The 680,958-nt window shown below is 48.1% G+C and carries 555 protein-coding genes, 31 tRNA genes, 4 pseudogenes and 1 riboswitch (2 of these 591 cut by a window edge); of the genes and pseudogenes, 296 read left to right on the top strand and 294 right to left on the bottom strand.

The features are described from left to right. Both V8Z93_RS10940 and glgP read left to right on the top strand, forming a co-directional pair. Window positions 1-1,023, top strand: the 3' portion of a protein-coding gene (locus V8Z93_RS10940) for a glycogen/starch synthase (protein ID WP_203040382.1). Its footprint begins 639 nt before the window's first position; 1,023 of the gene's 1,662 nt are visible here — the last part of the coding sequence; the start codon falls outside the window, past its left edge; it ends in the stop codon at window positions 1,021-1,023. A 75-nt stretch (window positions 1,024-1,098) separates the two neighbouring features. Further along, a complete protein-coding gene (glgP, locus tag V8Z93_RS10935) occupies window positions 1,099-3,657 on the top strand; it encodes an alpha-glucan family phosphorylase (RefSeq protein ID WP_203040383.1) in 2,559 nt (852 codons plus the stop codon). 310 nt (window positions 3,658-3,967) lie between these two features. Here glgP and V8Z93_RS10930 read toward each other — a convergent pair whose 3' ends face one another. Together V8Z93_RS10930 and V8Z93_RS10925 are read right to left on the bottom strand one after the other, a co-directional pair. Then, on the bottom strand, window positions 3,968-4,906 hold the full coding sequence (locus V8Z93_RS10930; protein ID WP_203040384.1) for a ribose-phosphate pyrophosphokinase: 939 nt from the start codon (window positions 4,904-4,906) through the stop codon (window positions 3,968-3,970). Between the two features lie 61 nt (window positions 4,907-4,967). Then, entirely contained in the window at window positions 4,968-5,576 is a 609-nt protein-coding gene (locus tag V8Z93_RS10925) for a thiamine phosphate synthase (protein WP_203040385.1), read from the bottom strand. 107 nt (window positions 5,577-5,683) lie between these two features. On the opposite strand from V8Z93_RS10925, the gene nspC reads away from it, so the two are divergent. The 12 genes from nspC to V8Z93_RS10865 all read left to right on the top strand — a co-directional run bounded on the left by nspC (window position 5,684) and on the right by V8Z93_RS10865 (window position 11,937). Beyond that, window positions 5,684-6,859: a carboxynorspermidine decarboxylase gene (gene nspC, locus V8Z93_RS10920; protein WP_203040386.1), complete on the top strand. Its 1,176-nt coding sequence runs from the start codon at window positions 5,684-5,686 to the stop codon at window positions 6,857-6,859. A gap of 203 nt (window positions 6,860-7,062) precedes the next feature. Then, window positions 7,063-7,135 (top strand) — tRNA-Gly (locus tag V8Z93_RS10915). Between the two features lie 52 nt (window positions 7,136-7,187). Further along, a tRNA-Leu gene (locus tag V8Z93_RS10910) sits at window positions 7,188-7,271 on the top strand. Between the two features lie 18 nt (window positions 7,272-7,289). Continuing rightward, window positions 7,290-7,362 (top strand) — tRNA-Gly (locus V8Z93_RS10905). A 39-nt stretch (window positions 7,363-7,401) separates the two neighbouring features. Beyond that, a tRNA-Leu gene (locus V8Z93_RS10900) sits at window positions 7,402-7,483 on the top strand. 28 nt (window positions 7,484-7,511) lie between these two features. Beyond that, window positions 7,512-7,595 (top strand) — tRNA-Leu (locus tag V8Z93_RS10895). A gap of 23 nt (window positions 7,596-7,618) precedes the next feature. After that, window positions 7,619-7,691 (top strand) — tRNA-Gly (locus tag V8Z93_RS10890). A gap of 35 nt (window positions 7,692-7,726) precedes the next feature. Continuing rightward, window positions 7,727-8,263, top strand: a complete 537-nt coding sequence (locus V8Z93_RS10885) for a hypothetical protein (RefSeq protein ID WP_203040387.1) — start codon at window positions 7,727-7,729, stop codon at window positions 8,261-8,263. 22 nt (window positions 8,264-8,285) lie between these two features. Continuing rightward, the gene (locus V8Z93_RS10880; protein WP_217765059.1) at window positions 8,286-8,747 is read left to right on the top strand and encodes a single-stranded DNA-binding protein; all 462 of its coding nucleotides are present in this window, start codon (window positions 8,286-8,288) and stop codon (window positions 8,745-8,747) included. A gap of 56 nt (window positions 8,748-8,803) precedes the next feature. Then, complete coding sequence (gene gldE / locus V8Z93_RS10875) at window positions 8,804-10,111, top strand: gliding motility-associated protein GldE (protein ID WP_439432852.1); 1,308 nt, start codon at window positions 8,804-8,806, stop codon at window positions 10,109-10,111. 40 nt (window positions 10,112-10,151) lie between these two features. Continuing rightward, complete coding sequence (locus V8Z93_RS10870) at window positions 10,152-10,787, top strand: 4'-phosphopantetheinyl transferase superfamily protein (RefSeq protein WP_439431513.1); 636 nt, start codon at window positions 10,152-10,154, stop codon at window positions 10,785-10,787. Next, window positions 10,774-11,937: an esterase-like activity of phytase family protein gene (locus V8Z93_RS10865; RefSeq protein WP_200758128.1), complete on the top strand. Its 1,164-nt coding sequence runs from the start codon at window positions 10,774-10,776 to the stop codon at window positions 11,935-11,937. The genes V8Z93_RS10870 and V8Z93_RS10865 overlap by 14 nt, the downstream gene beginning before the upstream one ends. Before the next feature lie 5 nt (window positions 11,938-11,942). Here V8Z93_RS10865 and V8Z93_RS10860 read toward each other — a convergent pair whose 3' ends face one another. The 3 genes from V8Z93_RS10860 to V8Z93_RS10850 all read right to left on the bottom strand — a co-directional run bounded on the left by V8Z93_RS10860 (window position 11,943) and on the right by V8Z93_RS10850 (window position 14,212). Continuing rightward, window positions 11,943-12,737 (bottom strand): SDR family NAD(P)-dependent oxidoreductase, encoded by a 795-nt coding sequence (locus V8Z93_RS10860; RefSeq protein WP_200758127.1) that lies wholly within the window; start codon window positions 12,735-12,737, stop codon window positions 11,943-11,945. A gap of 70 nt (window positions 12,738-12,807) precedes the next feature. Then, window positions 12,808-13,653 carry an N-acetylmuramic acid 6-phosphate etherase gene (locus V8Z93_RS10855; protein WP_439431512.1) on the bottom strand — a complete coding sequence of 282 codons (846 nt, stop codon included), beginning with the start codon at window positions 13,651-13,653 and terminating at the stop codon, window positions 12,808-12,810. A gap of 1 nt (window position 13,654) precedes the next feature. Next, window positions 13,655-14,212, bottom strand: coding sequence for a hypothetical protein (locus V8Z93_RS10850; protein WP_203040393.1), 558 nt, complete (start codon window positions 14,210-14,212; stop codon window positions 13,655-13,657). An 844-nt stretch (window positions 14,213-15,056) separates the two neighbouring features. On the opposite strand from V8Z93_RS10850, the gene V8Z93_RS10845 reads away from it, so the two are divergent. Beyond that, window positions 15,057-15,815 (top strand): helix-turn-helix transcriptional regulator, encoded by a 759-nt coding sequence (locus tag V8Z93_RS10845; protein WP_203040394.1) that lies wholly within the window; start codon window positions 15,057-15,059, stop codon window positions 15,813-15,815. A 6-nt stretch (window positions 15,816-15,821) separates the two neighbouring features. Here the strand turns inward: V8Z93_RS10845 and V8Z93_RS10840 are convergent, their stop codons facing one another. The 7 genes from V8Z93_RS10840 to V8Z93_RS10810 all read right to left on the bottom strand — a co-directional run bounded on the left by V8Z93_RS10840 (window position 15,822) and on the right by V8Z93_RS10810 (window position 27,508). Next, window positions 15,822-16,403, bottom strand: a complete 582-nt coding sequence (locus V8Z93_RS10840) for a hypothetical protein (protein WP_439431511.1) — start codon at window positions 16,401-16,403, stop codon at window positions 15,822-15,824. Between the two features lie 66 nt (window positions 16,404-16,469). Then, window positions 16,470-18,797, bottom strand: coding sequence for a TonB-dependent receptor domain-containing protein (locus V8Z93_RS10835; RefSeq protein WP_439431510.1), 2,328 nt, complete (start codon window positions 18,795-18,797; stop codon window positions 16,470-16,472). A gap of 174 nt (window positions 18,798-18,971) precedes the next feature. After that, window positions 18,972-24,101, bottom strand: a complete 5,130-nt coding sequence (locus tag V8Z93_RS10830; protein ID WP_439431509.1) for a RecQ family ATP-dependent DNA helicase — start codon at window positions 24,099-24,101, stop codon at window positions 18,972-18,974. 136 nt (window positions 24,102-24,237) lie between these two features. Further along, window positions 24,238-24,795 (bottom strand): hypothetical protein, encoded by a 558-nt coding sequence (locus V8Z93_RS10825; RefSeq protein WP_153093163.1) that lies wholly within the window; start codon window positions 24,793-24,795, stop codon window positions 24,238-24,240. Between the two features lie 91 nt (window positions 24,796-24,886). Beyond that, a complete protein-coding gene (locus tag V8Z93_RS10820) occupies window positions 24,887-25,825 on the bottom strand; it encodes a DMT family transporter (RefSeq protein WP_217764831.1) in 939 nt (312 codons plus the stop codon). Window positions 25,826-25,873: 48 nt separating this feature from the next. Next, the gene (locus V8Z93_RS10815; protein WP_117663641.1) at window positions 25,874-26,695 is read right to left on the bottom strand and encodes a bifunctional hydroxymethylpyrimidine kinase/phosphomethylpyrimidine kinase; all 822 of its coding nucleotides are present in this window, start codon (window positions 26,693-26,695) and stop codon (window positions 25,874-25,876) included. 45 nt (window positions 26,696-26,740) lie between these two features. Continuing rightward, a complete protein-coding gene (locus tag V8Z93_RS10810; RefSeq protein ID WP_233904812.1) occupies window positions 26,741-27,508 on the bottom strand; it encodes a radical SAM protein in 768 nt (255 codons plus the stop codon). Between the two features lie 302 nt (window positions 27,509-27,810). Here V8Z93_RS10810 and V8Z93_RS10805 point away from each other — a divergent pair, with 302 nt between their 5' ends. Genes V8Z93_RS10805 through V8Z93_RS10795 form a run of 3 tightly spaced genes read left to right on the top strand, consistent with a single transcriptional unit; the run spans window position 27,811 to window position 31,594 of the window. Beyond that, a complete protein-coding gene (locus tag V8Z93_RS10805) occupies window positions 27,811-28,290 on the top strand; it encodes a sigma-70 family RNA polymerase sigma factor (RefSeq protein WP_439431508.1) in 480 nt (159 codons plus the stop codon). After that, window positions 28,287-28,994, top strand: coding sequence for a DUF4974 domain-containing protein (locus V8Z93_RS10800; protein WP_439431507.1), 708 nt, complete (start codon window positions 28,287-28,289; stop codon window positions 28,992-28,994). Before V8Z93_RS10805 ends, V8Z93_RS10800 begins: the two co-directional genes overlap by 4 nt. Before the next feature lie 17 nt (window positions 28,995-29,011). Next, window positions 29,012-31,594: a TonB-dependent receptor domain-containing protein gene (locus V8Z93_RS10795; RefSeq protein WP_439431506.1), complete on the top strand. Its 2,583-nt coding sequence runs from the start codon at window positions 29,012-29,014 to the stop codon at window positions 31,592-31,594. A gap of 100 nt (window positions 31,595-31,694) precedes the next feature. Here V8Z93_RS10795 and V8Z93_RS10790 read toward each other — a convergent pair whose 3' ends face one another. Continuing rightward, the gene (locus V8Z93_RS10790) at window positions 31,695-31,817 is read right to left on the bottom strand and encodes a HepT-like ribonuclease domain-containing protein (protein ID WP_439431505.1); all 123 of its coding nucleotides are present in this window, start codon (window positions 31,815-31,817) and stop codon (window positions 31,695-31,697) included. A gap of 11 nt (window positions 31,818-31,828) precedes the next feature. Further along, the gene (locus V8Z93_RS10785; protein WP_117585943.1) at window positions 31,829-32,125 is read right to left on the bottom strand and encodes a nucleotidyltransferase family protein; all 297 of its coding nucleotides are present in this window, start codon (window positions 32,123-32,125) and stop codon (window positions 31,829-31,831) included. A 180-nt stretch (window positions 32,126-32,305) separates the two neighbouring features. On the opposite strand from V8Z93_RS10785, the gene V8Z93_RS10780 reads away from it, so the two are divergent. From V8Z93_RS10780 to V8Z93_RS10745, 8 genes are all read left to right on the top strand, one after another. After that, window positions 32,306-34,882: an outer membrane beta-barrel protein gene (locus V8Z93_RS10780; RefSeq protein WP_439431504.1), complete on the top strand. Its 2,577-nt coding sequence runs from the start codon at window positions 32,306-32,308 to the stop codon at window positions 34,880-34,882. A 20-nt stretch (window positions 34,883-34,902) separates the two neighbouring features. After that, a complete protein-coding gene (locus V8Z93_RS10775) occupies window positions 34,903-36,465 on the top strand; it encodes a hypothetical protein (RefSeq protein ID WP_439431503.1) in 1,563 nt (520 codons plus the stop codon). A 203-nt stretch (window positions 36,466-36,668) separates the two neighbouring features. After that, complete coding sequence (locus V8Z93_RS10770; RefSeq protein WP_228113455.1) at window positions 36,669-37,157, top strand: RNA polymerase sigma factor; 489 nt, start codon at window positions 36,669-36,671, stop codon at window positions 37,155-37,157. 161 nt (window positions 37,158-37,318) lie between these two features. After that, complete coding sequence (locus tag V8Z93_RS10765; protein WP_439431502.1) at window positions 37,319-38,080, top strand: DUF4974 domain-containing protein; 762 nt, start codon at window positions 37,319-37,321, stop codon at window positions 38,078-38,080. Window position 38,081: 1 nt separating this feature from the next. Further along, window positions 38,082-40,652 (top strand): outer membrane beta-barrel family protein, encoded by a 2,571-nt coding sequence (locus tag V8Z93_RS10760; protein ID WP_439431501.1) that lies wholly within the window; start codon window positions 38,082-38,084, stop codon window positions 40,650-40,652. A 437-nt stretch (window positions 40,653-41,089) separates the two neighbouring features. Then, entirely contained in the window at window positions 41,090-43,135 is a 2,046-nt protein-coding gene (locus V8Z93_RS10755) for a hypothetical protein (RefSeq protein WP_439431500.1), read from the top strand. 38 nt (window positions 43,136-43,173) lie between these two features. Continuing rightward, the gene (locus V8Z93_RS10750; RefSeq protein WP_439431499.1) at window positions 43,174-44,193 is read left to right on the top strand and encodes an alpha/beta hydrolase; all 1,020 of its coding nucleotides are present in this window, start codon (window positions 43,174-43,176) and stop codon (window positions 44,191-44,193) included. A gap of 260 nt (window positions 44,194-44,453) precedes the next feature. Beyond that, on the top strand, window positions 44,454-46,649 hold the full coding sequence (locus tag V8Z93_RS10745) for an alpha-galactosidase (protein WP_439432851.1): 2,196 nt from the start codon (window positions 44,454-44,456) through the stop codon (window positions 46,647-46,649). Window positions 46,650-46,776: 127 nt separating this feature from the next. Here V8Z93_RS10745 and V8Z93_RS10740 read toward each other — a convergent pair whose 3' ends face one another. After that, entirely contained in the window at window positions 46,777-48,063 is a 1,287-nt protein-coding gene (locus V8Z93_RS10740) for an NAD(P)/FAD-dependent oxidoreductase (RefSeq protein WP_439431498.1), read from the bottom strand. A gap of 122 nt (window positions 48,064-48,185) precedes the next feature. Between V8Z93_RS10740 and V8Z93_RS10735 the strand changes: the two genes are divergently transcribed. Further along, window positions 48,186-49,928 (top strand): ATP-binding protein, encoded by a 1,743-nt coding sequence (locus V8Z93_RS10735; RefSeq protein WP_295420633.1) that lies wholly within the window; start codon window positions 48,186-48,188, stop codon window positions 49,926-49,928. 69 nt (window positions 49,929-49,997) lie between these two features. Continuing rightward, the gene (locus V8Z93_RS10730; protein WP_022121977.1) at window positions 49,998-50,396 is read left to right on the top strand and encodes an FKBP-type peptidyl-prolyl cis-trans isomerase; all 399 of its coding nucleotides are present in this window, start codon (window positions 49,998-50,000) and stop codon (window positions 50,394-50,396) included. A gap of 51 nt (window positions 50,397-50,447) precedes the next feature. Here V8Z93_RS10730 and V8Z93_RS10725 read toward each other — a convergent pair whose 3' ends face one another. After that, window positions 50,448-52,688, bottom strand: coding sequence for an outer membrane beta-barrel protein (locus V8Z93_RS10725; RefSeq protein WP_439431497.1), 2,241 nt, complete (start codon window positions 52,686-52,688; stop codon window positions 50,448-50,450). A 160-nt stretch (window positions 52,689-52,848) separates the two neighbouring features. Here V8Z93_RS10725 and V8Z93_RS10720 point away from each other — a divergent pair, with 160 nt between their 5' ends. Beyond that, on the top strand, window positions 52,849-54,267 hold the full coding sequence (locus V8Z93_RS10720; RefSeq protein ID WP_439431496.1) for a sensor histidine kinase: 1,419 nt from the start codon (window positions 52,849-52,851) through the stop codon (window positions 54,265-54,267). A gap of 34 nt (window positions 54,268-54,301) precedes the next feature. Next, window positions 54,302-54,988, top strand: a complete 687-nt coding sequence (locus V8Z93_RS10715) for a response regulator transcription factor (protein WP_118201233.1) — start codon at window positions 54,302-54,304, stop codon at window positions 54,986-54,988. Here the strand turns inward: V8Z93_RS10715 and V8Z93_RS10710 are convergent. The 6 genes from V8Z93_RS10710 to V8Z93_RS10685 form a co-directional block, all read right to left on the bottom strand. Next, window positions 54,972-55,394, bottom strand: a complete 423-nt coding sequence (locus tag V8Z93_RS10710) for a hypothetical protein (RefSeq protein ID WP_439431495.1) — start codon at window positions 55,392-55,394, stop codon at window positions 54,972-54,974. The two genes, V8Z93_RS10715 and V8Z93_RS10710, sit on opposite strands and share 17 nt — an antisense overlap. 38 nt (window positions 55,395-55,432) lie before the next feature. Beyond that, a complete protein-coding gene (locus V8Z93_RS10705) occupies window positions 55,433-56,335 on the bottom strand; it encodes a hypothetical protein (RefSeq protein WP_439431494.1) in 903 nt (300 codons plus the stop codon). Between the two features lie 62 nt (window positions 56,336-56,397). Continuing rightward, a complete protein-coding gene (locus V8Z93_RS10700; RefSeq protein ID WP_439431493.1) occupies window positions 56,398-56,904 on the bottom strand; it encodes an RNA polymerase sigma factor in 507 nt (168 codons plus the stop codon). A gap of 140 nt (window positions 56,905-57,044) precedes the next feature. Continuing rightward, complete coding sequence (locus V8Z93_RS10695; protein ID WP_439431492.1) at window positions 57,045-57,950, bottom strand: Ppx/GppA phosphatase family protein; 906 nt, start codon at window positions 57,948-57,950, stop codon at window positions 57,045-57,047. Window positions 57,951-57,965: 15 nt separating this feature from the next. Next, a complete protein-coding gene (locus V8Z93_RS10690) occupies window positions 57,966-59,990 on the bottom strand; it encodes an RNA degradosome polyphosphate kinase (protein ID WP_439431491.1) in 2,025 nt (674 codons plus the stop codon). A gap of 284 nt (window positions 59,991-60,274) precedes the next feature. Then, complete coding sequence (locus V8Z93_RS10685) at window positions 60,275-60,901, bottom strand: leucine-rich repeat domain-containing protein (protein WP_439431490.1); 627 nt, start codon at window positions 60,899-60,901, stop codon at window positions 60,275-60,277. Window positions 60,902-61,164: 263 nt separating this feature from the next. On the opposite strand from V8Z93_RS10685, the gene V8Z93_RS10680 reads away from it, so the two are divergent. Next, the gene (locus V8Z93_RS10680; protein WP_439431489.1) at window positions 61,165-62,226 is read left to right on the top strand and encodes a porin; all 1,062 of its coding nucleotides are present in this window, start codon (window positions 61,165-61,167) and stop codon (window positions 62,224-62,226) included. 69 nt (window positions 62,227-62,295) lie between these two features. On the opposite strand, the gene hisB is transcribed toward V8Z93_RS10680, so the two are convergent. From hisB to V8Z93_RS10665, 3 genes are read right to left on the bottom strand one after another with little or no spacing between them, the layout of a single operon-like run. Beyond that, on the bottom strand, window positions 62,296-63,372 hold the full coding sequence (gene hisB / locus V8Z93_RS10675; protein WP_439431488.1) for a bifunctional histidinol-phosphatase/imidazoleglycerol-phosphate dehydratase HisB: 1,077 nt from the start codon (window positions 63,370-63,372) through the stop codon (window positions 62,296-62,298). A 31-nt stretch (window positions 63,373-63,403) separates the two neighbouring features. Then, window positions 63,404-64,099 (bottom strand): hypothetical protein, encoded by a 696-nt coding sequence (locus tag V8Z93_RS10670; RefSeq protein WP_439431487.1) that lies wholly within the window; start codon window positions 64,097-64,099, stop codon window positions 63,404-63,406. A gap of 49 nt (window positions 64,100-64,148) precedes the next feature. After that, the gene (locus tag V8Z93_RS10665; protein WP_439431486.1) at window positions 64,149-64,949 is read right to left on the bottom strand and encodes an RNA methyltransferase; all 801 of its coding nucleotides are present in this window, start codon (window positions 64,947-64,949) and stop codon (window positions 64,149-64,151) included. 186 nt (window positions 64,950-65,135) lie between these two features. Here V8Z93_RS10665 and V8Z93_RS10660 point away from each other — a divergent pair, with 186 nt between their 5' ends. Next, window positions 65,136-65,294 carry a hypothetical protein gene (locus V8Z93_RS10660; protein WP_218413291.1) on the top strand — a complete coding sequence of 53 codons (159 nt, stop codon included), beginning with the start codon at window positions 65,136-65,138 and terminating at the stop codon, window positions 65,292-65,294. Between the two features lie 450 nt (window positions 65,295-65,744). Next, window positions 65,745-67,946: a BamA/TamA family outer membrane protein gene (locus V8Z93_RS10655; protein WP_439432850.1), complete on the top strand. Its 2,202-nt coding sequence runs from the start codon at window positions 65,745-65,747 to the stop codon at window positions 67,944-67,946. Window positions 67,947-68,044: 98 nt separating this feature from the next. On the opposite strand, the gene V8Z93_RS10650 is transcribed toward V8Z93_RS10655, so the two are convergent. Next, complete coding sequence (locus V8Z93_RS10650) at window positions 68,045-68,500, bottom strand: hypothetical protein (protein WP_439431485.1); 456 nt, start codon at window positions 68,498-68,500, stop codon at window positions 68,045-68,047. A gap of 113 nt (window positions 68,501-68,613) precedes the next feature. Here V8Z93_RS10650 and V8Z93_RS10645 point away from each other — a divergent pair, with 113 nt between their 5' ends. Next, a complete protein-coding gene (locus tag V8Z93_RS10645) occupies window positions 68,614-69,417 on the top strand; it encodes an MBL fold metallo-hydrolase (RefSeq protein WP_203040424.1) in 804 nt (267 codons plus the stop codon). Window positions 69,418-69,539: 122 nt separating this feature from the next. Here V8Z93_RS10645 and V8Z93_RS10640 read toward each other — a convergent pair whose 3' ends face one another. Both V8Z93_RS10640 and V8Z93_RS10635 read right to left on the bottom strand, forming a co-directional pair. Beyond that, complete coding sequence (locus tag V8Z93_RS10640) at window positions 69,540-70,823, bottom strand: O-acetylhomoserine aminocarboxypropyltransferase/cysteine synthase family protein (RefSeq protein ID WP_439431484.1); 1,284 nt, start codon at window positions 70,821-70,823, stop codon at window positions 69,540-69,542. Window positions 70,824-70,898: 75 nt separating this feature from the next. Continuing rightward, on the bottom strand, window positions 70,899-71,267 hold the full coding sequence (locus V8Z93_RS10635) for a DMT family protein (RefSeq protein ID WP_203050931.1): 369 nt from the start codon (window positions 71,265-71,267) through the stop codon (window positions 70,899-70,901). 172 nt (window positions 71,268-71,439) lie between these two features. Here V8Z93_RS10635 and V8Z93_RS10630 point away from each other — a divergent pair. Then, window positions 71,440-71,512, top strand: a tRNA-Lys gene (locus V8Z93_RS10630). A 66-nt stretch (window positions 71,513-71,578) separates the two neighbouring features. On the opposite strand, the gene V8Z93_RS10625 is transcribed toward V8Z93_RS10630, so the two are convergent. From V8Z93_RS10625 to V8Z93_RS10610, 4 genes are all read right to left on the bottom strand, one after another. After that, window positions 71,579-72,031: a Fur family transcriptional regulator gene (locus V8Z93_RS10625; RefSeq protein WP_238405807.1), complete on the bottom strand. Its 453-nt coding sequence runs from the start codon at window positions 72,029-72,031 to the stop codon at window positions 71,579-71,581. 53 nt (window positions 72,032-72,084) lie between these two features. Then, window positions 72,085-72,777, bottom strand: coding sequence for a hypothetical protein (locus tag V8Z93_RS10620; protein WP_238405808.1), 693 nt, complete (start codon window positions 72,775-72,777; stop codon window positions 72,085-72,087). A 4-nt stretch (window positions 72,778-72,781) separates the two neighbouring features. Next, window positions 72,782-73,621, bottom strand: a complete 840-nt coding sequence (locus V8Z93_RS10615; protein WP_439431483.1) for a metallophosphoesterase family protein — start codon at window positions 73,619-73,621, stop codon at window positions 72,782-72,784. A gap of 712 nt (window positions 73,622-74,333) precedes the next feature. Further along, window positions 74,334-74,507 carry a hypothetical protein gene (locus tag V8Z93_RS10610; protein WP_439431482.1) on the bottom strand — a complete coding sequence of 58 codons (174 nt, stop codon included), beginning with the start codon at window positions 74,505-74,507 and terminating at the stop codon, window positions 74,334-74,336. A 25-nt stretch (window positions 74,508-74,532) separates the two neighbouring features. Between V8Z93_RS10610 and V8Z93_RS10605 the strand changes: the two genes are divergently transcribed. The 3 genes from V8Z93_RS10605 to V8Z93_RS10595 all read left to right on the top strand — a co-directional run bounded on the left by V8Z93_RS10605 (window position 74,533) and on the right by V8Z93_RS10595 (window position 76,583). Beyond that, entirely contained in the window at window positions 74,533-75,759 is a 1,227-nt protein-coding gene (locus V8Z93_RS10605; protein WP_439431481.1) for a hypothetical protein, read from the top strand. 219 nt (window positions 75,760-75,978) lie between these two features. After that, the gene (locus V8Z93_RS10600) at window positions 75,979-76,254 is read left to right on the top strand and encodes a hypothetical protein (RefSeq protein WP_439431480.1); all 276 of its coding nucleotides are present in this window, start codon (window positions 75,979-75,981) and stop codon (window positions 76,252-76,254) included. Further along, the gene (locus V8Z93_RS10595; protein ID WP_439431479.1) at window positions 76,245-76,583 is read left to right on the top strand and encodes a hypothetical protein; all 339 of its coding nucleotides are present in this window, start codon (window positions 76,245-76,247) and stop codon (window positions 76,581-76,583) included. The genes V8Z93_RS10600 and V8Z93_RS10595 overlap by 10 nt, the downstream gene beginning before the upstream one ends. A 203-nt stretch (window positions 76,584-76,786) precedes the next feature. Here the strand turns inward: V8Z93_RS10595 and V8Z93_RS10590 are convergent, their stop codons facing one another. Beyond that, the gene (locus tag V8Z93_RS10590; protein WP_439431386.1) at window positions 76,787-78,052 is read right to left on the bottom strand and encodes an IS4 family transposase; all 1,266 of its coding nucleotides are present in this window, start codon (window positions 78,050-78,052) and stop codon (window positions 76,787-76,789) included. A 328-nt stretch (window positions 78,053-78,380) separates the two neighbouring features. Here V8Z93_RS10590 and V8Z93_RS10585 point away from each other — a divergent pair, with 328 nt between their 5' ends. Then, window positions 78,381-78,653 carry a hypothetical protein gene (locus tag V8Z93_RS10585; RefSeq protein ID WP_439431478.1) on the top strand — a complete coding sequence of 91 codons (273 nt, stop codon included), beginning with the start codon at window positions 78,381-78,383 and terminating at the stop codon, window positions 78,651-78,653. An 83-nt stretch (window positions 78,654-78,736) separates the two neighbouring features. Then, window positions 78,737-78,991, top strand: a complete 255-nt coding sequence (locus tag V8Z93_RS10580) for a hypothetical protein (protein ID WP_203040642.1) — start codon at window positions 78,737-78,739, stop codon at window positions 78,989-78,991. A gap of 84 nt (window positions 78,992-79,075) precedes the next feature. Here the strand turns inward: V8Z93_RS10580 and V8Z93_RS10575 are convergent, their stop codons facing one another. The 5 genes from V8Z93_RS10575 to V8Z93_RS10555 all read right to left on the bottom strand — a co-directional run bounded on the left by V8Z93_RS10575 (window position 79,076) and on the right by V8Z93_RS10555 (window position 85,507). Beyond that, window positions 79,076-80,284 (bottom strand): acyltransferase family protein, encoded by a 1,209-nt coding sequence (locus V8Z93_RS10575; protein ID WP_299333245.1) that lies wholly within the window; start codon window positions 80,282-80,284, stop codon window positions 79,076-79,078. Between the two features lie 289 nt (window positions 80,285-80,573). Next, entirely contained in the window at window positions 80,574-81,788 is a 1,215-nt protein-coding gene (locus V8Z93_RS10570; protein ID WP_439431477.1) for an ABC transporter permease, read from the bottom strand. Then, entirely contained in the window at window positions 81,788-82,960 is a 1,173-nt protein-coding gene (locus V8Z93_RS10565) for an ABC transporter permease (protein WP_119248939.1), read from the bottom strand. Before V8Z93_RS10565 ends, V8Z93_RS10570 begins: the two co-directional genes overlap by 1 nt. A gap of 21 nt (window positions 82,961-82,981) precedes the next feature. After that, window positions 82,982-84,007, bottom strand: a complete 1,026-nt coding sequence (locus V8Z93_RS10560) for an HlyD family secretion protein (RefSeq protein WP_203040645.1) — start codon at window positions 84,005-84,007, stop codon at window positions 82,982-82,984. A 60-nt stretch (window positions 84,008-84,067) separates the two neighbouring features. Further along, window positions 84,068-85,507, bottom strand: coding sequence for a TolC family protein (locus V8Z93_RS10555; RefSeq protein WP_439431476.1), 1,440 nt, complete (start codon window positions 85,505-85,507; stop codon window positions 84,068-84,070). Between the two features lie 217 nt (window positions 85,508-85,724). Between V8Z93_RS10555 and V8Z93_RS10550 the strand changes: the two genes are divergently transcribed. Together V8Z93_RS10550 and V8Z93_RS10545 are read left to right on the top strand one after the other, a co-directional pair. After that, entirely contained in the window at window positions 85,725-86,633 is a 909-nt protein-coding gene (locus V8Z93_RS10550; RefSeq protein WP_158573423.1) for a helix-turn-helix domain-containing protein, read from the top strand. A 173-nt stretch (window positions 86,634-86,806) separates the two neighbouring features. Next, window positions 86,807-88,117, top strand: a complete 1,311-nt coding sequence (locus V8Z93_RS10545; protein ID WP_439431475.1) for a S28 family serine protease — start codon at window positions 86,807-86,809, stop codon at window positions 88,115-88,117. Window positions 88,118-88,403: 286 nt separating this feature from the next. On the opposite strand, the gene thiH is transcribed toward V8Z93_RS10545, so the two are convergent. The 16 genes from thiH to V8Z93_RS10465 all read right to left on the bottom strand — a co-directional run bounded on the left by thiH (window position 88,404) and on the right by V8Z93_RS10465 (window position 105,200). Next, window positions 88,404-89,543, bottom strand: coding sequence for a 2-iminoacetate synthase ThiH (gene thiH / locus V8Z93_RS10540; protein WP_254953549.1), 1,140 nt, complete (start codon window positions 89,541-89,543; stop codon window positions 88,404-88,406). Window positions 89,544-89,547: 4 nt separating this feature from the next. Continuing rightward, window positions 89,548-91,242, bottom strand: coding sequence for a phosphomethylpyrimidine synthase ThiC (thiC, locus tag V8Z93_RS10535; RefSeq protein WP_439431474.1), 1,695 nt, complete (start codon window positions 91,240-91,242; stop codon window positions 89,548-89,550). An 84-nt stretch (window positions 91,243-91,326) separates the two neighbouring features. After that, a complete protein-coding gene (locus V8Z93_RS10530) occupies window positions 91,327-92,100 on the bottom strand; it encodes a thiazole synthase (protein WP_089542780.1) in 774 nt (257 codons plus the stop codon). Window positions 92,101-92,146: 46 nt separating this feature from the next. Then, window positions 92,147-92,809 carry a thiamine phosphate synthase gene (locus V8Z93_RS10525; RefSeq protein ID WP_439431473.1) on the bottom strand — a complete coding sequence of 221 codons (663 nt, stop codon included), beginning with the start codon at window positions 92,807-92,809 and terminating at the stop codon, window positions 92,147-92,149. Window positions 92,810-92,841: 32 nt separating this feature from the next. Further along, a complete protein-coding gene (thiS, locus tag V8Z93_RS10520) occupies window positions 92,842-93,039 on the bottom strand; it encodes a sulfur carrier protein ThiS (protein ID WP_203040651.1) in 198 nt (65 codons plus the stop codon). Between the two features lie 97 nt (window positions 93,040-93,136). Beyond that, window positions 93,137-93,229, bottom strand: a riboswitch (TPP riboswitch). A gap of 896 nt (window positions 93,230-94,125) precedes the next feature. Further along, on the bottom strand, window positions 94,126-94,899 hold the full coding sequence (locus V8Z93_RS10515; RefSeq protein ID WP_203040652.1) for a hypothetical protein: 774 nt from the start codon (window positions 94,897-94,899) through the stop codon (window positions 94,126-94,128). A 23-nt stretch (window positions 94,900-94,922) separates the two neighbouring features. Further along, window positions 94,923-96,134 carry a glycosyltransferase gene (locus tag V8Z93_RS10510; RefSeq protein WP_439431472.1) on the bottom strand — a complete coding sequence of 404 codons (1,212 nt, stop codon included), beginning with the start codon at window positions 96,132-96,134 and terminating at the stop codon, window positions 94,923-94,925. Window positions 96,135-96,195: 61 nt separating this feature from the next. Beyond that, the gene (gene lysA, locus V8Z93_RS10505; RefSeq protein ID WP_203040654.1) at window positions 96,196-97,353 is read right to left on the bottom strand and encodes a diaminopimelate decarboxylase; all 1,158 of its coding nucleotides are present in this window, start codon (window positions 97,351-97,353) and stop codon (window positions 96,196-96,198) included. Between the two features lie 87 nt (window positions 97,354-97,440). Then, a complete protein-coding gene (locus V8Z93_RS10500; protein WP_203049436.1) occupies window positions 97,441-98,760 on the bottom strand; it encodes an aspartate kinase in 1,320 nt (439 codons plus the stop codon). A gap of 43 nt (window positions 98,761-98,803) precedes the next feature. Continuing rightward, window positions 98,804-99,520 (bottom strand): cell division ATP-binding protein FtsE, encoded by a 717-nt coding sequence (locus tag V8Z93_RS10495; protein ID WP_217762981.1) that lies wholly within the window; start codon window positions 99,518-99,520, stop codon window positions 98,804-98,806. A gap of 154 nt (window positions 99,521-99,674) precedes the next feature. Next, window positions 99,675-100,322, bottom strand: coding sequence for a bifunctional phosphoribosyl-AMP cyclohydrolase/phosphoribosyl-ATP diphosphatase HisIE (gene hisIE / locus V8Z93_RS10490; protein WP_203040657.1), 648 nt, complete (start codon window positions 100,320-100,322; stop codon window positions 99,675-99,677). A gap of 183 nt (window positions 100,323-100,505) precedes the next feature. Then, window positions 100,506-101,288, bottom strand: coding sequence for an imidazole glycerol phosphate synthase subunit HisF (gene hisF / locus V8Z93_RS10485; RefSeq protein ID WP_217762982.1), 783 nt, complete (start codon window positions 101,286-101,288; stop codon window positions 100,506-100,508). A 154-nt stretch (window positions 101,289-101,442) separates the two neighbouring features. Beyond that, the gene (gene hisA, locus V8Z93_RS10480; RefSeq protein WP_217762983.1) at window positions 101,443-102,159 is read right to left on the bottom strand and encodes a 1-(5-phosphoribosyl)-5-[(5-phosphoribosylamino)methylideneamino]imidazole-4-carboxamide isomerase; all 717 of its coding nucleotides are present in this window, start codon (window positions 102,157-102,159) and stop codon (window positions 101,443-101,445) included. Between the two features lie 71 nt (window positions 102,160-102,230). Next, complete coding sequence (gene hisH, locus V8Z93_RS10475; RefSeq protein ID WP_217762984.1) at window positions 102,231-102,818, bottom strand: imidazole glycerol phosphate synthase subunit HisH; 588 nt, start codon at window positions 102,816-102,818, stop codon at window positions 102,231-102,233. Window positions 102,819-103,117: 299 nt separating this feature from the next. After that, a complete protein-coding gene (locus tag V8Z93_RS10470) occupies window positions 103,118-103,651 on the bottom strand; it encodes an FHA domain-containing protein (RefSeq protein WP_439431471.1) in 534 nt (177 codons plus the stop codon). 349 nt (window positions 103,652-104,000) lie between these two features. Further along, the gene (locus V8Z93_RS10465; RefSeq protein ID WP_439431470.1) at window positions 104,001-105,200 is read right to left on the bottom strand and encodes an SPOR domain-containing protein; all 1,200 of its coding nucleotides are present in this window, start codon (window positions 105,198-105,200) and stop codon (window positions 104,001-104,003) included. 201 nt (window positions 105,201-105,401) lie between these two features. Between V8Z93_RS10465 and V8Z93_RS10460 the strand changes: the two genes are divergently transcribed. Further along, window positions 105,402-106,205 (top strand): DUF4738 domain-containing protein, encoded by an 804-nt coding sequence (locus V8Z93_RS10460; protein ID WP_439431469.1) that lies wholly within the window; start codon window positions 105,402-105,404, stop codon window positions 106,203-106,205. Window positions 106,206-106,425: 220 nt separating this feature from the next. Here the strand turns inward: V8Z93_RS10460 and V8Z93_RS10455 are convergent, their stop codons facing one another. The 5 genes from V8Z93_RS10455 to V8Z93_RS10435 all read right to left on the bottom strand — a co-directional run bounded on the left by V8Z93_RS10455 (window position 106,426) and on the right by V8Z93_RS10435 (window position 112,365). Further along, window positions 106,426-107,574 (bottom strand): sodium ion-translocating decarboxylase subunit beta, encoded by a 1,149-nt coding sequence (locus tag V8Z93_RS10455; protein ID WP_203040663.1) that lies wholly within the window; start codon window positions 107,572-107,574, stop codon window positions 106,426-106,428. A 7-nt stretch (window positions 107,575-107,581) separates the two neighbouring features. After that, on the bottom strand, window positions 107,582-108,085 hold the full coding sequence (locus tag V8Z93_RS10450; protein ID WP_439431468.1) for an acetyl-CoA carboxylase biotin carboxyl carrier protein subunit: 504 nt from the start codon (window positions 108,083-108,085) through the stop codon (window positions 107,582-107,584). A gap of 8 nt (window positions 108,086-108,093) precedes the next feature. After that, window positions 108,094-109,116, bottom strand: a complete 1,023-nt coding sequence (locus V8Z93_RS10445; RefSeq protein WP_203049430.1) for an OadG family protein — start codon at window positions 109,114-109,116, stop codon at window positions 108,094-108,096. A 156-nt stretch (window positions 109,117-109,272) separates the two neighbouring features. Next, complete coding sequence (locus V8Z93_RS10440; protein ID WP_439431467.1) at window positions 109,273-110,967, bottom strand: putative transporter; 1,695 nt, start codon at window positions 110,965-110,967, stop codon at window positions 109,273-109,275. Window positions 110,968-111,117: 150 nt separating this feature from the next. Then, on the bottom strand, window positions 111,118-112,365 hold the full coding sequence (locus tag V8Z93_RS10435; protein WP_439431466.1) for a phosphoglycerate kinase: 1,248 nt from the start codon (window positions 112,363-112,365) through the stop codon (window positions 111,118-111,120). 370 nt (window positions 112,366-112,735) lie between these two features. On the opposite strand from V8Z93_RS10435, the gene radA reads away from it, so the two are divergent. The 3 genes from radA (at window position 112,736) to V8Z93_RS10420 (ending at window position 116,089) form a co-directional block, all read left to right on the top strand. After that, a complete protein-coding gene (radA, locus tag V8Z93_RS10430) occupies window positions 112,736-114,232 on the top strand; it encodes a DNA repair protein RadA (protein ID WP_439431465.1) in 1,497 nt (498 codons plus the stop codon). A 101-nt stretch (window positions 114,233-114,333) separates the two neighbouring features. After that, window positions 114,334-114,987 carry a 7-cyano-7-deazaguanine synthase QueC gene (gene queC, locus V8Z93_RS10425; RefSeq protein ID WP_203040669.1) on the top strand — a complete coding sequence of 218 codons (654 nt, stop codon included), beginning with the start codon at window positions 114,334-114,336 and terminating at the stop codon, window positions 114,985-114,987. Window positions 114,988-115,054: 67 nt separating this feature from the next. Further along, on the top strand, window positions 115,055-116,089 hold the full coding sequence (locus V8Z93_RS10420; protein WP_439431464.1) for a redoxin domain-containing protein: 1,035 nt from the start codon (window positions 115,055-115,057) through the stop codon (window positions 116,087-116,089). Window positions 116,090-116,166: 77 nt separating this feature from the next. Here V8Z93_RS10420 and V8Z93_RS10415 read toward each other — a convergent pair whose 3' ends face one another. Continuing rightward, the gene (locus V8Z93_RS10415) at window positions 116,167-117,465 is read right to left on the bottom strand and encodes a transglycosylase SLT domain-containing protein (protein ID WP_439431463.1); all 1,299 of its coding nucleotides are present in this window, start codon (window positions 117,463-117,465) and stop codon (window positions 116,167-116,169) included. A gap of 105 nt (window positions 117,466-117,570) precedes the next feature. On the opposite strand from V8Z93_RS10415, the gene hisG reads away from it, so the two are divergent. The 3 genes from hisG (at window position 117,571) to hisC (ending at window position 120,835) form a co-directional block, all read left to right on the top strand. Continuing rightward, window positions 117,571-118,422 carry an ATP phosphoribosyltransferase gene (hisG, locus tag V8Z93_RS10410; RefSeq protein WP_439431462.1) on the top strand — a complete coding sequence of 284 codons (852 nt, stop codon included), beginning with the start codon at window positions 117,571-117,573 and terminating at the stop codon, window positions 118,420-118,422. 85 nt (window positions 118,423-118,507) lie between these two features. Then, entirely contained in the window at window positions 118,508-119,791 is a 1,284-nt protein-coding gene (gene hisD, locus V8Z93_RS10405) for a histidinol dehydrogenase (RefSeq protein ID WP_203040673.1), read from the top strand. A 9-nt stretch (window positions 119,792-119,800) separates the two neighbouring features. Next, window positions 119,801-120,835, top strand: coding sequence for a histidinol-phosphate transaminase (gene hisC / locus V8Z93_RS10400; protein ID WP_439431461.1), 1,035 nt, complete (start codon window positions 119,801-119,803; stop codon window positions 120,833-120,835). Window positions 120,836-121,018: 183 nt separating this feature from the next. Here hisC and V8Z93_RS10395 read toward each other — a convergent pair whose 3' ends face one another. The 10 genes from V8Z93_RS10395 to V8Z93_RS10350 form a co-directional block, all read right to left on the bottom strand. Continuing rightward, a complete protein-coding gene (locus tag V8Z93_RS10395) occupies window positions 121,019-123,145 on the bottom strand; it encodes a 3'-5' exonuclease (protein WP_439431460.1) in 2,127 nt (708 codons plus the stop codon). Between the two features lie 5 nt (window positions 123,146-123,150). Continuing rightward, a complete protein-coding gene (locus tag V8Z93_RS10390) occupies window positions 123,151-129,465 on the bottom strand; it encodes a DEAD/DEAH box helicase (protein WP_439431459.1) in 6,315 nt (2,104 codons plus the stop codon). A 12-nt stretch (window positions 129,466-129,477) separates the two neighbouring features. Further along, on the bottom strand, window positions 129,478-130,575 hold the full coding sequence (locus V8Z93_RS10385) for a Fic family protein (protein WP_439431458.1): 1,098 nt from the start codon (window positions 130,573-130,575) through the stop codon (window positions 129,478-129,480). Window positions 130,576-130,621: 46 nt separating this feature from the next. Beyond that, window positions 130,622-135,706 (bottom strand): type II restriction endonuclease subunit M, encoded by a 5,085-nt coding sequence (locus V8Z93_RS10380; RefSeq protein WP_439431457.1) that lies wholly within the window; start codon window positions 135,704-135,706, stop codon window positions 130,622-130,624. A gap of 11 nt (window positions 135,707-135,717) precedes the next feature. After that, a complete protein-coding gene (locus V8Z93_RS10375; protein ID WP_439431456.1) occupies window positions 135,718-138,570 on the bottom strand; it encodes a helicase-related protein in 2,853 nt (950 codons plus the stop codon). Window positions 138,571-139,275: 705 nt separating this feature from the next. After that, the gene (locus V8Z93_RS10370) at window positions 139,276-141,585 is read right to left on the bottom strand and encodes a YgiQ family radical SAM protein (RefSeq protein WP_439431455.1); all 2,310 of its coding nucleotides are present in this window, start codon (window positions 141,583-141,585) and stop codon (window positions 139,276-139,278) included. Window positions 141,586-141,595: 10 nt separating this feature from the next. Next, window positions 141,596-141,937 (bottom strand): hypothetical protein, encoded by a 342-nt coding sequence (locus V8Z93_RS10365; RefSeq protein WP_218412270.1) that lies wholly within the window; start codon window positions 141,935-141,937, stop codon window positions 141,596-141,598. 18 nt (window positions 141,938-141,955) lie between these two features. Then, complete coding sequence (locus V8Z93_RS10360; protein WP_439431454.1) at window positions 141,956-144,736, bottom strand: golvesin C-terminal-like domain-containing protein; 2,781 nt, start codon at window positions 144,734-144,736, stop codon at window positions 141,956-141,958. Window positions 144,737-144,849: 113 nt separating this feature from the next. Further along, on the bottom strand, window positions 144,850-145,407 hold the full coding sequence (locus V8Z93_RS10355; protein WP_439431453.1) for a 1-acyl-sn-glycerol-3-phosphate acyltransferase: 558 nt from the start codon (window positions 145,405-145,407) through the stop codon (window positions 144,850-144,852). A gap of 73 nt (window positions 145,408-145,480) precedes the next feature. Continuing rightward, window positions 145,481-145,750, bottom strand: coding sequence for a hypothetical protein (locus tag V8Z93_RS10350; RefSeq protein WP_203040678.1), 270 nt, complete (start codon window positions 145,748-145,750; stop codon window positions 145,481-145,483). A gap of 195 nt (window positions 145,751-145,945) precedes the next feature. On the opposite strand from V8Z93_RS10350, the gene V8Z93_RS10345 reads away from it, so the two are divergent. Together V8Z93_RS10345 and V8Z93_RS10340 are read left to right on the top strand one after the other, a co-directional pair. Continuing rightward, on the top strand, window positions 145,946-147,595 hold the full coding sequence (locus V8Z93_RS10345; RefSeq protein ID WP_439431452.1) for a diphosphate--fructose-6-phosphate 1-phosphotransferase: 1,650 nt from the start codon (window positions 145,946-145,948) through the stop codon (window positions 147,593-147,595). 97 nt (window positions 147,596-147,692) lie between these two features. Continuing rightward, a complete protein-coding gene (locus V8Z93_RS10340) occupies window positions 147,693-148,553 on the top strand; it encodes a glycoside hydrolase family 25 protein (RefSeq protein ID WP_203049460.1) in 861 nt (286 codons plus the stop codon). Window positions 148,554-148,640: 87 nt separating this feature from the next. On the opposite strand, the gene prmA is transcribed toward V8Z93_RS10340, so the two are convergent. Next, window positions 148,641-149,510, bottom strand: coding sequence for a 50S ribosomal protein L11 methyltransferase (prmA, locus tag V8Z93_RS10335; RefSeq protein ID WP_439431451.1), 870 nt, complete (start codon window positions 149,508-149,510; stop codon window positions 148,641-148,643). Window positions 149,511-149,802: 292 nt separating this feature from the next. Between prmA and V8Z93_RS10330 the strand changes: the two genes are divergently transcribed. The 3 genes from V8Z93_RS10330 (at window position 149,803) to V8Z93_RS10320 (ending at window position 153,939) form a co-directional block, all read left to right on the top strand. Further along, window positions 149,803-150,816, top strand: a complete 1,014-nt coding sequence (locus V8Z93_RS10330) for a hypothetical protein (RefSeq protein ID WP_439431450.1) — start codon at window positions 149,803-149,805, stop codon at window positions 150,814-150,816. Between the two features lie 147 nt (window positions 150,817-150,963). Beyond that, window positions 150,964-152,595 (top strand): OmpP1/FadL family transporter, encoded by a 1,632-nt coding sequence (locus tag V8Z93_RS10325; protein WP_439431449.1) that lies wholly within the window; start codon window positions 150,964-150,966, stop codon window positions 152,593-152,595. A 447-nt stretch (window positions 152,596-153,042) separates the two neighbouring features. Further along, window positions 153,043-153,939: a TonB-dependent receptor domain-containing protein gene (locus tag V8Z93_RS10320; protein WP_439431448.1), complete on the top strand. Its 897-nt coding sequence runs from the start codon at window positions 153,043-153,045 to the stop codon at window positions 153,937-153,939. A 135-nt stretch (window positions 153,940-154,074) separates the two neighbouring features. Here the strand turns inward: V8Z93_RS10320 and V8Z93_RS10315 are convergent, their stop codons facing one another. The 5 genes from V8Z93_RS10315 to V8Z93_RS10295 form a co-directional block, all read right to left on the bottom strand. Next, the gene (locus V8Z93_RS10315) at window positions 154,075-156,042 is read right to left on the bottom strand and encodes a KUP/HAK/KT family potassium transporter (RefSeq protein WP_439431447.1); all 1,968 of its coding nucleotides are present in this window, start codon (window positions 156,040-156,042) and stop codon (window positions 154,075-154,077) included. A 373-nt stretch (window positions 156,043-156,415) separates the two neighbouring features. Further along, window positions 156,416-157,306, bottom strand: coding sequence for a helix-turn-helix domain-containing protein (locus V8Z93_RS10310; RefSeq protein WP_439431446.1), 891 nt, complete (start codon window positions 157,304-157,306; stop codon window positions 156,416-156,418). 39 nt (window positions 157,307-157,345) lie between these two features. Further along, on the bottom strand, window positions 157,346-158,110 hold the full coding sequence (locus V8Z93_RS10305) for a carboxymuconolactone decarboxylase family protein (RefSeq protein WP_439431445.1): 765 nt from the start codon (window positions 158,108-158,110) through the stop codon (window positions 157,346-157,348). Between the two features lie 72 nt (window positions 158,111-158,182). After that, a complete protein-coding gene (locus V8Z93_RS10300; protein ID WP_295400177.1) occupies window positions 158,183-158,416 on the bottom strand; it encodes an NAD(P)H-dependent oxidoreductase in 234 nt (77 codons plus the stop codon). A 123-nt stretch (window positions 158,417-158,539) separates the two neighbouring features. Further along, on the bottom strand, window positions 158,540-158,692 hold the full coding sequence (locus tag V8Z93_RS10295) for a hypothetical protein (protein WP_294701600.1): 153 nt from the start codon (window positions 158,690-158,692) through the stop codon (window positions 158,540-158,542). 324 nt (window positions 158,693-159,016) lie between these two features. On the opposite strand from V8Z93_RS10295, the gene V8Z93_RS10290 reads away from it, so the two are divergent. After that, window positions 159,017-159,982, top strand: a complete 966-nt coding sequence (locus V8Z93_RS10290; protein WP_439431444.1) for a glycoside hydrolase family 5 protein — start codon at window positions 159,017-159,019, stop codon at window positions 159,980-159,982. Between the two features lie 172 nt (window positions 159,983-160,154). On the opposite strand, the gene V8Z93_RS10285 is transcribed toward V8Z93_RS10290, so the two are convergent. Together V8Z93_RS10285 and V8Z93_RS10280 are read right to left on the bottom strand one after the other, a co-directional pair. Continuing rightward, window positions 160,155-160,547 (bottom strand): TIGR04076 family protein, encoded by a 393-nt coding sequence (locus V8Z93_RS10285; protein ID WP_439431443.1) that lies wholly within the window; start codon window positions 160,545-160,547, stop codon window positions 160,155-160,157. A gap of 31 nt (window positions 160,548-160,578) precedes the next feature. Beyond that, a complete protein-coding gene (locus V8Z93_RS10280) occupies window positions 160,579-160,719 on the bottom strand; it encodes a hypothetical protein (protein ID WP_439431442.1) in 141 nt (46 codons plus the stop codon). A 422-nt stretch (window positions 160,720-161,141) separates the two neighbouring features. Between V8Z93_RS10280 and V8Z93_RS10275 the strand changes: the two genes are divergently transcribed. From V8Z93_RS10275 to V8Z93_RS10255, 5 genes are all read left to right on the top strand, one after another. Continuing rightward, window positions 161,142-161,642: a hypothetical protein gene (locus V8Z93_RS10275; RefSeq protein ID WP_439431441.1), complete on the top strand. Its 501-nt coding sequence runs from the start codon at window positions 161,142-161,144 to the stop codon at window positions 161,640-161,642. A 5-nt stretch (window positions 161,643-161,647) separates the two neighbouring features. Next, on the top strand, window positions 161,648-162,040 hold the full coding sequence (locus V8Z93_RS10270; RefSeq protein ID WP_439431440.1) for a hypothetical protein: 393 nt from the start codon (window positions 161,648-161,650) through the stop codon (window positions 162,038-162,040). A gap of 93 nt (window positions 162,041-162,133) precedes the next feature. Beyond that, window positions 162,134-163,405: an MBL fold metallo-hydrolase gene (locus V8Z93_RS10265; protein WP_439431439.1), complete on the top strand. Its 1,272-nt coding sequence runs from the start codon at window positions 162,134-162,136 to the stop codon at window positions 163,403-163,405. A gap of 11 nt (window positions 163,406-163,416) precedes the next feature. Further along, window positions 163,417-164,070 carry a hypothetical protein gene (locus V8Z93_RS10260; RefSeq protein ID WP_439431438.1) on the top strand — a complete coding sequence of 218 codons (654 nt, stop codon included), beginning with the start codon at window positions 163,417-163,419 and terminating at the stop codon, window positions 164,068-164,070. Further along, window positions 164,067-164,660, top strand: a complete 594-nt coding sequence (locus V8Z93_RS10255) for a metallophosphatase domain-containing protein (protein ID WP_439431437.1) — start codon at window positions 164,067-164,069, stop codon at window positions 164,658-164,660. The genes V8Z93_RS10260 and V8Z93_RS10255 overlap by 4 nt, the downstream gene beginning before the upstream one ends. A gap of 202 nt (window positions 164,661-164,862) precedes the next feature. Here the strand turns inward: V8Z93_RS10255 and V8Z93_RS10250 are convergent. Beyond that, window positions 164,863-165,258 (bottom strand): annotated as a pseudogene (locus V8Z93_RS10250) (aldo/keto reductase); the annotation flags it as partial. A gap of 1,158 nt (window positions 165,259-166,416) precedes the next feature. On the opposite strand from V8Z93_RS10250, the gene V8Z93_RS10245 reads away from it, so the two are divergent. Further along, the gene (locus tag V8Z93_RS10245) at window positions 166,417-166,761 is read left to right on the top strand and encodes a hypothetical protein (protein ID WP_439431436.1); all 345 of its coding nucleotides are present in this window, start codon (window positions 166,417-166,419) and stop codon (window positions 166,759-166,761) included. Window positions 166,762-166,793: 32 nt separating this feature from the next. Here V8Z93_RS10245 and V8Z93_RS10240 read toward each other — a convergent pair whose 3' ends face one another. The 9 genes from V8Z93_RS10240 to V8Z93_RS10200 all read right to left on the bottom strand — a co-directional run bounded on the left by V8Z93_RS10240 (window position 166,794) and on the right by V8Z93_RS10200 (window position 171,533). Continuing rightward, a complete protein-coding gene (locus V8Z93_RS10240) occupies window positions 166,794-167,300 on the bottom strand; it encodes a ribonuclease H (RefSeq protein ID WP_439431435.1) in 507 nt (168 codons plus the stop codon). Further along, on the bottom strand, window positions 167,251-167,685 hold the full coding sequence (locus V8Z93_RS10235; protein WP_439431434.1) for a hypothetical protein: 435 nt from the start codon (window positions 167,683-167,685) through the stop codon (window positions 167,251-167,253). The genes V8Z93_RS10240 and V8Z93_RS10235 overlap by 50 nt, the downstream gene beginning before the upstream one ends. A gap of 2 nt (window positions 167,686-167,687) precedes the next feature. Continuing rightward, a complete protein-coding gene (locus tag V8Z93_RS10230; protein ID WP_439431433.1) occupies window positions 167,688-168,356 on the bottom strand; it encodes an AlkZ-related protein in 669 nt (222 codons plus the stop codon). Between the two features lie 26 nt (window positions 168,357-168,382). Beyond that, window positions 168,383-169,009, bottom strand: coding sequence for an HAD-IA family hydrolase (locus V8Z93_RS10225; protein WP_439431432.1), 627 nt, complete (start codon window positions 169,007-169,009; stop codon window positions 168,383-168,385). A 113-nt stretch (window positions 169,010-169,122) separates the two neighbouring features. Beyond that, complete coding sequence (locus tag V8Z93_RS10220; protein ID WP_203040703.1) at window positions 169,123-169,581, bottom strand: ribonuclease H; 459 nt, start codon at window positions 169,579-169,581, stop codon at window positions 169,123-169,125. Window positions 169,582-169,722: 141 nt separating this feature from the next. After that, complete coding sequence (locus V8Z93_RS10215) at window positions 169,723-170,238, bottom strand: pyridoxamine 5'-phosphate oxidase family protein (protein WP_439431431.1); 516 nt, start codon at window positions 170,236-170,238, stop codon at window positions 169,723-169,725. After that, the gene (locus V8Z93_RS10210; protein ID WP_439431430.1) at window positions 170,210-170,758 is read right to left on the bottom strand and encodes a GNAT family N-acetyltransferase; all 549 of its coding nucleotides are present in this window, start codon (window positions 170,756-170,758) and stop codon (window positions 170,210-170,212) included. The genes V8Z93_RS10215 and V8Z93_RS10210 overlap by 29 nt, the downstream gene beginning before the upstream one ends. Window positions 170,759-170,762: 4 nt before the next feature. Then, window positions 170,763-171,062 (bottom strand): thioredoxin, encoded by a 300-nt coding sequence (trxA, locus tag V8Z93_RS10205; protein ID WP_119228709.1) that lies wholly within the window; start codon window positions 171,060-171,062, stop codon window positions 170,763-170,765. Window positions 171,063-171,437: 375 nt separating this feature from the next. Further along, window positions 171,438-171,533 carry a smalltalk protein gene (locus V8Z93_RS10200; RefSeq protein WP_439431429.1) on the bottom strand — a complete coding sequence of 32 codons (96 nt, stop codon included), beginning with the start codon at window positions 171,531-171,533 and terminating at the stop codon, window positions 171,438-171,440. Window positions 171,534-171,781: 248 nt separating this feature from the next. On the opposite strand from V8Z93_RS10200, the gene V8Z93_RS10195 reads away from it, so the two are divergent. Beyond that, a complete protein-coding gene (locus V8Z93_RS10195; protein WP_217765265.1) occupies window positions 171,782-172,525 on the top strand; it encodes a DUF1349 domain-containing protein in 744 nt (247 codons plus the stop codon). Between the two features lie 8 nt (window positions 172,526-172,533). Here the strand turns inward: V8Z93_RS10195 and V8Z93_RS10190 are convergent, their stop codons facing one another. The 11 genes from V8Z93_RS10190 to V8Z93_RS10140 all read right to left on the bottom strand — a co-directional run bounded on the left by V8Z93_RS10190 (window position 172,534) and on the right by V8Z93_RS10140 (window position 178,786). Then, a complete protein-coding gene (locus V8Z93_RS10190) occupies window positions 172,534-173,292 on the bottom strand; it encodes a LuxR C-terminal-related transcriptional regulator (protein WP_439431428.1) in 759 nt (252 codons plus the stop codon). Between the two features lie 166 nt (window positions 173,293-173,458). Further along, complete coding sequence (locus tag V8Z93_RS10185; RefSeq protein ID WP_293449535.1) at window positions 173,459-173,716, bottom strand: hypothetical protein; 258 nt, start codon at window positions 173,714-173,716, stop codon at window positions 173,459-173,461. A gap of 2 nt (window positions 173,717-173,718) precedes the next feature. Continuing rightward, a complete protein-coding gene (locus V8Z93_RS10180) occupies window positions 173,719-174,399 on the bottom strand; it encodes a DNA alkylation repair protein (protein WP_439431427.1) in 681 nt (226 codons plus the stop codon). 2 nt (window positions 174,400-174,401) lie between these two features. Beyond that, the gene (locus tag V8Z93_RS10175) at window positions 174,402-175,070 is read right to left on the bottom strand and encodes an AlkZ-related protein (protein WP_439431426.1); all 669 of its coding nucleotides are present in this window, start codon (window positions 175,068-175,070) and stop codon (window positions 174,402-174,404) included. A 12-nt stretch (window positions 175,071-175,082) separates the two neighbouring features. Further along, on the bottom strand, window positions 175,083-175,316 hold the full coding sequence (locus V8Z93_RS10170; protein ID WP_439431425.1) for a hypothetical protein: 234 nt from the start codon (window positions 175,314-175,316) through the stop codon (window positions 175,083-175,085). Beyond that, on the bottom strand, window positions 175,317-175,880 hold the full coding sequence (locus V8Z93_RS10165; RefSeq protein ID WP_439431424.1) for a DNA glycosylase AlkZ-like family protein: 564 nt from the start codon (window positions 175,878-175,880) through the stop codon (window positions 175,317-175,319). It lies immediately after the preceding gene. A gap of 4 nt (window positions 175,881-175,884) precedes the next feature. Continuing rightward, a complete protein-coding gene (locus V8Z93_RS10160) occupies window positions 175,885-176,193 on the bottom strand; it encodes a DNA glycosylase AlkZ-like family protein (protein WP_238405249.1) in 309 nt (102 codons plus the stop codon). 28 nt (window positions 176,194-176,221) lie between these two features. Beyond that, window positions 176,222-176,785: a flavin reductase family protein gene (locus tag V8Z93_RS10155; RefSeq protein WP_439431423.1), complete on the bottom strand. Its 564-nt coding sequence runs from the start codon at window positions 176,783-176,785 to the stop codon at window positions 176,222-176,224. A gap of 20 nt (window positions 176,786-176,805) precedes the next feature. After that, on the bottom strand, window positions 176,806-177,072 hold the full coding sequence (locus V8Z93_RS10150; protein WP_218413250.1) for a DUF1294 domain-containing protein: 267 nt from the start codon (window positions 177,070-177,072) through the stop codon (window positions 176,806-176,808). Next, a complete protein-coding gene (locus V8Z93_RS10145) occupies window positions 177,072-178,106 on the bottom strand; it encodes a virulence RhuM family protein (protein WP_439431422.1) in 1,035 nt (344 codons plus the stop codon). The genes V8Z93_RS10150 and V8Z93_RS10145 overlap by 1 nt, the downstream gene beginning before the upstream one ends. A 77-nt stretch (window positions 178,107-178,183) precedes the next feature. After that, entirely contained in the window at window positions 178,184-178,786 is a 603-nt protein-coding gene (locus V8Z93_RS10140) for a YqiA/YcfP family alpha/beta fold hydrolase (RefSeq protein WP_439431421.1), read from the bottom strand. A gap of 643 nt (window positions 178,787-179,429) precedes the next feature. Here V8Z93_RS10140 and V8Z93_RS10135 point away from each other — a divergent pair. After that, on the top strand, window positions 179,430-179,993 hold the full coding sequence (locus V8Z93_RS10135; RefSeq protein WP_203049391.1) for a hypothetical protein: 564 nt from the start codon (window positions 179,430-179,432) through the stop codon (window positions 179,991-179,993). A 763-nt stretch (window positions 179,994-180,756) separates the two neighbouring features. Continuing rightward, the gene (locus V8Z93_RS10130) at window positions 180,757-181,035 is read left to right on the top strand and encodes a KilA-N domain-containing protein (RefSeq protein WP_238405715.1); all 279 of its coding nucleotides are present in this window, start codon (window positions 180,757-180,759) and stop codon (window positions 181,033-181,035) included. 44 nt (window positions 181,036-181,079) lie between these two features. Here V8Z93_RS10130 and mnmE read toward each other — a convergent pair whose 3' ends face one another. The 5 genes from mnmE to mltG form a co-directional block, all read right to left on the bottom strand. After that, complete coding sequence (gene mnmE, locus V8Z93_RS10125; RefSeq protein WP_439431420.1) at window positions 181,080-182,543, bottom strand: tRNA uridine-5-carboxymethylaminomethyl(34) synthesis GTPase MnmE; 1,464 nt, start codon at window positions 182,541-182,543, stop codon at window positions 181,080-181,082. A gap of 12 nt (window positions 182,544-182,555) precedes the next feature. Beyond that, a complete protein-coding gene (locus V8Z93_RS10120; RefSeq protein ID WP_299331490.1) occupies window positions 182,556-183,428 on the bottom strand; it encodes a nucleoside phosphorylase in 873 nt (290 codons plus the stop codon). A gap of 195 nt (window positions 183,429-183,623) precedes the next feature. Then, window positions 183,624-184,988 carry a PFL family protein gene (locus tag V8Z93_RS10115; RefSeq protein ID WP_203038363.1) on the bottom strand — a complete coding sequence of 455 codons (1,365 nt, stop codon included), beginning with the start codon at window positions 184,986-184,988 and terminating at the stop codon, window positions 183,624-183,626. A gap of 61 nt (window positions 184,989-185,049) precedes the next feature. Next, on the bottom strand, window positions 185,050-185,322 hold the full coding sequence (locus V8Z93_RS10110; RefSeq protein ID WP_203038364.1) for an ACT domain-containing protein: 273 nt from the start codon (window positions 185,320-185,322) through the stop codon (window positions 185,050-185,052). Window positions 185,323-185,447: 125 nt separating this feature from the next. Further along, on the bottom strand, window positions 185,448-186,503 hold the full coding sequence (mltG, locus tag V8Z93_RS10105) for an endolytic transglycosylase MltG (RefSeq protein WP_439431419.1): 1,056 nt from the start codon (window positions 186,501-186,503) through the stop codon (window positions 185,448-185,450). Between the two features lie 498 nt (window positions 186,504-187,001). Between mltG and V8Z93_RS10100 the strand changes: the two are divergent. Further along, window positions 187,002-187,682, top strand: a pseudogene (locus V8Z93_RS10100) (carbohydrate-binding module family 20 domain-containing protein); the annotation flags it as partial. A 123-nt stretch (window positions 187,683-187,805) separates the two neighbouring features. Then, on the top strand, window positions 187,806-188,465 hold the full coding sequence (locus tag V8Z93_RS10095; RefSeq protein WP_256624735.1) for an HAD family hydrolase: 660 nt from the start codon (window positions 187,806-187,808) through the stop codon (window positions 188,463-188,465). Between the two features lie 284 nt (window positions 188,466-188,749). Here the strand turns inward: V8Z93_RS10095 and V8Z93_RS10090 are convergent, their stop codons facing one another. Then, window positions 188,750-189,457: a LytR/AlgR family response regulator transcription factor gene (locus V8Z93_RS10090; RefSeq protein WP_299331484.1), complete on the bottom strand. Its 708-nt coding sequence runs from the start codon at window positions 189,455-189,457 to the stop codon at window positions 188,750-188,752. Window positions 189,458-189,775: 318 nt separating this feature from the next. Here V8Z93_RS10090 and V8Z93_RS10085 point away from each other — a divergent pair, with 318 nt between their 5' ends. From V8Z93_RS10085 to V8Z93_RS10035, 11 genes are all read left to right on the top strand, one after another. After that, entirely contained in the window at window positions 189,776-190,876 is a 1,101-nt protein-coding gene (locus V8Z93_RS10085) for a phosphatidylinositol-4-phosphate 5-kinase (protein WP_203038576.1), read from the top strand. A 312-nt stretch (window positions 190,877-191,188) separates the two neighbouring features. Then, window positions 191,189-191,632: a YhcH/YjgK/YiaL family protein gene (locus tag V8Z93_RS10080; protein WP_203038368.1), complete on the top strand. Its 444-nt coding sequence runs from the start codon at window positions 191,189-191,191 to the stop codon at window positions 191,630-191,632. A 53-nt stretch (window positions 191,633-191,685) separates the two neighbouring features. Further along, window positions 191,686-193,800: an alpha amylase C-terminal domain-containing protein gene (locus V8Z93_RS10075; RefSeq protein ID WP_439431418.1), complete on the top strand. Its 2,115-nt coding sequence runs from the start codon at window positions 191,686-191,688 to the stop codon at window positions 193,798-193,800. Between the two features lie 10 nt (window positions 193,801-193,810). After that, on the top strand, window positions 193,811-194,920 hold the full coding sequence (locus V8Z93_RS10070) for a DUF6057 family protein (RefSeq protein ID WP_439431417.1): 1,110 nt from the start codon (window positions 193,811-193,813) through the stop codon (window positions 194,918-194,920). Next, window positions 194,907-195,176, top strand: a complete 270-nt coding sequence (locus tag V8Z93_RS10065; protein ID WP_439431416.1) for a hypothetical protein — start codon at window positions 194,907-194,909, stop codon at window positions 195,174-195,176. Before V8Z93_RS10070 ends, V8Z93_RS10065 begins: the two co-directional genes overlap by 14 nt. A 69-nt stretch (window positions 195,177-195,245) precedes the next feature. Continuing rightward, window positions 195,246-196,469, top strand: a complete 1,224-nt coding sequence (locus tag V8Z93_RS10060; RefSeq protein ID WP_439431415.1) for a tetratricopeptide repeat protein — start codon at window positions 195,246-195,248, stop codon at window positions 196,467-196,469. 54 nt (window positions 196,470-196,523) lie between these two features. Then, window positions 196,524-197,843, top strand: coding sequence for a DEAD/DEAH box helicase (locus tag V8Z93_RS10055; RefSeq protein ID WP_439431414.1), 1,320 nt, complete (start codon window positions 196,524-196,526; stop codon window positions 197,841-197,843). 305 nt (window positions 197,844-198,148) lie between these two features. Next, window positions 198,149-199,219: a 3-phosphoserine/phosphohydroxythreonine transaminase gene (gene serC, locus V8Z93_RS10050; protein WP_203038371.1), complete on the top strand. Its 1,071-nt coding sequence runs from the start codon at window positions 198,149-198,151 to the stop codon at window positions 199,217-199,219. Between the two features lie 329 nt (window positions 199,220-199,548). Continuing rightward, on the top strand, window positions 199,549-200,466 hold the full coding sequence (locus tag V8Z93_RS10045) for an NAD(P)-dependent oxidoreductase (RefSeq protein ID WP_203049370.1): 918 nt from the start codon (window positions 199,549-199,551) through the stop codon (window positions 200,464-200,466). An 85-nt stretch (window positions 200,467-200,551) separates the two neighbouring features. Further along, window positions 200,552-201,886, top strand: a complete 1,335-nt coding sequence (locus tag V8Z93_RS10040; protein ID WP_439431413.1) for a DUF1015 domain-containing protein — start codon at window positions 200,552-200,554, stop codon at window positions 201,884-201,886. Next, window positions 201,886-202,473, top strand: coding sequence for an IMPACT family protein (locus V8Z93_RS10035; protein ID WP_439431412.1), 588 nt, complete (start codon window positions 201,886-201,888; stop codon window positions 202,471-202,473). Before V8Z93_RS10040 ends, V8Z93_RS10035 begins: the two co-directional genes overlap by 1 nt. 233 nt (window positions 202,474-202,706) lie before the next feature. On the opposite strand, the gene uvrB is transcribed toward V8Z93_RS10035, so the two are convergent. After that, window positions 202,707-204,797, bottom strand: coding sequence for an excinuclease ABC subunit UvrB (uvrB, locus tag V8Z93_RS10030; RefSeq protein ID WP_439431411.1), 2,091 nt, complete (start codon window positions 204,795-204,797; stop codon window positions 202,707-202,709). A gap of 191 nt (window positions 204,798-204,988) precedes the next feature. On the opposite strand from uvrB, the gene V8Z93_RS10025 reads away from it, so the two are divergent. The 4 genes from V8Z93_RS10025 (at window position 204,989) to V8Z93_RS10010 (ending at window position 207,462) form a co-directional block, all read left to right on the top strand. After that, a complete protein-coding gene (locus tag V8Z93_RS10025; RefSeq protein WP_439431410.1) occupies window positions 204,989-205,852 on the top strand; it encodes an outer membrane protein assembly factor BamD in 864 nt (287 codons plus the stop codon). Between the two features lie 69 nt (window positions 205,853-205,921). Further along, a complete protein-coding gene (locus V8Z93_RS10020) occupies window positions 205,922-206,269 on the top strand; it encodes a DNA-directed RNA polymerase subunit omega (protein ID WP_203038376.1) in 348 nt (115 codons plus the stop codon). Between the two features lie 21 nt (window positions 206,270-206,290). After that, complete coding sequence (locus V8Z93_RS10015) at window positions 206,291-206,761, top strand: DUF4293 domain-containing protein (RefSeq protein ID WP_203038377.1); 471 nt, start codon at window positions 206,291-206,293, stop codon at window positions 206,759-206,761. Between the two features lie 173 nt (window positions 206,762-206,934). After that, the gene (locus tag V8Z93_RS10010) at window positions 206,935-207,462 is read left to right on the top strand and encodes a 30S ribosomal protein S16 (protein ID WP_203038378.1); all 528 of its coding nucleotides are present in this window, start codon (window positions 206,935-206,937) and stop codon (window positions 207,460-207,462) included. On the opposite strand, the gene V8Z93_RS10005 is transcribed toward V8Z93_RS10010, so the two are convergent. Next, window positions 207,459-207,617, bottom strand: a complete 159-nt coding sequence (locus tag V8Z93_RS10005; RefSeq protein WP_439431409.1) for a hypothetical protein — start codon at window positions 207,615-207,617, stop codon at window positions 207,459-207,461. The genes V8Z93_RS10010 and V8Z93_RS10005 overlap by 4 nt on opposite strands. Window positions 207,618-207,676: 59 nt before the next feature. On the opposite strand from V8Z93_RS10005, the gene V8Z93_RS10000 reads away from it, so the two are divergent. Together V8Z93_RS10000 and V8Z93_RS09995 are read left to right on the top strand one after the other, a co-directional pair. After that, window positions 207,677-209,185, top strand: a complete 1,509-nt coding sequence (locus tag V8Z93_RS10000) for an oligosaccharide flippase family protein (RefSeq protein ID WP_299331469.1) — start codon at window positions 207,677-207,679, stop codon at window positions 209,183-209,185. 292 nt (window positions 209,186-209,477) lie between these two features. Continuing rightward, on the top strand, window positions 209,478-210,536 hold the full coding sequence (locus V8Z93_RS09995) for a glycosyltransferase family 2 protein (protein WP_439431408.1): 1,059 nt from the start codon (window positions 209,478-209,480) through the stop codon (window positions 210,534-210,536). A gap of 126 nt (window positions 210,537-210,662) precedes the next feature. Here V8Z93_RS09995 and V8Z93_RS09990 read toward each other — a convergent pair whose 3' ends face one another. After that, window positions 210,663-211,676 (bottom strand): GGGtGRT protein, encoded by a 1,014-nt coding sequence (locus V8Z93_RS09990; protein ID WP_118080037.1) that lies wholly within the window; start codon window positions 211,674-211,676, stop codon window positions 210,663-210,665. A 15-nt stretch (window positions 211,677-211,691) separates the two neighbouring features. Next, the gene (locus V8Z93_RS09985) at window positions 211,692-212,393 is read right to left on the bottom strand and encodes an iron-sulfur cluster assembly scaffold protein (RefSeq protein ID WP_006849036.1); all 702 of its coding nucleotides are present in this window, start codon (window positions 212,391-212,393) and stop codon (window positions 211,692-211,694) included. A gap of 243 nt (window positions 212,394-212,636) precedes the next feature. Here V8Z93_RS09985 and V8Z93_RS09980 point away from each other — a divergent pair, with 243 nt between their 5' ends. The 10 genes from V8Z93_RS09980 to V8Z93_RS09935 all read left to right on the top strand — a co-directional run bounded on the left by V8Z93_RS09980 (window position 212,637) and on the right by V8Z93_RS09935 (window position 220,611). Then, window positions 212,637-213,140, top strand: coding sequence for a DMP19 family protein (locus V8Z93_RS09980; protein ID WP_217764102.1), 504 nt, complete (start codon window positions 212,637-212,639; stop codon window positions 213,138-213,140). Between the two features lie 32 nt (window positions 213,141-213,172). Then, on the top strand, window positions 213,173-213,652 hold the full coding sequence (gene smpB / locus V8Z93_RS09975) for an SsrA-binding protein SmpB (RefSeq protein ID WP_203038382.1): 480 nt from the start codon (window positions 213,173-213,175) through the stop codon (window positions 213,650-213,652). Between the two features lie 3 nt (window positions 213,653-213,655). Then, on the top strand, window positions 213,656-216,439 hold the full coding sequence (gene metH, locus V8Z93_RS09970; RefSeq protein WP_439431407.1) for a methionine synthase: 2,784 nt from the start codon (window positions 213,656-213,658) through the stop codon (window positions 216,437-216,439). Window positions 216,440-216,618: 179 nt separating this feature from the next. Continuing rightward, window positions 216,619-217,239, top strand: a complete 621-nt coding sequence (locus V8Z93_RS09965; protein WP_203038384.1) for an HAD family hydrolase — start codon at window positions 216,619-216,621, stop codon at window positions 217,237-217,239. A gap of 108 nt (window positions 217,240-217,347) precedes the next feature. After that, window positions 217,348-218,208: a type I methionyl aminopeptidase gene (gene map, locus V8Z93_RS09960; RefSeq protein ID WP_203049360.1), complete on the top strand. Its 861-nt coding sequence runs from the start codon at window positions 217,348-217,350 to the stop codon at window positions 218,206-218,208. 15 nt (window positions 218,209-218,223) lie between these two features. Then, complete coding sequence (gene tsaD / locus V8Z93_RS09955; RefSeq protein ID WP_203038386.1) at window positions 218,224-219,249, top strand: tRNA (adenosine(37)-N6)-threonylcarbamoyltransferase complex transferase subunit TsaD; 1,026 nt, start codon at window positions 218,224-218,226, stop codon at window positions 219,247-219,249. 7 nt (window positions 219,250-219,256) lie between these two features. Continuing rightward, the gene (locus V8Z93_RS09950) at window positions 219,257-219,766 is read left to right on the top strand and encodes a CinA family protein (RefSeq protein WP_439431406.1); all 510 of its coding nucleotides are present in this window, start codon (window positions 219,257-219,259) and stop codon (window positions 219,764-219,766) included. A gap of 183 nt (window positions 219,767-219,949) precedes the next feature. Further along, complete coding sequence (rpmB, locus tag V8Z93_RS09945) at window positions 219,950-220,213, top strand: 50S ribosomal protein L28 (RefSeq protein WP_006849044.1); 264 nt, start codon at window positions 219,950-219,952, stop codon at window positions 220,211-220,213. 5 nt (window positions 220,214-220,218) lie between these two features. Beyond that, window positions 220,219-220,407: a 50S ribosomal protein L33 gene (gene rpmG / locus V8Z93_RS09940; protein WP_006849045.1), complete on the top strand. Its 189-nt coding sequence runs from the start codon at window positions 220,219-220,221 to the stop codon at window positions 220,405-220,407. Between the two features lie 45 nt (window positions 220,408-220,452). After that, on the top strand, window positions 220,453-220,611 hold the full coding sequence (locus V8Z93_RS09935; protein WP_006849046.1) for a DUF4295 domain-containing protein: 159 nt from the start codon (window positions 220,453-220,455) through the stop codon (window positions 220,609-220,611). A gap of 184 nt (window positions 220,612-220,795) precedes the next feature. Here the strand turns inward: V8Z93_RS09935 and V8Z93_RS09930 are convergent, their stop codons facing one another. The 4 genes from V8Z93_RS09930 to rsmG form a co-directional block, all read right to left on the bottom strand. Next, a complete protein-coding gene (locus tag V8Z93_RS09930) occupies window positions 220,796-222,280 on the bottom strand; it encodes an ATP-binding cassette domain-containing protein (RefSeq protein ID WP_439431405.1) in 1,485 nt (494 codons plus the stop codon). Between the two features lie 65 nt (window positions 222,281-222,345). Further along, window positions 222,346-222,996 carry a crossover junction endodeoxyribonuclease RuvC gene (gene ruvC, locus V8Z93_RS09925; RefSeq protein WP_203038389.1) on the bottom strand — a complete coding sequence of 217 codons (651 nt, stop codon included), beginning with the start codon at window positions 222,994-222,996 and terminating at the stop codon, window positions 222,346-222,348. A gap of 43 nt (window positions 222,997-223,039) precedes the next feature. After that, entirely contained in the window at window positions 223,040-223,684 is a 645-nt protein-coding gene (locus V8Z93_RS09920; protein ID WP_203038390.1) for an MBL fold metallo-hydrolase, read from the bottom strand. A 13-nt stretch (window positions 223,685-223,697) separates the two neighbouring features. After that, window positions 223,698-224,321 carry a 16S rRNA (guanine(527)-N(7))-methyltransferase RsmG gene (gene rsmG / locus V8Z93_RS09915; RefSeq protein WP_203038391.1) on the bottom strand — a complete coding sequence of 208 codons (624 nt, stop codon included), beginning with the start codon at window positions 224,319-224,321 and terminating at the stop codon, window positions 223,698-223,700. 260 nt (window positions 224,322-224,581) lie between these two features. Here rsmG and V8Z93_RS09910 point away from each other — a divergent pair, with 260 nt between their 5' ends. From V8Z93_RS09910 to V8Z93_RS09830, 17 genes are all read left to right on the top strand, one after another. Continuing rightward, window positions 224,582-225,268 (top strand): HAD family hydrolase, encoded by a 687-nt coding sequence (locus V8Z93_RS09910; protein ID WP_439431404.1) that lies wholly within the window; start codon window positions 224,582-224,584, stop codon window positions 225,266-225,268. A gap of 6 nt (window positions 225,269-225,274) precedes the next feature. Then, the gene (gene panB, locus V8Z93_RS09905; protein WP_439431403.1) at window positions 225,275-226,093 is read left to right on the top strand and encodes a 3-methyl-2-oxobutanoate hydroxymethyltransferase; all 819 of its coding nucleotides are present in this window, start codon (window positions 225,275-225,277) and stop codon (window positions 226,091-226,093) included. Between the two features lie 13 nt (window positions 226,094-226,106). Continuing rightward, window positions 226,107-227,327 (top strand): MFS transporter, encoded by a 1,221-nt coding sequence (locus tag V8Z93_RS09900; RefSeq protein WP_218412257.1) that lies wholly within the window; start codon window positions 226,107-226,109, stop codon window positions 227,325-227,327. A gap of 544 nt (window positions 227,328-227,871) precedes the next feature. Beyond that, complete coding sequence (locus tag V8Z93_RS09895) at window positions 227,872-228,867, top strand: AAA family ATPase (protein WP_218412256.1); 996 nt, start codon at window positions 227,872-227,874, stop codon at window positions 228,865-228,867. Between the two features lie 41 nt (window positions 228,868-228,908). Beyond that, a complete protein-coding gene (locus tag V8Z93_RS09890) occupies window positions 228,909-229,778 on the top strand; it encodes a DUF58 domain-containing protein (RefSeq protein ID WP_203049352.1) in 870 nt (289 codons plus the stop codon). Window positions 229,779-229,861: 83 nt separating this feature from the next. Then, window positions 229,862-230,938 carry a hypothetical protein gene (locus V8Z93_RS09885; protein ID WP_439431402.1) on the top strand — a complete coding sequence of 359 codons (1,077 nt, stop codon included), beginning with the start codon at window positions 229,862-229,864 and terminating at the stop codon, window positions 230,936-230,938. A gap of 214 nt (window positions 230,939-231,152) precedes the next feature. Next, the gene (locus V8Z93_RS09880; RefSeq protein ID WP_439431401.1) at window positions 231,153-232,151 is read left to right on the top strand and encodes a vWA domain-containing protein; all 999 of its coding nucleotides are present in this window, start codon (window positions 231,153-231,155) and stop codon (window positions 232,149-232,151) included. Between the two features lie 30 nt (window positions 232,152-232,181). Then, window positions 232,182-233,222, top strand: a complete 1,041-nt coding sequence (locus V8Z93_RS09875) for a VWA domain-containing protein (RefSeq protein ID WP_203038399.1) — start codon at window positions 232,182-232,184, stop codon at window positions 233,220-233,222. A gap of 28 nt (window positions 233,223-233,250) precedes the next feature. Continuing rightward, a complete protein-coding gene (locus V8Z93_RS09870; RefSeq protein WP_439431400.1) occupies window positions 233,251-234,033 on the top strand; it encodes a tetratricopeptide repeat protein in 783 nt (260 codons plus the stop codon). 108 nt (window positions 234,034-234,141) lie between these two features. Next, window positions 234,142-236,739, top strand: coding sequence for a BatD family protein (locus tag V8Z93_RS09865; RefSeq protein ID WP_439431399.1), 2,598 nt, complete (start codon window positions 234,142-234,144; stop codon window positions 236,737-236,739). A gap of 21 nt (window positions 236,740-236,760) precedes the next feature. After that, complete coding sequence (locus V8Z93_RS09860; RefSeq protein WP_203038402.1) at window positions 236,761-237,465, top strand: phosphatase PAP2 family protein; 705 nt, start codon at window positions 236,761-236,763, stop codon at window positions 237,463-237,465. A gap of 21 nt (window positions 237,466-237,486) precedes the next feature. Beyond that, complete coding sequence (locus V8Z93_RS09855; RefSeq protein WP_439431398.1) at window positions 237,487-238,761, top strand: S-adenosylmethionine:tRNA ribosyltransferase-isomerase; 1,275 nt, start codon at window positions 237,487-237,489, stop codon at window positions 238,759-238,761. Window positions 238,762-239,248: 487 nt separating this feature from the next. Beyond that, window positions 239,249-241,273 carry an ABC-F family ATP-binding cassette domain-containing protein gene (locus V8Z93_RS09850; RefSeq protein ID WP_439431397.1) on the top strand — a complete coding sequence of 675 codons (2,025 nt, stop codon included), beginning with the start codon at window positions 239,249-239,251 and terminating at the stop codon, window positions 241,271-241,273. 333 nt (window positions 241,274-241,606) lie between these two features. Continuing rightward, window positions 241,607-243,640, top strand: coding sequence for a M13 family metallopeptidase (locus tag V8Z93_RS09845; protein ID WP_439431396.1), 2,034 nt, complete (start codon window positions 241,607-241,609; stop codon window positions 243,638-243,640). Window positions 243,641-244,081: 441 nt separating this feature from the next. Further along, window positions 244,082-244,156: transfer RNA gene (locus V8Z93_RS09840), tRNA-Arg, on the top strand. Window positions 244,157-244,280: 124 nt separating this feature from the next. After that, window positions 244,281-244,532, top strand: a complete 252-nt coding sequence (locus tag V8Z93_RS09835) for a DUF4160 domain-containing protein (RefSeq protein WP_203051858.1) — start codon at window positions 244,281-244,283, stop codon at window positions 244,530-244,532. Window positions 244,533-244,545: 13 nt separating this feature from the next. Next, entirely contained in the window at window positions 244,546-244,782 is a 237-nt protein-coding gene (locus V8Z93_RS09830) for a DUF2442 domain-containing protein (protein WP_203051859.1), read from the top strand. Window positions 244,783-244,934: 152 nt separating this feature from the next. On the opposite strand, the gene V8Z93_RS09825 is transcribed toward V8Z93_RS09830, so the two are convergent. Both V8Z93_RS09825 and V8Z93_RS09820 read right to left on the bottom strand, forming a co-directional pair. After that, on the bottom strand, window positions 244,935-245,027 hold the full coding sequence (locus tag V8Z93_RS09825) for a smalltalk protein (RefSeq protein WP_203051860.1): 93 nt from the start codon (window positions 245,025-245,027) through the stop codon (window positions 244,935-244,937). 24 nt (window positions 245,028-245,051) lie between these two features. After that, entirely contained in the window at window positions 245,052-245,684 is a 633-nt protein-coding gene (locus V8Z93_RS09820) for a DNA-binding protein (protein WP_439431395.1), read from the bottom strand. 220 nt (window positions 245,685-245,904) lie between these two features. Between V8Z93_RS09820 and V8Z93_RS09815 the strand changes: the two genes are divergently transcribed. After that, a complete protein-coding gene (locus V8Z93_RS09815; protein WP_203038408.1) occupies window positions 245,905-246,480 on the top strand; it encodes a Panacea domain-containing protein in 576 nt (191 codons plus the stop codon). Between the two features lie 5 nt (window positions 246,481-246,485). After that, the gene (locus tag V8Z93_RS09810; RefSeq protein WP_203038409.1) at window positions 246,486-246,941 is read left to right on the top strand and encodes a hypothetical protein; all 456 of its coding nucleotides are present in this window, start codon (window positions 246,486-246,488) and stop codon (window positions 246,939-246,941) included. Between the two features lie 95 nt (window positions 246,942-247,036). Here V8Z93_RS09810 and V8Z93_RS09805 read toward each other — a convergent pair whose 3' ends face one another. Further along, window positions 247,037-248,092 (bottom strand): hypothetical protein, encoded by a 1,056-nt coding sequence (locus tag V8Z93_RS09805; protein WP_439431394.1) that lies wholly within the window; start codon window positions 248,090-248,092, stop codon window positions 247,037-247,039. Window positions 248,093-248,952: 860 nt separating this feature from the next. Here V8Z93_RS09805 and V8Z93_RS09800 point away from each other — a divergent pair. The 5 genes from V8Z93_RS09800 (at window position 248,953) to V8Z93_RS09780 (ending at window position 251,672) form a co-directional block, all read left to right on the top strand. Continuing rightward, complete coding sequence (locus V8Z93_RS09800) at window positions 248,953-249,384, top strand: N-acetylmuramoyl-L-alanine amidase (RefSeq protein ID WP_217764631.1); 432 nt, start codon at window positions 248,953-248,955, stop codon at window positions 249,382-249,384. 94 nt (window positions 249,385-249,478) lie between these two features. Next, complete coding sequence (locus V8Z93_RS09795; protein ID WP_203038412.1) at window positions 249,479-249,727, top strand: DUF4248 domain-containing protein; 249 nt, start codon at window positions 249,479-249,481, stop codon at window positions 249,725-249,727. A gap of 128 nt (window positions 249,728-249,855) precedes the next feature. Continuing rightward, entirely contained in the window at window positions 249,856-250,371 is a 516-nt protein-coding gene (locus V8Z93_RS09790) for a hypothetical protein (RefSeq protein ID WP_439431393.1), read from the top strand. Window positions 250,372-250,759: 388 nt separating this feature from the next. Continuing rightward, window positions 250,760-251,332 carry a type II toxin-antitoxin system antitoxin SocA domain-containing protein gene (locus tag V8Z93_RS09785; protein ID WP_439431392.1) on the top strand — a complete coding sequence of 191 codons (573 nt, stop codon included), beginning with the start codon at window positions 250,760-250,762 and terminating at the stop codon, window positions 251,330-251,332. Beyond that, window positions 251,304-251,672 (top strand): hypothetical protein, encoded by a 369-nt coding sequence (locus V8Z93_RS09780; RefSeq protein ID WP_203051867.1) that lies wholly within the window; start codon window positions 251,304-251,306, stop codon window positions 251,670-251,672. The genes V8Z93_RS09785 and V8Z93_RS09780 overlap by 29 nt, the downstream gene beginning before the upstream one ends. On the opposite strand, the gene V8Z93_RS09775 is transcribed toward V8Z93_RS09780, so the two are convergent. Then, window positions 251,669-252,715: a tyrosine-type recombinase/integrase gene (locus V8Z93_RS09775; RefSeq protein ID WP_439431391.1), complete on the bottom strand. Its 1,047-nt coding sequence runs from the start codon at window positions 252,713-252,715 to the stop codon at window positions 251,669-251,671. The genes V8Z93_RS09780 and V8Z93_RS09775 overlap by 4 nt on opposite strands. Window positions 252,716-253,313: 598 nt before the next feature. Between V8Z93_RS09775 and V8Z93_RS09770 the strand changes: the two genes are divergently transcribed. From V8Z93_RS09770 to V8Z93_RS09755, 4 genes are all read left to right on the top strand, one after another. Beyond that, window positions 253,314-254,588 (top strand): DUF3575 domain-containing protein, encoded by a 1,275-nt coding sequence (locus tag V8Z93_RS09770; RefSeq protein WP_439431390.1) that lies wholly within the window; start codon window positions 253,314-253,316, stop codon window positions 254,586-254,588. Further along, window positions 254,585-255,583, top strand: coding sequence for a DUF5119 domain-containing protein (locus tag V8Z93_RS09765; RefSeq protein ID WP_439431389.1), 999 nt, complete (start codon window positions 254,585-254,587; stop codon window positions 255,581-255,583). The genes V8Z93_RS09770 and V8Z93_RS09765 overlap by 4 nt, the downstream gene beginning before the upstream one ends. 104 nt (window positions 255,584-255,687) lie before the next feature. Next, a complete protein-coding gene (locus V8Z93_RS09760) occupies window positions 255,688-256,908 on the top strand; it encodes a fimbrillin family protein (protein WP_439431388.1) in 1,221 nt (406 codons plus the stop codon). A 113-nt stretch (window positions 256,909-257,021) separates the two neighbouring features. Then, window positions 257,022-259,862, top strand: a complete 2,841-nt coding sequence (locus V8Z93_RS09755) for a fimbrillin family protein (RefSeq protein WP_439431387.1) — start codon at window positions 257,022-257,024, stop codon at window positions 259,860-259,862. Window positions 259,863-260,072: 210 nt separating this feature from the next. Here the strand turns inward: V8Z93_RS09755 and V8Z93_RS09750 are convergent, their stop codons facing one another. Next, window positions 260,073-261,338 (bottom strand): IS4 family transposase, encoded by a 1,266-nt coding sequence (locus V8Z93_RS09750; RefSeq protein ID WP_439431386.1) that lies wholly within the window; start codon window positions 261,336-261,338, stop codon window positions 260,073-260,075. A gap of 770 nt (window positions 261,339-262,108) precedes the next feature. Between V8Z93_RS09750 and V8Z93_RS09745 the strand changes: the two genes are divergently transcribed. Then, the gene (locus tag V8Z93_RS09745) at window positions 262,109-262,432 is read left to right on the top strand and encodes a hypothetical protein (protein ID WP_439431385.1); all 324 of its coding nucleotides are present in this window, start codon (window positions 262,109-262,111) and stop codon (window positions 262,430-262,432) included. After that, window positions 262,416-262,745, top strand: a complete 330-nt coding sequence (locus tag V8Z93_RS09740; RefSeq protein WP_218413499.1) for a helix-turn-helix transcriptional regulator — start codon at window positions 262,416-262,418, stop codon at window positions 262,743-262,745. The genes V8Z93_RS09745 and V8Z93_RS09740 overlap by 17 nt, the downstream gene beginning before the upstream one ends. A gap of 202 nt (window positions 262,746-262,947) precedes the next feature. Here V8Z93_RS09740 and V8Z93_RS09735 read toward each other — a convergent pair whose 3' ends face one another. Beyond that, entirely contained in the window at window positions 262,948-263,802 is an 855-nt protein-coding gene (locus V8Z93_RS09735; RefSeq protein WP_439431384.1) for an Rpn family recombination-promoting nuclease/putative transposase, read from the bottom strand. Between the two features lie 456 nt (window positions 263,803-264,258). Between V8Z93_RS09735 and V8Z93_RS09730 the strand changes: the two genes are divergently transcribed. Further along, a complete protein-coding gene (locus V8Z93_RS09730) occupies window positions 264,259-264,663 on the top strand; it encodes a PepSY-like domain-containing protein (protein WP_238405104.1) in 405 nt (134 codons plus the stop codon). A 257-nt stretch (window positions 264,664-264,920) separates the two neighbouring features. Beyond that, a complete protein-coding gene (locus tag V8Z93_RS09725; protein WP_439431383.1) occupies window positions 264,921-265,889 on the top strand; it encodes a hypothetical protein in 969 nt (322 codons plus the stop codon). Window positions 265,890-266,028: 139 nt separating this feature from the next. On the opposite strand, the gene V8Z93_RS09720 is transcribed toward V8Z93_RS09725, so the two are convergent. The 5 genes from V8Z93_RS09720 to V8Z93_RS09700 all read right to left on the bottom strand — a co-directional run bounded on the left by V8Z93_RS09720 (window position 266,029) and on the right by V8Z93_RS09700 (window position 272,780). Further along, entirely contained in the window at window positions 266,029-266,619 is a 591-nt protein-coding gene (locus V8Z93_RS09720; RefSeq protein ID WP_299332497.1) for an AbgT family transporter, read from the bottom strand. Next, the gene (locus V8Z93_RS09715; protein ID WP_203038423.1) at window positions 266,609-267,334 is read right to left on the bottom strand and encodes a DUF5932 domain-containing protein; all 726 of its coding nucleotides are present in this window, start codon (window positions 267,332-267,334) and stop codon (window positions 266,609-266,611) included. The genes V8Z93_RS09720 and V8Z93_RS09715 overlap by 11 nt, the downstream gene beginning before the upstream one ends. Before the next feature lie 45 nt (window positions 267,335-267,379). Then, window positions 267,380-270,925, bottom strand: a complete 3,546-nt coding sequence (locus V8Z93_RS09710; RefSeq protein ID WP_439431382.1) for a DUF5112 domain-containing protein — start codon at window positions 270,923-270,925, stop codon at window positions 267,380-267,382. 51 nt (window positions 270,926-270,976) lie between these two features. Beyond that, the gene (locus V8Z93_RS09705) at window positions 270,977-271,648 is read right to left on the bottom strand and encodes a bifunctional 4-hydroxy-2-oxoglutarate aldolase/2-dehydro-3-deoxy-phosphogluconate aldolase (protein ID WP_203038425.1); all 672 of its coding nucleotides are present in this window, start codon (window positions 271,646-271,648) and stop codon (window positions 270,977-270,979) included. 109 nt (window positions 271,649-271,757) lie between these two features. Next, complete coding sequence (locus V8Z93_RS09700; RefSeq protein ID WP_439431381.1) at window positions 271,758-272,780, bottom strand: PfkB family carbohydrate kinase; 1,023 nt, start codon at window positions 272,778-272,780, stop codon at window positions 271,758-271,760. A gap of 447 nt (window positions 272,781-273,227) precedes the next feature. Here V8Z93_RS09700 and V8Z93_RS09695 point away from each other — a divergent pair, with 447 nt between their 5' ends. The 6 genes from V8Z93_RS09695 to V8Z93_RS09670 all read left to right on the top strand — a co-directional run bounded on the left by V8Z93_RS09695 (window position 273,228) and on the right by V8Z93_RS09670 (window position 280,292). Then, window positions 273,228-274,292: a LacI family DNA-binding transcriptional regulator gene (locus V8Z93_RS09695; protein WP_439431380.1), complete on the top strand. Its 1,065-nt coding sequence runs from the start codon at window positions 273,228-273,230 to the stop codon at window positions 274,290-274,292. A 90-nt stretch (window positions 274,293-274,382) separates the two neighbouring features. After that, window positions 274,383-275,879, top strand: coding sequence for a UxaA family hydrolase (locus V8Z93_RS09690; protein WP_203050960.1), 1,497 nt, complete (start codon window positions 274,383-274,385; stop codon window positions 275,877-275,879). 165 nt (window positions 275,880-276,044) lie between these two features. Then, the gene (locus V8Z93_RS09685; protein ID WP_217763255.1) at window positions 276,045-277,355 is read left to right on the top strand and encodes a Na+/H+ antiporter NhaC family protein; all 1,311 of its coding nucleotides are present in this window, start codon (window positions 276,045-276,047) and stop codon (window positions 277,353-277,355) included. 91 nt (window positions 277,356-277,446) lie between these two features. Next, window positions 277,447-278,142: a hypothetical protein gene (locus V8Z93_RS09680; RefSeq protein ID WP_203038430.1), complete on the top strand. Its 696-nt coding sequence runs from the start codon at window positions 277,447-277,449 to the stop codon at window positions 278,140-278,142. Window positions 278,143-278,253: 111 nt separating this feature from the next. After that, window positions 278,254-278,940 (top strand): glycoside hydrolase family 25 protein, encoded by a 687-nt coding sequence (locus V8Z93_RS09675; RefSeq protein WP_439431379.1) that lies wholly within the window; start codon window positions 278,254-278,256, stop codon window positions 278,938-278,940. Window positions 278,941-278,972: 32 nt separating this feature from the next. Beyond that, window positions 278,973-280,292, top strand: a complete 1,320-nt coding sequence (locus V8Z93_RS09670) for a double zinc ribbon domain-containing protein (protein ID WP_439431378.1) — start codon at window positions 278,973-278,975, stop codon at window positions 280,290-280,292. A gap of 113 nt (window positions 280,293-280,405) precedes the next feature. Here the strand turns inward: V8Z93_RS09670 and V8Z93_RS09665 are convergent, their stop codons facing one another. Beyond that, entirely contained in the window at window positions 280,406-280,585 is a 180-nt protein-coding gene (locus V8Z93_RS09665; RefSeq protein WP_439431377.1) for a hypothetical protein, read from the bottom strand. Window positions 280,586-280,635: 50 nt separating this feature from the next. Next, complete coding sequence (locus V8Z93_RS09660; protein ID WP_439431376.1) at window positions 280,636-281,433, bottom strand: DnaJ domain-containing protein; 798 nt, start codon at window positions 281,431-281,433, stop codon at window positions 280,636-280,638. A gap of 114 nt (window positions 281,434-281,547) precedes the next feature. Here V8Z93_RS09660 and V8Z93_RS09655 point away from each other — a divergent pair, with 114 nt between their 5' ends. From V8Z93_RS09655 to V8Z93_RS09645, 3 genes are all read left to right on the top strand, one after another. After that, window positions 281,548-283,311, top strand: a complete 1,764-nt coding sequence (locus V8Z93_RS09655) for a bifunctional metallophosphatase/5'-nucleotidase (RefSeq protein WP_439431375.1) — start codon at window positions 281,548-281,550, stop codon at window positions 283,309-283,311. A gap of 3 nt (window positions 283,312-283,314) precedes the next feature. Then, window positions 283,315-284,091: an NAD(+) diphosphatase gene (nudC, locus tag V8Z93_RS09650; RefSeq protein ID WP_439432849.1), complete on the top strand. Its 777-nt coding sequence runs from the start codon at window positions 283,315-283,317 to the stop codon at window positions 284,089-284,091. A 280-nt stretch (window positions 284,092-284,371) separates the two neighbouring features. Continuing rightward, a complete protein-coding gene (locus V8Z93_RS09645; RefSeq protein WP_203038435.1) occupies window positions 284,372-285,553 on the top strand; it encodes an MFS transporter in 1,182 nt (393 codons plus the stop codon). Window positions 285,554-285,777: 224 nt separating this feature from the next. Here V8Z93_RS09645 and V8Z93_RS09640 read toward each other — a convergent pair whose 3' ends face one another. Beyond that, window positions 285,778-286,230: a DUF3127 domain-containing protein gene (locus V8Z93_RS09640; protein ID WP_203038436.1), complete on the bottom strand. Its 453-nt coding sequence runs from the start codon at window positions 286,228-286,230 to the stop codon at window positions 285,778-285,780. Window positions 286,231-286,518: 288 nt separating this feature from the next. On the opposite strand from V8Z93_RS09640, the gene dnaN reads away from it, so the two are divergent. The 6 genes from dnaN (at window position 286,519) to V8Z93_RS09610 (ending at window position 294,048) form a co-directional block, all read left to right on the top strand. Further along, window positions 286,519-287,646, top strand: a complete 1,128-nt coding sequence (gene dnaN / locus V8Z93_RS09635) for a DNA polymerase III subunit beta (RefSeq protein ID WP_203050967.1) — start codon at window positions 286,519-286,521, stop codon at window positions 287,644-287,646. A gap of 71 nt (window positions 287,647-287,717) precedes the next feature. After that, window positions 287,718-288,581, top strand: a complete 864-nt coding sequence (locus tag V8Z93_RS09630; RefSeq protein ID WP_439431374.1) for an exonuclease domain-containing protein — start codon at window positions 287,718-287,720, stop codon at window positions 288,579-288,581. 1 nt (window position 288,582) lies between these two features. Then, on the top strand, window positions 288,583-289,833 hold the full coding sequence (gene coaBC, locus V8Z93_RS09625) for a bifunctional phosphopantothenoylcysteine decarboxylase/phosphopantothenate--cysteine ligase CoaBC (RefSeq protein ID WP_439431373.1): 1,251 nt from the start codon (window positions 288,583-288,585) through the stop codon (window positions 289,831-289,833). Then, a complete protein-coding gene (locus V8Z93_RS09620; protein ID WP_439432848.1) occupies window positions 289,811-290,698 on the top strand; it encodes a DUF4835 family protein in 888 nt (295 codons plus the stop codon). Before coaBC ends, V8Z93_RS09620 begins: the two co-directional genes overlap by 23 nt. Before the next feature lie 11 nt (window positions 290,699-290,709). Continuing rightward, window positions 290,710-292,377, top strand: coding sequence for a DNA repair protein RecN (gene recN, locus V8Z93_RS09615; RefSeq protein WP_439431372.1), 1,668 nt, complete (start codon window positions 290,710-290,712; stop codon window positions 292,375-292,377). Window positions 292,378-292,395: 18 nt separating this feature from the next. Then, window positions 292,396-294,048, top strand: coding sequence for a tetratricopeptide repeat protein (locus V8Z93_RS09610; RefSeq protein WP_439431371.1), 1,653 nt, complete (start codon window positions 292,396-292,398; stop codon window positions 294,046-294,048). Window positions 294,049-294,394: 346 nt separating this feature from the next. Here the strand turns inward: V8Z93_RS09610 and V8Z93_RS09605 are convergent, their stop codons facing one another. The 8 genes from V8Z93_RS09605 to V8Z93_RS09570 all read right to left on the bottom strand — a co-directional run bounded on the left by V8Z93_RS09605 (window position 294,395) and on the right by V8Z93_RS09570 (window position 305,230). Next, on the bottom strand, window positions 294,395-295,864 hold the full coding sequence (locus V8Z93_RS09605) for an HU family DNA-binding protein (protein ID WP_439431370.1): 1,470 nt from the start codon (window positions 295,862-295,864) through the stop codon (window positions 294,395-294,397). Continuing rightward, window positions 295,857-296,150 carry an HU family DNA-binding protein gene (locus tag V8Z93_RS09600; protein ID WP_203050973.1) on the bottom strand — a complete coding sequence of 98 codons (294 nt, stop codon included), beginning with the start codon at window positions 296,148-296,150 and terminating at the stop codon, window positions 295,857-295,859. The genes V8Z93_RS09605 and V8Z93_RS09600 overlap by 8 nt, the downstream gene beginning before the upstream one ends. Window positions 296,151-296,173: 23 nt before the next feature. Beyond that, the gene (rimO, locus tag V8Z93_RS09595; protein WP_439431369.1) at window positions 296,174-297,472 is read right to left on the bottom strand and encodes a 30S ribosomal protein S12 methylthiotransferase RimO; all 1,299 of its coding nucleotides are present in this window, start codon (window positions 297,470-297,472) and stop codon (window positions 296,174-296,176) included. 67 nt (window positions 297,473-297,539) lie between these two features. After that, complete coding sequence (gene ftsY, locus V8Z93_RS09590; RefSeq protein ID WP_203038445.1) at window positions 297,540-298,499, bottom strand: signal recognition particle-docking protein FtsY; 960 nt, start codon at window positions 298,497-298,499, stop codon at window positions 297,540-297,542. Window positions 298,500-298,616: 117 nt separating this feature from the next. Further along, window positions 298,617-299,915: a TolC family protein gene (locus tag V8Z93_RS09585; protein ID WP_439431368.1), complete on the bottom strand. Its 1,299-nt coding sequence runs from the start codon at window positions 299,913-299,915 to the stop codon at window positions 298,617-298,619. A gap of 33 nt (window positions 299,916-299,948) precedes the next feature. Continuing rightward, window positions 299,949-303,137, bottom strand: coding sequence for an efflux RND transporter permease subunit (locus tag V8Z93_RS09580; protein ID WP_439431367.1), 3,189 nt, complete (start codon window positions 303,135-303,137; stop codon window positions 299,949-299,951). Between the two features lie 13 nt (window positions 303,138-303,150). Then, window positions 303,151-304,395, bottom strand: a complete 1,245-nt coding sequence (locus V8Z93_RS09575) for an efflux RND transporter periplasmic adaptor subunit (protein WP_439431366.1) — start codon at window positions 304,393-304,395, stop codon at window positions 303,151-303,153. Between the two features lie 412 nt (window positions 304,396-304,807). After that, complete coding sequence (locus tag V8Z93_RS09570) at window positions 304,808-305,230, bottom strand: DUF6769 family protein (protein WP_439431365.1); 423 nt, start codon at window positions 305,228-305,230, stop codon at window positions 304,808-304,810. A gap of 163 nt (window positions 305,231-305,393) precedes the next feature. Between V8Z93_RS09570 and V8Z93_RS09565 the strand changes: the two genes are divergently transcribed. The 4 genes from V8Z93_RS09565 to ligA all read left to right on the top strand — a co-directional run bounded on the left by V8Z93_RS09565 (window position 305,394) and on the right by ligA (window position 311,633). Continuing rightward, a complete protein-coding gene (locus V8Z93_RS09565; protein ID WP_439431364.1) occupies window positions 305,394-307,469 on the top strand; it encodes a protein-disulfide reductase DsbD family protein in 2,076 nt (691 codons plus the stop codon). 146 nt (window positions 307,470-307,615) lie between these two features. Then, window positions 307,616-308,908 carry a CobW family GTP-binding protein gene (locus V8Z93_RS09560; RefSeq protein WP_439431363.1) on the top strand — a complete coding sequence of 431 codons (1,293 nt, stop codon included), beginning with the start codon at window positions 307,616-307,618 and terminating at the stop codon, window positions 308,906-308,908. Between the two features lie 226 nt (window positions 308,909-309,134). After that, a complete protein-coding gene (locus V8Z93_RS09555) occupies window positions 309,135-309,659 on the top strand; it encodes a GNAT family N-acetyltransferase (protein ID WP_203038452.1) in 525 nt (174 codons plus the stop codon). Window positions 309,660-309,665: 6 nt separating this feature from the next. Then, on the top strand, window positions 309,666-311,633 hold the full coding sequence (gene ligA / locus V8Z93_RS09550) for an NAD-dependent DNA ligase LigA (RefSeq protein WP_439431362.1): 1,968 nt from the start codon (window positions 309,666-309,668) through the stop codon (window positions 311,631-311,633). A gap of 90 nt (window positions 311,634-311,723) precedes the next feature. Here the strand turns inward: ligA and V8Z93_RS09545 are convergent, their stop codons facing one another. Together V8Z93_RS09545 and V8Z93_RS09540 are read right to left on the bottom strand one after the other, a co-directional pair. After that, entirely contained in the window at window positions 311,724-313,013 is a 1,290-nt protein-coding gene (locus V8Z93_RS09545; protein ID WP_439431361.1) for a serpin family protein, read from the bottom strand. 74 nt (window positions 313,014-313,087) lie between these two features. Continuing rightward, window positions 313,088-314,182, bottom strand: a complete 1,095-nt coding sequence (locus V8Z93_RS09540) for a hypothetical protein (protein WP_439431360.1) — start codon at window positions 314,180-314,182, stop codon at window positions 313,088-313,090. Between the two features lie 170 nt (window positions 314,183-314,352). Between V8Z93_RS09540 and V8Z93_RS09535 the strand changes: the two genes are divergently transcribed. The 10 genes from V8Z93_RS09535 (at window position 314,353) to V8Z93_RS09490 (ending at window position 330,451) form a co-directional block, all read left to right on the top strand. After that, window positions 314,353-315,543, top strand: a complete 1,191-nt coding sequence (locus V8Z93_RS09535; RefSeq protein WP_439431359.1) for an ATP-binding protein — start codon at window positions 314,353-314,355, stop codon at window positions 315,541-315,543. 79 nt (window positions 315,544-315,622) lie between these two features. After that, window positions 315,623-319,201, top strand: a complete 3,579-nt coding sequence (gene nifJ / locus V8Z93_RS09530) for a pyruvate:ferredoxin (flavodoxin) oxidoreductase (protein WP_439431358.1) — start codon at window positions 315,623-315,625, stop codon at window positions 319,199-319,201. Between the two features lie 201 nt (window positions 319,202-319,402). After that, entirely contained in the window at window positions 319,403-322,003 is a 2,601-nt protein-coding gene (locus V8Z93_RS09525) for an SLBB domain-containing protein (protein ID WP_439431357.1), read from the top strand. Between the two features lie 91 nt (window positions 322,004-322,094). Further along, the gene (locus V8Z93_RS09520; RefSeq protein WP_203038588.1) at window positions 322,095-323,867 is read left to right on the top strand and encodes an AAA family ATPase; all 1,773 of its coding nucleotides are present in this window, start codon (window positions 322,095-322,097) and stop codon (window positions 323,865-323,867) included. 507 nt (window positions 323,868-324,374) lie between these two features. Next, entirely contained in the window at window positions 324,375-325,013 is a 639-nt protein-coding gene (locus V8Z93_RS09515; protein ID WP_439431356.1) for a chain-length determining protein, read from the top strand. 3 nt (window positions 325,014-325,016) lie between these two features. Beyond that, a complete protein-coding gene (locus tag V8Z93_RS09510) occupies window positions 325,017-326,558 on the top strand; it encodes an oligosaccharide flippase family protein (RefSeq protein WP_439431355.1) in 1,542 nt (513 codons plus the stop codon). A gap of 6 nt (window positions 326,559-326,564) precedes the next feature. Beyond that, a complete protein-coding gene (locus V8Z93_RS09505; RefSeq protein ID WP_439431354.1) occupies window positions 326,565-327,623 on the top strand; it encodes an EpsG family protein in 1,059 nt (352 codons plus the stop codon). 40 nt (window positions 327,624-327,663) lie between these two features. Then, window positions 327,664-328,812: a glycosyltransferase WbsX family protein gene (locus V8Z93_RS09500; RefSeq protein WP_439431353.1), complete on the top strand. Its 1,149-nt coding sequence runs from the start codon at window positions 327,664-327,666 to the stop codon at window positions 328,810-328,812. Between the two features lie 25 nt (window positions 328,813-328,837). Beyond that, window positions 328,838-329,641 carry a hypothetical protein gene (locus tag V8Z93_RS09495; protein ID WP_203038463.1) on the top strand — a complete coding sequence of 268 codons (804 nt, stop codon included), beginning with the start codon at window positions 328,838-328,840 and terminating at the stop codon, window positions 329,639-329,641. A 6-nt stretch (window positions 329,642-329,647) separates the two neighbouring features. Further along, entirely contained in the window at window positions 329,648-330,451 is an 804-nt protein-coding gene (locus V8Z93_RS09490) for a glycosyltransferase family 2 protein (protein ID WP_299332535.1), read from the top strand. Window positions 330,452-330,480: 29 nt separating this feature from the next. Here V8Z93_RS09490 and V8Z93_RS09485 read toward each other — a convergent pair whose 3' ends face one another. After that, window positions 330,481-331,293 (bottom strand): glycoside hydrolase family 16 protein, encoded by an 813-nt coding sequence (locus tag V8Z93_RS09485; protein WP_439431352.1) that lies wholly within the window; start codon window positions 331,291-331,293, stop codon window positions 330,481-330,483. 141 nt (window positions 331,294-331,434) lie between these two features. Between V8Z93_RS09485 and V8Z93_RS09480 the strand changes: the two genes are divergently transcribed. Both V8Z93_RS09480 and V8Z93_RS09475 read left to right on the top strand, forming a co-directional pair. Next, window positions 331,435-332,439: an acyltransferase family protein gene (locus V8Z93_RS09480; protein WP_439431351.1), complete on the top strand. Its 1,005-nt coding sequence runs from the start codon at window positions 331,435-331,437 to the stop codon at window positions 332,437-332,439. A 132-nt stretch (window positions 332,440-332,571) separates the two neighbouring features. Then, entirely contained in the window at window positions 332,572-333,378 is an 807-nt protein-coding gene (locus V8Z93_RS09475) for a glycosyltransferase family 2 protein (RefSeq protein ID WP_439431350.1), read from the top strand. An 816-nt stretch (window positions 333,379-334,194) separates the two neighbouring features. On the opposite strand, the gene V8Z93_RS09470 is transcribed toward V8Z93_RS09475, so the two are convergent. Beyond that, window positions 334,195-335,847 carry an NAD(P)/FAD-dependent oxidoreductase gene (locus V8Z93_RS09470; RefSeq protein WP_439431349.1) on the bottom strand — a complete coding sequence of 551 codons (1,653 nt, stop codon included), beginning with the start codon at window positions 335,845-335,847 and terminating at the stop codon, window positions 334,195-334,197. A 69-nt stretch (window positions 335,848-335,916) separates the two neighbouring features. Next, window positions 335,917-336,462 (bottom strand): phosphodiesterase, encoded by a 546-nt coding sequence (gene yfcE / locus V8Z93_RS09465; RefSeq protein WP_439431348.1) that lies wholly within the window; start codon window positions 336,460-336,462, stop codon window positions 335,917-335,919. A 311-nt stretch (window positions 336,463-336,773) separates the two neighbouring features. Between yfcE and thrA the strand changes: the two genes are divergently transcribed. The 4 genes from thrA (at window position 336,774) to V8Z93_RS09445 (ending at window position 342,941) form a co-directional block, all read left to right on the top strand. Then, on the top strand, window positions 336,774-339,215 hold the full coding sequence (thrA, locus tag V8Z93_RS09460) for a bifunctional aspartate kinase/homoserine dehydrogenase I (RefSeq protein ID WP_299332545.1): 2,442 nt from the start codon (window positions 336,774-336,776) through the stop codon (window positions 339,213-339,215). Window positions 339,216-339,248: 33 nt separating this feature from the next. Then, the gene (locus V8Z93_RS09455) at window positions 339,249-340,568 is read left to right on the top strand and encodes a cofactor-independent phosphoglycerate mutase (RefSeq protein ID WP_439431347.1); all 1,320 of its coding nucleotides are present in this window, start codon (window positions 339,249-339,251) and stop codon (window positions 340,566-340,568) included. Window positions 340,569-340,661: 93 nt separating this feature from the next. Continuing rightward, entirely contained in the window at window positions 340,662-341,963 is a 1,302-nt protein-coding gene (gene thrC / locus V8Z93_RS09450; RefSeq protein ID WP_217764360.1) for a threonine synthase, read from the top strand. A gap of 21 nt (window positions 341,964-341,984) precedes the next feature. Then, a complete protein-coding gene (locus V8Z93_RS09445; RefSeq protein ID WP_439431346.1) occupies window positions 341,985-342,941 on the top strand; it encodes a D-2-hydroxyacid dehydrogenase in 957 nt (318 codons plus the stop codon). Window positions 342,942-343,052: 111 nt separating this feature from the next. Here the strand turns inward: V8Z93_RS09445 and V8Z93_RS09440 are convergent, their stop codons facing one another. From V8Z93_RS09440 to gyrA, 5 genes are all read right to left on the bottom strand, one after another. Continuing rightward, window positions 343,053-346,973 carry a glycoside hydrolase family 2 TIM barrel-domain containing protein gene (locus V8Z93_RS09440; RefSeq protein ID WP_439431345.1) on the bottom strand — a complete coding sequence of 1,307 codons (3,921 nt, stop codon included), beginning with the start codon at window positions 346,971-346,973 and terminating at the stop codon, window positions 343,053-343,055. 113 nt (window positions 346,974-347,086) lie between these two features. Beyond that, entirely contained in the window at window positions 347,087-348,730 is a 1,644-nt protein-coding gene (locus tag V8Z93_RS09435) for a Gfo/Idh/MocA family protein (RefSeq protein ID WP_203038475.1), read from the bottom strand. A 252-nt stretch (window positions 348,731-348,982) separates the two neighbouring features. Further along, complete coding sequence (locus V8Z93_RS09430; protein ID WP_439432847.1) at window positions 348,983-350,029, bottom strand: iron chelate uptake ABC transporter family permease subunit; 1,047 nt, start codon at window positions 350,027-350,029, stop codon at window positions 348,983-348,985. Window positions 350,030-350,162: 133 nt separating this feature from the next. Next, on the bottom strand, window positions 350,163-351,371 hold the full coding sequence (locus tag V8Z93_RS09425; RefSeq protein ID WP_439431344.1) for a hypothetical protein: 1,209 nt from the start codon (window positions 351,369-351,371) through the stop codon (window positions 350,163-350,165). 75 nt (window positions 351,372-351,446) lie between these two features. Beyond that, window positions 351,447-354,059, bottom strand: coding sequence for a DNA gyrase subunit A (gene gyrA / locus V8Z93_RS09420; protein WP_439431343.1), 2,613 nt, complete (start codon window positions 354,057-354,059; stop codon window positions 351,447-351,449). A gap of 333 nt (window positions 354,060-354,392) precedes the next feature. On the opposite strand from gyrA, the gene V8Z93_RS09415 reads away from it, so the two are divergent. The 4 genes from V8Z93_RS09415 to V8Z93_RS09400 all read left to right on the top strand — a co-directional run bounded on the left by V8Z93_RS09415 (window position 354,393) and on the right by V8Z93_RS09400 (window position 359,383). Continuing rightward, window positions 354,393-357,155: an ATP-dependent Clp protease ATP-binding subunit gene (locus V8Z93_RS09415; protein ID WP_439431342.1), complete on the top strand. Its 2,763-nt coding sequence runs from the start codon at window positions 354,393-354,395 to the stop codon at window positions 357,153-357,155. Window positions 357,156-357,408: 253 nt separating this feature from the next. Then, window positions 357,409-357,481, top strand: a tRNA-Thr gene (locus V8Z93_RS09410). 47 nt (window positions 357,482-357,528) lie between these two features. Beyond that, window positions 357,529-357,599: transfer RNA gene (locus tag V8Z93_RS09405), tRNA-Gly, on the top strand. A gap of 302 nt (window positions 357,600-357,901) precedes the next feature. After that, entirely contained in the window at window positions 357,902-359,383 is a 1,482-nt protein-coding gene (locus V8Z93_RS09400; RefSeq protein ID WP_117663341.1) for a tagaturonate reductase, read from the top strand. Window positions 359,384-359,516: 133 nt separating this feature from the next. On the opposite strand, the gene V8Z93_RS09395 is transcribed toward V8Z93_RS09400, so the two are convergent. Further along, the gene (locus tag V8Z93_RS09395) at window positions 359,517-359,669 is read right to left on the bottom strand and encodes a sulfate transporter (RefSeq protein WP_203038479.1); all 153 of its coding nucleotides are present in this window, start codon (window positions 359,667-359,669) and stop codon (window positions 359,517-359,519) included. Continuing rightward, window positions 359,662-360,708, bottom strand: coding sequence for an RluA family pseudouridine synthase (locus V8Z93_RS09390; protein ID WP_256624721.1), 1,047 nt, complete (start codon window positions 360,706-360,708; stop codon window positions 359,662-359,664). Before V8Z93_RS09390 ends, V8Z93_RS09395 begins: the two co-directional genes overlap by 8 nt. Window positions 360,709-360,924: 216 nt before the next feature. Here V8Z93_RS09390 and V8Z93_RS09385 point away from each other — a divergent pair, with 216 nt between their 5' ends. The 17 genes from V8Z93_RS09385 (at window position 360,925) to V8Z93_RS09305 (ending at window position 383,585) form a co-directional block, all read left to right on the top strand. Beyond that, on the top strand, window positions 360,925-362,547 hold the full coding sequence (locus tag V8Z93_RS09385) for an ABC-F family ATP-binding cassette domain-containing protein (RefSeq protein ID WP_203038480.1): 1,623 nt from the start codon (window positions 360,925-360,927) through the stop codon (window positions 362,545-362,547). A 115-nt stretch (window positions 362,548-362,662) separates the two neighbouring features. Next, on the top strand, window positions 362,663-363,310 hold the full coding sequence (locus V8Z93_RS09380) for a nucleotide exchange factor GrpE (RefSeq protein WP_439431341.1): 648 nt from the start codon (window positions 362,663-362,665) through the stop codon (window positions 363,308-363,310). 118 nt (window positions 363,311-363,428) lie between these two features. Further along, the gene (gene dnaJ / locus V8Z93_RS09375; protein WP_217764079.1) at window positions 363,429-364,592 is read left to right on the top strand and encodes a molecular chaperone DnaJ; all 1,164 of its coding nucleotides are present in this window, start codon (window positions 363,429-363,431) and stop codon (window positions 364,590-364,592) included. Between the two features lie 104 nt (window positions 364,593-364,696). Next, window positions 364,697-365,944, top strand: coding sequence for a bifunctional folylpolyglutamate synthase/dihydrofolate synthase (locus tag V8Z93_RS09370; protein ID WP_439431340.1), 1,248 nt, complete (start codon window positions 364,697-364,699; stop codon window positions 365,942-365,944). A 121-nt stretch (window positions 365,945-366,065) separates the two neighbouring features. Further along, complete coding sequence (locus V8Z93_RS09365) at window positions 366,066-367,151, top strand: aldose epimerase family protein (RefSeq protein ID WP_238405109.1); 1,086 nt, start codon at window positions 366,066-366,068, stop codon at window positions 367,149-367,151. 168 nt (window positions 367,152-367,319) lie between these two features. Next, the gene (locus V8Z93_RS09360) at window positions 367,320-368,666 is read left to right on the top strand and encodes an MFS transporter (protein WP_439431339.1); all 1,347 of its coding nucleotides are present in this window, start codon (window positions 367,320-367,322) and stop codon (window positions 368,664-368,666) included. A 103-nt stretch (window positions 368,667-368,769) separates the two neighbouring features. Further along, window positions 368,770-369,930, top strand: coding sequence for a galactokinase (gene galK / locus V8Z93_RS09355; RefSeq protein WP_439431338.1), 1,161 nt, complete (start codon window positions 368,770-368,772; stop codon window positions 369,928-369,930). 260 nt (window positions 369,931-370,190) lie between these two features. Further along, complete coding sequence (locus tag V8Z93_RS09350) at window positions 370,191-371,378, top strand: aldose epimerase family protein (RefSeq protein WP_439431337.1); 1,188 nt, start codon at window positions 370,191-370,193, stop codon at window positions 371,376-371,378. A 63-nt stretch (window positions 371,379-371,441) separates the two neighbouring features. Continuing rightward, window positions 371,442-373,166 carry a sodium:solute symporter gene (locus V8Z93_RS09345; RefSeq protein ID WP_203049969.1) on the top strand — a complete coding sequence of 575 codons (1,725 nt, stop codon included), beginning with the start codon at window positions 371,442-371,444 and terminating at the stop codon, window positions 373,164-373,166. 254 nt (window positions 373,167-373,420) lie between these two features. Beyond that, window positions 373,421-374,101, top strand: coding sequence for an NUDIX hydrolase (locus tag V8Z93_RS09340; protein WP_439431336.1), 681 nt, complete (start codon window positions 373,421-373,423; stop codon window positions 374,099-374,101). Window positions 374,102-374,176: 75 nt separating this feature from the next. Continuing rightward, on the top strand, window positions 374,177-374,878 hold the full coding sequence (locus tag V8Z93_RS09335) for an L-ribulose-5-phosphate 4-epimerase (protein ID WP_439431335.1): 702 nt from the start codon (window positions 374,177-374,179) through the stop codon (window positions 374,876-374,878). Between the two features lie 79 nt (window positions 374,879-374,957). Beyond that, window positions 374,958-376,499, top strand: coding sequence for an L-arabinose isomerase (araA, locus tag V8Z93_RS09330; protein WP_439431334.1), 1,542 nt, complete (start codon window positions 374,958-374,960; stop codon window positions 376,497-376,499). Window positions 376,500-376,585: 86 nt separating this feature from the next. After that, the gene (locus tag V8Z93_RS09325) at window positions 376,586-378,178 is read left to right on the top strand and encodes a xylulokinase (RefSeq protein ID WP_439431333.1); all 1,593 of its coding nucleotides are present in this window, start codon (window positions 376,586-376,588) and stop codon (window positions 378,176-378,178) included. A gap of 110 nt (window positions 378,179-378,288) precedes the next feature. Continuing rightward, window positions 378,289-379,860 (top strand): alpha-N-arabinofuranosidase, encoded by a 1,572-nt coding sequence (locus tag V8Z93_RS09320; protein WP_439431332.1) that lies wholly within the window; start codon window positions 378,289-378,291, stop codon window positions 379,858-379,860. A 163-nt stretch (window positions 379,861-380,023) separates the two neighbouring features. Next, window positions 380,024-382,045 carry a transketolase family protein gene (locus tag V8Z93_RS09315; RefSeq protein ID WP_439432846.1) on the top strand — a complete coding sequence of 674 codons (2,022 nt, stop codon included), beginning with the start codon at window positions 380,024-380,026 and terminating at the stop codon, window positions 382,043-382,045. 42 nt (window positions 382,046-382,087) lie between these two features. Beyond that, window positions 382,088-382,531 (top strand): ribose 5-phosphate isomerase B, encoded by a 444-nt coding sequence (rpiB, locus tag V8Z93_RS09310; protein ID WP_203038494.1) that lies wholly within the window; start codon window positions 382,088-382,090, stop codon window positions 382,529-382,531. A 460-nt stretch (window positions 382,532-382,991) separates the two neighbouring features. After that, on the top strand, window positions 382,992-383,585 hold the full coding sequence (locus V8Z93_RS09305; RefSeq protein ID WP_439432845.1) for a sugar transferase: 594 nt from the start codon (window positions 382,992-382,994) through the stop codon (window positions 383,583-383,585). Window positions 383,586-383,683: 98 nt separating this feature from the next. Here V8Z93_RS09305 and V8Z93_RS09300 read toward each other — a convergent pair whose 3' ends face one another. After that, window positions 383,684-384,202: a lipocalin-like domain-containing protein gene (locus V8Z93_RS09300; RefSeq protein WP_238405111.1), complete on the bottom strand. Its 519-nt coding sequence runs from the start codon at window positions 384,200-384,202 to the stop codon at window positions 383,684-383,686. Window positions 384,203-384,219: 17 nt separating this feature from the next. Next, complete coding sequence (locus V8Z93_RS09295) at window positions 384,220-385,830, bottom strand: capsule assembly Wzi family protein (RefSeq protein WP_439431331.1); 1,611 nt, start codon at window positions 385,828-385,830, stop codon at window positions 384,220-384,222. A 434-nt stretch (window positions 385,831-386,264) separates the two neighbouring features. Between V8Z93_RS09295 and V8Z93_RS09290 the strand changes: the two genes are divergently transcribed. From V8Z93_RS09290 to V8Z93_RS09235, 12 genes are all read left to right on the top strand, one after another. Beyond that, the gene (locus tag V8Z93_RS09290; protein ID WP_439431330.1) at window positions 386,265-387,599 is read left to right on the top strand and encodes a TolC family protein; all 1,335 of its coding nucleotides are present in this window, start codon (window positions 386,265-386,267) and stop codon (window positions 387,597-387,599) included. Window positions 387,600-387,683: 84 nt separating this feature from the next. Further along, a complete protein-coding gene (locus tag V8Z93_RS09285; RefSeq protein WP_439431329.1) occupies window positions 387,684-388,865 on the top strand; it encodes an efflux RND transporter periplasmic adaptor subunit in 1,182 nt (393 codons plus the stop codon). Window positions 388,866-388,916: 51 nt separating this feature from the next. Next, the gene (locus V8Z93_RS09280) at window positions 388,917-389,687 is read left to right on the top strand and encodes an ABC transporter ATP-binding protein (RefSeq protein WP_203049961.1); all 771 of its coding nucleotides are present in this window, start codon (window positions 388,917-388,919) and stop codon (window positions 389,685-389,687) included. 90 nt (window positions 389,688-389,777) lie between these two features. Continuing rightward, window positions 389,778-391,016 carry an ABC transporter permease gene (locus V8Z93_RS09275; protein WP_217763339.1) on the top strand — a complete coding sequence of 413 codons (1,239 nt, stop codon included), beginning with the start codon at window positions 389,778-389,780 and terminating at the stop codon, window positions 391,014-391,016. A gap of 170 nt (window positions 391,017-391,186) precedes the next feature. Beyond that, entirely contained in the window at window positions 391,187-391,927 is a 741-nt protein-coding gene (gene kdsB, locus V8Z93_RS09270; protein WP_203038508.1) for a 3-deoxy-manno-octulosonate cytidylyltransferase, read from the top strand. 67 nt (window positions 391,928-391,994) lie between these two features. Beyond that, complete coding sequence (tilS, locus tag V8Z93_RS09265) at window positions 391,995-393,383, top strand: tRNA lysidine(34) synthetase TilS (protein ID WP_439431328.1); 1,389 nt, start codon at window positions 391,995-391,997, stop codon at window positions 393,381-393,383. A gap of 41 nt (window positions 393,384-393,424) precedes the next feature. After that, a complete protein-coding gene (locus tag V8Z93_RS09260; RefSeq protein ID WP_439431327.1) occupies window positions 393,425-395,137 on the top strand; it encodes a GH25 family lysozyme in 1,713 nt (570 codons plus the stop codon). A 115-nt stretch (window positions 395,138-395,252) separates the two neighbouring features. After that, window positions 395,253-396,125 (top strand): sigma-70 family RNA polymerase sigma factor, encoded by an 873-nt coding sequence (locus tag V8Z93_RS09255; protein WP_203038514.1) that lies wholly within the window; start codon window positions 395,253-395,255, stop codon window positions 396,123-396,125. Window positions 396,126-396,245: 120 nt separating this feature from the next. Next, window positions 396,246-398,351, top strand: coding sequence for a DUF5686 family protein (locus V8Z93_RS09250; RefSeq protein ID WP_439431326.1), 2,106 nt, complete (start codon window positions 396,246-396,248; stop codon window positions 398,349-398,351). 97 nt (window positions 398,352-398,448) lie between these two features. Next, complete coding sequence (locus V8Z93_RS09245) at window positions 398,449-401,721, top strand: UvrD-helicase domain-containing protein (protein WP_439431325.1); 3,273 nt, start codon at window positions 398,449-398,451, stop codon at window positions 401,719-401,721. 17 nt (window positions 401,722-401,738) lie between these two features. Next, window positions 401,739-404,687: a PD-(D/E)XK nuclease family protein gene (locus tag V8Z93_RS09240; RefSeq protein WP_439431324.1), complete on the top strand. Its 2,949-nt coding sequence runs from the start codon at window positions 401,739-401,741 to the stop codon at window positions 404,685-404,687. 192 nt (window positions 404,688-404,879) lie between these two features. After that, window positions 404,880-405,497, top strand: coding sequence for a sigma-70 family RNA polymerase sigma factor (locus tag V8Z93_RS09235; protein WP_203038522.1), 618 nt, complete (start codon window positions 404,880-404,882; stop codon window positions 405,495-405,497). 119 nt (window positions 405,498-405,616) lie between these two features. On the opposite strand, the gene V8Z93_RS09230 is transcribed toward V8Z93_RS09235, so the two are convergent. Continuing rightward, complete coding sequence (locus V8Z93_RS09230; RefSeq protein WP_203038524.1) at window positions 405,617-406,036, bottom strand: helix-turn-helix domain-containing protein; 420 nt, start codon at window positions 406,034-406,036, stop codon at window positions 405,617-405,619. A 162-nt stretch (window positions 406,037-406,198) separates the two neighbouring features. Between V8Z93_RS09230 and V8Z93_RS09225 the strand changes: the two genes are divergently transcribed. The 5 genes from V8Z93_RS09225 (at window position 406,199) to V8Z93_RS09205 (ending at window position 412,043) form a co-directional block, all read left to right on the top strand. Beyond that, window positions 406,199-408,106 carry an LTA synthase family protein gene (locus V8Z93_RS09225; RefSeq protein ID WP_439431323.1) on the top strand — a complete coding sequence of 636 codons (1,908 nt, stop codon included), beginning with the start codon at window positions 406,199-406,201 and terminating at the stop codon, window positions 408,104-408,106. A 22-nt stretch (window positions 408,107-408,128) separates the two neighbouring features. After that, window positions 408,129-408,818: a phosphatase PAP2 family protein gene (locus tag V8Z93_RS09220; RefSeq protein WP_439431322.1), complete on the top strand. Its 690-nt coding sequence runs from the start codon at window positions 408,129-408,131 to the stop codon at window positions 408,816-408,818. A 77-nt stretch (window positions 408,819-408,895) separates the two neighbouring features. Continuing rightward, window positions 408,896-409,294 (top strand): hypothetical protein, encoded by a 399-nt coding sequence (locus V8Z93_RS09215; protein ID WP_203038531.1) that lies wholly within the window; start codon window positions 408,896-408,898, stop codon window positions 409,292-409,294. Between the two features lie 300 nt (window positions 409,295-409,594). Continuing rightward, window positions 409,595-411,313, top strand: coding sequence for a glutamine--tRNA ligase/YqeY domain fusion protein (locus tag V8Z93_RS09210; protein WP_203038533.1), 1,719 nt, complete (start codon window positions 409,595-409,597; stop codon window positions 411,311-411,313). Between the two features lie 88 nt (window positions 411,314-411,401). Then, window positions 411,402-412,043, top strand: a complete 642-nt coding sequence (locus V8Z93_RS09205) for a DedA family protein (protein WP_238405112.1) — start codon at window positions 411,402-411,404, stop codon at window positions 412,041-412,043. A 130-nt stretch (window positions 412,044-412,173) separates the two neighbouring features. On the opposite strand, the gene V8Z93_RS09200 is transcribed toward V8Z93_RS09205, so the two are convergent. From V8Z93_RS09200 to galE, 11 genes are all read right to left on the bottom strand, one after another. Further along, the gene (locus V8Z93_RS09200) at window positions 412,174-413,244 is read right to left on the bottom strand and encodes a mannose-1-phosphate guanylyltransferase (RefSeq protein ID WP_203049943.1); all 1,071 of its coding nucleotides are present in this window, start codon (window positions 413,242-413,244) and stop codon (window positions 412,174-412,176) included. 135 nt (window positions 413,245-413,379) lie between these two features. Next, window positions 413,380-414,867 (bottom strand): xylulokinase, encoded by a 1,488-nt coding sequence (locus V8Z93_RS09195; protein WP_203038537.1) that lies wholly within the window; start codon window positions 414,865-414,867, stop codon window positions 413,380-413,382. A gap of 112 nt (window positions 414,868-414,979) precedes the next feature. Then, the gene (locus V8Z93_RS09190) at window positions 414,980-415,330 is read right to left on the bottom strand and encodes a hypothetical protein (protein ID WP_203038539.1); all 351 of its coding nucleotides are present in this window, start codon (window positions 415,328-415,330) and stop codon (window positions 414,980-414,982) included. Window positions 415,331-415,466: 136 nt separating this feature from the next. Continuing rightward, complete coding sequence (locus V8Z93_RS09185) at window positions 415,467-415,787, bottom strand: winged helix-turn-helix domain-containing protein (protein WP_203049939.1); 321 nt, start codon at window positions 415,785-415,787, stop codon at window positions 415,467-415,469. 193 nt (window positions 415,788-415,980) lie between these two features. Then, window positions 415,981-417,738: an aspartate--tRNA ligase gene (gene aspS, locus V8Z93_RS09180; RefSeq protein WP_439431321.1), complete on the bottom strand. Its 1,758-nt coding sequence runs from the start codon at window positions 417,736-417,738 to the stop codon at window positions 415,981-415,983. A gap of 212 nt (window positions 417,739-417,950) precedes the next feature. Beyond that, window positions 417,951-418,415 (bottom strand): hypothetical protein, encoded by a 465-nt coding sequence (locus tag V8Z93_RS09175; protein ID WP_439431320.1) that lies wholly within the window; start codon window positions 418,413-418,415, stop codon window positions 417,951-417,953. A 71-nt stretch (window positions 418,416-418,486) separates the two neighbouring features. Next, a complete protein-coding gene (locus V8Z93_RS09170; protein ID WP_439431319.1) occupies window positions 418,487-418,894 on the bottom strand; it encodes a hypothetical protein in 408 nt (135 codons plus the stop codon). Window positions 418,895-418,971: 77 nt separating this feature from the next. Continuing rightward, window positions 418,972-419,523: an RNA polymerase sigma factor gene (locus tag V8Z93_RS09165; protein ID WP_439431318.1), complete on the bottom strand. Its 552-nt coding sequence runs from the start codon at window positions 419,521-419,523 to the stop codon at window positions 418,972-418,974. Between the two features lie 41 nt (window positions 419,524-419,564). Beyond that, on the bottom strand, window positions 419,565-421,136 hold the full coding sequence (locus tag V8Z93_RS09160) for a L,D-transpeptidase family protein (RefSeq protein ID WP_439431317.1): 1,572 nt from the start codon (window positions 421,134-421,136) through the stop codon (window positions 419,565-419,567). Between the two features lie 96 nt (window positions 421,137-421,232). After that, complete coding sequence (locus V8Z93_RS09155) at window positions 421,233-421,550, bottom strand: T9SS type A sorting domain-containing protein (protein WP_439431316.1); 318 nt, start codon at window positions 421,548-421,550, stop codon at window positions 421,233-421,235. 110 nt (window positions 421,551-421,660) lie between these two features. Further along, window positions 421,661-422,698: a UDP-glucose 4-epimerase GalE gene (gene galE, locus V8Z93_RS09150; RefSeq protein ID WP_439431315.1), complete on the bottom strand. Its 1,038-nt coding sequence runs from the start codon at window positions 422,696-422,698 to the stop codon at window positions 421,661-421,663. A gap of 198 nt (window positions 422,699-422,896) precedes the next feature. Between galE and V8Z93_RS09145 the strand changes: the two genes are divergently transcribed. Beyond that, window positions 422,897-424,891: a fructose-1,6-bisphosphatase gene (locus V8Z93_RS09145; protein ID WP_439431314.1), complete on the top strand. Its 1,995-nt coding sequence runs from the start codon at window positions 422,897-422,899 to the stop codon at window positions 424,889-424,891. A gap of 94 nt (window positions 424,892-424,985) precedes the next feature. Beyond that, window positions 424,986-425,702, top strand: coding sequence for a YhcH/YjgK/YiaL family protein (locus V8Z93_RS09140; protein ID WP_439431313.1), 717 nt, complete (start codon window positions 424,986-424,988; stop codon window positions 425,700-425,702). A 165-nt stretch (window positions 425,703-425,867) separates the two neighbouring features. Here V8Z93_RS09140 and V8Z93_RS09135 read toward each other — a convergent pair whose 3' ends face one another. Continuing rightward, entirely contained in the window at window positions 425,868-426,767 is a 900-nt protein-coding gene (locus V8Z93_RS09135; RefSeq protein ID WP_203049922.1) for a YitT family protein, read from the bottom strand. Window positions 426,768-426,996: 229 nt separating this feature from the next. Here V8Z93_RS09135 and V8Z93_RS09130 point away from each other — a divergent pair, with 229 nt between their 5' ends. After that, the gene (locus V8Z93_RS09130) at window positions 426,997-427,596 is read left to right on the top strand and encodes a phosphoribosyltransferase (protein ID WP_439431312.1); all 600 of its coding nucleotides are present in this window, start codon (window positions 426,997-426,999) and stop codon (window positions 427,594-427,596) included. 107 nt (window positions 427,597-427,703) lie between these two features. On the opposite strand, the gene V8Z93_RS09125 is transcribed toward V8Z93_RS09130, so the two are convergent. From V8Z93_RS09125 to metA, 3 genes are read right to left on the bottom strand one after another with little or no spacing between them, the layout of a single operon-like run. Further along, window positions 427,704-428,627 carry a zinc ribbon domain-containing protein gene (locus V8Z93_RS09125; protein WP_256624714.1) on the bottom strand — a complete coding sequence of 308 codons (924 nt, stop codon included), beginning with the start codon at window positions 428,625-428,627 and terminating at the stop codon, window positions 427,704-427,706. Window positions 428,628-428,662: 35 nt separating this feature from the next. Further along, on the bottom strand, window positions 428,663-430,795 hold the full coding sequence (locus tag V8Z93_RS09120) for a peptidase U32 family protein (RefSeq protein WP_437183047.1): 2,133 nt from the start codon (window positions 430,793-430,795) through the stop codon (window positions 428,663-428,665). A 60-nt stretch (window positions 430,796-430,855) separates the two neighbouring features. Next, window positions 430,856-431,773: a homoserine O-acetyltransferase MetA gene (metA, locus tag V8Z93_RS09115; protein ID WP_203038561.1), complete on the bottom strand. Its 918-nt coding sequence runs from the start codon at window positions 431,771-431,773 to the stop codon at window positions 430,856-430,858. Between the two features lie 373 nt (window positions 431,774-432,146). Between metA and V8Z93_RS09110 the strand changes: the two genes are divergently transcribed. The 12 genes from V8Z93_RS09110 to V8Z93_RS09055 all read left to right on the top strand — a co-directional run bounded on the left by V8Z93_RS09110 (window position 432,147) and on the right by V8Z93_RS09055 (window position 440,319). Continuing rightward, window positions 432,147-433,034: a DUF4468 domain-containing protein gene (locus V8Z93_RS09110; protein ID WP_203038563.1), complete on the top strand. Its 888-nt coding sequence runs from the start codon at window positions 432,147-432,149 to the stop codon at window positions 433,032-433,034. Window positions 433,035-433,088: 54 nt separating this feature from the next. Continuing rightward, complete coding sequence (locus V8Z93_RS09105) at window positions 433,089-433,376, top strand: mechanosensitive ion channel protein MscS (protein ID WP_439431311.1); 288 nt, start codon at window positions 433,089-433,091, stop codon at window positions 433,374-433,376. Between the two features lie 48 nt (window positions 433,377-433,424). Then, on the top strand, window positions 433,425-435,797 hold the full coding sequence (locus V8Z93_RS09100; protein ID WP_439431310.1) for a putative porin: 2,373 nt from the start codon (window positions 433,425-433,427) through the stop codon (window positions 435,795-435,797). A gap of 82 nt (window positions 435,798-435,879) precedes the next feature. Further along, on the top strand, window positions 435,880-436,806 hold the full coding sequence (gene menA, locus V8Z93_RS09095) for a 1,4-dihydroxy-2-naphthoate octaprenyltransferase (protein WP_439432844.1): 927 nt from the start codon (window positions 435,880-435,882) through the stop codon (window positions 436,804-436,806). Between the two features lie 108 nt (window positions 436,807-436,914). Further along, window positions 436,915-437,556 carry an HD domain-containing protein gene (locus tag V8Z93_RS09090; protein WP_439431309.1) on the top strand — a complete coding sequence of 214 codons (642 nt, stop codon included), beginning with the start codon at window positions 436,915-436,917 and terminating at the stop codon, window positions 437,554-437,556. A gap of 552 nt (window positions 437,557-438,108) precedes the next feature. Next, window positions 438,109-438,196 (top strand) — tRNA-Ser (locus V8Z93_RS09085). Window positions 438,197-438,222: 26 nt separating this feature from the next. Beyond that, a tRNA-Glu gene (locus tag V8Z93_RS09080) sits at window positions 438,223-438,294 on the top strand. Window positions 438,295-438,362: 68 nt separating this feature from the next. Beyond that, window positions 438,363-438,434 (top strand) — tRNA-Glu (locus tag V8Z93_RS09075). Between the two features lie 17 nt (window positions 438,435-438,451). After that, a tRNA-Glu gene (locus tag V8Z93_RS09070) sits at window positions 438,452-438,523 on the top strand. A 223-nt stretch (window positions 438,524-438,746) separates the two neighbouring features. Further along, window positions 438,747-438,834 (top strand) — tRNA-Ser (locus V8Z93_RS09065). Window positions 438,835-438,860: 26 nt separating this feature from the next. Continuing rightward, window positions 438,861-438,935 (top strand) — tRNA-Glu (locus V8Z93_RS09060). A gap of 142 nt (window positions 438,936-439,077) precedes the next feature. Further along, window positions 439,078-440,319 (top strand): DUF5103 domain-containing protein, encoded by a 1,242-nt coding sequence (locus tag V8Z93_RS09055; RefSeq protein WP_439431308.1) that lies wholly within the window; start codon window positions 439,078-439,080, stop codon window positions 440,317-440,319. A 235-nt stretch (window positions 440,320-440,554) separates the two neighbouring features. Here the strand turns inward: V8Z93_RS09055 and rsxA are convergent, their stop codons facing one another. From rsxA to V8Z93_RS09020, 7 genes are all read right to left on the bottom strand, one after another. After that, a complete protein-coding gene (rsxA, locus tag V8Z93_RS09050; protein WP_006848658.1) occupies window positions 440,555-441,157 on the bottom strand; it encodes an electron transport complex subunit RsxA in 603 nt (200 codons plus the stop codon). A 40-nt stretch (window positions 441,158-441,197) separates the two neighbouring features. Further along, window positions 441,198-441,782 carry an electron transport complex subunit RsxE gene (gene rsxE / locus V8Z93_RS09045; protein ID WP_439431307.1) on the bottom strand — a complete coding sequence of 195 codons (585 nt, stop codon included), beginning with the start codon at window positions 441,780-441,782 and terminating at the stop codon, window positions 441,198-441,200. A 6-nt stretch (window positions 441,783-441,788) separates the two neighbouring features. Next, complete coding sequence (locus tag V8Z93_RS09040; RefSeq protein WP_439431306.1) at window positions 441,789-442,463, bottom strand: RnfABCDGE type electron transport complex subunit G; 675 nt, start codon at window positions 442,461-442,463, stop codon at window positions 441,789-441,791. 13 nt (window positions 442,464-442,476) lie between these two features. Beyond that, window positions 442,477-443,478 carry an RnfABCDGE type electron transport complex subunit D gene (locus V8Z93_RS09035; RefSeq protein ID WP_203038999.1) on the bottom strand — a complete coding sequence of 334 codons (1,002 nt, stop codon included), beginning with the start codon at window positions 443,476-443,478 and terminating at the stop codon, window positions 442,477-442,479. Between the two features lie 50 nt (window positions 443,479-443,528). Further along, entirely contained in the window at window positions 443,529-444,881 is a 1,353-nt protein-coding gene (gene rsxC, locus V8Z93_RS09030) for an electron transport complex subunit RsxC (protein WP_264950230.1), read from the bottom strand. 3 nt (window positions 444,882-444,884) lie between these two features. After that, on the bottom strand, window positions 444,885-445,793 hold the full coding sequence (locus V8Z93_RS09025; protein ID WP_203038995.1) for a Fe-S cluster domain-containing protein: 909 nt from the start codon (window positions 445,791-445,793) through the stop codon (window positions 444,885-444,887). Window positions 445,794-445,858: 65 nt separating this feature from the next. Next, complete coding sequence (locus V8Z93_RS09020) at window positions 445,859-446,272, bottom strand: SoxR reducing system RseC family protein (protein ID WP_439431305.1); 414 nt, start codon at window positions 446,270-446,272, stop codon at window positions 445,859-445,861. Window positions 446,273-446,624: 352 nt separating this feature from the next. Here V8Z93_RS09020 and V8Z93_RS09015 point away from each other — a divergent pair, with 352 nt between their 5' ends. Then, window positions 446,625-447,080, top strand: a complete 456-nt coding sequence (locus V8Z93_RS09015) for a hypothetical protein (protein ID WP_412178577.1) — start codon at window positions 446,625-446,627, stop codon at window positions 447,078-447,080. Between the two features lie 429 nt (window positions 447,081-447,509). Here V8Z93_RS09015 and V8Z93_RS09010 read toward each other — a convergent pair whose 3' ends face one another. After that, the gene (locus V8Z93_RS09010) at window positions 447,510-447,863 is read right to left on the bottom strand and encodes a hypothetical protein (protein WP_203038991.1); all 354 of its coding nucleotides are present in this window, start codon (window positions 447,861-447,863) and stop codon (window positions 447,510-447,512) included. Between the two features lie 488 nt (window positions 447,864-448,351). Between V8Z93_RS09010 and V8Z93_RS09005 the strand changes: the two genes are divergently transcribed. The 3 genes from V8Z93_RS09005 (at window position 448,352) to aroC (ending at window position 450,574) form a co-directional block, all read left to right on the top strand. Beyond that, window positions 448,352-448,636, top strand: a complete 285-nt coding sequence (locus V8Z93_RS09005; protein WP_203038989.1) for a hypothetical protein — start codon at window positions 448,352-448,354, stop codon at window positions 448,634-448,636. A gap of 119 nt (window positions 448,637-448,755) precedes the next feature. Next, the gene (locus V8Z93_RS09000; RefSeq protein ID WP_203049900.1) at window positions 448,756-449,352 is read left to right on the top strand and encodes an FKBP-type peptidyl-prolyl cis-trans isomerase; all 597 of its coding nucleotides are present in this window, start codon (window positions 448,756-448,758) and stop codon (window positions 449,350-449,352) included. Window positions 449,353-449,431: 79 nt separating this feature from the next. Further along, window positions 449,432-450,574 carry a chorismate synthase gene (aroC, locus tag V8Z93_RS08995; RefSeq protein WP_439431304.1) on the top strand — a complete coding sequence of 381 codons (1,143 nt, stop codon included), beginning with the start codon at window positions 449,432-449,434 and terminating at the stop codon, window positions 450,572-450,574. An 89-nt stretch (window positions 450,575-450,663) separates the two neighbouring features. Here the strand turns inward: aroC and nth are convergent, their stop codons facing one another. The 3 genes from nth to V8Z93_RS08980 form a co-directional block, all read right to left on the bottom strand. Continuing rightward, the gene (gene nth, locus V8Z93_RS08990; RefSeq protein ID WP_203038983.1) at window positions 450,664-451,311 is read right to left on the bottom strand and encodes an endonuclease III; all 648 of its coding nucleotides are present in this window, start codon (window positions 451,309-451,311) and stop codon (window positions 450,664-450,666) included. A gap of 33 nt (window positions 451,312-451,344) precedes the next feature. Next, the gene (locus V8Z93_RS08985) at window positions 451,345-451,959 is read right to left on the bottom strand and encodes an OmpH family outer membrane protein (RefSeq protein WP_203038981.1); all 615 of its coding nucleotides are present in this window, start codon (window positions 451,957-451,959) and stop codon (window positions 451,345-451,347) included. A 70-nt stretch (window positions 451,960-452,029) separates the two neighbouring features. Then, complete coding sequence (locus V8Z93_RS08980) at window positions 452,030-452,224, bottom strand: hypothetical protein (protein ID WP_203038979.1); 195 nt, start codon at window positions 452,222-452,224, stop codon at window positions 452,030-452,032. Window positions 452,225-452,373: 149 nt separating this feature from the next. Here V8Z93_RS08980 and V8Z93_RS08975 point away from each other — a divergent pair, with 149 nt between their 5' ends. Beyond that, entirely contained in the window at window positions 452,374-453,831 is a 1,458-nt protein-coding gene (locus tag V8Z93_RS08975; RefSeq protein WP_439431303.1) for an aminoacyl-histidine dipeptidase, read from the top strand. After that, window positions 453,831-454,214, top strand: a complete 384-nt coding sequence (locus tag V8Z93_RS08970; protein WP_203038975.1) for a hypothetical protein — start codon at window positions 453,831-453,833, stop codon at window positions 454,212-454,214. Before V8Z93_RS08975 ends, V8Z93_RS08970 begins: the two co-directional genes overlap by 1 nt. Window positions 454,215-454,348: 134 nt before the next feature. Here the strand turns inward: V8Z93_RS08970 and V8Z93_RS08965 are convergent, their stop codons facing one another. From V8Z93_RS08965 to V8Z93_RS08935, 7 genes are all read right to left on the bottom strand, one after another. Further along, entirely contained in the window at window positions 454,349-454,876 is a 528-nt protein-coding gene (locus V8Z93_RS08965; RefSeq protein WP_439431302.1) for an RNA polymerase sigma factor, read from the bottom strand. Between the two features lie 194 nt (window positions 454,877-455,070). Continuing rightward, a complete protein-coding gene (gene htpG / locus V8Z93_RS08960; protein ID WP_203049886.1) occupies window positions 455,071-457,128 on the bottom strand; it encodes a molecular chaperone HtpG in 2,058 nt (685 codons plus the stop codon). 296 nt (window positions 457,129-457,424) lie between these two features. After that, window positions 457,425-458,285: an N-acetylmuramoyl-L-alanine amidase-like domain-containing protein gene (locus tag V8Z93_RS08955; RefSeq protein ID WP_203038969.1), complete on the bottom strand. Its 861-nt coding sequence runs from the start codon at window positions 458,283-458,285 to the stop codon at window positions 457,425-457,427. Then, window positions 458,282-459,601, bottom strand: coding sequence for a DUF4421 domain-containing protein (locus V8Z93_RS08950; protein ID WP_439431301.1), 1,320 nt, complete (start codon window positions 459,599-459,601; stop codon window positions 458,282-458,284). Before V8Z93_RS08950 ends, V8Z93_RS08955 begins: the two co-directional genes overlap by 4 nt. A 69-nt stretch (window positions 459,602-459,670) precedes the next feature. Next, window positions 459,671-460,654: a Gfo/Idh/MocA family protein gene (locus V8Z93_RS08945; protein WP_203049882.1), complete on the bottom strand. Its 984-nt coding sequence runs from the start codon at window positions 460,652-460,654 to the stop codon at window positions 459,671-459,673. 33 nt (window positions 460,655-460,687) lie between these two features. Beyond that, entirely contained in the window at window positions 460,688-461,293 is a 606-nt protein-coding gene (gene yihA, locus V8Z93_RS08940; RefSeq protein WP_203038965.1) for a ribosome biogenesis GTP-binding protein YihA/YsxC, read from the bottom strand. Window positions 461,294-461,398: 105 nt separating this feature from the next. After that, a complete protein-coding gene (locus V8Z93_RS08935) occupies window positions 461,399-463,231 on the bottom strand; it encodes an ABC-F family ATP-binding cassette domain-containing protein (protein ID WP_439431300.1) in 1,833 nt (610 codons plus the stop codon). 182 nt (window positions 463,232-463,413) lie between these two features. Between V8Z93_RS08935 and rho the strand changes: the two genes are divergently transcribed. Next, the gene (gene rho, locus V8Z93_RS08930; RefSeq protein ID WP_439431299.1) at window positions 463,414-465,549 is read left to right on the top strand and encodes a transcription termination factor Rho; all 2,136 of its coding nucleotides are present in this window, start codon (window positions 463,414-463,416) and stop codon (window positions 465,547-465,549) included. 635 nt (window positions 465,550-466,184) lie between these two features. Here the strand turns inward: rho and V8Z93_RS08925 are convergent. Beyond that, a pseudogene (locus V8Z93_RS08925) lies at window positions 466,185-467,127 on the bottom strand (reverse transcriptase domain-containing protein). A gap of 1,182 nt (window positions 467,128-468,309) precedes the next feature. Here V8Z93_RS08925 and V8Z93_RS08920 point away from each other — a divergent pair. Then, complete coding sequence (locus V8Z93_RS08920; protein WP_439431298.1) at window positions 468,310-469,752, top strand: leucine-rich repeat domain-containing protein; 1,443 nt, start codon at window positions 468,310-468,312, stop codon at window positions 469,750-469,752. Between the two features lie 253 nt (window positions 469,753-470,005). Here the strand turns inward: V8Z93_RS08920 and V8Z93_RS08915 are convergent. The 6 genes and pseudogenes from V8Z93_RS08915 to dapA form a co-directional block, all read right to left on the bottom strand. Beyond that, window positions 470,006-470,656, bottom strand: a pseudogene (locus V8Z93_RS08915) (reverse transcriptase domain-containing protein); the annotation flags it as partial. 464 nt (window positions 470,657-471,120) lie between these two features. Continuing rightward, window positions 471,121-473,328, bottom strand: a complete 2,208-nt coding sequence (locus V8Z93_RS08910) for a family 20 glycosylhydrolase (protein WP_439431297.1) — start codon at window positions 473,326-473,328, stop codon at window positions 471,121-471,123. Between the two features lie 45 nt (window positions 473,329-473,373). Beyond that, on the bottom strand, window positions 473,374-474,693 hold the full coding sequence (locus V8Z93_RS08905; RefSeq protein ID WP_439431296.1) for a YihY/virulence factor BrkB family protein: 1,320 nt from the start codon (window positions 474,691-474,693) through the stop codon (window positions 473,374-473,376). A 107-nt stretch (window positions 474,694-474,800) separates the two neighbouring features. Continuing rightward, entirely contained in the window at window positions 474,801-476,204 is a 1,404-nt protein-coding gene (gene uxaC, locus V8Z93_RS08900) for a glucuronate isomerase (protein ID WP_439431295.1), read from the bottom strand. Window positions 476,205-476,403: 199 nt separating this feature from the next. Continuing rightward, window positions 476,404-477,291: an AraC family transcriptional regulator gene (locus V8Z93_RS08895; RefSeq protein ID WP_203038953.1), complete on the bottom strand. Its 888-nt coding sequence runs from the start codon at window positions 477,289-477,291 to the stop codon at window positions 476,404-476,406. A gap of 12 nt (window positions 477,292-477,303) precedes the next feature. Beyond that, window positions 477,304-478,191, bottom strand: a complete 888-nt coding sequence (gene dapA, locus V8Z93_RS08890; RefSeq protein WP_203050161.1) for a 4-hydroxy-tetrahydrodipicolinate synthase — start codon at window positions 478,189-478,191, stop codon at window positions 477,304-477,306. A 170-nt stretch (window positions 478,192-478,361) separates the two neighbouring features. On the opposite strand from dapA, the gene truA reads away from it, so the two are divergent. Both truA and V8Z93_RS08880 read left to right on the top strand, forming a co-directional pair. After that, window positions 478,362-479,096 (top strand): tRNA pseudouridine(38-40) synthase TruA, encoded by a 735-nt coding sequence (truA, locus tag V8Z93_RS08885; RefSeq protein ID WP_439431294.1) that lies wholly within the window; start codon window positions 478,362-478,364, stop codon window positions 479,094-479,096. A 46-nt stretch (window positions 479,097-479,142) separates the two neighbouring features. After that, entirely contained in the window at window positions 479,143-480,060 is a 918-nt protein-coding gene (locus V8Z93_RS08880; RefSeq protein ID WP_203038947.1) for a DMT family transporter, read from the top strand. 298 nt (window positions 480,061-480,358) lie between these two features. Here the strand turns inward: V8Z93_RS08880 and V8Z93_RS08875 are convergent, their stop codons facing one another. From V8Z93_RS08875 to V8Z93_RS08845, 7 genes are all read right to left on the bottom strand, one after another. Then, entirely contained in the window at window positions 480,359-482,386 is a 2,028-nt protein-coding gene (locus V8Z93_RS08875) for a M13 family metallopeptidase (protein ID WP_439431293.1), read from the bottom strand. A 24-nt stretch (window positions 482,387-482,410) separates the two neighbouring features. After that, on the bottom strand, window positions 482,411-483,826 hold the full coding sequence (locus V8Z93_RS08870) for a sodium:solute symporter (protein WP_439431292.1): 1,416 nt from the start codon (window positions 483,824-483,826) through the stop codon (window positions 482,411-482,413). Between the two features lie 221 nt (window positions 483,827-484,047). Next, window positions 484,048-484,121: transfer RNA gene (locus V8Z93_RS08865), tRNA-Asp, on the bottom strand. Window positions 484,122-484,156: 35 nt separating this feature from the next. Beyond that, a tRNA-Asp gene (locus V8Z93_RS08860) sits at window positions 484,157-484,233 on the bottom strand. A gap of 36 nt (window positions 484,234-484,269) precedes the next feature. Continuing rightward, window positions 484,270-484,343: transfer RNA gene (locus V8Z93_RS08855), tRNA-Asp, on the bottom strand. A gap of 42 nt (window positions 484,344-484,385) precedes the next feature. After that, window positions 484,386-484,459, bottom strand: a tRNA-Asp gene (locus tag V8Z93_RS08850). Window positions 484,460-484,558: 99 nt separating this feature from the next. Continuing rightward, window positions 484,559-485,065, bottom strand: a complete 507-nt coding sequence (locus tag V8Z93_RS08845) for a GNAT family N-acetyltransferase (RefSeq protein ID WP_203038941.1) — start codon at window positions 485,063-485,065, stop codon at window positions 484,559-484,561. A 30-nt stretch (window positions 485,066-485,095) separates the two neighbouring features. Here V8Z93_RS08845 and V8Z93_RS08840 point away from each other — a divergent pair, with 30 nt between their 5' ends. Continuing rightward, a complete protein-coding gene (locus V8Z93_RS08840) occupies window positions 485,096-485,242 on the top strand; it encodes a hypothetical protein (RefSeq protein ID WP_439431291.1) in 147 nt (48 codons plus the stop codon). A gap of 224 nt (window positions 485,243-485,466) precedes the next feature. Here V8Z93_RS08840 and V8Z93_RS08835 read toward each other — a convergent pair whose 3' ends face one another. The 4 genes from V8Z93_RS08835 to V8Z93_RS08820 all read right to left on the bottom strand — a co-directional run bounded on the left by V8Z93_RS08835 (window position 485,467) and on the right by V8Z93_RS08820 (window position 489,641). Continuing rightward, window positions 485,467-486,675, bottom strand: a complete 1,209-nt coding sequence (locus V8Z93_RS08835; RefSeq protein WP_439432843.1) for a glycosyltransferase family 2 protein — start codon at window positions 486,673-486,675, stop codon at window positions 485,467-485,469. A 63-nt stretch (window positions 486,676-486,738) separates the two neighbouring features. Then, on the bottom strand, window positions 486,739-487,176 hold the full coding sequence (locus V8Z93_RS08830; RefSeq protein WP_203038939.1) for a hypothetical protein: 438 nt from the start codon (window positions 487,174-487,176) through the stop codon (window positions 486,739-486,741). 6 nt (window positions 487,177-487,182) lie between these two features. Next, the gene (gene recR / locus V8Z93_RS08825) at window positions 487,183-487,794 is read right to left on the bottom strand and encodes a recombination mediator RecR (RefSeq protein WP_203038937.1); all 612 of its coding nucleotides are present in this window, start codon (window positions 487,792-487,794) and stop codon (window positions 487,183-487,185) included. 311 nt (window positions 487,795-488,105) lie between these two features. Next, a complete protein-coding gene (locus V8Z93_RS08820) occupies window positions 488,106-489,641 on the bottom strand; it encodes a carbon starvation CstA family protein (protein ID WP_439431290.1) in 1,536 nt (511 codons plus the stop codon). 135 nt (window positions 489,642-489,776) lie between these two features. Between V8Z93_RS08820 and V8Z93_RS08815 the strand changes: the two genes are divergently transcribed. The 15 genes from V8Z93_RS08815 to V8Z93_RS08745 all read left to right on the top strand — a co-directional run bounded on the left by V8Z93_RS08815 (window position 489,777) and on the right by V8Z93_RS08745 (window position 504,408). After that, complete coding sequence (locus V8Z93_RS08815) at window positions 489,777-491,567, top strand: glycoside hydrolase family 10 protein (RefSeq protein WP_439431289.1); 1,791 nt, start codon at window positions 489,777-489,779, stop codon at window positions 491,565-491,567. Window positions 491,568-491,651: 84 nt separating this feature from the next. Then, a tRNA-Lys gene (locus V8Z93_RS08810) sits at window positions 491,652-491,724 on the top strand. 27 nt (window positions 491,725-491,751) lie between these two features. Next, a tRNA-Arg gene (locus V8Z93_RS08805) sits at window positions 491,752-491,825 on the top strand. A gap of 45 nt (window positions 491,826-491,870) precedes the next feature. After that, window positions 491,871-491,944, top strand: a tRNA-Arg gene (locus V8Z93_RS08800). A 38-nt stretch (window positions 491,945-491,982) separates the two neighbouring features. Further along, window positions 491,983-492,055, top strand: a tRNA-Lys gene (locus tag V8Z93_RS08795). A 27-nt stretch (window positions 492,056-492,082) separates the two neighbouring features. Next, a tRNA-Arg gene (locus V8Z93_RS08790) sits at window positions 492,083-492,156 on the top strand. A 52-nt stretch (window positions 492,157-492,208) separates the two neighbouring features. Continuing rightward, window positions 492,209-492,281, top strand: a tRNA-Lys gene (locus tag V8Z93_RS08785). A gap of 29 nt (window positions 492,282-492,310) precedes the next feature. Further along, window positions 492,311-492,384: transfer RNA gene (locus tag V8Z93_RS08780), tRNA-Arg, on the top strand. 36 nt (window positions 492,385-492,420) lie between these two features. Beyond that, window positions 492,421-492,493: transfer RNA gene (locus V8Z93_RS08775), tRNA-Lys, on the top strand. A gap of 71 nt (window positions 492,494-492,564) precedes the next feature. Then, a complete protein-coding gene (gene recD2, locus V8Z93_RS08770; RefSeq protein ID WP_439431288.1) occupies window positions 492,565-494,811 on the top strand; it encodes an SF1B family DNA helicase RecD2 in 2,247 nt (748 codons plus the stop codon). A gap of 409 nt (window positions 494,812-495,220) precedes the next feature. Beyond that, window positions 495,221-495,982 (top strand): tRNA threonylcarbamoyladenosine dehydratase, encoded by a 762-nt coding sequence (locus V8Z93_RS08765; RefSeq protein ID WP_439431287.1) that lies wholly within the window; start codon window positions 495,221-495,223, stop codon window positions 495,980-495,982. A gap of 152 nt (window positions 495,983-496,134) precedes the next feature. Further along, complete coding sequence (locus tag V8Z93_RS08760) at window positions 496,135-499,344, top strand: SusC/RagA family TonB-linked outer membrane protein (protein ID WP_439431286.1); 3,210 nt, start codon at window positions 496,135-496,137, stop codon at window positions 499,342-499,344. 7 nt (window positions 499,345-499,351) lie between these two features. Beyond that, window positions 499,352-501,322 (top strand): RagB/SusD family nutrient uptake outer membrane protein, encoded by a 1,971-nt coding sequence (locus V8Z93_RS08755; protein WP_439431285.1) that lies wholly within the window; start codon window positions 499,352-499,354, stop codon window positions 501,320-501,322. 31 nt (window positions 501,323-501,353) lie between these two features. Then, complete coding sequence (locus V8Z93_RS08750; RefSeq protein ID WP_439431284.1) at window positions 501,354-502,247, top strand: discoidin domain-containing protein; 894 nt, start codon at window positions 501,354-501,356, stop codon at window positions 502,245-502,247. A 526-nt stretch (window positions 502,248-502,773) separates the two neighbouring features. After that, window positions 502,774-504,408: an ABC-F family ATP-binding cassette domain-containing protein gene (locus tag V8Z93_RS08745; protein WP_439431283.1), complete on the top strand. Its 1,635-nt coding sequence runs from the start codon at window positions 502,774-502,776 to the stop codon at window positions 504,406-504,408. A 255-nt stretch (window positions 504,409-504,663) separates the two neighbouring features. Here the strand turns inward: V8Z93_RS08745 and V8Z93_RS08740 are convergent, their stop codons facing one another. The 5 genes from V8Z93_RS08740 to V8Z93_RS08720 form a co-directional block, all read right to left on the bottom strand. Beyond that, window positions 504,664-505,224: a DUF5675 family protein gene (locus tag V8Z93_RS08740; RefSeq protein ID WP_439431282.1), complete on the bottom strand. Its 561-nt coding sequence runs from the start codon at window positions 505,222-505,224 to the stop codon at window positions 504,664-504,666. A 314-nt stretch (window positions 505,225-505,538) separates the two neighbouring features. Beyond that, a complete protein-coding gene (locus tag V8Z93_RS08735; RefSeq protein ID WP_439431281.1) occupies window positions 505,539-508,082 on the bottom strand; it encodes a BT4734/BF3469 family protein in 2,544 nt (847 codons plus the stop codon). A gap of 23 nt (window positions 508,083-508,105) precedes the next feature. Then, window positions 508,106-508,909, bottom strand: a complete 804-nt coding sequence (locus V8Z93_RS08730; protein WP_203038920.1) for a phage antirepressor — start codon at window positions 508,907-508,909, stop codon at window positions 508,106-508,108. A gap of 274 nt (window positions 508,910-509,183) precedes the next feature. Next, entirely contained in the window at window positions 509,184-509,606 is a 423-nt protein-coding gene (locus tag V8Z93_RS08725) for a hypothetical protein (protein WP_439431280.1), read from the bottom strand. A 24-nt stretch (window positions 509,607-509,630) separates the two neighbouring features. Beyond that, window positions 509,631-510,545: a hypothetical protein gene (locus V8Z93_RS08720; protein ID WP_439431279.1), complete on the bottom strand. Its 915-nt coding sequence runs from the start codon at window positions 510,543-510,545 to the stop codon at window positions 509,631-509,633. 755 nt (window positions 510,546-511,300) lie between these two features. On the opposite strand from V8Z93_RS08720, the gene V8Z93_RS08715 reads away from it, so the two are divergent. Both V8Z93_RS08715 and V8Z93_RS08710 read left to right on the top strand, forming a co-directional pair. After that, a complete protein-coding gene (locus V8Z93_RS08715) occupies window positions 511,301-511,921 on the top strand; it encodes a DNA-binding protein (RefSeq protein WP_203038914.1) in 621 nt (206 codons plus the stop codon). A 105-nt stretch (window positions 511,922-512,026) separates the two neighbouring features. Further along, entirely contained in the window at window positions 512,027-512,122 is a 96-nt protein-coding gene (locus V8Z93_RS08710; protein WP_203038913.1) for a smalltalk protein, read from the top strand. 71 nt (window positions 512,123-512,193) lie between these two features. On the opposite strand, the gene V8Z93_RS08705 is transcribed toward V8Z93_RS08710, so the two are convergent. The 7 genes from V8Z93_RS08705 to V8Z93_RS08675 form a co-directional block, all read right to left on the bottom strand. Then, on the bottom strand, window positions 512,194-513,759 hold the full coding sequence (locus V8Z93_RS08705) for an AAA family ATPase (RefSeq protein WP_439431278.1): 1,566 nt from the start codon (window positions 513,757-513,759) through the stop codon (window positions 512,194-512,196). 788 nt (window positions 513,760-514,547) lie between these two features. Next, on the bottom strand, window positions 514,548-515,822 hold the full coding sequence (gene nqrF, locus V8Z93_RS08700; RefSeq protein ID WP_089542481.1) for an NADH:ubiquinone reductase (Na(+)-transporting) subunit F: 1,275 nt from the start codon (window positions 515,820-515,822) through the stop codon (window positions 514,548-514,550). A gap of 18 nt (window positions 515,823-515,840) precedes the next feature. Then, complete coding sequence (nqrE, locus tag V8Z93_RS08695; protein WP_006848996.1) at window positions 515,841-516,464, bottom strand: NADH:ubiquinone reductase (Na(+)-transporting) subunit E; 624 nt, start codon at window positions 516,462-516,464, stop codon at window positions 515,841-515,843. A gap of 1 nt (window position 516,465) precedes the next feature. After that, window positions 516,466-517,092: an NADH:ubiquinone reductase (Na(+)-transporting) subunit D gene (locus tag V8Z93_RS08690; RefSeq protein ID WP_089542479.1), complete on the bottom strand. Its 627-nt coding sequence runs from the start codon at window positions 517,090-517,092 to the stop codon at window positions 516,466-516,468. A gap of 12 nt (window positions 517,093-517,104) precedes the next feature. Next, window positions 517,105-517,707, bottom strand: a complete 603-nt coding sequence (locus tag V8Z93_RS08685) for an FMN-binding protein (RefSeq protein ID WP_117727985.1) — start codon at window positions 517,705-517,707, stop codon at window positions 517,105-517,107. A gap of 18 nt (window positions 517,708-517,725) precedes the next feature. Next, complete coding sequence (locus V8Z93_RS08680) at window positions 517,726-518,883, bottom strand: NADH:ubiquinone reductase (Na(+)-transporting) subunit B (protein ID WP_089542477.1); 1,158 nt, start codon at window positions 518,881-518,883, stop codon at window positions 517,726-517,728. 82 nt (window positions 518,884-518,965) lie between these two features. Then, a complete protein-coding gene (locus V8Z93_RS08675; RefSeq protein WP_439431277.1) occupies window positions 518,966-520,321 on the bottom strand; it encodes a Na(+)-translocating NADH-quinone reductase subunit A in 1,356 nt (451 codons plus the stop codon). Between the two features lie 669 nt (window positions 520,322-520,990). Between V8Z93_RS08675 and V8Z93_RS08670 the strand changes: the two genes are divergently transcribed. Further along, entirely contained in the window at window positions 520,991-521,533 is a 543-nt protein-coding gene (locus tag V8Z93_RS08670) for a hypothetical protein (protein ID WP_439431276.1), read from the top strand. 133 nt (window positions 521,534-521,666) lie between these two features. Next, the gene (locus V8Z93_RS08665) at window positions 521,667-523,355 is read left to right on the top strand and encodes a SulP family inorganic anion transporter (RefSeq protein ID WP_203038804.1); all 1,689 of its coding nucleotides are present in this window, start codon (window positions 521,667-521,669) and stop codon (window positions 523,353-523,355) included. Between the two features lie 367 nt (window positions 523,356-523,722). Here V8Z93_RS08665 and V8Z93_RS08660 read toward each other — a convergent pair whose 3' ends face one another. The 4 genes from V8Z93_RS08660 to V8Z93_RS08645 form a co-directional block, all read right to left on the bottom strand. Beyond that, window positions 523,723-524,460, bottom strand: coding sequence for an amino acid ABC transporter ATP-binding protein (locus V8Z93_RS08660; RefSeq protein ID WP_439431275.1), 738 nt, complete (start codon window positions 524,458-524,460; stop codon window positions 523,723-523,725). A 132-nt stretch (window positions 524,461-524,592) separates the two neighbouring features. Next, window positions 524,593-526,044, bottom strand: coding sequence for an ABC transporter permease subunit (locus V8Z93_RS08655; RefSeq protein ID WP_439431274.1), 1,452 nt, complete (start codon window positions 526,042-526,044; stop codon window positions 524,593-524,595). Between the two features lie 242 nt (window positions 526,045-526,286). Then, a complete protein-coding gene (locus V8Z93_RS08650; protein WP_439431273.1) occupies window positions 526,287-527,495 on the bottom strand; it encodes an L-serine ammonia-lyase in 1,209 nt (402 codons plus the stop codon). A 310-nt stretch (window positions 527,496-527,805) separates the two neighbouring features. Beyond that, window positions 527,806-528,567 carry a peptidylprolyl isomerase gene (locus V8Z93_RS08645; RefSeq protein ID WP_439431272.1) on the bottom strand — a complete coding sequence of 254 codons (762 nt, stop codon included), beginning with the start codon at window positions 528,565-528,567 and terminating at the stop codon, window positions 527,806-527,808. Window positions 528,568-528,690: 123 nt separating this feature from the next. On the opposite strand from V8Z93_RS08645, the gene V8Z93_RS08640 reads away from it, so the two are divergent. Continuing rightward, window positions 528,691-529,662: a hypothetical protein gene (locus V8Z93_RS08640; protein ID WP_439431271.1), complete on the top strand. Its 972-nt coding sequence runs from the start codon at window positions 528,691-528,693 to the stop codon at window positions 529,660-529,662. A gap of 126 nt (window positions 529,663-529,788) precedes the next feature. On the opposite strand, the gene V8Z93_RS08635 is transcribed toward V8Z93_RS08640, so the two are convergent. The 8 genes from V8Z93_RS08635 to V8Z93_RS08600 all read right to left on the bottom strand — a co-directional run bounded on the left by V8Z93_RS08635 (window position 529,789) and on the right by V8Z93_RS08600 (window position 539,055). After that, a complete protein-coding gene (locus tag V8Z93_RS08635; protein ID WP_439431270.1) occupies window positions 529,789-530,904 on the bottom strand; it encodes a UDP-N-acetyl glucosamine 2-epimerase in 1,116 nt (371 codons plus the stop codon). Window positions 530,905-530,935: 31 nt separating this feature from the next. Next, the gene (locus V8Z93_RS08630) at window positions 530,936-531,889 is read right to left on the bottom strand and encodes an SPFH domain-containing protein (protein ID WP_203050223.1); all 954 of its coding nucleotides are present in this window, start codon (window positions 531,887-531,889) and stop codon (window positions 530,936-530,938) included. 60 nt (window positions 531,890-531,949) lie between these two features. Beyond that, window positions 531,950-532,402 carry an NfeD family protein gene (locus V8Z93_RS08625; protein ID WP_217763573.1) on the bottom strand — a complete coding sequence of 151 codons (453 nt, stop codon included), beginning with the start codon at window positions 532,400-532,402 and terminating at the stop codon, window positions 531,950-531,952. 69 nt (window positions 532,403-532,471) lie between these two features. After that, entirely contained in the window at window positions 532,472-533,422 is a 951-nt protein-coding gene (locus V8Z93_RS08620; protein ID WP_439431269.1) for a M48 family metallopeptidase, read from the bottom strand. A gap of 57 nt (window positions 533,423-533,479) precedes the next feature. Continuing rightward, on the bottom strand, window positions 533,480-535,039 hold the full coding sequence (locus V8Z93_RS08615) for an ATP-binding protein (RefSeq protein ID WP_439431268.1): 1,560 nt from the start codon (window positions 535,037-535,039) through the stop codon (window positions 533,480-533,482). Window positions 535,040-535,185: 146 nt separating this feature from the next. Then, window positions 535,186-536,718, bottom strand: a complete 1,533-nt coding sequence (locus V8Z93_RS08610; RefSeq protein WP_439431267.1) for a glycoside hydrolase family 10 protein — start codon at window positions 536,716-536,718, stop codon at window positions 535,186-535,188. 335 nt (window positions 536,719-537,053) lie between these two features. After that, window positions 537,054-537,698, bottom strand: a complete 645-nt coding sequence (locus tag V8Z93_RS08605) for a trimeric intracellular cation channel family protein (RefSeq protein WP_217763569.1) — start codon at window positions 537,696-537,698, stop codon at window positions 537,054-537,056. Between the two features lie 82 nt (window positions 537,699-537,780). Next, window positions 537,781-539,055 (bottom strand): replication-associated recombination protein A, encoded by a 1,275-nt coding sequence (locus V8Z93_RS08600; RefSeq protein WP_203038779.1) that lies wholly within the window; start codon window positions 539,053-539,055, stop codon window positions 537,781-537,783. Window positions 539,056-539,229: 174 nt separating this feature from the next. Between V8Z93_RS08600 and V8Z93_RS08595 the strand changes: the two genes are divergently transcribed. From V8Z93_RS08595 to V8Z93_RS08565, 7 genes are all read left to right on the top strand, one after another. After that, on the top strand, window positions 539,230-540,042 hold the full coding sequence (locus tag V8Z93_RS08595; protein WP_203038778.1) for a hypothetical protein: 813 nt from the start codon (window positions 539,230-539,232) through the stop codon (window positions 540,040-540,042). Between the two features lie 58 nt (window positions 540,043-540,100). After that, a complete protein-coding gene (locus V8Z93_RS08590) occupies window positions 540,101-540,322 on the top strand; it encodes a hypothetical protein (protein WP_203038777.1) in 222 nt (73 codons plus the stop codon). Window positions 540,323-540,357: 35 nt separating this feature from the next. Further along, a complete protein-coding gene (locus tag V8Z93_RS08585; RefSeq protein ID WP_238405128.1) occupies window positions 540,358-540,525 on the top strand; it encodes a FeoB-associated Cys-rich membrane protein in 168 nt (55 codons plus the stop codon). A 128-nt stretch (window positions 540,526-540,653) separates the two neighbouring features. Then, window positions 540,654-540,724: transfer RNA gene (locus V8Z93_RS08580), tRNA-Cys, on the top strand. 48 nt (window positions 540,725-540,772) lie between these two features. Beyond that, window positions 540,773-540,843, top strand: a tRNA-Cys gene (locus V8Z93_RS08575). 495 nt (window positions 540,844-541,338) lie between these two features. Then, a complete protein-coding gene (locus V8Z93_RS08570) occupies window positions 541,339-541,677 on the top strand; it encodes a WxcM-like domain-containing protein (protein ID WP_217763566.1) in 339 nt (112 codons plus the stop codon). Window positions 541,678-541,956: 279 nt separating this feature from the next. Then, the gene (locus tag V8Z93_RS08565) at window positions 541,957-543,096 is read left to right on the top strand and encodes a DegT/DnrJ/EryC1/StrS family aminotransferase (protein WP_439431266.1); all 1,140 of its coding nucleotides are present in this window, start codon (window positions 541,957-541,959) and stop codon (window positions 543,094-543,096) included. Window positions 543,097-543,098: 2 nt separating this feature from the next. Here the strand turns inward: V8Z93_RS08565 and V8Z93_RS08560 are convergent, their stop codons facing one another. The 11 genes from V8Z93_RS08560 to V8Z93_RS08510 all read right to left on the bottom strand — a co-directional run bounded on the left by V8Z93_RS08560 (window position 543,099) and on the right by V8Z93_RS08510 (window position 557,902). Next, window positions 543,099-543,770: a hypothetical protein gene (locus tag V8Z93_RS08560; RefSeq protein ID WP_439432842.1), complete on the bottom strand. Its 672-nt coding sequence runs from the start codon at window positions 543,768-543,770 to the stop codon at window positions 543,099-543,101. 344 nt (window positions 543,771-544,114) lie between these two features. After that, on the bottom strand, window positions 544,115-545,176 hold the full coding sequence (leuB, locus tag V8Z93_RS08555; RefSeq protein WP_006846817.1) for a 3-isopropylmalate dehydrogenase: 1,062 nt from the start codon (window positions 545,174-545,176) through the stop codon (window positions 544,115-544,117). A 147-nt stretch (window positions 545,177-545,323) separates the two neighbouring features. After that, window positions 545,324-546,922 (bottom strand): alpha-isopropylmalate synthase regulatory domain-containing protein, encoded by a 1,599-nt coding sequence (locus tag V8Z93_RS08550; RefSeq protein WP_439431265.1) that lies wholly within the window; start codon window positions 546,920-546,922, stop codon window positions 545,324-545,326. Window positions 546,923-546,932: 10 nt separating this feature from the next. Next, window positions 546,933-547,523: a 3-isopropylmalate dehydratase small subunit gene (leuD, locus tag V8Z93_RS08545; protein WP_006846819.1), complete on the bottom strand. Its 591-nt coding sequence runs from the start codon at window positions 547,521-547,523 to the stop codon at window positions 546,933-546,935. 33 nt (window positions 547,524-547,556) lie between these two features. Continuing rightward, on the bottom strand, window positions 547,557-548,951 hold the full coding sequence (leuC, locus tag V8Z93_RS08540; protein WP_439431264.1) for a 3-isopropylmalate dehydratase large subunit: 1,395 nt from the start codon (window positions 548,949-548,951) through the stop codon (window positions 547,557-547,559). Window positions 548,952-548,988: 37 nt separating this feature from the next. Beyond that, window positions 548,989-550,491, bottom strand: a complete 1,503-nt coding sequence (locus V8Z93_RS08535; protein WP_439431263.1) for a 2-isopropylmalate synthase — start codon at window positions 550,489-550,491, stop codon at window positions 548,989-548,991. A gap of 443 nt (window positions 550,492-550,934) precedes the next feature. Further along, on the bottom strand, window positions 550,935-552,488 hold the full coding sequence (gene dnaB, locus V8Z93_RS08530; RefSeq protein WP_439431262.1) for a replicative DNA helicase: 1,554 nt from the start codon (window positions 552,486-552,488) through the stop codon (window positions 550,935-550,937). Between the two features lie 31 nt (window positions 552,489-552,519). Further along, window positions 552,520-555,132: a hypothetical protein gene (locus V8Z93_RS08525; RefSeq protein WP_203038766.1), complete on the bottom strand. Its 2,613-nt coding sequence runs from the start codon at window positions 555,130-555,132 to the stop codon at window positions 552,520-552,522. A gap of 28 nt (window positions 555,133-555,160) precedes the next feature. After that, window positions 555,161-556,087 carry an ABC transporter substrate-binding protein gene (locus V8Z93_RS08520; RefSeq protein ID WP_439431261.1) on the bottom strand — a complete coding sequence of 309 codons (927 nt, stop codon included), beginning with the start codon at window positions 556,085-556,087 and terminating at the stop codon, window positions 555,161-555,163. 6 nt (window positions 556,088-556,093) lie between these two features. Next, the gene (locus tag V8Z93_RS08515; RefSeq protein WP_439431260.1) at window positions 556,094-557,275 is read right to left on the bottom strand and encodes a class I SAM-dependent rRNA methyltransferase; all 1,182 of its coding nucleotides are present in this window, start codon (window positions 557,273-557,275) and stop codon (window positions 556,094-556,096) included. Between the two features lie 15 nt (window positions 557,276-557,290). Further along, a complete protein-coding gene (locus V8Z93_RS08510; RefSeq protein ID WP_203038760.1) occupies window positions 557,291-557,902 on the bottom strand; it encodes a 3'-5' exonuclease in 612 nt (203 codons plus the stop codon). A gap of 113 nt (window positions 557,903-558,015) precedes the next feature. On the opposite strand from V8Z93_RS08510, the gene V8Z93_RS08505 reads away from it, so the two are divergent. From V8Z93_RS08505 to V8Z93_RS08475, 7 genes are all read left to right on the top strand, one after another. After that, window positions 558,016-560,634: a DNA translocase FtsK 4TM domain-containing protein gene (locus V8Z93_RS08505; RefSeq protein WP_439431259.1), complete on the top strand. Its 2,619-nt coding sequence runs from the start codon at window positions 558,016-558,018 to the stop codon at window positions 560,632-560,634. 157 nt (window positions 560,635-560,791) lie between these two features. Next, window positions 560,792-561,391 carry a LolA-like putative outer membrane lipoprotein chaperone gene (locus tag V8Z93_RS08500; RefSeq protein WP_439431258.1) on the top strand — a complete coding sequence of 200 codons (600 nt, stop codon included), beginning with the start codon at window positions 560,792-560,794 and terminating at the stop codon, window positions 561,389-561,391. Between the two features lie 34 nt (window positions 561,392-561,425). Continuing rightward, a complete protein-coding gene (locus V8Z93_RS08495; protein ID WP_203050253.1) occupies window positions 561,426-562,508 on the top strand; it encodes a phosphotransferase enzyme family protein in 1,083 nt (360 codons plus the stop codon). Between the two features lie 150 nt (window positions 562,509-562,658). Then, the gene (locus tag V8Z93_RS08490; protein WP_439431257.1) at window positions 562,659-566,552 is read left to right on the top strand and encodes a TIM-barrel domain-containing protein; all 3,894 of its coding nucleotides are present in this window, start codon (window positions 562,659-562,661) and stop codon (window positions 566,550-566,552) included. Window positions 566,553-566,684: 132 nt separating this feature from the next. Then, window positions 566,685-567,107, top strand: coding sequence for a Fur family transcriptional regulator (locus V8Z93_RS08485; protein ID WP_217763554.1), 423 nt, complete (start codon window positions 566,685-566,687; stop codon window positions 567,105-567,107). 35 nt (window positions 567,108-567,142) lie between these two features. Next, window positions 567,143-567,703: an NADH peroxidase gene (locus V8Z93_RS08480; RefSeq protein ID WP_089542486.1), complete on the top strand. Its 561-nt coding sequence runs from the start codon at window positions 567,143-567,145 to the stop codon at window positions 567,701-567,703. A gap of 279 nt (window positions 567,704-567,982) precedes the next feature. Beyond that, a complete protein-coding gene (locus V8Z93_RS08475) occupies window positions 567,983-572,314 on the top strand; it encodes a translocation/assembly module TamB domain-containing protein (protein WP_439431256.1) in 4,332 nt (1,443 codons plus the stop codon). 149 nt (window positions 572,315-572,463) lie between these two features. On the opposite strand, the gene V8Z93_RS08470 is transcribed toward V8Z93_RS08475, so the two are convergent. From V8Z93_RS08470 to V8Z93_RS08455, 4 genes are all read right to left on the bottom strand, one after another. Then, window positions 572,464-572,552 (bottom strand) — tRNA-Ser (locus V8Z93_RS08470). Window positions 572,553-572,721: 169 nt separating this feature from the next. Next, window positions 572,722-573,657 carry a thioredoxin-disulfide reductase gene (gene trxB / locus V8Z93_RS08465; protein ID WP_203038750.1) on the bottom strand — a complete coding sequence of 312 codons (936 nt, stop codon included), beginning with the start codon at window positions 573,655-573,657 and terminating at the stop codon, window positions 572,722-572,724. A 42-nt stretch (window positions 573,658-573,699) separates the two neighbouring features. Further along, window positions 573,700-574,284, bottom strand: a complete 585-nt coding sequence (locus tag V8Z93_RS08460) for a 7-carboxy-7-deazaguanine synthase QueE (protein WP_203038748.1) — start codon at window positions 574,282-574,284, stop codon at window positions 573,700-573,702. Between the two features lie 11 nt (window positions 574,285-574,295). Continuing rightward, window positions 574,296-574,661 carry a 6-pyruvoyl trahydropterin synthase family protein gene (locus tag V8Z93_RS08455; RefSeq protein ID WP_203039011.1) on the bottom strand — a complete coding sequence of 122 codons (366 nt, stop codon included), beginning with the start codon at window positions 574,659-574,661 and terminating at the stop codon, window positions 574,296-574,298. Window positions 574,662-574,870: 209 nt separating this feature from the next. Between V8Z93_RS08455 and V8Z93_RS08450 the strand changes: the two genes are divergently transcribed. Continuing rightward, complete coding sequence (locus tag V8Z93_RS08450) at window positions 574,871-575,971, top strand: AAA family ATPase (protein WP_203038746.1); 1,101 nt, start codon at window positions 574,871-574,873, stop codon at window positions 575,969-575,971. Between the two features lie 119 nt (window positions 575,972-576,090). On the opposite strand, the gene V8Z93_RS08445 is transcribed toward V8Z93_RS08450, so the two are convergent. The 7 genes from V8Z93_RS08445 to V8Z93_RS08415 all read right to left on the bottom strand — a co-directional run bounded on the left by V8Z93_RS08445 (window position 576,091) and on the right by V8Z93_RS08415 (window position 582,844). Beyond that, window positions 576,091-577,077: a GDSL-type esterase/lipase family protein gene (locus V8Z93_RS08445; RefSeq protein WP_439432841.1), complete on the bottom strand. Its 987-nt coding sequence runs from the start codon at window positions 577,075-577,077 to the stop codon at window positions 576,091-576,093. Window positions 577,078-577,323: 246 nt separating this feature from the next. Then, the gene (hisS, locus tag V8Z93_RS08440; RefSeq protein WP_203038744.1) at window positions 577,324-578,688 is read right to left on the bottom strand and encodes a histidine--tRNA ligase; all 1,365 of its coding nucleotides are present in this window, start codon (window positions 578,686-578,688) and stop codon (window positions 577,324-577,326) included. A gap of 98 nt (window positions 578,689-578,786) precedes the next feature. Then, window positions 578,787-580,061, bottom strand: a complete 1,275-nt coding sequence (locus V8Z93_RS08435) for an adenylosuccinate synthase (protein ID WP_439431255.1) — start codon at window positions 580,059-580,061, stop codon at window positions 578,787-578,789. Between the two features lie 27 nt (window positions 580,062-580,088). Next, window positions 580,089-580,556 (bottom strand): Fur family transcriptional regulator, encoded by a 468-nt coding sequence (locus V8Z93_RS08430; protein ID WP_203038741.1) that lies wholly within the window; start codon window positions 580,554-580,556, stop codon window positions 580,089-580,091. A 187-nt stretch (window positions 580,557-580,743) separates the two neighbouring features. Continuing rightward, a complete protein-coding gene (locus tag V8Z93_RS08425; RefSeq protein WP_439431254.1) occupies window positions 580,744-581,373 on the bottom strand; it encodes a Maf-like protein in 630 nt (209 codons plus the stop codon). Between the two features lie 113 nt (window positions 581,374-581,486). Further along, window positions 581,487-582,005, bottom strand: coding sequence for an HAD-IIIA family hydrolase (locus V8Z93_RS08420; protein WP_299332236.1), 519 nt, complete (start codon window positions 582,003-582,005; stop codon window positions 581,487-581,489). A gap of 65 nt (window positions 582,006-582,070) precedes the next feature. After that, window positions 582,071-582,844, bottom strand: a complete 774-nt coding sequence (locus V8Z93_RS08415) for a Rossmann-like and DUF2520 domain-containing protein (RefSeq protein ID WP_299332238.1) — start codon at window positions 582,842-582,844, stop codon at window positions 582,071-582,073. A gap of 149 nt (window positions 582,845-582,993) precedes the next feature. On the opposite strand from V8Z93_RS08415, the gene V8Z93_RS08410 reads away from it, so the two are divergent. Then, window positions 582,994-584,043 carry a GNAT family N-acetyltransferase gene (locus V8Z93_RS08410; RefSeq protein ID WP_439431253.1) on the top strand — a complete coding sequence of 350 codons (1,050 nt, stop codon included), beginning with the start codon at window positions 582,994-582,996 and terminating at the stop codon, window positions 584,041-584,043. Here the strand turns inward: V8Z93_RS08410 and V8Z93_RS08405 are convergent. Further along, window positions 584,031-584,669, bottom strand: coding sequence for a TetR/AcrR family transcriptional regulator (locus tag V8Z93_RS08405; protein WP_203038731.1), 639 nt, complete (start codon window positions 584,667-584,669; stop codon window positions 584,031-584,033). The genes V8Z93_RS08410 and V8Z93_RS08405 overlap by 13 nt on opposite strands. Before the next feature lie 196 nt (window positions 584,670-584,865). Here V8Z93_RS08405 and V8Z93_RS08400 point away from each other — a divergent pair, with 196 nt between their 5' ends. The 5 genes from V8Z93_RS08400 (at window position 584,866) to V8Z93_RS08380 (ending at window position 592,459) form a co-directional block, all read left to right on the top strand. Beyond that, window positions 584,866-587,154: an NADP-dependent malic enzyme gene (locus V8Z93_RS08400; RefSeq protein WP_203038729.1), complete on the top strand. Its 2,289-nt coding sequence runs from the start codon at window positions 584,866-584,868 to the stop codon at window positions 587,152-587,154. A gap of 617 nt (window positions 587,155-587,771) precedes the next feature. Continuing rightward, on the top strand, window positions 587,772-588,089 hold the full coding sequence (gene rplU / locus V8Z93_RS08395) for a 50S ribosomal protein L21 (RefSeq protein ID WP_006848683.1): 318 nt from the start codon (window positions 587,772-587,774) through the stop codon (window positions 588,087-588,089). A gap of 19 nt (window positions 588,090-588,108) precedes the next feature. Then, window positions 588,109-588,399 (top strand): 50S ribosomal protein L27, encoded by a 291-nt coding sequence (gene rpmA / locus V8Z93_RS08390; RefSeq protein ID WP_006848684.1) that lies wholly within the window; start codon window positions 588,109-588,111, stop codon window positions 588,397-588,399. A 227-nt stretch (window positions 588,400-588,626) separates the two neighbouring features. Further along, window positions 588,627-589,919, top strand: coding sequence for a serine--tRNA ligase (serS, locus tag V8Z93_RS08385; RefSeq protein WP_302687859.1), 1,293 nt, complete (start codon window positions 588,627-588,629; stop codon window positions 589,917-589,919). A 194-nt stretch (window positions 589,920-590,113) separates the two neighbouring features. Beyond that, the gene (locus V8Z93_RS08380; protein ID WP_439431252.1) at window positions 590,114-592,459 is read left to right on the top strand and encodes a bifunctional dihydroorotate dehydrogenase B NAD binding subunit/NADPH-dependent glutamate synthase; all 2,346 of its coding nucleotides are present in this window, start codon (window positions 590,114-590,116) and stop codon (window positions 592,457-592,459) included. Window positions 592,460-592,967: 508 nt separating this feature from the next. Here V8Z93_RS08380 and V8Z93_RS08375 read toward each other — a convergent pair. The 4 genes from V8Z93_RS08375 to V8Z93_RS08360 all read right to left on the bottom strand — a co-directional run bounded on the left by V8Z93_RS08375 (window position 592,968) and on the right by V8Z93_RS08360 (window position 596,161). Then, entirely contained in the window at window positions 592,968-593,297 is a 330-nt protein-coding gene (locus tag V8Z93_RS08375; RefSeq protein WP_439431251.1) for a hypothetical protein, read from the bottom strand. Between the two features lie 163 nt (window positions 593,298-593,460). Further along, window positions 593,461-594,045, bottom strand: coding sequence for a hypothetical protein (locus V8Z93_RS08370; RefSeq protein ID WP_439431250.1), 585 nt, complete (start codon window positions 594,043-594,045; stop codon window positions 593,461-593,463). Then, entirely contained in the window at window positions 594,005-594,349 is a 345-nt protein-coding gene (locus V8Z93_RS08365) for a hypothetical protein (RefSeq protein ID WP_203038724.1), read from the bottom strand. Before V8Z93_RS08365 ends, V8Z93_RS08370 begins: the two co-directional genes overlap by 41 nt. Window positions 594,350-594,577: 228 nt before the next feature. Continuing rightward, window positions 594,578-596,161 (bottom strand): AAA family ATPase, encoded by a 1,584-nt coding sequence (locus tag V8Z93_RS08360; RefSeq protein WP_439431249.1) that lies wholly within the window; start codon window positions 596,159-596,161, stop codon window positions 594,578-594,580. 802 nt (window positions 596,162-596,963) lie between these two features. Between V8Z93_RS08360 and V8Z93_RS08355 the strand changes: the two genes are divergently transcribed. Then, window positions 596,964-597,059 carry a smalltalk protein gene (locus tag V8Z93_RS08355; RefSeq protein WP_203038718.1) on the top strand — a complete coding sequence of 32 codons (96 nt, stop codon included), beginning with the start codon at window positions 596,964-596,966 and terminating at the stop codon, window positions 597,057-597,059. Window positions 597,060-597,146: 87 nt separating this feature from the next. On the opposite strand, the gene V8Z93_RS08350 is transcribed toward V8Z93_RS08355, so the two are convergent. The 6 genes from V8Z93_RS08350 to V8Z93_RS08325 form a co-directional block, all read right to left on the bottom strand. Continuing rightward, window positions 597,147-598,568 (bottom strand): outer membrane beta-barrel protein, encoded by a 1,422-nt coding sequence (locus V8Z93_RS08350; RefSeq protein WP_439431248.1) that lies wholly within the window; start codon window positions 598,566-598,568, stop codon window positions 597,147-597,149. Then, complete coding sequence (locus V8Z93_RS08345) at window positions 598,561-599,115, bottom strand: RNA polymerase sigma factor (RefSeq protein WP_203038714.1); 555 nt, start codon at window positions 599,113-599,115, stop codon at window positions 598,561-598,563. The genes V8Z93_RS08350 and V8Z93_RS08345 overlap by 8 nt, the downstream gene beginning before the upstream one ends. A 122-nt stretch (window positions 599,116-599,237) precedes the next feature. Then, window positions 599,238-600,152: a ribonuclease Z gene (locus tag V8Z93_RS08340; protein ID WP_439431247.1), complete on the bottom strand. Its 915-nt coding sequence runs from the start codon at window positions 600,150-600,152 to the stop codon at window positions 599,238-599,240. Between the two features lie 113 nt (window positions 600,153-600,265). Further along, window positions 600,266-600,826 (bottom strand): hypothetical protein, encoded by a 561-nt coding sequence (locus V8Z93_RS08335; protein WP_203038710.1) that lies wholly within the window; start codon window positions 600,824-600,826, stop codon window positions 600,266-600,268. Between the two features lie 88 nt (window positions 600,827-600,914). Then, window positions 600,915-601,874, bottom strand: coding sequence for a nucleoside triphosphate pyrophosphohydrolase (gene mazG / locus V8Z93_RS08330; RefSeq protein WP_439431246.1), 960 nt, complete (start codon window positions 601,872-601,874; stop codon window positions 600,915-600,917). 125 nt (window positions 601,875-601,999) lie between these two features. Continuing rightward, a complete protein-coding gene (locus V8Z93_RS08325) occupies window positions 602,000-602,233 on the bottom strand; it encodes a hypothetical protein (protein WP_203051554.1) in 234 nt (77 codons plus the stop codon). A gap of 120 nt (window positions 602,234-602,353) precedes the next feature. Here V8Z93_RS08325 and V8Z93_RS08320 point away from each other — a divergent pair, with 120 nt between their 5' ends. The 3 genes from V8Z93_RS08320 (at window position 602,354) to V8Z93_RS08310 (ending at window position 607,509) form a co-directional block, all read left to right on the top strand. Next, on the top strand, window positions 602,354-605,035 hold the full coding sequence (locus tag V8Z93_RS08320) for a valine--tRNA ligase (RefSeq protein ID WP_439431245.1): 2,682 nt from the start codon (window positions 602,354-602,356) through the stop codon (window positions 605,033-605,035). A gap of 96 nt (window positions 605,036-605,131) precedes the next feature. After that, window positions 605,132-606,385, top strand: coding sequence for a clostripain-related cysteine peptidase (locus V8Z93_RS08315; protein ID WP_439431244.1), 1,254 nt, complete (start codon window positions 605,132-605,134; stop codon window positions 606,383-606,385). A gap of 23 nt (window positions 606,386-606,408) precedes the next feature. Continuing rightward, window positions 606,409-607,509 (top strand): GYF domain-containing protein, encoded by a 1,101-nt coding sequence (locus V8Z93_RS08310; protein WP_439431243.1) that lies wholly within the window; start codon window positions 606,409-606,411, stop codon window positions 607,507-607,509. Between the two features lie 336 nt (window positions 607,510-607,845). Here the strand turns inward: V8Z93_RS08310 and V8Z93_RS08305 are convergent, their stop codons facing one another. From V8Z93_RS08305 to V8Z93_RS08265, 9 genes are all read right to left on the bottom strand, one after another. Continuing rightward, window positions 607,846-609,483: a dipeptidase gene (locus V8Z93_RS08305; RefSeq protein ID WP_439432840.1), complete on the bottom strand. Its 1,638-nt coding sequence runs from the start codon at window positions 609,481-609,483 to the stop codon at window positions 607,846-607,848. Between the two features lie 55 nt (window positions 609,484-609,538). Beyond that, window positions 609,539-610,390, bottom strand: a complete 852-nt coding sequence (gene nadC, locus V8Z93_RS08300) for a carboxylating nicotinate-nucleotide diphosphorylase (RefSeq protein ID WP_006846832.1) — start codon at window positions 610,388-610,390, stop codon at window positions 609,539-609,541. Window positions 610,391-610,467: 77 nt separating this feature from the next. Beyond that, the gene (locus V8Z93_RS08295; protein WP_439431242.1) at window positions 610,468-610,689 is read right to left on the bottom strand and encodes a hypothetical protein; all 222 of its coding nucleotides are present in this window, start codon (window positions 610,687-610,689) and stop codon (window positions 610,468-610,470) included. A gap of 7 nt (window positions 610,690-610,696) precedes the next feature. Continuing rightward, on the bottom strand, window positions 610,697-611,737 hold the full coding sequence (locus V8Z93_RS08290) for a DUF4296 domain-containing protein (RefSeq protein ID WP_439431241.1): 1,041 nt from the start codon (window positions 611,735-611,737) through the stop codon (window positions 610,697-610,699). Window positions 611,738-611,754: 17 nt separating this feature from the next. Further along, on the bottom strand, window positions 611,755-612,477 hold the full coding sequence (locus V8Z93_RS08285) for a lipoprotein signal peptidase (RefSeq protein ID WP_439431240.1): 723 nt from the start codon (window positions 612,475-612,477) through the stop codon (window positions 611,755-611,757). A 3-nt stretch (window positions 612,478-612,480) separates the two neighbouring features. Continuing rightward, entirely contained in the window at window positions 612,481-612,864 is a 384-nt protein-coding gene (locus V8Z93_RS08280; RefSeq protein ID WP_203038693.1) for a TraR/DksA family transcriptional regulator, read from the bottom strand. A gap of 114 nt (window positions 612,865-612,978) precedes the next feature. After that, window positions 612,979-616,590 (bottom strand): isoleucine--tRNA ligase, encoded by a 3,612-nt coding sequence (gene ileS / locus V8Z93_RS08275; protein ID WP_439431239.1) that lies wholly within the window; start codon window positions 616,588-616,590, stop codon window positions 612,979-612,981. 183 nt (window positions 616,591-616,773) lie between these two features. Continuing rightward, window positions 616,774-618,768, bottom strand: a complete 1,995-nt coding sequence (locus V8Z93_RS08270) for an NAD(+) synthase (protein WP_439431238.1) — start codon at window positions 618,766-618,768, stop codon at window positions 616,774-616,776. A 46-nt stretch (window positions 618,769-618,814) separates the two neighbouring features. Then, window positions 618,815-619,957 carry a DUF2027 domain-containing protein gene (locus tag V8Z93_RS08265; protein ID WP_203051545.1) on the bottom strand — a complete coding sequence of 381 codons (1,143 nt, stop codon included), beginning with the start codon at window positions 619,955-619,957 and terminating at the stop codon, window positions 618,815-618,817. A 309-nt stretch (window positions 619,958-620,266) separates the two neighbouring features. On the opposite strand from V8Z93_RS08265, the gene ispE reads away from it, so the two are divergent. Then, on the top strand, window positions 620,267-621,127 hold the full coding sequence (gene ispE / locus V8Z93_RS08260; protein WP_439431237.1) for a 4-(cytidine 5'-diphospho)-2-C-methyl-D-erythritol kinase: 861 nt from the start codon (window positions 620,267-620,269) through the stop codon (window positions 621,125-621,127). Between the two features lie 138 nt (window positions 621,128-621,265). Then, window positions 621,266-621,880, top strand: coding sequence for a DNA alkylation repair protein (locus V8Z93_RS08255; RefSeq protein ID WP_439431236.1), 615 nt, complete (start codon window positions 621,266-621,268; stop codon window positions 621,878-621,880). 273 nt (window positions 621,881-622,153) lie between these two features. Here the strand turns inward: V8Z93_RS08255 and V8Z93_RS08250 are convergent, their stop codons facing one another. After that, window positions 622,154-622,657, bottom strand: coding sequence for an NUDIX hydrolase (locus tag V8Z93_RS08250; RefSeq protein ID WP_439431235.1), 504 nt, complete (start codon window positions 622,655-622,657; stop codon window positions 622,154-622,156). 157 nt (window positions 622,658-622,814) lie between these two features. Further along, window positions 622,815-624,887, bottom strand: a complete 2,073-nt coding sequence (locus tag V8Z93_RS08245; protein WP_439431234.1) for a dipeptidyl-peptidase 3 family protein — start codon at window positions 624,885-624,887, stop codon at window positions 622,815-622,817. A 164-nt stretch (window positions 624,888-625,051) separates the two neighbouring features. Here V8Z93_RS08245 and recQ point away from each other — a divergent pair, with 164 nt between their 5' ends. Next, entirely contained in the window at window positions 625,052-626,896 is a 1,845-nt protein-coding gene (gene recQ / locus V8Z93_RS08240) for a DNA helicase RecQ (RefSeq protein WP_439431233.1), read from the top strand. A 328-nt stretch (window positions 626,897-627,224) separates the two neighbouring features. Here the strand turns inward: recQ and V8Z93_RS08235 are convergent, their stop codons facing one another. From V8Z93_RS08235 to V8Z93_RS08185, 11 genes are all read right to left on the bottom strand, one after another. Next, entirely contained in the window at window positions 627,225-628,199 is a 975-nt protein-coding gene (locus V8Z93_RS08235; RefSeq protein WP_203051540.1) for a F0F1 ATP synthase subunit gamma, read from the bottom strand. Between the two features lie 6 nt (window positions 628,200-628,205). Further along, a complete protein-coding gene (gene atpA / locus V8Z93_RS08230) occupies window positions 628,206-629,792 on the bottom strand; it encodes a F0F1 ATP synthase subunit alpha (protein ID WP_203038673.1) in 1,587 nt (528 codons plus the stop codon). Between the two features lie 23 nt (window positions 629,793-629,815). Beyond that, on the bottom strand, window positions 629,816-630,352 hold the full coding sequence (locus V8Z93_RS08225; protein WP_439431232.1) for a F0F1 ATP synthase subunit delta: 537 nt from the start codon (window positions 630,350-630,352) through the stop codon (window positions 629,816-629,818). A gap of 8 nt (window positions 630,353-630,360) precedes the next feature. Beyond that, window positions 630,361-630,861 carry a F0F1 ATP synthase subunit B gene (atpF, locus tag V8Z93_RS08220; RefSeq protein ID WP_439431231.1) on the bottom strand — a complete coding sequence of 167 codons (501 nt, stop codon included), beginning with the start codon at window positions 630,859-630,861 and terminating at the stop codon, window positions 630,361-630,363. Between the two features lie 139 nt (window positions 630,862-631,000). Next, complete coding sequence (atpE, locus tag V8Z93_RS08215) at window positions 631,001-631,240, bottom strand: ATP synthase F0 subunit C (RefSeq protein WP_006846851.1); 240 nt, start codon at window positions 631,238-631,240, stop codon at window positions 631,001-631,003. A gap of 44 nt (window positions 631,241-631,284) precedes the next feature. Continuing rightward, window positions 631,285-632,394 carry a F0F1 ATP synthase subunit A gene (locus V8Z93_RS08210; protein ID WP_203038667.1) on the bottom strand — a complete coding sequence of 370 codons (1,110 nt, stop codon included), beginning with the start codon at window positions 632,392-632,394 and terminating at the stop codon, window positions 631,285-631,287. Window positions 632,395-632,441: 47 nt separating this feature from the next. Then, window positions 632,442-632,885, bottom strand: a complete 444-nt coding sequence (locus V8Z93_RS08205) for a hypothetical protein (RefSeq protein ID WP_203038665.1) — start codon at window positions 632,883-632,885, stop codon at window positions 632,442-632,444. Window positions 632,886-632,921: 36 nt separating this feature from the next. Continuing rightward, window positions 632,922-633,161: an ATP synthase F1 subunit epsilon gene (atpC, locus tag V8Z93_RS08200; RefSeq protein WP_203038663.1), complete on the bottom strand. Its 240-nt coding sequence runs from the start codon at window positions 633,159-633,161 to the stop codon at window positions 632,922-632,924. A gap of 18 nt (window positions 633,162-633,179) precedes the next feature. Beyond that, a complete protein-coding gene (atpD, locus tag V8Z93_RS08195) occupies window positions 633,180-634,706 on the bottom strand; it encodes a F0F1 ATP synthase subunit beta (RefSeq protein WP_089543456.1) in 1,527 nt (508 codons plus the stop codon). A gap of 309 nt (window positions 634,707-635,015) precedes the next feature. Further along, window positions 635,016-635,993 (bottom strand): 6-phosphofructokinase, encoded by a 978-nt coding sequence (gene pfkA, locus V8Z93_RS08190; RefSeq protein WP_203038661.1) that lies wholly within the window; start codon window positions 635,991-635,993, stop codon window positions 635,016-635,018. Window positions 635,994-636,237: 244 nt separating this feature from the next. Next, on the bottom strand, window positions 636,238-637,668 hold the full coding sequence (locus V8Z93_RS08185; RefSeq protein ID WP_203051537.1) for an SLC13 family permease: 1,431 nt from the start codon (window positions 637,666-637,668) through the stop codon (window positions 636,238-636,240). A 643-nt stretch (window positions 637,669-638,311) separates the two neighbouring features. On the opposite strand from V8Z93_RS08185, the gene rpsA reads away from it, so the two are divergent. Beyond that, window positions 638,312-640,093, top strand: coding sequence for a 30S ribosomal protein S1 (rpsA, locus tag V8Z93_RS08180; protein WP_203051536.1), 1,782 nt, complete (start codon window positions 638,312-638,314; stop codon window positions 640,091-640,093). A 263-nt stretch (window positions 640,094-640,356) separates the two neighbouring features. Here rpsA and V8Z93_RS08175 read toward each other — a convergent pair whose 3' ends face one another. Beyond that, window positions 640,357-642,909 (bottom strand): C10 family peptidase, encoded by a 2,553-nt coding sequence (locus tag V8Z93_RS08175; protein WP_439431230.1) that lies wholly within the window; start codon window positions 642,907-642,909, stop codon window positions 640,357-640,359. Window positions 642,910-643,572: 663 nt separating this feature from the next. On the opposite strand from V8Z93_RS08175, the gene V8Z93_RS08170 reads away from it, so the two are divergent. The 10 genes from V8Z93_RS08170 to V8Z93_RS08125 all read left to right on the top strand — a co-directional run bounded on the left by V8Z93_RS08170 (window position 643,573) and on the right by V8Z93_RS08125 (window position 654,347). Further along, window positions 643,573-644,130, top strand: a complete 558-nt coding sequence (locus tag V8Z93_RS08170; RefSeq protein WP_439431229.1) for a hypothetical protein — start codon at window positions 643,573-643,575, stop codon at window positions 644,128-644,130. Continuing rightward, on the top strand, window positions 644,111-645,190 hold the full coding sequence (locus V8Z93_RS08165; RefSeq protein WP_439431228.1) for a hypothetical protein: 1,080 nt from the start codon (window positions 644,111-644,113) through the stop codon (window positions 645,188-645,190). Before V8Z93_RS08170 ends, V8Z93_RS08165 begins: the two co-directional genes overlap by 20 nt. Before the next feature lie 342 nt (window positions 645,191-645,532). Further along, window positions 645,533-647,803 (top strand): bifunctional DNA primase/helicase, encoded by a 2,271-nt coding sequence (locus tag V8Z93_RS08160; RefSeq protein ID WP_439431227.1) that lies wholly within the window; start codon window positions 645,533-645,535, stop codon window positions 647,801-647,803. A 60-nt stretch (window positions 647,804-647,863) separates the two neighbouring features. Continuing rightward, complete coding sequence (locus V8Z93_RS08155; protein WP_203038648.1) at window positions 647,864-648,292, top strand: hypothetical protein; 429 nt, start codon at window positions 647,864-647,866, stop codon at window positions 648,290-648,292. A gap of 546 nt (window positions 648,293-648,838) precedes the next feature. Continuing rightward, on the top strand, window positions 648,839-649,303 hold the full coding sequence (locus V8Z93_RS08150; protein WP_439431226.1) for a D-Ala-D-Ala carboxypeptidase family metallohydrolase: 465 nt from the start codon (window positions 648,839-648,841) through the stop codon (window positions 649,301-649,303). Between the two features lie 21 nt (window positions 649,304-649,324). Continuing rightward, window positions 649,325-649,420: a smalltalk protein gene (locus V8Z93_RS08145; protein WP_203038646.1), complete on the top strand. Its 96-nt coding sequence runs from the start codon at window positions 649,325-649,327 to the stop codon at window positions 649,418-649,420. 393 nt (window positions 649,421-649,813) lie between these two features. After that, on the top strand, window positions 649,814-650,428 hold the full coding sequence (locus V8Z93_RS08140) for an HU family DNA-binding protein (protein ID WP_439431225.1): 615 nt from the start codon (window positions 649,814-649,816) through the stop codon (window positions 650,426-650,428). A 220-nt stretch (window positions 650,429-650,648) separates the two neighbouring features. Further along, window positions 650,649-651,812, top strand: a complete 1,164-nt coding sequence (locus V8Z93_RS08135; protein WP_203051319.1) for a PCMD domain-containing protein — start codon at window positions 650,649-650,651, stop codon at window positions 651,810-651,812. A 112-nt stretch (window positions 651,813-651,924) separates the two neighbouring features. Further along, complete coding sequence (locus tag V8Z93_RS08130) at window positions 651,925-652,689, top strand: porin family protein (protein WP_203051318.1); 765 nt, start codon at window positions 651,925-651,927, stop codon at window positions 652,687-652,689. Between the two features lie 83 nt (window positions 652,690-652,772). Further along, complete coding sequence (locus tag V8Z93_RS08125; protein ID WP_439431224.1) at window positions 652,773-654,347, top strand: calycin-like domain-containing protein; 1,575 nt, start codon at window positions 652,773-652,775, stop codon at window positions 654,345-654,347. A 288-nt stretch (window positions 654,348-654,635) separates the two neighbouring features. Here V8Z93_RS08125 and rplT read toward each other — a convergent pair whose 3' ends face one another. The 5 genes from rplT to thrS form a co-directional block, all read right to left on the bottom strand. Further along, window positions 654,636-654,980: a 50S ribosomal protein L20 gene (gene rplT / locus V8Z93_RS08120; protein ID WP_089544559.1), complete on the bottom strand. Its 345-nt coding sequence runs from the start codon at window positions 654,978-654,980 to the stop codon at window positions 654,636-654,638. A gap of 39 nt (window positions 654,981-655,019) precedes the next feature. Further along, complete coding sequence (gene rpmI, locus V8Z93_RS08115) at window positions 655,020-655,217, bottom strand: 50S ribosomal protein L35 (RefSeq protein WP_006846865.1); 198 nt, start codon at window positions 655,215-655,217, stop codon at window positions 655,020-655,022. A 79-nt stretch (window positions 655,218-655,296) separates the two neighbouring features. After that, the gene (infC, locus tag V8Z93_RS08110; RefSeq protein ID WP_203038636.1) at window positions 655,297-655,983 is read right to left on the bottom strand and encodes a translation initiation factor IF-3; all 687 of its coding nucleotides are present in this window, start codon (window positions 655,981-655,983) and stop codon (window positions 655,297-655,299) included. Between the two features lie 269 nt (window positions 655,984-656,252). Further along, window positions 656,253-656,627 (bottom strand): GxxExxY protein, encoded by a 375-nt coding sequence (locus tag V8Z93_RS08105; protein WP_297028061.1) that lies wholly within the window; start codon window positions 656,625-656,627, stop codon window positions 656,253-656,255. 302 nt (window positions 656,628-656,929) lie between these two features. Beyond that, window positions 656,930-658,882: a threonine--tRNA ligase gene (thrS, locus tag V8Z93_RS08100; RefSeq protein ID WP_118079081.1), complete on the bottom strand. Its 1,953-nt coding sequence runs from the start codon at window positions 658,880-658,882 to the stop codon at window positions 656,930-656,932. Between the two features lie 312 nt (window positions 658,883-659,194). Between thrS and V8Z93_RS08095 the strand changes: the two genes are divergently transcribed. Beyond that, on the top strand, window positions 659,195-660,226 hold the full coding sequence (locus V8Z93_RS08095; protein WP_203038632.1) for an asparaginase: 1,032 nt from the start codon (window positions 659,195-659,197) through the stop codon (window positions 660,224-660,226). Between the two features lie 940 nt (window positions 660,227-661,166). Here V8Z93_RS08095 and V8Z93_RS08090 read toward each other — a convergent pair. Next, entirely contained in the window at window positions 661,167-662,738 is a 1,572-nt protein-coding gene (locus V8Z93_RS08090) for a DUF4301 family protein (RefSeq protein ID WP_439431223.1), read from the bottom strand. A gap of 175 nt (window positions 662,739-662,913) precedes the next feature. On the opposite strand from V8Z93_RS08090, the gene V8Z93_RS08085 reads away from it, so the two are divergent. Both V8Z93_RS08085 and V8Z93_RS08080 read left to right on the top strand, forming a co-directional pair. Then, window positions 662,914-663,147: a hypothetical protein gene (locus V8Z93_RS08085; protein WP_439431222.1), complete on the top strand. Its 234-nt coding sequence runs from the start codon at window positions 662,914-662,916 to the stop codon at window positions 663,145-663,147. Window positions 663,148-663,537: 390 nt separating this feature from the next. Continuing rightward, window positions 663,538-665,757 (top strand): RelA/SpoT family protein, encoded by a 2,220-nt coding sequence (locus V8Z93_RS08080; RefSeq protein WP_439431221.1) that lies wholly within the window; start codon window positions 663,538-663,540, stop codon window positions 665,755-665,757. A 43-nt stretch (window positions 665,758-665,800) separates the two neighbouring features. Here the strand turns inward: V8Z93_RS08080 and V8Z93_RS08075 are convergent, their stop codons facing one another. Genes V8Z93_RS08075 through V8Z93_RS08060 form a run of 4 tightly spaced genes read right to left on the bottom strand, consistent with a single transcriptional unit; the run spans window position 665,801 to window position 669,315 of the window. Next, on the bottom strand, window positions 665,801-667,825 hold the full coding sequence (locus V8Z93_RS08075) for a tetratricopeptide repeat protein (protein WP_203051313.1): 2,025 nt from the start codon (window positions 667,823-667,825) through the stop codon (window positions 665,801-665,803). After that, window positions 667,822-668,382 (bottom strand): peptide deformylase, encoded by a 561-nt coding sequence (gene def, locus V8Z93_RS08070; RefSeq protein ID WP_089544566.1) that lies wholly within the window; start codon window positions 668,380-668,382, stop codon window positions 667,822-667,824. The genes V8Z93_RS08075 and def overlap by 4 nt, the downstream gene beginning before the upstream one ends. Continuing rightward, complete coding sequence (gene ruvX, locus V8Z93_RS08065) at window positions 668,379-668,792, bottom strand: Holliday junction resolvase RuvX (RefSeq protein ID WP_203038623.1); 414 nt, start codon at window positions 668,790-668,792, stop codon at window positions 668,379-668,381. The genes def and ruvX overlap by 4 nt, the downstream gene beginning before the upstream one ends. A 40-nt stretch (window positions 668,793-668,832) precedes the next feature. Beyond that, on the bottom strand, window positions 668,833-669,315 hold the full coding sequence (locus V8Z93_RS08060; protein WP_203038621.1) for an SPOR domain-containing protein: 483 nt from the start codon (window positions 669,313-669,315) through the stop codon (window positions 668,833-668,835). A gap of 357 nt (window positions 669,316-669,672) precedes the next feature. Here V8Z93_RS08060 and V8Z93_RS08055 point away from each other — a divergent pair, with 357 nt between their 5' ends. From V8Z93_RS08055 to V8Z93_RS08045, 3 genes are read left to right on the top strand one after another with little or no spacing between them, the layout of a single operon-like run. Beyond that, complete coding sequence (locus V8Z93_RS08055) at window positions 669,673-669,885, top strand: YtxH domain-containing protein (RefSeq protein WP_203038619.1); 213 nt, start codon at window positions 669,673-669,675, stop codon at window positions 669,883-669,885. Window positions 669,886-669,917: 32 nt separating this feature from the next. Next, window positions 669,918-670,268, top strand: a complete 351-nt coding sequence (locus V8Z93_RS08050; protein WP_439431220.1) for a phage holin family protein — start codon at window positions 669,918-669,920, stop codon at window positions 670,266-670,268. 12 nt (window positions 670,269-670,280) lie between these two features. Then, window positions 670,281-670,577, top strand: a complete 297-nt coding sequence (locus V8Z93_RS08045; protein ID WP_367396549.1) for a hypothetical protein — start codon at window positions 670,281-670,283, stop codon at window positions 670,575-670,577. 388 nt (window positions 670,578-670,965) lie between these two features. Here V8Z93_RS08045 and V8Z93_RS08040 read toward each other — a convergent pair whose 3' ends face one another. From V8Z93_RS08040 to V8Z93_RS08030, 3 genes are all read right to left on the bottom strand, one after another. Next, on the bottom strand, window positions 670,966-671,730 hold the full coding sequence (locus V8Z93_RS08040) for an MBL fold metallo-hydrolase (protein ID WP_439431219.1): 765 nt from the start codon (window positions 671,728-671,730) through the stop codon (window positions 670,966-670,968). 58 nt (window positions 671,731-671,788) lie between these two features. Further along, complete coding sequence (gene murB / locus V8Z93_RS08035) at window positions 671,789-672,844, bottom strand: UDP-N-acetylmuramate dehydrogenase (RefSeq protein WP_439431218.1); 1,056 nt, start codon at window positions 672,842-672,844, stop codon at window positions 671,789-671,791. A 78-nt stretch (window positions 672,845-672,922) separates the two neighbouring features. Next, window positions 672,923-673,780, bottom strand: coding sequence for a DUF4348 domain-containing protein (locus V8Z93_RS08030; protein WP_439431217.1), 858 nt, complete (start codon window positions 673,778-673,780; stop codon window positions 672,923-672,925). Between the two features lie 203 nt (window positions 673,781-673,983). Between V8Z93_RS08030 and pheS the strand changes: the two genes are divergently transcribed. The 7 genes from pheS to V8Z93_RS07995 all read left to right on the top strand — a co-directional run. After that, entirely contained in the window at window positions 673,984-675,024 is a 1,041-nt protein-coding gene (gene pheS / locus V8Z93_RS08025) for a phenylalanine--tRNA ligase subunit alpha (protein WP_203041485.1), read from the top strand. Window positions 675,025-675,142: 118 nt separating this feature from the next. Then, on the top strand, window positions 675,143-675,694 hold the full coding sequence (locus tag V8Z93_RS08020; protein ID WP_439431216.1) for a DUF3332 domain-containing protein: 552 nt from the start codon (window positions 675,143-675,145) through the stop codon (window positions 675,692-675,694). A gap of 117 nt (window positions 675,695-675,811) precedes the next feature. Then, on the top strand, window positions 675,812-678,223 hold the full coding sequence (locus V8Z93_RS08015; RefSeq protein WP_439431215.1) for a TonB-dependent receptor: 2,412 nt from the start codon (window positions 675,812-675,814) through the stop codon (window positions 678,221-678,223). A 249-nt stretch (window positions 678,224-678,472) separates the two neighbouring features. Continuing rightward, window positions 678,473-680,038: an acyl-CoA carboxylase subunit beta gene (locus V8Z93_RS08010; protein WP_203041488.1), complete on the top strand. Its 1,566-nt coding sequence runs from the start codon at window positions 678,473-678,475 to the stop codon at window positions 680,036-680,038. 24 nt (window positions 680,039-680,062) lie between these two features. After that, window positions 680,063-680,212, top strand: a complete 150-nt coding sequence (locus V8Z93_RS08005; protein WP_176425588.1) for a hypothetical protein — start codon at window positions 680,063-680,065, stop codon at window positions 680,210-680,212. A 10-nt stretch (window positions 680,213-680,222) separates the two neighbouring features. Beyond that, complete coding sequence (locus V8Z93_RS08000; RefSeq protein WP_203041489.1) at window positions 680,223-680,648, top strand: biotin/lipoyl-containing protein; 426 nt, start codon at window positions 680,223-680,225, stop codon at window positions 680,646-680,648. Between the two features lie 170 nt (window positions 680,649-680,818). Continuing rightward, window positions 680,819-680,958 carry the 5' end (the start) of a HesA/MoeB/ThiF family protein gene (locus V8Z93_RS07995; RefSeq protein ID WP_203041490.1) on the top strand. 610 nt of this gene lie beyond the right edge of the window, so 140 of the gene's 750 nt are visible here — the first part of the coding sequence; the start codon lies at window positions 680,819-680,821; its stop codon lies off the right edge, out of view.

Raw genomic sequence — 680,958 nt, 5'->3', positions numbered from 1 at the left:
GCGCAGGAACTTAACATGGAAAGCAAGCATTCTATCGAAAAGCAAACGGCTAAGTATGTGGATTGTTTCACTACTGTGAGCGATATTACTGCCAATGAGTGCAAGGAATTGCTCGACAAGCCTGTTGACTTCGTATTACCTAACGGATTTGATAATAGTTTCGTACCTAAAGCTGCAACATTCTCCAAGAAACGCAAGGAAGCGAGAAAGCGTCTGCTCGATGTGGCTAATGCTTTGATGGGTACTGATCTGGACGATGAAACTCTCATTGTTTCTACCAGTGGCCGTTATGAGTTCCGCAATAAGGGTATCGATGTCTATATCGAGGCAATGAATCGTTTGCTTCGTGACAGCAATCTGAAGAAGAATGTTCTGGCATTCATCGATGTACCGGGTTGGGTAGGTGATCCACGTCAGGATCTTCTGGATCGTTTGAATAGTGGCAAGAAGTTTGATACTCCTCTGGAGGTCCCTGAGATTACCCACTGGTTGCACAACATGAGCCATGATAATGTGCTGGGTATGTTGAAGTACTTCAATATGCATAATAATAAGGAAGACAAGGTGAAGCTGATTTTCTTGCCTTGCTATCTGACTGGCGATGATGGTATCATCAACAAGAGTTACTATGATGTAGTATTGGGTAATGACCTCTGCATCTATCCTTCTTATTATGAGCCATGGGGATACACCCCATTGGAGGCAGTGGCGTTCAAGGTACCTTGTATCACAACCGATTTGGCAGGCTTCGGTCTTTGGGCAAACTCAGAGAAGGGAAGCTACAGCGAGATTGAGGATGGTGTGAAGGTAATCAAGCGCACAGACTACAATTATTCAGAGGTGGCTGATGCCATCAAGGATACAGTGGCTAAGTACTCAGGCTTCACCAAGACTCAGGTGAACAAGTGCCGCAAGAATGCCGAGAAGCTTTCGGAGAAGGCTTTGTGGAAGCACTTCATCGAGTACTATTATGATGCCTACGATTTCGCTTTGCGCAAGGCAGAGGCACGTATGAAGAAATAAGAAATATCTCTCTTTATAGTGAGAAATCACGATATAACAATTAGAGAAAATTTATACTTTATAAATCGAAACACAATGAAAATTAAAGCAGACTATGCTAATGCTCCTCAATGGAAGGAGACAACCATTAAGTCAAGCCTTCCTAAAGAGTTGAAGTGCTTGGATGAGATTGCTCACAACATGTGGTGGGCATGGAACTATGAGGGTCGTGACCTGTTCAAGAGTCTTGATCCTGACTTGTACGAGAAGTGCAATGCTAACCCAGTATTGCTCTTGGAGCGTTTGAGCTACGATCGCAAGGAGGCTATTGTTAAGGATAAGGAGACAATGGCTAAGGTAAAGAACGTCTATAAGATGTTCCGTGAGTATATGGATGTGAAGCCAAACTCAAAGCGCCCATCTGTAGCTTACTTCTGCATGGAGTATGGTATCAACCAGGTGGTTAAAATCTACTCTGGTGGTCTCGGTATGCTTGCTGGTGACTATATGAAGGAGGCTTCTGATAGCAACGTTGATATGTGTGGCGTTGGTTTCCTCTACAGATATGGTTATTTCAAGCAGTCTTTGAGCATGGATGGTCAGCAGATTGCCAATTATGATGCTCAGAACTTCAATTCTCTCCCTTTGGAGCGTGTTCTGGATGAGAATGGCAACCCTGTTGTCATCGATGTACCTTATATGAACTATCAGGTTCACGCTTATGTATGGCAGATGAACGTTGGTCGTATCAAGTTGTATCTCCTGGATACAGATAATGATATGAACTCAGAGTTCGACCGTCCTATCACTCACTCTCTCTATGGTGGTGACTGGGAGAATCGCCTGAAGCAGGAAATCCTGTTGGGTATCGGCGGTATCCTGACATTGAAGAAACTTGGTATCAAGAAGGATATTTATCACTGCAACGAGGGTCATGCTGCTCTCTGCAACCTGCAGCGTCTCTGCGATTACATTGAGGAGGATGGCTTGAACTTCAACCAGGCTCTCGAGTTGGTTCGCGCTTCTTCTCTCTATACTGTTCATACTCCAGTGCCAGCTGGTCACGACTACTTCGACGAGGCTCTCTTCGGTAAGTACATGGGTGGCTATCCACAGCGCCTCGGCATCTCTTGGGATGAGTTCATCGGTATGGGTCGTGAGAATGCAGACGATCACAACGAGCGTTTCTGTCTCTCTACCTTCGCTTGCAACACTTGCCAGGAGGTTAACGGCGTAAGTAAGCTCCACGGTTGGGTAAGCCAGCAGATGTTCTCTAACATCTGGAAGGGTTACTTCCCAGAGGAGAACCACGTAGGTTATGTAACCAACGGTGTTCACTTCCCAACTTGGACAGCAACAGAGTGGCGTAAGCTCTATGATACATATTTCGACAAGAACTTCATGAACGACCAGAGCAACGAGGAAATCTGGCATGCCATCTACAATGTTTCAGATGCAGAAATCTGGAATACCCGTATGACATTGAAGAAGAAGCTCGTAGCTTACATCCGTGAGAAGTTTACACAGACATGGTTGAAGAATCAGGGTGATCCTGCTCGTGTCGTATCTTTGCTCGAGCGCATCAATCCTAACGCTTTGATGATTGGTTTCTGCCGTCGTTTCGCTACATACAAGCGTGCTCATTTGCTCTTCACCGACTTGGATCGCTTGGCTAAGATCGTTAACGATCCAGAGCACCCAGTATTGTTCTTCTTCTCTGGTAAGGCTCACCCAGCTGATGGTGCTGGTCAGGGCTTGATTAAGAGAATCTTCGAAATCAGCCAGCGTCCTGAGTTCCTTGGCAAGATTATCTTCCTCGAGGACTACGATATGACTTTGGCTCGTCGCCTGGTTTCAGGTGTTGACATCTGGATGAATACTCCTACACGTCCATTGGAGGCTTCTGGTACATCTGGCGAGAAGGCTGAGATGAACGGTGTTGTCAACCTCTCTGTACTTGATGGTTGGTGGGTAGAAGGTTACCGCGAGGGTGCTGGTTGGGCTCTTCCTGAGAAGCGTACATACCAGAACCAGGGTTACCAGGATCAGCTCGATGCTGCTACTATCTACAACCTCTTGGAGAACGACATCATCCCAATGTACTACAACAAGAACAAGGAAGGCTTCAGCAAGGAGTGGATTCAGGTAGTAAAGAACTCTATCGCTACTATCGCTCCTCACTATACAATGAAGCGTCAGTTGGATGACTACTATGATAAGTTCTACAACAAGGAGGCAGCCCGCTTCAAGAAGTTGAGCGCTAACGACAATGCTTTGGCTAAGGAGATTGCACTCTGGAAGGAAAGCGTTGCTGAGCGTTGGGATGGTATTCACGTAGTATCTAAGGACGACAGCAAGTTGATGGCTGCTGAAACTGGTCAGAAGATCAAGGTTCAGTATGTTATCGACGAGCAGGGCTTGAACGATGCAGTAGGCTTGGAGCTTGTTGTATTGAAGGAACAGCCAGAGGATGGCAAGCAGATTTATGCTGTTTATCCATTCAAGATGGTTGGTCACGAGGGCAACAACTTCACATTCGAGGCTGAGATTGAGCCAATCAATGCTGGTTCATTCAAGACAGGCGTTCGTATGTATCCTAAGAACGACAAATTGCCACATCGTCAGGACTTCTGCTACGTTAAGTGGTTGAACTAATAGGATAGTGGATTTCTATTCGCATCATATATTTAATCCCACATCTCGCAAGGAGGTGTGGGATTTTTTATTTCTTACTTTTTTTGATAATGTAATAAATTCCACACAATATGACAATATAGCCAACTAAGAGTTCGATATTGGTAAGAGTGTCAGGAGAATCAAAGCAAAATATTAAACCTAAAAGGGCATAAAGAATAAAGAAAAATCCGATAAAGAGTTTTAATAATGTTTTCATAATGGGGGATTGGTTATATCATAAAAGGACAGGATTTCAACAACTTAGAAATCCTGTCCTTTTATATATGTATTATACGAGATACTGAGAAGAAATACTCTCGTTGTCTTCTACGCGGCGGATAGTCTCAGCAAACATATCAGCGATAGTGAGCTGCTTAACCTTGTCGCAACGCTTGGTGTAAGGGATTGAATCTGTGAAAACAATCTCCTCGAGAGCAGAATTCTGTACGCGTTCTGAAGCAGGACCACTCATTACACAGTGAGAAGCACAGGCGCGAACGGTCTTGGCACCAGCCTGCTTCATGATATCAGCAGCCTTGGTGATAGTACCTGCTGTATCAACCATGTCGTCGATGATGACAACGTTCTTGTCCTTGACATCGCCAATAATCTGCATGCTGGCAACCACATTGGCACGGGCACGAGTCTTGTTGCAAAGTACGAGAGGGCAACCGAAGTACTTAGCATAAGTATTGGCACGCTTAGAACCACCTACGTCTGGAGAAGCAATTACCATATCCTTGAGACGCAGGCTCTGCAAGTAAGGCAGGATGACACCAGATGCATAGAGGTGATCTACTGGAACATCGAAGAAGCCCTGAATCTGATCGGCATGGAGGTCCATGGTGATGAGGCGGTCGATACCTGCTACGCTGAGCAAGTCGGCAACCAATTTTGCACCGATGCTGACACGTGGTTTGTCCTTACGGTCCTGGCGAGCCCAACCGAAGTAAGGCACAACAGCGATAATGTTACGGGCAGATGCACGCTTGGCAGCATCAATCATCAGGAGCAGCTCCATCAAGTTGTCTGAATTAGGGAAGGTGCTCTGTACGAGGAATACGTCGCGGCCGCGGATAGATTCCTCGAAAGAAACTCCAAACTCACCATCAGAGAACTTGGTTACTACCAAATTACCCAGTGGGCAACCTAAACTAGCGCAGATTTTCTCTGCAAGGTATCTCGAGTTAGTACCAGAGAATACCAAATAAGAGTTCTTGTCACTCATTTTTCCTTTAGTGTTTACGTGTATTAATAGTTATGATATATTTCTTTCTTCTTATCTTATTTTAACTGATTGCTTTTCTCAATCTTTCGAAGTGCTGGATGAGCTCCTTGAAGTCGGTCTCGTTGTGGATGTCGAATCGGTTCCAGATGTCGCCACAGATTACGACTCCACCGAATCCTAAATCCTTTGCCGCTTTGAGATTTTCCAGACTCATGCCTCCCAGGGCATACACCTTCTTGTCGATGAGTCCAGCTTTGGCTGCCATCTCCAGCTGTTGCAGGGAGAAGGAAGATTTCTCGTCCTTGAACTCAATGCAGTCGAAGATGTTCTTCAAGAAAACATAGTTCGACTTCTTCTTCATCTCCTTCAGCATGGAAAGATCGGTACAGGTACGACTGTACTTGCCCTTATAGCCATCTGGAACAGGAGCAAGCGGATCATCGATGTGTATTCCCGCCAAGTCATATTCTTGCTTGAGGTAATAATGGTCGTGAACCGTCACCTTGCGCCGGTAGTCTTCTGGCAATAAAGTGAGCAAGCGCTCAGAGTACATGGGCGAAGAACCTGGCTTGAAAAGATGCAGGTTGTCCATGCCCTCGTCGAACAACGAGGTTAGTATTTTGTCTTCCTCCACAAAGAATGTGGACTTGGTCATTATTGCTAATTTCATCGTCAAAATGCATTTTATACTGCAAAAGTATTAAAAATTTCGCAAACCTGCAATTATATCGGGATAAAAAGCTATCTTTGCACCATAAAATTAATATTTATCAAGAAATGAGAGTGAATTTATCAACTTTTAGCGGGTTAAACACCCCAATTTACGTTTTGGAGGAGGAACGCCTGAGAAGCAACCTGAGCCTCATCAAAAGTGTGGCCGATCGTGCCGATGTGGAGATTATTCTTGCCTTCAAGGCATACGCTTTGTGGAAGACTTTCCCTATCTTCAGAGAGTACATTCAGTCTACCACGGCGAGTTCATTGAGCGAGGCAAAGCTGGCTTTCGAGAAGTTCGGAAGTCCGGCGCATACATTTTCGCCAGCTTATACCGATTACGAGATTGATGAGATAGCCCGATGCTCAAGCCATCTTTCGTTCAATTCGCTTTCGCAGTATGAGCGATATCATGAGCGTGCCCGACTGGCGAATCCTGCCATCAAGTATGGATTGAGAGTGAACCCGGAATATTCCGAGGTGGAGACCTTATTATATAATCCATGCGCTCCGGGAACCCGATTCGGCGTGTCGGCAGATAAACTGCCCGAAACCTTACCTTCGGATATCGAGGGCTTCCACTGTCATTGTCATTGCGAGAGTGGGGCAGATGTCTTTGAGCGTACCTTGGCGCACATCGAAGAAAAGTTTGCCAAATGGTTCCCGCAGCTGAAATGGATCAACTTTGGAGGTGGTCACCTGATGACCCGAAAGGATTACGACGTTTTACACCTTATTAATATATTAAAGGGATTTCATGCCCGTTATCCTCATCTCAAGGTCATCATGGAACCGGGTAGTGCTTTCGGATGGCAAACCGGTCCGCTGGTTACCCAGGTAGTAGATGTGGTAGAGGATAAGGGTATCAGAACAGCAATTATCAATGCAAGTTTCACCTGTCACATGCCAGATTGCCTCGAAATGCCATACATGCCAGCCGTGAGAAATGCCGAAACGCTGGAAGTAGACGACCCGATGAAGGCTCCAGAGGGGGACCATATATATAGAATAGGAGGCAATAGTTGCCTCAGTGGTGACTTCATGGGCTTCTGGAAATTCGATCATGAACTGGAAATTGGTGAAAATGTCATCTTCGAAGATATGCTTCACTACACCACTGTGAAGACAAATACCTTCAATGGCATCACTCATCCGGCCATCGGAATCGTTCATTTGGATGGAAATTTAGAAATTTTGCGCCAATTTGGCTATGAAGACTATCGCGACAGAATGGATTAAGGAAAGACGTTTTTAGTAAGTAAACTGCAAAATCGCCCCCGAAAAGGGGCGATTTTTGCCTAAAAATGCCTGCTTTTACCCAAAAATGAAGGAAAAAGTACTTTTTTTGAAAAAAAATCGCTGAAAAATTTGGTGGGTTCAGAAAAATGTAGTACTTTTGCAACCGCATTCAGAGGAACGCTCCTATGAAAGTTAGGAAATAAGCGGAAATAGCTCAGTTGGTAGAGCACAACCTTGCCAAGGTTGGGGTCGCGGGTCCGAGTCCCGTTTTCCGCTCAACATTTTGAAACAACAGGAATTCTGTTTTGAATACGGAGTTTTTGAGAACGGAGAGGTGGCGGAATTGGTAGACGCGCTACTTTGAGGGGGTAGTGACAATTGTGTCGTGGGAGTTCGAGTCTCCTCCTCTTCACTTCTCGAAAATGAACAAGCGGAAATAGCTCAGTTGGTAGAGCACAACCTTGCCAAGGTTGGGGTCGCGGGTCCGAGTCCCGTTTTCCGCTCGAATAAAAAGTATTCAACTTCAGTGTTTCTGAATTTAAGCCCAAGTGGCGGAATTGGTAGACGCGCACGTTTCAGGTGCGTGTGTTTTTCAACGTGCAGGTTCGAGTCCTGTCTTGGGCACAGATATTCAAAATGGTATTTAAATGTTGGAGAGGTGGCGGAATTGGTAGACGCGCTACTTTGAGGGGGTAGTGACAATTGTGTCGTGGGAGTTCGAGTCTCCTCCTCTTCACACATTTTTATTATTTTTTTTAAGCGGAAATAGCTCAGTTGGTAGAGCACAACCTTGCCAAGGTTGGGGTCGCGGGTCCGAGTCCCGTTTTCCGCTCTATTTTATATTGAAAATAGAGAAACATACCTATTATGAATTTATATTTAAGATATTTTGATCAGGAAACATTGGTTAACAATGTTGATGAAGCAATAGATTTTTTGAAAGGTATCCCAGAGATTGGAATGGATGCTGAACTAGAGGCTGATATTAGAGATTATGCCGCTAGCGATGTTTGCTATCCCAAACGTTATAAAGTTCGCCCACGTATTTATTTCATTGTTATCAAGACTCTTGCTGCTACTATGCAGGATTTCAAGGACAAGAAGGCTTTGCGTAATACTGCGTCTGCTGAACGCCAGGAGAATCCAGTCATGTTGCAACTTGCTGAGGAGCAGCCGGGTTGGTACGAGGGTTCTATCGACTTTAAGCGTGTAGTGCTGGTACCAGCTACAGGTAAGTTTGAATACCGTGATACTCATTTCGTGGCTAACGTGAAGGCTATGTCTGGCTTAGACTGCTACACCCGTATCGTGGAATACTTGAAGGATCATGTAGATTCACGCAGTCAGTTCCCTTCAGCAAAGGGTAAGAATTTCCATTTCCGTTATCTCGGAATGTGGAAGTAACTAATTTATAAAAGGAGAAACGATGAATAAGGTAATGTTGATTGGTAATGTGGGAAAGGAACCGGATGTGCATTATTACGATGCGGATCAGGCTGTGGCTCAAGTGTCTTTCGCTACAACGGAGAAAGGATACACCTTGGCCAATGGTATGAAAGTGCCCGACCATACCGATTGGCATAACCTTGTGTTTTTTCGTGGTCTGGCTAAGGTCGTGGAGAAGTATGTGCACAAGGGCGACCGTCTCTATGTAGAAGGACGGATTCGTTACCGATTGTATGATGACAAGCAGGGAAAGCGACATAATATCACCGAGATTTACGTGGATAATATGGAGATGCTCACCTCGCGTTCTGCATCATCTTCGGCAGCACCGGCTCAGCCTGTTCAGCCTGTGCCTGTTCAGCCTGCTGCAAGTCAGCCGGCTTCTTCGACAACGGATTCATCCACTGCCGGGGCTACAGATCAGAATGATTTACCATTTTAAAATTTTCAGCTCAGAAATTGGATATATCTACCATAACAGATGCTTTTGGAGATGTGGTGCTCTTGTATCCATCTACCGGAGTTCTGGTAGCCGCAGGTTTAGCGGCTATCTTACTAGGCGCGTCAGCTTTTGCCAGCGGTTCCGAAATCGCCTTTTTTAGTTTATCACCTGCAGATGTTGCGGAACTGGAGGATGAAAAGACTGATGCCGACAGAAAAATCATGATGTTGCGTGAGGATTCCGAACGTACATTGGCTACCATATTGATAACCAATAACTTCGTGAATGTAACCATTATCATGCTTCTTAACTATGTTTTTGCGGGTATCGTGGAGTTTGGACCGAAGGCTTATTGGCTTCAGTTCCTCATCATCACCGTGGTCTTAACTTTCTTGCTCTTGCTCTTTGGTGAAATCATGCCAAAGGTATATGCCCGTCAGGATTCCCTTAAGTTCTGCCGCCGTTGCGTGAATGGCATCATGTTCTCACGTAAACTGTTCTGGCCCTTGGAGAATGTTCTGCTCAAGAGTGGTATCGTGGCAGAAAAAATCATACAGAAAGAGAACCATGTGTTGAGCGTGGATGACTTGGAGCAGGCGCTGGAACTCACTGATAAGAATGATATCAAGGACGAACAGAGCATGCTGAAGGGTATCATCCGTTTTGGTGATGAAACTGCCAAGGAGGTGATGACCAGCCGACAGAATATCGTTGATCTGGATATCCGCAGCACCTATCCTGAAGTGTTGAAATGCATTGAGGAAAACAACTATAGCCGTATTCCCGTTTATCAGGATAATACGGATAATATCCGTGGTGTGTTGTATATCAAGGACTTATTGCCTTATCTCACGAAGGCTTCCAACTTCCGTTGGCAGAGCTTGATTCGTCCTCCTTACTTTGTTCCTGAAACCAAGAAGATAGATGATCTGCTTCGCGAGTTCCAGGATAACAAGGTTCATATCGCCATTGTGGTAGATGAGTTCGGCGGTACTTCCGGTATCGTAACTCTTGAGGATATCCTTGAGGAAATCGTAGGAGAAATCAACGATGAATACGATGAGGAGGAGAAGTTCTACTCGAAATTAAATTACAACACCTTCATCTTTGAAGGAAAGACCTTGCTTTCTGATTTCTGCAAGATTCTGAATGTAGATGACGAAGAGTTTGAGGAGGTAGAGGGTGATGCTGATTCCCTGGCTGGTCTGCTCTTGGAAATCAAGGGCGATTTCCCAAGCATGCACGAGAAGATAGATTATAAGAACTATACTTTTGAGGTGATGAACATTGAGGAGCGCCGCATCAGCAAGATTAAGGTGACGGTGCATCCCGTGAAAGATAACGTGGAGGATTCTTCTAAGTAATCATCTGGGTTTCATTTTAAAACAGATTATAATAGAAAATATGGCAGTAGTCAATATACGAGAAGTTTATCCGGGAGTGAGCTTGGGCTTATGGCAGATGGATGAGACTGTAGAACAGTTGTTCGAAGTATACCCTCTTCTGCAGGCTTATCGCTCCCAGGTGGAAGAGAAATATAAGAACGATGGCAGGAAACTGGAGTTTCTTGCCATTCGTGCATTAATGTATGAGATGCTCAAGACGAACGGGGCATCCAAGGGGTTGCTTTCTCATGCGGGTGACATTACCCACAACGAGGCTGGAAAGCCATTGTTCCGTGGTTATCATATCAGCGTTTCGCATACCAAGGGTTATGCTGCGCTTATCCTTTCCAAAAATCAGGAAGTGGCGGTAGATATCGAATACTTCAGCGATAGGGTAGAGCGCATCGCTTCCAAATTCCTGCGAAAGGATGAGAAGGCGGAAGATCTGGATGCCAAGCTGGTGCATTGGTGTGCCAAGGAAACGGTCTTCAAGTTATTCTCAGAGGAAAAACTGATGTTTGAGGATATGCGGGTGAAGCCATTTGATACGATGGCAGACTGGTCGTGTGATGTGGAGAATCTCAAGAGCAGAAAGACGGCGCATGTGGATTTCGAATTAACCATGGAGTTTGTTCTTACCTATGCAGCGTTGTAATATCCTGACCATCTTCCTGGCATTCAGTCTGTTGGCTGGAGCACAGGATTGGAAAGTAGTGAGAGAGAATTCCCAGAAGGCTTTTCCGAAAACAGTGGCTGCGGGCAACTATAGTGGCATTGCTCATCTGCATGATGATATCTATGCGGTGGTAAGCGACAAGTCGGATAGTGCTCTGTACTTCAACTTCCGAATTCAGGTGAATCCCAAGACTGGCGAACTGGAACAGGTAGAGAACCTTGGTTTTACCGAGAGAACAGATGGAACGCTGAACGACGGCAAGCCTTGGTTAGGGCAGGAGAAAGGCTTTGACCACGAAGCCATCGTGAAGGTTTCTGATTCTACCTTGGTGATAGCAAGCGAAGGATATTGCCGTTTAAAGGAGTTTCCTATTCTGCCTACTTCGGCAGATGCTGCCAAGGTTGGCTATCAGCAGAACCTTTGGGAAAGCAGATGGCCTTCTGCTGATTTTTATCCTAATTATAATTTTGAGTCTCTGGCTTTTGATTCCGTCCGGCAGTATCTTTGGACGATACCTGAGAGCACGCTTCGCAAGGACGGACAGCCTGCTACTCCTCAAAACGGATTGGCCAACCAGCTTCGTTTGATGAGGTTTGATTGGGGAAAGATGAAGGAAAATCGTAACAAGGAAGCGTATAGCGAGCAAGTGAGCAGCAAGAAAGACTCTCGTTGTATGACGACCTATGCCTATCAGATGGATCAACCTTCTACCTATAAGAAAGCAGATATCTATGTGATGGGTGTGAGTGAGCTTTGTGCCTTGCCCGATGGTCAGCTTCTGATTCTGGAGCGTGAGGCATTTATTCCTAAGATCAAGATAGGTGCTTTCTGCAAGTGCAAGCTCTATTTGGTAAATCCTTTGAATTCTGAGGAGTTTTCTATGAAAGAGAAGTTTTCTATGAAAGAGAATATTTCATCAGATACTCCTTTCTTGAAAAAGAGATTGCTCGCGGAATGGAAAACCGGCTTATCTCTTTCCAAGCGTTCCTTTGCCAATTACGAAGGCATGTGTCTGGGCCCCAAGCTGGAAGATGGTTCCCAGGTCGTCATCCTGCTGTCTGATTCGCAGGATCAATATGCTGGAGTATTGAAAGACTGGTTCAAGACGATTGTCATCAGAAAGGAATAAAGTTGTTATGTTGTAATCCTCAATCTCGTCCATAACCATCTAGGAATGAGTCGCCAGAGGAAGACGAGGATATCATATCTCCAGTCTATCACCTTAACTTCCACTCCGTTTTCGATGGCATTCTCGATATGCTTTGCCACATCTTCCGGTTTGAGCTGCAGTGGATAACTGCTGCCTGCGATAAGGTCTGTCTTTACAAAACCTGGTCGGATATCTGTGATGGCGATAGGGAGATGGCGCATCCGTGCCTGCTGCGACAGGCATTCCAGATAATGGTTCTGGAATCGCTTGGTGGCAGAGTAGGAAGGGGCAGCACCGAGACCTTTGGTTCCGGCAATGGAAGTGATGCAGGCAATGCGGAATTTCTGACAGGCATGGTTTGCCTTCTTCTTACTTTCAGGAACAGAAAAATCGCTCTTGTTGGTTGGAGTAGAAGACTGGGCGGCAAACCAGTTGAATGCCGTATCCACCATTCTTGTGAATCCCAAACCATTGGTTTCCAGGGTCTTCAACTCCTTTTCTATATCCAGCGTATTATTCTGCCAGCCAATGCCAGAACTATGGAAATACAGGTCCATGCCTCCCAACTTATCGATGAGTTCCTGAAGTTGGGCAGGAGCATCTGGAGAAGTTACGTCTATTTGCTGGTAGCAGGTAATGCCGCCCTGCGAAATCAGAGCCTGCAATCTTTCGATTCTTCTTCCGGCTATTCCCACTTGCCATCCTTTTGCAGCAAGCAGTTTTGCCACTTCCATTCCGATGCCCGATGTGGCACCCATTACAATTGCTTTCTTTGCCATATAGTCCTATTATATAAGGTGAAGTCTTGATAGTTCAATTTATATAAGGTGAAATCTTGTCTAACTCTATCTAAATATCTGAATCGCTTTTATTCTTCAGCAGCTTTTCCGCCTTCTTCACGCTTCCAGCTTTCAGAATCAGCAGCTTCACTTTCTCGTAATCCGTATATTCCGGATTGCGTTCCATGAAGATACGGCAGGCACGATCGATGAGTTTATGATTGATGAGCTTGGCGTTCACCATCTTGTTGCCTTCCACTCGTCCTTGACGAATCTGAAGAGAAGTACTGATCATATCCAGTATCATCTTCTGCGATGATCCGGCTTTCATACGGGTACTTCCCGTCACGAACTCCGGTCCCGTGATGACCTCTACAGGATAATCGGCAGCCTGGGCGATGGGAGCGTGGGGATTGTTCACGATGCATCCCGTAGGAATGCCTGCCTCTTTGCAATGCTTCAGGATGGCGAGTACAAAGGGAGTAGTGCCACTTGCCGAGAAGCCCAGCACGAAATCATGCTTTGAGATATGCTTGTCGCAGAGTTGAAGCCAGCCATTCTCCAGGTCGTCTTCTCTTGATTCCCTGGTTTGTGTAAGGCAACCGATGCCTCCGGGGAAGATGGCTTGTATCTGTGAACCGTCGATACCATAGGTGTTCTGCACCTCGATGGTATCGAGCGTAGCCAGTCTTCCGCCCGTTCCGCAACCGGCATAGAAGAGCCTTCCGCCTTTCTTCAGCTGCCCTTCGATGGCGGAAATCAGTTGGTTGATGGCAGGCAATGCTTGTTCTATCGCCAGAGCCACCTTCTTGTTTTCTGCATTGATATGAGCGGTGAGTTCAGCCACGCTCATCTTTTCCAGATGTTCGTAGAGCGAGCTCTGCTCTGTTATTCTCTTTTCTTCTTTATTTGGCATATTATCCATCAATCCAAATGCTTAAAGCTTTTGATAGTTTGAACTCTGGCAGTTGTGCTATGATGCAACGACGCAAGAAATTAAATAATCCGTTATAACATTCCATTATTATCTTGCCATCCAAACTCAAAATGGCATAAGTATTATAGATTGGTACTTCGTAGATCCAACTACCATTTACTCGATGGTAGTCATTATCGCTTCCCATTTGATATGTTTGGAAGCTTTTCTTGCTTAGTAAAGCTAAGCGAGATGGAGTGTCAGGAATACTGTTTAGTTCTTCCAATACATCAGGCGCATCATAGTTGTCACCATCTTGGTATCGCAATTGATAGAACTTCTCCAAGAAAGGGATGAACTCTTTGTCTAACAACTTTTCGTCAAGTGTGTAAACATAATAATCCTCTGTTTCTTGGCGAACGTAAATGTCTTCAAGGTGATATTCTTTTTCTATCTCCTTGAAAATGTCTTCGAGTGGCATCTTGTCAAGATGCTTCGATATTTCTTTCTTTCCAATGGCTGTTTTTATCTTCAGCCCGATTGCTAAATAACATCCCATGATTTTATATTTTTATGTTGTGTTAATGAGGTTAGGTTGTTACCTTGTTATATGGCAATTCCTTTCCTTGTTATATTATGATTAAACCATATCTATCAATATTAATATATATGCTGCAAAAATACGAGTTTTCTTTCTAATCACCAAATTTTTATAATAAAAGAATGCTAAAAGCGGTCTAATATCTTTTTTAAAAAATAAGCGTTTGATGTTTTTTGCTTTCACGCCCATGTTAACTCTTTGTGGCATAGTGGCTTGAGGGTGAAAGGAGAATAATGAATAGAGAAAATGGTTGTTACGTGGAGGAGGATGATTGATAATGATGAGTGGGAGTAGCTGGCAGGTAAAGAAGGACGGAGAATACTATTCTCGTATCGGTTGACTCAAGCAATCTATGTAGCTGACTAGAGTCATTCATATAGCTGCCCCGAGTCATCTATATGGATGACCCGAGTCAGCCGATGCTAGATAGTGTCTTTTGCTCCTGTTGGAAATATCAGCTTCTCCTATGAGTACGATCATATTCTCTGCTTATAAACTGCCTTCACCCTAAACTTGTTGATAGACAGCTGTTTAAAAGAACTGTGAAAGCAAAGATTTAAAGAACAAGGAAATGCTGAATGCGTATGGGTTGTACTACGCATATCCAGTGGTTAACGAGAATCATCAGCGTCTTTGTGTAAGTCTTCGTCTTTTACGGTTAATTATCTGTAAATAAACAATCCAATAGAGTTGTAATCAAATAAAAATATGTACTTTTGTAGGCGAATAACGTATTTAAAAAGAGATCCGATGGCTTAATGAATCGGAGAACAGATAGAAAGAGTAATATTCAGAATAGCTTATGAATAAAGAAAAAGACGATTTCTTCCTCCATTCCAACGAGGTGAATCATATCAACAGAGAAGATTACGAGAAGATAGAATTATTGGTGAATGCGGCAAAGGCCTTTGCCCGCAGCACCTACCAGTGCGTCTATATCATCGACTATTTTCATCAGGACTTCATCTATGCATCAGATAACCTCGCTTATCTCTGCGGATTGGAACCGGAGCAGTTGATGGACGCAGGCTATCAGATGTATATCGACCATGTTCCGGATGCCGACCTGCAGATGCTGCTCGAAGTGAACAAGAAAGGTTTTGATCTTTTCAATGAATTGCCTGTGGGCGACCGTCTGGACTATACCATCTCGTACGACTTTCATCTTACCAATGGCAGGCATAGCCGATTGATTCATCATCACCTCACTCCGATACTTCTTTCTGATGATGGAAGAATCTGGCTTGCCCTCTGCACCGTATCATTGGCTGCAACCGATGAACCGGGACATATCATCATGCAGAAGAATGGTGAGCGTAGCTATTTTGAATATTCCACATTGCGCCACAAGTGGGAAAAGAAAGAAGGCATAACCTTGAGCGAGACTGAGAGAGATGTTTTGAGATTGTCTGCCCAAGGTTACACGATGAATGATATTGCCGACCGACTATGCAAATCGGTTGACACTATAAAGGCTTGCAAGCGCAACCTTTTCGCCAAGATAGGCGTGAAGAACATTGCCGAGGCACTGTTTCATGCCACGAATTATCAGATGATATAATCAGAATCATATCTCTTCCAACAATGGCGAGAGATAGAACTTGGGGAAGTATTTCACCTCCTTGCCTTCCGCAAGGTTTGCGAGAATGTTGGCACAATAGCCGGCGGTAATATATGCCCCGATGCCCCGTTGCGGGAAAGACTCATTGGAATAATGCCTGATGGCTTCATCTATCCAAGGCACAGGCATCTGCCAGAACATACCGTACTGCGAGATATACTTGCCCAGTGAGCAACGGAAATCATCCGTTCCTTTTTTCACTACTTCGCTGAATGGATAGCCTTTCGGTTTCTCTACAGCGAGAAAGGCAGCCTTGCCAAGATTGACGGCATGGATAACGGTGATGCCCTGCTCCTTACATTTCTCATCGAAAGCAAACGAGGCTTCGTTGTCATGCAAGGTTGCATTCACCGCATACCGGATGCCCGACAAGTCGCATGCATCCACATCTTCCATCGTCAGCGTATCCTTTTCTATGCGATAGATATGAAATCTATCTTCCTGCCGAGGGCTTTTATGGAAGTCATGGCGCAAGGCACAGGAAGCTATCAAGCCTCCCAAGTCTGCGCCACTAATCAACAATTTCATTGGGTTGTTCATTTATAGAGAGATTTATTGTCATTACACCATTGCTGGATTCAGCAGATAGACAGATTACATTCTGTTCTTCTGGCTTTCTCCAGCACCCGTACCCTTATACTTGCTTCTTGTAGTGTTGAACTTATACTGTACAGTAAGCGACACTTTGCTTGTTGACAATCCATCATACACCATTTGCTTTATTTTGCCAAAATGAGCAATCATATGGCTGTCGTTTGTTCCGAACAAATCATAGATGAAGAGCTGAAACGACAAACGATCCTTCAAGAAAGCCTTATATGCGGAAACATTCGTGCAAAACATTGGCTTGTACAGATACTGGTTCTTCTCATGGCCTTTCGTGATATATGACATCATCAACGTAAACATTCCTAATTTGGTGTTGAGGGTATTGTCAAAACGGAAAGAAGCCATTGGCTTATTGAGCGATTTCCCATCGTGCGTCTCCATATCAAACCATTGCTTGTCAATGGATGCAGTAAGCGAAGGATACCAGATGCCAAACGAAGGGCGCAAATTAATGGATGCAGCTACGTCATTATACGAATTCCCATTCACAGGCTTCATCAAGCCTATTGCAGGATTATCCTTATAAGTCTCCACTGTTGACATAATTGGATGTGAAGTATGACTGTAGGTCATATCGAATGTCAACCATTTGTAAGCCAACTCGTAGTTGAGATTTCTGCTTATCTCAGACACCAAGAATGGGTTTCCTGTTTCATACGTGTAGCGGTTGTCATACTGAATGCCGCTGCGCAGGAAATGATAGGAAGGACGATCGATGTCGGCAGAATAGCTCAGCTGCATCTGTACCTTGCCCACAGGCATCGATAAGCTGAGCGATGGGAACCAATTGCCATACGACTTGCTTTGTCCTGGCATATACTTGCCGTATTCATAGTAGTTGAAGTCGATGTACTCGTATCTCAGTCCTGCCTCCATGCTTACGTTTCCGAAATCTCTTGAATAGGTCAAGAATGAAGATGTCATGCTTTCTGTAATACGGCTGTCGTCATCCGATACCAAGTTGGTTGGCACCACTTGATACTTTGAGGTACGATGGGTATTTGAATATTCACCACCCAAAGATAAGTCGCCGCCCAACAGAGGATAAGAAAGAACCAGCTTGGAAGCAAGCAAATGATAATCCTTGTTAGTCAAGCTATGAGCCGTTTGGCTTTGTGCATTCATCCCCACTTCCTGGTATTGCTCTTTGGTAACATCGTTCTGGTATTCCTTCGACCATAGCCAGTCGGTATTGAAGTCGATGCCGAGTTTGCCAATCTTTCCCACATAGTAAATGTTGCTTGAAAGATTATTCTTCTGCCAAAAGAAATCAGCATGACTATCAGAACTTTCAGACAATTCTTCGTCTTGCAATATAGAAGAACTCATATCGCCGTTCCATGTTTGTTTTGGATTTCTTAGAAAACCAAAGTTGGCACCTATAGAGTTATTGGCATCCAACTGGTAGCTGGCATCCAATCGAAAGTTCATGGCTTCGATAATACCTACTTGTCTTATCTCACTTTTCTGGTTCCACGTCTTGTCAAGATAAGTCTTCTGCTGTAAGTCTTTATTGTCTGGCTGGTATTGTCTTGCTCCAAAAGCGTATGCGCCTAGCTCTAATCCATTCTTGCGATAGTTCATATTCAGCCTGCCATATCCTCCAATGTTCTTTTTCTCGTCGTACGATCCTTCTGTTGTAGCGTCAAACCCGAAGCCCTCGCCCTGTATCTTCTTCGTTGTGATACGGATGACCGCCTTGGTGCTGGCAGCGTAACGAGCACCAGGGTTAGTGATGACTTCCACCGACTTGATGTTATCGGAATGCAAACGGTCCAGCTCGCTCTTGTCTCTCATCTGTCGTCCATTGATATAGATAACAGGCTCACCGCGACCGAATACCTTGATGCTGCCATTCTGGGCAGACACGTTAGGGATGCGGTCGAGCAGGTTCTCCATGGTTCCTGCCTTCTCAAGTACGGATCCGACAACGGTTGTCGTCATTCCGCCATTCTTCAGGATAGTCTTAGGCAGGGATGACTTCACGACCACTTCGCCGAGCATCTTGCTGTCTTCTTCCATCTTGATGATGCCCACATTCTCACCAGTGCAATCCTTGCAGATTGTCTTATAGCCTACGGATGTCACCTTGATGATTCCGCCGTTGCAGGAAGAGTCGATGACAAAGCTGCCATCCTCTCCACTCACTGCGCCCTTGACGAAAGCCGAGTCTGTTCTATTCAATAATACTACATTGGCAAACGCCAAAGGTTCTCCCTTGGTATTCATCACCTTGCCGGTGATATTCTGCGCCATCATCGGAGTCATAGCCGAGAGGCACAACGCTGTGGTAAAAATTACTTTTTTCTTCATATTGCTACAGTTTTGCTTGATTCATTTATTTTTCTGCTGCAAAAGTATAGCTTTATAGGAAAAAGCCTTTGACACAAAAGTGTATTTCTCTAGAGTGCGGCTTAAGAATTACACTTTTGTGTATAAAAAGAAAGGATAAATAGCGTTTGGTGATAGATTTTTGATGAATTTACCTTATTTTTTCATCACCAAATCTGCGAGCACGATGGCAGATTCCTTCTCATCTCTCGGTGCATCCTTTGACTTCCATGCCACGATGAAGCGGATTCGGGCAGCAGTTACCTTGTAGCCTTTCAACTCCCATTTGCCTAGTTTCTCTTTCATCTTGATGGAGAGCTGGGCTATGTCTCTGCCTGTTGATGGGAGACAGAGGCAATGGTCGTGGTAGGTTAGCGGCATACCGCTTCTCAGGCAAAGGATAGCATCCTTGTGAGGCTTGGAGAAGCCCAGGTTTACATCCTTGTGTGAGAGCTGAAGTACTATTTCTTTGGGCTCATCGTAGGCTTGGGCATCATAGAGATGCTGGGCACTGTTCAGGCTGTCGAAGAGATTGCCGTTGGTGTGGATGGCAAGCGTACGCTTGGCACGGGTCATACCTACATAGTATCGGCGCAGTATTTCATCTGTAGGATGTTCGGGATGGGTAATGAGCATCAGTACATGGTCGAACTCATGGCCTTTTGCCTTGTGGATGGTGCTGACCACGATGTCTGATTTCGAGATGTCACAGAAGTCTTCTACTGATGATTCGAACACGAACTCCCTCAGGTCGCTGTAGTACTTGGCACGATTGGTCTGCTCAAATATCTGAAGGCTGCGGCGCAGGTATGGCAATGCCTGGCTGGTGGCATACTTTTGGAATGTCTGCTGCTTGGCTGCTTCCCAAATATCATCAGGGATGATAGGGGATTTCGTCTCCTTGATGCCTTGGTCTATCTTCTTCAAGAAGTATCTTACCTCTGCCAGATTCCAGAAGCGCAAGCCGTCCATTGATTGCACCAGCTTGGCCTTGATGCCATGGCTGTGAAGAAGAGCCAGCATGATGACAGCCTCCTCATTGGTCTGCGTAAGGATGCTGATGGTTTCGTTCTTCTTGAGGGAAGATGCATCGGCTTCTTTTGAAGCGTTACTTCTTAGTAATTGCGTAACATCTTCTAGGATAGGCTGATACATATAAACCTTTTTCTCCTGAATCTCGTATGGATGCTTCACGATTCTAACCTCGCCATCTTCTTGACTCATGGAGATGATAGGGGTAGATTTGATTCGTTGGCGGATGTTTCGGGCGAAGTCGTTGGCAGTATCCACGATGTGGCGAAGGCTGCGGTAATTCTCGGTCATCTCGATGAAACGGCTGTGCTCTGTCTGGGTCAATTCATAGAGATACTGCGAGTTGGAGCCCCTAAACTCATAGATGTTCTGGTCATCATCGCCTACGGCAATCACCCTCATCTCTTCGTTGGCTTTCATCAGAGCAGAGACAAGGGCATAGTCATCCTTGCTCATGTCTTGCGCTTCGTCGATAACGAGTACGGTCTTGCTGATGCGATTGGGCTCCACTTCTCCATTGTTGATCATTTCGGCGGCTTGCTTAACCACATCTCCAGCCTCATCCAGATTGCCAACCCTGCCCAGCAGGTCGAAGCAGTAAGAATGGAAGGTCTTGATTTCTACGAAATGGGCGGAATTGCCGATGAGTTGCATCAGTCGCTGCTTGAACTCGGTAGCGGCTGCACGAGAGAAAGTGAGCATCAGGAGTTGTTCGTGCTTTACATCTTCCAACAGCAGGAGAGAGGCAAGCTTATGTACGAGCACACGTGTCTTGCCGCTGCCAGGACCGGCAGCGACTACGATGCAGCGGGACTCGTGGTCGTCGATGATTTCCTTCTGTCTCTTGGAGAGCATTCCGAAGAGTTGCTTATACTTCGAAGGTGTTACGTTGCGCTCTATCTCAGTCTCCCGGTTGCCCTTGAAGTACTTTGAGATGAAGCGATGGTAGTCCATCTGGAAGTAATCCTGCACATATTGCAGGGCGGCGTCATAATCCCTTACCATCAGGTTGGCATATTCGCCCACGATGTGAATCTGCTGAATCTTCTGCTTGTAGAACTCATTGAGCATGCGATAATCCTCCTGCTTATAGCGCATGCGAAGTTCCTTGGTGCGTTTAATCGCCATCGCATTGTAGAGTACCAGGAATCCTCCTTCCAGCTTCATGGCTCCTATCTTGGAGAGATAGAGCAAGGCTTCCTCCACGTCTTCCAACTGTAGGGAAGAGAAGTCGGAGAAGAGTGACTGGTTGCTGGATTTCAGATCGTTCAGAAGTTCGACTACCGAGAATTGAAGAGGCTTCTCTCTTGAATTCTCTCTTGAATTCTCTCTTGAATTCTCTTTTGAATTATCTCTAGAGCCAGAGGCTTTTCCTAAACCTTTTTCTTCGAAAGGATTCTTTTCTTCAGAAGAGCTATTGTTGCTCTCTTCTGTTGTAGTTTTACTTATTTCCTCAGCCAGGCTATATAGTCTTTCGATAATGAATCGGCAAACCTCAATTCGTCTTTCGAATCGCTTGATGATGGTCTCTATATCCTTGTCTCTTGTTACGATGAGATTACGGACGCCGTCTTCCTTCTTGTGCGCATAGCCCTTCACTGCTAAGAAGTATAGCAGTGTGCGGATTTTCTTTTCTGTAGAAGTGTTGATGCCGTCATGTACGGCATTGTCATTGAGTTGTTTGTATGTGATGTGCAGCGATTCATCCGGAATATGTTCCAGAATGTATCTTTCCAGTTTGGCGAAGTTTTCCAGCATCTGCTGAGGCTTGCGTTGCTTGTCGCTGATGTCTTGCAGATAGGCAGAGATGTCACGGGTATCGGCAAGGATGCCTTCCTGTCGCATTCGGTCAACGGAGGAGATGACGTCTCGCTTGCTGAGTCCTAGGATGTCGGCGAGGTAATCGATGCGGGATTCTGCCTCGCTATCCTGTGCCTTGGCTATATGCTTCTGGGTGATGAGCGACTTGATGATGCGGATGGCATTCTTCATCTCATCTTCCGAGAACAGGGGTGATTCGGTGAGGCGCAGTCTTGCCTCGTCCATGTTCTTGACAGTAATACCTGTGGCATAGACGTGCGGAATGTTGTTGCCACGCTCTATGTATCCGCTCTGTTCGAGAGCAGAAAGGGCGGTGCGAACACGGGTTTCTATGTCGGATACCGAGTCATCCCAACCGGCTTGGCGGGCTATCTCCAGTGCCGAACAACTTACATGTGGACGCTGCTTGGTAAAATCCTTAATGGCTTTCCATACCTGTTGTATCTCACTGATGCTCAGTTTGGTTTGGTTGAGCAGGATGAAGTGCTTGTCCAAGTCCTCGTCGCTATAGAGTACATAGCATTTGGCATTGAGGTGTGGATCTCTTCCTGCACGTCCAGCCTCCTGTACATAGTTCTCCAGAGAGTCGGAGATGTCGTAGTGGATAACCAGCCCCACATCGCTCTTATCTACTCCCATGCCGAAGGCGGAGGTAGCAACGATGATTCTTACCTTATCGCTCATGAAGGCATCCTGATTGTGTATCTTCTCATCAGCATCCATCTTGCCATTATAGGGCAGGGCGGAAATTCCGTCACGGGTCAGCTTCTGGGCGAGTTCCCGGGTTCGCTTGGTGCGGGATACGTAGATGATGGTAGGGCAGTCAGCCTGCTCTACCAGCGAGCGCAGGAGATTGTATTTGTTGCCGTCACTATCTACGTGGATAACGGAATAGTGCAGGTTGGTACGTGAGGCTGATGAGGCGAAGAGCTGGAGATCGGTGCCCAGCCAATGCTTGAAATAGTCGCAGATGTCCTGCACCACCTTCTGTTTTGCAGTGGCGGTGAAGCAAGATACGGGTATCAGGGTCTGACCATGATTACGGGCCATTGCATCCTTGCCAAACTTGCGTTCCTGATATTCCTTGATAAACTTGCCGATGTATAGATAGTCCACACGGAAGTCTTGTCCCCATGCAGAGAAGCAGTGAGCTTCGTCAATGACGAATCTCACCACATGCCGTGCCATCAGGATGCGCTCGATGGTTTTGGAGCGCAACATCTCTGGTGCTATATATAATAAGGTGGCATCTCCGCTCTGTACTCGTTCGATGGCTAGGGAGCGGGAGATAGGGTCGAGGAGACCGTTGATGGTTACGGCATCGGTGAAACCGCGGTCAGCGAGGTTATCTACCTGGTCTTTCATCAATGATTGCAGAGGCGAGATAACCACGGTGAGTCCATGAATGGTTCTGCCATCCATCAGGGCTGGCAACTGGAAGGTGAGTGACTTGCCGCCACCCGTAGGAAATATCGCCAATAATGACTTGCCATCCACTGCTGCCTGCGATGCCTGTTCCTGCAGCGGTTCGCCGTCATAGGTACGGAAGGCATCATAGCCAAAGAGCTGTTTCAGGTTGTGATGAATGTCGAGCATGCGGTTGCAATACTCGCAGCCATCGGTGCATTGAGTATGGCAGAGCATATAGATGATATGTTCTACTTCGGGATAATGGCAGAGTACCCAACCTGGGGTTACAGATTGGTAATCGTCTGTGCCTATGAGAGCCAAGGCGTATGCCAAGCCGCAAGGCGACTGGGCTGCAAGAGCCGGAATGTCGGCATGGGCGCAAATATGATTCTTGTATTCAGAAAGAATGTATTCTGAAACTTCTATGATTGCATGATCCGATATGGTATCAGCTGATATGGTATCGGTTGATATAGTATCTTCCGTGTCGATGGCTCCCACATACATCAGGAATCCTCTGAATTCCTCTTCATTCTGGAGCAGCAAGGTGAAGATTTTCCTCTTCCTTTCTGATAATTGATTCCATGCAGCGATTTCATCCATCAAAAGCTCCTTGGCTTTCTCGCAGTCATTGACAGGATTGTTCATCTGCTCGCTCATCAGTTTGTCGTCCTTTACAAGATGATGGTAAGGGCGCTTGGGGAAGAGGAGTGGGGAGAGATAGAGGGTATCTATCAGTATGCCGTTGAGTTGGAGATAGCGGGCATCGTGATGAATGAGGTTATGCCCGCAGATGTAGTCAACCTTTCCTTCTTGCAGGAACTTGTTCAGTGCCGTCTGTGATGCTTGGTGAAAGGTAGCTCCATCATAACTTAATGCCCCGATATCATGTATTTTATGGTCTTTCAGTCCCACTTCGGTATCTACGAAGGCAATATTTCTGCTTCTGGCATCTTTCTTCTTGATGTCAGAGCTTACGCTAAGATTGTTCTTCCTTCCAAAGAGGCGACTGAATATTGACATAATCTTTGATGTTTATATTTCCACCGCAAATTTACAATTAATATTTGATATATGCAAATAATCAAGTGCTTTTATGTTCTTTGAAAGCTGTTTTTATACAATCCCAAGAGGCTTACGAGGATATCTTCAAAGCAGATTAATATGCCCCTAAAACCTTCCAGTCGTCTATGAGTTTGAACAGGCGGGGCATGGCTGGCTTGTAGCTGTCGGGATAGGTGAGGGAATAGACGAAGAGTATTCTGCCACTCTTGATGAATTTATCGTAATGACTGTAGCCATCTACTCTTACTCCGTTTTCATAGACAGGACCGGAGAGGATGAATGCTTTATTCGATGCCTGCATCGTCCGCTCCGAATGAAGCTTCTGGGCTAGAGAATCGGCACAAGCCTGGAGGGTGTTGCTATAGTTGGGGGTAACGTAACTCTCCAGGATGATGTTGGCATGATTGGTGAATGAGAAGCGGGCATAGCCCTGGTATCCCGATACCGAAGTATCCTCCTGCTGGAAGAAGCAAGGATATTTGACAACGTAGCCGAAGTCCGGATCATTGTATTCCTTCATAGGTGCCATCTCTACCTTGGTCTTGAAATCCGCCATCGGTGTATGCTGCTCTTTCGTAACCTCATGATGATAGTTGATGATGAAGTTTATCATCATCAGCAAGACAACTGCTATCAAAAAAATCTTCTTCATATCTTTGCCACTTTTATATTTTAGCAGCAAAGGTATGAAGAAGATGGGAAACTGCCAAATAACAAGTATGACATTTTAGTTTTTTAAATATTTATTTCTTCCCTTTATTGATGATATAAATTCCGGCAGTAGCCAATGCGCCTGCTATCAGATACTTCCAGTAGAAGGTTTCGCCAAGACAGAGGCAGGAGGTGATGGCTCCTACTACGGGGATGAGCGAATTGTATATCGCTACCTTTCCTACGGGATTGCAGCTCAATAATTTGTTGTAGAGAGCGAAACTGATGGTTGAGATGGCAATGAGCAGCAGCAGAATCGTGATGCCCCAGAGGCTGATGACTGGTAGATAGCCACCCATTAACAATGCAGGAATCACCAGCAAGGCTCCACCGATGCTCAGCGAATAACCGGTTCCTACGAAAACATCCACTCTCTTGCTCAAGCCTCGGGTCAGCAGGGAAGCACTGGCTCCACACAGGGCATTGAGGATAATCATACCATCGCCCAGGAATGTGAAACTTCCGCTTTCCTTTCCGCCAAGGTTCAAGGCAAGGATGCCCAGGAAGCCGATGATGCAGCCCAATGCCTTTCGCCACGTCATCCTGTCGCTCTTGAAGAAGATGCAGGCAAAGATAACCACCGTGAAGACGCTCATCGAATTGAGTATCGCCGAACGTGCTCCTGCATTATGCGAGAGTCCGAAATAGAAGAAGGCATAATGAAGGGTGGTGTTGAGGAGTGCATAGAGGAGAAGGAACCAGACATTCTCTTGAACAGCTTTCTTCTTGAATCCGAATTTACGATGCGAGCTTCTGGCGATGGCAAGGATGATGATGCCGGAGATGAAGAAGCGGATGCCGGCAAAAAGCATCTTGCTTCCGGTCATGTCTGCTGTAATCTGATATTCCTTCATTCCCATTTTTATCAATGGGTAAGCCCATCCCCACGAGATAGCAGCCGTAAGGGCGAACAGGCTTACCCATACCGGGCGCTGAAATATACTGAGTGTATTTGTTTCTTTCTTTTCCATTATAACTTAATTGATATTCCCTTGCTTCTGTGTTTGCTAAATGGCAATCTACAAGTCCCCCAGATGCCTTTCTATCGGAATTCCGCGGTTCTTGTCCTTGTCATCCTTGTTGATGTCTATCCAGTTGCGCAGGGTATCCATGGCGATGCGGGTGGCATGGCGAAGATGATCGCCATCCTTCAGTCTGCCCACGATGATGCTGGAGAAGATGTCGCCGGTGCCCGGGAACTGAACGGGGATTTCTTCGTAGGGCAGGAGGAAATACTCTTCTGTAAGATGATTGAAACCTACCACGGCATGCTGACCCTCTACGATGCACGAGGTGATGAGCACGGAGTGGGAACCGATGGCTCTCAGTTTATCTATCAGTTCATAGGCTTCCTTCTCCGAGATTCCCTCTTCCTTGTATTCCGAATCCGTCAGCAGGCACGCTTCGGTATAGTTGGGAAAACAGAGATGCGATACGCTCAGCATCTCCTTCATGCATCTCACGGTACTCTCACTGGCTCCACCATAGAGCTTGCCGTAATCGCCCATCACGGGATCCACATAGATGTCGGTGCCCAGTGCTGCCTGTTCCCTGCAATAGCGTGCCACCAGCTTAGCCTGACGCTCCGAAGCCATGAAACCCGTGGTGATGGCATCGAAGTGAATGCCCAGTTCGTTCCACTTCTGCAAGGCTTCCTCGATATACGAAGTGCATTCCAGAATGGCGTACTTGCCGTATGGGAAGGTGTTGCTGATGAGCATGGTGGGCAGATTAAACACGTCGAGTCCCATATAAGAGAGGATAGGCATCTGAACTGCGGCAGATACCTTTCCGTAGCCACACATATCACTGATAATAAGGATATTACTTTTCGCTTTCATTCTTTCTTTTTTCTACTAGCTTTTCTTTCTTATCCTGATTATCTCTTAATAGCTGGCTGTACACTTGATGCCCAGAGCCTCTACACGGTCCTTGATGGCATCGAGTACTTCCTTTGGAGCCTTTTCCAGCAACTTGTCTGGTGTTTCACGGGCGATGGTATAAACCATTACCTGCTGAGGCTGGATGTCTTTCACTGCCTCTAGCCAAGGAGCTACGAAATGCTCGCTGGTATTGTCCAAACCGTCACCTCTCAGGAACATGGTCTGGATGATGACGTGCCCATTGAACATCTTCAGATATTTGATCACATCCTTCACGTCGTAGTTAGGCTGCTGAGGGCGGTCCAGCTTCTTGATGTAATCCATATCCACGGTATCCAGTTTCAGGATGTTGTTATCCACGAGCATCAGCGCCTCTCTCACTTCCTCCTTATATATATAGGTGGCATTGCTGAGTACGGATACTTGTGCTTCAGGGAAATATTTCTTGCAGAGTTCCATCGTATCTTCCACGATTCCCTTAAAGTCAGGGTGTCCCGTAGGTTCACCGTTTCCTGCGAAGGTGATGTCGTCCAGAGGCTGGTTGTTGTCGTGGCGCTCTTTCAGAACCTTCTCCAATCCTTCTCTTACCTCCTCGCGGGTAGGGCGCTTCTTCTTAGGACGGAAGTCGGCGTTGAATCCGCATTCGCAATAAACGCAGTCGAATGAGCAGACCTTGCCATCAGATGGCATGAGGTTGATGCCCAGTGAAACTCCCAGACGGCGGGAGTTTACCGGACCGAATATCGGTGATGGATAAATAATCGTTGACATAATCTTATTCTCCTTTATCTAATCTATTCTTTATTTTATCTTGGTAATACCTATTTTATACCAATCTTATTTACTTGTTCCTAATTTGGTGGGCAAAAGTACTAAAAAATGTTGGAATGAACAAATAAATCAACAGAAAATCGATTTATCCTTACCATTTGTCTTCTATCTCCGATAGATTGTGTACTTTTGCATTCAAATCCGGGGAGAATCTTGGTGATTTCGATTCGGATTTAAAGAAAAAAACAAAAAAGTTGATGTTTTGCTTAGTTTTTCGCTTGGCTCAACTGTATAGATAGTATATGAACAGAAAAAAGGACATAGAACAGTTATTCCGTCAGCATTACGCGAAGATGTACAATCTGGCCAGATGCATTCTTTCGGATGATGACGAGAGCAAGGATGTGGTGAGCGAAGTTTTCGCCCAGATTCTTGCCGATGATGTGGTTCTGGTGCCTGGGGGTGAGGAAGGTTATCTGATGCGGAGCGTCCGCAACCGCTGTCTCAACCTGATAGCTCATAAGAGCGTGAAGGAAAGGGTGGCGAAGCTGCTGCTGGATGATGCTGACGTAATTCTCTCGGAAGAGACCGACGAGCGACTCGACCGGCTGATGCTTCTCATCGAAGATCTGGAACCGCCTATCCGGCAACTCATTTTCCGCCTGCGCTATCTTCAAGAGAAATCTTATCAGGAGGTGGCTGATGAAGTGGGAGTGAGCAAGGTGACGGTGTTCAACCATCTCTCGAAGGCGATGGACTGGATTAAGAAACAATTTAAATGAGCAAGACAATGACAAACATGAGTAAAGACGAAAAGCGGATGATGCTCTTTGACATGCAGGAGCATCCCGAGAAATATACCGACGAGCAGGTGGAGCACCTGCTTGCCGATGAGGAAGTGAAGGAGTTCTTCCATGAACTGGCGATGGCGAGAATGGCTGGCAAGAAAGCCAATCCGAAGGAGGTGGATGTGGATGAGGCTTGGAAGGAGTTTGTTCAGGCACATCTTGAGGATAAGATGGCGATGGATGCCGGCAGAGCCAAGGACGCTTATCGCAACCGGATGAAGATTGCTGCATCCATCGTCGGCATCATCTTCCTTTCGGGTGTAGCCTTGGCTGCGATTCACAATGGCTGGTTGGGGTTCCCGGCTTCTGATCAGACAGCGGATAACAAGGCTGCGACAGAACAGCTGGCAACAACCCAGGCCCTGACGAACGACAGTCTTCGTGCTGCAACAGCAGAGAACAAGGATTCGCTTGATATGAAACCCGTGGTGTTTGATGATGCTGAATTGGGAACCATCCTGGCTCAGTTATCCTGTTTCTATCATGTCAAGGTGGAGTATGTGGATGCCGGTGCCCAGCACATCCGTCTCTTCTTCAACTGGAACAAGACGAAGAGTTTGGAGCAGAACCTGGAGATTTTGAATGCTTTCGACCGTATACAGATAGAGTATATTGACGGTACATTGATGGTGAAATAAGATAGGAGGATATATTTATGAGAGATTTTTGGAAACCAATGCCCGTTAGCGGCAAGCTTATCAGAGAGTTTCTTCTTCTCTTCCTGTTGCTTTTGGTTCAGCAGTCTTATGCCCAGCGCATCACCCGACAATATAAGAATGTGTCGTTCTCTGCGGCGTTGAAGGATTTGAACGCCCGCCAGCATAAGTACACCATCAACTTCGTGTATGATGAACTGGAGGATTTCAGGGTAACCAAGAGCATCAGAAACCAGAGCGTTCCCGATGCCATCATGCAGCTGATAGGATTCTATCCCATCAGGATGACGCAGGTGGAGGATAATATCATGGTGGAGTGTACGCAGAAGACAACCCTTCGTTATAAGGGACGTATTATAGATGAGAGTGGCAATGCTGCCGAATATGCAAATATAACCTTGTTGTCGCCCATAGATTCTACAATCGTAGGACATGGTGTGAGCAATGAGAATGGAAGTTTTGTCATTCCTTGTAATTCCCGGAAAGTCTTAGCCCGTATCACATACGTTGGTTATAAGACAATCAACCGTATATACAGCAATCCGGAAATGGGAATCATCAAATTGCAGCCTGAAACGATGATTATCAGGGGAGTTGTAGTGAAGGGTGAAAGACCTCAGTATAAAATGTCGCCTGGAGGAGTGGAGGTTGCCGTAGAGCATACCTTGCTTTCTAAGATGGCAAACACTTTTGATGTCCTGAATCTGTTGCCCCGTGTCTCTGTTGATGGACAAAAGATATCCGTGTTTGGTAAAGGCACACCGATTGTTTATATCAACAACAAGCGTGTGAATGACAATAATGAGATTGTAAATATCACTCCCGACAACATCAAGTCGATTTCCGTGATTACAAGTCCTGGAGCTGAATATGATGCCGAGGTGGAATCGGTAATTCGTATCCGTACCAAAGAGCGCCATGCCAATGGGTTCAGCTTACGCGCGGATGCTTTTGGTAAATACAACAAATGGATGTCGGATTACGAGCTTATCAGCACCCGGTATCAGACCAAGAAATTTGAGATAGCCAATAGCTTATGGACGCAGGGCTATCATATTGGCGAGGATAATCACCTGAACACAGATATCAATTTGCCCGATAAGCATTATCACAACGACCAGCATTTTAATTCGGATACCAAACACCGCTTCTTGTCGGAATATCTCTCGGCCGACTATTCACTCAACGACAGCAATTCTATTGGTGGCTCTTATCGCTACTATGGCATGTTGAATGGCAGGACGAATAGTGCAAGCCAACAGGATGTGTTTCTGAACGGTGTGGCACAGGGAAGCATTGGGCAGAATGAGGTTGCAAAGCCTCACCTTGGTTCACATGAGGCAGAAATCTATTATGTGGGAAAGATAGGACAGGTAGGCATCGATTTCAACGCCACATACTATACGGTCAATAACAGACGTAGTGACGAGAGTATTGAAAGCAGCAAGGAGTTGGGTAATCAGGAGGTACACTCAAGCAATCGTCAGAATAGCGATATGTGGGCAGGCAAGTTGGTTGTGAATATTCCTTTGTGGAAAGGAAATATGTCTGTAGGAACAGAGCTGTCGAAGACCGACTCTCATGGAACGTTCCTGAACGAAGAGCAGTTGGTGCCATCTACAGAGACGGATATCCATGAAAGAAATGTTGCTGGCTTTGTGCAATATGGACTGTCCCTCAGCAAGTGGAACATTGGTCTTGGTATGCGTTACGAGAATATCATTCGCGACTATTTCTCTGGTGGAATCAAGCAGGATGATGTAAGTAGAAGATACAGCAACTTCTTTCCTAACCTCAGCATTTCATGGAACAAAGGTAACTGGAATTGGCAGTTGAATGTCAACGAGAAAATAAGTCGTCCAAGTTATCGACAGTTAGGCAACTTCATGCAGTTTGATAACCGTTTCCTTTATGAAGGCGGAAATCCTACCTTGCAACCGGAGAAGGTGTTCAATGTTGAGGCAATGATGACATATAAGTGGCTGAATGTTTCCGCAGGTTATAAATACCTGAAGGATGTGATAGAGTGGACCAAGTATATCTATCCTGGAAAGGAATTTGCTTATAGTACGTCGTTGAATTTCGACCATAAGCAGCTGCTTTATGCTTCTGTCAATGTTTCGCCAAAGCTTGGCTTCTTCCGTCCTACGTGGGGATTCAATTATAACCAGCAGTTTTTCGATACCAGGAAGTATGGTGCCGGCAAGGCATTAAGCAAACCTTTGCTGTCGTGCTCGCTCGACAATAATTTAGCTCTTTCAGAAACCATGAATGCGGCAATCAGTCTGAATGCTGAAACATCCAATGCTGATGGATTTCTTATGATGAAGAGTTTTTACAGCGTCGATCTGCGGTTTGACAAGTCGTTTGCCAATCGCACATGGATCATTTATCTTTCTGCAAATGATATCTTCAAGACGGCAAAGGAGCGTTGGACGATGTATGGACTAGGGTCGGGCACTATAAAAGACTGCTACAACTATACTCGTAGCATCTCCTTGCAGGTTACGTATAATTTCAATGCCAAGCGCAGTAAGTATAAGGGTACGGGTGCTGGTAATGAAGAAAAGAGCCGCTTGTAGTTTTTGTTAGAAAGAAACTCTCTTAAAACAATGAATATATGACAATCGGTCAAGCGAAGGCAAAACCATATTGGCTTGCTCTTTGCTTGACCGATGTTTTTTACTTCTCTTTTGTTAGATACTCCTTTATTTGTTGCTCTAATACCGGAAGGTCGTTTGTAATCACATCCCAAACAACGTTGTTATCAACTTGAAAATATTCATGAACGATATAGTTCCTCATGCCGTTTATCTCTACTTCGTTCTCTCATAAACTAAGATTTTATCACGTTCTACTGATTCCTGTGCAAAAGGGAGTAAGGTTCCTTCTGATACCAAATCAACTTTTCTACCTAAGAGTTCTTCCAAATCACTCCACATGCCGAAGAATTTTAAACCAATAGGTTTGCTCTTGTCCAAAGAAACCATAATATCGACATCGCTATCCTTCGTTTCTTCCCCTCTGGAGAAAGAACCGAACAGCCAGGCTTTCAGTACGGGTTGGGTGCTGAAATAATGGCGTAAAGCTTCTATGATGGCTCGTTTACCCATAATATAATGATGTCGTTTCTTGGTGCAAAGATACACTTTTTATTCGAAAGAGCAAGCTTTTTTCTAGTTTTTTATTACCTTTGCATAGGTTTTTCGAAAATAATCTATGTTTTGCTTAGTTTTTCGCTTGGCTCAACTGTATAGATAATAAGTAACAGAAAAAAAGAAAGACTGATGTATATGAAAAAATGGATTATGATTTGTGCTTGTGTGGCTGTTTTTCAAACCGCATTAGCCCAACGCATCACCCGACAATATAATAATGTGTCGTTCTCTGCAGCGTTGAAGGATTTGAACGCCCGCCAGCATAAGTACACCATCAACTTCGTGTATGATGAACTGGAGGATTTCAGGGTAACCAAGAGCATCAGAAACCAGAGTGTTCCCGATGCCATCATGCAGCTGATAGGATTCTATCCCATCAGGATGACGCAGGTGGAGGATAATATCATGGTGGAGTGTACGCAGAAGACTCCCACCAAGATGATAGGCCGTATCATCGACAATAAGAATCGCCCTGTAGATTTCGCCAATGTGGCCCTGCTGAATGTTAGGGACTCTTCATTGATAAATGGTGGTGTGACGAATGAGAACGGCCAGTTCGTGATTCCCTGTGAGGCGAGAAAGGCGATCGTAAGAGTAAGTTGCGTGGGCTATATTACGGCAAGCAATACCTTTAATATAGGTAAGATAGGGACAATAACTCTGAAGGAGGCAACAATGAACCTGCAGAAAATTGTAGTGAAAGGACATCGACAGCCTTTCAGAATGACTTCTGAAGGATTGGTGGCTCAGGTAGAAGGAACCTCCTTGGAGAAAATGGGCTCGGCAGAAGATGTATTGAAACATCTTCCGAGAGTGATGCAGAAGAATGGTGATATAGAAGTCTTGGGAAAAGGTAAACCTTTGATTTATATCGATAACAAGAAAATCAAGGGAACCGTTGATCTCGACAGATTGAGTTCTTCTGACATCAAACATGTAGAGGTGATAACCGAGCCGGGTGCTGAATACGATGCAACCTATCAGTCTGTCATCAGAATCAAGACGACAAGAAAGAAGGGAGAAGGACTGGGATTGACTTATCGGCAAGTCTATCAGCGCAATCATCAGGACAATCATCGTGAAGTACTCGATTTGAATTATCGTTATCGGGGATTGGATATCTTCTCCAATTTGTATGGCGGTTTGTCTCAGGGCTATCAGAATCAGCATAATGATAACAGACTCTACGGCAAGACGCTCATGAATATCAACGAAGACTTGATTATCAAAAACAAGAGTTACTATACCAGTGGAAGTCTTGGTTTTAATTATGTTTTTAATGATAGGCATTCCGTGGGTGCCACTTACGAGGTGAACATCAATCCTTATAGTCGGGGTGGATGGAATTCGCTGATGGATGTCTGGAAGAATGGCTCCAAGACAGAAAGCTATACAAATGATATGTATTGCCGTTTCAAAAGCCGACCTACGCAAGATATTACGGCTTATTATGCCGGACAGATAGGAAAGGTGAGCATAGAATGGAATGGGGAAATATATCTTCGTAAAACAGGACAGACTCAATATTCTGAAGAAACAGGAATGGAGGGCGGAGATTCTCGTACGATAGAATCTGATTTCACGGCTGATAGTTGGATGTATGCATCTAAGCTGGTACTGAGCTTTCCGGTATGGAAAGGTACTCTGAAGGTTGGTAATGAGTTTACCGAAAGTTGCCGTGCCAATCTTTATACTATAGATGAACAGGGAACTGACTTGCCAGGCAAGACGGACGACCAGGTGAAGGAAAGTAATCTTGCAGCCTTTGTTTCTTATGGATTGAGACTAAACAAGGTAGAACTGAATGCTGGCCTCAGATACGAACATGTTTCTTCCAATTACTATAATACTGGTGGTGATTATTGGAGCGAGGAAAATAAGGATTATTTCGTGCCTAATCAGAGTCGTAAGTACGACCATTTCTTTCCGAATGTGTCCTTGACCTTTCCTATCGGGAATATGAAAATGAATATGGTCTATAAGGTGACGGTAAGTCGTCCTTCCTATAGTCAGTTAAGTAGTAACGTGCAATATAATAGTCGCTATTATTATCAGGGTGGAAATCCATTGCTCAAGTCAACCTTCGAACATGGCATAGGGATTAATCTGGGATATAAATGGTTCCAGTTTTTTGCCAACTGGCGTTATCTTGTAGATCCTTGCTATCAGGTGATAGAACCGTATCATGACAAAGAGTTAATCAGTATGTACACCTTTCGTAATTTGAATCATACTCAGGTTTGTTACGTGGGACTGACGGCATCGCCGACGATAGGATGGTGGCATCCTACGTTGGACGCTGGTATGAGAAAGCAGTTCCTGACGATTGGTGGTAAGGCGTACAGCAAACCGATATTCATAGGCTCTTTCAATAATGCGTTTTCGTTACCATGCGGTTGGACGCTTAATCTTGATATGAGTTGGAACACGCAGGGCCATTCTTCGCTTCCGCTTTATATGGCACAAGGAGGAGTGGACGTCTCTTTGCGTAGAAGTTTTCTTCACGACCGCCTGAATGTCATTTTGGCGGGCAATGACCTCTTTGCGACGATGCGCAATTCCACAAGATTGGTATATGGTACCAGCGATATCTATACCAGAAAATATACCGATACCCGAATGATTATGTGTTCATTCAGCTATAAGTTTAATGTTAGTAGAAGCAAGTATAAGGGTACGGGTGCCGGTAATACAGAAAAGAACAGATTGTAAAATAAAAAAACAGAAAGTATATGAAGCGTTGTTTATGGATGATATTCATGGTGGTTGGCATCTGGATGCTAACTGGCTGTAGTAGTGATGATGATAAGTTGGACAGCCTTCCTTGGAATGACAAGGAACTGTTCAACCAGTCATTTGTTTTAAATCAGGACGGGTATTGCATCTTAGATGGAAAGGCTCCTGTCTGTGATATAGATAGGAATGTTCTGAATTCTTGGCTTGTAAGTTATGGCTGGCAACCTGTCGGCATCTATCAGGTGAAGGAAAACGGTAAACTTGCGAAAACTGATTATCGTGAAGGCATCAAGGATTATAGTCCGAAGGTCTATGAATTCTTATCTGAGAATCAGTTGATGACTTATTATCGTGATGAGGATACACGTACATTCTGTTTCAAGAAGCAGGATTGGTCGTATGATGATGCGACGGGCATTGTCATCAAAACGAATAAGGCAGGTAAGGTTGATGATTATATGCAAATTCTGGATGTGAAGTTTCATGAAGATGAAGCTTACCTGTATGTGATGGAGAAGATTGGTTCGGTGACAGTAGCTGACAATCAGGAAAAAGCTGTTTATGGCTTGGTGGTATATCAGCGTTTATCTTTATTAGAACTGATTAATGTGCAGAATACTTATACTATTGATAAGAGTGATGAAGAAGACAAGCCAAATGAAACTGAAAAAGTACCGGATGATTGCCGTTATTATATTCGGTGTGTATATGCCAATTCTAAGGATGCCCATGGAATGGGTGATGGACATAGTAAATTTCAGTCATTCAGACTATTGAGTTTTGATTTGACCGATTATCAGAACAATAACTCATCAGCTAACCCTTATTATCATTATTATGATTCCATTGTATGGTCTTGTAAGGGAATGCCAGATAGGGAAGTGAGTCTCAGAAATGATTACAATTGGAGTGTTGTGTCAATTAACCTTACCACTTATCTTTTTCAGATCAACCGTAATACTTCTATGACGGAGGAAGATAGAACCTTGATTGTTGCTGATGGCTATAAGGGTGGACGTGTAGTTTATTCTTCCGGCATCTATCTCAATATCTATAATACTGGTTTCATGGGTTACGATTTCGGCTCTTCTGATTTGCTGAATCCATCTAATGAAGACTATGATTTGTATTGCATCTTCGACCGGAGCAAGCGGTTCCGGATAGTCTCTCCTCGTTATTCTCCTGATTTTCCAGAAAAGCCATATTCTGAGTTGAAATACATTGTATCAGGGGTGCTGTTGGATTCTGAGGATCCGGAAAGCATGAAGAAGCATGAGGCTGTGTTGTCTGAGCAAAAGAGGATGCTGGTTGATCTGATGGATATGTATTATGGTCAGTATGGCAAGGGTGTTGTGGTAGATGATTCGAACAGAGAGAAGTACCGCAATCGTTTCAAGGCTTTGCCATCCGATGCAGACCTTGTGATGTATTGGAAGGGCTATACGCCTGTGCAATGGAACTCTGATTATGAGGGTTGTTTAGTTGCTTTAATCTTGAAAAAGAATAAGGAAAATCCCTTGAAGAGTTACTATTGTATCCATGCAGAGCCGATTAAATAGATTTCTCTCTCAATACAACAATGAATATATGACAATCGGTCAAGCGAAGGCAGAACAATTTTGGTTTGCTCTTTGCTTGACCGATTTTTTTTATTACCTTTGCATCGGTTTTTCAAAAGAAAGTAGAAGATTTCTTCATTTTAGGGGTAATTGATTTCCGGAAAGCTTGTATATAAGAGTAGAAACAAGAAGAAAATGACGTGATGACAGAAGAAAATGAACAGCGGATGGAACGGCTGTTCCACGACCATTACGAGCAGATGTATCGCTTCGCCTTTGCCTTGCTCCATGATAATGAGGAGGCGAGGGATGTGGTGAGCGACGTGTTCTCCAGATTGTGGGATAAACAGCTGGTTCCAGACCGGGCTTACCTGATGCGGAGCGTGAAGAATGCCTGCATCAATCTTATAGCCAGAAAGAAGAGAGATGAACGACTGAAACGGCTTCTCCCTCTCTCGGAAGAGAAATTGACGGAGGAAGAACCTTCTCGTCTGGAAGAGCGATGGCAGGCTGCCGTGGATTGCATCGACCACGACCTGACCGACCAGACTGCTTCCGTCATCCGATTGTGCTATCGGGAAGGAATGTCGTATAAGGATACGGCGGAGGAACTGGGCATCAGCGTCTCGGCAGTGAACAAGCATATCGTAAAAGGTTTGCGAACGCTCAGAGAAAAATTGAAAGGAAAATAATCCGCCAGGCGTTCAGACAAGATAGTCTTTGCCGTAAGAAAGTCCTCCGCCAGGCGTTCCGACGGATTTGCAATCCGTCGTTAAAAAAGGTTCGACCTCTTTATTTTGCGGATTTGCAATCCGCTTATACAATAACCCTAAAATGAAGAAAGGAAAAGAAAATGAAACATGAATTATCTGACATAGATCCTCAGAAGATGGATTCTCAGAAATGGGATATGCTTCTCGATCTCCTGGAGCATCCCGAAAAGTATTCCGAAACCCAAAAGGATGAACTTCTGGGCGATGAGGAAGTGAACGAACTCTATCAGCAGTTGGTAGAGACCCGACAGTCTCTGGATTTCGCCAAGTCGAAGGAAAAGATGAAAATGCCTTCGATTGATGCAGAATGGGAGAAGCTGAAATATGAGATGAAGCTGAAAGAAAAGCAGCAGAAAGATGAGACGAAGCAGAATGCAGAAACCCAGCAAACTGCCAAGCAGCTTCCTCTCTGGAGCCCGATGAGAAAGGTAGCTGCCGTTGCTGCCGTCCTTGTCGTCTCCGGCATCACCTTTGCAGCCATTCATCTGGTAACCCGTTCTCATCAGCCATCTGATAAGAACAATACCGAACTCGTGGCATCCCATAAGGATTCTATCCAGCAGGTTTCTGCTCCTCAGAAATCCAACATAGAAGAAAAGACAGATTCTGCAAGTCTTGCCCAGCTCCCATTGGTTTACGAAAACGCTGAACTTCAGAATATCCTGACTCCTATTGCCGAGCATTTCCATCTCCAGGTAACTTATCAGAACGAGTCAGCTCGCCATATCCGTCTCTTCCTGCAACTGGAGAAGAACATGAATCTGGATGATATCATCGAACTGATGAATCATTTCGAGAAAGTGAATATTCGTCATGAAGGTCAAACTTTAATCGTGGAATAAGATGAAAAGATTAAGATATATCATGCTGCTGGCAGGTTTGATGAGCCTTTCTCTTCAGACCATCTATGCCCAACGCATCACCCGCAGCTTCCGTAAGACTTCTATGTCAGAAGCACTCACCATCCTTGCCAAGAGCACCAAGGATTATCGTATCAACTTTATGTATGATGAACTGGAGGATTTCACGGTTACCACGAGTATCGTGAAGCGAACTGCTCCGGATGCCATCCGCCAGATTATGGGTTTCTATCCGATGAAGATGACGATAGATGGCGAAAACATCTTCGTGGAGTGTACGCAGAAGACTCCCACCAAGATGATAGGCCGCATTGTGGATATGCATCATCGCCCTGTAGATTTCGCCAATGTTGCCCTACTGAATGTTCGTGACTCTTCATTGATTAATGGTGGCGTGACGAATGAGAACGGCCAGTTTGTGATTCCCTGCGGAGCCAGAAAGGCGATAGTAAGAGTTAGTTGCGTGGGCTATCATACCGCTGTTGATACTTATAATATTGGTAAGATAGGTTCAATTACTCTGAAGGAGGCAACGATGAACCTGCAGAAGGTGATTGTGAAGGCGGTTCGCCCAAAGACAAAACTGACTCGCGAGGGATTCCAGACCCAGGTGCAGGGTACGATACTGAGTGATGCAGGTATGGTTGCCGACTTGTTGAAGCAGGTTCCAAGAGTGCGTGTAGATAAAGATGGAAACTGTTCGGTGTTCGGAAAAGGCACACCGGAGATTTATGTCAATGGCAGAAAGCTGACCGACAAAAATGAATTGCAAACCATATCTTCCAAGGATGTGAAGAACGTGACGGTTATCACGACTCCTGGTGCGCAGTATGATGCCCAGGTCAATTCGGTGATTCGTATTACTACGGTCAAGAAGCAAGGTTATGGATGGAGTGGTAATTTCCAGGCAAAATATGGTTTTGCCATGAAGAATGCCTGGCAAGAGCAGGCTAATCTCAATTACCGTGTGGGTGGATTGGATGTATTCGGTGGATTGATGTGGTCAGATTCGTATTTCTATGATAAGTTGGGATTGGATGAATATATCAATGGAAATCAGCATCAGATATATCAAAAATCAGTAGGGCGCATTGATTCTAGAGATTATGGACCTGATGCCAATCTGGGTTTCAATTATGAATTCAACGCAAATCATACCATTGGTCTGAAGTATAAGTTTGGTTCTGGCTATACCAAGTATTTTACTGATCAGAATAATTATTCTATCTTTCAGGATGGAGTTCACCAGGGAGATGTAAATTATCTCAACGATGAGTCTGATTCCAAGCAGACGCCTATTCATCAGGCAGACTTTTATTATGATGGTAAGATAGGCAAGTGGAGTATAGATTTGAATGCATCTGCTATGTGGCGGACGAAAGACCAGATACAGAAAGCCACAGAAACCAGTTCTGAGTTGGGCGACCAGATTGTATGTTCAGATAGTCATACCAAAGGAAAGTTGCTTGCCGGTAAATTGGTTGTTTCTTATCCTTTGACCGACCAGTTGAACATAGACTTTGGTTCGGAATACACAAATTCTGATAGTCATACCAACAACCAGAACGAGGGTGGTGTGGCAGCATCCAATGATTCCAGAATCAAGGAACAGAACATTGCCACCTTTGCTGAGGCTGCATGGTCGTTGGGAGATTATTCTCTGAATGCCGGTGTGAGATATGAGCATGTAAAATCAGACTATTATGCCGAGGGAGTGCTCAATCCGGATATGAGCAGAAAGTATGATAATGTATTTCCTAATGTATCCTTGGGATATGACAAGGGCAAGTGGCATTCTTCGTTGAGTTTCACGGCAAAGACCTATCGACCAAGTTACTTCCGTCTTTCCGGTTATACCCGATATACGAGTCGTCATTCCTATGAAAGCGGTAATCCTAACTTGCGACCAACGGATGCCTATCATCTGGAATGGGATGCGCAATATTCCTGGTTGAGTTTCTCTGCTGAATATATTTATAACAAGAATGCCTCGGTATATATGATGAAGCCATTCCAGGGCAATAAGGATATAGCCCTGTCATATTACGAGAATGTAGATAAGATTCAGAACCTGAAATTCTATCTTGAGGCTACTCCGGTGATAGGCTTATGGCATCTTGACTATACGGTAGGTCTGCTCAATCAGTTCTTTGATGCCAGCAAATACGTCAGCGACTATAATGCCAACCGTCCTTCTCTCTATCTGGATTTGGAGAATACCTGGGTATTGCCACATCATTGGAAGGCTCGATTGGAATACGCTTACCAGTCGCGTAATTATAGCGAATTGGGTGTCAACTATGCATGGAATTCCCTGGATGCGTCTATTTCCAAGTCGTTCCTGAATAACCGACTGGTTGTGAGACTGGAAGCAGAGGATTTGCTTCATGGACAGAACGAGAGTTGGCAATATCATAATTCGTATGCGCACTTCACCAGAACCGGTATAGATAATACCCGCATGTTCTTGGTCAATGTAACTTATAACTTCAATGCCACTAAGAGCAAGTATAAGGGTACGGGTGCCGGTAATGCAGAAAAGAGCAGATTATAGCTCATTTTTAAAATACGGACAAATTGAATTTGTCCGGACAAATTGTCCGGTTGGTTCTAAGTAGTTGATATTTAGAATATTATAAGCCGACGGACAAAGAGGCCGGACAAATTCAATTTGTCCGTGTTGTTTTTTTCAGTGGTTTTGGAGTCAAAATCAGGCTTTTTAGCTTTTCTCCCTATAGTTTTCTTCTCGTAACCCTATGCTTTTCTCCCCGTAACTCTATGACTTTTGGATGCTATCTCTATGAGTTATTTTTTTAAAGAGATGATGTATAGCAAAAAACGGGAATGCATTCCGGGTAGGAGGGATGAAGAACTGGATGGAATTGGTAATTTGATGCAGTTATACAAATTTAACGGAAGAGATGTAATGGCTTTGGATAATAATGTGTACTTTTGTACTAGATAATGATGAAATAAAAACATATTGTAAGAATGAAGACGGTTTTTTGCTCTTTGGGACTGCTGATAGCTGCTGTGCCCGTGTTCGCTCAGAACACTGGGAAGGACTCTATTGTCTCTACTAAAGCTTTGGATGATGTGGTGGTATCAGCCTCCAATATCAGTCGTGTGGGTGATCATCTCGTCATCTATCCCAACAGCCAGCAACGAAAACATGCGGTTAATGGATTCGGGGTGTTGGAAAACCTGAATATCCCAGGACTCATCATCGATGCAAAGTCGAATCAGGTGGATGTGATGGGACTGCAAGCCACCTTGTATCTGAATGGGCAGGAATGCGACATCCGGGAAATACAGATGCTCCGTCCTCGTGACATCGAGAAGATAGAATATCATGATGCTCCATCGGGAAAATACGCCAAGGATAAGCTTGTCGTTAACTTTATTACCAAGCAATACCGGTATGGAGGATATGTGCAGGCTGACGGACTGCAGACGATAGGATATGACCATGGCGACTATAACGTTGCCACCAATTATGTAAAAGGTAACAATTCCTATACTGTGTTTGCTGGTGCAAACTATAGTCATGTGGATGGTACTGAGACCTGGAACAATGAGAACTATCAGTTTACGCAATCCCTATTTGATAGGGAGAGCTATAGTAAGAATTCTTACCGGAATCATCAGGAATATATGCAGTTCCGCTATCAGAACCAGAAGGGAAAGAGATATTGGGTGGGCAAGTTTACGCTCGTCAATCTTTCTACTCCAAGAAATGCATCTTCTGGTTTTGCGAAGGAAAGCACAGAGACGGATGTATTCTCAAATATCAGGAAGAAGAGTCTGTCTCCTAAGATTGACCTGAACGCCAACTTGCCATTAAGCAAGAATCAGACGCTTACCTTGGGAGTACATGGCAAGTATTCTGCCAACTCCTATCACCGTCTTTACCAGGAACAACCTTTCGAGGCAATGACCGATGAAGACGAGAATGCGCTGTCGTTCCAGCTGTCTGCCATCTATAATTATTTCTCTCAAAAGCATTCCTTATCCGTGGAACTGTTTCATTACCACGATGTCTGGAATGCCGATTATTCCGGCAATTGCGAACTTTGGCAGCATCTGTGGAAAGGGGAGTCGTTGGCTTTCTTCTCCTATAATTTCCAGGCTAGCAGGCGCTTGAGCCTGAAAACCCGCATCGGATTGGATTGGCTTCAATATCATCTGCATGGAGACAACAGTTTTAGCCAGCTGTCTCCTCGCATCAATACGAATGTGCAATACCAGCTGAATAAGGGAATGCTCTTGTGGTCATTCAACTTTGTGAACTCCAATCATGGTATGGATGTCATCAACCGGGCTATGATTCAGGTCAATTCCCACATGATGGAAAAGGGAATGCCTGAACTGAAGAAATCGCATGACATCAACACCTATTTGTATTATATGGGGCGTTTCAACAGGTTGAGTGTTTCTGCCATCGGACAATTCCGTTACAATCATCATCCTGTAACTGATGATTATTACCTGGATGAGGCAAACGGGAAAATAGTGAAGACTTACTCGAATGGTGGAAATGCTCAATATTATTCTGCTATCCTCGCCTTGCAGTACAAACTGTGTAAGTTTGCCAATTTGTCGGGAGATATCAGATATAACCATGCGGAGGTGAAGACTACCTGGTCGAAGCATAACAACAATTTGACGGGTAATCTTGGGTTGAATATGTTCATGGGTGATTTTGCCTTGAAGCCTTACCTGCATTTTGGCAAGAAGTCTTTAGATGAAGCTGCTTTGGTGATAAACAAGACTCCTATCGACTATGGAATGTCGTGTTCTTACAGCAGGGGCAACCTCTATGTAGAACTTCAGGCAGTATCGCCTTTCAAAAAGCAGGAGAAGCAATATTGGTTGGATTTGCCTATCTACAGTTACAGTAAGAGCATCAAAGACCAGACGGCTTCGCAATATGCCAGCATCAAGGTTGCTTACTCCTTCGACTTTGGCAGGAAGACCCAAAAAGTAGAGAAGGATGTTAATAAGAATATAAACAGCTCTTTGTTAAGAGTGGAATAGAGTTGAATAAATCTAGATATATGTAATGGCAATAAGAAATGAAGAAGATAAAACAGAAAAGGATGAGAAAGATAGGCATTGCTTCGGCTCTGGGCTTGGTGGTGCTTGTGGTGCTGGGACTGTATGGTGCCAGCAACTATATGCTCAATTATTCGCTCAACTATCCGAAGGAGGAGAGAATGACGGCTGAGCATTGGAAGAACAGAATGAAGAACGAGTGCCCCTGGATGATTGCCTGGATGGACTCTGTGTATCAGCACCATTGCGTGAAGGATACCTTTGTCGTGATGCCGTCGGGCTATAAGGCCCATGCCATCTATCTCTATGCACCGAAGACTACGGAAAAGACTGCCGTGGTGGTGCATGGCTATCAGGTGCGCTCCGAGGGAATGCTGCACATCGCCTATCTCTATAATCACGATATGGGGTATAATGTGCTCCTGCCAGATCTGTATGGACACGGAGAGAGCGAGGGCGACCATATCCAGATGGGATGGAAGGATAGATGGGATGTCATCAGATGGTCGGAAATCGCCAATGAGATTTTTAAAGTGAAGAGTGAAAGAGGAAAAGTGAAGAGTGAAGAACGAAGAGTGAAGAATACCCGTCAGGTGATTCACGGTATTTCGATGGGTGCGGCAACCACGATGGCAGTATCGGGAGAGAAGACTCCCGATTACGTGAAGTGCTTTGTGGAGGACTGCGGCTATACCAGCGTATGGGATGAGTTTTCCGCTCAGCTCAAAGACCAGTTTGGCTTGCCTGCCTTCCCGCTGATGAATACTACTTCCGCCCTTTGCCAGTATCGCTACGGTTGGTCGTTTGCCGAGGCGCAGCAGATAGAGCAGGTTCGCAAGAGCACCAAACCGATGCTCTTTATCCATGGCGACAAGGATGCCTTCGTGCCTTACGCCATGCTGCATCCGCTTTATGAGGCGAAGACGAAGGGAAGAAAAGCCATCTTCATCGCCAAAGGCTCCGTTCATGCCATGGCATATCGCGACCATCACGAGGTATACACCCGCATCGTAAGAGACTTTGTTTCGAAGGAAGAATAGTATGAATATAATTACCCTTATGGCTAAAAATATTTAGCCTTAAGGGAAAATATTTTTTGCCTTAACTCTAAATATTCTATGCCTTCCTGATGGAGACTTATATCAGGAAGCAAAACTTTGCTTTTTTTGACGGATGTTTGCCTTTTTCTGCTTTTGCCTTAAAATAAAGCAGAAAAGTATTGGCTAGTATCTTATTTTTTCTTATTTTTGCAGTCGAAAAATTAGTCAATGACAGAAACTAATAACATAATTCAACTATGATGAAATTAAAATCACTAGCGTTTTTGCTCATCTCCGTCGCCATGCCTGCGATGGCCGAGCAAGTATCAGTTAACAGTAAGGGCATCTCACTTATTCTCGATGTGGAGAACGGCAAACCTGCTCAGTATCTCTACTTCGGTACCAAGTTGAATGCTGCCGACCTGCAGAACCTCAAGGTGGCTACCAACGGAAGAATGGATGCCTATCCTGCCTATGGCTTGAACACTCCTACAGAGGCTGCACTCGCCATGCGCCATAGCGACGGTAATCTTTCTACGGCTCTCGTGGCTACGGGCAGCAACGTGAAGCAGGAGGCAAATGCCACCCTTACTACCATCCATCTCAAGGATCCTGTATATAATATAAAGGTGGACTTGAAGTATCGTGCCTACAAGGATGTGGATATGATTGAGGCGTGGACCGAAATCCGCAATGGCGAAAAGGGCATCGTTACCCTGACCACCTTCGCTTCTGCCATGCTTCCTATCCGCTGTGGCGATGTATGGATGAGCCACCTCTCGGGTACATGGGCTGCCGAGGCGCAGTTGAGCCACGAGAAGCTGCAGCCAGGCGAGTTCGTTATCCGCAACAATGATGGCGTACGCAATTCGCATACCGACCATGCCGAGGTGATGTTCTCGCTCAACGGCAAGGGACAGGAGAATACGGGTGCCGTAATCGGTGCGGCACTGGAATACAGCGGCAACTATAAGCTCAAGACCGTGACCGACGATACGGAGTATCACTACTTCTTTGCCGGCATCAACGAGCAGAACTCTGAATATCACCTGAAGAAGGGCGAAACCTTCAAGACTCCGGCGCTCGCCTTCACCTATTCCAATGAGGGATTGAGCGGTGCCAGCCGCAACTTCCACAAGTGGGGACGCAAGTATGTGCTTGCCCATGGCGACCAGGAGCGTGACATCCTGCTCAACTCCTGGGAGGGTGTTTATTTCGACATCAACCAGAAGGGGATGGACCAGATGATGGCCGACATCCACAGCATGGGTGGCGAACTCTTCGTGATGGACGACGGATGGTTCGGAAAGAAATATCCTAGAAAGAAAGACGACACTGCCCTGGGCGACTGGGTGGTGGATACCGAAAAGTTGCCTGATGGCATCGAGGGTCTGCTCCGTGATGCCAAGAAGAACGGCGTGAAGTTTGGTATCTGGATTGAGCCAGAAATGACCAACACCAAGAGTGAACTCTACGAGAAGCATCCTGACTGGATAGTCAAGGCGCCTAAGCGTGATGCAGTGGTAGGCCGTGGCGGCACACAGCTGGTGCTCGACCTGGGTAATCCTAAGGTGCAGGATTTCGTATTTGGCGTGGTAGATAATCTGCTTACCAAGTATCCTGAGATTGCCTACATCAAGTGGGATGCCAACATGTCTATCATGAACCATGGCAGCCAGTATCTTTCTGCTGCCGACCAGAGTCATCTCTACATCGCTTACCATCAGGGCTTTGCCAATGTCATCGACCGCATCCGTGCCAAGTACAAGGATGTGGTAATCCAGTGCTGTGCCAGCGGTGGTGCCCGTGCCAACTGGGGCAGCCTTCGTGGCTTCGACGAGTTCTGGGTGAGTGACAACACCGATGCCCTGCAGCGCATTTATATGCAGTATGGCACCAGCTACTTCTTCCCAGCTATCGCCATGGCGAGTCATATCTCTGCCGTGCCTAACCACACCGTGTTCCGTACCACATCATTGAAGTATCGCATCGATGTGGCCATGAGCGGTCGTCTGGGTATGGAAATACAGCCTAAGCACATGAAGGAGGAAGAGAAGGCACTCTGCCGCAAGGCCATCAGCGAGTATAAGGAGATTCGCCCTGTGGTACAGTTTGGCGACCTCTATCGTCTGGTTTCTCCATACGATAACCAGGGCTTGTCGTCTATCATGTATGTAAGCGAGGCGAAGGATAAGGCTGTGTTCTACTGGTGGAAGATAGCCAACTTCTACAATGTTCATCTGCCAAGAGTAAAGATGGCGGGTCTGGATGCCAACAAGATGTATAAGGTGCGTGAGTTGAATGTCATCGACAATACTCCGCTCGATTGCGAGGGCAAGTCATACTCTGGCAAGTATCTGATGGAGCATGGTTTGGAGATGCCATTGGAGAACAATGTAGATTGGGGTAAGAAGACCGACTGGTCTTCACGCGTGCTTTATCTCGTAGCACAGTAAACCTGAAGTATCGAAATATCTTAATATCGTAATATAGAAAAAAGCAGAATATCAATTGGTATTCTGCTTTTTTGGTATTTTTCAAAAACTTTTATTCTCCGATAATCTTTTATTCTTTAAGATTCTTTTATTCTCCTATATGTTGTCCCACCACATATCCCGTGGTCCAGGCTGCCTGCAGATTGAAGCCGCCGGTGATGGCATCGATGTCGAGCACTTCGCCGGCAAAGAAGAGGTGAGGGCACACCTTGCTCTCCAGGGTATGCAGGTCGATGTTGCTGAGGCTGATGCCGCCGCAGGTAACAAACTCCTCCTTGAAGGCTCCCTTGCCGTTTACCTGATAGAGGTCGTTGGTGAGGGTTTCTATCAGCAGGTTGCAGCCCTTCTTTCCCATTTCGCTCCATTTCTTCTCGGGCGCATACCCCATCTTCTGAATCAGGAAGAGCCAGAGGCGGGATGGCAGATTGTAGGGGCGGATGCTTGCCAGCTGCTTCTGCGGGTTGGCGATGATGATGCCCTGGATGTTCTCTTCCACCAGCGAGCGGTTGCTCTCGTGTACCCAGTTTACGGAAATCTTAATCTGATAATTGTTCTCGTGCAGATAGCGGGCTGCATGGGATGAGAGCTTCAGCACGGCAGGACCGCTCATGCCCCAATGGGTGATGAGGAGCGGACCCTCTGCCTTCAGCTTGGTGCCCGGAATGCTGGTATATACCGGCTCTACCACCGTGCCCATCAGATTCTTGAAAGCCTTGTCGGCGATGTTGAAGGTGAAGAGCGATGGGATAGGCAGCTCTATCGCATGTCCCAGGTCTGAGAGATGCTTGAAGCTCTCCATCTTCGGATGACCGCCCGTGGTGATGGCTACCCGGTGGAAGGCAATCTGCCTGATTTCGGAAACGGGATGAGAGGCAGAAGATGCACCCGATAGATTTCCCTTTTCTTTTGAAATCTTGAATTCCAGGAGCAGGCGCTCATCCTCCAGTTCGGTGATGGCGGTGAGCTGGTGGTTGCATTGTATCTTCACGCCCAGTCGCTTGGCGGTATTCACCAGACAGTCGATGATGCTGTGCGAATCCTGCGATTGCGGAAACACGCACTGGTCTTCCTGCGTAACCAGTGGCACGCCGTTCTCCACAAACCAGTCGAAGGCATGCTGGTAGTCGAATCTCTTGAAGAGTCGCTTCATCAGTTTATGTCCGCGGGGGTACGCCTGTTTCAGGTCGGAAATTTCCTCAAAGGAATTGGTAAGATTACATCTTCCTCCTCCCGTGATTTCCACCTTGGCGAGAACCTTCGAATTCTTTTCGAAAATCGTGATGTCGGCGTGAGGGAAGTTGCGCTTGGCCTCTATCGCCGCAAAGAATCCTGCGGCACCCCCACCAATAATTGCAATATGTAGTGTCTGTGGCATATCGTATTTTTTGATGATTAGGGTGCAAAGGTACTGCTTTTCTTTGATAAAAGAAGAAAAGTTCTCCTTTTTCTTTTGCAGATACGATAGATTTTTGTAACTTTGCGCAAAAATATCAGCACATGGAAGCAAAGAGAATACCATACGGCGTATCTGACTTCGTTGACGTGATGGAACGGAATCAGTATTATGTAGATAAGACTATGTATATTCCACAGTTGGAAGATGAAGCGGATAATTTGTTTTTTATCCGTCCTCGCCGCTTTGGAAAGAGCATATTCTTAAGTATGTTGCATGCCTATTACGATTGTCATACCAAGGATAAGTTCCAGCAATGGTTTGGCAATCTCTGGATAGGCAAGCATCCTACACCCTTGCAGGGCAAGTTTCTCGTCTTGCATCTAGACTTTTCGCAGGTGGGAGGAACAATAGAGAAGTTGGAGGATAACTTCAACAGTTATTGTCGTATCAAGCTCGACAGCTTTGTTGATGTTTATCGCGACTTCTATTCAGAGACTTTTGTCGAAAAGGTGCTGGCTTCTACTGAAGCAACAGAGAAACTCAATATGATAAACGATGAGAACAGAAAGCTAGGACTGGATGTTTATCTCATCATAGACGAATACGATAATTTCACCAACACCGTACTCAATGAGCAGGGTGAGGACATGTATTGGGCGATAACTCATGCAGAAGGTTTTTATCGCGACATCTTCAAGAAGTTCAAGGGCACTTGCCGTCGTATCTTCATCTCGGGTGTAAGTCCTGTTACGCTCGATGATGTTACCAGTGGGTTCAACATAGGATGGCATATTTCTACCAAACTGAAGTTTAATCAGATGCTCGGCTTCTCCGAGGAGGATGTGATGGAACTGTTTGGATATTACAAAACGGCAGGAAAACTGCCTGCTGACTGTGATATTCAGAAAGTGGTAGCGGAAATGAAACCATGGTATGATAACTATTGCTTTTCAAAGATGGCGTTGAATAAGCAGAGCAAGGTATTCAATTGCGATATGGTGCTTTATTATCTTCGCACGTATGTAAGCACGGGGGCTGCCCCAGAGCAGATGATTGACCCGAATACCAAGACCGACTATAATAAGATGAAGCGCCTTTTGCAGTTGGATAAGTTGGATGGAGACCGCAAGGGAGTGATTCGCACCATTGCTGAGACGGGGCAGATTATCACGAATCTTCGTGAAACTTTTCCAGCCCGTTCCATTACCGACCCCGGCGTGTTCCCAAGTCTGCTTTTCTATTATGGAATGTTGACCATCAAGGATACTTTTGGCGACCAGGTGATACTGGGTATTCCCAACAACAATGTTCGCAAGCAATATTATGAGTATTTGCTGGAAGAATATCAGGATGTAAAGCATGTAAATATTGATGAGCTCAAGACGATGTTCACTTACATGGCATTCCAGGGGAAATGGTGTGAGGCTTTGGGGCATATGGCAAAAGCATACGCCGAAGTCTCTTCGGTGCGTGATACCATCGGAGGCGAGCGAAATCTGCAAGGTTTCTTTATGGCCTACCTTAGTTTGAACAACTATTATTATACTGCCCCCGAATTGGAACTGAATCATGGCTATTGCGATTTCTTCCTCTTGCCAAACTTGTCTCGTTATCCTACCAAGCACAGTTATATCATAGAATTGAAACTTGTGCCAAAGAAAGAAAAGGGAATTTCGAAAGAAACATTCGAGAAGATGATAGGGGAGCAGTGGGATGCTGCTGAAGAGCAAATCTGCCGTTATGCCGTGGCTCCAAGGGTTGAGGCCTTGCGACAGGGAACCCAACTGCATAAGATTATCATGCAGTTTGATGGCTGGAATCTGATCCGTATGGAAGAGGTGTGAAAAGGTGTGAAAGTGGGTAATAAGATACCCTATAGAATATTTTTTGATTTAGGATATAAATAAAGATTTATGGCAAAAAGAGAATATGTTGAAGCCAACAAGCGTTGGCTGGAGGAAAAGGCAAAGGAGGAGGGCGTTATGGCGCTGCCTCGTGGTATATATTATAAGGTGTTGAAGCAGGGCGACCCGAAGGGAGCACAGCCTAGCCGACGCAGCATCGTGACGGCTCATTACACCGGTTGGACCATCAACGGCAAGAAGTTTGATTCCAGCCGTGGCGGTACGCCTTTCGCCATGCGATTGAGCGACCTGATAGATGGCTGGATTGTTGCCATGCAGCAGATGCACGTGGGCGACCAGTGGGAACTTTACATCCCTGCCGAGATGGGATACGGCAAGTTCTCGCAGCCGGGCATCCCAGGCGGTTCTACCCTGATATTCGAAGTAGAACTGCTGGGAGTGGGATAACCCGGATACTTGAAATTATAAAGATCATTAAGATAAGAGAGTCTTGTCCGGCTATAGTCGGTTCAATTCATCTTCCGCACTGTTCATGCCGTTGTATCTTCCCTTGCGCTTGTTGAATTTCCAGGTTACGGTCAACTTGTAGCTCCATAGCTTGTAATCCTCAGTCTGGGAGAAGTCAACGGCATGCTCGTGGGTTCGCTCCTTGAAGAGCTGCTGATGGAAGAGGTCGTTGGCACTGAAGGCAACCTGTAATCTGCCGTCCATCCACGATTTGTTGGCACCAAGACTCCAGTTCTGAGTGGGGCTGAACTTCGTTTTGCCCACTTGTCCTCCGTTGTCAAAACTGTAGGAGAGCGACAGCTGATAGTCGTTTGGTAGCGTGAAGTAATTATCAAACGATGCATTCCAAGTTGCTCCGTTGTAACTGATTAGCTCTCCATGATCATTTACGGAGAAGCGCTGGTAAGTGATGCTTGCATTGACATTCGGACGCCAGCAGCCGAAGACGTGTCCCCAGTTGAGATATGCCATGTATTTCTGCATCTTGTTGAAGTTCATGAATGTACTCACGTATCTTACGGGCTTGTCCTCCGGCACTTCATGAATGTACATGATGGAGTGGTCGATACGGGTGTATCTCAGCATTCCCATGAAGTCTTTCCACTGTACCGAGTAGGTCAGACGATAGGTGTTGACAGGCTGCAGCTTCGGATTGCTGATCTGATACTGAAAGCGCGAGATATAGTAGATGTTCCCACTGAGCTGACTGAAAGAAGGTCGGGCGGTGGTAGTTCGGAAGCTGAGCGAGTGATGCCACGATGGTTCGTTGAGAGTGATACCGAACGATGGAAACCACTGGTCGTAATGGCGCTCCATATTGTCGGGAGATTCCTCCGACAGATTGGTGTATCGGGATGTGAGATGCTCGTATCGGATGCCTGCCCACCAGCTCCATCTGCCAGCTTTACCCTGATATTGCAGGTAAGCAGCCGTCTTGGTATCGTGGTTTTTGTATTCCGTAGTTCCAAGCATATCGGCAGAACTTTCGGTTTTTCCCTTGCCTTCCATCAGACTCCATTCGCCACCATAGTTGATGGAATGTTTATCAGAGATGAGTTGCTTGACTTCGATTCTTCCACTATAGATATCGTAGTTGGAATTAGAGCGGTTGAGGGTTTCCTGCATCTCGCTACCTTCTTTCTCCGTGATAGGCTGTCTGTCAGAATCCTTGTTCCTTGCATAGTCCAGATAAATCTGTGATGAGAGATGTTTCGACCATTTAGCCAGATGGAAGAGATTGAAGTGGTGGCTGCGCTGGTGTCCCCATTGCTGGCTCTCCGAATCAAAATACTTCATCTTGCCATCCGCATCAGAAAGCTTCATCTCGCTATTTGTATCTTCTCCTGCTGGGGTAGGATAGCGATAGTACTGCTGCTGTTTCTCGCTTCTACCGCCATTCAGCCAAAGCCCTTCCCATTGTATTCCCACTTCGTGCTGCTTGCTGATTAACCAGTCGAAGTTGAGTTCCGTAGCGTTATAATTTGCCTTGTTCTTGCCATGGCGGTCGGCTCCGAAGAGATATTCGCCATCTTTGGCTCTTACGAGCGCTTCCTGTGGCTGATGCACATTGTAACGGTTGTCTGTGTAACCGTAAAATCCTGTGAGCGAAATTTTCTTCGTTACCCAACCCAGAGTCAATTCCTCGTGGTTGGTGTTCACCTCGCTCAATTTATCATACACCTGCATCTTGCCGAATATACCCTCGTCTGTTCTTCTCGTCAGGATTCTCAGTACGGCTCCCGTCGTTGCATCATATTTTGCACCAGGAGTGGTAATGAGTTCTATTTCATCTATCAGCTTCACATCGAGATGAGAGAGTTCGGCAGAAGTCGCCTTCTTGTCGTTGAGATAGATGATGGGTGCTCCCAGTCCGTTTACTTCCAGAGTTCCATCGGCGGTTTGTTTCATGCCGGGGATGTGCTTCAATACATCTTCCAGCGTTGGCTCCTTTGCCAAGGGAGTGTTGCGGATACGGGTAACCAGGGCATCGTTTCTCATCTTGTACATCGGGCGATGACCTGTTACGGTTACGGCTTGAATCTCGGCTTCCTTATCAGCTTTTGTCTCAGCCTCCTTATCAGCATAGATCTCAGTCTCCTTATCAGCTTTGATCGAATCATTTTCCGTCTGTATTGAGTCTGCGCAAACTCCAGATGTCGGGAATTTCCCGTTTTGTGCTGTTACACAGGTGGCGGTGGCTAGCATCGCGCATAAAACTGTTTCTTTCTTCATTTTCTTCCTTGTTTTTTGTTTTCGTCTGCAAAGGAACAGCTTTTCGGGCTCAAAATCGCAAATAATCATTACTGAAACATTACGCTGGCAAAATAATCTTGCTTCACCTTATTATATATAATGAAATCTTTGTACCTTTGCATCGAAAAAAAAAAATGATATGAATAGAAGAATCAAACAAGTCTGGCAGCTCGCCATCCTTTCCTCTTTCCTGCTGATAGGCTTGCAGACCTATTGGCTCTACAATAGTGTAACCTATTCGATGGGAGAGATGGGAAAGAAAAATGCCGAAAAGGCGGAACAGGCAATAGTCACTTATCAGGCAAATATCGGAGCAGCGGTAAAAGAAAAATCACATATCGGTTATGTCGTTACGGCATATTTTTCTGACTTCAAGCGTCCCTGTACTACGATTTGCTCTCCGCTGGATACGGATACAATCATTGGTGGAGTGGTGTATAGCAAGCCGAGATTCGGCAACGTGATGGAGAAGAGAGATACTTTCGATTTGCGTGAGACGGATTCCAACAATTCTTTTGATTGCCTGAATACTTACATCACTTACCAGCTTACCCGCTTTGACAAGGCGCATTTTGACCGTTTCATCAGTAAGAAACTGGGCAATGATTTCATCGGGGCAGAGATGAAGACGGGAAAGCATCGTCTGTGGCAGACAAGAATCCTAGAGCCTCCTACCTTGTTTCATCACGAAATGCTGGTGGAAGTGCCTTTCAATCCTATCCAGTATCAGTCGATGCAGATGAGGATGCAGGTGCCGATGCTGCCCATCCTGAAGGGAATGATGTGGCAGATGATAGGAAGTCTGCTGGTTACCATCATGCTTCTCCTGAGCATAGCTTATCTCATCAAGGTGATGCTCCTGCAGAAGAAGGTGGATAAGATGCGAAGCGACTTCGTGCATACGATGATTCACGAGTTGAAGCGCCCCGTGCAGACACTGAAGATGTGTGTGTCCGTATTCTCTGCTCAAAAGACTGATGAGAAGGATGAGAATGCCCTCATCATGGAGACGGTTAGAGAGGAGAGCGATAACCTGACCGCCTATCTCGCCAAACTCCGGGAAGTAATCAGGGCAGAGGAACATATCCCGCTCCAGATAACTTCTTTCGATATCCATGCCGCCTTGCAGAATCTGGTGGCAGTTTATCGAAAGAATAAGCAGAAGGAGGTGAATGTTTCGTTCGATTACCAGCGCACTTCCGATAGGATGATGGGAGATAGAGACCAGCTTCTGAATGTGGTCAGTAATCTGATGGAGAACTCGGTGAAGTATTCCGGCGATATCGTCAATATCCATGTTGCCTGCCGAGATACCGTGAAGGAGGAAGTCATGATTTCTGTATCAGATAATGGTATCGGAATTTCGCCCGACGAGCAGCAGAGAGTCTGGACGAAGTTCTATCGCAGCAATGCTTACCCGGATATGATGCAGCCGGGCATCGGCTTGGGTTTGAGTTTTGTTGATATGATTGTGAAGGCCCATGGGGGCAGAAAAATGATGCAGAGCGAAGTGGGCAAGGGAACCAGGATTTCGATTGTCATCCCGCAGCACTCCTGATGCATCCGGTTTAACGCTATAAACAACAGAAAAAATGATCAAGATATTATTTGCAGACGATGACTTGAAGTATTCCATGTTGCTGAAGAGTTTCCTGCAGCAGCATGGCTACGATGTGACTTATGCCGGCAATGGCAAGAAGGCATGGGAGCAGTTCCCGGAAGTGAAGCCCGACCTGGTATTGCTCGACATCAATATGCCGGAGATGGATGGCTATGAGGTGGCTGAGCGCATCAGAGCCATCGACCCGAAGGTGCTTATCTTCTTTCTCACCGACCGTACGGAGAAGAACGATCGACTGAAAGGTTTCTCCCTGAAGGCAAACGATTATCTTGCCAAACCCTTCTATCCGGAAGAGTTGCTGGCAAGAATAGAGGAGCGGTTCTCCATGAATGAGAGTGAGACGATAGAAGAGGAGGTGTATCATTTCGGAGAAACCACCTTCTGCTATAACAACAATGAGCTTCGTACCCGTTCCTCTCGTGTGCTCATCACCAGCCGACAAGCCGACATCCTCCGTCTGCTGGCGAAGAATATCGGCAATGTTGTAAGCAAGGAGATGATACAGGAGGCGGTGTGGGGTACCGTGAGCTATGCCAACTCCCTGGCTGTGAATGTGCAGATGACGTATCTTCGCCATGCTCTTCAGCATGATGCGACCGTTAAGATTGAGTCGCTGAAGAAAAAGGGATATGTTTTGTCTGTTATTTCTCCAGAGTAACGATGATGTAGCTTCTGCCATCCTCTTTCAGACCTCTTTCCTGAATGGCTTTGGTGCCTTCTTTCAAGACCTCGATGGCTCTGATCTTGCTGGGAGAAATCTTGTTGAATTCCTCTTTAGTCAGTTCCTGCTCTCTGCCCTTGATCAGATAGTGAGGGTCTGGCTTGGGGGCAGGAGGTGTGGTAGTGGTGATGATATGAATTTCTATCACATCTCTTTTGGGTGCCGGCAGGACGTTGGTGTTTACCTGGTAATTCTTGATGGTTTTACCGATGAGTTCCTTGCCGGTGAAGTTTGGAATGCGCTCACCGTCAATGCTGTAGATACGCAGGGTATCTGCCTTGGATGCCATACTGCTGGTTATGCCTAGCAGAGCAAATGCAATGGTGAAAATATACTTTTTCATAAGCGTGAAATGTTTATAATTCAGCGTGAAATGTTTTATCATTCGTTTAACTGTGCCAAAGGAAGTAGCTGATAGCTACCATCTTGCGTTTCTGCGATATTGATGGTGTAATGCTGCATGTTGCCGTCGTTGTCCAGGGTTGAGATAACGATGTTATTGCCTTGGCGGTTGATGGTCAGCTGCTCGGCAGAAGGCAGGGCGGCAGAGGCTACTTCATAAATCTGATTGAAATCTTCATGAATGCTTCTTTCTGCTTCAGAAGAGATCTCTTCTGTATTTTCTGCAGTCTTCTCTGTATGGTTCTCGCTTCTTTCTGCGATATTCTTTCTTTTGGCAAGTACCATCTTGCTTGCCTTCATTTCCTGCGGGGTCACGATATCCTGGGTTGCAGCCAGGAAGAGGGAGTCGGCACGTTCCATCTTTTCGTATGCGTTCAGGTTCCCGTCTTCATCTTCTGAAGATGGCTGCGAGCGAACCACCTGCTCTGTAGGAACCAGGTTGGCAAGGCCAGGTTGTTGTTCAGAAGAGGATGAGAAATAATCCTTGATAGGGAAGAGCAGGAAGATGAGTCCTGCCAGCATTGCCGTAGCGAGAAGTATCGCAGAGAGGCGTACCCATCTTGTTTCGTGCTTCTTAGAAGTTGCAAGGGACATCTCTTTCATTTGCAGCTGTCCATCAGCTTCTTTTCTGTCCAGTTCTTTCATCTCTTCTTTTCTGTCCAATTCGTCCATTATTTCCTCTTCCGTCAGAAGAATATTTGGAGTATAGTTTTCCATTCCCAGCATCAGGTTTCTGATGTCGAGATCCTCATCCGTTAAATCCTTCTCCTCGCAATGGCGATAGAAATCAGCCAATGCCTGTTCTTCCTCCACACTGGTATCAGCATCGAGGTAGCGCTCTATCAGCTCGTGGCGATAGGTTATATCTTCTAGTTTCTTCATTTCTTTCATTTTTAGAATTCAATTTGAAGTTTAATATAGAGCTCAATTTGAGCACCAGCCTTTTATGACTTCATCATTTTCAACAATGATCTTCTTGCTGCAGAAATCATCGTCTTGGTGCTCGTCTTGTTGGCTCCGCAGATTTCGGCAATCTCATCGAGGCTCTTTCCCTCGCTTCTCAATAGCAGCATTCTTCTCTGCGTATCCGGAAGCCTGTCCATCGCCCTGTTGAGTCGCCTTTGCGTATCTTCGCCGATGATGGCCTGGTCGGTACGCTCGGTTGCCGTACAGATTTCTGCGGGATGCTTCATCTGTTCCAGCGATGCAGTCTGGGCTTTGTTGCGTCTCAGATGGTCGATGCAGAGATTCCTGGCTATCGTCATACCTAGGGCCTCGATGCTCTGGTATTCCGAGAGCTTGTCGCGCATCTTCCAGAGCTTCACCAGGGTTTCCTGCACGATGTCATCGGCTTCTTCGGCAAGGGTTCCTGCCGAGAGATAGCGTTGACAATGTGCTGTCAACCTGGGGCGCATTTCCTGGGCGATATGTTCAAATTCTGTTTCTTCCATTTGTTCCTTTTTATGTGTATGACGCAAGAAGAGGCGAAAGGTAAACAAAAAAAATGCTACCTTCGCACATTTCTGTGCAAAGATAGCATAAAAATTTGAGATATTGACATATCTTTTATTTTATTTGCGGATGAAGTGGTTTATTCTTCAGTTTTTGCCATCATCTTCTCGTAGAGTCCATCCACGATGGAGTCGGCGAGCGAGATGTTGGGCACCATGATGCTTTCACACTTCAGGTATTCGCATGCCTTGAGGAAGATTTCAGCGGCAGGAATGATGACGTCGGCACGGTCTTCCTTCAGAGAGAAGGAAATCTCGCGCTCCTCGATGCTCAGGGGCTGCATCATCGAATAGAGACGCTTCAGTTCGGCAAGCGTCAGGTTTTTGGAGTCCTGCTTGCTGTGGCGTGCCAGCTTGTTCAACTTGTTGATGTTGCCACCCGAACCGATGATCCTGATGTCGCCGTATTGCTCGGCATATCTCGTAAGGTTCTCCTTGAAGAGCTTTTCTGTATCGGCAGTCACCTTGCCGCTCAGCATTCTCAGCGTACCCATGTTGTAGGAATAGCTCTCGGCGAGCACACCGTCGTGGATGATGCTCACCTCCGTGGAACCACCGCCCACATCAATGTAGGCAAAGCTGCCCTCGTTGGAGTCTGTTTTCTCTACCAGGTTGTTGTAAAGGAGCTGTGCCTCCTCCTGACCCTTGATGATTTCGAGTTTGATGCCGGTTTGCTTCTCTATCTTCTTGAGCACCTTCTTGCCGTTCTCGGCATCGCGCATGGCTGAAGTGGCACAGGCGCGAAATGCCTCTACGTCATTGAGTTTCATGAATTGCTTGAAGCCCTTCATCATGTGGAGCATCATCTTCTCACGCTCCTTGGAAACCTTTCCCAGGGTGAAAACATCCTTACCCAATCGCAGTGGGATGCGGATGAACATGAGTTTCTTGATGCGGTCTTCCTCTCGGATTGCCTCGGGATCGAAGCGCTTGATGAGGAGTCGGGCTCCGTTGGAGCCGATATCAATGGATGCTAAATTCATCATTATTTATATGCTTTATTATTTATATGCTTTATAAAGTTCTTCCTGACTGCGGAATGGTTCGCCTTCCACAAACTCCTTGCCGCCCTTGCCATCTACCACTCGGCCGTTCATCGTATCTCTCATACCATAGGAGATGGTGCGGAGCAGGTCTGCCTGCATATCCTCGTCATATACCGGGGTGAGCACCTCGATGCGGTTGATGAGGTTTCTAGGCATCCAGTCGGCAGAACCGATGAAGTATCTTGGCTTGCCTCCGTTGGCAAAGATGAGGATGCGGCTGTGCTCCAGATAGCGGTCGATGATGCCCACGCAGCGGATGTTGTCGCTGAGCTTGGCAATGCCTGGCACCAGCGAACAGTTGCCGCGGATCACGATGTCTATCTTCACGCCAGCCTTTGAAGCCTGATAGAGCTTGGTTACCATATCGGTATCGGTGATGTGGTTGATCTTCATCTTCACCCAAGCTTCCTTGCCCTCGTTGGCATTCTTGATTTCTGTGTCGAGCATGCGCAGGATGCGGCTCTTCATGGAGTTTGGAGAGACGAGGAGCTCGTTGAAGCGGAATGGCGAGAATGGACGGTCGATGAAATCGAATACCTTAGCCACCTCGTTTACCAGCTTAGTACGGGTGGTCATCATCAGATAGTCGGTATAGATCTTGGCATTGCCTTCGTGGAAGTTTCCGGTTCCTACGCAGGCGATGTTGCCCTTCTTTGACTCGATATAGAGCAGCTTGGAGTGAATTTTCAGTCCTTCTACACCGAAGATTACGTTTACGCCCTCTTCCTGCATGCGCTTGCTCCACTTGATGTTGCTCTCCTCGTCGAAACGTGCCAGAAGCTCTACCACGGCAGTCACCTTCTTGCCGTTGCGGGCAGCGGTGATGAGTGCCTTCACTACCTTTGAATCCTTGGCCAGGCGATAGAGGGTGGTCTTGATGGCCTTTACCTCGGGCTTGGTAGCAGCCTCACGGAGCACACGGATGTAGCCGTTGAAGCTATGGTAGGGTACGTGGATAAAACGGTCTTTCTCACGAATCTGGTCGAGGATGCTCTCGTTTGAGAGGAATTCCGGTTTCATGATAGGAGCCCATTTTTCGTATTTCAGTTCCTTGTGGCCGCAATCTGGGAACGACATCAGATCCTTGTGGTTCTGGTATCTTCCGCCAGCCAGTGAAGCATCCAACTCCTTGGTGTTCAATCGCTCACGCAGCTTCTTCTGAAGTTCCTTCGGCATCTCCTGGTCGTAGATTACGCGCACGGCTTCACCCTTCTTGCGGCTGCTTACACCCAGGGCTATCTTCTCCATGGTTCCGAAGTCAGCATCGTTGTCCATCTCCATCTCGGCATCCTTGGTAAACTTGAAACTGAAGGCACGGTAGGTGCTCTTCTTGAAACCGAGGAATACCAGTGGCAGACAGTATCTGATTACATCGTCCAGATACATGATGTTGTCGAAACCATCGCTTGCCGGCACCTTTACCCAGCGTCCATAAACTCTATCCGGTACCTTTACTACGGCATATTTCTTCTTCTTGTCATCCTCAGCCTTTTCTACGGCTAGGTAGATGCGGTTGTCCTCCAGTGTGGAGAGGTCGTCTATCTCGTTGAGCCAGATAGGGTTGACAGAACCATTGAGCTTGTCGTAGAAGAACTGCGTGAGGAACTCCTTCTGCTCGTCGTTGAGCAGGTCTTCGGTGAGCAGGCGAACCTTGTGAACTTCAAGTTCGCGGAAAACTGTATCCACCGCTTCAGTGTATTCTTTCGAATAAGATTCATTGAGCTTATTTATCGTTTTAAGAGATTTCTTAATCTGCTGCTCGGTATCCTTGTCGAGTTTCTGGTCGAGCATGCGGTTGAGCGATGCTACTCGTACGCGGAAGAACTCGTCGAGGTTATTGGAGTAAATACCGAGGAAAGAGAGGCGCTCCAACAGTGGCACATACTCTTTCTCTGCCTCCTGCAGAATGCGATGGTTGAAGTACATCCAACTGATGTCGCGTTCTACATAAGCTTTCTTCATCATATCTTCTTTAGTCATGATTTCTCTTAGTCTATTTTTTTTGAGTTATTGAACTTTCGTATGTACGCCCCCACACGCCCTGAAAGGGCAGAAGCTCCTAGCCCAGGGCATCGCCCTGGGTATTTCATGGACGTAAACCTGCGCCCTGTAAGGGCAAAAGCTTTCAAAGAACCAAGCAATAAACAAAGCTTTTGCCCTTACAGGGCGCCTTGTTGACTGCTATTATCCCCAGGGCGTTGCCCTGGGCTAGGAGCTTTTGGGCTTTCAGCCCGTTCTTGAACCACATTCGAAAGTTTCGTGAGTTATTTTACTTTTTCAGCTTTCTTTTCAGCCTTCTTGTCTTTCTTTTCAGCTTTCTTTTCAGCCTTCTTCTTAGAATCCTCCAAAACCAAATAGTCGGTGTCTCCATCGATAAAGTGGAGTTCCTTGCGGAAGAACTTGCTGCTGCCTACAGGCACGATGATGTCGTGCAACTGGTCGCAGTCGTCAAAGGCATGACGGCTCAGCTTGTTAGGAGTACCTGCAAAGGTAACCTTCTTCAACTTGTCGCACTCTGCAAAGGCGTAGCTCTTAACCACCTTTACGCCCGCAGGCACATAAACGTTATCCAATTCATCACAATCGTAGAAAGCATCGTGCTCAATTTCCTTCACGCTGTTGGCGATGATGATGTTCTTGAGGGTCTTCTTGCCGCGGAACGCCATCTCGCCGATAATCTCCACTCCCTCTGGAATGGCAAAGCTAGCCTCCTGGCTCATGCAATAAACCAAGCGCTTCTTGTCGTTGGTGTAAACTGCATCGCCATCGAATTCAAAACTGTCGCTGTCAATCTTCTGCAAGGCGAGATTGAGCACCAAGTTCTCAAACTTACCTTCTTTCTTAGATTTCTTCTTAAGAATATCCAAGATTGCTTTCTTGTTTTCCTTCATCCTATTATATATGTTAATGTTGTTTTTTCTAGGTGCAAAGGTACGGCGATATTTTCAAACGGGGGAGAAAATCAAGTTACGTGTTTGTGACGATAGTGTTACAACCGTGATACGGATGTTACAATGGTGTTACCTGTGCTGAAAATCAGCGATGTAACAACTTTGTAACACTTATGTTTTACGGTAGAAACATCTTCTCCTTAACTTTGCAGCCGAAAGTAAAAAGAATCAGATTTACGTGTATATATATAATAAGGTAAGAAATGAAGAAGAAAACGTATTTGTTGATGGCACTCACGATGGTGTCGATGGGAATGAATGCCCAGAATTCAGGAAGCAGCTCTGTAGAGAAGGGCATCGGGGAATTCACCAAGACCATGACCATTGGTGGAACCATCCGCTCCAAGTATGAGTACCAGACCGAAGAGGGGGAGGGACGATTCGAGGTGCGTACTGCCCGTATCAACGTGGCTGGCAATGTAACACCTCAGGTAAGCTACAAGGCGGAAATCGACCTCTGCGACGAGGGTAAGATCAAGATGCTCGATGCCTATACACGCATCAAGCCTTGGAAGACCCTGCAGTTCACCATCGGTCAGGAGCGTGTGCCATTCACCATCGATGCTCACCGTTCTCCTCATCAGCAGTACTTTGCCAACCGTTCGTTCATCGCCAAGCAGGTGGGTAACGTGCGCGACGTGGGTGCCGAAATAGGATACACCTGGAATGTAGGTTTCCCTATCGTGGTGAATGCCGGTATCTTCAATGGTTCTGGCTTGACCAACCAGAAGGATTACTGGACCAAGGGCGTTAACTATTCTGCCAAGGCTCAGTTCCTCTTCCCGAATGTGAACCTGGTGTTGAGTACCCAGAAGATCAAGCCATCTGATGTTACGGTAACGATGTATGATGGTGGTATCACCTTCCACAAGGGCGGTTTCATTGCTGAGGCTGAGTATCTTTACAAGCATTACAGCAAGGATGCCTTCCACGATGTGCATGCGTTCGATGGATTCGTATGCTATGACATTCCGGTTCGCAATCAGAAGAGCCTCATCAGAAAGGTTTCTCCTTTGGCAAGATATGATTTCATGAGCGACCACAGCGATGGTACCCGATATGGCGGTTCTGATACCGAACTCGGTGCCTTGAAGATCAATGATTACAAGCGCCATCGTGTTACTGGCGGTGTAACCCTGAGCCTTGCCAAGCCATTCATCTCGGATATCCGCATCAACTACGAGAAGTATTTCTATCGCAAAGGCGGCATAGCCAAGACTTCAGAAAAGGATAAGATTGTCGTGGAGTTCATGACTAAATTCTAATAATAGTTTATAGTTAAGAGTTTATAGCAACAGTCATCTATAAACTATAAACTCTTAACTATAAACTCCTTACAGCATTCCCTTAGAGCTAGGAAGCTCGAAGTGATAGATGTCTCTCTTCACCGCCATTTTCAGCGAGCGGGCAAGCGCTTTGAAGATGCCTTCTATCTTGTGATGCTCGTTCTCACCCTCAGCCTTGATGTTGAGGTTCATCTTTGCCGCATCACTCAGACTCTTGAAGAAATGCTTGAACATCTCGGTTGGCATTTCGCCCACCTTCTCTCTGTGGAACTCTGCATCCCAGATCAGCCATGGACGGCCACCGAAATCCAATGCCACCTGGCAGAGACAATCATCCATCGGTAGACTGTAGCCGTATCTTTCGATGCCACGCTTGTCGCCCAGCGCCTGCAGCAGGCATTCGCCCAAGGCAATACCCGTATCTTCAATGGTGTGATGTTCATCCACATAGAGGTCGCCCTTGGTGTGGATGGTGAGGTCCATCATGCCGTGCTTGCCTATCTGCTCCAGCATGTGGTCGAAGAAACCAAGACCGGTTGAAATATCGCATTTGCCACTGCCATCGAGATTTACCTTAATGTAGATATCCGTCTCCTTGGTGGTGCGCTTCACCTCGGCAATGCGGTCGCCGGCAAAGAGAATCTCGGCAATCTTATCCCAGTCCATGCCGTCCTTTCCGAGAATCAGACTCTTGCAACCCAGGTTTTCGGCAAGCTGGGCATCCGTCTCACGGTCGCCGATTACATAACTGTTTGCCAGGTCGTATGCCGGGTTGCCGATGTATTCGGTCAGCATGCCCGTGCCCGGCTTTCTCATTGGCGAGTTATCCTCCGGGAAGTGGCGGTCGATATGCTGCTTGCTGAAGTGGATGCCCTCGCTCTCCAGGGTCTGGATGATGAAGTTGTGTACAGGCCAGAAGGTGTTTTCCGGGAAGGAGTCGGTACCCAAGCCGTCCTGGTTGCTCACCATCACCAGCTCGTAGTCGGTGTGCTGGGCAATGAAGGCGAGGTTGCGGAACACGCCCTTGGTAAATACCAGCTTCTCGAAGCTGTCAATCTGCTCATCCTCTGGTTCCTGAATCAGAGTTCCATCGCGGTCGATGAAGAGTAATCTAGTCTGTTTCATGTCTCTTTTTAAAATAAATATGTTAATATGATTAATATTTTTCTATTTCTGCGGTTGCCATCTGCTGCAATCCCATCTTTTCGCTTTCCTTCTGCTTCTTTCTCTCTGCATCAATCACCTGGTACGAACCATATTGGTAGGCCAGCGAGATGCCGAGCCAGCTCAGGGCGTAGAGGATGAGCAGGAAGGTGATGATGAAGACCACAAAGAGGAGTGGGGGGAAATAGCCCGGCACACCGAGTGGGTCGCCTTCCAGTGCTCCCAGCTGTGAGTAGAGCTGGGCGATGATGAGGATGATGGATGGCAGGGCAGCGATGAAGGTAGCGATGCACACAATCATGATGCCCAGAAAACAGGTCATGAGGAAACCTCCCAGATGGCGAAGGATGCGGAGCATCCACTGTCCCTTTTTACGCTTCTCGCCTTTGTTGGCAGAGAGTTGCTTGCGTGGCAGCAGATGCCAGAACGATACCACTGCCATTATCAGGGTGGCTGCGTAAATGATGGTTTGCAGAATGAACGAAGCCATCGGATTCATTTCTCCCCAGTCGTGAAGCGACTTATTGGGGAGGAGAAAGTAGAGCACGATAGCCAGCAATATGGCGAAGGGCACCTGAGTAATCCATGTTTGCTTGACGAACGATTTCGGATCGGCCGTCATGGCGTAGTAGGATGCTCGCATACAAGCAGTTATGCTGCGCTGCTTAAATAATTCATTTACTTCCATAGCTATAATGATTTTATACTACTTACTATTTCTTGTTATTTCTTGCTATTTAAAAGTTTCTTCTGAATTCAGAGCAGGTGATGGCGGTGGCGATGGCCACGTTCAGGCTGTCGGCAGTGGCTCTTCCTTCCGGGAAGTTAGGGATGAGCAGTCTGCGGTTCACCTTCTTGGCAAGAGCTGGCGAGATGCCTTTTCCCTCGTTTCCCATCACGATGAGTCCCCGATTTTCCAGCTGCTGCTGATAGATGTTGTCGCCATCGAGCAGGGTTCCGTATACGGGTACATCTGCTGGCAAAGACTCCACCAGTCCCAGCAGGTTGCCGTATTCCACCTTTACTCTGGCTATGCTGCCCATGGTGGCCTGCACCACCTTGGGGTTATAAACGTCGGCTGTGTCCTGACTGCAATAGATGTGGGTGATGCCAAACCAGTCGGCTATGCGGATAATGGTACCCAGGTTTCCCGGGTCCTGCACGCCATCCAGGGCGAGATTCAGTTCGCTGGTATTGATTTCAGAAAAGCCGAAGTTCTTTTCTTTATCGTTAGCCTCTTCCTTAGCCTCTTCATAAGAGCATCCGGCATCCTGCTTAAACACAGCCAGCACCTGCTGCGGATGCTGCAGGAAGCTCACCTTCTTCAGTTCCTCCTCGGTTACTTCAATCACCTCTGTCTGGGCTGCCAGATGCTTTCCCTTCAGCCATTCGCCGGTGGCCACAATGAGGTCGGCAGGTTGCAGGGCGAGCAGGTCATCCACCACCTTGAACCCTTCAGCCACGAACTTTCCCTCCTTGTTTCTATTCTTCTTCAGTTCGAGCGAACGAATGTACTTGATCTTATTCTTGCTAATCATTTATTGTCGTTTATTGTCATTAATGGATGCAAAGATAACATAAAAAGCAGACAATACAAAATATTTTTCTTAAAACCTTTGGTAGTTTAATAAAAAAAGCATACTTTTGCATTTGATAAGGTGATATTCTGACTTGATATGTTTGAATATTCAAATAAATAACAAATAAAGTATGGAGGAAAGATTATGGCACGACCAATTAGAGAAACCCCAATTCTTTACGGGGATGACGCCAAGAGATTCTTGGCAAATATAGAAAACGTGAAGCCAGCTTCAAAAGAAGAGAAAGAAAGAATTCGTGCTTCTTATGAAGAAATTAAACAGATGGCAGATTTTGTGATGTAAGGAAATTTCGACATGAATACAATTGCTTTAGATAATAAAACATACTATGAGGGCAAGTTCTATATATCCCCTGAGGTGAAGGCCTTGGAGGTAGGTTTTCAATGCCCAAATGATTTGTCTGATGATTATAAGAAACTCAAGTTTCGCAAGTGAGCTCCACACGCCCTGAAAGGGCAGAAGCTCCTAGCCCAGGGCAGCGCCCTGGGTAATCATGGACGCAAGTTTGTCGCCCTGTAAGGGCAAAAGCTTCAAAAGAATCAGGCAATTTACAAAGCTTTTGCCCTTACAGGGCGCCTTGTTGATTGCTATTATACCCAGGGCGCTGCCCTGGGCTAGGAGCTTTTGGGCCTTCAGCCCGTACTTGAACCACTTGCGAAACTTCAATAAGAAAGAAAAGAATAGATAAATATTTTGAAAGTACAGAAGATTTCAATACTCGCCCTGCCAGTGATGCTTGCAGGCTGCTCGGCCAGCAAATACGTGCAGGAAGGGGAGTATATATTAAATAAGGTGGAAGTGAAGAGCGACTCTGCAGCGTATGATGCAGGGGCGCTCAAACAGTATGTGCGCCAGAAAGAGAAGCCTAAACTCTTCTCGCTATTCCATAACCCGTTCAGCAAGAAACCTGTGGTGTATGATACCCTGCAGGCACAGCTTTCATGCCGCGACCTGCTCACTGCCATGCAGAACCAGGGATTCCTGCATGCTGGAGTAACGCTGCAGACTACTATCCACGGACAGGAAAAGACGGATAGCATCGCCGAAAAGAGTCGGAAGAAGGCCCCAAAGGTGGATGTAACTTATATGTTGCATCCCGGCGAACCATTCCATATAGGCAAGGTAGAGTATGATATAGAGGATAAGAACATCGAGCAGATTCTGAAGCTCTATAATCCTGAAAACCAGAAGATTAAGCCGGGTATGAGATTCACCGTGGATGCTCTGGATGCCGAGCGCAAACGCATTGCCAACCGACTGCTCGACGATGGATACTTCCGTTTCAATAAAGACTTCATACAGTTTTCTGCCGACACCATTGCCGGACAGAAAGATATCGCCGTGACCCTGAACCTGCTGAAGTATAAGGCAAGCAGCAATGCACCCGAAACCGACCATCCCCGTTACGAGATTCGCAACATCAGTTATCAGAGCAACGATAGCGACCGCATCCATCTGCGCCATCGTGTGCTGCTCAACGCCACTGCTCTGGAGGAGGGAAAGCCCTACAGTGCCTCTGCCCTGCAGCGAACCTACAATAACTTCGCCCGATTGCAGGCTGTGAAGTATACCAATATCAGATTCAGTGAAGTGGCTGGTAATGAAATTGATAGCGCATCGGTTAGTACATCGGAGATTCCATCGGACAGTACGATGAACCGGCTTCTCGACTGCCATATCCAAATCAGCACCAACAAGCCATCTACCATCTCCTTCCAGCCGGAAGGAACCAATACGGCAGGCGACTTGGGTGCGGCAGCTTCGCTCACCTATACCAACAGAAACCTCTTCAGGGGTAGCGAGCAGTTGAGCATCCAGTTGCGTGGAGCCTACGAGGCAATCACCGGACTGGAGGGCTATCAGGACCAGAACTATCAGGAGTATTCCGTAGAAGGAAAGGTGGTGTTCCCGAGATTCATGGCACCCTTCCTTTCGAGCAGTTTCAGAAAGAGGCAGACAGCCAACAGCGAGCTCTCCGTGAGCTGGGACCTTCAGAACCGTCCGGAATTCCATCGCCGCGTGTTCTCCACGGCATGGCGCTACCGCTGGACAGAACCCCGTCATCATCTTGCCTGGCGATTCGACCTGCTCGACCTCAACTATGTGTATATGCCTTGGATATCAGAGACTTTCAAGCGCGATTATCTGGATGATGTGGACAATAGAAACGCCATCCTGCGATATAACTACGAAGACCTCTTCATCATGAAGATGGGATTCGGACTCACGTATAGTGATGGGGTGGATGCCATCCGACTCAATGTGGAGTCTGCCGGAAATCTGCTCAGCGGATTCTCCAAGACACTGGGATTCAAGATCAATGCGCAGGGGCAGCGCACCTTTCTCAACATCGCCTATGCACAGTATGCCAAGTTTGATTTCGACTATACCCGCCTCATCCGTTTCGACGACCGCAATGCCCTGGCACTGCATGCCGACCTGGGAGTGGCTTATCCTTACGGCAACAGCACCGTGCTGCCTTTCGAGAAGCGATATTTCTCGGGTGGAGCCAACTCGGTGAGAGGTTGGGGAGTAAGAGAACTGGGACCTGGCGGATACAAGGGCAATGACGGGCGCATCGACTTCATCAACCAGACGGGTGACCTGAAGTTCGACCTGAATGCCGAGTATCGAACCTCGCTCTTCTGGAAGTTCGAGGGTGCCCTGTTTGTGGATGCGGGTAATATCTGGACGCTTCGCAACTATGCCGACCAGCCGAACGGGCAGTTTAAGATAGACAAATTCTATAAGCAGATAGCTGCGGCGTATGGTATGGGTATCCGATTGAATTTCGATTACTTCATCCTGCGTTTCGACATGGGTATGAAGGCGATCAATCCTGCCTACGAGAGTGGGGATGAGCATTGGGCGATCATTCATCCAAAGCTCAGTCGCGACTTCGCTTTCCACTTTGCGGTAGGATTGCCGTTCTAAAGCTAGTTAATAGTTTATAGTTTAAAGTTAATAATAAAGGTTAGGAGTTTCAGCAGAGCATCTTTTAGTATTGATGCTTGCAGAAACTCCTAACTTTTTCAAGGCAATTTCTCCAGTTTGATTTTCCAAGCATTATTCTCCATACTCATCGGCAACTGGAACTCCGCCTCATCCACGAAGTGGGCTTCCTGCCCGATGCTATCCATCTGAAGGAAGTTGCGCACGGTGATGCTGGCAGTGGCACTCACCCCGTCATCGCCGAAAGTGATGTCGTTGATTTCCACGATGGCATCCTCCTCCTTCGCCCTCAGCCTTTCCACATCCGCCTTGTGCACGTTGCTGGCAGCATAGCGCAGCCAAGGTTCCGAACTGCGGGTGCAATACTTCTGGGTTTTCGGGAAATGCCAGTTGAAGTAGTAGGTGGCAAACGAGTCAACATCTGCCTCCAACTGATTATCGTCGCCTTCGTGACTTTGGCAGCCCGTAAGCCCGTAAAGACTTGTTGCTAGGGCTGCTACGGCGATTCCCATGCCTAATATCGATTTCTTCATCATGTTTTCTATTTCTTAAAATATCTATTTATTTGCTTATTTTGCGCACAAAGATAATAAAAAACTTTGTAATAAGAATCTTTTTTGTTAACTTTGCAGGGAAAATAACAATAAAAATGCTTAGATTCATATCCTTTGGCAGTGGAAGTAGCGGCAACAGTTACTATCTTTACACTGAGACGGATTCGATACTGATAGATGTTGGAGTGGGAATCAGAACGCTGAAAAAGCATTTCCATAACTATGGATTGCGATTTGAGGATGTGCACCACATCTTCGTCACGCACGACCATGCCGACCATGTGAAGTCGGTGGGAAGCCTCAGCTCCGATTATCATCTGCCAGTATATACAACCCGTAAAGTTCATGTAGGTATCGAGCGCAACTACTGCGTCCGAAAGAAGATTGCGCCCAATCACGTGCACGTCATCGAGAAGAGTGTGCCGCTGAATGTGGGCGAGTTCAAGATTACTCCGTTTGGGGTTCCCCACGACAGCACCGACAACGTGGGCTATTTCGTGGAGTGTGAGGGGGTGACGTTCTGCCTCATCACCGATGTGGGCCACATCACCGAGGAGATGCACGATTTCATCGGGCGCTCCAACTATCTGGTGATAGAGGCGAACCACAGCGAGGAGATGCTCCAGAAGGGACCGTATCCGCAGTATCTCAAGGATCGCATCCTGGGTCCCAACGGTCATCTGAGCAATGTGGCGTGCGGACAGGCGCTTGCAGATTATGCCTCTCCCAATCTCCGCCATGTATGGCTCTGCCATCTCAGCGAGGAAAACAATCATCCCGAGTTGGCAAGAAAAACCGTGGAGCAGATTCTCAGAAGCAAGGGCATCGTTGCCGGCAAGGACTTCGAACTCGAAGTGCTGAGGAGAAAGACGCCTAGCGAGATTTATAAATTGGTGTAAATCATAATAGGGAGTTAAAGGAGTTAAGGAGTTAAAGGAGTTAAGACAATAGTCTTTTTGGCGTAGTTTTTAAACTAACAAGGCATACGTCTTAACTCCTTTAACTCCTTAACTCCTTCTTTTTATATTTTATCCAATGCCTGCTTGATATCATCCAGGATATCCTCTACATCCTCGATGCCCACTGAGAGTCGAATCAAGTCTGGTGCAATGCCTGCTTCCTTCAACTGCTCGTCAGAAAGCTGGCGATGGGTGTGGCTCGCAGGGTGGAGCACGCAGGTGCGGGCATCAGCCACATGGGTCACGATGTTGATCATATCTAATGAATCCATAAACTTGATGGCAGTCTCGCGGTCGCCCTTCAATCCGAAGGCGATGACGCCGCAGGTGCCATGAGGCATATACTTCTGGGCTAGGTCATAATACTCATCTCCCTTCAGTCCGCTATAGTGAACCCAAGCCACGCGGTCGTCGTTCTGCAGGAACTCAGCCACCTTCTGCGCATTCTCGCAATGCTGGCGCATGCGCAGGTGCAGACTCTGCAGACCCAGGTTGAGGATGAACGAGTTCATTGGCGCTGGGATGGAACCCAGGTCGCGCATCAGCTGAGCCACCAGCTTGGTGGTGTAACCCATCTTGCCGAAGGCCTTCACGTAAGTCAATCCGTGGTAGCTCTCGTCCGGAGTGCAGAGACCAGGGAATTTCTCGGCATTCGCCATCCAGTCGAAGTTGCCGCTATCCACAACCACGCCGCCTACCTGCGAAGCGGTGCCATCCATATACTTGGTGGTAGAGTGGGTCACGATGTCGGCTCCCCATTCAAATGGACGACAGTTGATTGGAGTAGCAAAGGTGTTGTCCACGATGAGAGGCACCCCGTTCTTATGGGCGATGCGGGCAAACTTCTCGATGTCGAGCACAGCGCAGCCAGGGTTGCTGATGGTTTCGCCAAACACCACCTTGGTGTTAGGACGGAAAGCCTTCTGAATCTCCTCCTCGCTGGCATTAGGGTTTACGAAGGTGCACTCGATGCCCAGCTTCTTCAGGGTAACACCGAAGAGGTTGAAGGTGCCGCCGTAAATCTCGTTAGAGGTAACGATGTGGTCGCCCGCCTCGCAGATGTTGAACACGGCGTAGAAGTTGGCAGCCTGTCCGCTAGATGTCAAAACGGCGCCCACGCCACCTTCGAGCTGAGCGATTTTCTTAGCCACGGCGTCGTTTGTAGGGTTCTGGAGTCGGGTATAGAAATATCCCTCCTTCTTCAGGTCGAAGAGCATCGCCATCTCTTCAGAGTTGTCGTATTTGAATGTAGTACTCTGGATGATAGGCACTTCTATCGGTTCTCCGTTCTTTGGTTCATAGCCTCCCTGCACGCAGAGGGAAGCGACACGTAATTTCTTTTCCATTGTCGGTTTATGTTTTTGTTTATATTTTGTTTAATCCATTCCCAACACGCCCTGAAAGGGCAAAAGCTTAAGAATCTATTTCATAAAAACGAAATATACGGCAGCGATGAGGCAGACGAATGCCGCAAAGTGGTTCCAATGTAAGCCCTGTCCCTGGAAGAGGATGTTGGCGATGATGGCGAAGACGATGAGCGACACGCACTCTTGAATCACCTTGAGCTGAACCAGGTTGAAGGGACCGCCATTATCGATGAATCCGATTCGGTTGGCAGGTACCTGACAGCAGTATTCGAAGAAGGCGATGGCCCAACTGAATGCGATGACTCCGATGAGTGGCCAGTGGCTGCTTACGCCCGTCTGCTGCAGTTTCAGATGTCCGTACCATGCCAGCGTCATGAAGATGTTGCTCAGCAAGAGGAGCAGGATTGTATATATTCCGTTCATATTATTAATAATGTATAAGTGGGTGCAAAGGTACATTTTTTCTCTTAAAAATGTATGAAAAAGAAGAAAAAATAATGGAAAATAAAAAAAGTGGCTGAAAAATTTGGTAGTTTCAGAAAAAAGCAGTACCTTTGCAACCGCTTTTGAGAAATACCTCAACTGCTTAACAGATGCACCCTTAGCTCAGTTGGTAGAGCAACTGACTCTTAATCAGTGGGTCTAGGGTTCGAATCCCTAAGGGTGTACATAGAAAAGCTCCGAAGAAAATCATTTTTCTTCGGAGCTTTTTCTTGTTGTAACAAGCATTGCTTTCAGCGATGCTTCTTCCTGCACTCAGGACATTCTCCCTTGATGACGAACGAGATGGAGTGGGGATAGAAACCCTCTGGCAACTCGAAACTCGGGATATGAATATCCTCCATGCAAAACGAACGATGGCACGATTCGCAATAAAAATGAATATGACCATCATGATGATCACATTCGCCATCCTCCTCGCATAACTCATAGTTCAGCACCCCTCTGCCATCCTCGAACGCATGCACCGCATCATGCTCCAGAAATAACGTGAGGGTTCGGAAGATGCTCGACTTATCCATCGATACCATCTTCTGCTCCAGGTCCTTCAGGCTCTGCGGATTTCCTCCGCTCGCCAAGGCCTTCATCACCAAAATCCGGTTGGAGGTGGGCTTGATGCCCTTCGCCTCCAACTTGCTGATAATCTCCTCTGTTTCCATATCTTTTTCCTTCTCTTTTTTCTTCATTAATAAGATGTTATTACCTTTTCTTATGTGGAGGGAATAGAATATCCCCCTCTCTAGAGAATCTGAAGCTTTGCTCCAAACGACAGTCCGAACACATCCCAGAAGTTGGCGTTGCCGTTGCGCCAGAATCTCATGAAATAGATATCATTCGTGCTCAACTCATAGAACATCGTGATGCTCTTCACACGCTTGCGCCTGCTGTTGGGGATATGATAGGTGAAGCGTTCGCCAAAACCCAGGTTCGGGCGCACTCTCGTTGAAAACGGATAGTAGCCACTCTCGTATTTCGTAGGCTGCTTCGTCCAGAAATCATGCCCCAGCACCGTGTTCAGATACAGCGTGCACTCCAGTGGCTCAAACTCCCATCCCTTGCCCCAATCCTTGCGCCAGGGAATGAAGTTCTCCTTCAGCGTAATCGTACACTTCACGGCATCCGAGTCGTATTTCGGGATGATGCCGAAGAGCAGATGCGTTTCCCACTGACGCCTCTTTCCGTAATCCCAGCCGATACCCACCGAGATGATACCCATGTTGCCGCAGGTTTGAATCACCGACTGTGTAGGCATCAGCACGTCCCAATGCCTGCGATAGCGGAGGATTCGCCTGTCGTAGCGAGTCAGGGAGTCCGTATCTTCCGAATCAGCCAACATCTCCTCCGATATCCTGTCTTCGGCCTTTGCCTCCATCATCCCGCTTGCCATCAGCAGGCAGGATAACAATCCTATTTTCAGTATCTTATCTCTCATAGCCTTAAAATTTAACAACCTCATACTTGTATCCTTTAGGAGTGATGGTAAACAGATAATACTCATGGAAATGGCAGCTGCTAGCCATGTAGAACAGGGTGCCGTCGCCAAATAAATCCTCCGTCTTCGTGTGATGACCATGACCATCCAGGCAGAACAGCAGCTGAGGGAACTGGTGGATGTAATAGTTGAACACCTTAGCCACGTTGTTGTTAAACTGCTCTGAATAGGGAGCCGCATGCATGCATACCACGGTGCGGTTGAAACTCAGCGAATCGCGAGAACGCTCTGCCTCCATAAAGTCGAAGTTAGGCACCGGACGGGAGTAGTCGTATTCGATGGCATTGGTGTTGAGGCACACGAACTTCACGCCTCCGGCGATGAAACTGAAGTCGGGGTCGCCGAAGATTGTCGCATACGACTGGTTGCCTGTTCCCAGACAGTCGTGGTTGCCCAGCAGCACCACCGATGGCATCTTGAGTTTCTGCATCTTGTCTCGAGTCCAGATCATCTCCTTTGTAGCACCGAAGTCAGAGATGTCGCCACAGTGAATCACGAAGTCGATGCTGTCTTTTCTCCGGTTGATGTCGTTCACCGCCAGTTGCAGGTCGTCGAGCCATTGATGGCTGTCGCTGATTACGGCAAACCGGATGGTATCCTTGCTCTTCACAGATTCTTCAATCTTCCTTATATTCTTGGCATTCAAGTCGGTATCTCCCTTCACCCTCACGTCGTAGGGGTGCACGTCGAACACGGTGTCGCAAGCTCCCATCATCATCATGCATGCGATGCTGCAGAAGCCTGTGCCCAGGGCGATTTTCTTTCTATGTGTAAAATTCCTCATATCGTACTTCTTTTATTTATGCAGGGAGCCTCTCTAGGGCTTATCCCTCTTTTATAATTCAAGTTAATTAATTCAGGTGCAAAGGTAAGAAAAAAACTGAATTAAGCCAAAGATTTTTCTGATAATGACTACTTTTAAGGAGAAATTGATAAGAAAATACCTATAATGGGGGATGGGGGACACGAAAGTCTTCTTCTACGTATTTTTTTTGCAAATTATCTATCACCCATCACGATTTTCGTGATAAATCTGTATAAGCCATTGATAGATAAAGAAATAGTATGAGTGACTGATACATCAAAATGGGGATTTATCCCTCACGTATCCCTCACGATTTTGGCTTTATCCCTCACGATTCAGCTTTTGCAGAAAAACAAAAAGGCTTTTTTTCTATTGAAGCTAGCTTCGGCAGTTCATGAAACTAGCTTCGTTTGTCGTTGAAATAGGCTTCATTTGCCATTGAAGTAAGCTTCAATCCAAATTGGTTTGAGGCTCAGATAAAGTTTACGTGAGCCTCTATTAAGGTTTACTTGAGCCTTACTCCAAATCCAGATGAGGATCAGTTCGATTTGAATACCGGTTTTTTAAGGAATGCCCTCAATTTTCTGAAGAATAATTTGGCAGTTATCAAAAAAAAGTGTATTTTTGCAGCGTCATCATGAGGGGAGTGAAGTCTGCTGGAGGATGAATGAACTCAGAGGGCAGAATGACCTCATGTGACTGCTGCATCGGCAAAAGCGCCGCCCGGCATGATCGGATAATAAATCGGATAGATCATCTGATAATCATCTGATGAAAAGCAGCAGGGCGAAAGATGCCTGCGCTTGGCTTCTGCAGCAAACAGGAAACAATGAACAATCAGTTTTAATCTAAGTTTGCCGGACATCCAAACTTGTATCTATTTAAGAATTATGAAGAGAACATTACTTGTTTCAGCTTTCACAGTTATGGCTTTGGCTGCCAGTGCGCAGGTTTCAGAAGTGACTAAGATGAAGGGCGATGGTTTTGGTTTCATCCCAAAGAGCCTCACTACCACTGGTGTCATCACTCCTTATTCAACCATCAGAGGAGGTGATAGAGGTGATGGTCATAGCACTGAGATTAAGCCGGCAGAGTTCACGGTTTATGATGCTTCCTTTAATGTAGCGAAAACTTTCAGCTACGAGCCTAAGGTGTTCAAGAATAAAGTAGTACGAATGAAAGCTTTGGCCGACTTTAAGACCAAGGAGGTTCTTGATAAAGGTTATGAGGAAAGATATTGGAAATTTGTTGATGGAGTCTACGATTATGAAAAAGGTTTTCTGATTCCTGTTACGACGATGGATGAATTCAAGGCCGCTGTTGCTAAGATGTTTGGTGAAGAAAAGGTAGATTTCTTTACTGATGACAGTGGCAATTTCGCTTTCCGTTCATTTAATGATATGCTGTACTTTGAGGGATGGGGAGATGAAGGTCTCATAGTTAGAGAGAATTTCTATTATTATAATTCTTCAGACAATGGACTTTATAGGGTAGAGAAACTCCAGAAGCTAGTAGATGTTAATACTTCTAATTTGGCTTGGAAGGAGGATGATAGCCGTGAAAGCTATGAGATTACGAATACAGAGAGAATCCATCAGACAGAGGTGTATGATTATGATGTAAACTGCAATGAGAGTTCTGATGTATATCTTTCTCAGAATGTGTTTAACAATGACGATAAGTATGAGTATGTGGTGGAAAGCTATAGAGAGGTATCTGCTCCAGCAGATTCTACATCATACCCTATTGAAGGAATTGAGAATGGAAAAATCGTTCTAATCAAGGATGTACAGGATAAGTACTATGAGTCTTATCTTGTAGTAAAGGATGAGGACGGAAAGGATCTGTTCTCTGTGCCAAATAGTGGTTACAGGGATGACTTTACCATCTATCGTGCCAACGGCAAGACTTATATCAGTAATTATGAAAGCCAGGGCAGTGGTTTAGGGCAGTATGTTATCTATCTGCTCGACAAGACTGATACCGGCATCACAGAGCTTGCCCGCACGCAGGCGGTGAAGTCTGCCAAGACCTTCAATATGGCTGGCATGCTGGTAGGCAAGAATGCCAAGGGCATCGTTATCCAGCAGGGTGGCAAGAAATACTTTAACAAGTAGCAATAGAAATTACTGTAATAATGATAAAGAAAGCCAGCCTTTTCGCAGGAGAAGGCTGGCTTTCTTGTTCTTTTTGCGTGAGGAAATTATCCTTATAATCCATTAAACTTCGGTATTCTCTGCCATTTTCTTGCAGATTTCCTTGCGAGTTTCAATCTTTCTTCGTAACTTTGCATCATCTTTACATAAGAAACGTGGAACTTTAAAAGCGAGAGAATTATGGAGGAAAAGAAATATCATATCGAGGAATCGAAGATAGCAGGAGATAAGGTCTGTGAGCCATCGCCAGCTTATCGTTCGGCAGCATCATCAGTTTCATCATCTGTATCATGGGATGAGGCTTACGACACCGATTCCTATCCTATGGGTCGCTCGCTGGAGCAGGTGATGGAGCATTGCGCAGAAATAGACAAGCATTTGGATGACCCGAACTATGGTCATCCAGTGGATGATTTGATTGCAAGATTAGAACAGAAGATTGCGCAATGGAGATAAAGGCAGATGATTTGTTTGATAGCGAATTTGACAAATGTGTAGATTACGCTTTGTTGGAATTCGGCAGAAAAACAGCCAAAAAGTGGATTGATAGCTTGATTGGTATGAAACATCAGCTGAGGTTGATGCCTGAGAGTTATCCGTTTGTACCTGAACTGCAGAAATGGAGAAAGTATCGTGGTGCCATCATCATGAAGAACTTCAAGATTATCAATTTCTACAATGAAGAGAAAGATATCCTCTGGCTGGTGGATCTCTGGGATTTGCGCCAAGATCCTCGTAAGCTGAACATGCGAGCCAGGAGGATAGAAAGAAAGGATTATCATTAGAACTTTAAAATCCGCTAGGCGTCCTGCCGGATTTGCAATCCGACATAAGGAATGTTCGACCATTTTGGGTATGGCGGATTTGTAATCCGCCTCACCTGGATGGGCAAAAAAGGATTTGCAATCTTGCTTGCTGCGGATTTCAAATCATAAGTGGTTGAAAGATTATTTTAGGCATGTTGCTCTATAAAGTAGGATTTCCTTTTTTAAGGAATCCTACTTCTTATAGTAACATGCCTGAATGGAGTCTTACTCAAATCCCCACCATTAATAACCACTAACAACGCCCCAACCCATTCTTGCATTTCAAGGTAAAAGTTAAATTTCGCAATAGAAAAACCGAGCTCATTTTCCTTTTTGTATATCATAACCAGCATAGAGGTAATAATAGTCATGTAGAGAATGACTTTTATGCCATTCTCATTAGTAGACAGAAAATGAGAAAAATTCAAATTCTGCTTTAAAAACTTAAAGTAAACCTCTATGTCCCAGCGCTTTTTGTAACAGAACGCAATTTCTTGTGGAGTCATATCAAAGTCGTTAGTTATAAAAAACACTTCATTTTCTACACGCTTTACCTTACCCTTATTATTTGGACGAGTAGTATCACGAGGCGTTTTGAATTTAGCCTTTATCACTCTATACTTTGTATTTGAAAAATCTTTTTTTTCTCTGTCATATAGGAACACAACAAGGTCATCCACCAACTCCAATTTTCCTAAATCAGTGTTGGTGTTTTCTGTCATAAGGCTTTCTATAACCTGCATTTTGCGGTTAGTTTTAATTCGTCCTACAAACTTAGCCTTTGCATCTTCTACCAATTCATAATTCTTAAGAGCACAGAATCCCCTGTCAAGAACGTATAGATTGTTATGTTCTGGGTCATACTTAATCAGTTCTTGCACAACAGCCGGCATAGCTATGTCTTCGCTAAGATATTCTGGTTTAGAAAATACTTCAGCAAGTTTAGCAGAAAAGCCATCATAAGCTACTGTATACTTTATTTGTTTGCGTTCTGTTTTATTTGATGCTTTTTTACCAACAGTAAATCCTTTCTTCAGCTTGTTACAGGTTTCTGCCACCATGGAACTATCTATGCGAACTATGTTTTTGGCCTGCAATTCTTTTTCTGTATATAGCTGAGACAGACGGTTATATAATAAATCAAAAGCCTTCTCAAAGAAGTCGAGATTTACATTAGCCAAACGGGTAGATATGGATCCGTGTGTTACGGTAGCATCCAATGCTACATTGAACAAAGTTTTATACGTAGGATTATTGAAGATTGACTCAAGTCTTCTTTGACTAACATGGTCGGCAGATAAGAAGGCAAAGACAAGAAGGTAGAAAAGGCGCTCACCGGTTAATACCTTGGCGCAATAATCCACCTTCGTGTCTTTTGCTATTTTTGCGATTTCTTCATCTGGAATCATTCTAAGAATATCCCATGCATGTACCTTTATTTTGCTCATATTTGCTATTTTCTATTGTTTTTATCTACCTACAAAGGTACAAAAAATAATTGAAATACGCAAATAAATAACTGATTATTAAGTGGTTATAGATGTTAAAAAATCTATTAACCACTTATGATTTCAAATCCGCAGAGCCTAAAGAGGTTAGGTCGTTTTTTGACGACGGATTTCAAATCCGTCGGAGCGCCTAGCGGGGAAAAGATCTGCACAATCCATTAAATTTCAGCGTTCTCTGCCATTTTCTTTCAGATTTTCTTGCGAGTTTCAATCTTTCTTCGTATTTTTGCACCAATAAGTAACGTGGAACTTTAATAGCAAAAGAAATATGAAGGAAAAGAAATATCATATCGAGGAATCGGAGATAGCAGGGGATAAGGTCTGCGAACCATCGCCTACTCATCGTTTGGCATCATCAGTTTCATCATCTGTATCATGGGATGAGGCTTACGACACCGATTCCTATCCTATGGGGCGCTCTTTGGAGCAGGTGATGGAGCATTGTGCTGAGGTTGAGAAATACTTGGATGATCCAGACCATTGGATTTCCATAGATGAATTTGAAGCGCAGATGCGAAAGGCAATACCGGGATGGAAATAGTGGAAATTAAAGTTGAAAGGCTTTTTCTTGTAGAATTTCGAAAGTGTGTGGCATATGCACTCTCTGAATTTGGAAGGAAAACGGTGAAGAATTGGAATGCTGAGTATGAGAAAATTAGGCATCGCTTGGAAATGATGCCTACTGGCTATCCTTTTGTTCCTGAATTGCAGAAATGGCAAAAGTATCGTGGTGCTATCATCATGAAGAACTTCAAGATTATCTATTTCTATGATGAAGATTCAAATCTTGTTAGAATTGTGGATCTCTGGGATTTGCGCCAAAACCCTCGTAAGCTGAACATGCGAGCCAGGAGGATAGAAAGAAAGGATTATCATTAGGATTAGATAAAAAACGTCAGGCGTCCTGTCGGAACGGAAATCCGTCGGGACGCCTGACGTTTTTTCCCTCGTTTAGAGGATATGTTATTTCTTCGCCAGCCATCTGCGCACTGGCAGGTCGTAGAACTTTAGGCATAACCAGGCGGCTGCTATCGAAACTCCACAGGTGATGAGCGCCTCGGGCCAGGTTTCACCAAGCGTGAAGAGCTGCTTCTCGATGAGCCACGAATAGAAGTAATACATAAACGGATAGTGCACGATGTAGAGCGGGAAGGAGATGTCGCCCAGGAACGTGCAGACGCGGGTACTGAAACGGTCGGTTGTTGTTCCGTTCGCTCCCAGCCATACTATCGCCGGGAATATCAGAAGGATGCACACTGCTTCGAAAACACCATTCAGCATGATGCCATTCTCCATGATGCCATTCTCCACGATGCCATCAGCGCTGCCCACACTACTGCCGCCAACCGTACTCTCTATATAAGGTACGTGGAAGAGCAGGAGAAGAATGATGGAACTGATCCAGAACGCACCCTTTACCTTGAACTGGATGCGATGAAAAACACGGGACAGCAGCATTCCTATCGTAAACGGGCAGAGCATGCGCAGAAGTCCACCCCAGAAGTTGAGACCATCCAGCGTCCAGCCCACACCAAACATGCCATATCCGCATACATCCGTAGCCGTGAACCAAAGCAGCAGGATGGATAGGATTCCGGCGAGAATAGCCAGAGCTCTGGTGGATAGCCTCCGGATGAAAAGGGCATAGAGGATATTGCCGATGTACTCGAAGAAGAGCGACCAGGCGGGTCCGTTGAGTGGAAACATTTCGCCATTGCCTCTCACCTCGTATCCGCAACCCGGCAGGGCGGGAATCATCAGCAGTCCGCAGAGCAGGGCTATCATCATCGCAGGTACCGAAGCTGGAGTGCCTTCCCAGGTTACTGCTCCCTGAAGGATGAACATCACGAGTCCGATGAGGGCACCCATCACCACCATCGGATGCAGGCGGATGAGGCGTCGCCTGAAGAATTTCCCAAGAGTCAATGTCTTTCCCCATCTGTCATCGTAGGCGTAGCCGATGACGAAACCGGAAAGGATGAAGAAGAAGTCAACCGCCAGATAGCCGTGGTTGATTTCCTGGATGATGGCTGAGCCGGATGCAAACTGGTAGCCTTCGAACACATGATACCACACCACGAGCAATGCTGCCACGCCACGCAATCCGTCGAGCAGGGCATAATGCGGTTTGGTATCCGAAAAACGGGATGTTGATTGTTGTAAGTTAGCCATATATTTCTATTTGTTTGATTTCTTGTTTTCTATATTCTGACTTCTTGTTCTCTGAAATTTGAATTCGCATGCAAAAATACAAAATATTTTTGGAATCATCAAGATAATGTTAGATAAAATAAAGATGAAGTGAATGTATAATCCGAAAATATGATAAAACAAAAAACTCACCAGCCGCTTTGAAAGGATGAAAAAAAACAAAGTTAGGCTGGTGAGGGGCAATTGCGCATTACAAAAAAGATTTCTTTATATAGTGTCAGTAGTATGTTTCGGATACAATCTTACGGAGTTATTCCTCCTGATAAATCTTCTGTCTGTTCTTGGCAGATGAAAGCCGCTTGACGATTGCTTTCAGGCGCAGGCGGTACATGATGCAGGCAAGGATGCCATACACACCCACCTGGCACCACAAACCAACATATTCATGATGAATATCCTCGATGGATGCCCCCGTGCCCATGATGCGCAGGTAGCCGTTCATGCCAAACGTTGAAGGGAAGAGCCAGGATACATACTTCCAAAACTCTGGTATCTCTGAACCCGGCCACGAAATGCCCGACATGAATAGCAAGGGCACCGACAGGAAGACGAACAGCATGATGCAGTCTTCCCTCCGGTAAACCAGTACCGACAGTACCATTGCCAGGAAGATGCAGGCAAGGAGGTACGGAATGATGAACCTCAGAAACACGAAATAATCGCCCACATCAGGCAGACTGAACCATCGGGTTACGGCGGCATAGGCATATATCGCCATCAGCAGATAGAGAATAAAGTAGAAGATGGCCTTACCCAGGACGATATCCACCGGTCTTCTGTACCACTTGCGCTTGGGCAGCATGCGGGCGAGGCATTTCTCGCGCTGGTTTCCCATCGACATGCCGATGCCCAGAAACAGCGTCTGCTGCAGGATAAGCATCAGCACCGGTGGTATCAGGAAGGCGGCAAAACCGCTCTGCGGGTTGAAGAGACTGATGTAGTCGTATTCTATCGGCATCCGGGCTATCTCTTCATCCTGCCGGGTCATCGGATGCAGATGATTATCTACCTTGATGTCGCGGTTCATATCCAGCGAAACATTGTTGGCGGCAAGGAGCAACGCCTTGTAATAGAGCAGCGAACTCATGTCGCAATACAGTCCTACGGTGGTCTGTTCGCCTCTCCAAATGTCAAGGTTGAAATTCTTGGGGATGCGCACCACACCATAAATCTTCCTTTCCATCAGCAGCTGGCGGGCTTCGCTCACATCGTTGCAGTGGGCAGCCATGTGGGCTTCGGGCGTGGCATCCATCTTACGGATGAACTCACGGCTCATGCTGCTGTTGCAGTCATCAATCACCGCAAACGGCACTTCGCGCACCACCTCGTTGGTATAGACGTAGGAGTAGAGTAGCGGATAGCACAGCGGCACGAAGAGGATGAAAATCATAATGCCCTTGTCGTGCATGATTTCCTTCAGCTCCGTCATCCAAATCTGTATGATATTTATGATAGACTTTGTCATTATGGTATGTACTTAACTTTGGTGAATAAACTGCGATAGTGGTGCAGCGTGAGCAGTGGCAGCAGGGCGAATATCGCCAGTGCCAGCACGCTATGCCAGGCGTATGCGATGCTATACCCGTTGAGTGCCTGGTTGACATACAGCAGATAATAGTGGCGCAGAGGAAAGAGAACGCTGAGCTTCTGCAGGATAGGGTCCATCGCCGTTACCGGATAGGTGAAACCTGCCAGCGAGAACGAAAGGATGCCCCAGAGCGAGCAGAGGCACATGGAGAGTCGCATCTGTCCGCTCACCCCGAAGAGGAAGGTGGCAAATCCCTGTGCTCCCAGTACCGTGAGCATGCCCACGCCTATCATCGCCATGATGCCGCTGTTGCATGGATATTGCAGATAGCGGTAGAAATATACGGCATAGAGGATATAGATGAGCCAGAATACCAGGGTTTGTGGCAAGAGTTTTCCCATGAGGGCGGTGAGCGGAGAGTTGCCCGATATTCGATAGAGTACAAGCTGCGTATCGCGTTTCCATTCCAGTCCGATGGTGTAGGCTGCCGAGAGCATCACCAGGAGGATGAAGATTCCGGGGATGAGCATATTGTTGAGATATACTGCATAATCAAGGTAAGGGTTGTTGAGCGGATGTGTCTCTATCTTGATGGGTTGTATCACGCCCATCGCCTGTCGTGGGTTCATGCCGTGGGCATAGAGCGATTCCCGGGTCAGGGCTAGACCTGTAAGCTCTGAAGCATAGCGCATGTCGCGCATCAGCAGATTACCCGGCACATAATAGCACTCGTTGGTATAGAACGAGATGCGGGGCTGGCGGTTTGCCAGAGCCTTCTCAGTGGTCTTCTTGGGAAGATAGAAGAAGGCATAGATTTCTCCCCGCTGCATGGCTTCTCTTGCCTCGCCGAAGGTAGGATAGTGGCGGATGATCTTCACGCCCTCCATCGAGCCGAGTATGCGGGTGATGGTATGGGTGATGTGGGTATCATCTTCATCCACCATCGCTGCTGGCATCTTGGTAGGCAGGCCGGCATCCATCAGTGAGGTGAGGAATATGAGACAGAACAGCGGCGCAATGATCATGCAGAAGAGGAAGAGTGGGCGATGCGAATACATCTTCAGTTCTCTTTTGCCTATCATGGCGAGCCTTCTGATAGTCTTGCTAATGATGTTCATGATGATTGTTGATTATTTGCTGTTGTTCTTTGGGGCTTCGCTGGTGGCAGAGGATGATTTTTTCAATACTGCCGACATGCCCGACATGATGTTGCTTACTGGCTGCAATGGGTGAGCCTGCACCTCGAAGGTCTTCAGGTCGAGATCATCGAGAGCCTTGGTAGCTTTCCATACGGCAAAGGAGCCTACGTCCTTCATCAGGGTGATGCGCACAGGGATGGTCTTGTCCACGGCTGGAACATATACCTCTGCCTGGGTGCCGATGGAATAGCCCTTCAGCTTGTCTTCACGGATATTGAAGACGAACCATACATCTTTTACTACTGATACATTCATGATGGGTGCACCAGTGCCCACCAGTTCGCCTACCTCTGGGAATATTTCGGTTACCATTCCGTCGGCTGTGGCTGTCAGCACCGTCTCCTTGATGTAGGAATGTACTTCGGCAATGGCTCCCTTGGCGCGGTTTGCCTGTGCCTGTGCCATCGACTTCTCTTCTTTTCGTGCTCCGTTTACCGCCATGTCGTATTTAGCCTTGGCTGCTTTCTCGGTGGCGATGGCTGCATCGTATTGCGCCTTCGCCTCGTCGCGTTTCTGCTCAGCCATCACGCCGCTGTCAAAGAGGCGCTGCACGCGGTTGTAGGTCTTGTGGGTAACATCTACGGCTGCTATAGACTTCTGCCACATCTCGTATGCTGCCTGTATTTCCTCCTGTCGGGCACCGCTATATACCTTGTCTTCCATAGCCTTGGCTGCATCGTAGGCAGCTGTAGCCTGCGAGAGCTTGGCTTCCACATCCGGTGCTTCGAGTACCACGAGTGTATCTCCCTTGTGAACAAAGTCGCCTTCCTTCACTCTCAGTTCCAACACGCGTGAAGGTACCTTGGAAGAAAGTCGGTAGTCGGTGGTTTCTGCCTGTCCTTCCAGGGTTTCTTCCTTGGTGGTCTTAAACAGTCCTACTGTGATGACGACGATCATGACAGCAATGAGCACCAGGGCCATTGCCAAAACACTGGTTATGATTCTATTCTTTTTCATTTCTGAGTATTTTCTGATTAAACATTCATGTTGTTATACATTATATATATACCTCATATATTATATATGGGTGTCGATGGAACCTACGGCCTTTCTCAGATAGAGGTTGGCAAGGCGTACATCCACCTGTGCGTTTACCCATTCCGATTTGGCTTTCAGCCATGCCGTCTGTGCTTCCATCACATTGCTCAGCGTAATCACGCCTTCCTTCATTCCCAGGTTGGCATAGCGCAGGTTTTCTTCAGCCTCGTCCACGCTGCGCAGGGTGGTCTGGTATCGCTCCATGCTCTCCTGCAGTTTCTGTCGGCATTGGTTCACCTGCAATTCTATCTTTTCCTTCACCTCTTCGGTTTCATACCGGTGCATCAGGGCTTCTGCCTTGGCACTTTTCACCTTGTAGGATCGGTCGCCCCAGGTAAGGATGGGTACATTCAGGGTGATGCCCACGTTCCACATGCCTTTCAGCTTGCGCTCGAAGCTGTTGAACACCGAAGGGTTGCTGGCTAGATAGCCTCCCATCAGCGCCACCTTAGGCAGATATTCGGCACGTGCCAGATTGATCTTCTCTTCGTAGATCCGGTTCTGGAGTCCCAGGGCCTGCAGTTCCTTGCGGTTGCTTTCTGCCTGCTGCACCAGGTGGTCTGACTTTGAGCTGACCATATCTGCCTGACCCATGATGTTGGCATTCTGATTCTTTTCGTCGATGGCATCCTCCACTTCTACGGGTTCGTTCATTGCGAGTCCACAGATTCGGCAGAGATTCATTCTTGAGAGTTCAATGCCGTTGTTTACCTGGATGAGCGATACGCCGGCTTCGTTCACCTTTACCTTCACGCTCAGCAGGTCGGCCTTGGTAGCCATGCCTTCCTTCACCAGTTTCTCTACATCGCCTTCCAGTTTGTCAACCAGCGCCTTGTAGCCCTCGGCAAGTTTCTTCTTGCTGTATAGTGCCACCAGATTCCAGTAGGCTTCATCTACATCTACAATGATATCCTGCAACTCCTTGTCGTACAGGGTTCCAGCAGCCTCTTCGGCATATTGGGTAATCTTGTTGTAGGCTCTGATCTTGCCACCCATATAGATAGGTTGGGTCAGCATCACCGCCACTACGCCTGCATTGCGGGTGTCGGTATGCAGGGCATCTACTACTCCCTGTCCGGCGGTGTTGATGGCAGAACTCATCGGGGCGAGATTGGGAACCACAGCGGAAAGTCCTGTTCCTATATTAGACAAGGAGGTTTTCTGCTCATCGCTCAGCAAGGAAAGCTCGCGGCTTGTGTACATATATGCACCTGTGGCTGAAACCTTCGGCAGGTAGTTGGTGGCGGCAGATTTACGGGTGTAAGAAGCTGCTACCTTTTTCTGACCTGCCATAAGGAGTGCCTTGTTGTTGCTGATGGCTTTGGCTCTCAGCGAGTCGAGTGACCAGGAGTTGCCTGCGGCATGTGCATCAATCAGCGCAAGCGACAACAATCCAAGCATTAATACTTTTTTCTTCATTCTTTTCTTTCTTTTTTATAATTGACGTGGCAAAATTACTACAAATAGAACACTCTGCGGTGTTCTAATTGTCGGATTTACCGGTCTTTTGAGCGAGTAGTTATCTAAAAGAACAATAATTCTTCAGTTTAAACTACTAGATGTGGCTTTTTTTTGCTAAATTTGCCAGCAAAAACATCGCAATATGGCAAATTTTGAAAAAATAGATATAAGGGACATGGAGCAGTTGACAAACGTGGAGTTTGTTGGCTATGCTGATAATGATGTCGTTATCATTGATGACCTGCGCAACTTCTCTAAGCTGCAGGCCATCAAGGTGGATTTCCTGCTGATTATCGTCATCAAGCAGGGACGCGTGGCTATGCGGACGAATAAGGAAGAAGCTACTGCCTCTTCCAATGATATTATCATCTGCCAGCCTAATACTATCATGAACGATTGCCTGTTCAGCATCGACTTTACGGCGAAGGCGGTCTGTCTCTCTTCTCAGATAGCCCGCAGTATGCTGCATATCGGTGATGTGGTAGATATCTCTTTCTACCTGAAGAACCAGCCTATCATTCATATTGATGAGTCGAGCATGAAGACTTTCGAGAAGTATCATGCCTTGCTGGCTGAGCAGCTGGTAAAAGCAGATACCAAGTACAAGAAGCAGATTGTGGGCAGTCTGGTCAGTTCCTTCCTGTTCTGTCTGCTGAGCATCATCGAGCAGGTTACTCCGCAGAGGGAATCTCTCCACATGTCGAGAGGCAGTCTGCTCTTCAAGCAATTCATCGACCTGCTGACTTCCATGGAAGTAAAACCAAGGAAACTGGAATACTACAGTACGAAACTGTGTATTACCAGCAAATACCTCTCGGATGTCTGTAAGAGCAACAGTGGCAAGACAGCCAATGACTGGATTACGGAATATACGGTAGAAGACATCAACCGCCTTCTCTCACATTCCGATATGAGCATCAAGGAAATCTGTGCCTATCTGGATTTCCCTAATCTTTCCTTCTTCGGCAAATACGTGAAGGCCCATCTGGGATATTCGCCTACGGAATATAGAAGGTTGAAGGGAAGACATGAGAATGGAGCCAATAGTCTTGATTATCCTCGTAATAACGGGAATTTATCGTAATAGCGGGAATAACGGGAAATTATCATAATAACAGGAATTTATCGTAAAAATGCTAATAAGATGTCGTTTCTCTTTGCCGGATGAAAATAAATCCTTACCTTTGCATAATATTTGAAATATGTGGAGATTACCAACGAAAGTTTAAAAAGAGAAAACATAAAAGAGAGACGAAAATGAAATTGAATTTGAGATCCTTGAAATTGATGCTGCTGCTCTTCATCCTGCCTCTGCAGATGCTGGCGGCAGAACTGGGAGAGGCGGGCAAGCTGTTGGCGGCACTGCCTGAAGTGAGTGATGTGGAAACGCTGAAGAGTACGCATTTCCCGGAAAAATATGTGTTCTTCATCAAGCAGCAACTGGATGCCAAGGATGCTTCCAAGGGTAGTTTTGAGCAGCGAGTGATTCTCTGCCACAGAGGATTCGACCGTCCTACCGTGCTCGTAACAGAAGGCTACAACGCCAAGTATGCGCTGCGTGAGGATTACATCGAGGAACTTTCCAAGCTCTTCGATACCAACATCATTACCGTGGAGTACCGATATTTCGACAAGTCGATGCCTAGTCCTTGCAACTGGGATTACCTCACCGTGGAGAACTCGCTCTACGATCTGCACCACGTAAACCAGACTCTGCATGCGATGTATAAGGGCAAGTGGATTGCCACGGGTATCAGCAAGGGCGGACAGACCACGATGTTCTACCGCGCCTACTTCCCGAATGATGTGGACATCTCCGTGCCATACGTTGCACCGCTGAACAAGGGCGTGGAGGATGGCAGACACGAGAAGTTCCTGCAGCATGAGGTTTCTACCAAGGAGAACCGACAGAAGGTGCTCAACTTCCAGCTGCTGCTCTTCAGGCGCAAGGCTGCACTGCTGCCGATGTTCGAAAAATATTGCAGCGAGAAGCAGTATCGCTTCAATGCTCCTATCGCCGAGATTTTCGATTACTCGGTGTTTGAGTATGCCTTCGCCTTCTGGCAGTGGGGTGAGGACATCAAGAAGATTCCTACGAATGATACCACCGACGACCAGGTGTTCAAATACTGGATCAACATGTGTGAGCCGGAGTATTTCACCAACTACAATGCCACCTCTCCGTTTGATGTGCAGGCTGCCAGGGAGTTGGGATATTACGGCTATTACACCAAGCCATTCAAGAGATACCTGAGCATCAAGTCGCCAAAGGGTTATCTGAAGAAGCTGATGGTGCCGAAGGGTGCCGAGAACGTGGAGTTCTCGCCAAAGCTTTACAATTATACCGTGGATTTCCTGACCAAGAACGATCCGAAGATGGTATATATTTATGGTGACATCGACCCATGGGGTGCATCGGGCATCTATGGTCTGCCATTCACCAAGAACAAGAAGAACCTGCATGTCTATATGTGTCATGGCGGTTCACATCTCACCCGCATCCTGTCGTTCCCTGAGCCAACAAAACAAGAAATCATCGATCTGATAGGTGGATGGCTGAAGGAATAAGCCTTTGGATTACATCCAAACGCCTTGGATGGTATGTATAGTTTATCTCCATACGCCCTGAAAGGGCAGAAGCTCCTAGCCCAGGGTAACACCCTGGGTTACGCATAAGCAAGAAAGTCGCCCTGTAAGGGCAAAAGCTTTAAATATAAGAAGCTTTTGCCCTTACAGGGCGACTTTGTTATATCACATTCTAAACCCAGGGCGATGCCCTGGGCTAGGAGCTTCTGCCCTTTCAGGGCGTGCTGCTTGCAGTTTTTTTCCTTTCAGGGCGTGCTGCTCTGTAAAATTATCCGTTTGCGATATTTCCAAACAAATCGAATGAGGCATCCCAATCCTTCCATACTGGCTCTCTGCCCAATTCCTTCAATCTCGCATTGATTACCTTGGCAGTACGCTCATCGCTCACGGTGAACTGCTCCAGCGCCTGAGGATAAGTATGGTAACCACCAGGATTTACCTTTGATTCTGCCGACATGGTGGTGACACCCAGTGTTGCCATGTTGTCACGGATGTAGGCTGGCTCACGGGTAGAGTAGGAGATATCTACATCGTGGTCGAAGATACGCATGGCGAAAGTAGCCTGTGCCAACTGCTTGTCGGTCATGAAGCAGTTCGGCTGGAAACCTTCGTTCTGTGCAGGGCGCATACGAGGGAAGTTCACGCTGTACTTGGTCTTCCAGTAGTGCTTCTGAAGGTAGCGCAGGTGATGAGCCATCATCACAACATCCGTGCGCCACTCCTTCTCCAGACCGATGAGCACACCCATACCGATGGAGTGAACGCCTGCCATACCCATGCGGTCGAAACCATCGCAGCGCCACTCAAACTTGCTCTTCATACCACGTGGGTGGTAGAGCTTGTAGTGCTCGTGATTGTAGGTCTCCTGGAAACAGATGACACCGTTCATGCCATGGTCGGCGAGGGTCTTGTAATCCTCAGTAGAGAGCGGCATCACCTCGATCTTCACGTTAGAGAAATACTTCTTGGCGATGTCGATGGCCTTGGCAAGATAAGGGGTACCAGCCTTTGCCGGGTTCTCGCCCGTAACGAGAAGGATGTTCTCGAATGGCGCTAACTGCTTGATGGCCTTGTACTCGTTCTCAATCTGCTCTGGGGTGAGGATGGTGCGGGCCATCGGATTCTCACGATGGAAACCGCAATACACGCAGGAGTTTGAGCATGAATTGGTGATGTAGAGAGGAATGAACATCGACATGGTCTTGCCGAAGCGCTCCTCGGTATATTTGCGGGAAAGACGCGCCATCACCTCCAGGTATGGCTCGGCAGCCGGTGAAAGCAGCGCCATGAAGTCGTTCACATCGCAATGGTCCTTGGCGAGGGCACGGCGCACATCGTTATCGGTCATTCGAGCAATGCGCTCCGTGGTCTCCTCCCAACTGATATTCTTTAATTCGTCTGAAAACATTTTCTTACTTTTTAAACTTTCTCAAATCGTGTGTCAACTTGGCTGCGCAGAAGTTTGGACCACACATGGTGCAGTACTCACCGTCTGTATGACCTGCCTCCTCGAAATACTTCAAGGCGAGCTCTGGGTCGAGAGAGAGGTGGAACTGGTCTCTCCAGCGGAACTCGAAGCGGGCTTTGGAGAGGGCGTTGTCGCGGATGGTTGCACCTGGATGACCCTTTGCCAAATCGGCTGCATGAGCGGCAATCTTATAGGTTACCACACCTGTGCGCACATCTTCCTTGTTAGGCAAGGCAAGGTGCTCCTTTGGTGTTACATAGCAGAGCATGGCGGTGCCGAGCCATGCTATCTGGGCGCCACCGATGGCGGATGTGATGTGGTCGTAACCTGGAGCGATATCGGTAACCAATGGGCCGAGGGTGTAGAATGGTGCCTCGTGACAGTGGTCGAGCTGGCGCTCCATGTTCTCCTTGATCTTCTGCAATGGCACGTGACCAGGACCCTCGATGAATGCCTGCACGTTCTTGTCCCAGGCACGGGTAACGAGTTCGCCCATGGTATCCAACTCGGCAAACTGGGCTGCGTCGTTGGCATCGGCGATACAGCCTGGGCGCAGACCATCGCCCAAAGAAAGGGCTACGTCGTACTGTGCCACGATGTCGCAGATGTCGTCGAAGTGCTCATAGAGGAAGCTCTCCTGGTCGTGGTAGAGACACCACTTGCTCATGATACTACCGCCACGGCTCACGATACCGCAGAGACGGCTATCGGCGAGATGCACGTTGTGGCGACGGATGCCGGCATGGATGGTGAAGTAGTCAACACCCTGCTCGCACTGCTCGATGAGGGTATCACGGAATACCTCCCAGTTCAGATCCTCTACCTTGCCGTTTACCTTCTCCAAAGCCTGGTAGATAGGCACGGTTCCTACTGGCACAGGGCAGTTGCGCACAATCCATTCACGGGTTTCGTGGATGTTGTCACCGGTAGAGAGGTCCATCAAGGTATCGCCTCCCCACTTGCAAGACCATACAGCCTTATCCACCTCTTCCTCGATGCTGGAGGTAGTGGCAGAGTTTCCGATGTTGGTATTGATCTTCACGAGGAAGTTGCGGCCGATGATCATCGGTTCGCTCTCCGGGTGGTTGATGTTGGCAGGAAGAACGGCACGTCCGCGTGCAATCTCATCACGCACATACTCAGGGGTGATATGGGTATCGATGCCCAACTCCTGGCAGTTCATGTTCTCACGGATGGACACATACTCCATCTCTGGAGTCACGATGCCCGCCTTGGCGTAAGCCATCTGTGTGATGTGCTTGCCAGCCTGTGCACGGCGAGGCAACTGGATGTGCTCGAAGCGGAGGTGGTCGAGGCTATGGTCAGCAAGACGCTGCTTGCCATACTCGCTGGTAACCTCCTTGAGCTGCTCGGTATCGTTGCGGTCGATAATCCACTGCTCGCGCATTCTTGGCAAGCCCTTCTTCAAGTCTACCTGATAGTTAGGGTCGCTGTAAGGACCGCTGGTATCGTAGATGTAAACCGGAGCGTTTGGCTCTGTATGAGGAATGCCGCGCTCATCCTTCACAACAGTAGGAGTGAGGTTAACCTTGGTCATTCCAACCTTGATCTGTGGGAAAAGTTTTCCCTGCATATACGCCTTTTCTCTCTGGGCGTAAGCTTTCTTATCGTTTGGCATTATAATGTCGTTGTTATATTTAATGTTGTTATACTAGACTATGTATTATATATGTAATAATGTATATAATATAATAATGTGTAATTAGTCGTTGAGGAATGCGGTGAGTGGAGAACTTGCCTCGGCACAATCGCTGATGGCTCCGAGACCTGCCTCGTAAGCACGGCGACCGCATACCACTGCCTCCTTGAATGCCTTAGCCATTTCTACTGGGTCTCCGGCTACGGCGATGGCTGTGTTGACCAAGCAAGCGCTGGCACCCATCTCCATGGCCTCGGCTGCGTGGCTAGGCGCACCGATACCTGCATCTACTACCACAGGAACAGTAGCCTGCTCGATGATGATCTGCAGGAAGTCCTTCATTCTCAAACCCTTGTTGGTACCGATAGGTGCAGCGAGTGGCATCACGGTAGCAGCACCAGCCTCTTCGAGGTGCTTGCAGAGTGTAGGGTCTGCCTGGCAATATGGCAATACCACGAAACCGAGCTTTACCAGTTTCTCGGTAGCCTTCAGCGTCTCGATAGAGTCTGGAAGAAGATAGCGAGGGTCTGGGTGGATTTCAAGCTTGAGCCAGTTGGTTCCGAAAGCCTCGCGAGCCATCTGTGCTGCGAATACAGCCTCCTCGGCGTTGCGCACGCCACTGGTGTTAGGAAGGAGCTGGATATTTGGGTTCTGCACGATATGAGAGAGCAAGTCGTCCTGCTTGTCTTCGAGTTCGATACGCTTCATGGCAACGGTTACCATTTCTGTTTCAGAAGCCTTGATGGCTTCAGCCATGAGCTGGTTGTTGTTGAACTTTCCTGTTCCGAGGAAGAGGCGGGAGTTGAACTCTCGTCCTGCAATTACTAATTTTTCCATTTTTTGTATTGTTATTTTTAAATATTTGCTTATTTTGATTCCTCCATCAGATGTTTGTATATCTGAATTCCCTCATCATTTCCATGATGTCATGGGTTTCTGATGCCGGATCCTTGGCATTGAGGATGCAGCCGCTGAGGGCGATGCCGTTAACTCCCGTCTTCATGATTTCGGGGATATCCTCCTTGGTGATGCCACCTATGGCAACGATTGGGATATCGATATTTTCTGCCTTCATCTTCTGGATGATTTCCTTATATCCTTCAAGACCGAGGATAGGAGAGAGCTTCTCCTTGGTGGTGGTGAAGCGGAACGGACCGCAACCGATGTAATCGGCACCAGCCTCATAGTGAGCCTTTATATCCTCGAAGGTATTTGCCGTACCACCGATGATGAAGTCGTCGCCCAGAATCTTGCGGGCTTCGGCAATCGGCATATCGTTCTTGCCCAGATGCACGCCGTCGGCACCCACCTCTTTCACCAGTTCCACACGGTCGTCGATGATGAAGGTAACATTCATGCTCTTGCACCATTCCTTCACCTTGTAGGCGATGGGGCGCACTTCATTATCAGAGGCATCCTTCATGCGGAGCTGAACCCATCTGCAGAGTCCCGTTATCGCCTCGTGGATGCCATCCAGGTAAGTCATCTTCTCATTCTGGTGAGAGATGAACTGCAGTTGAAAACTGTCTAAAGGTATTTTTGCCATAGCCCTATAAACTATAAACTAAAAACTATACCTTATCCTCCGCAGAATGCTTTCACGATTACGATGTCGGCACCCTCCTGGATAAGGCGGTTTTCCCATTCATCACGTGGCACCATCTCGTTGCTGATGGCTACAGCGCAGCCTGTGGCTGGAAGGTCGAGCTCCTGTGCAAGTTCCTTTACGGTCTTTGCCTGAGTCTCTGTCTCTTTGTTGTTGATCATTACTTTCATAATTTTCCTATATTTACATTTATATACTCCAACTTTGTAAACACGGGTACATTTTCTGAAAGATTCTTCGCTTCTTGCCAGAAAGAAGCAGATGGGATTGTACTTAAAATCAGTTTCCTGCGTCAGCATTACCTGCATCAGGTTCAATGGGTATAATCTCAGCCGAATCTATCAGCACCCCGTGATAATTGAATGCAAAAGTAAAGAGAAAATCTGAAATAGACGATAAATTGACAGAAATTTAATCTATATTAACTGAAAGTGATGAGTTTTTGAAGACGTTATGGCAGATGTAGGCATGAGGTTTGGAAAAGACACAAAAAAAGCGTGCAAGAAACTGGTTCCTGCACGCTTCCGGTATATCGTAACGTAATTACATTCATTTAAGAAGATGCTTTAACTTGGTGCATCTTAACCACTTTTCTAACTCTTTTCGAGTTTACTACTTTTCTAACTCTCTTCGAGGAGGGGGTTATGCGCAAGCACAACCACGACCTTTACTGATAGCCTCGCCATATAATGTCATGGCGTTCATGTAGTTATCAATGAAAGCCTTCAAAGCCTTCTTGATAGTGTTCATCAAATTTTTCATAACTGTTATCCTTTCTCTTTAATCATGTTAATACTTGGGCTTCTGTTAGCCCTTTTTTCTTTTTTCAACAACTTCAACAAGGTGATGGAGTAATTACTTACCCATCTCGATGTGGTTGTTTACATTGATTGCCTTTGCAATCATCACTGCTACTACTGCAAGTGCCATTACTGTTGTCATCATAATTTTTTCCTTTCTCTGTTTTTTGTGGAGCCGTCGTGTTTCGGACTCCTGTTTCACATATTATCCTGTAACAATCTCTCTTACTTGAAACCTTCCGTCCTGATTGCTCAGAACTTGTTGTTTCTTCTTTTCGAGTGCAAAGGTAATGCCTTTTTTTTGAATATCAGCAACAATGGCATGACAAAATGATGAAAAACGGCCTTTTTTTGACTCACGTCAAGAAGTGGCAGTTGGCGGCTTGATGCAGGTCAACTACTGTCACCCCATCAGCTCATTTTGTCGTTGTTTTCTCTGTTTTTCTAGTTTTTCAGCTACTTTACGTACTTCAGAATCTCCTTGCTCTTCCTGCTTTTCCTGGCAGGCAGCGGCATGAATCCCTCGGTAAGTCCCGTCTTGTCGGTCATTGCCTGGAACACGGCGGCGGCATAATCTTCCAGTTTCAGTTTCCTGAGTTCCTCGTTGATGGCATCCTCGTCATAATTGTCTGCATATAATAAGGTATGCAGGTCGTCGAGATAGCTTTGCGGAATGTTCTGATGCGGCATGCGGCTCTGTATCTGCATGATTTGGGCGATGATGGGCTGCTCCGTCTGCTTGGCGATGGCTTCAGCCTTGCGCTGCTCGTAGTCGGAGAGGGTAGTGAGACTGGTGTCGTTCCAGTCGTGCATCATGCCGTCGAGGGTGGTGAGATGACTGTAGCCGAAGTATCGGGTCAGGATGACGCGGTTGTTCCAGCCCAGTTTCATCAGATAGTTTCTCTCCATCGGCGTGCTCGCCACCAGCAGGTTGGCATGCTTGTACATGCTCTTCTGGTACATCAGGGTCTGCATCATGCGCTTCAGATGCGGATTCTGGCGATTGCGCTCGGAGATGTCGCCCAGTGGGCAAACGATGTATGGGATACCCATCTTGCGCGATTTGCTGGCAAGTTGGGCACCCTTTCTTGTCCATGCTCCGAATATCAACACTATGTCGGCATCTGCCAGGTTCTGGCAGATGTCAAACTTCTGGTTCAATGCTTCGATGTAAGGTAGATACATCTGAAGCATTTTCTTCTCCTTGGAAATGAACAAATAGATTCTCATCGTTTTTTCTCTTTAATAATGTTTTATAACTTATGACTTGTAAAGTCGTTCTTGTCTGCTCGCCAGTATCTCATCTTGTTGGCGAGATTGCGCCAGATGATGCCATACTCCAGGAATGGCAACTTGAAGATGGCAATGTCGTCGTCGAAGTGCTTGACGGCCTTGTTGGCGATGATCATGCGGAGGACGAAGAGCAGCAGCAGGGCGAAACCTGCGATGCCGGTCAGAATCCAATTCTGCATGAAGATGGCGTATGCCAATACGGCTATCGATGCCAGCAGACTGAGATGAGGCATCAGATGGTCGAAGAACATCAGGGTGCGCATGCTGGCAGCACGCTCCAGACTCTTCAGGGATGCCTGGTGATAGAGGTGGGCATTGTGCCAAGCCTTGTTGGTTGGCTCATCACGGGTGAGCCAGGCATCGCAGTCCAGTTCTACGGCGGTATCTCCGAATGCGGCATACTTGTTTACCAGGAAGTCGTATTCGCCACGCACATACTCCAGGTTGCCCTGGTAGCCCTGTTCGCGCATGAAGTCGCTCTTGCGGAACGCCACGTTGGGCATGTGACTGCGATAGCCATAACTGTGCTGGGCACGGCGAAGCAGATAGAATGCCTTGCGGATGCTGTCGAAGCGGCGAACGCTCTTGGTCTCGTTGTCCAGACTTACGTATCCCAGAACCAGATGGTTAGGGTCCTGGCAGTTGCGTGCCATGGTGGCCAGCCACTTGTCGTTCTCCGGCTTGCAGGTAGGCTCGGTGAGGATAATCCACTCATACTTAGCCGCCTTTACGCCCAGCGTAATCTGCAGTTTCTTGCGGCTCATATAGCGGGAACTCTCAGGGATATACGTATAGTAGAGGTGAGGGTTCTCGGCAGCCATGCGCTTCAGATAGTCCTGCGTCTCGCCATCCGTGCTCTGGCAAACCACGATTACCTGGTAATCGGCGGCATGCTTCTGGTTCAGGAACATCGGAAGGTTGCGCTCCAGTTCCGGCAGGTTGTCGTGGGCCGTAATCAGTACGGAAACGGGTACATTCGCACCGCTTTCTGCATCAGAAGGTTTTGATTCATTGCTTGAACCATCTTCTGTAACTCCCTCTGAATCAATGTCGGCTTCCTCTATATCCGGAAAGCGCAACGAGCGCAGAAATGGATTTATCAGCGATCCGAGGATTGCCAATAAAACCACCACTGCGCCTGCTATGATAGTAGTTAAACTAATTGTCATCATTTCTTTTTTTCTCGTAATCAAGAAATATCTCTTAACTGTAAACTCTTAATTCTCAACCGAATTAAAAGTCTTCTGTAATGTAGCCCTTTGGCAACTGGCGGCAGTTGTACTGGCTCGCCATGATCTCACCGTAGGCTCCGGCTGAGCGGAGGGCGATGAGGTCGCCACGATGGGTCTTGTTCAAATCAATCGCCTTGGCAAATACATCGCTCGACTCGCAGATAGGACCTACCACATCGTATGTCTCAACAGGTTCGTCGCTTGAGATGTTCTCTATCTTATGATATGCCTGATAGAGGGCAGGGCGAATCAGATCGGTCATACCCGCATCAACGATGGCAAACTGCTTGGCTGTGCCCTGCTTGATGTAGAGGGTCTTGGTGATGAGCGAACCCATCTGTCCTACCACGGCACGACCCAGCTCGAAGTGTAACTTCTGACCATCGCGCAGCTTCAGTTTCTTGGCGTATGTATCGAAGTAATCCTTGAAGTCAGGGATAGGCACACGGTTTGGATGGTTGTAATCGATACCCAATCCACCGCCTACATTAATGTTCTTTACTACGATGTGATGAGCCTCCAGCTGGTTCTGCAGCTCGTTGATGCGGTTGCAGAGAGCCTCGAAGTCACCCATGTCAAGTATCTGACTGCCAATGTGGAAATGGAGACCCAGGAACTTGATGTTCTTCATTTTGGAAGCCTCCTCGATGACGCTCTCCATGTCGCGCATGGCGATACCAAACTTGTTTTCTGCCAAGCCTGTAGTGATGTTGGCATGTGTATGCGCACCTACGTCTGGGTTGATGCGGAAGCACACCTGTGCAATCTTGTTCTTCTTCTCGGCGAGTTCGTTGATGATTTCCAACTCAGGGATGCTCTCTACGTTGAAGCAGAAGATGCCCTTGTCCAAACCGAGGTTGATTTCCCAATCGCTCTTGCCTACGCCTGCATATACAATCTTATTGGCTGGGAATCCGGCATTGATAGCTGCCTGAATCTCTCCTCCGCTCACACAGTCGGCACCCAAACCAGCCTGGCAGATGATGTTGAGCACCTTAGGGTTGGCGTTTGCCTTCACGGCATAGTGAACCTCAAAGCCCTCGTGCTTGCCTGCCTCCTGGTTGATGACCTTCAAGGTCTGGCGCAACACGTTGGTGTCGTAGTAGTAGAACGGAGTCTGTATCTCCTGAAACTTATCTATCGGAAATGTTCCTTTCATTTCGTTTATTCTTAAATTAATATCTTATTATAGTTAAATCAGAATATATCTCCGCCCCCCGATGGGGCGGAGATATTGAATATGTGATTACTTCTCGAACAATACGTTGCTCAAGTTCTGCAATGCCTGCTTCTTATCCTTCTCCTTGATGAGGAATGAGATGTTGTAGTTGGAACCACCGTAAGAAATCATGCGCACTGGGATGTTCTTCATTGCATCGGTAGCGATGGTCTCGAAGCCTACGTTGCTCCAATCCAGGTCACCTACCACGCAGATGATACACATGTCTGAATCTACGGTCACTGTACCATACTTCTTCAGCTCGTTCACGATGTCGTTGAGGTGAGCGTCGTTATCGATACTCATGCTCACACCTACCTCAGATGTAGCAATCATGTCGATTGGAGTCTGGTAGCTCTCGAAAATCTCGAATACCTTGCGCAGGAAACCTGTGGCGAGCAACATGCGGCTACTCTTGATCTTGATGGCTGTGATGTTGTCCTTGGCAGCTACTGCCTTGATCTTGCCACGTACGATAACGTTGTCGATGATGGTACCGTCTGCCTTAGGATCCATGGTGTTCTTCAGGCGAACTGGGATGCCGGCATACTTGGCTGGCTGAACGCAGGTAGGGTGGAGAATCTTGGCCCCGAAGTAAGCCAACTCGGCAGCCTCCTCGAAGTTCAGCTGGCGAACTGCCTCTGTGTGCTCTACGACACGAGGGTCGTTGTTGTGCATACCGTCGATATCGGTCCAGATCTGAATCTCGTCAGCTGGCAGGGCTGCACCGATAAGAGATGCGGTGTAGTCGCTACCACCACGCTGCAGGTTGTCGATCTCGCCGTAAGCGTTGCGGCAGATGAATCCCTGGGTGATATAAATCTGGTAGCCCTCGTTCTGCTCCATGATGGCAGCCAACTTCTCCTTGATATACTGTGGGTCTGGCTCTGCGTTCTTATCTGTGCGCATGAAGTCTAAAGCGTTGAGCAATACAGCCTTTACGCCCTGTTCCTTCAAGTAGTTTACAACCATGTTGGTGCTCATCATCTCGCCCTGAGCCACGATGCTCTTCTCCTCGAAAGAAGTGAAGAGGTCTTTGGTGAAAGAGCGGAGATAGTTGAACTCGCCCTGCAAGAACTCGCGTGTGGTCTGCTTCATCTCCTCGGTAGAGTAGAGCTCTTCCACGTGCTGCATGTATTTCTTCTCCAAGTTGTTGATTACCTCGTTGGCGCCCTCTGGGTTCTTCTTGTAAAGATAGTCAGAGATCTCAACGAGAGAGTTTGTTGTACCGCTCATCGCAGACAATACGATGAAAGTTGGTTCACCTGATTCTGTAACCAAAGAGGCTACTCCCTTCATGCGCTCTGGTGAGCCTACAGAAGTACCTCCGAATTTCATTACCTTCATAGTCGTAATATTATTTAAATGTTTGATTTTTATTGTTCTTTAATTAATTCTCCTCGCCATCTTCCGTAAGGTCGATGCGGTTGTACTCGTTGGTCACGTCGTGGAGCACGCCGTCCTTGCAGCGATATACGATGCCCGGGAACTTGTCGAGCATTGGGATGTTATGGGTTGTCATCACAACAGCTGTGCCTTGCTTGGTGATATCCTTTAGGAGGCTCACGATGTTGCTGGCTGTTTCGGGGTCGAGATTTCCCGTTGGCTCATCGGCGATGATGATCTTCGGGTTGTTGAGCAGGGCACGGGCGATGGCCACACGCTGCTGTTCTCCGCCCGAGAGTTCATGAGGCATCTTGTCGATTTTCTCGATCATGCCCACCTCGTTGAGCACCTCTTCGATGCGTTTGTCTCTATCCTTCTTGTTTTTCCATCCGGTGGCCTTGAGCACGAACTCGAAGTTCTTGCGCACGGTGCGGTCGTGGAGCAACTGGAAGTCCTGGAAGATGATGCCCATTTCCTTTCGCAGGGCTGGAATGTCCTTGCGGCGGATGGTCTTCAGGTCTCTGCCCAGGATTTCTGCCTTGTCGGTCTCGCCCTCCACGAGGTCGAGCTCGCAGTAGAGGGTTTTCAGGAGCGAGCTCTTTCCTGAGCCCACCTTACCGATGAGATAAGCGAACTCGCCTTCGTCTACATGGAAGTTGACGCTCTTGAGTACGCATTTCTCAGCCTGGTATATGCTGACGTTTTGATAATCTATTAACATCCTAATTTTTTCTCCTTTATTTAATGTACTTAAAAGCTTTTGCCCTTTCAGGGCGTATTGCCAATATCTTTATTATACCCAGGGCGTTGCCCTGGGCTAGGGGTTTCTGCCCTTTCAGGGCGTGCAGCTGCAAGATAGCCTTGAGCTAGATATATTATTTCATTTCGCCCTTGCTCTTTGCTACGCGGCGCTTCTTATCCCATTCCGGGTCGTGTCGCATTTGCAGCTCCTTTACTACATCCTCGATTCGCAGACCCTTGCTGGTGAGCAGCACGATGAGATGGTAGAGCAGGTCGGAACTCTCGTAGATGAGCTTATCGTCGGTGCCGTTGGTAGCTTCGATGACGGTCTCAATGGCTTCTTCTCCAACCTTTTGCGCCATCTTGTTCACGCCTTTCTTAAACAGGCTTGTGGTGTAGCTACCCTCAGGCATCTCTTCGTGGCGCTTGTTGATGAAGTCCTGCAGCTCCGAGAGGAAGAGGATTGGGTTCAGGGTGTTCTCCTCTGCCCAGCAGGTGTCGGTGCCCTTGTGACAGGTAGGACCGTCTGGATGAACCTTTACCAGGAAGGTGTCGTTGTCGCAGTCAATCTGGATGCTGACCAGGTTGAGGAAGTTGCCCGATGTCTCGCCCTTGGTCCAAAGACAGTTGCGTGAACGGCTCCAGAAGGTAACCTTCTTGGTTTCGATGGTCTTATCGTATGCTTCCCTGTTCATGAAGCCCAGCATCAGGACGTTCTTGGTTACGGCATCCTGGATGATGGCTGGAACAAGTCCGCCCATTTTTTCAAAATCTATTTCCATTTTATCTTTACAATTTTATCTGTTTGTCCTTTGTTTTGTCCTTCTCCCCATATTCTTGGGGGAAACGTCTCGCTAAGTCTAGAAATATTTTCCCTTAAGGCTAAATAAATTTATCCTTAAGACTAAATATATTTATCCTTAAGGCAAATATAATCAGGGTATCCTGCCTTGATTTCCCTGCCTTTACAGTCTGACGTTGATACCTTCGCTGCGGAGGTATTTTTTCAGGTCAGGTATGGCGATTTCGCCGAAGTGGAAGACGCTGGCAGCAAGGGCTGCATCTGCCTTTCCCAGGGTGAAGGCATCACGGAAATGCTCCATCTTGCCGGCACCACCCGAAGCGATGATCGGAATACTTACTTCTTCGGCAAGACGGGCGAGGGCTTCGTTGGCGAATCCTTGTTTTACACCGTCGTGATCCATACTGGTGAAGAGAATCTCACCCGCACCACGGTCGGCCACTTCCTTTGCCCAGTCGAACAAGCCCAGTTCTACTCTCTCTCTTCCGCCTTTAACGTAGCAATGCCAGCCGTCTGGGTCGAGGCGGGCATCAATGGCGCATACACAGACCTGCGAACCGTAATGGTTGGCAATCTCGTTGATGAGCTCGGGATGTCGGATGGCAGCACTGTTGATGCTCACCTTGTCGGCTCCTGCATTGAGGAGTCGTTCCACGTCCTTCAGCTCGTTGATGCCGCCGCCCACAGTGAATGGGATGTTGATTTCGGCAGCCACGCGAGTTACCATGTCTGTAAAGGTCTTGCGCTCTTCGAAGCTGGCGGTGATGTCGAGGAACACGAGTTCGTCGGCACCTGCATCGCTATAGGCCTTTCCCAGTTCCACCGGGTCGCCAGCGCTTCTCAGGTTCACGAAGTTCGTTCCCTTCACGGTTTCTCCGTTCTTCACGTCGAGACAAGGAACGATTCGCTTTGCCAAGCCTTTGCTTTTACTTTGAACTTTGACCATTGTATTTAAATTCTTATCGATTGAAGCTTTTGCCCTTACAGGGCGATTGCCTATATCTTTGTTATACCCAGGGTGTTGCCCTGGGCTAGGAGCTTCTGCCCTTTCAGGGCGTGTCGAGAATAGCTCCGAGCTATTAACTGTTAACTATCAACTATTAACTTTTAACTAGCTTGTCAGCGTCAATCTTTCCCTCGTAGAATGCCTTGCCGAAGACTACGGCTGGGATGCCGGCGGCTTGCAGGGCCTCGATGTCCTCGTTGCAGCTTACGCCGCCCGAGGCGATGAGGTGGAGCTGAGGATAGGCTGCCATTACCTCTTTATACAGGTTGATGGCAGGACCTTGCAGGGTGCCGTCTTTGCTTATTTCCGTGCAGAGCACGTAGCGCACACCCTTGTCGATGTATTTCTTGAGGAACGGGAGGAGGTCTTCTGATGAATCCTCTTTCCAGCCGTTGATAGAAATCTTGCCGTTTCTTACGTCGGCTCCCAGAATGAGCTTGTCGGCACCATACTTATCCATCCACTCCATGAAGAGGTCGGGATTGGTGACGGCGATGCTGCCCACGGTTACCATACTGGCACCAGCGGCGAAAGCCTTCTCTATGTCTTCCTCGGTCTTGATGCCGCCTCCGAAATCTACCACGAGATTCGTCTCTGTGGTGATGGATTTCAACACCGCATCGTTTACGATATGCTTCGACTTGGCTCCATCCAGATCCACTACGTGGAGTCGCTTAAATCCCAACTGCTCAAAGTGTTTTGCCACTTCTGCCGGGTTGTCGTTATAGACCTTCTTCTGGTCGTAATCGCCTTTGGTCAGGCGCACGCACTGACCGTTAATCAAGTCGATGGCAGGAATTAATTCTATCATATTTCTTTTATTGCGTTTAATCCTATTCTATATCATCGGGAAAAACTGCTTTGCTTGGCAGAATGTCCCTGTTATATTTCAAGGAAGTTCTTTAAAATCTGTTCTCCCACCTTGCCACTCTTTTCGGGGTGGAACTGGCAGGTATAGAAGTTGTCCTTGTGGAGCGATGCGCTGTAGGGGAGGATGTAATCAGCCTTGGCGATGGTCTCCTCGCAGAGCGGCACGTAGTAGCTATGGACGAAATAGGAGTAGGGATGGGATAATCCTTTATACAAATCCGTCTTCAAATCATAGATTTCGTTCCATCCCATTGCCGGCACTTTGTCTTCGTGCTTCTGTGGCTGGAATCGCTTGACATCCACATCGAAGATGCCGATGCAGTCTACATCTCCCTCTTCAGAATGTCGGCACAGGAGCTGCTGTCCCACGCAGATGCCCAAAACGGGCTGCTTGAGATTCTTGATTACCTGGTCCAACTGGTGATCCTTGAGGTACTCCATGGCTTCCCTTGCCTGACCTTGTCCTGGAAACAGCACACGGTCTGCTTTCTGGAGCATTTCGGCATCATCGGTGAGCACAGGCTCGATGCCCAGACGCTTCATGGCGTTGACCACGGAATAGATATTCCCGGCATTGTATTTTACGATTGCTACATCCATAACCTAACGTATTTCTTCTGTTTTTTTGTACGTTTTGGGAGTTGTCTCCCACGTCATTCTTATTTTCCGTTGCAAAGGTACACATTTTCTTTCAATTTAAAGAAAATATTATCAAAAAGATTACTATATTAGTAGAATTTCTTGCAGAAAGTAAGAAATATCGGTATAATTATACGTGTTTATCAGCAAAAAAGGGTTAGAGTAAGATTTTTCCTACTCTAACCCTTCGATTTATTTCAATCTGTGAATGTCTTGTTGGTTGGCCTGAATGCCCTCCGGAAGCCCACGATAGAGCTTGCTTATTCCTCCTCGCTGTCGGCGGTGCGGAGGATGATGCTGGTGGCTCCGATGGTGAAGAGGGTTCCGTCTTCGATGATGCGGCGCTCTCGGTCGCCCAGAATTTCGTTATCCACGAAAGTTCCGGTGTAGCTTGGTCCGTCGCGGAGCACATACTTCAGTCGGCCTTTCTTGTCACGGCTCACGTTGATGACGCAGTGGTTCATATCCACGCTTGGGTCAACGGTCTCGATAGGGCAGTTGATACCACTATTCTTCATGTATCTGCCAATCACATTGTCGCCCATCTGCAAAGGAATCACCTGCTTGTAGGCAAACACGTTCTCGATAACCACGATGGAACCCACGCCATGCTCGTTGGCCTGTTCGTCGATTTTTTCCTCCTTGCGGGTTTCGCGAAGCTTGGAAACACCCATTCGGATGCCAAACTGCTTGTTGCAGTTAGGACAAACGAAGACGAGGCTCTGTCCTGCCTCATACTTGGTTTCGTCGAACGTGATGAAATTATCGCATTTCGGGCAACGTACTCTTTTCATATCTTATTCTTGTTTCTTTTCTTTAACTTCTTTATTCTATATATAATAATGTATTCAACTTTTGCAAGTACCCTCCGGTCCCCGAAGGGGGCCAACTTTCAATAACCGCTGGTGGAATGACCGAAGGTCATGGAACCTGCGGACAACCAACGGGAGGGAAAAAGTGTCCCCAAAGGGGGCGAACCACATCCGGTTTTGCTCCTGTTCGCCCCCTTCGGGGACGATAAAAGTGTGTATCGACTTATCCGCAGGTTCCATTCCCTTCGGTCATTCCACCCGCGGTTATTCACATTCGCCCCCTTCGGGGACGGCTGGATGTCACTTGTGAAATTTCTTTTAACTCTAAAAACTATTCCTTAACCTTTGTAATCCAACCATCAGCGAAAGCCTCGTTGTCTCTCAGGTTCTTCAGGGCAGCGTGAGCCTCGCTTTCAGAGTTGTATGTGCCGTAAATCACCTTGACGTTGTTTTCGGTGATGAGCACACGGGCTTGCTTGAATCCCTTGCCTTGCAGGCGCTCGGCATAGTTGGCTGCGTTGTGCTTGGTGACACGGCTAGCCAGAACAATGCTGTAGTAAGTGGAAGGGAGGGATAGCTCGGCGTCCTGGTTGGCATTCTGCGCTGTATTTCCCGCATTCTGCGCAGCATTTCCTGCTATCTGTGAAGAGCTTCCTGCAGATTGCGCAGCGTTTTCTGTATTCTGCGCAGCATTCTCAGATGTCTCCATCAGTTTGGTTCCGTCTCCATTGATTACCAGCTCCTTGGCTTTCTTCATCTGGTCGATTTCCTTCGGCATGATGCGGTTCAGCATGCCAGTGTCAATCTGGCTCTTCTGCATGGTAGGAGCACCCAGTGGGGTAGAGATGGTGAAGAAGGCGATGATGGCGATGCAGGCAGCTGCCAGATTTCTGAGCCAGCTTTTTCTGATGCTGATGAATTCAGCGCTGGTCTCCTCTTCCTCATCGTCGTTGATGAATACGGAGTTGTTGACTGCTGCCTCTTTCTCTTTCTGCATAGGCTTGGCAGGCATCTCTACAAGGTTTGCATTTGGCTTGCTTTCTGCTGCAGGAGTTGTCGTCTTGCTTGTTGCTGCCTTGTTGGCATTCGCCTCTTCGCCAGCAGTGAGCTGCGCCACAGGCATCATGTCAAATCCGCCCAATCCATAGAAATCTGGGGTGAGGATTCCTGCCTCGTATGGCTCAAACTCGATGTTTCCATCCTCATTGAGCGAGAGGATTCCCACGTTGTCCACCTCATACTTTCCCTCGTTTTCAAGGGTCTGGCGAATCTCAGCCACCTCATCTTCAATGCGTCGCAAAGCTTCTGGGTAGCTCATGTCGTAGGTCTCCACATACGAAAGTACAAGCAACGAGTCGTTCATCGTGAGTTGCGGATTGAAGCCCACGGTGCGAAGCGGTGGCAGGAACATGTTGTCGGTGCCATCGTATCTTGCATCTACATGATGAGCCATGAAGCCGCCGAAGCCTGGCACAATCACGCAGTCGTTGCTCAAGAGCAGAATCTCAATATGTCTGTTAATTTCTATCACTTCTTACCTTTCGTTTTATCTGTTATTCTTGTTCGTGAAACCTGAATTCTACATTTCATGTACATTTCACCTTGCAAAGGTACGGCTTTTTTAGGAAATAGACAACTATTTTTTGTGAAATTTTCAGCTGAAATGATAAAAAGTTTAATTTATTTTGCTATTCCGCCAAAAAGTAGTATCTTTGCGACTAAATTTAGGTATATGAAACAATCGAACAACATATTGTTAGGTGCTTGCCTCATGGCGGCTATGGTGGGTTGCGGACAGAAGCAGTCTGCCCAGAAAGCCGAACAGCAGGAGGACGTCGCTGCCAAGAAGATGCTTCAGGGTGTCTGGATTGACAGCGACGACGAGGATGATGTTGCCTTTCGCGTGAAGGGCGATACCATCTATTATCCCGATTCTACCAGCAGGCCGGTTTATTTCTGCATCATTGGCGATACGCTGGTGATGAAGGGTGCGAATACTGCGAAATATCCGATTGTGAAGCAGGCGGCACACATCTTTCAGTTCAAGGTAGCCAATGGGGATGTGGTGAAGCTCGTCAAGACTTCCGACCCGATGTATCTGGAGCAATTCCAGCATGCACAGCCTGTGACGCTGAATCAGAATAAGCTGGTGAAGCGTGATACGGTGGTGAATGCGGGCGAGGAGAAGCTGCACCTCTATGTGCAGGTGAATCCTACCACATACAAGGTGTTTAAGAGCAGTTACAACGACGATGGCGTGGAGGTGGACAATGTTTACCACGACAATATCGTGAACGTGAACATCTATCATGGTTCGCGCAAGATTTTCGGTCGCGATTTCCGCAAGGAAGATTTCAAGGAGCAGGTGCCTCATGAGTTCCTGAAGCAGTCGATATTGAGCGATATCGTGTTCAAGAAAGTGGATGCTGATGGTGTTCATTACAAGGTGGTGCTGGCGATGCCGGATAGCAGCATGAGCTATCAGGTGGAGGTTATCATCTCGCTTGAGGGTAAAATGACGATTAAGAGGGGCTAGACCGCACGCCCTGAAAGGGCAAAAGCTCCTAGCCCAGGGCAACACCCTGGGTATTATGATGGATACAAAAGGTCGCCCTGAAAGGGCAAAAGCTTTGGATCTAACAAGCTTTTGCCCTTTCAGGGCGATTTCTTTGTTGGATGGCTAACCCAGGGTGTTGCCCTGGGCTAGGAGCTTTTGCCCTTTCAGGGCGACCTTAAGCTATTTTTTTATTTCTGCATTAATTGAAGAATCCCAGCAGGGCACCTGCTGCTACGGCGGAACCGATGACGCCTGCTACATTCGGACCCATGGCATGCATGAGAAGGAAATTGTGGCGGTCGTACTCCAAACCCAGATTGTTGCTGATGCGGGCACTCATTGGCACGGCACTCACACCGGCGTTTCCGATGAGCGGGTTCAGCTTCTTGCCCTTTGGCAGGAAGAGGTTCATCAGTTTCACGAAGAGGATACCGCTGGCTGAAGCGATGATGAATGCCAGAGCACCGAGGGCGAAAATCTTGATGGTGTTCAGGGTCAGGAACTCCGATGCCTGGGTAGAGCAGCCCACGGTAAGTCCGAGCAGCATCACCACGATATCATTCAAGCTGCTGCCTGCCGTCTTGGCAAGTCGGGTAGTCTTTCCGCTTTCCTTCAGAAGATTTCCGAAGAAGAGCATGCCGAGTAATGGCAGGCCGGATGGCACGATGAAGGTGGTGAGCAGCAGACCGATGATTGGGAAGAGAATCTTCTCGGTCTGAGATACCTGGCGGGCTGGCTTCATCTTGATGACGCGCTCTTTCTTGGTAGTGAGCAGGCGCATCAATGGTGGCTGGATCACTGGTACCAATGCCATGTAGGAGTAGGCGCAAACGGCGATGGCACCCATCAGGTTAGGACTCAGTTTGCTGCTCAGGAAGATGGCGGTAGGTCCGTCGGCACCACCGATGATGGCGATACCAGCAGCCTGGTTCGGTTCGAAGCCCAGCGCCAGGGCTATCATGTAGGCACCGAAGATGCCAAACTGGGCGGCGGCTCCAATCAGAATCAGCTTCGGGTTGGAAATCAATGCCGAGAAATCGGTCATCGCTCCGATGCCCAGGAATACGAGTGGGGGATACCAGCCCTGTTTTACGCCCTGATAGAAGATGTTCAACACCGAGTTATCTTCGTACAGGCCGATTTCGAGTCCGGCATCGGCACGGAAGGGGATGTTGCCCAGGATGATACCCAATCCGATGGGCACCAGGAGGAGCGGTTCGAAATCCTTCTTGATGGCAAGCCAGATGCAGACGACTCCTATTACTATCATGGCGAGGTTTCCTGCCGTGGCATTTGCAAAGCCCGTATAGGTCAGGAACTCATTGAAGTTTTGTATGATGAAATCCATAAGCTATCTATTTAATGGTTACTAACGTGTCTCCTTCCATCACGGCATCGCCTTTATTCACGTTGATGCTGGTGATGGTTCCAGAAGTCTCTGCCTCGATGTTGTTCTGCATCTTCATGGCTTCGAGGATGACGACAGTATCGCCTGCGTTCACCTTGTCGCCCACCTTCACCTTGATTTCGTTAATGGTACCAGGCAGAGGGGCTACCACTGGCTTGCCAGAGGCTGTCTTTCCTGCGTCTCCTGCATTTATTGTTTGCCCGCTGCTTGCTGCGGATTGCAAATCCGCAGATGCCTTCGCGCTCTGAGGGGCTGAAGAACTGTTGAATTCTTCACTCTTCACTCTTCGTTCTTCACTTAATTTCACTTTCTGCTTGCCAGCCTTCACTGGCTGCTTCATCTCTACTTCGAATGGGATGCCATTCACGGTTACGTTGGCGATGTTGCCTTCTATATCCTGGATTTCGACTTCATAATCGACTCCTTTCACTGTATATTGATACTTAGCCATAGTTTCTGTTATTTAGAGTTGTTGATATTATTGAATTTCGGGGCATTCCATCTGGTCTGTTTAGGCTTGATGGTGATGATGCCGGATTCCACATCGTGCACATCCTCCAGGTATTCCTTGAGGGCGAGTGAAATCACAGCCATGTAAATCTCCTTGTCGATTCCCTTGGTTTTCAGACCATCTTTCAGAATCACGTTGGTCTTATGACTCAGGTCTTGCGTTACCTCGATGGTCTTCTTGCCCGTCTTATATAATAAGGAGGCGTGCTTCTCGGTGGCACGGGCGATGCGCTGCTTGTGCTTCATGTAGGCTCCGAATGCCCAGAATACCAAGAAAAGAAGGGTGAGACACGAGAACACGATACCCATCGAAAGCACGGAGATTCCGATGCCGTATGGGTCCTGTTTCTTCAGAAGCTGTGCCTTGCTCAAGCCCATGTTCTGTGGCAGATAGCCCGGAGTAATGGCTCCGGCAATGGCTTTATCCCATGTCTTGAAATCACGGCTCAGTGTATAGCTCTCGTCGGCTGCCAATGCTGGTACGCTCACGGAGTCTATCAGGTCTACGGCGTTTCCGTCATAAAGTGCTATCCAGTTGGGCTTCTTTTCCTGCAGAATAAGATTGAGATGAAAAGGTCCGGTATTGGAAGAATCCTTTGCCTTCCAATGCTGCCCGTTCCAACTGTCCTTGTACCAGCTACTGCTGTCGAAGATGACGATGCTCTTCTTACCGCCCAGCATGGTTCGGGGTTCATTGTTCGGCAATGGATACATCATTTGCCGACGTACTTCGGGCGAGAGGTTCTTGTTGAGAACTCGTCTGTCGGTGGTTAGGAACATACCACGCACGTTGTACGTGGTAAAGGAGGAATTGCTCAATTCCACCCATGGCTTGTGCTGACCGTACTCATCAATGAGACTCGTGCGGTTGTCGGTCATCACTTCCGTAATACGGATGCTCCTGGCACCTTGTCCCCAAGCGGGCAAGGATGCGATGACCAGCATGGTTATCAGAAATCCTAATTTATTCATACGCATCTAACGTTTTTAGGGTTGTTTGTTTATTGTGCTCAAAGGTACGAATAAATTCTGAAAAGAAAACAAAAGAGGTGCACAAATTTTTATCTTTGTGCACCTCTTTTATAATTTATAACTATTTCCAGTTGTTTTGTTAACATTTATAAGCGTTTATGCTCCGCAGAAGAACAGCACCACAATCTGGGCTGTAAAGATACGGAGGAACATACTCAATGGATATACAGTAGAGTAACCTACGGCTGGAGCCTCCTTAGAGCATGATGCGTTGGCATAAGCCAGGGCAGGAGGGTCGGTATAAGTACCGGCAAGCATACCCATGATGGTGAAGTAGTTGAACTTGAACTTCAGTCGTGCGATGGTACCCACGATGAGGATAGGAATGATGGTGATGAGGAAACCGCATCCCACATATTTCAATCCGTCGCCCTGGACCACTGTGTCCCAGAATCCGGCACCCGCCTTGATTCCCACACTCGCCAGGAAGAGTACCAGTCCTATCTCTCGCAGCATCATGTTGGCGGAGGTAGTGGTGTAGGTAACCAGCTTCATGCGATAACCGAAACGGCCGATGAGGATGGCGATGATGAGCGGACCACCGGCGATACCCAGCTTCAGAGGCACTGGCATGCCTGGGATGGCGAATGGGAGGGAACCGAAGATGATACCCACCATGATACCGATGAAGATAGTAGCAATGTTAGGCGCATCGAGGCGCTTCACAGAGTTACCCATGATCTCAGCCACACGGTTTACGTTCTCCTCAGGACCTACTACCATCACGCGGTCGCCCACGTGGAAGTGGTGGTTACGGCTTGCGAAGAGATCCATGCCCTGACGGGAAATGCGGGTTACGTTCACGCCATACACACTGGAGAAGTGCATCTTACCCAAAGTCTTACCGTTCATCTCAGGACGGGTAACGATGATTCGTCTTGATACGAAGTGCTGTACCTCATCCTTCTCGCGGTCCCACTCTGCCTCGATTTCCGGACCGATGAAAGCCTTGATGGCCTCGGCATCAGCCTCTGCGCAAACCACGAGCAGCTCGTCGCCTACCTCGAAGGTGGTCTTGCTGTTAGGAATGCTCACCTCTCCGTCGTGGAGCAGTCTTGAGCAGACGATGTCGCGGTTCAGGAACTCAGAAACCTCTCTCAGGGTTCTGCCTGCGATGTAGGCATTCTCCACACGCAAGTGCATGTTGTGAGGTTTGGCATGAGGGTTGGCAGCCTCCTCCTCGTTGAGCTGGGCTTCTTCCTCTGTCAAGTCAACACGGGTGATGTACTTGATGAGGATGGTAGCACCGATGATACCAACCACACCCAGAGGATAAGCACAGGCGTAACCGTTGGCGATGCTAGGAGCACCATTAGGGAAAACGCTGAGCAACGCCTCGTTGGCAGCACCAAGACCCGGGGTGTTGGTAACCGCACCATACAGGGTACCCACCATCATAGGCAGGTTATGCGGGTTGCTGGTATCGAAGAAGAGGTAATAGCATCCGAACATCACGAGGATGTTGAGCAGGATGGCTGTGGCAGAAAGCAAGTTCAGTGTCACGCCACCTTTCTTGAAACTCTCGAAGAAGCCAGGACCCACCTGCATACCAATCATGAAGACAAAGAGGATCAATCCGAAGTCTTGCACGAAGGTGAGGATTTCCTTAGGACCTGTAAAGCCCACGTGTCCGGCTAAGATACCTGCGAAGAGCACGAAGGTAACACCCAGCGAGATGCCACCAATCTTGATCTTTCCCAGGTAAACACCAATCGCAATGACTATTGCGTAGAGCAGGGCGATGTGCGCCACCGACTCTGTATTGGTGAAAAGATTAATAATCCAATCCATTAAATTGCGTTAAATGGTTTTTAATATGAATAATTTTTAATAAAGGGAGTATCGTTAGATTGTTAGGGGTGGGGTATCTTATATACTGAAAAATTCGAGGACATCCACTATGGGATGCCCCCGAACCGCTTTATATAGATTACCTATTGATTACTTCTCAATAGCTGCTACGCCTGGCAATACCTTGCCCTCGATAGCCTCGAGGAGAGCACCACCACCTGTAGAGATATAAGATACCTGGTCTGCCAAGCCGAACTTGTTGATGCAAGCTACAGAGTCACCACCACCGATGAGTGAGAATGCACCCTCCTTAGTAGCCTCAGCGATTGCGTCAGCGATAGCCTTAGAACCACCAGCGAAGTTGTCAAACTCGAATACACCTGCAGGACCGTTCCAGAGGATAGTCTTAGCGCCCTTGATAGCCTCAGCGAATGCCTTGCGAGTCTCAGGACCTGCGTCCATACCCTCCCAACCGTCAGGGATGTTGTTAGATGGGCAAACCTGTGTGTTGCAGTCGTTCTTGAAGTCGTCACCGCAGATAGAGTCTGTGCCGAGTACGAGGTTTACACCGTTCTCCTTAGCCTTCTTGATTACGTCGAGAGCTACGTCAAGCTTGTCATCCTCGCAGATAGACATACCGATCTTGCCACCGAGAGCCTTAGAGAATGTATAAGTCATACCACCGCAGAGAATCAGGTTGTCAACCTTAGTCAACAGGTTCTCGATGATACCGATCTTGGTAGAAACCTTAGAACCACCCATGATAGCTGTGAATGGGCGCTTGATGTTGCCGAGGACTGCGTCAACAGCCTTCACCTCTTTCTCCATCAGGAAGCCGAGCATCTTGTGATCCTTGTCGAATGAATCTGCGATAACAGCTGTAGAAGCGTGCTTGCGGTGAGCTGTACCGAATGCGTCCATTACATATACATCAGCATAAGAAGCCAACTTAGCAGCGAACTTCTTCTGGCGCTCCTTCATCTCAGCCTTAGCAGCGTCGAACTCAGGTGTACCCTTCTCTACGCCAACTGGCTTGCCTTCCTCTTCTGGATAGAAACGAAGGTTCTCGAGCAAGAGAGCCTCACCTGGCTTCAAGGCAGCAGCCTCAGCATCAGCGTTACCGCAATCCTTGGCAAACTTAACCTCTACACCGAGAGCGTCAGAAACGTTCTTTACAATCTGAGAGAGAGAAAGCTCTGACTTAACCTTGCCCTTTGGCTTACCCATGTGGCTCATCATGATGAGCGCACCGCCGTCAGCGAGTACCTTCTTCAAAGTAGGGAGGGCACCACGGATACGAGTGTCGTCTGTTACATTACCATTTTCATCCAATGGCACGTTGAAATCAACGCGTACGATTGCCTTGTGACCGGCAAAGTTAAAATTTTCAATCTTCATTTTTCCTAAATTTTATATTAGTTATTATTATTGATTTAATTAACGATTGAAACTGAACTCAGTTGATGGGGCTTCCCATTCCGCCGTCTGTGGAGCTAATCGGGCTCGGCAGGCTGAAGCGAATCTGGTAGCAGGGCATCCTTCGCTCAATCCGACGCAAAAGTAACAAAAATAATTGGTATCACCAAATCTTTGCATCATGTTTTAATGATTTTTTGTCATAGTACGCATCTTTTGCAACGTGTAGATAGCAAAATACCGCCTATTTCACGACTTCTTTCCTGTTTTTGAAACAAAGTTTTTGTGTTTAGAGGGAAAAGTTTTTGTGATTAGAGAAAAAAGCTGTACCTTTGCCGAAAATTTGCGAAAGATGGCTAAAGATAAAATTGCATACGTTTGCAGCAACTGCGGGCAGGAGAGTGCCAAATGGATTGGCAAATGCCCTAGCTGCGGACAATGGAATACGTTCAAGGAGATTAGAATAGCAGCCGATTCGGGGTCGCAGGCGGCTAAGAATGCCGGCATGACCATGAGGCATGGAGGTGCTGCCACCATGTTTGGAGGACAGCATTCGGATAGCGATGCCAAGCCGATGAAGTTGCGAGACATCTCCTCGATTGATGAACCTCGCATCGATATGATGGACGAGGAACTGAATCGTGTGCTGGGTGGCGGAATGGTACCCGGCAGCATCACTCTGCTGGGTGGAGAGCCGGGCATCGGAAAGAGTACGCTTACCCTGCAAACCATTCTGAACATGAGGCACAGAAGGGTGCTTTATGTAAGCGGCGAGGAGAGTGCCCATCAGATTAAGCTCCGTGCCGACAGATTGGCAAAGGGACAGGCGCTGATGAGGGCTTCGGTTGCTGCTTCGGATGCCGGAGATGCTTCGGCTGCTGGTGATGTTTCTCCTGAAGCGGCTTTCGACCATATTACGATTCTCTGCGAAACGCAGTTGGAGAAAATATTCACTCATATTCAGCAAGTGGCTCCAGAACTGATAGTTATCGACTCTATCCAAACCATTGCTACAGAGGAAGTGGACAGTTCTCCAGGCTCTATATCGCAGGTGAGGGAATGTGCGGCGTCGCTCTTGCGGTTTGCCAAGACCAGTGGCATCCCTGTTATCCTGATAGGACATATTAATAAGGAGGGAACCCTGGCTGGACCGAAGATTCTGGAACATATCGTGGACACCGTTATCCAGTTTGAGGGCGACCAGCACTATATGTACCGCATCCTGCGAAGCATCAAAAACCGATTCGGAAGTACTTCGGAACTGGGTATCTACGAGATGCAGCAGGGAGGACTCCGACAGGTGAGCAACCCGTCGGAACTGCTCCTTACGGAAGATCACGACGGACTCTCGGGCGTTGCCATCAGTGCTGCCATCGAAGGCGTCCGCCCGTTCCTGGTAGAGACGCAGGCACTGGTGAGCACGGCGGCATACGGAACCCCGCAGCGTTCGGCAACGGGGTTCGACCAGCGCAGACTGAACATGCTCCTGGCCGTGATGGAGAAGCGAGTGGGCTTCAAACTGATGGCGAAGGACGTGTTCCTCAACATTGCGGGCGGACTGCGAGTGACTGACCCGGCGATGGACCTGAGTGTGCTGGCAGCCGTGTTGAGCAGCAATGTGGATACACCGATAGAACAGGGGTGGTGCATGTGTGGCGAGGTGGGACTGAGCGGCGAGGTTCGTCCGGTGAGTCGCATCGAGCAGCGCATCGCTGAGGCCGAGAAGCTGGGATTCCTGCACATCATCATTCCGAAATATAACAATCATGGTTTCGACCACAAGAAGTATCAGATAGAGATTCATCCCGTAAGGAAGGTGGAGGAAGCATTCCGCTGCCTGTTCGGGTGAAGATCTCACGCAGATTTCGCGGATTACGCAGATTTTAGTGTATAGTCTGAATTTATAAATATAATCTGATTTTATAAATATAAAGTTCAAAGGAAAAGTAAATGAAGGATTCAGTAATTATTGTGAGCGGCGGTATGGATAGCATCACGCTGCTTTATGACAAGAAGGACGAGATAGCCCTGGGTATCAGTTTCAATTATGGCAGTAACCACAACGAGCGAGAGATTCCTTTCGCCAAGATGCATTGTGAGCGACTGGGCATCAAGCATATCACCATCGACCTGGGATTCATGCATCAGTATTTCAAGAGTTCTCTCCTGGAGGGTGCCGATGCCATCCCAGAGGGTCACTATGCCGACGACAATATGAAATCTACCGTGGTTCCATTCCGCAACGGCATCATGCTCAGCATCGCCATCGGCATTGCCGAGAGCAACAATCTGAAGAAGGTGCTTATCGCCAACCATGGCGGCGACCACACCATTTATCCGGATTGTCGCCCTGAGTTCATCAAGGCCATCGATGAGGCTGCCGAGGCTGGCACCTTCGTGGATGTTCGCGTGGTGGCTCCGTACACCAACATCACCAAGGGCGAGATTGCTGCGATAGGCAAGAAACTGGGCATTGATTATGCCGAGACCTGGAGCTGCTACAAGGGTGGCGAGAAGCACTGCGGAAAGTGCGGCACCTGCGTGGAGCGCAAGGAAGCACTGGCTGCGGCTGGTATTGAGGATACCACGGAATACGAAGCTTAAAAGCTTTAGATTCAAAATAGAAAATACGAAATAGAAAATACTAAATAAAGCGAGAAAAGAAGATACAATGAAGAAAATGATTTTTACTGCTGCCTTGGTGCTTGCATCAACTGCAGCAATGGCTCAGAAGAGCAACTTCCAGGTGAAGGGAGAATTGAAGAACTTCTCTAGCGATACCATTTTGGTATATAAAGGTAGAGGTGTGAAGATGGATACCATCTTGGTAAAGAAGGATAAGTTTACTTACAATACCAATGTGGAGAAGCCTGTGAACTATACCTTTATTACCCCAAAGACTTATCGTGGAGAAGAGCGTAAGGCTTTCGCTTTGGTTTGTGTGCCTAACGAGAAGGCTGAACTGAAGGGAGATGCAAATGCTCGTTATGATGTAACGGGTACTAAGTTTTACCAGCAGTATCATGAGGTTGACTTGATGCTGGAGGCTGCACAGAAAGCACCTGATGCCAAGGATACCTATAATGATAAGGTGATTGATTTTGTAAAACAGCATCCTGACTATGAGGCTAGCGCCACTCTGGTTTCTGCTGTTGATGGATTGGAGAACATCGAGAAGGTGGTTGGTCTGCTTTCCGACCCAGTGAAAAACGGCCGTATGAAGGGATATTATCAGCCATTTGTTGAGTATGCCAAGAAGCAGGCTGAGGCTGAGGCAAAGGCTGCCAAGGTTCAGGCTTCCGGTGTAGAGGCTCCTGACTTCACTCTGAATGACATCAATGGCAAGCCATTCTCTCTTTCCAGCCTCCGTGGCAAGTACGTGGTGCTCGACTTCTGGGGTTCTTGGTGTATCTGGTGTATCAAGGGTATGCCTAAGATGAAGGAGTACTACGAGAAGTACAAGGGTAAGTTCGAGATTCTCGGCATCGACTGCAATGATACCGAGACTAAGTGGAAGGCTGCCGTTGAGAAGCATCAGTTGCCATGGATTCACGTATATAGTCCAAAGGGCAGCAATATTTTGGAGAAATATGCTATTCAGGGTTTCCCAACCAAGATTGTTGTGGGTCCTGACGGCAAGATTGTGAAGACTATCGTGGGTGAGGATCCTGCATTCTACACCTTGCTCGATGAAGTATTGAAATAAGTGTTTGGCAAATATTGCCCACCATATATAATAATGAAGAGGGTGTGTCATGAATTCATGACACACCCTCTTCATTATTATATATGGTATTTCTTCTGATAATTTCTCTTTGATTTCACCGGTGCCCCATGAAAGGAGTCGGTTCCTCTTCCGATGTGCGGGCCACGGCTGCCGCCACGATAGCTCTCGTGGAAACTGGCTCCACCGCAATACTCGCTCCAGCGGGCACGGATTCTATCCACGTAATCTGCCGTCTCGGCGCCTCGCATATAACCGTATTTCACAGCCGGGTCACAATAGTAGGCTGGTTGTGACAGTCGGAGCACATATTCCCTTACATCACCCCAATTTTGCGAGTTGCCACCGTGCTTCCGGGTCAGCACCATCGCATCGCGGATATGATGGAAGCCGCCGTTGTAGGCAGCAAGGGCAAAGAGTACGCGCTGCCCTGGGTCGCCCACATCGCTGAAGTGTCCCTGCAGTTCTGCCATGTATCTCGCAGCCGCAGCCACATTAGCCTCGGCATCGTGGATGGCACTCATCGGCAAGCCCAGGTGCGAGGCGGTGGATGGCATAATCTGCATCAGTCCGCAGGCACCCGCCCACGATTTGGCATTCGCATCGAAGCAACTCTCCTGGTAACACTGAGCCGCCATCAGTCGCCAGTCCATGCGAGCCGTTCCGCTGTATCTCATGAAGAGATGGTCGTAGCGCGAGATGACACCCTTCGAACGGTTCAGGAACGGCGAATACACGTGGCGGCGGATGCTGGCTGTAGATAGCAGGAAGGTTTCCTCCTTCTTCACCTCGGCTATCATCTTCGGCTTGAACCATCCGTTCAGGGTATCGGCAAGACTCTTGTTGCCGCCAATCACCGCCCACTGCGTCTTTCCGCTGTCGGGAGTAACGCCGCAGAATTGCAGGTCTTTTGCTTTGCTTTGGCGGGGCAGTGGCACGGCGATGATGTCGCCTTCTCCCTTCTGCAGTCTCTGAATCATCTCGGTGGTATCCTTGCATTCCTCCACTCTCAGCGACACGCCAATCTGCTGGGCAAACTTCTCGCAGAGCAGATACTGCAGACCCATGCCGTGGTTGTGATAATCATAATAGGTGGTAGGACCGTTCACGGTGAGCATGATGAGCTCGCCATTCTCCTGGATATCTTCCAGCGAGAAACCCCGCTGCCGGTTTGCCTTTCCGTTGGCATCATCCAATCCATCTCCGTCGGCGTTTCCATCCTCTTCAGAACCGTCGATACCATCCACTTCACCCACGGGAGTACCCCATGGCGTAAGCTCTTGCTGCGGTTTCTTATCAGCGCAACTTGAGAGCAAAAACAGTGAATATAATGCGTATAAATATAACTTTTTCCTCATTGCGACTGCAAAAGTACTAAAAAATTGAATATAAGTACGAAATTATTTGCATATTCTAACAATTTTATGTACTTTTGCAATGTTTTTCAAACAAAATACAGAAATATGTTACGAATAGCAGTACAAAGTAAGGGTCGTTTGTTCGACGACACAATGAATCTTTTAGCAGAGGCCGACATCAAGGTCTGCGCTTCCAAGCGCACTCTCTTGGTGCAGGCAAGTAATTTTCCTCTCGAAGTGCTTTACCTTCGCGATGACGATATCCCTCAGAGCGTTGCCTCTGGCGTAGCCGACATCGGTATCGTAGGTGAGAACGAATTCGTGGAGCGCGGTGAGAATGCCCAGATCATCGACCGATTGGGCTTCAGCAAGTGCCGCCTGAGTCTTGCCATCCCTAAGAAGATTGATTATCCGGGATTGCAGTGGTTCAATGGCAAAAAGATTGCCACCTCATACCCTAACATCCTTCGCAATTTCATGAAGAAGAACAATATCAATGCCGACATCCACGTCATTACAGGTTCTGTGGAAATCAGTCCGGGCATCGGTCTGGCAGATGGTATCTTCGATATCGTCAGCTCTGGTTCTACATTGGTAAGCAACAATCTTGCCGAGGTGGAGGTAGTGATGAAGAGCGAGGCTTTGCTCATCGGCAACTGGAAGATGGATGAGGAGAAGCATCAGATATTGAACGAGATGCTGTTCCGCTTCGAGGCAGTACGCTCTGCTCAGGACAAGAAGTACGTGATGATGAACGCCCCTAAGGCGAAGGTAGAGGAGATTACCCAGGTATTGCCAGGTATCAAGAGCCCTACCATCATCCCATTGGCCGACGAGGAGTGGTGCTCTATCCACACCGTTCTCGACGAGAAGCGTTTTTGGGAAATCATCGGTAAACTGAAGGAACTCGGTGCACAGGGCATCCTGGTAACACCAATCGAGAAGATGATATTGTAAGAAAGTTAGATATTAGGAGTAGCGACCAGCTTATGCGCAGGTCTAGTTCTTAATTATCCATTATAAATTATTAATTAAATTTGGAATGAAGGTAATAAAGTATCCTGCAAAGGAGGAATGGAGCGAGATAGTAAAACGCCCACACCTTGACGTGTCGCAGCTCAATGCTACCGTTCAGGGTGTACTCGACGATGTGAAGAACCATGGCGATGATGCCGTGAAGCGTTACGAGGAGAAGTTTGACCATGCCCATCTCGATTCTTTGGCTGTGACTGAGGCTGAAATCGATGAGGCTGAGCAACTGGTTTCTCAAGATCTGAAAGACGCTTTGCACCTCGCCCATCATAACATTGCCGCATTCCATCAGAGCCAGAAGTTTGAGGGCAGCAAGGTGGAAACCTGCGCTGGCGTAACCTGCTGGCAGAAGAGCGTGGCAATAGAGAAGGTGGGATTGTATATCCCGGGCGGAACGGCGCCTCTCTTCAGCACCGTATTGATGCTCGCTACCCCTGCCAAGATTGCAGGCTGCAGGGAAATCGTGCTCTGTACTCCTCCTAACAAGGAGGGAAAGGTGAATCCGGCTATCCTCATGGCGGCTAAGATTGCAGGCGTGAGCAAGATCTTCAAGGCGGGCGGCGTGCAGGCCATCGGTGCGATGGCTTACGGAACGGAGAGCGTGCCTAAGGTATATAAGATATTCGGACCGGGCAACCAGTTTGTCATGGCGGCAAAACAGCAGGTTTCCCTGCACGATGTGGCTATCGATATGCCGGCTGGACCATCAGAGGTTTGTCTTATTGCAGATGAAACTGCCAACCCTGTGTTTGCAGCTGCCGACTTGCTGTCGCAGGCTGAGCACGGCTTCGACTCGCAGGTGTTTTTCATCACTACCTCCGAAAAGGTTTTGGAAGCAGTGAAGAAGGAAGTGGAAGTGCAGTTGGAGCGATTGCCTCGCAAGGAGATGGCGCAGACTTCGCTGGACAACTCCAAGTTCATCCTCGTTGAGAACGAAGAGGAGGCCATCGACCTTTGCAACACCTACGCCCCAGAGCATCTCATCATCGCAACTGCCGATTACGGGCAGCTTGCCGAGAAAGTGGTGAATGCGGGCAGCGTGTTCCTGGGCAACTATGCGTGCGAGAGTGCCGGCGACTATGCCAGCGGTACCAACCACACCCTTCCGACCCATGGCTATGCCTTGGCATATAATGGCGTGAACCTCGACAGTTATAATCGTAAGATCACCTTCCAGCATCTCACGGAAGAAGGTATTCGTAACATAGGCGATGCTGTGGTGACGATGGCGGAGAACGAGCAGTTGGAGGCACATGCCAACGCCATGAGATTGAGAGTTAATAGCCTAAAATAATTTAAAAGAATGAAAGATTTAAAAGACTTGTGCCGAGAAAACATTTGGAACTTGGCACCATACAGTTGCGCTCGCACGGAATTCGCTGGCAGAAATGCCCGCGTCTTCCTCGATGCCAACGAGAATCCATATAATGACCCGTACAACCGATACCCTGATCCGCTGCAGCTGGAGCTGAAGAAGCAGGTGAGCAAGATCAAGGAGGTTCCGGAAGACCAGATTTTCCTGGGCAATGGTTCGGATGAGGCCATCGATCTGGTTTTCCGTGTGTTCTGCCGTCCGGGCAAGGACAATGTGGTAGCGATTGCGCCTACATACGGAATGTATGAGGTGTGTGCCGATGTGAACGACGTGGAGTATCGCTCCGTGTTGCTCGACGAGAACTATCAGATTTCTGCCGAGAAAATCATCGATGCCTGCGACGAGAACACCAAGGTGGTTTGGTTCTGCAGTCCTAACAATCCTACGGGCAACCATATCAATCGCGAGGCGATAGTAGAGGTGCTCCGTCTGTTTGATGGCATCGTGGTGGTAGATGAGGCTTACAGCGATTTCTCTACCGAGCGAACTTTCCGTAGTGTACTGAAGCATTTCCCTAACATGATTGTGCTCAATACGATGAGCAAGGCGTGGGGTTGTGCGGCATTGCGCCTGGGTATGGCGTATGCGAGCAAGGAGATTATTGATATCTTCAATAAGGTGAAGTATCCTTATAATGTGAATCTGCTTACCCAGCAGCAGGCACTTGAGGTTTTGAAGGCACCGCTGAAGAAGGATGAGTGGGTGAAGAACATCCTGCAGGAGCGTTCTAAGGTGATGACTGCCTTCCTGGATTTGCCTATCACCGTGAAGATTCATCCTACGGATGCCAACTTCTTCCTGGTTCAGGTGACGGATGCGCAGGCCATCTACGATTATCTTGTGGCTCAGGGCATCATCGTAAGAAACCGCAACAAGGTTCAGCTTTGCGGCAACTGTCTGAGAATCACCATTGGTAACAAGACAGAGAACGCCGAGTTGCTTGGGGCGTTGAGACAATATTAACCCCCTTAATGATACTTTCGGAAAAAATAAACATTCGAAAATAGATAAACCGCTCCACCTATTTATATGTAAGTGGAGCGGTTTTATTATATGGGTTCATCTCAAAAATAATCGCATGTTTCTTTCTTGCATCTTTCATGCATTCTTTCATGCATTCTTTCATGCATTCTTTCATGCATTCTTTCATGCATCTTTCTTGCATTCCATTTCTTCCAGCAATCCTGTTGCTTCTCCCCATCCGCTGATGAATACCATCTGTCTGGCACGGGTGATGGCTACATAGAGTAGGGAGCGGATACCCATCAGATACTCTTTGCGTTCCGGAACATCCATCATAGAGAATGGTTTACCGGAAGTCTCCTTTGATGGCATACTTCGCTCTGTTACACCAACCAGAATAACTATGCGGAATTCCAAACCTTTCAACGAGTGGAATGTACAGAGTGAGATTCCTTCTTTATTACCCGTAGCGTTTCCACCTTTCAACTCCTGATAAGGAATATCATTGTGATGTAATCCGTCAACAACATCTTTGTATAATGCCCGGGTTCTGGCAGCTATGCAGATATGGTTGAGACTGATGCCATTATTTTCACATTCAGCCACAGCCTTCATTACATATTCTACCTCTTCATTACTTGATGCAAATATCCTGTAGCAAGGCTTTTCGCCATGAACCAAGGAGATATATCCCTTGTTGTTCTCTTCGCCGCCATCCATGTCGTCGTATTTCTCACCTTTCACTACGGCAACAGCCATGCGCTTGATTTCTTCCGTGGTGCGGTAGTTTACCTTCAGTTTCTTGCTCTTTTTGCCACGGATATTGATTCCGGCAGCAGTAAAGTTAATCTTTCTTCCACTATAGATGCGCTGGTATGGATCACCCGTCAGGAACAGATCGTTTCTTCCTTCTGCTACAAGCTGGCGCAGGAATCGGAGTTCCGGGTTCGAGAAATCCTGAAACTCATCAGCTATCACATGACTGTATGGATGTATCTGATGCTCCTTCATATAGTTAGCCGCCATATTGAACAACTCAAGGCGATCTACTTTCTTACGTTCCTGCTTGAGGGCTTCATACTGCTCTTTCAGTTTCCATATCTCCACACGCTGTTTGCGGGTAATAGGCTTCGTTCTGCCCGTTCTAGCCTGCAGCAGGTATGATTTCAAGTCCTTATTGTTATTATAGATGATTACATCTATATATTCCGAATAAAGAAACTGTTCGTCGAATTCAGAGATATTCTGGTCAAGCACCTCACTCCAGAGAGCCAGGGATTCCTTGTCACCGGAGTAATCCAATACATGGAAATCTGTCGGAAGAATCTTATACTCCTTGGCTACTTCCAAAAGCACCTTATCAATGTTGTTGAGGGCATACTTCTGCTTGTCAATGCCCATTTTCTCTACAAGTACTCTCAGATTATCTACCAGAGCTGTGGTATAGGTTGTGAAGAGAACCTTCCCGAACATATTGCTCTGGCAGAGATATTTCAGACGGTGAATGGCTGCGATGGTCTTTCCGGTGCCAGCTGAACCGCTCACTTTGGTTGAGCCATTGTAATCGCTATCTACCAGCTTGCGCTGTGAAGGGTGGAGAAACAGTTGCCATTTCTCCATACCTTCGTCCATGATTCGGGCGAGTTCTTCATCGGTTGTAATCTCGATGAAGCGGCGGCGGTTGTTGCTCGACAGCAATGTATCTTCTCCCTCCTTTGCCTTGCCTTCTTCTATATTGGCAATAATGGAGCTGATATCGTTACCATCCATCACGTCAAAGATATTCTCGAAAGCATCCTGCGGAAGCATCTTCTCTGCCTTGTCCAGGTCATCAAAGTTTCTGATATTTCTGACGATACCGATCAGCTCTTCTGGTACACCGATTGATAACAGCTGAGCGTCAGTAATATCGCAGAACGGACTCTCGGCAGTTGCATCATTAGAGTTTCCGTTTTCTTCTACGTATGTCTCTTCTTGCTGAATATCAATAGGAATGATCTGGCAGGTTTGTGTATGCTCATTCCATACGAACTTCTTGTTCTGTGCCCAGCGGTATGCCTTGTCGTGCTTATCTACATAGAGCAGCATATAGTTGTCTTGTCCCAATGCACCCACAACGGCACGATACTCCTGGTTTACACGGGCAGTTTTCAAGGAAGAATCCTTAAACTGGGTGATGGATTCCAGGTGTATGGCAGAAGACTGAGAATTCTGACGGAACTTCTTCTGGAAGTCCCTCACGTTTTGTTGGACGTTGCGTGGCAACTCCGTGAATTTATCGAAAAATGAATCACTTAAGAATAGTCTCATATCTATCAATTCTTTTTAAGTTCTACAATGTTGAAGGTCTCAGGCGTATATACCTGATAGCCATGCGCCACGAAGTAGTCGTAAGCTTCGGGACGGTCTGAGAAATCATCTATCACGATGTCCTTGCCTTCTATCTTGATGGCAGCCTCCATAGCTACCTGCCCGTTTTCATCCATAACAGAGAAACCGCCATCGGTATCGAATGGAATCTTATTGTTCACAAGTTCCGTTACGATATTCTCCAGTCCAGGGAAGTAGAGCAGTACTTCATCCAGGTTTATCTGTTCCGTTGGCTCTTCCTGTGCCTTGTTGCTGAAGAATTGCAGGATATTGAATCGGTGCCAGAAGTCTGTCCAGTCGGCTTTGTTGATTTCTGAAAGTCCTTCCTTGATGTCCCATTTATATCTCACGCTGTTGAGGTAGTCTTCTTCGCAATCGTATGGATACCAGGCAGAACCTGCCAGCAGCGTGTTTCGTGGAATGAATGTGGTCTTCACGAAGAAATGGCACTCATCAGCTTCTTTATCTGAGAAGTCTGCGTATTGTGTCCTTGCGTTTTCTTCCACAGCCTGGTCTATATGGCTATACGATGCTAAGTACTGATTCTCATCTGTCCAGCATGATGCAAGATATGAGAATGCTTCTTCTCTCAGACAGCACAGATCAGGGTGGGACAGCATGAAGACGAAACGCTTTACGGAGTCCTTCATTCTCCAGAGGTCATTTTGAAAATCTGCCAACAATTCGCGGTTAGGAGAACTGACGAACAGTTCATCTGTAGCTTCATCCATATTCTCATCGGGTGAGATGTAAGGCTTAATGTCTTCCCAGGTCAATGTCCATGAGAGTTTTGGAAGTCCTGAAGAGTGACTGATGGCTTCTCGTTTCTGAACATCACTGTAGAAACGAAGGTTCTGCTTGCTGGCATGATAATCATAGCCGTCCATGAATACAGACCATTGCGGGATGCTCTGTGCATCCACTTCCTGACCTTTTACCTGAGCATAGGCACAGATAAACTGGAAATCCGGAACGGTGGTTTTCTCTACGCCCAGCGATGGACCCAGTTTATATTGTGGAAGGACAATATATTTAATCTCCCGTTCATCATCCTTGATGATAAGCTGATAGTTATATGTCTCGTCCACGGCATCCACCTCTTTCTTCCAATTCCAGTGCTTTTTCTTGCAGACATTCTCCATTGTCTTGACGAAGAGAATCTCCAACTCGCTATCCTCAATGACACCGCTGCTCGTGATATTGCCCACAGAACCGTTGATGTCTTCCCAATGATCCAATTGGTCAACAATCTTCTTGAACAGTTCTTCAGCTCTTGCACGGCTCAGGTTCTGGCGTTGCCATTGGTTCCCATAGCTCAGGATACAATGATAGCAGCCGTCCTTGCCTTCTCGCTGACATTCACAGTTGCGGATATGCTCATAGCTGATTTCTATGAGTTTTGAGAACTCCACCTTATTATATAGCTTCGACAGATAGCCCGTACCACCAGGTATCGTATCGTAGATAACCAGATAGTTGTCGAAGTTCTGCGTAGCCTTGTTGTATTCCTGATAGGTATCTATGCGCAGGTGCTCCGGATTACTCTTGTAGTAATGGCGCATACCCAGTTCGATGCCAGCCTTGAACAGTTGTGATGAAGCCTCTGTTTCAAAGAGCTGTACAGGGAGCAATACCTTGATAGCCTCCGTATGCATGCTTCGGTAAAGATACAGACTGTCGAATGTATCTGCATGGGCAGCATCGGCAGGATAACCTATTTCCTTATGGTTGCAGTAAGGATGATGCATCTCCTTGGCGTCCATTGTGCCATAGAGCACAGGAGTCGATTTGCCGCAATACCGGCAGGTAACGAAGCCCAGTCCCGATATGTGCTGCTGCTTGTTGATGGTTACCTGGTCGGCAAGCTGCTTTCTGCTGCCATAGTTCACCTCTGTCAGGGTTACGTCCTTGCAGAACTCTATACCGAAGCCCACCTTTTTCAGACCATACGAATGGATGGCTCCATTATGGTCGAAACGGAAATGCTTCATGGTCTTGTAGAACTCCTCCTCACGCTCTTCCTTGCTGTCGTTGATGGCAGCCTTGTCGCGGTAACAACTGGATAGTGCAGCCGTAAACTTCAGAAACTTATGCTTGTTGGCGTGCCAGGAATCGCTGCCACATTTAGGACAGGTATTCAGGTTGTATTCTGGCATGTCTTCCGTGGCAAGTGCATCGCAGTCGCTGCAGTATCTCAGCATCTTTACTGAATCGGCTCTGTCTTTCAGCGACAAACCGTTGATTGGCAACTTCAGTTTCTGTGTATAGAACTTGTTGTCGGGAGCAAGCTCCCTGATTCCTTGCGAGGCTGGTCTTACCAGTTCCAGAGTTGTTGGCTCTGGCGTATTTTCTGCCTCATCGCCCAATGCCTTCTTGGAGAAGATAGTAGCGGTCAACTTGACGCCTGTTTCCGGGAAGGCGTAGTTTGGCAGCAGACCGGCATTGGTCATAAACTCCACAACAATCTCCTTGTTGATCATCTCTTCCTGGGCTCTCAGGCTTCTGTTCTGATCTAGCAGTTCTGTCCGGCGCATCGTATCGTTCATAGGAATCTCCTTGAGCATCTTTCCAATATGGGTCTTTTCTGTACGTATCTGGTTGATGCGCTCTATCAGGTTTTCAAACTCTACGATTACGTGCTCATAGAACTTGGTGGAGTCGAGCGTAGCAAAGAGTTCATCCAATACGGGTTGCGTATTCTGGGGATACTGCTTTCTGAATCTCTCTTCCAACTGGGCGAGATTTCCCTTGATGTATTCGAATATTCGGTTGATGAAGAAGTTCGGATCAGTCAGCAGAGTATGGTTGAGATGCAGTTCCCTGAGCACGTTCGGAATCTCGTTGTTGCTGTCTGCGCTAACCCATGAATCAATGCAATAGGCTAGGAAGTGGCGGCGCAAGATGTCTCTAGCCTCCAGGAAACATCCCGGTGTGCTCACTTCACCCTCCATCATCTCCAATGGGGAGGCAAAGTAGAACATGTCGTGCTTGCCCGCCTTGGCATAGTTGAGCACCAGAGCCGAACCTTCCTTACGACCCGCACGTCCGATGCGCTGCAGGAAGTTGCCTGGCTTGGGTGGAATGCCTGTATTGGCTACTACGTTCAGGTCACCGATGTCAATACCCATCTCCAGGGTAGAGGTGGCGGTCAGTACATTGATGGCATGCTGCAGTGGCTTGCCGTTTTCGTCGGTATGGTCTTTGAACTCATGCTCAATCCTTTCTCTTACCTCTCTGTCCAGAAGTCCCGTATGTTCGTGTGCATAGATACGAGGAGAAGATTCTCTGTCATATACCTGGCGATAGTAGTTATCTGACATCGATTCTCCTTCTTCGTAAATTCCCTTATCGCACTTGAAGTCAAGGCAATGGGTGCCTTCGCTCAAAGTATCACTTTTGCCAACAAACAGGTGTGATTCGCATTCGTCACACTTCAGGTTTCTGACTCCTGCCTCCACATAGATGGCATCCGGGCGGATGGCATAGTTCACCATGCCATGAGCCTCCTTCTTATCCAGAATCATACAGTCGGTCATGGTGTTGAGCAGCATCACATAGAAGTCGTTGATCTGTTCTACGTTGGGCTGGAACATCATATCCTGTGGTATCAGGCACTTGATGAAATAGTTGTAGAACCAGTTGCGGCGATTGTTTCTTACAGTCGTCACATCCAGTACTTCATCTTTGGTCTTCACTGGCTGATAGCCTATCATGTGTGGCACACGGGTTGAGCGAAATCCACGATACAGAAAGTGGATGTTGCTCTGGCGAGGCCAGTTGAGCATCACGGGTTTCAACTGCTGCGTGCGGTACAGACGCAGGAATTCATGGTCTATGCCACCACGCTGGCGCAGACGATGCAATATGCCATTGGCAAAGTGAAGGAAGGCTGGTTCTTCCTGGCATATAAAGTCAAGATGGTTTTCTTTCAGCCATGTTTCCATTTTGTGGAATACCAGGCGCAGGTCGTTCTCCCTGAACAGGGTGGCACTGGAACCCATCTTTTCCAAAGTACGACCTCGGGTTGACATCATACCAAACTCAGAGCAGATTTCCCAATCCACTCTCAGGTCAAACTCTTTCTTGAACTTATCGGTCAGTTCGCCTGTAGCAGGGTTGCGATAGTTCTTTTTCAAGTCTATTTTCTCTATCTGGTCGTCTGGTATGAAGCGATAGTAGTACTCGTCGCCCTCCAGTCTTGCTTTCCAGTATTTCTTAAAACCCTCCTGCAACTCTTCCAGACTGACGGGCTTGTCTATCGTCTTGAGATATTGCTGGATACTTTGGCGGAAGAGGAAGCGGTAGGTTCTGATTTCATAGTAACCAGCCAGATAGGCTGAATCTTGTACCGAGTTGCTGAAACTCAGCATCTTTCGCTTGCTCGCATCCTCGCTGTCCATGTCGCTTGCCATGATTTGGCTCACGCCCACCGACGATAGTGTGGTGGTTCTGCCGCCCACGATGGTGAGTGAATCGCTCATGCAGAGCGGGCACTTCTTGTCCAGGAACAGCGACTTGCCATTCTGGGCAAATATCCTGCGGCTCAGTACTCTTACTCTGAGCACTTCAGGGTCGGTCTTCGCACCGATGGTCAGGTCGTCTGGATGGATATAGAGAGTTTGGTTTACTCCGTTTTGGTTGATGTAATCCTCGATAGGCTCATTCTTCCTGTTTTCTGTATTCATGAGTATCACATCCTTGTCCCCATCCATGAATGCTGTATTGATGGCTGATGCATCTGTAGCAAACTTCCGCTCGGTTGCCTTCTTGGTGGTAATCCAACCGCTGCTTCCGCAATCTCTGCAGAAGTAGATTGGCAGGGAGATGCGGTCATCCATAGGGATGCTGTCTCTCCATGTGAATTCCGGCTCATTCTGTACAAATCGCTGAATGCCACTCAACTCTCTCTGCCACAGCTGCACCTGGAGATAGAGCAGCGGAAACTTTCCGCCTGGCATCTTAGCCTCTGATATCAGGGCAAGCATATTCTCCAGTGCTATATTTGCATAGGCTGGGTAGTTGAGGAGCATTCGCTGAAAACCGACATTCTTTCTTCCCAACTGTTTGCCCAGCTGTTCCATGGTGATAATGCCTTGGGTAGTAACGCTCAGCAGGTCTTTGAATATCTGCAGTTTTCTGAGTCTTGCGCCTATTTCTGCCCGGTCGGCTTTGCAGCCTGGCAACCAGATCTGTCGGATGGTGCGCAGGTAGGCTTCCACGGTCTTGGTTTCTTTCAGGGTGCATCGCTTCAGGTCATACTTCTCCGGCAGTCCATCTTCCGTGATGTCTGCAAAGAAATCTTCCACGCTGATACGGTGCTCTTCTATGATGCTTTCGGCTGTAAACTCTTCGCCGAATACGCTGCTGGCATATTCGCACAGCAGTTGCTTGGAGTCTTTCTTGTTGCCGATGGTAGCACTCGTTCCTACTGGGGTAAGTCTGTGCTCCGGCAGATTCAGTTTCAGCTTCAGGCGTCGGATGAGGTTGGCTACATCCGTGCCCTGTGCGCCATCGTAGGTGTGCAACTCATCCAATACCAGGAACTTGAGCATCGGTTCTCTGGCTCCTAGGTTGCCTCGCCACAAGGAAGTATATTTCTGCTGCATCAGGGCATAGTCGAGCATCTTGAAGTTGGTAAGCAGAATGTCGGGAACTTCTCCATGTACGATGCTGTCTCGGTTTTCTATGATATGGTCTTTCCCCATTTGGGTAGGGTGCTCCTTGGGGTTCGTGCCTTCACCGATAAAGAGTCCGGCTGTTACCTTGCCTCTCAACGGGTGTTCTTCCTCCGTTCCCCAAATGGCTTCGGCAAGACGCTTTGCCTGGTCGCTAGCCAGAGCATTCATAGGGTAGAGGATGATGACTTTCACGCCCGGGCAAACCTTCTCCCGGTTCATCTGATATACGTAGTCGAGTACCGGGAAGAGGAAACATTCGGTCTTTCCCGAACCGGTTCCTGTGGTGAGCAGGGTTGGTTCCGGCTGATGCCCATCGTGGGTGGTCAGACGGCGGAAAGCCTGTATCTGGTGCAGGTGAGGAGTGAACGGTGGACGGATATCCAAGGGAATCTGCTCATCTTCCTTTGCCTTTACAAAGGGAGTTTTCAGGGATACATAAGGTCCCTTGAAGAGTCCGTTTCTGGAATCCTCAATAAACTGGTAGAAAGCCTTTCCCACTTCATTGTCCTTGAAGTGGAAAGTGGCTTTGATATATTCGAGTACGGCGGAACGTACCTCGTATGCTTGTTGCAAAGGTAACATAAGCTGCTTGTTTTATTTAATGATAACCCATCGGCCTGACTTTTGTGAGCCTTCACGACGAATGATGTTTTCTTCTTGCATCTTTTTGAGATGTTTAGATATGGCACTTCGATTGATTCCCAATCTGTTAGACATCTCTCTTGAAGTGATGCTTTCATTCTCTTGTATGAGCTGTAAGATGGAAATCCTAGTTTCTGGTCCACTTTTCTGGTCCACCTTTCCTTTTTCTGGTCCACCTTTCCTTTTTCTGGTCCACCTTTCTGGTCCACCTTTCTGGTCCACCTTGGTCTCCAGGTAAGCGAAATCTTCGCTTTGTGATTTTTTATGCTCTGCTATTTCGTTTCTCAGATTCTTGATATGCTCCTTGATCATGAATAGCTGGAAAGGAACCATGCTTTCTTCTTCCCTTGAATCATTCAAGGCTTGTATGTATTCGGCTTTGTCTTCTTTGACTACCTTGGTAGGGATAAGATCAAACTCATATTGTATATGGTTCATAATGAGACGAGACATTCTGCCGTTGCCATCTACCCATGGGTGGATGGTAACGAGAATATCGTGTGCATCAAAACTGAGCAGATAAGCATCGATAGGATTGGGATTTTTGATCAGGGCTTCTCGGCGCTCATTCATCTGTTTGCAAAACTCTTCCAGTTTCATTGGCACCTTTCTGTAGTCCATGTATGAACGTCCTCCAATACCTGCTGTAACCCCCACCAAGCGTAAGTCTCCTTTTGAGGAATCGAAGTCACCCATCAGCGTACTATAATGACTGCCCGTATTACGCATTAAGATGGCTGAGAGATTCTTTAGCATCTGGATAGAGAACGAATGGTGTTCGCTTGCCCAAATCATGCTTTGCTCATAAGCCTGTTTCAAGTCCAGGTTCATGAGTTGTTCCACCATCGGCTTTCCTTTTGCAGTGATGCCTTCGTCAAAGAGGAGTTGATTCTCTATCTCGGTTACGGTGGAACCTTCGATGGCTGTGGAGTGGGTGATGATGGAGTACAGATAAAACTTTTTATGGTCTATCTGGTCTTGTATGCCCAACTGCTTATATTCTTGCAGAACTTTTTCAAGTTCGCTTATGCTGTTATGTATAGTCTTCATATTCTTGCGAGTTCGTTTGGTAGATTTTGCACGCGCGCGTGCAAAATTAAAGTCTGTTCTCAAAGAATGCCCAGGCACGGCGATAGTCGGCTATGCGGTCACACTTCGTGTAAGGGGCATAGTAGGTTACTTGCTCGCCACCATACATTTCGCTCTTCTTGGGGTCGATGGTGTGGATGTAGGTGGCTTCCGTGCCTTCGTAGGTCATGCTGTCTTCGCTGAGGTTGCCACGGATGGATTCCCATTCCTTGCGCTCGCAGCCTACACCTTTCAGACCAGATGAGCAAGTGAAGACGATATTGCCCTTGGCATCATACCAGGTATCGTTCTCGTTCTGTTGGAGTACAGGGAACTGGATGGTATAGATAAGCTCCAGGTCTTTTAAAGACAAGCCTAATGCCATCGCTGCCAATACATCGATTTCCACCAAAGCCTGGCGGCGCTCGAAGTAATTACGCAAAGGTGTATCCCAGGTCCATTCCTCGGTTAAGCCTGTGAATGGCTTAAGGCGTGGGTCGGAGTGTGACCATTCTTCATGAGCGTACTCTGGACGCCAGCAACTCTGCCAGAGGTCGGCGTAGTGGACCGTGAGGCAGTTGAGGAGGAGAGTGCGAGAGTACATGGCAGACTGGTACTTTTCGGCTACGCCGATAGGGAAAGAGGCTAATCTACTATAACGTAAATTCTGGGCAGCTACAGATTTTATATAAAAATCTAGTACTAGGGAAGAACATAACGCTGTCATATCCACGGCATCATATCCACGGCGAAACGCCGTGGATATGATGCCGTTGATATGCGCTGTCTTTTTGGGAAAGACAGCGCATATCAACGAGCGCTCGCCAGCTTGATTGATCATAGCTCTAATTCCGACTTTATAATAATCTAAATAATTATCATATTTATGTAATGTATCATTTATGCAGAATCCTCTTATTAGTACCTTATAGTCACTTAATGGTATATTTGGTACATAATTTGTTCTTTGTATAAATCCCCGTTTAGATTTCTCTAAGTCAATAATGTCATAGTCAGCTTTGTTAATGCATTTTGATCTTGGACTTTTGTAAAGAGGGTTAGAAATATATATATGAGGACCAGAATAAATCATTTCATAATTATCTATGACTGGACTTTTTGTGTCCCTTCTGATAATACCCGCTTTTGGTGCATTGGTTTCATCAAAACACATGGTTGTGACATTATCATAATCACCGATATGAGTAGGGAACAATGAGATTTTTTGCATAATGTTTAGGATCTCATTTGTATGAATGTTTACTAGTTTTGCAGAATCCGGATTTTCTCCATCTTCAAATGTATTTGCTAGTAATGTTAATTCTTTTTGTGTAATTCTAACAATTCTATCTTTATGCCCTTTGATATTCCAAGCTCCATTTTTATCTTTTATTCCTTCTGCGAATCCAATTCCTTGATGACAAAAACTTTCGTCAATAGTTAGAGGCGTAAAGAGATTATGTATGCTTAAAAAGTTTGGTTGATATTTTGATGGGCCTAGAATTTGTTCTCCGTAAAGTCGTCTATCACCAACTTCTGCAAATAAAAGTAGTTCATTTTGATACTGGAAATGGTAGCGCAAACGCTTGTATAGCTCACGTCTAAGTGGCTGTCCCTTAGGATCATCATAGATACTTTCTGGAGTAAGCAAACCAATGAAACCTCTTTCTTCAGAAGCCAAATCCATTGTATTTTCGAGCACGCACTTATACAAGTTAGTCTGCTGACCAACCAGTAACGGATAGTTACAATAAGCGTTTAAGAACGCAGTACTTCCCACGTTCTCATATTGTTCTGAAGTATAAAGGTCTCTCATGGCAGGATTACCCAAGAAGTCGTTGATGCGCTGGCGCACGTCAGGAGCTGATACCTTTCGGATAGCGACCTCAGGGTATTTATCTGAAATGATGTTAGCCTCGTTAAACTCCAACTTGATCCATGGTGGATTACCACAGATAATATCGAATCCATCTCTCAGCCAGAATACTTCGATAAACTCCAGCATCGGATGGAAGAAGTGGTAGCGGTCGGCATACTTCTTTACCGTCTTGAAGCGCATACTATCATCAAAGAAGGTGCGGACGGTACCTTGGGTGTCGCCTAAGATCTCTTCCTTCGACTGTGTCTTCAGTTCGCTTACCTCATCGTTGTCTTCCAAGTCTGTATCCTCATCATGATGAGGGTCTTCGTGTGCCATGTTCTCATACTGGGCTTGTGCAAAGAGGTCGTTCTGATGGTTCTCTCCAAAGAAACCGAGCTGGCCGTCCTTCTCCACATAAGTCTGCAGGGCACGTTTGGTACGGGCATTCAAATCCTCGTCCTTTACCTGGAGAATCGCCTCTATGTCACTCCAGAACTCACGGCGGGTAGGGAGTTCATGGGCATCATCAAACTCCCAGAACCAAAGGGCACACCAATAGTCCATCACATTCTTCAGAATGAAGTATGCGTTGTTATGGCGGTAGCGGGTATCATTCAGTCGCTCTTTCTCAGCATAGTTTTCGGCAAGAGATCCAAACTCCAGCGTAGTCTGACCATAGATTCCCCAAAGGTCGGTCTTGTTGTTGGTCAGTCGCTCAATGTCCCATTGGAAGGTGAAGTACTCCAGCAATCGCTTATCAATCTTGGCAGAGATGCGTTGCAGAATCTGGAACTCCTCACTGCTGATAGGGGCTGTCCAGTCGTCCAGCATCTCCTTCATGCCCTTGATCTGCGCCTTGCGGGTCTCTTTCAGTTTCAATCGCTCTTCTTCCGTAGCATCAGCAGGGATGAATACATCCTTGATGCTGCGCACGGCAAGCATGTTCTTGTCAGGCAACAGAAAGTGGTAAATCTCATTCACCGAACGCTTTACGGCACTCTTTACCTTTCCATTCTCGAAGTTCACCTTATTGAAGTGAATCTTATGAGGTGCTTTGGTCCACCATTCGTTAGGAAGCAATTTGTATTTGCCCTTAACGGTAACAGAATGACCTATAATATCCTTCTTGTCATAGACTTTCAGCCAGGCGCCAATCACGGCATTGCCTAAAGCCAGACGGTTGGAGAAGAACGGAGTCTCCATGTCCTTGTGGATTACGTTCAGCCACAGCGATAGCTTACCCAGCTCAATGGCAGTTGGGTTTAAATCGACTCCATAAACATTGTGTGTGGCAATATATGCCTTCACCTTCTGAAGCTCATCACGATAGTGGTCTGGGGCGATGCGCCACTCCTTGAAACCAGCTTTGTGGCGTTGCTGTTGCTGATAGGTGAGATAAGCCTCAGCCAGCTGGTTGATTACCTCGTTCTGGAAGGCGGCAGCACCCATGGCAGGTTCAAGGATTTTCAAATCGAGGAGATCCTGCGCCTTGCGCTTGCCCTCAGCCACCTCGTCGAGAATACTCTTCAAGGTATATTTCACGGTGCTTCGGGTCAGAACCTCAGGCGTATAGTAGCTGGCAGACTTCTGGCGGTCACGACCATTCAGACGATAGACAAAGGTGCCCTGTGGCAGAATCTTAGGTTCACCCTGTTCTTCGCATAGAATCTCGTCAGCCTCGAAATCATCCATTCGGCTGTAAGGTACCAGGAAGGTTCCTTCCTCAGGTTTGCCCACCTTGTGTACTTCGATATAATCCTGTTCGGCATAGAAACCGCGGTAGGCGAGAAGACTCTCATATACGCTACCCAACTGGTTGACGCCGAGGTTGGCGTAGCTGATTCTGCCCACCTGCTTGTCGCGGTTGCTCAGAGAGAGGGCACGGATAATCTTCTGCCATTCAATATTGCGAATTTTCACATCCTTGAGGTGATGCAACCGTCTGTTGTCGAAAAGAGGAGAATCAATCTTTCTTACCGAGAAGCTCTTGTTATCCTGCTGCCCCTGGCGGTAGCCGTTGGCAAGGAGCCAGAAGAGGTCGTTGAGGCTGTCGTTGAAGAAGTAACCGTTGCGGCTTTCTTCCGTTCTCATCGGTGCTTTCTCCAGGTCACGGAGCATCTCCAGCGAGTAACCGTCCTTATAAACCTCGTCCTTGGTAGGCAGGATATCCAGTTCATCACGGCTCTCGGCATAGAAGATGAAGAGCAGACGGTAGATGATGTTAAGGCAGTCGTCCTTTACTTCTGCCTCGAATGTATCATCGGTATAATCAATGCTGCTTAACGGATTGGTCTTCAATGTGGTATCAGGATTGGTTAATTCTTTCTTCCAATACCACAAGGCTTCGTTGGCAAGGGTCTCTACAGAGAGAATCACACCTTCCTTCAGGTCCTTGGTAACCTCGTAGGCACTCTTGTAGCTTTCTTCTACGAGCTTATCCATCAATACCGATTCGCTGTCTGCTGCCAGCGTATCCTTGCAGATAAGCAGATGGAAGAGGGCGTAGTATTTGCGGAATGCAGAGATGCTTGCCTGCGAGAAGAGTTCATCCATGGAGAACTCCAGGTAGCTTCCACGGTTCCACTTGTCGGAGTCGAGCAGGAACATCGTGTTGCCTGCCATCATCAGGATGAAATGAGGGCGGTGCTCTTCCGGCAAAAGGAAGATAGCATCTATCGCCTTGTTGATGACGGCAGGAGAGATATGAGCCTCTTCGTCTTTAGGCAATGTGAAGAGTTCGCTCCATTGACCGGCATAGTACTGCTGGTGGCGGATGATAACAGAGGAAGTCTGTCCATCTTCTACCACATTATACTGCTGTTCGAACAATCCGGCTGGTTCCTGCTCATCGGTCTTGATGAGATGCTGCATCTCCATTACGAGCATCGTGGTCTTGCCGTTGCGGGTAAGGATGTGGCGCACGGGAACCACGGAATGGTCGTCCTCGTTGATGGTGATGAACTGCTGGTAGGCGCAGGTTGTATCGTAGCCCAGGATATTGAGCAGCAGGGTGTGGAAGTCGTGGGTATGCTTGATGGCATCCTTGACACGCGGATGGGTGTTAAGGATGTAGTTCTTGTACTTCTCGTACTCGCCACGAAGTTTTACGTATGGCTTGCACAGCTCCGTCATCTGGTCGGAGTTCAAGCCTGATGCTTTCTGGACTTTATCGATAAAGTCCTCTGAGAAATATCCTGAAGGGAAATAGTCTCCCACATTCTGGATGAATTTATATTTTACGTTTTCTGCCATAACGTTTTAGTTTATCTGTTAAAGAATACGGCTAAAACCTTGATGTAAGGTTCGTTGTTGTCGAGCGTAAACAAGTCGTTGTTAAACTGGCTTTGCTTGCTGACGATGGTTTCGATTTCTTCTTCTGCCTTGCTGTATGCCTTCTGGCGGAACTGGACGACATCCTCACCAAACTGGATACTGAGCTGCTGCTTGGCCTGGTTTGCCCAGTGGGCAAGTTTCTGTCTGTATATCTCGAGTTGCTGGCTCATCTTGTGGCTCTCCTCGTTCTGTCGGCTATACATATATTGAGTCTCACCATTTTCGAGGGCATCAGAGAGCAAGTCCTGGAGTAGAGCCAGTTCTTCCTCGCTCACAGACTCCTGATAGATGGTATTCATCATATCGGGATACTTTTTCAGCATATCATCCAGGGAGTAAGGAGCCTCACAGAGGGTACCCTTCTGGATATTCATCGGTACCACGAAGAACTTGCTCACGAGTGTCTGTCCCAAACCATTGGCTACACTTCCATACATCAGGAAGAGGGCTGTATCCTGAGGAAACATCTTATGCTTGACCACGAATGCCTGTTCCTTAGGAACGGATGCAGCCAACTTGGTGAGCTGATACTGGATGATAGGGTGCAGATCATAGAGAGGCTGGAACTTTGCCCAGTTGTTATTGTTTTCCTTTCGGGAATCTGCAATGGCATCCATGACTACCTTCCGGTTGTTGCAGAGACGGAAGACACGATCGGTAGGCAATGCTTCACGAGGAATATCATAGAGCACCTCTTTCAGGTCTTTGCTTTCCATTGCCTCCACGTATGGAATTTCAGCATCTACCACCTGTATCTCTCCATGTTCGTTGCGCCCCTTGCTTTCCAGTTCGGCAAAGAGGTCACGGTAGAACTGCATATCGTCGTGATAGAGGCTAAGTTGAGGCTCGTACAGCACTTTGTGCTCTTTGGCTGGTGTCGTGTTCTTGCCGAGAGAGAAGAAACCGCCCCGGCGACGGCGGGTCTTTTGCTCTTCGCCTTCCTGGTTGGTATCCAGAAAATGGGTGTCGTGGGTTTTGATGGCCTTGGTTACGGCTACAGCTTCCTTCTCTGCGCTATACAGGTTCATGACGCTGAGGGCATCGCCCAGGGTCTTGTGTACTTCCTCTTCCTTATCTACCAGTTTCTTGAGAATAGCCATGTCGCTGCGAACACTGTCGCTCGTACTCTTGGCTATCAGATAATAGATGTATGGAGTCTCTTTCTGACCATAGCGGTCGATGCGTCCGTTTCGCTGTTCCAGGGTAATCAGACTCCAAGGAATATCGTAGTTGAACATCAAGTGGCAGTAATAATGCAGATTGACACCTTGTGAACCGGAGTCAGAAGACAGGAACACACGTATCTTGCTGTCTTCCTTACCGAAGTCTGCCACCAGTTCTTCCTGTTCGGTATCCGACAGACTGCCGTTGAAGAGTACAATCTGGTCATCTTTCATCTTGAAGTCTTCTTTCAGGCGGGCAGCCAGATAGTTCATGGTCTCGATGCGTTCGGTGAACACCACGATACGCTCATCTTTCTTGGTACCTTTCCACTTGAGTTCCTTCAACTTGTTTCTGAAGGCTTCATAGCGGGAGTCAATCTGCAGCTGGTTCATCTCTTCCAGGATTCCTTTCAGATTCTCCAGTTCCTCGGTATTGTTGTGGTCCTTTGCCAGTCGGTTGTTGACTGCCTTCAAAGCAGCCGCAGGACTGGAAAGGAAGGTCTTGAACAGGGAGAAGGCAAAGAGGAGCTCCCGATGCTCCTCATCGGTCTCATCCTTTAGGGAGCGGAATTTAATCTTCTGTTGCAGGGCAAGCAGCGCCTCTTCCTGAGGAGCCAGTTCCACATCAACAGAAATCACCTTTCGTTCCTGGAAGTTCTGTCGGATGTTCTCGTCTTCTATATCGTTTTTGAAACGGCGCACGTAATACTTCTCTACATCTTCCTTGGTATATTCTCCATCACGAGGGATGGAAGTAGGTTCAAGCATACGCATCAGATTGGCAAATGATTCTGCCGAACCATTATGAGGTGTGGCTGACGTGAGAATCAGACTGTCGCAATGGTTGGCAAGGAATTGAGCCAATTGGCCACGAAGACTTCCTTCATTGGCTACCGTATGGCATTCGTCAATGACGATGATGTCCCAGCGGGTCTTTTCCAGCCAGGCACGGAACTTACCGTTATTCTTCAACGTATCGATAGAGATAATGGTCTTGTCATAGTAGTCGAAAGGATTCTTGTTCATCGGAATGTTCATGCGGATATGATCCACGCCGGTACTGTCGAGACGCATCAGTGGGATAGCAAAACGATTCCACAGTTCTTCCTGGAATTGGGCAAGAATACTTTTCAAAGCACATACAAGGATACGGCGGCCTCTTCCTCGGCGTATCATTTCGCTGAGGAAGATTCCCACCTCTATGGTCTTTCCCAGACCTACGCCATCTGCAATGAGTAGGCGAGGGCGTGGCAGTTCAAGTGCTTTCAATGTAGGTTCCATCTGATAGTCGGCTACATTGAAGGCACCTTTTTGAGCAACGCAAATCTTCTTGGAATAATAGTCGTTGCCACGGATGGTTGATTCTATCAGCAATCGGGTGGCACGGCATTGCGGACTGTCATCTGCTACTAACTGGGTGTTGGTGGCAGAGACAATCATGATTTTGTTGTTGTTTTCTTCTTCGATTTTGGTGTCGAAGATATAGTGTTTGTTTGCGACAAGTTCGCTGAGACCATCGGCATATAGAATTTCCTTGCCATCGTAGTTTCTTTCAACACGAGTGATTCGGAACTCTTCGCCTCTGACACAGATTCTTTGTCCTGATGAGAATGCTGTCATATTCCTGTATATTTTATGCTTTTTCGTGCAAATTTACAAAAAAAGTGGGGAATAGGCAAATTCTTATAGAAGAAATTCGCAAAGGATGATGCTTTTTCTATGTTTTCTGATTTGAATGTATGTGATTGCTGAAGTTGATAGTGTCTACTTTTCTAGTTGATGGTAATAAAAGGTGTCAGCATAATCTATTAAGGTGGTCAACTAAAAATATGACTAAGTTTCAGGAAAGTCAACGTGAATTATAAATAAGTTTTAACCGAGTCAACTCGTCTTATAAATAAAACTAATAGTGGTCAACTAAAATCGTTAAACTACAGTCAACATATATAGTAAAGATCATACTGAACTTGTGCCCACGTACATGAGGATTTGTGCCCTCGTACATGAGCACGGATGCCCGAGAACATGAGCACTATTAACCGACAGTTCCGGGCACAAGTGCCCAAAGTCTTGGGCAAAGTTGGGCAAAGCCTCGGGTGAACTTGCCTGATGGTTGAAATGACTTTTCCTAATGGTTGAAAACATGCTATTTCTTATTGTTTTTGGTGGTAACGTGGTAATAAACGTGGCAATAACGTGGTGTTTGTGGTAATAGCGTGGCAATAAAAAACCACTTATTACCACGCTTATCTTTTTAATAATCAAATGATTAGATAATGCGTGGTAATAGTGGTAATAAAAAAGCGAAAACTTTTCTATGTAATCTTATCTTCTCCTGCCTCTTCCTTCATTTCTTCCCTGGTTACCACGACCACTGCCACGCTCGTTCCTGTCGCCGCTGTTGTAGCGGTTCTTGCGGTTGTGGTTGTCGTTGTCGAAATTAGGGTTGAAACTCTTTTTCTTCTTGTCCTTGAAGAAGCCGGCACCCTGGTCTTTCTGATTTCTCAGTTCGGCTCTGGCTGCTGCCACGGCATCACGGATGTTGGCATTCGAAGGCTTACCTGATTTTAGAGATTTTCCATTGTTCAGGTATTTCTCCTCATCATAGCAACCCACGTTTCCATATCCCTTTGGCGCAAAGCGGTCTGAGGCATTTCTGCCACGGCCTTTTCCGGCTTTTGAATCTGCTGCATTTCTGCCGGCTCCACGCTTGCCCTTGGCACCTCTGCCCACGCCCGGATTATCGTAGGTAGAACCGATAGCCTTGTCGTCGTAACTGGTATTCTTACCCTTAAAGCCTCCGCCAAAGCTCTTCTTGTCGTATAGCTTATCTATCAAATCCGCTCTGCCTATGCGGCGAAGCTCGCTTTCTATGGCACGGCGCTCCTCTGGCTTGTACCAGAAGAAGAACATGCGCTGGGCCAGCTTCTCCTTCTGCGTCTTGGCACTGAACACAGGCTCCAGGGTGTATGGGTCGTATCCCGTGTACCAAGTCTCGGTGGAAATCGTCATTGGGGTAGGAGTGAAGTCCTGCACCTGCTCCAGATGGAAGTCCAAGCCCTTGGTGATTACCGCCAGCTCCGCCATATCCTCTTCATGACAGCCCGGATGCGAACTGATGAAGTATGGAATGATCTGCTGGTTGAGACCCTCTTCCTTATTGATCTTGTCAAAGATGCGCTTGAACTCGTAGAACAGATCGAACGATGGCTTGCGCATGAACTTCAAGACCTCAGGACTGGTATGCTCCGGCGCTACCTTCAGTCGGCCGCTCACGTGCTTGGTAATCAGCTCGCGGGTGTATTCCCTTGCCGCCTGGTTCACCTTCTCGTCCTTGCTCTTGTGCAGCAGCAGGTCGTAGCGAACACCACTGCCTATGAAGCTCTTCTTGATTCCCGGCAGGGCATCCACGGCATGGTAAATCTCCAGCAGCTTGCTATGGTCGGTATTGAGGTTCGGACAAATCTGCGGGTTCACGCACGATGGGCGCTTGCACACCTCGCACGCCTTCTGGTTCTTGCCATGCATGCCATACATGTTTGCCGAAGGACCGCCCAGATCGCTCAGATATCCCTTGAAATCAGGCATTTCTATGATTTTCTTCACCTCTTTCAAGATGCTCTCCTTGCTTCGGCAAACCACGAACTTGCCCTGGTGTGCCGAAATGGTACAGAACGAGCAACCGCCAAAGCAGCCGCGATGAAGGTTCACGGAGAACTTGATCATCTCGTAAGCCGGAATGGTCTTGCCCTTGTACTTAGGATGAGGCAGACGAGTATAAGGCAGGTCGAAAGCGGCATCCAGTTCCTCTGTTGTCATCAGCGGGAATGGTGGATTCACCACCACATACTTGCCGTCGGTCTCCTGAATCATGCGCTGGGCATGCATCTTGTTGGCTTCCTCCTCCAGGTGGCGCACGTTCTCAGCCTGTCCCTTCTTGTTGTGAAGGCACTCCTCATGACTGTGCAGGATGATGTCATCGTCTTTGAATCCGCCCGGAATGTCCTTCTCCTTGCAGTAGAAAGCCACCTGCGGCATCTCGTGAATCTGGTCCATGGTCTTGCCTTCGGCGAAGGCGTTGGCAAGTTCCACGATAGAGCGTTCGCCCATGCCGTAGAGGATGAGGTCGGCACCCGAATCGCAGAGGATGCACTTGCGCAGTTCATCCTTCCAGTAGTCGTAGTGGCTGATGCGGCGCAACGACGCCTCGATACCGCCCAGTGCCACAGGTACGTCGGGATAGAGTTTCTTCAGTATCTGGGTATAGACGATAGACGGATAGTCGGGGCGCATGTCGTGGCGGGAGTCGGGACTGAAGGCGTCCTCGCTGCGCATACGGCGGTTGGCCGTGTAGCGGTTTACCATCGAGTCCATGGCTCCCGGCGATACGCCGAAGAAGAGGCGAGGGCGACCCAGCTTCTTGAAGTCACGGAAGTCGCCATGCCAGTCGGGCTGGGGAACGATGGCCACGCGGTAGCCGTTCGCCTCCAGGATTCGTCCCAGGATGGCAGGTCCGAAGGATGGGTGGTCTACGTAGGCGTCGCCCGAGAAGAGGATTACATCCAGTTCGTCCCATCCCCTGAGTTCGCACTCCTTCTTGGTTGTTGGCAGGAAATCTGTTAACTTATATTCCATTCAAAATACTTTAATCATTTACTGCATCTGGCTCTGCATCAGCAGATTCCTGTGCATCCTTCTTCTCCTTCCAGTCCACGTAGAGCAATACGAGGTTGTGGAGTCCCAAAGCCTTCATGTTCTGGTTGTAGATCACGTCGAGGCAGAGGTCGAGCAATTCCTTGTCCTTGATGTCGCTGCTCTCCAGGAGGGCGCGTACATTGAACTTTAACTTGTCGAGCACTTCCTCGTCGATGATGCCGTTGCTATCTACGAGGTTGCGGAGCAACTGATACTTGTCAATAGTCTCTAAATGCTGGTCGCTCACTTCGATAGAGCGTGTGCCAGACTGGTTTGCTTGAATCTTATACATATAATTATTAATTTTAAATTATTCCGTCAGGAAATTGAGGATACCCAGCATGATGCTGTGGCGGGTCTTCTCATCGCTGATGCACTCCAGCGGGATGCCCATGGTGAAGGTGCGGTAGCTGCTACTCTTGTAGGCCACAGCCGCACTGGTGCCCGATAGGTATCGCATGGCGCAGAAGGCGGTGCTGCCCACCGGCTTGAGAATCTCGGGATGAGTGGCGGCATAGTGGCGGGCGTTCAGCTGATTGTAATAGCTGAATTCCTTACCCAGTCCCTCAATGATAGGGTCGGTGCCTACGATGCTGTCTCGCTCGGTGATGGTGGAATCCTCGGGGTTGATGTCCTGAACGATGAATTTCGTGCCCGTAGGCTCGTAATGCACCTTCAGGATGTCGCTCATGAAATTCTGTTCCTCTTCCGTCTGCATGTCGCTGCCGTTGTAGGAACCGCTTATCAGCAGTCTGCCGCCGTTCAGGGCGTAATATCTGATGCGCTTCTGCAGGGTTGGGGTGAAGGTCTTGAAGTACTGATGGGTGTAGCCATCGTTGCGCTCCAAGCCGTTGATGAGGTCAACCACCTGATAGTCGGTCATCTTCACCTTGCCCGATGCGATGGCTTCGCTCGAACAGCTGGCGATGCTGTATTTGTTGCTCGATGCGATGGCACGGGCATGTTCCTCGGTGTAGTTGAAGTCGTTGCCTGCCACAAACTGACCTACCATCTCGTTGCCGCAATAGCCCAGTCCGCTGGTGGTTTCCAGACCCATCTTGTTGATGTCGAACATCAGCTGCTTGCCGCTCCAGCCTGCCGTGAGCCCGTAGCTTACGCCCGGATCCTTGTCGAAGTCGAAGCCCTGGAAGGTGTCGTTATCCACCACCTGTGGCGAAGCCAGACGATGGAAATTGTTGACCACCAATACCTTTTGCGAGGCTGATGGATTGTAGAGGGCCGAGAGGGTTTCTGATGGGAAACTCTCGCCACCCTGGTTTACGGCTGCCACGCGGAAGTTGTAGAGCTTTCCCGGCTCCAGCTTCACGAAGTGCTGTGGCGAACGCACCAGGGTTCCGTTGTCGAATCCGCCGTTGCCCTCTGCCTTGTAAACGATGTAGCGGGTAGGCTTGGCGCTTGGCTCCAGCTTATCCAGTTGCGGGCTCCAGGTGAGTTTGGCGTATCCGAACTCATCTATCTCCACGCTGAAGTGGTTGGGCGCCAGTGGCTGCACCACATAATCCTCGCCGTGGTTGCTGTTCACGAATCTCAGGATGGTCTTGTAGATGGAGCGGGCGATGGTAAACTTGCCCATCGGGTCCTGGGCGATGCGCATATCCGGAAAGCTCTGGTGAGAGAGCATTTCGAGGATAGCCGATGGCACTTCGGGCAGTCGGGTCTCAGAATAGTTGCGGTCCCAGAGGTATCGCTTGCCGAATGCACCAAAGGTTTGGCTCATGTCTTCTACCAGATTGTCACGCAATGCTTTAGCAAAATCCTTTGAAGTGAATCTCGAAACTCCGCTGTTGAGCATCCCGTCGTTGAAATCGGTGGTGCAGATGGCGAGTGCGCCCCAGGTAGATTTGCCGTCGGGGTTGAAGCCTGCGTCGCTGTGCAGGGCGAGCGAGAGTTCTATCGGCACCTTCTTTCCGCTGAGGGCAGGCATGTATACGCTGCCTCCGCCCAGCCAGTTGGTCATCAGCGAACGGGTATTGATGTCGTCAGCATAGTCGTTCTTGCCTTGTCTGCCGCCATAGACCTTGTAGGGAGCGCCTGCCCACTGGGCGTAGTATCTGGCTCCCTCCAGGCATCGTGGCAGTCCGCTCACGTCGCCGCCGCGCTCTATGTTGCCCATGCCTCCGCCGAATCGTACGGCATCGGTGGTGACAACGCCTCTTTTGGAAGCCTGGTTGGTGCACACCACCCGGTTGAACTCGTTGCATCCCTTGTCGAAGTCGAAGGTTCCCAGATACACCCAGGTTCCGCCACCCATTCGCTGGTTCACGGTAAACTCGGTGGCCTGTCCCTTGTGGTACACGATGTATTTAGCGTCGGGCACGCTCTTCGGCAGGGTCTGATAGCTTACGTATACGGCATATTTGCCAGCCTCCTTGAATTTAGGCTGGTAGCTGACGAGGCTATATTTCTTCTTTTTCTTAGTGGCTTTGGCTTGTCTTACTGTACCCATGGTGAATGGGTTTTCTCCATCGCTATACAGGGTTTTGGCGTTGGCGAATCCCAGGGAGTCGCAATCCTTCCATTTCTTGGAGTTATCCACTTCGATGTAAGAGATGGATCTTCTGTCGTTGTTGTCGACGATGATTTCCTGTTGCTGCCAGTCGCGTTCACGAGGAGTGAAGACGATGGCTCCTGCATTCTGGAGCATGGGGATGAGATAGGGCACCACGATGGTCTGCGTAAAGAGGTCTTCGTTGGTGCAGAACAGGTTGGGGCGCTGCCATTTCCATCCGCGCTCCGCATCCCAATATCGTCCGTGAGAAGCCCACAATGAGAGGTGTCGGTTCTGCAAGCCGGCAGTCACGAAGTAGGGGCGGGAGCTGTTGAACACCCATGGGTCGTCATCGTATTCGATGTCTTCCCAGGCGTTGCTGTTGCCCTCGTCATATCGGTTTGCATTTTTGGCGGCAGCCTTTGCAGCGGCAGTTTTCGCCTTTTTTGGCGAGACTTTTGCAGCGGCAGTCTTCGCCATGCTTGGCGATGCTTTGGCAGCGGCATTAGCCTGGATTCCTGCTCCAGCCGGAATAAGCAAACTGCTTATCAGACAATATTTTATAATTCTGTTTTGTTTCACTTTCTTAAATCATATTTTAATGCTTTTGCCCTTACAGGGCGCATTGCTAATCGCCGATTAAACCCAGGGTGCTGCCCTGGGCTAGGAGCTTTTGCCCTTTCAGGGCGATTCCATCAGTCGATATTTCCAATTGTGAACTTCTCGGGTTTCTTTCCCTTGAAATCCTTGAAGTAGAGCTTGATTTCCTTCATGTCCTTCTCCACATCTCCCGAAGGGATGATGACCTTGGTACACTGGATGAGCTTCTTCTCGTAATCCACACCGTAGAGGAGGATAGGGATGCCAGCCTTCAGGGCAATGAAGTAGAAACCCTTCTTCCATTCCGGATTGAGCGAACGGGTGCCCTCTGGCGTGATGCAGAGGCCGAAGGAATCTCGCTTGCGGGCAGTCTCGGCAAGATTGTCGGTCATGCTCGTATGCTTGCTTCTCCATACCGGCACACCGCCCAGCTTCCTGAAGATGGGACCCAGCGGCCAGAAGAACCACTCCTTCTTCATCAGGAAGTTGCTCTTGATGCCCTCAGCTCTGGAGAAGAGCAGGCCTATGATGAAATCCCAGTTGCTGGTGTGGGGAGCCAGGCAAATGATGAACTTCTTGGGATGGCCTACGGTTATATCCTTCTTCCATCCCAAGTGTTTGTATAATACCCACTGACAAATGTCTTTTATCATTCCTTATCGTTTGTTCTATATATAAATAGGTGTATCTGCTAAAATCCTGTTATCCCAGGCTCAGCAATCCTCTTTATCCCAAGGTAGCAATCTGGTCGATAATCTCGCTCACCTGCTTGTTGAAGTCCTTGGTCAGGTTCTTGTAGTAATCACCCGCCTTGATGCCCGGCTCAGGATGAGACACTCTCTTGATGAAATCATCATTCACCATGACGATGGAAGAAAGGATTCCATCAACGTCGGCCTGCTGTGTGCCGTTGTACAAAGACGCTGCTACAGTCTCAGCGAAAAGCTCGCTGGTGATGTAGTTGATTGTTCGTTTTAAATCTCTTTTGTTAGCCATATTTCTTTTCTCTAAATTAATAATTGGTTGAAAACAATGCTCAAAGATAATAAAAATCTCTGGAAAAGCAATAGAAAATCAAAAAAAATATCGTAATTAACGCATTTTTAGCATTTTTCTTTCCGTATCTCGTAGAAAAACCTTAAATTTGCAGTGTTTTTGAAGTTTCAACTAATTAAAATATAAAAAGGAATTATGGAAAAAAGTGCATTGCAGATTGCAAGAGCGGCTTATCAGCCAAAGTTGCCAAAGGCTCTTCAGGGTCCAGTAAAGGCTGTTGAAGGTGAGGCAACACAGTCAGTAGGTAACCAGGATGAAATCAAGGCGTTGTTCCCTAACACTTACGGAATGCCTGTCATTACTTTCGAGGCTGGCGAGGCTAAGGAACTCCCTGCTTTCAACGTAGGTGTTATCCTCTCTGGCGGTCAGGCTCCTGGCGGTCACAACGTTATCTCTGGTCTCTTCGACGGCGTGAAGTCTCTCAACCCAGCTAACAAGCTCTATGGCTTCATCCTCGGTCCTGGTGGTCTCGTAGATCACAACTACATGGAGATTACTTCTGAGATCATGGACGAGTACCGCAACACTGGTGGTTTCGATATCATCGGTTCTGGCCGTACAAAGTTGGAGAAGGAAGACCAGTTTGAGAAGGGTATCGAGATCCTCCGTGAGCTCGGCATCAAGGCGCTCGTTATCATCGGTGGTGACGACTCTAACACCAACGCTTGCGTTCTCGCTGAGTACTATGCTGCCAAGAAGTATGGCGTTCAGGTAATCGGTTGCCCTAAGACTATCGACGGTGACTTGAAGAACGAGCAGATTGAGACATCTTTCGGTTTCGATACAGCCTGCAAGACTTACTCTGAGCTCATCGGTAACATCGAGCGCGACTGTAACTCTGCACGCAAGTACTGGCACTTCATCAAGTTGATGGGTCGTTCAGCTTCTCACATCGCTCTTGAGTGCGCTCTCCAGACTCAGCCAAACATCTGCTTGATTTCTGAGGAGGTAGAGGCTAAGGAGATGTCTTTGGATGACGTTGTAACATACATTGCTACAGCCGTAGCTAACCGTGCTGCTGAGGGCAACAACTTCGGTACAGTTCTCATCCCAGAGGGCTTGATCGAGTTCATCCCAGCTATCAAGAAGCTCATCGCAGAGTTGAACGAGGTTCTTACAGACCCTGCAACAGGCGAGAGCCGTGAGTTTGCCAGCGCTGAGGAGCAGATTGCTTTCGTTAAGGGCGCTATCGCTAAGGACAACCTCGCTGTATTGGAGTCATTGCCAGCAGACGTAGCTCGCCAGCTTTGCCTCGACCGTGACCCTCACGGAAACGTACAGGTATCTCTCATCGAGACAGAGAAGTTGCTCTCTCGCATGGTAGCTGAGAAGTTGGCTGCTTGGAAGAAGGAGGGTAAGTTCGTAGGTAAGTTCTCAGCTCAGCACCACTTCTTCGGTTACGAGGGACGTTGCGCAGCTCCTTCTAACTACGATGCTGACTACTGCTACTCACTCGGTTACAACGCTTCTCGCCTCATCGCTAACGGCAAGACTGGCTACATGTCTGTTATCAAGAACACAACAGCTCCTGCTGCTGAGTGGATTGCCGGTGGTGTGCCTATCACAATGATGATGAACATCGAGCGTCGTAACGGTGCTAACAAGCCAGTTATCCGCAAGGCTCTCGTAGAGCTCGACGGTGCTCCATTCAAGTTCTTCGCTTCTAAGCGTGAGCAGTGGGCTAAGGAGACAGCTTATGTATATCCAGGTCCTATCCAGTACTGGGGTCCATCTGAGGTTTGCGATCAGACCACAAAGACTCTCCAGTTGGAGCAGGCCAAGTAATATACGAAATATAAGTATATTATATAAGTAATATAAAAATACTCATATATTTTATATGTCAACAAGACGAACGGCTTCTACACAGAAAAAGGGGACTATGGCGAGGAAGAGTACATCTGCTCGGCGTGGTGGCTCTCGTGGCAGAAGGCGTTCGTCTTCTGTTTTCAGACGCTATCCCCGCTGGGCTTGGTGGATAGGCGGAACGGCAGTAGTCGTTCTCTACGTCTTCCTGTTTTATCATTTCTTCGTCAGTCCTACGGGATTCCGCTGGCGTGCGCTCTATGGCGACGAGGTTTATCCCGAGGGTTATGAGATTCATGGCATCGACATCTCCCATTATCAGGGTGAGATTGATTGGGAGCGCTTGAAGGGTGCGATGATCAAGGGATGCCCTGTGCGCTTTGTCATCATCAAGAGCACCGAGGGTTCCAGCCGACTGGACGAGAATTTCCGGTCTAACTTCAACCAGGCACGTGATTTCGGATTCATCCGTGGCGTATATCATTTCTGGAGCAACAAATCTTCTGCCCGCGACCAGGCGTATTATTTCCTGGATCAGGTGCATCTTACGGATGGCGACCTGCCTCCGGTGCTCGACATCGAGCATAAGCCTGATGACAAGAGTGTGGAAGATTTCCAGCGTGATGTGCTTACGTGGCTGCATATCGTGGAGGATAGGTATCATGTGAAACCTATCATCTACACCTATTATAAGTTTAAGGAGCAATACCTGAGTGCGCCCGTTTTCGATGACTATCCTTACTGGATAGCCCACTATTACGTGGATAAGGTGCAATACAAGGGCAAGTGGAAGTTCTGGCAGCATACTGATGCCGGAAAGCTGCCTGGCATCAAGGGCTACGTGGATTTCGATATCTACAACGGCAGCTATTACGACTTGAAACAACTCTGCATCGGAAGCAACAAGAGCGAAAAGGTATTTGATGAGAACGAATAAAGGCTGATTTCCCGTAAATCCGGAAAATCAGCCTTTATTTGTTTTATATTTTATCCCCAAAGCGATTTCTAATCTCTAGAGCTGTTTTTATCCCAGCACCAGGCAGGTCCAGTTGTTATCCACCTGTCTCGTTACTTCGTGCAGTCCCAGTTCTGCCGCCTTTTCCAGCAGCACCGGCACATCTTCCTCGTAGAAACCGCTCAGAATCAGGGTTCCGCCGATGTTCATCACGCTGCGGAAGAGGCGCATGTCGCTGAGCAGGATGTTGCGGTTGATGTTCGCCATCACCACATCGAAAACGCCGCTCACGTGGTTCAGCACATTGCAGTTGCCGAAGAGCACCTCCATGTTGTCTACGCCGTTCAGCACGGCATTGTGCTTGGCGTTCTCCACGCTCCATTCGTCGATGTCGTAGCCCACCACTTCCTTGGCACCCAGTATGGAGGCGGTGAGTCCCAGAATGCCCGTTCCCGTGCCGCAATCCAGCACTCGCTTGGTCTTCACCGGCATCTGCAGCAGCTGCGAGATGATCATGCGGGTGGTTTCGTGGTTGCCGGTTCCGAAGGCAAGCTTCGCCTCGATGCCAATCTCGATGATGTCGGGGCGGTTGCTGGTGTCGGGGTAGAGCTCAGGATGCTTGGCGTCGTAGATGACCACCTGGTCGGCTACGAAGATAGGGGCGAAGCCCTGCTCCTCCCATTCCTGGTTCCAGTCCTTGTCCTCGGCATCCTTGATGTCGTAGGTGATGCGGGTATCCATGATAGGGAAGTCGGCGATGTATTCGTCCAGTGCCTCCTTGTCAAAGAGGTCCTTCTGCACGTAAGCCTCTATGCCCGTTTCCGTTTCCTCGAAAGATTCGAATCCTGCCTCGGCAGCTCCGTCGGCAAGCAGGTCCTGGCAGGCTTGCATCAAGTCGGCGGTGGTCTCGATGTTGAATGTCGCTACTAAATATTTCATGTTTAATTTGTATTAATTTCTTGTCATAAAACGCCTTTGAATGTTCAAAAAAGCTAGAATTATTTTAAATCTTCTGCAAAATTATAAAAAAATAGGGGAAAACCTACATTATTTTAGGGAAATTCTGTATTTTTGCATAAAGATAAGCAATATTTTTGCACTAGAATTATTATATAGATAGAAAAAGGCTGTTTTTCAGCCCTCACTTGCATATATAATTCAGCAGATGATTCACGGATATGCAGGCCGTGATGATTCGGAAAACGAAACTAAAGAATAGGAGAAATATACGATGAAGAAAATGTATCTTCTGGCAGTCCTGATGGCAGCAGCCATGCCATTGACTTCGATGGCGCAGGACGACGACCTCTACTTCAACCCGAAGAAAGAGGCGCAGGAAAAGGCAGAGAAGCGGGCACGCCTCCAGCAGCAGTATGCTGCGCAGCGTGCACGTAGAGATAGCATCTACTCACTGTATTGGAGTGGAAGCGGGCGTGATGTGGATGAGTATAACCGTGGCGGACGCATCTTCAGTCATTTTGAGCATGTGGGCACCGATTCGCTCGGCAACGACATCATCCAGTTTCATGTGGGCAAGGGCGTGGTGCCCGACAGTATCTATGATGATGCGTATTTTGCCCAGAAATACATCAACCAGGATGAGGATTTCGACTGCACCCGCCGCATGAGCCGCTGGGATGGCTATTATGATCCGTGGTTCTACGGCTACTATGGCTATGGTCCGTATTATTGGCGTTCGCGCATGTGGGGATGGCACAATCCTTGGCGCTACGGCTACTATGCGGGCTGGTACGACCCATGGTTCGACCCATGGTATGATCCGTGGTATTATGGCTACGCCGGATGGTATGGTGGCTGGTATGACCCATGGTATTACGGCTGGGGCGGCTGGTATGGTCCTTGGTACTGGGGTGGTCCGATGATTGGGCATGTAAGCTATGGCGGTTTTGCCGGCGTCAAGAGATATAACAATCCGGGTCGCATTGATGCTTCTCATGGATATGTTTATGGCGGATCGCAGGGCAACAGGAATACCTATACCCGCAGAAGCGGTTCCAACCGCAGTTTCGGTCAGCGCCGTGACAACAATGGCTTCAACAATAATTCCAATTTCGGAACGCGCAGTAATTCCGGCTTCGGCAACAGCGGCAGCTTTGGTAATGGCGGCAGCTTCAGTGGCGGCAGCGTAGGCGGAGGTGGCAGCTTCGGTGGTGGCCATTCCGGTGGTGGCAGCTTTGGAGGCGGCGGTCGCTCTGGTGGCGGCAGCTTCGGAGGTCGCCGATAAATACGCCCTGAAAGGATTTGCCATTTGCCAGCACGCCCTGAAAGGGCAAAAGCTCCTAGCCCAGGGCATCGCCCTGGGTTATAGTGGTTTTTATGAATACGCCCTGAAAGGGCAAAAGCTTTATAAACAATTAAAATTAGAAATAATATGAATCATTTGAAACATATACTTTTTGCCAGTGCACTCGTGGCTTCCATGAGTGCCACTGCGCAGGAAACCTATCAGGATACCAAGTTGGCTGCCAGCCAACTCACGGGTACCGCCCGCTATGTAGGTATGGGTGGAGCGATGGAGGCCTTGGGTGCCGACATCTCCACCATCAGCACCAACCCAGCCGGTGTAGGTCTTTTCCGCAAGAATCAGATTTCCCTCTCTGCCGGCGTCATCGCCCAGAGCGGTGCAGACAACAGCGTTTCCCTTGGCTATTCTACCATAGATATCAAGGGCAAGAAGAGTCATCCAACCTTCGACCAGGTAGGCATCGTCTGGTCTACGAAGATGAGAAACTCCAGTGCGCTCAATCTCGCATTCAATTATCATAAGAGTACCGACTTCGGACAGCTCCTCAACGCAGCCAATACGCTCACGAAGGCTTCGCAGAACAAGTTGACTGCAGCCAAGCATGCCGAGGGCGTGGATGGATGGAGTTCTGTGGATGCAAACTTTGGCGGTTACAAGGATAATGCAGGCAATTATCAGAACGGTCTGCTCAATGTCACTTCCAATGGTGCCCTGGCTTTCGCCGACGCCCAGTCTTATCTCTTCGGCCAGTATCAGCATGGCTACATCGGCAGCTACGATTTCAATATCAGCGGTTCTATCGGTAATAGAGTATGGCTCGGTCTTACCATCGGCTTGCACGATGTTCATTACAACAGTAATTCCCTCTATGCAGAGAATCTGGTGGATGGCAACTACAGTGATTCCTACGAGGAAATCAAGATTACGGGTACGGGTTATGACGTGAAGGCTGGTGTCATCTTCCGTCCGGTAGAGGAGTCTCCTTTCCGCATCGGTGCCTACGTCAATTCTCCTGTGTTCTACGATCTCTCGCTCAGCGCAGCCCACGATCTGAGTATGTATGGCGGTGAAGCACCAGCTACTTTCCAGGATAAGGATGCAGCCGGCAATATCGTCAATGTGCCTTGCTATACAAAGGGTGATAAGGGACAGACTGTGGATTACGACTTCCGCTTGAACACTCCTTGGAAGGTGGGTGTCAGCATGGGTCATACCGTGGGCAACTATCTTGCCCTGGGTGCTACCTACGAGTATGCCTGGTACGACCACATGGACAACCGCGTGAAGGATGGCGGCTACTACGATTACTACTGGGGCGATTATTACGAGACCAGCAGCAGCGATGATGTGATGAATGCTGATACCCGTGCCAACCTGAAGGGCGTAAGCACCTTGAAGGTGGGAGCGGAAATCAAGCCTACCTCCATGCTTTCTCTGCGTCTGGGTTACAACTATGTATCGCCGATGTTCGGAGAGAATGCCTATCGTGATCAGTCGATTGGCAGCAATGGAGTAGATATTGCTACTTCTACAGATTATACCAACTGGAAGGCGATGAATCGCTTTACCTGCGGTGTGGGTTTCAACTACGAGAATCTGAATATTGATGTAGCTTATCAGTATACTACCCAGAAGGGCGATTTCTATCCGTTTATGAGCTATGTGAATGAGAATGCAGCGTTGAGCAATATCCCAACTTCGTGCAAAGTGGATAACAATCGCCATCAATTGCTGATGACAGTGGGGTATAAGTTTTAAAATGTATTAATATTCGCCACTTTCTTTTAAAAAAGTTTAGAGAATTTGGCGAATTCAAATAAATTGCATAACTTTGCAAATGGATTTTAGGAGAAGAGGTTTGGTGAACCTCTCGAAGAGGTAATATCCTCTTTGTTGTTTTGTAAGTCAAGGAGTTTTTTCCTCTAAGGAAAAAAAAAGATATTAGTTTTTTTAGTGGTTAATTTAGTTTTAGTAAGTATGTGATAGGATCTGTTGTGAAACAGGTCCTATTTTTTTGTGTTATGGTTTTCAACCTTGATTGAGGCTTACATCTCTTTTGAAAAAAATATAAAGATTGTTATTTTTCTTAGGTTGTTGAAAGCAATTCCATGGATTTGTATTATCTTTGCTGATTGAAGAGAAGCTGCTTCTTAAAGTGGCTCATATATATATAGTGTAGTAGTAAAGGATAATATATAATAAGGTATGAAACGTTCGTTCAACATAATAATGGCTTTGGCTTCTATGCACCAATTGGATGCGCAGTATGGAAATAAATTTTATTATCTCAACGAGAAGAATCTCTATGGTTCGCTGATGTTTGAAACGAACTTTACCCAGCAGCACAATCTCTCCGTGGGGTTGAGCGTGAACCATGATTATCTGGGGCAGCGCACGAATGTGAATGTCATTCCCTATGCGTCGATAGATGGTAATCATCCTTATATCTTGCCTGAGATGCAGCGCTTGAACGAGAAGGAGACTACTCCCGGTGCTTACGCCCAATATACCTATACTTTAGGCTCCAAGCTCACGGCGATGGCAGGTGTGCGTTTAGACCATAGCTCCATCTATGGTAATTTCTTTACACCTCGTTTCCACTTGAAGTATTCGCCTGTAGATGCTGTCAGCATCCGATTATCTGCCGGAAAGGGCTATCGCACGGTATTCGGTTTGGCGGAGTACAACTATCTGCTGGCGAGTGGAAGAGAACTTCAGCTTTCAGGTGATGGTCTGAAGCAGGAGGAGGCCTGGAACTATGGGGTGAGCACGGCCTTCTATATCCCTCTGTTTTCCAAGACTTTGAAGCTGAATGCCGAGTATTACTATACCGACTTCAAGACTGTGGTTTTCACAACAACCCCTCAGATGCACTGTGCGGCTTGTGAGAACAAGATTAAGAGCAACCTCCGTTTTGAGAAGGGTATCAAGAGTATCGAGACCTCGGTTCCTAACCAGACGGTAACCGTTGAATATAATGCCGATAAGACTACTCCCGAGAAGCTTCAGAAGGGCTTCGAGAAGTTCGGCTACAAGGCTCGCGTCCTGAAGGCTGGCGAGAAGGTTGAAAAGAATACTGAAGAGAAGTGTGACTTGATGTAATACGATGGATTTCGAAAAAAATGGTGACCTTCATCTGATGAAGGGCACCAAAATAGGTGGGGTTCATCTGATGAACCCCACCAAATCTACATACCTTAATCGATAAATTGAAAAATCAACAAATTCTTTCTCAATTTATTCTTCTTCAATTTGTGCGATGCGCCTGATGCTTCTGTTGCGCTGGTTGATAATGAGCGGAACACGTTCTACCACCACCATGGATGTGTCGAGGCCCAAAGCCTTAGGCTCGTCAATGCCTATCTTGCCGATAAGGGCGTAGATGGTCATCAGCAGGTTCTGTTGACGGTTGTCGGAACTCTCCGGGTAATATACGCGATGGATGATGATGAAGCGGAAATCGCCAGGAATTCCGTTTTTGCGGAGCGAAGGATAGGTGCTTCTCAAATCCACCTTCCTGCTTGCCACCAGGTCTTCTACCACTTGGCGCAGATAGAGGCTCACCCTAGGCTCAATGCGGAAACCTATGCGCATGGTTACACTGTAGAGGGTGTCGGGAACCAGGGTCTCGCAACTGTACTCCAGCGTGTCTGGAGTATCTGCAAATTCCAGATTGATAAGCCAGTAATGGTCAGCACGCTTGGGCTGCTTGTTAATGATGGAATAGAGCAGCTTGTCATCCACCGCACCTTCCTTCTCGGCATGGTTCACATAAACCAGATTGGATGCGTACTTGGGGATGCTCTCGTCGGCCTTGATATCGGAGATAATCTGATAATACTCATTCAGCGGTTTGGTACTGATGTATTGATGGCGGATCTTGATGGCGCGGACCCATACATACATCATCAGGAACAGGATTCCGCCAATAAGCATCGTACACCATCCTCCTGCGAGGAATTTTGACAGGTTGGCGGCAAGGAAAATGCCCTCGATAACGCAATATGCGCCCATAAAGAGCAGGATGAAGATGCGCGCCACACCCTTGGTGCGCAGGTAGAAACCGAGCAGCAGGGTGGTCATCAGCATGGTGATGGTGATGGCGAGTCCGTAGGCTGCCTCCATGTGCGAGGAGTCGCGGAAGAGCAGGATGATGAGAACCACACCGATGTACATGGCGAGGTTGATTACCGGGATATAGAGCTGTCCCTTTACATGGGTAGGATGCTTGATTCGCATGCGTGGCCAGAAGTGCAGGTTCATGGCTTCGCTCAATATGGAGAAAGTGCCGCTGATAAGTGCCTGGCTGGCAACGATTGCCGCTCCCGTGGCCATGATGATGGCAAAAATCAGCATGCTCTGCGGCATGATGGAAAAGAACGGATTCACGGAGGAGGCAGTCTGAATATGGTTCAGCACCCATGCTCCCTGTCCCAGATAGTTGAGGATGAGCATGGCCTTTACGAAAAGCCAGCTGATGGTGATGTTCTTTCTGCCGCAGTGACCCAGGTCTGAGTAAAGAGCCTCAGCACCGGTGGTACAGAGGAACACGGCGCCCAGAATCAGGAACCACTCTGGCGATTTTGCCAGCAGCATGGCAGCATAGTAGGGGTTGAAGGCCTTCAGAATCAATGGATAAGAGGTGATGCTGAAAGCTCCCGTTACGCCCAGCAGCAGGAACCATATCAGCATGAATACTCCGAACGACTTGCCAATGCTCTCTGTGCCAAAGCGTTGCACAAAGAAGATGATGGTGATGATGCCCAGTGTGATGGGGATGACTGGCAGGTGGGGACTGATGCTTTCGAGTCCTTCGATGGCTGTGGTAACTGTGATGGCAGGGGTGATGATTCCGTCTGCCAGCAGGGTGCTAGCACCGATGATGGCCAACAGGTAAATCCACTTTCTCTTCATCTTGCGCAACAGGGCGTAGAGGGCGAGGATGCCTCCTTCGCCATTGTTGTCGGCACGCAGCGCCACACATACGTATTTGATGGTGGTCTGCAGGGTGAGTGTCCAGATGATGCACGACAATGCACCCAGGATGGTGCTCTCGTTGATGGTTTCACCCGTGTGCAGGATGGCCTTCATCACGTAGAGTGGGGATGTACCTATATCTCCAAACACAATGCCCAGAGTGATGAGCAATCCCAGGAAGCCTACTCGATGATGGCAGGCTACTGAACTTTCCGAATTTTCTCTCATATAACTTCTCTTATTTAATTAAAATATTATCCTTCTTTACATTAAGGAATTATCCTTTGTATTATCCTTTTTACATTAAGGAATTATCCTTATGTGAACATAAAATATCCATTTTTTGATTATAAATTTGGGTGCAAAGGTATGAACATAAGTGGTAAAAGATGATTTGTTTAACAAGATTTATCCGTTTTAACTTTCGTTTTAATCGACTGTAAGTGACTGTTTGGAAGATGTAAAAAAAGGTGATATTCTTTCTCTGAGTCAAAAAAAGCCCCATCTACTATCCGAATCTTCATTCATGCTGAAATCGGAAAGTAGGTGGGGGTCATCAGATGAAGGTCACCACATTTGATGCTTCGTTATATTTACATATTTACGCAGTTTTGCGATACTCGCTTGGTGTCTTGCCCGTCTGTGCCTTGAAAAAGCGGACGAAGTGCTGAGGATACTCAAAGCCTAGGTGGTGGCTGATTTGTGTGATGGTTAAGGCTTCATCCACAAGTAGTTGGCGGGAAGCCGAAAGCAGTCGGTTGTTGATCAGACTCTTTGCAGTTCTGCCAGTCTCAGTCTTGACTAATTCACCGAAATATTTAGTTGAATAGCAGCATTTGTCGGCAAAGTAGGCTACGGTAGGCAATCCTTCACGCATCGCTTTCTTGGCAATGTATTCATCGAGTAGAGAGATGAATTTCTTGACCACCGAATGATTGATCTCCTCGCGTGTGATAAACTGGCGATCATAGAAGCGCAGACAATAGTTCAGCAGCAACTCTATGTTAGAAACGATGAGTTCACGCGAATGTCTATCTATAGGATGCTCGAGTTCCTGACTAATCATTGAAAGCACATCACGGAAGATATTTACCTCGGCAGCGGATAAATGTAGTGCTTCGTTGCTTGTATAGTCGAAGAACTCATAGCGGGAGATGTTCTTGCCAAGCTGGGTGCGGTTGAGCAGCTCGGGATGGAAAATCAATACCGTATATTTGGCAAATGGTACTCCTGGATTAGGTTCCACTTTAACCGACTGTCCTGGAGCAAACGAGGTTACGGTCATCTCGTCAAAATCATATTCTGTTCTGCCGTATGACAATTTGCACCCCTTGTTTTCCTTCAGGAAGAAGGCATAAAGTCCGTAGTGATGCACAGCCTCCTGAATAGGAGAGGTGTTCTCTACACGCGCAATGCTCACCAGAGGATGAAGTGTTTTCACCCCTATGAAGTCATTGAACTCCTGTATGGTATTAAAGAAAAATTCCTTCATAATCACTTGCAAAACTTGAATTAATGTTATTTAATCTTGTTATTTAATCTTGTTATACTCCTCATCGCTCACAGCCTCCTGCCACTCGTTGGAGGTGTTCTCGCCAGGTATTTCAAAGGCGAGGTGGGCAAACCAGCTGTCTTTTGCAGCACCATGCCAATGCTTCACGTTGGCAGGAATATGGATGACTGTGCCTGGGAGAATCTCCTGTACAGGCTTGCCTTCTTCCTGATACCAGCCGCGTCCGGCTACGCCTACCAGCATTTGCCCGCCGCCCTTTGTGGCGTGGTGCGTGTGCCAGTTGTTACGGCAACCAGGCTCAAAGGTAACATTGAAGAAAGGTATCTGACTATCAGATATTTTCGCAAGGTAACTATTGCCCTTGAAATATTTGGCGTAAGCGGTGTTGGGTTCGCCAATAGGGAAGATCATCTCGCGCTGGAAAGCAGCCTTGGCATCTTCGCCTTTCATGTCCTCGTTCCATACCTCCTTTGCCAGATTGAAGGCAGCCCATGCTTTAGGCCAGCCGGCGTAGAAGGCGATGTGGGTGATAATCTCTGCCACTTCCGTGCGGGTAATTCCGTTGTTCTTTGCCGACTGCAAGTGATATTTCAGCGAATTGTCGGTGATTCCTTGGCTGATAAGCGAAGTGATTGTTACCAAACTGCGGTCGCGCAATGAAAGCAGATCATTGCGGCTCCATACTTCTCCGAAGAGGATGTCGTCGTTGAGGTGGGCGAACTCTGGGGCAAACTCACCCAGTTGGGTGCGCCCTGCTGTCTGTACTATTTTCTGTTGTGCCATTATATTGAGTGAAATAGTTGTTAATATAATAAATGTTGCAAATTTTTTTCATAAGAATCAATAGTTGATCCTCTATCCCTTGACTGATTTACCTAACTCGTATGCTTCCTGCAATTTCTTGTTGCCCTCAATGGTACGTGGAGCGACAACACCACCGCAGAACAGAGTGCCGGCAAGATGGCTCTCAGGATAAATCTTTTCCACTTCATGACCTGCAGCCTCAGCACCTTCGATAAACTGATCAGCGAGCATGTCGCTGTTTGAACCAGTACGCAGACTGGTAGAAATTACGATTATTTTCTTCATTCTATCTTAATATTTATCTTATATTTAATGTCTGGTGCAAAGGTATGCAGATTTCCTTAATGTTCTTATACCTGTTTTTCGGAAGATATTACCTTTTTCGGAAGATATTACCTTTATCGGAGTTTATTCCATTCTGCCATATTTCATCTCCACGCCTTCCTTATCATACTGCTTGCGTTTACCGTCTTCGTCAATGAAACTTGCTGTCATGTACGGAGCCTTGTGCATTACTTCCAATGCCCATTGGCTATCCATTGCTCTTGATTCCTTTCTCATTTTTATCCTAATTAATTTGATTATTTTTATCCTGGAGGATAAGCCATGCTCAACCTCCATATTAGCGCAATATATCTGCAAAAATACAAAAAATATTCAGAAAAGTGATTATATGGATGGATTTTGTTTGCAGGACGAACTTGATTTAACCTTATTTATAAGCTAGAGGGGGCATTGGTAACTACTCCCTATGGGCGTGAGGAGTACATTTAACATCTTGTTCTTTAAATTTATCCAAAATACAGCTTTATTTTTTACTTCAGTATCTTTTGGAGGTCTAAATATTGTGAGTACGACATTAATGTAAAATAAAATAATGGAATTATGAGAAGATTATTTATAAGTCTGATGCTGACTTTGACAGCATTTATCGTTAACGCCCAACCTTCTGCCATCGCCCCACGCGATTATCAGCAGATGCTGAAGAAGGGAATCGATGTTGATTGGTGGGGAAGAAGTGAGAAAAATAAATATGGTGCCTATTCGGAGACGGCAGTAAAGAGATTTGCACAGCAAGGTATCAAGCATGTAAGATTCCGTTTGCATCATTATCATTTTACAGATGAGGATTTCAAGAGACTGTTTTCGCAGATAAATACCTGCATGCAGAATGACCTGATTCCAATTATAGCCTTCTCAGCCAAGCCTTACAAGGAGAATCCGAATACTGGGGAGCATGAGAAAGTAGTAGAGTGGTGGAAGAGAATGGCAGAAAAATGTAAGAATCTCTCACCAATGGTTTCGTTTAATCTGATTGTAGAGCCTTCGGATCAAGTAAAAAAAGATGTGGAGGAACTCAACTCCCTTTATGAGGATTGTGTTACGGCTATTCGCAAGACTAATCCTAAGCGAATCGTCTTTATAGCACCTCCGAAACTGTCTCATCCAGAAGGTCTTAAAGATTTGAAGATTCCTTCGATGGGAAATGGTTATCTGATGGCTGAATGGCATTTCTATGCTTCTGGTCCCAGCAAGTCAAACGACAAAAAATGCTGGACTACTGGCACGGCAGAGGAAAAGCAAAAGATAAAGAAAAGCATCAAGGTGGCAGTTGATTGGCAAAAGAAAACTGGTATTTACACCTGGGTGGGGGCTTGGATGCCTGGCGCTTATAACAAAGACGATAATTACAGTGTAAAGGAACAGACTGAATTTGCATCATTCATGACCCAGCAGCTTGATAAACATGGAGTTCCCTTCGCCATTGTTGCTGATCATCATTTTTATGATTATAAGGCTGAACAATGGATTCCCAAATATAAAGATTTGTTGAATACAATATTTATGTGATATTTAAATGATTTTTTTAGTAAAGAGCGGCCTTCAGGTCGCTCTTTACTAATGCTTATACTTTGCCTTGCAGAAAGGATTGTCCTGTTATAGCAGGTTCTTATGGTCATAATCTCATGAGCCACCTATCCAAACATCATATGTCGGTGCGTCCTGAGTCATGGCAAAACAACTACTCTTCGTCTATACGCTCAATTTTGAATATAACGGGGCGCGTTCCGTCAGAACAACAGCATATCATTTCATTTTCACGCTTCATCCACCCCTTCATGATTGAACCACCTTGCAGTCCGGTGTATATATATCGTGAAATAGCATCCCATGCCTCAGAGCAATGTGGCATTTTCGGACCTCCAGCTACTGTGTTCGGGTCAGCAGATGTTTTAATGAGCGTATTCATTCCTCCATGCCAGAAATGGTCGTTCTCTTCGTCACGCTCAAAGATAAACTCATCGCCAACATTGTAGCATGGACACATTCCTGCTTTAGGGTCGGCGCAATACTTCTCCTGTAGTTCCGGATAGATTTTCTTGTCTATTACGGTCACTTTTACTTGATGCTTCATATTCTTTTTTATTTATTTTAATCATTTGTACTTAAACACTTTCTTTATATCCTTTGTACTTAAACACTTTAACCATATCCTTGTCGCCACCTACGAGCTGGCTGCATCTGTTCAGCATTCCGGTGTCAGAGAAACAGCATTTCTCCATGCCCTTCCAATAAATCCCATTCATTGTATTACTCATATGCTTCGTTCTTTAGTTTGAATTTCTTGTGCATTGTCTCATGGTGCCAGACTTTCATTTCCATCCATGTCCAGATGCTGCAAAAATACAAAAAATATTCAGAAAAGTGATTATATGGATGGATTTTGTTTGCAGGGCGAACTTGATTTAACCTTATTTATAAGCTAGAGAGGCATTGAGGGACAACTTGGAGACATCTTGAATAACCGGAAATCCTTAATGACCGGAAAACGCCCCCTAATCATTATAGTTAAACTTTGTAAAATGCTTGCTCATTTCTTGCGAAAGTGTGCAGAAATAGAGGCTTTTTGAAAATTATTACATTGGGATAATCGTATTATAGAAATATAAGGAGCACATGAAAAAGATGCTTCTTATGATATTGTAGAACTTAAAATACATAATGAACAATGAACAAAGAACAGAAACGCAAGGTGCAACTGCAACAGAGAACACTCAACGAGTCGTTGACATTCCAAACTATGTTTGGTGCAAAGCAGAAATTCGATTCCCTGACACCTGAAATCGAAACCCGAATAAAAGAGGAGTTGCTGGTATTTGCAAACTTGGGTATTGCTAAGGACCTAATGACATTGAGAGATGTAATGGGTAAAGTAAAAGAACAGTTAGGATACAGTGCTGAGCCTTCCAAGGGAATATTGGCTGGCAGCTATGTGGCATACTGCCTTGGGCTTGAACCTAGCAACCCAATGGTGACAGGCAAGGAAATCGAACCAAAAGATTTTCAAGTAACTCTTCCTTTAGGTCTCACCATCTGCTATGACAACGAGGTTAGAAATGAGGTGGTGAATTGGATGAAGGAGCACGGCTGTGAGTTTACCACCTATATGTCTCAGCCGATGCTGAAATTGGAGAATACGAGAGTCATTATACGAAGAGTATTGAAGTGAAATCAATGATAAGCAATATTGAAATAATAAAGGGTCTGGTGAGGGAGTTTTATCAGACCCGTATGGTGGTAAGCATTGATAATGATGACTTTGAGTCCTTCTTTCTTGCAAAAGGCAAACTTGTAGCCTTTGATTGTGAGGAGTTTGATTTATGGAATAAGCCATATAAATTGGTTTGCAAAATGACGCAAGATAAGCTTGAATCCTTGTGTGGGGGGCGTAAGATAGCTCGTGTACTCTTTCTTGTCTTCCAGCCAACTGGCCATGAATTGCAAATGACAGATATGGAAAGTTTGTATCTGGTAAGTAAGTCCTTTAAAACTGTAACGTGGGGAATAGGCTCTTGGCATGAGGATTCTGTGAGATTAGTAACCTTAGTTGAAGTTGTATCCCAATGAATATACATAAATATCAAATAAAAAAGATGGATTTAAGACAATATTTCTAATTAAGTATACGTTTTTCTAATAACACAATGAAATTGAATGACGATGGCAAGATTTCAAACATATCTAAAAGATAGCGATGTTGTAGTTACGATTCATCGTGGAATAGACCAAATAGGTGGATGTATTACTGAAATATCCACGAAGACTTCTCGTGTCTTTGTGGATTTCGGTCAGAACTTGCCTGGTTGTACTGTTCCTACTACACCTGAGCAAGATGAAGCTCAGGTGCGTGACATCTTTGCGCAAAATGTTAAGCAGCACCAAGCGGTGGTATATACTCATGCCCATGAAGATCATGTCGGCTTGTTTGACCTAATTCCTTGCGATGTGCCTCAATATATAGGAGTGGGAGGTCAAGAACTAATGCTTGCAAAATATGGACTATTGAAAATAGCTCATGAGCAAGAATGGAAAGATTCGGAAGAAAAAAGTAAGATATTGATAGATGATGAGCAGAAAATAAGGAAGATAAAAGATTTTCATATATGGGAGCGTACAGCACCGCATACTCGGCCAAAATCTTTTATGATAGGGGATATCCGTATCACTCCTTTTTTTAATAGCCATAGCATCTATGACTCCTATATGTTTCTTATCGAAGCTGACGGAAAACGCATATGGCATACTGGTGATTATCGTGACCATGGCTATCTTGGCAAAGGATTATATCCTACGCTTCATAGATATGCTTCTAATATAGACTTGCTTATCACAGAAGGAACTACACTGAAGCGTGGAGACCTTTGTATTCAAGAAAGTGAGGTGTCTAGACGTATGGCTTGTGTGATGAGTGCTTTCAAGTATGTGATAGTCTTGGCTTCTGCCACGGATATTGAGAGATTGGCTAGTGTGAAAACGGCAGCTCTCAAAGCTCGTAAGGGACTATACTACACTGGTGGAATGATGGGCAGAGCGATGCGAATCTTTACACATCGAGAAGCAAAAACTTCAAAGGGCTTGTTTGCTTTTCACTTTAAGTATGTGGGGGAGGATGATCCAAAACTCGGTGAGATGCAAAAGAAAGGCTTTGTCTTGGTAACAGGGGCTAGCCATTTGGATTTTGTGAAGAAAATGTGTCAAGGATTATCTTCGTCAGAGGTTCTTCTCATCTATTCTGCTTGGGCTGGTTATTACAAAGACCCATTGCAAGTAAAGCAAAATCCTGCTTACAGAGACTTTCGAGAGGCGTTTTCCAATGTGGTGGATATCCACACCTCAGGACATGCTTCGAAAGAGTGCATCAAGAAAGTTATTGATATTGTTAAACCCAAGGAGGTCATCTGCATCCATAAGGAGGCTGGGGCTGAATTATAAACTTCATAATTATGACAGACAAAGAACGTATAGAAAAAATTATTAAAGACACTTTTGATGTTATCAAAAAAGTGTATCATACGCAAAGAGAAGGGGATGGAAATCATAAAGATTTTTGTGAATCACAATCAAGAATTATCTTCCCCAAATACAGTGAGCAATATCGTGATAGTGAAACTCGCATCAGCGAGCAAGAGTTGAGATTTATATTTGTTGAGCAATTCAACAAGTATTGTGAAGCTAATCAGTGGAATGCATATTATTCTGTGGAAACCCCAACTGAAGAAAAATATGTTTTTAGTAAAGAGCATATAAAAGTTGTCCCATACAAAGCTGATGGAAAAGAAAAAACGGGACAGTCAGCCATGATAGACCTCAGTATCCACAATGATAAATTCGACAGAATTGCTCTTATCGAGTTCAAGGCTCTAAACCCAGAAGAGTCTGCCTTCGCCAAAGACTTCTGCAAGTTGAGTAATGAGCCTACTTGCCTAACCTTTTTTATCATGATAGTAAAAAGCCATGACAATGGAACTATCACAAATATCCATAAAAAAATTGAGTCAAAAGGCGCTGAAACAGAGTTTTATTGTTTTGACTTAGAAAAAGGAGAAGACATCTCTAAGAAAATAATAGATGGAATTTCCTCTTCCGAAAATAAATGAAGATACTTCATATTTCCGACACTCACAGCCATCATCGTCAGCTGCAGGATCTTCCTGCAGCTGACGTGATAGTCCATTCCGGTGACTTCACGATGGCAGGAACTGAAGCCGAAGTTATCGACTTTATGGAATGGTTCTGTGCCTTGCCATACAAACACAAAGTTTTCATAGCAGGAAACCATGACGACTGTCTTTTCGGAGCCGATATCAATGGTCTGCCCGAAAACTGCCATTATCTTTATGGTACCGGTGTAACGATAGAAGGCATAAAGTTCTTCGGCATCCCGATGTTCGTTGAAGATGATATAAGTGGTAACTATACTAAAATGTTGGAGAACATTCCTTCCAATACCGACGTGCTTATCACTCATCAGCCACCCTATCTCATTATGGATGAAAGTGCAGGTTTGAATTATGGCAACAGAACTTTGCTAGATGCAGTTAAACGCATCAAGCCGGAGGCTCATCTCTTCGGGCACATTCATAATGCCTATGGGATGAGCGAATGCAGCACTGTGTTGTTTTCCAATGCCTCGATTGTTACTGAGAACTATGAGTTTTGTAATCAACCAAATATGATCAATTTATGATTATTCCAAGAAAAGACAAGCCTTACTTTTACCCTCCCTTTTTTGATATTTCATGTTTTTGGCAAGAAAGCACAGGGCTTAGTCGTAAAATCAGAGTTTATATTCCTTTTGAAACGACTATGACTTTCACGCCCTTTCTGGGTGTAATGGTTAACCGAAAGCAATTTGAATATTTTTCGATAGAGGATAATCCGATAAGAAAACCTAATGCAAAGTTGCTTCCTGCCTTGTAAGCTTTCTCCAAGTCGCGATAGGCACCGTAGCGGTCGCAGTAAGGCTGGTGGAGGAGCATCAGGTCGATGTAGTCGGTCTGCAGTTTGCGCAGACTCTCGTCGATGCTCTTCATGGTCTGTCCCTCGCCATAGTTTGAATGCCAGACCTTGGAAACGAGGAAAATCTCATCACGATTCACGCCGCTCTTCTTCCATGCGTTGCCCACGGCTTCCTCGTTGAGATAAGCCTGTGCCGTATCTATCATTCGATAGCCCACGCTGAGAGCATCCAGCACGCAACGCTCACACTCATCAGGTTCCACCTGATAAACACCATAACCCAGTTGTGGAATTTCCACGCCATTGCTTAACTTTATCTTCTTCATAATCAACATGTTTTTATGTTCGTTATTCCATTCTCATTTTTATTTCAAGAAAGGATCAAGCGTAGCCAGCAGTTCGGCTTTATCTACCACACCGCTTGTGCGCCACAATACTTCTCCGTTTCGGAAAAGCATCAGCGTAGGCTCAGGAATATACGCTGCCGTGAGAAGTGATGTGCTTGGCAAATTTCTCGATGGTCATCACATCGGTGTACTGCGAGATGGCGAACGCATTCTGCTTCTCGGTCTTCACCAGGTCGGTGTCTAGAAATCACAACTACCCGGAAGCCCCCGTTCTGCCCCGATTTTGGGTCTTCATTGATGACCGGCGCCTGTCATCATTTAAGCCCCGCTCCGGTCTTCATAGATGACCGGTTTTCGGCACGATAGGCTGTTCCTTCGATTGCTGGTGCAAAGATACGAAGAATTTCTGTATCTACCAAATTTTGGCATGTGATAAGGAGCGATTTTCAGCAAAATACTTACGATTTGAAACTTCGTTAAAAACAAGCTCTATGTTCTATGGGGCGCATCTCTATGTTTTTGTGGTATCGAAAACTATGTTTTGCCATATAAATCAGCATATTACAAAGTAATACCCGATTACAGGGAAACGTGTTCAGTATTCAGTATTCAGTTTTTTTCGCTCTTGTTACCACCGTCTGTATAGATAGTATATTATATATATAATATATAATATAAAATAATTGCTTACAATCTATAACCATAGAAAGGGTAACTATCGCGAAAAAAACTGAATACTGAATACTGAACACCCTCTTAGGCATCTTGCGCCCTGGGTGTCATGGCTGCATCAGGGAAAAGATAGTACTAGTACGCGTACATAGTACGTACTAGGTAAATATAAAAATATTTTCGTACCTTTGCACCCGTAATATTACATCGAGAAAATTCCTCCGAAGGGAGCAAATGCCGATGGAGCTGACGGAAAGCAAGGCGGAAAGGTGTTCAGTATTCAGTTATTCAGTTTTAAGAAGCTATTATATCGTTCAGACGGACTCGACCTGAGAGGTTTCAATGTTTAACAGTTTTCGAAAAGCTTAACACTTAATATTCAAACAAATCTTTGGTGAAGACAGAAGCAGCATCTTGTATAATTTGTTTGCAGGTAGTAGAAGTCGTGAACTCAACAAAAAGATCATGAATGCCTATTTTGCCGTGAGTTTCAGAGTCTATAATGGCAATGTAATGGCATGTACCAACAATGCTTTCGATGATATTAGTTACAAGGTAGTGAGTGCGAACTTTAGCACCAACAATAGTCTGAAGAAAGAACCATCAAAGGGAGACTTTAACGAGTTTAATGAGAAGATATTAAATAGTAAGACGAATGCCGATATGGGTTGGACGCTTTTGGAGTATTTGCGCAAGCATAAGGCTACTCGTTCAGGTTCATCTACAAGGCAGAAGTATCATTGCAATGGCTTGGAGTTTGACAATCCTGCCGATATGGAGGACTACAAGAACGCTCAAGGTTTGAAATAGTTTTTGCAATATGTTGTAGTAAGACGGCTACACTAAAAATGAACAGAAGAGATGGGCGGCTCGTCAGGTATATGCTTTCCATCTCTTCTATATTGCTTGTATTTATTTTTCTGATGAAACTCCTTCCTTGTCTTAGCCATTGCTGCCGTAGCTCTATCGTGGGTTTCTATCAGCAATGGGCTTTTGTGATATTGCACAATCTTGACCCCGACTGAGTTGTGCCTTTTCTTTTCCTCGATGCATTGAATGATCAAGTCTGGATTGGCTGATTTAGCCGTTGGAGTCTTGTCAAAGTTCTGAATATAGGCAGCGTTGGTCAGGAAGAGTATGTCGGAACCTTCCGGTATTTCCTGCATTACCTTCACCATGAGGGTTAGCATCATTCGGAACTCTGTGGTGTGCAAGTCGCTGATTACATCACGGCTGATGATGTTGCCGTTATGCTCAATCACAACGGCAGCACCACCAGCTCGCTCTTTATGGCCATAATCACATGAGCCACCTATCCAAACGTAATATGTAGATGTATCTTGTGTCATAATTATTTATCTTCAATGTCCGCAGATATTCTTTCTGCTCGGGCGTGATTCTGTAGCTCTCGATGGCCTTCTGGATGGTCTTGTTGTGCGTCCAGGGAACAAGGCGGTTTTGCTCGATGTAGGGAATCGCCTGGTCCCATTGCTTGGCAAGGGCGGTGGCGAAGAACCAGGCTACCATCATTTTTACGTAATACTCATCGCTCCTTACTGATGCTGGAATTTCAAGATATTCTGTCTCCTTTGTAAATTCTTTTGCAAACTTGCGAAGCACAGGAACACGAATGCCTATGAAACTCTCCATAGGCACTCCCGGTGTCAGTTTGGCTTGGAAAGCAGCATACTGCTTATCCTGCATGGCGAACAGTCTTTCTTGAAGTGAAGTCATTTTTATCCTATTAATTTAATGATCTGTTTATCTGAAGCATCAGGCAGGATTTCTTTCAGATGCTCGAAAATTCTTTGATAAGATTCCTGGGGAGTGCGGTTGCATTGGCAAGCCTCTTTGCCATAGAGATCTTCGGGAGTATTGAGCAGCGACCAACCCCAGCCATATTCATGATTGTGTTTGTCACGAGGGTAGATGAAATCCTCGGTCACGATGTAAGTCGCCATTTCCAGTCGGGTGAGATAACCGTCAAACTTGCTTCTCATTCCCTTTCCTGTAAAACCGCAGGCTGCCCGCAGTTCTCTCGTGATGAGACTGCCAGTAGATTGAAGCGTACTGAGAATGGCTCCTTCTATTGATTCTTCATCTGGACGAGGGTATTTGCTTCTTCTGTAGTTGCAGAAGTCCGACCACCATTCCTGACTGATGAATCCTGCTTTCTTGTTGAAGAACTTTCCGTACATACACGGCATTTCCTGCACAATCTCGCCCTTCCATTTCCATAGCGGCCAGTCCCAACCGCCTTCAGAAAATGTTACATATCGGCAATCCTCCGCTACGATGTCTTCGGCAGAGAAGCCTTCAATGCCACTATCAAGAAGAGGGAGGAAGCCGATCTTCTGAATCAGCTCCATCATGCCTGTTGCTGAATATATTTCTGGAAAATTCATAAGCTTCGTTCTTTATTTTATTATTATCAATTTTTGATAATTTCTTGCCATTTCTGATGCTCTTCCAGATGATTGGTCTTTACCAGTACGCTCTGAAAACCGAAACGCTTACCTGCTTCGGCATTCTCGGCACGGTCATCGAAATAGAGGGTGGTGGCAGGATTCAACCCAGTCTGCTGCGTCATCTCTTCATAGATTTCGACGGATGGTTTTTCCTTCCGCATGGCGTATGAGAGGAACACTTCATCAAACAGCTCGTCTGTGGAATATCCCAGCTGCTTCATCAGACTGACTGATTTCTGCCAAAGCGTGTCGTTGATGTTGCTGAGCAGATAGACCTTGTACCGCTTCCGAAGCTTGACCAATGCCTCCAGTCTTTCCACGGGCAGATTGCCACACAACTCTTCCAGGACTTTTTCTATATCCTCGGTTGTGGTTCCTTTGCGGCAAAGGCTCAGCATCTCTTGCAAAGTTTCTGTTTCCGCCACCAGACCATTAATATATTGGTGCATCAGTCTCTTGATCTTGCGGACATGGATTAGTCGCTTGAACGCCGTAACGCCCAGGCTCTCCATGGCTTTTACAACAGAGGCATCATCAATGTTCACGATGACACCTCCATAATCAAAGACGAGTGTTTCTATCTGTTTCATGCTCTAATCATTTGATAATGATGCGCCTATAATCTGGGAGGATAAGCCATGCTCAACTCCCATATTAGCGCAATATATCTGCAAAAATACAAAAAATATTCAGAAATGTGATTTTATGAATGAATTTTGTTTGCAGAGCTAACATGATTTAACCTTATTCTTAATCTAGAGGTTGCTTCCGTAGCCCTATCGTGGGTTTCTATCAGCAATGGGCTTTTGTGGTATTGCACAATCTTGACTCCGACTGAGTTGTGCCTTTTCTTTTCCTCGATGCATTGAATGATCAAGTCCGGATTGGCAGATTTAGCCGTTGGAGTCTTGTCAAAGTTCTGAATATAGGCAGCGTTGGTCAGGAAGAGAATGTCGGAACCTTCCGGTATTTCCTGCATTACCTTGATCATGAGGGTTAGCATCATGCGGAACTCTGTGGTGTGTAGATCGCTGATTACATCACGACTGATGATATTGCCGTTATGCTCGATCACAACGGCAGCACCACCAGCTCGCTCTTTATGGCCATAATCACATGAACCACCTATCCAAACGTAATATGTAGAAGTATCTTGTTTCATAATTATTCGCTTGATTTCCGTACAAAAGTACCACAAATATTGCTAAGTGTGGTAGTTATCCTGCATGGCGAACAGTCTTTCTTGAAGTGAAGTCATAAATTCTTTGTTTTATAATGCAACATAGAAGGAGCAATTGCCTCTTTATTCCATTCTGCCATATTTCATTTCCACGCCTTCCTTATCATATTGCTTGCGCTTGCCGGTTGGTGGCTCAGTAAGTGTGATGCGAATTACAGCCGTGCGTGATAGGGAACGGGCGATGCTCTCGTCGAAAGCATCCATGTGTTGAGGAAGGAAACGTTCACTGATTAGTCGGAGACCATGAATCTTCTCTGCATCCTCAGTCACGATTTCTGCCTTGCCGAATGCAATGGCTGATTTGAATTGCAGGGTGAAACTGCCGTCCTTCGGACCAACCGTAGGCGCACAACGGGTTACGGCTGAAAGGCAAACCTCGGGATGAGTCTTGATTGCCTCCAGCTTCTTGCCTTCCAAGGCACCATGAAAATACCAATTCACATCATCATCTGATGCGAGTGACAGGGGTAAACCATAAGGCTTGCCTTCTTCGTCAATAAAACTGACCGTTATATACGGAGCCTTGTGCATTACTTCCAAAGCCCACTCACTATCCATTGCTCTTGATTTCTTTCTCATTTTTTAATCCTTTGTACTTAAATACTTTAACCATATCCTTGTCGCCACCTACGAGCTGGCTACATTTATTCAACATACCTGTATCGACGAAACCGCATTTCTCCATGACTCTTCCTGATGCAGGATTGCCTGTGAAATGGTCTGCCCAGATGTTTTCGAAATGCTTCTCGTTGATGCAGTAGTCAAGCATCAGCTTCAAGGCTTCGGTGCAGATTCCCTTGTTCCAATAAGGTTTTCCTACCCAGTAGCCCACCTCGCAGTCGTTTCCTCCGATAGGGATGTTGCTGGTTTCATGGGTGTAGTAGCCGATGCAGCCGATAGCCTCGTCTGTCTCTTTCAACACAATCGCCCATGTCGTGTCATTATGGAAGAATGTCCGGATTATCTCCCGACTTTCCTCAACAGACTTATGTGTCGGCCATCCAGCACGTGGTCCTACGTCAGGGTCGGAGGCGTACTTGAAGAGCGCCTCTGCATCTGATTCCTGCCAATAGCGGAGTAAAATTCTTTCTGTTTCCATCAGATTATTTCAAGAAAGGATCAAGCGTAGCCAGCAGTTCGGCTTTATCTACCACACCGCTTGTGCGCCACAATACTTCTCCGTTGCGGAAAAGCATCAGCGTAGGCACGGATTGGATGCGGTATTGGCTTGCTGTTACGCCGTACTTATCTACATCCACCTTGATGATTCGGATGCGGTCGCCCAATACACTCTTCACCTGCTCCAGAATGGGGTGCATCGCTTTGCAAGGTTGGCACCATGTAGCAAAGAAATCGACCAGAACAAGCTGGCCACTGTTTATTACGTTATTAAATGTCTCCATAATTATTTATCTATTTCCGTGAAACGATTATAAGTTCTGCCGTCGTGGCGAAGAATCCGTGTAGGAATAATATCTTCTTCATGCTCAAATCATTTGATAATGATGCGCCTATAATCTAGGAGGATAAGCCATGCTCAACTCCATATCAGCGCAATATATCTGCAAAAATACAAAAAAATATTCAGAAAAGTGTTTATATGGATGGATTTTGTTTGCAGGGTGAACTTGATTTAACCTTATTTTATAAGATAGAGGGATGTTGAGGGATTTTTGAAAAACCGAAATCCTTAATGACCTTAATGACCGTGACCTTAATGACCGGAAATAAAATAAACCGCCCCACCTATATATATTATAAGGTGGAGCGGTAGTAGCCTACATGCAGCTCGTTACGCCGAGCGAGGTGGCGATGGCCGTCAGGATGCTGATGGTTATCTGAATCACTATTTTCCAAGTTTCTTTTTTCATCATCTTCTACTTTTTTAATAGGTAGCTTATGAATGAATTTGTTGACATCATCGTTATCTACGTCGTTCTCCGTGCCATCCTCGCCTTCCTGGGCGCAGGAGGCTCAATGCAAGTATGTGGACAATAAAAAATACGCACATTCTCCAAAAGAGTTCTACAGCGGTGCGTCATCTTCAATTGGTTATAAATGACTATTGTCAGAACTGCAGATAATACGTACCTTTGCAGCGCGAATTAAAACAATAAATAATATGACATTTAAATCATTTTTACCAATGGCTGCCTTATGCGTGCTAGCATCGTGCAGCAACTCTTCAAAGCTGGAGAAAGCAGACAGTTCTTCTGCTGATTCTGTTCAGGCACCTGTCATGAGTTTTCAGGATTGTGACCTCACGCTTGGCGGTATTCACTTCACCAAGATGCTTAATGAAGCTGACAAGCAGGTGAGCGAGAAGGCTGGTGTCATCACTTTCGTTGCTCCTGAGAAAACCGATTTGTTCATCGACCCCAACGATGCAAAGCTGACCGCCAATACGGCAAAGGTGCTTTTTACGGAGGTTGACAACACCAAGCCCTTTACATTCTCTGCCAAAATGAAGCCGGGCTTTACTCCTGATGGACTCTATAATGCAGCAGATCTTGTTGTGATGGCCAACGACACACTCTATCAGAAATTCTGCTTCGAACAGGATGAACGAGGCAAGCACCGTGTGGTGACCGTGCGCACCGTGGGGACGAGCGATGATAACAACCATGAGGTTGTGAATCAGGATTTTATCTATTATAAGATAAGTTCTGACACAAGAACCATCGCTTCCTATTATTCGCTGGATGGCAAGGAATGGCAGATGGTTCGCCTTTACCGCAACAACTATCCCAAGAACCTGAAGGTGGGCATCAGTTCTCAGGCTCCTCAAAAAGGAGTATGTGTGAGTGAATTCTCAGAGTTGCGCCTATCAACCGAGACGGTGGGTGACTTCCGAATGGGAGAGTAGAAACCGAGTCAGAGTAATCCCATCACATGTGCCAGTTTGCATGCTTCGATGGCACGATCTACCTTCAGTTTCTGGAGAATGTTCTGGCGATGGCGGTTCACGGTGTTGATGCTGATGCAGAGATTGTCTGAAATCTCTTTCGACAGCAGTCCCTGGTCGATAAGACGGAGCACTTCCATCTCCCGTTTAGAAAGTATATTTTCGTAATCCTTATTCGTCAATATCCGCACCTCTCCGGTTCGGGTATTGGCGAATTTTGCTTTCCTGTCCTCATCAGTTGCCAGCGTATAGATGCAGGCGCAGAGCAGCAGGCAACCGTTCTTATCGGTGGCAAGCGGAATCATTCGATGCTTCACCCAGCGGTATTCTCCGCAGGCATCTTTTACCCGCAGGTAGTTGCAGAGCACATAATCACGATAGTGCTGGGGGGTAGAGTTGCCGGCGATGTAGCGAAGGAAGGCAATCTCTTCTGCATGGCGCCTGCTGAGATCATCGGGATTGCAACGGTCGAAGATGAAATTCTCGTAAAGCGAAGGCAGCTGGCTGACCCGTTCCTCCGGCGAAATGCCCAGCACGTCGGCCACTCCGCCGAAGTAGCAGTAACTGCAGTTTCTGCGGTTGTCTCCCATCGAGACCACTGCATTCTCTGTCAGGGCGTATGTCCGGGCTATCATCTTACATTCTGTAAGCATCTGTCCTTCATCGCTTTCCGTATCAAACACCTGCGAGAGATACAGTTGCTCTATTGGTTCGAAATTCTTGTCCATATTTTCTTCATGCGCTATTCTTTAGATGCTTATGCGCCTATAATCCAGGAGGATAAGCCATGCTCAATCCCCATATTGGCGCAATATATCTGCAAAAATACAAAAAATATTCAGAAAAAGTGATTATATGGATTAATTTTGCTTGCAGGGCGAACTTGATTTAACCTTATTTTATAAGATAGAGGGATGCTGAGGGATGGGTCAGGAAGAGAATGTCGGAACCTTCCGGTATTTCCTGCATTACCTTCACCATGAGGGTTAGCATCATTCGGAACTCTGTGGTGTGTAGGTCGCTGATTACATCACGGCAGATGATATTGCCGTTATGCTCAATTACTACGGCAGCACCACCAGCTCGCTCTTTATGGCCATAATCACATGAGCCACCTATCCAAACGTAATATGTAGAAGTATCTTGTATCATAATTATTTTATCTTCAATGTCCGCAGATATTCCTTCTGCTCGGGCGTGATTCTGTAGCTCTCGATGGCCTTCTGGATGGTCTTGTTGTGCGTCCAGGAAGCAAGGCGGCGTTGCTCGATGTAGGGAATCGCCTGGTCCCATTGCTTGGCAAGGGCGGTGGCGAAGAACCAGGCTACCATCATTTTTACGTAATACTCTTCGCTCCTTACTGATACTGGAATTTCAAGATATTCTGCCTTGAAGTCTTTATCCAGGTAATGAGACATAAGTGTCTCTATTCCAAAACGACAAGTATAGATGTGTGACGATTTACTCCAAGTCTTGATCTTCGCCAATAGCTCCTTCTTGTGTTTGGCAAACACCTTCGGAGACATGATGTCGCAAACTGCCCAGTTGTCCACGAATGGCAGGAATCTGTCTGTAAGACGAATGCATTCCTCGTAGTCCTTTACCTCGGAAATGAGGAGACCGTGAAGCATGTTCTCATCGTAGTATTCGTGAGGAAGCTGCTGAAGAAATTCCTTACATTCTGTCTCCTTTGTAAATTCTTTTGCAAACTTGCGAAGCACGGGCACACGAATGCCTATGAAATTCTCGACAGGCACTCCCGGTGTCAGTTTGGCTTGGAAAGCAGCATACTGCATATCCTGCATGGCGAACAGTCTTTCTTGAAGTGAAGTCATTTTTATCCTATTAATTTAATGATCTGTTTATCCGAAGCATCAGGCAGGATTTCTTTCAGATGTTCGAAAATCCTCTGATAAGATTCCTGGGGAGTGCGGTTGCATTGGCAAGCCTCCCTGCCATAGAGGTCTTCGGGAGTATTGAGCAGCGACCATCCCCAGCCATATTCATGATTGTGCTTGTCACGAGGATAGATGAAATCCTCGGTCACGATGTAAGTTGCCATTTCCAGTCGGGTGAGATAACCGTCAAACTTGCTTCTCATTCCCTTGCCCGTGAAACCGCAGGCTGCCCGAAGTTCTCTCGTGATGAGACTGCCAGTAGATTGAAGCGTACTGAGAATGGCTCCTTCTATTGATTCTTCATTCGGGCGAGGAAACTTGCTTCTTCTATAGTTACAGAAGTCCGGCCACCATTCCTGGCTGATGAATCCTGCTTTCTTGTTGAAGAACTTTCCGTACATACACGGCATTTCCTGCACAATCTCGCCCTTCCATTTCCACAATGGCCAGTCCCAACCGCCTTCAGGAAGTCTTACGTAACCGCAGTCTTCTGCCACGATGTCTTCGGCAGAGAATCCTTTAATGCCGCTATCAAGGAGAGGGAGGAAGCCGATCTGCTGAATCAGCTCCATCATGCCTGTTGCTGAATATATTTCAGGAAAATTCATACGCTTTGTTCTTTATATTTTTATCAATTCGTTCAGTTTGTCCTCTCTGATAATCTTCGGCTGAGCCTTGCCTGCGAGAATGAGATTTTTTTTACCATTACGATAAATATGAAGCTGTCGTGAGCGAACCACGGCTGTCAACTCCTCATCGTTCTGCATGGCTTGCCAGATAGGATAATATACGCCCTCAGGTTCAAACAACTTCTTCTGAAGATGTGAGCAGAGGTTTGTTGTATCAATAGTCATTTATTTCTTCTTTATCGTTCCATTAAATATTTTCCATTGCTTCTCAAATGATAAATCCTTTTCTATCGAATCAAAGTAACTGATGTTGAGATTTTTCTCCCAAGGATTCCAGTTGCCGCAAATTCTGCCATCATGGGCGATAACAGGAAAGAAAATGCCATTATTAGTGTATGCAGACGGCATTTGATGTGGATGGATTACTAATTCCCGGCTTTTATAATCAATCAGATATTCATCAAAGGGAGCTATCAGATGAGTCTTTCCTCTTCTGAATCCACGTGTTCGACATGATTCATGCAGGTAGAACTGATAGTCTTTCCATTTTTCAACCCTCAGTTCTGAACCAAGCAACTCAATGCCTCGTTGGCAATCAGAAGTGCTCAGTCCTGACCACCAGACATAATCTTCGAATGTGGCTGGCGAATGGCTCTGAAAATATTTTCTTGCCAGAAGCATCAGCATTTCATCACGTTCCAGCCTGGCAGTTTGGGGAATCTTCTTCTCCGTGAGACTGTATGTTGCCTTTGTTGGAAGAAGACTGCCGCTGCAAAAAGTACCGTTCAATTCGTTAAAGCGAATGTGGTAGGATAGGCGATGTTGCCTTAGGTGAAATCAGGTCCAGCATCCACCAATAGTCTTCATTTGAAACCAGTTGCCAAGTGCCACGCAGCAGGTGAAGACGGACTATCTCACCCTCATCGTATGCATTCTTGAATGCGAAGGAAGAAGGTTTGCGAGTACGCATCATCACAGCCCATCTTACCATCCGGTAATCCTGGGCTTGCATGGCTCCAAAATGAGATACCACCTTTTGGGGAGTATCAAATTGAGGACAGATGAGCTGCTGCGAAAGCAGGCGTATTGCTATTGGATTCATTGCTTCTGAGTCGTTAAAATTACGTTGATTATTTCAAAGCCTTGCCGTCAGAGAATGCGTTACCGACTTTCTCGCCCAGCTGGATATAGCCGTGATGAATAGGGTCGAAGACAATCAGTTCCATCTTCTCCATATCTGGATTTCCGTCTTCAGCCAGATACTTCTCATCTACAAGAATATTGACGATTTCGGCAACGAGATAATAACCGGTTTCGCTTTCGTCGTATTTCTCCTTGATGCGGCACTCCAGGGTCATTGGGAAATCGGTGAACACAGGAGCGTTAACCATTGTCGCCTTCTCGATGCTCCATCCCGTCTTCTCCATTTTCTTCGGGTCGTTCTTGGCAGAAACAATGCCCACGAAATCAGAAGCCACCATGGTTTTCTTGGTCGCGAAGGCAACGGTAAACTCGCCGCCAAGCTTCAGGTTGTCTGTGGTGACGTGATTTCCCATCGAAATCATAATCTCCTTCATGTCCCACTGTCCTGCCCAGGCAGCGTTCATTGCGTTGGCAACTCCTTCCTTATTATATGTGCCGATAATCAGCACTGGCTGTGGTGCAAACCACGGCTTGGGTGCAAAATTTTTCATATGCTTCGTTCTTTATATTGTTATCTATTCATGTGTAAATACGCCATCAGCGCAATCTGTATCAGCAGAATAGCAGGAATGGCGTATTTGAATTTCTTGTGCATCGTCTTATGGTGCCAGACTTTCATCCCCATCCATGCCCCGATGCTTCCTCCAAGTACAGCCAGTAACAAAAGCGTGGTTTCTGGAATGCGCCACTTGGCTTTCTTCGCCTTGTATTTGTCAATGCCATACATGATGAATGCAACAGCATTGATGGCAAGGAGATAGTAGGCGAGGCAACTCATTATTCAATATCCAAAGGTAATTGCGGATCTTCGCCGTCAAACTTGTCGAAATCAGAGCGAAACAGACGGTCCTGTATCACTCTATATTTCTCAAACTCGCTTTCGGCATATTCCTTTGCATACTCGGCAGTAATGTGTCCTGCGTCTTGCAGAATTTCTCTGTCGGTTGCATCGAGGAATTTGTCGATGCGTTTAGCCCAATCCTCCATAGTCATAGGAATATGGCGCTCTGCCATATCCTTTGCCATATCAAGATAGGCATTCACCAATCGTCCAAGGGCTTGCAACTCATTTTCCTTCAGATAGTTCTTGGCTATACTTACGTCGGACTTTATGATTTTACCATTAGGAGCCTTTGCCCATGTAGTGAGCCCCATGTGCTCTTTTTCTGCATCAGCACGATCCACTATCAGTTCTGCGGCAGTATGTCCATGAACAGCATAATGCATCTTGTTCTGTACCTTCTTGAAGAACTCGCATGTTGTTGGAGCATCACGGTTGTAGTCGATGGCTGTGGCGTAGATGTCGGTCAGTTTCTGATAGAAATTGCGTTCCGATAGACGAATCTCTCGAATCTCCTCCAAGAGTTGTTCGAAATAGTCCACGCCGATGAATGAGCCATTTTCCATACGCTTCTTGTCAATCACATAGCCACGGATAGCATACTGTCGGAGAACATAAGTGCACCATTGGCGGAACTGAGTGGCTCGGCGGGAGTTGACGCGATAGCCTACTGAAATGATAGCATCAAGATTGTAGAACAAAGTGTTGCGTCGTACCTCTCGCGTTCCTTCCTGTTGAACTACCGAGATTTTCTCGGTAGTTGCATTCTTGTCCAATTCCTTAGCATCGTATATGTTCTTCAGATGCAATCCTATGTTGTCAGCAGAGCAGTCAAAAAGCGTTGCCATTGCCTTCTGTGTTGCCCATATTGTTTCTTTCTTATATAGCACTTGAATGCCTTGCTCCTTACCCTCAGCCATGAAGATAAGAAATTCAGCGGTACTATTTCTTATTTCAAATCTCTTTGCCATTTTTCTGCGTATTTTCTCGTCGCTAATATTTTTGCAACACCTTATTATATAATTATCTGTCTATTTCCGTGAAACGATTAAAAGTTTGCTGAAAAATCCATCAGCATTTTCTGGGCAAGGGGAGCGTACCAGGTCTTCACCTCCTGCTCAGTAGGCGTATGACCGCCTGGGAAATGGAAGGCTTGATTGTAATGCTCTAGGAAGAGAGGGGAGAAGTGAGCCAGGGTGTCCTGCTCACCAAAAAGTCCCCACACACGATCCTTATAATAGGGGTTGCAATGGTCAAACTGCACGGCTTCAAGTTCCGCAAACTCCTCAATCAGCGCCTCGTCAATCACCAGCCGCTGATTGCCGTCCCTTCTCGGCGCCTTGTATTCATGCTCGCCGATGCGCTCCTTCAGAAACTCCGTCATTATGAAATACGGATTGCCGAGCAGGGCAGGAATGCCCACCACTGGAGCCTGCATCTGGGCGAGGAAAGAGCCGCAGCTGTTGCCCAGAAGCAAGTCGGGCTGCTCCAGGTCGATGATGGAGCGAATCTCCTTCAATGCCTCTTTGGGGTGCAAAGGGAGGTCGGGAGTCAGCACCACCGCCGTCCCCTCAAATGCCTCTTTCAAGGCTCTCGCCATCGGACAGCTGCCCGTGGCGAAGAATCCGTGTAGGAATAATATCTTCTTCATGCTCAAATCATTTGATAATGATGCGCCTGTAATCTAGGAGGATAAGCCATGCTCAACTCCCATATTAGCGTAATATATCTGCAAAAATACAAAAAATATTCAGAAAAGTGATTATATGGATGGATTTTGTTTGCAGGGCGAACTTGATTTAACCTTATTTTATAAGATAGAGGGATGTTGAGGGATTTTTGAAAAACCGAAATCCTTAATGACCGTGACCTTAATGACCGGATTTAGGTATTGAAAAATGACCGATAATGAATTTGACACTTCATGACCTCTTAAAACAAAAAGGCGTAAGGTATGGTAGATATAATCTTAGTAAAATGCAGAGTAATTTGCATTTTTCTTCATAATCATTCGTGTTTCTAACATATTTTACCTATCTTTGTACCTTAAAAAATAGAAGTTGCAAAATGGATGCATATTTGTTGAGCTTCGATGTCTTTAAGCCAAGGGAATCTTGAAACGTGAAGGCGGTAGAAAAAGTGGTAAATGGATAGTTGTAAACATCTGAATAATCCTAAATCACTTTTATTGTATTGGAAATTAATATTAATTAAAATAGTAGCTTATGAGCAATGTATATTTTGAACCTTGAGTTGGCTGCCATTACTCCGAGGGCATAAATGGGAAACGTATAATGGTTTTAGGCCATGTTCACGTTTGTGATGGATGTGATAATTGTGGTGTTGAAAAGTGTGATGATTTTTCTACCCAGAAGGTGGTGGAAGATTATATTGTTTGGAGAAAAAACGGAACAATACCATCTCCAGGATATGAAAAATGGCTTCAGACTTACCTCAACTTTGTCAAAGCTTTCTTCGGATTTCAACCAGAACCTGAAGTTGAAGAAACAGACTTTTGGAACAATATCATGTTTTACAACTATCTTCAGTTGGCCGTTCCCACTCCAACTACCCAAGTTCCTCATGATGCTTATGTCCGAGCTCAAGAGCCTTTTATATCTGTTATAAATAGTTATGAGCCGGATGTTATTTTCGTATGGGGAAAGCCAACATACGATAATACCCCTGCGTATAAAGGTGTAGAACTAGAGCCATTGCAATTTAAAAATATAATTACTAGAAGATATGAGTACACTCTTGATTCTGGCAAGAAATGTGTAATGATAAATGTACATCACCCATCTTGTTATTTCTCTTATTCTCAGTGGCATGAAATAATTAAGCAAGCTTTGTGTTAGGCATTGAGGGACTTTCGAAATACCCCGAAATCCTTAATGACCTTGACCTTCATGACCGGAAACGACCGCTCACTCATGATTACTGAGGTGAGCGGTCGCTTCTTTTCCGTTGCCAATTCCTGCCCTTACGCATAGTAAAGGGTAGCAAGTGACGTCCTGAGTTTATGCCCATGTACATGAGGATTTATGCCCGTGAACATGAGCACGGATACCTGAGAACATGAGCACTTTTAACCGATTACTTTGGGCACAAGTACCCAAAACCTTGGGCAAAGTTGGGCAAAGCTTCGGGTAAGTTTGCCTGATGGTTGGAATGACTTTTCCTGATGGTTGCAGGGATCAGAACGTCTGTTGCATGATGCAGGAAGCATCATGAACCTAGCTGGTGTGGTAATGGCGTGGTAATAGTGTGGTAATAAAAACCCGCTTATTACCACGCACATCTTCTTAATAATCAGATGATTAGAAGATGCGTGGTAATAGTGGTATTAAAAATGAAAAACTTTTCTGTTATTATATGTAGCAAATAGGTTATTTTCTCCGATGCAACATATAGATGTTGCTGATAGTATAGCTTTCTCTTGGATTTATGATGAAATGATATGCTAAATAATAAATTTCAGCATAGTAAGTCTGTTTCTCAAAATTTTCTATTACCTTTGCTAAACGCTATAAAATGGCGATAAAAGATATTAATCGAATACAAGTCATGATGGTTATCAATATGCAACCACTGATTTGGGTTATCTAAAAACTAAGGAATATGGCAAAGATAAAAGTTGAAAATACAGAAATATCTGTTGTTAATGTTCAAAATGAGGATTATATCTCTTTGACCGATATGGCACATAGCCAAATGCAAGAGCATATTATTTTCAGATGGATGAGCCTCAAAAGTACAATAGAATACCTCGGTGAATGGGAAAAGTTATATAATCCGTTTTTTAATTGTACCGAATTCGATACAATTAGAAATGCAGCAGGAAGCAACAACTTCGTGCTTTCTGTTAAGGCATGGATTCAAAACAGACGCAACACGTGATAAACAGATAGGGAACGCACTGCGTTCCCTATTACCATTTTCTGTTATTTTCCGATGCAAAAGTGCTTGAAGATATTATTCAGCGTTTCCTGGCTACTTATCTGTCCGCCAGTGATTTCGCCAAGTTCTTCCAATGCCATCTTGAGGTCTTCGGCGATGATGTCGCCGCTCATGCCGGCATCCATCGACTCCAATACTCGCTGCAGACTTTCGTTGGCTTTCGTCAACGCTTCGTAGTGGCGGGCATTCGTTATGATGACATCGTTCTCCGTAATCTCTGGAACATTGGCAATCTTTACCAGACATTCCTTGAGACCATCCATGTTGTAACCCAACTTGGCACTCATCGGAACTATGTTTAGTGTCTTCAATGGTTTTCCGCTACACTGGCTTTGGAACGCATTGAACGAGTTGAGACTTTCCGTCATAGCGTTGAATCCATTGATATTCTCTTCATTATACTCCGTGATGTCGTCAAACTTGTTGATACCTAAGATTATATTCGGGCAGTCGTAGTCATTAATAATCTCCATAAACTCGTCCATGTCTTTATCCTGCTGGTCATCATCAGTGCTTCCGTCGATGAGATAGATGAGAATCTTGGCTTCCTTCATCTTCTGATAGGTGCGCTCTATGCCCAACTGCTCCACCTTGTCGTCGGTGGATCGGATTCCTGCCGTGTCGATGAAGCGGAAGGTAATGCCGTCTATATCTGTAGTGTCTTCGATGACGTCGCGTGTGGTGCCGTGGATTTCGCTCACGATGGCTTTGTCATCTTGCAGCAGACGGTTGAGAAGGGTGCTCTTGCCGGCGTTGGTCTTGCCCACGATGGCTACAGGGATGCCTTGCTTCAGGGCGTTGCCGGTTTCGAAGGAGTGGGCGAGGGTGGTTATCTTCTTCTCTATTTCCTCGGCCAGGGCGTGGAGCTCTGAGCGGTCGGCAAACTCCAGGTCCTCATGGTCGCTGAAATCCAGTTCCAGTTCGAGGAGTGAGGTCATTTTGAGGAGCTTTTCACGAAGGGTGGAGAGCTCGTTGCTGAAGTGACCCTTCAGTTGGCTCATCGCCATCTGGTGGGTTGCCTTGTTGGTGGAGGCGATGAGGTCGGCAACGGCTTCTGCCTGCGAGAGGTCCATCTTGCCGTTCATGAAGGCACGGCGGGTGTATTCGCCGGGTTGTGCGTGGCGGCAGCCTGCCTGTATCAGGCATTGCATCACTTGCTGCAGAATGTATCTGCTGCCGTGGCATGAAATCTCGGTGGAGTCTTCGCCTGTGTAGCTGTGGGGTGCCTTGAAGACACTTACCATCACGTCGTCGATGGTGTTGCCGTTTTTATCTTTTATTTCTCCGTAGTGGAGGGTGTTGGGCTTGGCATCGGCTAGAGATTTGCCGCTGGCTGCGGTGAAAACCTGGTCGGTGATGGTAATGGCGTTGTTGCCACTGAGTCGGATGATTCCGATGGCGCCTCCGGCTGGGGTTGCCAGGGCGCAGATACATTCTTCTTGATTCATTTTTCTTTTACTTTAAATTCTATCTAATACTACTTTTATCAAGTTGTCGATGGTGCTCTTGTAGCCCGTGTTGGCCTTCTTGGTGCGGCGGTTGGCAATGACCATGCAGCAGGTTAACGCCTTGTGGCCCAAGAGGAGGGATAGGCCGGCTAGGGCGGAGCTCTCCATCTCGAAATTGTTGATTTTTAATCCGTTATGCTCGAATGCTTCTATCTTTGCATTAAGTTCTGGGTCGGCGAGTGGGGCACGCAGCTCTCTGCCTTGCGGACCGTAGAAACCGCCGCAGGCGATGGTGATTCCTCGAACCATATCGTCGCCGGCTATCTGATTGAGCAGTTCCGGGTCGTTATCTACACAGTATGGATTGCCTATCTGGTCCATCCACTTTACCTGGCGCTTGAACTCTGCCTCTGTTTCTAGGTCGCAGATTTCGTTGCGGCGGGCGTAGAAGTTGATGAGGCCGTCGAAGCCAATGCTCTTCTGCGATGCTACGAAGGTTCCGGCCGGGCATTCTGGCTGCAGACCGCCGCAGGTGCCGATGCGCACGAGGGTGAGGGTGGTGTGCTCGGGTTTCTCGGTGCGGGTAGTGAAGTCGATGTTCTTCAGTGCATCGAGTTCGTTGACTACGATATCGATGTTGTCGCAGCCGATTCCGGTGCTCTGCACGGTGATTCGCTTGCCTTTATAGGTTCCGGTGATGGCGTGGAACTCTCGGCTTGAAACCTCGCATTCCTGCTCCTCGAAGTGGGATGCTACGAGGGCTACGCGACCTGGGTCGCCTACTAGGATTACTTTATCTGCCACTTGTTCTGGGCGGAGGTGGAGGTGGAAGCAGCTTCCATCCTCATTGATAATCAATTCTGATTCTGCAAAATACTTGCTCATGGTTATTACTGATTAAGTTCGACTTATATAGCACATGTTTTTATCTTGTGCATTTCTTTTTATTACTTATTTTAAGTACACAAAGATACAAATATTTTTCAGAATATCCGAAATTCGTTAGAAATGTTTAACAAATAAAAGCGGGTTGACGATTTCGTCAACCCGCTTCTAGCTATTATATCTTGAAAATCCTGCTTAGTTCTTGAAGCTGTGGATAGGAGCAGGGATTCTGCCTACACGGTTCACGAAATCTGAGCAGCTGAACTTATTTACTGGCATGATTGGCGCATAACCCAAGAGACCACCGAAATCTACGGTGTCGCCTACCTTCATTCCCACTACAGGGATGATGCGCACGGCTGTGGTCTTCTGGTTCACCATACCAATGGCAGCCTCATCGGCTATGATGCCCGAAATGGTGGTGGCAGGAGTGTCGCCAGGGATGGCAATCATATCCAAACCTACTGAGCACACGCAGGTCATCGCCTCCAACTTCTCAATGGTCAGCGCACCAGCCTCTACGGCATTGATCATGCCCTGGTCCTCAGATACAGGGATGAAGGCACCGCTCAAACCGCCTACGTAAGAGGAAGCCATGATTCCACCCTTCTTCACCTGGTCGTTCAGCAAGGCAAGGGCGGCTGTAGTACCAGGGGCACCGGCACGCTCCAGTCCGATAAGCTCCAGAATATCAGCTACACTGTCGCCGATGGCTGGAGTAGGAGCCAGAGAGAGGTCGATGATTCCGAATGGTACGTTGAGTCGGCGGGAAGCCTCCTTGGCTACCAACTGCCCCACACGGGTAATCTTGAAGGCAGTGCGCTTGATGGTCTCGCAGAGCACCTCGAAGCTCTCGCCCTTCACCTGCTCCAATGCATATTTTACCACACCTGGTCCGCTGACACCTACGCTTACTACGGCATCGGCCTCAGAAACACCATGGAAGGCACCTGCCATGAATGGGTTGTCATCCGGTGCATTGCAGAGCACCACGAGCTTGGCGCAACCCAGGGAACCCTTGTCCTTGGTAGCCTCGGCAGTATCCTTCACGATTTCACCCAACAGGCGCACGGCGTCCATGTTGATTCCGGTCTTGGTGGAACCCACGTTCACGGAACTGCAGATGAAATCGGTCTGTGCCATTGCCTGAGGGATGGAACGGATGAGGAGTTCATCGCTCTTGCTCATACCCTTGCTCACGATGGCAGAGTAGCCGCCCAGGAAGTTGACACCCAGTTCCTTGGCACACTTGTCCAGGGTCTTGGCTATCTTCACGTAGTCGTCGGTGGTCTTGCAGGCCGAACCGCCTACCAGGGCGATAGGAGTGATGGAGATGCGCTTGTTGACGATAGGCACACCGTATTCCTTAGAAATATCCTCACCGGTCTTCACCAGGTTCTTGGCAAGACGGGTTATCTTGTTATAGATGTTTTCACAGAGCTGGTCGAGATCGGAAGTGGCACAATCCAGGAGGTTGATACCCATGGTGATGGTGCGCACGTCGAAGTTCTCCTGCTCAATCATCTTGTTGGTTTCTATTACCTCAGATATATTGATCATTTTCCTTCTATTGATTTTAAAAATGAATAACTGTTAAAGATGAATCTTTTAGATGAATCTTTTAGATGCGGTGCATCATGTTGAAGATTTCCTCACGCTGGCATTTTACCTGAACGCCGATGCTCTTGCCGAGCTCATCGAGTTCATCGGCAACAGTTTCGAAAGATGTGTTCATCTTACCCATGTCGACAATCATCATCATGTTGAAATACTCCTGCACGATGGTCTGGGAGATATCGAGGATGTTGACGTCTTTCTCTGCCAAATAGGTGCAAACTTTGGCGATGATACCTTTGGTATCCTTGCCTACTACTGTAATAATCGTTCTGTTCATGTAATAAATTCTTTAAATGGAATGTTTAATGCTGCAAAATTACAACTATTTTGGGAGACTACCAAATATAAAATAAGAAAACTTGCAAAATGAGTGACATTTTGCAAGTTTCCCAAAATAAAAGCCTACTTAATTCCTCTCTCGTTGAGTGCCTTGGAGTATTTCGCCGCGTTCTGCAGGTGCTCCTGATAGGTGCGGGCGAAGTTGTGGGTACCGCTGAAATCTTCCTTGGCGCACATGTAGATGTACTCGTGCTTTACGTGGTTGAGCACGGCGTCGATGCCTGCCACCGAAGGAATGCGGATAGGACCAGGAGGAAGTCCCGGATTCTTATACGTATTATACGGGCTCTTGATACTCAGCAGGTTGTTGTAGATGCGCTTCAGCCCGAACTGCTTCCAGGCGAACTTGATGGTTGGGTCTGCCTGCAGCGGCATTCCTTCTGGATATTCGGCGTTGCGGAGCATCAGTCGGTTGTAATACATGCCGGCAATCATCGGCTTCTCGGCGTTGTTGGCGGTCTCTTCGTCCACGATGCTCGCCAGGGTGATTACCTCTACCGGGGTGAGCTTCATCGCCTTTGCCTTCTGGGTGCGCTCAAAGTTCCAGAACTTGTCGCTCTCCTTCTTCATTCTATCCATCAGTTTGCTGACGGATACGTTCCAATAGATGTCGTAGGTGTTCGGGATGAACATGCAGGCGATGGTGGCTGTGTCGTAGCCATACTTCTCGCAGGTGGCCTCGTCGGTAAGTGCCTTGCGGATTTCCAGGCTGTCGAGCATCAGTTTCTTGCTGAGTTCGGCAGAGAGCTTGTCGATGGTGCGCACGGAAGGCACGGTGAGGTTCATCGGTTCCTGGAGTCCGTTCTTCAGATGTCTCCACACCTTGAAGGCTCCGTCGCCGGGATGGATGGCGTAGCGGCCGGTGCGGATGTGGTCTGCGTAGCCCGAATGGTGGGTGAGCGTGCGTAACGCCTGCATCGGGATGCTCTTGGCGAAGGGTTCCACCTTATTATATACCGAGTCGATATTATCGTCGGTGTCGATATACACATACTTGGTTTCGCTGCTTTTCGAGAACGCCGAGAAGCAGTAGAGATAACCTATGCAGGCAATCGCCGCCACGCAGCCGATGGCCCCATAGAGATACAACTTAGAAACTGACTTTTTCTTCATTTTCATTTATCTGATTTAAACGATTTTTCAATCTTAACGTTTTATCTACTCAAGTTTTGCAAGTACCCTCCGGTCCCCGAAGGGGGCCAACTCTCAATAACCGCTGGTGGAATGGCCGAAGGTCATGGAACCTGCGGACAACCAATAGTAGGGAGGAATCGTCCCCAAAGGGGGCGAACCACATCCCGTCTTGCTACTGTTCGCCCCCTTCAGGGACGGCAAGAGAGGGTATATACTCTATCCGCAGGTTCCATTCCCTTTGGTCATTCCACCCGCGGTTATTCACGTTCGCCCCCTTCGGGGACGGGAAAATGCTGCTTGCGAAAGTTCTGTATTTCTACATAAACGTTTTACGGTGCAAAAGTACAGTAAAAATGGCAAATAGCAAAGCGTTGTCAATTAAAATAGGTTAATTCCCGATTTCTTTATCCGTGGTATGAACTTTTTCCGTACCTTTGCAGGATAAAAAGACCCTTGCATGGTAAAAATACCTGCATAGAAGAAATGATAGATTTAATACGGAATGAAGATATGAAAATGAAATTTACGATAGCCTATAAGGCGGAGTGGGGTGAGACGGTGCATGCTGACATCACCTTCTTCTCGCGCGACGGAAAGCGTGAGACGCTCGATCTTGCACTGAACACGGCCGACGGTTACCACTGGCTGGCAGAGACCCATGCCCGACAGAACCGCCATCATCCATACGACGCCATCGCCTATTATTATAAGGTGGTGGATGCGAAGGGCGCCCTGATGAGAAGGGAGTCGGTACGCTCGCCGCGCGCCTACACCTACGACGCCAACATGAACTACATCTTTTCCGACTTCTGGCTCGACGACGAGGTGGAACTGACGGGAGAGGTGTCTAACTACACCGTGCCTGCCCAGTGGAAGGGCGACGAGGTGGCAAGACTGCCAATCTTCGAGCAGACCGTGATTTTTAAGGTTTCCGCCCCACGCCTTCACGAGAACGAGGCGCTGGGACTGCTGGGCAACCATCCTACCCTGGGCGAATGGAACACCGAACATTATCTGCCGATGACCCATCTGCAGGGCGACGACTGGGTGCTCTCGGTGAACGTGATGGCGCTGGAATCGCCACTGGAATATAAATATGTGGTGGTGGATGCGGAGACGAAGGCCTTCAAGCGCTGGGAGTATGGCGAGAACCGAACGATGGGCACGGGCTACGCCTACGGACAGGTGAAGGAAAATAGCACTTACACCACGGGTGCGCCCGACGAGGTGCGCCTCTTTACCAACGACGTCTGCGTGCTGCATGGCGGCGATTTCAGGGTAAAGAGAATGTCGCCCCATGCGCAGTTTAACTACGATACTTACATCTTCGACCTTGACGGCACGCTGCTCTCCACGCTGCAGGACTTGGCGGCTAGCTGCAACTACGCCCTGAAGAAGAACGGAATGCCTGAGAGAACGCTGGATGAGGTGCGCCGCTTTGTGGGCAACGGCGTGAAGCTGCTGATGATAAGAGCCGTTCCGGATGGCGAGAAGAACGAGAAGTTTGAGAAGGCGTATGCTGATTTCCGCCAGCATTACATGATGCATAATCTTGACACGACGCAGCCTTACAGGGGCGTGATGGAGATGCTGAGGGAACTGAAAGACAGGGGAAAGCAGATTGCCGTGGTGAGCAACAAGTTTTATGCGGCAACGCAGGCGCTCTGCCGTCATTTCTTCGGCGACCTGGTAGAGGTGGCGATAGGAGAGCGTGAGGATATCAGGAAGAAACCGGCTCCGGATACCGTGAACGAAGCCTTGCGCCAGTTGCACGCCGATAGAGACGGGGCGGTTTACATTGGCGACAGCGACGTGGATGTAATGACGGCGAAGAACAGCGGAATGCCGTGCATCAGTGTGCTCTGGGGCTTCCGCGATTTGGATTTCCTCATCGCCCATGGTGCCCATATCTTCGTTTCTACTCCGGGACAGATTGCGGGAATATAAAATCATCGATTTTCTTCATCGGATTACGCTGAGTTAACGGAACACTCTTGCTCCACGGATTACGCACGGAATTTAAACGGATTTGGCCTTGCGGCCATTGGGCTAGCGCCGTATAGGCTGGCTTGCGATTGCCAAGTAATGGCAGACTTTTTCCAGCTATAGGGGGTATCGCCACGACCGTCAGGTCGAGTTTCCGTTTAAAATCCGTGAGTAATCCGAGAAAGGCGATTAAGGTTCCGTTTATTCCGCGTAATCCGATGAATAATGACACACCCTCTCATTATTTATATTTCGTGCTCGTCAATGAACTTGAGAATTTCGTCCTTGAAGGATTCGGAAATCGGGATGGCCAACTTGCCGAAAATCATCTTCATTCGCTCGATGGTGTCGAAGTTGGTCATGTTGGCAAGATAGGAACGGTGAACCCGCTTGAACTTCTCCCTCGGCAGCTTCTCCTCCAGTCTTTTCAGGTTGCCCAGCGTCGTGATGCATTCTCCTCCTTCCAGATGGAACATCACGTAGTCCTTCAGGCTCTCAACGAAGAGAATCTTCTCGAAGGGAACGCGTATGTATCTGGAATCACTCTTTACGATCAGGAACTTATCGCGCTTGATGGGATTGTACATGTCGTCCTGCATGTAGCTGTTGAACACCTTCTCGCAGGCTCCCATGAAGTCTTCGTGGGTAATCGGCTTCACCAGATAGTCGAAGGCGTTCACCTTGTAAGCCTCGATGGCATATTCCTTGAAGGCAGTGGTGAAGATAATCTTTACGTTCTTAGGCACAATCTTGGCAAACTCCAGTCCGCTTATCTGCTGCATGTGGATGGCAAGAAAGAGAATATCCAGATGGTTGTGGCGAATTCCGTCTACTGCATGGATGGCGCTGGTGTAGGCGCCAATGAGGTTGAGCGTCGGCGTATCGTCGACGTATTTCTTCAGGAGCTCCAAGGCCCCTGGATCCTCGTCTATAATTGCACAGTTTAATATCATTGCTCTCTTGATTTGTAGGGTTCGATAAAATTGTTATTTTCTAGAAACGGAGAAGCATTGGATTTATTGTATATTGATATTATTTTTTCTTGATAACTATTATTTTTCTTCTTTTTACCTTAAATTTGTTTAATCTATTTGGCTGTTTGCCGAAAAACCGCTAACTTTGGGGATTGAATCGATAGATTATCGACGGAACATCGAATCTTATCGACTGAATTTTGAATCATAAAGACTATAATCGACATGAAATATAAGACAAACGAATATAACAACCCTATGTGGGCGAGCAAGGCTTTAACCGCAGGCAAGCCCCTGATGATCGCCCTGCTGCTGGCGTTCTCGCCCCTGGCTGCATCGGCCCAGAAAATCTCGCTCGGTTCCTGCACCACCCGCGACGGCGGACAGTATAAGGGCGAGATGGTGAGCGGAAAGCCGCAGGGCAAGGGAACCACCGTCTACACCAACGGCGACACCTACGAGGGTTCCTACCTGAAGGGCAAGCGAAGCGGATATGGCGTCTACACCTTCTCCGACGGCGAACGCTACGAGGGACAGTGGCTGCAGGACCAGCAGCACGGCAAAGGTACGTATTATTTCCAGAACAATAATAAATATGTGGGACTCTGGTTCCGTGACTTCCAGCACGGACACGGCGTGATGTACTATTACAACGGAGATAAGTACGACGGCGACTGGTACAAGGACAAGCGACAGGGCAGGGGTACTTACACCTACTCGAACGGAGCGCAGTATAAGGGTCAGTGGATGAACGACATGAAGAACGGAAACGGATTCTTCGACTGGGGCGACGGAACCACTTACGACGGACAGTGGGTAGACAACCAGCGTTCGGGCAAAGGTACGTTCAAGTATGCTGACGGCGACACCTACATCGGCGACTGGAAGGATGACATCCAGGACGGAAAGGGAATCTACAAGTTCCACAACGGCGACGTCTACGAGGGCGACTATGCCCAGGGCGAGCGCACCGGCGAGGGAATCTTCCGTTCAGCCAACGGTGCGAAATACACCGGACAGTTTCTCGACGGTCAGCGTTCGGGACAGGGCACCTTCATCTGGAAGAACGGCGACATCTACGTAGGTTCCTGGAAGGACGACCTGCAGAACGGCAGGGGCAAGTTGACCAAGAAGAACGGCGACATCTACGAGGGCGAGTTCAGAAAGGGTCATGTAGACGGCAACGTGGTGATTCACTACGCCAACGGCAACCGCTTCAAGGGTGTTTACCGCAACGGCAAGCGCGAGGGGTTCTGCATAGAGGAGACCAAGGAAGGCAAGCGCTTTGAGGGCAACTACAAGAAGGACGCCCGCGACGGCAGATTCGTGGAGAAAGACCGCAACGGCCAGGTTACGGCCAAGGGCGTCTATGAGAACGGAAAAAGATTTGAAGATTAATATAATATAGTAAATTGAACTGAACTTTCGCATGTGGTTCAAGAACGGGCTGAAGGCCCAAAAGCTCCTAGCCCAGGGCATCGCCCTGGGTATAATGGCAATCAGCAAGGCGCCCTGTAAGGGCAAAAGCTTTATGTTTTGTCTGGAGTTTTAAAGCTTTTGCCCTTACAGGGCGACAGGTTTGCGTCCGTAATTACCCAGGGCGATGCCCTGGGCTAGGAGCTTCTGCCCTTTCAGGGCGTGTGGGGCTTACATGCGAAACTTGAGTTAATATAATATAGCAAATTGAAGATTCATATAATATATTAAACTATGGTAATTGATACATTAGACAATTTGGAGAAATACGTTTCTCTCAATCCACTCTTCGCAGAAGTAGTAAAGTTTATCAAAGAGAATGATCTCGCTAAGTTGGAGACTGGCAAGCACCCTATCCAGGGCAGCGACCTCTTCGTAAACATTGCCGTGGCTCACGGCAAGACAGAGGAAGAGGCTACCATCGAGGCTCACCGCCAGATGATCGACATCCAGATTCCGCTGAACACAGAGGAGACCTACGGCTACTCTCCAGTGAAGGACCTGCCAGAGGTGGAGTACAACGAGGCAAAGGATTGCACCCTGTATCCAGGAGTGAAGGCGCAGACACTGGTAACCTGCAAGCCAGGCCAGTTTGCCATCTTCTTCCCACAGGACGGCCATCAGCCATGCATCGGCAAGGGTGACATCCACAAGGCCATCTTCAAGGTAAAGGCTTAAGCTGCCCTTGCCCTGAAAAACAACATAGTACTAACCATCTAAAATCATGATATATGGCAACAGAAAAGAAAACTTCAGCTAAGAAGACAACAGCCACGAAGACCGCAGCCAAGGCTTGTGCCAAGAAGACTGCAGCCAAGAAAACAGTGAAGGCTGCTGCACCCAAACATATAGGACTGGTAAAGAACGACCCATACCTGGCAGACTTTGAGCCAGCCATCGTAGGCCGTCATGAACATGCACTCTGGAAACTGGGCCAGCTTACCCGCAACGGCAAGATTACGCTCAGCGACTTTGCCAACGGATACGACTACTTCGGACTTCACAAGACCGAGAAGGGATGGGTGTTCCGCGAGTGGGCACCTAACGCCACCGACATCTATCTGATAGGTGACTTCAACAACTGGCAGGAATCGCCTAAATATCGCGCCAAACGCATCAAGGGCACAGGCAACTGGGAGCTCAAGATGCCGGAGAAGGCGATGAAGCACGGCGACCTCTTCAAGATGAAGGTGCACTGGGAAGGCGGAGAAGGCGAGCGAATCCCTGCATGGGCCAACCGTGTGGTTCAGGACGAGCAGACCAAGATTTTCTCTGCACAGGTGTGGAGCCCGGAACCGTACAAGTGGAAGAAGAAGACCTTCAAGCCTTGCACCGCTCCGCTGCTCATCTACGAGTGCCACATCGGAATGGGACAGGACGCCGAGAAGGTGGGCACCTACACGGAATTCAAGGAAAACGTGTTGCCACGTATCATTGAGGACGGTTACAACTGCATCCAGATCATGGCTATCCAGGAGCATCCTTACTACGGCTCCTTCGGCTACCACGTGAGCAGCTTCTTCGCAGCAAGCAGCCGCTTCGGAACGCCTGAGGAACTGAAGGACCTCATCGATACCGCCCATCAGAACGGAATCGCAGTCATCATGGACATCGTGCACTCGCACGCCGTGAAGAACGAGCTGGAAGGTCTGGGCAATCTTGCCGGCGACCCTAACCAGTATTTCTATCCGGGCGACAGACACGAGCATCCGGCTTGGGACAGCCTCTGCTTCGACTACGGAAAGGACGAGGTGATGCACTTCCTGCTGAGCAACTGCAAGTACTGGCTCAGCGAGTACCATTTTGACGGTTTCCGATTCGACGGCGTTACTTCCATGCTCTACTATAGCCACGGCCTGGGCGAGGCATTCTGCAACTACGGCGACTACTTCAACGGTCACGAGGACGACAATGCCATCTGCTATCTGACCCTTGCCAACTGCCTGATTCACGAGGTGAACAAGAACGCCATCACCATCGCCGAGGAGGTGAGCGGAATGCCGGGACTGGCTGCCAAGTTTACCGACGGCGGCTACGGCTTCGACTACCGCATGGCGATGAACATTCCAGACTACTGGATCAAGACCATCAAGGAGCTGAAGGATGAAGACTGGAAGCCATCAAGCATCTTCTGGGAAATCAAGAACCGCCGTGCCGACGAGAAGACCATCTCCTACTGCGAGAGTCACGACCAGGCACTGGTGGGCGACAAGACCATCATCTTCCGCCTCATCGACGCCGACATGTACTGGCACTTCAAGAAGGGCGACGAGAACGATATGGTTCACCGCGGAATCGCCCTGCACAAGATGATTCGTCTTGCCACCGCATCAACCATCAACGGCGGCTACCTGAACTTCATGGGCAATGAGTTCGGCCACCCAGAGTGGATTGACTTCCCACGCGAGGGCAACGGATGGAGCTACAAGTACGCCCGCAGACAGTGGAACCTGGTGGACAACCATGAGCTCTGCTATCATTATCTGGGCGACTTCGACAAGGAGATGCTCAAGACCATCAAGAGTGAAAAGAACTTTAACAAGACACCGGTGGTGGAAATCTGGCACAACGATGGTGACCAGGTGCTCGCCTACATGCGCGGCGACCTGCTCTTCGTGTTCAACTTCTCGCCAACCCGCTCGTTTACCGACTATGGATTCCTGGTACCTACGGGAGCCTACAGCGTGGTACTCGACACCGACAACAAGGCATTTGGCGGTAATGGTCTGAACGACGACGAGATGACCCATCTTACCAACTACGACCCTGTATACGTGAACGACCGCAAGGAATGGCTGAAGCTTTACTTGCCGGCACGTTCGGCACTGGTGCTCAAGAAAAATTAAATGTTGATTTATGAGTAATAAAAGGAATAGCACGGCGAAGATGCGCTTCGCCTGTGCTATCATTTTTTTCGTATTCAGTTATACCTACCTGGCTTGTTACCAGGCAGACATCTTAGCCGTGGGGCAGCACGTACTGTCGGATGGAAAGACCGACTATTTCTATACGCTTGCGCCGCTGCTGATAACCGCCGTATGCTTTCTGCTGCAGTTGGGAGCATACGCCGTAACCCGCGTGAAGCGCCGCTTCCATGGGTTGACTTATTTCCCTTCATTTCTGTTGCTGGCTTTGATTACCGACGTTCCGAACGACATCGACGTTCATCATTCCCTGGGCTGGTGGTGGTTCTTCCTGCCATTCAGCCTGCTGGTGTGGGGCGGCGTGATGTGGGTGGTTCGCCAGCTGGAACCGCTTGAGCAGGAGCCTCATAGCTTCGGCTGGTTCTCGCGTTACTCCTGGCTCAACATCAGCCAGCTGCTCGCGATGGCCATCGCCCTGCTCTTCATCGGCAACAACGACAGGCTCTTCCACGAGCGAATGAAGATGGAACATCTGATGAAAGAAAAACAGTATGAAAAGGCATTAGAGGTGGGCAGGAAATCGCTGCAGACGGATTCGTCGCTCACGATGCTCCGCATCGCCTGCCTCAACGAAACAGGCCAGTTGGGCAGCGAGCTCTTCACCTATCCGCTGGTGGGCGGCAGCGAGGCGATGATGCCTAACGGAACCTCGGTGAAGGCGATGATGTGGAAGTATCCGGGATGGATGAACAAGCCGTCGGCATGGATGGTAAAGCATCATCTGAAGTATAAGATTCCTGCCGACTACCAGCTCTGCGCACTCTTGCTGGACCGCAAGATAGACGATTTCGTAAGACAGGTGGGCAAGCATTACAATATAGTATCGGCCAAGTTGCCTACCCATTACAAGGAGGCGCTGGTGCTCTATTGCCATCTGCGCAGTCATCCTATTTTCGAATACCACGAAAACGTGATGGATGCAGACTATCAGGATTACCAGACCATGGAGGCGAAATACGCCAATCCGGTGGAACGCCAGTCGGCTCTGCACGATACGTATGGCAACACCTACTGGTATTATTACCAGTATGGCAGCAAGTAAAAGCAGTTTTTGGGATAGAAATCCTATAAAATGGTTTTGGGAATTATATCACATATTGAAGTTTCGCAAGTGGTTCAAGTACGGGCTGAAGGCCCAAAAGCTCCTAGCCCAGGGCATCGCCCTGGGTATAATAGCAATCAACAAGGCGCCCTGTAAGGGCAAAAGCTTTGTAAATTGCCTGATTCTTTTGAAGCTTTTGCCCTTACAGGGCGACAAACTTGCGTCCATGATTACCCAGGGCGCTGCCCTGGGCTAGGAGCTTCTGCCCTTTCAGGGCGTGTGGAGCTCACTTGCGAAACTTGAGTCACATAAAAAAAAAGAATGAATGATGAAAAGGAAGGTTAATATATGGAAGGCGTTTGCGCTGATGTTTCTGGTGCTGATGTCGCCCGTGGCGGCCTCGGCTCAGAAGAAGGAGATTCAGACAGCCAAGGACCAGGTGAAGGCGGGAAAGAATCTCGACCAGGCAGCGGCAAGCATGAAGAAACTGCTTGCCGACTCGGCGAACCGTACCAACAGGAAAATCTGGACGATTTACTTCGACGCCGTTCGCAAACAGTATGAGCAGGGTAACGAGAAGCTGTATCTGAAGCAGAAATACGATACGGCGCAGCTCTTCAACTACACCCGCCAGCTCTTCGAGGTAGCGTTTCAGTATGACTCCGTAGAGACTGCGCCCGACAAGAAGGGCAGGAGGGACTTTGAGTTCCGCAAGGGTCACAGCGAGTATCTGGCTCATATCCGTTCCAATCTCTACAACGGCGGCATCTGGTTTCTGAACAAGAAGAAATATCCCGACGCCTACAAGTTCTTCGACTGCTACATCGAGTGCGCCAGTCAGCCGATGTTCAAGCAGCGCAACTATGGCGAGAAGGACAAGCATCTGCCTACAGCCGCCTATTACGCCGTATATTCCGGCTACAAGATGAAGGACCCGAAGGCGACCCTGCATCATTCTTACGAGGCGCTGAAGGATACGGTGCACTATAATTATATGTTGCAGTATCTTGCCGAGACCTATATGCTCGAAAAGGATACGGCGCGCTACGTGGCTTCGCTGAAGGAAGGATTCAAGAGGGTGCCTACCTTCCCTTACTTCTTCCCACGACTGGTGGAATATTACGTGGTGCGCAACCAGCTTGACTCAGCGATGACGGTGGTAAACGAGGCGCTGATCGTAGTTCCCGACAGTGACGTGTATCTTGCCGCCAAATCGAATCTGCTCCTGGAGCAGGGCAAGCTGCAGGAATGCATCGAGGTGAGCAAGAAGGTAATCGAAGTGAACCAGAAACTGGGCGACCCATATTACAATGCAGGCATCTGCTACTTCAATCTTGCCGTGGAGCAGGACAAGAATTCGCACAATTCGCGCAAGGTGAAGGAACAGGTGGAGGCAAACTACAAGAAGGCGCTGCCTTATCTGGTGAAATATCGGGAAATGGAACCGAAGGAACAGGGCAAATGGGCCTTTCCGCTCTATACCATCTATCTGAACCTGAACATGGGCAAGGAGTTTGATGAGATAGATAAGGTGATGAAGCAGAAATAAATTAGAATAAATAACGGAACTGATTAGATTTTATAACTGATTAGCATAAAAAATATGATAGATAGAATTTTAGATAAATTGGGCATTGAGCTCAATGAAATGCAGCAGGATTCGATGAACGCTATCCTGCACGGCAACCAGGATGTGGTGGTGCTTTCGCCAACGGGTAGCGGTAAGACGCTGGCTTATCTGCTGCCGGTTTCGCAACTGGTGGATGCTGCCGATGATGAGCCGCAGGCCATCGTGGTGACTCCGGGGCGAGAACTGGCGCTGCAGTCGGCTACCGTGCTCAAGAACATGGGCAGCGGACTGAGAGCCATGGCGTGCTACGGAGGTAGGGCTGCGATGGACGAGCATAGAATGATGAAGCAGGTGCGCCCGCAGATTATCTTCGGAACACCGGGCCGACTGAACGACCATCTGGACAAGGGAAACTTTTCGCCTTACCACATCAAATATCTCATCATCGATGAGTTTGACAAGTGTCTGGAGATGGGATTCCAGGACGAGATGAGCCGACTTATCAAAAAGTTGCCGGGCTTGCGCCGTCACTTCCTGCTTTCAGCCACCGAGGCAGAGGAGATTCCTCGCTTCGTTCACATGGGCAGGGTGGATAAGATTGATTACCGCATGGACGAGGAGCAGGTGCCAGACCGCGTACATATATATAAGGTGGAAAGTCCGGTGAAGGATAAGCTGGAGAGTCTCGGTCTGCTTCTCCGCAGTCTGGGCGACCAGAGCACCATCGTGTTCCTCAACTATCGCGACAGTGTGGAGCGCACCAACAAGTATCTGGTGGAGCAGGGCTTCTCTACATCGTTCTTCCATGGCGGACTGGAGCAGAAGGAGCGCGAAGCATCGCTCTACCGATTCAGCAACGGCAGCGCCAATATCCTGGTGAGCACCGACCTGGCTTCCCGTGGTCTCGACATCCCGGACATCGACAACATCATCCACTATCACATACCTGAGAGCGAGGACGGCTACATCCACCGTGTGGGTAGAACGGCCCGCTGGGAAGCGCATGGAAGAGCCTTCTTCCTGTTGGGTCCTGAGGAGCACATTCCGGAGTACGTGGATTCAGAGGTGAAGGATTATGAAGTTCCATCTGCCGATGAGCTGCCGCAGCCAGCCAAACCAAAGATGGCTACCTTATATATAGGTAAGGGCAAGAAGGACAAGATCAGCAAGGGCGACATCCTCGGCTTCCTCTGCAAGAAGGGCGGACTGAATTCTTCAGAGATAGGAAAGATAGATGTGAACGACCGCTACGCCTATGCGGCCATCGCCCGCACCAAGCTGCGCAGCGTGCTGAACAATGTGAAGGGCGAAAAAATCAAGGGTGTGAAGACCATTGTGGAAGAAGTGAGATAGTTCTTCAAATAATAATAGCCTCATCTTGGAATCTGTTTCCGGATGAGGCTTTTTTGGTTATAAATCGTAATTTCCTGCATAAATATACGGGAAATATGTTAAAACCTCTAACAAAAAGAAAGAAATTTGCGCAAAACGCTAAAAATGTGCACGAAAATTTGGTAGTTTCAAATAAAATGTGTAATTTCGCAGTCGTAAATCCATCTTTGAGGATTACTCAATATCCTTTATGGGTGGATTGTGCAAGTAAGTTTCCTGCTAGCAGGAATCGTATACGTAAATCACTTAAATAAAAACATAAAAAGATGAAGAAGTACAATTTTAACGCAGGTCCATCAATGCTTCCACGCGAAGTGATTGAGAACACAGCAAAGCAGATTTTGGATTTTAATGGTTCAGGTCTTTCATTGATGGAAATCAGCCACCGTGCTAAGGATTTCCAGCCAGTTGTTGATGAGGCTGTCTCCCTTTTCAAGGAGCTTCTTGACATTCCTGAGGGTTACTCCGTAATCTTCCTTGGTGGTGGTGCGTCGCTGCAGTTTATGCAGATTCCTGCCAACTTCCTCATCAAGAAGGCTGCCTACATTAATTCTGGTACTTGGGCTAAGAAGGCTATGAAAGAGGCGAAGCATTTTGGTGAGGTCGTGGAGATCGCATCATCGTCCGACGCCAACTATACTTTCTACCCACAGGTGCCTAACAATGTGCCAGCTGATTGTGATTACTTGCATCTTACTAGCAACAATACTATTTATGGTACTGAACTTCGTGTAGATCCAGACGTGAACGTGCCTTTGATTTCAGATATGTCTTCAGACATCATGAGCCGTCCTGTAGATGTTTCCAAGTACACTGCCATCTATGCAGGTGCTCAGAAGAACCTCTCTATGGCTGGTGTTACCGTCATCATCGTGAAGGATGAGATGCTGGGCAAGGCTCCTCGTGAGATTCCTACCATGCTCGACTATCGCACCCACGTAGAGAAGGGCAGTATGTTCAATACTCCTCCTGTGGTTCCTATCTACACCCTGATGGAGAACCTGCGCTGGTTGAAGGCGAATGGTGGTGTGGAAGCTGCTGACAAGCGTGCCCACGAGCGTGCTGAGGTGCTCTATGCCGAGATTGACCGCAACAAGCTCTTCAAGGGTACAGTGGAAGAGGCTTCCCGTTCATTGATGAACATCTGCTTCGTGATGAACGACGAGTACAAGGAGTTGGAAAAACCATTCCTCGACTTCGCTACAGAGCGTGGCATGGTAGGTGTCAAGGGACACCGCTCAGTGGGTGGTTTCCGTGCCAGCTGCTACAATGCACAGACCATGGAGGGTGTTCAGGCACTCGTCAAGGCAATGCAGGAGTTTGAAGCACAGCACTAATTGATAGTTAACAGTTTATAGTTAAAAGTTAATAATAAAAGTTTCGCAAGTGGTTCAAGTACGGGCTGAAGGCCCAAAAGCTCCTAGCCCAGGGCATCGCCCTGGGTATAATAGCAATCAACAAGGCGCCCTGTAAGGGCAAAAGCTTTGTAAATTGCCTGATTCTTTTGAAGCTTTTGCCCTTACAGGGCGACAAACTTGCGTCCATGATTACCCAGGGCGTTGCCCTGGGCTAGGAGCTTCTGCCCTTTCAGGGCGTGTGGAGCTCACTTGCGAAACTTAAATTAATAATTATCCTTGATGATAATTGTTTCTTAAAGGATTCAAATATGAAAGTATTAGTTGCAACAGAAAAGCCATTCGCAGCGGCTGCTGTGGAAGGCATTAAGAAAGAAATAGAGGGAGCAGGCAACGAATTGGTGCTGCTCGAAAAATATACAGAGAAGGCTCAGCTTCTCGATGCAGTGAAGGATGTGGACGCGATGATTATCCGTTCTGACAAGGCTGATGCCGAGGTGCTCGACGCTGCCAAGAACCTGAAGATTATCGTTCGTGCAGGTGCAGGTTACGACAACATCGACCTGGCTGCTGCTACTGCTCACAACGTAGTGGCTGAGAATACTCCTGGCCAGAACTCCAACGCCGTTGCCGAGCTGGTATTTGGTTTGCTGGTTTTCACCGTTCGTAATTTCTACAACGGTAAGGCTGGTTCCGAGTTGAAGGGCAAGAAGTTGGGTATTCTGGCATTCGGTAATGTGGGTCGCAACGTGGCTCGTATCGCCAAGGGCTTCGGCATGGAGGTTGCTGCCTACGATGCATTCTGCCCAGCAGATGTAATCGAGGCTGCCGGTGTTCACGCCGTGAAATCTCAGGATGAGTTGTTCCAGACTTGCGACATCGTTTCTCTTCATATCCCTGCTACTGCAGAGACCATCAAGAGCATCGACTATAAGACCGTGAACCAGTTGCCTAAGGGTGGTATTCTTATCAACACTGCCCGCAAGGAGGTAATCAATGAGCCTGAGCTCCTGAAACTTCTCGCTGAGCGTGAGGACTTGAAGTTCATCACCGACATCAAGCCAGATGCTGATGCCGATTTCGCCAAGTTCGAGGGCCGCTACTTCTCAACCCCTAAGAAGATGGGTGCGCAGACAGCAGAGGCTAACATCAATGCCGGTATTGCCGCAGCCAAGCAGATCAATGCGTTCTTCAAGGACGGCTGCACCAAGTTCCAGGTAAATAAATAAAATTTAGGATATAAGAGAGCTCATAGAGGGTGCTTTATATAAGTACTCTTTATGGGCTTTTATTCATTAAAATCAATAAAACATTATGGCTATAGTTAAACCATTTAAGGGCATTCGTCCCCCAAAAGATTTAGTAGAGCAAGTTGAGTCTCGTCCATACGATGTCCTTGATTCTGAGGAAGCTCGCACCGAGGCTGGCGACAACGAGAAAAGCCTTTATCATATTATTAAACCTGAAATCAACTTCGAGCCAGGTACTTCTGAGTATGACCCTCGCGTTTACGAAAGCGCAGCAGAGAACTTCAAGAAGTTCCAGGAAAACGGCTGGTTGAAGCAGGATGATAAGGAACAGTATTACATCTATGCCCAGACCATGAATGGCAAGACCCAATATGGTTTGGTGGTAGGTGCCTACGTGAATGATTACATGACGGGCGTCATCAAGAAACATGAGCTCACCCGCCGTGACAAGGAAGAGGACCGCATGAAGCACGTTCGTGTCTGCAATGCCAACATCGAACCTGTCTTCTTCGCTTATCCTGATAACGCCGTGCTCAATGAAATTCTGATGCGCTATGCGGCAACAGAACCTGAGTATGATTTCATCGCCCCAATCGATGGCTTCCGCCACCAGTTCTGGATTGTCAGCGACGATAAGGACATCGCTACCATCACGGCTGAATTTGCCAAGATGCCTAGCCTCTACATCGCCGACGGCCATCACCGTTCGGCTGCTGCTGCCCTGGTGGGCGCTGAGAAGGCGAAGCAGAATCCTAATCATACCGGCAAGGAGGAGTACAATTATTTCATGGCTGTCTGCTTTCAGGCAAGCCAGTTGACCATCCTCGATTACAACCGTGTGGTGAAGGATTTGAATGGCTTGACTTCAGAAGAGTTCCTTGATGCATTGACCAAGAACTTCGAGGTAATAGAGATTGATGCGATTAATGTAAACGTATCTGGCGATGAGGAGGGTATCCCTTGCTACGAGAAGTTTGACATTGATGCAGCTATCGAGCAGTTTGGCTTGGATATCCTGAAGCCAGCAGCGCTGCATTCATTCCTCGTTTATCTGGACGGCAAGTGGTACGGTTTGTTTGCCAAGCCGGGAACATACGATGATGAGGACCCAATCGGCGTGCTCGATGTAGATATCTCATCCCGTCTGATTCTCGACGACATTCTGGGCATCAAGGACTTGCGTTCAGACAAGCGCATCGACTTCGTGGGCGGTCTTCGTGGCCTCGGCGAGTTGAAGCGCCGTGTGGATAGTGGTGAGATGAAGATGGCGTTGGCCTTGCATCCAGTCACCATGCAGCAGATTATGGACATTGCAGACAGTGGCAAGATTATGCCGCCAAAGGCAACCTGGTTTGAGCCTAAGTTGCGTAGCGGATTGATTATTCACAAACTTGATTAATGATTGACGAATTCAAGACCATATCAGATACAGTGGGCGAGGGATATTACACCGAGAAGAGGAGTAAGTTTCTCGCCTTTGCTCACCACGTTACGACTGTTGACGAGGTGAAGGAGATTGTTGCCGGGTACCGTAAGAAATATTACGATGCCCGACATTGTTGTTATGCTTATATGCTGGGGCCCGAGCGCACCGAATTCCGTGCCAACGATGACGGCGAGCCTTCTTCTACAGCGGGCAAGCCTATCCTGGGCCAGATTACGAAAGCCGAATTAACGGATATTCTTATCGTGGTAATCCGTTATTTCGGAGGCGTGAAACTGGGCACCAGCGGTTTGATTGTAGCTTATCGTGAAGCTGCGTTAGACGCCCTGGCGCATTGCGAGGAGGTGACGCAGCAGGTGGAGGAAATCGTGACCTACGATTTCACCTATCCGATGATGAATGATGTGATGAGGATTGTAAAGGAGATGAATCCTCGCATCGTGGATCAGACGTTTGATAATACGTGCACCATCAAGCTTTCGATAAGGAAGAGCGAGGCTGAGCAGTTGCGCACCCGCCTGAAAAAGCTTTCCTTTGAATAAGGAAGCAATCTTTTAAATGAAAAGCCATCTTTAGAAGATAGTGTTTTTGATGCTATCTTTACAATATTAAAGAATGGAGCAAATGGATAAAAAGATACCCTTAAGGCAAAATAAATTTAGCCTTAAGGGTATTTATTTTTTGCCTTAAGGCTAAATATATTTATCCTTAAGACTATGATTAACAGGAGTTCTTAATCCTGATTCCTGCGATTTGGCAGAAAACGAAGTTATTATTACACTTTCTCATCCAGTTCCTTCTGCAATCGTATGATTTCATCACGATACTGCGCAGCCTGCATGAAATCGAGGTCCTTGGCGGCTTGCTTCATCAGAGCGGTGGTGTTGGCGATGCTCTTCTCCAATTCCTCCCTGCTCATGCTGCGGACGATAGGGTCGGCAACCATCGTGGCACTATCCGGCTCGATGTAGACGCGCTGCTTAGAACCTTCGGCTCCCTTGACGCCAGTAACGCCTTGAGCACCCCTGATGCTCTTAATAGCAGCTGCTCCGGAAGCAGCTTCCTCCTCCTTACCCATAGGCAGGGCAGAGGTGATGGCCTTCTGAATCTGCTTTGGCGTAATTCCATGGTCGGCATTGTATTGCAACTGGATGGTTCTTCGGCGAGCCGTCTCGTCGATGGTCTTCTGCATGCTGTCCGTAATCTTATCCGCATACATAATCACCTTTCCGTTCACGTTTCGGGCAGCACGACCGGCTGTCTGGGTCAACGAACGGTGACTGCGCAGGAATCCTTCCTTATCAGCATCGAGAATGGCTACCAGCGAAACCTCAGGCAGGTCGAGACCCTCACGAAGCAGGTTGACGCCCACCAGCACATCATATACGCCAGCTCGCAAATCGTTCATGATCTTCACTCGGTCGAGCGTAGCCACATCGCTGTGAATATACGCAGCCTTCACGTTATGGTTCAGCAGGAACTCGGTCAGCTCCTCCGCCATTCGCTTGGTCAGGGTGGTGATGAGCACACGCTCGTTTCTATGGGTTCGGGTAAGAATCTCGTCGAGCAAATCATCAATCTGGTTCTCGCTCGGACGCACCTCAATCTCCGGATCCAGCAATCCCGTAGGACGGATGAGCTGTTCCACCACTACGCCCTCCGCCTCTCTCAGCTCGTAATCGGCTGGGGTAGCACTCACGTAGATGGCCTGGTGAATCAGACTGTGGAACTCCTCGAACTTCAGCGGACGGTTGTCGAAGGCGGCAGGCAATCGGAATCCATATTCCACGAGGTTCTGCTTTCTCGCCCTGTCGCCGCCGTACATCGCTCCAATCTGCGGAATGCTCACGTGGCTCTCGTCTACCACCAGGAGAAAATCCTTCGGGAAGAAGTCGAGCAGACAGTAAGGGCGTTCTCCCGGATGTCTGCCGTCGAAATATCGGGAATAGTTCTCAATGCCCGAGCAGTGGCCCAGTTCCTTGATCATCTCCATATCGTACTCCACACGCTCCTTGATGCGTTGTGCCTTGATTCCATCGCCTATGCTCTTGAAATAATCCTCCTGTTTCAACAGGTCGTCCTGAATCATGCGGATGGCACTTTCCTGCTGCTCCTTCGTGGTGACGAAGAGGTTGGCAGGATAGATCTCGTAGATATCGAACGAGGTGAGGCGATGGTAGGTGAGGGAATCCACCTCCTCAATGCCATCAATCTCATCATCCCACCAGGTTACGCGCAGCACGTTGTCGCTGTAAGCCATGTAGATGTCTATGGTTTCGCCCTTCACTCGGAAGTTGCCACGCTGCAGGTCGATGTCGTTTCTCACGTAGAGCGCATCCACCAGTTTTCTGAGGAACTCGTTTCTGTCAATCCGCTGTCCCTTCTGAATCTTGATGATGTTCTCCTGCATCGCCACCGGTCCGCCCATACCGTAGATGCACGAAACGGAAGAAACCACGATGACATCCTTTCTGCCCGAGAGCAGAGCCGAGACGGCACCGAGACGCAGCTTATCTATCTCGTCGTTGATGGCGAGGTCTTTCTCAATGTAGGTGTCGGTGGTAGGCAGATAGGCCTCCGGCTGATAGTAGTCGTAGTAGGAGACGTAATATTCCACGGCGTTCTCTGGGAAGAATCCCTTCATCTCCTGATAGAGCTGTGCGGCGAGCGTCTTGTTGTGACTCAATATCAGCGTAGGCTTTCCCACGTTGGCGATGACGTTGGCAACGGTGAAGGTTTTACCCGAACCGGTAACGCCGAGGAGCACCTGTGCCGGTTCACCCTGCTGAATGCCTTCGGTGAGCTGTCTGATGGCCTGCGGCTGGTCGCCCGTAGGCTTATATTGCGAAGTAATCTTGAAATCCATAATTTATCTTGAACTTAAACGTTTCACATCGAAAACAGTGCTTTTTCTCTTGAAAAGTTCTGTTTCAAGGTGCAAAAATACAAAAAAAACGGCATTAATCGTTATAAAGATTAATTATTTGCGAAAAAATGTATTTTTTCTTTTGATAATTAGCTAATTATCCGTAACTTTGCATGCACAATTAGAAAAATATGAAGAAATCAGTAATAATTGCAGCTTGCGCAGCACTTCTCATGACGGGTTGTGCGAACGAATATAACCAGGTGTACAAGGCAGCAACACCATCGTATAAGTACGAGTATGCCAAGCAATGTTTTGCTCAGGGCAAGTACTCTCGTGCTATTCCTCTCCTGCAGGATGTAGTGACCATGAAGAAGGGTTCTACCGAGGGCGAGGAGTGCCTCTATATGCTGGCGATGGCTGAGTATGGTTTGAAGGACTACGAAACAGCCTCTGAGTATTTCAAGAAGTATTATTCTTCTTATCCTAAGGGACTGTATGCTGAGAATGCGAAGTACTTCGTGGGCGAGAGCCTCTTCCAGAATGCTCCGGAGCCACGTCTCGACCAGAGTACCACCTATACGGCCATCTCTGCATTCCAGGAGTATCTCGACCTCTTCCCTGATGCCCGTTTCAAGGCTCAGGCTACCGAGCGCCTCTATGCCTTGCAGGATCTGCTGGTAGAGAAGGAATACAAGAGTGCCAGCCTCTACTTCGGAATGGGAACCTACTTTGGCAACTGCACCGAGGGCGGCAACAACTACGAGGCGTGCATCGTTACGGCGCAGAACGCCCTGAAGGATTATCCTTACAGCAACAAGCGCGAGGAGTTTGCTACCCTCATCATGAAGAGCAAGTACGAGCTTGCCAAGATGAGTGTGGAGAGCAAGCAGCTGGAGCGTTACCAGGATGCAGAGGATGAGTGCTACGGCTTCATCAACGAGTATCCGGATTCAAAGGAACGTGCCACTGCCGAGAAATACATCGAGAAATGCAAGGAATTCGAGAAGGCTCATCCGGAAGATTCCCTCGAACGACTGGCAGGACAGAATTAATGAAGGTAAATGCCACCTATATATAATAAGGTGGAAAACAAGGTTAAAAAATATATAGTACTATAAATTATGGATTACAAGAAATCAAAAGCACCAGTTAACACAGTTACCCGTAACATCATGGACCTCTGTGATGATACGCATAACATTTACAAGAGTGTTGCCATCATCGCCAAGCGAGCTAACCAGATTTCGCTGGAGATTAAGCAGGACTTGAGCAAGAAACTCGCTGAGTTCGCTTCTTACAACGACTCATTGGAGGAGGTATTCGAGAACCGTGAGCAGATTGAAATCTCTCGTTTCTATGAGAAGTTGCCAAAGCCAACTTTGATTGCTACAGAGGAGTTCATCGAGAAGAGCATCTACTGGCGTGATCCTAGCATGCCTGTTCACAACCAGGAGGAGCCTGCTTTCTAATACGCTAAAATCAGGTAAGTTATGATACAGCGTAAACAGAGCTTGTTCTTGATTCTGGCTGTCATTGCCTATGCAGTTTGTCTGTTTCTTCCCATCGCCAGTGTAAGCGCTTCTGGCATGGGGGCAGACAGTATGGTTTACAACCTGGGCGTAGTGAACGGCGACAGTGGCATCAGTGTTTCATCCACCTGCCTGCCATTGTTCCTTCTGCTCGCCGTATCGGCAGTGATTTCGCTGGCAACGGTATTTCTCTACAAAAACCGCAAGCTGCAGATGAACCTGTGTTCCATCGCCTCTCTGTTTACAGGACTCTGGTATGTTGACTATCTTCTGATGGTATTCAGCATCATTCCGATTCCTGAGGTAGAGGGCGCCACGAACTTCCAGTTTGCATCCTGCCTTCCACTCGTAGCCCTCATCCTCGTGCTGATGGCACGCAAGGGCGTGAGTGACGACGAGAAACTGGTAAGAGCAGCCGACCGAATCAGATAGTTTTTTAGCGGAATGACAGCCCAGACAGCGTTGTTCCGATAAAAAAACTTAAAAATAAACAAGATATTTGTTGGTACGGATAAAACTTCGTACCTTTGCAGCCGCTGTCACGAGATGGCAGCATAAAATTCAAACCTCATTAATAAATTAAATTAAAATTAAGATTTAAAAAAATGGCAACAAAGATCAGATTGCAGCGCGGCGGTCGTAAGAGCTATGCTTTCTATAGCATCGTTATCGCTGACGTTAGAGCACCACGTGATGGTAAATTTACTGAGAAGATTGGTACATTCAATCCAAACACCAATCCAGCTACTGTAGATTTGAATTTCGAGCGCGCACTCTACTGGGTAGAGACAGGTGCACAGCCAACAGACACAGTTCGCAACATCCTCAAGGGCGAGGGCGTTTACTTGATGAAGCACCTCAAGGGTGGCGTTAAGAAGGGCGCATTCGACGATGCTGAGGCTCAGAAGCGTTTCGACGCTTGGAAGAATGGCAAGGACGCTAAGGCTTCTGCTGTTCGCGAGGGCGACGCTAAGGCTAAGAAGGAAGCTGCTGCTAAGGAGCTCGAGGCTGAGAAGAAGATGAACGAGGCAATCGCTAAGAAGGTAGCTGAGAAGAAGGCTGCTGCTGCCGCTGCTGCTGCAGAGGCTGCTGCTGAGACAGAGGCTACAGAGGAGGCTCCAGCTGAGGCTTAATCTTCTACAGAAATCTTCTTCGGAGATTTTAAGGTATAAAGGTCGGATTTTCCAAATAGAAAATCCGACCTTTTTTTTCTGTTTTTTTTCTCCTCTTTTTTTCTCCTTCCTTTCTCCTCTTCTTCTAATATTTCTCCCTCTTCTTTTTCTCTCAATATTTTCCCTTATTCTTCACTTTCAAGCAATAAAACGGAAACGATTGCGTTCTTAATATATGATAAAAGAAAAGAAAGACGATAGTTATTCACATATTCTAAAATATACAGGCATCTTCGGAGGAGTGCAGGGATTGAATATCCTCATGAGCGTGGTGCGCAACAAACTGGTGGCCATCATACTCGGTCCTGAAGGTATGGGATTGATTTCTCTTTTCAATTCCAGCATCAAACTGGTGTCTGATTCTACTAACCTGGGGCTTAGCATGAGTGCTGTGCGCGAGGTATCGGAGGCTTACGAACATGGGGATGAGGAAAGACTCAACCACATCGTAAGTCTGGTACGACTGTGGAGTTTTCTCACGGCGCTCTTCGGTATGCTGGTTTGCGTTATCTTCAGTCCATTTCTCAACCGCTTTACCTTTTCCTGGGGCGATCATACACATCATTTTGTCCTGCTTTCTCCAGTGGTTGCCATGATGGCGATAACCGGAGGCGAATTGGCTATTCTCAAAGGAACCCGTCGTCTGAAATCGCTGGCTGTGATTTCAGTGTATGGGGTGATAGGAGCACTGATTACCTCCATTCCGCTGTTCTATATCTGGGGCGAATCGGCCATCGTGCCTTCCATTGCCTTGGTGGCTCTGTTGCAGATGGTGCTAGCGTGCTGCTATTCGTTCCGCCTTTTTCCTGCCTTCTTCGCCATGTCGTTTTCGCGCATCAAGTCGCTTCTGGGCGAGGGTCTCGGCATGGTTCGCTTGGGCGTTGCCTTCATCTTGGCAGGAATCCTGGGTAGTGGGGCTGAGTTTGCCGTACGTTCCTATCTGAGCTACACTAGCGGACTGGATATGGTGGGCTTTTACAATACGGGATTTATGATGACCATGACTTATGCCGGAATGGTTTTCCAGGCGATGGAGACAGATTATTTTCCTCGTCTTTCGGCTATTGAAGGCACTGGCTCAGAACTTAATTCTGTGGTAAACAGGCAGATAGAGGTTTCATTACTGCTGGTTTCTCCGTTGCTTTCCGTCTTTATTCTGGCGAGTCCCCTGATTCTTCATGTGCTTTTCAGTGCCAAGTTCCTGCCTGTGGTAGGAATGATGAAGATAGCGCTGATGGCGATGTATTTCCGTGCCATCACCCTTCCGATAGAATACATTACGCTTTCGAAAGGCGATTCAAAATCCTATCTCTTCCTGGAGGCGCTGTACGATGTTCTGCTCATTGCCCTGGTTATTCTGGGTTTCAGACTCTGGTCTCTTGAGGGTACGGGTATTGCCCTGTTTTTACTCGGCATCATCAATCTCGTGGTAGTACTGTGCTTCATGCGTTACCGCTATCATTATCGCCCATCCCGCCAGGTATTAGTTTACTTCGCAGTTCAGATGCTTCTTGGCATTTTCACCTATTGGGCATCTTGCCTTGAAAATCCGGTAATGAGCTGGGGAATCGGCGGCTTGGCTTGTCTGGTCAGTCTTGCCTTCTCTCTGAAGGTTCTGCATTCCAAGACCAAGCTCTGGAATAGTCTAGTGCTCAAGGTAAAGAGCAAATTGAAGAAGAAGTAACTCAAGTTTCGCAAGTGAGCTCCACACGTCCTGAAAGGGCAGAAGCTCCTAGCCCAGGGCAGCGCCCTGGGTAATCATGGACGCAAGTTTGTCGCCCTGTAAGGGCAAAAGCTTCAAAAGAATCAGGCAATTTACAAAGCTTTTGCCCTTACAGGGCGCCTTGTTGATTGCTATTATACCCAGGGCGATGCCCTGGGCTAGGAGCTTTTGGGCCTTCAGCCCGTACTTGAACCACTTGCGAAACTTCAAAAAGTAATAAAATCATAACAGAGATTTAAGATTTGCAGATGATATGGTGAAGGTTTCAATCTTAATGGCGGTTTACAATACTGCCGAGTATTTGCCTCAGTGTCTGGATTCCTTATTGGATCAGACCATGGGCGACTTTCAGGTGATTTGTGTGGATGATGCATCTACCGATGATTCTCTGAAGGTTTTGGAATCTTATGCACATGGAGATTCCCGCATCGAAGTAATTTCTCTTGCCGAGAATCATGGTCAGGCATTTGCCCGCAACCAGGGATTAATGCGAGCCCAGGGAACATATACCTGTTTTCTGGATAGTGATGACTGGTTGGGAAAAGATGCCCTGCAGCAGATTGTTTCAGCCTTTGAGCAGGATGAAACAATAGATAGTGTTCTTTTCAGATGCAGATATTATTATTCTGAGGATAGGATAGAGGAGTATCCGATGCCGGCTTTTGAGAAGAAGGAGAAGAAGGATAAGGAGACGGCAGCTTCAGTTGATGGCCAACCGGTTGCCTTATCGGGCGAACAGGCTTTTGAACTGAGTCTAACCTGGAAGATTCATGGTGTTTATGCGGTGAAGACATCCATCCATCTGCAATATCCTTACGATGATTCGTCCCGCTCATACAGCGATGATAATACCACCCGTCTTCACTATCTTGCTTCGCGCAAGGTGGTGTCGTGTGGCGGAGCGTATTTCTATCGCCAGCATGCTGCTTCTGTAACTCATCAGATTTCATCTCGCCGTTTCGATTATCTGAAGGCGAACACCACTATGATGGCAGAGTTGCGCAGGTTGAAGGTTTCTTCTCAACTGCTGAAAGTTTACGAGAACGAACGCTGGAAGAATGTGGTAGGCATTTACCTCTTTTATTGGCAGCATGCGCATGAGTTGGCGGATGCAGATAGGAGAGAAGGACTTCATATCATCCGCAACACCTGGAAATCAATCGATTTCAGGATGATATTTCCGGAAAATAAGAACAAGTTGGGTTTTCTATCCTGCAGAAGTTCTTTGCTTCCCGAAGGAATCTGCTGGCGTCTCTTCCGTCTTCAGGCGAATCTCTATTTCTTATTGAAGAGGATTTCGGGAAAAATATAAGAAATCTCTTTAGAAAATATCATTTGCCGGAAGAAATCTTTTTAGAAATAAAAAAGAAGCTATATGAAAAAAGCCTTGGAATTCAAATTGAATCCCAAGGCTTTATATTTTGTTATCTCAAAGAAATTACTTCTTGTTGATAGCGAGGTCGATAGCTACGGCAATAGCAACAGTAGCACCTACCATAGGGTTGTTACCCATACCGAGGAAGCCCATCATCTCTACGTGAGCAGGAACTGAAGAAGAACCTGCGAACTGAGCGTCTGAGTGCATACGACCCATTGTATCAGTCATACCGTAAGAAGCAGGACCTGCAGCCATGTTATCTGGGTGCAATGTACGACCTGTACCACCACCAGAAGCTACTGAGAAGTATGGCTTACCAGCAGCAATACGCTCCTTCTTGTATGTACCAGCTACTGGGTGCTGGAAACGTGTAGGGTTTGTAGAGTTACCAGTGATAGATACATCTACATCCTCGCTCCAGTTGATAGCAACACCCTCGCGAACGTCGTCAGCGCCGTAGCAGTTAACCTTAGCACGTGGACCGTCGCTGTAAGCGATGCGGTTAACAACCTTCAACTCACCTGTGTAGTAGTCGAACTTTGTCTGAACGTATGTGAAACCGTTGATGCGGCTGATAATCTGAGCAGCATCCTTACCAAGACCGTTCAAGATAACGCGCAATGGGTTCTTGCGAACCTTGTTAGCCATCTCAGCAATCTTGATAGCACCCTCAGCAGCAGCGAAAGACTCGTGACCAGCCAAGAAAGCGAAGCACTGAGTCTCCTCACGGAGCAAACGAGCAGCCAAGTTACCGTGACCGAGACCAACCTTACGGTCGTCAGCTACAGAACCAGGGATGCAGAAAGCCTGCAAACCGATACCGATAGCCTCAGCTGCATCAGCAGCTGTCTTAGCACCTTTCTTGATAGCGATAGCAGCACCAGCTACATACGCCCACTTAGCGTTCTCGAAGCAGATACGCTGAGTATCTTCACACATCTGATAAGGGTCAACACCTGCGTCCTCGCAGATTTGATTAGCCTCTTCCAAGCTCTTGATACCGTTAGCATTAAGAGCAGCAAGAACCTGCTTCTCGCGACGTTCCTGACTTTCGTAACTTACTTTTCTAATCATATCTGTATCTCCTTATTATTCTTTACGTGGATCAATAGCTTTAACAACACCCTGCTCAGCAGTTGTACGACCGTAGCTACCTGTGAACTTCTTAACAGCCTCGTTAGCGTCCATACCGTTCTTGATAGCCTCCATCATCTTGCCGAGGTGAACATACTCGTAACCACAAACCTGGCTGTCCTTATCCAAGAACTGCTTTGTGATGTAACCCTCTGTCAACTCGAGGTAACGTGTACCCTTAGCTACAGTACCATAGAGAGTACCAGTCTGTGAACGAAGACCCTTACCCAAGTCCTCAAGACCTGCACCGATAACAAGACCGCCCTCAGAGAAAGCGCTCTGGCTACGACCGTAAACAATCTGGAGGAAGAGCTCGCGCATTGCTGTATTGATAGCATCGCAAACGAGGTCAGTGTTCAATGCCTCAAGGATAGTCTTGCCTGGAAGAATCTCAGAAGCCATAGCAGCTGAGTGAGTCATACCAGTACAACCGATAGTCTCAACGAGAGCCTCCTGAATAACGCCTTCCTTGATGTTCAAAGAGAGCTTACAAGCACCCTGCTGAGGAGCACACCAACCCACACCGTGAGTATAACCAGAGATATCCTTGATCTCTTTTGCCTGAATCCATTTTCCTTCTTCAGGAATTGGAGCTGGTCCGTGGTTAGGACCCTTAGCGACAACGCACATGTTGTCTACTTCTTTTGAATAGATCATATTCGCTAAATTTTATATTAATGAATATATAAAAGTATAAATTCTTCTTCTTAATTCATATTGTTTTGCTGAAACATTGGTCTTACAACCTCAATTCCGACCACAAAAGTACAAAAAATATCTGTAAAATACCCAAAAATGAGTATTCTTTTTAACTCTTTAACCTAATATTTAGATTTTTTCTTGGGTTTATGCACAATTTCATGTATCTTTGCAAACTGAAAATAGCAATTTTTGTAGATTATGATCGAAGTTAAGATAAAGGATGCCGTGCTTCAGCAGGCTGCCGAGGCAGGCATGGACGAGTTTGTGAAGGCATTCGTAGATGCCATCCGTGAGGCAATCGGTGGAGAGCTTACTGCCGAGAACATGGCAGAGTTGAACAGCGACCAGATTACGCTCCTGGCATGGGACACCCTGCACGAGGAGATGATGGACGGCGGAATGATTCAGCTTATCCATAACGGATATGGTGCCTTCATCTGGAAGAACCCTACCGATAAGGCGTTCAGAAACTGGGGACTGGTGGACCTTTCGAAATTGATCAAGAAGAGCCACTTCCTCTACAAGACCCATCACGAGGAAATTGAGGGCGACATGAGCGACGAGGACTTCATGGCGCTCTATGAGAAGTTGCCGGAGTTTGATGACTTCGACGATGTGTTTGTGGAGAACGAGGAACAGTGGACCGGAATGGTGGCTTTCTACATTGACGAGCATATCGAGAACTTCGCCACGATTATATAAAGGTATATATAATATATTAAGGTATAAAGATTATGAACAAGAAAGATCAGGAACTCCGCAAGAAGAGTCCGATACAGATACGCAACAAGAAGGCTTCGTTCGAATACTTCTTCGTTGACACTTACACCGCGGGCATCGTGCTCACGGGTACTGAGATTAAATCCATCCGCGGCGGCAAGGCGTCGCTGGTGGATTGCTACTGCGACTTCTACCAGGGCGAGCTCTGGGTGAAGGGCATGAACATCTCTCCTTATTTCTACGGTTCCTTCGGCAACCACGAAGCACGCCGCGACCGCAAGCTGCTGCTCACCAAGCGTGAACTGCGCCGTCTGGAAGAAGACAGCAAGCAGCCGGGCTTCACCATCGTTCCTATACTCGTCTTCATCGATGACAAGGGACGTGCCAAGGTGGATATTGCCCTCTGCAAGGGTAAGAAGGAGTATGACAAGCGTCAGACCCTGAAGGAGAAGGAAGACAGAAGAGAGATGGATAGAGCTATCAAGCACTTTTAGACAATGAAGAATATAAGAGAGATTGCTAAGGAGAAGATTCTGATTCTCGATGGTGCCATGGGTACTGAGATTCAGAAATACAATTTAACGGAGGATGACTTCCGTGGTGAGCGATTCCGCGACGTGCCGGGCATGATGAAGGGCAACAACGATATGCTCAACATCACTCGCCCTGATGTCATCTCAGATATTTACCGACGCTATCTGGAGGCAGGTGCCGACATCATCACGGCGAACACCTTCTCGTGCCAGCGTATCTCGCAGGCAGATTATCATCTGGAGGATTGCGCACGCGAAATGGCTTTCGAGGGCGCACGACTGGCGCGCATCGAATGCGACAAGTTCTCTACACCCGATAAGCCACGCTTCGTTGCAGGAGATGTGGGACCTACCAACAAGACTTGCTCCATGAGTCCGGACGTCAGCAATCCTGCCGCCCGGGAAATTACCTACGATGAACTTTTCGCTGATGTCTGCGAACAGGTGGATGGTCTCATCGAAGGCGGAGCGGATGTCATCCTCATCGAAACCATCTTCGATACGCTCAACTGCAAGGCAATGATTGATGCAGCCATCACCATGATGAAGAAGCACGGGGTGGAGCTGCCTATCATGATCAGTCTTACGGTGAGCGACCTGGCGGGCAGAACCCTCAGCGGTCAGACCGTAGATGCCTTCCTGGCTTCGCTCTCTCCTTATCCAATCTTCTCCGTGGGCATGAACTGTGCCTTCGGAGCGCCTCAGATGAAACCATTCATCGAGCATCTGGCAAAGGTTGCACCTTATTATATTAGTGCGCATCCTAATGCCGGACTGCCTAACGAAATGGGACAGTATGATGAAACCGCAGAATCGATGGCTCCACAGATTGCCGAGTTCATCGACGAAGGCATTGTCAACATCATTGGCGGCTGCTGTGGAACCAGTCCTGAGTTCATCGCTCATTACGCCCGGAGCGCTGAGGGCAAGATGCCTCATCAGGTGGTAGAGAAGCCTAAGTACATGTGGCTCTCGGGCTTGGATTTGTTGCAGGTGGATGATTCCGTTCATCTGCCAGTAGACGCCAGCCGCTTCGTTAACGTGGGCGAACGCTGTAACGTAGCCGGCAGCAGGAAGTTCCTGCGCTTGATTAATGAAAAAAGTTATGAGGAAGCCATCGGCATTGCCCGCAAACAGGTGGCAGATGGCGCAGCCGTGGTGGATGTAAACATGGACGACGGACTGCTCGACGCCAAGGCCGAGATGGTGAACTTCCTCAACATGATAGCGGCAGAACCAGAGATTGCCAAGGTGCCGGTGATGATCGACTCCTCGAAATGGGAAGTCATCCTCGCCGGACTGAAGTGCTGTCAGGGCAAGTGCATCGTGAACTCCATCTCCCTGAAGGAGGGCGAGGAAGTGTTCCTCTCGCATGCACGCGATGTGATGCGATATGGTGCAGCCGTGGTGGTGATGTGCTTCGACGAGGTGGGACAGGCTACCACCTATGAGCGCCGCATCGAGATAGCCGAGCGTGCCTATCGCCTGCTGGTAGATAAACTGGGCATGAATCCGCTCGACATCATCTTCGACCCGAACGTGCTCGCCATCGCCACAGGTATGGAAGAACACGACAACTACGCCGTGGAATTCATCCGTGCCACCGAATGGATTCACAAGAATCTGCCGGGAGCGCATGTCAGCGGAGGTGTTAGCAACCTCTCGTTCTCGTTTCGCGGCAACACCTATATCCGCGAGGCCATCCACTGCGTCTTCCTGCATCATGCACAGAAGGTGGGTATGGACTTCGGTATCGTGAATGCCAAGGCGAGAATGGATTACAACAAGATTCCTAAGGATCAGTTGGAACTCATAGAGGATGTAGTGCTCAACCGCAGAAAGGGTGCTGCCGATGACCTTATCGAACTGGCTGCCGAAATCAAGGCAAAGGCGGATGCGGCAAAAGCAGCAGCCAAGGCGGGCGGTGCTCCGGCTCCGAAACCAGCAGCGCCTGAGTGGAGAAAGCAGCCTGTGGAGGAAAGATTGAAATATGCCCTGCAGAAGGGAATCACCGAGTTCCTGCAACCGGATATCGACGAGGCGTTGCAGAAATATCCGCATGCCGTGAACGTTATCGAGGGTCCGCTGATGGACGGTATGAACCTGGTGGGCGAACTCTTCGGAAGGGGAGAGATGTTCCTGCCGCAGGTGGTGAAGACGGCACGTACGATGAAGGCTGCGGTTTCCATCCTCCAGCCACACATCGAGGCGGAGAAGCAGGGCGGAAGCACCACTGCCGGAAAGATTCTGATGGCCACCGTGAAGGGCGACGTTCATGACATCGGAAAGAACATCGTATGCGTGGTGATGTCGTGCAACAACTACGATATCATCGACTTGGGCGTGATGGTTCCTGCCGAGCAAATCGTAAAGAAGGCGATAGAGGAGAAGGTGGATGCTATCGGACTGAGCGGATTGATTACACCATCGCTCGAAGAGATGGTGCATACAGCCAAGGAAATGCAGAAGGCTGGTCTTCGCATTCCTATCATGGTGGGTGGCGCTACTACGAGCGAGCTGCATGTGGCGCTGAAGATTGCGCCTGTGTATGATGGTCCGGTTATCTGGGTGAAGGATGCTTCGCTCAATGCCGGCATCTGTGCCCGATTCCTCAACGAGACGGAATGCCCTAAGTTTGTGGCAGAACTCAACGAGCGATACGAGCGCCTGAGAAATGAATATCATGAGCAGCAGGCTAAGATAGCATCGTTGGAGGAAGCCAGAAAGAACAAATTAGATTTGTTTTAAACTTGGAAACTGCAGCATGCCCCGAAAGGTTCAGCGTTAGCTATAAGACAAGCAGCACGCCCTGAAAGGGCAGAAGCACCTAGCCCAGGGCAGCGCCCTGGGTATTTATAGTTGCAAGTCTGTCGCCCTGAAAGGGCAAAAGCTTTATTATAAAAAAAGGTATTAGTAAAAAGGATAATATGATCAAGACCGTAATTTTTGATATGGGTGGCGTTATCATCACCCTCGACGAGAACGAGGCAGGCAAACGCTTTGTTGAGTTAGGTATGAAGGAGTTTGCCGAGAAAATGGATCCCTATAAGCAGTCGGGACTGAATGGCGACCTGGAAGAAGGAAAGATTTCTGAAGAGGACTACCGCCAGAAGGTGAGCGAGAAGGTAGGCAGAGAGGTGAGCTTCGAGGAGCTGCAGCATTGCTGGCTGGGCTACATGAAGGAAGTGCCAGCCAACAAGCTGGAGGTGCTCAGGAACCTGAAGAAGCAGGGCTATCGCGTGGTTCTGCTCAGCAACACCAACCCATACGTATCAGCCTGGGTTGACAGCGAGGAGTTCTCGGGCGACGGTCATCCCATCGGCGATTACTTCGATGCCATGTACCGCAGCTATGAGGTGAAATACCTGAAGCCCGACGAGAATTTCTTCCGTCATGTAATAGCCGCAGAGAAGGCGCTGCCGGAAGAGTGCCTCTTCGTCGATGATGGTGCCCGCAACTGCTGTGCGGCCTCAGAAGTAGGTCTCTTCACCTACTGTCCGAAGAACGGCGAAGACTGGTGCGAGAAAATCTACGAATATCTGAAGTAATGATTTATGGTGATTATTTGCATTCTAACTGCAAATAATTGCCATTTTATTTTGCATTCTGCAAGAAATAATGTACTTTTGCACTCGCAATAATTAAAATATAAGACAATGATTAAGAAGAAAAGATGGCATTGCTTGCCTGGTCAGCCTCTTACAGAGCTCGACAAGCAGGTGATGTATTGGGAAAATAAGGGTAAGCTGGTGCCTACCCGTGACTTGATTAAGACTCCAGAACAGATAGAAGGCATCCGCAAGAGTGGTGTCGTTAACACAGGCTGTCTCGACGCTGTTGCCGAGATTATCCGTCCGGGTTTGAACACCCAGGAAATTGACGACCTCTGCATGCAGTATTGCAAGGATAACAACGCCATTCCTGCCTGTCTCAACTACGAGGGCTATCCTAAGAGCGTGTGCACCTCTATCAACGAGGTGGTTTGCCATGGTATTCCTAAGGAAGAGGATGTGCTCGAAGAGGGCGACATCATCAACGTGGACATGACTACCATCGTTGACGGCTACTACGCCGACGCCAGCCGTATGTTTATCGTGGGCGGCAAGACTACTCCTGAGAAGGAGCAGCTGGTTCGCGTGGCTAAGGAGTGCCTGGAGATTGGTATGGAGGCTGCAAAGCCTTACAGTTTTGTGGGTGACATCGGTCACGCCATCGAGAAGCATTGCAAGAAGTATGGCTATGGTGTGGTTCGCGATCTCTGCGGTCACGGCGTAGGCATTCAATTCCATGAGGAGCCAGAGGTGCTTCACTATGGCCATCGTGGCACCGGTATGCTGCTCGTTCCGGGCATGGTGTTCACCATCGAGCCAATGATCAACATGGGAACCTACAAGGTGTTCATCGATGCTGACGATCCATACGGATGGGAGGTAATCACTGGCGATGAGAAACCATCGGCACAGTGGGAGCACACACTCGTAATGACCGAGACTGGTGTGGAGATTCTTACACACTAATTAAACTCAAGAACAATGAAGGATATATATATATTAGGTATAGAGAGCAGCTGCGACGATACCTCTGCCGCAGTGCTCAAGAATGGAGTATTGTTGAGCAACGTTACCGCCTCTCAGGAGGTGCATCGTGCTTACGGCGGTGTGGTACCTGAGCTGGCTTCCCGTGCCCACCAGCAGAACGTGGTGCCGGTGGTTGACCAGGCTATAGCCCGTGCAGGCATCAAGAAGGAAGACCTCTCGGCAGTTGCCTTTACCCGTGGTCCGGGTCTGATGGGTTCGCTGCTCGTGGGCGTGAGCTTCGCCAAGGGGTTCGCCCGTTCGCTCAATATTCCGATGATTGACGTCAACCACCTGCAGGGTCATGTGATGGCACATTTCATCAAGGAGAGCGATGACGACCAGAGTGCGCCTCCGTTCCCATTCATCTGTCTCCTCGTGAGCGGTGGAAATTCGCAGATTGTGAAGGTGAACGCTTATAATGATATGGAAGTATTGGGCCAGACCATCGACGATGCAGCTGGCGAGGCAATCGATAAGTGTGCCAAGGTGCTGGAGTGGGGCTACCCAGGTGGTCCTATCGTAGATAAGTATGCGCGCCAGGGTAATCCGAAGGCTTTCACCTTTGCCGAGCCTCACATCCCAGGCTTGAACTACAGTTTCTCTGGCTTCAAGACCAGTTTCCTCTATAGCCTGCGCAAGTGGGTGGCTGCCGATCCTGACTTCGTAGAAAAGAACAAGTTCGATCTGGCTGCCAGCATCGAGTTCACCATCGTGGATATTCTGATGAAGAAGTTGCGCATGGCAGTGAAGCAGACGGGCATCAAGCACGTGGCAGTGGCTGGTGGCGTGAGTGCCAACAATGGTCTGCGCAATGCCTTCCGCGACCATGCCAAGCGATTCGGCTGGACCATCTACATCCCTAAGTTCAGCTACACCACCGACAATGCGGCGATGATTGGCTGCGTGGGAACCTTCAAGTATCGTGATGGTGATTTCGCCACCATCGATCTTCCTGCATATAGTAAAGTAACATTTAAGTAAGTAAGATATGGAATTTGAAACAAAGATATTGAGCAAGGGCATCCAGGAGATGCTCTATAACAGTGACAAGACAGTGGGCACAGCCGAGAGCTGCACAGGCGGACGTATCGCCGAGGCGCTCATCTCCGTGCCAGGTGCCAGCAATTACTTCAAGGGCGGTGTGGTTAGCTACACCAACGAGGTGAAGGAGAACCTTCTGGGCGTAAGCCACGAGGTATTGGAGGAGAAGACTGCCTACTGCGAGGAAGTGGCAAGAGAGATGGTGCAGGGCGCCATCAAGGCATTGAATGTTGATTTCGCCATCTCTGCAACAGGCGTATCGGGTCCTACCGGCGGCACGCCAGCCATACCAGTGGGCACCATCTTCGTAGGCTTCGGCAACAAGGACGATGTTCGTGTGGTAAAACTCACCGAAGATTTCGGTCGCGACATCAATCTTGCAATCGCCACGAATACAGCGCTTAAGGGCATGCTCGACTTCCTGAAAGAGCATCAGGAAGAGCTTTCCCACAAGTAAGAAAATATCCCCGAAAAGGGCGTTTCTAGATAAAAATATCTTTAGAAACGCTCTTTTCTTCTTAATAAATCTTAAAATATGCATTTCTTCAACCCAAAGTTTTGCGTATTCAAAAAATATTTGTAATTTTGCACTCTGTTTGGAATAGGTATCAATTAACGAATTACAAAATTAAAGATAGAAATGTCTAAGATTTGTCAAATTACAGGTAAGAAGGCACAGTTAGGTTGCAATGTGTCTCACTCAAAGCACCGTACAAAGAGAAGCTTTGACGTTAACCTCTTCAGCAAGAAATTCTACTATGTAGAAGAGGGTTGCTGGATCAGCCTCAAGATCAGCGCTGCTGGTCTTCGTCTTATTAATAAAGTAGGTCTCGATGCTGCCTTGAATCAGGCAGTAAAGAAGGGCTATGTAGATTGGAAGGACATTAAAGTAATAGGAGAATAAATATCATGGCAAAGAAAGCAAAAGGTAATAGAGTACAAGTTATCCTCGAGTGCACTGAGCATAAGAACAGTGGTATGCCAGGTACAAGCCGTTACGTGACTACAAAGAATCGTAAGAACACTCCTGAGCGTCTTGAGTTGATGAAGTACAACCCAATCCTTAAGAAGATGACTCTTCACAAGGAGATTAAGTAAGCTAGCTTACAAGTTTATAAACAAATTTATCAATTTAAATAGACTATGGCAAAGAAAGCGGTCGCTACCCTCCACGAAGGTAACATGGATGGTCGCGCATATACAAAGGTTATCAAGATGGTTAAGAGCCCTAAGACTGGTGCTTATGTTTTCGATGAGAAGATGGTACCAAACGAGGCTGTTAAGGACTTCTTCAAGGATTAATTTCCTGGGATTTCATAGGATATCAGTTATCTGACGTCTAATAGAATCCTTCAGAAGATTCGCATAAATACAAAAGGTCGCTAGGCTCACATCGTGAGTTTAGCGGCCTTTTTTTTCTTTAAGGAAAGGATATGAAAATCCCCCAACCTGCTTGAGATTCATAGCAGGTTGGGGGATTTTCATATTATGCATGTCGCATCAGGAAGATGCTGTGGTCGATGCATGCAGGAAGTTCTTCCTTATAATGTGTCACCATAATCATCGTCTTGTTGTTGCGCTTGCAGAACGCCTCGATGATGTCCTTCACCAGACGGCGGTTGTGATTGTCGAGACCATGCAATGGCTCATCCAGGATGAGCAATTCCGGATCCTTGACGAAGGCACGGGCAAGGAGAACCAGACGCTGCTCTCCGCTTGAGAGCTTCAGGAAGCCTCTATCTTCCAATCCTTCCAGTCCGAATACCTTCATCCAGAAACGGCACTTGCCCATATCTTCCTCCTTAGGCTTTACATAGAGGCCTACGGAATCCATCAGTCCGCTGGCTACGATGCGGATGGCTGGAAGGTCGCGCTGGTAGGAACGGTGAAGCTCTGGCGATACATAGCCGATGTGCTTCTTGATGTCCCAGATGCTCTCGCCGCTGCCACGAGGATTGCCGAAGAGGGCGATGTCGCAGGCGTAGCTCTGGGGATTGTCGGCGCAGACCAGGCTCAAGAGGGTACTCTTGCCGGCTCCGTTCTGTCCGCTCAGTGCCCATCGCTCGCCGTTGTTCACGGTCCAGTCGAGGTCTTTCAGGATGATGCGCTTGCCATATTGGATGCGAACCTTGTTCATCTTCACCACTTCCTGGCTCTTGTACTCGCGGTCGCTGTAAGGCAGGTTGAGAATCTGCTGCTCCAGTTCCTGGCTCAGCATTCTGCTTGGGATAGGGGCGCGCTGGGCGAGATATTCCTCCTTGGTCAGCTTCGGCATCACCTTCATATCCTTCACTTCCACTACGTGGGTGATGAAATCAGGAATGTCGTCGCTCTTGCTCAATACGAGGATAATCTGCAGGGCATGCTCCTGGGCAAGCGTCTTGAGGAGTTCCTTCAGCTGGTCGCGGGTGTCGGCATCGAGTCCGATAAACGGATTGTCCATGATGAGGACACGTGGCTCAGAGAAGAGGGTAGAGGCCAGCTTGAACTTGCGCAGCTCGCCGCTGCTCAGCAGGATGGTATATTTATCGAGCAGATGCGCCATGTGGAAGAGCTCGTAGATGTGCTTCTGCAATGCGCGGCGCTCAGGAGTATCCTCGCCCGCCATGCTGTAAGCCTCTTCCAGCTTATCCTTCACAATCGGTGTATTCTCGTCTATTTCAAGCTGGTTCCATCGCTGCTGCAGGAAATAGGTGCGGTCGTTGTCGCCTCCGTAGGTGTCACGGAAGGTGATATACTTGATGTTGTCGCTCACCAGCGTCTTGGTGCTTGGCGAGAAATCATAATCCGGGTCGTGCATTAACAGAGGGTGTCTGCCGACAATGATGTCAACAAACATCGACTTTCCACCACCGTTTGGTCCTACGATGGCGATGTGCTCGCCTTCGCAAGACTCAAAGTTCACTGGCTCGGCCATACGCCATTCCGGCATACGAGTCACGCCATCCTTAATGCTAATAATCTTTTGCATCTCTCTTAAAATTGTGATTTATGTGTTGTGCAATACATATATTATATATGTGTTCGCAATGAATGCTACTTGTGCGTAGTTCGGTTGATGGCAGCCAGGAGTTTGGCTTGCGGTCCGGTCATGCCGTTGCCTCCGCCTATGCGTCCCTGGTTTTTCTGGGCGAAGTCCTTCCAGCTGCTGTAGTGCTTGGCACCCGTTTCGGGTCTTCCCATCTGCAGGAAGTGGCAGTAGGCGGCACCCAGGGCATCGGTGGCATCCATGAACTTCGGCATTTCGTCTTCCTTGATGTTGAGCATGCGCTGCAGCATTGCCGCCACCTGTTCCTTGGAAGCCTGTCCCTGTCCGGTGATAGCCATTTTGATTTTCAGTGGAGCATATTCGTGGATGGGGACGTCGTGGTGGATGGCGGCAGCGATGGCAACGCCCTGGGCTCTTCCCAGCTTGAGCATCGACTGCACGTTCTTTCCGAAGAAAGGTGCCTCAATCGCCATCTCGTCGGGCAGGTAGGAGTCGATAATGCCCGTCACCCGCTCGAAGATCTTGCCCAGTCTCAGATAGGGGTCCTTCTCCTTGCGCATGTCGATGACGCCCATCACCACCAGCTCTGCCTTGTTGCCCATCACGCGAATCACGCCGTAGCCCATCACGTTGGTACCCGGGTCAATGCCCAGGATTATCTTTTCCGTATTCGGTTTCGTCTGTGTTTTTGATATCATCCCTAAAAACTCCTAACTCCTAATCTTTCTGTCTTGTCTCAGCTTATCGGTCCATGTATGGGTTGTGTGCCAACTCCTCGCCGATGCTGGTTGCCTCGCCGTGACCCGGAAGCACCTGGGTCTCGTCTGGGAGCATGCCCAGATGGCGCAGGCTGTTGATGATGCGGAACATGCTGCCGCCAGGGAAGTCGGTTCTGCCGATAGAGCTCTTGAAGAGAGTGTCGCCCGTAAAGGCTACGTGCTCTGCCTCGCAATAGAAGGTGACGGATCCGTTGCTGTGACCTGGGGTCTCGATGATCTTGAATTCGTGATTGCCGAATTTGATGACTTCATCTTCCTCGAAGAAATGACCGATAGGAGGGAAGTCAGTGTCCAGCTGCATCTGGTAGAAGGTTTCTGCCTGGTGCTTGAGTCCCTTCATCAGTTTCTCGTCGCCCTGTGAAACTTCCGGCTTCAGTCCGAACTCCTTGTAGATGGTGTCGTTGCCGAAGTTATGGTCCAGATGGCCATGGGTAACGAGCAGATGTACTGGCTTGAGTTCGCTTTTCTGGATATAGTGAGTGATGGCGTTGCGCTCTTCTGGATAGAACGCACCGCAGTCGATGATGACGCATTCCTTGGTCTCATCGCTTACAACATAGCAGTTTTCCTGCAACATGTTGACTTGGAATCTTTCAATATGTAACATTTTTACTTTGTATTTATGCTGGAACATAGATGAGTTGCTTGTCTTGCTTGAACCATTCTTCCTCGAAGAAGGTGCTGAGTGGGGTGATTTCCGCCACGTTGCGATAATCCTTGAGCTCTTCCTGCAGGTTGCCGCCTTTCAGACAAATCAGACCATTCGGCAGGGCGTTCTGTCCCTTCTTCTTGAAATTCTTCTTGATGATCTTCATCAGGTCGGGCAGCTGCATCACGGCACGGCTCACCACGAAATCATACTTTCCCTTCTCGTCCTCGCCACGCAGATGTTCAGCCACGAGATTCTTCAGTCCGATGGCTGAGGCTACCTCGTTGCATACACGAATCTTCTTGCCGGTTCCGTCAATGAGCTTGAACTTGCATTCAGGGAAGAGGATGGCGAGTGGGATGCCAGGGAAACCGCCACCGCAACCGAAGTCGAGAATCTCGGTGCCCGGACGGAAGTTGATTGCCTTGGCGATGGCCATGGAGTGAAGCACATGATGCTCGTAGAGGTTGTCGATATCCTTGCGGCTGATGACATTGATCTTGTTGTTCCAGTCGCGGTACAACTCGTCGAGTGCAGCGATTTGCTTCTTCTGCTCATCCGTGAGATGAGTGAAATATTTCTCTATGATGTTCATTCTGTATTTTTTTAAACTGTTATTGTTATGCCTCTGCTCAACCAGGGCATGTAGCCTATATAATAATGTGCAAAGTTAGCCCAAATTAGTGACAATTCAAAATAATATAGCTTTTTTTATATATTTATTATGATTTTGGGCTCGACTTATTAAAAAAATGTGTACCTTTGCACTCGAAAAAGATGTCGTAGAGCAGAAAAAGGCTCGAAAACGTAAACATAGATAATAATAAATATAAATAAAAAGATAAGAAATACATAATGATAAAGGCAGCTTTATTCGATCTGGATGGCGTGGTTTTCGAGACAGAATCACAGTATTCCATCTTCTGGGGAATGATAGGAAGAGAGTATCATCCGGAAATTCCTGACTTCGAGTATAGAATCAAGGGACAAACTCTGGTACAAATCTACGATAAGTACTTCTCCGAGGATTCAGTCTTCGCTCATATTGAAGGCTATACCGACCCGAAATCAGAACAGGATAAGATTACAGCCCGACTCAATGAGTTTGAGAAGGATATGAAATACCCTTATATTCCGGGCGTGGAGAACTTCATCCAAGAGTTGAAGCAGAATGGCGTAAAGTGCGCTGTAGTAACGAGTAGCAATATTCAGAAGATGCTCAATGTGTATAAGCAGCACCCAGAGTTCAAGGGCTACTTCGACCGCGTGCTCACCAGCGAGGACTTCGCCAAGAGCAAGCCAGATCCAGACTGCTATCTGAAGGGAGCTGCCTGCTTCGGTGCACAGCCATCAGAGTGCGTGGGTCTGGAAGACAGCTTCAATGGCTTGAAGGCGGTGCGTGCATCGGGAGCTTTCACCCTCGGTCTCTCTACCACCAATTCTGCGGAATCCATCGCCCCTTACAGCGACTACGTGATTCCTGATTACGAAGGCTTCACCTTTGCCGACTTAGTGAAAATCGTTGATAATTACAAAAAATAAATAATCATGGGATATTTATCTACAGATAAGAAGAAGATTACAACCAAGACGTTTGCCGAGATGAAGGCGGCAGGCGAGAAGGTGACGATGCTTACAGCTTATGACTTTACTACTGCAGGCATTCTGGATGCAGCAGGCATCGATAGTATCTTGATTGGCGATTCAGCCAGCAACGTGATGGCAGGTAATGATGATACCTTGCCTATCACTGTAGACCAGATGATTTACCATGCCCGCAGCGTGGCACGTGCCTGCAAGCATGCCTTTGTGGTATGCGATATGCCGTTTGGCAGTTATCAGATCAGCAAGGAAGAGGCATTGCGCAACGCTTGCCGCATGATGAAGGAGACGGGCGTGGATGCCCTGAAGCTCGAAGGTGGAGTGGAGATTGCTGATACCGTCAAGGCGATGGTAGATGCCGGTATTCCGGTGCATGGTCATCTGGGATTGACCCCACAGAGCGTGAACAAGTTTGGCGGCTACGGCATCCGTGCCAAGGAAGAGGCTGAGGCCCAGAAACTCATCAGCGATGCCATCGCCCTGGATAAGGCAGGTGTTTTTGCCATCGTTCTGGAAAAGGTTCCTGCTAAGTTGGCGGCTGAAGTAACACGTCAGGTAAAAGCCGTAACTATCGGTATTGGAGCGGGTAACGGCTGTGATGGTCAAGTGCTGGTTTATGCTGATGCGCTGGGAATGACCCAGGGTTTCAAGCCTAAGTTCCTGCGCCACTTCGCCCAGGTAGGCGAGGAGATGCAGAAAGGCGTGAAGGCTTACATCGATGCTGTTAAGAGCACAGAATATCCAAGTGTAGAGGAGAGTTATTAGTTTTAAATTGGTTATGGATACACAAAATACACCCATACACGTGAATTTGTGGCATCGTGACTTCTGGCGGCTCTGCTTTGCCAACCTGCTGCTGATGACGAGTGTCTATATGCTCATCCTTGGCATACCTTATTTTATGACGAAGGAAGGCTATCGCCCTTGGCAGGTTGGTGTTGTGGTGGGAGCCTACGGCTTGGGCATCTTCCTGCTCGGCGGTTTCTGTTCCTATCTAGTGCAGCGCTACCGCCGCAACAGGGTATGCCAGTTTTCCATCTGCTGTGTAGCCGTCTGCCACGTTGTCCTCTACTATCTGGATACCTTCTGGAACATCAAGTTTGGTTTCGAGGTGCTAGTGGCGATGCGGGTGGTGCTGGGTGCCTTTCTGGGCTTGGCTCAGATGACGCTTGCCAGTACGCTGGTGATAGATACCTGCGAATCTTTCCAGCGCACGGAGGCGAACTACATCACTTCCTGGTTTGCCCGTTTCTCCATTGCTACGGGTCCCGTGCTGGAGTGGCTCATTTGCACTTTTTTTAATATGCGCCTCACCTTCCCGGTGGCTTTTCTGTTGGCGCTGGGTGCTCTGGTGCTGGTGTCCCGGGTAAAGTTTCCTTTCAAGGCACCTGCTGATCACATGCCGCTTTTCAGCTCCGACCGCTTCTTCCTGCCTCAGGGAATCCCGCTGTTTGTCAACATCGTACTGATTATGGCAAGTGCAGGAATGTATTTCGCCATTCCGCATAATCTGACGGTTTATCTGATGTTGCTGGCAGGCTTGGTGGTGGCTGTGATTGCAGAGAAATACGTCTTTGCCGATGCCGACTTGAAGAGCCAGGTTGTCGTGGGACTGATATTGATAGGTGCGGCAGAGTTCGTGTCGCTGAACGACCAAGACTTTGCTGTAGAAGTACTTGTGCCCGTGTTGCTGGGCTTGGGAATGGGTGTCATCGGCAGCCGTTTCCTGCTTTTCTACATCAAGCTGGCCAAGCATTGCCAGCGCGGAACGAGCACCAGTTCCTTCTTTTTGGCATGGGAGTTGGGTATAACTCTGGGCATAGCTCTGGGCTTTGTGCTTCAGGATAGTGCTTGTCAGCATCTTCCCGGCGAGCATAGCGTCATCTTCAATTCCACCATCCACGAACTGCTTTATCCAGGCATGATACTCACAGGATTGTCGCTAATCTTGTATAATTTCTTAGTACATCCCTGGTATATGAAACATCGCAACCGCTAGTATTTGATTTATCTTCAACCATTCCCATATATGATATTTTGTTTAAGATTCATTTCATGTATGGGAATGTTTTCGACCTGTACGGTTGAAATTACCCAATACGCCCTGAAAGGGCAGAAGCCCCTAGCCCAGGGCATCGCCCTGGGTAATTACGGACACAAACTTGTCGCCCTGAAAGGGCAAAAGCTTTAAAATACTGGGCTATATACAAAGCTTTTGCCCTTACAGGGCGTCTTACAGATTGCTATTATACCCAGGGCGATGCCCTGGGCTAGGAGCTTTTGGGCTTTCAGCCCGTTTTAACCGTACAGTTAGAATGGTTTGTTTAAAATATGGAAAGGTTTCTTTAAAAAATGAGAGCGGTTTCATTAAAAGTTTCTAAAAATAGCTTTTGTGAAACATTTTTAATATTATTTAGTTTGCTTTTTTCGCTTTTGTGCTCATAATTCAGTACTTTTGCGTTTGATTTAAGGTTGAGGGTGTAAAAAGACACCCTAATTCCCTGCAAAAGTTGAATTAAACGTAAAATAATATTATAAGAATTATGGCAGAAGCTATTGATATCCGTGAATTGAATATCCGGATTGAACAACAGAGTCAGTTCGTTACCAACCTGGTAATGGGCATGAACAAGGTCATCGTAGGTCAGAAGCACCTCGTTGACTGTCTCCTCATCGGTCTTCTCTCTGATGGTCACATCTTGCTCGAAGGTGTGCCGGGCTTGGCGAAGACCCTCGCAATCAAGACATTGTCACAGCTGGTCAGTGCAGACTATAGCCGCATACAGTTTACACCCGATTTGCTGCCTGCCGACGTGGTGGGAACGCAGATCTATTCGCAGAAAGACGAAGCCTTCCATGTAAAGCGCGGTCCTGTGTTCGCCAACTTCGTTCTGGCTGATGAGATCAACCGTGCGCCTGCCAAGGTGCAGAGTGCCTTGCTCGAGGCGATGCAGGAGCATCAGGTTACCATCGGCGAGCAGACTTTCAAACTGCCTAATCCATTCCTGGTAATGGCTACCCAGAACCCGGTGGAGCAGGAGGGAACCTATCAGTTGCCAGAGGCGCAGGTTGACCGTTTCCTTCTCAAGGTCATTATCGACTATCCTACCATCGAGGAAGAGAAGCTCATCATCCGTGAGAATATCCAGGGCGGTCTGCCAACCGTTACTCCTGTAACCACAGCAGAGGAAATCCTGAAGGCACGCAGCATCGTAAACGAGGTTTATATCGACGAGAAGATTGAGCAGTATATTGCCGACATCGTCTTCGCCACCCGTTATCCTGAGCGTTACGGCTTGGGCGACTTGAAGGATATGATTACCTTCGGCGGCAGTCCTCGTGCCAGCATCTCGCTTGCCAAGGCAGCCCGTGCCTACGCCTTCATCAAGCATCGCGGTTATGTGATTCCAGAAGATGTGCGTGCCGTGGCTCACGATGTGCTCCGCCACCGCATCGGTCTCTCTTACGAGGCAGAGGCGAGCGAAATCACCAGCGAGGAAATCGTTAGCCGCATCATCAACAAGGTGGAAGTGCCTTGATTGGGTAATAATTTATAGTTAATAGTTAATAGATTAGGATTTTGGATACACAAGATATCTTAAAGAAGGTTCGGAAGATTGAGATCAAGACTCGCGGATTGAGCCAGAATATCTTCGCAGGCCAGTATCACTCAGCCTTCAAGGGCAGGGGAATGGCCTTTGCCGAGGTGCGCGAATACCAGTATGGCGACGACGTGAGAGACATCGACTGGAATGTGACAGCCCGTTTCCATCGCCCTTTCGTTAAGGTGTTCGAGGAGGAACGAGAACTCACCGTCATGTTGCTCGTGGATGTGAGTGGTTCGCTCGACTTCGGTACGATGCGCCAGATGAAGCGCGACCTGGCAACCGAGATAGCTGCCACCTTGGCCTTCAGTGCCATTCAGAACAACGACAAGATAGGTGTCATCTTCTTTTCCGACAGAATTGAGAAGTATATCCCGCCCAAGAAGGGAAGAAAGCATATCCTCTATATCATCCGAGAGATGCTCGACTTCCATCCTCAGAGCCAGCGCACCGACATCGGCTGCGCCCTGGAATACTTCACCCGTGTGATGAAGCGCCATTGCACCGCCTTCCTCATCAGCGACTTCTACGACCAGAAGGATTACCAGCATGCCCTGCAGATTGCCAATCAGAAGCATGATGTGGTGGGCATCCAGGTATACGACCCTCGTGGAAAGCAGTTGCCCGATGTGGGATTGATTAAGGTAATGGATGCTGAGACGGGGCACGAGATGTATATCGATACCAGTTCGAAGAAGCTGAGAATAGCGCATGCCCAGAACTGGCTGCGACGCCAGGACCAGCTGCGCCAGCTCTTTGCCAAGAGCAAGGTAGACTGGACTTCGATAGCGACCAACGAGGATTTCTCCAAGTCGCTCCTGACACTGTTCAAACAAAGAGGATAAATTGAGTGAAGAGTGAAGAGTGAAGAATGAAGAATTCTACGGCTTTACTAATCATAAAGCTCAAAGTTCAAAGTAAAGCAACAATGTTGAAAATAAGAAATATTATATTGACGATGGTGCTGATGGGCTGCTCGGCACTGGCTTTCGGTCAGACCGTGGAGCAGCGCATCGACTCCTTGCAGATGCTCATCGGACAGCAGACCATCCTGCATCTCAAGGCTACCGCCCGAAAAGGTGCCAAGGTGGTGATGCCATCCTTCAAGCCGCAAGATCAGATTATTCCTGGCATCGAGGTGGTGGAGCAGAAGGGGGATACATCGCAGGTGGGCGACGACCAGATGGTGGTGAGCCGCGACTATACCATCACCTCCTTTGATGAGAAGGTGTATGCCATCCCGGCACTCAATGTGAAGATAGACGGCAAGAGCTTCCACGGCAATCCCCTGGCACTGAAGGTGCTCACGGTGCCCGTGGATACGGTGCATCCCAACCAGTTCTATCCTCCCAAGACGGTGCAGGATAACCCATTCCTCTGGAGTGAGTGGAGCTTCGCCTTCTGGTTGAGTCTTCTGATGATAATCATCTGTGGCGCAATGCTCTATCTGCGCAACCGACTGAAGAAGAACAAGCCTATCATCACCCGCATCCGCATCATCAAGCGGGTTCCTGCCCACGAGAAGGCACTGAAGGAAATCAACGACATCAAGCAGCATCACACCACATCCAACCAGGAAACCCAGAAGGAGTACTACACCCATCTTACCAATGCGCTCCGCGCATATATCGTGAGCCGATTCGGATTCAATGCGATGGAAATGACCAGTTCAGAGATTATCGACAACCTGCGTGCTTCGGGCGACCAGAAGATGATAGACGAGTTGAGAATGCTCTTCTCCACCGCCGACCTCGTGAAGTTTGCCAAGTATGAGATTCCGATGAACGAGAACGATGCCAACTTGGTGAACGCCATCAATTTCATCGACCAGACGAAGACCGATGAGCAGCCTAAGGAAGAGAAGATAGTTCCTACGCTCAGCAGCGAAGACCAGAAGAGTCAGCAGCAGCGCCGCCTCATCAAGACCCTGCTCTGGGTGGGAGGCTTCAGTGTAGCCGGCATCCTGGGCTATATCATCTACCAGGTGGCCATGCTCGTGATGTAATTTTGTTCAAGTTTCGTAAGTATGCTCCACACGCCCTGAAAGGGCAGAAGCTTTGTATATTGCCTGGTACTTGAAGGCTTTTGCCCTTACAGGGCGACAGGCTTGCATCCATCATTACCCAGGGCGTTGCCCTGGGCTAGGGGCTTCTGCCCTTTCAGGGCGTGTTGGTGAGATACTTGCGAAAGTTCAGTAACTTTATTAAATAAAACGAAAAATGGAATTTGCAAGTAAAGCATATTTTCTGCTGCTCCTGCTGCTGATACCTTATATATTATGGTATTTCCTGAGCAGGAAGAAGAGCGAGCCTACGATGCGCATGAGCGATACGAGAATGTATCAGTTTGCGCCCAAGAGCCTGCGCGTGCGACTCATCCATCTGCCGATGGTGCTGAGATGCATCGCCTTCGTGCTCATCGTTTGCGCCATGGCCCGTCCGCAGACGCACTATTCTTGGGACAACAAGACGGTGGAGGGCATCGATATCATGCTTGCCATGGACGTTTCTACCTCCATGCTTGCCGAGGATTTGAAGCCTAACCGCATGGAGGCGGCAAAGGATGTGGCCAACGAGTTTATCTCTGGCCGTCCTACCGACAACATCGGATTGACCATCTTTGCGGGCGAGGCGTTCACCCAGTGCCCGATGACCACCGACCACGCCAGTCTGCTGCGCCTGTTGCAGGATACAAGAACCGATATTGCCGCCCGCGGACTCATCGACGACGGTACCGCAGTGGGCATGGGTCTGGCGAATGCCGTGAGCCGACTTAAGGACTCTAAGTCGAAGAGCAAGGTGGTAATCCTGCTCACGGATGGAAGTAACAACATGGGCGACATCTCGCCGATGACTGCAGCCGAAATAGCCAAGAGCTATGGCATCCGAGTCTACACCATCGGCGTGGGCACCAACAAGGTGGCGCCTTATCCGATGCCGGTGGCAGGAGGCGTGCAGTATGTCAACATCCCTGTGGAGATTGATACGCAGACGCTTCGCGACATTGCGCAGACCACCGACGGAAACTTCTATCGCGCTACCAACAATGCCGAACTGAAGAAGATTTATCGGGATATTGATAAACTGGAGAAATCGAAGTTCAATGTGAAGCATTTCGCCAAGCGCTATGAGGCGTATCAGCCTTTCGCCCTTGCCGCCCTGCTGATAATGCTGGTAGAGATTCTGCTCCGCATCACCTGGCTTCGCCGCATCCCTTGATGGAATTAAAGAAATAATATAAATATAACCATGTTAAGATTTGAAGATCCCGCATTTCTCTGGCTGTTGTGGGTGATACCGGCACTGGTGCTGGTTCGCCTGATAGGTTGGAGAAGGAGAAGGGCAAAGCTCAGAAAGTTGGGTGACCCCGAGTTGCTCAAGCAGCTGATGCCCCACATATCTAAATACCGCCCCACGGTGAAGTTCGTGCTGATGCTCGCAGCCTTGGCATTGCTCATCGTGATGGTGGCACGCCCACAGATGGGCAGCAAGATTTCGAACGAGAAGCGAAATGGCATCGAAACCATGATCTGTCTTGATATCTCCAATTCCATGCTTGCCGAAGATGTGGCTCCGTCACGTCTCGACAAGAGCAAGATGCTGATAGAGAATCTGGTTGATAACTTCACCAACGACAAGATTGGTCTCATCGTCTTCGCAGGCGATGCCTTCGTGCAGTTGCCTATCACCAGCGACTACGTTTCTGCCAAGATGTTCCTGCAGAACATTTCCCCTGGTCTCATCCAGACCCAGGGCACCAACATCGGACAGGCCATCAGCCTCGCCACCAAGAGCTTCACCCAGCAAGACAACGTGGGCAGGGCCATCATCGTGATTACCGATGGCGAAAACCACGAAGAGGGTGCACAGGAGGCTGCGCAGATGGCCAACAAGAAGGGCATCAACGTGTTTATCCTGGGTATAGGTAATGCCAAGGGAGCACCCATCCCGATGGGCGACGGCTCTTATCTGAAAGATAACGCCGGCAACACGGTGATGACTGCCCTGAACGAGCAGATGTGCCGCCAGCTGGCACAGGCTGGCAAGGGTCAGTATATCCACGTGGATAATACCAGCGATGCAGAGAAGGCGCTGAACAACGAGCTCACCAAGTTGCAGAAGGGCGAAATGACCAGTGTAATCTACAGTGCCTACGATGAGCAGTTCCAGGCTGTAGGCATCCTGGTTATCCTCCTCCTCATCATCGAGGTATGCATGATGGAAGTAAGGAATCCGTTGCTCAGGAACGTTAAGTTCTTCAAGAAAACGCCATTCAAGAAAATGCCTTAAAAGGGCAAAAGCATAAAATGTTTTTAAAATGAACACGATACATTATATCATAGTAACTGTGGCTTTCCTGTTGGCCGGTGCGACAAATGCTGCCGCACAGACCGACCGCAACTTGATTCGCCAGGGAAACAGGGCGTTCAAGACCCAGAAATGGGCAGCTGCCGAGACCCAATATCGCAAGGCTATCTCCAAGAACCAGAAGAATCCGCAGGCGATATACAACCTGGGCTGTGCCTTGCTGATGCAGCAGAAAGACTCGCTGGCGATGGTGCAGTTTGGCAATGCCGCGCAGCTGGAGCCCAACCTCTTCCGCCGCTCCAAGAGCTATCACAACATGGGAGTGGTGATGCAGAACCACCGCGAGTACGCACAGGCCATCGAATACTACAAGATGGCGCTGAGATGCAATCCGCAGGACAATGAAACCCGTTATAATCTTGCCCTCTGCAAGAAACTGCTCAAGAACAACCCGCAGAATCAGAACAACAAGGACAAGAATAACAAGGATAAGAACAAGGACAAGAACAATAAAGACAAGAACAAGAACGATAAGAACAAGGATAAAGACAAGAACAAGGATAAGAACAAAGACGATCAGAACAAGAACGATCAGAACAAGAATAATAAGGATAAGAATAAAGACAAGAATAAGAACCATTCGAATCCGAACCAGCAGAATCAGGACAAGATGAGCCGCGACAACGCCGAACAGCTCCTCAATGCCGCGATTCAGCAGGAACAGGCCACCAAGCGAAAGCTGCAGAAGGCGATGAGCCAGCCTCGCAGAAAGGCCTACGACAAGAATTGGTAGAAAGCGTAACTGCTTCCCTTCACCAAACAGGGATTCTTGCCTATATATATAATAAGGTGTACTTACGTTTTAAAAATTGGAACAAATATAAGATAAAAGAAAGTTGATATGAAAAAAATAGGTTGGTATATCATATTGCTCCTGATGATGTTGGGCTACCATGTGCATGTAGATGCCCAGCATATCTCAGTGTCGGCTCCGTCGCACGTCGCGGCAGGAGAGAACTTCCGTGTTGCCTATACCATCAACACCAGTGATGTGGAGGAATTCCGAATGGGTGGGGTGCAGGAAGGACTGGAAGTGATTGCAGGACCGTATACTTCCTCGCAGTCCAGTTACCAGATGATCAACGGGCATACCTCGTCCTCATCATCCGTAACCATCACTTACACCCTCTATGCCGCCAAGAACGGCAGCTTCACCATCGGGGCTTCGCACGCTCTGGTGGGAGGAAAACGACTGTCTTCACGCCCCGTGAAGATTCAGGTGTCGGGACATGCACAGCGCACCAACGGCGCTCCCAACATGCACGGACAGGACAGCTACGACCAACCTCGTATGCGCTCCGCCGGATCTGCCATCTCGGGCAGCGACCTCTTCATCAAGGTCTCTGCCAGCAAGAAGAGAGTTCACGAGCAGGAGCCTATCCTCCTTACCTATAAGGTATATACACAGGTGGACCTCACACAGCTGGAAGGCAAGATGCCAGACCTGAAGGGATTCCACACCCAGGAGGTTCCGCTGCCACAGCAGAAAACCTTCCACACAGAAACCGTGAATGGCCGACCATACAAGTGCGTCACCTGGAGCCAGTACGTGATGTACCCTCAGATGACGGGCAGGCTGGAGATTCCATCCATCACCTTCAAGGGCATCGTGGTTCAGCAGAACCGCAACGTAGACCCGATGGAGGCGTTCTTCAACGGCGGTTCTGGCTACGTAGAAGTAAAGAAGGATATCAAGGCACCGGGCATCACCCTGCAGGTGGATCCGCTGCCGCAGCGCCCAGCCAACTTCTCGGGCGGCGTGGGCAAGTTCAATATCTCTGCTTCGCTCGATAAGAAAGAAGTGAAGGCGGGCGAACCAATCACCCTGAGAGTAGTGGTGGGCGGCATCGGCAACCTGAAACTGCTGAAGCAGCCGGTGGTCAACTTCCCTAAGGATTTCGACAAGTATGATGCCAAGGTAACCGACAAGACCCGCCTCACCGCCAACGGCGTAGAGGGCAACATGGTCTACGATTTCCTTGCCGTGCCTCGCAACCAGGGCAGCTATACCATCCCATCGGTAGAGCTCACCTATTATGATACGAGCAAGAATGCCTACAAGACTATCAAGACCCAGCCGTTCAAGGTAGAGGTGGAGAAGGGCGATGGCACATCGGCAGAGTCTGAGGATTTCGCCAGCCAGGATAAGGATATCCACACCATCAAGTTGGGCAAGGCAGAACAGCACAAGGCCGACGAGATGTTCTTCGGCAGCTTCGGCTATTGGATCAGTCTCCTCATCCCGCTCATCGCCTTCGTGGTATTGCTCATCGTTTTCCGCCGCCGTGCCATCGAGAATGCCGACATCGTGAAGAAGCGTTCCAACAGGGCAGGAAAGATAGCCACCAAGCGTCTGCGCCTTGCCAACAAGCTGATGCTTCAGGGTAAGCAGGGCGAGTTCTACGATGAGGTGATGCGAGCACTCTGGGGCTACATGAGCTACAAGCTCAATATGCCAGCCGAGAAGCTCAACCGCGACAACATCCGTGAAACCCTGGGTCGCCACTTCGTGGATGATGCAACAATAGAGAAGTTTACCACGGCTCTGGATGAGTGCGAGTTCGAGCGTTATGCGCCAGGCGATGCTGCCGGCAACATGAACCGCACATTCGAGTCGGCTATGACAGCGATTATGGATATAGAAAATGCAATCAATGAGGCTCGCAAGAACCAGAAGAAGCATCCGGCAGGCTACTCCTTTGTATGGCTGCTCCTGGCGATGATCTGCTTCGGCAGCACCTCAGCCAAGGCGGTGACCAAGAACAATGCCGACACGGAGTACCAGAAGGGCAACTATCAGCAGGCCATCCGCGACTACGAGGAGATTCTGAAGAATGGCGAATCTGCCGAGATTTATTTCAACCTCGGCAACGCCTACTATCGCACGGACAATATCACCAAGGCGGTGCTCAACTACGAGCGTGCCCGCCTCCTTTCGCCGGGCGATGACGATATCAACTTCAACCTGCAGTTTGCCCGCAGCAAGACCATCGACAAGATTACCCCGCAGAGCGAGATGTTCTTCGTAACCTGGTATAAGTCGCTGGTGAATTTCACGAGCGTTGACAACTGGGCTAAGACCGGCATCCTCTGCATTGTGATGGCGCTGCTGCTGGTATTGCTCTATCTCTTCGGTCCGCAGCTCATGCTCCGCAAGATAGGATTCTTTGGCGGACTTGCCTTCTTCGTCATCTTCCTGCTGAGCAATCTCTTCGCCTTCCAGCAGAAGCAGGCGCTCGACAACAGAACCGGTGCCATCATTATTTCTCCATCGGTGAACATCAAGAAGACGCCAGCCAAGAACAGCGCCGACCAGTTTGTGCTCCACGAGGGAACCCGCGTGGATATCATCGACAAGGGCATGACCGACTGGCGCTGCATCCGCGTAGGAGATGGCCGCGAAGGCTGGATAGAGACCAAGGCAATAGAGGAGATTTAATGAAGTTCAAAGTAGATAGTAATGGATTTTAGTACGATACAAAACATAGATTTTCAGGTGCTGCAGTGGTTCAACGGCAGCAACAATGTAATTCTCGACCAGTTGGCGGTGGTGCTGACATCGGGCGTTACATGGATACCACTCTATGTGGTATTGTTTATCGTCGTGATGCGCAACAACGAAACCATGTCGCAGATAGCACTCGTGGTGGGCTCCGCCTTCCTCTGCATCCTCTTTGCCGACGGATTCGCCGATGGCATCATCAAGCCGCTGGCTGAAAGATGGCGACCATCCAACGACCCGCTGGTGAAATACTCCGTGCAGGTGGTAGACAACCTGCGCATGAAGGACTACAGCTTCTGCTCAGCCCATGCCGCCAACACCATGTCGTTAGCCGTGTTCTTCTCGCTCCTCATCAGGAGCAGGATGATAACCATCACCATGGTCATCTGGTCACTGGTCAACTGCTGGACGCGCCTCTATCTGGGCGTCCACTATCCGCTCGATGTGCTGACGGGCATTCTGCTCGGCTGCGTGGTAGGTTTTCTGGTCTATCTTTTCTACCATCGCATGTATCGGCGCATCTCACCGGAAATCAAGTATATCTCCAACCAGTATACCAGCACGGGCTACGACCACGACGACATCGACATGATCATGACCGTAGTGATGGTGGTATTGGTCTATGTAGTCATCCGTGCCCTCTGCATGATGACGGCAGTTTAATAAAATTTACAAAGTAGAATAATGGAAACAAAACATATTAAGATTAGCGATTATAATTACGAGTTACCCGATGAACGCATTGCCAAATTCCCTATCGCCCAGCGCGACCACAGCAAACTGCTGGTCTACAAGCACGGCGAGGTGAGCGACGATGTGTTCTACCATCTTCCTGAATATCTGCCTAAGGGCGCCATGATGGTGTTCAACAACACCAAGGTAATCCAGGCACGCATGCACTTCCGCAAGGAAACGGGTGCACTCATCGAGGTGTTCCTCATGGAGCCTGCCGCACCAACCGACTATGAGTTGATGTTCCAGACTTCGGGTCACTGCTCTTGGCTCTGCATGATTGGAAACCTGAAGAAGTGGAAGGAGGGCAGCCTGAAGCGTAACTTCGAAATCAAGGGTCATCAGCTTACCCTTTCTGCCACCATGCGCCGTGGCGATGCCCTCAGCGTAGAAGCATCAGAAATGGTAGCCAAGGGCGGCGGCACCAACTATTGGGTGGATTTCGACTGGGACAACGAGCACGTTTCCTTTGCCGAAATCCTCGAGGCAGTGGGCGAGTTGCCTATCCCTCCATATCTGAACCGCAAGACCGAGGAGAGCGACAAGACCACCTATCAGACTGTTTATTCAAAGATAAAGGGTAGTGTGGCAGCCCCAACAGCCGGTCTGCATTTCACCGATGCCGTGCTCAAGGATTTGGATGCCCATGGCATCGACCGTGAGGAAGTAACCCTGCACGTGGGTGCCGGCACCTTCAAGCCAGTGAAGAGTCTGGAGATTGAAGGCCACCAGATGCACACCGAGTACATCGTGGTTCACCGCCGCAGTTTGGAAAAGCTGATCAAGCACGATTGCCAGGTCATCGCCGTGGGTACCACCAGCGTGCGCACCATCGAGAGCCTTTACTACATGGGCGTGCATCTTATCAAGCACCCTGAGGCAAGCGAGGAAGATTTGCATGTTAAGCAGTGGGATCCATACGAGCAGTCGGCAGATGGCAACCTGGTGGATGGCATCACCCCGATGCAGGCCATCCAGGCGATTATCGATTACCTCGACCGCAACGGATTGGAAGCCCTTCACTCCAGCACGCAGATCATCATTGCTCCAGGCTACACCTATAAGATAGTGAAGATGCTGGTAACCAATTTCCATCAGCCTCAGAGCACGCTCCTGCTTCTGGTGAGTGCCTTCCTGCATGGCGACTGGAAGAAGGTGTATGATTACGCCCTCTCTCACGATTTCCGCTTCCTGAGCTACGGCGATTCATCCCTGCTCATTCCGTAAGGAGATACTCTTTCATAGGAAGATACTCTTTACATAGGAAGAAACTCTTTCGTAGGAAGAAACTCTTTCATAGGAAGAAACTCTTTCGTAGGAAGAAACTCTTTCATAGGAAGAAACTCTTTCGTAGGAAGAAACTCTTTCATAGGAAGAAACTCTTTCGTAGGAAGAAAGAAATAAGTAGTTAGGCAAACTATAAACTACACAAGTTTCGCAAGTGAGCTCCACACGCCCTGAAAGGGCAGAAGCTCCTAGCCCAGGGCAGCGCCCTGGGTAATCATGGACGCAAGTTTGTCGCCCTGTAAGGGCAAAAGCTTCAAAAGAATCAGGCAATTTACAAAGCTTTTGCCCTTACAGGGCGCCTTGTTGATTGCTATTATACCCAGGGCGATGCCCTGGGCTAGGAGCTTTTGGGCCTTCAGCCCGTACTTGAACCACTTACGAAACTTCAATAACTATAAATTGTAAACTATAAACTATAATAAATAGTATGATTTCAGTAGAAGGACTGAAAGTAGAGTTTGGCGTAAAGCCACTCTTCCATGATGTAAGCTTCGTCATTAACGACCGCGACCGCATTGCCCTGGTGGGAAAGAACGGCGCCGGAAAATCTACGATGCTCAAGATACTCTGCGGCTTGCAGAAACCTACGGATGGCGTGGTGGCTATCCCTAACGAAACCACCATCGGCTACCTGCCACAGGTGATGAAACTGCAGGACGATACCACCGTGAAGGAGGAAACCCGAAAGGCTTTCGCCCACAATACCGAGATGAAGGCCCGCCTCGACAAGATGCAGCAGGAGATGGCCGACCGCACTGACTATGAGAGCGAAAGCTATGCCCAGCTGGTGGAGAAGTTCACCCAGGAGCACGAACGCTACATGATGATGGGCGGCGAAAACTACGAGGCTGAGATAGAGCGAACCCTGAGCGGACTCGGTTTCACCCGCGAGGATTTCGAGCGACCTACACGTGAGTTCTCCGGAGGATGGCGCATGCGTATCGAGCTGGCGAAGATTCTGCTCCAGAAGCCGGATGTGCTGTTGCTCGATGAGCCTACCAACCACCTCGACATCGAGAGTATCCAGTGGCTGGAGCAGTTTCTGGCGCAGAGTGCCAAGGCTGTGGTGCTGGTGAGTCACGACCGTGCCTTTATCAATAATGTAACCAACCGCACGCTGGAGATTACCTGCGGCAGGGTAGAGGATTACAGGGTGAAATATGATGAGTACATTGTGCTGCGTGCCGAGCGCCGTGAACAGCAGCTGCGTGCCTACGAGAACCAGCAGAAGGAAATAGCTGATATCAAGGACTTTATAGAGCGATTCCGCTATAAGCCAACCAAGGCTGTGCAGGTGCAGAGCCGCATCAAGCAGTTGGAGAAAATCGTTCCTATCGAGGTGGATGAGGTGGACAACAAGCAGATGCATCTCAAGTTCCCTCCTTGCCTCAGAAGCGGCGACTATCCGGTTATCTGCGATGAGGTGCGTAAGGATTACGGCTCGCATACCGTCTTCGACCATGTAAACCTCACCATCAAGCGTGGCGAGAAGGTGGCGTTTGTGGGCAAGAACGGCGAGGGTAAATCTACCCTTGTGAAATGTATCATGGGCGAGATTCCGTTTACGGGCAATCTGAAGATAGGTCATAATGTTCAGATAGGCTACTTTGCCCAGAACCAGGCGCAGCTGCTGGATGAGAACCTTACCATCTTCCAGACCATCGACAATGTGGCTACGGGCGAGATGCGTCTCAAGGTAAACGACCTGCTGGGTGCCTTCATGTTTGGCGGCGAGACATCAGAAAAGTATGTCAAGGTGCTGAGCGGTGGCGAGCGCAGCCGATTGGCGATGATCAAGCTGCTGCTTGAGCCGGTGAATCTGCTCATTCTCGATGAGCCTACCAACCACCTGGATATGCAGTCGAAGGATGTATTGAAGGAAGCAATCAAGGCATTCGACGGCACGGCTATCATCGTGAGCCACGACCGTGAGTTCCTCGATGGCCTGGTAGATAAGGTTTATGAGTTTGGTGGCGGCAAGGTTCGGGAACACCTGGGCGGCATCTACGATTATCTGCGTGCCCACAATGCCGAGAGCATCAACCAGGCGCTGTCAAATCAGGGTGGCAAGGGCATGGCATCTGCCGGATCTCCATCGGGTTCATCCGCTTCGGCAGGTTCATCAGGTTCATCCTCATCGGGTTCATCCTCAACATCCGCCTCATCATCCGCTTCCTCTTCTGAGGCATCTTCCGGCAAAATCAGTTATGCCGAGCACAAGGAGCAGCAGAAGAAGATTCGCAAGGCTGAAAAAGCTGTGAAGGAATGCGAGGCGAAGATTGAGAAGTTGGAAGCCCGAAAAGCCGAAATCGATGCCCTGCTGATGAAGCCGGAGAACGCCACCAACATGGAGCTGGTTACGGAATACACCAATCTGATGAATACCCTCGATGAGGAAAACGACCGCTGGATGATTCTCTCAGAAGAACTGGAGGAAGTGAAGAATTCATAAATCATAGAATTCCAGAATCAATCCTTGGATATCCATGATGTAGAATCATTAACTCAAGTTTCGCATGTAAGCTCCACACGCCCTGAAAGGGCAGAAGCTCCTAGCCCAGGGCATCGCCCTGGGTATAATAGCAATCAACAAAGCGCCCTGAAAGGGCAAAAGCTTTGTATATTGCCTGGAACTTGAAAGCTTTTGCCCTTACAGGGCGACAGGCTTGCATCCATGCTAACCCAGGGCGATGCCCTGGGCTAGGGGCTTCTGCCCTTTCAGGGCGTATGGGGAAGATACTTGCGAAACTTGAATTCATAATTAAATCAATAAAATAACGAGAAAATGAAAATGAAGTACATTCTTCCGATGATGATGCTCGCTGCCATGCCTTTGGCAGCTGACGCTCAGAACAAATCGGGACTTGTCATGGGCAATCTTGACAAGACAGCCAAGCCGGCTGATGATTTCTACCAGTTTGCCACAGGCGGATGGCAGAAAAGCCACCCACTGCCTGCTGCCTACAGCCGATATGGCAGTTTCGACAAGCTCACAGAAGACAACAACAAACGTATTAACTCAATCCTTGCAGAACTCGAGAAGAAGACCTACAAGGAAGGAACCATCGAGAGAAAACTCTCTGATTTCTACAAGATGGCACTCGATGCCGACCGCCGCAACAAGGAAGGCATCGCCCCAGTGAAGCCTCTGCTCGCAGAACTCGCTGCAGCACAGACCAAGGCAGATTTGCAGAAACTGCAGATTAAGTATGCTGCCCTGGGTCTCGGCGTGGATTACGGTTCTTACTTCGCAGCCGACGAGAAGAACGTAACCATGAACATCTTCAATGTGCTCCAGGGTGGCTTGACCCTCGGTGCCAAGGATTATTATCTCAACAACGATGCTGCCACAGTAGCCATCCGTGAGGCTTACAAAAAGTACATCGCCCAGATGTTCCAGCTCTACGGATTCTCTGCTGCCGATGCTCAGAAGAAGGCAGAGAAGGTGTTCCTCCACGAAACCAATCTCGCCCTCATCTCAAAGAGCCGCACCGAACTGCGTGACCCACAGGCAAACTATAACAAGATGACCCTGAAGGAGTTCAAGGAGAACTATCCTAACATTCCGCTGGAGGCACTTGCCAATGCCGAGGGCATCAAGAGCGAGTATATCCAGCAGATGGTGGTAGGTCAGCCTGCCTTCCTCGCCGGATACGATAAGATTTCTGCTGCCGAGAACGCCGAAACCTTGAAGGCGTTGATGGAGTGGGGCGTTATCTGCAATTCCTGCTCATACCTGAGCGACGATATCCGCATGGCAAACTTCGATTTCTTCGGCAAGACCATGAGCGGCCGTCAGGAGGATCACCCATTGTGGAAGCGTGCCACAGCGCAGGTAGAGGATCAGATGGGCGAGGCGCTCGGAAGAATCTACTGCAAGAAGTTCTTCCCTGAATCTTCCAAGAAGATGATGGAGACTTTGGTGAAGAACCTGCAGATCAGTCTCGGTCAGCGCATCGACGCTCAGAAATGGATGAGCGCTGAAACCAAGGCGGCTGCCCACGACAAGCTCAGCAAGTTCTACGTGAAGATTGGCTATCCAAAGCAGTGGACCGACTACAGCAAGCTGACCATCGACCCATCCAAGAGTTTCTACGAGAACGTATTGGTGTGCCGTAAGTTCCGTGCCGACAAGATGATAGCCGAGAAGGCAGGTAAGCCAGTGGATAAGGAAGAGTGGTTCATGACTCCTCAGACCGTGAACGCATATTACAACCCAACCACCAACGAAATCTGCTTCCCAGCCGGAATTCTTCAGTATCCATTCTTCGATGCCAAGGCCGACGAAGCATTCAACTATGGTGCCATCGGCGTGGTAATCGGTCATGAGATGACCCACGGCTTCGACGACCAGGGTCGCCAGTATGATGCCAGCGGTAACCTGAAGGATTGGTGGACGCCAGCTGATGCCGAGGGTTTCAACAAGCGTGCGGATATGTATGCAGATTTCTTCAGCAACATCAAGGTATTGCCTGATTTGAATGCCAACGGCCGTTTCACTCTGGGTGAGAACCTTGCCGACCACGGCGGTTTGATGGTATCCTTCAATGCCTTCAAGAATGCGACAGCCAAGAAGCCATTGAAGAACAAGGACGGTTTCACTGCCGACCAGCGTTTCTTCCTCGCCTATGCCGGTGTTTGGGGTCAGAACATCACCGAGAAGGAGATTCGCAACCGTGTGAAGAACGATCCTCATGCTCTTGGCAAGTGGCGTGTTAACGGTGCTCTCCCTCACATCGATGCCTGGTACGAGGCATTCGGCGTAAAGCAGGGCGACAAGATGTTTATTCCAAAGAACAATCGTTTGGAGCTTTGGTAAAAAATGATAGCCGAAGGGGGCGAATAAGAAGTTATTCTGTTTATCCCCTTCGGGTGTCTATAAACTAACTGAAGTTTCGCATGTGGTTCAAGTACGGGCTGAAGGCCCAAAAGCTCCTAGCCCAGGGCATCGCCCTGGGTATAATGGCAATCAGCAAGGCGCCCTGTAAGGGCAAAAGCTTTGTATATTGCTAGGTATTTGAAAGCTTTTGCCCTTACAGGGCGACAGTTTTGCGTCCATAAACACCCAGGGCGATGCCCTGGGCTAGGAGCTTCTGCCCTTTCAGGGCGTGTGGGGCTTACTTGCGAAACTTGAGTAAACTAATATAAATGGGCGGGTTTGATTTCTTTTTAGATTATCTTTGAAAAAAGTTTCCGAAAAATTTGGTAGTTTCAAAAAAAAGCAGTACCTTTGCACTCGCTTAACAAAATTAGCAAGGATGGTTCCGTAGCTCAGTTGGATTAGAGCAACAGCCTTCTAAGCTGTGGGTCTTGGGTTCGAACCCCAACGGAATCACGAAAGAGTGGATTAATCGAAAGGTTAATCCACTTTTTTTCTTTATTATTTTCTCATTTTTCTTTGCGCTTTCAAAATAAAAGTGTATCTTTGCAGGCATAATTTAGTATTAAAAAAGAAATGTATGGGAGCTGTATATGTAATACAAGGTATATTGATTTATATTTATGCTTTTGACCATAATCCCCCACATATTCATGTGAGAAGTGGTGAAGGCGAATTCACAATTACTATTAAGGATAGAATTGTGGAAGGAAGAGCTAAGTCAAAAACCATTCATTTGATTAATGACTTTATTGATGAACATGAGAAAGAAATCATGGAATTATGGGAAAAGGCTCAGCGTGGAGAAACTATTAAAAAAGTACAACGTTAAAAATCGGAAGAATATGATACTGGCAGTTAAAGATGTAGATTACTTAGGAGATTATACTCTTCTTTGTACATTCAATGATGGGGTAAAGAAAAAGGTTGATTTACAGCCTCTTTTAAAGTATCCTGCTTTTGAGGAATTGAAGGACAAGAAAAAGTTTATTCAATTTGGTTTAGACCAAACTATCTTTTGGTATAATGGTGCCGACATTGCACCTGAGTATCTTTATGACAATGGTGTTGTCATGAAGTAAAATTGAACATACCTGAAGGATAGGAGATTAAGTTTGGGAAGCTTTGCTTGATGCATTTAGCTACTTAAGCGATATAAAAAAAGTGGATTAGCCTTATTGGCTAATCCACTTTTTGTGTTCCAGCAATCTTGCCTTGTTCCGGCAATCTTGATTTACATGCAGCTCGTTACACCCAGCGTGGCGCCGATAGCCGTAAGCAACGAAATCAAAACCTTAAGTACCAGTTTCCAGTTTTCTTTCGACATAGACATCCTTTCTGTTTAGCTGTTCTACAATACGATGTGCTCGTTGCCATCTTCAGATCCCGTGCCGCCAGTCTGCGAACCGCCACCAGTGCTTTCTCCGGTGTTGCCGCTGGTGGTATCACCAGTGTTGCCACCAGCATGATCACCAGTAGAACCGCCTGCTGTGCCGCCAGTAGTGCCGCCGTTCTCCTTGCCGTCGCCCTCAGTATCCTCCACATCATTCGAATCCTTGGAAGATACGTTCTTCACAATCTTGCCGTTGCGGTCGTAGCAGGTGATGCTGATGCTCGTGTTGGCAAGCTCCTGCTTAATCTCCACACTCGGGGTGAAAATCACGCGGCGCAGGGTGATGAGCTTGCTGCTCACCTCATCCACCGACTTCACCGCATCGGCACGCAGACCGAAACGCATGGTGCCCAGACCCGGGATAGCCACCGAGTGACCCTCTGTGGCCCATGCCTTCAGCACCTCGCTCAAGGCTGAGTAGGCCACCTTCATCACGGCGGTGGTCAGTCCGCCACGGATGGCAGCCTCCTGAATCACCTTCTCCGGGGTGAGCTTGTTGTAGAACATAGGCTGCATCACGTACATGTACACATCCTTCTCCTTACTCAAATAAGCGATCTTGCGCTCCACTGCTTTTACATTAATTCCCATAACATTTTAAGTTTTTAGTTCAATAAAATTGCAGATCCTTTGTATCTCTGCAAGCCGTTGTGTTTCAACGACAATGCAAAGATACAAAATTTGTAGCCCAAAAACAAGGAATGTTCGCCAGTTCATCAGAATGACAGAGACTTTTTTTGTTAAAATCGCTAAAAGACTTGGTAAATTCAGATATTTGACGTAATTTTGCAGTATTAAAAAAGACATTGTTATGATAACAAAATACGATAGAGATAAATTGGGCAATGCGGTTATATATATAGCATCACATTGTTCTAACTTAAGCAAAACAAAACTGCTTAAGCTATTATATTTTATGGAGGAATATAGCGTGCGTAGGTTTCATACGCCGTTTCTCGGTTTGCCATACGAGGTCTGGCAAGCAGGACCTGTGGCAAAAGATGTTTTTATTGATTTGTCAGAAACACCAGTATTGCTCGATGGTTATGTAAGAAAGCAAATTGTTGGGGATGCAACGTATATTCAAGCTTCTAGAGAATTCAATGACGATGAATTCTCTGACAATGACATTTTAGTGATGCAAGAGGTACTAAAGAAATATGGTAATAAGACTGCCAGAGAATTAGTGCAACTGACTCATCAGAAAGGCAGCTTATGGTATAAGATTGCATCCGAGAATAAATTGCTGGATAAGTTCGAGAAAAAATTAATGAATAATTCTGATTTCCTCATCGATTTTGGAGATGAGTTGACAGAAACTGGCAAGGATTTTTATAACGACCAAATAGACTTTTTGCAAACAAGCAGAGCCTATTCTAGATATTAAGGCTTATGTTTAAAGAGGGCAATATACTTTATTTTGAGCCATTCTATTTTGAAAATGGCAATACGCCTAAACCCAAGTATTTCTTGGTCTTAAAGGAAGTAGATAATCAACTTATATTAGCAAGTTTGCCAACTTCTCATGACCATATTCCTAGTAATATGAGTAAGGTTCATGGCTGTATTGATGATAGTACAATTAATTTTAATTGTTATTATTTTAAGGCAGGCAAAGATATCGCCTTTTCTGATGTTGCAGGTGAAACGTTCTCTTTTCCACGTGACACCTATGTTTATGGTTATAGGATTGCTTTTTTTGATTTGGAATTATTTAAGAAGCAGATAAAAGAGCATCTGTCAATGGTAACTTTGAAAGGCAGGTTGTTTGAGACCGAGATGCAAGAGCTTTTGGATTGTTTAAGAAAATCTGCATCTGTCAAGAGAAGTTTTCGAAAACTATTATAATTTCATATCAAAAGGAAGGCAATGGGATTTTTCCTATTCATCGGATGAGAATAAAACATCCGATGAATAGCTAACTGATTGCCTACCAGCGTAGATTAGTTCTTCTTCTTCAATATCTTATCCAGACATTTCACGATATAGCCCGGAGGATTCTTCAACCCATGCTTCGCCTTCGCGTCATAGGCTGCGGTGAAACACTGATTCACGGGGTCCTTGTCTTCCAGGGTGAGGCGTTCGCTCAAGTCATACGCCACATTGAAGTTTACATTCCAGGGAGCTTCGGTAAGCGTTTTTCTGAGCTTAAATTTCATGAACACCAACTCCTGCCTGTCTGCCGGCTTCAGCTCCATCTCATCCTCGTTGCGATACTTGATTTCAAATATCACAAGACTCCCATAAGTTCCCACCACCTGGTTGCGGCAGGTGGCTATCGTATGAATGACAATGTAATCAAGAAGATTAATATTGTAAGCATTTTTAATCTCCTCCTCAGCCACGGACAACTGGAAATACTCCAGATTTCCCATGCCACGATACTCCGTATTGCTGGTGAGCAGAGACAGAAGCTCGGCAGGACGAAACTTCACGTAACCCTGCTTCAGGCGACTCTCGCTCAGAAGATAAAGACAGCGGGCCGACTGGTGGCGGAACGACTCATAAACCTGAGGCAACACCTTGAAATAACCCAAATCCAAGGCGAAATAATACTTCGCCACCTCTATCGGCATCTCCAGAATAACTCTCTTCTCCTGACCCACCTTGTGATCCCTTACGTAGCGCAGAAGATAGGCAAACTCCCTGTAACACAGGGTAGGAGAGGAACCCGAAGAGTCGGTGTAAGGGATGCCCACCGGCTTCTTGCCGATGTCCTTCAACGCCTTCTCCAGGTTGCGGTAATGCGACTTGCAAGGCTCCAATGCCTTGTAAGGAACTTCCAGGCGCAGCATGTTGTCAATGCGCTCAAAAGCGCTGAAATCCATTTCGCCATGGTGAGCCTTTTGGCTGATAGCCAGTCTGATCTCCTTCTGGTCGAACACATCAAGTCTGAACAGATACTTCTGTTCTTGCGGGCTGTAGCTGTGGTGCAGGGCGCAATGAGTACCAAGCTCTGTGGCTTCGGTAATAGTAAAATAGTTGTCTATTCTTTTCATTGTCCTCATAATTAGGATAGTTTATATAAAGTGGGGGTGGCAATGAAAAAAATCATGGGGATACGACGAGCGAAAGTATGCACCAGTGTTATACGGCTATTTTTCTGGCACTTATCCAAAAATCGTCGAATCAGACCAGAAATCTTCGCTTGTCGCACCCCCATGTCTTATCATGAGTTTGCGCACGAATGCTCTAGTCTGAATTTGATTTTTGGATACCCTAGGATAAGGAATTATTGCCGAACCTTTTCCTAGAGGCTTTTGCTTCAAATTCAGAGATAAACTCTGCAACGTTGGCAGCCTATTGCTAGCCTGCCCTATGTCTGCCAATGGTCTTTTACAACCAAAGTGCGCTGCAAAGATAAATATTTATTTTGAAACAAACAAGTTTTTACCAGTTTTTTTTTCATTTTTACCGAAAAAAACTTCGAAACCGTCATGACCATCTTTCTCTTTTTTTTCTCTATATATCATATAATCATAATTCTAGAAGCGCAATTTTCGCCGATAACAATCTGATTGATAGGTAGATATATTTTCCGCCTCATATCAGATGTAACAGTCCCTCCCGGGAATCTGATCAAAGGTAAGGGTTTCCACTGTCGGCAGGTAATACTTTTTCCGCTTTTCTTATCCGGGGTAACTATCCATAAATTTCTCTTATCAGATGTAACCAGCCAAGGAAAATCTTCAACTCTCTTATCAAAAGCAACCAGTTAAGGAAACGTAAAAAACAAGGCACTCTTGAGGAAATCGACGGGAACCGCCGCATAGCGTCAGTTCTTCAAAAACGGATTTTGTAACTTTGCAGTGTTCAAACCAATGAACATCGTAGATTATTAACTTTAAAATGCAAGATTATGGCTAGATTGATTACAATGATTGTGGTTCACTGCAGCGCTACCCGCTGCAACCAACCTTACCCAGTGCAGCAACTCTTTCACGACCATGTGGAGGTGAACCACTGGCGCTACATCGGCTACCACTTCTACATCACCAGAAGTGGCAGAGTGGAGACCACCCGACCTCTGGAGAGAATGGGCGCACATGCCAAGGGGCACAATGCCCACAGCATCGGCATCTGCTACGAGGGCGGACTCGACGAGCAGGGACAGATAGCCGACACCCGCACCGAGGAGCAAAAGAAGGCGATGGCGAAACTCATCGTGCAACTGAAGCAGCAGTTTCCCACCATCCTCAAGGTGCTGGGCCATCGTGACCTGCCAGGTGTGCAGAAAGCATGCCCATGCTTCGATGCCACCACGCTTCAGCCACTGTTACATCTGAAATGAAAATCTTAAAGAATGTATCTTTTTGATACAGGTAACGGAATTTTTATGTAACTTTGCCATCAGAACAGAATCAGTAACTAAAAACTTAAACTAGATGAGTGTTACAAAACAACATTTCGTAGAACGTAGAATGATGGGCAAGCAGGAGCTTGCTCATCTCTACTTCCCCCACAGCAAGCAGAATGGGCATGCGGCAAGGGATAAGTTCATGGATTGGGTAAAGGGATGTCATCCGCTTTATGCCAAACTGCTGGAACTGGGCTACACGCCATCGGTTCATGATTTCTCGCCCAAGATGGTGGATTACATCTTCTACTATCTGGGGGAGCCCGACGGGGTGTGATTCCCCCTTTCTTGAAGGCTAAGAATATTTATCCTTAAGGCAAAAAATATTTTCCCTTAAGGCTAAATATATTTACCCTTAAGGCTAAATATTTCATTCGTACTGAAAACAATTAAAAGTGTAGAATCATGGAGATTAAAATCATTCGTTTTGGTAGATATCATCATGCCGTAAGTGGCAGGTTGCTGATAGATGGTCAGCACGTTTGCGATACTTTGGAGCAGGATACCGGCAGTCTGCCGGAGGGGGAGTATGTCATGTGCCGCAACAAGGCGTCGGCATTACCTTATTATATATATAGTGGCAAGGAGGATATAGGCAGCGGTTTGGAGCAGAAAGCAGATTGTGTTCCGGAGAAGAAATCAGATTGTGCTAAGGAGCAGAAAGCAGATTGTGCTCCGGAGGAGAAATCAGATTGTGTTCCGGAGGAGAAAAACAGGAAGGTATTTCTGTCGATGGGGAATGGCATTCATGGTTGGCGCCGCCGTTGCATCATCGTGGGCGAGTGCCTTCATCTGGGTTTCCTCATCCGCAGTCAGGAGCATTACGATCAGCTTCTGCCCCGTCTCCGCATGCAGCTGGTCCGCCATCGCCCCATCGTGGTGAAGATCTCCCGTTCCCCCGATTTCGTGGATGCGGCGTAAACGGCAGCAGGATGATTAAATTAGCAATAACGCCGTATCATTCGGGAAATGAAAAACTGAAGTTTCGCATGTGGTTCAAGTACGGGCTGAAGGCCCAAAAGCTCCTAGCCCAGGGCATCGCCCTGGGTATAATGGCAATCAGCAAGGCGCCCTGTAAGGGCAAAAGCTTTGTATATTGCTAGGTATTTGAAAGCTTTTGCCCTTACAGGGCGACAGTTTTGCGTCCATAAACACCCAGGGCGATGCCCTGGGCTAGGAGCTTCTGCCCTTTCAGGGCGTGTGGGGCTTACTTGCGAAACTTGAGTGAAAAAAAAGATGAATATAAAAAATGATAATTTTTTGGGGACTTACAAATAAAATTTCTAACTTTGCACAAAAATGAATAGCTATGTGTAAATTTTCAGAATCAACTAAAGAAAAACTCGGCAATGCCCTGATATATGTGGCAGAACGAGTGCCAGACCTTAGCAAAACTAAGGCTTTGAAATTGCTCTATCTCATGGAGGAGAGAATGGTTCTAAGGTATCATGTGCCATTTCTGGGAATACCTTATGAAGTTTGGCAAGCTGGCCCCGTAGCTAAAGATGTCTTTATCGACTTATCTGATGGTCCATATCTGCTGAAGGATTATGTCAAGGCGGAGTCCAGGCATGGGGGTACTTACATCACTGCCATCAAACCTTTTTGCGATGATGAATTTTCGGAATGCGAAATATGCATGATGAACGATATCCTGAATAAATATAGTAAGATGACAGCTGCAGAACTGGTAAATGAAAACCACAAGAAGGGAACTTTGTGGTATCAGGAGGCTAGCCAAAACGGATTGTTGGAGGCTTTCAAAAATCATGAGTGTAATAACTCTGAATTGAAAATCGATTTCACGAAAGTAATGTCTCCATGTGCCGCCGAGTTTTATCAGGAAAGATTGGATGAGGTTGGCAAGTCTTCCTACATCTAAAGATCATGTTCCTTCTGATGTTGAAGTAAAGCATGGTTGTTTGGATATAGCTGAGCGCTTCGTGAATGTTTTCGTCTTTATTTCTGGTGAGGAAATTCTCAACAGAGTAAATGGGGAACGTTTTTCTTTTTCGAAAAATACTTTTGTATATGGTTCCAACTTGGATATCTATGATGCGTCACAGTTTGAACTGCAAGAGCGTTTGTCTCAGACGAACATTGAATTGATTGGTACTCTTGATTCTGCAGTCTTCGCAGAACTAAAAGATTGTCTTGCTAATAGTAAGATGGTAAAGAATAGATATCGAAAGATGTTGAAATCCGATGAAAGGAAGCCCTAGCAGGCTACCTTCCACTTATCCCCCAGCATCCTCATCGCATCCACTTTGTTATCATCCATGCCATGAAGATAATGCTGGGTGGTGGAGAGGCTCTCGTGACCCAGGATGCACGAGATGATGCAGATGTCAACATGCAGATTCATCAGATGCGAGGCACAGGTATGACGGGTGCAATGGAAGGTGATATGTTTTTCGGAGATGTGATACTCTGAAAGCCATTTCCTCACGTGCTCATTTAGATGATGAGGCGAAAGAAGAGAAAAGAAAGGAGAATCCGGACCGCCATCCAACTGCTTCAGAATCTCATACGCCTCATCCGAAAGCGGAATATCTACCCAGCTCTGCGTCTTCTTCATCTGCTTGTGGATATGATAAACGCCATCAATTTCCTGAATATCCTTGGGCGACAAGGTCAGCAGGTCGCTCTTCCTGATAGCCGTATAGCAGCAGAACAGCACGGCCTCCTTCAGCTGCGGAATATCGCAGGGAGATGTCTTCATGGCCTTGATTTCATCATCAGAAAAGAACTCTTTCCGCGTCTTCTCTCTCCTTACCTTATAAGAAGAGGGGAGATGCTTCATCGGATTCACCTCCAGATACCCCTCGTTCACGGCTTCCTGAAGCACAGCCTGAATGGTTTTTACCTTCGTATAGATGGTGTTGCAAGCCAGAAGCCGGGGATTCTTCACGTGATGGCGAAGGTCGTGGGCATGGCGGAAGTAGAAGATGATGCGCTTGCATACCTCCTTATCCACCTGCTTCAACGGAATCCCGTCAAAGCCCTCCACCTTCAGATGCGACAAAACGCTGCGCACACTGCCGCTTCTTCCTTCCGAACTTTTCTCTCCCTCTTTCTGTCGGGAATCAGCATATCTCAGAATGAATTCTCCCAGGGTGATGGCATCTTGGCTATTTGCTTTCTCATTGATATCTTCCTTTGTGATTGCTTTCTCAATGATAATTTTCTTGTTGCTGCTTTCCTTGGAATGGAATAGGGGAGTAAAAATTTGCTTAATGCTTCTCAAAAATCCAAATTTCTTCATGTTTTTTCTTTTTTATCGATTGTTATTATATAATTCTTGAAAAATACCTTTTCAATTGACAAAGGTATAGAGAAACTTCCATATCTCCAAACAAAAGGAAGAAAAGGTGTTGAAAAAGCGTGATTTAGAGCAAGAGTTATACGTTAACTGTTGCACTGCAAAGGTAGGAAGATTTCTGAAATAACAATCATTTCAAAACACTTTTAACATTTAATTAACTAAAAACTGTCAATTTTTCCTCAGATATGTTCAAAAAAGCCTTTTTTAGTTAAAGTTTTGGCAACTATACAATAAAATTTGGCCAGTTTCCTGTCTCTTTTGTGTTGAAAGCAACAGTTAACGTATAACTGTTTCAGCAGTACAACGTGCTATACTGATAAAACGAATATGAAGCAAATTTGATTTTGGAATTCAAAGCTCAATAAGCCAAGTCTATCTTTTTATAAAGAAGACAGGAAAGAAACTCAAGTATTAATTTATAAATCATTCAACTATATGGTATAATGCAAAAAACGAAAGAAATGCGGAGATGGCAACAGGTTCTAAGAACAGCCTGCCACTGACCTTGAATGAGTGATAGTATAAAAAATGGTATTATATGGTAAAGAAAATAGTTATGGTTGTGTTGATGCCGACAACCCTGTTGGCAAACGCATACGCCGCTTCCATACAGGACAGCCTGCGGACCACGATATATTTCCGCCCAGGCTACTCCCTGCTGGAACTCTCCTATAGAGACAATGCCGCCAACATGAAGGCACTGACTCAGGGAATCCAGACCATCAAAGGCAATCCGTGCGTACAACTGCAACACATCAGAATCCTTTCTGCGGCATCGCCCGAAGGTAATTCGGCACTCAACAAGAGAGTGGCGAAGCGCCGAGGTGAACGCCTGCGCGACTACCTGAAGGAAACATTGGTGCTGCCCGACAGTATCTTTACCGTTTCCTCAGCCGGAGAAGACTGGCAAGGCCTGGCATCCCTGATAGCCAAGGAAAAGACCCCATGGCGAAACAAGGCTCTCCAAATCATCCGCCACACCCCCGAATGGGTAACCCGCAACGGAAAGGTGGTGGATGGAAGAAAGCGCCAGCTGCAAAACCTGGATGGCGGCAAGGCATGGAAATACATGCTCGACAACCACTTCTACACCCTCCGAACAGGAGCCGTAGTAGTATGCGAGGTTAAAACCCTGGCAGCCGAAAGCACCCCTTCAGCAGCCGAAACCAGCCAGGAGCAAGCCCGTCTGGAGTCCGCCTCCCAGTCTCCTTCCTCGCCCCCGTTCCCTGCGATTCCATCGCAGGTCCACCCCGAGCCCCAGGCGCCCCCAGTCGCCTCCTATTTCGCCCTGAAATCCAACCTCCTCTATGATGCCCTCCTGGTTCCGAATCTATCCCTGGAAGCAAGCATCGGCAGCGGCTGGACCCTAGGCGCAGGCGGAATGCTCGCCTGGTGGAGCAAAGACGCCAAGCATCGCTACTGGCGCATCTACGGCGGCGACCTGGAAATCCGAAAGTATTTCGGAACCCTCTCCAAGTCCAAGCCCCTGCAGGGCCACCACCTCGGCATCTACGGTGATTTCCTCACCTACGATTTCGAGTTCGGAGCCAAGGGCTACCAGAGCAAGGCCACCTATGCCGCAGGCATCAAATACGGCTACTCCCACCCGATAGCCAACCGCCTCAACCTCGACTTCGCCCTGGGAATAGGCTACCTCCATTCCAATTACAAAACCTACGTGCCGAGGGATGGATGCTACGTCTATCAGGAAACCAAGAAGCGAAAGTGGCTAGGCCCAACCCAGGCAGAAATCTCCCTGGTATGGCTGCTCGGCAAAGGAAACACCAATAAAAAGAAAGGAGGTAAGAAATGACAAAAGGCTATTATCATAAACAGATGTGGTATCTCTTCCTCAAGCTACTGGCATGCATGGCATTCCTCATCCTCCTGATAGAATTCCTCACCTCGTGCGAGCACAAGGATCTCTGCTACGACCATCCGCATCGCCAGAACGTAGAGGTAACCTTCGACTGGAGCGAAGCCCCCGAAGCCAACCCTTCCACCATGAGTCTCTATCTCTATCCGGAAAACGGCGGAGCACCGCAGCGATATGAGTTCACCGACCGCAACGGCGGATGCATCTCCGTAGCCGCCGGAACCTACGATGCCATCTGCGTAAACAGCGACAAGGAAACCCACCGCATCAACGGCAAGGAAACCCGCAAGTCCTTCGAGGTAACCTCGGCAGAAACGCGAGTGCTCCAGGGTCTCCTGGCAAGCATGGCGCAGTCGGCACCGAGAGCCAGCGATGGCAGCAAGGAGCGGGTAATGTCAGAGCCCGAAATGCTCTGGAGTGCCCATGCCGAGCGCCTGGTGATAAAGACCAACGGAGAGAAATCGTTCATCACGCTGAAGCCGAAGGCGAGAGTGAAGCACTGCTCGGTAGAAATCAAGAACGTGCAGAATCTGAGAGGAGTGAAGGCGATGAGCGCCAGCATCTCAGGTCTATCCGGCGGCTGGTTTGCCGGCATCGACGAGTTATCCTCAGAAAAGGTAACCATCCCATTCCCGGTAACTATGGATGTAGCCAATTCCAAGGTAACGGGCAGCGTGAATGTCTTCGGTCATTGTCCCATCCAGCCCAACAAGCACATACTGATGGTCTACGCCCAGCTCAACGACGGCAGCAAATGGTATTACGAGGACGACGTCACCGACCAGATTCACGACCCGGAGCAGAAGGACGAGACGCACATCAAGATTGAGCTTGACAAGCTCCCGTTGCCGAAGCCGAATCCCGGAACCGAAGGCGGTCTTCAGCCGAGCGTAAGCAAATGGAACGAGATTTACATAGATATAAAGATGTAGAAAATTTGGAATTTCCCTTGTCATAGGAATCTATCATAACAAGGATATTCTCTATCATTAATGAAATAAAAAAACATAGTATTAATTTTTTAAAAGTATTAATTATGAAAAAAGCGTTTTACATGATGGCCGCAGCTGCCATCGCCCTGTCTTCTTGCTCTTCTGAGGAGACCACAGATGTTGCGAAGAGTGCTAGCATTACCTTCCGTACTAGTGTAGGCTTGAACAGCCGTGGTGCAGAGTTGACAACAGATAACCTTAAGGAAATGTGGGTTAGTGCGTTCTATAATAAGAAGGGAACGGAGACATATAATACGGCCTACTTCGAGAATGCATATTTTAAAAGAGGTAGCGAAGGAGTTAATGGTTTTATTGATCCAACCAGCACTTTGACTTGGCAGAAAGATAAATCATATAAGTTTATTGCAATTTCACCAGCAGTTGCTGATTGGAAGGCTGAGAGCAACAGTATAGGTATGGATGAGGTTACATTTACCAAAGTTACACCTGCTTCAACTATTAAGGATCAGAAAGATTTGATTATTGGTACAGCTACAGGTACCGAGAGTGATGCTAATAATGTTGCAAGTGTTAATTTAAACCTTTCACATGTGCTCTCTCAGATTAAAATTGCTGTTAAGAACCAGAATTCTAGCCTCGAATATACCATCAGAGGTTTCCGTATCGCTTATGTAGCTGGAAGTGGAAATTATTCACTCACCAATGGATGGTCTAATTTTGGTGAAAAGACTACTTATGAGGTTAAGTTTACCGACGCTATTACTGTTAATGCTAGTGAGAATGTTGTTGACTTGACAGATAAGTTAGCTGTTGCACCGGCACAAGATTGTGGCGCAATGCTTATTCCTCAGTCATTTACACCATGGGGTGGTACAAAGGAAACCAGTGGTGATAAGTTTGATAAGGGTGCTTATATTTCTCTCTTGCTTAATGTAAAAAATAAAGTAACAGGTAAATACATGTATCCTGCAGGAGCAGGTGCTGCTTCTGAATGCGGTTGGGCTGCTATTGCCTTCCCTGTTGAGACTAAGGGAGAAAATCAGGCAACATGGTTGAAGGGCAATAAGTATATCTATACCCTTGACTTGTCTAAGGGTTGTGGTAAGGTAGACCCTGAAAAGCCTGAAGAGAATGAAAATAAACCTCTTGTAAAACCAGGTATTGATGGCAATCCTGATAAGGGTGAGAATATCTTTGGTGAGTTAATCGCATTCAAGGTAACCGTTGATGATTGGAACACTAACAAGCATCAGTTTACAATTGACGGTACCACTGGCACAATTTCTAAGGCCAAGAAAAAGTAATTATTATATATCATATTCACAATCGAATTGGAGAATTTCCCCCTCTTATGGAGCCTCGGAATTCTCCAATTCCTTTAACCCCCATTGGCGTAAAACAATAGAAAGAAACCATTATGATGAAGAAAACTTATAAAAGCAGTTTATTGGCACTCAGTGTACTCGCATCCTTTACGTCATGTTCAGAAAGCGAATCACTGCAGCAAGCCAATCTATCAAAAGATAAAATCACGTTTCATGCAACGCTCGACAACAGCTGGAAACCCATGTCTCCCGCTTCCTCTTCCCGTGCTGCCATAGCTGCTGCCACCGAGAAGGGTCCCATCGTCGTGTCAACTCCTTTCGGAAAACCCCTCTATCTCCATCCCGTAGTGCAGGATGGCATCCATATCTGGAGCAAGGAAGGAAAACCCATCACCCGTTCTGGCGCACCCCTGGAAGATGTAGAGCACGAAAGGGTAGCGCAGACTCGTGGAAGCATGAAAGATAATATTGGCGCCTATGGTAGCTTTGGCGTAACTGCGATTTATAAGAACGGAGAAAATAATTTATCATTATTCCAGGAAGAAAATGGTAATCCAAAAATAGCGGTAGCCACATCAACCAACGAAGATAAGGTGTGGGAAATCAAGGACAGCCGCTGGCCAGTGGGTTCAGAAGTGTCTTTTCATGCCTTCGCTCCATATAGCGCAGGCTCAACTTCTCCTCTGAGTTTCACGCCAGACGTAGATGGTGAAAAGACCCAGATAAAATATATAGCATTAACAGGCAAAGAAGAAATCAAAGCCCAGCCCGATTTGATTCTTGCCACAGCCAAAGGCTCGCAATCAGATAACGCCTTGGATTTGAATTTCAATCATGCCCTTACAGCTGTAACCTTCGCTATCGACAAGGATTTGGCAGATGTTCTGGGTGCTGGAAAGAAACTGACAAGCATTACTCTGAGTGGTATTCCTAACGAGGGTACCTATGAGCTTGCTGTAATGAAAGGAGAAGGAAATGCTGCACCAGAGTGGCAATTTGCCCAGGATGGTGGAAGCTATAAAACAGGAACATATACATTCGATCTCAAGGATCAAGATATAGTAACAGGCAAGGATTTCGCATTGACATCAGATAACAATACGCTGATGATGATGCCGCAGACCCTGCCAGAAAGTGCCAAGTTGAATTTCCAATTCGAACTGGATGGTGTTCTCCAGTCCCTGATTATCGATATGAAAGACCAGGTATGGCAGCCAGGTAAATCTGTCATCTATAAGCTTTCGGCAAAGGCTATCAATACGCTGAGCAATCCGGAGGTAGTGTATCCTACTACTTGGACAGCTGTTGGTTATCCTAAGCAGTCGTTTAATAATAATGAGGCTATCGGCCTCTATGCAGTAAGTAAGGATGGGTTAGTGGTAATCCCTAACGTAAAACTTACCAAGGGACAAGATGGTAATTGGAAGACAGAAAACGATCAGAGATTTCTGTTCACAACAAATTACAGTTACTTTGCATACTATCCATATCGCAATACTCCAGACCCTCTGAATGTTAATGTAAAAGCAACTACAGCAGATGAGTTCTTTAAGGATATGATAACAAACTGGAATCCTGTAAAAGAACAGAAAACAAAAGATATTCTTCTGAGTCAGGATCTTCAAGTAGGTGAAGGCGTTATTGATGGCGATGCCTCTACGCTTACATTCAATATGGAACATAGTATGGGACTTGCGGTTCTGAATCTTAAGTCAAAGGAGATTCCAGAGAAGCGTATATTCCTGAATAATGATAAATATACTTATTATTATCCAGATATTGAGGGGCGATATAATACAAAGCCAAAAAAAGGTGATTATACAGATTATCCTAAAAAAATAGCTGTACAGGCATCAACCAATTTCACTGATAACATTCCCTATAACTCTTCATCTGAAACCGAAAAAAAGTATTTGCAAATCGTCAAGGCTAACCAGGATGTGGTTTTTAAGGCTGCTGACCAAGAAGAAACCAACCGTACAGCCTGGGGCTTTTCCGAACCATCTAAGAGTACTTTTAATGTGGCAAAGAATTCTTGCATGACAAAGGATATAGAATCTGAAGCTGAGTTTTATTATTTCTCTCACTATTGGAAATATACAGGAAAAATTGAGACTTTTACTGCGCCAGAAAAGTGTGACTATAAGTTGGAATGTTGGGGTGCCCAAGGTGGAGGAATTATTAACCAAGATAAAGTAACTCCTGCAAAAGGTGGAGGATATTCTTATGGTACTTTAAAGAACGTAAGTAAAGGAAAACAGCTCTTTGTATGCGTAGGAGGGCAAGGAACAGCTGGAGTACGTAATCAAAAAAATGCTTCTGGAGGTTATAATGGTGGCGGTAAGGGTGGTTACGGAGTCAAAAATGCAAAAGGCCAAATCTTGTTGAGTGGCGGTGGTGGAGGAGGTGCAACCCACATCGCACTTAGCGCCGGACTTCTTACACAATTTGTGGATAAATACCAAACTCAGCTTTTAATTGTAGCAGGTGGTGCTGCTGGTTATAGTAATGTACCAAATAATAATACTAATATTAATGCTGCTTATGGAGGTGGTGTGAATGGTGGTCCTGGTATGAATACTGTAACCAATGCTACCTATACAGTTGCGGGACAAAATCCTACTAGAGAAAGGTTTGGAAAAGGACAAGATGGTCGTAACGGAATAACAGGTACTAACAATGGAGGTGAAGGCAACAGTGGCGGCGGAGGAGGATTCTGCGGCGGTTATTCGGATCAGAGAACAGGATCTAAAACTAATGGTATCGGTGGTGGTGGCAGTGGTTATGTAAATACTAGTTTACTAGTAGATGCTAAGACTATAGCGGGAAATCAACAAATTACAAAACCTAATGGGGTTGTGGAAACTGGGCATCTGTCATATGGCGAAGCTGTAATAACTTGGTTGGGAAAAAATCCAAGTACTACTGAATAGCTTTCCGTAGCGCCGGATATGCCTTTCCTCCGTTAGGCGTTCCGGCGGATTTTCTATTGATTGCGGGTATATGTGAATATGCCTCCTTCATTGTATATTCCATAGCGCCGGATATGCCCGTCCTCCGTTAGGCGTTCCGGCGGATTTGCAATCATAAGTGGTTGAAAGATTATTTTAGGCATGTTGCTCTATAAAGTAGGATTTCCTTTTTTAAGGAATCCTACTTCTTATAGTAACATGCCTGAATGGAGTCTTACTCAAATCCCCACCATTAATAACCACTAACAACGCCCCAACCCATTCTTGCATTTCAAGGTAAAAGTTAAATTTCGCAATAGAAAAACCGAGCTCATTTTCCTTTTTGTATATCATAACCAGCATAGAGGTAATAATAGTCATGTAGAGAATGACTTTTATGCCATTCTCATTAGTAGACAGAAAATGAGAAAAATTCAAATTCTGCTTTAAAAACTTAAAGTAAACCTCTATGTCCCAGCGCTTTTTGTAACAGAACGCAATTTCTTGTGGAGTCATATCAAAGTCGTTAGTTATAAAAAACACTTCATTTTCTACACGCTTTACCTTACCCTTATTATTTGGACGAGTAGTATCACGAGGCGTTTTGAATTTAGCCTTTATCACTCTATACTTTGTATTTGAAAAATCTTTTTTTTCTCTGTCATATAGGAACACAACAAGGTCATCCACCAACTCCAATTTTCCTAAATCAGTGTTGGTGTTTTCTGTCATAAGGCTTTCTATAACCTGCATTTTGCGGTTAGTTTTAATTCGTCCTACAAACTTAGCCTTTGCATCTTCTACCAATTCATAATTCTTAAGAGCACAGAATCCCCTGTCAAGAACGTATAGATTGTTATGTTCTGGGTCATACTTAATCAGTTCTTGCACAACAGCCGGCATAGCTATGTCTTCGCTAAGATATTCTGGTTTAGAAAATACTTCAGCAAGTTTAGCAGAAAAGCCATCATAAGCTACTGTATACTTTATTTGTTTGCGTTCTGTTTTATTTGATGCTTTTTTACCAACAGTAAATCCTTTCTTCAGCTTGTTACAGGTTTCTGCCACCATGGAACTATCTATGCGAACTATGTTTTTGGCCTGCAATTCTTTTTCTGTATATAGCTGAGACAGACGGTTATATAATAAATCAAAAGCCTTCTCAAAGAAGTCGAGATTTACATTAGCCAAACGGGTAGATATGGATCCGTGTGTTACGGTAGCATCCAATGCTACATTGAACAAAGTTTTATACGTAGGATTATTGAAGATTGACTCAAGTCTTCTTTGACTAACATGGTCGGCAGATAAGAAGGCAAAGACAAGAAGGTAGAAAAGGCGCTCACCGGTTAATACCTTGGCGCAATAATCCACCTTCGTGTCTTTTGCTATTTTTGCGATTTCTTCATCTGGAATCATTCTAAGAATATCCCATGCATGTACCTTTATTTTGCTCATATTTGCTATTTTCTATTGTTTTTATCTACCTACAAAGGTACAAAAAATAATTGAAATACGCAAATAAATAACTGATTATTAAGTGGTTATAGATGTTAAAAAATCTATTAACCACTTATGATTTGCAATCCGCCGTCAAAAAATGACCTAACCTCTTTATGCTCTGGGGATTTGCAATCCCCAGCAACCAGGCATTAGCCGGCATATCGATGGGATAGGGGGATTTCAAATCCCCCGGCTTAATAGGTCGAACCTTTTTTACGACGGATAACATATCCGTCGGGACGCCTAGCGGAAGACAGCCCTATGCATCATCCGCCGAAAAGGAAAAATAACTTAGCAACGTAATAAATGCACATCCCGAGGGCACCAGATTCGCCCTCGGGGTAAGATCGGAAGAAGATTACATGTGTTTGCGCACGCGTATGCTGCGCCTCGGCGGAATTTATGTCGCCCGCCGGGGCGCCTTTGCCGCAACAATATAATATCGTATAAAAAATATATAGTTTAAATTGTTTCAGCGGGCGTGAGCCCCCTAGAACTTTTACTTTTATTTATGAATCGTCAGCCCGACGCTGTGAAGCGGAGTGCTGTTTTTTATAGCATTATAAATACTTCCCCGGAATCTGCCGCAAGGCAAAATCCCAGGAAAGTATAAGCCCCCAGCCCGCTTGAGAAAGTAGGCTGGGGGCTTCTTTTAATGTTAAAATCATGAAAAGTCTTGGTAGTTTAATATATTCGTCGTATATTTGCAGAAAAATATATAAACAATGAAAATTGAATATGACGATGAAGACTTAAAGGAATTGATTGAAACTGGTAAAAATAAGAAATATAAAAAAATAGCAAGAGTAAAGGTCTTGATGGATGGTCTAGCTAAGGTGTATCGAATTTTAGATCAGGCACCTAACGTTTCTTTATTAAACCAGTTCAGTTTCTTAAAGTATGAGAAATTGAAGTATGAATATTCGGGTTGTAGTTCTGTAAGAATAGCAAATGGTCATGTTGAACGTTTAATATTTACAGAACATGAAGGAGGTATCACAATTAAGTTATTAAAATTAGACGATTCTCATTATGGAAATAAAAAATAACATCAATTCTCGTCCATTTACACCTGTTAGTCCAGGTAGTATATTAAAGGATGAACTGGAGGCTCGCAGTCTTCCAGTAGAAGTTTTTGCTGAAAAAATAGGTCTTGATAAATTGACATTGGAAGAGCTGTTGAATGGAAAACTTATTTTAAGTTCTGAGATTGCTAACTCTTTAGATAAAGCTTTAGGCATTCCTGCTTCTTTCTGGCTTTCCTTGCAGTCTGCCTACGAAGAGGATTTGAATCAAAGTCAGAATAAAGGTAGTTTTCGATCGTTCTTTGATAAGTTTTCAAGAAATCGTGTAGCTCTTTAATTCCGGTATTTTTTCAATAAAGTCCCCTTGAAAGGGAAAAACATAGTATTAAATGTTATTCCCCCTCAAGTGGACTTTATGCATTATAAATACTTTCCCGGAATCTGCCGCAAGGCAAATGCCCAGGAAAGTATAAGCCCCCAGCCCGCTTGAGAAAGTAGGCTGGGGGCTTTTCTTGTTATAAAAGAAAAAGTTTTTTCTTTTATGAGTTTTTCAGATTTTCAATAATTTCCAATGGTAGCTGAGTTGCCTCGGCAACTTGTTCGGCAGGTAGTTCCATAGTTAACAAACGGAGCGCAGTTTCTTTATTGGCTTCTTCCTTCCCTTCTCTTTTCGCCGTATCAATGGAGTTCTTGATGTCCCGATATGCCATCTTACTTGCTTCATACTCCCTTATCTCCTGTGGAGTGAATTTGGCAATCTCTGCCTCCTCAAAAAGACGATCGAAAACCTTATCGCACAATTCTTTAGGGCGCTGGGTAAGCTTATAGAGGTTCTTCAAGGCATAAAGCCATTTGTCATAGAGCGTTTCCAACTCTTCCAAAGTCTTATTGAACTTGGCTATCTCTACATAGATAAACTCCAGCTTATCATAGAAAATTTTGTGGGTAGCGGTATCACACAACTGCACATGGTGACGGATTTCCTCCTTGTCGAAGGCTTCCTCTTTCATGTTAAAGTTAAGTAGGGCAACAGTATAGATATGATTGAGTTTGAAATCCCAGTCATTCCCCTTGGGTGCCTGCTCACGAATCGGGAAAGTGGAGTAGAAGAGGGATCGGTCCTTGAAATACGCCTGGTAGGCGTTCTGCATTTCAACGATGAACTTCTCGCCGTTTTCTCCTTCACAATACACTTCAAAGATGGCTTTGCGGTCGGTATAGACATCTCCTACGTGCTCTGGATTCAGATACGACACGTCCTTTACAACCTGTCTGCCATTAAACAAGCTGTTGAGGAAGCAAATGAGCAATTCCTTATTCATTGCCGTTCCAAATATTCGCTTGAAGCCGAAATCGGTCAGCAAGCTGATGTATCTTTCTTCTACCTGTTTCATACGTCATTCTTTTTAAATCTTATGCAAAGATTTCGCCAGCGAGTGCAATGAAAGCTTGCTTTCAAATTGCCGAGTGCCGGAAATCTTATGCAAAGATACGCTGAATATTTGTAACCTCCAAATTTTTACGCTATTTTTTATAGCACAATGCTTTCCCGGAATCTGCCGCCAAGTGTTTTTGTACTTTTCACAAAAAGTGTTTCCGTAATTAATACACTATGGAAAAATTACAGAGAAAATAGTTAAAACTCTATAAAATAAGCATTTAAGTTTTGTCGTTTAAAAATATTGTAGTATATTTGTAGCAAGTGAAACAACCTCGTATATGTCAATATATGGGTAATACAATAGTGTATGATAATAAGTGATAAATAATTATAGTAGTAACTCTGAAATTTAAATTGAAACGACATGAAGAGAACTTTTTTAGCGACAGTTTTGTCGATAGTTTTTGCAATGGTAGCAGTAGCTTGCCACAGCAGCGATGAGAAAGAGATAGGTTATGCTGAGTTGCCAGTACAGGCACAGCAGTTTGTAAAGCAGTATTTCCCTTCTGCAACCTATTCCCATGTAGAGAAGGAGAAGGATCACGGAAAGTGGGAATATGAAGTGTTGCTGAGCGACGGAACCAAAATTGATTTCAACAATAAGGGAGAATGGAAAAGCGTGGACTGCAAATACTCCACATTGCCTGCCGGCATCATCCCGGATGCTATCGCTGCCGATATTGCACAGCGATATCCTTCGCAGCAACCATATAAGATAGAGAAAGAAACGGGAGGATACGAAATCGATATCCCTGGCTTTGACCTGTATTACAGCAGTAACGGAAAATTCATCCGTGCTGAAATTGACAGATAATGAACGTGAATCGGTCGGAATGGAAACCAAGTTGTTTTCCTTCTGACCGATTCTTTTAATATATAAATCTTTCAACGGAAATCTCTCTCTCCTTTTAATTAAATAAGGCGTATTATGGTAAATAGAGGATTACGGAAGAAGGATTAGGGATATTCCCCCGCTAGTTTAGGGAAAATCCTTGCCCAGGCTGAGACTTTTGCCGTACCTTTGCAGCAGAAAAAAGAAACGGAAGTAAAACTTTTAATTAAGATACGATTATGAAGAAGTTGATTATAGCACTTGTAGCAATGTTCTGCATGACATTTACTACAGCTTCGGCAATGAGTTATGAGCAGGCTCGCCAGCAGGCTTTGTTCCTTACTGACAAGATGGCTTACGAACTTAATCTGACAGACGATCAGTATGAGGCTGCCTACGAGGTTAACCTGGATTATCTCATGGGTGTTGATACTTACGATGATCTCTACGGCGTTTACTGGCGCCAGCGTAACCTCGACTTGAGCTACATCCTCCTGGATTGGCAATATCGTAATTTCTGCGCGGCAAGCTATTTCTATCGTCCTCTATATTGGGACGGCGGATTTTTCCATTTCGGTATCTATGCTCGTTATCCTCGCAGAGACTACTTCTTCTTCGGTCGCCCGCATTTCTATACCGTTTATTGCGGCGGACATAGCTGGAGAATGAATGGCGGCAGAAGCTGGTATCATGGACGCCAGTTTGGCGCTCCTCGCCCAGAAAGCCGTGAACCGCATTTCGGAATGCGCGACAGTTTTAACCGGGGTGACTACGGACGCGGCAAGACTTTCGGCAACATGAACCGACAGAGCAGTACACGCACCACCGTGACCCGCGACCACCAGTTTGGCAATGTCAATCGCCCGAACAATGGCGGCGGTTCGTTCGGAAGCCGTTCAAATGGATCATTGGAAAACAATCGTTCCAATAGTTCCAGTTCATTCGGCGGAAACCGAGGCGGCGGTTCGTTCGGAACCTTCGGAGGTTCTAGCCGCAGTGGATTCGGAAATAGTAATCGCAGTGGATTCGGAAGCGGTTCTACCACAAACAGCCGACCATCCAATGGCTTCACCCCTCGTTCTTCTACTCCAAGCAGCAGTTCGTTTGGCGGAAAACGTGGCGGCGGTTCTTTCGGAGGCGGAAGTCGCTCGAATACCAGCGTGCGCAGCTCATTCGGCGGCGGAAGCCACTTCGGTGGAAGAAGATAGGTTCAATCTCAGGAAGTAAGAAAGAATTCCAATTTAAAACCAAAAGTATATACCAAAAAAGAAGGGACATTCCAAGTGATTTGGAGTGTCCCTTTGCTTTTTTTGTTCTTTATCATTGGCTTGAAACCATGATGCAGATTTATATTCGAAAAAGATATTCTATGGAGCTATAAAGCTGATTTGCAAGGATATAGATAACGAAATAGGGAGCTGCCATCCGGATGCCTTCCGACAGGGACTCCCCCATGGCTTCTATCCCCTGCAACCTGTTGCTTACGGCTCCGAAACTCAGACTCATCACGATGACGGCAAAGCAGATGTAGGGCAGGATGCTGCGGCTGAAACTGCTTGCCTCTATCCCACCCATCACATTGAGCAGGATGGCGTGGGGAACGACGGTGAGCAGCAGGATGACGGCGACGAACAGAACCAGTTCTATCAATACCAATCTCAAGGCGTTGCGATGGCGATAGATGGTGCGGTCGAAATGCAGCAAACCGCTGGTTTGAAGCGTTCCCCAGGCAATGCAGATGAGCAGCAGCCCCACGAGCCAGGGAGATTCCATATTTTCTGTGAAGGATCCAAAGAACCAGCGGATTCCCTCAGGACTGAGCATAGAACGGGGAAAAGCTTCGGGCATTGCTGCCGTGATGAGCCATGACAGCAACACCAGCACTATCTGCGCCAAAGCCAGCAGGAGCATGGCGTAAGCGCAAATCTTACTCTTCATCTGGCTGCAGATTATCAATGTCGATGATGCGGAGCTCGCAGGCACGAACCACCAGGCGGGTGGCATTAACGCTCATGCCGTTGTTGCCATCAGGAAAGAGTTTCTGAACCAGTTCGTTCTGGCGTTTCTCCAGACTCTTCACGCCGAAAGGCATTCCACGGAGATTGGTAATCTGCTCCTTGGTGTAACCCAAGGCAAGATGGCGCAGGAAACGCTCGTCGTATTCATCAATCTCGTAGTTGACCAAGGCTTCCTGGCGCATCAGCTGGCTGCTCACACTCTTCTTGAATCTTTCTACTATTTTCTGGAGGATAGGCTGGTTGAAAACCAATTTCTTTCCGCCCATGCACGAAGCCACATCGCCACGGGTGAGCAGTTCCCCACTCTTCAGGATAATGCCGTCGCAGCCTGCATCGAGCACATCCACCCACAGCTTCTCGTTCAATATCTCGCCCGTGAAGATGAGTACTTTCACGTCGGGATACTGCTCCTTGGTGTTGCGGCAGATTTCCACGCCCACGGTGGTGGAACCGCCCAGGCCCAGGTCGAGCAGCACGAGGTGGGGCTTCTGCTGCTTGATGAGTTTCCAATAAGCTATTTCGCTATCCGCCGTACCGATAATCTCGGCTTCCGGGATATCGTTCTTGAAGATTCCTTCCGTGCCTTTCAACTCCAAAGGCACGTCTTCTACTATGATTACTTTAAAGTTTTCCATTATCTTTATTTATATCTATTATTTATACCTATCTATTATTGATATCTATCTAATTAAATCAATTATTTTTCCTGGTAATACTATCTCTATCATCAGCTTGCCATCTTCCGAAGACTTGGCCTGAATGCCGCAGCCACGAAGGTTGGTGGTCTCTCCTATCTCTCTCACGATTTGGCGGGCCACCAGATACTTCATGTCGGAAGTGAGCGGCGTGAAGAGATGCGGATGCTTCTTCTCGTCGTAGTCCACATCCTGCAGGATATACTGGCAGATGGCGTAGATGGACTTTCTGTTGCCGCCCCTGTTATCTGCTGCCGGGTGATGGTATTCGTCTTCTTCCTTGATGCGGGAGGTGTAATTCTTCACTCCTCCTACTAGCAGGGTCTTGAGATAGTTCAGTAAATCACGGTCACACTTCACGGTGCTTTCCACCTGCTCCATCGCCTGCGCACTCAGCATGTTGTAGATGGATTTATAATAATCCACCAGTTCGTGGAGCGAAGTGACGTCGTCGGGTGTGGTGTCGATGAGCTGTCGGATGCGCGACGGATAGTACATCGTTTCGTGCTTCAGGGTGGAGAGACAGTTGTCGAGCACCGAGTTGGCGATGTGCAGCTTGTCGTTCTCATATTCAGCACGATGCAAATCATCTTCGGCCATCTCGATGTTCATTGCCTCGTTCTTTCGCATATCTATGCTTTTTCTCAGAGCCTGCAGAATCTGCTCTACCACCTTGTTGAGCTGCGGGAAGAGCTGCGAGTTGCGCATCTTATCTGCATCCTGCGGATTCCAGAGCAGGTTGATGCGTTGCAGTTTGCTTTCTTCATCCTCGCTGCTCAGCAGCACCTTGTTGATGCCGTTGATTTTATCCACTGCATAACGGTAGCGCAGAATGTGACGATAGTAAAGCAAATAGTACGCCAACGGCAACTGGAGCAGGAGGATGATGAGCAGGACGATGGCCACCGCCTTGGAGTTTTCTGATACCTGCATGGTGCGCACGTAGTCGCCCAGCGAGTTGTCGGCACTGCGCTCCCTGAAGAGCTGGGTATAGACCTTGTTGTTGCTTTCGTACAGTTCCCATTTGTGCAGGGCAAGTGCAGCCACGGCACATTCGTTGCGGATGTCGAGAATCACATCGTAGTTGGTAGGCAGACCGTCGTGCAGCCACTGAATCTCTGCCGCCGTTCCCTTCTTGGGATGGGTTACCATCAGGTATTTGCCATCGGGATGAACCGAGAGATAGAAACGGTTGAGATAGGTTCTTGCCGAATCGGCCATTTCCAATGTTCGCTGATACCTACCATTGATATTGCAGAAGTAGGCGCTGTCGGCGTAGGCATCAGCCCGTTTCAGCAAATTGCCGGTTGCTGCACTCGCTTGGGAAATCATCAGGGCGAGCACCAGCACCATCTGCATTCTGCGAATACCGCAAGGCAAGCGGAAGGAGAACCTGCTGCCCTTTCCCTCCTCGCTTTCGGCGTGGATTTGGCAGACGGAGAAGAGAGTGCTCATCTTCCTGTATTTGTCGATGATGCCCTTGCAATTGAGCAATCCGAAACCATGACCGCCCGTATAGGTGCGATCGAAGACATGAGACAGAGTTGTTTCGTCCATTCCCTTGCCCGCATCGGCGATGGAAATCTCAACGTAACTATCCTTGGAAGCTGCCACCTGGCTATTCTTGGAAGCAGCTACCTGGGCTTGATCCACCACCTGGGCGCTAATCATCACCTTTCCGCCGCTTGGTGTAAACTTACGGGCGTTATCGGCAATGGTGTTGATCATGAAGAGCGTAAGGGTGCGGTCGGCCTTCACCACGGCATCTGTAGGGCGCACCTCCAGGTTTATGCCCCGCATCTGGAAACTCATCTTTCCTTTGGCCACAATGTCGAAGAGCGGCTGCAGCGGGAAACTCTCGATGCGGAGACTGATGGAGCCCTGGCGCATCTGAATCCAATCGGTGAGCACACCGTTGTACTGGTTAATCTGGTCGGCCAACTCAGAAATATACTGGTATCTTTCCTGTCGGATTGCTTCCGGTTCACCGCCCTCTTCCAGTCTATCCACCTCGTGAATCATGCGGTCGATAAACGGCGTGATGCTGTTAACCAGCGAAACCTTGGCGCGCTGCTCCATGTTTCTTCTTCTATTTTCCGAGATGTGGAACTGAACCATGTCGCGGGCTTCGTTCACTTCTTCAAATCTTTCGGATAAAGCATTGATAGCTTGTTTGTTATCGTCTTCCCATTTATGCAAAGGAATAAGTAAGTCCTCCACCGAATTATTCCTGGCCTTGCGGCGCTTCATGCAGTCGAAGAGATAAAGCAGGAAGATGACGAGAATGATGACGAAGATGACGGCGGCAATCATGGAGTTAAGCTGCACGGCATTGTCATCCAGCTGGGCAGCACGTGCCTCCAACTGCTTATCCTGTCGGGCCTGTTCCTGCAAATCCAGGTAGATGTTGCGGTTGTAGTCGCTCTGCGGTTTCTTGTCGATGGCGGAATACACCAGGCAGAGTCGCTCCCTGATGGAAGCCACCAGGTCGGGAGCCTGAAGGATTGCCTTGTTCTGCGTGAGAGCCTGAGTCAGGCAATTGCCAGCCGAATTATAGTCCCTGATTTGCCAATAGCATTCTGCCAGGGTGCGATAGGCGCCTGCGGTCTGGTACACGTCGCCATACTCCGAGAAGAGATTCAGTGCTCTCTGGGCAAAGTTGCCCGCCAGCAGCTCGGTATGCATCTGTTCCACATTGAGGTATTGAAATGCGGGGAGATTGTTCTTTACCAGAAAATCCCTGCGATCGGCATCCTGGATGTGTTCGCTGATGGCCTGCAGGGCATTCGCCTGCCAGTAAGGATACGGATTGCTGCCGCTCGCCATCATGTAGAGACGGATGAGATAGTCGAATTCAGCCTGACTGATTTCATTGGCAGTTCCCTGCGTGATGGCTCCTCCCGAACCATAGTTATAAAGATAGTTGAGATATTGGGCCGTATCCTGTTCCAGTTCATCGGGATCAAGCAGGGCAAGCGCCTGCTGCATGGGCCGTTCCTGCTGCACATAATAGAAATAGGTTGCAGCCACGATGTCGAACTCGCTCTTGGCATAGATGGTACGGCGGTGTTCACGTAGCGGCAGATTGCTTGCCTCCTCGCCTATTCTGCGAAGGCGGCGCATCGCCTTTTCGCGATGACTATAGAAATCCTTGTTGCGGGCTTCACGCTGACAGATTCTCATATTCTGAACGTCTGCAATAAGGAGTTCTATCTGGTTGTCGCTGCGGTCTTCCACCTTCTCCAACCATCTTTTGGCAGCCTTATAATCCATCTTGGCAATGGCTACGAACGCCAGGTTGTTGCAAGCCTCCGCATAGCCCGCAGGATAGTCTTCGGCAAGAGCCAATGCTCTCGTTGCCAGCACCTTAGTGGAATCAAGATTACGATAGTGAAACGCATAAGAAAGGCTATTCAACCTATCAACTTCACCCTTATGCGACGGTGAACAGGCTGAAAAAACAAGCATCGCCACCATCACGCAGACGATGGCGATGCCATGATTATGATGAAAAATTTTATGCAAAGGCATAAAGTTTTATTTTCATGAAGCTAATTGAATCACAAAAGATGATTACAGGGCTTAGGCGCGAGCCTTAGCGATATAACCCAGAGCCTCCTGGCACTTAGCTGTGATAGCTGCCCAATCGCCGGCAGCAACAGTCTCCTTAGGGAAGAGCTTAGAACCCATACCTACGCAGAGAACGCCAGCCTTGATCCATGGAGTAAGGTTCTCTTCTGTTGGCTCAACAGCACCTGTTACCATGATGTTGCTCCAGCGCAAAGGTGCCATTACGTTCTTAACGAATGAAGGACCACCTACATTGCCTGCAGGGAATACCTTAGTTACATCGCAACCAGCTGCCTGTGCATTGTTGATTTCTGTAACAGAACCACAACCTGGTGAATATGGAACCAGGCGGCGGTTGCAGACAGGAGCAATCTCTGGGTTGAAGTTAGGACCCACGATGAAGTTTGCACCCAACTGGAGATAGAGAGCAGCTGTGCCAGCGTCAACCACTGTACCGGCGCCCAGAATCATCTCAGGGCAAGCCTTGTCGGCCCACTTCACCAACTCACCGAAGATTTCGTGAGCGAAGTCACCACGGTTAGTAAACTCGAATACGCGAACGCCACCCTCGTAGCAAGCCTTGATTACATTCTTGCAGATTTCAACGTCCTTATTGAAGAATACAGGAACCATACCAGTCTCTTTCATGGCTGCCATGACCTGCATTTTGCTAAACTTTGCCATTGTTTTATGAATTAATAATTAATAGTTAATAGTTTATAGTTTATAGGGGGCTACGCCATAAGCAAGACGGCCCTATAAACTATAAACTTTAAACTCTAAACCAAATCTATTATCGCTGAACGCGACCATTTGCGTTACCACCTGCGAGGCTCTCTACCTCGTCAACAGAAACCAGGTTGAAGTCGCCAGGAACAGTGTGCTTCAATGCAGAAGCAGCCACAGCGAACTCCAAAGCCTCACCCTGAGTAGCCTTAGTCAGGAGACCGTGGATCAAACCGCCAGAGAAAGAGTCACCACCACCTACTCGGTCGATGATAGGGTTGATATCGTAGTGCTTGCTCTGGTAGAACTCCTTACCATCATAGATAAGAGCCTTCCATCCGTTGTGGGTAGCAGAAAGAGACTCACGGAGAGTAGAAACAACATACTTGAATCCGAACTCCTTCATCATACCCTGGAAGATGCCGTAGTAACCCTCAGCATCAGTCTTGCCGCCTTCTACGTCAGCATCTGGCTTGAAGCCCAGGCAAAGCTGAGCATCCTCCTCGTTACCGATGCAAACATCAACATACTTCATCAATGGGCGCATCACGGAGATAGCCTTCTCTGAAGTCCAGAGCTTCTTGCGGAAGTTGAGGTCAACAGAAACTGTTACGCCATGACGCTTAGCAGCCTCGCAAGCCAATTTAGTCAACTCTGCAGCCTTGTCGCTGATAGCAGGAGTAATACCGCTCCAGTGGAACCACTGAGCACCCTCCATAATCTTGTCGAAGTCGAAATCTGAAGCATCAGCCTCTGCGATAGCGCTGTGAGCACGGTCGTAGATAACCTTTGATGGGCGCATAGAAGCACCAGTCTCAGCATAGTAAAGACCCACACGGTCACCACCACGGGCGATGAACTCAGTGTTTACGCCATAACGACGGAGGGCGTTTACAGCAATCTGACCGATTTCGTGCTTTGGCAACTTAGATACGAAGTAAGCCTCATGGCCATAGTTAGCCACGCTTACAGCTACGTTAGCCTCACCACCGCCAGGGATGATGCGGAATGATTCACTCTGAATGAAGCGATCGTTAGCCTCAGGAGACAAACGAAGCATAATCTCACCTAATGTTACAATTTTAGCCATTTGATGTTTTAATTCTTTTATGTTTTTATTGTTTGTTATTGATTGACAAATTTTAAAGTAGTTGCCTTTTCTTGCCGATTTTGTGCCTTTGGCAGTCAGCCGGCAGACAAATAACAATACATTGTCGTTTATCGTTGGCAAAAATAGCTATAATTTCTCGAATAACGAAATAAAATCGCGTTTTTTTTCACTTTCACCCCAATTTTTCTTGTTTTTCACCCTATTTTTGTATGTTTCTTTCTTTTTTTGCATTTTTCGTGCAAAAAATGTGCTGTGCATTCGCACAATTCAAAAAAATGTTGTATATTTGTGCCCGAAAGTCGATGTGTGGTCGCACACAGCCGATTTGAGAGTTAGTAAAATGCAAAAAAGCACAGATTTCGCACATTCCCTATCATATATATAATGTACGCGTGAGAAGTGCCCTTAAGTACAAACTTAAAAACAATGGCCGAAAAAATCAGAATCAAGGATATTGCCGAGAGAGCCGGCGTATCTGTTGGAACAGTAGACAGAGTTCTACACGACCGCCCTAACGTGTCGAAACCCGCACGAGAGAAGGTGGAGAGAGCCCTCAAGGAAATGAATTACCAGCCAAACATGTATGCTAGTGCTTTGGCTTACAACAAGGAGTACACCTTCTATCTCCTCCTCCCGAAGCACGAGTCTGAGGCTTACTGGGAAGAGATTGAGGAAGGTGCGAGAAAATGTGAAGACCAGCGCCGTGATTTCCATATCAACCTGGAGATCAAGTTCTACGAGCGTTCGAACGAAGCCTCTTTCCGCGAGGTTGCCAACGAGATTCTGGAAGCCAAACCCGAGGGAGTGGTCGTGGTGCCTGCATCGCTTGCCGTGACACGCGAGTTCACCGAGCAGCTGCATCATCTCAGCATTCCATTCATCCTGCTCGACTCCTACATGCCCGACCTGCGTCCGCTTTCCTTCTTCGGACAGGATTCCTTCTGCTCGGGCTACTTTGCTGCCAAGATGCTCTGCATGATTGCCGGCGGCGAGAAAGAAGTGATGCTGATGCGCCAGACCAAGGACGGACAGGTGATGAGTAAGCAGCAGGACAACCGCGAGGTGGGATTCCGCCACTACATGCACGACCATTTCCCGCAGATGCAGATCCATACGCTCGACCTGCCGCTCAACGGCACCCGAAACGAGTTTGTCAAGATGCTGGAGAAATACTTCGCCGAGCATTCCGACACCCACCACTGCATCACCATGACATCGAAGGCGCACATCGTGGGCGACTATCTGCTGAAGTCCAACCGCCGCGACATTCAGATTATGGGTTACGACATGGTAGAAAAGAATGCCAGATGCCTTCGCGAGGGAAGCATCTCCTTCCTCATCGCCCAGCACGCCTTCATGCAGGGTTATTACTGCGTAGACACTCTCTTCCAGGCCATCGTGCTGAAGAAGAAGGTCAATCCCGTGAACTACATGCCTATCGAGCTGCTGATGAAGGAGAACGTGGATTTCTATCGCAGAACGCAGATCTGATTTTCAGTAAGATGAGAAAAGTCTGCATGAAATATCTGCACTAAATAGAAGTAGAATAACATTCATAATAAACAAAAACAAGACTACAGAATGAAACTATCAAGCTTTATCAAGATTAACCCTGCTGATTCAGTAGTGGTTTGCTTGCGCCCTATGAAGCAGGGCGAAGCTATTGAGGTAGATGGCAAGACCATCACCCTTTTGCAGGATACTCCTGCCGGTCACAAGGTGCTCATCAACGATGCTGCCGAAGGACAGGACATCATCAAGTACGGCTACCCTATCGGTCACGCAAAGAAAGACCTGAAGCAGGGCGAGTGGGTTAACGAGAACAATCTCAAGACCAATCTTGCCGGTACTTTGGAGTACACCTACAATCCGGTGGAGGAAAAGCTGAACATCGCCGATGAGGGCAGAACCTTCAAGGGTTATGTGCGCAAGAATGGCGAAGTGGGTACACGCAACGAGGTTTGGGTAGTCCCTACCGTGGGTTGCGTAAACGGTGTTGCCGAGAAGCTCGTCGAGCTTCTGAAGCAGGAAACAGGCTGCGAGGGTATTGACGCCATCCACGCCTGGCACCATAACTTTGGTTGTTCTCAGCTCTCGGGCGACCACGAGAACACCCGCAAGGTGTTGCGCGACATCTGTCTCCATCCTAACGCTGGCGCCGTGCTCGTTCTCTCATTGGGATGCGAGAACAACCAGCCAGACGATTTCATGGCGATGCTGGGCGATTACGACAAGGACCGCATCAAGCTGCTCGTTACCCAGAAGGTGGAAGGCGATGAGATTGAGGAAGGCATGAAGATTCTCCGCGACCTCTATGCCAAGGCCAAAGAGGATGAGCGCGAGGAGGTTTCCGTAAGCAAGCTCCGCGTGGGATTGAAGTGCGGCGGATCTGACGGATTCAGCGGCATTACCGCCAACCCATTGGTGGGCGAGTTCTCTGATTGGCTCGTGGCACAGGGCGGTACAAGCATCCTCACCGAGGTGCCTGAGATGTTCGGTGCTGAGACCATCCTGATGAACCGTTGCGAGAACAAGGAACTCTTCGACAAGACTGTTCATCTGATCAACGACTTCAAGGAGTACTTCCTGAGCCATGGCGAGCCTGTGGGCGAGAATCCTTCTCCGGGCAACAAGGCTGGCGGAATTTCTACCTTGGAGGATAAGGCACTCGGTTGCACCCAGAAGTGCGGTCGTGCTCCGGTGAGCGGCGTATTGCAGTATGGTGAGCGTCTGGAGACAAATGGTTTGAACCTCCTGTCAGCTCCGGGCAACGACCTTGTGGCAGCCACAGCCTTGGCTTCATCAGGTTGCCAGTTGGTTCTCTTCACCACCGGTCGTGGAACCCCATTCGGCACCTTCGTTCCAACCATGAAGATTTCAACCAACAGCAATCTGGCTAAGAACAAGCCAAACTGGATTGACTTCAACGCTGGCGCCCTGGTAGAAGGCACCGACATGAAGGAGTTGGTAAAGCAGTTTATCGATAAGATTATTGCCGTGGCCAGTGGCGAGGAGGCTCGCAACGAGCGCAACGGCTATCGTGAAATTTCCATTTTCAAGAATGGAGTAACATTGTAATTTTCCATCTTCAGAAATGGAGTAACATTGTAAAACATGGAGTGAGAAGTCGGGAACCGGGATTCTGATAGAGTCCAGTTTCCCTGCTTCTCTCTTCTCATTGAATCATTATGAGCATTAAGTCTCATTAAATAATCATGAGTAATCAGTCTCATTAGAATAATTATGAGTAACAAGAAAGGTTTGTTGGCATTATCGCCATTAATTTTGTTGATTGTCCTCATCGTGGCTTACACCCTCTATTCGGCGGATGCGAGTCATAAGGACACGAATCTGTCACTCACGGTGGCATTCATGATAGCCAGCATCTATGCGGTGGCCATCTCGGGCGGAATGCCCATCAAGAAGCGAGTAGATACCTACAGTCGCGGAGCCGGCGCCAACAACCTGATGCTCATGCTCTGGATTTACGTTTTGGCAGGCGCCTTCGCTGCTTCTGCCAAGGCGATGGGAGCGGTGGACGCTACGGTGAACCTGGCGTTGAGTGCCCTGCCTGCCAGCATGATTTTGCCGGGGCTTTTCCTGGCAGCCTGTTTCATCTCCGTATCCATCGGAACAAGCGTCGGCACAGTGGTGGCTCTTGTTCCGATAGCTGCGGGCCTGGCGCACTCCATGGGGGTGAACGTGGGCATGATGACGGCTATCATCGTGGGCGGCGCCTACTTCGGCGACAACCTCTCGTTCATTTCTGACACCACGGTGGTGGCTACGCAGACCCAGAACTGCAAGATGAGCGATAAGTTCAGGGTCAACTCCCTCATCGTGGTTCCTGCCGCCGTCCTCGTACTCGCCGTCTATGGCGTGATGGGCTTCGGCTTGCAGGCGCCTACCCATATTCCTGAGGTGGAATACATGAAGGTAATACCTTATATAATAGTACTCGTTACGGCCATTGCCGGCATGAACGTGATGGCAGTGCTCACCATGGGCACCATCCTCTGCGGAGTCATCGGCATCGGAAGTCATCTCTTGGGATCCACTTCCTCCTACGACCTCTTCGGCTGGTTCTCGGCGATGGGCAACGGAATCGTGGGCATGGGCGAACTGGTAATCATCGCCATGATGGCGGGCGGAATGCTCGAAATCATCCGCGAGAACGGCGGAATCAACTACATCATCGATAAGATTACCGCCCACGTCAACAGCAAGCGTGGTGCCGAACTCTCCATCGCCGCCCTGGTGTCGATGGTGAACATCTGCACCGCCAACAATACGGTGGCGATTCTCACGGTGGGCAACATCGCCAAGAAGATAGGCGACAAGTTTGGCGTGGACAACCGCAAGGCGGCAAGCATCCTCGACACCTTCTCCTGCACCGTGCAGGGTCTGATTCCTTACGGTGTTCAGATGCTTCTGGCTGCGGGACTCGCCAATCTCAGTCCGATGGACATCCTGCCCTATCTCTACTACCCGATGGCCATCGGCGTAGCGGCACTGCTCTCCATCCTGCTGAGATATCCTAAGAGATACAGTTAATAAAGCTCCAGCCCTAGGCAGATTTCTTTCTGCCTAAGGACTAGAGCCAGAAAGAAACAAGATAAATCAATTCATTTAAAACTTTAATACGATGGACTTCTTACAAAGGAACCTTTTTATCAAGTTGCGTTCCGCCCACTTCGGCATTGAAGAGGAGATGGAACCCATGACTACATTCAAGCAACAGAAGATTGCCCAGATGATGAAGAATCTCAACGATGTTCCTGCGGGCGAAGTACGCATGAACAATGGTTTCCTGAACCGACGACTCGCCAACATCCAGGAAAATGAGCGTCACGCCATCGATACTTCCATCGAGACCCTGCACCTGCTGCGCATCATCGTGTCGAACATCAATGGCATTCTTGCCTACGGCATCAACCTGAGCGGCATCATCGAGATGGGCAACTACCTGCGCACCAAGGGCGACAAGGTGGATTTCGTGAAGCTCGACAAGTGGCTCAGCAAGCTGCGCATCCAGCGCATGGCACAGTTGCAGGGCAGCGTACTCATCCTCTTCTTCGATTTCGAACAGGATGAGATTCCCTACGTGCGCCATGTGGAGCGGGGAGCCTACAAGCTCACCCTGCGATCGCTGTATTACAACGAGCAGGACATGCAGGACATCCACTTCAACGAGACGCAGGCAGGATTCGTGCACGTTACGGGTGGCACCATGCGCAAGAACCTGCACCGCAGCATGAGGTATCTGGAGTATGCTCCCATCGAAACCATCAGCAACTTCTGCAACAACTTCTTCAAGTCGCTCTCCGAGATTGAGGAGTAGAATCATTTCACGAAGATGATTCTTCTAGAAGAAGTTTACGATAATATAAAATATTAAAAAAATAAGCCCTTAACGCTACGAATATCGCATGATTTTCGTACCTTTGCACGTATGAAACGAATTTTTATAACAATTTTATCGACAATACTCACACTTTGCAGTCACGCCCAGGTGCAATGCGAAGATACCTGTAGCCACGTTCATGGCATTGACATGAGCCATTATCAGGGAAAAGTGTTCTGGGAAACCATCGGCGACAACAGCAAGATGGCTTACGTCTATCTGAAGGCAACTGAAGGAGGAACCAATGTAGACAGCAGATACAAGCAGAATATCGACCTGGCGCATCGGTATGGAATGAAGGTAGGTTCCTACCACTTCTATCGTGCCCGTATTCCCCAGCAAACCCAGTTGGAGAACTTCAAGGCGCAATGCCGCCCGGGCGACCAGGATCTGCTCCCGATGATTGATGTGGAAACCAAGAGCGGAATGGCAACGGAAGAATTCTGCGACTCACTCTTCAAGTTCCTCCATCTCGTGGAGAAAGCCTACAGGCAGAAGCCCCTCATCTACACCGGAGCCAATTTCTACGATAATTACCTGTTGGGCAAACTGGACAGCTACAAGCTGATGATTGCCCAATACTCCAAGCGAGTGCCTGTGCTCAGAGACGGCAGGGATTTCGAAATGTGGCAATACACGGGTAAGGGAAAGCTCAACGGCGTGAACGGATACGTGGATAAGAGCCGATTCATGGGTAGACACAGATTGCGAGAAATCAGATTCAGACACAGATAAAATACGTAAATCAATAAACATTAAATAAAACTATGGCAATTATAAAATGTCCGGAATGTGGACGTCAAATCAGTGACAAAGCCCCTACATGTCCTAACTGCGGTGTGGAAATCGCAGGAAAGATTATCAAATGCCCTCACTGTGGAGAGATTTATTTCAGCAGTCAGGAAATGTGCCCTAACTGCCATGAAATAGCTTCAGTCGGTTATAGAATTCCTACAACGGTTGCCTCTGGAACTACAGTTAGAACTGAGGCTCCGGCTAGAACAGAGACTCCTATGGATTCAACGGAAACTTCGGCTCCTGTTACTCCAGCTGCTTCTGTCAATCCTCCTACTCCCCCTACTCCTCCTACCCCTCCTGTTCCTCCGGTAAGACAGACTCCGATGGCAGCAGGAAACGGCGGAAACGGAAATAATGGAAACGGATATGGAAAATACGGCAATAATCCAGAGAATGAAGCCCAGCAGAAAGCCAAGAAGATGAGTGCCCGAAGCATTCTGATTATCTCGTTGGTCTTCTCTGTTCTGGTTTGCGGAATCCTGTATTATTTCTACGATAATGCCAACCGCAACAAGGAGGAGGAAGCCTACGAGTATGCAATGCAGAGCAGCGACCCGATGGTGCTGCAGAGTTATCTCGACACCTATAAGGACGCAGAAGAGGCGCATCGTGACTCCATCATGGCGCATTTGGAAATGCTCAAGAGCATTGACCAGGATTGGACCAACGCCCTGGTAAGCGGTTCGAAGCAGGCTCTGGAGGATTATCTGCAGAAGTATCCTAACAGTCCGCATAAGCAGGAGGCGTGGAACAAGATTGATTCCATCGACTGGAATATGGCGAAGGCTGCCGACAACGTACAGGCTTATCAGGCTTATCTCGACGCCCACGCCGACGGAGCACATATCGAGGAGGCTGAGAATGCGATGAAGAAGGCAAAGAGCCGCGACTTGCAGCCAGAAGAGAAGCAGATGGTTAGCGGACTGTTCAGGCAGTTCTTCCAGAGCATCAACTCTCATAATGCCGACGGACTTTCTGCCACCTGCGAAGACATCCTCTCTTCTCTCTTGGGCAAGACTTCTGCCACCAAGGCCGATGTGGTTACCTTTATGGACAAGCTCTATAAGGAAAATGTGGCTAACATGAACTGGCACATTAACAATGATTACCAGATTAAGAAGCGCGAGGTGGGAGAAGAAGATTACGAATATCAGGTGCAGTTCTCTGCCGTCCAGAATTTGGACCTCACGGATGGAAGCAAGAAGCAGAACAACTTCAAGATCAATGCCGTGGTTTCACCAGCCGGCAAGGTTTCTTCCTTCAACATGAATCAGGTTACAACAGAATAGTTTATAGTTTACAATTTATAGTTTATAGGTTGTAGGTTGTAATGTACAATGAATATAAAAAAGGGCGGTGTGTCATAAGCCACATCCCATACGCCCTGAAAGGGCAGAAGCTCTTAGCCCAGGGCAGCGCCCTGGGTTTTAGAATAGATACAACAAAGTCGCCCTGAAAGGGCAAAAGCTTTCAATTTCAAAGCTTTTGCCCTTTCAGGGCGACCTTGATTCTTGCCAACATTACCCAGGGCGCTGCCCTGGGCTAGGAGCTTTTGGGCTTTCAGCCCGTCTTCGGCTGCCATTATTTAGACTTATGACACACCCTTTTTTTTAATGAGCGCTCAAACATAAATTATTGCGCTTCCTTCATCTGTCGCAACAACTCCTTCTGCTTTTCGTTCAAGCCGGTAGGCAACTTCACGTTATAGGTAATCATCAGATCACCGAAGGTGCCGTCGCCCCTGTCGTAACCCTTGCCGCGCACACGAACCTTCGTGCCGTTCTGGGTCTCTGGCTTAATCTTCAGCTTAATCTTCGAACCATTGCTCAGCGTGATGATTCCCTCGCCACCCAGCAAGGCTGTGTACATGTCGATGTTCACGTTCATGTTCATCTCGCCCGTGTTGGTTCGGGCACCCTGGCTGCCGCAGCCGCCACCGCAGCCGCCAGTTCCGAAATCAGCACCAGCACCATAGCCGGCGTTGGCTCCTCCGCCGAAACCTCCGAAGCCACCAAAGCCGCCGAAACCAGCTCCTTGCTGACCGCCACGGGCACGGCCTCCTCCGAAGAGATTTTCGAAGAAGCTGGAGAATCCGCCTCCGCCATTTCCGAAACTGCTGAAGTCGAAGCCCTCGAAAGGATTTCCTCCGGCTCCTCCAGCACCACCGGCTCCACCACCGAAGCCGCCACCACCGAAGCCTCCGGCATTCTTCCAGTTTTCGCCAAACTGGTCGTATTTGGCGCGCTTATCTGGGTCGGAAATCACCTCGTATGCCTCGTTCAGCGCCTGGAACTTAGCCTTCGCCTTCGGGTCATTCGGGTGCAAATCCGGATGGAATTGTTTTGCACGTTTACGATATGCTGCCCTCACATCCTTCTGGGGGATGTTCTTGTCAACACCGAGAATCTTGTAATAATCTACAAATGCCATATTATAAAACCTCCTATTTTTATGTTTTTAATAAGAATCCAACAAAAAGTATGCCGTAATTGGCAACTTTTTTGTAATTTTGCACATGAATTTAAATAATAAATGAAAAATAATATGAAACAACTGTTCGCAGCGCTCCTCATGGCGCTCACCTTTAATTCGCAGGCAATGGCACAACAGCGTACCGTAAAACTGAGAGTGGTTCAGACGAGTGATGTTCATGGAGCTTTCTTTCCATACGACTTCATCACCCGCAAGCCCAAGGCTGGAACCCTGGCGCGCGTCTCCTCTTACGTCAACGGGTTGCGCAAAACCTACAAGGACAACGTCATCCTCCTGGAGAACGGCGACATCCTGCAGGGTCAGCCAACCTGCTACTATTATAATTATGTGAACACCCAGGCACGCAATGTGGCTGCCGACGTAGTCAACTATATGAAGTATGACGCCCAGGCGTTCGGAAACCACGATGTGGAAACGGGTCATGCCGTGTATGATAAATGGATTAAGGAACTGAACTGTCCGGTGCTCGGTGCCAACATCATCGACACCAAGACCGGCCAGCCCTACGTGAAGCCTTACATCATCCTGAACCGTGAGGGCGTGAAGATTGCCGTGCTCGGAATGCTGACACCAGCCATTCCCAACTGGCTGACAGAAAACCTCTGGAGCGGACTTAAGTTTGAAAACATGGTAACCTGTGCCCGTAAATGGATGAAGCACATCCAGGAAACGGAGAAGCCAGACGTGGTGATTGGCGTTTTCCACAGCGGTAAGGACGGTGGCATTGTCACCCCGGAATACGAGGAGGATGCCTCCCTGCGTGTAGCAAAGGAAGTGCCAGGTTTCGACATGGTGCTCTTCGGCCACGACCACACCCGCTGCAACGAGACCATCACCAACGTGGAAGGCAAGCCAGTGGTCTGTCTCGACCCTGCCAACAACGCCCTCAACGTGGCTGACGCCGAGGTAACGCTCACCTTAAATAAAAAGAAGGTGAATGGCAAGAAGCAATATGTGGTGACTGACAAGAAGGTGACGGGCTCCCTGCCCGATGTGACAAAATGTCCTATCGACGAAGACTTCATGAAGGCGTTCGAGCCTCAGATAGCCGAAATCAACCAGTTTGTGGGCAAGCAGATCGGCACATTCAAGAACACCATCCACAGCCGCGAGTCGTTCTTCGGCAGTTGCGCGTTCAATGATTTCATCCTCAACCTGCAGCTCGACATCACCAAGGCCGACATCGCCTTCAACGCCCCATTGCAGTTCAACGCCACCATCCAGGCGGGTCCTATCTGCGTAGGCGACATGTTCAACCTCTATAAATATGAGAACCAGCTCTACGTGATGCGCCTCACCGGCGAGGAAATCCGCAAGCATCTGGAGATGAGCTACGACCTCTGGGTGAACACGATGAAGAGTCCTGACGACCATCTCCTTCTGCTCGACACCCACACCAAGGGCGATCAGCAGCGCCTGGGATTCAAGAACCTCTCGTTCAATTTCGACAGTGCTGCCGGCATTGATTACGAGGTGGATGTTACGAAGCCAGATGGCGAGAAGGTGAAGATTCTGCGCATGAGCAACGGTCAACCTTTCGACGAGAAGAAGTGGTACAAGGTGGCAGTAAACAGCTATCGTGGCAATGGCGGCGGTGAGCTCCTCACCCATGGTGCCGGCATTCCGAAAGACAGTCTGGAGAGCCGCATCATCTACCGCAGCGAGCGCGACCAGCGTTACTATCTGATGGAGGCGATAGAGAAGATGGGAACCGTAGAGGCAAAGGCCAACAACAACTGGAAGTTCGTGCCGGAAGCATGGACCAAGCCTGCTGCCCAGCGCGACTACGACTTGCTTTTCGGAAAGAAAAAATAAGATATTATGAAATATTGGTTTATATTTTGCAAGACAGATATCTTGCTTGAGAAGAAAGAAGACGGAACCTATACGATTCCATGTAGCGAGGAGAGTCCGATAGAGCTCAAGCCCTGGACTCACGTCCTCAACATCACCCCGATGAGCGACGGCACGGAAGTGAAAACCTTCACCATTCCAGAGCCGGTGACCGACCATCCGAAATACGAGATGTGCGGTCTGCGCCCCAGCTTCTACAAGCTCACCCCCGAGCTTTATCAGAAGGCAGGAAAGTGCCAGGAGCTGAACTATTGGGATATGAACACGAAGTTCTGCGGCGTTTGCGGCGCTCCGATGAAGATGGATACAGACATCAGCAAGAAGTGTACCGAATGCGGCAAGACGGTGTGGCCATCCCTTGCCACAGCCATCATCGTGCTCATCAGGAAGGGCGACCAGGTGCTCCTGGTTCATGCCCGCAATTTCAAGGGCAACTTCGATTCGCTCGTGGCTGGTTTCGTAGAGACCGGCGAGAGCCTGGAAGAAGCCGTTCATCGTGAGGTAATGGAAGAAACCGGATTGACTATCAAGAACTTGAAGTATTTCAGTTCCCAGCCATGGCCTTATCCTAGCGGACTGATGGTAGGCTTCACAGCCGAGTACGTGGATGGCGAGATTCATCTTCAGAAAGAAGAGCTCTCGCGTGGCAAATGGTTCAGCAAGGATGCTCTGCCGATACTCCCCGAGAAACTTTCCATCGCCCGCAGATTGATTGATGCCTGGCTGGAGGATAAGATTTAACGAGAATGAAAAATAAACGAACTGTACGGTTGAAACGGGCTGAAAGCCCAAAAGCTCTTAGCCCAGGGCATCGCCCTGGGTATAATGGCAATCAGCAAGACGCCCTGTAAGGGCAAAAGCTTTGTTTATTGCTTGGTTCTTTAAAGCTTTTGCCCTTACAGGGCGACGGGTTTGCGTTCATAATTACCCAGGGCGATGCCCTGGGCTAGGAGCTTCTGCCCTTTCAGGGCGTATTGGGTAATTTCAACCGCACAGTTCGAAAATAAACGTTGAAAGAAAAATGATGAAAGAGAAACTTTGGAATGCGAATTACATCAAGGTGATGACCACCAACTTCCTGCTCTACTTCGCCTTCTACCTCCTCACCCCACTCCTCCCGCTCTATCTGAGCGAGACTTTCGGGGCAACGAAGGATGTGATAGGCATTGTTCTAAGCGGATATACGGTGGCGGCACTCATCATCCGTCCGTTCAGCGGATATGTGGTGGATAGCTTTTCGCGCAAGAAGGTGCTGATGGTCTGTCTGTCAGCCTTCGCCATCTTCTTTGCGGGCTACATAGCCGCCGGCACCATCCTGATGTTCGCCATCTGCCGCACCCTGCATGGCGGTCCCTTCGGAGCCGTCACCGTGGCCAACAGCACCTGTGCCATCGACGTACTGCCAGCCAGCCGCCGCAACGAAGGCATCGGTCTCTATGGCTTGAGCAACAACTTTGCCATGGCGATAGCCCCATCCATCGGCATCTATCTTCACAACATCGTAGGCAGTTACATGGTGCTGTTCTGGATAGCCTTCGTGGTGGCAATAGCCTCCGTGGTGATTGCCGGAACCATCAAACTCCCTGAGAAAGAGATTGTCAAGAACAAGGAGAAGCTTTCCTTGGACAGGTTCTTCCTCACCCGAGCCTGGCTGCTCGCCATCAACATCTGCATGTTCGGATTCTGCTGGGGCGTGCTGAGCAACTACCTCGCCATCTACAGCAAGGAAGAACTGGGCATTACGGGCGGAACGGGCACCTATTTCGCCATCCTCTCGATGGGACTCTTCATGAGCCGCCTACAGGGCAGGAAGGCACTGAGCCAGGGCAAGCTAACGCAGAATGCAGCCGAGGGAATGCTGATTTCGCTGGTGGGATTCACCATCTTCGTTGCCGTGAAGCACCCGATAGCTTACTATCTTTCGGCAGCACTGATAGGATTGGGCAACGGCCATCTCTACCCTGCCTTCCTGAATATGTTTATAAATGTGGCGCGCCACGACCAGCGAGGCACGGCGAATAGCAGCATTCTTACGGGCTGGGACTTGGGCTTCGGAATCGGTTGTCTGCTGGGTGGAATTGTTGCCGAGCATTTCGGCTACAGTGGAGCCTTCTGGATGGTAGCCATAGAGAATGCCGCCGCCGTGGTACTCTTCTTTGCCGCCTCCAGGACATTTTTTGAAAAAAGAAGACGAAAGGAATAGAAGCCTTCCGTCAGCATAAAACCCGTCTTAAGGCAAAATATATTTTCCCTTAAGGCTAAAAATATTTATCCTTAAGGCTAGGAATATTTTGCCTTAAGGGTAAATATACCTCCCCATTTTGGCAGGTAAGCCAATGGTTACCAACAAGAAAGAGCATTCGTGAGGAAATCTTTAACAAATCCTCTCGAATGCTCTTGTTGTTTCTCTGCGATTCATTTCAGAATTTAGAATGGGAGATCGTCAGCACTACCACCCTGTGCTGGAGCAGCTGGCTGAGAAGCAGGGAATGGAGCTGTAGCACCTGCTGCTGGCGCAGCTGCAGGAGCGGCACCCATTGGCGCAGCACCCATAGGAGGGAATGCGGCAGCACCTGGCTGCATACCGCCCATGGCACCAGCTACGGCGTTAGGGTCGATGCGCTGAACATTCCATGCACGAACGCTGTTGAACCAGCGGCCCTGATACTCGTGAGCATCGATATCGAATGAAACCAGAAGCTCCTCGCCACTCTGGATGTTAAACTGTGCAAGACGATCAGCTCCGAACACATCGAAGCAAAGCTTCTTAGGATACTGCTCATGAGTCTCGATAACGAACGACTGAGCCTTCCACTCACCTCTTGCAGAAACGCCGCTTCTTTCAGGCAAAACGGCAATCACCTTTCCTTGTAATTCCATATAATTAATTTATTAAATGTTGTCTGTTCTATCATTGCAAAACGATGGGCACCTTGCTTCATCATGACCCCTCGGAAAAGCACAAAATAGAGTGATTCTTTTATCAAGTTTTTCTTTCTGACTGCGAAATTACTAAAAATAGTTCTAAAACCGAAACATTTCTTCGATTATTTTTGTCTATCCCCGATATTTTTTGTATTTTTGTACTCATAATTGCGAAAGGGCACCCAAACTGGGGGCGTACGCAAATAAAATAAGGAAAATAAACAATAATAAAAATAACGACTCATGAGATTTACAGTATCAAGTTCAGCATTGAGCAGCAAACTCAACATGCTTGTGAAGGTGATTGGCAGCAAAAACTCGTTGCCTATCCTCGAGAATTTCCTGTTCCAGATTGAAAGCGGTGAACTGAACATCACCGCCAGCGACAGTGACAACATCATCAAGAGTACTATCGCCCTGACCGAGTGCGAAGGCGAAGGTGAATTCTGCGTGCCTACACGCGTAGTCATCGATGCCCTCAAGGAACTCCCAGAGCAGCCTCTCAGCTTCGAGGTAGAAAAAAACTCCGACGCTTACGCCATCAAGATCGTATATCAGAATGGTCTTTATAACTTCACCGGTATCAATGCCGAGGACTATCCACGCTCTCAGCCTATGGGCGACGGATGCACCGTCATCACCCTTTCCACCGATATTCTGATTGACAACATCTCACGTTCTCTCTTCGCTACAGCGTCAGACGAGTTGCGCCCTGTGATGAACGGTATCTATTTCGACCTGACTCCAGAGGCACTTGCCGTGGTTTCCAGCGATGGTCATAAACTGGTGAGAAGCAAGAACTTCAGCATCAAGAGTGAGACTCCTGCCAATTTCAACTTGCCTAAGAAGCCAGCCACCCTGCTCAAGAACATCCTGAGCAAGGAAGATGAGGCTACCATCAAGTTTGATGAGCGCAGCGCAGAAATCCAGTTCAGCGACGGCATGCTGAGATGCAGACTCATCGACGGCCGCTACCCTAACTACAACTCTGTGATTCCAACCAACAATCCTGCACAGATCACCGTAGACCGCAAGGCGCTGCAGAGCGCATTGCGCCGCGTGCTGCCTTTCGCCAGCGAGAGCAGCCAGCTCATCCGTTTCCACATTGAGAACGGCCGATTCGAGGTTTCTTCCGAGGATATCGACTTCAGCACTTCTGCCAAGGAAGTTCTGGCTTGCGAATACTCAGGTTCAACCATCAACATCGGTTTCAAGGGAAGCAGTCTGATGGAAATCCTGAGCAATCTTAACAGCGAGCAGATCGTCTTCCAGCTCGCCGACCCAAGTCGCGCCGGAATCGTAATCCCGTCAGAGCAGCCAGAGGACGAAGATGTCCTGATGCTCATCATGCCTATGCTCCTTAACGACTAAGGAGCCATAGGCTCTTTTACGTTCTGCCAGCCAAAAGGCAGAAAAATAATCAAGAACCAAAAATAAAAGAAATGAAATTAAATTTAACGAAGCCCCTCATCGTCTTCGACCTGGAGACCACGGGACTTGACATGGTAAAGGATAGAATCATTCAGATTTCATATATTAAGGTGAACCCGGATGGAACAGAGATTCGTAAGAATCAGTTTGTAAACCCGGAAAAGCAGATTCCTGAAGAGGTGGTTGCACTCACCGGAATCACCAACGAGGACGTGAAGGATGCGCCAACCTTCAAGCAGTTGGCTGCCACCCTGAGCCAGGAGTTCACCGGCTGTGATTTCGCCGGCTACAACTCCAACCACTTCGACGTTCCGATGCTCGCCGAGGAATTCCTGCGTGCCGGAATCGACTTCGATTTCTCCAAGTGCCGTCTCATCGACGCCCAGACCATCTTCATGAAGATGGAGCGCCGCAACCTTGCCGCAGCCTACAAGTTCTACTGCGGCAGAAAGATGGAGGAGGATTTCGAAGCCCACCGTGCCGACCAGGATACCGAGGCCACCTATCGCGTGCTGATGGGCGAGCTCGACCGCTATGCGCCTGGCGTTCAGGAGGAAGCAGACCGCGTGCTCAACAACAACATGGACGAGCTTGCCGAGTTCTCAAAGCACAATGACAATGTTGACTTTGCAGGCCGCATCGTATGGCAGGAGCTGAAGGATGCCCAGGGCAATGTGATTCTCAATGAGAAGGGCGAACCGCAGAAGCACGAAGTGTTCAACTTCGGCAAGTACAAAGGCTGGGATGTTGCAGAGGTTCTCACCAAGGATCCGGGCTACTTCACCTGGATTCTGGGCAGCGAGTTCACCAACAATACCAAGCAGGTACTCACCCGCATCCGTCTGCGCGAGTATAACAAGAGAATGGGAAAATAATATGCTGAAAGGAAAAAAAATCGTATTGGGCATTACGGGCTCCATTGCAGCCTATAAATCATGCCTCATCATACGCGGACTGATTAAGCGGGGTGCCGAGGTGCAGGTGGTCATCACCCCTGCGGGCAAGGAGTTCATCACCCCTATCACCCTCTCGGCACTCACCCACAAGCCCGTGGTGAGCGAGTTCTTCTCGCAGCGCGACGGCACCTGGAATTCGCACGTTGACCTCGGTCTCTGGGCGGACGCCATGCTCATCGCTCCCTGCACCGCCTCTACCATGGGCAAGATGGCTCACGGCATTGCCGACAACATGCTCATCACCACCTATCTCTCCATGAAGGCTCCCGTCTTCATCGCACCAGCCATGGATCTCGACATGTACAAGCATCCGTCTACCCAGGCAAACATGAAGACACTCATCAGCTACGGCAACCATATCATCGAGCCGGAGGTGGGATTCCTCGCCAGCGGACTCGAAGGCAAGGGACGCATGGAGGAACCCGATGTCATCGTGGATTATCTCGACAGATATTTCAAGATGGAAGCAGATTCTGAGAAAGAAGCTGAAGGCAATGCTGAGGCTGAAGTGAAGGCTGAGGCTTCGCTCGATTTATCCGGCAAGAAGGTGATGATCACGGCGGGACCTACCTACGAGAAGATAGACCCCGTTCGCTTCATCGGCAACTATTCTTCGGGAAAGATGGGATTCGCCCTCGCCGAAGAATGCCTGCGCCGTGGTGCTGACGTCACCCTCATCGCCGGTCCGGTAGCCCTCAGCTGCAGTCCCGCCATCCACCGCATCAACGTGGAGAGCTGCGAGGAAATGTATCAGGCTTCAACCCAGGCGTTCGGGCAAAGCGATGCAGCCATCCTCTGTGCCGCCGTTGCCGACTTCAAGCCGAGCACCGTGGCCGATAAGAAAATCAAGCGCGAGAAGGATGACCTGGAACTCACCCTGGTGCCTACCCACGACATTGCGGCAGCCCTGGGAGGAATGAAACAAAAACATCAGCGAATCGTAGCTTTCGCCCTGGAAACCAACGACGAAGAGAACAATGCACAGAAGAAGAGAGTAAAGAAAAACGCCGACTTCATCGTGCTCAACTCTACCCGCAACCCGGGCACTACCTTCCGCACCGACGACAACCAGATTACCATCATCTCGGAAAAAGGAAAGAAAGAATATGAAAAGAAACCGAAGACTGAAGTGGCTCGCGACATCATTGATGAGCTGGCTCTTCTGCTGTAATCCTGCACCCCTCGCGGCACAGGAACTGCAGGCAAAGATTACCATCAACCATGCCCAGATCTCGGGCACGGAGAAAAGCGTGTTTGACAATCTGCAACAAACCCTGGAGCAGTTTGTCAACGACCGCCAATGGACGCATCTTCAGTTTCAGAAGAACGAGCGCATCGTGTGCAACTTCAACCTGCAGGTAACCAAGTATGATAAAGACCAAGGTATCTTTACCTGCAAGGCTACCATCCAGGCCAACCGCCCGGTGTATAATTCGGCCTATACCTCCACCTTATATAATAATGTGGATGAAAACTTCACGTTCAAGTTTGCCGAATTCGACCAGCTGGAGTTCAACGAGGAGCAGATAGACAACCAGCTTACTGCCCTCTTCGCCTACTATGCGTATCTTCTCATCGGTTTAGACCTCGACAGTTTTTCACCCAAGGGCGGCGAGGACGTGCTGCAGCGTTGCATGAATCTCACCAACAATGCGCAGAACCTCGACTACCCGGGCTGGAAGGCTTTCGACAACGACCGCAACCGCTTCGCCATCATCAACGACTATCTTGACGGCTCGATGGAGCCCTTCCGCCAGTTGCAGTACGACTACTACCGCAAGGGACTCGACGAGATGGCGAACAATGTGGAGCGAGGCAGAACCGAGATAACCACAGCCCTGGAAACAGGACTGAAGAAAGCCAAGGAGAATCGCCCGCTCAGCATGTTGCCACAAATCTGGACGGATTACAAGAAGGATGAACTTGCCAACATCTACAAGGGCAAGGGCACCCAGAAGGAGAAGGAAGCCGTGTTCGAAATCCTCACCTCCATCAATCCGTCGCAAAACAAATATTGGGACCAGATAAAGGAATAATATAACCGATTATGCTCAAGCAATTATATATCAAGAACTTCACACTCATCGACGAGCTGAATATCGCCCTCTATCCAGGCTTCTCCGTCATCACCGGAGAAACGGGAGCCGGAAAGAGCATCATCCTCGGCGCCATCGGTCTGCTCCTGGGTAACAGAGCCGATACCAAGGCCATCAAGGCAGGCAGAGACCGCTGCGTGATAGAAGCCCATTTCGACCTTTCCAGATACGGAATGCAGGCGTTCTTCGATGACAACGACATCGACTACGATGGCAACGACACCATCATCAGAAGAGAGTTGACGGCGGCAGGCAAAAGCCGTGCCTTCATCAACGATACTCCTGTGCCCCTCACCCGGATGAGAGAGTTGGGCGAACAGCTCGTAGACATCCATTCGCAGCACCAGAACCTGCTGCTGCAGAAGGAAGACTTCCAGCTCAACGTGGTGGATATCATCGCCCAGGACAACAAGCAACTCGCAGCCTATCAGAAGGATTACAAGGCCTACCATCAAGCAAAGGTTCAACTGGAAAACCTGAAGGAAGAGATTCTGAAAAACCGCGAGAACGAGGAGTTCATGCGATTCCAGCTGAAGGAACTGGAAGATGCACAGCTGAAGGAAGGAGAACTTGAGCAGCTGGAACAGGAAGCCGAAACCCTCAGCCACAGCGAGGACATCAAGACCGCCCTCTACGAGGCTGACAATGCCCTGAGCGGCGACGACAACAGCATACTCGACAAACTGAAGACCGCTACTGACCAACTGGAAAATATTCGTGAGGTGTATCCGAGCATGGCCGAGATTTCCGACCGCATGCAGAGCAGTTATATCGAACTGAAAGACATCGCCCAGGAAATCAGCCACAGCGTGGATGGTGTTGACTTCGACCCCAACCGTCTGGAAACCATCAACACCCGCCTCGACCAGCTCTACACCCTGCAGCAGAAATTCCGTGTAGATTCGGTGGCAGAACTTATTGCCACCCGCGACCATATCGCCGGTCAGCTCTCCAGCATCGATGGTGGCGACGAGCAGGTGGAAGCCCTGGAGAAGCAGGTAGCCATCCTGCTCGAAAAAGCCCGGAAGCAAGCAGCCCTGCTCACCGCCGTGCGCCAGAAATCGGCAAAGACGATAGAGGCAGAGATGAAGCAGCGCCTGGTTCCGCTGGGCATTCCGAACGTAAGATTCGAGATTGCCTTCGCCGACAAGGGATTGAGCAGCAACGGCACCGACAAGGTAAGCTTCCTCTTCAGCGCCAACAAGAGCACGCCGCTGCAGCCTGTAACCCAGGTAGCATCGGGTGGAGAAATCGCCCGCGTCATGCTCTCGCTCAAGGCAATGATCAGCGGCGCCGTGAAGTTGCCAACCATCATCTTCGACGAAATCGATACGGGCGTGAGCGGCAAGATAGCCGAAAAGATGGCAGACATCATGGCAGAAATGGGCCACCTGGAACGACAGGTCATCTCCATCACCCACCTGCCGCAGATAGCAGCCAAGGGAAGCCATCACTACAAGGTGCTGAAGGAGGAAACCGAACAGGGCACCATCTCGCAGATGAAGGAACTCAACAGCGAGCAGCGTGTGGAGGAAATCGCCCAGATGCTCAGCGGCAGCGACATTACACAGGCGGCACTCGCCAACGCCAGGGAACTGCTGAGGTCCAACCGCCCATAAAAACGACTGTTTTGAAATATGAAGAAAATATATATGATTATGTTGGGACTGATGCTGGGTGCATCGTCCCTATTCGCTCAACCGGGAGCTGTGCAGAAATCAGCCAAGAGCGTATTTACTCTCACCACCTTCAACAAGGATGGAAACATCATTTCATCCACGCAGGGTGTATTTATTGACAACAAGGGAACTGCCATCAGTACCTTCAAGCCATTCATCGGAGCCGTCAAGGCAAGCATCGTGGATGCTTCGGGCAAGTCGATGGAGGTAGACGCCCTCCTCGGAGCCGACGAGCTTTACGATGTGGCGAAGTTCAGAGTGGTGGGCAACACCGCAGCCGCCCGCATCGCAGCCAAGGAATCGGAGGCAGGCAGCAAGGTGTGGCTCGTTCCCTATTCCATCAAGAAGTCACCATTCCAGCAGGAGGAGATTTCAAGCGTAGAGAAGTTCAAGACCACCTACAATTACTACATCTTCTCCATCACCGTGCCCGATAATGCCGTGGGCTGTCCTTTCGTCAACAAAGACGGTCAGGTAATCGGAATCATGCATAGCAACGGTCAGGTTACGGCCATCGATGCCAACTATGCCAAGGAGCTGAAGGTAACGGGACTTTCCACCCTCGATGCAGCGCTTCGCGAGACAGGCATCCGCACCGCCCTGCCTGATGTGGAGCAGGACGCCATCACCATGATGACGCTGAACAAGGCGCAGCTGAGCCGTGAAGCCTACACCAAGTATGCAGACGAGTTCCTCGCCAGTTTCCCAACCTCCGCCTTCGGATACAAGGAGAAGGGAACGGTTCTGGTAGAGCAGAACGAGTTTGAGGAGGCAGCCAAACTGATGGAAGAAGGCATTAAGAAGGCGAACGCCAAGGATGAGGCTCACTCCAACTATTCAGATCTGATTTATCAGAAACTGGTTTATAAGGGTGATTCTGCGTTCAAGGCGTGGACTTACGACAAGGCGATTGAGGAGGCGCAGAAGGCTTATGCCATCAAGGCGAACCCGGTGTATAAGCACCAGGAAGCCCGCATCTGGTTTACCAAGGGTGATTACCAGAAGGCATACGATATGTTCATGGATTTAACCAAGACGGACATCCGCAGCGGCGAGCTCTATCTGGAGGCTGCTCAGTCGAAGACTCGTCTGAAGGCACCTGCATCAGAAATCAGGGTGCTTCTGGATAGTGCCATCGTAGCATCAAAGAATGCGGGAGTATTGGCAGGAAATTACTATCTGGCTCGTGGCCAGTTCCTGGACGAACAGGGCGAGTATCGCAGTGCTTTGGCCGATTACAACCAGTATGATTCCATAGCCCGCCCCGTGAATCCGGAGTTTTTCTACACCCGCTACAAGTGTGAGACTCGATTGCGTATGTGGCAGCCGGCGCTCATCGACATAGCCCGTGCCTGCTACCTTTCGCCAAAGGAGCCTACGTATTTTGCCGAGTGGGCAAGTTTGGATTTGCGTGTCAAGAGATTTGAGGAGGGTGTCAGTGCTGCCAAGCAGTGCATAGCCCTGGCTCCGGAATACGCCGACGGCTATCTTCTCCTCGGTTTGCTTCAGATAGAATTGAAGCAGAAGGACGAGGCATTAAAGAACCTGGCGAAGGCAAAGGAGCTGGGTGATGCTCGTGCAGAAGGATATATTAAGAAGTATAGTCGATAAAGTAAACACTTTAAAGAGGAAAAAATATAAACTAAAAAGAGGGTGTGTCATTATTCATCGGATTACGCGGAATAAACGGAACCTTAACCGCCTTCCTCGGATTACTCACGGATTTTAAACGGAAACTCGACCTGGCGGTCGTGGCGATACCCCCTAAAGCTGGAATGCGAATGCGCTAGCCCAATGGCCGTAAGGCCAAATCCGTTTAAATTCCGTGCGTAATCCGTGAAGCAAGAATGTTCCGTTAACTCAGCGTAATCCGATGAAGAAAAACGATGAAGCAACCAAAAAGAGGGTGTGTCTTGGACTTTTGACACACCCTCTCATATTTTCGATAAGCTCGCCCTTATGGCGTTCTTGACTTCTTTTTCAATTCCAGTTTCGGAATCTTGACTTTCTGTCCGGCTTTCAACTTGCCGGAACCATTGAGAGCCTCAACGTAACACTCCATTCCCGAACCGAAATAACGCTTACTGATGGCTTCTATGGTCTGACCTTCTCGGGCAGTAACCACCTCAGCTACACCCACAATGCGATAGGCACCCGTGCGAACACGAGCATCCTGATCGTATTTGGCAGATGCATGGGCGGCAGCTTTTTCGGCTTGCAGCTTCTTAGCCTCAGCATCTTTCTGCTGCTTAGCGGCAAGAAGAGAATCCTTCTTATCAGCCTGCTTGACATCAGCCTCAGCCATTTTCACGGCTTCGCTAGCCTGCGCCATTCTGATGCTATCTTCTATCGCCTTCTTTCTCATGATTTCTTCCTGCGAAAGAGGAGCCGGAGTTGGTTTAGCTGCCTTGTTGCCCTGATGGAAGTTGTCCAGTTGCAATGCGAGATGGTCGCGCTGCGCTGCCATCTTACCATAATTAAAGGCAAACCAACCGATGCCGCCAATCAAGGCTACGATGATGAAGCAAGCAACTATTACCAGATAACGAGGAATCACTACACCCTTTTCGGTAGATTCAAAAGTATCGTAAGACTCTGAGTCTTCGGATGTTTCTGAATCGGATACACAAGCTGATTCAACTACAGGTTCTGAATCTGGAACTGATATTTGCTCAGGCTCAGGTGTTGGCTCAGGTGTTGGCTCAGGATCAAGGGTTGGCTCAGCCTCATCCTCATCCTTCATTTCCTTAACCGACTTTTCTACGATAGTTTCTGTTATGATTTCAGGAGAAGCATCATATTGAGGTTCAGATTCGCCTATTACAACGACCTTATCACTCACGGATGGAGCTTCTGATTCATCCAGGAAATCAATCACATCTGAAGTTTCAGAAGTATCTGAAGTTTCAGAAGTGTCTGATATTTCAGATGTATCTGAAGTTTCAGAAGTATCAGAGATTTCAGAAATACCAGTTGCTTCTGAAGTTTCCTCTGATGTTTCAGAACCATCCAATGGTTCTGGAATCTCCTCAGCCTCATCCATCTGCTGATTCTCAGCCAGCTGTTCTTCTGCCTCAAACTTCCTGTCGATTTCATCAAACTCTACCCCGTCGTTCACCACCACGGTCTCAAACTGTGCAAACGGCTTGTTGATGATTTCCTTGAGAATCGTATCCGGGGTAAAGGAGATCTTATCTCTTCCCTCAATGACGATACGCTCGCCGGTGTTGACATCCACGCTCTCACGATCCTTCACCGAAGTAACCTTGAAGGTTCCAAGCCATTTCATCTTTACCTGCTTGTCAGCCTGGAGCCCTTCATTGACTACATCAAACATCTTTCTGATGAACAACTCGGCATCCTGCTGACTGATACCCGTTTTCTCAGCCAGCTTCTGTGCCAAGACTGTCAAACTGTTCTTACTCATAAGCTTCTCCTCCATTCTTTAGCTTCTCCTTGACGGCAGCAACAGGACGAAAGCCGAGCACCAGTTTAGGCGGAACCAGCTGTCGCTTCCTGGTGGTAGGATTCACCACCACGCGCTCTAGGCGCTTCTTCACCTCGAACGTACCAAAGTTGGGGATGGAGACCATTTCCCCTTCCTCAAATTCAGCAATCATGGCGTCTATCACCTTGCGCACCATCTTCTGGGTGTCGTCTTGCGAATAACCCGTCTGCTGAGCCAGTTCTGCTATATAGTCCTTATTGTTCATCTTCTGATTCTTTAATTATAATTCTATCTCACTACTTCGCCATACAGGTCGAACTCCTCGCTGCTGGTCATCTTTACCTTGTAGAAACTGCCCACACGCAAGCGCTGGTCTGCCTTAATAAGCACCTCTGGGTCAACCTCTGGCGAACAGAACTCAGTTCTGCCGATATAGTAATCTCCTTCCTTGCGGTCGATAACCACCGGCATCGTGAGTCCCACCTTGCCTGCCTCAATCTCTGCACTGATGTCCTGCTGCAGAATCATCAGTTCGTCAAGACGGCGCTGCTTCACATCGGCAGGAACATCATCTTCATAGTTCTTGGCACTGTAGGTTCCCTCCTCCTCAGAATAGGCGAAGGCACCCATGCGCTCGAAACGCTGTTCACGCACGAAGTCGAGCAGCTCGTGGAAATCCTCCTCGGTCTCGCCTGGGAAACCTACCATCAGCGTGGTGCGGATATGGATGCCCGGCACGCGGTTGCGGATGACGGTGAGCAGGTCGAGCGTCTCCTGCTTGGTTACGTGGCGATGCATGCGAGTGAGCATGTGGTCGCTGATGTGCTGTAGGGCGATGTCGAGATACTTGCATACGTTTGGCTTCTCGCGCATCACATCGAGCAGATCGAGCGGGAACTGGTTTGGATAAGCGTAATGCAGACGAATCCACTTAACGCCAGGGATGTCGGCCATCTCGCTGATGAGTTCGGTGATATGATGCTTGCCATCGATATCCATGCCGTAGTAGGTAAGTTCCTGAGCGATGATCTGGAACTCCTTCACGCCGTCGGCTACCAGTTCGCGCACCTCGTTGAGGACATCTTCCTTAGGACGGGAAACGTGCTTGCCCGTGATGAGCGGAATGGCGCAATAGGCGCAGCGGCGGTCGCAGCCCTCTGAAATCTTGATGTATGCATAGTGGTGAGGGGTGGTAAGATGGCGGCGCTCGTTGCAAGCAGGCACTTCGGCCTTACCCAGCTCCTTGAGCAGTTCCTTGTAGTTGAACTTGCCGTAGAACTTATCCACCTCAGGCATCTCAGCCTCCAATTCCTTCTGATAACGCTGCGAGAGGCAGCCCATCACATAGAGTTTGTTCAGGCGTCCCTCTTCCTTAGCCTGGATAAATTCGAGGATGGTGTCGATGCTTTCCTGCTTGGCATCCTCGATGAAGCCGCATGTGTTGATGACGGCTATCTCGCCCTGAGGGCGCTTTGAATCGTGTACACAATGGTAGCCGTTCGCCTCAAACTGCTTCATCAACAGCTCGCTGTCGACCAGGTTTTTGGAACAGCCCAAAGTTATGATATCTATCTGGTTCTTTTTCATTCACCTATACCTTATTATATATACTAATCTGATTCCCGTTTCTTTTCACATAAATTGCATCCGAAATCTACTTTGATTTCTTGAACAGGGAATCCACGAATTCCTTCTTGTTGAAGAGCTGCATGTCTTCCATGCCCTCACCCAATCCGATGTACTTCACCGGCACCTTGAGCTGGTCGGAGATTCCGATGACCACGCCGCCCTTGGCTGTGCCGTCGAGCTTGGTGATGGCAAGAGAAGTGATATTGGTAACGGCAGCAAACTGCTTGGCCTGCTCGAAGGCGTTCTGACCCGTACTGCCATCCAATACGAGCATCACCTCGTCTGGTGCCTCAGGCATCACCTTCTTCATCACCTCCTTAATCTTCTTCAGCTCGTTCATCAGGTTCACCTTGTTATGCAATCTTCCTGCAGTATCGATGAGCACCACGTCGGCACCATTTGCCTTGGCACTCTGCAGGGTGTCGAAAGCCACGCTTGCAGGGTCGGAACCCATCTGCTGCTTCACCACCGGTACACCCACGCGGTCGCCCCAGATGGAAATCTGCTCCACGGCTGCGGCACGGAAGGTATCGGCAGCACCCAGATAAACCTTCTTGCCAGCCTTCTTAAACTGGTAGGCAAGCTTACCGATGGTAGTAGTCTTGCCTACTCCATTTACACCCACCACCAGGATAACGTATGGCTTGTGGTCGGAAGGCAAGTCCCAATTCTCATTGTCATCGCTATGGTTCTCTTCCAGGAGACTGGCGATTTCCTCTCTTAAGATTCTGTCAAGCTCCGAGGTAGAAACATACTTGTCGCGAGCCACGCGCTCCTCGATGCGATGAATGATCTTCACCGTAGTCTCTACGCCCACATCCGATGTGATGAGCACCTCTTCGAGGTCGTCGAGCACATCGTCATCTACGGTTGACTTACCAGCCACCGCACGAGCTAATTTGCTAAACACACTCTCTTTGGTTTTTTCAAGTCCTTTATCGAGAGTTTCTTTCTTTTTGTTGCTGAATAATCCGAATAATCCCATAATTATAGCTATATTTTTTGCAAAGATACAAAAAAAAACGAAAGCATCGGTACATTTTTTGGAAAAAACACCAAAAAAAGCACCGATGCATGCTATTTATTCCTTAATTGACTATTTTTACAGGCTATTATTGAGTGCCATTAAGGCAAGAACTGCCTCATTATATTCGTTGACCACCTCAGCCAGCTTCAACCGCATATCTATCGCCTCCTGCAAGGCGCTGGCGTATTCCACATAACTGATTTCACCATTCTCATACTCCAGGGTGCTGAGACGTTCTATGTCCTTCGCCTTCGCCATATTCTCGCCGCTGTAATATTCCATTCGCTTGATGGCATTCTGCAGGCGGTTATATCCCTGTTTGTAATCCCGCTCCTTTTCGCGCTGCTCCTGCTGCATCGCCAACAGAGCCACCTCGCGGTCTTTCTGCGCAGCCTTCACCTTCGCCTTGGTTGCGCCATAGAAGAGCGGAACCCCCACGGTTACTTCGAAACCGAAGAAATTGCCTTCGGTGAAGCGCTGGCGATTGATGTGATAGGGATCCCAGCTATCGATGAGAAGCTGCGAGCGCAAAGCCAGAGAGAGCGATGGCGCATAGCCCGTCTTGGCACACTTCACCTCTTGGTCGAGCGCCGAGATGAGGTCTTTCTGATATTGCGCATCGGCAGTCTGCTGATAGTTGAAGGCTGCATTCATGGGCGAACTCTGCGAGATGACAAGGTTGTCGGCGGCAGGCACCACAGGCGTAGTGGTGTTGAGCAGCGCCATCAGGGCTGTCTGCAGATTCTCTGCCTCGTTCTTCACCTTCGTCATCTCCAGGCGGTTGTCGTTTCTCATGCGATCGGCAGAGAGGAACTCCAGCTGTCTCGCCTCGCCCGCCCTGTATCTCTTCCCGGCTACATCGCAATAGCGCTGGATGACGGAATCCTGCTGCAGCAGAATCTGAAGGCGATGGGTCTGGTAAAGCATCGCATAATAAACATTGGCTATTTCGAGTCTGAGCTGCTGGGATGTGACGTTCAACCGGCTTTTCTCTGCCTGGGTCTCTGCCTTCAACTGATTGCGGCGGGCTGTATAGACCGTAGGAAACTCTATGCTCTGCGAGAAGGTGAGTCCATTATCGGTATCACCGCTGGAAGCCGGGTTCTGCGAGAAGGCGATTTCCGTCTTGTCCAGATTCCATGCTGTTCCCTGCATTACCTGAGCCTTTTCTACGGCTTTTCTGCCGGATTGCAAGGCGAGGTTCTGCCTATCAGCCAGTTGGAAACACTGCTGCAAGGTCATCTTCTTGCCGGGGATGCTTGCATCAAAACCCTGGACACCCGATGCGGACGAAAGATGAGCTTCTGCCGACAGAGGCAGAAGCAGCATCAGAGAAGCAAGCACTATATTATTCTTATCTAAAAACTTCTTCATAATTGTTCTATTCTAACGCTTGATAAATCAATTCTAACGCTTGGTAAATGTCTTGTAGATGGCAGGGAGCACCAGCAGAGTGAGCAGGGTACTCGTGATGAGTCCGCCAATCACCACCGTGGCAAGTGGTCGCTGCACCTCGGCACCATCGCCCTGCGAGAGCGCCATCGGGAGGAATCCCATGGAAGCCACCAGAGCCGTCATCAGGACAGGACGCAGACGGAGCATGCAGCTATCGATGATGCGACGATGAATCATCTCACCCGCACTGGTTCCCGCTGTCGGTGGCAACCGGAGCTGTTCCTTCTGCATCAGGTTCATCTGACCGATGAGCACGATGCCGTTGAGCACCGCCACACCGAAGAGGGCGATGAAGCCCACACCTGCCGAAATACTGAAAGGCATACCGCGGAGCCACAAAGCCCAGACACCACCTATCGCAGCCAGAGGAATAGCCGAGAACACGAAGAGCGACTCTTTTACATTCTTCACCGTGGCATAGAGCAGCAGCAGGATGATGACCAGCGCTATCGGAATCACCACCATCAGTCGGCGGCTGGCACTCTGCAGATTCTCAAACTCACCACCATAATTATAATAGTAGCCTTCAGGGAGTTTCAGCTTTTCGTCGAGAATCTCCTGGATATCCTCCACCGTGCTTTGCACATCACGCCCCTTCACATTGAAGCCCACGTAGATGCGCCGGGCACCATTCTCATGCGACACCTGTGCCGGAGCAGGCGAATCATCGATATCCGCTACTTGCGAAAGCGGAATATTCGTGCCATCCTTCAGCGGAATACTCAACAGTTCAAGCTGCTCTACATTGCGCTGCGATGGATCCATGCGGAGCACGATGTCAAACTTCTTGTCGCCCTCGTAGACGGAACCAGCCACGGCACCGGCAAAGGTAGTCTCCAGAACACTGCTGATATCATCCACGCTGATACCGTAAGCCGCCATCTTCTCGTGGTTGTATCTTACCTGGATTTGAGGCAAGCCGGCAACTTCTTCTACAAAGATGCCACTCACGCCCGGCACACCTTCTATCATCTTCTTCACCTTTCCTGCCTGCTGGGTAAGCACATCGAGGTCGTCACCGAAAATCTTGATAGCCACATCCTGCTTGATACCCGTAAGCAACTCGTTGTTGCGCATCTGGATAGGCTGGGAAATCTCTGCCTCCAGACCAGGAATGGCACTGAGGGATTCCTCCATCTTCTCCATCAGTTCGGGAGTCGTCTTGGCAGAGGTCCATTCTGCCTTCGGTTTCAGGGCTATCATGATGTCGGCACGTTCCACAGGCATCGGGTCGGTAGGAATCTCAGCACTTCCGATGCGGCTCACCACCTGCTTGATTTCAGGATATTCCTTCTTGAGCAGTTTTTCAGCCTTGCTGCAGCTCTCCACCATCTGCGAGAGCGACGTACCCTGCGACATACTCATTTCCACAGCGAAATCGCCTTCTTCCAGACTCGGGATAAACTCACCTCCCAGATACTTGAAGCCCACCACGCTGACGCAGAACAAAGCCACGGCTCCCGTGATGACATCCCTGTTGCGGGCAAGCACCCAATCGAGGATAGGACGATACCAGCCCTGCAACTTCTCTATCATCTTATCAGAGAAAGTCTTTCTGTTGTGCACCTTGCGGCTCAACAGGAGCGAACTTGCCATCGGCACATAGGTGAGCGACAGGATGAAGGCACCGAGGATGGCGAAGAACACGGTGAGCGCCATCGGACGGAACATCTTTCCCTCGATGCCCACCAGGGTCATCAGCGGAATGTATACAATCATGATGATGATTTCGCCGAAGGCTGCACTCTGGCGGATGCGGGAAGCCGAGAAGTGAACCTCCTCGTCCATCTGCTTCTGGGTCAGGGCGAAAGGAACCGCATTTCCTTCCTTTTGGCATTGGGCAAGATAGGCAGCACGCACCTCGGGCTGCGAAAAATGACCTGTATTAATATGTGTAACCACCGCCTCGACAATGATGACGGCGGAATCGACAATCATACCGAAGTCGATGGCTCCCAATGACATCAGATTGCCATCGATGCCGAAGGTCTTCATCATGCCAAAGGCAAAGAGCATACTGAGCGGGATGACACTCGCCACCACCAGTCCTGCACGCCAGTTGCCCAGAAAGATGACAAGCACGAAGATAACGATGAGTCCACCTTCGATGAGGTTGCGGGCGATGGTGCCCTCTACTCTATCCACCAGGTTGGTACGGTCGATAAACGGTTCGATGACCACGCCTTCGGGCAGTGATTTCTGAATCTGGCTGATTCGCTCCTTCACGTTTTTGATTACCTCCTGGAAGTTCTCGCCCTTGAGCATGATGGCGATACCTGCCACCACCTCGCCTTCACCATTGCGGGTAACGGCACCGAAACGGGTGGCATGACCCAACTGAACCTTTGCCACATCGCCCACCTTAACAGGTGTTCCATCCACCGTCTTCACCGTGATGTTGGCAACATCCTCCAGATTCTTCACTACACCGATGCCACGGATGTAATACTGATTGGAATTCTGCTCAATGTAGCTGCCGCCCGTATTGGCATTGTTGCGCTGCAAGGCATCAAACACCTCGCTTACGGAAACGCCGCTGGCGTTGAGCTGGTCGGTATTGATAGCCACCTCATACTGCTTGACATAACCGCCCCAACCGCTTACCTCGGCAACACCCGGGGTTCCGGAAAGCTGTTTGCGCACAATCCAGTCCTGCATGGTTCTGAGCTGGGTAAGCGAGTATTTATGCTCGTATCCCTCCTTGGCACGAATGGTATAGTGGTAGATTTCGCCCAATCCGGTGGCGATAGGTCCCATCTCTGTCTCGGTGTTCTTAGGCAGTTCTTTCTCCAACTGTTCCACCACCTGACTCACCTGCGAACGTGCCCAATAGATATCGGCGGCATCGTCGAAGACAAGCGTAATAACCGAGAGTCCGCTTCTTGAAATGCTTCGGCGTTCCTGGATGCGGGGGATATTGGCAAGTGCCATCTCTACAGGAGTGGTTACGTATTGCTCCACCTCCTGGGCTCCCAGCGAAGGAGCCTGCGTGATGACCTGCACCTGATTATCGGTAATATCTGGAGTGGAATCGAATGGAAGATGCACCAGCGACCAGACACCCCATATCGCCAGGGCTATAGAAAGTACTCCAATCACCAGTTTATGGCGAATGGAATAAGTAATAAGTTTCTGAAACATAAGCTACCCTTTCTTAATGCGCATGTTCACCATGTTCGCCTGTAAGCGAAGCCAGATAATAAGCATTCTCGGTTACTATTTTCTTACCGGCAGCTCCATCCTTGTCTTTGAGAAGATGGTCGCATAGCTTCACCTCTGTATATTTACCATCCGAAGCACCTGTGGTTACCTCATGGCGGGAGAAGCTGTAGTTACCCTTGCTAGGAGCTCCATTGAGGGCGAAGACATACTGCTTTCCATCGCTGTTCACGATAGCCTGGGATGGCAAAGCGAGACACTGCTGGCTGCCAGTGGCTATCTTTCCGCTTACATACATACCTGCGAAAAGCTTTCCGCCATGGGTGTTGCCAGATGAAGAATGCAGATAACTCTTTACACTTGCAGCATCCAATTTTACATGAACAGCAACGGCTTTCGAGTTATCGTTAAAGTATTGGTTCATGCCATAAACGGTTCCTGAAAGTTTTACGCCAGGCTGATTGGTCAGGTTCAGGGTCACACGATTGCCCACCTTGATCTTTGCCAAATCCTTCTCGAAAACATTGAGGTCGCATTCCACCGCCTGGGTGTTTCTAATCTTCATCAGAGGAGTCTGCATATCAGCATAACTGCCCAGACTGGCAGTCATCTCGCTCACGATGCCGGAGATAGGTGCACGCAAAGGGAACGCTGTGGTAAACTTGCCTTTGGCTACAGCGGCAGTAGAAATGCCCATCTGTGCCAACTGGCGACCAATGCCCAACATGTTGGCATGAGCCACATGGTAATCCTTCTGAGCCTGCTGCAGGCTGCGCTTGATGCCGGCGCCATTATGAGCAAGCAGCTTCTGGCGCTCCATATCAATTCGGGCAAGTTCACACTCCTTGGCAGCCGAATAGTACTCACGCTGCAGACTCACCACATCGGTATTCTCAACAGTGGCAACCACCTGACCCTTGTGTACAAACTGTCCTTCCTTAACTGAAATGCTTTTCACGATGCCTCCCATCAGCGAAGCCACATCGCCCATTGCCTGTGCACGCAGTACGAGCGAACCCTTCGCATCAATGGTGGCATCCATCTCACGCTCCACAGCCTCGCCCATCTTCAAATCCACGGTGCTGACCTGCTTGGCTGTCAACGGAATATGATCAAAATCAACTTCATCGTGCTCATGTTCCTCATGCGCATGAGCCTCAGAACCGGTCTGTTTCGCAAAGAAAGCGAATCCAGCCCAGGCAATCGCCGTAACGGCGACTATTAAAACAATTCTTTTCATGTTTGTTTTTTCCTTCAATTTTATAATTCTACACTACAATTTCACACAACGGATCTTATCAAAAATCCGCTGGCAAAAGTACACAAAAATCCTTGCAACTCAGTTGCATTCGAATCTTCAAACCGATTTTTGCAACCAAATGGCAAACTTGAATAAAATCATAACTGAACTTTCGCATGTGGTTCAAGAACGGGCTGAAGGCCCAAAAGCTCCTAGCCCAGGGCATCGCCCTGGGGATAATAGCAATCAGCAAGGCGCCCTGAAAGGGCAAAAGCTTTGTATATTGCCCAGTATTTTAAAGCTTTTGCCCTTACAGGGCGACAAGCTTGTGTCCATAATTACCCAGGGCGATGCCCTGGGCTAGGAGCTTCTGCCCTTTCAGGGCGTGTGGAGCTTACATGCGAAACTTGAGTCATAAAATAGAAGGAGGTCCCCGCCTGCTATAGCCAGCCGCCAGTTCCTCTGCAAGAGGAGAAGCTGCCACATGCTGCCATCTCACTGAAATGAGTGAGAGACGAGGGAGGATTAAAAGAGAAGAACAAGACAGGACTACAAACTGATGGCTCTCATCTACCAGCAACTTGCGGATGCCCTTCACCACCTTGGCATTGGTGACAAAATGGTGCATCTGATGCACACGGCAGTTTCCACGGTCGGTATTCGACTCCTGGTCATGATGATCGGTATGCTCATCATTGATGTTGCCATCTTCCTGACACTGTTCCTGAACCATACAGATACGATCCATGTGGTGATGATGGCTCACCACCGTAGATAGCAGCACGCTCATGGTTGCCATCCATAGACTGAATATGTATAAGATTCTCTTGTTCATTTCGGCTGCAAAGTTACGAGTTTTACTGTGAAATTCCAAAGAAATTATCGTAAAACGCCATATAATTTCTTAAAAAAGATAAAAGGTAGTACCCAAATACACCAACATGAACATTATTACTTTAAAATTTCGTAACTTTGCATCAAAATTACATTATAAAAACATGAGAAAAGTATTATTAGTTTTCCAACTACTCCTAGCAGTAGTCATGGCCAACGCTCAGATGCTGAACCCCGTGAAGGTGACCAGCACCTTGAAGACCAACGGGTCTGCGGAGGCAGAAATCGTATTTAGTTGTAAGATTCAACCTGGATGGCATGTCTATTCTACTGGCCTTGGCGCAGATGGTCCTATCTCCGCCAGTTTCCACGTCAACAAGATGGAGGGTGCCGAACCGGTTGGCAAGTTAAAGGCAAGGGGAAAGGAGATTTCCACCTTCGACCCGCTCTTCGAGATGAAGTTGCGCTATTTTGAAGGCAGCGCTACCTTTGTTCAGAAGATTAAGTTCACCAAGCCAACGTATGTCATTGATGCTTACTTGGAATATGGTGCCTGCAGCGAGCAGAACTGTCTGCCACCAAGCGAGGCTAGCATCAAGAAGAGCGGCACTTCTCCTGCAGTAGATGGCAAGGAGGCTGCAAAGGACAATGCTGCAGACGCCAACAAGGTTGACGCAGCAGCACTGGCTAAGGCACAGGCCGACTCCCTGGCAAATCTTGCCAATGCAGAGAAAGTGGACAGCACAGCCAGCATCGACCCTGCCTTCTCGGTAGAAGCCAACAGCGATGACGCCAAGGCATGGTGGAAACCTGTGGTGAAGGAGTTGCAGGCATTCGGCGGCAACAACGACATCGCAAGCCATGGCATCCTATATATCTTCATCATCGGATTCGTGGGCGGTTTGCTCGCACTCGTGATGCCTTGCATCTGGCCTATCATCCCGATGACCGTGAGCTTCTTCCTGAAACGTGCCAAGAACGACAAGAAGAAGGGTATCCGTGATGCCATCACCTACGGATTGAGCATCGTGATTATTTATCTGGTCCTCGGTCTTGCCGTTACAGCCATTGCCGGACCAAGCACCCTGAATGCCTTGAGTACAAGTGCTGTATTCAACATCATTCTCTTCCTGCTCCTGGCTATATTTGCATTCTCCTTCTTCGGATGGTTCGAAATCAAGTTGCCAGACAGTTGGGGAAATGCCGTAGACAGCAAGGCTTCCAGCACCACAGGTCTGATTTCCATCTTCCTGATGGCATTCACCCTCGTACTGGTCAGCTTCTCCTGCACCGCTCCTATCATCGGATTGCTGCTGGTTCAGACGGTAACATCCGGCGACTGGCTCGCTCCTACCGTGGGTATGTTTGGTTTCGCCCTGGCTCTCGCCCTTCCATTTACCCTCTTCGCCCTCTTCCCATCCTGGTTGAAGTCGGCTCCAAAGTCAGGTTCATGGATGGAGACCATCAAGATTGTGCTTGGTTTCATTGAGCTCGCCTTCTCTTTAAAGTTCCTGAGCGTTGCCGACCTGGCTTACGGCTGGCACATCATGGACCGCGAGGTGTTCCTCTCACTCTGGATTGTCATCTTCGGTCTCTTGGGTCTCTATCTCATCGGTAAGCTCAAGTTCCAGGTAGACGCCATCGGTGGCGACATCAACAAGCCAATGCCAGTGGCTTGCATCATGCTGGGTCTCTGCTCTCTGGCATTCTCAGTATATATGATTCCTGGTCTCTGGGGTGCACCATGCAAGGCTGTCAGCGCTTTCGCTCCACCAATCAACACCCAGGATTTCAACCTCAACAACAAGACCGTGGAATCTGAGTACAAGGACTACGAGACGGGTATGGCCGCAGCCAAGGCAGCAGGCAAGCCTGTGCTCATCGACTTCACCGGTTTCGGTTGCGTGAACTGCCGCAAGATGGAGGCTTCCGTATGGACAGACCCATCAGTGGCTGACAAACTGACAAAGGACTACGTGCTCATCTCACTCTATGTAGACGACAAGACCCCATTGCCACAGCCAATGGAAGTAGAGTTCAACGGCGAGAAGCGCACCCTTCGCACCATCGGTGACAAGTGGAGCTACTTGCAGGCAAGCAAGTTTGGCGCCAATGCCCAGCCTTTCTACGTAGCTGTAGACAACGAGGGAAACCCTCTTACCGGTTCGTTCGGCTTCAAGGAAGACGTAAGTGCTTATCTCGATTTCCTGAACAAGGGTTTGGATCAGTATCGTAAATAATATTAAAACAAACATATCGGAAGCGAGGATGGCATATTATTTGCTACCTCGCTTTCGTCATTTTAATCAGAAAATGACATGCATGGAGACAATGACATGCATGGAGTAAATGAACTGCATTGAAAATATCAACAAATAATATAAGTATGAACACAAAAGAAGTTCCAGTCCTGCTTTTGACAGGCTATCTGGGCAGCGGCAAGACAACCCTGCTCAACAAGATTTTGGCAAATAAGAAAGGTATCAAGTTCGCTGTCATCGTAAATGATATCGGCGAGGTGAACATTGATGCGGCACTGATAGAGAAAGGTGGCGTGGTAGGTCAGAAAGACGATTCGCTCGTTTCCCTGCAGAACGGTTGCATCTGCTGCACTTTGAAGATGGACCTCGTGGAGCAGTTGAAGGAAATCGTAGACATGAAGCGCTTCGACTATATCGTAATTGAGGCAAGCGGTATCTGCGAGCCAGCTCCTATCGCCCAGACCATCTGCTCCATCCCATCTCTCGGTCCTCAATACATCAAGAACGGCATCCTGCGCCTCGACAGCATCGTTACCGTGGTAGATGCCCTCCGCATGAAGGATGAATTTGCCAACGGTTCCGACCTGATGAAGCAGGATATCGACGAGGAAGATCTGGCGTCACTCGTTATCCAGCAGATGGAGTTCTGCAACATTATCCTGCTGAACAAGGCGGCAGAAGTAGAGCCTAAGGAGTTGGAGCATCTGAAGCAGATTATCCGCGCCATCCAGCCTAAGGCAGAAATCTTTGAGTGCAACTACGGAGATGTAGACCTCGACCTCATCGTCAATACCCATAAGTTTGATTGGCAGACCGTAGCTACCTCTGCAGGTTGGATTCAGGAGATTGAGTCCGAAAGAAACGGTGAAAACGAAGAAGAAGAGGAGGAGCATCATCATCACGAAGAGGAGGAGCACGAGCACCATCATCACGATGAAGACGAGCACGAGCATCATCACGACCATGACCATCATGATGAGCATGGACATCACCACCACCACCATCACGACCACGACCACGATCACGAAGGCGGCGAGGTGGAGGAATACGGCATCGGAACATTCGTATATTATCGCCGTAAGCCATTCGACCTGTCACTCTTCGATGAGTTCGTAGCAAGAAAGTGGCCTCGCGACGTGGTTCGCGCCAAAGGTATCTGCTATTTCGCAGACGAGCGCGACATGTGCTACGTATTTGAGCAGGCAGGACAGCAGAAGACCGTGAAGCAGGCAGGACAGTGGCTCGCCACCATGCCAGCCGACCAGCTCGCAGAACTCCGCAAGAACAATCCTCAGCTCGAAAAGGAATGGGATGAAGAATATGGCGACCGCATGATCAAGCTCGTATTCATCGGTCAGCACATCAAGGAACAGAAGGATGCCATCATCGCAGAACTCGACAAATGCCTGGCACTCTAATGTACTTGAAGGAAGACTAATGTCCTCAAAGGAAGATAAGTCCTTGAAGGAAGATGAATGAAAATGCAGAAAAAAGCCTATAAAAAGAGGCTATTTCTTGACTTAAGATAGAAAACGGAGAGAAAATTGCAGAATTTTTGCAGTTTTTTCTCCGTTTATACTTTTAATTCGTTTTTTTTTGTTAAATTTGCACCCGATTAATAATAATTAGCGAATGTATAAAGAAATGAAGACCGATTTTCGACCTGCATATGTCAAGGACTTTGAGGCTTGCTGGAATATCATCGACCAAGCTCGTCGCTCCATGATTGCCTCTGGCCGCCACCAATGGACCAGCGACTATCCTGCCGAACACGACATAAAAGAAGATATCAACAATGGCAATGCCTACGTACTCACTGTAGATGGCGAAATAGCTGTCTATGGAGCAGTCATTCTCAATGGAGAACCTCAGTACGATTTCATCGACGGCAAATGGCTTACCACTGGCGACTACTATGTAATTCATCGCTTCGCCACTCTCCCTAAATACCAACGAGAAGGATTCGCACGTATATTTATTAATAAGGTGAACAGTCTCTGTGAAGTAGAAAAGGTGCCAAGCATCAAGGTGGATACCAATTTCGACAACCTACCGATGATTGGCCTGCTTTCGAGCATGGGATTCAGCATCTGCGGCAGAATCAACTATGGCAACCGCGGCATGCGATTCGCTTTCGAGAAGCTTACCATACAACCGCAAATTTATTAAGATTCTATGGAAGATAAAATGATATTGATGAGAAGCTTGGTTGAACAACTCAACCAGGCTTCTGACGTTTATTATAACGGCAAAGGGGAACTGATGACCGACTATGAGTGGGACGCCAAGTTCGACCAACTCAAGAAACTGGAGGAGGAAACCGGCGAAGTGCTGCCCGACTCTCCTACCAACAAGGTTTCAGAAGACACCATCGTGGGCAAGAAGGAAGAACACGAATTTGCCGCCCTATCACTTGCCAAGACCAAACTGGTGAGCGACCTGGTGAAATGGGCAGAAGACCGCCCTATCTGGATTTCCTGGAAACTGGATGGTCTTACCCTTGTGGTAACCTACGACAACGGAAAGCTCTCGAAGATAGTAACCCGTGGCAACGGACATATCGGAACCAACATCACCCATCTGGCTTCTGCCATCAGTGGCATTCCTAAAACCATCAAGGAGAAAGGCCATCTCGTGATTCGTGGCGAAGCCGTCATCTCGTATGCCGACTTCGAGCAGTTTATCATCGAGAGCGAAGGCGATTATGCCAATCCGAGAAACCTTGCTTCCGGTTCGCTTTCACTGAAGGACGCCGAGGAAGTAAAGCAGCGACATATCCAATGGATTCCCTTCACCCTGGTTTACACCGAGCAGGAAATCAATTCGTGGGGAGAACGCATGCAGATGCTGCAGGATTTAGGCTTCAAACCGGTGGAAAGAACCCGAATCGAACATCCTGACGAAGAAAGCATCCAGGCAGAAATCAATCGCTTTACCCAAAAGGTGACCGACAAGACCAACCCTTATCCTGTAGATGGACTCGTTATCTGCTACGATGATACAGCTTACGCAGCTACCGGTTCCGTAACAGGGCACCATGCCACAAGAGCCGGTTACGCCTTCAAATGGCAGGATGAACATGCAGACACAGAACTGGACCACATCGAATGGTCGTGCGCAGCCAACACCATCACTCCGGTGGCAGTATTCAAACCGGTAGAGCTGGAAGGAACCACCGTTCAGCGTGCCTCACTCTGCAACGTAAGCGAATGCGAACGGTTGGGCATCGGCGGCAAGGGAAGCAAACTGCAGGTAATCAAGGCAAACAAGATTATCCCGAAGGTAATCAATGTAACGGAACCGATGGGCATCTTCGAGATTCCAACCGAATGCCCTGTCTGCCATGCCGAGGCTACCGTCAAGGAAAGCGAGAGCGGAACAAAGACCCTGCATTGCAGCAATCCTCACTGTGCAGCCAAGCAGATTAAGAAGTTTGCCAGATTCGTGAGCAAGGAAGGCCTCAATATAGAAGGAATCTCAGAACAGACCATCTGGAGACTGGTAAACGAAGGACTGATCAGTGAATACGCTGACTTCTATCACCTCAATGACCATGCCTACGAAATTGCAACTTGGGATGGTTTTGGAAAGAAGAGCGTTACCAACATGCTGGAAAGCGTAAGAAAGAGTCGCCAGACAGATGGTCGCCATCTGCTCTATGCCCTCAACATTCCTCTCTGCGGAGGCGATGTGGCAAAAAAACTCATCGAGCGTTATCCGGTAAAAGAACTGATAGAGACTGCCCGCCTCTGCATGTTTGACGATGAGTTTGCCAGCATCGACGGCATCGGACCAGAAAAGAGCGCCAAGTTCATTGGCTGGTTCAAGGACGACACCAACTTCGCCCATGTACAGAAATTGATGAAAGAGCTGGAAATCGTAGAACAGGAACCGGTAGAGAAAGGAAGCGCCTGCGACGGCTTGACCTTCGTAGTAACCGGCGATGTACATCATTATAAGAACCGCAACGAACTGAAGGCTTACATAGAGAGCCAAGGCGGCAAGGTGACGGGAAGCGTGAGCAAGAGTACCAACTTCCTGATCAACAACGATGCAGCCTCTCAAAGTTCCAAGAATAAGAAAGCGCATGAGCTCAACATCCCTATCATTACAGAAGATGAGTTCGTCGAGAAATTCGGATAAAAAAATCGAAAGATTCGGATAAAAACAAGAAATCCCTTAGGCTTCATATCAAGTCTAAGGGATTTCTTTTTATATAGTTAATCCAGAGAATTAGTGTGTTCCGCAATATTGACCCATAAAGAGGATACCACCACTCTGTGTGTCCTGAATCATATAGACGAACGGATGGTCGGCATTAAACTCTACATTGCGTATCTCCATAGGAGCCATCGATGTGAGCATAACGGCAGCAGTTACGGCAGCCGCCTTGGTTCCACGCTCGCTTACTTCAATCTTAGCCTTCTGCAGCATCTTGCTTACAAAGAAAGGGCCATTGGCAAAATGAGTGAAGTTTGCCTCATTAGGATTGAACATGGAAGGGGCACCCAAGCCGCTGATGATATCATTGAGCGGCAACTCCTGCTCGATGGTAAACTTAGGCAGTTTCAGGTTCACCATGCATTCCTCCATGCTGTTTCCCAGATTCGTAATCTTCTCAGCATCCAATCCCTTCATCATGTCCTGGATGCTCTTGCCCTCGTTAGGAAGAAGCACCATCATGCGATAGGTACCGTTGCCGTAAGGAAGGTCGATGGCCTTGAAGGTATCATTCTCTGAATAGAAGAACTTCTTAACCTGATGCATCATCTGCACTTTCTGAATATCACGGGTGTAACCGCGGAAGTTGGCTTCCTTCGTATTGCGTGCATCAAACTTCGACTGCCATGTACCATTGAAGAAGATGGCATTCATCAGATAGGAAACAGCCTGAGGATCCACCTGGCTGATAATCTGCGGAATCATGCCATGGGTCTTCTCCTTGCACCAGCCATTGATGCGGTCGGTGGTTTTACCGGATGTAAAGTCAAGACTCTCGATGGCAGCCTGATAACTGTCGCCTACCTTCTTGCTGAATACACTGTTCACAGAGAAGCTCTTGTTGACAGCGATGAAATTAGCTATCTCCACTTTAGTCTGCTTGTCAAGTCTACCTGCAGTTTGGATAATAGCCTTGTAGGTTTCATTTAACTCATCCACGTTAACACCTTCGCAGCCAATGGCTTTCAATATCTCCTGCTGAGTAGTTCCATCAGCACCATTAGCCAACATACCCATCAGATAAGCCACACTCATAGGAGAAACCACCTGTGAAGAATGACCTGAGAGCTTGTCGAAAAGACGAAGGGCGAAAACATTATTCTTATGGATAATCTCTCGCTGGGAATCAGAAAGAACCAGATAACTGTTGTCCAAGTCCTCTTCATTCTTGCCCATATCGTTACTCTTGCTTGCATTAGAATCGCCATTTATCTTCTTGCTGCTGGCGCAGGAAGTCATTGCCATAGCTGCCGTCATCATGAGGGCAGCAGAAGCCATTTTGCTAAAATTACTCTTCTTCATAATCATTCATATTTGTTGATAATCTGTCTATGAAATGCAAGTTTCGACGATTTCTTGCATCAGATAGTCCAAATTTAAGACTCATTAACAGCCTGCTTGCCTAAAGACCCATCAACTGCCTGCTTGCCTGGCATCACACGCAGATGGTATCTGTTGCCGTCAAACTCCACGCGCATCAGACTCTGCGGATTGGCTATCTTGGCCAACTCAAGAGCTACATGCCCCATCGTTCTGCGAAGATTCAGTTCAATGCACGAAACCAGTTCCAGCTGTCCATCCTTTGAAGCTATCATCATATCCACACCAAAAGGACCGCTATAGATATCCTTCAACGCAGGTTCCATAATATCTATAATTCGCTGACGTGCAGAAGCAAGAGTCTCTTCACTCACGTATTGCTTCAAGATATCCAGCTTATCCTCTTCCGAGCAGAGCAGGTTGCCGGAATAAGCATTCTTGATGGTATCAAACAACGAGAGTCCCAGATAGTTCACCTTGCCGTCACGCATTTCGAACTCCATGCCGAAGTCTTTCACCTTATTATAATAAGGCTCCACGGTAACGCCACCCTGGTGCGCAATGATGTTTCGGGTCCAGCGTTCAAAGGCAGGATATTCGCCAGCTGTTCTGAATTCATCGGCAGCCACATACTTCACACCCCTGCCGCTGCTGCTCCAGGGAGCCTTGACCACAGCCTTGCCCTGCTGCAGCACCAACGCCTTCACCTTCTCATAGGAATCAGCATATACTACGCCCTGCTGCAGATGCTGGGCAGCCCACTGCCTGCTGCTTATCATGCGTACCTTATTTAATGTATCGTCGGTAGGCAACATGATGTCGGGCACGCCCATTCGCTCCAGCTCATGTTTCAGACTCAAGTTCCATCCCCAGGGATGAATGCTGTCAAGAAACTCCGTCTTAAGCGCATGTTCCAACTGAACCTTGGTTATAAACTCAACTTTTTCTGCAAGATGCTCCCCCAAATGGCGCACCTTGTCGAGTGCATTGTCGATGTCATCAACAAGCACCCAGTCACCCTGATCTGCCCACAAGGCAGGAATAAACGCCAGGTCGCTTCGCAACTGTCTTCCTGCATGAGGCGCAGTGAACTGCTGCAAATTTGCGGCCAAAGCCAAATCGTGTTCCGGATTGAAGATATGTAGTTTCATGCTGCAAAGTTACAAAATAAAGAGGGAAAAAAGGCAAAAGAGGGGCGTTTTTACGTAGAAAAGTGCTAAATAATGAAAAAAAAGTTAGTTTTTGCTATCTAGAGTTTGCAAATTTAAAATATATTATTACCTTTGCATCGTAAAAACAAAATTGAATCAATATTAAACGCATGGAAGAAGCATTCTTCAGAACACATACATATCTCGTAGAGCATACAGATGCCCCCGTGAGACGCACCTTGATGGATGAAATCGATTGGAATGACCGATTGATTGGAATCAAGGGCACACGAGGTGTCGGCAAGTCGACTTTCCTATTGCAGTATGCCAAGGAGCACTTTGGACCTCACGATCGAAAGTGCCTGTTTGTGAATATGAACAACTTCTATTTCCAGAGTAGAGGAATCGCCGACTTTGCCGGCGACTTCGTGAAACAAGGTGGCAGAACATTGCTCATCGACCAGGTGTTCAAGCAGCAGGACTGGAGCAAGGAGCTCCGCAAGTGCTACGACCTGTATCCGGAACTGAAAATCGTATTCACCGGTTCAAGCGTGATGCGACTGAAGGAAGAGAACCCTGAACTGAACGGCATCGTGAAAAGCTATAACCTGCGCGGCTTCTCGTTCCGCGAGTTCATCAACTTGCAGACGGGCAACAACTTCAAGGCATACGAACTTGACGACATCCTGCGCAATCATGAGCACATCATCAAGCAGATTCTGCCAAAGGTAAGTCCGATGAAATATTTCCAGGACTATCTGCACCATGGCTTCTATCCATTCTTCCTGGAACAGCGTAACTTTACAGAGAATCTACTAAAGACGATGAATATGATGACCGAGGTTGATATCCTCCTCATCAAGCAGATTGAACTGAAGTACCTGCCGAAGATCAAGTCACTCTTCTATCAGCTGGCAGTGGAAGGAGCCAAGGCGCCAAACGTGAGCCAGCTTGCAGACAGTATCAATACCAGTCGTGCCACGGTGATGAACTACATCAAGTATCTGGCAGATGCCCGACTCATCAACATGATTTATCCAGACGGACAGGATTTTCCAAAGAAGCCATCCAAGGTGATGATGCACAACCCGAACCTCATGTACGCCATCTATCCTATCCAGATAGATACACAGGAGGTGATGGAAACGTTCTTCGTCAACTCGCTCTGGAAAGACCACAAGGTGCACCAGGGAGGTAAGGATCACTTCTACACGGTAGACGGCAACAAGAAGTTCAGAATCTGCGACGCCCAAGCCACCAACAAGATTCGAAGCAATCCGGACACCATCTATGCCCGCTATAATACGGAGGTGGGAAAGGACAACAAGATTCCATTGTGGCTGTTGGGATTCCTGTACTAAAGAGTAGGATTCCTGTATTAATGAAACAAAGAAACGAGAATTTATACAAAACATATTTAATATTTTATCTAAAAGTAAAATGGCTAAAGAGAAAAAATTTATCACTTGTGATGGTAACACCGCTGCCGCACATGTAAGCTACATGTTTACAGAGGTTGCTGCTATCTACCCTATTACTCCATCATCACCAATGGCGGAGCATGTAGATGAATGGGCTGCCAAAGGTCGTAAGAACCTTTTCGGTCAGCGAGTTTCTATCCAGGAAATGGAATCTGAGGCTGGTGCTGCCGGTGCAGTTCACGGTTCTCTCCAGGCTGGTGCCTTGACTTCAACATACACTGCTTCTCAGGGTCTGTTGTTGATGATTCCTAATATGTACAAGATTGCTGGTGAGTTGCTCCCTTGCGTGTTCAACGTATCAGCTCGTACATTGGCTTCTCACTCACTTTGTATCTTCGGTGACCACCAGGACGTAATGGCTTGCCGCCAGACTGGCTTCGCTATGTTCTGCTCAGGTTCTGTTCAGGAGGTGATGGACCTCTCTGCAGTTCCTCACTTGGCAACATTGGAGACAAAGGTTCCTTTCATCAACTTCTTCGACGGTTTCCGTACTTCTCACGAGTACCACAAGATCGAGGAGATGGATATGGAAGACATCCGTCCATTGGTTAAGGAAGAGTTCATCGAGGACTTCCGTAACCGTGCTTTGACTCCTGAGCGTCCTGTTACTCGCGGTACCGCTGAGAACCCAGAGACATTCTTCACACACCGTGAGGCTTGCAACCCTTACTACGATGCAATCCCTGAGGTTGTAGAGAAGTACTGCCAGGAGATGACTAAGATTACTGGCCGTGAGTACCACCTCTTCAACTACTATGGTGCTGAGGATGCTGAGAACATCATCATCCTGATGGGTTCTGCTACAGAGCCAGCTCGTGAGGCTATCGACTACTTGAACAAGCAGGGCAAGAAGGTTGGTATGGTTGCAGTTCACCTCTACCGTCCATTCTCTGTTGACTTCCTGAAGAAGGTAATCCCAGCTACAGTTAAGCGTATCGCTGTTCTCGACCGTACTAAGGAGCCAGGTGCAGAGGGTGAGCCATTGTACCTCGACGTTAAGTCAGCTCTCTACGACGACGAGCGCAAGCCATTGATCGTTGGCGGTCGCTACGGTCTCGGTTCTTCTGATACAACTCCAGCTAAGATCGTTGCTGTATTCAAGAACCTCGAGTTGCCACAGCCAAAGAACCACTTCACTGTAGGTATCGTTGATGACGTTACATTCACTTCTCTCCCAGAAGAGGAGGAGATCCCAATGGGTGGTGACGATTTGTTCGAGGCTAAGTTCTACGGTTTGGGTGCTGACGGTACTGTTGGTGCTAACAAGAACTCAGTTCAGATCATCGGTAACAATACTAACAAGTATTGCCAGGCATACTTCTCTTACGACTCTAAGAAGTCTGGTGGTTTCACCTGCTCTCACTTGCGTTTCGGCGACAGCCCTATCCACAGTGCTTATCAGGTAAATACTCCTAACTTCGTAGCTTGCCACGTACAGGCTTACCTCCACATGTACGATGTAACTCGTGGTTTGCGTAAGAACGGTTTCTTCCTGTTGAACACTATCTTCGACGGCGAGGAGTTGGTTAACTTCATCCCTAACAAGGTAAAGCGTTACTTCGCTCAGAACAACATCACTGTTTACTATATCAACGCAACTAAGATTGCTCAGGAGATTGGTCTCGGTAACCGTACCAACACCATCCTCCAGTCTGCATTCTTCCGTATCACAGAGGTTATTCCTTTGGATCTCGCTGTAGAGCAGATGAAGGCATTCATCGTTAAGTCTTACTCTAAGAAGGGTCAGGACGTTGTTGACAAGAACTTCGGCGCTGTTGACCGCGGTGGTGAGTACAAGCAGTTGACAGTAGATCCAGCTTGGGCTAACCTCGCTGACGATGAGGCTAAGGAGGATAACGCTCCTGCATTCGTTAAGGAACTCGTTCGTCCTATCAACGGTCAGGCAGGTGACCTCTTGAAGGTTTCAGACTTCGTTAAGCACGACACAGTAGACGGTACATGGCAGAACGGTACTTCAGCATTCGAGAAGCGTGGTGTTGAGGCATTCGTACCAGTATGGAACGTTGAGAACTGTATCCAGTGTAACAAGTGTTCATTCGTTTGTCCTCACGCAGCTATCCGTCCATTCGTATTGACAGACGAGGAGCTCGCAGGCATCGAGGGTCTCGAGACTCAGGATGTGAAGGCACCTAAGGCTATGGCTGGCATGCACTTCCGCATCGAGACATCAGTACTCGACTGTCTGGGTTGTGGTAACTGTGCTGACGTCTGCCCAGGTAAGAAGGGTGAGAAGGCGTTGACAATGGTTCCATTCAACGTTGACGCAGAGGATATGGTCAAGGAGGCAGCTAACTGGGAGTACCTCGTACACAACGTTGCTTCTAAGCAGGATCTCGTAGACATCAAGCAGAGCCCTAAGAACTCTCAGTTCGCTCAGCCATTGTTCGAGTTCTCTGGTGCTTGCTCTGGTTGTGGTGAGACTCCATACGTTAAGTTGATTTCTCAGCTCTTCGGTGATCGTCAGATGATTGCTAACGCTACTGGTTGTTCTTCTATCTACTCAGCTTCTATCCCATCTACTCCATATACAAAGAACGCTAAGGGTCAGGGTCCTGCATTCGACAACTCATTGTTCGAGGACTTCTGCGAGTTCGGTCTCGGTATGGTAATGGGTAACAAGAAGATGAAGGAGCGCATCGCTCACTTGCTTGAGGAGGCTAAGGCTCAGGAGCATGTTCCTGCTGAGTTCGTAGCAGCTGCTGACAAGTGGATGGCTAACATGAACGATTCTGAGGGTTCTAAGGAGGCTGCTGCAGAGTTGAAGCCTCTCATCGCTGCCGGCGCTGAGAAGGGTTGCCCTATCTGCAAGGAGCTCAAGACTTTGGATCACTACCTCGTTAAGCGTTCACAGTGGATCATCGGTGGTGACGGTGCTTCTTATGATATCGGTTACGGTGGTCTCGACCACGTATTGGCTTCTGGTGAGGATGTTAACATCTTGGTACTCGATACTGAGGTTTACTCTAACACTGGTGGTCAGTCTTCTAAGTCTACTCCACTCGGTGCTATCGCACAGTTCGCTGCTCAGGGTAAGCGTATCCGTAAGAAGGATCTCGGTTTGATGCAGACTACATACGGTTACATCTACGTTGCTCAGGTAGCTATGGGTGCTGACAATGCTCAGACATTGAAGGCTATCCGCGAGGCTGAGGCTTATCCAGGTCCATCACTCATCATCGCTTACGCACCATGTATCAACCACGGTTTGAAGCGTAAGGGCGGTATGGGTCGTTCACAGCACGAGGAAGAGTTGGCTGTTGAGTGCGGTTACTGGCACTTGTGGCGTTACAACCCACTGTTGGCTGATGAGGGTAAGAACCCATTCACACTCGACTCTAAGGCTCCTAACTGGGAGAACTTCCGCGACTTCTTGCTCGGTGAGGTTCGTTACCTCTCTGTACAGAAGGCATTCCCTAAGGAGGCTGATGAGCTCTTCTCTCAGGCAGAGAAGATGGCTAAGCTCCGTTACCAGACTTACGTTCGTAAGAGCCAGGAGGACTGGAGCGAGCAGATCTAATCTGAATACTTTTAGATTATAAATAAATTGGGCCTTGGTTGCATCTCCGGATGCGGCCAAGGCTTTTTTTCTCCCTTTTTTCCTTATTTTCTACTAAAACACTATTTTATCCGCATTTTTTTTAGTATCTTTGCAACAAAATTCGTACAAACGAGTTATATATATATTAAAAGGAATAAAAATAAGAACATAACATATCAGATGAAAAAGCAATTCATTCTCGTATTACTATTGGCATTGACAGCCGGTCCCGTCATGGCTCAGTCATCAAGCATGAGCGATGACCAGGTGATGAGTTTCGTGGTCAAGGAGCACGAACGCGGTACTAGCAATCCACAGATTGTGACCAAACTGATGCAGAAAGGCGTCGACATCTCGCAGATTAGTCGAGTTCGAGACAAGTACGAACGGCAGATGAAACAGGGTGGCGTAACCGGAGCTTCTACCGAAGTAGCCGGCAAGGATGCCTCTCGCCTGCGCACCAACAATGGCAAGACTCGTAAAGATTACGGCAGTGGAATCAGTCAGGAATCTCAGAACTATAGCAACTATCGTGTATCGGCAGAGAAAGACGCTAATTATCGTCATACCTACGATAACAACGATGAGGAATACATGGATTTCCAGAATGAGCTGAGCGGTATTATTCCTGATTCTACCCTGATGCTGAAGCAGCTGCTTGCCGAGCGCGAGCAGAACCGCAAGAAAGTGTTCGGTAGAGACATCTTCAACAACAAGGAGTTGAGCTTCGAGCCAAACATGAACATCGCTACTCCTCAGAACTATCGCCTGGGTCCTGGAGATGCAGTCATCATCGATATCTATGGCGCTTCACAAAAGACTATCCAGAGCACAGTTTCTCCTGATGGCGAGGTAACCATCGAAGGCTATGGACCGGTGAACGTAAGCGGTCTCACCGTAGCCCAGGCTAATGCCCGACTCCGCAACACCTTGGGAAGCCGTTATCGCTCCAGCAGAGTGAAGCTCACAGTGGGTCAGACCAAAACCATCATGGTCAACGTGATGGGTGAAGTGAAGGCACCGGGCACCTATACCCTATCAGCCTTCGCCACTGTATTCCATGCTCTCTACATGGCAGGTGGAACCAACGACCTCGGAACCCTGCGTAACATCAAGGTATATCGCAACAACCGACTTGTCACTGTAGTTGATATCTACGACTACATCCTCAACGGTAAGTTGACAGGCAACGTTCGCCTCAGCGACAACGATGTTATCGTAGTAGGTCCTTACGATTGCCTCGTCACCGTGACGGGTAAGGTAAAGCGCCCTATGATTTACGAGATGAAGAAGAACGAGAGTGTCAACTCCATCCTCAAATATTCCGGTGGTTTCACGGGTGATGCCTATAAGAAGTCGGTTCGAGTAAACCGCAAGACAGGCAGGGAATATGCTGTATATAATGTAGGAGAGTTCGACTTCTCCAGCTTCCGTGTAGATGATGGCGACTCTATCAGCGTAGATTCCATTCTTCCACGCTATGCCAACACCGTAGAGGTGAAGGGAGCCGTGTTCCGTCCAGGTATGTACAACCTTGGCGAACAGGTAAACAGTGTACGCACCCTTGTTGAGCATGCCGAGGGAATGACAGAAGATGCATTCACCAACCGTGCCGTGATGCACCGCATGAAGAAGGACCGCACCCTGGAAGTGATTGCCGTAGACATCGCAGGCATCATGGATGGCAAGGTACCTGACATCCCATTGAAGGAAAACGATGTGCTCTTCATCTCTACCCGTCAGGACAAGATTCAGGAGCGCACCATCACCATTCGTGGCGAGGTGCAGTATCCAGGTACCTATCAGTATGCAGACAACGAGACCATCGAAGACTTCGTTCTGCAGGCTGGCGGATTGACTGACAAGGCATCAATGGTGAATGTAAGCGTAAGCCGACGAGTAGCCGATAACAAGGCATTGCAGCCAGATAGCGTCATCGCCCAAACCTTCACTCTTTCATTGAAAGATGGATTCGTAGTAGATGGAACCCCAGGTTTCGTACTGATGCCATTCGATGAGGTGATGATTCGCAAGAGCCCTGGCTATGCCGAGCAGAAGAATGTGAAGGTTGAAGGAGAGGTAATGTTTAGTGGTTCATATACCCTTACCCGCCGCAATGCCCGTCTCAGCGACCTCTTTGCAAAATCTGGCGGTGCTACAGAGCAGGCATACATCAAGGGTGCCCGACTCATCAGAAAAGCCAATGAAACAGAAAAGGAGCGCATGAGAGCCGTTCTTAAGATGCAGCGTGAACAGCAGCAGAAGAACCTTCTCCAGTTGGCTGCCAGCAGCAATGGCAGCAACTTGCAGGATGTAGCAAAGGGAGCACAGAGCACAGAGCTCGAGAAGTTCAACGTTCCAGATGAGTACCCTATCGGTATCGACTTGGCAGAAGCCTTGAAGAACCCAGGCAGTGATGCCGACATGATTCTGCGTGAAGGCGACCGTCTGGTTGTTCCTCAGTACAATGGAACCGTGAAGATCAATGGTGCCGTGATGTATGCTAACACTGTGGCTTATGAAAAAGGCAGAAGCGTAAAGTCATACATCGATGAGGCTGGTGGATTTGCCAGCGATGCCCAGAAGAGCAAGGCTTACATCATCTATATGAACGGCAAGGTAGCCAAGGTAGGTCATGGAGCCAAAGTACAGCCTGGTTGTGAGATTGTTATCCCATCTAAGCTGAAGCGTAAGATGAGCGTAGCAGAGACCATGAGCCTCGGTACCAGCATGAGTAGCATCGCTGCCATGATTGCAACGATAGCCAACTTGAGTAAATAACAGAAAATATCATTTAGTCATGGCAGAGCCTAGTTTTCAAGGCTTCTGCCATGGCATAAGATATAACATTTATAAACTTAAAAATGAGCGTATGTTAGAAAATAAAGGAATCAAAAGACCACCTATAGGTATGTCTGATTTCAGAATGGTACGTAATAACAACAAGTATTACGTAGATAAAACCATGTACATACCTCAGTTGGAAAAAATATCAAATTTTCTGTTTCTCATCCGCCCACGTAGATTCGGCAAGAGCATCTTTCTATCGATGATTGCCGACTATTATGACTGTGAGAATAAGGAACTGGATCAAGAGTTTGAAGGAACATGGATTAGTGAACATCCACAACCCTTAAAAGGTCAGTTTCAGATTTTGCAATATGACTTTTCCCAGGTACTTGGACAGACGAATCATCTGGAAGACGATTTCAACACCTATTGTTGCGGACAACTAGATATGTTTATCCAAAAATACGGGAAATATTATAGTGCAGAAACCGTAAAATGGGCATTAGAAGCAAAGACATCAAAGGACAAGATTAATCTCCTGTCTGCTGAGGCTAAAGAACGTGGATATCATCTCTACCTGATTATTGACGAATATGACAATTTCACCAATACGGTTCTTAATGAACAAGGAGAAGATGTATATCATAACATGACTCATAGCAGTGGATTTTATCGCAGCGCATTCAAGATTTTCAAGCCAAACTTTGAGCGTATCCTGTTTATGGGAGTCAGCCCGATTACACTTAACGATCTGACTAGTGGATTTAACATCGCAACCAATATCAGTTTGCATCCAGCCTTTAACATGATGTTAGGGTTCAGCGAAGAGGACGTCCGGGAAATGATAGCCTATTATCAGTCTGTTGGGCTGATTCAACCAGGCAAAGACGATAAAGGGAACACCATTGACGGCAAAGCAAGAGTAGATGAAATCATTGCAGATATGAAGCCATGGTATGATAATTACTGCTTTGCTGAGGACAGATTTGATGTAGATTCAAGGATGTTCAACAGCAATATGGTTCTCTACTATCTCAACTATTTCATCACAGCAGGCAAAGCTCCTAAGGAGATGGCAGACCCAAGCTGTCGTACCGACTATGCCAAGCTGAAAAACCTAGTTAGGCTAGACAGATTGGATGGAGACCGAAAGAGTGTACTTATCGACATAGCTCAGAAGGGATATGTCAATGCCACGATTCAAGAATCCTTTCCAGCAGAAGAGACAATAAATCCAGACAATTTTATCAGTCTGTTGTATTATTATGGAATGCTGACCATTGGCGGAACAGACCTAGATGGTATCCATCTGGTTATTCCGAACAATACCATCAGGAAGTTATACTACGATTTTCTCTTGGAGCAATACCAGAGTGAGCATTGGATTGATCTTACCAAACTAGGGGCAATGTTTCGTAATGCAGCATCTGCAGGAGAATGGGAACCCTTATTCAAATATTTGGCAGAACAATACTACAATGACAGTGGCATTAGAGACGGCATACAAGGAGAGCGCAATATACAAGGCTATTTCAATGCCTATCTTCACATCAGCAAGCTCTTTATTGTGCATCCTGAAGTAGAGGTATCTCACGGTTATTGTGACTTCTTTCTTCTAGCAGATACGAAGAAGTATCCAACGTTACAACACAGTTATATCCTGGAGTTGAAATATCTCAAGAAAGGTGCCACAGATGCAGAAGTGACAAAAGTCATTGAGCAAGCCCAACAGCAACTGCTTCATTACACCAGTGATGAGACCGTAATCCGCCAGGCATCCGGCACTCAACTCCATGGTATCTACATGGTGTTCGTGGGAGGAAAGATAAAAGATATGGGGGCTGTTGTAGAATAATCCATCCACAAAGTTAGAAACATCCAATAATATTTGGTAGATTAAGAAAAAAGAAGTACTTTTGCAAGACGTTTAAGAATAAAAAAGAATAAAATGGAAAATAAGGACGAAAATATCAAACAGATAGATGTTGTGGCAATTGTGAAAGCAATGTGGCAACATAGAAAACTATACTTCATAACATTGCCGGTAGTTATTGTAATCTCTTGTCTGCTCATTTTATGCGTACCAAGATATTACAACAGCACCGCAAAGCTTGCACCAGAATTATCTAGTTTTAATTCTAGCTCTTTAGGCGATCTTGCGTCATCTTTTGGATTTGATATCGGAGGTTCTTCTTCTAATGGAGATGCCATCTTCCCAGAATTGTATCCAGACTTGATTGATTCAAATGATTTCCTTACAAGTTTGTTTGACGTTAAGGTCAAGTCACTTGACGGAACAATCAATACCACATATTATGATTATCTTGCCACCAAGCAGCAATCACCATGGTGGTCAAAAACGATGAATACAGTAAAATCCTGGTTTGCAAATAAGGATACAACAGCCCATGCCAACAATCTGGTAAATCCTTTCAGATTGACCAAGAAACAGGATGAGATTGCCCGCAGCATAGCCAGCAAAGTATCTTGCTCAGTTGACAAGAAGAACTATGTGATTTCAATTTCAGTAGAAGATCAGGATCCACTGATTTGTGCTACTTTGACAGATACAGTACAATCACGCTTACAACAGTTCATCACAGAATATAGAACCCGCAAAGCCCGCAAGGACTTAGAGTATTATCAGAAACTCTGCGCTGATGCAAAAAGCAAATACGAGAAGGTGAGACAGACCTACGGAAGCTATGCGGATGCCAACAATGATGTGATTCTGGAATCCTATAAGCTCAAGGAAAATGATTTGGAAAACGAGATGCAGTTGCTCTACAACAACTATACAGCATTGCAGGGACAGGTGCAGCAAGCCCGTGCCAAGCTTACACTCCAGACTCCAGCGTTTACCACACTCCAGAGTGCTTCTGTACCTCTGAAGCCAGCAGGTCCTAAAAGAATGCTGTTTGTCTTGGGAATGTGCATCATGACATTCATGGTTATAACCATTTATTCTATCAGAAAGATTATCTTTGGTGAAAAGAAATAAATCATGTCAGAAAAAAACAAAGACATACAAAACCGTTCTAAGCGAATAGCGTCCAATACATTGGTGCTATTCGCTAGAATGCTTATTATCACCTTCGTCAATCTCTATACGGTACGTTGGGTATTGGCAGGACTTGGCACAGAAGACTACGGCATCTTCAATGCCGTGGCAGGCGTGGTGACAGCAAGCACATGCATTAGCAGTGTACTTGCCCTATCCACCCAACGCTTTTATTCATTCGCAATGGGTAAAGGAGAATCAGACAGATTAAAGGAGATTTTCTCCGTGAGCCTCAACATAGTCGTGCTGATAGCTCTTTTTCTGTTAGTCCTATTTGAGATTGTTGGTCCCTGGTTGATATCTACACAACTCACCATTCCTGTGGAACGTATGGAAGCGGCACAATGGATTCTTCAGTTTTCTCTGTTCTCTTTCATATTCACCCTCCTGCAGATACCATTCATCGGAGCGGTCTTTGCCAATGAGAATATGGGCTATTATGCCCTGATATCTACCATTGACTGTATCGTAAAACTCCTCATTGCCTATAGCATCGGTATGACAGGTGGTGATAATCTGGTGTATTATGGAGCAGCATTAATGCTCGAAGCATTCATGGTTATGTTGCTTTATGTTATCATTGCCAGGAGAAAGTATCCGGAATGCAAATATACCATTGTAAAGAAGAAGATCCTATACAAGGAGCTTTTCTCTTTCTCCGGCTGGTCATTCTATGGAGCTTTGGCAGGAGTAGGCATGACGCAAGGAAGCACCATTATTCTGAATGTGTTCTTCGGACCAATCATTAATGCAGCCTTTGGAATCGCCAATCAGATATACAATGCCATCAACACGCTCACAAATAGTGTGGTCATTGCTTTCCGACCTGCGATGATCAAAGCATACTCGTCGAACGAGAATGGATATCTAGAGCAGCTTTTTTTTGCTAGCAGCAAGGCAATACTCTATTTGCTGTCTATGGTTCTCATCCCATTCATCTTCGAAGCAGAGACGTTGCTCACACTTTGGTTAGGAGAATGTACACCTACCATGGTCTTGTTTGCCCGTCTCTATGCAATATATACAATATGCATGGCGTTACACAATCCGATTACCACCATCATACAGGCTACAGGCAACATCCGCAAATATAGCATGTATGTTGAAAGCATGACGATACTTTGCCTGCCTGTCAGTTGGGGCTTATTCAAGTTAGGTATGCCATCTTACTATGTGTTCATTACAATGATTGGACTTTGCGTTTTGGCACATATCATCAGATTACTGATGCTACAGAAAAGTATCTCTGATTTAACCATCAGCAAATATCTGATGAGACTGGTAATACCGGGCATTCTGATTATTTCGACAACTACGCTGATAGTGTATTGCGTTGAAGGATTGCATACCAACAGGATTCTTCTGCTCCTCTTATCGTTTGCCGTTTCTGCAGTAAGCATATCCATCCTATTATATGCAGTGGGCATTTCAAAAAAAGAGCGAAGTCTCATCAAAGAGTTAGTAAATAGAAAATTAAAAAAATAAAGCAATATGGGTTACATCTTATTGGCAATATTTCTAATCATTGCTATACTTTGTTACTTTGAAGACTATATCAGGAAGTATCAGAAGCCTTTATTCTTCCTGATAGGTCTTGTGCTGATTTTTGTGGCAGGATTTCGAGAAATTGGTTTGGACCCTGACTCGGAAAATTACGAATATACATTCCAGAATTATTTTAAGAATGGTACCGACGAGATGATCGAGCCATCCTTTCTACTCATATCTTATATTTTAGGACTCTTTACCGACAATGTACACATTCTGTTCTTGCTGTATGCTTTGTTCGGAGTGTCACTAAAGATGTTTGCCTTCAGAAAGATGAGCGAATTCTATTTTGTTCCACTGTTGTGCTACATCAGTTTCTATTATGTAATGCACGAGCTTACTCAGATAAGAGCAGGAGTGGTATCAGGAATCTTCCTTTGCGCACTCCCTCTCATAGCAGAGAACAAAAAGAAAATTGCCTTCCTGCTATTGCTTGGAGGATCGTTGATACATTATTCTTCATTAATGCTCCTTCCCGCCTTGTTTCTCAACAACAAGCCATTCAACAAGAAGACAACCATTCTGTTTCTTTGCGCCATTCCGCTGGGATATATAGTATATTATGCCGGAGGTAGTATTCTGATGAATCCATCACTTCCACTCATCGGCAACAAAATAGCTATCTACCAGGCTGCTGTGGAAAAAGGAAAAATGACGGTAGACATCAATATATTCGATCCACTGCATCTCATGTCGATTTTGCTGTTTTATTACCTGTTTCTCTTTAAGAATACGCTGACAAAACTATGCAGTAATTTCCCGATATTGCTCAAGACATCTGCAATAGGATTATCCCTGTATTCAGCGTTTGCCTTTTTGCCGGTATTGGCTTTGCGAACCAGCCAGCTGTATTGCATCGTGAATATCCTACTCTACACATATATATTATACACTTTCAAACAGAAGTGGATAGGCATCAGTCTTGTGGTAATCATCTCCCTTCTCATGCTCTACGTGAGCATTCCACATTACGGATTAGGAATGATGATCATACTTAATTAAATAAAATAATAAAATAGAATATTAATAAAAGAACATATAAATGGAAGCAAGAGTTATAGCATATTATTTGCCACAGTTTCATCCAATCCCTGAAAACGACAATGTGTGGGGACCAGGTTTTACGGAATGGACCAACGTAGCCAAAGCCCGTCCTGTATTTCATGGACACTACCAGCCAAGAATACCAGCTGATTTGGGCTTCTATGACCTTCGTCTGCCTGAGACCCGAGAACAACAGGCTCAGTTGGCACGTGAAGCTGGTGTAGAAGGATTCTGCTACTGGCATTACTGGATGGGTAACGGCAAACGCCTGTTACAGCGCCCATTCGATGAGGTTCTCAATTCCGGCAAACCAGATTTTCCATTCTGCCTTGCATGGGCAAACCATGACTGGAAAACAAATACATGGAAGAATAAAGGTGGCAACCAGATGATCTGTGAGCAATTGTATCCCGGCGATGAAGACTACATTGCCCATTTCAACTATGTACTCAAGGCATTCAAAGACCATCGTTACATCACGGTAGATGGCAAGCCACTGTTCCTGATTTTCGATCCATATCACTTCAAGGATGTGCGCCACTTCATAGAACTCTGGAGAAAAATGGCAAAGGAGAATGGGTTGAAAGGCATCTTCTTTGTTGCCATGTGTGCATCTACCACAACTGTCAAGAGAAACGAGGACGGCACCATCAGTCGTGTGATGCCAAACCTCGAAAGCAGTGCCGACATCTACAACTCATTCCTGGAATTAGGTTTCGATGGTATCAATCCGATGGGTAAAGGTAGAGCAGAGATGATGTACCAAGGTAAGTATTGGCGTATTGCAAGAAAAGCCATGCAGAAGGCATTCCCTTTCATGCCGGCACTGAAGTACGATTATCCAAAGGTGATGAAGCATTTCTTTTCACCAGAAGACAATTGGGACAACGTGTTCCCTACCCTTTTCCCACAGTGGGACCGTACTCCAAGAGCCGGTAAGCATGAAGGCATCTACGTGAATGCAACTCCTGAAAACTTCGAGCATCATATAGAAGATGCACTGCAGCTCATCAAGAACAAGCCTGAGCAGAGAAAGATACTTTTCCTCCGCTCATGGAATGAATGGGGAGAAGGCAACTATGTGGAGCCAGATACCAAATATGGTCATGGTTTCTTAGACGCCATCAGAAAGACTATTAAGAAATAAAAGTATAACAACATCGATAACGAACATGGAAGTTAAAATCATACCAACAGGAGGACTTTGTAATCGCTTACGTGCCATTGCCACAGGAGTGGCTGTGGCAAAGAGCTACCATTGCCCTTCTGTCATTTACTGGAATAACAGCCTGGGCTTAAAAGCAGATTATTGCGAACTTTTCAAACCGATTCCACAAGAAGATGTGAAACTGATAGAGAACAAGCAATGGCTATACAACATCAATGGCAACAAGGACTATCTGATAAGATGGCCCCTGCTGCAAACAATGTTTGAGAAAACCGTGTTCAACTTCAGTATCTACCGAGATGGCGAGATATACAGCAAATTGAAAATGAGCTATTCACGCTCGCTCCTCCTCATCTCGTGTTATCCTATGTGTACGAAATATACCATCCAGGGGATGTTCATCCCACAGAATGATATCCAGCGCAGAATAGACGAGGTTGTGGCTAGCTTTTCTGAGCGAACCATCGGTGTACATATCCGCAGAACAGATAATGTGGTTTCCATTCAATCCTCTCCATTAGAGAACTTTACCAACATGATGGATGCGGAAATCAAGAAGAATGCCAATACAAAGTTCTATGTAGCCAGCGATGATGATGAAGTAAAGGAAAGTCTGAAATCAAAGTATCCGAACCGCATCATTACCCTGATGGATGATACAGACCGCAATTCCTTGGAAGGAATGAAATTTGCAGTGGTAGATTTGTTTTGTCTCAGCAAGACAAGAAAAATCATAGGCAGTGTTGCTTCATCCTACTCACAAATAGCAGCAGAGATTGGTGGAATAGAAATTGAATACGCAAAATAAAATACAATGAATCCAGATATCAGCGTTATCATCCCAACATACACTCCCAAAGAATACCTTTGGGAGTGTCTTGATTGTTTGGAACAACAGACACTAAATAAAGACAGTTATGAAGTGCTGATAGTTCTCAATGGCACAAAAGAGCCTTATTTTTCTCTAATAAAAGAAAGAATAAAGGATTATTCATACTCTATAGAATTATTATACTCTAACGTTAATGGGGTGTCACGGGCAAGAAACATCGGAATAGAAAAGGCCCAAGGAAAATATGTCAGTTTCATTGACGATGATGACTTCATAAGCCCATGCTATCTGCAAGCCTTATTAAAGGATGTCACTCCAGAAGGGATAACGGAAGCAAATGTTATCGCATTTAATGATTCCTCCAAGGCTGAAACATATCATTATCTGTCTACAGCTTACAAGTCATACAAACCTGAGGAAAGACATCATATTGTAAAGAATCGAAGCTTTCTTTCAAGTTCATGCTGCAAGTTGATTCCACGTAGCATCATTGGGGCTCATCGCTTCAAGGAGGACATCACCCATGGAGAAGATTCTTTTTTCATGTTTCAACTCTCCTGCAAGATTAAAACAGTAAACATAGCAGCATCAGATGCGATATATTATGTAAGAGTTAGAAATACCTCGGCATCAAGAAATGCGAAAATGAGAAGAAAGAAAAAGAAAATGGAACTGCGTCTTCTCGCCTTATACACAAAAACATACATCTCGCATCCATTGGCATATAATGGTATTTTATATCTGACAAGAATTGCAGCTACACTCAAGAAAATACTTACAGAATAGATATAAGGGAACGCCTATGAAGCGTTCCCTTACTCTTTCTGATATACTCTAACCCAATCAAAATACGTTTCATAAATATCATCCGTATCAGGGGCATGCCAATTCCCGTAACCCAGACTTTGGTTAAGGATAAGATAGAAAGGTCTGTCAAACGACCATTGTCCTTCTGCAAGTTTTTCTTTATCAGAACTTTTGGGATAACATCCTGTCTGAACTCCATCAATAAATGTTGCGATGGCAGTAGGTGTCCATTCTATCGCATAAACATGCCACTTGGTACAATCAATATCCTTATGAAGGAAAGCCGTTTGCTGATCCTTCTTATTCATCATCGTACTTCGGTGTGAAAGAATCGTTTGACGGGCAATCCCTTCGTTTCCGAAATATTCAATGATATCAATTTCTCCATATTGATAAGGATTTCCATCAATCTGAGGACGCATCCATGCTGCAGGAAAATTTCCTCGCTTGCCATTGGTTTTCATGCGAACTTCAACACGCCCATACTTTACATAGAACTTATTCTTCGTATTGATAGCACCAGTGAACATAGTGGCAGTATCACTGAGACTTGGGTTAGGAATCGCCCTGCAAATCAATTTGCCGTTTTTTATCCGGATAACTTCTGAAGAATTACTATTCCATTTTGCCCACATATTTGCCGCACGAGGTGCACGGCTCCATATTGTAGTATCCAGCTTACCATCCTTGGAATTGAACTCGTCATGAAATACGAGTTTATATTTTGGCATTTTTTTTCTTGCCAAGACATTTGGAGTATCAGAACATAAAAAAACTGATAGAGCCAACATAAAAGAAAGATAAAATTTTCTACTATACATATTTTTTGTGCAAAAGTACGACTTTTCTTTAAAACAACAAAATGAATTTTCCTTTTTCTCCTCTAAATAAACAATAAAAGATATAAAGAATCGTTTCTTTATTATAAATATGATATATATCTAAATTCAAAAAATAAAATTATGTCAGATAAGAAAAGATTAATTTGGATTGATTCCTTAAAGGGGTGGCTCATGATACTAGTAGTATTAGGACATGCCATTCAATCTTCTCTGGGAGATGCCTGTTTCCAAAACCACTTGTGGAATCTCATTTATTCATTCCATATGCCAGCCTTCATGGCTATCAGTGGCTGGTTCGCATTTTCCAACACATCAAAAACCATAAACGTAGGGTCTTTGTGTAAACGAAGATTTAACCAATTGATGGTTCCTTACCTTTCATGGTCGCTATTACGCTATGTCATTTCCGCAGATTATTCCATTGGAAATTTAAGCAGAATCATCATAGCACCAGATTCTTATTTTTGGTTTTTATGGGTTCTCTTTTGGATAAAAGTCATCTTTATACTAAATCAGAAAATTGCAGCGAAATATCACATGGATGAGATTATACCCATTGGCATCACCTGCCTTCTGCTATTAGGCATCATGGTTGGACTCAACCTCCGAGTTTTCGGCTTTCAATTCCTGGCTTACTATTATCTGTTTTACTTTCTAGGATATGTAATACGTAGATTCAACAAATTACAGCTTACCAATAAATCTTCTATGATTTGCCTGGGGCTACTATGGGCTGTATTAGCATGGTTCTGGAACATGCATGAATTACCAGTCTGGATGCCAAGGATTCCACATTGTCCAACTTCATTGCTGCAATACGCATACAGAGGAGTCACCGCTATACTAGCCGTTCTGGTTATTGTGGGCGTTGCACGCAAAGCATTGGACAGCAGCAATAGATTCAACAAATTCATCCAAGAAGTCGGAATACTATCACTGGGCATATACACTTGCCATCTAACGCTGATGGACTACACTGTTAAATTATTGAGATTCATAGTTCCATCCTATAACGAAGAAGTTCTGATTATCTTAGGTTTCACGATATGTGGATTCCTATCTTGGGTGATTGTAAACCTGCTGAAAAAGAATATGATAACTGCACGATTCTTCCTTGGAAAATAGCAGAAGATAGATAAGGAGAAAGCATACATCTTGGTCAATAAAGAGGGGCAATATCTTTTTTAAAATATTTTTAGCAATCATAACAATAATCCATGTTACGTGGCGTTATTATAAATAAACATATAGAATAATATGAATAAAGAAGACTTAGTATCAGTCATCATGCCTACGTATAATGCCGGCAAATATCTTGCCGACAGTATCAATAGTATTCTTAATCAATCATATAAGAACTTAGAATTGCTGATTACTGATGACGCATCAACAGACCCAACCACCTTGCAATTGCTTCAGGAATTTGCAAGCAAGGACAATCGTGTCGATATACTATATCTGAAAGAGAACCATGGCGCCGGCTATGCCCGAAATAAGAGCATCGAACGCGCCAAAGGACGCTATATCGCCTTCTGCGACAGTGATGACAGATGGACCACAGATAAACTTGAAAAGCAGATCGCTTTCATGAACGAGAAGAAGTGTGCTCTTTCATGTGCCTCATATATTATCTTTGATGGAGAAACGCAGGACGAGATAGGATTCTGTACGGCTCCGAAAAAAATAACATACGGGATGATGAAGAGAGACAACAAGGTGGGTTGCCTCACTGCTATCTATGACGTTCAAATGCTGGGCAGAAAATTCTTCATGCCTACCATCCGCAAACGTCAGGACTGGGCTCTCTTCCTGCAGATCATCAGAGAATGCAAGGTTTGCTATGCTTATCCAGACAAACCTTTGGCCTACTATTGCATGCGAAGGAATTCTATTTCCAGCAACAAGATGTCGCTGATGAAATACAATATTGCAGTTTATAAGGAGATATTAGGTTTCCACCCTATCAAGGCTAACCTTTATTTCTTCACGCTTTTCCTGCCAACCTATGGTGCGAAGATATTGAAGCGCAAGTTCGACAGCTACACTTTTACTCATAAAAAATAAGACTATAGTTTTTTACATAAGAAGGAAGGCTTTCCTATATAGGAAACAATAAGCTTTCAAGTACAAATGACCATCATCTGGAGTGAAAGGATATATCTTTTCGAGTACAAGTATATACCTTCTCGTATGTTGCCACTAGGCTCAGCAGACCTGCTGAGCCTAGTCAGCAGGTCTGCTCACTGCAGTCAGCAGGTCTGCCGAGCCTAGTGGCAACTCCTTGTAATCGTACAACTACAACCTGTTTAGTTGTACGACTATACACTCTTGAGTTGTACGACCATACACCCTATAGTCGTACAACCGTAACTTTATAGTTGTACAACTACAACTCTACTCCCATTTTGTCTTTTTCATAAGCTACTTCTCACTCACATGAAAAAGTTTTTTAGCGATACATCTATCACATCCATCACGATTACGGATTTGAAATATTCAAATCTCTGATTACCAAATCATTAAAGCTCAGCAACAGCGTGATAGATTGATTGTATTTTTACAACATCCATCACACTATCACTCACGATTCTTCTGTATCACTCACTATTTTAGCGAAAACCCGTCTTGATTTTACGAGTTATTGCAGTATAGAACGACACTTCTTTATGCCTTTTTGCTCCAACATGAAATCACTAATTTTAAAGAACTTAAAAGAAATATACGAAGTCACAAATCAGATTTAGATACAAAAAGTGCCAATCTGCAGAACAGGTTGGCACTTTTTGTTCCCTTAAGGGAAAATCTATGTTCCATTAAGGGAAACTCGATGTTTCCTTAAGGGAAACAAATTCAGAACTTAGTGAAGTACAGGCGCAGTGTTCACACCAGCCCCCCGTGTCCTCGGACATATTCTGCACACATTTCTGCACATCTTTCACCATCTACACCAGCAGAAACAATGCCGCCTGCGTAACCGGCGCCTTCGCCACAAGGGAACAGACCCTGGATGCGTACGTGCTGCAGGGTGTCGCGGTCGCGGACTATTCTTACTGGCGATGAAGTTCGGGTCTCCATGGCTATCAATGTGGCCTCGTTCGTGAGGAAACCATGCGCATTCTTGCCGAAGGTCTTAAAACCTTCCTGCAATCGCTTGGTTACGAAACCTGGCATCCAGAAATGCAGCGGACTGCTGATCAAGCCGGGCGCATAACTGCTCTTTGGCAAGTCATAACTCAGGCGGTTGTTCACAAAGTCGGCCATGCGCTGTGCCGGTGCAGTCTGCTTCATGTTGCCCTGCTGCCAGCATTGTTTTTCCACAATCTGCTGGAAATACATCATTGCCAATGGGTCTTTCTCCAAATCCTCTGCGGTAAGATGGGAAGCCCCTGCCGAATCAAAACCAGGAACACCATGGTCGATGACAAACTGGGCCACATCCTCAGGATGCGTCTCTACCACCATACCCGAATTGCTCCAGGCAGTGCCACGATTGCTCGGACTCATTCCGTTTACCACCAGCTGCTCAGGACCCGTTGCCGCTGGAATCACGAAACCGCCAGGACACATGCAGAAACTATACACACCACGCCCATCTACCTGGGTAACAAAGCTGTACTCGGCAGCAGGAAGATATTTGCCCCTGCCGTTCCTGTTGTGATACTGTATCTGGTCGATGAGCTGGGACGGATGCTCCAGTCGCACGCCCACGGCGATTCCCTTGGCCTCTATCTCGATTTTACTTGAAGCCAGATAGCGGTAGACATCACGGGCACTGTGACCTGTGGCAAGGATGACAGGACCCCGATAGGTTTCCTCGGCACCCGTTGCCAGGTTGATGGCCTCCACGCCAATCACCCGGTCGCCTTCCAGGATCAGCTGGGTCATCTTGGTCTGGAAATGCACTTCGCCGCCACAATTGATGATGGTGTTGCGCATGTTCTCGATGACGCGGGGCAACTTGTCGGTTCCGATATGCGGATGCGCATCGGCAAGGATATTCGTGTTGGCGCCGTGCTGGCAGAACACGTTCAATATCTTGTCTACGCTGCCACGCTTCTTGCTGCGGGTGTAGAGCTTGCCGTCGCTGTAGGCACCGGCTCCACCCTCGCCGAAGCAATAGTTACTCTCGCCATCCACCTTCTGGGTTTTAGTGATGTTGGAAAGGTCTTTCTTGCGTTCACGCACGTCCTTTCCACGTTCCAGGACGATAGGGCGATAGCCCAGTTCGATGAGTCGCAGGGAGGCAAAGAGTCCGCCAGGTCCCTCTCCCACCACGATGACTCTCGGCTTGGAGCTCACATCCGGGTATTCCGTATGCACATACTGATCGTCCTGTGGATATTCGTTGATGTAGGCACGCACCTTCAGATTGACGAAGATGGTGCGCTGGCGGGCGTCGATGCTGCGCTTCAGTACGCGCACCTGGTTCAGGGTTCTTACATCCAGCCCCTTCTCCTTGGCGAGATAGCGCTTGATGCCTTCCTCGCTGGCTGCCTGTTCTGGCAGAATTCTTATCTGATATTCTTGAATCATTTACTTTGAAATTTGAACTTTGAAATTTGAACTTTATGATTAGCTTGATGAAAGTGACGAGTAACAAGCTTACACTTCCATTGTTGCCAGCACTTCGCACGTATCCAGATGATACATGGTGAATTTTCCATTCTCCAAAGTAGCGAATGTTGGCACATTTCCGCCCTTCGGGAAGGTGATGCTGCCCGTGTTCACGATGCCCTGACCCTCCTCGTTATGCGAGAGTTCCCAGAGATGGGAATGGCCGTAGATGATGCAGTCGTATGGACCTTTTGGCATGTTCTCCTTATTATATACGTGGCCATGGGTCAAGAGATAGCGCTTGCCATTGTCTACCAGCAGGACGTAAGTCTCCATAATAGGGAAATCGAGCAGCATCTGGTCTACCTCCGCATCGCAGTTACCACGCACGGCAACAATCTTGTCAGCCAGGGCATTCAGCCGCTCCACGATGCCCTTAGGGTCGATGCCCTCGGGAATGCGGTTGCGGGGACCATAGTTGATGATGTCGCCCATAATGCACATCATGTCGCACTTCTCCTGCTCGAAGAAATCGAGCACTTTCTCCAGGGCTGGCAAGCAGCCATGGATATCTGAAAACAGTAAATACTTCATTCTTTATACTTCTATCTATTTTTGTTCTATCTGTTTTTGTTTTAAAACCATCCGCAAAATTACGGATTTTCTCCGAAACCTCCAAACTTTTTCGGAATATTTTTCTGCATCCCTTATAATATAATAATGTATAGAAGACGATAATGTCTGTAAATCTTCGAAAAACAAGGTTTTTTATCTACAATCTGCCACTTTTTCATTGATTTCTTTGGCAGTTTGATAGAAAATTCGTACTTTTGCCCTCAAGTTTTGCTACGGCCCCGGTCGTTTCGGGGGTGGCATTACATTACCAACGCAAAATTCAATAACGTATGAAAGTATTAAAATTCGGCGGAACATCAGTTGGTTCCGTAAAAAGCATCCTCAGCTTGAAACGTATCGTTGAAAATGAGGCTAAGAAACAGAGTGTAGTGGTTGTCGTGAGCGCGCTTGGCGGAATCACGGACAAACTCTTGCAAACCTCCCAGCTTGCCCTCAAGGGTGATGAACAGTGGAGAGTCGAATTCGACGCCATGGTTGATCGCCACCACAAGATGATAGATACGATCATCACCGACACAACAGACAGAGAAAATCTTTTTAAAGCAGTTGATGCCCTCTTCGAGCAGTTGAAGAGCATCTACTTCGGTGTGTATCTTATCCACGACCTCAGCGAGAAGACTCAGGATGCCATCGTGAGTTATGGAGAGCGACTCAGCTCTAAGATTGTTGCCACCCTGATTCGTGGCGCCAAATGGTTTGATTCACGCAACTTTATCAAGACCGAGCGCATCAACGGCAAGGGCAAGCACACTCTGGACAGCGAGCTGACCTGCAAGCTGGTGAAGGAAACCTTTGCCGAGCTGCCTCGCATTTCTCTCGTACCGGGTTTCATTAGCCGCGACAAAAACACGGAACGTACCACCAACCTGGGTCGTGGTGGCAGCGACTACACCGCAGCCATCATTGCTGCTGCCCTGGATGCCGAGGTGCTCGAAATCTGGACGGATGTGGATGGCTTCATGACTGCCGATCCACGTGTTATCAAATCTGCATATACCATCAACGAACTGAGTTACGTTGAGGCGATGGAGCTTTGCAACTTTGGTGCAAAGGTCATCTACCCTCCTACCATCTACCCAGTTTGCGTCAAGAATATTCCTATCAGAGTGAAGAATACCTTCAATCCTGATGCTCCGGGTACCATCATCAAGAACAAGATTGATGCCGACCAGAAGCCTATCAAGGGTATTTCTTCCATCAACGGAACCGCCCTTATCACCGTCACCGGTCTTTCCATGGTGGGTGTGATTGGTGTGAACCGCCGTATCTTCACCGCTCTCGCCAACGAGGGCATCTCCGTGTTCATGGTTTCTCAGGCTTCTTCCGAGAACTCCACCTCTATCGGTGTGCGTGAGCAGGATGTGGAAGAGGCTGTAAGCGTATTGAACAATGAGTTCAAGAATGAGATTGCCGACGGCGCCATGTTCCCAATGCACGCTGAGTGCGGACTGGCTACCATCGCCATCGTGGGCGAAAACATGAAGCATGCTGCCGGTATTGCCGGTAAACTCTTCGGTACGCTCGGACGTAGCGGTATTTCTGTCATTGCCTGCGCACAGGGTGCTTCTGAGACCAATATCTCTTTCGTAGTGAAGAGCGATTACCTGAGAAAGTCGCTCAACGTGTTGCACGACAGTTTCTTCCTCTCAGAATATAAGGTGCTCAACCTCTTTATCTGCGGTGTGGGTACCGTGGGCGGTAAGCTCATCGAACAGATCAAGAATCAGTATGCCGACCTCATGGAGCGCAGCAAGCTGAAGCTGAACGTGGTGGGTATTGCTTCTTCCAAGAATGCCATCTTCAACCGCGAGGGACTCAACCTGGAGTCTTATCAGGAAGAGCTGAAGCAGTCGGCTCCTAGCAGTCCGGAGTTGCTCCGCGATACGATTCTCGCGATGAACATCTTCAACAGCGTATTCGTAGACTGTACGGCGAGCAAGGATGTGGCTTCCCTCTATCAGAGTCTGCTGGAGCACAACGTGAGTGTGATTGCTGCCAACAAGATTGCGGCTTCTAGCGAATATGAGAATTACGAGAAGCTGAAGAAGACAGCTATCCAGCGTGGCGTGGTGTTCCGCTTCGAGACCAACGTAGGTGCTGGTCTGCCTATCATCGGAACCATCAACGATCTGCGCAACTCTGGTGATAAAATCCTTAAGATTGAGGCAGTTCTCTCGGGAACGCTCAACTTTATCTTTAACGCCATCTCCAGCGTGGTTCCATTCTCAGAGACCGTTAAACTGGCAAAGGAGAAGGGTTACAGTGAGCCAGACCCACGCATCGACCTCAGCGGTATGGACGTGATTCGCAAGCTCGTTATCCTCTCCCGTGAGGCAGGCTACCGCATAGAACAGGAAGATGTAGAGAAGAATCTCTTCGTACCGGATGAGTTCTTCAAGGGAAGCATTGATGAGTTCTGGAAGAAACTTCCTAAGCTCGATGCTGACTTCGAGGCCAAGCGAAAGACCCTCGACCTAGAGCACAAGCGCTGGCGCTTCGTTGCCACTCTCGATGGCGGAAAGACTTCTGTTGGCCTGCAGGCTGTGGGCCCAGAACATCCGTTCTACAACCTGGAGGGAAGCAACAACATCGTATTGCTCACCACCGAGCGCTACAAGGAGTACCCTATGATGATTCAGGGCTACGGAGCCGGAGCCAGCGTAACTGCTGCCGGTGTATTCGCCAACATCATGAGTATCGCCAACGTATAATTCAGTCGTATCAATCAATAAAGGATAACAATTATGAAGCATATTATCATTTTAGGCGACGGCATGGCCGACCACCCAGTGGAAAGACTGGGTGGCAAGACCTTGCTTCAGTACGCCAACAAACCCTATATGGATATGCTTGCCAAGAAGGGCAAGACAGGAAGACTCGTTACCGTGCCAGATGGTTTCCATCCGGGTTCTGAAGTAGCCAACAGCTCAATCATGGGCTACGACCAGAATGAGGTTTACGAGGGACGCGGACCGCTGGAGGCTGCCAGCATCGGCTACGAGATGAGTCCGAACGATTTCGCCCTGCGCTGCAACATCATCAATGTGAACGACGGCATCATCGTAACCCACAACGGCGGCAACCTGGAGACGGAAGACGCTGATGTGCTCATCAAGTATCTGAACGAGAAGCTCGCCAGCCAATATCCGGGCATCGTGAAGTTTATCACGGGCATCCAGTATCGCCATCTGCTTATCATCAAGGGCGGTAACAAGTATGTGGATTGCGCACCTCCTCACGACCATCCGAACGAGGAATGGAAACCCCTGCTCGTGAAGCCGATGGAAGGCGTTGATGCTGCTCTGCTTGCCGGCAACAGCGACAAGACTCCTGCCGAGGATGTGGCTGAGAATGGCGGCACACTGAGCGACGAGTATCGCATGAGTGCACAGCAGACTGCCGACCTTCTGAACGAACTGATTCTGAAGAGTCAGGAGATTCTGGAGAACCATCCTTTCAACGTGGCACGCAAGGAGCGTGGCGAGCGCATGGCCAACATCATCTGGCCTTGGGGCGGCGGTTACCGTCCGCACATGCTCACCCTCTCGCAGATGTATCCGCAGATTAAGAAGGGTTCCGTGATTTCGGCAGTAGATCTGATTCGTGGCATCGGTCATTATGCAGGTCTCCGCAACATCATCGTTGAGGGGGCTACGGGTCTTGCCAACACCAACTACGAGGGCAAGGCGGCTGCGGCTATCCAGGCCTTGAAGGATGGCGATGATTTCGTGTATGTTCACGTAGAGGCGAGCGACGAGGCTGGACATGATGGCGACCTGGAGCTGAAGCTCAAGACCATCGAGAATCTCGACCAGCGCCTCATCCAGCCTATCTTCGACGAGGTAAGCACCTGGGATGAGCCAGTCTGCATCGCCGTATTGCCTGACCACCCTACTCCTGTGGAGATTCGCACCCACGTAAAGGAGCCGGTGCCTTTCATCATCTATTATCCAGGCATTGAGCCGGATAGCGTAGAGAAATACGATGAGGAGAGTTGCGTGAGCGGAAGCTACGGCTTGCTGCAGTTGCAGGACTTCATGAACGCATTTATGGCAATTAATTAAAAATCAAGAACTTAATGATAGCCACACTCTCTCTCAAGCAAAGAGGCTAATCATAAAGTTCAATGTTCAAAATTCAAAGTTCAAAGTAAAAAAATGAAATATTATTCAACAAATAAGAAAGCACCAATCGCCGATTTGCACAAGGCGGTAGTTAAGGGTTTGGCAGAAGACCGTGGTCTCTATATGCCAGAAATCATCAAGAAGTTGCCACAGGACTTCTTCGACAACATCGAGAAGCTGAGCTTCCAGGAGATTGCCTACAAGGTAGCTGACGCCTTCTTCGGCGAGGATGTGGATGCTGATTCACTGAAGAAGATTGTTTATGACACCCTGGCTTTCGACTGCCCAGTGGTTGAGGTAGAGCCAAACATCTACTCGCTGGAGTTGTTCCATGGTCCTACCCTCGCCTTCAAGGATGTGGGTGCCCGTTTCATGGCCCGTCTGCTTCAGTACTTCGTACGCCAGGAAGGCAAGGAGGAGGTGAACGTGCTCGTAGCAACATCGGGTGATACGGGTTCTGCCGTAGCCAATGGCTTCCTCGGCGTGGAGGGAATCCATGTTTACGTGCTCTATCCAAAGGGCAAGGTGAGCAAGATTCAGGAGAGCCAGTTTACTACCCTCGGTCAGAACATCACTGCCCTTGAGGTGGATGGCGTGTTCGATGACTGCCAGGCGCTGGTAAAATCTGCGTTCATGGACGAGGAGCTGAACAAGCACATGAAGCTGACTTCTGCCAACTCTATCAATGTGGCCCGCTTCCTGCCTCAGGCATTCTACTATTTCAACGCCTACGCCCGCATGAAGGAGAAGGGTTTGGCCGACAAGTTGGTAATCTGTGTACCTAGCGGCAACTTCGGCAACATCACAGCCGGACTCTTCGGTCATGAGATGGGCTTGCCTATCCATCGCTTCATCGCAGCCAACAACGCCAATGACATCTTCTACGAGTATCTGCAGACTGGCAAGTACAATCCTCAGCCTAGCAAGCAGACCATCGCCAATGCCATGGATGTGGGTGATCCATCTAACTTCGCCCGTATCTACGACCTCTACAAGGGCGACCACGATGCCATTGCTGCCTACATCAGTGGTGCAACCTATAAGGATGATCAGATTGCAGACACCATGAAGAAGTGCTACAACGAAACCAAGTATGTACTTGACCCTCATGGTGCTTGCGGTTATCAGGCATTGAAGGAGCAGTTGAAGCCAGGCGAGGTAGGTGTGTTCCTGGAAACTGCTCACCCAGCTAAGTTCAAGGAGAAGGTGGACAGCATTCTCGGAACAGACATCGAGATTCCAGCCCGCCTTGCAGAGTTCATGAAGGGCGAGAAGAAGAGCATCCAGATGACCAAGGACTTCGCTTCGTTCAAGAACTATCTGATGAATGAATAATATAACTTATATAGATATAAGATGAAGATTGTAATTTTAGACGGATATGCAGCCAACCCAGGCGATTTGGATTACCATCGCCTGGAGCAGCTTGGCGAGGTGGTGGTTTATCCACGAACCTCTGACGAGGAAAAGGTGGAGCGTGCCAAGGATGCAGACATCATCTTATTGAATAAGGTGCAGATGGATGCAGAGACCCTGGCGCAACTTCCAAAACTGAAGTACATCGGTATTCAGGCTACGGGCTTCAACGTGGTGGACATCGAGGCAGCAAAGAAGCTGGGCATCATCGTAACCAACATTCCGGCTTACAGCACGGATAGTGTGGCACAGATGACATTCGCACTGATTCTTGCCATTACCAACCGCGTAGAGCATTACACCCAGGAGAACCGCAACGAGCGTTGGGCGAACAACAAGGATTTCTGTTATTGGGACACCCCATTGATGGAGCTTGCCGGCAAAACCTTCGGTATCATGGGACTGGGTAATATCGGAATGAAGGTGGCCAACATCGCCCGCCAGTTTGGTATGAACATCTGTGCCTGCACCAGCAAGCCATCCAGTTCCCTGCCTGAGTGGATTCAGAAGGTAAGCAAGGAGGGATTGCTTTCTACGAGCGATATTCTCTCGCTGCATTGTCCGCTTTCTGATGATACCTATCATTTCATCAATGCCGAGAACATTGAGAAGATGAAGGATACGGCCATCCTGATCAATACGGGACGTGGAGCATTGGTAGATGAGGCTGCCGTTGCTGCTGCCCTCCATGTCGGAAGTCTGGGTGCCTATGGTGCTGACGTGATGGAACAGGAGCCTCCTTCGAAGGAGAATCCGCTGTTTAATGAGCCTAATGCTTATCTCACTCCTCACATAGCCTGGGCAACCTACGAGGCACGCGAGCGACTGAACAAGCAGGTGGCTGCCAATGTTGAGGCTTTCATCAACGGAAAACCAATCAACGTGGTGAATCCTTAAGACGGAATTTTAAAAATAAAATACTTCAATAAAAAGAGGCTGGTGCACATCGCATCAGCCTCTTCTTTTTATTTTATTGAAATATAATTGATTATTTGCAACCAATCATGATTATTCCGTAACCAGCGTAAATTCTGCACCAGAAGCGAAATCCTGTCCGTTCTGCTCATTCAAGGCGCGCAGGCGAACGTAGCGGGCTTTCACCGGCTTGCCGAACATCACCTTCTGAAGCTTGGCACTCTTTTCGAACTTACCCTTCAAGATAGGGTTGCCCCAGTTCTTGTTGTCGTTGCTTACGTAAATCTCGTAATCCTTGATGCAGCCGTTCAGCGAACCATCCTGGCGAGGCAGATAGGTGAAGCCCTTGATAACCTTCTCCTTACCGGAATCGAAGTCTACCCAGTGAGGGTACTTCGCCAAAGTGATGGAATACATCGTGTGCCAGAAGGTTGAAGGATCGCCATCTACCAAGTAAGACGCATCGCCCTCATCTGGTTCCTGGCTCGAAGCAAAGGCTATCTGCAAACCGGCGCTCTGCTGGTTCTGCTTCATCTGCTTCATCATCTCCTTCGCCATCTCTCTGCCCGTGGCAGAAACCTTCACCAGGTTACCCAGCTCTGATTTCACGGCTGGACGGATGATGAAACCGAAGGTGGTTGGAGTGCTGCGTACCTGATCTGGAGTCAACGGACCACCCTGGCCGCAACTTGCACCACCCAGTCCGGTAACCTTCGCATCCAGGTGCAGATGGGTTCCGCTGCTCTTAGGCAACTGGTATGGATGAGCTGCCAGAGTCAACTCCTGCTGGCTCCAAGGAAGAGCCGATGCAGACATGGTGCTGTCTGAAATGAACACGACGCCCTGCTGCTGACTGTTGGTAACGGCGCACCAGCGAACCTCCTCGCGGTTGCCCTGTGCCTGAGGCTTAGGGAGCATGATGCCCTGCTCTGCCACCGGACTGTGGTACCAACCGATAAACTGGCTGGTCTTGCGGTCGTTATAGTTGTTCACCGGTCCACGGCCGTAGTAATCATACTGATTCAGCTCGCTTGGCAAAACCATAGAATAACCGATGCGAGGCAGAATCACCTTCGAGCGGTTGGCACCGATGGCACTCTGCATCTCGATGGAACCGTCCTTGTAGATGGTGTAGATCTGACGGGAAGTGAACTTGAGGTCAGCATCAGTCAAGGCGTGCTTGTTCTTCTCGAAATTGTAGCAAGACTCTGGGTCGCGGTCGCGATTGCCATAGTTCACATCGCATCCTTCCTTGCCCTGGCTTTCCACGGTGAAGTCGAGCTTGTAGGTTCCATCCTTCTTGTTAGGCGTGCAAGTCCAGCTCTTCACCACGTGCTGAAGGTCATACAAGCCGTTTCGGAACCATGCATTGTGGTAGCCGATTCCAGCATCGTTATCTGTAGGTGCACGGTAAGCATCCAGCTGAGGACCATTGCCATCCTTGATGATTACCTGGTTGCCGTACTTCAGGCTGTAGATGGCACCGGTGTTCAAATCGAAAGCCACCTGGAAGTTCTCGCCCGTAATATTGGCACGCTTCGCCGCCTTATCCAGCTGATACTTCATCGCCTTGCCCCCCTTGGTAACGGCAGCGATAGACGGAGCGGCAACATCGGCACCCTTCACTCTCAACTGCTCCTCCATCTGAACATAGCCCTTGGAAGCCCAAGGCATGTCCTTGCCCAGCAGGAACTGGATGGTAACGAAGTACTCGCTCTTTGGGTCCAGACTCGCATAGTCGTAAGGCAAGGTGTAGATGCCCTTCTCGCGTGGACCCACGATGTTCTTGGCTCCCTGCAGTGGCTGATTCTTCTTCACGCATACGCCGTCCTGATAGAGCGACCAGACGATCTGATAGTTTTTCAGCGGCTCGAAGTAATTCTTGTTGAAGATTTCAATCTGTCCCTGCTTCATGTCGATGGCCTTGACGCCCACGTTCTGGTAAACCTTCTTCACCTCGTAGTACTGAGCCTTAGGCGTAAGGTCTGGGCGCATGATTCCGTTCATGCAGAACATACCGTCGTTAGGCTTGTTGTCTTTTCCGAAGTCGCCGCCGTAGGCCCAGTAGGTCTTTCCTGTGGCAGGATCCTGCTTGTTCAGCGCCTGGTCAACCCAGTCCCAGATGGCTCCACCCATAAAGAAGTTGGTGCTTTCGATAGCGTCCCAGTAATCTATCAGGTTACCGCAGGCGTTGCCCATGGAATGCGCATACTCCGAGATGTGGAACGGATACTTCAGATTATACTTGCCCTGAACGGCTCCCTGCACCCAGGCGATGGACGGATACTGATTGGAACCCATATCCACGATGTCGTTGTTGCGTTCATACTGCACAGGGCGACTGGTATCGTAGGCCTTGATGGCATTGTAGCAATCTACGAAGTTCTTTCCAGGACCCGCCTCGTTACCCAAGCTCCAGATAACCACCGAAGGATGGTTTACGGTGGCGTGAACCATCTCCATGTTTCTGGCGATATGGGCATTGCGGAACTCAGGAACGTGAGAAAGACTCTGCTTGCCGTAGTAATATTGATGGCTCTCGATGTTTGCCTCGTCCTCCAGGTAAATGCCGTACTTGTCGCACAGATAGTACCAGTAAGGCGCATCAGGATAGTGGCAGTTGCGCACGTGGTTGATGTTGCCGCGCTTCATCAGGAACACCTCGTGCTCCATCTGTTCACGGCTCACGGTGTGTCCTGTCTGAACATTGTTCTCGTGGCGGTTTACGCCCTTCAGCTTGATAGGCTGTCCGTTCAGATAGTAGTATCTTCCTGCAAGTCCGAACTCGTCCTTATCGGCAGGCGTATCCTTGATTTCCACCTTTCTGAAACCTACGTAGGTAGAGAATGTCTGAACGGTTCTGCCCTTGGCGTCCTTCAGTTCGCCCACCAAAGTGTAGCGGTGAGGAGCCTCAGCACTCCAGAGGTTCACCTTGTTGGCTGCATCGAGTGTAGCTTCGAGACTGATTTCGTCCTTTGCTTTCAGCTTGCCTTCCAGCTTAGCCGATGCGGCAACGCCGCTGAGCAGGGTGTTCTCGTCGGAATAAAGGCGGTTGGCGTAGAGCGAATACTGGATAGTATAGCCCTTGATGGCCTTTTTGGAGAGGTTCTCAAGCTGGGCTGTAATATGCAGTTTGGCGTTGGTATAGGTGTCGTCCAGGTCTGGAATCGCCTTGATGTCGCTGATTTGCACCTGAGGCTTGGCGGTAAGCGCCACGGTACGGAAGATGCCCGGCAGGCGGAACATGTCCTGACTTTCGAGGAAGGATCCGTCGGAATGGCGATAAACTTCTACAGCCACAGTGTTCTCTTCTCCCTTCTTATTTAAATAAGGTGTAATGTTGAATTCTGCCAGATTTCTGGAGTTCTTCGAGAAGCCCACATACTTGCCGTTGATGTAGAGATAGAAGAAGGAATCCACGCCGTCGAAGTTGAGATAGATTTCCTGTCCCTTCCAGTCGGCAGGCACGGTGAAGGTTCTGCGATAGGAACCTACTTCGTTGCGGTTGCGGTAGGTCATCCAGTCTTTTGGCGGTGTACGCATCACTCCTCCCTTCCAGTCGTTCATCGGCTGCCAGGAGTGCTGAAAGATGACGCGCTGGTTGGAATAGAGCGGATCTCCATACTTGTTCTTTCCGTCTCTCTGCAGTCCAGCCATGTTCCAGCTTACCGGCACCTTGATGTCGTCCCATTTCGACACGTCATAGTCGGTGCGAAAGAAATCCTTCGGACGTTCATCCGGATTCGGAGCCCAGTGGAATTTCCACATGCCATCGAGTGATTTCCAGTAGGAACTGTTTTCCGGCAAAACCTTTCTTGCCTCCTCGATATTTCTGAACGAGAAGAACCAGGCATGCGGCTGCAGCTTGTTAACAGCCACGGAATCAGGACTTTGCCATTCCCATCCCGTAGGTGCAGCCTGCTGCTGGTAGAAATATCCTCCCAGCGTGCCGTCGGCCCAGGCGGCTGGAGCACAGAGCATTCCAGCCAAAAGTAATAAATATGTTCTATTCATTTAGTTATGTTGTTTACGATAAGTTTGCTTCTTGGGAGCCAAATTCTTCCAGGAAGCAAACTTTTCTTGATAATTCTAATTTTCTGATGATTATCTTTATGTCATAATCATCCTTATTTCTTGGCAACCATCGCCTTCTTGGCAGCAGCCACTGCCTTGTTGTACTTGGCTGTGGCACTCTTTACGGCCTTGGCGTTGTTTGCCTTCTTGGCAGCAGCCACTGCATCATAGAGCTTCCACAGATTATACTTGGCGGTAGCTTCCTTCTGAGCCTTGGTGTAGGCAGCAGCGGCAGCCTCGGTAGCAGCCTCGTCGGCTGGAGAAGCATACTGATGCTTGTACCCCTGCTCCTTGTTCCAGAAACCACGGGTGAAATCAGGGAAGGTTACAGGTGCACAGTTGTTATCCATAGAAATGGCACCCAACTCTGCCAGCGAGCACCACTCAGCCAAGTCGTAAACGTCCATATCCAAAGGCAAACCGTTCTGCAGGCAGTAAACCAATCGGGAATCCATGATGAAGTCCATACCTCCGTGACCCATCTGACGGCCCAGTTCACCATACTTCTTCAAGATTGGGTGATAGTATTTCTTCACCAGTGCAGCCTTCTGCTCCTTGTTCATGAAACCGTGAGCATTGAGATTATCCATCTGAGGCGCGCCTGTTCCCTTCAATGCATCGCCTGAAAGGGCGAACTCCTCGGTAGGATACTTGGTAGCGTAACCCTTGGTACCGGTCAACTTAAACAGTCGGTTGTATGGCTGAGGAGTCATCACGTTGTGCTGAATCTCCACCACCTTACCTTTGGCTGTACGCATCAAGGTAGTGGTATGGTCGCCGTTGCGGTACTCCTTGCACTCCTTGCCGCTCTTCTTTGAAACCCAGTCCTTACCTACGAAAGATTCAGTATCCATGGCCACGAGTGTAGTAAATCTATCACCACGATGGATGTTAAGACACTGAGCCACAGGACCCAATCCGTGAGTAGGATAAACATCACCACGGTTCTCCATGTTGTACTTCATGCGCCAGTGCAGATTGTCCTTGTCGTTATCATTAGGGTCTTTCCAGTAAGCATCCCAGAAGTCTTCCAGGCAGTGGATGTAGGCGCCCTCGGCACGGATGATGTTGCCGAACACGCCGGCCTGAGCCATTGCCAGGGCGTTCATCTCGTAATAGTCGTAGCAGCAGTTTTCCAGGATGAAGCAATGCTTGCGGGTCTTCTCACTCATGTTGATCAGGCTCCAGCACTGGTCCAGGTTCATGGCACTAGGTACCTCGATGGCAGTATGCTTGCCGTTTTCCATGGCACACTGAGCCACTGGGAAATGGTGGTTCCAGTCGGCAGCGATGTAAACCAGGTCGATGTCTGGGCGCTTGCACAGTTCCTCGTAACCCTTTTCTCCGCTGTAGATGGCAGCCGGTTTCAAGCCCTGCTTGCGCAGGAATTCCTGCGATTTCTCAGCGCGCTCCTCCTCGTAATCGCAAAGAGCCACGATTTCAACACCAGGGATATGGCAGAATCTCATCACCGCCCATGGTCCACGCATACCGAGTCCCACGAATCCCACGCGCACGGTCTGCAATTTTGGAGCCTTGAGTCCCAATACGTTCTGCTGTCCGGCAGGACGTTCGGGAGTTTCCACTACGATAGTACCCTTGTCCCAATGCCACTTGGTATTAGGCGACAACGACTGTGCGCCTGCTGTAAGAGAGAATGCAGCCAAAGACGCAATCAAAAAGCTTTTGATTTTCATTTTTTTCATCTAGCAACACTGTTAGTTAGAATATATTTAGGAGTCCCGGTGGTCTCTGAAGGTCCGGGATTATGTAGCATCATTGGCATCATCTGTTTTAGTGTTGCATTAGAAAACAGACAAACCTCTGAAAACCACTGCAAATATACGAATAATATTTGAGATTTCGCATATCTTTTAGTATTTTTTTAATGAAGATGTGGGAAAAAGATAAAATATCTTAGAATCATTTTCGCAGTATGTCATTTCCGGTCATTTTCGAATCAGCACATAGATGATGACGGGAGCACCGAAGAGCGGAGTTATAGCATTGAGCGGAATGATCCCTCCATCAGAAGGCAGCGTGCAGAGCAGATTGCAGAGCAAGGCAAGCACGGAACCCATGAGCATCGTGGCTGGCAGCAGGCGGCGATGGTTCTCCGTGCCGATGACAAGACGGGCAATGTGGGGAGTGGCAAGACCGATGAAGGCAATGGGACCGCAGAAGGCTGTTACCACCGACGTGAGAAGACCCGTAACAACCAGCAGGGCAATGCGGAGCCTGCGGATGCGAAATCCCAGATTCTCGGCATACTGTTCGCCCAAGAGCAGGGCATTGAGCGGCTTGATGAGCAGAAGAGAAGCCAGCAATCCGAGGATGGCAATGGGAATGAACCATTTTACCTCTCCCATCGAGACATTGCCGAAACTTCCCATGCCCCAAACCATATAGGATTTCACACCCTCTGCCGTGCTGAAGAAATTCAGCAGCGAGATGGCACTGCTGGCAAGATATCCTATCATCAGACCAATGATGAGCAACACCGTATGACTGCGAACGATGGCTGAAAAGAACGTGATGACTCCCATCACCAGCATCGCCCCCACAAAGGCAGCCAGCAGGATGGCAAGGAAACCGCCGACAGCCACCCCATCGGCAGTATCGAGAAAGCCCATGCCCCAATCGCCCAGCGAAATGGTGCCGCCAAAGGCAAGCATCACTACGGCAACTGCCAGACCGGCTCCGCTGCTGATGCCGAAGACGTCAGGACCCGCCAGGGGATTACGGAACGCCGTCTGGAGAAGCAGTCCGCTCGTGGCAAGGGCTGCACCCGAAAGCAATGCCGTGATGGCTTGCGGCAGACGGGATTCCAAAACTATGTAACGGAAAGTTTCGGAGGAGGAATCGGCTGAATTTCCCGAGAGAATCGCCATGACCTCCCGCCACGGGATGCTGACGCTGCCCCATGCCAGATTGGCAAGAAACAGCAGGATGATGGTGCCAGCCAGGGCGAAAACGTATAAAAGTCCTTTGTTCATCATAAGTTCACGTTTAAAGAATCATTTCAAGATTCAAGAATGATTTCACCTGAGAATAAAAAATGCTCCGGGAAAAGTCGTTCGACTCTTCTCGGAGCATCTCAGTTATTTCAAAAAGAGTTCACACCCGTTGTTACTTGCTCTCCTCTTCAGCCTTCTTGGTCTCTGCAGCTGTAGGACCATAGTAGCCGTAGTAAGCCTGGTAACGTGTGTAGCCCCAGTTAGCCTGAGCCTTCTCTGGGTCGAGCTCCTTAGCCTTGTCGAGCACCTTGACAGCCTCCTTGTAAACTACCTTGCGACCGTTAGGATCCTGCAAAGCACCAGCCTTGCTGTTGTAGCAAGCACCGAGGTAGGTCAACACAGTTACGTTGTCTGGCTTAGCAGCAAGAGCCAGCTTCAGGTTCTTGATGGCATTGTCAGCATCGTTCTTCTGGATATACATCATACCCAGGTTGGCGAGTGCAACGAAATTGCTAGGGTTCTTGGCGATGGCTGCGTTCAGAAGTGCCTCCTGCTCCTTCTCCATCTTCATTGAAGAATACATAGAGTTCAAACCGTCGAGGATTACTTCGTTGTTCTCGTCCTGAGCATAGAGACCCTTGAGCTTGTCTACGTAAGCCAGAGAGTCGGCATGAGTCTTCAAACCGTCCTTCATTACATAGAGCTTGAGGTTGAGGGCATCCTTTGCCTCCTTCTCGCTCTTCATGGCGATGTCGCAATACTTCTCGCAACGGGCTGCATCCTTAGCCTGATAAGCATAGCGTGCAGCGAAGAGAGCTACCTGACCGATATACTCCTTCTCGCCATCCTTCTGCTTAGCGTCGATGCCGGCGAAGAGAGGCTCTGAATCTGTATCGAGGAAAGCACCCCAGTACTTCAAAACCTCATCAGCCTTGTTGTTCTGCGCTGCAGTCTGACCTGCATTGACGAGCTGAACACGAGCAGCCCAAACGCGGGCAGCGTTGCTACCGAACTTAGGAGCTACCTTACCCTTGGCATTAGGAAGCTGATCATACTTGTAGCACTCAATGGCATTCATCAGCGCATTGTAAGCGCCTTCGTTCATTGCGTTCTCGTCGATAGGATCATTCTTCTTCATGATCTGGTTGGTCTGCATGATGCTCTGCTGGTCGTTGTAAGCCTTCATACCGAGGTCAACGAGCTTGTTGTAGGCCTTGGCCTTCTCTGCGTCGTTAGCCAACTGACCCAGGTTCTGCTTCAGCAATGCCTCTGCCTCAGCGTAAGTCTTAGCCTTCATGACAGCCTTAAGTGCATCACTGTCACCTGCAAATGCTGATGTGGCACCTAGTACCATCATAGCAGCTACGATTAACTTTTTCATTTTCTCTTTAAAGTTTAAAAGTTGTTATTGATTTTTTACGCGTCTTCAATATTAAGTGAACGAGTGTTCAGGATGTTACTCCTGAACGTTCTCGTCTTCATGATTCTCCAATTCAGCTTCTGCCTCGGCTGCCTCTTCGGCTGTCTTGGCGCCCACTGTATCGTTCTCTATCTCCTCGCTCTTCTTGGCCCATGCCGAACGGCTCTCTTCTTCTACCGAAGCTTCGAGCTCTGAACTCATCACCTTGCATACGCTGGCAATGACATCGTTCTTCTTCGACAGGTTGATGAGACGGACTCCCTGGGTGGCACGGCCCATCACGCGGCAGTCGGCAACGGCAAGGCGAATCACGATACCGCTCTGGTTGATAATCATCAGATCGTTATCATCGGTAACGTTCTTGATGGCTACCAGGCGACCAGTCTTATCGGTGATATTGAGGGTCTTCACACCCTTACCGCCACGGTTGGTTACACGGTAGTCAATCACGTCTGAACGCTTGCCGTAACCCTGCTCGCTCACTACCATCACGGTCTCACGCTCTGGGTCGTTGACAACAATCATACCTATCACAGCATCGTCGCCTTCATCGAGGCGCATACCGCGAACACCGGTAGAGGTACGGCCCATGGTGCGGATCTGGTCCTCATTGAAGCGAACGGCACGGCCATTTCGGTTGGCGAGAATCAGCTCGTTGTGACCATTGGTCAGGCGAACATCTACTACCTCATCGCCTTCTACGATGTTGATGGCAATCACACCGTTGGCACGTGGACGGGAGTATGCTTCCAAGCTGGTCTTCTTCACCGTACCATTCTTGGTAGCGAATACTACGTAATGGCTGTTGATGAACTCAGCGTCGTTCAAGCCTCTGAGGCGGAGGAATGCATTCACCTGGTCATCGCTCTCGATGTTGAGGAGGTTCTGGATGGCACGACCCTTAGAGTTGCGGTCGCCCTCAGGAATCTCGTAACACTTCAGCCAGTAGCAGCGGCCCTTCTTGGTGAAGAACAGCATGGTCTGGTGCATGGTGGCTGGATAGATATACTCGGTGAAGTCCTTGTCGCGAGTGCGGGCTCCCTTGGCACCTACACCACCGCGAGCCTGCTCACGGAATTCAGACAATGGAGTACGCTTGATGTATCCCAGGTGGCTCACGGTGATGACCACTGGGTCGTTAGGATAGAAATCCTCTGGGTTGAACTCGTGGTCGTCTGGCTTGATCATGGTGCGGCGAGCGTCACCATACTTCTCCTTCACCTCGTTGAGCTCGTCCTTCATCACCTTCTTGCAAAGCTCTGGGTCGTTGAGAATCTGATTCAGGTAGTCGATGGTCTTCATCAACTCGTTGAACTCGTTGTGCAACTGTTCCAGGCGCAGGCCGGTCAACTGGCTCAATCGCATATCCACGATGGCCTTACTCTGCAGTTCATCCAGCTCGAATCGCTTCTCCAGGTTGCGCTGGGCATCGGATGGAGTCTTGCTGGCACGGATGATGTGAACCACCTCGTCGATGTTGTCGCAGGCGATGATCAGTCCTTCGAGGATATGAGCACGCTCCTGCGCCTTCTTCAGTTCAAACTGGGTGCGGCGGATAGTTACGTCGTGACGATGGTCTACGAAGTACTTCACGCATTCCTTCAGGGACAAGAGACGTGGACGGCCATTGACCAGGGCAATGCAATTCACTGAGAATGAGCTTTGCAGGGCGGTCAGCTTGAAGAGTTTGTTCAAGAGAACGTTGGCATTCGCATCTCGCTTTACGTCTACCACGATGCGCATACCCTGACGGCCAGACTCATCGTTTACGTTGGCAATGCCGTCAACCTTGCCTTCCTTGGCAAGGTCGGCAATCGCCATAACGAGCTGCTCCTTGTTTACGCCGTAAGGAATCTCGGTGATTACAATCTTGTCGTGGTTCTCGCCAGTCTCGATTTCGGCAGTGGCGCGCACCACGATTCTTCCTCTACCCGTATCATAAGCGTCCTTCACGCCCTGGATGCCGTAGATGGTGGCACCTGTAGGGAAGTCGGGAGCTGGGATATACTGCATCAATCCGTCGGTATCGATGTCAGGGTTGTCGATGTAGGCGCAACATCCGTCAATCACCTCGCCCAGGTTGTGGGTAGGGATATTGGTAGCCATACCCACGGCAATACCGTTACCGCCGTTTACCAGCAGGTTAGGAATCTTGGTAGGCATCACGGAAGGCTCCTGGAGGGTGTCGTCGAAGTTGTTCATCATATCCACGGTCTCCTTGTCGAGGTCGTCCATGATGTGCTCACCCATCTTCGAGAGTCGGCACTCAGTGTAACGCATCGCCGCAGGAGAGTCACCATCCACGGAACCGAAGTTACCCTGTCCGTCGATGAGGGTGTAACGCATGTTCCACTCCTGACCCATACGAACCAAGGCACCATATACAGAAAAGTCGCCGTGAGGGTGGTACTTACCGAGCACCTCACCTACCACGCGCGCACATTTCTTATAAGGTTTGTCACTGGTGTTTCCAATACCGAGCATACCGTAAAGAATACGGCGATGCACAGGCTTGAAACCATCGCGCACATCAGGGAGGGCACGAGCCACAATCACCGACATAGAATAGTCGATGTAGCTAGACTTCATCTCCTCCTCAATGTTGATCTTCATGATTCTATCATGATCCATTGTCTGATTTTCGTCCATTTCTTATATTAATAATGTTTATACCTTATCTATATAGTGAATTGTATCATCTGCCCCAGCCATCAGGATTCTGACGTCCGCATGGCGTTTCACCACCCGCCTGCGAAAAGCGAAAAATCGCGTTTAAGGGCATTTATTTGCGTTCTAAGCCGTTTTGTGCTTCCGAAAACACCGACAAAGGTACAAAAAATAAATGAAACAAAATGCTTCGAAGCCGAAAAAAAATGATATTTTAGCATTTATTGTATATTAAATAAGTTAAAAAGTTGCTCAAACTCTTGCATAATACCAAAATATTGTGTAATTTTGCATTGTAATATAAACATATAAAACATGCAAAATCCATTTCAACATATCAACGATGTGCTCAACTTCAGCGGCAAGGAAGCAAGCCGCATGTTGAGAAGTCAGGTGAACACAGAGCACCTGATGTTGGGAATACTGCACGCAAACAACAAGCAGGTGAACGACATCTTTGACCACTTCGGAATCAATGCGGACGTATTACGCTCCACTCTCTATGACTCTCAGGAGAAGGTGATGGAGGAAGTATCCGTGAAGGGAGATGAACCGGAGACTGACAAAAGGAAACTGGGCAAGGGACTGACCTACAACAGGGAGACTTCTGCCGTGATCAGCGATTCGCTCATAGAGGCACGTCTCTGCTCAGGACATTCGGCCATGGTGGAACCTATCCACCTGCTGCTCGCCATCCTGAAAAACGAGCAGAGCGACCCTGCCAAGCTGCTCATTACACAAGGACTCACTTACAGCAGACTCTTTGACTACCTTTCTGGCTACCACGACGAGATTGAGGACAAGCTCAACAAGCTGAACCAGGAGGTGGAAAACTATAAGCGCACCCAGGAAGTTGAAAACGCAACTGAAGAAAACGGGGAACTGACGGATAAGGAAACCGACGGCGACATCATCGCTGCGGGTGACACTGACATACAGAACCACGAAGGCGACCTGATGGACCCGGACGAGGAACCACTCGACTTCAGCGACGAGCATGCTGATTCCAACCGGGGAAACCGTGGGGGCAACAACATGGGCAACAACAAGACCAACATAATCGGTGCCGGATCGAAAACCACGAAATCGAACACGCCAACCATCGACAAATACAGTTTCGACCTTACCAAAGCGGCAAAGAGCGGAAAGCTCGACCCCGTGATTGGAAGAGACAAGGAGATTAACCGCGTGCTTGAAATCCTGGGCAGACGCAAGAAGAACAACCCTGTGCTGATAGGCGAACCGGGCGTGGGCAAGAGTGCCATCGTGGAAGGACTGGCTCTGTTGCTCGCCAAGCAGGGCAGCGACCAGAGCTCACTCTTCTTCAACAAGCGAATCGTGAGCCTCGACCTTGCCGGACTCGTAGCCGGAACCAAATACAGAGGACAGTTTGAGGAGCGCATCAAGGGCATCATCAGAGAACTGGAACGCAACGAGGACATCATCCTCTTCATCGACGAGATTCACACGATGATTGGAGCCGGAAGCGCCGAGGGAACGATGGATGCGGCAAACATCCTGAAACCAGCCCTGGCAAGAGGCACCCTGCAGTGTATCGGAGCCACCACCCTGAACGAATATCGCAAGAGCATCGAAAAGGACGGAGCACTGGAAAGAAGATTCCAGAAAGTGATAGTAGACCCTACTACCCCGGAAGAGACGCTGCAGATTCTGCGCAACATCAAGGAACAATATGAGCAGCACCACAACGTAACCTTCACCGACGAGGCACTGGAGGCCTGCGTGAAGCTGAGCGAAAGATACATCAACGACCGCAACTTCCCAGACAAGGCTATCGACGTGATGGACGAGGTGGGCTCACATATCCATATCAATTCTGCCACCGTTCCGGAAGAACTGATTGAGGCAGAGAAAAAGCTCAACGAGATTGTCGCCAAGAAACAGGCTGCCGTGGCTTGCCAGAATTTCGAGATGGCGGCTACCCTGCGCGACTGCCAGACCAAGCAGGAGCAGGACATTGAGGTTATCCGAAAGAAATGGGAACACGGAGACCCGAACCACCGCACACTGGTTGGCGAGACTGAAGTGACCGACGTAATCAGCCGAATGACCGGTATTCCTATGCAGCGCATGGCTGAATCGGAAAACAAACGACTCAAGGAAATGGCTGATGTGCTGAAGGCGGAGGTCATTGCTCAGGATAGCGCTATAGATAAGGTGGTAAAAGCCATACAGCGCAACAGAATGGGACTCCGAGACCCGAACCACCCTATCGGCGTGTTCATGTTCCTGGGACCTACCGGCGTGGGAAAGACCTATCTTGCCAAGAAACTGGCAGAGGAACTCTTCGGTTCGGCTGATGCTCTCTTCCGCATCGACATGAGCGAATACGCTGAAGGCTACAATACGGCACGACTCATCGGTTCGCCTCCGGGATACGTGGGCTACGACGAGGGCGGACAGCTGACCGAGAAGGTGAGACGCAAGCCTTACAGCATCGTATTGCTCGACGAGATCGAGAAAGCCAGCAGCCAGGTGTTCAACCTGCTGCTCCAGGTGCTCGACGAAGGCCGACTGACCGACGGCAACGGCCGACTCATCGACTTCAAGAACACCATCATCATCATGACCTCGAATGCCGGAACCCGACAGCTGAAGGAATTTGGCCGTGGCGTGGGCTTCAATGCCGGCGGACTGAGCGGTGAGGGTACGCTTATCGGCGAGAAGGACAAGGAATACGCAAGAAGCGTGGTTCAGAAGAGCCTTGCCAAGCAGTTTGCCCCAGAGTTTCTGAACCGTCTCGACGAGATTATCACCTTCGACCAGCTCGACATCAATGCCATCAAGCGCATAGTGGACCTGGAGTTGAAGAAGCTGGTAAAACGTGTGGAAGAAAAGGGTTACCGCTTCCAGATGACCGACAAGGCCAAGGAATTCGTGGCAACCAAGGGCTATGATGTTCAATTCGGCGCTCGCCCACTGAAGCGAGCTATCCAGAACTACGTGGAAGACGGACTCTGCGAACTGCTGATGGAAGAAAGCCTGCAGCCAGGCGACACCATCTGCATCGGGAAGAGTGCGAAGAAAGACGAATTGACATTCAAAAGAAATAAATGAAATGATATAAAGAAAAAAAATAGAAAAAAGATATAAAGAAAAATTTTAGAAAAAAGTTTTAAAAGGACTTGGAATGGAAAATTCCAAGTTTCTCGGTGTGCTTCAGCGGAAGCCAGTCTACGAGGAACGAGCTGGCTAGTGATAGTCGGCTCGTTCTTTTGTTAATGATAGTTAACGACATGAAAACTTTTCGGAAATCATTTCATCAATTGAAAAATATTCATTACCTTTGCATCCGCTAAAAGAGAAAAAAGCCATGATGGCTCAGTTGGTAGAGCAACGCATTCGTAATGCGTGGGTCGCGGGTTCGAGTCCCGCTCGTGGCTCCTTATATCTATTAGGTTTATAAATATAGCACTACAAAACGCTTATTGCGAGATTAGCACATCGGTAGTGCACGGGCTTCCCAAGCCTGTGAGGCGGGTTCGACTCCCGTATCTCGCTCTCCTATTCTTTCATCCCCCCTTTTCATTATTCACTCCCTCATTTTCATCATCATCCCTTTTTTCATCATTCACCCTCTCTATTTCATCATGCTCTTTTTTTTGCTTTCCCAGCGTAAACCTTTACGCACGAATTTTGCTGTTTTGAGGTACAATCTACCGATATTTTTTATACCTTTGCATCAGATTTCAGAAAGATATGAAAATCTGATCTCTATACAACATTTATTAAAGAGAAAGAAATAGATGTATAATTTAAAAGTATACTAATTTTAAAACAAATAACAGACAAAATAATAAATCATGAAAGAGCTTAAAGCATTGAACAAGCGCACTGCTCCTAAGAGCGTAGCGCCAGAGAAAATCATCCAGTTTGGCGAGGGTAACTTCTTGCGTGCATTCGTTGACTGGATTGTATGGAACATGAACAAGAAGACCGATTTCAACGGTTCTGTCGTTGTAGTTCAGCCTTTGGCTGGCGGTATGGTTGACTGGTTGAACGGTCAGGACTGCCTCTATCACGTAAACCTTCAGGGTAAGGAGAACGGCCAGGCAATCAATACATTGGAGCGTATCGACGTAATCAGCCGTGCACTGAACCCATATTCTCAGAACCAGGCTTTCATGGCTTTGGCTGAGCAGCCAGAGATGCGTTTCATCATCTCTAACACAACTGAGGCAGGTATTGCATTCGATGACTCTTGCAAGTTCACAGATGCTCCTGCTGCTTCTTACCCAGGTAAGTTGGTTCAGTTGCTGTTCCACCGCTACAAGTTCTTCGAGGGCGACCCAACTAAGGGTATGATCCTGATGCCATGTGAGCTGATCTTCCTGAACGGTCACCACCTGAAGGAGTGCATCTACCAGTATATCGAGCTTTGGAAGGAAGACATGGGTGCTGACTACGAGGGCTTCAAGGAGTGGTTCACCAACCACTGCTATGTTTGCGCTACACTCGTAGACCGTATCGTTCCTGGCTTTCCACGCGACACCATCAAGGAAATCCAGCAGAAGGTTTGCTACAAGGACAACCTCGTAGTAAAGGCTGAGAGCTTCCACCTCTGGGTAATCGAGAAGGCTGAGAATATGACTGTAGAGCAGATGCAGGAGGAGTTCCCTGCTCACAAGGCTGGTCTTCACGTTCTCATCACAGACAACGAGAAGCCATACCACGAGCGTAAGGTTACTTTGCTGAATGGCCCTCACACTGTATTGAGCCCTGTTACATACCTCAGCGGCGTAAACATCGTTCGCGATGCTTGCGAGCACCCAGTATTGGGCAAGTACATCCACAAGGTACAGTTCGAGGAGTTGATGCAGACATTGAATCTCCCTATGGACGAGCTTCAGAAGTTCGCTTCTGACGTATTGGAGCGTTTCGAGAACCCATTCGTTGACCACCAGGTAACCAGCATCATGCTGAACTCATTCCCTAAGTTCGAGACTCGCGACCTCCCAGGCGTGAAGATTTACTTGGAGCGTAAGGGTGAGTTGCCACAGGGATTGGTATTCGGTCTTGCTGCCATCATCACTTACTATAAGGGTGGTGTTCGTGAGGACGGTGCTCCTATCCAGCCAAACGACGACCAGAAGATCATGGACAAGCTGACTGAGCTTTGGGCTACTGGCGACACCCAGAAGGTGGCAGAGGGTGTACTCGGCTTCGACTACATCTGGCATGAGAATCTGAACGAGACTGTTCCTGGCTTGACAGAGTTGGTTAAGAAGGATCTCGACCTCATCCAGGAGAAGGGTATGTTGGAGGCTGTGAAGACCATCCTCTAATTGATGAAGAAATAGTTATCAAGGTAAAAGGATAGAAAAAAGGAATCCGGTAAGTTCAAGCATGGCTTGATTCTTACCGGACTTATTTTTTATTAGAATGTTTTTATCTGAGCTTTTTATCAGAGTATTTTCATCATGAAATGTAAAGCCAATAAATGGCCAGGAGCACCAAAACCATAATGGAGCCTACCACCATCTTGATCATGCAGGTGGCAACCTTCTTCAAGACAACGATTCCAATTACCAGAGCCGCCAATGCAAAAGCATAATAAAGGAAATTATCCATTGCGCCCCTCCTTTCTGAATGGCTTGCGATTTGCATTAAAAGGCTTCTTTCCTCTTTCATCAAATGACTTTTTTCCTCTTTCGTCGAAAGGCTTGCTGTCTTCCTTCATCGCTCTGACGAACTCGTTAGGAATCGGCGTTTCAAACTCCATCGGCTGATGGGTTACCGGATGGTAGAAGCAGAGCACATAAGCATGCAGGCAAAGACGACCGCATGGATCATCGCCATTACCATACTTAATGTCACCACAAACCGGGTGTCCCATATCGGCAGTATGCACACGAATCTGGTTCTTTCTACCCGTCTCCAGCTTATATTCCACCAGAGAATGCTCGGTGGTGCGCTGCAGGGTATGGAAATGGGTAACGGCGTACTTGCCGCCATTGTCCGTATCGCTGGCATAAGTGATATAAGCCTTGTTATCCTTCAGCCAGTTGGCTACGGTTCCCTCATCTTCCTCCATCTCTCCGGAAACCAGGGCCACATATCGGCGGTCGTAAACGTTATGATGCCAGTCATCCTCCAGGGCAAGCTCGGTCTGCTTATCCTTGGCGTAGATCATCAGACCCGAGGTGTCGCGGTCGAGTCGGTGAACCACGTGAGCCTGACAGTTCTGGCGGGTCTTGTGGAAGTAATCATCCAATACGGTCTTCACGTTGAGCGTAGAATGACCGGCAGCCATGCTGAGGATACCCACGTTCTTCTCAACTACGATGATGTAGCGGTCTTCGTAAACAATCTTGATGTATCTGCTCTTGAAGACCTCCTGGTTCTTCTTGGTCTTGCTTACGCTCACCTTCATGCCCGGTTTCAGGGCGTAGTCAAACTGGGTGATGGTCTTTCCATCCACCTTGATTCCCCTACCCTGCAAGGTTTGCTTCACCTTGGTCTTGCTAGGACCCTTCACGTTCTCCATCAGCCACTCCAACAGCTGTGCTGGTTTCTCCACCTTGTAGTGGTCGTATTCGTTGGGGTTGCCATAGCCGTAAGCATTGTTGCTGTGCTTACTGAAATTACCTTTATTATTCTGTTGTTTCATTTCTTGTTTTGTTGCTATCTTGTGTCTTGATCAGCCCCTCTTGGTGCCAATTCAGCCTACAAAAGTAAGACTTTTCTGCAAAATAACAAAGAAGAGCCCCTTTTTTAACTAAAAATTAGTAACTTTTGCCAATAAAACATTGATATACAAATATTTTTTCGTAACTTTGCACCCAAATTAAGATAAAATCAGATAAAAGATATTTAGAAATAAGGAATGATTACAGTAACAAATCTTGCAATTCAATTCGGTAAGCGAGTGCTTTACAAAGATGTAAACCTCAAGTTCACTCATGGTAATATTTACGGTGTAATCGGTGCCAACGGTGCCGGTAAGTCTACCCTGCTCCGCGCCATCAGCGGCGACCTGGAGCCAAACAAGGGAACTGTGGAGATGGGACCAGGCGAGCGCCTTTCCGTTTTGGAGCAGGACCACTTCAAGTATGACGAGTTCCGCGTGATGGACACCGTACTGATGGGCCATCAGCCATTGTGGGAAAACATGAAGGAGCGCGAGCGCCTCTACGCTAAGCCAGAAATGACAGAGGAAGATGGTAACCTGGCTGCTGAGCTGGAGCTCAAGTTCGCAGAGATGAACGGTTGGGAGGCTGAAAGCAACGCTGCCCAACTGCTCCAGAACCTTGGCGTAAAGGAGGAACTCCACGATAAGCTCGTAGGCGAGCTTTCTAACACAGAGAAGGTGCGCGTGATGCTGGCGAAGGCTCTCTTCGGTAACCCAGACAACCTCCTCCTCGATGAGCCTACCAACGACCTCGACCTCGACACCGTAGAGTGGTTGGAGGAATACCTCAGCAACATCGAGCAGACTGTTCTCGTGGTTTCTCACGACCGTCACTTCCTCGATGCTGTCAGCACACAGACCGTGGATATCGACTTCGGTAAGGTAACCATGTTTGCCGGTAACTACTCTTTCTGGTACGAGAGTTCTCAGTTGGCTCTCCGCCAGGCTCAGAACCAGAAGATGAAGGCTGAGGAGAAGAAGAAGCAGTTGGAGGAGTTCATCCGCCGATTCTCTGCCAATGTGGCTAAGAGTAAGCAGACCACATCCCGCAAGAAGATGTTGGAGAAGCTGAATGTTGAGGAAATCCGTCCATCTAGCCGTAAGTACCCAGGTATCATCTTCCAGATGGACCGTGAACCAGGCAACCAGATTCTGGAGGTTGAGGGTCTGAAGGCTTGCGATGAGGACGGAACAGTGCTCTTCGACAATGTAAACTTCAACATCGAGAAGGGCGAGAAGGTGGTATTCCTTTCTCATAACCCTAAGGCGATGACTGCGCTCTTCGAGATCATCAACGGCAACCGCAAGGCTGACGCAGGTGAGTATAAGTGGGGTGTTACAATCACCACGGCTTACCTCCCACTCGACAACACCGAGTTCTTCCAGAGCGACATGAACCTGGTAGATTGGCTGAGCCAGTATGGTCCAGGCAACGAGGTAGCGATGAAGGGCTACCTGGGAAGAATGCTCTTCAGCGGCGAGGAAGTGTTGAAGAAGGTGAACGTGCTCTCAGGAGGTGAGAAGATGAGATGTATGATTGCCCGCATGCAGTTGCAGAACGCCAACTGTCTGATTCTCGATACTCCTACCAACCACCTGGACTTGGAGAGTATCCAGGCATTCAACAACAACCTGGTGGCTTTCAGAGGCAACATCCTCTTCGCCAGCCATGACCACGAGTTCATCAACACCGTGGCAAACCGCATCATCGAGCTCACTCCATCTGGAACCATCGACAAGCTCATGTCTTACGACGAGTATATCTACGATGAGGCCATCAAGGAGCAGAAGGCTAAGATGTATGGTGTGCAGCAGTAACCAGAATACACATATTTATTTATATAGAGAGAGTGCCAATCTGATGCGAATCGGATTGGCACACTCTTTGTTAAACACCTAATAAAAAATAATCATGTTTAAAAAATTTAAGACTATGTCACAAGAAAAGAATATAAAAGTTGAAGACAGTAACGCTCAGGAGCAGGTTCTTAACGAGAACGCTGAGCAGAACGCTACTCAAAACGAGAATAATGCCGAGGCAAATGCCGAAGAGCAGGAAGCTGGAACTGACAATGAGTCGGCTAAGGCTGACAACAAGGCAGAGAACGCTGACAACAAGGCAGAGAACGCTGAGGTTGACCCATTGACCAAGGCTCAGCAGGAAGTGGAAGAACTCAAGAAGACGCTGCTCTACAAGACTGCAGAATTTGAGAACTACCGCAAGCGCACCATGAAGGAGAAGGCAGACCTTATCCTCAACGGCGGCGAGAAGACCATTTCTGCCATCCTCCCTATTCTCGACGACTTTGAGCGTGCACTCGCCGACAAGAGCGAGGACCCTAAGGCCATCAAGGAAGGCGTACAGATGATTTTCAATAAGTTCGTAAAGACACTTGAGGGTCTTGGCGTGAAGAAGATTGAAACTGCCGACAAGGATTTCGATGTGGATTTCCACGAGGCCATCGCCATGGTACCAGGAATGGGCGACGACAAGAAGGGCAAGGTAATCGACTGTGTACAGACTGGTTACACCCTCAACGATAAAGTGATTCGTCACGCTAAGGTTGCCGTAGGTCAGTAATCTGACGCCAATCATCTTTGTGATTTAATTGTCTATAATTTGATAGGCTTCAGTTTATCCATCATCAAGGAGGAGAATATCATTCAAGAAACATCATTATTAGAATAAAGAATTAGCAATGGCTAAGAGAGACTATTATGAGGTGCTTGGCGTAGATAAGCAGGCATCAGAAGACGAAATCAAGAAGGCTTACCGCAAGATAGCCATCAAGTATCACCCTGACCGCAACCCTGGCGACAAGGAGGCGGAAGAAAAGTTCAAGGAAGCTGCCGAGGCTTACGAGGTTCTGCACGACCCTCAGAAGCGTCAGCAGTACGACCAGTTTGGATTCAACGGTCCTCAGGGCGGATTCGGCGGCGGATTCGGTGGTGGAGCCAGCATGGACATGAATGACATCTTCTCTATGTTTGGCGACATCTTCGGCGGACACGGGGGATTCGGCGGATTCGGCGGTGGCTTTGGAGGCGGTGGCGCTCAGCCACAGCAGTATCAGGGAAGAGACCTGCGCGTTCAGGCTAAGCTCACCCTGCAGGAAGCCTTCACCGGATGTACCAAGAAGTTTAAGATTCGCAAGGACGTGACCTGTACGGCTTGTCACGGTTCGGGCTGCGAGGCTGGTTCTCAGCCAGAAACCTGTCCTACCTGTCACGGTACGGGTTACACCGTACGCACGGTTCGCTCTATGTTCGGAACCATGCAGACCCAGGCTGCCTGCCCTACTTGCGGCGGCGAAGGTCATGTAATCAAGAACAAGTGTAAGGCTTGCGGCGGCGAGGGTATCGTTGCCGGCGAGGAAGTGGTAGAGGTAAACATCCCGGCAGGTGTTGACGACGGAATGGTTGTCACGGTTCCTGGCAAGGGTGGTGCCGGCAAGCACAATGGCGTGAACGGCGACTTGCAGGTGATTGTACGCGTAGAGAAGAGCGAACAGTTTGAACGCCAGGACAAGGATCTCTATTACAATCTCGTACTCGACTTCTCGACAGCCGTTCTTGGCGGCGAGATAGAGATTCCAACACTCGAAGGCAAGACCACCATCAAAATAGAACCGGGAACTCAGCCAGGCAAGCAGCTCCGTCTTCGCGGCAAGGGAATGCCGGCCATCAAGGGATATGGTTACGGAAGAGGCGACATCATCGTCAACATCACCGTCTACATTCCTAAGACTCTGAACAAGGAGGAGAAGGAACTGGTGAAGAAGTTCAAGGAATGCGAGAACTTCAAGGCTGATAATGCTGACAAGAAGTCAATCTTCGACAGCATCAAGAACCTGTTCAAGTAAAAACGGAAGTTGTAGTTTTTAGTATTAATACTGGCAATCTCATGCATTGGCTATCGCCGGTGATGAGATTGCCTTTTTTCATCTCATACATTAATATATAGCTCATGAATTATCAAGAGACAACAGAATACCTTTTTAACAGCACCCCAGTGTTCGAAAAGATTGGAGCCAAAGCATACAAGCCGGGGCTTCAAACTACCCATACCCTGGACGAACACTTCGCACATCCCCATCGTCAATACAAGACCATCCATATTGCCGGAACCAATGGCAAGGGTTCCTGCTCTCATACCATTGCCGCCATCCTGCAGAGTCAGGGATACAAGGTAGGTCTCTACACCTCCCCTCATCTCGTAGATTTCAGAGAGCGCATCCGAGTTAACGGCGAATGCGTTCCGGAGCAGTATGTCATCGACTTCGTAGAGCAGAACCGAAGCTTCTTCGAACCCCTCCATCCATCCTTCTTCGAACTGACCACTGCCATGGCTTTGAAATACTTTGCCGAGCAGAAGGTAGATTACGCCGTAATCGAGGTAGGACTGGGCGGCAGACTCGACTGCACCAACATCATCACCCCAATGCTTTCCATCATCACCAACATCAGTTTCGACCATACCCAGTTTCTGGGCAACACGCTGGCAGAGATTGCCGGCGAGAAAGCAGGCATCATCAAGCCACACGTGCCAGTGGTTGTAGGCGAATATCTTGAAGCAACCCGCCCTGTGTTTGAAGAGAAGGCGAAGGAGATGCAGGCTCCTATCCTCTTTGCGCAGGATTTCTCTGCGCAGGATACAGAGATGGAAAGCCATATAGAGATGGAACTGAAGGGCTCCTACCAGGAACGCAACAAGAAAACCATCCTTGCAGCACTCAGCATTCTCCGACAAGACATCACTATTGGCGATGCTGCCATCAGAAAAGGCTTCGCCCAGGTTTGTGAACTGACCGGACTCCGCGGCAGATGGGAGAAGCTCAATGATGCACCTCTCACCATCTGCGATACGGGGCATAATCTGGCTGGTTGGAACTATCTGGCTCCACAAATCAAGAGTGTGAAGGCAGAGACCAAGCACATCGTCTTCGGCATGGTTGACGACAAGGATGTGACACACGTTTTGCAACTTTTGAGTCAACAGCTCAAAAACGGGGTAAAATACTACTGGACGCAGCCTTCTACCAAAAGAGCCATCCCTGTGGCGAAACTGAGAGACTTCGCATTGGAGTATGACTTGCACGGAAATGTGTATCATTCTGTAAAAGAAGCATATAAAGCAGCAAAAGAAAATGCAAAAAATAACGATTTCGTCTTCGTTGGCGGTTCAAGTTACGTAGTGGCAGATTTGCTCTCCTGAAAATTTTTAGTTTTTTTAAATCAAATAATTGCTAAAAGATTTGTCACATTCATTTTTTTTTAGTTACTTTGCAGTAAATTACTTTAGTACATAAAGTAGAGTAACTAAACAATGACATATTATGAATACAGAACCAGTTAACAAGTGTGGTTTGAAAAGAGAAGATTTTCAGACCACAGTGAACGGAAAGAAGACTGATCTCTTCGTGTTGAGAAACAAGCAGGGCAACGAGATTGCTGTGACTAACTACGGTGGTGCTGTTGTTGCAATTATGATGCCTGACAAGGACGGCAACTACGCCAACCTCATTCAGGGTCACGACAACATCCAGGATGTCATCAACTCGCCTGAACCTTTCTTGAGCGTCCTCATCGGTCGTTATGGTAACCGCATCAAGGAGGGTAAGTTTACCCTTCATGGCAAGGAGTATCAGTTGGCATGCAACGATGGCAAGAACCACTTGCATGGAGGTCCTACTGGATTCCACGCACACGTTTGGGATGCAACTCGCATGAGCGACAATGCCGTAGTATTGAAGTACACCAGCCCATACGGCGAGGAAGGATTCTCAGGAGAGCTTACAGTTTGGGTAGCTTACACCTTAACTGAAGACAACGAATTCGTCATCAAGTATCAGGCTACAACCAACAAGATGACCATCTGCAACCTGACCCACCACGCATTCTTCTCTATCCAGGGAATTGCTAACCCAACTCCAACCATCGACAACATCATCTGTCAGGTTAACGCAGACTACTATCTGCCTATAGATGAGGAGTCTATCCCAACAGGTGAAATCCTGAAGGTAGAGGGTACACCATTCGATTTCCGCACTCCAAAGCCAATCGGCCAGGACATCAACGCGGACAACGAGCAGATTAAGAATGGTTCGGGTTACGACCACAACTATGTATTGAATAAGAAGGAAGAAGGCGAGTTGAGCTTTGCTGCTCGCATCAAAGATCCAGTTAGCTGTCGTACCATGGAGGTTTACACCACAGAGCCAGGTCTGCAGATGTACACAGGTAACTTCCTGGCAGGCATCAAGGGTCAGCATGGTGCAACCTTCCCACGCCGCAGCGCAGTATGCTTCGAGGCACAGAAGTTCCCAGATACACCTAACCATCCTTACTTCCCAAGTTGCCGATTGAATCCAGGTGAGACATACACCCAGAAAACAATCTATAAGTTTGGCGTAGAGAAATAAAAATCTTTCATACAATATTAGGAGTTGCTGCCTCTAAACAATTCATGCAGAGGCAGTTGCTCCTTTTTGCGGTAAAACAACTTGAGTAAGCACAACACGGGTAAACCGGCTATAAAACGCAAAAAAAATTAAACATAACAATAAAATATCAACTATCAAGATTAAACAATGGAACAAAAAATTGGAAACAACAACGGTCGCATCATTGCAATCATTACGATGTGTTTTATCTTTGCAATGATTTCGTTTGTAACTAACATGGGAGCACCTTTTGGCAACATCTGGGGCTTTAAGTACTCTTGGGCAGCCATGATGGGTAACTTCATGAACTTTGCCGCTTACCTCTTCATGGGTATTCCTGCCGGAAAGATGATTGAAAACAAGGGTTACAAGAAAACTGCATTGATCGCACTTGCTGTCGGTACAATCGGTTTGATGATTCAGTACTTATCAAGTATCTTCGGTGACGACATCCCAGTCTTTACACTCAGCTCAGGCGCCGTTTGCCTCAACCTGATCATTTATCTGTTGGGTGCATTCATCTGCGGTTTCTGCGTATGTATGCTTAACACGGTGGTTAACCCAATGTTGAACCTGCTCGGTGGCGGTGGTAACCGTGGTAACCAGCTCATTCAGATTGGTGGTACATTGAACTCATTGAGTGGTACTCTTACCCCATTGTTGGCAGGTGTGCTCGTAGGTACAGTTACAGCCAACACAAGTATGAGTGACGTTGCTCCTCTCCTCTTCATCGGTATGGCAGTGTTCATCGCAGCCTTCTTCATCATCTGGTTCGTTGCTATTCCTGAGCCAAACATCAAGAAGGAGAATGTACAGTACGACCACAGTCCTTGGTCTTTCCGTCACTGCGTACTCGGTGTCATCGGTATCTTCTTCTATGTAGGTGTTGAGATTGGTATTCCTGCTCAGCTTATCTTCTACATCAGTAGCATGGACTTCACAGGTGCAGCTTCTGTAGGTGGTGCTTTCGCAGCAGTTTACTGGTTGCTTATGATGTGCGGCCGATTCCTCAGCTCATTCATCAGCGGTGCCATTTCTACCAAGACACAGATGATAGTAGTATCATCAGTAGCTATCCTCCTGTTGCTCACAGCCATCTTCTTGCCAGAGGCAAACACATTGAACTTCTCTTTGGCAGGTGATTCAGAGATTGCAAGTCTTCTCAAGCTCGACGACCATGGTACTGGCGTTGTAGCATTTACAATCCCTACCAAGTGTGTACTCATCGCCATCTGCGGTTTGTGTACTTCTATCATGTGGGGTGGAATCTTCAACCTTGCCGTTGAGGGTCTTGGCAAATACACAGCTCAGGCATCAGGTATCTTCATGATGATGGTAGTTGGTGGTGGTGTAATGCCTCTCATCCAGGATGCTGTTGCTAAGGCTGCTGGCCCTATCGCATCTTACTGGGTTGTCATCGCCATGATCGCATACATTCTTTTCTATGCGCTCGTAGGTTGCAAGAATGTCAACAAGGACATCCCTGTAGAGTAATCTTCGAAACAACTTACCCCCAAGTAAAGTAATGCTTTTACTACTCTGGGGTAACAAAATGATAATCAAAACTTTAATAATAACTTTTTAAACTACAGTAATTATGGATATTGAAAAAGTAAGAAGCCGCTTTATCAAGCACTTTGATGGTAAAACAGGTAACATCTATATGTCACCAGGTCGTATTAACCTGATTGGCGAGCACACTGACTATAATGGTGGATTCGTATTCCCAGGTGCAGTTGACAAGGGCATTATGGCTGAGATTCGTCCTAACGGAACAGATACAGTTATGCTCTACTCTATCGACTTGAAGGACCGCGTTGAGTTCAAGGTAAATGACCCAGAGGGTCCTCGCGCTTCATGGGCACGCTACATCTATGGTATCTGCCAGGAAATGAAGGCTTTGGGCGTTGACGTTAAAGGTTTCAATGCAGCATTCTATGGTGATGTGCCTCTCGGTGCAGGTATGTCTTCTTCTGCTGCTCTTGAGAGCTGCTTTGCTTTCGCTTTGAACGACCTCTTCGGTGACAACAAAGTTTCTAAGTGGGATCTCGTTCTCGCTGGTCAGGCTACTGAGCACAAGTACGTAGGTGTAAACTGCGGTATTATGGACCAGTTTGCTTCTGTATTCGGCAAGGAGGGCAAGTTGATGCGTCTCGACTGCAACAGCCGTGAGTTTGAGTATTTCCCATTCGAGCCTAAGGGTTACAAGCTCTGCCTGGTTAACTCTAAGGTTAAGCACGAGTTGGCTGGTTCTCCATACAACGACCGTCGTAACTCTTGCGAGAACGTGGTTAAGCACATCGCTGCTAAGCACCCAGAGGCTAAGTTTGAAACTCTCCGCGATTGCAAATGGGAGCAGCTGGAGGAAGTTCGCGCTGAAGTTGGCGAAGAGGATTACAGCCGCGCTCACTTCGTATTGGGCGAGAAGGACCGCGTATTAGCAGTCTGCGATGCTCTTGAGAAGGGCGACTACGAGACAGTAGGTCAGAAGATGTACGAGACTCACCACGGTTTGAGCAAGGAATATGAGGTAAGCTGCGAGGAACTCGACTTCTTGAACGATGTTGCCAAGGAGAACGGTGTTACTGGTAGCCGTATCATGGGTGGTGGCTTCGGTGGCTGCACCATCAACTTGGTAAAGGACGACATCTACGACAAGTTTGTTGAGGATGTTACAGCTAAGTTCACAGCTAAGTATGGTCACGCTCCTGAGATTTACCCAGTGGTTATCTCTGAAGGTTCTCACAAGGTTTGCTAATATTCATTATTAATATATATAAAGGAACTGCAGTTGGCGTTTGCCGACTGCAGTTTTTTTTGTGTTCTTTCTTAAACCCAAAAAGAATGCCGAAAAAACAGGGAGAATGAGGGTAAAAACGCCGGAAACAGGGCAATTATATGCAAATAGTGTTAAAAACACACTTTAGAATAAAAAAAGTTAGGGAAAACGCTTGCTAATTCGAAATAAAATTGTAATTTTACACCCAAAATTAATAAACGATATAAAACAACCTAAAAATGAGTAACGCAAAGAACCTCTTTATGGGAGTTGGTTTCGCGGCAATCGCTACCCTCTCAGCTTGTTCTTCAAGCAGCAATGCTAGTCTTACACAGTCAGGCTTAAATCCAGCAGACTTCGATTCTACTGTATTGGGCAAGAAGACTGAGTTAGTAACCCTCAAGAATGCCAGTGGCATGGAAGTATGCCTCACCAACTATGGTGGTCGTGTAGTTTCCATCTCAGTTCCTGACAAGGATGGCAAACCTACGGATGTAGTATTGGGTTATGATAACATCCATCAGTATGCAGACACACTCAACTCTCCATCTGATTACGGATCTTCAGTAGGTCGTTACGCCAACCGTATCAAGGATTCAAAGTTGACTCTTGCCGGCAAGACTTACAATCTGAAGCCAAACGATAATGGCAACTGCCTCCACGGCGGTGGTGCTACCGGTTGGTTGAATCAGGTTTATGATGTTACAGAGAAGAATGACTCTTCAGTAACATTCACCATCCACGCAAAGGATGGCGAGAATGGTTTCCCTGGCAATGTGACAGCTACGGCGAAATATACAGTGAAGAGCGACAACACACTCGATATTGAGTTTGGCGCAACAACAGATAAGGAGACCGTGGTTAACATGACCAACCACAGTTACTTCAATCTGAATGGCGACCCATCTAAGGAAGGTTTCGACCAGGTAATGTACATCAATGCAGACAAGTTCACACCAGCAGATTCACTTTACATCCCAACAGGTGAAATCAAGGACGTAGAAGGAACTCCAATGGACTTCCGCACTCCTACCGAGATTGGCAAGAAGGTAGATTACAGCTTCGACCAGATCAAGAACGCTACAGGTTACGACCACAACTGGTGTCTGAATACATATAAGGATGGCAAGGGCGATGACAAGACAGTATGCGCTAGCCTCTATTCTCCAAAGAGCGGCATCCTGCTCGAGGTATTCACCAACGAGCCAGGTATTCAGGTTTACACTGGTAACTTCCAGGGCACAGGCATTGCCTGCAAGCATGGCATCAAGTATCCAAAGCACGTAAGCGTATGCTTCGAGAGCCAGAAGTATCCTGATTCTCCTACCAAGATTGCCCAGGGCGTAAAGGGATGGACTGATGCAACCTTGAAGCCAGGAGAGAAGTACTACTCTCACCTCGCTTACAAGTTCAGCGTTAAGAAGTAAGGAAGGCATCCAATAAAAGAAAGAATAAACAAATAATAAATAAAAAACAATCTTATAGTAATTATGAATTGGAATTCAACAGAATTCGTATGGCTTGATTGGACAGTGCTCGCCATTGGTGTAATCGGCGTGATTTGGGCTGTCTGGCATGCGATTGTGAAAGACAGAAAGGCTCAGCAAGGCGAAGACTCTTCAGCTTACCTCTTCGGTAAGGGTGAGCCATGGTATGTAATCGGTATGGCTATTTTCGCTGCCAACATCGGTTCTGAGCACCTCGTGGGTCTTGCCGGTACAGGTGCCAAGAGCGGTGTAGGTATGGCACACTGGGAGATGCAGGGTTGGATGATCCTCATCCTCGGTTGGTTGTTCGTACCATTCTATCAGTTGCTCATCAACAAGATGGGTAAAATCATCACCATGCCAGACTTCCTGAAATTTCGCTACACTCAGCGTACAGGTTCATGGCTCTCTATCATCACACTCGTTGCTTATATCCTCACCAAGGTGAGCGTTACCGCACTTACTGGTGGTATTTTCTTCGAGTATCTCTGGGGCTTGAACTTCTGGGTAGGTGCTATCGGCTTGATCATCCTCACCACCATCTTCACCGTATTCGGCGGTATGAAGGGTGTAATGACCTTGTCAACCATCCAGACTCCTATCCTCGTCATCGGTTCATTCCTCGTGCTCTTCCTCGGTCTCTCTACCCTCGGTGGTGGCAGCATCTCTGCAGGTTGGGCTGATATGATGGACTACTGCGGCAAGTTGAACAACGGCTATGGTACAACTCACATGTTCCACTGGGAGGCAGGTGACTCTATGTATCAGGAGTATCCTGGTTTCGTAGTATTCATTGGTGCAACCATCATCGGTTTCTGGTACTGGTGTACAGACCAGCACATCGTTCAGCGTGTATTGGGTCAGGTTCCTGGCGAGAGCAACGTAGAGGTTATGAAGCGTGCCCGCCGCGGTACTATCGCAGCCGGTTTCTTCAAGGTGCTCCCTTGCTTCATGTTCCTCATTCCAGGTATGATTGCTGCAGCCTTGGCTCAGAAGGGCGCAATTCAGATGAACGAGACCGACGCAGCCTTCGCCATCATGGTAAAGACCGTACTTCCTGCAGGTATCAAGGGTATCGTAACCATCGGTTTCATCTGTGCACTCGTTGCTTCATTGGCAGCATTCTTCAACAGCTGTGCTACCCTCTTCACCGAGGACTTCTATAAGCCATTGAAGAAGGGAATGTCTGAGGCTCACTACGTACTCGTTGGTCGTATCGCTACCGTAGTAGTTGTCATCCTCGGTTTCGCATGGTTACCAATCATGATGAAGATGGACACCCTTTACAACTATCTCCAGGGTATTCAGTCACTCTTGGCTCCAGCCATGGTAGCCGTATTTGCAATGGGTATCTTCTTCAAGAAGATTACTCCAAAGTCAGGTGAATACACCATGATTACCGGTTTCCTCATCGGTATGCTCCGCCTCGTTACCAACGTCATCACAGATACAGGTAAGGCAACAATGGATGGTGCATTCTGGGATTATACCGCATGGTTCTGGCAGACCAACTGGCTCGTATTCGAGTGCTGGTTGCTCGTCTTCCTCATTATCTTCATGGTAGTAGTGAGCTGCTTCACACCAGCTCCAAGCAAGGAGCAGGTAGAGGCAATCACCTTCACTTCAGACTTCAAGAAGTCTATCCGTGAGAGCTGGGGTGCCTTCGATATCATTGGTACACTCGTAGTAATCGGTCTCTGCGCTGCATTCTACGCATACTTCTGGTAAAATATAAAACAAAGCAAGGAGTTAGAAGTTAGGAGTTAGGATTTTCCTTTAGTGTAATCTACAAATATAGTGCAATCAGAATATTGAATCATGTAATCAACATGTGGATTTGCCTATATCCTTCCATCCTTTCTTCTACTTCTGGCTCCCAGCTTTCCAACAACACTCAAAGTTCCCTAACGGGAGCAACCTAAGGAAAACAAAATAAACAATAAATCAATTCTTAGAATCTTAACATTCAAATCAATGCAACCATGACGCAGTTTTATAACGAATACTCCAAGGTATTAGTATCCGTGGATTGTATCATCTTCGGATTCAACGGAAGTAGCCTTCAAGTACTGATAGGCAAACGAAAGATGGATCCAGGACGTGGCGAATGGTCACTCTATGGTGGCTTCGTTGGCGCAGAGGAAAACCTTGAAGATGCAGCCAACCGAGTTATCTACGAACTCACTGGAATGCAAAGTCTCTATATCAGACAGGTGGGAGCATTCGGCCGCATCGACCGTGACCCGGGAGAACGAGTTATCTCAATCGCCTACTGTGCCCTCATCAATGTAGTAGACTACGATGATAGTCTCCGCATCGAACATGGATTGGAATGGGTAAGTCTGAACGAACTTCCAGAACTCTATTCTGACCACAGAACCATGATTCACGACGCCATCTGTCAGATTCGTCGTCGCATCAATCATGAACCGCTGAGTTTCAAGCTCCTTCCCAACCTCTTCACGCTGACACAGCTTCAACACGTGTTCGAGGCAGTAATGGGAGAAGAGATTGACAAGCGCAACTTCCGCAAGCGCGTGAAGGAAATTGACTTCATCGAGAAGACCGAACTGATTGATAAAATCAATTCGAAACGAGGTGCCGCCCTCTATCGCTTCAACAAGAAGGCTTATGAGGAAGACCCATCGTTCAACTTGAAATAGAATATAGACAGCTCTCTGAAACAGAGCACAATATAACTCTTTGAAATAGAATATTCAACTCAAACTAAATATATTATGTTAGAAGAATTAAAAGAAAAAGTGTTCAAGGCAAACCTTGACCTCGTAAAGCACAACCTCGTGCTCTTTACATGGGGAAACGTGAGTGGCATCGACCGTGAGAAGGGTCTTGTTGTCATCAAGCCATCAGGCGTTGACTATGACACCATGAAGGCTAGCGACATGGTAGTAGTTGACTTGGAAACCGGCAAGGTGGTTGAAGGCGACTTGAATCCATCTTCAGATACCCCTACCCATCTGGTACTCTACCGTGCATTCCCTGAGCTGGGCGGTGTGGTTCATACTCACTCTACTTATGCCACAGCATGGGCTCAGGCAGGTATGGACATCCCTAACATCGGTACTACTCATGCAGATTATTTCCACGATTGCATCCCTTGCACTGATGCAATGACAGAGGATATGATGGCTGAGTATGAATACAATACAGGTGTGGTAATCGTTGATCGCTTCAAGAAGGACAACATCAACCCAGTTCACACTCCAGGCGTATTGGTTAAGAACCACGGTCCTTTTACATGGGGTAAAGATGCAGACCAGGCAGTTTATCACGCAGTGGTAGCTGAGCAGGTGGCTAAAATGGCGTTCATCTCTTTCAGCGTGAATCCAAACACCACGATGAACCCATTGCTCGTAGAAAAGCACTTCAACCGTAAGCACGGTCCTAACGCTTACTACGGACAGAAGAAAAAGCAATAATCTCTGAACGAGATGGATGCTGACAGAAGAAAAAGCAATAAAAAAATAACAATAACAATATTTAAAACAACAAACAATCATGATTAAGGCATTTGAGAATTTAGAAGTATGGTTTGTAACTGGTGCACAGCTTCTTTATGGAGGCGAGACAGTTAAGATAGTAGATGGTCACTCAAAGGACATGGTAGATGGCCTGAACAACAGTGGCATCATCCCTATCAAGGTGGTTTACAAAGGCACAGCTAACTCTTCTGCAGAGGTAGAGGCTGTGATGAAGGCTGCCAACAACGACGCTAAGTGCGTAGGTATCATCACATGGATGCACACCTTCTCACCAGCTAAGATGTGGATCAAGGGCTTGCAGGCTCTCGAGAAGCCTCTCCTCCACTTCCATACACAGTATAACGCAGAACTCCCTTGGGATTCTATCGACATGGACTTCATGAACCTCAACCAGTCAGCTCACGGCGATATCGAGTTCGGTCACATCTGCACCCGTATGCGCATCCCTAGAAAGGTAGTTGTAGGTTACTGGAAGAGCGAAGAGGCTCAAAAGCAGATTGCTACTTGGGCTCGCGTAGCTGCCGGTGTAGCTGATGCTCACAACGTACGCTGCCTGATGTTCGGTATGAACATGAACAACGTAGCCGTAACTGATGGCGACCGCGTAGAGTTTGAGCAGCGCCTGGGTTACCACGTAGATTACTACCCAGTATCTTCACTCATGGAGTACTACAAGAAGGTTACTGATGCTGAAGCAGATGCACTCGTTGAGGAGTACAAGAAGGAATACACCATCAAGATCGATGAGTCTGGCGAGGAAGTATATTGGGAGAAGGTAAAGAACGCAGCTAAGGCTGAGATCGCTCTCCGTCGCGTATTGAAGGATGAGAACGCAGTAGCATTCACTACCAACTTCGATGACCTCGGCGATGCAAACATCGACGATCCAAACTTCTGCGGTTTCGACCAGATTCCAGGTTTGGCTTCACAGCGCCTGATGGCAGAGGGTTACGGTTTCGGTGCTGAGGGTGACTGGAAGACAGCTTGCCTCTATCGTACACTCTGGGTTATGAACCAGGGCTTGGAGAAGGGTTGCTCATTCCTCGAGGACTACACACTCAACTTCGCTGCCGACCGCACATCTAGCCTCCAGAGCCACATGCTCGAGGTTTGCCCATTGATTGCAACAGACAAGCCAAAGCTCGAGGTTCACTTCCTCGGCATTGGTATCCGCAAGCAGCAGACAGCTCGCCTCGTATTCACATCTAAGACAGGTAAGGGTGTTAAGGCAACAGTAGTTGACCTCGGCAACCGCTTCCGTCTCATCGCAAGTGAGGTAGAGTGCATCGAGCCAAAGACAATGCCTAAGCTCCCTGTAGCTTCAGCTCTCTGGGTTCCACAGCCATCATTCGAGATTGGTGCAGGCGCATGGATCCTCGCTGGTGGTACTCACCACAGTGCATTCTCTTACGATATCACTGCTGAGTACTGGGAGGACTTCTGCGAGATTCTGGGTATTGAGTTCGTTAACATCGACAAGAACACAACAATCAGCAGCTTCAAGCAGCAGCTCCGCAACAACGAGATTTATTACATGCTCAACAAGGCATTGCGATAATTAAAGTAAAGAGTTAAGAACAAAGGAAAAGAGTATTGAAATTCAATATTTTACCCTTTGTTCTTTACATTAAACATTTAAAAGAAATGAGCGCAAAAACTATTATAGAATCAGGTAAGGCCATTCTCGGTATCGAGTTTGGTTCTACCCGAATCAAGGCTGTCTTGATCGACACCGACAACAACCCTATCGCACAGGGTAGCTTTGAGTGGGAAAACCAGTTGGTTGATGGTTTGTGGACCTACAGCATCGACACCATCTGGAAAGGCTTGCAGGATTGCTACGCCGACCTGCGGAAGAACGTGAAGGCTGAGTACGACTGCGAAATCAAGCAGTTGGCTGCCATCGGTATCTCTGCGATGATGCACGGATACATGGCTTTCGGCAAGGATGAGAACATCCTCGTTCCTTTCCGCACCTGGCGTAACACCAACACAGCCCAGGCTGCTGCCGAGCTTTCAGAGCTCTTCCACTTCAACATCCCATTGCGTTGGAGCATCTCTCACGTTTATCAGGCTATCCTGAACGGTGAGGAGCACATCAACAAGATTGACTTCCTTACCACTCTCGCCGGTTACATCCACTGGCAGCTCACAGGCAAGAAGGTTTTGGGCGTAGGCGATGCATCTGGTATGCTCCCTATCGATTCCAACACCAACAACTACGATGCAGAGATGGTAGCTAAGTTCGATAAGCTCATCGAGCCTAAGAACTTGGGCTGGAAGATTCTCGACATTCTCCCTGAGGTACTGAACGCAGGCGAAGATGCTGGCGTATTGACCGAGGAAGGTGCAAAGAAACTCGACCCATCTGGCACACTCCAGGCAGGCTCCCCACTCTGTCCTCCAGAAGGTGATGCTGGTACAGGTATGGTAGCTACCAACGCTGTTCGTCAGCGCACTGGTAACGTAAGTGCAGGTACTTCTTCTTTCTCTATGATTGTATTGGAGAAAGCCTTGAGCCAACCTTACGAAGTCATTGATATGGTGACTACTCCAGACGGCAGCCCTGTAGCAATGGTTCACTGCAACAACTGTACTTCCGACCTCAATGCATGGGTAGGTTTGTTCAAGCAGTATCAGGAGTTGCTCGGTGTTCCAGTAGATATGAACGAGGTATTCGGCAAGCTCTACAACCACGCTCTTGAAGGCGATGCTGATTGCGGTGGCTTGATTGCTTACAACTATATCTCTGGTGAGCCTGTAACAGGTTTGGCTGAAGGTCGCCCTATGTTCGTTCGTTCAGCCAACGACCACTTCAACCTCGCCAACTTCATGCGTGCCAACCTCTACGCTTCAGTAGCTGTATTGAAGATTGGTAACGACGTATTGTTCAAGGACGAGAAGGTGCAGGTAGATCGCATCACAGGTCATGGCGGTTTGTTCAAGACCAAGGGTGTAGGTCAGCGTATCCTCGCAGCAGCCATCAACTCTCCTATCTCTGTAATGGAGACAGCAGGCGAAGGTGGTGCCTGGGGTATTGCCCTGCTCGCAGGCTATCTCGTTAACAACGATGAGAAGTTGAGCCTTGCAGATTACCTCGACAAGAAGGTATTCGCAGGCAATACGGGTGTTGAGATTGCACCTACAACAGAAGACGTTGCAGGTTTCGATAAGTACATCGAAACTTATAAGGCAGGCTTGGCCATTGAACAGGCAGCCGTAGCAAACAAAAAATAATCTAATAAAAAATAAGTATGTTTGTGGGGGAATTTTCCCTCACAAACGTATTATAAATAAAATATATCAATTCAACCCTATTTATAAACAAAACAAAACTTACACAAAATATGAACAGACTTTTCGCTACTGCTCTCTTATCTGCAACTGTAGCCTTCTCAGCACAGGCTCAGGACGTGACAGGTACAATCCATGCGAACCAGGGAACGCAGAAGATCAACCGAGAAATCTATGGTCAGTTTGCCGAACACCTCGGTAGCTGCATCTATGGTGGTCTCTGGGTGGGTCCGGATTCCAACATCCCTAATACCCAGGGATATCGCAACGACGTGCTCCAAGCCCTCAAGGACCTCAAGGTTCCTGTATTAAGATGGCCAGGAGGATGCTTCGCTGACGAGTATCACTGGATGGACGGTATCGGTCCTCGCGAGAAGCGCCCTAAGATGCAGAACAACAACTGGGGTGGCACCATCGAGGACAACTCCTTCGGTACTCATGAGTTTCTGAATCTCTGCGAGATGTTGGGCTGCGAGCCTTACATCAGCGGCAACGTGGGTTCGGGCACAGTAGAGGAGTTGGCTAAATGGGTGGAATATATGACCAGCGATGGCGATACTCCTATGGCCAAGCTCCGTCGACAGAACGGTCGCGACAAAGCCTGGAAGGTAAAATATCTCGGTGTGGGTAACGAAAGCTGGGGATGCGGTGGAAACATGCGTCCAGAGTACTACTCTGATCTCTACCGCCGCTACTCTGTATATTGCCGCAACTACGATGGCAACGAGCTTTACAAGATAGCATCGGGAGCCAGTGACTACGATTACAACTGGACCAAGGTATTGATGGACCGTGTAGGTCATCGTGCCAACGGAATCTCTTTACATTATTATACGGTAACCGGCTGGAACGGCAGCAAGGGTTCTGCCACCAAGTTCAGCAACGACGACTACTACTGGACCATGGGCAAGTGCCTCGGCATCGAAGATGTAATCAAGAAGCACGAAGCCATCATGGACAAGGCAGACCCAAAGAAGCAGATTGGTCTGCTCGTAGATGAATGGGGAACCTGGTGGGATGAGGAGCCAGGCACCATCAAGGGCCACCTCTATCAGCAGAACTGCATGCGCGATGCCTTCGTTGCCGCTCTCTCACTGAATGTCTTCCATCGCCATGCCGACCGCATCAAGATGGCAAACATCGCCCAGGTGGTTAACGTGCTCCAGTCTATGATTCTGACTGATACCAAGGGGACCGGCCACATGGTACTGACCCCAACCTACCACGTATTCAATATGTATAAGGACTTCCAGGATGCTACCTTCCTGCCAATGGATGTGAAGTGTGATTCTCTGGATGTTCGTGGCGACCAGCACGCCAAGGATGGCAGAAAGATTCCTATGGTATCTACTTCTGCAGCCAAGAAGGCAGACGGCACCGTGGTAGTTTCACTCGCCAACGTAAGTCTCGACAAGTCGCAGGAAATAGAGTTCAACCTCGATGGTCTGAAGGCTCCAAAGGCAGTGGCAGGACAGATTCTTAGCTGCAAGAAGGTGAGCGATTTCAACGATTTCGAGCACCCTGAGGTAGTGAAGCCAGCCACCTTCAAGGATGCGAAATTGAAGAAAAACACCTTGAAAGTGAAAATTCCTGCAAAATCTATCGTAGTTTTGAAAATAAAGTAGTATATTTGTAGGGTAATTCAATCAATTCATCAGCCCTTTCTTGGTTAAGGGGCTGATGAACAAACAGTTCCGCAAATCCATTGCACCAAGGAATGAGATGGCAGGAATGTTTCAGCAGAAATCAGTAGAAAATCTATAACAATAATAAATACATTATATTATGATGAACGACATTAAAGTAATGAATCATGCAGCAGATAATATCCGTATCTTGGCTGCTTCAATGGTAGAAAAGGCTAACTCTGGTCACCCAGGTGGTGCTATGGGTGGTTCTGATTTCATCAACGTGCTCTTCGCTGAGTACTTGGTTTATGATCCAGCAGATCCAACATGGACTGGTCGTGACCGCTTCTTCCTCGACCCAGGTCACATGAGCCCAATGCTCTATGCTGGTTTGGCTATGCGCGGTTTCTTCTCTATGGAAGACCTCAAGCAGTTCCGCCAGTGGGGTTCAGTAACTCCAGGTCACCCAGAGCTCGACCTTGAGCGTGGTATTGAGAACTCATCAGGTCCTCTCGGTCAGGGTCACGCCCTCGCAGCTGGTGCAGCTGTTGCAGAGAAGTTCCTCGAGGCTCGTCTGGGTTCTACTATGATGCAGCACAAGATCTACGCATACATTTCTGATGGTGCTGTAGAGGAGGAAATCTCTCAGGGTGTTGGTCGTATCGCTGGCAACCTCGGCTTGAACAACCTCATCATGTTCTACGATTCCAACGACATTCAGCTCTCTACAGAGTGTGGCGTTGTAATGAACGAGGATACTGAGATGAAGTACAAGGCTTGGGGCTGGAATGTCATCAAGATTAACGGTAACGACGTAGCTCAGATTCGTGAGGCTCTCGATGCTGCCCAGAAGGAGCAGGACCGCCCTACCCTCATTATCGGTAAGACAGTAATGGGTAAGGGTGCCCTCCGCGCAGACGGCACAAGCTACGAGGCTTGCATCAATACTCATGGTGCTCCTCTCGGTGGCGACGCTTACGTAAATACAATCAAGCACCTCGGTGGTGATCCTGAGAATGCATTCGTTATCTTCGACGATGTAAAGGAAATCTACGCTAAGCGTGCTGAGGAGTTGAAGAAGATCGTTGCTGAGCGCAAGGCTGCAGAGGCTGAGTGGCGCAAGGCTAATCCTGAGAAGGCTGCTCAGATGGATGAGTGGTTCAGCGGCAAGGCTCCTAAGGTAGACTGGAGCAAGGTTGAGCAGAAGGCTGGTTCAGCTACTCGTGCTGCTTCTGCTGCTTGTCTCGGCGTTTTGGCAGAGCAGGTTCCTAACATGATCTGTGCATCTGCTGACCTTTCTAACTCAGATAAGACAGATGGTTTCTTGAAGAAGACCAAGAGCATCGTTCGTGGCGATTTCTCTGGCGCATTCTTCCAGGCAGGTGTTGCTGAGTTGACAATGGCTGATATGTGTATCGGTATGATGCTCCATGGTGGTGTGGTTGCAGCAATGGGTACATTCTTCGTATTCTCTGATTATATGAAGCCAGCTGTTCGTATCGCTGCCCTGATGCAGGTTCCTGTTAAGTTTATCTGGACTCACGATGCATTCCGCGTAGGTGAGGACGGACCTACTCACGAGCCAGTTGAGCAGGAGGCACAGATCCGCTTGATGGAGAAGTTGAAGAACCATGCAGGTAAGGACAGCGTTCGCGTATTCCGTCCAGCTGATGCTGATGAAACTACAGTTTGCTGGAAGCTCGCTATGGAGAACGTTGATACTCCAACAGCTTTGATTTTCTCTCGCCAGGGCATCGCTAAGTTACCAGAGGGAACAGATTACGAGCAGGCAGCTAAGGGTGCTTACATCGTAGCAGGCAGCGACGAGAATCCAGATGTTATCCTGGTAGCTAGCGGTTCAGAGGTTTCTACATTGGAGGCTGGTTGCGAAGCATTGCGTGCTGATGGCATCAAGGTTCGCGTGGTAAGTGCTCCATCAGAGGGCTTGTTCCGTGGTCAGACTAAGGAGTATCAGGAGAGCGTATTGCCAAAGAACGCCAAGATCTTCGGTATGACTGCTGGTCTTCCTGTAACACTCCAGGGTCTTGTAGGCGCTAATGGTAAGGTTTGGGGTATGGAGAGCTTCGGTTTCTCTGCTCCTTACAAGGTGCTCGATGAGAAGCTCGGCTACACAGGCGAGAATGTTTACAAGCAGGTTAAGGATTTCTTGGCTGAGGCTTAATTAGAATAATTAGTTAGGATTCACTTAAAAAAATTAAGTATTATGGAAGTAAAGACAGTTGGTATTGCATGTGACCATGCAGGTTTTCCATTGAAGCAATTCGTATTGGAATATTTGGAGAAGAAGGGTTATCCTGTAAAGGATTACGGTACATACAGCGATGCAAGCGTTGACTATCCTGACTTCGGTCATGCTCTTGGCAAAGGCATTGAGAGCGGCGAGGTTTATCCAGGTATCGGCATTTGCGGAAGCGGCGAAGGTATCGCCATGACATTGAACAAGCATCAGGGTGTGCGTGCCGGTTTGGCATGGTGCAAGGAGATTGCTCATTTGGTTCGTCAGCACAACGATGCCAACGTATTGGTACTTCCTGGTCGTTTCATTGACAACAAGACCGCCGAGGCTATCCTCGACGAGTTCTTCACCACTACTTTCGAGGGTGGTCGTCATGAGCGTCGCGTTAAGAAGATTCCTGTTCAGCAGTAATTGTTGTGCAGAACAGAACATAGCCAAAGCCCCCATCCCGCTTGAAAAGCAGGCTGGGGGCTTTTTTTATTTAGTCTTAAGGCAAAAAATATTTTCCCTTAAGGCTAAATATTTTTTGCCTTAAGGGTAATTATATTCATGATTGATTTCTTCCTCAAGCAATCTACAGCTTATGTTACATCAATCCAAAATTATATCTCGCTTGAGCCAATTTTTATGTTTCTCATATTTATTTTATGCCTTTTTTATTTTTAAGTCCCACAGAAATCACTATTTTTTTAAAAGCTTAAAAGAAATATACAAAATAAGTACGATTGAATACAATATATTAAACATTGTTTCGTTCTTTAAATAAAAGAAAATAAAAAGTATGGAAAATAATCAGAAGAAATTCGGTGATATCCCATCATATATCAAGTGGAATGATGAAGTTAACAACCCAAGATTCATACCTGACGGAATGAACGAAGTAGAACGCAATATCAAGCGCATTGGCGATTTCTTAATGGCAGGAGTCAGCCTCGTGGTGTTCTCTCCGCTCTTTCTGGTATGCTATATTGCAGTAAAGAAAGAGGATGGTGGTCCTGCCATCTTCAAGCAGGAGCGCATCGGAAGATTCGGAAGACCTTTCTATATCTACAAGTTCCGTAGCATGAGAGTGGATGCTGAGAAGAATGGACCTCAGCTCTTTGGTCATAAGAAGGATACCCGCATGACTCGTGTAGGCGTGTTCCTCCGTGACCATCATCTTGATGAGTTGCCTCAGCTCTGGAATGTATTCAAGGGCGATATGGCTTTCATCGGTCCTAGACCGGAGCGAAAGTTCTATATTGATCAGATTATTGAGCACGATTCAAGATACCAGTTCCTGTATCAGATTCGACCAGGCGTCACTTCCTATGCCACCTTATATAATGGCTATACTGATACCATGGAGAAGATGTTGAGAAGATTGGAACTCGATCTCTACTATCTGGAGCACCGTTCCTGGTGGTTTGATGCCAAGATTTTGGTGAAAACATTCATCAATATCATTTTTGGAAAGAAGTTCTAAGTATTTGTAATAATTTATAAGTCTGATTTAGATATACAAAGAGTGCCAACCCGTGGAACACAGGTTGGCACTCTTTGTTTCATTAGGGGGATACAAAATCAGAACTTCTTAAAATAGAGCCGTAATGTTTCCGAGCGTAATATCATCTTATCGCTCTTGTACTTCTCCTTGAAGAAGGGTTCACGAAGATTATTGATACCATACAGACGGAGATCATCATTGACTACGATGATAGGAATGTCACCTCCATCCGGTCCATTGTCCTGATGCCAATTGTTCTTATAGGGAGTATGAACGATGATACTATCGGCAGTCTGGTCGAAGCGGAAATAACATCCACGTGGACCAACATCGGCATCATTGCAGGACAGCAACTTAAATTGTACTCCCCAGAAGATGCGACGCTTCGAGTAATCACACCAGCCACCCGTGGCTAGCGTATCTACCCGTTCGAGATGCCAATAGCCATCAAAATAACCATTGTCACTCGTTTCCAACGTACAAGAAGACATACCGAATCCCAGACTCAAAAACATGCAAACTGCCATAAGAGTTTTCTTCAGCTTCAACAGATTCATAGCCTTTCTGATATATCCTATTCTATTTTTCTTATTCATTTTACCTAAAATTATCATCACATAATTTCTTGTCTTACAGACGATTTTTTCTTACCTAAATTTCCCTTTTTGCTGACGGTGAGTTGGAAACCGGCATTGTGCCCCAGCATTTGATTGCTGCCGAAATCCATGCCATAGCCTGCCTTCATCGCCCAACCATGATTGAAGGCATAATTACCCTCAACCAGAAAACTAACGTTATGATGTTTCTTGGTGAACGGCTCGTTATAGGTTCCCCAACCTTTCTGGTAAGTAACCAGCGCACGGTAGCCGAATCTATCTGTAGGCTGACCATCGAAACCAAGATGGTAAGCTATGAAACGATTGTCTAACACCTCGATTTTTCCATTATCATTATAGATAGGTGATCGGTAAAGCGGATTGCCCATCACCTGTCCCCAATGCTGCCATCCGGTAAAAGTACCATGGTTGTAATAATCATCCGTTCCCGAAAGATGGTCGGGAATATTGATGGTACGGTCGTGATTATAAGGACCGCTCTGATATTTGGTATAGAGATATTCCACTACCACATTGCGCAACCACTTGCCATACTTGAAATTCAACTCAGTACCCAGCATGATATCCTTGAACGAATAGAGGAAAAAACGGGAGTATTTCTTCTGATTCCACTCATCCGGTCCTTCGCCATAACCATTATAATCGAGGAAGAAAAGTTGACTGTCGTCCTCAAAGAAATGATCGGCATAGAAGCCGAGTTTCCAGCTGTCGAAGTCATAGTTGAAGCGCATCACCCATGAACCCACTATATCACCAGCCTTATTGATGTATTCATTCTCGCCAGGATCAGCGCCACCTGGGAAAAACGCATGCCAGAAGCCAAGAAGACCTTTTTCTGATGGCTTCAATATCATCTCGCCACTCGGAGTACGGTAGTAAGGCTTGCCCCCAAACAGGTCTGCCATCTCTACCCCCATCTCCAGGCTCCAAGGACAGAATCTCTCCTCGCTGCCTATCTTCAGATAACCTGCCTTGCTATGATAGAGCACTTCGTCGGCATATTTCTGCTCTTTGTTCGTGAAGTCATGCTGCCAACTGTCATCGGTCATCATACCATAGGCGATGTGACCTTTCAGATGCACCCAACCATTGAATATCGGCAAGGTCCAATAATCGGGCAAGGCAAGGCGAACCTGAGGAACAGGGCGCGCATTGATGCCCAGCGTCTGGCTGCCACTTGACAAAGACTGATTCTTGAGTTCCAGCGGATATTCCTTGGCACCCACGCTCAACACGCCATGAAGCCAGCGGGCCTCAACAAAAGCCTGCTGCACGATGGCATGACTGGTATAATTAACGGGAGCCACCACATCCACACCATACCCCACCGCCCAGCGGCGGGCAGAATCAGCAGCAAGAGGGCGAATCACGTTCACCCGCATATAGCCATTCCGCTCATCGAGCGAACTCAAGCCATACTTGTTGGCATTGAGCCAAAGTGGAGTTTTCCCCTTCGACAAGGAGCCTTGCATCTCCACCCCATACTCCACCCCCTTGCAGAGATTGAGTTTGCCTGGGTCTACGTCTTCTTCCGGCCACAACTCCTGGGCAGTGACGTGGACTGGCAGAGCACAAGCCGCCAAGTATATTGCTATCTTCTTCTTCATCAAGTTGCGAATATGATTAAAATAAACTACTTCTAAATGTTATCTCTTGAATATATTCCTTATCCAAAGCCTAAGCACTATTAACTGCTTGACCTTAATAAAATGCAAAAGTAAAACAAATATTGCGTACTGCCATACTTCTTTAACAATCATTACGAATTGTTATACTATCAACTGATTTTACGTTCAAAAATCAGAAGGAAATCAAAGAGATTGAAAGTTGAAAAGAAACATTTCATTTTCCCAACGATTGTTAAAAATAAGCTAATCAGATAAACCATCTGAAAAAAAATCAATCAACTATATCGACATTTGCAACCAATGGGCCGCTTTCTGCGTCTAAACGACAAAAGTTGACCCATTAAAAGTTTTGCAATATGTATCATTGGGACAGAAAAAAGAAAAGTAACAGTAAAAGTAACAAAAGAAGAAGTATGAACGGAAGTTTAAGAAACGGCATGTTTGCCCTGCTCATAGCAGCAGCTCCACTTGCCACACAAGCCAAGCAATGGTCGCTGAAAGACTGCATCGACTATGCGCTTGCCAACAACATCTCGCTCCAGAAAACGCAGCTCACCAAGGCCAGCGCACAGGAGGACTACTTGCAGTCGAAAGCGGCTCTGCTGCCTTCGCTCAATGCAAGCACCAACCAAAGCGTAAACTACACGCCATGGGTGGCTAGCGGCATCAGCAGCGACGGCTTCTCAAGAGCCAGCATCGACAAGGTATATTACAACGGCACCTACTCGGTGGCTGGTAATTACACCATCTGGAACGGCAATAAGAACAAGAACCAGGTGAAGCTCAACAAGCTGGTAGCTGAGGCTGCAGAACTCGATTCGGCAACCCAGGCTGTGGAACTGCAGGAGCAGATTGCCACACTCTACGTTCAGATTCTCTACTCTACAGAGGCCATACAGGTAAACAAGGAAAGCTACAAGTCGAGTCTCGAGAACGAAGAACGTGGCAAGGAAATGGTAAAAGTAGGTAAGATGAGCCAGGCTGACCTTGCCCAACTCACCGCACAGCGTGCCCAGGATGAGTATAACATCGTACAGGCTGAAAGCAACGTGAAGGACTATAAGCGACAGCTGAAGGAGTTGCTCCAGATTACCAGCGATGAGGCTTTTGATATCAATATGCCAAACACCACGGATGCGATGGCGCTGGATGCCATCCCGGCACTGAACGGCGTATATGCTGCGGCTTTGGAAAACCGTCCGGAATTCAAGACCTTCCAGAACCAGTTGGCACAGAACGACCTCACCATCCAGATTGCCAAGGCGGGCAAGTTGCCTACCATCAGCGCCAATGCGGGTGTTTCTACCAGCAGCACTTCGATGAACAACAAGGCATGGGGCACACAGTTGAAGACCAACTTCAACATGGGCGGCGGAATCAGCATAAGCGTGCCTCTCTTCGACAACCGCTCTACCAAGACCCAGGTGAACAAGGCACTTATCCAGCGTGAGAGTATCCAGCTTGACCTGAAGAACCAGCAGACTCAGCTCTACTCTACCATCGAGAAATACTGGTTGCAGGCCTCTACCAACCAGAGCCAGTTTAAGGCTGCCAAGGTAAGCACCGAAAGTGCACAGACCAGCTACGATCTGCTGAGCGAGCAGTTTAAGTTGGGTTTGAAGAACATAGTAGAGCTTCGCACAGGTAAGGATAACCTGCTGAAGGCTAAGCAGAATGAACTTCAGGCAAAATACATGACCATCCTCAACCTCAACATTCTGAAGTTCTACAAGGACGGAAGTATCTAAGGAAAGGATCATAAGAAGTCAGGAGTTTCTACTCCTATTTTATATACACATATTGCAAAACATTTAATAGGTTAACATCATAAAATGAAGAAATTAAAAATAAGCAAAATCTGGATTGCTGTCATCGTGATAGTAGTCATTGCCGTGGCAGCCTGGGCGCTGTCGGGAGGCAAGAAGGAAGAAGAGATTAACTTCAAGGAGGAAGCGGTGAAGACTGAAACCCTCCAGAACAGTGTAACTGCCACCGGCACCATCGAGGCCGTGACCTCTGTAACCGTGGGTACACAGGTGAGCGGTATCGTGAACAAACTCTATGTGGATTACAACTCCCAGGTAAAGAAGGGACAGGTAATTGCCGAACTCGACAAGACCAACCTGCTTAGCGAACTCAATACGGCTAAGGCAAATCTCGCCAGTGCCACCAGCGACCTCAATTATCAGGCAGCCAACATGAGCCGCTACCAGACTCTTTACAAGAAGGGACTTGTGAGCGCCGATGAATATGAGAATGCTCTCCTCACCTATCGCCAGGCGAAGGAACAGGTGGCTTCATCCAAGGAAAGTGTACAGAAGGCCCAAACCAACCTGGGCTACGCTACCATTACATCGCCTATCGATGGTACCGTTATCTCGAAGAGCGTAGAGGAAGGCCAGACCGTAGCGGCAAGCTTCAGCACTCCAGAACTCTTCACCATTGCCAGGGACTTGACTAACATGCAAGTAGTGGCAAACGTAGATGAGGCTGATATCGGCGGTGTGAAAGAAGGCGACCGTGTTACCTTCACCGTAGATGCTTATCCGGATGATACCTTCGAGGGAACCGTAAAGCAGGTGCGCCTGGAAGCAACTACTACCAACAATGTGGTTACTTACGAGGTGGTAATATCTGCTCCAAATGCAGACCTCAAGCTGAAGCCTGGTCTGACAGCCAATGTCACCATCTACACCCAGGAGCGCAGTGGCGTACTCGCTGTAGCCAACAAGGCTTTGCGTTTTACTCCTACCAAGGAAACCGTGGGCAAGGATATGAAAATTGTGGATTGCAAGGGCAAGAACAAGGTATGGACCCTCAGCGACAAGACCCTCACAGCCCATTCCGTAACCATCGGTCAGACCGACGGAGTGCACACCGAAATCATCAAGGGTATCAAGAAAGGACAGAAGATTGTAACAGAAATCATCGTCAATACGCCTGAGGAGGAAGAGGATACCCAGCAGAGCCAAGGTCTGATCAGCGGTCCTGGCCCTAGAGGGAAGAAGAAATAAGACAGAAGGCATAATTTATAATTAATAATTTACAATTTATAGTTAAGAATTATGGCTGAAAATATTGATAACAAAGAGAAGAAGGTTGTCATCGAGCTGGACAACGTGAGGCGCAACTTCATGGTAGGCGACGAGGTGGTGCATGCCCTGAAGGGCGTGAGCTTTAAGATATACGAAGGCGAGTTCGTTACGATCATGGGTAAGTCGGGTTCGGGTAAATCTACCCTATTGAACCAGCTGGGATGTCTCGACACGCCATCCAGCGGCGAATACTATCTGGATGGTGTCAGCGTAAGAAAGATGAGCCGCAACGACCGTGCCATCCTCCGCAACCGCAAGATTGGTTTCATCTTCCAGAACTACAACCTTCTGCCGAAGACTACCAGTGTGGAGAATGTGGAGCTGCCACTGATGTACAATCCTTCCGTTACTGCCGAGGAGCGCAAGCAGCGTGCCATCGAAGCCTTGAAGGCTGTGGGCCTGGGCGAGCGACTCTATCACAAGAGCAACCAGATGTCGGGTGGACAGATGCAGCGTGTGGCCATCGCCAGAGCCTTGGTGAACGACCCTGCCGTGATTCTCGCCGATGAGGCTACGGGTAATCTTGATACCCGAACCAGTTTCGAGATTCTCGTACTCTTCCAGAAGCTCTATGCCGAGGGAAGAACTATCATCTTCGTGACTCACAACCCAGACATCGCCAACTATTCGAGCCGCAACATCGAACTGCGAGATGGTCATATCATCAGTGATACATACAACGACCATATCCTCTCGGCAGCCGAAGGCCTTGCCGCATTGCCAGCCAATACGGACGAATAGGAGAAGTGAAGAACGAAGAGTGAAGAGTGAAGAATTCAACAGCTTTACTAATCATAAAGTTCAATGTTCAAAATTCAAAGTTCAAAGTAAATGAATTATCAGAATCTTTTAAAGATAGCCCTCCGAGCGATAGCAGCCAACAAGATGCGCTCCTTCCTCACAGCCCTGGGTATCATCATTGGTATCGCAGCCGTGATTACGATGCTTGCCATCGGACAGGGAAGCAAGGCGAGCATCAAGGCGAACATCGCCGAGATGGGTTCCAACATGATCATGATTTCGCCGGGTGCCGACATGAGAGGCGGCGTGAGACAGGACGCCTCTTCGATGGAGACCCTGAAGCAGACTGATTATCAGACTATCAAGGATGAGTGCAACTATATCAGTGCCATCTCTCCTACCGTGAATACCGCCGGACAGTGGATCTACGGCAACAACAACACCCAGAGCAGCATCTATGGTGTGAACCAGGATTACCTCAGCATCCGACAGTTAAAAGTTGCTGATGGTGAAATGTTTACCGATGCCGACATCAAGGCGGCTGCCAAGGTTTGCATCCTGGGGCAGACGGTGGTAGATTACCTCTTTCCTGACGGCAGCGACCCTATCGGTAAGGTGGTGCGCTTCAACAGCATCCCTTTCCGTGTGGTAGGCGTGCTCAAGAAAAAAGGCTACAATAGTATGGGTATGGACCAGGACGACCTGGTACTGGCACCTTACACCACCGTGATGAAGCGAATCCTGGCACAGACTTACCTGGGCGGCATCGTATGCTCAGCCATCACCGAGGAAGCTTCGCAGCCAGCGCAAGACCAGATTAGCGACATCCTGCGCCGCAACCACAAACTGAAGGATGCCACCGCCACCACAGAGGCAGATGAAGATGACTTCAACATCCGTTCGCAGGAGGAAATATCCAGCATGATGAACTCCACCATGTCTACCATCACCATCCTGCTCGGATCCGTGGCAGGCATCTCGCTGCTGGTAGGCGGTATCGGAATCATGAATATCATGTATGTTTCCGTAACCGAGCGAACACGGGAGATTGGTCTTAGAATGAGTGTGGGTGCCCGAGGCATCGACATTCTGAACCAGTTTTTGATTGAGGCTATCCTGCTGTCAGTAACAGGTGGTATCATCGGAGTGATATTGGGCGTGAGTCTATCGCTCAGTCTGAATGCTTTCCTGCACATCGCCACGCAGATTGAGCCATGGAGTATCATCATGAGTTTTGCCGTATGTACCTTCACCGGAGTATTCTTCGGCTGGTATCCTGCAAAGAAGGCAGCCCGTCTCGACCCGATTGAGGCGATAAGATATGAATAAAATTCGAAATATATTTGGTTAATACAAAATAAAGTTGTACTTTTGCGTCTGCAAAGTGCAACTTTTTTTGTTACCGGCAAGATTCAGGAAAGATTCTGAAAAGATTTAAGAAGGTTATAGGAAAGAAGCACTGAGCAGAAAGAAAGTAAACATTTAAAAGACAGACAATTATGAGATTTATAGGAATCATTCCAGCACGATACGCCTCAACGCGTTTCCCAGGTAAACCACTCGCCATGCTTGGTGGCAAACCAGTAATCCAGCACGTTTATGAGAAAGTAGCAGCCGTCTTGGAGGAAGCCTACGTGGCTACCGACGACGAGCGCATCTTCAATGCCGTGGAGGCTTTTGGCGGTAAGGCGGTGATGACCCGCACCGACCACAAGAGCGGTACCGACCGCATTGAGGAAGCCATCGAGAAGATTGGCGGTGACTGGGATGTCATCGTCAACGTGCAGGGCGATGAGCCTTTCGTGGCAAAGAGCCAGCTGGAGACCATCTGCCATTGCTTTGACGACCCAACCACCCAGATTGCTACCTTGGGCAAGGCATTTACATCAATGGATGCCGTGGAGAATCCAAACAGTCCGAAGATTGCCGTGAGCAACCAGGGCTTTGCACTCTACTTCTCCCGCAGCGTCATCCCATACGTAAGAGGCAAGGAGCGCAAAGACTGGCTCGACAACTTCCCTTACCTGAAGCATCTGGGTATCTATGCTTACCGCAAGGAAGTGCTCAAGGAGGTAACCCAGTTGCCACAGAGTTCTCTGGAAATTGCAGAGAGCCTGGAGCAGTTGCGCTGGTTACAGAATGGCTATAAGATTAAGGTGGGAACCACCGATGTGGAGACCGTAGGCATTGATACCCCAGAAGACTTGGAACGAGCAGAAGAGTTCTTAAAGAGTTTATAGTTTATAGTTGACAATTTATAGCTTACAGTTTACAGATAAGAGATAGGAGTTACAGGGAGAGATGAAGATGAACAAGATAGAAAGTACCATCAAGAATTACATCGTGCGCCACAACATGTGGAAGCACGATGGCTTTTATATCGTTGCCCTTTCGGGAGGAGCCGACAGCGTAGCCTTGCTGCTCATCCTGAAAAGCATCGGCATGCCCGTTGAGGCCGCCCATTGTAACTTCCATCTGCGTGGCGAAGAAAGTGATCGCGACGAACAATTCTGCGTGGATCTGTGCGAACGTGAAGGCATTGCCCTGCACCGCATCCACTTCGACACATTTACCTATGCCGAAAAGCACAAGGTGAGCATCGAGATGGCGGCGCGCGACCTGCGCTATCGCTATTTCGCCCAACTCGCCAAAGACATCAATGCCGATGGCATCTGCGTGGCACACCATCGTGATGACAACGTGGAAACCCTGCTGCTCAACCTGCTCAGAGGTTCGGGCGTGGACGGACTCGCTGCCATCGCTCCGCAAAACGGCAACATCCTGCGACCGCTGCTCTGCATCAGCCGACAGGATGTGCTCGACTATCTGGCAGAGAAGAAACAAGATTACGTAACCGATTCCACGAATCTGGAAGATGATGCCCTGCGCAACAAAATCCGCCACCATGTGATTCCGCTGCTTGAAACACTAAACCCAGCAGCCAGGGATAACATCGCACAGTCGGCAAAATATCTGAGACAGGCAAAGCTGATGCTCGACAATATGGAGAAAGACATGAAACCGTCTGATGCAGACGATGCCGACAGTGTGATTTACATCGACAAAGCCCCTATCATGATGGCGGCAAGTCAGGAGTTCATGCTCCATAAATGCATCGGCAACTACGGATTCCACGGCGACACCATCGATAACATCATGGACGCCCTGAGAAATCCGGATGGTGGCACAGGAAAGGTTTGGAAAAGCAATGACTACATGCTAGCCATCGACCGAGAGCAACTGCTCATCACTCCGCTGAAGGCGCTGGACAACCTGCAGAAAGAGCGGGAATTCCGACTCCCCGAAGAAGGAAACTACACGCTCAACGACAGCACGAAAATCAAGCTCCGCCGCTATCCACGAACCGAAGACTTTGCACCAAGTAAAGAGAGCCATCGCATCACGCTAGATGCCGACAAGGTGAGCTTCCCACTCACCTACCGGTTGACAGTCCAAGGCGACCGCTTCCTGCCATTCGGCATGAAGGGAACCAAACTCATCAGTGATTACCTCACCGACCGCAAACGAAACTACATGGAAAAGATGAGCCAGCATGTACTGACCGACAAGGAAGGCGAAATCATCTGGCTCATCGGAGAAAGAACATCCGACAGATGCAAAATCACTCCATCCACCCAATCTATCCTGGAGATAGAAATGATGGATAATCCGGATGCCCCACAGAAAAGAAAATGAGAAATAAGAGAGAATAGAAGAAACAGGGAAGGAATTGAAAAATGACAAACATCAGAAAAAGAGGCATCGGGATAGCCGGTGCCTTGTTGGTTATTCTACTTTTAGCCTTGGGATACTGGACCTATCGCTGCCAGAACCCCACAAGAGAAAGCGTGCAGGCTGCCAAGGCACGCATTGAAGTATACAGCAGCTACGAGATAAGAAGAGGCGACAAGACCTTGCTGCACTTCGACGAAGACACCACCACCCTAGCCGCCGTCTTCGTGAACCGCTGGGCACTGGTGCCATCTTGCCAGGGACGACTCGCAGCATCCTATGATGCCAGCATCACCCAAAACAAATACAAGGGGCTGGATGCCGACAGCGTACTGGTGGAAAAAGTGGATTCGCTCGACAGTCTCTACAAAGATTCCAAATGGAAAGAGAGCGAGCTAGCCTACTACATCCACTCGCACAGCGTGATGGACCTGGGCTACAACAGAATCTGCGCATTCGAGAACCGGGAAAAGGTGTTGAGAGATTCAGCCAAGAAGATGCTCGACTCCCTGCACCATATCCAGGGCAAGGATTCTTTGGGAAAAGTATCCAACGGCAAGGAAAAACTGCAACTGGTACACCTTATTATATATAAGGCATTCTACACCGACGAGAACGGCAAGACCCAAAGTGAAGACTGCAAGCTCATCGGAAGCATGGACGGCAAAAATACCCAAGGTTGCCATCTCTTCCAGCTGGCTTCAGAAACCACCCCAGATGGCATCTTCGGCATTGCCCCCCGCACGGCTGCCGGCATCGTAACCCTGCAGGGAGTCACCCACAGGAAGCCTATCAACTATGAACTGAGACCCGATTCCCTGGGCTACTTCTCGGGTTCATACGACAGTCTGTACCAAGCCGAGGGCTATGGTGTATGGATAGGACACGACGGTACCTACTACGAGGGTGAATGGAAAGACGGCGAAAGAAACGGCTGGGGATTCAGCATCGCCCCAAAGAAACCGCTGAGAGTAGGCGAATGGAAGGCTGATAAATACAAGGGTGAGCGACTGGTCTATACATCGCAGCGCATCTACGGCATCGACATCTCCAAATACCAGCATGGCAAAGGCAAGAAGAAGTATCCTATCGACTGGAAGCGACTGCGCATCACCCACCTGGGAACCATCAGCAAGAAGACCGTGAATGGAAACGTGAACTTCCCAATCAGATATGTCTACATCAAGAGTACGGAAGGAAAGTCTATCGTCAATCCTTTCTACAAGAAAGACTATAACGATGCACGCAAACACGGCTATCACGTAGGAACTTACCACTTCTTCAGCACTAGGAGTTCGGCTGTGGAACAGGCAAACCACTTCTTGCGCCATAGCCATATCCGCCGTGGCGATTTTCCTCCTGTTCTGGATTTGGAACCATTCCCAAGTCAGATTAAGCAGATGGGCGGTCCGGCTGTACTCTTCGCAAGGGTAAGAACATGGCTCCGACTGGTGGAAAGAGCCACCGGAGTGAAACCCATCCTCTACATCAGTCAGATGTTCGTAAACCGGTATCTTCCGCTTGCCCCCGACCTGAAGCACGACTACCTGGTGTGGATAGCCCGATATGGCGAATATAAGCCAGACATTCACCTGGTTTATTGGCAATTATGCCCCGACGGAAGGGTTGCCGGCATACACGGAACGGTGGACATCAACGTCTTCAATGGTTACCAAAAAGCATTCGATAAATTCGCTAAGAATGAAGCAGTTAGATAAAATTTTAAAAAACCAAGAGTTTTTGGTTAAATAATGTTACCAGAAGTAACAACCTATTGAATATTTTACTATCTTTGCATTATTGTGTAACTAAAAGAAAGAGGGAATAGTTATTATGAGACAGCTGAAAATACAGAAAAGTATAACCAATCGAAATAGTGAGGCACTCGATAAATATCTGGTGGAAATAGGCAGAGCTCCTATGATTTCCATCGACGAAGAGATAGAACTGGCGCAGATTATCCGCAAGGGTGGCAGAGCCGGAGAGAGAGCCAAGAACAAGTTGGTAGAAGCCAACCTGCGATTTGTTGTGTCTGTAGCCAAGCAATATCAGCACCAGGGGCTTACCCTCACCGACCTGATAGACGAAGGCAACATCGGCCTCATCAAGGCAGCAGAACGCTTTGACGAGACCCGAGGCTTCAAGTTCATCTCGTATGCCGTATGGTGGATTCGCCAGAGCATCCTGCAGGCTATAGCCGAGCAGAGCAGAATCGTGAGACTGCCCTTGAACCAGGTGGGTTCGCTCAACAAGGTGAACCAGGAAATCAACAAGTTCGAACAGGAAAACCAGCGACGCCCTAGCGTTCAGGAGATTTCTGACAGAACCGGAGTGGATGAAGACAAGATTACGCAGAGCATCATGGCAAGCGGACACCACGTGAGCATCGATGCCCCATTCGGCGAGGACGACGACAACTCGATGGCCGACGTGATGTCGAGCGGCGATGACAGCCGAACCGACAAGCATGTGGACCACGAGAGTATGGCACAGGAGCTGAAGCAGGTTCTGAGCAAATGCCTCAAGGAAAGAGAGCGCAAGATAGTTTGTGCCTGCTTCGGTATCGATGAGACCGAGAAAGGACTTGAGGAGATTGGCGACAAGATGGGATTGACCCGTGAGCGCGTACGCCAGATCAGGGAAAAGAGCATCACCAAGCTCAGAGAGTCGGGAAAAATCGGCATTCTTATGAAATATCTGGGATAAAACCCATATTTAAAGATAAAAAGATGTAATAAAACAGATAAAGGTTTGGACATTTACATATAAATTAGTAACTTTGCAATCGGGTGCGGCAATCAGCCTCACCCGATTTTTTATATCTATATGAACAGGTATCTACTTCACATCATAGCCCTGACTGTCGCGGGATGCTGCCTGCCACTTACGGCAAGCGCTAAGAAACGCGATAAGAGCGACGCTCTCACCGACTCGGTGATGCGCCGCATATTCTGCTATGCCCAGCAAGTTGATACCACGGGCAGAGGCAACAGAACAAGCTATGCCTATACCAAGTTCCAGATGCGCACCAACAAGCGCAACGCCACCCTCATGCTCGTGCCTACAATGTATGCCATTTCGCATGGAGCCGGAAGAAAGTTTATCACCGAATTTTACAACCGTATCACGGTGGATGAGAAAGGCACTCCCCACATCAGCCGTCAGCTCAACCTCAGCACCATTCCTCATCGCAGAAACACGATGACATCGGTGTTGAACTACATGACCCCGAACGTATATGGAGAGACCCTCTTCCAGGAAAACATCCTGTCGCCATTCCATCGCACCAACAGGAGATACTACAGATACTCCGTCACTCCCCTGCCTTACGGCATGGCCCAGGTTTATGCCTATCCGCGCATCAAGAATACCCAACTGGTAGAAACACGAGCCATCGTACACATCAAGAACGGACAGATATACCTCTGCGACTTCGAGGGCGAATACGACATGACCCGATTCTACATCTCGCTGACAATGGGCAAGGAAGGATTCAAGACGCTCGGACCCGCGAAATGCGACCTGAGAGCCAACTTCCAGTTTATGGGCAACAAGATTACGGGCAAATATACCACCATCTACGACCTGCCGAAAATATTAAGCGACAGCCTCAACAATGCAGAGGATACTACCCTGATGGCAAAAGTCCGCCCTATCAAGCTCAACACGGATGAGGAGATGATTTATCGTGATTACTACGATAAGATGGAAAGAAGAAAGAAACAGGAAAAAGCAGCAGAAGAAGAAAAGAAGACCGACTTCGTGAAGGATGTATTGTGGGATGTGGTGGGCGACAACCTGCTCAATCGCATATCCAGCGGATTCGGCAAAGAGAGCCAGGGATATTTCAGAATCGACCCTATCTTCAATCCCCTCTACATGGGATATTCACAGAAAAAGGGAGTGGTTTACAAGTTTAACCTGAGAGGCGAATATGCCTTCAACAGGAACCTGCAGATATCGCTGGGTATAAAAGGCGGTTACAGTTTCAAGCAGCACCGCTTCTACTTCAATGTGCCTGCCAGATTCAACTACAATGCCAAGCACGAGGGATTTCTGCAATTCCTGGTGGGTAACGGAAACAGAATCAACACCAACCGAGTGGCTAGACAGGCGCTGGGATATATCGAATCGAAAGATAGCATCGGCGACTTCTCACCAAGCGTGATTCCAGCCATCAAAGACGGGAAAACAGACTATACTGAGTTTAAAGACCAATACTATCGCCTGACCAACCATTGGCGATTCAACCCGAAATGGGCTTTCGAACTGGGCATGGTTTCACACAACCGTGTTGCCGTGAGACCGGAGTTCTATCACAAGATAGGCTATCCCGACAAATATAAATCTGTGGCACCGGTCTTCGGATTGGAATGGAGACCCAAGGGCGAGAAAGGCGTCGTGCTGAAGTTTGACTACGAACAGGGAATCAAGAATCTCCTGGGCGGCAACATCGACTACGGCAGAGCCGAGTTTGATGCCCAGACCATCTTCTACGCTTCCCGTCGCCGCTCCTACTCCATGCGCTTCGGCACAGGATTCTACACCATGCGCACTGCCCACTGGGACTTCGTGGATTACACCAACTTCCACAACAACAACATTCCTGGAGGCTGGAACGACGAATGGACGGGAGACTTTGAGCTGCTTTCCTCACAATGGTATAACGCCAGCGACTATTATCTGCGCGCCAACTGCACCTACGAGGCCCCCATCATCCTGTCGGCATGGATGCCGCTGGTGGGAAGATATTTCGAGAAAGAGCGATTCTACATCAGCGGACTGATGGTGAAGCACCTTACTCCATACACAGAATGGGGATACGGACTGAGCACCCGTTTGGTATCACTGGGGTTCTTCGCCGCCTTCAGGGAACTGAAATTTGATGGCGTAGGTTGCCGATTCGGTTTCGAGCTGTTCAGAAACTGGTAGCTCGCGCAGGCAATATCAGAAACAGAAAGTTCATCCTATGAATAAAAGAAACAGAAAGCTCATCCTATGAATAAAAAAAATAAAAAGATAACAAGATATGAAATCACAACTTACTGTTTATAAGGCGAGTGCCGGTTCAGGTAAAACCTTTACTCTAGCTCGCGAATACATGACTCTGGTGATAGCCAATCCCTATGCCTATCGCACCATCCTAGCCGTCACCTTCACCAACAAGGCGACGGAAGAGATGAAACTGCGTATCCTGGGACAGCTCTATGGCATAGCCCATCATCTGCCGGAGTCAGACCAATATCTGAAGCAGATACATGAGGCATTGCCACATCTGTCGGAAACACAAATCAGAAAGAATGCAGAAGCGGCACTCCGACTGCTCATCCACAACTACAACTATTTTCATGTGCAGACCATCGATACCTTCTTCCAGAGTGTATTGAGAAACCTGGCTCGAGAATTGGACCTGACCGCCAACCTCCGCATCGGACTCAACGACTATCAGGTGGAGCAACAGGCTGTGGATGAACTCATCGAGAGTCTGGAAGACACCGACAAGCTGCTCTTCTGGATTATGGAATACATCAAGGAAAACATCGCAGACGACAAGGGCTGGAATGTAATCGGCCAGATCAAGTCGTTTGGCGAGCATATCTTCCGTGACTATTATAAGGAAAACGCCGACAAACTGTCGGAGCGCATGGCCGAAGACGGATTCTTCGAGGGATTCAAGGAGAAGATGAAGAACATCAAGAAGAAAGCCAAGGAGCAGTTTGACGAAATTGCGGCCTCTTTCTTTGATGCACTCGAAGAAGGCGGATATTCAGCTGAAGACCTGAGCGGAAAGACTCGAGGCATCTGGAGCTACTTCAACAAAATAAAGAATGGCAAGTATAGTGATGATGACCTGGTGAACCTGACCTTCACCAAGTGTATGGAAAGTCCGGACAACTGGGTGAAGAAAGCAGACGTGAAGAGTCACACCGCCCTCTATCAGCAGGTATCATCCGTGCTCTATCCTATCCTCCAATTCTCGGAACAGCACCGTCCTACCTTGGTCAAGATGTATAAGAGCGCCGACCTCACCGTGAAGCATCTCAACCAGTTGCGCCTGCTGGGCAGTATCGACAAGAAGGTGAGAACGATGAATCAGGAGGCAAACAGATTCCTGCTCAGCGATACCCAGACGCTGCTGCACTCACTCATCCAGGACAGCGACTCACCCTTCATCTTCGAAAAGATAGGTACCCAGCTGAATCATGTGATGATAGATGAGTTCCAGGACACCAGTACCATACAATGGAAGAACTTCAAGGTGCTTCTGGAAGAAACCATGAGCCGCGAGGATGCCGGCAACCTGATAGTAGGCGACGTGAAGCAGAGCATCTATCGCTGGCGTTCAGGAGACTGGAGATTGCTCAACAACATAGAGTCGGAATTCATTAATCCGAAGAAACAGCTCGACATAGAAACCCTCGACACCAACTACCGTTCCGACCGCAACGTCATCGACTTCAACAATGCCTTCTTCGTTGAGGCTGCCAAGCAGGAATACGAAAACCTGAAGGAAGCCATGCCGGAAGAAGCACAGCAGTTGCTCAATGCCTACGCTGACGTGGAGCAGAAAGTGCCTGCATCCAAAAGAGCACAAGGCTACGTGGAAATCAGACTGCTCAAAACCCAGGAAGACGAGGATACTGCCGACGAGAGCACAGGCAAAGGAAAAGGCGAAAGAATGATGCAACTCTGTCTAGAGACGGTGAACAAACTGGTGGCACGCGGTGTGCCAACCAACAAAATCGCTATTCTGGTGCGCAACAACCAGACCATCCAGGACATCGCAGAATACTTCATGAACCATTCCGACTACGAGATGGTTTCGGATGAGGCATTTCGACTCGATGCTTCGCAGGCAGTGCAGACACTCGTCACCGCCCTTCATTACCTGATGCACCCCAACGATGACATCGCCCGTGCCACCCTGCTTAAGTATGCCCTTACCTATCTGGACAGCGAAGAATTGGTGAACCAGCTTACCAGCAACAGACAGGAATATCTGGAGATTCCCCTGCTAGACCTGACCGAACGACTCTTCACAGAGTTCCGACTGGGCGAAGTAGAAGACATGAAAGCCCAGAGTGCCTACGTATGCGCCTTCTATGACAAGCTGAATGCCTTCCTCGCAGACAACAGCAGCGACATCGAAGCCTTCCTGCAGGAATGGGACGCCAATCTTCATGGAAAGAGCATCCACTGCGACGGTACCGATGGTATCAGACTCCTGACCATCCATAAAAGTAAAGGATTGGAGTACGACCACGTCATTATGCCTTACTGCGACTGGCAACTGGAGAAGTCGAATACCATCTGGTGCACGCCGCAGGAGGAACCATACAATGAGTTGCCACTCGTACCAGTGGATTTTAGTGCCGGTCAGATGAAACAGAGCATCTATGAGCCAGACTATCATCATGAGCATCTGCAAAACATGGTAGATAACCTCAACCTGCTCTACGTGGCATTCACCCGTGCAGGACACAATCTCTATGTCTTCGGCAAACGTGCCACACAAAACTATCGCTCCAACATCATCGAGCTATCGCTTGATCAGGTGACAGAGAAACTGAAAAAGGCACAGGAGTTCATTTCGCCATTAGCCGAAGACCAGGAAGTTCCTGTAGAGATTTATGGACTGGGTACCGACAGCAAGACATCTGACATCGTCTTCACCTATGGCGAGCCTTACATACCAAAGCAAAAGGTGGTCATGGAAATAAAGCTCAACTCGAATGTATTCACGCTCCCTTCGGAAATGATGGAGACGGAAATCGTCGTATCACCCAAGATGCCTGAATTCAAACAGAGTAACAAGAGTCGCGACCTCATCGTGGGAGATGAAGAGGAAGAGCAGCAGAAGTATTACATCAAGATGGGTACCGTGCTGCACAGTCTCTTCTCTACCATCAGAACCCACGACGACATCGACGGCGCACTCAAGCAGTTGGAGCTGGACGGCGTGCTCTACGACGAAAACATCTCTAAGGAGAAAGTGAGAGAGATGATTCGCAAACGTCTGGAATCAGACAAAGTAAGCGACTGGTTCTCTGACCGTTGGGAAATATTCAACGAGTGCTCCATCATCAGCATGAACAAGGGAAAGATGGAGGTGCACCGACCAGACCGCGTGATGAAAGACGCGAACGAGACCATCGTAGTGGATTTCAAGTTTGGTAAACCCCGTCAGGAATATCACGACCAGGTAAAGGGATACATGGACCTGCTTTCGGGCATGGGACATCCGAATGTAAAAGGCTACCTATGGTATGTATATCCCAACAAAATAGTAGAAGTGAAATAAAATAGCAAATCAGCAATATGAAAGCATTCTTAAAGATAGTAGCAAAAGACATGTTGGAAAAATATGGTACCGACATGAGCGACATCGCAGTGGTGTTCCCTAACAAGCGAGCATCACTCTTCCTCAACAACTACCTGGCACAGTTGGCACATAAGCCTATCTGGACTCCCACCTATATCACCATCAGCGACCTCTTCCGACGTCACTCGGACCTGAAGGTTGCTGACCCCATCAAATCTATCTGCGATTTGCACAAGACCTTCGTGAAATGTACGGGCATCGACGAGACCCTGGACCATTTCTATGGTTGGGGACAGTTGCTGCTTGCCGACTTCGACGATGTGGACAAGAACATGGTAGACGCCAAGCAACTCTTCGCCAACCTGAGCGATATCCATGAGCTGGATGATGTTTCCTATCTCACAGATTACCAGAAAGAGATGATCAGGAAGTTCTTCAGCAACTTCTCTGACGACCACAATTCAGAACTCAAGAAACGATTTCTGCAACTCTGGTGCCATTTCTACGACATCTATACCGAGTTCAACCAGCGAATGGCAGAGCAGGGACTTGCCTACGAAGGTGCACTCTATCGCAGCGTGGTGAGCAACGAAAGCATTGAATTCAGACACAAGAAGTACCTTTTTGTGGGATTCAACATGATGCAGGTGGTAGAGCTCAAGCTGCTCAACCGACTCAAGAAGCAAGGCAAGGCTGCCTTCTATTGGGATTACGATCAATACTACATGGACGGCAACAACGAGGCAGGTCACTACATCCGCCAATACCTGCCATACTATCCCAACGAATTGGCAGATTATCCGCAGCAGGAAATCTACAACAACATGACGAAGAATAAGGACATCACCTATATTTCTGCACCAACAGAGAATATACAGGCCAGGTATGTCAACTCATGGCTCAAAGAGAATGGCAGATACAAAATGGGACGCAACGTGGCCATTGTATTAAGTGACGAATCGTTGCTGCAAAGCGTTATACATTCACTTCCACAAGAAGTGGGAAGTATCAATATCACAATTGGTTATCCTCTTCAGCAGACACCTTTCTACAGCTTGATTCAGCAACTCATCCAGCTGCAGGGAATCGGGCATCCCAAGCAAGGCGACACCTATCGCCTACACTATGTGCTCATCGCTCTGCGCCATCCCTATACCCGCTATATCAGCGAGAAATATACCGAGCTGCTGGCAAAGCTGGACGAGCAGAAGCGCTTCTATCCATCAAGAGAATTTCTGAGCTTGGATGGCGACGAGGGACTCACCCTCCTATTCCGCAATCTGGAAGAAGCAACAGCAAGTCAGGATGAATATAACAGGAAGCTCATCACCTATCTGCTCGACGTGCTCCGCACCATCGGAACCCATGCCAAGGAGTTGAACGACCCTCTCTTCCATGAGTCGCTCTATCGCACCTATACACTCCTGAACCGTCTGCAAGACCTGATTATCGCAGGAGATCTACAGGTGGATATCATCACGTTGGAACGACTGATTCAGCAACTCATCCAAACCACCTCGATTCCGTTCCATGGTGAACCGGCAGAAGGAATACAGGTGATGGGTGTACTCGAAACCCGAAACCTCGACTTCGACCATATTCTGGTTCTCTCTTGCAACGAGGGAAAACTGCCAAAGGGAGTAAACGACTCTTCGTTCATCCCTTACTCTCTGCGCAAGGCGTATGGGCTTACCACGGTAGAGAACAAGGTGGCTATCTTTGCCTACTATTTCCACAGCATGTTGCAGAGAGCTCACGACATTACGCTCACCTACAACAATGCCACGGAAGACGGACAGTCGGGAGAAATGAGCCGGTTCATGCTGCAGATGATGGTGGAAAGCCAGCATTCCATCAGGCGCAAGACCCTGGTTGCCGGACAGAAGCCACTGCGCCCTGCCTATAGCGATGCTCAGAAGACAGATGAAGTGATGGCTGTGCTTGACAACATCAAGATGATAACGCCAACCTTCCTCAACACCTATCAGAGATGCCAGAAGCAATTCTATTATAAATATGTGAAAGGTTTGCTGGAACCTGACGAGATTGATGAGGACGAAGTGGACAATAAAATCTTCGGCAACATCTTCCATAGGGCTGCGGAATTGTTCTACTACACATTTGCCAGCAAAGACGACATTGCTACGGATGACCAGGGAAAGCAGCGACTTATCCGTCCTATCGTCATCACAGCAGACAACTTGGATCATGCGTTAAAGGATACTTCGCTGGTTTACAGGTTGGTGGACCAGGCCTTCAGAGAAGAGTTGTTCAAGGTGAGCAGTTCAGACTATCACCCTAAATACAATGGTCTGCAACTCATCAACAAGGAGGTGATAGCCAGCTATTTGCGCCAGCTCATCACCATCGACCGCCGCCAGGCACCATTCTCCATTATCGGTATGGAGATTGTGGTATCTACCACTTTGGGGGTAGCAATGGCAAGAGGTCAGAAACTGTTTAGGATTGGAGGTTTCATCGACCGTCTCGACTCCGTGGCTGCCAGCGGAAATCCGTCAGCCCTCGGCAATCTTGCCGAACGCATCAGAGTCATCGACTATAAGACAGGCCGCTCCAGAACATCTCACCCAAAGGATATCGAAGAAGTATTCAGCACCCAGCCGCTAGCCATCGGTAAGCACAACGATTACTACTTGCAGGCTATCCTGTATTCACTCATCGTGAAGAACGACAGAAGATATAATCCAGCCCAAGAGCCGGTATCTCCAGGACTGCTGTTTATTCAGAATGCAGGCGCAGATGATTACGATCCGACCCTGAAATTGGGAAAAGAGTTGCTCACAGATGTGGCACCCCTGGAAGCAGAGTTCACCAACCATCTCCGCTCCCTGCTTGCCGACATCTACGACCCAGCCTTGCCACTGAAGCCTACAGAAGACAAGACGCGATGTGTATTCTGTCCGTATGCGGCACTCTGCAAATAGCATATAGCAGCAGTTAGAAAGAGAACAATACAGATAAATGTTAAAATACAGCATTATTTGAAGCCAAAATTTGTTTCTTTAGATAATTCTCTGTATTTTTGCAGTAGAGAATCCCCCGGTGTTATATACCGGGGAATCTCTCTGCTTGAGTGTGAGACAGATTATCAATCATCGATAAAACGCATAAGAAATATGACAGAAAGAGAAACCAACAAAATAGTAAGCGAGAATCTCAACTACGTGAAGTCGGTAGCCAACCAGTATCGTGGCAATGGTGTGGAATTCGACGACCTGGTAAGTGAGGGAACATTGGCTATGATCATGGCCGCCCGGAAGTTCGACGAAACAAGAGGTTCCCAGTTTGTTGCCTATGCATCCCCTTTCATCCGCAAGGCGATGCAGCAGGCGATAGACAAGCAATCGGCTCTTTACAGAGTGCCAAAAGACCAGAAGAAGTATGCACCTCGCAATGCAGCCAAAGCAGTATCCATTGATGCTCCGCTAAGTGTGGGCAACCAATATACCCTGCTCGACATCCTCGTTAACAAGGATGCGAAAATGGCAGACGACAACACAGCTTTCACACAGATGCTTAACGACTTGGAGCGTTGCGTTGAAGAACTTGATGAAAGAGACAGAACCGTCATCAGCAAGTTCTATGGAATCGGCACAGCACACGAAACCCTGGCAGAAATTGCAGAAGACATGCAATTGAAGCGAGAGCGTGTACGCCAGATAAGAGACAAGGCGATTCGCCAGATATCAAGAAATACAACCAGTAAGGTGTTGAAGCATTTCCTTAGAAAATAACAAAGTTTCGTAAGGAAATAACGCAAGTTTCCTCAGGAAACAACACATTTCCTCAGGAAGCAACACAAAAAGAGGCTATGCAACAATTGATTTGCATAGCCTCTTTTCTTTCAGATAATCTATCTTGTCTGTAAGTGGTCAAGTCGGTACTGACGTGGCGTAATACCAATACGCTTATAGAAATTAGCATAGAAGCTCTGTCGTGTACTGAACCCAGCCATCTCACTGATATCCTCTACACTCATCTTAGCGTAGCGCTTGTCAGTAAGAAGTGACATAGCATCATTAACACGATAATCATTGACCAACTCAGAATAATTCTTGTGGAATCGAGTGGCACACACAGCTGAAATATAACGAGAGTTAGTATTTAGATCCTCTGCCAACTTCTTAGAGTTATACTCTGGATCCTTGTATTTTCTCTCCGTTACAATCAGACGGATAATCTCATCGCGGAGGCGGTCTTTAGTCTCCTCGCTCAGCAAAGTCTGATACCTTGCTGTTTTCTCTTTTTTGGGTTGAATATTATACTTAGCCATAGCGCGTAATAAATTAATACAACAAAGATACGGCAAAATTCTCGAACAACCAAATTTTTTTCCACTTTTTTTAAAAAAAACATCGAAATAATTGTTTATTTCAGAAAATATGAGTAATTTTGCATACGAATACATTATTATAATAGTAAATTAACGATTTATATGAAGCAGATTCTATGGTTTGTTAAAACTTATGCTACTTTTGTAGTCTTGTTTGTTTTGCAGAAGCCCTTGTTCCTCATTTTGGAGAAGGGAGCCGCAACTCAACCTATTGATAATATTTTCGCAGACATGCCAGCAGTCATCTGGCATGGACTTCCTCTTGACCTTTCGATGGCAGGCTATCTTTCTGTCATCCCGGGCATCATGTCTATTGCCGCCGTCTGGTTCAAGAAAGATCTGATACGCCCTATCATGAACGTTTACTTCGTAATTGCTTCATTGATTATCACATGCAGCTTTCTGGTAAACGCAAGTCTATATCCATATTGGAAGTACCCGCTGGACAGTACTCCCCTTTTCTATTTCCTCACATCGCCAGCAGACGCTATAGCCAGCGTAAGCATCTGGCAAGTGGTACTTACCCTTTTGATTTGGATTGTCCTCACGGTTGCCATCTGGTTTCTGATCCGCATGCGTGGAGAGAAGCGCAGCTACCACAGCAGATACAGCAACTACGGATTCGGAGAATTCGGCGGCGGAAGAAGAGGATACAGTGACTTTGATCGTCACCGTGTGCGCACATCCGTTATCCTGTTGCTTCTCACTGCACTCCTTTTTATCCCTATCCGTGGCGGCATCACTGTATCAACCATGAATACGGGACAGGCATACTTCAGCCAGAATGCATTTTTGAATCATGCTGCAGTAAACCCTCTGTTCAGCTTCTTCGAGTCAATCACGCATCAGGAAGATTTTGCTGACCAATACCGCTTCATGGATGACAAGGAAGCTACTCAACTCTTTGAGAGCATGATTAGCACCAGCGATCAGAATACTTATCCACTCCTTAACGAGGCAACCTTCAAAAAAGGTACACCCGACATTCTTATCGTCATCATGGAGAGTTTCGCCAGCGATATCATGCCGTCGATGGGTACTTACAAGGATGTAGCAGTTTGCCTGGATTCCATTGCACAGGAAAGTATCCTCTTCAACAGATTTTATGCCAACAGCTATCGCACCGACCGCGGTCTGGTTTCTATCTTAAGCGGATACCCGGCACAGCCTACGGCAAGCATCATGCGTTATCCACACAAGACAGCACAGTTGCCATCTATAGCCCAAAGCCTGGTTGAGCAACGCCACTATCATACCGCCTATTATTATGGTGGAGATGCAGACTATTGCAACATGCGTTCATTCCTTACTTCACAAGGATATGAAAACATCATTGCAGATAAGGATTTTCCTATGGCAGAAAGAATGAGTAAATGGGGCGTACCAGACCATTTGGTGGCCAACAAACTGATGGCAGACATCAAAGCTCAGCAAAACGCAAAACATCCGATGCTCAGAGTATTCCAGACATCAAGCAGCCATGAGCCATTCGAGGTTCCATACCACAGATTGGCAGACAAACGTCTCAACGCTTTCGCCTATACAGACAGCGTGATGGGTGCCATCGTCAGAGAGTACAAGAAACTGCCACGTTGGAAGAATACACTCATCGTATTTGTACCCGACCATGTGGGTAGTTACAAGGAAGGGCTCAATGATTTCGACCGCAGTCGTTATCAGATACCACTCATCCTGGCAGGAGGAGCTATTTCCCGTCCTTTGAAAGTAGGCATCATCGGTTCGCAGCAGGATATTGCTGCTACTCTCCTTGCCCAACTCGGAGTAAATCACAATGACTTCAAGTTCAGCAAGAACATGATGAGCGATGCCACCCCAAAGTTCGCCTTCTTTACCAAGCCTGATCTCTTTGGCGTAGTATCAGAAGAAAACTCCATCATCTATGACAACAAGTTGCAAAAGGTGGTTTACGACAAGGGGCAAAAAGGCTATAACTTGAAACGCGGCAAGGCATATTTACAGAAGCTGTATGATGACCTGGCAAGCAAATAATAAAAAGATAAAATAGAATAAAATGTTAGAAATCATACATCAATTAGAGCAGATAGACACTCAGGTCTTTCTGTTCTTCAATGGTATGCACTGCGAGTTTTTCGACTATTTCATGATGATGGCGAGCCATCGCTTCATCTGGATTCCCTTCTATGCTGCGTTCGTTTGGGTAATGATATGCAACTTTCGCTGGAAGGTGACCCTCACCACCATACTGGCGGTAGCACTACTGATTCTGCTCTGTGACCAGACAGCTTCAGGTTTACTCAAGCCCATGGTGGAACGACTCCGTCCAAGTAATTTAGACAATCCCATCTCACCATTGGTTCATGTGGTAAACGATTACCGAGGCGGCAGATACGGTTTTCCTTCTTCCCATTCTGCCAACTCATGGGGAGCAGCATTCTTTGCCATGTATCTGGCACGAAGCAGGAAGCTCAATATATTCCTTATGATATGGGCTACAGTAATCAGTTACTCCCGCACCTATCTCGGAGTACATTACCCTGGCGACCTGCTTGTGGGAATGATAATTGGCTTTACCATGGCCACTATCGTATTCCTGGTGTATCAGTTCTTCTTCAAGAGCTATACCTTCCAGTTTTACAAGCATGAGGAAAGACTGAAACAAGACTATATACCTATCACAATAGGCATAGCCAGTTTCGCCATCATGCTGCTGATAAGCGGAGTGATGTGTTACATCATATAGCTCCATACACATTATTATATATATATAGATAGAAAGAAATTAAACTTCATTATTAACTATAATTAAAGAAGAAAACAATGAAAAAATTAACTTTGATGGCATTCGCCCTGGGTATGCTCGCATTCACAGCATGCTCAGAGAAGAAGGCAGCAGCTCCAGCAGAGGCAGCAGCTCCAGTAGAAGAAGTAGTAACCGACTCAGCATTCCAGGCAGCAGCAGCTGGTGACTACAAGAGTGCAGATGGTAAGCGCGTAATTACTCTCAACGCAGATTTCACCGCAAAGACCACCAACCTCGACAAGGACTACTACAAGTGGGAATTGGAAGTAAAGCCACAGGGCACAGAGGCTAATATTACTCTCGACCGCAAGGGCCTTGATGCAGATGTAAAGGATCAGGCAACTCTTGATACAGCAGAAGGCAAGCTGATAGTAAAGAACGAGACTTTCCGCAAGGCAGCTGCAGAAAAGAAGTAATTCACTTCTCATACTAAAAAAACAAAGTGCCTCCACTTCACAGTGGGGGCACTTCTATTCATAAGGTATTAGTTTCTTTAAGGTAAAAAGATTGTATTCAGGATAACGTTTGCAAAGGTACTGCTTTTTATCGAAACAAACAAATCATTTTGTATGTTTAAAAACATATTTTGCATTTTTCCATACCTTCTATGAAATTTAAGGGCTGATAATTTCCGTACTTATCAGAAAATTTGTATCTTTGCACCATCAAACGAGGAAAATAGCAGTTTTTGAAATCATAAAATAATTCTATAGAATATGGCAATTAATGAAGAAAGCAAAATCGAAGAGAAAGCAAAGAGCATCTCTTTCGTAGAACAGTTGGTTGAGGAAGACCTCAAGGAGGGTAAGAACGCAGGTCGAATTCAGACCCGTTTTCCACCAGAGCCTAACGGTTACCTTCACATCGGTCATGCCAAAGCCATCTGCATGGATTTCGGCGTAGCCGAGAAATACAAGGGTGTCTGCAACCTCCGTTTCGACGACACCAACCCTAGCAAGGAAAATAACGAATACGTAGAAAACATTCTCCAGGATATTCAGTGGCTCGGCTTCAAGTGGGGCAACATTTACTATGCTTCTGACTATTTTGAGAAGTTGTGGGATTTTGCAATTTGGATGATCAAGAAGGGGAATGCTTACATCGACGAGCAGACCGCTGAGGAAATCGCAGCACAGAAGGGTACTCCTACTACTCCAGGTACTGCCAGCCCATACCGCGACCGTCCTGTTGAGGAGAACCTCGCTCTCTTTGAGAAGATGAATACTCCTGAGGCTGTTGAGGGTAGCATGGTACTCCGTGCCAAGCTTGACATGGCTAACCCTAACATGCACTTCCGCGACCCTATCATGTATCGTATTATCCAGACTCCACACCACCGCACAGGAACCAAGTGGCATGCATATCCGATGTATGACTTCGCACACGGACAGAGCGACTACTTCGAGGGTGTAACCCACTCTATCTGTACACTGGAGTTTGTGCCTCACCGCCCACTCTACGACAAGTTTGTTGACTTCCTGAAGGAGATGGACGGCAGCGATGACGTATTGAACGACAACCGCCCACGTCAGATTGAGTTCAACCGCTTGAACCTCACCTACACCGTGATGAGTAAGCGTAAGCTCCACACATTGGTGGATGAGCACTTGGTAAATGGTTGGGACGACCCACGAATGCCTACACTTTGCGGTATGCGTCGCCGTGGTTACTCACCAGAGAGCATCCGCATGTTCATCGACAGCATTGGCTACACCAAGTTTGATGCTCTCAACGACATGGCACTTCTGGAAGCTTCTGTTCGTGAGGACTTGAACAAGAAGGCTTGCCGCGTAAGCGCTGTGCTCGACCCAGTGAAACTTGTCATCACCAACTATCCTGAGGGTGAGAGCGAGGAGATGGAGGCAATCAACAACCCTGAGAACGAAGCAGATGGTACACATACCATCACTTTCTCAAAGAATCTCTGGATTGAGCGTGCCGACTTCATGGAGGATGCTCCTAAGAAGTTCTTCCGTATGACTCCAGGCAAGGAAGTACGCCTGAAGAACGCTTACATCGTGAAGTGTACCGGTTGCACCAAGGATGAGAATGGCGTTATCACAGAGATTCAGGCTGAGTACGACCCAATCAGCAAGAGCGGAATGGAAGGTGCCAACCGCAAGGTAAAGGGTACTCTGCACTGGGTATCTGCAGACCACTGCGTAAAGGCTGAGGTACGTGAGTACGATCGCCTCTTCGCCATCGAGAACCCATCTGCTGATGAGCGCGACTTCCGTGAACTGCTCAATCCTGAGAGCTACCACGATTTCAAGAATTGCTACGTAGAGGAGTATGCTGCAACCAAGAAGCCAGGAGAGTATCTTCAGTTCCAGCGTATCGGCTACTTCATGGCAGACCTCGATACCACAGACGAGAAACCTGTATTCAACAAGACTGTAGGCTTGAAGGATACCTGGGCTAAGCAGAACAAATAAGTGATGAAATAAAAAGCTAGGAGTTTGGAGCTATTTAAAGCTATCGGCTCCTAGCCATTCACAATACATAATAAGATAAATAAACATAATGAATACAGCAGATCTTTTTCTTTGGATTCTGGATAACTTGAACTATTGGGTGGTTACTCTTTTCATGGCCATAGAAAGTTCATTCATACCATTCCCATCAGAAGTGGTTGTTCCACCAGCTGCTTGGAAGGCAATGGATCCTGACAGTGGAATGTCGTTTATCCTCGTCATCGTGTTTGCCACCATCGGTGCAGACCTCGGTGCTCTCATCAACTACTATTTGGCAAAATGGGTTGGCCGCCCTATCATCTACAGTTTTGCTGACAGCCGAATCGGCCACATGTGCCTCATCGACCGCAAGAAGGTGGAAGTGGCAGAGGAGTTTTTCCGCAAGCATGGTGCTGCATCTACCATTTTCGGCAGATTGGTACCAGCGGTTCGCCAGCTTATCAGTATCCCTGCTGGACTGGCAGGAATGCACGTAGGCAAGTTCCTGCTCTACACAACTATCGGTGCCGGTGTATGGAACACCGTATTGGCAACCATAGGTTGGGGAATTTATGAATATACTGATTACAAGACAACTCAGGATGTTTACAAGCAGGCAGTACAGTATAGCCACGAGATTGGTTATGTCATTCTGGCACTTGCCGTAGTTGTCGTTGCGTTTATAGCATACAAGGGAATCAAGAAGAAATAAGCATCCTTTTCAAACACAATAAAATAAGCCCTTTATTTCATCAAATAGAAATATACAATAAAAAAGAATCTCTCCGTAGAAGTTCAAACATCTACGGAGAGATTCTTTTTCATATCTGATATTCCCAATATTACTTTTCACTGCCGGAGAACTGCTTGATGCGCTGCTCTTCAGATAGCTTGCAGATAAGAAGGGTGCCATCTTCCTCTGCTACGATGTAGCCTTCCAATCCCTGGATAACCACCTTCTTCTCGTTCAAGGTATGAACGATGTTGTTCTTTGACTCAATCATCACGATATTGTCACCAATGGTAGCATTGCCATACAAATCCTTACGGCTCTGTGCCAGGAGGCTACCCCATGTACCGAGGTCACTCCAACCGAAGTCGGCAGGCATCACGAATATCTCCTCAGCCTTCTCCATGATGGCATAGTCAATAGAGATACTCTCACACTCTGGATAACGAAGATCGATTTCAGTCTGCTCCTTGTCAGTGCCATAGATACTGCGCATGCTCTCGAAAATCTTCGCTATGCTAGGCTGATAAACACGAAACGCATTGACGATGGTTGCCGCACTCATCACGAAGATACCAGCATTCCAGAAGAAACTCTTATCCTTGATATACTCCGTAGCAGTAGCCAAGTCTGGCTTCTCCCTGAACTGATCAACACGATAAATTTCCTTATTGCGGGCAGAAGGCGTACGCAAATCTGCCTGAATGTAGCCATAACCAGTTTCTGGACGGGTAGGCTTCATACCCAAAGTTACGATACTGTCAGTTTCACTGGTAAACTTCAAGGCAGAGACAATCACTCTTCTGAATTCATTGCCATTCATCACGATATGATCGGCAGGAGAAACCACAATATTAGCCTGTGGATCCTTCTCCTTGATGCGCCAGCTGATGTAAGCAATACAAGGTGCTGTATTTCTACGGCATGGTTCCTGCAAGATGTTACCCTCAGGAATTTCAGGCAACTGCTCGTGAACCAGCGCTGCATATTTCTTATTTGTAACTACCCAAACATTCTCAGGTGCGCAGACGCCCTCGAAACGGTCGAAGGTAAGCTGCAAAAGTGAGCGACCTGTTCCTAGAACATCGATAAACTGCTTTGGCTTTTCCTCGGTACTCATAGGCCAGAATCTACTGCCTACTCCACCAGCCATGATGACTAAATGATTATTTTTATGAGCCATATTCTTTTTTTTATAGATATTTGGCAAAAGTAATAAAAAAAAAGGAGATAAACGAAAAAAGGATGGAAAAGTTTCCATCCTTTCTTTATTTTCTTAATATTGAATGATAATTATCCTTTTTTTTCACTCTTTTTCCTAGAGTTTAGCCAATTCAGCCTTCCAGTCGGCATAAGCCTCAAGATATGCCTTGCGGTTAGCCTCATCAGGTTCAATCACTGCCAACTTCTTGAGAGATGCAAAAGCCTCATCATGATCCTTATAGATGCCAGCACCGATACCTGCACCCTTGGCAGCACCAGCACTACCATCAGTCTCATAAAGCTCGATTGTAGCACCGCTCACACCAGCCAAGGTATCACGGAACAATGGGCTGAGGAACATGTTTGCCTTACCGGCATGAATCTTCTTGATATCCATACCCATCTGCTGCATAATCTCCATACCATAGCAGAAGCTGAACACGATGCCCTCCTGGGCTGCACGAACGATGTGTGCACGGTTGTGCTTGTTGAAGCTCAGACCACGGATAGAGCAACCCACCTCACGATTCTCCAATACACGCTCGGCACCATTGCCGAATGGAATAACCTTCACGCCGTCGCTACCGATAGGTACGCCTGCAGCCAAATCGTTCATATCTGCATAGCTTACATCTGGAGTTACATTGCGATGTACCCAAGCGTTCAGAATACCAGTACCATTTACACAAAGCAAAACGCCGAGACGATCTAAGTCTGTGGTATAGTTAGCATGAGCAAAGGTATTGACACGACTCTTTGGATCATAGTTCACATCTCCAAGCACACCATAAACCACACCTGAGGTACCGGCAGTACTTGCTATTTCACCAGGATTGAATACATTGAGGCTGACAGCATTGTTAGGCTGGTCACCAGCACGATAAGAGATAGGAGTACCCTCCTTCAGTCCGAGTTCCTCGGCAGCCGCCTTGCAAACCACGCTCTGAACAGAGAAGGTAGGAACAATGTCGGCAATCATGCTCTCATCGAAGCCAAAGTAATCGAGCAGGAACTTGGCAGGCTTCTTTGCCTTGAAATCCCACATCATACCCTCAGAAAGGCCGCTGATAGTAGTATTCACCTCGCCAGAGAGTTTCATGGCGAGATAATCACCAGGCAACATAATCTTATCAATCTTGTCGAACAGTTCAGGCTCATTCTCTTTCACCCAAGCCAGCTTAGAGGCAGTAAAGTTACCAGGAGAGTTCAACAAATTGCGCAAGCAGAGATCCTCGCCCAAATCATGGAAAGCCTTCTCGCCGTAAGGCACGGCACGAGAGTCACACCAGATGATTGAAGGGCGCAACACCTGCTGGTTCTTATCTACACAAACCAAACCGTGCATCTGATAAGAAATACCAATGGCGAGAACATCCTCACCCTTGGCACCACATGCTGCCATAATCTTCTTGAGAGCCAACTTGGCATTATCCCACCACATCTGTGGATCCTGTTCTGCCCAACCGGTCTTCACCGCCATAATAGGCGCTTCATGATCTGGATAGAATGCAGATGCTACGATTTCACCATTGTCAACATCTGTGAGTGATGCCTTCACAGAACTTGAACCCACATCAAAGCCTAATAAATATCTTCTTGCCATTTTTATTCGTATTTAATGTTAATTAATTAAGTTACTTGTATTTTATGCTTCATACATACATATATAATACGAATACATCTCCATTTTCCCCCTTTTTGAAACTATAAAAAAATCAAAAATCACCAAATAAATCAATTTCCTGCGCTTTTTTCTCTTTCTGTTCTTCGGCTCCAGCTTCCGGAAAGGCAGTAGCAGAAGAGAAGTCAAGCATCAATTGCCTGACAGCCGAACTATGATAATTGATACGATAAACACCATATTCCTTACCTTTCTCTATGAAAGAACGAGGATCTTTGGAATTTTTCATAAGATACTGAGCCACAGAATTATACACCACCTTATAATCTAGGGGATGAAAGATGGAGTTACCGGAATTATAAACATGGCGGGCAATTTTCTCTAATTTGAGACCTTTGCTGCCAGCCTGTACCAAAACGCTCAGTATTTCTTGTTCAAGATTCATTTTAATCAATAAAAGTAGAAAAAGCAAAATATCATATCCACCTAAGCATAAAAAGGAAGATATTAAAAGAGAAAGAAAAAGCCGCAGCCTCCCACCCTTCCGGTCAAGAAACTGCGGCTCTTTAAGATACTATTATTTAAGCGAGAGCAACCTTGTTGTCCTCTGACTTAATCTTGCCTTCTTTGAAGAGCCATCCAATACCAAGGATAGTATCCTCAATAGAGATGTTAGCCATCTTTGCAATCTCCTCCAATGAAAGAGCATTCTCTGCTGCTGCCAAAGCCTGGTAAACATCACCAGCGCGGAAACCAGCGTTTTCTGCGTTCAAATAGATAACTTCCGTCTTTGCTGCAGCTGTTGCTGTAGTCTTCTTAGCTGCTGTAGCTGTCTTAGCTGTTGTAGCCTTCTTTGTTGCTGTCTTCTTGACAGCTGTCTTTGTTGCTTTCTTTTCTACCATGTCTTTAGTAAATAATTGGTTATACGAAGTTTGGCTTATGCTTACTTCTTTAATTATTTCTTCTGCAAAATTAAATAAAATATTTCAATTTTGAGCCTTTTTAAGTAGAAAAGTGCTAGTTAGCAAGAAGTTGCAGTGTTTTTTTTGACTTAAGTCAAGTTTTAAGCAATGCAACTCCTCTTATGTTAACACTTTAGTCTTTCAAATCGAGTTTGATTTCCAACTCATCGAGCTGCTTTGGATCCAACTCTGATGGGGCATCAAGCATCACGTCGCGACCTGAGTTATTCTTAGGGAATGCGATGCAGTCACGGATACTGTCGAGACCTGCCATGATACTTACGAAACGATCAAGACCGAAAGCAAGACCTGCGTGAGGTGGTGCTCCATACTTGAAGGCATTCATCAGGAAGCCAAACTGAGCCTCGGCACGCTCTGGAGTGAAACCGAGAACCTCGAACATCTTCTCCTGCAGCTGGGTATCGTGGATACGGAGAGAACCTCCACCCACTTCGATACCATTGCAAACAAAGTCGTATGCCTTGGCACGAACCTGCTCAGGATGCTCGTCGAGCAATGGGATATCATCAGGATTTGGCATGGTGAATGGATGGTGCGTAGCCATCAGACGCTGCTCCTCATCGCTCCACTCGAAGAGAGGGAAGTCAATAATCCAAAGGCACTTGAACACGTTCTTGTCGCGCAAGCCGAGACGGTCACCCATCTCAAGGCGCAAAGAGCAAAGCTGAACACGTGTCTTGTTAGCGTTGTCACCACTCAAAATCAATACGAGGTCGCCATCCTTGGCACCCATCACTGTCTTGATTTCTGCGAGTTCCTCTGGAGAATAGAACTTGTCGATGCTACTCTTTACGGTGCCGTCAGCATTGTACTTGATATATACCAATCCCTTGGCACCTACCTGTGGACGCTTCACGAAATCGGTCAACTCGTTCAACTGCTTGCGGCTATAGTCAGCGCAACCAGGTACACAGATACCACCGATATACTTAGCCTCATCGAATACAGAGAAGTTGCCCTTGCCTGCGAAGGCATCCTTCAACTCTACGAACTCCATACCGAAACGCAAGTCAGGCTTATCACTACCGAAACGGCGCATAGCCTCATGCCATGTCATCTGCTCCAGCTTAGGAAGCTCTACGCCACGAATCTCCTTGAACAAGTGGCGAGCCATCTCCTCGAAGAGGTTGATAACATCATCCTGATCTACGAAACTCATCTCGCAGTCAATCTGAGTAAACTCAGGCTGGCGGTCGGCGCGGAGGTCCTCATCGCGGAAGCACTTTGCAATCTGGAAGTAACGGTCGAAACCTGCTACCATCAAGAGCTGCTTCAAAGTCTGAGGACTTTGAGGAAGTGCGTAGAACTGACCTGGGTTCATACGAGATGGAACCACGAAGTCACGGGCACCCTCTGGAGTACTGCCGATGAGGATAGGAGTCTCCACCTCCATGAAGTTCTGAGCATCGAGGAAGTTGCGAATCAAGATACACATACGGTGGCGCAACTCCAGGTTCTTGCGCACAGCAGGGCGGCGCAAGTCGAGATAACGATATTTCATGCGAATATCGTCACCGCCATCGGTGTTGTCCTCGATAGTAAAAGGAGGAGTCTGGCTCTGAGAAAGCACATTAAGCTCCTTTACCAGGATTTCGATATCGCCAGTATCCATCTTAGGATTCTTGCTCTGTCGCTCGCTTACCACACCCTTAATCTGGATGCAATACTCACGACCCAGCTTGTTGGCAGCATCACACAAATCTTTATCATCGGCCTCATTGAAGACCAGCTGTGTGATACCATAACGGTCGCGCAAGTCAACGAATGTCATACCACCCATTTTCCTTGAGCGCTGTACCCATCCGGCAAGTGTCACTTCCTTGCCAGCATCAGAGAGGCGTAACTCTCCACATGTATTACTTCTGTACATACCTTATTATATTATATAATTTATTTCCAATTTGCAAAGTTACGATAAATAAAGGAAATAACAAAATAAAATCGCAAAAATGTTACAGAAATAACATCTTTGCGATTTTTTAAGCGGCAATAGGGCTAGAAATCAGCCCATCACCTGCTATATTTCATGTCTTGAAAGCAAGTAGCTTTCACTTACAATTCTTTTATTTATTGGCTTTTCTTTTATTTATTGGCTTTCTTGAAAGCCTGACGATGGAACTGCTCCTCTGCCTTGAGGATGCGAAGCACCTTGCTGGCAGGCAGGATATACAGAAAACGAGAATGATATTCCTGCTGCAACTGCTTCATCTCAATGTCCAGTTCGTCCTGTCGGCGGATAGCCTCCATGCAGGCACGTTCGTCTTTCGGGTTGACATAATGAAAGCGGCGCATTGCATCAAAATGAAATCGCATTTTCTTCATCATCTGGCGATATACAGGAAAAAACCTGGCCGCCTCTCTTGGGGTAAGCCCGGCATGAGTGGTGATATACTGCTCCAATTCTGCCTCAAAGCGCTTCGGGTCAAACGGCGGGCGCTGCTTCTTGGCATTACCAGCCCATCCTTCCGTGCTCACCATGCTCAGCATGCTGAGCATTATCACCGACAGCAAAACCGCCAGTTTGCTTTTTATGAGTTGCTTCATCATTATCATGCTTCTTTATTTGCTTTATTTTGATTCTTATTTATGTTTACTACTCTTGATTTCTACCACAAGCTCTAGTTCTCTGCCACGAGCTGCGCATAGAAATCCTGACTATCCATCATGGCATAGTCTGCCATCTGGTCAAAACTATCATCCCCGCTACTGTAAGTAGCTTGGAATCCTGCAGAATGAGCCATCTGCACATCCCCCTTTGCAGAATGCTGCAAAGCTACCATCACTCCACCTCCCAGCAAAACCACCGCTGCAGCAACAGCCGCTGCAACCTTGGCTATAGCCAATCGATTCCACAGGGAAACCTTCATAGCCTTTCGAGGAGCAGAAGGAGCCATCGGCTCAACAGCTTTCTGTTCTGGAATCTGCGCCATTATCTGGTCTGCCAACTGGTCGAAATACCCAGCAGGTATCTGGAAATGGTTGCCATTGCCAAAAGTATCTTTTATTTTTTTCTCTTCCTTCATCATATCAATATCCCTTTCTTCATATTTTAGAGATGCTTTTTATTAATAAAGACGAAACCGCACGCAAAAGGTTTAATCTTTTATTCACCCAAATGCAAATATTCTGTTATTTTCTTCACTGCCAGGTGATAAGACGCTTTGAGCGCCCCTTCGCTGGTATCTAATATCTTGCTGATTTCCGAATATTTCAGTTCATCGAAATACTTTAATGTGAACACCGTGCGCTGCACTTCGGGTAGCCGGGCCACAGCCTCCTGCAACCGGGCTTGCGCCTCATCCCCATCAAAGTAATCATCGCCCATCAGCCGGGCAGCCACGCCCGGTTCATCCTCCGTACTTACAGTAGCAGAGTTCACGTTCTTCTGCCGCCGCACAAAGTCGAGAGCCTCATTGATGGCAATGCGATAGAGCCATGTGGAAAGCGCCGACTTTCCCTGAAAGGTATCCAGATTGTTCCAAATCTTAAGAAAGGCATTTTGCAACACATCGTTGGCATCTTCATGGTTCAGCACGATACGACGCACCTTCCAGTAAAGCGGTTCGCTATACTGCCTTACCAGCACAGCGAATCCTTCCCGCCTTGTGTGCGGGTCTTGGAGCATATCTATCATTTCCTTATCACTGAGTTCCATATCATTATATGACCTTAATTGATGTATTACTAAAAATTTGCCTAAAGATATTTCTTCAACACGGCATATATCACCTCGTCGAATCCATATACATCGGGATAGTTTGCCATTCCTCCAGCAAACGGATAGAGCGTGTAATAGGTAATGAAAAGCGGAACCTGCGGCTCTACCTTCACCGAGCCCACCACCTTGCTGCGAATGTTTAGCGAGTCGGCAGTCATGGAGTATTCGATGCGCCCCAAGAGTTTCTCGTTCTTATCTTTCAGCAGGAACTTGGCCAACTCAAAAGGTTTCTCCACTCTCACGCAGCCATGCGAAACGCCACGATCTTCTTTTTCAAATACGCCTCTGCTAGATGTATCATGCAGATAGACAGAGAAGTTGTTATCGAAGCGGAAGATAATTCTACCCAAGGCGTTGCCTTTTCCACCACGCTGCACTACGCCGTATTTGCCTGAAGCAAGCATGTTGCGACTAACCATTGCCGGATCTACCTCCTTACCCGTGGCACGATCGGAGATATAATAGTTGCGAGACCTGAAGTAGCCCACATTTCCGGCATGATGCACCATATCCTTGATGATGATGCTGCGAGGAACAAACCATTTCGGGTTCAAGTCCATCCGCTTGAAATAGCTGGTAAGCAATGGTGTCTTGGTCTTGGTTGATCCGCAGCCGATGCGCATGGAAAGGGTATCCTGATGGTCGATGGCGAAGAGATGGTAAGACGGGATATTGACCAACACATACTTCTGATGCTTCTCCGGACTATCCGCCTGTCGCCAACGGCAACGTTCCATATTCACCAAAATCTTGGTTCTCATGGCTTTGCCCAACCCTGGCGCTTGCAGTTTTGCCATCAACTGCTCATAAAAAGCAGACTTTGGCTGCACGTCACGCAGAAAAGCCGACAAAGGGCTGATTACCCCCTTCTGTCTGTCATCTCTTTCTCCATCGTTGCTACGTCCACTTTTTACAATCTGCTGCAGGGCAAGATGATAGAAGCTGTCGCTAGCATGATCTATCTTCACATCATAAAGTCCACGGTATCTCACGGGACGCTTGATGGAATCATATGGATTGGGCTCTATGCTGTCAAGACGGTTCAGAACAAAAGTAGGATTCACGTAGCCGAAACGCTGCCCACCCACATAGCGCAGGTATGATTTAGTGAGCCAATACTCCAGCCTAGCCAGCACATGGTTTGCGTCCTCAGTTCCCTCGCCCAACTGCAAGTCACGAAGACGCTGCAGATCGGTCTCTATGTTTTTTACATAGAAATGCTTCGGATTGAATCCCATATCGCCCACCTTCTGCAGATAAGCAAGCAAGGTGTCAGCACGCTGGTCCACCCCATGCCTGTCTATCCAAAGAAAGCCACCTCTGTTACTATAATATCTTTTGGTATGCTGGTCGGCAACAGTAGAGCCCCCGTCATTGCGCATCAAACTGTCCATCAGCTCCCTAATCATTCTAGAGTTGATGGCATAGTTTGGGTTACGCATGTCCTGATAGTATTCTAACGATAATCCTACATTGCTATTGGGTTCATGCTCCTTGCATGACAACAGAGCCATACATAGCAATGCAGGGATAATCTTTAATAGTTTCACTTTTGATGTATTACTGTATTACTATTTAGGGTAAACGTTCAGTTACTTAAGAAAAGTTACCTCTCATAGAACAGGTAATGCCTATACGGGCAAAGCCTATCGCCTAACGGTAATCTTACGGGTAAACGAAGGTCCTACCTTAATAATATATACACCATCTGGCAGAGCAAGGCTGATGCGTTTATCAACCCCATCCACTCTAAATGATTTCACGGCGATGCCTGCCAGGTTATAGATGGTAACCACCTGATTTCCGGCACCCGTGATGTGCATCACCCCGTTGCTATACGTAAGCGTGATGTCCTGCACATCCATATCTATCAACTCCACGGCACTGTTAGCAGCCATGGTTGTTGCTGGCATTGCGAGCATCATGCCCGCAACAGTTATGATGGTAAATAGCGTTTTCTTCATATCGTTGCTGTTTTCGTTAAAATACTTTTTGCAAAGATATAAAAAAAGAAGGAACCCACCACCTTTTTCGGCAGAAAGTTCCTCCTTTTTAAGAATATTTAATCTATGTATTACATGATTCCGTCAGCGCGGAGCTTCTCCTGCCACTTCCAGGCAGATGCAAGCACGTCAGAAAGGTTAGCCTCAGCCTTCCAGCCGAGCACCTTGTTAGCCTTGGTGCAGTCGCCCCAGATCTTCTCGATATCACCCTCACGACGAGGACCATATTTCCAGTTCAACTTCACGCCAGTAGCCTTCTCGAAGGTCTCAACGATTTCGAGAGTTGAGTTACCATTACCTGTACCAATGTTGAAGTACTCAATAGGCTCAGTCTCCTTGTCGAGCACACGGGCCATAGCGCAAACATGAGCCTTGGCAAGGTCAACTACATAGATGTAGTCGCGGATACAGGTTCCATCAGGAGTATCGTAGTCGTTACCGAAGATGGTAAGCTCCTTGCGGATACCCATGGCGGTCTGTGTTACATAAGGAATCAGGTTGTTTGGCACGCCATTAGGCAACTCACCGATTTCAGCAGATGGATGGGCGCCGATTGGATTGAAGTATCTCAACACGATGCTCTTAATGTTAGCGCCACTATGGATATAGTCGGCAATAATCTGCTCGTTAATTTCCTTGGTGTTACCGTATGGAGAAGTAGCCTTCTGGTGAGGAGCATCCTCAGTAACAGGCAGGTTCTCCGGCTTTGGCTGACCGTAAACGGTGCAGGAAGAAGAGAAGATGATACCCTTTACATTATACTGTGGCATGAGCTCAAGCAGGTTGATGAGCGAAACCAAGTTGTTGCGGTAGTAGAGCAAAGGCTTCTGCACGCTCTCGCCCACAGCCTTGCTGGCAGCAAAGTGGATAATACCCTCGATAGCTGGATACTTCTTGAACACGGCCTCTGTTGCAGCCTTGTCGCGCAAATCTACCTGCTCGAAAGCAGGGCGAATGCCTGTGATTTTCTCAATACCGTCGAGTACCTCGATCTTAGAGTTAGAGAGGTCATCTACGATTACTACGTTGTAGCCAGCCTGCTGCAACTCTACTGTGGTATGGCTACCGATGAAGCCTGTACCGCCTGTTACCAAAATTGTCTGTTTCATTATCGTTAGCTTTATTGAAAAGTTGATATTCTAATTAACTAGAATCTAGTTACGGATGCAAAAGTACTGCAAAAATATGAAACTACAAAATAAAATCAAAAAAATATCTCGACAAATTCTTTATTTTCAAGAATTAGCTGTAACTTTGCACTTGAAATAACTCGAATATAATTATCAACTAAACGCAAAAAAGATTTTATGGTAGCAAAACATTATGACATAAATCAAGACATGCGATACTTGCAGCTCCTGGCCCAGTCGTTCCCTACTGTGGCTGAGGCGAGCACGGAGATTATCAACCTGCAAGCCATTCTCAACCTCCCGAAGGGCACGGAACATTTCCTTGCCGACATCCACGGAGAGTATGAGGCTTTCCTCCACGTATTGAAAAATGCATCAGGAAACATCAAGCGCAAAGTGAACGAACTCTTCGGCAACACACTGCGCGAACAGGATAAGCGTGAGCTCTGCACTCTCATCTATTATCCAGAACAGATGCTGGAACAGGTGAAACAGCGAGAAGCTGACATTAACGACTGGTATCACATCACCCTGCACCAGCTGGTGGCTGTATGCCGTGATGTATCGAGCAAATACACCCGTTCCAAGGTGCGCAAGTCGTTACCATGCGATTTTTCCTACATCATCCAGGAACTCCTGCATGAGCATACCGAAGACCATGACAAGGCAGCTTACGTCAACGTCATCGTAGATACCATCATCAGCACTGGGCGTGCCGACGATTTCATTGTAGCCATCGCTAACGTCATCCAGCGACTCGCCATCGACCAGCTCCATATCTTGGGCGACATCTACGACCGTGGTCCAGGCGCACATATCATCCTCGACAAGATGCGCCGCTATCACAGCTGGGACATGCAGTGGGGTAACCACGACGTGCTCTGGATGGGAGCAGCTGCCGGCAACGATGCCTGCATCTGCAACGTTATCCGTCTCTCGCTGCGCTATGCCAACTTGGCTACCCTGGAAGAAGGATACGGCATCAACCTCATCCCACTTGCCACCTTTGCGATGGACACCTACGGCGACGACCCTTGCGAGGAGTTCAAGCCTAAGATGACGGGCGGTGCTGCTGCCATGGATGAGAAGACACAGCGACTCACCTCCTTGATGCACAAGGCCATCGCCGTAATCCAGTTTAAGATAGAAAGTCAGCTCTTCCAGAAACACCCGGAATGGAAGATGGAGGGACGCCGACTCTTCGAACAGGTAAACTTCGAGAAGGGAACAGTGATGGTGGACGGAAAGGAATATGAGATGACTTCCTGCAACTTCCCTACCATCGACCCGAAACAGCCTAACAGGCTGAGCCCGGAGGAAGAACTGCTGATGCAGAAACTGCACCACTCCTTCAAGGTTTGCGAAAAACTGCACAAGCATATCCGCGTGATGCTTCAGCATGGCTGCATGTATGCCATCTTCAACAACAACCTGCTCTTCCACGCATCCTGCCCACTCAACGAAGACGGAACATTAAAGGAGGTGGAAATCTATCCAGGACAGAAGTATAGCGGAAAGGAACTGATGCACCATACAGGCATGCAGATTCGCACTGCCTTCCAGCAAGACAGCGACCCTAACGAGCAAGAATACGCCATCGACTACTTCATCTATCTGTGGTGCGGCCCTGACAGTCCACTCTTCGACAAGAGCAAGATGGCTACCTTCGAGCGCTATTTCATCGCCGACAAGGAGACCCATAAGGAGGAGAAAGGCTACTACTTCAAGTTGCGCGACAACGAAGAGGTGATAGACCACATCATGGATGCCTTCGGACTTAACGGCGAGAACCGCCACATCATCAATGGTCACGTGCCAGTGCGCACCCTGAAGGGCGAGAATCCTATCAAGGCAAATGGTAAGCTGATGGTCATCGACGGCGGTTTCTCCAAGGCCTACCACAACGAGACGGGCATTGCCGGCTATACCCTGGTTTATCACTCACGCGGTTTCCAACTGGTTCAGCACGAACCATTCACCAGTGCCGAAGACGCCATCAAGCGTGGCACCGACATCAAGAGTACCACCCAAATCGTGGAGATGTCAAACCGCCGCATGCTTGTAGCCGATACCGACATAGGTCATGAACTTCGCAAGCAGATTGAAGACCTCGAAGAACTCCTTTATGCCTTCCGCCATGGAATCATCAAGGAGACTGAAAGAAAGAAGTAAATACAACAAGAAGATCAGATTTCGCAAGTGGCTTAGCTTCTCTAAGCGCTTGCGAAATATCACAGAATACAGACAAATCAAAACTATCAGAAAAATGAAGAAAATGAGATTGATGAGCTTATCACTCATGGCTGCACTTGCTATAGCTCCAGCCTTCACGGCAAGTGCACAATGCAAGAAGGCAGAAAGCAGCTACTGCAAAAAGAATACAGATGCATGCTGCAAGGACGCAAAGCAAGAAGGAGTCTATACACAAGACTACAGCAACGACCCGAAATTGGTGAAGGCTGCACAGAAATGGTACAAGAAGGGAAAGTGGCGCAACGGCTTCAAGAAGGCTGATGCCCACAGCAGTGTAAACCTGGTAGATTTCTACCTGCAATATCAGAAGAACCCGGAACAATGGAAGGCACTCTTCGACTTCATCGCCAAGACCGACCTGCTCGCCATCCCTGGCGGCAAGCACCCTATTCCAGGCTCCAACCTCACCATCAGCGTTGAGGACAGCAAGAACGACCCATTGGAGAAGCGCGGCAGCGAAAGCCATTACCACCACATCGACTTCCAGTATGCGGTAAAGGGCGTGGAGCGTTTCGGCGTCATCGACCATCTTACCAGCAAGCCTAATTGCAAGTATCGCCCAGACGTTATCCACTACGATTACGACAAGTCGCGTGCCCGCTTCTACGACAGCACCCCCGACAAGTTCTTCATCTTCTTCCCTGGCGACTGGCATATCGCCAAGATTGCCAACGATACCGACAATCAGGACATCAGAGTGATTGTCATCAAGGTGGATTATAAGGATTAACCGAAATATGAATTAGGATTAATCGAGATCAAAAAGGATTAATCCATAAGATAAAAGTTCTATCCGCCAATGGCGGATATACATACGACGACACCGGACTTGCATCCGCCAATGGCGAATGGAAGTCCGGCGTAGCTGAATAGAACATTCGTTTCGAAGAAAGTTCTATATCTTAGGCAGAGAAGTTTTCTTCTTGCTTACCTTAAATCTGTCAAAGCCCTCACCATAGACACCGATTACTGAACTCTGGCTCACAAAGGCAGTAGGGTCAATCTCATCTATCAGACGAAATATCTTCTGCGACTCACGCTGTCTTGCCAGCACGAAGAGCATGTGAACATCCTTTCCGCTATAGCAACCATGACCATCCATCACCGTACAGCCACGGTCGGCAGCCGTATTGATAGCAGCACTCAACTCCAGGTATTTATCAGAAATGATAAAGAACTGAACCGAACGGCGCAAGGCATTTACCACATGATCTACAGTGATAGACATCACGAAGAGGCAGACGTAGCCATAAATCACCATCTCCCACGAACGGAGCACCAGATAGGAACTGGTGATAATAAGCAAATCGCACACCATGATGACATGTCCCAAAGAGATGTTATAATACTTATTAATCATGGCAGCCACCGTATCGCTACCTCCCGTCGATCCATTGCATCCCAATCCCAATCCGGCACTACTGCCCATGAAGAAGGAACCGATTACCGTAGCCATGAAAGGCTGATCGTGAAGCAACGGAGTCATGCCCACGGTGTGCGTCTCGATGAATCGGGTTGCCGCCGCAAAGATAGCCACGCCATAGATGGTCTTGGCACAGAATTTCCACCCCAGAATACGGAAGGCGATGAGCAGCAGAAACACGTTGAGCACCAAATAAGTGACAGAAGCCGGTATACCGAAGCCCCAGCAGACAATAGAGGAAATACCTCCCACTCCACCCATCGTGATATGGTTTGGAATCAGGAAGATGTTGAGTCCGATACTACCTTCTATCATGGCAAGAGCAATGATGATGTAGTCACGAAGCTCGTGCATTTTTGTTTTTCTCGTCATTGTGTTTAAATCTTTTTTTTGTAATTTGCCATCCAACCGACGCTGGAAAGGCACCAAATATTATTCTTTTCGGCTGCAAAGTTAATAGAAAATTTGTTAAACACAAAGCAAAAACCGCCAAAATATCGTGAAAACATGAAAAAATCCCAAAAACATTCTCTTAATAAAAAAAATATTTCTATTTTTGTACCCATTAATTGAATTTCAAATATATTATTCATCTTGGTCTATGGAAGAAATTAGCACAAAAATCGCATCATGGCCATGTCTTAACAATGGCATCCACTACAAGTGGCTGGTTGATTATGCAGCCTTCAGTGCCTTTGGTACCTTCGAGCTTTCTGCAGAAGAATGGGAAAAGCGTGACCTTATTGTCAACTTCAAAGGTAATTCGGAACTAACTACCGAAATCGACCATCAGCAAGCCGTTGGCAAAGCCATCGACCTGGTTACCGACTTTATACTGAAGTCGTTCGGAGAAACAGCGTCTACTCTTACCTTTGCATGTATTCCTGCATCGCTGCGCCAGCATACAGAGCGCCGCTTCAAGCTGTTCAGTGAGCAGGTCTGCACCCGAACGGGAATGGAGAATGCCTATCCTGCCTTCAGTTTCTCATCTGAAGTGGACGAGGATGGCGACGAGGTGGATACGCTCCACATCGACGAGTCGTTCTTCCGGGGTAAGAAAGTCCTCCTTTTCGACGACATCATCGCTTCCGGTGGCAGCGTAGCCCGTTTTGCAGAGAAACTCCAACAGATGGGAGCAGAAGTTGTTGCTGCCCTGGCTTTGGGCAAGAAGATTTCTGATGGATACGACCAGACAAAATAAAACAAGGATTTCTGTTTATCCAAACGATATATACAATGAATAAATCCCAGCCGAATCATTCCGGCTGGGATTTATTTTATCTTCTTCCTTCAAACCACACCATCGCATTATTTCCGGCGATAAGCCTTGATGGCAAAATAAATATAGGCGATGAGCAAGACATATCCTATATAATATAAGGACAATACACTGAAGATAATGTAATCGAGTGCACACACTCCAGCCAGTCCTCCCAGATAAAGCAAGCCCTCACCAAAGGTAAGGCGATGATACACCTCATCCACACATGCCAAGGCAACAATCAATACCGCCCAGACCAAAGCCAGGAATACACCCAGCAGATGAGGAACGGCAAAAGGATTGAGCGACGGATGGAAATAGAAATGCCTCCACATCTCGGGTTCAAAACTCTGTATCCAACCATAAAAGGCTGCCGAGATACTCACCAGGAGCACCAGCGTCACCGGATAAGGAGAGTCTATGTCGTTGAAATGAACTATCTTGCCGTTGCTGTGGAACACCTTGCGCACCAGGTAAGCCATCGTAATAACTACGATTACTACCAGGAAGATGAGCAGATGCACATTGCTGAAGGTCATGATGAACTCAGAAATCGGGTCGTCTGGCACTACCCTACGCAGCAGTTTAGATTCCCTTACCCATCCAAAGTCATTATTTTCCGTGGCAAGTTGCACCCACACAGAGTCGATGCTATCCTGCGGAACCATCCGGATATCCGTAACCACCAGCAGATGGTTCTTCTTCACGGCAAATGTATCCACCTTCAGGCCGCTGATATACTCCTCAGGCTGCTGGCGCATCAACTCAAGGGAATCCTTGAACACCAGGAAATTATACTTGTTGGTATAATGATGGGTAGTAGAGAATGAGATGGAGTCGAGCTGTCTGTCGCTATACTCCACCATCGCCGCATGTTGCTGATGAGAGTTATGGCGATGGTAGCAGCTGCTGAGCATCAGTAGGATGCCCAGCAACATAACCTGCCATATCGTCGTTTTTCTCTTCAACATATCTTTTTGCCTGTTAAATGCTATATACTTGCCTGTTAAATACTATATACTTGCATCTGGCATTCGGCGCAGTTGAATTCCAGGCGGAATCTTCTGCCGTCGCCCAACTCCAGATAGAGCGGTTCCTTCCACTGAGGCTTCTTGCCGCCTCGCTTCACACAGTAGCCCAAGGAATAGCGGATGCAATGGCGACACTGCATCAGGAGCGACTCGCCCTTGGCATCGGTAATCACCTTCTTGTTGACACCTGCAGCCTTCATCGCCTCGAAGTTCATACGGTCGGTCTTCACTGCAGCCTGATATTCTTCCTCATTTTTCGAATCCCATTCCAAAGGTCGTTTCACACCCAGCTCAAATGCCTGAGTCACAGGCTCCAAACCGTGAATGCGATAGAAATCCACCGCAGCATAGTTTGCCACATTATAGAGATACTTCCACTTGCCATAGGCTGGCTGCCATACAAACTCATCAGGTTTCATCTCCACCTCACCAGGAAGATCAAGCAGGTAAGGCGAACTCATCAGTTCTTCCATGAATCCATTCTGCAAAGGAGCATCTACTATCTCTTCTATCTTTTCGTTCATCTTCTCTACCAATTCGCGGCGGATGGCAGAAAGCACGCTGTTGGGAACGAAATAGTCCTCAATGCCTTGCAGGGAAACACCCTTGCACTCATAGCGCGTAGTGCCCAACTTGCTGAGCTGCGTTCTGATGTTATCACCCTGAGGGCGCTTCGCCTCCTCCAAAGGCATCTCGTAGAATACCTCGCCCAATTCCCGGGTAATGGCAGCAACAGAAGAAAGATCCGTCGTTTTGAGATATGGAGTAGTCATCATTGCCTTGGCTGTAACCAGGATACCGGAAGGCTGGTCCACAGAAGGATTCTCATAGATGCCTTGCACATCCAAGATTACAGGAATCTTGCGGCTGGCAGTCTTCCTGGCAAGAATATTCTCGAAAGCCTGGTCGTTGTTGCGATACAGTGCCATGCCCGGACGCAGGTTCTCTGGCATGCGAAGCGGGAAGAGGCGGTTGCCTTCCACTCGGTTCACACGGAAGCCCTCCAATTCGCCTTCGTCATTGATGAAGCAGAGGCCATCGCCATTGGCAAAGCTGGCAACAGTGGCAACATTGAACGAGTGGGTGCCACGAATCTCCTTCACCTTGCCCACAAACTCACCCATTGCCTTAGGTGTATCAAAAGATGCGATGTCGGGCTGTCGGCCATTGAGAAAATAATTGGTATATCCACGGTTGAAGGTTTTCTTCAGATTTGGCTGGAAATTGTAAGCCGTTTCACCCATGGATGCTCTGATGTATTTGCCATTGCTGGAAGCCACTATCTCATCAAGTTTCTGGCTATAGGCAGCCACCACGTTCTTCACGTAGTTCACATCCTTCAGTCTACCTTCAATCTTGAACGAGCAGACGCCTGCATCGGCAAGATCCTTCACGTGGTCTATCTGGCAGAGATCCTTGAGCGAAAGCAGATGGCGCTGATGTTCAATCTCCTGATTATCAGAATCTACGAGATTGAACTTCATGCGGCAGAACTGAGCACACTCGCCACGATTCGCCGAACGGGCAAAGCACTTCTCGGATGCATAGCACACACCCGAATAGCTCACGCAAAGCGCACCGTGCACGAATGCTTCCAACTCCACATAAGGCACCTTCTCGTGGATGGCACGAATCTCGTCTAACGAAAGTTCACGGGCCAAGACCACTCTAGAGAAGCCAATATGATGCAACCAAGCCACCTTGTCGGCAGAACGAGCGTCACATTGCGTACTGGAATGCAGATGGCGATGCCACAGCTTGCCGGCTCTTGTCTCCCAAAGCACGCCCATATCCTGCAGCAACAGTGCATCCACACCGATGCGGTCGAGCTCGGCAATCATCTCAAGCGTATCCTTCATCTCATTATCATAGATGATGGTGTTCACCGTGACATGAACCTTGGCACCAAACTGATGGGCATACTCGCAGAGCTGCTTGATATCATCAAGTGAGTTGCCCGCAGCAGCTCTAGCTCCAAACTTCGGTGCGCCAATATACACGGCATCGGCACCATGATCAATGGCGGCAATGCCACACTCCAAATTCTTAGCTGGGGCCAGAAGCTCTAGCTTTCTTGGGGAAACCATGTTGTCTTTTTCTTGTTCCATAAATTAAAAAACTTCTTTATCTGGGCAATAACGCTCAGCGTAAAACTTCTAACTCCCAACTTACTTGATATCATCAATGTTGTAAGGAGTCTCCTGGTAAACGTAATAGTTAATCCAGTTGCTATAGAAGAGGTTGGCATGAGCACGCCAGGTTACCAACGGAGCCTCATTAGGATCGTCGTTATAGTAGTAGTTCTTCGGCAGCTCCACATCGTCGCGCTTGCCCATGTCGCGCTTGTACTCCTTGTCCAGGGTGTTAGGCGCATACTCCAGATGTCCGGTAACGAAGAACTCTCTTCCTCCTCTTGCCATCACGATGCTTACGCCACTTTCCGGCGACTCAGCGATGATGTCGAGTCCCGGCACTTTCTCTATGTCCTCGCGGCGCACCTCGGTATGGCGGCTATGCGGCATATAGAAGATGTCATCAAAGCCCCTGAAGATAGGCTGCGACGGATCCAATGGTTTCTGAGGGAAGATGCCGAACATCTTCTTGTCCAACTGATACTTAGGTACTCCATAGAAGTGATAGAGTCCCGCCTGCGCACCCCAGCAGATATAGAGCGTAGAGGTAACGTGGGTACGGGCCCAGTCGAATATCTCAGTGATTTCGTCCCAATACTGCACATCCTCATACTCCATTGTCTCGATAGGTGCACCTGTCACAATCATGCCATCAAACTTCTGCTTAGAAAGTTCGTAGAAATCCTTGTAGAACATCATCATGTGCTCAATAGGCGTATTCTTGGGAGTATGACTCTTGAGTTTCATGAAATACACCTCCAACTGCAACGGGGTGTTGGAGAGTAAACGCACCAAGTCGGTCTCGGTGGTAATCTTAAGTGGCATGAGATTGAGTACACAGATTTTCAGAGGTCTGATTTCCTGACTGTGCGCACGGCTCTCATCCATCACGAAGATATTCTCATGCTTCAGCAATTCGATTGCTGGCAGCTTATCCGGTAATCTTAACGGCATATAATCTTGTTCCTTTCTTTTAAAATCATTATTTAAATTTTTCTGCAAAGTTACAAAAAAAATGAATGAAGAGAAACAATTACGTTAAGTAGTCTTCATTTTTTTCTCTTTTTTTTTCGCCATTTTAAAGTTATTTATATTATCGCAAGCTTTCGTAACAGTTTTTTCTATCTGATTCTTGTTTTTATATCACTCCCCTCTCTCTGAAATCCGATTTCTTTTCCCGATTTTTCTCCTTCAGCAAGCCCCCCATACTATTTACCAATGTTAACTTTGCGAAAGAATTTATAAATATATGTTATAATAATAGGATATTCGCAGAATTTTCAATAACTTTGTAGGTTGTAAAAACAGAAAATAAAATATTCGGAAAATGAAAAAGTTATTCATCTCGATACTCGTGCTGCTCCCTGCCCTGACGATGCAGGCACAGACAGTGCTGACACCGCAGCAACAGCTGGAGAAAGCACAAAAGGATTTGGAGGAAGCCAAGAAGGCTCTTGAGGCTGCCAAGCTACAAGCTGAGGCTGCCAAGACAAAGGCGGAAGCTGAGAAAATGAAAGCAGAAGCTGAGAAAATCAAGGCTGAGGCAGAGAAAGTGAAGGCAGAAGCTGCTAAAACGAAGGCGGAAGCCAACAAGACCCAGAGCCAGCAGACCAAGACCACTTCCGGTTGGGCGATTCCTACTGCCGAACCTAAGAAAGCAGAGGTGAAGAAAGTAGAGAAAAACGCTCAAGGCGCTGTCATCAAGGCAGATGCAAAATACTTGGATGGTGCCGTTACCATCAATTCAGAAGGAAAGGTAGAGTTTACACTCGATACTGATGCCAACGGAAAGAGCGCTGACGAAATCTACAACATCGTTTACCAATACATGAGCGAACTGACTCAGGGCGAGAACAACATCAAGAGCAGAATGGCACTGGTGAACAAAGACCAGCACATCATCGCCAACACCATGGACGAATGGCTTGTCTTCAGCAACTCATTCATCTCGCTCGACCGCACTGAGTTCAAGTACAACCTCGTGGCTTCTATCAAGGACAACCACCTCACGCTGACCCTTGAGCGCCTCTACTACATTTACGAAGAAGACAGAAGCACCGGATTCAAGGCTCCTGCCGAGGAAGTAATTACCGACAAGTATGCCCTCAACAAGAAGAAGACAAACCTTGCCAAGATATTCGGTAAGTTCCGCCGACTCACCATCGACCGCAAGGACCAGATTTTCAACGATTTGACTGCATTGGTAAAGCAATAAACATAATTGGTAAAATAATAAACGTATTAGTAAGAAATCATCAAACCATTTATCATGGATATCAAGAATACAGAAAATAAGGAAACTACCGAGACCACCGCACAGCCACAAACCAGCTATGCCGTGCGCCCGGAACATCGCCGCCATCGCCGATTGGAATACGCTGACAAAAGCAACATGCTGGCAGTGCGCAATTGGCTCAACATCGGCTTCATGCTGTTTGCCGTAGTGGGTGTCATCCTCTGGACCCAGATGGATGACCACACCATCGCCAACATCCTGCTCATCATCGGCGTCGTCATGAAGATAGCCGAAGTCTGCATCCGATTATTCAAGAAATAGACGCATGGCTCAAAACCAGCGTTTCTATCATCAAGAATCAAGATTTAAATGAAGAAAATACTATTCTCATCACTCTTAGTTTGTGCTGCGACCCTACCGGTTGCGGCACAAAGCGATTTTAACTATAACGAAGATTCGCAGTTCCGCCCCATTACCAGCAACAAGGTGAACACCGACTCACTGGGTTCGGACAAGGAAATCCCGAAGGGCATCAGGGTATGGACTGTGGACGAGAGATTCGGCGATATCAAGGCTGCCGTGGTTGACACCCTGCAGGCAATGTATCAGAACACCACCTTCACCGAAGGATTGCGTGGAGAATACAATACCCTGGGCAACATGGGTACCGCCCGCATCAACCGTATCTTCATCGACCGCCGCAATACGCAGGGCAACTTTATGTTCACGGAACCATACGACAACATCGTCACCCCCGTGAGCGACTTCCACTTCACCAACACCTACTCGCCTATCACCAATATCACGCTCAACAGCTGTGGTAACAGAACCAATGGCGAGGATGACTTCAGAGCTGTGTTTGCCGTAAATGCCAACAAGCAACTGGGTGGCGGATTCAGATTCGACTACAAGTATGGCCGCGGATTCTACGATGCCCAAAGCACCGCCCACTTCAAATACACCATGTGGACTTCCTATCTGGGCGACCGCTATCAGGCGCATATCCTCTTCAGCACGAACCACCAGAAGGTGACGGAAAACGGAGGTATCACCAACGATGACTACATCAAGCATCCTGAGCTGTTTACAGACAACTATGCTTCGAACGAAATCCCTACCGTCTTGCAGCAGAACTGGAATCGTAACGACAACCAGCACATCTTCTTCACCCATCGCTACAACGTGGGATTCAGCCGCAAAGTGAAGATGACGGAGGAAGAGATAAAAGCCAAGAAGTTCGCCATGGCTTCTGCCAAGGAGAACGCTGCAGAGGAAGCGAAAGATGAAGCTCGCAAGAAAGCGAAAGAGCAGGGAAAGGAGTTTGACGAAAAAGACTTCGAGAAAAATCAGAAGAAATTCTCAGGACGCCCTGACAACGCAAAAATCGCCGGAAATGAACCTGCCAAAGAAGACAAGAAGAACGAGAAAGACTTGGCTTTCGGAGCAGGAAAGGATTTCAAGAGCGACAGCACCCGCATCGCCGTAAACGGAAAAGCGGCTGCCGACAGTCTTCTTGCCCTGGAGAAGAAAAAGTCACAAGACTCTCTCTTCTACAAGTCTGAATATGTGCCTGTAACCAGCTTCATCCATACCGTTCAGTTTGATAATTACAAACGTATTTACCAGGCATACCAGACTCCACAGGATTACTATCTCAAGGAGTATTACGATGCCGGCAAATTTACTGGCGATTCCATCTACGACCAGACCAAGCACTGGCGCATCAAGAACACCATTGCGATGGGAACGCTCGAAGGATTCAGCAAATGGGCTAAGGCTGGCTTGAAGGCTTTCGCCAGCTATGACCTCCGACATTATGAATTGCCAGACATGGAAGGCGGATTCACCAAATACAACGAACATGCGCTGAGCGTGGGCGGACAGCTGAGCAAGACCCAGGGAAAGACCCTTCACTATAATGTAGTAGGCGAAGTGGGATTGACCGGAGTAGATGCCGGAACCTTCGCAGTAGACGGCAACATGGATATCAACCTGCCATTCCTGGGAGATACCGTACAGGTGAGGGGTGATGCCTTCATCCATCACGAGAACCCTACGTTCTACTATCGCAAGTACCACGCCCGCCATCTCTGGTGGGACAACGACTTGAGCAAGATTATCCATACCCGCATCATGGGTACCCTGAGATTCGGAAAGACCAATACCACCCTGCGAGTGGCTGTGGATGAAATCAAGAACTACACCTACTTCTCGCAGCAGTATAACATCACGGAAAACGGACTGCGAACAGGCGTAACGGTGACTCCGATGCAAAGCGGTGAAGCCATTAATCTGCTCACGGCACAACTGCAGCAGGACTTCCAGTTTGGCATCTTCAACTGGCAGAACATGATTACCTACCAGCATACCAGCAGCAAGAGCGCCCTGCCTGTGCCAGACCTCAATGTATACACCAACCTCTTCATCAAGTTCAAGGTGGTGAAGGTGCTCAACATCGAGCTGGGTGCAGATGCCAGATACTTCACAAGCTACGAGGCGCCCGACTATTCTCCTTATATAGGACAATACACCGTACAGGGCAATGGCGACAAGAATGTGAAGGTGGGCAACTACCCTATCGTCAATGCCTACGCCAACGTACACATCAAGCACACCCGCTTCTTCGTGATGATGAGCCACCTGAATGCAGGTCAGGGAGACAAGAACTACTTCTTTACCCCACATTATCCGATGAACGAACGTATATTCAGAATGGGTGTAAGCTGGAACTTCTTCAACTAAGCAAGAAGCAACTTTTACAAAACATAATGATTAGGAGCGGGGACGACACCTCGCTCCTATTAATTTTAAAGCAAAAAATATGATGGTAAAGACAAATTCACTAAAAGCCTGGTTTCTCGCCGCCCGCCCCAAGACATTGTCGGCTGCGGCAGTACCAGTGATGCTAGGCACAGCCCTGGCATACAAGGATTCAAGTGCCAACTGCCAATGGGTTCCTGCCCTGCTCTGCCTGCTCTTTGCTTGGGTGATGCAGATAGACTCCAACTTCGTGAACGACTTCTTCGATTTCAAGCATGGCAACGACGATGAAACCCGACTGGGACCGAAGCGAGCCTGCGCAGAAGGCTGGATTACCATGAAAGCCATGAAATGGGGAATCATCATCACTACCCTTCTGGGCTGTATCATCGGTTTGCCCCTCGCCTTTTACGGCGGAAAGGAGATGATCATCGTGGGTATCTGCTGCGTCCTCTTCTGTTTCCTCTACACCACTAAGCTGAGCTATCTGGGATTGGGCGACCTGCTGGTACTTCTCTTTTTCGGCATCGTGCCAGTCTGCTGCACCTATTATCTGGTAATGCCTGAAGAAATGCAGACTGTATCAGCAGAAGCCGTACTTACTTCCATCGCCTGCGGACTGGTAGTAGATACGCTGCTCATTCTGAACAACTATCGAGACCACGACAATGATATCAAAGCCGGCAAGAAAACCCTGATTGTTCACATCGGCAAGAAAAACGGCGAGCGTCTCTACTGCGCCCTGGGTAACATCGGCATCCTTATCATGATAGGAATCAACGCATACGAGGTCTTTGCATACGATACCAATTCGATATTCTTACCTTTTGCCTCTATCTATCTTGTGTTGCACAACAGATCATACGCCAAGATGAGGAAGATAGGAGAAGGCAGAATGCTGAACAAGGTGCTGGGCTATACGGCTCTCAACATCTTTGCCTTCGGCATCATATCAACCTTCATCATCTTAGGCATGAAGAGTTGGTTTTGATAAAGTATAGGGTTCGATACATAGAGTTGGATTTGATACATAGAGTTGGTTTTGATACATAAATAATAATGTACGCGCGTACATTATATATAATTTAAGGTAAAGAATATGAGGCAACAAGTAAATCTGGAAATCATGCAGTTTGTGGAAACACAAATCCTGCCCAAATATACAGCGTTTGGCGAGAGCCACGGATTGCGCCACGTGACCCGTGTTATCAGAAACGCCCTGAAACTCGTACCTGTAACAGGTGCCGACATCGACATGGTTTATATCGTTGCCGCCTACCACGACCTGGGCATGAGCGGCCCTAGAGCCATCCACCACCTCACAAGTGGCAAGATACTCCAGGCAGATGCCCGGTTGAAACGCTGGTTCAACGCAGAACAAATCAAGATTATGAAGGAAGCCGTGGAAGACCACCGCGCCTCCTCCAGTCGCCAGCCCCGAAGCATCTATGGAAAGATAGTAGCCGAAGCCGACCGCGACATCGATGTACACGAGATATTCCTTCGTGCCATCGAATACGGCAAGGAAAACTATCCGGAGAAAGACAAGGAGGAACAATGGAAGCGATTCTCTGACCACATGGACGAGAAATATTCCCGAAATGGCTACATCAAGTTATGGATACCCAATTCGCCGAATGAGAAAGCGCTGAAGGAACTGCGCAATATCATCGACAACAAGGCAGAACTGAGAAAACATTTCGAGGAAATATACGAAGAATTGAAGAAAAAGGAGTCCTGATTTGAGAGAAAGAAGATTTTTCGAAAAAATCGGCTCAAAGATTTGGTAGTTTCAAAAGATTGCATTATCTTTGCAGTATAGAAAACCCAAAGACTTCTATCGGTAGATGATAGCCCATGCTATGTCTATCCGACAAAGATATAAGGGTCGTGTCGGTTCGATCGGGATACTCATCAAATTACACTTATGAAACCGAGAAGACTTCTCTTGCCTATGGCGGGCCACATAAACTGACATGTCAACTAAGCTGTAAAGCCGGTGGATTACAAAAGCGGAGAGCTCTCAAATGTTTATGACATTCGGAGTTTCATCACATCATCGAGCGGCCCTTTCCTACAGGAGGCAGATTACCAATAATTGGTAAATCTGCCTCTTTTTTTGTTGACAAAAGCAGTTTACTTACCATTATCTCCCCAAAAAGCAAGAAAAATAAGAAAAAATACACTTTTCTTGAAAAAAGTTGCAGAAAAATTTGGTGGAACAAAAAAAATGTAGTATCTTTGCACCCGCATTTGAGAACGATGCTTGTTGATTTGGCAACAATATCCGATTGGAAGGTTGGGTGAGTGGCTGAAACCACCAGTTTGCTAAACTGACGTGCGGGTTTACCGTACCGGGGGTTCGAATCCCCCACCTTCCGCAAGCGGAGTTCAAAATTGCACCGTTGGTCGATTCATCTAATGGTTAGGATACAAGATTCTCAATCTTGGCATAGGGGTTCGATTCCCCTATCGACTACAATATTAAAAATATGTTGATATAAGTCTGCACAAGTTGTGAATCCAATGCAGACTGCTTTTTAAAAAGGTCGATTCATCTAATGGTTAGGATACAAGATTCTCAATCTTGGCATAGGGGTTCGATTCCCCTATCGACTACAATCAACAGACTTCAAGGTCGATTCATCTAATGGTTAGGATACAAGATTCTCAATCTTGGCATAGGGGTTCGATTCCCCTATCGACTACAAAGTGTTTTCATGTATTAGTTATTGTTGGTAAGCTTGCATTTAGTCTTTATGACTACTGCAAGTTATTTTTTTGCCCTAAGGCAGGAAAGACAAGAATCCAGCAATCTTCTAAACATTTAGACAAAAAAGTAAGGGAAAAATTTGGTGGAACCAAAAAAAATTAGTACCTTTGCAATCGCATTTGAGAACGATGCTTGTGATTCAGAAACTGAATTCAACAGGAAGGTTGGGTGAGTGGCTGAAACCACCAGTTTGCTAAACTGACGTGCGGGTTTACCGTACCGGGGGTTCGAATCCCCCACCTTCCGCAAGCTGAGTTCAAAACTGCAACGTTGGTCGATTCATCTAATGGTTAGGATACAAGATTCTCAATCTTGGCATAGGGGTTCGATTCCCCTATCGACTACCAAATGTTTTTATGGGTTAGTTATTGTTAGTGAAGCTTGCAATTAGTCTTTATGACTACTGCAAGTTATTTTTTTGTCCATACATTTGGTATTCTCCCCATTTTGCAGTATCTTTGCAGTAAAGTTAAGAAAACAATCATCAATATGCAAAGAATACATTTATCACTCCTACTCCTTCTCGCCATCTGCGCATCATCTGCTCATGCGCAGCGCCACGAGATACTCAACCCACGCATCGCCACCCTGCAAGTTGTGGCGGGCACCAACTGGCAAGCCATGCCTATCACCCAACTGGGCGGTCTCCCTATCCACATTGATTTCGATGATATGACCCACGACTACCATCGCTATACCTACAAGATAGAACATTGCGATGCCAACTGGAAGGTATCTGAGGGACTCTTTGAAGCCGACTATCTGCGGGGCTTCAATGGCGAGCAGGCCATCGACAACATAGAGCAGTCGCTCAACACCGACCATCTCTACACCCATTATCAGCTCACCATCCCAAACGAGAACTGTCGCATTACCATGAGCGGAAACTATAAACTCACGGTTTACGATGATAATGCCGATGGTGATGACAACAGGATGCTGACTGCCTGCTTCATGGTGGTAGATCCGCAAGTACAGGTAGCCATCGGATATTCTTCCAACACGGATATTGATGTCAACAAAAAGCATCAGCAGGTAAGCCTGAACATGAAATATGGTAATCTGAGAGTAACCAACCCTTCGCAGCAAATCAAGACTGTAGTGCTGCAAAACGGGCGCTGGGACAATGCCGTATGGAATGCCAAGCCGAATTACATCAGTGCCGACGGTCTGCAATGGCAGCACAACCGGAATCTGATATTCAATGCAGGAAACGAGTACCGAAAATTCGAAATGCTGGATATGGACCATCCAACCATGGGTATCGACGAAATAAAATGGGATGGATCAGAATATCAGGTATATGTAGTACCAGACACGCCTCGTCCCAGCTATGTATACGACGAGAGTGCCAAAGGCTCCTTTTACGTGCGTAACAGCGACAACAATGACAATACCTTCACCTGTGACTATGCGCAGGTTCACTTCGTTCTGCAAACCGAAAGACAGCCAGGAGAAGTATATCTGAACGGAGACTGGACCTACGACAGTTTCCTGCCAGCATATCGCATGGAATACGATGAGAAGAAGCATTGCTATCACGCCACCGTGTTCCTCAAGCAAGGCTACTACAGTTACCAGTATCTCGTTCTTAAAGATGACGGCAGCACGCACCCGGTAAGCACAGAAGGAAACTTCTTTCAAACCGCCAATCGATATGACGCTTTGATATACTATCGGGGCACGGGTGACAGAACGGATAAGTTAGTAGGCTGGAAAAGCTGCAAATAATGACACATTGAATTTGTACGTTACAATTTGTGCCCGTGTACATGAGCACTTATACCCGGGAACATGAGCAAACGTGCCCGAGAACATGAGCAGTTTTAACCGGCAGCTCCGGGTAAAAGTGCCCAAAGCCTCGGGCACATTTGGTCAAAGCCCTCCCAAAAAACAATAAAGTCCACTTAAAAAAGCCTAGTATCATGCTTTTTTAAGTGGACTCAATTCAATATTAAATATCGATTTACTCCAATCCGAACAAAGACTTCAAGCCTCCATCTACACCAGAGAAGCCCATGAAGGCAAGACTGAGGAGAGCGGCTGTAACCATGACGATGGCTACGCCCTGCATACCCTTAGGAATGCGAACCAAAGCCTGCTGCTCACGAATACCAGCGAAAACGATGAGAGCCAGAGCAAAGCCGAGGGCTGTAGAGAACGCATAAACCACACTCTCCAAGAGATTGTAGTCCTTCTGGATAACCAGGATGGCTACACCCAGCACAGCACAGTTGGTAGTAATCAAAGGCAGGAAGATACCGAGCGCCTGATAAAGTGCAGGAGAAACCTTCTTGAGAATGATCTCTACCATCTGAACCAAGGCAGCAATCACGAGGATGAACGCCAGGGTCTGGAGATATTGCAATCCGAATGGATCGAGTACATACTTCTGAACACACCAGGTAATGATGGTTGCCAAGGTCAAGACGAAGGCGATGGCACCACCCATACCGATGGCTGTATCAACTTTCTTCGATACGCCCAGGAACGGACAGATACCGAGGAACTGCGACAAGACGATGTTGTTGACGAATATCGCAGAGATAAATATCAATAAATATTCCATAATTTCTATTCTATTTCATTGATTGAAGCGATGCCTACGCTTACTTCTTTACCTTATTAAATATAGCAATGATGTATCCCAAGGTGAGGAATGCTCCAGGAGGCAGGATAAACATCAAGATATTGGTAGTCTCTGGCAACAGAGTGATACCGAATACGCTTCCTGCACCGAGAATCTCACGGGCACTACCCAAGATAGTCAAACCGAGGGTGAAACCCAAACCGCAGCCGAGACCATCAAAGAGACTGGCAATCGGTGAGTTCTTGGCAGCAAAGCTCTCTGCACGGCCCAGGATGATACAGTTTACTACGATCAATGGGATATAGATACCCAGTGCCTGGTTGATGCTGTCAGGAGCATAGGCGTTCATCAACATTTGCAGGATGGTTACGAAGGCTGCAATCACGACAATGAAAACAGGGATGCGAACCATATCCGGGGTAATCTTCTTGATACATGAAATCACAAAGTTGGTACAAACCAATACTGCCATGGTAGCCAATCCCATGGAAAGACCGTTAATGGCACTGGTAGTTGTAGCCAAGGTAGGACACATACCGAGGAGCAACACGAAGGTAGGGTTCTCCTTGATGAGTCCGTTCATCAAAATTTTCATATTACTCATATCGGCTTATCCTTTCTTTTCGTTATGTTCAACTTCAGATGCACCGCTCTCAGCATCTGCTTTCTGAGATGCACCGCTCTCGCCATCTACACGCTTACCTGCATAGGCAGCATAAGCCTGATTGATAGCCTTGAGGAAGGCACGGCTGGTAATGGTTGATGCGGTGATGGCATCTACTGCATTGCCACCCTTATCGTCCTTGCTTACGTGGAGGTCGCCATCCTTTGGAGTCTTTCCGATGATGCTACCCTTTCCGTCTTTCTGGAACCAGGTAGTTGCCTTGGCACCCAGACCCGGAGTCTCTGAAGCCTGGAGAATGGTGTAACCCATAATCTTGCCCTCGGTATCGAAACCTACGAGCACCTTCAAGTCGCCACCGAAACCGCCGGTAGTACTCTCTACGGCAGCACCCAACTCCTTGCCGCTCTTGTCAGAGCACTTGTGGAGGATAAAGGTAAATTCCTTGCCGCCAAACTCCTGCTTCACCTCTTCAGGGTCAGCCACCTGGAGATCTTCTGTGCCCATCACGCTCTTGATACCTGCAGCCAGACTCTGGGCAGCCTTCTCAGCGATAGGACCTGAAGTAAGGTTGTTGATACAAGCCAGCACGGCACCAACAACGAGTGCTACACCAACGAGTACCAAAACCATGTTCTTTAATGATGATTCTAATTTCTGCATGTCTCAGTCCTCCTTATTTCTTAGCAGGCTTCTCACCGAAGCGCTTTGGTTTAACGTATGTGTTAATAAGAGGTGTGAACGCATTCATGATAAGAATGGCGAACGACATACCTTCTGGATAGCTACCCCAGTTACGGATGATGACGGTGAGAAGACCGATGCAGACACCGTAGATGAGCATACCCTTGTGAGTCATTGGTGATGTAACGTAATCGGTAGCCATGAAGATGGCACCGAGCATCAGACCACCACTGAATATCACAGCCAAAGGATTGGCATAAACAGGATTAGCCAAATGCATCAAACCGCTGAAAACGAATACGGTAGCGATGATGCTGACAGGAATGTGCCAGGTGATGACCTTCTTCCAGAGCATGTAAGCCAAACCGAGCAACAAGGCGAAAGCACAAACCTCACCGGTAGTTCCGGCACCGAAGGTATCGCCAGTAGCACCGAAGAGCAGGCTCAAGGAATCAGGCAACTGATTCAGGAGAGAAGCATCGCCAGTCTTGATGGCGGTCTTCATGATAGCCAGCGGTGTAGCACCAGTTGTTGCATCGGTATAGCTGAGCATCTGTCCAGCCACAGGCCATGAAGTCATCTGGGCAGGGAAGCTGACGAGCAGGAAGCAACGGCCCACCAAAGCGGGATTGAAAGGATTGTTACCCAGACCGCCGAAACTCATCTTACCTACACCGATGGCAAACAAGGCACCAATGATGATGATCCAGAGAGGAAGGTTACTAGGCAAGTTCATGCCGAGCAAGAGACCGGTGATGATGGCAGAACCATCGAGCAAGCTGGTCTCCTCCTTCAGGAGATATTTTGTAATTGCCCACTCAAAGAAGACGCAGGCTGCCACAGAGGTGAGCAGAACGACTGCTGAACCCAAGCCGAAGAAATAGAAAGATGCGAGGATGGCAGGCACGAGAGCAATGATTACTCCGTACATGTTCTTCTCCACGCTCTCATTTCCGTGAGCATGTGGCGATAATGAAACGATTAATTTTCCCATTTTATCTTTTAAATTCTTTCTTAAATGAAATTCATTCTTGACGTGAACGCTTACTTCTTGGCGTTGCGAGCTCGGATGATGCCCATCACCGCACCCTTACCATTGATGATGTTATCGAGGATAGGGCGATGAGATGGACAGGTGAACTGGCATGAACCGCAGGCGATGCAGGATGTTACCTCCTCTGCCTCCAGGCGCTCATAATCCTTCACTACACTCAGGGTAGCGAGCAAATATGGCTCCAAGCCCATTGGGCAGGCATCCACACACTTGGCACAGCGGATACATGGCTGAGCCTTCTTGCGGTGAGCATCGGCATCGGTCAGTACGGTGATGGAGTTGGTACCCTTGGTTACAGGAACATCGAGGCTGATTACAGCCTTACCCATCATCGGACCACCAGCCAATACCTTATTGTCACCCTCTGGCAAACCGCCACAGTTCTCAATCATCTGAGAGAATGGAGTTCCCATACGTACGAGGAAGTTGCCAGGATTCTTCACCTGCTTTCCGGTAACAGTGGTATAGCGCTCGAAGAGAGGTTTATTCTTCATAACTGCCTGATAAACAGCGAAGGCAGTACCTACATTCTGAACAATTGCTCCAACGTTGACAGGGATAGCTGGAGGAGCTGGAACCTGACGGCGGATGACGGCATCCACCAGCTGCTTCTCACCACCCTGCGGATACTTCTTGGCAAGAGGAACAATCTCGATACGAGAATCATTGGCTGTCTTTTCCTCGAAGAGTTTGATGGCAGCAGGCTTGTTGTCCTCGATACCAATGTAGCCCTTCTCTACCTTAGCCGCCTTCATCAGAAGGTTCAAGCCAACGAGAATCTCATCAGCATGCTCCATCATCAGGCGATAATCGGCAGTGATATAAGGCTCACACTCTACACCGTTGATGATGACGCACTCAGCCTTGGCTCCTGGAGGAGGGCAAAGCTTGATGAAGGTTGGGAAACCGGCACCACCCATACCAGTGACACCAGCCACCTTGATACGGTTGACAATCTCTTCTGGAGTCAGCTCAGCATGAGCCTCCAGTGTCTCAAGCTTATCAGAGCGGTCGATGCTCTCCTCCCACTCGTCGCCCTCTACATTAATGATAATGCAAGGCTTGCGATAACCGGTAGCATCAATAGATGTATCTACCTTGAACACGGTTCCTGATACGGAACTGTAAATAGGAGCACTCACAAAGCCACCAGCCTCAGCAATGAGTGTACCCACCTTCACCTTGTCGCCCTTGGCAACCACAGGCTTGGCAGGAGCACCGATGTGCTGACCAAGTGGAAAAATAGCCTGCTTAGGGAGAGGAGCTACCTGAGTAGCCATCTCGGCAGTAATCTTATTCTCTTCTGGGTGAACTCCACCAATTCTAAAAGTTCTCAAATTCATGATTTAATCCTCCTTCTTTACTTCAGCAGGTGCAGCAACTGGAGCTTCTGCTACAGGAGCAGCCTCAGCAGCTGGCTTTGCCTTCTTAACTGGGAAATTTACTTTTACGAGAGCACCTGTTGGGCATTCGTCAACACACTTGGTACACATGCGGCACTTATTGAAGTCAACATAAGCCACATTATTCTCAATGGTGATAGCATCAAACTTGCAGACCTTCTGACACTTACCGCATCCGATGCAAGCAACGCTACAAGCCTTCTTAGCCACAGCTCCCTTGTCGTGGTTCACGCACTGAACGTAAACACGGCGACCCTTAGGCCCCTTCTTACGGAGCTCGATGATATGACGTGGACAAGCCTTGGCGCACGCACCACAACCCGTACACTTCTCCTCATCAACCTCAGGAAGCCCCGTCTCAGGATTGATAGAGATGGCACCAAACTGACAGGCAGCCACACAATCGCCACAACCCAGACAGCCGAATCCGCAGCCGGTTTCACCAGCACCACAGGAGTTCATGGCAGCACAAGTGTGCAAACCATCATACTCGGCAATGCGAGGACGATGCTCGCAAGAGCCATTACAACGAACCACTGCCACCTTAGCCTCTGTGTTAGCCACAGCCAGCCCCAGGAGATCAGCCACCTTGCCCATCACGTCGGCACCACCCACAGGACACATAAGTCCGTCGATGCTACCGGCATCAGCACCCTTGACCAGCGCTGCCGCCATACCGGAACATCCGGCAAAACCGCAACCACCGCAGTTGGCACCCGGAAGGAGTTCACCCACCTGTCCCAATCGAGGGTCTTCTTCAACGGCAAACTTCTTGGAAACTCCGAAGAGCACCAGCGCTGCTACCAGCGCAATGGCACCGAGCACCAAGACAGCACTCAAAATTAATTCCATAATGTTTTATTGTTTTATTAATATTTCAGATTTTGTTTATAGAGAGTCCCTTACCCTTTACCTTTTTAACGTTCCAGAGTAAAGCTCAACCTATTTCGTAGTTTGTTTCTCATCAAGAAGAGGAGGAAATAATAAGGGATCAGGATGCCCAATGCCGACACTGCCGCCAGACCCTCGGAATGAGTGGCAGCCAAAACGCCCACCAAGGTAACGACCATCAGAATCAAAGGAAGGAGGTAACCATACAGGCTGGCACGAAAGCCAACCGCCGTATCAGCCACAACCATCACCTGATCGCCCTTCTGATAATGGGAAGCATCAGCATCCATTACATCTATTATTTTTTCCTTAGTTTCTGAAGCATTGCAATGTGCAGCCACCTTACAGGCACTGCAGGCAGAAGACTGCAAGATGCGTACCCGAACGCACTCTCCTTCTACTCCATCCACAACTCCAGCATGTTTTATCTTGTTACTCATTTGTTACTGAATAGTTAGTCTTGTCTTTTTCCTTGCATCTCCCACTCTGCCAAGAATCTTTCCATAACCCTTATAATTGCAAAGTAGAGTTAGCAAATCGAATTTCTCTGCAAAGATAACACTAAATTTACAAACGACAAACAAAAAGCCCAACTTATTTTGCGAAAAGAAACGTAAACGTTTTCTCTGTTACATTTTCGGGGTAAAAAACGGGCAAATTCGAGGAAAAACAGAGAAAAAAAAGGTTTTTTGCATTTTTCACTCTATCTTCTTTGTTTATATCATTTTTTTTGTTACCTTTGCAGAAAACAAGAACGCTAAGACACCTTGTGTGCCGAGGCACAATAAAACTATGATTATGGAAATAGAGCAGACAATTCAACAAGTTGAGCGCTTCATCAGAAAAGTGGCTCAAAAGTTTCCAGCACAACTTTCGGAAGAAGACAATACCGTGCTGACCGACATCCACGTGAGAGTTTCACAAGACAGCGGTGAGCTCTTGGCTTTTGACGACGAAGATAACGAGATTACTCGCTGCGTAGTTGAACAATGGATTGACAACAAGGACGAGAATTTCTACGACGAAGTTGCCAAGACCTTACGTGACGTCATGCGTAAGAATTCGGAAACGATCGACAATCTCGGCATTCTGAAGCCATATAGTTTTGTGCTGGAAGATGACGACAAGGAAAATCTTGGCGAACTTTACCTCGCCGACGATGATACCATCATCGTGGGAGGCGACCTGATGGAAAACCTGGACAGTGATCTGGATAGTTTCCTGGACGACTTATTGAAGGAGAAATAGACGACTTATCGAAAGTGAAACAAAAGACTTATCGAAAGTGAAATAAAAGAGAAAGCCCATCCTCACGGACGGGCTGATCTCATTATACAAAAACATTATGAATTATTTCTATTAGCGAACAAGATTCGTTTCATTCAGTATCTATAATCTAATTCTATCTAAAAGTTTCTCTTTCCTGATTACGGTTGCAAAGGTACGACTTTTTTTCGAACCCTGCAATACCTAAAAATGGGGGTTTTACCAAATACCTAGAAGTAATGAGTATCAGCATTGCCCTGCGGATACAGGAAGAAGCCTGCGGAAAACGAAAAAGAAACTAAGAGAAACCTGCAGAAACGAAAAACTGCAAGTCAGACCATCTAGTCTAACCTGCAGTTCCAAAATATCTCTCTCTTATAATAATCTTATTTGAATTCTATCGAAATCGAATTACTTCAAACCACGATTTACAAGTGTTGCATTCAAGAGCATCACATACTTACGATACTGAGCATCGTTGAGGATGCTGTGCATGTACTTCAAATCCTTGATGACAGCCTTGTCAATCATAGCAGCACGATCCTCAGCTGTTGCTGTTGCTGCATTCATCATATCTGCAGTGAAGTTCTTGTGTACATCAGCTACAGCCTCAGCCTGATCAAGGTTGAGTGACAAAGCGTTTGCCAAGCTACCCATCTTGATGTTCATGTTGAACGCTGCTGTTGCATTTGTGTTCTCCTCTGCTGCGAAAGTAGTTGTTGCCATTGCGAACATTGCTACTGCCATAATCATAATCTTCTTCATAATCTTTTTACCTTTCTTTACTTTACGAGTCATCTTCCAAACTCCTGGGAGTTACATGAAGGACTCTTGTTAAACATTATCCTATAGTCTTTTTCTTTAAGACACTGCAAAGATACGAACTTTTTGTTGTGTACGCAAACAATTAGGCGAAAAAATGCAGAATTCCGCTTATTTATTGATATATATCAAAACTGAAAAGCAGAAATTAGCATCATAACGTCATTTATTACATATTTTGCGATTCAAAAAGATAGAAGAAACGCAATATCGTTAACAAAAAGGTTCCATCCGTTTATTCTATAGCTGCATTCACTGTCACTTTGCCCAGTCATTCCCCCTAGAATCGGTGGTTCCGCACCTTTTTTACAGAAAAAGCGAACATTTCCTTCATTTCTTTTCCATATCCCAATTATTTGTTGTATCTTTGCAAGTGATAAGCTGCAATCAGCTATAACAAAACAAATTTTGCAGTAAATACACTTAGACAAATGGAAGAACAGAATCATATAGACAAGGCACTCGCCTTCCTCGAAAGTCTGGAAAAACTGGGAAACCAGCTGAAAGCTGCCGAGGAGAACCAGAAAAATCTCATCGCCAGAATGCTTGACCTCAAGAAGGCAGGCGAAACTGATGGCGAAGAATACGCAGACCTCTCAAGCAAGAGCAAAAGTTTGCAAGACATCATCGACAAATGGCGCCCTATCTACTTAGAGCGTATGGAAATGGTGAAGAGCGTACAGATGGAAAAGCGTAAAAGAACAAAAAAGAAATAGAATGAAGTATCACATATACCGGATGCTGATTATCAATATATATAATGTACGCGCGTACAATATTATATAAATAAGAAAATCCGGTATGAGTAAGATAACAATAAAAAACAAATATAATAATGGAATCAAACAACAAGAACAAGTTTATTAGAGTGTCATACGCACTCTACGATGTAACAAAGGGTAATAACGGCGAAGAGATGCTCATCGAGCGCACTACAGATGAGCGTCCTTTCTTCTTCATCAGCGGCATGGGCGTTACTTTGCCTGCTTTCGAGGAGAAGGTAGTTGATTTGGCTGAAGGCGAGGAGTTCGACTTCGAGTTGGAGCCAGAGCAGGCTTACGGTTTGCACTATGATGAGCGCGTACTCGACCTGGACAAGCAGATCTTTACTATCAATGGTCAGTTTGATGCTCAGCACGTACAGGTAGGTGCCATCATCCCATTGCAGAACGAGGATGGCAACCACTTCAACGCAGTGGTAAAGAACATCACAGACGATAAGGTTACTTGCGACCTTAACCACCCATTGGCTGGCTTGAAGCTCAACTTCTGCGGTCAGATTTTGGAGAGCCGTGAGGCAACAGCAGACGAAATCGCCAAGATGGCTCAGATCATCAGCGGTGAGGCTGGCGGTTGCGGTGGCGGCTGCGACAACTGCGGCGGCGACTGCAAGGATGGCAACTGCGAAGGCGGCTGCGATTGCAACAAGTAACATTTGAGAATCAACAATAGCGGCTGTCTCAATATCATTTTGGGATAGCCGCTCTTCATATCAACTAAAGAATTTGGCAATGAGGAATACATTTGGCAATCTTTTCACTCTCACCACCTTTGGCGAGAGTCATGGCATAGCAGTAGGAGGCGTCATCGACGGATTTCCTGCAGGCATCGACATCGACATGGACTTTATCCAGAGCGAACTCAATCGTCGTCGCCCTGGACAGAGTCACATCACCACGGCACGAAAGGAAGCTGACAAGGTGGAATTTCTGAGTGGTGTGTTCGAAGGTAAATCTACGGGAACCCCTATCGGCTTCGAGGTGCGCAACCAAAACCAGCATTCTCAGGATTACGAGAATATGCGCTGTCTGTTCCGTCCATCGCACGCCGATTTCACATACAATGAGAAGTATGGCATCCGCGACCATCGTGGCGGCGGCCGTTCGTCTGCGCGCATCACCATCGCCCGCTGCGTGGGTGGTGCCTTGGCAAAGCTGGCACTCAAACAGTTAGGTATCAGCATTACTGCCTATACATCCCAAGTGGGAAACATCGCTTTGGAGAAAGATTACCATCAGTATGATCTCAACACCATCGAAGATAATCCGGTACGCTGCCCCGACCAGACCAAGGCGAAGGAGATGGAAGACCTTATTGCCCAGGTTAAAGCGGATGGCGACACCATTGGCGGCATCATCACTTGTGTCATCAAGGGATGTCCAGTAGGATTGGGAGAACCGGAATTCGATAAGCTCCATGCCCAGCTTGGTGCTGCCATGCTTGGCATCAATGCCGTAAAGGGATTTGAGTATGGCGAGGGATTCGCTGGCGTTACTGCCCGTGGAAGCGAGCAGAACGATGTATTCATTCCTAAGGCTGATGCAGCTAAGGCATCAGAAGATTCTAACGAGAATCTGGATAGTGCTATCAATCAGGATGTTGCAGCCCGCATCACCACAAAGAGTAATCATAGCGGTGGTATTCAGGGTGGTTTGAGCAATGGACAGGACATCTACTTCCGAGTAGCCTTCAAACCTGTGGCTACCCTCTTGATGGAACAGGATACCGTGGATTTGGAAGGAAATCCTACAAAACTCACAGCCCGCGGTCGCCACGATCCATGCGTATTGCCAAGAGCCGTGCCTGTGGTAGAAGCCATGGCAGCCATGGTTATCCTGGATAACTATCTTTTGAATAAAACCATAAAACTTTAATTAGTGATTAATTGGTAGTGATTAGTGATTAACAAACTAATCACTACCAATTAATCATTAATCACTAATCACTAATCACTAATAACTACCTAAAGCTTGCTGTCCTTTAAAAGTTTAGGACAATACTCATTAAAAAAACATTTATCACAAAGCGGTTTGGCACTCTTGCATACATACCTGCCATGCAACAGTATCCAATGATGCGCTTTCGGGATATCCTCAGCAGGAATATGTTTCATCAGATAATCCTCTACCTTGCGAGGCGTATCTGCCGTGCGGGGCACCAAGCCCATGCGATGGCTCACGCGATAAACATGCGTATCCACCGCCATCGTGGCATGCCCGAACCAGACGGCACGAATCACATTCGCCGTCTTGCGCCCTACTCCAGCCAGTTTCACCAAATCATCAGTAGCCTCAGGCACTTCACCCCCAAACAGTTCAACCAATTGTCTGGACATCTGAGCAAGATGCTTTGCCTTGGCATTGGGATAGCTCACCGAACTGATTAACTCAAAAATATCCTCTTCGCTCGCCTGCGCCATGTGACGGGCATCCGGATAACGGGCAAAGAGAGCAGGAGTTACCATGTTGATGCGCTTATCGGTGCATTGTGCCGAAAGCAAGGTAGCCACCAATAGCTGAAATGCGCTGCCAAACTGCAACTCGGTGGTTACATGCGGCAACGCATCTCTGAAATGGTTTAATATGTATTCGTATCTTTCGTTACGAAGCATAATTTCAATACTATTAAAAAATCCTCAAGAATCTTACTTCTTAGCAGGTGCAGCAGCCTCAGCTCCCTTCACCTTACCCTTGTAAGCCTTGTTCAAACCGGCAATCACCTCGTTGGTAATATCGTATGCCTTGTCAGCATAGAGCAAGTTGTCACCACTCTTAGAGAAGATGATGCTATACTTCTTATCCTTGTTATACTGAGCCAGGTAGTTGGCGATGCTGTCATGAAGAGCCTTGTTGTACTTCTCCTGCTCAGCAGAAAACTCAGTGCTCAAACGCTGCTGCAAACCCTGGAGGTCATTGTTCTGCTTCTGCAAACCAGCCTGGATAGCCTCAGCCTGCTCACGGGTGTAAGCATTCTGCTGAATCTTCTGCTGGAAGTTGGCAGCGGCAGCCTGCAACTGCTGCCCCTTCTGTGCGATAGTAGCCTGGATATTCTGACCCTTCTTCTCCAATACAGCAGCATACTCCTTAGCGAAGGTATACTGAGTCATGATAGAGTCAACCTCAACGTATGCAATCTTCAAATCAGCAGGAGCCTTGCTCTCAGACTTAGCCTCAACCTGAGGCTGTGACTTGTTGCATGATGCCAAAGACAAGGCAGCAACAGCAGCGATAGCCACTGAACTCAAAATGTTCTTTTTCATTTTCTTATAATCTTTTTATTTATACTTTCTCTTTTTATTATTAACACGTAATTATTAACACGCCTGATGATTAATACGCCTTATTAGCCTCGCGCGCCTCACGGTCTTGATCCACCACGCAATGGATACCCATCTTGCGAAGACCAGGATTGTCGTGTACATGCTGCGAAGAGAACTTGCCGTTCTTCTTAAAAATCAGTTTTACACTGAATAATGCCATAGCAATAGCAATTATTAACAGACTAAATAGCAATAATTTTATCATTTTTATTATCTTTGCAGTGCCTTAGTGCACTTCACGTTGCAAAGGTACGACTTTTCGGTCAAAAAGCAAAGGAAATTTCATAAATAAATGACTTTCTTGAAGCAAAAATAACAAATAAAGAGAATTATATATACAAAATAACATTATAAATGAAAAAAAATGATTTAAAACCTGCTCTCGTGTTCGAGCAGTTCGCTAAAATCAACGAGATTCCTCGTCCTTCCAAGCACGAGGAGAACATGATTGAGTACTTGAAGGAATTTGGCAAGAGCCACAACCTTGAGACTGTAGTTGATGAGACTGGCAACGTCTTGATTCGCAAGGCTGCCACCCCAGGATATGAGAATGCCGATACCATCATCCTCCAGAGCCACATGGATATGGTTTGCGATAAATTGGTAGACGTGGAGTTCGACTTCCACAAGGATGCCATCCAGACTTATGTGGATGGAGAATGGCTGAAGGCAAAGGGTACCACCCTCGGTGCTGACGATGGTATCGGATGTGCCATCGAGCTCGCCATCCTCGCAGCCGACGATATTGAGCATGGTCCTATCGAGTGCGTATTTACCCGTGACGAGGAGACAGGCTTGAGTGGTGCCGTAGGCATGAAGGCAGGCTTCATGACTGGCAAGATGCTCATCAACCTCGATTCAGAGGATGAGGGACAGATTTTCGTATCATGCGCAGGCGGTCAGACCACCAAGGCTACCTTCCACTTCAATCGTGAAGAGGCTCCAGCTGGCTATTTCTTCATGGAAGCTTCTCTGAAGGGACTCAACGGCGGTCACTCTGGCGATGACATCAACAAGAAGCGCGCCAATGCCATCAAGGTTCTTGCCCGTTTCCTCTTCCTGGAGAACGAGAAGCTGAATGGTGAACTCCGCCTGGTTAGCTTCAACAGTGGCAAGATGCACAATGCCATCCCTCGCGACGGAAAGATTGTATTCGCAGTCAAGAACGAGGCAAAGGAGCAGGTACGTGCCGACTGGAATATCTTCGCTTCAGAGGTAGAGGATGAGTTCCACGTTACAGAGCAGTCGATGTTGTTCAACATGGGTTCTGCCGATGCAGCTCCTGTCATCGAGAAAGCTGTGGCAGATAAGTTCATCATGGCTTTGCAGGCTGTTGACAACGGTCCTCTTACCACTTGTCAGGACGAGGCGCTTGCCGAGATGGTTGAGACATCAAGCAATGTAGCAAGCGTCATCACCGACGAGAACAGCATCCACATCGTGGCTTCACAGCGCAGTAATGTAATGAGCAACTTGGATAATATGACCAACACCGTGAAGGCAGCCTTCCTTCTGGCTGGTGCCGAGGTTAACGTGGGCGGCAAGTATCCTGCATGGAAGATGCGTGCCAACAGCAAGCTGACCGACATCACCGTGAAGAGTTACGAAAAGCTCTTCGGCAAGGAGCCATTGGTCAAGGGCATCCACGCCGGTTTGGAGTGCGGTCTCTTCTCTGAGCGTTACCCAGATCTCGACATGGTAAGCTTCGGCCCTACCCTTCGCAACGTACATACTCCAGAGGAAGCACTTCTGATTCCTACCGTTGAGATGGTATGGGATCACTTGTTGGACATTCTCCGTAGCGTGAAGTAATGAAGAAGCTTATTTTCTTACTCACATTAGCTTTGTCGCTGGTCTTCACTTCATGTGGCGACCGGCACAAAGCCAAGTCGCTCGTCAAGGATTTCCTCAACGAGAACCTTGAGAACGAAGATTGCAGCTATGAGCATTTCAGCCAGCTCAATCAGACGGCAATGATCGACTTCAACAAGGTGAAGTTGATGAGACAGGAGATGAGCAAGCTTCCATACATCAAGAAGAACATCGACTATAACGATGGCACGTTCCCAGACACCTTATTATATATAAGGGCCACCTATCAGTTGACCGATCATGATGGCAAGAAGCAGGAAATCACCCAGACATTCTATCTGGACAAGGCATTGACCCGAGTCATTGCCTTCAAGGAGAACTAAGACATAACAACCAATAAAGGCTGCATTCCTGAAACATGAGGAATGCAGCCTTTTTATCACATTATATCACAATATCAAAAATCATTATACCACCTACCAAAATGTCTATCAGATAGACATCGCCCACAACTACCCTAACCAGCCAACGCCTTCGTCATAAAGTCACGAACCTTCTTGCGGGCAATACCCAGGCGATTTTCGGTTTTCTTGTAACTCAAATTGAGCGTTGTAGCGATTTCTTTCACGGGCATATTCTCATAAACATTCAAGCGATAAACACTGCTTTGCTTATCGGAAAGTTGGGCGATACCGCACTCTAACATTTCGTTCACTTCCTGAGCCGAGAACAGCGACTCGACGCTCTCGGTACTTCTCGACCTCCAATTGCTTGTCTTGATGAAATGCTCGTACACCTCACCTTGCTGTCTGTGGCGCCAGTAGTCAGCAATCAAGTTTCTCGCCATAGTATAGACAAGACAAGGCAAGGTGATAGGCGTAATCATCTTCTTCGACTCCAACAGTTTCAGAAAAATGTTCTGCACTATATCCTCAGCCTCATCCGCTATCGGCAGACGGGAATACACAAACGCCTTCAATTCTTCGAAATGCTTTGTGTAATAATCAGCTATTAAGCTGCGTTCAGATTCTTTGTTTCGTTCCATGATGGTGGTTCTGATTATTATATGCTTATTCAATTAAGTAATGCAAAGTTACAAAAAACGGATAACACTACCAAAGAAAAGGGACAAAAAAATGTGCTAAATGTCTGCTTTGAAACATTTAGCACATATCTAGAAACAATTTGTAACCCCAAATGTTACATCTCGTAAAGTTATATACGCCAATTAATGCCGTATTACTTAATCATATCCACGCTTCTCTTCAGGAAAGCATCGAGAGAAGCACCCTTCAGCATACCGTTCTGCAACAGGGCGAGGTCGATGAGCTGATGAACGATGTTGTTGTTCTTGGCATAGCCCGAGATGATATCATTGCGCTTAGCCTTCTCGTCGCTGATAGCCTTCTCTGTGTTGTGAACATCATCCTTCTCTTCCTGGGTTATCTCCTCTGGCTTCTTCTTGCTCTGCTCCTGATGAAGCACTGCAAGGCGAGCTTCCTGACCCTTGATTTCTGCAAGGATTGGCTTCAATGCATCGGCGGTGTTAGCCTCAGCATCCTCCAATACCTTCTTCACCAAAGCGTGGTCTGAGTTCAATACGATGTTGTAGCTGTCTGGCATCTGACCATAGAAGTTCATGCCTGCCTGGAACTGGCTCATCGCCTTCATACGGCGCATGTACTCGTTCTGGGTGATAAGCACTGGCTGATTCTGCTCACCCAAAGCCTGAATCTCTACGAAGAACTCTGCCTTGTCGAGCTTAGGCATCTGAGAGCGGAACACTTCTGTCAAGTTGTCAGACTGGTCTTTTGTCAAATCTGTCTTCTTGGCATCCTCCTTTACGATGAGTCGGTCGATGATATCCGCATCCACACGGGTGAAGCGGCTCTTCTCCAGCTTCTGCTCCAGCATATTGACCATTGGAGTATCCAGCTGACCTTCCATCAGGAGCACTGAATAACCCTTCTGCTTGGCAGCCTCGATGTAAGAGTACTGCTCCTCCTTGTTGTTAGCATAGAGATATACCAGGTTGCCATCCTTATCGGTCTGGTTGTCCTTGATCAGCGTCTTGTACTCCTCGTAAGTGAAGTACTTGCCCTCTACATCCTTCAGGAGAGCGAAGTCCTTGGCGCGATCGTAGAAGTCGTCCTGAGAAAGCATACCGTAGTTGATGAAGAGCTTGAGGTCATCCCACTTCTCCTCGAATTCCTTGCGGTTCTCCTTGAAGATAGAGTTCAAGCGGTCTGCCACCTTCTTGGTGATGTAGGTAGAAATCTTCTTCACGTTACTGTCGCTCTGCAAGTAGCTGCGGCTCACGTTCAATGGGATATCCGGTGAGTCGATAACTCCATGCAACAGGGTCAGGAACTCAGGAACGATGCCCTCTACCTGGTCTGTTACGAATACCTGGTTGCAATACAGCTGAATCTTGTTGCGCTGCATGTCGATGCTGTTCTTGATGCGTGGGAAGTAGAGAATACCCGTCAGGTTGAATGGGAAATCTACGTTCAGGTGAATCCAGAACAATGGGTCGTCCTGCATTGGATAGAGGGTATGATAGAACTTCTTGTAGTCCTCATCCTTCAAGGTGCTAGGAGTCTTGGTCCAGAGAGGCTCCACATTATTAATAATGTTATCCTCGTCTGTCTCCACGTTCTTGCCGTCCTTCCACTCTGTCTTCTTACCGAAGGCTACAGGCACTGCCATAAACTTGCAGTACTTGTTCAGGAGTTCCTCAATCTTGTTCTTCTGGAGGAATTCCTTGCAGTCGTCAGCGATATGGAGAACGATATCTGAACCGCGCTCAGCCTTGTCAGCATCCTCGATTTCAAAAGCAGGTGAACCATCACAGCTCCACTTCACAGCCTTGCTACCCTCTTTGTAGCTCTTGGTGATGATTTCCACCTTGCTGGCTACCATGAAAGAAGAATAGAAACCGAGACCAAAGTGACCGATGATTGCGTTGGCATTCTCCTTGTACTTGTCGAGGAAGTCTGTTACGCCAGAGAATGCAATCTGGTTGATATATTTATCGATTTCCTCCTCAGTCATACCGATACCACGGTCGCTGATAGTCAGGGTACCAGCCTTCTCGTCGAGAGAGATGCGTACAGTAGTGTCGCCAATCTCACCCTTGAAGTCGCCCTGGGCAGCAAGAGTCTTCAACTTCTGTGTAGCATCTACAGCGTTGGAAACCATCTCACGAAGGAAGATGTCATGATCTGAATATAAGAATTTCTTGATGACAGGGAAAATATTCTCTGTCGTTACACCGATATTACCTTTCTGTGCCATAATTTATAATGTTTTATATGTTTTACTTTATTTATTTCTGCCTATTACATTTACAAATAGCGTGCCAAAAAGGCGGATAGGCGCAACAGAAAGCAAATAACTGAACAAAATAAAGAGAAAGAAAGAGGGATTTCAAGAGAAGAAAACTATAGCCTTAAGGGAAAATATAAATAGCCTTAAGACTAAATATATTTATCCTTAAGCCTAAAAATAATTAGCCTTAAGGATAAATATGGAGTAGGAAAACATCCCATTTATCGGAATGTTTCAACCAATGATGATAATATTTAGAAATATCACAACACCCTGCAGGCACGGATACCTATCTGGGATGGATGTTTCTGCATATAGGTATAAAGTGTCATCGGTTCATCAATCACTTTTTTGTGGATACTGCTGGCATTAAGCAGGTGCAAACCATCCTTGTGCCAGGAAGCAATGCCGATATGCGTGGTGTCCAATCCTTTCTTACGGGTAATCATCAGAAGGATATCGCCATTCTTGATGGTATTTCTGAAAAGCTGGTTGTTGCGAATCTCCCCTTTCGGGATATAGCGATAGCGCTTGCCATTGATGCTCTGTTCCAAAGCCCGGATGCCCGACTGCCACTGTGGATGAGCCGAAAGCATCTTGTAGCTGGATGGATGAGTAGACATCCAGTTTACGCTGATGGTCTGCACAGCCGTGAAAGGTGGATTGTTCTGAATATCCTTCACGATGCCTTCCTTTACGTTGTCATCTACCCAGAGTGTGAAATAATGCTGGCGCTTTACATACTCCACATCGCCACCAACATAGCGCACATGCTTGAGATGATTGCAGAAGGCAGCAAAACTGGTTTCGTGATTCTTGGCACACATCGTCAGAGCGGTCACGATTTCTACGTAGGTGGTGCAATCCAGTTCACGGGTATTCACCACGAGCTGCTCCTCCTTAGTTCTATCCAGGGTGCCGCCCACATAGGGAACACCCACAAACTGCTTTCCGAACCACATCATCCAGTTGGCAGGTTTCTTCTTCATCGCCTTTGCCTGTTGGAGCAAAGAAACAATCCGCATACTATCCTGGCGCTGATACACCACGCCCGACTTTGCTAAAGCCGGCATCACCATCATGAATGCCGCTGCAAAAAACAAAAAACTATGCTTTACTTTCATTGTTTTACATTTTTATATTCCCGCTTCTTACCAAAATTCACGCCCACATAGATGTTCAGGGAGCCGAAGGAATTGTTGGTAGAGAAATGATCTTTATGATAATTGTAAGAATGAATGACAGAACTGATACCCGCATACCATTTGTCATTATTCCATACCACACCAAAACGGCCCACACCATCGATGTTGAAATTCTTGAAGTTGAAGTTCTTCAGGTTAAACTTGTCCTGCTCCGGATCGTCTGATCTGGAATGATTGTAGGCAAGTCCCACGGAAAGCGAGGCGTTGAAGAGCCAGTTCTTGGCAAACACCCAGTTGTAGCCATATCCCACCGTAGCGGAATAATCGCTATACCTCACCTTCGAGAACATCAGGCTGCTATCAATCTTCGCTTCCGTCTGAATCTCGCCTTCCTGATTCTGCTGAGTCCTGGCTTCCTGATTCTGCTGATTCCTGGATTTCTGATTCAGCCGTTCATCCACGATATTCGAGAGTTTATCCCAGTCCACTTCCAGCTGATGCTGGGTATATCCCAAGCCTACCATCCATGAACCGGCGCTCAACTTCTGCTTCGTGCTTTGCGAATAAGCTGCTGGATATGAGAACTTACGATGATTAAAGATGTAGTAAAGGTTCAAACCCTTGATACTTCCTTTGAAACCATCGAAAGATACCTTTTTGAGGGCATCCGTATTCACTTCAGCTCCCAGATCCATTCTTTGGATATGATAGTCGTTACCCGTCTGCCGCCAGAACAGATCCACTCCGAGCAAACTGCTATACAGGCTCAGATTGAACTCCTTCTTGCTACTGTGGTTACTCTTCATATTGATGTGTTTCAAGTCTATGGTATAACCCAGGAACACCCATCGCCATCCCAGATAAGGGCCCAATCGCCATGAAGGATCAGGTGCAAACGAGATGCGCTGTCCTTCCTCACCATAAAGGGTATAGACCTCATAGGTATTGGTATTCTGGAGCATCACGGTATAATTGTAATGCTGAGGCTCGATATACTGTTCGTTGATATTTGAAAACTCCCGAAAGAAATTCGTAAAAGTCATTCCCAAACGGTGGAAGAAGGTTTTCTCATGTCGGGCACGCGTCAGGCTATCCTCAGAGTTTCCCTTGAACATCGTAGAGTTGAAAAGCGTTTTCATCAAAGAAGAATCGGCAACAGTCTTGTTCTGGTCAGTCTTACTTTGGTCTGTCTTGCTTTGACCAGCAGACAAATGAGACGTTTCCCGCTCCACCGCCATCATTGGCAGCAAAGCGAACAACCAGACTCCCACTAAAGACCAAATTCTTCTTTTCATCTTATTGACTCTTTGAAATTCTACAATTCAGTTCTTCAAGACACACGTTAGCACTTACAAAATCAAACGTTAGTTCTTCCAAAGCACGCGGTCGAGCACCCAGTTTACCGGAGTAGCCGAAACGCTGGTGCAAGTACAGGTGCTGATACCCTGCAGGTGTTCTATCACATTCTTGATGATAGGCAGCTGCACATACGGCGGATTGGAAACCGTGATGCTGGTTCTACCCTCGCTTGTTATCAAGACGATAGGCTGATAGGTGAACACGGAGAACGAAAGCGAACCCTTGTCACCGATAATCTCGATGCAGTCTTCCTTGGCACTCTCATGTCCCACGAAACACCAGCTGCCACTGCCCGTCACGCCACTTTCGAAGAAGAAGCATGCCGATACCGTATCTTCTGCCTTATAGAGATGCGCACGGTTGGCAGGATAGCCATGGGCACGGGTAATCACACCAAAGAGGTCTTGCAACAGGTCTATCTGATGTGGTGCCAAATCATAGAAATAGCCGCCACCAGCAATGTCTGGCTGCACACGCCAAGGCATCTCCTTGCCACTTTTGTAATCCAAGTCACGGGGAGGTACCGAGAAGCGAACCTGTACATTGACTATTTCTCCGATAGTTCCACTGTTGATAATCTCCTTCACTTTCTGAAAGTAAGGAAGATACCTGCGATAGTATGCCACAAAGCAAGGCACACCGGTCTGCTCGCTGATTCTGTTGATGCGGATACAGTCGTTATAGCTTGCTGCCAGAGGCTTTTCTACGTATACAGGCTTGCCTGCATGCATCGCCATGATGGCAAAGGTGGCGTGTGATGACGGTGGCGTAGCGATATAGACGGCATTCACGTCAGGGTCGTCGATGAGTTCCTGCGCATCGGTATACCATTTTCTTATATGATGGCGCTCGGCATAGCTTCGCGCCTTCTGTTCGCTACGGCTCATCACCGCAACAACCTGCGATCCCTCCACCTCGTTGAATGCCGGACCGCTCTTCTTTTCGGTTACTTCACCGCAGCCGATAAATCCCCAGTTAATCTGTTTCATTCTTTTCTTCTCTTTTTAGAAGACATCCGGCAGTTACTCTCCTGCCAGAGACTTGTTGATTTCGTCGATATAGTCGAGCACCTCGTCACGACCCGTCTTCTTCTCACTGCTGGTGATGAAGTATGGAGGGAGCGCCTCCCAACGGTCTTCCAGAGCGTGCATCCACTTTTCTGCATTCATGCGAGCCTTGACTGGACCCAACTTATCAGCCTTGGTGAAGACGATGCAGAAAGGCACATTGCTCTCGCCCAACCAATCCACGAACTCACGGTCTATCTTCTGCTGGTCGTGGCGCACATCGATGAGTACGAAGACGTTTGCCAACTGTGGGCGCTGCAGGATATAGCTGCTGATCATCTGCTCCAACTGCTTCTGCACGGTTTTGGAGCGCTTGGCGAAGCCATAGCCAGGAAGGTCGACCAGATACCATTCGTTATTGATGATAAAGTGGTTGATGAGCAGGGTTTTACCCGGAGTGGCTGAAGTTTTAGCCAAACCCTTGTGATTGCAGAGCATATTGATGAGGCTCGACTTGCCCACGTTACTTCTGCCGATGAAGGCATACTCGGCCTTGTTATCTTTAGGGCACATGCTCACTCGTGGAGCCGATATTGTAAATTCAGATTTCTTAATTTCCATTCTTTCTATTTTCTTTTATAAATGTTTAATTATTAAAGGCAGCACACTAACTTATCGTAAAGTTCAATGTTCAACGCACAAAGTTCAATGTTCAATGTTCAAAGTCTAGAGCATTTCTGCCAATTCCAGCCATCTCATTTCCTTCTCGTCAAGTTCGTCCTTGATTTCAGGCAGGCGCTTGCTCTTTTCCGTCAGTTCCTCTACCGAGAGGGTGCCGCTGCAAAGGGCCTCTTCCAACTTTTTCTGCTCTTCGGTGAGCTTATCTATTTCCTGGGTCAGCTGCTCATATTCACGCTTCTCCTTGTAGCTCATCTTGCGCTTGTTCTCAAAGTTGGCATCACGCTTGGCGGTGCCGGCTCCATCGTTTGTGCTGGCGCTGTTGCTGGCTGTGGTTTTCGCTGCAGCCGCAGCTTTCTCTGCCTCATCCTTCTCCTGCAAACGGCTCCAGTCACGATATTGCGTATAGTTGCCAGGGAAATCCTGAATCTCGCCCTCGCCCTTGAACACCAGGAGATGGTCCACCACCTTGTCCATGAAATAGCGGTCGTGACTCACCACGATGACGCAACCGGCGAAATCCTGCAAGTATTCTTCCAATACCTGGAGGGTCTGGATATCGAGGTCGTTGGTAGGCTCATCGAGCACCAGGAAGTTAGGATTCCTCATCAGCACCGTACAGAGATAGAGCTTGCGCTTCTCGCCACCACTCAACTTATATACGTAGTTGTGCTGCTCCTCGGGAGTGAAGAGAAAGAACTGCAGGAACTGCGAAGCCGTCATGTGCTTGCCATTTCCCAGGTCGATATAGTCGGCAATCTCGGTGATGACATCGATGACCTTCTGGTCTTCACGGAACTTTAATCCTTCCTGCGAGAAATAGCCGAAGCGCACGGTCTCTCCGATATCAAACTTGCCGCTATCAGGCTGCACCTCGCCCAGGAGCATCTTGATGAAGGTAGATTTACCCGTACCGTTGTTACCCACGATGCCCATCTTCTCGAATCGGGCAAAGTTGTAGTAGAAGTTGTCGAGAATCACCTTCTTCTTACCCCTGTCGTCGAACGCCTTGCTCACATACTGGCACTCGAAAATCTTGGAACCGATATATACGGTAGAAGCCTTCAGGCGCACCTGTCGGTCTTCGATGCGCTGCTTCGCCACCTTTTCCAACTCGTAGAAGGCATCCTCACGATACTTCGCCTTATGACCGCGAGCCTGAGGCTGTCGGCGCATCCAGTCCAGCTCTCTGCGATAGAGATTCTTGGAATGCTGGATTTCGGCACGCAGGTTGTCCATGCGCTCCTGTCGTTTTTCCAGATAGTAGGCATAATTGCCACGATAGGTGTAGATGGTCTTATCATCGAGTTCCAGGATGGTATTACACACCTTGTCGAGGAAGAATCGGTCGTGGGTTACCATGAAGATGGTCTTGTTGCCACGGTTCAGATAGCCCTCCAGCCACTCAATCATCTCCAGGTCGAGGTGGTTGGTAGGCTCATCGAGCATCAGGAAGTCGGGCTCATCAATCAGCACATTGGCAAGCGCCACACGTTTCTGCTGACCACCACTCAACTGTCCCATCGGCTGATCCATGTTGGTGATATGCAACTGTGTGAGAATCTGCTTAGCCTTGAGCACCTTTTCGGGGTCATCCTCGTGGTTGAAGCAAGCCTCGAGCACGCTCTCATCCGGGTCGAACTTCGGCGACTGCTCCAGATAGCCCACCTTCAGGTCGCGGCGATAGATGATGTCGCCACTCTCATGTCCCTCCTTATCCATGAGCACCGACATCAACGTAGATTTGCCCGTGCCGTTTCTCGCCACGAGTCCCACCTTCTGTCCTTCAGCGATAGAGAAGGAGATATTATCAAAAAGAACCTCAGCTCCAAAACGTTTGGTGAGGTTTTGAACGTCTAAATAAGGTATTTGACTAGCCATTTTTGTTATTTTTGTGTGCAAAGTTACAAAAAAAATTGGCAGAAACAAAATTTTTTGGCTATCTTATTTGGCAGAAACAATTTTTTTAGTTATCTTTGCACCGAATTTAATCAAAACATCTAGTGTTTCCATTCTCGAAACGCTACATTTCATAGAAAAATCATATAATATACAATATAATAATGTATAGCAAAGACGAATTATCAGCAAAAAGTGTCGTTCAACTGAAGGACATTGCTAAAGAGATTGGAGCCAAGATTAAGTCAGGCGACAACAAGGAGACTATTATCTATACCATCCTTGATGCCCAGGCTGAAGGCCCAACAGATGATGCTGCACCAAAGCGTAAACGTACACGCATTGCCAGCAAGAAAGAAGACCGTGTTTATTCTGTCAATGGAACTGATGGCGAGAACTTCGACGTGATGAAGAACCAGGCTACCGGACCTGTAGATGCATCGCAGGATGCAGCCCCACAGGGAGCCGCAGCCACAGCAGATCCGCTGGCTGCTTTCCCAAAGCACAGAGGCAGAAAGAGCAAGGCAGAACTGGAGGCCATTGCTGCGGCTAAAGCTGCTGCCATCAAGATGCAGCAGGCTGCTCAGCAGCAAGAGGAAAGCGAAAATGAAGGCAATTTTTTTGATGCCGAGAGCAACAGCGAGACTGAGCAGAATGCACAGACTGATGCTGAGCTGAATGTACAGACTGATGATGAGCAGGAGGCACAGATCAACGAAGAGCAGGCGGCACAGGCTAGCGCAGAACAGCCAGCACAGGCTGAGTCTGACCAGGCAGCAGTCGCAGAGAGCGAAGAGCATTTCATTCCTGAAGCCCAGTTTGCCACTGGCGAATCCAGCGACAACAGCGAAAGCAATAACGAACTGATGGCTATGCTCCAGGCAAAGCTCAACTCTCATAACGATAAGCCAGCAGACCATGAGGAAAAGGCAGAGGCTAAAGAGACCGTCAAGAAGGCAAACAATGCCGCAGGCGCTGCAGCCGCGACTACTCCAGACGGCGTCTGGAGCGGCGACCCAGGCGACGGCACCGACTTCATCACCGTGGTAGATATTCCAATCGAAGACCAGGCAGCCACGCCAACATACGATATCTTCGATCGCCCTACCACTCCGGTTGCATCCGGCAACACTCCTGCCGCTGCACCTCAGACAGCCAACAGGGAGCCAGAATACGACTTCTCCAACATCATCAGCGCCAATGGTGTGCTCGAAGTGCTTTCAGACGGCTACGGATTCCTTCGCAGCAGCGACTTCAACTATCTTTCTTCTCCAGACGACATCTATGTGGCTACCAATTTCGTGAAGCGATATGGATTGAAGACGGGTGATGTAGTTCAGTGCCACGTGCGTCCTCCTCACGAGGGAGAGAAGTACTTCCCACTTACCAGCATCGACAAGATTAATGGCCGTGACCCATCAGAGGTACGCGACCGTGTTCCATTCGAGCACCTCACCCCACTCTTCCCTAACGAGAAGTTTGATCTCTGCGGCGACCGTCGCACCACCAACCTGAGCACCCGCGTGGTAGACCTCTTCTCACCAATCGGTAAGGGACAGCGTGCGCTCATCGTGGCTCAGCCAAAGACCGGTAAAACCATCCTGATGAAGGACATTGCCAACGCCATCGCAGCCAACCACCCAGAAGCATACCTCATGATGCTGCTCATCGACGAGCGTCCTGAGGAGGTTACCGATATGGCTCGCACCGTGAATGCCGAGGTCATCGCCTCTACCTTCGACGAGCCAGCCGAGCGCCACGTGAAGATTGCGGGCATCGTTTTGGAGAAGGCAAAGCGCATGGTAGAGTGCGGTCACGATGTAGTCATCTTCCTCGACTCCATCACCCGTCTGGCACGTGCCTACAACACCGTAGCCCCAGCATCAGGTAAGGTGTTGACCGGTGGTGTGGATGCCAACGCATTGCAGAAGCCAAAGCGCTTTTTCGGTGCAGCCCGTAACATCGAGGGTGGCGGTTCTCTCACCATCATCGCTACAGCCCTGATTGATACAGGTAGCAAGATGGACGAGGTTATCTTCGAGGAGTTCAAGGGTACCGGTAACATGGAGTTGCAGCTCGACCGCTCACTCAGCAACAAGCGCATCTTCCCTGCCGTCAACCTGGTGGCTTCTTCTACCCGTCGCGACGACCTCTTGCAGGACAAGAAGACGCTCGACCGCATGTGGATTCTGCGCAAGTTCATTTCAGATATGAACCCTATCGAGGCGATGAATACCATCCACAAGAGCATGCAGACTACTCGCAACAACGAGGAGTTCCTGATTTCCATGAATTCATAGATTCAGCTTTAACAGCATAAAAGTTGAGGGCGTTTCATCCTTTAGGACGAAGCGCCCTTTTCTTATCATCTGATAGGAAGCCTTACCTTGTTACACACATAACAAAGTAGAAACAAAGTGATATATAAATTATTGCCACAAAACTAGCAAAAATAATAGCAAAGTGTCATTTTCAAGGCTAAAAACAAGTGGTTGACCCATATCAAGAAATGCATATTGCAATGATATTTCTCGGCAAAAGATGCCGTTATTTGATAAAAAAGTGTTAACTTTGCACTCGTATTTAAGGAATAACAAATAATAAATTTTAAAAAGGTTAATAATTATGATGACTATTTTTACAATGGCTTTCGCCGCAGTTATGTTTTCAGGTATGGTTCTTTGCATGGGCATGTTCTTGAAACACGTAGTAAACTCAATTCCAGAAATGACTAACATGAGCCATTCTGTTAGCTTGAGCAAGTAAGAATAGCAACACTACTATATATATATGAATATATCTGAATCACTTTAGAAATAAAGAGAGATTTAATCGGGTAGGAGGTGAATGTTACTCATAAGAGGCATTTACCTCCTACTTTCGCATTCACCGACCTCCCACACCACCGTACGTGCGGTTCCGCATACGGCGGTTCCTACTTTGGGTGCCATTCGAGATACGAACCCATCAGCGTGACATACCCTGCCTTGCGAAGACTATCATTGCTGATAGCCATTTTCAAAATAGGACTGTCTGCTACACGCCAATACCCAAGACGGCTGTTGCCCCACATATAGGCTTGGCATTTATCTATACCACACCTTACGAGGTTGGCAATCCTCGTCTTGACTCTCTTCCAAGACTTCCATATACACATGCGTATTCGTCTGCGCAGCCATTTGTCCGTTTCAAGGAGCAGTTGCTTCATATTTGCAAGATGATAGTACCCCACCCATCCTCGTATGTATTCCTCTAGCTTTTGCTTCCGTTTTTCATATCCCCATCCATTGCTCCGACTCGTAAGTTCCTTTAGTTTGGCTTTCATCTTTGCTTTGGATTTGGGATGCACAGTCAGTTGGCATTTGCCTTTGGATACATAGAAGGAGTAGCCGAGGTATTTCACACCACGCACATACGAGACGACCGTCTTCTCCTTGTTCACCTTGAGGTATAGTTTGCCTTCTATGAACTTGGTGATGGACTCCTTGACTCGCATTGCCGCTCGCTTGGACTTACAAAATATCATTGAGTCATCGGCATAACGAACAAAGGGGAGACCTCTGCGTTCGAGTTCCTTGTCCAACTCGTTGAGCATGATGTTGCTCAGCAGTGGACTCAACGGTCCTCCTTGGGGAGTTCCCTCCTCACTTGCCTCGAACAAGCCCTTGTTTATCACACCACTGCGAAGATATGTGGTTCAAGTTGTCGGGACTAAGGAATCGCTCCAACAAGTGCTTCTTGTCGAATGGTACTTCCACGATGTTGTCTTCACACATCCACATGAAAGTCTGCGCTCCCCCGTACCATTCGGATTCCGTCCTAGCTCTTTGGGGGCAGCCATTAACTTCTGCCAATGTTTTCTGCGTTCTTACTTTCATAAGGTATGTTTCAATTACTATCGTTTAATATAGGTTCTGTCCTTCATGCGCTATATCGAAAAGCACACTACTATGACATCTGCTGACTTCTCACGGCTAGCTTTACTCCTTGCCTTTCGCAACATAGCTATTCGACAAGTCCGTGAGACCTCCTCGGATAAGGGCATTGTCTTTCCATCTTATACCCACTTCATTTACACCAACCGTTCCGAATAGCTATGGGACTTTGATTTGTATAGCAATCTAATCCACGGTCATATGCCTTGTATGAAGTTTCTGTACGTTAGGTCAGATGTTTGCCGCCGGCTTCTTTCAGATTCCAACTCACGATGGACACCCTTGCCATTGGCTAGGTAATTCCCGCTATTAGGGCTTACTAGGGACTTGCACCCATTAGACAATGCTCATGCCGAGCATACTATTAGGTCTAGTGACGCAGCGAAACGCTGCATCACTAGAATTACTAACAACCGTTATGGTGAGTGTAAAGGAAAGATGCAGAATGTTCCGATGATCTTCGCTGTCATGGCTAGTTGCCCCCCGCTTTAGTGAGAACTCATGGAATATGAATCACCTAAAATAGTATAGTACGAACTTTTTCATCTTTCTTGTGTTTTTCGCGCATTTATAAACATTCGGCGACAGTTGTCCTAACCATTTTCAAAGGCCAAAGAAAACTAAAAATACTCCGAAAACTTGTCTATTAGGCTAATATTCATTTACTTTGCATTTTGAATATTAACTAAATAGATAAGGTTATGCCGGATTTTTCAGACACAGAGCGCCGACTTATCGATTTATTGGAGGTCGGAGTGAAATTTTCTGCCCAAAATTTGGTTGTTTCATATAAAAGTAGTATCTTTGCCCCAAATATAAAACTATAGGCTTATGGTACATGTAAATGAAACAATAGTAATCAAGAGCTCATCTGTCAAAGATGGCGGAATGGGTAAAGAGGCTGAAGGCTCATAAGGCTGAGCAACTGGAGAAGTTGCGCAACGTGGAGAGTATACTTGACTGTAAACCAGCATATTAAGTCTAGCAGTGCTGCGTTTCACTGCATCGCTAGAATTGCTAAAAAACGTTATGGTGAGTGTAAAGGAAAGATGCAGCGACTTGAGGCAATACGCAGTCTGAATAGTTTTTACCATGATATTTAATGTCTAACTAAAAAAAATAATTATGAAACAAATTATTAAGAAAGGTAGTTTTTTAACCTTGATGTTTCTGTTGCTTGGTTGTTTGTCGCTTTATGCCGATAACGACTTGATTACAAGGCAAATCACCATTCATTTGGAAAAGGCTGGTACTTTGCCTGATAGAATTACAATTAGTGAAAAGCATAAGATTACCAATTTGAAGATTATTGGTGAGATAAATGGTACGGATTTGAGTATGATTCGTTGGATGGCTGGAAGTAATTATTCTGGCGGAAAGCTTTCTGTGTTAGATTTGTCTGAGGCAAAGATTGTAGAAGGTGGGGATGGCTATTATTATGATCATCATACTTCTAATGGTGTAATAGGCAAATACGCATTCTATGACTGTAGAAGATTAAAGAGTTTAACCCTTCCTGCTGGTATTACCAAGATAGGCGATTGCGCATTCGAGTTCTGTTACGGATTAACGAGTTTAACCCTTCCTGCTGGTATTACCGAGATAGGCAATAGCGCATTCCATGACTGTAGCGGATTAACGAGTTTAACCCTTCCTGCTAATATTACCAAGATAGGCTATTACGCATTCTGGCAATGTAGCAGATTAACGAGTTTAAATCTTCCTGCTGGTATTACCGAGATAGGCAATAACGCATTCGAAGGTTGTAGCGGATTAACGAGTTTAACCCTTCCTGCTAGTATTACCGAGATAAGCGAAGGCGCATTCTCTGGTTGTAGCGGATTAACGAGTTTGAACCTTCCTGCTGGTATTACCGAGATAGGCGATTGGGCATTCAGTGACTGTAGCGGATTAACGAGTTTAACCCTTCCTGCTAGTATTACCGAGATAAGTAATAGCGCATTCAGTGGTTGTAGCGGATTAACGAGTTTAACCCTTCCTGCTGGTATTACCAAGATAAGCGAAGGCACATTCTCTGGTTGTAGCGGATTAACGAGTTTGAACCTTCCTGCTGGTATTACCGAGATAGGCGATTGGGCATTCAAAGACTGTAGCGGATTAACGAGTTTAACCCTTCCTGCTGGTATTACCGAGATAGGCAGATACGCATTCTGTGGCTGTAGCGGATTAACGAGTTTAACCCTTCCTGCTAGTATTACCGAGATAGGCTTTCGTGCATTCTGGGGCTGTAGCGGATTAACTTCTATTTATGTATATGCAGAGAAAGTACCAAAAATAGGTAGTTATGCATTCGATGAAGTTGATACCAAGAAATGCACAGTTTATGTACCAATGGGAACTTATGATGATTACAGGCACTCTGACTTTGTCAGCTTTGAGAACATAGTAGAATTCGAAGCAACAGGCATCGACAAGACTACAACCTCTACCGATGTTGAGGAGGTAGCTCGCTATTCAGTAAAGGGTCAGCGATTGTCTGCTCCAACCAAGGGATTGAATATCGTGAAGTATAGCGATGGTAGCGTGAAGAAAGTTGCTGTTCAATAATGGATGGTTACAGTCGATTACTGATAACCTCTCATTTTTGTGATGCTCCGGGATATAAAAGAGCATAATTGACTGTAAAACAGTAATCGGGTAGGAGGTAAATGTTACTCATAAGAGGCATTTACCTCCTACTTTCGCATTCACCGACCTCCCACACCACCGTACGTGCGGTTCCGCATACGGCGGTTCCTATTTTGGATGCCATTCGAGATACGAACCCATCAGCGTGACATACCCTGCCTTGCGAAGACTATCTGTGTATAAGGCTGACGACCCTCCCATCCTTGATGGTTCGGCTTAGGATTTCTATGAGTTTGCTATGACTCACCGTGTCGAAGAAGCGTTCCAAGTCTAAATCGACAACGTATATATAGCCATTGTCGATTATCTTCTGCGCTCCCCTAAGTGCATCGTGGCATCCTCGCCTTGGGCGGAAGCCGTAACTCCGTGGCGAGAACTGTCGCTCATAGATGGGTGTCAAGGTTTGGTTGATGGCTTGCTGCACCAATCGGTCAACCACGGCGGGGATGCCCAACAGGCGCTTCTTGCCATTGTCCTTCGGTATCTCTACTCGACGGACTGGGTTCGGACGGTATGAACCGTCCTGCAAGGAACGTATCAGAGAATCCTTGTTAGCCAAGAGCCAAGGGAGGAGTTCCTCACAAGAAATCTTGTCGATACCGCCGCATCCCTTGTTGCGAACCACCGCCTTGTAGGCTTGGTTCAAGTTGTCGGGACTAAGGATTCGCTCCAACAAGTGCTCCTTGTCGAATGGTACTTCCATGATGTTGTCTTCACACATCCACATGAAAGTCTGCGCTCCCCCATACCATTCGGATTCCGTCCTAGCTCTTTGGGGGCAGCCATTAACTTCTGCCAATGTTTTCTGCGTTCTTACTTTCATAAGGTATGTTTCAATTACTATCGTTTAATATAGGTTCTGTCCTTCATGCGCTATATCGAAAAGCACACTACTATGACATCTGCTGACTTCTCACGGCTAGCTTTACTCCTTGCCTTTCGCAACATAGCTATTCGACAAGTCCGTGAGACCTCCTCGGATAAGGGCATTGTCTTTCCATCTTATACCCACTTCATTTACACCAACCGTTCCGAATAGCTATGGGACTTTGATTTGTATAGCAATCTAATCCACGGTCATATGCCTTGTATGAAGTTTCTGTACGTTAGGTCAGATGTTTGCCGCCGGCTTCTTTCAGATTCCAACTCACGATGGACACCCTTGCCATTGGCTAGGTAATTCCCGCTATTAGGGCTTACTAGGGACTTGCACCCATTAGACAATGCTCATGCCGAGCATACTATAAAGATGGGGCGGGTTCCTTTTACGGAACTCGCCCCTCTTGCTTAATATTCCATCGAGAAGGTGATGCCTCTTCGCATCATATCCTTCACGGTTGGCTTCAGTCTTGTCAGGAAGCTCTCCCATGAACGGTTTTTCTGGAAACTCCATCCTGCCTCTGCCAAGGCAAGCGAACGAGGATATGCCTGATAGTAGATGCGCTCAGGCGAGTTGATACACTCGCTCCACAGGGTTCCGGCTACACCGAAGAGATTGTTCTTCTCGAAATCCTCGCCCATTCCCCAGGCTGGATCCAAATCGTAGGTTGCCTTCAGAGAAGTAACCGGCATACCCCAGTTTACCTCTGGCATATCGCCCTTCGCCATCGGATAGTCGAAATAGCAATGCTCTCCCGGACAGAGCAGGATGCGGGCATTGTTTTCTACAGCTGCCACCAAAGCTTCCTTGGTTAAGCCGGCACGCCATGCAAAAGTGACACATCCTGGCTGAATCTTCTTGAAATCAGTCTCATACCAGAACATCGGAGTCTTGTGATACTGGGTACGGAGCAAGTCAATAATGCGGTCGAAGAGATAACCCTGCAACTTCCAGTTTTCCGAACGGTCGGTAGAGGTGATGCCGAGCTTCTTCTTCAATGCCTGACACTTAGGACAGGTGGTCCAGCAGTCGAGTGCTGGATTTCCAGCCTCGTCGCCACCCAGATGGATGTACTCAGATGGGAAGACATCAGCCAGCTCCTTGAACACATTGCCCAGGAACTCGTAGGTAAACTCATTTCCGGCGCAGAGCAGTTCATCCGATACGCCGCAGGTGGTGCGGATAGGCTTTCTCACGCCCTTGCAGGTAAGTTCCGGATAAACGCTGATGGCAGCCACTTCATGACCCGGCATCTCAATCTCAGGAACCACCTGGATATGATACTTGGCACAGTAGGCCACGAAATCGCGCATCTGTTCCTGGGTGTAATAGCCCTTGATAGGCATCAGCATATCGTCCATGCCCCAGCGGCTGCTCGCTTCGGCAGTGAGACGGGGATATTTCTTGATTTCGATGGTCCAAGCCTGGTCATCCACCAGATGCAGATGGAGCATGTTGAGCTTATAGCGTGCCATCTCCGGAACGAATGCCTTCAAATCCTCGTATGGAATGAAGATGCGGCATGGGTCTACCATCAGCTCTCTCACATGGGTGCGAGGCTGGTCTTTTACCACCAACTGAGGGATGGCGTCGCAGCCTATCTTCGAAGCATCGCCACGAAGCAGCTGGTCGAAAGTCATCAAGCCATAGAATACGCCCGTTGCGGTCTTGCCCTTGATAACCACACCCTTCTGCTGTATTTCCAGGGTGTATGCCTCCTTGTCTGGAAGGCTCTCGTCCAGGGCGAGGGTCATGGTGAGCTGACTGCCCTGCTTGGCGTTTCCGCCCTTCCTGCCATTCTTGCCATAGGCATCCAGCCCGCCAGTTCTTTCCTTCAGGATTCTCTCGGCATGCTCCTGCTCGTTGGCCAATCCGTCGGCAGCCACCACCTTCCAGTTTCCTGCCACCTGCAAAGGAGCCGCCTTGGCATTCACCTTCAGTTCCATCGGAGTAGGAATCAGACAAGCTTCGGGGTTGCAAACTTCCCTAGCCTGCTTCACCTCGCCAAAGAAAGCGTTCCAGCCTGCCGCCTTGCGATAGAGTTTCTCGCTGCCCCTTGGCATCACCAGTTTCACACCACGCATATTGATTCCCGAGAAAGCCGTAGCGGCAGCCTTTGGCGGAATCTTGGAATTTACCTTGATGAGCTTAACTCCTTCAAGATTGGCAAAAGCGAACTCACCCAACTCTGGAGCACCATTGATAGTAATGGTTTTCAGCTTCTTACAGCCCGAGAAGGCGGCAGCGCCCACCTTGGTTACACCCTGCGGAATCACCACTTCCTGCAGGTTATCGCAGGCAAAGAATGCCTGACTTCCTATTTCCTGCAACTGATTTGGCAGGATGATATGCTGCAGATGATGACGGGAATGGAAGGCGTTCTTCGGGAGAACGGGACAGGTAGCCTCGCTCAGGTCGAGGTCTCTCAACTGCCAGGCGAGATCGCGAAGCTGTCGGAAATCGGAATTTCTCGTGGTTGTCAAAGTTCCTGTCAACTTCAGGTTAACAGCTGCAGATTTCTTCTCGGCACTCAAATCTTTCATGTTGGCAACGGTCTGTGCCGACATGGAAGAAGCCAACAATGCCAAGACTGCAAAAGAAATAAATTTTCTCATACACTAAATGGTTTAAAGGTTTTATATTCTATTATCATTATTATTTCATACGAAATGAATCTTTCTGCCGCTTTCCACGAAGGTGGAATTAACCAGGTCGATGTCTTTCCACATCGCCCACTCCTGGTTCAGATCGGCAAGTGCTGCCACATCTTCGCCACTCGTAAAGAGGCGCTCTATCATCACGCCATAAGTGAGATGATCTATCTTCTCTATCGGATGCAGCACGATAGATTCCTCGAAGCTTCCTCTCTTCTCCAACCTTATCTCTACCAGCAACTTAGCCTTCAAGAGTTCGCTCACAGCCCTGTTGATGAGCTGCTGCGGAATCCTCGTTATCTGATGCATCTGCTGAGGCGAATAAGCCGGTTTACCCTCGTTGAAGTGATGGCAAACCAGATGCATCACCACGGCGCAGACCTTGATGCGGTGCTCCAGCTTCACATGGTCGTACTTCAAATCCAGATCGTAATGATGCAGATTCTGATTGGTATAGCAGAGCAAGGCTCCGAATACCACTATCGCCCATGAAATCTGAAGCCACAGCAGGAAAAGCGGAATTGCTGCCAGCGAACCGTAGATGACGTTGTAGCTGGAAAGGAACACCTGCAGATAGATGTAGCCATACTGCAATGCCGTCATGCTGACACCAGCCAGGAACGATGGCACCAGGGTGCTTCGAAACCGGATATAGGTGTTCGGAATCACGCAATAGCAGAACACGAAGAAGAAGAACATCGGGACGAATGCCGCCAGATGCAGGAGAAACGACGGAATCGCCTCGCCCATATCAGCAATCTTGTCTACATCGTCTATCACATTCACTGTCCATACATTGATGAACGACGCAAAGAGTATCATCATGCCCAAGCCGAAGAGGATGGTTGGATACTGGGTAACAATCTGCTTCCACGAACGCTCGCCCGTATGCCAGATGTCGTCGAAGGTAAGCTCTATCTTCTGCATCAGCGAGATGATGGTATAGAGAAACATCACGATACCCGTACCGATGATATAGTTGCTCTGCGTGTTCTCTATGTAATTATGAACGAAGTTCACGATAGTCTGAGCCACAACGGGTTGCGCCTCGAAAGTGCTCGAAATCCACGATTCGAGCAGGGCGGTGTAGCCGAAGCCACGGGCAATGACAAACATCATCGCCATAAACGGAATCAGCGCCATGAACGAGGCGAAGGTCAGCGCCGCCACATCCCTAGCCCACATATCCTTGACGTAGAAGATGCGACCAGCGAGCATACCCATCTTGATCCAAGACTTCAACTTGCCCCGGAAATCCTGGATATTGGAAGAATTGAACTCCCTGATATCCTCGTAAAAGCCTATGATTCTGTCTATTATTCCCATTAGCTATCGGTTTTCATTGTCTTCAAGCAACAAATCCCCTCACAACACCATTCTGATGCCATGAAGGGATTTGCCTTAGTATTTTGCTTAAGTTGCTACTTTATGGATTAGTAGAACTTGAAGTAGTTGCGAGCGTTGTTGTAAGAGATGTCCTCTACCATGCGAGAGAGGCTCTCCATGTCGTTAGGAAGCAAGCCCTTCTCTACATCATTGCCGAGGAGGTTGCAGAGCAAACGACGGAAGTACTCGTGACGTGGGTAGCTGAGGAATGAACGAGAGTCTGTCAACATACCTACGAAACGGCTCAGGAGACCCAATACAGAGAGTGCGTTCATCTGGCGGGTCATACCATCGAGCTGATCGTTGAACCACCAGCCAGAACCGAACTGAATCTTGCCTGGGCAAGAACCATCCTGGAAGTTACCCAGCATAGTAGCGATTACCTCGTTGGCACATGGGTTCAATGTATAGAGGATAGTACGTGTCAACTTGCCCTCCATGTTCAACTCGTTCAGGAAGCTGCTCATAGCCTTGGCTGTGGTGAACTCACCGATAGAGTCGAAACCTGTATCAGCACCCAACTTGTTGTACATCAATGTATTGTTGTCGCGGATAGCACCATAGTGGTACTGCTGAGTCCAGTCGGCAGCGTGATCCATCTCAGCGCAAACCTTCAGGAAGGCATGCTTGTACTGGCGGATTTCGAGAGCAGAGAGCTGCTGGCCGCGCATAGCCTTGCCGAAGATAGTCTCAATCTGAGAATCGGTGTATGGCTCATCGTAGAACTCCTCGATACCGTGGTCACTCAACTTGCAACCATTCTCAGTGAAGAAGTCGTGACGCTTCTGCAAAGCATCTACCATATCCTGGAATGTAGTGAGGGTAACACCAGCTACCTCACCCAACTTGTTCATATACTCAGCGAAGTCTGGCTTCTCGATGTTCATCGCCTTGTCAGGACGCCAAGCAGGAATCATCTTGATTTCGAAACCGCTCTCGCGGGTCTGCTTGTGGTAGCGCAGGTCGTCGATTGGGTCGTCTGTTGTACAAACGCACTCCACGTTGTAGTGGCGCATCAAGCCGCGGGCGCTGAACTCAGGCAGCTGCAACTTCTCGTTACACTCGTCGTAAATCTCACGGGCAGTCTTTGGGCTCAGCTGCTTGTCGATACCGAAGGCAGTCTTAAGCTCCAGGTGAGTCCAGTGATACAGAGGGTTACGGAATGTATATGGTACAGTCTCTGCCCATTTCTCGAACTTCTCCCAGTCGCTGGTGTCAGTACCTGTGCAGAAGCGCTCATCTACACCGTTGGTACGCATAGCACGCCACTTGTAGTGGTCACCACCGAGCCAGAGTTCTGTAATGCTCTTGAACTTGTGATCATTAGCTACCATCTCTGGGATGAGGTGGCAGTGATAATCGATGATTGGCATCTTAGCCGCATGATTGTGAAAGAGGTCCTGCGCAGTCTTTGTGTCGAGCAGGAAATTTTCATCCATGAATTGTTTCATAATCGTTATAGTAGTTTTAAATGTTGAATTACTTTTTTTATTATTACGATCTATTTTTTATTGTTACGATCTATTTCCTTCATTCGTGTTGCAAATATACATCTTTTTTCTGAAAGAAGCATGAAAACAGGAAAAGATTTACGATAAATTTACTTAAACGATTACGTTATATAGCAACTTATAACGGAAAGGTCCATCTTTATATGATGATTCTCGTCTTGTGATAGTTCTCACGGAACTCACTAGGCGAGCATCCCTTCTTCTTCTTGAAGATGCGGTTGAAGTTGCTCAGATTGTTGAATCCGCAGTCGAAACCGATTTCGCTGATGCTCTTGGCTGTATCCACGAGCATTCGGGCGGCATAGCCCAGGCGAAGGTCGATGATATATTCCGAAATGTTTCTTCCGGTATGCAACTTGAAGAAGCGGCTGAACGCACTTGAGCTCATGCCCGCCATGGAGGCGAGCTGAGGCAAGCGCAAATCATCCATATAGTTCTTGGAGATGTAGTTCTTCACCTTCAGGATGCGGCGACTGTCGTCTTCCACAGCCACCTTAGCATAACTGGAGGATGCCAGCGTGCGGGCACCTTCGCATTTAGAAAGCTCGTAGAGGATGGTGAGAAACTGCTGAACGGCGTAGAATCCATCCTTCACCGAACTCAGCGTATCCAGCTTCTCATATACCTTCATGATGCCCTTCATCGGGAAGCAGAGTCCCTTCTTCGCCTCCTGCATCATTCGGGTGATGCTGGCGTAGGGATTTCTGCCGAAAAGCGTCTCCTCACCCATGCTGAAGTCAAACTGGATGGTTATCTCGCGGATGTCCTCGCTTTGGCAGCCGTTCTGCTCCCAAACATGCTCCAAGTCGGCAGAAGTAATCAGACAGAGGTCGAAATCGCCGATTATCTCCTGCGAATCGCCCACGATGCGCTTCACGCCAGCTGCGTTCTCTACAAAGTTAAGTTCATACACAGAGTGGTTGTGGATAGGATACGTAAACTCCTTCTTGTGCCTGTCGGCAATGTAGAGCACGTCCTTTCCCATCAGCGGTGTAATCTCATGAATAATCTTTCTGTCTTCTGCCATAATGCATAGTGATTAAATGTTCAGTGTCTTCAAAATCTCGCTCATCTTCTGCTTGGTAGCGATGCGGGTAGGTACCAGCGGCAGGCGAAGCTCGTTCTCGATGAAGCCCATGTCGTTCAAGAGTGCCTTCACGCCGGCAGGGTTACCGTCTACGAAGAGCAGACTGTAGAGTTCGGTGAAGGAATGATGAATCTTGCGGGCTGGTTCGTACTCGCCGCGGAACTCCAGACGGATCATGCGGCTGAAAGCCTTAGGCAGCGCATTTCCGATAACGGAGATGACGCCCGCAGCACCACTTGCCACCATTGAGAAGGTGAGCGCATCGTCGCCACTGATTACTTCAAAGTTGTCTGGCTTGTTCTTGATGATTTCATCCACCTGCTCCAGGCTTCCGCTAGCCTCCTTCACGGCCACCACGTTAGGGAAGTCGCGGGCGATGCGGCAAGTAGTTTCAGGCTTCATGTTCACACCTGTTCTACCCGGAACATTGTAGAGCACGATAGGCAGCGGACTCACCTGAGCGATAGCCTTGAAGTGCTGGTATAAGCCTTCCTGCGATGGCTTGTTGTAATAAGGGCAGATGCTGAGGATACCGTCGATGCCCTTCCAGTTGGTGTTCTTGATTTCTTCAACCACGGCAGCGGTATTGTTTCCACCACAATATTTCAAAATCTTAACGCGACCCTTGTTCACGTCGAGAACTAATTCTGTGATCTTGTCTTTCTCTTCCTGGGTCAGGCATGGAGCCTCACCAGTGGTGGCAAGGATGCAGAGGAAGTCTGCACCATTGTCAATTTGAAACTCTACCAATCTCTTGAGAGACTGATAATCTACCGAACCATCGGCCTTAAAAGGAGTAATGAGGGCAACACCTAAGCCCCTGAATATGTTCTGTGCCATAATCTATAATTTCAAAATCGTTGGCAAAAGTACACAATTATTAGCATATTGCAAAATAAAATCGCACTTTTCTTTCAAGATTGTATCATTTTTGAAAATATTCTGTATTATTATACCAAATTTCACGTTTTTTTAGTAACTTTGCACCCGAATTTAGAGAAAAAAAGAGAATGAGATATTTTATATTCTTTGGTTACGACGGAACCAATTATCACGGCTGGCAGATTCAGCCCAACGCCAATTCGGTGCAGCAGGAACTGCAGCGCGCCCTCTCCATCCTTCTCAGAAAAGAGATAGAGGTGGTGGGAGCCGGAAGAACCGATACGGGGGTGCACGCCCGGAACATGGCAGCGCATTTTGACTTCGAAAGACTCCCGATGGAAGCTGACCAGCTGGTGTATCGTCTGAACAGAATCCTGCCACGCGACATCGCCGTCTATGAAGTTCGGGAAGTAGATGCCGAGATGCATGCCCGCTTCTCTGCCACCTCGCGTACCTATCATTATTATATCCATACGCGCAAGGATCCCTTCGAGCGCCACTATTCGCTGCAGATGAACTACCCGCTCGATTTCGAAAAGATGAACCAGGCGGCGCAGCATTTTCTGCACCACGAAGACTATGCGGCTTTCTGCAAGGCGGGCGGTGACAACAAGACCACCATCTGCCACGTTTCAGCAGCCCGATGGGTACAGACCTCGCCTACCACCTGGTATTTCGAGATCACCGCCAACCGCTTTCTCCGTAACATGGTAAGAGCCGTGGTGGGCACGCTCATCGATGTGGGCAGGGGCAAGATTACGATGGATCAGTTTCTCGACATCCTGCACAATGGCAGCCGCAGCGATGCAGGCGAAAGCATGCCAGGCAACGCACTGTTCCTGGAAGATGTGGGGTATAATTAAAACAATACACGATTTAAATTAAAACAATAAATATAAAACAACTACTATGTGGTTAGTATTAGCATTTCTCTCAGCAGCGCTGCTGGGATTCTATGATGCCTTCAAGAAGAAGGCGCTTTCAGGTAACGCAGTGATTCCCGTGCTCTTTCTGAACACGCTCTTCTCATCGCTCATCTTCCTGCCGTTCATCATCTTGAGCTATACAGGAAATTCGCTAGATGGAACCATGTTCCATGTGGCTGAAGGTGGATGGGAAGTTCACAAGTACATCGTGCTCAAGAGTTTCATCGTATTGAGCAGTTGGATTTTCGGTTATTTCGGCATGAAGCATCTGCCCCTCACCATCGTGGGACCTATCAATGCCACCCGCCCCGTGATGACGCTCGTGGGCGCCCTGCTGGTTTATGGCGAGGTGCTCAACCTCTACCAGTGGATTGGCGTCATCCTTGCCGTCATCTCCTTTGCCATGCTTTCGCGCAGCGGCAAGAAGGAGGGCATCGACTTCAAGCACAACAAGTGGATCTACTTCATCGTGCTGGCTGCCGTGCTCGGAGCGGTGAGCGGACTCTACGATAAGTATCTGATGGCTCCACCCGAGAATGGCGGTGTGGGACTGGACAGAATGATTGTGCAGAGCTGGTACAACATCTACCAGTGCTTCCTCATGGGTGCGATGCTCCTGATGATATGGTGGCCTACCAAGAAGAACTCCACCCCATTCCATTGGCACTGGAGCATCATCTTCATCAGCATCTTTCTTTCGGCAGCCGATTTCGTTTATTTCTACGCATTGAGTCTGCCGGGTGCCATGATCAGCATCGTGAGCATGATTCGTCGTGGTTCGGTCATCGTCAGCTTCCTCTTCGGAGCCGCCATCTTCCACGAGAAGAACCTCAAGGCGAAGTTCATAGACCTTCTCCTCGTTCTGCTCGGAATGCTCTTCCTCTATTTCGGAACGAAGTAAAAGTTCTATGCCAGCACGCCCTGTAAGGGCAGAAGCTCCAGAAGCAGCACGCCCTGAAAAGGCAGAAGCTCCAGAAGCAGCACGCCCTGAAAGGGCAGAAGCTCCTAGCCCAGGGCAGCACCCTGGGTTAGAACCAGCAACAACAAAGTCGCCCTGAAAGGGCAAAAGCATTCACATCAGAAGCTTTTGCCCTTTCAGGGCGACTTTCTATATATACCTTATACCCCAGGGTGCTACCCTGGGCTAGGAGCTTCTGCCCTTACAGGGCGTGTGGGGGATGCCTTACCCCCACATGTTTTTACCAGATATGCGCACGCTTGTTCTTTGGAACAAAGAGCTTGTCGCCCTTCTTGATATTGAATGCCTTATACCATGAATCCACCATTGGCAGGGCACCGTTTACACGAGCCTCGTTTGGTGAGTGAACATCCACGGTCATCAAGTACTGCAAGTACTCAGGACGGGCGTTGCCAGCCCATACACGAGCCCATGCCAGGAAGAAACGCTGCTCAGGAGTGAAACCATCCTTTACACCCAACTTCTCTGTCTTCATCACGTTCTGAAGCGCACGGAAGGCGATGTTCAAACCGCCGTTATCACCGATGTTCTCACCCAAGGTCATCTGGCCGTTCACCTTCTTGCCAGCCAGCTCAATCTTGTTGAAGTGGTCTACCAGAATCTTGGTGCGCGCCTCGAAGTTCTTCTTGTCGGCTGCTGTCCACCAGTTGTGCTGGTTGCCGGTCTTGTCAAACTGGCTGCCCTGGTCGTCGAAACCGTGGCTCATCTCATGACCGATTACGCCACCGATACCGCCATAGTTCATCGCATCATCGGCTGAAGGGTCGAAGAATGGAGGCTGCAGAATGGCAGCAGGGAAGCAGATCTCGTTGGTTGTAGGGTTGTAGTAGGCGTTGATAGTCTGAGGAGTCATGCCCCACTCCATCTTGTCCACTGGCTTGTTCACCTTGCGGGCGATGGCATCCTTGGCAAAGAACTCAGAGATGTTGCCCATGTTCTCGTAGAGCGAAAGACTGTCGTCTACCTGCAAGCCGCTATAATCCTTCCACTTGTCAGGATAACCAATCTTGATGATGAAGTTCTCCAGCTTGTCCTTAGCCTGCGCCTTGGTAGCCGCACTCATCCAGGTAGCCTCGTCGATGCGCTGAGCCAGGGCTGTCTGAAGATTGTGAACCAGGTCGAGCATACGCTTCTTGCTGCTCTCTGGGAAGTACTTCTCTACGTAAATCTTACCGATAGCCTCGCCCAAAATGCCGCTCACGGTACCTACGGCACGCTTCCAGCGAGGACGGTCCTGCTGAACACCGCTCATCACCTTGCTCAACTCGAAGGCTACGGCACGGAAATCATCGCTCAACACACTGGTAGCACCTGCGATAACCTTGATTTCGGCGTATGTCTTCAAATCATCCAGAGATGTCTCGGCAAGCACCTTCTCCACCTCGTGGATTGGCTCAGGCTGACCCACGCAGATTTCCTTGAAAGCAGGGAAACCGGATGCCAGGAACACGTTACCCCAGTCGATGCCAGGATAGTCGGTAACCAGCTGGTTGTAAGTCATCTTGTGATAGTTCTTGTCGATGTCGCGCAGCTCCACCTGACTGTAGCTAGCCTTGGCAATGCGGGTCTCGATAGCCATCACTGCCTCCATCTTCTTCTGTGCGGTGGCCTCGTCGTTGCCCACCATCTGGAAGAGCTTCTTCATGTAAGCCTTGTAAGCCTCACGAATCTTCTTGGTCTGGTCGTCGTCGTTCACGTAGTAGTCGCGAACGCCCAGTCCGATGCCGCCCTGGCCCACCTGAACGATGTTGTTGGCTGCATCACGAAGGTCTGCATCTACGCCGATGCCAAACATCATGGTACCCTCGCCACGGAAGTCGAGCTGAGCGGTAACCAACTGATACTCACGGCGGTCCTTGATGGCTGCGATGCGGTCGAGAGTTGGCTTGATAGGCGCCCATCCCTCCTTGTTCAGGCGAACGCTGTCCATACGGAGGTTGTAGAGAGAACCGATCTTCTGGCCCAGCGAACCCTTCTGCTGTGGCTTGGAAGCATATTCCAGGATGATGTCCTGAATGCGCTTCTGGTTCTGCTCATAGAGGTCGGTGAAGGCACCGTTGTCGGTATGCTCGGCATCCAGCGGATTGTTCTTCATCCAGTTGCCTGCGGCATAGCGATAGAAATCAGTTCCTGGCTTGATGGTAAGGTCCATGTTGGCCTTGTCGATGCCAGAGCCCAACTTTTCCTGCTGGGCGAAAGCTGTTGTTGCGCTGAGCAACAAAGCTGCAAATAACACTTTTGTTTTCATTATTGTTTAATTGAATTGAATAATCTATTTTCGTATCAGGGCGAGACCGGCGAAGGTCAGGGCACCATTCAGCATCAGGAGCTCGTAGCCGAACTTATACCCCGTGAGCTGCGAGGTAAGGGTATCGATGGCGAAGCAGATTATCGGACTCGCCACGCACACCCAGGGCGACCAGCGGTCGTTCACCTCCCGCCTGGTGAGCAGACTGAAGGCAAACAAACCCAGCAGCGGACCATAGGTGTAGGAGCAGAGGATATAGATGGCATCGATGACGCTGGTAGAGTTGATAGCCTTGAAGGCGATGATGAAGACCATGAAGACCACAGCCACCAGCAGATGCATGCGCTTGCGCAGCTTCACGTCGTCCTTCCTGCCCAGGATATCCACGCAGAGACTCGTGGTGATGGCCGTGAGTGCCGAATCGGCACTCGAAAAGCTCGCCGCCACGATGCCGATGGTGAACAATACCACCACCAGGGTTCCCATCACGCCCGATGCCGCAAACATCGGCAGCAGATCGTCAGGAGCCTCAGGCAGAGGCACGCCCTGCTTCTGCGCCAGCATCATCAGCAGCACACCCAGACTCAGGAAGAGCAGATTGGCGGGCACAAAGGCGAAACCATAGGTGCACACATCCTTCTGCGCCTCCCGCAGCGACTTGCAGGTAAGATTCTTCTGCATCATGTCCTGATCCAGTCCCGTCATCACGATGACCACGAACACGCCGCTCAGAAACTGTTTCCAGAAATTCTGCTTCGACACCCAGTCGTCGAAGACGAAGATGCGCGAATGACTGTCGTGGGCTATCGCCTGGATGGCTTCCGCCGGCGTCATGCCCAGGGCAGCCACCACCTGATAGATGATGAGGATGAGAGCGGCAAACATGCAGGTGGTCTGGAAGGAATCCGTCCACACCAGGGTCTTGATGCCGCCCTTTCGGGTATAGAGCCAGATGAGCATCACCATCACGGGTACCGTAAGCCAGAACGGAACGCCCACCCCGTCGAGCACGAAGCGCTGAAGCAGGATGCAGACCACGAAGAATCTCACCGCCGCCCCCGTCATCTTCGACAAGAGAAAGAACGAGGCGCCCGTCTTGTACGACCTTTCGCCCAACCGCTGCTGCAGATAGCTGTAGATGGTGGTGAGGTTATACCGGTAGTAGATGGGGAGCAGGAGGAAACCCACGAGGAAATAGCCCACGATGAAACCGAGGCACATCTGCAGATAGGTCATATCAGTCTTCATCACCATGCCGGGCACGCTGACGAAGGTGATGCCCGAGATGGAGGCTCCCACCATTCCGAAGGCTACCATATACCAGGGCGAACGCCTGTTCGCCCTATAAAATGTTTCGTTGCTGCTGGCTCTCCTTGCCGTGAGGTGACTGAACACCAGGAGCACGCAGAAGTAAGCCAGAATTGTTACAATGATAATCATTTCTTCTCTTATATCTTAAATTCCGCTACAAAGGTACTGCATTTTAGGCAAATAACAAAATTTTTCGGCCTACTTAACAAAGATATAACATAAAAGCGAAGAAAGATAAGATAACGGGAGAAAAAAGATAAGAAGTAAATCTGAGGGGTATAAGGGATATAAGGGGTACAGAGGGGTATAAAAACAGAAAACCTCCGAGAATCACTTCTCAGAGGTTTCAGCGGTGCGTACGAGACTCGAACTCGTGACCTCCTGCGTGACAGGCAGGCATTCTAACCAACTGAACTAACGCACCAGATTTTTCATTATGGAGGAGTCAAATTAAAAAGTTGGCGGTGCGTACGAGACTCGAACTCGTGACCTCCTGCGTGACAGGCAGGCATTCTAACCAACTGAACTAACGCACCAAACTATTTAAACTTGATGTTTCGTTTCTTGACCAGCGGTGCGTACGAGACTCGAACTCGTGACCTCCTGCGTGACAGGCAGGCATTCTAACCAACTGAACTAACGCACCAGTCTTAAAACGATATGTTTGCGAATTTGAAAATGTCCTCAGCGGTGCGTACGAGACTCGAACTCGTGACCTCCTGCGTGACAGGCAGGCATTCTAACCAACTGAACTAACGCACCAAATTAAGTTTATTTCTTAATTGCTTATGGAGCATTTCTCATTTGCGAGTGCAAAGGTACTACATTTTTTTGATTCCACCAAATTTTTCGGGAAGATTTTTATAAAAAAGTTTGTAAAAAATAGGCATCATCATATCCATCGCTGCTTCTGAGCCACCCTTTGAGCAGTTTATCTCCCTGAAAGCCAAAAGATTTCAGCAGTTCTACTGTCTTTTCGTTGCGAACACCCACAATGGCATAAATCTGATGCAAATGGAGCAGATTTGTGGCATACTTCAGGAGATGAGCCAGGGCGAGTCGGGCGAAGCCTTGCCCCTGATACTCTTTTTTTACCACTATTCCTACTTCTGCACGCTGATGGCGCGGGTCGAAATTCATCAGGTCGATGATGCCTACCCTCTCGTGGGCTTCATTTTCTATGATGAATCTCACCTGCTTGTCGGCATAAATATCAGCAGAGGCCGTGGCGATGTAGTCCAGGAGCATCTGTCGGGAGTAAGGCACGTTGGTGCTTCCTACCTCCCATAGGCTCTCATCGTTCTCCATCTCATAGAGAAAATCCAAATCTTCGGGCTCCAGAGCCCTTAAAAATATCTTCTTTTCCATTTTTTCCTCGTATTATTCCGTATTTTCGTATTGAGACCATTTATTTACGGAAGCAAGCCTACACACCCTGAAAGGGCAAAAGATGCAAGGATTGCCCCACACGCCCTGAAGGGGCAGAAGCTCCTAGCCCAGGGCAGCGCCCTGGGTTATCATGAGCGCAAGGTTGTCGCCCTGTAAGGGCAAAAGCTTCCATGTAGCAGGCAATTTACAAAGCTTTTGCCCTTACAGGGCGCCTTGCTGATTGCCATTACACCCAGGGCGCTGCCCTGGGCTAGGAGCTTCTGCCCTTTCAGGGCGTGCTGCTTCTAGAGCTTTTTGGGGGCTGGGCGTACTTGAGCCTCTTACTAAAACTCTATATAATATAATGTACGCGCGTACATTATATTATATATATACGGCTCCTACCCCAGAATTTCTCTATCCGTGATGATCTTTCCGATTTCCTTGCTATAAGTGCCCAGAGTTACATTCACATTCATATCCGACAAACGGCTCATGCGCTTCAACATGTCGGCATAGCTCATGCTGTCGGCATCCAGCACCAGAACATTGTCGTTCTTCTCGCTCCATGTCGCATCGCTCTTATCCTCCTGAACTTCGGAATCATGGAATTCGGCATCCAATCCCAGTCTTCGGGCTATATCGCGGCAGGCATCCTGCATCTCCAGGCTGCCCACAAACACATAATGCTGGGCACCCTCGGCACTCGGTGCAAAGAAACCCAGACTCTTGCGCATCCTGTCGCTCAGCATCCCCACCAGCGCCATCAGCGCCTTGGCATAGATGGCAGTCTTGATAGGCAGACTCAGCAGGAACGTCATGCCCGAATAGTGCTTACGGAAGAAGATGAGCATCGCCTCGTAGAACACATGCACATAGCGGAAACTCGACTTCTGCGTGCTCTCGCCCTTATAATGCAGGATATCCACCGGCAGATAATAGTTATGATAGCCGCCCTTGAGCACACGGTAAGAAAGGTCGATGTCCTCGCCATACATGAAGAAATCCTCGTCGAGCAAGCCCACCTCATCCAGAGCCTTGCGGCGCAGCATGCAGTAGGCACCGCTCACCACCTCAATCTGGCTGGGTTCATCCCAAGGCAGATAGCCCATGTAGTATTTTCCGAAAAGCCGGTGGTGCGGCCATCGGTTGCAGAAGCCCAGCATCTTGAAGAACGATACCATCGGCGTAGGCAATCCCCTTCGGCTCTCCATGGCACGCCTTCCCTGTGCCCCGAGCATCCTCACGCCCACGGCACCCGCATCCTCATGGACATCCATGAAGTCGACGCTCGCCTTCAGCGCATCCTCACCCACGATGGTATCCGGATTGAGCAGCAGCACATACTCGCCCCTACTCTGCCGGATGGCGATGTTGTTGGCACGGGCAAAGCCCAGATTATGGGCGCTGCGAACGAAGCGAACCATCGGAAACAGCTTCTGAGGATAGCGCTGTTCCAGATAATCCACCGATCCATCTGCCGAATGATTATCCACCACGATGATTTCCGCAGGAGTGTTCATCTCCTCGAAAGCACGGAGCACAGAGCGGATACACTGGTCCAGATAATACTTCACATTGTAATTTACTATGATAACCGAGAGTTTCAATGCCATCTAAATTTTTAGCTATAAATTAAAAACTATTAACTATTAACTATCAACTATTAACTATCACCTTTCCTCGCCGCTCGTCTCGTCCGTGCATCTTTCCATAGAAGGATATACGAAGAAGAGGCAGAGCATCAGGATGATAGCCATATAGCCGAAGGCTGGCGCCATGGTCTGATAATACATAAAGGTGTTGATGAGCATCGGCAAACAGAGCATGTTGATGCGTGCCGTGCCCCAAACCAGCAGGGCATCACCCTTCTGAGCCACCAGCTTGCGACGAATCATCTTCAGACTGAAGAGCTTCAGAGCCATCGGAATCACCACGATGGTGAGCAACTCCATCACTACCATGATGCCAAACATCAGACTGGCATCGGCACCCAACTTCTCCATGGGCGTGAGAATCTCTGTTTCGTAAAGTGCCACCAGGAGCAATGACACAATCACCATGAAGAAGAAATTGGTCATCAGAATTCGTTGTACTTGCTTGATATTCATTATTTTCTATTGATTAAAAGGTGTTCTATTCAGAATGCTTCTACCCAGCGTCACCTCGTCGGTATACTCCAACTCGTCGCCCACCGAGATGCCTCGGGCGATGACGGAGAGCTTCACGGGATAATCGGCAAGCTTGCGCGAGATGTAGAAATTGGTGGTGTCACCCTCCATCGTACTGCTCAGGGCGAGAATCACCTCCTTCACCCCGCCCGCAGCCACGCGGCTCACCAGCGAATCAATCTCCAGGTCGGCAGGACCGATGCCATCCATCGGCGAAATGATGCCGCCCAAAACATGATAGAGACCGTGAAACTGCTGCGTGTTCTCCACAGCCAGCACATCCTGTACGTTCTCTACCACGCAGATGGTGGCGGCATCGCGACTATGGTCCGAGCATATCGGACACACATCGGTGTCGCTGATGTTATGACACACCCTACAATACTTCACCTCCCGCTTCATCTTCGAGACGGCATTCACAAACTGATCCACATCATTGTCGCCCTGACGGAGCATAAAAAGTACAAGGCGCAAAGCAGTTTTGCGCCCAATACCAGGCAGTTTGGCAAACTCGCCCACCGCCTTTTCCAACAATGCAGAAGAATATTGCTGCACCATATTTTCTTTCTAAATTCTTTTTTATTTTAAATTGTTATTAATTCAAGTTTCGCAAGTAAGCTCCACACGCCCTGAAAGGGCAGAAGCCCCTAGCCCAGGGCATCGCCCTGGGTTATTATGGACGCAACCCTGTCGCCCTGTAAGGGCAAAAGCTTTAAAGAACCGGGCTATTTATAAGGCTTTTGCCCTTACAGGGCGCCTTGCTGATTGCTTTTATACCCAGGGCGTTGCCCTGGGCTAGGAGCTTTTGGGCCTTCAGCCCGTACTTAAACCACATGCGAAACTTCAATTATTGATACAAGGGCACGCCGTTAAGCCATGCCCTTCTGATATTTCCGATACCAGGCGAAGAACCATACCAGTGCCACCACCAGGATGATGACGCTGCCCGTATAGGCCACAGGCTCGCTCAGGGCAAACGCCATAGGCGAAACAAGCAGGAAGGTGGAGCAAACCACCGTCATGAACAGCGCCGGAACCAGGGTCATCACATAAGGCTTCTTCTGCTGGACCAGGTAAACCGTCAGCGTCCAGAGCGTGAACACAGCCAGCGTCTGGTTAGCCCAGCCAAAATACTGCCAGATGACGTTGAAGCCATCAGGATTCTTCATCTGCCAAATCAGAATGCCCATCGTTACGGCAAACAGCGGAATGCAGACGTAGAGACGGCGACGCATGCTGTGCTGCTCCAGGCCTATCGCCTCGGCAATGATGAGGCGGGCACTTCGCAGCGCAGTATCGCCACTGGTAATCGGCGCAGCCACCACACCCAGCAGGGCAAGGATGCCGCCGCCAATGCCCAGCCAGCTGGAGCATACTATCTTCACCACGGTAGGCGCATCAAAATGCTGAACCAGCGTCTTGCCACCGTCAAACTGGGCGATGAACTGCTGAGCCGCCTCTGCACTCACGCACTCTCTCCAGCCGCCGTAGTAGAAGAAATACATCGACACCGTGGCCCAAATCAGGGCAACGATGCCCTCGGTAATCATCGCACCATAGAAGATAGGACGGCCCATCTTCTCGTTCTTCATGCATCGAGCCATCAGCGGACTCTGGGTGGCATGGAAACCACTGATTGCACCGCAGGCGATGGTGATGAAGAGGCATGGGAAGAGCGGACTCTTCTGCATGAACGGCTCCGCACCCAGCCAAGCCGGATTCTCGTTGAGATTGGCAGAAGCCAGATTGCCCCACAGCTCAGGCAGCTGAGGCCACTTCACGAACAGTCCTATCATCAGCGCAGCCGCCATGAAGAGCAGCGAGAAGGCGAAGAGAGGATATATCTTGCCGATAATCTTGTCGATAGGCAGCAGCGTGGCGATGATGTAGTAGATGAAGATGATGATAATCCAGAACATCTGGCCGCCCAGGAACGAACCCGAATGGCAGATGCCATCGAGAATGATGGCCGGACTATATACGAACACCGCTCCCACCATCATCAGCAGCAGCACGGAGAACACCAGCATCACCTTCTTGGTTCTGCCGCCCAGATACTTGCCCACCAGCTCAGGCAGGCCCGCACCCTCGTTGCGGATGCTCAGCATGCCGCTCATATAGTCGTGCATGGCGCCCGCAAAGATGCATCCGAAGATGATCCAGAGATAGGCCACAGGGCCATACCACGCACCCATGATGGCGCCAAAGATAGGTCCAGTGCCCGCTATGTTGAGAAACTGGATCATAAAAATCTTCCAACTTGGCAGCACCATGAAGTCGACTCCGTCGGCTTTGGTCACTGCAGGCGTAGGGCGATCGTCAGGACCGAACACATGCGCCACAAACTTTCCATAAATAAGGTAGCCCAAAACGAGGGCCACCAAACTGATGATGAAACTGACCATTTTTCTTTTATTGTTTTAAAATTCACTCTCTTTTCAGACAAATCGCACTTTTTCGTACGAATTCCACCGCAAAATTACAATTTTTATTTGAATTACGAAAAAATATCCGTATCTTTGTTGCCAAATTGAAATGATATGAAGAAATTATCTCTTTTTTTGCTCCTTTTAGGGGCAATTTTACCAAATAAGCAGGCTGCGGCGGGCATATCCGGGCAGGCTGCAACCCAAGACTGTCTGGCAGCAACCCCCGCCAGCCATGCCGGGCAGGCTGCCAGCATCCTCGTAAGCCAGCAGGCTCCCAAGCACGAGGTGCGCGCCGTCTGGCTCACCACCATCGGCGGCAGAGACTGGCCCCACTCCTACGCCCAGTCGCCCATCTCGGCACGAAAGCAGCAGCAGGAACTCTGCCAGATACTCGACCGCCTGCAGCAGGCCAAGATCAACACCGTGCTGCTGCAGACCCGCGTGCGCGGCACCATGATCTATCCGTCCGCCCTGGAACCATGGGACGGATGCCTCTCCGGATTCCCGGGCAAATCACCAGGCTACGACGCCCTGCAGTTTGCCATCGACGAATGCCACAAGCGAGGCATGGAACTCCATGCCTGGGTGGTAACCATACCCGTGGGCAAATGGGATGCCCTGGGATGCAGGAACCTGCGACGCAAATTCCCGAAACTCATCAGAAAGATAGGCGCCGACGGATACATGAACCCCGAAGACAGCCGCACGGGCAACTATCTGGCACAGATATGCAGCGAGATAACCCGACGATACGACATCGACGGCATCCATCTCGACTACATCCGATACCCCGAAAACTGGAACCTGAAGGTGAGCCGCCAGCAGGGCAGAAACTACATCACCAGCATAGCCCGGAAGATAAGCCATGCCGTGAAGAGCCTGAAGCCATGGGTAAAGATGAGCTGCTCGCCCGTGGGCAAGTACGATGACCTGACCCGCTACCCAAGCTACGGATGGAATGCCAACACCAAGGTATGCCAGGATGCACAGGGATGGCTGCGCGAGGGACTGATGGACGAACTCTTCCCGATGATGTACTTCCGCAACGAACACTTCTACCCCTTCGCCATCGACTGGCAGGAGCAGAGCCACGGCAAGATAGTGGTTCCGGGACTAGGCATCTACTTCCTCGACCCGAAAGAGGGGAAATGGAACATCAACGACGTGATACCCGAGATGCACCTCACCCGAAACCTGGGCATGGGCTACTGTTTTTTCAGAAACCAGTTTCTGCTCAACAACCAGCAGGGCATCCTCGACTTCACCCGGCGCTTCAACGAATATCCGTCGCTGGTGCCGCCGATGACCTGGGCAAGCACCCAGAAACCCAAGCAGCCCAAGGCACTCGACATCAAGTGGCGCAACGGATACATGGAGATTTCATGGCAGAACGAAGCCAGTTACACCGACGGCACGGCCATCCCTACGCCCTATATATATAATAATGTATATGCCAGCCGCACCTATCCGGTGGACGTGAGCGATGCGCGCAACCTGATTTCGGCACGCCGTCTGGGCAACATGCTCCTGCTGAAACCCGAAGAATGCGAACAGCCGCTCTATTTTGCCGTAACCTCGATGGACGGATATGGCACCGAGAGCCTCGCCACGCAGGAGAAAGCGGCTGATGTGCTCCTGCACAGGCATGCCGAAGGCTCCGCCCGAATGCTCTATTGCGACGGAATGCAAGTGCATCTGCCCAAAATCACAAAAAATCTCGATACACGGGTATTCTTGATAGAAACCCTGCAAGGCAGCACCGTATACAGAGCCACAAGCGAAGGCAACTATATCAATATCAAGCCGTTATCTCCGGGCGCATATCGCCTCTACAGCGTCAACAAGCGGGGCATCCGCCATGCGCTGGGAACCTTCTTCAAGAAAAAATTCAAAGAAAATTGAAAATTTTCGGCGAAAAATTTTGTGGATTCAAAAATTTGTAGTACCTTTGCACTCGCAATTCAGAAATGAGGCTATCAAGAAGATGCACCCTTAGCTCAGTTGGTAGAGCAACTGACTCTTAATCAGTGGGTCTAGGGTTCGAATCCCTAAGGGTGTACAAAACTTGATGAAAGCTTAAAAGAATGGTTCCGTAGCTCAACTGAATAGAGCACTTGACTACGGATCAAGAGGTTCAAGGTTTGAATCCTTGCGGAATCACTTCTCGAAGCATCAGTCCCCTATTCTCTGAAATCAACAAGGTATGGTTCCGTAGCTCAACTGAATAGAGCACTTGACTACGGATCAAGAGGTTCAAGGTTTGAATCCTTGCGGAATCACACAAAGTTGAACATATTGCGGCAAGCAAAAGATTGTTGCACCCTTAGCTCAGTTGGTAGAGCAACTGACTCTTAATCAGTGGGTCTAGGGTTCGAATCCCTAAGGGTGTACAATAAAAGAGTTATCTGAAAAGGAATGGTTCCGTAGCTCAACTGAATAGAGCACTTGACTACGGATCAAGAGGTTCAAGGTTTGAATCCTTGCGGAATCACTTTCTTAACCAGATGATATTTCAAGAAGTTTCATACGCATATACATAAAGGGCACCCTTAGCTCAGTTGGTAGAGCAACTGACTCTTAATCAGTGGGTCTAGGGTTCGAATCCCTAAGGGTGTACAATATGGAAGCGTAGAACAAAAAGGAATGGTTCCGTAGCTCAACTGAATAGAGCACTTGACTACGGATCAAGAGGTTCAAGGTTTGAATCCTTGCGGAATCACAAAGTTAAAATATTTTTTAAGATAAAAAAAACGAAGCACCCTTAGCTCAGTTGGTAGAGCAACTGACTCTTAATCAGTGGGTCTAGGGTTCGAATCCCTAAGGGTGTACACTTAAGAAAAGCGTTTCCAATTCATTTTGGAGACGCTTTTTTTATATAATTATAAATCATCAGAGCACAATGATCAAGATACGCTGCGTAGTAGAAAGGATTACCTACCAGAATCAGGAGAACGGATACTCCGTGATGAAAGTGAAGGTGAAGGGGTTTTCAGACCTCGTAACCCTGGTGGGAAACCTGCTGGATGTTCCAGTGGGAGCAGTACTGCTGTGCAATGGCGAATGGAAGATGGACAAGCGATACGGACAGCAGTTTGCCTGCGATACCTGGGAAGAGGTGATGCCTGCCACGGCCTACGGCATAGAGAAATACCTGGGCAGCGGACTGGTGAAAGGCATCGGACCCAAATATGCCCATCTCATCGTTTCCATGTTCGGAACAGATACCATCGAGGTGATAGAAGATAACATCGAGCGCCTCTACGAAGTGCCCGGAATCGGAAAGAAACGAGTTGAGAAAATTCGCGACAGTTGGGAGAAACAGAAAGACATCAAGAACGTGATGATCTTCCTGCAGCAGTATGGCGTGAGCACCGCCTACGCCGCCAAAATCTACCGGCAGTATGGCAAGGAAAGCATCGACAATGTAAAGGAGAACCCCTATCGCCTTGCCGACGACATCTGGGGCATCGGATTCAAGACTGCCGACAGCATCGCCAGCAAGATGGGATACGGGAAGAACGACCCGAGAAGATGCAAGAGCGGCATCAGCTACACCCTGAACGAGCTATCCAACGAAGGCCATGTATATGCCGTGGAAGAGCAGCTGATAGATGCCGCCAAAAATCTGCTGGAGGCTGATGAAGAGCCGATTACGCAAGCCATCGCAGAGATGATCGTGGCAGAAAATCTCATCCGCGAGAACGAAGCCATCTATCTGCCACCCTTCTACTATTCAGAACGGGGAACGGCGAAGAAACTGCTCGAGCTGATGAACAATCAGGACCCTACCCTCTTCAATATGAAAGCCAATATCAAGGCGATGGAAAAGGATTCGGGCATCAAGTACGACGAGGTGCAGATAGCCGCCATAGAGCAGGCAGTGAAATCCAAGGTGATGGTGCTCACGGGAGGTCCGGGCACCGGAAAAACCACCACCACGCAAGGTATCATTTCTGCTTACAAAACGGCAGGAATGAAGATTCTGCTGGCGGCGCCTACGGGCAGAGCTTCCAAGCGAATGAGCGAGGCCACAGGCATGGAAGCCAAGACCATCCACCGACTGCTGGAATTCAATCCGCAAGACGGATACAAGCGAAACGAGGAGAACCCGCTGGAGGGCGATGCGCTGATCGTGGATGAGTGTTCGATGATTGATATCATACTGATGTACAACCTGATGAAGGCGATTCCGAAGCACATGCGACTGGTGCTGGTGGGCGACATCGACCAGCTGCCGAGTGTGGGAGCCGGAAACGTATTGCGCGACATCATCGACTCCGAGAAGATTCCCGTCGTTCGCCTAACCCGCATCTTCAGGCAGGCACAGTCGAGCCGAATCGTGATGAGTGCCCACTCCATCAACCAGGGATATTATCCTGACACGAGCAACGGCAAGCAGACAGACTTTTTCTTCATCAAGAATGAAGACCCGGAGCAGGTGGCTGCGGAAATCGTGAATCTCGTAAAATACCGTCTGCCAAAGGCTTACAGTCAGCCGCTCAGCAACATCCAGGTGCTTACGCCGATGCAGCGCAGCGTGGTGGGTGCAGCCCATCTGAACCTGATGCTGCAGCAGGCCATCAACACATCCACGCTGGGCATCAGCCGTGGCGGAACCACCTATAAACTAGGCGACCGGGTGATGCAGATAAGGAATAATTACGACAAGAACGTATTCAACGGAGACATCGGAACCGTGGAGAAGGTGAATATGGAAGACCGCACCATCACGGTTAGTTTCGAGGATCATCTGGCAGAATACGAGACCACGGAGCTGGACGAATTGACGTTGGCATACGCCACCACCATCCACAAGAGTCAGGGTTCGGAATATCCCATCGTGGTAATCCCCGTGCTGATGACCCACTTCGTGATGCTTCAGCGCAACCTTATCTATACGGGCATTACGAGAGCCAAGAAAATCTGCGTGCTGATAGGTCAGCCCAAGGCCCTCGCCTATGCGATAAGGAATCTGACGGTGAGCAAGAGAAACACGAAACTGAAAGAACGGTTGCGTGGGGAGATTGAGGCAAAGCCGAATGTGATGGCAGGAAATCAGCAGAATGATATGGCAGGAAGTAAGCCGTATGTACTGCCTGAAAATCAGCCAATGATGGCAGCAGAACCGGATATCAAAAAGAGGTGACTCAAGTTTCGCAAGTGAGCTCCACACGCCCTGAAAGGGCAGAAGCTCCTAGCCCAGGGCAGCGCCCTGGGTAATCATGGACGCAAGTTTGTCGCCCTGTAAGGGCAAAAGCTTCAAAAGAATCAGGCAATTTACAAAGCTTTTGCCCTTACAGGGCGCCTTGTTGATTGCTATTATACCCAGGGCGATGCCCTGGGCTAGGAGCTTTTGGGCCTTCAGCCCGTACTTGAACCACTTGCGAAACTTCAAGAGGTGACCTTCATCTGATGAACCCCACCAACCTGGTGACCTTCATCTGATGAACCCCACCAACCTGGTGACCTTCATCTGATGAACCCCACCAACTTTTTTGAGCGACTGTTTAAATTCATATTCATAAGACAATTAATTCATAAGGATAAAAGGATAAATGGAAAATAAAATCACAACAATGGAAGGGGGAATGCAGTGCCGCACGGAACTGCTCCTGGGAAAAGATAATCTCGAAAAAATACAATCCGCACGCGTGCTCATCTTCGGAATCGGAGGCGTGGGATCATGGTGCGCCGAGGGACTGGTGCGCAGCGGCGTGCGCAACATCACCATCGTGGATAGCGACCGCGTATGCGTAAGCAACTGCAACCGACAGCTGATGGCCACAAGCCGCACCATCGGCGAAGTGAAGGTGGATGCCCTGCGCCAGCGCCTGCTGGAAATCAATCCCGATGCCAACATCATCGCCTATCAGAAAATATATCAGGCAGAAACGGCAGAAGAATTCCACATGGAAGAATACGACTTCATCATCGACGCCATCGACTCACTGAAGGATAAGGCCGACCTTATCCTGCGTGCCACCGCCCTGCCCAAGCACATCACCTTCGTATCATCCATGGGTGCAGCCCTGCGCCGCGACCCCTTCATGATCAGAAAGACTGAATTCTGGAAGGTGGATGGCGACCCGCTGGCAAGATGCCTGCGCAAGAGATTCAAGAAGAACAAAACCTTCCCTCGACGCAAGTTCATCTGCGTATACAGCGAGGAAAAGCCGATGCAGAACATGGGCGACCAGCGACTCGTGGAGCACGAATGGGGCTCTAACAAGGCACAGATCAACGGTTCGCTCTGCCACATCACAGCATCGTTCGGAATGGCTATAGCAGGTATCGTTATCAACCATATCATCGACTAAATCTTCATTTTTGTATACTAATATTATAATTTTAAAAAAATATATAGTTAAAAAGGTTAAAGATTTTATATTTTTATTAGTTTTTTATTATTTTTGCAGCTGAAAAGAGATTATATATCTAAATAGTATTCATTCTAATCTAACATCAGCTTATGCAAAAAGAAGCAAGAAAGCAGCTGGGTGTGATTGGAGCAGCAATGCTTTTGCCAATGTCAGCATTGGCAGCAGACAACAACTTTGTTGGAAGTACAGGCATTGCTGGTTCCCTGAAACCCAAGACTGAAAGCGTTTTCAACGCTACGCAGCAGGCAAAGCACCAGCGTATTACTGGTACCGTGTTTGACGAAGCAGGTGAACCTGTTATTGGTGCTACGGTTGTTTTGAAGAACAACTCGAAGCAAAGTACTGTAACCGATGTGGATGGTAACTTCAAACTCGACGTGAATTCTACAAGTGGAGTCATCGTCGTTTCTTACATCGGTTGCCAGACCCAGGAAGTGAGATTCAACGGCAACAAGCCGCTGAGCATTCACCTCAAGGAAGACTCACAGACCCTTGGCGACGTGGTAGTCACTGCCTTCGGTGCCACCCAGAAGAAGGAAACCGTGGTGGGTTCCGTGCAGCAGGTAAGACCAGAGTCGCTGCGTGTGCCATCGGCTAGTATTTCATCATCTTTCGCAGGACGACTCTCGGGTGTCATCGCTACCCAGAGCAGCGGTCAGCCAGGTGCCAACGGATCTGACTTCTACATCCGTGGTATCGCCACCATCAGTGGTGCCAAGTCGCCACTCATCGTCATGGATGGTATGGAGATTTCGCAGGACGACCTCAACCACCTCGACCCAGACGTTATCGAGAGTTTCTCTATCCTGAAAGACGCTTCAGCCACCGCCATGTATGGTTCGCGCGGTGCCAATGGTGTGCTCATCATTACTACCAAGAGTGGTCAGGACCTCGACAAACCGAAGATTTCCTTCCGCGTAGAGGCCAACGTAACCATGCCTACATCCAAACCTAAATTTGTTGACGGTGCCCGATTCATGGAGCTCTTCAACGAGGCTGTTACCAACGAAGGTACAGGTAACACCCTCTACACGGCAGAGCAGATTGCCAACACACGCAATCACGTGAACGGCGAGATTTTCCCAGATGTCAACTGGTATAAGGAGATGTTCAAGTCGGCTTCATACAACCAGAAGGCGAACATGAACGTGCGTGGTGGTACCAGCAAGATCGTGTACTTCATGAACCTCAACGTGAGCCACGAAACCGGTATGCTGCGCAACCGCAGTAAGGAGTACTATTCTTACAACAACAATATCGACTACATGCGATATGCGTTCCAGAACAACATCGACTTCAACATGTCGAAGTCGTCGAAGATTTCGCTCCACCTCTATGCCGGACTCGACAACATGCACGGTCCGCTGGCAGGCAGCAACGACATCTCGGCTTCCCTGAACGACCTCTATTCGCAGATGATGAACGCCAACCCAGTGCTCTTCCCTATCTCATATAACAATGAGGGCGACGAGTGGGTTCACTGGGGATACCGCCAGCTTGCCAACGGAGGTAACGCCAACCCGATGGCGCGACTCGTGAGCGGATATCAGGATTCATTCGCAAGTACCATCAATGCCAACCTGAACTTCGACCAGAAGCTCGACTTCATTACCAAGGGTCTGGGCTTCCACCTGATGTTCTCGTTCAAGAACTGGTCTAAGAGTACCACCTTCCGCTCGCTCAACTACAACCATTACGAGCTGAAGAACTATACCCAGAACCAAGACGGCACCTATACCTACGTGCAGACTCCTAAGGGCGACCCATCGAAGCCTGTGCTCAGCAACTCGGGTCAGAATGCCGGCGACCGCCGCTACTATGCTCAGGCATACTTCGACTACAACCGAAGCTTCGGCGACCACACCGTTACGGGTATGCTCCTCTGGAACATCAACCAGTATAGCTCCAATATCTTTGCAGATAATGTGCTTTCGTCTCTGCCACAGCGCAAGATTGGTTTCGCAGCACGTGCCACATACGACTACAAGCACCGCTACCTGATTGAGTTCAACGCAGGTTACAACGGTTCCGAGCAGTTTGCCAAGGGTCACCAGTGGGGTTTCTTCCCATCAGTGGGTCTGGGTTACAACCTCAGCGAGGAGAAGTTCTGGGAGCCTATCAAGCAAACCGTTTCCAACTTCAAGATTCGTGGTACCTACGGACTCGTAGGTAACGACCAGTATGGTTACGAGCGCTTCATCTATCGTGAGGACGTATCGCTCACCGGCAACGGTTCGTTCACCACCGGTTTGCCAGGCAACTTTGTAACCTATTCCGGTCCGGGATGGAACCGTCTGCGCAACGAGAACGTATCATGGGAGGTGGGCCATAAGCTCGACATCGGTTTCGACCTGCAGCTCTTCAATGCCCTCGACATCACCGTCGACTGGTTCCGCGAGCGCCGCAGCAACATCTTCCAGCAGAAGCTCTCCATACCAAACTATCTGGGTACAGCCAATACCAAGATCTATGGTAACCTTGCCGAGGTAATCAACAAGGGTGTGGATCTGGCAGTGAACTACAGCAAGCGCATCAACAAGGATCTCTCCGTACAGTTCCAGGGCACATTCACCTACAACAACAACGAGATTTCCGTATACGATGAGGCTCCGGGCAAGCGCGACGCCATGAAGAGCCAGGGCAAGAACGTGAACACCGTATGGGGTTACGTTTCCGACGGACTCTACATCGACAGGGCAGATATCGCCAACAGTCCTACCTCTACGCTCGGCAACATCGCCATCGCTCCTGGTGACATCAAGTATGTGGACCAGCCTGACCGTGAGGGCAAGTATGATGGCCGCATCACAGCCGATGACCAGGTGCCATTGGGCGTAAGCGTTCCGAAGATTATCTACGGTTTCGGTCCGTCAGTAGGTTACAAGAACTGGGACTTCTCCGTATTCTTCCAGGGCCGTGGCAACGTGGCACTGATGCTCAGCGATATCCAGCCATTCGGTTCATCCTATCGCCGTGGCGTACTGAAGTTCATCGACGAAAACCACTGGAGCCCGGACAACCAGGATCCGAATGCGAAGTATCCACGCCTCACGGACAACTACAACAACCACAACACAGTATCATCAAGCTACTGGTTGCGCAACGGTAGATTCCTGAAGCTGAAGAACGCAGAAATCGGTTACACGCTCAAGAACATGCGATTCTATGTCAACGGAACCAACCTGCTCACCATCTCACCTTTCAAGGAGTGGGATCCAGAGATGGGCGGTGGTAACTACACCACCAAGTATCCGACACAGATGACAATCAACGTAGGTGTTCAACTCACATTAAATTAAAGAAGATATGAAAATACTCAATAAAGCATTCATAGGCTGCTTGCTCGCTGCGGGTTTCACGATGACATCGTGCGACTATCTTGATGTGATTCCTGCCGAGACAACCACTGGCACCGACATGACCAAGGACCGCCAGGCAGCCCTCAACTATCTGTACTCCTGCTACGGATTCCTGCCAACCCCTAACTCCGGAACGTCTTCGCTCGACTTCTTTACCGGAGACGAGGTGGTGACAGCCTACGAGCATGAGACATTCGCCGCATTCCCTAAGGGCAACTTTTCAGCCTCCAACCCAGTGATCAGCTACTGGAACACCCTGTATCAGGGTATCCGCCAGTGCTACATGTTCCAGGACGAGCTGAACAAGACCGGCAACTTCCACGGACTTGCTGATAAGGACCGCGAGGACTACAAGGCACAGGTTACCTTCCTCATCGGATACTACCACTTCCTGCTTTCACGCTGCTATGGTCCTATCATCATCGTTCACCAGACCCCAGACCCGATGCTTCTGCCATCCGACTATCAGGGCCAGGAGCCTTACGAAGACTGCGTGAACTTCATCTGCGAGAAGTTTGACGAGGCAGCCAAGGGTCTGCCTGCTACCCGCACCGGTGCACAGGCAGGCGAGTTCGGTCTTGCCACCAGCGTAGCAGCCAAGGCGATGAAGGCAAAGATGCTGCTCTATGCTGCATCCCCACTGTTCAACGGCAACAGCAAGTTCTATTCCGACTTCAAGGACAAGGAGGGAAAGACTCTCATGCCGCTTACCTACGACGAGAGCAAGTGGAGCAAGGCTGCCGCAGCCTTCAAGGATGCCATCACCGCCGCCGAAGCTGCAGGCTACCACCTCTATACCCGTGGCGACTGCAAGATCAAATATAACGGCTATCCTGCCGACCCACACGTGCGTGCCCTGCGCTACACCATCACCGACTACTCGGCAGAAGATGAGCAGGCAGGAGCCAACTCTGAGGTGATCTGGGCAGACTCCCGTGGCGAGGGTTACTACGGCATCCAGAACAAGAGTGAGCCATATATCTATAGTGGCAACGGTGCCTGGAACGGTGTGGCTCCTACCATTGCCATGCTCAGCCGCTTCTACACCAAGAACGGTCTGCCTATCGATCAGGACAAGACCTTCGACTATGCCGACCGCTGGGCCCCTGTAGAGGTGGATGAAGCTCACAAGGATGAGGCTTATCCAGGTCGCAAGACCCAGAAGTTCAACCTCGACCGCGAGCCTCGCTACTATGCGTGGGTTGCCTTCCAGGATGGTTACTACGAGATTCTGAGTGCTTCAAACAACGGTGCATATAGTGATGATGCCAACTACACACTCACTTCAGACAACACTCACGGTCGACTTATCTGCGACTTCATGATCGGCGGAAACTGCAGCCGTGGTAAGAATGCCAACTCAAAGCGTACTGGCGACTACTCGCCTACAGGCTTCCTCAACAAGAAGTTTGTGAACCCAGACCTCGTGAAGTCAAAAAGCGGTTGGGAATACACCAATACCCCTTGGCCGCTCATCCGACTGGCAGAGCTTTACCTGAGCTATGCCGAGTGTCTGGTTGAAACTGGCGACCTGACCAATGCCCGCCTCTACCTTGACAAGGTGCGCACCCGTGCCGGATTGCCAGGCGTGAAGGAAGCTTACGAGCAGTTTGGCAAGGATCCATCCAAGGCTACCACCAAGGAAGGCTTGCGCGACATCATCCGCAACGAGCGCATGAACGAGATGTATCTCGAGAACCAGAACTTCTGGGATATGCGCCGCTGGCTGCTTGCCGAGAAGTACTTCAACGTGAAGGCGAAGGGCTTGAACATTGATGCCGAGAACATCAACGATTTCAGCGAGGTTCAGGAAGTAGTATTCGAGCGTAAGTTCCAGTCGCCGATGAACTATCTGATGCCAATCCCATCAGCCGACATCAACCGAAACGACCACGTGGTACAGACTCCGGGTTATTAATTTTAAGCATTGTAACAAATAAAAAGACACAATGATGAAAAAGAATATCATAAAAATGCTTGCGGCTGTGGCCCTTGTCGGCACGATGACAGCATGCTCTGATGACGACAAGACTGCACCGGCAGTGAACATCGAAGAGCAGACCGTCACCATCGACAGCAAACAGCCAGGCAAGGTGGTGTTCCACTGGACTATTCCAGAGAACAAAGACTACTATTATATTAAGGTGGCTTACGACGACCCCGCTAAGGGCCACCGCGTGCTCAACGCCAGCTCCTATGCCGATTCCCTCATGATCGACGGACTCTTTGCCAAGTATGGCGAACTCGCCTACACATTCACGGCAGTGAGCAAAGACGGCGGCGAGAAGGTGCTCTTCACCAAGAATGCCAAGGCCGGCTACGTGCCAGCCGACATCAAGGACTACGAGGTGGGACCTATCAGCCTGACCGCAGCACAGCTCTGGACCGACGACCAGGAATCATCCGAGGGTCCTATCGCAGCCCTCATCGACGGCAACAACGGCACCTACTTCCACATGAGCTGGAGTGCTCCAACTCCATGGCCTCACTACATCCGTGTAGACCTGGGCAAGAAGGTGAAGGGCGTATCGTTCTGGTATAAGGGCCGTAACAACAACAACAACGACAACCCTAAGCACATCACCGTCTGGGCAAGCAACAAGGCGGGCGACACCCCTACTGCTGCCGAAGCATGGAAGATTAGCGAATTGGGTAGCGATGTGCTGCCGAAAGGCACGGCTCCTGAATATACATCTCCAGGCCTGTTCAGTGAAAAAGATGAGTTCCAGTATCTCTGGTTGCAGATTGACGAAGCTTATTCCGGCAGCCAGTGGATTGCTATGGCCGAGCTGAGCATCAAGGAAATGACCCGTTCTATCTACGATCCAGAGAACGAGAAGTAAAGAAGAAATCTTTCAAAGGGGATTCAAGAAACCCTGAAAGAACAAAAACATCAGATAAAAGGAGGAAAGCGCAAGTTTTCCTCCTTTTTTTGATTCCTATCCGATAATTTTTCGTATATCCGATAATTTTTCGTACCTTTGCAGAATGATATCCAGAATTCCGTATGAAATCCGTGCGTAATCCGTATGAAATCCGTATGTAATCCTTGGATCAGAACAGTTTTGAATTAAGTAACTGAACTTTCTCATGTGGTTCAAGAACGGGCTGAAGGCCCAAAAGCTCCTAGCCCAGGGCATCGCCCTGGGTATAATGGCAATCAGCAAGACGCCCTGTAAGGGCAAAAGCTTTGTATATTGCCCGGAATTTTAAAGCTTTTGCCCTTACAGGGCGACAAGTTTGTGTCCGTAATAACCCAGGGCGATGCCCTGGGCTAGGAGCTTCTGCCCTTTCAGGGCGTATGGAGCTTACATGCGAAACTTGAATTAAGTAATAAAATATAATAAAATAAAGATTTAAGAAAGAAATATGATTACAGTTGATGGATTGACCGTCGAGTTCGGCGGCACCACCCTATTCAAAGACATTTCCTTCCAAATCAACGAGAAGGACCGTATCGCCCTGATGGGCAAGAATGGCGCAGGAAAGAGTACCCTGCTCAAAATCATTGCAGGCGTGAGAAAGGCCACCCGTGGCACCGTATCCGCCCCGAAAGACTGCGTCATCGCCTATCTGCCTCAGCACCTGATGACCGAAGACGGCAGAACCGTGTTCGAGGAAACCTGCCAGGCCTTCGCCCATCTGCACGAGATGCAGGCAGAGATAGACCGCATCAACAACGAGCTTACCACCCGCACCGACTACGATAGCGACGACTACATGCAGCTCATCGAGAAGGTTTCTTCCCTTTCAGAAAAGTTCTACGCCATCGACATGACCCATTTCGAGGAGGATGTAGAGAAGACGCTGCTCGGACTGGGCTTCGAGCGTTCCGATTTCAACCGCCCTACCAGCGAGTTTTCGGGAGGATGGCGCATGCGCATCGAGCTGGCAAAGCTGCTGCTGAAATCGCCTGATGTATTGCTCCTCGATGAGCCTACCAACCACCTCGACATCGAATCCATCGGATGGCTCGAAGAATTCATCATCAACAGTTCCAAGGCAGTGGTAGTGATCAGTCACGATAGGAAATTCGTTGACGATATCACCACCCGCACCATCGAGGTGACCATGGGCAGAATCTACGACTACAAGGCCACCTACAGCCAGTATCTGGAACTGCGCAAGGAGCGCCGCGAGCAGCAGATGAAGAAATATGAGGAGCAGCAGAAGATGATAGCCGAGACCAAGGATTTCATAGAGCGATTCAAGGGCACCTACTCCAAGACCTTCCAGGTGCAGAGCCGCGTGAAGATGCTCGAAAAGCTGGAACTCATCGAGGTGGATGAAGAGGATACCAGCCGACTGAGACTGAAGTTCCCGCCGAGTCCGAGAAGCGGTGCCTATCCGGTGCAGATGAGCGACGTGGCGATGTCGTTCGACGGCAAGCAGATATTCAGCGGCGTGAACCTCACCGTGGAACGTGGCGACAAGATTGCCTTCGTGGGTAGAAACGGCGAGGGTAAGTCTACGCTGGTGAAATGCATCATGGGTCAGCTGCAGAACGAGGGCAAGCTGGAGTTGGGACATAACGTGCAGATAGGCTATTTCGCTCAGAACCAGGCTTCCCTGCTGGATGGCGAGCTCACGGTATTCCAGACCATAGATGATGTGGCGAAGGGCGAAATAAGAAACAAGATTCGCGATTTGCTGGGTGCCTTCATGTTTGGTGGCGAGGATTCTACGAAGAAGGTGAAGGTATTGTCGGGTGGCGAGCGCACCCGTCTTGCCATTCTGAAGCTGTTGCTGGAGCCGGTGAACCTGCTGATTCTCGATGAGCCTACCAACCATCTGGATTTGAAGACGAAGGATGTGCTGAAGCAGGCGCTTCTAGATTTCGACGGCACGCTCATCGTGGTGAGTCACGACCGTGACTTCCTGGATGGTTTGGTGAGCAAGGTATATGAATTCGGTCATGGCAGGGTTCGCGAGCACCTGTGCGGCATCTACGAGTTCCTGGAGTCGAAAAAGATGGAAAGCCTTCAGGAGTTGGAGAAGAAATAAAAAATCTCTAACTGTACGGTTGAAACGGGCTGAAAGCCCAAAAGCTCCTAGCCCAGGGCATCGCCCTGGGTAATGTCGGCAAAAACAAAGTCGCCCTGAAAGGGCAAAAGCTTTGAAATTGAAAGCTTTTGCCCTTTCAGGGCGACTTTGTTGTATTTATTCTAAAAACCCAGGGCGATGCCCTGGGCTAGGAGCTTCTGCCCTTTCAGGGCGTATGGGATGTGGCTTATGACACACCCTCCTCATGTTTTCCCATCAGATGATGGTAATCCAGATGCTTTCATCCTTATCCCTCGCCTCCTCCATGCGCTTCATCAGTCGGTGAAGCCAGATGCGGGAGTTCACCACCATGCCCTTCAACTTGTTCTCGCCCACCAGGATGCAGCCCTGGGTATCATCAGGATAGTTGCCGGCATGGATGCGGATACCCTCAAAATTCGGAACGCCCTGCAGATAGGGCAACCACTGTCTGAACCTCGGCGACGGGGTGATGAGCACGGGATACGTGCCCTCGGGGATGGCGGTGTGGCCCTTCATCTTCTGCGCCTTCTTACCCGAAACCCTGCCCAGTCGGGCATCCACCAGCTGAGGTTCCAGCTCCACGCCCAGCAGATTGCGCCACGTGGGCTCCATGGTGTCGCAGAAATAAGTATCTGCCCCCAACTTCCCATCATCAAAACTATCTCGAAACTCACGCTTCAAACCCTCGTTGTAGCTGGTTACCACCTTGCGGTCTACGTCCTCATCAGCCAGAATATACAGTCGGCCGATGGTGTAAGTATTCTTCTTTGCTATTCGCTTCAAAACTATCTCCATACTTTTTTAGTTTATAGTTAAAAATTTATAGTTTACAGTTAATAATTTATAGTTTACTCAAGTTTCGCATGTAAGCTCCACACGCCCTGAAAGGGCAGAAGCTCCTAGCCCAGGGCATCGCCCTGGGTAATTACGAACACAAACTTGTCGCCCTGTAAGGGCAAAAGCTTTAAAAAACTGGGCAATATACAAAGCTTTTGCCCTTTCAGGGCGCCTTGCTGATTGCCATTATCCCCAGGGCGATGCCCTGGGCTAGGAGCTTTTGGGCCTTCAGCCCGTTCTTGAACCACATGCGAAAGTTCAGTAGTTTATAGTTACCCCTCTCCCTTCAGGAACTTCAACTTGCGGAAAATGGAACTGTAATTGTAATCGTAATCACCTTCCTTATTTCCAATCCGCACGATGTAGCCACGATGTACCCACTGGTTCAGAGCGATGTTCACACGGCGCACGTTGTCATCCTCATAACCCTCCTGACGGCGAAGCTTCACATAATCCTGCATCGTAAACTCATCAGGCAACTGCTCCAGCAGATTCTTCGGACCATGAGGAGCCGTCTTCGGATTGTCGGCACGGTCATTGTCGGCATCATAAATCATCTGTCCGAAAAGTTTCAGCTTGCACCACAGGTCGTAACGCTCGCTCCATCGGATGAAATCCTCGATGCTGCTCTCCCATTTCATGCCGTTCGCCACATAGAGTACGCATGCCTTCAGGTAGGCAATGACATTGGCACGGAACGAGAGATTCTCGAATACGAAATTCTGCGACAATCGCGAGAACTCGGCATTCTCTTCCATCAGCTTCCGGGCAAGCCTCAGCGCCTGCGGACAGTTTACCAAGCCCCTCGCCTTCAAGAGATTGTCGATGTAAGGCTTCAGCGCCTCATCAAAGGCAGCATCATAGGTGCCGTACACCGGAATCTCCGAACCGCAGGGACGGCGCTCGATGGTGGAAAACGAGATTCTCGAAATCGGACCATCCGTAACCACACGGCGGAAATAATCCCTGCACTTTCGGGGCGTACAACTCGCATTCCAGTTGAACCTCACCTGCACCGTCTCCGTAACGCTCTGGGTTCCCACACGGTCCTGCCCGTAGTTGCCCAGGTCGAACGCCAGCTCCATGATTCTGAAATGCTGGTTGGTCTTGCCCTTCAGGGCATCAAAGAGGTTCAGCTCGTTCACCTTGGCATAGAGGAAGTGGTTCTCAGCCTCCTTCATTCGGAGCACGAAGGCAGGGTTGGTCATGTCGATGTTCACCTCCTGAATCACCAGTCCCTCGGGGCGCTCACGGCGGTCCTTGTTGGCACCCTTGCTGTTGCACTCCTCCTTCCATTTCCGCTCACGTTCACGCTGCTCCTCATCACGGCGTCTGATATCCTCCATGATTCTGTTAATCGGCTGACTCACAGACTCCTTTCCGCTACCCGTTGGTGCACAGAGAATCTGCATCAAGGTGGCTTCATGCTCTACATTGTCGATATATTTGAACCGGGTTTCGAGCAGATGCGAAGCCAGGGGCGGGAACACGGCCTGCGATACGGCAGGGCGATAGATTTCGGGTGTCTTCGATACAAGCAGTTTGATGAGCTTGGGCAGTTTCTGCGGCATCTGATGAATGTGGTAGAAATACGATTCGGGGTTGCTGATATCGCCGAAGTTATCCTCGTCGAAGCATCCTGTGCCCCTCGCCTTGTCCTGCTCCTCCTGCGAAAGCTTGATGGCCGTGCGCACGATGTTGGGCAGTCGGTGGCCCTGCTTTCGGTTGCAGGCGCTCTCCACGGTGGCGAAGGCTCGGTTCTGCTCTTCGCCGAAGGTGGGGATAATCTGCTTGATCCAAGCCGCATTGTCGTCGCAGAGATAGCGCAGGTAGCAAGCCAGGGTAAAGATGAAGGCATTGCGCGAGCCATGTTCCGGTTCGCCGCCCAGCAGCTCCACTATTTTGGCAGTGAGCTTTGCATAGGGAATGCCTTGGTATTCTGAGGGGAAGGCTTCTTGATTTGCCACTCCGCCAGCAACTTGATCATCTCCAGCAGGGCTGAGATGAGAATCATCAACAGGATGGCTATCAGCAGATTGGGCAGGCTGAACAGCAGCGCCAGCAGAAACAGCGTTATCGCCGTTAGTGCCCGGAAATCGATTGTCATTACTTTGAACATTGCAATTTGAACTTTGAACTTTATGATTACTATTAACTTTTAACTCTAAATTATTAACTTTCTGAAGGCTTTGAACTTGATGATCAGCATTTGGGGATGTAATTTTTCTTTCCTTGAAAAGCTCCTCCTCGTTGATATAAAGAAGATACTCTTCGGGAACCAGGAAAGATGGGCGAGCCAAATCCTTCACCACCGTATCATACTCCGAATCCTCCAGCTGCTGCGACATCCATCGCTGCGCCATGGCAATATCCATCCCCTCGGGGATGATAAACACGAGGCGAAGGCCCTGGGTGGAAGGAGTAACGTGAACGAGCACTATCAGGTCGAGGATTTTCGTTTCACCTAACATCTTGTTAGCCAGCACCTTCTTCTTCTCCTCCCAATATCCTCGGGGGTTCGGAATATGGTCGATATCATAAATCGAGAGGCCGCTGGGGATAGCCTCATCATTCTTGCGCCTGCCATTTCTGAAAGTGGCGTGGGGCGTGAGGATAGGCAACTGCGACTTGAGTTTCTTCTTCATCTCCTCGTAATCATCGTTGCAGATTTCACCTCGCAGCTTGCTCTCCAGGGCATCCGCCAACTGGGCGCAAACCGTCTTCACCCTGTTGCTCTTCAGCGCCTGGTGAAGAAGTTCAGGGGTGCAAGTCTGCACCACCTGACTTCTAATATTATCAGAATATCCTATTGCCATTATTTCTTTACTTTACAAATTCTTTACTTTATAAATTCCACTACCTTATCATCGTCTTCACGGGAATTCGCCTCGTAATACTTATGGATAAACTTGCGGCCCTTCTCCGTCCACACCAGATGCGAGTGCGAAGCAGTGATTCTCGGAGAAACCTCGCCATGATGGGTGCGGGTCTTGGCATATCCGCGATGGGCATACTCGGCATAGAGCATGTATTGTCCGCTCTGGTAATACTGCACGTGCTGCACGCAGAGCCATCGGTTCAGTTCCTGCGCCGTGAGCCCCATCTCCTTGGCTATCTGCGTGGTGGTATAGCACGAGATGGAGCGGAGCACGTCGATGGCATAGGAAGCATCATCAAAGAGATGGTCGATGTCCTGCTCCTGCTTCGCCACCACAGCGCAGGTCTCGTTGAGAAGCACCTTCTGCGAAGCGATTCTCGCCTCCAGTTGGCCAATCTTGGTGTTCAACTGGTAGCCGCCGTCCTTGCGTATGGCGGGCAGCACGTCGCCGCACACCCAGTCCTGGAAAGGTTCAGCCTGTGGCTTGTCGGAGCGCATGATGAGCTTGTAGAAGTTGAGCTCCGAGATGAAGGTGAAGTAAACCTCGTGCTTCTTGTCCGACTCGCCGTGCTGATTCTTCTGCGTGGTGGTGACCTTCATCAGATGAACCCCACCAGGTTTCAGTGCAGTCTTGGCACGGCTCGGATTCTTGATGTCCAGGGCATTGCAAACATCTACCAGGCAGAACAGTGGCTCCATAAAGGTGCCAGCTACACGGATGTCACCAAACAGAGGGTGACTGAAAGTCTGTACATTCGTTGTCATAATCTTGCATTTTTAAAATTCAACAATCGTTTTAAATTCAACATTCCGTTGACATGTTGACAATGCAAAGATAGGAAGAAAAGAAAGAAACAGAAATAAAAAATGCCTGTAATTACCTGTTGTACAAATGATTACAAGTAATTACAAGCATTCTACAAAGAATCGTACAAGTTTGTACAAGTTATCTTATTCAAATTTCGCGTTGTTTATTGCTTTTCGCGTTGTTCATTGCTTATTGCAATTTTACAAGGAGCAAATCCCTTGCTTCATATTTTCACCATGGCAAATGCACCTGACTGTTCCAGCACGACTCCGTGCATGGATAGATGCCATGATTGTGGAGCGGTTTCCACAAATCACGATTGTAGCTGATATCACTTATCTTCTTCTCCACCAGCCATGCGTTGACCAAGTTCGTAATCTGTGCAGGTTTCAGCATTCTCGCCAAGCGCACAAACTCCAGGGCATTTGCCTTGTCGCCCATGAAGCAGAGCAGAATCTCGCCAATCCAGTCTTCGTCTTGCGAAGAAGCCTGCGCCATATCCTTCAGGATATCCTGCCCATCCACCTCGATGCCCATGTTCTTATCGAAATGAGCCTCAATCTTGTCTACATGGTTTATCTGCTGACCGATGTTGCCATAAAAGTTGTTCAGAATCGTCGGTCTTTCCCAATTGTTGCCATTCTGATTTTCCATATCGTTCACTTATTTAAAGATTGCTCAAAGATTGTTTATCTTCTTTTTCTGTTCTTCCATCCAGTCAGGCATAAACGACGAAACGTTGTTAGCATTGTTCGACTGTTGGGCAACAGAACCATAGAAATTATTCACGGTAACCCCACCAGTTGTCCCTTGTGGTATTCCATTCATGGCCCCTGCTTTCAGCAGTTTAATTTGTTCATCCTTCTGATTTATAATGCGTTGCATCGTTTCCTTCTCGATGCGATGACTGTCGAGCACCTCTTTCAGCTGCCTTTCCAGCTTTTTGCATCTCTGCTCAAGCTGCTCGTTAAAGGTAGCGGTGAGATAGTTACTTTTCTCGATGGCTTTGAAATGCTCATTCTTCTTCTTCTCTGCGTCAAGCTGAGCCTCCAATGCCTGTATCTTCAACTCATTGGGGTCAAGAGGATACAATTCCGGAGAATAAAATCGTTCCTTCACAGCAGCTATCATCTTAGGGAAACACCCTCCCAAAAAAAGGAAAACCTTTGCATCACACAACCTCTTATCGGTTAAATCCTTCTTCATTTTTTTAAGAAATACGTTCAGCTGAAGCCATTTATGGGCCTGCAAGAACAAAATAGAATGCATCATCCACAGGCAAAGAAAAATCTCATCATCAAAAATATAAGTATTACTATCTCCATGTTTGCTCTTCTGAAGCAACATTTCAACCTCTGAAAAAAGTTCCTTCATAGTTCCTTTGGGGGAGTTATACAGCTGGGCTGCCATCGCATAGGCAACATTGAAATAAATCAATTGATCGTCCTCATGAATAGCACCATACGGCAATACTTTCTTGAACATCTGCATCAACAGGTTGTTCAAGCCATTGGCTTCATACTCTTCGATAGAAGACTTCATACGATACTGCTGAGCAGCTACTTGACTGGTTTGATTGTTAGGAATTTCCATAATCGTCATTTGTTTTAATAACTCGGTTAGGAGTTTGTTATTATTATATTCTGCGATTCGTGGAGCATCCATCTCTCTTGGTAAACGAGGGAAACAGGTGTTTCATTAGTCGTGGGCGCAAAGGTAATGATTATTTTCGAAACGACCAAACAAATCAGAAAAAAAATTGTTTTTATTTTGTTTTCATGAAGTAGAGCAAAAGGTTCCTCTCCGAAAGGTAGAGCAAAGCACCCACTGGGTTGAGCGAAGTACCCCACTTGATTACGATTACGATTACAGTTCAAAAATCCGCAGGGTTGATACTTCTGGAAAACTTAGGGAGATAGAGAGTTATATTATATATATTTATATATATAAATATATATAATATAAACCCCATATAACCCCTACTTTCATCGTGCGGAAAATGGAACTGTAATCGTAATCGTAATCAATCAGGGCTTTCTGGGGTGGAAGCTTCGACGAAAGGGCACAGTCTTCTCAGCAGCAAAACTATGAGATGTCCTCGAAGAAACTATATTTTCTTCCTCCGTAATCATAGAGTTTTTTTAATTAACAGGATTCCGCCCAAATGTTAACGGCGTTTAACATAACTCTGCAGGGTGATTTTTGGTGGTATCAGAATTTTGTTGTACCTTTGCATCGTCAATCAGAAGAAAGGCTCCTGATGACTACTTGGGAGAAAAGAGTCTCCGGACTCTCCCCCTACGTCAATAAAAATCATTAATCACTAATCATTAATCACTAGAAAGCTTATGGGACAAGGAAACATTAAGTATCGTAAGATTAAGCGCACCCCTCAGACGGGTGAGAACGCTGGTAAGGAACTCTGGTATGCCACTGTGGTTACCGACAGAGAGATGAACTTCGAGGAGTTCGTGGATCACATTTCATCCCACAACTCGCCTTACAGCCGCGGCACCGTGCACGGTGTGATGATGGATATGCTCGACTGCCTGAAGGAGCTGATTCTCGACGGCAAGAGCGTGCGTCTGGGCGACCTGGGCCTCTTCTCCATCGGCATGAGTTCACGTGGTGAGGTGAGCCGCGACAAGGTTACTTCGGCAAGCGTGGAGGGCATCCATCTGTTGGTAAAAAATACCAAGAACTGGAGTAACAGCGAGCTGAAGAAGCTCTGCAAGATTACTGCCTACGACGCCCGTGGAGGCGAAGAGGACGGCAGCGGAACCACCCCTGGCGGCGGTTCTGACGGAGGTGGCAGCGGCAACACCCAGGGTGGCGGAACCACTGGTGGAACTGGCAGCGAAGGCTCAGGTGGAACTGGCAGTGAAGGCTCTGGTGGCAACACTAGCCAGGGTGGCGGAACCGGTGACGGAACCGGAAGCAATGGCGATAACGAGCACATCACTCTGTAGAGTTAGCCCCTTCGGGGGCTACTCTTCTATCCTATCACATCGCTAAAAATAATCATTTACCACCAATCATTAATCACTAATCATTAATCACTAAAAATACTGCCTATGAAGAAGGAAAACTGGAAGACATTGATTCAGATTTTAATCTCGATTCTTACTGCCGTAGCCACTTCGCTCGGCGTTACGAGCTGCATGAGTTAAAACGATTCAATCACTCGAAAAAAGTTGGTGGGCTTCATCAGATGAAGGTCACCAACTTTTTCTAATCTTCCTTATTCTTCCTTAATCTTCCAATCACTGATGGTTCGCTGATTACTATCATAATTTACACCTATCTTAAACAGGCGCTTGCCATCGGCAAAATACGGAATCAGATATCCCTTTTCATCTATCTGCCTGATTGCTTCCTCTGCAGAACCATCATATTTCAGTTCAAAAACAAACACAGCATCGGGCATATACACCACAGCATCAGCCCTGCCTATCGCACTATCCTCCTCTACCCGCATGTAGGCACCCATCAGGTTGAAGATAAGATAGAACACCGTCTGAAAATCCCGTTCACTTTTGTTGCTCAAACGATTAGTGATGCTGGCAAGATAAGCCTTCAGACGCACCATCGCACCCTCAACATCTGCCTCATAGAGCTTTTCCAGGATATCACCCACCAAACTGTTGTTATCCAAAGATATTGGCGAAAGATAGTTGGGCGCAAGACTCTTGAGCATGCCTATCTTCACCTCTCGGTTAGGATATTCCAAAGTATAGCGATGCAGCATCGGGTTATACTTCTTGATGGTGAGGTAACCGCTCTGATAGAGCAGCGGAAGCGCAGATGTCACCATTTCGGGCGAAACATCGAAGTCATCCACATCACATGATTTTTTCTCGATATCCATCACATTAACATGATATTTCTGCAGCGTCTTGATAAGATAAGTTGGTGTACCCGAACCAAACCAGTAAGGAGCAATATCGTGTGCGTTCAACGCCTTTACCAGGCTGAACGGATTGAAGATATCTTCTGATTTCTTACTGAAGTGATAGCCGTCATAAAAATGTGTCAACTCCGCCAGGCACTCCTCGTATGTCATGCCAAGGGCTTCGCCCAGCGCCTCCACATCCGGTTTCATCTGCGTAGTAAGTTCGGTCTTGCTGATACCACAGATGGCTGAATACTGGTCGAACATGCTGATGTTATCGAGATTGTTGAGTTCGCTGAAGATGCTGAGCTGCGAGAACTTGGTGATGCCTGTGATAAAGGTAAACTCCAGGTATGGATCGAGCATCTTGATGGGACTATAGAAGTTCTGCATGATGAGGCGCAGCGGTTTCAGATTCTCCTTTTCATGCACCACATCAAGCAAAGGGGCATCATATTCATCTATGATAATCACCACCTTCTCGCCCGTCTGCCTGTATGCTTTTTTCACCAGGTCTTTCAAACGGAGGTTGGCATCTACCTGATGACTCTCATATCCCCAACGCATTTCCTGCTCTTCAAGCATATCTGCCAGATACCTTTCCAGCTGCTCTACCCCCATGTGCTTGGCACCACTCAAGTCGAAATGGAGCACAGGGTGTTTCACCCAATCCTTTTCATAATCAGCAATGGCCAATCCCTCAAAAAGTTCCTTTCTTCCCTCGAAATAGGCTTGAAGGGTAGAAGCAAAGAGCGACTTTCCGAATCGTCTTGGACGACTCAGAAAAACATAAGACATCAACTTTTGCCGGAAATCCACGATATATTGGGTCTTATCTATATAGAGATAACCTTTCTCTCGGATTTTTTCAAAAGTCTGTATTCCTACAGGATATTTATTTACTATTTTAGCCATATTCCTACATACTTTACGTTTTGCGCTGCTAAGTTACGAAGAAATTCCGAATTAGCCAAACACAATTTCAAATATTTTTAGCTCAGGGAAATACATTTTGGCTATTCCGATCGAAAACACTACCCTTGGCACTCCAACGTATTTGCAATCCGGCGTAAAAAAATATCCCAACCTTTTTAGGAACAGCGGATTTGAATCCGCAGCAAGCAAGCTATAATAAGAAAAGATGAACATCATGTACCCCACCACATGAAAAAAAAGTTGCTGGGGTTCATCAGATGAAGGCCACCAACTTTGGCATCACTACCACATAGTGATGTTAAAGTTGCGCAAAAAATAAAGGGAAATTTTGTTATCTCATAAAAACAAAATATATTTGCCCCAAAGAAATGAACAAAATATAAATAACTGAACTTTCGCATGTGGTTCAAGAACGGGCTGAAGGCCCAAAAGCTCCTAGCCCAGGGCATCGCCCTGGGGATAATGGCAATCAGCAAGGCGCCCTGAAAGGGCAAAAGCTTTGTATATTGCCCAGTATTTTAAAGCTTTTGCCCTTACAGGGCGACAAGTTTGTGTCCGTAATTACCCAGGGCGATGCCCTGGGCTAGGAGCTTCTGCCCTTTCAGGGCGTGTGGAGCTTACATGCGAAACTTGAGTAAATAACAAAACAAAAAAGCGATGCCTGCAAATTCATGCAAGCATCGCTTTTATTTTTATAATCTCCTTCCGAAAATTCTCTTTCCGAAAATTCTCCTTCCGGAAAGCCTTCCGGAAGGGAAGGATTTCTTTTATCCGAAATTATCGTACATGATGCTCTCAGGATCAACTCCCAGAGAATCCAGATAATCTGTAACGGTCTTGATCAGCATTGGAGGTCCGCAGAGATAGTACTCGCAATCCTCTGGTGCCTCGTGATCCTTCAAGTAGGTGTCACGGATGCAGTTAACTGCAAAGCCCTCGTAGTACTTCACGCCCTGAGCATCTGCCACTGGGTCCTTGCGGTCCAATGAAAGATGGAAGTGGAAGTTAGGGAATTCCTTCTCAAGCTCCCAGAAATCCTCAAGGAAGAATGCCTCACCCAATGCACGCGCTCCGTAGAAGAAGTGAAGCTCACGATCTGTAGTGTGCAAAGTCTTGGTCATGTGCATGATCTGAGCACGCAATGGAGCCATACCGGCACCACCACCAATCCAGATCATCTCCTTGCCCGAGGTGAAGTTAGGATGGAAGTCGCCGTAAGGACCACTCATCATTACCTTGTCGCCTGGCTTCAATGAGAAGATGTAAGAAGAAGCGATACCTGTTGGTACGTTCTGGAATCCTACCTGTGGACGTGGCAAGAATGGAGTTGTGGCGATACGTACAGTAAGAGTGATGATATCACCCTCGTCAGGATAGTTCGCCATAGAGTAAGCACGAACGGTAGGCTCTGGATTGTGAGCCTTGAGAGAGAAGATGTTGAACTTCTTCCATGCTCCGATGTACTCCTCGCCAATGAGATCCTTGTCGAAGTCCTTGTCGTAATCGATGCAGTCGTATGCAGGAATCTTGATCTGAGCGTAAGAACCCGGAACGAAGTCCATGTGCTCGCCTGGAGGCAATGCCACCTTGAACTCCTTGATGAATGATGAAACGTTCTTGTTGGAGATAACCTCGCACTCCCACTCTTTCACGCCCATCACACTCTCAGGTACCTTGATCTTCAGGTCGCCCTTCACCTTGCACTGGCATCCCAGACGCCAGTGGTCCTTAATCTGCTTGCGGGTGAAGTGAGGCTTCTCTGAATCGAGAATCTCGCCGCCGCCTTCGAGCACCTGAACCTTACACTGGCCACAGCTTGCCTTACCGCCGCAGGCAGAAGGCAGGAAGATGCCGTTCTCATTCAGCGTAGTCATCAAACTGCTGCCCTGAGGCACGTTGATGGTCTTGTCGCCATTGATTTCGATATTTACATTTCCGCTAGGGCTCAGATACTTCTTAGCCACGAGCAGGATGATAACCAGCAGGAGAATCACCACGAGGAAAACTCCGATACTAGCCAATATAAATGATGTATTACCCATATCTATAGTCCTCCTATTTTAGATTTTCAAGCCTGAGAAGCAAAGCATAGCCATTGCCATGAGGCCTACTGTGATAAATGTGATGCCGAGTCCCTGCAGTGGTTTTGGCACGTCGCAATACTGCATCTTCTCGCGGATGGCTCCCATCAGAACGATGGCGAGTGTCCAACCCAGTCCGGAACCTACGGCATACACGATGCTATCCCATACAGAGGTGATAGCCTGAGTATTGGTAGGCTCCATCAGGATGCGCTGCTGCATGAAGAGCGATGCACCCATGATGGCACAGTTTACGGCAATCAATGGCAGGAAGATACCCAGCGCTGCATAGAGTGATGGTGAGAACTTCTCTACAATCATCTCGACCAGCTGCACGATACCGGCGATGACGGCGATGAAGAGGATGAAGCTCAGGTAAGTGAGGTCAACACCCAGAATGCCATCGGCGCTGAGCACCTTGGTCTGCAACAGGTAATCTACAGGCACGGTGATGAGCAACACGAAGGTTACTGCCAAACCCAAGCCCAAAGAGGTCTTCACGTTCTTGGATACTGCCAAGTATGAACACATACCCAGGAAGTAGGCGAAGATCATGTTGTCGACGAAAATCGAACGGAAAAACAAACTTATTGCGTGCTCCATCTTACTTCTCCTCCTTATAAATATAGGCACGATGTACCCAGATTACACATCCAACGAGAATCAATGCCATGGCTGGCATGGTCATCATACCGTTGTTAACATATCCAAAGTCGTAAGCTCCCTCTGGAATCAGCTGGAAACCGAGCAATGAGCCGCGGCCCAGGAACTCACGAACAGCACCCACAATCACGAGGATGAGGGCGTAACCCAAACCATTACCTACACCATCGAGGAATGAAGGCCAAGGCTTGTTCATCATGGCAAACGCCTCCAAGCGACCCATCAGGATACAGTTGGTGATGATCAGACCCACATACACTGAGAGCTGCACGCTCACGTCGTAGGCGAAAGCCTTCAGCACCTGGCTCACGATGGTAACCAGGGCAGCCACTACCACCAGCTGGACGATGATACGGATGCGCTGAGGGATGGTGTTGCGGATGATGGAAATAATCACGTTAGAGAATGCCGTGATGATAGTAACGGCAAGTCCCATCACAATGGCTGGCTTCAGCTGGGAAGTAACAGCCAGGGCACTACAGATACCAAGCACCTGGACGAGGACAGGGTTGTCGCCGTTCAGTGGCTTGATGAATGCCTCCTTATTTTGTTTACTAAATAATGCCATAATTTCGCTTAATTATTTAATGAATTTAGCAAGACCTTCCTTGAGCATGGCATCCACACCATTGGATGTCAATGTAGCACCGGTAACGGCATCCACATTGTTAGGGTCGCCGGCAGGAGCGTCTTTCTCAACGCCCAGAGCGATGCCCTCTACTCCATCCTTGTGAATCTTCTTGCCCTGGAATTTCTGCTGCCACTTCAAGTTGTCCTTGATTTCAGCACCGAGTCCGGCAGTCTCGCCTTCGTGGTTGAAATATACGCCATAGATGGTGTTGTTGTCGGCATCCACGGCGATGAAGCCTGAAATGCCGCCCCAGAGACCCATACCCTTTACGGAATATACAGTCTTCTTCTGACCATCAATCTCGCACTCGTAATACTTCATGCCATCCTTCTCCTTCTCGTCCTTCACCACCTCTTTATATTTGGCAGCCGCAGTAGCGTTGTCAAGGTCGCGCAGGTTGAGGGAGTTCAGAATCTGCTTCTGAGTATCAAGAGCCACGTTGGCATCCTGTGTTGCCTTCAGCGAAGAAGACACGAACGCGAGCAGGAATGCCACGATTACCACGATGATAACCGAATAGATAATAGTATAGCTATTTGAATTTGTCTTCATATCTACATTCCTCCTACATTATTTAATAGCACGTTTAGCACGGCGTGAGATGTTGCTCTGAACTACACAGTAGTCGATGAGTGGAGCAAACATGTTGCCGAAGAAGATAGCGAGCATCATACCCTCTGGATAACCTGGGTTCATCACACGTACGATAACGGCGATGGCACCGATGAAGAATCCGTAGAAGTACTTACCCTTCTCGGTACGGGCTGAGGTTACAGGGTCGGTGGCCATGAATACGGCTCCGAAGCAGAAACCGCCGAGAACGATGTGCTCATACCAAGCGATAGGAGTCATGCCGAGAGCCTGGAAGATAAGCGCCATCACGATGCCGCCTGCGAATACGCTGCCCATGGTCTTCCAGGATGCGATGCCTGTCCAGAGAAGGATGATGGCACCGATGGCGATGGCGATGACTGAAGTCTCACCGATACAGCCAGGAATGAAACCGATGATAGAATCGCAGAGACTAGCTGAAGGCATGCTGCCCTGAGCCAGCTGGCCGAGAGGAGTAGCAGCTGTGAAGCCATCAGGCAGGGTGTTACCCAGACCGAAGATAGCGTCCTTAGCCACCCAAACCTTATCACCACTCATAGCCAATGGATATGAGAAGAAGAGGAACATACGGGCACCCACAGCCACATTGAAGATGTTCATACCCGTGCCACCGAAGATTTCCTTGCAGAAGATGACTGCGAAGGCGCACGCCAGGGCGAGCATCCACAATGGTGTAGAGATAGGAATAATCAACGGGATGATGATACCGCTGACGAGGTAACCCTCCTGGATTTCCTCGTGCTTCCACTGAGCCCAGGCAAACTCGATGCCGAGACCCACGATGTAGCTAACCAGCAACTTAGGGAGGACAGCCAGGAATCCGAAGCCGAAGACCTCGATAAAGCTGGCAGCATCCAGTGTACCTGCAGCCTTGAAATTCTGGTATCCCACATTATACATACCGAAGAGCAAAGCAGGAATCAGGGCGATTACCACAAAGCTCATGATGCGCTTCGAGTCGATAGAATCGTGGATGCTGGCTCCGCTCTTCGCTGTCGTATTTGGCACGTACAGGAAGCTCTCAAAACCGTCAAACACGCTCTCGAAGGCATGCAGCTTACCTCCCTCTTGGAAGTTAGGCTTTATCTTATTGAGATAATTTCTTAATGCACTCATTATTTAAATAATTAATAGTTAAAAGTTTATAGGGGTTTAGCAGCATTGCTATCAACTATAAACTGTCAACTGTAAACTAAAACTAAGCGTTCTCCTTGCGCAGGATGTTCAAGCCCTCACGTACTATCTTCTGCAATTCGAGCTTAGAGCTATCCACGAACTCAGCTACCGCAAAGTCCTCAGGACTAATCTCGTAGATACCGAGCTGCTCCTGCTTGTCGATATCGCCTGCGATGATGGCCTTGATGAGATACTCACCGAAGATGTCCATAGGAAGAACCTGGTCGTACTCGCCGCTCATGATCATGTGGCGCTCGCCGCCCTTGATGCGGGCATCGAGATTGTACTCCTTGTTCTTGCCGAAGAGCCATGAGAGATAGAAACGTGAGGTAGAGAACTGGTTGGTGCGTGGAAGAATCCAGCCCAGCATCTCGTCGCAATCGTCACCCTCTGGGATGGCAGTGATTTCTGAGGTGTGGCCACCTACGTAATCTGCCATTGTGGTCTTTACGCCTGTAAGAGGATTTCCATTGATAAGGCGAACGTGAGCTGTGGTCTTCAACTGTGCTTCAACGAAAGCAGCCAACGAAGTACCTACCAGCACGTTAGCATAACCTGCCTTCTTCATCTCGCTACCAGCGACAGCCACCTTCTTGTGGAGATCCACCTTACCTGTGAGGAAGAGGCGACCGAAGAAGATAACCGAAGCAGGGTCAACGGTCCAAACCACCTCACCCTTGTTCACCGGGTCGATGTGGTTCACCTGAACGCCTACGTTTCCGGCAGGACATGGTCCATCAAAGACATTGAGTTCTACGTTCTTAGCCTCGCCGAGAGCATTTGAGTGCTGATCTACGCCGACGCCAAGATAAGTTTTCGCAATTTTGCTCAAGGCTGTCAAACCTGTCTGGAAAGCCTGCTCATTTCCCTCGAGTTCCACCTCGAAGTCAGCAGCAAGCGGCATGTCGCGGAGGGCAGAAACGAAGATAGCCTTAGGCGTGGTATCCGGAGTGGTGGATACAGCATAAGGCAGCTGGTTGATGTAACCGAACAAGCCTGCCTCGAGCAGAGCCTGCTTTACGGCTGCGCCATCCAGGGCATCAACGTTTTTCTTACCAAAATCCGTAGAGGTCTGCTCAGCGTCTGCCTTTACCTTGATGCAGAGCACCTTGCGTCGCTCACCACGCTCAATGGCGGTAACCTGACCGCTCACTGGCGAAGCGAACTTCACCTCTGGGCAAGCCTTGTTGACAAACAAGGCGTCTCCGGCGTTGACATGGTCGCCTTCGCGCACCACCACCTTAGGTGTAACTCCCTCGAAGGCTGCAGGCACGAGTGCGTACTCGGCTGCCTGTACCACAGGGATGGCTACATCCTTGGAAGCTTTACCCGTAAGGTTAATGTCCAAGCCTTTACGTAACTTAATTACATTTGCCATAACTACATTAAAAATATTATTTTTTAAAAACTGATTTTCTTACTTATTCTGTTATTTATTCCGTTTCTCCGAAATTTCAGAAGTTATTTTTGCTATTCATACATTCTATGCTGCTGCAAAATTAACAAAAAAAAATAAAATAAAGAAGAAAACGAGAGATTTATTTGTTTTGGGAATCGAAAAATCGGGTATTTTGATAGTGTTGTAACATCTTATACTATCAAATTGACTACTGCACTTGACAATTCTACATGAAATAATGAAAGATTCTGCCGCATCCTGCGAATTTTCTATCCTAAAAAAGATTAATTCATATCCGTCTCTCCCCATTTTTTCGTACCTTTGCATCTTATCAGGGCATAAGGCCCATCTGTTTCGAACAGATTATTTGAACAGAACTCAAGTTTCGCATGTAAGCTCCACACGCCCTGAAAGGGCAGAAGCTCCTAGCCCAGGGCATCGCCCTGGGTAATTATGGACACAAACTTGTCGCCCTGTAAGGGCAAAAGCTATAAAATACTGGGCAATATACAAAGCTTTTGCCCTTTCAGGGCGCCTTGCTGATTGCCATTATACCCAGGGCGATGCCCTGGGCTAGGAGCTTTTGGGCCTTCAGCCCGTTCTCGAACCACATGCGAAAGTTCAGAACAGAATAAACAAAATATGATAATGGAAAATAAAAGCAAAAAGATTGAAGAGATTTTCAAGCAGGATCTTCACATGTATCTTGCAGGTAAAAACCGGGTAGATAATCAGTTGCCGGATGCTCCGGACATCGAGGAGCAGTGGGCGAAGATTGGCGAGGCCTATCTGCCTGATGCCATGAGGGAATTCACCAAATACCCTACCGTGGCGCTGGGCTGGATCATGTTCGTGGGCATGGCCGTGGCTAAGTATTGGGACGAGGACTGGGAGCTATATAGTAAGGTAGAGAATCTCTACACCTACCTGCGCGACCGCATCGACTTCGACCACATGGACGACCATATCCTCGACAACGTTCTTCTGCTCGATGAGAACGAGCACAAGGCTACATCGGCACTCGTGGCAGAATGCGCAGCCCGCACCTATACCCTGCTCATCCACCAGGGCTTTGAGCCAGGCACCGAGGCAGCCTTCCGAGGCTTCATCGCCGCCCTCCACCAGATGTATCTGATGGGTGCTGCCATCCAGCTGAAGGCACTGGGCTACCACATGACGCAGCTGCAGTAAGAGCCCTTTGCGGTTCAAAAACATTAAGAAAGTTTAAAAAAGATTTTGTTATATGAAATAATAGTTGTACCTTTGCACTCGATTTTCGGATAACGAAGCAAAATCACATTAATTATATAACAAAACTTTTTAAATGAAGGCAATAGCAATTAAGTCGAGTTTGTTTTCTTGCTTGAAGAACTACAACAAGAAAACATTCATGTCTGACCTCATGGCAGGTATCATCGTTGGTATCGTAGCCCTGCCTCTGGCCATCGCATTCGGTATCGCTTCTGGCGTGACACCCGAGAAGGGTATCATCACCGCCATCGTAGCAGGTCTCATCATCTCCATCTTCGGCGGAAGTAAGGTGCAGATCGGCGGACCTACAGGAGCATTCATCGTCATCATCTATGGCATCATCCAGAAATATGGATTCGAGGGATTGACCATCGCTACCCTGATGGCAGGTCTCTTCCTGGTGCTCTTCGGACTGCTCCGCTTAGGTACCATCATCAAGTACATCCCTTACCCTATCGTGGTGGGCTTTACCAGCGGTATCGCCGTAACCATCTTCACCACGCAGATTAAGGACCTCTTTGGTTTGACATTGGCTTCTAACCCTTCTGACTTCCTGGAGAAATGGGGTGTCTACTTCCAGAGTTTCGACACCATCGACCCTTGGTGCGCCCTCATCGGCGTGGTGAGCGTGGTGGTCATCGCCATCACTCCAAGATTCAGCAAGAAGATTCCGGGTTCGCTCATCGCCATCATCCTGATGACCGTTGTGGCACTGCTGCTCAAGCAGTTTGCCGGAGTTGAGAGCATCGAGACCATCGGCGACCGCTTCTCTATCAGCAACGAGTTGCCTGCGGCTCAGGTTCCAGAAATGAACTGGGAGACCATCAAGAGCCTCGTGTCTCCAGCCATCACCATCGCCATCCTGGGTGCCATCGAGAGCTTGCTCTCTGCTACCGTAGCCGACGGTGTAATCAGCGACCATCACGATTCCAACACCGAGCTGATAGCCCAGGGTTTGGCCAACATCGCCTCTCCCCTCTTCGGCGGTATCCCTGCCACTGGTGCCATCGCCCGTACCATGACCAATATCAACAACGGCGGTAAGACTCCTGTTGCGGGCATCATCCACGCTGTGGTATTGCTGCTCATTTTCCTGTTCCTCATGCCTCTTGCCAAGTACATCCCGATGGCTTGTCTGGCAGGTGTTTTGGTAGTGGTTTCTTACGGCATGAGCGGCTGGAGAAGTTTCCTGGCACTGATGAAGAATCCTAAGAGCGACGTTACCGTGCTCCTGATTACCTTCTTCCTTACCATCATCTTCGACCTGACTGTTGCCATCGAGGTGGGCTTGATTATCGCCTGTCTGCTCTTCATGAAGCGAATGAGCGAAACCACTGATGTTACGGCAGTTACAGAGGATGAGATTGACTTGAACAAGGAGTATGACTTCCTTTCTACCAACCTGGAGCACTATACGATTCCGAAGGGTGTGGAGGTTTACGAGATCAACGGTCCGTTCTTCTTCGGAGCGGGTAATAAGTTTGAGGAGGTGATGGCTGCGTTCGGCGACCGTCCTGAGGTTCGTGTGATTCGCATGCGCAAGGTTCCGTTTGTTGATTCTACGGGTATTCACAACCTCACAAACCTCTGCGAGATGAGTAAGAAAGAGGATATCCAGGTGGTTCTCTCTGGTGTTTGCGAGAAGGTAAACGCGCAGTTGGAGAAGGCCGGTTTCTACAATATGCTTGGCAAGGAGAACATCACGGATCATATCAGCAAGGCGCTGAAGCGTGCTGAGGAGATTATCGAGAATAAGAAGTAATTGATTACGATTACAATTACAGTTGAAAAATCCGATGGATATCTATCAAAAGATATGCATCGGATTTTTATTTATAATTAATGTTCATTAATATTCATCGGATTACACGGAAGAAACGGAACATTCTTGCTTTTCGGATTACGCACGGAATTTAAACAGAAACTCGACCTGACGGTCGTGGCGATACCCCCTAAAGCAGGAAACAAAGACGAGCCATAATATCACACAAGCCAGTCGTTACGGCGCTAGCCCAATGGCCGTAAGGCCAAATCCGTTTAAATTCCGTGCGTAATCCGAAAAGCAAGAATGTTTCCGATAACTCCGCGTAATCCGATGAAGAAAATCACAATGAAGAAAATGAAGTTTCTTACAAGACTTTTCCCAGGAACTCCTGGAGTCTTGGAGACTTCGGATGATTGAAGACTTCTTCAGGTGTGCCATCTTCCGTGATATAGCCATCGCTGAAGAAGAGCACGCGATTCGCCACTTCACGGGCGAAACCCATTTCGTGCGTCACCACCACCATGGTCATTCCTTCGGCAGCCACATCCTTCATCAGCTGCAACACCTCACCCACCATCTCGGGGTCGAGCGCAGACGTAGGCTCATCGAAGAGCAATACTTCGGGATTCATCGCCAGGGCACGGGCGATGGCTACACGCTGCTTCTGTCCGCCCGAAAGGCTGTCGGGATAGCAATCTGCCTTATCCAGCAGTCCGATGCGGGTAAGGAGCTCGGTAGCCTTCTCATCGGCTTCTTCCCTTGTCATCTTTCCCAGTTCCACCGGAGCCAGCATGATGTTGCGGCGGATGGTCATGTTGGGAAAGAGGTTAAACTGCTGAAACACCATGCCCACACGCTGGCGCATCTTGTTGATATCTACATCCCAGGCGGTGATATCCACGCCATCGATGTAGATTTTGCCATGGGTAGGCTGCTCCAGCAGGTTGATGGAGCGCAGGAAGGTACTCTTTCCACAACCCGATGGGCCAATGATGGCAACCACCTCGCCCTGATGGATGGAGGTGGTAATGCCCTTGAGAACCTCGTTGTCGCCGAAGCGCTTGCGAAGTCCCTCTATCTTGATTATCTCGTTTTTATCCATAATTATTTGATGCTTTTGCCCTTTCAGGGCGCATTGCTAATTGCTCGTGTACCCAGGGCGATGCCCTGGGCTAGGAGCTTCTGCCCTTTCAGGGCGTGCTGCGAAAAACTTGCAAAATTGCCTTTCAGGGCACTATTTCCTTTCACTCTTTCTTAATCGCTTTTCCAGCTTCCTTACCCCGGCATTCAGACCCAAGATCAGGAAGAGATAGACCAGCGCTACTACGCCCAATGGCATCATAGCCTCGTAGGTGATGCTTCGGATGATATCCGAGCCCTTGGTGAGATCCACCAGTCCGATGTAGCCGCTAATAGACGTTTCCTTGAGCAGGGTGATAAGCTCGTTGCCCATTGCCGGAAGCACGTTCTTGAAGGCCTGCGGCAGAATGATGAGGCGCATCGTCTTGCCATAAGAGAGACCGAGACTCCTGCCCGCCTCCATCTGTCCGTTATCCACCGACATGATGCCCGAACGGATTACCTCGGCAATATATGCCGCTGAGTTCAAGCCGAAGGCAATGACGGCAACGAAAATCTTGTTGACATCTGCCGACGCAAACACCACGTAATAGATGATGAGCAACTGCACCATGGTTGGCGTGCCTCGCATGATGGTAAGGTACAACTGGCAGATGATGTTAGGAATCTTCCAGTCGCCCTTGCGCTCGTGGCGGGCACGGACGATGGCTATCAGCGTGCCGAGAATCACGGAAAGGATGATGGCAAAGAAGGTGATGATGAGGGTATTGCCCAAGCCCTGGAGCATATACTGATAGCGGCCATCATCGATAAAGCACGACTTGAGCTTATCAACGAATCCATGCTGTAAATCAGCCACTTTCGCATCACCCGAGTTCACCATGATTACCTGGCGCACATCGGCATAGGAATCCGTGAACCCGATATTCTTCTCTCGCTCCGGAGTAACCGTGATACCGGCGATTCCGGCATCAGCCTTACCCGCCTGTACCGAGGTGATGATGGCATCAAACTCCATATCAAGTATCTCCACATCCACACCCAGCACATCGCCGATGGCATTCGCCACATCCACATCGATGCCCACAATCTTACCATTCTGGTAATACTCGAAAGGTTCGAAGGTGGCATTGGTGGCGAAGCGCAGACTCTTCTTCAAACCGAGTTTCTGCAAGGTTTCCGGTCCCATCTTCTTCGCATCTGAAGTCTTTGGCGTATACGCCACGGCAATGCCCCGTTCCAGATGTCGGTTTACGATGGAATCGATGACGCCATTCGCTTTCAGGATGCGGATGGCATGGTTGATAGACTGCTTCAACTCAGCATGATCCTTGCCAACGCAGATGGCGAAAGAGGATGCATCGAAGGTTTCGGGCAGGATTTGGAGCGATGGGTTCACCCGCTGGAAAGCCTTGGCAGGCGCCTCATCGGTCACCATGCAATCTATCTTACCCTGAAGGAGTGCCTGGATGGCATCGGCTCCCTTGTTGTAGCGTTCCACCTTGGTACCATCCCCCTTCTTTTCCAACTCGGTGGCAAGACCATCGCTGGTAGTGCCAAGCTGAACGCCGATTACGGCGCCCTGCAAATCCGCCTTCGTCTTCATCTGCTTTCTGTTTTCGGAAGATGATTCCGAGCCGCAGGAAGCCAGAAGAAGGCAGACTGCTATTACTAAAGTACTTAAACTAAATCGTTTTAATCTGTTATAAATCATCTAATTAATAAAAAGCTTTTGCCCTTTCAGGGCGCATTGCTAACTGCTATTTTTACCCAGGGTGTTACCCTGGGCTAGGAGCTTCTGCCCTTTCAGGGCGTGTCGGGAAGTCCGAGTATTCTACTTCAGGGCGATTATTCTCCTTTAAAGCCTTTTGCCAAGCCGCCCTCGCTGGTTTCCTTGTAGAGCGATGGCAGGTCGTGACCGGTTTGTCTCATCACCTCTACCACTCTATCGAAGGATACGCTATGGTGACCATCAGAGAAGGAGGCGTAGAGGTCGGCATCCAGGGCACGGGCGGCTGCAAAGGCGTTGCGCTCGATGCAAGGAATCTGAACCAGGCCGCAAACAGGGTCGCAGGTCATACCCAAGTGATGCTCCAATCCCATTTCGGCAGCATACTCCACCTGGGCGGGACTGCCTCCGAAAAGCTGGCATGCCGCAGCCGAAGCCATCGCACAAGCCACGCCTACCTCGCCCTGGCAACCCACATCGGCACCACTGATAGAGGCATTGTTCTTCACGATGTTGCCCACCAGTCCGGCAGTAGCCAGGGCACGCAAGATGCGGTCTTCGCTCATGTCGTGTGCCGTATGCATGTGATAGAGCACGGCAGGAAGCACGCCGCAGGCACCACAGGTAGGTGCCGTAACGATGGTTCCGCCCGAAGCATTCTCTTCGCTCACCGCCAGGGCATAGGAATAAACCAAGCCGCGGCTCTGCAGGGAAGCCCGATAGCCCTTTGCCTTGATATGATAGGTGGCAGCCTTGCGCTGAAGCTTCAACGGACCAGGCAGCACACCCTCGTGGTTGAGACCGTTGCGGATAGACTGCTTCATGGTTTCCCATACCTTGCGCAGATAATCCCAGATATCCTTATCCTCGCATTTCTCTACGTATTCCCAGAAGGCACGACCATTCTCGTAGCACCATTGCTGGATATCAGCCATGGTATGAAGGTCGTAGACATCGTCAGCGCCCAGTTCCTCGTGACCCTCGGTGCCATCAGAAAGGGCACCGCCGCCGATGCTGTACACCGTCCACTCGTCGATGACGTCGCCATTCAGGTCCTTGCCCACAAACTTCATTCCGTTGGGATGGAAAGGCAGGAAGGTCTGAGGCTCCCAGTTGATATGCACGATATGCTTCTTCAGCACCTCCTCGATGGCAACATCGGTCATGTGGCCCTTGCCGGTAGCAGCGAGGGCCCCATAGAGTGTTACCTCGTAAGAGGAAGCATTGCCACATCGCTCCAGGAAAAGCTTGGCTGCACGCTGGGGACCCATGGTATGACTGCTCGAAGGACCCTTTCCTATTCTGTATAATTCCTTTAATGATTTCATATTCGTCTCGTTTATAATGTTTTGGTTATTAAATTGTTAATCAATTATTTATTTACTGAACTTTCGCATGTGGTTCAAGAACGGGCTGAAGGCCCAAAAGCTCCTAGCCCAGGGCATCGCCCTGGGGATAATAGCAATCAGCAAGGCGCCCTGAAAGGGCAAAAGCTTTGTATATTGCCCAGTATTTTAAAGCTTTTGCCCTTACAGGGCGACAAGCTTGTGTCCATAATTACCCAGGGCGATGCCCTGGGCTAGGAGCTTCTGCCCTTTCAGGGCGTGTGGAGCTTACATGCGAAACTTGAGTTAATTATTATTTCACCTGAGTCGCCTTCGTGATGACGATATCCTCCAGCGGTCGGTCGTTGTTCTCCTTGTTGGTGGCAACATTCTGGATTTTATCTACCACATCCATACCTTCCAGCACCTCTCCGAACACGGTATATCCGTTGTCAAGATGCGGCACGCCACCATATTTAATATATCCCTGCTGCAGTTCGACGGATGGGATGGCATACGACTTGCCCTCTCTCTTCTCCTTCTCCACATAGTATTCCATCTGTCGTGGCGAGAAGTTTCTGCCCCAGGTGATATAGAAATCGGTGGAAGCCGAAGCCTTGGTTGGGTTCTCATCGTCCCCCTCGCGCGCCGCACAGAGCTGTCCACGCTTGTGGTAGTACTTAGGATAGATGATTTCGGCAGGCACGGTATAGTCTACATCAAACTTCTCCACCTTTCCCGGGTTCACCTTTCGGCAGGAGTAGTCACCACCCTGAATCATGAAGTTCTTGATCACTCGCTGGAAGATGCAGCCGTTGTAGTAGCCGCTGTTCACGAGCTTCAGGAAGTTGTCACGATGGTGCGGCGTATCGTTATAGAGGGCCACACGGATGTTGCCCAATGTGGTTTCGAGCAGCACTTCGTGGCAGGTGGTGTCGCGAGGAGTCTCCCATGGGAGAAGCTGTGCCTGACCTGCCTTTGCATCCGAAGCATTCTGCTGTGCATTCGTCTGAGCCTGCGCATTTACCGAGCAAGCCATCAGCAGGACGGCGCAGAAAGATAGTATTTTTTTCATTTTCTTATGAATTTTATCGAATCAATTGTTATCGATTGCAAAGATAATGATTTTATTCTAAAAAGTTATGCTTTTCTCGAACTTTCTTTATATCTTTGCGTTCAAAATAAGGAAAATTATAATATGATGATAAAAAAGAGATTATATCTTCTTCTCTTGGGCTTCGCTCTACTGGGAATGAAAGCCCAAGCACAGCACGTGAGCTTCGGACCATTGCATAGTCCGGATAGCCCGCGCGAGGATTGGCTGCTACCTGGCGACACCGTTTATCAGGACGGAAAGACCGTGGTTTATGGCGGCAAGCCGATGAAGCATACCTATACCCCACTGAGGCACATCGCTGGTAATTCAGCAAATGACGAGATTTATGGAATGGGCAATGGGTTAAACAATGCCTTGAAGAATCCGAAGGATAGCGATTACTACAACAATCCGATTTCCAATCTTGCCAATAGCGGGGCATTTGGGGATGGATTTGGAAATGATGGATTTAGAAACGGATATGGCTGGAACGGATATGGCTACGGCTGGGGATTGCACAAGGGTTTGAATCTTTCGATAGATCTCTCGGTTTTCGCTACTTTCGGCAAGAATGCCCCTCACTGGGGCGGCTTCACCCAGACCATCAACGCCACCTATCTCACACCCCTCACCAAGGACAACAAGTTGTGGATGGCGCTGGGCACCTACATCAACAACATCAATTACGGAAGCGACAACTTCCATGATGGTGGCGTGTATGGCATGCTGGGGTATAAATTCAACGAGCATTGGGAGGCTTTTGTTTATGGTCAGGTGAGCGTGGCTAACAATTATAACTCTATATATAATAGGTATGCCGGATATGGCTATGGTCCCTATGGTTATAGAGGATATGGCTATGGTCCGTTTGGTTACGGCATGTATCCCGGAGCCTGGGGCATGGGTGTGATGCCAGGCGGATACGGTATGGGTGCCGCCGGTGCCAACGTATTGGGAGCCGGAGTAAGATACACCAACAAGAATTTCTCCATCGGAGTGAGTGTTGAGGGCAACTGGTATAACACCCCGAAGACGCCTACCTATTATAAGCAATACGATTATCCGGTGAAATAAACGAAAGCCCCACACGGGCTGAAAGCCCAGAAGCTCCTAGCCCAGGGCGACAACCTTGCGCTCATGATTACCCAGGGTGTTGCCCTGGGCTAGGAGCTTCTGCCCTTTCAGGGCGTCTGGATTTACTTATTCTCCACAAATAATCTGAACGATGCGCTCGGCCGATCTGCCATCCCATCTATCCGGAATGCCGGCCTTCTTCCATTCGCCCTTCACAATCTTCTCCATCGCCAGCTGCAGCTTCTCAGGGTCTTCAGCTACCAGCTCGTTCGTACCCACGGTCACCGTTTCCTGGTGCTCGGTATAACTGTTCAGCGTGATGCAAGGCACACCGTTGAAGGTAGCCTCCTCAGCCACATTGCCCGAATCCGTGATCACACCCATGGCATGGGCAGCGAGATAAGAGAAGTCGAGATAGCCCTGAGGCTGCACCACCATGATGCCCGACTGATGATCAGCCACATCCTGGTAAGCCTTGAAAGCCAGCACGAATCCCAATGCCTTGCCACGCAGAGGCGCCAACACCTTGACGCCCGCCTTTCTTGCCACCCCATCGATGGTGGAAATCAGCTTCTTCATCTCCTCAATGTTGTTCACTATCGCCTTGCGGTTCAAGGTAAGCAACAGATATTTGCCTTCTTCCAGATGCTCCTGGTCCATCACGGCAGGGCGCTGCATGCGCTGCTGCAGGAATCGGATGTTGTCGATGAGCACATTGCCCACCATATATACCTTAGAGAGTTCGGCTCCCTCCTTGTTGGCAATGCTGTTGTTCGAGATACCCGCCGTGAAGAGGATATCCGACAGACCATCTATCACCAGTCGGTTGATTTCCTTCGGCATGGTGATATCGAAACTGCGGGTACCCGCAGCAATATGCGCCAGCTTCACGCCCTGCTTCTTGGTAACGATAGCCACGGCCATCGTAGAAGCCAGGTCATCTACCACGATGACCACATCCGTAGGATGCTGCTGCAAATAGCGCTCAAACTGAGCCATCACCTGTCCGGTAAGCTCGTTCATGTTCTCGCAGTCCACGCCCAGATACACATCCGGCTTCCTGATGTCCAAGTCAGAAAACAGGGAATCCTCCAGCGTCTCGTCGTCCTCACGACCCGTGAACACCAGCTCATACTCCACATCTTCGCCCTGCTTATGGGCATTCTCTATCGCTCTAATCACCGGAGCCACCTTAATGAAGTTAGGTCTCGCTCCAGCCACAATACAAATTTTCTTATTCATATTTTAAGTTTACTTACTGTTAAACAAAAATTTACTTACTGTTAAACAAATCCTTGATGCCACCGATGGAACCCATCAGATTGGTAGCCTCGTATGGCAGATAAACCACCTTGTTGTCCTTGCCCTGAGCCACCTCTTGCATCATGGTGATATACTTCTGCGCAAGCAGATAGTTGGCAGGGTTGGTGCTCTGGCCCACCGCCTCGGTAATCTTCTGGATGGCAATCGCCTCAGCCTCAGCCTTGCGGATGCGCGCCGTAGCCTCACCCTCAGCCCTGAGGATAGCCTGCTGCTTGGCAGCCTCAGCCTTGTTGACGATGGCAGCCTTCTCACCCTCAGAGAGCAGACGCTGCTTCTCCTTTTCACCCTCACTGGTCAGGATGGTGGCACGCTTGTTACGCTCAGCCTGCATCTGCTTCTCCATCGCCATGAGCACGCTCTCGGGAGGTGTGATGTCCTGCAGCTCCACACGGTTCACCTTGATACCCCACTTGTTGGTAGCATCGTCCAATACGGAACGGAGCTTGGTATTGATGGTGTCGCGCGAAGTCAAGGTCTGATCCAGCTCCATCTCTCCGATGATGTTACGCAGGGTGGTCTGGGTCAGCTTCTCGATGGCGTTAGGCAGGTTGTTGATTTCATACACGCTCTTGAAAGGATCCACAATCTGGAAATAAAGCAGCGCATTAATCTGCATCTGGATATTATCCTTGGTAATCACATTCTGTCGGTCGAAGTCATACACCTGTTCACGAAGGTCGATGTTGTTGGTATAGGTATATCTACCCCCACGCATCGCTACGATGGTCTTCGCCTGGTCGATGAACGGGATAATGATGTTGATACCCGGCTTCAGGGTGGCATAGTAGCGACCCAATCGCTCGATAATCTTGGTCTCACTCTGGGGAATGATGACGATGGTTTTCTTTACCACAACCAGTGCAAGTAACACTAGAGCGATTAATACATAAAGTCCTATTTCCATGATGTTTATAATTTAAAGTTTATATTCTTTCTGTAACTTTCTTCAGGTTTCGGCAGCTTGCTAGTACTCCTCTACCTGCAGGATGATAGACTGGTGTCCCTTCACCCTTACGCGTGCGCCCTCGGCGATATCCTCCCTGCATCCGGGCGCCTCCGCCTTCCAGTCGTCGCCATCGAGCTTCACTCTTCCGTATCCGCCAGCCACGATGGTCTGGGTCACCTCTCCTATCTGTCCCTTCAGGGCATCCGAATTGCTCTTGCGCTCATCAGCACCCTTTCGGATAGCCTTCACCAGATGCGGACGGATCAGCAGGATACTCATCACGGAGCATACCGCCCATACCACCACCTGCACCCAGAAGGGAGCGTCCATCACCGCCACCGGTATGCTGATGAGCGCACCGATGGCAAAACAAGTCACGTAGAAGTCGCCCGAAGACAACTCCAGAATCAGGCAAATGAACATGATGACTGTCCAGAATAGCCATAGGTTTTGAGAGATGTAGTCCATCATAGCTAATGATATTTTTAATGATTACTTTCTTCGTGAAAGAAGAACTTTTTTTCTCCGTGAAAGAAGAACTTATTTCTTGTTGGAAGAGAAACCGCTCAGCGAACTGGCCTTGATGGTTCTTACCGGAGTCTTTGAAGTCTTGAAAGATTTTGATGACTTTGAAGACCTTGAAGATACACCAGAAGTAGAATATGCCCCATTCTGCGGCTTGTAATACTTCAAGGCAGTAGGCATCGCCGCTTTCAGGGCAGCGATTCGCTTGGCATCCGAAGGGTGGTCGCTGAAGAGATCACTCTTGTTGCTTTTGCCCGAAGCCGCAGCCATGCGCTCCCAGAAAGGAATCGCCTGCTGGGGGTCGTAGCCTGCCATGGCGGCAAAGATGAGACCCATGTAGTCAGCCTCAGTCTCGTTTTCACGCGAATACTTCAGGTTGCGGAAAGAGAAATACTGTCCTGCCACGGCACTCGCCATGTCGCCCACTCCGCTTCCCACAGTCTGGTTGAGCACACTGCCCAGGATGCTGGTGCCCACCTGCTGGTTCTGCGCCTTCGACATCTGTTCGGCGCTATGCTTAGCCACGGCGTGCGCTATCTCGTGTCCCAGAACGATGGCGAGCGAATTGTCGCTCGAAGCCACTGGGAGCAGTCCTTCGTAAACCACAATCTTTCCACCCGGCATGCAGAAGGCGTTCACGCTATTATCCTGCACCAGGTTGAATTCCCAGGAGTAGTTCTGCAAGTCACTGGCATATCCGTTTTCCTTGAGATAAGTTTCCACGGCAGCTGCCAGTCTCTTACCCACTCTCTCCACCTGCGCCGTCTTCACCGCATTGGTAGATTTCTTGGCAGAAGCCATATACTTGGTATATTCTTGGTTCGACAAACTCAACACCTGCGCATCCGAAACCGAAATGCGGTGTGTTCTACCGGTCAGAGGCACGGTCTGCGTGGTGCCGCAGGAAGCCAACATCAGAGTTGCCATCGCTCCCAGCGCCCAAGCTCTCATTCTCTTCTTTTTCATCTTTACATTTTGTTTACATTATACAATTCATGATACCAATTCAATCTCTGCATCAATTCATTCTATCTTCCATTCCAGGCAGTTCACCTCGTCCTTCACCGAGAAGTTCAAGCCTATCTTCACCACCTTCTTGCCGCTCATCTTGAAAGCATCGGCATAGTGTTTTGCCTCTATCTGGGCGAGAGCCTCCTCGGCACTCTTGTTGAACTTCAGCTCCATCACGTAGATGGTATCTGCAGTCTCCATCGTAATATCGATTCTGCCCTTCGCTGTATGCTGCTCCACGAGGATATCATAGTTGGTGAGCAGGGCGAACATGATGTAGAGCGTCTGCTGCCAATGACCCTCGTAGTGGGTGTTGTCACAATACGGAATGGTTTCCAGGAAATCAGCCAACAATTGCAGGGCTTCATCCATTTCACCATTATTAATATAGGTAGAAATGTCAGCTACCACAACCCTTCCCGCATCTATTTCCGACCCGAGGTAACCCGGCAGCAAACTGTCGAACAGTCCCACCTCGATTTCCTTATTAGGAAAGTCGAGCGTATAGACATCTATTTTCTTTTCATAATCCTTGATGGTAAGATAGCCACTCTGATACAGCAGCGGAGTGAGCGATGTCATTCTTTCCGTTGCAGCATCAAAGGATGCAGCCTTAGCCCTCACCTTTCCCAGTTGCGAAGGCAGCACATGAAACTCCCTCATTTTTTCAATCAGGAAAGTAGGCGTACCGGATCCAAACCAAAACGAATCCATTTTCTGCTTGGCGAAGCAATTCAGCAAGCTATAAGGATTGTAGACATCAGGCGATGGCCAAGTGAAGTGATAACCGTCATAATGGTCTTTGAGCTCCTGGATGGTTTCCTCCCTGCTCAGTTCCAGATGCTCGGCAAGAGCGTCGATGTCATCGCTCATCTGGGTCAACAATTCCTCTTTGGTGATACCGCAGATACCGGCATAAGGCTCATCCATGCTCACGTTGGTGATATTGTTCAGCTCGCTGAAGATGCTCAGCTGCGAGAACTTCGTGATGCCCGTCAGGAAGACGAAACGGAGCATAGACTCATTTCCCTTCAGAGGACTATAGAAGTTGCGCATCGTGTTGCGGAGCTCATCGAGTTTCTCCTTCTCATGCGCCACATCCAGCAGCGGAGCGTCATATTCATCAATGAGCACCACCACCTGCTTGCCCGTCTTCCGGTAAACGGCATTTATCAAAGCGTCAAGACGAATATTAACATCTATTTTATTGCTCTTGCAGTCGAACCTAGCCTCTTGCTTCTCAATAATATCCAACAAATAACGATTCAGCTGCTCCTTCTCCATGTGCTTGCCCTTGCTCAGGTCGAAGTGCAGCACGGGATATTCGTTCCACTCCTTCTCCAGCTTCTCGATGGCAAGCCCCTCGAAGAGTTCCTTCTTGCCCTCGAAATAACTCTTAAAGGTAGAAACCAGCAGCGACTTACCGAAACGGCGTGGTCGGCTCAGGAAGAAATACTTTCCATCCGTATGCGTCATACGATAGATGTATTCCGTCTTGTCGATATAGAGGTTGTCCAACTTGCGGACTTCCTCAAATGTCTGAATTCCTATAGGATATAATTTTCTTGCCATAATCAAATGCTATCTAATGAATTGCAAATATACATCAAATCCCCGAAACAACCAAGTATTTCTACGATTTTAACAAAAAATAAATCCCGACCCAGAGATTCCACTGAATCTCCGAGCCGGGAACATCAATATTTCGAAAGCTTCGCTTAAAGCGAAACGGTTTTCTTCTTACCCTTGCTCTCGTTGCCTACACGGTCGAGAGCGGTGACTACATAAGTATATTTCCTGTTCTTTACGTATGGAAGCTTATAGCTGGTGCCATAAACCACCGCCTGAAGGGCTGACACATCACGGAGATCAACCTTGGCACCCTTCTCGAAACGATAGATGGCAAAGCGGGTTACCACATCGCCCCACTTCCGGCGGCTCGCCTTCGGAGCCTTCCAGATGAGCATCGGGCCCTGGGCTGTCCACTCCATCTTCAGGCTCTTCACTGCCTTCGGTGCCTTGTTGTCGAGGAATGGCATCAACGGCGGGAGGGCTGGGTACTTCCAGTAATAGTTGCGCAGGGTATGACCGATGTTGCCCACATTGTCGGCAGCTGTCTGGGCATACCAGAGCACGGTGCCCTGCACATTGTTCATCTGCTGGTGCAGACGGTGCTTGGCTGGCAACTGGTGGCTGCGTGGATTCACAGGGTCAGGATACTTGGCGGTGCGCTCGATGTCCTCGCCGATATAGAGAGGTCGGTTGCCCGCATATTTGTTCCACCACTGGATGAGGGTCTTGTAATCGGCTGCCTTGTTGCCTATCTCCCAATAAATCTGAGGCACGCAGTAGTCGATGAAGCCATTGTTCACCCAGAGGAGCACATCGGCATAGAGGTCGTCGTAGTTCTGCAATCCGAAGGTGTTGGAGCCGATTGGGGAGTTGCGCCTGTTACGATAGATGCCGAAAGGTGATACGCCAAACTTGACCCATGGCTTAACGGCATGGATGGTTTCGCCCAACTGCTTGACGAAGCGGCTCACGTTGTCGCGTCGCCAGTCGCCGATATCTCTGAATCCCCTGCCCTGCTGACGGAAGAGCTGCTGGTCTGGAATCTGCTTGCCGGCTGCGGGATATGGATAGAAATAGTCGTCGATATGGAAGCCGTCGATGTCGTAGCGGCTCACGATGTCGGCTGCCACACGGCAGGTATAGTCGGCTGCCTCCTGGAGTCCCGGGTTAAGGAGTACCAGATTATCGTAGTTGAAGCAGAGATCAGGACGGGTCTTCACCACGCTTCGGGGTGATACCTGGCTCAGGGATGTGGAACCGTGCTTGGCACGATAGGGGTTGATCCAGGCATGGAGTTCCATGCCGCGGCTGTGACACTGGTCGATCATCCACTGCAAAGGGTCCCAGTAAGGGGATGGTGCCTTGCCCTGCACGCCAGTGAGGAACTTGCTCCAGGGTTCTATCTTGCTGGGATAGAGTGCATCGCACTCGGCTCTGACCTGGAAGATAATGGCATTGACGCCATCCTTCTGCAGTTCGTCGAGCTGCCTGGAAAGCATCGTCTGAATCTGCTGGGTACTCTTCCCCATAAACTGTCCGTTGACGCATTGAATCCATGCGCCACGGAACTCTCGCTTGTTCTGTGCCATCAGCGAAGAAGGCTGTAACATCAGCGATGTAGGCTGTAACATCAGCATCATCGCCAACAGAAGCATCCAAATTGTTTTCTCTCTTCTCATTAATTATTGTTTAATTATTGTTATTGCTTAATTTTTAATTGTTATTGTTTAATTATAAATTATACATTATTCATTACAGAACTTTCGCATGTGGTTCGAGAACGGGCAGAAGGCCCAAAAGCTCCTAGCCCAGGGCATCGCCCTGGGTATAATGGCAATCAGCAAGGCGCCCTGAAAGGGCAAAAGCTTTGTATATTGCCCAGTATTTTAAAGCTTTTGCCCTTACAGGGCGACAAGTTTGTGTCCATAATTACCCAGGGCGATGCCCTGGGCTAAGAGCTTCTGCCCTTTCAGGGCGTGTGGAGCTTACATGCGAAACTTGAGTTCATTATAAATTATTCATTCGTTTCATCGTGCAGCGTAGGCAGCGAGATGTGGTACTTCACGGCGAGCAGACGGATGATGCAGACCGTGAGGAATGAGGCGGTGGACGTGATGTAGACGCTCATGCCCAGACTGGTCAATCCCCAATAGCAGAGGCCACCCAGCACGCATGCCATCGCATAAATCTCCTTACGGAAGATGACAGGCTCCTCGTTGAGCAGCACATCGCGGATTACGCCGCCGAAGGAACCCGTGATGCAGCCCATGATGATGGCCACCCAGAACGGGAAACCGCAATCGAGGGTTTTCTGGATTCCGGCGATATTAAACAGTGCCAGACCGAGGGTATCGAAAAGAAACCACGTGTTGTCGAGACGCTTGAGATAATGGTGGCACACGATGACCACCAGTTGCGCAAACAGCGTACACAAAAGGTAGATGGGGCTGAGCATCCAGAAAGGATGCTGGCCAAGCATCACATCGCGGATGGTTCCGCCGCCGATGGCCACAGCCACGCCACACACAAAGCCGCCCAGCCAGTCGTAATGCTTGCTGGCGGCAAGTCGGATGCCCGAAAGGGCAAATGCAAAGGTTCCAATGAACTCGATGATGCGCTGCAGCGTCATGACAAGTTCCGGGTCTTGATGAATAGTCATTTTTTCTCGTAATTTATTATAGTTGACAATTTATAGTTTATAGCAATCCCGCTAGGCTCTACCAACTATAAACTATAAACTTTTAACTCTTAAACCTCTCTCCCCAGCATGTTACCATCCAGTTGTACAGGCGCTCCTCGGAAGGAGAATGCTGCGGATGCCAGAAGCGGGCGTCTTTCAGTTCATCGGGTAGATACTGCTGCTCGGTGAAATGGCCGGGATAATCGTGCGGATATTTATAGCCATCGTGATAGCCAAGGTCCTTCATCAGTTTGGTTGGCGCATTGCGGATATGCAGCGGCACAGGCAGATTGCCGGTCTGCTTTACGGTGGCGATGGCATCGTTGATGCCCAGGTAGGCACTGTTGCTCTTGGGACTGGTGGCGAGATACACCACCGCCTCGGCAAGGGCGATTCTCGCCTCGGGCCATCCTATCTTCATCACCGTATCGAAGGCGGCATTCGCCAGGAGCAGGGCATTCGGATTCGCCAGTCCCACATCCTCGCTCGCACTGATCACCACTCTGCGGGCAATGAACTGCGGGTCTTCGCCTCCTTCTATCATGCGCGCCATCCAATAGAGTGCCGCATCGGGGTCGCTGCCACGGATGCTCTTGATGAAGGCGGAGATGATATCATAGTGCATATCGCCCTGCTTGTCGTAGGCAAGGGGATTCTGCTGAAGCTGTTCTTCTACCATCTTGTCGGTGATAACCACCTCATCAGATTCTGCCGATTCCACCACCAGTTCCAGGATATTGAGGAGTTTCCGGGCATCGCCTCCGCTGAAGCGGAGCATCGCTGCGGTTTCCTTGAGATTGATTTTCTTCTGGCTGAGTTCCACATCCTGGGTGATGGCACGCTGCAGGAGTCCCTCCAGGTCTTCCTTTTCCAGGGGTTTGAGCACGTAGAGCTGGCATCGGGAGAGCAGCGGACGGATTACCTCGAACGACGGGTTCTCGGTGGTGGCGCCAATCAGGGTGACAATGCCTTTCTCCACGGCGCCCAGCAGGGAGTCCTGCTGACTCTTGGAGAAGCGGTGTATTTCGTCTATAAACAAGATAGGTGAAGCAGCGTTGAAGAATCTTCCACTCTTGGCACGCTCAATCACCTCGCGCACATCCTTCACGCCGCTGGTTACGGCAGAGAGGGTATAGAAAGGCACCTTCAGGGTTTGCGCCACAATCTGCGCCAGGGTAGTCTTGCCCACGCCCGGAGGTCCCCAGAGGATAAAAGAGGAAATGCGGCCTGCGTCGATCATCCTGCGCAGCACGGCACCCTCCCCCACCAGATGCTTCTGACCCACATAGTCGGCAAGCGACCGGGGTCTCATTCTTTCTGCTAACGGTTCACTCATTCTATAATTCTTTTTACTTCGGTATTTTTAGCTGCAAAGATAATGAAAAAAAATGAAACGTGCACAAGAAATCGGGATAAAAGAAAAAAAAACGTGGAAATAGAAAAAAAACGGGCTGAAAATTTGGATATATAAAAAGAAGTATTTAATTTTGCATTCAAAACATTTATAACAATGAAACAAGAAAAGACTATCACCCTCAAAACATTGTCAAAAAGCAGTGTTTGGGATATCCAGGAGAATGATGTTTTCCGCCTTTGGGAAGCTGCCGAGAAAGACAACGACCTGAAGGACAATCAGCGTAGATACCTCGACATCATTCGCAGTGCATTCGAAGTTGAGCAAGTGAAAGTGGACCGCACTGAAGTGCTCGACAAGTTGATTGAACGCGGTTTCAAGATCGGCACTCTCCGCATCGACGACAAGAACGAGAAGTTTGCCATCAAGAAGCGCCCTATCATGCGTGTCACCGACCTCACCTACGAGAACATCGGTCACATCACCGCATCCAAGCTCATCGAAGTATTGGAGCGTAACTTCGGCGGTGGCTGGGACAGTCTTTCACAGAGTATCAAGGATATCATCGAGAGCGGTTTCGACATCAGTACCACTACCCTTCCTAAGGATCGCCTGAAGAAGCCGGGTGGCCTCTACGAGAAGAAGCTGGCTGACGACTACGAGGTGCTCGTGGTGCCTAAGGGAACCTGGGTGGAGGCTATCTTTGCCAAGGAGAAGCCAAAGCAGGAGAAGATTCGCATGAGATTCATGGATGAGGACGAGTTGGACCGCAACGACGACCTGCTCGACCCAGACGAGGATGACGATGAGGATGCACCAGAGATTGAGGATCACTACAACGATCCTGATGAGGACGATGATGCATTCGATGACGACAAGCTGACCGAGGAAAGCTACCGCACCACCTTCGAGGACCCTGAAAACCTGGGACTCGACGATGCTGAGGACGTGGCTGACGAAGACTACTAAGCCGCGGGAAGCTGGAGTTACTGGAATTTACACATTATTATATATAATAAAGAAAGAAATGGAAGCATTATTAGGACTGATCGCATTGATCGTGGTAGCACTCGTAGGTTGGGCTATCGCAGAATTTAAGTACAAGGCTTTCACCTTCACCCGCTCAGAAAAGGACATCGAAGAGGAGGCGGAGTTGGAAGAGCAGCATCGTGCCGACGGATTCAAGGAGATGAACATCCGTGACATCATGCGCAAGAACTCTACAAATGGCTACAACGCTGTAGGCTAAACGCCGGCGTTTTTCTAGCTATAGGAGAAATTGATATGATGACTACTCAGTATATCATCATTCTTACGATACTGGCGGCATGCATCGTGTATGCCGCCATTCGTATTTATCGGGCGTGGAAGAAGGTGAGCCAGTGCCACGACCGGAATTACAAGTGTGCGGGCTGTGCTTTCTATGAGCAGTGCAAGAAGAAGAAAAAATGATTAGAATTGATTGTTTCTAAAGATTTTTTCATTATTTTCGAAAAAAGATGGCGAAAGATTTGGTGGTTTCAAAAAAAAGTAGTACCTTTGCACTCGCTTATCAGAAATGATAGCAAATAACTCTACAAGGTGTCTTAACCGAGCGGTTAGGTAACGGTCTGCAAAACCGTGTAGAGCGGTTCGACTCCGCTAGACACCTCGGTCTATAAATCCTCCTTATTTAGGAGTTATATTAGAATTTTGCCTTGGTGTCTTAACCGAGCGGTTAGGTAACGGTCTGCAAAACCGTGTAGAGCGGTTCGACTCCGCTAGACACCTCAAGAAAGAGATCCTTGTGAAAGGGTCTCTTTTTTGCTTTTATATCCCCTCTCTTCTTTCCATCACTATACTAAACTTTCGCAAGTACTTCCCCACACGCCCTGAAAGGGCAGAAGCTCCTAGCCCAGGGCAGCGCCCTGGGTAATAATGGATGCAAGCCTGTCGCCCTGTAAGGGCAAAAGCTTTATTTTTTTGGGGGAATAATTGTCAATTTGCACTAAAAAGTAAATGAACATGACAGGAATTATTAAAAATTTAATTTTTTCCAAAATTAGTTATCATTTTATTTTTTTATTCCAACAAAATTTCGTACCTTTGCAAACGTTATCCTGAATACAATCTTTTTACCTTAAAGAAAACTAATACCTATTGAGATGGAGCAGTTGTCTGAGAAGATAGCTGCTCTAATTTTTTATTCCCACTATCCTACCACTTGATAACATAAACCTCTACCATCCTATACAATAAAATCCCACCCATCAGCGTTATTCTAATATGAAACAAGAAATAGCTAACATCATACAGCTTCCGAAGATATTCGACCCGCGCGGCAACCTGACCGTTGCCGAGGAGCAGAAGAATATCCCATTCCATATCAAGCATGTGGAATGGCGCTATGGCATGCCTGCCGGAACTTCCTTAGAACAGGATATCCACCATCCAAAACTGGTGTTCATCGCTCTATCAGGATCCTTCACGATAGAAATCAAGGATGGGGAATCTACTGGTTCTTTCTTCCTCAATCATCCCTACCAGGGACTTTATCTGGCAGAAAATGTAGAATTCAAGGTCAGGAATTGTTCTAGTGGGGCGGTTATCCTGCAACTTTCATAATTTAAAGAACTCAAGTTTCGCATGTAAGCCCCACACGCCCTGAAAGGGCAGAAGCTCCTAGCCCAGGGCATCGCCCTGGGTAATTATGGACACAAACTTGTCGCCCTGTAAGGGCAAAAGCTTTAAAATACTGGGCAATATACAAAGCTTTTGCCCTTTCAGGGCGCCTTGCTGATTGCCATTATCCCCAGGGCGATGCCCTGGGCTAGGAGCTTTTGGGCCTTCAGCCCGTTCTTGAACCACATGCGAAAATTCAGTAAAGAACAAAAAAGAAGAGAAATGAAAGAAATCAAATATTTAAGTCTGAAAGACCTGAATGCTCCTTATGAGCAGGACATTCAGCATGCCATTTCCGAGGTGGTGAGCAGCGGTTGGTACCTGCAGGGCAAACGCATTCACGACTTCGAGGAGCATTATGCTGCGTATATCGGAACCCGCCACTGCATCAGTTGCGGCAACGGACTCGATGCCCTGAAACTGATGTTGCAGGGCGAGATGATTCTGGGCAGAATGCAGCCTGGTGACGAGGTGCTGGTAGCTGCCAACACGTATATCGCAACCATCCTCGCCATCACGAGCGTGGGTCTCACTCCCATCCTCATCGAACCAACGACAGATACGCTGCAGATGGATGATTCACTCATAGAGAGCCATATCACCGGGAAGACCCGCGCCCTGCTCACCGTACATCTTTACGGCAAATGCAGTGTTACGCCAAGCATGATAGCTATCTGCAAGAAGCATCATTTACTGCTGTTTGAAGACAATGCGCAGGCGCATGGCTGCATCTATAGTGAATACGGCAAGCGAACGGGTAGTCTGGGCGCTGCTGCCGCCCACAGCTTTTATCCGGGTAAGAATCTGGGTGCATTGGGTGATGCGGGTGCCGTAACCACGGATGACGATGATTTGGCTGAAGTAATCAGGGCATTGGGCAATTACGGAAGTGCCAGGAAATATGTTTTTGATTACCAGGGAAGGAATTCGAGAATGGATGAGATTCAGGCTGCCGTGCTTGATGTAAAACTGGCACATCTGGATGAAACCAATGAAAGAAGACAGGATTTGGCGCAATCATATCTGAAGTATCTGGGAGAAGACAAGAGGACGACAGGAATGCAAAGCCTCAAGATGATTCCATCCAATTTGTATTCTCCAAAAGAAAGCAATGTGGTTCATATTTTCCCGATTCTTTCATCCAGAAGGGATGAGCTGCAGCAATATCTCAAGGAGAATGGCGTCGGCACGATGATTCACTATCCTATTCCGCCTCATCAGCAGAAATGCTATGCGGAATGGAATCATCTGCACCTGCCTATCACAGAGAAGATTCACCAGCAAGAACTCAGTTTGCCATGCAATCAATGCATGACGGAAGAGGATGTGGAGAGAATTGCCGAGCTCATCAGGAAGTTCTAAAGCTATTTCCTTCTTTTATCCCTTAATCTGCGATAGAAATCCTGGAGTTGACCAGGGGCTACACCTTTCTTGATGAGAGCCTCCAGCTCGGTGTAGGCATCCTGTTTCCTGCCAAGGCTTATCAAGAGGTCGATGTGGTTGATGCGGTAATCCTGATTATCCTCATCCAGCGACATCGCCTTGGCATAATCATACTCTGCCAACTCCAGCATGCCCCTCTCCTTCTCTATTCCGCCACGAGCCGCATACGCCATGGCACTGTCAGGATACTGTTCTATCAGATTATTGATGCCATCATACGCCTCCGTATAATGCTTGTCCTTCTCGTTGAGCAATGCCAAGCCCAACTGTGCCTGGAAATTGCCTGGAACCAATACCAGGAGATTCTGATAATCCAAACGGGCGAAATTGTAACGCTTCATCTTCTCATTGACGAAAGCACGATAAAAGAGACCCGCAATATTGGTATTGTTCAGAAACAACACCTTATCCAGATCGTCCTTGGCATACGCCCACTGCTCCAGCTGGATGTTCCACGCCGCCTTCTTCAATCGCAAATCAATGCTGTCGGGATGATACGCCAGCACATTCGTAGCTGCCGCCAAAGAATCACGCAGCGCCTTGTTCTGCGCCTTAGAATCCGACACATGGTTCTGCTGCGCCATCAACGGCATCGACAGCAGAAAACAACTATATAATAGGATACTTTTCTTTTTCATGCTGCAAATTTACAAATACTTCAGCAATCAACCAAAAAAGCAAAGATAAAAGTTGTTTAGGAATTTCAAAATAAAATAAACTTAAGCAAAACCTCCGTATTTTCCACGATTTCACGATACTATATTGAACTTAAGGGAATATATATTTAGCCTTAAGGGAAAATATAATTAGCCTTAAGGATAAATATAATTAGCCTTAAGGGAAAAAATATATAGCCTTAAGGAAAAACAAAATCTTCCTTAAGGCTATTCAATTCAAAATTCTATCTTGTAAGAATACTTCTAAAGATTAATCTAGATTAAGCATTCTTGATCCAGTTAACGATCCATGCGCCAACCTCTGTTGTGCCATACTGTGCACCACCTTCAACCTGAATCTCAGGTGTGCGGACATTGGCATCGAGAGAAGCATCAACTGCCTTGCGGATCAAGGCACCCTCCTCGTTCAAACCGAAGTGCTCGAGCAACATGGCTGCAGAAAGAATCTGAGCCACTGGGTTAGCCAGGTTCTTGCCAGCTGCCTGTGGCCATGAACCGTGAACAGGCTCGAACAATGGGGTGTGCTCACCGAGAGAGCTAGATGGCTGCAAGCCCATAGAGCCGGTGATGCAAGAAGTTTCATCGGTGAGGATATCACCGAAGGTGTTCTCTGTAACGATGACATCGAAGAAGGTAGGCTCAGTCAACACGCGCATAGAAGCGTTGTCGATGAACATATAGTCGGTGTTAACCTCAGGATACTGTGGCTCCATCTCCTTGGCAATCTGACGCCAGAGACGAGAAGATGCCAATACGTTTGCCTTATCTACCACTGTGAGATGCTTGTTGCGCTTCATGGCAAACTCGAAAGCTACCTTCAGGATGCGCTCAATCTCAGGACGGGTGTAGATATCCGTATCGTATGCCTTGTCGTTATCCTGATACTTCTCACCGAAGTACATACCACCAGTCAACTCGCGGATGACAACGAAGTCTGCACCTTTCAAGAGTTCATCCTTCAATGGTGACTTGTGGAGCAGGCAATCGAATGTAGCCACTGGGCGGACATTGGCGAAGAGGCCCAACTTCTTACGCATAGCGAGCAAACCCTGCTCAGGACGAACCTTGGCTGTAGGGTTGTTGTCGAAACGTGGGTCACCAACGGCAGCGAAGAGCACTGCGTCAGCATCCATACAAGTTTTGAAAGTCTCCTCTGGGAATGGATCACCTACCTCGTCGATAGCGTGAGCACCGCAGATTGCCTCGTTGTAAGTAAACTCGTGGTTGAACTTCTCTGCAATGGCCTGCATTACTGCTACGCCCTGCTTCATAATCTCTGGTCCGATACCATCACCGGCGAGAACTGCAATGTTTAATTTCATCTTATTTGATTTTTTATTGTTTATTGTTTGATTGATTAAAGCTTTTGCCCTTACAGGGCGCATTGCTAAATGCTATCTTATACCCAGGGTGTTACCCTGGGCTAGGAGCTTCTGCCCTTTCAGGGCGTGCTACTGAATAGAGACACACTACTCCATATCAAGATTTCGAGGCGATGCTGGCTGTTCATCGCTCTTATCTGCCTCATACATATTAAGCATTTTGAGCGTTGCCTTGATAGCTGCCTCCGTCTGGTCGGCATCCAAGCCGCGGGTGCGCCAGATGCGGTCGCCTTCACGCCAGGTAATGACGGTCTGGACAAGGGCATCGGTACGGCCACCGGGTGGGATGGTTACCTGATAGTTGTCGAGCTTAGGGAAGGTCTTGCCTAACTTCACCTTGTAGATGTTGCGAAGTGCCTTGACGAAGGCATCATACTGACCATCACCAGAGCTACGGTCTTCATACTCCTTACCCTCTATTTCTACCTTCACGCTGGCGATAGGCTTCAAACCATAGGAGGTAGACACCATGTAACTGACCAGTTTTACCTTATCCTCAGGTGTGCTATGCTTCAGCACATCGCTGACAATGTATGGCAGGTCGTCCTGGGTTACCAGTTCCTTGCGGTCGCCGAGTTCGGTGATTCGCCTGGTCACTGCCTTGGTCTGCTCAGGAGTCAACTCCAAGCCCAGCTCGTTAAGGTTCTGTACGATATTCGCCTTGCCGGAGTTCTTGCCCAATGCATACTCACGATGTCTGCCGAAACGCTCAGGCACCAGGTCGTTGCAATAAAGCTTGTCCTTGTTGTCGCCATCGGCATGCACGCCAGCCACCTGGGTGAAGACGTTATCGCCCACCACCGGTGTATTCGGAGCCACGGCGATGCCGCTGTATCCTTCAACCAATCGGGAAATATCGTTCAGGCGGTCTTCCTTGATATTGGTCTTTGCCCCGAACATATCCTTCAGAATCACCTGTACGCTCGCCAATGGCGCATTGCCGCAGCGCTCGCCCAAACCATTCACGGTAACGTGAAGACCCTTGGCACCGCTCAACACGGCAGCCAGCGAATTGCTCACCGCCAAATCGTAGTCGTTATGGGCATGGAAATCGAAGTGGGAATCCGGATAACGGCGAACCATCAGTCGCATGTACTCCACACACTGCAATGGGTTCAGGATACCCAGAGTATCAGGCAGCAGGAAGCGCTTGATTGGCAGTTTCACCAGCTCGTCCATCATCATGAAGAGATAGTCACGGCTGTCGCGCATACCGCTCGACCAGTCCTCCAGATAGAGATTTACGGTGAAATTCTTGCTCAAAGCATAATCGATGGTCTGCTTGATATGAGCGAGATGCTCCTCAGGCGACATCTTGAGCTGCTGGGTGCAGTGCTTATAGCTACCCTTAGCCAAGAGGTTGATGACATGACCACCGCATTCGGCAATCCAATCCACGCTCTTGTTGTTATCCACGAATCCCAATACCTCAACGGAATCCAGTTTACCAATGGTCTTGGCATAACGGCAAATACGAGCGACAGCATCCTTTTCGCCTTCCGACACACGTGCTGAAGCCACTTCAATGCGATCTACATTGATATCGTGCAGCAGCATTCTTGCTATCATCAACTTCTCGTGAGGAAGGAAACTGACACCATTGGTCTGCTCGCCGTCACGCAGCGTGCAGTCCATGATCTCAATCTCCTTGATGCGGGAATTATCTCTCTTTGCGTTAACGTTCATAATTACTTGATTACTTGTTCTTAGCTTCCCAAGCCTCTACCTTGTCGCGGTTCTGAACGAGGAAGTCTACATCGTCCAAACCATTCTCCAGACAGTGCTTCTTGTAGCCATTGATTTCGAAGTGCTCGCTCTTGCCGGTAGCAAGATTGGTCACTGTCTGGTTAGGAAGATCTACCTTCACCTCTGTCTTGTGATCCTTGTCGATGCTCTCGAAGAGCTCCTTCAGGAATTCCTCGCTTACCACTACTGGCAATACGAGGTTGTTCAACTCGTTGTTCTTGTGGATATCAGCGAAGAAAGAGCTGATGACTACACGGAAACCTGCACCTGCGATGGCCCAGGCAGCGTGCTCACGGGAAGAACCGGAACCGAAGTTCTTGCCTGCTACGAGGATGACGCCACTGTAAGAAGGGTCGTTCATCACGAAGTCTGGCTTTGGTGTTCCGTCGGCATTATAGCGCCAGTCGCGGAAGAGGTTGTCGCCCATACCCTCTTTATCGATGGCCTTAAGGAAACGGGCTGGTATGATCTGGTCTGTATCTACATTCTCCAAAGGAAGAGGAATGCAGCTTGATGTAATTACATTGAATTTCTGTTTCATTTCAGTTTTTCGTTTTACGTTGAACACTTAACATTACATAAACTCTCTTGGGTCGGTAATCTTACCAGTGATAGCGGCAGCTGCTGCTACGTATGGGCTGGCAAGGATGGTGCGGGAACCTGGTCCCTGACGACCCTCGAAGTTACGGTTGGATGTACTTACAGAGTACTTGCCTGCAGGAATCTTATCATCGTTCATTGCCAAGCAGGCAGAGCATCCTGGCTGACGGATTTCGAAGCCGGCAGCCTCTACAATCTTATCAATTCCCTCTTCACGTATTTGTTTATCAACCAACCAAGAACCAGGTACAAGCCAAGCAGTTACGCCCTCTGCCTTCTTCTTGCCTTTAACGAGAGATGCGAAGGCACGGAAGTCTTCAATACGACCATTGGTACATGCGCCCAGGAATACATAATCGATAGGATGACCCTCCAGTTTCTCGCCTGGTTGGAAGCCCATGTAGTTGAGACTCTTCTTGAAACCAGCCTGCTCTTCCTCTGGAATCTCATCGAGCGTTGGGATGCTTTCGGTGATGCCGATACCCATACCAGGGTTGGTACCGTAAGTGATACGTGGTTCGATATCCTTGGCATCGAAAGTCAACTCCTTGTCGAAGACAGCATCATCGCCACTCTTCAAGGTCTTCCAGTAAGCCACAGCCTTGTCCCACTCTTCACCCTTAGGTGCATATTCACGACCCTTGATGTACTCGAATGTGGTTTCGTCAGGAGCTACGAATCCACCACGGGCACCCATCTCGATAGAAAGGTTGCAGAGGGTAAGACGACCTTCCATTGACATATCCTTCACTACATCGCCACTGTACTCAACGAAGTAACCGGTAGCACCGGATGTAGTGAGCTGGCTCATGAGATAAAGAGCCACATCCTTGGCAGTAACGCCCTTGCCGAGCTTGCCGTTGACGCTGATGCGCATAGACTTTGGCTTGCTCTGGAGAATACACTGTGAAGCCATCACCATCTCCACCTCAGAAGTACCGATACCGAAGGCAACGGCACCCATGGCACCATGGGTAGAAGTATGAGAGTCGCCGCAGACGATGGTCATACCTGGAAGAGAAAGACCCTTCTCAGGACCTACCACGTGGATGATACCATTGTCCTTGGTGTTCATGGCAAAGTGAGTTACGCCGAAATCAGCGGTGTTCTTTGCCAAGGTATCTACCTGCTTCTTTGAGATAGGATCCTCGATTGGCTTATCCTGATCGTGGGTTGGAGTATTGTGGTCAGGCATACAGAAAATCTGGTCTGGACGGAACATCTTGAGTCCGCGTGCTCGCATACCAGCGAATGCCTGAGGTGATGTTACTTCGTGACAGTAGAGACGGTCGATGTAAAGCTGTGTAGGGCCGTCTTCTACAATCTGGACAACGTGCTTGTCCCAAATCTTGTCGAATAATGTATTCATAATATCCTGTTTATTATATATTTATCTGAATTATACTTTATCTTACCTTGAACTTGTTGATACAGTCGATGTAAGCCTCTACGGAAGCTGTCACGATGTCGGTATCTGCACCAAAGCCATAATATACATGGCCATCGTACTCCACCTGCATGTGAACCTTACCCACATCGTCAGAACCCTTGTCGATGGCCTGGATGGTGAATTCCTTGAGGTTCATCTCCTTGGTGATGACCTTCTTGAGGGCACGGATGGCAGCGTCCACAGGACCATTGCCAGATGATGCAGCCTCGAACTTCTGACCAGCAATGTTCAAGCCTATGCTGGCTACGCTCTTCACGCCCTTGCCGGTGGTAACCTGCAACCAGTCGAGCTGAACACCATGCTTATCGGCAGAATCAGCACCTGCGAGCATGAGTACATCCTCATCGGTAACTTCCTTCTTCTTATCAGCCAACTGGAGGAACTTCTTGTAGATCTTGTCGAGCTTCTCCTCGTCCTCGATGTTCACACCATTGACGTGGAGACGATACTTCAATGCCGCACGACCCGAACGGGCTGTCAATACGATGGCGTTATCATCCAAGCCCACATCCTTAGGGTCGATGATTTCGTAAGTCTGAACGTTCTTCAGCACGCCATCCTGGTGGATACCGGAAGAATGGGCGAAGGCATTGCGGCCCACGATAGCCTTGTTAGGCTGCACAGGCATGTTCATCAGACTGCTCACCATGCGAGACATAGGAACAATCTTGGTGGTATTGATGTTGGTATCAATGTTGAGGTGCTTGTGGCACTTCAAGATCATAGCGATTTCTTCAAGCGAAGTATTACCAGCACGCTCGCCGATACCATTCATGGTTACCTCAACCTGGCGTGCACCATTCAATACACCCTGCAGGGTATTTGCCGTAGCCATACCGAGGTCGTTGTGGCAGTGGGTAGATATGCGTGCATTCTCGATGCCATCCACATGATCCATCAGATACTTGATCTTGGCACCATATTCATCCGGCAGGCAATAGCCAGTGGTATCAGGAATGTTGACCACCGTGGCACCCGCCTTGATGACAGCCTCAACCACGCGAGCCAGATACTCATTGTCTGTACGACCTGCATCCTCAGCGTAGAACTCCACATCCTCTACGTACTTCTTGGCATACTTGACGGCAGCCACGGCACGCTCGATGATTTCCTCGCGGGTAGAGTTGAACTTATATTTGATATGGCTATCGCTGGTACCGATGCCAGTATGGATTCTCTTGTGCTTGGCATACTTCAACGCCTCGGCAGCGCAATCAATATCCTTCTCCACTGCACGAGTCAACGCACAGATGGTAGGCCATGTAACTGCCTTGGAAATCTCCACCACCGAATTGAAGTCGCCCGGGCTTGAAATAGGGAAGCCCGCCTCAATGACATCAACGCCCAACTGCTCCAGCGCCTTAGCCACCTGAATCTTCTCAACCGTGTTCAACTGACATCCTGGAACCTGCTCGCCATCGCGAAGGGTTGTGTCGAAAATAAATAATCTGTCACTCATATCTCTAATCAATATTTTTATTATTCACCTTATTATATATATATAAGAGCCGTGATATATATGTGATATATATAAGAGAAAAAGCCTTTCTCACTCCCAGATACGGAAGTGTAGAAAGGCTTGATATATCCCCAGCATTGAACTATACGCACACCTTATCACTTCCGCCTACATGCTGCAGTCGAAGTCGAATAATCATGATGCCTGTAATATTCAACGCTAATGCTCTCATATCTTTTATATTTTTATGTTATACTTAATTCGCTTGCAAAGGTAATACATTTATCTGATATACGCAAACAATTTATCACTTTTTTAATAGAAAATCTATCAAATTACCATAAAAATGCAAAAAACGACTCATTTTCCAAAGAAATGAGCCGTTTTTATATGAGATTATTCCCTGAATGAGGGGTTTTCGTGTCAGTTTATTCCCTTTTCTGCTAGAAAGGTAACGGTCCGTTAGGTGCAGGTGGCGGAAGAGGAGGCAAGGAACCGTCTGCTGCGGAACCGCTGCCAGAGGGTGCACCGGCAGCACCACCATTCATCTTGGAGCCCATGATTTCTCCACCCTCCTGCACCGGAGTATAGGAATCGGTAGGATCCTGGAATCGGGTGAACTCGCCACGGAAGTTGAGAAGCACATCGCCCGTGGCACCCTTACGGTGCTTGGCAATGATGATCTGCGCCATGCCATGGAGGTCGTTACCCTTTTCATCCTGATAGATGTGATAATACTCCGGACGGTGAACGAAGAGCACCATATCGGCATCCTGCTCGATGGCTCCGGATTCACGGAGGTCGCTCAACTGTGGTCGCTTTCCTTCGAGACCCTCGCGGTTCTCCACGTTACGTGACAACTGCGAGAGGGCGAGCACCGGGATGTTCAACTCCTTGGCAAGACCTTTGAGCGAACGGGAAATGGTGGAAACCTCCTCCTGGCGGCTACCAAATTTCATGCCGTTGGCATTCATCAGCTGCAGGTAGTCGATCATCAGAATCTTCACACCCTTCTCGCGCACCAGTCGGCGAGCCTTGGTTCTCAATTCAAACACCGAGAGTCCAGGGGTATCATCCACATAGATAGGCGCACCCGTGAGGGCACGTATTTTCTTGTCAAGACGCTCCCACTCTGTAGGGTCGAGCTGTCCGTTCAGGATCTTCTTACCCGAAATCTCACAGACATTCGAGATAAGACGGTTGACCAGCTGAACGTTGTTCATCTCAAGAGAGAAGAAGCCGATAGGCACCCCATAGTCTACCGCCACATTCTTGGCGATGCTCAGCGCAAAGGAAGTCTTACCCATGGCAGGACGTCCGGCGATGATAACCAGGTCGGAAGGCTGCCATCCGGAAGTCATCTCATCCATCTGCTGGTATCCGGTAGGAATACCGGTGAGTCCACCCTTGTTCTGAGCGGCACGCTGCAGGATATCCACGGCATCCTTGATGACGGGGTCAATCTGGGTATAATCCTGCTTCATGTTGCCCTGCGAAAGCTGGAAGAGTTCGCCCTCGGCATGCTGCATCAGTTCGTCAACATCCACGCTCTCGTCGTACGCCTGAGTCTCTATATCGCCGGCATAATGAATAAGCTGTCGCTGCAGATACTTCTGCGCCAGGATTCGGGCATGATACTCTACGTGGGCAGCCGAAGCCACTTGAGACGAAATCTCCATCAAGTAAGCCGCCCCTCCCACCTTCTGTATTTCGCCCATCTTGGTGAGCTCATCGATGATGGTCATGATATCCACAGGTCGCTCCTCCATGTTCATGGTCTGGATGGCTTCGTATATTTTCTGGTGTCGCGGATCATAGAAAGTGGCAGGTTTCAGCACTTCTGACACCACCGAAAAGGCATCGGCATCAATAAGGAGCGAACCCAGCACCACCTTCTCCAACTCCACCGCCTGCGGCTGCAGGTGGGCGTAGTTGGTATCTATCTGAGTTTTATTCGTTCTATTATTACTTCTATTACTATTGTTATCTGTCGGCATATCAACCTCGATTCTATATTTTCAAGATAAATTATCTTTCTTTTTTCTTCTTGTCATCAAATATTTCGCTTATGCCATGAATCATGTTCTCGAAATCATGCACTGCATAGTTATACAGGAGCAGCGCATCTTCCCAGGATACTCCATGCTCTTCAAGCCACTCGCGGTCATTTCTCAACATCTCATCCAGTTTTCCAGTCGATCTCTTACATGTAGTAAGGATTCTGAGCATCTTGTCGAGAGCCATTTCTGGATTGCCCTCTACCATATAAACCAGACAGTAGGAATAGCTATTGATGAATTCAGCTTCCTTGTCTTTCTGCATCATTTTCAGGAAAAGACCCATGGTAGAGGCAAATATCTGCTCCAAATTCTGGTTAGGACCAGTCCCCTCCATCATATTCGCAATATCCATCTCGTCAGCGAAATAGGCTCCAATGCGCTCCTTGGCTTTCTGGAAAGACTCTTCGGCATTTTCACCTTTTCTTTTCAGCAGACAATAAGAGAGCATGGCAGAAACCAATTCCAGGTCTGGATAATGATATTCCAGATCGTAACCAAGCCCGATGGCATCCTCATAATGCTTCGCCTTGAAGAGCATGTTCATCTTCTGTATTTTAAGTAATTTCTTGAAATCATCAGATAAGGAATCGCCCTTCTTGAGCAGCTCATCATAGACCTCGAGATAAGGCTCAAGCATATTCAAATCATGATAGCAATCGGCCAACATGGAATAGGCTTTCTTCATGCCAGGCTGGATTTCCAACATCTTCTTGAAATGAATCACAGCCATCATCAAATTCTTTTCGCCTTTCTTCTTCATCAAGGACCATCCTTTCATGTAATGGGTTTCCAGGTCGTTGGCTTCCATATCGTTCAGCAAAGCCCCAACCATACTTGGCACCTCGAGACGGGTGGCATAACGGGCAGCAGCGAGACGATAACTATCAAAGAAAGGATACTGGAACACAGGCGAAGCAAGCACGGCGTAACCCGGAACTTCATCTTTGTCGTCCTCAAACACATTGAAGAATTCGTCACGAGTGAAGCAGAATCTGTAGAAACGAAGCAGATTGCGCAGGTATCTGGTGCGAATCATGCAAATTTCGGTTTCAGGATCATCTGGAGTCTCATCATCAGAATCATCTTCAGCCTCATCATCCTGCTCATCGCCATCTTCAGAATCACCCTCAAACGTCTCTTCATCTTCCAGTTCTTCGTCATCCTCAAACTCATCGTCATCATGCTTAGCCATCTCTGGAACTTCAGGAATATCATCAGGATGATTCAACATCAACACGGCAAGCGCATACGCATCGGCAGCACACGAACGATTGGCAGTGGTAGTGAACATTCTGTCGGTATCGTTCTTTGTGTCAATGGCAGCAGCCTCAGCAAGAATCGGCTGATTCTCATCGAATGGCAAGAACCAATTGGAAATCTCTTCAAAGAACGGATGGTCAGACAGCTTGTTAAACTGACCCAAGAGAATATCCATGCCCTTTTCCATCATTTCCTGGGCATCGACATCCTCAGCCATCTCTATATCAATTCTCTTGCCGTCATCCGACATACGGACATTATCTGCCTCATCATCATCCTCGTTGCCGATGCCATCATCAGCCAGCAAATCCTTCAAATCATCATCAGCATGCTTAGCAATGCTGTGCTTCAAGGCACCTATCATTCTATTGGAAATACGATCTCTGAAACTATCTGAATATTCCTGAGACAACATTTCACTCTTAAGGGTCATGGCAAGCTGCTTCTGAATCTCAAGAATCAGCTTTGGATATTCTATTTCCAACTCTTCACGGTACTCCTTTTCGCAAACTCCCTTTGGCATGCGGGTTGAAGCCAAGAGTAAGCCTATCAAAGCACGCTGCTTCAGCTCTTCATCCTTAGCCTCTTCGAAAACAGTTTTCAGCAAATCAAACTTTTGGAAGCTGAATACCGTGGTACATGCCAAGGTGACGGCACTAACCAGCAACTGGGAAGTGACGGCATCAACGGTTGGCGAAAGAATGAGATCACGATAGAGGCACCATGTTTCCCAACTCCAGTTACCCGAGGTTACAATTGCAGCAAAGATAACGTGACGAATTTCATTAAGCTCTTCCTGCAACTCAGTCTGACGCTGTTTGAGTTTCTCGTCGGTCTGGTTGGTATCGATATATAACATCGCCATATCAGAAAGCTTAGATTCAAGGGTGCTCAGGAAATCTTCCTTTTCCATCTGCTCACCCTTTTCCTTCAAATTCTGAAAGACACCCGGCTTGGAACAACGGAAAGCAACCTCAAAATCACACAGATATTCATTCAATTCTCTCTGAATCCTACACAACTCTGCCGCTCTGCCTTCTGGAGTCTTGATATCCATACCCGTGATACAAAAATCATGTTTCTTACCTTCTGCATGAAAAACAGCTTTGCCAGCCTCATGCTTCGTGTAATCAATCCCCATTCCTTCGCTTACCTGGGTTAACCATCCAAGCATATAAAAAATATCGCCACCTGAAACCGAAGCTTCAGGAATTTCCCGATTAAGAAAGGTAAGGGAGGCACATAAAGTGAGATAGTCGCCATGGGACAACTCCGAACGTGCCTCGGCTAAAGCCTGCTCTACATTTCTTTTTACTTTCATCGTTTAGCTAAAATTAATTGTTTAAAAATTACTCTTTCTCTGCTCTTTTCCTAGCCAGCTGCAAGTCGCGCTGAAGCGGCTCCATGGCATGACTGTATTTGAGCTGAGGCAGACTTTTGATGGTATGGGCATCTAGGTTATAATACTTCTTCAACAGGGTAGCGTACTTTCGAACGCCATTCTTGTTAATACTATCCACAGCAATGTCGTATGCAGTCAAGAATCTGTTTATCTGGTCTTTACGGCGACGGTTGGACTTCAACTTGGAGCGAAAGGCTATGGCACCCAGGTTGATGTTCTTGTTGCGGCTGTCCATCAGCACCACATTCTGAGCCATTCGTGCCCTGGCAGCATAAGGCTCAGGCAGGAGCATGGCATCCATCTCGTTGTTGAGAAGCATGCTCAGGCGAATGTTCAAATCGTTGATCTGCACGCGATACACCTCGTACTTCGGCTTCGCACTGTCGATGGCGAGGTCGGCGAGATAATCGGTGGCAGAATGGCGGGTGATGGCTATCATCTTGTCGGACAACTGCTTGAGTTCCGACACACGTGCCTTTCTATTGGAAATTAACTGCCAATAGAGATTGGTTGATACGGGATAGAAGAGCGGCACTCCCTTCTTCTCGATGCGGGCAGCACGAACCAGGTCGGTCACCGTTCCCTCTACCCTGCCACGGACGATGGCGGTATCGCAGTCCATCTGGGCATTATAACGATACAGATGCACCGTTACTCCCTGCTTCAGGAAGATGCTGTCTTCGTACGCCAGATATACCGGAAGGCAATCGAGCGTAGGCATCACACCAATCTTCAGGGAAGCCCTGTCGATGCTGTCGAGGCGGGCTTTCTCCTGCTTGCTCAGCCGATGACGCTCCTGTTCGGAATGTCCACAACCCGACATTCCGAACAAGAGTACAGAAACCAAGCATATCATCAATGATAATTTCTTCATAACAAATTATTCTACGTAGAGAACGAGTCCCTTCAAATACTCACCCTCAGGGTGATAGATATTGATAGGATGGTCGGCTGGCTGATGCAGCTGGTGCAGAATGCGCACCTTTCTGCCAGCCTGGGCAGCTGCGGTAAACACAGCGTTGCGGAAGTTATCCTTGGTAACCACCTGCGAACAGCTGAAGGTGAAGAGGATTCCACCCTTCTTGATGCGCTGCAATCCCTTGACATTAAGACGGGTATAGCCCTTCAGGGCATTGCGCAAGGCAGCACGATGCTTGGCAAAGGCAGGAGGATCGAGGATGATGAGATCATACTGCTGATCGTGCTCATCAAGATACTTGAAGGCATCCTCGCAGAAAGCCTCATGGCGTGCATCGCCAGGGAAATTCAAGGCGATGTTCTCATTGGTCAGTTCCACGGCCTTGGCACTGCTATCCACCGAGTGAACAGCCTTGGCGTTGCCACGCATGGCATAGACAGAGAAGCCGCCGGTATAGCAGAACATGTTGAGTACACTCTTGCCCTTGGCATATTGCTCAAGCAGAGAACGGTTCTCACGCTGATCGATGAAGAAACCGGTCTTCTGACCACGCAGCCAGTCGATATGGAACTTCAATCCATTCTCCACAGCCACATCATCGGCATCACCACCCAGGATAAAGCCATTCTCCTGGCGCAGGTCGGCCTTATAAGGCAAGGTGGTCTCACTCTTATAATAGATATTCTGCAGCTCATCGCCCATCACCTCTTTCAAGGCCTTGGCAATCTCCATGCGGCAAACGTGCATGCCCACACTGTGAGCCTGCATCACGGCAGTAGGACCATAGCAGTCGATAACCAGTCCGGGCAGGTTATCTCCCTCGCCATGCACCAGTCGATAGGTGTTGTTATCCGGATTGCCTGCGATATCCACTGCCAGGCGCATTCTGTAAGCCGACTCCAGGCGGGCGCGCCAGAACTCATCATCGATGGCAACATCGCTGAATGAGAGCACACGCACGGCGATAGATCCAATCTGATAATGACCTACCGCAATGAAATCGCCAGCGTGGGTAAACACTCTAACAATCTCACCCTCTTCTATATCATTGTCCATGCGCTGGATAGCACCGGAGAAAATCCATGGGTGGAATCTCTTGAGAGATTCTTCCTTACCTTTCTTTAAATATACGTTCTTATACATTATTATATATAGGGGTTATAATTCGTCAATCTCGTAATCGCCAGTCTGGGTGAGGCGATTGAATTCCTCATATAGGTTGATGCAGCACCAGGCATCTGTGGCAGCATACAGGCACTGGGAATCGCGGAGTTCGTTGGCCTCCCAATTGCTCAGGCGCTGCGCCTTGCTGATTTTCTGATGAAACAGGTTGGCATAGAGTTTCTGCAAACTCATATCCTTGATGCCGAAATCCTTTGCCACATCCTGCAACTCCACAAAATAACCTGCCTTGAACTCGCAGCGGCGATGCAACTGCAGGAGGTCATCATGCCAGGAAAGGCCAACCTTCGGCACCTTCGTGTCTTCCAGGAAACGGATGATGGCAGGCGTCATGCCCGTGTGATGCAGACGGAAGAGATAACAGCGGGTACGACTACTCACCTGCAGCAGCGACACCTGGTAGTGATGACCCTTGGAGAAGCTAGGTCGCGTCTCCGTATCCACTCCCAAAACGTCTTGTTGCAAGAGGTAATCCACTGCGGCATCTGTATCCTCAGCCTTATCTATCACAATCACCTTACCTGGGAAAAGAACCCTTGGCAAACTGTTGACTGTTTTCTTGTCAAAACTCGTGAAAATAATCTTCATTTTACATTTTATTCATTACAAGTTGCAAAATTAAAAAAAAAAGCCGAGAAAAAGGATTGTTTCTCGCACTTTTTTACTAATTTTGCAGAGAAATATTTTAAAACAAGATAAAAATGGCAAGAAAAAAGACTTCAGGCAGAGCTAAATCATTTAGCGAAGCCATTGGTTTACAATATATTTTCAACAATACCATCACCGATTTCTTCCTCGGACTCGCCCTGGTGGTGATGGCTGTGGTTCTGATCATCGCTATGGTTTCATTCATCAATACGGGTGCAGCTGACCAAAGTCTGCTAGAAAACCTGAGACCGGGCGAATGGACCAACACCGAAAAACAGTTTCAGAACTACTGCGGTTCGCTGGGTGCCATCATCTCCTACTGGCTCATGGCAGTGAACTTCGGATTCCCGGCCTTCCTGCTTCCATGTTTCGTGGTGATGGCAGGATTCCAGCTGATGCATGTATATAACATCAACCTGTGGAAATGGTTCCTCAGCATGATGATTATCATGATATGGTCGAGCATCACCTTCGCCAAGTTCCTCACCCCGCTGATGGGCAGCCTTATCTTCAACCCGGGCGGCAAGCACGGACTCTATGTGGTGCAGAACCTGGAGAACGTTGTAGGTCCTCCCGGACTCACCGCCATCCTCCTCTTCGTGGCAGTAGCCTTCCTCACCTATCTCACCACAGAGACCATCACCATCGTGAGAAAGGCACTCAACCCTATCGGATATATATCTAATAAGGTGAAGTTCGAAATCACCAACCATGGAGATTCGAACACGGAAGACATAGACCTGGCTTACCAGAACGCTGAAAGAGGAAGGGATATGGAGGAAGAGCAGACTCCAGAGAAGGAAGAGCCTGAGAAGGAAGAGGCAAAACAGGAAACTCCTGCGCAGCAGAATAGCGAAGAGAAGAAGCCGCAGGTAGTGGACCTCGATGCCAACAAGGAAGAAAATGAAACGGAAGGCAGCGTAGCCAATGCCGCTGTCAACTCTACAGAGCCTATAGCCACCACCACCACTCCAAGCGCTACACCTAGCTTCCTGGAGATGAAAAGAAAGCAGCGTGCCGAGAAAGCGGAACGAGAAAGAATGGAGATGGAAGCTGCCGCTGCCGCTTCGGAACATGTGGGCATGGACATCTCCGTGGCATTGGGCGAAGAGAAGGCTACCAGCAACACGGTGAGCAACGCCGAGGTGCTCAATACGCCTATCAACCCGAAGGAGCCTTTCACCAAATACAAGTATCCTACCCTCAACCTGCTGAAGAAGTATGACGACCAGGAGGTTTCCATCGACGAGGAAGAGCAGAAGGCAAACAAGAACCGCATCATCGAAGTGCTCAACAACTTCGGCGTGCAGATCAAGACTATCCGTGCTACGGTGGGACCTACCATCACCCTCTATGAGATTCAGCCTGCCGAGGGCGTGCGCATCTCGAAGATCAAGAACCTGGAGGATGATATCGCCCTGAGCCTCGCAGCACTGGGTATCCGTATCATCGCCCCTATCCCAGGCAAGGGAACCATCGGTATCGAGGTACCTAACGCCAAGGCGAACATCGTGAGCATGGAGAGCATCCTGAACTCGAAGAAGTTCCAGGAAACCAAGATGGAACTGCCTATCGCATTGGGTAAGACCATCACCAACGAGGTGTTCATGGTGGATTTGGCCAAGATTCCTCACCTGCTCGTTGCCGGTGCCACCGGTCAGGGTAAGTCTGTTGGTCTGAATGCCATCATCACTTCCCTGCTCTACAAGAAGCATCCTAACGAGTTGAAGCTGGTGCTCATAGACCCTAAGAAGGTGGAGTTCAGCGTATATTCACGCATCACCAATAAGTTTATGGCTGCCGTTCCAGATGAGGAGGAGCCTATCATCACCGATGTTACCAAGGTGGTGAGAACACTGAACAGTCTCTGCGTGCTGATGGATAGCCGTTACGACTTGCTGAAGAAGGCGGGAGCCAGAAACATCAAGGAGTATAATCAGAAATACGTGAACCATCGTCTGAAACTTACTGACGGTCACGAATTTATGCCATACATCGTGGTGATTATCGATGAGTTTGGCGATTTGATTATGACAGCCGGCAAGGAGGTAGAGCTTCCTATCGCCCGTATCGCCCAGCTGGCACGTGCCGTGGGTATCCACATGATCATCGCTACCCAGCGTCCTACCACCAGCATCATCACCGGTAACATCAAGGCCAACTTCCCTGGACGTATCGCCTTCAAGGTGACATCTGCCATCGACTCCAAGACCATCCTTGACAGAACCGGTGCCAACCAGTTGATAGGTCGTGGTGACATGCTCTACCTGAACGGCAACGAGCCAGTGCGTGTACAGTGTGCCTTCGTAGATACACCGGAGATTGAGCGCATCAACGAATACATCTGCAATCAGCCTGGTCCTATCGAACCGATGGAGTTGCCTGAACCAGCCAGCGAGGATGGCGGCATAGGAGGCAACGGCAGCGTGGATGCCCGCAACCTGGACCCATACTTCGAGGAGGCAGCCCATGCCATCGTTCTCTCGCAGCAGGGCAGCACCAGTATGATTCAGCGAAGATTCAGCATCGGCTACAACCGTGCCGGCAGACTGATGGACCAGCTTGAAGCAGCAGGCATCGTGGGAGCCGCACAGGGCAGCAAGCCAAGAGAGGTGCTCCTACAGGATGAAAACCAACTCAACACCTTGCTGATGCAGCTGAGAAACTCGTAAGTAAACGCCCTGAAAGGGCAAAAGATAATATTCGCTCCAAACGCCCAGAAAGGGCAAAAGCATTTAAACCTTGAAGCCACAGAAGCGTCTAACATTTTTAAAAAGCAGCGCTTCTGCGGCTTTATATGTAGTAATGAACAAAATAAACAGTAAGGATATGAAAAAGATTTTAGCCATCGCTTTCGCAGCGATGATGAGCCTCGGCACCATGGCGCAAACCGCCCAGCAGGTGCTCGACAAGACAGCTGCCGTTATCGGCAACAAAAAAGGAGCCACCGCCAACTTCAAGATGTCAAGTCCGAAATTTGGTTCGGCTAGCGGCTCCATCACCATCAAGGGCAACAAGTTCAATGCCCGCACCCCACAAGCCATCGTATGGTTCAACGGCAAGACCCAGTGGTCGTACATGAAGAAAACCAACGAGGTGAACGTGAGCAATCCTACCCAGGCACAGCAGATGTCGATGAATCCCTATACCTTCATCCACATCTACAAGACAGGATATAAAAGCACCCTCAAGACTGTGGGAAGCAACTATCAGGTGCATCTCGTAGCCAACAACCAGAAGCGCAGCGTGGCTGAGATGTATATCACCATCAACAAGAGCACCCACGTGCCTTCGCAGATCAAGATGAGACAGGGTTCTACCTGGAGCACCATCAACATCTCGGGCTTCAAGGCAAAGAACATCTCTAACAGTGCCTTCACCTTCAACAGCAAGGAATTCCCAGGCGCAGATGTCATTGATTTAAGATAGAAAAAGCTTTATAAATATTTAAAACCAAACTAAAATGAAAGATCTTACAGCTATTCTAAAACAGTTCGACATCATTGGAACTGTAAAAGAGGTAAAACCTCTCGGTAACGGACTCATCAACGACACCTACAAGGTGACAACAACAGAAGCCGACGCCCCAGACTATGTTCTGCAGCGCATCAACGACTCCATCTTCACCGATGTAGACCTGCTGCAGCGCAACATTGAGGAGGTTACTACCCACATCCGCCAGCAGCTAGAAGCCAAGGGCGCTGACGACATCGACCGCAAGGTGCTTACCTTCGTCAAGGCAACCAATGGCAAGACCTATGTGAAAGATGCAGACCAGCAGTACTGGCGCGTCTCTGTATTCATCCCTCGTGCCATCACCCAGGAGGCAGTGAACCCAGAGAGTTCCTACTATGCAGGCAAGACCTTCGGTGAATTCGAGGCTCAGCTCACAGATATCACCGACCGCCTCGGCGAAACCATCCCTGATTTCCACAACATGGAACTGCGCCGCGACCAGCTGCGCCAGGCAATCAAGGAAGACCGTGCCGGACGAGCAGAAGGCGTGAAGGACTTCATTGCCGACATCGAGAAGTATATGGACGAGATGTGTCTCTGCCAGCGCCTCTTCCGCGAGGGCAAGTTGCAGAAGCACGTTTGCCACTGCGATACCAAGGTGAACAATATGATGTTTGATGAGGAAGGACGCGTATTGTGCGTCATCGACCTCGACACCGTGATGCCATCCCTCTTCGTGAGCGACTACGGCGATTTCCTTCGCACGGCAGCCAATACCATCGCCGAGGATTCACCAGAGTTCGAGAAGATAGATTTCCGCATGGACATCTTCGAGTCGTTCACCCGCGGTTATGTAGAATCAGCCTCAGCCTTCCTTTCTCCTTTGGAAATTTCCCTGCTTCCTCATGCTGCCGAACTCTTCCCATACATGCAGGCAGTACGCTTCCTCTGGGATTACCTCAACGGCGACCATTACTGGAAGTGCAAGTATCCAGAACACAACCTGGTAAGAGCCCAGAACCAGTGGCATCTCTTCCTGAAGGCGAAGGAACACGAGGCAGAGATGAAGACGTTCATCGAAAAACTGTAATTAAAGAAGTTAAGAAGTTAAAGGAGTTAAAGGAGTTAAGAAGTTAAAGGAGTTAAGACGTATGTTTTCTTGCTAAAAACTACGTTCAAAAGACTATTGTCTTAACTCCTTAACTTCTTAACACCTTAACTCCATAACCTAAAAGAAACAATGAGTAATATTTACAAGAAATTATCTGTTGGCAACCTGATGGCAATGGCGGTAACCTTGCCTATGGTTGCCAACGCAACCAACACAGCATCATCTCCCCTGCTTCCTTCAGCTCGCGATGCCCAGAAGGCTTCACAGACCGTGAAGGCTGGAGATGTTCAGATTCTCAGAATCAATCCTACGCTGGTGGAGATTGTCTTCGCCAACCAGCAACGTGTCGCCGTAGACTTCTATGGCGAAAGTGTTTTCCGTATCTTCGAAGATCGTAACGATGGCGTGATGAGAGCGCCCGAAGCTAAGCCTGAGGCAAGCATCCTGGTGGATAATCCACGCACTTCAGTAAACAAGCTGAATGTGGAGGAAAAGGACAACTCCATCATCGTTTCTACCGGAAAGGCACAGGTCATCTTCGACAAGGCTACCCAGCTCTTCAAGATCATCAACCTGGAAAACGGAAAGACCGTGGCTGAGCAGATCGCACAGGCACAGTTTACACCTGAAAAGGTAACCATCAGCCTGCGCGAACAGCCGGATGAGTATTTCTTCGGTGGTGGCGTACAGAACGGAAGATTCTCTCACAAGGGTGAGAAAATCGAAATCGTCAACACCAACAACTGGGTAGATGGAGGAGTGGCTTCCCCTGCCCCATTCTATTGGTCTACCGCCGGCTACGGCTTCATGTGGTACACCTTTAAGCCAGGTCTCTACGACTTCGGTTCTACCCACAACGGAAAGGTAGAACTCTCTCACGAATCCAAGAACTTAGACGTTTTCTTCATGGTGGGCGAAAAGCCTACAGATTTGCTCGATGGCTATTACCAGCTCACCGGCAACCCTGTATTGCTGCCTAAGTTCGGCTTCTACGAAGGTCATCTCAATGCCTACAACCGCGACTACTGGAAGGAAACCGACAATGCCAACGCCATGGTTTTTGAAGATGGCAAAGCCTATAAGGAAAGTGCCAGCGACAAGACCGGCATCAAGGAATCACTGAACGGCGAGAAGAACAACTACCAATTCTCGGCTCGTGCGGCCATCGACCGATACATCAAGCACGACATGCCATTGGGCTGGTTCCTGCCTAACGACGGATATGGAGCCGGATATGGCCAGGACAGCACCCTGGACGGCAACATACAGAACCTGAAGTTATTCGGAGATTACGCCCGCAAGCACGGTGTGGAAATCGGACTCTGGACACAGTCTGACCTGCACCCAAAGCAGGGCATCGAGGCGCTTCTGCAGCGTGACATCGTGAAGGAGGTGGGACATGCAGGCGTAAGAGTACTCAAGACCGATGTGGCCTGGGTAGGCGACGGCTATTCGTTCGGACTGAATGGTGTATCTGACGTGGCTCAGATTATGCCTTACTATGGCGAGAATGCCCGTCCGTTCATCATCTCGCTTGATGGCTGGGCCGGCACACAGCGCTATGCATCCATCTGGTCGGGCGACCAGACCGGTGGCGACTGGGAGTACATCCGCTTCCACATCCCTACCTTCATCGGTGCCGGACTTTCGGGAATCTCCAACATCACATCCGATAACGATGGTATCTTCGGCGGAAAGAATCCGATAGTGAACATGCGCGAGTTTGAATGGAAGGCCTTCACCGCAATGGGATTGAACATGGATGGCTGGGGCAGAAATGCCAAGTATCCGCATATCCTGGGCGAACCGGCAACTTCCGTGAACCGCTGGTATCTGAAACTCAAGTCGGAGCTGATGCCTTACATCTACACCGCTGCCCACGAGGCCGTGACCGGCAAACCGCTGGTAAGAGCGATGTTCCTCGACGACGCCAACCCTTATACCCTGGGCAAGGCTACACAGTATCAGTTTATGTGCGGTCCCTCCTTCCTCGTAGCTCCTATCTACAAGGAGACCAAGATGGATAAGGAGGGCAACGATATCCGCAACGGCATCTACCTGCCAGAAGGCGAATGGGTAGATTACTTCAGCGGACATATATATAAAGGTGGAAGAATCATCAACGAGTATGATGCTCCTTTCTGGAAACTGCCTGTCTTCGTAAAGCGAGGCGCCATCATTCCGATGGTAAATCCTAACAACAATGTATCGCAGATAGACAATACCCAGCGCATCTTCGAACTCTATCCATACGGCGAATCTGATTACGCCCTCTATGATGATGACGGCAAGACCGAGCTCTATCGCCTGGGCGAACATGCCTCTACCCACATCCACTCTTCCCTGCAGAAGAACCGTCTCACCGTCCATATCGACAAGACCGTGGGCAGCTTCCAGGGACAGGAGAAGAATCAGGCTACAGAGCTGCGCATCAACCTGAGTCAGATGCCTAAGAAGCTGACGGCGAAGATGGGCGGAAAGAGCGTGAAGCTGACCCAGGTGAATTCGCTTGATGAACTCAACAACACCGAGAATTCATGGTTCTACAACGAGGCTCCTCAGCTGAACCGCTTTGCCACCAAGGGCAGCGAGTTCGAGAAAAAAGATATCCGCAAGAACCCGATGGTATATGTACGTCTGGCAAAGACCGACATCACCGCCAACGATGTAGAGATCCGCATGGACGGCTATCAGATGGACGATGCCGATGTGATGCTCCACTCTACCGGTGCTTTAGCTGCTCCTCAGGCAAGCATGAAGGAAAACAAGAACGCCAACAAGGCATTCACCCTCACTGCAACATGGGATGCACAGGCCAACGCCGACTACTACGAGATGAAGGTGGATGGCATGATTCACTCTACCATCCGCGGCACCGAGTTCACCGTAGAGAACCTGAAGCCGGAGACCGACTACGAAGTTCAGGTGAGAGCAGTGAACAAGGATGGCGTATCAGACTGGACTACCCTGCAGGCACATACCATCAAGGATCCTCTGGACGAGGCCATCCACGACATCACAGCCACCAACTCAGTAGAGGACTGGGGAGGACTGGACGTATCGAAGATGTTCGACTTCAACGAGAAGAACTTCTGGCACACCAACTATTATAAGAAAGGTGTATTGCCATTCGATGTAACCCTGAACCTCAACGGCATTGCCAAACTCGACAAGATTCACTATGTACCAGCTTCAGAACGTGAAACCAACGGACAGATTCAGAAGGGTAAGTTCGCCATCAGTAACGATGGCATCAACTGGACAGAAACAGGAAGCTTCGACTGGAAGAACGAGGATGCCGTGAAGGAATACCAGTTCAAGGGCAACCCAGAGGCACAGTATATCAAGATGACCGTAGAGGAAGCCAAGGGCGGACAAGGTTCGGGAACCGAGATGTACGTATTCAAGATGCCAGGCAGCAAGATGGAGAAGGCTGGCGATATCAACCACGACGGCAGAATCGACGAGAATGACTTCACCTCTTATCTCAACTACTGCGGATTGCGCAAGGGCGACAAGGACTTCGAGGGCTATGTAAGCAAGGGCGACGTTAATGGCAACGGCCTCATCGATGCCTACGACATCTCCGTGGTAGCTACCCAGCTGAAGAGCGGCGTAAGCAGCAAGCAGGTGCCAGCGGTATCGGGCAACATCAGCATCATAGCCGACAAGAAGATGTACAAGGCAGGCGAAACCATCACCCTCACCGTGAAGGGCAAGAATCTCGTATCACTCAATGCCTTGAGTTTCGCTCTGCCATACAGTGCTAGCGAATATGAGTTCATCGGCGTAGATGTGAAAGACATGGGCAAGATGGAGAACATCACCAAAGACCGTCTGCACTCAGATGGCAGCAAGGTGCTCTACCCTACCTTCGTGAACATGGGCGAACAGCCTGCCGTTGAGGGAACCCACGATCTCTTCACCATCAAGTTGAAGGCAAAGAAGGCTTGCAAGCCAGCATTCAAGCTAAATCAGCTGATGATGGTAGATAAATTCCTGCGTGTAAAGAGTGAAAAATAGCCATTTTTGGTAAAATACTATTTAATTCTGTAAATTATCCAAAATAATATTGGATTTTTTACAGAATTATTTGGTGGTTACAAAAAAAGTTCGTACCTTTGCAAACGTAAAACAAAACTTAGAGTTAAGAGCATGAAGAAATCAGAAGCATACACTAGATTGATGGAGAGAGGCATCCGCCCTTCAATGCAAAGGCTGGCCATTATGGATTACCTTATCCACCATCCCATCCATCCAACGATAGATGACGTGTACCAAGCACTGTCTAATAAGGTGCCAACCCTGAGTCGCACTACAGTTTATAACACGCTCCGCATGTTGAGCGAGAACCAGGCAGCACAGATGATTACCATCGACGAACATCGCGTTTGTTACGATGGTAACGTTGAAAGCCACGTACACTTCTACTGCAAGAAATGCGGTAAGATTATCGACCTCTTCGGTGAACAAGCGCCAAAACTGGAAGGCGAGAAAACCGTGGAAGGTAATATCATACAGGAGGAGCAGCTTTACTACAAGGGTATCTGCGCCAAATGTGCCAAAAAGTTGAATTAACTCATATACAATAACATTATAAATACATTAACATTATGAAGAAGAAATTTATTTGCACCGTTTGTGGTTATATTTACGAGGGAACTGAGGCACCTGAGAAGTGCCCTATCTGCAAGGCTCCAGCCAGCAAGTTCAAGGAGATGGAAGATACAGTAGATGATGACTTGACATTCGCTACTGTTCACGTACTCGGCCAGGCTTACAAGGATGGCGTTAACGAGGAGGTCATCAAGGGTTTGAAGGATCACTTCGCAGGTGAGTGCGGTGAGGTTGGTATGTATCTCGCTATGGCTCGCCAGGCAGACCGCGAGGGTTACCCAGAGATTGCAGAGGCTTACAAGCGCTATGCTTTCGAGGAGGCAGACCACGCTTCTCGCTTCGCAGAGTTGCTGGGTGAGGTTTTGGGTGACACCAAGAGTAACCTCGAGGCTCGCATCGCTGCAGAAAAGGGTGCTTGCGAGGACAAGTTCCGCATCGCTAAGCTCGCTAAGGAGCAGGGATCTGACGCTATCCACGACACTGTTCACGAAATGGCCAAGGACGAGGCTCGCCACTGCGCAGGCTTCGCTGGTCTCTACAAGCGCTATTTTAAGTAATCCGCCAGGGTTGCCCCAAAAAGGCATCGGATTACTGGGTATAGATTGAAATATGATTACATAAGTAAAAGTATTCAACCCAAGATAAAAGGACCTGTACAGAGAGGATTCACATACCCTCCTTGCGCAGGCCCTTTCAGTCGTTTAGGGAAACATGGCAGACGGGAAGGTCTCAGCCATGGAATATATACTAGTCAAGAATATAAAAAACAAAACGCTCTGAAACGCTTTAAGCATATCATCAACTGCATCGTATGGACGATATTCTCGCTCTACGTTTTGCTCATCGTACTGTTGCATCTGCCACCAGTACAGACCTTCTTTGGCTCTACCATTGCCGACGCTCTCAGCAAGAAATTCGGAACAGAAGTGAGTGTGGGTAAGGTAAACCTTGGTTTCCTGAATCGTATCATTATCGACAATGTGAGAATGCTCGACCAGAAAGGCGACAGCATGATCTATGCCACCCGTCTATCTGCCAAGGTGGATATTCTCCCTTTGAAAGATGGAAAGATCTCCATCTCTTCTGCCCAACTGTTTGGCCTGAATGCCAACCTTTACAAGCAGGATGACAAGAGTCCGCTCAACATCCAGTTTGTACTCGATTCTCTGGCATCCAAGGATACCACCAAGCATACTCCACTCGACCTCCACATCGGTAGCGTCATCATACGCCATGGAGCCATCGCCTATAACCAGCGCAACGTGGCAGACCCAAGCGGTGTGTTCTCTACCCATCATATCGGCGTAAGAAACCTATCTGCGCATATCGTACTAAACCATTTAACAGACAACGATATCCATCTGCTGGTAAAGAAGATAGCGCTTACGGATAAATCAGGGCTTGAACTCAAGAATCTTTCTTTCAAATTCGATGCAGACAAGCAGAAAGCCAGACTGAGCAACTTCATCCTGGAACTTCCCCACTCCAGTTTGCAGTTGGAAGACCTACTTGCTTCTTACCGCACAGACGACAAGGGCAAGCTCATCAGCGAATCGCTTCAATTCGAAGGCGGCATCAAGCCATCGCATATCACGCTAGCGGATGTGGCATGCTTTGCGCCTATCCTCCGTAAATGGAATGATGCCCTGCTGCTAAGCACCCATTTCTCAGGAACCAGTTCTTCTGCACACATCCACCATCTTAGTCTGAACACAGAAAGCGGCAACGTGGTGCTCGAAGCCAACGCTAAGGCGAACAAGTGGGACAACCAATTACGCTGGAACGTGAACATCGAAAAGCTGAAGGTTTCGGATGATGGCATCAGCCATATCGCACAGAACCTGGGCAGCAAGGTGAAGATACCGAAGGAAGTGCTCCGCCTGGGCAACATCCACTATCAGGGCAACATTCATGGCAAGAACACAACAGCCAGCAAGGAAAAGAACAATACAGGCAGCAAGGGCAACAGGAAAGCAGCCTCAACCAACCTGATTGCAGCGAAAGGCATCCTGCACACTGACGTGGGAAACGTAGAACTCGACCTTTCGAAAAATGGCAATCTGCTGCATGCCAGCGTTGATACCAAGAGCATCAACCTGGGCAAAATTTTAGACAACAAGAAATTCGGAACTATCGCTGCCAAGATAGACGCACGAGGAACCACCCAGCATCTGATGGCTAACGGAAATATCGGACATATCATGTTCAACAAATATAATTTCCGCAATATCAAGCTGGATGGCAGCTATTACAAAGGACTCATCAATGGACTTGCTTCCATCGGTGACCCAAATATCAAACTGCAGGTAGCAGGAAAATACAATATCAAAAGAAAACTCTATGATGCCACCCTCAACCTGGAGCACCTGCAACCTTCTGTGCTCGGCGTGAAGATGGCAGACAAGGAATATACGCTGAACGATATCAAGGTAAGCGCCAAGAACGAAGGTGCCGACAGCTATCTGGACCTGGAAGCACCCTTCGCAGACCTTCACGTGAAAGGCAGATACGATTACACAACATTGGTGCAAAGCATGACCAACATGATAGCCAGCAAGCTGCCTACCCTGCCAGGCATCGGAAAGATAAGCAAGAAGGTGCACAACGACTTTACCATCCAGGCGCAGATAACCTCTACCGAGATTCTGCAACGCATGCTGGGCATATCTCTGCAGATAGCAGAACCCGTATATATAGACGGAAACCTCTCGGACAACGACCGATCCGTGAATCTCTACGCCTCCCTTCCAGCCTTTGCCTACAACGGCAAAGCCTACAATGGCGGCAAGCTGCAGATGCATACCACAGGCGACACGCTGAAGGTGGATGCACAGATACAGAAAGGACTGGCGGGTGAAAACGGAATAGAACTTCACGTGAATGCAGCCGCTGCCGACAACACCCTGAAGGCTATGCTGGGTTACGACAACCACTCGGAGAAGACACCTATCAAGGCGGCACTGAATGCCGAGGCGCAATTCTACAAGGCAGACGGAGACATCTCTACAGCCCACATCGGCATCCAACCATCCGTGGTGCATATCGGCAACAAGCCATGGCAGGTGCATCCGGCAGAAATCATCTACAGCAAGAATCATCTGCAGATAGAAGATTTCGCCATCAGTCACAGCAACCAGGAAATTGCCATCAACGGACTGGCTACGCCTAATAAGGAAGACTCCATCGTGGCGCAGCTGAAAGATGTGGATGTGGAGTACATCCTGAATTTGGTTAACTTCCACTCGGTGGATTTCGCAGGAAAAGCTTCAGGAAAGGCCATCGTGAAGAGCATCTTCAACGACCCGGATGCCTATGCGCAACTTGACGTAAAGGACTTTGAATTTGAGCAGGGTCCACTGGGCGTGCTCCATGCCAACGTAAACTTCAACAAGAAAGAGAGCCAGATAGACATCAAGGCTGTGGCTGATGACGGACCGGAACATCAGACGCTCATCGACGGCTATGTATCGCCTAAACGCAACTACATAGACCTGGGTATCGAGACGCAAGGCACCAACATGAAATTCCTGGAAAGCTTCTGCGGCAGTTTCATGAACAACATACAGGCATGGTGCAGGGGTAAGCTGAACGTAGTAGGCGACCTGAGCAACATCAATCTGGTGGGCGACATCGTGGCAAACGGCAAGATGCACATGAAGCAGCTGGGCACAGACTACAGTTTCAAAAACCTGAGGGCGCATGCCATTCCGGATGACATTCTGCTGCAGGGAGACACCATCTACGACCGCAACCACAACTTTGCGATAGTAAATGGAGGCATCCACCACAAGCACCTGACCCGACTGAGCTACGACATCGACCTGAAGGCGCACAACTTCCTGGGCTACGACACCCACGAGTTTGGCGACAACACCTTCTACGGCACGGTATATGCCACCGGCAAGGTAGGCATCCACGGCAAGAGCGGCGAAACCATCATCGACATTGATGCCCAGCCGGAAGCCGGAAGCATCTTTGTATATAATGTGGCAAGTCCTGACGCCATCAGCGACAAGAGCTTCATCCACTGGCACGAAATCATTCCGCAGCTTGCCGACAGCATCCCTACCATCAAGGAAGAGGATGACATCGACTTCTCGTCGGATATGCGAATCAACTTCCTCGTCAATACGAACGAGAATCTGACATTGAAGCTGATGATGGACGCACAGAGCGGAGACTGCATCACGCTGAACGGCAACGGAGTAATCAGAGCCAACTGGTTTAACAAGGGTTCGTTCGATATGTTCGGCAACTATGTGGTAGACCACGGCGTATATAAGCTCACCATCCAGAATGTACTCAAGAAGGACTTCGAGTTTATGCCGGGCGGAACCATCGCCTTCGGTGGAAACCCATACAATGCTCCACTCAACCTGCAGGCAAAATATACGGTGAATGGAGTTCCGCTGAGCGACCTGAGCATCGGACGTTCGTTCTCAGCCAACAATATCCGAGTAGACTGTCTGATGAACATCACGGGCACGCCGCAGAGTCCGAAGGTAGATTTCTCGATGGACCTGCCTACAGTGAATACAGATGCCAAGCAGATGATTTACTCCATCATCAATTCGCAGGAAGAGATGAACCAGCAGGTGCTCTATCTGCTTGCCATCGGCCGCTTCTACGCACAGACCAACAACAACCAGGCTAGTGAGGATGCCGCCCAGCAAAGTCAGACATCGCTGGCGATGCAGAGTTTCCTGAGTGGAACCATCTCGCAGCAAATCAACACGGTGCTGTCGAATGTGGTAAAGAGTAACAACTGGAACTTCGGAGCCAACATCTCTACGGGTGATGAAGGATTCAACAATGCGGAATATGAGGGCATCTTGAGCGGAAGGCTGCTGAACAACAGACTGCTCTTCAACGGTCAGTTTGGCTATCGCGACAACGCCAATGCCACCCAGAGTTTCATCGGAGACTTCGACCTGCGCTATCTCATTTATCCGAACGGCAACCTTGCCATCCGCATGTATAACCAGACCAACGACCGCTATTTCACCAGAAACAGCCTGAACACCCAAGGCTTGGGTCTGATTATGAAGAAAGACTTCAATGGCTGGCGAGACCTCTTCGGAATCAAGAAGAAAATGAAGACGAAGAAGAAGATAACGAATACAAAGGCGAAGAAGGAAAATAAAAGAGAGAAAAAGAGCACGAAATAAGGTAGTGTCACTAGGCTCGGCAGAGCTGCTGAGTCTAGTGGCAATCTCCTAGAAGCTATACAAAAACTCCTTTCATACTCAAGTTGCTGATTTTCAACCAAGCTAACTTAAGTGTGAAAGGAGTTTTTATTTCATCTGATATTTCCTTGCGGAAGATGAGGGATTCAAACCCCCGATACCCGGAAGAGGGTATACCGGATTTCGAGTCCAGCGCATTCGGTCACTCTGCCAATCTTCCTCGACTTATTTTGTCAGATGCAAAAGTACTACTTTTTTTGCATCCGACAAAATATTTAGTTTATTTTTTAACTAACTTAACGCTAGAAGCTAATTATTAAATAGCATTACCCCCCATTTATCAATTTATTCCATTTATTAAATAGCTCTATCCCATTTATCAAATAGCTTTATCCCAACTGCTGCAGATATCTATCTGCCTCGATAGCAGCCTTGGCACCCGAACCAGCGGCTACAACGCCCTGACGATAGATAGGGTCAGCTACATCGCCTGCCGCAAACACGCCAGGAAGATTGGTGCTGGCTGTGCCAGGAACCACCTTGATGAAGCCCTGGTCATCCAAATCGATGACACCCTTGAAGAGGTCGGTGTTAGGCTTATGACCGATGGCCAGGAAGAAACCATCGATAGCGATATCAAACTTCTCCTCGTTAGCCTCGCCCATGTGGCGAACCAGGTGAGCACCCTGCACACCATCATCACCAAAGAGGCCGAGCGTATTGGTCTCGAAAAGAATCTCGATGTTCTCCTTGTTCTTCACGCGCTGCTGCATGATTTCTGCAGCACGGAGATAAGGCTTGCGAACTATCATATACACCTTCTTGGCAAGACCGGAAAGATACATCGCCTCCTCGCAGGCAGTATCACCACCGCCCACTACGGCAACCACACGCTTGCGATAGAAGAAACCATCGCAGGTAGCACAGGCAGATACGCCCTGTCCGCGATACTTCTCTTCATCAGCAAGACCGAGATACTTGGCAGATGCACCGGTAGCAATGATAACGGTATCAGCCTCGATCTCGTTGCCACGCTCATCCGTGAGATGATATGGACGAGAACTGAAGTCAATCTTCTCGATGCTTCCGTCACGTATATCAGCACCGAAGCGAGCAGCCTGCTCCTTCATGTCCATCATCATCTGGGTGCCATCCACTCCGTTAGGATAGCCAGGGAAGTTTTCTACTTCTGTGGTGATGGTAAGCTGGCCGCCAGGCTGCATACCTGAATAAAGAACTGGGTTGAGTCCCGCTCTACCTGTATAGATGGCAGCGGTGTATCCCGCAGGACCGCTACCTATAATCAAAGTCTTAACTTTTTCCATGATGTTGTCTATATTTTAAATATGATGATTGTTACTATAATGCTATCGGATACCCACAATCTTGTGCATCTGCACCGACAGCTGCCACTCTGGGTGAGCCTTGATATACTTGATGCACTCATTCAGGATAAGATAGTTTCTGCTATCGTTCCCCACATCGCATGGCTGCAGATAGCGGAAAGTGCAGGCAATGCCATGGTCGCTGATTTGATGTTCGCCATCGAATATCAGCTTCAGTTCATCTACCTGCTTCACTATTGGTTCCCCACCCTCGGTAAAATCTACCTTTGGAGAACAGGTTACCCAGTCGATACCTTCAGGAATGGCATGGGTTCCGTTGGTTTCCATCGAGAGATAATAGCCTGCCTGATGAAGGGTAGATATAAGTTGCTCATCAACCTGCAGAGAAGGTTCGCCACCCGTAAGGACAATGAAACGGCATTCGCCACCCTCTTCCAGGCATCTGGACAAGATATCATCTGCACTCATTTCGCTGTAGCCACGAAAATCGGTATCGCAGAAAGGGCATTTCAAGTTGCATCCACTCATCCGGACGAACACTGCAGGTCTGCCCATCCATCTGCCTTCACCCTGCAGCGAATAGAATATTTCGTTAACTTTATACATTTTCAGAATCTTTATGGAATCAAGTTCTCTATGCCTTTTATCTTTTCTTCGTCGATAACCACTGCCGTGTTTCCGAAACTCTCCTGCACGCTTGCCTTATAGCACTCAGGAAAGAGATTCACCAGCCATCTTCCGATGTTTTCGGCAGTTGGATTAAAGTCGAATACCTCGTTCAGGTTGGCGTGGTCCAGTTTGCTATGCACGGCTTTCTTCACGTGCGTAAAGTCGATAACCATGCCATCCTGGTTTAATTCCTTGCCTACAAAGAAGAGTTCAATCTCCCAGTTATGTCCATGCAGGCTGCTGCACTTACTCTCGTAGCTGAGGGTAAGCGAATGCGCAGCAGATATTTCCAGTTTCTTTGAAATGAAGTAAATCATTTGTTCTATTTTATTATTATATTCTTCATGCAAAGATACATTAAAACATTTACAATACAAAATAAAACCGCATGTTTTTTGAAAAAAAAGCCGTAAATGTGCATGTTTTTTTCTTTCTTAGAGAAATTATTGCTATCTTTGCACTCAAATTAACAGATGCATGCCTTCATGGGGCTGTAAAATGATATAAACGATAAAAAAGATATATGAATACAATTAAGAAGATTGTACTTACAGGTGGTCCTTGCGCCGGCAAGACCACAGCCTTAGTCAAGGTGATTGAACATTTTTCGAGTTTGGGCTACAAGGTCTTTACCATTCCTGAGGTTCCTACCCTGTTCACCCAGTCGGGCATGAACTATCTCACCAAGAACGAGAAGTTTTTCTTCGAGGGAGAGAAGGCTACCTTCCTCACCCAGATAGGATTGGAAGACAGCTTTACCCGCATGGCGGAGACGCTGAACCAGCCGGTTATCATCGTATGCGACCGCGGCACGATGGATATCTCTACTTATCTTTCACCTGAGTTCTGGAATCGCATCATCTCTGAACAGGGTTATACCAATACCCAGCTCAGAGCCCGCTATGATGCCGTGCTCCACCTGGTGAGTGCTGCCGATGGTGCAGAGCAGTTTTATACCACAGCCAACAATGCGCAGCGCCTGGAGAAGGCAGACGAAGAAGGTCTGCAGATTGCCCGCGAGCTGGATAAGAAGATTGTTTCTGCCTGGAAGGGACATCCTCACTTGCGCGTCATCAACAACCATGAGGATTTCAACAACAAGTTGAACCGAGTGCTCAAGGAGATAAGTAATGTGCTGGGCATTCCTCAACCTATTGAGGAAGAGCGAAAGTATATCGTGAAGCTGACTGGCGATGTGCCTAATGCCATCGATAGCGACATAGTTCAGACCTATCTTTCGGGAGAACCAGGTAGCGAGATCCGTCTTCGCAGAAGAGGTTTCGAGGGAGGCAAGTTTGTATATGTTCATACTTCCAAGAAGCGTGTTTCCGATAATGAGCAGGTAGAAACAGAGCGCCAGATTAACGCAAACCTCTATGAGACCATGCTCCAGCAGGCAGACCCATACCGTTCTACCATCAGAAAGCATCGCAAGAGTTTCATCTGGAAGGGACAGTATTTTGAGTTGGATGAATTCATGGAGCCTATCAAGGATCTGATGATTCTGGAAACCAAGGGCATTGCCAAACATGAGAGCGTAAAGTTCCCGCCTTTCATCCAGGTTTTAGAAGATATCACTGGCAATACAAAATACTATAATTACAATATCGCCTTGAAGCGATAGAAAAGATTGATTATAGAAAAAAAAGAAGGTGTGTCATAAGTATTCTCCTATTCCTATAAAGGATAATGGAGTTGAAAAACTTATGATACACCTTCTTTTTTATCTGATATCAGAAAAATCTATTCGATGGCAGCACCAAACTGCTTGACGAATCTGATAGACTTACCCTCCATATTGGCAGGTTTCTTCCATTTACCACCCAAAACAAGGATGGTGGCAGAAGAGTTGGCAGGAACCGCATCCACTGCTTCCTGAAGCTTCATATAGTTTCCTCTACCCTCTGCACTCACCACGTAGTCGTAATGACGAACGTGCTTCTTCAGCGCAGGAACCTGCTCTGCCAGGGCATCAGCCAAGGCATTAGCTACCACATGAGCGCCATAAACATTATAATGAGTATTGTCCTGCTTACCCTTGGATACCTGAGGATGCTCACCCGGCAGGAACCACATGTGCAACTTTCTGCTGCCCTTGATGCCAAGGCTAGTTTCAATATCATGAGTTATCCTGGTAGCATCCACAAACGGCACATTCAATGCCTTAGCCACATGCCGGGGAGCCACCACGTAGGCTCCGTGGGTATCTATCAAGGTATCGCTGTTGATTTTCTCTTCGCCGGCGTAAGCCTTACCACGCAATTTCTCATCGTCATCATTCTCCAAATCAGCAGAATAGTAGCAGCGGCGCACCACACTGTTCATCAGTACAGGAATGCCACCCTTCTGTCGGGTTTCATTCACATACTTAGCAAGATGAGCATCGAAAGTGCCACCAGGAATGGTGTAACGGTCAGGGAACTTCTTCTCATCGTTATGACCAAACTGGATGATGACATAATCGCCTGGCTGCATCTTATCCAGAATTTTCTGCCATCTGCCTTCATCCAGGAAGCTCTTCGAACTTCTTCCGTTTACGGCATGATTATCAACGATAATCTGATCGTCGAAGCAACCTTGGAATACCATACCCCAGCCACGCTCAGGATAGTTTCTGTAATTTCCCTTCTCGGCAGCAGTAGAGTCACCTATGATGAAAATCGTAGTTTTATGACTGCTTGATGACATCAGCAAAGATATCAAGAGCACGGCTACCAGCGGCATCGCCATCAGGCGAAAGGTAGGAGGAAATATCTTTCCCAAAGAAATATTTTTATTCATTGCCATTGATTTGATTTGTAGTTTATAGCTTCAAAATGTATAATGAAAATACAAAATTATAACTTCGAAATAAATCGAAAATAAAAGATATCCGCCCCTCCATACTGAGTTTTCACAAATTCAAGCATGAAGAAAACGGATAAGCTGGGGGAAAACTTTTTCAATTACCCTCATTCCCCCAGCGTGTTATAAAGGTTATTTCTTAAAAGTAGCAACCAGCTCCTCGACAGTAACCAGGGTCTGCTCACCGCTTTCCATATTCTTTAAAGTAACCTTGCCTGCAGCCATCTCATTCTCACCCGCAAGTACCACGAATGGAATCTGCTTGGCATTGGCATAGCTCATCTGCTTCTTCATCTTCGCCTTGTCAGGGAAAATCTCGGTACGGATGCCTGCTGCACGAGCGGCACTCACGATAGGCAGACAGTAGGCTGTCTCCTTCTCGCCAAAGTTGATGAAGAGCACCTGAGTAGAGTTCACTGCCTCCTTTGGATAGAGATCCAAGGCATTGAGCACATCATAGATGCGGTCGGCACCGAAACTGATACCTACACCACTCAAGCCAGGAAGGCCGAAGATGCCAGTGAGGTTATCGTAGCGACCGCCACCGGTGATACTACCCATCGGTGTATCGAGCGCCTTCACCTCGAAGATGGCACCTGTATAGTAATTCAAGCCACGAGCCAAAGTAAGGTCGAGTTCAATCTCGTTGTTCAAGCCCACGGTCTTCAAGGTATCGAGGATAAACTTGGTTTCCTCTACACCCTTCAAGCCAATCTCAGAACCTTCGAGAACCTTGGAAATCACTTCAAGTTTCTCATCGTTAGAACCTGACAATGAGATAATTGGCTGCAACTTCTCGATAGCTTCCTCAGAGATGCCATCATTGCGAAGTTCCTCGTTTACATTGTCGAGACCAATCTTGTCGAGCTTGTCGATAGCCACGGTGATATCCACAATCTTCTCAGCCTCGCCGATAACCTCGGCAATACCAGTAAGAATCTTGCGGTTGTTGATCTTGATGCAGACACGCACGCCAAACTTGGTGAAGACGGTATCTACAATCTGCATCAGCTCTACCTCGTTGAGGAGAGAATCAGAACCTACCACGTCGGCATCACACTGATAGAACTCGCGATAGCGACCCTTCTGTGGACGGTCGGCACGCCAAACCGGCTGAATCTGATAACGCTTGAAAGGCATCTGCAACTCCTCACGATGCTGCACCACGTAACGTGCGAAAGGCACGGTAAGGTCGTAGCGGAGACCCTTCTCACAAAGTTTAGCCGCCAGCTTCAATGAACCGAGCGAATGAATATCCTCATCGCTCACCTTATTCATATAGTCACCTGAATTCAAAATCTTAAAGAGCAGTTTGTCGCCCTCCTCGCCATACTTGCCCATCAAAGTCTGAAGGGTTTCCATGGCAGGAGTCTCAATCTGCTGGAATCCATAAAGGGCATACACGTCCTTGATGGTGTTGAAGATGTAGTTGCGCTTCGCCATCTCAACAGGACCAAAGTCTCTGGTACCCTTTGGAATACTTGGTTTCTGAGCCATTTATTAATGTTTATTGTTTAATGTTTAGTGATTAATGTTCAGCGCAATGTTAACCCCTCAAAGTAAACATTAATCACTAAACATTAATCACTATAAAATTATTTACGTACGATAGTCTGAGCACGGTCTGGACCGATAGAGATGACACCAATCTTGGTCTCGAGGAACTCCTCGATGAATGCGATGTAATCCTTGAACTCCTGTGGGAACTGATCCTCAGAAGTGAACTTGGTCATATCAGTCTTCCAGCCCTTGAACTCCTTGTAAACAGGCTCTACGTCTGTAATCTCGTATGGGAAGTCGGTGGTTACAGTGCCATCCTTCAACTTATAAGCCACACAAGCCTTGATGGTATCGAAGCCATCGAGCACGTCGCTCTTCATCATGATAAGCTCGGTTACACCGTTCACCATCACAGAATACTTAAGCTGAACCAAGTCGCACCAGCCGCAACGACGCTCACGACCCGTAACGGCACCATACTCATGACCGAGGGCACGAATCTTGTCGCCAGTAGCATCGAAGAGCTCTGTTGGGAATGGACCTGCACCCACGCGAGTACAGTAAGCCTTCATGATACCGTAAACATTACCGATGCGGTTAGGACCGATACCCAAACCGATGCATGCACCTGCACAGATGGTGTTAGAAGATGTTACGAAAGGATAAGAACCGAAGTCAACATCGAGCATAGTACCCTGAGCACCCTCGCAGAGGATATCCTTGCCAGAGCGGAGCACTTTGTTGATTTCCACCTCGCTGTCGATGAGCTGGAACTGCTTCAAGTATTCGATGCCCTCCATCCAGGTCTTCTCTACCTCAGTGATATCGAAGTCAGTATAGCCAAGGCTAGCGATAGTCTTGAGATGGGCAGCCTTGTGAGCAGCATACTTCTCCTCGAAGTTTTCGAGGATATCACCTACACGAAGACCCGTACGGCTTACCTTGTCGGTATAAGTAGGACCGATGCCCTTACCTGTGGTACCTACCTTATTCTTGCCCTTAGAAGCCTCGATGGCAGCATCGAGCACGCGGTGAGTAGGCATAATGAGATGCGCCTTCTTAGAGATGAGGAGACGGCTCTTCAAGTCGTGTCCGCTCTTCTCTAAGTCCTTAGCCTCACCCATGAAGAGGTCTGGAGCCAAGACTACGCCATTACCGATGATATTCACCTTACCACCCTGGAAGATACCAGAAGGGATAGAGCGAAGCACGTATTTTTCGCCCTCGAACTCAAGAGTATGACCAGCATTAGGACCACCCTGAAAACGAGCAATGACATCATACTTAGGGGTCAATACATCAACCACCTTACCTTTACCTTCATCGCCCCACTGCAAACCGAGCAGGACATCTACTTTACCTGTGTTCATTTTTATATAATAGTATAAATTATTTTATTACTTTTCGTTACGCTTTCGCGTTATCTTGGCCTGGCATGAACTACACACGCCATAGATATAGAGCGCATAGGTGTCTTTGCGGAATCTCATCAACTTGGTTTCGTTCACCGCTTCTGTCACTGCGGGGGCATAAATCTCTGTCACCATACCACACACCGTACAAACCTGATGGATGTGGTTGTCTTTCGAAGAATAGCAAGCTTCGTATTTCACTCCGCTCACCAGGCTGTGCCTCATCACGAGTCTCAGTTCAATAAAGAGATGCATCGTGTTATAGAGCGTAGCTCTGCTCACTCTGAAGCATCTTCTTTCCAACTCTTCGTTCAATTCTTCTAGCGAGAAATGCCCGCCAATGCTATACACTGCATCGAGAATAGCATACCTCTCTGGAGTTTTTCGATGCTTATTGCTCTCCAGATAGTTGTCCAAAATCGCTCTGACTTTGGCATCGATTTTCTCTGTCATAATCCTTGTTAGTTACATAAAACGCACAAAGATACTCATTATCCATGACATGAGGAAAGATTTAGAATTAAAAAATCTAAATTACATTACTTTTTGAGAGTTACAGCCCCTTTTTGCTTACTTTATCTAACATTCGAAGGGGTAAATTCTTATCATTTACCCTTTCTGCATCATGATTCCCCAAGCATCATGATTCCTCCTGCATCTTCAGCATTTCCTCGTAGATGCGCTGCACCGGCAAGCCCATCACGTTGAAATAGCTTCCGTTCACCCCCGTGCATCCGATATAGCCAATCCATTCCTGAATGCCGTAGGCTCCCGCCTTATCGAAAGGTCTATAATGAGAGATGTAATAATTGATTTCCCAGTCTGTGAGCTCCTTGAAAGATACCTCAGTTGTAACCGAGAAATGGCGCTGCCCGTCTTTGGTAGTGAGACATACACCCGTTACTACATGATGAGTTTTCCCGCTCAACATTCTGAGCATACGGACGGCATCGTCGGCAGTTTTCGGTTTACCCAGAATGATACCCTTTCCTTCCTGGTCGTTCTGCTCATCAGCGGCTGGTGCGATGACTACGGTATCAGCCGTGAGAATCAGGCATTCCTCTGCAGAAGACTCTTCTTCATTTAGAAGAGAACGATAAGCCTCCGCCTTTTTCTGGGCGATGAACTCTGCCACCTGATAGGCATCCAGATCATCCGGATAACTTTCATCAATGCCATTCAATACCTTTACTTCGAAATTTACATCCAGTCCTGCCAGCAGTTCTCTGCGACGTGGCGAATTGCTCGCTAAAATTATCTTGTACTTCATCTGTTTTTTACTTTGAACTTGGAACTTGGAACTTTGAACTTTATGATTAGAATTCAGTTACAAACGTTCAACTATAAACTATTAACTTTCAACTATAAACTATTAACTAACTTCTACCATCCGAAAGCCTTGGCGCTGGAGAGCCAGTGCCCCTGGGCACGCAACACCTGCTCCACGATGTCTCTACCTACACCATCTCCTCCCTCGCGAGAAGAGATATAACGGGAAATCTCCTTGATGTCTGAACAGGCATCAGAAGGACAACATGGACAGCCGCAGCGACGCATCACTTCATAATCAGGAATATCATCGCCTACATAGATGATTTCCTCATCAGAAAGCTGATACTTCTTCAGGAAGGCATCATAGGTGTTGATTTTCACGGCACATCCCATAAAGATGTCCTCTACACCTAAACCTTCATAACGCTTGCGGATAGCCTCGGTGGTTCCACCCGTCAAAATGACGATGCGCAAGCCCACCTTCTGGGCCAACTGGATAGCATAACCATCCTTAATGTTCACCGTGCGAAGAGGTTCGCCGGTGCTGGCGAGCGTGATGGTCTGGCGAGAAAGTACGCCATCCACATCAAATACAATCGCCTTTATCTTTTTTAAATCGTAATTTATCATACTTTTAACTTTGAACTTTGAGCTTGGAACTTTGAACTTTATGATTAGCTTCTATGACTCAAATTCTAGTTTTCCGATTCCAACTCGTGAATACTCTTGCTCATGCAGTCGTAAATCTTCTGGAAATAAGGCTGATTCTCCAGAAGCCGTATCTGCTTGCCAATCACATTCTCATCATATCTCACGGCTGGTCCGGTCTGGGCTTCCTTCGGAGTCATCCCATGAACCTTGGCGGCAGTTTCGTCGATGAGCGGAAGCATCACGTCGAACGGGATGCCATGCTGCTGCAGAAGTTCCTGGCTTGCGGCGTAGCAATGGTTGGCGAAATTGCAGGCGAAGACCGCAGAGAGATGCAGATATTTCCTATCTTCGCTGGAAAGCTGATACACCCGATGGCTTATCTGGCCAGCCAAGCCCTCTATCTGCTTCAGCGCAAACTCATCATTTGCCTCTATAAAACAAGGAATGATGCTGAAATCCACCTCGCGCTGCTTCGAGAATGTCTGCATCGGATAAAGCACGCCATAATGCAGCGCCTTTTCCCGGAAAACCGACATCGGCATGGAACCAGCCGTATGCAGGAACACCTTTTTTTCGCCCCCGCAGAGCTGCGAGATAAGCTGCTCCAGTGCACTATCCTTCACCGAGAAGATATACACATCGGCATCATCACGCACCTGCGCCATGTCCGTGAGCGGCTCCGCATCCAAAAGCGAAGCCAGGGTTTCTGCCGACTGCATGGTGCGGCTGAACACCTGAACCATATCGTGTCCGGCAGCATGCAAGGCCTTGCCAAGATGGGTAGCAAGATTACCAGCTCCTATCAAAACTATCTTCATAAATCTATTCCTTTTCTTTGAAATAAATTAAACTTCTATCATTTTATGTGCAAAAATACTAAAAAACAACGATACTGGGGCAGAAAAGTTGTTTTTTTATAATTAATTTATTATTTTTGCAGAGCGAATATATAAGTGGTCATGTAAATATGAAGAAGAATTATGAAATAAAGGTATATACGAAAAGCGATGAACTGCCCCCACTTCTGGCGGGCAATTTCTTTCATAGCCTGGAGCTCTTCGAGATTAGCGAAGGAGTATCAGGAGATACCCCCTTCATGGCTGTAGCAACCGAAGACGGGAGAACGATAGCTCAGATGCTTGCCGTGCTTCACACCCACCGCACCTGGTTTCCACCTTTTATATATACGCATGCGCACGCACATGGAGAAGGCATCTATCTTTCTGCAGAAACAGAAGAAGAACTCTTCCCGCTCCTTCTCCACGCCCTTACCCGCAAACTTTGCAGTCACCACTGCCTCTACATAGAATTCTCGGAATTGCAGAAGAAAATGTTCGGCTACCGCCATTTCCGGCGCTTGGGCTATTTCCCTGTGGCATGGCAGGAGATATACAACTCCCTTCACAGCATGAATCCCGAAGAAAGACTCACCGACAGAGCCAGACGGCAGATTGAAAACGGAAAAAACAAGGGATTAGAGTGCCACGAGACCCACAACCAGGAAGAAATCAGGAAATTCTATCAACTCTACCGGAATTTCTATCGCTTCAAGCCACGCCGCTACGTGCCCCCTATGGAATACTTCGAATCTCTCAGCCAGAGCAACGAGGCAAAAGTCTTTGTCACCACTTACGAAGGAAGAAGATTCGGAAAAGGAGGCAAAGAAACGGGGACGATAGACGGAGAAGATTTCCATGCAGCAGGCAGCCGGAAAATCGTGGGAGGATGCACCCTTGCCTTCAGTAAAGACGATGCCTATCTCTGGCATCTCGCCTCACGCCGAAAGCGCTACATCTATCTGCATCCCGACACGATGACAGTATGGCACGCCATCAGCTATGCCTATCAGCATGGCTACAGGCACATCCACTTCATGGACGTAGGCTTGCCCTGGAAGCAGAACCCATACCGCGAATTCATCCGCAGTTTCGGCGGCAAGCCCGTAGCAAAATACCGCTGGTTCAGATGCAATATCGGCATTATCAACCGACTGCTGAAATGGATTTATAAGCTCTGAGCATGCTCGGAGCTTTCCATTGCCTTTTCGAGCAATCTTACACCTTTTTCCGTGCAGAGACCCCGAATCACGATGAGGAAATGATGAGCAAACAAATCCTTCATCGAATACTTGCGATAAAGCTGCCTATGCATGATTTCCTCCATGCTCACATTGGCCGTATCTATCAGAATTTCATAATTCACGTCGGCACGGAAGAACCCTTCTCTCACTCCCGCCTCGAAGAAGCGAAGGCTGTCATCACGTTCCTGGGCATGCAACTCCTGCAAAAACTTTACCACACGCGGCATCCTGTGGATTTCCTCATAGAAAACCACACCCACCATCTTGTTCACCTTCATCTGCTGGCGATAAACATAACTGATGACATCAATCACATTCTTCGCCTTCGCCGAGGCATAAGCCTCCACATTCCGCTTCATCTCCTCATGCTTTGCCTTGATGCCCGCAATCAGCATCTCCTCCTTATCGCCGAAGATTTCATAAACCGTACGCTTAGATACATGGAGTTCCACGGAAATCTCATCCATCTTCACAGCCTTCACCCCACGCTTATAAAACTCGGGCATGGCAAACGCAATGATCTTATCACGCAATTCCAGTTTATTTTGCTTATTTTCTACCATTTCTTTAACTTGTTAATTGCAATATCTATATGACATTTTCACACCTAAACAGGATTTTTTTGTGCAAAGATACAAAAAAAAACAAAAAACCATCTTATTTTCATAAGTTTTTTATTACCTTTGCACAAACTTTTAGGAAACGCGCAATTTTTGCGCCAATCTGTAAGGAATTAAATCTTTAAACCAATATATTGTTATGGTAAAAATCACGAAAGAGGCGGCTCTTGAATATCACGAAAGTGGCCGTCCTGGTAAGATTGAGGTTAAGCCAACAAAACCTTATCACACACAAACAGACCTGAGCCTTGCTTACTCACCTGGCGTGGCATATCCATGCCTGGAGATTCAGCAAAACCCAGACGACGTTTACAAGTACACAGACAAGGGTAACCTGGTTGCTGTAATCAGCAATGGTACTGCCGTGCTCGGACTCGGCGATATCGGCGCCATGAGCGGCAAGCCAGTGATGGAAGGAAAAGGACTGCTGTTTAAGATTTACGGTGGCGTGGATGTATTCGACATCGAGATCGACGAGAAGGACCCAGAGAAGTTCTGCGAGACAGTGGAGAGAATCGCTCCTTCATTCGGCGGTATCAACCTGGAGGATATCAAGGCTCCTCAGTGCTTCTACATCGAAGAGCGCCTGAAGAAGACCCTCGACATCCCAGTGATGCACGATGACCAGCACGGAACTGCCATCATCTCGGCAGCAGGTTTGAAGAACGCCCTCGAAGTAGCCGGCAAGAACATTGCCGACGTGAAGATCGTGGTGAATGGTGCCGGTGCTGCTGCCATCAGCTGTACCAAGCTCTACGTAGCTCTCGGCGCACAGGTCAAGAACATTGTGATGCTCGACTCTAAGGGCGTTATCACCAGCGACCGCGAGAACCTGACAGAGCAGAAGAAACTGTTCGCTACCGACCGCCGTGACGTTCACACACTCGAAGAGGCTGTAAAGGGTGCCGACGTATTCGTAGGACTCAGCAAGGGCAACGTGCTCTCTAAGGACATGATCCGCTCGATGGCTGACAGCCCTATCGTATTCGCACTTGCCAACCCTGTGCCGGAAATCAGTTACGAGGACGCTATGGACAGCCGTCCTGACGTATTGATGTCAACAGGTCGTTCAGACTATCCAAACCAGATTAACAACGTAATCGGTTTCCCATATATCTTCCGTGGTGCACTCGACGTTCACGCCCGTGCCATCAACGAAGAGATGAAGATGGCTGCCGTTCATGCCATCGCCGATTTGGCTAAGCAGCCTGTGCCAGATGTAGTTAACGACGTTTATCACGTAAACGACCTTACATTCGGTCCTAAGTACTTCATTCCAAAGCCAGTAGACCCACGTTTGATTACCGAGGTTTCTGCTGCCGTAGCCAAGGCTGCCATGGATAGCGGCGTGGCCCGCACTCCTATCACCGACTGGGAGAAGTACAAGCAGGGATTGCGCCAGTTGCTGGGTCAGGAAACCAAGCTCACCCGCAAGCTCCATGATACAGCTCGTCTCCATCCACAGCGCGTGGTATTCGCCGAGGGTGGCAACCCAACCATGCTGAAGGCTGCCGTTCAGGCTAAGAACGAAGGCATCTGCGAACCAATTCTGCTGGGTAACCCAGACCGTTTGAACCGTGTGGCTAGCCGCTTGAAGCTCGACCTCTCTAACATCGAGATTGTGGATATGCGTGCCGACAACGAGCAGGGTCGCCGTGCCAAGTTTGCCAAGCACCTGGCAGAGAAGCGTGCCCGCGAGGGATACAGCTTCGAGGAGGCATACGATAAGATGTACGAGCGCAACTACTTCGGTATGTCTATGGTTGAGCAGGGTGATGCAGACGCGTTCATCACTGGTCTCTACACCAAGTATAGCAACACCATCAAGGTGGCTAAGGACGTAATCGGCATCCGCGAGGGCTACAAGACCTTCGGAACCATGCACATTCTTAACACCCAGAAGGGCGTATATTATATTGCAGACACATTGATCAACCGTCACCCAGACGAGGATATCCTTACCGATATCGCCAAGTTGTCTGCTGGCACCGTAAAGTTCTTCAACGAAGAGCCGGTAATGGCCATGTTGAGCTACTCTAACTTCGGTACCGATGCCATCGGTTCTCCTGTAAAGGTGAAGAAGGCAGTGGCAGAGATGCAGAAGGAATTCCCAGAGCTCGCCATCGATGGTGAGATGCAGGTGAACTATGCACTCAACAAGGATCTTCGCGATGAGAAGTATCCATTCTCACGCCTCAAGGGCAAGGATGTGAATACATTGGTATTCCCTAACCTGAGCAGTGCGAATGGTGCTTACAAGCTTCTCCAGGGCTTGAACCCAGAGGCAGAGATCATCGGTCCTATCCAGATGGGCTTGAACAAGCCTATCCACTTCACTGACTCAGAGAGCAGTGTACAGGATATCGTAAACATCACAGCCGTGGCCGTAATCGATGCTTACGTAGAGAAGATCAAGAATCAGAAATAACATTTGGTATTATAGCAAAAGGTTAGTAATAACCTCATATCAATGATTTTTAGTTTATTGAGGCAGGAGTTTGTGAAAATTCCTGCCTTTTTTGTTTCTGTAGCCTTTTTCATGTTTCTGTAGTCTTTCTCATGTTTCTGTAGTCTTTCTCTTGTATCTGTAGCCATTCTTTCATCTTTTTATGTAAACGATAGTTAAATATCGCATTTGTGCTCCCACACACTTGATATAGAGCAAAAAAACATGGCTAAATATTTGGCGATATGGAAAATAAGCCTTATCTTTGCAGTAGTTATCCTGAAAACAATCTTTTTACCTTAAGAAGACTAATACCTATTGAAGATTTGGAGCGGTAGCCTGTGAAGGTCATCGCTTTTTTTGTTAATAACCTCACGTCTTTTTTTGTTAATACCCCACGTTTTTTGTTAATTCTTCCTAAAAGAAGAAAGATTTTCATTCCCCTATTCTCTTATTTCAAAGAAAGTTAGTAATTTTGCACCCCGAATGCTCATGGATTGGGCAAATATTACAGAAAAAGTTAAGTTCGTTGGGGCTCGGTCAAGATCCGGCACGAAGCTGGACGCCTCGCGGAAAAACCCGTTTATATAAATAATTAAATGTACGCAATCGTAGAAATTAACGGTCAGCAGTTCAAGGCTGAGGAGGGCAAGAAGCTCTTCGTACATCACATCAAGGATGTTGAGGCAGGTCAGACTGTTGAGTTCGACAAGGTTTTGCTCGTTGACAAAGACGGCTCAATCACTGTCGGTGCACCAGCTGTAGAGGGTGCAAAAGTAGTAGTAGAAGTAGTGAACCCACTCGTTAAGGGTGACAAGGTCATCGTCTTCAAGATGAAGCGCCGCAAGGACTATCGCAAGAAGAACGGTCACCGTGCACAGTTCACTGAAGTATCAATCAAATCTGTAATCGCTTAAAATTAGGAGGAATTAGAAAATGGCACATAAGAAAGGTGTTGGTAGTTCTAAGAACGGCCGTGAATCAGCTTCACAAAGATTAGGCGTTAAGATCTGGGGTGGTCAGAGCATCATCGCAGGTAACATCATCGTTCGCCAGCGTGGTAACAAGCACTTCCCAGGTGAGAATGTAGCTCAGGGTAAGGATGATACATTGTATGCTTTGGCAGACGGTATCGTTTACTTCCACAAGGGCCGCAAGGACAAGAGCACAGTTTCTGTTCTCTCTCCAGAGGTTTACGCTGAGAAGACTAAGAAAGCTGACGCTTAAATTTTAAAGTTTTAGAAAAAACTATTCCAAACAAACAACATAGAAGCCTGCTCATACCTAGAGCAGGCTTTCTTCGTTTATTTCCAAGCTCCTTAACCCCATAAAACCACGAAAAAACTTTAATTCTACCCTTCTCTGCAAAAAAGTTGGCTTTTTTTTGCGCTATCACAAATATTTTTTGTAATTTTGCCTTCAAAATAGGAAAATTAATATTAAAAAGAAATTTTATGCTTACACTTAAACTCATCAGTGAAGAAACTGAACGTGTAGTTAAAGGTCTTGAAAAGAAGCATTTCCCAAATGCTCGTGAGGCCGTAGAGAAAGTTTTGGAGTACGACAAGATTCGTCGCGAAGCTCAGCAGAAGCTGGATAACAACAAGCAGCAGGCTAACCAGTTTGCCAAGCAGATTGGTGCCCTGATGAAGGAAGGCAAGAAAGAGGAAGCTGAGAGCGCTAAGGCTCAGGTAGCTATGCTCAAGGCTGATGCCAAGGCTCTTGAAGAAATCATGGAGAAGGCACAGAACGATATGACCAACCAGTTGCTCGAAATTCCTAACATCCCTTGCGAGCAGGTACCTGAGGGCAAGGATGCAGCAGACAACGTGGTTGTAAAGGAAGGCGGCGAGAAGCCTAACCTCGGCCCAGACGCTCTCTGCCACTGGGATCTCTTGAAGAAGTACAACCTCGTTGACTTCGACCTCGGTGTGAAGATTACAGGTGCCGGTTTCCCAGTATATATCGGTAAGATGGCTCGCTTCCAGCGTGCTCTCGAGGCATTCTTCCTCGACGAGGCCCGCAAGAGCGGATACCTGGAGATTCAGCCTCCATACGTAGTAAACGAGGATTCTGGTCGCGGCACAGGTCAGTTGCCAGACAAGGAGGGTCAGATGTATCACGCTAATCTCGACAACCTCTTCCTCATCCCTACAGCCGAGGTTCCTGTAACCAACATCTTCCGCGATGTTATCCTCGACGAGAAGGATCTCCCTATCAAGCGCTGCGCTTACTCTGCCTGCTTCCGTCGTGAGGCTGGTAGCTACGGCAAGGACGTTCGCGGTTTGAACCGCCTGCACCAGTTTGACAAGGTAGAGATTGTACGCATCGACAAGCCAGGTCACTCTTACGAGAGCCTGAACGAGATGCTCGACCACGTAGAGGGTCTCTTGAAGAAGCTGGAGTTGCCATACCACATCCTCCGTCTCTGCGGTGGTGATATGAGCTTCACCTCTTCTATCTGCTACGACTTCGAGACATGGAGTGCAGCACAGGGCCGCTGGCTGGAGGTTTCATCAGTATCTAACTTCGAGAGCTATCAGGCCAACCGTCTCCACTGCCGCTATCGCCATACAGAGGACAAGAAGATTGAGCTTTGCCACACCCTTAACGGTTCTGCTCTCGCCTTGCCACGTATCGTAGCTACCATCCTGGAGAACAACCAGACTCCAGAGGGCATCCGCGTACCTAAGGTATTGGTTCCTTACTGCGGATTCGAAATGCTCGACGACAAGAATTTCGATTAATTCGATAAAACTTCGATTCATTCGATAAAATTTAAATAAAATATATTGTACGAGGATAACTTCGGCTACCCAAAAGGCGGCCGCGGTTATCCTTTTGCGTTTTCTATACCACGAGCAAACATCAAGACAACTAATAAGAATAAGAAATAAGAATAGAATCACAGATAATATTCAACATAAAAAGTTAGTAGCCAATGAACAAGATTATCAAGAAAATACAATACTCAGAAAAGGTATTCCGTTTCGATGTGGAAGCTCCACTCATCGCCAAGAGCCGCAAGGCCGGCAACTTTGTGATTATCCGTGTAGATAACAACAGCGAGCGCATGCCGCTTACCATCGCCGATGCCGACATCGAGAAAGGCACCATCACCCTGGTGGTACAGAAGGTAGGGCTCTCCTCTACCAAGCTCTGCGCCCTGAACGAGGGCGATGAGATTCACGACGTGGTGGGACCACTCGGCAACCCTACCCACATCGAGAACTTCGGCACCGTAATCTGCGCCGGTGGCGGCGTGGGCGTGGCTCCCATGCTCCCTATCATCAAGGCTCTCAAGGCCGCAGGCAACCGCGTGCTCAGCGTGATTGCAGGCAGAAGCAAAGACCTCGTCATCATGGAAGATGAGGTGCGTGCATCCAGCGATGAACTCATCATCATGACCGACGACGGAAGCTACGGCGAGAAAGGCGTGGTAACCGTGGGCATCGAGAAGCTCATCAACCAGGAGCACATCGACAAGGTGTTCGCCATCGGTCCTCCTATCATGATGAAGTTCTGCTGCCTCCTCACCCAGAAATACAATCTCTCTACCGATGTATCGCTCAATACCATCATGGTGGATGGTACCGGTATGTGCGGTGCCTGCCGTCTTACCATCGGTGGCAAGACCAAGTTTGTCTGCATCGATGGTCCTGAGTTTGATGGTGCCCAGGTAGATTGGGACGAGATGTTCAAGCGCATGGGCACTTTCAAGGATGTGGAGCGCGAGGAGATGGAGCACTTCGAGGAACATCTGGCTACAGTGGATGCCAAGAAGAAGAAGGAAACCACAGACGTGACGATGGATGTGGAACCTACCGATGCATCCATAGAAGAACTTACCGACCGTAATGCCGAGTGGCGCAAGGAACTGCGCTCTTCGATGAAAGCCAAGGAGCGCACCGCTATCGAGCGTGTGAAGATGCCAGAGCTAGACCCAGCATATCGTGCTACCACCCGCACCGAGGAAGTAAACATCGGCCTGACCAAGGAGATGGCACTCACCGAGGCAAAGCGCTGCCTCGACTGTCCTAAGCCTACCTGCATGGAGGGTTGCCCTGTGAGCATCAACATCCCATCCTTCATCAAGAACATTGAGCGTGGCCAGTTCCTTGCCGCCGCCAAGGTTCTGAAGAACACCTCAGCCCTGCCAGCCGTTTGCGGTAGAGTTTGTCCGCAGGAGAAGCAGTGCGAAAGCAAGTGCGTACACCTCAAGATGAACGAGCCAGCCGTAGCCATCGGCTACCTGGAGCGTTTTGCAGCCGACTACGAGCGTCAGAGCGGCAACATCTCCGTACCGGAATGCGACCCGGCAAACGGCATCAAGATAGCCGTAGTAGGTTCGGGTCCTGCCGGTCTGAGCTTTGCAGGCGATATGGCGAAGAAGGGATTCGACGTCACCGTGTTCGAGGCTCTGCACGAGATAGGCGGCGTGTTGAAATATGGCATCCCGGAGTTCCGACTACCAAATGCCATCGTGGATGTGGAGATAGAGAATCTCCAGAAGATGGGCGTGAAGTTCATCACCGACTGCATCGTGGGCAAGACCATCTCCGTAAAGGATTTGGAGCAGCAGGGCTTCAAGGGCATCTTCGTAGGTTCGGGAGCCGGACTCCCTAACTTCATGAACATCCCTGGCGAGAATGCCTTGAACATCATGTCATCCAACGAGTATCTTACCCGTGTCAACCTGATGGATGCTGCCAATCCACATACCGATACCCCTATCAACCTGGGCAAGAAGGTGGTGGTAGTAGGCGGCGGAAACACTGCGATGGACAGCTGCCGCACCGCCAAGCGTCTGGGAGCCGAGGTAACCCTGGTATATCGCCGTTCGGAGGCAGAGATGCCAGCCCGTCTCGAAGAGGTGAAGCATGCCAAGGAAGAAGGCATCAACTTCTTTACCCTGCATAATCCTAAGGAGTATGAGGCCGACGAGAAGGGTGCCGTAAAGGCTGTGGTCCTGGATGTGATGCAGCTTGGCGAGCCAGATGCCAGCGGTCGCCGTCGCCCAGAGACTACGGGCAAGACCATCACTCTGGAATGCGATCAGGTGATTGTAGCCGTGGGTGTAAGCCCTAACCCACTAGTTCCTCAGAGCATCGAGGGCCTGGAACTTGGCAGAAAGAACACCATCGCCGTGAACGAAGAGATGCAGAGTTCCATCGGGCAGATTTATGCCGGAGGCGACATCGTGAGAGGTGGTGCCACCGTGATTCTCGCCATGGGAGATGGTCGGAAGGCTGCACTCAACATGAGCCAGAAGCTTCTGGAGAAATAAGCTCTGAAGCCAGTCTGATTTAGATTTTTGTTTCATATAAACCGAGAGGGTGTATCAAAAGCCGTGATGGCTTTCTGATGCACCCTCATTTTATTCTCAAGAACGCAATCCCGCTAGGTGTCCCTCGTTTTTCAAGAACGCAATCCGTAATAAAAATCATTCTCTCGGGCGTGATGCAGCTCTTGTCATAGGGAATCCCCGAAGCCTCGCAATACGCACGCTGCGGCGTAGTAAATTCTGTCCTCTTCCACCACCACTCTGAGCTTTCCGTACTGCGGATGCTCAAAAATATAAGGAATCAGTTCTTTCATATCTGATACTTATTTTATATGATTGAGGCTGCGACCATTCGCCAAATTCCATACGCCAGAAGTGGTACCAGGTTTCCGGATACAGAAAAGCCCCGCAACCAGCTTTATCAACTGATTGCGGGGCAAAGGTACGGCGAATTTTCCAGGGCATATATCCCACTTTATCCCAAACATTATCCCACCGCAGGAATATTCTTTCAGAACAGGGAGTCAATCAACTCATGACCTTGCGGAAGAGGCATGTTGCGGCGCTGCTTTCGCAGGTCGCGCAAGCCTTTCTCCTCGAAAAGGTCCTCCACCAGCTTCGTGGGGAAAGAAGAACGCAGCACCCATATCGGCTCATGGGTTACGGCATCATTCTTCACTTCATCCCCCGACCATAATCTGCCGATGATGTTAGCTTCGCTGTCGCCACACTGCTGCCGGCATGCCATTTTCAAAACAACAACCTCTTTTTCAAGGTCATCCAGCATCATCCTACACTGTCTGATGCCGTTTTCCACCTGAATAAGTCTATCTTCCAACATACTTCTTATCAAGTTTAATCCCACGATTACCTTGAATAAGCAATGTTTCTCCCGTTATCTGCTCAATGATCTGCTAAGCGGGGCTTGTGTTCTGTTAGTATTTTATGTTGAAATTTTAAAAACAGAGTTTTCTGTCTTCATCAGTTTTTGGTCATTCTATACATTACTTCATCAATACTTTGATGGTATCCATGCCGATTTTAGCAATAACCATCTTTGCTGATACGGCGCATGAAGCAACGCCGCCAACGGCAGAAGTTGAACCCAAGAGTTTGCCATCAGCTGCATAGAACTTCACCACCTCGCCATTATCAAGGCCAGAAATGCTGACGATGCCATCATGTTCAGAAGCCACGATGCCACGTGTTTTAGCCAGGTTGATATTGGCAGTTTCCAGATTGGCGTTAATCCAATAAAGAGTAGCCTCCGTCTTTTCGGAAGCAGCATAGCCATCAGCAGTAGCATATACAGATATGTTATAAGCAGCAGAAAGAGATACTTTGCCTTCCTTGCTATAAGCATCAGAAACCATATCAGCATCAGTTATGGTATAATGATACTCAGCTCCAGCTGTTTCACTAGCGAACTTCAACTCTCCTGATTCGTAAGAAATGGAAGGAGTGGCGCAAGGAGTAACTGGCTTATCATCGCCTGATTCATCAGGATTCCAGGCATAGATATATTTATAATCTGGTCCTAAAGCATCTTTATAATCCTGGAGATATTCTGTTGGGACTTTGATAAACACATGTAGTCGGTATAAATGCTCCAGAGGCAGACTTTGGCACTTTACCTTTAAAATAAAAGGTTTCAAGACCACTGCAACCTTCGAAGCAATAAGCACCCAATGAAGTAACACTATACTCCACTCCATCGCTACTCTTAATCTTTTCTGGAACAACAATATCACCAGAATATGTATCATTCGTTTTAGACAAGAGAGTGGCTGTCTTCGTATCAGAATCTAAATTATAACGAAGACCATCAATCACTTCAAATTTGGCTTCTTGTGCCATGGCACTACTTGCAGTCATGATCAACATAACTACCATAACCACAAAACTCTTAAAAGAGCTGTAAGCAGATAGACCTTTGCCAACCTGTACATCTTAAAATGTAAAATTTTTCATAAGCTAATATTTTTTAATTATATAATTGAGCCCACTTTAAAAAGTAAGGCCTGTTTAAAATATTAAATCAGACCTTAAAATCACACTTTACCAACCAAACAAGTGGTTTTCAAGGTAAAAAAGGGCATCTGCATAAGAGCGCTTAAAATATCAACCTTTCACTTCCTTCCAATCTATCAATCCCTTGCCCATATCATCCAGTTCCACAGCAAGGACCACTACATTCCGCTTATCCGCCTTGAATGGCTCGACATATTGATTTGACTGGATTTGCTTCTCGGCAGCAGCAAGACCGCCATTCTGGGAGAGTTTCAACTCTAACACATAGATATAACTATAGACTTCCACTACCATATCGATTCTACCAGAAGAAAGCATGTGTTCCACCTCTACACGACATCCTATGGCATTGAATATCGTACTTATTATAAGACGATAGCGTTCTTCCATATCCATCGAGGCTAGTTTCTTGTTGCTATATGGCACATCAGCAATTAGAGCTTTAAGGCATTTCATCGCTTCAGGCAGATTGCCTGTGCTTAAATAGGCTCTAAGGAAAGCTTGCGTGGATTGCAGATTGCTTACTCTACGCAAGGATAGAGCAGGTAAGACCATCTCATTGAGAGCCTGTCTTACCTCATGGTTCGGAAACCCTAGGAAATAGACGCCATTCGCATAGCTCTTAATCGTGAGATAGCCCGACTGGTAAAGAAACAACTCGGCTCCACCACCAGTTACATCAGATGTTTCTGCCACCCTGCCCAGCAAGGCGCAATGATCGAAGTCTTGCAAATGAATCTCAAAATCATCCACAAACTTTGGCAATAAGGAGGTGGCACCCGATGCTGCCCAATAGTTTTTTATCTCCCTATCAGCCAACGCATTGATGAGACTAAAAGGATTGAAAACATCCACCATGTTGTTACGGCTGAAATGATAGCCATCATAATTGGCTTGCAGTTGCGCAACGGCTTCTTCTACTGTCCATCCATTATTCACTCCCATCGCCTCTATTTCTGGCATAAAATTGTCGGTGATTTCCTGCTTCGTAATACCGCAAATGGCTGCATACGGAGCATCAAAACTGATGTTGCTGAGGTTATTGAGCACTGAGAAGAGAGAAATCTGTGTAAACTTGGTGATGCCAGTGATAAAGACAAACTTCTCATACTCATCATCCGCCTTCAAGATGGCAAAGACACTGCGATAGACTTCTGTACAACCTTCATGCTCTGGTGTCTTCCAAGAATGCTGAAGTGGAGCGTCATATTCATCAATGAGGATGGCAACCTGCTGACCGGTCTGTTCGTAAGCGGTCGTAATGATGGCATCAAAACGATTACCTAACGAGTCGCCCTCAATGGTTTGGATGCCATACACTTTCTCATATTTGGCAAAGATGCGGTTTAGATAGGCACGAAGTTCAACACCGGTAGCACCACCTCGGCTCATATCAAGGCGAATAACAGGACGAGCGGTCCAGTTCTTCTCCATATCCATGATTTTCAAGCCTTCAAAGAGTTCCTTCTTGCCTTCGAAATAAGCTTGGAGGGTATCCACGAGCACAGACTTGCCAAAGCGACGAGGACGGCTTAGGTAATTATACTTCTTCCCCCTATTGACAAGATTCCAGATGATACCTGTCTTGTCAACGTACAAATATCCTTCTTTCCTAATTTCAAGGAAAGACTGGATGCCTACCGGCAATCTTCTATCGTCCATTTCTTCCACCATATTCTCTACTTTTTGCATTTCTACTGCAAATATACTACTTTTATCTGAAACAAGCAAGAAAAACGGGGAAAAGTTTCGGCAAGTTCTCTCTACCTATTACTAAATACAAAGGTACACATTTCAGATGACCCCTGCAAACATTTGGGATTTTTTTAATTAAATTAAACTTTTAAGAATTGATGGTAACTACTCTGCACCCTATGAAAGCCTTTGTTTTTGTAAAGAAATATCAAATACTTCTTAATGTGTAAAGATGGACTGTTGCCCATGTTTTTGCAGAAAAACCATATCCCTTACGATCCTGACGGTTCTGACAGTTCTGACAGTTCTGACAGTTCAAAACTAGGGGGTATATGGATAACGGGAAGGAAGATTTTTTTATTAATATATTTTAATATATATAAATATATATATATTTATATATATTAGTTTTCAACTGCACTTTTCATAGGGGGTCCGTTTTGAACTGTCAGAACTGTAAGAACTGTAAGAACTGTAAGATTTCGAAGGGAATTGCGGGGGTTACAGGAATCGGAGGGAAATAGCATGAGGAGATATCTTCTTCCAGGACGAACTATGTTTTTCGTCAAAAAAAAACCATGGTTCTCCAGCCGCAAAAATATGAGTTAGTTTTATTAACCAAATTCCGAATCAAAGGTTGCTGAAAATCGGGTCTTATCGCCACCCGAAATTTGGTGGTATCAGAAAAAAGCCGTATCTTTGCACCGTCATTCAGAAGAAAGGCTGCTGATGACAAAGAGAACAATAATCATTAATCACTAATCATTAAAAAAAACTGCCTATGAAAAAGGAAACTTGGAAAACCGTTATTCAGATTTTGATCTCGATTCTATCAGCCGTAGCTACTTCGCTCGGCGTTACGAGCTGCATGAGCTAAAAAGCAAATAACAAACAGAAAGTGGGTGTGCCATGGTCTTTATCCAGACTTATGACACACCCGCTTTCTGTTTGTTTTAAAACCATCTTACAGATTGAACCTCAAGCCAAATTGAAGATTGAAATTCAGCTTCTTATCCTTGAATGTATTCTCTATATCGCTTCCGTTGTCGAAGTAATACTTGGCGCCCGGCTCTATGTATAAGCCCACACTTGGCGAGATGTCATATTGGGCGCCGAGCGAAGCCTTTCCAGAGAATTGCACCCTGTCTCGCTTGGCATCCTGCTTCCTGGTTCCATCTTCATCGGTATCATTCTTCACGTTGTAAGCTGCCTCGGCACCAGCCATCACGTAGGCATGGAAGCCGCCACTCCTCCACAATTCATAATTCAAGCCTACAGGGATGCCTACATAATGAAGCACCTGATGAACATTGTAGTCATTGTTTGGAGCATACGGATAGAAATCGGAAGAGGTGCGGGTATAAACCACGCCCGTGCTCAACGACAAGCGAGGAGCCACGCCAAAGGCTATCTGCATACCCACGGATACCGGAGCATGATGCTTGGCCTTTCCCTGCGGAGATTTCTGGAGTGCCTTATAGGCTGCCGCCATCAGATAATCCACGTCGTTGCTTCCACCCACCGAAGGGTCGGGATATACGCCTGGCATCGGATCTGCCATCACTCCCGAATCAGAATAACGATTGACGATGTTACTGCCGGAATTGACATTCCCCATTCCTGCACCGAAGTTCTCGGCATAGAGTTTCATCGATACTCCCGCCACTTCGCTATTCCTGGAGAAACCCAAAGAAGAGGAGGTTGGCTCGGCATAGTCCTTTCTTGGCTCCACCTGCCTCTTCGCTGATTCCGCTGATTTATATTCCGCAGCAAGCAGCGGTGCAGCATCCGAAGCAACGACATTCAGCGTTTCGCCTTCATCATTCATGGGGGCTGCTGACTGGGCAGACACAGAGGCATTATCGGAAGAATACAGAGAACGGGCCGACGAAGCTGCCTCTTGACTCTTCTTGAAATTAGAATCTGCGGATTTGTAACCTGCATTGGAACTATAATCTGCGGATTTGAAATCCGCAGCAAGCAGCGAGGCATTCTTCAAGACACCACCCGTTTTTGCTGTAATATTTGATTGTACTGACGCTGAAGCATGAGAAGAAGAGGAAGATGAGGAAGATGACACCAGGGATGCCAACTGTGCATTGCCCTGCTCCACATCCTCCTGATGCAGATAAACATAGCTTCCGCCTATTCCAAGCAAGACCACGGCGGCTGCGGCTGCCGACCATCGTTTCAACGTGACAACCCGGGCTTTCGGTTCCTTCTCCACCCTTTTGACAGGATGATTTTCAGGAACCCTATTCTCCCCTGCTACAGGCTGATTCTGAGCAAGCGATTGTGCAATGCCAGCCCACAAGTCGTGCTTGACAGGCTCCTGATAGTCTGTCATCTGATCTCGAAGTTTGCTTGTCCAATCCTTGTTACTCATATTCTTTCTCGTTTAATGTATTCAAATAATCGTTTATTTTCTTTGCCAGGAGCTTTTTGGCTCTCAGATATTGCGAGGCTGAGGAGCTTTCCTTGATGCCTAGCTGCTCGGCGATTTCCTTGTGACTGCGCTGCTCAAACACAAACATGTTGAGCACCAGGCGATAGCCCTCGGGCAATTCGCCTATCATTCTCGTTAATTCTGCAGGCGGCACCCGCTCTACCTCAGGATCCTCGTCTGGAACCTCTTCCGGAACTTCATCCACAAAGGTGAGTCGGGATTGCTTCCTCGTCATACTGATGGCTTCGTTCACCACGATGCGGAGGAGCCAGGCCTTCAGCGAACCCTCGCCCCGGAAATCGAAACTGGCGATGTTGGAGAAAAACTTCACGAAACTCTCCTGCACCACATCCTCGGCATCATCACGCAAAGGGACATACCTCAGCGCTACCGCCATGGCATATCCTACGTAGCGCTCATACAGCCGGTGCATTGCTGCCTGACTGCCGCCTTTCACGTCATCCAGAAGTTGCTTTTCTGTTTCCAATTTTTCTCTTTTTTACTGATTAAACGAATATCATAGCAAAACCTTGCACCAAAAATCAAACTTTTTTTTGATGCAAGGCTTTTTTCATCTTATTTTCTATACAGATTTTCTATACAGGTTTTCTATACAGAAATCACCATTCCCTCATTGCTCAGATAGCTTTCCCCGAATACCTCTTTTGCTTCCTTGAGCAACACTTTCTCGTCGTTATACCGGGCACTGTAATGCCCCAGGAGCAGTTTTCCTACCCCGGCATCCCTCGCCACCGTCGCCGCCTGACGGGCGGTGCTGTGGTTGTAGATTTTTGCACGGTCTTCCTGATCTGAGGTGTAGGTACTCTCGTGATAAAGCAGGGTAACGCCCTTCACCTTCTCCCAGAGATTCGGGATATAGCGGGTATCACTCATGTAGGCATAGCTGCGGGGCGAGTCGGCAGGTGTCACTAATTTTTCATTCGGAATCACCTCGCCCTCCTCGTTGGTCCAGTCAGCCCCATTCTTGATATTGTTGATCTGGCTGATAGGAATGCCATAGTAATCTATCATGTCGCGGCGGATATGAGGCAGCGTAGGTTTCTCGCGGAAGATGAAGCCGCAGCATGGCACGCGATGCTTCAGGGGCACCGTCTCCACCGTGAGCGAATGGTCTTCGTAGATAATCTGCTGCTTCTCGGTATCCACCGGAATCATCTCCATTTCATACTCCATGGTCTGCATGAAATACTCCACCTGCTGCTTGAACAGGGGTTCATAATCCTTTGGGGCATAAACCCTTAACTTAGATGTTCGACCGAGCATTCCCAGCGTAGAGAGCAGGCCCATCAAGCCGAAGCAATGGTCGCCATGCATGTGGGTGATGAAGATGGCATTGAGCTTGGAGAAATGAATATGGGAGCGGCGGAACTGCATCTGTGCTCCTTCTCCGCAATCCACCATAAAGCACTTGCCTCGCATCTCTATGAGCTGCGAGGAGGCGTTATGCTTAAGGGTGGGCAGCGCACTGCCACACCCCAGAATATGTATCTTAAATGGTTCCAAAATTTTTATAGCAATCTTATAGGTTTGAAACGGTGTATTATCATTTTCAGAGATGATATTCCGTCATTTCCATAGAGATAGAGATGACGTACTACCGCTTAAAAATCATATTCTTACTCCTGGCGCTTGAAGACGTAGATGCCCTGCGTATTCTCCAGCGTCAGACTATCCGGACCCAGATTATCAATGGCAAAGGTATCCTTGTTAAGCAGGAGCTTTCCGTTCAGAATCTTCCATGAAGTCCAAGGGTTGGTTTCCGCCTTCACATTGTTCTTCACCTCGCCACCTTCCAGGATATCGAAGTTCTTGTCTATCGAAGTCCACTTGCCGAGGAGCGAAGTAAGATTGATAACTTTCTGTGCAAGCATCTCGCCATCCTGCGCCTTGTAGCCGATGAGGGCGATGCGGTCGCCTGCCAGGAGTCCGCCCTGCACGATGCCAGGCTGCTCATCATCGATGAAGACGGTGAGTGTATCACCTGCATCTGATATCAATTCCAGGCTGTGCATGGAGGTTCCCTCGCCACACACGCCATAGATGGTTGAGTCGTTCTCCGCATCCTCCAGCGCCACAGAATCGTTGGTGCTGATCACCGGAACGGTTTTCTTATCCTTACAGCTATTGGCAGCGAAAAGTACTACCAGAGCCATCATTACATAAACTAATCTTTTCATAATCTCTTATCTTTAAAATCTGATTATCTTACTTTTCTTTACTTCTCATCTTGAAGCTTTTCATCTTGAAGCATTACTTCTTGAAGCTTTACTTCTCATCTTGAAGTTTTTCCTGCTTCTTGGCTTCATCCCAGAGTTGATCCATCTCTTCCAAGCTCATGTCTTTCAGATTCTTGCCCTGTTTGAGCGAGTGATCTTCCACATAGTTGAAGCGGCGGATAAACTTCTGGTTTGTCTTCTCCAGCGCATTGTCAGGATTGAGCTTATAGAGACGGGCAGCATTGATTACGGAGAAGAGGAAATCGCCGAGTTCCTGGGTGGAATTCTCCTTGTCGCCCTTGGCAAGTTCTACCTTGAGTTCCTCCAGTTCTTCGTGTACCTTATCCCATACATCCTCCTTCTCCTTCCAGTCGAAGCCCACGTTTCGTGCCTTGTCCTGAATGCGATAGGCCTTGATAAGGGATGGCAGGGAATTAGGCACACCGCTCAGAACACGCTCGTTGCCATCTTTCTCCTGCTGCTTGATCTGCTCCCAGGTTTTCTCTACCGAGGCAGCATTCTTGGGTTTGCAGGCACCAAGAGCCAGGGTTTCTTCCGAGCTCCCCGCCTCTGCCTTCCCGGTTGCAGATTCTGCCTTCCCGTTTTCTGCTTTTTCAGACTCCTTATATACCACCTGTCCCTCATCATTGATATACATATCAGGATTCGCCACAGTCCATTCGCCCTCTTCCTTCCAGTTGATGAAAGGATGGCGGAACATCAGCTTATCAGCTTCCTGATTGCAGACATCGCAGATATCGAACTCGCCGTCTTCTCTGCCGATGATGCTATAGAACATCACGTGCTCCAGCACATCGCCCAACTCCTTCTTGATATCCTTGTAATCGCGCTTCATCAAGGCGTCACAAAGCTCGAAAGTCTCCTCGATGGTATTCGGACGAAGACTCTCGAATGTCTGCTTCTTATCCCATGGACACTGCAGGCGCAAACGGTCCTGCACATCCAGCAAGCGGCTGAACGCCGCCATTTTCTCTTCTTTCGTATGCATAATTCTAACCTCACATTAAAGATTATCTTTCCATTTCTTGCCAGCCTTCGTGTTGAGGAAAATGACAAAAGACAATGCAAACACAAACATCATTACATTAAAAAACAAATATGCTTCCATAACTATTACTTTTTATACTTCAACAAATCATTGGCACCATATGCAAGTAAAAAACCACATATTGAACCAACAAAAAAACACACTATATTAAGCCAACCGAAATCACCTCCAATTATCAGAGGCGACAATCCTCCCACGGCAACGCTGCCAAACATCAGCTTCGCCATATCATAGAGAAAACCGGCTAGCAGCTTTCTTCTATCTTGCTCTGAAACTTCTTTTACTGCATTACTAACCATCGTTTTGTGCAAAAATTAATAATTTTGATGCAAAGATAGTATTTTTCGCCCAAAAATTCGTATCTTTGCACCGTTTTTTAAGGAAAAAGAAAGAAAAAGAATAAAAATTAGATAGAAACAATGGAATTAGCAAGTAAATACGATCCACAAGCAGTGGAAAGTAAATGGTATCAGTACTGGCTCGACAACAAGCTTTTCAGCTCTAAGCCAGATGGTCGTGAACCTTATACAGTGGTTATCCCTCCACCAAACGTAACAGGTGTGCTCCACATGGGTCACATGCTCAACAATACTATCCAGGATATTCTCGTTCGCCGTGCACGCATGGAGGGCAAGAACGCTTGCTGGGTACCAGGTACCGACCACGCCAGTATCGCTACCGAGGCTAAGGTGGTTAACCGCCTCGCTCAGCAGGGTATCAAGAAGACCGACCTTACTCGCGATGAGTTCCTCAAACATGCTTGGGACTGGACTCACGAGCACGGCGGCATCATCCTTAAGCAGCTCCGCAAGCTCGGTGCCAGCTGCGACTGGGACCGCACAGCATTCACCATGGACGAGACCCGCTCTCGTGCCGTAATCCACGTTTTCTGCGACCTCTACAAGAAGGGTCTCATCTATCGTGGCGTGCGCATGGTTAACTGGGACCCTAAGGCTCAGACTGCGCTCTCTGACGAGGAGGTTATCTACAAGGACGAGCACTCTAAGCTCTACCACTTGAAGTATTATGTAGTAGAGCAGGACTGCCAGCAGGTGGACGAGGAGAACGTGATGCACAAGGATGAGAAGGGATACTATGCAGTAGTAGCAACCACCCGTCCTGAAACCATCATGGGCGACTCTGCCATGTGTATCAACCCTGAGGATAAGAAGAATACCTGGCTGAAGGGCAAGCACGTAATCGTGCCTCTCGTAAACCGCGAGATTCCTGTTATCGAGGATACATACGTAGATATCGAGTTCGGTACCGGTTGCTTGAAGGTGACTCCAGCTCACGATATCAACGACCACGCCCTCGGTTTGAAGCACGGCTTGGAGACCATCGATATCTTCAACGACAATGGTACCATCAGCGAGGCAGCAGGTCTCTATGTTGGCATGGACCGCATGGACGTGCGCAAGCAGATTTCCATCGACCTTCAGAACGCCGGTCTGATGGAGAAGATTGAGGACTATAATAACAAGGTGGGCTTCTCTGAGCGTACCAATGTGCCTATCGAGCCAAAGCTCTCTACACAGTGGTTCCTCAAGATGCAGCACTTTGCCGACATCGCCCTCCCTCCAGTGATGGACGACGACATCGAGTTCTACCCTAAGAAGTACAAGAACACCTATCGCCACTGGTTGGAGAACATCAAGGACTGGTGTATCAGCCGTCAGCTCTGGTGGGGTCACCGCATCCCAGCCTACTACTTCGACAATGCCGGCAAGAAGGATTTCGTGGTAGCAGAGACTGCAGAGGAGGCGCTGAAGCTCGCTCAGGAGAAGAACGCCAGCATCAAGGCTGAGGATCTTGAGCAGGAGAGCGACTGCCTCGACACCTGGTTCTCTTCATGGTTGTGGCCTATCTCTCTGTTTGATGGCATCGAGCATCCTGACAACGAGGAGATTAACTACTACTACCCTACTTCCGACCTCGTAACAGGTCCGGACATCATCTTCTTCTGGGTAGCACGTATGATCATGGCTGGCTACGAGTATCGTGGCAAGATGCCATTCAAGCACGTATATTTCACAGGTATCGTCCGCGATAAACTGGGTCGCAAGATGAGCAAGAGTCTCGGCAACTCACCAGACCCATTGGATCTGATTGACAAGTTTGGTGCCGACGGTGTTCGTATGGGTATGATGCTCAGTGCTCCAGCCGGCAACGACATCCTCTTCGACGAGAGTCTTTGCGAGCAGGGACGTAACTTCAACAATAAGATTTGGAATGCCTTCCGCCTCGTAAAGGGTTGGGAGACTGCAGATATCGAACAGCCTAAGAGTGCAGAAATCGCCGTGAAGTGGTTTGATGCCAAGCTCAAGGAAGTGAACGAGGAGATGCAGAAGCAGTTTAAGGACTACCGTATCTCTGAGGCATTGATGACTGTATATAAGCTGTTCTGGGATGAGTTCTCATCTTGGTACCTGGAGATGGTGAAGCCAGCTTACGGTCAGCCTATCGACCAGAAGAGCTACGACGCTACCCTCCGCTTCTTCGATGCCCTCCTGAAGATGTTGCATCCATTCATGCCATTCATCACCGAGGAGTTGTGGCAGCACATCTACGACCGCAAGGATGGCGAGAGCATCATGCGCGAGAAGCTGGAGATTCCTGCACCTACAGCTGAGGAGCAGAAGTTGGCAGCCGACATTGAGGCTGTGAAGCAGATTATCGCCGGTGTTCGTACCGTTCGCAACCAGAAGAACATTGCCCAGAAGGAGCAGTTGTCTCTGCAGGTAGTAGGCAAGAACGATTTCGAGGCTTACAACGACGTAACGCTGAAGATGGCGAACCTCGACAAGATTGAGGTCATCGCCGAGAAGAGTGCCGATGCATCCAGCTTCATGGTAGGTACCGACGAATTTGCCGTACCATTGGGCGACCTCATCGACGTGGCAGCCGAGATTGAGAAGGCAGAGGCTCAGCTCAAGCACCTGGAGGGCTTCCTGATGGGTGTACGCAAGAAGCTCAGCAATGAGAACTTCGTAGCTCACGCTCCTGAGAAGGTAGTGGCCCTGGAGCGCAAGAAGGAGAGCGACTCTGTAGAGAAGATTGCCGCCCTCAAGGCAACCATCGAGGAGCTGAAGAAGAAGTAATTATAGAAATAATTACGGAAAATAATTATAAATAATGTTTAGTGTTTAGTGTGTCATGCACTAAGCACTAAACATTTAACCTTTTTAGATATAAACATGATCAAGAAGCTTTTCACCTTATTTATATGCTCGATTTCGCTGGCACTGACATTCACGGGTTGCAGCGAAGAGGCTTTTGATACGGATAGCGTCAACAAGCAGACTATCCTGGTGTTCTATCCATGGACGGGAGACAAAAGCAGCACGGGCTTATTGGGCTATTTGCAGAATAACATCGACAGCATCTGCGATGGCATCATCGACAGAAAGGGACTCAACAATTCCCGCGTTCTGGTGTTCCTGAGCGATAAATACAACCACAGCACGCTCTATGACTTGCAATATAATGCTACTACCAAAAGCGTGGACCGTGTTCCCCTGAAGGAATACGAGGGTGCTTCGTATGCCTCAGCCGAGGGCATCGCAGATATTATGAACGAGGTGAAAACGCAAGCCAGTGCACTGAACTATGCCCTCATCGTGGGAGTACATGGTTGCGGCTGGACTTATGCCAGCGACTGGAGCAGATACCCTTACTATGCACGTCCAAGCGTAACACGACCAAGCGATAATAACTTCAGCGGCATTCAGTTTGGTCCTGATCCCAACGCCCCTCTCACCCGTTTCTTCGGCAGCGTAAGCCTGGCAGAAAACGCCATGGATATCAGCACCCTTGCCGAAGGCATCAGAGAGAGCGGATTGAAGATGCAATACATCCTCTTCGACGCCTGCTACATGAGCAATATAGAAACCGCCTACGAGTTGAAAGATGTTACTAACTACATGATAGCCAGCGGAAGCGAAATCATGGCAGCCGGATTGCCATATCGCTCGATGTGGAGCTATCTGAACTCACCCACTCCCAATTATTCGGGCATCGTTTCAACCAGCGTAAACTTCTACAAGAATAACTCCTCTGCCCCATTCTGTAACCTGGCAGCCATCGACTGCCGACAGGTAGAGAAATTAGCGAGTGTAATGAAGGACATCAACGCAGAATATCAGCTGTCTGCCAGCGTAAGTCTGGATTCCATCCAGCATCTGGATGGCTTCCGTCCCAACCTCTTCTACGACCTGGAGACTTATGTGGATAGTCTCCACCCAAGCGGATATCTGCTCGACCAGTTCAAGAGTCAGTTGAAGCTCACCATCAAGGCATCAGATCATACCGACGAGGCGTACACCTGCATCTACAGTTCCGACAGCTTCAAGATCAAGAACTATTGCGGCATCACCATCTCCGACCCAAGCCAGCACAGCGTGGCCATCAAGGGTAGAGAAAAGACAGGCTGGTGGAAGGCTACGCACTAATTGATTTAAAATATAAATAGGTTATGGAATTTTTTATAATTGATAATAATGGACAACAGGCAGGACCATTCAGTATGGATCAGCTTGTTCAAAAAGGTATCAGCCCCGAAACTCTAGTTTGGAAACAAGGCATGGCTGATTGGACGCCAGCCTGGAAAGTAGAGGATTTGAGAGCCGTATTGGAAGCTGTTGAAGCTGATAAGGTTAATCAGAATTCAAACCAGAATCAGGGGTTCAACCAGAATCAGGGGTTCAATCAAAATTCAAATCAGGATTTCAACCAGAACCAAGGCTTTCAGCAGGGATTCCAGCAAGGTTTCCAGCAAGGCGCAAGCATGAATCAGGGCTTTAACACAAATCAGAATACGAATCAAGGATTCAATCCTAATTCTAATCAGGGATTCAACCCAACCCCGAATTCTGATTCGAAGCAGCCTAAAAAGAAGTCGAAGCACTTCGCCATGAAGATGATTATCGGCCTCATTATCTTCATCTTTGCCATCTTTGCCGTTACAAACCCAAGCGAAGAAGAGCACAAGGAGAAGGTTCGCACGGAAGTAAGCAAGGCGATAGAGAAAGCTGTAAGCACTACGGATAACAACTTCTTTACCCAAGCCCTCCGTTCAGCAGCTAAGATGATGGCAGACAATATGATGGGCGAAGCCATGAACCAGCTCTTTGAATATCACAACTACATCGTGTGTTCCAAGGGTTCTGTAGAGTTTAACGGCAAGCAGCATACCATCAGTTTCGGCATCCTCGGTAAGGTTTATACCATGAATGCCGATGATATGGTGAAGGCACTGGAAAATACGGATAATCTGCAGATTGAAGAATCTTCCTCAACATCAGACGATAATACCGTCGGAGATAATTCAGCCTCATCTTCATCTGATAGCAATGCAAATCTTGACGAAAACGGAAATTCTGTTGATGAATCTGCCGATGGCAGCATCAGTTCGAGAGTTCAGAAGAAGCTGGAAGACAAGGCTAATGAAGCCATGGATAAGGCTGCCGACAAGGTTCAGAAAAAGCTGGAAGAGAAAATCAACCAGAAACTGGATCAAGCCACAGACTCATCAAAGATTGAAAAAATCATAAATACAATTTTAGAGCTCATCTAAAAGAGTTTATAAAAGAGCTATTTAAAAATAAAAGAAAAAGAGAGGGTGTGTCAAAAGTCCAAGACACACCCTCTTTTTTGTTGCTTCATCGTTTTTCTTCATCGGATTACACTGAGTTAACGGAACATTCTTGCTTCACGGATTACGCACGGAATTTAAACGGATTTGGCCTTACGGCCATTGGGCTAGCGCATTCGCATTCCAGCTTTAGGGGGTATCGCCACGACCGCCAGGTCGAGTTTCCGTTTAAAATCCGTGAGTAATCCGAGGAAGGCGGTTAAGGTTCCGTTTATTCCGCGTAATCCGATGAATCATGACACACCCTCTTTTTATTTATTATTTCTTCTCCTCTGGTACCAGGAACTTGTCGCCACTCTGCTTCACAAGCTGCTTGGCATACTTCTCCGGATAACCAGGACGGGCTGGACGAGCACCCAAACCATAAGGGGTCTTCTCGAAATTACCATTTTTATCGGTTGGCTTGATAATCATATCATTATACTTCACCACCATGAACTCGAAAAGCTGGTTCCAGCGAGCCAACATCTGCTGAGCCTTCTCAACACTGTAGTCGTTGAGATACTTCACAGCTGCCTGTGGGTTCTGAGCATAAAGCTCCTGAGCCTTCTTCTCAACACTAGCCTGAGCAGCAAAATAGCTGTTGTCCAAGCTATCACGAACCTCCTTCAAAGTTGGGAACATCAGGCTGTAACGAGGATAAACCATGTTGCTGGTCATGTTGCAAACCCAGTAAGCATTCTTCTTGCTGAAATGCACCGCATCAACACCAGGAGTATTATAACACTCAGGACGCTGAGTCATTGAGCAGTAAACCGGTGTGAACGCAGCCATGTTGGCATCGTCGTTGGCAAACCAGAACACGCCACCAATCTCTCTTGGCAACCATGAACGCATCTGGCTCACGAATACGAAACCACTCTGCTGGGTGCTTACAGGACGCTCGTTGAAATACTGCTTGCCATCCACCTTATACATCAATGGTGTAGGACGATAAGGCATCTCCCAGATACCGCCACCGATATCAGAACCGTCGGCTACAGAAAGAGGAGTACCCTCGTAATGGTCGCGCATCACATTCTCAACATCCTTCACGCTCACCTTCTTGTTAGGAACCACACAGAGAGGCATATCCTGCGCATCAGGATTCTTGCCGAGTGCCCAATCCAGGTAAGGACTCATGTCATAGAAATGGTTCAGCATCGCCCAGGCACGGGCATCGCAGAAACGGCGACCTGAGAAATCAGGCTTCGCATACGCCATCTTCCAAGAGAAATCAGCATCCTTGCCCTTGAACCAGCCCTTGCTGCGGGCAAAGGAAACCACATCCTTGGCATACATCACGTTCTTCTTGTCCTTCATGTTGAACTTGCCGATGCGGCTCTGGTTGGCATGTGCACAGATGGCATCATCCGGAATACGGAGAGCTACCCAGACAGCACCCTTGGAACCGGCACCCTTACCCATCATCTCCATGATCCAAGCCTCGTTAGGATCACAGATGGTGAAGGTTTCGCCTTCTGAATTATAACCATAGGTATTGGCAAGGGTGGTCATCACCTTGATAGCCTCGCGTGCCGTCTTACTGCGCTGCAAAGCCACGTAGATGAGCGAACCGTAGTCCATGATACCGGTGGAATCCACCATCTCCTCACGACCGCCATAGGTAGTCTCGCCGATGGTAACCTGCCATTCGTTGATGTTGCCGATAACGTTATAAGTCTCGGCAGCCTCAGGAATCTCACCATGATACTTGTTGCTATCCCAGTCGTAAATCTTGCGCATCTCGCCTTTGGCATGCTTAGCCGCAGGATAATGGCAGAGGTACTGGAACATACCGTAGTCGTCGGCGCTATAGGAACACATCACGGAACCATCCACAGATGCCTTCTTGCCCACGATGAAGTTGCTGCAAGCCTCGACCTCAGAGACGCAGCCCATCATAGCCACAGCCATCAAGGCTGAAGCAAAAATCTTATTCATAAATATACCTTCTTCACTTAAATCACTCTTATTCGCAAGCCTTGAAGCTCATATCCAAGCCCTTCACACTGTGTGTCAAGGCACCTACAGAGATGAAGTCAACACCCTGCTCTGCATAGTCGCGGATGGTATCGTAGGTGATACCGCCAGATGACTCAGTCTCATACTTGCCGGCGATGATATCCACAGCCTTCTTGGTATCAGGCACAGAGAAGTTGTCGAGCATGATGCGGTTTACACCACCGTGCTTCAACACCTGGTCGAGCTCGTCGAAACTGCGAACCTCGATTTCAATCTTCAGATCTAAACCCTTCTCCTTGAGATAAGCGTGGCAACGGTCGATAGCATTATCGATGCCGCCAGCAAAATCGATGTGGTTGTCCTTGAGGAGAATCATATCGAAGAGACCGATACGATGGTTCATACCGCCACCAATCTTCACAGCCTGCTTCTCCAACATGCGGAGACCTGGAGTGGTCTTGCGGGTATCGAGGATGTGAGTCTTGGTACCTTCGAGGCGCTTCACATACTTGGCAGTCATGGTAGCGATACCGCTCATGCGCTGCATGATGTTGAGCATGAGGCGCTCTGTTTGAAGCAGAGAACGGGTCTTACCCTCTACGATCATGGCGATGTCGCCCTTCTTCACGTGGGTACCATCCTGCAACAGAACCTCCACCTTCATGGTAGGGTCGAAGCGGGCGAACACCTTCTTAGCCATTTCTACACCAGCCAATACGCCATCTTCCTTGATGAGCAAATGGCTCTTACCCATGGCGTCCTCAGGAATGCAACACAAGGTTGTGTGGTCGCCATCACCGATATCCTCAGCAAATGCCAAGTCTATCAACTTGTCTTCTAATTGATCTACGCTTAACATATTATTAATGTTTTATTGTTTAATGTTTATTGATTACTTTATGCAGGAAAGAACTATCAACTATTAACTGTAAACTATTAACTATCAATTTTCTTCCCGTTCCACAGGGCTCGGAGGATGCCATCCTCGTCTCGTTCCACCCGGATTTCGCCACCTAACCATTCGGTCATCGGCAACTCCTCACGAAACTCAAAGTAGTTCACCACCCTGCCCTCCTGTATTTCTACCACAGCCTGCTGCAGTATCGAGCCATCGGGCAATATCACCTGATGGGCTCCGCATCTTCTTAAATCTTCCATCACTTTTCTATCGCAGATTGGTTGCCTTCAGCGGTTCACCCTTCAGCTGCTTAGGAGGAAGCATCCTTATAGGTCTTCCTGGAGGAAGCGTTCCCGGTTTGCCCGGAAGCGGTTCTGGATGCATCATCTGAGTCTGAGAGGATGATGAAGGAGTGGCAGCGGATGATGAAGGAGCAGAGGATGCTGCTCCCATGCGCTGGGCACTATCCTTCTTCAAACTGTCAGTAGAAGATGTTCCGGCAGAAGAAGCCGGAGTCTGGACAGACTTTGGCTGATGCATGCGAACCAGCTTGATATGCTCTACGAACATCAGTTTGAGCGTGGAAGAAGACGGCATGTCCGAAGCAAAAGAACCATCAGACAGCATAAAGTATCCCTTCACACTCTTGATGCCAAGATTGTCATTATCAGCCACCTGGATAGAGCAATGCTGAGAATTGGAAATCTGGGTAACCTGCTGGGCGATGCTATCGTTCTTAAACTGCACGGCGAGCAAAGCCACACCACCACGCATGCCATCCTGGAAGATGAACTGCGTATCGAAATCGAGCATCAGGCGGTCGCCCTTATGAAAGGCGGTATCCACCGGAATATCGAAACTTACCGCATTAAACGGCGTTGTGGCTGAAAGAACCATGGCTGGTGCCAGATTCCACACGTTGGCAGTATCGCCCGTGGCAGAAAGATTATCAAACTGGCTGGCGTCTGCATTACCACCCAGGGCTACAATCTCGTTGTTCAGGCGGTCGCCCAATTCCTTATATACATCCTCCAGCAGTTCGGTGTGGCGCATGTAATACACCATCGAACTGTCGAATTCAGCCGAGGTAACGTCGTGCTTTCTGAGCACCGCCTCGCGATACGTGATGCTCTGTCCGGTATCCCCTCCATCAGCCGTATGCGCCATCGAGAGCGCCACGTGATAATCGTAGAGGATATCCGCCATCTTGCCCTTCGACAACACATCTCCAGGCAGGGATGGCTTACAGGAAACCACGCCCAGAAGCAGGCATATCAATATCGAGAAAAACGCACAAATCTTCTTCATCCCATATTCCTCCTATCTTATGATTTTCGGGCAGATTCTTCAGAAGATTTCCCTGATGAAGGTTTCTCTGATGAATTTTTCTCAGAAGAAGATGACTTATCAGAAGATTTCTTCTTTCCCTCTCCCAGCTCTTCCAATTCCTTACGGCAGAAGATGAGCATGGCGATGATACCCACGCTGACACATGAATCTGCAAAATTGAACACAGGGTCGAAGAACGTGCCCTGCTGTCCACCCCATATTGGGAACCACTCCGGCCATGTATAGGTGAAGAACGGGAAGCGGAACATATCCACCACCTTGCCCATGAAGAAAGGCGCATAACCTTCACCAAACGGCACCTGGTAAGCCACATAATAAGGCGAGGAAGCCGTGAACATCAAGCCATAGAACATGGAATCTATCATGTTGCCGATGGCGCCGGCGAGCACCAGTGCCACCAGGAAGATATAGACCAGGCGATGCTTGCCCTGCTTGATGATGCGGTGAAGATACCATACCAGGAAGATGATGGCTACCGAGCGCACGAGGCTCAGCCAGAACTTGCCGATGAACGACATGCCCCACGCCATACCGTTGTTCTCAATGAAATCGATAAAGAACCAGTCTGTAACACGAACAGACTCGCCAAGGCAAAAGTGGGTCTTGATGTACAGCTTAATCCATTGGTCGATGATAAGCAGCACAACCACCATTGCCGTGACGAGCCAGCCGATATGTAATTTACTTTTTTTCTCCATTTATTATTTCTTTCTAGCCTCCTTGGAAGCTACACTCAATGTGGCATGAGGTACAGCACGCAAGCGCTCCTTAGGAATCAGCTCGCCAGTCTCGCGGTCGATGCCGTAAGTCTTGTTCTGGATGCGAACCAACGCTGCCTCCAATCCCTTGATAAACTTCTGCTGGCGCTGTGCCATCTGGATAATCTCCTCCTTGCTCTGCGCCTCGCTTCCCTCCTCCAGGGCCTTGTAGGTTGGTGATGTATCTACCACATCATTACTGTCTGAATGGTTCAGCTGAGCCATACACTCGCGGTAAGTCTGCTTTGCCACTTTCAATTTCTCTTCAATAATAGCGCGGAACTCCTCGAGATCCTTGTCGCTATAACGTGCCTTTTCGTTAGCCATAGATGTTTCTTTAAACGTTATAAAGTTATTAATTTTTTAAAAGGTTAAGGAATAGAAGTTAGAAGCAAGTAGTTTCGGATAACTCCTGACTCCTAACTTCTAACTCCTATTTATTTAATTCTTCTCTACGAGAATGTTCAACTTAAAGTCATCAAACTCGGTCTCAACACCTGCGTTGTCGCCGATTTCGATGCTGTCTGCCAATACCTGACCCTTGATGTAGTCGCCGAATGCCTCGATAGCTGCATTGGTCTCCTCGTTGGAAGCCACAGTCACCTTGATGCGGTCGGTAATCTCCAAGCCAGTCTCCTTGCGGAGGTTCTGGATACGGTTGATCAGCTCACGAGCCATACCCTCCTTCTTCAATTCAGGAGTCAACTCTACCTCAAGCGCTACGGTCAGATTGCCCTCGTTAGATACGAGCCATCCTGGGATATCCTCTGAGATAATCTCCACGTCGGCTACCTCTACCACGGCTTCCTGTCCGTCAATATTCAATGTGATGTTGCCTGCCTTCTCGAAGGCTGCAATCTGGTCCTGATCGAGTGCTGACATCTGGGCTGCAACACCCTTCATCAGCTTGCCGAACTTCTTACCCATCACTCTGAAGTTACACTTCACCTTCTTTACGAGAATGCCCTGACCCTCAATGAAGTTAACCTCCTTCACGTTCACCTCATTCTTCAACAGTCCGGCAACTGCCTCGATGTGTGCCTTCTGTACATCATCTACGGCTGGAATCATGATCTGCTGCAGTGGCTGACGCACCTTGATGTTCACCTTGCGGCGCAATGCCAATACCATAGAAGTAATCTTCTGGGCGATGGCCATACGCTCCTCCAGGTCGGCATCGATAGCAGCCTCATCAGCTACAGGGAACTTGTCGAGATGTACGCTCTCCAACTCACCGCCCAAGTCGTGATACAACTCGTCTGCATAGAATGGAGCGAATGGTGCCAAGAGCTTAGCCACTGTCATCAGGCAGGTATAGAGAGTCTGGTAAGCACTGAGCTTATCCTCGCTCATCTCCTTACCCCAGAAACGTTTACGGTTCAAACGAACGTACCAGTTAGAGAGGTCATCGTTCACGAAAGCGTCGATGAGACGGCCTGCGCGGGTTGGATCGTAGCCAGCCAACTCTCTGTCAACGCCCTTGATGAGGGTATTGAGTGAAGAGAGAATCCAGCGGTCAATCTCTGGGCGCTTCTCGAATGGCACCTGAGCAGCCTCAGCATCGAAACCATCTACATTAGCATAGAGGGCGAAGAAGCTGTAGGTATTATATAAGGTACCGAAGAACTTGCGACGGGTCTCATCCACACCGTTAGGGTCGAACTTGAGGTTGTCCCAAGGCTCGCTGTTGGTCATCATATAGAAACGAACAGGGTCGGCACCATACTTATCGATCATCTCGAATGGGTTGGTTACGTTACCCACGTGCTTACTCATCTTGTTACCCTTGGCATCGAGAACGAGACCAGAAGAGATTACATTCTTGAAGGCTACGCTGTCGAATACCATGGTAGCGATGGCATGCAGGGTGAAGAACCATCCACGGGTCTGATCCACGCCCTCGTTGATGAAGTCGGCTGGATAGAACTTAGGAGGAATAGCATATCCCTCGTAGGTGCTGTGGATGAGTGCATCGCGGTCGGCCTCTGTGCCACGAGCCATCTCGCCCTCGAATGGATAGTGGAGCTGGGCGTAAGGCATTGAACCTGAATCGAACCATACGTCAATCAGGTCGCTCTCACGATACATTGGCTTGCCCTCCTCGTTAACCAATACAATCTTGTCAACGTATGGACGGTGGAGGTCAATCTTATCATAGTTCTCCTGACTGTAGTCGCCAGGAACGAAACCGTTCTCCTTCAGTGGGTTGCTCTGCATGATGCCTGCAGCCACAGACTTCTCGATTTCAGCATAGAGTTCCTCCAAGCTGCCGATGCACTTCTCGCCACGGTTCTCATCACGCCAGATAGGCAATGGAGTACCCCAGAAGCGTGAACGTGAAAGGTTCCAATCGTTCAGATTCTCGAGCCAGTTGCCGAAACGGCCTGTACCGGTGCTCTCAGGCTGCCAGTTGATGGTCTTGTTCAATTCTACCATGCGCTCCTTGCGGGCGGTATCCTTGATAAACCAGCTATCCAATGGGTAGTAGAGGATAGGCTTGTCGGTACGCCAGCAGTGAGGATAGTTGTGTACGTGCTTCTCGCTCTTGAAAGCCTTGCCCTCCTGCTTCAACTCGTAGCAGAGCACGATGTTCAGGTCTTCAGCCTTATCAGAAGCCTTCTTGTCCCAGACACCATCCACGTTAAACTGTGGGTCGTAGGCATTCTTCACGTAGTCGCCTGCGTGATGAGCGTATGCCTCCTTGTTAACGCAAGCGTTCACGAAGTTGGCATCGAGGTCTTCGATGAGATAGAACTTACCCTGCAGGTCAACCATTGGGCGGGTCTCACCCTTCTTATTAATAAGGTAGAGGGCTGGGATGTTGGCATCCTTAGCCACCTTGGCATCATCGGCACCGAATGTAGGTGCGATGTGAACGATACCTGTACCGTCATCGGTAGTAACGTAGTCGCCGAGGATTACGCGGAAAGCCTCGCTATCCATCTCTACGAACTTATCGCGACCATCCTCAGAAGCGAATACCTTCTCAGGATGAGCAGCAGCATATTCTGTTACGAAAGCTGGAGCAAAGGCATCTACCTTCTCGCATGGCTTTACCCATGGCAGGAGCTGCTCGTAGTGCATGCCTTCGAGTTCTGTACCCTTCATGTGGTCGATAATGCGCCATGGGCACTGCTTCTTCTCCTTGTCGAATGGCAGGAGATCGCCTTCCTTGCACTCCTGGTCAGCCTTCAGATATGAACCTACCAAAGCCTCAGCCATCACGAGAGTCATAGGCTCGCCATTGTAGAGGTTGTAGGTCTCGATAGCTACATAGTCAATCTTAGGACCCACACAGAGAGCCACGTTTGATGGCAGAGTCCAAGGTGTAGTGGTCCATGCGATGAAGTATGGCTTGCCCCACTTGGTCCACTCTGCCTTAGGATCCTTGATGAGGAACTGGGCTGTGGTGGTGAGGTCCTTTACATCGCGGTAGCATCCAGGCTGGTTCAACTCGTGAGAACTCAAACCTGTACCTGCGCCTGGAGAGTATGGCTGGATGGTATAACCCTTGTAGAGCAGACCCTTGTTGTAGAGCTGCTTGAGGAGCCACCAAAGCGTCTCGATATACTTGTTATCGTAAGTGATATAAGGATGGTCGAGATCTACGAAGTAACCCATCTTCTCGGTCAACTCGCGCCACTCAGCGGTGAACTTCATCACGTTCTCGCGGCACTTGTGGTTGTAATCCTCGGTAGAGATATACTTCTCAGAAGCCTTGTTGTCGATATCCTTCTTGGTGATGCCGAGTTCCTTCTCGACACCGAGTTCAACAGGGAGTCCGTGGGTATCCCATCCCGCCTTGCGGTGAACCTGGAAGCCCTTCATGGTCTTGTATCTGTTGAATGTATCCTTGATACTACGTGCCAACACGTGGTGAATACCCGGGTGGCCATTAGCTGATGGAGGTCCCTCGAAGAAGATAAACTGAGGGCAGCCTTCACGCTCGTCGATAGACTTGTGGAAGATATCATTTTTCTCCCACGCTGCTAGTACGTCATTGTTTGTCTGAGTGAGATTCAGACCGTTGTGCTCGGCAAATTTCTTAGCCATATTATCTATTTTAATTTTATATTGTTTTTACTTTTGGGCGCAAAGTTACAAAAAAAATATGTTTTTCCCGAATAAAGGGGTAATAAATTAATAATTTTTCTATTAAAAATCCCGATTTGAGCACCAAAATAGTATCGGATGCTCAAATCGGGAATCAATATTCTATTAAGGCTGGCTGGAAAACTACAGGTTTTCCGCCTCCTGCAGCCAGATGGTGGATGCGGCATCGCTAGGCATGCGCCAGTCGCCACGAGGACTGAGGCTCACGCTTCCCACCTTCGGACCATCAGGCAGACAGCTGCGCTTGAACTGCTGGTTGAAGAAACGGCGAACAAATGTCTTGAGCCATTTCTTGATAGTCTCCTCATCGTAGGAATCAGGATCGTTGTCGCTGATCTTCACACGCTCCAGCTGGGTATCGATGAACGCCTTCTTAGCCAACATGTAAATCTTGGAAGGACGGAATCCGAAACGCAGGAAGTAATAGAGGAAGAAATCGTGCAGCTCGTATGGACCCACCAGGTCTTCTGTCTTCTGCTTGATGTTTCCGTTCTCATCGGCAGGAATCAGCTCCGGACTGATAGGTGTGTCGATGATGTCGCGCAGGGTGATGCGGCTCTGCTCATCCACCCCACTCTCGGCAACATGGTTCACGAGATGACGGATCAGAGTCTTAGGGATGCTGGCATTCACGCCATACATGCTCATGTGGTCGCCATTATAGGTGGCCCATCCCAGAGCCAGCTCAGAGAGGTCGCCGGTACCTATCACCATACCGCCCATCTTGTTGGCAAGGTCCATCAGAATCTGGGTACGCTCGCGTGCCTGAGAATTCTCGTAGGTAACATCATGCACACTGGCATCATGACCGATATCCTCGAAATGCTGGGTCACAGCCTTGGCGATGCTGATTTCCCTGATGGTAATGCCCAGACTCTTCATCAGCGAGATGGCATTATTATATGTTCTATCGGTGGTTCCGAAACCAGGCATGGTAACACCCACGATGCCTCGGCGGTCCATCTTCAGCTTATCGAATGCCTTCACGCAGACGAGCAGGGCAAGGGTAGAATCCAATCCGCCACTGATGCCCACTACCACCGTCTTGGCATGGGTGTGGACGATGCGCTTGGCAAGACCCATCAACTGGATATTGAAAATCTCCTCGCAGGAGGCATTCATATCGCTGCTTGTAGGAATGAAAGGATGCGGATTCACCTCGCGCTCCAATACGAATTCACGCTCGTTCTCAGTAGGCTCAGCATCGATGTTTCGGATATTGAACTGTCCGCCCAGAACCGAATATTTGATGTTGCGCTGGGCATTGACGTAGGTGGAATTGGTGCGACGCTCCGAACGGAGTTTCTCTACATCTACCTGCGCAATAACCATCTGAGGGTCAAGAGAAAAGCGTTCACTCTGTGAAAGTAAAGCTCCATTCTCGTAAACCAAAGCATTTCCGCCATAAACCACATCCTGCGTGCTCTCGCCGAAACCGCAGGAGCTGTAGATGTAACCCGTCATGGTGCGGGCACTCTGCTGACTCAGCAGACTCTTCAGATAATTGTGCTTTCCGATGAGTTCATCGCTCGCAGAGAGATTGAAGATGAGGTCGGCACCAGCCAGCGCCAACTTGTTGCTAGGAGGAGCCGGAGCCCATACATCTTCGCATATCTCCACGCCAAACTGCACGCCGTCGAAGGTGTGGAATATCTGCACATCGGGTGTCAGTTTCACTTTATGTCCGGCGTAGCGAACCTCGCAATCGCGCAAGTCCTGCGCAGAGGCAAACCAGCGCTTCTCGTAGAACTCGCTGTAGTTAGGCAGATAAGTCTTTGGCACGATGCCCAAGATCTGACCGTGCTGAATCACGATACCGCAATTCAGCAGCAGGTCGCCTACCACTACCGGAGCACCGACAATAGAGATGATGTCGAGCTTTCGGGTGAAATCGAGCAGCATCATCACTGCCTGCTCGGATGATTCCAGAAGCATCTGCTGTCGGAAGAGGTCCTGACAGGAATATCCCGTGATGGATAATTCCGGGAAAGTGATGATCTCTACGCCCTTGCCTTCCGCCTGGACTATCTGGATTTCTATCTGTTGGGTGTTGAAGATGACATCGCCCACCTTGACGGCAGGGATGGCACTTGCCACCTTAATAAATCCGTACTTCATGTTACTTTGAACTTTGAGATTTGAACTTTGAACTTTATGATTACTTTTATCGGATAGTAACCTGTGTGGCACCATATCCATACTCCTGGAAGGAAGCATCCTGATAGGTGCAGCTCTTATAGCGATAGTTCAGCTCGTGGATGAGTGCCTGGCGCAATACGCCCTCGCCCTTACCATGGATGAAGATAATCTTCTGTCCCTTGTTCTTCTTGTTCTCAGCCATCGTCTTCTTGAAGATATCCATCTGATAATGAAGAATATCGGCAGAGTTCATTCCAGCAGTTGTTTCAAGCACTTCATCTGCATGAAGGTCGATAACGAGGGTACCGTCATCCTTCTTGCTCTTCTTCTTGCTGGTGTTGGCTATCACCTTCTCGTCCTTGTACATCTGCTCTTTCAATCGCTTGGAATCAATGACCAGCGGACGGGCCACCTCGTCGTTCTCTACGATGGTGAAGAGATAGGCTGGCGTCTCGAAGAAGTCATTCTCCTCGAAGAGATGAAGCTTGTAGAACTTCACTGGGTCCAGACGGAACTGAACGTCCGTGGCTGGCTTCAGAAGGAAAGGCTTGTCCTTCTTATAGGCAATCAGCTGGATGGCGATGTGCTCCATCTCGTTCAGGGCTTCACGACCGAATTCCTCGATAAAGAGCTTGGTGTTCGGCTCGATTTCGCCTTCAGCCTTCAGGGTCCATGCATTGCCCTCGGCTACGAGATAGGTGTAGCGCAGATAGTAGTTGCTGTCGTTAACCATATACGATTCGAAGCGGGTATTGGTCACATCCTTAATGTCGATAGGCACGAAGGCGAGATAAGCGCTGAGTTTGTTGCCGCCCGTACGCTCCTGAATCTGCTTCACGAAGGTAATCTCGCGGTCGGCAGCATCATACTCCTCTACGTTCATATCCACGTCGTTCTCGTGCTCGTTCAGGATAGCCTTGATGCTTCGGCTGTCCTGATGCAGTTCGGTGTTGGCATGCTCCTCCGCTCTCTGCTTGGCATCCATCTTGGCAGAAATCATCTTGCCCATGGCATAGTCGTCCTGCTCCACCACTACCACCTCGTTGATAGGCATCGGAATCTCGAATCCGTCTTCATCCTCCACCAACACGATATTCTTGCCCTGGAAGCCGGCCACCTTTCCGCCGCCCACTTCACTCAGGAATCTTACTTTATCACCTTTCTTCATAGCTATTTTATTTTTTATTTTTATCTAATCATTTATTTAGCCTTAAGGATAAATATTTTTAGTCTTAAGGCTAAATATTATTAGCCTTAACTCAAAATATATTTCCCCTTAAGCGGAATCACTCTTTCTGAAACGAGGATACATTTTGCAAAGATACAAAAGATATTGCAAAATAGGGATGATTTTAATATTTTTAATGCTGCCAGGAAAATAATCTGTAGGAAATGGGCTGGAATTGGGATATTTTTTATATCTTTGCATCAATATTATAATGATATTAGTATTATCGACTCTTAAACAATATTGATTATGATTACATTTCCATGCGCCAAAATAAATCTTGGCTTAAACATAGTAAGCAAACGGGCTGACGGCTACCACAACCTGGAGACCGTGTTCTACCCTATCCCGCTTACCGACGCCCTGGAAATCAAGCTGATGGGCGATGAATTTCCAAGCGAGGTGCCTTGTGACCTGAAGATTACGGGCAACGCTGTAGATTGCGATGAGCAGAAGAACCTGGTGGTGAAGGCATACAATATGATTGCTGCCGACTTCAAGATTCCTCGCATCCATGCTCATCTGGTGAAGCGCATCCCTTCGCAGGCAGGAATGGGTGGCGGATCGGCTGATGCTGCCTACATGATCCGTCTGCTTGATGAACGCTTCCGCCTCAACATCGGAATCCCGGAGATGGAGCGATATGCGGCCAAACTGGGTGCCGACTGTGCCTACTTCATCAGTGCTGACCCTGAGGATGGCGATACTGCCTGCTATGCAGAGGGTATAGGAAACGAGCTGATGCCGGTGAGCGGTCCCGGCGACAACATGAAGGGCTATTACATTGTGGTGGTGAAGCGCGATGACATTGCCGTAAGCACCAAGGATGCCTATGCTGCCATCACCCCGAAACAGCCAGCCAAATGCTGCCGCGACATCGTGCGCCAGCCTATCGAGACGTGGAAGGAGGAGCTCATCAACGATTTCGAGGCTCCTATCTTTGCGATGCATCCCGAGCTTGCCGAAATCAAGCAGAAGCTCTATAATCTGGGTGCCGTATATGCTGCCATGAGCGGAAGCGGGAGTGCCATCTTCGGCATCTTCAAGCATAAGCCAGCGAATATCGAAGAGCAGTTCGAAGGAATGTTCTGCAAGGTATTAAAGCTTTAATCTAGTTAATAGTTTATAGTTAATAGCGGCTACGCCGTATAGACAAAAGATGTCTATAGTGTCTATAGAAAGACAACGTAAAATAATAGCAAGAATGCCCTATCAACTATAAACTATAAATTATAAACTCTAAATATAATGAACGAAGAAACACATCAGAAACTGATGACCATCAAGCGAAGCTTTCGCTTGTTGATGAACGGTCCGGGTTCGCAATCCATGCGCGACAAGGGCTTGGGATATAAGCTGAATTGGGGTGTGCCCTTCTATGAATTGAAGAAGATGGCGCAGGAATACGGCAAGGACTATGATCTCGCCATCGAACTCTGGAAGGAAGACATCCGAGAGTGCAAGATTCTTGCCACCCTCATCATGCCTGCCGATAAGATGCTTGCCGAGATAACGGATATCTGGATGGAGCAGGTGCAGAGCCAGGAGATGGCAGAGATGCTTGCCTTCAACCTGTTGCAGCATGTAGAGTATGCGCCTGTCATTGCCTATCAATGGATAGCCAGCGACAAACCGCTTTACGAAATAGCTGGTTTCCAGCTTCTAGCCCGTCTCTTTGCGAATGGCAAAGAACCTAACGATCGTGGTATCAATGAGTTCCTGGATCAGGCTGCCGTTGCCTTCCAGGGTGATAACATGGGTGTGAAGCATGCAGCCGCCAATGCCGTGATGCGTTTCTGCGATTTCGGAGAAGATTTCGAGAATATCGCCAGAGGGGCACTCAAAGGTATCTTCGAGATATAATTTTATCTGCGGAGTTTTTATTCATCGGATCTCACGCGGAGTTATCGGAAACATTCTTGCTTTTCGGATTACGCACGGATTAAACGGAAAGCGACCTGTTCGGTCGAGTAACCGGAACTGCATGATGTATAGTCACGCAGATTTCGCAGATGACGCAGATTTTAGGTCAAAAATCTGTGTATATCTGTGGAATCTGTGGGACACAAGTGGAAGCTGTGGGACATAAAAAGAGTCAATCAAAAAATCTGCGTTATCTGCGAAATCTGCGTGACCTTATAACATGAAAAACTTCTGGTATTCGTTTTCGAAATTCGGAGTGAAAACACCTTTTCCGATATTTTCCTTGATTTCTTCCTTACTCCAGAATCTGCCGCCAGCCAACTCTTCCTGACTCGGCTTCACCCCGCCATCATACACACAGCGATGCACATATACCAGTTCCTTTTCTCTCTGACTCTCAAACACATAGTGTCCTAAAGACTCCGGTTCGAAATCCGTGATACCCAGTTCTTCCCTCACTTCACGATGAAGCGCCTGGTTCACGCTCTCTCCCAAATCCACATGTCCGCCACAGGCAGTATCCCACTTATCAGGCTGGATATCCTTCCATGCCGGACGATGCTGGAGATATAAATCTCCCTTACTGTTGAATACATGCAGATGAACCACAGGATGCAATATCTTGCTTCCATCATGGGCATGACCTCGGGTGATGGCACCCAGGATATTGCCCATTTCATCTACTATCGGAAATTCCTCGTTCTTGTTATCTGTCATCGTTTTTTTAAAAGTTTATAGTTAATAGTTTATAGCGGCTTCGCCGTATAGCAAAATTGCCGTATTGCAAGATTGCCGTATTGCAAGATTGCCGTATTGCAAGATTGCCGTATAGCAAGATTGCCCTATAAACTATCAACTCTTAACTATTAACTATCTATAGCGTTCCGTACTCCTCAGAATAGCGGAGCATCTGGTCGGTATAGCTCTCCTCGTAATCGAGATTCACATCGATAGGATTGCCCTCCTCATCAAACACCAGCGTCATCTTCGGATTGATAAAGCCCTTGTATGGAGCCAGATTCAGCTTCTTGTATCTCGCCAGAATCTCGCAATGCAAGGCTGGGTCTATATTCACGGCATATTTCTCCACCAACTGGCGGGCCGCCTCATAATCACCCTCGCTCTTGATACGCTGAATCTCAGCAAGCAAATCTCCAAACAGATGGCGGAGCTTCCCGTAATCATTCACCTTCACATAGGTTCGGGTGGTTACGATATTACCCTCAGCATCCTTCAGGGCATCCTCGGCAGAAGCATAGCTCACCTCTTCCGTCACCAGTTCCACGGCTCCCTCGGCATGCTCCAGTGTCCACCAGGCAATGAGGGCGCGGTTTCTCATGTGCGCCTCCTCAATCTTGTCGCCTTCCTTGATGCGGATGGTCTGGGTGAGCAATCCGTTCATCAGATAACCGTAATACTGCGCCTTGTAAGCCTCGTCGTTAGGAGTCAATCCCAATTCCACCAGCTTGTGGTCGGCTACATAATATAATCCGAAAAGGTCGGCTCTCGCCTCCTCTATCGTGTTGCCATACGCCTTCAGGGCATCAGCATCGGTGCCAGGCAGAAGCTGACCGCTGCCATGACCCAGGCACTCGTGCAAATCCGTATGCAGGTCGTCGGTGATATCAGCATACTGGTTCATCAGCGCCACGGTCTCCTCGTCGATAACAAATTCATCTCTGAATCCGTTACCCTGCGCTGCCTTGTTGTAGGCATCGGTCAGGTTGCCGATGGTCACACTCTTCGAACCGTGCTCCTGGCGAATCCAGTTGGCATTAGGCAGGTTGATGCCGATGGCGGAAGCCGGATATTCCTCACCGCCAAGCATCGCCGCACAGATTACATTGGCTGTAACGCCCTTCACCTCCGGCTTGCGGAAACGGGGATCCACAGGCGAATGGTCCTCAAACCACTGCGCATTCTTGCTGATGGTCTGCGTGCGCTGTGTGGCCTCCAGGTCCTTGTATTCCACGATTCCCTCCCAGGTACCTTTCAGTCCCAGCGGGTCGCCATATACCTCGATGAATCCGTTGATGAAATCCACCATGCCCTCGTGCTGCTGCACCCAGGCGATGCTATATCGGTCGAAATCCACGAGATTACCTGTGCGATAGAACTTCACGAGCAGGTCGATAACGTGCTTCTGTCCCTCATTCTCGGCATATTTCTGTGCCTTGAGCAACCAGGATACGATTTCTCTGATGGCCTCACCATAAAGACCATCTTCTTTCCAAACCAGTTCCACCATCTCGCCGTTGCGCTTGGTGAGCTTGGAATTGAGACCATAAGATGGCGGAGTAGCGTCGTCGGCGTCCTTCATCTTGGCATAGAACCGCTCCACTTCCTCCTGGGTCACATCCTCATAGAAGTTGCAGGCAGAAGTCTGCACCAGGTCCTCGCCATCCGTCTGGTTCACGCGCTTCGGCATCACCTCGGGGTCGAAGATCACGGGTACCAGCAGTCGGAGCAGGTCTTCCTTGCTCTCTCCACGCTTCAGCGGCAGTTCCGCCTCGCCGATGTTCTCCATCAGTTCATAAAAGAATTCCTCAGAGAATCCCGGCTTGAATTTCTCGCAGCCATAATGGTGATGGATGCCGCTGGCGAACCATACTCGCTTCAGATAAACCTCGAAAGCCTTGAAATTATCGCTTTCGCTGATATCAGCCTTCTGTGGCTCTCCGCTTTCGCAGATGTCAGATGCCAGCGTCTCTGCCTTCTCTCCTGTTCCCTTATAGTGGCGATAGATTGCCTCCAGGGTCTTGCGGATGCGCAGGTTGTACTTTCCCTGCTGATCGAACGTGATGTCACGTCCCATCAGCGTTGCCATTGACAAGCAATAGATATACAATTTCTGGTTGAGCGACAATTCGTCAAATCCCTTCAGTTCGTAACGAAGCATCTGGATGTCGGCGAAGCGCTCTTGGGTGTTTACATTACAATTTGCCATGTTTAAAACCTTTATTCTACCGCAAAAGTACGACTTTTATTTCAATTTTCAAACTTTTCTGCCTACTTTTCTTATTTTATAGAAGGAAATGTAATAAATATCCCGTTTTTTTAGTAACTTTGCAGGAATTTCTAACGAAAAAGATGTAAAAACAGTTAAGAGATATGCAAATCAACGAGATATTAAAATCGTACTTCGGTTACGACTCCTTCCGACCGAATCAGGAGGCCATCATCCAGGAAGTGATGCAGGGCCACGACTGCCTCGTGCTCATGCCTACGGGCGGAGGTAAGAGCCTCTGCTATCAGGTTCCGGCGCTGGCGATGGAAGGCACTGCCGTGGTCATCTCGCCCCTCATCAGCTTAATGCACGACCAGGTGGAGGCACTCAAGGCAAACGGAATCCCTGCCGAGGCACTGAACAGCGGTAATGACGTCACCGACGATGTCATCATCCGTCGACGATGCGAGGCGGGCGAACTCAAGCTGCTCTATGTTTCTCCTGAAAAACTCATCAGCGAGATACCTTACTTATTCAGCAACATCAAAATCTCGCTCTTCGCCGTGGATGAAGCCCACTGCATCAGCCAGTGGGGGCACGATTTCCGTCCGGAGTATTCCCAGCTCGGACTCCTTCACGAGAAATTCCGTGGCATTCCGGTGATGGCGCTTACGGCTACAGCCGATAAGATTACCCGCGAGGACATCATCAACCAGCTGCATCTGAACGGACAGACCTTCGTGAGCAGCTTCGACCGTCCCAACCTCAGTCTCTCCGTGCGTCAGGAAAGCACCAAGAAGGAGAAGCTGAAGTTCATCTACCATTTCATCGCCCGTCGCCCTGAAGAGGCAGGCATCATCTACTGCCTCTCGCGCAAGAACACGGAGATGGTGGCAGAGGCGCTACAGTCGCATGGCATCAATGCCGAAGCCTATCATGCCGGACTCTCTGCCCAGCAGCGAGCCTCGGTGCAGGAGCGTTTCAAGATGGACCAGATAGAGGTGGTCTGCGCTACCATCGCCTTCGGAATGGGCATCGACAAGGGCAACGTGCGATGGGTGATTCATTATAACATGCCGAAGAGCATAGAGAGTTTCTATCAGGAGATAGGACGAGCCGGAAGAGATGGTGCACCAGCCGATACTGTATTGTTCTATTCGATGGCAGATATCATCACCCTCCGTTCATTCTGCGAAGAAAGCGGACAGAAAGCGGTGAATCTGGAAAAGCTGCGCAGAATGGAAGAATACGCCGAATCGAGAGTGTGCCGAAGGAGAATCCTCCTGAATTATTTCGGAGAGACGGCGGCGAAGGATTGCGGTCATTGCGATGTGTGCAAGAATCCGCCCCATACCTTCGATGGCACCGTGCTCACCCAAAAGGCGCTAAGTGCCGTGGTCCGTGCGGGCGAAAAGATTGCCGTGGGCACCTGCATCGAGATATTGAGAGGGATGATGACGCCTGCCGTGGCTCGCAACCACTACAACGAACTGAAAACCTTTGGTGTGGGCAAGGACGTGAGCGTCCGCGACTGGCAGGCATACATGCTCCAGATGCTGCAGATGGGTTTCTTCGAAGTGGCGTACAATATGCATAATCAGATGAAAGTCACGCCATTAGGCTGGAAGGTTCTCAAGGGAGAACATCAGGTTTCGCTGGCGATTGTTGAGAATGAAGAGCGTTCTCCTCGTCCGCAAAGGATCAACAGACCATCAAGAGGAAACAGCATCCCTGTGGTTCATGCCGAGCGTGTGATTTTCGAGGATGAAACATCCAATGTAGAAGACAAGAAACTCTTTGAATATCTGCGTAAGATCCGAAAGAATCTTGCCGATGAGCAGGGCTATCCTCCATATATCGTGCTATCAGATAAGAGTCTGCACGAATTAACCAAGATGAAGCCAACCACCCTCCAGGCATTCGGTCTCATCAGCGGTATCGGAGAATTCAAGATCAAGAAATATGGCGACACTTTTATCAAAGCCATCAAGAAATATACAGGCAAATAAAAAATAAGACATAAAAAAGAGGGTGTATCATTATTCATCGGATTACGCGGAATAAACGGAACCTTAACCGCCTTCCTCGGATTACTCACGGATTTTAAACGGAAACTCGACCTGACGGTCGTGGCGATACCCCCTAAAGCTGGAATGCGAATGCGCTAGCCCAATGGCCGTAAGGCCAAATCCGCTTAAATTCCGTGCGTAATCCGTGAAGCAAGAATGTTCCGTTAACTCAGCGTAATCCGATGAAGAAAAACTATGAAGCAACAAAAAAGAGGGTGTGTCTTGGACTTTTGACACACCCTCTTTTTTTATGATGAAACGGGGAAGCTTAGTTATTCACGCTACCTCCCACAATATCGAGCAATTCATTCGTAATGGCCTGTTGACGACTCTTGTTATACTGAAGATTCAGTTCACGCAAGAGTTCATCGGCATTATCCGTAGCAGTCTGCATGGCTACCATACGGGCAGCATGCTCACTCGCCTGACTATCCAACAAAGCAGTGTAAACCATCAGATGAAGCTGCTTAGGAATCAAAACACCCAAAACAGTCTCCAGATCAGGCTCCACGATGAAGTCATCGTTCAGAGGATGCGCCTCTGCACGCTGTCTTTCATCCTCACTAGCCTGCTTCTTGCGCAGATACTCCTGAGCCTTCGCCGTAGCCACATTCGATGTGAGGTCACGGTCGTTGTCCTCTCCTATCGCCTCCGTGCTGAGGTCGATAGGCAGGAAAGTCTTCTGGGTCAGAATCTGCGAACCGGCACTCTTGAAGTGGTGATAGATCATCTCCACCTTGTCGAGTTCGCCAGCCGCATACTGCTTGGCAAGCTTGCGGGCGATGTCGGCACAAGCGCTAGAATTAGGATGATCGGCAATATCCATGAAGTTACCGCCAATCTTCAAACCCAGCTTCTGTGCCTTCTCAGCCACCTTTCTGCCGATAGGATATACCGTGATGTCGTCAATGCCATGAGCCTTATACTCGTCCACCGCCTGAATCATCATCTTGATGACGTTGGAATTGAAGCCACCGCACAAGCTGCTGTTAGAGCTATATACGATGAGAGCCACACGCTTGATTTCCTTGTGCTCCACCTGCAACTCATGGTCCACATTCGGAGTACTCACCAGGAAGCTCTTCAGGATATGCTCCAGCATATTCTCATAAGGCAGCATATTCTGGATAGCTACCTGAGCATGATGCAACTTGCTGGATGCCACCATCTTCATCGCACTCGTAATCTTACGGGTACTGTTGACGCTGGCGATGCGAGTCTTAATCTCTTTTAACGACGGCATAGGCTATTACGCTTTATATTGTCCTGCTACATTAGCCATGGTATCCTTGATCACCGCGATGCAATCGTCGGTGAGCTTACCATCAGCCAAAGTCTCAATTACGTCGGCGTGCTGGCTGCGCATAGCGTCGAGGAACTGATCCTGGCACTCGCGTACCTTATCCATTGGCACTTCGTGCATCAGTCCGTGCACACCACAATAGAGAATAGCCACCTGCTCGCCCACTGGCATAGGGCGATACTGAGGCTGAACCAGCAACTGGTCGTTCTTTCTACCACGGTCCAGTGTCATCGCTGTTACGGCATCCATATCGCTTGAGAACTTGGAGAATGCCTCCAGCTCACGATACTGAGCCATATCAATCTTCAGGGTACCAGCCACCTTCTTCATACTCTTGATCTGGGCAGAACCACCTACACGAGATACGGAGATACCTACGTTGATAGCTGGGCGGAAGCCCTGGTTGAAGAGGTCGGTCTCCAGGAAGATCTGACCGTCGGTGATGGAAATCACGTTGGTTGGGATGTAGGCAGAAACGTCACCTGCCTGGGTCTCGATGATTGGGAGGGCTGTCAAAGAGCCACCACCCTTCACCTTGCCCTTCAGGCACTCAGGAAGATCGTTCATCTGCTCGGCTACCTCCTGCTGGTCGTTGATACGAGCGGCACGCTCCAACAGACGAGAGTGGAGATAGAACACATCACCAGGGTAAGCCTCACGTCCTGATGGACGGCGGAGGATCAGTGATACCTCACGGTAAGCCACAGCCTGCTTACTCAAGTCATCGTATACTACGAGGGCTGAGTAACCACGGTCGCGGAAGTACTCACCGATGGCTGCACCGGCGAATGGTGCGTAATACTGCATGGCTGCAGGATCGGCAGCGGTAGCACTTACGATGATGGTATATGGCAGGGCGCCGTGCTCCTTCAGGTTCTGTACCAATGCAGCAACGGTAGATGCTTTCTGGCCGATGGCTACATAGATACAATATACAGGCTTGCCTGCCTCATAGAAACTCTTCTGGTTGATGATGGTATCCACTGCGATGGCAGTCTTTCCGGTCTGACGGTCGCCGATGATCAACTCACGCTGTCCACGACCGATAGGAATCATGGAATCCACAGCCTTCAAACCTGTCTGCAGAGGCTCCTTCACTGGCTGACGATAGATCACACCAGGAGCCTTACGATCCAGCGGCATCTCGAAAGCGCCTGTGAGATCGATATCACCCAGACCGTCGATAGCCTGACCCAGAGGGTTAACAACACGACCTAAGAAGTTGTCGTTCACGCGGATAGAAGCGATACGGTGAGTACGCTTCACGCTCTGTCCCTCCTTGATGCCAGCAGTAGGACCCAGGAGGACACAACCTACATTGTCTTCCTCCAAGTTCATGACGATCGCCATAGTGCCGTTCTCGAACTCAAGAAGCTCGTTAGCCTCTGCATTGCGAAGACCGTAGATACGAGCCACGCCATCGCTGACGGTAAGCACGGTACCTACCTCGTCAAACTGCTGAGAGCCATTCACCTCCTGGAGCTGCTGCTGAAGCACTTCAGACACCTCACTTGGTTTAATTTTATCTGACATTTTGTTATTTACTTTAATTATTTTTACTTTTTGAGCTGTGTCAGAATGTTGTTGAGCTTAGTCTTTACGCTCGCATCCATTCTGTAAGTATCATACTCAAGGATGAAACCGCCGATGAGTTCAGGGTTCACCTCAGTCTTGAACTCCACAGTACCTTGCGTTCTCTGCTCCACCATCTTGCGCATCTTCTCCTCCGTAGAGGCGTCAACGGCAGTGGCGGTGATCAGCTTACCGCGGATGATGTTCTTCTGTTTCCTGTAAAGAGTGATATACGAAGCAGCCATGAATTGCAGGGTGCTCTCCCTATCCTCCTTCAGGACGAGTGCGATGAACTTCTTGCTCAGTTCGCTTGGGTTCTTACCCAGGGCTGTGGTGAGAAGTGCCTGCTTCTTGTCCTTTGAAAGCATAGGGTTGTCTATCGTAAATCTCAGTTCAGGCACGTCGATGTAGCTCTGGTAGAGCGTCTGCATCTCCTGGTACACCTGATCTTCGAGCTTCATGCCGAGTGCAGCCTTGATGAGGGCACGGGCATAACGCACCGATATTACACCTATATCCATAAGCTTTACTATTTGTTGTCAGAAGAAACCTCGTCCAGCAGTCGATTTATCATATCCATCTGTGCCTTGTCGTCAGAGAGCTTAGCCTTGAGCACTTTTTCTGCAATCTGTACAGAGAGCTCGGCAACCTGTCCACGGATTTCGCGGATGGCGTTCTGCTTTTCTGTCTCAATCTGCGCCTTGGCGTCAGAGAGCAGACGGGCGCCCTCTTCGCGAGCCTTGTCCTGTGCTTTCTCTACGATGGCATCGCGGGTATCGGCAGCCTCCTTGAGGATGGCAGCCTGCTTCTCGCGAGCTTCCTGCAAGATGGATTCACCTTCTTTTTGGATATTGGCAAGCTTCTCGTTGGCTTCGTGAGCTTTCTTCAGGCTCTCGTCGATGAAGGCCTTGCGCTCGGTCACCATCTTGATGATGGCTGGGAATCCAGCCTTCCAGAGGATGAAGAACACGATGATGAAGACCAGTGTCATCCAGAAAAGCAAACCGCTATCAGGAATTAATAAATCCATATATACTGGTTAAAGTTTTACTTAAACGTTTTATTTTAACTAACTCTAGAGAATCACCTTCTCCACCCCATACATAACGGTTAGACAACCGCAACTGCAACTAAAAACTGTATGGGGCGAGAAGAGTGATATTCGTTTATTACATAACGATAGCCAAGATGGCGATGATGACTGCGAAGAATGCAACACCCTCAACCAACGCAGCTGCAATAATCATAGAAGAACGGAGATCGCCCATCTTCTCTGGCTGACGAGCCATAGCGTCCATAGCCTGGCCACCAATGCGACCGATACCAATACCTGCGCCAATAGCGGCCAAACCTGCGCCTACTGCGGCACCCAACTTTGCAATCTCTGCTGCTAATAAAAGTGATAACATAATCTTAATAATTTAAGTTGTTAATATTTTCTTTATTTATAATTCTATTTTACGATTTCTGGCTCAGCCTCATGAGACTTTACATGAGCCAGCGAGATGAATACTGCACTCAGCATGGTGAATACCAATGCCTGAATGTAGCTTACCAATACTTCGAGGAGCATCATAAAGGCGCTCATCGCAACACTTACTATTGTCATACCCGTACCTGCCACATAGTTGGCGATAGCATTCTCACTGATGTTGAACATGATGAAAATGATAGCCGCAAACGAAAGTGCGATGGCGTGACCCGCCATCATGTTGGCGAAGAGTCGGATAATCAGAGCCAGCGGTTTCGTGAAGATTCCGAAAAGCTCGATGAATGGCATCAGTGGCACTGGCACCTTCAACCACGTTGGTACCTCCGGCCAGAAGATTTCCTTCCAGTATTCCTTGGTACCGGTGAAGTTGGTGATCAGGAATGTCGTTACACCGAAGAATACGGTGCAGGCGATATTACCCGTCAGGTTACCACCACCCGGAGGGAACGGTACGATACCCATGATGTTCGCCACGAAGATAAAGAAGAAGCAAGTAAGCAACCATGGTGCGTACTTTGGGGCTTCCTTACCCAGGGTGGCCTCAATCACATCGGTATATACCGACATGATGAACATGTGCATCAGTCCCACAAATCCCTTTGGTGCAGGGTCATCCACCTTGTGCTTCCTGCACCAGCGGGCTGGTATCAGGACACAGAGCAACAGGATGATAGCATCGATGAAGAGCACGCAAACGGTCTTCGTGATGGAGATGTCAAGCGGACGAACCTCCTGGCCTCCCACCTTCTCTACTATCTTGTTGGGATTCGCCTGCGCATCAGCGTTCTTGATCACCAGGTTGAATGGTCCGGGGCGGTCTCCGTTGGCATCCTTCTCTTCCGAGAATTCGCTGCTGCAGAACACGTGCCAGCCTGTGGTGGTATTCACGATGATAGGCAGATGAATCACTACGGGATGGTCTCCCACCTTTGTGATATGCCATTCATAAGAATCCTTGATATGACCCCACAATATCTCTTTCACGTCGATATTCTCCTTGGCTGATACCTGTACAGGTGCCAGCGTAAAGAGCAGCATCGCCATCAAGAGGAATTGCTTGAGATGTTTCATATTCTTTAATTCTTACTTTGTTTATTAATTATTTGTATCAGAACCGCTTATGAAAGACGGTTCTTTTTCTCTACCCGAGCGAAGTAGATGCAGTCGAACACGAGAAGCACGACATAGAACAGGGCGAAGACGGCGGTGAATCCCAGGATGTTCTGCTTGTCGCATACCAGCACGTAGATGAGGAACACCAGCGTGCCTGCCATCAGCTTCAGCACCAATGCTGCCAGGTAGAACTTGGCGAGATTGGCGGGCGATGATTTAGCCACAGCCTTCCAGGCTTCACCATAAGCAGTACTTGCAACGAGCGAGAATATCGCACTCACTATCAGCGGGTTAACAACCCGTGGCAGGATATCATCGCATAAGGCAGAAACCCTACAGGCAAAGAGGATGGCCAAAGCCATGAGAGCTGTGAGCCACAGAGATATCTGCTTATACTTGATGCTCGCCTGCCTGATAGTCTGCAAGCGCAACTTTTCATCTTTTTCCATTATCTAATAATTAATCACTAAAAATTAATCACTTATCTAAACTTCCACGCAGAGGCTTACTTCGTTTTTCTTACATTCCACGAATCCGCCCTTGATGTTCATTGCCTGCTTGCCTTCCTTGGTGGTATACTCTACCTTGCCCACTTCGAGCGAAGAGATGATTGGCGCGTGATCCTTCAGAATCTCGAACGAGCCGAGGGTTCCCGGAACCAGTACGCTCTCTACCTCACCCTGGAAGACTACTTTCTCAGGAGATACTATCTTTAGCTGTAACATAAGCCGTGGATTTAAAGATTACGCCTGTGCTGCTGCGAGCAACTGCTTAGCCTTCTCCTTCGCATCCTCGATAGTACCTACGTTGAGGAATGCCTGCTCTGGCAGGTCGTCTACCTCGCCGTCGAGGATGGCGTTGAAGCCCTTGATAGTCTCTTCGATAGGTACCATCACACCCTTCAAACCGGTGAACTGCTCGGCTACGGTGAATGGCTGACTCAGGAAACGCTGTACACGGCGTGCACGGTTCACGGTCAACTTATCCTCATCCGAAAGCTCATCCATACCGAGGATGGCGATGATATCCTGCAACTCGTTGTAACGCTGCAGCAACTGCTTTACTCGCTGTGCACAGTCGTAATGAGCCTTGCCCACAATCAGCGGGTCGAGGATACGAGAGGTAGAACCCAGTGGGTCTACGGCAGGATAGATACCCAGAGATGCAATCTTACGCGAAAGCTCTGTGGTGGCATCCAGGTGAGTAAAGGTGGTGGCTGGAGCAGGGTCGGTCAAGTCGTCGGCAGGCACATAAACGGCCTGTACAGAGGTGATGGAACCATTCTTGGTAGAAGTGATTCGCTCCTGCATGGCACCCATCTCAGAAGCCAGCGTTGGCTGATAACCTACGGCTGATGGCATACGACCCAGCAGCGCAGATACCTCAGAACCAGCCTGGGTGAAACGGAAGATGTTATCGATGAAGAACATGATATCCGCTGCCTCACCATTCTTACCTCCGTGATCACGGAACTCCTCAGCTACGGTCAAACCTGAAAGCGCTACTGAAGCACGTGCCCCAGGTGGCTCATTCATCTGACCATACACCAGGGTAGCCTGACTCTTGGCAAGCTCCTCAGGGTCAACGAGTGAGAGGTCCCACTTACCCTCTTCCATGGCTTTGCGGAACTTCTCGCCATACTTGATAACGCCAGACTCGAGCATGTCTCGAATCAAGTCGTTACCCTCACGAGTACGCTCACCTACACCAGCGAATACGGAGTAACCGTTGTGTCCCTTGGCAATGTTGTTGATCAACTCCATGATGAGCACGGTCTTACCTACACCGGCACCACCGAATAGACCAATCTTACCACCCTTCATGTAAGGCTCGAGCAGGTCGATCACCTTGATACCGGTGGCAAGCATCTCCTTGTGCGTAGAGAGCTCGTCAAACTTCGGAGCCTCGCGGTGGATAGGATAAGCACCCTTCATGTCCAATTCGTTCATACCATCAATAGGCTGTCCGATTACATTCATCATACGGCCCTTGATCTGCTCTCCGGCAGGCATCATGATTGGGTTGCCTGTTACGGCAACTTCCAAGCCACGCTGCAAGCCGTCGGTGTTGTCCATGGCGACGCAGCGAACCGTGTCCTCACCAATGTGCTGCTGCACCTCGATGACCAGGTCGCGTCCGTCTGGGCGTTTCACCTTCAGAGCTTCGTGAATTTTAGGAAGCACCTTCTCTGGATTCTCGCCCTTGGTATCGAAGTATACATCGATAACCGGACCGATAATCTGCGAGATGCGTCCACTTACTTGTGACATAAGCTTTATTAGTTTAAAATTTATTTATATGTATTATTTCGTACTTTTATTATTTCGTACTTTTAGTATTCAATGTGCGTGAAGCGGGCTTCGGAACCCGTAGCACGCACATCGATTAACGGCTGCAAAAGTAACAACAATTCATGGAACCTGCAAATTTTTAAGGAGTTTTATCACTAAATTACTCCGGATTAAAACATTTTTAGTTCCGTTTAAACCATTTTTACTTTTCATTCATCTTGTATAAGTAATGCCGATAATGACATTAGATAACGAAATGAATCTGCAAGTTGATACTATCAGATGCGATTAGATACTCAACTCGTCCAATACCTTGATGAGCTTGCGGTCGAAAGGCTTGTCAGAACGGATAGCCTCTGAAAGCGGAACGTATACCACCTCGTTGTTGCGAACTCCGATCATCACGTTGCGCTGACCCTGCATGATGGCCTCGATGGCACCGCAACCAGTGCGGCTGGCGAGGATACGGTCACGGGCTGATGGGCGACCGCCACGCTGCAGGTGACCGAGGATAGATACACGCACGTCGAACTCAGGGAACTCCTTGCGCACACGGTCGGCATAATAGAGCGCACCGCACTTAGGACTCTCTGACACAATGACGATACAACTCTTCTTTGACTTGCGGATACCACGCTCCATGAACTGTGCCAACTGGTCAACATCGGTGGAATCCTCTGGGATGATGGCTGCCTCTGCACCGCTGGCGATGGCTGAGTTCTGAGCCAGGAAGCCGGCATCACGGCCCATCACCTCGATGAAGAAGATACGCTCGTGGCTCTGCGCCGTATCACGTATACGGTCTACACACTCCACGATAGTGTTCATCGTAGTATCGTAACCGATGGTATTGTCTGTGCCATAGAGGTCGTTGTCGATGGTGCCAGGCAAACCGATGCAGCAGATATCAAACTCTCTAGCGAAGTTCATCGCACCAGTGAGCGAACCGTTACCGCCGATAACCACCAGCGCATCGATTTCCTCCTTCTGAATATTCTCGAAAGCCTTCTGTCGACCCTCTTCAGTCATGAATTCCTTAGAACGTGCAGTCTTCAGTATCGTACCGCCGGTACCGATGATACCACTCACATTCTCAGTGGTAAAAGTCTTGATCTCGTCGTTGATCAAGCCATCGTAGCCACGATAAATACCCTTCACGTTGAAACCGTTGTAGATAGCCGCGCGGGTCACTGCGCGGATAGCTGCGTTCATACCTGGAGCATCACCTCCGGATGTCAAAATACCAATAGTCTTAATCTTTGCCATAACTATATACCTTATTATATTTATACCTTATTATATTAATTGATACATTATTTTAATTAGTTTCTTCAATTTTGTCTGCATCCAATGCCTTCGAAGACAGATTTCTCGCAGAGATAGATTTCTCGCAAAAATAAATTTCCTGCAAAGAGGATTTCTTATAAGCTTATAAGAGGGCATTGTCAAAAATCTACGTCTTTTCGTTCGGGATGCGTGTTCACATCCCCTTTCCTTTATCAGATATGGTTTAAATCATCAAGTACATGGTCCCGCCCATCAGGGTGTGCGAGAGCAAGAGGATGGCGAGTCCCAGCACGCCACCCACCAGGGCCTTCCAGCCTATGTTGCGGAAATACCAGACCATGTGCATGTGCTCCATCTTCATCAGGGCAAGGCCGCTGATGGTGCCGATGCCGAGCACGTTGCCGCCAGCCATCACGCAGTAGGCGATGACCTGCCAGTATACTCCATTGGTCTGATATACAGAGTCGAGCGCCGACTGAGGGTCGCCCAGTCCCACCACGTCGTGCAGTGAGAAGAAGTTCATCGCCGTAGCGAAGTTGTCGAGCACGGTGCTCAGCACTCCAGCCGCAATGCCATGCAGCCACACGTTAGGATGCTCATCGCTTACGCCCAGCCATGCCGTGAGGTCGCCGAAGGCACCCGTCTCCTTCACCACGCCCACAGCCAGCATCATGCCCATCACGAAGAGCATCATCTGGATAACGCCATACTGCAATACCAATGGGGTACGGCGCTCCACCATCGCATCCATGTTCATGAGCTTGCGATTGAAGATTTCGTTCACGATCCAGAGGATACTGAGCACGCACAGCGCACCCAGGAACGGACTGAGTTTGGTGATGTTATGGAAGGTAGGGATAAACCACAGGCCTCCGATGCCCACCAGGAGCATCAGCAGTCGCTGCCACACGTTGAGGCGCGTGTCATCGCCGCGGAAAGGCATGGCAATCCACTCCGTCTCCACCCTATCCGGCAGCATGCGCTGCATCATTGCCGTAGGCACGAGCCACGCAGCCAGGCAAGGAACCAGCAGCGAGAGCGAGAAGATGGTGGCAGTAACGGCTCCGGAATTCCAGAGCACCAGACCTTCGGGGTTACCGATAACGGTAAGCGCACCGCCGCAGTTGGCGGCAAGGAGGATGGAACTGCCGAATATCATTCGCTGTCGGCGACTTGGGATGATGCCGTGCATGATGGTGAGCATCATGACGGTGGTAGTAAGATTATCGAGGTTGATAGAGATGATGAAGGTGACGATGGCGAGCATCCAGAGCATCTTCCTGCTGCTGCGTGTGCGAAGCAACTGGCGCACGAAGTCGAAGCAGCCGTTGTTATTGAGTATATCCACGATGGTCATGGTGGCGAGCAGAAAGAGCACGATCTCGGCAGCCCTGCCCACCTGTGGAAGGAAGATGTGCCTGGAGATGAAGTACTTCACGTTGGTGCTGGTAGATTCCAGGTTCGTGAGGTCTAGATAATGGCTGTAATCTGCAGAGTGTTCGTTAGTCACGAAGTCCATACCGAAGCATATATATAGCACCCATCCCACCGTTCCGGCGAAGATAGCCACGGCTGCACGGTTCACTTTGGTCACGTTCTCGGTTGCAATGAGTACGCAAGCCAGTATCAGTATGGACAAGATGACTAGTGTCATAATACTCAATAGTTATTCATTTTTTCATATTTCGGGGCAAAGGTAACAAATATTTTGTAATCCGCAACATTTCGGGATGATTTTTTAATGAATTTAACGCAATTTTCATGCTATTGATTTTTTCGCAGCGATTTTACTGATTGCATATTCATTCATATTCATCGGATTACGCGGAAAAAACGGAACATTCTTGCTCCACGGATTACGCACGGAATTTAAACGGAAACTCGACCTGACGGTCGTAGCGATACCCCCTATAGCTGAAAAAAGCCAGCCATTATTGGACAATTGCAAGCTAGCCTATACGGCGCAAGCCCAATGGCCGCAAGGCCAAATCCGTTTAAATTCCGTGCGTAATCCGTGGAGCAAGAATGTTTCTGATAACTCCGCGTAATCCGATGAAGAAAAAACGATGAAGAGATGAAGAAAAAACGATGAAGATGAATATGAATACATATATATATTATAGTAAACACCCAAGAAAAATGAGAAGAAACGCCCATTTTAGTTAAATATCATTAACAAACAAAAGAAAAGAGATGCCAAACGCTTGTAAACCAAAGAAAATGAGTAACTTTGCAGCCGATTTTTAACAATATATATAAAGTCTAACTTTATTAATTTAAATTTTTAATTATTTTTTATGTCAAATTTTAAGAACGTACAGCCACTCGACGACTTCAATTGGGACGAGTTCGAGAACGGCACAAACGCAGGCGTCAGCAAAACAGACCTCGAGAAGGCCTATGACGAAACATTGAACAAGGTAACTGAGCACCAGGTTGTTGAGGGTACCGTAATCTCTGTAGACAAGAAAGAGGTTATCGTAAACATCGGCTACAAGAGCGATGGTATCATCCCAGCTTCAGAGTTCCGTTACAACCCAGACCTCAAGGTAGGCGACAAGGTTGAGGTTTACGTAGAGAACCAGGAGGACACAAAGGGTCAGTTGGTACTCTCTCACAAGAAGGCTCGCCTCAGCAAGTCTTGGGAGCGTGTTAATGCAGCTCTCGAGAACGAGGAGATCATCCAGGGTTACATCAAGTGCCGCACTAAGGGCGGTATGATCGTTGACGTCTTCGGAATCGAGGCTTTCTTGCCAGGAAGCCAGATCGACGTTCACCCTATACGCGACTACGACGTATTCGTAGGCAAGACAATGGAGTTCAAGGTTGTAAAGATCAACCAGGAGTTCCGCAACGTCGTTGTATCTCACAAGGCTCTCATCGAGCAGGAGCTCGAGCAGCAGCGTAAGGAGATTATCGGCAAGCTCGAGAAGGGTCAGATCCTCGAGGGTACCGTTAAGAACATCACTACTTACGGTGTATTCGTTGACCTCGGCGGTGTTGACGGTTTGATCCACATCACAGACCTCTCTTGGGGCCGCGTAAGCGATCCACACGAGGTTGTATCTCTCGACCAGAAGATCAACGTTGTTATCCTCGACTTCGACGAGGAGAAGAAGCGTATCGCTCTCGGTTTGAAGCAGCTTACTCCACATCCATGGGATGCACTTGATCCAAACCTCAAGGTAGGTGATCACGTGAAGGGTAAGGTAGTGGTTATGGCTGACTACGGTGCATTCGTTGAGATTGCTCCAGGTGTAGAGGGCTTGATCCACGTATCTGAGATGTCTTGGAGCCAGCACCTCCGTTCAGCTTGCGACTTCATGAAGGTAGGCGACGAGGTAGAGGCTGTTATCTTGACTCTCGACCGTGCTGAGCGCAAGATGAGCCTTGGTATCAAGCAGCTCAAGGAAGACCCATGGGAGACAATCGACGAGAAGTTCCCTATCGGCAGCAAGCACGTTGCTACTGTTCGCAACTTCACTAACTTCGGTATCTTCGTAGAGCTTTCTGAGGGTGTTGATGGCTTGATCCACATCTCTGACCTCTCTTGGACCAAGAAGGTTAAGCATCCATCTGAGTTCACTCAGGTAGGCGCTAAGATTGATGTTGTTGTTCTCGAGATCGACAAGGAGAACCGCCGCTTGAGCCTCGGCCACAAGCAGTTGGAGAAGAACCCATGGGATGAGTATGAGAACATCTACACTCCAGGTTCTATCCACCAGGGTACTATCATCGAGATGATGGACAAGGGCGCTGTCGTAGCTCTCGCTGAGGGTGGCGAAGGCTTCGCTACTCCAAAGCACCTCACTAAGGAGGACGGCACAATGGCTAAGAAGGGCGAGACTCTCGACTTCAAGGTTATCGAGTTCGTTAAGGAGACAAAGCGTATCATCCTCTCTCACTCTCGTACATTCGAGGAGGGCAAGGACGAGCCAATCGCTAAGCCATCACGCAAGCACAATGGTGGTCGCAAGAACAATGATACTCCAGCTATCAACAACGTTGCTGCTGGTACATCACTCGGCGACATCGATGCTCTTGCTAAGTTGAAGGCTCAGATGGAGGGTAAGGCTTAATTCTCCGGAATAATAAGATTTTACTTATCATTTGCATTCAAATTATAAGGACTGATTTCTCTGCGAAGAGAGTCAGTCCTTTTTTTATTTACAGAACTTTCACATGTGGTTTAAGCACGGGCTGAAGATCCATGATAATATAAAAGGAAACATAAAAATGAGGAGGGTGTGTCTTGGACTTTTGACACACCCTCCTCAACTTATTTTCTTGATTCTACTTAAATCTCTGGAAATCCTTTACTTCACAAGAATCTTATGATTCTTTACTTCACCAAAACCTTCTGATGATTTACTACGTAGATGCCGAAAGGAAGACCGAGACGCTGGATATCGGAACCAGCAGCAACCCTCTTTATCTTCTGACCACTCAGCGTATATACATCCCAGAAACCAGAGGCATCCATTTCTATGCCCGAAATGCCCGAAGAAGAACCCGATACATAAACCAGATTCATCGCAGGATTCATTCTTACCCGCTTACCTTCCACAGTGAACATTACGTAAGGAGCCAGATGAGTAGGTAAATCCACCGTCTGATAGTTCTCGTCCACACCCAGCAGATAACCGCAGATGGTATTGGAACCAGCTTCCTCCGGAGTCACTGAACGGGTGATAGTGGTCACCTCGCCATTACCTGGAAGATTTATCTGCTCAGCACCATTCGGGATTCGGAACGTCGGCGTAGTCTCTTCACCGCCTCCGGCATACGCAAAGGCTATCAGGATGGATGCATCCTCACCATCATTCTTAATCTTATAGGTAAACTCAGCCTGCTCGCCATTTACTCTAGGCGTTCTCATCTGCTTGCCGCCATAGAAAGCCAGCTCCGTCTCGCAAAGATCAGGCTCGGCATTCGTTGATGTCTCAACCAGATAAATCGGCGGCTCATAACCCTTGTCCACCGTAAACTTCTGGGCATCAACCAGATTGCGATTATAACCGCCACTCAGTTCATCCAGCCAGAGATAGAAATCTCCCGCCTGCTTAGGAAGCAGATTGAAACTGCGTGTTACAGAACCATGCGCTGGAACCGAGACGTAAAGCTCCCTTGCCAATGCTGCACTAACCTGCTCGGCCTTGTCGCTGAATGAAACATCAATGTAACCGAAATACTCCAAATCGGACAGGTTGCTGAGGGTAACCTGGAAGGTTCCGTAGGCACCCGTCTCCAGTTTTTCCGGTCCCGTCACCTGGGCTGTCAAAGGAGAAGTCACGTCCATTTTGGTTTTCGTGATCTTCAGCATAACAGAAGGGAAGCTTGAAGGTATATCGCACAGCGTCCAGTTTTCTCCATCCTTGCTATAGAGCGGACAGAGGGTTACGGTGCCCACCTCAAACGCCTCGTTCACGCGGAAGTTTACATCAACTACAGATATCATTCCCTCGCCAGGAATAGGGTCAACATTGATGTGAGCCTTCTGGCTGACAATCCTGTAACTTCCATCCTTCTGCAGGATGCCCAAAGCAACATAGCCGCTGAACGCCTGGTATGTCTGATTGCCTAATCCATAGTCCAGCCAGAAATCAAAGGCTTCATCCGGATTCTCTCGGGTATCTTTGGTTGTTGTTTCCAGGAAACCATAGTTCATCGCCTTGATGTCGGGCACTGTGGCAAGCGGCGCATCCACCACTCCATTGTCCGGAGCGATACCGATGGTCATGGAGCAAAGGCGGTTATAACCTTCCGTAGAACTTCCGGAACCGGTGCCGCCCTTCTCCGGATTGAGAAGCGAAAGATCGAAGTAGCCGTTCTGACTGCCGCTCCATCCCCAGTTGATGTGATAGAGACCTTCGCCATCTATGCCGTCACAGATAAACTGATGTCCGCCATCAGAAGCCTGTCCGCCATAGAGCACAGGTCTGCCCGCCGCCAGTTCGGTATCGATGATCTGCATCCACTTATCCATGGTGAAGGAAGAGCGGCTCAGATCCATCATCAGGTCGGCATCATAGCCGAAGTATTTTGCCAGTTTGGAGGCAGAAACCGAAGCCGCCGATTCCGGACCGTAGTTCATCTGCACGGCAGCACCGCAATGATACATGAGTTTTGCCACGGCATCCTTCTGCTGCTGTGTGGCATTCGCCTCCTTATTATATTTAGGCAGCATGTTGTCCCAGTCGTAGACGCCCTCTTCCTGGGTGATGGTAGGAATCTCCATCGGGATGCCGTTCCATCGGTTCACGTAGCCCGGAATATCCGCCTTCAACTGCTTTGGATATTTGTAATATGCCATCACCTGCGCCATCGCCGTGGCCACGCATCCGGTGGCAGCCACATGCACGCTGTCGTATTTTGGACACATATTATTATAAGGCGAAGTCTGGTCCCATTCAATATTTCCCAGGAGCGGAGCTACGGCAGAGGTAGATGCTGCAGATGCATTTTTCTTATTTCTCCACGCCTTGATTTCCGCAAGATTTTTCAACGCCTCTGCATCGCCTAAGTTCACCTTGTTGTAAAGATTCTGATAGGCTTCCATGAAGCTGACGAATCCCTCTGGGAGATTGTTCTCGTCGTAGGAACCCTGGCTGGAGTATCCCACGATTTCGGGCAGTCTGTCGTCGCCCGATACGATGGTGAAACCCTTGCTGTTGGCATTAGGGAACACGTAATAGCTTTCCTGCGAGAGGGTAATCTCTCCTTTACTACCTTGTTTTCTTGCCTTGGTCATCGCCTTCTGGTCGATGGTAACGCCCAGCAGTGCCGCCTGCTTTTCGGCGATAGCCTTAGCCTGCTGGAAGCTTCGCGGACCTGCCATCACCACTATAGGGATGAGCAGGGAGCCTGCGAAGAGAAGTAATCTGTTATTCTTCATAAGCTCTTATTATGTTAAATTGTTTGTATTCTTCAATTTTATATAGTTCATTCTCCTACCCTGCAAATATACGTTAATTATCCGAAACTACCAAATTATTTCTGTTAAATTTCGCAGAGACTTGCAGATTTTTTGAAAAGCGAAAAGCGAGGAAGAGAATATCATAAATTGCCGGACTTACGCAAAGAGAATATCATAAATTGCAGGACTTACGCAAAGAGAATATCATAAATTGCAGAACTTACGCAAGTAGGCTCCACACGCCCTGAAAGGGCAGAAGCTCCTAGCCCAGGGCATCGCCCTGGGTATAATAGCAATCAGCAAAGCGCCCTGTAAGGGCAAAAGCTTTGTATATTGCCGGTATTTAAAAGCTTTTGCCCTTACAGGGCGACAGGCTTGCTTCCATCATTACCCAGGGCGATGCCCTGGGCTAGGAGCTTCTGCCCTTTCAGGGCGTGTGGAGGAGATACTTGCGCAAATTCTGTTACGATTTATTATTACAAAAACAAAGTTTTTCATACTGAAAACAAAGTTGGGTCGGAAACAATTTTCAATACTTCACGACTATAGTAGAGGAAGTATTGAGCTTTTTGGCTATGTCAGTTTTTTTTAATTCTTTTGTGGTGCGTAAGGCAAAGTCGCCTTCGTGAAAAGAAAAGAATAATGGAAAAAGGAAAAGGAAAGCCCGATGACTCATTGGGCAACATCTACATCACATACGATGTAGAGATGGCTCAGAAAGATCCGTTCTACTTGGAAAGATGGGTCTTTCTGAAAAAGGAGAGTAGCAAAGTTAGCAGCTTTGTACGAAAGCTGCACAAGCACTATGGCATACACAAGAATGTGTTTGAAATGACCCTTAACATGAATAACAGCACAGTGAATAAATACTTCGATATCCCCGATAATCACTGCCTCTCGAGAGATGCCATCGACCGCATGGCCGTATGCATCATCCTGTTGGAGCCTCCGCTCAACAAGAACAGCGAATTTATCGAAAGTTGCAAGAAAGCAGGAACAAACTTCAAAGGGGTGATTCCCTGGATGAATGATAAAGATTTCGAAAATCTGAGAAAGGAGTTTAGTAAGGCATTCGGCACATTTGGCAGTTATCTGACAGAAGATGTCAAGAGCTTCGAGGCGGTTAACAACCTGAATAAATTCTACTTCAACAAATTCAATCATAAAATTCAGAATTATAATGACAAACAACACAACTAGCAATGCAAGCGACTTCACCATCAAGCCACTCACCACCAGCGTCGACATCATCACCGAGCGCCAGCTTCTCGCCTCCTGGGCAAGAGCCGGGCTCTCGGATTCGCAGATTCTCAAGATGCTGAAGCTCTACTTCGGGGAGCCGGCATGGATGAACATGAGTAAGATATACGACTGCCACATGTTCACCCAAATAGCCCAGGGACTCAAGTTCAGAAGCAAAGACAGCCTGCTTGAAACCCTGCTGAAATGCAACGGATTCGGGAAAATATGGAAGAACGGGAAAGACGGGCATCAACCCAAAAATCTCAAAGCCTTCTACACCCCCATCTGGCATCAGGCAGAAGAGAATGACATGGAAAATCTGCAGGATATGCAGAAAAAAATGCATGCTGGAGATGCTTATATAGATAATAATATTAATAATAAAAAGAAAATATATAAAAGAAAAATATCTAGCAAGTATGCTAAGCTTCTCCAGGATGCAAAAAATTCCGAAGAGAGAGAAAAAGTGATTGCAGATTGTGCCAGAAATCTTCTCAACCATATTGCACAGCATGATGACCCTTACAATGCCATCATCAAGCCCATCAATGAGGAGACGATGGCTGAAATTCCAGGACTCTATCTAGACACTTCGGAAATGCATCCCATGACAATGGCCACTATCCAGTTTTTCAATGGTTACATCTGGCCTTATCTTCTGGAGCACAATGAAAAGCTGATGAGCATTGATAGCGAAGAGGGGCAGGCAATATGGCTCAAGTATCTGATTAACCAGGAGTTCATGCAAAAGAAAGTGACGCAGGCCATCGCCGACACGAAGAAGTATCTGGCACAGCATCCCGGGGAGAGGATCCGACAGAACCGCCCCGTCTCTCCATTCGAGTATCAGGACCAGGCGTCGAAGCAGAGATTCTACGACACCCTGCTGCCCAATGGTGCCATCGCCCAACACCGCATCCCGCCGGAAGCCCCACCCCGACCATCCGACCAGGCCACCTGGAGCAAGTTTACACACTGCTGGAAGATGGAGGAGATGGAGAATGATGGAAAGTCGTAAAAGATGATATATATCAACGAGAAGGGGGATCATTATTCATCGGATTCCGCGGAGTTATCGGAACATTCTTGCTCCACGGATTACTCACGGATTTTAAACGGAAACTCGACCTGACGGTCGTGGCGATACCCCCTAAAGCTGGAGAACATAGAGACTCATAGCTACAGCAATAGTGCAATGAGTACGGCGCAAGTGGAATGAATACGGCGCTAGCCCAATGGCCGCAAGGCCAAATCCGTTTAAATTCCGTGCGTAATCCGTGGAGCAAGAATGTTCCGTTTACTCCGCGGAATCCGATGAAGAAAACAATACTGATTTTTTGAATTTAAACAAACATAAATTATGGCAGACAATCAGCAACTAAACAAGAGAGAGAAGCCTCGATACTATGCAACAGACTTCCCCGAAATCCTAGAGAAAATTCCTCTAGCGGATAGAGTACTCTATCTGAGATACCAGGAACAATTCCACGGTATCGGAAAAAGCAATGCATCCTCATCCAGCGATGCATCCTCCGAAAAGGTAACCCTGGCGCAACTCAGAAAAATCACGCAGGACGCCATGAAGGAAATCCACAAGCAGCCCGTCAACATCAAAGTGACATGCCCTACCTGCGGAAAGAAACACTGCTACGTGAAACGTTCCGACGGCAGAATCTACTGCTTCTCGTGCGAAATGAAGGGACAACTCGACGAGATGAAATCACGCAGCTACAACGCTCAGCAGGGAGCCGACGGCAGCTTCAACTCCGACGGCAGCTTCAACCCCGACGGCTACTCCAACGCCACCAAGAGACGCAACGGCAAGGACCTGCCCGACAACTACGTGCCCATGAGCACCGACGACTACAAGGAAATAGATGCCGCCACCCGCTCCATCCTCTACCCCATCTACCCCTTCAACGACCCCGAGGAAGAGGCACGGTTCATCGAGCACTTCCACCCCGCCAACGTTGCCCAGCGCAACCCCAAGGCGAAACCCATGCTCCCGCCGCAGCGCATCCTCTCGCTCCAGGGCATGGTGCAGAGATACATCCAGGAGATGAACCTCTCGCCCGATGTCATCCGAAAGGAGGGCGTGATGTGCGCCTTCATCATGCAGCCCGCCAACGACGCCAAGAGCGAGGACCCCAAGGGCGTGGAGGAAGTGCCCGCCATCGTATACTGCAACCGACTGTTCGGAAAAATCATCAACGCCAAGTTCCGCAGCGTGCAGCAGAACCCCGTCACCGACGAATGGAGCAAGGGATTCACCCAGATTTCGCCCACCAAGCCCTGCGCACCCTACGGCATCGACAGCATCAACGACCTGCGCCCCGACGCCGGTATCATCCGACAGATCATCATCACCGAGGGCGAAAAAGACCGCCTCACCCTGATGAGCTGCGGATTCCCCTACGTGCTGAGCGTGGCCAACGGCGCCGCCACCAACATCGCCGAGAGCCACGAGGCCTTTGAGGAATGGATTCTGCAGGCTGAGGACATCGTAATCTGCGGCGACTCCGACCGTCCGGGAAGAATGCTCGTCAAGTCGCTCATCAACCAGTATCCCACCCGTGCCAAGGTGGCGAGCCTGCCCAGCGGCAAGAAAGACATCAGCGAGGTGTACGAGGCGTTCGGCAAGGACGAGGTGGCGAGAATCATCAGCGAGGCCAAGCCGGCTAACGAGGGCGACGTGTACGACCTGGAGGAGAATGCCGACGAGGTGCTCGACATCCTGATGGGCAACTACGACCACGGCTACGAGGTGGGCATGGGCAAGCTCACCGACAGCATCTTCCACCCCACTTCGGATGGCGGACTCATCATCCTGACGGGTCGCCCGAACTCGGGAAAGACGGATTTCCTGAACTGCATGATGGCGCATCTGATGTACAACTGCAACAAGCGCGTGGCCTTCTTCTCGTTCGAGAAGCCTATCAAGGGTAAGCACGTGAGGGAGATAGCGCGCATAGCCCTGGGCGTGGAGAACACGGAGACGATGGACGGCAACGAATCGCCCGAGGAGGCGCGCCTGGTGAACCGCCACGCCCTGAAATTCCTGATGAGCCACATGGTGGACTTCGACACCAAGAGCCGTCTGCCCGACAGCAAATACATCACGGAACTTGCCGAGAGCGAGATGAGGAAGAAGAAGCAGAAGATAGATTTCCTGGTGATAGACCCGTATGTGTTCATCAACGTGACGGAGGGCGGCAGCCGTGCCACGGAGACGGAGAAGGTGAAGCTGATGCTTACCCGACTGCAGCAGTGGAGCCGTGCGCATCACGTCTGGACGGTGGTGGTGGCGCACCCGAGAATTCAGTATAAGGACGGCCACGAGGCATTCCCGCCGCTGGATCTCTACAGCATTGCGGGCAGTGCGCAGTGGGCGAATCTTGCGGATTATCTGCTCACGGTGACTCGCGTGAACAAGCCTCAGGAGGGCAAGACGTATTCCATCGTAGAGATGCTGAAGGTGAGAGACCAGGAGTTCTGCCGTCCGGGCAAGGTATACTACATGAGGCAGCCCTGCGGCAGATACGACGAGCGTGCATCAGAAGAGGAATGCATCGCCGAGGTATTGTATGCCAAGGTTTTGCCGAAGGACGAGGAGCCGTGGGAGAAGGGATAGTTGAGAGTTTATAGTTGAGAGTTTATAGTTAACAATCTTATTTTCAAGATATTGATGCCTATGACAAAAAAAGAATACAACGAATTGAAGAAGCGGGCACACGAGATGATGCTCGCCGACTATGAGTGGATATTGCAGCAGGACCCGCAGCGGTATCAGTGGACGCATACACAGTGCTGGCTCATCGAGTTCGTGCACGACGTGAGGGATATCGCCTCGCTGAAGAGCATCAGCGTGGAGGAAGAGGTGGACCCCTGGCACGACAATCATTTCCGTCCGCAGCCGCTACAGCAGCTCTATAAGGACATCTTCGGTCAGATGGGCATCCCCGTGCCCCACTACCCCGCCAAGGCCCTGAACAAGCTGAGATCCATGGAGCAGCGCCGCCGCATCTTACCCGACAGCATCACCCTGTTCTACATGAAAGAGATGCAGAAGAATCCTCCCTGCCGCATCATCGAACTGCTGCTGATGATGAACAGAGATTGAGTCAAAGGGAGGCTAGATTGAATCTGAAGTGAAGCTTACTTGGAGCCGGGGTGAGGCTCAAATGAACGTTACGTAAGGCTCATTCCAACCCGGAGTGAGCCTTACTCCGGCTTGGAGTAAGCCATGCTTCTTATTGGCGCAAAAAGGATGTGTCAATATTCATCGGATTGATTATTCATCGGATTTCACGGAAGAAACGGAACATTCTTGCTCCTCGGATTACTCACGGATTTTAAACGGAAACTCGACCTGACGGTCGTGGCGATACCCCCTATAGCTGGAAAAAGTCTGCCATTACTGTGCAATCGCAAGCCAGCCTATACGGCGCTAGCCCAATGGCCGCAAGGCCAAATCCGTTTAAATTCCGTGCGTAATCCGTGGATCAAGAATGTTCCGATAACTCCGCGTAATCCGATGAAAAAAATGTCACCCACAATGTCACCCTGAAACTCTTGACAAGAGCCATTTTTTTTTGTATCTTTGCAGTGTAATTCAGAAGAAAGTAGTAGGTAAAAGATAGATTCACAAATTAATAATCTAATGCGTATGGAACAACACACAGAACTGGAACTGGAGAGGATGCAGCAGATGCTCCTCTCCACCCACTTCACCCTAGGAGAGTTTCTCCGTTCGGGCACCGCCATCAAGTATGGCATCGACAACACGCCGCAGGATGCCATCATCATCATCCGCCTGATGATGCTCTGCGAGCAGGTATTGGAACCCCTGAGAAAGAATTTCGGAGTCATCACCGTTACGAGTGGCTATCGCTGTCCGCAGCTGAACCTGGCTGTGCACGGTGTGCCGGGCAGTCAGCACACCCTGGGCGAGGCTGCCGATCTTTTCATCCCCAACGATGAGATTCTGAAGAAGTATTCCGGCTTCATCGAGGAGCATTGCCATTTCGACCAGATGATCCTGGAGCCTCGTGGCGCCTCGCCCGGCACGCAGCGCTGGCTTCATGTGAGCTACACGATGCGAAGGAAGAACCGTTATCAGATTTTTTTTTAATGATTTAAGAAAGGAGATACTATGAAGAAAGAGACATGGAAAGCAGTGATTCAGATTGTCATCTCGGTGCTCACAGCCATCGCCACATCGCTTGGCGTTAGCTCGTGCATGAGCTGACAGCAATCAATTTGATTCATTGAATTCTTATTCATCGGATTTTAATTCATTGAATTCTTATTCATCGGATTTCACGGAAGAAACGGAACATTCTTGCTCCTCGGATTACGCACGGAATTTAAACGGAAACTCGACCTGACGGTCGTGGCGATACCCCCTAAAGCAGGAAACGAAGACAAGCCATAACGTCGATATCACAAGCCAGCCTATACGGCGCTAGCCCAATGGCCGTAAGGCCAAATCCGTTTAAATTCCGTGCGTAATCCGTGGAGCAAGAATGTTCCGATAACTCCGCGTAATCCGATGAAGAGAATCCGATGAAGAGAATCCGATAAAGAGAATCCGATAAAGAAAAGAACAGATATTTTTATTAACCCTTTAAATCTTTGTATTATGAGCGTAAAGTACAGAAAAGTGAAGAACAACCGCAAGGGCTCAGCTACCCGCGGCAAAATCTACGGCAAAGCCGTAGTAGACGGCGTGATCCGCACCAAGGAAATCGCCGAGAAAATCGGTAAGCGATGCACCCTCACCGAGCCAGACATCATCGCCGTGATCAACGCACTGGAAACAGAAATCGCCTATGCCCTCGCCGACGGCAAGCGCGTAATCCTCGACGGATTCGGTTCCTTCAAGGTGGGCATCAGCACCTCCCCTGCCGATACCCCGAAGAAGTTCACCACCGCCAACATCAAGGGCTTCCACGTGGTCTTCGCACCAGCCATCGAGATGTACATGAACAAGCGCATCAAGTCGATGCTCCGTGGCGTGAAGGTGGAGGAGATGACCGAGTACAACGGTCTCGACAGCGGTTCTGACGGCACATCAGGCGGCGGTTCCGACGGCGGCGGTAACTCTGGAGGAAGCTCCACCGGTGACAACAAGGACACTGGAGGCTCTGGTGACAACAAGGACACAGGAAACTCTGGTGACAACAAGGACACCGGAGGCTCAGGCGACAACAAGGACACCGGTAGCTCAGGCGACAACGAGCACATTGTACTCTAGCCGAACGAAGCTGTGAAAGATTCTGCAGGAGATTCTGCAGGATGAATCCTGCTGGCTTAAAAATTGAAAGGCGACGAAGTCACAAAGGCTTCGCCGCCTTAATTTTGTTTAATTTCGGAACTAATATATCTAAAAAGAGAAAAATATTTGGTAATTTCGGGTTTTCTGCTTAAATTTGCACCTGAATCATCACGAATAATTATAATATAAGGTGACATTTATGAAAAGATATTCAAAATTCATACCTATCCTCGCGATAGCACTATCTGCCCCAGCATTCACCTCGTGCTTCAAGGACGAACCCCTCAATGCCGAATGCGACATCGAGCAGGCCTTCATCCCCAACAACGGCAACTGGGAAGAATGCTTCCTCAAAGCCACAGATACCCTGCAGAACGTGATGTCTACGGAAGATGAAATCAGCTTCCTCGTAAAAAAGGGAACCGATCTCTCGCACTTCGCACCGAAATTCCAGATTACACCAGGCGCTACCCTATCGCCTGCCAACGGTTCGGTGCAGGATTTCACCAACGGGCAAGTAACCTACACCGTTACTTCCGAGGATGGCAACTGGAAACGGCAGTACAGAGTGGGATTCACCTTCCCGCCCGTGGTTTACGAAGTGATGAAGTACGACTTCGAAAACTATTTCCTCAACGAAAACAAGCCCGTTCATAAATATTATGTCTGGAGCGACAAGAACGACGACGGTACGCTTGCCAACAACTGGGCTACGGGAAATCCGGGCTTCTACATGAGCCGAAGCTCTGCCAAGCCAGACCAATATCCAACGGTGCCTGTGGAGCAAGGCTACGACGGTGCCTGCGTGAAGCTCACCACCAGCGATACCGACCAGTTTGGCGCAATGGCCAAGATGCCTATCGCTGCGGGCAACCTCTTCATCGGAAAGTTCGACGCCAGTCAGGCACTGAAGGATGCCATGAAGGCCACCCAGTTTGGCGTGCCCGTAAGTTTCAAGCCTACCAAATTCAGCGGCTACTACCGATACAAGCGTGGCGATGTGTTCACCAACCGCCAGAAGAAGGTGGTGGAAGGCAAGAAAGACTACGGCACCATCTATGCCGTGTTCTACGACAACCACGACGCCGAGGGCAACAGCATCGTGCTCTATGGCGACAACGTGCAGACCAGCCCTCAGGTGGTGGCAATCGCCAAGTTGCCAGACATCGACGACACGCCCGAGTGGACCCATTTCGACCTCGACTTCGTTTATAAGAAGGAGGTGGATGCCCAGAAACTCAGAAACATGGGCTACAGCATGGCCATCGTCTGCTCATCGAGCGTAGAAGGCGCCTCGTTCATGGGAGCCATCGGAAGTACATTGTGGGTGGACCAGTTCCGCATCGCCTGCGAAAAGGAATAAATGATTCTGCAAAAAAAGAAGATTCAATGAGAAGATTCTTACAAAGAAGATTCTTACAAAGAAGATTCATTAAGAAGAGATTGAGAAGATTTAGAAAAAAGAAGACAAGACAATGAAAAAGCCATTCATCATATCAGCCGCAATCCTATGCCTCTGCTCTGCTGAGGCATGGGGACAGAATCTGGGAGAACTGCTCCACAAATTCACCTACCAGGCACGCATCGGCTACAATCTGGGTGGCACTGCCCCTATCGGCATGCCTGCCACCATCCGCACCCTCCACAGCTACACGCTGCAGCCTAACCTGCTGCTCGGCATCGACGCCCACTATCCCCTGGACAACAAGTGGGGACTGATGTTCGGTCTGCACTTCGAAGGCAAGGGCATGAAGATTGATGCGGGCGTAAAGAACTACCACATGACCATGGTGAAAGGTGGTGAGCAGCTGGATGGCGTGTTCACGGGCAACGTGATAACAAAGGTTGATCAGAACCTCGCAACTATCCCAGTGCAAGCCACTTACGACGTTACGGAGAAGCTTCGCCTGAAGCTGGGTCCTTACTTCTCCTACGTCACCTCGCATAAGTTTGAGGGCAGCGCCTACGACGGTTATCTGCGCCAGGGCGACCCTACGGGGCCCAAGGTAGAACTGGGACATGAGGACGGAGAGCGTGGCGAATACGACTTCTCGGACGATATGCGCAACTGGCAGTTTGGCATCGACGTAGGTGCCGACTGGAATTTCTCGAAGCGCTGGGGCGGCTACGTGGGCTTAACCTGGGGCTTATCAGAAGTGTTCAAGAAAGACTTCCACGTGATAGAGCAGTCGATGTATCCCATCTACGGCACCATCGGACTGAGCTATCAGCTGAAATAGGAAATCTGCTCCAGAATATCTTATATATAATAATGTATAGGAGAGAAAAATCAATTATATCAAAATAAAAGAAAGGAATAATTATGAAGAAAATTTTTACTTTAGTAGCAGCAGCGCTCTGCTCTATGTCGATGATGGCAAAGGAGTATACCTGCCCTCTCGTGGTTAACATGATGGGAACGGACATGCCAGTGGGCGACGTGAAGGTGAACGTAGATGAGCAGGGAGAAGGCAAATATACCATGAGCCTGCTCAACTTCAAGATGAACGATTTCATGCAGATTGGTAACATCGTTATCAAGGATGTAGAGGCTACCAAGTGTGGCAACGTCATCATGCTCAATGCAGCAAAGGATATCCAGATTACCAAGGGTGACGATGAGAACGTAGAATGGATGGGACCAGGTCTCGGCAACGTGAACATCATCTTCAAGGGAGAACTGAAGGGCAACAATTTCAACGCCTACCTCAATATTCCATTGGCCGGCGGCATGATTGTCGGCGTGAAACTCGGCGAAAAATGCAATGAGATGGGTCAGTTGCCAAACGCCGGTTTCGAGAAATTCCACGAGGCATCTTACAACGACGCCAAGAGTCAGGAGCCTAACGGATGGCACTCATTCATGAGCTCTACCGGCAGCATGGCAAGCATGGTTTCATCACCAGTACATACCTATGCTTCTTCTGAAGTGCGCGAGAACGCAGCAGAAGACAACAAGCAGTGTGTAAAGATAGTTTCTACTCCAGTGAAGGTAGGTACATTGGTTGTGGCTTCTGCCAACGGTACCATCACCACCGGTCGCCTGAAGGCAGGCAGCATGGATGCAACCAGCAAGGACAACTGCTCATTCCTGGATTTCAACTCTACAGAAGTTGATGCCAACGGCGATCCATTCTATGCTGTGCTCAACAACAAGCCTGATGCCATGAAGGTTTGGGTGAAGTTCAAGGCTGGCGACGGCAACAAGAATCCTAAGGCTACCATCAGCGCCCTCTTGACCAACGGCAAGATGGCTCAGGACCCAGAGGACGAGCAGTATGCAGCCAACATCATTGCCCGTGCCCAGAACTCTTCTATCGAGAGCAAGGACGAGTGGCAGGAGATTACCATCCCATTCACCTACAATAATGCTGAGGAAATGCCTAAAGCAGCCCTGGTTACCATGTCAACCTGCGCTGTGCCTAGCGGCGGCAGCAAGAGCGAGACCAATCCAGACGTTTTGTATGTAGACGATGTAGAGATGGTTTACAATGCCGGCGTGAAGAAGGTTACCATGGATGGTGAGGACATTACAAATAAGTTTGATGAAGCCGGCGAGTTGGAGATTGAAGGCTACAATAAGAATTTGGATATCAACAACTTCCAGTTGGAGGCTATCGGTGCAGGTGCCTACGTTACGAAGAAGATTACCGGCGACGGTTTTGATACTTACGTAAGCTTCACCGTTACATCCAACGACTTGAAGAACTGCGTAACCCGCACCATCACCTTCAAGGATTACACCACTGGCATCAAGAACCTCGAGACCATCACCCTGCCAAACGGCGTGAAGGCCATCTACAACATGGCAGGTCAGCAGGTTACCAGCATGCAGAGTGGCCAGGTATACATCGTGAAGTATACCAATGGCGAGAGCAAGAAGATGATTAAGAAGTAAATGAAAAATCCCCAGCCATCAAATGAATGATAGCTGGGGATTTTTTTGCTTTTTATAAGTTATTCTTCTTGTTTCCAAAAGCTGGATGGGTTCTTTCTCATATAATAATATGCAAGATTTTGAGGAATTATTTAATCATTCTTGAGGAATTTTCTATTTTCCGGGCATAAAAAAAGATTGCATCAGCGGAAATACTTCCAACCAATGCAATCTTCAGTTTTCTTTAATCTAGAGGCCAAACACTCTCCTATCGGGAAAATTCCGGAAGAAAAGAGTCTGGCGTCGGATTTACTTCACCTTAGCAACGATAGCCTTGAAAGCCTCTGGGTTGTTAACAGCGAGGTCAGCGAGAACCTTGCGGTTGATCTCGATACCTGCCTTGTGAAGAGCACCCATCAACTGGCTGTAGCTCATACCATCGAGGCGAGCAGCAGCGTTGATACGCTGGATCCACAATGCGCGGAATGTGCGCTTCTTGTTACGACGATCGCGATAAGCGTAGGTAAGACCCTTCTCCCAAGTGTTCTTAGCTACTGTCCATACATTCTTGCGAGCTCCATAGTAACCCTTAGTGAGCTTCAAGATTTTTGTTCTCTTTGCTTTAGATGCAACGTGATTTACTGATCTTGGCATAATTTTTTTTCTTTAAAAGTTCGACTAAAAAGTTAATAATTAACGGAGGCAGAGCAAGTCGCGAACCTGCTTCAAGTTTGAACGGTCTACGAGAGTCTCGCCGAGGAGATTTCTCTTCTGCTTCTTTGTCTTCTTAGTCAAGATGTGACTGTGAAAAGCGTGATGACGCTTAATCTTACCTGTACCGGTGAAACGGAATCTCTTCTTTGCGCCGGAATTAGTCTTTACTTTTGGCATTTTTACTTTTAATTTAAATTGTTATTTATTATAGCGATGGCAACGCATATACCAGGGCGTTACGCATCTTTTTTCTTTCTTAATCCTCTGCTCCCTCTGCGAGTTTCTTCAGGGCATCGCCGCCTTTGGCATTGGCGAGCAAGCCATTCTTCTCGGCATTAGCCTCGCGCTCTGCATCAGCAGCGGCCTTGGCTTCAGCCTCTCGCTTCTCACGGTCCATCTTCTGCTGGCTCTTCTTGGCTGTGCCAGCCTTCTTTGGACTCATGTAGAGGAACATCTTCTTACCCTCGAGGCGTGGCATCTGCTCTACCTTTCCGTATTCTTCCAAATCATTGGCGAAACGGAGGAGGAGAACTTCACCCTGCTCCTTGAAGAGGATAGAACGACCGCGGAAGAACACGTATGCACGAACCTTGTTGCCCTCGCTGAGGAACTCCTTGGCGTGCTTGAGCTTGAACTGGTAGTCGTGCTCATCGGTCTGAGGTCCGAAACGGATTTCTTTGGTCTCCACCTTCACCTGCTTCTGCTTCATTTCCTTAGCATGCTTCTTCTGCTGGTAAAGGAACTTAGAATAGTCAACTATACGGCAAACTGGTGGCTGGGCATTAGGGGATATCTCGACCAGGTCAAGCTCTTGCTGACGTGCCAAGTCCAACGCTTTACGTGTAGGCATCACTTCTGCTCCGCCTTCACTTACAACTCTCACTTCACGTACGCGTATCTGTTCGTTTACGCGGTACTGATTTTTCATTTTGTCATTTTTCATTAACTATTCGATATATTCTTTTGTCTTTTTGATTAAACGGCTGCAAAGTTACGAATTTTCCATGAAACCACCAAATTTTCAGCGGGTTATTTTCATTTTTAGGCTTATTTTTATTTATTCATGGTTTTATTCAGATGTTATTCATGATGTTATTCATCGGAATACGCGGAGTTATCGGAACATTCTTGTTCAACGGATTACGCACGGAATTTAAACGGACTTCGACCTACGGTCGATGGAGGCTAACGCCATAAAGGAGGACAATATTACTAATAGCGCACTAAACGCCTGAAATGGAATGATGGATTGCCGAAATTCATCAGGAAACCAACTTTATAGCCTGTTACTTTTAAATAGTTGATGACTTGAGATTCACAACTGGTATCCAAATCTGTCACTGCTTTCAACTCCAATATCACCTTATTATCTATCACGAAGTCTGCCACATATTTACAGGCCAACGTTTTCCCATGATACACGATATCCAATGGTTTCTCTCGTTCAAAAGGTATTCCCATTTCTGATAGAACCACAGCCAGAGCCTCCTGGTAAACCTTTTCAAGAAAGCCACACCCCAATTCCCGATGCACCTGATAAGCTGCAGCCAGAATCTTATCCGTCAATTCCTTATATAACAATTCCATACCTATAATATTTAAATTCATATAACACAAATAGCAAACCTCATCCTCACACCTCATCCTCACACCCTTCCTCAACCCTTCCTCACACCCATTATCGCCAGAATGCCATCGACCGAAGGTCGAAATCCGTTTAAATTCCGTGCGTAATCCGTTGAGCAAGAATGTTCCGATAACTCCGCGTAATCCGATGAAGAAATCCAATGAAAAAATCCAAAGAAGAAATCCGATGAAAAATAGAATCTCCCACAGAAAAAATGAATTCTGCGGGAGATTCAAATAAAAAATATCCTATGAAAGAAGGATTACTCCTCAGCTGCCTTCAGCTGCTCTGCAACCTCGGCGTTGATGCGCTGAGCAAACTCTTCCATGCTCATGGTAGCCTGCTCGCCACCACCCTGCTTACGCATGGAAACGAGGCCCTCGGCACTCTCCTTCTCACCTACGATGACCATGTAAGGCACACGCTTCAACTCGTTGTCACGAATCTTGCGACCGATCTTCTCGTTACGATCATCAACCAAAGCACGAACACCCTGCTTGTCAAGATACTGACGTACCTTCTGGGCATAGTCGTTGAACTTCTCTGAGATAGGAAGAATAGCTACCTGGTCTGGAGTCAACCACAATGGGAAGTGACCGGCGGTGTGCTCGATGAGAACGGCTGTGAAACGCTCCAGTGAACCGAATGGTGCACGGTGAATCATCACAGGAGTCTTCTTTGAATTATCCTCAGCGGTATACTCCAGCTTGAAGCGCTCAGGCAAGTTGTAATCCACCTGGATGGTACCCAACTGCCAGCGACGACCGATGGCATCCTTTACCATGAAGTCGAGCTTAGGACCATAGAAGGCAGCCTCGCCAATCTCCTCACGAGTCTCAAGACCCTTCTCCTTGCAAGCCTCGCGGATAGCGTTCTCACTCTCTTCCCAAATCTCATCAGAACCGATATACTTCTCTGTATCCTTAGGGTCGCGGAGAGAAATCTGTGCCTCGTAGTTCTCGAAACCGAAGATCTTGAATACCTTCAGAATCACGTCGATTACGTTCTCGAACTCAGACTTCACCTGATCTGAACGAACGAAGATGTGGGCATCATCCTGAGTAAATGTACGAACACGAGTCAAGCCGTGGAGCTCACCGCTCTTCTCATAGCGGAATACGGTACCGAACTCGGCGATACGCAAAGGAAGATCCTTGTAAGAACGAGGCTTACGAGCGTAGACCTCGCAGTGGTGAGGACAGTTCATTGGCTTGAGCATATACTCCTCATCCTCCTCTGGAGTCTGGATAGGCTGGAATGCATCCTTGCCATAGTGAGCATAGTGGCCAGATGTTACATAGAGGCTCTTGCCGCCGATACCAGGACAGATAACCTCCTGATAGTTATAAGGCTTCAGGAGCGAACGGAGCAACTCCTGCAAGCGGAGGCGGAGCTGTGTACCCTTTGGCAACCAGATAGGAAGACCCTTACCTACACGCTCAGAGAACATGAAGAGTTCCATTTCCTTACCAATCTTACGATGGTCGCGCTTCTTAGCCTCTTCGAGGATAACCAGGTACTCATCGAGCATCTTCTTCTTAGGGAAGCTGATACCGTAGATACGGGTCATCTGCTCGCGCTTGGCATCGCCACGCCAGAATGCACCAGCCACACTTGTAATCTTCACAGCCTTGATAAGGCCAGTGTTCATCAAGTGAGGACCACGGCAAAGGTCGGTGAAGTTGCCCTGGGTATATGTGGTGATGGTGCCATCCTCCAAGTCCTGCTCAATGTGCTCGCACTTGTAGGTCTGGCCATCGGCCTTGAACTCAGCGAGTGCATCAGCCTTAGCCACCTCCTTGCGAACCACTGGTTCGTTCTTCTTGGCAAGTTCCATCATCTTAGCCTCAATCTTGGCGAAATCATTCTCTGAAATCACCTGACCCTCGGCTGGCATCACGTCGTAGAAGAAACCGCTCTCTACGGCTGGACCGAAGCCGAACTGGATGCCTGGGTAAAGCTCCTGCAGAGCCTCAGCCAACAAGTGGGCAGATGTATGCCAGAATGTGTGCTTACCCTGCTCATCCTCAAACTTGTAGAGTTCTACGTTAGCATCCTCATTGATAGGACGGTTCAACTCTACTGTCTCACCATTAACACCGCAAGATACAACGTTGCGAGCGAGAGCCGGTGAGATGCTCTCGGCGATTTGTAAGCCAGTTACGCCCTGCTCATACTCACGAACAGATCCGTCTGGGAATGTGATTTTTACCATAACAACTTAGTATTTTTATTAAATCGTGTGCAAAAGTACTATTTCTTTTTGTAACGAGCGAATATTTTTGCATAAAAAATGCATTTATTTTCAAATCTCCACTAAATGGCGACACTTTTGTGGTTACACCTTATTATATATATAGGATTTCTGGAAAAACGCAGGATTGGAAGGAACCGGCAGGATTTGCTATCGAATGATAACAAAATGTTAAAACATGGCATATTTTTCGGGGAAACACTTGGTCATATCGAATATTTTCTGTATATTTGCACTCGATTAAGTGACAAAAAGTAAATATTGATAAATAAAATGGCAACACCCAAGATTCTCATCATCTATACAGGAGGTACCATCGGCATGGGAAAGGATCCCGTGACAGGCGTACTGGAGCCTCTCGACTTCAACCACCTCGTCTCTTCCATGCCAGAATTCAAACTGATTCAGGCGGAAATCGACGTGAGAAAGTTTGACCCTCCTATCGACTCCAGCGACATGGACCCGATGAGATGGGCGGAAATCGTAAGCATCATCGCCAAGAACTATGATGACTACGACGGCTTCGTTATCCTGCACGGCACGGATACGATGGCTTACACTTCATCAGCCCTGAGCTTCATGCTAGAGAATCTGACCAAGCCGGTGATTCTGACCGGAAGCCAGCTGCCTATCGGCGAACTGCGCACCGACGGCAAGGAGAACCTGATGACTGCCATTGAGATTGCTTCGGCAAAGGATGAGGAGGGACATCCGATGGTGCCGGAGGTATGCATCTTCTTCAACGGCAAACTGATTCGCGGCAACCGTGCCATCAAGATCAATGCCGAGGGATTTCATGCCTTCGAATCGTTCAACCATCCGCACCTCTGCGATGTGGGCATCAACTTCCAGTATCACAGGCACCATATCCTCACGCCAGACTACGACAAGCCGATGGTTCCCCATCTGAAGCTCGACCCGAACGTGATTGTGTTCAGTCTCTTTCCGGGCATTCAGGACAACATCGTGCGCCACGTGTTGGAATCACCCGACTTGCGAGGCATCGTGATGCGTACCTTCGGTTCGGGCAATGCGCCTCATGCGCCATGGATTATGCGCCTGCTTGACGAGGCAGCTCATCGCGGCGTGAACATCGTGAACATCAGCCAGTGTCTTACGGGCTGCGTGGAGATGGAACGCTACGGAGCGGGATTCCAGCTGAAGACCGCCCACGTGATCAGCGGCTACGACTCTACGGTGGAGGCGATGGTTACGAAACTGATGTATCTGCAGGGCAGATATGAGGACAACTGCAAGGTGAGAGAGATGCTCAAGCAATCGCTTGCAGGTGAAATTACGATTTAAATTACATGATAAATATATTTAAAACCTTGTAAGTTTCTACCAGCGGATAGAAACGAAGGTTTATAAGAGCACTTACCCGTGATGGGCAGGTGCTTTTTTTTATATTTATACACTTTTTATTCACTTTATATTTAAAAATAATTAAAAAAGACAGTATTTTTCTATACTCACTTGCTTTATATCATTTTTTTGCGTAACTTTGCATCAGAAATTTAAGAAATAAAGATGTAGAAAAGTAAAAATGATGATACGATGAAGGGCGAGAGTCCATGCTATCTATCACCAATATAGTCAATCCAAATATTCACAATCAACAAAACCAACAATTATGCAGATCAACAACGCTAAGAAGTACGGTGAGTTCGTAGAGATTACTGCTCCCGTAGAAAGAACAGCATCTGAAGAGTTTCCAAACGTTTTAGGCGGAGAAATCTGGTACAATTAGTATTGAATTCCATCGGAACCAGAGAAAACAGATGTAACAAGCGTCAGATATAACCAAAAACTAACAAAATGGAGAAATCTGATGCATTGAGAAGAAATGAAGAGCGAGATCAAGGAATCATCAAAATCTATCTCTTGCAGAAATCGTATTCTCGCAGTTAGATAAGTTTTCCTTAATTTCATGACCAACCTCTTAATCTCAAAATGATGAAGGCTCAATCCTCGAAGTATCGGGAATTGAGCCTTTATTGTATTTGTACCCCCCACGGAGATTAAAGTCGATGTCCCACGGAGATTAAAGTCAATGTCCCACAGAGATTAAAGTCAATGTCCCACAGAGATTAAAGTCAATGTCCCACAGATTTCACAGATTTACACAGATATAATTCTCTAACCAGAAAAAAATCTGTGTAAATCTGTGAAATCCGTGGGACTAAAAAAAAATAATCCATGGGACTAAAAAAATAATCCGTGGGACTAAAAAATAATCCGTGGGCTAGTGCTTGCAGCAACCTCCGTCGTGGTGATGCTCGTGCTTGATGCCACCCTCTACGGCCTGATGCTGGTCGCGGAGCAGATCGTTAACGGTCTTCACTGGGTTGAATGTGCCCAGAGGAACCTCTACGAATACGGTGTTCCAGTCGCTCATCGCACCATTCCAGAGACCTGGCAACTCCAAGGCCTTCAAGTCCTTACCGTTCTTGCTCTTACTTGAGATGAAACCGGTGGATGGATCTACGAACTTAGGAAGATCGAAGGCATTACCCTGGTAATCCTTGGTTGCGCAAACGAGATCTACCGGGTTGAAGTGAGTACCCTCGGTAAACATCTTCATGTACTCCTCGTTGTTCTTATCAATCTGTGAGCTCTCCAGAATCTGAAGACTTACAGTGCCATCCTGGTTATAGGTAAGGAATGGACCACCGCCAGGCTCGCCCACGTTCTTAACCACGCCGCATACACGCATAGGGCGGTTGAGCTTCTTGCGCAGATAGATAACCAGTTCGGCATCCTCCAGTTCCTTGATATCAGCCTTGCGGCAGCAGAGATCACGCTGAACGAAGCGGATAATCTCCTCCAGCTTCTCGTGGTTGTACTGTCCGGAATCCAGCACCTTCAAGTAATCGAATGCCTGCTTCTGCAAAGTAACCAATACACCTGCAATCACCTGCTTCCAGGTAACAGTCTCTGCCTTCAGACGATCAGGAACCACATTGTCGATATTCTTGATGAATACTACATCAGCATCAATCTCGTTGAGGTTCTCGATGAGAGCGCCATGACCGCCTGGACGGAACAGCAATGAGCCATCCTCGTTGCGGAATGGAGTATTATCCGGATTGGCAGCGATGGTATCTGTGCTAGGCTTCTGCTCTGAGAAAGAGATGTTGTACTTGATGCCGTAGCGCTGCGCATACTTATCAGCCTTCTCAGCCACCATCTGCTTGAAGAGTTCCAGGTGGTCGTGAGAAACGGTGAAGTGAACGTTTGTCTCGCCGTTGCTGCTGGCATAGAGCGCAGCCTCAACCAGGTGCTCCTCCATTGGGGTGCGAACCTCGTCCTCATACTCGTGGAACTGGAGCAATCCCTTAGGCAACTGACCGTAGTTCAATCCCTCTGGCTTGAGGAGATTAGCCACGATGGCCTTGTAATCGCCCTTCTTGATGAGACACATAATGCCCTTCTCATTGTTCACATGACACTTGTCGCAGAGCGCCTTGCGGAAAGCAAACTTCTTGATATTCTCGAAGAATTGTTTTTCGAAGTCAGTAGTAGGAACATCGTATGGAGCATCGAGGAATGCAAACATGTTCTTGAACATACGGCTTGCCGCACCTGAAGCAGGTACGAACTTCACAATCTTGTGACCCTCAGCCTTGTAGTCGTTCCACGCCTTCTCGTAGTCTTCCACTTCCTGTGCTGTAGGAGCCATGATACCCTTACCGATGGCAGCCGCACCCTCTAGTTTGAGGAATGGGAAACCATTCTTGATTTGTTCCAACTGGTGTTCAATCTGCTGCTCGGAGATGCCGCGGGCAGCGATTTGGTTTAGATCTTGCTGATTCATAATACCATATTTATGTTAAATTTACACTATATGTGCTACAAAGATAATAGTTTTTTCTGATAATCAGAAATATTTCCGCTTTTTTTTGTACCTTTGCATTGAAAATTTAACGAAGTACGCGTTTTTTAACGCCGAAACGCCATTGTTTGACAAATTTAAAATAGAATATTGCGACATGGTTAGTAAATTATCAAAGGAGCACGACAGAAGGTCGGGGCTATCACATTACCTCTATGGGGTATCTAACTTGTTCATCAGCGGAACCGGTATAGGCGGATTATCTCCTATGATTACCGGTGACGAGATGGGAGTGAATAATATACTCTGCCTTGTTCTTGGAGCAATAGCAGCTTTTGTATTTGCGTATAGTGCAAACAGAGTTATGAAGTATAACGATAACGATAAATAATATGGAACTATATACTATATTTATGGGGCTAGGAGCCTTGATAGGAACCTGCTTCGCCATTTGGCTCAATACAAAGTCTGGCCAGAAATGGATAGACAGTTTATAATATATAACATAAACTATTATGGAAGGATTTGCTTTAGTAATGTGTATAGGAGCTGTTATTGGTACGAGCTTAGCCATTTGGAGCTACACCAAATCTGGCAGAAAATGGATAGACAATTTATAATCCAAAACTATCGAAATGATGGATGGATTAATGTTTATTTTTTCGCTGGGTCTAATTATTAGCAGCAGCTTTGCAATCTGGCTCAACACAAAGTCGGGGCAGAAATGGATAGACGAGTTATAACAACTCAATAAAAATATAATCAACGGGAGGGAACGACAATGAATGAAACAACTTTTAAATTCACAACCGAAGAAAAGGAACAGACACTCCAGATACTGGAGCGCCTGAGAACCGCCGTGGGCGACACGTTCAAGCCGGGCGACGAGCAGCATCTGCGTGAAGACATACAGCATGCCTTCATCAACCACCAGATTAAGCGCAACGTCTTCGGCATGAACCCTATACTCGCAGCCCTGCAGACAGCAGAAATCGCTGTGAACGAAATCGGTCTGAAAAGAGACGGCATCATCGCCATCCTGATGCAGACCAGCGTTATCGACGGCTATCAGACCATCGAAGACATCCAGCAGAAATACGGCGACAGCGTGGCGCACATCATCAGCGGACTGCTCCGCATCCACGACCTCTACAAGCGCAACCCTATCATCGAGAGCGAGAACTTCAGAAACCTGCTCATCTCTTTCTCTGAAGACATGCGCGTGATTCTCATCATGATAGCCGACCGCGTGAACGTGATGCGACAGATTCGTGATACCGACCAGAAGGAGGCGAAGCACGAGGTGAGCGAGGAAGCCAGCTACCTCTATGCCCCACTCGCCCACAAGCTGGGCCTCTACAAGCTGAAGAGCGAGCTGGAAGACCTGAGCCTGAAGTATCTGGAGCACGATGCCTACTACATGATCAAGGAGAAGCTGAATGCCACCAAGGCGTCGCGCGATGCCTATATCGCCCGATTCATCCAGCCTATCCAGGAAAAGCTCGATGCTGCCGGACTGAAATATCACATGAAGGGACGCACCAAGAGCATCCACTCCATCTGGCAGAAGATGAAGAAGCAGAAATGCGCCTTCGAGGGCGTGTACGACCTTTTCGCCATCCGCATCATCATCGATGCACCTAGAGAGAAGGAATACATGCAGTGCTGGCAGACATTCGCCCTGATCACAGATATGTATCAGCCGAACCCGAAGCGTATGCGCGACTGGCTCAGCGTGCCTAAGAGCAACGGATACGAGAGTCTGCACACCACCGTTCTGGGACCTGAGAATAAATGGGTAGAGGTGCAAATCAGAACCGAAAGAATGGACGATATTGCCGAACACGGTCTGGCTGCACACTGGCGATACAAGGGCATCAAGCAGGGAGAAGGAGGCATAGACGAATGGCTCGCCAACATCCGTGCTGCCCTGGAAAGCAACGACGACCTGCAGCTGATGGACCAGTTTACCACCGACCTGAAGGAAGACGAGGTATACGTGTTCACCCCTAAAGGCGACCTGCTGAACTTCCCTAAGGGCGCCACGGTGCTCGACTTTGCCTACTACATCCACTCGCGCATCGGCAACACCTGCGTGGGCGGAAAGATCAACGGCAAGGCGGTGACCTTCCGACAGGAACTGCACTCGGGCGACCAGGTGGAAATCCTCACCCAGAGCAACCAGAAGCCTAGAAGAGAATGGCTCAACATCGTGCAGACCTCGAAGGCAAAGGCTAAGATTCGCCTCGCCCTGAAGGAAACGCAGAAGAAGGACGGACTCTATGCCAAGGAACTGCTGGAACGCCGATTCAAGAACCGCAAGATAGAGATTGACGAGAGCACCATGGCGCGCATCATCAAGAAGATGGGATACAAGGAGAACTCTGATTTCTACAAGGATGTGGCAGAAGAGAAACTCGACGTGAACACCGTGGTGGAGAAATACATCGAAGAACGCGACCACGACCTCAACCTGAGCAACGCCAACAAGCCTGCCGAGAGTGCCGAGAACTTTGAGTTCGAGAATCCTACCGAGGAACTCCTGAAGCAGAGCGACGACGTGCTGGTGATTGACGAGCATCTGAAGGGCATCGACTTCGAGCTCTCCCACTGCTGCCACCCTATCTATGGCGACCCTATCTTCGGATTCGTGACCATCAGCAAGGGTATCAAGATTCACCGCATCGACTGTCCTAACGCCAAGGAACTGCGCCGCCGTTTCGGTTATCGCATCGTGAAGGCGAAATGGAGCGGCAAGGGTACATCGAAGTATGCCATCACCCTGAGAATCATCGGAAATGATGATATCGGCATCGTGAGCAACATCACGAACATCATCTCGAAAGAGGATAAGCTCGTGATGAGAGGCATCAACATTTCATCCAAGGACGGCCTGTTCTCGGGCAATGTAACCGTGATGATTGATGATGCCGGCAAGACGGATGCACTGATCAAGAAACTGAGTGCCGTAAAGGGCGTAAAGCAGGTGACGAGAATATAAAAAAAAATCCCGCAGACTATCAATCTGCGGGATTTTTTTATTATTATTTCGCCTTATTCAATCGCTTGATCACAGAATAAGCATCATATAATCCCAGCTCTCCAGCCTTAGAGAGATCCTGGATGCCAGCCTGCCTGTTGCCGCTCTTGGCACGGGCGATACCTCTATTATAATAAGCCTCAGCCAAACGGTTATCTATCTTCAGCGCGATGGTATAATCATCTATCGCCTTGGAAAGCTCGTTTCTGCCGGCATGCAGATTACCTCTGTTATAATAGATGTAGGCATTGCTGCTGTTCAGGCGGATGGCATCGCTAAAATCAGCCTCGGCAGAATGGATATTCACCACTCCCTTGCCCTCTGCCTTGTTGAACTCGTCCATCTCTGCCTGGCACACGGCACGCTGCCAGTAAGCCAGCGCATTCTTATCATCCAGAGATATATAATAGGTGAAATCGCTGATGGCTGCCTCGAAATCGCGAAGCACACTGTGGGCGATGGCACGACGCATGAGAATCAGCTTCTTCTGCTCGATATCCTTTGCCACACTCAGCTCTGCCGAGAGCTTATCTATCAGAGAGAATATCTTCATGGAACCATTCTCATCCAACTGCTCCTTAGAGCATACGATATACACCTTATCAGAAGTCTTGCCCTTAGCAGCAGCAGCCTTGGAACCTGATGCAGAAGGGCCTGAAGCAAGAGTACTAAGCTGCTGGTTCAAATCCTCCACTGCCTTATCGAACGCCTGTACCCCACTCACATTCTGGGTATTAGGGAAATAAGAGAGCTGGAACATAGGCAGATAGCTGGTTTCCACCTGGCGGTTCTGCACCCTGCCACGATACTCACTCTTGTAATTGTGCTCATACTTCGGCTCATCATCCACCACGAGCGAAGCAAACTTATCAGGGTCTATCTCCGAACGCTTGCGCATCTCCTTCTTGGTCTTCGCACTCCAGCGAGGCTGAATGCCGATGTGCTTGTTCATCTGCGCCTTGAAGATGCGGAACTCATCCATCTCAGCCTTTGCCGTCATACCCAGGCGGCGATAGCAGCGGGCACGATAGGAAAGACCCGTCCAGAAGTTTGGAAACTGCCCGATAACCGTAGAATAATCACGGATAGCCGCCTTCAGGTTACCCGTCTTGTCGTGCAGCAGGGCACGGTTGAAGATGGCCATGAAGTTCTTCGGCTCCATCTTGATGACGAAGTCGAAATCGGTGATGGCACGGTTGTCATCGCCCAACTGCACACGCATCAAGCCACGGTTGTAGTGGGCCAGAAAATTGTTGGGATCAAGGTCGATGGCAGCATCATAGTCGCTCATCGCACCTCGTAGATTATTGATGTTGATACGAGCCAAAGCACGGTTGATGTAACTGTTTACGTTGTTCGGCTTGAAATGGAGCGACTTGGTGAGCGCCTCATCCGCCGTCTTCCACTCCTTTCGGGCAAGTGCCATATAGGCACGCGTGGTCCATGCATCTCCATCAAAAGGGTTCAGCTTGAGGCTCTGGTCGAGCCATTTCTCCGCCTGCACAGTATCCTTCTGATGCAGATACACCTCGGCCTTCAGGGAATAGGCGTTGGAATAATCCTTCCATTTGGTGATGATGGTATCCAGCTGCAGCTGCGCCTGGTCGTAATGCTTCTCCTCCATGAGGCAGAGTGCGCGGTTGAACCAGTAGTTGCGGTTGCGCGGTTCCAGACGGATGGCAGCATCGTAATCGGCGATGGCATCCGAGAAACGGTTCTGGCGGATACGGCAGATGGCACGCAAGTCGTAGATATCGTTGATATAGGGATTGAGGTTCAACGCCTCAGAGGCATCGCTCTCAGCACCCATGTAATCATCGAGATTAAACTTGGCAACACTGCGGTAATACCAAGGCTCATAGAGATAAGGCTTGGCACCGATGGCTAGATTAAAATACTTAATGGAAAGAACGAAGTCCTCGTAATACAAGGCACTTCTGCCGGCAGTGACGAGCCGGTCAACTCTATATTGCGCCGATGCCGACAAAGCGGTCAGCATCAGCACAAAAGTGAAAATAAACTTTTTCATCGACGAATCTTAGTACGATAGCTGCAGCGGAACTTGCCCTTGATGATGTTCTTGAGCTTTCCGGCAATCATGTTCTTACGCAGTGGAGACACACGGTCTACGAACATGGTTCCCTCCAAGTGGTCGAACTCATGCTGCATGACGCGCGCCAGGTAACCAGACACCCATTCATCGTGCTCCTGGAACTGCTCGTCCATATACTTCACGTGGATGCGTGTAGGGCGAACCACCTTCTCGTTGATGCCTGGGATGGAGAGACAACCCTCGTCAGAAGAATCCTTCTCTGCCTCCTCATCATACTCCAAGATATGCGGATTGATGAACGCATGGCGGAATCCCTTGTACTCAGGAAGATCGTCGCTGAGCACGTCCAGGTCGATGACCACCAGGCGGATGGCCAAGCCAATCTGCGGCGCAGCCAGGCCGATGCCATTGCTGGAATCGAGGGTTTCATACATATTATTAATCAACTCCTTGAGTTCAGGGTAATCTGGAGTAATATCTTCAGCCACTTTTCTCAAAACAGGCTGACCATAAATATAAATTGGTAAAATCATCTTCTTGATTGCATAAAATCCTGTAATATGATGGTAGCGCTTATCTCATCTACCAATCCCTTGTTTTCTCTTCTCGTCTTCTTCTTCACGCCGCCGTCTATCATCGCCCTATGGGCAAGAACAGAGGTGAATCGCTCATCGTAATACTCGATAGGCACCTCGGGATGCGCCTTGCGCCAGCGATTGTAGAAGTTCTCCACTCGCGCCAGGTTCTCGCTGGGCTGCCCGTTGGGCTGAGTAGGCTTTCCGATGACGATGCGCTCCACCTGCTCCTTCTGGATATAGGCTTCGCAAAACTCGAAGAGCTCAGACGTAGCAACAGTTGCCAACCCATTGGCAATGATCTGCAATGGGTCGGTAACTGCCAGTCCGGTACGTTTCTTACCGTAATCTATTGATAAAATTCGCATTCAAACGAAATTTTCAGAATCTTGGTGAAACGCAAAAGAATTACTTCTTCAAGAGCAACCATGCATCAGGATACTTGCCTGCGCGAAGCTTGTTGCGGCTCTTAACGGCACCTGCCTTGTCAACGAATGTAGCAGCGATGACACGATACATGTTGCGCTCGCTGTTGTATGCGATCTGAGAATCATAGCCGGCACTCTTCAATGTGCTGGCCAAACCCTCTGCGTTAGCCTTGAGAGAGAAAGAACCTACAACAACGCTGTAGTTCTGCAGACCAGAACCTGAGATGAGGTCCAAGTTCTCCTGACGTACTGTAGCATTGTCAACCTCTGTTGTTGTGCTCTCTGCAGGAGTAGTAGTCTCCAATGGAGTAACCACTGGTTCTGGAGCTGGAGTCTCCTGCTGAGCCTCCTGCTGCTGAGCCTTCTCGTATGCCTTCTTGTAAGCACTTTCCTTAGATGATCCACAACTAGCGAGTGCCAATACAGCACACAAACCTAAGCTGAAAACTGATAATTTCTTCATAATTGTTTTTTAAAAATGTATTGATGTTTAAATGTTACTTTAATTACTTCACCTTATTATATATAGGCGGCTACGCTGCACTTTTTGGGTAGTTATACAGGCATAGTTCGCTTTTGTTCTGCGAAAATACAAAATATTTTGCTAAGAAAGAAAGGTTTACTGCATAAAGTTTGTTAAACTCAAGGTAAAACAACACTTTTAACGAAAAATTAAGAGTTAAAAACTTGTTTTTTGGAGAAATATTAGTATATTTGCAGTTGATAAGCAAAACACGCTCAACAGATGCCCCGGCGGTATTGAGGCGCATTTCGGCTATCAACAACTATATAATTGTATAACATTTAAAACTTAAGAATTATGAAGGCATTAGGTTACATTGGTGCATTCCTCGGTGGCGCACTCGCAGGTACAGCACTTGGTTTGATTTTTGCTCCTGAGAAGGGCGCAGATACACGCAGCAAGATTGCAGGCGCAGTGGATGATTTTTGCAAGAAGCACGATATCAAGTTGAGCCGCAAGGAAGTGGAAGACTTGGTTGACGACATCAAGGAGGCTGCTCCTGAGGTATAACAGCAAGAAATTAACTTTATCAGGCGATAAGGATGTTTTCTAGTGACAAGAATGTAGAAACCATCGGGCAGCTCGTTGAGGTGCTCAAGCATTACATCGGGCTTCAGTCGGAGTACATGAAGCTCGATGTCGTGGATAAGGTGGTCAGGTTGATTACGGCTATTGCCATCTGCTTTCTGCTGCTCACCCTGCTTGCCATATCAATGATATATCTTTCGTTTGCTGCCGCATTCGCCCTGGCCGACTATGTGGGCTTGGCACCTGCATTCTGCATCGTGGCGGGAGCATACTTATTGATATTGATTCTCTTCATCCTGTTCCGACATCAATGGATTGAGAAACCGCTGGTGAAATTCCTGGCCAGCCTCCTCATGCAAAAATAATACCTGAGCATTATGATGACTAAAGAGCAAGAGAACAACGAGCTGTACATGAATGACGGCGACAGCTGCATCGAGTACAGGAGCCTCAACGACATCAGACTGCGTAAGGAGGCGCTCCGCAAGAGCATTGAGGCTGACGACAAGAAGATCAAGACCCTATGGAACTCGCTCTTCACCAAACCTGACGCTTTCTCGAAGGAAGCCAGCAGGGGCAGAAGAATAGCGAGCATGATTTCCGTTGGAACGGGAGCTTTCGATGGAGCGCTTCTGGCATGGAAGCTCTATCGGAAATTCAAAGGTAAGAAATAAGATTCCAAATATCCCAAAGCGGAAATGAGGGAACTCTATAATAAGAAGTGCGGCTCGAAAGGCCGCATTTTTTATGCCCATACTTTATTTACTGAAGGGAGAAAAATGCATTTACCGAAGGGAAAAAAATGCCCATACAAAGGGGTAGAAATAAAAAAAGGGTCACCGCCGTGACCCATTACCTTGTTAACCTTAAATCTAATACTATGAAAAACACACATGCAAATATAGAAATAATATACGAACCCTGCAAGCTTTTTCTAAGAAAAGTGCACTCTTTTAATTCTTATTAACTATAAATGTAGTGCTTTTTTATTTTTCGCCATAAAACAAAGGCTTTTCTTATCCTAAAGACAGGAATAAGAAAAGCCACAATGTTATATTTTTATCAAAGAATCAATCCATCATAGGCAAATTGGAACCCTTCGGGCAATCGGGCATTGGCTGCATTATGCAAGCCTATCTGATGGGTAACATGGGTGAGATAGGTTTGCCTAGCCCCTATCCTGCGAGCCACCTTGATGGCATCAGCTACCAACTGATGGCTATGGTGCGGCTTATCGAATCTAAGGGCATTGATCACCAGAGTCTCTACCCCATCCAGATAGGCGTACTCAGCATCGTCCATCGACTTCATATCCGTGATATAGGCAAACTTTCCGAAACGGTAGCCCAGAATAGGCATCTTGTCGTGCATCACCCGGATAGGCATGAACTCGATGTCGCCTATCTGATAGGTATGATGCGGATTGATGGTATGTAGCTTCAGTTTCGGTGCGCCCGGATAGAGTTTCTCGGCTTCCTTCGGAAAACAGTAGGGCATGGTATGCGGCAAGGAATCCGTTACCAGCTTATCTCCATAGATATTGATATCACCATAAACGCAGAAGCCCCGCAAATCATCTATGCCTCCTACGTGATCATAATGGATATGAGTAATCAGCACACCATCTATCTTGCGGAAAGGCACACGCAGGAGCTGCTGGCGGATATCAGGTCCCGCATCTATCAGGATTCGGGTATTCTCCGTTTCTATCAACGCTGCACAGCGCAAGCGGTTGTCGCGCGGATCCTTGCTGCGACACACCTCACAATTACAACCTAAAACAGGAACACCACTCGATGTTCCTGTTCCCAATAAAGTTACCTTCATTAATATTCAAATCTTTATCTGAAAAACCGCGAATTCTTCACTCTTCGTTCTTCACTTTTCACTTAACATTTACCTCCGGATGAATATCGATGCCAAACTTCTGCTTCACATCCTTGCGGATAGTTTCGCAGAGGTTCACGATTTCCTCGCCCGTGGCACCACCACGATTCACCAGTACCAGCGCCTGCTTATCGTGCACTCCGGCACGGCCCAGGCTCTTTCCCTTCCAGCCACACTGGTCGATCATCCAGCCTGCAGGAATCTTCTCGTGTTCCTCATCAATGGTATAATGAGGCATGCCCGGATATTGCGCAGCCAGCTCCTCATACTTTACCTTCTCCACGATAGGATTCATGAAGAAGCTGCCCGCATTGCCCTGCACCTTAGGGTCTGGCAACTTGGCGTTACGAATCTCGATGATGACGTCACGAAGCTGCTGGGCTGTAGGATTCTCGATATGCTTGGCAGCCAGGGATGCACGGATATTGCCGTAATCCAGATCAGGCACAAAGCTCCGGGAAAGTCGATAGACGACATGGGTAACCAGATACTTATCCTTCCACTCGTGCTTGAACTTGCTCTGGCGATAGCAGTAATGGCAATCCTGGTTATCGAACACCACTACCCTGCCCGTAGCAATCTCCACGGCTTCCACCTTATATATAATATCCTTCGCTTCCACGCCATAGGCTCCGATGTTCTGCACGGCACTCGCTCCCACTTCGCCCGGGATGATGCTCAGGTTCTCGGCACCATGATAGCCATGCTCCACGGCATAAGCCACCACATCATCGAACACCTCGCCACTGCCGCAACGCAGGAACACGAACTCCGGATTCAGCAAGGCATCATCATGCTCTGCAGCAGCCAACTCGCCATTACCAAGCACCTCGATACCCATGATGGAAGAATGGAGCACCGTGCCCTCGTAATCGCCTGTAAGCAAGAGATTACTGCCGCCACCCAAGATGAGCAGCGGCTTATCAGCATCAGTAAGCCCAGCCACAATCTGCTGTGCCTCTTCTACCGATGAGTATTCAAGGAATCGCTTGCACTTGGCATCAATTCCAAACGTATTGTGAGCCAAAAGGCTATAGTCACGAATATCCTTCATATCTGGTTAAACTATTAACTGTTAACTATCAACTTTAATCTATCAACTATTAACTTTTAACTATCAACTTTAAAAGAACTACATCTCCAGCTTCATCAGCAGCCACTTGCCACCTATTCTCTTGAAGGTGAGCTGAGTCTCCAGCCCATTGGCAATGCCTCGAATCACGAAGATTTTCTGGCTGCTCTCGGTGTATTTCTGACCATAGATGATGTTGTAAATCATGCCATGAGGCAACTGCGGAGCGAAGGCAGGCCAGGTCTCAGGCTCGATGTCTCCGGTCATCGTACTGAAGTCATCATCTGGATCAGGACCGGTGAACTTCACTGGATTATGCAGATGGCGTGCCTGGAAAGCCGTATCTGTGGCAAAGGCACCATAGAACTTCAGGAAGCTGGAATTCATATTCTGATACATCGGCTTGTAGTTGATGCTGGTCATCATCCAGAGACCGTTGATGCGATTGAAGAGGAACTGCTGCACCACTTTCTTGCGATAGAACACCTTCTCTACAATCACATGGTCGATGGTGGTATCCTTCACCAGATTCATCTGCTTGCGGTTGTCGAAGATGAGCGTGTAGTAGTCCTGGCGCATAAAGAAATGCTCCATCCTCCAATGTTTCTTCTCAATCTGCTTCTTCAGCTTGTCGTTGTGATAAACAGGAAGAGGGAAATTGATACGACTCATCTGCAACTTGCGGTTTGCCGCAAAATTGAACACGAAATCATCAAACAACTCATCGGCTGCCTTCGGCATCGGAGTCTCCTCGATGATCTTCTCCGTTGAGTCCATAGCTTGTGTGTCGGCCACGGTTGTATCAGCCGCAGTCGAATCGATGGCAGGTGCAGGCTTCTTGTCTGTGCATCCCACAGAGGTGAAGCAAACGATGGTAAACACCGCCATCATGACTGTTATCAAAGATAGTTTCTTCATAAACTTATAAAATTTCTCAAATTTTCCATGCAAAAGTACAACTTTCTTTTGAGATATTTCATATTTTAAGCAAAAAATGTTATCTTTGCACTCAAAATAAGCAAATAAGTGAGTTTTGCAAGCCCAAAGGCACGCAAATCACCCGCTTTTTCATTTGCAAACAGACAATTCAACAAATTTGTAAACAGACAATTTAATAAGATATGTTATTAGAGAAAATTGAAGAACTCTTGAAGGAAGTGGATGCCCTCACAGCCCAGAACGCTGAGGAGGTAGAGCAGCTTCGCATCAAGTATCTCAGCAAGAAGGGTGAGATCAACGCCCTCATGGTCGACTTCCGCAATGTGCCAGGCGACCAGAAAAAAGAGGTTGGTATCAAAATCAACGAATTGAAGCAGGCTGCACTTGCCAAGATCAACGGATTGAAGGAGCAGATGGAAGAAGCCGAGTCATCTAGCGATGATATCGACCTGACCCGTACTGCTTACCCAGTGGCTCTGGGTACACGCCACCCATTGACCGTGGTGAAGAATCAGATCATCGACATCTTCGGCCGCATGGGATTCACCCTCTATCAGGGTCCAGAGGTAGATGACGACAAGCACGTGTTTACCATGCTTAACTTCGCTGCCGATCATCCAGCCCGCGACATGCAGGATACATTCTTCATCGAGAAGACCAACTCCGACGATGTTACCAAGAATGTAATTCTCCGCAGCCATACTTCTGGCGACGAGGCTCACTATATGGAAACCCACGAGCCACCTATCCGTGTGCTCTGCCCAGGACGAGTATACCGCAACGAGGCCATCAGCGCCCGTGCCCACTGCTTCTTCCACCAGGTGGAGGGTCTCTATGTAGATAAGAACGTAAGCTTCACCGACCTGAAGCAGGTGCTCCTTACCTTCGCCCGCGAGATGTTTGGTGCTGACACCAAGATCCGCCTGCGTCCTAGCTACTTCCCATTCACAGAGCCTAGTGCCGAGATGGATATCTCCTGCAACATCTGTGGCGGTAAGGGATGTAACTTCTGCAAACACACAGGATGGGTTGAAATCTTGGGCTGCGGCATGGTTGACCCTCACGATCTGGAGGCTTGCGGCATCGACAGCAATGTCTATACAGGCTATGCCTTCGGTATGGGCGTAGAGCGTATCACCAACCTGAAGTATCGCGTGAGCGACCTTCGTCTCTTCTCAGAGAACGACACCCGCTTCCTGCGCGAATTCGAATCAGCTAAATAAGCCAGGAACAAACACTGTTCAAGCGGCTATACATCCAGAATAAAATAGTACATGGGCTTGTATGCTAGTATTATTTGGCATGCAAGCCTATTTTTTATAACCTCTAAACAATTAGAAAATGAAAAAAATTATGGTTAATGCAGTCATCGCAGTCTCATTAGGCGCCATGACTTTGAGTTCCTGCATCGGTTCTTTCGGTTTGACCAACAAAGTGCTCGACTGGAACAAGGGTGCAACTGACAACAAGTTCATCAACGAATTGATCTTCCTGGTTATCTCTCCGGCCTACGCAGTATGCTCGGTAGCCGACTTGTTTGTGCTCAATACTATCGAGTTCTGGACAGGCGACAAGGTGGTAGCCAACGTGGGCAAGACCAAGAACGTAACCGGCAAGGACGGCAGACTCTATGCCATCAAGACCTTGAAGAACGGTTATGAGATTACCGACCCAGAGGGTGAGAAATCATACTTCGTATTCGACAAGAAGAACAAGAGCTGGTCATACAGCAAGGATGGCGATATCCGTGAGCTCTTCAGTTTCAACGAGGATGGCAGCATCCAGGCTTGCCTGCCTAACGGCGAGAAGATGAACGTTTCTGCCGATGAATATGGTCTCTACCAGGTTCGCATGGCGATGAACGGCGGCTTGTACTTCGCTATGAACAAGTAATATCACATTAAAAATCAAATAGGAGCCCTTAAGGAATCAATTTGTTTCCTTAAGGGTTTTTTATTGAACTTTAGCCAGCATTTATAATAAATCGCCCGTTTCTGCGTTTAATAAGGTATGAAACAGAGAATCATCATTTTTACAATATGCCTGCTTGCCACCCTGAAGATGATGGCACAGGAATTTACGCTGCAAGGTAGAGTCATGGACGATGACAACAACCCTGTGGAGCTCGTTACCGTCTCGGTATTGAGCCAGGGGAAGGTGGCTTTCACCTCCCTGAAGGGAGAGTTCAGCATGAGGCTGCACTCGGCAGACAGCGTGGCAGTTAAATTCTCCATGATTGGATACAAGTCGAAAACGAGAGTTCTGCGACGCCCGCGCGGCAAGCAGACACTGCAGATAGTGCTCCATGCCGATGCCACCATGCTCGGCGAGGTGAACGTAACAGGCGAGAAAATCCAGACCGACCAGACCCAGGAAATCAAGATCAAGGATATCAAGATGGCTCCTTCGGCTAGCGGAAACACCGTGGAGGGTATCATCCAGCAACAGGCAGGCGTAAGTACCCATAGCGAACTTTCTTCGCAATACAACGTACGTGGCGGTGCCTTCGACGAAAATTCCGTATATATAAATAATGTGGAAGTCTATCGCCCGTTCCTCGTCAGAAGCGGTCAGCAGGAAGGTCTCTCCGTCATCAACCCTTACATGGTTGATAAGATTGGCTTCTCCACCGGAGGCTATGGGGCGAAATATGGCGACAAGATGAGTTCGGCACTCGATATCACCTACAAGACCCTGAAGGCGAAAGGCAAGAAACCGGTGGTGGAAGGAAGCGCAGCAGCCAGTCTGCTGGGAGCCGATGCCTACATGGGGCTGGGAACCCAGAAACTGTCATGGCTCAACAGCGTAAGATACAAGACCACCTCCTATCTCCTGGGCACCATGGAGACCAAGGGCGAGTATAAGCCAAACTATCTCGACTACCAGACTTATCTGAGCTATCAGCCCAACAAGCGCTGGAAACTGGACTTCATCGGATACATCTCGGATAATCATTACAACTTCGAGCCATCCGACCGCGAGACCACTTTCGGAACGATGGAGAACGTGAAGAGCTTCAAGGTGTTCTTCGACGGACAGGAAAAAGACCGCTTCCTCACCTACTTCGGAACCCTCGGCATCACCCGCAACATCACCGACAACACCAGCATCTCGCTGCTGGGTAGTGCCTTCTATACCAAGGAACAGGAGAAATATGATATTCAGGGACAGTATTGGCTCGACCAGACCGAAACTTCGGAGAACCTGGGTGTAGGAACCTATTTTGAACATGCCCGCAACTATCTCTCAGCCCGAGTGATGAGCGGCAAGCTGATGCTGAAGCACAAGGCAAAGAAGCATGATGTGGAGGCAGCATTCACCTTCAAGCGAGAACATATCGAAGAGAACTCCATCGAATACGAGATGAGAGATTCTGCTGGATACAGCATTCCGCACAACGGCAAGGACCTCTACATGGTTTATTCGATGAAGGCCAGAAACGAGCTGAATGCCAACCGTATAGAGACCTACATTCAAGACACCTACCGCTTTGCGAGTGGCGCAGCCGACAGCACGGGACATGGTCAGACCCACTACACCCTGAACTATGGTGTGCGCATGAGCCACTGGAACTTCAATCAGGAAACCATCTTCAGTCCTCGTGTCTCCCTCGCCATCATTCCGGCTTACCACGAGAACACCACGCTCCGCTTCGCGGCAGGCCTCTACTATCAGGCTCCATTCTTCAAGGAACTTAGAGATACATCCACCGTCAACGGCATCACCGTGGCAACGCTCAACCAGAAGATCAAGAGTCAGCGAAGCATCCACTTCATTGCCGGCTACGACCATCGCTTCTCGCTGAACAACCAGCGATATAAGTTCTCGGCTGAGGCATATTACAAGGCTTTGAACAACCTGGTGCCTTACTCCGTGAGCAATGTGAAGGTGGTTTACTATGGTCAGAACGAGTGTAGCGGCCATGCGGCAGGCTTGGACTTCAAGCTCTATGGCGAGTTTGTACCGGGCACAGATTCCTGGATCAGTCTCTCGCTGATGGATACGAAGATGAAGCTCAATGGCAAGAGCATCCCATTGCCTACCGACCAGCGATATGCGGTGAATCTCTATTTCACCGACTATTTCCCAGGAAGCAAGAAATGGCAGATGTCGCTGAAGCTCGCCTTCGCCGACGGTTTGCCTTTTGCAGCTCCACATAGAGAATTGGAAACCAACAGTTTCCGTGCTTCCGCCTATCGCCGTGCCGATATCGGAATGAGCTATCATCTGCTCGACAACAAGCACCACGAGAAGAAGACGTTCCTCAAGAGCGTGATGCTCGGTGTGGATTGCCTCAACCTCTTCGGCATCGACAATGTGAACAGCTACTACTGGGTAACGGATGTAACCAATCAGCAGTATGCCGTGCCTAATTACTTAACGGGCCGACAGCTCAATGCACGAGTACTGATAGAATTCTGATAAGTAAGGAGTCAGAAACTGAGAGTGCCTAGCCAAAAACTGAGAGCGCATAGCTGAAAGCCGGGAGATTTAGAACCCGAAAATAGTGATTTTTCACATTATTCTAAATATTTAACCGTAGATAGTTCGCTATCTGCGGTTTTTTTCGTATCTTTGCGCCCGAATTATGCGATGTTGGTTCACTCCATCATCCCATTTATTCAGGAAATCATTCTAAAAGAATAAGAAAATAATACATAATAATCAATTATGAGCAAACAAGTAGAAAAGATTAAGGAGCTGATCGCTAAGCGCGAACAGGCTCGTCTTGGCGGTGGCGAGAAGGCCATCGAGAAGCAGCATGCACGTGGCAAATATACCGCTCGTGAGCGTATCGAAATGTTGGTTGACGCTGGTAGCTTCGAGGAGTATGACATGTTCAAGTTGCACCGTTGCACTAACTTCGGCATGGAGAAGAAGCAGTACCTCGGTGATGGTGTGGTAGCTGGTAGCGCTACTATAGCAGGCCGCCTGGTTTACGTATATGCTCAGGACTTCACCGTAAACGGTGGTTCACTCTCTGAGACAATGGCACAGAAGATCTGCAAGGTGATGGATATGGCTATGACCATGGGTGCACCTGTAATCTGCATGAACGACTCAGGTGGTGCTCGTATTCAGGAAGGTATCTGCGCTCTTGCCGGCTATGGTGAGATCTTCGAGCGCAACATCCTCGCTTCTGGTGTTATCCCACAGATTTCTGCAATCATGGGTCCTTGCGCCGGTGGTGCAGTGTACTCTCCAGGTTTGACCGACTTCATCATCATGAAGGAGCAGACTTCTTACATGTTCCTGACTGGTCCTAAGGTGGTTAAGACCGTAACTGGTGAGGATATCGATGCAGAGCACCTTGGTGGTGCATCTGTTCACGCAACCAAGAGTGGTGTAACCCACTTCGCAGCAAAGACAGAGGAAGAGGCTATCGAGATGATCAAGAGCCTGCTCTCTTTCATCCCTAGCAACAATACAGAAGAGGCTCCACGCGTAGAGTGCACAGACCCTATCGACCGTATGGACGACTCTCTGAACGAGATTATCCCTGAGGATCCTAACCAGGCATACGATATGTATAAGGTAATCGGCGCCGTAACCGATAACGGTGAGTTCTTCGAGGTTCAGCCTAAGTTCGCCAAGAACATCATCACTGGTTTCGCCCGCTTCAATGGTCAGAGCGTTGGTATCGTAGCCAACCAGCCAGCAGCTTACGCAGGTGTACTCGATGTAAACGCTAGCCGCAAGGCAGCCCGCTTCGTCCGTTTCTGCGATGCCTTCAATATTCCTATCGTATCTCTGGTTGACGTACCAGGATTCTTGCCAGGTACAGGTCAGGAGTACAACGCTGTCATCCTCCACGGTGCACAGTTGCTCTACGCTTACGGCGAGGCTACCGTGCCAAAGATTACTATCACATTGCGTAAGAGCTATGGTGGTAGCCACATCGTGATGGGTTGCAAGCAGTTGCGTGCCGACTTGAACTTCGCTTGGCCATCTTCAGAGATTGCCGTAATGGGTGCCAGCGGTGCCGTTGCCGTTCTCTGTGGTAAGGAAGCTAAGGCTAAGAAGGAGGCTGGCGAGGATGTGAAGGCATTCCTGGCCGAGAAGGAGCAGGAGTATACTGACAAGTTTGCTAATCCATATCAGGCAGCTCAGTATGGTTACATCGATGATGTCATCGAGCCACGTAACACCCGTTTCCGCATCTGCCGTGGTTTGGCTCAGCTCGCAACCAAGCGTCAGAACTTGCCAGCTAAGAAGCATGGCTGTATGCCAATGTAATGATATAATTAAACATTAGAATAAATGGATAAGAATATTTATGCTGCGATTGCCATGGCACTCTATGAGTACCAGGGCAATAACGTACACGACAAGGAGCCTGGCATCATCACTATCAAGCCACGTCAGACGATGTGGAACGCCAAGTTCTTGAGTTTAACAGCTAAACCATAAAGATATAGAAATGAAAGAGTTTAAATATACAATTGACGGAAAAGAGTATAAGGTTCAGATTGACGGTGTTGAGGGTAACATCGCAAGCGTGAACGTGAATGGCGAAGCTTACAAGGTTGAGATGGAACAGGAGGCTGAGCCAGAGAAGAAGAAGGTAGTGCTCGGTCAGCCAGCTGCTGCATCTGATGATGCTGAGGCTACTCCAGCTGCCAACGTAAACACAGCCAACGCTGTGAAGGCTCCTCTCCCTGGTACTATTACCAGCATCGAGGTGGCAGTTGGTCAGGAGGTGAAGGCAGGTGACACTGTTGTCGTTCTCGAGGCTATGAAGATGCAGAACAACATCGAGGCTGAGAAGGATGGCAAGGTTACTGCTATCTGCGTAAAGCCTGGTCAGGCTGTGCTCGAAGAGGATGCGCTCGTGGTTATCGAGTAATTTGAGAATTATACTTCCTGATTCGGGAATTTATGATTCGGGAATTTATAAAGAATATCAAAGGTCGCAAGCTACGATAGTTTGCGACCTTTTTCTATACTGCTGTATGAGCATAAACTGCTATACAAAGTATTTTTTTACCAAAGAAAAAAGACATAAAGTACAATAAAATGATAGATTTAACAGAAGAACAGATAGAAAGATACAGCCGCCACATCCTCCTTCAGGATGTAGGACTCGAGGGACAGGAAAAGCTCCTCAATGCCAAGGTGCTCATCATTGGTGCCGGAGGCTTGGGTTCCCCAGTAGC

The organism is Segatella copri (genome assembly GCF_051861805.1).
Classification (GTDB): Bacteria; Bacteroidota; Bacteroidia; order Bacteroidales; family Bacteroidaceae; genus Prevotella; species Prevotella copri_M.
The sequence above is the reverse complement of the archived record's forward strand: the minus strand, read 5'-3'. Positions and strand labels throughout refer to the sequence as shown.

Coding starts and splice junctions, on each gene's coding strand:
- V8Z93_RS09445 (WP_439431346.1), top strand. CDS start 341,985: ATGAAGATTGTAATTTTAGACGGATATGCAGCCAACCCAGGCGATTTG.
- V8Z93_RS10745 (WP_439432851.1), top strand. CDS start 44,454: ATGAAATTAAAATCACTAGCGTTTTTGCTCATCTCCGTCGCCATGCCT.
- truA (WP_439431294.1), top strand. CDS start 478,362: ATGAGATATTTTATATTCTTTGGTTACGACGGAACCAATTATCACGGC.
- V8Z93_RS09505 (WP_439431354.1), top strand. CDS start 326,565: ATGGGTTACATCTTATTGGCAATATTTCTAATCATTGCTATACTTTGT.
- V8Z93_RS09930 (WP_439431405.1), bottom strand. CDS start 222,280: ATGCAAAAGATTATTAGCATTAAGGATGGCGTGACTCGTATGCCGGAA.
- V8Z93_RS08515 (WP_439431260.1), bottom strand. CDS start 557,275: ATGTATAAGAACGTATATTTAAAGAAAGGTAAGGAAGAATCTCTCAAG.
- V8Z93_RS10280 (WP_439431442.1), bottom strand. CDS start 160,719: ATGAATGGGATTTATTGGAAGGGCATGGAGAAATGCTGTTTCTCTGAC.
- V8Z93_RS10625 (WP_238405807.1), bottom strand. CDS start 72,031: ATGAAGAAAAAAGAGAAGGAAAAAGATATGGAAACAGAGGAGATTATC.
- V8Z93_RS10290 (WP_439431444.1), top strand. CDS start 159,017: ATGAGAAGATTATTTATAAGTCTGATGCTGACTTTGACAGCATTTATC.
- V8Z93_RS10705 (WP_439431494.1), bottom strand. CDS start 56,335: ATGAAGAAACTAGAAGATATAACCTATCGCCACGAGCTGATAGAGCGC.
- V8Z93_RS09500 (WP_439431353.1), top strand. CDS start 327,664: ATGGAAGCAAGAGTTATAGCATATTATTTGCCACAGTTTCATCCAATC.
- V8Z93_RS09790 (WP_439431393.1), top strand. CDS start 249,856: ATGGAGATTAAAATCATTCGTTTTGGTAGATATCATCATGCCGTAAGT.
- V8Z93_RS09775 (WP_439431391.1), bottom strand. CDS start 252,715: ATGAAGAAATTTGGATTTTTGAGAAGCATTAAGCAAATTTTTACTCCC.
- V8Z93_RS09320 (WP_439431332.1), top strand. CDS start 378,289: ATGAACAGACTTTTCGCTACTGCTCTCTTATCTGCAACTGTAGCCTTC.
- V8Z93_RS09520 (WP_203038588.1), top strand. CDS start 322,095: ATGTTAGAAAATAAAGGAATCAAAAGACCACCTATAGGTATGTCTGAT.
- V8Z93_RS09035 (WP_203038999.1), bottom strand. CDS start 443,478: ATGGGAAAATTAATCGTTTCATTATCGCCACATGCTCACGGAAATGAG.
- V8Z93_RS09985 (WP_006849036.1), bottom strand. CDS start 212,393: ATGATCTATTCAAAAGAAGTAGACAACATGTGCGTTGTCGCTAAGGGT.
- V8Z93_RS09260 (WP_439431327.1), top strand. CDS start 393,425: ATGACAAACATCAGAAAAAGAGGCATCGGGATAGCCGGTGCCTTGTTG.
- V8Z93_RS09345 (WP_203049969.1), top strand. CDS start 371,442: ATGAATTGGAATTCAACAGAATTCGTATGGCTTGATTGGACAGTGCTC.
- V8Z93_RS09145 (WP_439431314.1), top strand. CDS start 422,897: ATGGTAGCAAAACATTATGACATAAATCAAGACATGCGATACTTGCAG.
- V8Z93_RS10185 (WP_293449535.1), bottom strand. CDS start 173,716: ATGATACAAGATACTTCTACATATTACGTTTGGATAGGTGGCTCATGT.
- V8Z93_RS10345 (WP_439431452.1), top strand. CDS start 145,946: ATGGAAAAAAGTGCATTGCAGATTGCAAGAGCGGCTTATCAGCCAAAG.
- V8Z93_RS08690 (WP_089542479.1), bottom strand. CDS start 517,092: ATGGCATTATTTAGTAAACAAAATAAGGAGGCATTCATCAAGCCACTG.
- V8Z93_RS10270 (WP_439431440.1), top strand. CDS start 161,648: ATGATAAGCAATATTGAAATAATAAAGGGTCTGGTGAGGGAGTTTTAT.
- V8Z93_RS08570 (WP_217763566.1), top strand. CDS start 541,339: ATGAAACAAGAAATAGCTAACATCATACAGCTTCCGAAGATATTCGAC.
- V8Z93_RS10300 (WP_295400177.1), bottom strand. CDS start 158,416: ATGAAGAAAATAATCGTAATTTCTACCAGTCTGCGTACTGGTTCAAAC.
- V8Z93_RS09425 (WP_439431344.1), bottom strand. CDS start 351,371: ATGAAAAAGTTAATCGTAGCTGCTATGATGGTACTAGGTGCCACATCA.
- V8Z93_RS10590 (WP_439431386.1), bottom strand. CDS start 78,052: ATGAGCAAAATAAAGGTACATGCATGGGATATTCTTAGAATGATTCCA.
- V8Z93_RS08225 (WP_439431232.1), bottom strand. CDS start 630,352: ATGGATATAGGTGTAATATCGGTGCGTTATGCCCGTGCCCTCATCAAG.
- V8Z93_RS10830 (WP_439431509.1), bottom strand. CDS start 24,101: ATGTCAATATTCAGTCGCCTCTTTGGAAGGAAGAACAATCTTAGCGTA.
- V8Z93_RS09770 (WP_439431390.1), top strand. CDS start 253,314: ATGGTAAAGAAAATAGTTATGGTTGTGTTGATGCCGACAACCCTGTTG.
- V8Z93_RS09860 (WP_203038402.1), top strand. CDS start 236,761: ATGGATTTTAGTACGATACAAAACATAGATTTTCAGGTGCTGCAGTGG.
- V8Z93_RS10710 (WP_439431495.1), bottom strand. CDS start 55,394: ATGAAAAAGTATATTTTCACCATTGCATTTGCTCTGCTAGGCATAACC.
- V8Z93_RS10820 (WP_217764831.1), bottom strand. CDS start 25,825: ATGGAAAAGAAAGAAACAAATACACTCAGTATATTTCAGCGCCCGGTA.
- V8Z93_RS08130 (WP_203051318.1), top strand. CDS start 651,925: ATGAAAAAGCCATTCATCATATCAGCCGCAATCCTATGCCTCTGCTCT.
- uvrB (WP_439431411.1), bottom strand. CDS start 204,797: ATGGATTTCAAGATTACTTCGCAATATAAGCCTACGGGCGACCAGCCG.
- thrC (WP_217764360.1), top strand. CDS start 340,662: ATGAAATATTATTCAACAAATAAGAAAGCACCAATCGCCGATTTGCAC.
- V8Z93_RS08005 (WP_176425588.1), top strand. CDS start 680,063: ATGGATAAGAATATTTATGCTGCGATTGCCATGGCACTCTATGAGTAC.
- V8Z93_RS09845 (WP_439431396.1), top strand. CDS start 241,607: ATGAAAATGAAGTACATTCTTCCGATGATGATGCTCGCTGCCATGCCT.
- ispE (WP_439431237.1), top strand. CDS start 620,267: ATGATTACATTTCCATGCGCCAAAATAAATCTTGGCTTAAACATAGTA.
- V8Z93_RS09325 (WP_439431333.1), top strand. CDS start 376,586: ATGAGCGCAAAAACTATTATAGAATCAGGTAAGGCCATTCTCGGTATC.
- V8Z93_RS08500 (WP_439431258.1), top strand. CDS start 560,792: ATGAAAAAGATTTTAGCCATCGCTTTCGCAGCGATGATGAGCCTCGGC.
- leuD (WP_006846819.1), bottom strand. CDS start 547,523: ATGAAACAGAAATTCAATGTAATTACATCAAGCTGCATTCCTCTTCCT.
- dapA (WP_203050161.1), bottom strand. CDS start 478,191: ATGGCACAGAACATATTCAGGGGCTTAGGTGTTGCCCTCATTACTCCT.
- V8Z93_RS09380 (WP_439431341.1), top strand. CDS start 362,663: ATGTCACAAGAAAAGAATATAAAAGTTGAAGACAGTAACGCTCAGGAG.
- V8Z93_RS10150 (WP_218413250.1), bottom strand. CDS start 177,072: ATGAGTTGCCTCGCCTACTATCTCCTTGCCATCAATGCTGTTGCATTC.
- V8Z93_RS10365 (WP_218412270.1), bottom strand. CDS start 141,937: ATGTATAAGATTCAAGCAAACCAGTCTGGCACACGCTCTATCGAAGTG.
- V8Z93_RS10460 (WP_439431469.1), top strand. CDS start 105,402: ATGAAACAATCGAACAACATATTGTTAGGTGCTTGCCTCATGGCGGCT.
- V8Z93_RS08000 (WP_203041489.1), top strand. CDS start 680,223: ATGAAAGAGTTTAAATATACAATTGACGGAAAAGAGTATAAGGTTCAG.
- V8Z93_RS09515 (WP_439431356.1), top strand. CDS start 324,375: ATGAATACAGTAAAATCCTGGTTTGCAAATAAGGATACAACAGCCCAT.
- V8Z93_RS08665 (WP_203038804.1), top strand. CDS start 521,667: ATGAAGGCAATAGCAATTAAGTCGAGTTTGTTTTCTTGCTTGAAGAAC.
- V8Z93_RS09995 (WP_439431408.1), top strand. CDS start 209,478: ATGGTGAAGGTTTCAATCTTAATGGCGGTTTACAATACTGCCGAGTAT.
- recQ (WP_439431233.1), top strand. CDS start 625,052: ATGCAAATCAACGAGATATTAAAATCGTACTTCGGTTACGACTCCTTC.
- V8Z93_RS08670 (WP_439431276.1), top strand. CDS start 520,991: ATGGAAAATAAAAGCAAAAAGATTGAAGAGATTTTCAAGCAGGATCTT.
- V8Z93_RS08680 (WP_089542477.1), bottom strand. CDS start 518,883: ATGAGTGCATTAAGAAATTATCTCAATAAGATAAAGCCTAACTTCCAA.
- V8Z93_RS09205 (WP_238405112.1), top strand. CDS start 411,402: ATGAATACAGCAGATCTTTTTCTTTGGATTCTGGATAACTTGAACTAT.
- V8Z93_RS10120 (WP_299331490.1), bottom strand. CDS start 183,428: ATGAGCAAGTATTTTGCAGAATCAGAATTGATTATCAATGAGGATGGA.
- V8Z93_RS09285 (WP_439431329.1), top strand. CDS start 387,684: ATGAAGAAATTAAAAATAAGCAAAATCTGGATTGCTGTCATCGTGATA.
- V8Z93_RS08135 (WP_203051319.1), top strand. CDS start 650,649: ATGAAAAGATATTCAAAATTCATACCTATCCTCGCGATAGCACTATCT.
- V8Z93_RS08565 (WP_439431266.1), top strand. CDS start 541,957: ATGAAAGAAATCAAATATTTAAGTCTGAAAGACCTGAATGCTCCTTAT.
- rpmI (WP_006846865.1), bottom strand. CDS start 655,217: ATGCCAAAAGTAAAGACTAATTCCGGCGCAAAGAAGAGATTCCGTTTC.
- V8Z93_RS09195 (WP_203038537.1), bottom strand. CDS start 414,867: ATGGCAAGAAGATATTTATTAGGCTTTGATGTGGGTTCAAGTTCTGTG.
- murB (WP_439431218.1), bottom strand. CDS start 672,844: ATGAAGGATATTCGTGACTATAGCCTTTTGGCTCACAATACGTTTGGA.
- trxB (WP_203038750.1), bottom strand. CDS start 573,657: ATGGAAAAAGTTAAGACTTTGATTATAGGTAGCGGTCCTGCGGGATAC.
- V8Z93_RS09510 (WP_439431355.1), top strand. CDS start 325,017: ATGTCAGAAAAAAACAAAGACATACAAAACCGTTCTAAGCGAATAGCG.
- V8Z93_RS08090 (WP_439431223.1), bottom strand. CDS start 662,738: ATGAATCAGCAAGATCTAAACCAAATCGCTGCCCGCGGCATCTCCGAG.
- V8Z93_RS08945 (WP_203049882.1), bottom strand. CDS start 460,654: ATGAAACAGATTAACTGGGGATTTATCGGCTGCGGTGAAGTAACCGAA.
- V8Z93_RS10155 (WP_439431423.1), bottom strand. CDS start 176,785: ATGAAAAATTTTGCACCCAAGCCGTGGTTTGCACCACAGCCAGTGCTG.
- rpmA (WP_006848684.1), top strand. CDS start 588,109: ATGGCACATAAGAAAGGTGTTGGTAGTTCTAAGAACGGCCGTGAATCA.
- V8Z93_RS10595 (WP_439431479.1), top strand. CDS start 76,245: ATGGAGATAAAGGCAGATGATTTGTTTGATAGCGAATTTGACAAATGT.
- V8Z93_RS09780 (WP_203051867.1), top strand. CDS start 251,304: ATGAGGTTGGCAAGTCTTCCTACATCTAAAGATCATGTTCCTTCTGAT.
- V8Z93_RS10865 (WP_200758128.1), top strand. CDS start 10,774: ATGCAGCGTTGTAATATCCTGACCATCTTCCTGGCATTCAGTCTGTTG.
- V8Z93_RS09025 (WP_203038995.1), bottom strand. CDS start 445,793: ATGGAATTAATTTTGAGTGCTGTCTTGGTGCTCGGTGCCATTGCGCTG.
- rpmB (WP_006849044.1), top strand. CDS start 219,950: ATGTCTAAGATTTGTCAAATTACAGGTAAGAAGGCACAGTTAGGTTGC.
- V8Z93_RS08985 (WP_203038981.1), bottom strand. CDS start 451,959: ATGAAAAAGAACATTTTGAGTTCAGTGGCTATCGCTGCTGTTGCTGCC.
- V8Z93_RS08740 (WP_439431282.1), bottom strand. CDS start 505,224: ATGGAGATAGTTTTGAAGCGAATAGCAAAGAAGAATACTTACACCATC.
- V8Z93_RS10230 (WP_439431433.1), bottom strand. CDS start 168,356: ATGAATTTTCCAGAAATATATTCAGCAACAGGCATGATGGAGCTGATT.
- V8Z93_RS08075 (WP_203051313.1), bottom strand. CDS start 667,825: ATGAAAAAGTTTATTTTCACTTTTGTGCTGATGCTGACCGCTTTGTCG.
- V8Z93_RS10845 (WP_203040394.1), top strand. CDS start 15,057: ATGAATAAAGAAAAAGACGATTTCTTCCTCCATTCCAACGAGGTGAAT.
- V8Z93_RS09605 (WP_439431370.1), bottom strand. CDS start 295,864: ATGAGTAAGAACAGTTTGACAGTCTTGGCACAGAAGCTGGCTGAGAAA.
- hisD (WP_203040673.1), top strand. CDS start 118,508: ATGAAGGTAATAAAGTATCCTGCAAAGGAGGAATGGAGCGAGATAGTA.
- V8Z93_RS09820 (WP_439431395.1), bottom strand. CDS start 245,684: ATGGGAATTAATGTAAAAGCAGTGGAGCGCAAGATCGCTTATTTGAGT.
- V8Z93_RS10370 (WP_439431455.1), bottom strand. CDS start 141,585: ATGGAATATAAGTTAACAGATTTCCTGCCAACAACCAAGAAGGAGTGC.
- V8Z93_RS10080 (WP_203038368.1), top strand. CDS start 191,189: ATGGTAATTGATACATTAGACAATTTGGAGAAATACGTTTCTCTCAAT.
- V8Z93_RS08635 (WP_439431270.1), bottom strand. CDS start 530,904: ATGAATAAGAAAATTTGTATTGTGGCTGGAGCGAGACCTAACTTCATT.
- atpE (WP_006846851.1), bottom strand. CDS start 631,240: ATGTTATCACTTTTATTAGCAGCAGAGATTGCAAAGTTGGGTGCCGCA.
- V8Z93_RS08105 (WP_297028061.1), bottom strand. CDS start 656,627: ATGGAATTGTTATATAAGGAATTGACGGATAAGATTCTGGCTGCAGCT.
- V8Z93_RS08905 (WP_439431296.1), bottom strand. CDS start 474,693: ATGGGAATAATAGACAGAATCATAGGCTTTTACGAGGATATCAGGGAG.
- V8Z93_RS10715 (WP_118201233.1), top strand. CDS start 54,302: ATGATCAAGATATTATTTGCAGACGATGACTTGAAGTATTCCATGTTG.
- V8Z93_RS10355 (WP_439431453.1), bottom strand. CDS start 145,407: ATGATAAAAGACATTTGTCAGTGGGTATTATACAAACACTTGGGATGG.
- V8Z93_RS08610 (WP_439431267.1), bottom strand. CDS start 536,718: ATGAGAAGAGAGAAAACAATTTGGATGCTTCTGTTGGCGATGATGCTG.
- V8Z93_RS10095 (WP_256624735.1), top strand. CDS start 187,806: ATGTCGCCCCATGCGCAGTTTAACTACGATACTTACATCTTCGACCTT.
- V8Z93_RS10135 (WP_203049391.1), top strand. CDS start 179,430: ATGGTTTTAGGCCATGTTCACGTTTGTGATGGATGTGATAATTGTGGT.
- V8Z93_RS10645 (WP_203040424.1), top strand. CDS start 68,614: ATGCTTAGATTCATATCCTTTGGCAGTGGAAGTAGCGGCAACAGTTAC.
- V8Z93_RS09000 (WP_203049900.1), top strand. CDS start 448,756: ATGGAATCAAACAACAAGAACAAGTTTATTAGAGTGTCATACGCACTC.
- V8Z93_RS10010 (WP_203038378.1), top strand. CDS start 206,935: ATGGCAACAAAGATCAGATTGCAGCGCGGCGGTCGTAAGAGCTATGCT.
- dnaN (WP_203050967.1), top strand. CDS start 286,519: ATGAGATTTACAGTATCAAGTTCAGCATTGAGCAGCAAACTCAACATG.
- V8Z93_RS10385 (WP_439431458.1), bottom strand. CDS start 130,575: ATGAAGACTATACATAACAGCATAAGCGAACTTGAAAAAGTTCTGCAA.
- V8Z93_RS10770 (WP_228113455.1), top strand. CDS start 36,669: ATGACAGAAGAAAATGAACAGCGGATGGAACGGCTGTTCCACGACCAT.
- V8Z93_RS08425 (WP_439431254.1), bottom strand. CDS start 581,373: ATGAAGTACAAGATAATTTTAGCGAGCAATTCGCCACGTCGCAGAGAA.
- V8Z93_RS09880 (WP_439431401.1), top strand. CDS start 231,153: ATGGAATTTGCAAGTAAAGCATATTTTCTGCTGCTCCTGCTGCTGATA.
- V8Z93_RS08495 (WP_203050253.1), top strand. CDS start 561,426: ATGAAAGATCTTACAGCTATTCTAAAACAGTTCGACATCATTGGAACT.
- V8Z93_RS09435 (WP_203038475.1), bottom strand. CDS start 348,730: ATGAAAATCAAAAGCTTTTTGATTGCGTCTTTGGCTGCATTCTCTCTT.
- V8Z93_RS09135 (WP_203049922.1), bottom strand. CDS start 426,767: ATGACGAGAAAAACAAAAATGCACGAGCTTCGTGACTACATCATCATT.
- V8Z93_RS09705 (WP_203038425.1), bottom strand. CDS start 271,648: ATGGCAAAGTTTAGCAAAATGCAGGTCATGGCAGCCATGAAAGAGACT.
- V8Z93_RS09760 (WP_439431388.1), top strand. CDS start 255,688: ATGAAAAAAGCGTTTTACATGATGGCCGCAGCTGCCATCGCCCTGTCT.
- araA (WP_439431334.1), top strand. CDS start 374,958: ATGATTAAGGCATTTGAGAATTTAGAAGTATGGTTTGTAACTGGTGCA.
- V8Z93_RS08615 (WP_439431268.1), bottom strand. CDS start 535,039: ATGGCAAGAAAATTATATCCTATAGGAATTCAGACATTTGAGGAAGTC.
- V8Z93_RS10420 (WP_439431464.1), top strand. CDS start 115,055: ATGAAGAAAATGATTTTTACTGCTGCCTTGGTGCTTGCATCAACTGCA.
- V8Z93_RS09040 (WP_439431306.1), bottom strand. CDS start 442,463: ATGCAGAAATTAGAATCATCATTAAAGAACATGGTTTTGGTACTCGTT.
- V8Z93_RS10285 (WP_439431443.1), bottom strand. CDS start 160,547: ATGAAGCATCAAGTAAAAGTGACCGTAATAGACAAGAAAATCTATCCG.
- V8Z93_RS10655 (WP_439432850.1), top strand. CDS start 65,745: ATGCTTGCAGGCTGCTCGGCCAGCAAATACGTGCAGGAAGGGGAGTAT.
- V8Z93_RS09305 (WP_439432845.1), top strand. CDS start 382,992: ATGAACGAAGTAGAACGCAATATCAAGCGCATTGGCGATTTCTTAATG.
- V8Z93_RS09560 (WP_439431363.1), top strand. CDS start 307,616: ATGAACACAAAAGAAGTTCCAGTCCTGCTTTTGACAGGCTATCTGGGC.
- kdsB (WP_203038508.1), top strand. CDS start 391,187: ATGAGATTTATAGGAATCATTCCAGCACGATACGCCTCAACGCGTTTC.
- glgP (WP_203040383.1), top strand. CDS start 1,099: ATGAAAATTAAAGCAGACTATGCTAATGCTCCTCAATGGAAGGAGACA.
- V8Z93_RS09685 (WP_217763255.1), top strand. CDS start 276,045: ATGAGTAACAAGAAAGGTTTGTTGGCATTATCGCCATTAATTTTGTTG.
- V8Z93_RS09395 (WP_203038479.1), bottom strand. CDS start 359,669: ATGGATAATTTCCTTTATTATGCTTTTGCATTGGCGGCTCTGGTAATT.
- V8Z93_RS09210 (WP_203038533.1), top strand. CDS start 409,595: ATGGCAATTAATGAAGAAAGCAAAATCGAAGAGAAAGCAAAGAGCATC.
- V8Z93_RS09200 (WP_203049943.1), bottom strand. CDS start 413,244: ATGGCTCATAAAAATAATCATTTAGTCATCATGGCTGGTGGAGTAGGC.
- ruvX (WP_203038623.1), bottom strand. CDS start 668,792: ATGCGAATTTTATCAATAGATTACGGTAAGAAACGTACCGGACTGGCA.
- V8Z93_RS10275 (WP_439431441.1), top strand. CDS start 161,142: ATGAACAAAGAACAGAAACGCAAGGTGCAACTGCAACAGAGAACACTC.
- V8Z93_RS09555 (WP_203038452.1), top strand. CDS start 309,135: ATGAAGACCGATTTTCGACCTGCATATGTCAAGGACTTTGAGGCTTGC.
- V8Z93_RS08010 (WP_203041488.1), top strand. CDS start 678,473: ATGAGCAAACAAGTAGAAAAGATTAAGGAGCTGATCGCTAAGCGCGAA.
- V8Z93_RS10310 (WP_439431446.1), bottom strand. CDS start 157,306: ATGAAGGAATTTTTCTTTAATACCATACAGGAGTTCAATGACTTCATA.
- V8Z93_RS09720 (WP_299332497.1), bottom strand. CDS start 266,619: ATGAAGAGTAAGATTTGCGCTTACGCCATGCTCCTGCTGGCTTTGGCG.
- V8Z93_RS09640 (WP_203038436.1), bottom strand. CDS start 286,230: ATGGAATTACAAGGAAAGGTGATTGCCGTTTTGCCTGAAAGAAGCGGC.
- hisIE (WP_203040657.1), bottom strand. CDS start 100,322: ATGGAAATAGATTTTGAAAAAATGGGCGGACTTGTTCCAGCCATCATC.
- V8Z93_RS10685 (WP_439431490.1), bottom strand. CDS start 60,901: ATGAAGGAAAACAAGAAAGCAATCTTGGATATTCTTAAGAAGAAATCT.
- V8Z93_RS08045 (WP_367396549.1), top strand. CDS start 670,281: ATGATGACTAAAGAGCAAGAGAACAACGAGCTGTACATGAATGACGGC.
- V8Z93_RS09900 (WP_218412257.1), top strand. CDS start 226,107: ATGGATACACAAAATACACCCATACACGTGAATTTGTGGCATCGTGAC.
- V8Z93_RS10180 (WP_439431427.1), bottom strand. CDS start 174,399: ATGACTTCACTTCAAGAAAGACTGTTCGCCATGCAGGATATGCAGTAT.
- V8Z93_RS08445 (WP_439432841.1), bottom strand. CDS start 577,077: ATGGCGATGCCGCTGGTAGCCGTGCTCTTGATATCTTTGCTGATGTCA.
- coaBC (WP_439431373.1), top strand. CDS start 288,583: ATGCTGAAAGGAAAAAAAATCGTATTGGGCATTACGGGCTCCATTGCA.
- V8Z93_RS08285 (WP_439431240.1), bottom strand. CDS start 612,477: ATGGAGAAAAAAAGTAAATTACATATCGGCTGGCTCGTCACGGCAATG.
- rpiB (WP_203038494.1), top strand. CDS start 382,088: ATGGAAGTAAAGACAGTTGGTATTGCATGTGACCATGCAGGTTTTCCA.
- mazG (WP_439431246.1), bottom strand. CDS start 601,874: ATGCATACGAAAGAAGAGAAAATGGCGGCGTTCAGCCGCTTGCTGGAT.
- V8Z93_RS10550 (WP_158573423.1), top strand. CDS start 85,725: ATGGAGCAGTTGACAAACGTGGAGTTTGTTGGCTATGCTGATAATGAT.
- ligA (WP_439431362.1), top strand. CDS start 309,666: ATGGAAGATAAAATGATATTGATGAGAAGCTTGGTTGAACAACTCAAC.
- V8Z93_RS08625 (WP_217763573.1), bottom strand. CDS start 532,402: ATGATGGACTACATCTCTCAAAACCTATGGCTATTCTGGACAGTCATC.
- V8Z93_RS08305 (WP_439432840.1), bottom strand. CDS start 609,483: ATGGCTGTGGCTATGATGGGCTGCGTCTCTGAGGTCGAGGCTTGCAGC.
- leuC (WP_439431264.1), bottom strand. CDS start 548,951: ATGAATACATTATTCGACAAGATTTGGGACAAGCACGTTGTCCAGATT.
- V8Z93_RS10065 (WP_439431416.1), top strand. CDS start 194,907: ATGGCAGCAAGTAAAAGCAGTTTTTGGGATAGAAATCCTATAAAATGG.
- V8Z93_RS10220 (WP_203040703.1), bottom strand. CDS start 169,581: ATGAAACAAGATACTTCTACATATTACGTTTGGATAGGTGGTTCATGT.
- dnaB (WP_439431262.1), bottom strand. CDS start 552,488: ATGCCGACAGATAACAATAGTAATAGAAGTAATAATAGAACGAATAAA.
- thiS (WP_203040651.1), bottom strand. CDS start 93,039: ATGAAAGTAATGATCAACAACAAAGAGACAGAGACTCAGGCAAAGACC.
- recD2 (WP_439431288.1), top strand. CDS start 492,565: ATGATCAAGATACGCTGCGTAGTAGAAAGGATTACCTACCAGAATCAG.
- rplT (WP_089544559.1), bottom strand. CDS start 654,980: ATGCCAAGATCAGTAAATCACGTTGCATCTAAAGCAAAGAGAACAAAA.
- V8Z93_RS08160 (WP_439431227.1), top strand. CDS start 645,533: ATGGCAGACAATCAGCAACTAAACAAGAGAGAGAAGCCTCGATACTAT.
- V8Z93_RS09795 (WP_203038412.1), top strand. CDS start 249,479: ATGAGTGTTACAAAACAACATTTCGTAGAACGTAGAATGATGGGCAAG.
- V8Z93_RS09665 (WP_439431377.1), bottom strand. CDS start 280,585: ATGGCAGCCGAAGACGGGCTGAAAGCCCAAAAGCTCCTAGCCCAGGGC.
- V8Z93_RS09785 (WP_439431392.1), top strand. CDS start 250,760: ATGTGTAAATTTTCAGAATCAACTAAAGAAAAACTCGGCAATGCCCTG.
- V8Z93_RS08420 (WP_299332236.1), bottom strand. CDS start 582,005: ATGATAAATTACGATTTAAAAAAGATAAAGGCGATTGTATTTGATGTG.
- V8Z93_RS08535 (WP_439431263.1), bottom strand. CDS start 550,491: ATGAGTGACAGATTATTTATTTTCGACACAACCCTTCGCGATGGCGAG.
- V8Z93_RS09215 (WP_203038531.1), top strand. CDS start 408,896: ATGAAAAAATTAACTTTGATGGCATTCGCCCTGGGTATGCTCGCATTC.
- V8Z93_RS08280 (WP_203038693.1), bottom strand. CDS start 612,864: ATGGCTAACGAAAAGGCACGTTATAGCGACAAGGATCTCGAGGAGTTC.
- V8Z93_RS10315 (WP_439431447.1), bottom strand. CDS start 156,042: ATGAGAGAAAATTCGGAAAGTTCAGTAGCCTGCCATCATCGAGTAGGC.
- V8Z93_RS08730 (WP_203038920.1), bottom strand. CDS start 508,909: ATGACAACGAATGTACAGACTTTCAGTCACCCTCTGTTTGGTGACATC.
- thiC (WP_439431474.1), bottom strand. CDS start 91,242: ATGCCAAACGATAAGAAAGCTTACGCCCAGAGAGAAAAGGCGTATATG.
- V8Z93_RS09255 (WP_203038514.1), top strand. CDS start 395,253: ATGAGACAGCTGAAAATACAGAAAAGTATAACCAATCGAAATAGTGAG.
- V8Z93_RS10785 (WP_117585943.1), bottom strand. CDS start 32,125: ATGGGTAAACGAGCCATCATAGAAGCTTTACGCCATTATTTCAGCACC.
- V8Z93_RS08145 (WP_203038646.1), top strand. CDS start 649,325: ATGAAGAAAGAGACATGGAAAGCAGTGATTCAGATTGTCATCTCGGTG.
- nqrE (WP_006848996.1), bottom strand. CDS start 516,464: ATGGAGCACGCAATAAGTTTGTTTTTCCGTTCGATTTTCGTCGACAAC.
- uxaC (WP_439431295.1), bottom strand. CDS start 476,204: ATGAAACAATTCATGGATGAAAATTTCCTGCTCGACACAAAGACTGCG.
- rpsA (WP_203051536.1), top strand. CDS start 638,312: ATGTCAAATTTTAAGAACGTACAGCCACTCGACGACTTCAATTGGGAC.
- metA (WP_203038561.1), bottom strand. CDS start 431,773: ATGCCGTTAAGATTACCGGATAAGCTGCCAGCAATCGAATTGCTGAAG.
- leuB (WP_006846817.1), bottom strand. CDS start 545,176: ATGAAATTAAACATTGCAGTTCTCGCCGGTGATGGTATCGGACCAGAG.
- V8Z93_RS10295 (WP_294701600.1), bottom strand. CDS start 158,692: ATGAGAAAGGAATCAAGAGCAATGGATAGCCAATGGGCATTGGAAGTA.
- radA (WP_439431465.1), top strand. CDS start 112,736: ATGGCTAAAGATAAAATTGCATACGTTTGCAGCAACTGCGGGCAGGAG.
- V8Z93_RS08030 (WP_439431217.1), bottom strand. CDS start 673,780: ATGAAGAAACTATCTTTGATAACAGTCATGATGGCGGTGTTTACCATC.
- V8Z93_RS10570 (WP_439431477.1), bottom strand. CDS start 81,788: ATGACAAAGTCTATCATAAATATCATACAGATTTGGATGACGGAGCTG.
- V8Z93_RS09825 (WP_203051860.1), bottom strand. CDS start 245,027: ATGTCGAAAGAAAACTGGAAACTGGTACTTAAGGTTTTGATTTCGTTG.
- V8Z93_RS09675 (WP_439431379.1), top strand. CDS start 278,254: ATGAAACGAATTTTTATAACAATTTTATCGACAATACTCACACTTTGC.
- V8Z93_RS09475 (WP_439431350.1), top strand. CDS start 332,572: ATGAATAAAGAAGACTTAGTATCAGTCATCATGCCTACGTATAATGCC.
- V8Z93_RS10885 (WP_203040387.1), top strand. CDS start 7,727: ATGAATTTATATTTAAGATATTTTGATCAGGAAACATTGGTTAACAAT.
- V8Z93_RS08505 (WP_439431259.1), top strand. CDS start 558,016: ATGGCAAGAAAAAAGACTTCAGGCAGAGCTAAATCATTTAGCGAAGCC.
- ileS (WP_439431239.1), bottom strand. CDS start 616,590: ATGGCTAAGAAATTTGCCGAGCACAACGGTCTGAATCTCACTCAGACA.
- V8Z93_RS09480 (WP_439431351.1), top strand. CDS start 331,435: ATGTCAGATAAGAAAAGATTAATTTGGATTGATTCCTTAAAGGGGTGG.
- V8Z93_RS10380 (WP_439431457.1), bottom strand. CDS start 135,706: ATGGCAGAAAACGTAAAATATAAATTCATCCAGAATGTGGGAGACTAT.
- V8Z93_RS09470 (WP_439431349.1), bottom strand. CDS start 335,847: ATGATTCAAGAATATCAGATAAGAATTCTGCCAGAACAGGCAGCCAGC.
- V8Z93_RS10720 (WP_439431496.1), top strand. CDS start 52,849: ATGAATAGAAGAATCAAACAAGTCTGGCAGCTCGCCATCCTTTCCTCT.
- V8Z93_RS09275 (WP_217763339.1), top strand. CDS start 389,778: ATGAATTATCAGAATCTTTTAAAGATAGCCCTCCGAGCGATAGCAGCC.
- V8Z93_RS10515 (WP_203040652.1), bottom strand. CDS start 94,899: ATGAGAATCTATTTGTTCATTTCCAAGGAGAAGAAAATGCTTCAGATG.
- rpmG (WP_006849045.1), top strand. CDS start 220,219: ATGGCAAAGAAAGCAAAAGGTAATAGAGTACAAGTTATCCTCGAGTGC.
- V8Z93_RS10140 (WP_439431421.1), bottom strand. CDS start 178,786: ATGAAGAAGATATTATTCCTACACGGATTCTTCGCCACGGGCAGCTGT.
- V8Z93_RS10610 (WP_439431482.1), bottom strand. CDS start 74,507: ATGTCCGGCAAACTTAGATTAAAACTGATTGTTCATTGTTTCCTGTTT.
- rimO (WP_439431369.1), bottom strand. CDS start 297,472: ATGAAAAAGAACCAGATAGATATCATAACTTTGGGCTGTTCCAAAAAC.
- V8Z93_RS10795 (WP_439431506.1), top strand. CDS start 29,012: ATGAGAGATTTTTGGAAACCAATGCCCGTTAGCGGCAAGCTTATCAGA.
- V8Z93_RS10110 (WP_203038364.1), bottom strand. CDS start 185,322: ATGAACAGAACGATTATTACAGTAGTAGGCAAGGATACCAAAGGTATC.
- V8Z93_RS09225 (WP_439431323.1), top strand. CDS start 406,199: ATGAAGCAGATTCTATGGTTTGTTAAAACTTATGCTACTTTTGTAGTC.
- V8Z93_RS08675 (WP_439431277.1), bottom strand. CDS start 520,321: ATGGCAAATGTAATTAAGTTACGTAAAGGCTTGGACATTAACCTTACG.
- V8Z93_RS10755 (WP_439431500.1), top strand. CDS start 41,090: ATGAAGACGGTTTTTTGCTCTTTGGGACTGCTGATAGCTGCTGTGCCC.
- V8Z93_RS08350 (WP_439431248.1), bottom strand. CDS start 598,568: ATGAGTAACAAGGATTGGACAAGCAAACTTCGAGATCAGATGACAGAC.
- V8Z93_RS10060 (WP_439431415.1), top strand. CDS start 195,246: ATGATGAAAAGGAAGGTTAATATATGGAAGGCGTTTGCGCTGATGTTT.
- V8Z93_RS10545 (WP_439431475.1), top strand. CDS start 86,807: ATGAAATTGAATTTGAGATCCTTGAAATTGATGCTGCTGCTCTTCATC.
- V8Z93_RS09295 (WP_439431331.1), bottom strand. CDS start 385,830: ATGAAGAAGAAGATAGCAATATACTTGGCGGCTTGTGCTCTGCCAGTC.
- V8Z93_RS10925 (WP_203040385.1), bottom strand. CDS start 5,576: ATGAAATTAGCAATAATGACCAAGTCCACATTCTTTGTGGAGGAAGAC.
- V8Z93_RS09370 (WP_439431340.1), top strand. CDS start 364,697: ATGAATTATCAAGAGACAACAGAATACCTTTTTAACAGCACCCCAGTG.
- V8Z93_RS09120 (WP_437183047.1), bottom strand. CDS start 430,795: ATGGAACAAGAAAAAGACAACATGGTTTCCCCAAGAAAGCTAGAGCTT.
- V8Z93_RS09935 (WP_006849046.1), top strand. CDS start 220,453: ATGGCAAAGAAAGCGGTCGCTACCCTCCACGAAGGTAACATGGATGGT.
- V8Z93_RS09620 (WP_439432848.1), top strand. CDS start 289,811: ATGAGCTGGCTCTTCTGCTGTAATCCTGCACCCCTCGCGGCACAGGAA.
- V8Z93_RS09715 (WP_203038423.1), bottom strand. CDS start 267,334: ATGGAAAACTTTAAAGTAATCATAGTAGAAGACGTGCCTTTGGAGTTG.
- V8Z93_RS10620 (WP_238405808.1), bottom strand. CDS start 72,777: ATGAGAGATAAGATACTGAAAATAGGATTGTTATCCTGCCTGCTGATG.
- V8Z93_RS10330 (WP_439431450.1), top strand. CDS start 149,803: ATGAAGAAAATGTATCTTCTGGCAGTCCTGATGGCAGCAGCCATGCCA.
- V8Z93_RS09695 (WP_439431380.1), top strand. CDS start 273,228: ATGGCCGAAAAAATCAGAATCAAGGATATTGCCGAGAGAGCCGGCGTA.
- V8Z93_RS08725 (WP_439431280.1), bottom strand. CDS start 509,606: ATGGAAAATCAGAATGGCAACAATTGGGAAAGACCGACGATTCTGAAC.
- V8Z93_RS08205 (WP_203038665.1), bottom strand. CDS start 632,885: ATGGAAAAAGATGAAAAGTTGCGCTTGCAGACTATCAGGCAGGCGAGC.
- V8Z93_RS09680 (WP_203038430.1), top strand. CDS start 277,447: ATGGACTTCTTACAAAGGAACCTTTTTATCAAGTTGCGTTCCGCCCAC.
- V8Z93_RS10245 (WP_439431436.1), top strand. CDS start 166,417: ATGAATGCCTATTTTGCCGTGAGTTTCAGAGTCTATAATGGCAATGTA.
- V8Z93_RS09170 (WP_439431319.1), bottom strand. CDS start 418,894: ATGATGAAGGAAGAGAAAAAAATAAAAGATACTTTTGGCAATGGCAAC.
- V8Z93_RS09580 (WP_439431367.1), bottom strand. CDS start 303,137: ATGTTTCAGAAACTTATTACTTATTCCATTCGCCATAAACTGGTGATT.
- V8Z93_RS09315 (WP_439432846.1), top strand. CDS start 380,024: ATGAACGACATTAAAGTAATGAATCATGCAGCAGATAATATCCGTATC.
- pheS (WP_203041485.1), top strand. CDS start 673,984: ATGTTATTAGAGAAAATTGAAGAACTCTTGAAGGAAGTGGATGCCCTC.
- V8Z93_RS08460 (WP_203038748.1), bottom strand. CDS start 574,284: ATGTATAAAGTTAACGAAATATTCTATTCGCTGCAGGGTGAAGGCAGA.
- V8Z93_RS09660 (WP_439431376.1), bottom strand. CDS start 281,433: ATGGCATTTGTAGATTATTACAAGATTCTCGGTGTTGACAAGAACATC.
- V8Z93_RS10765 (WP_439431502.1), top strand. CDS start 37,319: ATGAAACATGAATTATCTGACATAGATCCTCAGAAGATGGATTCTCAG.
- V8Z93_RS10700 (WP_439431493.1), bottom strand. CDS start 56,904: ATGGAAGAAACAGAATTTGAACATATCGCCCAGGAAATGCGCCCCAGG.
- V8Z93_RS08400 (WP_203038729.1), top strand. CDS start 584,866: ATGGTAAAAATCACGAAAGAGGCGGCTCTTGAATATCACGAAAGTGGC.
- V8Z93_RS09800 (WP_217764631.1), top strand. CDS start 248,953: ATGGCTAGATTGATTACAATGATTGTGGTTCACTGCAGCGCTACCCGC.
- V8Z93_RS08290 (WP_439431241.1), bottom strand. CDS start 611,737: ATGAAGAAGATTTGTGCGTTTTTCTCGATATTGATATGCCTGCTTCTG.
- lysA (WP_203040654.1), bottom strand. CDS start 97,353: ATGAAAGGAACATTTCCGATAGATAAGTTTCAGGAGATACAGACTCCG.
- nqrF (WP_089542481.1), bottom strand. CDS start 515,822: ATGGGTAATACATCATTTATATTGGCTAGTATCGGAGTTTTCCTCGTG.
- V8Z93_RS09865 (WP_439431399.1), top strand. CDS start 234,142: ATGAAAAAAATAGGTTGGTATATCATATTGCTCCTGATGATGTTGGGC.
- V8Z93_RS08965 (WP_439431302.1), bottom strand. CDS start 454,876: ATGGAACGAAACAAAGAATCTGAACGCAGCTTAATAGCTGATTATTAC.
- V8Z93_RS10635 (WP_203050931.1), bottom strand. CDS start 71,267: ATGAACGGAATATATACAATCCTGCTCCTCTTGCTGAGCAACATCTTC.
- V8Z93_RS10470 (WP_439431471.1), bottom strand. CDS start 103,651: ATGAAAAGAGTACGTTGCCCGAAATGCGATAATTTCATCACGTTCGAC.
- V8Z93_RS09535 (WP_439431359.1), top strand. CDS start 314,353: ATGGAAGAAGCATTCTTCAGAACACATACATATCTCGTAGAGCATACA.
- V8Z93_RS08590 (WP_203038777.1), top strand. CDS start 540,101: ATGGAAGCATTATTAGGACTGATCGCATTGATCGTGGTAGCACTCGTA.
- V8Z93_RS09610 (WP_439431371.1), top strand. CDS start 292,396: ATGAAGAAAATATATATGATTATGTTGGGACTGATGCTGGGTGCATCG.
- V8Z93_RS08660 (WP_439431275.1), bottom strand. CDS start 524,460: ATGGATAAAAACGAGATAATCAAGATAGAGGGACTTCGCAAGCGCTTC.
- V8Z93_RS10735 (WP_295420633.1), top strand. CDS start 48,186: ATGGAAGCAAAGAGAATACCATACGGCGTATCTGACTTCGTTGACGTG.
- map (WP_203049360.1), top strand. CDS start 217,348: ATGATTAAGAAGAAAAGATGGCATTGCTTGCCTGGTCAGCCTCTTACA.
- rsmG (WP_203038391.1), bottom strand. CDS start 224,321: ATGAACATCATAGAGAAATATTTCACTCATCTCACGGATGAGCAGAAG.
- V8Z93_RS10375 (WP_439431456.1), bottom strand. CDS start 138,570: ATGACAGCATTCTCATCAGGACAAAGAATCTGTGTCAGAGGCGAAGAG.
- panB (WP_439431403.1), top strand. CDS start 225,275: ATGGGATATTTATCTACAGATAAGAAGAAGATTACAACCAAGACGTTT.
- atpF (WP_439431231.1), bottom strand. CDS start 630,861: ATGGATTTATTAATTCCTGATAGCGGTTTGCTTTTCTGGATGACACTG.
- V8Z93_RS09815 (WP_203038408.1), top strand. CDS start 245,905: ATGATAACAAAATACGATAGAGATAAATTGGGCAATGCGGTTATATAT.
- V8Z93_RS09740 (WP_218413499.1), top strand. CDS start 262,416: ATGGAAATAAAAAATAACATCAATTCTCGTCCATTTACACCTGTTAGT.
- V8Z93_RS08650 (WP_439431273.1), bottom strand. CDS start 527,495: ATGAAATCATTAAAGGAATTATACAGAATAGGAAAGGGTCCTTCGAGC.
- V8Z93_RS08080 (WP_439431221.1), top strand. CDS start 663,538: ATGAATGAAACAACTTTTAAATTCACAACCGAAGAAAAGGAACAGACA.
- V8Z93_RS10395 (WP_439431460.1), bottom strand. CDS start 123,145: ATGAGACTATTCTTAAGTGATTCATTTTTCGATAAATTCACGGAGTTG.
- V8Z93_RS10615 (WP_439431483.1), bottom strand. CDS start 73,621: ATGAGGAATTTTACACATAGAAAGAAAATCGCCCTGGGCACAGGCTTC.
- tilS (WP_439431328.1), top strand. CDS start 391,995: ATGAACAAGATAGAAAGTACCATCAAGAATTACATCGTGCGCCACAAC.
- nifJ (WP_439431358.1), top strand. CDS start 315,623: ATGGCTAAAGAGAAAAAATTTATCACTTGTGATGGTAACACCGCTGCC.
- V8Z93_RS08820 (WP_439431290.1), bottom strand. CDS start 489,641: ATGGTCAGTTTCATCATCAGTTTGGTGGCCCTCGTTTTGGGCTACCTT.
- V8Z93_RS09990 (WP_118080037.1), bottom strand. CDS start 211,676: ATGATTAGAAAAGTAAGTTACGAAAGTCAGGAACGTCGCGAGAAGCAG.
- V8Z93_RS09585 (WP_439431368.1), bottom strand. CDS start 299,915: ATGAAGAAGTTTTTAGATAAGAATAATATAGTGCTTGCTTCTCTGATG.
- V8Z93_RS10055 (WP_439431414.1), top strand. CDS start 196,524: ATGATAGATAGAATTTTAGATAAATTGGGCATTGAGCTCAATGAAATG.
- V8Z93_RS08355 (WP_203038718.1), top strand. CDS start 596,964: ATGAAAAAGGAAACTTGGAAAACCGTTATTCAGATTTTGATCTCGATT.
- hisB (WP_439431488.1), bottom strand. CDS start 63,372: ATGAAACAGACTAGATTACTCTTCATCGACCGCGATGGAACTCTGATT.
- V8Z93_RS08270 (WP_439431238.1), bottom strand. CDS start 618,768: ATGAAGTACGGATTTATTAAGGTGGCAAGTGCCATCCCTGCCGTCAAG.
- V8Z93_RS10440 (WP_439431467.1), bottom strand. CDS start 110,967: ATGGATTGGATTATTAATCTTTTCACCAATACAGAGTCGGTGGCGCAC.
- V8Z93_RS09545 (WP_439431361.1), bottom strand. CDS start 313,013: ATGAAGAAGAGTAATTTTAGCAAAATGGCTTCTGCTGCCCTCATGATG.
- V8Z93_RS09300 (WP_238405111.1), bottom strand. CDS start 384,202: ATGAATAAGAAAAATAGAATAGGATATATCAGAAAGGCTATGAATCTG.
- infC (WP_203038636.1), bottom strand. CDS start 655,983: ATGAAAAATGACAAAATGAAAAATCAGTACCGCGTAAACGAACAGATA.
- V8Z93_RS09140 (WP_439431313.1), top strand. CDS start 424,986: ATGAAGAAAATGAGATTGATGAGCTTATCACTCATGGCTGCACTTGCT.
- V8Z93_RS10035 (WP_439431412.1), top strand. CDS start 201,886: ATGATTGACGAATTCAAGACCATATCAGATACAGTGGGCGAGGGATAT.
- pfkA (WP_203038661.1), bottom strand. CDS start 635,993: ATGGCAAAGATTAAGACTATTGGTATTTTGACATCCGGAGGTGATGCT.
- V8Z93_RS10510 (WP_439431472.1), bottom strand. CDS start 96,134: ATGATGACAATTAGTTTAACTACTATCATAGCAGGCGCAGTGGTGGTT.
- V8Z93_RS09390 (WP_256624721.1), bottom strand. CDS start 360,708: ATGAAACAACAGAATAATAAAGGTAATTTCAGTAAGCACAGCAACAAT.
- nspC (WP_203040386.1), top strand. CDS start 5,684: ATGAGAGTGAATTTATCAACTTTTAGCGGGTTAAACACCCCAATTTAC.
- V8Z93_RS08125 (WP_439431224.1), top strand. CDS start 652,773: ATGAAGAAAATTTTTACTTTAGTAGCAGCAGCGCTCTGCTCTATGTCG.
- V8Z93_RS09735 (WP_439431384.1), bottom strand. CDS start 263,802: ATGAAACAGGTAGAAGAAAGATACATCAGCTTGCTGACCGATTTCGGC.
- V8Z93_RS10265 (WP_439431439.1), top strand. CDS start 162,134: ATGGCAAGATTTCAAACATATCTAAAAGATAGCGATGTTGTAGTTACG.
- V8Z93_RS10190 (WP_439431428.1), bottom strand. CDS start 173,292: ATGGACAAGAATTTCGAACCAATAGAGCAACTGTATCTCTCGCAGGTG.
- V8Z93_RS10045 (WP_203049370.1), top strand. CDS start 199,549: ATGAAAGTATTAGTTGCAACAGAAAAGCCATTCGCAGCGGCTGCTGTG.
- V8Z93_RS08050 (WP_439431220.1), top strand. CDS start 669,918: ATGTTTTCTAGTGACAAGAATGTAGAAACCATCGGGCAGCTCGTTGAG.
- V8Z93_RS09965 (WP_203038384.1), top strand. CDS start 216,619: ATGATCAAGACCGTAATTTTTGATATGGGTGGCGTTATCATCACCCTC.
- V8Z93_RS09895 (WP_218412256.1), top strand. CDS start 227,872: ATGGCAGAAGCTATTGATATCCGTGAATTGAATATCCGGATTGAACAA.
- V8Z93_RS08175 (WP_439431230.1), bottom strand. CDS start 642,909: ATGAAGAATAACAGATTACTTCTCTTCGCAGGCTCCCTGCTCATCCCT.
- V8Z93_RS09750 (WP_439431386.1), bottom strand. CDS start 261,338: ATGAGCAAAATAAAGGTACATGCATGGGATATTCTTAGAATGATTCCA.
- queC (WP_203040669.1), top strand. CDS start 114,334: ATGAAGGATTCAGTAATTATTGTGAGCGGCGGTATGGATAGCATCACG.
- V8Z93_RS08060 (WP_203038621.1), bottom strand. CDS start 669,315: ATGAAGAAATTATCAGTTTTCAGCTTAGGTTTGTGTGCTGTATTGGCA.
- V8Z93_RS08920 (WP_439431298.1), top strand. CDS start 468,310: ATGAAACAAATTATTAAGAAAGGTAGTTTTTTAACCTTGATGTTTCTG.
- V8Z93_RS09365 (WP_238405109.1), top strand. CDS start 366,066: ATGAATACAGAACCAGTTAACAAGTGTGGTTTGAAAAGAGAAGATTTT.
- V8Z93_RS10130 (WP_238405715.1), top strand. CDS start 180,757: ATGGCAAAGATAAAAGTTGAAAATACAGAAATATCTGTTGTTAATGTT.
- V8Z93_RS09670 (WP_439431378.1), top strand. CDS start 278,973: ATGGCAATTATAAAATGTCCGGAATGTGGACGTCAAATCAGTGACAAA.
- V8Z93_RS10195 (WP_217765265.1), top strand. CDS start 171,782: ATGACATTTAAATCATTTTTACCAATGGCTGCCTTATGCGTGCTAGCA.
- htpG (WP_203049886.1), bottom strand. CDS start 457,128: ATGGCACAGAAAGGTAATATCGGTGTAACGACAGAGAATATTTTCCCT.
- rsxC (WP_264950230.1), bottom strand. CDS start 444,881: ATGAATTTGAGAACTTTTAGAATTGGTGGAGTTCACCCAGAAGAGAAT.
- V8Z93_RS08435 (WP_439431255.1), bottom strand. CDS start 580,061: ATGAACACAGGTAAAGTAGATGTCCTGCTCGGTTTGCAGTGGGGCGAT.
- V8Z93_RS08525 (WP_203038766.1), bottom strand. CDS start 555,132: ATGAAAGTAAAAAGAAATGTAGAGCAGGCTTTAGCCGAGGCACGTTCG.
- V8Z93_RS08015 (WP_439431215.1), top strand. CDS start 675,812: ATGAAACAGAGAATCATCATTTTTACAATATGCCTGCTTGCCACCCTG.
- V8Z93_RS08295 (WP_439431242.1), bottom strand. CDS start 610,689: ATGGAAGATTTAAGAAGATGCGGAGCCCATCAGGTGATATTGCCCGAT.
- V8Z93_RS08055 (WP_203038619.1), top strand. CDS start 669,673: ATGAAGGCATTAGGTTACATTGGTGCATTCCTCGGTGGCGCACTCGCA.
- V8Z93_RS10740 (WP_439431498.1), bottom strand. CDS start 48,063: ATGCCACAGACACTACATATTGCAATTATTGGTGGGGGTGCCGCAGGA.
- V8Z93_RS09220 (WP_439431322.1), top strand. CDS start 408,129: ATGTTAGAAATCATACATCAATTAGAGCAGATAGACACTCAGGTCTTT.
- V8Z93_RS09875 (WP_203038399.1), top strand. CDS start 232,182: ATGTTAAGATTTGAAGATCCCGCATTTCTCTGGCTGTTGTGGGTGATA.
- nadC (WP_006846832.1), bottom strand. CDS start 610,390: ATGTTAAGCGTAGATCAATTAGAAGACAAGTTGATAGACTTGGCATTT.
- prmA (WP_439431451.1), bottom strand. CDS start 149,510: ATGAAATATTTAGTAGCGACATTCAACATCGAGACCACCGCCGACTTG.
- V8Z93_RS08910 (WP_439431297.1), bottom strand. CDS start 473,328: ATGAGAAAATTTATTTCTTTTGCAGTCTTGGCATTGTTGGCTTCTTCC.
- V8Z93_RS09415 (WP_439431342.1), top strand. CDS start 354,393: ATGCAAAATCCATTTCAACATATCAACGATGTGCTCAACTTCAGCGGC.
- V8Z93_RS10015 (WP_203038377.1), top strand. CDS start 206,291: ATGATACAGCGTAAACAGAGCTTGTTCTTGATTCTGGCTGTCATTGCC.
- thrS (WP_118079081.1), bottom strand. CDS start 658,882: ATGGTAAAAATCACATTCCCAGACGGATCTGTTCGTGAGTATGAGCAG.
- V8Z93_RS10555 (WP_439431476.1), bottom strand. CDS start 85,507: ATGAAGAAAAAAGTATTAATGCTTGGATTGTTGTCGCTTGCGCTGATT.
- V8Z93_RS10075 (WP_439431418.1), top strand. CDS start 191,686: ATGGCAACAGAAAAGAAAACTTCAGCTAAGAAGACAACAGCCACGAAG.
- V8Z93_RS08765 (WP_439431287.1), top strand. CDS start 495,221: ATGGAAAATAAAATCACAACAATGGAAGGGGGAATGCAGTGCCGCACG.
- V8Z93_RS10855 (WP_439431512.1), bottom strand. CDS start 13,653: ATGCCAAATAAAGAAGAAAAGAGAATAACAGAGCAGAGCTCGCTCTAC.
- V8Z93_RS09725 (WP_439431383.1), top strand. CDS start 264,921: ATGAAGAAGTTGATTATAGCACTTGTAGCAATGTTCTGCATGACATTT.
- V8Z93_RS08830 (WP_203038939.1), bottom strand. CDS start 487,176: ATGAATATCAAGCAAGTACAACGAATTCTGATGACCAATTTCTTCTTC.
- V8Z93_RS10450 (WP_439431468.1), bottom strand. CDS start 108,085: ATGGCTAAGTATCAATATACAGTGAAAGGAGTCGATTATGAAGTCGAA.
- mnmE (WP_439431420.1), bottom strand. CDS start 182,543: ATGAATCAAGAAGAATGTATCTGCGCCCTGGCAACCCCAGCCGGAGGC.
- V8Z93_RS09010 (WP_203038991.1), bottom strand. CDS start 447,863: ATGAAGAAGATTATGATTATGGCAGTAGCAATGTTCGCAATGGCAACA.
- V8Z93_RS09090 (WP_439431309.1), top strand. CDS start 436,915: ATGAGGCAACAAGTAAATCTGGAAATCATGCAGTTTGTGGAAACACAA.
- V8Z93_RS08165 (WP_439431228.1), top strand. CDS start 644,111: ATGACAAACAACACAACTAGCAATGCAAGCGACTTCACCATCAAGCCA.
- hisS (WP_203038744.1), bottom strand. CDS start 578,688: ATGGCTCAGAAACCAAGTATTCCAAAGGGTACCAGAGACTTTGGTCCT.
- rsxA (WP_006848658.1), bottom strand. CDS start 441,157: ATGGAATATTTATTGATATTTATCTCTGCGATATTCGTCAACAACATC.
- hisH (WP_217762984.1), bottom strand. CDS start 102,818: ATGGATGTAGCAATCGTAAAATACAATGCCGGGAATATCTATTCCGTG.
- V8Z93_RS10025 (WP_439431410.1), top strand. CDS start 204,989: ATGAAGAAATCAGTAATAATTGCAGCTTGCGCAGCACTTCTCATGACG.
- V8Z93_RS08485 (WP_217763554.1), top strand. CDS start 566,685: ATGAAGAAATCAGAAGCATACACTAGATTGATGGAGAGAGGCATCCGC.
- V8Z93_RS09015 (WP_412178577.1), top strand. CDS start 446,625: ATGATTATGGAAATAGAGCAGACAATTCAACAAGTTGAGCGCTTCATC.
- hisF (WP_217762982.1), bottom strand. CDS start 101,288: ATGGTCAAAGTTCAAAGTAAAAGCAAAGGCTTGGCAAAGCGAATCGTT.
- V8Z93_RS10200 (WP_439431429.1), bottom strand. CDS start 171,533: ATGATGAAAAAAGAAACTTGGAAAATAGTGATTCAGATAACCATCAGC.
- V8Z93_RS09385 (WP_203038480.1), top strand. CDS start 360,925: ATGATTACAGTAACAAATCTTGCAATTCAATTCGGTAAGCGAGTGCTT.
- V8Z93_RS08375 (WP_439431251.1), bottom strand. CDS start 593,297: ATGTTGGAAGATAGACTTATTCAGGTGGAAAACGGCATCAGACAGTGT.
- V8Z93_RS09765 (WP_439431389.1), top strand. CDS start 254,585: ATGACAAAAGGCTATTATCATAAACAGATGTGGTATCTCTTCCTCAAG.
- V8Z93_RS08325 (WP_203051554.1), bottom strand. CDS start 602,233: ATGGTTAGTAATGCAGTAAAAGAAGTTTCAGAGCAAGATAGAAGAAAG.
- V8Z93_RS08320 (WP_439431245.1), top strand. CDS start 602,354: ATGGAATTAGCAAGTAAATACGATCCACAAGCAGTGGAAAGTAAATGG.
- V8Z93_RS08170 (WP_439431229.1), top strand. CDS start 643,573: ATGGAAAAAGGAAAAGGAAAGCCCGATGACTCATTGGGCAACATCTAC.
- V8Z93_RS09440 (WP_439431345.1), bottom strand. CDS start 346,973: ATGAATAGAACATATTTATTACTTTTGGCTGGAATGCTCTGTGCTCCA.
- V8Z93_RS09100 (WP_439431310.1), top strand. CDS start 433,425: ATGAAGAAAATACTATTCTCATCACTCTTAGTTTGTGCTGCGACCCTA.
- V8Z93_RS09055 (WP_439431308.1), top strand. CDS start 439,078: ATGCAAAGAATACATTTATCACTCCTACTCCTTCTCGCCATCTGCGCA.
- V8Z93_RS10455 (WP_203040663.1), bottom strand. CDS start 107,574: ATGGATTTCATCATACAAAACTTCAATGAGTTCCTGACCTATACGGGC.
- V8Z93_RS10650 (WP_439431485.1), bottom strand. CDS start 68,500: ATGATGAAGAAATCGATATTAGGCATGGGAATCGCCGTAGCAGCCCTA.
- V8Z93_RS09155 (WP_439431316.1), bottom strand. CDS start 421,550: ATGAAGAAAACGCTATTTACCATCATAACTGTTGCGGGCATGATGCTC.
- V8Z93_RS10660 (WP_218413291.1), top strand. CDS start 65,136: ATGGCACGACCAATTAGAGAAACCCCAATTCTTTACGGGGATGACGCC.
- V8Z93_RS10260 (WP_439431438.1), top strand. CDS start 163,417: ATGACAGACAAAGAACGTATAGAAAAAATTATTAAAGACACTTTTGAT.
- V8Z93_RS09950 (WP_439431406.1), top strand. CDS start 219,257: ATGGAATTTGAAACAAAGATATTGAGCAAGGGCATCCAGGAGATGCTC.
- V8Z93_RS08605 (WP_217763569.1), bottom strand. CDS start 537,698: ATGACTATTCATCAAGACCCGGAACTTGTCATGACGCTGCAGCGCATC.
- def (WP_089544566.1), bottom strand. CDS start 668,382: ATGATTTTACCAATTTATATTTATGGTCAGCCTGTTTTGAGAAAAGTG.
- V8Z93_RS09250 (WP_439431326.1), top strand. CDS start 396,246: ATGAACAGGTATCTACTTCACATCATAGCCCTGACTGTCGCGGGATGC.
- V8Z93_RS09240 (WP_439431324.1), top strand. CDS start 401,739: ATGAAAGCATTCTTAAAGATAGTAGCAAAAGACATGTTGGAAAAATAT.
- V8Z93_RS08520 (WP_439431261.1), bottom strand. CDS start 556,087: ATGAAGAAATTATCATTGATGATATGCTTGGTTTCTGTACTCTTGTTC.
- V8Z93_RS08480 (WP_089542486.1), top strand. CDS start 567,143: ATGAAGAAGAAATTTATTTGCACCGTTTGTGGTTATATTTACGAGGGA.
- V8Z93_RS08600 (WP_203038779.1), bottom strand. CDS start 539,055: ATGAGTGAACCGTTAGCAGAAAGAATGAGACCCCGGTCGCTTGCCGAC.
- menA (WP_439432844.1), top strand. CDS start 435,880: ATGGTAAAGACAAATTCACTAAAAGCCTGGTTTCTCGCCGCCCGCCCC.
- V8Z93_RS10780 (WP_439431504.1), top strand. CDS start 32,306: ATGAAAAAATGGATTATGATTTGTGCTTGTGTGGCTGTTTTTCAAACC.
- V8Z93_RS09755 (WP_439431387.1), top strand. CDS start 257,022: ATGATGAAGAAAACTTATAAAAGCAGTTTATTGGCACTCAGTGTACTC.
- V8Z93_RS09920 (WP_203038390.1), bottom strand. CDS start 223,684: ATGTTACATATTGAAAGATTCCAAGTCAACATGTTGCAGGAAAACTGC.
- V8Z93_RS09910 (WP_439431404.1), top strand. CDS start 224,582: ATGATAAAGGCAGCTTTATTCGATCTGGATGGCGTGGTTTTCGAGACA.
- V8Z93_RS10665 (WP_439431486.1), bottom strand. CDS start 64,949: ATGATTAGCAAGAATAAGATCAAGTACATTCGTTCGCTCGAACTGAAG.
- V8Z93_RS10435 (WP_439431466.1), bottom strand. CDS start 112,365: ATGAAGATTGAAAATTTTAACTTTGCCGGTCACAAGGCAATCGTACGC.
- V8Z93_RS09125 (WP_256624714.1), bottom strand. CDS start 428,627: ATGTTGAAGAGAAAAACGACGATATGGCAGGTTATGTTGCTGGGCATC.
- V8Z93_RS09005 (WP_203038989.1), top strand. CDS start 448,352: ATGGAAGAACAGAATCATATAGACAAGGCACTCGCCTTCCTCGAAAGT.
- V8Z93_RS09655 (WP_439431375.1), top strand. CDS start 281,548: ATGAAACAACTGTTCGCAGCGCTCCTCATGGCGCTCACCTTTAATTCG.
- atpD (WP_089543456.1), bottom strand. CDS start 634,706: ATGTCACAAGTAAGTGGACGCATCTCGCAGATTATCGGTCCGGTTATC.
- V8Z93_RS08040 (WP_439431219.1), bottom strand. CDS start 671,730: ATGAAGGTAACTTTATTGGGAACAGGAACATCGAGTGGTGTTCCTGTT.
- V8Z93_RS08870 (WP_439431292.1), bottom strand. CDS start 483,826: ATGATTATCATTGTAACAATTCTGGCTTACTTCTGCGTGCTCCTGGTG.
- V8Z93_RS10880 (WP_217765059.1), top strand. CDS start 8,286: ATGAATAAGGTAATGTTGATTGGTAATGTGGGAAAGGAACCGGATGTG.
- V8Z93_RS10930 (WP_203040384.1), bottom strand. CDS start 4,906: ATGAGTGACAAGAACTCTTATTTGGTATTCTCTGGTACTAACTCGAGA.
- V8Z93_RS08490 (WP_439431257.1), top strand. CDS start 562,659: ATGAGTAATATTTACAAGAAATTATCTGTTGGCAACCTGATGGCAATG.
- V8Z93_RS08095 (WP_203038632.1), top strand. CDS start 659,195: ATGGCAACACCCAAGATTCTCATCATCTATACAGGAGGTACCATCGGC.
- V8Z93_RS08875 (WP_439431293.1), bottom strand. CDS start 482,386: ATGAAAACAAAAGTGTTATTTGCAGCTTTGTTGCTCAGCGCAACAACA.
- V8Z93_RS10175 (WP_439431426.1), bottom strand. CDS start 175,070: ATGAATTTTCCTGAAATATATTCAGCAACAGGCATGATGGAGCTGATT.
- galE (WP_439431315.1), bottom strand. CDS start 422,698: ATGAAACAGACAATTTTGGTAACAGGCGGTACAGGCTTCATCGGTAGC.
- V8Z93_RS10600 (WP_439431480.1), top strand. CDS start 75,979: ATGGAGGAAAAGAAATATCATATCGAGGAATCGAAGATAGCAGGAGAT.
- V8Z93_RS09495 (WP_203038463.1), top strand. CDS start 328,838: ATGGAAGTTAAAATCATACCAACAGGAGGACTTTGTAATCGCTTACGT.
- V8Z93_RS10115 (WP_203038363.1), bottom strand. CDS start 184,988: ATGATCAATATATCTGAGGTAATAGAAACCAACAAGATGATTGAGCAG.
- V8Z93_RS08245 (WP_439431234.1), bottom strand. CDS start 624,887: ATGGCAAATTGTAATGTAAACACCCAAGAGCGCTTCGCCGACATCCAG.
- V8Z93_RS10040 (WP_439431413.1), top strand. CDS start 200,552: ATGGCTATAGTTAAACCATTTAAGGGCATTCGTCCCCCAAAAGATTTA.
- V8Z93_RS10350 (WP_203040678.1), bottom strand. CDS start 145,750: ATGGCTAACAAAAGAGATTTAAAACGAACAATCAACTACATCACCAGC.
- V8Z93_RS10670 (WP_439431487.1), bottom strand. CDS start 64,099: ATGGAAGTAAATGAATTATTTAAGCAGCGCAGCATAACTGCTTGTATG.
- V8Z93_RS09185 (WP_203049939.1), bottom strand. CDS start 415,787: ATGGTAGAAAAGAAAGCAACAAAGACAGCTGTCAAGAAGACAGCAACA.
- V8Z93_RS08760 (WP_439431286.1), top strand. CDS start 496,135: ATGCAAAAAGAAGCAAGAAAGCAGCTGGGTGTGATTGGAGCAGCAATG.
- V8Z93_RS08310 (WP_439431243.1), top strand. CDS start 606,409: ATGGAATTTTTTATAATTGATAATAATGGACAACAGGCAGGACCATTC.
- V8Z93_RS08640 (WP_439431271.1), top strand. CDS start 528,691: ATGATGATAAAAAAGAGATTATATCTTCTTCTCTTGGGCTTCGCTCTA.
- V8Z93_RS10760 (WP_439431501.1), top strand. CDS start 38,082: ATGAAAAGATTAAGATATATCATGCTGCTGGCAGGTTTGATGAGCCTT.
- atpC (WP_203038663.1), bottom strand. CDS start 633,161: ATGTTACAGCTAAAGATAGTATCTCCTGAGAAAGTAGTCTTCCAGGGT.
- V8Z93_RS08845 (WP_203038941.1), bottom strand. CDS start 485,065: ATGGAAAAGAAGATATTTTTAAGGGCTCTGGAGCCCGAAGATTTGGAT.
- rplU (WP_006848683.1), top strand. CDS start 587,772: ATGTACGCAATCGTAGAAATTAACGGTCAGCAGTTCAAGGCTGAGGAG.
- V8Z93_RS08745 (WP_439431283.1), top strand. CDS start 502,774: ATGATTACAGTTGATGGATTGACCGTCGAGTTCGGCGGCACCACCCTA.
- V8Z93_RS10145 (WP_439431422.1), bottom strand. CDS start 178,106: ATGGCAAAGAGATTTGAAATAAGAAATAGTACCGCTGAATTTCTTATC.
- dnaJ (WP_217764079.1), top strand. CDS start 363,429: ATGGCTAAGAGAGACTATTATGAGGTGCTTGGCGTAGATAAGCAGGCA.
- aspS (WP_439431321.1), bottom strand. CDS start 417,738: ATGTACAGAAGTAATACATGTGGAGAGTTACGCCTCTCTGATGCTGGC.
- V8Z93_RS08365 (WP_203038724.1), bottom strand. CDS start 594,349: ATGGTAGTTATGTTGATCATGACTGCAAGTAGTGCCATGGCACAAGAA.
- V8Z93_RS10210 (WP_439431430.1), bottom strand. CDS start 170,758: ATGGAAACAGAAAGAATTTTACTCCGCTATTGGCAGGAATCAGATGCA.
- V8Z93_RS09130 (WP_439431312.1), top strand. CDS start 426,997: ATGGAAGAAATTAGCACAAAAATCGCATCATGGCCATGTCTTAACAAT.
- V8Z93_RS09810 (WP_203038409.1), top strand. CDS start 246,486: ATGTTTAAAGAGGGCAATATACTTTATTTTGAGCCATTCTATTTTGAA.
- V8Z93_RS10835 (WP_439431510.1), bottom strand. CDS start 18,797: ATGAAGAAAAAAGTAATTTTTACCACAGCGTTGTGCCTCTCGGCTATG.
- V8Z93_RS10585 (WP_439431478.1), top strand. CDS start 78,381: ATGAAGGAAAAGAAATATCATATCGAGGAATCGGAGATAGCAGGGGAT.
- V8Z93_RS09455 (WP_439431347.1), top strand. CDS start 339,249: ATGAAGCATATTATCATTTTAGGCGACGGCATGGCCGACCACCCAGTG.
- V8Z93_RS09290 (WP_439431330.1), top strand. CDS start 386,265: ATGAACGGAAGTTTAAGAAACGGCATGTTTGCCCTGCTCATAGCAGCA.
- trxA (WP_119228709.1), bottom strand. CDS start 171,062: ATGGAGACATTTAATAACGTAATAAACAGTGGCCAGCTTGTTCTGGTC.
- V8Z93_RS08585 (WP_238405128.1), top strand. CDS start 540,358: ATGATGACTACTCAGTATATCATCATTCTTACGATACTGGCGGCATGC.
- V8Z93_RS10340 (WP_203049460.1), top strand. CDS start 147,693: ATGGCGAGGAAGAGTACATCTGCTCGGCGTGGTGGCTCTCGTGGCAGA.
- V8Z93_RS10695 (WP_439431492.1), bottom strand. CDS start 57,950: ATGATGAATTTAGCATCCATTGATATCGGCTCCAACGGAGCCCGACTC.
- V8Z93_RS09540 (WP_439431360.1), bottom strand. CDS start 314,182: ATGAAACTACATATCTTCAATCCGGAACACGATTTGGCTTTGGCCGCA.
- V8Z93_RS08970 (WP_203038975.1), top strand. CDS start 453,831: ATGAAGAAGCTTATTTTCTTACTCACATTAGCTTTGTCGCTGGTCTTC.
- V8Z93_RS10750 (WP_439431499.1), top strand. CDS start 43,174: ATGAAGAAGATAAAACAGAAAAGGATGAGAAAGATAGGCATTGCTTCG.
- V8Z93_RS10870 (WP_439431513.1), top strand. CDS start 10,152: ATGGCAGTAGTCAATATACGAGAAGTTTATCCGGGAGTGAGCTTGGGC.
- atpA (WP_203038673.1), bottom strand. CDS start 629,792: ATGTCAGATAAAATTAAACCAAGTGAGGTGTCTGAAGTGCTTCAGCAG.
- V8Z93_RS09575 (WP_439431366.1), bottom strand. CDS start 304,395: ATGAAAAGAATTGTTTTAATAGTCGCCGTTACGGCGATTGCCTGGGCT.
- V8Z93_RS10235 (WP_439431434.1), bottom strand. CDS start 167,685: ATGACTTCACTTCAAGAAAGACTGTTCGCCATGCAGGATAAGCAGTAT.
- V8Z93_RS10860 (WP_200758127.1), bottom strand. CDS start 12,737: ATGGCAAAGAAAGCAATTGTAATGGGTGCCACATCGGGCATCGGAATG.
- V8Z93_RS09700 (WP_439431381.1), bottom strand. CDS start 272,780: ATGGCTAAAATTGTAACATTAGGTGAGATTATGCTTCGTTTGTCTCCT.
- serC (WP_203038371.1), top strand. CDS start 198,149: ATGAAGAAGTACAATTTTAACGCAGGTCCATCAATGCTTCCACGCGAA.
- V8Z93_RS08430 (WP_203038741.1), bottom strand. CDS start 580,556: ATGACAGAGAAAATCGATGCCAAAGTCAGAGCGATTTTGGACAACTAT.
- V8Z93_RS09245 (WP_439431325.1), top strand. CDS start 398,449: ATGAAATCACAACTTACTGTTTATAAGGCGAGTGCCGGTTCAGGTAAA.
- smpB (WP_203038382.1), top strand. CDS start 213,173: ATGAACAAGAAAGATCAGGAACTCCGCAAGAAGAGTCCGATACAGATA.
- aroC (WP_439431304.1), top strand. CDS start 449,432: ATGAGGAATACATTTGGCAATCTTTTCACTCTCACCACCTTTGGCGAG.
- V8Z93_RS08895 (WP_203038953.1), bottom strand. CDS start 477,291: ATGGCAGAAGACAGAAAGATTATTCATGAGATTACACCGCTGATGGGA.
- V8Z93_RS09805 (WP_439431394.1), bottom strand. CDS start 248,092: ATGAAAAGAATAGACAACTATTTTACTATTACCGAAGCCACAGAGCTT.
- V8Z93_RS09835 (WP_203051858.1), top strand. CDS start 244,281: ATGGGAGCTGTATATGTAATACAAGGTATATTGATTTATATTTATGCT.
- tsaD (WP_203038386.1), top strand. CDS start 218,224: ATGAAGGATATATATATATTAGGTATAGAGAGCAGCTGCGACGATACC.
- V8Z93_RS08360 (WP_439431249.1), bottom strand. CDS start 596,161: ATGGTGGAAGAAATGGACGATAGAAGATTGCCGGTAGGCATCCAGTCT.
- V8Z93_RS08315 (WP_439431244.1), top strand. CDS start 605,132: ATGATCAAGAAGCTTTTCACCTTATTTATATGCTCGATTTCGCTGGCA.
- V8Z93_RS09565 (WP_439431364.1), top strand. CDS start 305,394: ATGAGAAAAGTATTATTAGTTTTCCAACTACTCCTAGCAGTAGTCATG.
- V8Z93_RS08560 (WP_439432842.1), bottom strand. CDS start 543,770: ATGCCGTTGATGGCGCAGCAGAACCATGTGTCGGATTCTAAGGCGCAG.
- V8Z93_RS10390 (WP_439431459.1), bottom strand. CDS start 129,465: ATGTTACCTTTGCAACAAGCATACGAGGTACGTTCCGCCGTACTCGAA.
- V8Z93_RS08150 (WP_439431226.1), top strand. CDS start 648,839: ATGGAACAACACACAGAACTGGAACTGGAGAGGATGCAGCAGATGCTC.
- V8Z93_RS09350 (WP_439431337.1), top strand. CDS start 370,191: ATGAGTAACGCAAAGAACCTCTTTATGGGAGTTGGTTTCGCGGCAATC.
- V8Z93_RS08880 (WP_203038947.1), top strand. CDS start 479,143: ATGTGGTTAGTATTAGCATTTCTCTCAGCAGCGCTGCTGGGATTCTAT.
- V8Z93_RS08020 (WP_439431216.1), top strand. CDS start 675,143: ATGAAAAAAATTATGGTTAATGCAGTCATCGCAGTCTCATTAGGCGCC.
- V8Z93_RS08255 (WP_439431236.1), top strand. CDS start 621,266: ATGAACGAAGAAACACATCAGAAACTGATGACCATCAAGCGAAGCTTT.
- V8Z93_RS09980 (WP_217764102.1), top strand. CDS start 212,637: ATGATCGAAGTTAAGATAAAGGATGCCGTGCTTCAGCAGGCTGCCGAG.
- V8Z93_RS10800 (WP_439431507.1), top strand. CDS start 28,287: ATGAGCAAGACAATGACAAACATGAGTAAAGACGAAAAGCGGATGATG.
- V8Z93_RS08975 (WP_439431303.1), top strand. CDS start 452,374: ATGAAAAAAAATGATTTAAAACCTGCTCTCGTGTTCGAGCAGTTCGCT.
- V8Z93_RS10000 (WP_299331469.1), top strand. CDS start 207,677: ATGATAAAAGAAAAGAAAGACGATAGTTATTCACATATTCTAAAATAT.
- V8Z93_RS09335 (WP_439431335.1), top strand. CDS start 374,177: ATGTTAGAAGAATTAAAAGAAAAAGTGTTCAAGGCAAACCTTGACCTC.
- V8Z93_RS10090 (WP_299331484.1), bottom strand. CDS start 189,457: ATGATATTAAACTGTGCAATTATAGACGAGGATCCAGGGGCCTTGGAG.
- hisG (WP_439431462.1), top strand. CDS start 117,571: ATGTTACGAATAGCAGTACAAAGTAAGGGTCGTTTGTTCGACGACACA.
- V8Z93_RS10725 (WP_439431497.1), bottom strand. CDS start 52,688: ATGAAGAAAGAAACAGTTTTATGCGCGATGCTAGCCACCGCCACCTGT.
- V8Z93_RS08935 (WP_439431300.1), bottom strand. CDS start 463,231: ATGGCTAGTCAAATACCTTATTTAGACGTTCAAAACCTCACCAAACGT.
- V8Z93_RS08715 (WP_203038914.1), top strand. CDS start 511,301: ATGGGACAAGGAAACATTAAGTATCGTAAGATTAAGCGCACCCCTCAG.
- V8Z93_RS09280 (WP_203049961.1), top strand. CDS start 388,917: ATGGCTGAAAATATTGATAACAAAGAGAAGAAGGTTGTCATCGAGCTG.
- V8Z93_RS09830 (WP_203051859.1), top strand. CDS start 244,546: ATGATACTGGCAGTTAAAGATGTAGATTACTTAGGAGATTATACTCTT.
- ftsY (WP_203038445.1), bottom strand. CDS start 298,499: ATGGGATTATTCGGATTATTCAGCAACAAAAAGAAAGAAACTCTCGAT.
- V8Z93_RS09645 (WP_203038435.1), top strand. CDS start 284,372: ATGATGAAAGAGAAACTTTGGAATGCGAATTACATCAAGGTGATGACC.
- V8Z93_RS09730 (WP_238405104.1), top strand. CDS start 264,259: ATGGTAGCAGTAGCTTGCCACAGCAGCGATGAGAAAGAGATAGGTTAT.
- V8Z93_RS10815 (WP_117663641.1), bottom strand. CDS start 26,695: ATGAAAGCGAAAAGTAATATCCTTATTATCAGTGATATGTGTGGCTAC.
- V8Z93_RS08950 (WP_439431301.1), bottom strand. CDS start 459,601: ATGAAAAGAAGAATTTGGTCTTTAGTGGGAGTCTGGTTGTTCGCTTTG.
- V8Z93_RS10690 (WP_439431491.1), bottom strand. CDS start 59,990: ATGACTAAAGAAGATATGATGAAGAAAGCTTATGTAGAACGCGACATC.
- V8Z93_RS08620 (WP_439431269.1), bottom strand. CDS start 533,422: ATGAAAAAGAAGAGAATGAGAGCTTGGGCGCTGGGAGCGATGGCAACT.
- V8Z93_RS08980 (WP_203038979.1), bottom strand. CDS start 452,224: ATGATAAAATTATTGCTATTTAGTCTGTTAATAATTGCTATTGCTATG.
- V8Z93_RS08550 (WP_439431265.1), bottom strand. CDS start 546,922: ATGAACGTTAACGCAAAGAGAGATAATTCCCGCATCAAGGAGATTGAG.
- metH (WP_439431407.1), top strand. CDS start 213,656: ATGAAGAATATAAGAGAGATTGCTAAGGAGAAGATTCTGATTCTCGAT.
- V8Z93_RS10805 (WP_439431508.1), top strand. CDS start 27,811: ATGAACAGAAAAAAGGACATAGAACAGTTATTCCGTCAGCATTACGCG.
- V8Z93_RS10305 (WP_439431445.1), bottom strand. CDS start 158,110: ATGGCACAACAGAAAATAGTACAGACAGCAGGGCGCACCCAACTGGGT.
- V8Z93_RS09570 (WP_439431365.1), bottom strand. CDS start 305,230: ATGAACAAGAGAATCTTATACATATTCAGTCTATGGATGGCAACCATG.
- V8Z93_RS10825 (WP_153093163.1), bottom strand. CDS start 24,795: ATGAAGAAGATTTTTTTGATAGCAGTTGTCTTGCTGATGATGATAAAC.
- V8Z93_RS10790 (WP_439431505.1), bottom strand. CDS start 31,817: ATGAGGAACTATATCGTTCATGAATATTTTCAAGTTGATAACAACGTT.
- V8Z93_RS08235 (WP_203051540.1), bottom strand. CDS start 628,199: ATGCCGTCGTTAAAAGAGATTAAGACTCGCATCGCCAGCGTCAACAGT.
- V8Z93_RS09525 (WP_439431357.1), top strand. CDS start 319,403: ATGAAAAAGCAATTCATTCTCGTATTACTATTGGCATTGACAGCCGGT.
- V8Z93_RS09165 (WP_439431318.1), bottom strand. CDS start 419,523: ATGGAACTCAGTGATAAGGAAATGATAGATATGCTCCAAGACCCGCAC.
- V8Z93_RS08140 (WP_439431225.1), top strand. CDS start 649,814: ATGAGCGTAAAGTACAGAAAAGTGAAGAACAACCGCAAGGGCTCAGCT.
- V8Z93_RS09110 (WP_203038563.1), top strand. CDS start 432,147: ATGAAAAAGTTATTCATCTCGATACTCGTGCTGCTCCCTGCCCTGACG.
- V8Z93_RS08685 (WP_117727985.1), bottom strand. CDS start 517,707: ATGAAGACAAATTCAAATAGCTATACTATTATCTATTCGGTTATCATC.
- V8Z93_RS10415 (WP_439431463.1), bottom strand. CDS start 117,465: ATGAGGAAAAAGTTATATTTATACGCATTATATTCACTGTTTTTGCTC.
- V8Z93_RS09230 (WP_203038524.1), bottom strand. CDS start 406,036: ATGGCTAAGTATAATATTCAACCCAAAAAAGAGAAAACAGCAAGGTAT.
- V8Z93_RS08335 (WP_203038710.1), bottom strand. CDS start 600,826: ATGAAAAGATTAGTTTATGTAATGATGGCTCTGGTAGTACTTTTCGCT.
- V8Z93_RS08085 (WP_439431222.1), top strand. CDS start 662,914: ATGGTTAGTAAATTATCAAAGGAGCACGACAGAAGGTCGGGGCTATCA.
- V8Z93_RS09490 (WP_299332535.1), top strand. CDS start 329,648: ATGAATCCAGATATCAGCGTTATCATCCCAACATACACTCCCAAAGAA.
- V8Z93_RS09855 (WP_439431398.1), top strand. CDS start 237,487: ATGGAAACAAAACATATTAAGATTAGCGATTATAATTACGAGTTACCC.
- V8Z93_RS10730 (WP_022121977.1), top strand. CDS start 49,998: ATGGCAAAAAGAGAATATGTTGAAGCCAACAAGCGTTGGCTGGAGGAA.
- V8Z93_RS09360 (WP_439431339.1), top strand. CDS start 367,320: ATGGAACAAAAAATTGGAAACAACAACGGTCGCATCATTGCAATCATT.
- thrA (WP_299332545.1), top strand. CDS start 336,774: ATGAAAGTATTAAAATTCGGCGGAACATCAGTTGGTTCCGTAAAAAGC.
- V8Z93_RS08155 (WP_203038648.1), top strand. CDS start 647,864: ATGACAAAAAAAGAATACAACGAATTGAAGAAGCGGGCACACGAGATG.
- V8Z93_RS10605 (WP_439431481.1), top strand. CDS start 74,533: ATGAAGAGAACATTACTTGTTTCAGCTTTCACAGTTATGGCTTTGGCT.
- V8Z93_RS10810 (WP_233904812.1), bottom strand. CDS start 27,508: ATGTCAACGATTATTTATCCATCACCGATATTCGGTCCGGTAAACTCC.
- V8Z93_RS10225 (WP_439431432.1), bottom strand. CDS start 169,009: ATGAAACAGATAGAAACACTCGTCTTTGATTATGGAGGTGTCATCGTG.
- V8Z93_RS09870 (WP_439431400.1), top strand. CDS start 233,251: ATGAACACGATACATTATATCATAGTAACTGTGGCTTTCCTGTTGGCC.
- yihA (WP_203038965.1), bottom strand. CDS start 461,293: ATGGAAATTAAGAAATCTGAATTTACAATATCGGCTCCACGAGTGAGC.
- V8Z93_RS09885 (WP_439431402.1), top strand. CDS start 229,862: ATGTTGAAAATAAGAAATATTATATTGACGATGGTGCTGATGGGCTGC.
- V8Z93_RS09710 (WP_439431382.1), bottom strand. CDS start 270,925: ATGCCTTTGCATAAAATTTTTCATCATAATCATGGCATCGCCATCGTC.
- V8Z93_RS10495 (WP_217762981.1), bottom strand. CDS start 99,520: ATGTTAATAGATTATCAAAACGTCAGCATATACCAGGCTGAGAAATGC.
- V8Z93_RS08595 (WP_203038778.1), top strand. CDS start 539,230: ATGAAACAAGAAAAGACTATCACCCTCAAAACATTGTCAAAAAGCAGT.
- V8Z93_RS09430 (WP_439432847.1), bottom strand. CDS start 350,029: ATGAACAAAGGACTTTTATACGTTTTCGCCCTGGCTGGCACCATCATC.
- hisA (WP_217762983.1), bottom strand. CDS start 102,159: ATGATAGAATTAATTCCTGCCATCGACTTGATTAACGGTCAGTGCGTG.
- V8Z93_RS09745 (WP_439431385.1), top strand. CDS start 262,109: ATGAAAATTGAATATGACGATGAAGACTTAAAGGAATTGATTGAAACT.
- V8Z93_RS08815 (WP_439431289.1), top strand. CDS start 489,777: ATGAAGAAATTATCTCTTTTTTTGCTCCTTTTAGGGGCAATTTTACCA.
- V8Z93_RS10240 (WP_439431435.1), bottom strand. CDS start 167,300: ATGACACAAGATACATCTACATATTACGTTTGGATAGGTGGCTCATGT.
- V8Z93_RS09020 (WP_439431305.1), bottom strand. CDS start 446,272: ATGAGTAACAAGATAAAACATGCTGGAGTTGTGGATGGAGTAGAAGGA.
- V8Z93_RS10070 (WP_439431417.1), top strand. CDS start 193,811: ATGAGTAATAAAAGGAATAGCACGGCGAAGATGCGCTTCGCCTGTGCT.
- V8Z93_RS10320 (WP_439431448.1), top strand. CDS start 153,043: ATGAAACGTTCGTTCAACATAATAATGGCTTTGGCTTCTATGCACCAA.
- V8Z93_RS10530 (WP_089542780.1), bottom strand. CDS start 92,100: ATGGAAAAATTAGTAATTGCAGGACGAGAGTTCAACTCCCGCCTCTTC.
- V8Z93_RS10560 (WP_203040645.1), bottom strand. CDS start 84,007: ATGAAAAAGAATAGAATCATAACCAGTGTTTTGGCAATGGCCCTGGTG.
- hisC (WP_439431461.1), top strand. CDS start 119,801: ATGAAAGATTTAAAAGACTTGTGCCGAGAAAACATTTGGAACTTGGCA.
- recN (WP_439431372.1), top strand. CDS start 290,710: ATGCTCAAGCAATTATATATCAAGAACTTCACACTCATCGACGAGCTG.
- V8Z93_RS10840 (WP_439431511.1), bottom strand. CDS start 16,403: ATGAAATTGTTGATTAGTGGCGCAGACTTGGGAGGCTTGATAGCTTCC.
- V8Z93_RS09485 (WP_439431352.1), bottom strand. CDS start 331,293: ATGTATAGTAGAAAATTTTATCTTTCTTTTATGTTGGCTCTATCAGTT.
- V8Z93_RS08405 (WP_203038731.1), bottom strand. CDS start 584,669: ATGGTAGAAAATAAGCAAAATAAACTGGAATTGCGTGATAAGATCATT.
- V8Z93_RS09690 (WP_203050960.1), top strand. CDS start 274,383: ATGAAACTATCAAGCTTTATCAAGATTAACCCTGCTGATTCAGTAGTG.
- mltG (WP_439431419.1), bottom strand. CDS start 186,503: ATGAAAATGAAGAAAAAGTCAGTTTCTAAGTTGTATCTCTATGGGGCC.
- V8Z93_RS09850 (WP_439431397.1), top strand. CDS start 239,249: ATGATTTCAGTAGAAGGACTGAAAGTAGAGTTTGGCGTAAAGCCACTC.
- V8Z93_RS08735 (WP_439431281.1), bottom strand. CDS start 508,082: ATGGCAATAGGATATTCTGATAATATTAGAAGTCAGGTGGTGCAGACT.
- V8Z93_RS10525 (WP_439431473.1), bottom strand. CDS start 92,809: ATGGCAAAAATACCTTTAGACAGTTTTCAACTGCAGTTCATCTCTCAC.
- V8Z93_RS08265 (WP_203051545.1), bottom strand. CDS start 619,957: ATGAAGAAAGGTGATAAAGTAAGATTCCTGAGTGAAGTGGGCGGCGGA.
- yfcE (WP_439431348.1), bottom strand. CDS start 336,462: ATGAAGTATTTACTGTTTTCAGATATCCATGGCTGCTTGCCAGCCCTG.
- rho (WP_439431299.1), top strand. CDS start 463,414: ATGTATAGCAAAGACGAATTATCAGCAAAAAGTGTCGTTCAACTGAAG.
- V8Z93_RS08655 (WP_439431274.1), bottom strand. CDS start 526,044: ATGAAGACGAAGGCGGATTTGCAGGGCGCCGTAATCGGCGTTCAGCTT.
- rsxE (WP_439431307.1), bottom strand. CDS start 441,782: ATGAGTAATATGAAAATTTTGATGAACGGACTCATCAAGGAGAACCCT.
- V8Z93_RS10500 (WP_203049436.1), bottom strand. CDS start 98,760: ATGAAGGTAATGAAATTCGGAGGTACTTCTGTAGGCTCACCAGAGCGC.
- ruvC (WP_203038389.1), bottom strand. CDS start 222,996: ATGATATCAAAAACACAGACGAAACCGAATACGGAAAAGATAATCCTG.
- nth (WP_203038983.1), bottom strand. CDS start 451,311: ATGCTTCGTAACGAAAGATACGAATACATATTAAACCATTTCAGAGAT.
- V8Z93_RS10160 (WP_238405249.1), bottom strand. CDS start 176,193: ATGAATCCAATAGCAATACGCCTGCTTTCGCAGCAGCTCATCTGTCCT.
- V8Z93_RS08210 (WP_203038667.1), bottom strand. CDS start 632,394: ATGAAACATCTCAAGCAATTCCTCTTGATGGCGATGCTGCTCTTTACG.
- V8Z93_RS10170 (WP_439431425.1), bottom strand. CDS start 175,316: ATGACTATTGATACAACAAACCTCTGCTCACATCTTCAGAAGAAGTTG.
- galK (WP_439431338.1), top strand. CDS start 368,770: ATGGATATTGAAAAAGTAAGAAGCCGCTTTATCAAGCACTTTGATGGT.
- V8Z93_RS08630 (WP_203050223.1), bottom strand. CDS start 531,889: ATGGAAATAGGACTTTATGTATTAATCGCTCTAGTGTTACTTGCACTG.
- V8Z93_RS10325 (WP_439431449.1), top strand. CDS start 150,964: ATGAATCATTTGAAACATATACTTTTTGCCAGTGCACTCGTGGCTTCC.
- V8Z93_RS10085 (WP_203038576.1), top strand. CDS start 189,776: ATGATCGCCCTGCTGCTGGCGTTCTCGCCCCTGGCTGCATCGGCCCAG.
- V8Z93_RS10640 (WP_439431484.1), bottom strand. CDS start 70,823: ATGGAAAAGAAATTACGTGTCGCTTCCCTCTGCGTGCAGGGAGGCTAT.
- V8Z93_RS08955 (WP_203038969.1), bottom strand. CDS start 458,285: ATGAAAGTAAAGCATAGTTTTTTGTTTTTTGCAGCGGCATTCATGATG.
- V8Z93_RS09235 (WP_203038522.1), top strand. CDS start 404,880: ATGACAGAAAGAGAAACCAACAAAATAGTAAGCGAGAATCTCAACTAC.
- V8Z93_RS09630 (WP_439431374.1), top strand. CDS start 287,718: ATGAAATTAAATTTAACGAAGCCCCTCATCGTCTTCGACCTGGAGACC.
- V8Z93_RS09105 (WP_439431311.1), top strand. CDS start 433,089: ATGGATATCAAGAATACAGAAAATAAGGAAACTACCGAGACCACCGCA.
- V8Z93_RS08705 (WP_439431278.1), bottom strand. CDS start 513,759: ATGGCTAAAATAGTAAATAAATATCCTGTAGGAATACAGACTTTTGAA.
- V8Z93_RS09175 (WP_439431320.1), bottom strand. CDS start 418,415: ATGATGAAGCAACTCATAAAAAGCAAACTGGCGGTTTTGCTGTCGGTG.
- V8Z93_RS10575 (WP_299333245.1), bottom strand. CDS start 80,284: ATGGCTAACTTACAACAATCAACATCCCGTTTTTCGGATACCAAACCG.
- V8Z93_RS08410 (WP_439431253.1), top strand. CDS start 582,994: ATGAAGAAGAATTATGAAATAAAGGTATATACGAAAAGCGATGAACTG.
- V8Z93_RS08720 (WP_439431279.1), bottom strand. CDS start 510,545: ATGGAAATTCCTAACAATCAAACCAGTCAAGTAGCTGCTCAGCAGTAT.
- V8Z93_RS08450 (WP_203038746.1), top strand. CDS start 574,871: ATGAATACAATTAAGAAGATTGTACTTACAGGTGGTCCTTGCGCCGGC.
- V8Z93_RS10445 (WP_203049430.1), bottom strand. CDS start 109,116: ATGAATAAATTAGGATTTCTGATAACCATGCTGGTCATCGCATCCTTG.
- V8Z93_RS10775 (WP_439431503.1), top strand. CDS start 34,903: ATGAAGCGTTGTTTATGGATGATATTCATGGTGGTTGGCATCTGGATG.
- V8Z93_RS09400 (WP_117663341.1), top strand. CDS start 357,902: ATGAAAGAGCTTAAAGCATTGAACAAGCGCACTGCTCCTAAGAGCGTA.
- V8Z93_RS08755 (WP_439431285.1), top strand. CDS start 499,352: ATGAAAATACTCAATAAAGCATTCATAGGCTGCTTGCTCGCTGCGGGT.
- V8Z93_RS09340 (WP_439431336.1), top strand. CDS start 373,421: ATGACGCAGTTTTATAACGAATACTCCAAGGTATTAGTATCCGTGGAT.
- V8Z93_RS08710 (WP_203038913.1), top strand. CDS start 512,027: ATGAAGAAGGAAAACTGGAAGACATTGATTCAGATTTTAATCTCGATT.
- V8Z93_RS10680 (WP_439431489.1), top strand. CDS start 61,165: ATGAAGAAGAAAACGTATTTGTTGATGGCACTCACGATGGTGTCGATG.
- V8Z93_RS10020 (WP_203038376.1), top strand. CDS start 205,922: ATGGATTACAAGAAATCAAAAGCACCAGTTAACACAGTTACCCGTAAC.
- V8Z93_RS10215 (WP_439431431.1), bottom strand. CDS start 170,238: ATGAGAAAGAAATCAAGAGCAATGGATAGTGAGTGGGCTTTGGAAGTA.
- V8Z93_RS08750 (WP_439431284.1), top strand. CDS start 501,354: ATGATGAAAAAGAATATCATAAAAATGCTTGCGGCTGTGGCCCTTGTC.
- thiH (WP_254953549.1), bottom strand. CDS start 89,543: ATGTTTTCAGACGAATTAAAGAATATCAGTTGGGAGGAGACCACGGAG.
- V8Z93_RS08645 (WP_439431272.1), bottom strand. CDS start 528,567: ATGAAAAAAATACTATCTTTCTGCGCCGTCCTGCTGATGGCTTGCTCG.
- V8Z93_RS09600 (WP_203050973.1), bottom strand. CDS start 296,150: ATGAACAATAAGGACTATATAGCAGAACTGGCTCAGCAGACGGGTTAT.
- V8Z93_RS08415 (WP_299332238.1), bottom strand. CDS start 582,844: ATGAAGATAGTTTTGATAGGAGCTGGTAATCTTGCTACCCATCTTGGC.
- gyrA (WP_439431343.1), bottom strand. CDS start 354,059: ATGGACGAAAATCAGACAATGGATCATGATAGAATCATGAAGATCAAC.
- V8Z93_RS08510 (WP_203038760.1), bottom strand. CDS start 557,902: ATGAAGATTATTTTCACGAGTTTTGACAAGAAAACAGTCAACAGTTTG.
- serS (WP_302687859.1), top strand. CDS start 588,627: ATGCTTACACTTAAACTCATCAGTGAAGAAACTGAACGTGTAGTTAAA.
- V8Z93_RS08250 (WP_439431235.1), bottom strand. CDS start 622,657: ATGACAGATAACAAGAACGAGGAATTTCCGATAGTAGATGAAATGGGC.
- recR (WP_203038937.1), bottom strand. CDS start 487,794: ATGGTGCAGCAATATTCTTCTGCATTGTTGGAAAAGGCGGTGGGCGAG.
- V8Z93_RS10255 (WP_439431437.1), top strand. CDS start 164,067: ATGAAGATACTTCATATTTCCGACACTCACAGCCATCATCGTCAGCTG.
- V8Z93_RS09190 (WP_203038539.1), bottom strand. CDS start 415,330: ATGAATCTTGAACAAGAAATACTGAGCGTTTTGGTACAGGCTGGCAGC.
- V8Z93_RS08185 (WP_203051537.1), bottom strand. CDS start 637,668: ATGACACTAGTCATCTTGTCCATACTGATACTGGCTTGCGTACTCATT.
- V8Z93_RS08380 (WP_439431252.1), top strand. CDS start 590,114: ATGAACAAGATTATCAAGAAAATACAATACTCAGAAAAGGTATTCCGT.
- V8Z93_RS10850 (WP_203040393.1), bottom strand. CDS start 14,212: ATGGGATGTTATTTAGCAATCGGGCTGAAGATAAAAACAGCCATTGGA.